The sequence below is a fragment of the Corynebacterium suranareeae genome, from assembly GCF_002355155.1.
GTDB lineage: Bacteria > Actinomycetota > Actinomycetes > Mycobacteriales > Mycobacteriaceae > Corynebacterium > Corynebacterium suranareeae.
The window spans coordinates 1,093,146-2,015,891 of sequence record NZ_AP017369.1; the positions used below are offsets into that span (position 1 = coordinate 1,093,146).

Here is a 922,746-nt window from a genome sequence, read left to right on the forward strand (position 1 = left end):
GGTTGATGTGATCTTCCTTGCCCAAGGCCGATAACTCGATGGGTAGTGCGCCGACACATTATCGCCATCCAGGCTGGCCTGAAGCAACCCCGATTGTCACGTTGTTGGATGGGGGACGGCTGCGGTTGCGTCCTTTAAAGCGCCGTGATTTTCGTGCTTGGTCGGATCTTCGTATGCGGGATAAAGAATTTTTGAAGCCGGTGGAACCAACGGTGCCAAGTTCGTGGAGTGAAGCTCATTCGAGGTTGGCGTGGTGGGATAATGTGACTTATCTGCTTAGGGCTGCTCGCAAGGGCACGGTGGTTCCCATGGTCATTGAGCTAGATGGTCGTTTCGTGGGGCAGCTGACCATCGGCAATATTCAGCATGGGGGCATCTCTGATGCCTGGATTGGATATTGGGTGTCCAGCGCGATGACGGGGCGCGGTATCGCCACGGCTGCGTGTGCGCTCGGCGTGGATCATGCTTTTCGACGCATCGGTCTTCATCGCCTCACCGCCACCTATTTGCCCAGCAATCCAGCTTCAGGACAAGTTCTTAAACACAGTGGTTTCCGCCCAGAGGGGTATTTGATCCGAAATTTGCATATCGATGGCAAATGGATGGATCACCACTTTGTTGCCCTTTTGGCGGATGAATATCCAATAACCGCAGTGGAAAGACTTACTAGAGAAGGACGTCTTCGACGGTAGGTGTTTTAAGCCTTAGAAAAATTTGTCGGCGTGGCACCCTTGGCATAAATGGGATTGCCGATAGTCTCGAAACCAGTTTTAAATTTTGCACCCGTACGGGAAGGTTAGGTGCTTTAAGTGTCCGGAATCCTCGTGATCGGCCTGATTGTAGTGGTGTGGCTTGTTGTGCTCGCACCGCTACTTCTTAGAGGCCAAAAGCCCATTCGTAAGGCTGGAGAAGCATTCGATGACACCCGTGTTATTTCTGAAGGCGGAAGCAATATTCCATCCCCTCGCCGACCTAGTTTAGCCACAGCCTCGCTAGACGATGAGGAAAAATCAGATGAGTTGGACGATGACTATGAGATTGTCGATTCTCCAAGTATTTTCCGACCACGCAAACAAGACGAGGTAGAGCTGGATGAGGACACAGATGTGTCCTTGGCCGCTGAGGATAACGACAACGAGCACGCTGAAAGCATTGAAGAAGATGTTGAACCAGCTCCTGTTGTAGAAGTATCCGCAGAGTGGAACTCAGAGGATCATTACGATTTAGATGATTCCCATGACACTCCCTTGGATCATTTGCATCCCGCTGCCAGAGCTCGTGCTTTTGAGGACTACAAATCAGAAGAATCTGAACAACCAGATACGCCAGAGTATGAGGTTGATGAAGAGCTCACTGCCGAAGACGTCGAATTTGCTCAGCGTCGACGTGGTCGTGGCTACTACGACCCAGAGGCAGACCGAGAGTTTGCTGCCTCGCAATATGTCCGTCGTCAGCGCACACTGCTAGGTCTTGCAGCGGCAGTGGTTGTTTCTGTCATCTTGGGCTTTGTGCTTGGTGGCTGGGTGTGGGCGTTGCCTGTCATTGCGCTCGCAGCAACGGCGTTCTACCTGGTAGCTTTGCGCAGCCAGGTGCGTGCTGAAAATGAACTTCGTGCACGTCGAATCCGCAGGCTTCGTCGCTCCCGCATGGGTGTGCGCAACTCTGAAGACCTTCCCTCAAGGTTGCGCAGGCCAGGAGCCGTAGTCTTAGAACTCGATGATGAATCACCGGATTTCGAAGGCCTGCCTGTCGTGGATATGCCGGAAGAAACTTACTACGAAGAGCCACGTCGAAATGTTCGACACCTGGGTCAGCGTCGCGTGAGTTAGCCAAGGGGTAAGATTTCGGACTATGTCCGAAGCTTCCCCCAAATTTAAAGTTATTGCCTTTTTAGCTGTCCTCGTGGCAGCTTTTAATTTGCGTTCAGCAATTGTGTCCGTGGGCGCAGTGTTGGATGATCTCGTCCATGATTTTGGGGCGTCCGGTTCTATCGCCGGAATTATTACAGCCATACCAGGAATTGCCTTCGGCATTTTCGGTGTGGCTGCGGTGCCTTTAGCCAAAAAGATTGGTTTAAGTGGTGCGCTAGCTTCTGGAATGGTGGTGGGGCTGATTGGCCTGGTGATTCGCCCATGGGTGGGAAATATTTGGGCGTTTATCTTCCTCACTGGTTTTGTGGTGATGGGCATTGCCATCGCTAATATTTTGCTACCAGCCTGGATTAAACTTCATGGTGGGAAAAATACCGTCGCTTTAATGACTGTCTACACCACTGTGTTGGGCGTGGGGTCTACCTTGGGACCGCTGTCCACCTTGTTGTTTAGTGGATCTAATGCGTGGCGGTGGGCGATTTTCATTTGGGCTTTGCCAGCGTTGTTGCAGGTTGTTATTTGGCTTCCGATGTGGTGGAACAAGAAATATGATTTCCCCGCTCAAACTGTAGAAGCCGGAGCGACTGGAAAGATTTGGACCTCACCGACGGCATTTTTCATCATGCTGTTTTTCGGCCTGCAGTCGATGAATGCCTATATCCAAATGGGATGGTTGCCCAAGATCTTTATTGATGCAGGTGTGAGCCCTGCTCACGCATCGATTGGTTTGTCCATTGTGGGCATCATGGGCATCGTTGGTGGTATCACAATGCCGGTTGCGATTGCCAGGACGCGGGATAAGAACTTGGTGTGGTTCCCAGTGGTCTTTGGTACCTCAATGTTCTTGGGCTACGTGGGAACGTGGCTGTGGCCATCACAAGGCTGGTTCTTATGGTCATTCTTCTTAGGCTTTGGTGGTTTGTGTTTCCCCATGGCTATCGCGTTGATTCCAGCTCGTACGAGGGATCCACGGATTACTGCGAGCTTGTCTGGTTTTGCGCAGCCTGTGGGATATATCCTGGCAGCGCTTGGACCGCTGGCAGTTGGCGCGATCTACCAGGTGATTGGTTCATGGTCGGCAATCCTTGTTGGGCTCGCATTAGGCACCATCATTTTGTCTGTTGTTGGATTTAGAGCAGCACGCAATGTGACGGTTGATGATGAGTTGCGGAGCACAAACTAGCGTTGCGCTAAGAGTCAGGGGCTAGGCTGATGTACTCTATCAACCATGGATAAACCGGTCGTGAGGGATGCAGCCCTGCTGATTTTCCGCGCAGTCCTTGGTGTGATCTTCGTGGCGCATGGGTGGGAAAAGCTGTTCATCTCCGGAGTTACCAAAACAACGGGGCAGTTTTCAGCCTGGGGTGTGCCACAGCCAAAGCTTTCCGTGTGGATCACAGCCATTGCTGAGCTTTTGGGTGGGGCATTCTTGGTTGTTGGTTTGCTCACCACGTTTGTTGCTGGGGCATTGGCGTTGCTGATCGCTGCAGCTATCTATTTCGTGCATTTAAGCTCCGGCTTTTTCACTGTTGATAACGGCATTGAATTTCCCCTGCTGATCATCGTGTCATTGCTTATGATCGTGGTCTTTGGATCAGGCCGGGCCAGCGTTGACGGGGTGCTCACACGTGGTTGACTGTAGTGCCATCCAAGCCGCGCTTTCTGCCAAGTTGGATGGTGAGCCAACAGGCTTGGACGATGCAGTGATTGAAGCGCACTTGGCTAATTGTGAAGAGTGCAGAAATTACTACAACCGTGCCGCGGAATTAAACAGGATGCTTAACTTCTGTGCCGCTGAACCAAGAACATTAACGCCCCCAGATCTTTCAGAGATTATTTTGGCGGAAGTCGAACCGGAGTGGCGTAGGCATGCAAATGCCAAAGTTATTGGCTCTGTACTTTCGCGGGTGGCATTGGTGATTCTCGGTGTGGTTTATTTCGTCTGGGGGATAACCATGTTGGGGGAGTCGGCGTCGATAAGCATTCAGGCAGACCCGCTGACCTCGCGCCTAGTCGCGGAGGCCGTTGCTTTCCGCATTGGTCTTTCGGTGGGGCTGATTTTTGCGGCGTGGAAGCCGCGAATCATCGTGGGCATGCTGCCGATTTTTGGCACGCTGTTCACGTTTAGCGCAGGTTTTGGCGCCCGAGATTTCGTGTTTGGGGTTGCGGACTCGCAGACCGGCTTCTCGGTTGCGTTGCTGCTGATTTCTACGATCGTGCTCGCATTTGCCTGGTTGAATAATTTTGGAACCGGGATTGTGCGTCGAACATGGAACTCATTGAACGCATCTCCCGCCTAAGCTTGAGGCATGAGCTTTGCTGAACATGCAATTATTTGGCACGTCTACCCCCTGGGCGCTCTGGATGCACCGATTAGACCGGAAGCACCAGCGCCTTTAACCCACCGCCTGCCCAACCTGATTAACTGGCTGGATTACGTCGTTGAGCTAGGTTGCAATGCACTCCTTTTGGGCCCAGTGTTTGCATCGCTCAGCCACGGATATGACACTCAAGATTTCTACCGCATCGACCCGCGCCTCGGCACGGAGGAAGACATGGACGCGCTGCTGCAGGCAGCTAGTAAGCGCGGCATCGGAGTGCTTTTCGACGGCGTGTTCAACCACGTATCCACTACCTCACAGTACGCGGAACTCACCACCGGATCTTCCTTTGAAGGTCATGACATCCTAGCCGAGCTAGATCATCACAACCCAGCAGTGGTGGAGTTGGTTATTGACGTGATGAATCATTGGCTTGATCGTGGCATCGCTGGTTGGAGACTCGATGCGGTGTATGCGATTGATCCAGAATTTTGGGCTCAAGTCTTGCCCAGGGTGCGTGAAAAACACCCAGACGCGTGGATCGTGGGTGAGATGATTCATGGTGATTACGCAGAATACGTGAATGCGTCAGGAATTGATTCGGTCACGGAATATGAACTGTGGAAAGCCATCTGGAGCAGCATTAAAGAACGAAACTTCTTTGAACTGGAATGGACCTTGGGCCGGCACAATGAATTCCTCGAAACCTTTGTCCCGCAGACCTTCATTGGCAATCATGATGTCACTCGAATCGCCACCCAAATCGGGCAATCCAACGCTATTTTGGCAGCTGCAATCTTGTTCACCGTCGGTGGGGTGCCCAGCATCTATTACGGGGATGAACAAGGCTTTACCGGAATAAAGGAAGAAAACATTGCAGGCGATGACGCCATTCGGCCACCTCTACCTGCGGAGCTATCACCACTGGGTGAGTGGATTGAAAATATTTACAAAGCTTTAATCGCACTTCGACGCCAACACCCATGGCTATATCAAGCACGCACCGAAATCCTAGACATTGCCAACGAAACATTGACGTATAAATCAACAGGCATTGAAGGGGAAGAGCTCACAGTGCACCTGGACTTGGAGGCTGTATCAGTTCGAATTTCACAGGGCGACGAAGAACTGTTTCATTACAGCGCTTGATTCAGTAGTGTTGCGCAATTAAATGGTACGAAACTAATATATTCTTCTTAGCTGTAGGAATCGATTTAAGGGGTTGAAGAGTCCCAAATCGGTTCCACCATGGGTAGAGCTTATTTGGGCGCTTTAAAACTCTCCTAGAGGCTGTTCATTTTGAGACCAATGGGGTAGATGTGAAACCTGCAAGTTCACTGATCAAAAATTCACCACAAACAAGAGTTCGAAAGTGGAATCAGTCAAAAATTTGCAATACACGGCCCATCAAGTGCAAATACTCACCACAAACCTGTAAATCCTAAGGTTTGTGGCGAGTATTCGCACATTTATTCGCTTAGTGTTGGGGTTCGGGTATTAACGCCAGCTCGGGAACCACATCAAGGATTCATAGACGTAATCCGGGATGACAAAGCCGTAAAAGAGTGGGGAGAAGGCGATAAACATCATCACCACGACTGAAACATAGATAATGACAGCCATTGATCCACGTGGTTGCCCCACTGCAGTTATTTTTCCTCGGCCCCACAGTTCACCGCACGCTAAAGCAAGCATGATGATGGTGAATGGAATAAGTGCGGTGGCGTAGAAGAAATACATTTGGCGGTCATATGCGGCAAGCCACGGGAGGAACCCAGCGGCGAATGCAACCAGTGGGACAACGTATCCGCGGTTTCTGCGTGCAAACAAAGACCATAGTGCCCATAGGATGACAGGTACGGTGAGCCACCAAATGGCAGGGGTACCAAAGAGGTAGATCATCCGTCGGCAGGTGCCCCCGATGTCGCAAGAAATATCAGTGGAGGAGAAGTAGAGGATTGGCCGTCCAGATACCAGCCATGCCCACGGTTTGGAATCCCAAGGGTGACTGTGACCAGCTGAAGTGGTTAATGAGCCGTGGAATTCAAGGACGCTGATGTGATAGTGCAACCAGCCGGCGATGGATTCAGGAAACAATTGCAGGATTGAATCTTCTGAGATGGTGCCATCTGATTTGGCGTGGCGGTACACAGATGTTTCGGAGGCAAACCAGGCTCGCCAACTCCAGATATAAAGCAGTGCGGGGATGATAACGAGGGAGCCGAGCGCTGGGATGACATCATTTTTCAGTGTGCCTAGGACATAGCGGCGGACCCCGTATCGTTTACGCAGCCACAAGTCTAAAAATACGCTGGTCAGGCCAAAGAATGCGATGTAGTAGAGACCGGACCATTTCACTGAAAAGGCAAGTCCTAAGAAAATGCCGGTAGTAAAACGCCACCAACGAAAACCAAAGCGTGGACCGAATTCATCGGTAATTTGACCGTTTTTAAGGAGGTAATCGTTGAGGCGGTGGTGCATTTGTTGGTGATCACGAATAAGCGACCATGCTGCGGCGGTGATGAAAAACACCAGGAAAATATCCAGCATGCCAAAACGAGAGGAAACAAGCAGCACTCCATCTGAGAGCGCAATGATTCCGGCGATGAACGTCACCATGGTTGATCCGCTGAGCCGGCGGGTGATCGCCATGATGGAAAAAACTGTCAAGGTGCCAAATAAAGCTGCCATAACTCGCCAGCCCAGGGGAGTGTATCCAAAGACCCATTCGCCGAGCGCTTCGATTTGTTTGGCTAGTGGTGGGTGGACCACTAATCCATAGCCGGGGTTTGATTCGATGCCGCCGGTTATGGGGTTGATCCAGGACCGAACCATATCCCAGGCTTGCGGGACGTAGTGCTTTTCATCGAAAACTGGGGTGCCAGATGCTGTTGCGCTGCTTAGACCTGTAAAACGCGTGATCAAAGCAAACACCGCGATAATCGCCCAGGTATAGGTATCCAGACGAGTCCACTTGAATTTAGGCGGTGCGGGCGGGAGAGTACCAGCGAAGATTCCCTGGTCCCGCCCCTGATCACGAACAGGTAGGGCTTGGCTCACTTGGTTGATTGTAGAGCCTTGGGGAGTTTTTGTGGGAAGCTAGATGCATGCATGTTGCTGAATTATCTTTGCCCACTGGAATTATTATCGCGGCAACCCCGCTCGGCAACATTGGGGATGCATCGCATCGCCTGGTTCATGCGCTTGCCAATGCCACGGTGGTTGCTGCGGAAGATACCCGCCGGACTGCTTCTTTGGCGGCGGCATTGGGGGTGGAAATTAAGGGGCAGTTGGTCTCGAACTTTGATCATAATGAGCAGGCGCGCGTCGACAAGCTTATTGAAGCCGCACGCACTGGCACGGTGTTGGTGGTCAGCGATGCCGGGATGCCGGTGGTTTCTGATCCAGGTTTTGCGCTTATCGACGCCGCCCACGACGCCGGCATTCCGGTGACCTGCTTCCCCGGCCCCTCAGCAGTGCCAACCGCATTGGCGTTGTCGGGGCTGCACGTGGGCCATTTCGCGTTTGATGGCTTCGCGCCCCGCAAACAGGGCGCACGCGGCACGTGGTTGGAATCTTTGAAGACCGAAAAGCGCGCGGTATGTTTCTTTGAATCTCCTCACCGCATCGCAGAAACCCTGGCTCACGCGGCGGAAGTTTTAGGCGATCGACGCGCAGCGGTCTGCCGTGAATTGTCCAAAACCTACGAAGAAGTCAAGCGTGGCACTTTGCCGGAGTTGGCAGAATGGGCACAAGACGGGGTGCGCGGAGAAATCACCGTGGTCATTGAAGGCGCGGGTGAGATAGTGGCGGACGTCGATTCGCTTGTCGACGTCGCCCAGCAGCGCGTCGATCAAGGCGAGCGGCTAAAAGCGGTGTGCGCGGACCTGGCGAAGACCCATGGTGTGAGCAAAAATGAGCTCTATGATGCGGTTATTTCTGCCAGGGAAAATTAATCGTTATGCCATTGTGATTGAAGGTTGCGCATAACCCGAACGTACAGGCGTTCTTTAAGTTACGTCTACATAAAATACCAGGTCATTGAGATGCAGAATTCTGCTTAGATTCCGTTTTCCGGTTTACTTTCCAGTTTTTCCCAAGTAAAGGTGGGTTCTATGACTACATCTGACCCAAATTCGAAACCGGTAGTGGAGGATGCTCAACCAGAGCAAATCACTGCAACCGAAGAACTGGCGGGTTTGCTTGAGAATCCCACTAACCTGGAAGGGCAACTGGCCGATGCCGAAGAGGAAATTATCCTTGAAGGCGAAGATGACGATGCCTCACTTAACTGGTCAGTCATCGTTCCAGCCCTAGTCATCGTCCTTGCGACAGTGGTGTGGGGTATCGGATTCAAAGATAGCTTTACCAACTTCGCTAGTTCTGCGTTGTCAGCAGTAGTTGACAATCTTGGCTGGGCCTTCATTTTGTTTGGCACAGTCTTTGTATTTTTTATCGTCGTTATCGCTGCTAGTAAATTCGGTACCATTCGCTTAGGCCGCATTGATGAAGCACCAGAGTTTCGCACGGTGTCATGGATTTCCATGATGTTTGCTGCAGGTATGGGTATTGGTTTGATGTTCTACGGAACCTCAGAGCCACTTACCTTCTACCGTGATGGAGTTCCCGGATACGATGAACACAACGTTGGCGTGGCCATGTCATCGACGATGTTCCACTGGACACTTCATCCGTGGGCTATCTACGCAATTGTGGGCCTAGCTATTGCATACTCCACCTTCCGTGTGGGACGTAAACAGCTTCTAAGCTCGGCGTTCGTGCCACTAATTGGTGAAAAAGGTGCAGAAGGATGGTTGGGCAAGCTCATCGACATCCTGGCGATTATTGCCACAGTATTCGGAACCGCCTGTTCACTTGGCCTTGGAGCGATGCAGATCGGTGCAGGACTTTCCGCAGCCAACATCATTGAAAACCCAAGTGACTGGACCATCATCGGTATTGTCTCTGTTTTGACCTTGGCGTTTATCCTGTCTGCAATTTCCGGTGTGGGCAAGGGCATTCAGTACCTATCCAACGCCAATATGATTCTCGCAGCACTGCTAGCAATCTTCGTATTCGTTGTTGGCCCGACTGTGTCCATTTTGAACCTTGTTCCAGGATCCGTCGGCAACTATCTGTCCAACTTCTTCCAAATGGCAGGTCGTACTGCCATGAGTGCCGATGGCACAGCAGGTGAGTGGTTAGGTGGCTGGACCATCTTCTACTGGGCATGGTGGATTTCTTGGTCACCATTCGTCGGAATGTTCCTGGCACGCATTTCCCGTGGCCGCTCGATTCGTGAGTTTGTCATTGGTGTGCTGCTCGTTCCAGCCGGTGTATCCACCGTATGGTTCTCCATCTTTGGTGGCACTGCGATTGTCTTCGAGCAAAATGGAGAATCCATCTGGGGTAGCGGTGCAGCAGAAGAACAGCTATTTGGATTGCTCCATGCACTTCCTGGCGGACAGATCATGGGCATTGTTGCAGTGATTTTGCTGGGTACTTTCTTTATTACCTCTGCTGACTCTGCTTCCACCGTGATGGGCACCATGAGCCAGCACGGACAGCTTGATGCCAACAAGTGGGTATCTGCTGCTTGGGGTCTTGCGACCGCTGCAATTGGTTTGACTCTGCTGCTATCTGGTGGAGACAATGCCTTGAACAATCTGCAAAACGTCACCATTGTGGCCGCAACTCCATTTCTCTTTGTGATCATCGGTTTGATGTTTGCGTTGGTCAAGGACTTAAGCAACGACGTGATCTATCTCGAGTACCGCGAACAGCAACGCTTCAATGCGCGCTTGGCTCGTGAACGCCGTGTTCACAACGAACACCGCAAGCGTGAACTGGCTGCAAAGCGACGCAGGGAGCGTAAGGCGAGCGCGGTGGGGAAGCGTCGATAAGCAATTTTTAACCCCTGATACCCCTTTCCGGCCGGGCATAAATTAAGGTGGTACGCATGACGAAGAACGTGCTCGTATCTGTTGCCTGGCCGTATGCCAACGGACCCCGCCACATCGGACATGTGGCGGGGTTTGGTGTCCCCTCCGATGTGTTCGCAAGGTTCCAGCGAATGTCTGGCAACAACGTGCTCATGGTGTCCGGCACCGATGAGCACGGCACGCCACTTCTGGTTCAAGCAGACAAAGAGGGCGTCACCGTTCAAGATCTCGCTGATAAGTACAACCGTCAGATCGTTGAAGACCTCACTGGTTTGGGATTGTCCTATGACCTGTTCACCCGGACCACTACCTCGAACCACTACGCCGTGGTGCAAGAATTGTTCCGTGGTCTCTACGACAACGGCTACATGATCAAGGAAACCACCCTCGGCGCGATTTCCCCATCTACTGGCCGTACTCTGCCTGACCGTTACATTGAAGGCACCTGCCCAATTTGTCACGCTGACGGTGCGCGCGGTGACCAGTGCGATAACTGCGGAAATCAGCTTGACCCTTCAGATCTGATCAACCCAGTCTCCAAGATCAACGGCGAAACCCCAGAGTTTGTTGAGACCGAACACTTCCTGCTCGACCTGCCAGCACTTGCTGAAGCGCTCACCGAGTGGCTTAAAGGACGTGAAGACTGGCGTCCAAACGTGTTGAAGTTCTCGCTCAACCTGCTAGAGGATATTCGCCCTCGCGCAATGTCACGCGATATTGACTGGGGAATCCCCATCCCAGTTGAAGGATGGCAAGACAACAACGCCAAGAAGCTTTACGTCTGGTTCGACGCTGTCGTGGGCTACCTTTCCGCATCCATCGAGTGGGCATACCGCACCGGTGATCCTGAAGCATGGCGCACGTTCTGGAATGATCCAGAAACCAAGTCCTACTACTTCATGGGCAAAGACAACATCACCTTCCACTCCCAGATCTGGCCCGCTGAGCTTCTCGGCTACGCAGGCAAGGGATCCCGTGGTGGAGAGATCGGTGACCTCGGTGTGCTCAACCTGCCTACAGAGGTTGTTTCCTCTGAGTTCCTGACTATGTCCGGATCCAAGTTCTCCTCATCCAAGGGCGTTGTTATCTACGTCAAGGACTTCCTCAAGGAGTTCGGCCCAGATGCACTGCGATACTTCATTGCTGTCGCGGGACCAGAAAACAACGACACCGACTTCACCTGGGACGAGTTTGTCCGCCGTGTAAACAACGAACTGGCAAACGGCTGGGGCAACCTGGTCAACCGTACCGTATCCATGGCGCACAAGAACTTTGGTGAAGTGCCTGTTCCTGGCGCACTGGAAGAATCTGATCAGAAGATTCTCGACCTGGCAACCTCTGCTTTTGAGTCTGTTGCTGCAAACTTGGACCAGTCCAAGTTCAAGGCAGGCATTACCGAAATCATGCATGTTGTCGGTGAGGCTAATGCCTACATTGCTGAACAAGAGCCATGGAAGCTTGCCAAGGATGAGACCAAGCGTGAGCGCCTTGCCACCGTGCTGTGGACGGCACTGCAGGTTGTATCTGACTGCAACACCATGCTGACCCCATACCTGCCACATACTGCTCAAAAGGTGCATGAGACCTTAGGCCGTGATGGCATCTGGGCTGCATCGCCACAGATCGTGGAAGTAACCAATGAATCGCCACGCCAGCCCATCGGTGTGGGCCTACCAGATCCAGAGCACACCTATCCAGTGATCATGGGTGACTACAAGACCCAGCTGGCTAAGTGGCAGCGCATTGATGTTGTGCCAGGTACAAAATTGGAAAAGCCTGCGCCACTAATTGCCAAGCTTGATCCGGAGCTCGGCGAGACTGGCCCGGAATGGGCGCCAGTGCAGAAATAACTGTGAACTGAAAGGGCAGGTTGATCAGAAAACTGATTGACCTGCTCTTTTTCCTTGTCGGGGGTGGTGCGGGGGAGTACGTGTCCACCCCGTGGTGTTAGGTGGAAGATATGAACGCAACGAGAGAAGAAGCCAACAACTTACTAGCTGGAATTGCCGGTCCTGGTGCACAGCTGCGCGATGATCAATGGGTAGCAATTGATGCTTTAGTAAACCAACGCAAACGCATGCTGGTAGTCCAAAGAACCGGTTGGGGAAAATCAGCCGTTTACTTCATCGCAGCCAAACTGCTTCGCGCTCGAGGTGCTGGCGCAGCAGTTATTATTTCTCCACTGCTTGCACTGATGCGTAACCAGGTTGCCTCAGCTGAGCGTGCGGGTATTAAAGCAGCAACACTAAATAGTGCCAACATGACGGAATGGGAAGCCATCCAGCAGCAAGTCGTTTCAGGTGATGCTGATGTGCTACTGATTTCACCCGAACGCCTCAACAACCCTGACTTTAGAGATACTATTTTGCCTCGGTTAGCAGCTGAAACAGGCTTGGTTGTGGTCGATGAAGCGCACTGTATTTCAGACTGGGGCCATGATTTCCGCCCCGATTATCGCCGTATCCGCGACCTTTTAGCAGGACTTGCGCCTAATATTCCAGTGCTTGCAACCACCGCTACCGCGAATGACCGCGTGGTAGAAGATGTCCGCGCGCAATTAGGTGAGGGCACAGGTTTGCTTCGTGGTGGACTAGACCGAGAATCTCTATACCTTTCCGTGGTGAATCTCCCGAACCCCACCGAACGTCCAGCCTGGCTTGCCACCCACCTCAAAGAACTGGCTGGCTCAGGCATTATTTACTGTCTGACAGTATCCGCAGCACATGATCTTGCTGATGCACTCAATTCTGTTGGCTGGAACGTTGCCGCATACACTGGTCGAACCGAAGCAGGAGAGCGCGAGCGATTAGAACATGCTTTGATCAACAATGAGATCAAAGCATTAGTGGCAACCTCCGCACTTGGCATGGGCTTTGACAAGCCAGATCTAGGTTTTGTGGTGCACATGGGAAGCCCCAGCTCACCGGTGTCTTATTACCAGCAGATTGGTCGCGCCGGGCGTGGCACTGACCGTGCTGATGTCATCTTGCTGCCAGGTACTGAAGACAAAGAGATCTGGGAATATTTTGCATCAGTATCTTTCCCACGTGAAGAAGTTGTCCGCCAACTACTTGCAGTTTTAACCGATGAAGCACAATCCACCGTCAGATTAGAAGCACAAGTCGATCTTTCCCGCTCACGACTTGAGCAAGTACTAAAGGTGCTCGACGTTGATGGAGCAGTCAAACGCGTGCGCGGTGGCTGGGTGTCTACCGGGCAAGAGTGGATCTACGATGCTGAGCGCTATGCAGGGCTTGAACAAGCTAGGAAAACTGAGCAACAAAGCATGGTGGATTATCAAAACACCACTGATTGCCGCATGCTGTATCTCCGCAGAGAACTAGACGACGCGGAAGCAACCACCCCTTGTGGCCGCTGCGACAACTGCACGGGCAAAACCTGGGGACTTGATACCGATGCTGAGATCACCTTGAAGGTAGATCAACAGCTTCAAACACCTGGTGTGAGCATTGCACCACGAAAAATGTGGCCCACTGGAATCAGCGTGAAAGGTAAAATCGCAGGGCTGGAAGAGGGACGAGCTTTGGGTCGACTTAACGATATCGCGCGAGGACCCGCACTTAAGGCTTTGTTAGACAGCAGAGCTTATTCTGATGATCCATGGATGGCACACATCATTGAGGTGCTGAAAAACTGGGATTGGAGCAACAGACCAGCCAACGTAGCAGCACTCGGCAACACCAACAGTGCATCTACGGAGATGATTATCCAGGTAGCTCAATCAATCGCCAGCGTTGGACGTATGAACTTTGCAGGTATACTCCCGGTCCTGCCAGGTGCTGAGGAAGTGATGGCGCAAAACTCCGCATACCGAGTTGAAGCCCTGTTGAAACAATGGGATTGGTCAAAAGGCCTGCAACTAGTTCCGGGACCCATTTTGTTGGTGACAGATCTAATTGACACTGGCTGGTCCGTGACAGTTGCAGGAAATGGCATAGCGCAAAGAACTTCAGAGAGTGTTTTGCCGTTTGCCCTAGCTAGCAGGGGATAAATGCTTTGGGAAGATCGCAATTGGGCGCACTGGGAAACTAGCCCCGTTTACTGGAACTGGCCAAGGACAAGTGATCGATGCACCAGTGGCAGGAACTTTATCTAAGTTGGTTAGGTTTTCAATCTGCCAATGATCATGGCACAGCCACCAGCGTTGTGCCTCAAGTGATGGGTCAGTGTCTGGAAGATCGTGGCCAATGGCGATGACTCCGCGTTCATGGAGCAACTCCAAAGCCTCAATGGACCAGCCAGGTGCGATACCTTGTTCACCCCACTCCCATCCAGTGTGGAGCGCGACGAAGGATCCTGGCTGGATTTGCCCGTGTGTATGTTCAAAAGCTTCTACGTCAGCAGTCGAACATAGATCGGGGCGAGAAAACCTCAGGCAATAAAGGGGTAAATGAGTTTCATCCACTGGGATCTGATCAAGTGTCCGACCTTGCGGGTCGAAATGCGCAGGTGCATCCACATGCGTTCCCCAAGGGCCAATGAGTGTGTATTGATGCATTAAAAAGCCATCGTTTTCAATCGTGGAGACCGTCTTGATTTCTTGGTCAGGATCACCAGGGAAGTGGGGCTGGCCTGGACTAAAGGCATGGGAGAGATCAATGATCTGCATGGGTCTAGAATAAAGGCCACTATGTCTAAGAAGAAGCCTCGCCCCATTCCCGTTCCTGCCCAATTTATTCCTGGCTTGATTGATGCGCATACGCATTTGGCGTCGTGTGGAGGGGATCTTGCTGGGTTGGTGGAAAGGGCGAAGGAGGCGGGCGTCGAAAAGCTTTGTACCGTCGGTGACGGCTTGGCCGAGGCCGAGCTGGCGCTGGAGGCCGCGCAACAGTTTGGCAATGTGTTTGCTGCGTGTGCGATTCATCCGACAAAGGCGCATCAGTTGGATGAGGCTGCGCGTGCGCGGCTGACTGAAATGGCTGCGGATCCAAATTGTGTGGCCATTGGTGAGACAGGTTTGGATACGTATTGGATTACTCACGATCCAGAAAACACAGCGGCGTTGGATGTGCAGGAGGAGGCGCTGTGCTGGCATGTCGATTTAGCGATTAGTGCGGATAAGCCGTTGATGATTCACAATCGTGAGGCGGATGCTGATTTGATGCGAGTGTTGGCGGATGCTCCAGCTCCAAAAGATACGATTCTGCATTGTTTTTCGTCGCCGTTGGAGATGGCGAAGGAAGCGTTGGATCGTGGATACGTGTTGAGTTTCGCCGGCAATGTGACGTTTAAACGCAATGAGGAGTTGCGGGAGGCTGCGAGGATTGCGCCGATTTCCCAGATCCTGATTGAAACCGATGCGCCTTATATGACCCCGGAGCCGTTTCGGGGAAGTAGGAATGAGCCGTCTTTGATTGGTCACACTGCGCTGTGTATCGCGGAGGTTCGGGGCATGGCTGTTGAGGATGTTGCGGCTGCCTTGAATGAGAACTTTGATCGTGTTTATGGGGTTACAAATCCATAACGTGAGGTAGCTCACGTTAGGTACGTTGGCAATGGTCGGCCGTTAGCGTTGTGGTGGGTGTGACTGAAGTTTATGAAGTTGCACGCCACTGCGTTTTGGTAATGGACGGGGGTAGTTTGTTACCGTATTGTGACTAACTGTTAATTTCCCTGAGTCCCCCGAGAGCGAAGAAGTTTCTACATGGCGCCCCATCAGAAGTCACGGATCAACCGAATCAACAGCACCCGCTCGGTGCCGTTGCGTTTGGCTACCGGTGGCGTGCTTGCCACCTTGCTTATCGGCGGAGTAACCGCTGCAGCTACCAAAAAAGACATTGTTCTTGATGTCAACGGCGAGCAAATGTCTCTGGTGACAATGTCTGGAACCGTTGAGGCAGTCCTGGCTCAGGCTGGGGTTGTCGTGGGTGACCAAGATATTGTCTCGCCATCTTTGGATTCCGCCATCAGCGATGAAGATACCGTGACGGTGCGCACCGCTAAGCAGGTTGCGCTCGTGGTGGAAGGCCAAACCCAAACTGTGACAACCACGGCTGTGTCTGTGGAAGATCTATTGCAAGAAGTTGGTGGCATCACTGGTGCTGATGCTGTGGATGCTGATCTTTCAGAGACCATCCCAGAATCTGGTCTTAAAGTCAGCGTGACAAAGCCCAAGATCGTTTCCATTAATGATGGCGGCAAGGTAACTTATGTTTCTTTGGCTGCGTCAAACGTGGAGGATGCTCTAAAACTTCGCGATATTGAGTTAGGCGCTCAGGACCGTGTTAATGTGCCACTCGACCAGCCACTGAAGAACAACACTCAGATTCAAATCGACCGCGTTGAAAACACCGAAGTCACAGAAACCGTGCCTTTCGATGCAGAACCAACCTACGTCGATGACCCAGAGGCTCCAGCTGGTGATGAAACTGTCATCGAAGAAGGAACCCCGGGAACCAAAGAAGTTACCCGCACCGTAACTACTGTTAATGGCCAGGAAGAATCTTCCACGGTGATCAATGAAGTTGAACTCACTGCAGCAAAGCCAGCAACCATTAGTCGTGGCACAAAGACCGTTGCAGCAAACTCCGTGTGGGATCAGTTGGCACAGTGTGAATCCGGTGGAAACTGGGCAATCAACACCGGTAATGGTTTTTCCGGTGGTCTGCAATTCCACCCACAAACCTGGCTTGCCTACGGTGGTGGAGCGTTTTCCGGTGATGCATCCGGCGCAACGCGTGAGCAGCAGATCGCCATTGCTGAAAAGGTTCAAGCAGCACAAGGCTGGGGTGCGTGGCCTGCATGCACCGCGAGCTTGGGCATCCGATAGTAGAAATCCGGCACCCAATGGGTAAATTGGGATGCTATGGAAGAATCCTCAGGTGCACAACTGCTCGGTCCGGTAGAAATCCGTGCGCTAGCAGAAAAGCTCGATGTCACACCAACCAAGAAGTTGGGGCAAAACTTTGTTCATGACCCCAACACGGTGCGTCGCATTGTTGCTGCTGCAGAGCTAACCCCAGAGGACCACGTGGTTGAGGTCGGTCCAGGTTTGGGCTCACTCACCCTGGCGTTGGTGGAATCAGCAGCATCCGTTACTGCAGTGGAGATTGATCCTCGGCTTGCAGCAGAGCTACCGGAGACGTTTCAGTGGCGCGCACCGGCACTTGCTCACAAGCTAAGCATTGTGCTGAAAGATGCATTGAAGGTTCAGCAATCCGACATGGCTGTACAGCCCACGGCACTGGTGGCCAACCTTCCGTACAACGTGTCTGTTCCCGTGCTGTTGCACATGATGGAAGAATTCCCCACCATTAACAAAGTCCTTGTCATGGTGCAGGCTGAAGTGGCTGATCGTTTGGCCGCAGAACCTGGTTCCAAGATTTACGGAGTCCCCAGCGTCAAGGCATCCTTTTATGGTCCAGTTACTCGCGCCGGGGCAATTGGTAAGAATGTATTTTGGCCTGCTCCGAAGATTGAATCCGGTTTGGTGAAAATCGTGCGGGAGAAAACTCCGTGGAACCAAGATGATGAAACGCGCAAGAAAGTGTGGCCGATTATTGATGCCGCCTTTTTGCAACGCCGTAAAACTCTCAGAGCGGCACTTTCTGGACATTTTGGATCAGGTCAAGCCGCTGAAGAAGCACTGCGCGCAGCTGAAATTGATCCAGGCCTTCGGGGTGAAAAACTCGATGTCACCGACTATGTGCGTCTAGCGGGTGCGCTGCAAACAAAGGATGAAGATTGATTATTGTTGCAAAAGCGTGGGCAAAAACAAATCTTCATTTAGGTGTTGGCCCTGCCCGCGATGATGGCTTTCATGAGCTCATGACGGTTTTTCAAACCATTGATTTGTTTGACACTGTCACCTTGACCACCCACGATGAGGAGTTGGTGGAGGAGGGGAGCGTCGTCAAGCAATTATCTGTGACTGGCGCCCGTGGGGTGCCGGAAGACGCCAGCAATCTTGCGTGGCGCGCAGTGGATGCGTTGGTTGAACGGCGCGCGGTAAAGGAGCCATTGCCTGCGGTTTCGCTTCATATCGCCAAGGGAATTCCGGTGGCTGGTGGGATGGCTGGCGGGTCTGCGGATGCGGCTGCGACCTTGCGCGCGGTGGATGCCTGGATTGGGCCGTTCGGCGAAGACACGTTGCTGGAAGTTGCTGCGGAGCTCGGCTCGGATGTGCCGTTTTGCCTGCTAGGCGGTACCATGCGTGGTACAGGTCGCGGCGAGCAGCTGGTAGATATGTTGACGCGTGGCAAGCTACATTGGCTCGTGGCTGCGATGGCGCATGGTCTGTCCACACCTGAGGTATTCAAAAAGCACGATGAGTTGAATCCGCAATCGCGCATGGACATCAACGAGCTCAGCGCGGCTCTGCTCACGGGCAATGCCAGCGAGGTTGCGCGGTGCTTGCACAATGATCTAACCAGCGCGGCGTTAAGTTTGCGCCCCGAATTACGCAGCGTGATCCAAGAAGGCACCCGAGCCGGCGCACTCGCGGGAATCGTGTCAGGCTCTGGCCCTACGACGGTATTTTTGTGCGAATCAGAGAACAAAGCGCAAGATGTTAAAGAAGCGCTTCTCGACGCCGGCCAGGTGTACGCCGCTTACACCGCCACCGGCCCCGCAGCCGTGGGCGCGAACCAGCGCGGTGCGCATATTTTATCCATCACATCATAAAAATTTTAAGTATCGGAGTCGAAGAAAAACCACAATGGCCAATCTGATTAATCTCGAGAACGTCTCCAAAACATGGGGATTAAAAACGCTTCTTGATGGTGTCTCCCTAGGTATTCAAACCGGTGACCGCATCGGTGTCGTCGGTTTAAATGGTGGCGGTAAAACCACCTTGCTGGAAGTCCTTACTGGCATCGAAAAACCAGATCAAGGCCGTGTCTCCCACAACTCTGACCTGCGCATGGCGGTGGTGACACAGCGTGCGGAACTCAATGATGAAGACACCGTTGCAGATGTAGTGCTTGGACCTCTAGGCCTAGAAGTCTTTGAATGGGCATCAAACGCTACCGTGCGCGATGTTCTTGGTGGCCTGGGTATTGTTGACCTTGGCCTTGATACCAAAGTGGGTAACTTGTCTGGTGGTGAGCGCCGACGCACCAATCTGGCTGCCGCACTAGTCCGTGACCTTGACCTGATCGTGCTTGACGAGCCCACCAACCACCTCGACGTGGAAGGCGTGCAATGGCTGGCATCCTATTTGCTGTCACGCCGCATCGCGATTGTTGTGGTCACACACGATCGTTGGTTCCTCGATACCGTTGCCACCACCACCTGGGAAGTTCATGACGGTGTTGTGGATTCCTACGACGGCGGCTACAACGACTGGACCTTCGCCCGCGCCGAACGCGCACGCCAAGCAGATGCCATTGAACAACGACGCCAAAACCTTGCTCGTAAAGAACTTGCATGGTTGCGACGTGGTGCACCCGCTCGAACATCCAAGCCACGCTACCGCATCGAAGCTGCCGAAGCCTTGATCGCCAACGTGCCAGCACCACGCGACAAAGTTGAACTCATGGCGTTTTCCAAATCACGCCAAGGCCGCGTTGTCATCGAACTAGAAGACGCCACGGTAGCCACACCTGATGATCGCATCCTGGTTGAAGATCTTACCTGGCGCTTGGCCCCCGGCGAGCGTATCGGTCTGGTCGGTGTCAACGGCTCTGGCAAAACCACACTGCTGCGCACCCTTGCCGGCGAACACCCACTTCAGGCCGGCAAACGCATCGAAGGCCAAACCGTGAAGCTTGGCTGGCTCCGCCAGGAACTAGACGATCTTGACCTGAACCGACGCCTCATCGACTGCGTCGAAGACGTTGCCACCTACGTGATGATGGGCGACAAACAAATCTCCGCCTCCCAACTTGCCGAACGCCTCGGATTTTCACCGAAGAGACAGCGCACCCCAGTTGGTGATCTTTCAGGTGGTGAACGCCGCCGACTCCAACTCACCCGCGTGCTCATGGCTGAACCAAATGTGTTGCTGCTTGACGAGCCCACCAATGACCTGGACATCGACACCCTCCAAGAACTGGAATCCCTTCTTGATGGTTGGCCAGGCACCATGGTGGTTATTTCCCACGACCGTTACCTTATCGAACGAGTCACCGACTCCACCTGGGCATTGTTCGGCGACGGCAAGTTAACCAACCTGCCAGGCGGAATTGAAGAATACTTGGAGCGTCGAAAAGCAATGGCCGCAGCTGAAGACAGCGGTGTGCTGAATTTGGGGATGGCTGTTTCGGGAGGAGTGGCTGCTGAGACTCCTGAGGCTGCTTCTGGAATTTCCAACCAGGAACGCCACCGCATCACCAAGGAAATGAACGCCCTCGAGCGCAAGATGGGCAAACTTGACCAGCAAATGAACAAGCTTAACCAGCAACTTGCTGAGGCAGCCGAAGCGATGGATACCGCAAAACTCACGGAACTAGACGCCAAGTTGCGCGGTGTGCAGGAAGAACACGGTGAGCTAGAAATGCAGTGGCTAGAACTCGGCGAAGAAATCGAGGGTTAGTCGCTTTATGGCATTTGTTGGCGAGGACATTGTGAGACAACGCGAACTGCTGGAGTTTGATCAGCGTCGCGCCGATGTGGTGATGATCGGAAGCCAGGTAGTCTATGGCTCGGTCGGGCTAAGCGCTGCCATTCCGGTAATGCACAACGAAAGCCTTCGCGTAGTGGCTGTGCCCACCGTGGTATTAAGTTCCATGCCTCGTTATGCCAGCTCACACCGCCAACCGATGTCAGATCAATGGCTTTCAGACACTCTGAAAGATCTGGTGGATTTGGGCATAATTGATGAGGTTTCCACGATTTCCACCGGCTATTTCGCCTCCGCTTCCCAGGTGCAGGTGGTAGCTAAGTGGCTGCAGGGAATCCGCGAGACTCATCCACATGTGCGCATCGTGGTGGACCCGGTCATGGGCGATAGCGACGTAGGAATTTATGTTGCCGATGACATCGCCACCGCAATCTGTCAGGACTTATGCCCACTTGCCACCGGCATTATTCCGAATGCTTTCGAGTTTGCGCACATGGCCGGCGATTCGGAATCGCTTTTTGGACCGTTTGGCGAGTGGATCATCATCACCAGCGCATCAGAAACAGCAGGCACGACCATAACGCGCATCATCACCCGCGACACCGTCCGAGAAATCGCATCAGCCACCGTCGACACCACAGTCAAAGGGGCAGGCGACGTTTACGCCGCAGCATTAATCGCCGCATTGCACAAAGATTTTTCGCTTATCGACGCCGCCACCCACGCCTCCAACACCGTCCGCGCCGGCCTGCAGACCAAAGCGCTTTAGGAATCTTCTTTTTCCGATAACAAACTGCCAAGCAGCAATCCCAGCACAAAATCATCAACCTGCCCGAATTGCACCTGTCGGATCCGACCTTTTCGATCCGCCAAAATAATGCTCGGTGTGCCCTCCAAGCGGTACTTTTTCATCGTCGATGGAATGCGTTGCCCCTCCCGAGGCTTATCCACAGCCACCGGGAACTTGATCCCAAATTCATCGATGAACACCTTCAAAGCTTCCGGCGTCATCACCTCATGGTGTTCAAACACACTGTGCAGCCCGATGACTTGCACCTGTGATTCATCAATCATGTGGTGAATTTTTTTAGCTTGGGGGACACCATGATTAACACACCCAGGGCACAGCATTTGAAATACTTCAACTAACACAACTTTCCCACGCAGATCTTCATTGCTTAGACCTTCGTGGTTGACCCATTCCTGAACATCCAATTCAAGCAGCGGGGCATCATCTAGCGAACTTGTCATTAATCTGCCTCCCATAATTGTTGTGTGCGGGACCACTGACACTCAGCCTAGTCTGAACTGACGGTACAATCAGAGGCGTGATTTTGATTAACGTGAAATTCAAGCCATTGCCAGAATACGTAGACACATTCCGCGAACAGGTAGCAGAGTTCACGGAAAAGACCCGAGCAGAAGAAGGAAATATCTTCTTCGACTGGTCTGTAAACACAGACAACCCTAACGAATTCATCCTCATTGAAGCATTCCATGACGGTGCAGCTGAAGCTCACGTCAATAGCGACCACTTCAAGGCAGCATGTGAATTGTTCCCAACAATCTTGTCTGAAACTCCAGAGATCATTAACACCCTGATCGAAGGCAAGACTGAATGGGACCGTATGGCGGAGTTCTCCGTCGACTAAATATCACCTTTGCTGGTTGGCTAATTCCAGGTAAAATGTTTGTGAAACAAAGTAGGCTTGAAGTATGCATATCGTCAACATTCGCTTCAAGCCCAAGGCCAAGTACGTGGATACTTTCCGCTACACAGTAGATAGATTCACTGAGTCAACCAGGACAGAGGAAGGCTGTCTCTACTTTGATTGGTTCCGTAACACTGATTACCCGGGTGAATACCTTGTGATCGGTGTGTGGACGGATGAAGGAGCTAAAGAACACCAAAAGAGTGAACACTTCTTGCGAGCTCAGGAAACTCTTCCACCTTTGTTGCAGCAAACTCCGATGATCATTCAGAGCGAGTTTTCCAAGAAGAAGGGTTGGGAACGTTTCCACGATTTCACCGTCTACTGAATTGATTGGCAAAAGGCTTTGTTGTTAGAGAAATTGCACTAATAACAAAGCCTTTTGTATGTTTCGGTTAATCTCTGCCTATTGACCTTGTACCCTTGAAACATGGGAAAGAAAACAGAGGGACAGGAACTGCCTGAGTTCCGGAAGAATCCACCAAAGCTGGATAAAAAAGCTTATGAAAAAGAACTAAAAAGACTTCAAGCTGAACTTGTTGATTTGCAGCAATGGGTCGTGGAAACCGGTGCACGCGTAGTCATCGTCATGGAGGGTCGCGATGCCGCTGGTAAAGGTTCCGCGATCAAACGCATAACGCAGTACCTCAACCCCAGATCCGCAAGGATTGAGGCGTTGCCTACCCCAAACTCTCGGGAAAAAGGGCAGTGGTACTTCCAGCGTTACATTGAAAAACTACCGACTGCTGGTGAAATCGTCATCTTTGATCGCTCCTGGTATAACCGTGCCGGCGTCGAGCGTGTAATGGGGTTTTGCACCTCCCAAGAGTATCGACGATTCCTCCACCAAGCCCCAATTTTTGAACGCCTCCTAGTTGAAGACGGCATTCACCTGCGCAAGTACTGGTTCTCTGTATCTGATGAAGAACAGATTGAACGCTTCCAAGATCGCCTGAGTGATCCGCTGCGCAGATGGAAACTCTCACCAATGGATCTGCAGTCAATTACCCGGTGGGAGGATTACTCACGTGCAAAAGATGAGATGTTCATCCACACCGACATCCCTTCGGCACCGTGGTACACCGTGGAATCTGAAGACAAGAAGCGTTCGCGTATCAACGTAATTTCGCATCTGCTCTCCACGATTCCTTATGAAAAGATCGATCGACCGTTGCCGGAGATCCCTCACCGACCAGATTCTGAATCTGATTACGTGCGTCCTCCACGTGATGAGTTCCGTTATGTCCCAGATGTGGCAGCACATTTGGAAGAAAAACGCATTCAAAAGGAAGAGAAATCCAAGAAGAAGGATTCCGAGAAGGGTAAAGGCAAAAAGAAGTCCAAGAAATAGATGGGGCAGCCTAGCTTTCAATCACACGGTCTAATCCCTGCTCAATAAGAAGCAACTTTGGAGGGAACGTATATGCGAATATTCGTTCTGAAATGCTCGCCAGCCATTTTGGTCGAATATTTGCACTAAGGTGAGCGGTTCGTGCAAATATTCGTTCGATTTAGAGCTTCACTTATGCTAGGTAATCCGATTCTTGATCAGCAAACCTACAGGTTTCACAATTGCCCCACTAGCCCCAAAATAGGCACCCGTCATAATCGCCCTCAAGCGCTCAAACAGGCGCAATCCATACAAAGAGTCATGCGCCATACTCCGACCCCTTAAATCGCCTTCTACAGCTTGGGTGCCCAAACCCCCAAGCTGCAGATGAAGCCCTTAACTGTTCAACAGCTTATCCAGCACCACGACAACACCCTCATCGACGTTGGATGGAGCAATTTCGTCTGCTAATTCCAAAATGTCCGGGTGGGCATTGGACATGGCATAGGATTTTCCGGCAGCCTTGATCAATTCAGTATCGTTCAAATAATCGCCAAAGACTAAGGTTTGGGATTCTTCCAGGCCTAAAGCGTCGCGCAGTTTTGCTAAAGCCTGACCTTTGTTGGCTGAAGGATCCATAACATCTACCCAATGTTGGCCGGATACGACAACGTTGGCGTTGGGTGCGGCTGCCCGGATGATTGGAGCACAGTCCTTTTCGGCATCTTGGAAAGTAAAGATAGCGACCTTGATTACTTCATTATTGACTGCTTCGTGGAGGTCTTTAACCTCTTCGATAGAAACGTAATATTTCAAACCTTCAGCGCGGAAGGCGTCGTCATTGCGTTCAACATAGGCGCGTTCTGGGCGGCAGACAACTACTCCCATATCGATTTCAGACGCGCGTACGGCATCAATGATTGAGTGAACAGTGTCGTTATCGAGGGTGGTCAAAGAGATAATTTCGCCATTGTGGGCTACGACGGTGCCATTCTCTGCGATATAGGAAATGGGTTCACCAACATGCTGGAATTGCTTTTGTAGGGTGGCTAGTTGGCGGCCACTGGCAGGGGCGAAAGCGATACCTTTTTCACGCATTTGTTTCAGAATGTCCCAAAATTTCTCTGGAACTTCGTGGTGGGTGTTTAAAAGCGTGCCGTCCATGTCTGTCGCGACGAGGCGAAAGTCCATTTGTTTGGATTCCTTTCCGATTATGTCTCGATTTCCCATTCTGTCACACCGGACTTGGTTAAACACGCGCGCAGAATCCCTGTGATGTGCCACACTGGTTTTCATGACTCAAGTTGTTAATACATTCATTCAGCAATCCACTGGTGTGGTGGAACTTAATCGTCCTAAAGCTCTTAACTCGCTTAATCAGGAAATGATTGACATTGTTTCGAAAGCGCTCGATGCCTGGGTGGATGTTGATCAGGTGAAACAGGTGCTTATCTATTCCACTTCTGAGCGTGCCTTTTGCGCGGGCGGGGACGTACGGGCAGTGCGCGAAAGTGTCCTGAATGGTGATGTAGCTGCGGGGGATAAGTACTTCACGGATGAGTTTGTGATGAACAATGTGTTGGGAACGTATCCAAAGCCTGTGATTTCTGTTATCAACGGCGTGGCGATGGGTGGCGGTTTGGGAATTTCAATCCATGGCTCCCACCGCATCATTACCGGAAACGCTTTTGCATCGATGCCCGAAATGGCGATTGGATATGTCCCTGATGTCGGGTTCACTTATTTCGCGCAGCGTGCATCTTCGCTGGCTGTCGCTACATTTTTGGCTACTACTGGCTGGCTTATGAGCCCCGCGGATATGTTGTGGGCAGGTGTTGCAACGCACTATATCGATGCAGAAAACACCCAAGTATTCATTGACACGGTCATTGGCGATTCGCTCGATGCGGCGCTGGAAAAATTCTCCACGCAACCAAAAGACAGCAGCGAGCTGGCCGGCCTTACCAGCCAGATTGAGGAGACCTTTGGGTTAAGCTCTTGGGCGCTTATCGACGCCTCCCTCCGGTCCCACCCTGACCAATCATTTGTCTCTAAGACTCGTGAGCTTTTGGCTTCTGCGGCTCCCGCTTCGGTAGTGGCAACAGTAAAACTCATGCACCAAAACAGTAAAGCAACCACTCTGCGAGAAGGATTAGACAATGAACTAGCGATGTCACTGTTTATGATCCGTCAACCGGATTTTGTTGAAGGTGTGCGTGCTGTGTTGGTGGATAAGGATCGAAACGCATCTTTTACACCTGATAATTTTGAAGATGTTGATGAGTCACAATTCATAAAATAGCCCAACTTTTGATAGCGTAGCAGTGGCTCTTTCGATTGATGGGGCCACTGTATACACAATGCTTGAAGAAGGGTAGGGCAGTGAAGCCGCTGGGCAAGATCGCCGTTCCCTGGGCGTGGTACCTGGGAATTGTTGGGATCATCATTTTCGATGTGGTAGCAGCAATAACCATGCTCGCCCTCGTGCCAACAAAAATGCCCGACAGAGTAAACAGCGGACTTGTTGCTTTAGGTGGTTCTTACGCGCCCCCGATGAATCGAGAAACGTTGGTGGCTAGAGTCATCGCCGGTGCGGTGCTGATTCTGGTTATTTCCCTCGGGGTGTCGTTGCTGATTTCTGCGCAATCTAAAAACCTTGCGGCAGACCATCCGGAAGCTTCCGCAGTGCAATTAGCCAGGCGCTGGTCCTTTTTGAACAATATCCAAAGCTGCATTGGGTGGTTCAGTTTCTTTTTGGCAGCGATTTTAAGTATTTCTGCCCTCAGACTTAATGGGCCTGGTGTTGTCGGACATTTTGAGATGGCAGTGTATATCATCGCGATCGCAGTACTTGCCTGGACATTGATGGTGTCTTTGCGGCGAGGGCAAATGCTGATTGATCGTGCGATTCCGATTCGTGAAGATGATTCCCAGTTGAAGTGGGGGATCATCTACCACGATGCCTCCGACAAGCGGGTGTTTGTAGAACTCGAAGACGGCCACACGACTGTCATCAATATGGCCCGCGGGGGAGCCTGGCTTTTAATCGGTGTGATGGTGTTGCCAGCGTTAGCCGTCGTCGCGTGGGTTCTCCTGGGAAATTAACCCACTTTTATCAGGCGATCTCCTTCAAAAGTGACATTGATTTGTTGACCTTCGACGGTGATCGCAAAGCCATCGAAGGGGAGTTCGCGGTGTGCAGCGTAGGAGGCTACGGCACGGCGAGCATCAATATCACTTGGTAGCCGGTGGTACAAGGTTGCTTCCACTGCCGCATGCGAGGCTGGTGGGAGGTGAAGTCGTGGATGATCAAGAAGTAGGACCACGGCAGTGCCATCTTCTTGGCGAACCACAGCGTGGGTCCACACTCGCAGTACCTGTTTAGCCACGTCAATAAGATCGAAGGCTTGGGCTTGATCAACAGTGATTTCTGGGTTGGTTAAAAGGAGAAGTCCGTTGTCGTAACCGAAACGAGCAAGACCAGCGGTGGCTTGCCCGTCGAGTTCACGCAATGACCACGCCCATACCCATCGGGATCCATCGATAACTGCCAAAGGTAGGGCGCGGACTTGGTGTTCGTTTTCTACGGTCGCAACGTTAGTGTCTGAATTAAATGTGACATTGTGAGAGGAAGAGATGGCGTCGAAAAGCAATTGGTGCTCAGCGGACATGAAGGCCGCATCTGCGCGCACATCGCGTAAGCCCAGCCCACCTGTTATTTCGATGATTTGTCCCTCTTGCAGCAAAATTGAGGTGCCGTCGCTGAAAGCGATGCGGTTGTGTTCAAACCGGATGCCTAAGTTTCGGAATGCTGCGAAAGAGCTTAAAGCTCTTTTGTGATCCATGCCGGGCCGCAGTCGAGGTAGTGCTTCGATGAGGCCGCGGCGGGCGTCGTCAAGCTTAGGGGTGTGGTTGATGATAACTAGGGCGCTGCGGCCGTTGCACAGAGGTGCGATAAACGCTGGCGCATTGTTATACAGCGTGCGTGCTGCGGTGATCAGATCGTCATGAAGAGGCTGCACACCGTGTAATTCCGGGATACTTAAGTCCTGGCCGCGGGTGCTGACCCATTCTAATTCTTGGCCGTCAATCCACGCGATGACCTCACCCGTGGTATCAAAATGCGCGCCCGCAGCCCGATTGATGCGCACATTGGCGGAAGTGGCATCGTCGGAAAGATTAAACTCAACTCCAGTAACACGACCTAATTGGGCAGCAAACGCCTGGTCAATGCATGATTGGCCGAGGACGCCGTCGGTGATGACATCGATGAGGGACGTGGGGCGCGGAATTTCCATGCCTTTAAGGATATGCGCGATAAAAATTTTTGGGGATTTTGGGGCAGGTTGTTACAAATTCATCTATCTGTGAAGATATGACAAGTGCATGTAGAAAATTATGCATAACGAACAGGAAGAGTAAACAGTGCGTAAAGGAAAGTCCAGCGTCCTCTCAGTTGCCGTTGCTTGTTCAATCGGATTCGGAATGACCCTAGCGGGTACCGGCGTCGCCACAGCGCAAGAAGCTGCGTATGACTACGGCATGGATCCGAGTATGAACTACAACCCAATCGACGACATCAAAGACCGCCCAGAAGGCTTGACCAATCTTCCTTATTTTGGAAGTAAATTAACCAGCTGGGGATCCTCCGATGCCAGCGCGTCATCTGGTTTTGTGACCTCAGCTCGACCGCAGTACACCGATCCGCGGTACCCCGATGGCAAAGATGCATTGCCCAAAGCAACAATCGATATGAATCCTGAAGTGCTGGCACGACTGGAACGATTCGTCGGAGTAGACGGGGATCGCATCCGCCAGATCAACGCGTATTCGCCATCCATGGGTCGAACCATCCCGCTCGTGTGGGTCGTTCCAGAAGATACCTCAGTACCACGCCCAACCGTGTACGCGCTTGGAGGCGGTGACGGTGGCCAAGGTGGACAAAACTGGGTATCTAGCACCGATCTGGATGAGCTGACCAGCGAAAACAACCTCAACCTCATCTTGCCGATGCTCGGCTCTTACAGCTTCTTTGCTGACTGGGTAGGCGAAAGCGAAGACATGGGCGGGGCGCAACAGTGGGAAACTTTCCTCACACACGAACTGCCTGAGCCGCTAGAAGCGGCCATCGGGGGAGACGGGCAACGCAGCATCCTAGGCATGTCCATGTCCGGGGGCTCGGTGCTTAACTTTGCGACGCACAACCCCAACTTTTACTCATCTGTCGGCTCATTTTCTGGATGTGCCGAAACCAATTCATGGATGGGACGACGCGGCATCGCAGCCACCGCCTACAACGGCAATGTTGTGCCAGAACAGATCTTTGGAGAAGTAGACAGCGATTACTCTCGCTACAATGATCCTTTGCTCAACGCCGCGAAACTAGAAGAACAAGACAACCTCTATATCTTCTCCGGCTCCGGCATCTTCTCTGAAATTGATGTCATCGGTGACAATGCACCAATCGATGAGGATGCATTTAAAAACCGCGTGCTTGTCGGATTTGAGATCGAAGCAATGTCCAATACATGCACCCACAACCTCAAAGCCGCAACTGATCAAATGGGCATTGAAAACATCAACTATGATTTCCGCCCAACCGGAACCCACTCATGGGACTACTGGAATGAAGCACTTCATCGCTTCTACCCACTCATGATGCAAGGGTTTGGCCTTGATGGTGGCCCTATTCCGACTTACAACCCGAACGGCGTAACCTCCAGCGAGTCTTCTTCAGAGCTTTCCTCTGACGTAAGCCTTGGTACCGTAATCGGAAGTGCAACAGGTAGCTCCCAAAGCTCCGAGGTTGGCAGCAGTGTCCGTGAAGTAATTGCAGGAAGTTCCGGATCTAGCCAATCCGCTGGAAGCTTCTACGAATAAGAAAAAAATGTGGTGTCTTTGATAAGACACCACATTTTTTATCTCTTGATCCAACTACACGCCCGACGGATCAATGCAACCCCATCTTCAACATCCCGAGGCTCAGGGTGCCGATAAAAAGTTTGCAAAGAAGTAGCAATAGCTGCCGCATTCAAGTGAATCAAAATAGCAGCATCAAACTCATCGAGGTGTGGATCCCTCGCTCTCAGGAATTTCACCAACGGATCAATCAACACATCTCTGTCGAGGCTGCAGGTGGTTGACTCTAGAGTTTCTAAGATCTCACCGATGCGAAACATAGCGCTGAAGGAATTCAACTCACTATCGCCATCGCGCAAATGGGTGACAACTAACTGTTCGATAGCATCCCTGGGATCGAGTTCAACTGGCAATTTATCCAACTGCGCAGTTAATTCTTGAACCCGAATAACCATGAACTCAAACAGAGCATCTTCCCGCGACTGGAAATAGTTATGAAAAGTTCTGGGGGAGACCCCGGCTGCCGCCGCTATCGAGGCAACCGTGAGCGCCTCGGGGCCGTCAAACAAGGCAATCTTAGCCGCAGCGCGTGATAACGCTGCCCGCGTAGCAGCCTTTTTAGTTTCTCTAAGCCCCGACACCTGCATTTTCCTTCAATTCCTTGGTGCGAGTTTCATCCAACTCAGTCAGACCCTCGCCCTCAACATCAACGTTTGGAAGGATCTTATCCAACCACTTAGGCAGCCACCAAGCCTTGTCATCCAGCAAGAACATCGTGGCTGGGATGATCATCATGCGAACGATGAAGGCATCGAAGAACACAGCAACAGCCAGCGCAAAGCCCATGGTCTTAATAAACGCCATGTCTTGTGCCATAAACGCGGCGAACACCGAGACCATGATCAGCGCTGCAGCGGTGACCACGCGGGCACCATGCTTGAAACCATTCGATGTTGCATTTCCAGCTGTCTTGCCCTTGGTAAAGCCTTCACGCATGCGGGTTACTAGGAAGATCTGGTAATCCATCGCTAGACCAAACACCAGGCCGATGAGCATGATTGGGAGGAAGGATAGCAGCGGCTGTGGATCGTTAATGAGGCCGAAAGCGCCTTCCTGGAAGATAGCCACCGTTGCACCAAAGGTTGCGATAACTGATAAACCGAAGCCAAGAGCTGCGATCAAAGGCACCCAAATGGAACGGAACACCAGCAACAGCACGAGGAATGCAAGCACCAAAACGATAAGCACATAAGGAACGAGGACGTCGCCGAGACGCTCAGAAATGTCATCATAGATTGGGGTCACACCAGTGACTCCGTATGTTGCACCAGTTTCATCTTCGAAGCTTTGAACATCTGCGCGCAAGGTAGCCAATGTGTCAGAAGTGCGCTCGTCGATGGCATCGAATTCTGGAGTAATCAGAATCTGTGCGGTATCGAAATTCTCAGTGGTTTGGGTGATCTGAGCATTCTTTACACCATCGGTGTTTAAGAATTGCTCGACTGCTTGGCCGTATACCAAGGGGCGTTCTTCCTCTGAGACGTTCGTGGCGTCGACAAGCGCAATCATGGGCGCATTGCGGCCCGGGCCGAACGCATCTGCCGTCAAATCATAGGCGGTGCGTGGCGCGCTGCCCAGCGTGGCCGTGCCGTCAGTCGGCATGGCCAGGCGCATATTGGTCGCAGGAATTGCGATTGCACCGAGCAAAACGACGCCAACCAGCAGGTATGCAACCGGCATCTTGCGCACAAGGCGAACCCACTTCAGACCCATCGTGGGTTTTTCATCCTCAGGGTCTGGAACCTTAGGCCCTGGCACGCGCGCGGCGAAAATGCGAGTGCTAAGCAATCCGAGAAGTGCTGGGAGGAACGTGAGCGCAACAAGCACCGCGATGGCAACAGTAATCGCAGCTGCAATCGCCATGACGGTAAGGAATGGAATATTAATAATCGACAGAGCAACCAGCGCGATCAACACCGTGGTGCCTGCGAAGACAACCGCAGAACCCGCAGTACCCACAGCCATACCCATCGCGTGCGCACGCGTCGCTAGAGGCATGGTGCGCAAACGCTGCGCCAATTCCTTTGGCTCCAAATCATTAGAACCAGTCTGCGAAATCAACTCATTGCGGAAACGCGACACAATGAACAACGCGTAGTCGATACCGACCGCAAGACCGATCATCGAAGCCAAAGTAGGCGTCATATCGTTGACAGAATCAGTAAATGCTGTTGCCAACTGAATGCCCATGATGCCGATACCCACGCCAATAATCGCAGAAATCAACGGCATACCAGCGGCAATAAATGAACCGAAAGTGACGATCAGAACAACGGCGGCAACTAGCAGACCAATGAGCTCAGAAGTCATATTCAAGCTGGTTGCAGCAGCTCCAAAGACGTTGCCGTTGTAGACAACCGTGAGGTCGCCGTCATCGTATTCATCAAGAATGTTGGTGACTTTTTCGCGATCCTCCACAGAGACATCCATGGCGGTATCAGCATCAAAAGTCATGGAGATAATGCCAGTGGTTTCATCCGGGCTAAGCGGGCTCACCGCCTCAATATCAGCTGCGATCTTTTCTGCAGGAACACCCTGAGCTTCCAGAGCAGGAGTCATTTGAGCAGCAAGACCTTGGGAAGCCAACACGGGGTCAACGATAGAATCAGGGTCCTGCAACACACCAGTTGCACGAACCTCTTCCAGCATCTGGTTTACCTCAGCCTGAACCTCTGGATCGGTGAGGGTTTTTCCTTCCGGTGCCTGGATAACTACCGAGCCAGTTGGCGCTGACGTTGCATCGTCTGAGCCAGGGAAGCGTTCCTGCATCTTTTCCATGGTTGTGACCGAATCGAGGCCAGGAATGGAAAAGCTACTCGACGTTGGCTTGGCATACAGGCCAGCCAAAGTTGTTATGCCGATCAGAATGACCAGCCAGACCGCAAGAAAGGGCCACTTCTTTTGATAGGCCGTAGAGCCTAACTTATAGAGGAATTTTGCCACAATTGTCCTTTAAAGATTGGAGAGGTTGTTTTACTTCTGCCGTTGCTGAAATGAGTTGCGAGAAATGGATGGAATTTTTCGCAGACAAGGAAATTTTGCGCAACGTGTGCAAGTTTAGCTTTGTGCAAGGGCTGGTTTAAAGCTCAGATGGAGCAATGTGTCCAATGGCGGTTTCGGGATGGATTGTGGGGTAAATCTCGATTTTGCAGGACAAGCATACTGTTTTCGATCTATGCTGTGGTCATGACTCAAAACACGCCAGGATTCATTGCAACAGCAGACCTCGTAGACATCATCGGTGACGACGCGCAATCATGCGATACCCAATTTCAAGACCTTGGAGGACTGAAAGAATTCCACGGAACGATCACCACTGTGAAATGCCTTCAAGACAACGCGCTGCTGAAATCCATCTTGAGTGAGGACAACCCTGGGGGAGTACTGGTTATCGACGGTGATGCCTCCGTGCACACTGCACTAGTCGGCGACATTATTGCCGGTCTTGGAAAGGAACACGGTTGGTCTGGAGTAATTGTCAACGGCGCAATCCGCGACTCCGCAGTCATCGGCACCATGGACTTCGGCTGCAAAGCGCTCGGAACCAACCCGCGGAAATCAACCAAAACCGGATCAGGAGACCGGGACGTAGTGGTCTCGATCGGTGGCATCGACTTCATTCCCGGACATTACGTTTACGCAGATTCTGATGGAATTATTGTTACTGAAGCGCCAGTGGAGCAGTAGTTTGTTTGACGGGTAATTTGTTTAGGCGGTAACACAATTGGGGATTGTGGCCGATTCTTCAAGCAAGGGTAATGTCGAAATGTCTAAGCAGCTCGACTTGTATATCCCTGCTTGAACCTAAAAACTGCCGTCGATCAAAGGTGTCCCAATTGTTTCATGCCGTGAGTTTCGCTCTATTGGACTCAGTAAATGTCCTGCTCATTGGCATAATTGTTGCAATTGCCGCACTTTTGCCCCGGAAGGGAAAATATGGGCCAATCGCTACGCTGTTAGTTGCAGGCGACTGGCTCGGCGTTTTCCTCCTCAGTATCTTGGTGATGCTCGTCTTCGATGGCCTTGAGGGGGTAGTTCAAGGCTTTCTCGACTCAATTTGGTTTGGTCTCATACTTCTTGCAACCGGTATCGTTTCTTTCATAGCCACTCTGGTGTCCAAAACTGACAGCACTAGAAAACTTGATGGATTCCTGGCACCAGTAAAAACCCCAAGCTGGAAAACCGTTGGAGCTGGACTAATTTTGGGAATTGTCCAGTCCGCGACATCACTTCCGTTTTATGCCGGGCTTGGATACTTAAGTGTTGGAAACTTTGGCCCAGCAATTCAATATGGCGGACTCGTGGTCTATGCGACCTTAGCGTTGAGCTTGCCGATTATCGTAGCGATTCTCGTTGGCTTAGTTCGAAAGTATCCGGAAAGTCCAGTTGGTAGATTGTTTGAGCTGGTTGGGAAAAACAAAGAGCGAGTTACAAAATGGGCTGGTTACTTCGTGGCACTCGTGTTGTGTGTGATGGGTATTGCCTCGATGTTGAAGTAAATGTTGTAGGTAATGCACTTGGTTAGTGCACTCGGTTAATGCACGTACCCGTGGATCGCAAGGAACCAGCTGTTGATTCTTAGGTCAGCTTCCCTTGAAGAAATTCCATTGGTGAAGTCTTGGTACATGCTTGATGTTTCCTCCAGTGGCTGGAAATGAGGATAGAAGTCCTCATGCTTTACCGTCAATAGAACTGGCGTCCCGTACGAATCTTCTAGTCCAGGGAACTTACTGGCGAGAAGTCCAGGGAGGCGAACCTTTCTCATCCCGTTGCGGTAATTGAGATAGGTGATTAAATCGGCATGTTCAACTTCAACCCAGCCGCCATAATCAAGCTTTTTCTTACCGCCATCGATGGGAATTTCGATATTAGATTTGATGAAATGGCGTTTAGGCTTCGGGTATAAAATTTGACAGACGGAAGATCCTGTAGAAACTCGATCACCACGTTCCAGGGCTTCGATGACGGGATCCGGGAATTTTAGATTGAGTGCTGGAGCCCCGAAATGAGTTTCTCCACAGTGCCCGCAGTAGTAGTGGCCTGGTTTCATGATGTGTCTCCTTAGGTCTTAGGGTGGTTGACACTTCATAGGCTACGAGGAAAAAGGGGAGTAGCGGGTTCTGCGACTGCTAGTCCTGTGGATAACTAGCTTGTCGGATTTGATACCTGGGGATAACCCTCTGTGACCTGGAAAATTTGGGAAATGTAGGGAATGATTGGACGTAATTCTGCCTTCGTCCTGTATTGAATAAGTGTTTGCATATCACCCTTGCGTTCGAACACATGGGCGGGTAGGGTAGGTGATAACAACAAAACGGGGACCCACAGGGAAAGGGGGGACACCATGAGCATTAGCACCCACGTCAACGCAATCACCACCGCACTACACGCCATCGATAATCACCTGGCAGCACTACTAGACGCTGACGGTGTCACCCTCGAGCACTACACACCCCTCGAGCCAGACCTTGTAGCACTCGAACACGCCATCAACCACCACGCCACCATCGCAGCACAAGCCACAGCACTGGCAGAACGCACCAACGCCGCCCACACCATCGGCTCCACCCACCTCATCGACTACCTCACCACCACCTTCGGCCTATCAAAAAAAGGCGCCCACCACCGCATCACCCTCGCCCACACCCTCTACCCCACCACAGGCAAAACCAGCAGTAGCACCAGTGGTGAAAGTGGCAGCGATACTGACTCCGGTGGTGATTCTGGGGATTCCGGTGGTGATGACCCTGACCCAGAACCCAACCCAGGGGATACCGGTACAGGCAATGACACTGATGGCAATGACCAGCCCGATGGTGGCTCAGGTGGCTCAGGTGGCAAGTCGCAGATCAGCGCGGAAAAACACGCCATCATCACCGAAGAACTCACCCACCTCAACCCCAATACCACACCCAGCTACGACCAGCTGCGCCACCAAGCACTCACCCACGCCATCTGGCGCACCCCAGAAGACCTACGCACCTGGCTACGCAACCAAATACGCACAGCTAACAACGCTCACCCCGATCGCATCACCGCGATGAGCAAACGCTACCTGGCGTTTAGTAAACCCGATGCCAACAACATGGTCCGCATCAGCGGCCTGATCCCTGCTACCACCGCAGCACTAATCGCAGCGAACACCGCACCCTTAACCAAACGCGGCAACCTGGTCGATACCCCACCAGCAGACGATACCCGCAGCCGTGGACAACGCCATGCTGACGCACTGCACCACATCATGGAGATCTACAACCAAGGCATTGTTACCCCAGCACGCGGTGGCACAGCCAGCATCATCATCTCCATGACCACCGATGACATCAACGACATCAACACCACCGACCCCACTAACAGTAATGGTGGTAGCAGCCCACTGAACAAGCTGTACCCCACCAACACCGGGTACGCACTCAACCTGGCAGAAATCATGAATCTGATCGCTGCGAAATACGACTTCGCTGTGCTGCTTGATGGACCAACCGGGCAAGCGTTGAATGTTAACCGGATGCAACGCTCAGCGAATCTCATGCAGCGGATTGCGTTGTTCGCCTCAGAGTTAGTGTGTAGTGCCCCGCATTGTGATCGCCCGCAGTTAGAGTGCGAGGTTCATCATCTTGACCCGTGGGTTAAAGGTGGGTTGACCAACCTGGTGAACTTAACCCAGCAGTGTTATAACCATCATCCCCGTATTGATGATTCACGTAGTGGGGTCAATGGGAAAGGCTATATGGACCGCGATCCTGATACAGGTCGGGCAGCGCATTATCCTGCGGATGGTTCAGGTCCGGTGTGTAACCGCTCTGCTGCATCAGATAGTTCAGGTGGTGCGTGGGCGAGACGTAAACACCACGGCCCACCACCACACCACCAACCACCACACCACCCACCACCGGATCCACCAGGACCACCAGACGATGTACCGGGTGATGTGTCTAGTCCTGCTGTCGATACCCTGTTTTAGCCTGTGCCTGTTACCAGCCGCTGTAGTGTGCCTGGTACCGGGCACACACCCCTGCCCACAGCCCGAGGCACCAGACCCCAGCCACCAACAACCCAGACGTCGACAAGCACACTCCCGACAAGTAAATTACTCAGCTACCAGCGACTCCAGCACGAAATCAGGGTGCTCCTTCTCGATGAAGGACAGGCGCCACTTGTCGCTGAACAGGGCAATCAGCTCTCCGTCGGTGCGGGTGAAGATTTCCACGCCGCGCTGCTTCGCCAGTTCAGGTGCGGTTTCGGCAGTTGTGCGGCGGGCGACGGTGTAAGGAATTGGGTCGGCAACCGTTTCGACGTTGTATTCCACTTCCATGCGGGCCTGCATCACTTCGAACTGCATCGGACCGACCGCAGCCATGACTGGGTTGGCGTCGCCGCGCAGGTCGTTTTTGAGGATCTGGACAACGCCTTCGGAATCCAGCTGCTCGAGGGCTTTGCGGAACTGCTTGTATTTGCCAAGTGATTTGGCGCGCAGGATGCGGAAGTGCTCTGGGGCGAACTTCGGCATTGGTGGGTATTGGATTTTTCGGCCTTCGTAGATGGTGTCGCCTGGTGCGAGTGCGCCGGCGTTGACGAGGCCGACGATGTCGCCAGGGAAGGCAGTTTCGACGGTGGAGCGGGTGCGGCCGAAGACGGTGAGGGCGTATTTGGTGGAGAAGCTGCGGCCGGATTGGGAGTGGGTGACTTGCATGCCGCGGTCGAATTCGCCGGAGACTACGCGCATGAAGGCGAGGGTGTCGCGGTGGTTTTTGTCCATGCCGGCTTGCACTTTGAATACGACGCCAGAGAAATCATCGGTGGTGTCGCGGTGCTCATCCATTGCGGAGGTGGCGGCTTCAAGTGCTTTGGGGTCGGCGTCGCGGCCGGCGGGCGATGGTGCGAGTTGGCAGAGGGTGTCCAGGATTTGGTGGACGCCGAAGTTGAGCATCGCGGAGGCGAAGATCAGTGGGGAGGTGGTGCAGTTGAGGAAGAGTTCTTGGTCGTGGACAGCGCCGTCGGCGGCGAGGAGTTCGGCTTCTTCGGTGGCGTTTTCCCAGACTTCGCCTTCGCGTTCGGTGGCTTCTTCTGGGGTGTAGAAGTTTTCTGGGGCGATGGTGGAGCCGCCGGCGGTGCGGGTGAAGTGGATGTATTCTTCGGCTTCGCCGTCGTTGTTGATGCGGGCAAGTCCTCGGAAGTCGCCGGCTTCACCGACTGGCCAGAATAGTGGGGTTGGTTGGAGTTCGATTTCTTTGACGATTTCGTCGACGAGCTCGAGTGGGGTGCGGCCGACGCGGTCCCATTTGTTGATCACGGTGATGATCGGCAGTCCGCGGGCTTTGCAGACGCGGAAGAGTTGGAGGGTTTGGGGTTCAAGTCCTTTGGCGGCGTCGATAAGCATGACGGCGGCGTCGACGGCCATAAGCACGCGGTAGGTGTCTTCGGAGAAGTCGGCGTGACCTGGGGTGTCAACGAGGTTGATCATGAAGGGTTCGCCTTCGTGGCCTTCTGGTGCGTACTCGAATTGGAGTGCGGACGAGGCGATGGAGATGCCGCGGTCTTTTTCCATTTCCATCCAGTCGGAGACTGTCGCTTTGCGTCCTGCTTTGCCGTGTGTGGCGCCGGCTTCGGAGATGATGTGTGCGTGCAGCGCCAATGCCTCGGTCAGGGTGGATTTACCGGCGTCGGGGTGTGCGATTACGGCGAATGTTCTGCGGCGGTGCGCCTCTGCGGCGGTTGTGGCAGTGGTGGCGGAATTGGCGGTGCTCATGAATATCAAGAATAGCGGGTTGTAGGCGCTCGGCCATAGTCGCCCCAGCTCAGGCATTTTGTGCGCCGGCGTTGCCTGCTTATCGACGCCTCCCCCTGTCGTCCCCAATTCGGGGGTGACTGAAATGTAATGCACATCACCACATTTAAGCTCAAAAACAATTACCTATAGGCTGACAGAAACTCTAAAAACTATAGAGCTATAGAAACCTGAACTTCGGAGGTATCCATGACCCGTCTCATTGGTAAACAAGTACTCACCATCACGGCCGTCTCAGCAATGACGCTGGCCTTGGCATCATGCACCCGCGCAGTGGATGCAACCTCCGCAGATGGAACCGCGAGCAACACCGCTGCTTCCTGTGTGGATACATCCGGTGACACCATCAAGATCGGTTTCATCAACTCCTTGTCTGGAACCATGGCAATCTCTGAAACCACCGTCAATCAGTCTCTGCACATGGCTGCCGATGAAATCAACGCAGCCGGCGGTGTCCTGGGTAAACAACTGGTGATTTCTGAAGAAGACGGCGCCAGCGAACCCGCCACCTTTGCCGAGCGTTCCCAGCGCCTCATCCAACAAGAATGTGTTGCAGCGGTGTTCGGTGGCTGGACGTCCGCCTCCCGCAAAGCAATGCTTCCAGTCTTTGAGGGCAATAACTCCTTGCTGTTTTACCCAGTGCAGTACGAGGGCATGGAATCTTCGCCAAATATTTTCTACACCGGTGCTACCACCAACCAGCAGATCATTCCTGCCCTTGACTATTTGCGCGAAAACGGCCTCAACCGCCTGTTCCTCGTTGGTTCAGACTATGTTTTCCCACGCACTGCCAACTCGATTATCAAGGACTACGCAGAAGCCAACGGCATGGAAATCGTCGGGGAAGATTACGCACCTTTGGGATCTACTGACTTCACCACGATTGCCAACCGCATGCGCGATTCCAACGCCGACGCCGTGTTTAACACCCTCAACGGTGATTCGAACGTGGCATTTTTCCGCCAGTACAACAGCCTTGGATTCAACGCCGACACGCTACCTGTGATGTCCGTATCCATTGCTGAGGAAGAAGTCGGTGGCATTGGCACTGCCAATATCGAAGGCCAACTGGTGGCGTGGGACTACTACCAAACAGTGGATACACCAGAAAATGCGACCTTTGTGGAGAACTTCAAGGAGCTTTACGGCCAGGATCGTGTGACCTCTGATCCGATGGAAGCTGCCTACACCAGCCTGTACCTCTGGAAAGAAATGGTAGAAAAGGCCGACTCCTTTGAGGTCGCTGCAATTCAGGAAGCCGCCGATGGAACGACCTTTGCCGCACCGGAAGGAACCGTGGTGGTTGATGGGGATAACAACCACATCTCAAAGACCCCGCGCATTGGTCGAATTCGCCCTGATGGATTGATCGACACCATTTGGGAAACAGATTCTCCCGTTGATCCTGATCCGTTCTTATCGTCCTACGACTGGGCTAACACTACCTCCGCTACGTCTTAAAGGTGAGCTCATGGATATTTTATTTAATCAGCTGGTCGCAGGGCTTTCAGTCGGCTCCGTGCTGCTGCTTGTCGCCGTAGGTTTGTCCCTGACGTTTGGGCAAATGGGCGTGATCAATATGGCGCATGGTGAATTCATCATGGTTGGTGCCTATACCGCGTTTGTTGTTCAACTTGTTGTGGGGGCTGCTGGAATCTCGCTGCTGGTCAGTATTCCCTTGGCCTTTATCATTGGTGGGCTTTTCGGAGTGGTCCTGGAGCAGTTCTTGCTTCGCTACCTGTACCACCGGCCGCTAGATACGCTGTTGGCCACCTTTGGAATTGGTTTGATACTGCAGCAAGTGGCACGTGATATTTTCGGCGCTCCCGCAGTCGATGTTCGGGCCCCTGAGTTTTTGCGTGGAAACGTTGAAATCTTCGGTGTCCTGGTTCCCACAGCACGATTGTTTATTTTGGCTCTGGCCATTGCCTCGGTTACCGCACTGGCTATTTTTCTCAACCGAACAGCGTGGGGCCGACGCATCCGCGCAGTGGTGCTCAACCGTGACTTGGCAGAAACCACAGGCATTGATACCCGCGCGACCGACCGTATGACTTTCTTCGTGGGATCTGGACTAGCCGGAATCGCTGGTGTTGCCATCACTTTGATCGGGGCGACTGGCCCCACAATTGGCCAAAACTACATTGTGGATGCATTCCTTGTTGTTGCCGCCGGTGGCATTGGGCGCGTCAAAGGTGCCGTGATCATGGCGTTTGCTCTGGGCATAATGCAGGCCTTTGTGGAATATACGACAGGGGCGAGCCTAGCTAAGTTCATTGTCCTTATCGCGGTGGTTGCTTTCTTGCAGTTTAGGCCTCAAGGACTTTTCCAAACTCAAACTAGGAGCCTCGTATGAGCATCCAATTGAAAAAACCCGCAAAAAAGAGCGTGAAGCCGAAACTTAGCGTCGTTAATGCTCCCACGCTGCGCGTGGCTGCGCTGGGCCTGGCCGGACTCGCCGCTGTGTTGCTGTGCGCCCCGCTGTTTTTGTCTACTTTTCAGCTGACGTTGATGTCGCGGTTGGTGTGTTATGCCATCGTGGCAGTCGGAATCGGCTTGGCCTGGGGTAGGGGTGGAATGCTCACCTTGGGCCAGGGCGTGTTCTTTGGAATTGGTGCGTACATCATGGCGATGCACATGCTGTTTAGTGATGCGCAACTTTTTGGCGGCGCGCCTGTTCCAGCATGGTGGTCCATTTTTGCCCATCCAGCTATCGCACTTGCTGCGGTGCTTGTAGTTCCCGGAATCCTAGCTTTTGTTATTGGGTTTTCCATTTTCAAACGACGCATCAAAGGTGCCTACTTCGCGATCGTGAACCAGGCATTAGCCGCAGCCGTTGTGGTGTTGCTGGTTGGTCAGCAAGATTCACTCGGAGGTTCCAATGGTTTATCGGGTTTTAGATCGTTTATGGGGTTCGCGGTTTATGACCCCATCAACCGCATCATGTTTTACTTCACGGCAGTCGCGGTCCTCCTGGGGTTGGTGGCTATCTCATATTGGCTCATGCGCAGCCGCTATGGAGAATTGCTCGTGGCCACTAGAGATGCCGAAGAACGCGTGCGATTTTTAGGTTATGATCCCGCGCTGATCAAGACAGCAGCGTACGTGATTGCCGCAATGATTGCAGGTATTGCCGGCGCACTATTTGTTCCGATCGTGGGCATTATTTCCCCAGCTGAAATCGGTGTGGTTCCGTCCATCGTGTTTGTTATCGCGGTGGCTGCTGGTGGCAGGGCCTCACTTTTTGGACCCGTAATTGGTGCCCTTGTTTTGGGGTGGGTGGAATCTAGCTTGGCCCAAACATTTCCCAGCATGTGGTCGTATTTCCAAGGCGCAATCTTGGTCATCGTCATCGTTTTGCTTCCGGGTGGAATCGCATCAATAACATTTAAACGCAGCAGAAAGGCCACGCAATCATGAGCCTTGAAATTACCAACCTCAAAGTTGCTTTCGGATCTTTTATCGCCGTAAATGAGATCAGTTTCCAAGTACTTCCCGGTGATGTACATTTTCTTATCGGAGCCAACGGTGCAGGAAAAACTACCTGTATCGATGCCATCAGCGGGTTAGCGCCGGGGCAAGGGTCAGTGAGTTTGGATGGCACGGAGATTCTAGGAACCCCGGTTCATCGCATCGCACGAATGGGTGTGGGACGTACATTCCAAACAGCCAGTGTTTTTGAAGAGTTGTCGGTTTTACAAAATTTGGACATTGCGTGCGGGATTCACCGTCCTTTGCGTGCACTGTTGGGAGTGCGGCACCAGATCAACCCACGCATTGAACATGCTTTGGATGTCACTGGTCTTGATCATCTTGTTAATGCGCAGGCGGGCACCCTTTCGCATGGGCAGAAGCAGTGGTTGGAAATCGCGATGCTGTTGGTCCAAGACGCTCAAGTGCTCATGCTCGATGAGCCGGTGGCCGGCATGAGTGAGGAGGAACGCATTGCAACAGGTGAGCTTTTACAGAAGGTGGCTCATGGTCGCATCGTCTTAGTTGTTGAGCACGACATGGAATTTATGCGCCGGTTTGCCACTCGCGTCACTGTGATGAATCGCGGCCAGATCTTGTGTGAAGGCTCGGTTGATGAGATCCAGGCGAATCCAGATGTGCAGTCTATTTATTTAGGTACCGCAGGGAAGTGAGCTAGTCATGCTTGAAATTTCTAATATATGTGCAGGTTATGGGCGCACCGAGGTGTTGCATTCGCTATCTATTTCAACAGGCAACAGCGGGATTTTGTCCATCCTTGGGCATAATGGCGCGGGCAAATCCACGTTGCTGCGCGCGGCAGTTGGGCTGATCAAGCCGACCTCTGGATCGGTGAAATTGTTTGGCCAGGATGTCACCTCGACCTCCACGCACGAGCGGGTTAAATTGGGCATGGCTTATGTGCCGCAGGGGCAGCAATCCTTTACCCAGCTTAGCTGCATGGAAAATTTACAGGTCGTCGCTGATTTGCAAGGGCGTGCGGGCCGGGAGCGAATCGCCGAGGCACTAGATCGTTTCCCGGCGCTAACGCAGGTGCTTGACCGCCAAGCGGGGCTGCTTTCCGGTGGTCAGCGCCAGCAGCTCGCGATCGCCCGCGCGCTGATCACGGCGCCAAAGATTTTGCTTCTCGACGAACCCACCGAGGGAATCCAACCATCGGTGGTTGCTGAAATCCAGCGAACCATTATTGATTTAGCTAATGATGGAATGAGCATTGTCCTGGTTGAGCAAAATATTGGTTTTGCGTTGGAGGCCGCCAGTAATTACGCCATTGTTGCCAGAGGCCAGGTTGTGGCAACAGGCCAAGGTGGCGAAACCACGGTGGAAAAGCAAGAGAAGGTGCGTGAGTCGTTAGCTATCTAGCGGCTATGGATGGAATTTTGGGCAGCAGATAAGCCCTTTTCCACCACTATGTCTACGGCCTCTGCAGCTAGTGCGATGCCCGGCTGGTCATGATCGACAGGTTCAAGCACATAGTCAGGCACCGCCATTCCGGCAGGAGGACGTGAAATGCCAATGCGCACCCGCACATAATCCCTGGTCCCTAGTTCTTGGGTCAGGGATTTTAATCCGTTGTGTCCGTTTTCATTTCCGCCCATTTTTAACCGCACTTTACCAGCTGGGAGGTCAAGTTCATCGTGGATGACAATGATGCGCTCAGGTGGAATACCTAAAGCTTTAGCAAGTGGTGCTACTCCCTGACCGGAGTGGTTCATGAAGGTAGTAGAGCGCACGGCGAGCACCTCAGGTGCAAGCTGGGTTGTGAGGGCCTTGTAGCCCGTGATGGGGGTAAGAGGTGACTGCTGGTGGGCGTCGATAAGCATGTCTTGGCACATATAGCCGACGTTGTGCCGGGTGGATTCGTATTTGGCACCTGGGTTGCCGAGGCCTACAACCAGCCAGTTTGCGCTTGGAAGCGCGGGTTTTGGGGAAAAGAGTGCTTGGATTTTAGACAAAAAACTCACGGGAGTCATCCTAAGCCAGGCGCGCCTAGGATGGTGCCATGAGTATCCTCGACAGTTTAAAAACTCCTGTTATTGTCGCTCCGATGGCGGGCGGACCGTCTACTCCGGCGCTGGTTAATGCAGCTGCTGAGGCTGGTTCTTTGGGTTTCTTAGCTGGTGGTGTAATGCCGGTTGAGCAGCTAAAACAAGAGCTAGCGGAGGTAAAAGGTGTTTTTGGGGTCAATCTTTTTCGGCCTCAAAGCGATACGCCAAAACCATCGGATATTGATGAGCTAGCGGGGTTGCTCTCTTCACCGTTTCGGCAGTACGGACTTAATGAACCCACCGTGCCCACGCCCGATTTAACAAATGGGTGGGAGGAGAAATTCGCTGCGGTGCTTGGTGCGAAACCCGCTGTTTTTTCCTGTACATTTGGCATTTTTAGCTCGGAAGAATTCGCGCAGATTAAAGATGCAGGCATTGAGGCGTGGGTGACGGTGACTAACCCTGAAGATGCTGTGACAGCGCAAAAAGCGGGTGCCGATGCGCTTGTTGTTCAAGGACCAGAAGCAGGCGGGCATCGCTCCACTTGGACTATCGGTGAGGAACCAGATGAGCGCGACCTCGCAACCCTTATCCAGGCGGTAAAGCAGGCCGGTGTGGAGATCCCACTTATTGCAGCTGGTGGTCTATCAACCGCTTCCGATGTGGCAGCAATCCTGGACAAAGGAGCTAGCGCCGCTTCTTGTGGTTCGGCGTTTTTGCTCAGCCCCGAAGCGGGGACTAGTGCCTTAAACCGTGAGATTTTAGATGCTGCTCCGGCGCTTGGTTTGGAATCGGTGTCATCACGCGCCTTTTCTGGACGTTTTGCCAGGGGAGTGGAAACACAATTTACAAGATCGAATGAGGGGTTACCCCCGTTGTACCCGTACCTCAACCCAATGATCACATCTTTGCGAAAGGCGGCGGGTAGTGCAGGGAACTGGGATTACGCCTACTGCCTGGTCGGAGTGGGCCTGGAATCGATTGCAAAGACAAGCGCGAAACAGATACTTGAATCATTGACACCTTCCGCTTTGAGCTAGTGTTGGGGGGAGGGTTTTAACCTACCCAGCGACCCCCTAGCGACTACCCAACGAAGGACTCTTAAATGACGCACAACCACAAGGACTGGAACGATCGCATTGCAGTTGCGGAGCAAATGGTTCCTCTCATCGGACGCCTGCACCGCAACAACAACGTGGTCGTTTCCGTATTCGGTCGTCTCCTTGTGAATGTCTCAGACATCGACATCATCAAATCTCACCGCTACGCCCGCCACATCATATCCAAGGAACTTCCACTGGAAAGCTCCTTGGATATTTTGCGTGAATTGGTAGACATGAACCTGGGCACCGCATCGATCGATCTGGGGCAGCTGGCCTACGACTTCGAGGAATCTGACAGCACTGACCTGCGTGCCTTCTTGGAAGAATCCCTCGCGCCTATCATTGGCACAGAAGTTGAAAGCAAACACACCGATATCGTGCTCTACGGCTTTGGTCGCATCGGCCGCCTGCTGGCCCGCATCCTGGTCTCCCGCGAAGCACTCTACGATGGCGCACGACTGCGCGCTATCGTTGTGCGCAAAAACGGCGATGAAGACCTGGTCAAACGCGCTTCACTGCTGCGCCGCGATTCTGTCCACGGCGGATTTGATGGCACCATCACCACCGATCATGACAACAACATCATCTGGGCAAACGGCACCCCAATCCAGGTCATTTACTCCAATGACCCAGCAAGCATTGATTACACCGAATATGGAATCAATGACGCCGTTGTTGTCGATAACACCGGACGCTGGCGTGACCGCGAGGGCCTATCCCAGCACCTCAAGTCCAAGGGCGTTGCCAAGGTTGTGCTCACCGCGCCGGGCAAGGGCGATTTGAAGAACATCGTGTACGGCATCAACCATGCTGATATCACCGCTGATGATCAGATCGTATCCGCAGCCTCATGCACCACCAACGCCATTACGCCTGTGCTGAAGGTGATCAACGATCGCTACGGCGTGGAATTCGGCCACGTGGAAACCGTGCACTCCTTCACCAATGATCAGAACCTGATTGATAACTTCCACAAGGGTTCACGTCGTGGCCGTGCCGCGGGCCTAAACATGGTGCTCACCGAAACCGGTGCCGCAAAGGCTGTGTCCAAGGCTCTTCCAGAGCTGGAAGGCAAGCTCACCGGCAACGCCATCCGCGTTCCCACCCCAGATGTATCCATGGCAGTGCTCAACCTGACCTTGGAGAAGGAAGTAGACCGCGACGAGGTCAATGAGTTCCTGCGCCGAGTATCCCTGCACTCCAACCTGCGCCAGCAAATCGATTGGATTCGCTCCCCAGAAGTTGTTTCCACCGACTTCGTGGGCACCACCCACGCGGGCATTGTTGATGGCCTAGCTACCATTGCAACCGGTCGCCACCTGGTGCTCTATGTGTGGTATGACAACGAGTTCGGCTACTCCAACCAGGTCATTCGCATCGTCGAGGAAATCGCCGGTGTGCGCCCACGGGTGTACCCAGAGCGTAAGCAGCCAGTCGCTTTGTAAGATTTCAGTAGGTAATCCAAGCCTAATACCGTGCGATTAGACACATGAGTAAGCGTAAGTCTCGGGTGAAAATCACCCACAACCCGCTGGGCATGAAGCTCAAAGACACGTGTTGTCGCAAAACTCCGCGCTGCAAGAACTGTCCAGTGGTGTACACGCGCTTACTCAAATCTGGCGCTTTAGAAAACGATGACGCCGACCTGCCGCGCCGCCTCAAAGAGGCGCGGCGCAAGTAGCTAGCTGGCCATATGCTTTTCGACGAGATCTGCAGCGTCCGCCGCCATGATCGGAATTTCCGCTAGTTCTTGCTTGCCAAAAGGCTTCAACACAAAACTTGCCGGATCCATCCGACCCGGTGGCCTGCCGATCCCGACACTAAGTTTCCAATAATCCTTAGTACCCAAAGCTTTAGACGTGGATTTTAAGCCATTGTGCCCGTGGTCCCCACCACCTTGCCGAAGCTTCACCTGGCCAAAATCAAGCTCTAATTCATCATGGATCACAATGACGTTGGCAGCTGAAATTTTAAAGAAATCGCACAACGCCCTAATCGGTGTTCCAGACAGGTTCATAAAACTCCGAGGCTTAGCCACAATCAAACCCGGCAGCTGCGCAATTTCAGTGTTGGAACGTTTATGCACGCTAAAAGACGCAAATTTACGCGATACTAATTCCTCTGCGACTTCAAAACCAATATTGTGGCGAGTGCCCACATATTTCGGACCCGGATTACCTAGGCCAACAACTAAAAGGGGAGAGTTGGGAGAGTTCTTCACATCCCCCATCCAACCATGAGTTTCAGATAAGCAAAAACGGGCTTCGTACCCTTTGAAAAAGCTTGCGATGATGATTGTGCACTGTCATCACCGCGTGCTTTTTCAAAAAGTAGCGAAACCCGTTAGATCGCTTATTGCGAAGAAAGCTTACTCAGCTGCTTCTTCGCCCTCAGCTGCAGCCTCATCCTCGTCGGTCTCTTCTGCTTCAACCTCTGGGTAAACGATGTTCACGATGAGGGTCTCAGGATCCTCAACCAAGGTGGTGTCGCCATCGAGCTCGATGTCAGCAGCGGTGACCTGAGCGCCGAACTCAAGTCCCTCGATGGAAACCTTGAACTCTTCAGGGATGGACAGAACGTCTGCCTCAACCTTGATGGTGTCAGCATCCTGAACGAACATGGTGCCTGGAGCTGGCTCGCCCTCAACGATGACAGGAACGTCAACCTCAACCTTTTCGCCGCGCTTAATAGCAAGCAGGTCAAGGTGATCGATGTTGAAGGTTAGAACGTTCTGGTCGATGTGCTTGACCATGGTGAGGTGCTTTTCGCCCTCAACGTCAAGCTCAACAACAGCGTTAACGCCCTCGCTGCGGACAAGTGCTGCGAAGACGCGGTGATCAACGGTCACGTGCAGGTTGGACTCAACGTCTGCGCCGTAAACAACAGCAGGGATCTGGCCAGCAACGCGTGCACGACGTGCAGAGCCCTTGCCGAACTCAGTGCGGACAGCAGCCTCAATGGTCTGGTACTTTGCCATAGTGATTTCTCCTCATGGATGAAGGTGGACACTCGGCCGCGAAAAGAAAAAGCCCGCGACCGACTCGAATGTCTTGGTCGAGTCTTCGCAGGCAGCGCACCACAAAAGTGCACTAAAGAAGTCTAGATCGCGTCGATAACGGTTAAACACAAAAATGCTTGACCCTCGCCGAGACCTAAACATACTAGCATGGAGTGAAAACCTACTCCAACTCCTAAGAAGCAGGCAACCTCATGGCACGACTACAACATGACATGATCTTCATCAACCTACCTGTCACTGATCTCGCAGCGTCCAAGCGTTTTTATGCAGGTCTTGGCTTTGCAGAGAACCCAGTTTTTAGCGATGAGCATACTGCTTCGTTTGAAGTAAGCGATGCAATAGTCGTGATGCTTTTAGACACTGAGCGTTTCAACACCTTCACCCACAGGCCTGCCGTGGAAAAGAACGGCCCTAGGGAAGTCTTAAATTGCTTGTCCGTGTGCTCAACTGAAGACGCAGATGAATTTATGCGCCGTGCGAGAGAATTCGGTGGCACCATCACACGTGAGCTTGCTGCAGAAGGCCCCATGTACGGCGGGGCATTTGACGATCCAGATGGGCACGGGTGGGAGTTGATGTACTTTGACCCAGATGCACTAGCTGATATGTCTTAAGGCTTCTCTGCGGCTAAGTGGCGTTAACTCTGAGGCGTCGACAAAAGCGCGGACCCAGCTGGGATCGTGGCGAGAGAAATCTCTAAGCGCCCAGCCAATGGCTTTGTTGATGAAAAACTCCGAAGACCCAAGATTTTGCTCAATGATCCACGCCAGTAGGGAAGCGTCAGTGTTTTTCTTTCGACCCAGTTGGTGAATGATAGCAACTCGGCGAACCCAGAAATCCTCATCTAATGCCCAAGCGCGCATGAGATCATCGTCGTGGTTCGCGCCGATGGGTTTAGCTAAAGAATCAACAGTGTCCCACCACGATTTGGTTTGTACTAAAGCTTTGGCAAATCCTAAATCGGCGATACCCACCCGTTTGATGTGATCGCAAGCAACATATTGAAACTCGCGCTCTGGGGCGTTGAAACAATCCACCACAAAATCGGTGTCTAATGTTTTAAGTGATTTAAGAATCTCTTTGCAGGCCTCTTTGCGTGGGGTTGCCGCAATGCCGAGAAAAGGAAACTGATCCCGCATGTAGCCAGCCATACCGGTGGCACGTGCGGGATCAGCTAAAGGTTCCAATGCCAACCGGACGCGCTCAAATACGTCCGAAGTGTGCATTGTTTTAAGCTTCACCCTCGAAGAGAGTGGTCACGGAGCCGTTTTCGAAGATCTCGTTGATGGTACGAGCCAGCAGCGGTGCGATCGACAAAACAGTCAGGTTGCTCCAGCCTTCGGTGGACTGAGGCAAGGTGTCGGTGGTGATAACTTCCTCAGCACCGCATGCGGACAAACGCTCGCGAGCTGGGTCAGAGAACACACCGTGGGTGCAGGCGATAACAACTGACTTTGCGCCAGCCTTCTTCAGCACACCGACAGCGCCGGCGATGGTTCCGCCGGTGTCGATCATGTCGTCGAGAAGCACGCAGTCCTTGCCGTCGACGTCACCGACCACGCGGTTGGCGACAACCTGGTTGGCAACCTCGGTGGAGCGGGTCTTGTGCACGAAAGCCATTGGGGCATCACCAAGGGTGTTTGCCCACTTTTCTGCAACCTTCACACGACCTGCGTCAGGGGAAACCACGCAGATGTTGTCGAGGTTGTAGTTTTCCTTGATGTAATCAGTCAGGATCGGCATGGCGTGCATGTGATCGACTGGGCCATCGAAGAAGCCCTGGATCTGATCAGTGTGCAAGTCCACAGACACGATGCGGTCTGCACCAGCAGTAAGCATGAGATCTGCGATGAGGCGGGCAGAAATTGGCTCACGGCCACGGTGCTTTTTATCCTGGCGCGCATATGGGTAGAACGGCAGGATCGCGGTGATACGCTTTGCAGATCCACGCTTGAGGGCGTCGATCATTAAAAGCTGTTCCATCAGCCACTTGTTCAGAGGCTGCGTGTGGGACTGAAGGACGAAACAGTCAGAGCCACGAACGGACTCCTCGAAGCGGACGTAGATTTCACCATTGGCAAAATCGCGTGCCGTCATGGGAGTGACTTCTACCTCAAGCTCTTTAGCTACAGCTTCAGCTAGTTCTGGGTGCGCACGACCCGAGAACAACATGAGGTTTTTATGGTTTTGTTTCCAGTGAGCAGTCATGAGAAGTCTGCTTAGCCTTCCTGGTTGTGGACGTTTTGGGCGGCTTCTGCGGCTTTCGCTGCAGCGGATCCCGGGCGCTTTTTTTGCACCCAGCCTTCGATGTTTCGTTGGCGTCCGCCGGACACGGCAAGGGCTCCGGGTGGAACATCGTCTTTGATTACTGTACCGGCTCCGGAATATGCTCCGTCACCCACGGTCACTGGAGCGATGAACATGGTGTCAGAACCAGTGCGAACGTGGCTGCCAACAGTGGTGTGGTGCTTGTTTTCGCCGTCGTAGTTAACGAAAACGGAAGAAGCACCAATGTTGGATTCTTCACCAATGGTGGCGTCGCCAACGTAGGTGAGGTGTGGAACCTTGGAGCCACGGCCAATGGTGGCTTTCTTGGTTTCTACGAATCCACCGAGTTTGCCTTCTGCACCCAAGCTGGTGCCTGGGCGGATGTAGGTGAATGGACCAACGGTGGCGTTTTCGCCGATGGTGGAATCAAAGCCATGGGTGCGCACCACGGAAGCGCCTTCGCCGATGGTCATGTTGGTCAAGGTGGTGTCTGGGCCAAGTTCCACGCGGTCACCGATGACGGTTTCGCCCTTGAGCTGGGTACCTGGGTGGATGATCACATCGCGGCCGATAGTAACCTCAACATCAATCCAGGTTGTTGCAGGATCAACGATGGTTGCACCACCTTTCATGGCGGCGGTGACAGTTCGGCGGTTTAGCTCTGCGCCAGCTTCGGCTAGTTGAACGCGGTCGTTGACGCCGGCAAGCTCGCGGGCATCAGCAGCGGTGTGGGCACGAACAGGGTGGCCTTCGCTGCGCGCGATTCCTAGAACGTCGGTGAGGTAGAGCTCGCCTTGAGCATTATCGGATTTCAGCTCTGAAAGGGCAGAACGCAAGATAGCCGCGTCGAAAGCAAAGACACCAGAGTTAACCTCATCAATAGCTTGGACCTCTTCGGAGGCATCTTTTTGCTCAACGATCGCGGTGACTTCGCCTTCTTCGTTGCGCACGATGCGGCCGTAACCGGTGGGGTCTTCCAGACGCATGGTCAACACTGTGACAGCGGTGGGGACTTCCGTGTGGGCTTCCAGCAATGCGGATAGGGTGTCGTCGGTAAGCAAGGGGACATCGCCGTTGGTGACGATGATGGTGCCCTCAAAGCCTTCGAGCTGATCCATAGCGCACTGCACTGCATGTCCAGTGCCGTTTTGTTCTTCCTGGACGGCCACTAAAACTTCACGGTTTAGTTTTTCTGCCACCTCGGCAACAGCAGGACCTACCTGGTCGCGACCATGCCCGATTACTGCAACGATGTGCTGCGGGTTAAGACCAGCAGCGGCATGCAAGCTATGCGAAATGAGACTGCGGCCGCCGATGCTGTGCAACGTTTTTTGTAAGTCAGATTTCATTCGGGTTCCGGCACCAGCTGCCAAAACGACAACTGCACTGGAAGAATCGCTTGCGCTCAAGATTATCTCAAATCCTTAAAAGTTTTCGCGGGGCACTTATACCCAAGCAAGCATAATGCCCCGATGAGCAAAACCTGCTCATTTGGGTTGAAAATCTTTAAAAACCTATCCCGCAGAAACCTCTTTGAGCCCCCGGGCAGTAAGAGTGCCCAGCAGGCCAATGACAGCTAGGAACAGTAACGCTGCCTCATTTCCGAAGATAGAAATGACGCCAGAAAGAGCTCCGACAATGAGTAAAACTACACCCATTAGTGTGTTGGCATCAGCAACATAGCGGGTGCGAGTATCACCTTCCGCCATGTCCATCACATAGGTTTTGCGGGCCACGCGGATCGCGGTGTGCGCCAAAGTGACCAGGAAGAAACTTAACGGAAACACCACTGTGTTTACTGCCGATGGGGCAAACGCAGCACTAAGCACCACCAGTACTAAAACGATTGAGCCAAAGAGCGCGCCGCCAGCCATGACGTTTTTAGAAGAGCGGTCTGACCAAATGCCAGAAATTCTTCCACCGACAATTGAGGCCAATCCAGAGGCAATGAGGAAGAAACCAAGCGTGTCGATGCTGCTGCCCGATTCCGCGGCCAGAGCCACGATAAAAGCAGTCGACAGAGCTGTCACAAGCATCATGGAGCGAACAAGGACGAAGCGTCGAAAAGCTTTATCGTCTTTTAACGCCTCGATGCACCGGCGCACCCACGGGTTATCGGTGGGGCCGTCGTGCGAGGTTTCAGGCTCGTCGCGCTCCAGGCGCGCAAAAATAATTGAGGCAAACAGCCAGCTAAAAGAACTTGCGATAACCACAGACGCCAGCACCCACGCCGGGGAATCCGCGCCCAAAAACACGGCAATGGCAAGGCCTGCAACAAGCCCCATCACGCCACCAATGACAGTGGCACGACCCGTCACCAGCCCGCGTTTACCCTTAGAAATCACCTTGCCCTGCACATCTTTCGACGCAATCGAGCACATGGAACGAAACAGCGACAGCGCGCCCAGCAGCACAATCACCGCAATACCCAGCCCCCAGCCGCGCAAAAACAACGCCGCCATCCCAATACCCAGCGCCGAGACGAACTGGCCGTTCGAACCAATCACCCACACTTTGCTTCTCGACGTCTGCCTCAACACCCAGCCAGTAATCGCAGCTTGCGGCAGCATCGATCCGGCTTCGCGGATCGGAACCAACAGCGCCAGCAAAAACCCTGGCGCGCCTGCGGCATGTAACAACCACGGCAACACTGTTTTGGCTGCCACAATTTGATCACCAATATTTTGCAAGCCGTTGGACCAAATGAGCCGACGTGCGTTGCGCTCCTCTGTGGGATTTGTCATGGACTAAAGCTTAGGAGAGATGCGTGCAAACGGGCTTGTTGGGGCAGTGGCTTCATACCGTCATATACGACCAACTCCATAGGCAGATTAAAATTTCTTGGTCGCCAGTGCTGGTTTGAGGGCATTGATACTCGCGTACGCGACCAAAACTTGCTTTGAGATAAGCGTTTTTGGTCACCAGATGAAAAACTGCTCAAAGAGGCCAGAAAAGGTGACCTCACAGAATCGCCTCTCCCGGCCTTTGGGAACCCTGTCGATACAAACACTTATGTGAACAATTGGAGGCCTTAAACTGGCTGTAAACGCCTTGGTTTCTCAAGCTCAATTTCTTAATTTCCCTCGGTTTTTGGCTGATTTCCTTCACGTGCTCAACTTCTTAACAGGCGACATCGCTAGGAAAACCTGACATCGCCTAGCGAAGTCGCCTGTTAAGAAGTCGCTTTTTAAGTGGTGTGTCCCTCTGTGGGATTTGTCATGGATCAAAGCCCAGAAGAAGTGGGTGCAAACGTTGTTATGATGAACTTTAGATTAAATAATCTGCTTGAGGAGTACATGTGGCAGCGGTGGATCGTCGAACTTTTTTCAAAGGTGCCGGAGCTGTGGCAGCGGCAGTAGTTGGTGCACAAGTACTAACTGCGTGTTCTTCAGAATCTGTGCGAGGTTATGGGGGAGAGCCGCGAGCACTGCCTATTCCGCCAGCAGATTTAGGTTCCCGTGAGGGAACAAGCGTCCACTTCGCCTTGGATGCTCAAACTGGGGAAAGCCAGATTCTTCCTGATGTCACCACTGAAACGTGGGGTTTCAACGGCACGCATTTGGGTCCAACGTTGGTGATGAAAAAGGGCGATGACGTCCACATTGATGTGACAAATAATTTGGATGACATGACCACGGTGCATTGGCATGGTATGAAACTCCCAGCGATTGCCGATGGCGGACCGCATTCACCGATTGAGCCAGGCCAGACCTGGTCACCAACGTGGACAGTGGCTAATGATGCTGCCACATTGTGGTATCACCCGCACACCCATGGATTGACCGGACTGCATGCATATCGTGGTCTGGCGGGAATGATCATCGTTGAAGATGAAGTTTCGGAAGCATTGGATCTGCCGCAAGAATATGGTGTCGATGATATTCCGCTGGTGTTGATGGATCACCGCTTCTTAGACGATGGCTCGTTGGACGAAGAAGACCTGCCGGACCTGGGGCTTTTGGGTGATACTCCCACTGCTAATGGCATCACCAACGCACACTTTGATGCCACCACAACCCGGGTGCGCTTTAGGGTACTTAATGGTTCCAACATGCGGTTTTATAACTTGGCGTTTTCTGATGAACGCACATTCCAGGTCATTGCCAGTGATGCTGGTTTTCTAGACCAGACCGCAGACCGCACCACCTTGGCAATTGGGCCAGGTGAACGGTGGGAGATCGTCGTGGATTTGGAACCTGGCGAGGACGTCACTTTGGAATCTGTTGGTTTCAAGAACAATTATGGCGTGCCAGATGATGAATTTGTGCCAGATTTTGGCATGGGTGATTCCTTCCAGCTGCTCACTATCACCGGGCCTGCCGAAGATGCCGCACAAACATCAGCCTTGCCTGGAGTGTTGGTGAAATCTTCAGAGCCAGATACTATCGACGCCCCCGAGCGCACCTTCATCATGAACACGTTTTCCATCAATGACCTGCAGATGGACATGCAGCGGGTTGATGTTGTTATTGATCATGATCAGCCTGAAGTGTGGGTGGTTACCAACGACAACTCTGATTGGCCGCACAATTTTCATGTCCATGACGCTCGCTTCAAAGTACTAAAATTCGAAGGCACCGATGTGGAACTATTTAACGATGGTTGGAAAGACACCGTCGGCCTGCCACCAGGGGCAACCGCAACTTTAGCAGTGGAATTTGGGCACTATCCAGATCCCCAGTGGCCATACATGTATCACTGCCATATGCTCTATCACGAAGACCAAGGCATGATGGGGCAGTTTGTCATCGTCAACCCCGGCGAAGAGCCGGCGGCGGTGCTGGGTGCTGGGGCCAGCTCGGGGTCTATGGCCGGTGGAGAGCATGAGCACTGAGATGGGTGGCGGCGTCGAAAAGCAATAATTTTTGCTCATGACATTTGTCATTAAAAATATGTGAGGAACGCAGAAACATTCCTGACATATGGCTCTACCAGGTGTTATTGGAAGTGGGCACAATAAAACCCATGACAACGACACCTGCAATTGAAGTAGCTGAGCTGGTCCGCTCCTATGGGGATTACGAGGCCGTGAAAGGCGTGAGCTTTCAGGTCAACCGCGGTGAAGTCTTCGGGCTTCTAGGAACCAACGGCGCTGGTAAAACCTCCACTTTGGAAGTAATCGAAGGGCTATCTCGCCCCACTTCCGGCACAGTGCGTATCTCCGGGCTAGACCCCGTGGCTGACCGCGCCATCCTGCGCCCCGAACTAGGAATCATGCTGCAATCCGGCGGGCTGCCCTCACAACTAACCGTCCTAGAAACCATGAACATGTGGCACGGCACCTGCTCTTATCCACGTGATATCAAAGATGTGCTCGCCAGCGTTGATCTGCTTCACCGCGAAAACGTCAAAGTGGGCGCACTATCTGGCGGAGAACAACGTCGCCTTGATCTCGCCTGTGCTTTGCTGGGGGACCCATCAATTTTGTTCCTTGATGAACCCACCACCGGACTTGACCCAGAATCCCGACGCCACACCTGGCAACTACTCCAGGAATTAAAACAGCGCGGAGTCACCATGATGCTGACCACCCATTACTTAGAAGAAGCTGAATTTCTTTGCGATCGGATCGCCATCATGGACTCCGGCGAAATCGCAGTTGCCGGCACCTTGGAAGAACTAGCAGCACGTGAGAAATCGATCATCAGCTTTGTGCTGTCGGGCTCCCAGGTAGATCTCCCAAGGCTTGGCGGCGCAGAGATCATCCGCGAGTTAATCAGCGACAACGCGCACATTCGAATTTCCACCTCCCACCTGCAAGAACACACCTTGGAACTGCTGAGCTGGGCGTCGGCATCAGGAATAGTCTTAGAAAACTTTGCGGCGAAACCTGCCACCTTGGAATCGGTGTTCATGGAAATTGCTTCACCACAAACCGCACCGGCACGTTAAAACTCAAGCCTGTATAGAAAAGAGAACCTCATGAACGCTCAAACCGTCACCTCATCCGTAACCCCTTCTGTGACACCTTCTGTGACCCCAGCCCGCAAAACCGCATTTGTGAAAACCTCCCTGTTTAAAGCCGAATGGCTTCAGTTCCGGCGCAACAGAACTTTAATGTTCATGGCCACAGTTTTCCCCGTCGGAATCCCGCTCCTCATCTTTGCCGTGGGCGCAGGTGGGGCAGTGGAAACCGCAAATGCTTTTGACTACTTTGTCATGTACACCCTGCTTTTCGTGCAGTTTTATACTGTTTTATCCATGGCTACGACGCGCCGGGATGAGCGTGTGTTGAAACGACTTCGGACAGGAGAAGCCCGAGATCTCGATATTCTGGGAGCCATTTGTTTCCCCGGCGCGCTTTTAACACTCATCTTCACCATCGTCATCATTCCACTGTTGCTTGCCCTTGGTGCTCCCATGCCGGTAAACCTGATTCCCATGGTCTTGGCAGTCCTACTTGGTTTGGTGCTGTGCAGTGCACTTGCTTTACTTACCAGTGGCTTTACCCGCAATGCTGAAGCTGCACAATTAACCTCTGGACCAGTATTTATACTTGCGATGGGTGGGTTGGGATCTGTCCGAATCGCATTTGGTGAAAGCATCGTTGCCGATATTTTGGCTTACACCCCCTTCGCCGCGATTAGCGATTTAGCCCAAATTGGTTGGGCAGGCGCAACCTTTTATGACAATGTCACAGGTGCAACACCAGTCGACTTTGCCGGTGCGTTCCAAGAAATGCTTGTACCTTTAGGTATCCTGGCGGTTTGGACAATCGTGGCGTTGTGGGCGGCAAGCCGTTATATGCGCTGGGATTCCCACCGTTAAAGTTCCGCTAGCCGCTTGGGGTTGCCGCGAGCGGTGGTCAAGTCGCTCCTAGCATTTGAGAAACGATGGTTAAAGATTTCAAGTTTTCACGTTTGGTAACTCCCGTCATGGCTCCGCTGAACTCATGGCGGAAGTTGCCCAATTTGGCTAAGTACACGCTGTACACCCGGTTGTCGTTGCAGTCGATACCCGTGGTGTTGTTGCTTGTGTATTTCCTTGCGGTGATCGCAAATGCCCAAAGTTTAGATTTATCGTTTCTTTGGCTTTTTATTTCCGGCCTTGTACTGCTTGTTTTTACAGTGCTGGTGTATGAGTTTCATCCGTCACTTAATTCCCGGCCGCGGCGCAATGTTCAACCGTTTTTTGTTGCTGGTTTAGCGTTGAATCTTGTCGTGTTTGTTGCTTCTGTGATTGTTCAGCTGCCTGTGCTTGAAGGCTTCACCACGGAAAGCATCCGAGCATTCGCGTTGGTGTATACCGTGACTTGCGCGTTTTTATTATCTATCGCGTATGTTCCGTGGCTGAATTATAGGTGGGCATGGATCATCGCGATTTCTGGAGTCTTGTGGTGGATTAACACGACCACCAACTATCTCACCGCCATAGGTGTCATCATGCCAGCAGCAATGGCTGGGACTGTTCGGCTTTCCATCTGGACTGTTGATGTAATGAAAGAAGCCGAGCGGTCGCGCGAATTGGAAGCGTCACTTCGGGTAACAGAAGAACGTCTGCGTTTTGCCCAAGAACTTCATGACACCTTGGGCCAGCACCTCGCTGCCATGTCCGTGAAGTCAGAACTTGCATTGGCACTGGCCAAACGTGGCGATGATCGACTGGAAAACGAGCTGCGGGAGCTGCAAAAACTCACCCGAACCTCCATGTCAGAAATGCGAGAGGTAGTCTCTGGCTACAGGACGATCAATTTAGCCACGGAAGTCGAAGGAGCAAAAAGCTTGCTTGCCGACGCCCACATCAACCTTTCCGTCATCGGCACCACGTCTCAGGTGTCACCCGATCACCGAGAACTGTGCGCGTGGCTTGTTAGAGAAGCCACCACAAACATTTTGCGGCATTCAGATGCCACCGATGTCACCCTCACCTTAAGCAGTAAAGAAGTTCGCATTGATAACAATGGGGTGACAAAAGAAATTACTAAACTTTCAGGACTTAGTGCGCTGCGCAGTAGGGCAGAATCAGCAGGGATGACGTTGTTTGTTTCCCGTGAAGGCGACATCTTTAGTGTGCGCATGCTGCTCGATTACACAGATGACACCGTTGCTACGGAAAGGCCAACCTCATGATTACCATTTCCATTGCCGATGACGAATCCTTAATCGCAAGCTCCCTGTCTACGCTGCTGAGTTTAGAACCTGACCTTGAAGTCAGCCAGATCGCAGCTTCGGGCGAAGAACTTCTTGAACTATGGGAAAATCTAGAAACCCGCACCGATGTCTGTGTGATTGATCTTCAACTCGGTGGCATTGACGGCATCGATACCGCCTCAAAATTGATGGCCACCACACCTGGTTTGGCCGTGCTGATTGTGACGAGCCACGCCAGACCACGCCAATTAAAACGCGCATTAAACGCAGGTGTCTTAGGATTTCTTCCCAAAACATCCACCGCAGAACAATTCGCCACAGCAATTCGAACCGTGCATGCCAGGCGTCGCTATATTGATCCCGAGCTAGCTGCAATGACGATCAGCGCTGGAGAATCACCGCTGACAAATCGTGAAGAGGAAGTACTTGAACTTGCAGGTAAAGGTTTAAGCGCAGAGGAAATCGCTGAGGCAGCACACCTTGCTCCGGGTACAACAAGGAACTATTTGTCCCAGGCAATGGCAAAAGTTGGCGCGCAGAACCGCTTTGAAGCGTTCACGCGCGCCAGGGAAATGGGCTGGCTGTAACTCTTTAAATTAACTTAGCCCAAATATGTAGAAATCCTAGAAGGATAGCACCGCAAGGATGGTGGACCCCACAAATGCTGGGATAAATGTGTCTCGTGGGAGGCCAGTCATGTTGACCCAGTTGTTGGTGCTCCACTCAAACCAGTGATTGACGATCGATACGATATCCATGAGCTTTACTTCCTTTTCTCGGGCTGTGCCGGGCTATGCCAAACTGCTTAACACAAACTAATAATTGGTGATCTACCCCACACTATAAATGAGTTTGTCGGCCAAACTGTGGTACTGCAGATAACTGTTGCCGTTTCGTAACCGCTTGGTTAGGAAATTTCTCCAATGCTCAAATGGGCGAATATGACATGATGAAGTCGTGGTACAGCCCCAAGAACATCTCGATGCAACGTTGATCGCCGCGGACACCCATGACGGCATCAGCGATTCCGGCGAGCTTAAGCAACGTTTGAGTTTCAAGGGATGGAAATATGCCTTGAGTCGTACTGTAAAAGATGTTATTCCTGATGGCTTGCTTGATTTGGCAGCGCTGTTGACGTTCTTTTCTATCCTCTCCCTGGCTCCGGCAGTGCTGCTGGGGTATTCGGCGATCACGATATTTTTGGCTAGTGATTCCACTGAAATTTTGCATCTTGTGCGTGATCTTGTCTCGCAAAATATGCCTGAAGACCAAGCGCAAGTGGTGCTGAGCGTTATTGATTCGATTGCAGGTTCCGCCACTGCTGGACAAGTGGGAGCTATTGTCGGTTCGATCGTGGCGCTGTGGACCTCATCTGCTTATGTTCGTGCTTTTTCCAGGTGTGCCAATGCCGTTTATGGCCGCAGCGAAGGCCGAACATTGTTGAAACAGTGGGGGATGATGCTCCTGCTCAACCTCGGATTATTGCTTGGAATCATCATCATTTTGGTGTCGTGGGTGGTCAACGAAACGTTAGTCATGGGACTACTTGCCCCCATCGCAGAACCACTACACCTTACCGAAGAGCTAAGTTTCCTAACCGATAAGTTCATGCCGATTTGGGTATGGGTGCGCTGGCCGGTGATTGTGGTGGTGCTCATTATGTTTGTAGCCACCCTCTATTATTGGGCCCCTAACGCAAAGCCGTGGAGATTCAGGTGGCTTAGCCTGGGATCTTTTTTAGCCATTGTAGGAATCATTATTGCTGGTATTGGCCTGAATTTCTATTTCACAACGTTCGCTGCGTTTAGTTCTTATGGGGCAGTGGGATCATTGCTCGCGGTGTTTATAGCGCTGTGGATTTTTAATATTTGTTTGATTATTGGTCTGAAAATTGACGTTGAAATCAGTCGCGCACGCCAGCTCCAAGCGGGCATGTCGGCAGAGGCCCATAGCCTGGTTCCACCGCGTTCAATTGATGCGGTGGCAAAAATGAAGCAGCGCCAGCAGCGCTTAACGGAGCAGGCTAAGGCTTTTAGGGAAGAGAGCAATTAAAAAATTGCTTGTCGACGCCCCGTTCCTCTCAGATCGAGTAACTGCTGGTCTAAAGCATTTGTGTGCTAATTCTTCGAGCTGCTTGTAGTACCAAAGATTGGTGCTCGAGGATTGCACTTTCATTGATTAGACCGTCGTGTCCAGCAATGCTGATTGTTGCAATCACTTCATCATGTCCGTTTCGAATTGGAGCAGTCAGGCTTACTGTGCCACGGCTTCGTTCGGACGAGCTGACAAAGTAATCAGTTTCGTGAATGTTTGCTAGATCTTGTCGCAGTGTTTCAGCGGTTTGTATTTCTCCATCTGCCAAGTGAAACGGTTCGTAATTGTTGACTATTTCATCTCGTTTTTCCTGATCCATAAAGGCTAGGAGTACTTTTCCACCACCAAGGGTGAGTGAGAGGAGTTGGCCAATGGGAAATTCGTAGCCAAGTGCGTTGGGGGCTTCAATGCGAGAAATTAGTACGCGTTGATCGCCACTAGGTACAAAAACTGATGATGTCAGAGATGAAATGGATGCAACCTCACGCAAAATCGGCGGTGAAATAAGAGCTAGCCGATCTTGGAGCTGGAATGCATGTGCATGTGGGAGAACCTGGGGTCCAAGTGTGTATCCGGTGGGGGACATCTTGAGATAGTCGCGTTTTTCTAAAGTTCCGAGAATGCGCTTCGTCGTGGCGATGTGGAGACCTGTCGCCTTGGAGATCTGCGTGAGTGTTAACGGGTCGGTTGATGAAGACACGCTTTCGATGACATCGAGGGCTCGCTCTAATGTTCGACCCTGATTTCCTTCTGCCATTTTATGCCTCCTTCTAGGCACTGGGTGGACTTTAAGTATGTTCCACATCTCTGTGCGAAACAAGATATCACTCAAAGATAAAAGATTTCAAAGTCACTATTGACAACTTTGTGAGCAGTACGTCACAATGACTCTCATCACTTCATCAAGTGATAGGAATTATCATCTAGTGATAGAGGGGTTATGAAAGTAGCAGTTTTAGGTCTCGGCGAAGCGGGAATCATGTATTCCCAGGCATTTGCAGAGGCCGGTTGTGAGGTACGTGGTTTCGATATTCGGCAGGTAGCAGTGCCTGAAGGGGTCACTTTTGTCCCCTCGGTGGCAGAAGCTGTGCATAATGCCGACCTGATTTTGAGTCTTGTCACCTCCCGCGGAGCGCTTGCTGTTGCACAAGAAGTGCGTGAATCGGTTACATCAGCTGCCGTGTATATTGATCTAAATTCCGCATCACCTGCAAAGAAGCTCGAGGTTCAAGATGCACTTGATGGATCCGTCAAAATGGTTGATGGTGCAGTAATTGGCTCTGTGATGAAATACGGTGCGAAGGTGCATTTGTTGTTGTCTGGAGAATTTGCACAAGAAGCTGCAGAATCTATGTCCGTGATCGGCTCAGACGCAGAGGCTATTGGTGGAGCTGTTGGCGATGCATCACAACGCAAGTTGCTTCGTAGTGTTTTCATGAAGGGTCTTGGTGCACTGATTGCGGAAGCAATGCAAGCGGGTGAGGAAACCGGCCAAGTTAAATGGATGCGAACCCAGATTGCCAATGAGCTTATAGATGGTGAAGCCACGCTGGATCGCCTTAATGACGGCACAAAAATCCATGCATTGCGTAGGGCACATGAGTTGAAAGATAGCCTTGATCAACTCCAACTAAATGCATGTGAATCACTTAATTGGCCAGTGACCCGTGGCGCACTTGATGTACATAAGTACTGGGCACGCACAACAGGATCAAGCATTGTGGAAGAACTGGCGCAGGTCCCTACTGCAGCGCTTGGTGATGGTGGAGATCGTTTAGGTGTCGTGCATTCGTCAATCAAACAGACATGGAAGTCCCGCGCGATAGCTGGCAAAGCATTTACGGTATACACCAGAGAAGGCGACAATCAGGCTATACACCGAGCACTTAAAGAAGCAGCTCCTGGGGATATTCTCGTTGTATCTGGTGGCGGATTCACCGAGCGCGCCCTGATGGGCGAACTAATTGCACAACGAGCACAAAACGCGGGAATCATCGGGATGGTTATCGATGGCGCTGTCCGAGATGTTGATGAATTGGAAAAACTCGACTTCCCAGTGTGGGCGGCAGGCGTTTCACCAGCAGGACCATACAAACACGGCCCAGGCCGACTAGGAGTACCAGTTTCCATCGGAGGGGTTGTCTGCCAACACCGCGACTTCGTCGTTGCCGATGCTGATGGTGTGGTTGTAATTCCTGGCGAAAGTGCAGAACAACATCTTCATGCAGGTTTAGCCGTGGTGGCAGATGAAGCTTCCAGGCGTGAACTTATTCGTGCAACAGTCCCGGTCACCTAAGACCTAAGAAAAAGAAAGGAGGAAAGTCAATGCCTATTGCGCTGATTGCTCTTGCAGTATTTATTGCCGTCATTGTTGTGTGGAATGTTGTATTCAAACGAAACATGGCCGAAGCTATGATCGTTGGTTTTCTTGCCACACTATTATTCGCGGGTAAAGATGCACCGCGTTTTGTGGTTGAGGCGCTGCGGGAAGCCGTGGAGAATGAAGTCCTGTTTGCAGCTGCAGCTTTCGTATTCATGACGTATTTTGTGCAAAAGACTGGCGTCATGGATCGGCTTGTCGGAATCCTCAGCTCACTTTTAGGACGACTTCCAGGTGGGCCAGCACTGGTTGACACTGTAGCTTCCGGCGCGATGGGAGCATTGGCTGGTGGATCCAACACTGGTAATGCGGCAGCCAGTGGTTCGATCACTGGGCCTTGGATGGTTAAAACTGGATGGACTCCGCACCGTGCAGCTACGATCATCGCAGGTAATGCAGGTTTGGGGGCGGCGTTGCCTCCCAGTGCATCAATGGTGATCATGATTGGTTTTGCAGGTTCAATGGTCACAACCAGCCAGGTGTACATGGCGTTATTAGTGGCTGGTCTTTACCAGGTAGTGTATCGAATCTTTTTAACTGGTTGGTTTGTGTTCCGTGACGGTATCAAAGCCGAAACACATAGTGATCATGTTCCTTTGAGGAAGTCCTGGAAGCAGGGTTGGCCATCAACACTAATCTTTATTGGTGCGATTCTTCCGATTTTGTTGACTGTTGGCCCATTGGCTAATTACCTCAGCAACACGAGCGTTGGAGAGTCCATGGGGAATATTTCCCTTATTATGTGGATTCCATTGCTTATTATCTTTATCTCTGGTGTTGTGGCTTGGCGTGAACTGCCGAGGTCTCCGAAGGCTTGGTGGTCTTTCATGGGAGATGGCGTGCCGCAGTTCTATACCATTGGAACAATTTTGTTCTTCGCTATTCTGGCCAGTGAGGTCCTTGCTTCTTTGGGGCTGGATCAAGATGTCAATATGGTCTTGGATGGACTGAATTTGCCGTTGTGGCTTCTAGTTGCACTGGTAGGCTTGTTGGTGGTGTTGGTTGCAGGACCTTTGTCATCGTCGGCAACATTGAGTGCGGTTGGCCAGGTTTCTTTGTTCGCCATGGTCGGTGCAGGTGTTGAACCAATCTTGGCTCTAATTGCTATTTTGGTTTTCGCTTCCACTGAAGGTGCATCTCCTCCAGCTTCAGGTTCTATCTTCGTAGCCTGCGGTATTACTGGGGCTAGACCTGAAAAGACGTTTATTCCGCTCGTTGTTTATTACGTTGTTCCATTCTTCTTCCTTGGTGTGTTTATTGCACTTGGAATTATCCCCGTGCCCACAGGAGGCTAAATCATGAAACAGTCAATTAATCAGACAACAAAGTTTCTATTTGCACTCTCGATTAGTGTCTTCTTTGTCCTCGGTTTCCTCATCGTTGGTGGGCAAGCGGTAGGACTGGTTATTCAGAACTCAGCACTTATTTCTCGTTCATATGAGTTATTTGCTGTTCCCTCCATTTCGATGGCTGTTATCGCCGGTCTCATGGGATATATCAACTACAACACGATCGAAAAGCCAGCCTTTAAAGATCTAGAAGACGAAGAAGACTAGGCAGCGGCCTGCTTTTTCAAGGCACCCAGTCAATGTGAATTGAGATGAAGCAGCGCCAACAGCGTTTAACGGAGCAGGCTAAAGCTTTTAGGGAAGAGAGCAATTAGAAAAATTGCTTGTCGACGCCCCCTCCTGTTTCCTGTACCGTGAGGGTTATCACAGTAATTAGGAAGGGTTAATAATGAAGATCCGTCATCGTGTCCTCATAGCGTGCGCTGCAATAGTCCCTCTTGTGTTTTCCACAAATGCAACTGCGAATGCGCAAGATTTGGTCCAAACCTCCAATGAAGCTGTTGTTGCATCTACTTACGGTCAGTTGCAGAATCCAATAGTGGCTCCGTTTGCCATATTTTCAACCATGTCGGTGTTAACGGCACACTTCTTTGTGTGGTGTCCAGTGGCAACAAACTCAGGGTGGATTGACCCCTACTCAGGCGAGTGTACGTTCTAACCATGAAAACCGGGTAAAGGTTTAACTCCCGGGGAACTTTGTCACTTTTGTCGATCAGTTGTTTCAAGTCAGCATTACCTAAGTTAGGCTGTGAAGAATTGAATTGATCTGACAACTAGACAGGGTTTTGATGACAACAACACACACTGCCTCAAGCATTCTGCGGAGAATGATTAGGCGACAGTGGGGCAAAGTTGCCTTCGGTGCTTTTTTCTTGGGGCTGTGGCAGCTTTCAGAAGCATTGGTTCCGATCGCAATTGGTGTGATTGTTGATCATGCAGTGCTGCCACGGGATTTCAGGCTCCTAATTATTGGTCTTGTTGCCTTTGCTCTGTTGTTTGTGGTGCTGAGTTTTTCTTATCGCTTCGGCTCGCGGGCACTTAATAAGGCAGTGAACTTTGAATCCCATGCGTTGCGTGTGGAGGTGGCAGATCATGCGCTGAAAAACTTAGATCCTAAGAGTTTGGTTCCGGGTGAGGTGATGTCGCGTTCCACGGCGGATGCGGATTCCTCGACAAGGATTTTTAGTCAGATCGGCACGGGGGTGTCAGCTGCAACTGGCTTTCTAGGGGCAGCGGTTTATCTCCTCGTTAGTGATTGGCTAGTCGGGCTTTTGGTCTTAGTCTTAGTTCCGGTTATCTCTGGAATCGTTGCCTTAGCTAGTAAAGGAATTTCGCGGCGAAGTTTTAAACAGCAAGAAAAGTTAGCGGAATCTGGTGCGCAGGCAAGCGATATCATGATGGGTTTGCGCGTAATTAAGGCCATTGGTGGCGAGCGTTGGGCTGCGCAAACTTTTGAAAAGGCTTCGCAGGATTCAGCGAAAGCGGCGGTTGATACGGCTGTTGCTTCGGGAAAAGTTGCTGGCATCGGTGAGTTGTCCATTGCATTGAACTTGGCTGCCGTGTTGCTCTTGGCGGGGTGGAGGGTGACCACAGGGGAGTTGGGGCCAGGTCAGTTGATCGCCATTGTTGGTGTGGCGGTGTATTTGTCTGAGCCGATTCGATTGTTGAGTAACTCGATTAATGCATCCGCCATTGCTCATGGTGCGGCAGAGCGTGTGGCTACTTTCTTAAATCTCACTGCTGCTGAAGATGCAGGATCACACACCATGGACATTAAAAAGGGAGAACTGGTTGTTGTTACTCCACCTGTTACTGCAGTGTCACAGGGCGACAATGTGCTAACCACGCCTCATGCTGCCGATATTTTCGAAGGCACGTTGCGGTCCAATATCTGCATGGATCACCACAAAGATACCCCTATTGATCCAGAGGTGATTAGCGCTTCTGGGCTAAGCGACATTATTGAGGCCGAGGGAATCGATGCACCGGTGAGGGATTCTGGTAGTAATCTTTCCGGTGGTCAGCGCCAGCGCGTGGCATTGGCCAGAGCGTTGCATGCCAATCCAGAGGTATTAGTACTGGTAGATCCCACAAGTGCAGTAGATTCTGTGACTGAGGTAGCTATCGCCCAAGGGGTTAAACAGTTGAGAGCTGGGAAGACAACGATCATTGTGAGTTCTTCACCTGCTTTTTATAACTTGGCGGATCGGATGATTGCTGGTGAGTAAGTTGATTGCGTCATCGACGCCGAAACAAGCGTTTAAAGCGGCCATTGCGGAGCTCAAGCCGTACAGGTTAAGGCTGGTGGGGGTTGTTTTTTGTGGTGTGTTCACCGCCGTGGCGGGGTTGGTAGGGCCATGGGCGGTGGGAGGGCTCGTCGATAAGCTGCTTGAATCCCCAAGCATGGACGACGTTGTAGCTTTCGCACTCCTGATCGTGGCTGGCGGCGTGGTTTCTGGCCTGGGCACGTGGTGGGGTAGCGCGCTGTTGGCGCGCGCGTTGGAGCCCGCGATTGCCCGGTTGCGCGAAAAAGTGCTGCGTGCGGCGGTGAGCTTGGATGCCAACACCGTGGAAACTGCCGGGCGCGGCGATGTAATTTCGCGTATTGCCGATGATTCGCGTGAGGTTTCTAATGCAGCGAGCACGGTTGTGCCGCTGATGGTTCAAGCTGGATTTACCGTGGTAATTTCCGCGTTCGGCATGGCTGCGGTGGATTGGCGGCTGGGCCTTGTTGGACTTGTGGCGATCCCGCTTTATTGGACCACGCTGCGCGTCTATCTTCCCAGGTCTGGGCCACTTTATACCCGTGAGCGCGAGGCTTTCGGTGTGCGCACGCAGCGCCTTGTTGGTGCGGTTGAAGGCGCGGAAACCTTGCGTGCGTTTCGGGCTGAGGACACTGAGTTGAAGCGAATTGATGCAGCGTCAGCGGAAGCTCGCGATATTTCCATTTCTGTTTTCAGGTTTTTAACCTGGGCGTTTTCACGCAACAATCGCGCGGAATGCATCACGTTGATTCTCATTTTGGGCACAGGCTTTTACCTGTTCAACGCGGATTTAGTCACTGTCGGTGCCGTGTCCACAGCCGCGCTGATTTTCCATCGCCTTTTCGGCCCCATCGGCGTGCTGGTCGGCATGTTTTCCGACATCCAATCCGCCAGCGCATCGCTGATCCGCATGGTCGGCGTGATTAACACCGCCTCACACCAGGTCAGCGGCACCTTGCCGGCGCCTGCCAGCACCGCTTTATCGCTTTTCGACGTCTCCCACCACTACCACACCGCTCCTGTTATTAAGAACGCATCCCTGCAGATTGCTGAAGGCGAGCGGATTGCGATAGTGGGGGCAACCGGTGCTGGAAAAAGTACGCTTGCCCTCATTGCAGCTGGTTTATTAACCCAAAGCTCTGGACGTGTGAGTCTTGGCGGTGTTGATTTTGCTGATATCGACCCAGACGAACTACGCAAAAACATCGCGATGGTAAGTCAGGAAATCCACTGTTTTAGAGGCTCAGTTCTAGACAATGTGAAAATTGCGCGACCCGGAGCAACCGATGCCGAAGTAAAAGCAGTGCTTTCTGATTTAGATGATGCCTGGTTAGAGCGTTTACCTCAAGGCCTTGAAACCATTGTGGGCGATGGCGGATTCAGATTAACTTCAGTGGAAAACCAAATCATCGCTCTTGCTCGCGTTCATTTGGCGGATCCAGCGATCGTGATCCTAGATGAAGCCACCGCCGAATCAGGTTCAGATCATGCCAAACTGCTGGAAGAAGCAGCCCTGAAAGTAACCAAAGATCGCTCAGCGCTGGTCGTGGCTCACCGTCTTGATCAAGCACGAACCGCCGATCGCATCATTGTCATGGATTCCGGAGAAATCATAGAATCCGGAACTCATGAACAACTTCGAGCAATCGGCGGTCGTTATGAGGCGCTGTGGTCAGCGTGGTCTGCGCGGTAATTTTGGGATAGTTAGCCGCCCAAGACCACGCCTTCTCTGCGTGGATCGGCGCCACCAACAATGGTGTCGCCATCTTTTACCAGGGCGGACAAACCACTGGATTGTTCACCCACATTGACCTCGTGGCCTTTGCTTTCCAATTCAGAGACCAAGTCTGCTGAATCATCAGCGATCAATGGATGTTCACTGCCCAGTCCTGTTTTAGGTTGATTCATTGCACCAAAGTTAGGTGCAGAAACTGCCTGCTGTGGATCCATTCCCCAGTCAATAATGTTGACCAAGGTTTTCACCACGAACTGGATAATCAGGGATCCACCAGGTGAACCCAACACCATGTTCAGATCCGCGATCTCGCCACCGTCATCGGCATTGAACACCAACATTGGGGACATCGATGAACGTGGACGTTTCGCAGATTCCACCCGGTTTGCTACTGGCTCGCCGTTTTCATCAAGTGGTTCAGCAGAGAAGTCAGTTAGCTGATTGTTCAAAATGAAACCGCGGGTGAAGTGGAATGAGCCAAATGCTGCTTCCACACTGGTGGTCAGCGATGCAGCGTTGCCATAAGAATCGATGATAGAAATGTGGCTGGTGCCATTTTCCGGTATCGGAGCCATCACCGGTTCTTCGCTAAGACCTGCCGTTGCCTCGCCCATAGAGTTGTCAGGATCAATTAGATCTGCACGCCTATCGGTGTAGTCTGCGCTGATCAGCTCATCGACGCCACCGCCAGGAACATCAACAAATGCAGGATCACCGATATATGCATCACGGTCGGCATAAGCCAAACGTTCTGCTTCTGAAATCAAGTGCACAGCTTCCGCATCTGGCAGCCCGCCATCTAAACCAACCTCAGTGGGTGGGTACTGGGAAAGATCAAAGTTATTCAGAATGCCTAAGGTTTCCATCACCGTGACACCACCAGATGATGATGGCGGCATACCGCACACAACCTTGTCACGGTACGGAGCACACAACGCCTCGCGGGTCTCTGGAGTATAAGCAGCCAAATCTGCAGTGCTCATCAAGGAAGGAGTAAATCCGTCAACCTCACGAGTTGCGCGCTCCACGATGTCAGCTGCGATTTCACCCGTGTAGAAGGCATCGGGGCCACCTTCTGAGATAAGGCGAATGGTTTCAGCGTAATCCGGGTTTTGCAGCAGCGTGCCTGGTGCTTTCGCCTCGCCGTTTTCATCAAGGAAGTACGCAGCGGCTTCTGGATCATGCGACAGATCTTCAGCTGAATTAGCAATGGATGCAGACATACGCGGACTGATCTCAAAACCATCGGCGGCTAGTTGCTCTGGAGCAGCTAAAACATCCTGCCAAGAGGTCTGGCCGAAAGAATCGTGGAGCTGGCCTAAAGCTGCCACAATTCCAGGAACACCAATTGACCTGCCTGAACGCCTAGCATCGGGCACCGGCGCTGTTTGATCCTCAGCTGATACATGGATCAGATAGTTTTCATCTGCGGCGACAGGTGCTGTCTCACGACCATCAATCGCAGTTACTGCATTAGCTTCGGCGTCGTAGTACAAAATGTATCCGCCGCCACCAAGACCGGATGACTGGGGTTCGGTAAGTCCCAACACAAACTGTGCTGTGACCAGGGCATCAGCTGCAGTGCCACCTTCCCTCAACACAGCACACGCTGCTTCAGAAGCCAGGGGGTTGGCAGTTGCTACCGCATAGCCTTCGGTTTGAACTGGGGTCATGCCCTCGCGGTAACCAGTGCCGATTTCCGGAGCTACCGAAATATCATCACCAGTGTGCGTGCCTTCGACCGCTTCATCAGAAGTTGCATCAGCGGGAAGCTCACAGGGGGCAAGTGGGGGAGAGGTGTTTGCTTCAGATGTTGAAGCTTCAGAACTTGTGGCGCTTGCCGAGGTGTCATCGTCAGTAGAACAAGAAGAAATGGTCAGGGTCAGGGCTGCCACAGTGAACGCAGCCATCGATCTTAAGATTGTGCTTTGGGTCACTTTCATCACTCGAGCCTATCAGGGAATTTTTATGTAGGGGTGATATTTTCTCCAGAAAAAATAGTTGGTAGAAACCCATTATTGGACACTTGCAATTACTTTAAGTGTGGCCTAAGGTTAATTTCTGATTAACAAAAAGAGTTCTAAAAGTGAACTTAGAATTTCGGGTGGGGCATTCAAGACGGAATACGCCTAATGAAAAGGAAAGGAACACATCATGAAAAACATTCATGACGAAATCAGCCGCATCGAACGCAGCCACGACTACCTGTGGAGTGTTCGAGAAGATCTCCATGCACGATTTGATGGCAAGCTAAAAGCGCACTTTGTCGACAGCGTCCTAGACAGCATTGCTGAAGGCTACGAAGGTCGAATCAACCGCTTCCGGAAAATCTTTATTGAAAAGCGTGCTGTCGAACAGCTTCGCACCGTAGCTGCTTCCCGACCAAGCCACCTCTTGGCTGCTTAAAGGAGATATTTAGGCAACTCAGGCATGGAGTTGGTGCAACCTCTACGCACCGGCATATTTGACCAAAACCATAGTGCGATCAAAGATCCTTGGTCACCAGAGCAAGTTTGTAGACCATGATAACGCCATATTTGACCAAGAATTTCCCTCTCACATTGGTGCTTGGTCACCAGGTGAAGTAGTGGGCAAAAACTGATGAGCAAGTCAGAAAAATTAACCCCGTAGAATCGCCTATAAGCGCCCTTCGGATCTCAAGTGATATAAATACCCATTCTCAAAACCCGGGCGCTTAAATCGGCCGTAGTGGTCTACGGGCAAAAAACAAAGCGAGCTGGCTTTGATGGCTAAACAAAAGCTTTGCCATTCGGGCTATTCGCAGGCAATTCCATCGCCATCGCGGTCAAGTTTGGAACTGTATCCAGGAGATCCTGCATAAAGTGGCGCTGCTCCTGCTGCACGAACCGCTGCGCAATTGGCATAATACGACTGAACAGGTGCAGGTGGGGGAGCCGGGATTTCAGCAAAGTGTTGTGGAGTATTGACATAAGTTTCAGGCTCGGGAATGTACTCTACTGCTGCTGGTTCCACGATTTCCTGACCAATTTCTTCCACTGGTGCAACTTCTGCAACCGTTTCGGTTACTGTGCTGGCTTCTTCAGAAGTGGTCTGCGTGGTGGTCACGACCTGGGTAACGGTGATTTCTGAACTGCTAGATTCTGAAGTGTCCGCGTCGCAAGCAGTTATAAGACCCATGAGTAGTAGGGATGAAAAGCCAAGAACTGCTCTTGATTGCATGCGACCAAAACTACGTTTCGTAGTGTGTTCTGACGCAGAAGAAGATAGGGACATAGTGCCTCGAGTGGGAGTAGGAGATTTAAAGTACTCAGATAAGCTAACACTCGGTTTGAGGGGGAAACATATTTTTTGATGCTCTGCCCACTAAATTAAACAAGAAAACCCGGCTACCGAAAATCTATTTGGTAGCCGGGCATCAAAAAGCTTCCCCACCAGGACTCGAACCTAGAATGACGGTACCAAAAACCGTAGTGTTGCCGATTACACCATGGGGAACTGCAGTAACTGACTGCACCGCTAGAGTTTACATCATTGTCTTAAAAAACCAATTATTGGGGGTGTAGTTAGCTGAGATAGGCTGGTTGACATGGTTCGACAGCGGATGACCGGCAAGGAACGCCGGGAGCAATTAATCTCTATTGGGCGTGCGGTTTTCGCTGAGCGAGGTTTTGATGGCGCGAGCGTGGAGGAGATTGCCGCGCGCGCGAATGTGTCTAAGCCGGTGGTGTATGAGCACTTCGGTGGCAAAGAGGGTTTGTATGCGGTGGTTATTGATCGTGAGATGATCAAGTTGGAGTCGATGATCACGCAGTCTTTGCAGCATGGTCGCTCCCGTTACCGCATTGAGCAGGCTGTTCTTGCGCTTTTGACGTATGTGGAAGATGAAACGGATGGGTTTTTGATCCTGGTGCGCGATATGCGGCCCGGCGAGAGTCGGTCGTATGGCACTTTGCTTAACGACGCCACGACGCAGGTCTCACACATCCTCGGCAATGCCTTCACCCGGTCCGGGCTCAATCCGGAGTACGCGACTCTTTATGGGCAAGCATTGGTCGGCATGGTCTCGATGACGGCACAATGGTGGTTGGATGAGCGCACTCCGCCGAAGGAAGAAGTTGCGGCGCATATTGTTAATCTCTGTTGGAATGGTTTGACGGGGATGGAAGCCGATCCGAAGTTAACGCCTGTCAGTTCCACTGAGGGTGCGATTTTTGGTCAAGATAATGAAACATCTAAGGAGATTCAAGCGTGACACCGATGCTCGCGGGGTTGTTGAAGGTCGCTGCAACCGACCCTAAATTAAAGGGATTGATGTCCAATGTGGGGCAGCAGCATCTGCATATCACGGGTATCGATCAGGCTCGTCCGTGGGTGATCGGTGCGTTGGCTCATCATGCTCCGGTGTTGGTGGTGACTGCTACTGGTCGTGAGGCCGAGGATCTTACCGCTGAGTTGAAGGCAATGATGGGGGATAAGGTGGCGTGGCTTCCTTCGTGGGAGACGTTGCCTCATGAACGCTTAAGCCCTGGTGTAGATATTGTGGGCAAGCGTGCCCAGGTACTCAATCACTTGAAAGACTTAAAAGTTGTTGTCGCTGCTGCGCGCGCGTTTTGCCAGCCTGTGCTGAAAGAAGCAGAAGGTCGTGCGCCGCTGACACTTTCTGAAGGCGCAGAGTTTGATTTTTCTAGCCTGACGTCAGAGTTAGTTTTCCGTGCATATAAGCATGTGGACATGGTGGCAAAGCGTGGTGAGTTTGCTACCCGCGGTGGCATTTTGGATATTTTCCCTACCACGTTGGATTATCCGGTGCGTGTGGAATTTTGGGGCGATGAAGTCTCTGACATCAGGCAGTTCTCTGTTGCCGATCAGCGCACCATCCCAGAAATTACCATTGAAAGCATCGAGATTTATCCGGCGCGTGAACTGCTGATCACTAAAGATGTTGCTGCTCGTGCTGAGTCGTTGATGACCAAGCATCCGGGCAATCCCACATTGGTGGAGATGCTGTCAAAGATTTCTGATTCTCAGGACGTTGATGGCATGGAGGCATTGATTCCAGCGCTGACCGATACTCCGATGGTGCCCATGCTGGAACTCATGCCAGAAAATACTCACGTGTTGGTGATTGCTCCGGAAAAAGTGCGCACCCGTATTGCGGATTTGGAAGCAACCGATGCTGAGTTTTTGATGGCAGGGTGGGAAGCCGCTGCCATGGGAGCTGATGGTCCCGTAGCTGCAGAAGGCCTCGATTTGGAAGCTTCTAGCTATCGCAGTTATGAAAGTTTGGAGGTCTCTGCGTCGAAAAGCGATTTGGCGTGGTGGACTTTCGCCCCGCCCGGCATGTTTGAGGCGGCGGATGAAGCGACGCTGCCGTTGGATTTTGAAGCCGGCCCGGCGCCGCGCGGTGAGCTGCCGAAAATCGATGAGATGATGGCCCAGCTGCTCGCGCACACTACCGCTGGCGGACGTGCGGCGTTTATTGCGCCAACCCAAGGCGCGATTAAACGTATGGTTGATCGCTTTGCCGAGAAGGGCATTCCGACTCACGTGGCAACCCCAGGCTGGGAGCCAACGCCTGGTCAAGTCACTTTATATCATGCGCTCAGCCATGCCGGTTTGGTATTTCCTAAGGTGCGGAAACACCGTGATGGCGCTGCCATGCCACTGGTGGTTATTACCGAAACCGATCTGACCGGTAACCGGGTGGGCGATATCGCGGGAGCAAAACGCAGGCCTGCGAAACGCCGGAACAAAGTGGATCCTTTGGCATTGGAACCAGGGGATTTGGTGGTGCATGAAACCCACGGCATTGGGCGTTTTGTGAAAATGACTGAACGTACCATTTCCGCAGGTGATGAAACCTCGCGCCGGGAATACATCGTGCTGGAATATGCGCCATCCAAGCGTGGCCAGCCAGGCGACCAGCTTTACGTGCCCATGGATGCACTGGATATGCTCAGCCGCTACGTTGGTGGCGAAAAACCAACCCTTTCCAAAATGGGTGGTTCTGATTGGAAAAACGCGAAGAAAAAGGCTCGAGCAGCAGTCCGGGAAATCGCCGGTGAGTTGGTGGAACTTTACGCCAAGCGCCAATCCGCGCCGGGTCATCCTTTTGCGCCAGATACTCCATGGCAAAAAGAAATGGAAGATAACTTTCCCTACGTAGAAACCGAAGACCAAATGCTGGCGATCGATGCGGTCAAGGAGGACATGGAGAAAAGTGTCCCGATGGATCGCGTGATCATTGGTGATGTGGGATACGGCAAAACCGAAGTGGCGGTGCGCGCGGCGTTTAAAGCAGTTCAAGATGGCAAACAAGTAGCTGTGTTGGTGCCCACCACGTTGCTTGCTCAGCAGCATCAGTCCACTTTTGAAGAGCGCATGGCTGGTTTTCCAGTCACGATCAAAGGCTTGTCACGTTTTACTTCGACAGCTGACTCTAAAGAAATTTTGTCCGGACTTGCCACGGGTTCGGTGGATATCGTGATCGGTACGCACCGTCTATTGCAAACCGGTGTGCAGTGGAAAAACTTAGGCCTTGTCATTGTTGATGAGGAGCAGCGTTTCGGTGTTGAGCACAAAGAGCACATCAAGGCTTTGCGTACTCACGTGGATGTGTTGACCATGTCCGCAACCCCAATTCCACGAACCTTGGAAATGTCTATGGCTGGTATTCGTGAGATGACCACCATGCTGACCCCTCCTGAGGATCGCCATCCCATCCTCACCTATGTAGGCCCTTATGAAGACAAACAGGTTGCGGCATCAATTCGACGTGAGCTCCTGCGAGACGGTCAAGTCTTTTTCATCCACAACAAGGTGGCAGATATTGAAAAGAAAGCCCGTGAAATCCGTGACCTCGTGCCCGAAGCACGCGTGGTTGTTGCCCACGGCCAGATGAGCGAGGAACTGCTTGAGCAAACAGTTCAAGGATTCTGGGACCGCGAATACGACGTGCTTGTGTGTACCACCATCGTGGAAACAGGGTTGGACATTGCCAACGCCAACACGCTGATCGTGGAAAATGCCCACCACATGGGCTTGTCTCAGCTTCACCAATTGCGTGGCCGAGTGGGTCGTTCCCGCGAGCGCGGTTACGCTTACTTCCTGTATCCAAAGGGCGCAACACTAACGGAAATGTCCTACGACCGTCTTGCGACCATCGCCCAAAACAACGATCTGGGTGCTGGCATGGCCGTTGCGATGAAGGACCTGGAAATGCGTGGCGCCGGAAACGTGCTGGGTGCAGAACAATCAGGCCACATTGCAGGCGTTGGCTTTGATTTGTATGTGCGTCTTGTCGGTGAAGCAGTTGAGGCTTATCGCGCGCTTGCCGACGGAAAAACTGTCGACGGCACCGTTAAAGGACCAAAGGAAATCCGCGTGGACCTTCCAGTGGACGCCCACATTCCGGAGAAATACATCAACGCCGAACGCCTGCGCCTGGAAATTTACCGAAAGCTCGCACAATCCGAATCCGAAGTGGATCTGCGCCTAGCGGTCGAAGAAATGGAAGACCGCTACGGACCGATCCCCGAAGAGGTTGCCCGACTGCTCTCGGTATCCAGGTTGCGCCACCTCATGCGCGAAGCACACCTCACCGACATTGCAGTCCAGGGCACACGCATCAAGGTCCACCCGGTTGACCTGGCCGACTCCCAGCAAGTGCGCTTAAAGCGCCTGTTCCCAGGCGCCACCTACCGCGCTGCCGCTAAAGCAATCCAGTTGTCCTTCCCGAAGGCTGGCAACAAGGTGACAGATCCTTTGCTTCGCGACGTCGACCTCCTCCAATGGATCGCCGACTTTATTTCCAAAATGTTCAACTTGGAAGAAATCGATGTCCGCGGACCGAAGCGAGGCAAGCCGAAGAAGAAAACAAATGTAATCTCCGTCAGCGAATAAGGTCGCGTGCTGGGCTGCGTGGGCTGTTTGGGGTATCGCGCTCAACACCAAGCACAGATGCCCACCAGGGACAAACAATGCATGATGCCGTCAGCTTGGATTACGCGGTGGGCTTTTTAGAAACCGGACAGGCGTGCCAAGATTTTCTATTTTTGTGAAATTTTGGCACGTATGTTTGGTTTACGCTGATGTTAACCAAACTGTTAACCAAACAGGCATGCCAAGATTCCAGAATTCTAAGGATCCTTGTCACCTGTGTTTGTTCTCAACTGACATCGCCCAAAATCTGGCCTGTGGCCTCTTGAAAAGTGACCTTCCAGAAGCGCTTCTAAGAGCCTTTCGGGGCCTCGACCATGCAAATACTCATTCTGAAAACTTGAGGCGTCAAATAGGCGCAACTGTTAAGAGCCGGATTCTCCCTTAATGGGTGCGTCGAATTGGGAGTTGTACAGCTTCCAATATTCACCTTCTAGTGCCATGAGCTCTCGGTGGTTTCCTTGTTCGACGATTTCACCATCTTTCATCATCAAAATCAGGTTGGCATCACGGATCGTGGAAAGCCGGTGGGCGATGACAAACGCGGTGCGGTCTTGGCGCAATTTGGTCATGGCGCGTTGAATGAACAACTCGGTTCGAGTATCCACTGAGGAGGTTGCTTCATCCAAGATCAGTAACCGGGGGTTAGCCAGGAATGCGCGGGCGATGGTGATCAGTTGGCGTTCGCCGACTGAGAGGTTCATTGCTTCGTCATCTAGCACGGTGTCGTAGCCGTCGGGGAGTGATCGCACGAAGCGGTCCACGTAGGCAGCTTTTGATGCGGCCAGCATTTCTTCTTCTGTTGCTTCGGGCCTGCCGTAGAGAATGTTGTCTCTGATGGTTCCGGCAAACAGCCAGGTATCTTGGAGCACCATGCCGGTGCGTGAACGCAGATTTTTACGGGTCATGGTGCGGATATCTATAGCATTGTCGGCTGTTTCACCGAGCGTGATGGATCCGCTGTTGATGTCGTAGAAACGCATGATCAGATTCACCAAGGTCGTCTTGCCGGCGCCAGTGGGGCCAACGATGGCGATGGTGCTTCCAGAACGCACTTCCAAATCTAAATTGTTGATCAGTGGGAGTTCTGGTGTGTAGCCGAACGATACGTCTTTGAACTCCAGGCGGTTAGCGCCGAAAGCTACGGTGTTGGCTTGCGCAGGGTCATTGTCCTGGTCTTTTTCGTCGAGAAGCTCAAAAACGCGCTCAGCGCTGGCTACGCCGGATTGCAGTAAGTTGGCCATGGAACCCAATTGCGACAGTGGTTGGGTGAATTGGCGGGAGTATTGGATGAAGGATTGGACGGCACCGATTGATAGGGAACCGGAAGCGACTTGTAATCCGCCGACTACCGCAATTGCTACGTAGCTTAAGTTTCCTACGAACATCATGGTTGGCATGATGATGCCTGAAACAAACTGAGCTCCGAAACTTGCCTTATATACAGCCTGGTTTTCTTCCTCAAAAGCCTTTTGGACATCTTTTTGGTGCCCAAATACCTTGACCACTGCATGGCCGGAATAGGTTTCCTCCACGCGCGCATTTAACACACCGGTCTGTTTCCACTGCTGGGCAAAAAGTTTCTGGGAGCGTTTTGCAACCAGCACGGTGACCACGATGGTGATCGGGATGGTAATCAATGCAACGAGTGCAAGCAGCGGAGAGATGATAAACATCATCACCAACACACCAATGACGGTGAGTAGTGAAGTAATCGCCTGGGACAATGTCTGCTGCAAAGATTGTCCGATATTGTCTACGTCATTGGTCACGCGACTGAGCAGATCGCCTCGTTTGATGGAGTCGAAATAGCTCAGAGGTAGGCGGTGAACCTTTTCTTCCACTTCCATGCGTAGGCGGTGCATCGCACTTTGCACAATGCGGTTGAGCATCCGAGCCTGGATCAGGGAAAGCACACTACCGATCACATAGGCACCGATGACCAGACCTAGGATCAGGCCCAACTTATCAAAATCAATGCCTGAACCTGGAACAAGATTCATGTCTTGCATCATGGAGGCTTGGTTGTTTTCACCAGCAGCCTGAAGCTGCGCGATGATATCTTCCTTCGAGGCACCTGCTGGCATGCGCTTGGAGAGGAAACCTTCGAACACCACGTTGGTGGCTTTGCCCAGCAACCACGGACCAAGCACTGTGAGGCCGACGCTTAAAATGGCGAGGAAAATTACCACAATTAATGTGGTGCGGTCGTGGCCAAGAATCCCGAAAAGTCTTTTTGCCGATGGTCCGAAATTTTGTGCCTTTTGGTGCGGAGCAGCATCTTTGCGGCCTGCATTATCACTCATGATTTAGCCTGCGCAGTCTCTTGGGATTCAACAATTTCGCGGTAGGTATCGCATGTTTTCAGCAAATTATCATGGGTGCCGATACCTGCGATTTCGCCATTATCTAACACCACAATCTGATCAGCATCCCGAATCGTGCTCACGCGTTGAGCCACAATCAGCTTGGTGGCTTCCGGCAAGTGGGTGGATAATGCTCGTCGCAGAGCAGCGTCGGTGCTGACATCGAGGGCGGAGAAAGAATCGTCGAAAATATAAATCTCAGGCTGTTTCAGCAAGGCCCGCGCAATAGCTAAACGTTGACGCTGACCACCAGAAACATTGGTGCCACCTTGAGCAATCTCAGAATCAAGAGCCTCTGGCATATCGCGTACAAAGTCAGCAGCTTGAGCAATGGCCAAAGCCTGCCACAGCTGTGTGTCATCCGCGTCTTCGTTTCCATAACGCAGGTTGCTGGCAATGGTTCCAGAAAATAGGAAAGATTTCTGCGGAACAAGACCGATCCGATCCCACAGTTCCAGGGGTTCAAAGTCGCGGACATCGGTGCCATCGATGGTAACTTCGCCGGAGGTGACGTCGAAAAGCCTAGGCACCAGCCCGATCAGCGTTGTCTTGCCCGACCCGGTTGAGCCGATGATCGCCGTCGTGCTGCCCGGCGCGACGCGGAAGCTGACATTATTTAGCACCGGGTCATCCGCACCGGGGTAGGCAAAGGTTGCGTTGTTAAACACGATTTCACCAGCGCTTTTCGACGGCTGCGCCGGTGTTTCTGGCGCCTGAACCGATGGCACGGTGTTCAAAACCTCGCCGATGCGATCAGCTGACACGGCGGCGCGGGGGACCATCACGAACATGAATGCCGCCATCATCACGCCCATGAGAATTTGCATGATGTACTGCAAGAATGCGAACAACGTACCAATTTGTGTTTCACCGGATTCGACTTGGAAGGCGCCAAACCAAATCACGGCGACTGCAGAGAGGTTCATAATCAGCATTACAGCGGGAAACATCAAGGCCATGAGGTTGCCGGTACGCACACCAATATCAGCAACGTCTTGACTTGCTGAGGTAAAACGCGCGCGCTCTTCATCTTCACGCACGAATGCCCGAATCACGCGGATGCCGGTGAGCTGCTCACGCATGATCTGGTTGATGCGGTCAATGCGTTTTTGCATCAGCTGGAACATGGGAACCATGCGCACAATAATCAACGCCACGACAATGATGAGAACTGGAATGCTCACCACCATCAGCCACGACAATCCAAGATCTTGGCGCACAGCCATGATCACGCCACCAATGGCTAACATCGGGGCGGAAATCATGAGTGTGGAGGTCATCTGCACCAGCATTTGGATTTGCTGCACGTCATTGGTGTTTCGTGTAATCAGTGAAGGCGCTCCAAATTGGCCCATTTCACGTTCTGAGAAACTGACTACCTTTCCAAAGATCGCCGACCGCAGATCTCTGCCCACAGTCATAGACAATTTCGAGCCGAAATACACACCGGCAATGGCGCAGGCGACCTGGACCAACGTCAGCGCCAACATGATGCCACCAGTGCGCCAGATATATCCGATATCGCCTGTGACCACACCATTGTCAATGATGTCTGCGTTGAGCGTGGGGAGAAGAAGCGAAGTGATTGATTGCGCCAATTGAAAAATAATGACAGCTAAAATTAGAGGCCATGTGGGTTTAAGAAACCTCACCAAAATTGACCACAGCATGAATGTATTCCTTTTTAGGGAGAGTCATCCCCAGTGGGTGTCCGGGGGTTAAGGCTGGACGTTAAATTTGCTTAACGGTTTCCCCAAGATTACGCCCAAATTCTAGTGATGGATTGTTGCTGGTTTCTTCAGCCAATTAGGTAGCGGAAATTCGTTGAGATAGCAGGCAGCGATGGCAAGACCAATGCTTGGAAGTGATAGCTCATCGCGATAACACAAATACCAACTGTGGTGTTCAGGGTGGAATTTATTCTTGGATGCTGCAAGGGAGCGGAAGCCCTAAAACGGTTCCATTGCTTTGCCTAGAAGGTCTAAAATCGCATCAATGGTGCCACGGTTGTCCATGCTGTTAGTGGAGCTTAATGGCGCGCCCGAAAGGGACACCCATTTCAGGTTGAGATCTCTGGCGATAACGACGGCCTCGGAAATTAAAAACTCAATAACCGATTTGAACCCCTGTGGATCACGGCGCATCACATCGAGCGTATATCCAACAATGTAGCCATCTTCAAACACCGGCAACCAGCTTGTTATGCCGTGGAGATGATCATCGGCACCGACGGCAAGCAAGAGAAAAGTATCTGGATCTGACAACTCATTGACAGTTCCTAGTGTGAAGCCCATCTCCGGCAGTGCTTTTTCAGAGACCCATTCCTCCGACAGTGAGATGATTTTGTGCTGCATCTCGGTACTAAGTTTTGCCCACGTGGTCCAGATGGCATGCACTGATTCTTTGGCTGCACGGTTTCTAGCGGTACGAACATTTTGAAAGCGTTTGCCCTTAAAGTCCGCCTGCTCGGGGTGAAGTACCGCCTCCTCAGCCACGCGGAGTTTATGATGTCCTGCGCTCATGCGTTCTGTGGAGAATTGCTCACCCACCGAATACCACGCGACAATCCAGCCTTGGTGGCTTGCGAATTCTTCGAATTGCCTGGCCAAGTCATCCTTGGATTCGCACGAGTCTGGGCCAATAATAGGCTCTCCGAGGGTAATCGCAACCCCTCTTTTAACGCGGTAGGCCACGTAACCTGTGGATTTTGGAGCCCACCAATAAGTATTGCCACCCCAGGTGGTCATCCAAGATAGGTGATCACCACTGCCAGCCTTCAAGGTTTCGGCTGCTTTTTCCTGGTCTTTATAGGCCTTATCGACGTGCACACCCATCAGCAAGTGGTACAGCACTGCGGCGGCCACCAGCCAGAATAGTGTTCCCGTCCATTCAAAAACCGCCCACCCACGAGGAGATCTGGGGAAGAGCTGGTGATTTAAAACTGTATCGATCGTGGGAGGAAGATACCGGAAGGGAAGCTCTTTAAGCGCTAGCCCGATTGTTGGGTGAGGGTGGAACGCATGGGGAATAAGCAGGGTAGTAAGAATCCAGATGGCCGCAGTTCCCAATAAAGTAAGACTGAGCACGATGGCAGACTGGGAAATCCGTGCTGTATCGATTTTTACTTGGAAAGCACGGCGGAAAATCACCAACACAGCCAACGCGATCAACCAAGGCACAATCACGCTAAAAGCATTGACCGACCACAATAAATCTGTGGCATCCGCGGATAGTTTAATCAGCTGAAACATCAAGACTGCGATGGACAGTAGCTGAGCCAGAACTGACAGCATCCAGGCAACACGACGTCCACGGCTTAGCCCCAATGCCAGAACCACTGTGAGGATCAGAGGAATCAAATTAGCCACTGATGGGCCCACACCGTGCTGTTGCAGCTGGTCAAGTGCACCTTGGCAAGCATCCGACGTCCCATCGGCGTGGCAGAGATGATGCATGTGTTCCTCTGTCACAAGTGGTTGCCAAATCAATTCGGTTGCGCTGGAAAACGGACCATGGGTGAGCGGGTTAAGTGCAGCAAGGACAGGGCCTACTGCTACGGCAGTGATCAAAATGGCCGACATGATCCGAGCTTCACGGATGGTAAGCGAACCTGAAAACCAGCGTCTACCTGGTGTTTTTCGATGCCTGCCCAGCTCGCCTACAACAGTGCCGATGATGGTGGCGGTGAGGACGGTGACGTCGGCAAGCGTGCCCGTATAAAGCAGCAACGTCAACGTGATGGTGAACAGTACCAGCCTCGTGCGTCGGCGCCATAAAAGCGGCATGGATGCAGATGCGAACGCTGCGACACCGAAGACCCAGAAATCCGGGGTGAGCAACACATCTTCTAACAAGTTGTTGCCCCAGCGGTTCAGGCCGGCTTCCTCAATGAGATAAGCGATGCCGATGCCTAATGGAACAGAGCTGATGTGGAGTAATACCGCTGCGACCGCGAATTTCAGACTGCCTAGAATTCTTTCAGCAGGGACTGCAAAAACAATGATCCACAACGTAGACATCAACGCCGCAGTGGTGGGGGAGGAACTTAGACCAGCGGTGAGGAAATGCGGACTAATTATCGTCCACGGTAAGGAGAGCCCAAGGGTATTGGTTGGATTCTCTGCGCCGAGGACTTCCCGCAAGCCCCACATGATGATGACCATGAGCAGGCTAAGAGGTGTGAAACGTAAGGATTTACCCAGCCATCTCAGACCGAAGAGAAAATAGGACTGTGACGATTTTTCCATTGTTAAACCTGCACTCCGCCACGTTGTGCAACCCAATCAAAAGTATTAGCCAAAGCTACTCGCCACACCTGGAAAGAATGCCCACCGGCAACGGTATCAAAAGTGGTGGACATTCCAGCCTGATTACTTAAATTGTTCAAGTGGGACAATGCTGTCACAGCACTTTCATCATTGCTACCAGCGATAAACTTGCCCGAAATTCCACTGTAGGTATGATCCCTAGAACCAATTGCTTGATTGAGTAAATCCTCAGGGTTAACGGCTTTGAATGCGTCTTCATCGCCGCCGAAAAGTTGATCAACTGTTTGCTCACGTGTGCCAAGGGTGGGTTCTGCCTGCCCAGAAAAATCAAGGAAAGAACCATAAGACTTCGGATGATTAGTCATAATTTGCAAAGCGCACGTGCCACCGTAACTTAGCCCTCCAATAGTCCAGGTGCGTTGATCCTGATTGACTCGAAACTTCTGCTTGATCAACATCGGAACATCTTGGGATAGGTAAGTCATCACGTCCTGTGAATCAGAATCAACACATGCCGGGTTTCCGCTAAAAGATCCCGTGCCATCCACACTGATAACAATCGGACTAATTCCATCGTGTGTGGCCTGGAAATTATCAGCTGTTTGATCAGCATCACCACTGCTAAACCACTGATCCGGCTGGCCAGGATTTCCAGCCATTAAAACCAACACCGGCAACTGCACATCAGGATGAGTCCAATAAGCAGGAGGGATATAAGCATAAGCATCGCGAGCATTAAAATCCGAGACAGAATCATCCGTTGTTCCAGCTAAAGGCACCTGCACTAGTGCACCGACTTCACGGTCATCCATGGTTGGGGCAGTGGATTGGGATTCAAAATCCGCATACGACATGGACACAGCCGCAGGTACAGGATTGAAAGAACCCAACGTTGGGTACGGCTGATAATTCAAATTGACCACAGCAGCAGAATTAATCAGCGCAATTACTGTAAGACCTGCCATCCAGATTCTTGTACGACCAGTGCGGAAAAAGACACTCAACAGGGAAAACACTGCCACACCAGCGGCTAAATAAATTGTCCACGGATTCGGATCCGGGAACGGCCTCCACAGCTTTTCAATGATCACCCACGCACTGAGGGTTAGAGCCACTGCAGAGATTAGTGCGCCAAGCGTGCGTTTCCTGGGTTTGTGGACAATTCCGTACGCAGTCGCAGCAACAGTTAGTACAGCAACACAAATGATCACGGTTAGGGCCGTGGAATCGACAAGCGAGACTGTTCGCCATTCATTCACATCGTCATTATCCGCTTGAAAATCTTCAAAGAATTAGGGAAGAGCTAAGAAATGCTGGTGAAGTAGCAGGAAAATGGATCAAGATGGTTCTTGCCGTTTAGGTGATTCTCGGTGGTAGTAAATTCCTTCTGGTTGCAGGAGCCGATTTAAGGGGTTGGGGTCTGCTGGATGAATGTTTGTGTGGGTAGGGCTTGTTTAAGCGCTTACAGGCGAATTTAGAGGCTGTTCAATTTGAGGCCAATGGGGTAGAAGTGAAACCTGGAAGTTTGCTGATCAAGTATTCACCACAAACGTGAGGTCCAACCACGGGATCGAATAAATTTTTGCACCTAAAGGGCTGTCTGATGAAAATTCCCCCCACAAATCGATGGCGAGTTCGGTTTTGTGGTGAATATTCGCATATTATTTCGATTTGGGTGAGGTGAGGCTGACAAGACGGTAGCCTCTAAGAGGAATTGAGCCAAATGCAAAGTCAAGAAGTGCTAAAGCGATAGCGATCCATTTGCCAAACCGACAATTCCACAAACGGCAGCAATGCTAAGGACCACAACCACACCTATTTCAAAGCGGTTAAACACTCTTTCGCCCCGATAAAGCCTGGTCCACACATAGGGGATTAGTCCTGGAATCATCGCCATTGCGCCGAAAAGAACATATTGCGGTTCCGCGGCATAAAACAACCACACTGAGTAAATGGTGGCCAGCAGCCCAACGACCAGGTGTTTCCGATTTTCTTGGGCTGAAATTTTTGGACCTGAATCATCAAAACGAGTTCCTGCATGAGGGTGAGTGATTCCTCTGCCACGGGTTGCCAGCATTACTAAATAGAGAGCAGAAAACAGATACGGTACGAGATACAAGTTGGTGGCCAACTGAACCATGGATACGTAGGTGGTTTCATTGAGGAAGAAAATGATGATGAACACCTGGATCACGATCGTGGAGATCAGCTGTGCCATCCACGCAGCACCGCGGTTGTTGATGGCGCCGATTTTCTTTGGAATCAACCCATCCATTGCCATTAATGCCAACGGTTCCGCACACAGCATCTGCCAGGACACATAAGCACCAAGAACTGACAGGCACAGCCCCAAGGAAATCAGTGCCGCACCCCATGGGCCGACCACCGCTTCAAGAACCGACGCCATGGAATTATCTGGCAAAGCAGCAAGTTCCTGTTGGGTGAGCACGCCGAAACTCAATGTAGAAATAGACATCAGCAGAAGGAGAACGGCTACAAAACCGATAACGGTAGCGCGACTGACATCTCTCCTGGAACGCGCTTGACGTGAGTAAACTGATGCTCCTTCAATGCCAATAAACACCCAGACTGTGTACACCATGATTCCGCGTACTTGATCAAAGATGCTGCCCACATCACCGTCACGTCCCCACAGATCGACCGTGAACTTTTCCCAGCTAAAACCTAAGAATGCAACGAGGATGATAAAGCACAGTAGTGGCAGGATTTTAGCTACGGTTGTTACTGTCGTCAGGAAAGCCGCTTGGCTAATTCCGCGTGAGACCACACCAAAAACCAGCCACGTCAACCCACTAACCGCCAACGCTGACACAAAAGGGTGGTCTTGGGAAAACAGCGGAACATAGTGTCCCAACGTGGAGAAAAATAACGTGGCGTAGCCAACTTGCGCGATTACGGACCCCAGCCAGTATCCCCAGGCGGAGGAAAAGCCTACGTAATCACCCAATCCGACTCGGGCGTAGGCGTAAACACCGGAATCTAAGTGCGGTTTCCTGCGCGCAAGAACGTGAAACACAAAGGCCACTGATAGCATGCCCACACCGGCGATTAGCCAGCCAATCAGCATCGCGCCGGGAGCTGCAACCGAGCCAATGTTTTGGGGGATGGAGAAAATCCCGGCACCGACCGTTGATCCAATGATCAGTGCGATGAGGGTTCTAATAGATACAGTGCGGTTTGTGTCCGCTGATCCTGTTGAACCCGAAGAATCTGTTTGATTAAGCACTCATTTAACGTAGTTGACGCCCAACGCTGACGCTAAACTTCGCGTATTCTCGGGGGTTGTAAATCAAATGCAGGTGAATTGTTAGGAAAGGTAGGAAACCCATGGGCATTTTCGATGAGGCTAAGAAAAAGGCGACCGACTTCCTCGGATCCGATGCAGGCGAGCAGAAGTCAGACGAATTGCTTGATAAGGCTGCTGATGCCGCCAAGGGTCGTCTTGGTGAGGATAAGGCAGATCAGATCAACAAGGTCCGCGATGCGGTAGATGAGCGCATCGGTAACAACAATGGTGGCGAAGAAGAGGAGCCTGCCAACTAGAATGAGGCGTCATGCGCGTCGTTGTTGTTGATCCACATCACCCCGTCCTTCCGGTTTCTTTTATAGAGGCTGCAATTGGGCGGGGTGAACCTGTTTTAGTTGATGATGATTTTCCGTTTGATGTTGGAAAATGGGGGATAAAGACGTCGAAAAGCGCTTCCTGGCTGCTTACTGCAAACCCCATGCTTATCGACGCACCCCTCGACCCATTGCGCGAGGCGGTCAGTGTGATGCGGGCGGCCGTGGGCCGCGGGGAATGGGAACGTGGGCAGACGCATGAAAGTTTGATTCCTTATTTAAAGGAGGAATCGCAGGAGTTCATCGAGGCTGTGCAGTCAGGCGATGACGAGGACATGAAAAAGGAGCTGGGGGATGTGTTACTCCAGGTACTTTTTCATGCAGAAATCGCCGCCCGTCAGTCTCGTTTCGATATTTTTGACGTGGCGGCGAGTTTCGTTGCCAAGATGCGATCACGGTCGCCGTACCTTTTCGACGGATCCACCGGAATCGTGCCTACCGAGGAACAGGAACTGCTTTGGGCGCAAGGTAAAGCCAGCGAAAAGGTTCAGGAACAATTACGCGGTCATAAATGATGACGACAGGTTGGAGGAGAACTGCTGCAGCTGGGTGAGGAAGTCTTGGGGGTCTTCCTTAACGAGGCCACAGGTTAGAGCGCGGTTGGCGATGCGCTCTGAGTAGGAAACAGCGGCAACATTCAAAGGAAAGTCTAGCTGGCTAACTGCGGTGGAGTTTCGTAGATTTGCCGCGAGCTCAGCGCGAGTGGAGTTTTCGTGTGCAAGGCCAGTGTTGTAGATAGCTGCGCCTAGAAGACCACAATCAAAGGTGTCAATGATTTGGTTGAAGTCTTGAGCGGAAGCAGAAGGGGTCAGGCCTGCGGTGAGCGCTACGGTAGCTGCTGCGATGGTGGCGAGGCGAAGTTTCTTCATGATTTTTCCTTAAAAGTTCTTTGGGGAATAGATATGGGTATGGCAAAAGCCACAACAGCCAAAATCCTACGTTAATGAAGTGACTTGTGTGACTGTTGTGGCTTATGTGATGAATGGGGTTACCCCCGCTCGTTTATGAAGAAAGGTTGGAGGAGAGCTCAGAAAGGTAGGTATCTTCCTTTACAAAGCCACACTTCTGAGCGCGGTCAGCAAGGGCTGCTGCTTGGCCTTCATTCCAGTCACCAATCTGTGGGAACTGCTCGGTCAGGCCGTTTTCACCCTTGGCTGCAATAGCTTCTGCGAGCTCACGGTTGTACTGGCCTTCTTCCAGGACACCTGCTGCGTTTAGACCTGCTTCAAGAACTCCACAAGGGATCAAGTCGTATGTGGTGGAGAGTTCCTTGTTGATGGAAGAGATGCTTGCAAAGTCTACGGCGGATGCAGGTGCTGCGAAAGCTACTGTTGCGATACCGGCGGTTGCTGCAAGTGCTGCGATGCGACGTGAAAGCTTCATGGTTCTCAAAACTCCTTTTGGGAAATCTTTGGGGAAATCTGAATTGATATGTGGACGATATGAAGAACTCGCCCCTAATTATAATTTTGTGACGCAGGTCATCGAATTCTCTACTGGTGGGTTTGCTTGGTTTCGGGCTGAAAAAATTACGTTTTGGCTGTGACTATGTGAATGGCTTAATAATTGCATGGGAGGCTGATTTTGGGGCTATTTTCATAAGATCTTGTTGGTTTAAATATAGATTTTTCCGACAAAAACCTTGGGAAGTTTTCTGGAATTAATTGCCAATGCGGGAGTTCCAAAATGAGCCGGTACTATCAAGCCCCATGAGTTCAGGGGTTAAAAAGGCGTTGGGATTTGGCTGCGGTTCGGTCTTGGCTGTGGTCATGGTGATCTCATTTGTTGGATGGGCGCTTAGTTTCATGGATGGAACAGCGCCTATTCGCCAACTCCAACAAGTCCCTGATGATGTTCCGCCAGCACGTGCTGAAGAAGTTCCACAGATTGATATAGAAGCTGCAGGGCGTACTTCTGATCATCTTCGCTTCTGGGCAGAGCCGATTGCGCAGGACACGGGAGTGTCAGTCCAGGCGATTGCGGCATATGGCAATGCTGAACTTATTGCACGTACAGCGTGGCCAAGCTGCAACCTGTCGTGGAATACCTTGGCTGGTATTGGGCAGGTGGAAACACGGCATGGAACATACAACGGAAAAATGTTCGGTGGCAGCGCTTTGGATGAAAATGGTGTGGCCACTCCGCCGATTATTGGTGTGCCTCTTGATGGATCACCAGGTTTTGCGGAAATTCCCGATACTGATGGCGGGGAATTAGATGGTGATACGGAATATGACCGTGCTGTTGGTCCCATGCAGTTTATTCCTGAAACTTGGCGTCAAAAAGGTTTGGATGCCAATGGTGATGGCATAGCTGATCCAAACCAAATTGATGATGCAGCTCTTAGTGCTGCCAACCTGCTGTGTTCTAATGAGCGCGATCTGTCAACTCCTGAAGGGTGGACTCAAGCGGTGCATTCTTACAATATGTCTAACCAGTACCTCATGGATGTTCGTGATGCCGCGGCGTCCTATGCGTTACGTCAGCCGGCGATGTAAAAGATGTAAAAATAACGGCTAAAATTCCCTCAAAACACCCCCGAAAATGTGAGATTGTGTCTGACCAAACATGAATGGGCTGGGAATTCGGGTAGTTTTACCAACTATTTTCAACTGATTGCTTCATCGAAACAAGATTCATGCAACAATTGGACGTAGACGTGATTGAAGACATTTGATCGCGTGAATAATTCTGGTTAGCTCCCAAGTTGGCATAGGAGGCCACAGTGGCTGAAATCATGCACGTATTCGCTCGCGAAATTCTCGATTCCCGCGGTAACCCAACCGTAGAGGCAGAGGTTTTCCTGGATGACGGTTCCCACGGTGTCGCAGGTGTTCCTTCCGGCGCATCCACCGGCGTCCACGAAGCTCACGAGCTACGTGACGGTGGCGATCGCTACCTGGGCAAGGGCGTTTTGAAGGCAGTTGAAAACGTCAACGAAGAAATCGGCGATGAACTCGCTGGCCTTGAGGCTGATGATCAGCGCCTCATCGACGAAGCAATGATCAAGCTTGATGGCACCGCCAACAAGTCCCGCCTGGGCGCAAACGCAATCCTTGGTGTTTCCATGGCTGTCGCAAAGGCTGCTGCTGATTCCGCAGGCCTGCCACTTTTCCGCTACATCGGTGGACCAAACGCACACGTCCTTCCTGTTCCAATGATGAACATCATTAACGGTGGTGCTCACGCTGACTCCGGCGTTGACGTTCAGGAATTCATGATTGCTCCAATCGGTGCAGAGACCTTCTCTGAGGCACTGCGCAATGGTGCTGAGGTTTACCACGCACTGAAGTCTGTCATTAAGCAAAAGGGTCTATCCACCGGTCTTGGCGATGAGGGCGGTTTCGCTCCTTCCGTTGGCTCCACCCGCGAGGCGCTTGACCTAATCGTTGAGGCAATCGAGAAGGCTGGATTTACCCCAGGCAAGGACATCGCTCTTGCACTCGACGTTGCTTCTTCCGAATTCTTCAAGGACGGCACCTACCACTTCGAGGGTGGACAGCACTCTGCAGAAGAGATGGCAAACGTTTACGCTGAGCTCGTTGAGGCGTACCCAATCGTTTCCATCGAGGATCCACTGCAGGAAGATGACTGGGAGGGTTACACCAACCTCACCGCCACCATCGGCGACAAGGTTCAGATCGTTGGCGACGACTTCTTCGTCACCAACCCTGAGCGCCTGAAGGAGGGCATTGCCAAGAAGGCTGCCAACTCCATCCTGGTTAAGGTTAACCAGATCGGTACCTTGACTGAGACCTTCGACGCTGTCGATATGGCTCACCGCGCAGGCTACACCTCCATGATGTCCCACCGTTCCGGCGAGACCGAGGACACCACCATCGCTGACCTTGCAGTTGCACTCAACTGTGGTCAGATCAAGACTGGTGCGCCAGCACGTTCCGACCGTGTTGCAAAGTACAACCAGCTTCTCCGCATCGAGCAGCTGCTTGGCGACGCCGCAGTCTACGCAGGTCGCAGCGCCTTCCCACGTTTCCAGGGATAAATAAAGACGCTTTTCGACGCCCGGTAGCCGCAAGGTTGCCGGGCGTCGCTGTCTTATTACTGTTACTGGTGTGACTATGATCGAGGATTATGGCAAAGCAGAAGAAAACTCATAAAGGCATCGTTCCTGTCTCTAGCAGGGAACGCGCTTCAGAGTCAGTTTCTGCCACCCGAGCACCATTTAGATTGGGTGCAGTAGGAATCGGTGCAATAGCACTTGTGGTGCTTTTAATCTTGTTTGTTATCGCAATTCCGGTGCGCAACTACTTTCAACTGCGCTCTGATATTGCTCAAACGGAAGCGTCAATTGCCGCTAAAGAACAGCAAATTAAGCAATTAGAATCAGACCTCAATAGGTACCAATCAGAGGCGTATATCAGGGAACAAGCCCGGCTTCGTCTTGGAGTTATTGAACCTGGTGAAACCGCCTTTAGAATCGTCGATCCAGCACTCGATTCAGATACCTCTGTGACTTCTGACGGTAATGAAGTAGAACCACTAGGCCCTTGGTATGAAAATCTGTGGGATTCTGTCACCACACCAGAAGTGCTCGGCGGAGAAGAAATTGCTCCTCCACCAATTGAAGGTGAAGTGCCAACTATTGCGCCAACAGAAGAAGCACCTGTGCAATAGCGCTTTAGGCACAGACTCATGACAGAATAGAGAGCATGAGTGTTAACGATGCAGATTTGAAAGCTGTCGAAGAGCAATTAGGACGGACACCACGAGGCGTCCTCGATATCTCTTACCGCAGCCCTGATGGAGTACCCGGTGTGGTGATGACCGCACCAAAACTCGATGATGGCACCCCATTTCCAACACTGTATTACTTAACTGACCCACGCCTGACCACTGAAGCATCCCGCCTCGAGGTGGCCTTGGTGATGAAATGGATGACCGAGCGTCTATCCACTGACGAAGAACTTCGCGCTGACTACCAGCGTGCCCACGAGCACTTCCTGGCTAAGCGCAACGCCATTGAAGATCTCGGCACTGATTTCTCCGGCGGTGGCATGCCTGACCGCGTGAAGTGCCTTCACGTTCTCATTGCTTACGCACTGGCAGAAGGCCCAGATCATTTCCGACTTGGAACTGAAGCCGTAGCGATGGCCGCTGAACACGGAGATCTTCGTGGAACCGCCATCCCAGAAGACTGGCCAACAGTCCAAGACCTGGGCATTAATATGGAGGACTTTGATTTCTCCCGAGCAGGTGGGGCTTAATGACCCGCTACGCGGCCATCGATTGCGGAACAAACTCCATCCGTCTGCTGATCACTGAAGTTACCCCTGACGGTTTCAAGGAGATCACCCGGGAAAACACCATCGTGCGTTTAGGCAAAGGCGTAGACGCCACCGGGCAACTCGACCCAGAAGCCATCGAACGCACCCGCATCGCGTTGGAAAACTACGTTGAGCTCATGGAAACGCACGGCGTAGAAACAGTACGCATGGTGGCAACCTCAGCTACTCGTGATGCATCCAATCGTGATGAGTTCTTCTCCATGACCCGTCAGTTGCTGTCAAGGATCCGTCCTGGATACCAAGCAGAAGTAATCTCTGGTGAAGAAGAAGCTCTGCTGTCCTTCCGAGGCGCAATCGTTGACCTTCCTGAAGAACAAGGCCCATTCTGTGTGATTGACCTTGGCGGTGGATCAACTGAATTTATCGTCGGCACCTATGACGGTGACATCCTTGGATCCCACTCCACCCAAATGGGATGCGTTCGCCTCACCGAGCGAATTATGCGCAGCGATCCTCCCACTGAAACGGAGGTGGAAATCGCCCGCGACTACGTTGCCGAACGCATCGAAGAAGTAAAAACCATCGTCCCAATTTCAAAGGCAAAAACCTTTGTTGGATGCGCAGGTACTTTCACCACCATTTCCGCGTGGGTACAAGGCTTGGAAACCTACGACCGCAATGCGATCCACCTGTCAGCCCTCAACTTCGATGCTCTGCGAGTCGTGACCGATGAGATCATCTCAGAATCATCATCGCAGCGGGCAAGCAACCCAGTTGTTGATCCAGGCCGTGCCGACGTTATCGGTGGGGGATCAGTGGTAGTTCAAGCAGCAATCGAACTCGCTTCGCAAGAAACAGGTGTGGACTACATTATTATCTCCGAGAAAGACATCCTTGATGGTTTGATTCTTGGCCTGGTAGAAGCTGATTCTGCACAGAAATAGGACCCCGGTTTTATATCTCTAAGACATCATGTTCTATGATGTTTAAGCACCAAGAAAATAGCATTGGAAGCATACTTATGTATCCTTACAGTGCTGCTTGCCCCCATAGCCCAATCGGCAGAGGCGGTTGACTTAAAATCAATACAGTGTGGGTTCGAGTCCCACTGGGGGCACCAATGTTCCAACAGTTCTGATCGTCACAGATCAGGAGTGTTGGAACTTTTTTCGTTTAGGTCTAGTTTTCCGTTTCCCCAAAATTACTTGGACACTTTTAAGACACCGCCTCGATAATACTTTGATGGTTCAGGTTCATCAGCAAAGAAGTAGCGTCGTTATGTCCGCAAAGCATGTATGGTCACAGGTTAAGTAGACCAACGTGGTCGGATATTTGGTCAGCACTCTAACTGATGATGGGGGATTGTTATACAGTGGAATCGTAGATGGCAGTCTGTGGGGCGATTGTTTATCGGAGCTGTATTGTGCGTCGGGGCGTTGTCAGGATGTTCTTCTGAGGAAACTAGTGGAGAGGATCTCCAGCCAGAAGTTACCTACATCGACGATATTCAACGCAATGACCTTTCCAATGAACGAGCAGTTGATTGGCAACGCTATGAAGTCGTTGATGAAACCAATATTCGCGTGTTCTTTTCCGCTGGTTCTAAAAGCTGTTATGGAACGCGTGCGTTGGTCGAAGAAACTTTTGAAACCATTGAAATCGCGGTGTTGGAAGGATCATTCCCCGGCGCACCGGATGTTTGTACTCTTATTGCACGAGAGGCATCGATTTTGGCAGAGACTTCGCAGCCTGTCGCGGATCGAGAGGTTATTCAGCTAGCTGATCCAGAATTGAACCCCTAACGCAACGGAGTTCGGTAGGGTCACCATAATGCGAGATTTAACTGCCAGGGCTATAGTCGGGTGCCCGGTGGAAACAGCGATGACTGTTATTGGGGGTTGTTGGAAACTAACGTTGATCCAAGCATTGATCGACAGCAACGTGCCATTGCGATACAGCGAGCTGAGGGATAAGGCAGGGGAGATCTCTGATCGGACACTGACACGTTCGCTGCGGGAGCTAGAGTCCGATGGGATCGTGGTGCGCACTGCCTATGCCGAGGTTCCACCGCGAGTGGAATATGAACTTACCGATATTGGTAGAAGTCTCGCTCCAATTATTTCGGCTATTCAAACTTGGGGCGATGAGTGGCTTCATAGCTATTCGAAGTTGAGTTCGCCTTTAATCTGACGTTTGATTTCGAAGAAGTTCGGCTCTGCAACGATGGTGATGTAGGCATCCCAGAATTTTAGTGCGGCATCTCCTTGCGGACGCTTGGTAAAAACTGGACCAAAGAAAGTAGAGCCGGCGACTCGAATAATAGGAATACCCACACCAGTACCAGTTTCTGCGAGCGCCTTGTGTGTGGATTCAGCAACTGCTGAATCATAAGAGGTGTCATCGGCAGCAGCAGCTAATTCTGCGGGAAGTCCAGCATCTGCCAACGCTTGCGCAATAACCGTGCTGGTGGCATCGGTGGAAACATCTTGTGATCCGCCACCGGGGTGCAAAAGCGTGCCAATCGCTGTGTAATAGATACCGACATCGAGTCCCGCATCTTGGACAGCCTGAGCTACACGAACCATACGGTGACCTGCAATATGAGCTTGTTCATCATCTCCCTCGTCGAGCCCAACATTTAGAACCGACAGGGAAAATGGATGCCAGGTGATGTCATAGGAGCGAAGGTGCGCAACATCTTCGACCCAGCGAGACGTAATCCAGGTGAAGGGGCAAATAGGATCAAACCAAAAATCAACTTGAGTTGTCATAGTGATCAATATTGCCGGAACTGATAAATGCCCTCTAGTACGGCGCTAAATACTAGCTACGCACACAGGTGTAAGCATTCAAGCTCAACACATGAAAAGCGCAAGTTACCGGGGGAGGGTGAGATTTTGGCTCCCGAGCTGAATCATATCTTTAGCTACTCCTGGTGCCAGCATGCTTGGTTAGGTTAGTGGACTTAAACCAACGAACCTTTACTCCTCGTGCGTGGTGGAGAATCAAAACCCGGTAAATTCCTTTGGTTTATAGGATCTCCCGGGATTTATCGTGTCGGAGGTTCGATTCCTCTCAAGGGCTTTTGGCTAAATCAGTAACGTTGGCAGAGCTACGTGTTAGGAATTTTAAGCGGTGCCTATTCAACAGTTACTGCATAAAGTCTTTGCTTTGAGTAGTGGAGCTTTGCTTCGAAAGGCTCACGGCAATGCCGTAAACGATTAGTCCAAGAATGGTCATTGCAGCGGCAGCCAAGTTTATTGCCTGATAGCTAGAGGAAGCAGTAAGGACGATTCCGCCAAGTAATGAACCAATGGTGATTCCCGCGCCTAGCGCAGCGGTATTAGCGGTTCCGATAAGTGGAGACGCTGAACTAGCGAATCGCAGGACGAAAGTTTGAAGCGGGGTAAGCAGTCCGAATCCGCTTGCGCCGAGGATAAACAAAAGCGGAATGACGATGATGGGGTTTGATGCGCTAAATGCTAATGCGAAAAGTGCCAGGGTGAGAATGATTAAGAGCGTTACTGTGGTTGGCACTAATGCACGATCGGCCGCTTTTCCAGCTACAGAGTTGCCTACTACGAGGCCGGCTCCGTAAATTCCGAGCAGCCAAATTACATCTGTATTGTCGAATCCTGATACTTCAGTGAGCAAAGGTTCAATATAAGTAAATGAGGCGAAGAGTCCACCGAAGCCGATTGCAGTGGCACTGAGCGCAATCCAAAGTCTGATGTTTTTGAATGGTTTGAGGCTTTCTCTATGTGAGAGTGTGATCACGTCTCGGTCTTGTGGAACCAATACCATAATTCCCACTAGGCTAATCACGCTGATCAAGGTGACAATCAGAAACGCTGAGCGCCAGCCCCATGCTTGACCAATCAGTGCGCCAAGTGGCATGCCAAGAAGCATTGCGACGGTAAGTCCGGTGAATACTAAAGCGATAGCGCTCGCTTGCTTCTTCTTTGTGACAAGCTTGGATGCTGCAACAGAGGCAACTCCAAAAAATGCGGTGTGAGACCACGCGGTTGCAAACCGACTGGCTAGTAGAAACTCAAATCCAGGACTTAATGCAGCCATGAGATTCCCGATGCTGAAAATAGCCATCAGAATAATTAACACTCGCTTCGTTGGAAGCTTTAGCAGAATAAAAGCCAGGATTGGCCCACACATTTGTCCGACTGCATAAGCTGTGGTGACTAGACCGGCTTGGGGAATCGTAACCCCAAGATCTGTTGAAAGTTGAGAAAGTAGACCATTGGTCAAGAACTCGGTGGTGCCGATAGCGAAAGCGCCAATAGCTAGCGCAAACAATGCAAGAGGCATGTCAGGATAAAAACCTTTCAAGGTCTAGGTGCGACCTTTTAGATGTGTAATTACGCTGCCCAGTACACATCGACATTGGCAAAGCAACCAGACCTCTGTTCTTCCTACTACTGACAGGGTTACCTTCAGCGGATAATTTTCTTGTGTTTAGCCGTAGACTTAAGGCCATGGCCGAAACATCTGAACTCGGTGCTTTTCTAAAACATAGGCGTGCACATGTCTCTCCAGAGCACTACAACATTCCTGTTAATTCCAACAGGAGGGTTAAAGGTTTAAGGCGCGAAGAAGTTGCGCATTTAGCGGGTGTCAGCGTTGCCTATTACACCCGCCTCGAACAAGGCTCGAGTACTAACGCCTCAACGCAAGTGCTGGACGCGCTGGCACGGATTTTATTGCTCGACGACGACGAACGTGTCCATCTACGAAATCTCAGTCACGTTTCACCGAGTCGGAGGCTTCGACGCCCGCAGGCGGAAGTCGCACCGGAATATATGGTTGAGCTTATTAATTCAATGCCGGATGTTCCTGCACTTATTTTAGGGCGACGCAATGACATTTTGGCGTGGAATAAACTCGGGCATCGTCTTATAGCTGGGCATTTAGATTTTGACGGCCCGCAAAACTCTAAACAGAAACCTTCAACAACCCGAATGCTATTTTTGGATTCTCAGACGAAGGCTCAAGAGGCTGAATGGGAGCATTATGCAAAAACACATGTCGCTTATCTGCGAATGATTAGTGGACGGTATCCAGATGATGCTCTTTTAGCGGAACTCATTGGTGAATTAACCATTCATAGCCCAGAATTTGCGCGTTTTTGGTCGAGCGGTAACGTCCAGGAATGTACTGCCGGAACCCGAATGCTGGAGCACCCTGAGGTTGGTCAGATCACGTTGAATTATCAGGTGCTGTCACAATCTTCCATTCCTGATATCCGAATCGAGTTTTACACCTCAGTGCCGAATACGCCACATAGTGATGCTTTGGCACGTCTTTCTCGCATGGCACAGGAAAAGGAGTTAGATCAGTCAAAGTTTAATTCTGAAACTCAAGCCTAATTGAGCCGTAGTATCGGTGAGGCACTACTTACTGGGAATCCGTTTCTTTTGGCAAACGCCGGAAGGTGGCGTCGAAAAGCAAAATGCTTTTAAAAACGCTTTGCTGAATGAGTCCCTTGCAATACTTCGCATGCGGAATGTAACATCATTTCGAAGATATGAGGTTAGCGTAACCTACATTGACGAATTTGCTTGTAGTGAGGATGAGATTATGAGTTCTGCCAGCTTGTTGTGGTGCCATTCCGGTGTGTCAACAGTTCGTTTTGGCGAGAGAATTTTTACTCTCGTCGCGGGTGATCTGCTATTCGCGCCAGAGGAAGTTCAGGTTACTGACGATTCTCAAGGGCTTGTTTTAGATATCCGCTTTGATGTGTTGAACATCGTTGGGCCTGCGCGTCGCATTCATCTTGGCCATATTTGGAATGATCGCCTGACTTTTGAGTACAGCCGTTCACTTTTGGGCAAGGGGACACTGTCGCCCGACATTGCGAAACTGTTTACCGATCGAGTACCAACGCCTCCGCTACCTGCTCCTCGTAAGGCGCGCGCGGTTGCGCAGATTTTGGTATCAAACCCGGCAGATCAAACAAGCCTTGAAGAGTTTGCAGAAATGCAGGGAGTATCAGCGCGTACTTTGCAGCGCCAATTCTTAAAGTCCACCGGATACTCCTTCAGTGAATGGCGTGCCGCGCAACGCGTGTGCGTTGCAGCGAGCCTGCTGGCTCATGATTTCAGCATTTCAGTGGTTGCGAGCCTTGTCGGGTTCGCCGCGACCAGTAGCTTGACCAGAGCTTTTCGACGCCACACCGGCTCCACTCCGTCCACTTTTTCTTCTGGGCAAATCGGTATGGGCGCAGCTGGCCAACCTCCTCGTATTCCTGCAACAACCACTTTTGCAGAAGCACATCAGGACCAGCAGCTGTGGATTTACAGCGGTACCGCAACGGTGACTACCCCCGGTTACTGCCGCTTTATGGGGCAGGGCGATATGGTGACCATCCCAGCTGGAACCCAGACACGTATTGATGTTGCCGCTGGTTCCATTGCATTCCCAGTACCCGTTGGTCTTGATGAGTGGGGAATGGACCTTGCTCGCGTTGTAGCTGTTAATAACCAACAGCAAAAAGCTCTTACCGCGTTGGAACAGTCTGAATGGTCGCAGCTTAGTGAGGAACTACTAAACACCCCGATCCCAGTGAAAATGTAAGGGTAGTAAAGGTTAGAAAAATAGTTTCTCACGTGGGGAACTTTCCTGATCCTTGATGCGTTGACTTCATTGAACGATGAAAATCAACTGAAAGGATCGGGGACTCCGTGCGAAGCAGCAATCCCGTTTTTAGTTCCCTTAAGGAAACCCAACGTCCACAAGGCCAGAACCCATACGGTGGTTACGACAACTTCGGTGGTGTCTACCAGCAAAACGCAGCTCCACAAAAAGCTGAACGCCCAATGACCGTTGATGACGTGATCACCAAAACTGGTATCACTCTCGCGGTTATTGTGGTCTTTGCTCTCATTAACTTTGGCATCTGGTTGGCTAGCCCAGGCCTCGGCATGATCTTGACTCTTGTGGGTGCCATCGGTGGATTCATCACCGTGCTGGTCAGTACCTTTGGCAAGAAGTATGGTTCTGCAGCGGTCACTTTGATCTACGCAGCATTCGAAGGCCTCTTCGTCGGCGGAATCTCCCTTCTGCTCTCTGACTTTACCGTGGGTAATTCTGATGCAGGTGCGCTCATTGGTCAGGCAGTCCTAGGCACCATCGGTGTGTTTATTGGCATGCTGTTTGTGTACAAGACCGGAGCTATCAAGGTCACCCCTAAGTTCAACCGCATCCTCACCGGAATGATGGTCGGCGTCTTGGTGCTTGTTCTGGGCAACGTCGTCTGGGCGTTGTTCACCGGCAGCGCAAGCCCACTGCGTGATGGAGGAATCATTGCGATTATCTTCTCCCTCGTCTGCATCGGCCTGGCAGCGTTTAGCTTCCTGTCTGATTTTGATGCAGCTGACCGCCTCGTCCGTGAAGGCGCTCCTGCCAAGATGGCGTGGGGCGTTGCTCTTGGACTTGCCGTGACTCTGGTCTGGCTCTACACCGAGATCCTTCGTCTGCTGAGCTACTTCCAAAACCGCTAGTAATTAGTATTAGCGACAAGTCAAAAGGTCTTTTCTTCCTGTTCTTCTTCGGCAGGGAGGAGGGGCCTTCTTTGCTTTTGGGGTAAGGGGTTTGATCCAGGCCGAGGTCGCTGTCACGCGAGCCTCCAAACCTTTGGCACCACATGAGCCAAACTAGAGCGTTAAGCAAAACACCCCCTACTTCCTTAAACAGGAAGTGGGGGTGTTTTGCTCTTTAACTATGGAAACTTAAAGAAAAAGTACCTGTCCATCCACAGTGACCTGAGTAAACACAAGTCCCTGGGAAGATTCGGTGGGGAAGGAGAGCTCAACCTCGACATCTTCAGTCTCGGTTTCTTGGCCATCAGCGGTGGTGACTACCCGAGTGCCGGTGCCAGTCGCGGATTCAGCATCCCATGAGCTCCAGGAAATCTCAGTGAGCTGGTCAATATCCATTGCACAATTCAAAGAAATCTCAGAAGGCTGCTGGGTTGGTGCAGCCACACAATCGATGTAACCGGGTGCGTCCTCGTCTACGTCAACGGTGGAGGTCGCGGATGCATTCTTCGAAGGTAAAGAAACACCAGTTGCAGTTGCCACCTTCAGACCAGAATCTTTTTCATGAGGGGGACTGCAAGCAACAAGTGCGACTGCCGCCAGGGCTGTGGTGGCAGAAACGAAGAATTTACGAGAAAGAGTGGTCATTTTGAAGACTTGGAATCCTTGATTAGTTCTTGCTGCGCAGTGCAGCTGCCTTTGCGGAGTTGTAAGGTTCTGCAGAAACAACGGTCACAGAGATGACAGAACCATTAGGAGCGGTGTACTCGCGGGTATCACCTTCCTGAGCGCCAAGGATGGCAGCACCCAGTGGGGACTGCTCAGAGTAGGTCTCAAGATCTGGGTTCTCAGAAGCTGCTGCACGGGTACCGATGAGGAAGGTTTCCTTATCGTTTTCATCGCCATCGTAGTAAACGTGAACAACGGAACCTACGTGTGCGACACCTTCGATGATGCCTTCGCGCTCGGTGGTGGAGTTTGCGAGCAGCTCGGAGATCTGCTTGATGCGGGCTTCTTCCTGGTCCTGCATTTCACGAGCCGCATCGTAGCCAGCGTTTTCTTTGAGGTCGCCTTCTTCGCGGCGCTCGTTGATTTCCGCAGCAACAGCAGGGCGGTGTGCGATGAGGGCGTTGAGCTCTTCCTCCAGCTTGGCCTTGGTTTCTGGGGTGATGTATTGCTTATCTGCACTTGCCATAATTACTTGCCCTCCTGGGGAACAGTAGAGGTGGATCATCGGACAGTTAGTGATTAAAGCCATAAGATTGGCCCCGGCTTTCCGGGGCCAAGATTTAAAACTTTCCTCAATACCTATTGACCGACGATGTCAACGTACGTTTCTGCTGCAGATTTTAGCACAGCAGAACTTTCTGTATTTAAAGGTTCATATGTGATGGGATCACGGTGGAGCAGCCATAAACGCCACCGGAAACTGCTGGTTCACGGGTTGGAATCAATGTTGAGATACGAACTGTTGAATGTTCGCTGGGCTCAACTAGTACTTCTCTGCGTCCGACCTCTGCGTGTGCGTAGTCTTTTGCGGTCACAATGCAGTAGGCGACTTGGCTGGGATCATCACGGGTGACGTCAACTTCAAAACGGAAGGTGTCATCATCAATTCTTTCGAATGCTCCCATCTGACCTGTCACCGTGCGTGCATCGCGGTTTTTTAGGTAATTAGCTCCGACAATGACAATCGCGATAACCAGTAAAACACCGATAACAGCAATAATTTTACCGCTGATGTTTTTACTAGCTGCTGCTTCTGGCCGTCGGGCGTTGTAGCGACCTGCAGGGCGTTTGATGTCTGGAATGTTTGAAGAGCCTGAAGCGTTGGATGGAGAGTTGGAATTTGTGCTCATGATGACGTGTGTCTACATCCTCTTCAAAGGCCGAATTGAGTTGGTCACCTATACATCTTAGTCACCGCGCGGAAAACTGTTAACCGAGGTGTATGAGGATGAAATAAGGAGATTGTGGGGAACCGACTATCATGAATGCAATACACAGCAACTAAACCCTGTGGAAGCACATTTTGCTTCAATGAAAGGATGAAACACGTGAGTGGTTTACGCCTGCTGGCGATCCACGCCCACCCTGACGATGAGTCGAGCAAGGGGGCAGCAACTATGGCGCGTTATGCAGCCGAAGGCAACCGAGTAATGGTTGTGACCTGCACCGGTGGTGAGCGTGGAGACATTCTCAACCCTGCAATGGATAAGCCAGGAATTTTGGACAATATCTCAGCTGTGCGCCAGGAAGAAATGGCCAAAGCCATGAAGATCCTTGGTACCGAGCACAAGTGGTTGGGATATGAAGACTCCGGCCTGCCACAAGGAGACCCGCTGCCTCCACTTCCAGAAGGCTGCTTTGCTTTGGAAGATTCGGATAAAGTCACTCGGGACTTGGTGCAGATCCTCCGCGAGTTTCGTCCGCACGTCATTATTACCTATGACGAAAATGGTGGATATCCGCACCCGGATCACTTAAAAGTTCATGAAGTATCCATGCTTGCATGGGAAAAATCCGGCGATGCTGCTTATGCCCCTGAGCTTGGTGCACCGTGGGAGCCGTTAAAGCTGTATTACACTCACGGATTTATCCGTCAGCGCATGAAGATGTTCCACGATTTACTGGCGGAGCAGGGTAAACCTAGTCCTTACACCCCAATGCTGGAACGGTGGAAAGCTAATGATGCTGATGTCATGGCCAGGGTTACCACCCAAGTTCCTTGTGAACGCTTCTTTGACCAGCGCGATGATGCTCTGCGTGCTCATGCAACTCAGATTGACCCAGCGGGAGCTTTCTTTGGAACTCCGGTAGAAGTACAGCGTCGTCTATGGCCGACTGAAGAGTTTGAATTAGCTAAGACGAGGGTCAAGACTTCGATCCCAGAAGATGATCTGTTTGCCGGAATCGCACCCGATGCAGAATAATGCAGTTAGACCACATCCTTTAGGAAGGACCTTTTCGGCGTGATTGACCTCAGCCCTGTATTTACTACAGCTGCCGGCGTGTACAACAACACCACCACGATCATCTTGGCTCAGCAGCAGCAAGGTGGTCCTTTGGGACCTGAGTTTGGAAAAGCATCACCGGTTGGTTTGTTGCTGATCGTCGCTATGCTGGCTGCCGTGCTTACGCTGGGGTGGATGTTTCATCGACGCTGGTCACGGATGAATCGTCGCCGCATTTTTGCAGAGCGAAATGGCCTTGATCCTTTTGATGTTGAAGGCGTACGTAAAGCCATGGCAGAAGCTGGCTTGAATGAAAAATCCAAAAAAGGCTTCCTCTAAAAAGAAAGTGTGTTAAGGTTCCAAACTATGTTCGCAGCACGATTTTATTTTATGTCCGGCTCCGGGGCCTTCCCGCGTCAGCTGGCAGTTAGTCGTGCCACCTAGAACGCGAACAGATCCGGAGTCGAGCAGCACCTCCCCGCAAGGGTAGAGGGGCTGCTTTTTTGTTTCCCAGATAAACCTCACCCCATGTATAGCCCTGAAAGGCCAGAAAAATGAGTTCCCCAGTGTCACTTGAAAATGCGGCGTCAACGAGCAATAAGCGAGTCGTTGCTTTCCATGAGCTGCCCAGCCCGACAGAGCTCATCGAAGCTAACCCTTTGACACCAAAGCAAGCCACCAAGGTTGAACAGGATCGTCAAGATATCGCTGATATTTTCGCCGGTGATGATGATCGTCTGGTCGTTGTTGTGGGACCGTGCTCAGTTCACGATCCTGAAGCCGCCATCGATTACGCGAACCGTCTAGCCCCGCTTGCTAAGCGCCTGGATCAGGACCTAAAAATCGTGATGCGCGTGTACTTCGAGAAGCCACGCACCACCGTGGGCTGGAAGGGCTTGATCAACGACCCACACCTCAACGAAACCTACGACATTCCGGAGGGATTGCGCTTAGCGCGCAAAGTGCTTATCGACGTGGTGAATCTTGATTTACCAGTCGGCTGCGAATTCTTGGAGCCAAATAGCCCTCAGTACTACGCAGACACCGTCGCGTGGGGAGCTATCGGCGCACGCACCACTGAGTCCCAGGTTCACCGCCAGCTAGCATCCGGCATGTCCATGCCAATTGGTTTCAAAAATGGCACTGACGGAAACATTCAGGTGGCAATCGATGCTGTGCAAGCAGCTCAAAACCCTCACTTCTTCTTCGGCACCTCTGATGACGGCGCGCTCAGCGTCGTCGAGACCGCTGGTAACAGCAATTCTCATATTATTTTGCGCGGTGGAACCTCCGGCCCGAACCATGACCCGGCTTCGGTGGCGGCGGTCGTCGATAAGCTTGGTGACAATGCGCGCCTGATGATTGATGCCTCGCATGCAAACTCTGGAAAAGACCACATCCGTCAAGCGGAAGTTGTTCGTGAAATTGCACAGCAGATTTCTGGCGGTTCAGATGCTGTTGCGGGAATTATGATCGAGTCATTCCTCGTCGGAGGAGCACAGAACTTAGACCCTGCGAAATTGCGTATTAACGGCGGTGAAGGCTTAGTGTACGGGCAGTCTGTTACCGACAAGTGCATCGACATTGACACCACTATTGATCTGCTGGCTGAGCTGGCAGCAGCTGTAAGGGAGCGTCGTGGCGCAGCCAAATAATCAAGGGCGCTAGACTGTTAAATGTGTTAAACCTGCCCAGACTGCTGTACCCGGTTTATGAGCGCCGTCTTTTAAGAGAATTAGACGGCGCCAAACAGCCCGGTCACGTTGCCATTATGTGTGATGGCAACAGACGCTGGGCCCGGGAAGCTGGCTTTACCGATGTCAGCCATGGTCACCGCGTTGGTGCCAAAAAGATTGGCGAAATGGTTCGCTGGTGTGACGATGTTGATGTCAACCTCGTTACTGTTTATTTGCTGTCCATGGAAAATTTGGGGCGTTCTTCTGAAGAACTGCAACTACTTTTCGATATCATCGCTGATGTTGCTGATGAACTAGCACGCCCAGAAACCAACTGTCGTGTACGCCTCGTTGGGCACCTTGACCTACTTCCAGACGCAGTGGCGTGCCGAATGCGGAAAGCAGAAGAAGCTACCGTCAACCACACGGGAATCGCCGTAAACATGGCTGTTGGTTATGGCGGACGTCAAGAAATCGTCGATGCGGTTCAAAAACTTCTGGCGGTAGGTAAAGATAACGGTTTAAGCCCTGATGATCTTATCGAATCTGTCACAGTCGAAGCGATCTCCACTCACTTGTACACCTCTGGCCAACCTGACCCTGACCTGGTGATCCGTACTTCCGGTGAACAGCGTCTTTCCGGATTCATGCTGTGGCAGTCGGCATATTCCGAAATTTGGTTCACAGACACCTACTGGCCAGCTTTCCGACGCATCGACTTCCTCCGCGCGCTTCGTGATTACTCCCAGCGCAGCAGAAGATTTGGCAAATAGCTTAAAACACCCACAACCAAGGAGTGACATGTCTGATTTCATCGTCGCATTTGAATCCGCTTATGGTTCCACAAAGCAGTACGCAGAAGCACTGGCAGAGCGCCTTGATGTAAAAGCTCTCAATTTTGATCAGGCTGCCGAGGACTTGGAGGTAAAACCAGACGCCACACTGATCGCGCTGAGCTATGTGCACGGCCCTTCACATCCGGCTGCCAAATTTATTACCGACACAGATCTCTCAGGACATAGAGTCGCACTGTGCACTGTTGGTATGACCTTGGATGATGTGGTGGAGAAGAAGGATGGCGCAGCAAAAGCGTTGGGAAGAAAAGCCCAGGATGTGACCCGTTTCTATCTTCCTGGACGCTTAAACTACTCAGAACTGTCCACCGCACATCGCACCACGATGTGGACGATCGTGAACATGCTGAAAGCTAAGCCTTTGAAGAATGCGAACGACAAAATGATGATTGATACTTTTGATACCGATGTTGATCGTGTGGATCTCTCCCGCCTGGCTGCAGTGGAGCAGTGGGCCCGAGGCTAAAACGTTTGGGCGTCTTTGAGCTCGAATAAGCCGGAATCCCATAAATTAGCGGTTTGCTGGGATAGAAATGAGCAATTGTGTGCTGATACGGGTGTAACACCTGTGCGATCTCGTGGGACAACCGTTGCACCAAACTGCTGCACCAAACCAGGAGACCCAGAAATCACGTTTTCGACGTTTGTGGGTCTCTGTGTTAGGTATATCGCGCTCAATACCAAACACAGAGACCCAACATTTAAGTTTTTGAAGATTCTGGGTCTCCTGGTTTGGTCGCTCTCACATTTTGGTGCGACACCTGAAAAGTCATACCTCCCCAGAAGCGCTTTTAAGAGATTTTCAGGACCTTACCCATACAAATGCACAGTTAAAAATCTCGAGGCGTTAAACGGGCGAATAGCGCCTCAAGCACATTTTCCGGGCTCGATTGATTTAGTAGGTTCACACCCGGATCCTTGCGGGAGAATAATTCCCAGCTGTAATTCCTAGCAAAGCCACCAGAAACCCTAGATCTTGCGCATCCTAACTCGCTCCACCAGGTGATCACTACCTTTTTTCAAAACTAGTGATGCTCGAACCCGGGTGGGAAGGATATTTTCCACGAGGTTCGGCAGGTTGATTGATTGCCATAATTCACGAGCTACTGCAGTGGATTGTTCGTCAGACATATCGGCGTAGTGGGAGAAGTGGGCTCCGGGGCGTCGGAAAGCGGTATGACGCAGTTGGAGGAAGCGGTCGATGTACCACTTTTCAATATCTTCGGTGCGGGCATCTACGTAGACGCTGAAATCGAAAAGGTCGCTAACCATCAACGTTGGTCCGGTTTGGAGCACGTTTAAGCCTTCGACGATCAAGATGTCGGGTTGGCGGACGGTAATAAATTCACCGGGTACGCGGTCATAGGCGGTGTGGGAATACACGGGTGCGTTGACTTCGCGTTTGCCTGATTTTACGTCGGTGACAAATCGAAGCAGTGCTCGTTGATCGTAGCTTTCGGGGAAGCCTTTCCTGGACATCAAACCGCGACGCGTTAGCTCAGCGCCGGGGTAGAGGAATCCATCGGTGGTAACAAGATCTACCCGAGGGTGTGTATTCCAACGCTGTAAAAGTACTTGCAGTAGGCGAGCGGTGGTGGATTTACCAACGGCGACGGAGCCGGCTACGCCGATGACAAAGGGCACAGAGGTGGACGGTGAGGTGCCAAGGAAGGTTTCGGTGGCCGCTGTAAGTTGTTGACGTGCTGCAACTTGGAGGTGAATCAGACGTGAAAGCGGAAGGTAGACTTCTGCGACTTCTTCCAGGTCAATGTTTTCGCCGATTCCTCGCAGCTCAATGACTTCTTTTTGGGTGAGCACCTGAGGCATTGAGTTTCTACGCTCACGCCATTGCACACGATCGAAATCAAGATAGGGGCTGAAATCTGATGTGCGCGGGGAATTTTTCACACCATTTGTCCTTGCAGCATTTTGCTCTGCCATGAATCCATTGTGCACGTTGGCAACTTTGAAAGTGTGATCGGGGTTATTTTTTCATATGCTTTGGTGTCTAAAAGTCGTGGGCACAGATGAAAACTCATGCGGACGAAACGATGGGACCCGGCCCACACTTTTCTATATGGGTAGTGGCAGTCTATGCTGGTTTGCGTACCTGTCCCGCGAGTGAGGTCTTACGCGCGGGATTCGTCTTGTGAAAGGTTAGCTGACCTGATGACCGATGCCCACCAAGCGGACGATGTCCGTTACCAGCCACTGAGCGAGCTTGATCCGGAGGTGGCTGCTGCCATCGCTGGGGAACTTGCCCGCCAACGCGATACTCTTGAAATGATCGCGTCTGAGAACTTTGTTCCCCGTTCTGTTTTGCAGGCGCAGGGTTCTGTTCTAACTAATAAATATGCCGAGGGTTACCCTGGCCGCCGTTACTACGGTGGTTGTGAACAGGTTGACATCATTGAAGATCTTGCACGTGATCGTGCAAAGGCTCTTTTCGGTGCTGAGTTTGCCAATGTTCAGCCTCACTCTGGCGCGCAGGCTAATGCTGCGGTGCTGATGACTTTGGCTGAGCCAGGCGATAAGATCATGGGTCTTTCTTTGGCTCATGGTGGTCACCTGACCCACGGAATGAAGTTGAACTTCTCCGGAAAGCTGTACGAGGTTGTTGCGTACGGCGTTGATCCTGAAACCATGCGTGTTGATATGGATCAGGTCCGTGAGATTGCTCTGAAGGAGCAGCCAAAGGTTATTATCGCTGGCTGGTCTGCTTATCCTCGCCACCTCGATTTTGAGGCTTTCCAGTCCATTGCGCAGGAAGTCGGCGCGAAGCTGTGGGTCGATATGGCTCACTTCGCTGGTCTGGTTGCAGCTGGTTTGCACCCAAGCCCAGTTCCGTATTCTGATGTGGTTTCTTCCACTGTCCACAAGACTTTGGGCGGACCTCGTTCCGGTATCATCCTGGCTAAGCAGGAGTACGCAAAGAAGCTGAACTCTTCTGTATTCCCAGGTCAGCAGGGTGGTCCGTTGATGCATGCGATTGCTGCGAAGGCTACTTCTTTGAAGATTGCTGGCACTGAGCAGTTCCGTGATCGTCAGGAGCGCACCTTGGAGGGTGCTCGCATTCTTGCTGAGCGTCTAACTGCAGCTGATGCGAAGGCTGCTGGCGTGGATGTCTTGACTGGTGGCACTGATGTGCACTTGGTTTTGGCTGATCTGCGTAACTCCCAGATGGACGGCCAGCAGGCTGAAGATCTGCTGCATGAGGTTGGCATCACCGTGAACCGTAATGCGGTTCCTTTTGATCCTCGCCCACCAATGGTTACTTCTGGTTTGCGCATTGGTACTCCTGCGCTGGCTACCCGTGGCTTTGATGCAGCTGGCTTCACTGAAGTTGCTGATATCATCGGTACCGCTTTGGCTAATGGTAAGTCTGCAGATGTTGAAGCTCTGCGTGGCCGTGTAGCAAAGCTTGCTGCAGAATACCCACTTTATGATGGCCTGGAAAGCTGGACAATCGTCTAAGTTTTTCTAGAGTTTTCATAAATTGAAGGCATCGTCGGCTTCGGCCTGGCGGTGCTTTTTTAATGCTGGAGGTCAAGCTAGAGGATGGCATGCGCGTTTTAATAATCGATAATTACGATTCTTTCACGTTTAATCTCGCCACTTATGTGGAAGAAGTAACAGATCAGGCACCCACGGTGGTGCCTAATGATCAGCAGATCGATGAGACGCTTTTCGACGCCGTCATCCTCTCACCAGGCCCGGGTAGCGCCGGAGTTCCGGCTGATTTTGGTATCTGTGCTGATGTGATCGATCGGGCACGCGTCCCGATTTTGGGTGTGTGTTTGGGGCATCAAGGTATTGCGTTGGCCCATGGTGGTGATGTCGAATTAGCGCCACGGCCAGTTCATGGTGAAGTATCGCAAATCACTCATGATGGTTCTGCTCTGTTTGCAGGAATCCCTGAGACTTTTCAGGCTGTGCGTTATCACTCAATGGTGGCAACGCGCCTGCCGGAGGTGTTGAAAACTACAGCAACCAGCGAAGATGGTTTGATCATGGCTTTGGCACATGAGACCTTGCCACAGTGGGGTGTGCAATTTCATCCAGAGTCGATCGGTGGGCAGTTCGGTCATCAGATCATTAAGAATTTCCTTAATTTAGCGCGTCAATACAGGTGGCAGATCACCGAAAAAACAATTCCGCTAAGTGTCGATCCAGCAGCAGTATTTGAAACGTTTTTTGCTGATTCCTCACATGCTTTTTGGCTCGATGATGCCCAAGGAACCAGTTATCTTGGTGATGCCTCCGGCCCATTAGCACGTATTAAAACCCACAACGTCGGCGACGGTGATTTCTTTAATTGGTTGAAGGAAGATTTGGCAGCCAATTCGGTCGCACCAGGTCAAGGTTTTCGTCTTGGTTGGGTGGGATACCTCGGTTATGAGCTGAAAGCCGAAGCTGGCGCAAGGCCTACGCACACATCGAATCTTCCAGATGCTCACCTAATTTTTGCTGATCGTGCCATTGCGGTGGAACCACATCAGGTGCGTTTGATGGCGTTGGGGGAGCAGGATGCGTGGATCGCGGAAACCAGTGAAAAGCTCCACAATTTATCTGCCCCAAGACCACCTGCATCCGGTCACCTCAATCTGCACGTACGCATTTCTAAAGATGAGTATCTGGCCAAAATACACAAGGCCCAGGATCTGATTACCCGTGGTGAATCTTATGAAATCTGCCTTACAACAAAGCTTCACGGCATCACTGACACAGATCCTCTTGCTGCGTATTTAGCACTGCGTGCAGCTAATCCCACAGCGTATGGTGCATATCTCCAGCTTGGCGATACATCCATTTTAAGCTCTTCACCAGAGCGTTTCATCACCATTGATTCAGCAGGTCACGTGGAATCAAAGCCGATTAAGGGCACCAGACCCCGTGGACAGTCCGTGGAAGAAGACCAAGCAATTATCGCCGAGCTGCGCAGTAATCCTAAAGATCGTGCAGAAAACCTAATGATTGTGGATTTAGTCCGCAATGATTTAGCACGCGGCGCCTTGCCCACGACGGTAAAAACTTCAAAGCTTTTCGACATAGAAACCTTCGCCACCGTACACCAACTCGTTAGCACCGTTTCTGCAAAGCTTGGACCACGCAACCCGATTGAGTGTGTCCGCGCAGCATTCCCTGGTGGCTCAATGACCGGTGCGCCGAAGCTGCGCACAATGGAGATCATTGATGAATTGGAGGAAGCACCCCGCGGTATCTACTCCGGTGGTTTGGGCTATTTTTCCCTTGACGGTGCAGTTGATCTTTCCATGGTGATCAGAACTTTAGTTATCCAAAATAACCACGTGGACTACGGTGTGGGCGGCGCGATTCTTGCTCTTTCTGATCCCGAAGCCGAGTGGGAGGAAATCCGGGTCAAATCACGGCCGTTGCTTAACTTATTTGGGGTGGAGTTTCCGTGACCTATCTTGTGTGGGATGGCTTTAGCCTCGTGGAAGACGACCTGGAATCAACACCGAAGGTGGTCGATTCCTATTTGGTTAAAGACCATCAGGTGGTGCGGTGGGATCTTCATGAACAACGTTTTGCCCGCAGCATAGACTCAGATCCCTGGAATTTTCTCCACGAAGTAAGAAAGGCCATCCCAAGCCACGGTTCATGGTTTCCCAAAATTGAATGGCATGGTGGCAACGATTTCGCAGTCCAAATTCGGCCAGCACCTGCCTTGCGTGAAACGACATCCCTGTGGCTTTCAGAAACACCGGATCCACGCACACAGCCAACAATTAAAGGTCCTGATTTAGATGTGTTGGCCTATCTGCGCAGCCGTGCTGTGAATAATGGTTGCGACGATGCACTTTTAATTAGCGCTGATGGGTTCATTCTTGAAGCAGCTAATGCCACTGTGGTGTTTTGGGCAGATCCACAGACCGTTATTGTGCCAAGTGGGGAGGTGTTGCCGTCAGTAACGTTGGCTGCAACTATTCCGCTGTGGCACAAAGCTGGCATTAAGGTGATCTACCAAAATATCCGCCACATTGATTTTCCAGCGTGGTGCGGTAGTTCTTTGCATGGCTGGACACCGGTGGTTAGTTGGGGGAGAGGCTCAGGAAAATTTACTGCGGCTAAACCACCGTCGGTAAAACCGTGGAATGCACAACTGCGCCCGACACTTCATTCATAGGAAGTGTTGGGCGCAGAGAAACGGGCGGTGCTAAGCCTTGTCGGTTTCTTCGGTTTCTTTCTTCGCGGTGTCGCGTCCTTCGGCAAGCTGGGTACGTGCGGCGCGTAACCAATCTGGCTGATTTTCCAAAAGTGCTTTGATATCAGCGGTGGTCAGGGGTTTGTCCATGTCGTTCTTTTTTAGAGCGGCGATGGTGATGCCCAATTTTTGGGCCACCACTGGACGGGGGTGTGGGCCTTCACGGCGTAGTGTTTGGAGCCACTCCGGTGGGTTTTCCTGCAGGTTCTTGAACTCTTGGTGAGTCAATGCACCTGATTGGAACTCCTCTGGCGTGGCGGGCAAAAACAGTCCGAGCTTCTTGGCTGCGGTCTGTGGCTTCATTGCTCTGCCCGATGGCTGGCGTACAGATTCTTCGTTCACGCCCACAACGGTAGCATTGTTTTCATGCTGACCTTAAGTTTCATCACTGGCACTGAGCCAGGAAAGTGGTTTACCCGATTCCGAGATCGGACTCATCACGGTGGACTTGAAACAAAAGATTCAGATGACGCGCTCGGCGACATGCTGGCTGGCCAGGCACAACTCGCCTTAACTAGGCTTCCAGATGCGCGTATCGACGCCTCCCTCCACGTGGTTAATCTTTATCAAGAACAACCCGGCATTGCTTTTCCCAAAGACTATTTCCTTAGTGCCGCAGAAGGCGCGGTGGATCCAGCGGAACTTGATGGTGAGATCATCAATTGGCAGATGCCCAGCAGTGGGGAAGTAGATGCTGCAGCCGTTCGGGAAGCATTGCAGATTGTTGCCGCGAATGTTGGTGTCGTCATCGCACCTCGCCCCCTGCTTAAAGTGCTGAGTAAAAAACTCGTGGAACATCGCGACCTTTTGGGGGGAGTAGAAACGACCATCGCGTTGGTGTGGAAAAAAGATGAAGATTCTGAAGAGATTCAAGACTTCGTTGGCATTGCCCGTGGGCGGACACGCAATTCCAGCAGGCAGCAGACGGTAAAGCGAAGTGCTCGTGAGAAAACCCTGGCAAAACAAGCCCGCAGACAGGGGGAGAAACCAAAAACATCTAAACGTTCCCCAGCTAAGAAACGTCCCGGAAAACGGCGATAGGGTTCACCCACATATTTCCGGTTGCCGAACGTTTTAAATACCTGGACAATTGCGTGCATGGTTGAAAGAGACTTCACTATCCGACCAATCTGCGAGGGTGATTTCCCTCAGGTGAGGGACATCTACGAATTGGGCCTGGAGACGGGACATGCGTCTTACGAGACTTCTGGTCCCACGTGGGATCAATTCACCCAATCAAAGATTATGGATACCGTCATGGTGGCGGTAGAAAACAATGACCCGGACTTTATTCTGGGATGGGTGTCCGCAGCCCCAATTTCTAGCCGCGAGGTTTTTCACGGGGTGGTAGAAGACTCCATCTATATCCATCCACAAGGCCAAGGACGTGGGGTAGGTGGGGCGTTGCTCAGTGCGCTTATTGAGCACTGTGAGAGCAACGGCATCTGGTCCATCCATTCCTGGATTTTCCCGGAGAACCTAGGTTCTGCGAAACTGCATCAGTCCAGGGGCTTTGTCAAAGTAGGCACCATGCACCAGATGGCTCGGATGCCTTACGGTGAGATGGAAGGACAATGGCGTGATTGCGACCTGTGGGAGTGCCTATTGTCCGTTCCAGAAAAAGCACCGAGTGCTTAAGCCAATCTGAACCTCACCTTATCGCCTGGCAAAAGCTGGGCGGAGCGATCACATGACCTAGCGGTCAGTACTGCAATTACTGGGTAACCGCCGGTCACTGGATGATCAGGACCAAACACTACGGGGTTTCCACCAGGCGGAATCTGGATGGAGCCCCTGACCATTCCTTCACTTTTTAACTCACCTTGTTGGCGTCGTCGCAACGGTGTGGTTGCTTCCATGCGTAAACCAATGCGATTTGAATCATTGCTCACGGTGAACACTTGTGAGAAGAAACTATTTAACGACTCTTGGGTAAACCAATCATCTCGTGGCCCTCGAATGACAGTGAGTGTTTCTGCAGGCATGCGCTTCCACAGCACGGGTAGTTGCCGAAGCTTTGGCCACCATCGGTGATCTGCGATATCAGTGCCAACAGCTAGTTCTTCGCCTTCTTGGATGGGGGCTGGACCCAAATGTGAAATCAGATCGGTGGACGCTGAGCCGAGGGTTTCCTCTACCAAAAAGCCACCTCGGACACCGAAGTAAGCACGCATGCCATACGTGGCAGGCTCAATGCGTATACGATCTCCTGCTGCGACATCGATGATGGTGTTGGTGGTTGCGTTTTTGGATTGGCCACCAGCAGTACGAACTTTCACTTCCGCTTCAGTGCCTGTGAACACAATTGAGGAGGGGGCTTGGGCCTCTACCTCAAACCCACCAAGCAAGATTTCTATAACCGTTGCGTTGGGATCATTACCTAGTGCATGGTTGGCACGGGCAGCAGATAACCGGTCAAAAGCACCGGAGGTTCCAACGCCGGAACTAGCGAATCCGAAACGGCCGCGATCTTGGAATAGAGCCTGGGGACCTGTTGAAATTACTTTGAAGCTCATTTATTTTACCTGCACAAATCGGACCGAATCACCGGGTTTTAACAAAGAAGGCTGCCACCGATCAACATCCCACATGGGAATATCAGTGGTGCCAAGAAGCTGCCAACCACCAGGGGACTGCTGTGGGTACACCGCACTAAACTCGCCGGCAACTGCCACTGTGCCTGCTGGAATTTTGGTGCGAGGTGTTTCCAAACGGGGAATATCCCACAAGGGCTTATTGGGGATGAGGTAATAAAAACCTGGCGCAAACCCACCGAAGGCGGCAGTCCACACTGTGTTGGAATGAGTTTCGATCACCTGATTTACACTCAACCCGGTGTGTTGAGCCACAGCCTCTAGATCGGGGCCGTCATAGACCATGGGGATGTCAATGGTTTCTGCTGAGGAACCTGCGTCACGCAACGCTGGGGTGAGATTAATGGAGGAAATAATCTCAGTGAAGTTGCCAGGGGTCATAAGGCTCGTATCAAACGTCACCAACAACGTCTGGGCGGCAGGTACTGTATCGATGATTCCTGGAACCTGCATGCCCACCAAAGAACGGTTGAGTGCAAGTACTGCATCCAAAACGCTACCGCCAACAGCCGCACCGTCTTCTTCCAACAGATCAATAATGACTGCCCTGTCACCACATGGCTTAACGAGCATGGGACACCTGCACCTTATGTGCTGCAAGAGTAGTCACGATCTTTTCTACCAACACTAGAGCCTGCGGGTTGTCGCCATGCACACAGATGGAGTTGGCGTCGACAAGCACGCTTTCCCCGGTGATCGCGGTGATGGGGGCGCCTGTTGCAAACGCCAATGCCTGCTTGGCGGCGATTTCGGGGTCGTGGTGCACCGCGCCGGGAAGCTTGCGGGAAACCAGTTGGCCGTCGGCGGTATAAGCGCGGTCGGCGAATGTTTCTTGCTCAACAACTAGCCCGGCAGCGCGCGCCTGATCGACGATCTGTGAACCAGCAAGCGCCATGAGCGTTAGGGTTGGGTCAACAAGCTTGATGCCCTCAATGACCGCAGCTGCCTGGGCCTCATTAACGGCAATGGTGTTGTAGAGCGCGCCGTGGGGTTTAACGTATTCCACCGTTGCACCACTGGCGGTTGCTGCCGCCTTGATTGCCCCAATTTGGTAAATGGTTTCCGCAACGAGGTCGTCGTGGGCGTAATCAATATTGCGACGACCGAAACTAGCGATGTCGTTGTAGCCGATGTGTGCGCCGATGCGTACATTTCGTGCATGTGCGGCCCGGACGGTTTTTAGCAGCACTGATGCATCACCGGCATGGAAGCCACAGGCAATATTTGCGCTGGACACCAAATCGAGCACGGCTTCATCGTTGCCCATGGTCCAGTTGCCGTAGCTTTCGCCGAGGTCGCTGTTGAGATCAATGGTGATCATAGAAACTTCACCTTTCAGATACGTTTTAGGGTTAGCTGCTGAGGAGATCGAATACTCCACCGAAGGATATATAGGCCAAGAACCATGCGATGATCAGGCCGATGACGCCAACTACAATGAGCCAAACAGGGTATTTGTAGCCTTTGAGCAGATCTTTTTGGCGGAAAACTGCCACGTAGATCATCAGCGTGAATCCGACTGGGAGAACAAGTCCATTGAATGCGCCTGCGAAGACCAACAGAATTGCTGGGGCAGTACCCAAGACGATGAATACTGAGCAGGAAATCAGGATGAAGATGATGGTGACCCAGTTTTGTAGACGACGCTTTTCTGGTTTGTTTTCTACCAGGAAGGTGGCCGAGGTGTAGCTGGCACCAATGACAGAAGAAATGGATGCTGCCCATAATACGGCTCCGAAGATGCGTAGTCCCACATCTCCTGCTGCATGCTGGAAGGCTTCAGCGGCGGGGTTGCCGTCTGTAGACAAGGTAACGCCTCCTGCGACAACACCTAAGACCGCGAGGAAGAGTACGACGCGCATCAATCCGGTGATAAGAATACCGGTGATGGAAGAGTTGGACACTGCCTTTACGTTTTCAGGTCCGGTTTGGCCAGAATCCAGCATGCGGTGTGCACCGGCGTAGGTGATGTAGCCGCCGACTGTGCCACCAACAAGGGTGGTGATGACAAGCCAGTTGATGGTGTCAGGCAGGACGGCGTTTTTCAATGCGGAGCCAACCGGAGGCTGGGAGACAAAAGCCACGTAGACAGTCAGGGCGATCATTACGACGCCTAGAACTACTAGGAATTTATCTAGGGCAGCGCCAAGGCGTTTGAACAAGAAGATCGCAATGGCGATTGCTGCGGTGATAACACCACCAACCTTCACGTCCCATCCCAGTAGTGCATTGAGACCAAGACCGCCACCGGCGATATTGCCGATGTTGAAGACTGCGCCACCGATGCAGACCAGTACTGCTAGAACCCATCCAAGTCCTGGAATGACGGTGTTGCCCAATTCCTGAGCACGCAAGCCAGAAATGCCGATGACGCGCCACACGTTGAGCTGGACGGCGATGTCAATGAGGATCGACACCAAAATTGCGAAGGCAAAAGCTGCACCTAGTTGGTTGGTAAAGACCGCGGTTTGGGTCAAAAAGCCAGGGCCGATGGCAGAGGTTGCCATGAGGAAGATGGCGCCCATGAGAGCGCTTCGACCAGAGGCGACGACGGCTGCTTGTTTGAGGGATGGTGCATTGGCTTTGGCAATGTCACGTGCATCAGGTGTTCTTGAGGTCAGCTGACCATCTTGTGTGCTGTTTTGTTCGGTCACTGTCGCACTCCTTTCATGAGGGTCTCGCAATGTGGGGCGTCTGATAGAAATCTCACAGAATGGGATTGTTGAACAATCTTGGTGAGCTGAGAGTGAGTTTAGACCTAATGTGTCGCGTAACACAATCCCTGGTGGAAAATTGCTCATCTGGCAGAAAATGAATTACCCCCGCCGATGTCACGTAGGAGTTGCGTTGCTTATAGGATCAACGGGTATGACGCAGGCAATAGCAGCATCCCTGGATTTAGCTGCCCGGATCACTGCAAAAATTGATCAGGGAGAGTTCACCCCAGGTACCCGACTTTCAGAAGTTGCGTTGGCGGAAGAACTCGGTGTTTCTAGAAACACCTTGCGAGAAGCCTTTCGGGTATTGATGCGTGATGGATTGGTAGATCACATCCCCAATCGTGGTGTTTTTGTACACACGTTCACCAGGGCAGATGTGGAAGATCTATATGCCTACCGCATGTTTGTTGAGCTGTCGGCAATCCGTGCAGCACGCACAAATCCTGACAATCTAAAGAAGTCTTTGGAAGCCATGCGCGCGGCCTATCAGCGTGGTGCTGCCGCTAATGAAGTTGGTGATTGGCAGGCGGTGGGATCGGCGAACAGTGCATTTCACCTGGCCATTGTGGATTTGGCGGGCGTGAAACGATTGACGGAAGACGCTCGTAAAGTGTTGGCTTTAGCTCGCATTGGCTTCATGGCTACCTATAATGTGGAAACCTTCCATAGTATCTATGTGGAAATGAACCATCAGATTTTGCAGTTTTTGGATGCTGGGGAATTCGAGGCGGCAGAAAAGTACCTTGAGCAGTACTTTGAGCATTCACGTGAGGATCTGTCAGCTCATCTACCTGAAAATTAAAAATGCGCTAGGATAGGTGCCTTGACAGTGTTGCAACCAGCGGTTATCACCTGGCCCTTTAGAATTTGGTCAAATGGTTGCAGCGACGCCAGGGAAGGAGGCGCACCCCATGGCATTTGGATTTTTTGGTCGAAGGAAAAAGAAGAACCAAGAAGAAAACCCTAACGGCAACTCAGCAGTGCCCGCACATCCTGAAAATTCCTCTGAAGAGGCATTTGAAGGAAATGGTCGTCAGACAGGCGATCCAATTGAACAGCGGGTGGAACGGGACGCCAAAGGGCGACTGACTGCTGCAGATTTTTTGCCGGATGCGGATCTGCCACAACTTAATCGTTCGCGTGCAAATATGCTGCGCCGTGAGCTGGAGTATCGTTTTTCGCTACAAAATGCCCATATCAATATCGACGGCACCACGGCTGTCATCCAACGCGCTGATGGCGGGGCAGCCCATGTGTCGTTGAGTACTTTGGCCATGAATGCAGCTGGTTTGGATGATTTTGATCAGCTTCCTGATCTGGTGGAAAGCTTCGTGCACGGAACTCTTGCTGATGCCACATTGAATGATTTTTCCACCGCAGATTTGTATAAGTCTCTGCGGCTTCGTCTGCTGCCCACTCCCAGTGAAGGCGACGATCTGGTTGAGCACGGATTGGGCAAGGAAAGCCAGATCCGCGATGAATCCGTGCTGCGAACCTTCACCTCAGATATGTCGATCGCGCTGGTGCTCGATACCGAGCATGCCATTCGCATCCAGCCACTCAAAGAGCTCGAGGAGTTCGATGAGCTCAGCGCCCTAGAGCGGGCTGCGGACCGCAATACTTGGCAAGAGCTTATCGACGCCACCGTCGACGCTTCCTTCGTTGACGCCGAATCAGACAATGAAGGGTCATCATTTTGGGCGTTTGAATCAAACTCCTACTATCTAGGCAGCGCACCACTTTTCTTAGGCGATCTGCTTGCTAAGTGGGCTCCAGAATTAGATCAAAGTGATGGTGTCATCTTCGCAGTTCCAGACCGTGACCTACTGATCGCTCGTCCTGTGACCACCGGTGAAGACTTGATGAACGGTATTACGGCGATGGTGAGGATCGCGATGCGCTTTGGCCTCGGGAACCCGACGTCGATAAGCCCGCGCCTGCACCTGTTACGCGAAAACCAGGTGACTACGTTTACCGACTACCGCGTTATCTCTCCTGAAATGGAAGCCGAGTGGGAGGAGAGTGCTTTTGAAGCGCCCCCTGCCGGTGCCATCGGGATTGAGGTCCGTCCCGATCCGTATTTGATGGAACGGCTGCAGCAAGGCGGCTTTGGAGATTTCGGAGATTTCGGCAAACCCCGCGATCTAGATATGTAGCACAACAAATAAGGACCTTCACGTGAACGTGAAGGTCCTTTTAGGTTCTAGAATTTAGAACTTGTTCTCGCGCTCGGTGTGAGCCATAGCAAGAACGTCGAGGCGCTTATCCAGCTCTTCCTCGGTGAGCTTCTCGCCATCAACAAAGCCCAAATCGATGACAGTCTGGCGGATGGTCTTGCCCTCAGCCAAAGCAGTCTTAGCCACCTTTGCCGCAGCCTCGTAGCCGATTGCGGAGTTCAGTGGGGTAACGATGGAAGGTGAAGACTCAGCAAGCTGCTTCATGTGCTCCTCGTTTGGCTCGATGCCATCAACAAGGCGGGTAGCAAACACGCGGGAGGTGTTAGCCAGCAGGCGAGCGGACTCAAGCACGTTACGAGCCATCACTGGGATGAACACGTTGAGCTCGAACTGACCCTGAGTGCCAGAGAACGCAACAGCAGCGTCATTGCCGATAACCTGAGCGGATACCTGGGTTGCGGTCTCACACAGAACTGGGTTGACCTTACCTGGCATGATAGAAGAACCTGGCTGCAGGTCAGGCAGGCGGATCTCGCCAAGACCGGTCAGTGGGCCGGAGCCCATCAGGCGGATATCGTTAGCGATCTTGTACAAGGAGACAGCGATAACGCGCATTGCGCCGGAGAACTCGACAAGAGCGTCACGCGCAGCCTGAGCCTCGAAGTGGTTCTCAGCTTCCTTGAGTTCCTTGACGTCGGTCAGGTTGATCAGCTCAGCGACAACCTTGCCGCCGAAATCAGCGGAGGTGTTGATGCCGGTACCAGCAGCGGTGCCACCAATAGCCAGCTCACCAAGGCGAGGAAGAGTTGCCTCAACGCGCTCGATACCCAGCTGGATCTGGCGAGCGTAGCCACCAAACTCCTGTCCCAGGGTTACTGGAACAGCATCCATCAGGTGGGTGCGGCCGGACTTAACAACCTCAGCCCACTCGTTAGCCTTCTTAGCCAAAGACTCGTGCAGAACCTTCAGGCCTGGGATGAGGTCATTGACAGCAGCTTCGGTTGCAGCAACGTGGGTTGCGGTAGGGAAGGTGTCATTGGAGGACTGACCCATGTTGACGTGGTCATTAGGGTGAACCTCAACGCCGTTAGCCTTCGCGATGGAAGCAATAACCTCATTGGTGTTCATGTTGGAGGAAGTACCGGAACCGGTCTGGAACACATCGATGGGGAACTCGGCGTCATGCTTACCAGACGCAATCTCCTTACCAGCTGCAATGATGGCATCTGCCTTCTCTGCATCCAGCGCACCGGAGTCCTTATTTACCTGCGCACAAGCTGCCTTCAGCAGACCCATTGCGCGGATCTGTGCGGATTCCAGACCACGACCTGAAATAGGGAAGTTCTCAACGGCGCGTTGGGTCTGTGCCTGCCACAGAGCCTTTGCTGGAACCTTCACTTCACCCATGGTGTCGTGCTCAATACGGAATTCCTGCTCGGTCATGAAATCACTCATTTCTTACTGAGAATTAAATACGGCTGTCACAAGCTTACTCATTGTGTTGTTGTGAAACACCGGTGTCCACCCCTAAGTGAGGTGGGTAATAGAAAGTGTGAGAAATCAGGCACAAACTACGCCTAAAGGTGGGGGGTGTAGGCTGCCTGAAACTAAATGTCTGGGTAGCAGTCGTACCTAAAAACAGGGGTAGGAAATACTTAGGAAAGTGAGGGAGTCGATTAGATATAGACCGAATTGTCTAGATAAATATCCAAAATGGAAGAAAAGGTAGACAGGTAAATAGACTAAATGGTCTACTAGGTGGCATGACTTCAGCAATCACGACCGCAACTGACCTTCGCTCCGTACTGCGAAACGTCCCGACCCCAATAAGCTTCATTGCAACCCACACTGATCAGCCTCTGGGCATGATCGTTGGTTCATTCGTCAGCATTAGCGCCGAACCGCCATTGGTGGGCATCTTTTTACAGAAGAGTTCTTCTTCATGGCCAGCTATTGAGCAGGCTTTAATTACTGGCCAAGAGCTAGGTATTTCCATCCTCGGCGGAGCACACGCCGACCACGTTCGTAAGTTATCTGGCCCATCCGACCAGCGCTTTGAAAACCTTGAGTGGGCATCCACTGAAAACGGTGCCATCCACCTTGAAGGTGCTGACGCACGGCTCACCACGAAGCTTTATGATCTCCAAGGAATTGGCGATCACTTCTTTGCCGTTCTAGAAGTTATTGATGCGTCTGCCGACCAGGACTTCAGTTCAGCACTGGTGTATCACCGCTCACAGGTGTCATCGCTGTAGGGCACTAAATTCCAAGAGGGTGCGTCGAATCTTCGACGTACCCTCTTTAGAATTCATGGAACGCTTTGTGGTGGGTGAGCAGGCTTTCTTCTTCCTTAGTGCCAAATGGTTCGCGTCCTTCTTTATCGCGCATGATTCTCACGTAATTGATAAAGGCATCTGAGTCAGGGTTTTCGATTGTGAGCTTTAAAGCCAATCCGTGTGGCTTCAGCTCTCCTTCTGTGGAGTTATCACCACTTCCTAGGCTGAAGCGCATTCCCATGAGTTCCAGTAGTGCATCGTCGGATAAGAAGCTATTAAAAGCCCAACTCATGGATTCATCTGTCCATGGTTTGTGAGGATCCAGGGTGCCCCACTGTTTCTTTCTTTCCTCTGAAACTTGCCAGATACCATTTTCAAACCAGGTCACGGACGATGGTGCGCCGCCTATGGAGGTGCTGCGGTATGTATAAAAATCATCAACGGAAGTGAGTTCAGTCCATTCTGGAGCAGATGGAGAGATGTGAAGATGCCCCTTTTCTTTGCTTTGGAATGGGCTGAAATCCTCCCAGTCGGAACCGATGATGAGCCAGCGTTCGCTAGTCATGGTGCTTGGAAATTTTCGGATAATAACGCCTGAAAATGCTTCATCGTGTAAGTGAATAAGCCCGGTGTTGAACGTCTCCACGGAATGTCTGGGGGAGAGTTATGGGCGTGTGCGGCGAAGAGCTGGATGCGCAACCGGGGTGAGGATTTGGTGGAATTCTTCCAAAGGGGTGTGTACAGAAAGCTCCAAGAGGTGGTAGTCAAGGTCTCCTGGGTGATCTTAGTGAGAATGTGAAAAGTGGCGAGTTCCCCCGTAGGAGCTCGCCACTTTAGGGGTTTTGAAGTTTTAGAGGTTTGCAGTCTCACGAATGGTGGCCATTGCCTTAGTCCAGACAACAAGCTGCTCAAACATAGCGTCAACGGAAGAAATGCCTTGCTCAGAAGGTTGGAAGTTAGGGTATTCAAAATCGGTGAAGATGCTCAGCAGACCGGTCTTTTGAACGTGTGCGATCTGAAGTTCGGAAAGGATGCCGCGGAGGTGCTCAGCTGCGCGAATGCCCATTGCGGAACCGTAGGACACGATGCCTGCAGCCTTGTTGTTCCACTCTGCAGAGAGGTAAGACAGTGCGTTGGTTAGAGCTGCTGGGACGGAGTGGTTGTATTCGCCGGTGATAAAAATGAAGCCATCAAATTCTGCGATCTTTGCTGCCCATGCCTTGGTGTGCTCGCCTGCATACTGGCCGTAGCCTGCTGGCATTGCTTCGTCAAGGAGCGGGAGGTTGAAATCAGCAATATCAACGAGCTCGTACTGTGCATCATTGCGCTCTTGTGCGCGCTCGAGAACCCAGTTGGCTACGTCGATGTTGACACGGCCTGGACGGGTGGAACCGGTGATGATGGCGATCTTATTCATGATGTTCTCCTCCAAAAGTTAATTAAGTTGATGTATCAACAACTTGACGTGTCTAGCCTAGGTTAACTTTCTGTGTCATGCAAGCGCTTTGGGTTTTTAATCCATTTCGCAAGGTCAACAGTGTAGGGAAGTCGACGAGGTTTTTATTCAAGGTGAATGCTCTCCTTGTCTCAGGTGTTCAATGCTCCATAAAGTAGACCGCAATCTAGACAAAGATGTCTATTTTGATAAAGGAGTAGATCATGGCCGCGGCCGAAAACACAACACAAGAGAGCAGAAAAATCCTGTTCAACGCATTTGATATGAACTGCGTTGTGCATCAGTCCCCAGGACTGTGGACACACCCGAAAGACAAGGCCCGGGATTACAACACCCTTGATTACTGGGTGCACCTTGCTAAGACATTAGAGAAGGGTCTTTTCGACGGCCTTTTCATCGCAGACGTTCTTGGAACTTACGATGTCTATGGTTCCAGTAATGAAGCAGCGTTGACCAGTGGTGCTCAGGTACCGGTCAATGATCCGATCCTTCTTGTTTCTGCGATGGCTTATGCCACCAAGAACCTTGGGTTTGGCATCACCGCAGGTACAGCCTATGAACACCCGTATCCTTTTGCTCGGCGTCTGGCCACACTCGATCATCTAACTAATGGGCGAGTGGGATGGAACGTAGTTACTGGCTATCTTCCCTCTGCTGCTCAAAACATGGGTGATACGGATCAGTTGCCACATGATGAGCGCTACGACAAAGCCGATGAATATCTAGAAGTCATCTACAAACTTCTCGAGGGATCCTGGGAAGACGACGCTGTCCAAAATAATGTGGAGACAAGTGTCTTTACGGATTCCTCCAAAGTGCACGCGATCAATCATCATGGGAAGTACTTTGATGTACCGGGTATCGCCATCACGGAACCTAGTGTGCAGCGCACGCCGGTGATCTACCAGGCGGGTGCATCGCCTCGCGGATTGAAATTCGCTGGTGAGAATGCAGAAGCGGTGTTTATCAATTCCAGCACCGTGGAGGCAATCACCAAGACTGTCGCAAAGATTCGCGCTGCTGCGGTCGCTGCGGGTCGTGATCCACATGCGGTGAAGATCTTTGCGATGCAAACAATCATCACGGGTGAAACAGAAGCAGATGCGCAGGCAAAGCTAGAGGAATACAGCCGTTATATCGATCCTGTCGGCGGCCTGACCTTGATGTCTGGATGGACTGGAGCGGATCTGTCGCAGTATGACCTGGATGAACCGATCACCAATATTGAGTCCAACGCTATTCAGTCCACCGCAGCTACCATTAGCAACGGCACTAGTGAAGGGGCATGGACGGTACGCAAACTGGGTGAGGCAACTGGCATCGGCGGTTTCGGGCCAGTGCTTGTGGGATCGGGCGCTAATGTTGCTGCGGAACTTGCACGCATCCAGGATCTCAGCGATGTTGATGGATTCAACCTCGCATATGCCATCACCCCAGGAACTTTTGAAGATGTTGTGGAGTATGTCGTTCCTGAGCTGCAAAAACTTGGGCGTTACAAAACGGAATACGCTCCGGGTTCCTTGCGCAATAAATTGTTCGGGAATGGTGATCGCCTCGACGACACCCACCGTGGCGCCAGCTACCGCCTGGGAGCTAAGAACTCCACCGCCACCACTGACCTTAGTTCCATCTCTGCTCAACTAGTTACTCAGGAAGCTTAATTATGACCTCACCTCAAACCATCATTGACAATCTCGCTCCAGTCCTTACGGAGATCGCAGCAACGGCATCGCAGCGTGAACAGGACCGAGAATTCAGCCGTGACTTGGCTAAGCAGCTCAGTGCCGGTGGGTTCACCAAACTCCGCATTCCTGTTGAATTCGGCGGGTTGGGTTTTAGCCTTCCCGAGGCCTTTGAAGTGCTGGTGGCTGTGGCTGCTGCAGATTCAAATATCGCGCAGGGATTGCGGCCTCACTTCTTGGCAGTAGAGAGCCTGTTGATCGCTCCCGATTCAGAGCACCGAGACAAGTGGCTGCGAAAAATCGCTGAAGAAGGCGTGGTGATTGGTAATGCGTTGACCGAAGTGGGAAATAAGCCGGGTGAGCTGAAAACTAAGATCCGAAAAGAAGACGAGGTCTTTGTTCTCACCGGAACCAAGTTCTATTCCACGGGCAGTCTTTACGCCGATTGGATTCAAGTACATGCGAAAGATGAGGCAGATCAAGATGTTTTCGCCTTTGTTGATCGCGACGCAGCAGGCGTTGCTTTGGTGGATGACTGGGACGGATTTGGGCAACAACTATCTGCCTCCGGAACCAGCTTCTTCGACAAAGTGGCGGTAGATCCATTAGATATTGCCACTCGTGATTACACCGCACCCAGCGCTTTCCAGGCGCTGGCGCAGTCCCATCACTTGTCTACCTTGACTGGTATTTCGCAGGCGATCACCCGTGACATCGTTACCTATGTACAAAACCGCACCCGAATTTTCAGTCACGGAAGTGGTGACCTTCCACGCTTTGATCCGCAGGTACAGCAGGTGGTGGGCGAGGTGAAAGCCAAGTCATATGCAGTCGAGAAAATCTTTCAGGGGTTCGCACAAGAACTGGATCTTGTCGTCAATAAGGCAAAAGCCGGCACTGCTACGGAGGCCGAGTTGGCTGCCGTTGACCTAAGCGCATACCAAGCCCAATTGGCGGTGGCACCTTTGGTGCTGAGCCAAGCCACCCAGGCCTTTGAAGTCGGAGGAGCGTCGGCCGTGTCGAAGAAGTTGTCGCTGGATCGGCATTGGCGCAACGCGCGTGTGTTGGCAAACCACAACCCCATTATTTATCGAGCGCGCCTACTTGGCGCAGATGCCCTAAACGGCGGCCATGTGGCTGCCCAATACACGATCGGATCCTTGTCATGAGCCAAGAAATTTTGAACCATTTTGCGCCCGCATTAAAACGCATTCGAAGCGGTGCAGTCGAGCGCGAACAGCAGCGAACCCTACCAGTAGAAGAGATTAAAGAGCTGGTAGAGCTAGGTTTCACTGGACTGCGGGTACCCGAAGAACTAGGCGGAGCGGGCGCTTCTTTGGAAAGCGTGGTTGAGTTACTCATCGAGATCGCGACCGCTGATTCCAATATCGCCCAAGCTTTGCGCGGGCACTTTGCCTTCGTGGAGCTACTCCTGGAAGCCCCAGACAGTGAATTCCGCACCCACTGGTTGCGCGAAGTCGCTACCGGAAAATTGGTGGGCAATGCTGAAAGTGAAAAACGTGGCGTCTACGGCGATCCGCAGACTTTCATCGATGAGGTGGATACTGAAAACGGTCCGATTTTCGTGCTCAACGGCACCAAGTTCTACACCACCGGCACCTATTTTGCGGACTACACCTGGACCACCGCGCTGCTGCGCAACCTCAATGGCCAAGAAACTTTGGTCAGTTTGCCGGTTAATCTGCGCGCGCCGGGTGTGGATGTTGTTGATGACTGGAATGGGTTTGGGCAAAAGCTCACCGCGTCTGGAACGACCACGTTTAAGGACGTGGAGGTGGATCCGCGATGGATCATTCCACGCACCGATACGCCCACGCTGGTGTGGACGTACCTGCAGCTCAACCTGCTCACCGTACTGGTCGGCAGCGCCGCAGCAGCTGTCGATGAAGTAGTAGTCCGCGCCCAATCCTCCACCAGAAATGCGTGGAATCCTGGCGTCGAACGCCGCAGCGATCCGGCCGCAACCTTAGCGATCGGCGACGCACGCAGCCGGGTCACCGTTATTCGCGGAGCGCTTCTCGACGCCACCCGCCACGTTTCCAACGCCGCCACGATCGCAACCCCCGACGCCTTCAACGAGGCGGATGCTATTGTTGCAGCACTCTGGCCCATCGTCTCCGAACAAGCTTTAGTGGTGACATCTAACGTATTCGATGCGGTGGGTGCATCTGCAGTGCTTGGTGAGCATTCCATTGATCGACACTGGCGCAATGTACGCACCGTGTCTTCAAACAACCCGGTGTTTCTAGCCAAGAATGCAGTGGGGGAGTATGCCCTTAACGGCACTCCTGTGGGCACCAACATCGGTAAAGCACTGAGCCGACCTGTCAGCCTAAGTAGTTAAAGGTGTGGTCTTGCTGGTTTTAGATGGTTTTCAAGCCAGCGGGACCACATTAGTTTCACGCTGGTTGAAACCTTTGAGATCAATATAGACCGTGTGGTCTACTCGAGGAATGAGCGAAAACAATCCCATTACCTTGCACTGGTTCCTTCCCACCTATGGCGACTCCCGCGGTATCACAGCCGGCGGGCATGGCTCAGGCTTCCACTCCGGAAGCCGACCAGCAGACCTTGATTACCTCTCCCAAATCGCATTGGCCGCCGAGCGAAACGGTTTTGAATCTGTTCTGACCCCCACCGGATTATGGTGTGAAGATGCGTGGATCACTACCGCAGCACTGCTTTCAAGGACATCTAAACTGAAATTCCTTGTAGCTATTCGACCAGGCCAAGTCAGCCCCACGATCATCGCGCAGCAGGGTGCTGCCTTCCAGAAATTCTCCAACAACCGCCTGCTCATCAACGTTGTGGTGGGTGGTGAAGACCATGAGCAGCGTGCCTTCGCTGACTACTCCTCCAAAGAGGAGCGCTATCACAAGGCTGACGAAACCTTGGAGATCATCGATCACCTGTGGAACAGCGCGGAACCTCTCAATTTCCAGGGCGAATTCCTCAGCGTAGAAAACGCGGTACTGAAGGAACAACCTGAGGTGTCTCCTCCGATTTACTTTGGTGGGTCTTCACAACTCGGCATCGAAATCGCAGCTCAACACTCTGATGTTTATCTCACCTGGGGTGAACCTGCAGAAAAAGTGGAGGAGAAGCTTAACCGCGTGCGAGTCGAAGCAAATAAGCGAAACCGCGAACTAGACTTTGGCATCCGCCTGCATGTCATTGCTCGACCAACTGAGGAAGAGGCCTGGTCAGTGGCTCAAAACCTTCTTGACCAACTTGATCAGGAAGAAGTTGCCCGCATTCAGGAAGGGCTTGCGCGTTCCCAATCTGAAGGGCAGCGCCGCATGACGGAACTTCATGGCCAGGGATCAGCATTCACAGCAGGAGCAGATGCACGCTCCCTTGAAATCGCTCCGAATCTTTGGGCTGGTGTCGGCCTAGTCCGCGGTGGCGCAGGCACAGCATTGGTGGGTTCCTACGAGCAAGTTGCGCAGGCAATTTTGCGATACCGCGATATTGGTCTGAACCACTTCATTTTCTCTGGCTATCCACATTTGGAGGAAACCTATCACGTGGGCGAAGGAGTGGTACCTGAGCTCCTCAAGCTAGGTGTTCCGGTGAACAACCATGAAGAACAACGCAACGACGTGATAGCGACTCCATTTATTTCCAGGTAGGTCACGATTGGCCCTTTTGGCTCTTCGGAAGTGACCAAAAGGGGCCAATTTGGGGATTTGGTTGGTACGACTTCCAGAAGTTGTCACAAACCGTCCCAAATGACCGACGGCAAGTAGATGTGAGGTTTGTCGGTCACCTGGTTTGGTTTTTAGGCTTTGCGACCGTCCTATATGACCGATGGGAACTTAGCCTAAGGCTTTTCGGTCATATGGTTTGGTCCGTGCTGGGATTCCAGAAAAACTGGCCCCGGCTCCACCAAAAGTGACCCCCCAAATTCGCCTCTAATCGCCCAAAAGCCCTGAGGCATAAAAATACTCAATCTCGATCTTCGATCCCTCAAATCGCATTTGGACTGGCATCCCTCTTAGAAATCCCCACACAAAAACCGCCGACCTTAAAAAGGCCGGCGGCAAAGCGTAAGTATCGCTTTTATGGGGTGGTGGTGTAGTCAACCACGGAGTATTCCTGCAGCTTGGCCAGCTGGTGGACAGACTCAATGTGGCGGATGGTGCCTGACTTGGAACGCATGACCAGAGAGCGAGTAGTAGCGCCATTTGCACGGTAGGAAACACCGCGGAGCATGTCACCGTTGGTCACACCGGTTGCCACGAAGTAGCAGTTATCGGAGCGAACGAGATCGTTGGTGTGGAGAACCTGATCCAAAACCAGACCGGCATCGCGAGCTTTTTGACGCTCGAAATCATTCATTGGAGCCAAAACGCCCTGGATTTCGCCGCCCATGCACTTCATAGCGCACGCGGTGATGATACCTTCAGGGGTTCCACCGGTGCCCATCATGATATCGACAGAATTGGAGTCCTGAGCTGCAGCAACGGCACCTGCAACGTCGCCGTCAGAAATCAGACGAACCTTTGCGCCGGCACGACGAATATCTGCGATCAGCTCGGTGTGGCGAGGGCGGTCAAGAACAACAACGGTGACATCGGAAGGGTTAATGCCCTTGGACTTAGCCACTGCGTTGATGTTGTGAGCAACTGGTGCTTCGATGTCGATCTTGCCGGCAGCCTCTGGTCCTACGGCGATCTTCTTCATGTAGAACACAGCGGATGGGTCATACATCGTGCCGCGTTCTGCAGCAGCAAGGATAGAAATAGCATTTGGGCGACCCTCAGCCATCAAAGTGGTGCCATCGACTGGGTCTACTGCGATATCAACTTCAGGTCCGAAGCCGGTTCCAACTTCTTCGCCGTTGTAGAGCATTGGTGCTTCGTCTTTTTCGCCTTCACCAATAACAACGACACCCTTCATAGTTACCGAGTTGATCAGCTGACGCATGGCATCAACAGCAGCCCCGTCGCCCTCGTTCTTCATGCCACGTCCAACCCATCGTCCAGAAGCCAATGCTGCAGCTTCTGTAACTCGCACCAGCTCCATAGCAAGGTTACGGTCTGGCGTCTCGGGGTGCTTAAGGTTCATATGAAGGGCCTCCTGGGGCACTTGATCCGACCAAGTCATATGGTTTACATCTGCCTTGGCGCATTGTGAAAGTATCGGTGCGTGGGCTGATTCAACCCGCACGTCATCCATTGTTGCACTTTTGTGTCCGTAATTTTGGATTCTTGCCACCCAAAAGGGGGTTTAACGGCAAAGTCATGCCATACTAAGCGGGTGGCTGAGAAACGACCGAAAATTTTTGATGGCAGTCGAGACATGATTATCTCGTTGGTAGTCTCCGCAATCATCATGTTGCTGGCGGTGGGATTCACAGGAATGTGCTCCTTCAACACAGGCACTCCAGAAAATGGGCAAGTACCTGAAGTTGATGCTTCCACCTTTATGTCAATGGAAGCTCGCGCAATGACAGATCACGCAACGAGGCTGCCTGAAACACCCGAAGGCTGGACCACAAATTCAGCTCGACGCACCATGATTGATGACACCCCTGCATCAGTCGTTGGGTACGTTACCGCAGATGAGGGCTATATTCAGCTCACTCAAACTGGTGAAACAGTAGAAGATGCTGTGGTCGGATACGACTCCCGTTGGCGTGATCTTGAGCAGTCTTATGACCTCGAAGGCCATGAGGTTGGAATCTATACTTCGCAGGAATCTGACGTGCGTGATCTACGCGTGATGGATCTAGGCGATGCCCGCGTATTGGTGTCCGGTGCCGCTACTGATGAAGAATTCAACGACTTGCTTCTAGCAGTTGCAGAAGCAGAGCCATTGCCAACCAACTAGCAATGGTGAAAAGTACATAGAAAAATTCCGGCGAAGAACAAACATTCGCCGGAATTTTTTTATGCCGTTAGTTTTTCTTTCTTAGTACAAAGGCAAGCCCGATGATTATTCCGAGCGCCACAACTCCAAGGGCAATCCACATGATTGATAAGCCATTGGATTCTTCCGAGGACGCGGTCGTTGTAGCGTCTTCGGAGTCGCTGGCAGAGGTCGGCGCTGAATCTTGCGCGCTGGAGTTTTTAAGTTCTGCAAAAACTGGCGGATCAATTGGTGTGCCATGGGCTTCTGCCACCAGTTCATAGTCAAGCGTGAGCAGTTGGTCTTGGGCAGAAATATCTTCGTCTTCTCCAAAAGGAAGGTAGGTTACCGCTAGATATTGGGTGCCACCTTGCCACGTGCCAGAATGGTTTTTGTTGCGTGCGCCATCGGCAAACATATTTGCGTAGCTCACCGGGGCGACATAGCCAAAGGTTTCTAAAGTTTCTAATTCTTTGGAAGTTGGTGAACTGTTAGTTAGGTCTACTTCTGCGCGGCTTGGGTTAAATGCTTGAAGGTATAGGCGATCGCCAAGTTGGGATCCTACAACTTGGCTGAATGTTGTTCGGATCCCTCCACGAAGTTGCTGCCCGTAGTCCACGGGGAGTGCATAAAAGTGGGTTTCTCCAGGAACAATGGTGGCGGTTACTTTTTCACCGGCAGCATCAAGTTCAGTTGGGGAGTCAAACCACTGGCCAGGAGTGGCCTCGGTTGCTTCGGATGTGGAAGCTGCAGGAAGCTCAACATCAGTGGTTTCAGTGACCTCTCCGATTGTTGTGTCGTCGACTTTGCCGAATCTTTCGATGGTGATTTCAGTAGGGATAGTTTCCCCATCGAAGTAGTCTCCAGACCGTGAAATTTCTAGATATATGGCATCGGTATCGCAATCATCGGAGCCGATTTCCTTAGATACCACGGTTGCGCTTTGGATGCCTCGCACAGCTAGGCCTGGAGTGAAATTATCGTCTGATACATGGGTGCATCGGCCTTGAAGGCCATGTCGTGGTGGCTCTGCAGTGTGCAGTTGGGCATCTAAGTAGATTTGCCCTTGATTCATGGTCAGCACCGTTGGGTCAGTAACCGTGTTGGCAGACACAGAAATCGTCTCACCAGCTTCTACTGGAATCTTCCAGAAGTAGGATTCCTGTCCCAGATCGGTGGCAAAAAGTGCAGTGTCGGTGTCTAATGCCACTGCGTCTTCTTGAGCTAGTGCACCATCTATTTTTTCTGCATTAGTTTCATATTTAGCGTATTGCCTGGTGGTCACACGGGTTAGCGCATCACTGAGAGTTTGTGCATCGGAGGCATCGGTGTAAATACCACCACCGGTTTTTGCGATGCATTCCAGTTCTTCACGTGCTGCTGGATCAACATTAAGACCAATGGTGTTGATAGTGAGGTTGATGCCCTTCGCGGTAAGTTCTTCGGCTACCTCGCAGACATCAGGTGGTGTGCAATTCGCGATTCCATCTGACACCAGCACGATATTGCCGCCCTCTGGCAGCTCAGCTGCACTGTCAGTGAGCGCTTTACCGATCGGTGTAAAACCTCGAGGGCTTAGTTGTGAAATGGTATCGATAAGGGTGTCGGCGTTGCCTTTAGCTGGCCCATCGATGATGGTGACGTCTTGGCAGCCTTGTTCCATATCAGCTGCTGTTTCACCGGTGTTGCCACCGTAGTAGGCAAAACCAATATCGGTGTGATCTGAAATATCTTCGATCAAGTCGGTAGCAGCTTGTTTTGCTGCATCGATGCGGGTTTGGTTTCCGGCATCTTGAGCGGTCATGGAACCGGAGTTATCCAACACGATCATTGTTGGAGTGGCTTGTGCATCCGGTGGTTCTTGAGCAAACGAGGTGGGGGAGAGCGTTGCTGCCAGGACACATGTGAAAATCCCGGCGAACAATTTCTTAGCACGAATATGTTGAGACACTGCGACTCCTTTTAAGGGGATCTTTAGGTGTTTCAAAATAAAGTACTAGATATATTGACGCTCGCAATCTGAAAGCACTATTTTCATCTCCGGCCCTAAAGGGAGACGCCGAAGGTGGGCGTCGAAAAGCTTTATTCTGCCTTGTTTAATGCTTGCTCAACCCGCGCTGAGGCGCCGGCTAAGTGCTCTTCGCAGCGCTTTGCTAGAGCTTCGCCACGTTCCCAGTATTTTAAGGATTCGTCGAGGCCCATTTGACCGAGCTCCAAAATTTTCACAATCTCCACGAGTTCATCGCGGGCGCGCTCGTAGGATAATTGGGCGACGGGTTCGAAGGAATCGTTGCCTTGGCCGGAACCGACGATATCTGGATTAGTCATTTCTTCATTCTCCTTTTAAGTATTAGTTTGCTTGCTGGGTGCCCATGGCAGCTGCGGTGATGGAGCCGTCGGCTACGCGAATGCGCAATTGACTGCCGGGAGGGGATTGTTCGATGGTGGTGACTACTTCAGGCTCGCTGCCATCGCGGGGGATGACCTGAACTACCGAATAGCCTCGCGCCAAGGTGGCTGAAGGGCCGAGTGCTGAAACCTGTGCCCGCAAGGATGCCACTAGAGCCTGCTCGGTGCGCACAAGATGGGTGACATCTCGCCTAATCAAGCCCACAGCCTGGGTGATCTCATCGCGTCGACGATTAATCGGGGTCATCGGATCTGCCAGCACAGGCCTGGAACGAATCGCGGCCAATGCCTGATGTTCGCGCTGCACCCAACCGCGCAACGCTGCGGCACTGCGCTCACGCAGCTGATTGATTAACAGGCGTTCTTCTGCCACATCGGGCACCACGCGTTTTGCTGCATCAGTAGGTGTTGCTGCGCGAAGGTCTGCAACATTGTCCAACACCGGGGTATCGGGCTCGTGGCCAATGGCAGAAACCACAGGTGTTTTAGCTGCTGCCACGGCGCGCTGCAAGGCTTCCTCAGAGAAGGGGAGAAGATCTTCCACGGAGCCGCCACCGCGGGCAATGATGATCACATCCACGCGAGGATCCTGATCCAAAACGCGCAACGCCTCGATGATCTCTGGAACCGCCGAGGCACCCTGAACCGCGGTATTGATCACTTCAAATTGCACTTCCGGCCACCGGTCTTTAGCCACGCTGAGCACATCGCGCTCAGCAGCTGATCCTCGTCCCGTGATCAAACCAACACGGTTGGGCAGGAATGGAAGACGCTTTTTCCGGGAAGGGTCAAAAAGCCCCTCCGCAGCAAGTCTTTTGCGCAGCTCCTCAATTCGCGCAAGCAACTCACCAATACCCACCGGGCGAATATCAGTGACCCACAGCGAGAATGTGCCACGGCCGGCATAAAACGCTGGCTTGCCGTAGACAATCACACGATCGCCATCTTTCAACGGCGTGGGACGGTTGCGGATGATATCCGTCGGGCACGTCAACTGCACCGAGACTTCTTGCTCCACATCACGCAGCGTTAAATAGGACAACTTCCAATTAGGTTTCACATTGATTTGTGCAAGTTGTCCCTCCACCCACAAATGGCCAAGCCGCTCGATCCACTGCTTAACTTGAGTGTTTACTTCCCGGACAGGCCACGGGGTTTCAGGGGTTGATTTTGACTTTGATTGCTCGGGCGACACAGGTGTGTGATTCTCCTTCTTCCATCAGCCAAAAGTGAATTACCCCGCCTTCGATGGGGTGGTTGCTGTTCCAGTCTAGGTGTTTGCCCTCAAGGTTGGATACGCTGGGAGGCATGAGCTCACCTGTTATCAGCCCCGAAACCAAAACCGGAAAGAAGATCCTGCTTGCAGCCCCTCGCGGATATTGCGCCGGCGTGGACCGCGCAGTGGAAACCGTCGAGCGCGCGCTTGAAGAATACGGTGCCCCAATTTATGTCCGTAAAGAGATCGTGCACAACCGTTATGTTGTAGACACCTTGGCGGAAAAGGGTGCGATTTTTGTTAATGAAGCATCCGAAGCACCAGAAGGTGCCAACATGGTGTTTTCTGCGCACGGCGTAAGCCCGATGGTTCATGAAGAGGCCGCAGCGAAAAACATCAAGACTATCGACGCCGCCTGCCCGCTGGTAACCAAGGTGCACAAGGAAGTCCAGCGCTTTGATAAGCAAGGTTTCCACATCCTTTTCATCGGCCACGAAGGCCACGAAGAGGTAGAAGGCACCATGGGGCACTCTGTGGAAAAGACCCATTTGGTTGATGGCATTGCAGGTATTGATACTCTGCCTGAATTCTTGGCTGATGAGCCAAATCTGATCTGGCTATCCCAGACCACCCTTTCCGTCGATGAGACCATGGAGATCGTCCGTGAACTCAAGGCGAAATACCCGCAGCTGCAGGATCCACCATCAGACGATATTTGCTACGCAACCCAAAACCGTCAGGTAGCAGTGAAAGCTATCGCTGAGCGTTGTGAACTGATGATCGTGGTTGGTTCCCGCAACTCCTCCAACTCGGTTCGTTTGGTGGAGGTAGCTAAGCAAAACGGCGCCGATAACGCCTACCTGGTGGATTACGCCCGTGAAATCGACCCAGCATGGCTAGAAGGCGTAGAAACCATCGGTATTTCTTCCGGTGCGTCCGTGCCTGAGATCCTCGTCCAGGGCGTCATTGAGCGCCTCTCGGAGTTCGGCTTCGACGACGTGGAAGAAGTCACCTCCGCAGCTGAGAAGATTGTGTTCGCACTACCTCGCGTGCTGCGCCACAAGAACTAAAAAAATCCCCGCTTGTCTAAGCGGGGATTTTTTAGCTATAAAGGTCATCGTCTAAGGATCCGCGGCGTCTTGGCGCTTGTCGACGCTCACCTGCATCCGTACGCGCCGGCGCCTCAGGGGCGCTCGGGCGAGGTGCTGGTTTTGGTGGTTCTACGACGGGGCCAGGAGTGGGAGTAAACGGAACACCTCGCTCTGATTGGCGCTTAGCGATCTGCTGACGACGCTCCTGACTACGACGAATCAACTCGTCCACAGTCACCTGCGAACCCGTATCACCTGTGCTTGGTTGTGCACGTCGGCTCCGCACCTTAGTAGTTTGTGCACGAGCACGGCGGGCTGCATTTTGATTAGCTTCTTCCGCCTCACGCTGAGCGCGCCGGGTTTTTTCACCAGAAACCTGTCGAGATTCTTGGTTTCTGCGCAACAATATAATCCTCACCACGGCAATCAGTGCCGCCACCAGCGTGACCATTAATAATGTTGGGAAGAGCTGCGCTAACGGATATACAGCAGTCAAGATTTCGGTTGCTGAAACGCCCGGAGAAGAACTAGAAGCAACACCTTGTTGGGAAACAAACCACGATGTCAGTGGCGTAAAAATACCAAACAAGATCGGGATTGAAGCAACAGTAAGAAATAAGCCTCGGGCCTCAACCAACAAAGTCACACCGAGAGTCGCGATGATGAAAATCAACTGGTAGGGCAGACCAACTACGCCCAGAAGTAAGCTAACAAGCAATCCTGTAATGAGGGATGCCAAAACTACTGAAGGGCCCGACCACGTTGGCAAACCTACAAAAGCAGTCTGCTGAGATGACCTGGAACTTCTCTTCGACGACGCTGATCCATGAGACACGAGTGATTACTTTACCGATCTGAATGCTATTTACTAATTACATGAACTGACTTTATCCGTTTAAAAACCTAGTTCTTTTTGCGCATCCTATCTATAGCTTGCGAGGTTACGGTCTTAGCGCTCGTAAATCTGCGCTTTAATTCTTTACGACGAATCTCATTAGGATCCACCGATTCCTGGTCCGCTTCCAAGAACTCTGGAATCTTTAAATCATTGGATTCTGGATCCCCACCAAGTAAGTTTTGGTAATAGCGCTTCCGGAAAATCTCTCCATCCGCTTCCATCGCGCGTCCCGCCAGCTCACCATAAGGACTGGAGAATTTCAGGTCAGCAGCAACACGTTCACCTGCACGTAAAGATGTCATGTCTTGGAAATAGCGGAAGAACACCGCGATCATCGCTGCAACCGGCACCGCCAAAAAAGCACCAATGATGCCAAAGAGCGTGCCACCAACCGTCACTGACAACAACACGATTACTGGGTGCAGATTCATAGCCCGTGATTGCAACAGCGGGGACAAAATATTGCCTTCAATCTGCTGGACTGCAACCACAATGATCAACACGATGACAGCCTCAGTAAAGCCCAAAGATACTAGGGCAACCAGCACGGCTAAAGCACCAGCTGTAAACGCACCAATGATCGGAATAAAACCCGCAACAAACGTGATAACAGACAGTGCCAACGCCATGGGCACTCCCACGATGACCAAACCAATGCCGATAAACACAGCATCAACAGCAGACACCAACGCTTGAGCCCGCACAAAACCAGCCAAGGTGGTCCACGCACGAGTTAAAAGCTCAGTGATATGCCACCCAGAGGTTTCTCCACCGATCTTTCTTGCCCATGGTAGAAAACGGTGACCATCTTTAAGGAAGAAAAACGTGAGCACCAAAACCACACCGAGGGTAACTATCACACTGGTAGCTGCACCAAGGCCTGAGAAAATTTCCCCAGCAATGGTGCCTGCTTGGTTCTGCAACCAGGTAGCTGCCTCATTGAAGTAACTACTGAGATCATCTGAATCCAGATTCAACGGTGGACCCTGCAACCACAGCTGAATACTCAAGATGCCTTCAAAAGCCTGGAAATATAGAACCTGTGATTGCTTTGCAATGCTTGGTGCAATGGCCCACAAAATGAATCCGACTATGGCAAAGAACGTGCCGATGGTGATAAAAGCCGATAACACACTGGGTACACCGTGCTTACGCAACCACGAGTTAGGTGATGAGAGCACCGTACAAATAATGATCGCCAACGTGACAGGCAAAACACCTTGCCAGAATCGGCTTGTTACCCACCACAGCACAAAAGCGGCAGCCGCGACGAACACCAAGCGCAAGCTCCACATGGAAACATTTTTGAAGTAGTCGGCTATGACCACAGAACGGTCCACTCGATCAGGTAATTCTCGATGCATAGTGGGAGCCGATTCCGACGCTGGCTCTGCTGTGGAGTCGGATGCTGAATGCGCAAAGTTATCGGCGTTGTCGCCGGGATCGCCATCAGGGTCCTTTGTAAAATCATCCATTGTTGCCACGATTATCTATTCTGCATGGTTATTGGTTTTAAAGCACGAAACACTCCCAGCAAAGTTTCTGGGAGTGTCTCAGTTCAAGTTTTAGGCCTTCGATGGCCTTTCATACTCTTGCTCGATGAGAACAGTGTCGGTGGCATAAGGAGATGTACCAAAGTCGCCGACCTTCTCATCTGGTTCACGTCGAAGCGCAATGGTGGCATATACAAGGCCACCCCAAATGATGAGCATGAACAACACCATCATGATGATTGCTGTAGTTCCCATGACTTAGGACTCCTTAGCTTCAGGGTTGGTCACTGCGACAGTAGGGTAGCGCGATGCATCCTCGCTGGCATCGAAAGGGATGAAGGGGTCATTAGAAGCCCACCGCCGTGGGCGGTGCAGTCGGCGCTTGAATTCCGGCAGGACGCCGAAGTCTGAACCGGGTGGGCCGTCGACAAGCGTGCCCTTTGGCCATGCAACCAGCGGCATTAGGAATGCGACCACCAAGATGACTGCCAAAACACCCCAGCCGAAGAGGCCGTTTTGTAGCAAGGTGTATCCGCCGTATGGCTCGTTGATCAGGGAGATGAGTTCCAAGACAAGGGTGGACCCTAGAACCAAAGTAGTGATGTTGACTACCGAAATGCGCCAAATGGTGTTGACTTTGAAAGCAGAGATTGCGTTGAGGTGGGTGGAGAATTCATCAATGCGGCGCAGCACCCAGTCGATTGTCACCACAGCAATCAACGCGATGGCGACGATACCGATGTTGTTGGTGAACTTGTCCATGATGTCCAGCGTTGCAAGGCCGGACGTGGTGGAGAACAAAACGAGAGAAATCAATGCCATGACAACACCCACGCCGATCGCGGTGGCTTTGCGCTGCAGGCCAAATTTATCTTTGACTGCCGATACGACCACTTCCAGTAGCGAGAACAGCGAGGTAAAACCAGCGATGGTCAAAGAGCTAAAGAAAAGGAAACCGAACAGCCCGCCAAGAGGCATTTCATTGATAATCGTTGGGAAAGCGACGAAGGCAAGGCCAATTCCTGAGGTTGCGACCTCATCAACACCAACTCCGGCATTAGCAGCCATGAAGCCGAGTGCTGCGAACACGCCGATACCTGCAAGAACCTCGAAAGAAGAGTTGGCAAAACCAGTGACCAAACCGGTGCTGGTCAAGTTGGTACGAGGCTTTAGGTAAGAGGAGTAGGTCAGCATGATGCCGAATCCCACCGACAGTGAGAAGAAGATCTGGCCATATGCAGCAATCCACACAGTTGGGTTCTTCAGAGCTTCCCAGTTCGGAGTAAACAGCGCATCCAAACCAACTTCAGCACCAGGCAACAAAATTGCCTGCACAACCACGATGATGAAGATAATCACCAACAGTGGCATAAACACCATGTTGACTCGCCCGATGCCTTTATCCACGCCAATAGCAAGGACAGCAACAGCTGCAACCCACACGATAAACAGTGCAATGGCGATCTGCGGAACAATGTCGAGGGAAACTACTGCTTCAGAATCGAAGTTCAAAAAGTCAGAGAAGAAATAAGTATCCGGATCAGATCCCCACGCCTTATTTAAAGACTTGAAGGCATAAAGACCAGCCCAACCAATGATGGCCGCGTAATAGATAGTGATGAAGAACGCGATACCAACCTGGATCCAACCAATGGATTCGGTTTGTTTCTTGAAGCGTCGAAAAGCTAGGGGAGCGGAACCCCTGTACCGGTGGCCAAGCGCGAAGTCGAGGAACAACAGCGGAATACCTGCAGTAAGCAAGGCAACAGCGTAAGGGATAAGGAATGCGCCGCCGCCGTTGTCGTATGCGACATAAGGAAAGCGCCAAATATTACCTAGGCCCACCGCAGAACCGATAGCAGCAAGAATAAATATAGAACGGGAAGAAAATACTTCGCGGCGTTCGCCTTTTTGAGGGGGCGTGGAAGCCGTGTCTTGTGGAGTTGACATCTTAGTGTCTCCAGTCATGCACAAAGGACCAATGAAAAATTCCCCGAGCATTGGAACAGTCCTGTGTGTGGTCCGTACCTATTGCTCTCCTCGTTCTGCACCTGGTGTGGCCGCTGTCTGGAAAATGGGGTGACTAATGGGGCGATTAAAAAATCAGCTGAAATGATCTTAACAGTGAAATAGGCAAAAATTGGCAATGAAAGGGATACAAGTTACATAGTTGTTAAATGAACGAGTCTTTCGAGTCATTTCACGCCTATTGATTAGGCACCGATTAGGTTATGGAACAAGGATTGCTAGGATATGTGCCTGTGACCCTTACTCTTGGAATCGTCGGCCTGCCCAACGTTGGCAAGTCCACTCTGTTCAACGCCCTGACCCGCAACGATGTGCTCGCAGCAAACTACCCCTTTGCCACCATCGAGCCAAACGTGGGCCTCGTCGAGCTTCCAGATGCTCGCCTAGAGCGCCTCGCTGAAATCTTTGGCTCCGAGCGCATCCTGCCAGCCACCGTGTCCTTCGTGGATATCGCCGGCATTGTTAAGGGAGCTTCCGAAGGCGAAGGAATGGGTAACGCCTTCCTTGCCAACATCCGCGAAGCAGACGCAATCTGCCAAGTTGTGCGCGCATTCGCTGACGAAAACGTCATCCACGTTGATGGTGAAGTTAACCCAGCAACCGATATCTCCGTGATCAACACCGAGCTGATCCTCGCCGACCTGCAGACCGTGGAAAAAGCACTCCCACGCCTCGAAAAGGATGCACGCAAAGACAAGGGACTTGGCGAAGTTGTAGACGAGACCAAAAAAGCCCTTGCGATCTTGAGTGATGACCGCACCTTGTTCTCTGCAGCAAAAGCTGGCGAAATTGATCTGGCCCTCCTGCGCGATCTCCACTTGATGACCGCGAAGCCTTTCCTCTACGTCTTCAACTCCGACGAAGAAGTGCTTACCGACGACGCCAAGAAGGACGAACTCCGCGCACTCGTCGCGCCAGCAGACTGCGTATTCCTCGATGCACAAACTGAAACTGAGCTTCTTGAACTCGAAGAAGACGAAGCAGCAGAGCTTCTAGAAGCAGTAGGCCAAACCGAACCAGGCCTCCACTCCCTGGCACGTGCTGGCTTTGAAACCCTCGGACTGCAGACCTACCTCACCGCAGGACCAAAAGAATCACGCGCCTGGACGATCCACAAGGGTGATACCGCACCACAAGCAGCAGGTGTTATCCACTCCGATTTCGAGCGTGGCTTCATCAAGGCTGAAATCGTGTCCTTCGACGACCTTGACGCTGCAGGCTCCATGGCAGAAGCCAAAGCACAAGGAAAAGTCCGCCAAGAAGGCAAGGACTACGTGATGGTTGATGGGGACATCGTAGACTTCAAATTCAACGTATAAAGGTATTTTCCTCAAGAAAAAGACGTGATGGCGTGAGGCATCTCGTGTCGCTGGAAGGGTGGACCAGGGACGGTCTAGGCGAACTGTTCGATCGGGTCGACCATTTCGAAGCAAAGAAGCAACCGAGTGTTGAAGGTGCGGCGGCGCTGTTCTTTCCTCCGTCGAGTTTGAGAACGCGCGTTTCGTTCGAGCGCGGTGTCTTCGAGATGGGGCTCCAACCAATCACGTTCCCGCCTGAGACTCTGGACAAGAGCGAAAACTTGGCGGACGTGGCTGGTTACCTGTCTGCCTGGGTGCGACTCATGGTCGTGCGTCATTCAGACATTTCGGTACTGCAGCGCCTTGCTGATGCTGACGTCCTACCGGTAATCAACGCGATGACGGACGTGAACCACCCCTGTGAAGTGCTCTCAGACCTCTACGCGCTGTCACAAGAGGCTGATATTTTCAGTCTGCGGTTCCTGTTCGTGGGAGCCGATGGCAATATTGCTCGTGCATGGCAGGAAGCAGCGAAAGCCTTTGGTCTCAGCATAGTTCAGAGCTGCCCGGCTGAACTGCGAGTTCCTGGAATGCCGTGGCAGGGAAACCTTATGACGGCGATCGCGGATGCAGATGTTGTGATCACCGACGGCCCAGGCCCGCATGCGGAAGCGCTCACTTCGTACCGGGTGACAGCAGCAGTTCTTGAGGCTGCTCCGTCTGGGATCCGTTTTGCCCCGTGCCCGCCCTTCATCCGCGGCCGCGAGGTCTCAACGGATGCGATCGAGCACCCTGCCTTCGTCGGCTACAGCTTCAAGCAGTACCTCAAACCGGTGCAGCAGGCTGTCATGTCGTGGGCATTGGGCGAATAGGAACGAGATTCAGGTGAACTACAGTTACTCTAGCTGTCATAGAGCATGTGCCTGAATGCGTTTCTAAACTAAAAGTCCCTGAATTAATTGGGTGAATATGCGACGTCGACGATGAACATTTCTGACAGAACGGGGAGTAGCAGATGTCAAAGTCAACTGAAATTCCTTCCTTCCGGCCGAGTAGTGAATGGTACGAGAACTGGCCCTTCGGTGTAGACACCTTGGTCCAAGTCGAGGCTCGCATTACTGGTGCCGCAGCGGATCGTGCAGTGAATGCGTTCCTAGAATCGCTCACACATGACACGGACTCCGACTGCGTGGACGGGGTTCGCCTCCATTATTGGGGCGGGTTTACCGTCGAGTCCTCGCCCCTCGCAGATAAGGGCGGATGGCGACTTGTCCTAGCCTCGGCGGGGGAGGACGGCTTTGATTCTGTAGAGAGCGCAGCGAATGATCTCGTCGATAAGCTCCGCGCGACGCCAGGTGAGGTCCGACTGAGTTGGCATGAACTATCTGCGACTCGAGCGCCGGGCGCCGAACCACAGGACGGCTAACTCTGTGTGGATGCCCTGGGCATATCTCGCTCTATGGCCTCCGTGAAGTACCTATGATTAGGTACCCTGGCGGAATTTTGCCTGCTTTTTCTTTAGGAGTTGACCCACGCGACCATAGGTGATGTCGAGCAAGTATGCGATATCTCGATAATTATATCCACTGTCGGATAATTGATGGGCTAATTCAACCACCTTTTGCAGCTGTTCTTTTTCTGCCTTTCGTAGGCGTTGAAGCTCTGCACGCGTGGCCTGAGCTTCCTCTTCGGCATCTCCCACAACGTTTAGGTGAACAACGGCTTCCTCGGGAGCGTTGGTTAGCTCTGGGAAAAGTATTAGTGCATCTCTTATAGCGTCAGCGATTTGGTCTAGCCGACGGGTCTGGGTCATGACCCCTGGGTCTTCTTCGAGCTGGGCAATCCACCAGTTCTCGTCACGTTCTACTTTGGCGGTAAAGGTATTCATTCTTTCATCCCTATCTGTTTATATATTCTTATCGTCTACCCGAATATGGCTATGCGCGTCATCCTCCACGAACCGTCGACACGGGGCTCCCGCCAGGAACTCAGTTGACAGGGTTTGAAGTCTACTGCGCTAGGAGAGTACCCGGACGGCATCGATCCACTGGTAAGTTTGGCTAATGAACCAATGTCAATCCAGGGGATCCGAGCTTTACAGATGCAGTGCTGGCTGATGGGTATGAGTTCCTCTTTCAAGCCGATGAAGAAGGATGGCCCGATGAGGGTGAGTTGGCCGACATTATCGATGATTACCTCTGGGGATTTGGGTCAGTGTGCTTTTATAGAGCAGTAGCAGACGGCGTGGTGCAAGAGATCGTGGCAGGTTTCATTGATTTCTGATATCGCAGCAATCTGTTATTTTCGAGGCAGAACTTGATGTCGGAGGATGGGCAGGCGAATGGTAGCCTTATTTTGTTTGAGTGTCGGGAACTTCCAATATTAGTATTCTGACGCCATGGCTATAAATATCTCAATCAGCCTTGATAATCATTTCGCAGCGTTCCTTGCTGAACAGGTCGCCTTAGGTCGATATCGAACTGAAAGTAACGTTGTTCGCGCCAGTTTACAGTTGTTAGAGCGACGAGAGACCCACATTGCTGCCTTGCGTGACGCGTTGGTCGATGGTGAGGCTAGTGGGGAAGCAGAAGAATTTGATTTTGATTCCTTCATTGCTTCAAAGACCTCGTGATGAATACCTTCTTGCTGCAACAGTGCGGTGAGATCATTCGCCGATCTGCGATTCCACCGAGTTTCGTGGGAAGTAAAATTTAACGTCTAGCGTTAATAATGAAAACTGTTATAGGCTGGGCATGTGATCAGAACCTTCGGCGATAAGAATACTGAGCGGATCTGGCACGAGTATTACGTCAAAGGTATTGATCGCAAAGTTCAACGGGCAACATTGCGAAAGCTTGAGCAGATTCATGCGGCGCAAAATGTCGAAGACCTCAGAATTCCACCTGGGAATCGATTGGAGCGATTAGTCGGTGATCGCCGTGGTCAACATAGTGTTCGTGTGAATGCGCAATGGCGGATTTGTTTTGTTTGGAAAGATGGAGGTGCGGACAATGTCGAACTCGTCGACTATCACTGAGTCGGATCTGATTGAGCCGATCCATCCGGGAGAGGTCCTGTTGGAGGACTTTATCAATGGCTTCGAAATAACCCAGCACAAGCTTGCAGTGTCGATTGGTGTGCCACCACGCCGGATAAATGAAATAGTGCACGGGAAGCGAGGGATTACCGCTGACACCGCGATCCGCCTGGCACGGTATTTTGGAACGTCCGAAGAGTTCTGGATGAACCTGCAATCAAACTATGAGCTGCGTCTCCAGCGACGTACACTCCAAGGTTCTATTACAGCGATTACTCCCTTAGAAGTTGCATGAGCATAGTTGATTTGATCGGTCGTTTCCTTCCGCAATTGATCTGGTAGGAAGGCAAGTCCTGGTTTTGACTCACTGATCTACACTGATGAGATAGTTTCTTCCCTGCGAAATAGGTTAGGGTAAGCTAATAAATATGGGTCGGAAGAAGAATACTCCAACAGACCGCCAATTCATGATGGCAGAGGTCGTCAAGTCTGAGCGCATCAGTCCTAATTTTGTGCGTCTAACATTGACGGGACTCGAAGGGCTTAAGGATTGGGGAGCTGATCATTGGTGTCGTTTGTTTTTCACTAGGCAAGGGCAGGATGTGCTGGCACTTCCGACCCGAACCTCAGAAATTGGTTGGTACCTGCAGTATCTCGCCACGCCCAAATCACGCAGGCCGTGGGTGCGTGCATATACGGTGCGCGAGGCGCGACCCGATGTCGGCGAGGTAGATATTGACTTCGTTATCCACGGCGACCACGACTCAATGGGGCCAGCGGCGAAGTTCGCGCTCGAAGCGAAACCAGGAGACCGGTTAGGATTCCTTGATCAGGGAAGTGCTTTTACACCAGACCACCCACACGATTGGACGCTTCTTGTTGGTGATGAAACAGCTCTTCCAGCAATCGCTGGTATATGTCGCTCGCTTCCGGAAACTGCCGAGGGCATAGCAATTATTGAAATTCCGAGCATCGCAGACCAACAACAATTTGAAGCTCCTGCAGGGATGGAGATTAAGTGGATTGTGCGGGATGAATCTTCACAGGCACACGAAAAGCCGGGCGAATTAGCGCTTCAAGCTCTAATAGAAGCAACACTTCCTGACGGGGAAGTCCATGCTCACACGATTGGTGAGCAATCGCTTGCGACTGGTGCTCGTCGTCATCTCGTTCAAGAGCGTGGCGTTGCAAAGCGCAATGTCGACTTCGTTGGCTATTGGCGTTACGGCCGTGCCCAAACTAGCTAGAAGAGCATTTGTAGTCCTTGTTTACCACTAGATCAGGGAATATTATTGTAACCGACCTGCAGTCAAAGTGGGGGGTGAGTGCCATGCAGCAGATAAGTACACGCAACGTCGACCGGAGCGGTGAGTCGTTGATCGATTGGCTAAGTGTAGAGGATGAGTTCGAAGTAGACTTTGAACCGTCGCACATCGAATTACAGGTACCGGACCTGTGATCCCTTTCGTCGAAGGTTACTTTGTTGCAACGTCTGCACTCTTGATTCATGGTTTGAGGTTAACCATGGACTGCAAAGAGTTACAGAAAACACCAGTATCCCGCGTGAATGAGCTTCCTGGAACAGAATTAACTTACCCGTTCGGGCTGGACTCGGACGCGAGGAAGATTCACGGCAAGATGTTCATGTTCCTAGCCGAATTAAGTGGCGAAGAAATCGTGAAACTCAAAGCCGATCCCCTGGATTCAGAAATACTCCGCAAGACTCATGCCAGTATCACTCCGAGTTGGCACATGAACAAGAAACATTGGATCACCATCCGGGCGGGCGGCAAGGTAGACGCAAAGCTTGTCGATGAACTCGTGACCGATTCCTACCTGCTCGTTGTGGAAAGCCTACCGAAATACAAGCAGCCAATAAACCCTCAAACATTCGCTGCCGGTAGTTGACTTGGTAGCCAATTGCTAAAAATCCCCTGGTAAGAAGTAAATGGATAGACTGGGCACACGTATCAAATTGCAAGGCAATGGAGGCTTGTGATGTCTGACTCGGTTCCACGAGTATTACTTCTTGGTTTTGGCGCGATCGGGCGTCAATTAGTGACACTTTTTGATGCATCGGAGTTCGAAGTCAGTGCATTTGTTCGTGATGTGACCCCTCACCGCGAACGTGGCACGCTGGGGGTATCACTTTATGATGCCAACCTTGAAGAGCTCATCGAGTCCCACGATATCGTGGTTGAATGCGCTGGCGTTTCGGCTGTGAAAGAACATGGACCGGCAGTAATTGCGAGTGGCAAAGATCTGGTGTTGACGTCGGTGGGTGCTCTGGCGGATCCTGATGCGCGCCGGTCACTGTTGGCCGGTCCTGGGAAAGTGCATGTCACCTCCGGTGCTATCGGTGGTTTCGATTTGTGGGCAGCTCTTTCAGAGTCGAAAGCGGTAGACACCGTGAAGATTCGAACCACCAAGAATGCTGAAGCTCTCATTCAAGACTGGATGAATGACAATGAGCGCGCTGAATTGGAAAACGCAACGGAACCTTTTCTTCTCTTCGGTGGACGGCCTAGTGATGCAATCGCAAAATTCCCGGGTAACGTAAATGTTTCTATCGCGCTGGCGTGGGCTACCCGCGGTAGAGGCGCCAGTGACGATGAGCTGCTGAGGCGATCGCTTGAGCGTGTATCGGTGGAACTTGTTGCCTCTCCGAATCTGGCTGATACGCGTCATGACATCGAGGTATCAGGCTCTGCCGGTACTTTCTCTTTGGTTAGCGAATCTGGACCAAATCCCGTGAATCCCAAAACCTCTGCGATTACGGCACTGTCAGTTGCGCACACTTTAAGGCACGCGATTTAAGCGTCGCAGTACCAAGTGCGATAAAAACTTTAGTGAATCTTATTTAAAGGAGTCTGGCTATGAGTTTCAATGTTTATCTTTCTGGGGAAATCCACACCAATTGGCGCGAAGAGATCCAGCGCGGGGTAGAAGCCGCTGGGCTGGATGTCATCTTTACAGCGCCTGTTACCGATCATCCAGCAAGCGATGCCGCTGGCGACCATTTAGGAGAAAATACTGATTCTTTTTGGCGCGATCACCAGTCGGCGAAGATTAATGCCATCCGCACCCGGACGTCGATTGAAAAGGCAGACTTCGTGGTGGTGCGCTTCGGTGATAAATATAAGCAGTGGAACGCAGCTTTCGACGCCGGTTATTGCGCCGCGTTGGGAAAGCCTTATGTGACGCTTCATGATGAAGACTTAGTGCATCCGCTGAAGGAAGTTGATGCTGAAGCGCAAGGTTGGTGCAAGACTACCGATCAGGTCGTCGAGACGCTGAAGTACGTGCTCAAAGCCTAAACGGGGAAGTTTAGGGCAGCACGTAGTCACCCGTGGGACCGGGGTTCATGGCAATTTCCCACCGAAAACCGTCAGGATCGGAGAAATATCCGGAATATCCGCCCCATTCGCGGTGAACGGCTGGAGAGACATCAGCACCGATTGACGCAGCAAGTACTAGAACACCATCGACTTCTTTCTCGGTGGCGCAGTTATGCGCGAGGGTAATCGGTGCGATTCCACGAGCCGGAGGACGGCCAATTTCGGCGGTAAATCCTTCGATGCTCCAAAGCGAAAGCATGAGGTGTTCGCCAGCTGGAAGCATGATGACCTCATCATTTTCGAACATTGGTTTCCACCCAAGCCCATCGACGTAGAATTCCCTGCTTCGTGCAACATCCTCAACGGCAAGGGTGATAAAACTAATGCGTTGTTCCATATTTTTACTTTAAGGCAGCCTGAAGGGAAGCGTCGAAAAGCGCTTTTCGACGCCCAACCCCGCCATCTTCGCTCAGCGCCCAGCACGCTCGGGCGGCAGACAGGTTAGTCTCGGCGCAGCAATGTGCTCTCGACTTAAAATGATTCACATGGATCGAACATTGCGCGGACCTGAGCGCCGGGTTGTTGAAAAAGCACTCGGCTATGTCATACAAAACCACCAACTGCTAGTGTTCACGCATGATGACACCCCAATTACGGTTACAGGCGTTCAGGTTCCAGGAGGAACAATAGAGCCAACTGAATCACCTGAAGATGCTGTTGTCCGTGAAGTTTTTGAAGAAACTGGTGTCGCGGTTCGAATCGTAAACTCTTTGGGCACTGCGTTTTATGATGCTTGGCCGACAAAACCTGAACTTCATAAACGGCACTTCTTTCAATTGGCACCACTGCAACAGGTAGAGATGGACTCTTGGAGTGCAGGCGAAATGGATTGCTCAGATGGAGGCGCTCCGCAACGTTGGACTTGCTATTGGATGCCGATTGAGCACGCACATGTATTATGCGCAGGAATGGGTGCGAAACTGGGAGAACTCGAGCTTTAAACTAGAGACCCCATGCAGAAATAGTGACAAAGAATCACTAGGTAGCCTGTACTCGTTTAGTGAAAGGTGAGGAGGGAGGCGTCGAAAAGCAATTAATTACCGCATGCCCAAGCCTGCCGACTAAGCCATACCCCTGCGAGGCAAGCTTTTCTTTTACGAGATGGAGGCTAGTTTGTATTGCGTGACTGGCAAAGTGGATTTACGCATCCTCGAGCTCAGTTTTGATGAAGGGTTCGTCTTCGTGCGACCAAATGTAGAAGGCATCATCATCGGGAAGCAGAATTATTAAGTCGCCCGTTCCGTCATTTGCAATTGCGATCGCATTTTCGGGGAAATTGTCCCATTCACGTGCAGGTTCGGTCTCGCGGATGATGTCGTTGGCGGTTCGGACAAGCCTTTTTCGATCGCTGTCATCACGAACTGGATGGAGAATCCAGTCGTTGTTTTCATTGTCGATGACTTCGCCACCATTGTTTTGAAGTAGTCGTTCGCGCAAAGTGTCGGGGAGACGCCTGCCAAAGGTTTCCTCAGCTGCCAGGATTTTGTCTTCTGTCACGGGGAAAGCCATGCCATCATAATACGCGCCAAAAGCGTTAAAAGATGTTTGCTTTTCGACGCCACAACCCTTCGGTTCCTTACAATACGAAGGGGGTTAGCAAAATTTTAAGGACAAGGAAGTGATTTAAAGGTGGCGTCGCCGGAGAATATTCTCTTGTACCTTCCCGAAAAGGAAGAACAACAGGTCAGGGAAGTTTTTGCTGCATTGGAAGAACGAGGATTTCCTGTCCAGAATCAAAAGCCACACATCACGATTACTTTTTCTCCGTCGATGCCTAGCGATGTTGTGGAGCGGGCGTCGGAGTTGCTTCCACCTGTGATGCCAGCAAGATTTACTCGTGTTGGAACAGTGGTGTTTGGTACAAAGCGGAAACAAACCGTGGCGTGGCTGCTGGAAACTTCTGAAGAATTAGAGGAAGCAGCAAGAAAAATTAGTGCGCTTAACCCTGATGGTCGTGGGCAGCGGTGGGTTCCGCACCTGACAATGGGGTTGCGGCTACCGCGAGAAATTGTCCCTGATTACATCAGAGCATTAGATGAGGTAACCTCGCCGCACTTCAAAGAGATCACAGCAACGACGGCTGCGTATTGGCGACCTAAGATTCAACACCTCACCGTTTTTAAGGCTTAGAAAAATAGCAGTGTTGGGATGTGAATATCCATTTATGCTGCTGTAGTCGGCTCTGTGGACGCATGGTGGCAACCTCAAGGAGCAATCATGAACGCAGAAAATCACCACAATATTGACGCGGGTAAGGTTTCGCTGGCGCAAGCTTTCACCGTTGAACATCATGAAATTGATGCGGGTATTGAACAATTTCTTGCAGATACCGACCCAGACCCGGTGAATAGCGCCAACCACTACTTGGTGTGATGGAGGCGCTTCGTCGACATATTTACTTGGAAGAAGAAATTGTGTTCCCGCATCTTCAACGAGGCACGTTAATGATGCCGTTGATGGTGATGCGTGAAGAACATGGGCAGTTGTGGCAGCGCATCGATGCCCATGCTGAAAGTGTGCAGAACCAGTCCGGTGAACCCAACAAAGTGGAAGAAATCTGCCCAGAGATTCTTGCACTGCTTGATCGACATAATCAGAAGGAAGAGCCCATCATCTATCCACACATGGATGCGGATCTTTCTTCAGATGATCAGGAAAAGATCCGAGATTTACTAGCAGGCGGTGCGATGCCTTCGGACTGGGTATGTGAAGCGATGCGCTGAAACCTAAAGGCTAATTCGCGATTGATTCTGCAACTGGCTCGGTGGATTCAACAACAGTTGAATTCTCGCTGCTGCGTCCAAACATGAGTCCGCCCAGGGCAATAATTGCTGCTGCGAGCATGGTCAAAGCTAACGGAACGGTGGTGTCTTCACCTGCGATACCAACCAAACCTGCGACAATTCCGGCAAGAAGAAATTGAACAAGGCCCAAAATTGCTGAACCGCTGCCCGTCGCTGTTTGAGGAACCGCAGAAAGTGCAAGAGCAGTAGCATTGCCGAGGACAAGTCCCAAAGGTGCAATAGCGCAGAACAGTGGAACTATTAACCACACAGCTGGCGCGTTGCTAAAGGTGAGGACTGTGATCACGACAATTGCAGTTAAGCTGATCGAAAGCCCGATGAGGGTCAGCGCAAAGGACGTGACGCGGCCGGCCATGCGCGCAGAAATGCCGGTCAGAACCACCATGCCGATGGCGTTGATAGCAAATGCAATGCCGTATCCGACGGTTCCCAAGCCGATGATGTTTTGGTAAACAAATGGGGAGGCGGAAATATAAGACATCATGGTGGCCATGGCGAATGCAAAAGCCACAACGTTGCCGATGTAGCCACGTGAGGCCAGAGCCTTAATCGGATTAGAGGTTGATGTCTGCGCGGATTGGGCACGCTCTGTCTTGGGCAGTGTTTCTCGGATGAACAAAAGAGTAGAAACCACGCTGATAACGCCAATGCATGCGACAATTCCAAGCAGGCCGCGCCAGCCAATGATATCTGCAAGGAAACTGCCTGTTAGAGGTGCAACCACAGGTGCGATGCCGCCGATGAGCATCATGATGCTCAGTGCTTTGGCAGCGGCTGCGCCCTTTTCTTTATCGAGAACCATGGCGCGACCAATGACCATGCCGGCTGCGCCACCCAAACCTTGAGCCAATCGTGCAGCGACGAGGATCTCGATATTTCTGGAGAAGACAGCAACGATGCTCGCTGCTAGGAAGAGCACCAGTCCAAAGTGCAGGGGAATCAAGCGGCCGATGCGGTCGGACAGTGGGCCGAAAACAACTTGACCAACGCCGGCACCGACGAGAAACGCAGTGAGCGAAAGCTGGACGCCAGTTGCCGTGGTGTTGAGCTCTTCGGTCATTGCAGGGAATGCTGGGAGATAAAGGTCAATACTGATAGGAGCCACGGCAGCAAGGATCGCCAGGGCAAAAAGTGCTGACAATCCAAGTGTGTTTGCGTTTCGTGCAGTTTTTTCTCGCACTATAGGTTTGTTATCGGTCAATGGAATCCACCAGTCTAGCTATGAAATCATAAGTATATTTTTGGAACTATACTCACCACTGATAGATATGTGAAGCGAGGAATTAAGACATGACGGAAAACCCTGGCCAGGACGATAGCCCACTGATCGTAGCTATTGATGCCGCACTGCATTTCACACGGAAACTCGGTGGTTTTGAATTTGCGGATTCACAAATTGAGCCACTGAGTCGAATCGAACGCCTTGTTGTAGAGTACGTTCGTCGATTTCCAGGGGCATCCCCGTCAGAACTAGGACGAGAATTAACACTCAAAGGCTCAAACACGAGCGCTGTCATTAGTGGGCTTGTGAAAAAGAACCAGCTGCGCCGCGAATCCGATCCCAATGACGGTCGCGGCACACTCCTTTTCCTCACCGAAGCAGGGGAAGACGCCGTCCAACGAGTGCATCGTGAATGGGAGGCTGTATTCAGTGGGATTCAGGTCAGCGACGATCAACTAAAGCAAGCAGCAGCCACTTTTGAATTGCTGTTTGAAGCGCTTAACCCCGAAAACTAGCTCAAAGCGACTTTCACTGAGAGGGCTTGGAGTCCTTTGAAAAGCGCTTCGCCTTCGATTCCTCTGACGACAGCTTGTTGCGCAGCGCGGCCCAGCGCGTCTGGCGGTCACCACCGATAACGTGGTCGCGCCCATCGAAAAGCGCCTCAACCCCGAGCTTTGCGACGAGTTCCGGATCGTTCTTCCATGAATTGTCGCCAAATTTGGTTTGTTGCATGCCAGCGCGATCGTGAAATTCGGTGGCTGTCGCGCCGGGTAGGAGAGCGGTGACGGAGACGCCATGTTCCCGCATTTCTTCGCGGAGGCCTTGGGCGAAGCTGTACATGAATGATCTGGTTGGGCCATAGATTGATTCGTAAGGCGTGGGAGTCGTCGCGGATAGGGACGTGGTGATCAGAATTCGTCCTGAACGGCGGTTCGCCATGTGCCGGGTGATGTGTTTGGCAAGGATGATTTGAGAAACGACGTTTAATTCCAAAAGGTTGAGCTCATCATCGATATCCGTGTCAATGAATGCGCCGCCTAAGCTGGCGCCCGCATTAAGGGCCGCGACAGCAAGTGGTCGATCGAGTTCTTCGATCCTGCTCCACAGATCATTGACCTGGTTACGGTTGGTGAGGTCAGTGCGAAGTGGAATAACTTGCACTCCAGAAATTCGTTTGGGTAGTTCAAGGATTCTATCACTGACACCAACTCCGATGATGTCGTATCCACGTTGTGCGAGCTGTTGCGCGATGTGGAAGCCAATTCCCGATGAAGCGCCGGTGACAAGTGCGAGTTGATTCATTAATTGATCCTTTCTGGGGAATCTTCCTGCGTGGACTCGGATGGTTTCGGTATTTCTTTAGATGGGTCTCTCGTGTCCGTCTCCTCAGTGGCACGCCAAGCGCCCAGGAGTTTCAACGCCTGCTGAGAGGCCGTATCAGCGGCGGAATAAATGAACAATGTTTGGGTGTCATCGTCTGGAACTGTGAACGCCTCCCAATTAATGGTCACTGGACCGACCACCGGATGCGCGAAGCGTTTAGTTCCAGAAGTCCGACCCTGCGGATGTGGCTGCGCCCACCACGCGGTGAATTCCTTACTGGCCGCGGCAAGTTCACCAACCAGCGAGGCGATCGCAGGATCCTTCGGCCGAGCACTCGCTTCCAATTGCAGGACACCGACCATTTCGGAAGCTATGGTTTCCCAATCTAGATAGAGATCCCGAGCTTTCGGCTCAGTGATGATCCACCGCAGCAAATTGCGATCGTTTGATTCTCTAGCAGGGAAGTCCTCCAACAGCGCCCAAGCAAGTTCGTTTCCTGCCAGCACTTCCATGCGTGGACCCAGCAAAAACGCTGCTTGGTTATCAAAACCGGCAATCATTTTGCGGATGCCGGGTCGGACAGCTACATTTTCAACTTCGAGGCTGTGGCTTGGACCGGATCGTAGGCTTGGCCTCGCCAAGTTGAAAAGATACTGTTTCTCAGCATCATCAAGTCGAAGCGTGCGAGCAATGGCAGCGAGCACAGATTCAGAGGGAGTGACCCGCCGGCCTTGCTCCAGGCGTATATACCAATCGACGCTGACACCTGAAAGTACCGCGACTTCCTCACGCCGGAGTCCCGGAACGCGCCGCGGCCCTGCGTCATTTAATCCCGCGTCTTCAGGTCGAATGGCCGCACGTTTCGCAGTGAGGAATTCGCTTAAAGTCTCTTTCTTTCGAGGCATGATTCTGATTATCCCAGGTAGTTTTTCGACATGGGAGGGACAACTTGTCCTAGGTTAATCGTCACGATCTGGAGTGAAAAAGGTTGAGTTCTCCTTGGATGTTCTTTCGGTGAGTTAGAAGCGTGCACATCGCGCAATATTTCTTCAATTTGTGCAGGTCAAAGCTATTTTGTGCGCTGCCCTTTTCTGCTGAGTCCCTTGATCCGTTGAGTCAATTTGTTGCGGACGCACTGATTCTAAAGGGGGATAATTTATTCCTAGGATAAAACCGTCCCTTGTCCGCTCAGTTCCAACCCAGGAACATGGAGTCGTATCTGAAAAACGACGGCAATGCACCTAGGAACTTAGGAACGGCCGCACAGACCCGACTTGACGGAGATGACGATGACAAACACTGAATTTGAGCAAATTTTTCCAACTGGGGACCCCAACGAGGCTTATGCCGAGTTTTTCATCGGTCAGAGCTATCTAGCTCCTTTGACCGGGGGAAATGTACCAGTTAACAACGTGACATTCGAGCCAGGTTGCCGAAACAACTGGCACATCCACCACGGTGAAGACGGTGCAGGTGAACAGGTTTTGCTGTGCACCGCAGGTTCAGGTTGGTACCAGGCAGAAGGCGAAGAACCCATCAGCATGGTTCCAGGCACTGTCATTAGGATTCCTGCAGGTAAGAAGCACTGGCACGGCGCAAAAGCAGATTCTTGGTTCTCCCACGTTGCATTCATGACTCCTGGTGAAGGTGTGAGCAACGAATGGCTCGAGCCAGTTTCAGACGAAATCTACAACACACTTTAAGAAAGAAAAACATCATATGAGCGTTTTGAACGAAACCTACACACTGTCCAATGATATGGAAATCCCAAAGCTGGGACTTGGCACCTGGTTTATCGATGACAGTCAGGCTGCCCAGGCGGTACGCGCAGCTGTTGTTGCCGGTTACCGAAACATTGACACCGCCCAAGCATATGGAAACGAGCTCGGCGTCGGCATTCACACCGCTGGAGTACCCCGCGAGGAACTCTTTATTTCCACAAAGCTAGCTGCAGAAATCAAAGATTACGATGGAGCAGTCGCCGCAATTGATGAGTCCTTGGACAAGATGGGCTTGGATTACGTCGATCTGATGCTCATTCACTCCCCACAACCATGGAGTGATTTCCGCGGTGGTGATTATTCAGAAGGAAACCGCGAAGCGTGGCGTGCGCTGGAAGACGCCTACAAAGCAGGAAAGATTCGATCCATTGGCGTCTCGAACTTCTTGCAGGCAGACCTTGAGAACATCTTAGATTCCGCGACAGTTACTCCTCACGTTAACCAGCTTCTTGTGCACGTTGGAAACACCCCAAGCGAGCTGATCAGTTTCTGCGAATCCAAGGGCATTATGGTCGAAGCTTATTCACCCATCGCCCACGGGGAGATGCTGAAGAACCAGCAGGCGATTGCTGACAAGTACAACGTGAGCATTCCACAGCTATGCATTCGATACACGATTCAGCTGGGAACCGTGTCTTTGCCTAAGACTGCCAACCCAGATCATATGAGCTCCAATGCTCAGATCGACTTTGAAATTTCCGACGAAGACATGGACGCACTTCGGAAAGTGACCGCCCGCGATTATGGCGAGCACAGTGGTTTCCCTGTGTATTCCGGCAAGTAGAAAGATCTTTATCATGGGACAAAAAGTAACCGCAGGTCGTGACATCCTAGGAGAGTTCGCACCTAAATTCGCCGAACTCAATGATGATGTCCTGTTTGGACAGGTGCGGTCGAGGGAATCAGAGCTTTCCCCACGAGACCGGAGCATCGTGACAGTGACAACCTTGATGGCTAGCGGCGTGCTGGATAGTTCTTTTGAAAGCCACGTCCAGCGAGCCAAAGGCTTGGGCTGCGTTCCGCATCGCGAAGGACATTTACACCAAGTAATAGCGAGGCAGAAAACACATAAAGGGGGCGTCGAAAAGCATGCTTCTCGACGCTCACCTAGAGCTGCAGGACCTAGGCGCTAGGCAGAAACGCTGGCTAGATCTGCTTGGAATTGTGGGGAAGTTGATTCCACTGAAACGATGTTGGAATTGAGGATGCCGTCAATATCATCGGTATCGTCAGCCCGAAGTGCTGCAAAAGTTGCGGTCAGGCTTTCCTGGGCAGGTCCATAGGTGGCAGAAAGCTCGAAGGTCTTGTTTCGTGCTTCTGCATCATTCAAACTACTAACCAAAACTCGGGCGATTTGATCACGGGCAATGACACCATCGGCTGGGCCTCCAGATTGATTGGTGTCTCCTTGAAGCATGACGATCTGACGCTCGTCATCATTGTTGTAATCAAACCAACCAGGGCGAACAATCGTGTAATCATGGCCGCTAGCTCGAACAAGTTGCTCGCCATATCGCTTCCACACGGCATAAGCCACGCCTGGGCGGGTCGTTCCAACGGCGGTCATCAACGCAATTTTCACGTCCTTACCTTTCACGTCCTTCAAAGTGTTGGCAACACCGGTGTAATCAACGTCCCTCACATCGCTTTCACGTGTGGATGTTCCATGAGTGAAAATAATTGCTTGTACTCCTTCTACAGCTTCCTCAATCGAGGAAAGATCTAGAAGATCTCCTATGACAACTTCTGCTTCGGCAGGGAGTACTCGCGCACGAGATTCGCTTCGTACAAACGCCTTTACATGGTATCCCTGGTTAAGTGCTTCTGCGACAACGTGTCGGCCAATGCTTCCTGTTGCTCGTATGACTAAAACAGTTTCACTCATGATGTTCTCCTAGGTTCTTTGGGTTTGGGATGTTCCCTCAATCCTTCTAATCCGTGTTTCAATTGCCCTGGGAGTGGCTGTTTACCCTGGTATTAACAAAACCCCTTAAAGAACCTTTTGGTGCTGTGATCCGAGTACTTTTAAAAGCATGAGTATTAAGTGGGCTCGCTTTGTACCTGGGATTACCGCGATGCGGGGTTATCAACGATCCTGGGTGAAAGGTGATGTCATCGCGGGTATAACCGTGGCTGCATACTTGGTTCCACAAGTCATGGCTTATGCCGTCATTGCGGGGCTGCCAGCTGTCGTTGGTCTGTGGGGAGTTTTGGCTCCCATGGCGCTGTACTTTTTCTTGGGTACGTCTCGAAAACTCTCGATCGGACCGGAGTCAACCACCGCTCTGATGACGGCAGCAGGTGTGGGAGCTTTAGTCGGGGCAGCTGGCGGGCCTGAACGATACGCAGAGGTAGCAGCGCTTTTGGCTATTGCAGTGGGCATCGTGTGCGCTGTTGGTTTTATTGGCCGATTGGGCTTTCTTACCAGGCTATTATCTCGACCGGTGCTTGTTGGATATTTGATCGGTATTGCAGTCTTGATGATCGTCAGTCAGCTGTCCAAAGTCACCCAGGTGGATGTGGAGAGCGGTCAAACGTGGCAGGAAATAATATCGTTTGTAAAGGTAGCTGACCAGGCGCATATTCCCACAGTGATTCTGGCGGTTGTGGTGTTGAGTTTGCTGTATCTGGCAAATTGGTTGACTCCTAAATTTCCCAGCACTCTCATGGTTCTTCTGCTTTCGGCTACCGCGGTGGCGTTTTTTCATCTGGATAGGTTTGGTCTTGAAGTCATTGGTGAGGTGCCCCGTGGCCTTCCTCAACCAAGTATTCCCTCGATTGGCGATCTAGAGATTTGGTCATTGTTGCCCTATGCCGTCGGTATTGCCATCGTTGGTTTTTCAGACAATGTGTTGACTGCTCGTGCATTCGCGTCGGGAAAAGATGAGGTGATTGATTCTAACCAGGAGCTGCTCGCACTGGGAACCGCGAACCTGGCGAATGGATTCTTCCAGGGATTTCCTGTGTCATCGAGTGGCTCCCGAACTGTTCTTGGTGACACGGCAGGTGCTCGCACTCAGGTGCATTCGCTTGTCGTGGTGGCGCTGGTGATCATGGTGCTGTTGTTCGCTGGTCCTGTGCTCGAGTCTTTCCCAGATGCGGCACTTGGCGCCTTAGTTATTTATGCAGCAACGCAGTTGATTGATATCGCAGAGATCAAAAGGATCGCATGTTTCCGCAAGAGCGAGTTGGTCATCACAGCGGCTACTGCTGCATCCGTTGTGGCTTTTGGCGTGCTCGCGGGCATCGGCGTTGCGGTTGCGTTGTCCATCCTGGATCTCATCCGGCGTATTACCCGACCTTATGCCGATGTCCTAGGATATACGCCGGGCATGGCTGGAATGCACAGCTTGGAGGACTATCCTGAATCCACAGCGGTCGAAGGACTCGTGGTGTTTCGGTACGATTCGCCACTGTTTTTCGCCAACGCTGATGATTTTTCCAAACGTGCCATCGAAGCCGTTGATGAAGCAACTCAACCTGTGCATTGGTTCTTGCTGAATGCTGAAGCGAATACAGAAGTAGATCTCACCGCCGTCGATGCCATGGAAGCACTTCGCAAAACCCTGGAGGAACGGGGTATCCGATTTGCGATGGCCCGGGTGAAACAAGACCTACGCCGAAGCCTTGAACCTGCAGGTTTCATCGAATCCGTGGGGGAGGAGTATATTTTCGCTACACTCCCCACAGCGGTCAAAGGTTATTCCGTGGAGTTTCGCGATCGTTTTGGGAACTATCCAGAAGGCGTTCCGAAAGAAATTTTGGAACTTTAATCTGACTGGTTGGTGGACTGAATCGTGACCTATTGGTGCAGTTCCACTAAAACTATAAAAGGCTAAAAGAACATGCGATCATGAATGCATGCACAGCTCCACAAGGGACGCTATCGTCAACGCATTAGGTACCGCCCGCATGGCTCCTTAACTTTCTGACGTGGAAGGAAACAAAAAGCGAGCACTTACCTTGTACCGGTGGAGTGTCGAACTTACGGCATCTATCCAAGAAACCCTGGGAATTACTGAAGTAATTCTCCGGAATTCAATTGATAATCAGTTGCAGCGGTGGAATGACAATGAAAAAGGTTCACCTACAAGCTGGCTTCTTCATGAGCCAGCGCGTCCCTTACTTAGCCTTACCCAAGGCAAAAGGCTCGAAGCGCAGAAACGCGCGAGAAAATCTGCCGACCTTTGCTCTGAAAATCACTCACGGAGCGGGCAGCCAATCACTCACGATGACGTCCTTGCTCACACAATGTTTGGCATGTGGAAAGATATTCTACCCAACCATGGGCTTAACGCTGATCCAAACAAAATCGAAAATCGTAACCGCCGCCGCCTTTGGGAGGAAGCGATCGAAATGGCTTTTTCTTTGGCAGATGATCCTACCGGGGAGACGACTTACTGGCGGGTTACACACTTGCATGGTCTTCGTAATCGCGTTTCTCATATGGATAGCTTGTTTAACGTAGATGTTATTGACATCATTAACGACCCCTTCGCACTGGTTGGAAGTATCGACCCAGCTCTGGTTGATTGGATTACCGGCACGAGCACTGTTCGGTCAGTTCACTCAAGGAGACCCAAATAGAGAAAAGGCCTACAGGCGCATGCGTCCTATAGACCTTTCCAACTCATGGCAAGGGACCTTGTCCTTACCTTCTCTACGTAGAGATATACGCGGATAAACGAATATCGTCAAAGCGGTTTTCGATCTGCATGTTTGAAAGCAGGAAGAACGGCTAAAGCATGGCCTTTTCCTTCTTCCGAATGGTTAGACCGGAGTAGATAAGCCAGATAAACAAAACCACTGCGCCGACGAATGTGAATTCAGAAACGCCAGGATTTGGGGATCCTAGGAACACAGCCACTGCATCGACTAAATATCCTATGCCTGTGATGCCCACTAGGATACCAGCGATCGTAGGAAGCTTAGGGGATAGGCACAGCAGCACGCCCACGAGGATGAGATGGACTCCAAATATTGCCAGGCTTAAACCGTTGATTGGGACACCTTGTTGGAAGCAGATGATGCTGAACAAAGCGTTGTTGTGTGGACCGCTAAGCCAGGCAGCAATACCCACAAATCACTTCTGGCTCTCGCAAGCCTGGCTAAATCAAAAGCAGTGCGATCTTAGTAGCGGTACTTTAAATATTCACCAACAACCGCTGCACCGAGTCCATCAAGGTCGGGTGCCACTACGGTTCCTCCAACGCGGTCGGCTAATTGGTTGAGGAAGTGCTCTAATCCTTGGTCATGTCCCAACCGAAATAGCGTGGTGTGCGTGCCACGCTTGGTTACTTTGTCTAGTTGGGTGACGGTTTTGTACATAGTTTCTGGATCGGTGGGCCAGTTAAACCAGGCGTGACCATCAGTTTCTAAGTGTGCTGTGGGTTCGCCGTCGGTGACAATGAGCAGGCTTGCTTTCATCGAGGGGTGGCGGGCGAAAAATTGCTCGGACAGCAGCAATGCATGATGGAGGTTGGTGCCTTGCTCGTGAACGGGTGGAAGTGCTGTTAGTTCTTCAATGTCCATGTTTTGGGCATGCCGACCAAAGGTGATCAGTGCTAGTTCATCGCCTCTAAATCTGGTGGAAACCAGGTGGTGGAGTGCGAGTGCTGTTTGTTTCATGGGCACCCATCGGCCCTCAGCTGCCATGGAATAGCTGGTGTCTACTAAAAGTGCTACGGCGTTGAGGGTGCGGGCTTCGGTTTCAATGACTTCTACATCATCGAGGTTGATACGCAGCGGACCGCCTGATTCCTCAGTGCCAGCTGTTCTTTGCAAAGCATTCGTGATGGTTCGGGTGACATCCCAGGGTTGGGTATCTCCGAAAACATAAGGTCGGGAGGCTCCGGTTGCTTCACCATTGGCTCCGGTTAATCGGGAGTCTCTAGAGCCGGGGCGGGACGATAATTGTTCGCTGGCGGCGTCGAGAAGCGTTTTTCCTAGACGACGCATGGCCTGGGGGCTGAGCTTTAAGGAGCCGTCGGGGTTGCGGCGAAGAAGTCCGCTGTCGCGCAGGGCGCGCTCAATTTTAGCGAGCGCTTCGGCGGAGACGGCTGCGTCGTCGCCGAGTTGGCGGCGGATTGCGTCGATGTCGAGATCGGTGTGGGAATTGCTGAGTTGTTCAGCAAGGTTGTCTAATTCAGCGAGGTCTTGCATAGCGCCAGTGCCATCGCCCAGGCCCATGCCTTGATCGCCGGAGAATTGTTCTGAACCATCCCAATTGAGTTCGGGACGTAGTCCTTGGAGGTTTCCAGCAAGGTCACCGAGTAATTCTTGCAACTCTGGGGATCCGAAAGCTTGGGCAGATAGTTCCATGAGTTCGCGGCGTTGTTCTTCAGTCATGGAGTTGAGCATGCGGTTTGCTGCGGCAGAACGCTGGGCGAGGATATCGATCAGCTCGTTGATATCGCGGGGTTGTTCAGGAAAGTGCTCGCCGTGTTTGGCCATGAAATTGGCAAAGTCTGTAGGGGTGTCTGTTCCGGCGCGGTGTTTAGCCAGCAAACCATTAAGATCACGCAGCATCTTTGCGATGGCTGCTTTGTCCTCATCAGAGGCACCTTCCATGGCTTGTTTCATACCTGAAAATTGCTGATCCAATAATTCACGGCCAAGCAGATCGCGGATTTGCTCAAATTGTTGGCGTGCTTCGAAAGATTGCCAATCGTAGGAATTTAACTCAGACACAGCAGCAGCGGTGGAATCGGGGAGATTGCTGATCTGCATCTCGCGGAAAGCTCGATCGGTGTCATCTAAATCAATATCGCGAGCGAGTTGGGCGCGTTCTAATTTAAGGGCTTCATCAAGAAGCTTTCGCACCTCTGCGAGCGTTCCACCGAGGTTGTTTTTGCTCAGCAATTCTCGGCGGCGTTGAGCTGCACGCCACGCTAGATCATCAAGACCTTCTTGTCCGCGTGCACCCCTGCGCAAATACTCACGTAAGGCCTGCTCAGGGGAGTAACCAGCCATGACATCATCAGCGATATCACGCAAGGCATCACTAAGATCCACCGGAGGAGCAAGCGGATCGGGGCCTCCTGTGTAGCGTCCGTAACGGCTGCGGTTAGGCCGGGGATGCGAATGTGAACTAGCCATGGCGGTACTCCTTAAAAACCTTATTAACCGTAAATGGTTTCACCCTCGCCGGAATCCTTGGCAATTTTTCGGGACAGATACAGTCCTTCCAAAGCAAGCTCAATAGCCATCGCCCGGATGCTTGGGGTAGTCGCATTAAACGCGGTAGCGATATCGTCGTACAACGTGCTGTCGCCTAGTTCTGGAAGAGATGCCAAAAATTCTGATGCGGTGATATTTGTGCCCGTGGAAACAGTGATGCTTCCGTCTAACGCTGCGATCAGTGGGGTGAGATCTAGCGAACGCAAAGTAGAACGTAATGCTTCTGCGGTTGCGGTGCGCAGCAGGTAATCAAGGATTTCCCATTCGCGTCCTTCTTCACCGGACTCAAATTCGATCTTGCCACCTAAGACTTCTACGGCTGCTTCTAGATCAACAAGGCGGGCAACGGCCTCATCTTCGCCGTACACTGCTGCACGCCTAAGAGCAGCTGCCGCAACTGTTTCTGCACCAGCAATGGAAAAACGTGCAGAGACACCAGAGCGTTGATTAACCGATGGAGATTCACGAAGCGCACGGGTGTAGCGGGCTAAAATCTCAATCAATATGTCAGGGACTTGTGCTACAAGCTCTGCTTCCTGGCGGATGATTGCTACTTCATCATCAAGCTCAAGAGGGTAGTGGGTGCGAATTTCTGCCCCGAAGCGGTCTTTGAGCGGGGTGATGATTCTGCCACGGTTGGTGTAATCCTCCGGGTTTGCAGAAGCTACCACTAGAACATCTAAGTCTAAACGCACGTTGTAGCCACGGATCTGTACGTCGCGTTCCTCCATGACATTTAACATGGCAACTTGGATGCGTTCAGCAAGGTCAGGAAGCTCATTGATGGCTACGATGCCGCGGTTAGCGCGAGGGATCAGACCGTAGTGGATGGTTTCTAGATCACCAAGACGCCTGCCTTCAGCAACACGCATGGGATCAACATCGCCAATTAGGTCAGCCACGGAGGTATCTGGGGTGGCTAGTTTTTCGGTGTAGCGCTCATCGCGGTGTACCCACTTTATTGGCTGATCATCAGCAACCTCGACGTTAGGTGCAAGAGGGTGTTCTGGGACGTCGCGGTCTGGAAGGATCGGGGACCATTCGTCGAGAAGCGTTATTAACGTGCGGAGCAGACGCGTTTTACCCTGGCCGCGTTCGCCGAGCAGCACGATGTCGTGGCCGGCGATGAGCGCGCGCTCAAGCTGTGGGATGACCGTGTAATTAAGGCCATGCAGACCTGGCCATGGATCTTCGCCGTTGCGAAGTTTGGCTAGGAGATTGTCGCGGATTTCTACGCGCAGAGGTCGGTAGATGTGGCCGGCGGCCTTCAGCTCACCGACAGTTTGTACATTTGGTGGAAGACTCACACCCCACACCCTAGACCTTTTTCGCATTTGCGGTCAGGAATTTTTCGCACAGGTATGCTGCATGTCATGAAACCGGGTTCAGATGCAGCTGCAGAAACTAAGAAATCCACTGTGGTTTTACTTATTCGGCATGGGCAAACTCCCACCACAGGTCAGATTTTGCCTGGTCAAGCGCCAGGTTTGCACCTTGCAGATAAGGGGGAAGAGCAGGCGCGGGAGGTGGCAAAGCGTCTAGCAGATGTGCCTATTGCGGCTGTATATTCTTCGCCGATGGAGCGTGCTTTAGAAACTGCGGCGCCGACGGTGGCTGCTCAGGGGCTTGAGGTGCAGGTGGAACGCGGTCTTATTGAATGCGATTTCGGTGAGTGGACAGGCAGGAAACTAACTGAGCTCAATGCTTTAGAAGAGTGGACTGCGGTGCAAAAAACACCGTCTACATTCAGGTTTCCAGGCGGAGAGAGCTTTGTAGAAATGCAAGACCGGATGGTGGCAGCAATTGACAACATTGCGCAGCAACACCCAGGAGAAATCGTTGCTGCATTTAGTCACGCTGACACTATTAAAGCTGCGGTGGCGCATTTTGTGGGCACTCCGTTGGATTCTTTTCAGAAGATCCACATTGATACAGCATCAATTTCAGCAGTTGAATTTGTGGACGACTCCTCACATATGTTGCTGACAAATTCCCGCACGGGTTCGTTGGAATATCTGCGTGACAAGCTCCCGAAAGCTCCTCAACAATGATCACTTCACCGTTTGAGCGTGAGCTGGAACTGCTGGAAATAGGAGAAATGGGCATTGTTCAGCAGTTGGTGGAATCAAGCAATATCGGGTTCGTCGTTGATCTTGAACTAGATGATGATTATGGATGGGCGGTGTACAAACCTGAACTAGGGGAGCAGCCTCTGTGGGATTTCCCGCCTGGCCTGTACAAACGTGAACGCGCAGCCTTTGTGATCAGTGAGTTTTTGGGTTGGAATATTGTGCCACCGACTGTGATTACGCACGATGCGCCAGCAGGTGTGGGATCAGTGCAGTGGTTTATTGAAAACGATGGTGAGCATTATTTCCCACTGTTCGATACCCGCGCTGATTTACACCCACAGTTTGTGCGCATGGCGGTGTTTGATTTGTTGTGCAACAACACAGACCGAAAGTCAGGCCATGTGCTTTTAGACGGCGATCATATTTGGGGCATTGACCACGGATTATGTTTTTCCGTAGAGCCGAAGCTTCGAACAGTGATTTGGGATTTCGCAGGTTGCACCATTCCGGAGGACTTGGTCGAAGCAGTAGAGCCACTCATCCACGCAGTCCCAGAAGAACTATCAAGCCTGCTGCACCCAGCTGAAATTGATGCCTTACAGCGCAGGGCTTCCCGCATTGTCCGTTTGCCCTTCTTGCCTCAGGCGCGATCGCACAGGCAATTCCCTTGGCCGTTAGTTTGAGTAGGCTGGCGGGCAGTACTTAAATGGCGCGACTTCAAAAATATGTTTAGGAGAATGTCATGGCTGATCAAAAAACACTTGCAACGCAATTTGCTAGTGATCATGAATCTGGAAAGTTGCTGGTTTTGCCCACCGCGTGGGATACCTGGAGCGCAGGGCTAGTAGAAGAAGCCGGGTTTACAGGTCTGACCATTGGTAGCCACCCTGTTGCTGATGCCACGGGAAGTTCAGATGGTGAGAATATGGATTTTGCTGAGTACATGAAAGTGGTTAAAAAGATTACCTCAGCAGTTTCCATCCCAGTGAGCGTGGACGTGGAATCTGGTTATGGCCTTGCACCTGCGGATTTGATCTCTCAGATCTTGGAGGCCGGTGCGGTTGGAATCAACGTGGAAGATGTCGTGCACAGCGAGGGCAAGCGCGTGCGCGAAGCTCAGGAGCATGCTGACTATATCGCTGCAGCGCGCCAAGCAGCAGATAGCGCAGGGATCGATGTGGTGATCAATGGACGCACCGATGCCGTCAAACTTGGTGCGGACGTTTTTGAAGACCCCATGGTTGAGGCGATTAAACGCATCAAACTCATGGAGCAGGCCGGTGCGCGCTCTGTGTATCCGGTGGGCTTGAACACCGCTGAGCAGGTAGAACGCCTGGTTGAAGCGGTATCTGTCCCGGTCAATGTTACAGCGCACCCGGTTGACGGCCACGGCGCAGGCGATCTGGCTACGCTTGCAGGTCTTGGCGTGCGCCGCGTGACCTTCGGTCCGCTCTGGCAAAAATGGCTAGCTGCCACCTCGACGCAGCAGCTTAAGGTTTGGGCTTAAAAGGGGGCTTAAAACGCTTTTCGACGCCTAATGCCACAATGGTTTTTATGACTGAAACTCTTGTGGTCAGTGGCCTTGCCGGCGGCTACGGACACCGCACATTATTTAACGATGTGAATCTCACCGTAGCCTCTGGCGATGTCGTAGGCGTCGTGGGCGTAAACGGTGCTGGTAAATCCACATTTTTAAAAATTCTAGCAGGCGTAGATAAGCCTTTAGCTGGAACAATCGCGCTGTCACCAGCTGATGCTTTCGTAGGTTATTTGCCACAGGAACACTCCCGGATATCTGGGGAAACAATCGCAGCCTATATTGCGCGTAGGACCGGATGTCAGGCAACAACAACGGCCATGGATGACACCGCCGAGGCATTTGGCGCGGATCCAGACAACATTGCTTTGGCCGATGCATACTCCGAAGCCCTTGATCGATGGATGGCCAGTGGCGCCGCCGACTTAGAAGAACGTATCCCCATTGTGCTTGCTGAGCTGGGGTTTGAGCTCCCCACCTCGACGCTGATGGAAGGACTTTCAGGCGGGCAGGCAGCCCGGGTCGGTCTGGCAGCGTTGCTGTTATCGCGCTTTGACATTGTGCTTCTCGACGAACCCACCAACGATCTAGACCTTGACGGCCTAGAAAAACTCGAGAATTTTGTCCAGGGGCTTCGCGGGGGAGTCGTCCTGGTTAGCCATGACCGTGAGTTTCTATCGCGGTGCGTGACAACGGTATTAGAACTAGACCTCCATCAAAATTCCCACCACGTATATGGCGGTGGATATGATTCCTACCTTGAGGAACGCGCTGTGCTGCGCCAACATGCCAGAGATCAATACGAGGAATTTGCCGAAAAGAAAAAGGATCTTGTCACAAGAGCTAGAACCCAACGCGAATGGTCTAGCCACGGTGTGCGCAACGCTATTAAGCGTGCACCCGATAATGACAAACTCCGCAAGAAAGCCGCTGCGGAATCTAGCGAAAAACAGGCGCAAAAAGTCCGACAAATGGAAAGCCGTATCGCGCGACTAGAAGAAGTTGAAGAGCCACGCAAAGAATGGAAACTACAGTTCAGCGTAGGTAAAGCACCACGCTCAAGTTCAGTTGTTGCCACCTTAAACGATGCGAGCTTCATCCAGGGTGACTTCACGTTGGGTCCGGTGTCGCTGCAAGTAAATGCTGGTGATCGCATTGGTATTACAGGACCAAATGGTGCTGGTAAATCAACGTTGCTGCGAGGCCTTTTAGGTAAACAACAACCCACCAGCGGCAGTGCCACGATGGGAACAAGTGTTGCGATCGGAGAGATCGATCAGGCACGCGCACTCCTAGATCCACAGCTGCCCTTGATATCAGCATTTGAAAAGCATGTTCCAGACTTAGCAATCAGTGAGGTGCGCACACTGCTTGCGAAGTTTGGGCTAAATGAAAATCATGTGGAACGAGACGTCGAAAAGCTCTCTCCCGGTGAGCGCACGCGCGCCGGGCTTGCGCTGCTCCAGGTCCGGGGTGTCAACGTGCTCGTGCTTGATGAACCCACAAACCACCTAGACTTAGAAGCCATCGAGCAATTGGAGCAAGCATTAGCATCCTATGATGGCGTGCTGTTGTTGGTCACCCATGATCGTAGGATGTTGGAAGCCGTGCACCTTAATCGGCGGTGGCATGTCGAGGATGGATCCGTTAAGCAGTTATAACAGCCTCAGTATTTATCCCATGATGGATTGATCGTTTTACAGCACAAAGGCGATCAATTTTCCTAGCCGCACTGGCGATAAGTTTGTCTTGTGCATGCTTGTCAAGACCTTGCATATCAACGTGCAAGGTGTAGAGCAGATCAGTGATCAGCCCTGTGGTTTCTTTTGCTTCTACCGTTGCACTTGCCTGAAAATCTTGACCCAATTGGTGAGCAAGCTGGGCTTCCGCCGATAGAGAAGCGCAACCAACGACCGCGGCCTGCAATAATTCCCTAGGGGAGAACGTGCCTGGAACACCGGGTGCACTGACACGAAGTTCGGCGCCGGAATCATTGACCACAGTGTAAGTATTTGGACTGGTTCGGGTTGCTTTAATGGAGGTCATGCTCGCAGGCTAACAGAATTGGTGGTTTTTGTGCTGTTACCAGGGACATCGGCTAGAATCTGCTGAATATGTCTGATCAATTAGCTCCCTGCCCTGAGTGCAACAGTGAATATACTTATGAAAACGGTGGCATGCTGGTATGCCCAATGTGTGCACACGAGTGGGTCGAAGGTGAAGCAGTGGAAGAAACCACCGCTGTCATTAAAGATTCCGTGGGAAACATCTTGGCCGATGGGGATTCTGTATCCATCGTGAAAAGCCTCAAAGTCAAAGGTGGCGGAGCCATCAAGATTGGTACTAAAGTCAGTGGCATTCGTTTGTTGGAAGAGCCCGTTGATGGCCACGATATTGAAGCCAAGGTTCCTGGATTTGGTCAGATGCGCCTGAAATCCAGTGTGGTGAAGAAAGCCTAGAAACTTTATTGAGTTTTAGTGCTCGGCTCTTTGACAGATGGAGCTTTAGTGCACGGAGTGCTAGCGACAGCCACGGTGAGTGCTGAATGAGCCAAAATCGCTGCTAGAGTCGCTGGCACGGCTTTCATAACAACCCCTTTTGCTTAGAAAATACTTAAAGTTATTTATATCACCAGGGTGTGAAGTGCGGAAGTGTTTTGACAAAAGTACTTCACCAGCGGGGTTATTGGGGTGGGTATTTTCGGATTAGCGCTTTTGGCTAGCGCTTTGGGCGGGGCCACTTCAAATCGAGATAGTCTTCCAAGCTTTCATTGTGCTTGCGCAGAAGTTGCGTGTGGATCTTAATGTCTTCTGCATCCCAATCGTGGAGGATGCGAACAAGGTCTTGTTGGCGAGCATGTAACTCTAGCTCCAATTTTTCTTTCCCCAACTGTGTGGGACGATGCAGCTTAGCGGGACAATCGGGGTCATCGACAACTTCGATAAGGCCGTTGGCAATTGCAGCTTTGAGCTGGCGGTGAACTGTAGAAACGTTGAGTGCGAAGCTTTCGGCTAACTCATTAACAGTCATGGGACCTTGAACATCAAGGCGGCTGAGCAAAATAAGGGCGCTGCGATCCATGATGGTTTCACGCTTAAGTGTTGGAGTGTTTTGTACGCCATAGCGGGTGAGCAAGATGATCTCATATGCGAGTTGGTCGAGGATATCCGCATTTTCAAGCTCTGCTGGATCTGTAGACACTATGGTGGTTCGCTCCCTTTTAAACGTGTGGATTAATTGAGTACTTTAATCCTACCAAGCCATTTGCATGATGCAATAAACGTGATAGCTTTATCAAGTAAGAAAATTGCATGATGCAAAAGATCGTTCAAAGGAGAATAGTGCCCGTAACCGAAGAGGGAAAACTGTTTACACCCACATTTGCGATGGGATGGATTGCTAACTTCTTGCAATTCTTAGTGTTTTATTTCCTGATCACCACCATGGCGCTTTATGCCATCAAGGAATTTCAAGCCTCTGAAACTCAGGCCGGTTTTGCAGCCAGCTCCATTGTGATTGGTGCGGTACTAGCAAGGTTTGTATCCGGCTTTATTATCGATCGCTTTGGTCGACGCAAAATCGTTCTGATTGCCGTTATCGTCACGATGCTGGCATGTGCGCTTTATATTCCTATTGAATCCTTGACACTTTTGTATCTCAATAGGCTTTTGCATGGAATTGCATATGCTTTTGCAGTAACTGCAATTATGGCGATGGTCCAAGAACTGATCCCTGCCGCGAGACGGTCTGAAGGCACCGGCTACCTTGCTTTGGGCACAACGGTATCTGCAGCAGTAGGCCCAGCTCTAGCGCTTTTTGTCCTAGGATCATTCGGCTATGACATGCTCTTTGTCGTAGTTTTGGCAACCTCGATTATTTCTTTAATTGCCGCCGTATTCATGTACTTCAAAACCTCTGATCCTGAACCAACCGGCCAGCCAGTGAAATTCAGTTTTAGATCCGTTGTCAATCCAACAATCATCCCCATCGGAATCTTTATTCTGCTCATTGGATTTTCCTACTCCGGTGTCATTGCCTATATCAATGCGTTTGCTGAAGAACGCGATGTCATTACCGGTGCAGGTCTATTCTTCATCGCATACGCGGTATCGATGTTTGTCATGCGTAGTTACCTAGGCAAACTGCAAGACCGCCGTGGCGACAACGTAGTGATTTACTTCGGCGTATTTTTCTTCGTTGTATCTCTAGCGATTTTGGCTTTTGCTACCGCCAACTGGCAGGTAGTGCTATCTGGCATTATTGCTGGCCTCGGATATGGCACATTGATGCCAGCAGTTCAATCTATCGCAGTCGGCCTTGTAGATAAATCCGAATTCGGCTCTGCTTTTTCGACCCTGTTCCTATTCGTAGACTTAGGTTTTGGTTTCGGCCCCATTATCCTAGGAGCGGTTTCCTCAGCGATTGGTTTTGGATCCATGTACGCAGTACTAGCAGGTGTCGGAGTTGTCGCTGGAATCTTCTACACCTTCACCCACGCTCGGACAGACCGCGCTAAAAATGGTTTTGTCCAAGAAGTGGAAAAGGTAGCTGTAGAAAGCTAAACCAACGATTCTCCACGTACTGTGGCTACAGCCTCTGCAATAGCAGTGGCCACAAATTGAATCTCTTCACGGCTGTGCGATGTACCAAAAGTACAACGCACAGCCGTTCTTGCTTGGTCTTCGCTGAACCCCAAAGCAAGCAACACATGCGAAACTTCTCCGGAACCACAAGCAGAGCCAGGGGAGCAGACAATGCCATGTCGTTCCAATTCAAGCAACACTGTTTCAGATCCTATGCCGTCAAAGAGGAAAGAAGCATGACCATCAAGGCGCATCTGGGAATGCCCGGTAAGAGTTGCTCCAGGAATTCGAAGAACTTCTGTAATGAATTCACTTAAATCTGGATAGTGTTCTTCCTGGGTTAGCTCAAGTGCCCGAGCAAAAGCAACCGCACCAGCGACATTCTCTGTGCCACTCCGACGCCCTTTTTCCTGCCCGCCACCGTGGATCACGGGCTCAAGGGGAAGTTTTGACCACAACATGCCTGTGCCTTTTGGCGCACCAAACTTATGGCCAGACAAACTAAGTGCATCGACGCCGATATCAAAAGGAAGATGCGCTGCTTGAACAGCATCGGTGTGAAATGGGGCAGTGCTAGCCTGTGCTAATCGTGCAATCGGCTGCACCGTACCGACCTCGTTGTTGGCATAACCAATGCTGACCAGCGTGGTATCAGGCCTTAGTACTTCACATAGCTGCTCGGGGCTCACCAACCCGGTGCGGTCTGGGGAGAGATAGGTGATCTCGAAATCGTGGAAGCGTTCCAGGTAGGACGCTGTTTCAAGGATGCTGTCATGCTCAATCGGGGTGGTGATGAGGTGACGTCCACGAGGGTTGGCTAAGCAACTTCCCTTTATTGCAAGGTTGTTAGCTTCAGTACCGCCAGAGGTAAAAGTGATGTGATTGGGCCGTCCGCCGATAATGCGCGCCACTTTTGCCCGGGCATCGTCTAAACCGGCTGAGGCAATTTTGCCCACCTCGTGAGGGCTGGAGGGATTTCCAAAAGCTCCAGTCATATACGGCCACATGGCCTCAATGGCTTCTTTTCGCACGCTCGTGGTGGCAGCATTATCTACATAGATCATGAGAAAATATCTAGCCCTAGATCTAGCGCTCGAACAGAGTGGGTGAGTGCTCCTACTGAAATAATGTCTACGCCCGTGGTAGCGATTTTTCCTACGGTGTTGAGATTAACTCCTCCTGAAGCCTCAACCAGTGCGCGACCGCCAATTAGTTCCACGCCTTCAATCAGTTGGTCAATGGTGAAATTATCCAACATGATGGTGTCTACGCCTGCTGCAAGCACAGGCTCGATCTGCTCAATGTGATCTACTTCTACTTCCACATGGGTGGTGTGGGGCAGTCGGGCTTTCATGTTGAGTAATGCTTCCGTAATGGATAGTCCCTGGCTAGCAATTGCAGCAAGGTGATTATCTTTGACCATCACAGCATCAGAGAGCGTGGCTCGGTGGTTGAATCCACCACCATCTCGAACTGCTTGTCGCTCGATAATGCGAAGCCCGGGTGTGGTTTTTCTCGTATCCACAATACGTGCTTTGCTGCCTTTGGTTTCTGCAACGTACTGGGAAGTCAGTGTTGCGATGCCAGAGGTCCTTTGGACAAAGTTTAAGGCAATGCGTTCTGAGCGAAGGATACTTCTCGCATTTCCAGTAATCTTTCCTAGGATGTCACCAGCTTTAAAGCTGTCGCCGTCTCGGATATCCAAGGAAACCTCCGAAAGCGGATCCACGAGACGGAAGGAAGCGTCGAAAAGCTCTTGCCCGCTAAATACTCCCGGTTCCCGGGCGACAACCTGAGCACTCAGCTGCGCCTGCCCGGGGATAAAAGCCTCGGATGTAATATCGCCCCATGGGGCATCCTCGGATAAAGCAGCACTAACTATGCGATCAATGTGAGTAGTCACTATTTAGCAGCTCCTTTAGCAGCAGGAGCGACAGAAAGCATGCGTTCAAGTGCAACTCTGGCCGGAGCCGCCACTGAATCAGAAACAGAAATCTGGTTAATAACATTGCCTGCCACTAGTTCTTCCAAAGCCCACGCCAGGTAACCAGGGTGGATACGGTACATGGTGGAACAAGGACAGATGATAGGGTCGAGGCAGAAAATGGTGTGCTGTGGATACTGCGCAGCTAAACGCTGAACCAGATTGATCTCAGTACCAATAGCAAACGTGGATCCTGCGGGAGCAGCCTGGATCGCCTTGACGATGAAATCAGTGGATCCAGAAGAATCAGCAGCATCAACGACTGGCATAGGGGATTCAGGGTGAACAATGACGTGTACGTCAGGGTATTCGGTGCGTGCCTTTTCAATCTGCTCGACAGTAAAACGCTTGTGGACAGAGCAAAAACCATGCCAGAGCAGCACTTTTGCGTGCTCAAGTTCAGCGACACTGTTTCCACCCAAAGGCTTATTAGGATTCCACAACGGCATCTGATCAAGGCCAATGCCCATCGCTTTGGCAGTATTACGCCCCAAGTGTTGATCAGGGAAAAACAGTACGCGTTGTCCACGTTCAAACGCCCACTCTAAAACTGAACGAGCATTGGATGACGTACACACGATTCCACCGTTTTCACCAACGAAGCCTTTAAGAGCCGCCGAAGAATTCATGTAGGTAACAGGGATAATTGGCTCATCTCCATAGATAGAGGTCAACTGATCCCAGCAATCCTCAACAGCATCAAGATCAGCCATATCTGCCATGGAGCAACCAGCAGCTAGGTTGGGAAGAATGACAGACTGCTTATCAGTGGAAAGAAGGTCAGCGGTTTCAGCCATGAAATGCACACCGCAGAACACAATGGCTTCAGCTTCGGGACGGGTTTTAGCTGCGCGAGCAAGTTGGAAAGAATCACCCACAAAGTCTGCGTGCTGAATGACTTCATCGCGCTGATAAAAGTGTCCTAGGATAACTACCTTGTCACCCAGGGTGTTTTTAGCATCACGGATCCTACGATGTAGTTCTTCATCACTGGCGTGTTGATATTTTTCTGGCAGGACTTGTTGGCGTGGCGCATGCGTTGGAATGGGATCACCCTGGGACGCGCCGGGGCCATAGGCATCTGGCATACCAGGGAGGTCAAGAAACCAAGGACCTTCTTTAAGTTCGCTATTGCAGCTGCTTGAGTTTTGCAAAGCCAGGTTGACTGAGGGAGTAATGGAGGTGGTCATGAGTGCTACCTTTTCAAATGCTTGGGCTGGAAATGTAGAGGCTGAAAACGTAAAGCTAGAGGTTTATCTTTGGAACCTGTAGAGCTTGGGTGGCCGGTGCGGTGTTCCCGCAAGCACTTCGCCAGTGTCGATGAGATCGGGTGAGGTGGCCACGGATCTTCGAAAATTGGCGGCATCAAGTTTGTGGCCAAGAACTGCTTCATGTACTGCACGTAGCTGTGCGATGGTGAATGTTTCTCCTAGGAAGGAGTGTGCGATATCGGCATATTCAACCTTGGTGCGAAGTCTTTCCAAGGCGTAGTTGACGATGTCATTGTGGTCGAATGCAAGCTCGGGGAGGTGATCAGCTGGAAACCACTGGACGTTTTCACCAGGGACTGCTTGGAGGGCTTCATCGGCGCGAACTAAAGCCCAATACACCACGGAAATCACTCGGCCAGTGGGGGAGCGATCGACGTTGCCGAAAGTGTAAAGCTGTTCCAAATAGCTGGGGTGAAGGCCTGTGGTTTCTGCCAAAGTGCGTGCTGCAGCTACTTCTAGTTCTTCATGGGGTGGAAGCCAGCCGCCGGGTAGTGCCCATTTGTTGAGGTGAGGTTCGCGTGTGCGTGGGACAAATGGCGTCCACAAACTGGGCAGGTCTTGGGGACCGGGGCGCAGCGCGAAGATGATCGTGGATACGGCCATCTGGATTTCTGGTGACGCAGGCAAAAAACCACCTTAGGGTCAATCTGACTTTAACTAGTGAGCTATCTTACAGTCACTTTGACTCTAAGGGAAGTGTTTTAAAGATTCCTTTGGAGGTCTAATATGTCTGGGGTCGTAATAAAAACCCGGAAATTATTTCCAGGAAGAGAAAATCGCATGCTTGCAGTGCTATTCGGTGTGTTGGCGGGTGCCATCATGCCGCTCCAAACTTCGGTGAATAATAGATTGCGTCAATCCGTGGGAGCACCGCTGCTTGCATCGTTTATTTCCTTTTTTGTAGGTACTTTAACGCTGATTATCGCAACGTGGATTACCAGCGGACACCCGTACCCAGCACTGGCAAATACAGCCGGTCATCCATGGTGGATTTTCACCGGTGGCATGTTGGGAGTTGTCCTTCTTACCGGCAATATTTTGCTATTTCCGCGGGTTGGCAGTGTACAAACCGTCATTTTGCCTATTTCAGGGCAGATCATCATGGGCCTGATTATTGATTCAACGGGACTGGCGCATTCTCCTCAAGCCCCATTGTCTTTGATCAGAATCCTAGGTGCCGCAGCGGTACTTGTTGGCTCCCTAGCTGCAGTAGGAGTGTTTTCTAAGAAAAGTTCCAGCCATACACAAACTCAAGGTGCATCGATTTGGCTATGGCGCCTTTTTGGAGTGGTGATGGGTATGTGCCAAGCAACCCAGGTTGCTGTTAACGGATATTTGGGAACCATCCTAGGATCCGCTATTGAATCAGCACTTATATCCTTTACCGTTGGCACCACCGCTTTATTTATTCTGCTCTTGGTTACTAGAACGAAGTGGCGGGGCATTGATGGCGCAGGGGAGAAGAACCCTTGGTGGATGTGGATCGGAGGTGTTATTGGCGCAACAGTTATTTTCAGTACTGCTTATTTAGGGCCAGTCATCGGCACTGGTGTCACCGTGGTGGTCATGCTTTTGGGCATGATGTTGGCTAGTTTGCTCATTGATGCTTTTGGAATTCTTGGCAGCCCACGCCGTCGAATCCACATCGCCCAGATTCTAGGCCTTGTGGTGATCATCGTGGGCGTATCAATGATCAGGATTTAAATCTCTACTGATTCTCCTTCCCCAAGTGGCAGATATTCCGAACCATAAGTCTGGCCAAGATGTGTTAAGAACTTCTTGTTGATCGCCAAGCCCCGTTCGTTGGCAATGCCATCGTGGATTCCGATAAAACGCTGTGGTGGGAATTTTTTCAGGTAGCCTTCCACATCTAGCATTTTCACCCATGGTCCATTGACTGGAACCAATGCCAGTTCCACGTCTTTAATGGGCTGGAAGGTATCGCCTGGGTGAAGAACCCTGCCGTTAATCAGGTAACCGACGTTCTCGGCAATCGGCATGGAGTGAGTAAGCATTGCGTGTTCAGAGCCAAGAACCTCAACTGAAAAAGGTCCGACAGTAAAGTTTCGCCCGTGTTCGACGATGTGGCATTCCACAGGAATGGCGTGCGCTACTGATTTTGGTGCGTAAATGGTCATGCCTGGTTTCAACAAGTCCGGGTCCACATGATCAGCATGGTTATGGGTGACCAAGATGGTGGCGCCATCTAGATTTGGTGCTCCAAAAGTTCCTGGATCAATAACTATGCGGTGGCCTTCGTGCTCGATCTCTACGCAAGCGTGGATGTGACGAGTGATTTTCATATCCCCCATCATGCCACCTGCTAAGCCATAGTTTAAGGGCGTTTGGAGGCCGGCAATGTGGATACCACCAATTGATAAGATTCCTCCACCAGGCCCTCAATCAGATCAACAGTGATGCGCTCACCTGCGCTGATACTTAACCAATGCACTTTATTCATGTGATATCCAGGTTCGATTGTGGGGAATCCACTGCGCAAGGATGCTCCGATTTCTGGATCGGATTTTAAAGTGATGATCGGCTTCCCTTTTAAGATGGTGAGCAGCAAGAACACTTTTCCCCGCACTTTGTATACTTCGTGCTCAGGGCCAAAGGGGAATTCCTTAGTGCTTAAAGGAAGAGTCTGAGCATGCCTGGCTGCAATGTGGTGGAGATCCATGAAGGTTATTGAACCCGCTTCGTCCATTCTTCGGTGGCGTATTTGGTTTTCACAAGATCATGGGCGGAGGCGAAATCTTCATCACTGAGTTCAACTTCCTTAGCGCCGTACCTTGAGCTAAAAGTAGACTTTAATGTATTGATGATCTGATCACGTGAAGCTCCGGTTTGTCGGCGTAAGGGATCAACACGCTTTTTGGCGCTGCGCAAACCCTTGTCAGAAATTTTAACCTTGCCAATGCGTAGCACTTGGGTCATCATGTCGGCGTCAATATCGTAGGACATGGTCACGTGATGAAGGACTGCGCCGCCACGTCGTTTTTGGGCTGCACCACCAATTTTTCCACCGGTTGAGGTGATGTCATTGATTGGAACGTACCACGCATCAACGCCATGTTCTTTCAGCGCGGCCAACACCCATCGGTCCAAATACTCATAAGATTGTTCATAGCTTAATCCGGCAACAAGCGATTCAGGTGCGTAGAGCGAATACGTGATGCAGTTTCCACCCTCCATGAACATGGCACCGCCACCAGACATACGCCGAACCACGGTCACACCATGTTCATCAACGCCTTCTTGGTTGATTTCGTTGACATATGACTGGAAGCTGCCAATCACCGTCGCACGATCATCCCAATCCCAAATGCGCATGGTGGGGCCGCGCTGACCACTGGAGACTTGATACAAAATGAGTTCATCTAATGCGACATTGAGCGGCGTTGGCAATACGCCAGGGTGGAGGATCTCCCAGTCAAAGTCAGTAAAATCCTTCGCGCCAGTAACAGCTCGACGAACAGCCAACGCAATATCTGCAGTGCTGAAACCATGAAGCTCAACACCAGGAAATTCTGCCAGCGCTGCATCCATTTTTGCTTGCAAGCGATCTGTGTGGTCACCAACAGAGGACCCTTTTAACGCCTCACCCAGAGCGAAAAATGCCTCATCGGGATCAATGAAGAAATCACCGGAAATCTTCACCTCGGCGATTGTGTCCAAATCCGTTGCAACATCAACGACAACAAGTTTTCCACCAGGTACTTTAAGCTCAAAATGGTTATTCATGCGCCCCACAATAACCGCTTTTTGTTTTTCGACGCGCCCCTCCGCCACGCCCCACCCGCCGCAGGCGGGCGTCGAAAAGCAAAAGCAAGCGGATCTGTGATCCGCGCCATAGACGTGTAGGCTGGCGGGTGGAAAATTCCGAAAACTTCTCATTAGGGAGAAACCCATGGCCGGCACGATTTCCACCTACATCACATTCAACGGCAACACGGCAGAAGCTTTGAAACATTGGCAAGATGTTTTTGGCGGCGAGCTAAATTTGATGACGTACGGGCAGACTCCAATGGAGGGGATGCCTTTTGATCCTCCGGCGGATGCGTTGGCGCACGGCGTACTTTCTTTACCTAACGGCGGGCTGATCTCGGGTGGTGATTCTATGGATGGGGAGTACCCGATCCGGGATACCGCGTATTCCATGTTGTACAACGCAGAGTCGGTGGAAGACGGCCGGGAGAAGATCAACAAGTTTGTGGCAGCTGGCGGTGAGGAGACCATGAAGTTTGAGCAAGCTCCATGGGGTGGCTCTTATGGCCAGGTTTTTGATAAGTATGGCGTGATGTGGAGTATTTCAGCTGAATAAATGAGAAAAAGTTCGTTGTTTTTTCACTACCTGAAACGAACAACGAACTTTTAGTTTCTTTATTTTTTAGTCTTCCCGGTGCCTAAGAGTCTTAGATGTTGAGAAGATCAAGGCTCCCAGCAGTCCAACTCCTGCGAATGCGAAGAAGCCCCAAGGATAAGCAAGGTTGACACTAACTAGAAGGCCACCGAGCAACGGGCCGGAAATCGCACCGAGGCGGCCAATTCCTGCAGAGAATCCCATTGCGGTTGCGCGCATTTTGGCTGGGTGGTTTTCACCGACGAATGCGTAGATTAGAACCTGTGAGCTGAACACAAAGATGCCTGTGAGTAGCACGATTCCATAAAGTCCAACTAGCGGCATGCGAACTGCAAGTAGGGCAAGGAATACAGCAGAGAAGACGAACCACACCAGTGCAGTCTTGCGAGGGGAGTTCTTATCGGCAAATCGTCCTGCAACATAAAGGCCGATCACAGCACCGATGTTCAACACCATGAGGAAGCCGAGTGAATTGCCCATGTCGTAGTCGGCTTGGCGCATGATTTGTGGCAACCAAGTATTCAAACCGTAGACAAGGAGAAGACCCATGAATGAGGTGCCCCAAATTGCCAGCGTGTTTCGACGGAACGATGGCTTGAAAAGGGAAGATAGTGATGAAGATTCAGCGAGCTCGGCTTCGTGCTCCCGGTCTAGATCATCTTCAAGACTCAGGCCATATGAAGTTGCGACAGCTTGGGCTTCATCCATCCGGCCAGAAACTTTAAGATATTGCGGGGATTCCGGGAGGAAGAAGAACAGTAGAGGTAAAAGAATAAGCCCTGGGACTGCACCGGTGATAAACATGGAGTGCCATCCAAAGCCTTCGATGAGGAACATGCCGAGGAAAGCGGTGGCTACAGCTCCAACGTGGTAGCCGGTCATGAGCGTGGTAGATGCAGATCCGGCCTTTGAGCCTGGTCGGAATTCAGTCACCATGGCAATGGCGGTGGGAAGTGCTCCACCAAGGCCAACGCCGGCTAGGAAACGCCACAGGCTAAATAGCGGAACGTTGGTGGTGAAAGCCAGTAGAAGTGTGAATACAGAAAACACTGCTACGGAAAACAGCATCACACGTCGACGTCCTAGACGGTCAGTTAGGAATCCGATGGTCAACGCGCCGATGGTCATTCCGATAAGACCAATGGTGGAAATCTGTGTGGCTTGTCCTGCGGTGAGATCCCACGCGGGATCTTCCAGCATGGACGGGATTGTTGCACCTAGTACGACAAGGTCGAAGCCGTCGAGGACGATTGCGAACCATAAAAGTGCGAGGACTGTTCCGACACTTTTGGTTTTTGTCGTGTGGTTTGCAGAAATTGTTGTCACGGGTGTTTATACCTCGAATTTTGGTAGGTCGCGTCCAACGTACTGCTCAGCGAGATAGCGTTGGCCTGATTGGGATTCTAAAACGGAGCGCAGTTCAGCAAATCGGCGCTGGGTGGCAAAGTGATCTTCGCCAGGAACAGCGTGCAGCATGGAGCTCATCCAGTAGGAGAAGTGTTGTGCTTTCCAAATGCGGGGGACTGCCAGGGAGGTGTAGCTGTCTAGCAGTCCGGTGTCCTTTTTCTTCAACGCGCGAACTAGCGCTGGGGCAAGAACTGCAACATCAGCTACTGCCAAGTTAAGGCCCTTAGCGCCGGTTGGCGGCACGGTGTGTGCGGCATCGCCTGCGAGGAACAGTCGTCCCTTTTGCATTGGTTCGGTAACTGCAGAACGGAAGCGAAGTACTGCTTTGTCAAAGATGCGTCCCTCAGAAACGGTAATGCTGGGGGAGTCTGCGCGTAGGTGGAGTTGCTCCCAGATACGATCATCAGACCACATATCAGGGGTGTCGTCGGGGTTGCACTGTAAGTAGTAGCGCTGGATCTCATCGGTGCGGGTAGAAATTAAGGCAAAGCCTTCTGGGTGGGTTGCGTAGATGAGTTCTTTTTGGGTTTTTGGTGCTTCGACCAAGATGCCAAACCATGCATAGGGGTACTCGTGGCGTGCGCGCACACCACCGTCTTCGGTGATGAGTTTGCGGTAAGGCGAGTTGGATCCATCTGCAGCAATGACATAATCGGCGGTGATGGTGGTCGATGATCCATCAGCCTCGGTGTATGTAACTTTCGCTAGGTCGCCTTCGTAGTTTTCTACGGAATCAACAGTGGTGCTAAAGAGTAATTCACCGCCATCTTCGATGCGTTTAGCAATGAAATCTTTTAAGTATTCATGCTGTGGGTAGATCGCTACTTTATGTCCCGTAAGTTCGGTTAGTGGGATTCGAGTGCGTTCGTTGTTGATGGAGATGTCGATGGCTTCATCGTGGTCGGCTTCGGCTTCCATGCGGGCGCCGACACCGGTTTCCCGCATTAAATTCAAGGTGCCTTGTTCAAGGATTCCAGCCCTCACGGTTTCTTCTACTTCTTTGCGGGTGCGGGACTCAAAAACAATTGATTCCACACCTTGAAGATGGAGGAGGTGCGCGAGGGTTAGCCCTGCGGGTCCTGCGCCAATAATGGCCACTGGTACGTGATTCATGGGAAACTCCTTTTCGTGTGCCCACTGTGGGTGATGCCCAGTTAATGACTTCCCTCACAGTGATTTAGGCCTCAATGTATGGGAAGGTGCGTGCTATGACAACTTGTTCGCGCTGCGAACTGGTTAAAAAATTGGGGTTAAAGTCACAGCCAGCGTAAAAGCGTCCGAAATCACTCGACAAGGGTGTGGCTAGGGGTGTGCTTCAGGGTTTGGCGTGGATATGTATTTTTCTTCACCAGTTTCTAGGTTTTTCACCCGGTTTAGGCTAGTGTGAACGCGTACTTAATTTGATAGACACGGGTGCTCGGTGAAAATCCGGGCTGAGATCTGGCACAGCCAGGACCGTTGAACCTGATCCGGATAATGCCGGCGATAGGGAGGAAATAATGGCTAGTCCCGCCATGCAAAAAACTAATCAACCAAAGTCTTCTTGGCGTGTTATTGACATTGTCATCGCATCCGTTTTGGGTGTCGCGTGTGGATTGATTTTCATCGTCTGGAACTCCATCGGCTATGCCTGGACCACGGCATTTAACGCTCTAACTCCTGGTTTGGGTGGAATTGCCATCGGTATTTGGCTGTTGGGCGGAGTGTTGGGTGGTTTAGTAATCCGCAAACCTGGCGCTGCGATTTTCGTGGAAGTTGTCGCCGCTTGTGTTTCAGCGGCGCTAGCCTCACAGTTTGGTATCTCCACCATCTACTCCGGAATTGCGCAAGGCATTGGTGCAGAAATTATCTTTGCGTTGTTCCTCTACCGTCGTTACAGCCTTCCAACCACCATGTTTGCAGGAATGGGTGCCGGTGTTGGCGCAATTTTCCTTGAGATGTTCTTCTACGGAAACTTGGCAAAATCCCTGTCCTTCAACGTCATCTATTCCGTCACAGTGTTGATCTCTGGCGCGATTTTGGCTGGACTGCTCAGCTGGTTCTTGGTTAAAGCGCTTGCGCGAACTGGTGCACTGGATCGATTTGCCGCTGGCCGCGAGGTTTAAATGACCACCACACTTGGCACGCGCGTTGTGGCGCGCAACTTTGGCTACCGCCATGCATCCAGGCAAAACCCTGCGCTCGAAAACGTTAACTTTGAGGTTAAACCAGGTGAGCGCATACTTCTTACCGGCGCGTCAGGCGCCGGAAAATCCACGCTCCTCGCCGCACTGGCCGGCGTCCTCGGCGGCTCCGACGAGGGCATAAGCATGGGGGAATTGCTTGTCGACGCCCCCTCCATCGGTTTAGTTCTCCAAGATCCAGATTCCCAAGTCATTGCTTCTCGCATCGGTGATGATGTGGCATTTGGGTGTGAAAATCTCCAGATCCCGCGCAAGGAAATCTGGCCACGAGTAGAACGCGCACTGAAATTAGTTGGTTTGGATCTCCCTCTTAACCATCCCACCAAGTATCTTTCGGGAGGCCAAAAACAACGCTTGGCGCTAGCTGGTGTTATTGCGATGGGTGCGCGGTTAATTTTGCTTGATGAACCCACCGCGAACCTTGACCCCCAGGGACAACGTGATGTTGTCGCAGCTGTGGATCGAGTAGTGGCGGAAACGGGCGCAACACTTATTGTGGTGGAGCACCGCCATGAACTGTGGTTAAACACCATTGACCGCATTATCAGTATTTCTGATGGCCGGGATATCCAGCCTGAGCAGTTGCAAAGAGTTGGTAGGTTGCCTAAGGCGCAGCCGTCGAAAAGCAATCCGATTTTGTGGGCGCAGGACTTGCTTTGTACCTGGGGCGGCATGCGTTGTTTTGAGGTGCCGGAAGGCGCCTCCACGGTGATCACTGGGCCCAATGGCGCTGGAAAATCTACGCTCGCGTTGACGATGGGTGGACTGATTCCGCCTAAAAGTGGGCAGCTGGAGCTTTCCGAAGGTTTAAGAAAAGGACTAAAAAATCCGCCGCACAAGTGGCGTTCCGCCGAGCTTGCTGCCCGCATTGGCACGGTGTTTCAAGATCCTGAGCATCAGTTCGTTGCCCGCACCGTTCGTGATGAGCTGGAAATTGGGCCCAAAATCATGAAAGTGGATGCTGGAGACCGGATTGAGGAATTACTTGACCGTCTGCGGTTGCGTCATCTAGAACACGCCAATCCTTTTACTTTAAGTGGTGGCGAAAAACGTCGACTGTCGGTAGCAACCGCATTGGTGGCTGCGCCGAAGCTTCTTATTTTGGATGAGCCAACCTTTGGTCAAGATCCTGAAACTTTTACAGAGCTGGTGCTATTGCTGCGTGAATTGACCGAAACTGGCATCAGCGTGGTCTCTGTCACCCATGATCCAGATTTCATTGCAGCATTGGGCGATCATCACATTGAGGTGACAACACGATGAATCTTCTAGCCAATATCAATCCCGTCACCAGAATCATCGCGCTCATGGTATTAACCACGCCATTGTTGTTGAGCGTGGATGTCATGTCGGCGGCAATCGCGCTGGCGGCAACGATCATCATGGCGCCGTTTGCTGGTGTGACGTGGAAAATGTTGCTTAAACGTGGCTGGCCTTTGTTTCTCATGGCACCCGTGGCTGCGCTGTCCATGGCTCTATATGGAAGACCAGAAGGCAAAGAGTATTTCAGCTTTTTACTCATTCACGTGACGGATAATTCGCTAGCGCTGGCAGCTGCAATTGGATTAAGAGTCCTTGCCATCGGCCTACCTGTGGTTGTGTTAATCGCCAAAATTGATCCCACTGATCTCGGCGATGGCCTGGCCCAACTGCTGAAATTACCCGAGCGTTTTGTGATTGGGGCAGTGGCGGGAAGCCGTTTGATGACACTTTTCCGTGAAGATTGGTATTCCATGTCCCGTGCACGACGTGCCCGCGGTATCGCTGATCAAGGACGGATTAAGCACTTTTTCACCATGACTTTTGGGCTGTTGGTGCTGTCGCTTCGTCGTGGGTCAAAACTTGCAACAGCAATGGAAGCTCGCGGTTTTGGTGGAACTCAAGGTCGCACGTGGGCGCGTGAATCTACGGTCGGAATCCGTGATGCCGTCTTGATTGTGGTGTGTGCGGCGATCTCAGCAAGTGCCATTTTCATAGCCATTCAGACGGGATTCTTTAAATTCCTCGGAACCTAAGCGCACATGAATATTGTCTTAATTGATGGGCAATCTGGTGCAGGCAAGACAACCTTGGCCTTAGATCTAGCAGCCCAAACAGGTTTCCAACTAGTCCACCTGGATGATTTTTATCCCGGGTGGACTGGACTTGCTGCTGCCTCAGAGATTGTCGCTCACAGTATTCTGACTGCGGACAATCCTGGTTACCACCGGTGGGATTGGGACAACAATAAGAAAGGAGAGTGGGTTTCTCTAATACCTGGTCGAAGCATAATTATCGAAGGCGCTGGCTCGATAACGCAGTCGTCAAAAGCTAGAGCAGCGGCGTTGGGGTGTCTGCTTACAATCCGTATCACCGGTCCAGAACACGTGCGAAAACACCGTGCGTTAAAGCGAGATCCAGGCTATGCACCTTTTTGGGATTTATGGGCTGATCAGGAGCGACAGCATTTTGCTCAAGGTATTGAGGTCGATCACGAGATTGTGCTAGGTTCGGATAAGACTGCGGGACGACCCGAAGTTATTTTTTGACAGCCTGGGAACGGCCCAGAGTTCTTAAGAAAGTTTGACCAGAGAACATGCCGTTTTCTTTGTTAAAACCTTTGTTGAAACCACTTGATTACGCCCGCATCATTATTGGCTGGGCATCAATTTTCCTGATCCCCTTGATTGCCTTGCCTTCTATTTTGGAGTTGGCAGTGATCGTAGCGGTCATCCTATTCTGCGCGTTTGGCGTAGTGAAAATGGCCGAGCGATTGGCTCATATCTTGGGAGATCCTTTTGGCTCGTTGATTCTCACATTGTCCATCGTGATTATTGAGGTCATTTTGATCTGTGCAGTCATGCTTGGGCCAGGGGATAGTGCGATTGCTGGGCGAGATTCCGTGATGGCCGTATCTATGATCATCATGGGATTAGTCGTGGGACTGTGTCTTTTGATCGGTGGATTAAGGCACGGAAGTATGCCACACAATGGTGTGGGGGCTCCTACGTATTTGACGCTGATTACCACATTTTCGGTGATTGCTTTTGCCGTGCCAGCATTTTTAGGTGAGTACACACCAGGGCAATCCATTGTTATAGCTGTTTTAACTGTCGTTGTTTATGGGTTCTTCCTGCTGCGCCAGACAGGTGCACAGGCAAGTGAATTCCAAGAAGTTGAAGTGGCAGAAAAAGCTCAAGACGCTATCAAATGGGAAGTTCCATTTCGTGGTGTGGTGCTGATCATCACGGTCCTTCCCATCGTGATGCTGTCCCATAATATGGCGCAGGCGATGGATGAGGTGTTGGATAGTCTTGGCGCTCCGGTAGCTATGGCGGGGTTAATTATTGCCACCATTGTCTTTTTGCCGGAAACCATCACATCACTTAAAGCCGCGTGGACTGGGGAAATTCAAAGGGTCAGCAATTTGGCTCATGGAGCACTTGTCTCCACAGTCGGCCTAACAATTCCTTCAGTGTTGATCATTGGAACGATCACTGGCCAAGAAGTAATTTTGGGAGAAACTCCCATTAATTTATTGTTGCTCGGCACCACGATCGCGGTCACTGCTATTGCATTTAGCGCGAGGAAAGTAAGTGCGGTTCATGGATCAGTACTGCTGATGGTGTTTGGAGTTTATATGATGAGCATGTTTGGCTGACTTAGGTAGCCTGGTGGTCATGAGTGCACTTGAAACTTTGCAATGGCAAGATTGGTCCAGTGTGTTGGTGGTTGTAGCTCACCCGGATGATCCTGAATATGGATTATCTGCTGCGGTTAAAGAGTGGACAGATGCGGGTATTGAAGTGTCATACTTGCTTCTTACTCACGGTGAAGCAGGAATCCAAGGACTTGATCCAGCAGAAACTGGTCCTTTGCGTGCAGCGGAGCAACAAGCTGCATGTGAGCAGGTAGGAGTTAAAAATTTAACAATCCTGGATCATCCGGATTCCATGCTTGTTTATAATCTTGAACTGCGTAAAGATATTGCCCGTGAGATCCGGATACGGAAACCAAATGCCGTGGTGGTCACCAATTTTGAGGTGGAGGCGTATGGTGGGCTTAATCAGGCTGACCACCGCGTTGCGGGGTTAGCGGGAATTGATGGCACGCGTGATGCTGCTAATCCTTGGGCGCAACCAGAGCTGCTAGCAGAAGGCCACCAGCCGTGGGGAGCGGACGTGATTATCATTGCGGGCCATCCACAGCCCACCCACACCATGGAATTATCCAAGGAATCTGTTGATGCCGGTGTAGCTTCCCTCCAAGCGCACAAGGAATATCTTGCAGCATTGCCTGATCACCCGAAACCTGAAGAATTTATCCCAGCAGCGCTTAGTATTGAAGGCGGTTATGCTGCGGGGTTCCGGGTTTTTGGACGGTAAGCAATGGGAAGTTTGTTGATCAAGTAGCTCCACAACACCCACACTGCGCACAGGATCAATACTTCGGCGACGATATAAAAAGGCCAGCCTCCAAGCAGGTCAAGTATTGATGCTGATTCTGGTTCGGTGGAGAGATACCCGTAGTTGGTGCCCAAAAATGCATTGACGATGAGGCAAAGAATGCCCCAACTGATTGCCCAGGCAACGGATATCACCACCCCAAAAATCCCTGGTTTTTCACCGAATCCAAACAGTAAAATTATTGCTGCCAGGAATACGGTGATGTGCATGAACCAATACATGGTGAATTCAAGCCATGGTACCTGCATGTATTGCACATCCGGGGTCAGCAAGGACATGAGGTTAGTGGTGGTGCCCCACAAAATGGTTACCGATGTAGCCCACTGAGCTCTGGTGATCAGTGCAATTGCGGTGATCACACGAAGCAAATCTGAAAAGTGGAAAGGCCAGGATTGCTCCACGGTGTAATAAGCAGGCAGGAACCCCCAAAAGGTCCATGCGGTTGTCAGCACGAGCAGTAGCCAGCCAAGAAATGGGGCAAAATTAAAACGCCGCACAAGTGGCACTGCTATAAGTGACAACACGGCAGCTGTTATGAGCATAGAAATATGCTCAATTTCGTATTGGGGCATCGCACCAAGAGCTGCAGTATATTCCATATCTATTTAATTTACATAGTTGTGTAGATGGCGTCCCGTATGGGTACTGGTTTTGATTAGATCGGCAGGGGAGCCTTCGAAGACAACCTTGCCGCCGTCGGATCCAGCGCCCGGGCCAATATCAATGATGTGGTCTGCGTGTGCGAGCACACCCAGGTGATGTTCAATAACGATCACCGTTTTGCCGTCATCAACAAGCTGATCGAAAAGGCTCAGCAGCGTTTTAATATCCGCCAGGTGCAGACCAGTTGTCGGCTCATCCAAAATAAAAACAGATGCTTTGTCTGCCATGTGCGTAGCGAGTTTTAGTCGTTGGCGTTCTCCACCTGACAAGGTTGTGAGTGGTTGGCCTAGGGTGATGTAGCCGAGGCCGACGTCGACAAGCCGTTTTGCGATTTTCGCCGCAGGCAAAATCTTTGAATCCTTCGCAGAGAAAAACTCCGATGCATTGTCCGCAGACATGGACAACACTTCGGCGATATCCCTGCCACCGAAATGAAAATGCAACACGGACTCATCAAATCGCTTGCCTTCACAGACCTCACAAGGCGAAGACACCCCAGCCATCATGCCTAAATCAACATACACCGAACCAGCACCCTTACAATTCGGGCACGCACCTTCAGAGTTGGGAGAAAACAGCGCGGGTTTTACATCATTGGCCTTGGCAAATGCCTTTCGGATTGAATCCAACATGCCGGTGTAGGTTGCAGGATTTGAGCGATTAGAGCCATGAATCGCAGTTTGATCAACAAAAACCACAGACTCATCGCGGGGAATTTCATGGATCAACGAAGACTTTCCAGAACCCGCCACACCTGAAATTGCGGTGAGGACACCGAGCGGAATATCGACATCCACATCAGCCAAATTATTCCGATTAGCTCCACGAATCTCCAGCGCGCCCTGCGGCGCACGCACAGATTCCTTCAACGACGCTCGGTCATTAAAATGGCGGCCGGTCACGGTGTCGCTGCTTTTTAGCTTTTCGACGCTTCCCTCAAACCGAATTTCACCTCCACCTGCGCCCGCACCGGGCCCTAGATCAATCACATGATCAGCAATTGCAATGGTTTCAGGTTTATGCTCAACAACCAACACGGTATTGCCTTTATCGCGAAGATCCAGCAGCAACTTATTCATGCGTTCAATATCGTATGCATGCAGACCTGCCGTTGGTTCATCAAAAACATAGGTGACATCAGTTAACGCAGAGCCAAGGTGCCGGATCATTTTGGTGCGTTGGGCTTCGCCTCCAGACAAACTTCCAGCTGGGCGATCGAGTTGGATATATCCCAAGCCGATTTCCACGAAGTTATCTAAAGTTTCAGTCAAGGCAGTAAGCAGGGGAGCAACCGAGGGGGCGGAAACCGTTTTGATCCACTGAGCTAAATCGCGAACCTCCATGGCACACAACTCAGCGATATTTTTGCCATTAATTTTAGATTCCAAAGCATGGGGAGCTAGACGAGTGCCACCACAAGCTGGACATGGAATAAACGTCACTGCGCGATCAACAAAAGCTCGGATGTGTTTTTGCATTCCTTCGCGATCTTTCGACAGCATCGATTTTTGAATGCGCGGGATCAAACCTTCATAGGTCATGTTGATGCCAGCAATTTTCATCTTGGTAGGTTCAAGATAAAGAAAGTTGTGGCGTTCTTCATCTGTGAAATCCTGGATCGGTTTGGCGGGATCAAACAACCCAGACTCGGTATACATCCGATAATTCCAACCGCCCGGTGTGTAGCCCGGAATGGTTAGGGCGTTGTCGTTGAGGGAGAGGGAGGCGTCGAAAAGCTCTTTGAGATCAATGTCTGAGGCCCTGCCCATGCCCTCGCACGCTGGGCACATACCGCCCGTGCGCTTGAAGGTTGCCTTCTCCCGCTTGGTTTTGTTGCCCTTTTCCACGGTGATGGCGCCAGCTGCCGACACTGATGGAACATTGAAAGAATAAGCACCCGGGCCACCAGCATTGGGTTCCGCGATCCGTGAGAACAAAATACGCAGCATGGCAGTGGCATCAGTAGCAGTACCCACAGTCGAGCGCGGATTAGCGCCCATCTGTTCTTGATCGACAATAATCGCCGTGGTGATTCCTTCTAGATGATCAACGTCAGGCCTAGCCATCGATGGCATAAAGCCCTGCACAAAAGTGCTGTACGTTTCATTGATCAGACGGCGCGACTCTGCTGCAATTGTGCCGAAAACCAGCGAGGATTTACCCGATCCAGAAACTCCGGTAAATACCGTAAGGCGCCTTTTAGGAATGCGAACCGAGACATTCTTGAGGTTATTTTCATTGGCACCATGGACCGAAATCCAATCGTGGGAATCTGCTTTTTGCATAGGTTTTATCGTACCGTTTGCCGGTGACAAATTGATTCAGTTAAACGATTTCTAGCACCAATTGAAAACTCTCCCTAGTATGGGGCCATGGCAAAAACACATTTTCAAGGTAATGAAACTGCAACCTCCGGCGAACTGCCACAGGTTGGCGATAATTTGGCGGACTTCAACCTGGTGACCACTGATCTAGCAGAAATTTCCTCCAAGGATTTCCAGGGCCGCAAGCTCGTTTTAAATATCTTCCCGTCGGTTGATACTGGTGTCTGCGCAGCTTCTGTACGTAAGTTCAACGAAGAAGCAGCGGGGCTAGATAACACCACCGTGTTGTGTGTTTCTAAGGACCTTCCATTCGCACTGGGTCGTTTCTGCTCCGCAGAAGGTATTGAAAACGTCACCGCTGCGTCCGCATTCCGCTCTACTTTCGGTGAGGACAACGGCATTGTCCTTGAAGGTTCCCCACTTAAGGGTCTGCTGGCACGAAGCGTTGTTGTTGCAGATGAAAACGGCAAGGTTATCTACACCCAGCTGGTTGATGAGATCACCACTGAGCCTGATTACGAGGCTGCACTAGCTGCACTGAACTAATTGCTCATCTGTACAGACTAATTTAGGGAAGCTTCGGTGGTATCCACCGAAGCTTCTGTGCTTGATGCGGGTGCTTCTGATGTAGTGATCATTTCAGTATATGGCGTGGCGGTTGGTGGTTGAGTTGTTTCAGGGGTCTCGGTCTGCTCTGGTAGTTCAGTTGGTTCTTCACTAGTAGTGGTTTCAACTGGTTCGTCTTCAATCTCAGCGAACGTGGGTGGTAGGGCAAGTGGGGGTTGCATAGAAGTCGACGTTTGAGAAGTTTTTGATTCTTCCTCTCTGGAAGGATCATTGGTTCCAATGTGAAGTTCAGAGGTCGTTGTTTCTTGGTACCAGTCTGAGTAGGAGGGGGATTCGCCAGGAACGCTCGGGCTGGATATTACTGTAGAACCTTGGGGAGCAGGACTTACCGCATCGTGGTTTTGCGGGGCCGCAAGCGGAACCATAACCTGATTAGGGGACTGCACGCTAGATGGCATTGCATTAGCCAGGTCTAGATCGCTTGGACCTGAAGTTGCGTCAACGGGTCTGCTAGATAATGTGGTCAGCGGTGTTGATTTTGCGCTCACAACCGATGTACTAGTGGCATCGATATAGGTGTTTGCAGTGATAAAAACAAACACCGGAACGGATGCCATGAGTCCTACCGACGACAACAGATTCCAAAATTGTGTATTGCCACCACGACGCCGAGCAAATAGCACAACAACAGCTGTCAAGAGTAAAACAGCTCCTGTGATCGAATATGCAATCCAATAATTGGGGGCAAAATTGCTAGCTGGTAAAACGGCCGCCAAACTGGCTCCGCCAGCAACCAAAGCTGCATGGGGACTGTAGGCGACTATTTTATCTGCCGTGGGAGTCCATGGCCTGGCTTGCGTGGGTTGTTCGGAGATAGCTTCAGAAAATTGTTTAACCGAGCTTCGGTAGTTGTTCAGATCAGATTGATAAGGCACTAAAGTTGGGACCCTTAATGCACCAAGGCGACGTTGATCCTTTGTCCACTTCTCGAAAGGCAAGGCATCAAGTTCAATGCAGACGCTGGTTCCCACGCGGAATACTCGCCCATGGACCATCGGACGGACGCCGTGCCTAGAGCAATACTGAACGGCACTGGATAACGCTGCTGCATCATCAATGTCTAAAACCGCACATTCGATTCCGTTGTACAACAAACTGAGCACTGATTGCTGTTCATGAAGCTCAAATAAAACTGTTGATTTTGGAAGGAAACACTGGAAAAGAGCGCTTGCTGTAGGTTCTGCGTACCACAAAGCACCACCAGGAATCAGGGTACTTTCGACCTGGGGTGGCTGATTCATAATCAGGGCAAAATCTAGATCGGGTAAAACTATCGACGCCAGTGTGCCTCGGGCTGGGGTGAGGTGGAGCTGGCAGCTGATGAGGTAGCCGGAGGCGAAAATGCGCAGTAGTTGAGAATTCAGCAAAACCGCAGAGTCTTTAACTGTACCGATGAAGGTATGGCCTACCCATACACCTAGTTTCGCCCCTGACTCTATTGGCGCAATGACAGCTTCAATAAGTCCTTCGTGCTGCTCGGGAGTGATAAGTGATTTCAGTGCGAAGCGGTTGACATATTCAAGCGCATAGCTCTGAGTCGGTGTCGCAGAAGAAGCAGGCACTAAATTATATGTGTCACCCTCGAAATTAAGCAGAGGAACGGCGGGGTAGTGATTTGTGGTACCTATTGTGCCAATTCCTTTCTCATGCGTTCTTGCTTAACTATGTACGATAAGTGCGTTATTATACAAGGTTTCTTGAAAACTGTATTAAGAAAATCTATTAAATCAATTTACTGACTTATTAGTTTTCTTTGGAATCATTTTGGTGATCAAAGAAACGATCACTGTGATGATTGCACCCCAAGCTAAACCAAACACCAGTGAACCTGAAGTGTTACCAATCCATCCTAGAACACTTCCGCCCATTCCTTGAGCCCACGTTTCAAGGCCATGAATTAGGTGGTAGGGAAGTCCCCAGCCAAGTTCATCAGTACCAACAACCACGATGTGTCCACCGACCCATAACATGGCAAAAACACCAACTACGGAAATAATCTGCAAAATAACCGGCATTGCCTTAACTAGTCCACGTCCAAATTTTTTAATGCCGGCGGAATCTCGTTTTGCAAGGGCAAGTCCAACGTCATCCATTTTCACCAAGACCGCTACTACACCGTAAACAAGTGCTGTGATGGCGATACCAACGACAAAGAGCACGGCAGCTTGCATCCACACAGTTTGGTCGGCAACCCCATTTAAAGAGATCACCATGATTTCTGCAGACAAAATGAGGTCTGTGGTGATCGCACTTCTGACTAGTTGGTCTTCAGATTTTGGGCTCTCATGAGATTTCGGTGTGGTGCTGTGCTCTTCACCTTTCATCCTTTTGTGGATGGAGTGCCAGATTTTCTCTGCGCCTTCGAAGCATAAATAAGATCCACCCAGCATGAGAATTGGAGTTAAGGCCCACGGAGCAAAAGCTGACAGTAGTAGAGCAATCGGCAAAATGATGATGATCTTGTTCACCACCGAACCTTTGGCGATGCGCCAAATCATCGGCAGCTCGCGGGCGGGTTTCACCCCCTGCACATACTGTGGCGTAACTGCCGTGTCATCGACAACTACTCCAGCCGCTTTCAGGCTAGTTTTTCCAGCCATTGTTGTGACATCGTCGAGGCTGGCAGAGGCAGCTCGAGTAATTGCTGCGACATCGTCTAGAAGCGCTGCTAGTCCACCGGCCATGGAAGTCTCCTTTAAAACATTAAGGGGCAAAACTTTAAGGGGTAATTCTTACAAATCTTAATCGTGCTCAGGCAAGATGGCAGGTATGAAAATTGCGATCATTGGTGCTGGTGCAGTAGGTGGATATTTTGCAGCCTTGCTACAAGAGTCTGGGGCAGACGTCACCTTAGTTGCCCGCGGGCAAACTTTAGAAGTTTTACAGTCTAGTGGCCTTCGGGTTAAAGATGCTAAAAGTGACCGCTACGTGCAGGTTCCTGCTGTTGCAAGTGTGCAGGAATTACCCGAAGTAGATGTAGTGATGATTGCTACCAAGGCATTAGCCACGTCCACGAACACTGAGGAACTTTTGCGGGGATTACCTGAAAATGCTGTCGTGGCGATAACCCAAAATTCTGTGGAATCTGCTGATATCGCAGCTGAAGTTGTCGGCACTGACCGTGTATGGCCTGGCGTTGTTCGAGGATTTTTCGTCCATGATGGTCCAGCGCAGGTCTCATATTTAGGTGGTCCGCTGTCGTATACATTCGGCGATTCGGGTGAGCTTTCCCAACAGTTTGCGGACATCTTGAATGAAGCTGGGATTGACGGAATCTTCCATCCCGATATTTTGGTTGATGTCTGGGAGAAAGCAATGTTCGTGGAGGTGTTCGGCGGGTTGGGGGCTTTCGTCGAAAAGCAATTAGGAACCCTGCGCACGCATTTCCGGGCTTCCCTGGAAGCTTTAATGGAAGAAGTCGCCGAGGTCGCGACAGGACTGGGGATTGCGTTGCCGAGCGACGCGGTGGAGCGCACGATGAATTTTGCGGATCGCATGCCAGAGGATTCGACAAGTTCTATGCAACGCGATATCGCTGATGGCGTCCCTAGTGAACTTGATGCGCAAACTGGTGCGATTGTGCGTGCAGCACGCAAAGTGGGAGTAAAAACTCCGCTTCATGATCTTATTTATGCAGCTCTTAGCCTGAAAGAAGAGGAAAACGGACTTTAGGGATAGAATCAAGATCCATGATCGTTACCTCCACTGCGCGTGTTACTACTGATCGTCCTTCACGTTACGCAAAACAGCTGACTAGCCATTTGGGTGAAAAGCTCAACACAAATTGGGATCCAGAAGCTGAACGGGGCTCTGTTGTGTTGGCTGGCAAGGGCGCTGACCATGAAGATGAACGCTTCGCGTTCGAGGGGTCTGCCACGTGCGATCTGGTAGCAGGCGAGGGCGTGCTGCTGCTTCATATTGAATCGCCAGCCGAGCTGGTCGAACGGCTAGAAAGCGTTATCGGACGTCATCTGGTCGGTTTCGCGCGGCGCGAAGAGATGAAAATAGCTTTTCGACGTGGCGATGGATCAGAAGGGCTCTACTTTGAAACCGTCTGAACTGGAACCATCTGAACCAATCCGCATCGCAGCAGTGGTGATTTACAATCAGCACAGGCAGGTGCTGAGCGTTAGAAAAACTGGCACGTCTGCGTTCATGCTTCCAGGTGGCAAACTTGAACCAGGAGAAACACCGCAAGCTGCAGCTATCCGAGAAATTTCCGAAGAACTTCACTTTGATCTTAAAGAAGAAGAGGTTGATTTTCTTGGACATTTTGAAGCGCCAGCAGCCAACGAACCAGGATTTTTTGTTGACTGCCATGTTTTCACAGCAGTCGACTTAACGCTGAATGACACCCCAGAGGTTTTTGAAGAACTAGCCGAAGCAGCATTCTTCCCGCTAGATTCAACGTCCCCTAAGCTAGCGCCGTTGAGTAAAGATGTGTTTGCTGTGCTGGCAGGAACTTAAAACACGAAAAACAGCAATGGCACTGCGGTGCACACCATGAGCCCGCCGATCAAAATGAGGAAGAATCTCAATGTGGCATCACGCCGTGCAGTGAGCCTTCGAACCTGCGTGGAATCATCCTTGTTTACCAGGAGAGGAATAATCGCACCTTTGGACGTGATCGGTCGGGGAGTGGACTTTGGCAACACTCCAAAGACTTGGACGTGATCAAGCTCAAAGCTGTATTGCATCAAATAGCGTTCATCTTCAAGTTCAAGAAAACCGGTCACTTCTGCCTCAACCTCAATGGCATGAGCTTTGAACCGTCGATCTTCAAGAATGAAGTGAACGCCTACACCGATACAGACTACTCCCACGATAAGGACTATCAGCAGGGAGATCAGCATGTTTTTAGAAGCTGCTCACTGCCCAACCGCCAATGGTTGATCCAGTGTAAGGCTGTGGGGCAGGGATCGCGGTGGGATACTCCGTGGCATCAACAACAGGTGCAGGGGTTCCAACAATTGGAGCAATCTGCTTACCGGTATATCGAGAAATCCAATCTGTATATTCTGCAACTGGAACGTACCAACCAACGGTGCCGTCTTGTGCAGCGGCATTTTCCACGGATGTGGACATGCTGAGAACACCTGCAAGTTGGCCACCAATGTACAGCGGCCCACCGGAATCACCTGGCATCAAACGGCCATTGGTGACGGTGCCTTCCAACATGACCGCACTACGATCAGGGCTTGGCACATTGACCACCCTGCGTTGAATCTGCACATCAGCTTCCTGAGCTACTTTTTGGCCAAGTGCGGCGTATCCACCCCAGCCGGTAGCACGACCAATTTCACCAGGCTGCACATGTGAACCATAAAAATCAACAGTGCTGCCTTGATGTGGAAGCTCAACCAAAGCCAGATCTGCGGTGGGGTGAATAATTGCTTGGGCAACAGGCTGGAAAGGGCTGAACGTGCTCGAACCAACCGCAGCGCCAGCATTACCGGACTCAGGAATGCAATGGCGAGCTGTGAGAGCCCATGTAGAGGTGATCATTGTTGCTGAACATGCGGTTGCGCCGATATGTAGACGTACAATTGCATCTGAAGGTGCGCTAGAGCCGGTGACATTGCGAGCATTTGCCAAAGCATGCGCAGGTGCTGTTGCCAACAAAGAGCTTGAAGCGACTGTGAGCGCTGCGAGCACGGACAGAGCCTTGGTGGTAAATGACGCAGAAGACATAGGGAACAGTCTAGATGGTTGTTCTACAAAATGCTGTCACAGGATGCTATCAATGACCTCAATCTTAGGGCGCGCAATGCGCGCTCCTTCATCCGTCACCACAATGGGGCGCTGAAGGAGCCTGGGATGGGCGACGATGGCGTCGATAAGCTGATTTTCTGGAGTTTCAGGCGATAGACCTAATTCTTTGTATTCGGCTTCGCCAGTTCTTATGCCGTCATGCACAGCAATCCCCAAGTTGCTAAATAACTCTTTCAATTCGGTGGCAGTGGGGGTGTCCTTTAAGTACTGGACAATTTCAGGCTCAATGTCTTTGTCACGCAAGTAGGCAAGAGTGTTTCTAGATGTGGAACAACGCGGATTGTGGAACATAGTGACTTTCATAACGATCAGCCTACTAGTGTTTGATCTATGACTATTCAGATTCTAAGGGTGGCTTTTGCCTTTGTGGGCATCATCGTCGGTGCTGGTTTCGCATCAGGCCAAGAAGTTATGCAGTATTTTGTGGCTTTTGGCGTGGACGGAATATGGGGTGTTGTAGTTTCCGCAGTGATCATGTCAGTGATGGCGCTGATCATTTTGCAATTAGGCAGCTACTTTAATGCAGGCGAACATGGAGAAGTGTTTCGTCGTGTAAGCCATCCAGTATTTTCCAAAATTTTAGATATTGGTGTGGTGGTGACGCTATTTTCTACCGGTTTTGTCATGTTCGCAGGGGCTGGATCCAACTTGAACCAGCAGTGGGGTCTGGACTTGTGGATCGGGTCAGTCATCATGGTGCTGTTGGTTCTAGCAGCAGGCATGTTGGATGTAGACAAAGTCACCACAGTAATCGGTGCGATTACACCATTTATCATCATTTTCATCACGGTGGCATCAATCTACACATTGGTTGAAGGCAATTTCAGCCCAGTTGATCAGCTTGATACCGCAGCTAAGGAAGTTGGCACCACTTTGCCGCACTGGGTGGTAGCTGCGGTGAACTACGTAGGTTTTAACCTCATGGTCGCCGTATCAATGGCAGTGGTTATTGGCGGCTCCATGTTCAACCCACGGGTTGCAGGACGCGGTGGGCTAGTCGGTGGTTTGATCTTGGGTTTCTTGATCATCATCAGCGCATTGACCCTGTTTGCAGCTGTTGAAAAAGTAGGCCAAGACGATATGCCAATGCTGACCATTATCAACCAGCTGAGCCCATTTGCTGGACAAATTATGGCGGTGGTTATCTATGGAATGATCTTCAACACGGCACTGGGAATGTTCTATGCGCTGGGCAGGCGAATTACTGCGAAAAATCCTAAGCGATTCCGTCCGGTATATGTGCTTACGGTTCTGATTGGTTTCGTGCTCAGTTTCGTGGGCTTTAAGAACCTGGTGGGCTATGTTTACCCTGTGCTGGGTTACATCGGATTGCTTTTGATCGGCGTGATGATGGTGGCGTGGGTTCGTGGACGCGTGCGCATTTACAGGGAAGCTGATCGCCGTATGCGTATTGCGGATCTTTTGCAGATCGGTCACGATGGTGCGCTGAGTGAGGCTGAGCGTGCGGTGCTTCACCAGGAAATCCAAGATTCAAACTTGGATGAGGAACAGATTAAAGCAGCGATGAAGAAATAGAGGAGTTATTCAGCTGGAACAAGCTCAACTGTGCTGGCATCAGCCCAGGTAAGTTCGATGCCTTTGGAGCGTAGCCACTGCATGGGATCGTCACCGTGGCGGGTAATTCCTTCGACTGCATTTAATGTGGCATCGATTGCTCGTTCGGCGTCGTCTGCAGTGATAAGTCCTGCAGATGTTGCTGCTGCGAGTTCATCAATATCCATGACGGTGACGGGCTCCCCGCACACTGAGATGAGATCTACATAAAGGTCGCGGGTGGTCCAAATATTGTCTTCTACACGGATTTCAGCAACATCAATGTAGTAATCCTGGCGTTCATCTACACCTTTGCGGAAGTGGAAGATATTTGCGCGCAGCCCAAGATCTGGAAGGAGCCAGCTTTCCAAATATCCAAACTTTGGATGGTTTGCACCGCGTGCCATGTATAGGCCGAAGTCAGTGACCTTGAAAGTATCTACTTCGCGTAGAAAACCCTTGGGATCGGTATTGATTGATTCCGCAGTGTTGAAGGTTTCCTGTTTTACAGGGTGTAGATCAGTCATTGCTTTTACCTCACATCAAATACGACAGCAGTCGGGATGAAATTACAGTTCGCTGAACCGTTGTCAGTGGATGTGGTGAGGCCACCTGAAAGGGACGCGACAATAATGCCACGCCCTGTATCTGCCACACCAGAAATCGTAGAAGGACCGTCAGGGTTAATACCTGTATTGCTCAAAGTGGTAGAGCCGTGGGTGAAATTGCTTAGGTTTGCCCATTGAACCGTCATTGCGGTGTTTTGTTGCTCTGCCAGTGGGCCAGTTCCAAGTGCTGTAAACACGAACGAGGTTTGGCCAACTCCTGCTCCAGGAAGTGGAAGATCTGCTGGTCCTGGAACTGCGAAGGCGGATCCCACAGCGGCGGAGTTGCCTCCGATGCAATTTTCAGCGCGTGTTGGCCAAAAGAACTGTGCGATGCGCGGTGCGTTTTCGGGGACTTGGATGTCTCCGCCTTCGCTGTCATCACCGGAGATAAAGCCCAGAGCTGGAGAAACGATATTTTTAATGTCCTGCGGAACCCAAGGTTGATTTACTGTTTGCTCAATTTGTTGGCGCAGTTGTTCATTTGGGCGTCCCCATTGGTCGACGGGAAGTCCGCTGGAGAGGTTAGAAGAGGCGTTGAAAGCTTGCTCAACCGGTGTGACAGCCGAAGCTACCGGGGTTGCCGGGATTGCTACGGCTAGAGCTGCAGCGACTGCGAGGAGTCGGGGAAGTGTCTTTGTCACTTGAGTTTTACTTACCTTTCAACGGGACAATTCTTCGAGTCGGAGGAAACAACATTAGTCACATGAGCAACTGAAGTTAACTTCTTTTCCTCCTGTCACATTAATCGCAGAATATTTGCTGTCAATAAGAATTAAGGTGAACTTCTAGTTTTCTTTAATCCCAAATTCAGATTTCACGGCAAACAGCAACTAAAAACTTCGCCTTCTTGATCGGTTTGTCGCTCCCCGAGACCGATCCGTTACAAAAATTCGCGCAAGAATAGTTAAAAATCCATAAAAGTATGGAGATTTGCCTCACAATGTGCGGAAACTGCGCTAATGCGAGTACAGTGATAGCGTTCTAAAACAATGGACTCGATTTTACGATTTGTTTTAACGCAGTCCTCCATATTTCTTTATCCGGCAGGAGAATGCCCCCAGTGACCCACCCAGAGTTTCGTAACGTAGCGATCGTCGCGCACGTTGACCACGGAAAGACCACACTTGTTAATGCCATGCTCGAGCAGTCTGGCGTATTCAGTGACCACGGTGAAGTAGCCGACCGTGTGATGGACTCCGGTGACCTGGAAAAGGAAAAGGGCATCACCATCCTTGCCAAGAACACCGCTATCCGTCGCAAGGGTGCAGGCAAAGATGGCAATGACTTGATCATCAACGTCATTGACACCCCAGGCCACGCTGACTTCGGTGGCGAGGTTGAGCGTGCACTGTCCATGGTTGACGGTGTTGTCCTTCTCGTTGACGCATCCGAAGGTCCATTGCCTCAGACCCGCTTTGTTCTTGGTAAAGCACTTGCTGCAAAGATGCCAGTGATCATTGCAGTGAACAAGACTGACCGCCCAGATGCCCGCATTGATGAGGTTGTAGAAGAAGCACAGGATCTGCTCTTAGAGCTTGCTTCTGCACTTGATGATGAAGAAGCAGCAGCGGCAGCTGAGCAGCTTCTTGATCTGCCAGTTCTTTACACCTCCGGTCGTGAGGGTAAGGCTTCTACTGAAAACCCAGGTAACGGAAACGTTCCTGATTCCCCAGATCTTATGCCTTTGTTCGAGACCCTCTACGAGGTTCTTCCAGAGCCAACCGCAGAGATCGATGCACCGCTACAGGCTCATGTCACCAACCTTGACTCTTCCACCTTCTTGGGTCGTATCGGTCTGGTCCGTGTGCACGCAGGTACCTTGCGTAAGGGCCAGCAGGTTGCTTGGATTCACTACGATGATGAGGGCAACCAGCACACCAAGACCGCTAAGATTGCGGAGCTTCTCGCTACCGTTGGTGTGACTCGTGTTCCTGCAGAAGAAGTTGTCGCAGGAGACATCGCAGCTATTTCCGGCATTGAGGACATCATGATTGGTGATACCCTCGCGGATCCTGCAAACCCAGTTGCTTTACCTCGCATTACTGTTGATGAGCCAGCACTGTCCATGACCATTGGTGTGAACACCTCACCAATGGCTGGTCGTGGCGGCGGAGACAAGCTGACTGCACGTGTGGTTAAGGCTCGTCTTGAGCAGGAGCTGATCGGTAACGTTTCCTTGAAGGTGCTGCCAACTGAGCGTCCAGACGCTTGGGAAGTTCAGGGCCGTGGTGAAATGGCGCTGTCCATTCTTGTTGAGACCATGCGTCGTGAAGGCTTCGAGCTCACTGTTGGTAAGCCACAGGTTGTTACCCAGACCATCGATGGCAAGCTGCACGAGCCATATGAAATCATCGTTATCGATGTCCCTGCCGAGTACCAGGGCAATGTCACCCAGCTGCTGGCTACCCGCAAGGGTCTCATGCAGACCATGGCCACTACTCCTGGTTCTGACTGGATCCGCATGGAATTCCGCATCCCAGCTCGTGGCCTGATTGGTTTCCGTACCCAGTTCATGACTGAAACCCGTGGTACCGGTATCGCTAACTCCTACTCTGATGGCATGGACGCTTGGGCTGGTGAAATCAAGGGCCGTGCTCATGGTTCTTTGGTTGCAGACCGCTCCGGCCAGATCACCGCTTATGCTTTGACCCAGTTGGCAGACCGCGGAACCTTCTTCGTTGAGCCAGGCACCGAGACCTACGAGGGTGTCGTTGTTGGTTCCAATAACCGCGAAGAGGATATGGACATCAACCCAACCAAGGAAAAGAAGCTCACCAACATGCGTGCAGCTTCTGCGGATACCACCGTGACTTTGGCTAAGGCTCACTCCTTGTCACTTGATGAGGCTCTTGAGTTCTGTGGTTTTGATGAGTGCGTTGAAGTTACCCCAGATGTGCTGCGCATCCGCAAGGTCATTTTGAATGCTACCGAGCGTGGTCGTGCACGTTCCCGCGCGAAGAACTTGAACAAGTAAATCTTTTTAAGTTCGCTTGGCCCGCTGTGTCCTTTGGATGCAGCGGGCCAGTAGTATTTTGGGGGTGAGATTAAGGTTCGGAATTCTAAGTGTTGTTGCATGCACCGTTTCTTTGGTGGCATGTCAAGCTAATCCAGGTCCAGCACCTGTTGAGGAGCCAACCACTGCAACAACCACGGCTACGACTACCACAACGGTGGAGGAAGAGGCCCCCAAGCAGGATCGAGAAACCATCAGCATTGGCATTGATCCGATCCGCAATGGTTTTAATCCACATTTGCTCTCTGATGATTCGCCGTTGGTTCGCGATATTGCCTCGTTGGTTCTACCGAGCGCCTTTGATGGCAATCAATTAAATACCGATCTCTTGGATAATGTTGAGCAGGTAGACGATCTAACGGTCAGGTATACCATTGCGCAAGAAGCCCAGTGGAGTGATGGTACTCCGATTACAGGCGCTGATTTTGAGTATCTACGTAAATCTATTGTGGCTGGATCAGGCACGCTGAATGAGACGGCGTACTCGTCGATTTCTAAAATTGAGACCTCCGGCGGCGGAAAAACGGTAGATGTGATTTTTAGTCAACCGATTGCTGATTGGCATGTGCTGTTCCAAAACTTATTGCCTAGTCATTTGATTGCTGGTGGCTCTACATTCCAGACAGCGTTTTATGATTCGATTCCAGCTTCCGCTGGCCGCTATATGGTTCGTTCGATTGACCGGCAGCGCGGGGTGATTACGTTATCGCGCAATGATCGTTTCTGGGGTGAAAACCCGGCACATGTGGAGATGTTGCAATTTAATACTGTGGCATCGCCGTCACGGGCGGGGGAGTATCTGCGCACAGGGCAGAGTTCGTTTATGAATCTCACCCCGCAGGAAACACTGGTAGACACGCTTAATCTGGTGCGAAATACTGACGTGCGGGTCTCAGACACCACGCGCACGCTCGAGCTGGTCTTCAATGCCGAAGCGCTGGCTCCGGCACAGCGCGCCTACCTGACTTCGCTTATCGACGTCCCCCTCACCGCCCGTCTAGCCGGCGGGCGCAGCTCAAACCTAGGGGTGGCTGAAACGGTGGAGGCGAGCGTCGACAAGCAAGAAATACCTGCACTGCGATTGGCGGCGGACCCTGCCGACGATGCTGCATTGGCAGCTGCGCGGGCGATCGTCGATATGCTGGCTGCTGATGGGATCAAGGCTCAAGTCGTGACTACGGACTTGAGTTCGGCGATTGCTGGGGATTTTGATGCGGTTGTGGCATGGACTCGAAATGCCACGGATTCGGTAGCTTTAGCGGATCGGTTGGCGTGTGGCGTGAATTTGGCAAAGTGGTGTGCTGAAGACACCACCGAATACATTAATGGTGTTTTAGCTGGCGATATTCCTTTTGATGCTACATGGGAGCAGCAATTTAATGCCAGCAATCACCTGCGGGTTCCGATCCTGCGGGAGACGCGGGTAGAGGCGAAAAACAACGGTATCCTAGGGGCTGCAGATGGTTGGCCGGGCGGAATTTCAAGTGCGGCAAGTTGGAGGAAAAATGATGTGGAACAATGATCTGTCGGGTGCCCGAGTGGTAGCAGTCCACGCGCATCCTGATGATGAAGCAATCACAACGGGTGGTGTGCTGGCGGATCTTGCAGCTCGAGGCGCAGATGTCACGGTGATTACGTGCACTTTGGGGGAACAAGGTGAAGTGATCGGTGATACGTTTGCGCAACTTGTCAATGGGGATGCAGATCAGCTTGGTGGATTTAGGATTCATGAGCTGTATGCCTCTTTAGAGATTTTGGGTGTGCGTGGCATTCATTTGGGTGGCGCTGGTTGTTGGCGTGATTCAGGAATGGTGGGGGATCCTGCAAATGAGCATCCTCGTGCGTTTATTCACTCGGGTGAGCGTGCAGTAAACCAGCTGCGTGAGTTGCTTGAGCAATTGCGTCCGCATTTGTTGATCACCTATGGGCCAGATGGAGGGTATGGGCATCCTGATCACATTCGCGCGCACGAGATTACGCATGCAGCAGCCGGAGATACCCCGAGGATTTTGTGGGCTGTCAGCGATCGTAAGGAGTTAGACGAAGGCCTCGAGGCAATCACTCAGACCCCTGATGGTTGGGGCGCTGGAGAGCTTGCTGCGGTTGATTCTGTTGATCTGGCTGTTGAACTCAGCGATGAGGTATATGCCAAAAAGGTTGAATCTATGCGCGCTCATGCTACTCAACTCTGGATTGCAGATGGATCTATATCCCGTACCAATCCAGTTGCTGCGCATGCCGCCACTAGCCAAACAGGAGTGAAAGTGTGGGCGCTGTCGAATTTGATCGCGCAGCCCATTATGCGCCACGAACACTATCAACTAGGCCACGGCGTTCCACTGCCAGAGGGAGCCACGGGAGTGCTCGACGGACTGGAGTTCTGACATAGTTATGGCAGAATCTGAACAGGTTCGGAACAAGAGTTTCATTCACCAAAATCCCGGTCGGGGAGAGGTGTTTGGTGGGCTATTTTGGCTCAGTTTAGGGGCACTCATTTCGGTGCTTTTAGAGGTAATTTATCTAGGCACTAGAGTTACTTTTCCAGGTGGAGTTTCCCTCGCTGTGCCCTACACAATCGTCATTGCATTCTTGTTCAATATGGTCTTGACCAGGACTTCTATGCTGTGGACCGATCATTGGCTTGCAAAATTCACGCCACTTATGGTGTGGATCGCAGGCTTTATGGCGTTGCTTGTGTGGAGCGTGGTTGTAGGGGATCAATTAATACCGAATAATATTCGCACAGTACTGCTACTTTTTGCTGGTTTTTCCGGCGGAATTTGGCCTGCGGTTAGGGGGAAGTAGCATAATAGGCCTACAGCTTCACCATTTTGACCCCATATTTATTAGCCTCTCAAGTTCTCAGGAGTAAACGAAAACCCATGACCTACACAATCGCACAGCCCTGCGTTGACGTTATGGATCGTGCCTGCGTTGAAGAATGCCCGGTTGACTGCATCTACGAGGGTAAGCGCTCGCTGTACATCCACCCGGATGAGTGCGTGGACTGTGGTGCATGTGAGCCTGCTTGCCCAGTTGAGGCAATCTTCTACGAAGACGATGTTCCAGACGAGTGGATCGATTACAACGATGCCAACGCTGCATTTTTCGACGATCTGGGCTCTCCAGGTGGTGCAGCAAAGCTTGGTCCACAAGATTTTGATCACCCATTGATCGCTGCGTTGCCTCCTCAGGCATAATCGAACGCATGACCTCTCGTACCCCGCTTGTTTCTGTTCTTCCTGATTTTCCGTGGGATTCGCTCGCCGGCGCAAAAGCTAAGGCCGCGTCGCACCCGGATGGAATTGTTAATCTTTCTGTTGGAACACCGGTTGATCCGGTCGCGCCCAGCATTCAGATAGCGCTCGCAGAAGCAGCGGGGTTTTCGGGTTACCCACAAACCATCGGCACCCCGGAACTCCGCGCAGCCATTAAGGGCGCGCTTGAGCGGCGCTACAACATGACAAAGCTTGTCGACGCCTCCCTCCTCCCCGTCGTGGGCACCAAGGAAGCCATCGCGCTGCTGCCTTTCGCATTGGGCATTTCCGGAACCGTGGTTATCCCCGAAGTTGCCTACCCAACGTACGAGGTAGCAGTGGTGGCTGCAGGGTGCACTGCGATGCGCTCGGATTCATTGTTCAAGCTTGGCCCGCAGATCCCAGCGATGATGTTTATCAATTCACCATCGAACCCCACTGGCAAAGTATTGGGCATTCCGCACTTGCGCAAGGTGGTGAAGTGGGCTCAGGAAAACAACGTGATCCTAGCTGCTGATGAATGCTACCTGGGTCTTGGTTGGGACGATGAAAACCCACCAATTTCCATTCTGGACCCACGTGTATGCGATGGTGACCACACCAATTTGATCGCGATTCATTCGCTGTCTAAAACCTCAAACCTTGCTTCCTACCGTGCGGGCTACCTTGTGGGTGATCCAGCTTTAATTGGTGAGCTCACCGAAGTGCGAAAGAACCTCGGCTTGATGGTTCCATACCCAATCCAGCAGGCCATGATCGCGGCTTTAAACGATGATGACCAAGAAGCCGGACAGAAGCTTATTTACGCGAAACGGCGCGCCAAGCTGATGCGTGGTCTGCTGGAATCAGGTTTCCGTGTGGACAATTCTGAAGCTGGACTTTACCTCTGGGCAACCCGCGATGAGCCTTGCCGTGATACCGTAGATTGGTTCGCTGAGCGGGGAATTTTGGTAGCACCAGGAGACTTCTACGGTCCTCGTGGCACCCAACACGTGCGTGTTGCCATGACTGAGACCGATGAACGTATCGATGCCTTTGTTTCTCGCCTGGGCTAAACACGACTAAGCTTATTTTGTTTAATTTTGTTCGTTGTTGAACTTTGTCCGTTGTTGAAAGAGGCCATTTGAATTCCAAGCAAAAAACCTGGGGTAGTCGATTTTTGAGGGCTTCCAGGCAGTTCATCAAGTTTGGAATCGTTGGTGGCTCTGGAACGCTGGTTAACCTGGCGGTAGCGGCGTTGTCTAAGAAGATAGCTGGATGGACCGTTGGCATTCATGAAAGCGATGCTTTTATGAACTTGCTTGGCTCCTCATTCCACATCCGTTGGTATCACGTGTTCATGACCATTGCGTTCCTTGTGGCTAACACGTGGAACTACCAGCTCAACCGCATGTGGACCTTCAAGACAGCAACGATCGTGTCCTGGTGGAAAGGTTTTTTCCCCTTCCTTGCAACTGGTCTTGTGGCGTTTATAGCTAGCCAGGTTGTGGCTACACTGCTAATGAATGAAACATCACCAATTGCCTTGTCGTCGGAGCTCTTTGATGATTCAACAGGCTTCCGTACTAAGTTCTATTGGGCGTTGGTGATTTCCATCTTTGTCTCCATGCCAGTGAACTTCATTGTGAATAAGTACTGGACCTTCAAGAAGCCGAAAACAAGAGTGGTTCTGGAATCTGATCCGGTTTAGTCCAAAAGACCCATATTAGAACAAGGATTTGCGTCCAATTCAGTGTTCTAATATGGGTTTTCTTCAAATCTAACAATCGAATAAAGGTTCGAATAAAAAGGTTGTAGGTGTCCACCCCATAAGGCACCATGGCAGTAGAACACATGACATCCAGGGGGAATCATGATCCAAGAAATCTACTTCAGCCACAACAACCCACACGACCCATACGCCCACTACACCACCGACATCAACCGCGACACCCACCAACTCTGGGTCACACTCACCACCGACTCAGACAACATGGACGCAGACTCCTTTATCACCGAAGTCATCCGCATCACCGGCTTCTCCCGCCACGAAGTCAACAACGGCCTCAACGCTATGGCCGCCATGACCAACCTCCCACACTTGCGTGCTATCCAAGAACGCTACTTCTTCCTCAGCATCCGCTACCTTTCCTCCATCATGGTCGCCGTCGCCAAAGCAGACCCTGCCCTATGGGAAGAACTCGACCTACGCATCACCGACGCTTTAACCCCAGTCACCAACGGCGAAGTGATGATCCAATCCTCCACCCTGGCAAAACGTATCGCCACCTGGATCAAAGAACTCGACCCAGAAAGCACCAACACCACCCCACAGACCGAGGACTACGTCAAAGTCACCACCACCGATGACGCCACCTATGTCCGCATCAAAATCAGCGGCCATGACCGCCACCTACTCAATGACTTACTGAACAAGCTTGCCGAACAGGAGATGGACCTACCTGAAGCATTCATGGCGTTTATCACCAGCCAAATGGACGTGAAGATCACTAAGTATCTCTATAGCCCTCATCATCATCCTGAGCAGCTGTGGTCACCTGATGATGGTGATATTGATCCTAAGGCCTATGCTCATGCGACCTTGGTGTGCACCAAGGATCTGGATGAGGTGGCAGAGCGTACGGAGAAGTCCTACACCCCGAGTGAGAAGATGAAAGCCCTAATCAGGGCGAGGGATGGGCATTGCCGCTTCCCAGGGTGCTGTGTCCCTGCGAGTAAGTGCCAAGTCGACCACATCATCCCGTGGGACCAGGGCGGCCCCACAGCAGAGTGGAACCTGCAGTTGTTGTGCCAGCGGCATCACAATATGAAAACCGATCACCGCTATGAGGCTGAGGCTAATGGGATGGCGGAGATTAAGTGGATCGGGCCGATGGATGTCCCAGCGATCACCAGACCTGCGGGACCTTTGGTGAAGCAGATGCCGAGAGGGATCTGGGGTCAGTTGCTGCGTGATCGTATGCAGGCTCGGTTTGAACGCCTCCGCGACCACGCACTCAACAAAGAAGACTAGTTGGCGTGCAACTCAGAGTTAAGCTCAATCACCTTGGAGTTGGGCACTGCTACAACTTGACCACTAACTGAGTCACGCCTGAAAACAAGACCGTTTGAGCCAGCGAGGGAGGAGGCTTTCACGAGGGAGCCGTCGATAAGCACTTTCGTGCCTGCAGTGATGTAGAGGCCGGCCTCGATGATACAATCGTCGCCCAGCGGAATGCCGCAGCCGGAGTTGGCGCCGAGCAGGCAGCGCTTGCCTAGTGAAATAACATGCTGCCCGCCACCGGATAGGGTACCCATGATGGATGCGCCGCCACCGACGTCGGTGCCATCATCGACGGTGACACCTGCGGAGATACGGCCTTCGACCATGGAAGCGCCCAGCGTGCCAGCGTTGAAGTTCACGAAACCCTCGTGCATAACGGTGGTGCCTTCTGACAAGTACGCTCCAAGTCGGACGCGGTCTGCATCACCGATGCGCACACCCGAGGGAACCACGTAATCCACCATGCGTGGAAACTTGTCGACGCTATAAACCGTCACTTGGCCCCGGCGTGCCAGGCGGGCGCGGGTCAGCGCGAAACCTTCGACCGCGCATGGGCCGAAGTTAGTCCACACAACGTTGTTCAAAAGTCCAAAAATTCCGTCAAGGTTGATGGTGTGAGGGCGGAAAACTCGGTGGGAGAGAAGGTGCAGGCGCAGCCAAGCATCATAAGCATCGGCAGGAGCAGCTTCGGTGTCGATCGTTGTTGTCACGATCTTGCGGGTGACGTTTCGGTCTTCGTCAACGCCTTCAAGAGCTTTAAGCGCATCCTGATTGGTGGTCCCGATTTTTGGGTACCACACGTCCAGGACGTCGCCAGTAGAGGTCAGTGTTGCAATTCCGGTTGCGGAAGCAGTAGTCATGACCTACAGAATAATTTCTATCGCACGATCAGTTCAAGTCGGATGGTGTGCGGCCACCACGTAGTGGACTATTTACTGTGGCAAAAGACAACAGCACTAAGAATCCATAAACAATAGCAACGGAGTAAACCTGGTTGCGTGAACCTGCATCGCCGAGCATGAGGATCACCAGCCCAGCCAGCAGCACCAAGGTCAGGATTCCGAGCCAAGGGTGAGCCCACATCCGCACAGTAGAAATTTCACCGTTTTCTTGGATTTCTTTGCGGAGTTTCAACTGGGATAACGCGATCATTGCCCAAACAACAAGCAGGCAGCCACCTACGGCATTGAGAAGGAAATCAAGCAACCCAGCTGGATTCCAGTACTGCAAACCTACGGATACGAATGCGAAAAACATGGAAAGCAGCACAGCATTGGTGGGGACATTGCTGGTGCTGAGTTTTCCAAAGATTCGTGGGGCATCTTGTCGATTAGACATGGAAAACACTAGACGTGAGGTTGCATAAATTTGGGCGTTGAAAGCAGAAAGCAACGCGAGAACGATAATTGCTTCCATAAAACCAACGACGCCAGGGATATTCGCCATGGACAAAATTTGAGTAAATGGTGAATCTGCAGCTGTGTCTGCACCAGTGATGCTCTCGAAAGGCATAAGGAAAGTAATCACCAAAACAGAGCCCAAATAGAACACTGAGATTCGCCAAATAACTGCGCGGACAGCAAGGGAAATAGCTTCGCGAGGTTTATCTGATTCTGCGGCAGCAATGGTGACAATTTCAATACCGCCGAATGCAAAAGCCACCGCGAGCAAAGCAGCGGCAACTCCCGAAAGTCCATTTGGCATGAAACCATGATCACCGATGAAGTTAGAAGTTCCGACAAAAGTAGTGCCTGGCAGCAATCCAAAAATTAATGCGATGCCAATGATAAGAAACGCGATGATCACCGCAACTTTGATGAACGCAAACCAGTATTCAAACTCACCAAAGCCACGCACAGCTGCAAGGTTGACGACAGCGAAAAATACAACACAAACCAACGAAGGAATCCAGGGGTCAACACCAAACCACGCACCCATGATGGCAGCTGCACCGGTCATCTCTGCGCCCATCACCATGATGAGCATGAACCAATACAGCCAACCCAGGGAGAATCCAGCCCAGTGGCCAAAGGCGTCTTCGCCGTAACGTGAAAATGATCCTGAAGCGGGACGTGCAGCAGCCATCTCGCCGAGCATCTGCATGACAAGCACAACGATCGCGCCGGCGATGATGTATGCCACGAGCACGGCTGGGCCTGCCGCGCGGATACCCACGCCAGTGCCGAGGAACAAACCGGCACCGATTGCGGAGCCAAGTCCCATCATTGTGAGGTGGCGGGTCCGAAGTCCGGTTCCCAGCCCTTCATTAGATGTGGATGAAGTAGTTTTGGTGGAAGCCATTCTTCAACCGTAAACCCACATGCTACTAGTTATGAAAACAGGTTAGGGTTTTTGGCGTGCAACTGGCTCGTGGTATCCCGTTTCGCGCTTAATCGACCAATTGGACTGGCCTTCGATTGAATTAACGGTTCGGTATTCTTTTGCGTCGGCAAACCAAATGGGGGTATCGGAATCTAGCACAATGTTGTTTCCGATTTCGCAGTTATCACCGAGACTGACGCCGATGATTCCTGAGCTCACTCCGAAGTGGCAGTTTTTGCCAATGGTCAATTGCAGGCGCCTACGCTTCTCATCCCTCGGTGACATGATGGTGGAGGACAATCCAATTTCAGAACCTTCACCGATGACGACTCCAGAACTTAAGCGCCCTTCAATTTTGGCAGCACCTATTGTGCCGGAGTTAAACGATACAAAACCTTCACGAAGCACTGATGTGCCAGGAGCAAGATACGCTCCGAGACGCACACGCTTTGCTTCGGAAATGCGTACACCAGGAGGAACAACATAGTCGACCATGCGTGGAAGTCGGTCTACGCAATACACGTGGATTAATCCTCGGGAGCGCAAAGCTCCGCGGACCCATTCAAAGTTTTCTGGCAGACACGGACCCTTGTTTGTCCATACAACATTGGACAGCAGCTCTAGGGCATTTTGCATATGCATTTCATGCGGCCGAACTAATCGGTGAGAGAGCAAATGTAAACGCAGGTAAACATCGTGAGCGTCGACTGGTGGTTGGGCAAGATCTGGAATGATGGTGCGAACCGCAACTTGCTCGACCAGTCGATCTTGATCGAGTTTGACTAATTGCAGCATTCGCGGTGTGAGCTCATTCGCACCAAGCCGCGTGGTGCCTACCGCGAGTGGGTATCGCTCGGCCCATTGCTGAGGGTTGAAAATCTGAGGTTCTGGATACCACGTATCCAGGACTGTTCCATCCATAGCGATGTTTGCAATGCCAATTGCTTGGGCTCCACGAACATTTTCACTCAATTTTCTCGACCGCTTCCCTAAAGATTTGTAGGCTTATTCCCGTGGATTTTCATTCGACCTTTGAACCTAACCTTGAAGAACCTAAGCTAGATCTTCTCGGCGATCCGATTACTCTGACGCAACGTTTGGTAGATATACCGAGTCCGTCGGGTCAGGAAAAGCAGATTGCAGATGCGATTGAAGGTGCACTTAGATCTCTAAATCTACCTGGTGTAGAAGTCTTCCGCTTCAATAACAATGTTCTTGCGCGCACCAACAAAGGTATGTCATCCCGAGTGATGCTTGCAGGTCACATCGATACAGTGCCCATTGCAGATAACCTTCCGAGCCGAACGGAAAATGGCATCATGTATGGCTGTGGCACGGTGGATATGAAGTCCGGTTTGGCTGTGTATCTGCATACTTTTGCCACGCTGGCTTCCAGTCCGGAACTTAAGCATGATCTTACGATGATTGCGTATGAGTGCGAGGAAGTTGCCGATCACCTCAACGGTTTAGGCCATATTCGCACTGCACACCCCGAGTGGCTTGAGGCTGATTTGGCCTTGCTCGGCGAGCCCACCGGTGGCTGGATTGAGGCTGGTTGCCAGGGCAATTTACGCATTAAGGTCACAGCTCATGGGGTGCGTGCGCATTCAGCGAGAAGCTGGCTTGGTGATAACGCGATGCATAAACTATCTCCGATTATCGCTAAAATTGCTGCCTATCAACCCGCAGAAGTCAACATTGATGGCTTGACCTACCGGGAAGGTCTCAACATTGTATTTTGTGAGACTGGTGTTGCCAACAACGTCATTCCAGATCTTGCATGGATGAATATCAATTTCCGTTTCGCACCAAACCGCGATCTCAATGAGGCAGTTGAGCACGTAGTCAGCACGCTTGAGCTGGACGGGTTCGACGGTATTGAATGGGCCGTAGAAGACGGGGCAGGCGGCGCCCTTCCGGGCCTGGGGCAGCAGGTGACAAGCGGGCTTATCGACGCGGTCGGCCGCGAAAAAATCCGCGCAAAATTCGGATGGACAGATGTGTCACGATTTTCTGCGATGGGAATTCCCGCGCTTAACTTTGGTGCAGGGGATCCAAGCTTCGCACACAAACGTGATGAGCAATGCCCGGTGGAACAAATCACGGAGGTGGCTGGAATCTTGAGGCGTTACTTGAGCGCATAGTTGTGATCGGCGCTATCGTGGTATTTCCCCACAAATTTTGAGGAAGGAAATATCAACGATGGCTCCTAAACAAACTCCTAGTCCAGAGAAAAACCGCAACCTGGTGGGCCCAGTTTTGCAACGTCGCCAAACTGAGGGCACCTTTGACCAGCGTCTTCTAGAAATGCGTGCTGACCATGATTGGAAGCATGCCGATCCATGGCGTGTGTTGCGCATTCAATCTGAGTTCGTGGCGGGGTTTGATGCACTTCATGAAATGCCAAAAGCAGTTACAGTTTTTGGCTCGGCTCGCATTAAAGAAGATCACCCTTATTACAAAGCTGGTGTAGCGCTTGGTGAGAAGCTGGTGGAAGCTGATTATGCTGTTGTCACCGGTGGTGGCCCAGGGCTGATGGAAGCTCCAAACAAAGGAGCATGCGAGGCCAATGGACTTTCGGTCGGGCTTGGAATTGAGTTGCCTCATGAGCAACACTTAAACCCCTATGTAGATCTGGGGCTTAACTTCCGGTATTTCTTCGCACGTAAGACGATGTTCTTAAAATACTCCCAGGCTTTTGTGTGTTTGCCTGGTGGCTTTGGCACCTTGGATGAGCTGTTCGAGGTGCTGTGCATGGTTCAAACAGGCAAGGTAACTAACTTTCCCATTGTGTTGATTGGCACGGAGTTTTGGGCGGGGTTAGTGGAGTGGATCCGCAGCCGCCTGGTTGAGGAAGGCATGATTGATGTAGCTGATGTAGATCGCATGTTGGTTACCGATGACCTTGATGAGGCCGTTAAATTTATTGTCGATGCGCACGCTGGATTGGATGTAGCGCGTCGCCATAATTAAGCAGTGGCTACATTAGGTGTTATGAGTTCTTTGCCGGTCATCATGGCCATCGTCAATCGCACCCCGGATTCTTTCTATGACAAGGGTGCGACATTTGAGGACACCGCTGCGCTTAAAAGGGCAGCAGAAGTAATTGAACAAGGTGCAGGCATTGTCGATATTGGTGGTGTGAAAGCCGGGCCTGGTGATTTCGTATCTGCGGAGGAAGAAATTGAGCGGGTAGTGCCAATTATCGCTGCGGTGCGTGAACGTTTCCCAGATATTGATATTTCTGTGGACACGTGGCGTGCCTCTGTGGCAGATGTGGCCGTTCGCAACGGTGCGACGCTGATCAATGATACTTGGGCAGGCCATGATCCTGAGTTGGTGCAGGTAGCAGGCCAAAACAAGGTGGGATATGTCTGTTCTCATACCGGGGGAGTGATCCCTAGGACCAGGCCTCATCGAGTGCATTTTGATGATGTTGTTGCCGATGTGATTTCTGAAACCACAAAGTTAGCTGAGCTAGCAGTTGCAGCCGGGGTGCCAGAGAGGCGGGTGTTTATTGATCCGACTCATGATTTTGGCAAGAACACTTTTCATGGACTTGAACTTTTGCGCAGGATCGATGAAGTGGTGGCAACAGGGTGGCCGGTGCTCATGGCGCTAAGTAATAAGGATTTCATTGGGGAAACCTTGGATAGGGGCGTCGATAAGCGTGTTTCTGGCACGCTTGCGGCCACTGCCTGGGCTGCGGCGCGCGGGGTTGCGGCTTTTCGCGTGCATGAGGTGGCAGAAACCTTTGATGTGTTGCAGATGACTGCGGCGATTATGGGCGATGTGCAGCCGTTAAACACCATTCGGGGGCTTGCGTGAGCTCGGTGAGCGTGGTGATACCTGCGCTTAATGAAGCCCCAACCGTAGCCAAGGTGGTGGAAGCGGCACTAGCTGATGAACCTTTAGAAGTGCTGGTCATTGACGCCGATTCGACAGATGCAACCGCTAGCCAAGCAGCCGGGGCAGGTGCCACCGTGCTTAATTGGCGCGAGATTATCGATAGCGAACCAATTCCAGGCAAGGGTGAATCACTCTGGCGCGGCGTTGCAGCAGCGCGAGGAGACATCGTGGTGTTTGTTGATGCCGATCTCACCAGCTTCCGCCCAGGCATGGTGAAAAAGCTTGTTGCCCCTTTCCGAAACGATGACATTCACCTGGTCAAGGCCGATTATGTGCGTACATTTGGTGATCATACAACAGGGGGTGGACGCGTTACTGAACTCACCGCAAAACCGCTACTTCGACTCCTGTTTCCTGAGCTAAGCCACATCCGCCAGCCGCTCGGCGGCGAGTATGCAATTCGACGCAGCACCGCACTGGGCTTGCCGTTTGTCGCCGGGTACGGCGTCGAAGTGGGTTTGCTTATCGACGTCTCCCGCCAATTTGGCACCTCGTCTATCGCTCAAGTAGACCTCGGTAGTAGAAGTCACAACCATCAATCCTTAGAAGCGTTGGGATCTATGGCAGATATTGTGGCGTCAACTATTTTGCAGCGACACGGCCATGATCTTCCGGTGGTGCAGCGTGAACCACTAGCAATCTATTAGACTTGGCAATCATGCTGACCTGGATAATCATGATCATTGTGTTGCTGGCGCTCATCGTGATTTTCACCTGGGGTTTTGCCAAGCTTTTCGGTCGGGGTGAACAAACCCAGCCACTGCCGGATAATGATGAGATCGTTGAGCACAACCGGCAAGCGGTAGGGGATGGAAATATCGATAACATCATGTTCGACACTGTGATGCGTGGATATCGCCAAGATCAGGTGGATGATGTGATCGCTCACTTAAAATGGCAGGTAGATTCCTTAAACGCTCAGCTTGATCAGGTTCACTTGCGGGCAAAAAATTCTGAAACCGGCTAAAATGGTTTGGTAGCCGCGTTAAGTCGCGGATTTTATTGTTGTGAGGAGATGGAATCAATATGGCAGCTATGAAGCCTAGGACCGGAAGCGGACCAATGGAAGCGGTTGAGGAAAGTCGCAAGATTGTCATGAGGATTCCATCAGATGGCGGCGGGCGTCTGGTTGTGGAATTGAACAAGGAAGAGGCAGCCGAGCTTGGTGCTTTGCTGCTGGAGGCATCCAAGTAGTTACTTGGTAAACGTCCTGGGTAGTATTTGTTTAACCATCCACCTCAAGGAGTAATACACACGTGCTTTCCCACATCATTGATGTCCTCGCTGACCCTATCGATGGCACCCCGCTTTCAGGGGCCGATGATTTTTCACGGTTGGTGTCTGAATCTGGGCATTCCTACGATGTTGCTCGACAAGGGTATGTAACCCTGGCTGGTGGCGCAGGACTGCGTTACTCAGGCGATGATGCGCAAATGATCGCTGACCGGGAAACTTTCCTTTCGGGCGGTCACTTTGCTCCATTCGTGGAAGCAGTTACTGAGCATGTTCAAGATGTTGTAGAACACGCTGAATTAAGCGACGATGCCCAGCCTGTTGTCTGTGAAATCGGAGCTGGAACAGGCTACTACCTGTCCCATACCCTTGACTCAGTGGTGGGATCACGTGGCATTGGTATTGATGTTTCGGTGCACGCCGCAAAGCATTTGGCTAAATGCCACCCTCGAGTTGGTGCAGTGATCGCCGATGCGTGGGCGCGTTTGCCCATCGCAGACGCTTCAGTTGACGCGATTACTGTAATTTTCGCGCCCCGCAATGCGGCAGAGTTTGCCCGCATCTTAAAGCCAAAGGGACAGGTGATTGTGCTCACCGCAGACACCGGTCACCTAGCGGAACTGCGTGAACCACTGGGCATCATTGATGTTGAGGCCGGCAAAGTGGATCGCATGATTGAACAAGCAGCAGGTCACCTAAAACCAGTTGGTGACAGTGACCTTGTTGAGTTTGAAATGATGTTGGATCAGCAGTCCATTGCATCGCAAATTGGTATGAGCCCGTCTGCCCGCCACATCAAACCTGAGGCGCTAGCAGAGCGGATCGCTGCTCTTCCAGAGCAGATGAAAGTAACAGCCCGGGCTAAGATCACCAGGCTGGAACGCATCTAGTTTTTGTTATCTCACTGGTCCTTCGTGAGGTTCGTTTTCATCGAACTCAGTAAGATCAGTGAGATCATCTATATCTAGAGCAACTGAACTGAAATCATCGGGGAAGTGCGTTTCTTGGCGCACAATTGTTGCTCCACCTGTGGTGGTGACGTTGAATTCCTTGAAGGGGCCGTTGTTGAAATACACGCGGCTTGCCATGGACACATAGCCACCATCTGCGAAAACCTCAACGGTTGAGCCGTCAATCACGATGAACAGTGAATCGGTGTCGTCGTCGGTGAGCGGTGCAATGGCATGAGGATCACCAGCATGATTTGGGTTCATGGATCGATCAATAACTAGTTGGTTATGGCGGTGAGTGATCGTTGCTGCGATCTCACCTTCTTGATCTAACAAAGCGACTTCAACGGCACTGGTGGATGGGATCTCACACAGCCCTGTCCAACCGGCTGCTGATTCAGATTCATGAATGGCATCCAAGAGACCTTCAGGTGGGGTTTGGAATACGGAGCCGTCTTGCAGCGTGACGAGGCGGGGGAAAGAAATGGTATTTGCCCAGCCTTCTTCCTTCCAACTGAGATGTTGGGTGGGAGTATCCAAACGCCCCACGCCGTTCATCAGGCCAAAGATGTGTGCGTAGTCGTAATCAATGGTGGATTCTGCATAGTTGGTGTTGCGGGGCCTGGAGAAATCGTGCCCAAAGTCAATTCGGGTAAAGGGTGTTTTTACATCAAATTCTGATCCATTGAGTTGACCCACGAGGTATCCAGAAATATCAATGCCATCTTGTTCAATGGTGACCATTAAAACGTCATAGATTTCATGGTCCACTTCATCTCGTAGACGTAGCATGCGTGGAGCTACCAATACTTCATCAGCTTCCAGACCAGAAAGACCATTGAGGGTAAGTGGTCCAACGATGTCCCATTCGCGGCCATCGGCGGAATCTAAAATGACCACGGTTGGGGCTTCCACTGGGCCTGTGACAGCCAGCATGAGCCACCCAGAGTGGCCTTCATCCCTGTTGCCTTGGTTTTCCCACCCTGGAATCACGCAAGGGGAGCGGAACTTAACATAGCCGTCAGTGTTTCCTACGACCTCACCAATGCGGGAAACATCCGGATCGAGTTCTAGCTCGTCTTCATTGATGAACTCAGTGGTGCCACGAATATCATTGATGTGCGCCAGCTGGATTGTAGAAGTAGGGCCGACAACAGAGGTGAAATACAGATCTACGCCACCGTTGTTAGCCACCACGGAACCAGCGCGAACCTGGGTTTCATCGCCTTCTGGGGCTAGAACATCGTCGCAGATATCCCACACAAAAGGAGTGCGTTCAGCAAATTGGTGTGCCCAGCGTGGTCCATGCTCAGGGGAGGGACGGTACTGGTGGAAGAAATGCCATGTGTTGCCGTCCAGCAGAACTCCTGCGGGTGCAAACAAAACGCCACTTTCAGCGGTGATGTGTAGTTCTGGCCGGTGATGCCCGGAAACGTTCGCCATCTCTTAATTGACCTGCCTTCATCTAAAACTTCAATTCTCAAGGATGTCTTGGTCTCTAAAGTAGCGTTTTCATCACAGGCAGGTGGATAACCCCAGTTGAAAGCCGGTTAACCCCGATGAGTTAAGCCGGAGTGAGGTTCTCCGGCTTGAACTTTTACATCAAGGATTTATACACATCAATGGTTTGCTGGGCGATGGTTGCCCAGGAAAATTCATTGATGGCGCGTTCACGTCCAGCGAGTCCAAACTTGGCGGCTTGCTCGCGGTCGGAAACCATTTTATTCACGGCCTCTGCGATGTCGCGTTCAAAGGTTTCGACATCGTTTTCATCGTAGTGAACCAGGGTTCCGGTGGAGCCATCGACAACCACCTCAGGAATGCCACCGACATCAGAAGCAACGACAGCAGTGTTGCAGGCCATGGCTTCAAGATTCACGATGCCCAGTGGTTCATAAATGGATGGGCAGACAAAAGTATCAGCAGCGGTGAGGATTTCCTGGATCTTGTCTTTGCTCAACATATCTTGTACCCAGAAGATGCCGTCACGTTTTGCTTGGAGATCCTCCACCAAAGCGGTGGTACGAGCAGCGATTTCGGGGGTGTCTGGCGCGCCGGCGCAGAGCACTAACTGGACGGACTCGTCGAAAAGCGCTGCTGCTTTGATGAGGTGCTCGACGCCTTTTTGGCGCGTGATGCGGCCGACGAATGCAACGATGGGGCGCTGCGGATCCACACCGAGTGCGCGCAGAACAGAATCTTCTGCGTCATCAAAAGTGGGACGTGGCTGCCATAGTTCGGTATCAATGCCGTTGAGGACAACCCGCACATTGTCGGGCTCAATGCGAGGATAGGCCTTCAAAATGGAATCTTTCATACGAGCCGACACCGCAATGACCGCATCTGCGTATTCCATGGCATTTTTTTCAGACCAGGAAGAAACCTCATAACCGCCGCCAAGCTGCTCGCGCTTCCACGGACGATCAGGCTCTAACGAGTGCGCAGTGGCAACGTGAGGAATGCCGTGAAGACGAGCTGCAAGGTGCCCACCAAGACCTGCATACCAAGTATGGGAATGCACAACATTTACGTTGTTTGCTGCCTCGGCCATGCGCAAACCAGTAGACAAAGTCTTAATCGCTGGATTGGCATTGTCCAAGGCAGGATCGACGCCGTGGACAAAAACCCCGTCCATATCGCGTGGTGCACCCATGCAGTGCACATCCACTTCGGTGATCTCACGCATGAAACGGGTTAGCTCCGTAACGTGCACGCCTGCGCCACCATAAACCTCTGGCGGATACTCTCTTGTCATCATTCCGACTCTCATAGTTCCAAAGATTAGCTTTCTAAAAACAGATGCGCAGCGATACCGACATGGGGGCAGTAAAAGGGGCTACTAAGTGTGCCCTGATTCAAGGTTTAGGCAATTTGTTAGTCAGCTTTCATGCGCGATAGCAATTTTGCACTTATGGTTGAGGGTGTGAAGGGTAGACCAAATGTTTTAGCAATCGTTCTCGCAGGTGGCGAGGGCAAACGACTTTTTCCATTGACGGAGGACCGAGCTAAGCCTGCGGTCCCGTTCGGCGGAAATTACAGACTGATAGATTTTGTGCTGTCGAACCTGGTTAATGCCGGTTTCCTCAAAATCGCGGTGTTGACTCAATACAAGTCGCACTCATTAGACAGGCACATCTCCTTGTCTTGGAATGTGTCCGGTCCGACAGGACAATATATTGCTTCCGTGCCAGCTCAGCAGCGTTTAGGTAAGCGCTGGTTCACTGGATCAGCGGACGCGATTTTGCAGTCTTTAAACCTCATCTCTGATGAAAAACCGGACTATGTCATCGTCTTCGGCGCCGATCACGTCTACCGCATGGACCCTAGCCAAATGTTGGATGAGCACATCGCCTCCGGTCGAGCGGTGTCCGTGGCAGGTATTCGCGTTCCGCGTGAGGAAGCAACGGCTTTTGGTTGCATCCAATCTGATGAAGACGGCAACATCACTGAGTTTTTGGAAAAGCCAGCTGATCCTCCGGGAACGCCAGATGATCCAGACGTCACTTATGCATCAATGGGTAACTATATTTTCACCACTGAAGCGCTGATCCAGGCGCTGAAAGATGATGAAAATAACGAAAACAGTGATCATGACATGGGCGGAGACATCATCCCGTACTTTGTCGCCCGCAATGACGCGCATGTTTATGATTTCTCCAGCAACATTGTTCCTGGCGCAACCGAGCGCGACAAAGGCTACTGGCGTGACGTTGGAACCATCGATGCGTTCTACGAATGCCACATGGATCTAATTTCTGTGCACCCAATTTTTAACTTGTACAACTCTCAGTGGCCAATCCACACCACCTCAGAGAGCAACTTGCCTCCAGCTAAATTCGTGCGCGGTGGCATTGCACAATCTTCTATGGTGGCATCTGGTTCTATCATTTCTGCAGGTACCGTACGTAACTCGGTGCTGTCTAATGATATTGTGGTTGAAGAAGGTGCCACAGTCGAAGGTGCCGTGTTGATGCCTGGTGTCCGCATCGGCAAGGGCGCGGTGGTGCGGCACGCAATCTTGGACAAGAACGTCGTAGTCCGAGACGGTGCGCTCATCGGAGTTGATCACGAGCGCGATGCGCAGCGCTTTAAAGTTAGCGCCGGCGGGGTCGTGGTAGTGGGTAAGAACGAAATCGTCTAACACGCAGAAGGGGACCTTAACGGTCCCTTTTTTGCTTCTCGACGGCTGCGCCCCACCAACTTCTTTAGGCTGATTTAGTCAGCAGAGTTAAACCCGCGCCAAGAGGAAGTCGGGCAACATGTGCACCTTCAAGAGTTCGGATATATTCATCAGCTTCACGTGCAGCAACGGTGTCGCGGTCTTTGCGGGTTTGGTCGGCGAGGGTGCCGTCGAGAAGCGAATCGGCGAGCACCAGCGTGCCGCCGGGTCGAAGCAGAGGCCAGGCGGCGTCGACAAGCGCCTTTAAATCCATGGGGGAGACTTGGCCGAAGACGAGCTGATAGCTGTCGTTTGCCAGTCGGCTCATGACATCGAGTGGGCGGGATAACAGGAATCGGACCCGACTGGGGGAGTAGCCGGCATCACGAAATAGTGTTTTGGCTTGACGCTGGTGCTCTGACTCGGGGTCAATGCATGTCAACGTTGTGTTGTCAGCTAGACCGTTCAAAATATAAAGCCCCACCAACCCTGCAGCAGGGGTGATCGCAATAGCGCCAGTAGAACCTGCGCCATTGGTGGTGGTGGCCAGCGTGGTTAGCAGCTGACCCGTCATCTCATCCGGAGCGGGGAGACCGAACTCAACGGCGTCTTCACGAGCGCGCGCTACAGTTGCATCGGTTTCAGTGGTGGACTCGACATAGGTGCGAAGATACTCGAAGGCGTTACTCACGCGTTATAGTCTAGATCGAGCAGGCCAAATGTGAAGTACCTACACGCATTAAATCCCGCATTAAATGGAAATGATTTCACAATTGCCAGAGGATGCACAGGATGTAATCTAGATTTCCCAAGTTCAGTGGGGCAAAATGGAATACATGACAAAAAAGTCCCGAGATGACGCACCCGCCGTAATCGAAACTGTTCAAGCAGAACATGCTGAAGAACTCACGGGCACTGCAGCTTTTGATGCTGGCCAAGCCGACATGCCAACTTGGGGTGAACTAGTTGCAGAACATGCAGATAGCGTTTACCGCTTAGCGTACCGTCTGTCAGGTAATCAGCACGATGCAGAAGATCTTACCCAAGAAACTTTCATGCGTGTGTTCCGCTCGTTGAAGAGCTACCAGCCTGGAACATTTGAAGGCTGGTTGCACCGTATCACCACCAACTTGTTCCTAGATATGGTTCGCCACCGTGGCAAGATCCGCATGGAGGCTTTGCCTGAAGATTATGAGCGAGTACCAGGAAATGATGTCACTCCAGAACAGGCATATACTGAAGCCAATTTGGATCCAGCTTTGCAGGCTGCGTTGGATGAACTAAGTCCAGATTTCCGCGTGGCGGTTATTTTGTGTGACGTTGTTGGCATGAGCTATGACGAAATCGCAGAAACCCTGGGCGTGAAGATGGGTACGGTTCGTTCCCGTATTCACCGTGGACGCAGTCAACTAAGGGCAAGCCTGGAAGCCGCTGCAATGACCAGCGAGGAAGTCTCTTTGCTGGTTCCAACCACATAGCACAAGTGTGTTTTCTGACACGACAGTTAAGTATGTCGTGTCATTTTTGCAGGTTAGTGCATTATTTGTCGGTTCGTGATGCGGACAGGGAACTTCTCGCAGGCGACATCCGTTTTGAGTAGTAGGTATCTTGGATATGAGTTACCCACATCCTTAGAGTCGAGACACAGGAGGTCATCGGAAAAATGTTTAATTCCGACACCACCGCGAATCTCCAAGCTAAAAGTCGAGATCGTGCAGGATCTAAAGCAAAGCGCAGTAAGCCCAGTTTTGATTCGATAGCGCGGGATGTTTTAGAAGCACGTGTAAAGCTGCAGCAGAAGTCACAAGCAAAGTCCGCACAGGTAAAAGATAAAGCTCGGGAGTTTTCCTCTGTTGAGCACTTGTCGGCAGATGCAGCAGCTATGTTTGTTGATAATGAACTTTCCCGCGGAGCCATGCACCGCGCCAGGCTGCACATTATTCATTGTGCAGAGTGCAGGGAAGAGATAAACCGTCAACGCGAAACCGTTGATTTCCTCCGCTCAGAGTGCAAGAATGAAGACGTTTCTGCCCCCATGGATCTGAAAGCGCGCCTCGCTAGTTTGGCTACGGAATGTATGCCAGGGCCCGGCGCAGAAGATTGTATAAATCAACGCCCCGAGTCTTTCGTGGCTAAGGTTGAATCAGTGGTTCGAGCGGTTCGAAAGAACCAAGGCCGCTAATTTAAGTTGGCATTCCTTTTTTACATTATTGAAAGACCGGTCTGATGTTTTCTAGCGTGGGTTGGGGAGAGATCTTCCTATTGGTTGTGGTGGGACTTGTTGTTATTGGTCCCGAACGCCTTCCTCGTCTAATCCAAGATGTGCGTGCCGCGTTGCTGGCAGCGCGCACCGCTATTGATAATGCGAAGCAAACTTTGGACAGTGATTTCGGTTCAGAATTTGGTGAGATCAAAAAACCACTATCCCAGGTTGCTCAGTACAGTCGAATGAGTCCAAAGACAGCGCTTACTAAGGCGTTGTTTGATAATGATTCTTCATTCTTGGATGACTTTGATCCGAAAAAGATCATGGCTAAAGACACTGAAGGGGAAGCGCAGCGTAAAAAGCAGGCGGCAGACAACAACGCGAATGTAGTGGAACGCCCAACAACGCAAAACGATCCAAAAGACGGCCCGAATTACTCAGGTGGCGTCTCTTGGACCGATATTATTTAGCAGACTTACTTTACCCCAAGACCTAAGGTCTTACCCACGATCGATACCTTGCGCTTGGCAAGATGATCAGCAATGTAGTTGATTGCCTTCGCCGTAGGGGAGTCTGGCTCGGAGATCGCAATTGGATTTCCCACATCTCCACCGATACGTAAGTTGGGATCGAGTGGAACAGATCCAATCACTTGGACTTCTTCGCCTGTGACCGCGGTTAAACGGTCAGCGATTTTTTGGCCACCACCAGATCCAAACACATCCATGGTGGTGCCATCAGGAAGCACCATGGCCGACATGTTTTCAATAACACCAGCCACCTTCTGGTTGGTTTGCACAGAAATTGTTCCAGCACGCTCAGCAACCTCAGCGGCAGCAGCTTGAGGAGTGGTGACAATCAGCAGCTCTGCATTAGGGATGAGCTGTGCGACGGTGATCGCGATATCGCCCGTACCTGGGGGAAGATCCAGCAGCAAGATATCAAGATCGCCCCAGAAGACATCAGTGAGGAATTGCTGGATAGCACGGTGCAGCATTGGTCCACGCCAGACAACAGGAGCGTTTCCTTCGGTGAAATGAGCAATGGAAATCATCTTCACACCGTGTGCTTGCGGAGGCATGATCATGTCATCGACTTGGTGTGGGCGCTGATCAGAACCAAGCATGCCTGGTACTGAGTGGCCGTAAATATCAGCATCCAAAATACCAACTGACAGTCCGCGCTTGGCTAGGGCTGCAGCCAAGTTTACTGTCATGGAGGATTTGCCAACGCCACCTTTACCCGAGGCAACAGCATAGACTCGGGTGGTGGAACCTGGTTGAGCAAAGGGGATTACTGGCTCAGAGGTTTCACCGCGGAGGGAAACTCGGAGTTCGCGGCGTTGCTCATCGCTCATAACATCGGTGGTGACCTGTACTTGGCCGACGCCGTCGAGGTCTTTAATGGCCGCTTCAGTGTTGGTCACGATGGTGGTTTTCATCGGGCAAGCCGCGATAGTCAGGTAGACCTCCACCTGGACATCAGCGCCGTCGATGGCCACAGATTTGACCATACCGAGCTCTGTGATGGGCTTACCGATCTCTGGATCCTCTACGCGGGATAGCGCGCTGCGGACAGCGGATTCGGTTATTTGAGTCATTACCTATCGATAGTAGTCCCAAGCCCTAGGAGTCCCTAAAAATCGTCAGCAACTTCACCCTGAGTGGGGTCAGACAAAGCTTCTGCACCTTTTCCGCCCTGCTCATGGCGCTCCGCGATGCGTGCTGCTGCCTCATCATCGAGCTTTGCCTCGATGCGGTCTAAAAGTCCGCGAAGGTCATCTAGTTCGTGGCGTAAATAGTCACGGGTGACGGTATCGCCAAGTGCAAGGCGTACACCGGCAAGCTCGCGGGCGAGAAATTCTGTATCAGCTTTGGTTTCTTCAGCGCGCCTGCGATCAGCCAAGATGGTGTGTTTATCGCGATCTTCTTGACGGTTTTGAGCCAAGAGGATCAGCGGCGCAGCATAGGCAGCCTGAGTGGAAAAGGCGAGGTTGAGCAAAATGAATGGGTATGGATCCCAACTCCACGCCCAGCCTCCAATGTTGAGGCAGATCCACACCACCACAAAAATGGTTTGCCAGAAGAGGTACTGCCCGGTTCCAAAAAAACGTGCAACTTTTTCGGCATAGGCACCCACTGTGTCATCATCAAATTTGAAACGCTTGCGGGTGCCAAATAGTGGGCTGTCTAGATCGGAGCGGTTGAAATCAGCCATGGGTGGCCTCCTTTGCAGGTCGGATGCCGGCGTCACGCCAATCTTCTGGAAGCATGTGGTCAATCAAGTCATCAACGGCGACAGCGCCTAAAAGATGTCGGTTTTCATCCAGCACCGGGCCGCACACCAGGTTATAGGTAGCAAAAAATCGGGCTGCGGTTTCTTGAGTGTCATCGGCATAAAGCGGTGGGAGATCGGGATCTAGGATGCCACCGATCAAACTCGAAGGTGGTTCGCGCAGTAATTTTTGCAGGTGCACGCAGCCAAGGTACTTGCCCGTAGGGGTTGCAGTAGGAGGGCGCACAACAAAAATCAATGAAGCCAACGAGGTAGGTAGATCGGGATTTCTCGCGGCAGCGAGTGCCTCGGCCACTGTTGTCGCTGGATCCATAATCAACGGCTCAGGCGTCATCAACGCACCCACTGTGTCGGGAGAAAAATCCATCAAACGCCGCACCGGAGCAGATTCTTCCGGATCCATCAATTCCAACAACACATCAGCTTTATCGCCAGGCAATTCGCCCAAAAGGTCGGCGGCGTCATCAGGATCCATTTCTTCCAAAATATCCGCGGCACGCTCAATATCGAGCTCCTCAATCAACTCGGCTTGGCGGTCTTCGGAAAGTTCTTGCAAAATATCCGCAAGTTTTTCGTCGTCAAGCTCTTCGGTGACCTCGGTTCGCTGCGCTGTAGGCAGCTGATAAAGCTGCTTTGCGACGTCAGCAGGCCTCATATCCTCAAAGCCGGCGATGAGCTCGGCGGTTTGATTCGACTCACCCACACCACCTGCGGTGATGCCGTGAATATGGTTCCACGGCACGGTGTGGAGTGTGGGCCTGCGACCAAATTTTGGACGCTCGCCGAACACTGCCACGCGAGTAATGAGCCAATCACGGGTGCGGGAAAGTTCCAATTCCACATCAGCGATCTCAACAGCTTTGCCGTGGAATTGATCAAACTCTGGGTCATCTGTGTGTACTTTTGCACCCACGATATCGCCCATCACCTGGAGCTCACCGGTGCGCACCCTAAATGTACGGAGAGAAACAGAGCCGGTAACCAGGGTGATGTCTTTTGGTTCAATGGCTGCAATGCGAAGCATCGGGACGAAAATGCGTCGCTTGTTGTTGACCAACTCAACGACCAAACCTAAAGCCCTGGAATCATGCCCATTGGGGCGAATATTGACTACAACATCGCGGACACGCCCAATTGCATCCGTATCGGGTCCTCTGACCACCATGCCGGCTAGGCGCCCTACGTACAGACGGGTAATTCCACTCATGTGCGCCAAGTTTACGGGAACCATTTCGCCAGCGTGGACGTTATAAACGTGAATCCAAAAACATTTAGAGGAAGTTGATAAAGATGCCTCAGCCACGGCCCAACGCCGCACCTGCGTCGCTAGAAAAGAAGCGCCCAGAAGGTTGGCCAGTGGGAAGTTTTGAAACCTACGCAGAAGCCCAAGCCGCTGTGGATATGCTCAGTGACAATGATTTTCCTGTTGCGGAATTAACAATCGTCGGAGTGGATCTCATTGAGGTCGAACGTGTCACTGGCAGGCTCACCTGGGGTCGTGTCATCGCAGGTGGTGCAGCATCCGGTGCATGGTTGGGATTGTTCTTCGGAATGGTTATGTCTTTGATGTCTGGTTTCTGGGTCACTTCAATCCTGGCAGGACTTGCCATGGGTTTGGTGTTTGGCATCGTCGGGGTGGCTGTTCCATACGCTGCATCGAGAGGAAAGCGGGACTTTACTTCTTCCACTCAAATTGTTGCCGGCCGCTACGATGTCATTTGTGCGCCAGAACGGGCTAGGGAAGCTCGGGACATGATTGCCCTGAAAGCTCGAAAATTTAACTGATAAGTTACACTAACGGCTATGAAATATGTGGGGAAGCGAGTTTTAATCCTTGCTATCGGAGCAGTTGTAGCTGGGTGTTCTTCGTTTTCCCAAGAACCAGCCCCGCCTGTTCCACTAGGCAATGTGGACACCGTACAAATAGTGGCTCCCAACGGAAATATGGAAGCGTTTGTGTTGGGTAAGCTGTATGAAACTGCACTGGTTGAACGCGGCCGAGCAGCCTCACTGCAGATGATTGACGGGGACCTAACATCACAATTGACTCGCTTGCGTGACGACAGCACAGATTTGGTTATCGCATGCTCCGGAGAACTCCTGGAATACTACAACCCAGACCTCGCCGAGGAGTTTAAGGCGAAATACAAAGATCAAGAATCGATTGATATTAATTCCGGTGAGTGGCGGGAAAAAGTTTATGACGCCCTCCAAGGATCTTTGCCTAATTCTTTAGTAGCTACAGACCCCTCTAATGCCGTGGGCTGTGAGGGCAATGATTCTTTACCGCAAAATATTGTCCCGATTTATCGGAAACCAAATTTAGCTCGTGAGGATCGTCAAACTCTCAACTTTGTCAGCGGAGCTTTAAGCACGGAGCAGTTAGGCACTCTGATTGACGATGCCTTCAGCACTGGATCGACAGCCGACAGCGCGTTGGCGTTTCTTCGTTCCAAGGGTTTTTAGAATTTAACTCCCCAAGGCCGAACTGCTCGGGGACCAAACCAGGCGACCCAGAAATCACGTTTTCAACGTTGTTGGGTCTCCTGGTGTGGTGTATCGCGCTAGGTACCAAACACAGAGACCCAACATTTAAGTTTTCACAGATTCTGGGTCTCCTGGTTTGGTGGCTCTCAAATCTAGCTCCTTACCCTGAAAAGTCATACCTCCCCAGAAGCCCGTTTAAGAGGTTTTCGGGGACTCCTGAATACCAAAGTTCACCCAGAAAAATTCGAGGCCTTAAACAAGCAAAGGGCCCTTGATCATCATGATCAAGGGTCCTTTTAAAACTTAACGGCTTAGGAGTTGAACGCCTCGTCGATAAGCTGCTTTTCCTCTAGCTGGTGCACCTTGGCGATGCCCGTTGCGGTGGAGGACTGTGCGCGGCGGGATACGCGACGCATTGGCGGCATGTTCGGGATTAGCTCTGGCAGGTGCTCCTGGTAGAACGGCCATGGGCCCTGGTTTGCTGGCTCATCCTGAACGAAGAGGACTTCCTCAGCGTTAGGGTAGCCGGCTAGAGCGTCGGAAATGCGGTTGAACGGAATTGGGTGGAGCATTTCGATACGAACGATAGCGATGTCGTCGCGGCCGTCCTTCTCCTTGCGCTTTGCCAATTCGTAGTACAGCTTGCCGGAAACCAGCATGACCTTCTTGACCTTGGCTGCATCTGCAACGTTTGGATCATTGATCACGGACTGGAACTTGGTGACCTCGGTGAAGTCTTCTGGTGCGGAGGCAGCAGCCTTGTTACGCAGCATGGACTTCGGGGTGAAGATAACCAAAGGACGCTTCAGATCGGACAGAGCGTGACGGCGCAGCAGGTGGAAGTGGTTTGCTGGGGTCGATGGCTGTGCAACAGTCATGGAACCCTCAGCGCATAGCTGCAGGAAGCGCTCGATGCGTGCGGAAGAGTGGTCTGGGCCCTGGCCTTCGTAGCCGTGAGGCAGAAGAAGGATGAGCTTGGAGGTCTGGCCCCACTTGGCTTCACCGGAGGAGACGTACTCATCGATGATGGTTTGTGCACCGTTGGCGAAGTCACCGAACTGTGCTTCCCATGCTACGACGGAGTCTTCGTTTCCAACGGAGTAGCCGTACTCAAAGCCCATGCCTGCGTACTCAGTCAAAGCGGAGTTGTAGACAAGGAACTTGCCGTTGTTGCCCTTGGACTGTGCGAGCTCATGCAGTGGGTTGAACTCTTCAGCAGTGTTGGGATCAATGGCAACTGCGTGGCGCTGGGTGAAGGTACCACGGCGGGAATCCTCACCTGCAAGGCGAACCAAGCGGCCGGAGTTTGCCAAGGAACCGAATGCAAGGAGTTCGCCCCATGCCCAGTCGATGCCACCTTCGGTGACGGACTCGACGCGCTTCTTGGCTACTGGTGCTACACGTGGGTGGTACTTGAAGCCTTCTGGGGTGTTAGCAAATGCCTGTCCCAGTTCAAGCAGCTCTTCGCGGGAGATGTTGGTCTCCAGGCCGTGAGGCAGTTTCTGAGAGCCGGTGATACCGGTTTGTGCCTCAGCCTGCTTCTTGCCGCCTTCCTTGACTTCGTTGAACACAGATTCCATCTGGTCGTGGAAGTCGCGGACAACTGCTTCTGCATCTTCTGCGGAGAGGTCTCCACGTCCGAGCAGATCTTCGGTGTACTGAGCACGAACGGTCTCGCGGCCAGTGATGAGCTCGTACATCTTTGGCTGGGTCATGGAGGGATCATCAGCTTCGTTGTGGCCACGCAGGCGGTAGCACACGAGGTCGATGAAGACGTCCTTGCCGAAGCGACGACGGTACTCGGTGGCCAGCTGGCCAACCCAGACAACTGCCTCCGGGTCGTCGCCGTTGACATGGAAGACTGGGCAGCCGAATGCCTTTGCATAGTCGGTTGCGTAGTGCATGGAACGGCTGGAGTCTGGGGTGGTGGTGAAGCCGATCTGGTTGTTTACCACGATGTGGATAGTGCCGCCTACGTCGAAGCCACGCAGCTTAGCCAAGTTGATGGTTTCTGGGACAATGCCCAGGCCTGCGAACGCAGCGTCACCGTGGAGCAGCAATGGCACAACGGTCTTGCCGTCCATGCCCTTGTCCAGGTAGTCCTGCTTTGCGCGGACGATGCCCTCCATGACTGGGTTAACAGCCTCGAGGTGGGATGGGTTGGCGGTGAGGGAGACCTTGATCTCGCCGTCGCCGAACATCTGGATGTGCTGGCCTTCGGAACCGAGGTGGTACTTGACGTCACCGGAGCCACCGATCTGACCCTGCTCCATTTGGCCTTCAAACTCGTTGAAGATGGATGCAAGTGGCTTGCCCACGATGTTGAACAAGACGTTGAGGCGTCCACGGTGTGGCATACCGATGACAACTTCGTCGAGGCCCTGGCCTGCTGCGGTGTCGATGGCGGAGTCCATCAGTGGGATAAGAGCTTCTGCACCTTCGAGAGAGAAACGCTTCTGGCCGACGTACTTGGTCTGCAGGAAGTTCTCAAATGCTTCAGCTGCGTTGAGCTTCTGCAGGATGTACTTCTGTTCTGCCTGGGTTGGCTTTGGCATACCTGCTTCGAGGCGGTCCTGCAGCCAGGTGCGCTCATCGCGGTCCAGGATGTGGGTGTACTCAGAGCCCACCTTGAGGGTGTAGGCAGCGCGTAGGCGAGACAGTACCTCGCGCAGGGTCATGGTTTCCTTGCCACCAAAGCCACCGACGCTGAAGGTACGGTCCAGATCCCAGATGGTTAGACCGTGGGTCTCGATGTCGAGGTCGCGGTGGTCTGGAACTGGCATGCCAGGCTGAACCCAGGAAAGTGGGTTGGTGTCTGCAATGAGGTGGCCACGGGAGCGGTAAGCCTCAATCAGCTGCATGACGCGGGTGTTTTTATCCACACCGGTGTTTGGAACGTCCTGTGCCCAACGCATTGGGGTGTAAGGAACATTCATGGACTCAAAGATTTCATCCCAGAAGGCGTCATCGGTGAGCAGCTGGGACATGGTGCGCAGGAATTCACCGGACACAGCACCCTGGATCACGCGGTGATCGTAGGTGGAGGTGATGGTAACAAGCTTGCCCACGCCAAGCTCAGCAAGGCGGTCTTCGGAAGCGCCCTGGAACTCTGCTGGGTAGTCCATGGAACCAACACCGATGATGGTGCCCTGGCCCTTGGTCAAACGTGGCACAGAGTGGCGGGTACCAATGCCACCTGGGTTGGTCAGGGAGACGGTAACACCCTGGTAGTCATCCATGGTGAGCTTGCCCTTGCGGGAGCGTGCCACGATGTCTTCGTAAGCTGCGAGGAACTCGGAGAAGTTCATCTTCTCGGTTTCCTTGATGGCAGCTACGACAAGAGCGCGGGAGCCGTCCTTTTGAGGCAAGTCGATGGCAAGACCCAAGTTGATGTGCTCTGGAACAACCAGGGTTGGCTTGCCGTCAATAACATCGTAGGAGTTGTTCATGTCCGGGTGAGCCATGACTGCCTTCACCATGGCATAGCCGATGATGTGGGTGAAGGAGATCTTGCCACCGCGGGTGCGCTTGAGTTGGTCGTTGACCATGGCGCGGTTTTCGAACATGAGGCGAGCTGGCATATCGCGGACCGAGGTTGCGGTCGGGATTTCCAGGGAGATATCCATGTTCTTTGCGATGGACTTGAAAATACCCCTGATTGGGGTCTTTCCTGGCTCCGGAAGCTTAGGTTGCTGTGGCACGGAGGACTCCTTGGCCTTAGGGGTGGCCTTTTCGGCCGGCTTGGTTTCTACACGCGGTGCTGCCTTCTGTGCAGGGGCAGACTTAGGTGCTGGTTTCGCAGACTCTTTGGGTGCTGAAGCCTGTGCTTCTGCCTTAGCGGGGGTAGTGTTAGGTCCCCCCTGTGACTCAAAGAGTTCTCTCCATTCCTTGTCCACGGACTTAGGGTCCTGTTGGAACTGCTGGAACATCTGGTCTACCAGCCACGCATTCTGGCCGAAAGTACTAGCGCTGCTCACGGCAGGTACTCGCCTCTTTTCCTTGCTTCTTGAGGGTTTTATTGAGCTTTGTTTTATCTACTGTAACGCTGGTTGTTGGCTGTTTGTGCCTCGCACCCCAGTTGTTGCATTAATGTGTTGACAGTTCTCCTAAAAATAACGTGTTACGCCATTAAATGCCACATGCGGGCGTAGGTGCCGTTAGCAGACAACAATGCATCATGAGATCCGTCCTCAATGATACGTCCTTGTTCAACAACAAGAATACGGTCGGCCCGTTTAGCGGTTGCCAGGCGGTGCGCCACGATAATGCTCGTGCGTCCTTTGGTCACTCGATCAGAGGCGTTGAGGATGACGGCTTCGGTTGCGGGGTCGAGAGTGGAGGTGGCTTCATCAAGCAACATGATGTCTGGCTCGATGAGTTCGGCGCGTGCAAGGGCAATCAGTTGTCGCTGTCCGGACGACAGGTTGCGCCCGCGTTCACCGACTTGATGGTTAAAACCATCAGGGATGGCGGCGATGGCATTTAAGGCTCCAACCCGGCGCGCTGCAGCTTCTATTTTGCTTGTCGACGCTTCCCTGCATCCGTAGCCAATGTTGTCGGCGATGGTGCCACTAAACAAGTGTGCTTCTTGTGGGACGGTACCGATGCGGCGTCGCCAATCTGTGGTGGGGAAGTCTTTGATGTCTGTTGCCCCGGCGTGGACTGTTCCTTCTTGTGGGTCGTAAAGGCGGGAGAGGAGTTTAACCACGGTGGATTTTCCAGCTCCGGTGGGGCCGACTACTGCCACGGTGGTTCCTGGTTCGATCTGAACGGATACGTTTTCTAGGATCGGGGTGTCGGTGTAGCCGAAGGTGACGTCGTCAAGCAATAAAGGCTGCGTGGCAGCCTCTTTGGCTCGCCGGTTGGTGCCGAGGTCTAGGACGCTGGGCGTGGTGGCGAGTAGTTCGGTGATGCGGCGGAAGCCGACGGCGGCTTGTTGGTAGGAGTCGAAGATTTGGCTGAGTTGTTGGATGGGGCCGAACATTAATCCCATGTAGAGCACAAATGCGACGAGCACGCCGGTGGAGATGTCTCCACGGGTTACTTGCACAGCGCCAAAACCGAGGACTAAGGCTTGGGCGATTTCGGAGATTGCGCTTAGGCCGGGGAAGTAGATCGCGATTGCGGTTTGTGATTTCACGCGCAGGCGGCGGTACTGCTCAGCTTCAGCGGCGAAGTTGGTGAATACTTTATCTTCCATGCGGTGCATCTGAGCGGTGCGCAGCCCTGCAATCGACTCGTGGAATACTGCGTTGACCTGGCTTGATTGCTCGCGTGCTGCGGTGTAGAGCCGTGAGCTGATGCGGCGGAAAATGAGCGTGAGCACGATGATAATCGGCACAACTGAAAGCGCGACCAACGCCAATTGCGCGTCGGTGATGGCAAGCATGGTGACCACTCCGATGAGCGTGCCCAGTGATACCACCGTTTGCGCCAACCCCGTTTGGAGGAAGGAGGAGAGGTTATCGATGTCGGTGGTCATGCGCGTCATGATTCGACCTGACATGGTGCGTTCGAAATAATCCATGGACAAGCGCAATAGGTGGACAAAAGAGCGCAGCCGTAAACCGTAAAGTAGGCGTTCTCCTGTGCGTGCGGTGATAATCGTGTTGATTACAGCAGCAGCCCATGACACTAAGACCACCAGGCTGCCTAAGATGGCGATCCACCACAACGTGGCGGTGCTGTGTGCACGCACGCCGTTATCGATTGCTGCGCGCATCAATGTTGGGAATGCGAGATCTGCAGCAACACCAACGAGAAGAAGCGTGATCACGCCTGCGATTAGCCAGCGCACTTGCTTAAACAAATTAACTAGCTTGAAACCATCGGTGGTGGTTCGAAGCCTATGGGCATCGACATGAGGTTCTTCAGTGGCAGCAGGAAGAGCGTCGATTTGATCGATCAATTCCTGAGTTGCAGGCATCGACATGCCGCGGCCCCGACCCCGACCAGGGGTGGGCGCCAAAATTTTGTATTGCTTGGTGGTTTCTACTTCAGGCCATAGCTGTGCATGGCTAGGGAATGCGCCTCCATTATCCAAAGTGAATTCCGGGCTTGCGGATTCTTGGAAATCCAGAGCCATCAGATGAGAGAATCGGGCATGCTGACGCATTTGCTCAAAAGTACCCAGCGCTGTGACTTGACCGTTTTCCACCAAACCGACTCGGTGACCCAGCTCTAGCGTGGAGTGGCGGTGCGCGATAATCAAAATGGTGACATCGTGCAATTCTTCGCGCAAAGCCTGGAAGATGCGATCTTCTGTGGAAGCATCAATAGCGGAGGTTGCATCATCTAACACCAACACCTTGGGGTGGGCAAGAAAAGCCCTGGCCAAAGCGATACGTTGGCGTTGACCACCCGAAAGCGTGAGACCGCGTTCGCCGATGACCTCGTCATATTTATTGGGAAGCTGGCTAATAAACTCATGCGCCTGCGCCAAACTAGCTGCATGTTCTACCTGCTCATCGGTAACATCCAAACCCATGGCAATGTTGTCTCGGATAGAAGTCGAGTACAAAAACGGCTCATCAAAAACAGCGACTAAGTTTTTGCGGATGTCGTTGTGGGCGAGATCAGCAAAGCTAGTCTGGCTGTTGTGTGTGAAGGCTATCTCTCCAGCATCTGGCTGATAAAAATTACCCGCCAACTGCACAGCCATGGTCTTACCCGCACCGGGAGGACCAACCAGCACGACGGTTTCACCAGGTGCAATATCTAGGGTGAAGTTGTTGAGGATCCCACGAAAATCAACGTTTCTAAAACTCAAACCAAGGGGAACATCTGGAAGTTCGAGCGGTGATTTGGGGTCTTGGTGTTCTGGTTTTAAATCAATGACTTCAAAGATGCGCTCTACTGAAGACATGGCAAGCTGCACGCGCATGAGCATTCCAGACAGGGACCGCGCTACTGCAGACAGACTGGTGAGGTAGGAAGAAAACGCCACGAACGTACCCACGGTGATATGGCCAGTCATGGCCAAATAACCACCGCCCACAATGTTGATCACCAATGCAAGCTGGGGGAGCTGCTCCACCATCGGAATGAATTTAGCGGTTAGCTTGGCCGTGCGCATACGTTGGGCAAAAAGCTCACGAGCAGTTTGATCAAGCTTGTCGGTTTCGCGTTCTTCCTGGGCAAAAGCTTTGACCACACGAATACCAGTGACGGTTTCTTCCACATGAGTGGTTAAATCTGCTGCCTTTTGCTGCGCTGACCAAGTCGAGGCGAACAGCGCTTTTCTGGAGTAGGCGACAGCCCACAACAGCAGTGGCACCAACACAGCCGCAATGATGGTCAACGGTGGTGAAATCGCCAGCATGATCACCAACGTCAATACCAGTTTGACCACGTTTCCGATAAGCATCGGCAGCATGGCAACCAAACCTTGGATCATGTTGATATCAGAGATAGACCGGCTGACAATTTGGCCGGTGCGCAGCGCATCTTGGCCAGGCCCATCTAAGTTTTGCAAAGAGCGCATGGTGCGCAGGCGGATAATGTGCTGCACACCAATGCTGAGTTTTCCTGCGGTGTATCGTCGGCCAAATTGACTGGCATAACGAAGCAACGCAAGCAGCACAATCAGCGCGATAACGCTAGCTAATACGCTTATTCCGCTGGGAGCAAAACGATCCAGCAGATCAGTAGTTAGAGTTTCCCCGGCGTTTCCAAGTGCAATATCGATAGCGCCGCCGGTAAGTAAAGGAAGAGTGAGTTCAAACAGTGTTGCAGCTAGTGCGCTGACAACTGTTAAAGAGGTAAGCCAGGGACGCTGCCACGCTACGCTAATGAGTTGGCGGATGCGTTGAGGTTTTGTAGGTTGCCCAGTATTCATGCGTGAGCCTTTCAATTTTAAAGAGACTGTTGGAAGAAGAATCCTTTCTGAATAGATAGAAATTGCTTGCGGTTTGTCGGGTTAAAAGTGCTCTAGAAGTGCTCTAGAAGTGTTCTGGAAGTGGCCCCAGTGAGTCATAAGCATTGCCGACAGTTTTCTTAGCAATCTTGCGGTTCGCCATGGTTCCTAGCACTGCACCAAGACCAAACGGCAAAATCTTGCCAATCCATGCCGAACGAAAACGCTTGCTGACTTCCTTGACTGCATAACGCATCAAACGACCATTGACTTCCATCAAACCGCTGATGTTGAAACGCGAAATTGCCACCCCGGGTGCGTTATTTTTCTTCGATAAATCACCCACGCCGGCATCAACAATTGCCTTACCAGCTGTGCCCAACAACACCACCAAAATTAACCCACGGCGGCGTTCTGGATGCCTAATATCAATGCCACGTAAATGCGCAGAAGCCATCGTGTAAAACGCAGCTGCATCCAAAAACACCAACGATTCTGCTCCAATGGCGAGAGCACCCGTAACAAAGCCAATGCCTGGCACGGCCGCAGCCATGCCCACACCTGCACCGGAGCCGGTAGCAAGGCGCATAAAATGCTTATCGACGAGCACCTGCAGCTGCGCCGGAGACTTATCAGGGTTCTGCTTACGCAGCCACGACACATATCCCTCAATGGCACTAGTTTGCATATGCACGGCCTTATCTAAGGCGCGAATTAGGTACTTTCCGCTGAAACCAGCGTTGTCTTCTAAGACAGCGGGATCAGAATGTACTGCATCAGTGATGATGTTGTTCTCAGCCATGGGTGCCTCCTACAGGTGGGGAGTGGATTACTTGGAGAACTCCTCTGCAGCAATGATCTGCTCGTTGGTTGGAAGAACTCCGGTATAAAGATGGAACTGCTCTGCTGCCTGAAGTGCGGCGACTTCACCGCCGTCGATGGTGTGCTTGCCCTTTGCTTTGGCCAATTTGATCAGTGGGGTCTCGACAGGGAGAGCTACGCAGTCAAAGATTACGTCGGCGCGGTCTATTTCATCCTCACCAAAAGATACAACGTCTTCATCGGGTCCATTCATTCCCATTGGCGTAACATTGACCAAAATTTTTGCATCTTCTGGGACCGTCGCGGAGTATTCCCATCCATACCTAGATGCCAATGCAGAGCCAGTGGTGTGGTTTCGAGCAACCACAGTTCCATGCAGCCCATAATCAGCCAAAGCAGCAACAACAGCGTTGGCCATTCCGCCGGAACCCTTGATAGCTACGGGCGCATTTGGATCCACACGGTGTTCTTCAAGCAGATGATACACAGCGGTGTAATCAGTGTTGTATCCAACCAAATGACCATCGTTATTCACGATGGTGTTAACCGACCGGATGCGTTCCGCCGAAGGATCCAGCTCATCAATCAAAGGGATAACATCACCTTTATAAGGCATGGAGACACCAGCGCCTCGAATATTTAGGCCACGGATACCCGCCACAGCCGCAGTGATATCTGCTGGAGCAACCGCCTTGTACAGGTAGTTCAAACCAAGCTCGGCGTACAGCCAGTTGTGGAACCGAACACCGTGATTAGATGGGCGAGCTGCAAGAGAAATACATAGGGTTGTTTCTCTGTCGACGTAGTTGACCTTTTTAACCTCATTGACCATGGAAGCGATTTTATACTTATCTGAAGCAAAAGTTGGGACAAGTGCCCGGTTATGTGGGATATTGCTTGGTAAGCATTAGTAATTGCTCTAAAAACCCAGCCTAATTAGTTGGCTACGGATCTTTAATGGCTGGAAGCGGGGGTGTTTACTTTTAACAGTTGTCTTTAGGAAAATTGATAAGCGTTGCCCGACATCGGGTTCGTGCATAGCCTGGGATATATGAACGGTTCTACGTGGACTCCGAGGACCTCACCGCACATGGCCAACAGTGCGGCGGGCTCGGTGTTGGCGGATGAGATGGTTGTTCCCACTACCGCAGGATTTGTCAAGGGAGTCAAAGGCCCCGGCCTTAAAACATGGCGCGGAATTCCCTATGGCCGAAACACCGGTGGAAAATACCGCTTCCGTGCACCAAGACCTGCAAAGAAGTGGGACGGGGTACGTGATTGTTCCATGTTTGGTGAGGTAGCTTCCCAGCCAACCTATTCCTGGACCGATAAAATCCGTGGCTCAGAAGACTGCCTCAATCTAGATATCGTTCGCCCAGATACCGATGAACAACTACCCGTCGTTGTATATCTTCATGGTGGTTCCTACATCATGGGGTCGTCAAGCGAAAAAGCCTTGCGCGGATACAACCTCGTGAAAAACATGAACGTGGTTTATGTATCAGTCAACTTCCGACTAGGGGCTTTAGGCTATTTGGATTTACGTACCGTCGGAGAAGACTGTGTGGCAAACCCAGCCCTTCATGATCAACTCCTTGCCCTCCAATGGGTAAAACGAAATATTGAAGCTTTTGGTGGAGACGCAGGCAACGTCACGCTCATGGGAGAATCCGCAGGAGCCGCCGCAGTAGTAACACTTATGTGTGTGCCTGCAGCCGCCGGCTTATTCCACCGCGCAATCGCCCAATCAGCCCCAGTGATTTCCATTCACTCATCAACTCAAGCAAAATTTTGGGCACGCGAACTGATCTACCGAATGGCATTACCCAGGGAAACCACCTTGGATGAACTCCGCCAAGAACCAGCCGATGATTTAGTACGCGCCGGGCAATCCATGATGTGGCGTTCTGGTGAATTACTCCAGCTCAACTCCTGTTATGGCCCAACTGTGGATGGCTCATTGTTGCCGGATCATCCACTGACTGTTTTTGAACAAGGCCGACAGCACCGTGTGCCTTTCATCATTGGTACGAATGATGGAGAGACATCCTTTTCCAAGGCATTTTATTTGAGAAGCTCTGCACGCAGGCGCTCTGCCTTAAGGATGCTGTCTGTTTTTGATCCAGATAACGCAGAAAGAGTAGTAAGTGCCTACGGCGGTGGTGAAGCGCGAACTGATTTTTCAGAGCTTTTAGCAGATGCATTGTTCTGGGCGCCTTCGGTAAGGCTAGCTCAGTCGCACGCCCACCACGAAGATACATGGATGTACCGATTCGATTACGCACCACAATCGATGCGCAAACTTGGACTAGGTGCCATCCATTCCTTTGAACTCAATGCCGTTTTTGGGGATCATGAATCCTCACGATCAATGAACTTGGCCAAAATCGCCGGAGGGATGGATCATCTAGATCAAGTCACAGAACTCGTGCAACACCATTGGCAGCAATTTATTTATTACGGACGCCCCGGTGCAGAGTGGAAACCATACCGTGGACGCAATGACAATGAACCTGGGCGCGCAACTTTTGTTATCGATACCAACTCCAGGATTGCATGGGATCCACGCCAGGACAAACGCGCCGCGTGGGAAAACTACAACATGCTGGAATGGGGAACAGGACGCCCTGATCTAGTCAATGAGCTTGATTTTATTGAACCTGAAGAAACAGAAGAGGAGGCTCAATTAAAGTGGCTGGGCCTCATGCAGTTCTTTGGAAGTAGATAAACAAGCTAAAGATTTTTAAGTGATCTGTACTTTATGCCTCAGATGCGGTGAAAATCTAGGCGTAAATTGCTTGTGGACGCTAGGCTTGTCGGCAGTGTCTGAGGGGACGTCCCCAGCACAAACCAGATGGAAGGTCATCAGAACATGAGCTTTTTTGAGGACATCGCGGCTGGACTTGATAGTGATGGTATTGAGTCTCGCGTAAACGGCGACACAATGTTCGTTCCGATCACCTCTGACTTGGAAATCCAGTTCGTGGAGATCGATTCCCTCCTACCTGCAGCAAATGTGTATATCGCTGCAGCCAATGTTGATGAAGATGATGAAGAATTCGAGGCAGTTTTAGTTTCGGTGGTGTTCTCTGTCGAGGATGCTGTCGCGGCTGTTGCCAAGCATGTTGCCACTGACCAGGTGGTGACTGTGTTGCGTGATCTCCTTGAGGGGACTGATGAACGTATCCAGGATTTGGAGTTTTATCAGGATGCAGTGAACGCAAATTTGGTTCGTGCCGAGGTTGGCCAGAACTCCGAACTTCAGGTTTTGGTTGAGGTTGAAGATGGCATCCCCACTGCCACGGTGAACTTCATTGCAATCGGGGAGTCCTTTGAGGATTTGGTCGATCAGGCAATTGAAGAGCTGTGGGAATCCGATGGTGACGCTGTTCTTTCAGATGAGGATCGCCAACGCATGTTTGCTGATCTAACTTCTGAACTGGAGTTTGTCACTGATGAAGTCCTCGATTTAGGTACTTTCACTGATTTTGATCGACTTTTCGATATTTTATCCCTCGCTGATGATCAGGCAGAAGACTGGGAAACTCAACTTGTTCCTTTTGACGATGAGGAATTCGACGAGCCAGATGTTTATGACTTGTTTGTTGATGACTCAGATGAAGATTCAGACGACTCCGACGATGACTTTGATGATTTTGGCGAGGACGATGAGGAAGACGATGCTGACGACACTGATGGCAGTGACGATTAAGAAGTAACTGTTTTCTTCAGCCCTGGATCGCAGCGATCCAGGGCTTTTGCACGTCTAAGCAGCGTTTTTGGAATACTCAAAAAGGGCGGCGGGGGATCGTACTGGATCAAAGTGGGCGTCGATAAGCCAGCAAAACGTCGGGGTAGGCTCATCGGTGAGCTGATGGACGGTGCTGTTGTGTGGGCCGTGGAGGATCGCGCGGATCCACCCTTCAGCGATACGGGAAGAGACTTTGAAACCCTCAGGGCTGGTGATGCGGATGGTGATTAGATAAGCAGGCTCACGTTGCTCACCAAACTCATGGACGATTCGGCGTGCAGCCGGACCAGCGCGGTGGCGAGACAAGGTTAGTGTGAGGGGGTCTCCACCAGGTGGTGAGGGCAGAGCCATGCTTGGGGGACGCCAAGTTGGTATGTCTCGTGCAAGCGATCGAGGGTGGCGCAACATCGATTGAATGTCTAATAGTGCCTCGGGGAAAACGCTTGTGAAGTGAGCTGCATAGCGGCTTGCGGGGTGGCTTGCGGAGTAGATGGAAGAGATTAGGCGGTTTCGGTGTTTGATCATGTTAGGAAGTGTAGAACATAGAGGCGACACTGTTCGATAGTATGTTCTAAAATTGTAGTTGATCCTGGTCAGCTAGATATAAAATTGGCGGAGGGCTAGCCTTGGGTGCGAAATGTTAACTCAAAAAATAGAATCAGAGGCTAAACCTAAAATCCCAGAACAAATCTGGGTGTTGGTTGTTGCCGCCTTTATTATTGCGCTGGGCTACGGCTTGATTGCGCCGATTTTGCCTCAGTTTGTCGTTGGTTTTGATGTAAGTTTTGCAGCCGCCAGTGCCGTGGTATCTATCTTTGCCGGTGCGCGGTTGGTGTTTGCTCCGATGTCGGGAAGTTTGATCGATAAGATCGGCTCGCGTCGTGTTTATTTAACTGGTTTGCTCACAGTCGCAATCACCACGGGTCTTGTCGCCTTGGCACAGGAGTATTGGCAGATTTTGGCTCTTCGAGGTATTGCAGGCATCGGCTCGACGATGTTTACGGTGTCGGCGATGGGCTTGATTGTTAAGATGTCGCCGGTTGAAATCCGTGGTCGGTGTTCTTCGGTATACGCCAGTGCATTTTTGTTTGGCAATATTATTGGTCCTGTTGTTGGTGCCGCACTTTCTGGTTTGGGAATGCGGTGGCCTTTTGCAATTTATGGTGCTTCTGTAGGGCTTGCAGCACTAGTGGTGTGGTGGCGCATGCCGAACATCAATGATTCGCTTCGTAAGTCTGAAAGCCAGGATGTACCGCCGTTACGTTTTGGTGAGGCATTTAAAGATTCGGCGTATCGCTCGGCGTTGGTTGGTGCTTTTGCTAATGGCTGGTCCAATTTCGGTGTGCGTGTGGCAACATTGCCTCTGTTTGCAGCTGCTGTTTTTAGCAATGGCGGTGCGGTAGCAGGATTTGCGATGGCCGCTTTTGCTGCGGGAAATGCATTGTGTTTGCAGTTTTCAGGGGATCTATCAGATCGAATTGGTAGAAAACCGATGATCATCACGGGACTGATTGTTAATGCGATTTTTACGGCAATGATTGGTTTTAGTGAACACATGTGGGTTCTTATTGCTGTTTCAGCCCTAGCCGGTGCAGGAGCAGGACTGCTTAACCCCAGCCAACAGGCGGTCCTTGCGGATGTAATTGATTCACGCCCAGGTGGAAAAGTGTTGGCTAATTTCCAAATGGCCCAGGATTTTGGTGCCATTGTCGGCCCAATTGTCGTGGGTGTGATTGCACAGCAGCTGGGCTTCGATATTGGATTCATCTTGTGTGGTGTCATCAGCATTTTGGCTGCATGTGCATGGATTTTCGGTAGAGAAACGCTTCCTACCGCGAAAGTCGAGCGCGTGTAAATGCCAGTAGTAACGGAGTCCAGGGCATGGAAGGCTCTAGGCGCTTTAAGCGTTGGGTTGTTTTTAACGCTTCTTGATCAGTCTTTGGTGGCAGTTGCATTGCCAAGGATTCAAGAAGACTTAGGCGCAAGCCTGAACCAAGCGGTGTGGGTATCAGCTGTTTATTTGCTTACTTTCGCTGTCCCGTTATTGATCACCGGCAGGTTAGGTGACCGGTACGGGCAGCGAAATATCTATTTAGTGGGCATGGCTGTGTTTACTCTTGCTGCTTTGGCTTGCGTGTTTGCCCCAAGTATTGAGTGGTTGATTGCAGCACGTGCAGTGCAAGGGTTGGGTGGCTCTTTGTTGAACCCTCAACCCTTAAGCATTATTCACCGAATTTTTGCCCATGATCGCCGGGGTGCTGCAACTGGTGTGTGGAGTGCTGTTGCCTCATCGGCAGGGCTTTTTGGCCCAGTCATTGGTGGTGTTTTAGTCGGCTGGATCAGTTGGCGGGCTGTGTTTTTGGTATATGTTCCACTCGGGTTGATCTCTGTGTTTATGGTGGCACGCTATGTGCCAAGGCTTCCCACGGGCACATCGAGAATTGATTGGCTTTCAGGTGCGGTATCTCTAGTGGCTGTGCTGGGAGTTGTGCTTGCATTACAGCAAGGGCCCGAGCTTGGTTGGGGAATACTGATTTGGATTTCCCTAGCCGTTGGTGTGGTTGCAGCGGTGCTATTTATATGGATGCAAACCAGATCCAAGGCGCCGTTGATGCCGTTGAGGCTTTTTAAAACGCGGAATTTCTCCATCGGTGCGTTTTCTATTTTTAGCCTCGGGTTTACGGTGTATTCCGTCAATTTGCCCATCATGCTTTATTTACAAACGGCACAGGGGATGCCGTCGCAGCTTGCGGGATTGATGTTAGTTCCGATGGGCATTATTTCTGTAGTGATGTCACCGATCGTTGGCCGGTTGGTGGATCGGCTCGCGCCAGGAATGATCTCTAAGTTCGGCTTTGGGGCGCTGATTTTCTCCATGGCGCTGATGGCTGCTTTCATGATCGCTAACCTCTCGCCGTGGTGGCTTTTGATCCCGATTGTTTTGTTCGGCAGTTCCAACGCGATGAGTTTTGCTCCGAACTCGGCCATCGCACTTCGTGATGTGCCCCAGGACTTGGTCGGTTCAGCATCTGGTTTTTACAACACATCCCGCCAGGTCGGTGCTGTTTTAGGAGCAGCTACATTGGGTGCTGTGATGCAAATAGGAGTGGGCACGGTGTCATTCGGGGTTGCCATGGGTGTGGCAATCCTTGTGACACTCGTGCCCTTAATCTTTGGGTTTTTAGCAGTGACCCAATTTAGATAGTTGCTCCGATTTTCTCACGTGCCTTCTTTGCGGAATCAACCAGAACGGTCACCGATGCTTCCACTTCTGGCCATCCGCGGGTCTTGAGACCGCAGTCTGGGTTGACCCAGAGCTGGCGAGGATCAACGGACTGAAGCGCAGCCTCGAGAAGACTGTCTACTTCTTCGGCGGTTGGAATGCGAGGGGAGTGGATGTCCCATACGCCAGGTCCGACACCGAGCTCGAAGCCGGAAGACTTCAGCGCGGCAAGAACTTGCATGTCGGAGCGTGCTGCTTCGATGGTGGTGACATCGGCGTCCAACGCGATGACCGAGTTGATCACTTCGTTGAACTCGGAGTAGCACATGTGGGTGTGGATTTGAACGTCGTCGGGCGCACCGGCAGTCGCTAGGCGGAAAGAATCCACGGACCACTGTAGGTAGGCAGGCTTATCGACGTCGCGAAGCGGCAACAACTCACGAATTGCCGGTTCGTCAACCTGAATGATCTTTGCTCCAGCCTCAATCAGATCAGCGATTTCTTCACGAAGTGCCAACGCAACCTGGTCAGCGGTGGTAGAAAGTGGCTGATCATCGCGAACAAATGACCATGCAAGGATGGTGACTGGTCCGGTGAGCATGCCCTTGACGTGCTTTTGGGTCTTGCTTTGTGCGTACTGGAACCATTTGACGGTCATTGGTGCTGGGCGGGAAACGTTTCCGAACAGCACTGGAGGACGAACACAGCGTGAACCGTAGCTTTGAACCCAGCCGTTGGTGGTGGAGAGGAAGCCATCTAAAAGCTCAGAGAAGTACTGAACCATGTCGTTGCGCTCTGGCTCGCCGTGGACCAATACATCAAGGCCAAGTTCTTCCTGCTTGGCGATGACAAGATCGATCTCTTCACGCATCGCGTCCTCGTACTGATCGACGGTGATGCCACCTTTACGCAGACGTGCGCGAGCAGAACGAATCGATGGGGTCTGAGGGAAGGAACCAATCGTGGTGGTAGGCAAAGCTGGGAGCTCCAAAGCCTTTTCCTGCAATGCAACGCGGGTATCAAAGGAACCGCGGCTACGGCCAGGAAGTTCCTGCGTGATGGGGGCGGTGCGTGGGGAGGTGCGTCGAGAAGCAATCGCTACGGACGCCGCATCGAACGCAGCCGCGTCGATGTTGCCGGCTAGGGCGTCGGCAAGCAGCTTGACTTCGGCGATTTTCTCCGAGCCAAACGCGAGCCACTCGCGGACCTCAGGCTCAATGTTTTCAGCCTCTAGGGTGTAAGGAACATGCAGCAGGGAGCAAGAAGTAGACACCGCGATTGGACCGCGAGCAGCCAGGCGCTTCAAAGATGCCAGGGCGGCGCATAGATCGGTGCGCCACACATTACGGCCATCAACGATGCCCGCAACCAGCAGCTCCTCACCCTTCCATGCAGCAAGCTCAGTAACGCCGTGGGTGACCAAGTCTACGCCGATGGCGCCCAGTCCAATGCCTGCAAGCGTGTTCAGCGCCTGGTCACCAGAGCCGAAGTAGGTGTTGACAAAAACGCCGCCGCGCTTAGCCAACGTGGTGTAACCAGCGCGGACCTGCTCCAAAACCTCAGGAGCAACATCAGTAACCAGCGCGGGCTCATCGATCTGAACCCACTCAGTATCGAAAGACTTAATGAGGCGCTCGTACACCTCAAACAGCGCAGGCAAATGATCCAAAGGATTTGAACCATCAGTGGTGCGAGCAAGAGAAAGGAACGTCAACGGACCAACCAGTACAGGGCGAGCATTAACGCCACGAACCTGCTGGCAGCGAAGATCCTCAATCAACGCGGAAGCATCCAAAACAAAACGAGTATCTGCAGACAACTCAGGCACAAGGTAGTGGTAGTTAGTATCAAACCACTTGGTCATGGCCTGTGCAGGAAGGTTCTCAGTACCGCGGGCAGCTGCGAAATAGCGATCAATCCACAGTGGGAGACCATCGTTTTCATGATCAGCGATGTCATCAAAACGTGCAGGCAGCACACCCAAAATAGCGGCAGTGTCGAGCATAGCGTCGTAGTAGGAACGTCCTGCAAACGGAACGGAATCCAATCCAGACAAAGAATCCGATGCAGTGTTGACCAATTGGCGGGCGGTCTGCGCTAATTCGCGACCTTCAATTGATCCATTCCAGTAGCCTTCGAGCGCGAATTTTAGTTCACGCTTTGCTCCAATACGAGGAAGACCAGCGACAGTGGAAGAAAAGTTGGAAGTCATGTGAGTTAAAGACTTTCTGCTTGAGCCGAACGTGCGGATCCCGGCTAGGACGCACGGCAATCTTCTGACGATGTTTTAAGGTTCGTGAAAACACCGGGTGAGCAGAAAGCTGCCCCGGGGGTTTCCTCGCCTTTTAGTAATCGAGGTCGTCCCACTTAACGCTTAATTTCCTTGCGAGAGATCTACTAGCGAAGTCTTTGCGAAGGTCTAGCGTTCCTCATCATCCGGGGCTCCAGGGAGAGGATTAAAAGTGAACCGATTGCGTGTTCCACCCAACCCTAGACTGCTTGGTCTGTCAAGGAGTCCCGGGGAATTAAATTCACGGTGTCATTGCGGGCTTGTGAGTGTATGTGGAGGAGGGGGTCGCGCTTAAAGGTGTGCAAGATCATAGTCAAGTTCGTTTGACTTAGAGGGGCTCAATTCACCCCCGCCATTTTTGCTGAAATCTGCTTTACCTGCGGTTTTGCAAAATGCAACGCCGTGACGCGTGGTTACACCCATCAGGGGTTGGGTGGTAGGTCACAGTTTAGGGAAAGTGACTTCAAATCACGTCGAAAAATAATTGAAAGTACTTAAAGAACATGCCAATCTAGGAGACGTGATAATCATTGCAAGCGTTGTTTTCCTCCTCGTTGGCGCAATGTTGGCGAATGCTGCCGCTGCGCTCTTCAGTGCCAGCGAGCCATTCGGACGAATTTCCTACCTCATCGGGCTGCCAAACGAAGACGACTTCGTGCCGTACTCCCTACGGTTCGTGGCCTTTTTCCCACTGATGCTTTCCGCCTCCATGGCAGCATCATTCTTCGGAGTATGGGCTGTACTGCTCATCCCATTCGGATACTTCCCATCACTAATGATGGTGCACAAGCACAACAAGCAGGTTCAACAACTGTGGGACTCTGTTACCGTTGCAGACTTCTACGAGGATTCTTCACCTCTGGTCTAGTTTCACGCATGTGATCGACCGCTTTCTGCCCCTTGACTCTGGGTGGGAGGCGGTTTTTGCTGTTTGTGGGTGAGATTTGGTCGCGTGGTGTGTGCATAAGACAACAAGATATTGGCAAAAGGTGGTCAAAATCGGGAAATCTTGTTGTCGAATGTACGGCAGCGATCAGGTTCAATTGTGTACCTTCATCGGTCGTGTGTTCTTGAACGAAGGAAACTGATCTTGACGCATTTGTCACCTGTTTAAAGGGGTTGAATTTTTCAAATGTGTGTAAACGCGAGATCTTTAAAACCTCTCACACGTTCTTCTAGGGAGGTGGGACTTTTAGGGGCCGAGGGGAAAATTTCAGCCCGAACAAACCAGAGCGCCCAAAATTCGATTTTGTGAGGAGGCGGGTTCACTGTGTCTGGTCCGTGCAAGGGTACGTTATATGAGCAAGTTTAGTTCCGGTATGAGCTGCATCAATCTCGCCACTAGCTTGACCTATCTCAGGCCGTCCATTGGATCTGTGTGTAGAAATTGGTAAGTTACCAATAAAAAACTAAAACTTATTTAATTTCCGGGCGGTACAGGTGAATAGCACTAATAACCAGCTTTTTCTTGCCATGGGAAATTTCAGTTAATAGGTGCTAAATATTAAAAACTAGCCACCCCTGAATTAATCTGCTATGGTTCTTTATGGACTTCAGGCTGAATAGGCTTGGAGTTTTCGTATGTTTTGTTGTCCGAGTACGCCGCCATCCAGGTAGCGCACCGAGGTTGATTCATGGTGAATCCCTTTTTCGAGTGAGGCCCCACACCAGGGAAGCCCGCCGTGAAAGGTGAGTCCCAGGCACTTTCGGGTGGAGGATGTTGATCTTTTTGTGCACGGTCCACGTGGCACGCTTCGGTATGCGCCGTTGCGATTTTGCCCTGCCGTGTTTTTAAGTGAAGGCCGCCTTTTGCGGATGGGTTTAGGAGGCATTCATGGAGATGGTTGTGAAGAAGAAGCGGGTTGCGATTATTGGTGCAGGCCCAAGTGGCATTGCCCAGTTAAGAGCTTTTGAATCGGCAGAAAAGCAGGGACAAGAGAATCCTGAGCTGGTGTGTTTTGAAAAGCAAGACACATGGGGCGGCCAGTGGAATTACTCGTGGCGTACCGGCACTGATTCTTATGGTGAGCCAGTGCACTCGAGTATGTACCGGAACTTGTGGTCAAACGGGCCGAAGGAAGTGCTGGAATTTGCTGAGTACAGTTTTGATGAGCACTTTGGAAAGCCGATTTCTTCCTACCCTCCACGTGAAGTTCTGTGGGATTACATTGCAGGCCGTGCAAAGAAGTCTAATGTAGAAAAATACATTAAGTTCGCGCATGTTGTTCGCTGGGTGAGTTTTGATGAGAACTCCCAGCTGTTTACCGTCACGGTAGAAAATCTTCGCACCGGTGAGACTAGCAGTGATACTTATGACAACGTCATTGTTGGTGCAGGTCACTTCAGTTTCCCAAATGTTCCACACTTTGAGGGTGTAGAGACTTTCCCAGGTCAGATCATGCATGCTCATGAATTCCGTGGTGCAGAAAGTGTTGCTGATAAGGATATTTTGCTGATTGGTGCAAGTTATTCTGCAGAAGATATCGGTACTCAGGCTTATAAGATGGGTGCCCGTTCGGTGACTTTTTCTTATCGTTCAAAGCCGATGGGGTATGAATGGCCAGAGGAGATGACTGAGCTTCCTTTGGTTGAGCGTTTCGATGGCTCCGAGGTTCACTTTGTCAACGGTGAAAAGCGCAAGGTCGACATCGTGGTGTTCTGTACTGGCTATTTACACCATTACCCATTCATGCCATCTGAGCTGACGTTGAGTTCCCCGAATAATCTCTACCCGGATACTCTGTATCGCGGTGTGGTGTCTGAGGCTAATAACCAGCTATTTTGGTTGGGTTCCCAAGATCAGTGGCTGACGTTCAATATGTTTGATGCGCAGGCGTGGTATGTCCGTGATGTCATCTTGGGGCGCATTGCTCTTCCATCGAAGGAAGCGCAGCGTAACCACATGGATCAGTGGCTGTCTCGTTTTGAGGGCCTGAAGTCTGAAAATGATCAGATTGATTTCCAGTGTGACTACGTCGAGGACCTGATTAACCAGACGGATTACCCTTCGTTTGATCTGAAGGAAGTCGCAAAGATTTTGAAGGGGTGGGTGAAGTCGAAGGAGGAGGATATCCTCAACTACCGCGATTACACCTACACATCAGTAATGACTGGAACCACATCTGTGGAGCACCATACTCCGTGGATGATTGAGTTGGATGACTCGTTGGAGCGTTACTTAAGCGAACCAGCTGAAGATGATGCCCGCCAGGTTTACCGTGGTAAAAAAGTACGCGACAAAGCCTAAATTCCTGTTGCTTCAGTAAGCGGTGTGCTGTCAGAATTAGCGCATGACAATCATTGCGAGTGTCGTGTTCCTCATTGTGGGGACTGTTCTGGCAGCTACTGCAACCGCTCGTTGGAGCATGCTTGAACCTTATGGTTTGATTCCGCATTTTATTGGCCGTGAGATCAATTTTGAACGTCACGGCCAATTTTTGGTTTATCTGCTTCGTGCTGCCAGCTTTTTCTTTTTGGTTGTGGCTGCGGCTTTGGCTCAAACTCTTTTCGGTGTGTGGTCGCTGTTATTACTGGTTGTCGGCGGTTTTCCGTCAGGCATGATGGTACGTCAGCACAATCGTCGAGTGCGTGCGATGTGGCGCCCACGAGAAGTTGAATAAGGACTAGGCTTGATCGCATGTCTTTGATTCCCGCCCAGAATTTTGATGATGTTGCTTTGATCATTGAGGGCGGTGGTACCCGAAATTCTTATACCGCTGCGTTGATTGATCAGTTGATTGCCAACAATATTCATTTCGGATGGGTTGGGGGAGTTTCGGCTGGCGCGTCGCATACCGTGAATTATTTGTCGGCGGATCGTTTTCGTACGGTGTCGAGTTTTGTGGAGTTTGCAGCCGATCGCCGGTTTTCAGGCATTCAGCCTCTGGTGCGTGGGCGCGGTTATTTCAATGCGGTGGATATTTATGAAACTTCCACGCAGCCGGATCAGCAGTATCCTTTTGATTTTGATACCTTTGCCAATGATCCCACTCCTTTCCAACTTTCCGCCGTGCGCGCCGATACTGGTGAGACCGTTTTTTGGGGTAGGGAAGACACCCAGGATCTGACGTCTTTGATGAAACGCGTCCGCGCGTCGTCGACCATGCCTGGTTTTATGCCGATCACTTACATCGATGGCCACCCCTATGTCGATGGCGCGGTCGGGGAGACCGGCGGTTTGATGTTGCAGCCGGCAATCGATGCGGGCTTCACCCGCTTTTTGGTCGTAGCCTCCCGCCCGCGCGATTATTGGCGCAAGGAGATCGGTCGCCCGGGTTTTATAAAAGCTGCTTTACGACGCTTCCCCTCAATCGCCGATCTCACCATCGCGCGCCCTGCACTGTATAACTCAGTCAAGCAACAGATCCTTGACCTAGAAAAACAAGGCAATGCCTATGTGTTTTTCGCAGACAACATGAACATCCAAAACACCGAAATTAATCTAAAGAAACTCCGTGCATCTTTCGACGCAGGCATGCAGCAAACCCGTAAAGATTGGCCGGAAATCATGCACTTCCTTAACGGGGGTGCGTAAACCGCCAGGTGTATCTGATAAGTCTGTAAATAGTTGTTAAGAATCGGTGCGTTGCAGCTTTTCCTCAGTAGGGTGATTGCTAACACTTAAAGCATTTAAAGCTAAGGGGGCTGCAACGTGAAACTACTTCGACTCGGCGCTGCTGTATTAACGTCTGCACTAACTGTGAGTGCATTTGTTGCACCGACTGCCTCTGCCGCAACAGTTGAGATCATCGATGACAATATGTGTAAATTCACCCTCACCAATCAGGACTTCAACGATGTAGTTGCCGCTGCAGCAGATCCTGAACAAGGTTCCCTTAAACGGCTTAATGCGCTGTTCCCACAGATTGAGGGTGGCTTAGACCTTGTGGTTTCAGAGGTTGCATCGCAGTTGGTTGCAACCAACAAATTTGAATCAGAAAAGCTTACTGCTCCTGCTCAAACAAAGTTCCAGAAGTACCTTGAGCTGGGAGTAGCGGCTGACTTTACTCAAAATGAATTGATGTCGATGCTCGTGGGCGCATCAATGTCGCCTTTGTTGGTTGCCTCTTTGAATGCACAGAAGTCCATTTACATTGGAACCTTCCACCTCACAAAAATCAATGCGCAACATTGGATTGATATTGTCGATGGCTTCCCCGGAAACTACGGCTTCAACTTTGACGCAAAAACCTACAATGGCCAGCCGATCAAGGACAGCGTGTTGACAGTGCTTGAACCAAGCATCGCTGACCATGAAAACCTGGTTGATGTTTATTCAGTTCCGTTTGAAAGCTGTATTACCGGCGTGCCGAGTAATGGCGGTGGCAATGGCGGAAACGGTGGCGACAACGGTAGTGGTGGGAATGGCAACGGTGGTAACGGAAATGGCGGAGGTGGCTTCAGCAGTTCATTTGGCAGTAGCTAGTCCAATCGCAGGTCATCGCGTAGATGCTGTGGCCACCGGGCGACTTCTGCTGGAGTAGTGGCGATGCGCAATTGAGCGTTCGGCATCAATCGGGTGAGTTCAATGGCGGTGGATACGGGGTGTCCGGGATCATCTGTCCAGCTTAAGATCGTGGTGGGAACGGAGATGTTAGCGATCTCCTCTTTTGAGGGGAGATCGCTAAGCGCTGCACCCCGGTAAGCCCACGGGAGTAGTTCGGTAGAAATATCGGGGACAGTGTCGGGAGTTCCAATTGTTGCTGGTGGTTGGGCGTGAAGTTTCTCAGCGTTGAGGAAGGCGTCCATGCCGTGGGTTTCTAAAAATGTTGCAAAAGAAAGATACTCTGCGGCTTGGGCTTTTCGGGAATCCCAGGCGGTTGGTGGGAGCATGAGAGTGAATCCACTGAAGCGGTCGGGGTTTAATACAGCTGCTTTAAGCAGGGTGGCGCAACCCATGGAGGGGCCGACGCCGTGGACTTGTTCGTGGGGGAAGTGGGCGTCGAGAAGCATTAAAAGATCACCCGCTAGGGTGTCCCACTGATAATCGGTGGAGGCAGCGCGGCCGGTGGAGGTGCCGTGGCCGCGGGCGTCGTAACGCAAAAGGCGTGTGCCGGACAGTCCGCGGCCGAGATCGAGGTCGAGGAGGCGGTCGCGTTGTCGCGATGAAGTGAGGCCGTGGAGTTGGACGACTGCGTGGCCGTGTTCGTCGCTGAACGAGGTGGATAGTTGCGCGCCGGGGACGGGGAAAGTGCCGTGTTGGAGGGGAGTGGGCATTGGATGTTTCCTCAAATATTTTCTATCAATCTATAGATACTAGGTCTATTATAAAGCCATGAGACTGACACATGTAGACCAATTAAACCTTCCGTTTGGCACGTTGAGCAGCTATCACCTCGAGGTGTCGCCGCCGGGGGAGGCCGTGCCAGTATCGTTTGACCAGCAACGACATGTGGGGGCAGGGGAACGTCCGGGGAGTTGGATGGCGATTAGTGTTTCCATGCCAAAAGTTGTGAGCTGTGGGGAATTGGAGCGTGCATGGCTGAAAGTAATTGAGCGCCACGGTACTTTGCGTACCGTTTTTAGTACCGGTATGGATGGAGAAGTGCAGCAGCACCGCATTGAAATTAGTGCTGGAAAATGGGTAGAACACCCTGTTTTACCTGGCGAAAGTATTAATGAGACGCTGCGAGCGGTGTTGAATAGGCAATGTTCACCGTATTCTCGGCCTTCGCATTGCTTGTGCATTATTGATGCACATCCGCGACCCACCGTGATTATTGGCAGTGATCATTCGCATGTGGATATGTGGTCCATGCTAGTAATTGTGCGTGATTTATTGGCTGCCCTGGATATGGAATTGCCCGCCGATCCGCCGTTGGCTTTTGAATCGCATACTGCTGAACTCTTAGCTGCGCCACCGGCACCATCGCAGATTCATCAGCGGTGGCGTGAAATTTTGGAAGCCGGTGGTGGGAAAATGCCACGGTTTCCGTTGCCACTTGGTGATGCCATCTCCATGCCTGAAAGAGTTGAAGTCCGTGATATCTTCGGGGTCAATGGTCTGGCAATTTACTCGGCACGTGCTCGAGCGAAACGGGTAAGCTCTCTGGCCTTGACTATTTCTGTCATGGCTGAAGTCACTGCATCTTTGGGTAAGCTACCGCTGCGCGCGGTATTTCCGGTACATAGCCGTTTTGACCAACGTTGGCATGACAGCGTGGGCTGGTTTATCACTAACTCTGTCCTCGAGGTTGCCGATGCTGATCCGCATACTGCAGCACAGGCTGTTCGTGAGGCTGTTTCTTTGGGGAGCTACCCTTTGGCGGAGGTGCTTGAACCGTGGGGAGGCATGCCGGAAACGCCAGGAATGTTTGCAATTTCTTGGCTTGACCTGCGTCGATTGCCGGTAAGTATTGATGATATCGGCCTTCAAGCCCAGTATGTGAGTGCATCACTTCGCACTGATGGTGTGATGTTGTGGTTCATTTTGGATCGATCGGGTGCGCACCTTCGTTGCCGATACCCCGATTCTGTGGAGGCGCGGGAGAATGTGGGCTGCTGGATTGATGCGATTGTTGCTCGAATGCGTGCCGAAGCATCAACTGTGAACTTGCGGGTTGGTGGGGAGCAATTGACGTTGAGGCATGGCACCCGTGCTGATATCGCTGAGGTTGCATTACTGTTTGCTGGGGGATTGGCAGACCTTTGTGAACTTGAGCAGGCTTTCGATCTGCTTACTTATGAGTCATCGCATTTTTTAGCAGTGGTCCGGAATGTGCGTGGTCGGGTGGTGGCTGCGATGCAGTTGACTATTGTTCCAGACTTTTCCCGCGGCGGTGCGCTGCAACTTCTCATTGAGGGGCCGTTTATTGTCCCTGAATATCGCGCTACCGATCTGGATGAAAAGTTGCGAACCTGGGCTGTGGAGCACGGGCGTGCACGTGGGGTGAAAATTGAGGAGGTTGTGGGGTAGTTGGTTTTGAAGTGAACAATCCACTTGGCTGTAGGAGGCGATTTAAGAGGTTGAAGTTTGTCGGATGGGTGTTTGTGTAGGCAGGGGGTGTTTGACCTCTTAGACGTGCCCCTAGAGGCTGTTAATTTTGAGGCCAATGGGCAAAATGTGAAACCTGAAGGTTCGCTGATCAAATTTTCGTTCCGGTCCGGCGGCGAGCCTTAAAGTTCGAACGAATATTTGCATGGATAGCCTCTCTTATTGCAAAAATTCAATCAAGATCGCTGGCGAGTTCGGAAAAGGGAACGAATATTCGCACATTCATTCCCTTCAGGGTTGCTTTGTGATGAGTCGATGAACCCAGCCCACCCCCTTACCTGATTCTCCAAGATCGAACGATCCTAATCACCGCAGGTGCCTCACAATCACCACAGTTCGCTGCGCTCGTTCGCCTGGAAGCTCATCGGAGGCGAGCATCGACAGAATTTCAGAGGAGCCGGATGCGTCGAGGTGCTCGGTGGGTTCGTCGAGAAGCAGAATTGGCGCGTCACTGAGTAATGCGCGGGCAAGAAGCAGTCGCCGGCGCTGGCCCCCAGAAAGGCTACCTGCACCTGAATCAAGCACGGTGCCAAGACCATCCGGTAGCCCTTCAACCCATTCAGCTAAACCAACGTCTACCAGGATCGATAACATATCTTCATCTGTTGCATTTGGTGCGCCAAGTGCCAGGTTGTCCCGCACTGTGGTGGCAAAGATGTGGGCGTCTTCGGGGCTAAACAGCACGGCATTTTTCACACGGTCGGACCTTTTGTCGTCGATGAGGACACAGCCATTTCGAGGTTCCAAAAGCCCTGCAAGTGTAAGCAACAAAGTGGTTTTGCCAGAGCCGGATGGCGCGATAATTTCATGACGAGCACCAAAGGGAAGCTCTAGATCGCACGTGCCCAGATCGCTGTCCCAACCATAACTTAAGTTCTCAGCACGTAAAACAGGCTCATTGGATACGGCAGTCAACTCAACAGGCGCAGCCTCTGGCAAATCCGAGATTTCTGAAAGCCTTCTTGAGGCATCTGCTGCGCGAGTGCGAGCAATGGCTGCATTTGGAAGGACCGATACGGCTTCGAAAGCTGAAAGTGCCAGCAACACCAACACTGCAAACCACTGTGGTGAATGTCCACCATCAGCATAAAGAGACCCCGCAACCATGAGCACCCCGATGACGGTGAAGCCATGAATCCACAAGGAACTCGCTGCACTAATCGCAGTGTCTTTTGCTCCAGCCTCCAAGCTAGAAGAATAAGAACGTGCAGCTGCATTTGCCTTGGATAAAGCATCTGGCATTTCACCTCGGACACGCAGCGCAGCTTGATTAGAGAGCACCAAATCCAAGGAGCTCAAATATGCTTCACTGGATTCAGCGCGCCGGGCTTCGGCTACTTTAATGCCTCTAGCTGCAAGTAGGGGAGGGATAATCGCTGCTGCTATTAAACCAACTGCCAACACAAGTGCTGTTGTGGGGCTGAGAATTGCTGTGAAGATCACCGCGCACAGTCCAGTAAGCAGGGCAACTCCGGCAGGAATGATGGCGCGCACGATGACATCGGAAACGGAATCAATATCTGCTCCAAGGCGGCTAAGCAGTTCACCGCGGCGCATTGTCAGAGTGGAATTCGGTGATGATGCCAGGCGTTGATATGCACTTGATCGGGCACGGCTCGCTGCTTTCAGTGCTAAATCATGGGAGATAATTCTTTCAATATAACGAAACACCGCACGGCTAATACCTAGGGCGCGCACTGCAGTTACTGCCACCGTCAGGTCCATCACTGGTGGCATTTCCCACGCTTTGGTAATCAGCCATGCCGAAACTACAGTGAGCGTGATTGAGGCGATCATGGTCACGCTACCTGCAACAACGGCAGGAATCAGTTCCCGGAAACGAAGCTTGACCAGACTATTCATTTCACCTCCACCACCTTATCGGCAGCCGCACGCAGCAAAGGATCATGCGACACTGCCAAAACTGTGGTGCCCTGGCGTGCTTCTTCCTGCAATTGTTTGATCATGATCGCGGCGTTTTCTGGATCCAGGTGTGCCGTGGGTTCGTCCAGCAAGAGCAACGTCGCGCCAAGCTCGCGTTTCAAGGCCAGCCGTTGGCGCTGACCAAGTGAGAGCTCCGCGTAGTCACTGACACTTTCTGGATCAATGACTGGTCGCTGGGGCAAATATGTGCAATGCTCCCACAACGAACTGTCCTTAAACTCCTGGCCAGAGGCATCTTTGACGGAAATCTCACCCGAAATGCCTTCCGTTGCCAAACCCAACACCGCCAACAATGCCGTGGATTTTCCGCTACCGTTTGGCCCCCACAGCACAGTCAACTGCCCAGGTGAGGCGATAAACGACAAATCAGCAGGGCGCGGGCCGTCGCGACCTTCGGCACGAAGCTTTTCGACGCTCACCTCCAGCCCGCCAGCAAGGCTGCGGCGGTTTAGGGTGGAGGGCGCGTCGATAAGCAACGGGGTACTGAGTAATTTTAGAACCTCATCGGTGGCAACCAGGCCGTCTTGGGCGTCGTGGAAGCGGGTGCCTACGTCACGGATTGGTGCGTAGACTTCCGGGATGATGACCAAAACAGTCAGGCCGATGGCGAGGGTGAGATCGCCCGAGAGCAAGCGAAATCCAATGCCAACTGCTACTAAAGCCACCGATAATGTGGCTAAAAATTCCAACACGAAGCTCGATAGAAACGCGATCTTGAGCACGCTCATCGTGGAGCTTGCATGCTGGGATGATAAACGTTTTACCTGAGTGGCCATGTCTTGGTGGCGTCTAAAAGCACGCAGCGTGGGCAGGCCGGCGATGAGGTCTAGGAGTTGACCTGATAAAACTGCCAAGTCATGGAGACGCTGTTCCGTGCGTCCGGCGGTGAGTGTTCCCACTAGCCACATGAACACAGGAATTAGTGGCAGAGTGATAATCGCGATGATCATCGATCCAACATCTAACCAACCAACTACTGCCAGCATCACAGGGGTGGCAATGATGGTGGCAGCTAGAGCTGGAAAAAATCCCGTGAGATAGGGGCCTAAACCATCAAGGCCGGAGGTCAAACGAGTCCGCCACAATGCCTGATCGATGGTGCGCGGGTCGCTGTGCGCTAGGTGGCGCAGCGTTTTCTCGCGTAAATCTACCGTCACTTGGGTTGATGCTCGCTCCGCGAATCGATCCTGAGCCCATGCAAGCACTCCACGCGCACCTACCGCGATGGCAAGCGCGATGAGTTCTGTGCGGGGCAAGGAACTTCCCGGGGTCTCAATGATGCCAGCTGTCATCTGCCCGATGAGCAAGCCCATTGCTACCGTCGAAAGTGTTTTTAGCGCGGTGAGAATACCAGCAAGGAAGATCCAACGCCGAGTCGCAGGGGACAGGCGCAATAGTCGTGGATCAACAGGACCTTTTGTTTGAGGTGTACTCATTTATGCTGCTACCGGTTCAGCGTGCAGGCGTTTGCGGAATACCCAATAGGTCCAGCCCTGGTACAGGACAACAAGCGGTGCGATTACAGCTGCAGTCCAGGTCAAAATATTGAGGGCATAAGGACTTGCGGAAGCATTCCAAATATCCAGGCTAACCCCATCAGTCAGAGTAGTGGGCATGACATTGGGGAAAAGTGAACTAAAGAGTAGAACAACCACACCGATGACAGCGATGGACGTGGACAGGAAGCTTAACCCATCACGGTTTTTAATCAGCGCAAAAGCCCCGCTAAGAACCGCTGCGATAATCAGCACGCCTAAGATCCAGGACCAGGACCGGCCATAGGAAATAGCTGCCCACAACACGAAAGGACCACCGGTAACCGCTGCTAAAAGTGCTACCACTGGAGCTGTTTTAGCTGCATCGGTGCGTACCCGACCAGCAGTTTTAAGCCGGATAAACGCAAGACCATGAAGCGCGAACAAGGCAGTAAAAGCGAGTGCGCCCAGAATGGCAAAGCCGTTGAACAGGCTTGGCAGTGCAGAGGCAGCATCAATGGTGTGATCCGCCTTAATTGGCATACCCCGCAAAATATTGGCAAAGATTAGTCCCCACATCAGCGGTGGAACCCACGATCCTACGAAGATCGCTCGGTCGGACCACTTTTGCCACCGAGGATCATCAACTTTCTTGCGCCATTCAAGGCCAACTACTCGGACAATTAAGGAAACTAGCACTAAGAATAGTGGCAGATACATTCCAGAAAACATCGTTGCGTACCACTCCGGGAACGCAGCAAACAGTGCGCCACCTGCCACAATCAGCCACACCTCATTGCCATCCCACACAGGTCCGATGGTGCGAATCACCGTGTTCTTAGCCGCTGAATCTTTACCGATGATGGGCGCCAAAATTCCTACGCCGAAATCAAAGCCTTCGAGGAGAAAATACCCCGCAAACAAAAACGCGATGAGAACAAACCAAAAGGTATTGAGATCCATGGTTATTCCTTTTCACCTGTAGTTGGAGCGACAGCAGTAAATTGCAGCGGTGACATGGGCATATCCGATCCAATGGGAGTGGACGGTCCAGTTTTTGCCTCGACGGTTGGGGCGCCTTCCTCTGGCGGTCCGATAAGAACCGCGCGACGAATCAGCCACACCCACACAACAAACAGCACGAGATAAAGCAAAGTAAACCCAATGAGAGTTAGCCACACCTGCCACGGCGCATGATCGGAAACACCCATATCAACAGTCATCCGGATCATCTCTGTCCTGGAATCTCCCGCTGATTCCGGGTTCGGGTGCACCACCCACGGCTGGCGGCCCATCTCTGTAAAGACCCAACCAGCCGAGTTAGCTAAGAATGGGAACGGAATAGCAATGAGGCTGCCGATCTGGAATAGATGAGCAATTTTGCCCTGTGGGGTGCGCTTCTTACGCAGCAAGAACCACGCAATTGCAGCGATCGCCAAAGAGCCCAACATCAAACCGATCATTGCGCGGAAAGACCAATATGTGACAAACAGGTTTGGGGAGTAATTACCAGGACCATATGCTTGTTCTGCTGCAGCTTGGAGCTGATTAACGCCCTGCAAGGTCACACCAGAGAATTTTCCTTCCGCCAAGAAGGGGAGCACCCACGGCACATGGAGCAGGTGGATGACAGAGTCACAGTTGTTGTGCGTACCGATGGTCAAAATAGAAAAGTTTGGATCTGTCGCTGTTTCACACAGTGACTCCGCTGAGGCCATCTTCATCGGCTGCTGCACAAACATCAGCTTTGCTTGGACATCACCCGTAAGAAACAGGGCTACCGAAGAAACGACCGTGGTCCACCAACCAACCCACAATGCCGGCCTAAACATCGAATGCTTTGACTCAACTTCTCCACCTGCTTTTTGTGCCTGACGGTGCGCACGAATAATCCACCAACCTGCAATACCCAGAACAAAAGTTCCAGCTGTTAAAAAACCACCGGCAACAGCATGCGGGAATGCAGCCAGCGCGGTGGAATTAGTAAGAAGCGCCCAGAAATCAGTAAGCTCCGCACGTCCAGTCTCCGGGTTATATTCCGCACCTACCGGATGCTGCATAAATGAGTTAGCCACGATGATGAAATAGGCAGAAATATTCGTAGCAATAGCCACAATCCAAATGGATGCAGTATGCAGCCACCCGGGGATTTTCCCCCATCCGAAAATCCACAAACCTAGGAACACTGACTCCAAGAAGAACGCGATAAGTCCCTCCAAAGCCAGCGGTCCGCCGAACACATCACCAACAAAACGTGAGTATTCAGACCAGTTCATACCGAACTGGAACTCTTGCACAATGCCTGTTGCCACACCAACTGCAAAGTTGATGAGCAGCACAGTGCCAAAAAACCTCGTAGCCCGGTACCAGTGCTCTTTACCGGTAACTTGCCAAAAAGTTTGCATGATTGCGACCAACGGCGCTAAGCCAATGGTCAGTGGGACAAAAATGAAGTGATAGACGGTGGTAATTCCGAATTGCCACCGTGCGATGTCGACGACATCCACGCTAAGACACTTCCTTCTCCATTGAAGGTTGACAGGACCAGCCTTATTGTCGCCGGACTTTGATCATATTTAACTATACAAAATCCAAAACCAATAAGTGCTTCTGAAGGTTTGTCGTGGAGGTCGATTTGGAAGTTCCCGCTCACAGGTGAACTTTAAAAAGGCTAACCCCGATTGAGGTCAACCTTTCCCCGCCAATGGCAGATCATGCGCGGGGTTGTTGACGGTTCACCAAAAATTGCGATTTCCATAGGACTCTCGAGCAAGCTGTACATTAATAGTTGAGGGTTGGTCTTGGGTTCCGTTATTCCCAAATCAGAGGTAGTGCGCGGCAAGATTTTACGGAGTTCGTTTTATCTCTGAATATCGCATTACGGATCTGAATGAAAAGATGTGAGCCTCGGCTGTAGGGGCACGGTTGTGCACGCGGAGAAATTTGCTTTTCGACGCCTCCCTCCGTTGCAATTTACCAGTTTGGCGTGTCTTGCTTTCCAAATTGTTCGCTTTGGAGTTCTGATTCCACAGGGCTTTTCCTGCTTGGATTTCCTAATGGAGGGGCGGGTGTGATTATGTCGTCGTCGGTAGAAAGCCTCCACCATGATGAGCCGATCATCGCCGTATTTGGTTCTGAAACATGATTTGCAGGAGATATGCGAGCAGAGACGAATGAGCCATTCTTAGGTATGGGTAAGCCAAGACTTTTAGCGATGTTCTGATGCTCTTGATATCCACCAAGAATGATAATTCCTTCATTCTGAAGCTTGCTGCGGGCACCTCCATTGCCTCGAACTCTTTTCATATAGTCTTTCTGTTGGGCAACAGTTTCAATTACACCACGAGGAATTTCTCGATTTTGTGCATATTTGAACAGATTATTTACCCTTTGCTGACCACTTTTGGGGGACATAATGAGATCTACAGTTTCGGGATCTAGATGAAGAAGGACATTTTCTGGAAGCGGTTCGTCTAGCCAGGCCCAGACAATTTGATCGCGTGCCGCACTTCGAATCGTTGTCTTAAGATCTCGATTTTTACCTTTGTTGAGAATCGTTTCGTCGACGTAAACGAAGCCCAACCTCCATGTCGATAGGATGTCGGAAGCATGACAGACCATAGCGTAGTTGCCAATCGTTTCAAGGGGAATTGTCCACCCGAAAGGGCTTTTCGAGTATTTGCAATCAACGTCGTACCCTTGAATCGAGAAGTCCATCTTTACGCCGTCGGTAATAAATCCATCAAATTCCCGACGGAGATTAATCTCAACAAGTGAGCCGATGTGTGCGGACTCGGTTTTGCTTAGGGAATCCGGACGGAATCTGCCGGTCGCGGCTCCGTTATATACGTAGTCGAATGCATCACGAAAAGCTCTTGCCGCTTTACGTCCGTCCGGATCTTGATTGCGAATTCCATCGGATAGATTTCGGCACACGTGTTGATGGTCCATGATATGGACAGTAGTCGAATCAGACTTTAGTTTTGGTTGAAGTAGGTACCCCTGCTGGTGTTGCAGCAGCTTGGCTTTCTTCGAGCGGAACTTTATTCAATGCGTTTTTTATCGATTGCCCAATTGCGTGAGCGACAGGTGGTGGGAAAGCGTTGCCCACTTGTCGCCATTGAGCAGTCTTGCGGCCCGCCCATTTCCAATGGTCTGGGAATCCTTGGATTGCGCCACCCATTTCTACTGTAAGACGGGGGAGATTGTCAGGATCATTAACGGGGAAATCTGCATCTGGAGCACTTTCAGCAATAGAGGTGCCCTTAATGCCCATCTGACGCCAAGCTTCCTTGGCTCGAGTTGGGCCAACATCGGGACCACCATGCTTTTTGGACCCACCAACGAGCGTCGGGGCCACTTTGTTTGCTTGCTTTGCCCACGCAGCTGCACCGGGCCATCCATTTTCTCCCATGAGGTCAAATAAAGCCTGGCCCACTGATTTTTGAACCTCAACTTTTTGGGGCCAGGAAAAATATGGTGCAAATTCCGGTTTCAGAGCTACAAGAATGAAACGAGGGCGTAGTTGGGGAACACCATAGTCAGATGCTTGAAGGAGCTCCCAGAATACGGAATAGCCTAGCTTTGTCAGTTGGGAAATCACTCCAGCACGATAATCATCAAAACGCTTTTGTCCGAGGCCTTTAACGTTCTCTAGGAGTACTGCACGTGGGTTGGCCTCTTCAATGATTCGAAGCGCCTCTGGGAAGAGATCACGTTCATCATCAGCCCCTAATTGGCGACCTGCAATGGAAAACGGAGGGCAAGGCACACCACCCGCAATGAGATCTACTTGATTGTGCCAAGGCGTTGCATCAAAGTCGTTGACGTCCATTTCGAGGACTGGCCATGGCCCATGCGGGCCATCTTGTCCTCGATTGTCTCGGAGGGTTTGTGCAGCCCAGTTATCAATCTCGACCACGGCAAGATGCGAAAAACCAGCTCGCTCGAGTCCTAATGCTTGGCCACCTGCGCCAGCGCAAATTTCGATGGAAGTAAGCGATTCGCCGTCGTTAGAGGGTGAAGTGGTCTTACTGCTGGATGTTGAAGTGAATGACGAAGTGTTCAGTGGAAGTTCCGTTTGGTGTATAAAGTTTGTCATTATCTAAAGTCCCAATCATATGTCTTTTGAATTGAACTTAGTAACCGAGTAAGACAAGTGAGTTTAGTTTTCGAATATTAATTCGAATTATAGCCTTAGTTTAGGGAGTTGGAAAGTCTGTAAAAGCAATGAAGTTTTAAAGGCGCTAGAAGGATGGAACGATCGTCGAAACTTTGAATCAGAAAGTTAATTCTAAATCACCCCACACTCCTGACTGTCACCATAAATCGTCGAGCTCGTCTTCCTAGAAATTCATCGGATGCAGATAAATTTAAGATTTCTCTAGACTCATATATGTCCGGGGTTCGGAGAACTCGACGAGAAGTAGAATCGGGGTGGCACTTGAGCAATGAGCAGACTAAGGGTGGTTAGGAGGAGCTGAACTCTGGAAAGGTTGGCGAAACCTGAGTCAAGTACGGTGATAAGACGGTCAGATAGTTCTATCGTTTGCTTAGTCAATCCGACATGATCCAGGATAGATGACATCCACACTAGGACACTTCCTACTTTCTTTATTGAAATTTGATAGGGACAGCCTTCATTGAAGCCAATTTTGGTCTTATTTAGCTATGTGTAAATTGAGACAAATAAGTGCTTCTTAATTCTTTGTTGAAGCTCGATGCGGAATTTCCCGCTCATGGCTGAAGTTTAAAAGGACTGACCCTGTCCGTGAGCAGACCTTTCCTGGTAACGGAAGATCGCACTCAGCATTGGTGAAAGATCATCAAATAGATTTTGCTATTCGACGCTTGGTGGCCTTGTCGACTTCGCGTACAAGCAGTGAGCCTGTTGTCTCCAATTCGCCGGCGTGGACAGACGAGATCGGAGGGAAGGGCCGTAGGGAAAAGTAATCGGGTGCAGCTATTCAAATTGCTGCACCCGATTGGATACTTTGTCGGTCGAGTGATGTGCACCGTAATCGGTACGGGTTCAGCAATTATTCAACGCTGCGATAGAACAGTGAACCATTCGGAAGCTTCAAGTTGGGAACCCAAATCGGAGAGGATGACCATCCTAAGCTCTGATCGATTCGATAAAGGGTGAGGACGGGGTCCAAGGTAATAGAGTCGCCCGATTTGCGGTCGTTTTCAGACAACAAGCTACCTGTCCCTTGCTTGACTTTTCTGCCTCTCCGAATGAACAACCAGCTTTGATCTGCAGAGTTCTGATTGAGGCGATCAGAAAGAATTCCGATAAACGCCTTCAACGGAAAATCATTGTGATCTGCTTCGAACTGTTTAAGAATCGCCGAAATTTGGTGAGTGCTTATTTTAAGATCTGCATCTTCTGGCGAAAATTTGTCAAGAATCTCATCCAAGTGCGCCATGTTTGGAACAACCGGATCCGTCGAAAAATAGTTGACTCCGCCTACAAGAGTCTTTAGGTAGTCGTTGTTTAGTACTGTACGCCGTGTGGGTCGGACGCTTGAGTCTAAATCAATGTTGATCTCGTCGATATTTGGATTGCTGGACAATTGACGTTTGATAGCTTCATTGCCTTTATGAACTTCATGAAAAGTTTTCAGCACATCTCCGGGCATAAAAACGCGGAGAAACTCTAGGCGTCGGTCGTATCCAAACATACGGGCATGCTGCCAGAGGGTATCAGCTTGGGGTGACTTGGTAGTTCTAGAGTAGAACACCGTTTGGAGCTTTGGAATCGTTAGCCCGCGACCAAGGGAATCGCCACCGATGACAATGTTAAAACCGGTCTTGAGTGCGTCTTCTTCACCTATTTTGTTATCGGAATTGACGATAACTGTAGAGACATTCGTGGTTTCCAGGAATCGATGGAGCGCGTCAATAATTTCATCAACAGATTTGTCACTTTGTGAGAGTGGCTGTAATTCTCTTAGCCAGATATTAGAGATGAGTTCTTTAGTTTCCTCGGTATCTAGAGTTTTCTTAAAATCAGTAATCGCATCCTGAACTCTCGAGGCTGCATCCTCATGAGCTTCTCGCTGGCGACTCGTGTGGATAAGCATATTGCAACCTTCGTCACCAAGATCTTTGAGCAATGCAGATGTGATAAGAAAAGTAACTATCGCATCATTAAGCGTATTGTTCTCGGAATGTTCACCCGAGGAAAACCCTCGGACATTTGGATTAGGGATCTCGTCGAAAAGCTGCGATCCTCCGATGTAGCTCTGTCCAGGTCCGAAAGATAAAATTGAGTCCGGGCGCCAACCATCTAGTTTTGCTTGTAAAAGATTTGCCTGAGGGGTGCCGGTAACCTGCAGATAGATGCAGGATGGGGCGAAATTTCGGATTTCTGTAAGAACTTTGTTGATTGCTGTTTGTTGACCTTGATTCACTTTCGCGTTAAGACTTGCAGCATCGGCCTCATCGTCGATGATCAGTAGCGGCTTACCGTGGATTGCATCGGTGTTACTGAAGACCTTCTTCCAGCGTTCAAGAACAGACTTATTTTTGTTTAGGACGACCAGAACTGGTTGGTCATTCTTGTGATTTTTTACCGTACTGCGAAAACGGAATTCATCGTTGCCGTTGCAGACCGAAGCTGCAGGAAATGCACCAAGAATCCGCTCGAAGGTTTGGTCGACAAGTCGGGTATTGTCCGAAGTCAGAAAGAGTGCAAAGCGGATTCCCTCATCAAAGGCACGTCCAATGATTCCTAAAACATGGGAGGTTTTACCACTTTGAACGTCACCGTACATGAGGCATTGGCGGAATGACACCCAGTCAAAGGTATCTAGGATTTGCTCCGAGAATGTATCAGTTGTTTCACTGATCGCCTTTGCGTAAGCAGGCTGGTCGATCTGCGAAATATAACGATCAAAATACTCTGTACTAGTCATTTGTTACTCCTGGCCGAAAGTCCATTACCCATCGATTAGTCTCTTCAAAAAACAGCAAGTCAACAGTAGAGCGACCATATTTCTGCAATATTTCGGCAGTTACCTTTTGTCCTGGTTTGAGTAGACCGTTCGCTTCTAAATGTCCTTTCAAATATGCCCCAAGAATTGAGAGGGAGCCAGACGAACGGAGGTTTTTATTCCCATCTTGTCCATTGACATTACATTTGAATTTGAACCCGTTGTCGGTAATTACATCGAACTCAGCATTGTTTTGGGGATAGTTCTTGTTCCGTGTGATTGCAGTACCCGGCATTAACTCTGCTTCATACCAAGGGCGTGCCAAAATTCGGCCGGTACCCTTGGCTTTGCGTCCTTTTCCGAAAAACACATTTAAATGGCTTTTATCGGTATCTTTAATGCGAATCGAGAATTTGTATTTGGGTTTTAGTTGTTCTGCTAGCTCAAATGGGGTAGCCTCATCAGTTTTCTCAACCTCATCAATTTTCTCCAGTGGAGATTTGAGATCGCGGTTTGTAGGCGTGATCTCAAGTTCCTGAAGTGGGGTACCCAGCTTGAAAAGAGTTGACTGCATGTAATCGATGATTGGACGGCTACCGTCAGAAACCAGAACTCCGGCTTCGTAGGTTGAGGAATAGCTTGGTGAAATCGCACTGAGGTTTCCACTACCTACATATACGCATTCGTTCTGAGATTCAGCACCGAAGGAGTAGAGCTTCCCGTGATAATGAACACGCGTGGAGATAAGTACTTTCCCAAGATTGTCTTGGCGGAGTCTTTGCTCAAGAGCTCTTAAAGCTGATAACTGGGGTACAGTAAAACCCTCGAAATATTGCATTCCAACTAAAAGATTTAGGTGGACATCGGAATTCTTTTCTACATATGTAGCAAGTTCGACAAGCGAAGCTGCATCCACGTATCCAACCGCAATATCCAGCCGGTCAGTTTGATCGGCTAGTGTCCAAAACCTTTCCCGGAATGGTTTGAAAGGAGACTTGGGATTGGGAGAATCTGCAATTAATTCGAGGGGCATGATTAATCTACTTCCATCTCAGCATCTTTGATTCGTTCCGCGATAGACATTGCTTGGAGGCGTTCAACCTCGGCTGTTAGGTCTACCGGAGTGTAATCGCCGGTGAATACCTTCATTAATCTTTCTGCTAAGGCCTGAACACCACGTGGAGGTACTGCATTTCCAATCTGCCTACGCACCTCTGTGGGGGAGCCTATGAACTCATAGGTATCTGGGAACGATTGGAGTCGAGCACGTTCACGGTTGGTTAGAGCGCGGGGTTCTGGGTAGTGATAACCCCAAGTTCCTCCACCACCTGCAGCGATAATGGTTTTCGCAGGTTCGTTGCGGTGGATCCGTCGGTAAACGTGGCTAATCATTCCTTTTACATACAATTCGTGATCCTTTGGAATGTCAGTGAAGTTGCCACCCTCTGGAATTAAGTCGATGATTTTTCGAGTCCTAGGCATTTGTTTGTGGTGTTCATTGTTGAATGGAACTTTCTCGACACCTTCGAGCGCTTCACCAGCGGTAACGTACGGGGTTCCTTCGCTGCGAGGACCGTGGGTTGGCTTTGGGTGTTTAAAGTTGAATCCGGTGTCGAGGCGAACGCCAACGATTAACACACGCTCACGGAACTGAGGGACACCGTACTCTGCAAAGTTGTATAGGCGTGGTTTAACCAAGTATCCAGGTGCTACGGCTTCGAGATCTTCGACGATCGTTTTGATCGCCATTTTTTTATTAGCTGTTAGTAGTCCTTTGACGTTTTCTGCGACAAATACCTTTGGCTGTTTAGCGGCAACAAAGTCACGGAAGTTTTTGTAGAGACCTCCGCGTTCTCCATCGAGACCTGGACGCTTCCAAATGACGGAGAAGTCTTGGCAAGGGAAACCGCCAGTTACAACATCTGCGTCCGGGATTGACTCATCCGTGAATGGATCAATCTTGGTGATGTCTTCGTGAACGATATGATCCCCGAGATTGTGTCGATATGATTCGCACGCTAACTCATTAAAATCATTTGCCCATACAGTTTCAAAGCCTTCGGCTTCGAAGCCGATGTCAAGGCCACCACATCCGGTGAATGTGGATACAACTTTTGGCTTGCTACTCATGAACGCAAATACTCCTTCGAGAGGTCAAAAGACCCTCGTATAAAAAACTCGGATATTGATGCACACCTTATGCAGAGGGGTGGACATCAACTATAAACAAATTAGAAAACTTGTTTGATTTTGGGGTGAGGGGATGGGTTTAACCCATGCTTCGCTCAAGACTTTCAAGTCTAAAGCATTCAAGTAATATTCCCTGATTCAGCCTGCGCTGCAACAACTTCAGTGCAGAATGAATTGTGCTATCGAGTTTGAGAAATTAAAAATGGCTGGAACGTTTTGTTCCAGCCATAAATTGCGAAGTTAAACCCGTCGCGGATCTAACTCTTCATAGTTAAGCGGGGCTATTGCTCTGGGGCGACCCGTTACGAAGTAAAGAATCGTCATTAGGATTAAGAATCCGATGCCCACGGCTAGTGGGAGATGGTAGTTGCTGTACCAGACCATGATGCCGAAGGTGAAGGCGATAAAGAGGATCGCAAAGTACTGTCCGAAGGGGTAGAAGGGGACAGGGAACTTTAGGGACTTGACCTCGTTGGCAGGCATCTTTCGGCGGGATCCTACTTGTGCGAGCAGAATCATTAGCCACACGTAGACGGTTGCGAAGGTGGCTAGGGAAGCGACGATCTCAAAGACGCGCTCGGGAAGTACAGCGTTGAGGATAACTCCCACGATCAAGACGATGATCATGATGGCGGTGGTCATGACTGGAACACCGTTTTTGGCAATCTTGCCCATGGCTTGAGGTGCAAGGTTTTCCTTGGCTAGGCCGGTGAGGACGCGGCCGGCACCGAAGAGGTCAGCATTGATAGCGGACAGCGCTGCGGTAATGACCACGAGGTTAAGTAACCCAGCTGCCCAGTTGACGCCGAGGGTGTCAAAGATCTGGACGAAGGGGGATTCCTCACCGGTGATGGCAGGCCAAGGGTTAAGAGCCAAGATGACCAGGATCGCACCAACATAGAACAGCAAGATGCGCAGTGGGACGGTGTTTACGGCCTTGGGGATGGACTTTTCTGGATCTTCAGCTTCTGAACCTGCAACACCGATGATTTCAGTACCACCGAATGCGAATAGAACAAGGATGAAGGCGGCGATCATGCCTTCGACACCATTGGGGAAAAATCCTCCGTGGTCCCACAGATTGGATACGCCAGCTACCTCGGAGTTAGTACCAAGGCCGAAAGCAAGAATCGCTGCGCCACCGACGATCATCGCAATAACAGCCGTGACTTTGATGATGGTGAAAACAAACTCAAGCTCGCCGAACCAGCGAACTGATGCAAGGTTTGCACCACCAACGATCAGAAGGGTTGCAGCGACCCAGACCCATTGTGGTGTGCCAGGGAACCAGAAGCCCATATAGATGCCGATGGCGGTGAGATCGGCAAGGCAAACGATAAGCATCTCAAACGCGAACATCCAGCCGGTGATGTATCCGGCCCAGCCACCTAGGTGCGCGCGAGTGTAAACAGCAAAGGAACCACGGACAGGGTGGTGCACTGCCATTTCGCCCAAAGCACGCAGCATGAAGTACACCACGGCACCACCGAGAAGGTAGACCAGAAGTACTGATGGACCAGCTGCTTGGATTGCACCTGCAGAACCGTAAAACAGGCCAGTGCCGATTGCGGAACCAAGTGCAATGAAGTGAATGTGTCTCGCCCGCAATCCTTTAAACGATCGGGTTGGGGCAGGGGAAGCATTCATCGAGATGCTGACCTCTTTTCGGGTGATTGGCGGGACATTTTTAACGCAGATCACCTTACTCTGACCTTTGGAAAAACTATGTGTCGGTGCAGAGTTTAAAGACTCAAAGTCTAAATTTGGTGGCGCGTGTCACTGGAAACGAGGCGAAAAGGGGTGGAAGGGGGCGTCGAAAAGCATTTTTTGAGACATATATGTGAGGACCGTCCCATTTTCCCTGCCTGCCTGGATGGGCAGGCGTGGTGGGAGCGGAAACGCGTATGGAGTTTCGCTGAATTTTAGCGTAACTTAAAGGAACAATGAGTAATACCGAGAACGTCAACGGCGACGTAGAACAGCCGAATAACGTCATTTCGTCGGAATCTCAGGAAACCCCGCAGGGTGACTCAGCATCAGCTGACTTCGCTCTCGAGACCCCAACCAACAATGTTGAAGATGCATCTGCATCTAAGGGTAGCGAAGAGATCACCAGGGTTGCGGAAACTTCTGAGGACGCCGACTCTGCACAAGCAGACAACGCGAGCAATGTAATCAATGAGAATGAGGACTCCTCGGAAGGCGATAACCAGCCTTCAACCGAGTCATCCTCTACGGAAGCCAAGTCCGGCTTCGATGTACTCGGACTGCCAGAGCGTGTATTAAACGCTGTGCGCAAGGTGGGTTACGAAACTCCTTCCCCAATTCAGGCACAAACCATCCCGATCCTCATGGAGGGCCAGGATGTTGTTGGTCTAGCACAGACCGGTACCGGTAAGACCGCAGCTTTCGCGCTGCCAATCCTTTCCCGTATTGACAAGTCCGTGCGCAGCCCACAGGCACTTGTGCTTGCCCCTACCCGCGAGCTAGCACTTCAGGTTGCTGACTCCTTCCAATCTTTCGCTGACCACGTCGGAGGCCTTAACGTCCTGCCAATCTATGGTGGACAGGCTTACGGCATTCAGCTTTCTGGCCTGCGTCGCGGCGCTCACATCGTTGTGGGCACCCCAGGCCGTATCATCGACCACTTGGAAAAGGGCTCACTGGATATCTCCGGTCTGCGTTTCCTCGTACTCGATGAAGCAGATGAGATGCTGAATATGGGCTTCCAAGAAGATGTCGAGCGCATCCTCGAAGACACCCCAGAAGAAAAGCAGGTTGCACTGTTCTCCGCAACGATGCCAAACGGTATTCGTCGCCTCTCCAAGCAGTACCTCAACAACCCAGCTGAAATCACCGTTAAGTCCGAAACCAGGACTAACACCAACATCACCCAGCGATTCCTGTCTGTTGCACACCGCAACAAGATGGATGCACTGACCCGCATCCTCGAAGTCACCGAGTTCGAAGCAATGATCATGTTCGTGCGCACCAAGCACGAAACTGAAGAAGTTGCTGAAAAGCTTCGTGCACGCGGATTCTCCGCAGCAGCAATCAACGGCGACATTGCTCAGGCACAGCGTGAGCGCACCGTTGACCAGCTCAAGGATGGCCGCCTGGACATTCTTGTTGCTACCGACGTTGCAGCCCGTGGCCTCGACGTTGAGCGCATCTCCCACGTGCTTAACTACGACATTCCAAACGATACCGAGTCTTACGTTCACCGCATTGGCCGTACCGGCCGTGCAGGACGTACCGGCGAGGCAATCCTGTTTGTCACCCCACGTGAGCGCCGTATGCTCCGCTCCATCGAGCGCGCAACCAACGCACCACTGCACGAAATGGATCTGCCAACCGTTGATCAGGTCAACGACTTCCGCAAGGTTAAGTTCGCTGACTCCATCACCAAGTCCCTAGAGGATAAGCAGATCGACCTGTTCCGCAGCTTGGTCAAGGAATACTCCCAGACCAACGATGTTCCACTTGAGGACATTGCAGCGGCACTAGCAACTCAGGCACAGTCCGGTGACTTCCTGCTCAAGGAGCTCCCACCAGAGCGCCGTGAGCGCAACGATCGCCGCCGTGACCGTGACTTTGATGATCGTGGCGACCGCGGAGGACGTGGACGCGACCGTGGAGATCGTGGCTCCCGCTTCGACCGTGACGATGAGAACCTGGCAACCTACCGCCTCGCAGTAGGCAAGCGTCAGCACATCCGCCCAGGTGCCATCGTTGGTGCACTGGCCAACGAAGGTGGACTCAATTCCAAGGACTTCGGCCGCATCACCATCGCTGCTGATCACACCCTGGTTGAGCTGCCAAAGGACCTCCCACAAAGCGTTCTTGACAACCTGCGCGATACCCGCATCTCCGGCCAATTGATCAACATCGAACGCGACTCCGGTGGACGCCCACCACGCCGCTTCGAGCGTGATGATCGTGGCGGACGCGGAGGTTTCCGTGGACGTGACCGTGATGATCGTGGCGGACGCGGAGGTTTCCGCGGACGTGACCGTGATGATCGTGGTGGACGCGGTGGATTCCGTGGACGCGATCGCGATGACCGTGGAGATCGCGGCGATCGTGGTGGCCGTGGCGGCTACCGTGGTGGACGCGACTAATTTCCAGATCTAGGATCTTAGGCTTGAGAAAGTGAGATCCTCATTGGATGGCTGGCTGTAATGCTAGTGATACCAGTGATGCTAAAAAATCCGTTGCTCTTATTTATGAGAGTGGCGGATTTTTTTGTATCTAGAAGGGGGGAAGAGTGCAAGCCGTCATGTGGTTTTTAAGGAGCCGTGGTAAAAAACATGAAGCGGCTTCATGAGATTCGTAAAGCACCAAATAGCACCAGAGTCCACACGTTCTAATTTCACCCAGACATTGAACTCGACGCGAACACCGGAAAGAATTTCGCGTGGTGATCAACTCGAATTTGGCCATTGCGCTGTACTTGCAAGGAAATTCATACAAAACCATTCAATCCAGATGCTGTAATGCGCACGTTACGATCTTCGAATCGTATTTAAGTATTTGACCGAGTTTGATCCGCGCTTTCTTCAAAGCTCAAAATTCTAAACAGCGATTCCGGGTATCCGGTACCGCAAAATTCACCCCCGCAACTTGAAACTAACATCGCATACAACGAGAAGTTCTGGTATCGATCACCAGAAAATGCGCACCCATAGAACGGATGAGCATATATTTCTCTCTTAAACCGAAGCAACATGCTATTACTTGGCTGCTTGCAGCACTTCTGCATCAGAGATTACAGCATCTGAAATTGTAGTCAGAGCCTCATCACTAGTCATGCGACCGACACCTCTCATGTGCGAGCCGTCCAACACAGCAGGAAACTACCCCCGGTACCCGATACCCGGAGTCCCGGTACCCGATACCCGGAATGGCGGTACCACGTAGCCGAATTCAATGTAAGTGGTCCGAAGCAACTTTCGGTGTTTCTTCCTAATTGATGCTGGGGTGGGTACTGCATCATGATGCCCACTTACTTGCTTCACGATCGTTACCGTGCAAGTTCAAATTGGGAGACTAGATGCTCGTCAGTGGTGCAGTAGCAGGGGAACTATTGTGCTCTAAGGCTGGTGATTTCCGGTAGTGGGATTTTGGAAATTGCGCCAGCTTCATCGGCGGGTACACCAACCATACGAAGCATTGATGCGGCATACATTTCGTCCATGTTCTCAGCGGAATTTTGGTCTACAGAAAGTGCCATGTTAATTGCCGCGATAAGCGACCCGAAAGTGCAAGTGGTTGCTAGGTCAACGTCCTCAATGGTGAATCTTCCTGTATCAATTCCGAGGAGCAGGTCTCTGCGGGCACATGGACCCAGGACGCGCATGAGGATGGGATGTGCGGCGCCCATTTGGACTAAAAGGCCTCCCCATATTCGGTCATGCAATGAATATTGCACTAGGTGTCGAAGAGAGCATGCGAAGAGTTCTGCAGGGTCTTCCAGGGTATTTAGTGACTGGTCAAGGGCTGAACCAACAGTTTCAAAGGCGTCTTCAGCAACGGCCTGTAAGAGCTGGTCTCGGTCGATGAAGTAGTTGTAAAAAGTACCCGTACCTACGTTTGCGCCTTCGGTAATCTCCGCGATTCCTACATTGTCTACTCCTCGTTCTGCCATGAGTGTGCGGGCAGAATCTATCAAGCGTGAGCGGGTTTGTTCCCGCTTGAGAGCGCGACGACCAATGGGGGCTTGGGTGTTGCTCTGGTCCGTTGAAGCATCGTTTGGCTTGGAAGAGGTGGGCATAGGAAAACCTTAATTGATCTGCGGTGATGGAATGAAAAGGGGGTAAATCGGGGGTGTTAATAAACATGAATCCTTGTTCAGATATGAATACTGATTCATAATGTGACCTAGCTAATGTTGTCCAGCTCACTCAATCTGAAGGGGTAGAACCCATGTCACTTAATGAATTTGATACCGATGTCTGCATCGTCGGTGGAGGTCCGACCGGAACCCTGCTCGCTGTTTTGCTCGGCCAAAAGGGCCATCGCGTCACCATCTTGGAAAAATGGCCTACTTTTTACGAGCGTCCACGAGCTGTCACCTTCGATCATGAAATTGCACGCATTCTTGGCTACATCGGTGTCGATGCAGAAAATGATGAGGCAATTGACTATCACACAGACAGCTATGACTGGAAGAACGCAGCAGGAGAGACCCTCTTGGAGGTTGACTGGACTTCCATGACAGATTCCGGATGGCGCACACGCTACTGGTTTTACCAGCCAGAATTGGAAAAGCGCCTGCGTGATCTGGCCCTGAGTATGGATTCGGTGGAGATTCGTTGTGGATTTACCGCTGTTGGTCTTACCCAAGACGAGGATTCCGCCACGATCCATGGAGTTATCACTGATAACCCTGAAGACATTCCGGCAGATGCACCGCGTGAAGATATCCGAGCACGCTACGTTGTCGGTGCGGATGGCGCGAACAGCTTCGTGCGCAACACTCTTGGCCTAGAAATGAACGATCTTGGATACTTCTTCGATTGGTTGATCCTGGATCTCAAGCCAACCCAGAAAATCGACTACGGAATTGCGCACTGGCAGCTGTGTGATCCGAAGCGTCCAACCACAATTGTTCCTGGAGGTCCGGGGCGTCGTCGTTGGGAGTTCATGGCGTTGCCTGGTGAAGATCTGAACCAGCTGGCTTCCGAGGAAAGCGCGTGGAAGCTGCTAGAGCCATGGGACGTTACCCCAGAAAAGGCCATCTTGGAACGTTCCGCTGTGTATCGCTTCCAAGCTCGTTGGGCTCAGGAATGGCGTTCAGGTCGAGCGTTGATTGCTGGCGATGCTGCTCACCTCATGCCACCTTTCGCGGGCGAAGGTATGTGTGCTGGACTTCGTGATTCTTTGGCACTTGCCTGGCGCCTTGATTTGGTTCTTGGCGGAAAAGCTGATGATGCTTTACTTGATACGTATGGTGAAGAACGTCGTGAGCATGTTCATTACTACATCGATTTCTCCATGGAGCTCGGCAATGTCATTTGCATTGCTGATGAAAAAGAAGCACGCTTGCGCGATGAACGCATGATTGAGGAGCTGAAGTCCAAAGACGGGGTTCCAGTTAACACCGACGTTGCGCACCTGGGTCCTGGCGTGTGGATTAAGGAATCCGCACACGGCGGTGAGCTTGCCAAGCAGGGCATTGTGGAATACAAGGGGCAAAAAGCGCGTTTCGACGACGCCGTCGGCCGCGGCTGGACCGTTCTAGGCCTCAACATTGATCCACGCACGATCCTTAATGAGGCCTCCCTTGCAACTTTGGAGTCCATCGGAGCAATCGTGGAATCTGTCGGTGACTCCGAATCTGCAGTGGTAGATACTGAGGGACTTTATTCTCGATGGATTGGTGAAGCCGGAGCACAGTTTATTATCACCCGCCCTGATTTTTACGTGTACTCCACCGCGGCAGACGCAGAGGAATTGCAGCAACAGATTGCTCGACTGTCAGATTTACTCCACCTCAATTCAACTGTTAACGCATAGGAGTTCGTAGATGTCTTTAACTTTTGATCATGAAACACTAGGCCAACGAGTTCTCTTTGGTTCTGGTCTTGCAGCAGAAAACCTTGCTGCTGAAGTAAAGCGTTTGCACGCACACAATGTCATGGTTGTAGTCGGCGAGTTTGAGCTACCCATGGCTAAAGAAGTAGCTGCCAATATCGATGTAAAGGTATGGCATTCCAATGTGGTGATGCATGTGCCGATTGAAACTGCTGAGGAAGCTAGACAAGTAGCAACAGAAAACGATATTGATGTTGTTGTATCAATTGGTGGTGGATCAACCACAGGACTTGCCAAAGCAATTGCTATGACCACCGCACTCCCGATCATTGCGGTGCCCACCACCTAGGCTGGTTCTGAAGCAACCAATGTGTGGGGTCTAACTGAGGCGGCACGCAAAACCACGGGCGTAGATAATAAGGTGTTGCCCACAACTGTTATCTATGATTCCGCATTGACCATGTCTTTGCCTGTGGATATGTCTGTAGCTTCTGGTCTTAACGGTTTGGCGCATTGCATTGATTCGCTGTGGGGTCCTAAAGCTGATCCCATCAATGCAGCAATGGCTGCTGAAGGCATTAGGGCACTATCAGCAGGATTACCTAAGATCGTCAACAATGCTGAAGATGTCAGCGGACGAGACGAAGCACTGTACGGCGCATATCTGGCGGCAGTGTCCTTTGCTTCTGCTGGCTCGGGTCTTCACCACAAGATCTGCCATGTGCTTGGTGGCACTTACAATCTGCCTCACGCACAAACACATGCCACCGTCTTGCCATACGTTCTTGCTTTTAATGCACCTTTTGCTCCAGAAGCAGAACAACGAGCAGCAGCCGCTTTTGGATCAGAGACCGCACTGGGTGGATTGCAACGACTGCGCGAGCAAGTTTCAGCACCTCAACGCCTTTCTGATTATGGATTTACTGCAGACAATATCCCAGAAGCCGTATCGATCATTCTGGAAAAAGTCCCTGCCAATAACCCGCGCGACGTCACTGAAGCTAATCTCACAGCGCTTCTTAACGCAGCGCTTAATGGCGATGACCCAGCAACCTTAAGTGAAGGAAAGTAATATGTCCACCACAGAAATGGCTATTTCAGCACAGCAACAAGCTGTTGAAGAAGACCTGGTAGAGCGCGTACTTAGCTCCTTTGACAACTGTGAAAATCCACGCCTGAAGCAGATCATGAAGTCGCTTACCGTACATCTTCACGATTTCATCCGTGATGTGCGCCTTACTGAAGAAGAATGGAACTACGCCATCGATTTCTTGACCAAAGTTGGGCACATCACTGATGATAAGCGCCAGGAATTCGTACTTTTGTCTGACACCTTGGGTGCCTCCATGCAGACCATTGCAGTCAACAATGAGGCTTATGAAGATGCCACGGAAGCAACCGTGTTTGGTCCATTTTTTGTTGATGATGCACCACTGGTGGAAAACGGTGGTGATATTTCCTTCGGTGCTCCAGGGCAACCCGCGTGGATTGAAGGAACAGTGAAAGATACCGACGGCAATCCGATTCCAAACGCACGTATTGAGGTGTGGGAATGTGATGAGGATGGTCTTTATGATGTGCAGTACGCAGATGAACGCAGTGCTGGACGTGCACATCTATATTCAGATGAAAACGGTGAATACCGATTCTGGGGTCTGACTCCAGTGCCGTATCCCATCCCGCACGACGGCCCAGTCGGCCAGATGCTGCAAGCAGTAGGACGTTCCCCAGTTCGCTGTGCCCACCTGCACTTTATGGTGACAGCACCTGAAAAACGTACGTTGGTGACACACATTTTCGTTGAAGGTGCCCCACAATTAGCAATCGGCGACTCGGTCTTTGGTGTCAAGGATTCCTTGATCAAGAAGTTTGATGAACAGCCTCGTGGAAGCGTGACCCCAGATGGTCGCGATCTAGGTGAAAAAACCTGGACACGTGCACGTTTCGATATCGTCTTAGCTCCTGGCAACGCTTAAGAAGTAAATTAAAAAACCACCAAGATGAATCTTGGTGGTTTTTGGGTTAAGCGGGTTTAGATGAACATCAAAATTGCGATGATCACCCAGAGCAGCGCCCAAATTCCGCCGAACATGGACAGCTGGCTCTTGGCCTTGTCCCAGTTGGCAACTTCGTAGGTCTTTGCTGCTTGCTCATCGTCTTCAAGGAGACCAAGGGCACCCATCATCTTCTTCTGACGTGGGAAGATAACAAAGAGAAGCAGAGCCCACGTGATAACACTCAAGGCGATTGCTGCGTGGAACTGGCCCTCGGACTTGTAGAAGGACCAATCAAGAAGCATGATGGCGATACCCAGCAAAGGCACAAGCAGGGAGAGCATGCCGTAGCTCTGTGAAATCTTGAACAGTGTCTTTGCAGAACCAGCGGCTTGGGTGTTGCCGTTGTGGGCGTCATATGCACGGACGTGGAACTGAGAGTTTGCTACTGTTGCCGGTCCTAAAAAGAGGATGGCGGCAATAGCATGAATTGCGATCATGATGGTGGTCACGGGCTGGTGGACCTTTCAATTATGGGTGGGCAAAATGAAAAATGCTTGATATATACACTAACGAGATCAAAAGAATTTGGCGAACCCACACTGTTTTCTGCTCACCTCGATGTCTTTTTCCGGTAGTGGGAGCTCATAGGCGTGAGCAACAGCAAATAGTCGCTCCACATACCAGCACCGGGCGCTTCGATCAGAAGGCAACCATTCGCTGGGCAGTTGGTCTGATTTATCTTGGTTCTCAGCCCGTGACACTAGTACGAGGTTGAGGGGATCATTGGCAAAGCTGATCCGTTCACCAGCCGTCCATGCGTGAGCCCCTAAATCCCATGCCGCGCTGAGTGGGAAAATATGGTCAACTTCAGCCGCTGATAAATCTAAAGCGCCACCTGAATATGGATCAATGCCATTGGCACCATTAACGATATTTTCGCGAACTCCACTGAGCCAACCGCCAAACATTAAGGTGCGGTCATAGCCTAAAACTGTGGCTCGCTGGGGGATAGCTTGTACAGGAGCTAGGTTTCGTTGGTCTTGTCCAATATATGGAGCGGCGGTGTAAAGGCAGAGAAAAACACTAAAGGCGATGAGTAACCGGATAAAGATCTTCATATCCTGGTTAGACTCATCGCCTAAGCATTTGGTTCCCTAAAGTTGTTAATTTTCTTTGTTCAGGTTTTTAGCTGCCTCTGCGAAATCAACATCCTCTTTCTTTTCTACGGCTGCGGCGAGATCCTTAGCCGTTTCAAATTCGTTGAGGATGTCTTCGGATGGTTGTTTGGTCATAAGGGAGACAACGACCATCACTATGGTTGCTAGCGCGAAACCTGGGATGATTTCATACAGCGTATCGCTTAGTGGGGACATACCCCACGCGATGGAGACAACAGCACCAGTGATCATGCCGGAGATAGCGCCGGCGGCGTTGAGGCGCTTCCAATAGAGGCTAGCAAGCATGATCGGACCAAATGCTGAGCCGAATCCCGCCCATGCAAATCCCACCAAGCCAAGGATGGAGTCAGAGGGGTTAATGGCCATGGCTGCTGCAATGATCGCCAAGATGATGACTGTGGCACGAGACAGCATGATCAAAGAGCGCTCGCTCAGAGAGTCTTTCTTAGCTACCTTGAGCAAGTCTTCGATCAATGATGAAGCAGTGACCAACAGCTGAGAAGACATCGTCGACATGATTGCCGCGAGAACAGCGGTCAAAATAAGTCCAGCGATCAATGGGTGGAATAGCATCCGGGCGAGATCTAGGAAGATGGATTCATAAGCCCTGGTATCAGTGATGCTGGCGTCGGGGTTTTGTGCGAAGAATACCGTGGAGATAATTGCGGTAAAGGTTGCACCCGCTAGGCAGAGGAACATCCACGAAATTCCGATGCGACGACCTTGCTTTGCTTCAGCTGGAGTGCGAAGCGCCATGAAACGAACCACGATATGAGGCTGGCCGAAGTAGCCAAGCCCCCAACCCAAGTTGCCGATGATGGCTGCTGCAGAAATACCACTGATCATAGAGAAGTAGGTGGGATTGCCAATTCCATCGGTGTGCGGGCCGTAATCATTAGAGCTTGCAAAGCTCCAAATATCCATGGGGTTCGCTAGTGCGAAATACGCCATGACGGGCACGATAATCAGGGAAAAGAACATGATCGATCCCTGGACGGCATCGGTGTAGGACACGGCAAGGAATCCGCCAATGAAGGTGTAGAGCACTGTCACACCTGCGACAATGCCCATGCCGAGTAGATAATCGCCACCAAATGTAGACTCCCAATACACTCCACCAGCAACCATGCCTGAGGAAATATAGAAGGTGAAGAACACAATGATGATTAGTGCTGCAACGATGCGAAGCGCACGAGATTTATCGCGAAGTCGGTTTTCGAAGAACGAAGGCAGCGTGATTGAGTTGGCTGATACTTCTGAATAAGAACGAAGGCGAGGGGCAACCCACATCCAGTTAGCCCACGCACCAATGGTGAGACCAACTGCAATCCAGAGCTCTGACATACCGGTGACAAATAGCGCGCCGGGTAGACCCATGAGCAGCCATCCCGACATATCTGAAGCACCTGCAGACATTGCGGCAACAAATGGGTTTAGACCACGACCTGCCAGCATGTAATCGTCATATTTTTCGGTTTTTCGGTAACTCCAGTAGCCGATGAGCACCATCACCAACATGTAGATAACGATGGCTATGATGAACCAGGTGTTATCGCTCATGAGGTTTCTCCTTTTGGATAGGGGACAAACGTGCAAAAGCACTGTGAACTACAACACTAATCCACCTGAGTATTTCACATATACATAGGCGTGAAATCACCCCTATCTGCGCTGCTGGCGCAGGCGCCGAGCTTGCAGCTCAAACGTGCGGAGGGAAGCGTCGAAAAGCAAGAATCTTTTAGCAGTGGTGATTTTAGAAATAACCGGTAGGCTGGAGTACTTGTCCAACGGTTTCGCACAGGGTTACGAGAAACCACCAGTCAACATAGGTGAAATAATTCATGACTTCTCACTTGCTTCACGGTCTCTGGATCAAAGATCGCGGTCTGCAACTGTGGATTGAGCAGGTCGAAGGGCACCGAATTGTGCTTCCGGAGGCAGTGGAAAGCGGAACATTCCCGCCGGTAGTCGAGCAAATCCTGCAGGGGAAAAAGTTCCGCGCGCGGATGAATGTGCATTTGCGCACGCCCAAAGGGCGCCATGTTGAACTCCCCACGCCAACGGCCGCTTTTACTCCGGAAGAAGCCGTCACGGTTTTCTCGCAATTAAGCTTCCTCAAAGCTGAAACCCCCGCTGCCACGCGCGCGCAGCGAGACTCTATCGCACCCGATTTATGGTGGCTTATTGCCATGTACCAGGGACTTACTCGCTTTGTACAAGCCGGCCGTGTCACCCTGCGCACGGTGATGATGGATAACGCGTGGTGGCCCCAGTGGCAATTATCTGCAAGCTTGTCTGAGCGCGGATGGTTGGCTGAAATGAACCACGCTGCGCCGGGAATTTTAAGGATCAATGGTGGCCGTGATTTAGCCGGCACCATGGCCAATGAGCTCCCGCACTGGATTGCGAACGCCATTTTGCGTGACTACCGCGATGAAACGTTGCCGTATGCGCGCCATGAATTTATCGATGCACTGCTGTTTAATCACGCGTTGCGCAAAGGCTCAACGATGCTTACGCATGCGCTTAACCAGTGGAAAAACACCATCACCTCTGCGTCTTTGCAGCTGGTAATTTTGGTGGAGGAACCCCCTGCAGAATCTGACTATGAAGATCCAATGGATTCTGTGTGGCCCGTGCGCTTAATGGTGCGCACAGGCGTGGACGCGCCACAGCCGATCCAAAAAGGTTCGATCGATAGCGGTGGCATGGAGCAACTGCGCGCGCAATATGAGACAGCGAAAACGACGTCGTTTTTGCTCGATCCAGCCCGCGAAGACGCCATGCTGGGTCACATGGTGGATATTGCACAAAGCGGCGACTGGGATATTTTCCTTACCACCGAGGAAATTGTGAGCTTTATTTCCCACGACGTTGCTAAATTGCGCAAAGCCGACATCCCTGTGATGCTGCCCAAAGCTTGGAGCACGTATGAAACACGCGCGCAGGTTGAAGCACGCACGCCCAACGACGCCGCAGATTCTTCGACCAAAGCAATCATCGGCCTCGACCAGCTTGTTGAATACAACTGGCGCATCAGCGTCGGCGACATCACGCTTTCCGACGAAGAGATGCGGGAACTCATCGACTCCAAATCAGGCCTCATCCGCCTGCGCGGTGATTGGGTCATGGCAGACCAAGACGCTTTACGACGCATCACCAGCTACATGGAAGAACTCTCGAAGTCTTCCGAAAAGCGGGCACGGGCTGAGATGGAAAAAGTGGCGATGGAAGCCAAACTCGCCGAAGCAAGTGGGGCAGAAGGCTGGCAGCTACTGGCAGCTAAAGCAGAAACTCTCCGCAAAGAATTCAACGAGAAGTTCAGTGGCGACGGGCACGGCGAAGTCACTCTTGCCGAGTTGCGCGAAATTGCACTGAAAGCAGCTGAAAACGAACCAGTGGAATTCACCGGTTCACAATGGTTTAACTCGCTACTGGGAGGTACCGAAACTCCTGCACCCGTGCGCGTGAATATTCCTGACACCGTGGTTGCAGACCTTCGTGAATACCAGCGACGCGGCGTGGATTGGCTTTATTGGATGTCCGCAAACAACCTTGGCGCTGTCCTCGCCGATGATATGGGTTTGGGTAAAACCCTCCAGCTGCTCACCCTGCTGGCTGTGGAACGCGCTGAAGCACCTGATGTTGAACGCGGCCCAACACTCGTGGTCTGCCCAACATCTGTGGTGGGCAACTGGGCTGCCGAAGCGATGAAATTTGTGCCTTCTTTGAAAGTGCTCATGCATCACGGCCCGCAGCGGTTGGGAGATGCTGAGTTCTTAGAAAAAGCCAAGGACATGGACTTGATTATCACCTCTTATGGTGTGATCACCCGTGACTTTAAACTCATGGGAGAAGTAGGTTTTGAACGCGTTGTCCTTGATGAAGCGCAAGCTATCAAAAACTCTTCTACCCGCGTATCCAAGGCAGTGCGCTCACTACCGTCACGCCATCGCATCGCGTTAACAGGAACCCCAGTGGAAAACCGCCTGTCTGAAATGCGGTCAATCTTAGATTTCTGTAACCCAGGAGTACTTGGTTCGGCATCGTTTTTCCGAAATCACTTTGCCAAAGCCATCGAGCGTCAACAAGACGACACCATGACTGAGCGTCTTCGCCAGCTCACCGCGCCGTTTATTTTGCGACGCCTGAAAACTGACCCCAACATCATTGATGACCTTCCTGAAAAAACCGAGGAAATCATCCGTGTGGATATGACCACAGAGCAGGCATCTCTGTACAAAGCGCTCGTTGAAGACGTACAAAAACAGCTTGACGAACGCGAAGGTATGTCCCGTAAAGGCCTAGTCCTTGCCACGATTACTCGCATCAAACAAATCTGTAACCACCCGGCACACTTTTTAGGTGATGGATCTGACGTCACCTTGAAAGGCAAACACCGCTCAGGAAAAGTTGCCGCATTGATGGATCTCATTGATACCGCAGTGAAAGAAGAACGACGCATGCTAATTTTTACCCAGTATGCTGCGTTCGGCCGACTCCTGGCGCCATATCTTTCCGACCGTTTAGGCACTGATATTCCGTTCCTTCACGGTGGTGTCACCAAACCTGGACGTGACCGCATGGTGGCAGCTTTCCAATCAGAAGATGGCCCGCCAGCAATGATCCTGTCATTGAAAGCAGGTGGCACAGGCCTCAACCTCACTGCCGCATCAATCGTGGTGCACATGGACCGCTGGTGGAACCCCGCTGTGGAAAACCAAGCAACCGACCGTGCATTCCGCATCGGCCAGCAAAAAAACGTTGATGTGTACAAAATGATTACCGCCGGCACGATGGAAGAATCGATCCAAGATATCCTCGATGGAAAAATGCACCTAGCCAGCACCATTGTGGGTGAAGGCGAAGGCTGGATCACCGAGCTGAACCCCGAAGAACTGGCCATGCTGATGAGTTACCGCGAAAGGGAAGGCGCAGATGACTGAGTCACGCCGCGTAAAAATGGATAACGTAATTTATGCCAACTTTGGCAATAAGCAACGAGTATCCACACCCGAAGACCGCGTCAAAGTAACCAACAAATCACGCGACAAACAATTTAGCCCTGCCGGTAAACGCACCGTTTTACTCACCGAGAAAAATGCCGACAGAGGCAGACAAAGCCGTGGTGAGCAGTACTACCGAAATGGAAATGTCACCGGCATGACAGTTTTGGAAGGACGCGTGGAATGCACGGTTGCTGGTTCCCAAAATGAACCTTTCACCACCACAGTAACGTTCCCATACCGCAGTTCTGAGAAATTGCGCGAGGCTTATTCTGCAATTGCCGATACCCCAAACGGCCTACGCCTCGTCCGCGATGGACACCTCACCTCATCCATGCTGGACCATTTAGTTGGTGGGATAGATGAGTCAATCTATTTCGATTGCACCTGCCCTGATCGATCCTTGGTGTGCAAACATGCAGTAGCAAGCTCACTGTATATCGCAGAAAAAATGACAGCCAACCCCGCAATGATCCTCGATATCCGAGGACAAGGAATGGCTGGACTAGAAGCTCTCATTCGCACCTACCACTCCAAAGTAGCTGTGGAACCAGAAGATAACGAGAGCTTTTGGAATGGTAAAGCACTACCTGGTTTACCTGACCCAAAGATCGCACCAGCAATTGATGATTCCGATATCAACTACCTTCACAAGGCTTTAAGGCTGGTGTCATACACCTCCCTCGAACAACTGCGTGCCGTTAGTGATATTGAGGATATGTACGAAATTTTGATTTCAAATCACCCCGATAACCAACAGGTTTACGAAGAAGAAGACACCGATTAACCCGGGGTTTGGGTGTGAATTACCCCCGAATGGGCAGCTATGTCCACAGTGCATGATGAGATGGGCGCTATGAACACAACAGTGAAATTTTTACACTCCTCGGACCTGCAAATCGGAATGACCCGGTGGTTTTTATCCGATGAAGCCCAGGCCCGGTTTGATGACGATCGCATTAGGGCAATTGAGAAAATAGGTGAGGTAGCACGGGACAATGACTGCGAGTTCATTGTGCTGGCAGGAGATGTCTTTGAACATAACTCACTTGAGCAGCGCACCACTGGACGCGCATTAGAAGCATTACGTTCTTTAAAGCTACCGGTGTACCTATTGCCCGGTAACCATGATCCATTAACTGCAGATTCTTTGTTTTATCGCGCCAAAGACATCGAGGGTGTGACCATTTTGTCTGATAATTCAGTGCATCAGATCAGCCCAGGTGTTGAAATTGTGGGAGCCCCACTCCTACAGAAGACAGCAAGCTCAGATCTGGTAGCAGATGCCTTGGCAGATTTAGAACCGACAGAAAACATTCGCATTGCTGTTGGGCATGGCCAAGCAGAAGCCCGCACTACTGATCACCGTGCGGACTTGATTGACCTTAAAGCCGTTGAATCCAAACTGGCGGACGGCACTATTGATTACCTTGCATTAGGTGATACCCACTCAGCACAGCCTGTAGGCAACAGTGGCAAAGTGTGGTTTTCCGGTGCTCCAGAAACTACCGACTTCCACGATCTTGACCCAGACCGGGTGGGAGGAGAAGTAAATTCCGGAAAAGTTCTCATCGTCAACGCCACCAAGGCGCATGTCGAGGTTAAAGAAGTCGAGGTGGGGAAGTGGACCTTCCACGCTTTTTCCCGTGATATTTCATCCATGGCAGATGTGGAAGAGTTCTTACAAACCTTGCGGGACTATCCAGATAAATCTAGAACAGTAATTAAATATGGTTTGCGTGGAACCATCACGTTGGAACAAAACAGAATTCTGGAAGAGGGTATCGCGGAACTTGAAGATGTTTTTGCTTCCCTTAAGCCACGCGAACGTACAACAGATCTTGTCCTTGAACCTGGTGAACATGATCTGGAGTACTTAGAAATGATGGGCTATGCTGCCGATGTTTTGCGAGTACTGAGTGATTCAGTAGTGTCCGGTAATGCGCCAGAAGAAGACCGTGATGCTCTTAACCTGCTGTTTCGTCTAAGCCGGGAGGTTTAAACACATGCGTATTCACGAAATAATTATTGATAATTTCCGCGCTATCGAGCATTTAGAGCTTCGTGATATCCCAGAACGAGGTGTCATAGTCATCCATGGTGACAACGAGCAAGGAAAATCCTCCATCTTAGAAGCCATTGATACCGTTCTAAACATTAAACACCGCAGCAAAAGCGGAAAAATCAAAGCTATTCAGCCCGTTGACCGCGATGTTCCCATCAGTATCACCTTTGAGGCAACAATTGGTGATGTCCGCTTCCGGATCCACAAGCAATACTTAAAAACTCCAGCAGCTGAGATGCAGCTTATTGAGCCACGGCCGTCCAACCACCGCGGTGATGAAGCAGAGACCAAACTTGCAGATATCTTGCATACCCATCTTGATACAGCGTTGCTGGATACCTTGTTTATGAAACAGGGAGAAGTTGAAGCAGGTATCAATGCGGTAGGAATCCCTGCGCTGACTAGTGCTTTGAATACTCAAAGTGGCAGTACAGAAGATGCCACTGAAGACACTGAACTCATGGCAGCAGTGGAAAAAGAATACGCAAAGTTCTATACCAATACAGGTAAGGCCAACGCTCGCTTTTTGCAGTTTTCCAAGCAGGTGGATGACCTGCGCGCAGACCTTAATGTCGCAAGTGCTGAGGTTGCTCAATTATCGTCCCATGTTGATCGGGTTGCGCGTTTGGAATCTGATCGCGACGTGGCGAAAGCAAAGTTGCCTAAAGCGGAAGAAGAGCTGGAAATCCGGCGTTCTGAATTAGCGGGAGCTTTAAAGATTAAGACAGAAGCGGAGGAAATTCTTGCACAGTTTTCTCGAGCTTCTGAACAGCTAGAGCAAGCTGTTGGTGCACAAAATCGACGTAAAGATGCCCGAAACAAACTAGAACAAGCAAAAGAAGCGGTAAAAGAGGCTGAAGCAGCCAAAGAAAATAAGCAACAGGATGCGACTAGAGAAGCAGAAGAATTCCAGGCTTTAAGTGCGAAGCTAGAAGCCGCACGAGTAGCTGAAACTGCTGCCATCAGCAGGGTGAAAGATGCACGCCAAGTAGTTGTTGGCATTAAAAACCGTGATCGCAAAGAATACCTTCGCACACTTTTAGTTGAGCTGGACCGCATTGGAACAAAGCTCCATGATTTACGGACCGCCCAACATAGTGCAGTACCAGTAACCCAACGCGATATTGATGCACTGCGAAAAGCAATCACTGACGTAGAAATTCAAAGAAGCCTCGTTGAAGCGAGACAGGGAAATATTACGTTAAGTGCGGTAACGCCAACCGAAATTCAGCTCGGCGATAACGCTTTGTCACTTTCAACTGAGTCCACGCAGGTCCCTCTTGACCGTGATCTCACAATGGTGATCGGTGATGTCACCGTCACCATCAACCCAGGAAAATCAGCCGCTGACAGCCGATCCGATTTAGAATCAGTTGAAGCTACATTGGCGGAGCTTCTTGACCGGCTTGATGTTAAGGATATGGATCAGCTTCAGGAACGGTTCAACGCTCAAGAAAAACGCGATGCTGATATCGCTGCGCTGCTAAAAGAGCAAGAGCGCACCAGCGGTGGAATCGACGTAGCAGTTTTACGAGCTGAGCTAGATGGGCTGCAAATCCCTGATGGTTTAGATCCTGACCTTGGTTTAGACGGCGCCCAAACACAATTAGAAGAGGCGGAAGAATCACGAGAACGAGCAGGGGAAGCACAAAAGCAAGCAAGCGCTGCATTGGATGGGCTACGGTCTCGTCCTGCTGATAACGCCTTGAGGGTTTTGACTGCTCAACTTGATAGCTTGGCCAATAACGTAACGGTGGCTCAAAATGAACTTGATAGGGCAGTCGCGGACAGCTCCGATGAGGACGTGACTGCTGCCGTGCAACGGTGCACAGATGAACTAGCTGCTGTAACACTTAAACGGCAAGAGATTGAAAAGTCCCTGGCCGAGTCGAATCCTGATCTAGCTCAACGCCTATGCGACGGTGCTGAAGCAAATGTGAGGTCTTATAAAGCGGCAATTTCTGATGCAAGCACTGAGTTAGTTCGGTTGGAAGGACTCATTGGGGTTGCAGCAGGAGCTAAAGAACGATTCGACAAGGCGGAAGCAGCGCTGAAAGCAGCGGAGAATCGCTTGGAATCTGAACAACGCAGAGCACATGCTGCACGTCGTCTTCATGATCTTATGGTGTCTTACCGTGATGAGTCCAGGAAGCGATACGCGGCTCCTTTTGCCGATAAGCTTTCACGCCTAGCTGCATCCGTGTTTGGGGAAAACACGGACTTCGACCTCGATGACAAACTCTCAATTGCAAGTAGATCGATTGGGCCACGAACGGTAGATCTTGATCACCTATCAGGAGGTGCCCAAGAACAGCTAGCAATTCTCACAAGATTTGCCATCGCGGAATTGGTTGCTGAATCTTCTGAGCAATCTGCAGTTCCAGTGTTTATTGATGATGCTTTGGGCAGCACTGACCCTGAACGCCTTACCCGCATCTCCCTGCTATTTAGCGATGCCGGTAAAGAATCTCAGGTATTTGTGCTTACATGCGTGCCAGACAGATACAACTATGTAGAAGTCGCACAAAAGCTCAGCATTGAATCATTGAAAACCTCTAACGTGCTGCTGTAAAAGCCACCGCTAAAGCCACCACTAAACGGAGCACGTCACAATGAGTATTCACCCAGATGCCCAGCGTTTTCTTCAACTCGCCTCGCACGCTCCGGATTTGGATACCCAGAGCGTGGCAGAAAACCGGGCTGCCAATGAGGCCTCCAGGCATCTCATGGGCAATAAAACTCCAGTGGCGGCAGTTCAAGATCTAGAAATCGACGGCATTCCAGTGAGGGCGTACAACCCACGGCCTGATGTGGACCAGCTGCCGGTATTTATCTACTTTCACGGCGGTGGATGGGTACTGGGAGATCTTGAATCAGTAGATTCCACAGTGCGCGACATAGCGGTGACTTCGGGAGCATTGTGCATCAGCGTGGATTATCGGCGAGCCCCGGAACATCCTTTCCCCGCAGCACTAGATGATTGCCAGGCCGTGACAGAAGCAGTACTCAACGGTAGCGTTTCTAACACCAACCCCGAACTTGTAGCCGCGGGAGGAGATAGTGCCGGCGGGAATATTGCAGCGGTGATTGCCCAAGAACTTCGAGATCGAATCGTGCACCAGGTCCTTATCTATCCAGTGATGAATCTGTCTAGTTTTGATACCTCAAGCCATCAAGAATTTGCCTCGGGGTATTTCTTGACCCGTAGACGCCTTGAATATTTCTACACCTGTTATGCGGCTGAACATGACCGAAGCGACCCACGGTTGTCGCCAGGATTGCATAAAAATTTAAAAAATTTGCCACCGGCTACCATCGTGACGGCGGAATGTGATCCTTTGGTAGATGAGGTTTCTGATTATGCAGAAGCTTTACTTAAGGCGGGAAATGCTGTTACGCACGTACAGTTCAAAGGCCAGGTTCATCCTTTTGTGCAAATGTCTACACTCATAGCCGATGCACTGTCTGCACGGCGTTTCATTGGTGGGGAACTCGCAGAGGCCTTTAAGTACAGTCGTTCCACGAAACCAAAGATATAGCCGAAAGCCAATCTCCTTCGACAGAGTTTTGTAGATTTCTACAAAAATAGCCCTAATCTTTTGGACATTTTGGCATAGACCACAACCCTTAAAAAACGTAACTTAGATCATAGAAATTGATTGACATTCGTTTAGGGAGGTCCCTTGTCAAAGGTCGCAGACAACATAGAAGAACAGCTGCGTTCAGAGTTATTTGATGGAATGACCATCGCGGCTGGTGGTTTTGGCCTGTGTGGTATTCCCAGCACGCTGATTGATATTGTGCGTGACTCTGGCGTAAAAGACCTCACTGTAGTTTCCAACAACTTAGCTATTGATGGAGTCGGCTTGGGTCGTTTGCTGGAAGGCGGTCAAATTTCCAAGGTTTTGGCGTCTTATATTGGGGAGAACAAACTCTTCATGGAGCAATACTTAAGCGGAGCTGTTGAGGTGGAATTCGTCCCGCAGGGAACTTTGGCGGAACGGATGCGTGCAGGCGGGGCAGGTATTGCTGCGTTTTACACTCAAACCGGTGTGGGAACAGCCATTGGTGAAGGAAAGCCCACCGCAGAATTTGATGGTGAAACCTACTTGATGGAACGAGCCATCATCGCTGATGTTTCGCTCGTTCATGCGCACACAGCTGATATTCACGGTAATTTGCGCTATCGACTTGCCGCCCGGAACTTTAACCCCGTTGTTGCAAAGTGCGGAAAGGTCACCTTCGCAGAAGCGGAACACATCGTCGATCGCGGTGAACTAGGACCTGATGATATTCACACCCCGAGTGTATTTATCCATCACCTCACCCAAGCACTAATTCCCAATGAGATTGAACAAATTGTCAATCGTCCCCGACCAGAAGCTTTGCAGGAGGTTTAAAAACCATGGCTTGGACACGAGATGAAATGGCTGTTATTGCCGCTTCGGAACTAGAAGATGGCGATTACGTCAACTTAGGAATCGGTATTCCCACACTGATCGCTAACAATCTGCCAGACGGTGTACACGTTAACATTCAAAGCGAAAACGGCATCTTAGGCATGGGACCTAATCCATATCCAGGCGAAGAAGACGCAGATCTTATTAACGCTGGTAAACAGACCATCACGCTACAATCCGGCGCAGTCATCTTTGATTCTGCTACATCCTTTGCCATGATCCGCTCTGGAAAAATGAAGGCAGCGTTTTTAGGTGCCATGGAAGTTTCTGGATCAGGTGATCTAGCCAATTGGATGATTCCAGGAAAGCTGGTCAAAGGCATGGGTGGTGCCATGGATCTGGTAGCCGGTGCAAGGCGAGTCGTGGTGCTTAGTGAACACACCTCTAAAAATGGCCAACCCAAGATCGTGTCGGAATGCTCCCTTCCTTTAACTGGTGTTGGGGTAGTAAACCGCATCATCACAGATCTGGCGGTGTTTGACATTGAGGATGGACAGTTGGTGTTGCGTCAGATCGCGCCGGGTGTCACAGAAGAAGAAGTGAGAGAAAAAACTGCAGCTCCATTCACGGTGGATTTGGATGCAACTATTCAAGGAGTAGTTCGATGAGTGTTGTTGTCGCTGGTATCGGTGAGACCCCGATGGGGAAATACCCGGATCGCAGTATTTATGAAATGATCCGCGAAGCGGGCCATGTGGCTATTGATGAGGCCGGAATTGATCCAAGCCTTATTACGGCTGCGTATGTTGGAAACTTCAATGGTCAGCAACTGCTAGGTCAGGGGCATTTTGGCCCACTGGTGATGGAAACTTTAGGTATGCCGCATGTCCCGGCGATGCGGGTCGAAGGTGCGTGTGTCTCTGGCGGCTTGGCGTTGCTTCAGGGCATTGAGGCGATTCGATCTGGAAGGCACAAAGCTGTGCTAGTTGGTGGTGTGGAGAAGATGACTCACCAAACAACTGCTGCTGTCACGGGTGCTTTGACCTCAGCAATGGATATTGAATTTGAGGCGCATTCTGGTCTGACGTTCCCAGGTGCCTTTGCGTTGGTTGCTCACCGTTATTTCTACGAGTTTCGCAATGTGCAGCGCGAAATGGCCCAGGTGGCGGTCAATGCCCATGACAATGCACTGCTTAATCCGACAGCCCAAATGCACAAGGCCATCGATGTGGACAAGGTGTTAAATGCTCCTCGCATCGCAGATCCACTAGGGCTTTATGATTGCTCCCTGGTTACTGATGGTGCCGCATTTTTGGTGTTGGTGTCGGAAGATTTAGCCCCCAATAACGGCCATCGACAGGTAAATATCATCGGTTCTGGACATGGTGGCGATGCCCTGACATTGCACGGTAAAGATTCCATGACCACTTTCGGTGCCACCGTCCGGGCTGCGAAACAAGCCTATGAACAGGCTGGGGTTAGCGCCACAGACATTGATTTGGCCGAGGTGCACGATTGTTTCACCATTACTCAGATTATTAATACTGAAGATCTTGGATTCTTTGAAAAAGGCCACGGCGGCGACGCTGTTGCAGAAGGTCGCACCGCACGAACCGGCGACATGCCGATCAACGTTTCAGGCGGGTTAAAAGCCAAAGGCCATCCCATCGGCGCAACTGGTATTAGCCAAGCGATCGAGGTGATCACCCAAATCAGGGGCGGAGGAGGGGAGCGCCAAATTAATAAAGCTGATATCGGTTTGACCCACAACTTGGGTGGAACTGCTGGTACCTGCGTGATCAATATCTTCCAAGGAGCGTAAAAATCATGGCTGCTGAAATTTTGACCTACACCATTATTCGGACGCCACCGAAGGGGTTTGAGGGCGCACCGTATTGCGTTGCAGTAATCAACAACAACGGAATCGCTGAAACCGTTCGGGTTTCTGGCTACCAAGACGGGCAGGACATCCGCATCGGCGACGCAGTAAGCCCGCTTGATCAGCCCGATCAGTTTGGCGCTACTTTTCGCTTTGCCACTTAAATTTCCCTGACACAAAAGACTTTTACCTCCGCTACGGCGACCTAGCAGTGGCGGAGGTGGGCGTCGATAAGCAGCATTTTAAGGAGATATCGTGAGCTCGACCTTTAAAACTGCCAAAAAGGCTGCGCCGAAGCAGTCATTTATGGATCGGTATTTAGCCTGGTTTATCCGTTGGATGCCTGAGTCGTTTGTTATCTGTTTGGCACTGACCGTGTTTGTTGGAATTTTCGCGCTCATTGCCACAGATACTCCACTGTGGAGCATGAATCCAGAAACTACCAGCGTGGTCAGTGCGTGGGCGGAAGGGTTTTGGAGTCTGCTGGCATTTACCATGCAGATGACGGTGCTGCTGTCGACAGGAAGCGCGGTTGCCTCATCACCACCGGCACAAAAAGTGCTGACAAAGATCGCTAGTATCCCAAATTCAAAGTTCCAGGCGATTTTGCTGGGTTCGGTTTCTGCGGTGTTGTTGGGATATGTGCACTGGGGATTGGGCATGATGGCTGCGATTGTGTTGGGTAAAGAAATCCTTGCGCAATCACGAATCAAGGGTTATGCCTTGCATCCACCAGTGATGATTGCGGCGTTGTTCATGGCGTTTTTGCCCTCTTCAGCCGGTATTTCAGGTGCGGCAGTGCTGTATGCGGCAACGCCGGGGTACCTCAAGGATATGGTTCCGGAAAACTATCAAGACCGAGTTCCAGAAGCCGTGCCGCTTACTGATTCTGTGCTGCGCCTTGATTTCATCATCTTGTTGGTGATTTGTTCCATCATCACCACAGGATTTGCATTGCTCATGCATCCCAAGAGCAAAGAGAAAACCGCAACGATTTCTGATGAGTTCTTCGCTGAAATTCAAGCGGGAAGTGAAAAGATCGTGATTCCACGATCCACACCAGCTGAAAAGTCCAATGCAAGCCGTTGGATCATGTACCTCGTTGGCGGAATTGGGTTGTTGTACAGCATTTTTAGCCTCTGGACTGGTGGCGTAACTGGGCTGACGCTCAACTCATTCAACTTTTTGTTCCTGTCACTGGGCATGGTGCTGACAGCTAATTACGGGCCGGAGTATTATGCGAAACTCATCCGTGAAGGCATTCAAGGAACGTGGGGTTTTATTCTGCAATTCCCGTTCTATGCAGGTATTTTCGGACTAATATCTTTCACTGGTTTGGGTGTTGTGATCTCCGGTTTCTTCACCTCAATTTCAACGGCAACCACGTGGCCGGTAATCGCATTCCTATACTCTGGGCTGCTCAACATTGCCGTGCCTTCGGGTGGTTCAAAGTTTGTTATTGAGGCTCCATATATTATTCCGACAACGATTGATCTCGGTGCTGATATGGGCCTTGTCCTGCAGGCTTATCAAATGGGCGACGGCGCCACCAACCTTCTCATCCCATTTTTCGCGCTGCCGTACTTGGCCAATTTTAAGATCAAATTCAGCCAAGTCGTCGGCTACACTGTCCCACCTGTGCTGGTTGTCCTGGTCGTAACCTGCATCTACCTGTTTGTGCGGGCATCAATGATTTAAAAAGATGCTTCTCGACGCCAAAAGCCGCGGCACCTTCAGCAATTACTGAAGGTGCCGCGGCTTAAAGTTGTGCGCGCTTAAGCGGACTTGATTGCGGAGCCGTCGATCTCGATCTTGATCTTTTCAGAAACAAGCACGCCGCCGGTGGACAGTGGAGCCTGGAAATCAATGCCGAAGTCCTTGCGGTTAACCTCGGTGGAAGCCTCAAAGCCCAGGCGGGTGTTGCCGAATGGATCCTCAGCAACGCCGCCAACCTCAACGTCCAGGGTGACGGACTTGGTGGTGTCACGAATGGTCAGATCACCGGTAACGGTGCCTTCGTTCTCGTTCTTGATAACAAAGGAGGTGGCCTCGAAGGTCATCTCAGGGAACTTATCTACTGCGAAGAAGTCATCGCCCTTAACGTGTGCATCGCGGTCAGCGTTGCCGGTAGAAATGGAGGCGGTCTTGATAACAACCTTTGCAGAGGAGTTCTCTGGGTTTTCAGCGTCTACCACGATGGAGTCGGTGTACTCGGTGAACTCACCGCGAACCTTGGTAACCATTGCGTGGCGTGCAACGAACTTGATTTCAGTGTGTGCAGGGTCAAGGGTCCAGGTGCCAGTCAAATTGCTCATAGTAAATCCTTTTCAAGAAGTTTCTGTTTCGTTTTTAACGGTACCGACGTTTGTGCATCTCTGCAGTCTCTGTGGCTGTCCGTTGTTCGAGTTCTATACTAGTCAGCTTTAGTGACATGTCAACAACTTTCTTTAAAAACTTGCTGCGGAAACTAAAACCCCCAGCTAGAAGCGTGAATAAAATTATTATGCCTTTTAGTTCCTTACCAGCTTCCGGCTCTGTTCGGTGTCTTAAGGGTGATGTATTGGCTGGTTTTCGGCCGCCAGGGCTGTTTGGCCGGGGGACTTCCTGCGAACCGACATATATGACCAAATCCGTAGGTGCTCTAAGGATTCTTGGTCGCCAGTGCAAATTTGTTGGCCGGGATAACGTCATTTTTGACCAGGAACTAGTGTTTTATAACCTTCCTTGGTCGCTAGGTTGAATGAGGCTTAAAAACTGGCCAATGGGCTAGAAAAACGATCACGCTAAAATCGCTCCTAAACAAATACTCATTCTGGAAATTAGTTCGCTCAAATGGCCGTTTAGAGGGGGATTAATTAGAACCTCGGGCTGGACGTTTGTCTCAAGTGATCGCTTTTAAAAAATAAACGAATTTTCCGGGGTTTGGCGCCAGTGCAGATTAAGGGAACTTTGAATAAACCTTTCAATACACACTAGGGTAGGTGATATGACAACACCACGATGGCTCTCCACAGAAGAGCAACAACTCTGGCGCATGATCTTGTCTGCTGTCCGGAAAATGGAACGCACACTAGATGAGACCCTCGTGGATGACCACAACCTCACAACCTCTGAATATGCGGTGCTGGTCGTGCTATCTGAGGCGGGTGATCAGGAAATGCGTCTACGCGATATGTGCCAAGAACTTGATTGGGATCGCAGCCGAACCTCCCACCAAATCACCCGCATGGACAAAAAGGGACTTGTTTCCAAGGTGAAATGTGCAGGCGATGCCCGTGGCGTGATCGTAGAAATTACTCCAGAAGGGGAGAGGCGACTCAAGGATGCCGTTCCTGCCCACGTGGAAACCGTGCGCAGCTTGATTTTCGACCCCATGGAAGAAGGTCACATGGAAGGCTTAAGGTCTTACCTTACGGCCGTCTTAAACTCTGACAACTGCGTTGCACTGAATAAGCAACGTGAAGAACAGCTGTAATTAGGTCATACTCTCAGGGATTTCTAGGGGTTATTTGAGGGGAAATCCCCGATGTGCCCACGCTTTAAAAGGGCAATGATTGAGGAAGAACAAAAGTTAAACCCAATCAGTTGCCCCGAAGGAGCATGATCCCCATGACATACCCAGCTCAGAGCCGACGCCTTGCCCGCAGCACCACCGATAAATGGATTGGTGGCGTTGCTGGTGGACTGGCAGAAACATACGGCTGGAATCCAGCACACGTCCGCCTCGCTTTCGCAGCTTCGGTGCTGTTGCCTTTGCCAGGGTCTCAAGTCCTGTTCTACCTCCTGGCATGGTTGATCATTCCATCAAGGGACCAACGTTTCTAGAGGGTTTAACACAAAGAAAAGCCTGCACGAGTGTGCAGGCTTTTGGCGTCGGAAGTCTTTTTAAGCCACTAACCGGGCAAAGCAGCGCGAAACCTGCGCAAGGCCCTCGTTATCGTCGCTATAAAGTTCAGAAAGAGGCCAACTGCGCTTAGGGGTGTGGATCTCCAAAAGAGAATGAACCGCTTGGCCACTGGTGTGGTCTAATGCGTTTATTTCTTCTTGATCCAAGGTAACAACCGACAATGTCAGATTTGAAGGCGAAAGAACCGGAATCATGACACGAGTTGCACCATTGTTGATGTGCTCACTGGCATCTGCGTACAGCTCAGCAACTGAAGTTCCTGTGGTTATTGGAATAACTGGGGTTAACGGGTCAAATTGCAAGATTGCGTCATGTACCTCATTGACTGCCTTGAAATACACGGTGGCTGTAAGTAGCCGAAGCTCAGTGATTTTCTTGGTGGAAGCCTGTTGCGTCTTCATCTCAATCCTTCTCAACAATCAATAGAAACCAGCGGTGACTAATGGATCGTCGGTTGAACGTTACGCAAAGTTTTTTAAAGCGATACCGACTCGAATCCGTCCTCAAAGTCTGCTGGTACGGAATTCTAATCCAATTCTTAATCTTTGGCACGACTATTCAGGAATCGTGACACACGGCATGTTTTCAAACATGGAACTTGCAGCATACTTTCGAATGCTTGGTACCTTGTTGCCTGAATGTAATCACTATAGCTAATGTGCTGATCAAAATGTGGAATACGTAAAAAGTTGTAAAAATTGAGAGACAATGCGGACATGATGCGCCGTAAGTTGGTGTCGGAATCACTGTTGAAACTAAACGGAGACGCTAAATCTCCGACATAAATTGTGGTGAATAGTGATAGCAACGAGACAATGTGTTTTTCTGACGTTGACCATCTGGCACATTGATGCCTCTAGTGGTTACTAATCGTTCATTTTCAATTGGATGATGCTAGCGACCAGTACCGTCGCCATGATCGTGACCACTATGAGTGACCGGTTTGGAGTAGCGGTGTAGGCGATTGTGGCGATGGCGAACGCGGCTGTGCCGATTGCGAAACGCATTGAATGTCCTTTGTAGGCATACAGGAATAGATTTTGGTGGATGGGGGAATCAACGGCAGTTGCGGAGCATTTTGGAATTGGGTGAAAAATAAGTGCAGGTCACAAGCGAAAAGCTTGTGACCTGCACTTAATTTAGTGTGTGCCCCCGATAGGAGTCGAACCTACGACCTTCGGTACCGGAAACCGGTGCTCTATCCACTGAGCTACGGAGGCTAACCGCCACCATCACAATCTATGTGATGACAACGGTGTGATTCTATCACCAACTACAAGGAGGAAAGCAATTAGCCTTCCACAATTGGGGTAGGGGTGAATCCTTCCACCCAGGTGGCATCAGTGTGTCCAGTGCGAAGGTAGTCCACAAGAATATCGTTGACTGCCTGGTTATTGCCGCCGTAGGCCTGGCCGTGTCCTGGTCCATCCACGGTTACAACGTGTGCGTTCATGGAGTTCGCAAGATCAGTGTGGGTCCAGTAAGGAGTTTGCGGATCGCCGGTTCCCTGAATCAAAAGCGGCTGGACTTCCAATTGTGAACCGTCGGTTGGCTGTTGCCCGCTGGATGGAGTGATGCCGGAACATGCTTGTCCAGAGCTGTATTTCACGGAGTAGACATCGAAGATATCGCCGGTGACAAGGCTGGTCCAGGCCATGCGTGCCATAGCGACTGGGTCGGGAGCAACGGTGTTTTCGTTACACATGACCATGCGCTGCATGTTCACGCTGGCATTGATGCTTTCGATGACGTATGGGTCTTCGCCGGTCTCTGCAACATCTGGCGCTGGTGTTTGGCCGGCGATTGCTGCTGCTAGGACTGGCCAGCTGGTGGGCTGTGGGATCAGTGCACGTGACGCGTTAAGTAATGGACTCAAAGATTGGTTGGATCCAGGATTGAGCAACTGTGTGGCTAGACCTTGAATCTGGACGGAAGCAGGATTGGTGGCGGTCATGATATCGGCACCCGCTTGGCCTGCCCAGGCAAATGCTGGTGGGACATCGCCTACCTGTGCTGGAGGTGGTGCAACGGTTGGGTTAGTGCCGGTTTCTGCCACGATCTGGTTTGACCAGTTTTGGTAGACAGCCAGTGGAGTCGCACCTAAACCGTAGGTGTCGTTGTTTTCTGCAACCCAGCTAAAGAAATCGTTGAGGGAGTTTTTATATCCCTGCTCTTGGGAAGCCATAATGCCGTTCCAAGCCAAATTTGGCGACATTGCAGAATCAAGGACTACTTTGTCCGTGTGCTGTGGGTAGCGGGTTGCGTAGACCGATCCTAGGTAGGTGCCATAAGAAAGGCCGAAGATGGAGATCTTTTCATCGCCGAGCGCTTGACGTACGAGTTCCCAGTCATTGGCTGTGTTGTCAGTTGTCAGACTGGAGGTGTAGCCAGGGGTGCCAATCTCGCAGGAATCTTTAACGAAGGCACCTTCGCGGGTGAGGATCGAGAAAGAGTCATAGCCAGGGGCAATATTGTTGCAATCTACTGGGGTTGAGCCCACCATGCCTCGGGGCTGAACAGCTACGAGGTCAAATTCCTGATACATCTCAGCTGGCCAGTTCATAGCCTCGTTTCCGAAGAAACTGTAGGCATCACCGCCAGGTCCGCCAGCGTTGCCGAAAATAGTTCCACGCTTTTCACCTTGGGCGGGGACTTTGATGAATCCCACGCTGATATCCCCAAGCGAGGGATCTGAATAGTGCATGGGAACATCGATGCTTCCGCATTGTGCAGACTCGATATTGACCTGAGGTGGGCATTCCTCCCACCTGATATTTTCCTGGGCGGAAGCCACAGGCAACGAGATCAGAAAAGGGCTGAGCGCTGCGGTGGTGGCTAGAGTTGCCGTTATCTTTTTCACTGTCGAACGGGGCATGAGGGCTCCAAGGACTGTTGTTTATGAATATTTATTTTCCCCAAAGAGCCTATACAGGCACTAGTGATTTTTCACTATAAAGTCAGGGATTTCTTATAACTATGGGTCATATTCTGTATGAGGGGTGTACCTCGGCTAGAATTTCTCCCCATGACACCAGCAGATCTCGCAACATTGATTAAGGAGACCGCAGTGGAGGTTTTAACCTCCCGCGAACTCGATACTTCCGTCCTTCCGGAGCAAGTAGTTGTTGAGCGTCCGCGTAACCCAGAGCACGGCGATTACGCCACCAATATTGCATTGCAAGTGGCTAAAAAAGTAGGCCAAAATCCTCGTGACTTAGCTACCTGGTTGGCTGAGGCCTTGGCAGCTCATGAGGCAATTGACTCTGCTGAAATTGCTGGCCCAGGCTTTTTAAATATTCGCCTTGCAGCTGCAGCGCAGGGTGAAATTGTGGCCAAAATTCTGGCACAGGGGGAGGAGTTTGGAAACTCTGATCACCTTTCCCATCTGGACGTGAACCTCGAGTTTGTTTCCGCGAACCCCACCGGACCTATCCACCTTGGCGGCACACGTTGGGCAGCCGTAGGTGATTCTTTGGGTCGTGTGCTGGAAGCATCCGGTGCGAAGGTGACTCGGGAATACTACTTTAACGATCATGGTCGACAGATTGATCGTTTCGCTTTGTCCTTGCTTGCTGCTGCGAAGGGGGAGCCAACCCCAGAAGACGGTTATGGCGGCGAATACATTAAGGAAATTGCGGAGGCGGTCGTCGAAAAGCATCCTGAAGCGTTGAGCTTAGAGCCTGCCGCAACCCAGGAACTATTCCGCGCTGAAGGCGTGGAAATGATGTTTGAGCACATCAAATCGTCCTTGCACGAATTTGGCACGGATTTTGATGTCTACTTCCACGAGAACTCCCTATTTGAGTCTGGTGCGGTAGACAAGGCTGTGCAGTCGTTGAAAGACAACGGCAACCTGTACGAAAACGACGGTGCATGGTGGCTGCGCTCGACCGACTTCGGCGACGACAAAGACCGCGTTGTCATCAAATCTGACGGCGACGCCGCCTACATTGCCGGCGATATTGCCTATGTGGCCGACAAGTTCTCCCGCGGACACAACCTGAATATTTACATGCTCGGCGCTGATCACCATGGATACATCGCGCGCCTGAAAGCTGCTGCGGCTGCACTTGGCTACAAGCCAGAAGGCGTTGAAGTCTTGATCGGCCAGATGGTGAACCTGCTTCGCGACGGCAAGGCAGTGCGTATGTCCAAGCGTGCTGGCACAGTGGTGACTTTGGATGACCTGGTAGAAGCAATTGGTATTGATGCCGCACGCTACTCCCTGATCCGTTCCTCCGTGGATTCCTCCCTTGATATCGATCTTGGTCTGTGGGAATCCCAGTCTTCTGACAACCCTGTGTACTACGTGCAATATGGACACGCTCGTTTGTGCTCTATTGCGCGAAAAGCAGAAACATTAGGCGTCACCGACGAAGGCGCAGATTTGTCGCTGCTGACTCATGACCGTGAAGGTGACCTCATCCGCACCCTCGGTGAATTCCCTGCAGTAGTTAAGGCTGCCGCTGACCTGCGTGAACCTCACCGCATTGCGCGCTACGCCGAAGAGCTTGCCGGAACCTTCCACCGTTTCTACGACGCGTGCCACATTCTGCCTAAAGCAGACGAGGAAAAGGCACCAATCCATTCAGCACGCTTGGCACTTGCAGCAGCAACCCGCCAAACCCTTGCTAACGCCCTGCGCCTCGTCGGCGTTTCCGCACCGGAGAAGATGTAAACAATGGCTTCAGCTGAAAACTTCAATGAACTCCCATCGCATGTCTGGCCACGCAACGCCGTACGCCAAGAAGACGGAGTTGTAACCGTCGCGGGTGTGCCTTTGCCTGATTTGGCAGAAGAATACGGGACACCACTTTTTGTGGTAGATGAAGATGACTTCCGTTCCCGCTGCCGCGACATGGCAGCAGCCTTCGGCGGTGCGGATAACGTGCACTACGCATCCAAGGCATTTTTAACCAAGACCATCGCTCGCTGGGTTGATGAAGAGGGACTGTCACTAGATATTGCCTCCATCAACGAGCTCGGAATCGCTCTAGCTGCAGGTTTCCCAGCTAGCCGCATCACCGCACACGGCAACAACAAAGGTGTAGAGTTCTTGCGCGCTTTGGTACAAAACGGTGTTGGTCACGTGGTATTGGATTCCGCGCAGGAATTAGAACTGCTCGATTATGTAGCAGCTGGTGAAGGCAAGATCCAGGATGTTTTAATCCGCGTGAAGCCAGGCATTGAAGCACACACCCATGAATTTATTGCAACCAGCCACGAAGACCAAAAGTTTGGATTCTCCCTAGCATCTGGTTCTGCATTTGCTGCAGCGAAAGCAGCAAACAACGCCGAAAACCTGAATCTGGTTGGTCTGCACTGCCACGTTGGATCCCAAGTTTTCGATGCAGAAGGATTCAAACTAGCGGCAGAACGCGTACTTGGGCTCTACGCACAGATTCACAGCGAATTGGGCCTTGCTTTGCCAGAGCTGGATCTCGGTGGTGGATACGGCATTGCCTACACCGCAGCAGAAGAGCCACTCAACGTCGCCGAAGTAGCCACTGACCTGATCACCGCAGTTGGGAAAATGGCTGCGGAACTAGGCATCGACGCACCAACTGTCCTTGTGGAACCAGGCCGTGCGATCGCCGGACCATCAGCTGTCACCATCTACGAAGTAGGAACCACCAAAGACGTTCACGTTGACGATGACAACACCCGACGCTATGTGGCTGTCGACGGTGGAATGTCCGATAACATCCGCCCAGCCCTCTATGGCTCTGAGTACGATGCACGCGTGGTGTCGCGCTTCACTGAAGGCGAAGGCGTAAACACCCGAGTTGTTGGTGCACACTGCGAATCCGGCGATATTTTGATCAACGATGAAGTTTATCCATCAGATATCACTAGTGGCGACTTCCTTGCACTCGCTGCGACAGGTGCATATTGCTACGCCATGAGCTCCCGCTACAACGCCTTCACCCGTCCAGCGGTTGTTTCTGTACGCGCAGGTAGCTCCCGGCTGATGCTGCGCCGTGAAACCTTAGATGACATTTTGGCATTGGAGGCTTAAGAAAGTTTTCTAAGGGATTTTGTGATCGACTTTCCACCTTCCAAGGATCTCGACTAATAAATAACGCATCGGGATCCTTGGAACATTTGGTATGAAACTATTTTGCCAAGGTGGGAAGTTGGTGTGTGGCAGCGCGGGGTAAGGGGTGCTGGAGAGCACGCGTTGAAACGACCGGCGGCAAACGTCGGAAAGCAATCGTCTTGAGGGTGGCATAGTTTTTAAAACAACGACGGGCTAAGGGGATAAGGTCCAATGTCGTGTCAACTTCAAAGGAAGTATTTATGATGCCTAATCCGTTTCCAAGCTTAGGTTTTAGGAGAGAAACTAGCTGCTGAAACATTAAGTTGAATTGAATGTTGGGGGCTTTAAGGCGGAAATGAACAGCTTGGTCTATAGTGGCTAGGTACCCTTTTTGTTTTGGGCACCTGTAGGGTGGCCGAAGCAAACAAATAGGACAACAACGCACGACCGCGAATATTTTTTGGAGAATCATGACCTCAGCATCTGCCCCAAGCTTTAACCCCGGTAAGGGTCCCGGCTCAGCAGTCGGAATTGCCCTTCTTGGATTCGGAACTGTCGGCTCTGAGGTGATGCGCCTGATGACTGAATACGGTGATGAGTTGGCGCACCGTATTGGTGGTCCGCTAGAAGTTCGAGGCATTGCTGTTTCTGATAAGTCCAAGCCACGCGAGGGTGTTTCACCTGAGTTGCTTACTGAAGATGCATTTGCCCTGATCGAGCGCGATGACGTGGACATCGTTGTAGAGGTTATCGGCGGAATTGATTACCCACGTGAGGTTGTACTGGCAGCTTTAAAGGCCGGGAAGTCCGTGGTTACCGCTAATAAAGCTCTCGTAGCTGCTCACTCGGCAGAGCTTGCTGATGCAGCAGAAGCAGCAAATGTTGACCTTTACTTCGAAGCTGCTGTGGCAGCTGCGATCCCAGTTGTTGGCCCATTGCGCCGTTCCTTGGCTGGCGATCAGATCCAGTCCGTGATGGGCATCGTTAACGGCACCACCAACTTCATCTTGGATGCGATGGATTCCACTGGCGCCGACTATGAGGAGTCCCTGGCTGAGGCTACTCGCTTGGGATATGCAGAAGCTGATCCAACCGCTGACGTTGAGGGCCATGATGCGGCTTCAAAGGCAGCAATTCTAGCGTCGATCGCATTCCACACTCGCGTTACCGCAGATGATGTTCATTGCGAGGGCATCAGCAACATCAGCGCTGACGATATCAAGGCAGCTCAGCAGGCTGGCCACACCATCAAGTTGCTGGCTATCTGTGAGAAGTTCACCAACCAGGAAGGAAAGTCAGCCATTTCCGCTCGCGTACACCCGACCCTGTTGCCTGTATCCCACCCATTGGCGTCGGTTAACAAGTCCTTTAATGCAATTTTTGTTGAAGCAGAAGCGGCAGGTCGTCTGATGTTCTACGGAAATGGTGCAGGCGGAGCTCCTACCGCATCTGCAGTGCTTGGCGACGTAGTAGGTGCCGCTCGCAACAAGGTTCACGGTGGACGCGCTCCAGGTGAATCCACTTACGCGAACCTGCCCATCGCTGATTTTGGTGAGACCACCACCCGCTACCACCTTGATATGGAAGTGGAAGATCGCGTTGGCGTTTTGGCTGAATTGGCTAACCTCTTTGCTGAGCAGGGAATCTCCTTGCGTACAATTCGACAGGAAGAGCGCGATGATAATGCACGTTTGATCGTTGTCACCCACTCTGCGCTGGAATCTGATCTTTCCCGCACTGTTGAGCTGTTGAAGGCAAAGCCAGTAGTTAAGGCAGTCAACAGTGTGATCCGCCTCGAAAGGGACTAGTTTTACTGACATGGCAATTGAACTGAACGTCGGTCGCAAAGTTACTGTTACGGTACCGGGATCTTCGGCCAACCTCGGCCCTGGCTTTGACACTCTTGGTTTAGCTTTGTCGGTGTATGACACCGTCGAAGTGGAGATCATCCCATCGGGGCTAGAGGTAGAAGTCTTCGGCGAAGGCCAAGGCGAAGTGCCACTTGATGGCTCCCACTTGGTGGTTAAGGCCATTCGTGCCGGACTTAAAGCGGCTGATGCTGAAGTTCCGGGATTGCGTGTTGTGTGCCACAACAATATTCCGCAATCTCGTGGCCTTGGATCATCAGCTGCTGCAGCAGTAGCAGGTGTCTCCGCTGCTAATGGTCTGGCCGATTTCCCACTGACACAGGATCAAATTGTTCAGTTGGCTTCTGCTTTTGAAGGCCACCCCGATAATGCTGCAGCTTCGGTGCTTGGTGGCGCTGTCGTGTCCTGGACAACGCTTGCGATCGATGGACGTAGTCAACCAGCATATGCTGCGGTACCACTTGAGGTGCATAAAGATATCCGTGCAACCGCTTTGGTCCCTGACTTCCACGCATCAACAGAGGCCGTGCGCCGTGTGCTGCCAAATGAAGTCACCCACATTGATGCACGGTTTAATGTCTCCCGAGTAGCTGTGATGATTGTTGCTTTGCAGCAGCGTCCAGATTTGTTGTGGGAAGGTACACGAGACCGCCTGCACCAACCTTATCGAGCAGACGTTTTGCCGGTTACGTCCGAATGGGTAAACCGTCTGCGTAACCGTGGTTATGCCGCGTATCTGTCAGGTGCTGGCCCAACTGCCATGGTGCTATCCACGGAACCAATTCCAGACAAGGTTTTAGAAGATGCTCGGGAATCCGGCATTAAGGTCTTAGAACTTGAAGTAGCCGGGCCTGTAAAGGTTGAAGTAAACCAGGCATAAAATTACCCTTGGAGCTTTTCACGGAGAAAGGTTCCAAGGGTTTATTCGTACTAAATTTTAGTTGTTAATTTTGACAGCTTTGCTTCCATTTTGGATTTGCCACCGATTGCCCACTGCGTCGGAAAACTCCGAGCTAAGAACGCTGTGCTTTGTGCTATTGGCAAGAGGCTCAAAAGTATCGACAGACTTGATTTTTCGAGGATGCAGAAATCCTTCAAATTCACTTTTCACAAAATGGATCCCTGGTACCAGGTTTTTGATCTTAATCTTGCTGTTTCTGTTGTTGCCACTGACTGCAATTTCCACTTGAGAGAGGGCACCTAGATCACCATTGTTTTCGACCACGACACCCCATTCGTTTTCTGAATTGCGTGCCCACCACGTATGCAGGCTGCGAGCAATGGAAAGTTGTTGCTCTTGTTGGGCGGTCGCTTGTGCTCGGTATTCTTGGACCTCGCCGAGTTCAACCTGTCGACGTTGAAGAATGACCATTTCTTTTTCATTTTTCCGAGTGCCGAAGGCTGCCCAAGCAGAGACAATGATTGCAATGATGGCAACCGCTATTGAGAATATTTCACTGTAGGGAATTGAAGTTTCCATATCGCGCATATTACATGTGCTACATGGAATATGCGCGTTAAAAATCAAAAAACTTTGGATACCCTTAGTTATTGATTAAGTACGTGCACTTTGCATGTGCCTGGCGCGTTGAGTGGTTTGAGTTCCAATTGGATTTTGTTGTTTGTTCCGAGGCTTTCTTGGATGAATCCGGCGTGGATGGCGCAAACGAACGAGGATGGACGCTTGTCGTTGACCACGAAGGGGCAGCTATGCAGCGCAACTGAGTTTTCCTCTGGGGTTTCTGCTGGGTCGAACCCCATTTCGCGCAGCCGGGTGATTAGTGGGGATAGTGCTTGGTCGAGTTCTTCGACTTCAGCGTGGTCAATGCCCATGACGTGAGCCCATTGCTTGCCGATAGCTTGGGCTTTTGCACGTAGTTCTGGGTTTTTGATGGCGTCATCGTCGACATCACCCAACATGTTGGCCATGAGTTCAATGAGTGTGATGTATTCGCGTGCCACAGCTCGGTTGTCGGGTACCCGTGTTTGGAAGATTAATGAGGGGCGACCTCGACCTTTGGCTGAAGCGGTGACGACCCGGATGGCTTCTTTTGCTACGAGTTCTTCCAAATGGCCACGGGCGGTGTTGACATGTAGGTCAAGCTTTTTTGCTACATCGATTGCGCGAGCACCGTCAGGGAATGACTGCAACACATCTAAAACCTCGCGCTGCTTTGGGCTGAGTTTGTATGACTCAGCAAAAAGGTCAGTCGCAGCGGTAGGGGCAGTTTGTTGTTTCACTTCGGGCTCGCTCTTTGGGTGGTGTAAAAAATGATTGTTCTATATCAGATGTTATTGGGAAAAGGTGTGGAATTACTAAATTAGGTGAATCATAACATATTTGATACTGGAAAACCCTAATTAAAAGTTTCTGAGACAAAGCTAGAGATACTTGGGTTGCGTACTCTTTGGGCCGAATAAATCTCACAATAGATCTGAGTTTTTCCAGCGTAGACGTCGTATTCATCCCTCGCACTTTTAATCTAACGGGTAATCCATCTGTAAAGCGCGGGTGCGAATTAACAGTAGAGTCGTTTATTGCTTATTTAAGACGTTCAATTTCTCACATGAGCTTTGGTATTCACTACACCTCAAAAACCTCTTAAACGGGCTTCTGTGGAGGTATGACTTTTGCGAGTTGAGGTCAAAATCTCGGCCCGGCCAAACCAGGAGACCCAGAATCTTCAAAAACGACGTTCGTGGGTCTCCTGGTTTGGTGTATCGCGCTCATTACCAAACACAGAGACCCAAAAACTTCGAAAACGTGATTTCTGGGTCTCCTGGTTTGGTCCCAGCATGTGTCACCACCGATTCGCACCTTATTGGAAGCGCGGTACTTAGCAACCCACCAAGCAACCCACAAAAACCCCACAAAAAAACTCCCCAGCAGTTGGTAGCCATTGAAGGCCCAACCGCTAGGGAGTAATTCGTAAAAACTTTAGGCTCCGTGCCATTTTGAATCATTATCTAGCTGATTTTTCACAGAGCGTACGGGTTCCCAAGCCACGTTTTGGCGGGCTGGTTCGGAGGTGGTGTCGCGGGTTCTGTAGACCACGTATGGGCGGGTGACGTATCCAACCGGTGCGGAGAATGCGTGGACAAGTCGGGTGAATGGCCAGACTGCGATGAGGGTGAAGCCGGCAACGATGTGGACTTTAAACTCCCAAGGAACGTCGGCCATGAGTTCGGGTTGTGCGTTGAAGATGAGCAGTTGGCGCAGCCATGGGGAGATGGTTTCGCGGTAGTCGTAGCCGTGGGCGCCGCCGAAGACCTGGGTGGAGACGGTGGCGATGAATCCTGACAAGATTGCTGCGGCAAGCAGGACGTACATCACTTTGTCTGATCTGGAGGTTGATAGGAAGACGGTCTTGTTGATCACGCGCCTAACGATCAGTCCGATCAGACCTAGAACTGCTGCGATGCCCGCGATGGTGCCGGGGATGGTGGCAATGAGGTGGTAGGCGGTATCGGAGACTCCTACTGCTTGAGTCCAGCTTTTCGGGATGGCTAGGCCCATGAGGTGGCCGATGACCACGAACACCATGCCCCAGTGGAACAGCGGTGAGGCGATGCGGAGGAGTTTGGATTCGTAAATTTGGGAGGAGTGGGTGGTCCATCCGAATTGGTCTGCACGCCAGCGCCAGGAGATGCCGATGATGTATGCGGCGATACACAGCCAGGGGTATGCAACCCAGAGGAACGTTTCAAAGTTTGACATTGCGTGTCCTAGTGATTGTCCGGTTGTGAGGTGGGGAAGGGAAGTGGGATGCCGATGCCCACCATTTCTGCTGGTGGACCGCTGCGGATTAGTTCGAGGTAGCTCTCGGCGGTTTCTTCATCGATCTCGGGTAGCGCCTGGCATAGGGAGGTCACCAGGTACCGGTAGGGCGAGTTTAGACCTTCGAGTGCGGAGCGCAGGACCTCGATGCCGTCGCGGTGGGCGGCGAGAACTTCGGTGGCGGCGTCGAAAAGCGAAGGTTCGGCAAGTGCTGCGGCCTCAAGCACGACGCAAAGGTGGTCGGGCAGCTCGTCGCGCTCGGATTCAAATCCGAGTTGCTGCAGCGTTTGGCGGAAGGCGAGGATCGCCGTGCCACGCTGGCGGGTGTCGCCGACCGCGTAATAGGTGAGAAACAGCGAGCAGCGTCGGCGCTGGTCAAAGGTCTCCACGTAGGCTTCCTGCATGGCTCGCGGCCCCGCGATGCGCGCGGCATCTAAAAACTCGATCACGTGCGCGGCGACGGGGAGCGGGAGGGCATCTAGCTGTGCCTCGACGGCATTTAGCTTATCGACGAATCCCTCCTCTGGATAATCCAAAAGCAGGCTATTTAACATAAAGACCAGTCGGCGCTGCTCTTCTGTCATGGAGATCTTTGGGACAAAATGATCAGGAACGTTCCCGATATGTGTGCGCATTGTTCCTAGTCCTTCCGTGGTGGGAACATTGCTGCGGGGCGTTCGCCAACATTCCATGAGGTCAGACTGACCTTGCCGATGGGGGCTCCCGTGCCACATGCCTCTGGGGCACCTTCACCCAAACCAACATTGAGCTGCTCAGTAGCGTGTGCAGGATCGACATCACCGAACGGATCCAGGGAAGAAATTCCGCGCGGAGTTTCTGGGGATGCCGTTGGAATGACATAGCGATCGTCATACTTTGCGATGGCCAAAATGCGATACATTTCCTGCATCACCTTGCCCGTCATGCCGACAGCCTCCGCGATTTCTTCCTGCGGTTCGTTTCCGAGGCTGATATCGCGCATATAGGAACGCATAGCAGCAAGCCTACGCAAGGATTTCTCCACCGGTCTGGTATCACCAGCAGTAAATAGGCCTGCCAAATACTCCAAAGGAATGCGCATGGTGGACAGCGCGGTGAACAAGATCTTATGGTTTTCACCGTCGTTGCCGGATGCGGTGACCTCATCAACGATGGGGCTTAGCGGCGGGATGTACCAAACCATGGGCAAGGTGCGGTACTCAGGGTGCAGCGGTAGGGCAACCTCATATTTGAAGATGAGATCGTAAATTGGTGAATTCTGAGCCGCTTCAATCCAGGAGTGGGGGATGCCGTTGCGCTGGGCATCAGCCACAACGTGTGGATCGTGTGGGTCTAAGAACAGGGTCTTTTGGGCTTCGAACAAGTCCTGTTCATTTGGCGTGGCGGCGACTTCAGCGACACGGTCGGCGTCGTAAAGCAAAACACCTAAATAGCGCAGACGGCCGACGCAGGTCTCCGAGCATACGGTAGGCTGCCCGACCTCGAGGCGCGGATAGCACAGCGTACACTTTTCGGCCTTGCCCGACTTGTGGTTGAAGTAAACCTTCTTGTACGGGCAACCTGACACACACATGCGCCAACCACGGCATTGATCCTGGTCAACCAGCACAATGCCGTCTTCAGCACGCTTGTACATCGCACCTGAAGGACACGACGACACACACGTTGGGTTTAGGCAGTGCTCACAGATGCGGGGCAAATAGAACATGAAGGAATCTTCAATCTCTTTTTGCACCGTGAGATTCATTTTCTCCAGCACGGGATCTTGATCCAGCGTGGTTGTGGATCCACCCAAGTTGTCATCCCAGTTAGAGGACCATTCGACTTTATCTATGGGACGCCCATCCAACTGACTCACAGGACGCGCCGTAGGCTGGGTTCTCTGACCCGCAGGAGCAGACAGCAACTTGTCGTACTCATATGTCCACGGCTCGTAATAATCTTCAATGGTGGGCAGCTTTGGGTTATGGAAGATGGTAGCCAGCTTCTTGATACGGCCACCAGCCTTGGGCTTTAACTTGCCGGAGTTCGTGCGAACCCAGCCGCCTTCCCATTTATCCTGATCTTCCCAGCCACGTGGATATCCCACACCCGGGCGGGTTTCCACATTGTTAAACCAAATGTATTCCGTTCCTTGACGGTTGGTCCATGCCTGCTTACACGTAACAGAACACGTGTGACAGCCAATGCACTTGTCCAAGTTCATGATCATCGCGATCTGAGCCATGACCTTCATTAGTACTGCACCTCCTGGGAGCGGCGACGAATTCTGGTGACCTCATCGCGGTTGTTTCCTGTTGGTCCGATGTAGTTGAAGCCATACGTTAAGTGGCCGTAGCCACCGGCAACATGGACCGGCTTAATCATGATTCGAGTAAGAGAGTTGTGGGTACCACCACGTCGACCTGACTTTTCATTCAGTGGCGTACCAGCAGTGCGTTCCTGAGCGTGGTTCATAAACACGGTGCCTTCAGGAATACGGTGGGAGACAACAGCGCGGGCAGAGACAACACCGTTGCGGTTATAAGCCTCGATCCAATCGTTGTCCGCGATGCCGAGCTTTTCTGCGTCCTTATTAGACATCCAAATCACCTGGCCACCACGTGAAATAGACAGCACATGCAGGTTGTCGTAGTACTGCGAGTGAATTGACCACTTGTTGTGCGGGGTGAGGTAACGCACGGTTACTTCCGGTTCACCATCACTGCCGGTAACTGATTGACCGGGGCCTACTTCACCATTGATATGGATCTTGTCCAACGGTGGCCTAAAGATAGGCAATTGCTCGCCGTAATCAATAAACCAATCGTGATCCAAGTAGTAGTGCATGCGACCAGACAGAGTGTGCCATGGTTTGTCGTATTCAAGGTTGATGGAAAACGCGGTGTAGCGACGCCCGTCCTTCTTTGAACCTGTCCACTCAGGTGACGTAATCACCTCAGCGGGGCGTTCCTTAACCATGTCCCAGTTAATCCGCGTGCCTTCATGATCAGCAATGAGATCCATCATGTCTGTGCCCACGCGAGCGCCCTGGTTCTTGAAACCTTCCGCAGCAACCTCACCATTGGATACACCACTTAAGTGCAAAATCATCTCAATGGCCTTGACCGCTGAATCAAGCCGTGGCCGTTCACCGGCAGACTCAGTCATGGAGGTGCCGTTGATCAGCGCCAACTCCTCAGTCTGCTTAGTCACGTTAAAGGCAGTGCCGTGCGTACCCGTTCCCGCCTTGGCGGTGAGTGGTCCCAAGTGTGTCCACTTTTCATAGACCTTGGAGTAATCGCGCTCCACGGGGATGATCTTTGCCATGGTTTTACCTGGAATAAGACCAACCTCATCGATATCTGGCACGATACCGCCAGGCATATTCAGCTCATCAGGGGAGTCATGGGCAATCGGTGCGGTAATCACATCGGTTTGGGTGCCCAACCACGTTGCTGCCTGAGAGGAGAATTCCTTGGCTAGATCGTGGAAAACTTCCCAGTCAGTGCGGGTTTCCCATGGTGGGTTGATCGCCGCATTGAAGGAGTGAATAAATGGGTGCATATCCGTGGTGGATAGATCATGCTTTTCATACCAGGTTGCTGCCGGCAGCACGATATCCGAGACCAAGGTGGTGGACGTGTTGCGGAAGTCCGTGGTCAGCATCAAATCAAGCTTGCCTTCCGGGGCCTTATCCCGCCACACCATGGAACTTGGTCGATCCTCTGGTGCGTTTTCTTCCGCAGTGGCATCAGAATCCACACCCAACATATGACGGAGGAAAAACTCTGTGCCCTTGGCTGAAGAGCCCATGAGGTTTGTGCGCCAGTTGAGCAAAATGCGTGGCCAGTTTTCTGGTGCATCTGGATCCTCGCACGCAAACTGCAGATCGCCATCTGTTAGTTGCTGAACAATATGGTCAGATACAGATACACCCTTTTCTTGTGCCTCTTGGCTCAAGATAAGTGGATTGCGGTTGAATTGTGGGAAGGATGGCATCCATCCACGTTTCATTGATTCGATCAACGTATCCGCGGTCATCTTGTCGCCCACTGTGCCACGATTAGCAAGAGGGGAGGCAAGACGGTTAGCGCGGGTGTTGTCATACCTCCACTGATCAGTTGTCAGGTAGTAGAAACCGGTGGTGATCATCTGACGAGGTGGACGCTGCCAGTCTGTGGCAAAAGCATATTGTGCCCAACCGTTAGCAGGGCGTAGCTTTTCCTGGCCAACGTAGTGAGCCCAACCGCCACCATTAACACCTTGAGTGCCACACATAGATGTCAGTGCCAAGAAGGTGCGGTAAATGGAATCAGCATGGAAATAGTGGTTGACACCAGCACCCATGATGATTTGGGAACGTCCCTTGGAATCATCAGCATTTTGCGCAAACTCACGACCCAAGCGGATCGCCTGATTTGCTGGAACTCCAGTCAGTTCCTCTTGCCATGCAGGAGTACCCATGACTGGGTCTTGGAAATCCTTCGGCCATTCACCAGGAAGATTCAGCTCTTCGCGGTTGACACCGTAGTGGGCAAGCAACACGTCGAAGACCGTGGTGAACTTCCGGCCGTTTAGCGTGATGGTGGGAACTCCACGGCTAATGGTGCCCGCACCGACCGGTCCTTCCTGCGATTCGGATGCTGGAAGATCAAAGCGAGGGAATAAGACTTCGGCGCTAGATGTATCTGTCTGAACATCTGCAATGGTCATTACTGGATCCACACCATCTAGGCGCAGATTCCACTTACCCATGCCTTCTTCACCCCAACGGTCAGCAACTGTGCCACCAGGATCTACAACAGAGCCGTCTTTTTGCAAGACCAACAGACGGTGAGTGGCATTTGGGGTAGCTGCAAGGTCAGGCGAAATATCTAAAGCGCGATCAGCTGTGAGGAATTTACCTGGGGTATAGGTGCCATCGCCACGTTCATCCAATTCCACCAAGAATGGGGAATCGGTGTATTTGCGCATGTAATCCATGAAGTATGGAGTCTTTTTATCGACATGGAACTCTTTCAAGATCACATGCCCCATGGCAAAAGCCAAAGCACCATCTGTGCCTGGGTGAATGCGAGCCCATTCATCAGCAAACTTGGTGGAATCCGCAAAATCAGGGGAGACAACAACAACCTTGGTGCCCTTGTAGCGAGCCTCCACCATGAAGTGGGAATCGGGTGTGCGGGTAACAGGGATATTAGAACCCCACATCATGAGGTAGCTGGAGTTGTACCAGTCGCCAGATTCTGGGACATCTGTTTGATCGCCAAATGTTTGCGGCGATGCCGGTGGGAGGTCTGCGTACCAATCGTAGAAGGACAGAGCTACGCCACCGATCATTTGCAAGAACCTGGTACCTGCACCATAGGACACCTGCGACATTGCCGGAATAACAGTAAATCCATGAATGCGGTCTGGTCCATACTGGCGGATCGTGTACACATGGGCTGCGGCAGCAATTTCCATGGCCTCTTCATATTGCACACGGATCAATCCACCCTTGCCTCGTTGAGAGACATAGGCATTGCGTTTTTCAGGTGTTTCTACAATGTCACGCCACGCAAGCACTGGGTCGCCTAGACGCTCCTTAGCTTCGCGGTACATATCAACCAACACGCCACGCACATATGGGTAACGAATGCGGGTAGGCGAGTAGGTGTACCAAGAAAATGATGCACCACGAGGGCAGCCGCGAGGTTCATAATCAGGCATGTCAGCGCCGGTAGTGGGATAATCAACCGCCTGTGATTCCCACGTGATCACGCCATCTTTGACGTAGACCTTCCAGGAACAAGAACCGGTGCAGTTCACACCGTGGGTAGAACGAACGACCTTATCGAAAGCCCAGCGATTACGATAAAACACATCTGCTTGACGTCCACCCTGGAGGAAAATTTGTTGGCCTTCTGAACCGACTTTTCCTTTTCTTAAGAAACTGCCGAGCTTAAAGAGCGGATTGATCTTGTCTGACTGAGACTGAGTAGTTGTAGTCATGGATTGGCCTTTCGGTTTATCCCGGGAATGGAGCGTTCGGGCGAGCGTAGTAAATCCAGGTCAAAGCAGTGGCAATGATGAAGAACACCACGCAGCCCCAGAAAAACGCCACGGTAGGAGTAACAGAGAGCAAGACACCGACGACGAACGGACCAAAGGCACCAATAGCACCTGTCCAGCCGATCACGCCACCAGCTTGGCGTTTAGGCAAAATCATGGGCATCTGTTTGAAAGTTCCGGCATTGCCAAGACCGGTGAAGAAGAACAAAGCAAGCATGGACCACAAAAATGGCCAAAAATCATCGGGAGTTTCAGCCTTAGACAAGAAGATCGCAGCTGCTGCAGTAGCGATGATCATGCCTATGCCACCGACAAAGGTCCAGATAGCACCGCCGTATTTATCACACAACGGCCCCCATGCAGCGCGGACTAAAGCACCAATGAGTGGTCCAAGGAACGCGAAGGTTGCACCAGCGTGAAGCATTTCAGCAGGATAAGACTCTGCCATCTCAGATGCGATGCCGAAGTTGTTGTTGATAATCAGGCCAAACTGAGCGGCAAAACCGGCAAATGCACCGAATGTCATGAGGTAGATGACAGATAAGATCCACGTGTTCTTATTGCCAAAAATATCAATCTGCTGGCGGAAGTTAGCTGTAACGGGCACATCTTTGAGGAAAAGGAAGGCAAGTACTGCTGCAAGAATTGTCCATGGAACCAGCACGATCGCGGCATTGTGGACAAATACTGTGGTGCCTTCCTCAGTGCGCTGTGGGGTAAGGAACCCAATGCCGAGCAGGCCGAAACCCATCACCCAGGGCCCCATGAACTGAATCAGGGAAACACCTAAGTTTCCGACACCTGCCTGCACGCCGAGCGCAGTTCCCGACATAGCTTTAGGGAAGAAATACCCGGTAGATGGCATATAGCCAGAGAACACGCCGCCACCGATACCGGTTAAGGCAGCAAGAGTTAACAGCCACCAATAGGGAGTGTCAGCATCTTGGACAGCTAGGAACCATCCAAACATAGGGATTAAAAATAGTGAGGAAGAAATTCCGACCAACTTGCGGGTTCCAAGAACCGGTGGCAGGAACATGTAAATCAGTCTGATGAGTCCGCCGGCTAGTCCAGGGATAGAAGCGAGCCAATAAAGCTGACTTGCTGAAAGATCAAAACCGATGCGATTTAATAGGGGAGCGATGGCTGAAACTAGATACCAAACACAAAACCCGATGATCATGGAGAAGGTCGTTATTGCGAGGGTTCGCCATGCTATTTTCGAGTCCCAATGTTCAGGATCTTCTGGATCCCACCCTTGAAGAACAACGCCTTTGGTGTTGAGTTGCGTCACGTTATGCCTCTTCATGGTTATGTGGAAGGGCTTTCCAACAAGCCCGTCCAATGGCTGTGATAACTCTTAAGATAACAGCTCTGACCTGGGCTTGTCTATTTTTTAAACGGTAAAACCCGTACTTAATTAAGTAACATAAATGTGTCGTAAATTGCTTTATGCAGGTAGTTGCATTTGTGTTTATATCAACATTTGAAAAACGGAAAAAATATTTAAACTGGAAAAGGGGGATTAAATACCCCCGCTTGAGGAGAAAGTGATGCCCGTACAGACCAAAAACCTTCAAGGTTGCGTCATTGTTGTGTCCGATCGGATTAAATCGGGCGAAAGAATCGACAAAGCCGGACCCATTGCCACCGAACTACTGAAAGAAGCAGGCATTGAAATTTCCTATTTCACAGTCGTGGAAGAAGGATACGAATCCGTCCACCAAGAGCTCACCAAAGCGGTGGCGCGCCGGGACCGCGTGATAATCACCATCGGTGGCACAGGAGTAGGCCCTAGGAACCGAACTCCAGAGGCAACAGAGCCGTTTATCGATACCCAACTGCCCGGCTTGATGACTCAGATTTTGTTTTCCGGATTATCCAATACCGCGCAGGCCGGATTATCACGGGGATTGGTCGGTCTAACAGCGCGGGATTCCACCGCTAGTTTGATTGTTAATGCACCGAGTTCTTCCGGCGGTGTGCGCGATGCGCTCGGAGTGGTATGCCCACTTCTGGGTCAGATTTTTGAGCGTCTCTAAGTTCACTACTCTGTAATCAATCCAATCGCCAGCTTCTAACCTGCCACCGGCCAGACGTATTTGAGCATGTCATCCCAAGAAATCACACCAAGCATGGTTTCACCATCGGCTGACACAACGGCGCCGATTTGTTCGTTTTCAGCTCGCATGAGTTCAAGTGCCTCTTGGATGGTGGTGTTTTCTGACACGGTCAGAATTGGCCTAGACCAAGCTGAAGCCTGGGCGTCCTTGCTTGCATCCAAAGTGTCGCGCACGTGGATGACGTGGGGGATTGAGTGGGAGGGGGCGTCGATAAGCACTCGTAAATTCCCGGAACGCTTCGCTGTGCTTTGAACCTGTGCAACCGTGGCGGTGGCGCGCAACGGTTCAAAGGGGGTGCGCAGCATCTGGCTGACCGTTGTTTTCTCAAGCGCAATGATGCCACTGATTTGTGTGGCGGATCGTGCGTCGAGGGCGCCGGTTTTGTGGGAGTGCTCGACAAGGGCGTGCAGCGTATCGGCATCATAGCCACCAGCTGCAGCACGGTCGATAGGTGTTTCGCCGGCTTTTCGGACCAAGGCATTGGCCATTTTATTGATCCATTGCAGCAAGGGTCGAAGGAGGTTGATAAAACCTCGGGCGGGAAGCGCGATTGTTCGAAGAGCGGTTTCGGGGTGTGCAATCGCCCAGGACTTTGGTGCCATTTCGCCGATAACCAGGTGCAGGAATGTGACGATGAACAGGGACAAAATAAACGCGATGATATCGGCTGCCACCAGCGGGATATTGGCAAGCTCGAACAACGGCATCATTGCGTGGTGGACCCATGGCTTGGTGATCGCTCCGAGTGCAAAAGTGACCACGGTGATGCCCAATTGGGCACCGGCCAACATGAGGGTCAATTCGTTGAGGCTGCGCAGGGCAGCTCTGGAGGACCTGGATGTTTCAACAGTGTCTTCCAGGCGATTTCGGCGAGCTGCGAGAAGTGCGAACTCAATGATCACGAAGAATGCGGATAAAACAATGAGCACAATGGTGACGGGCAAAGCAACATACCAATGCATCATGATCTAGGAGGTCTCCTCTTGGACAGGCTGGTCTAGCTCAACTAATTTCAGTGCCAATTTGGACGGCACATTTCGCTCCACGTCTAAAACAGTGATGCGCAAAAGCCGCTGCGTCGGAGCGGAGCTGTTGAGGTAATCATCGGGTTCTAGCTCGAGGGAAATATCTACCACGTCACCTGCACTAAGCAGAGAATTAGCGCGATCGAACAACAGCCCAGAGATAGTTTCATAATCGCCTTCGGGAAGATCATGGCGAATGGCTCGTTCGACCTCATCTACAGGAGTGTCACCATCAATTAACCATTCATCCACACTGGTGGGGGTGATTTCTTCTGTGGATTCAGTGTCGTGCTCATCGGTGACATCGCCGAGGATTTCTTCTGCCAAGTCCTCCAGGGTGACAATGCCAATGAACCCGCCATATTCATCAATCACGCAGGCAAGTTTCTCCTCACGATCTTGAAGCTCTGTGACCACATCAGGCAGTGACATAAATTCTGGAACCACGACTGGTTTAGACATCAGCTCAGTTACTGGAGTGTCATTGGAAACCACGGTGGAAAACTCGGTGGAAAACTCAGTGGAAACTTCAGTGCCCAAAATATCAAGCAGGCTGATCACACCGACTGGCACGTGGTTTTCATCAATGACAGGGTAGCGCGTATGCGCAACAGCCATGAGAGATCGGACCTCGTTGATGGTGGTGTCAGGATCAACCACACCCACACGCGACCGCGGAATCATCGCATGGCCCACATCATGGGTGGGAAAATCCAAAAGACGATCTAATGACAGTGACGTGGAATCATCCAAATCACCACTGTCCCTAGAGGAAGCAACAATGTGGGGGAGATCTTTTGTAGTGGCTGAGGAATCTACATCTTCCACCGGTTCGATTCGCAGCAACTTCAAGAGGGCGTTTGAGGAGAGATCGAAAAATTTAATCAACCAGCCAGTTAATTTGAGATACCAGGTGGTCGAAGGTGCAAGTGCCAGAGCAGATTTCAGTGGGGCAGCGATGGTATAGTTCTTAGGGAAAAGTTCACCAAAAATCATCTGCACAATGGTGGAAATAGCCAGAGCTAAGATGGTGCCCACAGAAATAGAAACCGCGGTTGGAATTCCTACGCCACCGAGCATGACACCCAATGCGTTGCCCACTAAAGGCTCTGCAACAAAACCAACCAACAGGCCGGTTACGGTAATACCAAGCTGAGCTCCAGAGAGCATGAACGATGTACGGTTTGTGATTTTGAGTGCGCGTTGAGCTTTTTTATCACCGGAATCTGCTAAAGTACGCAGCTCATTCCTATCAACGGACATGTAGGCAAATTCTTGGGCCACGAACAATCCGTTGAGGATGATGATCGCCCCAATGATCACCAATCCGGCAAGCAAAGACAAAATAGCTGTTAACAAGGTTTCACCTGCCTCAACACTTTGGAAGAAAAAGTGTGGACAGGCCAGATAGATCGTGCAGGAGGCTCCATACGGAGTCTAAACCTCATTCATTTTCGTTGGTGTAAAAGCAGCGTGAGTTTTACGTGCTCTATTCCAAGGTGTGGAATGTGATTTAGTGTACAGAAAACTTCAGAGACATCTGTCACTGCCGGGAAAATTAGTCGGCGTCAGGGAGCGAAACTTCACCTAAACTTTGCAGCTCAGCGACCGTATCGTAGTCTTTTTCAGAGCCATTTCCTTTGACTTCAATAATGTGGGTTACTTGCTTCAACAACGCTTTTGCTGGTCGATTTCTGGTCTCTCCCATGCTGTCTAACGCCAGCTTCAAGCTTTGCGTGCGCCACAAAGCGCAAAGCGGTTGCACCCATCCATCTTGACTTAACGTCACAGCCACATCCGCCTCACCAATGTCCAAGGAGAGCGCGGGAAGCATTTCTGCAGAATACGGCGCATCAACGGCCAGGACAGCGGTGAACTCATCACTCGTCCCAAACGCATCAAATCCAGCAGCAATTCCTGCTACCGGCCCACCTAACGGAGGATCCTCGCACACTGTCCGAACGCCAGGAATTTTGGCAGGGGAGACCACCACAATTTGATCTTTGGGATCCAGCCGAGACAGCAAAATATTAAGCAGCGAACGACCATCTACCTCCACGGCAGCTTTATTCACACCGCCCATGCGTTTTCCCTCGCCACCCGCAAGAATGATGATATTCATCTAGATTTGCCTCAACAAAACCTGAACGTGCTCGCCCTCAGCGATAGGATTTGTCACCAGCGCCAGCCCATCGCTTCCAGCCAAAGCACCAACCATATGGGAGCGGTGCTCCACGGAATGGGCAGTACGCGTCGCCCAATCAATTGTTACCGGAACCGCGAACACCATGCCCTCCCGGGCGCCTAGCGCGCGAGCTGAGGAAAGCCAGACGAGCGGAAGTTCGCTTATCGACGCCACCCTCTTTCCACCCCCCAATCTTTTTAGCACTGGCACAACAAAGAGGTTGAAACTAACCCATGCGGCTACGGGATTACCTGGCAGACACACCACTTTCGTGCCATTCCAGTGCCCATGACCTTGGGGTTTACCGGGCTTCATCGCTAGGGTTAAGAACTCAAATCCACCTGCTTTAGTACCAACAGCCTTGACTACATCAAATGCTCCCGCTGAAATCCCACCAACGGTAATGATCAGATCAAATTCCTCAGCCACCTTGTCAAAGGTTTGTTCGAGCGCTTCTGGATTATCATCGGAATGAACATGCTGCGGATTAACTACACCTAAGCGTTTAAGCTCTGCGATAAGCATCGGACCGTTGGAGTTGGGAATACCCCAAGGATTGTCTTTTACTAGTTCATCGCCAGTAGTAACTACCACAACTTTTGGGTCAGGGTGTGCTGAAACTGTAGGCGCACCGACCGAAATTACTGCGGCAATAGTGCCGGCATCTAAGGGTGTACCTGCGGAAACAGCTACATCTCCTGGCTGGAGGTGTTCTCCTTTTAGCCGGATATTGTTTGATCTCGCTGGTAATTGATTGATTGTGATTTCATCAGGCAGACTGTGATCTGCCGGGGCATTGGTTAATTCCACCGGAACTACCACAAGCTCCTTATCAGTTGGTGGGATCGGCCCGCCTGTCATCACACGGATTGCTTTGCCGTTGTTAATTCTTACTGGCGCAGCACCTGCCGCAGTATCACCACCGACCAAGAAGGTCCACGGACCACTTCCGTGAATATCTTCTTTTAAGATCGCATAACCATCCACGGCAGAATTGTCAAACTTAGGAATCGGCAGTGTGGCTACAACATCTTCAGCTAGATGGCTAAGGTGAGAAGCGTTAATGCTTGGAATTTCTACTGGATCAAGCGGTGTGGTGCTGTCCATCAAAGCAACTAAATACTCATCAACGCTACGGTTTTGTGCCACCTAGAATGTCCCTTCACTTTAAATATTTGCTCACGCCTTAAGAAAGCTCTAGCCACCGATGGCAGACATGGGGCGATCAGGCTGTAAGAAACCTTCATCATCAATGCCGTGGCCTGGTTTTTTCTCCCACATTGCACCAGCCCAGAGGTCTGCAAGTTCATCGTCACTAGCGCCTTCACGCATGGCATCGCGCAGAGGTGTTTCAGTGCGGGAGAACAGGCAGTTTCTAATCGTGCCGTCGGTGGTGAGACGCGATCGGTCGCAGTCACCACAAAATGGGTGTGTAACAGATGCGATAATGCCTAATTTTCCAGCGATCTCAGGGTTGGTTTTATCCACGGCATTCCACAATGCAGCTGGCGCAGCTCCACGGGGTTCTTTGGCGGGAGTTAAATCAAACTGAGTTCCAAGACGGTCCAGAATTTCTTGTGCGGTCACCATATCGCCGCGTTTCCACTGTTCACGAGGCCCCAGCGGCATCTGCTCAATAAACCGCAATTGGGCACCTTTTGAAAGGCAGTATTCGGCTAACGGCACAATATCTACTTCATTGACTCCAGGCATGACAACGGCGTTAATTTTCACCGGATGTAAACCTGCAGAAACAGCAGCGTCAATGGAGCTTAAAACTCCAAACAGTCGATCGCGCCTAGTTAAAGAGATATAGCGTTGCGCATCAATGGTATCGAGTGAAATATTCACCCGGTCAAGGCCTGCCTCTTTCAAACCCGCGATTTTCTTATCCAGACCAAGGCCGTTGGTGGTCAGCGCGATGCGGACTTTTTCACCTTCATCGGTTAGAAGTGTTGCAGTGCCCGCGATAATATCCTTCAAATTCTTGCGCAGTAAAGGCTCTCCGCCAGTAAAACGAATTTGACGAATGCCCAGTTTAACCACCGCAATGCGAATGAGACGCAGCACCTCGGCGTCGTCAAGCGTCTGTTCGGTAGGCAACCACTCAAGCCCCTCTGCCGGCATGCAATATGTGCAGCGCAGGTTGCAGCGATCAGTCAGCGACACCCGCAGGTCGCGTGCAATGCGCCCAAATCGATCAACCAGAACGCGACGTCCGTCCGCCTGCGCGGCCGGAAGGTCTTCAGGTACCTGGCGCGGCAGATATGCATCATGTTTGATGCTGGTAGCAATGCTTTTCGACGCCTCCTCCCGCTCTTGGCGTGGGGGCGTCGGTGAAAGAAATAGGCGAGTAGTCATCTTCTAGCCCATCCTAGAAAGCGCAGTCGAATAAAGCCAGTAAAAGCCGGAATAAATAGGAGAGTTATTTCTCACCTGGGCCTTTAAGCTTAATCACCTCGAAATCGCCATTGCGAAGATGCTCCCGCAAATCCTTCTTGTCATATTTGCCCACTGAGGTCTTGTCTACCTCATTCACAAAAGTCCAATACTCCGGCAACATCCAGTTGGGCAGACGATCACGCAAATGATCACGCAAACGCTCGGCAGTTTCCCGCGTGCGCTCAATGCCCGGATACAGCACAGTGACGGCGAGCGGGCGTTCCACCCACTTGTCATCAGGGAACCCGATAACCGCACATTCAACAACTTCTTCCGTAGCGATGATGAGATTTTCCAACTGTGCGGAGTAAATCCACTCGCCACCAGAACGAATAACATCACGTGCACGGTCTTGAATTGTCAAAAATCCATCCGACGTGACAGAACCAACATCGCCGGTCCGCAGCCATCCATCGGCGGTAAACAGTTCATCGAGCTCCTCGACATCCTGGTCACGGAATGTGGAGGCAACCCCGCCTTCCTTCTCAACATCAGGATGGAAATAACTGGCCGTAACCCACGGCCCACGAACCTGAATTTCACCCTCGTTGCGGTCCGTGGACGCCATGACCTGGCCATCATTAACAATGCGATACTCCAACGACGCTGGGAAACGTCCCTGGGAAACGCGATAACTCCACCGAGCTTCACCCGAAACACCAGACGGCGGGCGCGAGACAGTTCCCACCGTAGACGTTTCCGTCATGCCCCACACATGCACAACATCGACACCATAACGCTGCTCCCACATGGTGATCACAATCGGTGGCACAGCGGAACCGCCCACATAAAGCTCACGCAACGACATGCGCTCTGGTGGATTCTTCAAATAGTGAACCATGAGCTGAATCCACAGCGTTGGCACACCATGCGCCACGCGCGGAAGGGTCGTAGAAATAATTTTCGCTAATGTCGGAGCCGAAAGATCTGGCCCCGGCAACACCAGGGGAGTACCTGACATAAATGCTGCAAATGGAACGCCCCAGCTTAAGACGTGATAAATGGGAACACAGCACAAAAATGTCTCACCGTGCTCAACTGCTAAAGAATCAGTGGTGCGCAGACTTAAAGACTGCAGATAAAGCGAGCGGTGAGAATACACCACACCTTTAGGAGGTCCGGATGTACCAGTGGAGTAACAAATCGCAGCAGCTGTGCGCTCATCTTGAACAGGCCAATCATAAACAGTGGACCGGCCATCAAGAAGTGCTTCATAGGAATAGAGCTTTACGGTTTCTGGCATAAAAGCTGCTGCAGCCGAAAAATCATTCGGGCCAATGAACACCACAGCACGAACCTTCGGCACTTCTTTCAATACCTCGCCCAATTGCTCCGCCATTCGGGGGTCGGCAATGACAACTTCAGCTTCCGAGTGGTTAAGAATGAAAGAAATCTGATCATTCATCAACTGCTTATTCAGCGGATTAAACACCGCACCCATGCAGGCCACAGCGAACATTGTTTCCATGTGTTCTGCACAGTTATACAGCATCGATGCCACACGCTGATCACCTGTAATGCCTAAAGAATCATGCAGTGCATGTGCGAGTGCTGCAGCCCTGGCCCCGACAGCACTAAACGTTTGCTGTGATTGTTCAAGGCCATCGGCACCGCCCCACGTGGTGATCAAAGTTTCACCGTGCACAGTGGAACCGTATTCGAGGATTCGGGTGAGAGACAGTGGAACGTCCTGCATCGTGCTGAGCATGCAATCAACAATAGCGTTGGATATGGAGTGTGCAATGAGTCAGATGCAAGCAATGGGAAAGTAGCCGATTTAAAGGGTTGAAATTCCGCCAATGAGTCAAAGTATGGGTGGGACTCGTTTGGGCGCTTAAAAACGATTCTGGAGGGTGTTCATTTTGTGGCTAGTGGGGTAGATGTGAAACCTGGAAGTTTGCTGATCAAGGATTCGTTCCAGGCGGGCGGCGAGTTTGGTAAATCGAACGAATATTTGCATGGAGAGGTCGGTATGGTGCAAAAATTCGATCACTTTGCGAGTTTCGCCGCAGTTTTAGAACGAATATTCGCACATTCATTCCCTTTTGGAGTGTGGGCTGATGTTGCTAAGAGTCCTACTTACTTATCTCCCACATGCCGACGTTGAGGTTGGAGAAATCTAATGGTGGAAGTTGGTTACGTGAAGTGTTCGACCGAAATTCCCCCGGGCGCCTTACTAAATGAGGAGCAATTAGGGAGGGGAATGAGACATATGCCCACCCAATGCGCTAGAATTACCCACCAAGGCCGGGAACTGCTTCCCGGTGCACATAAATTCCCAGGAAAACGTACAAATTATCGTGCAGCGGGATCATTATTATCCCGTATGACTGGAAATTTCTTAAAGGGGCACCCGGAGGGTGTGTGCTTTGAAAACCTCTATTGTTCTTAAAGTCACATCTCGGTCTGGAAGAAAACACACTTTTATGCGTTTTGTGCGTAATAGTTGAGTCAACTTCGTATTTTGTGTCATCCTGCGCGATCGTTTATTCGTGCGTAGACAATTCGCATGTGCGACCACCACCTGGGTGTCACGTTCAATTACACAGAAGCCGAGTTCAGCCAGATCTTTCACCCGTTTATGACAAACGGGTATCTCACTACTACTTGGTCTGAACTGCAATGAAAGGAAATCTGTGACAACCACAGACAACACCGCAGCGAATCAGGGTGAACTGACCGCCCTTCGACTGCCGGATCTGCGCAAAATTGCTGCCGACCTTGGACTCAAGGGGACTTCGGCATTGCGTAAAGGCGATCTGATCAACGCCATTTCAGCAGCTCGTGAAGGAAAACCAACCGCTGCTGCGAAAAAGACTTCCGCTAAGAAAGCTCCGGCACGCACAAGTGCCAAACAGCCAGCAGAGAATACGGCACCCTCAGCACCTGCAGCCACCACACAGCCGGTTGAGCAGACACAAGAAGCTCCCGCACAAGCCGCTGAAGAAGCTCCAGCTGCGCCTAACCGTCGTGGACGCCGACGCGTAACTACTTCTGCAACCACTCCTGAACCTGCGGCACCTGCACAGCAGCCTAAGTCCCAGGCTGCAGCACAGGAAGAATTGCCAGTGGCAACACAAGAAGCAACTTCTGCGCAAGATGGAAACCAGAACCAGGGCGAAGAAGGCGATGATCGCTTCGAGTCTCGTTCTGCTGCACGTCGTGCTCGCCGTAATCGTCAGCGCCAAATCCATCGCGATGGGGACAGCACTGACAGCACACAAACTGAGACCGAGAACACCTCAGTAAACACCCCAGCAGCTGAAGATGCATCCGAGTCAGCACAGGAAACTCGTGCTCACAACGACAGCGCCGATAACGGTGACAACAGCTCTGACAACTCCGACGACAACAACCGCAACAACAATCGTCGTGAGCGCGGAAATCGCAGAAACAATCGCAACTACCGCGACAGGGACAACAGGGATAACCGAGACAATCGCGACAACAGCGATCTGGCCGATGATTCCGCGCAGTCCAACAACGCTGATGCGTCAGAGAACGCAAATGACGGCAACAATGATGATCGCCGTTCCCGAAATGATCGCAACAACCGGAACAACGACCGCAACGACCGCAACGACGACAACGATGATCGTCGTGGACGTCGCGGACGCCGCAACCGTCGTGGACGCAATGACAACCGCGACAACAGGGACAACCGCGACAACAACGATGGTGACAACAACTACCAGGAAGAGCAGCTGCAGCAGGTAGCGGGCATTTTGGACATTGTTGATCACAACGTAGCATTCGTGCGTACCACTGGTTACCATGCTGCACCGTCTGATGTGTTTGTGAGCAACCAGCTGATCCGTCGCATGGGACTGCGCTCTGGTGACGCCATTGAGGGCCAGGTCCGTATGAACCAGGGTGGTGGCAACCATAACCATGGTCGCAACCGTCACAAGTACAACAACTTGGTTCGCGTGGAAATGGTCAATGGGCTTCCAGCTGAAGAGACTCGTAATCGCCCTGAGTTTGGCAAGCTGACTCCGCTGTACCCGAACCAGCGTTTGCGTTTGGAAACTGAGCAGAAGATCCTGACCACTCGTGTGATCGATTTGATCATGCCTATTGGTAAGGGACAGCGTGCGTTGATCGTGTCGCCACCTAAGGCTGGTAAGACTACGATCTTGCAGAATATTGCTAATGCCATTTCTACGAACAACCCTGAGTGCTACCTCATGGTTGTGCTGGTTGATGAGCGTCCTGAAGAAGTTACCGATATGCAGCGCTCTGTTAACGGTGAAGTGATTGCGTCGACGTTTGATCGTCCACCATCAGAGCACACTGCTGTTGCTGAGCTGGCCATTGAGCGTGCAAAGCGCTTGGTGGAGCAGGGCCAAGACGTTGTCGTCCTACTTGATTCCATTACTCGTTTGGGTCGTGCCTACAACAACAGTTCGCCTGCATCGGGACGTATTTTGTCCGGTGGTGTGGATTCCAATGCGTTGTACCCACCGAAGCGTTTCTTGGGTGCTGCTCGAAACATTGAAAATGGTGGTTCTTTGACCATCATCGCAACTGCCATGGTGGAGACTGGTTCTGCTGGTGACACTGTGATCTTCGAGGAGTTTAAAGGCACTGGTAACGCGGAGCTGAAGCTGGATCGTAAGATCTCTGAGCGTCGCGTGTTCCCAGCTGTGGATGTTAATCCTTCGGGTACTCGTAAGGATGAGCTGCTGCTGAACCCTGATGAGGCTCGCATCATGCACAAGCTGCGTCGTATTTTGTCTGCGCTTGATAATCAGCAGGCTATTGATCTGTTGATCAAGCAGCTGAAGAAGACCAAGTCCAATGCGGAATTCCTCATGCAGGTTGCTTCTAGTGCGCCGATGGCGGGTACTGAAAAAGAGGAGGATTACTCCTAATGGCATCGCAGGTATCTGCAGTTGATGATATTTTGGCGGAGTATCACGGCCTGGAGCAGCAAATGGCTGATCCAGAGTTGCACAATGATGCAGCTGCGGCGCGTCGAGTAGGAAAGCGTTACTCAGAGCTGCAGCCAATTATCAATGTGCACCGTGAACTCACTTCTGCTCAGGATGATCTTGAAGCAGCGCGTGAAATGGCTCATGAGGACCACGAGTTTCAGGCTGAGGCTGAGCGCCTTGAGGCCGAAGTCGTGGAGTTGGAAGAAAAGCTTGCTGATCTTCTAGCGCCGCGTGATCCCCATGATGGTGAAGACATCGTCATGGAAATCAAAGCTGGTGCCGGTGGCGAAGAGGCGGCGTTGTTCGCCGGTGATTTGCTGCGCATGTACCAAAAGTTTGCGGACAAGCACGGCTTTGTCGTGGAGGTTTTGGACTCTGCGGAATCTGATCTCGGTGGCGTCAAGGACATCACCTTGTCTATTCGTTCACGTCAGCCGTCTCGTGATGGTGCGTGGAGCCAGTTCAAGTTTGAAGGTGGCGTGCACCGTGTGCAGCGTGTGCCGGTGACTGAATCTCAGGGACGTATTCAAACCTCTGCTGCGGGTGTGCTGGTGTATCCAGAACCTGATGAGGTTGAGGATGTTGAGATCGATGAGAAGGATATTCGCGTCGATGTTTATCGTTCTTCCGGTAAGGGCGGACAGGGAGTTAACACCACTGACTCGGCTGTGCGTATTACGCACTTGCCAACCGGTTTGGTGGTGACCTGTCAGAAGGAACGTTCTCAGATTCAAAACCGTGCCCGCGCAATGCAGGTGTTGGCTGCGCGTTTGCAGGCAATGAAGGAAGAAGAAGCTGCTGCTGAGGCTGCTACCGGACGTGCTGCGCAGATTCGCACCATGGACCGCTCTGAGCGCATTCGCACCTACAACTGGCCAGAAAACCGCATCAGCGATCACCGCATCGGTTTTAAGGCTAATAACTTGGATTCCGTTCTCGATGGTGAATTGGATGATCTGTTCACCGCGTTGCAGGCCGCTGAGCGTGCTGAACGTCTAGAGGCCGAGAGCTAAATGGCAACCCTTGGGGAAGCTTTGCGCGACGCCACCGCCACCCTGGAAAGGGCGGGGGTGGCGTCGCCACTTGTTGATGCTCGTTTAATTGCGGCGCATCTGTTGGGGTGCGGTCAGCTTGATTTGGCGTTGCGCATGCGCGATGAGGTCCCAGAGGGGTTTGCCGAAGCGATTGCGCGTCGCGAAAAGCGCGAGCCACTGCAGCATATTTTGGGCACCGCGCCCATGGGACCGCTTGATTTGCACGTGGGCCCGGGTGTGTTTATCCCGCGCCCGGAAACCGAGGTGCTCGCGGACTGGGCCGTGCGGCAGGTGCGGGGAAGCGTCGAAAAGCAAAGAATTATTGACCTGTGCACCGGGTCCGGCGCACTTGCCACGTACATCGCCCATGAGCTTGTCGACGCGACCGTCTACGCTGTCGAGCTCGATCCGGGGGCAGCTACGTGGGCGCAGAAAAACTTTGATGAATTCGCCCCGCAGGTGCACCTTATTCACGGTGATGTCACTGATCCGACATTGTTGTCGCAGCTTCACGGCACGTTTGACATGGTGGTTTCTAATCCGCCTTATGTTCCGGAATCTGATGATTTGGATCCGGAGGTCTATCAAGATCCACACATGGCTGTGTTTAGTGGCGCTGATGGCATGGACGTGATCAAGGAAATGATCCACCTTGTTTTCAATTTATTGCGTGAAGATGGGGTAGTAGGCATTGAACACGATGATTCGACTTCCGAAGCCGTCCAAGAAGTCTTCCGGCAACACGGAGGATTTGAAGCCATTGAGGTGCTAAATGATCTCACCGGCACAGCGCGGTTTGTTACAGCGCGTAAACTGTGACTTTGTAAAATTTTAAAAACATCCGTACACCAATTACAGGAGCAAAACAGTGAGCAGAATTTATGACTGTGCCGACCAAGACTCACGCGCAGCAGGCCTTAAGGCGGCTGTCGATGCGGTCAAGGCCGGTCAGCTCGTTGTCCTTCCCACGGATACCCTTTACGGGCTTGGCTGCGATGCCTTCAACAATGAGGCAGTAGCCAAGCTGCTTGCAACCAAACACCGCGGACCAGATATGCCTGTGCCTGTCCTAGTGGGCAGCTGGGACACAATCCAAGGGCTTGTGCACAGCTACACTGCGCAAGCCAAAGCGCTGGTGGAAGCATTTTGGCCAGGTGGCCTTTCCATTATCACTGCGCAAGCGCCTAGCCTGCCGTGGAATCTTGGCGATACACGCGGCACCGTGATGCTGCGCATGCCTCTACACCCCGTGGCTATTGAGTTGCTGCGTCAAACCGGACCCATGGCAGTATCTTCCGCGAATATTTCTGGACACACCCCACCTTCTACGGTATTGGAAGCGCGTCAGCAGCTTAACCAAAACGTCGCGGTCTATCTTGATGGCGGTGAATGCGCAATCGGCAAACCATCGACCATCGTAGATATTTCCGGTGCTGCTCCAAAGATCTTGCGTGAAGGAGCTATTAGTGCAGAACGCGTTGGCGAAGTGCTTGGAGTAACGGCAGAAAGCCTGCGCTAAATGGGAGTCGGTTTCGCGGGAATCCCGCTGCGCGAATTGGGATTGGTGATCCTAGTTGCAGCCGCCATCACGTATCTCACCACGGGGATCATTAGAACCGTCATGGTTAAAAGTGGTCGCCTCAATGAGATCCGGGAAAGAGATGTCCACATCATTCCCAAACCACGTCTTGGCGGCGTGGCGATGTTCAGTGGATTTCTCGGCGCAGTGTTCCTTGCGGACCAGCTTCCTGCCTTGACACGAGGCTTTATGCCCATCACACCAGAGATGAATGCCGTTATTTGGGCGGGCTTTGTCATCGTTGTTGTGGGCGCATTGGACGATCTTTTTGATCTGGACGCAATAACCAAATTGGTTGGCCAAATATGTGGTGCTGTGACCATGAGTTTATTGGGACTCACATGGTCGATTCTGTATATGCCTTTTGGTGGGGGAACCACGTTGTTGCTGGATCAGGTCCAGTCAACAGTCTTGACATCTTTGTTCACTGTCGCGTTAATTAACGCGCTGAATTTTGTCGATGGTCTAGATGGGCTCAGTGCTGGTGTTGGAATGATTGCTGGCGCAGCGATTTTACTGTTTTCCCTCACCATTCTTTTCGACCAAAATGGCGCAGTGTCGGCCTATCCACCCGCCATAATCGCAGCAGCCTTGGTGGGAATCTGTGCCGGTGTGCTTCCACATAATTTCGAGCCGTCCCGAATCTTCATGGGCGATTCGGGATCCATGCTCATCGGGTTGTTGCTCGCGGCGGCATCAACATCAGCGTCTGGCAAAATCAATATGAGCTTGTATGGAACTGCCGATATTATCGCTTTGATTTCACCGATCATCGTCGTGCTGGCCGCCGTTGCCATCCCGCTCCTAGACCTCGTCATGGCGGTTGTCAGACGCGTAGGTAGGGGAGAGTCCCCCTTCGCTCCAGACAAAATGCACCTGCATCACCGGTTGCTATCGATTGGGCACACCCACCGACGAGTGGTGCTTGTGCTTTACACCTGGGCCAGTGCCGTTGCTTTTGGTGCGGTGAGTTTCTCCGTTGTGCCACCACTATTTGCCACGGCCTTAAGTGTTCTAGGAATCCTCATTGCAGTGTCAGTTACCGCTGTGCCAGTGATTCGAGGCAGGCGTCAAGCCAAGCTTGACTAACTAATTGTTACATCAGGGGCATAAACCGGTAGGATTCCCCTTCGTGAGCGCCGAAAATACTGACAACACCGATTCCCCGTTTGAAATCTCTGAATTTGATGATCACCGACGCCCCCTCCAGCGGGCCTTAAAATTTGGTTCCATCGCGTTAGTCATCTTTACCCTCATTTCTCTAGCAATCTGGGGAGCCACCCGTGGCGTTCCTGGAGTATGGGGAGTAGTAATCGGGGCAGCAGTGGGTGGTGGCTTTGTTCTGCTGACCGCTTTGAGCGTGCTGTTTACCGCCAACTCCAACATCACAACTACTGGCGCTGTAGTCCTTGGTGGCTGGCTGCTAAAAATCGTCATCTTGATCATCGTCCTCGCTGTCATCAAAGACATGACTTTCTACGACAACACCGCTCTTTTTGTCACAGTGGTGATAGCCCTCGTAGTTGTTCTACTCACTGAAGTGTGGGGAGTTGTCACCTCAAGGGTTACATACGTCGGTTAGCTATTCGGTCATTTTCACGCCTCCGATTCCCACAAAACAGGGGAGCGGGGGCGTTTTTATTAATGCCCCCTTTGCTTGCGGGAAGCCGTATATGTCTTGTGTCACGATAATTGCTTAAGGGAGAGCTGAACCGCAGTAAGAAGCCATGAACGAGGACGAGGAAGTCACGGATGTGCTGAAAAACAAGCGTCGAGGAATTGCGGAAATACTTGCGAAATACTGGCAAACATCTGGTGAATTTTCTCCAGGAAACCCACACAAATTACCCCCGTTTGCCCTCAAAATGGACGTTGTGACACACATAACACCCCCTGATCGTACCCGCTCACACGCTATTTTCATCAAAGTGTTGGCTCACTGTACTGAATGCCCCCGCTCCACTTGGATAAAAGAGGAATTCACCTGTTAATCTATAACGCGGGTTGAACCGAGAAACCTCCCAAGGCAGCAGACAATAGCCAAAAGGGGTTTTGCGGAGCACGTCCCCTGTGATCGTTGCGCTGATGTGCGACGGAGTCCGTAGCGATTACAGCGAGTTTTTCAGACGTCCATCGCACCGTGCACACAAATTTAAGGTGCACGGCCCGAACACGGGAGAGAACGCTGAGCGTTACAACACTGTCCATGAAGGGCGAATTTCACGCCCCCGATTTGGACAAAGAATTTTTCCCGGGGCACGTAACCGATAATGGTGAAGTCGTGAACATGCTGTTCACCGATTTCGCTAATGGTTGGTTCGCAATGGACCGCATCGTATTGATTCGTCTTCTCATGGCGGCAATCGTTGTGGTCTTCTTCCTTTGGGCCATGCGCAAGCCAAAGCTTGTTCCTCATGGCGTCCAGAATTTTGCAGAGTACGCACTCGATTTCGTTCGTATTCACATCGCAGAAGATATCCTCGGAAAGAAGGAAGGTCGTCGGTTCCTGCCGATCTTGACCACCATCTTCTTCGCGGCACTCTTGATGAACCTTGCAACGATCATTCCGGGATTAAACATCTCCTCCAACTCACGTATTGCATTCCCAATCGTGATGGCGGTAGCTGGTTACATCGCGTTTATCTACGCAGGTTCAAAGCGTTATGGCTTCTTCAAGTACGTGAAGTCTTCTGTTGTGATTCCAAACATTCCACCAGCTCTACACATTCTGGTGGTTCCAATTGAGTTCTTCTCTACCTTCATCCTGAGGCCAGTCACCCTGGCACTGCGTTTGATGGCCAACTTCCTAGCTGGTCACATCATCTTGGTTCTGCTTTTCTCCGCAACGAACTTCTTCTTCTTCCAGTTCAACGGATGGACAGCAATGTCCGGCGTAACCATCCTGATGGCAGTTCTCTTCACGGTGTACGAGCTCATTGTTATCTTCCTGCAGGCATACATCTTCGCTCTGCTGGTAGCTGTCTACATTGAACTTTCACTCCACGCGGATTCTCACTAGATGAACAAAAAGGTCGCCACTTATGGTTTCTTGCACAAGTTGCCTAAATGGCGAGCGGACCACTCGGTCAACTGAATAACCCCACTACACACTTCACAGCCCGAAAACACGGGCACCAGAAAGGGAACGACACCTCATGAACGAGATCATCCTGGCACAGGACGCAACCGAGTCCTCCATCACCGGCCTTGGCGCTGTCGGCTACGGCATCGCAACCATCGGACCTGGCCTCGGCATCGGCATCCTGGTTGGTAAGGCTCTCGAGGGTATGGCACGTCAGCCTGAGATGGCTGGACAGCTCCGTACCACCATGTTCCTGGGCATCGCCTTCGTTGAGGCCCTGGCACTGATCGGCCTTGTTGCTGGCTTCCTGTTCTAATCAGCTGACCTAACCGAAAGCTGGTAAACCATGGCGAATTCGATTTACAACTTGGCGCACGCTAACGCAGATGCGCTGCCTTTGGAGAGCGGAAACTCAATTCTGACTCCTCCGATGTATGACATCGTCTGGTCCCTCATCCCGTTTTTGATCATCCTGATCGTATTTTGGAAGCTTGTTCTTCCGAAGTTCCAGGAGGTCCTGACCGAGCGTGAGGACCGGATCAAGGGAGGCATTCAGCGCGCCGAAGCTGCACAGGCTGAGGCAAAGGCTGCCCTTGAAAAGTACAACGCACAGCTCGCTGAGGCCCGTACCGAAGCTGCTGAAATCCGTGAGCAGGCGCGCGAGCGCGGCAAGCAGATCGAGGCAGAACTGAAGGACAAGGCCAACGAAGAGAGCAACCGCATCATCGAGTCCGGTAACAAGCAGCTTCTGGCACAGCGCGAGCAGGTCGTTAACGAACTGCGTCGCGAGATGGGCCAGAACTCCATCAACCTTGCCGAGCACCTTCTTGGAGATCAACTCTCCGATAACGTGAAGCGCTCTGGCACGATTGATCGCTTCCTCGCCGACCTCGATACCGTGGCACCGAACGGAAAGTAGGCGACATGCACGCAGCAAGCCGCGAGGCACTGGCAAAGGTATCGTCCGATCTGGACACTGCTCTAGCAGCAGATAACACCATGGCAGTTGCCGCCCAGGCTGGATCTGAGCTTTTCGACGTCGTCGACGTTCTCGACGGCGACCGAGCTCTGCGTGTTGCTGTTGCTGACTCTTCCAAGGATGCACACAGCCGAGTCGGCCTCATTGAGGCTGTATTCGGTGGAAAAGTGAGCCCAACTGTTCTCGAAGTCCTCAAGGACGCCGCAGAACAGAACTGGTCCACTCCACGCGAGTTCCGCGCTGGACTAGTCCAACTTGGCCGTCGCGCCCTTCTTCGCTCTGCGGAGAAACAGGGTCAGCTCGGTCAAGTCGAAGACGAACTGTTCCGACTAAGCCGTATCCTGGATCGCGAAAGCAAGCTAACCCAGCTGCTTTCCGATCGCACCCAGGAAATTGGCGGACGACGCGACCTTTTGGCAAAGGTGCTCTACGGCAAGGTAACTGCTGTTACTGAAGCCCTGGCACTCCAAGCAATTGGTCGCCCTGAGCACAACCCAATCGATGACATTGCAGCACTAGCTGGCGAAGTAGCAACGCTACAGGGCCGCTCCGTTGCACATGTTGTTAGTGCCGTTGAACTCAACGAGGGACAGCAACAAGCGCTAGCTGAAAAGCTGGGACGTATTTATGGTCGTGCGATGAGCATCCACTCCGAGGTTGATACCAGCCTCCTCGGTGGAATGATCATCCGCGTCGGAGACGAAGTAATTGACGGCAGCACCTCGGGCAAGCTCGAGCGTCTGCGGGCAAGCTTCGCATAAAGACACGACGAATTAGACAACATTAGTAATGCTGGAAGAAACAACCGAGAGCAGGAAGAACATGGCGGAGCTGACGATCTCCTCCGATGAGATCCGTAGCGCGATTGCGAACTACACCTCGAGCTACTCCGCGGAGGCCTCCCGTGAGGAGGTCGGCGTGGTTATTTCGGCCGCTGACGGTATCGCCCAGGTTTCGGGCCTCCCGTCAGTAATGGCGAATGAGCTCCTCGAATTCCCGGGCGGCGTCATCGGCGTCGCACAGAACCTCGAAGCTGACCGAGTCGGCGTCGTGGTCCTGGGTAACTACGAGCTACTGAAAGAAGGCGACCAAGTTCGTCGTACTGGAGACGTTTTGTCTATTCCAGTCGGCGAGGCATTCCTTGGCCGCGTTATCAACCCCCTTGGCCAGCCGATTGACGGACTGGGCGAAATCGCAGCTGAAGAGGACCGCGTCCTTGAGCTTCAGGCACCAACCGTGCTTGAGCGTCAGCCAGTCGAAGAGCCTTTGGCAACCGGCATCAAGGCTATCGATGCAATGACCCCAATCGGCCGCGGTCAGCGTCAGCTGATCATTGGTGACCGTAAGACCGGTAAGACCGCAGTCTGCGTTGATACCATCCTTAACCAGAAGGCCAACTGGGAGACCGGCGACAAGAGCAAGCAGGTTCGCTGCATCTATGTCGCAATCGGTCAGAAGGGCTCCACCATTGCAGCCCTGCGTAAGACCCTCGAGGAGCAGGGCGCTCTCGAGTACACCACCATCGTGGCTGCACCCGCTTCCGATGCTGCAGGCTTCAAGTGGCTTGCACCATTCGCTGGCGCTGCTCTCGCCCAGCACTGGATGTACCAGGGCAACCACGTCCTAGTCATCTACGATGATCTGACCAAGCAGGCTGAGGCATACCGTGCCATCTCCCTGCTGCTGCGTCGCCCACCAGGCCGCGAAGCATACCCAGGTGACGTCTTCTACCTGCACTCCCGTCTGCTGGAGCGCGCTGCGAAGCTGTCCGATGAACTAGGCGCAGGTTCTATTACCGCACTGCCAATCATTGAGACCAAGGCTAACGACGTTTCCGCCTTCATTCCTACCAACGTGATTTCCATCACCGACGGTCAGGTATTCCTTGAGTCCGACCTGTTCAACCGTGGCATTCGCCCGGCGATCAACGTCGGTGTATCCGTCTCCCGTGTCGGTGGCGCAGCTCAGACCAAGGGTATGAAGAAGGTTGCCGGTTCCCTCCGTCTGGATCTGGCTGCATTCCGCGACCTGGAAGCATTCGCTACCTTCGCATCTGACCTGGATGCTGCATCCAAGTCCCAGCTTGAGCGTGGCCAGCGCCTCGTTCAGCTGCTGATTCAGTCTGAGAATGCACCTCAGGCTGTTGAGTACCAGATCATCTCTCTCTGGCTTGCAGGCGAAGGCGCATTCGACAACGTTCCTGTTGAAGATGTTCGTCGCTTCGAGTCCGAACTGCACGAGTACTTGGGCTCCAACGCTGCACAGGTCTACGAGCAGATCGCTGGTGGAGCACAGCTTTCCGACGAGTCCAAGGAAACCTTGCTCAAGGCAACCGAAGACTTCAAGAGCGCTTTCCAGACCACCGATGGCACCCCTGTCATCAACGAGCCTGAGGTTGAAGCACTCGATGCAGGCCAGGTCAAGAAAGACAAGCTCACCGTTTCCCGCAAGGTCAGCAAGAAGTAAGGCAGCGAGCCTACACTAAATGACTGTCCAAGCAACTGAAGGGAGGCGTGTGAACCATGGCAACAATTCGTGAATTGCGTGACCGAATTCGTTCGGTTAACTCAACCAAGAAGATCACCAAGGCTCAAGAGCTCATCGCCACCTCTCGCATCACCAAGGCACAGGGTCGCGTCGCGGCAGCTGCGCCGTACGCCGAGGAAATCCAGCGCGTGCTGGAGCGCCTCGCGTCGGCAAGCTCCCTAGACCACCCAATGCTGCGTGAGCGTGAAGGCGGCAAGCGAGCCGCCGTGCTCGTGGTTACTTCTGACCGCGGCATGGCTGGTGGCTACAACCACAACGTTCTGAAGAAGGCAGCGGAGCTGGAAAAGCTTCTCGCCGAAAGCGGATACGACGTGGTTCGTTATGTCACCGGCAAAAAGGGCGTCGACTACTACAAGTTCCGCGCTGAAGATGTGGCCGGCTCCTGGACTGGATTCTCACAGGATCCAGACTGGGCAGCTACCCACAACGTGCGCCGTCACCTCATTGATGGTTTCACCGCCAGCTCTGAAGGTGAAGCTGCATGGCGCGAGGGACTGAACCAACCAGAAGGCCAGGATATCCAGGGCTTCGACCAGGTTCATGTGGTCTACACCGAGTTCATCTCCATGCTGACTCAAAACCCAGTAGTGCACCAACTGCTGCCTGTTGAGCCAGTTATCGAAGATGAAATTTTCGAAAAAGGCGAGGATCTGCTGTCCTCTTCCGGCGATGTCGAACCCGACTACGAGTTCGAGCCGGATGCAGACACTCTGCTTGAGGCACTGCTTCCGCAGTACGTCTCTCGTAGGCTGTTCTCCATTTTCTTGGAGGCCGCAGCTGCAGAGTCCGCTTCACGTCGAAACGCGATGAAGTCTGCGACTGACAACGCTACGGAACTGGTCAAGGACCTGTCCCGTGTGGCCAACCAGGCACGTCAGGCACAGATCACCCAGGAAATCACAGAGATTGTTGGTGGCGCAGGTGCGCTCGCCGACAGCGGAGAAAGTGACTAATTATGACTACAGCTCTTGAAGAGCAGAACGCACAGCAGGCAGCCACTGCCGGCCGTGTCGTGCGTGTCATTGGTGCGGTCGTCGACGTGGAGTTTCCCCGCGGCGAGCTGCCAGCACTGTACAACGCACTTACTGTAGAGGTAACCCTCGAATCAGTTAAGAAGACCGTTGTTCTCGAGGTTGCTCAGCACCTCGGCGACAACCTCATCCGCACCATCGCTATGGCACCAACCGACGGACTTGTCCGCGGCGCTGCTGTAACCGATACCGCACGCCCAATTTCCGTACCAGTGGGCGATGTTGTTAAGGGCCACGTATTCAACGCTTTGGGCGACTGCCTAGACGACGTTTCCCTGAACACCAACCCAGACATCGAGCGTTGGGGCATCCACCGCGAGCCACCATCATTCGACCAGCTCGAGGGTAAGACCGAGATCCTGGAAACAGGCATCAAGGTTATCGACCTTCTCACCCCTTACGTTAAGGGTGGAAAGATCGGCCTCTTCGGTGGTGCAGGTGTGGGTAAGACCGTTCTTATCCAGGAAATGATCACCCGTATTGCACGTGAGTTCTCCGGTACTTCCGTGTTCGCAGGTGTTGGTGAGCGTACCCGTGAGGGCACCGACCTCTTCCTCGAAATGGAAGAAATGGGCGTTCTCCAGGACACCGCCCTGGTGTTCGGTCAGATGGATGAGCCACCAGGAGTCCGTATGCGCGTGGCTCTGTCCGGCCTGACCATGGCTGAGTACTTCCGCGATGTTCAGAACCAGGACGTGCTGCTGTTCATCGACAACATCTTCCGTTTCACCCAGGCAGGTTCTGAGGTTTCCACCCTTCTGGGTCGTATGCCTTCCGCCGTGGGTTACCAGCCAACCCTGGCTGACGAGATGGGTGTTCTCCAGGAGCGCATTACCTCCACCAAGGGCCGTTCGATTACCTCTCTGCAGGCTGTTTACGTTCCTGCCGATGACTACACCGACCCGGCTCCAGCGACCACCTTCGCTCACTTGGATGCAACCACCGAGCTCGACCGCTCCATTGCTTCCAAGGGTATTTACCCAGCAGTGAACCCACTGACCTCTACCTCTCGTATTCTCGAGCCAGCAATCGTTGGTGAGCGTCACTACGAGGTGGCTCAGCGTGTCATCGGTATTCTGCAGAAGAACAAGGAACTCCAGGACATCATCGCCATCCTTGGTATGGACGAGCTGTCTGAAGAGGACAAGATCACCGTTGCTCGCGCACGTCGTATCGAGCGCTTCCTGGGTCAGAACTTCTTCGTTGCAGAGAAGTTCACCGGTCTTCCTGGCTCCTACGTGCCACTGACCGACACCGTCGACGCTTTCGAGCGTATTTGCAACGGCGACTTCGACCACTACCCAGAGCAGGCTTTCAACGGCCTCGGTGGTTTGGACGATGTCGAAGCTGCATACAAGAAGCTGACCGGAAAGTAAGGTAGAGACACATGGCTGAAATCACCGTTGAACTGGTGTCTGTAGAGCGCATGCTGTGGGCCGGCCAGGCCTCCATCGTGACTGCACAGACCACCGAGGGTGAGATCGGCGTGCTGCCCGATCACGAGCCTCTTCTTGGCCAATTGGTTGAGAACGGTGTCGTGACCATCCAGCCGATCGACGGCGAAAAGCTTATCGCCGGCGTTTCGGGTGGATTCCTCTCCGTATCCAAGGAAAAGGTGACGATCCTCGCGGACTTCGCCGTCTGGGCGAATGAGGTTGATACCGCATCCGCCGAGGCTGACCTTAATTCGGACGACGAGCTGGCCAAGGCACACGCCGAGGCTGGGCTGCGCGCGGTCCGCCGCAGCAGCGAAGGTCTCTAAACCTCCGTTTAGCTGAAGTAGTAAAACCCGCTGATATTTCTAAAGGAAGTATCAGCGGGTTTTGGTATTTCAGGGTGTCGCTTTAGCCCCACTGTGGGGGTGATTTATTGGGAGTACCTTGGGTCCTGACAACCTATGATCCTTGACCTCGGCAGGATTGATGTCGGCGGTTTCGCGCCAGGCGACATTGTGAGTAGGATCGTCTAAAATCGTTCTCTTTCGCAGGAAGGACTCAAAAAGGCCGTGGAATATTTGACCTGGGGTTTGGTGATTGTTGCAGTGTCGGCGGTTCTTCTTGCTGCCTGGCGGTTTTTCACCTTACGTTCTCGGGGAACCACTGTGATTCTGCGCGAGCTGCCACAAAGCGGTGTTCATGGCTGGCGCCATGGATCATTTCGCTACAACGGCAACGACTTGGAGTACTTCAAGCTGCGCTCTTTGTCTCCCATGGCTGACCTTATTTTGAACCGCCTTTCAGTAACCTTGCTCGATCGTAGAGATCCAGCTGCTGATGAGGCGGTTTTTATGTCTCAAGGCTTAAAAATTCTGCACATTAAATCCAAAAATGACCAGATTGAATTAGCTTTGGACGCTCATGGGGAGATGGCGTTTACGGCGTGGCTGGAAGCCGCACCAGATGCGCGGGCGGAGCATTCCTTGAATCCACGTGATTTCAACCGCTTTCGATCCAGCAAAGACACCCGGAAAAACCGTTAGTAAGACGTCATTGTTATGGTGGGTGCATGCGTTTAGTCATCGCCCGTTGTTCAGTTGATTATGTTGGCCGTTTGGAAGCTCATCTTCCTTCCGCCGATCGCCTCCTAATGGTCAAGGCGGATGGTTCAGTGTCCATCCACGCCGACGATCGTGCATATAAGCCACTGAACTGGATGACACCGCCATGTTCTCTAACTGAAACACCCATTACTGATGAAGATGGTGAAGCAACAGGAGAGAGCCTGTGGGTGGTGGAAAACAAAAAGGGTGAACAGCTTCGAATTACGGTGGAAGAGATTCATTCGGAGCAAAACTTTGATCTCGGTCAAGATCCAGGCTTGGTGAAAGATGGAGTAGAAGATCATCTGCAAGAACTGCTAGCTGAGCACATCACCACGCTGGGAGAGGGATACTCATTAATTCGCCGAGAGTACCCAACAGCGATTGGGCCAGTGGACATTTTATGCCGAAACGCTGACGGTGAGACCGTTGCAGTAGAGATTAAGCGACGCGGTGGCATTGATGGAGTAGAGCAGCTAACTAGGTATCTAGAGCTATTAAACCGCGATGAGCTATTAAAACCGGTGCATGGGGTATTTGCAGCCCAAGAAATAAAGCCACAGGCCAAAACTCTGGCTGAAGACCGCGGCATCAAATGCGTTACTTTGGATTATCAAGCCCTTCGTGGCATTGAGTCCAACGAGCTCACTCTGTTTTAAAAGTAGCGGTGTGCAATGGGACGGAAAAATAGAAGAAACAATATTCAACCAGCTCGTCAGCTGCCGGTAGATGGAACCTCGTACTGGGGTACCCAAACTCAGGAAGGACCGAGCTGGTCTTTTGGAGAGCCCTATATGGTGAGACAAATAGGCTCTTCGGCGGCGAAGAAATTCTATATTTGTCCTGGTTGCAACCAAAACATTCCTCCGGGAGTAGCTCACATTGTCGCGTGGCCTAAGGAATCTGGTGGCCGGGCGGATGACCGCAGACATTGGCACAAGCCGTGCTGGGAGCGTCGATAAGCAAAATCTTTGGCGTCTAGATCATCAATAACCCTTCGAGGGTAGGGTGGCAGGCATGATTGTTGCATTTTCTGTTGCTCCGACTGTGACCGACAACCCCGATGCTGAGATGGCTGATGCAGTAACTGAAGCAATCCGGGTGGTTCGGGCTTCTGGTTTACCGAATGAAACCAACGCCATGTTTACCCTCATTGAAGGTGAATGGGACGAGGTGATGGCTGTGATCAAACAAGCAACCGAAGCCGTTTCGAGGGTATCTCCCCGCACATCGCTGGTGATAAAGGCAGATATTCGTCCTGGACATACCGGTCAATTGACTAGAAAAGTACAGGCTGTAGAAGAGCGTCTAGCTAGAGATTAGCTTTGTGAATAGACTTAGAACTTTGAGTTTTAAAAGTTTTTAAATGACGTTTAAGAAGAAAGCGTGAAATAAGTCGTGACGACACCGCACAATTTTGTAAGTGGCGCAATTGATTTAGGCGAAGTTAAGGCGCGGGCAGATGCGCGACAAAAAGCACACGAGCAAGGCCCTCAATCTGAGGGTGTAGCAAGCTCGATCGATATCACCATGGAGAATTTTGAAAATGAAGTTCTTCGTCGATCCACTCAGGTGCCAGTTGTCGTCCAAATTGGTACTCCACGTAGCCCTGATTCGGAACAGCTGAAATCAGATCTCACATCTCTAGCTGCTGCAAGCAATCGTCAATTTATTTTCGCCTACGTCAATGCCGATACTGACGGACCAGTTGCACAAGCGTTTGGAGTTCAAGGACTTCCAACCGTCATTGCTGTGGCTGCGGGACGCCCGTTGGCTGACTTTCAGGGAGGTCAACCAGCAGAAGCGTTGAAACAATGGACTGACCAAGTGGTCAAAGCCGTTGCTGGGCAATTGGAAGGACTTCCTGACCAAGGTGCTAACGGGGAGGAGGCAGATGAGCAAGAACCAGAAGACCCACGTTTCGATGCAGCAACCGATGCCTTAAACCGTGGCGCATTTGATGAAGCAATTGCAGTTTATGATTCCATTCTGGAAACTGAACCCAACAACACTGATGCCAAGCAAGCTCGAGATACAGCCAAACTTTTGGGCCGCCTCAGCATTGTGGATAAATCAGTTGACGTGAATGCAGCCGCAGATGCTGATCCTCAAAACGTGGAGCTTGCTTTCAACGCAGCTGATGCAGCTGTGGTGGCAGGGGATCCGGAAGCGGCGTTTGATCGTTTGATCGCATTGATGACCATTAGCAGTGGTGATCAAAAGACTCAGGTTAAAGATCGCTTGCTGGAATTGTTCGGCATGTTTGAAACTTCTGACCCACGCGTGTTGGCCGCGCGAGGGAAGATGGCGAGCGCACTGTTTTAAGCGCTAAAAGTTTGAGGGGTTTCCAGCCCGTTTAAAGTCTCGAATTTTCCCATGTGATTTGCTATGGACAAGCGCTACAAAACCTCTAAGAAGCGCTTCTGGTGTGCCACTGGTTTTTGGGGCGGCCATTTAACGAGAACCTTTACATAGAACCAGCTCGGGAGTTAGCGGTCGCTGCGTATGCGCGGTTTAAGCGTTCGAATTTTCGAAATGAGTATTTGGATCAACAAGGGTCTGAAAGGCTCTTAAACGCGATTCTGAGAGGGCATATTTTCAAGGGTCTCAGGCCAGATTTTAAGCAGTGACCACTGAAGCCAAACACACGTGCCAAGAATTTCGAAAAATCCAAATTCTTGACACGTGTGTTTGGTTTTCCTCCATGAACCAAACTCGCATGACAAAAATCCTTGAAAATCGAAAATCTTTGCACGCCTGTTTGGTCGTCGGCTATTACGTGTCAGGGATAGCCACGGGCAGCCAGAGATAGCCACGGATAACCACGGATAGCCAGAGGCAGGTGGCACCACCTAAACCCACCTAAACCCACCTATTTCTAAAACAGACAAATCTGTCTATATAATCATCTGAACCAATCTAATGCAAATTTGGAAATAGCTTTTATCCAGCCCGGATATAATACTTTCAACTAGACTAAGCGGTCTGTTTAAGTATGTTCCATGACATTAACTTTTCATTGGTTCCTATCCACTTCAGGTGATTCCCGAGGCATCATCGGCGGCGGTCATGGTGCGGAGAAATCTGGCACCTCCCGCGAGCTCAGCCACAGTTACCTCAAACAACTTGCGCTTGCCGCAGAGACCAACGGTTTTGAATCCGTCCTGACTCCAACGGGCACGTGGTGCGAAGATGCGTGGATTACTGATGCTTCGTTGATTGAGGCGACGAAGCGTTTGAAGTTCCTCGTTGCGCTTCGCCCAGGTCAGATTGGTCCTACACTGTCTGCGCAGATGGCTTCTACTTTTCAGCGGTTGTCAAACAATCGATTGCTGATCAATGTGGTCACTGGTGGGGAAGATGTGGAGCAGCGTGCGTTTGGTGATTTTTTAAGTAAGGACGAACGCTACGCTCGCACTGGGGAATTCCTTGAGATTGTCACAAGGTTGTGGCGCGGAGAAACCGTTACGCATCATGGGCAACATTTGCAGGTGGAGCAGGCTAGCCTGGCGCATCCACCAGAGGTTATTCCGGAGATTTTGTTTGGCGGATCTTCGCCGGCTGCGGGTGAGGTAGCTGCGAGTTATGCCGATACTTACCTGACATGGGGTGAAACTCCTGATCAGGTGGCGCAGAAAATCAATTGGATCAACGAGTTAGCAGCACAGCGTAACCGGGAACTGCGCCACGGGATTCGCTTCCACGTGATTACTCGCGATACGTCTGAAGAAGCGTGGGCAGTGGCTCAGAAGTTGATCAGCGGGGTTACTCCGCAACAGGTAGCGAAGGCTCAAGCCGGGTTTGCCACATCCAAATCAGAGGGTCAGCGCCGGATGGCGGAGCTGCATGGCAAGGGTCGTGCGTTTGCTAGCGGGTCCTCTGCCCGTGATTTGGAGGTGTATCCCAACGTGTGGGCAGGTGTCGGTTTGTTGCGCGGCGGTGCTGGAACAGCCCTTGTGGGCTCGCACGAGGAGGTTGCGGATCGCATCGAAGAATACGCAGCTCTCGGTTTGAATCAGTTTGTATTGTCTGGTTATCCGAACTTGGAGGAAGCGTTTTACTTTGGGGAAGGGGTTATTCCTGAGTTGGTGCGCCGGGGTGTCGATGTGGCGAACGAGGGTGGCGTCGAAAAGCAAAATCTTTTAAGGAAAGCGTCATGACTACAACCTTGACTCGACCCAAACTTGCGCTGCCTGCGCGCATCTATTCACCGCTTGCGGTGCTGGTGGTCTGGCAGCTTGGCTCAAGCCTGGGTGCCATCCCTGAGCGGATTCTGCCGGCACCCACGACGATCGTCGCCGCCGGCTGGGAGGTGGCTACAAACGGCACGCTTCTCGACGCCCTCCTCGTCTCAAGCCAACGCGTCCTTCTAGGCTTCGCCCTCGGTGCTGTCCTTGGAATTTCTTTGGGTGTGTTGACCGGCATGTCCAGATTCGCCGACACCGCTGTTGACCCCCTCATTCAAGCTGCCCGCGCACTGCCGCACCTGGGTTTGGTGCCACTGTTTATCATTTGGTTCGGTATTGGTGAGCTGCCGAAAGTGCTGATTATTAGCCTCGGTGTGCTGTATCCGCTGTACCTCAATACTGCGAGTGGATTTAGACAAATTGATCCAAAACTTCTTGAGGCAGGCCAGGTGATGGGTTTCGGATTCATCCAGCGGCTGCGCACCATCATCATCCCTTCCGCGGCACCGCAGCTTTTTGTGGGGCTGCGCCAAGCAAGTGCGGCGGCCTGGCTGTCACTGATCGTGGCGGAACAAGTCAATGCACGCGAGGGCCTCGGCTTCCTTATCAACAACGCGCGCGATTTCTACCGTACCGACCTCGTTATTTTTGGCCTCATTGTCTACGCCACTCTCGGTCTGCTGTCTGAAGCGCTGATCAGAGCGTGGGAACGCCACACCTTCCGCTACCGAAACGCTTAAGAAAGTTGCTCACCATGACTGCCACACTGTCACTTAAACCCGCAGCTACCGTCCGCGGACTGCGCAAATCATACGGAACAAAAGAAGTCCTCCAAGGCATTGACCTCACCATTAACCGTGGCGAAATAACGGCGCTGATTGGGCGCTCAGGCTCGGGGAAATCCACGATCCTGCGCGTGCTGGCGGGACTGTCCAATAAGCATTCAGGTTCAGTTGAAATATCTGGGAATCCTGCCGTCGCTTTCCAAGAACCTCGCCTTCTGCCCTGGAAAACAGTCCTAGATAACGTGGCCTTTGGCCTCAACCGCTCCGATATTTCCTGGTCCGAAGCGCAAAATCGTGCCTCGGCCCTGCTTGCAGAAGTCAACCTGCCCGACTCCGATGCTGCCTGGCCCCTCACGCTATCCGGCGGCCAAGCCCAACGCGTCTCGCTTGCACGAGCGCTGATCTCCGAGCCAGAGCTTTTGCTTCTCGACGAACCCTTCGGCGCCCTCGACGCCTTAACCCGACTCACCGCACAAGATTTACTTCTCAAAACTGTTAAAAACCGCAACCTCGGAGTCCTGCTGGTCACCCACGACGTCTCTGAAGCAATTGCACTAGCCGATCATGTGCTTCTGCTTGATGACGGCGCTATCACACACAGCCTTTCAGTAGATATCTCAGGCGACCGCCGCACCCATCCCTCCTTTGCCGCTTATACCGCTCAATTACTTGAGTGGCTCGAAATCACTACACCTGCTTAGAAAGAACTCATGAAACTTAAGAAACTCGCCCTCGTGCTCGCCTTCGGATTTGGTCTTGCCTCCTGTTCATCGGCTACTGGCGATCCTGCAACCAATCCTGATGGGTCCATCGATTTGAGCGAAGTGACCCTTAATGTCGGTGATCAAATCGCTGGAACAGAACAAGTACTCCAAGCAGCAGGGCAGCTAGATGATGTCCCTTACAAAATCGAATGGTCCTCATTTACCTCCGGACCGCCCCAAATCGAAGCCCTTAACGCAGGTCAAATAGATTTCGCGATCACCGGAAACACCCCACCGATCATCGGCGGCCCCACCAACACCAAAGTGGTTTCCGCATACAACAACGATGCTTTAGGCGATGTCATCTTAGTCGCCCCGGACTCCGGTATTGCTTCTGTTGCTGATTTAGCGGGTAAGAAGGTGGCCGTTGCCCGCGGATCCAGCGCCCACGGACACCTCATCCAACAACTCGAAAAAGCAGGCGTCAGCGTTGATGATGTAGAAATCAACCTCCTCCAACCCTCCGACGCCAAGGCTGCTTTCCAAAACGGCCAGGTAGATGCATGGGCAGTGTGGGATCCCTACAGCTCACAGGCTGAACTTGAAGGCGCTCAAGTTTTAGTCAGGGGAGCAGGTCTAGTCAGCGGACACGGCTTCGGTGTGGCCAGTGATGAAGCCCTCGACGATCCCGCCAAGGAAGCAGCGCTGTCAGATTTCTTGGACCGCGTTGCAGACTCATACGAGTGGGCAGAGGATAACACCGATGAATGGGCAGAAATTTATAGCCAAGAATCCGGCTTTGATCCAGAGGCTTCCAAGCTCAACACCCGCAGCCTGCGCCACCAGGTGCCGCTCGATGCCGAAGTCAACACCGCTCAGAATGCGCTTATCGACGCCTTCGTCTCCGCCGGCCTCGTTGAGGATTTCAATTTCGAAGACACGGTAGACACCCGATTTGAAAACTAGGGCGGCGGTATGTGCCTTTAGGAGGTTGCGCCCCCGAACCCGGCATGAACCAGACCAGGAGACCCAGAAATCACGTTTTCGACGTTTGTGGGTCTCCTGGTTTGGTATATCGCGCTCATTACCAAACACAGAGACCCAACATTTAAGTTTTTGAAGATTCTGGGTCTCCTGGTTTGGTCGGGTTGAAATTGTGGCCCCAACTCGCAAAAGTCATACCTCCCCAGAAGCGCTTTTAACGGTTTTTCAAGCTCAAGTGCATGCGTAAGTTCATCTAGGAAAACTCGAGGCTTTAAACAAGCGATAAACGTTATTGTGCATTTTTGGCACACAAGTGCCGTAATCAACAGCGTGTTGGTCGGGTTTGAACGAAAACTAAACAAAAAATGCATCCTTGAGCCTATGGTGAGCGCAAGGATGCATTTTCTTGTCTACTACTTCTGCAGGGAGTAGAACTGTGCACTCATTGCTGGGATGTGCAATTGCAAAGAGTGCGCAAAATTATCCCGAGGAATGGACACAGCCTCCACCGATTGTGCGATGTCATTATCCGCGCCGAGGAATTCAGCGTCATCGGTGTTGAGTACTAGTTGCCACTGACCACCTGCAACGACACCGAGTTCATACTCAGGCTGTGGGGTGCCAGAAAGGTTGAAGACACACAACATCTGGGAGCCATCTTTACCAAAGCGAGTAAACGCCAAGATGTTGTTGGTGGCATCATCCGCCTTATTCCAGGTAAAGCCTTCACCGGTGAAATCTTGGGTGTGCAAGGCAGGGGAGTCCGCATATACACCATTAAGGGACTTGGTCAGTGTGCGAATGGCTTCGTGGTATTCGCCTTGCCAGCCTTCGACAACCTCCCATGGCAAACCATGGGCTTCAGACCATTCTTCACGCTGGCCGAACTCTTGGCCCATAAACAGCAACTTCTTGCCAGGGTGTGCCCACATGTAAGCAAGGAAAGTGCGAAGACCTGCGGCTTTGTTCCAGGTATCGCCAGGCATACGGTTCCACAATGAACCTTTTCCATGGACTACTTCATCGTGGGAAATCGGTAATGCGAAACGCTCAGAGAACGCATACACCAATGAGAACGTGAGTTCATTGTGATGGAAGGCGCGGTGAACAGGATTCTTGGAAAAGTACTCCAAGGTATCGTTCATCCATCCCATGTTCCACTTCAGGGAGAATCCCAAACCGCCATCCCAAGTAGGTGCGGTGACCCCTGGCCAAGAGGTGGATTCTTCTGCGATGGTCAAAGCACCTGGGTGTAGACGCAGCACGGTGGCGTTCATTTCTTGCAGGAACTGAACTGCTTCCAAGTTCTCGCGGCCGCCGTAAATATTGGGTTCCCATTCGCCGTGCTCCCGGGAATAATCCAAATACAGCATGGAGGCCACAGCATCGACGCGAAGACCATCGATGTGGAATTCTTCAATCCAGTACAAGGCATTTGCCACGAGGAAGTTTCGGACCTCATTGCGGCCAAAGTCGAAGACTAACGTGCCCCAATCCTTTTGTTCGCCGCGCTTCCAGTCAGGGTGTTCATAAAGCGCTTCGCCATCGAAACGTGCAAGCGCCCAATCATCCTTGGGGAAGTGCGCTGGCACCCAGTCCATGATCACACCGATGCCACGGGCGTGGAAAGCATCCACAAGTGCTCGGAACTGATCTGGAGTACCCCAGCGAGAAGTTGGCGCATAGTAGCCAGTGACCTGGTATCCCCAAGAACCTCCAAAGGGGTGTTCTGCAACGGGTAAAAATTCCACGTGGGTGTATCCAAGGTCTGCAACGTAATCGACAAGCTCAGTGGCAAGATCTTCATAGGTTTTGCCCCAGCGCCACGATCCAAGATGAACCTCATACACGCTCATCGGTTGAGCAGAAACATCGGAATTCGCGCGAGTGCTCAGCCATTCGGCGTCCTTCCACTGGTACTCGGATGACGCCACGATCGAACCAGTTGCTGGTGCAAGTTCAGCACGACGAGCCATCGGATCTGCTTTGTCTCGTCGGTGGCCTTCCTTGGTTTGGATAGCGAATTTATATACTTCGCCTTCTTCTACACCTGGGATGAAAAGTTCCCACAGCCCAGATCCACCCATTGAGCGCATCGGATGCTGGGAGGCGTTCCATCCGTTGAATCCACCAACGACTGCGCATCCGATCGCATTAGGAGCCCACACAGTAAAAGCAGTGCCTCGAACGGTACCCAATGCTGTTTGATAGGTCTTGATATTTGCACCAAGAACCTCCCATAGGCGTTCGTGGCGACCTTCAGAAAACAGATAAATATCCATTTCTCCCAATGTGGGGAGGAAGAAATACGGATCAGCTTTCACCTGCGGTTTTTGATCAGACCACGTGATTTGTAGTCGGTAATCAGTGGGCTCGCGGTCACCTAAATCAATGGCGAAAATATCATCGCCTAAAGGTGTCATGACGTGAGAGGTGCCGTCGATAAGCAATTGGACCTGCGTTGCGCCGATCTGGCGCGTGCGGATAACCGAACCTGCTTCGGTGTCATGCCACCCATAAAACGCATGCGGATCGTGGTGGTTGCAGTGGAGCAAACGCGCCAAATCTGCCTCGGGAATGGTGATGTGACTTCCGGGGTCAACGGTCATGATAAAAGTCCTTGGGATTCTAAGAATTCTGGATAGGGAAATTTAGGCGCGGTAAGAATCATTGTCACGCCATGCAAGGCGCTCACGGCGAGATGCTGGAAGCTCAGGCAACACAAAAATGTGGGCAACATCGCGCAACGGCTCAAGGCGCACAAAATTGGTATCCGACCACAGATAACGAGAACCTGTAATAGCATCGCGGACCTCGAACTGCGCGCCGGGTTCTAAGCCCAACGCACCAAGATTCAGACGAACCGTGGCTTCGCGGGCACTGCGTGGATCAAGATTGACCACAACCAACACCGTGTTTCCGGTTAGAGCATCAACCTTTGAGTACACGATGATCTGATCATTATCTGCCTCATGGAACGTGATATTTCGAAGCTGCTGCAGCGCAGGATTAGCGCGACGGATGTGATTGAGCAACGCAATATAATCTTCCAAAGAATCCCCACGCTCAAGTGCACCTTCAAAATCACGGGGACGCAGCTCATACTTTTCAGAATCCAAATACTCTTCCGAACCGGGCTTTACAGCCTCATGCTCAAAGAGTTCATAACCTGAATACACACCCCACACAGGAGACATCGTTGCTGCTAAAGCTGCACGAATGGCAAACATCGCGCGACCACCATGCTGAAGAGACGCATGCAAAATATCAGGAGTGTTGACAAAAAGATTCGGGCGAGAAACATCCGCCATCTGCGCAATCTCAGTGGCGAACTCCGTAAGCTCCTGCTTAGTGACCTTCCATGTGAAGTAGGTATACGACTGAGAAAAACCAATCTTGGCCAAGCCATACAGACGTGCCGGGCGAGTAAACGCCTCCGCTAAGAAAATAACCTCAGGGTTTGTCTTATGGATGGCTGAAATAAGCCATTGCCAGAAATTAGCAGGCTTTGTGTGGGGGTTATCCACGCGGAACGTGGTCACACCCAAATCCACCCAGAATTTCACCACACGATAGACCTCTTCATAGATCTTCGGAGCATCGTTATCAAAGTTGATGGGATAAATATCCTGGTACTTCTTCGGTGGGTTTTCTGCATACGCAATGGTGCCATCCGCCAACACCGTGAAAAACTCGCGGTGTTCCTGTGCCCATGGATGATCAGGGGCAGCCTGCAAAGCTAGATCAAGGGCAATTTCCAAATTGAGTTCACGCGCGCGAGCCAACAAAGCCTGGAAATCTTCAATCGTGCCCAACTGAGGATGGGTGGCATCATGCCCACCATCTTTAGAGCCAATAGCCCACGGCGAACCCACATCATGAGGTTCGGGGGTAAGGGTATTGTTGCGTCCTTTTCGGTTAACCTCACCGATGGGGTGAATTGGTGGGAAGTACACCGTATCGAAGCCCATCTTGGCTACACGCTCTAATGCGTTCGCTGTGGTAGCAAATGTGCCGTGAACAGGTGTTCCAGATTCATCCCAACCGCCAGTAGAACGAGGGAACAACTCATACCAGGAGTTCACCAAAGCCTCACGGCGTTCCACTCGAACCTGAAGATTGTCACCCATCGTGACCAATTCACGCAGTGGGTTGAGCTCCAACAGCTGGGTGACACCAGCCGTCAGTGCTGGAGCGAGACGCGCGCGTACATCGCCGCCACGCCTGAGGGAGGAGGCGACGTCGAGAAGCATCACTCTGTCATCTCTAGGCAAATTCTCTGCAGCCTGCTCAAAAAGCTGTGCACCGCGCTCAAAATCGTTATACAGCTCATCAGAACCCTGACCAGCCTCAATCTTGGTGGTAATCGCGTGACGCCACGTAGCCATCGGATCCGACCACGCATCTACACGGAACGTCCAATCACCAGGCACATCAGGAACGAAAAACGCATTTGACTGATCCTGATTATCAGGCGACGGACGCATATGAATCTGAATAGTCTCCGCAGCTACAGAAGAATCCTCCGGACCATGCACATTCAACGTCGCCGCAATGGCATCATGGCCCTCCCGCCACACCACAGCAGACACAGGAACAATCTCACCCACCACTGCCTTCGCTGGATTCCCATCCAAAAGACGGGGACGAACATCATCGATTCCGAGACGGCCAGTCACAGTTTTCTCCTCAACATGCGAAGTCACGTGCGAATAAACTCACACAAACGTAAAAACATCCACGCAGACACACAGGCAGACGCGCCGGGGGTATGTCTCCTCTACGAAAGCTTAATGGAGCTGTGTCACTTCCACACGGAACCGGAGAAATCAGTCAATATGGAAGCTGTGACTAATACCTTTAATAATTCAAATGTGGTGCCTGTATCTGGATCTGATGAGGACTTCAACGAAGACCTCCTGATTGATTTCCAAGGAGTTTTCTTTAAAAGAGACGGCAGAATCTTAGTCGGCCCTGTCGATTGGCAAGTTGAATTAGACGAACGCTGGGTGATTATCGGCCCCAACGGCGCAGGAAAAACCACACTAATCCGCATGGCATCGGCCGAAGAATTCCCCTCCGGAGGAGTCGCACGCCTCATGGGAGAAAAAATCGGCAAAACTGACATGCGCGATCTCCGCTCCATGATCGGCGTGAGCTCATCAGCATTAGGCAACCGAATCCCAAGCGATGAAAAAGTCTCCGACCTTGTTATATCCGCAGGCTACGCCATCTTAGGCCGCTGGCGCGAAGACTACGACGACATGGACTTTGGACAAGCCACCGAAATCCTCGAACAAGTCGGAGCCATGCACCTAGCAGACCGCACCTGGGGAACACTTTCCGAAGGTGAACGCAAACGAGTCCTCGTCGCACGTGCATTAATGACCAACCCAGAACTCCTCATCCTCGATGAACCAACCGCCGGAATGGACCTAGGCGGCCGCGAAGACCTAGTGGGATACCTCGGTGAACTAGCCATGGACCCAGACGCGCCAGCCATCGTGATGATTACCCACCACGTCGAAGAAATTCCCGCCGGATTCACCCACGCGATGCTCCTCGACGAAGGAGAAATAATCGCCCAAGGACTCATCAACACCGTGATGACCAATGAGAATTTATCCAAAGCATTCCACCAACCAATCCAAGTAGACCGCATTGGGGAACGTTACTTTGCCCGACGTGTGCGTAATGCCAAGAGCCACAGAGCTTAGGTTTTCTGGGGTTTGAGTGTGGGGTTGTGATTTGGGTCATCGACTTCACGTGGGCTGACTTCCCAACCGCTGACTTCACGTGGTCGACTTCTTATCGGGCGACTTCGCTATGGTTTTCTGGATTTGCGCACTGAAGTCGTATGACGTGAAGTTTGAGTACGAGAAGTCGCTACCGTGGAGTCGCCTGTTGTGAAGTCGCCCTTTAGGGGTTGTGAAGCCCTGCTTAGGGTTTCCCGGTCTTTAAGTTCGAGATCACACTTTCGAGACCTCGTACTCAATTTCTTATGTTCGAGACCGTTAGGAAATCAGCTAGAAACCTCACGGTATCGGAGTTAAGAAATTGAGTTCAAGAAATTGAGTTCAAGGTATTGCTCTTAAGAAATCGCCGTTAAGGTCTCGAACTCGTGGTCTCGGTAGTGAGATCTCGAACTTAACGCCACCACAAACCCCCAAAAACCAAAGGAACCCAAAACTCACAGAATTTTTTATCCACTCAAAAAGCATGAGATGACACATTCTCGTGCGGGCTGCGCACGGAATCCATAGACTAGGCCACAGAAGTTTTTAGTGTGTGTTTACTACACGCGGAAGCTTTAACAAGCTTTACAGAAAGTCAGGGTGCAGCAATGGTGATGCGAGGCATTGGTGGAAGGAAACTGGCCGCTACGGTGCTGCTGGTTCGGGATGGGATCATCAATGGGCAGCCTGATGTAGAGGTTTACATTCAGGAGCGTGTGTCGACCATGGCTAACTTCCCTCGGGCGACGGTGTTTCCGGGTGGGGGTGTTGATTCTCGGGATTTTGCTGATGGTCATGGCAAAGAGGTGTGGAGGGGGCCGAGCGCAGAGGAGTGGGGTAGGCGCTTGGGGGTTGAACCTCAGGTGGCTTATGCGTTGGTGTTTGCTGCTGTTCGTGAGTTGTTTGAAGAGGCTGGTACGTTGCTTGCGGAGTACACCGATGGTTCTGGGTTGGTGAAGGATGCCAGTAAGTATCATGATTATCGGGTGCGGTTGGAAACTCATGAGATGTCGCTGACTGATATGTTGCAGAGGGAAAATCTGGCGATTCGTAGTGATTTGATTGTGCCTTTTGCCAGGTGGGCTAGCCCGGAGGGGAATCGGGAGTGGTTTGATACGTTTTCTTTTGTGGCAGTGGAGCCGGAGGGGCAATGTGCAGATGGCAAGACTTCTGAGGCCTCTTCAACGGGGTATTTTCCTGCCCGGTTGATTCTGGATGGGTGGCGCGCCGGGTTGCTGCGGTTGGTGATCCCTACGTGGGCGTCGTTGTTTGAGTTGTCGCAGTTTAAGTCAGTTCAGGAAGTACTGGAATATGCTGAAACGGTTGATATGACTCCGGTGTTGGATGACGCCGTGGATAACCCGAGGTATGCGGAGTTTTATCAGGCGCTTCGAACTGAACGGTTCTAGTTAGCTAAGGTTTCTGCATGAGCTTTAGTGTGGATGAGGTGCGTTTCTTAGCGCAGGCGAAGCAAGAAATTGCTGCGGTTACTGCAGATCTTGATTTGAGTAAGAAGTCGATGATCGCAGATGTGGCTACCCTCCGGAAGCACTTTGGGGATTATGGCCGGGCTGTCGCAGAGTTGGCGGGAGCTAGGCGAAGTGCGGAGGGGAAGCTTCCGCAAGATTGGCTGATGTGTCAAGAATCGGCGCAGCAAACCACTCCGCCTGCGGTGTCAGCAGAGCGTGTTCGGCGCCTTAAAACAGCACTTGGTGAACACGCCATTGTTCATGATGTCACCTGCTCCATTGGTACTGAAGGGCACGAAGTGATCACACAAGGCCTGCGCTATATCGGCTCTGACTTAGATTTCTCAAGAACCCTTATGGCTAAACACAACCTCCAGGGCAAAAATGCGCTTATCGCTCGCGTCGATGCACTTTGGCCTGCAAGCAGGGGAGCCGACGTCATCATCGCGGACCCTGCTAGACGCAGCGGGGGCAAACGCATTACAAATCCGGCACAGCTCCTGCCACCACTGCCTTCGCTTCTCGACGCCTGGCCCCACCAACCAATCGCTGTCAAGTGCGCACCCGGCCTTGATTTTTCTGAATGGACGGGACTGGTGAGCGTCGTCAGCGTTGATGGAGGAGTAAAAGAAGCCTGCCTCTACAGCGCTGATCTGGCAGATGGTGAAACCCGAGAAGCTGTTGTCATCAAAAATGGGCACACCGATCGCATCACTAACCGTACAGACGATGCCCCGGAACAAAACCTTGCCGGTGCACCTGGTGAATACATCATCGACCCTGATGGTGCCATCGTGCGCGCCGGGTTGGTTCGACACTATGCAGTGAGGGAAAACCTGTGGATGTTGGATGAACGTATTGCCTACCTCACGGGCAATAGGATTCCTGAAGGCACGAGCGGATTTAGGTTTATTGAAGAAGTGCCGCTAAAGAAGTTGAAATCAGCAATGGCGGCACACGATGCGGGTTCAGTAGAGATTTTGGTGCGCGGGGTGGATGTTGATCCCGATCAATTGCGCAAGAAGTTGCAGCTGAAGGGGGCAAAGCCGATGGCTGTAGTGATTACGCGGATTGGTTCTCGGGGAGTGGCACTCATATGTGGCCCGAGGCAGTGGGCTTAATAAAATTACCCAGAAAATTGTGCACCCGCCTCTGGATTGCTTAGTCTGTTCTTTATAGACTGATTAGTCTGCCTGTGTATGCGCGGTGGCCGGGCTTAGAGGCGACGGTAGGTAGGCGTCGAAAAGCAATGGGCGAAGCCCGCGTAGTATGGGCGGGCGAGTTTAAAAAACGTGAATTGAAAGGTGAGTGTGGATGTCCACAATCGTGGTTCTGGTTAAGAATGTTCCAGACACCTGGTCTAAGAGGACGCTGGAAGCGGATTTCACCCTTGATCGTGAAGGCGTGGATCGAGTCCTAGATGAGATCAATGAGTTTGCTCTGGAGCAGGCACTGCGCTTGCGGGAGTCCAACCCGGATTACCGCGTTGTTGCATTAAGCGCTGGCCCTGCAACCGGTGAAGAAGCCCTGCGTAAGGCACTATCGATGGGCGCAGATGAAGCAATTCAGCTGAGCGATGATGCTTTGGCAGGATCTGATCTTCTGGGCACCGCGTGGGCGTTAAACAATGCTATTAACACCATCCCGGATGTAGCGCTCATTGTTGCAGGTTCTGCTTCTTCTGATGGATCCATGGGTGCACTTCCAGGAGTTTTGGCTGAATACCGCCAGGTACCAGCGCTAACCAACCTGTCTGCACTTAACACCGATGGCACCTCCATTACTGCCACCCGTATTGATAATCACGGAACCTATGAACTGCAGGCAGCTCTACCTGCCGTGGTGTCCATTTCTGACAAGGCAGATAAGCCACGTTTCCCTAACTTCAAGGGCATTATGGCTGCCAAAAAGGCTGAAATTAAGAAGCTGACGTTGGCTGAAATTGGTGTCACTCCAGAGCAGGTCGGTTTGTCCCATGCGGCAACTGCGGTGACCGCTGTGGCTGATCGTCCTGAACGAGCTCAGGGTGATGTTATTGGTGCGTCGGGTGCAGCTGAAAAGATTGCTGAATACCTCGCTGCTGAGAACCTGATCTAGCCACAACCATCCAAAAAGGAGAACATTTACATGTCGATTTCTTATGTGCTGGTTGAGCAGCAAGACGGCCGCCCAGAACCAGTAACCCTTGAATTAATCACAGCTGCCCGCGCTCTTGGTGATGTCGTGGCTGTTGTTGTCGGTGAGCCAGGCGTTGGTGCTGGCCTTGCTGCAGAACTTGGCCAGTGGGGTGCAGCGCAAGTTGTTTCTGCGGAAGCTGCTGGCGCATCCAACCGCTTGATCCTGCCTGCCGTTGATGCATTGCACATTTTGGCAGCAAATAACCCAGGTCCTATCGTGATCGCAGCGAATGCTAGCGGTAATGAAATCGCTGGTCGCCTGGCTGCACGTTTGGCCTCAGGTGTGCTTACTGATGTTGTCGGAATCAACGCCGACCGCACCGCGAAGCAGTCCATTTTCGGCGATACCATCCAGGTTTCCGCTGCTGTTGGTGGAGCTTCACCGCTGTACACTTTGCGTCCCGGTGCACTCGATGGCGTGGCTGCACCTGCTGCAGGTCAGCTTGCCACTATTGAAATTCCAGGTGCCACCGCAAAGGACGTCACCATTACTTCCTTTACCCCAAGCACCCAAAGCGATCGCCCTGAGCTTCCACAGGCAAAGGTTGTTATCGCAGGTGGACGTGGTGTTGGAAGTGAAGAAAACTTCCGCACCATCGTTGAACCACTGGCAGATGCTCTCGGCGGTGCAGTGGGAGCAACCCGTGACGCAGTTGATTTGGGCTACTACCCAGGCGAGTACCAGGTGGGCCAAACTGGCGTGACGGTCTCTCCAGATCTGTACATTGGTCTTGGTGTTTCCGGCGCAATTCAGCACACATCTGGAATGCAGACCGCAAAGAAGGTTATTGTGATCAACAACGATGAGGACGCACCGATCTTCCAAATCGCAGACCTCGGTGTTGTTGGCGACCTCTTTGATATCGCCCCAGCGCTCATCGAAGAGATTAACAAGCGCAAGTAGGAGTTTTGAACACTTTTTATCTGGACCATGCTGCCACCACACCAATGCGTGAGGTGGCTGCAGCCGCATGGATGGAACATGCACAGGCATTAAACCCCGCGAGCCAGTATGGTTCGGGGCGTAAAGCGCGCAGTGTTGCCGATTCCGCGCGTGAAGAAATAGCATCGTTGCTGGGTTGTGAACCCATCGAGGTCATTTTCACCGCGTCTGGTACCGAGGCAGATAACCTCGCTGTGCAGGGTTTATATCACACATCACCGCTTAGTCGGGTTATTTCTACTCCGATTGAGCACCCAGGAGTTTTAGAGACAGTCAACGCTTTAAAACTCGGCGGGGCAGAAGTAGAGCTGTTGCCGATCGGTCCAGATGGGCGAGTGTCATCCTTTGAAGCGTTGGAAAAGCCAGCTGCCGTTGCCACGATGATGTGGGCAAACAATGAGACAGGGGCGATCCAGCCGGTTTCCGAGTTCATTGCAGCAGCGAAGGCGTCCGGGACTCCGACGCACATTGATGCCGTGCAGGTAGTTGGCCACTTGCCTGTTAATTTTGATGAGCTTGGAGCCACAACGTTGGCGGCCTCCGCACACAAATTCGGTGGGCCCCGAGGAGTTGGATTGCTGCTGGCTAGGCGCTCACCTGCACCTTCAGCAGTCCTGCACGGCGGCGGTCAAGAACGGGGCATCCGCCCAGGCACCCTCGATGTCGCCGGCGCAGCTGCCACCGCCGCCGCATTACGCGAAGCAGTGGCTGAGCTCGATAGCGAAGCCACCCGCCTTAGGGGCTTAAAAAAGATGCTTCTCGACGCCATCCTCCACCGTATCCCCAACGTGCTAGTCCACACCACCGAACCATCCCTGCCAGGACACCTTCACTTGTCTTTCCCAGGTGCAGAGGGTGATAGTTTGATCATGCTTCTCGATTCCCTAAAGATCGAAGCCTCCACAGGCTCAGCATGTTCCAACGGTGTCAATCGCGCCAGCCACGTTCTGTTGGCCATGGGCATTTCAGAAACCGATGCCCGCGGTGCGATCCGATTCACCTTGGGGCGGACCACCACAGAAGAAGCAATCCTGGCCGTTATCGATGTGATTGAAGATGTGGTGACCAGAGCCCGTACCGCAGGAATGGCGTTCTAGCGACCAAAAATCGCATAGTGCAGCTCTGTTGCCAACGGGCATATGAGCTGCTGGTGGGACAACGGCACATGCTGGCATTCACCCACAACGGGCGATCCTGTTGACAATATGACCGCGCCAAAAAGTCCCTGAAGCAACACAGTTTCCTGAGAACGATTCAGCCCAGTTGAGGTCATGGTAGGTAAAGAGGGATCCACCATGTCGTTTTCTGGAAACTTAGAAGAAAGCGTATTCGCCCCCGCACTTGGTGCAAACAAAGCAGTGCTTGCAATTGTCATGGCAGCAATTGTTGATAAATACTTTTTGATCATTGTTTAGATATTAACGGTGCGAGCTGTTTAATTCTCCGCAATCTGAAATAAAAGCCGTGCTGATTTGGTCATCAGACCCTGCTTGGATTGAACTTATTGAGGTCTTTTAACAATCGCGTCTAACAGGCCGTTTAAGAGCCCGAAGTTTCTCAATGGGTATTTGTACCACTTGAGGCCTTAAAGGGCGTTAGAGGCGATCCTGTGAGGTCACTTTTTCTAGCCCAACCTTTAAGTTTTACGCCTCACTTCATCTGGTGACCAAGGCAGCTTCTACAAATTGGATTCTTGGTCAAATATGCCGTTATCCCGGCCTGCAAAATTGATCTGGCGACCAAAAATGTTGGGAGTTTTGATGGATTTGGTCGTATGTGCTGGTTTTGGAAACTGCCTTAAACCAACTATGACTTCGATGTGATAACCGCTATCTGGTCATCAGATAAAGCGCAGTTTAAGAAGCCGACTTATGCTTCCCATGTGCTGCGACGGTACGAAAGAACTCTGGTGAGATCCCGGGCTGCGCGGGTGTTGAAATTGCCTGCGCTTAGGATCGTGCCGGCGGCGTTTGCTGTTGCTGAAAGGGCTGCAAGAGCGACTGACATGGCAGTTTTTTCCGGAAGCCCAATGGACGTGCAGAATTTTAAGAACTTTTTCTTACTGAGATCCTTAGTAGACCCTTGGATTTCTAAGGCCATGGTGGTGTCGCCATAAATCGCTGTGGATGGGATGTCATATACAGGACTGATTTCAAATCCACGGCCTTTGTTGATGATGGAAATGTTCTTGGCATGAAGATCCCCGTTGCCGCTTAACCAAGCGACTGCGATTTGAAAGGCGAGATTACGCATCGCCAAGATGGGGGAAGAACACACTTTGGAAAGTGATTGTGCGATTTCTTCGTAGCTCACCGAGTATTTGTCTGCCGGCCAAATGCCTAAGACTTGTCCTGCATCCTCGACGGGGATTTTTCCCTGTGGTGTGCGATCAAATCGGTGAACGAGAAGGCCGGATCGTCCGTGTTTATCGTGAAGGACTTCGACTTTGGACAGTTCAATGCGCAGCTTGTTTTTTGCCAGCAGCTGGTAGCAGGCGGCCTCGTTTTCTACCAAGTAGGGATATTCGGGTGGGGAGAGTTTTAAGATGGCATCGCTTGCAATCGGCACTGCAATCGTGCGCGCAGATGCTTTGTCTTGAACTCCAGCCAGTGCCACGGGATCAGCGATTCCAGCATCATTAAGTGCTAAAGAGAAATCTAGATCGCCTTCCAGTTGGATTGTGGGGGTGGGAGGTTGAGGGGTATCACCGTGGGGAACAATCGATACTGCCCCTACTGGATCGTTACCAACTGCTAGAAGCAGGGATAGTTCATCATCAGCGGATGCTTTGATGTTTTTACGCAGTGAGCTTAATCGGCGACCTTCGGGGAGTAGGCCTGCGAAGAATGGGGGGATGGCACCAGATGCGGTAGTCACAGGAGTAAGTGACAACGGCAAGGAAGTGGCAATGGGCGGACCGGTGTAGTCGTGACGGTAGCGAAAAGTTGTTTGGTGGCCTTCACGCGTGAAGTGGGCGGCAAGTGTGTTGTGGAACCAAATATCGGCAATCGGGGTCATGGCTTAGCCTTTAAAGGATCGTGAATTTCTATAGTCATTTCTAATCCGAGGACGCTTAAGACATCGATGACTTTGTTAAGTTGGACTGTTGCTTTGCCTTTTTCGACATCCCGGATGAAACGTTCAGACACACCGGCCAGGTCGGCGAGTTCAGCTTGCCGAAGGCCTAAGTCTTTGCGGGCTTTAAGCAATGCCATTCCGATTTCTTCTGCGTTCATCTGTGTCCTCTGCGCTAAGTTTCGGCATGATCGTGCCGTTTTTGTGAGTGTACGGGGATTTTTGGCGTTTATCAACGGGCAATCGGCAAGAGCGTGCCGGATTTGGTGAATTCATGGGGTGAAAAGGGGGTGGGGTGGGGAAATCGGCGTGATCGTGCCGGTTTTGGTTGCGTTGCTAGTCTTGGTGGGCATGAGTGCATTTCACATCCGAGTAGAAGAACAGCACGATATCGATGCGATTTATGACGTCACTGAAGCAGCCTTTGCAGGAATTGAGCAGTCTGATGGAACAGAGAAGGATCTCGTCGATAAGCTTCGTGCTGCGAAGGCGCTAAGCCTTTCGCTTATCGCTGAAGCGGGTGGCGAGGTCATTGGCCATATTGCTGCATCTGAAGTGCTGATCGGCGGTGGGGCACAGGGCTGGTTTGGCATTGGGCCTGTCAGTGTGCGACCCGATAGACAGCAACAGGGTGTGGGCATTGCGCTTATGGGCAGCGCGCTTGATCAACTGCGAGCGGAGGGCGCTGGCGGTGCCGTATTGCTTGGTGATCCGGGCTATTATCGACGCTTCGGTTTTGAAGTCGTGCCCGGGTTGGTCTATCCGAACGCGCCAGCGGAGTACTTTATGGCTCTATGTCTGAATTCTCCTGAATTTCCGCAAGGGGTTGTGGAGTATCACTCAGCATTTGGAGGTTAGCGACCTCATCGTGGCGTGGCTGAGCGCCCGATGCGAATTTCCGCACCCAACTTTCATCCTTGTACTGGGCAGGGACTCCGCCACCGAGCAACTCGCGGGTAATCGCGGCAGCTTCCGTGCTAGTGGAGTTAAAAAATTCCGTGTCTGAACCTAACAAAATGATATTGCCGTAACGACGCCCTTTGAGCATGGGCGGATCGGCGATGACGGCAACGTGTTGGAAAACTTCCAGCATGCCTGCCAGCTCAGATTTGGCACCGCGCAGATCAGGATGATCGCCACAGTTAGCAAGGTACAACCCGCCGGGAGCAAGGCCTCGGTGGCAGTGCTCAAAAAACTCCACGGTGGTAAAGCTGTTTGGTGTGACGGCTCCTGCGAAAACGTCTCGAATAATCACATCACGGCTGGCGGGAGTAAAAGATTCTGCCACCGCGCGGGCATCATCGACGCGAATTTTCACCCGTGGAGCGCGTGGAATATCAAACCATTCCCGCGAAAGACGAGCGAGTTCCGCATCCAATTCCACGACAGTGTTACGTGACTGCGGGTAAACATCGGCAAAATACCTCGCCAATGTGCACGCACCACCGCCAAGGTGAGTGATCCGAAGCTTTGATGCATCAAGGTGGGCATCAATAAAAGCGCGGGCACCGGTAGCGATCCACCGCATGTACTCAAATTCAAGTGCCTGCGGTTGACCTAAGACAATATGAGAACTGGGTACTCCATTAATACTGATCAACCAGCCGTCGGTGGTGTAAGAATCAGCCTCCAACTCAATGACGGAGTATTCGCCTTCATAAGTACCGGCAATGGGAGTGTTGCCAGACTGTGAGGAGGTTTGTTTGCGGGATTGCTTGTTGGATTGCTTACGGGCCACGAAAAAGCTTTCTTTATTTTCTACTTGATGGGGCGGTGGTGGGGGCTGCTTAGGAGATGTTCGCGCATGTACGGCAAGGTGAAATTGAGGAAACCATACTTGGGAACCTCGACAAGACCTCTGCTGAGAAGCTGTTTTCTCTGCATCGACAAGGCGTTGGGCTTAACTCCCATGAGGTGTGCGATATCTCCAGTAGACACCATTTCACCGTTTTTTGACAGTTGGGCAATCGCATACAAAATGGTCAGTTCACCATCTGGAACCTGATGCAAGCTCGGTTCGTGAACTTGCATGCCCATGCGGCGTACCACTTCATCTCGGACGGCGTCGACTTGTCCTGCTTGAATTGAATCGGAGCTGTCAAGAGTGCTTCGAGCCCAAGCCAGGGATCCGGTCAATTGCATGGAATAGGGGTAACCCTTGCTGATTTCTGCCGCTAACTCAGCAGCTTCTGACGTCATCTGCCGTTGGCCTTCAGCTGCGGTGTCGATAAACATCTGTACAGAATCTTCGTGGTTTACGGGGCTAAGTAAGATTCTTTCAGCTCTGCGAATAAATGTGGTGCCCTCGTGTTGAAGAAGACGGTCAATGCCTTCAGGCAAGCCAGCTGCAACCAATGCGATATCGAAATCATCCCGGAGGAGGTCTTGGACCGCAGTGGCCAGCACATGTAAGAGATCCACGTTGGCGCTTTGGAGTTCATCAAGGGTGATCAAAATTCCAGAGCCGTGCTTTTGTAAACGAGTAGCCAACTCACGCAACCTGGAAATCAGCGTGGGAGTGGGGTCCTTCTTGGTTGGATCAGCAATGGCCGTCACCGTAGCAATTCCAGGAATGGCCACACCACTGAGCATTCTTTTGGACTGCGGTCCGTCAAGATTCTGTAGCGCCTCCGGGATGGCGGAATTGACCAAAGCATCCACCATGGAATTATCCGGATAAGCACGAAGCGTGATCCATCCTTGAGACGCAGCCGCATCTTCAAACTCATTGAGCAGCACAGTTTTGCCCATGCCACGAGATCCAGAAATCAGCAATGCTCTAAAGGGGCTTCCGGGGCCTTCTGCGAGACCAAGTTTGAAAGACTGTAGAAGTGAGTCGCGACCAGCAAGTACGGTGGGGGAAACCCCGAAAGTGGGGCGGAACGGATTGCGAGCTGACATAGAAGACACCTTGGATGGTCTAGTCGGGTTTGCGGAATGTGGTGTTGGACTGTGTTGGACTGTGTTGAAACGGCACTTTAGATCTTTTAGAAGTCTAGCGCGAGTTTAGATCTTTTAGAACCACTGTGGTGGCTTAGATCCTTTAGAACTCTCTCTGTTATGAGATAAGCGGGGCAATAGTAGAGGTGGAAGCAATGAGAGTTGAAACAGAATATGTTGAGCGGCTTTATGTATTTTCTACAGACCGCCAGGCTCAAGAGATTTCCAAGGAGTTGGCGGTTGAATTTTTGAAAGAAAACCCCGGTATTTCACACCATGAAATATCGGTACAGCACTCAGTGGACGACCCTTTAGAAGTTGAAAAGTCTTGGGTGGAAATGTTCGGCGATAGTACTGATATCCAAGACCGCACAATTTCGCTCATTGAATATAGGTTCACCATCAATTCAAATGCGGATGAAGACATGGATGAACTCAGCATGGATATTTATGCGGTCATCCGGGCTCTCATCAAAAAACACTCAAAGGTGGAGTATTTCAGCATGTTTTCGCTTGCATCAGATCTACGTGCATCAGATTTAGAGGAAGAGTGAATGCTTAACCATGAAAGCTTGAAAATCCTCCCTAAATAAAAGAAATTCGGGATTTCGGGAACATGCGGATACGCTACGTTGTTGAGATTAATTAAGTAAACGTAGGTTAAAAAGCTTTGTAGAGGGGAGATCATGCGGGTTCTTGCAGCAATGAGTGGAGGCGTTGATTCCGCCGTCGCAGCGTCACGCGCTGTCGCAGCTGGTCATGAGGTAGTAGGCGTCCATTTGGCGTTGTCGCAAGATCCGCAAACCGTGCGTGAATCCTCGCGTGGTTGCTGCTCTTTGGAAGATTCTGCTGATGCCCGTCGCGTATGTGACAAGTTGGGTATCCCATTTTATGTGTGGGATTTCTCGGATCGCTTCAAGGAAGATGTGATTGACAACTTTATTGATTCTTATGCGATTGGTGAGACCCCAAACCCTTGCCTGCGTTGTAATGAAAAGATCAAGTTTGCTGCCTTGCTTGAGCGTGGTATCGCGCTTGGTTTCGATGCGGTGGTTACTGGTCACTATGCACGGTTGACTCAGCCAGCAGATGGTGGTGATGGCTACCTTCGTCGTGGAGTTGATCCAAATAAGGATCAGTCCTATGTCCTTGGTGTGCTCGGAGCTCATGAGATTGAGCACTGCATGTTCCCAGTCGGAGATACCATTAAGCCTGAGATCCGTGAGGAGGCAAGTGCCGCTGGTTTCTCGGTGGCAAAGAAGCCAGATTCCTATGACATTTGCTTCATTCCAGATGGCAATACTCAAGCATTCTTAGGCAAGCACATCGGTATGCGTCCTGGAATGATCGTGGATCAAGATGGCACCGAACTTCGTGAGCACGCAGGTGTACATGAGTTCACCATCGGTCAACGCAAGGGGCTTGATATTAAGGCGCCGGCTGCTGATGGTCGACCACGTTACGTCACCGACATTGATGCCAAGACCGGAACCGTGACGGTGGGTGCGCGTGAAAACCTGAAGGTCACCACCATCCACGCTGATCGTTTGAAGTTCCTGCACCCAGCGATGGACGGACAGATCGATTGTGAAGTCCAGGTCCGCGCCCACGGTGGAGTAGTTTCTTGCTCTGCGACGATTGATCGTGGTGCAGATTTCATGGTGCTCAACCTCAACGAGCCGTTGCAGGGTGTTGCTCGCGGCCAGGCTGCCGTGCTGTATTTGCCTGATGCAGACGGCGATATTGTGTTGGGATCTGGCACCATTTGCCACACGGAGTCTTAATACATTGGGCGCTTATGGTCTAGGGGAGCTTCCCGGAACCTCCGTTTTGGAAGCAGCGGATGTCATTCAGGGCGAAACCGGTGATCTTCTTCATCTGCCACAATTGCCGGCTCGCGGTTTGGGTGCTGATCTAATCGGTCGCACTGTCGGTTTGTTGGACATGATCAATGTTGATCGGGGTGCGCGTTCCTGGGTGATGAGCACCCGTCCCAGCAGACTGACCCACCTGACCGGTGATTTCCTTGATATGGATTTGGATTCCTGTGAGGAAAAGTGGGGAAGTGGCGTCGATAAGCTAAAAGTCCAAGTTGCTGGCCCCTGGACTTTAGGTGCGCGCATCGAGCTGGCCAATGGCCATCGCGTTTTAACTGATCGTGGTGCGATGCGTGATCTCACGCAGGCTCTGATCGCAGGCGTTGATGCGCATGCACGCAAGGTTGCGCGGCGGTTCCGCGCCGAAGTGCAGGTGCAAATTGATGAGCCGGAGCTGAAATCGCTTATCGACGGATCCCTCCCTGGCACCTCCACCTTTGACATTATTCCTGCGGTCAATGTCGCAGATATCAATGAACGTTTGCAGCAGGTTTTTGCTTCAGTCGATGGGCCGACCTACCTCAATCTCACCGGACAGGTTCCTACCTGGGATGTTGCTCGTGGCGCGGGTGCTGATACCGTGCAGATTTCCATGAACCAAGTGCGCGGAAATGAGCATTTGGATGGATTCGGTGAGACCATCACCGGTGGTGTGCGGTTAGGGCTTGGTATTACCCGTGGTAGTGATGTTGTCGATGAGCTTTTAGAGCGTCCGCGTGAAAAAGCTGTTGAGGTAGCGCGCTTTTTTGATCACCTTGGTGTGAGCCGGAACTATCTGGTGGATGCCATTGATGTTCATCCAGGTGAGGATTTAGTAAACGGCACCATCACCGAAGCTGCCCATGCGTATCGAATGGCTCGGGTGATGGCAGAGATGTTGGCTAAGGATTCAGGGGACCTTTAAGGTTTCGCTGGCGCTGGTTTTGCAGGTGCTGGAGGAGTATTTTTGCCAGCCATTAGCGATGCCACAATGCCGATGAGCAAAACAGCGGTGGCAAGAAGGATCGCTTGACCGAAGGCTGCGCCTTCATCGCCTGCCGCGAGTCGAATTTGAATCACCGCACCAATGGCTGCTGCGCCGATAACAGAGCCCAACTGGCGGGTGGTGTTGAATACACCTGATCCTGCTCCCATGAACTTGTGTGGAAGATCGCGCATGGTAGATGTGGAGTTTGGTGCCCAGACAAATGCGTTGCCTAGTCCCAGCAATGTCATGGCAACAAGTGCCACGACTAGACCCCAGTCAAAGATCATGGTGAGCGCCAACAATGAAATGGACACTGCAACAGTAGTAAAACCTAACGCCGCGAGGAAGCCTGGGTTGGAGCGGTCGACTAATTTTCCAACAAATGGAGACAGCACAGCAGCCATGAGCGCTTGGGGGATCATCATAAATCCTGCTTCCATGGCGTTCATGCCGTGAGCTTGTTGGAAGTACAACATGATGGGAAGTGGTGTTCCTGCCACCGTGAATCCCATGGTCATGATGCAGATATTGCCCAGGCTGAAGTTTTTAAACTTGAAGATTTCTAGTGGAACAAGCGGATCGTTTCCTGATTTTTCTGCTTGGCTTTGTTGATAAATAAACCAGGCAAACAAGACAAAGGCAGCGACGATCATGATCCAAATCCAAGGTGCCCAGCCCGCGCCTTCGCCTTCTTGGAAAGCAAACACCAGGAAGAACACTGCCACGATGGACAAAATGATGGATAGTGGATCAAGAGGTCGAGTCAGTGGTGGGAATTCTGGTACGTATTTTAAGACTGCGATTACTGAGATCACGCCGATGGGAACATTGATATAAAACACCCACTGCCAACCCCAGTTTTCCGTGATAACGCCACCGAGAATAGGGCCTGCCAGGGAAGCAAGACCTGCTGTAGAGCCCCATACTCCAAGGGCCGCTCCGCGACGCTCAAATGCGAAAATACGGTTGATGGTTGCCATCGTTTGTGGAGTGAGAAGCGCTGCGCCTAAACCTTGGACACCGCGGGCGATAATCAGAGTCAACATATCGGGTGCAAGACCGCAGGCCAGCGAGCTGAGGGTAAAGATGACCATGCCCGCCACATACACATTTTTAGGTCCATACTTGTCTCCCAACCGGCCGGTGACCAATAGCGGCACGGCAAAGGTAAGGAGATATACCGAGGTCACCCAGATGACTTCGTTGTATGAGGCCTGCATATCGTCCTGCAAGGCGGGGGTAGAAACCGCCACAATGGTCTGATCCAGCAAGATCATGAAAAACCCGATGCACAAAGCAATTAGGGCTGGCCATGCTTGCTTCTCAGGCAAAGGCATAGCTGGGTAAACCTTGCTGTGAGGTGCAGCTACACCTGCTGCAGAGGTTGAGGGATCCTGCTTGTTATCAGACACGTTGAGTTATTCTTTCACGCGCAACGGCGACTAAAAAGATCAAATGGATTATTTAAGGGGTTTTAAGCATTCGGTTCAGTTTGAACCGGCCACGCAGTGTTGACATCTGATGGGTCTCGTCCTTGGCCCACAAGGTAGCTTTGAAGGCTTTTTTGTTGCTCGTAATACTTTACCGCTTGAAATTCCATGAGCTCCTCACCGCTCATTTTGGTAAGTTCTGGCCAGATACGTGCTTGTTTCCACGCGATACGTGCTGCTGCTAAAGCATCTGACGTGGCTTCGTGGGCATTGCCTAATTGGACGTCATAATGCGCACACATCTCAGTCAAGGTGCGCTTACCCTTCCGGTAGCGGTCCTTTACTTTGTCGATGACAAAAGGATCATAAACAAGGCCGTCAATGGTAAAGCTTGGATCATGATTTCTTAAAACAGTCAGATCATAAGAGGCATTAAACACAATCACCGCTAATCCAGCTTTCCAACCCTCTCTTAGTCTGGTGATGGTTTCCGCTAACACCTCATCATGTGGCTTGCCATTTTCACGAGCGTGTTCTGTAGTGATGCCGTGCACTGCTGTTGCGGCTTCAGGGATTTCAACGCCAGGATCAGCCAACAGCTCTATTGGTTCTGCACCATTTTTGGTGATGGTGACCATAGCGGACGTAACGATACGAGCCTTAAAGGGATCAACCCCCGTTGTCTCCAAATCGAAGGAGAGCATTTTCGAGGCATTAAAACTAGGGATCGAAGGAGTGGAGTTGCTTTGTGAGTTCATGGTTCCTAACCCTAATAGCTGTATGGGACACCGGGTGCCCCCGGGCAGCTAATTAGCAGGTCTGCGCCCATTTATCGAGGCAGTGAAAGCGGTGATGTCCACCCCAAGGGTTAGAATCGGGAACCGTGACTGAAGATAATGCTCAATTGCGTAGAACATGGAATGATCTGGCGGAAAAGGTTCGTTACCACCGAGATCGTTACTACAACGAACAGCCAGAAATCCCTGATGCTGATTTTGACGCGCTTTTTAAACAACTTCAGCAGTTGGAAGAAGACCATCCTGAGCTCGCCGTCCCAGACAGCCCCACAATGGTTGTGGGTGCGCCGGTGGCAGCACAATCAAGCTTTGACAATGTTGAGCACCTGGAAAGAATGCTCAGCTTGGATAATGTTTTTGATGAGCAAGAATTGCGGGATTGGTTGGGCAGAACCCCGGCCAAGCAGTACCTCACTGAGCTGAAGATTGACGGTCTGTCGATTGACTTGGTGTACCGAAATGGCCAGTTAGAACGCGCAGCTACTCGCGGTGACGGCCGGGTAGGTGAGGACATTACGGTTAATGCCCGGGTGATTGAGGATATTCCGCATCAGCTTCAAGGAACTGAAGAATACCCAGTGCCTGCCGTGCTTGAAATTCGCGGTGAAGTGTTTATTACTGTGGAGGATTTTCCCGAGGTCAATGCGCAGCGTATTGCAGATGGCGGCAAGCCGTTTGCTAACCCCCGAAACGCTGCTGCTGGTTCGCTGCGTCAAAAAAACGTTGAGGACGTCAAAAAGCGGCGCCTGCGCATGATCAGCCACGGCATTGGGTACACCGAGGGTTTTAGTCCTGCTTCACAGCATGATGCCTATTTGGCGTTGGCGGCCTGGGGTTTGCCCACCTCGCCGTACACAGAGGCGGTGACTGATCCAGAAGAAGTAGTGAAAAAGGTCAAGTATTGGGCAGATCACCGCCATGACGCACTCCATGAGATGGACGGGCTGGTGATTAAAGTTGATGACATTGCCTCACAGCGTGCACTAGGTTCCACCAGCCGTGCACCACGGTGGGCGATTGCTTATAAGTACCCTCCTGAGGAAGTCACTACAAAACTGTTGGATATCCAGGTCGGTGTTGGTCGAACTGGCCGTGTGACTCCATTCGCCGTCATGGAGCCTGTTCTTGTCGCAGGTTCAACTGTGTCAATGGCAACGCTGCATAACCAGAGCGAAGTGAAGCGCAAAGGCGTGCTGATCGGTGACACTGTGGTCATCCGTAAAGCAGGCGAAGTAATCCCGGAAGTTCTAGGTCCTGTTGTAGAGCTTCGTGATGGCACCGAGCGGGAGTATATTTTCCCCACTCTGTGTCCGGAATGCGGCACCCGTCTTGCCCCAGCAAAGGCTGATGATGTGGATTGGCGTTGCCCTAACATGCAAAGCTGCCCAGGTCAGCTGTCCACACGGTTGACCTACCTTGCTGGTCGTGGCGCTTTTGACATTGAGGCACTCGGTGAAAAGGGCGCCGAGGATCTTATACGCACCGGCATTTTGGTCGATGAATCCGGTCTTTTTGACCTCACCGAGGACGACCTTCTGCGCTCAAATGTCTACACAACCAACGCAGGCAAAGTAAACGCAAGCGGTAAGAAACTCTTGGACAACCTCCAAAAATCTAAAGAGACAGATCTCTGGCGAGTGCTTGTTGCACTGTCCATCAGGCACGTAGGCCCCACCGCAGCGCGCGCCCTTGCAGGTCGCTACCACTCCATCCAGGCGCTTATCGACGCCCCCCTCGAGGAACTCTCCGAAACCGACGGTGTGGGCACGATTATTGCCCAATCTTTCAAAGACTGGTTTGAGGTCGATTGGCATCAAGCGATTGTCGATAAATGGGCAGCCGCAGGTGTCACAATGGAAGAAGAAGTAGGGGAGAAAGCCGAGCAAACCCTTGAGGGACTTACCATTGTGGTTACCGGTGGGCTAGAAGGATTTACTAGAGATTCAGTCAAGGAAGCCATTATTTCCCGTGGCGGAAAAGCGTCTGGTTCAGTCTCTAAAAAGACTGACTACGTTGTCGTAGGCGAAAATGCAGGCTCCAAGGCCACCAAAGCAGAAGAGCTTGGATTGCGCATTCTGGACGAAGAAGGATTTGTCCGACTACTTAACACTGGATCTGCAGATGAGTAAGTAGAAGTTTCTACACGTCCTGGACCACAAAAACACACTGCCCAAAGAATCTAAAAAATGATTCTTTGGGCAGTGTTTTTTAGTGGTCCGGCAGTCACATTTTTAGGGCCGACTGGGGTCAATCCCACCCGAAGAAGATCATATTGGCTCTCTGACCAGTGCAGATTTTTGGGTAGGGGAGAATTTCGGCACTAGTTCGCCAAACACTGATGCCTTGAACATGCGCGTGAGCGTTTATCGCTTGTTTAAGCCCTCGAGTTTTACTGAATGAACTTGGGTATGCGCTTGACCTTGAAAACCCGTTAGAAGCGCTTCTGGGGAGGTATGACTTTTCAGGTGTCGCACCAAAATGTGAGAGCGACCAAACCAGGAGACCCAGAATCTTCAAAAACTTAAATGTTGGGTCTCTGTGTTTGGTATTAACAGCGATATACCCAACACAGAGACCCACAAACGTCGAAAACGTGATTTCTGGGTCTCCTGGTTTGGTCTTATGCCGGGTTCAGGGACGCGACTTCTTAAACGCGCATACTTCAGCACTAATTTGACCCAAGTCGGGTTTAGGAAGCTTGTTTCGGAAGCATTGCTCCGATGATGTCGCCAAGCTGTCCCAAGTGCTCGACTTCGCTGGCGAGGAAATCAGGTCCACCTGGTCGACCGATGATTAATGCCAGGCCGTGCTTTCCAATGGGAGCAATGGCAAGGGATGAATCAAGGAGTGTCCAAGTTTCTGGAACCCATGGATCATTTTGTGGGGTCAGCATGCGTGCTTCAGTGAGCTCGATGTTTAGTGGAACAGTTCCATCATCTGCTGGAGCAGCTAAAGAACCGGCAATGCGAGTGATTGAGCCTTTAAGATCAATCACGATTGCCCAGCCAGATGTCATTGTTTTGGGGATGACATCGACCATTTCTTCCATTGCTTTGGTGATGTCGTGGCGCTGGTGGGCGACCGAAGCCAGCATTTGGATCTGACCGCGGCGATCAACGGTTCCGGAGAAAGGTCGGATCGAATCAATTTCGACGCCTTCGACTTCTTCTGCAGCGGTAATGATGGTGTCCGCCATGACGTCACGAGGGATAGAAATCACCAGGTCGTCCATGACGGTGCCGTTGGGGAAGCGCTCGACCACGTCCACTGATTGAATATTGGCCTCTACAATCCCGAGTGCTTCTGCCAACAATGCGAGGCTGCCTGGGGTGTCGGACAACAGGACGCGGATCAGGAATGACATTGAATCGCTTCCTTCTTTTCAATATTCGGACGGATGATTGGTTTCGACAGTACCACCGTATTTTGCCTTCAGGATGAAAACACTGGATTGAAATCCCTGATGGTTGCACCCGCGCCGATGTGTGTCCACCCCGTGCAGTAAGATAAACCAACAGTTACGCCAAGCGCGTAAGTTTAATTTTCTTGTACCCATTGTGACTAGCGAAGAGGATCAGAAACCAAGTGCCTGAGATTTCGCGCGACCAGGTCGCTCACCTTGCCAAACTTTCCAGACTGGCGCTCACTGAGGAAGAACTTGAGCAGTTTGCTGGACAGATCGATGACATTGTCGGATATGTTTCCGCTGTTCAAAACGTCGACGCAGCAGGGGTTGAGCCGATGAGCCACCCGCACAGCATTGCCACCACCATGCGTAAAGATGTGGTGAACAAAACCCTTGATGCGAAGGCTGCTTTGGATCAAGCGCCGGCTGTTGAGGATGGACGTTTTATGGTTCCGCAGATTCTGGGTGAGGGCGACTAACTATTATGACCGACAAGTACCTGGTTGAAGGCTCAGAGAATGAGCTGACCACAAAGACTGCTGCTGAGCTGGCAGGTCTTATTCACTCCCGTGAAGTGACTTCTCGTGAAGTTACTCAAGCGCATCTTGATCGTATCGCTGCTGTTGATGGCGATATCCATGCATTCCTGCACGTTGGGCAGGAAGAGGCGTTGAAGGCGGCTGAGGACGTCGATAAGCGTCTGGACGCTGGGGAGGCACCTGCCTCAGCTTTGGCTGGTGTGCCGCTTGCTTTGAAGGATGTTTTTACAACCACTGATGCGCCGACGACGGCGGCGTCGAAGATGCTTGAGGGCTACATGAGCCCTTATGACGCCACAGTGACCAAGAAGATCCGTGAGGCCGGCATTCCAATTTTGGGTAAGACCAATATGGATGAGTTTGCGATGGGTTCTTCAACTGAGAACTCCGCATACGGCCCAACCCACAACCCGTGGGATCTGGAGCGTACCGCTGGTGGTTCCGGTGGTGGATCGTCTGCTGCTCTTGCTGCAGGTCAAGCGCCACTTGCTATTGGTACTGATACTGGTGGTTCTATCCGCCAGCCAGCTGCGCTGACCAATACCGTTGGTGTTAAGCCAACCTACGGCACCGTGTCCCGTTATGGTTTGATTGCCTGTGCGTCCTCGCTCGACCAGGGTGGCCCAACGGCGCGCACCGTGCTTGATACTGCACTTTTGCATGAGGTTATTGCAGGCCATGACGCTTTCGATGCAACTTCGGTGGATCGCCCGGTTGCCCCTGTTGTCCAGGCTGCGCGTGAAGGCGCAAATGGTGACCTTAAGGGTGTGAAGGTTGGTGTGGTCAAGCAATTTGACCGCGAGGGTTACCAGCCTGGCGTCATGGAGGCATTCCATGCTGCTGTTGATCAATTGCGTTCCCAGGGTGCTGAGATCGTTGAGGTAGATTGCCCTCATTTTGATGATGCGCTCGCTGCCTACTACTTGATTCTTCCTTGTGAAGTGTCGTCAAACCTCGCGCGTTTTGATGGCATGCGTTATGGTCTGCGCGCTGGCGATGATGGAACACGTTCTGCGGATGAGGTCATGGCGTACACCCGTGCGCAAGGATTTGGCCCTGAGGTCAAGCGCCGCATCATCCTTGGTACTTACGCATTGTCTGTTGGCTACTACGACGCGTATTACCTGCAAGCGCAGCGTGTGCGTACCCTAATCGCCCAGGACTTTGCCAAGGCGTATGAAAAGGTCGACATTTTGGTTTCTCCAACCACGCCAACCACGGCGTTTAAGTTGGGGGAGAAGGTCACCGATCCTTTGGAGATGTACAACTTCGACCTGTGCACCTTGCCATTGAACCTCGCTGGTCTTGCTGGTATGTCGTTGCCTTCTGGTTTGGCATCTGATACTGGCTTGCCAGTTGGTTTGCAGCTGATGGCACCTGCTTTCCAGGACGATCGCCTCTACCGCGTCGGTGCAGCATTTGAGGCTGGACGTAAGTAAACGCGCGTTTTTAAAAGAATTGGTCACCTGTGTTTAGGTGGCCAATTTTTTTGCGTGCTTACACGTTGTCGAAATATTTGTTAGGATAGCCTACGTCCATTAAAGATATATCGATAAGAGGTAGAGCGCCATGAGCAACACAGAAGCGCCACGCAAAAAACGCAGCATGAAAGCCAAATCAGCAACCGTTACCGGAATCAAGCAGATTTCCCCCGAACTCATCCGCCTTAGTTTCGATTGCCCTGACATCATTGGTGCTGATCTGGCATTTACCGATCACTACATCAAGATCCTGTTTGTTCCAGAGGGGGCAGACTATTCCTGGCCGTTCGATTTGGCTGAAATTTCAGAGACCAAGCCACGCGACCAGCACCCGGTGCGCCGCACTTACACCTTCCGTACCGTCGATACTGTCGCAGGCACCTTTGATGTAGATTTCGTCGCACACGGTTCAGATGGCCTAGCCGGACCTTGGGCACAGCAAGCCAAAGTGGGCGATACCATCGCATTCGTTGGGCCAGGTGGCGCATGGAAGCCAGAATCAGACTACGAGCACTTTGTTCTAGCCGGCGATGAAGCCGCAGCGCCAGCGATTTTCGCCGGCCTGGAAAACCTCCCCGACGGCACCACGGCCACCGCCTACATCGAGATTTCCTCATCAGAGGCGCGTTTCGACGCCCCCACCAGCGACAACATCGAGGTCGTCTGGGTGCCCCGCGACGGTGCCACACATGGCACTTTGCTTATCGACGCCCTCCGCAACAGCGGGTACCCCTCCAAGAAGACCTCCTGGTTTATCCACGGTGTTGCCGAAATGGTGAAAGAAACCCGCAAATTCCTCTTTGTCGAAGGCGACGTTGAAAAAGAAGATGCATCCATTTCCGGATACTGGCGTCTTGGTATGACTGAGGATCAATGGCAGGCATCCAAGATGGAATTTAATGCCGAAAATGAGGCTGAAGAGCAGGCGTTAGCTAAAGCCAAATAATTAGGACGCAAAACAGCCTCAGGATTGTTCTGCGTTTCTGCAAATCGGGAGTATTCGTGCGCAGGATCGCTGGATAGCCTGCCGGACTGCATGAGACCAAACCAGGAGACCCAGCATTTAAGTTTTTGAAGATTCTGGGTCTCCTGGTTTGGTCGCCCTCATATGTTTGTGCGACATCTAAAAAGTCATACCTCCCCAGAAGCGCTTCTAAGAGGTTTTAGTGGGTTCGTGCAAGTAAACAGTCGTCCGAGAAAACTTGTGGTGTTAAACGGGCAATAAACGCCTCAACCTGATTTTGATCAAAAAGAAGAACGCGGAGCAATCCTTAAACTGTTCCGCGTCCTTTTTGTTTTAACTTTACTGGGAATCTGAGACTGCGTAAGCAATCGCAGCAGCACCGGCAGTAACAGTCAAAACGGCAGGCCATGCACCGATCTTCTTTGCCAGTGGGTGTGACAATCCAAATGCGCCAATGTAGGTTGCCAATAGTCCCGTTGCTACAGCAGGGCCCTTCTTTTCATTCCAGCTCCGCGCAGCCAGTGCGCCGGATGCAGCCAACGGAATGGTGCCAAGTGGACGAATTCCAGATTCCCTTGCTGTGAGCCATCCACCGATCAAACCTGCTGCGACAACAGTTGCAGTGCTGACCTGGGATGCCTTTTTCAATTTCATATCCATGGTGAGCCAGTCTAGATCCAAATTCATTTACTGGGGTTTGAGTGCGCCACTTTTATCGGCATGTAAACGGCGCGTGGAATTGAAATCGCTGTCCGATCAAAAATGTGTATGACACCACATGTCCGTTCGGGCAAAGTATATTTGTTAATAAAAGTGCAGCTCGTGGGATAAAAAGTAGTGGTCAAAGATAGTTTTTCTTCCATGAAACCGAGTTTGTTTAACTATTTTTGAGTGATTGTTCCGGCACGAGTGTTGTGATGGGTTTAATATGGATTACATGCGAATTGCCACTCTCACGTCAGGCGGCGACTGCCCCGGACTAAACGCCGTTATCCGAGGAATCGTCCGCACAGCCAGCAATGAGTTCGGTTCCACCGTCGTGGGTTATCAAGATGGTTGGGAGGGACTGCTTGCCGATCGTCGTGTACAGCTTTATGACGATGAAGATATTGATCGAATCCTGCTTCGCGGTGGCACGATTTTGGGCACGGGACGCCTCCACCCGGATAAATTTAAAGCTGGAATTGATCAGATTAAGGCCAATCTTGAAGATGCAGGCATTGATGCCTTAATTCCAATTGGTGGTGAAGGAACCCTCAAGGGAGCCAAGTGGTTGTCCGATAACGGCATCCCTGTTGTTGGTGTGCCTAAGACGATCGACAATGACGTCAACGGTACCGACTTTACTTTCGGTTTCGATACCGCCGTTGCGGTTGCAACTGATGCGGTTGACCGTCTACACACCACCGCGGAATCCCATAACCGTGTGATGATCGTTGAGGTCATGGGCCGTCACGTTGGCTGGATTGCACTACATGCTGGTATGGCCGGCGGTGCTCACTACACCGTGATTCCAGAAGTTCCTTTCGATATTGCAGAAATCTGCAAGGCGATGGAACGTCGCTTCCAAATGGGAGAGAAGTACGGAATTATCGTGGTCGCAGAAGGCGCGTTGCCACGTGAAGGCACCATGGAATTGCGTGAAGGCGAGGTTGACCAGTTTGGCCACAAGACTTTCACGGGCATTGGCCAACAGATCGCCGATGAAGTCCATGCGCGTTTAGGCCATGATGTACGCACCACTGTTCTTGGACATATCCAGCGAGGTGGTACTCCCACAGCTTTCGATCGTGTGCTTGCTACCCGTTATGGTGTGCGTGCTGCTCGAGCATGTCATGAGGGCAACTTCGATAAAGTTGTCGCGCTGAAGGGTGAAAGAGTAGAAATGATTTCTTTCGAAGAAGCGGTGGGAACTTTGAAAGAAGTCCCTTATGAGCGTTGGGTAACGGCTCAGGCAATGTTTAGGTAGTTCCGGGTTCGTTAAATAAACAGCTTCTCATCATTATGTGGTGCGGGAGCTGTTTTTATTTTGCTAGTGGGATATCTGGGTTGACTTCATCTGGCGACCAAGCGGGCGTGTGGATAAGAAATTCTTGGTCAAATATGTCGTTGAACTAGGTGCTTAAATTTGATCTGAGGACCAAGGATGGTGGACACTCTGCCGGTTTTGGTCAAACTTGCATCAAAAAAACCGATGCGAAGATCCCAGCTCTGAATATTCCTGCGAGACCGTGCAGCCACCACTATGCTTAGACTCTTGGGGGAAGTAGTGGCTTGAGTCAAAGTGTTTGTAAACTGTGACCTGGGCGTCTTGACTTGCTTTGGGGATAGGGATAAGTTCAATCTAAACACAATGCAATCGATTGCATTCAGTTCTTTATCCCACAATAGGGGTACCTTTTCAGAAAGGTGGTGAAAAGATGGCTTCCGAAAACCCAATGCCCAAAAAGCGAGCGACCACTCTCAAAGACATTGCCCAGGCAACTCAGCTTTCAGTAAGTACAGTGTCACGGGCATTGGCAAATAACGCAAGCATTCCGGAATCCACACGCACTCGGGTTTTAGAATCGGCTAAGAAGCTGAATTACCGCCCAAATGCGCAGGCTAGAGCTTTAAGGAAATCCCGGACAGACACCATCGGTGTGATCATTCCCAATATCGAGAATCCGTATTTTTCTTCTCTTGCTGCGTCTATCCAAAAGGCTGCTCGTGAGGCCGGAGTGTCAACCATCTTGTCCAACTCGGAGGAGAACCCAGAGCTTCTTGGGCAGACATTGGCGATCATGGATGATCAACGCCTTGACGGAATAATCGTGGTTCCGCACATTCAGTCTGAAGAGCAGGTCACAGATTTAGTAACCAGGGGAGTGCCTGTGGTGCTGGCGGACCGCAGTTTTGCCAATGCTTCCATTCCTTCGGTGACTTCTGATCCTGTTCCAGGCATGACGGAAGCTGTTGATCTGCTTACTGCTGCTGATGTGCAGTTGGGTTATCTTGCAGGGCCTCAAGATACTTCTACTGGTCAGTTGCGTTTGAAAACATTTGAACAGTTGTGTGTTGATCGGGGCATCGTCGGGGCATCCGTGTATTACGGCGGTTACCGGCAAGAATCTGGCTATGAGGGCATCAAGGTGTTGATCAGTCAGGGCGCAAACGCCATCATTGCTGGTGACTCCATGATGACTATTGGTGCGCTTTTAGCAATTCATGAGATGGATTTGAAGATCGGCGAGGATGTTCAGCTGATCGGTTTTGATAACAACCCGATTTTCCGGTTGCAGAATCCACCTCTCAGCATCATTGATCAGCATGTCCAGGAGATGGGACGGGTTGCTTTTGAGATTTTGCAAAAGTTAATCGCAGGCGACACCAAACAAGAGTCAGTGGTGATACCGACTCGTCTTAACATTCATGGGTCTACTGCGGTGTCACAAAAAGCAGCTGAGTCCGCAGCACGGAAAAAGAAAAAGGGTGGTGCTGATGAGTGATTCTGAGACCCTTTTGCACAAAGATGATCCAGCACCTGTTCTTCAGTTGGATAAAGTGTCCAAATCTTTTGGACCAGTCAATGTGATTAACCAAGTCAGTATTGATGTGCGACCTGGGCGTGTGTTGGCGCTATTGGGTGAAAATGGTGCTGGAAAGTCCACGTTGATCAAGATGATGTCGGGTGTGTATCAGCCTGATGGTGGTCAGATCTTGGTGGATGGAAAGCCGACAACATTGCCCGATACCAGGACGGCGGAGTCTTTAGGTATCGCAACGATTCACCAAGAACTGAATTTGGTGCCCACCATGACTGTGGCGGAAAACGTCATGTTGGGTCGCACGCCCAGAAAATGGGGTTTGGTTAATTTCAAGCATTTGCGCAGGCAAGCGCAGGCTGCTTTGGATCTTATTGGTGTGGATGTGGATCTAAATGCCCAGGTGGGTTCTTTAGGTATTGCTCGCCAGCAGATGGTGGAGATCGCCAAAGCGTTGTCTATGAATGCGCGGATCTTGATTCTGGATGAACCCACGGCGGCTCTGACTGGCAGGGAAATTGATCAGCTTTTCAAAGTGGTGGACCAGCTGAAGGAAAAAGGCGTGGCCATGGTGTTTATTTCGCACCACTTGGATGAGATCGCACGCATCGGAGATACCGTGTCGGTGTTGCGAGATGGCCAGTTTATTGCAGAGCTTCCAGCGGATACTGATGAAGATGAGTTGGTGCGCCTTATGGTTGGGCGCAGCATTGAAAATCAATATCCGCGCAGTGCTCCAGAGATCGGGCCACCGTTGCTAGAGGTAAAAAACTTAAGTGCAGAAGGCCGATTCACCGATATTTCACTCACCGTTCGTGCGGGTGAAGTAGTAGGACTCGCAGGGCTTGTGGGTGCTGGCCGGACTGAAGTTGTGCGTTCGATCGCTGGCGTCGACCGTGTTGATTCAGGCGAAGTTATCGTTGCTGGCAAGAGATTGCGTGGCGGTGATATTTCAGAAGCTATCAAAAATGGCATTGGGCACATCCCGGAGGATCGTAAAGCTCAAGGTTTGGTGTTGGATTCTTCTGTGGAAGAGAACTTGGGCCTGGCCACGATGGCTTCTACCGCACGTGCCGGTCTGGTCGATCGCTCAGGGCAGCATCGTCGCGCGCAGGAAGTCGCAGATAAACTGCGCATCCGCATGGCAAACATCAAGCAGCCCATTCGCGATTTATCGGGCGGCAATCAGCAAAAGGCCGTGTTTGGCCGCTGGGTGCTTGCAGGTTCCAACGTTTTGCTTCTCGACGAACCCACCCGTGGCGTTGATGTCGGTGCGAAGGTTGAGATCTACAACATCATCAATGAGATCACCGAAAAAGGTGGCGCTGTACTTATGGTGTCATCTGAACTACCAGAGGTTTTAGGCATGGCAGATCGAATATTGGTGATGTCGGGTGGCCGAATCGCAGGTGAACTTCCAGCAGAAGGCACAACTCAAGATGATGTCATGGCGTTGGCGGTCTCTCAGGTCGATGATTCCATCACGGACGAAGCAGCAGCAGAAATCGAGAACTTAAAGGAGGACCGTTGAGTACCGCAGTAGTTACTCAAAAGAAGTCCACAACTGCATCCAAGATCGGACATTGGATGCTCGACAACGGTGCGTTGGTGGGATTGATAGCACTGTGCATTGGGCTTTTTATCGCAACGCCACACTTTTTGACAGTTCCGAACCTGATAAATATCGGCATTCAATCAGCTACCGTGGCAATTTTGGCGTTCGGCATGACCTTTGTCATTGTCACCGCAGGCATTGATTTGTCTGTTGGTTCAGTGGCAGCGCTTGGTGCAATGACCTCGGCGTATTTCTTTGCTGAGGTGGGCTTGCCAGGGTGGATCACACTCCTTATTGGTTTGTTCATTGGATTATTAGCCGGTGCGATCTCTGGCATTTCCATTGCATATGGCAAGCTACCAGCGTTTATTGCCACGTTGGCCATGATGTCGATTGCCCGTGGTGTGACTTTGGTGATTTCCCAAGGCTCACCGATTCCTAGTGCGCCAGCTGTTAATGCTTTGGGTCGCACATACTTTGGCATCCCGATGCCAATCCTCATGATGGCTCTGGCAGGCATTGTGTGTTGGTTTATTTTAAGTCGCACTGTGCTGGGTCGATCCATGTATGCCATTGGCGGAAACATGGAAGCGGCACGCTTGTCCGGCCTGCCGGTGAAAAAGATCCTGGTCATGGTCTACGCGCTGGCTGGCGTGTATGCGGCACTAGCGGGTCTGGTCATGACGGGACGGTTGTCCTCGGCACAACCACAGGCCGGTGTGGGATATGAACTTGATGCTATCGCTGCTGTGGTTATCGGCGGTGCATCACTTGCTGGTGGAACAGGTAAAGCCACCGGCACGTTGATCGGTGCCATTTTGTTGGCGGTGATTCGAAATGGTTTGAACATTTTGAACGTGTCGTCATTTTGGCAACAGATTGTCATCGGCTGTGTCATCGCACTTGCGGTGGGCTTTGATGTCATTCGAAACAAAACCTCTAAATAATTGTTGAAAGGAATTTCTTCCGATGTACGCTCGTAAACTTATTGCACTATCTGCATCTGCTGTTCTAGCTCTCAGCCTGACTGCGTGTAACCGTGAATCCTCTGACACCACTGCTGCTGATGGGTCAGTCACCCTCGCGCTGTCAACCCAAACCAACCCGTTTTTTGTGCAGCTTCGTGATGGTGCTCAGGAAAAAGCTGATGAATTAGGGGTTACCCTCAATATTCAAGATGCCTCCGATGATGCCGCGACTCAGTCCAACCAGCTCAACAACGCTATTACCACTGGTGCAGGTGTGGTCATTGTGAACCCAACAGATTCTGATGCTGTTGTGCCATCTGTTGAGGCGCTGAACCAAGCTGATATTCCAGTTGTGGCAGTAGACCGTTCCTCAAATGGCGGCGAGGTGGCATCCTTCGTTGCATCTGACAACGTTGCTGGTGGTGCCCAGGCTGCAGCGGCTTTGGCTGAAGCAATTGGCGGTGAAGGTGAGATCATCATGCTTCAAGGTATTGCCGGTTCTTCTGCTTCACGTGATCGCGGTAAAGGATTTGAAGAAGAGATCGCAAAGCATGAAGGCATCACCATTGCAGCGAAGCAGACGGCAAACTTTGACCGCGGTGAGGGCCTCGATGTTGCCACCAACCTGTTGCAGGCACATCCCAATGTGAAGGCGATCTTTGCTGAAAACGATGAGATGGCACTAGGTGCAATTGAGGCATTGGGTGCTCGTGCTGGTGAAGATGTTATTGTTGTTGGCTTCGATGGCACCGATGATGGGCTAGCAGCAGTTGAAGATGGCCGTATGCTTGCCACCATTGCACAGCAGCCAGAAGAACTTGGCGCAAAGGCAGTTGAAGAGGCAGCGAAATTGCTGCGCGGTGAAGATGCTGAAGCAGAAGTTCCAGTTGAGGTTGTTACCGTCAAGCTGGATAACGTTGCGGACTTCAAGTAGACCAAGATGAAAAAGTCTGGCTTATTAAACCCTGAGCTGTGTTATGCCATCGCACGGCTTGGACACACGGACACTTGGGCTGTGGCGGATTGTGGTCTGCCCATCCCAGACCATGTAGAAGTCATTGATTTGGCGTTGGTGTTTGGCATCCCAAGTTTCGAGCAGGTCATTGCAGCGTTGAAGCCAGAAGTGGTTGTTCAAGGCGCTGCGATCGCAGATGAAACACCCGAACATATCCGCGAAATTTTAGGTTTGCCCTGCGAGGAGATTACGCATGAGGAACTTAAAAACAGAATTGCGGATTGCTCTTTTGTGGTTCGAACAGGGGAGACCACGCCGTATGCCAATGTGATCTTCACATCCGGCGTAGCCTTCTAGGAAAAGTGTCGGTTTTTGTGCACCGTTTTTGTTGCGCCCCAAGCGCGACAAAAGGGGTGCATTTAAGCGTCGAAAAGCAATGAATTTAATAGTTTTAAGCTGTGTTTTCTCCGAAAATAGGACAAAACGGGTTTCTGTGACTATATTCATCTCATGCAGTTCGCACAAAACCCGCGTCTGGCGAACGACGCGGTGATCTTAGAACCACTGTCACATCAGTGGACTCGGGATCTCCAGGAAGCTGTCGCCTCACAAGAATTGTGGCGCCATTGGTTCGTCGCTCTACCCACTCCAGAGGGCATGGCGGAGGAAATTGACCGTCGCCTAGCCGAACATGCAGACGGACTGTGTGCGCCTTGGGCAATCATTTCCGCTGCAACCGGTCGTGCTGTTGGTATGACCGCATTTCATACTCTTGATCACGCGAATAGACGCCTGGAAATTGGTCGCACATGGATGGCTGCCCATGTGCATGGAACAGGCATTAATCCGTCAGTGAAATACCTGCAGCTTGAACGCGCTTTTGAAACGCTGGGCGTTAATGCTGTGGAATTTCGCACCAACTGGCACAACCATCGCTCCCGGGCTGCCATTGAGCGCCTCGGCGCAAAGCAGGACGGCGTGTTGCGCAAGCATCGCATTCATCCGGACGGCACGGTGCGCGACACGGTCATCTATTCCATCACCAATGACGAATGGCCTGCGGTCAAGCTCACGCTGATGGAGCGGCTGCAGCGCCGCTTGCAGGTTCCAACCATCCCCAACGAGGCATCGCTTTTCGACGCCAGCTAGCCCCTTTGTTCACCCATACCGACGCTTACAGTGAATTTTCAATTCTCCTGTGTGGCGTCGGTTTTATTTTTGTTGTGGGGTTGGGGTTCTTTTTGGTGGCTGATCCCAGTATCCTCAAAGCGATTAGGTAAGGTTTGCATAATCTTTTGACCTTTGTGTGCGATACAACTGCGAGAGGACAGTCACCAGTGAAATTAAGAAGTAAAAACCTATTTAGGTCAGTGGCATCGATTGTGGCAGTGGCAGGCATGGCGTTAGGTGTTGCCAGCTGCTCATCCACAGACTCGTCCAGTGATGCCAGCACCGACGCAGCGAATTCTGCCGATGGCGCTTTCCCAGTTTCCATCTCCACCAAATTTGGTGATATCACCATCGAGAGCCAGCCCGAGCGCGTCGTTGCACTGGGTTGGGGAGACGCTGAGGCGGCACTTGAGTTTGGAGTGCAGCCCGTGGGAGCATCCGACTGGCTTGCCTTCGGCGGTGAGGGAGTAGGTCCGTGGATTGAATCAGGTGCCTATGATGAAGCACCAGAAATCATCGGAACCATGGAACCAGAATTTGAAAAAATCGCCGCACTGGAACCAGACCTGATTCTTGATGTGCGCAGCTCCGGCGATCAAGAGCGATACGACAAACTGTCTTCTATCGCTCCAACCATTGGTGTGCCTGAAGGCGGGGACAGCTACCTTACTCCCAGAAGCCAGCAAGTCAGCATGATTGCCACCGCTCTAGGCCAGGCAGAACGTGGCGAAGAGGTCAATGCGGAATACGAGCAGCTCACCGCTGACATCCGCGAAGCACATCCAGATTGGTCTGAAAAGACAGCAGCGGCAGTATCTGCTACTGCAACCAGCTGGGGTGCTTACATCAAGGGATCAAACCGCGTTGATACTTTGCTGGACCTTGGCTTCCAGGAAAACCCAGAATTGGCAGCACAGGATCCAGGCGATACTGGATTTTCCCTTGATTTGGGTGAAGAAACATTCACTGTTGTTGATTCTGATCTTGTTGTTGGTTTTGCCATCGGCATGACACCAGAAGAAATGGCCGAAAAGCTTCCTTGGCAGATGTTAGAGGCAACTCGTGATGGACGCTCATTTGTGATGCCTCGTGAAATTTCAAGCGCCTTTTCTTTGGGATCTCCTCAGTCCACCCGTTTCGCGTTAGAGCAGTTGGTCCCGCTTTTGGAAAAACACACTAGCTAGAGTTTGTGTATGGCCAGTGATTTGAGACAAAATGATTTAATTGTCTCAGTAGTTGGGACATTTTAATGTGAAGAATGGGAGCTCATGAGTACGCAAGTTGAACTCAAAACACCAAAATCAGAAGATCGTGCAGCATATATCGCGGCACTAGGCTTCCCGATCCTGGTGATCATCGGTGGAATAATCGGGTTTACTGCATCGGATGTAGTTCTCAATATTTCATCCTGGGTGAACCCACTGCTGGGAGTCATCATGTTCGCCATGGGATTAACCCTGAAGCCTGTTGACTTTGCCCTGGTTGCTAAACGCCCACTGCCAGTTCTAATTGGTGTGGTAGCGCAGTTTGTTATCATGCCGCTCACCGCTCTGTTTGTTGTCTGGATCCTTCAACTGCCTGCAGAAATCGCAGCTGGTGTGATTTTGGTTGGTTGCGCACCTGGCGGCACATCATCCAATGTGGTTTCCTACCTTGCTCGTGGCGATGTAGCTCTGTCTGTCACCATGACATCTATCTCCACACTGCTTGCCCCCATCTTCACTCCATTGCTGACACTGTGGCTGGCAGGGCAGTACATGCCTCTTAATGCTGCAGACATGGCCGTTTCAATTGTTCAAGTTGTGCTGATCCCAGTTATCGGTGGACTTGTTGTGCGTCTGATTTTCCCGAAGCTCATCGGCAAACTTTTGCCATTGCTGCCATGGATTTCTGTAGTTGCAATTTCCATGATCGTTGCCATCGTGGTCGCAGGATCTAGAGACAAGATCGTCGAAGCCGGATTGCTAGTCCTTGCCGCTGTGATCATTCACAACACTTTGGGTTACAGCCTTGGATACCTTGCTGCAAAGTTCACTGGTCAACCTGCAGCCGCACGACGTACCACTGCAATTGAAGTAGGCATGCAAAACTCTGGCCTGGCGGCCGGACTGGCAGCACAGTACATGTCACCGATGTCTGCGTTGCCAGGTGCTATTTTCTCAGTCTGGCACAACCTGTCAGGTGCGCTTCTTGCCGCACTGTGCCGTGCCTCTGATAAAAGAGCAGCGCAAAAAGAAGTAGCTGATTAACCACACCTGCTTTATTACCCACCTGGATTTCGTTTGGAGTTTGTGCGAAATGCAGGTGGGTTTTTGTATGGGAAATTTTTGGGTGAATTTTTCGGTGCCACCCCATGACAACATGTGCGCACAATGATGACTAGAATAATGACCCATGACTGCAGCCTTTTATGATCTGATGGACTTCGATGAAGTTCTAGAGAAATATGACCCGGTGATGGGACTTGAGGTCCACGTCGAATTGGGCACCGAGACCAAGATGTTCTCCGCGTCTTCTGCGCACTTCGGCGCTGAGCCCAATAGCAATGTCGATCCAGTTTCTTTGGGCCTTCCCGGTGCACTTCCAGTGGTTAACGCCAAAGGTGTGGAGTGGGCAATCAAGATTGGGCTGGCGCTGAACTGCAGCATCGCTGAGTCCTCACGCTTTGCCCGTAAGAACTACTTCTACCCAGATCAGCCAAAGAACTACCAGATCTCCCAGTATGATGAGCCAATCGCGTATGACGGCTACCTGGATGTTGTGCTGGAAGATGGTACTGAGTGGCGTGTGGAAATTGAACGCGCACACATGGAAGAAGACACCGGAAAGCTCACCCACCTGGGTGGTACTTCTGGTCGCATCCACGGCGCAACCGCATCCTTGGTGGACTGCAACCGCGCTGGTATTCCATTGATTGAGATTGTTACCAAGCCAATCGAAGGTGCTGGTGCTCGCGCTCCAGAGATCGCTAAAGCATATGTCTCAGCACTTCGTGATCTGGTTAAGGCACTTGGTGTATCGGATGGTCGTCTGGACCAGGGCTCCATGCGTGTTGATGCCAACCTGTCCCTGCGCCCAGTTGGACAAAAGGAATTTGGCACCCGTACCGAAACCAAGAACATCAACTCACTGAAGTCTGTTGAGCAGGCTATTACCTTTGAGATGCAACGCCAGGCTCAGGTTTTGGATAACGGTGGCGTGATTGATCAGGAAACCCGCCACTACCAGGAAACTGACGGCAGTACCTCCAAGGGTCGTCCAAAGGAAACCGCTGAAGATTACCGCTACTTCAACGATCCTGACCTGCCTCCAGTGATTGCTCCGCGTGAGTGGGTTGAAGAAATCCGCGCAACCCTTCCAGAGCTTCCTTGGGTTCGTCGTGCACGAATCCAGGAAGAGTGGAAGCTTTCCGACGCCGAGATGCGTGACCTCATCAACGCCAACGCTCTCGACCTCATCATTGAGACCGTTGAAGCGGGTACCACTCCGGATGAAGCACGCGCGTGGTGGGTGTCCTACATTTCCCAAAAGGCTAACGAGTCCGGTGTAGAACTGGATGCACTGGGAATTACTCCAGCACACGTTGCTCGCGTTGTGGCATTGGTTTCTGAAGGCAAGCTGACTAACAAGCTGGCACGTCAGGCAATTGACGGTGTTATCGCTGGCGAAGGCGATGTTGACGCAGTTGTCGCAGCACGTGGACTTGAAGTTGTTCGCGATGACGGTGCGATTGAAAAGGCTGTCGATGATGCCTTGGCAGCCAACCCAGATATCGTGGAGAAGTACCGCGCTGGCAACACCAAGGTCACCGGCGCCATCGTGGGTGCTGTGATGAAGGCAACTCGTGGCAAGGCTGATCCTGCTCAGGTGAACCAATTGATTGCTAAGAAGCTAGCGTAATTTTTTTACTTCGCTAGCCGTTAAACCGTAGTGTAGGAAATTCTTATAAGAATTTCCTACACTACGGTTTTCGTGTGCCACCAAGTTATTGGTAATGGCTTGACATTTTGCCAGATCAAAATGTCAAAGACGACAAGGAAAGCACAAATTTGGCAATTCACAATAGGGAAATTTATTGCTTTGAAAACCTATGATCTAAGTCTGCCGAGTTTGGATGTCGTTTTGTAGTCTCACTATTGAAGCTGGGCTGTTATGTCAGACTGAAGCATGGTAGATCTTCGATAGTTTTACCAGTACGTGTGGCCAATTAAGTAATATTCGTTTATGGCTGCAAATATGGATGATGTTCCTTACCTAAAACTGGGTCAACTTATTCGATTATGTCGCGAGGCTCTCACAGTTAGCCAGTCAGCTCTGGCAGATCAGCTAGATGTCAAACAGCAAACAGTTGATGGGTGGGAAAAGGGTAGGTCGAGGCCCCGACGGACAGCGCTTTCAACACTTTCTCTTCACCTCGGAATCGAGGAGGATCAACTTGTTGAGGTTGGTGGATATCGAGTCTCAGATAATTCGATTTCTCTTCCAGTCACCCCGTTAACTCGTACGCTTCCGCTTGATAAATTGCCTGAGGAACGATTTGAAGACCTACTAGTAGAAATCATGCGGTTGATTTTTCCCAATGGTCAACCCCACCTGTTTGGCGGTCGAGGACACAAGCAAGATGGCATCGATATTCTTGTAACCAGCGAGGGCGTCAATCTCGGGACTGGTCAGTGCAAGAGACATAAGGAATTTGGCCCGGCAGCAGTTCGAAAGGCAATTGATGCTGTAACAATCGAAGCTCCCAAGAACTATTTGTTTCTCAGCCGTGAAATTGCCTCTCCACAGGCTCGAAAAGAAGCAAATCGACATCCCAAATGGGAGCTTTGGGATGGTCAAGATATTTCTAGATACATCAGGACATTATCTACGGAAGTGGCTGTGAGAATCGTAGATACCTACTTTCCAGGGTATCGAGAGCCTTTTCTGGGTGTTGCAAATCCAAGCCCGTGGCTATTCGCAGAAGAGTATTTTGATGTAACTTCGAACCCACTGTTTAACCATGGCTGGAATCTGGCAGGTCGAGAGAAGGAACTTGCCGAAGTCGCACTGTTGGCGTTCTCAAAAAACATGTCACTTTCAACTGTGATCGGGTCAGGTGGTCTTGGTAAGACACGATTTTTGAAAGCGCTCTGTGAACTTGCGCCATCTGATTTTCAAGTTCGGATACTTCCTGGTGACTCCCAAACATCGGTAGTAGATTTTGAATTACTCCCTCAAGTTTCAAATCTCACTGTGATGATTGATGATGTCCACGAGATAGCAAGTGTTTCCCAGATCATTTCGGGAATCTGGCGTCGCAACCCTAAGGCGAGCATAGTTCTTGCAGTAAGGCCTTATGGTCGGCAATATCTGAAAAGTGACCTGGAGCAAAATGGTCTTATTCCTGAATCTTCAGTCGAAGTAGAGCTCAAGGACTTAAGCTTCGAAGAAGCATCTGTACTTGCTCGTGAAGCTTTAGGTGAGGAAATTTCTGAAAGGGTAGTCCATCGACTTGCAGGACTCACAGCAGACTTTCCACTGATAACTGTTGTTGGTGGATCTCTAATCCGACAGAAGGAACTATCTCTTTTGTCGCTCGAACAAAGTGGAAATGTTCAATCAACGATCTTAAACAAGTTTAATGATGTACTTGTTACGGACCAATCAACTACTGACCCGTCTCTGAGACGAAAAGTCCTAGATGCTCTTTCTGTGCTTCAACCATTTAGATCAAATGACCAAACAGCCCGACAGTCTCTCGAGAATATTGTCGGAAAGCCATTTGACGAGATCCAAAGGCAATTACGAAGTCTCGAAGAAGCAGGTATTTTGCGACGTCGTGGCAGGTCAATTCGGATTGTGCCAGATCTCCTTGGAGATATTATATTGACGAGAGCAGCAATTGACGAACGAATATTTGAGAGTACCGGGTACCTTGAACGGATTGAACCTTTGATCCAGGGGGACAGCAGAGATCACCTCTTTGTTAATGCGAGTCGTGTTGACCACCAACTTCTAAACCAGGATAGGTCGAAAGAAGGACTGGCTGCTCCTCTGTGGGATTCCTTTAATAAGAGAATTATGGTTGCGGACTTGGTTGATCGATGTACTCTTCTCAAAACTCTTGAGAAAGTAGCATACTTTCAGCCAAAACGGGTGTTGGAGATAGTCCGGTGGGTTATTGACAATCCCACAAATGTTGTTCACGAAGAAAACCGAATTTGGTTGAGCATTTATGGAAATGATTACAGCGCAGTATTGAACACATTGCCCTCACTACTCAAGCGAGCCGCTTTTAACTCCGAGATACTTCCAGAAGCACTAAACATATTATGGACTTTGGCTCAACTCGATGAGTCTTCTACGTCAAGTCGTTCAGACAGCGCGCTGGATGCGATAAGACATCTTGCGAAAATGGAGTGCACAAAGCCGATATGGTTTATCGATCAAATAATTGATACTGCGTCCACGTGGTTTTCGGGAACGCAAAAAATTTCACCTTTTAAAGCACTAGAACCAATCTTGGCAACTGAAGCAGAAGAAGTTCTAGGTGACGGCTATGTCTATACATTTCGAACATATGGATTTGATCCTAAAGGAGTCGCGCAGGTTCGCCAGAAGGCTATCGACCTTGCATTCAACGAACTTTGTTCATTGAATCTTCAGCATGCTGGAGATGCCGTAAAATTTATTGGACTAGCGATTCAGTATTCCCCCGGGAGCATCAAAAACAAGAATTTTCATGACGGATGGACCGATATTTTTGTTGATATTATTTCAAGATTGGGAACTATCGTTATTGATAGCGAATTAGACCCTGCAATTATAGTTAGTATTCGGGAAATCCTACGTTGGCATGTGGCTTATGGCGCTGGATTGGCTCACGATGCAGCGAGAGACCTTGTAGATTCGCTCCCGGGCGACATAGAGTCAAGATTTGCTTTTGCACTTCATGGGAATTGGGAAGGTTTCTTCGACACCAGAAATGAAGAATTAAACTCAATTCATTTAGAGATTGATGCATATATTCAGAGTGTTATATTCGACCTAGCGCATCTAACTGAAATTGAAGTATTTGATCTTCTTACTGTACGGCTAAAAGCTGAAAAGGAGGTTTTTCAAAGCAGTGCAATTAGTTCTTATGCATTTTTAATGGCTGTTATTGAAAACCTGCCAGGTATTGTGCCAAAAATTCTTTCATCACTGCAAGATTCCCCCTCTTCGATTTATGATCCGCTACTTTCGATTATCTTAGGAACATACGCAGCAGTAGCTCCAGGAGCAGCATTCAATCATATTAAGAGTCTGATCTCAGGAGAGGCAGAACATAGACGTCTTGCAGCGGTTCAATCATTGGGGTGGCATCGATCCGGACGAGCTCTCCACCCTGGTGAACTGAACTTAATTATTGACTTGGCTAAAGACCCTGAACAGCTTGTTCGCTTGAGTATTGCTCAAGTTATTCCAGTATTAGCTCGTGAATCACCTCAAGAAGCGAAGCAAATTTTTGTTGCTTTTAGATTTGGAGAGGATGCTGTTTTGGCAGATAAGATTTTTGCTGCTTTTGATGAAAGAGCTGGTCTTTCGTGGAATGATTTCTCAAGTTCAGAACTTGACGTGATGCTTGAAGATCTGATTGTGTTACCTCGAATCGACTCTACTTGGGTAATTAAAGCTCTCGCAGACCGTTCAAAATTAGATCCAATTTGGATAGTGGATCTTTTGAAAGCACGGGTATTGAGAAGCGAAAGTGCTAATCGGGTCGATGGTTATAGAGCGTTGCCTTTTTCTTGGCAGGCTGAGCTCCAAATACGCGGTACTGACAAGTTCCTTCCCATTATTCATGAAGTTCTAGAATGGGTCGCGGAGATTCAAGATTCGACCTTTCAACGAGAGCAAAGGGCCGAGTTGTTTGCGGCGATTGTTAAAGATTTTGATGCTGAGATTGTTCAATTCTTGGTAGATGAAGTCGGAAAAAATAAAAAAGAGCTGACTAAAGCAATCGCCGCAGTTCTCAAGCAAGTCCCTAGAACATTCGTTTGGGAATATTCGGAATTTGTAGCTACAGCTTTGCGTTCTGCAAAATTGATGGGGAATGATGTACTTTCGGCTTTGATGCGAGCGTTGTGGGATGCGACGACTCTTGGTTCTCGCAGTGGAACAGTTGGTGAACCTTATCCTGAATCAATTGAGCAGCGTGACAGGTCGCAAGCGATCGCTAGTGCAATGAAAGTCGGCTCAATCGAGCGAGATTTCTATCTTAGATTGGCAGAAAGCGCTATAAGCGACATCAAGCGAGATGGTGAATCAGATTCGCCTCCAGATGGGAGGGATTGGTGAGGTGGCCTTTTGGCACAGTGTTGTATCTTGGATGTTATGCTTCAAAGCGCCTGTGAGCTGCTAAAAACCTCAATTAAAAAGATGTGCTCTCCTTCGGGGGAGCATTTCTTTTAAAGAATTTACTTGACAAGTCAAGCAATTTAGCGTTAAAGTAGGGACCATGATCAAAGAACTGCTCAACAAACTCTTTGGAAACAAAGACGTTTCCCCAGCAATGACTCAAACCGAAACCGCTACACACAAGGAGAACAACACAATGACCACTTACACCATCTTCGGCCGCGGCAACATGGCAACCGCTATCGCAGGCATCCTCACCAAGGGGGGCGCAACTGTAGAGCACATTGGTTCTGCAGATTCTGCTTCCGCAAAGATTAACGGTTCCGTTGTTATCCTCGCTGTTCCTTACCCAGCTGTTGATTCCATCATTGCAGCTCACAAGGATGAGCTTGCAGGCAAGACCGTTATTGACATCACCAACCCACTAAACTTTGAGACCTTCGATTCCCTCGTTGTTCCAGTCGGATCTTCCGCTACCGCTGAGATTCAAGCTAAGCTGCCACAGTCTCGCGTACTGAAGGCTTTCAACACCAACTTTGCAGCTACCTTGTCCACCGGAAAGATCGGTGATATCACTACCACCGTGCTGGTTGCAGGCGATGATGCAGATGCCAAGCACGCTCTGATTACTGATGTCAACGCTGGCGGCTTAGACGCACTTGATGCAGGTTCCCTCAAGCGCGTTCACGAGCTTGAAGCTGTTGGTTTCTTGCAGCTCACCCTTGCTGGTTCTGAGAAGATCAGCTGGACCGGCGGATTCGGCTTGGTTAAGTAAGTCGCATAATTCACCGCATTTAAAGCACGTTTAAAGCAGCCTTAAAGCAGTCAACCCACCTAGGATTGGCTGCTTTAAGCCTGCTTTATTCATTTACGTGGCACAAACGCGGCAAACTGAGCACAATGGCAGTCATGGCATATCAACCAGCAGACAATCGCTATGACAATATGATCTACCGCAAGGTAGGAAACTCCGGGCTGAAGCTTCCAGCAATTTCGCTTGGAATGTGGCACAACTTCGGTGATGATAAACCTCTAGCAACACAGCGCGACATTATTCACCGCGCGTTTGATAGGGGAGTCACCCACTTTGATTTAGCAAATAATTATGGCCCACCAGCAGGATCTGCAGAAACCAATTTTGGCAGGATCCTTCGCGAAGATCTGAAAAATTACCGCGATGAGCTGATCATTTCTTCCAAAGCTGGTTGGGATATGTGGCCCGGCCCTTATGGCTTTGGTGGTTCACGTAAATATTTGATGAGCTCCCTGGATCAGTCACTTGATCGTTTGGGCTTGGACTATGTAGATATTTTCTACCACCACCGCCCAGACCCAGAGACCCCTTTGGAAGAAACCATGTACGCATTGCGCGATATCGTGGCATCTGGAAAAGCGCTTTATGTAGGTATTTCTTCCTATGGGCCAGAGCTAACCGCAGAGGCTGCTGAGTTCATGGCAGAGGAGGGCTGCCCGCTGCTGATTCATCAGCCAAGTTATTCCATCATTAATCGGTGGGTGGAGGAGCCTGGCGATGACGGCGAAAGCTTGCTGCAGTCAGCTGCCAACAATGGACTTGGCGTCATTGCATTTTCACCGCTTGCGCAGGGTCTTTTGACTGATAAATACCTTGATGGCATTCCGGAAGGATCCAGGGCTAGCCAGGGTAAGTCTTTGTCAGAAGGTATGTTGAGCGTGGACAATATTGATATGGTCCGCAAGCTCAATGACATCGCCCAAGAACGCGGCCAATCCCTTGCTCAGATGGCTCTTGCCTGGGTTTTGCGTGAGCAGGGCGAATACGGTGCAGATACTGTGACCAGCGCGTTGATCGGTGCGTCATCAGTGCGCCAGCTGGACAATAGCCTTGATGCGCTGAATAATCTGGAGTTTTCTGAGGCCGAGTTAGAAGCAATTGATGAGATCTCCCATGATGCGGGAATCAATATCTGGGCTAAAGCCACTGACTCAAAAACTAGGGAAAACTAACCCAGGAGCATCAATTTGATGGCCAATGCGGTCATCACGATTGCCACGCCGACGTTGATCCAGCGCCACACTTTGGGGCTGGATAGCGGGCGTGACAGGGCTGCCGCGCCATAGCCAACCAGCGGGAACCAGATCAAGCTGGCTAAGAATGCGCCTGCCGCGAAAATCCAGCGTCCGGTTTCGCCGTACTGCGCGCCCACGCCACCGATAAAGACAAATGCGTCCAAGTACGCATTTGGGTTTAACCAGGTCAATACGATCGCCATCAGCATAGTCTTTACCCAAACACGCTGCTTTTCGACGCCCACCTTCACCCTTACACGGCTACGCGTGTCAGTGGCCACGGCCGAACCGCCATGAGGTGTGCCATCTGGAACTGTGGGTTCTGTTTCTTCGACGATCTTCGGTGCCTCAACTTTGTTGCCAATGGCATCTTTCGCTGCGATGACAGCAAACCACAGCAGATAGGCTATGCCGGCCCAGCGCATAATATCCAAAACGATCGGCGCAGCTGTAGATAATAGATCAACGCCCAAGGTGCCTGCGGTGAACAAGAAGACATCAGAAACTAAGCAGACAAGGATGACAGCCAAAAGGCCTTCGCGTTTAATTCCTTGTTTAATCACCAGTACATTCTGCGGACCGATGGACAGCAAAAGACTGGCCCCCAAAAGCAGACCTGTAATGAAGATTCCCATGTGATACATCGTCACCTATGAAAGTACTTAAGTAAAATGATTGGTTCTTAACATGGTTTAGAATTGCTTCATGAACCCTTTGCATTTGGAAACGCTGCTGTCCATCATCGATGAAGGCAGCTTCGAAGGCGCCTCCTTGGCTCTATCCATCTCACCCTCTGCTGTGAGCCAACGCGTTAAAGCGCTAGAACATCACGTCGGCCGAGTGCTGGTCTCTCGAACTCAGCCAGCAAAAGCCACAGAAGCAGGCGAAGTATTAGTGCAAGCGGCAAGGAAAATGGCCTTGTTGCAGGCAGAAACGAGAGCGCAGCTGTCAGGTAGGCTTGCTGAGATTCCACTGACCATCGCAATTAATGCGGATTCACTTTCTACGTGGTTTCCGCCAGCGTTCAACGAGGTGGCGTCCTGGGGTGGGGCAACCTTAACGCTGCGACTTGAAGATGAAGCGCACACACTATCGCTGCTTCGCCGTGGTGATGTCTTAGGCGCAGTCACCCGCGAAGCCAATCCAGTAGCCGGATGTGAAGTAATTGAATTAGGTACCATGCGCCATTTGGCAATCGCCACCCCAGCTTTGCGCGACGCGTACATGGTGGACGGAAAACTTGATTGGGCAGCGATGCCAGTGCTGCGCTTTGGGCCGAAAGATGTTCTTCAAGACAGAGACCTTGACGGGCGAGTGGAGGGACCCGTGGGACGGCGGAGAATTTCCATCGTGCCGTCCGCTGAAGGTTTTGGCGAAGCGGTGTCTAGAGGTCTTGGTTGGGGATTACTTCCAGAAGCTCAAGCAGCCCCCATGCTTGATGCGGGTGATGTGGTGATCTTAGATGGCACACCCATCGATACACCCATGTATTGGCAACGATGGCGCCTGGAATCTAGATCGCTAGCTAGACTCACAGACGCCGTTGTGGATGCTGCAATTGAAGGGTTGCGCCCTTAATTACTTCTGAAATGCTTCTGGATTTTTTACTTCCTCGCCAGCTGGAATTGGTCCAGGAAGTGTCACACCTTCAGCAAATGGGGATCCGCCGAGCTTTTCACGACCATGAGGTGTGGCAAAACCGGAAAGATCAGGACCCACTGGCACGATCTGGGTTGGATTGACCTCAGCGTGAGTGATGTAATAGTGTTGCTTGATCTCGGTGAAGTCGGTGGTGTCACCAAACCCAGGAGTCTGGAAAAGGTCACGAAGATAGCCCCAGAGATTTGGCATCTCGGTGATCTTGTTGCGACCACACTTAAAGTGTCCGTGGTAAACGGCATCAAAGCGAACGAGGGTGGGGTAGAGGCGGATATCGGCCTCGGTGATGTGATCGCCCATGAGGTAACGACGCGTCGATAAGCGTTCTTCTAGCCAGTCCAATGCAACCCAAAGGCGCTCGTACGCCTCGTTGTGTGCTTCCTGGCTACCGGCAAAGCCGGTCCGGTAAACGCCGTTGTTGACCTCGGTGAAGATGCGTTTCATCACCGGCGCCATCTCTTCGCGCAGTTCCTCGGGGTAGAGGTCAGGTGCGCCCTCGCGGTGGAACTGCTTCCACTCCAGATTGAAATCAATGGTGATCGAAGGGTAGTCATTGGTGACCACCTTCTTGGATGATTCCTCAACGATCGCAGGCACAGTGATGCCTCGAGGGTAATCGGGGAAACGGTTGAAGTAGGCATCCTGAAGTCGGGGAATCTGCAAGACCGGATCAAGGTGATTAGGGTCCAGGTCAAACGTCCAGGAACGAACGTCGTGGGTCGGGCCGGTAAGACCTAAAGAGATCACGTTTTCTAAGCCAAGGAGACGGCGAGTGATAACCGTGCGATGAGCCCAGGGGCATGCACGAGCTGCTACAAGACGGTAACGACCTGCCTCTACAGGCCAATGGAAAGTGCCGTCTTCTTGCGCTACTGGATCTGATCCTGCTGGAATATCGGCAACAATTCGGTCATCGATGTAGTTGGTATCGCGTACGAATTCGCCGTTTTGAGATGCATTTTGTGGGGCGCCAGCCCAGTCTGACGATGACTCTGCCATGTTAGTTGTCCTCTCAAAGAAATTTAGATGATATGTCAACAATATTACGTGCGGTGGGAAAAATCAATGAGGGAACAAATGTTCGGGGTGATGCTCAGTGATGTCGCAGGTGATTGCTAAGGTGTGAAACCATCATGTCCAGATCTCTCAATAAAACATCGATGCGCAGGTCAACTAAGAAAATTAAGGGCCTAATTTCGAGCATCATCACGGTAGTAGTCGCAGCAATCGCAGTCATTGCATTTGTGATCGACGGGGATGCTGATGAAATTCCCGTTGTCACAGAAACAACCACGGCAGAATCCCCGGCAATGGAATATCGAACCATGCTGGATTCTTTGGCTATTAAAGGCAGGGCACCAGCTACTGGGTATGAGAGAGAAAAATTTGGTTCCGCGTGGACCGATGATGTCACCGTGGCGTTTGGGCACAACGGCTGCGATACCCGAAATGACATTTTGCAACGAGACCTCACCGGCATCCAGCTCCGTGAAGGTACACACGGGTGCATCGTAGAAAACGGCACTCTTGACGATCCATTTTCTGGTGAAATCATTGACTTTGTCAGGGGAGAACGGTCAAGCGAAGTTCAAATTGATCACCTGGTACCACTGCATGATGCATGGGTGAAAGGTGCACAACAATGGGATGAACAAACCCGTAAAGACTTCGCCAATGATCCAGACAACCTTTTGGCTGTTAAAGGCTCACTAAACCAACAAAAAGGTGCTGGAGATGCTGCCACATGGCTTCCACCAAATAGGTCATTTAGGTGCGAATATGCTCAAAAAATCATTACGATCAAAGACCGCTATCAAGTGTGGGTCACCGAAGCTGAAGCCAGTGCGCTACACCGCCAATTAGACACCTGCACTGCATAACAGTCACATAGCATTTGGTGGCGCGCCGAAGTTATTTCCACCTCGGCGCAGTTAAATCGCATATTCTAGGGCACATGACTGACAACTCGCGAAATTCAAACAAGAATTATGATCAACCAGATCTTCATGATCTTGATGATGATTCATCCATCCCTACCTATAAAGGGGCATCACCATCCGCGAATTCCGCAACGGCGTCAGAGCGTCTCGGAAGCTTATACGATCGAACCGGACGAGCTGCTCCGCAAAATATCCCACCCGCTGCCCCTGCGACTCCGGCTTCTGACTCAACGGAAACCACCGCGTTTGAGCGTCCAGATAATCAAACAGCTAATGCAGCTGCAGGTTCTGACGCCCCAACGACTGTCACGCCAGCAGCCAGTGATTCTTTAGCCTCTGATGCGCCGACAACGTATCAGCAGAGCCAGCCCCCGGCTCCACCAACTCAAGTAACGAGACAGCTTAGCCGCCCTGAAGAACCAGCTTATGAGCCACAGCCTGTTTACTCTGAACCATATACTGATTCAGATTTTGCACCAGCTGGGGCTGCCGCTGTGGCTGAGCAACCAGTATTTGCAGAACAGCCACAAATTATCGAAGACGCCCGCCGCGGCACCCTCGATTTTGGTCTGTTAATTATCCGAGCTGTCATCGGCGTTTACCTCATCGTTCGCGGAGTCTTTACCTTCTTTACTCTCGGAGGCTCCGCAGGACTAGCTGGGCTTGAAGCAGATTTTGCCGGCTACCAATGGCCAGAAATCCTAGCGATCCTCCTGCCATCCATTGAGTTGGCAGCTGGTGTCTTCCTTCTACTTGGACTGATGACACCAGTCGCAGCTGCAGTTGCCACGGTCGCTACTTCCTTTACCACCCTTCATCAGGTCAACACCCATGAAGGTAGCTGGGGAGAACTCAGTGAACCATTGATGCTGGCACTAATTTTGACCATCGTTGTCATTGGTTTGCAGTTCACAGGGCCAGGAAAAATTTCACTTGATTCTGGTCGCGGCTGGGCAAAGCGTCCACTTGCAAGCTCCTGGATCTTCGTGATCATCGGAATCGCAGGTGCAGTATTGCTCTGGTGGTTTGGCGCAGGAGTCAATCCGATTGCGTAGCTGATTTTTAAGAAGAGACCCTCCTTGTGAGGGTCTTTTTCTGTTTGGGGTTCTTTGTGTGGCTTTTTGGGTAGTGGTGGTTTTCGGTGCTGTATGGGGCGTTAAGTTCGAGATCACGGTTTCGATTTCTTAAGTGCAATACCTTGTGCTCAATTTCTTGCGCTCAATTTCGCAAGTTCGATACCTTTAGGTTTTTGGCTGATTTCCTAACGGTTTCGAAAATAAGAAATTGAGTATGAGGTCTCGAAAGTGTGATCTCGAACTTAAGTAATGCAGAGACCAGCAACCCAGAGCTTCGTAGGTACTAACCTACGACTTCACGGTGACGACTTCACGTACTCAACTTCATACGACATCAGTCGTCGGGAAAGCCAGGAAAACCATAGCGAAGCCGTCCTATGAGAAGTTGAGGGCAAGAAGTCGCCTGCCGAGAAGTCGTCCTAGTGGAACACAGGCGTGCCGGAATGCTTCAATTGCTAACCTTCTTAAGGGCTTGCCCCCTAATTGCCTCCATAATCGCAATTATGTGCGAAAATTCGTTCCAATTCAGTGGCTCGCCACGGAAAGTAATCGAATATTTGCACGAATGGCGGCAGTTGATGCAAAAATTCTTTCGATTTAAGGCTTCATTAGTGCTATGTGAACGAATTCTTGATCAGTAAGCCTTCAGGTTTCACATCTGCCCCAAGAGTCCCAAAATTAACCACTCCCAGCGGCGCTTCTAAGCACCTAAAAAGCCCTCATCCATACTTTGACTCATCTGAGGAACTTCACCTCTTTAAATCGCCTGCCAACAAAAACCTGACGTAGGCCATTCCTCCAAAACGCACCCAAGCAAAAGCACCGGCTCCCAAAGTAGGGAACCGGTGCTCAAACTACGAACCTAAAGGTTAGTCAACCTGACGGACTGCGCCCTTGTCGGCAGAGGTGGCCATCTTTGCGTAAGCGCGCAGAGCCTTGGTGACTACGCGGTTACGGTTTACTGGCTGCCATGGCTTGTCGGATGCGTTCATGGCGTCGCGGCGGCGTTGGAGTTCTTCGTCGGAAACCTGAACTTCGAGCTTGCGGTTGTGGACGTCGATGGTGACGATATCGCCATTTTCGATCAATCCGATAACTCCACCGTGGGCAGCTTCTGGGGAGACGTGGCCGATGGACAGACCTGAGGATCCGCCGGAGAAACGACCGTCGGTGATTAGTGCACACTTTTTGCCCAGACCGGATCCCTTGAGGAATGCGGTTGGGTGGAGCATTTCCTGCATGCCTGGTCCACCGGATGGTCCTTCGTAGCGGACAACTAGAACTTCGCCAGCTTGGATGGTCTTGGTCAAGATGACGGAGACTGCTTCTTCCTGGCTTTCCACAACGCGTGCTGGGCCGGTGAAGTTCCACAGTTCTTCTTCGATGCCGGCAGACTTGATCACGGCACCGTCAGGGGAGATGTTGCCACGAAGCACAACGAGGCCACCGTCGGCGGTGTATGCGTGTTCGACGTCGCGGATGCAGCCCTTGGCAGCGTCGGTGTCGAGTTCATCCCAGCGGTTTTCGGTGGAGAATGCTTCGGTGGTGCGAATTCCACCTGGTGCGGCGTGGAAGAGTTCGATTGCTTCGTCGGTGGTGTTGCCAGAGCGGATGTCCCAGTCGCTGAGCCAGCTTTCCAGGTCGTTGGAGTGAACTGAGTGGACATCGGTGTTGAGTAGTCCGCCACGGTTGAGTTCGCCGAGCAGTGCTGGGATGCCACCGGCACGGTGAACGTCTTCCATGTGGTAATCGGAGTTTGGTGAAACCTTGGACAGGCAGGGGACTTGCTTGGAGAGCTCGTCGATGTCGGCTAGGTTGAAATCAACTTCGCCTTCTTGAGCAGCAGCAAGGATGTGCAGGATGGTGTTAGTGGATCCACCCATGGCCATGTCCAGTGCCATTGCGTTTTCGAAAGCCTTCTTGGTGGCAATTCCGCGAGGCAGGACGGACTCGTCTTCTTCGCCGTAGTAGCGGCGGCAAAGCTCGACTACGGTTTCGCCAGCTTTTTCAAACAGTGCACGACGAGCTGCGTGGGTAGCCAGGGTGGAGCCGTTTCCTGGGAGGGAAAGTCCGAGTGCTTCGGTGAGGCAGTTCATGGAGTTTGCAGTGAACATGCCGGAGCAGGAACCGCAGGTTGGGCAAGCGGATGCTTCAACGGCTGCTAGACCTGCATCATCAACAGCGTCGCTAGCAGATGCCGAGATCGCGGTGATCAGGTCGGTTGGTGCGTGGGCAACGCCGTCTACAACAACAGCCTTGCCTGCTTCCATTGGGCCACCGGAGACAAAGACTACGGGGATGTTCAGACGCATTGCTGCATTGAGCATGCCCGGGGTGATTTTATCGCAGTTGGAGATACATACCATGGCGTCAGCGGTGTGAGCGTTGACCATGTACTCGACGGAGTCGGCGATGATTTCACGAGAAGGTAGGGAGTACAGCATGCCGCCGTGTCCCATGGCGATGCCGTCGTCGACAGCAATGGTGTTGAATTCCTTTGGAACGCCACCGGCTTTGCGCACTGCATCCGCTACAATGTCGCCGACGTTCTTAAGGTGAACGTGTCCGGGCACGAACTGGGTGTAAGAGTTAACAATGGCCACGATTGGCTTGCCGAACTCGTTTTCCTTGGTGCCGGTTGCACGCCAAAGGGCGCGAGCGCCAGCTGCATTGCGACCGACGGTGGTGACTTTTGAACGAAGTGGGATCATGATGCGCTTTTCAAATCTGCTCGTTAGAGCTGCGGGTGGTTGTCAAGAATCAACGGCACTGTAAAAACTTGGGTGAGCTTTTATAAGTGCGAAGTTTTGGACCTTTGGTTCGGACTGCTTTTTACACCTTAGTGTTGTGACGCTGGGTTATCACGATGTGGTGATTCCGAAATTGCTTCTTCGGTCTCTTGGGCTTCAACGTCTTTTGTTTCTGTTGTATTCCCGGTTGTTTCGTTGTCATCGAAGTTCAGCTGGACTGGTTTACCAAGTGCCTTTTGACGCTCTAGGTACTCTTCCTTGGACATCATCACTGAGTATCCATCTTCCTGCACCACAACGACCTTGCCGTCTGCTGCTTCCTGGCTTGCAGTAATTGCGTCAGGAATTCGGCCATAGGAAGCTTTTTCCAGGCGGGGGAGGGAGTTGAAGGTAACTCCAGGGAGGGTGACTTCAGAATCGGAGGTGGTGCGGGCAAAAGTGCGGGCACCTTTGAATCCGATTCCGGCGAGGTCTTCCCAGGCCACAACCTTTTTACCTTTGAAGGCGTAGTTTGCGGTAATGCCCTGTTCATCAACAATCGTGGATGATTTTAGGACCCAGTAGATGAAAATGAGGGGAAGTGCGAGCAGCCAAAATAGGTATTGGGGTGCTGCGCCGATGACGAGTAATGAGATCAGGCCAAAGACGATTGCGCCCAAAATGTGGGTGCGTTCTGGGTGAAATTTTTCTGAAAGCTCCACTGATGCCTTTTCTGCGTCTGAACTCATAATTCCTCATAGTAGTAAACAAATGGGACACGACTGTAATCAGTGTCTTACTGGGTGGGCGTTGGCTCGGTAGTTTGCTCAACCGTTGCCCTTGATTCTGGGGTCTGCGTCTGCGACGCAGTCGTCGACGGCCAAATTGGATTATCCTGCTGCGTCTCTTCCTCGCTTGGCTCAGTGGTTGCGGCTGATTGAGGGGTTACGGTTTCAGGGATAAAGGTTTCAGATTGCGTTTCGACGCTTGTTTCCATCGGTGGCGTATCTATTGGCGTGGGTTCTGTAGTGAAGTTTTCTGTCACTGGTGCCGGGGTTTCTTCAGTGGTCGTTTCAGTGGTGGTGGTTGTGCTTGGTGAGAACCATCCGCTGGAGTTTTGCCAGTTTTCACTTGGTTCCACGGTCATCACCTTAAACAGAGATAACAACATCAAAGCGCCGAGCAGCAAGGTTGTGCTCATGCGGGTTCGCCCACCGAGCGATAAAATCTTTTGCCAACGCTTTGGATAATAATCGGTGCGGAAAAAGCCTCTTAGAGAGTGATCATCTTTGTTGGTGTCTGGGGTTTCATCCTCAGAAAGTTCTTGCTCCATAACGTCAGAGTCAAGGGCCTTTTCTGGATTTCCGGCACTGATTACTGTGTTTGCATCGTCGTCGCTAGACGACGATGCAGCAAGCGATGCAACCGTCGCGGCAGCCTCCGGCTTCGGTTCCTTGAGGGCGTGGGGGGAGGCGTCGACAAGCGAAGTATTTTCCTCGTGGGCAACGGTGAGGGAGTCGATGACGGTGCCCGAGGTCGTGGTGGCGCTGCCGTATTCTTCCCAGAATTCGCTGATGATTTCGGTGCGGATGGCGCGTTCGACAAGCCATTGATTACCTGCGGTGACTTGAACGAGGAAACGCATGGTGACCATCCACGGCATTCCCACCACGGTTGGCGGGGTGACGGCGGTGGCAGGATGCACGTCCAACTCGCCCAAGATCTCTGGAGCAATGTCTTTTTGCGCAAGAGCCCTGCGGGTGGCAGCTTCTGAGCGTGCGATGACATCAGTGATGTTTTCCGAGCCAAGCATCGGAATTGGAATGACAACAACCGCGCGCGACCAGTTGTTGGAATTATTGATGCACACCTTCGCCGTGGAGTTTGGAATGATCACTGTTTCCTGCGCGATTGTGCGAATCTTTGTTGCACGCATGGTGATCTCAATGACGGTGCCTTCAACGACGATGCCATTGCCCTCAAAGCGCACCCAGTCGCCGACACCGAACTGCTTTTCCGTAAGGATGAAAAACCCTGCCAAAAAGTCAGCAACAATAGATTGAGCACCCAAACCAATGGCAGCGGAAGCAATGGTCGCGGGGATCGCTGCGCCTGCAAGTGAGAATCCAAAGGCCTGCATCGCCGAGACAGCGAGGAGGAAAAACGCCACGATTTGTGCGATGTAGACACCCACGCCGGCGAATGCGAGCTGATTCTTTGTCGTATCAACGTCTGCCGCTGACTCCACACGATGCTTGATAAAGCGCATTGCTAATCTGCCAATGCGCGGTACTAAAAAGGCAAGAACCAGGATGATTGCTAAATCAAAACCTGTATCAACAATCCAATTCCACCATGTGTAGAGGAGATAACCAATGGGTACACCTAAAATCATGTCCCCAGGCTAGCGCTGAAATGTGGTGAGATGCTGGTTGGAAATTGTGAGAATCCTGATTGATTTGCAAAGGTGGGGGAGTTTTGGGGGTGAAGAATTACTGTGCCATGTGGAATTGGAATGTTGATGTGTGTAGCATGACACACCATGACCATTCTTCGACTTGTAGTAGTAACCGCGCGGCGCCTGCCGTAACGGCCTTCCAAGTCGTCTCGTCAAGCGCCCTCGACAACACTCACCACAGTGTTGGACCGAGGGCTTTCTTGTTGGTTATGACCCAAGTAACCAACATTGCAACAGACATCTGTCGCACTGCGTGCACACGCATCCGCGTCGGAACAATTTAAATAGGGGATTCGTGCTTAGTCTTTTGGACAAAGCGCAAGTTTCCGTAAAAATCCTTATGTAGTAAAGGAGCCAGAAAGTCGTGAATGTGGCAGCTTCTCAACAGCCCACTCCCGCCACGGTTGCAAACCGTAGTCGGTCCGCCGCCCCTGAGCGGATGACAGGCGCACAGGCAATTGTTCGATCGCTCGAGGAGCTTGACGCCGACATCGTGTTCGGTATTCCTGGTGGTGCGGTGCTACCCGTATATGACCCGCTATATTCCTCAAAGAAGGTTCGCCACGTACTGGTCCGCCACGAGCAGGGTGCTGGACACGCAGCAACTGGCTACGCGCAAGTTACCGGCCGAGTTGGAGTGTGCATTGCAACGTCCGGACCAGGTGCAACAAACCTGGTTACCCCGATCGCCGATGCAAACTTGGATTCCGTACCAATGGTTGCCATCACCGGTCAGGTTGGCAGCAGCTTGCTCGGCACTGACGCTTTCCAAGAAGCCGATATTCGTGGTGTCACCATGCCAGTGACCAAGCACAACTTCATGGTCACCAACCCCAATGACATTCCACAAGCACTTGCTGAAGCATTCCACTTGGCCATTACTGGACGCCCAGGACCCGTCTTGGTGGATATTCCCAAGGATGTCCAAAACGCTGAGCTTGATTTCGTTTGGCCTCCAAAGATCGATCTGCCAGGTTACCGACCAGTCACCACCCCACACGCTCGACAAATCGAGCAGGCAGTAAAACTGATTGGCCAAGCCAAAAAGCCCGTCCTTTACGTTGGTGGCGGTGTAATCAAGGCTGATGCACACGAGGAGTTGCGTGCATTTGCTGAATACACTGGAATTCCAGTTGTTACGACCTTGATGGCACTGGGCTCCTTCCCCGAGTCCCACGACCTTCACATGGGTATGCCAGGCATGCACGGTTCAGTGTCTGCTGTTGGTGCACTGCAGCGAAGCGATCTGCTGATTGCAATTGGTTCTCGTTTTGATGACCGTGTGACCGGCGACGTTGATTCCTTTGCACCTGATGCCAAGATTATTCACGCGGATATTGACCCTGCTGAAATCGGCAAGATTAAACAGGTAGAAGTCCCAATCGTTGGCGATGCCCGCGAAGTTCTTGCACGCCTGTTGGAAACCACCAAGGCAAGCAAAACTCAGTCTGAAGATATCTCTGAGTGGGTTGATTACCTTAAGGGTCTAAAGTCACGTTTCCCACGTGGCTACGATGAGCAGCCAGGCGATCTGTTGGCACCACAGTTTGTCATTGAGACTTTGTCCAAGGAGGTCGGACCCGACGCAATCTACTGCGCCGGCGTTGGCCAGCACCAAATGTGGGCAGCTCAATTCGTTGATTTTGAAAAGCCACGCACCTGGCTGAACTCAGGTGGACTAGGCACCATGGGTTATGCAGTTCCTGCAGCTCTAGGGGCAAAAGCCGGAGCTCCTGACAAGGAAGTCTGGGCAATTGACGGCGATGGCTGTTTCCAGATGACCAACCAGGAACTCACCACCGCGGCAGTTGAAGGTTTCCCCATTAAAATCGCACTGATCAACAACGGAAACCTGGGCATGGTGCGCCAATGGCAGACCCTGTTTTATGAAGGACGGTACTCAAATACTAAACTTCGTAACCAGGGCGAGTACATGCCCGACTTTGTAACCCTTTCTGAGGGACTTGGCTGTGTTGCCATCCGCGTCACCAAAGCGGAGGAAGTACTGCCAGCCATCCAAAAGGCTCGAGAGATCAACGACCGCCCAGTAGTCATCGACTTCATCGTTGGTGAAGACGCACAGGTGTGGCCAATGGTGTCCGCTGGATCATCCAACACCGATATCCAGTACGCACGAGGCCTACGCCCATTCTTCGACGGCGACGAATCAGCTGCAGAAGACCCTGCAGATATTCATGCATCAGTTGAATCGACCGAGGCATAAGGAGAAAAAAGATGGCTAACTCTGACATCACCCGTCACATCCTCTCCGTTCTGGTTCAGGACGTCGACGGAATCATTTCCCGCGTATCAGGAATGTTTACCCGACGCGCATTCAACCTCGTGTCCCTCGTGTCCGCAAAGACCGAAACACATGGCATCAACCGCATCACGGTTGTTGTCGACGCCGACGAGCTCAACATTGAGCAGATCACCAAGCAGCTCAACAAGCTGATCCCGGTGCTCAAAGTCGTGCGACTTGATGAAGAGACCACTATCGCCCGCGCAATCATGCTGGTTAAGGTCTCTGCGGACAGCACCAACCGTCCGCAGATCGTTGACGCCGCGAACATCTTCCGCGCCCGAGTCGTCGACGTGGCTCCAGATTCTGTGGTTATTGAATCCACAGGTACCCCAGGCAAGCTTCGTGCTTTGCTTGATGTGATGGAGCCATTCGGAATCCGCGAACTGATTCAATCCGGTCAGATCGCGCTCAACCGTGGTCCTAAGACCATGGCTCCGGCCAAGATCTAACAGCAATTAATCTGATTGCACCTGCCACACCATTGTGACTAGCCAAACACAAGCTGATTACATGTGTGTGGTAGAACAATAATGTAGTTGTCTGCCCTAGCGAGCGACGCTCCCACGATTTAAAGTGGGGCAGACATCTTTTCACCAAAATTTTTTACGAAAGGCGAGATTTTCTCCCATGGCTATTGAACTGCTTTATGATGCTGACGCTGACCTGTCCTTGATCCAGGGCCGCAAGGTTGCCATTGTTGGCTACGGCTCCCAGGGCCACGCACACTCCCAGAACCTCCGCGATTCTGGCGTTGAGGTTGTTATCGGTCTGCGTGAGGGCTCCAAGTCCGCTGAGAAGGCAAAGGAAGCAGGCTTCGAGGTTAAGACCACCGCTGAGGCTGCAGCTTGGGCTGACGTCATCATGCTTCTGGCTCCTGATACCTCCCAGGCAGAAATCTTCACCAACGACATTGAGCCAAACCTGAACGCAGGCGACGCACTGCTGTTCGGCCACGGCCTGAACATCCACTTCGACCTGATCAAGCCTGCTGATGACATCATCGTTGGCATGGTTGCGCCTAAGGGCCCAGGCCACTTGGTTCGCCGTCAGTTCGTTGACGGCAAGGGTGTTCCTTGCCTCATCGCAGTTGATCAGGACCCAACCGGAAACGCACAGGCTCTGGCACTGTCCTACGCAGCTGCAATTGGTGGCGCACGCGCTGGCGTTATCCCAACCACCTTCGAAGCTGAGACCGTTACCGACCTCTTCGGTGAGCAGGCTGTTCTTTGCGGTGGCACCGAGGAACTGGTCAAGGTTGGCTTCGAGGTTCTCACCGAAGCTGGCTACGAGCCAGAGATGGCATACTTCGAGGTTCTTCACGAGCTCAAGCTCATCGTTGACCTCATGTTCGAAGGTGGCATCAGCAACATGAACTACTCTGTTTCTGACACCGCTGAGTTCGGTGGCTACCTCTCCGGCCCACGCGTCATCGATGCAGACACTAAGTCCCGCATGAAGGACATCCTGACCGATATTCAGGACGGCACCTTCACCAAGCGCCTCATCGCAAACGTTGAGAACGGTAACACCGAGCTTGAGGGTCTTCGTGCTTCCTACAACAACCACCCAATCGAGGAGACCGGTGCTAAGCTCCGCGATCTGATGAGCTGGGTTAAGGTTGACGCTCGCGCAGAAACCGCTTAAGTCTAGTACTTAACTTAACTAAAGGCATTTTTCGGATTTTTATCCGAAAGATGCCTTTAGTTTTTGCCAAGAGTGGGATTTTAGGGGTCAACCTACCACCACCCCCTTATTTTCAATAAGCTTTCAATAAGATTGCAAGTGTGCTTAGCTGGGGTCATGGAAAACCACGATCACCATTCGCATAGTCATGGGCACTCACATGACCACTCCCACGCTCCCAGCTCCCTCAGGGCCCTTTTTGCGGTCATCATTTTCACCTCCGTCATCTTCTTTGCGGAATTAATCGCAGGCCTTATTTCTGGATCTTTAGCATTGCTTGCAGATGCCATGCACATGCTGTCCGATTCCACTGGATTGATCATTGCAGCAGTAGCCATGCTCATTGGACGTAAAGCCAAGACAGACCGCGCCAGCTACGGGTATAAGCGCGCAGAGGTCTTGGCAGCCATGGTTAACGCAACTGTTGTCACAGCACTTTCAGTATGGATCGTTGTGGAAGCCATCATGCGTTTGGGTAAAGATATTGAAATCCAGACCAACCTGATGCTTATTGTTGCCGTTATTGGATTTATCACCAACGGAATTTCAGCGTTGGTGCTCATGCGCCATCAGGACGGCAACATTAATATGCGTGGTGCCTTCCTCCATGTGCTCAGCGACATGTTGGGGTCCGTTGCTGTGATTGTTGCTGGTTTGGTGATTCGCTACACCGGGTGGATGCCGGCCGATACAATTGCTTCGATTGCGATTGCTGCGATTATTATTCCTCGCGCATTCAGCCTCCTGAAGGAAGCTCTCAATATCCTGTTGGAGCGTGTTCCTACCGGCGCGGAGCCTGCAGAAGTCGACGCAGCACTTCGTAAGGTCCCAGGTGTCAGCGATGTCCACGATCTCCACATTTGGAGCATTGATGGAAAAGAAATCCTGGCCACGGTGCATTTAGTGGTGGATACAACTTCAACTCAGTTGCACAGCTGTGGCGTGTTGGATCGGGCAGAAGCGGAACTATCCAAACTTGGCATTTTTCATTCAACGATTCAATTGGAAAGTGTAGATCACAGCAATCATGAAAGTGTGTGCTGATATATAGTAACTGCCATGGGGTTTTCCACACCAAGCTATCCGCTAAATGATCTCTTCGCCCGCATTGACCGAGGCGATATCCAACTTCCTGATTTTCAACGGGATTACGCTTGGGATGTTGATCGCATCCGAAGCCTTATAACCACTGTTCTTCGTGGTTTTCCAGTCGGAGTGTTTATGGCACTTGACACCCGTGGCGAGGAAATGCGTTTCCGGCCACGGCCGCTAGCCGGCGCCCCAGATACGGGCAAGGACCCAGGCTTATTGCTTCTCGACGGCCAGCAGCGGTTGACTACTCTTTATCATTGCTTCAGCGGTGACGGTTATGTAAACACGGTGGATTTCCGATCAAAAAAGGTAATCCGCAAGTTTTATATCGACGTTGCCAAGGCAACTGAATCTCCGGTTATGCCCGATGAAGCTGTGTTCTCAGTTGATGAAAACGGTGAAATTAAGTCCCACTTTGGTCCTGTTGTTGAGGGCGGCATCGTTGATTTAGAAACCGCATTAGAAAACGGGTGCCTTCCTGTTTCAGTGCTGCTTGATGATAGAGGCACGGATTTCCTTTTTGATTTGGCAGATGTCGCTGGAGAAGGTGCTCGTGAACACGCCAAGCGCTTCCAATCGCACATTGTTAAATCTTTAGTTAGCTATGACATTCCGATGATCCGCCTTGATCGTGAGACCGCAAAGGGTGGAGTGGGCTCGATCTTTGCCCAAGCAAACAGCTCGGGATTGCAGATGGATGTCTTTGATCTGCTCACTGCTGTTTTTGCTGCCGACGAATCCGTTGGCACCGAGTTTTCCTTGCGTGATGATTGGGCACGGATCGAGCGTCACCTGCGCCAACACCCAGCCCTAGACGGTATTGGCAGTACTGAATTTCTCACGGCAGTGTCTTTGCTGGTCAGTGCCCGAAAAGGTCACGCCTCTGGGTACCGTGAGGACATTTTGAATCTGACTCTGGCGGAATACATTCCAGCTGCAGAGGAAATGATCAAAGGTTTTGATGAAGCAGCAGAGTTTTTGCGCCAAAGGTGCATTTTAAGCTTGGACCAAGTTCCTTATACCGCGCAGATTGTTCCGTTGGCTGTTATCCTCACGTTGCTTGACGCTGAAGAGCTAGCAACAACACGTTCTTGGGATCGGTTGAACCAGTGGTTCTGGAGTGGTGTGTTGGGTGAGCTGTATGGTTCCCCAGCCGTAATCGCACGTTCTGGACGCGATACAGATCAGGTGACAGCGTGGATTCGTGAGGGCGCCGGCGAGACCGCAGTTGTGCCTAAAACTATCCGCGATACCGTCTTCCATGAATCACGTTTGCTTAGTGCTACTGAAGACACCGGTGTGTGGAAGGGTATTTTTGCTCTGCTCATGGGCAGGGGAGCACGCGACTGGCGCACTGGTCAACAGTTTGATCGCTGGACTTTTGATGAATTGGGATGCAATTTCCACCAGATCTTCCCCACCAAGTGGTGCAAGGAACGTGGACTTGATCCGGTGCTGACAGAATCCGTATTAAACCGCACGCCCATGGGACGCCGTACGGAAGTGGTCATCGGGGACACCCCGCCATCTCGGTACTTGTCGAGGGTGCAATCCAAATCGCTGATGGGTGATGAGGAATTTGATCAGATGCTCGATACCCACCTGTTGAGTGCTGAAGATTTGCACAGCTCCAACACCACGCATTTCTTTGCTGATCGCCGCAAGAACTTCATCGAAATGGTGGAAGATGCAATCGGCAAGCCGGTAGTCAGGGACGTTAATGAAGCAGATCTGACTGGTGGACATGATGGTCCGGACGCCTTCGGGGGCACCATCGAGGAGTGATGTCCACCTCCTCGGTTAGGATTGTGCAAAACAGTAGGTCTTAGGAAAAGGACAACCATTTGGCACATCTAAAATCCCCGGCTCGTCGCATCATTGCAGCAACCACTTCTGCGGTGGTGGCGCTTGGTTTAGTGTCCTGCTCAACCAGCACTGACCAAGAAGGCGCCACGGGCGCTGCGGAGGTGACGGCGGATGGCGCGTCGACAAGCGAAGTTGTAGACAATTCGCCCTACCGCGAGGCGCGTGCGGAAAACGTCGCGCGCGTGGTGTCGGAGGATTTTCCGGATAGCCCGACGGTGATTAGTGATACCGGCTATTCCGGAGTGAAAACCAGTGAGTTATTTTTTGATGACTCCGATATTGTTGTCGTTTCTGGCGCTGGGATTGCTGAGGAATTACGCGCGGCATCCATCGGTGTGGTGGCGCACGCGCCAGTTTTGCATGCGCCAGGCGGCAACGATGCCGAGGTAACCGCAGAAATTGAGCGGCTGGGGGCATCAACGGTGCTGCTCGTTGGTTCAGCGCTACCGGACCTGGCTGAAAATGACGTGATCACCAAAATCATCCACGATAACGGTACCGAGGAAGGGCTTGCGCAGCTCACGGCATTGCAGTTTGAAACCAAAGAGGTTGAAACAGTTGCAGATGTTGTGCGTGAAACCTCAACATTGACCCCGGATGAGCAAACCCTATTGGTGCCATCGTGGGGTGGAGTCAAAGCCTCATCGACGGATGAAAAGCTTGACGCGTTCCCATTGCAATCCAAGCGTGATGGGGAAATGTCGCCTATTGTTTTAGCCAGCCCAGAAAGTGGCATTTCTGCTGTTGCTACTGCTCGCGCGTATGGTGCCGAAGTCCGATTCATGGATTATCCAGACCCACGGTTCAACCAAGACCAGATGAAGATGGTTGCGGGACTTGCCGATAAACCCCTGTTGGCTTTAGGAGATCAATTCGGTACCGGGGAACAATTAGCTGCCAAAATTAAGCGTGGGGAAGAAGTCACCACAGAACTCCCCGGCGGTGGAGGGTTAGTATTCCCAGGCCGACGCATGGTTGCCTTATACGGCCACCCATCCGGCCCAGCTTTAGGTGCCATGGGTGAACAACCCGCAGCAGAAGCCGTTGTGCGGGCAACTGACCTGGCCAACCAATACCAACAATTTGAAGATCAGCCAGTTATTCCAGCCTTTGAGGTAATCGCGACGGTCGCTTCCGCATCCCCAGGAGATGACGGCAATTACTCCAATGAATTCCCAGTGGAAGACTTGGTCGAATACGTTGATGCCATCACCGACGCAGGTGGCTACGCGGTTTTGGATCTCCAACCAGGTCGAGCGAGCTTCCTCGAACAAGCCAAACTGTATGAAGAACTGCTCAAACGCCCAAACGTTGGATTAGCATTGGACCCTGAGTGGAAAATCGGACCCGATGAGCTACCAATGACACGTGTTGGATCCTCCGATGCCTCGGAAATCAATGAGGTCTCCCAATGGTTGGCCGACCTCGTAGCTGAGAACAAACTGCCACAAAAAGCGTTTGTTCTCCACCAATTCCAGATGCAAATGCTAGGCAACAGGGATCAAATAAACACCGATCACCTGGAATTGGCATTCGTTCTTCATGCAGACGGTCACGGCAGTCCAGGGGATAAGTACGCCACCTGGAATATGCTGCGCGAAGGTTTAAGTCCAGATTTCTTCATGGCGTGGAAAAATTTCTACGACGAAGACTTCCCAACTTTTACCCCACAGCAAACTTATGAAGAGGTTGATCCTCGTCCGTGGTTTGTGTCTTATCAGTAATGTTTGTGTGGGCTTATTGGTTTTTTTCAGTAGGTCCCGCGTGTACCTAGCGTGGAAGTAGCCAGCATTCACTGGGGCAGCGCAATGGATCAGGTCCACCACTTCAAATAATGCAAAAATTCGTTCGATTCTGAGGTCGGACCTCACGCTTGTGGTGAATTTTTGATCAGGATCCTTTCAGGAACAACAATGGCCCCAGTGGTCCCAAAATAAGGGCGCTCCAGAATCGCCCCTAAGCCCTTCAAAGTGCGCTATCCATACTTGGACCCATTTGAAGCAATCCGGCCCCTCAGATCGCCTTTAAATGCGTCGCCCCAAAACAGAAACCTCCCAATGCCCGCTGAATAAAATTCACGCAACCGTATGTGCTGTTTCAAGTGCGCCTTTTTGCATCGTGAGACACCTTTGGGGGTAAATCTCACACCATGAATCCTTGGGTTAGATGACTTATCCGGCAGTGGTGGGTTTAGAATGTTTTTAGTCGCACGCCAAAACCCGGCGTGGACACGTCTGCAGCCGACGCGGTCGTGCCTGTTGTAGGCGGACATTCCTAGTTTTTCCAGGAGTAACTTGTGAGCCAGAATGGCCGTCCGGTAGTCCTCATCGCCGATAAGCTTGCGCAGTCCACTGTTGACGCGCTTGGAGATGCAGTAGAAGTCCGTTGGGTTGACGGACCTAACCGCCCAGAACTGCTTGAAGCAGTCAAGGAAGCGGACGCACTGCTCGTGCGATCTGCTACCACCGTTGATGCAGAAGTTATCGCAGCTGCACCGAATTTGAAGATCGTTGGTCGTGCTGGTGTAGGCCTGGATAACGTTGATATCCCTGCTGCCACTGAAGCTGGCGTCATGGTTGCCAACGCACCAACTTCTAACATTCACTCTGCTTGTGAGCACGCGATTTCTTTGTTGCTGTCTACTGCTCGTCAGATCCCTGCGGCAGATCAGACTTTGCGCGAGGGTGAATGGAAGCGTTCTTCTTTCAATGGTGTAGAAATCTTTGGAAAAACTGTCGGAATCGTCGGTTTTGGCCACATTGGTCAGCTGTTCGCTCAGCGTCTTGCTGCATTTGAAACCACCATCGTTGCTTATGATCCTTACGCAAACCCAGCGCGTGCAGCTCAGCTAGGTGTTGAGTTGGTTGAGTTGGACGAGCTCATGGGTCGTTCTGATTTTGTCACCATTCACCTTCCTAAGACCAAGGAAACTGCTGGCATGTTTGATGCTGAGCTCCTTGCTAAGTCCAAGAAGGGTCAGATCATTATCAACGCTGCTCGTGGTGGCCTTGTTGATGAGCAGGCACTTGCAGATGCGATTGAGTCCGGACACATCCGTGGCGCTGGTTTCGATGTGTATGCAACTGAGCCTTGCACCGATTCTCCTTTGTTCAAGCTGCCACAGGTTGTTGTGACTCCTCACTTGGGTGCTTCCACTGTTGAGGCTCAGGATCGCGCAGGTACTGACGTTGCTGATTCCGTATTAAAGGCCCTTGCAGGTGAGTTCGTGGCGGATGCCGTAAACGTTTCCGGTGGCCGCGTGGGCGAAGAGGTTGCAGTGTGGCTGGATCTGGCACGCAAGCTTGGACTTCTTGCTGGCAAGCTTGTCGACGCCGCCCCAGTCGCCATCGAGGTTGAGGCCCGCGGCGAGCTCTCCACCGAGCAGGTCGACGCACTTGGACTGTCCGCTGTTCGTGGTCTGTTCTCCGGCATCATCGAAGAGTCCGTGACTTTCGTTAACGCACCTCGCATTGCTGAAGAGCGCGGTTTGGATGTCACTGTTAAGACCAACTCTGAGTCTGTAACCCACCGTTCTGTTCTGCAGGTCAAGGTCATCACCGGTGAGGGTGCAAGCGCTACCGTTGTTGGTGCTTTGACTGGTCTTGAGCGTGTAGAAAAGATCACCCGTATCAACGGCCGTGGTCTGGATCTGCGTGCGGAGGGCTTGAACCTCTTCCTTGAGTACACTGACGCTCCTGGCGCACTTGGTACCGTTGGCACCAAGTTGGGTGCTGCTGGCATCAACATCGAGGCTGCTGCGTTGACTCAGGCTGAAAAGGGCGATGGCGCTGTCTTGATCTTGCGTGTTGAGTCCGCTGTTCCAGAAGAGCTGGAAGCAGAAATCAACGCTGAGCTTGGCGCTAGCTCCTTCCAGGTTGATCTGGATTAATTAGTTCCATACTTAAAAACCGCCTTTTTGCTTCTGTGATGATCAGAGCAGGGAGGCGGTTTTACTCTTTTTGGGGCGCGCGCCAGGTAGATTTAATTAAGAAGATTTCGCCTAAGAAAGGTTTTTAAATTACCATGCTGCCTGCAACGCTGACCACTGTTTTAACTTCTGCTGGGCTTGAGCCTCAAGTTGGCTTTGATGCCGTTGTGGTTGAGTCAGCTCATTTCACGTTGACTTTTACTTGGGATGAGTGGTTGCGTGCGACAGCAACATGGGTGGGTGAATTAAGCGCTGCAGATTATGTGCGTTCGATTGTGGCGATAAATTCCGCTCACCAAGCGCGCCTGACTCCGAAAATGGTGTTGGATGCACCGGTGGGGCTTTCAAAGGTGCTCAAGGCGGATGAGGGCGCGTTGGAGGCGTCTGCAATAAATTCTCTACCCATTGGAGAAGAGCTCAGCGAGTCCCAACTTTCCGGTTTCGTGGCCGCAGCATTTGATGGCGCGATTGATCTCACCCGCGAATTCCACGCGCTTTACCCCGAGCGCTCCCCGCGCGAACGCGGCGCAATGCTCAACATTAAGCTTGTCGACGCCACCCCGCAGTCACAAGTCACCCTAGTCCGGGTGGCTAACTGGTTTATGGACCAGGGCGTGGAAGAAGTGCCTTATGATGCAGCGTCTTCAAGGATCAGCTTTGAACTGGGGGATATTCCCGTTGATGTGGTGCTCGACGATCCTGAGCTTTTGAAGATCCAGGCCGTAGTACAAGCCGATCGCGCGGTTGAAGCAACGGAAGTTTTACATTTGTGTAATCGAGCCAATCTCGATTCTGATCATTCGACGATTTTCATGCAGGCAGACGGCGATGATGTGAACTTTGTAGCCACCGTCGCTGTTCCTATTCGTGCTGGTCTAGATGATATTCAGTTGAGTCAAGCACTCCATGATGGGGTAGTGGGGGTTGTTGGTCAAATACAAGCCGTGGTCAATCAGCTACACTAGTAAAGTCCATATAGTGAGAAGGGAATCCCACAACATGAAACTTGCTGTTATTGGTGGAGACGGTATCGGCCCAGAGGTTACTGCAGAAGCCCTCAAAGTTTTGCAGGCCGTCCGCGACGACATTGAGACCACTGATTATGATCTGGGCGCACGCCGTTACCTTAAAAATGGTGAGCTGCTCACTGATGAGGATCTAGCTTCCCTGCGTGATCATGACGCCATTTTGCTAGGAGCCATCGGTGCGCCAGGTTCCGTTCCTCCAGGAGTTCTTGAGCGCGGCCTGCTGCTGAAGATGCGCTTTGCTTTGGATCACCACGTCAACCTGCGTCCATCCAAGCTGTATGACGGTGTCGAGTCTCCACTGCGTAACCCAGGCAAGATCGATTTCGTTGTGGTCCGTGAAGGCACCGAAGGTGCATACACCGGAAACGGCGGAGCAATCCGTGTGGGAACCCCTCATGAAATCGCCAATGAAACCTCTGTTAACACCCGTTACGGCGCAGAGCGTGTCATTCGCTACGCATTTGATCTCGCACAGAGCCGCCGCAAGAAGCTCACCCTGGTGCACAAAACCAACGTTTTGGTACACGGTGGTGGACTGTGGCAGCGCACCGTTGATGAGGTAGCCAAGGAATACCCAGAGGTGAGCGTTGATTACAACCACATCGACGCAGCAACCATCTACCTGGTAACCGATCCTTCGCGTTTCGATGTCATCGTCACCGACAACCTCTTCGGCGATATCCTCACCGATGAAGCTGGCGCTATTTCTGGTGGAATTGGTCTGGCAGCCTCCGGCAACATCGACGCCACCGGCACCAACCCTTCCATGTTTGAGCCTGTGCATGGTTCCGCTCCAGATATTGCAGGCCAAGGCATCGCGGATCCAACTGCCGCTATTTTGTCTGCTGCTATGTTGCTGCGCCACCTTGGTGATGAAGACAACGCAGTGCGCATTGAAAAGGCGATTGCTGCAGATGTCGCTGATCGCGATAACTCTCAGCCAATTTCCACCACCGAGGTGGGAGACCGCATTGTAAAGGCTCTTCAGGCCTAAACCTTTTCAGAAAAACCAGACAGGCGATTCGAATTTTTCTTATCCGCCGTCTGGTTTTTGCGTTTTACCCGGCTTGGGTCAATTATGTGCCTTTAGGAGGTTGCGTCCCTGGACCCGGCATGGACCAGACCAGGAGACCCAGAAAACACGTTTTCGACGTTTGTGGGTCTCTGTGTTTGGTATATCGCGCTGAATACCAAACTGGGAGACCCAGCATTTAAGTTTTTGAAGATTCTGGGTCTCCTGGTTTGGTCGCTCTCAAATTTAGGCCGTTACCTTGAAAAGTCATACCTCCCCAGAAGCGCTTTTAACGGGTTTTCGGAGCTTCATGCACACCATAGCTCATCTAAGGAAACCCGAGGCCTTGAACAAGCGATAAACGGCTATCGCGTATTTTCATGGCAAGCTAGTGCCTATCTAGAAAAGTGGGTGCTTGATCATGCACGCGGGGAGTTAATAAACACTCGTATCTTGTCAGCTGTGGTATGGGTTGAACTCGTTGGTATAAAAATTGTCAAGATTGATATCAATGGGTCCGATTTGTGATTCCACCCAGTCGGACCAAATACTGAAATCACGATCGTTGATCAATCCGCCACGGGTGGATACCCCAAGGCTTCGCCAATGCTGAAATGCCGAGATACGGGAATCTTGGTTGGTGCGTTCCAGATAGTCGAAGTAAACTGCACGGACTTCTTCGCTGGTGTGTGTTTGCTCAAATTCGATTGCTCGAGAGACACCATCTACGAGGTGGGAAATTGTTTCTGGATCTTTTTCAATCAAATCATGTGATACCACTAGGCTGTCGGTGTTTCGTGATCCTAAGAGGTTGACATCCTCCGTTAAGACAGCGAAATTGCCTGTGGCTAGTGCACGTTCTTTAGTGTTATCGCTAACCCAGATCGCATCGACCTGGCCCTGGAGAAGTCGGTCAACCATTACTTCTTCCGCGATAGGCTGCAGGGTAATGCTGGAGATTTCCGAAGGCGTCAAACCTGACTGCTGAAAATGAAGAGCCATCATGGCTGAGCCCAATGAGCCGATAATATTCATGCCGATTGTTTTTCCCACCAAATCGGCGATCTCTGCTATCTCACTGCCATTTTGGACCAATAGCGCGGAGGTGGCATCCTTTGACATGCCGGAACATGCCGCGATCGCTTTGATGGGTGTCCCAGTTGCGACTTGAGCCATGATTAAGCCGTTGAATGCAATGGTAGAGAAGTCGATTTCATCGGATTTCAACGATTGAATAGCCTCAGTGCCGCCTTGAACAGTCCCGACTACCTGGAGCTCAATATTTTCTAGATAACCTAGCGCAGCTGCCAGCTCAACTACGCTTAGGTTTATGTCCGATGTTCGATAACGCAACACCGCTGTGCTGTGCGTGAAAGACTTTGGAGGACTTGGTACACACGAAGTTAAAAGCACCACGCCTAAAAGCGCCGAAACAATGCGGACAAAGGTGGAATGACATAAACGTGGTTCCATGAATAATGCAACTTTCGTCCCAGGAGTCCCAGGCTTACTGGGTGAGAAAAGAATTTAATAACCTTGACCCAAGGTTTCTCATCAAAAACACTTTACATTTTCCTGTGGGCTTTGACAGTAGAAATATCTGTGCAGTTTTCGGATAAAAAACTATTTTTTCTTTTATGGTTGAGTCATGTCGGTTGAACTCGAAGAAATCCGTGATTTCTTAGCCGGATTTGAGCCCTTCGCCCAGTTACCCGCTGAAGAATTAGATCAGTTGCCGGGGAAGATGAGCATGCGTTATTTCCGCAGGGGTGAAGAAATCATTGCTTACGGTGCACCCAATCATTACATGGGGGTGATTAGATCAGGCGCCGTCGATGTTCTTGATGCTGATGGAACCCTGCTTGATCGTCGTGATGCGGGACGATCTTTTGGATATTCCACGCTGGGACCAGAGCGAAATTCACGGTATCGCATGGTTGCTGTGGAAGATTCACTAGTGTTGCGTCTTGCTCGGGATGATTTTGATGAACTGGCAAAGCGAAACCCAGAGTTGAGCCGCTACTATTCCAGCTGGTCAAAGCGTATTCGCGCGGCAGCTGATCAGCTTCGCCAAGAGTCCAGCACCAAGGTGTTGCGTACTAAGTTGGGTGATTTTAAGATCGCTAATCCGATTTCATGCAGCCCTGATACCACCATTCAGGATGCTGCGATCAAAATGGATGAACATGGTGTGTCGTCGCTTTTGGTTCAAACGGATGGCAAGCTCAAAGGCATTGTGACTGATCGGGATATGCGCAGCCGAGTGGTGGCGCAGAATCTAGATATTGATTTGCCAGTGTCCGAAGTAATGACCACTGACCCGCGGTGCGCAACGTCAAAGGCCTTAGCGTTTGAGGCCATGTTGTTGATGTCGGAGCTGCGCATTCACCATTTGCCCATTGTGGATAATGGACAAATCTCCGGCATTGTTACCGCTGCCGATATCATGCGCTTGTTGCGCCACGATCCGATTTATTTAACGGCGGATTTATCGCGCAAAAATACTGTGGAGGAGTTGGCTAATACTTTCCAGTCTGCAGCTGAGGTGGCCTCAAGGTTTATTGATCGGGGTGCCTCTGCGGATGAAGTTAGTAGCCTGCTGACAGTTGCGGCGGATTCACTTGCCCGCCGGCTGCTGGTGTTGGCCGAGCGGAAATTTGGTGAACCACCAGTGCCGTATTGCTTTGTGGTGGTGGGATCCCAGGCTAGGAAAGAAATGGGATTGGCCTCAGATCAAGACAACGCCCTTGTCTTGGATAATTCTTTTGATCAACACAAGCATGGACAATATTTTGCGGACTTGAGCGAATTTGTGTGCCAAGGTCTTGATCAAGCAGGTCAAGTGCTGTGCCCAGGCGATATGATGGCTTCTAATCCCGAGTGGCGTAAAACTGCTGATCAGTGGATTTCTACCTTCTATTCGTGGATTACGGCACCTGAGCCAGAAGCCTTATTGCATGCTCAAACCTTCTTTGATTTTCGAGGCATCTACGGAGATATTGACATGGCCAAAGAGGTGCACAAGAGTGCGGTAAATATGGCTAGGGGAGCACGTCGTCTTCATGCTCACTTGGCTAGCCTTGCGGCCCGGCGCGATCCGCCTTTGGGCTTTTTCCGCGGGCTAGTGGTGGAACGTTCTGGTGAGTATGGCGCCACGTTGGATGTGAAAAAGGGCGGAACTGCTGGCATTGTTCAGATGGCGAGGCTTTACGCGCTGGCCACGGGTAGTAAGGCCATTGGTACTAGGGAGCGTTTGAATGCTGCGGCTGGACATGGGCATGTCTCGCGGAAGGGTGCGCAGGATTTGTTAGATGCTTTTGATTTCTTATCGGCGATGGCGTTCCAGCATCAGGCTCGGTTGATCAAGGTGGGGGAAAAACCCAATTATCATATTGATCCGAAGACCTTGGGGAAGATGGATCGGGAACATTTGCGTGATGCGTTTTCCATTATTAAAGATATGCAGTCGGCGTTAGCTACTAAGTATCCGGTGAGGAATATCTAGTGTGGGGGCGTCGAAAAGCGAAAATTAGGCGCGCAACTGGCGCGTTGGCGGAGTTTTATAAGGTGCCGCGGCCGGGGGCGTCGACAAGCTTAAAAGAGCTGAAACTGTTGGCTGTGGATGTGGAAACGACTGGCCTGAAGCCGCGCGAGCATCAAATTGTGTCGATCGGGTGGGTGCCGATTAATGGCAATGTGATTGATTTAAGTGGCGCGGGGTACGTGGTGATTCGTGGCAGTGAAGGGTTTTCGGTGGGCTCGTCGGCGGTGATTCACCAGCTCACCGATGATGAGATCGCGGCCGGCATCGACATGGAGGACGCGCTAACCCAGCTGCTCAAAGCCCTTGAAGGGCGCGCCATGCTGGCGCATTTTTCACCCATCGAGCGCGATTTTATTTCGGCCGCATGCCTCAAGCATTTTGGAACGCTTCTCGACGTGCCCCTCGTGGACACCTTCGCCATGGAACGCCGCCACATGGAAAGGATGTCCACCTACCCGCGCGGGGAAGATTTACGTCTAGCGCGCGTGCGACAACGCTATGGGCTACCCAATTACTCCAACCACCAAGCATTAACCGATGCGCTGGCGTGCGCCGAGGTGTACTTGGTGCAAATCGCCAACCTTCGGGCGCAAACGCTAAAAGACATTTGGGAATAGGGGTCACCGTGCACACGTATGTACCGAGCGCGTAACATGTCGGTCATGCGTTTTGGACGAATTGCCACCCCAGATGGAATGTGTTTTTGCTCGATTGAAGGCGAAGGAGATGATGTAGCCAACCTCACCGCGCGTGAGATCGAGGGTACCCCATTTACCGAACCTAAGTTCACCGGCCGTGAATGGCCACTAAAAGATGTACGCCTGCTTGCGCCAATGTTGCCAAGCAAAGTTGTTGCGATCGGCCGTAACTACGCCGATCACGTGGCAGAAGTGTTCAAAAAGTCCGCTGAATCCCTGCCACCAACCCTGTTCTTGAAGCCACCGACATCAGTCACCGGACCGGATTCCCCAATCCGCATCCCATCCTTTGCCACCAAGGTTGAATTCGAAGGTGAACTTGCCGTAGTCATTGGCAAGCCATGCAAGAATGTCAAGGCAGAAGACTGGAAGTCCGTTGTTTTGGGCTTCACCATCATCAACGATGTGTCCTCCCGCGACCTCCAGTTCGCCGACGGACAATGGGCACGTGCCAAAGGCATCGACACCTTCGGTCCCATCGGACCATGGATTGAAACCGACATCAACTCCATCGACCTGGACAACCTGCCCATCAAGGCACGCCTGACCCACAACGGTGAAACCAAACTCAAGCAGGACTCCAACTCCAGCCAGATGATCATGAAGATGGGTGAAATCATCGAATTCATCACCGCCTCCATGACTCTGCTCCCAGGCGACGTCATTGCCACCGGCTCCCCAGCAGGCACCGAAGCAATGGTCGACGGCGACTACATCGAAATCGAAATCCCAGGCATCGGAAAACTGGGCAACCCAGTCGTGGACGCCTAACATGAGCCACCACCACGAGCACCGCGCATACGACGAGGTCACCCCAGAATCCATGGAGGACCAATACACCTCCGCGGAACAAATCTGGAGCGGAAACCCCAACCAAGCATTAATTGCCTACCTGGGAGAAAAACCCGCCACCGGCACCGCACTAGATATTGGATGCGGTGAAGGAGCTGACCTCGTGTGGCTATCTGCACGAGGCTACAAAACCACCGGCATCGACTTTGCACCCACCGCCGTGGCACGCGCCAAACAAATCGCAGAACCCGCCGGCGCGGAAGTGCTCTTGGTATCATTCACCGAATTCGCCATCGAATCCGGTCGCCAATTTGACCTTGTCAGCTGCTCATACGGCCAAATCCCAGCCAACGACACCTCCGTTGCACACCTGGAAAGCCTCGTCGCACCCGGCGGAACACTACTGTTTACCCACCACGACTTTGAATCAGAATCCGCAGCAACCCCAAAGTGGTTATCGGAACACCTGAGCAAAGACTTCCAGGTCGACGTATTGGAATCCTTTGAACGCGACGTAAAAACCGGAGCTGGCGCACACCACCACGTGGATATTGTGCTGAAAGCGACGAAAGTTTCTTAAAGGGTTTTTGTTTTTGAAGGTTTTTGAGGGTTTTTAAAGGGTCACTCGTTTGTGCGGGTGGCCTTTTGGGGTTTCTTGGGGTTTGTGGTGGCGTTAAGTTCGAGATCTCACTACCGAGACCACGAGTTCGAGACCTTAACGGCGATTTCTTAAGAGCAATACCTTGAACTCAATTTCTTAACACCGATACCGTGAGGTTTTTGGCTGATTTCCTAACGGTCTCGAACATAAGAAATTGAGTACGAGGTATCGAAAGTGAGATCTCGAACTTAAAAACCGGGAAACCCTAAGCAGGGCTTCACAACCCCAAAGGGCGACTTCACAACAGGCGACTTCACGGTAGCGACTTCTCGTACTCAACTTCACGTCATACGACTTCAGTGCGCAAATCCAGAAAACCATAGCGAAGTCGCCCGATAAGAAGTCGACCACGTGAAGTCAGCGGTTGGGAAGTCGCCCGATAAGAAGTCGATGCCCCAAATCACAACAACCAATCACAATCCCAGTGACCGCATGATTGTCTGGAGTTTCGCGGTGGTTTCATCAAATTCTTCTTGTGCATCTGAGTCGGCCACGATGCCGCCACCTGCCCATGCTCTGGCCCAGGTTCCGTCTCCGGATACTTCGGCGCAGCGGATGGCTACCATGTATTCTCCGTCTCCGGTGGAATCGCACCATCCGACGGCTCCGGCGTAGAAGTTTCGTGGGGATTCTGCTTCTACGATGAGTGCTTCGGCGGCGTCGGTGGGGGTGCCACAGATCGCGGGTGTGGGGTGTGTTCGGATGGCTAGTTCCAGTGCGGTGATTTTGGGGTCTTTGAGGGTGCCAACTATCGGTGTTGCCAGGTGCCACATTTCATTGGTTTTGGTTAACTCAGGGATGGGGGAGGCATCAAATTGTGAGCACAGCGGTTCAAGGATTGTGCGGAGGTGGTTGACCACGTAGGAGTGTTCTTCCAGATTCTTTGCGCTGGCTAGGAGGTTTTTTCCTTGGGCTTCGTCGCGTTTCGGATCAGCTAGTCGTGGGGCTGACCCGGCTAGTGGGTAGGCGGAGATGGTGGAGCCTTGGCGTTTGATGAGTACTTCTGGTGAGGATCCCACCAGCATGTGCCCGTCAAAATTCGTGCCAGCCGGGGTGAGGTCTGCGATGAATCCGTCTTTGTTGTGCGAGTTATCAATCAGGCGCGCAGCCACCAGGAGGGGATCAACAGGTGGGTCAAATGAAATGTCTACGGCACGTGCGAGGACGACTTTGTTTAGGACTGTGTTGTTGATGGTGTTGATCGCTGCATTGACTCGTCGTAAATGCTCAATCGGTGAGGGGTCGATGCCTGCAACTGTGGCGTTAAGCACTGATCCTGGGCCGAACCGGTAGTAGGCATGGGGCTCTAGAGGGCCGTCTTCGCGGATGATGCGTTTGGGGACGGTAAGTGCTGCCGGCTTGTCCCGCTCGAAGGGCAATGCGCCCACCACCATGGCTACGCGGCCTTCTTTTAAGGCGTCGACTGCCTCCCAGGGATCGGTGAATGCCTCCTGTGATCCTTGGGTGCGCACGGACCCGTGACCTCTGGACAAGAGGAAATCTGGGGCGGTGGTGGGAGCAGCTGGGTTGCGGTGGGCAGACATGGTTAGACATTCTAATCCCAGTAGAACTGGGGTAAACGCGCGGGCGGTGGGTGTGGGCTATTAACATGGCCTGCATGACTGATGTTCGTGTTCGTTTCTGCCCATCGCCCACCGGCACCCCTCACGTTGGACTTGTGCGTACTGCGTTGTTCAACTGGGCATATGCTCGCCACACTGGAGGCAAGTTAGTTTTCCGCATTGAGGATACTGATGCTGCCCGTGACTCTGAAGAATCCTATGCTGCCATCATCGATTCCCTGCGTTGGTTGGGAATGGATTGGGATGAGGGTGTGGAAAAGGGAGGCCCACACGAGCCCTACCGCCAGTCGCAGCGCAAGGACATCTATCAGGACGTTTTAAAGCAGCTTATCGACGCCGGCGAGGTGTATCCTGCCTACTCCACCGCTGAGGAGGTTGAGGAGCGCCACAAGGCTGCAGGGCGCGATCCAAAGCTGGGCTATGACAACTTTGACCGCGATCTCACCGAGGAGCAGGTTGCAGCGTTTGAAGCAGAGGGCCGTAAGCCTGTTTGGCGTTTGCGTATGCCGGAGCAGGACTGGAAATGGACTGACCTGGTCCGCGGTGAAGTTGAGTTTAAGTCTTTCACCCAGCCTGACTTCGTGGTGGCTCGTTCCAACGGTGAGCCTTTGTACACGCTTGTAAACCCAGTTGATGATGCATTGATGGAAGTAACCCACGTGCTTCGCGGTGAGGATTTGCTTCCTTCCACCCCTCGCCAGCTTGCCCTGTATGAGGCCCTCAAGCGCATTGGCGTGGCAAAAGCTACCCCAACCTTTGGCCACCTGCCGTTTGTAATGGGGGAGGGCAACAAGAAGCTATCTAAGCGTGATCCACAGTCCAGCCTGTTCAACCACCGCGACAACGGCATCATCCCTGAGGGCATGCTCAACTACCTGGCGTTGCTGGGCTGGTCCTTGTCTTCTGATCAGGACATCTTTGGTGTCGATGAGTTGATTGCCAACTTCGATGTCGCCGACGTGTTGGGCAACCCAGCGCGCTTTGATCAGAAGAAACTTGAGGCAATCAACGCAGACCACATCCGTTTGCTTGAGCCAAAGGATTTCGAAGCTCGCCTGCGCGCATACATGACCGAGTACACCGACTTCCCAGCTGATTACCCAGCCGAGAAGTTCGCGATTGCAGCAGAGCTGGTTCAGACCCGCATCAAGGTGCTCAGCGAAGCCTGGGATCTGCTGAAGTTCCTCGTTACCGCCGATGAGGATCTGGTTCTTAATGAGAAGGCAGCCAAGAAGAACCTCAAGGAAACCGCGGTTGAGCCTCTGAATGCAGGTATCGCAGCGCTGGAGGCAGTGGAGGAGTGGACCACTCCAAATATCGAAGCAGCGTTGACCAAGGCTCTTATTGAGGATCTGGGCCTGAAACCTCGCGTGGCTTTCGGTGCACTGCGCATTGGTATCTCCGGTGAGGCTGTATCCCCACCACTGTTTGAGTCCATGGAGCTCTTGGGCAAGGAATCCACGTTGGTTCGTCTAAAGGCGACCCGTGAGCAGACTCCATACGTGGTCGCTGAATAATCTGATCACAGAAAAACCGCCTCGCCCTCTAAATGTTCCTAAAGGGCGAGGCGGTTTTTCATTTGAAACTAGCAAACCCAACCGAGCAGCAACCTATTCCTGCTCAAGCAGCGCCTTCAACTTACGGTTTGAGTTCTCTTTGATCCGGCTGATGCTGGCCAAAAACGGAACTCCTGGAGATAACACCCCACTAAAAGACATTGATTGATCAACTTCAGTGCGACCATCTTCCAAAGGTTTGAGTTCGATGGTGTCAGTAACGGACAACAACCACCGCGCAATGATCTTCGTTGACCAGGTTAATTCCCGTTCCGGACGCAGCACATCGACGGTAGGGCGAAACTTCAAGGTCAGGCGCTTGGATTCAGGATGCTTAGTTTTCATCTTCAGCTTCATGCCCTGTCTGATTTCCCCAGGCGCCTGAACGTACACGATGTGCTCATTCCACTCAGGTACCCGATCAGCGTCTTCGATGAAATCCCACACTTTTTCCACCGGTGCATCGATCTCAATGGAATTATCTGCGCGAAGGGGGAGTGCACGGCTGACAGCCCAGGAGGATAAAGCGGCTATTCCTGTCCAGAAAATCAGCGGTAACAACAGCGCTGGAAACGGCATCGGGGGAGTTTCCCTTCAATTTAGGGGCTGGAGATCTCCCCATATCCTAGCGCTTTTTAACCTCTTGAACCCCCGACTCGCCAACACTAAACGCCTGCGCGCCGACCTCCCACACACCATCTGCCGGTGAGCCATTGTTGGCACCAGCAAAACGTGCGTCGATCTCCAAGATGGCCATGCCGTGTGCAAACGCCCACAGCGCTTGAGCCTTAATCGGATCTTCACCAGTGACCAGGTAAAACGGTGTGCCTGCCCACGTTTCCAAACCCTCTGGAAGACGATCACGCGGGAACTCTGAACTAGTTAACAACCGGTAGATATTAGGGTTTTCCCTAGCCATTAAGCGATATTTAGAGAGCAGATCCTCCACGCTGTCACAGTGCTCATGCAAGCCCTGCCCCAGCTGAATAAATGCCTTCGTTGCAATGTGCGCAGCAATATCTTCACGCGTTTTCACATGCTTGTACAGCGACGGCGCCTTGATATTTAACTCATTCGCCAACATGCGTGTGCTCACATTCGCCCAGCCATGGGTCTCCACAAGCCGCCACGCGGTATCAATAATGTCTGCTAGGCGACCGGTTGGTGGATCGGGAAAAATCACTGAAATTTACTCTCCACAAAATTTGCAAGCGCTTGATTGGACGCCTCAAATGATGCCCCCAAATCCATAAACAGTGGCGCAAACATTCCAAGAATTCCGGTAAAACTTTCCGATTGCGTCATCCTCGTCCCCGCACCTTCAGGCTCAAGCACAAATGAATGATCACCATCCATCAGCCCCGGAAACGCCACATGCCCCAGCCAGCGCAGCTCGCTAGCGGGTTCCGCCGCGAGCACGGTCGGGGTAAAGCTTATCGACGAACCCCCCTCCTCATTGGTAAACGCCACCGTGTTCCCAACCACTGCTTCACCACTAAGCGTGGTGATGGTGGGATGCCATTGTGGGAAAGACTCCAAATCGCTTAACACCTCCCACACTTGCTCTGGTTGGGCATCGATGGTGATTTCCCTGGTGGTCGTGGCAGGGAAGAGGTGGCTTAAACCAAAGGAGAGGGCAGGTAGAGCTACGACAATTCCTAGTGCAGTGAACAAGATGCGGGAGCGCTTCTTAGTTTTCATCAGCTTCATCTCTCGTGATGATGGTGGGCAACTTCCCTCAAGGCTAACACTGTTAGCCTACTTTGGCTAGAGGGTGTTGCCTGCAGATTTGGCCGTATCGCATGGTTGTGGTTATAGTATTCCTCGTTGAACAGCGCGCCATAAAAGTTATTCGGTGTGTAAGTTTTTAACATTGGCCTATGGTGTAATTGGCAACACAACGGTTTCTGGTACCGTCATTCTAGGTTCGAGTCCTGGTAGGCCAGCTGCGATCAGCTGGATAAAAACATTGATCGTGTCCTAATGCCCCGTTCGTCTAGCGGCCTAGGACGCCGGCCTCTCACGCCGGTAACACGGGTTCAAATCCCGTACGGGGTACTCTGCATCTTTTATTTGCAGTAAGTTTTTAGTTTTACAAGATTTACAATCTTGAAAAACGATTGGCCTATGGTGTAATTGGCAACACAACGGTTTCTGGTACCGTCATTCTAGGTTCGAGTCCTGGTAGGCCAGCTGCGATCAGCTGGATAAAAACATTGATCGTGTCCTAATGCCCCGTTCGTCTAGCGGCCTAGGACGCCGGCCTCTCACGCCGGTAACACGGGTTCAAATCCCGTACGGGGTACAACAGAAAGCATCCACCTTCACTACGAAGGTGGATGCTTTCGTTTTGGTAACGACGTCTGACATCACCCCCGCCCAGGACAAACGTACGGCATGATTGAAATGCGACTATTGAAAAAGCGGGGGTGATGCTTTTTCTTCCATTACATGCTGAATTTCTTAAACCCTTTACCGACATTTCGCTTCGGGTTAAAGTCAGGTTCATACAGAGAAGTTCATAGCCGATCACCGACAGGTTGTTGCTCTAACCAGCATAAATACAACTTTGAAGGCTTCGGAAAGGGCGCTCTGGAGTCAATGGAACCGACCAGTTAAAGGAGAGTGTATGGCAGTAAGTGGAATGAATCAGAAGTTCGGACGCAACGGCGCCGTCCTCCTGGCAGCTGGCATCGCCATAACCAAAGATTCCAAGCGCTAGAGATGCGTGAATCAGGAGCTCGCCTCGACATGACACATCGTTGCAGTCAACTGACACCCAGCTTCTCCACCTTCAGCAACCCACACTCGGCACATTAGGCCCGCAGCGGGCAATAGCGGACGCAACGACGAGAACAATTAACTCGAGTTGACGAAACTTTCGCACAGACGCCGGAAAGCGGTGGCAGCAGGTTGAAGCCACTGAGAGAAGCTACGAGGGTCAGTCAAGAACTACACAACGACCCTTATAAACCCAGACACCTTCATTCGAAACCATTATTCGAAAGAAGGTGTCGTTACAGGTTTAGGGGCTTGAGCCTTGTGAAAATAGGGTGTGACCACACTATTTGTATGAATCGTGTTTCGTGGTTTATTGTTATCAAGTCGTAAAAACACGAACACGCCCCGTTCGTCTAGCGGCCTAGGACGCCGGCCTCTCACGCCGGTAACACGGGTTCAAATCCCGTACGGGGTACAAATAACGCAGCTGTACAAGAATCGAGAATCTTGTACAGCTGCTTTTGCTTTTCTACTGTGACTCCTTGGAGATGCTGAAGGTGGCGTTAGGTCATTTTGGTCCTAAAAATTTCTTGAATTAAGCCCCTTGATCTGGTGACTAATCGAGTATATTTACAACGCGCCTGATTTTAAGTTTCTTCTCAGAAAGGCACCTTCATATGGCTAGATCGATAGGAGAGCCGGGTTTCGGCGTTGTTGACTTTATTGCTGAACAGCGATTCGATCGCGCTCGGGCGGAAAACCGGCAATCCATTCGCTACGGCGCTCCCTCTACCGCCTTAAGTGTATTCACCTTGGCTACGCGCCTGATTCCCGTATTAATTATTACATTATTGGGAGGATGGCTGACAGAAGCACCTTTGTGGACCGTTATATTCTTCATGGTTTCCTGGTACTTTTTCATCCATCGTTATCAAGGCTCATGGAAAGCTACACTGCTCAGTTGGGCAGCAGGACTTGTAGTGGGAGTTGCTGGCTTCGTTAACCTAAGCATTATTGTTGCTGTGCTGGTTTGGGCTGTCTTTACTTGGGTACATGACGGACCCGATATGAAAAAAGTTCGATTCACCACTGGTCCTGTGAAAAAGGATCGCATCAGGGAAGCATTGACCAAGGAAGTCGAAGCTGTTCGACGAGGGGTCGATATTGGTGACACAACTTTTAGTTATGGTGAAGGGATGCTTGTACGCGGGGTTCTTGGGGAAGAACAAGCCGCTAAAGAACTGGAAAAGTTGTCCGTTGACACTGACGTAATTCACGGACTTGAAATCTTTGAGAACGGGCATTTAAAGACTGACATTGATCACCTAGTTCTTAGCTCGAAGGGAACCGTCATGGTGGAAAGTGTCGTGTGGCGAGAGACCCCCGTTTACAAACACCTTATTGATGACCCCGAGTATCTTGAAGGTCCTGGCAACTGGCGGGAAGACACGTGGTACACCGAACCAAACTCTCCGAACTGGGAAATTATCTCGCAAGTAATCACTAAAGGCAGGTACCTGCCCACTGCGCTCGACGCCATCATTATTTCAGTAACGGGTACAGCCACGGAGACCGAATTCGGCACCCGTTTAATGGGGCCACGCCGGATGACGCACTACATTGATGACAATACCTTTCTAGGTCCATTCCCATGTCCGCTTCCGGTCTACGTGGTGGATCAACGCGATTTGGTTGAAATATGCCAAGAGGCGACGGCGGGTCGTGTTACTTCACTTGATGCTCTCCTCGGGGACGGTCGCGTGAGGGTCAAGGGGCAATGAGAGCTGAAGCGCGATAACTCTGCTGAAAAAACGACTAACGCATCAGTTTACTGACTGACCTATTGCAGTTGTTTGCGCGGCTGTTGAAAAGGCAGTTGAAGCATTTATAGCTGACGTGATGAAGAGTTATCGGATGACTTTTAAGGGATGAAGCTTCCGGTTGGATGCTCTATTGTTATTTCAGCGGAAAGGGTACCTGCAGGCTTTTTAACTCCCATTCCAGCTGGTTGAGCACTTTAAGTGACCCTTGTGACTTTAAAAAGCTCTCTACCTATTTTGAGAACCCTGTGCTGCGTTCTTACCCGACTCACGCAACCCCACGATTTAGGAGCCGAAGCTTAAACCACTGGATCTCCCGTCAAGCGTGGAATCTCTTGCTTAGAAGTTTCTGTCATTGTATTGGCTTAACGGTGAGCTAATTCGACGAGCTCTCGTCTCAAATCACTTTTTAAAATTTGATGAAGATCTGATCGTTTCGCTCTAAGTGCCCATACTTACCGGCAATCGATCTTTTTCTCGATCTCACTGTTGGGTGATTCGTCTACTCCTCGAGGGGAATTAGTGACTGTAGTGACAGCGTGCAAGTTTCATTGACACTCATTTTGTAGACTCGTACAATAAATCGGTACAACATTCTTGGAGGTGATTTGATGTCCATTAGTGCAAGTGAGGCACGTAAGACCTTGTTTCCGCTGATAGAGAAAGTAAATAACGACCGTGAAGCAATTGAGATAGTTTCCCGAAAAGGAAATGCTGTATTAATGCCTGCCGATGATTACGCTGCATGGCAGGAAACAGCTTATCTATTCCGTTCGCCGGCGAATGCACGCCGGCTGTTAGATGCATATGAGCGCGCTACCGAAGGAGTCTTTGAAGTCCACGAGCTTGATACGGAGTAATCTGATGCGACTCGTATGGGATCGTGCTGGATGGGAAGACTATATTTTCTGGCAGACTACGGATCGCAAGGTGCTCAAGCGTATAAATACGCTCATTGAGGCATGTCTGCGTGATCCTTTTGGAGGGATAGGAAAGCCTGAGCAATTAAGGTATGGGGCACGAGGGGCGTGGTCACGTCGGATCACTGAGGAACACCGTCTGGTTTATATTGTTAAAAACGATGATTTAGTAATCCTTCAAGCCCGTTACCACTACTAGATCTCGGTATTACCGGGATCTTTTGTTTATGATTCTGACCTGCACTTTTTCTGATATGGTGGTGGCGCTTAAGTCATTACTTGTGTTAGGTAAAGGGGAGATCTCATGGAACTGAGCATGGACAAGGGTAATAAGTTCGTGGAAGAGACGCAGTCGCCAGAGAGTGCTGCTGCATGGAAGAAGCAACTAGATGAGTTCGCGCCAGGCTCCTCCGATTGGGTTGTTGGTGCGGTATTCGGTGGCACATATCAGCGTGAGGGGCTTGAGCTTCGTGATCGCCAGATGCTGAATATGGCAGCCCTGGCTGCGATGGGTGGGGTGGAGCCTCAGCTAACTGGCCATATTAAAACTGCCGTGGATGTTGCGGGCATGAGCAAAGAAGAAGTAGCGGAGTGTTTCGTGCACTTGATGCCATATATTGGCGTGCCAAAGACGCTTGCTGCAATGCGGTGCATGAAGGCAGCCCTCGAGGGATAAACAAAATGTTCCTATACCCAAGCGTCACCTGGCATAGGAACGTTTTGTTTAGTAGAAATGCACTGAGGCGTTGTTGCCACCTCGGCAGGAAACCAGGGCATCTCCGCGTTGGCTACAGGTGAGATCGTAGGTTTCTCCGGTAGTGGGGCTTGTTGCTGTGACCGTGGCGGGTAGATGGTCGCGGATGTTGTCGGTGGTGGGGTTGAGGTCGTCGACAAGCTCATGGTGGACTGCGCTGACGAACTCGCAGCTGGTGTTGCTACCTGCTGCCCACACGTTTGTTCCGTAGCCATCACCGTAGATGCACACGGTTGCGTCTTCGCCGTTGAGCGAAAATGGTGAGCCAACACCAATTCCGGAGTAGGGAAGATCGGCATTTTCGACGGGCTCATCGACGTTAGCTGCGGTGGTTGCTTCTGTTGAAGTTTCTACAACTTCGGTGGTGTGTTGCACCGTTTCAGTTTCAGAAGCAACGACGGTTTCCGTGGTTTGGGACGCAACGGGGCTTTCGGTGGCTCCTGTGCTTTCCGTGGAAGAGCATGCAGAAAGCGTAAGCAGTCCAATTGATCCAATGACAAGAGCTACATTCTTGTGGTGTTGCATCGGTTTCTCCTTGAGGTAGGTTCTCGAGTTGGCTGATGCACTTTCCACCGTAGTGTTTTTGGCTAAAGAAAAACAGCAGAATGTACATATTTATGTAGATTCTGCTGGTTAAAACGATGAATTATTGCTGCGCTGGTTGGTGGTACTCCGGTGGATTGGAGGAAATGGTGGTGTCATAAGACAGGTATGCTCCGCCGCCGGATAAAACTCCTAGTACTGCAAGGCCAGCGATCACCGGGATGGTGAGCTTCTCGTTGATCGAGCCAATGAAGAGTTGAAATTGATCATTAAGTGTATCTAGCATGGTCAATCCTGTTCTTTGGTGATTGGTTGTGTATACCAAATCATATGGTATAAAGGTGGTTTTAAGTGCGGATTTGTCACTACTGTTGAGAGTATGAGAAACCAAAGCCTCAAATACGTCAGAGTGCTGCTGGTTGGCGCTATGTGTCCCTTGCTTGCTTCAACGGTGTTGGGGTGTAGCTCGACAAGTGATGCGCCTACTTTTGAAGGAACGTGGGGAAGTAGTGAGCCGCCGCAGCCTGAACTGACGTTGGCAGAAGATGGATCGATTAGCGGGACAGATGGGTGTAATCGCCTGATTGGTTCGTGGGAATTAGTCGATCAGCATGTGGAATTGTCTCCGCTGGGAAGCACCATGATGTTTTGTGAAGGGGTAGATGCCTGGTTGGGTTCTGCAACTCGTGCAGAAATTGAAGGCGATTCACTCCATCTGTTTGATCAAGATGGAACAGAGATTGGAACGCTATCAAAGCAGGATTAATGGATCTTTCACCTCGTTTAAGGCGTGCTCTTAATATAGCTGCCGTAGCTCACCGCGATCAGGTTCGAAAAGGAAGCGGGATTCCTTATGTCTCGCATGTGTACGCGGTGATGTTTTTGCTCAGCCAGGTCACTGATGATGAAGATGTGTTAATTGCCGGATTGCTGCATGACACCTTGGAAGATGTGCCTGAGAAATACAATGCTGTGCAAATGGAACAGGACTTTGGGGTAAGGGTTCGTGAGCTGGTTGAGGATTTGACCAAAATTGAGCATCCCAGCTGGCAGGTTAGAGCCGATGCCTACATCGAGCATTTGGAATTTCATGCATCGAAAGAGGCAGTACTGATTTCTACGGCGGATAAACTACACAATCTCATGTCGATTTTGGATGATTTTGATGAGATCGGGGAGCACTTGTGGCAGCGGTTTAATGCTGGGAAGAAGCAGCAGCTGTGGTGGTATACGGAAATTTTGCGCGTATCCACCGTGAGGTTGGGGGAAAACCAATTGAATAAACAGCTGGGGGAAAGCGTCGAAAAGCTAAAGAAGAGCGCCTAGGCGCTCGGCGGCGTCGATAAGCTCGGTGCCCCACATGGCTGCCGGATGTGGCTTGAGGCGCTCTGCGACGCCGGAGATGGACAGCGCGGCGATCATGGAGCCGTTGGCGTCGAACACGGGGGAGGAGAGGCTGGCGAGGCCGAGTTCGCGCTCGCCGACCGATTCCGCCAGGCCGGTGGCGCGGACCTGATCAAGTTCTTCACGCGTGAATGAAGCGGCAGATGGAATGGGGAGATAAGCTGCGAAAACGCGGGCTGCGGATCCTGCATTTAACGGCATGCGCGTGCCGACGGGCACCACGTTCTTCAAACCTGATTGTGGCTCTTGGCTGGCCACACAGGTGCGCGTGGTGCCTGTCAGGCGATAAAGTTGAACGGATTCGCCGGTGCGTTCCATTAGTTCAGCCATGATTGGTACGGCGGTATCAATCAATGTGTCGGCGCCACGAGCCCCAAGGGAAGCAAGTCGCGCACCGATGGTCCAGCGGTTATCCCTGGATCGAGCGAGCATGCCGTGGACCTCAAGCGCTGATGCTAATCGGTGAGCGGTGGCGCGGGGGAGGTCTGTCGCTGCTGCAAGCTCTGCAAGCGAGCGAGGTTGCTCCGCAATAGCGTTGAGGACCAAAACGGTGCGGTCTAGAACCTTGATGCCGCTTTCGGTGGTGTCGTCGATAATATCTTGCTGTCCCATTCTTTGAATCTAACATTTCATAGAGTGAGACGCGTGCACGTTGGGGTTGAAACGTTTTAGAAATCCCTTCTGCGCAGGGGTGCTGGATATAGTGTGAGGTAAATCTTAAACGCAGGACGTGACATTTTTGGCACGTTTTGGGTTATACTGTCTCAGACAACGAAATTCTTGTCCCACATTGTGAGATTTACTTGCTGGAATGTGGTCCGAGAATTCCTGAAATTTTTTACGCACTGTAAGGACGGTGAGTTCCATGACCAGCCCCGTGGATAACAGCACCTCAACTGAGAAGCTGACCCTGGCAGAAAAGGTGTGGCGCGACCATGTCGTGTCCAAGGGAGAAAACGGTGAACCCGATCTTCTCTACATCGACCTGCAGCTGCTGCATGAAGTAACCTCACCACAGGCATTTGACGGCCTGCGTATGACCGGCCGTAAACTGCGCCACCCAGAACTGCACCTAGCCACCGAAGATCACAACGTGCCCACCGAAGGCATTAAGACCGGCTCCCTGCTGGAAATTAATGACCAAATCTCGCGCCTTCAGGTATCCACACTGCGCGACAACTGTGAAGAATTCGGCGTACGACTGCACCCTATGGGCGATGTCCGCCAGGGCATCGTGCACACCGTTGGCCCACAGCTGGGTGCAACCCAGCCAGGCATGACCATTGTCTGCGGTGACTCCCACACCTCCACCCACGGTGCTTTTGGTTCCATGGCTTTTGGTATTGGTACCTCAGAGGTTGAGCACGTCATGGCAACCCAAACCCTGCCACTGAAGCCTTTCAAGATCATGGCCATTGAAGTATCTGGTGAACTGCAGCCAGGTGTGTCCTCAAAGGATCTGATTCTGGCGATCATCGCAAAGATCGGTACCGGTGGCGGACAGGGCTATGTTCTGGAATACCGCGGCGAGGCAATCCGCAAACTGTCCATGGACGCTCGCATGACCATTTGCAACATGTCCATTGAAGCTGGTGCACGTGCTGGCATGATCGCACCTGATCAAACCACCTTTGACTATGTTCAGGGCCGCGAAATGGCACCAAAGGGCGCTGACTGGGATGAAGCAGTTGCCTACTGGAAGACCCTGCCTACTGATGAAGGCGCAACCTTTGACAAGGTCGTAGAAATCGACGGCTCCGCACTGACCCCATTTATCACCTGGGGAACCAACCCAGGCCAAGGTCTGCCACTGAGTGAATCTGTACCAAGCCCAGACGATTTCACCAACGACAACGACAAAGCAGCCGCTGAAAAGGCACTGCAGTACATGGACCTGACCCCAGGAACCCCACTGCGTGACATCAAGATCGACACCGTCTTCTTAGGATCCTGCACCAACGCCCGCCTGGAAGACCTGCAGATCGCCGCAGATATCCTCAAGGGTAAGAAGATTGCGGACGGCATCCGCATGATGGTCGTGCCATCCTCAACCTGGATCAAGCAAGAAGCAGAAGAACTCGGCCTGGACAAGATCTTCACCGACGCAGGCGCTGAATGGCGCACCGCAGGTTGCTCCATGTGCCTTGGCATGAACCCAGACCAACTCAAGCCAGGCGAGCGCTCTGCATCAACCTCCAACCGAAACTTCGAAGGACGCCAAGGCCCTGGAGGGCGCACCCACCTGGTATCCCCAGCAGTTGCAGCCGCCACCGCACTTCGCGGAACCCTGTCCTCACCTGCAGATCTTTAAAGGAAGGCCACAATACAATGGAGAAATTTACCACCCACACCGGCGTTGGCGTTCCACTGCAGCGATCCAACGTAGATACTGACCAGATCATCCCAGCGGTCTACCTCAAGCGCGTTACCCGCACAGGATTTGAAGACGGACTGTTTTCCAACTGGCGCAACAACGATCCTGACTTTGTTCTTAACACTGAGACCTACAAAAACGGATCCGTGCTTATTGCAGGTCCTGACTTTGGTACCGGATCCTCCCGTGAACACGCCGTTTGGGCACTCATGGACTACGGTTTCCGCGCTGTCTTCTCCTCCCGATTCGCCGATATTTTCCGCGGCAACTCAGGAAAAGCAGGCCTGTTGACCGGCATCATGGAACAATCCGACATTGAACTTCTGTGGAAGCTCATGGAACAAACCCCAGGTCTGGAACTCACCGTGAACCTGGAAAAGCAGCAGGTCACCGCAGGCGATGTTGTGATCAGCTTCGAAGTTGATCCATACATCCGCTGGCGTTTGATGGAAGGCCTCGACGATGCAGGTCTGACCTTACGCAAGATTGATGAAATTGAGGCATACGAGGCCAAGCGTCCTGCGTTTAAGCCACGCACCAACGTTTAATTTCTATCAAAAACCGAAAGCACCCCGCGCTGTGTTTAGCAGCACGGGGTGCTTTCATATGTCGATTAACGCGGCTGACATATAACTGCTGGGTTTTTCGCGATCTAGTTGGGGCAGCGTCGTGGAACCAGCGCATGCGACCAAATCCAAAGAAGCGCATACGGTTCTTGGTCGCCAGATGAAATTTACAGGCCGGGATCTCGCCATATCCGACCAAAAATTTCCACTGAAGTGGCTGAATTGGTCTCCAGATGAAATGAAGCTCAACACTTAAATATTGGGCTAGAAAAAGTGACCTCACAGGATCGTCTCTCAAGCCCTTTGAGGCCTTCGGCGATACAAATACCCATTTGGAAGTTTCGGGCTCTTAAACGGCCTGTTAAACGCGATTGTTTAAAAACTCCAGGTGATTTAATACAAGGGGGCTGCAAAACAGGTTCTGACAACCAAAAACATGCCCCAAAAAGCATAAAAGTACCTCTTCAGAATTGCTTCTAAAGAGGCTTAAACGTACTGCTACTTAACCGGCAGTGGACTTGCCAAATAATCAGCACCGGTGAGCACACCATCGTGGAAGCTTAACACCCACACGCTGCCTTTTTTCGTCTTAATCTTCTCATTGATCGGCAGTGTGCCATTTTCTGAAAGCCATGCGATCATCTCCGGAATGATGGTGCCCTGTCCAACGATCATGGGCACGCCTCCTTGCGCAACCACATCAGCGAAGCGCTTCTTGCAGGCCTCGGGATCACTTGCCCAGGCGTCGTCGCCGAACAGTCGGTTGACGGACACATCGAGGCCGAGTTCGTCGGCAAGCGGAAGTGCGGTGGTTTGGCAGCGATCGGGTACCGCCGAATAAATTGCGGTCGGCTTGAAAGGCAAGACCATAGGCACCAGCATTTCTGCTTGTCGACGCCCCTTTTTGTCCAACGGGCGCTTATTGTCATCACCAGCCCACGTTTGGCGACCATGTGCATGAGCATGACGAACATACAATACTCGCGTGGTTGTTGGGGTGCGGAACCGTTTAGCAGCCTTGGCTAAAACCTCGGTGTCAACTTGGTAGCTAAGAAGTTCACATGCCTCATCTACCGGCAGCCATCGGATTTCATCAACCTCATCGTTTGGAACAAACTCGCCACCCAAGACCTGCGCAGTCCAGTAGTAGACCACCTTGGTGCGATCTAAAACAGGGTAGGTGACTTTGCCAATGAGTTTTCCAAGACGGATCTCATATCCTGTTTCTTCCAGGATTTCTCGAGCCGCTGTTGTTGGGATGGATTCGCCTGGATCTACTTTGCCTTTGGCTAGTGACCAGTCGTCATAGTGGGGGCGGTGGATGACAGCAACCTCGATGTCATCGGGGTTGGTGATATCACCGCGCCACAACACTGCACCAGCAGCGAGGGTGGGGCGAGTAAATTCCTCTGTTGGGCGCGCAGGGATCTTTTGCAGGCGGCCATTGATCAGCATTGCTGAGTCTTGGTCTTTGTCCACCTCATGAGGCTTGTTGTTCTTGAGTGCCATTGGGTGTGATTCACCTTTCGCGTTGTGGTGCACACAATCTTCAAGTGGTTAGAAAACCTGAATAGAAACGCGCACGTAAGTGAATGAAAAACTACTTCTTCCTATTGTTCACCAGAGCTACCGTCAATGCACATTTTGAAGCGGGCGTGTGGCGACATTTTTCTTCAATCCTGCCTCGATAAGTTCAAGAACCTTTCAATAACGGCACGTTTGCATGCGGTGGCATTGGTAGATGGGCTAACCTGAGACGGTTAAATATCGTTGTTGAAAGGTAGATTTCGCGTGGTTGCTGTAAGCGTGATGGGTGCAGGTTCCTGGGGAACCACGTTAGCCAAAGTTTTTTCCGATGCCGGCAACGCGGTGACGTTGTGGGCACGGCGAGAAGAATTAGCAAACACCATCCGTGACAGCCACGAAAACTTGGACTACCTCCCAGGAATCACGCTGCCGGAATCTTTGCAGGTTACCTCTTCGGCAACAGAAGCTCTAGATGGTGCAGCAATTGTCGTCTTAGCCATTCCCTCGCAGGCACTTCGTGGCAACTTAGCGGAGTGGAAGGACACAATTCCTCAAGATGCCACGCTTGTGTCCTTGGCTAAAGGAATTGAAAAAGGCACCCATTTGCGGATGAGTGAGGTGATCGCTGAAGTCACTGAGGCTGATCCTTCACGTATTTCCGTGTTGTCAGGACCCAACCTTGCTCGGGAAATCGCTGAGGGGCAACCTGCTGCCACTGTGATTGCCTGCTCGGATGAAAATAGAGCGAAATTTGTTCAAGCTGCGGTTGCTGCGCCGTATTTCCGTCCCTATACCAATACCGATGTGGTGGGCACAGAAATCGGTGGTGCCTGCAAGAACGTTATTGCGCTAGCTTGTGGTATTGCCCACGGCTATGGCTTAGGTGAAAATTCCAACGCTTCTTTGATTACCCGAGGTCTTGCAGAGATCGCACGATTGGGCGCTGCACTTGGTGCCGATGCCCGTACATTTTCTGGTCTGGCTGGCATGGGTGACCTGGTTGCTACCTGCTCATCACCATTGTCGCGTAACCGAAGCTTTGGCGAGCGTCTTGGTCTGGGTGAGTCCTTGGAAAAAGCTCGTGAAGCAACCAATGGCCAAGTAGCAGAGGGCGTTATTTCATCGCAGTCCATTTTTGATCTTGCAACCAAACTTGGGGTAGAAATGCCGATTACCCAAGCCGTGTACGGCGTATGCCACAAAGATATGAAAGTAACTGACATGATTGTTGCTCTCATGGGCAGGTCGAAGAAGGCTGAATAGATTTAGGTTGTAAGCTTCAATGCTGTGAGCAACTCTAATTCCGGAAAAGTCCGCGTCGCAGTCGTTTATGGTGGCCGCAGTTCTGAGCATTCTGTGTCCTGTGTTTCTGCAGGTGCCATCATGGCGCATCTTGATCCAGAGAAATACGATGTGATCCCTGTCGGCATCACTGTCGACGGTGCATGGGTTGTGGGTGAAAGTGATCCCAAGAAACTATCTCTGGTTGATCGCACCATGCCTGAGGTGGAGCACCGCGAAGAGGTGCGCCCAAGCTTGGATCCAGCACACCGGGGTGAATTCCACTTTTCAGACGGCAGCCTGTATGCCACCGCAGATGTGATTTTCCCAGTGCTTCACGGTCGTTTCGGTGAAGACGGCACTGTGCAGGGATTGTTCGCACTGTCTGATATTCCGGTGGTAGGTCCAGGGGTATTGGCTTCCGCTGCGGGAATGGACAAGGAATACACCAAGAAACTCATGGCAGCAGAAGGCCTCCCGATTGGTCGTGAGGTGATCTTGCGTGATCGAATTGAGTTAACCGAGGCTGAAAAGAATCTTCTTGGGCTGCCTGTGTTTGTTAAGCCAGCTCGTGGTGGATCCTCCATTGGCATCTCCCGTGTGAGCACGTGGGATGATCTATCTAAGGCAGTAGAGCTTGCTCGGGAACATGATGAAAAAGTCATCGTGGAATCAGAGATCGTGGGCTCGGAAGTAGAGTGTGGAGTGCTGCAATACCCAGATGGTCGCATCGTGGCATCTGTACCAGCACTTTTGTCAGGTACTGAAGAAGGCGCTGGCGGTTTCTATGACTTTGATACCAAGTACTTGGATAATGTTGTCACTGCAGAAATCCCGGCACCACTAGATCAAAAGACCACTGAGCTGATTCAATCGTTGGCAGTGGAAACATTCCAGGCTTTGGCGTGTGAAGGCCTTGCTCGTGTTGATTTCTTCATCACCTCGAACGGCCCTGTGCTTAATGAGATCAACACCATGCCAGGATTTACCCCAATTTCGATGTACCCACAGATGTTTACCGCATCGGGTGTTGCTTATGAAGAACTCCTTGATGTTTTGGTGCAGCAGGCATTGCACCGCGAGAACTAAAACATCATAAAAATCCCCCACCTTAAGCATTCAAAGTGGGGGATTTTTGTTTACTTATTTCTTAAACCGCTCACGACCCGTTTAAGCGCCTGAATTTCTCACATGAACATTTGTATCAACCGGGGCCTGTAAGAGCCTTACAAGCGATTCTGTGAGGTCACTTTTTCTGCCATCTTTTCTAGTTTTTGCACCCTATTTCATCTGGAGACCAAAGCATCTTTTACAGAGAAAATTCTTGGTCAAATATGACGTTTTTCCGGCCTGCAAATTTGAACTGCTGACCAAGAATTCCTGTAGAGCCTATGGATTTGGTCGCAGGCGTTGGTTTTAAGAGGCTGCCTCAGACAGATTGCACCGCGAGACCTAGACTATTCAGCTGGGACTGCGTCTTCGATGTAGCCCGAGATGGTGATCAGCGAGGATGACGCTGCTTGGGGGAGAGATACCGCGATGTCAGTTTCGCGCCCAAGTGCATACCATGTGGATGCAGTAGTACCAGAGGCTAAAACAGTGTCTTCGAACCAGGGGATGTCATCGATTTGTTGCAGCATGGCACCGGCTGCGTAGTTCTCAGAAGGCTCCACACCACAACGAATCACGATTGGTTCTAAGCCTGGCGCATCCCACGCAATGGCGTCGTTGGCGTATCCGGCTGTTTTCATGCGGGTGTCGTCGATTCGGTCATACGTGGTGCCTTCGTCGCCGCCGACCTCTAATTGGTGGGGGAGGGCGTCGAAAAGCGAAGTGCATGTAGCCCCGGCTGAGGCTAAGCCGATTAGCGGCGCGTCGAAGGGGGTGGCGTCGCGTTGTTCAAGCTTGTCGACGGCGCTGCTAAATGGTGCGACCGGGTTGTCGGCGTTGTTGGTGCTGATGTCATCGGCGGTGATGGCGATGATCGGGAAGCGGTCGACGGAATACCAGGTCTCTAGGGATGACCCAGGGGTCATATCAGAGACAGGCAGCCAGGTGGTGCCGTCAACTTTAACGGTGTTGGATAGCGGGGTGAACTGAAAAGGCATATCGACGCCACAGCGCAGCGTCACGCGCTCCAGGTCCGATGTAGACCAGGCAGCAGCTCCCGGAGGGACAGGATCCATGATTTCAGCACGGGTGTGGCCAAAAGCGTTTTCGGGAAGATCGTCGATTAATGCAGCACATTCTGCAGGATCAGCATCGGAGGCGGGCAGTGAACTCATGGCAATTTGTTGCTGTCCCGCCGGACCAAGCAACAGCCGGGCGCCGAACAGCACGGCTAGCACCAACACGATCGACAAAATTAGGGCAATAATCATGGGGGTTTTGTTGATTCCCCCGGCAGCTGGGCGACCAGCACTGTTCACGGCACTCATGTGTCCTGAGCCTACCTGCGTAGGCGTTAGACTAGAAAAATATTGATCAACAACCAAGGAGTGGGCATTGGCGTATTCACTTTCATTTCCCGATTCGCTTCGCGACGGACCAACCGTAGGAGACCTCGGGGAGTTTGAAGTGATTCGAGTGATCACAGAGCAAGCAGGATCCGCTCTCAATGGTGATGACGCAGCAGTTTTACGGCATGCTTCACCCAATTCTCGTGCCGTGGTCACCACAGACATGTTGGTTGCAGGAAGGCACTTTCAACTGGATTGGTCGACCCCGGAACAAATTGGGCAAAAAGCAATTGTGCAAAACTTTGCCGATATTGAGGCCATGGGTGCACGTCCAGTTGCAGCACTGTTGGCTATTTCTGCACCGTCGCACACCCCAGTGGAATTTGTCCGTGGCTTAGCCAGGGGAATGAACCAACGCTTGGAGGAATACTCCGCAGAACTTGTCGGTGGAGATATTACCGGTGGGGAATCCTTAGTTATTTCCGTGACAGCAATTGGCCAACTGGGTGGATCACTCCCTGAGCTGACGTTGGGACGAGCCCGCCCAGGACAAACTGTGGTTGCACACGGCCGTATTGGTTATTCAGCCGCAGGGCTTGCCTTACTACAGCGTTTTGGGCGAGAGGGAACCCCCGAGCATCTTCGCCCTTTGGTAGAAGCCCACTGCGCTCCAGTACTTACACCTGGTCGAGGCATGGTTGCCCGCGCTGCTGGAGCTACCGCTATGACAGATAACTCCGATGGACTTATTGTTGATCTTTCCCAAATGGCGAAAAAATCTGGGGTACGCATCGATGTTGATTCATCTAGCATCGGCCCCGATGAACTCCTTAGCGAAGCCGCCTCCGTCTTAGGCACCGATGCCTGGCGCTGGATCTTAAGCGGCGGGGAAGACCACACTTTACTATCCACTACATTTGGAGAAGCCCCTTCAGGTTTTCGCACCATCGGCAAAGTAACAAAATCTCGCCCTGATGATCTAGTAACCGTAGATAAAAAAACCCCCGCCTTTTCAGATGGATGGAGAAGCTTTTAACACTTATGACTACGTCACTTTGGACATCTGTCGACAACCTTCCCATCCACCAGTCTTGGAAACCGGTGCTCAAACCAGTCGAAGAAACCATCATTGAGCTCGGCGCATTCCTTGCAGAAGAAGGGGATTTCCTTCCACCTGCTGGCGATGTGTTTAACGCATTTACCTATCCTTTTGAATCCGTCAAAGTACTCATCATGGGTCAAGATCCTTATCCCACCCCAGGGCATGCGATGGGATTAAGCTTTTCCACCCAACCCGGCGTACGCCCTTTACCGCGGAGTTTGAACAATATTTTTAAAGAGTTGCAAAGTGATGTGGGTTCTTCGGTGGATTTTGCTCCAGACAACCCGCAAGAAGCCCTCGATTTAGGCCTTAGCAGCCCACAACAACCAGCACTTCCCACCAATGGCGATCTACGCCCATGGAGCAACCAAGGCGTTGCACTGTTTAACCGAGTACTTACCGTTAGCCCTGGACAAGCAGGAAGCCACAAAGGTAAAGGCTGGGAAATTGTTACCGAACAAGCAATCAGAGCCCTTGCTAAGCGGCAACAGCCATTAGTTGCCATCCTGTGGGGAAAACAAGCCCAAGAGGTACAAAAGTTCTTGGGCGACACCCCGTGTATTTGTTCGCCACACCCGTCGCCACTGTCTGCATCACGTGGCTTTTTCGGATCTAAACCGTTTAGCCAAGCCAACGAAATTTTAAGTAGCCTCGGTGCCACCGAGATTGACTGGTCGCTGTAAAGTATCTGATTATGTCCAGTTCCGAAAGCTTCCCACCAGAACACCGAACGGCATCCCCGAATCAGGCATCCTCAGCCCAGGAAACAAATAACGATACGATGGACGGCCTCGGAGTTCTAGAATGGGCACGCTCCGCCGTGAATCAGCTTTCTGAACGCCGCGCAGAAATCAACGCACTCAACGTCTTTCCCGTCCCCGACGCGGACACTGGTTCAAATATGGCGTACACCATGACAGCCGCCTTGGATGAAGCGTTAAAAATTAGCGATACACACGATGCACACAATGTCGCAAAAATTACTGAGGCCCTGGCCGTGGGTTCTGTTCGAGGAGCTCGCGGTAACTCTGGAGTTGTTTTAAGCCAGGTTCTACGCGCAATCGCTCAAGCAGCAGCTGATGGTGTTATTGATGGACACTCCATTCAAAATGCACTGTCTATTGCACGTTCACTTGTTGATCGTGCAATCACAGACCCGGTGGAAGGCACCGTAGTTACTGTTTTACGTGCTGCTGCGATTGAAGCAGAACACATGGTTGAAGCAGGTAACGATGGTCTCGCAGATGTCGTAAGCGCAGCAGTGAATGCAGCCCGAACAGCACTTGCTAGAACTCCCTCCCAACTAGCCGTCCTGCGAGAAGCCGGAGTTGTCGATGCCGGGGGACAAGGTCTAGTTATTCTGCTCGAAGCCCTCGCAGATCAAATCACCGGAATATCAACCAACACCTCCCAGCACCCAGCCCCAGATGCAGAAGAACCCGACTTCCACGGCAAACCAGGCGACCTGGAAGTCATGTTTTTCATCTCATGTGATTCAGCCCAAACACTAGACGCTCTCCACGACGAACTGGAACATCTCGGCGACAGCCTCCTTATCGCTCGTGAAACCGACAACCGCGGAACGGTACACATCCATTCGCGCCGGGCAGGCGAGGTTATCCAAAAAGCATTTGCTGCCGGAACCGTTACTGATCTTCGCCTCGAGATCCTTCCAAGCGGGCAAGGCGGACAGGGCCGATTCACCGAAGAACCGCGCCGGGTTCTCATGGCGGTTGCTCCAGATGGATTAATCGCAGAACTGTATCGAAGCGCTGGCGTCAAAGTGGTAGCTCGCAGCGCGGTGCATGAAAATACTGATGATGTCGTGGCAAAAATTGTGTCGATCGCCAGGAAATCCGGTGCAGACGAAGTGGTTTTGCTGCCCAATGGTTTGTTGAGCAAGCGTGAGTTGGTCTCCATTGAGCGTTCCAGTCATGCGTTTGAGCAAAGCGTAGTTATTTTGCCGACCTCCTCGTTGGTGTCCGGACTTGCAGCGGTGTCTGTTCATGAGCCCGCCCAACCTTTAGCTGTAGATTCCTACGCCATGGCAGAGGCAGCCGGTGCGATGCGCACTGCCACCGTCCGGGTTGCCACCAGTGCAGCACTTACCCAAGCAGGTGCGTGCTCCAAGGGAGATCTTTTAAGCTTCATCGGGCCCGAAATAGCCCTGGTCTCAGAAGAGCTCAACGACGCGCTCTCCCGCACCGCCCTAAGGCTTCTCGACGGAACCAGCGAGCAAATCACCCTCCTTATTGCTCAAGACCGCCAATCTGATTTTGATGAAGATCTTTTCCGCCGTGGCCTGGGAACTCACACAGATGTGGAGATCACGGTCTATCCTGCTAGTGGAATGGAGAATTTGGTAGAGATCGGAGTGGAGTAGCCACATGTTGGGTTGGCATGATGAGCGTTTGCTCAAAGATATCCTTCCGGCAAAGGAAGCCACCGCTATTAAAAAGGCACTTGGCTACACCACTGCGGAAGAGTTACTTCGCCATCATGTGCGCAAATACTCCCACCACGGTTCCGGCGTTGGAATGGGGGAGGCCACCGAAGGTGATCTAGTTACCGTGGTTGGGGAAGTGGCTTTTGCAAAGCAGTCGTATACCCAGTCCGGAAAGATGCTATACAAGGTCACAGTCTTGACCGAAACGGAACGCATTGGCATTTCCTTCTTCGGGGCAAAGCATATTCCACGCCTTCTCCCTGAAGGTACTCGTGCGCTTTTTACCGGCAAGGTGAAGTTTTACCGCAACGAACCTCAGTTATCTCACCCAGAGTTCATTGTGATTCCCGATCCGAGATCAGGCCGCAAGCTTACTGCTACAGGTGGCATGAAATCGTTGGCGGCCTACGGTGATGTGGAAGAAGTAGCGCTTCGCTTGGTGGACCGAGAATACATCCCGATCTATGCAGGCACCGCCACCATGACCACCTGGCGAATAATGGCAGCAGTTCAACGGGTGCTGGAAACCATGCCGGTGATCAAAGAACCTTTGCGCGTTGTGCCTGAAGGTATGCCCAGTTTTGATGAAGCCATCCGCGGCATTCATGATCCCGGCAATCAACCACCCAGTACTTTTATCAATCGCCTGAAATACAACGAAGCCTTGTCACTGGCAACGGTGATGGCGATCAGGCGTGCCGATACCAAAAACCGCAAAGCACCACCCATGCCACGAGCACTTAAAGGGCACCAACACATGCTCATTGATGCCTTAGACTTTCAGCTGACAGCAGGGCAAAAGCAAGTTATCCGTGAGATCAGCGCAGATATTGAACAACGTGTGCCCATGTCCAGGCTGCTTCAAGGTGAGGTTGGTTCTGGTAAAACCATCGTGTCGTTGATCGCGATGTTGCAGGCAATTGATTCTGGTAGGCAATGCGCGATGCTTGCCCCAACCGAAGTTCTTGCCACTCAGCATGAGCGCAGCTTGAGTAAAACGTTGCAGAACGCAGGCCTTGATATCAATGTTGTGCTCTTGACTGGTTCGATGCCAGTTGCGGCGAAAAGGGAAGCACTTTTAGAGATCGTCGCAGGTAACGCCGATATTGTGGTGGGCACGCACGCGCTGATCCAAGATACCGTGGAATTTTTCGATCTTGGCCTCGTGGTGGTTGATGAGCAGCACCGTTTCGGTGTCGAGCAGCGCGATCAATTACGCACCAAAGGTCGGGAAGGCCTAACCCCTCATCTGTTGGTCATGACAGCCACCCCGATTCCGCGCACCATCGCCATGACGGTGTTCGGCGATTTGGCTGTCTCTACGCTGCGTGAACTTCCAGGTGGACGCCGTCCAATTCAGACCTCCGTGATCCCTGATTACAAACCAGGCTGGGTCAAGCGCGGTTGGGAACGCATCGGTGAGGAAGTCTTGGCCGGCCGTCAAGCCTATGTGGTTTGTCCTCGCATTGAGGGCGAAGGCGGCGTGCTGGAAATGCACGCTTACCTTTCCGAGCAGGTGTATCCCGGTTTGAACGTGGGCATGCTTCACGGCCGGATGGACACCGAACTTAAAGATTCCGTCATGCAGGAATTCGCCCAAGGTGAAATAGACATTTTGGTCGCCACCACGGTCATTGAGGTCGGCATCGACGTCGCCAACGCCACCGTCATGCTCATCCGCGAAGCCGAACGTTTCGGCGTCTCCCAAATCCACCAGCTACGCGGACGTGTGGGCCGCGGCAGCCACGATTCACTCTGCCTGCTGCACACCACCTTCGACGAAGACTCCCCACAAGGCCAACGCCTCGCCGCAATTTCCACCACAACTGATGGTTTTCAACTCTCTGAACTTGATTTGCAGGTACGCCAAGAAGGTGACGTGTTAGGCACGCGCCAGTCTGGCAGCGACACCAAACTGCGCCACCTTTCTTTTATAACCGACCAAAAAATCATCGAACAAGCGCTTATCGACGCCACCGAGCTGGTTGCCACCAGCCGCTCCAAGGCGCTTGAGCTGGTCAGTGACATCGCAATGATCAACCAGGAATACCTGGAAAAGAGCTGATATTGATAGGGTTTATGGCATGAAGATCTACGCACCTTTCGCTGGAATTGTCCACTATTTTGTCGATGAAGGCGATCCTGTGGACACCGGCATGCAACTGGGAACGGTAGAAACCATCAAACTCGAGGCACCCATCATGGCACCGGGACCTGGCATCGTAGCCAAACTTTCCTTTGATGATTTCTCTGACGTCACCGGTGGCGATGAACTCCTCGAATTGGAGGCAAAGAACTAATGGGTCAAACCCGCATCATTTCCGGCGAAGCACGCGGCCGAAAGATTGAAGTGCCACCAGCAGGCACCCGTCCCACCTCCGACCGAGCACGCGAAGGTCTCTTCTCCTCACTTCAGGTGCGTTTTGGATTTGAAGGCCAACGAGTCCTTGATCTTTTTGCCGGTTCCGGAGCACTTGGTTTAGAAGCTGCCTCCAGAGGTGCAGATGAAGTGGTCTTGGTTGAGTCGAATCCTAAAGCGGTAGAGATTATTCGGCGGAATGTGGGCGTCGTCAAGCATCCTGACGTCCGTGTTGCAGAGATGAAAGCGTCCACCTACCTTGCGTCCGCACCCGATAAGTATTTCACGATGGTGCTCGCCGACCCGCCCTACGAGCTTGCCGACGACGCCGTTGCCGAAATGCTCCTAGCACTTACGCCTAAGCTTCTCGACGGCGCCGCCGTGGTCGTCGAACGCCATGTCGACTCGCCAGAAACCGCCTGGCCCGCATGGCTTGTACCCACCACCCAGAAACTTAAAAAACGAACCTACGGCATCGCACGCATGGACATGGCCGTTTTCGACGAATCCCTGCTTCAGGAGTAACCAATGAAAGCCGTTTGCCCAGGATCCTTTGACCCCATCACCCTTGGACACCTAGACATCGTGACCCGCGCCGCCGCGCAATTTAGCGAAGTCACCATTTTGGTCACTGCCAACCCCAACAAAAACTCAGGCCTATTCACCGTCGAAGAACGCATGGAACTCATCCGCAAATCCACCGCGCACCTCGACAACGTTAAAGTAGACACCTGGGCCTCACTGCTTGTGGATTACACCACCGAACACGGCATCGGCGCCCTGGTCAAAGGCCTACGAAGCTCACTTGACTACGAATACGAGCTTCCCATGGCACAAATGAACAGGCGCCTCACCGGCGTAGACACCTTCTTCCTGCTCACCGACGAGAAATACGGATACGTCAGCTCCACACTGTGCAAAGAAGTTGCCCGTTATGGCGGCGATGTCTCCGGGCTCCTACCAGAAGTCGTCGCGAAAGCCTTGGTAGAAAAATACAACACCCAGCACTAGTTTGCTAGACTCTGAAACCGACTTGTCACAGACACGTGAATTAAGGAGGTGACAGCGATGGGTGTGGACCGACGGATGTGGAAAATGAATCCTGAACGATTACAGGAACATCTGCAACTGAAAAACCGCGCACGACAAATCCCGGACAAGAAGAAGCAACAAAACAAAAGGGCCTGCCGAGACAACTCTCGGCGGGCCTCCCGCATTTCTGGGGTAGCTGTCGGTAGCTCTTTGGTGTGGGTATTTCCGCTAACGGGCGACTTCTTAACAGGCGACTTCACGCGGTCGACTTCAATCGGTGCTGAGCTGATTTCATAGTGAAGTCGCCTGTTAAGAAGTTGAGCACGAGAAGTCGCTACCGTGAAGTCGCCCTATTGAACATCTGAAGCCTGTCGCCTTTAAGTTCGAGATCACACATTCAATATCGCAAGCTCAATTTCTTACCTTCGAGACCGCTAGGCGCTGTCATTGGGTGGTTGCGACAGTTAATACTTCATTCATTTTCTCATACGGCGTCATCGCGCCTAACACCAACCTCGGTGTGTCGTTGAGTTCATCTTGAACCCACGCGACATGCTCCGGGGTTACCTCACGGAAATCAGTGCCCTTTGGATAAAACCTCCGCCGGATCTCACCATTTGTATTCTCATTGGTCGGACGCTGCCACGGTGAATGAGGATCACAAAAATAAATCCCACATTCTGCAGGATCAATAACTTTACGAGCACTAGCCATTTCCGATCCCTGATCCCAAGTAATCGTGGAAAACTTCCCCGGCATCGACGCAATCATTTCCTGTAATGCACCAACAACCGTGGACGAGGCATGATCATCAGGTAAATGCTTTAACAACGTAAACCGACTTGATCGCTCCACCAGTGTCAACAACGCTGATTGACCCCCTGCACCGATCACTAAATCACCTTCCCAATGCCCTGGAACCCGACGATCATCAGCCTCAGGTGGGCGCGTGGTGATTTCTGCACCGACAACCCAGCCACGCCTATTGCGTAACCCAGCGATCTTGGACCGGGGGCGACGGGTTTTCCCACCACGGATTAACACCTTGTTGGTATTCATTTCGCGTTGGCGTAGTTCTTCTTCAATGATCTCACGCAAGCTACCACGTCCTTGGACATACAAACTTTGATAGATCGCCTCGTGGGAAATATGCATGCTCTTATCATCGGGATAGTCCAGAAGAAGGCGTTGTTCAACACGCTTCGGGGAAAAATATCGCAATAAATACTCCACCACCACATCCCGTAACCGGCCCGGGCGATCAAGTTTCCTTTCCTTTGGTCGTCGTGCTTGTTGCTGGGCGTGGTAGTGAGCGGTTTGTGGGTTATACACCAACTGCTTGATCTCTTGGGTGTCTGGATCTAGGTAGGTGGTGGATCCACGGTTGATTTCTCGTGCGATCACACTATGGTGACGGCCGAGTTTTGTCCCGATCTGCCGGGTGGATAACCTCTCTTTAATCCCTTGGGCGATCACCAGCCGATCGGTACTGCTTAATCGCACCCCGCGGCCTGTTTTTACTCGTGTATCAGGAACCAGACTGAAATCAGCAACAACGTGATCAGCAGTACGCGACGACACAGAATCATTAGAACAACATGATAAGTCAGGCACTTCTGTCGTTGTACACCGTGATTGCGTTGTCGTGGTGGTAGGTGCGGGTGTGTCGCTGCATCTGTGATTACCTTCTCCTTTCTTACCTGGTGGTGTGGGGGTATCGGTTGCTTCTTCGCGGCGTTTGATCGCGGTGTAGATCGTTGACGGGTGAAGCCCAAGTTCCTTGGCCACAGTAACCACTCGTTCACCACGGTTGACCCGAGTAACGGCTTCTGTCGTGGCAGGGCGTTCCGTGGTGTTAGGGATATGCCGATTGGTTTGTGGGTTCAGGACGCGGTGGGGTGCGTTTTTCCCGACCGGTAGGTTGTGGCGTTTAAGCGCTAGGTAGATCGTGGATGGGTGGATTCCTAGTTCTTTCGCTACGTTTTTGACTCGTTCACCGCGTTTGACCCTCGCGACTGCTTCTGTGGTTGTGGGGTGTTCGGTGTTTTTCGGGATGTGCCGATTGGTTTGTGGGTTCAGGACGCGGTGGGGTGCGGTCTTGTCCACGGGCAGGCCGTGGCGCTTGAGCGCTAGGTAGATCGTGGATGGGTGGATTCCAAGATCTAGTGCTACGTCTTTTACTCGCTGCCCGTCGGCTACTCGGCGGACCGCCTCCTGGGTTGTGGGTTGTTCTCTGCTGGTCATTGGTGGACACTCCTTTAGGAAGAGGGTGTCGCAACCACCACCTGATATCGCCCTAGGAAAATCACCAAAAACCGCGGGAAATTGAGGGAAATTGAGCTTGAGAAATTGAGTTCAAGGTATTGAGCACGAGAAATCGACACCGTGAAATCGACATTAAAGGAGTGACGCGTTTACAGCCTGTTTAAGGCCTCGAGTTTTTCCAATGAGTGTTTGTATTACTTGAGGTTCGCTAGGGCGTTGAGGGCGGTTTCAGAGGGTTACTTTTTCTAGGCCCTTTTCGTAGTTTTGTGGCGCACTTCATCTGGCGACCAAGAACACTTGTGCAGGATCTGGTTTTGGTCCTATATGACGTTTCCAAGGCCTACATATTTGATGTGGTGACCAAGAATCCTTGGAGTCCTTTTGGATTTGGTCGAATATGACGGTCTTGGGAGGTTGCCTAGTTGCGGGGAAAAAGAAAACCTGCGAGCCGACAACGACTCGCAGGTGAATAGGTTAGAGCAGGGAAGACAGGAAGTCTTTGGTGCGCTGTTCCTTCGGGTTGTCCAGGACCTGTTCGGGGGTTCCGGCCTCGACCACCACACCATCGGCCATGAAGACCACCTGGTCGGCGACTTCGTGGGCGAAGCCCATTTCGTGAGTGACAACGAGCATGGTCATGCCGTCGTCGGCGAGCTGTTTCATTACTCGCAGGACTTCACCGACGAGTTCGGGGTCCAAAGCGCTGGTGGGTTCGTCGAAAAGCATGAGCTTTGGCTCCATGGCGACGGCGCGGGCGATCGCGACGCGCTGCTGCTGACCACCTGACAGCTGGACGGGGTAGGCGTCTGCTTTGTGGGCGAGGCCGACTTGCTCAAGCAATTCCATAGCACGTGCGCGGGCCTTGCTTTCAAGCTGCTTCTTTACGTGAATGGGTGCTTCGATGATGTTCTCGATCACCGTGCGGTGGGGGAACAAGTTGAAGTTCTGGAAGACCATGCCGATATCGGAGCGTTGCTTGGCGGCGTCTTTTTCGGAGATTTCGTAGAGCACGCCGTCGCGCTCGCGGTAGCCGATGAGATCGCCATCGACGTACAAGCGACCCGCGTTGACCTTTTCCAGGTGGTTAACGCAGCGCAGCATGGTGGATTTACCGGAACCAGAAGGACCGATCAGACAGGTGACGGTACCTTTGGGGACCTGCAAGTCAATGCCCTTGAGCACTTCTAGGCGACCAAAGTTTTTGCAAACCTGCTGAGCATTAATCATCAGTTGCGACATTTACTAGTTCTCCTTGGAAGTTTCAGGAACAACGGTGACATTGCCAGGGATAGCGCCCTCAGCATCAGCCAACGCGGCGAGCTGACGTGCGGTAAGAGTACGGGTGCTGCCCTTCTCGAAGTGCTTCTCCAGGTAGTACTGACCAACCATGAGCACAGAAGTAATGACCAGGTACCAGCTTGCAGCAACCAGAAGCATTGGGACAGGCTCGAAAAGGGAGTACGCAATGTCCATGCTGCGGCCGTAAAGCTCGAGGGAATAAGGAATCGCAACGACCAGAGAAGTGGTCTTGAGCATGGAGATAAGCTCGTTGCCAGTTGGTGGAATGATGATGCGCATCGCTTGAGGCAAGATGGTGCGACGCATGGTCATGGACCAATTCATGCCCAAAGCTTTCGACGCCTCCATCTGGCCCTCGGGTACCGCTTGGATGCCTGAGCGCACGATTTCAGCCATGTATGCGGCCTCGTTAAGTCCCAGGCCGATCACCGCCAGCAAGAACATATTAGACAGCAAGCTCTGCAGATCGATCTCTGTGAAACCTAAGTTGATCGACTGGTACAAAGAACCCAGCAGACCCCAGAACACCAACTGAACATAAATTGGGGTACCACGGAAAATCCACAAGTACAGCCAGGCCATTCCTTGGAAAACTGGGTTTCCGGACATGCGCATGACAGCCAAAATCGCGCCCAGTACAACACCGATGATCATGGACAAAATAGTCAAAGCAATGGTGTGTAGCGCGGCAGTAGCGATGCGGGTATCAAAAAGATATGCCCGGTAGGTGTCCCAGCCATAAGCCTCATTGTTTAAAGCGCCGATGATAAACCAGGCAAGGATTGCCAGCAGAATAGCTGCTCCAACCCAACGGCCGGGGTGGCGCAGGGGCTTGGCTTCAATAGGGGCTGGTGATGTGGCGGGTTTCTTACCGATATTAGACCCTTGGTTTAGATCTGACATGTGTGAAATCGTCCTTAAAGATTCTTAGTTGAGAGGCTGTTCGTTGATAAGAGCCTGATCAAGTAGGCCTTCTTCAATTCCCCATTGCGCCAAAATGCGCTGGTAATCACCAGTATCAATGAGATGTTGGAAAGCTGCCGCAGCGACAGGTGTGAGCTCAGAGTTCAATGGGAATGCAAAACCGAAAGGTGCAGCCAAGTACATATCGCCGACAATCTCAATGCGGCCCTCAGAGCGCTCTGCAGCCCACGCGGAAATAGGGGAGTCCGCAGCAAGTGCATCAGCACGACCCAAGATCAGCGCAGTAGCAGCGGTATCTGCAGTTTCATAAGACAAAATGGTGATGGGTTCTTTCCCTTCAGCCACACATTGAGCTGAGCGGGGCCGAACATCGTCTGTCTCTGCCACCGTCGTGCGTTGAACTGCAACGGTTAGACCACACGCATTATCCGGATCGATGGGAGTTTCCCGATCAGTTGCTTGAGCCCATTGAACGCCTGTATACAAGAAATCAATAAAATCAAAGTTCTTGCGGCGTTCCTCATTATCAGTAAACCCGGAAGCACCAATATCAATGGTTCCAGCTTGAACTGAAGGCAAGATCAGCGAGAAATCCTGTTCTTGCGGGCTGAAATCCAACCCCATGACACCTGCCATTGCGCGGACAAGATCCATCTCTACGCCGATGATCTGTCCACTGGAGTCTTTGAACTCAAATGGAGGAAAAGGGGGATTCGCACCTGCGGTGAGGACACCACGCTGGGCCAAGGCCTCTGGAACCATTGCTTGAATTTCAGGCACCGGATCAGGAACAATTTGCTCCCACCCTTCAGGAGTGCCCTGTTCTTCATTAGTGACACAAGAAGCAAGAGTGAATGAGGTTGCCACAATACCGATTGTTGCTGCGATAACCCGCACTTTAGATCTTTGGGAAAATAAGGTTCTATGCAACAGTCGATCTAATGACCTTGTAGGTCTTTTTAGAGACTGCGATCGCAATCGGGTGAAACTCTCAATCATGGGCAAAATATTACCTGTTTAGGTGCAATAACCTTAAGTGAGGCTGGATTCAGTGTGATAAAACACCCTAGATTTGTTTAATCCAGTAAGAACACCGGAAAGACTCTAATGTAAATAGGTATGTCGAGCGAACAAACCACCTTCATCATTGTGCTGTTTGGCGCCGTGATCATTATTTCAATACTGCTCCTTACAGCTGCATTTAGAATCCGAAAGAAGCGATTTGCAGCGCGTGCAGAAGGAACGTCGAATCCGGCTATTCCTGCCCCCACCGATTCCTGGCAGCGCTTTGCTGGGGCGTTATCGGCGTTGTACGCCAGGCCAGAATGGCACAAGACCCGCGGAGCAAAACGCGTGTACACAGCAGAACAAACCTACTTTGGGTTTGCCTCAGCTATGCCACACGGGATGGTGCAACAAATGCTCCGAACAGATTGGGGAGTAAGAAACTCCGAACAGGCTGTTGAGCAACTTTCCAAAAGTGTGGAGTCCATTGTCCAAGTAGCAGCCGGTAGCTGGCGAGGCAGGGGAGTATCACCTGCACAGGTGGAAGAAGCTGGACGACGTTTAGAAGCAGAAGGACTTGCCCACGCGCATTTTCAGGATTTCCAAAAACAGCTTCAACACGCAGAGCCGATCGAGGGATATGACCTTGATGTCTTAGCGTTTGATATCGCACGCGTAGCCAACCTCCTTCGATGGGCTGCATACACAGATCTATTACTTCCCGCCGAAGCACGTTGGTTCCAAGATCAGCTGGGGATTGCCGCTGCTGTGTCTTTTTCTAGCTGGGAAGAATATGGAGAGCGATATGTGAGCGGCTTGAAGAAGAACTTCAAAGGCGGAAACAAGCCGTATGTCGAAGGGGCACGTTGGCTAAATACAGAGGCTGAAAGCCCATGGAAAACCCAAAAGTGGATTGGTGTTTAGCAATTTAGATGGGTGCATACTTGTTCAATATCGGTTGTGATACTGCGCCTATTTATGTCCATTTGAGGAGTTCATCCAATTTCAAAATATAATACTAGATTGCGCAGGTAGATTTTAATGGCCTATCCGAGGTTTTCCTCAATGGATGAATGTCGCGCCTACCTTTATAGCCAAAGAAATAAAGTGACTTATCACACTGTCGAGATGTTTCCTCGATGGAGTCGAGAGCGCTACTCCATTTTTGCTGCAGTTGATCAGAACAGTGAGCGGCTTTTGAGTAAGGCTAGGGCTTATCCGCGTTCGGATTTCTATTTGGAATGGTTACATCTCACAGTCCTTGACCTTCCGGAGATGGAAGGACCACTCCAGGATGGGCAAGTTCTCTATTACATCTATGAGTCAGATGAAGTTTCATCGGAAAATGGCGAGCCACCGAACGCCTATGAAGACTACCGTGCGATCACCCATGTGGAGCAATTGGAAGAATTAGGCTCTCTCAATTTACACCCCTTATGCGCTACTGTTGATGGAAATCTTGCGCGACATTTGGTGGATCATATTAGCAATGACTTATTGCAAAGGGAACCAAAGTATCGACTAAAACAGTTCCCTAACTATATAAAAGCAATTTTGCCTTGGTACTCGGACTTCTTTTTGGAGAATTTTCCTTATTCCGATATTAAGTTTCCAGATAAAGCGGAAATATTGAGAGAAGCTGAACAGGCAGAGTTTAATCATTGGGTGCATGGAATACCGTTTCCCCACGGGGATCGCTAGTCGGTAAGGAGCACTCTTTGAGAGTCATTTTAGGGATATTTTCCTTCGATCATATAGCGGAAGTGGGGTTTCCAGAGTTTTGGATGTAAGGGATTACCCTTTAAAGTGACGATAAAAATCGCCCCGATCCTGCCGGTTGAAGGCAGAATCGGGGCGATTTCTTTGTTGATTTTTATTAACGTGGTTGTTCTTCCGAGACGATCTCAGAATCAATATTCTTAGAAGACACACGCTCAGCAAACATCAGCGCAGCAACGATGACACCGCCCAAAATGACGATGCTGAAAATCATTACAGCATTATCCCCAGGAGCAAGAAGATTAGCGTCAGCATCCTGCCATGGCCACAGAGCGCGCAATGAACCCAGCATGAGACCGGCCATGATGGTCAACGTGATCGTGCGGTGATACTCAAGCACATAGGACAAAACCTTCACGAACAAGATCACACCAGTGAGTGCACCAAGAATGAAGACACCGATAACCGACCAATCGCGGTTGGACAGAGATTCCATAATCGGTGCGTACATACCCACTGCCAACAGGAAGAATGATCCTGAAACACCAGGAAGAACAAGAGCGCACACAGCGATTGCAGCACAAATGAACACAAAGATCAGGGAAGGATCAGTACGGGGAGCACTAGTAAAAGATGTTCCAAAGAAACCCAGTACGGCGCAGATAAGAAACAGTGGGATGACAATGGCCAGGCGCTTCTTAGCATCCCTCATATCCATCATTCCCAAAGGAACCAGGATGGACACAGCGACCATACCTAGGAACAGTCCACGAGTAACCTCTGGGTAATCCTCAACGAGGGCGTGCAAAATCGACGACATGGAGAAGACCATCACCGCCATGCCAACGCCGACAGCGCCGAGGAACCACCAGTCAATCTTTGCAGCAGCTTCCTTGACCTTAGAACGATCCTTGATCAGAACTTTGATCAAATCAATGAGGCGGTCACCATTGTGCAGTGCGCGCTCATAAAGACCCAGAACCAAAGCGACAGTTCCGCCAGAAATTCCTGGCACCAACTCCGCCATTCCAATCAATCCACCGCGAATGATGTTGAAAATCACCGCAAGAGGAGTCTTTTTCGTTTTGGTGGGATAGACGTGTTGCACGTCTCGGGCGTCAGCGTTGGTGGCGCTCATAGGTAATCCAATTATCTTTCTTCGGCATCTGGCAAAACTCTTCCCACTATACGTGCTAAGAAACTAAGGTGGTAGCTGATAAAGAGTGATCTGTGCTGAAAGATGTGTGGCGGAGTAGAAAGCGTTGCGACTAGTACAAGCGATAGTGCAGGCGATTTCTTAGGGCTGGACTTGCTCGATACAGGTTCTGCAGTATATCAAGCCCGCTCCCAGAATTATCTGGTGCGGGCTTAATGATTGATTAAATACTAAATGTTGATTGGTGTCGGAATCCAATATTTGGACAATATTTTCGGACCTTACGTAAGTTTATGTCTGCTTACATAGTTGAATGAATTGGATCTGTCCGCGGAAGGTTTAAAGATGGTTTGAGTGGATTCTGTGGCCTCATGATTTTTGGTGACTGCCGACTAATGATCAACCCTAAGAATAGAAAAACCCGCATCATCTTCCAGAGTGGCTGGTAAATGATGCGGGTTTTAAATAAGTGGTGCCCCTGGTGAGACTCGAACTCACACTGGACGGGTTTTGAATCCGTTGCCTCTGCCAATTGGGCTACAAGGGCATCAATCAGTTGCAGATCTAACCTGGTTGTTTCCGGGCCGGTCTGGCTGACTGGAATTTATATTAGACCATTAGTGATTCAGAATGGAAATTAGGGGTCTGATTTGGGTGAATGTGTCGCTAATTTTGCCACTCGCCTACACTCGGGAGGCGTGACTGAGAAGACTGACCAGACCTTAATGCTTATCGACGGCCACTCGATGGCTTTCCGCGCATTCTTTGCTTTGCCGGCTGAGAATTTCTCCACGTCGGGTGGGCAGGCCACAAATGCTGTCTATGGCTTTCTCTCGATGCTTTCTACTTTGTTGAAAGAAGAGCAGCCGTCTCATATCGCTGTGGCTTTTGACGTGGGGCGGAAGACTTTCCGAACGGATATGTTCCCTGCATATAAAGCCCAGCGCGATGCCGCTCCACCTGAGTTTAAAGGCCAGGTGGAGATCCTCAAGGAGGTGTTGGCCACTTTGGGTATCACCACCATTGAGAAGATGGATTTTGAGGCTGATGATGTGATCGCCACGTTGTCTGTGGCGGCGAAACCTTTGGGCTTTAACACACTGATTGTTACGGGCGACCGTGATTCTTTCCAGCTGGTTAATGACACCACCACGGTGCTGTACCCGATGAAGGGTGTATCGGTGTTGCACCGCTTTACTCCGGAGGCGGTGCAGGAGAAGTATGGTTTGACTCCGCAGCAGTACCCAGAGTTTGCTGCGTTGCGTGGTGATCCTTCGGATAACTTGCCTAATATCCCAGGTGTTGGTGAAAAGACGGCCACCAAGTGGATTGTTCAGTATGAGACGTTGGATAACTTGCTTGATCATGCTGATGAGATCAAGGGCAAGGTGGGCGATAGCCTTCGTGAGCGCATTGAGCAGGTGCGGATGAACCGCAAGCTCACGGAGATGGTCAAGGATCTGGAGTTGCCTGTTGCTCCTGATGAGTTAGAAATGAAACCGGCGCAGGTTGCAGAGGTCGCTGCGAAATTTGATGATCTGGAATTCGGCACTAATTTGCGTGAGCGAGTTTTGGCTGTTGTCAAAGCCGAAGGATCTGCGGCCCCCGTTGAGGAAGTGGAAGCGGAAGAGGTTGTCGTCGATAAGCAATCTTTGGCGCAGTGGCTGCCTGCCCGCGCTGGCCAGGCGCTTGCTATAGCGCTGACTGGCGTGGCTAAACCCGCAGGTGGTGATACTTACGCGTTGGCCATTGCGGATACCAAGCGGCATGCTGTGTTGGTTGAAGTGGCCGATATTTCTGCCGAGGATGAGCAGGCGCTGGCGACTTGGTTGGCGTCTGAGGACCCGAAAATGCTGCACGGCGCCAAAGCCGCCTACCATATGCTCGCCGGTCGCGGTTTTGAGCTGGGCGGCGTTATCCATGACACGGCCATCGCGGCCTACTTGCTGCGTCCGGGCCAGCGCACCTATGAGCTTGCCGACGTCTACCAGCGGCATCTTCAACGACAGTTGTCCACTAACGATAACGGTGGTCAGCTGGCTTTGCTGGATGCAGCCGATGACCAATCGCTGGTTGATGATGCGATTGCAATTTTGGAGCTTGCTGAGGAATTAACTAAACAGCTTCAAGAGATCAAGGCGTTTGAGCTTTATCATGACTTGGAAATTCCGTTGTCTGGAATTTTGGCGCGCATGGAAGCAATTGGCATCGCGGTTGATGTTGACACTTTGGAAGAGCAATTAAAGACATTTATTAATCAGGTTGCTCAGGAAGAAGAAGCTGCCCGCGAATTAGCTGGGGACCCAACGCTTAATCTGTCTAGTCCAAAGCAGTTGCAGGTTGTGCTGTTTGACACCTTCGGAATGCCGAAAACCAAGAAAACAAAGACTGGTTATTCCACTGCAGCGGCAGAAATTGAAGCGTTGGCGATCAAGAACCCACACCCATTCTTGGATCACTTGTTGGCGCACCGTCAATACCAAAAGATGAAGACCACTCTGGAAGGTCTGATCCGTGAAGTCGCTGCTGATGGCCGTATTCACACCACCTTTAATCAAACGGTGGCATCAACTGGACGTCTATCCTCGACCGATCCCAACTTGCAGAATATTCCAGTGCGCACGGAGGCTGGTCGAAAGATTCGTTCTGGATTTATTGTGGGCGAAGGCTTTGAAACCTTGCTGACAGCCGATTACTCCCAGATTGAAATGCGCGTGATGGCGCACCTGTCCCAGGATCCAGGTCTTATCGAGGCCTACCGCGAAGGCGAAGATCTCCACAACTATGTGGGCTCCAAGGTGTTCAACGTGCCTATCGACGGCGTGACACCCGAGCTCCGCCGCCAAGTCAAGGCAATGTCCTATGGTCTTGTCTACGGACTATCAGCATTTGGATTGTCACAGCAACTGAGTATCCCTGCTGGTGAAGCAAAGAAAATTATGGAGTCCTACTTCGAGCGCTTCGGTGGCGTGCAACGATACTTGCGCGAAGTTGTAGAAGAAGCCAGAAAAGAAGGCTACACCGAAACGCTCTTTGGTCGTCGCCGCTACCTGCCGGAATTAACCTCCGACAACCGCGTTGCCCGTGAAAATGCTGAACGCGCGGCCCTTAATGCACCAATTCAAGGCACCGCAGCTGACATCATTAAAGTTGCCATGATTCGAGTGGATAGATCATTGAAGGAAGCAGGTGTGAAATCACGAGTGCTGCTTCAGGTTCACGATGAATTGGTTGTCGAGGTTGCCCCTGGCGAACTCGATCAGGTCCAAGAAATCCTCGAACGCGAAATGGACGGTGCCATCAAGCTGTCGGTTCCTTTGGAAGTATCGGCAGGTCATGGTCCGAACTGGGATGCGGCAGCGCATTAAGTAGTGGCGGCCTTGGTGGTGCTTATACTTTGACTAACTTGATTTAGGGGCGTTTAAGCGGTCGGGTTTTGAGAATGAGTATTTGTATCACTCGGGACCCCAAAGGCTCTTAAACGCGATTCTGTGGGCTTACTTTTTTGAAGGCGCCAAGCCGAATTTTTGGTAGACCAAACAGCCGTGACAAGAATTGTGGAAAATTCGAAATCGTGTCCTCTATGTCTGGTTTATGGCTTGCTAAACCAAACTGTTCTGTGTCAAGACGTTGTGCACGCTTAAGGTCATGACCTTGTTCACGCACAATGTCATGACCTTATGCACGCACAGTGTCATGACATTGTGCACACCCTAAGACCCCACCACAGGCATAATCCCAGGCTGCTGACAATAGATTGATACCTACCTGAGGCGCTCAGAGGTACACGATCATCACATTCGACCCATATACCCCGCGCAGTCCATCAATCACAGGGTTCTGAAGTCGGCTTAGAACCTCCCCCGGAAGGCTGTTCCTGCCCGACTGGCACAACGGATAGTTTCCCAAGGCCAAGTCAGCCCACTGAGCGAATGTGAACCATCGATTCCATGAGCGGGCTACTGTTCTTGCCAAGGGTGGGTCTCACATCAATTTGCTGCAGCATTCGTGGAGTGTGGATAAGCCACCCGCCACCGCTGTGGCAGCGTAAACGTGATGAGGCAAAGCATCGATTCAACTCACTCGAGCCCGGGGGATCTACTGCACTAAAACTGGTACTCGGGTTCAGGTTGGTGTGCACACCGCTACGGATCAGTGTGTGCACAACCTAGTGAGGTAGAACGTGCACAAGGACTAGACATTGAGTGTGCACAACGTGCTGACACTTTACATTGCTAAACCAAACATACATGCCAAAATTTCCCCGAAATCGAAAATCTTAGCACGCCTGTTTGGTTTCGAAACCCGACCTGGGTGAAATTAGTGCCGAAGTATGCCCGTTTACGAGGTCGCGTCCCTGGGCCCGGCATGAACCAGACCAGGAGACCCAGAAATCACGTTTTCGACCTTTGTGGGTCTCCTGGTTTGGTGTATCGCGTTCATTACCAAACACAGAGACCCAACATTTAAGTTTTTGAAGATTCTGGGTCTCCTGGTTTGGTCGCACTCAAATTTCGGCCTCTAACCCTAAAGGTCACACCTCCCCAGAAGCCCGTTTAAGGGGTTTTCAAGGTCAAGCGCATACCAAAGCTCATCTAAGAAAACTCGGGGCCTTAAACAAGCGATAAACGTAAACTCGTATTTTCATGCCAACTGTTTTGGGAAGCTGCCAGCGCGTAAGCTAGGTAGTTCAGTCATTTGGCCTATAGGTTGCGACGAAGATGGCCGTACCTGGGAAAAGTTTGCCTCGAAGAGGTGACCATTGGCCCCAGTTTTCATCCAAGTCTGCTGGCCATTCGGGTTCGATGAGCTGATTGAGGTGGAGGGAGGCGTCGAAAAGCTCTTTTATTCGCGCGCCCATGGTGCGGTGCTGTTCTGCATAGCTTAGGTTGCCGGTTTCCTCGTCTTTTTCGACGTAGCCGCGCTGGTCGAAGTAGCTGGTGATCGCGGTGAGGCCTGCGGGGCCGGGATCGTCGAGGAAGATCCAGCGCATTGGGTGGGTGATGGAGAAAACAAGGCGACCGCCGGGGGTGAGTACGCGGGCGATTTCTTTCATGAGTGCGGCAGAATCTTCCACGAATGGAATGGCGCCGAACACGGAAAAGACCACGTCAAAGGAATTATCGGCGTAGGGGAGTGACATTGCATCGGCCTGGACAAGATGGGCGTTATGGTCGTGGCCGGCATAGGCGAGCATGCGGGAAGAAATGTCGAAAGCGGTGACAAAGGCGTCTGGAACATCGTTGGCCAACCACCTAGCGCAAGGTGCGGAACCGCAGCCGATCTCTAGAATTTTCTTGCCGGCGAGCTCTTCGGGGGTGCCAAGAAGCCGTTCGTCTTTTTCATGAAGCATCTCGGGGCACCAATAAAACTCACCGTAAGTGGAATCGGTGCCTAAATAAGAAGGGTGGCGCTCGTGATAGTCGGCGGCATCGATATCCCACCAATAACGATTTGCTTGAGAAAATGGACTCAATTGACGCTTCACGCTTTTCTCAATGTTCCCATCAGTATCATATGTGCCCATTTTTGCAATTCTATTTGCTCTAGCTGCAGAAACGGCGTACTGTTTGTAAGGCGTGTCGTTGCGTTACGTATCGGTGTGTTCATGTAGGAAAGCACACAGAGCGTGCACGTGAGATCAAAACCCCGTCTATACAGGGCATTTGAGAGATACAGCATCCTGTCCATTATCTAATTTCCTATCCATTTCGGAGCAATTTACATATGCCCACCAACAATGCACCTCAGGTAGCCATCAACGACATTGGCTCTGCTGAGGACTTCCTCGCAGCAATCGACGCAACCATCAAGTACTTCAACGATGGCGATATCGTTGAAGGTACCGTGGTAAAGGTCGATCGTGACGAGGTACTTCTCGACATCGGATACAAGACCGAGGGTGTCATCCCATCCCGCGAGCTGTCTATCAAGCACGATGTCGACCCAGACGAGGTCGTCGAAGTCGGCGACCAAATTGACGCACTTGTCCTCACCAAGGAAGACAAAGAAGGCCGTCTCATCCTTTCCAAGAAGCGTGCTCAGTACGAGCGTGCTTGGGGCGCCATCGAGGAGCTCAAGGAAAAGGACGAGCCAGTTACCGGTACCGTCATCGAGGTCGTCAAGGGTGGCCTCATCATCGACATCGGACTGCGTGGCTTCCTGCCTGCTTCCCTCGTTGAGATGCGCCGCGTCCGCGACCTGGACCCATACATCGGCCAGGAGCTCGAAGCTAAGATCATCGAGCTGGACAAGAACCGCAACAACGTTGTTCTGTCCCGTCGCGCATTCCTCGAGCAGACCCAGTCTGAGGTCCGCTCCGAGTTCTTGCACCAGCTTCAGAAGGGCCAGGTCCGCAAGGGCGTCGTCTCTTCCATCGTCAACTTCGGCGCATTCGTCGACCTCGGCGGTGTCGACGGACTGGTTCACGTTTCCGAGCTTTCTTGGAAGCACATTGACCACCCATCCGAGGTTGTCACCGTTGGCGACGAAGTCACCGTTGAGGTTCTCGACGTTGATCTCGACCGCGAGCGCGTATCCCTCTCCCTGAAGGCAACTCAGGAAGATCCATGGCGCGTCTTCGCACGCACCCACGCTGTGGGCCAGATCGTGCCAGGCAAGGTCACCAAGCTTGTCCCATTCGGTGCGTTCGTTCGCGTCGAAGAGGGCATCGAGGGCCTCGTTCACATCTCCGAGCTGGCTCAGCGCCACGTTGAGGTTCCTGACCAGGTCGTCGCAGTTGGCGAAGAGGTCATGGTCAAGGTCATCGACATCGATCTCGAGCGTCGTCGTATCTCCCTCTCCCTCAAGCAGGCTGACGAGGACTACACCGAAGAGTTCGACCCATCCAAGTACGGAATGGCTGACTCCTACGACGAGCAGGGTAACTACATCTTCCCTGAGGGCTTCGATGCAGAGACCAACGAATGGCTCGAAGGCTTCGACGAGCAGCGTCAGGCATGGGAAGCACGCTACGCAGAGTCCGAGCGTCGCTACCAGGCTCACACCGCTCAGATCGAGCGTCGTCGCCAGCAGGCTGAAGAAGCCGCAGCTGAGGCACCAGCAGGAAACTACTCCACTGATTCTGCAGAAGACGCACCTGTCGCAGAAGCAACTGAAGAGTCCGCTGGCTCCCTGGCTTCCGATGAGCAGCTCGCTGCTCTTCGCGAGAAGCTCGCAGGCAACTAAAAGTTCCTGCACCTCTTCGGGGGTTTACTGACGTTGACAGTAAACCCCTGACAAGAGTTGCTCCGCATAACACCCCGCGCTTTTTAAACTTTTAAGGTTTTATACCTTAGGGTTTGGAAGGTGCGGGGTGTTTTGTTTCTCTGGTGATATTGGTTATTAAGAAGACATCTCAGACATCTCGGACATAGATAAACGTAATACCTTTTTGTTTTATGTGGATTTGGCTTGTTTTGCGTTGGTTTCAGGCATAGGATGAGTGGTGACTTATCGCTTAGTTGGCACAAAGTGTGACCCATTTCGATTTTTCGTGATGGAACCTGGGGAACCAGGTAAAAAATTTTGCCAAATTGTGCAAACGTTTTCTCAACGAGGCAAGATCTAACCACCTAGGCGATAGGCGCTGAGGAATCGAATCCCGGTTCTTTTTTCGGCCGATTTCGTAACGGCATGCCCCTTGTCTGAACAAAGCTTATTAGCTCAGATAAGACAGGCCCTACGTTTAGAAAGGTTTGACATGGCGTCTAAACTAACGACGACATCGCAACATATTCTGGATAATCTCGGTGGTCCAGAAAACATTACATCGATGACTCACTGTGCGACCCGCCTTCGTTTTCAGGTGAAGGATCAATCAATTGTCGATCAGCAAGAAATAGATTCTGACCCTTCCGTTCTTGGCGTTGTCCCCCAAGGTTCCACAGGCATGCAGGTGGTCATGGGTGGATCTGTTGCCAACTATTACCAAGAGCTACTCAAACTAGACGGCATGAAGCACTTCGCTGATGGCGAGGCGCAAGAAAGCTCATCTAAGAAAGAATACGGGGGAGTGCGCGGCAAGTACTCCTGGATTGACTACGCGTTTGAGTTCTTATCTGATACTTTCCGCCCGATCCTTTGGGCCTTGCTGGGTGCCTCATTAATTATCACCCTGCTTGTTTTGGCCGATACATTCGGTTGGCAAGATTTCCGCGCCCCAATGGATGAGCAGCCTGATACCTATGTGTTCCTGCACTCCATGTGGCGTTCGGTCTTCTACTTCCTGCCGATTATGGTTGGTGCGACTGCAGCTAGAAAGCTGGGCGCAAATGAGTGGATCGGTGCTGCAATCCCCGCTGCACTTCTGACACCAGAATTTCTTGCGCTGGGCTCTGCCGGTGATACTGTCACCGTATTTGGCCTGCCAATGGTCTTGAATGATTACTCCGGCCAGGTCTTCCCACCGCTGATCGCAGCGATTGGTTTGTACTGGGTCGAAAAAGGTTTGAAGAAGATCATCCCAGAAGCAGTCCAAATGGTGTTCGTACCATTCTTCTCCCTGCTGATTATGATCCCAGCTACCGCATTCCTGCTTGGACCATTCGGCATCGGTGTGGGTAATGGAATTTCCAACCTGCTTGAAGCAATCAACAACTTCAGCCCATTTATTCTCTCCATCGTTATTCCATTGCTGTACCCATTCTTGGTTCCGCTTGGATTGCACTGGCCACTGAACGCCATCATGATCCAAAACATCAACACCTTGGGCTATGACTTCATTCAGGGACCAATGGGTGCTTGGAACTTTGCCTGCTTCGGTCTAGTCACCGGTGTATTCTTGCTCTCCATTAGGGAACGAAACAAGGCTATGCGTCAGGTTTCTTTGGGTGGTATGTTGGCTGGTTTGCTCGGTGGCATTTCAGAACCTTCCCTCTACGGTGTCTTGCTGCGCTTTAAGAAGACCTATTTCCGCCTCCTGCCAGGTTGTTTGGCCGGCGGTATCGTGATGGGTATCTTCGATATCAAGGCGTATGCATTCGTGTTTACCTCTTTGCTCACCATTCCAGCGATGGACCCATGGTTGGGCTACACCATCGGTATTGCCGTTGCATTCTTTGTCTCCATGTTCTTGGTTCTTGCACTTGATTACCGTTCTAATGAAGAGCGCGATGAAGCTCGTGCAAAGGTTGCTGCTGACAAGCAGGCAGCGGCCGATAATCAGGATGAAGCAAACGCAACCACAGCAACCACCCCAGCCGCAGCTACCGCAGCTACCGCAACCGCTGCAACCGCCGCAGCAGGTGCAACCGCTGTAGCCACCAAGCCAAAGTTAGCTCCAGGTGAAGTAGTTGAAATCGTTTCACCACTTGAAGGCAAAGCAGTTCCACTATCTGAAGTGCCAGATCCGATCTTTGCTGCTGGCAAACTGGGTCCAGGTATTGCGATTGAACCAACCGGAAACACTGTTGTGGCACCAGCTGATGCAACGGTAATCCTGGTTCAAAAATCAGGCCACGCTGTGGCATTGCGTTTGGATAGCGGAGTGGAAATTCTAATCCACGTTGGTCTTGATACCGTCCAGCTTGGTGGTGAAGGGTTCACCGTCCACGTTGAACGCAAGCAGCAAGTCAAGGCTGGGGATCCGCTGATCACCTTTGATCCTGACTTCATTCGCTCCAAGGATCTACCTCTAATCACTCCAGTTGTGGTGTCCAACGCCGCTAAATTCGGCGAAATTGAGGGAGTTCCTGCAGATCAGGTAGATTCTTCCATGACTGTGATCAAGGTCAACGGCAAGAACGAGTAATCTGGAATCCATGTTGCGCATTGGATTAACAGGAGGGATCGGCAGCGGTAAGTCTACCGTTGCCGATCTTTTGTCATCTGAAGGATTTTTAGTCGTCGACGCGGACCAAGTTGCCCGCGATATCGTTGCACCCGGACAACCGGCATTAGCAGAGCTAGCTGAAGCTTTTGGTGAAGACATCTTAAAGCCAGATGGAACTTTAGACCGAGCGGGTTTAGCAGCCAGAGCATTTATTAACGAAGAGCAAACAGCTCTGCTCAATGCCATTACCCATCCCCGAATCTCTGAAGAGTCTGCCCGCCGATTCAACGAAGCCGAAGCCCAAGGTGCCAAAGTAGCGGTTTACGATATGCCGTTGCTTATCGAAAAAGGCCTTGACCGCAAAATGGACCTCGTCGTAGTTGTTGATGTCGACGTCGAAGAACGGGTTCGCCGATTGGTAGAAAAACGTGGACTCACAGAAGACGATGTGAGGCGGCGTATTGCTTCTCAGGTTCCCGATGACGTCCGATTGAAAGCCGCTGACATCGTTATAGACAACAACGGAACGCTTGAGGATCTGCGCGCTGAAGCAACCAAATTGATTTCTGAGATCCTAAGTCGTGTGAATTAACCCTGAAAACTCTTTCAAATCCACAACCCTCGGACTGTTGCCATCATGGCAGCTCTGAGGGTTTTTCCGGTTCTTGCAGCTACCCGCAGCTACCCGCAGCTACCCGCAGCCACCTGCAGCCACTTAACGACTCCGCAACTTAGCAGTGTGCGTTCGCAGCCTTTCCTGAATCGCGCTGATAAGAGATGCGTGGTTGTCATTGCAGCTTTTAATTTCATGAGCCAAGTCCGCCAGATTCATCGAAGCAGAATCAGTGGACGTGATCCGCTGTTCCACTTCGAGCGCTTTGTCTCGCAGTTGTTCGAGTTGCAACCCAAGCTCAGCGGCAGAACGCAAAATATCGGTGTTATCGCCGGTGGAGGTGAGAAATTCCGACCACGTTTCCAAAACATTTGTGAGGTGATTTTGCTCTTTGAGTACCGCATGCCGGAGTTTTTCTAAGTCTTGGCCAATGACATGTGCATCTGCGGACGTCGGAATAGCAAAAGCTCGCGGCGCGATAACACCACGGCTTAAGTCACTATGAGTTTCATCCGCCAGTTGATGCAACAGTGAAGTCAGAGCCATGTGGGTGACTGGTGCCCAGCGTTTCTCAACACTTCGCTGGTGAAACCGATCAACAAAAACCGTCGTCAGCAAAAATGACACAAGACCTGCAGCGAGACCGGAAAGAATCACGATTTCTTGCCAAAAACTTGTCGATATATCAATCCACACAATAACGACAATGAGCGCCAGCGCCCCAATTGCGGTAATAATGCGCAAGACAGAGGCCTTGGTTAGAGAAATACGCATCGATTGCCTCATTTCAACTGGGCGAGTAGGCAGCTTATGCCCTCGACCATAGCTGAGCCAGGTCAGCGCGCAAGGCTTTTTGCTTTTCGACGCCCCGTGCCACTGACTTCCACAAAAGGCGGGCGCACCCACACCGACCGGGTGCAAGTGCGCCTGGTTTTAGCCGATGCGTTTTACCGCATCGATGACCATGTTCCAGAATTTATCAAAGTCAAGGTCCACAGCTACTTGGGTGGTGCAGTCTGCTGGAGCTGGTGCACGGAAATCTGCCACGGTCATTCCGGTGGTAAGTGCTCCGTACAGTTCTACATCAAGGGGCGCCTTGCGGGTGGTGAACACCGTGGGGTCAACGAGGTAAGCAACAGCACAAGGGTCATGCACGGGTGGGTTCTCAAAGCCTTGAGCGTCTTGGTAGTTCTTGCGGAAGGCGTCGAAAAGCGCGACGACGAAGTCGGCGACGTCGGTACCTAGCTCGTTGAGCTTGGCTTCGATCTCAGGTGTTGCAAGCGCCTGGTGGGTGAGGTCGAGGCCGACCATGGTTAGAGGCCACTTTTCGTTGAAGACGATGTGGGCTGCTTCTGGGTCGATTTTGATGTTGAATTCAGCAACAGCAGTCCAGTTACCGATGTGGTAGCCGCCACCCATGAGAACTACTTCTTTGACACGTTCGGCGATGGCTGGTTCTTTTCGGACTGCCAGTGCGATGTTGGTCAGTGGTCCGGTGGGGACCAGCGCTATTGTGCCGGGCTCGTTGTTCATGATGGTATCGATGATGAAATCTACCGCATGGGTGCCTTCTACCTGCTTAGTTGGTTCAGGCAGTTTATAGTTATGGATTTCCATGCCGGTATCACCGTGGATGTCTTCAGCAACTTCAACCGGACGCACCAATGGGCGGGTAACCCCACGGTAGATTGGTGCATTGATATCAGCGATGGTGGCCACGACCTGCGCATTGTGGGTTACTTTATCCAAGGTTTGGTTGCCGCCGACAGTGGTGATGCCCAGCAGTTCAATTTCTGGGCTGCCGGCTGCCAGCAGCATGGCTACAGCATCATCGTGGCCAGGGTCGCAGTCGAGGATGATCTTGGTAGTCATAGAAAAACTCCTTAAGTTAAATCGATGGGTCTAGTTGGCTGCTTGCGCGGCTTCTTCAGCTTGGGCTTTGGCTGCCACTGTATCGGTGATCGATTCGGGGCGTGGGATGAGCAAAGAGCACAAGAAAGCCAGGACCAAGATGATCACTCCGGCCCACATGCCTGCGGTATATCCGCCGCCGTTGTCACTGAATGCCGTGGAAACTGCGAAGAGGATGGCGAAGGAAATTCCTGCACCTAGGTTGAATGCACCTGCGTTCATGCCAGGCAGATAGCCTTGGTTGTTGGCAGGAGAAAGCACGATGCCGAGGCCGTTGAGCATGATGTTGGCAATACCCGCGTAAGTGATACCCACAAAGATGGAGATGCCGAGGTATGCGAGGTGAGATGTACTTCCGACCAGGAAGGTGGCTCCGGCAACGCCGATGATGGTGGTAGCGATACCAATTTGCAGGACGATCTTGTATCCCAATTTACCGGCGAGAATTCCTGCGATTGGACCGAATACCAAGCCTGCCAGCGCATATGGGGTTAACGTCCACCAAGACACCACACTCGCTGACATACCGGCACCGTTGGCAGCGTCCTGCGCAAGGTTGGGCAACAGGCCATTCATCACCGCGAAGACACCAGTCATGGTGAGCAGAGTGCTCAGCAGGAGCGCCCAAGTACGTCGTTGACCAAGGTATTCGACGCTGACCAGCGGATTTTTAACGCGTTTTTCAATGTTGTAGAAGAAGATGACTCCGGCAACGCCGATGATGAACAGCACAACCACCAGGATCCAATTTGCTTCACCCAGCTTTCCGGCTTCATTGAAAGCCATGAGCAGGGATCCGATAGAGATGGCCAGTGGCAGCACACCAACCCAGTCCATCTTCGGGGTTTCTTCAGCAGTGGATTCCTTCACACTGAAGGGAAGCACAAGGGCGGCAACAGCACAGAACGCAGCCATCACCCAGAAAATAGAACGGAATCCAAGAGTTTCAGCCAACCAACCACCAGCAATGGCATCTACTCCGCCGATACCACCGTTTACTGAGGTAACAATTCCGAGGAGCAGTGCATATTGCTTTTCGTTGGTTACTTGTTGGCGCAGAATGATCAGACATAGTGGCACGGTGGGGCCAGCAACACCTTGAATCAGACGACCCAGGAAGAGGATGGTCACATTGGGAGCAAAGGCAGCGACAACACATCCAATACCGGTAACAATCATCATGCCGACCAGCACTTTGCGACGACCAATCAGATCACCCCAACGCGGCAGGAATAGGGAAAACAGTGCGGCGGCTGTGAAGAAAGCAGTCTGCGTCATGCCGATTTGGGCGACCGTTGCATTAAGTTCAATTTCCATTGTCGCCAGTGCAGGTGCCAGCATAGATGCGTTGAGCTGGAAGGCGAATACCGCGACCAGCAGGGCGATCATCAATGGTACAACTGTGGTGGCCGAGGTTTTACTCGGCTGAACAGGAAGGGACATTAGAGCTCTCTTTTCAGTGAGTGTTTAAGGGGAGTTCAGTGGTTAGGGTGGGGTAGGAAGCTTGAGCGCCCGGCTTGGTGGCGGCATAAGCGCCAACTCGCGCAGAAAAGGTCGCGGCTTCTATGAAGACAGCGCCTTCAGAGAGCTTTGCGACGAGAGCCCCCGCAAACGCGTCTCCACTTCAGGTTGTGTCGACTGCTTCGATTTTTCAGGTGGGGATTGCCGTGAGTTTACCCGGCATGACAACCAGTGCACCTTCGGCACCAACCGTCATCACCACGGAAGCAAAACCATGCTCCAGCAATTCCGTGACCAAACCTTGGAGGATCCGAAGTTGTCGCTGGTGTTTCGAGGCTGTCCAGTACCAGAGCACCTTCATGTTCGTTGACCAACAATGGAACAGCACGACGCAGCTGAGAATGTCCCACGGACACAACTGGAGCCAGATTGATCACGACACCTGCTTGCGACAGATCAACGGCACGCTCGAAACCATCGGCAGGGATCTCACCCTGAAGCAACACAATGCCGGCGTTCTCAATGAGCTCGGCGTGTTTGTCAACAAGCTCTGCGTTGACCCAAGCGTTAGCAACAGGGATGACGATGATGTTTTCACACATCGTCAGACACCGTAATGATGGCAAGACCAGGGGGATTTTCCACAGTGGCAATCGCGGACATATCTGCTCCTGGTTCACGCATGTGGCTCAGTGCCTCGCCAAGCATTTGATCAGTTCCAACCGCACCGATCATGGTGGCTTTGGCATTAGTTGCGCTGCCGCGACTGCTTGGTTTGCACCTTTGCCACCAGCGCTAACTACACCGCCCCTGCCCAGGAGGGTTTCTCTGGGATCAGGGTGGCGTTGAACTTTAGCGGTGAGATCGGCATTGATGGATCCTATTATGACAATGTCGGTACCGGTTGAGTTACTCATTAGAGAGTTCATCCTTCTTCCTTAAAGTGGAATTGATGATTGATTCACGATGAATGAGGGCAGTGGGGATCGTGGTTGTCGTGATGCTGGGCACCGTACCTGCTATTAATTCGGTCAGGATAGACACTGCTCGCTGGGCTAGTTGTTCCACATTTTGATCAATCACTGTCAACGGTCGAGGTTGGAGGGTAAAGAGCGGATGGGTATCAAAACCAATCACGCTGAGATCCTTTCCGATAACCAAACCAGCGTTATGGCAGGCTTCAATGACACCGATCGTCATCATGGAATCACCCGCAAAAAGAGTTTTAGCTCCCTGGTTGAGCAATTTCGTAGCACCGTCAAATCTAACGCTTTGCTCGTACCCACCCAGAAAAATGAGCTGCTCGCCGATTTTGCAGTTGGCACAGGCTGCTTTGAAACTTTCTAATCGTTCGCGACCTGTCGAAGTATCCATGGGGCCAGAGAGATAGCCGATCGGCGCAGCGTTGTTGTGAGCTAGGAGTTCTACGGCTGCGTCGATTCCTGGTTGGGGATTGGACGTCACCGATGGGATAGTGGAGCCTGCCGGGAGCTCTCCGTCAACCAACACTACGGGCATTCCTTGCTTCTGCAAGTCTTCTAGTTGATCCGCGCATTCTTCGTTGGGCACGCAGACGATTCCATCAACACCATGCGAGGTGAGAAATTCCAAAGATCCAGACATGGTAGTGGCATCTTCATTACTGTTGGTGATAATCGTGGCAAGTCCGGCATTGCTAGCAGTGCGTTGAATCTCGGTAACCATGGCAGCGAAGTCGTGGTTAATCAAACTGGGAACAATCACACCAATGGTGTTGCTGCGGGAACTGCGAAGCGCACGAGCTTGAGCATTTGCCCGGTAGCCCAGATCAGAGGCTAACTGCTGGATTCTTTCACGAGTCGATGTCGCAACCGCCGGATTATCCGCCAGTGCTCGTGATGCTGTGGCGATGGAGACACCTGCTTGACGAGCGACATCTTTCAGAGTCGGTCGGAAATTTTCCGTCGCCACGATGCCTCTTTATCTTATTGCCTACCTCTATGTAATCGTTTACATAACCTATTACGTGCAAGGCTACGTTGGCAACAGGGGCAGAAATCGGGGGAATATTTTCATCAAGATGATCCGTTTGCCCGAATTGGGTCTGTGATGTCTCCACTTTGGCGTTTAAGGGTTCGATAGCTCATGTTCGGCGAGAAACGGCAGATGGATTTTTCCGAATGTAACCGGCTAGCCAAGGTATTTTGCTCCATAAGCGTAGACGGTGAACTATTACATTTCGGTTCTTACCCGAGACGTGGAAGCGAGCACCAAGTAAAAGCCCTACGACTAGTCTCCCTATCAGATATGACATTTAGACGCTACAACCAAAGCGATGAGAAATCTTCTCTTACAACTCCAATCCTCCCAAAGCCATATCCGGTTGAAAATGGCCTTGATGGTAATCGCAAAGGGGATCACCAGCTGGCAAACCATCTTTCTAATCGTAATGATCCCTGCCACGGATGCATCTGGGTGTGGATAATTGCGGGGGTTTGGCAAGTAATCCGCTTATATCGGATTTGCCCTACATTCCGGTTTTTGTAGCGCAAAACTCCGTGGCCACCGAGCTGCTCCACACGCAGGAGGCATTCTGCGAGATCCGTGGGAGGGCAGAGGGGTTGGCTCAGTTCGATGCTGATTCTCCCTGTTGCAAAACCCACGCGTGGATCGGCTTGGAATAGCTCGGACATGGGACTCACCACACGAACGTCACCTGCTTGGAGCCATGCTGCCACCACTGGTTCGGGAGTATTCCCTGGAAGGGAAACAACAATGTCTTGTTGCTCGAAAAAAACACCGGCAGGGCGCGCTATCGGGTGAGTTATGCGAGAAGCCAGGGCGATAGACTCAGCATTTTTCTGGGCGAGCTTGTCCATCTCAGGCTGGACTCGGACATCCCACTCCGGCTCAAGGTGATCGGCGACGGCTTCGGGATCGTGAATGAAGATAGCACCGGTGTTCCACAGTCTCCATCCGAATTCCCAGTCTTCTCCACCATAACCAATCATTGTTTCGTCGAAGCCGTCGACCTGAGAAAACAACTGCTTCGAGGTACCTAGCACTGAGGAAATAATGAAGCGCCAGGAGGTATCATCAGATAGGCGCAGGTGGCGGGTATATTCCCAGGCGTCACGGAGCCACTGCGGTTCTACTCCGTCCTGAAGACGGGTACCCACCACCACACTGCGGGGATCAGCTGTGATCCATCTGCTCATCGCACTTAAATACCCAGGGCGGGGGACCGTATCGCCGTCGAGGAAAACTAGCACCTCGTGAGAGGCTGCCCGGGCACCTAAGTTGCGTGCGGCTGCTGCACGAAACCCCTGGTCTTCCTGGCGAACTACCGTTATGGGCAACGTCGAGGTAACCTCAGGCGAAACGTCGGATCCGTCGTCGGCGATAATAATCTCCACGTTGCCTTCATGGTTGTTTTTCTCGATCCCTGCGATGACTTTTTTTAAGGAGTCGAAGTCGTTGTAATAGGGAATTACGACGCTGACTGCTGCCGGATCATCAACTGGGCTCGGTGGTATGTTGCCACGCAGCCATGGTCCGAAATGTGTGATCCATAGATCCTGCCAGGAGGTGGAAACCTCCTGCCACCCCCAGGTAGGGAGTGTGTTAACGCGCTGGGTAAATTCTGGGTCTTTGGCTGCTTCGGCGAGCGCAGAAGGCCAATCGTTAACCACCACCACTTGCTCGGGATGATTATCTGCAACCTCACGGGCATAATCGCTATCGGCTACCAACACACGTCTCCCGGCAGCGAGCCAGCGCATTAAAGATCCTGATGCAGAGAAGTGTCGGTGGGCGCATACGGGGATGGCAATGCGGTCCATCTCCGCCCACAAGTCAGCATCGGAAAGGTAACCGGTAACTTCCACCCCGGGCAACTCCATGTTCTCATGGCCTAAGGAGTACGTGCCCAGTGCGCGAACAGAAAGTCCGTCCACCTGCCGCGCCGCTGTGACAATGGTCTCATGGCCTTTGCCTGGATAGATAAAACCGAGGACGCCGACAGTACCAGGCTCCGGGGTGCTGGCGGGGTCGGGTGCCTCAGGAAGGGGTAGAGCAATGACATGTATATCGCTGTCGAAGAAGGAAGCCTCGTGGAATGAGTTAGTCACCGAGAGGTCAGCCATTCGGGCCAGGCGCTGGTAAGCATTACTGCGGCGTTCGAAACGCTCCAGTCCTTCCTCGGGTTGAGGTACGTCATGGAAGGAAACACTAAACGGATGACCTTCTACAGCTGCCAAAACGGCATCCACTGCGGACTCCGGATCGGGCCCGAAAAGGTGGTCGGTAAACGTAACATGGATCGGGCCCGGGGGAAGGGTGTCCTCAAGGCCAGCTTGGAGGCCGCCACTGTGAGCTGCTAGTAGTCGCGCGTATTCGGTTACACCGTGTTCTGCGGGACCTACTAACAGGTGGGTGATATTCATCCGTAGCGCTCCTTCTTTAGCCAAGCATTGCATCGGGCAATGATCTGCGACTTTATCAAAACCTACTGAGGCTGCGGGGTGTAATTGCCATAGATGGTCATCGTTGTGGTTCATCGATTCCGTTCATCGGACCACATTTCTAGATCAAACCTAGCAATCTCAGTCGCTGCGCATGACGTTTCATCCCTGCCTTCAATACCTCTGGGTGCTCACGGTAGAACGCAAGCTGCGCTTGATGGATATCTTCGGAGGGGAGAGGATGCCACGTCTCACGTCCCATCACCGTTATACCTAAGGCGAGGGCAGCACTGGCATCTATCGGCGCATTCAAGCCGCCCAGTAATTCACGGCCAGGATCTTGCACCTCACCAGATACACCGATGGCTGACAGTACCTGATATGCGAGAAATTCCAAGGTGCTGTTGTCAGGATGGTTAATGGTATGCCATATAGGCCAGGTTTCGATGAAGTCCGATACCCTCACCGTGCCATGAGCCTTTTCACGCTTCCGCAGCTCCGCGATGCTCATCTTGGCCAGTTCACGCAGACTTTCCTCCTCTATGGAAGACACAGCTGGGGCGTCGATTCCTCGTGATGCAGCTACTAGAGTCCGCAGATCGTGGTAAGGCACAACCGGCGGATTGAGAGACGAATCGTTTGGGGAGCGGATGATAGCCTGATAGGGCATGAGGCCATCAAAACGCAATACTGGGAACCTAACCACACTGCCACTATCTGGCAGAAAACGGGCCAACTGGTCGGTGCCACAGGGCAACCCCCGATAATTATCGTGCACCGGCTGCATGATCAGAATATCGGTGGTCTGCAACACCACCCTAATAAGATCGATATCTTCGTTGGTCCATTCATGGATGGCGGGGATACGGAAAGAATTCACAGCTCCGGTGGAATCAAGGAGTATGCGCAAGGATTCCGCCTGGCAGTTACCAACTACAGCTATAGTGGGATTTTCACTGATTTGGATCGGAGCACGAAGTCGGTAGAAGTCTGCGTAATGGCGACGGCGAGCCACAGTAGAAGGTTCCAAAAGCTCATTACCAAATGCCTGCGTATTCATTAAATATAATATTACAGGTTATACAAGACGATTCGCCCATATCTAGAAAGGTGGTGCTGTGTCAATCAAAGTGCTGTCCATCCCGGCAGGCCATCCATACCCGCGAGCGTTGCAACCCGTGGGGGGATGGGAAGAAATCACAGTGTTGCCAGATCCAGTGGTGACCCCTGATAACCCAGAGCAGTGGTGGCCCCACCCTGCGTTTACACCTGAATGGTGGATCAACTCACAGAAGGTGGATGTGGTTCATGTTCATTTCGGGTTTGAACATCTTACCTTGGAACAGACCAGGCAGTTCACTGAAGTGCTCGATCGCAATGGTATTCCGTTGGTGCTTACGATTCATGATTTGGATAATCCCCACCTGACTGACCAGAGCAATTACCACGAACAACTGCGCATTCTTGCTCGGGCTGCTACTCATGTATTCACGCTTTCGCAGCAGGCAGCGGAGGTCGTCTACAGGCGTTATGGCAGCGCTGTAGAGGTGACGCCACACCCCGCGATCACCAAAGGTCAGCCACACCCAACTACTAACCGCTCCGGGGTGTTCCTTAAATCGGTGCGGGCCAATGTCATCACCGATCCGGGGTTTTATCGCGATCTAGGGGCGGAGATCTACATCCATGAGAATGGGCCATCGGAACTAACCAGTATGGCCGATCACGTGCACATGCCCATGGACGATCAAACATTGCACAGCACGATCGCTCGACACCGAGTGGTCGTATTGCCATATAAATGTGGAACCCATTCTGGCTGGTTGCGTATGTGCCGCGATCTCGGCGTCAGCGTGGCCGTCCCGGATTGTGGTTGCTATGCATCTCAGATGCCGGGAGATGACGGTGTGGCTACCTACCGCACCGGTGACGGCAAAGATGCAGCTCGCGCTGTGGCAATGCTAGAAAGCTGCTACCCCGCGCGTCCACACCCGGTGCCAGATGTCAGTGACCAACATCGTCACGTTTATCTCACTGTAGCGGGTAAGCTATGAAAATTGCTGTTGTTGCACCGGGGCGACACCCCATTATTGAACCCTATGCCGGTGGCCTAGAGGCATACTGCGGCATGCTAGCCAATAGTCTGCGCAATCGAGGGCATGAGGTGGACTTGTACGCCCCGGCTGGGTCGGAGGGACATGTCCGTGATTTCGAGTTCCCCAGACCAGATTGGCGGTTCACTACCGCCGAGGAAAACGATCACGCCTATCCGCCTGGGCATTCGGAACAGGAGGATCGGGCGTTCGCGCGTCTGCGGGCGCACCTTGAGGCAAGCAACTACGACGTGGTGCATAACAATAGTTTGCACCCGGAATTATTGTTATCACAGACCCTACCCCTGGTTACTACCTTGCACTGCCCACCGGTAGATCGTATGGCAGCGGTGGCGCCGGAATCGAGGAGCGTTTTTACCGCAGTTAGCAACTCTACCGCCGCCAGCTGGGCTCTGCCTGGAATTCAGGTCATTCCTAACGCGGTGGATAGTTCTGTCTGGCGAGAGGGGCCTGGAGGTCAGAGTGCTATTTGGTTTGGACGTATTGTGCCGGAGAAGGCACCGCACTTGGCTATAGACGCCTGTCGCAAGGCTGGAATACCACTAACGATTGTGGGCAGACGTTCTAGCCCGACCTATTGGGCAAGCGAGATCCTACCGCGTCTGGGCAACGATGTGGAGTGGATCGGAACACTCAATCACACCCTACTGGCGGAGCGGGTTGGTCATTCTCGCGTCGCGGTGATCACCCCGGAGTGGGAAGAACCCTTCGGGTTGGTCTCCATCGAGGCGATGTCTTGTGGCACCCCAGTGGCGGCATTTGCGCGTGGCGGGATGGCTGACGTACTAGATGCCTCACCATGCCCGTCGGTACAGGCTGGTAACGTCGAAGCGCTCGCTCAGGCCATTCGTGATTCGAGGTTCGTCGACCGCACAAGGGTTGCCCATTATGCCCGTGAAAATTATGGGATAGCTGCTTTCCTCGATCGCTACCTCGCGGTGTATAGAAAGGTGACAACAGAGAGATCGGACCCGAGAAAAGCTCCAGTCACTACCGGAATTGTGTCCCGTACCGCCGCTTTTGCCCATGAGGAGGTCCAGCGATGATTGGCATGTATGCACACCACAGCGGTAGCGGGCACCTGCACCGCGTCCGCTCAATTTCTAGACATCTGAATGAGGAAACTGTGATCTTTTCCTCCGCACCGGGCGCGGATATTCAGTTGCCCTTGGACACTGACCCGGATAATCCCACCCCCCGGGATCTGACGGCTGGGGGAACTCTCCATTGGTCGCCTTTAGGAGTACCAGGACACACGCAGCGTTTGGCGCTTATTGCCGCCTGGATCACCAAGCATCGCCCCCGCGCATTCTATGTAGATTGTTCCGTCGAGATCGCTAGCTTCGTACGTCTCATGGGCATTCCCGTAATTACGATCGCCATGCCAGGCTTTCGCCATGATCAACCCCATCAATTGAGCTACCACCAGGCAAGCGCCATAATCGCTGCATGGCCGGACTGGGTTCCCGTACCCACTCACCTGATCGCCCACGTGAATAAGCTCCACATGGTTGGTGGTATCTCTCGCTTCGAACCTCCGACGAAGTCATGCCAGCGGTCCGGTGTGATAATCCTTCGTGGTGCAGGCGGTGATGACTTTGATAGTCATACCTGGCCGGAGGCCACGGTGCTTGGCGGAGATAGGTTTGTGGATAACCCTATTCCACTGCTTTTGAGTGCTTCGGTAGCGATCGCAGCGGCCGGACAGAACTCCGTAGCTGACCTTGCCATTACTAGAACTCCTGCAATTATCCTCCCGCAGGACCGTCCTTTCGGTGAGCAGAGCGCCACCGCAAACACGCTGGCTCAAGCCCGGATTGCAGTAGTTCCCACCAGATTCCCGGAACCGGGAGAATGGGAGGTGTTGTTTGAACACGCGAGGAATAGAGCAGCGAACTGGCGCCTCTGGCAAGCCGAAGGTGCAGCTGAAAGAGCTGCAGCGGTGATTGAAAATGTGGCCAACGTGGAAGGAAATTAACCAGAATATGAAGTATGCGGTAGTGACCATAGCTGATGATTCACGACAAGAGCATGTGGACATGCAGCTGGAAGGATTGAAGAAATGGGCGCAAGGTACTCCACACTACCGCGGCTATATTGCCACAGATATGAACCTGGCGCGTGCCCGCAACGAAGTGGCTGCTAGGGCTATGGAAGACGGGGTCGAGCTACTGATTTTCCTTGATGCTGATTGTATTCCGGGGCCCTTCTTAATACCTTTCTACGTCGAGGCTGCGCGTAACTGGCCTGATGAAGTACTCTGTGGTCCGGTCACCTACCTTCAGGAACCTGACGATCGGGGATATCAATTAGACACTTTGCTGGAGTTGACTAACCCCCACCCAGCGCGTCCGAACCTGCCCGCAGGGCAGAGTAGGTTAGGGACAGAAGACGAGTGGAAGTTATTTTGGTCGCTTTCCTTCGCGATGACCGCTTCCGCATGGCAGGATAGCGGAGGCTTTGATGAGGGTTACGTTGGATACGGAGGCGAAGATACTGATTTCGCGTTCCACCTCCGGGCGCAGGGTAAAAAATTGCGCTGGGTGGGCGGAGCCCACGCCTATCATCAGTGGCACCCAGTATCCTCTCCACCAATCGAACACCTCGACGATATCTTGGCTAACGCGACGCGCTTCCACTCCATCTGGGGTGTCTGGCCCATGGAAGGCTGGCTGTTGGCATTCGCTGAACGCGGGTTGGTGAAGCGTGGTGACGATGGCTGGGTGCGCACCTAAAGTGACACCTGTCGACGCTAAACCTCTACATCTGAATAGCATGTTCTAGCTGGAGTGGGCATCACTGCAACTTTGCCTGAAAGTTTTTGAAAATCGACCTGAATCCGGGCAGTGATATGGCCCGTCCGGCAATCAGAAACTTTCTCTAGGAGACTCTGAATGGTCTAGCTCAGCAGAATTATGCTTGATTGATCGTACGTTTCGACATGATTGGCATTCTTCCGACAATGAATAAAAATGCGAACTGAATATAGGGCTTTGTACTTTTCTCAATACAAACCTCTCTGGTCTATGAAGAGATAACAACCAGAGATCTCAGCGGTTGCGGTTTATTCTCCCCTTCAAGTGGTGTGTACCACGCAGTAGATTACTGTCGCATCAGCTGCCAGATAACATTCGGCAGGCTGAATCGTGTGCCAATGGTTCGGGCTTCTTAATTCGTATGGAATCATTAGGGTATTCGATGCGAATTCTAGGAATTTGCCACAACGCTATGTGTGAACCAAAGGGATCAACCGTCGATAAGCGTTTGCTTGCGCAGTGATTTACTGCGAGCCGCAACGTGTCCACCCTGTGGCGTATCCTTGGAGGCATGGCTTTTGCTGCTGAACATCCTGTCCTGTCCCACTCTGAGCACCGCCCGGTTGGTGAGATCGAGCGAAGCGATGACAAATTTGAGGTTATTAGTGAATTTGAGCCTGCGGGTGACCAGCCTGCGGCTATTAAAGAGCTCGATGAGCGCTTAGACCGTGGTGAGCGGGATGTGGTGCTGTTGGGTGCTACCGGTACGGGTAAGTCCGCGACGGCGGCGTGGTTGATCGAAAAGCAGCAGCGTCCCACTTTGGTTATGGCTCCGAATAAGACGTTGGCTGCGCAGTTGGCTAATGAGTTACGGCAATTGTTGCCCAATAACGCGGTGGAGTATTTCGTGTCTTATTACGATTACTACCAGCCAGAAGCGTATATCGCGCAGACTGATACTTATATTGAAAAGGACTCCTCTATTAATGAGGATGTGGAGCGCCTGCGTCACTCAGCAACGTCGTCTTTGTTGAGTAGGCGAGACGTCGTGGTGGTGAGCTCGGTGTCGTGTATTTATGGTCTGGGTACTCCGCAGTCTTATCTTGATCGTTCCGTTGTGTTGAATGTGGGCGAGGAGATTGATCGGGATCGTTTCTTGCGCCTGCTGGTAGATATTCAGTATGAACGCAATGATGTGGGCTTTACTCGTGGTGCTTTCCGCGTAAAAGGGGACACCGTGGATATCATCCCGGCATATGAGGAATTAGCAGTACGCATTGAGTTTTTCGGTGATGAAATTGATGCTCTGTACTACATTCACCCTTTAACTGGTGACACCATCAGGCAGGTAAATGAGATCCGTATTTTCCCAGCTACGCACTATGTTGCAGGTCCAGAACGGATGGAAAAGGCTGTTGCGGATATTAAGGCGGAGCTGGAAGTTCGTCTGGCTGACCTGGAAAACCGCGGAAAGTTGTTGGAAGCACAGCGCCTTCGGATGCGTACCGAATATGACTTGGAAATGATCGAACAGGTTGGATTTTGTTCAGGCATTGAGAACTATTCCCGCCACATTGATGGACGTGGAGAGGGGACAGCGCCGGCCACGCTCATTGACTATTTCCCAGAGGATTTCCTCACCATCATTGATGAGTCTCACGTAACTGTCCCGCAGATCGGCGGCATGTTTGAAGGCGATATGTCACGTAAACGCAACCTGGTGGAATTTGGTTTCCGCTTGCCTTCTGCACTGGATAATAGGCCGTTAACCTGGGAAGAGTTTGACGATCGTCGTGGTCAAACAGTATTTATGTCTGCAACCCCAGGAAAATTTGAGATGGCTGCTGCCGACGGCGAGTTCGTCGAACAGGTCATTCGCCCAACCGGACTTGTTGATCCAAAGGTCACTGTGAAGCCAACCAAGGGGCAGATCGATGACCTAATCCACGAAATCCGCCAACGCACCGACAAAGATGAACGCGTTTTGGTCACCACGCTGACCAAGAAAATGGCTGAGGATCTTACCGATTACTTACTGGAAAACGGCATCCGCGTGCGCTACCTGCACTCTGATATTGATACATTGCAGCGCGTGGAATTACTGCGTCAGCTTCGCCTAGGTGAATATGATGTGCTGGTGGGTATCAACCTGCTGCGTGAGGGACTTGACCTGCCCGAAGTTTCCCTCGTAGCAATCTTGGATGCCGATAAGGAAGGCTTCCTACGCTCCACCACCTCACTGATCCAGACCATTGGCCGTGCCGCCCGAAATGTGTCCGGCGAGGTGATCATGTACGCCGACAAGATCACCGACTCCATGCAATACGCCATCGAAGAAACCGATCGACGCCGTGAAAAGCAAGTTGCCTACAACAAAGAACACGGCATCGACCCACAGCCGCTTCGAAAGAAAATCGCCGATATCCTCGACCAGGTTTATGACAACTCCGCCGAACCGTCTGGCCCCTCCGCCTCAGGTGATGCCGCAGTCGTGGCCAAACCAGACGTCTCCAGCATGCCTGCCAAAGAAGTACAAAAGCTTATCGACGACCTCAGCGCCCAAATGGCTGCGGCCGCACGCGAGCTCAAGTTCGAACTGGCTGGGCGACTACGTGATGAAATCTTCGAGCTAAAGAAAGAATTGAGAGGTATCAAGGACGCCGGCATCTAAGTTTGGTTGCTCACTTAAAGCCCCGAATTTGGCACTTAAGCTCCAACTATTTTGTTAGACTAGAACACTAATTACAGACATCCAGAGACTGAGATTTTTAGCCTCTGCCATAAGTATTTGGGAAGGTCACATGAGCGAGAATTACAGCAAGATTGTCGTCGGCACTGATGGATCTAAATCATCCCTCCTAGCGGTTGAACGAGCAGCGCGCATTGCCGCAGCTTTCGACGCCACTTTGATCATCGGATGCGCATACTACGAAAGCAAAGAAGAAGCTTCTAAGACTCTGCGCCAGGACTCCGTAACCATCCTGGGCGATGATCCTGCTCGTGAAAACCTCGACAAGGCATCAGAAAAAGCTCGTGCGGTTGGTGCGAAAAACATCGAGACCGAAGTTCGTCCCGGTACCCCTGTTGAGGCATTAATGGCAATCGTTAATGATAACCAGGCTGACCTTCTTGTCGTTGGTAACCGTGGCATCAACTCCCTGACTGGCCGTCTGCTCGGATCTGTACCTGCAGATGTTGCACGCCAATCTGATTGCGACGTGATGATTGTTCACACCGTGAGCTAAGATCTCCCCAAAGTTAACGCCGGTACCTTCCTCCCAGTTGAGGAAGGTACCGGCGTTATTTTTTATGGTGGATTACGTTGACGGCGGGTTCGGGGATGAGACTGGTGAGGTGTGCTGGACCTGACCAACACAAATCCACTAGGATCCGGAAAATAGTTGCCATAAAAATACGCGTAAGCGTTTATCGCATGTTTAAAGCCTTGAGTTTTTTTGGATGAGCTTTGATATGTGCTTGACCTTGAAAACCCGTTAAAAGCGCTTCTGGGGAGGTATGACCTTTTCAAGGTAAGGGCTTAAATTTAAGAGTGACCAAACCAGGCGACCCAGAATCTATAAAAACTCAAATGTTGGGTCTGTGTGTTTGGTATTGACAGCGATATACCAAACCAGCAGACCCGCAATCTTCGAAAACGTGATTTCTGGGTCTCCTGGTTTGGTCTTGTGCCACCTAGTGCGCGAACACCTAAAACCACACGAGGCATACAGTTATTTCAGCACTAATTAGACCCAATTCGGGTGGTCATTCCTCGGGTTAAATTTTGACCCACGACTTCAAAAGTCTTACCTTCCCAGCAGTGCGTTTAAAAGGTTTTGAGTTACTTGCCCATACAAATGGAGCGTTAAATGTGACCATCAGTTTTCAAATCTCACACGGGCCTCATTGATTTTCGTGTTGCTTATCAAATTCCTCTTGGGCTTTAAGGACCTGTTCCAATTCGGATTCCACAATGCTGACCAACTGCATTAGCGGCTTTGCCAGCTTTTTTCCAAGGGGTGTTAAGGAATACTCGACATGAGGTGGGATGGCGCTGTAGATGGTTCGGGTGACCATGCCGTCACGTTCTAATTGGACCAATGTTTGTGACAGCATGCGGTCACTGATGCCTTCAACTTTGCGACGAATCTCTGCAAAACGCATGGGGGAGTCGCTTGTTATTAATGCCACCATGGTCAGCGATCCCCATCTGCCAGTGACATGCTGCAATGCGCCACGTGAGGAACACATGGAAGAAAAGACGTTTGCTAGCTGCTCTGTTGGGGAAATAGACATGTGCTAATCCTATCTCCAAAAGAGCTCTAACGAAAGTATTGCACTTATTTTTAGTTAGTGCTATCTTGAAGTGCGTACCGTAACACACACGAGTGGAGTAGAAAATGCGTATTGCAGTAACCGGAGCAACCGGCGTATTGGGTGGACTTGTCATTGATAGCCTTGTAGAAAAGGGCGTTGCAGCCTCGGATATCGTCGCAGTTGTCCGAAATGAAGAAAAGGCGGCAGACCTCAAGGCACGTGGCATTAACCTTGGTGTCGCAACTTTTGAAGATGAAGCAGCTCTGACTTCCGCTCTGGATGGTGTGGAACGACTGGTGTTTATTTCGGGCAGTGAGGTCGGCCAGCGTGTTGCTCAGCACACCAATGTGATCAATGCAGCTAAGGCAGCTGGCGTGAAGTTGATTGCCTACACCAGCTTGCTCAACTTGGAAACTTCTGAATTGGCGCTTGCTCCAGAGCATGCTGCAACAGAAAAGCTGCTGGCAGAAAGCGGTATTGACCATGCACTGCTGCGCAATGGTTGGTACTGGGAAAACTATGCAACGTCAATTGATGCAGCGAAAGCTACCGGAAAGTTCTTTGGTGCTGCCGCCGGAGCAAAGGTCTCTGGTGCTGCACGCAAGGACTTCGCAGAAGCAGCTGCAGTGGTGATCACCAGTGAGAATCAAGCGGGTAAGGTGTATGAGCTAGCAGGTAGACCAGCTCTTACTTACCCAGAAATCGGTGATGGAATCGGAGAAGTCATTGGTAAGCCAGTGGAGTACGTCAACCTCTCCGTTGAAGAATACCAGCAGGCTCTCGAACAAGGTGGCGTACCAGCTGAGTTCGCAGCAATTCTGGCGGGCATGGATCCGATCATCGCCCAGGGTGCACTTTACTCAGAAAGCACCGATTTGCAGGATCTGATCGGTCGCCCAACCACCTCTGTCGTCGAGGCTCTAAGTTAATCTCCAATAATTGTCAGACTCTGCGTTGCACGGGTTACCGCAACGTAGAGGTCCTGCAGTCCTTGAGGAGATTCTTCAACAATCCCAGCAGGATCAACCACGATGACGTGGTCAAACTCTAACCCCTTGATGTCATCCACAAGGTAGAAATCTTCACTGTGGTGCGCGTGTGAGGATATGACAGCGATAGTTCGCTCTGCATCCTCCGCGCGCAATTTCTCGATCACAGCAGGTACATCAGTATCGATCGGTAATCGAACTACCTCACGCCCTGATTCCCGAATGGCCGTCGCAGGTGCGATGTCTGGATTAATCTGATCCAACAACTCATTGGCCACCGTCATGATCTCAGCGGGGGTGCGGTAATTAACGGTTAGCTCGTGGTGCCTAAAACGCTTTTCGACGAAAGGCCACAGCGATTCTGCCCAATCGTCAACGCCTGCAGGCGAACCAGTTTGAGCAATATCGCCTACCAACGTCATCCACCGGGAGGGGCTACGCCGAAACACCATGCGCCACTCCATCGGGCTAAGTTCTTGTGCTTCATCGACAATAACGTGACCGTACGCCCACTTGTGATCAGCCTGAGCTCGTTCTGCCGTGGTGCGATTATCGGTAACTTCTTGGCGCTGGGCAAGTGTTTCAGCGTCGATGACGTCGAATGCAGAAAGAACTTCAGCTTCTGTGACATCGTCAATATCTGACGATTGGGAGGAACTTAAAACATCGAGAACTTCCTGTGCATCTTCAATTTGTTCCCGCCACTGAGCTTCCGCCTTTTCGCGAGCTTCTTCAGGATCAGGCAACCCAATTAACAAGGCTAACTCATCTAAAAGTGCAGCATCTGACGGTGCCCACGGATCTAGCTCACCACGCAGCAATGCAGCTTTAGTTTCCTCATCATAACCGTGGGCTGCCACCTCAATCCGCTCTGCCGACGTCAACAGTTCTTGCAGCACGTCCTGCGGGCGTAACTCCGGCCAAAAATCGTCGATGATGGACTGGAGGGCCGCGTCGTCAAGCAAATCATCATGCAGCTGGTCGATGTCAGCGGCAGACAGCAAATTCTTGCCGCCCAGCGGATCCGCACCAATGGTTTCCGCCATTTGGTGTGCGAGCTGTTCAACCAAATGCTCGCGGAAAATCGGGCGCGCAGAATTGTGCGATTGCCTGGCCCGACGAGCACGCGTGCGCGATCTTGCAACAGTTTTCTCATCAATGGAGATATCAATGCCATCGACGGTGACTACAACAGTTTTTTCAGGAAGCACCTGATATGCCTTGACGGCCTCGGCCAAAATATTGGCCATCTCTTCACTGCCTTTGATTTCTCGAGTCAGTGAATTTTCCACGCCAGTGGGAACTACACCGGGAAATAGCTCACCGACGGTAGATAAAACGACGCCAGTTTCACCAAGTTCGGGCAACACGTGAGAGATGTATTCCAAGAACGTCTTGTTTGGGCCAATGATCAACACACCAGACTTAGCCAACTGATCACGCCAGGTATAGAGCAGGTAAGCCACGCGGTGAAGCGCTACGGCAGTTTTGCCAGTTCCGGGGCCACCTTGGACAACCATGACGCCACGAGTGGTATCGCGGATGATTTCATCCTGCTCACGTTGAATTGTTTCCACAATATTGCGCATGTGGCCACTACGCGCTTGCTCTAAAGCTTGGTGAAGTACAGATTCAGAGCCAACACCGCCTTGCTCAATAACGTCGGTGGTATCGCCAGATAAAACTTCATCATCAACACCTGTGACTACTCGGCCGCGCGTGCGGATATGACGCCGAATGTGTACACCCTCTGGCGCTACCGTCGTTGCCAAATAAAATGGCCTGGCCATGGGGGAGCGCCAATCCAACAACAAGGTCCGGTAATTGTCTTCTCGCACGTCAAGACCCATGCGACCGATGTATCGGCGATCAAGGCCTGGTTTGCCCTCAACAGGATTTTCTGCATCCTCGGGGTCGGATTCGACATCGATCCGGCCAAAAACCAAACCAAGCTGCGCCAAATTAAGACGATCGAGTTTTTCATTCAGCCCGTGATATTCGGTTTCGCGACGCACGAGCGCTTCTGGATCCGGGTTTGATGGGTCAACGTCTTTCATTACCTCCGAAAGCCGTTGATTGGATCTAGTGACCTCATCATCTAAGCGGCCAAAGAGAAGATCGACATAAGCCTGTTCGTGGTTTATAGCGGCGGTGAGGGCGTTTGGGGCATCTGAATCAGAATCAGATTGCCTAATGGTGGTCACTCTGGGAGACCTCCTGTTTCCAGATGTAGTGCAGTGAACAAAGTGTTTGAGTGGAAATAGATACAACACTTAAGAGCTATCAATCATTCCAGACATCACATGAAGGGGTGTAATGAGTTAAAAAACCGCCACGCCATCCCGGCGATTCGGGGCAGCGTGGCGGAGAATATTACTGAAAAGTGTGAGACCTTACAGGTCGATCTTCTTCAGTTTCTTTTGAGCACGACCGATTGCCTTATCAGCTTGCTTTTGCAGCTTGTCGTATTGCTTGGTGGCCTTCTTATTAGCGCGACCAGTGGTTTCTTCAGCAACCTGGAGCGCAAAGTTGGCCTTGTCCTGAGCCTTGCCAGCAGCCTTTACAGCAGACTTACGAGCAGTCTTTGCGTTAGCCTGTGCAGCTTCCAGCCAGTCACCGCTGTTGTCCTCGAGGTAGGAGGTTGCCTTGTGTGCGTAATCGGTGACGGTGTCCGCTACCTTATGAGCAGTTGAGGTTGCAGACTTAATCCAGTCATCTTTGTTGTCTTCCACGTAATCCTGCGCGGTGTGAGCGTACTCGGAGACCTTTTCGGTGGTATCAGCAAACCAATCAGAGGCCTTCTCGCCGAATTTCTCGGTCTCAGACTTGGTTGGCAAAGCCTGCTGCAATTGCTTCTTACCGCGCTTTGCAGCATTGGTTGCACGCCACTTCACACCTGGCTTGCCTTCAGTATCCACAGAAGTGATAAATAGACCACCAAGAAGGGCAACATTGGTGAGGAAACCGTTACGGCGGTTGCGCTTTTCCTCGGCATCCTGGGTTTCCCAGAACGCATTACGAGCCAAAATGGTAGGCACGGTTAATACTGCAAGGGTTGCAGCAGAGGTGCGGGGCGCGCGACCGATGGCCAGCAATGAACCAGCGCCAACCTTGGTGCCACCGATGATACGGGTGACTAATTCAGGGTCTTTGGAAATGCGCTTTGCGTACTTGCGGGGCAGCACATAACGGATGCGATCCAGAACTACCTGTGTGCCTTCGACGTGTGCGCTGGAATTCAATACTGTTTCTGCGCCATCTGCGACGTAGACCGATGCAAGCATTGGTCGAGCGAGTTTGCGGATCATTATGGTGATGCTCCAATCAAAATACTGTTGTCCAGTGGTTTGCCTAGTGTGACAACTGGATTAACTTCAGATTTTTTCTCTAAAATCCGATCGTACCTAGGTTATGACCAGAGTGTCGGCAGGATCGAATCTTTTGCAGGAAATTTTCAGAAAACTTAAAAGATGGCGCATTTCTTCTTAGCGCTTAAAGGGGTGGTGGCTAGTTACCAACGACTGGCTAGTTACCAACGACGCTCCCACCACACCTCAAGCTGCGGGCGTTCTGCGCCGAGAGTGGTTTCATTGCCGTGGCCTGGCCAAACAATGCTTTCATCGGGGTAGGTGTCAAAGACGCGTTCTTTTACATCGTTAAAAAGGCGAACAAAATCACCTTCGCTGCTGGTTTTTCCGAGACCTCCGGGGAAGAGGCTGTCGCCTACAAAAAGGTGGGTTTTGCCATCAATCTCAGCAGTAAGCATTGCGCCGCCAGGGGTATGACCACGTAAAATGCTGATGGGGAATACAAAGCCTTCAAATTCAATTGAATCACCATGATGTAGCTCGACATCAACAGCAGAAGGCAACGCCGGAACTTCTAAAAATGGAGCGTAATGCGTGGCTCCTGTTTTGTGGAGTATCTCAGGCAAGGCACGAACATGGTCAGCATGGCGGTGAGTGGTGAGAACCTTGGTGATGGTTACGCCAGCATCTTCAGCTAACTTGAGTAGAGCAGGTGCGTCATCTGCGGCATCAATCAAGAGACCTTTGCCATTTGCTGCCAAAAGGTAGCAATTGTTGTCCATCTGGGACACGGAAACATGATGAAGAGTTAAGTCTGTAGTCATGTGGTTCAGACTAGCGGAAACATCTTGTTCGATGCTATGTTCGAAGGTATATTTTTAGTGACTTTAATCGATTTTGAAGGGCAGTTGAGCATTGGCTGATCGCCTCGTAGTGCGCGGAGCGCGTGAACACAACCTAAAAGGTGTGGATATTGATCTGCCTCGTGATTCGATGGTGGTGTTCACGGGTCTATCCGGTTCAGGTAAATCATCACTTGCGTTTGACACTATCTTTGCTGAAGGCCAGCGCCGATACGTAGAGTCCCTGTCCAGTTATGCCCGCATGTTCTTGGGGCAGATGGATAAGCCTGATGTGGATCTCATTGATGGGCTCTCACCTGCGGTATCGATTGATCAAAAGTCCACCAACCGTAACCCTCGGTCAACAGTGGGCACCATCACGGAGGTCTATGACTACCTTCGACTGCTCTATGCGCGTGCCGGCACCGCCCATTGTCCAGTGTGCGATGCTCCTGTTGAACGGCAAACTCCACAGCAGATGGTGGACCAGATTCTTGAGATGGAGGAAGGATTAAAGTTCCAAATCCTCGCCCCAGTTGTGCGCACCCGAAAAGGCGAATTTGTTGATCTTTTCGCGGATTTAGCTTCCCAGGGTTATTCACGTGTTCGTGTGGATGGGGAAGTGCACCAGTTGTCTGATCCGCCCAAGCTGGAAAAGCAGATCAAGCATGATATTGACGTGGTGGTGGACCGGCTTCAAGTTAAGGCCAGCCAAAAGCAACGCCTTACCGATTCTTTAGAGACCGCACTTCGGCTTGCCGACGGCGTAGCGGTGCTGGAGTTCGTCGGGTTGGCTGAAGATGACCCAAATAGGCTTCGCAGATTCTCTGAGAAGATGAGTTGTCCCAACGGCCACGCTCTCAGCGTGGATGAATTGGAACCTCGCGCGTTTTCCTTTAACTCACCTTACGGTGCATGCCCTGCGTGTGATGGTCTTGGTGTGCGCACCGAGGTCGATATTGATCTTATTATTCCGGATCCAGATGCTCCCGCCATCAAGTCTGTCCAACCTTGGAATTCCAGCCCAAATCATTCCTACTTTGAAAAGCTCATTGAAGGTCTGGCAACTGCTTTAGGCTTTGATCCGGAGACGCCATATAGCAAACTCACGGCCGCCCAAAAGAAGGCCCTGGTTTACGGTTCCAAAGAGCAAGTAAGCGTGCGGTATAAAAACCGTTATGGTCGAGTTCGTTCATGGACGGCACCTTTTGAAGGCGTCATGGGCTATTTTGACCGCAAATTGGAACAAACAGATTCCGAAACCCAAAAAGAACGCCTCCTGGGTTATACCCGTGAAGTGCCATGCCCAACCTGTAAAGGCGCACGTCTCAAGCCAGAAATCTTGGCAGTTCGTTTGGATTCAGGCAGCCACGGTGCTTTGTCTATCGCAGGTCTCACGGCACTGTCTGTGCATGAAGCTTTTGAGTTCTTGGACAACCTCACACTCGGCAAGCGCGAAGAAATGATCGCAGGCGCTGTGTTGAAAGAAATCCATGCGCGTCTGAAGTTTTTGCTTGATGTCGGCCTTGCTTATCTCACGCTTGATCGTGCCGCCGGAACGCTGTCCGGTGGTGAAGCACAGCGCATTCGTCTTGCTACCCAGATTGGTTCAGGTCTTGCTGGAGTTCTCTACGTTTTGGATGAACCATCAATTGGTCTGCATCAGCGCGATAACCAGCGGTTGATTACCACCCTTGAACACCTCCGCGATATCGGCAACACCTTGATTGTTGTTGAGCATGATGAGGACACCATCAGGCGAGCAGACTGGTTGGTTGATATTGGACCTCGTGCTGGTGAATTTGGTGGAGAAGTTGTCTACCAAGGTGAGCCCAAGGGAATTTTGGAATGCGAGGATTCTCTAACAGGTGCTTACCTTTCAGGCCGTCGCAGCCTGGGTGTTCCGGACAAACGCCGTGAGATCGATAAGGATCGTCAACTCACGGTCGTTGGTGCTCGTGAAAACAATCTTCAAGGCATTGACGTAAACATTCCTCTGGGAGTTCTGTGCTGTATTACAGGAGTGTCTGGATCAGGTAAATCCACACTGGTCAACCAAATCTTGGCAAAGGTGTTGGCCAATAAACTAAACCGAGCTAGGCAAGTACCGGGCAGAGCCAAACGAGTCGAAGGCCTAGAACACCTCGACAAGTTGGTGCAGGTTGATCAATCTCCAATTGGCCGTACCCCTCGGTCAAATCCTGCTACCTATACAGGTGTGTTTGACAAGGTCAGAAACCTCTTTGCAGAAACCACCGAGGCGAAGGTGCGTGGCTACAAACCTGGCCGCTTCTCCTTCAATATTAAAGGTGGACGCTGCGAAGCCTGCCAGGGTGATGGCACGTTGAAGATCGAAATGAACTTCCTTCCCGATGTCTATGTGCCTTGTGAGGTCTGTGATGGGCAGCGATACAACCGCGAAACCCTAGAGGTGAAATACAAGGGTAAGAACATCGCAGAAGTTCTGGATATGCCAATTTCTGAGGCTGCAGAATTCTTTGAACCAATCACCTCGATCCACCGTTACCTAGCAACCTTGGTAGATGTAGGTCTTGGATATGTACGGCTAGGACAAGCTGCTACCACCTTGTCTGGCGGTGAGGCACAGCGAGTGAAGCTGGCCTCGGAGCTGCAAAAACGCTCCAATGGTCGCACCGTATATATCCTCGATGAGCCCACCACAGGTTTGCACTTTGAAGACATCCGCAAATTGATGATGGTGATTCAAGGTTTGGTGGATAAAGGCAACTCTGTGATCATCATTGAGCACAACCTCGATGTGATCAAGGCTGCCGACTGGATCGTTGATATGGGGCCAGAAGGCGGTTCAGGCGGTGGAACGGTAGTGGCTGAAGGAACCCCTGAACAAGTAGCTCAAGTTGAAGGTTCCTACACAGGCCAATTCCTTAAAGAGCTCCTGTAGGGGTATCTGCTTTCGTATCCGTGGTCGTTGAACTTTTGTTTTCTGCAGTTCGACGGCCACGCATCGCAGCAATTGTCAGCAAGGCAATTCCTGAGAGCAAGAATGCGATTGCGCGGGGAACACCAGACAGTGCGACCAAGTCAAAGAACACTAGTTTTATGGTGCCCGCAACAGCCAAGCCGACGCCGGTCCATAGGGCGCCGGGGGCGTCGAGAAGCTTCCTGTTAAGCATCAACGCTGCGGCAATAACCATCCACAGGATAGAGACTGTGGCGTGGCCGATGAGGAAGCCAAGCATCATGCCAGCATTTCCTGCGATCAGGTGACCAATAAAGGTTGTGATGGTCACGATGGAGATGGCAGACAAGGTCAACAGTGTGAGGCCGACTAAGATTTGGAGCCTCAATTTGTGTCCATAGAAGCCTCGGCGCACATAAACGGTTGCGGCAATAAACACCAAAATCAGCAGTGCTTGGATTAATGCGGAGGTATCTGTCAGCCACAATGGGGAAACTGTCACCACATTGCGCAACAACACGCCGGTCATGGCGACTGCCGCGAGCAGCCAGGCAACCCACGGAACCACACCCAAATGACGTTCTGCCGGAAGCGTGTGCAGCCACATAAATAGGCCAGCACCTGCAATCAAGAACACCATGACAAATAGGGGATTGGTGGGAAGAAGTCCGTAGAAGAGCTGGACAAACGTTCCAGCAGTCAAAGCTAAGCCAACCACGGATGTCAGACGAGCGATGCGCTGCGATTCTCCTGCAGCGCTATCAGCTGAGTGAAGTGCGAGAATTCCAAGGAGTGCAACACCGCAGGCTGGGATAAGTGCGAACCATTGCCATCCTAAGTGAATGTAGGTCGCTGAAGTAAAGACCACGATTATTACTGGAGCAACCGTGCCAACCCACGTGGAAATAGGGTTGGTTTCAAAGCTGCGCCAGTATTCCTCGAGTGCGATGTCTTCCTTGTTTGTGGCTGTAATCTTGAGCGGATCCCACAGCGTGAACGCCACCAGCAGCAATGCCGTTGCGCTGCCGAGGATTGCTGCCGGCCATTGTTCGCCAAGCCAGGTGTTGACCAGGATAAATTGCAGGATCACTGCGATAAGCGCAATCCCTCCACGGATGATGTCTGTGGAAATCCGGTAGGACAATATAAGCGCTGCGAGGATAGAGAAGATCGGCCACCAGGAGTCGTAGGTTGCAGCAAACATGAGCGACGAAACGCCGGAAACAGCAATTGCTCCAACATAAACCGCGTGGCCCTGAGCAGCCGCCTTTTCCAGTTTCGAGAGGCTCCACATTCTGCCAACCATTAAGAAGGCAATATTTCCAATCAGCGCCACAAATGACCCGATACCCGCCGGCCACCAATCGAGAATAAAAATGACCGCGCTGGTTGTCGCAAGGAATGCAATCTGCGATGTCACCGTCAACGCAACGAGCGCTTCAGTGCGCGTACCACGCTTTTGCACGTAATACGCCGCACCTATCAGCAGGATCGCCAGTAGGTACGCGCCAATCACTCGACCCAGCGGACCAAGCCAACCGCGTTGAATCGCCACAGACACCAGTAAAATCACACCCGCAACCGTGATGACGCCACCACCGATCGCCACACCGCGCATGATTTTTTCCTCCGAGGTCAACGGAGGCTTTGCCGGGCGAGCTGGTCGGACCGGGCGCGGGTACGCAGGCGCTTGCGCGCGTTGCTTATCGACGCCAAGGGGCCACCCTTCACTTTCTGGATCTAACGCGCGGTGGCGGGCAAAGCGCGGGATCTGATTACTTCGACCGTGAAGAGTTAATGGTCCTGTAGCCGAAGACATCTCATATATTAATGGCCCAAATTCTGGCTCCGCCTGGCTTTGAGGAGCTGATGTGGGGGCAGCGGTGGCGTCGACAAGCGAAGTCTCTTGGGGTTCTAAGCGAGCAACAAGGTTTTTGATGTCATCGCTCGCTGATGCCATCGCACTAGCTGATGCCGACAATTTCTCTAACGCGTTGCGTAAAGCTAATCGGTCTGAAGGGTTCAGGTCCATTACATAAGGTTATGTTGGTGCGAGAGAGTAAGCAGCCGGAATATCCTAGTGAAGCGAATTTGTTATACTTCTACGCTTTTAATGTCGCTTCACGCAGCGGTTTTGTGTTTTCGGGGGTTAAGGTGTTAGAGTCTTTATCACTACCGCCCGACATCAAGTTTTCTTGATGTGGGTCGCAAGAGGAGATCTTCCCACCTAAGGCTGCCAAGTAAAATTGGTTGGATACGGGTAAAGCAAGTAGTGATGACACGGACTAGTGCCCGTGTATAACTCTTGAAAGTCAGATCTCCCGTTCATCCTAGTTGGTGAACGGGCTTTTGGTCTGCATAGGGGCAATCATCTCAAGTGGTTCGGTACGTCAAATTTTCCCGCACTGCTAACAGAGGAGTCCACATCAGCGCTGAAGCTCGCATTAATGAGCGCATCCGAGTTCCCGAAGTCCGCCTCGTCGGACCTAACGGTGAGCAGGTAGGCATCGTTCGCATTGAAGATGCCCGCAAGCTCGCATTCGACGCAGACCTAGACCTGGTCGAGGTCGCACCCAACGCCAAACCTCCGGTCTGCAAGATCATGGATTACGGAAAGTTCAAGTACGAACAGGCTCAAAAAGCCCGTGAGTCACGCAAGAATCAGCAGCAGACCGTGGTCAAAGAGCAAAAGCTTCGTCCCAAGATCGATGATCACGATTACGAGACGAAGAAGAGCAATGTGATCCGATTCCTCGAAAAGGGATCAAAGGTCAAGGTCACGATCATGTTCCGTGGTCGTGAGCAGGCTCGCCCAGAGCTTGGCTACAGGCTCCTCGAGCGCCTGGCAAACGATGTTGCAGATTTCGGCATCGTGGAAACCCGCGCAAAGCAGGACGGACGAAACATGACAATGGTTCTCGGTCCAGTGCGCAAGGGCAAGAAATAATCACGTTTAGGGTTTAAGGACAACTTTCATGAAGAACAAGACCCACAAGGGCACCGCAAAGCGCGTCAAGGTGACTGGCTCCGGAAAGCTCGTTCGCGAGCAGGCTAACCGCCGCCACCTTCTCGAAGGCAAGCCATCCACCCGCACCCGTCGCCTGAAGGGCATCGTTGAGGTTGACAAGGCCGACACCAAGCGCATGAAGCGCCTGCTCGGCAAGGCTTAAGTTAGAACCTTCGCCTAAAACCCCTCCACCTTTCAAGACAAGATTTTAAGGAAGTACCACCGTGGCACGTGTCAAGCGGTCCGTCAACGCCAAGAAGAAGCGTCGCGAAATTCTGAAGTCCGCAAAGGGCTACCGCGGCCAGCGCTCACGCCTTTACCGTAAGGCTAAGGAGCAGTGGCTGCACTCCATGACTTACTCTTACCGCGATCGTCGCGCCCGTAAGAGCGAGTTCCGTAAGCTGTGGATCCAGCGTATCAACGCTGCTGCACGCATGAACGGCATCACCTACAACCGTCTCATCCAGGGCCTTCGCCTTGCTGAGATCGACGTCGACCGCAAGATCCTCGCTGATCTCGCAGTCAACGACTTTGCAACCTTCTCCGCAATCTGCGAGGCTGCAAAGGCTGCACTTCCTGAGGACGTTAACGCTCCAAAGGCTGCTTAAGCTTTATTGCGATTAGACCTGTGTCCTGTCACTTTAACGGTGGCGGGGGACAGGTCTTTTTCTATTTCTGGGGTGGATGTCTTGCGGTTTGCCAAGCTTGTGGACGGAGTCTGACATTGGGTTCTATAGCCGATCGGGTGGTGCCCTTTTCAAAAACCAAACAGGCGTGCCAAGATTCTTGATTTTTCGAAAATCGTGATATGCCTGTCTGGTTTGTGATGCTGCTAACCAAGCTGCTAACCAAACACTCGTGACAAAGATTCTTAAAAATCCAAAATCTTGACACGTACGTTTGGTTTCGATCGAGTTTGCCCCGAGATTTGAGTTGGTCCTTAAAAAATATGCCTTTCCAGAATCGCTTCTAAGAGCCTTTTGAAGCCCTGGTGATACAAATACCCATTCTGGAAACCGAACCCCTTAAATGGCCGTATAAATGATGCGAAATAAACCGCGTGATTATTCGGAACTTTGCACTAATAATGTTCTGTGATTCATCCATCATGTCCACCCCAGCCGATATGGTTCCGAGTGTTGTTATCGAACCGACCCATGGGGAGGAATCATGAGGAAAAATAGGGAATTTGGTTGGGAAGAAGTCGGTCCTAGCCAAGAAGGTGAACGATTCACTTTTAGTGATGAGGCAGTCAATCACATGGTTGACATCTACGAACGATTCAAGGAGCTTCAAGTTGCGCATCCTATAGTTCGAAACAACCCAGAATATGACATGGAAAAGAAACGGATCCTTGAGGAGATCTATTCTCCATTGATCTCAGAAATGTTTGACTTTGCGTGGGGTTCAGGATTAATGATCGTTTTCGATTGGATGGACTGGGAAGAGGGCAACTACTGGAGGGAGTTAGAAACACCAAACAAGTGGGATGCAATGGATGTGGAAACTGCTCGAATGATGATAACTGCTTTGATCCGTGCTGAGCGTTTTAGCTACTCCACGGCCACTGGTTTTCTTGGGAACGGTTACTTCTTGGGCGTGTTTGACCATCTATCTCGCCAGCTTGTACGCGGGCATCGTTAAGGCCAGGGGAGCGGGCTACACCGAGCTACGCGATAATACATATTTAAATAGTGGGCTTTCAAGGAAAGAAAACTGAAAAACTGGTTTATTCACCTAAAGGTCATCTTATTTACGCGTCATGTTGGTTTCGGTTGAAAACTATTCAATTAGAAAACACTAATCGGACACTTGGCTGGCATAACATTTCGGCTCGTGTCCACATTAATTTCTGAACCAGAGGTGGATAAGCTACGTAAACGCGCCAAACGATCAAGGCGGACAGAATGGTGGCTTGCCGCCGCACTTCTTGCACCAAACTTGCTTCTATTGGCTATTTTTACGTATCGGCCACTGTTAGATAACTTCCGGTTGTCTTTTTTCAACTGGAATATTTCCTCACCCACATCAACATTCATTGGATTTGATAACTACGTAGAGTTCTTCACGCGTGGTGATACATTCCAGGTAATTTTAAACACCCTGATCTTCACGGCATGTGCTGTGATTGGTTCGATGGTGCTCGGTTTGCTTCTGGCCATGCTGTTGGACCAGAAGCTTTTCGGCCGTAACTTTGTGCGCTCCATGGTGTTTGCACCGTTTGTTATTTCCGGCGCTGCCATTGGTGTTGCTTTCCAGTTCGTTTTTGATCCCAACTTTGGTTTGGTTCAGGACTTACTGGGACGTATTGGCGTTGATTCGCCACAGTTTTATCAAGACCCCAACTGGGCATTATTCATGGTGACTTTCACTTTTGTGTGGAAGAACTTGGGTTATTCCTTCGTGATCTACCTGGCTGCATTGCAGGGATTGAATAAGGATTTGTCTGAGGCCGCAGCGGTGGATGGTGCAAACGCGTGGACACGTTTTTGGAAGGTTACGCTTCCACAGCTTCGCCCGACTACGTTTTTCCTCTCGATTACGGTCACGCTGAATTCTGTTCAGGTGTTCGACATCATTCACACCATGACTCGCGGTGGCCCGTTAGGAAACGGTACAACCACCTTGGTTTACCAGGTTTATACCGAGACTTTCACTAACTACCGCGCGGGTTATGGTGCCACAATCGCAACGATTTTGTTCCTGTTGCTGCTGATTATCACCGTTATCCAGGTTCGATACATGGATAAGGAGAACAAGCAGAAATGATCGCCACTGATAAGAACGTTTTGGTCAAGGTCATGGGCTATGTCGGCATGATTGCTGCCATTTTGTTCATTGGCTTGCCCTTGGTGTTTATCGTGCTAACTAGTTTTAAACAGCAGTCGGAGATTTATACCCAGCCGGTGACGTGGTTTCCATCAGAATTCAATCTGGACAACTATGTCAATGTTTTTGAGCGCGTTCCGTTTCTGAACTACTTCCGAAACTCGATCATCATCACGGTTATCTTGTGCATGTTGAAGATTGTTCTCGGTGTGATCTCTGCGTACGCGTTGTCCATTCTGCGTTTCCCTGGTCGAAACCTGGTGTTCCTGCTGGTTATCTCAGCGCTGATGGTGCCTTCTGAAGTAACTGTCATTTCTAACTACGCATTGGTCAGTCAGCTGGGATGGCGCGATACCTACCAGGGCATCATTGTTCCACTTGCCGGTATTGCTTTCGGAACTTTCCTGATGCGCAACCACTTTATGTCGATTCCTTCAGAGCTTATTGAAGCTGCACGAATGGATCACTGCGGGCATTTTAGATTGCTGTGGAAAGTACTGTTGCCGATCTCTATGCCCACCTTGGTGGCGTTTTCCATGATCACAGTGGTCAATGAATGGAACCAATACTTATGGCCATTCCTCATGGCAGAAACCGCTAATTCAGCGACATTGCCCATTGGTTTGACCATGCTTCAAAACAATGAAGGTGTCTCCAACTGGGGACCTGTCATGGCCGCAACGATCATGACCATGCTTCCTGTGCTGCTTATGTTCTTGGCTTTGCAGCAATACATGATCAAGGGCCTTATTTCTGGCGCCGTCAAGGGCTAAAAAACCCTCAAAACCAACCACCCCATACTATTTAAAAGGATTGAAACAATGGCTCAGATTTCTCGTCGTCACTTCCTAGCCGCAGCAACTGTTGCTGGTGCAGGCGCAACTTTGGCTGCCTGTGCTGGAACTGGTGGAAGTACTACTTCTTCCGGCAATGCAGAAGGAGACACCAATACGATCGTGTGGTGGTCCAACCACCCTGCGAACTCCAAAGATGTTGAGTTGGAATTGATTTCTCGGTTCGAAGCTGAAAACCCGGATCTGAAGGTGCAGCTAGTTGATGCTGGCGCTAACTATGCTGAGGTGTCCCAGAAGTTCAACGCGGCCCTTTCCGGTGGAGACCTTCCTGACCTCGTCGTTCTTTCTGATACCGAGTGGTTCAACTTCGCTATCAACGGTGCAACTGTCAACATTGATGAGGTTGCTAGCCGTAACAACATTGATACCTCTACGTACGTTGATTCCCTGTTCAACGACTACGCTCACGATGGCGGACACTATGGTCTTCCTTTCGCGCGCTCCACTGTTCTCTTCTACTACAACAAGGATCTGTGGGCGAAGGCTGGTTTGGAAGATCGTGGTCCTAATTCCTGGGAAGAGTTCTCCGAGTGGGGTCCAAAGCTGCAGGAGGCAATGGGAAGTGGATTCGCACACGGTTGGGGAGATGCCACCAACTATCTATCGTGGACTTTCGAAGGCCCAATGTGGTCTTTGGGCGGCAACTACTCTGAGGGCTGGGAGTCTCGTTTGACCACCCCAGAGACCATCCGTGCAGTGGAATGGCTTAAGTCCACCGTTGATGAAGGCTTCGCAACCGTATCTACCGATGTCACAAATGAGTTCGCAACCGGTCTGATTGGTTCGTGCATCCAGTCCACTGGTGATCTGTCGTCTGTTGCAGGTGCAGCAAACTTCAACTGGGGTGTCGCAGCTCTTCCAAACCCAACCGGCGAGGGCGCGTGCCCAACTGGTGGTGCAGGCCTTGGTATTCCATCTGGTATTTCCGAGCAGCGCCAGGACAATGCTTTGAAGTTCATCGACTTCCTCACCAACACAGCGAACACCGGCTACTGGTCCCGTGAAACCGGATATGTTCCAGTTCGAAAAGATGCCGCATCTGATCCAGATCACGCTGCGTTCTTAGAGGAAAACCCTGCCTACAACGTCGCCGTTGAGCAGTTGCCTGACACTCGTTCTCAGGACAACTTCCGTGTGCTTTTGCCAAACGGTGACCGCACCATTGGTGATGCCCTGGAGAGGATCTGCCTGACTGGTGCAGATATCGATGTCACGTTGGCTGAGGTTGAAACTCAGCTCAACACGATCTACACCCGTGACATCGAACCACTGATCTAATTTCGCACTACCAAAGTTAAGGAGGCTGTGACATGGCGTCAATCGTCTTTGAAAACGTCACACGCAGGTACACGCCGGGCGCACGCCCGGCCGTCGACAAGCTAAATTTGGACATCGCTGATGGCGAATTTCTAGTTTTAGTTGGCCCTTCAGGATGCGGAAAGTCGACTTCTTTGCGCATGCTTGCAGGTTTAGAGCCTATCGACGAAGGACGTCTACTCATCGATGGTAAAGACGCCACAGAATTGCGTCCGCAGGATCGTGACATCGCTATGGTTTTTCAAAGCTACGCGCTGTACCCAAATATGACTGTGCGGGACAACATGGGTTTTGCGTTGAAGAACCAGAAGGTGGCCAAGGCTGAAATTGAAAAGCGTGTTGCTGAAGCTTCACGGATTTTGCAGCTTGATCCCTATCTTGATCGCAAGCCTGCAGCCTTGTCTGGTGGTCAGCGTCAACGTGTGGCCATGGGTCGTGCGATTGTGCGTGAGCCGTCAGTGTTTTGCATGGATGAGCCATTGTCCAACCTGGATGCCAAGCTGCGTGTGTCCACCCGCGCTGAGATCTCTGCTTTGCAGCGACGCATGGGCGTGACCACGGTGTATGTGACTCACGATCAGGTTGAGGCAATGACCATGGGTGACCGCGTTGCAGTCCTTTTGCATGGTGTGCTGCAGCAGGTGGATACTCCGCAGAACCTTTATGATTACCCAGCCAATGCTTTTGTGGCTAGCTTCATTGGTTCTCCTTCCATGAACTTAATTGAGGGAACCATTCGTGGCGACAAAGTTTCTTTGGGCACTGGAATTCAGATCTCGGTGCCTGAGGAGGTAGCAGCGGAGGTGCGCAGCAACCCTGATCACTTTGAGGGGCGTCCGGTTATTGTGGGAGCTCGTCCTGAAAATATGTACATAACCTCCGCCAATGAGTCAGGCGCTGTGTTGGGAGAAGTCAGCCACATTGATGAATTGGGCGCAGATTCCATGGTGTACGTGCTGGCATCAGGCGTGAAGAACCCAAACACCGATCTATTGTGTGAAGGCATCCCGGAGGATATGCGCGTTAAGGTGATTAGCGCTGCGGATACTGATAAAGCGCAACTGGGTATTCGGGTGGAGCGCCATCATGGGCTCCAACCAGGCGATATGATTTACGTTGTCGCAGCACCTCAGGACACTCATTTATTTGATGGTCTTGATGGCCGCCGAATCGGCGCCACAGTCGCAGCTCCAGCACATACCATTAAGGCAGATAAGGTCCAGACCCAGAGCTAGACTACCAACGCAGCTTCTCAGTTGGAGAAGGGGCAAGGAAACGAGTGGGATCGCTAACAGTGGCGTAATCAACGCCAGCTTGTTGGGCGATCCCAAACGCATTTTCATCCCTGATTGTCCAGCATCCAACCTTGATTCCTTTGGTCTGGAGATCTGCGATTGTCGCCAGGTTCAATGCCTTCCACGATGGCAAAACCGCACCCACACGTTCTGCACCCAAATAATCAATAATGCTCAGGTCATCCATTGACGCATCACGAAGAATTCCCACGCGGGCATTGGGAAGCCGATCAACGATTTCCACCAACGCGGCATCGATGAAACTAATAAACAGCAAACGTTCTAAATGTGAGGGGTATTTTTGCAGCAAAGCGGCTGCCGCGGGAACTGCTCCTGCAGACTTAATTTCTACTTGGATCGGAAGGTCCGTTTGGAGTAGTACTTCTTCTAGGGTTGGTACGGGGGATCCGTCGATAAGCGTTATGTCCTTGATTTGCGCGGCGCTTAAGCGCGCTACGGGCGTATCGCGATGGGGCGAGTGGGGTGCGGCAACGCGGGCGGCAGTGCGGTCATGGATGACGATTGCGTGATTGTCGGCGCTGGCATGGATGTCTAATTCAAAAGCGTCGGCGGGTGAGGCGGCGTGAAAAGCTGCCATGGTGTTTTCTAGGTGCAGGTCTTCTGCACCGCGGTGAGCAACGATATGCATGTTTTAAAGGATAGGGAGCAAAGTTGACCGCGCGGTTAACTGTTAGTGTTATGGGCATGGCATTGGACTTTAATGAGGCGTTTACTGAGCGCACTCCGCGCATCGTCAACGCAGCTAAATTGCACCGCGCAGCGCAACGTAAAAAAGATAAGCGTTTTTTAGTTGAGGGGGAAAATTCAGTTGAAGCAGCTGTAGCAACGGGCGCAGCAACTGATCTTTTTGTCACTGAAGCAGCGGCGGAACGCTTTGAAGAAATCGTCCGCACCGCCGGTTACATGAACGTCTACACCCACGCGATCACTGACAAGGCGGCCAAGCACTTAAGTGATACGGTCACCACCACGGGCATTTTTGCGCTTTGCGACGACGTCCTCTGGTCAGTGGGCAAGGCCATCACCGGCCAACCACGCCTCGTCAGCGTACCTGTGGAAACCAGGGAGCCAGGCAATGCTGGAACCTTGATCCGCGTCTCTGACGCAGTGGGCGCGGACGCCGTGGTGTTTGCAGGTGAATCCGTCGACCCGTTGGGCGCTAAGGTGGTGCGCTCTTCCGCAGGATCGCTATTCCACATTCCGGTGGCACGAAACAATAATGTTGCTGATGTATTGGGCCAGCTTCGATCCAAGGGTCTCCAAATCCTTGCAACATCGGCTGATGGGGAAGTAGACCTTGATGATGCCGATGAACTACTAGCCAAGCCCACCGCCTGGCTTTTTGGCAATGAAGCACATGGCTTGGATCCAGAACTACTGGCACAAGCCGATCACCGCGTTCGCATCCCAATCCGCGGACGCGCAGAATCACTCAATTTAGCTACAGCAGCATCGATTTGTCTGTACGAATCTTCTAAGGCGCTATTCGCCGGTGAGTAAACCCCAATTCATGCCCAGCGGGTATGATTGCGGGGTTAGTTGACTTAACAATAAACATGAGGGAAGGGCTGGACTACACGGTGTCCGAAATTCAGTTGACCGAAGCCAGTTTGAACGAGGCGGCCGACGCCGCGATCAAGGCTTTCGACGGTGCACAAAACCTAGATGAACTCGCAGCACTGCGCCGCGACCACTTGGGTGATGCAGCACCTATTCCGCAGGCACGACGCTCGCTAGGATCTATTCCTAAAGATCAGCGCAAGGATGCGGGCCGCTTTGTCAACATGGCACTTGGTCGCGCAGAAAAGCACTTTGCTCAGGTCAAGGTTGTTTTGGAAGAAAAGCGCAACGCAGAAGTCCTAGAGCTTGAGCGCGTTGACGTGACCGTTCCAACCACCCGTGAACAAGTTGGTGCACTGCACCCCATCACGATTCTTAATGAGCAGATCGCAGATATCTTCGTGGGCATGGGCTGGGAAATTTCCGAAGGCCCTGAAGTTGAAGCAGAATACTTCAACTTCGATGCGTTGAACTTCCTTCCTGATCACCCAGCTCGCACCCTGCAGGACACCTTCCACATTGCACCTGAAGGATCCCGCCAGGTACTGCGCACCCACACCTCACCAGTTCAGGTGCGCACCATGCTAAACCGTGAAGTCCCGATCTACATCGCCTGCCCTGGCCGAGTATTTCGCACCGATGAACTAGATGCAACGCACACACCAGTGTTCCACCAGATCGAAGGACTTGCTGTAGATAAGGGCCTGACCATGGCTCATCTGCGCGGCACCCTAGATCATTTGGCTAAGGAACTGTTCGGCCCTGAAACCAAGACCCGCATGCGTTCCAACTACTTCCCATTCACCGAGCCTTCCGCAGAGGTCGATGTCTGGTTCCCTAATAAAAAGGGTGGCGCAGGATGGATCGAGTGGGGTGGCTGCGGCATGGTCAACCCAAATGTGCTCCGCGCAGTGGGCGTTGACCCAGAGGAGTACACCGGTTTTGCTTTCGGCATGGGCATTGAACGCACCCTGCAGTTCCGCAACGGTCTAAGCGATATGCGCGACATGGTCGAGGGCGATATTCGCTTCACCCTCCCATTCGGCATTCAGGCTTAACCCAATCCCGCACACGATTTTTATTTAGGAGCTAAATCCACCATGTTGATTGCACAAAACTGGGTGACGGGACTGCTCGGTCACGCTAATAAAGGATGGCAGGTACCTGCATCTGAACTAGATTCAGGTTACGTCCGCGTTGGTTTTGAAACCGAAGGCTACTGGCCGATCCCAGAAACCACTGGCCCGTTGGTTATTGGCCGTGTGGAAACAATTGAAGAACTCACCGGATTTAAAAAGCCAATCCGCCACTGCCACGTTAATGTTGGCGACGCCAACGGCACTGGTGAATTGCAGTCGATTGTTTGTGGCGCCCGCAACTTCGCAGAAGGCGACACCGTAGTTGTATGTCTACCTGGCGCTGTTCTTCCAGGCGATTTCGCCATCTCTGCACGTGAGACCTACGGCCGCATGTCTGCTGGAATGATCTGCTCAGCTTCAGAACTTGGGTTGGCAGATAAACAAAACTCCGGAATCATCACCCTGGATCCTTCATACGGTGAGCCAGGACAAGACGTGCGTCAAGTACTTGGCCTTGAAGATACTGTTTTTGATGTCAACGTCACCCCTGACCGCGGCTATGCACTGTCAGCTCGTGGTCTGACCCGCGAGCTAGCTTCTGCATTCAACTTGACCTACAGCGACCCAGCACTTGATCCTGCTGTTGCAGGTATTGAGGTTAAGGTTCCAGCCGTTGAAGGTTCCCTGATCAACGTTGAGCTGCGCGAAGAAACCAAGGCTGTGCGTTTTGGTCTGCGTAAAGTCTCTGGAATTGATCCTAAGGCAGAATCGCCATTCTGGATGCAGCGTGAGCTCATGCTTTCTGGCCAGCGCCCAGTCAACGCAGCCACCGATGTGACCAACTACGTCATGTTGCTGCTCGGCCAGCCAATGCACGCATTCGATGCAGAAAAGATTGCTGGCGATTTGGTCGTCCGCAACGCTACCGCTGGTGAAAAATTTGAAACCCTCGATCACGTCAAGCGCACCTTGAATGAACAAGACGTTGTGATCACCGATGACAACGGAATCCAGTCCCTGGCTGGCGTCATGGGCGGATTGACCTCCGAAATTTCTGACACCACCACTGATGTCTACTTCGAGGCTGCGACCTGGGACACCATCACCGTTGCGCGCACCTCCCGCCGCCACAAATTAAGCTCTGAAGCTTCTCGACGCTTCGAGCGTGGCGTTGACCCTGCCATCGTGGAAATTTCCCTCGATATCGCAGCAACTCTTCTCGTAGAGATCGCCGGCGGCACCATCGAAGCTGGTCGCACACTTGTTGGTGACGTCCCTGCCATGCAACCGATCACCATGAAGGTCACCCGTCCTTCAGAGCTTGCAGGCGTTGACTACTCCGCAGAAACTGTGATTGCTCGCTTGGAAGAAGTCGGATGCACCGTCGCTGTTTCCGGCGATACTTTGGAAGTAACCCCTCCAACCTGGCGCGGTGACCTCACCATGCCTGCTGATTTGGTGGAAGAAGTACTTCGCCTTGAAGGTTTGGAAGCAATTCCAACGATCATCCCGCAAGCACCTGCAGGTCGTGGACTATCAGATGCACAAAAGCGCCGTCGCGCCGTTGGTCACGCATTGGCATACGCCGGATACGCTGAAATCATCCCAAGCCCATTCATGGATCCAGAGGTCTTTGATGTGTGGGGACTTGCCGCAGACGACGAGCGCCGAAAGACAGTGGGAGTTCTCAACCCACTTGAAGCAGACCGCAATGTTCTAAGCACCACACTGTTGCCATCGATGTTGGATGCTGTAAAACGCAACGTTGCCCGCGGTCACAACGATTTCTCCCTGTTCGGGCTTCAGCAGGTCGCATTCGAGCACGGTTCAGGCGTTTCCCCCATGCCATCCGTTGCCTCCCGCCCAGATGAAACCGTTGTTGCAGAACTCATTGATTCCCTGCCAACCCAACCACTCCACGTGGCAACTGTGGGTACCGGCAACATTGAGTTCGAAGGACCATGGGGCAAGGGGCGCGCCTACACCTACGCCGACGCCATCGAATCAGCGCGTGCCGTCGCCCGCGCTGCCGGAGTGACGTTGGAGCTGGCCAACGCAGATGCCCTTCCTTGGCACCCAGGCCGTTGCGCTGCATTGCTTGTCGACGCCACCCTCGTCGGATACGCCGGCGAACTCCACCCACAAGTGTTGGAAAAGGCTGGTCTACCAGCTCGCACCTGTGCAATGGAACTGGATCTCAGCGCATTACCACTGGTGGAAAACCTTCCAGCACCAGTATTGTCCTCCTTCCCAGCCCTGCACCAGGACATCGCTTTGGTTGTCGATGAATCAATCCCAGCCGAAGACGTCCGCGCAGCCGTTGAAGCAGGAGCAGGCGAACTGATTGAAAAGGTTGAGCTTTTCGATATTTACCGCTCCGAACAGCTCGGCGAGAACAAGAAATCACTTGCGTTCTCCCTGCGTTTCCGCGCTGGTGATCGCACCCTCACCGACGAAGAAGCCAACGAGGCACGACTTCAGGCCGCTGAACTTGCCAAGGAGAAATTCAACGCAGAAATGCGTGGCTAGTTCCGCATAAAGGGAAAGGCGCCCCGGTAGATGATTCTATCGAGGCGCCTTTGCTGTGGTTGGATTTTCAGAATTTGGTCGGGGGCGGTTTCTAAACCAGCACATTCGACCAAATCCATAAGAGCTCACAAGGTTCTTGGTCGCCAGATCAAATTCGCAGAGCCAGAAACGATCATATTTGACCAAAAATCTGTTCTATATTTGCTGTCTTGGTTTCTAGAGGAAATGAAGCATAAAACTTTAATTTTTGGGCTTAAAAAGTGACCTCGCAGAATCGCGCGTAACGTCCTTGCAAGCACTATGTAATGCAAATACCCATCTGAAATCTTCGGTCCCTCAAACGGCCTATAAAGGGCGATTGGTGATGGTCAGGTGGTATTTGGTATTGGTGCTTCAAGGGGCTTGGCCGCCTGGTCTAGTGGGGTGCCAAAACTTAGGGGAGTGACCTCATAAATTGCCTAGTAATGATCTCGAACTTTCGAACTGTTGGGGGTTAGTCAGTGGGGGAGCTTAGAGATCAATTAATTTCTGCTAAGTCTCCCAAAATACAGGGGTGGGTGTTACTGTTGTGACTGGAGTGAATTGATTGGCAGGCAAATATATCTGATTCAACGATCGCCTGTTATTGTTTTGAAAGTCGAATAACAGTCCCACAACAGTTCCCTAAAAGGTGCGAGCGGGAAAAGGAGAAACAAATATGGCTCAGCGAAAACTGGCCTCTGTGATCGGTGCAGCAGTTGCAGCATCTGCGCTATTGGCTGGATTGATGACCCCTGCGGCGGCGCAAAGCAGTGGTGGAAGCTCATCAACCGATATCACTCGAGCACTAACATCCAGCGCAGGAGTTGCTGACAGTCGTGCTCCTGAAGGTGGTGCAAAGGTCGTTGTTTTCGGTGATTCCCATACTTCTGGCACCAATGCTCCCTTCCGCACTGATGAGCGCGGCTGCTTGAAGGGTGCAAACAACTGGGCTGATCAGTTGCAATGGCAGCTTGGTCTAGGCGCAGGAGACTTGATCGATGTCTCTTGCTCCGGTGCATCCATTAACTCTGATGGATTCCACTTCTCTGATGAAGTTCGCCAGGCTGAAGCCCGCGGAGCAATTGGTCCAAACACCACAGACATCTTTATTCAGCTGGGAAAGAACGACCAGTGGGGTCGTTCAAGCGTTAACTTGCTACAGTCTGTACAAACCTGTTTGTTGGATGTGATGGTTGGTTGTGGAGACCGTGCAATTGCCTCTGGAAAAATGCAAGATCCAAACGCTGTCACCGCTGAAAACTATGCATCACGCATGAAGCCGGTCATTGACTACTTGAAGTACTACGCACCAAACGCGGAGATCACCTTGGTTGGATACCAGGAATACACGCCTCGTGGTGGAAGCCAGGTATGTGTTCGTCTTGGTGGAACCCCATTGGTGAAAAATGATGCACCTGCACTTGTATCATTTATGAATCAGCTGGATATGGCCATCGGTGGCGCTGCTGGAATCTTGGGCGTAAACCATGTTGATCTGCGTACTGCCACCGAAGGACACGGAAGCTGCTCCAATGATCCATGGGTCAACGGTGTATTTGATGCACGCGCAGAAATCTTCGGCGGTCCGTGGCACCCATCTGTTAAGGGTGACTCGGTTACTGCAGGAATCTTGCGAGATCGAGTTAACGCCTAAAGATGTCGTCGAAAAGCATTACCGGCAAACGCCCGAACCTCCCGTCGCTTACTGGGGCGCGGTGGCTCGCGGCGCTTGCTGTTTATTTCCTCCACGCACTGGTGTTTTTGTCGGTGTACCCGTTCCAAAAGTCGGAGCTTTTTGCGACGATCCATAAATTTGTGCCCATGCAGCTGGGCTCTGCGGGTGTGACATTCTTTTTCATCTTGTCTGGATTTTTGATCTACTGGTCAAATAGTCAGCTCAAGGGTTTTAAAAATGTGATCTACTACTGCAAACGTCGCATCACCAAAATCTATCCCATGCACCTTATTGCTCTAGCGATGTTCATCGTTGCTTCGGCAAAATTCACCACCACTGGTATTGCTTGGGTGCTCGATTTCGCACGCCTGGAACTATGGCTGCCAAATGCGTTGCTGATTCACACCTGGAGTCCGCACTGGGTAACTCTTGGTGGATTGAACGTGCCATCCTGGTCGCTCGGCGCTGAAATGTTGTTCTATCTGACTTTTCCTTTATTTATTCCGCTGGTTCGGAAGATTAAAGGCGTGGGCAATTGGTGGGCATTTGCCATTACCTTCTTGGTGAGTCTCGCACTGATTACCTTCATTCACTTCTATGCAGATGGTCCAAAGGGAATTGAAAACTTCTTCGTGCCTCGCCTATGGGACACCGATGTTTCACCAGTAGCAGAAGCTCACGCAGACCCAGTGTGGTTTATGCAAGAAGAAATTCCAGTACTGGAATCCTATTGGCTGTCTTATTATTTCCCAGCAACCAGGCTCATTGAGTTCTACCTGGGTGTATTTGGCGCCAAGCTTGTGGCTGAAGGAATGTTCAAAAACACGAACATCACCATTCCACTGATCGCACTTGCTGCATCTTTTATTGCAACGTGGTTCGTGCCGCTGGCTTTTAAGATGTCTGTCATTATGTCACTGCCGATGGCCTTTGTTGTGGCAACCCTGGCGGTTAGGGATATTGAAGGTAAAAGCGGGGAAATCGCCTCGCCACGAGCTGTACTTTTGGGCAATATCTCCTTTGCCTTTTATATGGTTCAGTTCCCAGTCATGGTATTCGTACAGCGATACTTCATTGCAGGTAAAGAATTTGGATTCTTCGGCTGGGCGTTCTTCGCAGTGGTGTGCTTCATCGTGTCCGTGATACTTGCCTGGGTGCTCTTCACCTTCGTCGATGATCCACTGATGAAGGCCACGGCGAGGAAAAAGGGGAGTAGGCGCCTGAAACAGTCCAATATTTTAGTCCGCGACTTAAAAGTTTTATTCGGAAAAAGTCCGCGAAAGCAGTTAAATGTTGAGACTCGCGCTGAAAAACCCACAGAAAACACCGAAGCTCCGGCTAAGGTGGCAACCGGTATCAAATCTTAAGAAATCTTAGGGAAGGAAAACATATGACTATTTACCGAAAGATGGCAGCCTCCGCTGCAGCTTTGGCACTGTCAGCATCCTTGGTCGCGTGTGGCGACTCTGAGGAAAGCACCGAGGAGACTACCACCACTTCCTCTTCTACCACCTCCTCAAGCTCTTCAAGCAGTTCTAGCGCTGTTGCAACTTCTGAGGAAGCACCAGTCGTCGAAGAACCAGCAGCTGAAGTACCAGCTGAAGAGGTCCCTGCTGAGCAGGCACCAGCAGAACAAGCACCTGCACCTGTTGAGCAGGCACCGGCTCAAGAAGCACCAGTTCAGCAAGCTCCAGTTCAAGAAGCACCTGCACCAGTCGAGCAGGCTCCAGTTCAAGAAGCACCTGTCCAGGATGCTCCACCTGAGCTTCCTGGCGGTGGCGGCGGACACGCTGGCTACTAAAAGGTCTTCTTGCGATACCCACTTACAGTTTTCTTTCTGTAGGTGGGTTTTGTGTTTTCTTGGCGAGGTTGAGAATGCATCTGATCTGGATGGTGTACAAGGGGCGACTTCTTACTGGCGCCATCGCAGAGGGCGACTTCACGGTAGCGACTTCTTGGGTGCGTCTTCTCGTGCTCAACTTCACGTCATGCGACTTCAGTGGGCCGGGGTGGATTTTGCTAGTGATGTCGGGGGTTAAGAAGTCGTCAACGTGAAGTCGCCCTGTTAGAAACTGATCTACCATTGAGGCAATCCCACACCAGGGTTGCTAAAGGGAATGGATGCCGTACACCACCACAGAGCAATCCCCATGGGTGGATCCCTGACCGGTTCACAACCCGGGTTCGCTAAAAATTTGATGCGGAAAAAATTTTCCAAAAAATTATTATGAATAATTTGCATGATCATGCATAACGTGTATGGTGTAACTATGACAATCAAGGTTGCAATCGCAGGAGCCAGTGGATATGCCGGCGGAGAGATCCTTCGTCTCCTTCTAGGCCATCCAGCTTATGCATCTGGTGAGTTGGAAATCGGAGCACTAACCGCAGCATCATCTGCAGGTAGCACAGTGGGCGAAATTATGCCTCATATTCCACAATTGGCAGATCACGTTATTCAAGACACTACAGCTGAAACTTTAGCTGGCCATGATGTGGTTTTTCTGGGACTTCCGCATGGATTTTCCGCAGAGATCGCGCTTCAACTCGGACCGGATGTCACGGTGATTGACTGTGCTGCAGATTTCCGTCTGCAAAATGCTGCGGACTGGAAGAAATACTACGGTTCAGAGCATCAAGGCACTTGGCCCTATGGAATCCCGGAAATGCCTGGTCACCGTGAAGCACTGCGAGGATCTAAGCGTGTAGCTGTACCTGGATGTTTCCCAACTGGTGCAACTTTAGCTCTTCTCCCGGCTGTGCAAGCAGGATTGATTGAGCCGGATGTGTCAGTAGTGTCTATCACTGGTGTATCTGGTGCAGGTAAGAAGGCATCTGTTGCGCTGCTTGGTTCTGAAACCATGGGATCGCTGAAGGCGTACAACACGTCAGGTAAGCACCGCCACACTCCTGAAATTGCTCAGAATCTCGGTGAAGTCACTGACCAGCCAGTTAAGGTGAGCTTTACTCCAGTGCTTGCACCATTGCCTCGTGGAATTCTCACCACTGCGACTGCGCCATTAAAAGAAGGTGTTACCGCTGAGCAAGCTCGTGCAGTGTATGAAGAATTCTATGCACAGGAAACCTTTGTGCATGTTCTTCCCGAAGGTGTTCAGCCGCAAACTCAAGCTGTTCTTGGTTCCAATATGTGCCACGTGCAGGTTGAGGTCGACGAGGCAGCGGGCAAGGTTCTTGTGACCTCAGCTATTGATAACTTGACCAAGGGAACTGCTGGCGCAGCTGTCCAGTGCATGAACCTAAGCGTTGGCTTTGATGAGGCAGCGGGTTTGCCACAGGTCGGCGTCGCACCTTAAGTCTTAAGCAGCCAGTAAACACATACAACACATTTAATTACTTAGGAGTTCCACATGGCCGATAAAGGCATTACCGCGCCGAAAGGTTTCGTTGCTTCTGCAACGACAGCGGGTATTAAAGCTTCCGGCAATCCTGACATGGCGTTGGTGGTTAACCAAGGTCCAGAGTTTTCCGCAGCGGCTGTGTTTACTCGTAACCGAGTGTTCGCAGCACCGGTGAAGGTAAGCCGCGAAAACGTTGCTGATGGCCAGATCAAAGCTGTGCTTTACAACGCGGGTAATGCCAATGCGTGTAATGGTCTGCAGGGTGAGAAGGATGCTCGTGAATCTGTCTCCCATGTAGCAAAGAACCTCGGCTTGGATGATTCCGATATTGGTGTGTGTTCCACTGGTCTTATCGGTGAGCTTTTGCCCATGGATAAGCTCAACACAGGTATCGATCAGCTAACAGCTGAGGGTGCTTTGGGAGACAATGGTGCAGCTGCTGCCAAAGCGATTATGACTACTGACACCGTGGATAAAGAAACCGTCGTGTTTGCTGATGGCTGGACTGTTGGTGGAATGGGCAAGGGCGTGGGCATGATGGCGCCATCTCTTGCCACAATGTTGGTTTGTTTGACCACAGATGCATCCATTACCCCGGAGATGGCTCAGATTGCGTTGGCAAATGCCACGGCAGTCACTTTTGACACTTTGGATATTGATGGATCAACCTCCACCAATGACACCGTGTTTTTGCTGGCATCTGGAGCTAGTGGCATCACCCCAAGTCAAGATGATCTTAATGATGCTGTCTATGCAGCATGTTCCGATATTGCTGCGAAGTTGCAAGCTGATGCAGAAGGTGTAACCAAGCGTGTTGCTGTGACTGTGGTGGGAACCACTAACAATGAACAGGCAATCAATGCGGCTCGTACAGTTGCTCGTGACAACCTGTTCAAGTGCGCAATGTTTGGTTCGGATCCCAACTGGGGTCGCGTGTTGGCTGCAGTCGGCATGGCTGATGCTGATATGGAACCTGAGAAAATTTCTGTGTTCTTCAATGATCAAGCAGTGTGCCTTGATTCCACTGGTGCGCCTGGAGCTCGTGAGGTGGATCTTTCTGGAGCTGATATTGATGTCCGAATTGATTTGGGCACTGGAGGAGAAGGCCAGGCAACAGTTCGTACCACTGACTTGAGCTTCTCCTATGTAGAGATCAACTCCGCATACAGCACCTAAGAAGTACAGCACCTAAGAAGTAAGGAAAAGGGCACAGGCATGAATGACTTAATCAAAGATTTAGGCTCCGAAGTGCGCGCAAATGTCCTCGCTGAGGCATTGCCGTGGTTGCAGCATTTCCGTGACAAGATCGTCGTCGTGAAATATGGTGGCAACGCCATGGTTGATGATGAGCTGAAGGCTGCTTTTGCTGCTGACATGGTGTTTTTGCGAACCGTGGGAGCAAAGCCTGTGGTGGTGCACGGTGGTGGTCCGCAAATTTCGGACATGCTTAATCGTGTGGGGCTGCAAGGTGAGTTCAAGGGCGGTTTCAGGGTCACCACTCCTGAGGTGATGGAGATTGTCCGCATGGTCCTGTTTGGTCAGGTCGGCCGTGATTTGGTTGGTTTGATTAACTCTCATGGACCTTATGCGGTGGGTACTTCTGGCGAGGACGCGGGTCTTTTCACTGCAGAAAAACGCATGGTCAATATTGATGGCGTGCCAACTGATATCGGTTTGGTTGGAGATATCGTCAACGTTGATGCTTCACCACTGATGGATCTGATTGAGGCCGGTCGCATTCCTGTGGTGTCCACGATTGCTCCTGGTGAAGATGGACAGATCTACAACATCAACGCTGATACTGCAGCTGGAGCTCTGGCTGCAGCGATCGGTGCTGAGCGCCTGTTGGTTCTGACCAACGTGGAAGGTCTATACACCGATTGGCCAGATAAGAGCTCATTGGTGTCCAAGATTAAGGCCACGGAGCTGGAGGCCATTCTTCCGGGGCTTGATTCCGGCATGATCCCTAAGATGGAGTCGTGCTTGAATGCGGTGCGTGGGGGAGTAAGCGCTGCGCATGTTATCGATGGTCGCATCGCGCATTCAGTTTTGCTTGAGCTTTTGACCATGGGCGGTATTGGCACGATGGTGTTGCCGGATGTTTTCGATCGTGAAAATTACCCAGAGGGCACTGTATTTAGAAAAGATGATAAGGATGGGGAACTGTAAATGAGCACGCTGGAAACTTGGCCGCAGGTCATTATTAATACCTATGGCACCCCGCCAGTTGAGCTGGTGTCCGGCAAGGGCGCCACGGTCACCGATGAGCAGGGCAATGTTTATATCGATTTGCTTGCCGGCATCGCCGTGAACGCGCTCGGACACGCTCATCCTGCCATCATCGAGGCAGTCACCAACCAGATTGGCCAGCTTGGCCACGTCTCAAACTTGTTTGCCTCCAAGCCGGTCGTCGAGGTTGCGGTCGAGCTCATTAAGCGTTTTTCGCTTGACGACGCCACCCTCGCCGCACAAACCCGCGTCTTTTTCTGCAACTCAGGCGGTGAAGCAAACGAGGCAGCTTTTAAGATTGCACGCTTGACTGGCCGCAATCGGATCTTGGCTGCAGTGCATGGTTTCCACGGCCGGACCATGGGGTCACTTGCGTTGACTGGCCAGCCAGATAAGCGTGAAGCATTCCTCCCCATGCCAAGTGGCGTGGAATTTTACCCATATGGCGATACTGATTACCTGCGCAAATTGGTAGAAACCAACCCCACTGATGTGGCCGCTATTTTCCTGGAGCCAATTCAGGGTGAGACGGGAGTTATCCCAGCTCCTGAAGGTTTCCTAAAATCAGTGCGTGAGATCTGCGATGAGCATGGCATCTTGATGGTTACCGATGAAGTCCAAACGGGTATTGGCCGTACCGGAGATTTCTTTGCACACCAGCATGAAGGTGTTGTTCCAGATGTTGTGACCATGGCTAAGGGGTTAGGCGGTGGCCTACCGATTGGCGCATGCTTGGCTACTGGTGGGGCAGCTGAGTTGATGACTCCAGGTAAACACGGCACAACCTTTGGCGGAAACCCGGTTGCGTGTGCTGCTGCTCAAGCAGTGCTGTCTGTTGTAGATGATGCATTTTGTGCAGAAGTCACCCGCAAGGGTGAGCTGTTTAAGGAACTTCTCTCCAAGGTGGACGGCGTTGTAGACGTCCGTGGAAGGGGCTTGATGTTGGGCGTGGTGCTGGAGCGGGACGTCGCAAAGCAAGCTGTTCTTGATGGTTTTAAGCACGGCGTTATTTTGAATGCTCCAGCTGAAAATATTATCCGCTTGACTCCGCCGCTGGTGATCACCGACGAAGAAATTGAAGCCGCTGTCAAGGCTATCGCCAAGACAATCGCATAAAGGAACCTCACTACTTATGACTTTTCAACCCAATGTTCGCCATTTTTTGGCTGATGATGATCTCACCCCTGCAGAACAAGCTGAGGTGCTCAACCTTGCAGCAAAGCTTAAGGCAGAGCCTTTTTCTGAGCGTCCTTTAGAGGGGCCAAAATCAGTGGCGGTGCTTTTTGATAAAACCTCCACGCGTACCCGTTTTTCCTTCGATGCAGGTATTGCGCATCTAGGTGGACATGCCATCGTCGTGGACTCGGGAAGCTCACAGATGGGCAAAGGCGAGACTCTGCAGGACACCGCTGCTGTGTTGTCCCGTTATGTTGAGGCAATTGTGTGGCGAACCTACGCGCACGATAATTTCCATGCCATGGCAGAAACCGCAACGGTGCCGCTGGTGAACTCGCTGTCTGATGATCTGCACCCATGCCAGATCTTGGCGGATCTGCAAACCATTGTGGAAAACCTATGCCCTGAAGAAGGTCCAGCCGGGCTTAAGGGCAAAAAGGCTGTTTATCTAGGCGATGGCGATAATAATATGGCCAACTCCTACATGATTGGTTTTGCCACCGCTGGTATGGATATTTCCATTATCGCGCCAGAAGGTTTTCAGCCTCGTGCGGAATTCGTGGACCGTGCAGTAAAACGCGGCCAGGAAACCGGAGCGAAGATCGTTATCACCGACAGCCTTGATGAGGTTGCTGGCGCTGATGTCGTAATCACTGATACTTGGGTATCAATGGGTATGGAAAATGACGGCATTGATCGCACCACTCCTTTTGTGCCTTACCAGGTCAATGATGAGGTCATGGCAAAGGCAAATGATGGCGCTATCTTCTTGCACTGCCTGCCTGCATACCGAGGCAAAGAAGTAGCAGCTTCAGTGATCGATGGACCAGCGTCCAAGGTTTTTGACGAGGCAGAAAACCGCCTCCACGCCCAAAAGGCTTTGCTGGTGTGGTTGCTGGCTAATCAGCCGAGCTAATCAGCCGAGCTAATCGCCTAGTACTGAGGTAGAAAATGTCACTGAGTCCAACGCCAGAAAACTTAAATCCCGTGACGCGTACTGCACGCCAAGCGCTCATCTTGCAGATCTTGGATAAGCAAAAAGTCACCAGCCAGGTGCAATTGTCTGAATTGCTGCTAGATGAAGGCATCGATATCACCCAGGCCACTTTGTCTCGAGACTTAGATGAATTAGGTGCCAGGAAGGTTCGCCCCGATGGTGGGCGTGCCTACTATGCGGTTGGTCCAGTAGATAGCACTGGTAGGGAAGACCTCCGGGGTCCTTCTGAAAAGCTGCGTAGAATGCTGGATGAACTGCTGGTTTCTACTGATCATTCTGGAAATATGGCGGTGTTGCGCACTCCACCCGGCGCGGCCCAGTACTTGGCTAGTTTTATCGATAGGGTGGGTTTGAAAGAAGTCGTTGGCACCATCGCTGGCGATGACACCGTTTTCGTTCTTGCTCGTGATCCGTTGACGGGTCGGGAGCTTGGGGAGCTTTTAAGCGGGCGGACAAACTAGCTGCAAGCTAGTTGCACAGCCAGTCGCGCAGCTAGTTCAATCCCTAGTTTAAGGCTCGTTAATGCAGGCAGGTAAGGTATAGCTCGAGTGTTTTTTCGAGGTATATCACGCCTTTCAACACAATAATTTTCTTTAAAAACGCACCCTTTTAGCCCACGTGGTTAAAAGGAGCATAAATATGAAGGAGCACACCTCATGACTAACCGCATCGTTCTTGCGTATTCCGGCGGTTTGGATACCACTGTGGCAATTCCATACCTGAAGAAGATGATCGATGGTGAAGTCATCGCAGTTTCCCTCGACTTGGGTCAGGGTGGAGAGAACATGGATAACGTGCGTCAGCGTGCACTTGATGCAGGCGCTGTGGAGTCCATCGTTGTTGATGCTAAAGACGAGTTCGCTGATGAGTACTGCCTGCCAACCATCAAGGCTAACGGCATGTACATGAAGCAGTACCCACTGGTTTCTGCTATTTCTCGTCCTTTGATTGTTAAGCACCTAGTTGAGGCTGGTAAGCAGTTCAACGGTACCCACGTTGCACACGGCTGCACCGGTAAGGGTAATGATCAGGTTCGTTTCGAGGTCGGTTTCATGGATACCGATCCAAACCTGGAGATCATTGCACCTGCTCGTGACTTTGCATGGACTCGTGACAAGGCTATTGCCTTTGCTGAAGAGAACAATGTTCCAATTGAGCAGTCCGTGAAGTCTCCTTTCTCCATTGACCAGAACGTCTGGGGCCGTGCTATTGAGACCGGCTACCTGGAGGATCTGTGGAATGCTCCAACCAAGGACATTTACGCTTACACCGAGGATCCAGCTCTGGGTAATGCTCCAGATGAGGTCATCATCTCCTTTGAGGGTGGTAAGCCAGTATCTATCGATGGCCGTCCAGTCACCGTTCTGCAGGCTATTGAAGAGCTGAACCGTCGTGCAGGTGCACAGGGCGTTGGTCGTCTTGACATGGTTGAGGACCGCCTTGTTGGTATTAAGTCTCGTGAAATTTACGAAGCACCAGGTGCAATCGCGCTGATCAAGGCTCACGAGGCGTTGGAAGATGTCACCATCGAGCGTGAACTTGCTCGCTACAAGCGCGGCGTTGATGCTCGTTGGGCTGAGGAAGTATACGACGGCCTGTGGTTTGGTCCTCTGAAGCGTTCCCTCGACGCGTTCATTGACTCCACCCAGGAGCACGTCACCGGCGATATCCGCATGGTGCTGCACGCAGGTTCGATCACCATCAATGGTCGTCGTTCCAGCCACTCCCTGTACGACTTCAACCTGGCAACCTACGACACCGGCGACACCTTTGACCAGACCCTGGCTAAGGGCTTTGTCCAGCTGCACGGCTTGTCTTCTAAGATCGCTAACAAGCGCGATCGCGAAGCTGGTAGCAACTAAAGTCACCACCGATTCAGTTACATCACCGACATTGAAGAAAGTAGAAGATCAACACATGGAACAGCACGGAACCAATGAAGGTGCGCTGTGGGGCGGACGCTTCTCCGGAGGACCTTCCGAGGCCATGTTCGCCTTGAGTGTCTCCACCCATTTCGACTGGGTTTTGGCCCCTTATGATGTGTTGGCCTCCAAGGCTCATGCCAAGGTGCTGCACCAAGCAGATCTACTTTCTGATGAAGATCTCGCCACCATGCTGGATGGCCTTGATCAACTGGGCAAAGATGTAGCCGATGGCACCTTCGGGCCACTACCATTTGATGAAGATGTCCACGGTGCTATGGAACGCGGCCTCATTGACCGCGTCGGTCCTGAGGTGGGAGGCCGCTTGCGTGCAGGACGCTCCCGCAACGATCAGGTAGCAACCCTGTTCCGCATGTGGGTCCGCGACGCTGTGCGCGATATCGCGCTTGGAACAACAGAGCTTATCGACGCCCTGAGCGCCCAAGCCAAGGCCCATGCCGATGCAATCATGCCAGGCAAAACCCACTTTCAGGCAGCTCAGCCAGTGCTGTTGGCACATCAGCTGCTAGCACATGCCCAGCCATTGTTGCGCGATATTGATCGTATCCGTGACCTGGATAAGCGCCTGGCTGTATCTCCTTATGGTTCCGGTGCACTGGCTGGTTCTTCCTTGAAGCTCAACCCTGAAGCTATTGCTGAGGAACTAGGCTTTGATTCCGCGGCTGATAACTCCATTGATGCCACCAGCTCCCGCGACTTTGCATCTGAGACCGCATTCGTGCTGGCACAGCTGGCCGTCGATATGTCTCGTTTGGCTGAGGAAATCATCGCATGGTGCACCCCAGAATTTGGATATATCACCTTGTCTGATTCCTGGTCCACCGGTAGCTCGATCATGCCGCAGAAGAAGAACCCTGATGTGGCTGAACTAACCCGCGGTAAAACCGGACGATTGATCGGTAACTTGACTGGTTTGCTTGCTACGTTGAAGGCGCAGCCTTTGGCTTACAACCGTGACCTGCAAGAAGATAAGGAACCTATCGTTGATTCGGTTGCACAGCTTAACCTGCTGCTTCCTGCGATGACTGGCCTTGTCTCCACCTTGACCTTCAACACCGAGCGCATGCGTGAACTTGCTCCTGCAGGTTTTACTCTGGCAACAGATCTAGCTGAATGGATGGTGCGCCAAGGTGTGCCATTCCGTGAAGCACATGAAGCATCAGGTGCATGCGTGCGCATCGCAGAAGCCAGGGGAGTAGACCTGATCGATCTCACCGATGAAGAACTTCAAGGTGTCGATCCTCGACTAACCCCTGAGGTTCGTGAAGTACTCACCATTGATGGTGCTGTTGCCTCACGTGCAACGCGCGGTGGAACCGCGGGTGTGCGGGTTGCGGAGCAACGCGCTCGCGTGGATGCTGCAAGTACCGCTCATGCGGAATGGGCACGTGTGGGGGTTCGTCGATAAGCAGCATTTTATGGCCTGTACAGCTCTCCGATTGCGGGAGTTGTGCAGGCCATTTATTATCAACGCATGAATAGATCCTCTGCTTACTCAAAGAAACCTCGAGGCAGAGGATTTTCCGTATTTTTAGGGATCATTTTGGTGGTCATTGCGGTGTTCGCCACGTTGGTGGGACGCGGAACCATCACCATGCCAAAGATCTTCGGATCAAATAACTTAACCGAGGTCAGTGCAGTAATCGGCTCTGAAAAGAAGGAATTTTTTCAAGATCCAGAAGTAATTGAAGCCTTCGCGAAGCACGGTTTTGAAGTCAATGTGGATACTGCCGGATCACGCCGCATTGCCACCGATGTCGATTTGAGCCCTTATGATTTCGCGTTCCCGTCCTCTACACCGGCTGCGCAAAAAATTTCAGAATCCCACACCACAACAGGCCGGTTCACTCCTTTCTACTCACCGATGGCCGTAGCCACCTTTGGAACGATCACCGACATGCTGCAGGCGCGGGGAATCGTAAGCGCAGGCACCGTGGATTTGGGCAGGTTAATAGATGAAACCCAAGCAGGCACCCGGTGGAGCGAAATAAGCACGAACTACCCATCAAACCGAGTCGTGCAAATTTCCACCACCGATGTGCGCACCTCCAATTCCGCGGCGATGTATCTCTCCATGATGTCGTGGGTAAAAAATAACGGCACAACGATCAGCAGCATTGCAGAAGCCGATGCGTTGATCCCGGAGCTTAGCCAGCTGTTTGTGGGCCAAGGATATACCGAAAGCACGTCTGCTGGGCCGTTTGATGAATACCTTTCGCAAGGCATGGGAGCCAAACCAATGGTGATGATCTACGAAGCGCAATTTTTGGCAGAACAAGCCAAAGAAAACTCGCGGATTACAAGCGACATGGAACTGATTTATCCAAGCCCCACCGTCTACAGCACCCACACAGTGGTGAGCTTGAGTGAAGTGGGCGCAGAGATCGGGCAGCTGTTGGAAACCGACGACACCCTGCAACGATTAGCCATCAAGCATGGATTCAGGCCTAAGAATTCCGCGATGATTGCGGAAGAAGGGATGTCGAATCAGATGCCTAACAACCTCAATCTCATCGACCCGCCAGATTATGACTTTTTAGAACGACTCATTGATGGCGTGGGGGCATCTTATAATGTCCTTCCGGTAGAAGAGGATGCAGATCTATGAAAACTTTCCTAAAATCGCTAGCTCTGGGTGTGAGCATGGTGCTGCTGGCAGGTTGTTCGACGGTGACACTGGGTGCTGGCAGTGGCAGTCTCGGCGGTGGGTCTAGCGACCCGTTGAAGATTGTGGCCGCCACCGAGTTGGAAGATTTACAACCTGCGATCGAGCAGGCTTCGAATGAACTGGGCTTTGATATTGAGTTGAGTTTTCCGGGCGGAACCCTCAGCAACAGTCAAGCGCTGAAAGACGGCGAATTTGATCAGGATTTTGATGCCACCTGGTTTGCCACCAACCGTTACGTTGACCTGATCGGCGCCTCGGCAAAACTGGGCGAAACCACCAAAATTGCGACATCTCCCGTGGCTATCGCTGTGAAAACTGACCTGGCAGAGGATTTGGGTTGGGATCAGCGCCAACCAACGTGGGAGGAATTAGGTGAAGCTGCTGGGGATAGAAATTTCACTTTTGGCATGACTGATCCCGCGACATCCAATTCTGGATTTTCCGCCTTGGTGGCCATGGCCACGGCATATGCAGATACCGGCCAAGCCCTCAACGTCAACGACATCCCCGCGATCGCTGCGCCGATGTCTGAATTCTTATCGGGCCAAACCATCACTTCTGGTTCGTCTGGTTGGCTCAAAAATACGTTTTTGGAACAACCTGACCGTGTTGATGCGATCATCAACTATGAATCCGTTCTGCACACCATGATCACCGAGGACAACGCCGATATCACCGTCGTTGTTCCCGCAGATGGCGTTGTCAGCGCCGATTATCCGCTGTCCACCATCACCGGATCTGACCAGGGCGAGCAGGTAGCAGCGCTTGCCGGCTGGTTTGCCGAGCATCCGGAAACGCTCACAGATGCTTATCGACGTCCGACCACCGCAAACGCACCGCTCCCAGCGGAGCTTAGCGCCCAAACGATCATCGAAGCTCCCTTCCCAGGGAGCAAATCAGTAACAGATGCACTAATAGATGCTTACTCCAACCAATTCCGAGTGCCCGGAGAAACAACGTTTGTTCTCGATGTCTCCGGATCCATGCAAGGTGAGCGCATCAGCTTATTAAAAGAGACCATGTCGGATCTGATCACAGGTGATGCAACCACAGATCTTGCCAATGTCTCCCTGCGTGAGCGTGAAAAAGTTACGATCATTCCTTTTAGCTTCACCCCACATGAAACAATCAACGAAACTCTCGGGCACGTAGACAGTCCAAGCCGGGTTGATCTTGCACAGCAAGTTGATGCTTTGCAAGCCGATGGTGGCACCGGAATTTATGATGCAGTCCTTGCCGCATATTCACAATCGGTTGCCGTTGACTACATCCCCTCAATCGTGCTGATGACAGATGGAGAACTTACCGCTGGCCGCACCTACCCGCAGTTCTTAGAAGAATGGACTGCTCTTCCAAATAATATTCGTTCCATCCCCGTATTCGTGATCCTTTACGGTGAAGCAAATGTGGCGGACATGGAACAATTGGCCACAACTACCGGTGGCAAAACCTTTGATGCCTTAAACGGCGATCTCAACGAAGCATTTAAGGAGATTCGTGCCTACCAATAATGCAGGATCCTTCTTCTTTTCCCGCAAAAATCTTGCAGGAATCGCAATTGCAACCTTGATCATTGCGCTGCACCTTTTAATTGGGCTTGGAGTGTTTTGGCCAATTGTTGCAGTAGCTGGATATGGGGCAGCAGTGGCTCTTATCCCAAGTAAACCGCAACAACAAGCGAGTATTCCTACATTGGAGAGCCCCGCCACCCTTGCAGCCAGAGCAAAAGAACTAGTGAGCTCATTGTCGCGCCATGGTGCGGCCACTCCTGCTGTAGAGGCGCTCGACGACCTTAATCAATCGCTGCAACTGGTAATCGAAAACTGGTCACGCCTTAACAACTTCCCAGAGCATCAAGTAACCATCCGATCGATTATCAACCAATACATTCCAGGTGTTATTGATGCCTACTTGTCTATCCCGACCCGCAATGATCCACGAGCTGTAGAAGACCTCATCGAGTCATTTACATTATTGAACTCTGAAACGATGAAAATCTTCAACGCAATCCAAGAACAAGGCTTAAATAATCTAGAAGACCACGGCCGCGCCCTTCGTATGCAATTCGGCCAACTACCAGAAGACTTCAAAGAATAGCGCCTGAATGCAACTTTGTTTTTCACGCCAAGTAGGATGATCCGTATGAGTCTTGATCCACAGCTTCTTGAAGTCCTGGCCTGCCCAAAGGACAAGGGCCCGCTTCGATATCTGGAGAGCGAACAGCTCTTGGTCAATGAACGCCTCAACCTGGCCTATCGCATTGACGACGGAATTCCGGTGCTGCTTATCGACGAAGCCACCGAGTGGACCCCCAACAACTAGAAGTACATCAAGGATCTTTTAACATCATGAACATCATCGACGAACTCTCCTGGCGCGGATTAATCAACCAATCCACCGATCTGGATGCCCTCCGCGAGGAAGCTTCAACCCCAATCACCCTGTACTGCGGATTCGACCCCACCGGTCCATCCCTCCACGCAGGACACCTCGTGCCTTTGCTCATGCTGAAGCGCTTCCAACAAGCAGGCCACAACCCAATCGTGCTTGCAGGTGGCGCAACCGGCATGATCGGCGACCCCCGAGATGTTGGCGAACGCACCATGAACTCGGCCGATACCGTCTCTGAGTGGGCTGAGCGCATCTCCGGACAGCTCAGCCGATTCGTAGATTTCGACGGCGAACACGCAGCCCGCCTGGTAAACAACGCCGAGTGGACCAACGACATGTCAGTCGTGACTTTCCTTCGAGATGTAGGAAAGCACTTCTCACTCAACACCATGCTTGCCCGCGACACTGTCAAGCGGCGCCTTGAATCCGACGGCATTTCATACACTGAGTTCTCCTACATGTTGCTCCAAGCCAACGACTACGTTGAGCTCAACAAACGCTTTGGATGCACTCTGCAGGTTGGTGGCGGTGACCAATGGGGCAACATCGTCTCCGGAGTTGACCTCAACCGACGCGTCAACGGATCTTCTGTCCACGCAATCACCGTGCCTTTAGTCACCGACTCCGAAGGTAAGAAGTTTGGTAAATCCACCGGCGGCGGAAGCCTGTGGCTGGATCCAGAAATGACCAGCCCATACGCTTGGTACCAGTACTTCATCAATGCAGCCGACGCTGACGTAATCCGCTACCTCCGTTGGTTTACTTTCCTTAACCAGGAAGAACTAGCGGAATTGGAAGTCGAAGTAGCAGAACGTCCATTCAAGCGTGAAGCACAGCGACGCCTAGCCCGCGAAATGACCAACCTTGTCCACGGCACCGAGGCAACCGTAGCAGTCGAGTTGGCCGCACAAGCACTATTTGGTCGCGCTGAACTTCGAGACCTTGATGAAAAGACTCTTGCCGCATCGGTTTCTGAAACTGAAGTTGCAGAAATCAAGGCAGGGGAGCCACGCACCATCATCGACCTTTTGGTGGCCAGTGGTTTGGCAGAATCCAAGGGTGCAGCAAAACGTGCAGTCAAGGAAGGCGGTGCGTACGTAAACAACGAACGCATTGAATCTGATGATTGGGAACCTGCTGCTGAAGACCTGCTCCATGGATCGTGGCTGGTACTACGCCGTGGCAAGAAGAATTTCGCTGGAGTTCAAATTCTCGGCTAAGTCACAGAGAAAAACAGGGTGAAGATCAATATCTGATCTTCACCCTGTTTTAGTGATTTACTGACTAAACTCTTGTTGTATTAACAATGTAGAGATCACAGTTGGCTGCAGCCGCAACGTTTCGTGAAATACTTCCAAGGATGCGTTGCAAGCCTTGAGCCTTTTTATTGCCGACAACAATTGTATCTGCATCAAGCAGCTCTGCCTGCTGAACTAGTACTTCCGCTGGTTGTCCTTCTACAGCAAGAGCCTTGACCTTAAGGGCAGGCCAATCGCTTCGCAAAATTGCTGCCACTGATTCCGCAGCTTCTTGCGCTGCTGCCGCTTGACCATCTGCGAGTCGTTGGTAAGCATCAGAAGTCTTGACGGCCATGTTTCCACTCTTGGCGGTTTGCATCGCCACGACGGAGCTGATGCTGTATGCGGAAATGACGTACAGTTCTGCATCAAGACTAACTGCAAGCTCTGCAGCTTTTACTGCTGCGGTAAGTGCAGTTTGGCTTGAATCAACGCCAGTGATGATTTTCTTCATGGTTTTAGATTTTTACCTTCCAGATCAGATCCAGATTTCGGATACGGATGAAAAACTGAGTTTCAGCTCACATCTTACTATTGTCCTAATGTCCAATCATAGCTTTTATCGAAAATCGCCGGCCGAGAAGGACTCTTCTAACTCCTCGAGCGATTTGTCCGAAGTATTTGGAAGGGTTTTCCAGAGGAAGAGGATTAGGAGTGCATTGGCCACAGCGAAGATTCCGAACATTCCTTGAAGCCCTGCTATGTCTACAACAATGGGGAAAGCTAAGGTGATTCCAGCATTGACGATCCACATGCAAAACACTGAAATCCCCATGCCGAGGCCCCTGAGATGAAGGGGGAACATTTCTGACAGCGCAACCCAAATCGGAGCATTCAAACACAGTTGCACGAAAAACATGAATGTAACGAAAAGCGCCAACATTATCCACGCACGCGCCACGGAAGCATCCATCGTCAATGCGACGATCAGAATCGTAGTGTGAACCAACGTCACCATGATGAACCCAAAAATGATGAGTTTCCTTCGCGACACCATGTCGATGAACACAAACAGGCATACCCCAGATCATTGCTGGTCAGGGATATGTCGAAACCTGGTGCGTAGTTGGCCAAGGCTTTGATCGACAAGTTGGACAATGGGCGAACTGAACCACAGCGTTTTATCGCCGGGCGCCCTTTGATGATTTGAGGGACAATGGCTGGAGTTCGTCTCCGGCGGCCTTGATGTTGATTAAACAGTTCTAGAACGGGAAACTCTGACGACAGTTGAGACTTTCCCTTATGACGGTGAAAAACTGAGGAATTCTCTGTTTCGTTAAACAATCCATTTGCAGAATAGGTGTTGACCTGGCGGTTTGTTGTTGTGCGAGGTGCTGTGTAGATTAATTCGAGTCGCCAGGACAGTGCAACACTTTCCGAAAGGAATAGGGGATGTGCATCAAGGTGACGAAGAGGTTAAATCGAAGTTGACTTCAAATTCTGAATGTACTACGATGAATCCTCAGCTGCTGAAGAGATTAAGGTGCGAATAATACCTTATTTTCTTGGTGTGCGTGTGTTGTTTGAGAACTCAATAGTGTGCCATTTATTTTATTTTTGTCACTACCATTTCACATATTTTTGTGAGGTGGTGGGTCATGCCGGGTGGTGGATCGCCAAAATTATCCATCACTGTAAACAATAAAACTATTGTTGGCATGATTTGTGTGGGTGGTCTTGTTCCCCGTCAAGGGAAGAAACCCACACACATCATTATTTATTTTGATAATGCCAGTAACACCCTCAATTTTTCTGACTGCTCCTTGTGTGTGGTTGGTGGGGGTGTTGTTGTTTTTGTCAGGTGTTGGGCTTTTCACAAGCCTTAAGAGACATTTTCTTGTTTTTTTGTGGAGAGTTTGATCCTGGCTCAGGACGAACGCTGGCGGCGTGCTTAACACATGCAAGTCGAACGCTGAAACTAGATGCTTGCATTTGGTGGATGAGTGGCGAACGGGTGAGTAACACGTGGGTGATCTGCCCTGCACTTTGGGATAAGCCTGGGAAACTGGGTCTAATACCGAATACTCACATCACTGTAGGGGTGGTGTGGAAAGCTTTTGCGGTGTGGGATGAGCCTGTGGCCTATCAGCTTGTTGGTGGGGTAATGGCCTACCAAGGCGTCGACGGGTAGCCGGCCTGAGAGGGTGTACGGCCACATTGGGACTGAGACACGGCCCAGACTCCTACGGGAGGCAGCAGTGGGGAATATTGCACAATGGGCGCAAGCCTGATGCAGCGACGCCGCGTGGGGGATGAAGGCCTTCGGGTTGTAAACTCCTTTCGCTTGGGACGAAGCCCACTTGTGGGTGACGGTACCTTGAGAAGAAGCACCGGCTAACTACGTGCCAGCAGCCGCGGTAATACGTAGGGTGCGAGCGTTGTCCGGAATTACTGGGCGTAAAGAGCTCGTAGGTGGTTTGTCGCGTCGTCTGTGAAATCCCGGGGCTTAACTTCGGGCGTGCAGGCGATACGGGCATAACTTGAGTGCTGTAGGGGAGACTGGAATTCCTGGTGTAGCGGTGAAATGCGCAGATATCAGGAGGAACACCGATGGCGAAGGCAGGTCTCTGGGCAGTAACTGACGCTGAGGAGCGAAAGCATGGGTAGCGAACAGGATTAGATACCCTGGTAGTCCATGCCGTAAACGGTGGGCGCTAGGTGTAGGGGTCTTCCACGACTTCTGTGCCGCAGCTAACGCATTAAGCGCCCCGCCTGGGGAGTACGGCCGCAAGGCTAAAACTCAAAGGAATTGACGGGGGCCCGCACAAGCGGCGGAGCATGTGGATTAATTCGATGCAACGCGAAGAACCTTACCTGGGCTTGACATGGACCGGATCGGCGTAGAGATACGTTTTCCCTTGTGGTCGGTTCACAGGTGGTGCATGGTTGTCGTCAGCTCGTGTCGTGAGATGTTGGGTTAAGTCCCGCAACGAGCGCAACCCTTGTCTTATGTTGCCAGCACATTTGGTGGGTACTCATGAGAGACTGCCGGGGTTAACTCGGAGGAAGGTGGGGATGACGTCAAATCATCATGCCCCTTATGTCCAGGGCTTCACACATGCTACAATGGTCGGTACAGCGAGTTGCCACACCGTGAGGTGGAGCTAATCTCTTAAAGCCGGCCTCAGTTCGGATTGGGGTCTGCAACTCGACCCCATGAAGTCGGAGTCGCTAGTAATCGCAGATCAGCAACGCTGCGGTGAATACGTTCCCGGGCCTTGTACACACCGCCCGTCACGTCATGAAAGTTGGTAACACCCGAAGCCAGTGGCCCAACCCTTGTGGGGGGAGCTGTCGAAGGTGGGATCGGCGATTGGGACGAAGTCGTAACAAGGTAGCCGTACCGGAAGGTGCGGCTGGATCACCTCCTTTCTAAGGAGCTTTATATAAACCCCGCATAAAGGCAGTGCTTTTATGGTGGGGTGTTGGTGTTGGAACCCGGATGTGGTTGCCATCAACACACTTATTTAATCGGGTGGAGATGACCCCGTGGGTGACAAAAACCAGAAACAATACTTCTGGCTGAACTAAATGGCATGCTGTTGGGTGTCTGGAATGACATCGCAAGCACCACACTGTGTGTGGTGTGTGTGGGTTGTTTCTAACATCGAGCATTCACAGCTTAATCAATTGCCTTTGTGTTGTTGGTTGTGGTGTGGGTGGTGTGTTGTGTGAGAACTGTATAGTGGACGCGAGCATCTTTATTTTTTTGTTTATTTTGTTGTGTGACCGAACGCGCCAAACGCCATGAGATGAGCACGTTGTTGTTTATTGTGGTGGTGGTTGGTTTTTTTGTGTTTGTTGTTTTTTAGGGCACACGGTGGATGCCTTGGCATATCAAGCCGATGAAGGACGTGAGAGGCTGCGTTATGCCTCGGGGAGTTGCCAACTAAGCGTTGATCCGAGGATGTCCGAATGGGGAAACCCAGCTGCAGTAATGTGTGGTTACCCATCAGTGAATATATAGCTGGTGTGGGGGTTGACACGGGGAAGTGAAACATCTCAGTACCCGTAGGAGAAGAAAACAATTGTGATTCCGTTAGTAGTGGCGAGCGAACGTGGATGATGGCTAAAACTTATGTGTGTGATACCCGGCAGGGGTTGCATGTAGGTGGTTGTGGGGCAACAACATTCTGCATTCTGCCGGATGTGGGCATATGTCGCGTGGTTAGTGGAAGTGGTGTGGGAACGCCTACCGTAGAAGGTGAGAGTCCTGTACATGAAGGCCATGGTGGTGTGTGTGGTTGTTGATACCCCGAGTAGCAGCGGGCTCGTGGAATCTGCTGTGAATTAGCCGGGACCACCCGGTAAGCCTGAATACTTGATATGACCGATAGCGGATTAGTACCGTGAGGGAATGGTGAAAAGTACCCCGGGAGGGGAGTGAAATAGTACCTGAAACCGTGTGCTGACAATCCGTCAGAGCGCACCTTTGGTGTGTGATGGCGTGCCTTTTGAAGAATGAGCCTGCGAGTCAGCGGCATGTCGCGAGGTTAACCCGTGTGGGGTAGCCGTAGGGAAACCGAATCCTAACGAGGGTGATTTTTAGTGGCATGTCTTGGACCCGAAGCGGAGTGATCTACCCATGGCCAGTGTGAAGCAGCTGTAAGAGGTTGTGGAGGCGCGAACCCACTTAGGTTGAAAACTGAGGGGATGAGTTGTGGGTAGGGGTGAAAGGCCAATCAAACTCCGTGATAGCTGGTTCTCCCCGAAATGCATTTAGGTGCAGCGTTGTGTGTTTCTTGCCGGAGGTAGAGCTACTGGATGGTTTAGCGGGACTATCATCTTAGCGACATCAGCCAAACTCCGAATGCCGGTAAGTGAGAGTGCAGCAGTGAGACTGCGGGGGATAAGCTTCGTAGTCGAGAGGGAAACAGCCCAGATCGCCGGCTAAGGCCCCTAAGGGTGTGCTAAGTGGAAAAGGAGGTGGGGTCGCGAAGACAGCCAGGAGGTTGGCTTAGAAGCAGCCATCCTTGAAAGAGTGCGTAATAGCTCACTGGTCGAGTGATTCCGCGCCGACAATGTAGTGGGGCTTAAGTACACCGCCGAAGCCGCGGCAATGATCCCTTGTGGATTGTTGGGTAGGGGAGCGTCGTGCACTACGGTGAAGCTTGAGGGTGACCTTGGGTGGAGTGTGTGCGAGTGAGAATGCAGGCATGAGTAACGATTGATGCGTGAGAAACGTATCCGCCGGATGACTAAGGGTTCCTGGGTCAAGTTAATCTTCCCAGGGTGAGTCGGGGCCTAAGGCGAGGCCGACAGGCGTAGTCGATGGATAACGGGTTGATATTCCCGTACCCGAGTATCAGCGACCATGGTGAATCAGTGATACTAACCACCCATAAGCACCTGTCACTTTCTTTGATTGTGGTGGTGTGTGGTTGCGTGGGACCTGATCTGGTAGTAGCTAAGTGATGGGGTGACGCAGGGAGGTAGCCTAGCCACTTATTGGATTGTGGTGTAAGCGTGTGGCACGCAGTGTAGGTCAAATCCGCACTGTTTTTGTGTGAGGCGTGATGCGGAGCCCTTTTTGGGTGAAGTGGGTGATCCTGTGCTGTCGAGAAAAGCCTCTAGCGATGGTGGTATTCGGCCCGTACCCTAAACCGACACAGGTAGTCAGGTAGAGAATACTAAGGCGTTCGGGTGAACTGTGGTTAAGGAACTCGGCAAAATGCCCCCGTAACTTCGGGAGAAGGGGGGCCACTACTGGTGGGAAGATCATGCATCTTTTTTGCTGGTGGTGGTCGCAGAGAATAGAGGGAAGCGACTGTTTACTAAAAACACAGGTCCGTGCGAAGACGTTGAAGTTGATGTATACGGACTGACGCCTGCCCGGTGCTGGAAGGTTAAGAGGACCGGTTAGTGAAGTTTACTTTGCGAAGCTGAGAATTTAAGCCCCAGTAAACGGCGGTGGTAACTATAACCATCCTAAGGTAGCGAAATTCCTTGTCGGGTAAGTTCCGACCTGCACGAATGGCGTAACGACTTCCCTGCTGTCTCAACCACAGGCCCGGTGAAATTGCAGTACGAGTAAAGATGCTCGTTACGCGCGGCAGGACGAAAAGACCCCGGGACCTTCACTATAGCTTGGTATTGGTGTTTGATTCGGTTTGTGTAGGATAGGTGGGAGACTGTGATCATGTGACGCTAGTTGTGTGTGAGTCGTTGGTGAAATACCACTCTGATCGGATTGGATGTCTAACCTTGGCCCATGATCTGGGTTGGGGACAGTGCCTGGTGGGTAGTTTAACTGGGGCGGTTGCCTCCCAAAATGTAACGGAGGCGCCCAAAGGTTTCCTCAGCTTGGTTGGTAATCAGGTGGTGAGTGTAAGTGCACAAGGGAGCTTGACTGTGACACTGACAGGTGGAGCAGGGACGAAAGTCGGGACTAGTGATCCGGCACCTACTTGTGGTTGTGGTGTCGCTCAACGGATAAAAGGTACCCCGGGGATAACAGGCTGATCTTCCCCAAGAGTCCATATCGACGGGATGGTTTGGCACCTCGATGTCGGCTCGTCGCATCCTGGGGCTGGAGTAGGTCCCAAGGGTTGGGCTGTTCGCCCATTAAAGCGGCACGCGAGCTGGGTTTAGAACGTCGTGAGACAGTTCGGTCTCTATCCGCCGCGCGCGTTGAAACTTGAAGGAAGGCTGTCCCTAGTACGAGAGGACCGGGACGGACGTACCTCTGGTGTGCCAGTTGTTCCGCCAGGAGCAGGGCTGGTTGGCTACGTACGGGAGGGATAACCGCTGAAAGCATCTAAGCGGGAAGCCTGTTTCGAGATGAGGTTTCGTTTGAGGTTCCCTGTAGATTATGGGGTTGATAGGCCAGATCTGGAAGCACTGTGAGGTGTGGAGGTGACTGGTACTAATGTACCGATAACAACAAACACCCCTTTTGGGGGTTGTTCCAAAACGCAACGTAACAAATGAGCATATAAAAATGTGTGTTCGCGTCCATTATGCAGTGTCTGACACAACACAACCAGCCTGTTGGTTGGTTTGGTGTGTGGTTGTGTCGGTGGTGATAGTAGCAGGGAAACGCCCGGTCCCTTTCCGAACCCGGAAGCTAAGCCTGGTTACGCTGATGGTACTGCACTCGGGAGGGTGTGGGAGAGTAGGTTACCGCCGACCAAAAACTTAAAAGTGAAATAGAAAGAGTGTGATTCAATGGTAGAGGGATTTTAACTTCCTCCCATTGGATCACACTCTTTTTGTCGTTCTATAATAAAGTCTTTACACGGTTCTCAACTTCAAGGAACAACATGGCTGATAACTTCGACCGTCAACGTGACAACGATCGCTCCGGCGATCGTGGACGCTACCGGAACTCCCGCGGCAACGATGACCGCGGAAACTACCGTCAAAATCGTGACGGCGAATCCCGAGATAGGGGCGGATACCGTGGGGACCGCCGAGACAACCAGTCCGGGGAATATCGTCACCGTGACGATCGAAGGGGTAACCGTGGTGGCGATGATCGTCGCGGAGGTTACCGTTCTGATCGCAACTTTGAAGACCGTGGGCGTCGCAACGATAGGTCCGATGACCGCAGGGATGATCGCCGTGGCGGAGACCGACCTTACGGTCGCACCGATCGTGATGGCCAATCACGCGGAGGATACCGAGGAATTGACCGCCGCGATGATCGCCGTGGAGGTCAAGGAAACAGGCAGGGCGGGGGAGACCGTCGTCATGCTAACCGTGGTGGCCGTGATCAGCAACGCGATACCCTGCATCCACAACGATCAGGTTTCCGCGAGGAGCGTATAAATTCTCGTCTTAATGAACCCGATTTGCCGGGTGATATTGATATCAAGGATTTGGATCCTTTGGTGCTCCAGGACCTGAAAGTACTGTCTAAGGACAACGCGGAAGCCGTCGCAAAGCATATGATTATGGCTGCAACCTGGCTGGCCGACGATCCTCAATTGGCACTTCGCCATGCCCGTGCTGCGAAGGATCGCGCGGGGCGCGTATCTGTAGTTCGTGAGACGAATGGTATCGCGGCGTATCATGCTGGCGAGTGGAAAGAGGCACTGTCTGAGTTGCGGGCTGCTCGCCGTATGTCTGGTGGTCCTGGCTTGATTGCTGTGATGGCTGACTGTGAACGTGGTTTGGGTCGTCCGGAAAAGGCCATCGAACTAGCTCGTAACGAGGACTTAAGTGGTCTTGATCAAGACAGCTTGATTGAGTTGGCTATCGTGGTTGCTGGTGCACGACATGATTTGGGTCAGCACGATTCTGCGATTGTTGAGTTGCAGAAGGTTAATCCTTCTCTCAAGGGCTCTGGTTTGACTCAGTCGCGTTTGTCGTATGCCTACGCAGATGCCCTTGTTTTAGCTGGTCGTGCGGATGAATCCCGTGAGTGGTTCCAGCATGCAGCTGATCTGGATGAAGACGGTTTCCTCGATGCTAAGGAGCGTATCGAAGAGCTAGATAAGGGTAACAACTAGACTATGAGTCTATGAGTGTAATCACGGAATATGACAGCCTTCTTTTAGATCTAGATGGCACCGTCTACGAGGGCGGCCGGGCTATTGAACATGCAGTTTCTTCGATCAACAGCTCAGGTTTGCCCTTAATGTATGTCACTAATAATGCTTCCCGTGCCCCGGAGGTAGTGGCTGAACAACTTCGTGATATTGGTCTTGATCAGACCACTGCCGAGCATGTGATGACTTCGGCTCAAGCAGCCTGCCAGATGGCAGCAGAGAAAATTCCTGTGGGTTCTAGAGTCTATGTTTTGGGTACTGAGTCGTTCCGCGACCTGGCTCGGAACGCTGGTTTTGAAGTTGTTGATTCCGCCGATGACCAGCCACAAGCAGTGTTGCACGGACACAATCCAGAGACTGGTTGGGCGCAATTGAGCGAGGCTGCGCTGGCAATTAATGCCGGGGCACAGTATTTTGCCTCCAACTTAGATTCCACCCTTCCGATGGAACGCGGTCGCCATATCGGCAATGGATCGATGGTGGCTGCCGTGACTCATGCAACGGGCGTAACGCCACTGTCTGCAGGAAAACCTGGCCCGGCTATGTTTTATGCCGCCGCAGCTGCACTAAATTCTACAAAACCGTTGGCTGTAGGTGATCGTCTTGATACTGATATCGCCGGTGGTAACGCCGCTGGGATGGACACGTTCCAGGTCTTAACCGGCGTCAGTGGATTCTATGACCTTGTATACGCAGTACCGGAGCAACGCCCCACGTATATCGCCGCCTCCTTGCAGGACCTTTATAGCGAACCGGGCAGCTTGCGGCCAGGTAGTCAGGGAGGTTTTAAGGCGCTTATCGACGGCGCCACCCTGGTCATTTCCGGCGGCGATTCCTCCGCAGGCCCAACGCCGATTGCAGCACTACGTACTGCCTTAGAGAAAGCCTGGGCAAGCACATCACCAATCACGGATGTCCGAGCTGACTCTGAATTGGCAGCACAAGCACTTAAAAACTGGTGGTAATTTATGACATCTCCAAAACCACACGATCCTCGTACAGCTAACTTTGTTGATCCAGAAGAAATCACATCCAAAGTAAACGACATCCTAAGCCGTCACGCTGACACGCTTCGTGATGAAGCCAGCAATCTTGAAGAAGCCCACCGCATCCTCAACGACGCACTGTCTTAAAACGACCACATCATTTACGAAAGAAGAACACCGCACGATGGTTGCACGCAGAAGACTAGACGCAGAACTTGTTCGTCGAAAGATCGCACGTTCTAGGGAACATGCGGTTGAAATGATCCGTGGCCGTCGAGTTTTTGTCGCAGGAATGCTTGCACTCAAACCAGCAACAGTAGTGGAACCTGAGGTATCCATTCGTGTTGAGGAAGATGCCAGCGAGGATTGGGCTTCACGCGGAGCGCATAAACTCATCGGTGCGTTGGAATTTTTTGAGCCCTTAGGGCTCAAGGTCAAAGGCCGACGGGTGCTAGATGCCGGCGCGTCTACAGGCGGATTTACGGATGTCTTGCTGCGTCGAGAAGCGTCTGAAGTCGTAGCTGTTGACGTCGGCTATGGGCAGTTGATTTGGCGGTTGCAAAATGATGACCGGGTGCGGGTCGTGGATCGCACAAATATCAGATACATGACGCTGGAAGATACCGGCGGTGAATGCGACATGATGGTGGGAGATCTATCTTTTATTTCCCTCAAACTCACTTTGCCGGCCATCGCGAACGTCTTAAGTGAGGGTGCTGATCTGCTCCCCATGGTCAAGCCTCAATTTGAAGTTGGGAAAGATCGCTTGGGCAGCGGCGGAGTGGTGCGTTCACCCGAACTGCGGGCAGAAGTAACCGCTGATGTTGCCAAATTTGCTGCAACTTTGGGCTTGAGCTTAAAACAGGTAGTTGCATCACCTCTTCCAGGCCCTTCAGGCAACGTAGAATATTTCTTATGGCTGGTCAAAGACGGTGGAGCATCAATGCCAGACGATGAGAAACTTCTAGCGATGATCGATACGGCTGTGAAAGAAGGTCCGCAATAATGAGCGCATCTACGAATATCGCGGAACAACGGCGTGTGCTGTTAGTTCCACATACTGGGCGATCATCCAATATTGAATCGGCAATTCTGGCAGCAAAATTGCTTGATGATGCAGGCATTGACGTCAGGGTATTAATCAATGATGCTGAAGATCCTATTGCGAGTCACCCCGTATTGGGTCGATTTACGCATGTGAGGCATGCTCCAGATGCAGCAGAAGGCGCAGAACTTGTCCTAGTACTCGGAGGCGACGGTACCTTTTTGCGTGCTGCAGACATGGCGCATGCCGTAGATCTTCCAGTACTTGGCATCAATTTGGGCCACGTAGGATTCCTGGCTGAATGGGAATCAGATTCTTTAGAAGAAGCACTCAAACGCGTGATCGACCGTGATTACCATGTGGAAGATCGCATGACGTTAGATGTCGTGGTCTTAGACGGTGGTGCGGAAGAAATTGGCCACGGATGGGCTTTAAATGAAGTAAGCATTGAGAACCTGAATCGCCGGGGCGTACTCGATGCCACGCTTGAAGTAGATGCTCGACCGGTGGCTTCTTTTGGTTGCGATGGCGTACTTATTTCCACCCCAACAGGTTCAACAGCGTATGCGTTTTCAGCTGGTGGCCCGGTGCTGTGGCCAGAACTTGATGCGATTTTAGTGGTACCGAACAACGCCCATGCACTGTTTACAAAACCACTGGTTGTCAGCCCAAAATCTACGGTAGCTGTGGAATCGAACTCTGATACTTCACCAGCGATGGCAGTGATGGATGGTTTTCGCCCCATACCAATGCCACCTGGATCCCGCGTTGAGGTGAGCAGAGGTAAGCGTCCGGTGCGGTGGGTTCGACTGGATTCTTCACCATTTACCGACCGCCTTGTGAGCAAATTACGTCTTCCAGTAACGGGTTGGCGTGGGCCGCAAAAACACGCGGAAAAGTAACGTCCCAGGTCAGAACGGTAGTTCGAAAATCATTCGAACAAATTTCGAAGATTTAGAAAAAACGTTCGCATAAATTCTCGAATGTGTTGTACACTTTGAGGCATGCTCGTAGACATTGCCATTGAGAACCTTGGAGTGATTCCAGCCGCCTCAGCTGAGTTTAGCTCAGGTTTAACCGTGCTTACCGGTGAGACCGGCGCGGGAAAGACCATGGTAGTTACTGGTTTACGCTTACTTTCCGGCGGTCGAGCGGATGCATCCCGTGTCCGTACTGGATCCGCTCAGGCGGTTGTGGAAGGTCGCTTTGTCACCCAAGGTGTGCCCTGCGATATCGTCGAACGTGCGACCGGAATCGTTTCGAACGCCGGTGGTGCAGCAGATGAAAATGGTGAGTTTTTAGCAGTGCGTTCCGTTGGGGCAAATGGCCGTTCCAAAGCGCATCTGGGAGGGCGTTCAGTTCCGGCTGCAACGTTGTCAGAGTTTTCAGATGAACTGCTCACCATCCACGGTCAAAATGATCAACTTCGGCTGCTGTCTCCAGAACGGCAACTGGATGCGCTGGACCGGTTTGACCCAGCCTTGTCCGCTCTTCGTCACAGCTACGCAACTAAGTACCACACGTGGAAAACCTTGGACCGGGATTTGCAAAAGCGTCTAAGCAGTAGGAGAGAGCTCGCTCAAGAGGTCGACCGCCTTCAATTCGCTATCAATGAGATTGAAGAAGTAGCTCCGCAGCCAGGTGAAGATAAAGAGTTAGTGGAACAGATCCGTCGCCTTCAAGATGTGGATTCATTGCGAGAACAAGCCGCCACTGCATTAGCTGCCATTGATGGCGCGGGGGCGCTAAGTGATGCAATGGGTGGCGCCGGTGGTTTTGATGATGAGCAAGAATCCGCCTCGGATCAACTCGGTCAAGCAGAATCTGCACTAGCAGGAAGCGACGATGCCAAGCTGAAAGAGATCGCAGCACAGCTTTCAGAGATCACAAGTCAGCTCAGTGAAGTCTCGATGGAGTTGGGAGGCTTCTTATCTGAACTTCCCGCAGATCCTCAAGCTTTGGACGAAATGCTCACCAGGCAGCAACAGCTCAAGCTGCTCACCCGGAAATATGCTGCCGACATCGATGGCGTTATTGAATGGCAGCATAAAGCCCAAATCCGCCTAGATAGCATCGATATTTCCTCTGAAGCTTTGGACAAACTCAAAGCAGACGTAAACAAAGCAGAAGTCTCCATGATGCGCGCTGCAAAGAAGCTTTCCACTTCACGAACAAAAGCAGCGAGAAAACTAGCCAAAACAGTTACTGAAGAACTTCAAGGTTTAGCCATGCAAAAGGCACGCTTTGATGTTGCTATGACAATTGTGGATCCCGGCCCAACCGGGATTGACCAGGTGGAATTCCAACTCGCCGCCAATAGTCTTTCACAACCTCGCCCGCTGGCATCTTCTGCTTCTGGCGGTGAACTTTCCCGCGTCATGCTCGCGCTAGAAGTTATTCTTGCCGCAGGAACAACCGGTACAACACTGGTTTTCGATGAAGTTGATGCCGGAGTAGGTGGCCGCGCAGCGGTAGAAATCGGTCGGCGCCTAGCCAGACTTGCCAATAATAACCAGGTCATCGTGGTTACCCACCTTCCTCAAGTAGCCGCCTATGCTGATACCCACCTTCATGTAGCTAAAAATGTTGGAGAAAAATCAGTTACCTCAGGAGTGGAATCCTTGACTTTCGAACGCCGCGTCGAAGAACTCTCCCGCATGCTCGCAGGTTTAGATGACACAGCTACAGGCCGTGCGCACGCCACTGAGCTGCTAGAACGAGCTCAGAAGGAAAAGCAAGATATTTGTGCTGAAGCCGAAGAGCCACTACTTGCTGCCAGCGCATAGGAGTTTTCTTGGAATTTTTTAGGCGCGCCTCCACCAAAGGTTGAGACTTTGTTCCACAATGGGCTGCATGAGTCTGTTCAACCGCAAAGCCGACCTGCCCGGCCTGCAGGGTGCAACCAGAGTATGCACGCCGCAGGGCAAAGGGCTAAAGCGTCTGTCCGAAGGCGATCTTGCCGTCATTGATGCACCAGATCTTTCCAGGACCTTCGCCCAACGATTGATCGCAGCAAAACCCGCCGCTGTGCTCAACGTATCTCGGTTCACCACAGGCGCCGTGCCAAATTTCGGCCCGCAAATGCTTATCGACGCCGGCATCCAACTCGTAGAAGGCTTCGGCCACGAGCTTCTCGACGGCACCAAAGAGGGTAAAAAGGGCCGACTGACAGAAGACGGACAACTTTTTTACGGCGAGCGCCTCATCGCAAACGGCAGCGTTCTTAGTGGACCAGCCGCCGAAAACGCATTCGCCGATGCACAGCAATCACTACTTGACCGAATGGAAGCATATTTTGGCAACACCATTCAGTTCATTCACTCCGAAGCACCTCTGCTGATCGATGGCCTAGGCATCCCAGACACCGGCCAAGGCATTGAAGGCCGCAAAGTGCTCATCGCATCACCAGGTGATAACCACCGCAGCAGACTCAAAGAACTACGCAACTTTATCCGCGAATACGACCCTGTACTCATCGGTGTCGATGGTGCAGCAGACACCCTCGTTGAACTCGGTTACAAGCCTGCCCTCATCGTAGGAAACCCCACGGGAATTGGTGCGGATGCTCTTCGCAGTGGCGCAAACGTCATTTTGCCTGCCGATCCTGATGGGCATGCGGTCGGGCTTGAGCGCATCCAAGATCTTGGTATCGGTGCAATGACTTTCCCGTCTTCTGTTAGCTCCTCAACGGATTTAGCCTTGCTGCTTGCGGATTATCACAACCCTCAGATGATCGTGAACGTTGGCGGCCCGGTCACACTCGATGGCGTATTTGAAAACCGCGACGATTCCGATCCCGCCGCGCTGCTCACGCGCGCCAAAGTAGGTACAAAGCTTGTCGACGGATCCGTCATCGCAAGCCTCTACACCGTTAGAAGCACCAGCAACCTTGGATGGCTGTGGGCACTTTTAGCAATCCTGGTTGTCCTAGCAGTGGTTATCGCAATCGCAGGCACTGCAGGATCTGGCTCTTTCACCGACAACCTCATTGACACCTGGAACAGCTTCGCGCTGACAGTCCAGGGTTGGTTCAAATAGGAAGGCACCATGGCTAAACGACGCGGAAAAGGCGCCACAACTATTGCAGCACTTGGGTTTGGTGCAGCAGCCGGAATTGCCTTTGGAACATATGTCCTTGCTCCCAACCTTCCAGAAAACATCGACCCAAACGCACCCACCTCAGCACAGCTTTCCGAGGCAGAGACTTTGGCGGAAGTAAATGCAGTGCAAGCAGCGCAAGCTGACAGCATCATTGACCACATCGTCGATGATGTAGTGGCAGGCACCCTAGTTGATCGACCAGTGCTGGTCATGAGAACTGCTGATGCTGAACAGTCCGATGTTGATGATGTGTCATGGCTTTTGCAGCAAGCTGGCGCTGTTAATGCAGGAACCATAACTTTAGAGGAGACATTTTTCTCTCAAGATGGTGCCGATCAATTGAAGTCGATTGTGGCTAATACTCTGCCAGCAGGTGCACAATTGTCAGAAACCCAATTGGATCCGGGCACTCATGCAGGTGAAGCACTCGGTGCAGCGCTATTGCTCAACCCGGAAAACGGAGAACCACTAGCTAGCACCGCGGAGCGTGGTTTATTGCTCAATGTACTGCGCGATAGTGGTTATATCTCTTATGAAGATGGCACTATCTTGCCTGGACAAGTAATCGTTTTAATCACCGGTGATAGCGATGGTTCCGGTGACTCTGCCTTTGGCGCTGAAACACAATCACTATTTGCCAGGGCTCTCGATGCCCAAGGATCCGGAGTCGTGGTTGCAGGGCGAATTCACACTGCCGCTGATACTGGAGTGATTGGTCGACTTCGTGCAAATCCAGATGCAGCAGCCAATGTCTCCACGGTTGATTCAGTTGACCGAACCTGGGGCAAGATGGCCACAGTATTGTCTGTTCGAGAAGAGTTGGCTGGTAGATCAGGTGCCTTTGGTTCAGCTGCGTCTGCTGATGCAGCAAGTCCATCACTAGATGGAGTTGGCGCTGCACCAAATCAGTAGATTTTCTCGACTCTCTCGATGAAAATCGAGTATTTGTTACAGAACGCGTTTTGAGCGGTCAAAGTGCCCAGGATGAGTCTTTGTATGGCTTATATCCATTGGGGCGCTTAAACGCGGTTCTGGAAGGACTTAATTTTGGGTTTAGTGGGGCAGATGTAAAATCTGCTAGTTTGCTGATCAAGTACTCACCACAAGCCGCAGGGTCACCAGTGGAATCGGTCAAAAATTTGCACCCCAACTGCCGTGAAACGGGAATATCCACCACAAACTGCAGGATTTCTTAAATTTTTGGTGGATATTCGCACATGTTTGCGCTTCGCAGTTTGCGTCGATGGGGGTTGGGCAATCTGTTGACCTATAGATAGAATCCTTGAAAAGTGTGTTCTGAACTGGCGTTATTTTTCTGCGAATTAGTGTGTTATGCTGGGGTTCCGTAGGTTTGAAAAGTCGGAAACCTCTCCGAGCTTTCCCTGCGGTTTTTTGTTTCCCATTCATGCTGATCCACAGCATTTTTTGGGTAGACAATTAAGAGCAGAGTAAGCCATGGAGGGGACCGTGGCCACGTGCCGGCAATTTGAACACACCGATCGTTTAAGTTTTCCGCACTGCCTAAGTTTTTTGAAGAAAAACTAGGTTCAACCAGGAAGGTCGTCTCAGACATCATGACCTCAACACGAAAAGTCCGTCCCACCAAACATATCTTCGTCACCGGTGGCGTAGTTTCTTCCCTCGGCAAAGGATTAACCGCGGCTAGTCTTGGACAATTGCTGATCGCTCGCGGATTGTCGGTGACCATGCAGAAGCTGGATCCGTATCTCAACGTTGATCCTGGCACTATGAATCCTTTTGAACACGGTGAAGTCTTTGTCACCGAAGATGGTGCAGAAACAGACCTCGATCTGGGCCATTATGAGCGTTTCCTCGACCGAAACCTTGGACTTAACGCCAACGTCACTACCGGTAAGGTGTACTCAACCGTCATTGCCAAAGAGCGCAGGGGAGAGTACCTCGGAAAAACTGTCCAGGTCATTCCGCATATCACTGATGAAATCAAGGCCCGTATTTTGAGCATGGGCATTCCTGATGCTGATGGAAACGCACCTGATGTGGTGATTTCCGAGGTCGGTGGAACAGTCGGTGATATTGAGTCCCAGCCGTTTTTGGAAGCTGCACGCCAGGTTCGTCATGAAATTGGGCGCGAAAACTGCTTCTTCATTCACTGTTCTTTGGTGCCCTACCTTGCTACGTCAGGTGAGTTGAAAACAAAACCCACCCAGCATTCAGTAGCAGAATTACGCGGCATCGGTATTTTGCCTGATGCACTTGTGCTTCGTTGTGATCGCGAAGTGCCACAGGGGTTGAAAGACAAGATCGCGATGATGTGCGATGTTGATTATGAAGGAGTCGTGTCCTGCCCTGACTCCAGCTCCATCTACAACATTCCGGATGTGTTGTACCGCGAACATTTGGATACCTTCATCATCCGTCGTCTTGGTCTGCCCTTCCGCGACGTTGATTGGAGCACCTGGCATGATTTGCTTGAGCGTGTGAACAATCCACGTCATGAAATCACCGTGGGTATCGTCGGCAAGTATATTGACCTCCCCGATGCTTATCTCTCAGTCGTGGAGGCTGTGCGCGCGGCAGGGTATGCGAACTGGACTCGCACCAATATTAAGTGGATTACCTCTGATGATTGTGAAACTCCAGCAGGTGCCATGAAAGCACTGGGTGGGTTGAATGCCATCGTGGTTCCAGGTGGATTTGGTATCAGAGGCATCGAAGGGAAAATCGGTGCCATTACCTTTGCTCGTGAGCATAAGATCCCATTGCTTGGTCTTTGTCTTGGCTTGCAGTGCACAGTCATTGAAGCGGCACGCCAAGCAGGCCTTGATCAGGCTTCTTCCACTGAATTTGATCCAGATGCAAGCCAGCCGGTGATTGCGACGATGGAAGAGCAAAAAGCTGCAGTATCTGGCGAAGCCGATTTGGGTGGCACTATGCGTTTGGGAGCATATCCAGCAACACTTCAAGAAGGCTCTGTGGTTGCTTCGTTGTATGGCACGACGGAAGTTTCCGAGCGTCACCGCCACCGCTATGAGGTCAACAATGCCTACCGTGAACAGATTGCTCAGGGTTCTGACTTGGTATTTTCTGGCACTTCGCCGGACGGCCATTTGGTGGAATTTGTGGAATATCCACGAAACGTGCACCCATTTTTGGTGGCAACGCAAGCTCACCCTGAGTATAAATCACGGCCAACCAATGCTCATCCGCTGTTTTATGGCCTGGTGAAGACTGCGTTGGAGCTGCGTGTCCACCCCTAGTTCTACAATGTGATCATGGTTTCGAAAACACATGTTCCGGGTTCTCATGATTTCACTGTGACTGATACCGAGCTGCTCTTAGAGTCACCAATTTTGGGCGTGCGGCGCGATACTGTGCTTATGCCTGGTGGCGCGACTGCCAAACGTGAGGTGGTTGAGCATTTCGGGGCTGTCGCGGTAGTGGCGTTTGATGGTGACAACATTGCGATGGTTAAGCAGTATCGTCGTAGTGTTGGGGATCATTTGTGGGAACTTCCAGCTGGGCTGTTGGACATCGCTGATGAGGATGAACTGACGGGAGCTCAGCGGGAACTCGTTGAGGAAGCCGGTTTAGAGGCACAAACGTGGTCAGTGTTGACTGATTTAATTACCTCTCCTGGTTTTTGCGATGAGGCGGTGCGTGTTTTCTTGGCGCAGGACTTGAAAAAGGTTGAGCGCCCAGAAGTTTCCGGTGATGAAGAAGCTGACATGATCAATCAGTGGATTCCGCTTAAAGATGCCGTAGGAATGGTGTTTAGTGGCGAGTTAGTTAATTCTATTGCTATCGCGGGAGTGATGGCTGCTGATGCTGTTGTGGCAGGACGTGCGCAAGCGCGGCCTGTAAATGCGCCGTTTGCCTATCGCCCTACGGCGTTGGCGCAGCGTCGAAAAGCAAATGGCATTGTTCCTGATATGAAAAAGCTATGAAGGCTCGCGCATTTGGCAAAATCTGGTTGACGCATTTGGCGGTTGAGCGGGGATTGTCGGCAAATACTTTGAGTAATTATCGCCGTGATGTGCAGCGCTATTGTGATTGGCTTGAGGCTGCGGGCGTGGAGGAGCTTTCGCAGATTTCCACCACGCATGTGGAAAACTATGTCAAAGATCTGCGTCGTGGTGTCGATGGGCAGCAGGCGTTGTCGGCATCATCGGCCGGGCGTGCGCTCATCGTCGCGCGTGGCTTGCATAAGTTTGCGCTCATGGAAGGGGAGGTCGCTGCGGATGTTGCGGCTGACGTGTCGCCCCCGGCTCAGGGCCGGCATTTGCCTGACACGCTCAGCATCAACGAGGTAGCAATGCTTATCGACGCCATCCCACATTCTGATATCGCAAGCCCGGTAGATATCCGTGACCGAGCACTGGTGGAATTGCTCTATGGCACGGGGGCGCGTATCTCTGAAGCGACTGGTTTGTTTGTGGATGATGTGTCGGAAATGCCTGAAGTTTTGCGCATCACGGGTAAAGGTTCAAAACAAAGAATCGTTCCTTTTGGATCAATGGCGCAACAAGCTGTCCAGGATTATTTAGTTAGGGCGAGGCCCGCTTTAAGTAAGGGGAAAAGTCATGCGCTTTTTCTGAATCAACGCGGGGGTGCGCTATCTCGGCAATCAGCGTGGGCGGTGTTAAAAAAAGCTGTCGACCGCGCTGGATTGAAGAAAGATATTTCGCCACATACATTGCGGCACAGCTTTGCTACTCACCTTTTAGAAGGTGGTGCCGATGTCCGTGTGGTGCAAGAGTTGTTGGGACATTCCTCAGTGACAACGACACAGATATACACCCATATTACTGCGGAGAATCTTCGTGAGGTGTGGAGGGAAGCACACCCTCGTGCTTAACACGCGAAATTAAGTCAAGCTAACACGCTAGACAATTTGGTTTGAGTTCCGCGGGTGAGGTGACGGTCAAAAATTCTTAACAGTGCTATTCCTGTTTTGCCAGTTGGACTACGCCCGGAGTGGATCAACCCTAAAGACTTGACCAAATTGGTGCGTTTTTATGTTTACGGCGTGTGACGCAACGTAATGTCCAAGTGATCTATATCCTGAATGTATTGTGGTCGCAGGAGCTAATGACAGTGCAATAATTTCACCGCTGTTAGTTAAAGAGGCAATTCTAGAAAAATTGTGCAAAAAGTTGTTAGACGACCGCAGTGACAGTCCTAGTCAAGGAAGAAGGTTTGACTGTGAGTGATGCAGGGAAGAAGGACTCTTCCAAGGTGGAGATCGGGCTAACTGGTCGCCCCCTGCGCGAGTTGCCTGAGCCGTCTCCATTGGAAAAACATGGCCCAGCAACGATCATTGCCATGGCGAATCAAAAAGGTGGAGTAGGTAAAACGACCTCCACTATTAACCTCGGCGCGTGCTTGGCCGAGGCTGGACGTAAAGTTTTGCTCGTTGACTTGGATCCACAAGGTGCATTGACCGCCGGACTAGGCATTCACTATGACGATGTAGATATCACGGTGTATGACCTCATGGTGGATAATAACTCCACCATTGACCAAGCCATACACCACACCGGCGTTCCTGACCTAGATGTTGTTCCGGCAAATATTGATTTATCGGCAGCAGAGATCCAACTGGTCAATGAGGTTGGGCGCGAACAGACTCTCGCTCGTGCGTTGCGCCCAGTGATGAAAGAATATGACTTCATCATTCTTGATTGCCAGCCTTCGCTAGGGCTTTTGACGGTCAATGCATTGGCATGCGCACACGGTGTCATCATTCCGATGGAGTGTGAATACTTTTCTCTCCGCGGTTTGGCATTGCTCACCGATACGGTCGAAAAAGTTGCGGATCGCTTGAATTTTGATTTGGAAATCCTAGGCATTTTGGTGACAATGTTCGATCGTCGCACCTCTCATGCCAGGGAAGTGATGTCTCGAGTCGTTGAAGTCTTCGACGAAAAAGTCTTTGACACAGTGATCACTAGAACCGTGAGATTCCCCGAAACCTCCGTTGCTGGCGAACCAATCATTACCTGGGCGCCTACGTCACAAGGTGCTGAGCAATACCGCTCGTTGGCTCGTGAAGTCATTGAACGCGTCAAGGGTTAGTTGAACCTTTGCCGGCCTGTCAGAATTTTTTGATGCAGGCAAGTGGGTTAAGGTATGAAAGACCATGACAAAAGTAGTGGAGCTAGACCCAAAATGGTCTGAAGCCGATGAAGCGGAACTGAATGCGCAAAGCGTAAACTTTGCGGACTCTCAATATTCTGACCCAATTGGCCCCGAACCACTTCCTGCTGCTGACGATGAAGCTCCCACTTCAGGTTTTCAAGTTCAGCTCGAAAACTTTGAGGGACCTTTCGATCTGCTTTTGCAGTTGATTACCAAAAAGAAGCTTGACGTCACCGAGGTCGCATTAGCCCAGGTGACAGATGAGTTTATCGCTTATACCAGAAAGTTAGGCGAGACCAGTGATTTAGATGAAATCACTGAGTTTTTGGTAGTTGCGGCAACCTTGTTGGATTTAAAGACTGCTCGTTTACTCCCACGTGGTGAAGTAGATGATGAAGAAGACCTTGAGCTTCTAGAGGTAAAGGACCTCCTCTTTGCCAGACTTTTGCAGTATCGCGCCTATAAACAAGTTGCGGAGATGTTTGCACAGTGGCAAAGAGATGCTAGGCGCAGGTATCCACGCGCTGTGTCCTTGGAATCTCAATTTGCCGATCTTTTACCCCCAGTATCATTGGGGCATTCGGTGGGCAGTTTTAGTGAGCTAGCTGCCGTGGTGTTTCGACCAAAGCCACCTGAATCGGTAAGAACTGATCATATTCACCAAGTTGCTGTATCAGTTCCAGAGCAGGCGGGCCGAATTCTTAACACTCTAAAGCTTGCTGGAATTGACCACTACTTAAGCTTTCAGCTGCTTACGCGAGATTGCACGGTGTCGATGGAAGTGGTGGGACGGTTCCTGGCACTTTTGGAGCTGTACAAGGCCCGGGCTGTGGAAACTTTGCAAGAGGAGCCTTTGGGAGAGTTGAAAGTCTCGTGGACTGGAATCGATGTTGACCCAGCAGTTGTTGCTGCAAGTAACTGGGAATAGCTGGGTTTTTCACAACAAGCATTGCTGAATTAGTTTTAGTGACCTAAGCTACAAGTGCTGGTTTGCTACACATGAGCGGATGTTTTTCGCGTCCACTCAATTGAGAAGCTCCCACAGAATCCGTTTTGGAGAGGGCGGATTCTGTGGGAGCTTTTTGGGTGTTGGCAACAACCTATGGTCGTTGCTTGAGCATTTCTAGGATTTCGTCTGACAGTGGGCGGTCTGAGTAGATCCTCACGTCAGGTTCATTGGGGTCATCTTCGGTTCCGACTCGTCGACCTTCCCAGACGGGGGTGAGCCCTAATTTTTCCAGAATGCGGAATGACGCTGGGTGGTTGGTGGTTACACGAGCCGTTAGTGGGAGACTGTCGTCGATACGCTTGGTGGCAAGGGTTGCCGCATTAGAAATTTCTGTGGCATATCCGTTACCCCACAGATCAGGGCGGAGTCGGTATTTAAGGTCCCACACTCGGCCGTCGATAAGCTCGACGCCACCAACGCCCACGAACTCAGATGGACGGTCGCGCAAGTAGACACCCCAGGGGCCAAGATCTTTCTTTCCCCAACTGTCGTTGGTCCGCTTGATGATGTCGCGGGTATCGCGCACGCTAGTGTGACGCGCCTGCGGACGGTGTTCCCAGATTCGAGAGTCAGAGTAAATCTGGTGTGCCTCGTCTTCGAGCTCCACTGTGAGCGGTACGAGGATTAGTCTGTCGGTGCGTGTAATGGTAGCCATGAAGAAATGTTAGATCATTAGACGTCTTATGTGTGACGGTTTTCACTACTGATATAAATTTGTGATGTGACTCGTAATTAATTCTCAGCGTACTCAACGGGCGGTCGGTTACAGTGTCGTCGTTTTACACCCAATGGTGGGTGAGATGATGTGGTTTTCTGCCGATTTTTGAATTTAATCCTGTGAACTATATGCAACTTATCCCATTTGGGTGGTGTTAAGAACTAGGATGACTGGTTATGACTTCTTTAAAAGTAACCTCGTCCGCAGAAGCAATTGAACACAACGATGCCCATTTTCCTGAAGGGCCTGTAGTTTCTGTCGACTGGTTAGCGCACAATCTAGACCGTGAAGATGTGATCGTGCTGTGCGCGACAATGGGAGATGCTGACGCTGCTAAAGAATCAGGCATCCCAGGAGCATTCCTTGCTGATCTAGAGGGAGACTTTTCAGATCAGAGTGCGCAGCTTCCGCACACTGCACCACCTAATTTGGTAGGACTTTTAGAAAAGTATGGGATCAACACCGATAGCACGGTAGTTGTATATGACCTACACGGACTGATCGTTGCACCGAGGGTCTGGTGGCTGCTTCGTGTCGCGGGCCTTTCAAGCATTGGCGTTTTAAATGGAGGTTTTCCGGCGTGGGTTGCAGCGGGGCATGATACTGCACCTTTGACTCAACCTACAGGCGGTGGCCGCATTAGTGCGGAACCTCAACCAGACTTGTTGGTTGGATCAAGTGGAGTGGAACGAGCAATCGCAAGGTCGAGCAAGGCCGTGGTCGATGCCCGTAGTGCTGGCAGATTCTCAGGTGTGGAGGAAGAGCCACGTCCAGGCTTAAGGAAGGGATCAATCCCAGGAAGCGTGAATATTCCTTTCACTGAGGTTGCTGATGAAAAAGGATTCGTCCGACCTGCTGTTGAACTGAAAAAGCTCTTCGCTAGGCGAACCAATGATGCTCAGTCTTTGGTCTTTAGCTGCGGATCGGGCGTGACCGCTTGCGTGGATGCATATGCCGCAATTATCGCTGGATATGACGATGTGGTGGTTTATGAAGGTTCGTGGGCGGAGTGGGGTAACCCAGCAAACCAGAAGCCCATTGCTTAAAAAGCAACCAACACCTCCTATGATTACCACCCATGAATGATTTCGATCCAGCACTTATTTCCGCGATGAGTCTTATTCCCCAGACGAGGTCTCGGATGGAATCAATTTTGCTGGTGGTAGACACCCCAGTTTCAGCACGCACGCTGGCTGGGGTGTTAGGCATTGATGTTGCTGCAACGGAGTCCATTTTGAAGGAAATGTCCGTCGAATTAACAGAGCGGGGAAGTGGCATTGATCTCCGGGAAACCGCAGAAGGGTGGCGTTATTACACCCGGCCGGAAAATGCTGACATCGTGGAACAGTTTCTTTTAGACGGCAACCAAACCAGACTGTCTCGCGCAGCATTGGAAACACTTGCGGTGGTGGCATACCGCCAACCTGTCACACGTTCACAGATCTCAGCTGTGCGTGGTGTCAATGTTGATGGAGTGATGCGTACTTTGCAGCTTCGGGGATTGGTGAAAGAAGTTGATGTTGAAGAATCAACCGGTGCGCACCGCTATGCAACCACAGAGTTGCTGCTGGAACTTCTAGGCATTGATTCTTTGGATAAACTGCCTGATCTTGCCCCGCTTTTGCCGGATGTGGACACGATTGATGAGGACTTCTAGCATTGTCGTTACTGCTCGAACTATAAAAATCTCGGATAATAGGCTATTATTTTCTAGATTCAATTTCATACGCTTTTTAAAAGATTAAGGACACTTTCGTGACCCCACCCGCTCGCCGAGATGGCACACCGGACAAGAAGCAGAGCAAACGCTCTGGCGGCTACCGGTCTTCTGTTCGTGGCTACAAGCCAGGATCATCCCGCCCAAACACCCGCCAGCAGCCTCAAAAGAAGGATGAGATCCTTCTTTCCAACGCCAAGCCTGCTAAGAAGCAAAACGTAAAAGCCGATGACGATTGGTCACAGGGCTTTCTCAACCGCAATGATTCAAACGGAACCCGCCTGCAAAAGGTTCTTGCCCAAGCAGGTGTGGCGTCACGTCGTCATGCAGAAATCCTGATTGATCAGGGTCGTGTTGAGGTCAATGATCGTATCGTCACCACCCAAGGTGTGCGCGTTGATCCTCAAAGTGATGTCATCCGTGTTGATGGCGTGCGCATCCACATCAATGACGACCTGGAGTACTTTGTGCTCAATAAACCACGCGGCATGCATTCGACCATGAGCGATGAACTTGGTCGTTCATGCGTGGGTGACCTGGTTAGTGAGAAGACGGCTTCTGGTCAGCGTCTTTTCCACGTCGGCCGCCTTGACGCAGATACTGAAGGTTTGTTGTTGCTTACCAATGATGGTGAATTGGCGAACCGTTTGATGCACCCTAAGTATCAGGTCTCTAAGACGTACCTTGCCACTGTTCGTGGTGAGGCTACCAACAAGCTCATTAGCGCTTTGCGCGATGGCGTGGAGTTGGAAGATGGTCCAGCAAAGGCAGACTACGCGCAGATTATTGACGTGTTCCAAGGAAAGTCTTTGCTGCGCGTGGAAATTCATGAAGGCCGCAAGCACATTGTGCGTCGTCTGTTCGATGAACTTGGTTTCCCAGTTGAACGCCTCGTGCGCACCAAGTTGCACACGGTTCAATTGGGTGATCAAAAGCCAGGGTCACTTCGTGCGTTGAACTCTTCTGAGCTGACCAGTTTGTACAAGGCGGTCCAGCTGTGACAGATATTTCCAACATGCCTGCCGGTGGCTTGATTGTGGCAATTGATGGTCCTTCAGGCACTGGAAAATCCACCACGTCACGCGCGCTGGCAACCCGACTTTCGGCCAAGTACCTAGATACTGGGGCGATGTACCGCGTCGCAACGCTTCATGTCCTTAATCAAGGCATTGATCCAGCTGACACGGATGCCGTGATTGCTGCAACAGCGGTGTTGCCATTGGCAATCTCTGATGATCCAGCGTCCACGGAAGTGTTGCTTGCTGGTGTCGACGTGCAAAAAGAAATCCGCGAAAGCGATGTCACCCAGCACGTTTCCGCTGTATCGGCGATCCCTGAGGTGCGCGAAAACCTTGTTGCGCTCCAACGCGCGCTCGCATCCAAAGCGCATCGCTGCATCGTCGAGGGACGCGATATCGGAACAGCAGTGCTTGTCGACGCACCCCTCAAGGCATACCTCACCGCCTCAGCGGAAGTCCGCGCCCGCAGGCGCTTTGACCAAGACACTGCAGCTGGCCGCGACGTAAATTTCGATGCAGTTTTAGCAGACGTTATGCGTCGCGATGAACTTGATTCCACACGCGCAGCCTCACCGTTAAAACCGGCTGATGACGCGCACATAGTAGATACCTCTGATATGACCATGGATGAAGTACTCGATCACCTCATCCACTTAGTGGAAGCCTCCGCTGAAAGGAGCAACCAGTGACTGAAAAGCACAATTTCCCTGGTGAAGAGGACGACACCGTATTCGTCTACCACACCCACAAGGGTGAAATGGATGTCGAAGGTGCGTTTGCCGATGAAGAAGAACTAGCTCCACACGGTGGTTGGGCTTCTGCAGATTTCGACCCTGCGGAATTTGGTTACGAGGACTCAGAAGAGACTTTTGACCCTGACAACTTCGATGAATCTGAATTCTCCCATCCAGATTTTGGTGAAGATTACTCAGACGAAGATTGGGAAGAAATTGAAACCGCGTTCGGTTTCAACCCCAATCACCTCGAAGAGTCGCTGTGCACCGTAGCAATCGTTGGTCGACCAAATGTGGGAAAATCAACCTTGGTGAACCGCTTTATTGGTCGTCGAGAAGCTGTTGTAGAAGATTTCCCGGGCGTTACCCGCGACCGCATTTCCTATATCTCTGATTGGGGCGGACAGCGTTTTTGGGTGCAAGACACCGGCGGATGGGATCCCAATGTAAAGGGCATCCACGCATCTATTGCACAGCAGGCAGAAGTGGCCATGAGCACTGCGGATGTCATTGTGTTTGTCGTAGACACCAAAGTGGGAATCACCGAAACTGACTCCGTAATGGCATCAAAACTGCTGCGCTCGGAAGTGCCAGTAATCTTGGTGGCCAACAAGTTTGACTCTGACAGCCAGTGGGCTGATATGGCAGAGTTTTACAGCCTTGGTCTTGGTGATCCATACCCTGTGTCTGCCCAGCATGGTCGTGGTGGCGCAGACGTTTTGGATAAGATTCTTGAACTCTTCCCAGAGGAGCCACGCTCCAAGTCCATCGTTGAAGGACCACGTCGTGTTGCCCTGGTAGGTAAGCCAAACGTGGGTAAGTCTTCACTGCTGAATAAATTTGCTGGTGAAACCCGCTCTGTCGTGGATAACGTTGCAGGTACTACCGTTGACCCGGTTGACTCATTGATTCAGCTGGATCAAAACCTGTGGAAGTTCGTGGACACCGCTGGTCTTCGTAAGAAGGTTAAGACTGCCTCTGGTCACGAGTACTACGCTTCGCTGCGTACCCACGGTGCCATCGATGCAGCTGAACTGTGTGTGTTGCTTATCGATTCCTCCGAACCCATCACCGAGCAAGATCAGCGTGTGCTTGCCATGATCACCGATGCTGGTAAAGCACTGGTTATTGCGTTCAACAAATGGGATCTGATGGATGAAGATCGCCGCATTGATTTGGACCGTGAACTCGATCTCCAGTTGGCACACGTGCCATGGGCAAAGCGCATTAACATCTCCGCGAAAACCGGACGAGCACTGCAGCGCCTTGAACCAGCAATGCTAGAAGCACTAGACAACTGGGATCGTCGCATCTCCACTGGACAGCTAAACACTTGGTTGCGTGAAGCAATTGCGGCGAATCCACCACCAATGCGTGGCGGACGTTTGCCTCGTGTGCTGTTTGCTACCCAGGCATCTACTCAGCCACCAGTGATCGTGCTGTTCACCACCGGATTCCTCGAAGCAGGTTACCGTCGCTACCTGGAGCGTAAGTTCCGTGAGCGTTTCGGTTTCGAAGGCACCCCAGTTCGTATCGCTGTGCGCGTTCGTGAGCGCCGCGGTAAGGGTGGAAACAAGAAGTAACCAAAATAAGTAGGAGCCTCTGTTGTTGTAACAGAGGCTCCTACTTTTGGGTGAACTATGTGAGCTTTGTATAACCCGGCTTGGGTCTAATTAGTGCTGAAATAGCTGTATGCCCCGGTGTGGATTTTGATGTTCGTGCACTTGGCGACATGAGACCAAACCAGGAGACCCAGAAATTACGGTTTCGACGTTTGTGGGTCTCCTGGTTTGGTGTATCGCGCTGAATACCAAACACAGAGACCCAGCATTTAAGTTTTTGAAGATTCTGGGTCTCCTGGTTTGGTCGCTCTCATATTTTGGTGCGACACCTGAAAAGTCATACCTCCCCAGAAGGGCTTCTAACGGGTTTTCGGAGCTTCCTGCACACCTTAGCTCATCTGAAAAACTCGAGGCGTTAAACAAGCGATAAAGGCCTCCCGCGGTTTCAGTATTTAAGCAGCGCCGAAATTATCTCCCATGCCAAAACTCTGCACTGCTCAGAGCGTTGATATGATCTTCCTCTAGTGGGATTGGCCCAAGTCGGGAGTAACCAAAAAGTAGGAGCCTCTGATGTTGCAACAGAGGCTCTTAATTTTTAGTGAACTATTTGAGCTTTGTATAAAGATCTGTTTGAAGCGTTGCAGGATCTAGCTCTGGTGATGGTTCAGTGACGTAGACTTCCCAAAACGGCGTATCAAGCACATGACCAGATGCACTCACCGCATCTAAAAATTTGGGCCACGCTTGGCCTAGTCCATCGTAGGAACCATGGTGACTGATGCGTGCGATTTTTCCACCAGGAAGCTCAGAGTTTTTCAGCACAATCCCATTGTTGGCTGAAACATCTCCATCAAGTGGTTGGTTAACTGGAATACCAACCTCAAAGCTCACGGTGTCTGTAGGAACTGAGGTATAGAGGGCAAAGCCCGGGCCAATGGGAGTGATGCCTTTAGCATTCAAAGTGGGGAAGAGCACTTGATAAGTCTCGTCGAACGCTACAGACATGATGTCCATGGGATGGTTTTCAAAGACAGCAACGACGGTGGGGATTGCGTCAGCCTCGATGATTTCAGGTTCAGCTGCTGGCGGATTCATCAGATACACGATTTAAAGCTCCCTAAAAATTGTGGGGATCTATGTCCTGCCCGCCAGGGTACCGGATCGTGAAAGCAAAAATGCATCACAGCGATAGGGAAGTTCTACGGCGACCTCTGCTTGGAAGCCTAAATGTTCGTAAAGATACCAACGCAAATTATCATCAACACGGTTTTTAATTTTTTCCGACGCGTTTAACCAATAGGATCTGGTGTGCGCTAGTTGAATGATGTCTTCTGGAGTAAGTACCTGGTTCCAGGTTGTGCGAATCTCTTTAGCAATAGACCACGGTGCTGTAATTTCTGGGGTAAACCCAGGTTTGAGTACGTCTCCTGCATGCATGATGCGGCTTAATCGGTGTACCCACGCAATTGAGGTATCCAGGTTGTTCCACACAAGTAATACTGCGCCATCAGGTGCAAGTATTCGTTCAAATTCTGCCGAGGCAGCTTTAACATCCACCCAGTGCCAGGTCTGTGCGCAGGTGATTAGGTCGACTGCACTATCTAACATGCCGGTTTGTTCTGCTGTAGCCTGCCAGCAGGGAACCGCCGGAAGGGCAGTGCGAAAGACACGGAGCATATCCATGCTCGGATCAAGGGCGAAGATTTGATCGGCAGCTAGCTCACTGGTGAGTTTTCCAGTACCTGCACCCACATCAAGGACACGGCCGTAGCCTTTAGTTAGTTCCACAACTTCAGCTGGGTAGCCTGGTCGCACGTCGTGATAGGTGGAGCTGCCTTGAGTAAAGGCACTGGCACTTGTTACTCGGTGTTTGATATCGCTAAACAGTGGGGCGTTTCTCTTTGATACCGGTGGAATGGGGGGATGGGCTGGCTCGTTCATATCGGATTTTAATCTTAGTATCCGTCGACACATTTCAGTAGCGATATATCGCTTTAATGCGCAATGGGCTACAGTATCTCTTTGTGCAAGAAACGATCCACATTGATTTAGACAGGTATAAAAACCTTCCCGGCCCCGGCGCGCGTCCCTCCAAAATGCCAGCGTTGGACGCGAAATTATGGACTTTAAAAGTGGCGCTGTCGCAGCGTCCGTGGAGCTTTGTGGCTTCTGCTGGCATGGCTGCATCATTTATCTGCAATGGTTTAACGCCTGTGCTTGTCGGTAAAGCAGTGGACGAGGCAATTGCGACTAGTGATATCCAGCGGTTGTGGTTCTGGGTTGCTATGTTGGCAATTCTTTTCTTAACTGCGATGGCAGTGAACTGGATTGCTCGGTATATGTTGGTGCGTAGCCAGCAGTTAGTTAGTCATGATCTGCGCATGATGGTGACTGATCGCATCCAGGATCCGCGTGGTTTTGCTGGCAAAGAGCGCACTGCGGGTGGTTTGTTGTCTATTGCGTCATCCGATACGCAGCGTGTGGGGGATATCGTGATGATGACTGTGTTCCCGGTGGCGGAATTGGCGTCGATTATTTATGGCGCGGTGGTGATGTACAGCATTAATCCGTGGTTGAGTCTTGCGGTGTTGATTGGTGGACCGTTGCTGGTTGTGGTGGCAATTCAGGTCTCTCGACCTTTGCAGAAGCGTTCGGGGGCGCGTCAGCAGGCGGTGGCGCAGGCTGCTGCTACAGCCACTGATGTGGTGCAGGGCTTGAGGATCTTGAAAGGTCTGGGGGCCATTGTTACTGTGCGCCGTCGGTATGAGGCGATTTCTGGTGAGGCATATCGGAAGACGGTTTATGCGGATGCTGCGGAAGCTCGGTTGAATGGTGTCACTGATGCGGCAGGCGCTATTTTTGTCTCTGCGTTGGGCATTGGTGCGGGCTTTTTGGCGCTGCATGGGCAGATGAGCATTGGTGATTTGATCACGGTTGTGGGTTTGACGCAGTTCCTCATCATGCCGATGACCATGTTGGGACGAAATGTGGCATCTAGGTGGGCGTCGGCAGAAGCATCGGCAAAGCGCATTAGGGGAGTACTGGGTGCTGATTTTGAAAGATTGTCGGAGCAGGATGAAGAGGTATCGAATGCTGTGATTGCTCAGTTGCCTACAGGTTTGACTGTGGTTCGTGGGTTAAATGAGCAGGTGATCGAAGAGTTGGAAAAGTTGCCGCGAACTCGGGTGATCGTGGCACCCCATGCAGCGGATCTTTTTGATCAAAGTGTTCGGGACAATGTGTATCCCGTGCCGGAGATCGCGGAGCAGGCAATCAAGGTTGCGTCTTGTGATGATATTCCAGGTGGCAGCTCCAAAATTGTGGGTGAAGGCGGGCGGTTGCTATCAGGTGGTCAGCGCCAGCGTGTGGCTCTTGCGCGTGCTATTGCTTTTGATCCGGAGGTTTTAGTGCTGCAGGATCCCACGACGGCGGTGGATTCTGTGACTGAGCAAAATATTGCGCAGCAGGTGGCAGCGCACAGAGCAGGCAAGGTGACCATCGTGTTTAGTGGGGCGCCAGCGTGGGGTGCTGTCGCTGATCACAATGTTGAGGCAGATCAGTTGTTGGAGGTGCGTCGATGAGTGGGGAGGCGTCGAAAAGCATGCGTTTTCCGTTGGCCAGTCTGCCGCAGGTGCGGCGTGAAGTCGCCCGGCAGGTTGGGCGCATTCCGCGGGCGAAGTGGTGGTTTTTAGTTGCGCTGGTGCTTTTAAGTGCGGGAGCTTATGCCTCGGTGTTGGTGCCGCAGGTGCTGGGGCGGATTGTTGATCTGGTCTCTGAGCGGGCTGAGGTTCGCGATTTTGTGGAACTTAGCGTTGTGCTGATCGTGGTGGCCATTGCCGGTGCGGTGTTAAGCGCATGCGGTTTTTATGTGGTGTCGCGGATTTCAGAGAAAATCATCGCGAATTTAAGGGAAGACATGGTCGGCACTGCCCTTGGGCTGCCCACCCACCAGGTTGAAGATGCAGGTTCCGGCGATTTAGTCAGTAGATCCACCGATGATGTGTCAGAGCTTTCTGCTGCGGTGACTGAGACGGTGCCCATTTTAAGTACTTCGCTGTTTACCATTGCAGCAACAATCATTGCGCTGTTTTCTTTGGATTGGCAGTTTGTGCTTGTTCCGATTGTGGTGGCACCGGTGTATTATTTCGCCTCCAAGCATTACCTGGGCAAGGCGCCGGAGCGTTATGCCGCTGAACGCGCTGCAATGGCTGAGCGGGCACGAAAGGTGTTGGAAGCGATCCGGGGCCGGGCAACAGTGCGTGCGTATTCCATGGAAGAGTCCATGCATAATCAGATCGATCAGGCATCTTGGTCGGTGGTGGTTAAAGGTATTCGCGCCCGCACCACCATGCTCATTTTGAACATGTGGATGTTTGTTGCGGAGTTTCTCATGCTGGCAGCTGCACTGGTCATTGGTTATAAATTGGTGCTTGATGATGTGCTGACCATCGGCGCTGTCACGGGTGCGGTGTTGATGATTATTCGTCTTCGCGGACCGATGAGTATGTTTATGCGCGTGCTCGATACCATCCAATCTGGTTATGCGTCCCTTGCGCGCATCGTTGGTGTGGTGGCAGATCCGCCGATCCCAGTTCCTGATAGCGGCGCGAAAGCACCTCAGGGCAAAGTGGAATTGAAAAACGTGAGTTTTAGTTATGGCGATTCCTGGGCTGTGCGTGATATCGATATCACTATTAATTCTGGTGAAACCGTCGCGCTTGTGGGCGCATCCGGCGCAGGTAAGACGACGGTTGCGGCCTTGCTCGCAGGCTTGCGGGTGCCTGATCAGGGCCAAGTGCTTGTCGACGATTTCCCCGTCTCTGAACTCTCCGACCGCGAGCGCATCGCCAGGTTGGCCATGGTCAGCCAGGAAGTTCATGTATTTTCCGGCACGCTGCGCCAAGATCTCACCCTAGCCAAACCTGATGCTACCGATGAAGAATTGGTGCATGCTCTAAAACAAGTAAATGCCCTTGACTGGTTGGAAAGCCTGCCAGAAGGTCTCGATACCGTGGTGGGGGCACGTGGTATTCAACTAGAACCTGTGGTTGCTCAGCAGCTGGCGTTGGCCAGGGTGTTGTTGCTTGATCCAGCCATTGTGATTATGGATGAGGCCACAGCAGAAGCTGGTTCTGCGGGTGCAAGCGCACTGGAAGATGCCGCAGATGCTGTCACGCAAAACCGTTCTGCATTAGTGGTTGCTCACCGACTTGATCAAGCGTCCCGGGCTGATCAGATTTTGGTGATGGATAGGGGCCACGTTGTTGAGGCCGGCACTCACCAGGAGCTTCTTGTAAAAGATGGGATATATGCCAGGTTGTGGAGTGCATGGAGTGTGGGTCGCTAGTTGACTGTTCAATGCATTGAACATTAGTATTCAGTGGCATGGATACTTCGACGGTGTTGTTTGCATTTGGACTAACCCTTTTCGCCGGATTGGCCACCGGAATCGGTGGCCTTATCGCGGTCTCACGAAAAACAGTCACCGAAGGTTTCCTCGCAGGATCACTGGGCTTCTCCGTGGGCGTGATGCTGTACGTATCCTTTGTGGAAATTCTGCCCGGCGCGTTTGATGAATTAACCAGTGTTTGGGGAGAACGCGGGGGAAGCTGGGCAGCTGTCCTGGGATTTTTCGGTGGCATCGCAGTAATCGCCATCATCGACCGGTTGGTTCCCACCGCCATCAACCCCCACGAGCCATCCACAGTGGGAGGTGCCGTCGAGGGATTTGAACGCCGCAACCGCATGATGAAAATGGGAGTTTTGACTGCAATTGCGATTGCCATTCACAACTTCCCTGAAGGTTTCGCAACTTTTCTATCCGGCCTGACAGATCCCACCATCGCCATTCCGGTAGCTGTAGCGATTGCTATTCACAATATTCCAGAAGGTATCGCAGTGGCGGTGCCGTTGCGTGAAGCAACAGGGTCGCGTCGAAAAGCATTTGGCTGGGCAACCCTCTCCGGTCTTGCTGAGCCCGCCGGCGCCATCATCGGATTCTTGCTGCTCATGCCTTTCATGGGTCCCGAAACCCTTGGCCTGTGCTTTGCTGCTGTCGCCGGCGTCATGGTGTTTATCAGCGTCGATGAACTACTGCCCACAGCAATCTCCAGCGGAAAACACCACACCGCCATCTACGGCCTCATTGCCGGCATGGCAGTCATGGCGATCAGCCTGCTGCTGTTTATCTAACGCTCAGCAGCGACCAGCATCCGGTCAATATTGGTCAACACCTCATCCACATACGCCGGATTAACGCCACGCTCCCGGCGCGCCTTTAAAAGCTCCGCCTGGGCCGCCCTGATTGCCCCGACACGCGCATGATGCGCACGACGATGCAGCTTATCGACGTTTTCCTGCATTTCATCCGCGTCAATTTCTTCTGAAATCCAGTTCTTAATAGCCAAAATCTGCTCCATCGGAACCTCGCCAGAATCCATCAAATATGCCGTCGCAGCTTTATGGGCTCTTTCGGTAAGTTCAGCGATACTTTCATCACCTGCAGCGTCAGGGCCTTGATCCAAACTGAGTTTGCGCATCAACCACGGCAACGCCAAACCCGGGCCAACCATGGTGATCAACAGGACAACCAGCGCAATGACCTGCAACTCGTGGTGATACGGGAAAATATCCTCCGGAATGGACAACACCAACGCCAACGTGACCAAACCACGCATACCCGCCCAGGTCATCAACAAAGATTCCTGCAGTCGAAGAGGTGCTCGCAACGAACTATTTGCCACGCCCTTCTTATCTATTTTCATGCGGTTGCGTTTATAAGCGAAGTACATCCACACTCCACGCACCACGATCGCCACCACTGAGAGCACAACTCCCACCACCACGGCATGCCAGAGCTCTGAACCAACCTCATCGATTGCAGTACGTACATTTAGCCCGATCAAACCAAAGGCCACTCCCGTAAACAGCACCTCGACTGTTCCCCAAAACGCCGAACCTGTGAGACGATCCTCCGCGCCAATCGATGCCCTCGAGTTCATCTCCACCGCAGCAATCACAATCGCGATAACACCGGAACCACCGATTTCCTCAGCGACAATATAAATGGCAAACGGCAAAACCCACGTAAAGGCATTCCGCGCCTCAACCGAATTCACATGATCGGTAAACCACGCAGCTGCGCGACCCACAACCAGGCCTAAAACAATCGCTGCAATACACGACCACAGAAATTCCAAAACACCAGTTGACCAGGATAGATCCTCACCTGCAACCAACGCAGCCAACGCCACATGAAACGCCACGATACTGGCGGCATCATTAAACAACCCTTCAGTCTGCAACGTGGTGGTGATCCGCTTTGGAATTCCCGCAGGCTCAGCCACTGCATCAACGGCCACCGGATCAGGCGGTGCAATAGCGGCAGCCAACATGATTGCACCCGTCAAACCAATTCCTGGAAGCAACAGCATCGTCGCACCCGTTAGCGCCGCGATCGTGCCGAAAACCAACAACACAGACATCGTGATGATCGTGGACATCTGCGATCTAATCACCGCCCACGACGATTTCCTCGCCAACGCCCACAGAAGCGGTGGAATGAAAATGGGCAAAATCAAATCGGCTGGAATGGTAAATTCCGGCAAAAACGGCAACAACGCTCCACCAGCGGCCACGATTGTCATCAAAGCAGGCCAGGGGAGTCCAGTTTTATCGCCAACTGCCACCACAATGACAGTGGCCAGCAGCAACGTAATGAGCATGAACAATATCGTCATGAATAGGTCTCTTCGGGTCAGGTTTGGAAGGAAACAGGTTCCATTTTGCGTTGATTTCGCTGCCTTGTGGGGAAGTGGAGGCTGATTAAAGGCAAGTTCACAGGAAGTGTGCAGCTAAGGGTGGTGGGATCACCTTGGAGGCCAGATTGTGTAAGGAGATCTTTATCTGATTACGTGTTTTCGTACTGGTCTATAGCAACCCGGTCGGGCTAGTGTCCTAACACCGACGTAGATGACCAAATCCATAGGCGTTTTAAAAAATCTTGGTCGCCAGATGAAATATATAGGCGTGGTTAACGCCATATCCGACCAAAGTCTTGTGCTCCGTAAGCTGCTTTGGTCGCCAGGTGAAGTGAAGCCAAAAAACCGATTGTGGGGCTAGAAAAAGTGACTCCACAGAATCGCTTCTAAGGGCCTAACAGGGCTCAAGTGATACAAGTAGTCATTCACAGAATTCAGTCGCTTAAATCAGCTGTAAAAGATGGTCGCGGATGGTACCCAAGTCGAACTTGCACTGGCGACCAAAGGCCTCAAGTTTTTCGACGGTTTTGGTCTCCCGTGCTGGTTTAGAGGTTTAGAGGCAGGAAAACCCGCGTATACGACCAAAAGACCAGAAACTTTCGGCCTTCTTGGTCATAAGTGCAGGTGTAGTTAGATCACGGTTTGCATTGGTAACCTTCGGCGACGCTGCGCTTGCTTTCGGCGCAGGGCGTTATTGATTTGCTGTAACAAGTGATTCCAGGAATCCGGATTTTCCAAAGTTTTGGCCGTTACTTCCAAAACATCCCATCCTGCATTTTTCAATGCATTCTTCCGATAAGAATCTTTTTCCCGCTGTTTGGAGGTGTAATGCCATCCACCGTTGTATTCAAGGGCTACCTGCCACATCGGATCCGCAAGATCCAAGAAATACGATTGACCTTCGTACTCGACTCGAACCTGGGGGAGGAAAGCTCGGTATCCCAGTAGATGGAGCCTAACGCGAAGGCGTGATTCCGGAGGAGACTCGGAATATGCATTGGCATACAAAGCGTGTTTCTTTAGCTTTGGTTCTTGAGCAAGCTCTTGGAATAAGTCGGGGCGTTGCCTGATCAGATGATCGATGAGAGCTACTTGGTGTTCGAAATTTTGGAGAGAATGCAGATCGAAAATATCGTGGATGGCTTGCACATCAGTAACGAGCCTAATATCACCACTGGTTAAGATGGTTTTAGGGTCAATTCGTCGAATAATTTTTCCTCGTGAACATTGTCTTTTGTTGAGATCCCCAGAAACACTGATAATCGGCATCCAGGGATCGTCAAATAGTTGGTAGCCGCGCTGTTTCAGTGCAGCATATCCGCGAAGCACTCCATTGGGGCATCGTTTAAGCAGTGCTTGTGTAACCAAATGCGGATCGTCGATCAGATCATTTTTAAGGTATATAGATCCTGAGATCTTGGTGAAAAGTTTATTGAACTTCCACCTTGAAAATTCGTGGGAAAGCTCGTGGTAGGTGACAGGCCAGAGGTAAGAATTATTGGGTTCCATACTCTAGTTAGACTGCTGATTGAGGTAAAAGGTTCCCACACGTTAGCTGTTTTTATCTGACTTTCATTACTGCCAAATGGTTTCCTTAGAAATGTATCTGCGGATTGCAGCGGTGGCTCTTCTGTTTGCAATCCGACTGGGGCAGAGTCTTAAAACTCGCATATATGACCAAATCCATAGGGCGATCAACAATCCTTGGTCAACAATGCTGGTTTACAGATAGAAATTCCGGCACCCGCGACCAAAACCTGCTCTGTAAAAGTGTTCTTGGTCGCCAGATCAAGTGAGGTGCAAAACTGAAAAAGTAGGCTAGAAAAAGTGCCCCTTCAGAATCGCTTTTAAGACGTTTGTGGATACCACGTGATACAAATGCTCAAGCGGCTTTTTCGACTTCTTAAATGGCCTGTAAAGACGGTGGTGAAAAACCACGGCTCGCTAGTTCTGAGGTACTGAGACAACATCGTGAACTCGCGGGTTTATCGCATCGAATTTTTAGTTGAACATTCACTTGGCGACCAAAGCGTCGTGGGGATAAGCACGTTTTGGTCGCCTGTGCCTAGTTTGCTCTCAAAAAATTAGCTCTGGTGACCAAAAGTGGGACCGGCCTGAAAGCTTTCGGTCCCTAGTGCTAGTTCTTACTTCTCAGAGGTGATCTTGATGGTTCCAACCTCTGCGTCATAGGTGGAGTTCATTAATGCATGCTCTGCTTCGGTGCCTAAATCCATTTGGGTAAGTGCACCGGCCCAATATCTTAAGATCCGTCCTGCTTCGCCGGCAGGATCATCAGCGATTGCATCCAGATCGATGTCAATTGTAAGTTTCATATGCGCCTCAGCCTCTTAAAGGAAAAAACCTAGGTGAGAAGTATCTTCTCACCTAGGTTAATTGTCGGGCTAACAGGATTTGAACCTGCGACCCCTACACCCCCAGTGTAGTGCGCTACCAAGCTGCGCCATAGCCCGCCGTTAAGTTCTGTCCACAAAGGGGCTGAACCAACGTCAATAGGTTACATCAGTGTGATCTGGAAAGTGAAATCGGCTGGTCATAACCTATTGCACGTGTGTGGAAGGTTTACTCAACCTCGCCCGCGGAGTACACCCAGGCGCCGTTAACCTTGCGGAATGTGGAGTCTTCTTCCTGAACGCCAGAGGCAAGCCCTTTGTAGAAGGCTTGGAATTTTACGGTGCCAGTGGAATCGAAAGGGCCGCCACCGGTGGTTTCTAGGATGTCGAGGCGGTAGAAATCAATACCCACATCAAGACCTAGTTCGCTTGGTCTGGTTTCTGGATCCCACGTATCAAGGAGATATTGAGAATCACCAACAGCGAAGGCGGTAAAACGGGAACGCATGAGGGCTTCTGCGGTGGGAGCTACCAGTTCACCAGAGTGGAAGCGGTTGCAGCAGTCGCCGTAGGTTAAACCTGTTCCGCAGGGGCAGCGCTTAGTTAAATCAATCATCTTAATTTGCCTCGTCGTCGATCAGGATTCCTTGTGCAAGGAGCTGGGTGATTGAGCAGGAATTGGATGCCGCCTTTAGTGACGCGCTTTCGGATTCGCTGAGATCACCTACCAGTTGAATTTTCCGACGCAGTTTAATCTGGCCCTGGTGAGTGGATTCTTCCTGGGAGATGGTGACTTTGACATCATTAAGCCCTTTGATGCGCTTTTCAATGGCTGCTTGTTTGATGTTTTGTGAGTTTGCAGCGGCTAAAGCAGAGACCAGCAGGGACGTGGGAGTAACGCCGAGGTTTTTACCACCTTGGGATTTATCGCGGTCGGTGATGAAGTTGTGTGCGCCGGTGCGCACTGCAGCGCCGTATTTGCTGGCTTTGATGGTGGAAGCTTCAGCGACACCTTCTGGAAGTGGGTCTCCAGTGTTTTCTGGAACAAGGTAGGGCTCGACCCAGTTGGCGATGATGCGGGCTGCGCGCTGTGCGGTGCCATCTTTGGTGAGCAAGTGATCGGCTTTGTCCAGCGTCATTAGTGATTTGGGGTAGCGAGTAACCCGGAAGATTAGCTGCGCATTGTCCACACCAACTGTTTGATCAATGGGGGAATGAACCAACAGCAGTGGCTTGCGCAATTTGCGTAGGTGTTCTTCCGGGTTGGTGTCGGCTAGATCTTCGAGGAAAGACCGTGAAATGGTGACATCGCGACCACCAAGGGTGAGGGTGACGGCCCCCTGAGCATCAACGTCAGTAATTCGATCAGCAAAGTGGAGTACTGCGTGTGCCGGGTCAAAAGGTGCACCAATTGTTGCCACTGCTTTGAGGCATGTGATTTTGGTGGCTGCTTTCAGTGATGCTGCGCCGCCTAAGGAATGCCCGATAAGTAGTTGTGGGGCTGAGTAGTTTTCAGCCAACCATTCAGACGCTGCCACGATATCGTCCACATTGGAGTTAAACGTGGTTTGTGAGAAAACGCCTTCGGATTGGCCAAGGCCTGGGAAATCAAAACGCAGGCAGGCGATGCCAGATTCGGCGAGGGTTTTACTGACTCTCGCAGCGGCTGGGGTAAACCTCGAGCCGGTGAAACAGTGGGCAAACATTGCATAGGCAATGGGTTGTGTATCTGGAAGATCTAACGTCGCAGCCATCATCAATCCTTGTGATGATGGCACCTTCACGCTAACTGAATGCACCGGGAGAATACCTTTCGACAAAGCAATTTCACCATCACTTTATGCACATCTTTCTTGCAGGTCACCCTGTGTTCACTATGTTGTTGCACAACTCTTACCCAACAATGCAATGTAGATCACGTCGTATCACCTGTGAGGGTGATTGAGTAGGGTGGAACAGATGAATTCAGATAGCTCACCGGAGGTATGATTGTGGCCGGTTTTGATTGGTTTTGGAAGGCACTCGGTGGCAAATCGGGCAGAAACCAAAAACGTAGCTTGGCAATTGTTGACCAAGCAGAAACCCATGCAGCAGAACTAGACGCATTAGATGATGCAGAGCTTGCGCAGCGTGCACGGGACCTGGCAAGTGGCGGACGAATAGAAAAGCATGCGGAATTTCTAGCTATTTTGGGGGTAGCTGCCCAACGCACCTTAGGGATGCGGCCATATCCGGTGCAATCGCAGGCAGTGTTGCGCCTTATTGAAGGCGATGTGGTGCACATGGCTACCGGTGAGGGAAAGACTTTGGTCGGCGCGATGGCCGCGACCGGATTGGGCTTGATGGGCAAAACTGTCCACGCGATCACGGTCAATGATTACTTGGCAGTACGCGATGCCGAGTGGATGCGGCCCTTGGTGGAATTTTTCGGTCTGAGCGTGGCAAGCATCAGCGAGAAAATGGATGCAGGGGAGCGTCGAGAAGCATATAAAGCCGCAATTGTCTACGGCCCTGTCAATGAAATCGGCTTTGACGTGCTGCGCGATCAGCTTATTACCCGGCGCGAAGACGCCGTGCAGCATGGCGCCGACGTCGCCATTATCGATGAGGCCGATTCGGTGCTTGTCGACGAAGCCCTCGTGCCACTCGTCCTCGCCGGCAACCAGCCCGGCCATGCGCCACGCGGCAAAATTACCGATGTGGTGCGCTCTCTAAAAGAAAACGACGACTACACCATCGACGATGATCGCCGGAATGTCTTTCTCACCGAAAAAGGCTCCGCCAAAATTGAGCAACAACTTGGTCTGAGCAGCTTGTACGACGATGAGCACGTCGGCTCAACGCTGGTGCAGGTCAACCTCGCCCTCCACGCGCAGGCACTACTCATCCGCGACATCCACTACATCGTCCGCGAGGGCAAGGTTTTGCTTATCGACGCCTCCCGCGGTCGTGTCGCCGACCTGCAGCGTTGGCCCGACGGCCTCCAAGCAGCAGTGGAGGCAAAAGAAGGGCTAGCGGTATCTGAAGGTGGCAAGATCTTAGATACCATCACTCTTCAAGCATTAATTGGGCGCTATCCCATGGCGTGCGGCATGACAGGTACCGCAGTTGAGGCAACTGATCAGCTTCGTACCTTCTATGACCTGCATGTTTCAGTCATCGAGCGCAATCACCCATTACAGCGATTCGATGAAGCCGATCGAATTTACGCCACCATGGCAGAAAAAAACCGCGCGATTATTGATGAAATCGTCCTTTTACACAACACCGGTCAACCCGTTCTCGTTGGTACTCACGATGTCGCAGAGTCCGAAGAATTAGCCACTGCATTGCGTGAATTAGACATCGAAGTCAGTGTCCTCAACGCTAAAAACGACGCGGAAGAAGCCCAAATTATCGCAGAAGCTGGCGATATCGGACGCGTGACTGTATCTACCCAGATGGCTGGCCGTGGTACTGACATTCGCCTCGGCGGTGCGGACGAAGCCGACTATGACGAAGTAGTAAAACTTGGGGGACTAGCTGTCATTGGTACTGCTCGTCACCGCACTCAACGCCTAGATAACCAGCTGCGTGGGCGTGCTGGACGTCAAGGCGATCCAGGCTTGAGCCTTTTCTTTGTCTCCCTTGATGATGACGTCGTGGTCGCTGGTGGATCTGGAGAAAACGTCACCGCGCAACCTGATGCCACTGGACTAATTGATTCAGATCGCATCCGTGATTGGGTGGGGCACTGCCAACGAGTAACCGAAGGCCAACTGCTTGAGATTCATTCACAAAGCTGGAAATACAACAAGCTGCTTGCCGATCAACGCGTCATCATCGATGAACGCAGGGCACGCCTTCTAGACACCGATCTAGCATGGACAGAACTAAGCCAGCAGGCGCCACAGCGCGCAAGGGAACTAGAAGAGCTTTCCCCTGAAATACGTGAACAAGCAGCCCGCGACATCATGTTGTATCACCTCGATTTCAACTGGTCAGAACACTTGGCGCTGATGGACGATGTCCGCGAATCAATCCACTTGCGTGCCATTGCCAGAGAAACACCCCTTGATGAGTACCACCGCATCGCTGTGCGTGAGTTTAAAGATCTCGCACAACGGGCAGTAGATGACGCAGTATCAACCTTTACGTCGGTCACCATTGATCATCAAGGCGCACACCTAGATGATGAAGGCTTGGCACGACCATCTGCTACCTGGACGTATATGGTTTCCGACAACCCTCTTGCCGGATCAGGCAACTCAGTAATCAGTGGCATAGGCAATATCTTTAGATAAGCGGATTGGTTAAATATCCTGCTCACGGGGATTTTCCAGGAAACCCTAGGGCTTAATGGAGGGTAACTCCGCACTCAACATCAAGACAAAGGCTATGATGAAAATCGTTAAGAATAATGTCGACACGGAGGAAGTTTAATGAGCGACAACAACGGCACCCCGGAGCCACAGGTCGAGACCACCTCAGTATTCCGCGCTGATCTGCTGAAGGAAATGGAGTCGAGCACCGGAACCGCTCCAGCCTCCACAGGAGCTGAAAACCTTCCTGCAGGATCCGCTCTTCTTGTAGTCAAGCGTGGACCTAATGCAGGCGCTCGATTCCTTCTGGACCAGCCAACCACCACTGCAGGCCGCCACCCAGAAAGTGACATCTTCCTTGATGATGTCACCGTGTCTCGTCGTCACGCAGAATTCCGCATCAATGAAGGCGAATTCGAGGTAGTAGACGTTGGATCCCTCAACGGAACCTACGTTAACCGCGAGCCACGCAACGCACAGGTCATGCAGACCGGCGATGAAATCCAGATCGGTAAATTCCGTCTGGTTTTCCTTGCAGGCCCTACCGAGTAAGACACCTTCTAGGTAGTTTTTGCAGTAACTAGCTGCAAACAGCGCGGTTGCAGGATAGATCGTTATCTTGCAACCGTTTCGTGTATAGAATTCCTAAAAGGCCTTTTTAAAGTCCCCTGTCCGCCCCTTATAAATCACAGCAGGTAGCAGCAACATCGTGAGCGCACTCCGTAAAACAGCCCCAAACGGATCTATCGGCAAATCCGCCACCAGAACCGTTCCGGTGAAACACACCAAAACCATGTCCATTGGCGTGGTTTTGGAACGCTTGAACGCAGAGTTCCCCGATGTCACTGTGTCCAAAATTCGCTTCCTGGAATCGGAAGGGCTGATCACTCCTGAGCGGACAGCCTCCGGCTATCGGCGTTTTACTGAATCAGATGTAGAACGCCTGCGCTACATCCTGGTTACTCAGCGCGACAATTATCTTCCTTTAAAGGTCATCCGCGAGCAGCTAGAAGCCATGGACAATGGCTCGGTCACCGCAATCGTTGGTGGCGCATCTGCTGAACCATTCGTTAGCCCGGAAAAATTTCAGGCACCTGCTATAACACGGCTTACTGACTCCGATGTAGCAGAAAAAGCGGGCGTTAACGTTGAATTAGTCGTTGATCTAGTCAACGCACGCCTGATAAAGCCAGATGCTGCAGGGTTTTTTACCAACGATGACGTAGCAATCGCCAGCACCGCGGCCAACCTAAAATCGATGGGCTTTGATCTGCGCCGACTAAAGTCCTTAGGAAACGCAGCAGCCCGCCAAGCCGATCTTATCTCCCAGGTAGCAACCCCGATTGCCCAGGGTAAAAGTGATGTGGCACGCCAGCAGGCTGAAGAAATGGCACAACAAATGTGCTCCCTAGTTGTATCAATGCATGCCTCATTGGTGAAAAACGCAACTCGTGAGCAGCTTGGATACTGATAGAAAAAATGAGTTTTGTTGAACTTGAATTCCATGGAGTTCACACCATGGAACCAGACGGATTTACCTGCGCGCTTTTTAGATGGAATGAAGGCAATAAAATCCTTCCCATCTGGATTGACGCAGATGACGCCATAAAAATCCAGGCATATCAGGCAGGTTTTGAGCCCACCCGGCCAACCGCACATGAATTGCTTGCAGAAGCCTTCCAACGATTGACCCCATGGGTAAGCTCGCTACAGATTGTCTCCCATTTCGAAGGCGTTTTTATCGCTGCGATCACCACCTCTGGAGGTGAACAATTTGATGCCAGGCCCAGTGACGTCATCGTGTTATCCCAGCTTTTAGAAGTTCCGATTTCTATTGATGAGGAAATACTTCAGCAAAGCTCGTTCTTTATCAACGATGAGAACCTGGAAGAATACTTTGGCATTATCATCGACCGCAGTGATTCCGACAGCAACCACGAAGAAGTATCGGCATCTGGTGATGCACAAGCCGATGCTGATTTCCAGCAACTGATGCAAAGCCTAGGAGTATCAGAAGACGATCTCTTCAGCGCTCCCGATGAACCCGATAACGGCGCAACACCGGAAGACAGACCAGACAATTCCTAAAATGTGACTAATAACACCCTCAGATTTAGTTTTACTGGGGGTGTTTTTTGGCGTGTCTTATGCTTAGGGCTTGACTGTGGTCTAGGGTAGAGACCAGACTATAAGCAAGTTGCATGCTTAGAATTAACAACGGTGTTGTTTTGAATAAAACATTGATACTGACATCGTTGCTGACAAATCGGAGAAACCAGTGTACGAAGACAAAAACTACCAGGGAGAAGTTTTCAACGGCATCCCTGTACAAGAGTCCCTTTTTGAGGTCGGACCCGACGAACAAGTTGGCTACCGAGTACCTACCGCCTGCCAAGTTGCCGGCATTACTTACCGTCAGCTGGATTACTGGGCACGCACCAAACTTGTCGTACCAACAATTCGTGGTGCTCGCGGATCAGGCTCCCAACGCCTGTACTCCTTCAAAGACATTCTTGTATTAAAGATCGTCAAGCGCCTGCTCGATACCGGAATTTCTCTGCAAAACATTCGTCTAGCGGTAGACAAACTCCGCGATATGGGAACCAATGACCTCGCAGAAATCACCCTGGTCTCTGATGGCACCACCGTGTATGAATGCCGCTCCAATGAAGAGGTCATCGATCTTCTTGGTGGAGGCCAGGGCGTATTCGGCATTGCAGTTCCAGGCATTATGAAGGAACTCACTGGCGATATTTCTTCCTTCCCATCTGAGCGTATTGATGAGGAATTTCAGGCAGAGACCATCAACTTTCAAGATGAGCTTGCAGCCCGCCGGAGCCGACGCACCTCCTAAAAGCTAAACATAAAACTCTTGTGTCCTAGGCCCCTCCGAACCTATTGGGCGCAAGGGTTTTTGTTGTCTATATGAATAGATCTGTAACGCTGTATTGCTGTAGAAGGCGATTTAAGGCGTCGGAATATCCAGGATGAGTGTTTGTATGGGTTGGGCTTATTTGGGTACTTACGCGCGATTCTGGAGGCTTATCATTTTGGGGCCAGTGGGGTAGGTGTGAAATCTGGAAGTTTGCCGATCAAGAATTCACCACAAACATGAGTTCTGGCCACAAAATCGAATAAAAATTTGCATACCAGGTACGTTTGGTTGCAAAAATCCACCACAAATGGCAGGAATCCTTAGGTTTGTGGTAGATATTCGCACATACTTACGCTTAAGTGGGTAGTTGGTTCCACGGAGCGATCCCTGCATTTTAGACGTACCGCATTGGGGTTATTGTTCCAATTCCCGGCGTCGCTTCGCTGCAATACGTAAACGAGCTTCGCGTTCGCTTTGCTCTTGTTCGTGGAGTTCCTCAAAAAGTTTTTCATCGGCATCATCTACTTTGAGTAGAAAACGTGCACCCGCTGAGGCAGCGCCACCGATGATGAACACAACCCAGAAATAGGGAACGTGGAGAACAAACAAGCCGAGGAAGAACGCGACCATCACCACAGACCAAATGGCTGAGTCGATCCGTTGGAGTTTCTTTCCTCGCTGCAGTACTAGATCTAGTTCTTTGTCAGCATCATCGTGAACTGGTGTGATAGCGGTACTTGGCTGCTCTGGTAGATCTGAGAATAAAACATCGATATCACCGGCAGTGCGGGCGATTGCTGCAGCTCCGGTTCGGGTGTCGAATTCTTCGATGTCGAGGTAGCCGTCGGCAAAATACAACCCAAGTTTGTCTAGGGCTTGAGATCGCTCAACGTCGCCTATTCGTTGGTTGGGGTTGCCGTCCATAGTTTCAGTATAAGCGCCTGCGTATGCTCGCCCTCTGGCACACAACAAAAGGCAAAGGAAAAACTCCCATTTTGGCAGTGGGCACTGTACAGAATGGGAGTTTTCTAGCGTGATGTTTTAAAGACCAAATGCCTCGCGGAGAGCTGCGTCGATGTGCTCAACAGTAGTTGCTTGGGTGGAGCTGCCGTTGTGGGTCGTGGCGAAATCACTGAGCACAGTATCGATCGGATCGTGGCCCACGTGAATGACGTGTAGTGAGATGTTGTCTGCGAATGCGGCACCAAGATCGTTGAGGAAAGCTTCGTCGGTATATTCACCAGCAGAACCAGAGGTGACGATAACAACGCGCATCGGTTGTCCATCGGGGGAGCCTTCTTTAGCGATTTGGGTTGCTGCGACAACAGACGCGCGAGTCAACGGGACACCGCCGGTGCCAAGACGAACGATTGCTCCAGCTGCGTTTTCTCCACCCGATGCATCAGGGAAGGAGACATTGGCACGCCATCCCTTGGTCACGCCTGGGTTGAGGGGGGAAGAGTAATTGTTTAGCGCAACTTGGTTGCCTAAGCTTCCGGTTTCGCGGGCCAGATTTGCTAGCGAACGGGATACCACAGTGTGGTAGGTCTCTTGGGTGCCGTCGACAACTCGGTCCATGTTGGTGGAGGTATCTACGTTGATGATCGTATCTGAAGGGGAAGCGGGTTCCGCTTCGACGGGTGGTGCTTCGGTAGTTTCAGCAGCAGTTTCTTCAGCTTGGGTGAGGACACTTTCAAGCGCGTCATTATCTGCCCCACCTTTATCGAAGTTGAAATTGCCAAAATCAGATGCAGCGCGAGCTTGATCTTCAGAGATGGTATCATTTGCGTTGGTGGCGATTGCCCAAACTGGTACTTCAGCGCCGTCTAGTGCTTCAAATGTGTAGCCTTCGGGAAGTTCTGCGCCTTCAACTGTGGCAAAAGCAGGGGAGTTTGAGGCACCTGTTGCTGTGACATCTGCATCACGAGCCAATGCTGCGGCAGCTGCCTCGGGGCTATTAGCCATGGCTAGAGCCACAGCTGCAGATGCTCCGGAGTTGGTAGCAACTGGAAGAGCTACTGTGTCGAGATTAAGCGTACTGGGATCTGTGCCATCTGCTACTGCTACACCTCCTTGTGCAGAGGCGACCTGTGGCCAGGAATCCTCCGAAGCGCTAGCTACCGCACCAGTTTCTGAAAGTGCGGTTGCTGCATCTGAACGAGAACCAGCAAAAAGATAGGTAGCGGCTTGGACGTTACCTCCAACGGCTTCTGCGTTGACGCAGAAGTCACGGCTTGTGGGGGCTGATTCATTGTAGGCATCAACGAGCTTTTCCGCTGTGGCGGAATCGCCTCCCACAGGAAGGTTAAGGTCCCCTGAAATGCATTCTTCCGAGGCAGAAGGTGTTGGCACTACATCTTCATCAGAAGATCGGTTGACCAGCCACACCACTAACGCGATGATGAGAGCAATAATGATAACCAGCGCGGTGGTCAGCGATTTGGATAACCTTAAGTTTGAATTTCCACTTGAATGGCGTGCCACGTTTCTCCCTCGCTGTGCTTTCTAGCTACTTCCGACGATAAAAGACCCAAGTCTAATTGTTAGATTTTAGCCTGTAGAGCCTGCTTAGTAATGGAGACAAGCCGGTCACGGATCGGTTTTGCACGTTCCGACAGTTGTCGTTGTCTAGTGACGTATTCTGCTTTGCCTTCTGGGGTTTCAATGGGGACATAGCCAAAGCCATGACCACGAACATCATAAGGAGATGCTTCCATGTCTAAAATGCGGGTATCACGGGCAAGTTCAAAGGCATCCAGCAATAGCTCACCGGGGACGAGCGGGCTTAATTTGATGGACCATTTGTATAAATCCATAGTGGCATGCAGGCATCCGCATTGATCGTTTTGTGGTTGATCTTCGCGTGTGAGCACCGTGAGGTTTAACGGAATCGCAGGTGTAGTAAAGAAACGGTACGCATCAAAGTGGGTGCATTTGATGTTGTGGGTTTCTACCACCTGGTTGGTTTCTTCAGGGCTCAGTCGTAGCGGAAGGTCATGGCGAAGATTGTCAGATTTGTACACCATTGCCCATTCGTGCAGGCCAAAACAATCAAACTGCGCGTGATTATCGCGGGTTGCGGACAAAAGGTCATGGATATACTGCACCGAAGATCCACGTCGTTGCATGTAGGAGGCAAGATCAACCTGGACGCCGGCTGTGTGGTGGAGGGAGGCGTCGACAAGCAAATAATCGCGCATGGCAGCATGCGGCGGCGTGCCTTCAAGGTGTACGCCAAGCCCTGGATGCCAGGTTTTTAAGTGCGCGACGCGCACGGGGTAGTACTCAAAGAGGAAGTCGAAGACCGGGTGCTTGATATGTGCTTGTCGACGCTTCACATGGTCTTTTGTGAATAGATCAGCCCGCGCTTGGTGGGCGCGGGCTTTATCCATCCACTCAGATTCACTGAGCACACAGAGATTAAAAGTGTCCAACACAGTTACTATTTCTAGTCGTCGGAGCTTTCGTGAGTCCAATCGTTGACAGTTCCGACATATTCCTCAATGAGGTCCTCCAAGGTAATGACACCTAAAAGCTCACCTTTGAGGCGAACCTGAGCCATGTGTGCGGAGCGGTGGTGCATAAAATCCAAGACATCATCCATGAGACCATCGGCATCGACGTTGCTTAGAGGACGCAGTGCAGAACGCGGAATGGTTTCAGAAGGATCCATGGTGGGATCTGCAAGCCGCGGCAAAATATCCTTGATGTGGATATAGCCCAAATAGGAACCATCGCGACCGGTCACAGGGAAGCGGGAAAAACCAGTTTCGCGGACGGCTTCTTCTAATTCATAAAGCGTTGGACCTGATTTACCAAAAGCTAAAGAGCGGACATCTTCATCTTTGATCACGAGTTCTTTGACAGAGCGATGCTCAGAACGCAGCGCCTTGGATAAGCGTGCGTGTTCTTCTGCGTCCAACAAGCCTTCAGAACGAGATTCAGAAATCATTGAGGCAAGCTGCTCTGGATCCACGGTGGAATCCAGTTCATCTTTTTGTTCAATGCCAAATGCGCGAAGGGTCAGACGTGCGATCCAGTTCATGAACTCGATCAACGGGCGGGTAATTTTGACGAAGAAAATCAGCACAGGGGCAAGCCACATGCCCAGCGTTTCCGGACCAGCAATAGCAATATTCTTTGGCACCATTTCTCCGAAAAGAATGTGCAACCACGTGATTATGCCAAGTGCGATGACAAAGGAAATCGGGTGGATCAAATCAACTGGCACGCCCCAGGAGGTAAAAGGCACCTCAATAAAGTGAGCAATGGCCGGTTCTGCGACCTTACCCAACAGCAAGGAACACACCGTGATGCCGAACTGTGCTCCGGCCAGCATGATTGAAAGGTGCTCTGTGGCGTAGAGGACTCTCTCAGCACCTTTTTTGCCTTGAGATACCAGTGAATCTAGGCGGTCCCGGCGCGATGAGATCAGTGCGAACTCTGCAGCGACGAAGAATGCGTTAGCGGCAAGAAGTACAATAATTAGCAGGATTGCTGCCCAAATACTCACTTTTCGTACTCCTTTGCCTCGTCATGGGTGATCGGGGTGAGCACCGCTTTGTCGATGCGTCGATCTTCCATGACGGTAACTCGTGCAATCCAGCGGCCTGAGAATCCGGATTCAAATTCATCCATGTTGGGGGTTTCTGTAAGCGGTAGTAAAGCGACATCACCAACGCGTGGAATGGCGCCCATTGCATACATAATCAGTCCGCCCAAAGTTTCATAAGGGCCGTCAGGAGAGATGTATCCTACGCGTTCTTCCAATTCATCGATGCGCACTAAACCGGAGACTTCCCAGCTGGCGCCGAATTGTTGGAAATCACGCTCGGCGTCGGAATCATCGTGTTCATCGTGGATTTCGCCCAGTATTTCTTCCACGACATCTTCAATGGTCACCATGCCTGCGGTGCCGCCGTATTCATCAGCTACCAAGATGACTTGGGAGCCTGCAGATCGCACAGCGTTAAGCACTGAGTCGCCATCTAAGCTGGCCGGTACCACAGGGATTTTTCGGGCTAGATCGCGCACCTTAGTGGTGGCTCGATCTGCTTGGCCGACAGAGAAGGCATCTTTGATGTGGACCATGCCGATGGTTTCATCCAAATCACCTTCGGTGACAGGGAAGCGGGAGTGACCAGTTTCTAGGGCAAGTGCAATGAGATCATTGACGGTGTCGGTGGCACGCAACGATTCGATGGTTGACCTAGGGGTCATGAATTCATCTGCTGTGGCATCTCCGAATTGAAGTGAGCGGTTGATCACTGCTGCGGTGTTTTGATCTAAACCACCGCTTTCTGCCGAACTACGCACCAACGCGGTGAGCTCTTGAGAAGAACGGGCAGAGGCGAGTTCTTCAGCAGGTTCAATACCAAGTTTGCGGACAATAAAGTTTGCAGACTTGTTCATGCCGTTAATAAAGGGCTTGAGAACCGTGTTGAACCAGTTTACTGGGTGAACAACAAACCGAGCCACGCCCAAAGGGTTGGTGATAGCCCAGTTTTTGGGCACTAATTCACCAAACACCATGGATAAGGTTGTGGCCACAAGCAGAGCGATGATTAGTGCTACAGCTGTGCTTGCTGATTCGTTAAGACCGACTAGCTCTAGAAGTGGCGTGAAAAATTTAGCTAGGACAGGCTCTGCGAGGAAGCCTGTGGCCAAGGTGGTGATCGTGATGCCTAGTTGGGCACCCGAGAGCACGAATGACAGATTTTGGTGATCCCTCTGCACCGCACGGGCGCTGCTGTCGCCCTTTTGCTTCACATGTGTTTCTATTGTGGATCTTTCTAGTCCAGTGAGTGCGAACTCAATGGCCACGAAAAGTCCGGTGCTCGCGGTAAGAAGCACGAAGCCTAGCAGTGAGAGGATGCTTATGAGTATGTCCATTAGCGGGGTTTAAGCGTGTGCCTTTTGAGTAGAACCTTTAAAAAGTTTTAACCAAAAAGCGTTTTAGCTCTTGGGACCATCTTTCCTTGAAGTCTGACGCCGAGGGTTGGAGCGGCCTGTTGATTTAGATCCGCTTTGTCCGCGCCTGCGTGGATTCCGGTTGGAACCCTTGGAATCAGAACGGTTGTGAGTGTTTTTTTGTTCCCGTTTCGGCTGTTGCTGACCAGGTGCTGGTAGCGCTTTGCCTGACGGGCGACGTGCACCAGTAATTTTAACCAATTCTTCGGAGTTTTCGTTGACTTTTACCTCAGCGGCTTTCACACCGGCTTTGTGGAAAAGGTCACGGACTTCTTTGATTTGATCATCCATTACCAATGTGACAACTGTACCGGAAGTTCCAGCACGCGCAGTACGGCCGGCGCGGTGCAAATATGCTTTGTGTTCTGCTGGGGGATCAACGTGGACAACCAACGAGACATCATCCACGTCGATGCCACGGGCTGCGATATCGGTGGCTACTAAGACTGGGATGGAACCGTCAGAAAAACCTGCCAGTGCGTTCGTGCGGGTGTTTTGACCTTTGTCTCCGTGGATACCTACGGCATTAACTCCCACGCGGCGTAGCTTTTTCACCTGGCGGTCAACACCGTGTTTGGTGCGCATAAACAAAATGGTTTTGCCTTCACGCGCAGCAATTCTTAACACGATGGCGTTGCGGGGATCGCGTCCACCGACCAAAAGTCGGAAGTGTTCCATGGTATCGACAGCTGCTTGGACAGGAGCGGTGGAGTGGGTGACAGGATCGTGCAGATAGCGATCAACAAGTTTGCTGACGTCCCCATCGAGAGTTGCCGAAAAGAGCAAACGTTGGCCATTTTTCGGGGTGAGATCCATTAGCTTTTTCACTTGAGGCAAAAAGCCCATATCTGCCATCTGATCAGCTTCATCCAAGGCAGTAATGGAAATATCTGCCAGGGAAAGCTTCTTTTGGTTGATCAAGTCTTGGGCACGACCTGGTGTTGCCACCAAAATATCCACCGGTGATGCAAGGGATGAAATATGGCGGTTAATACTTACGCCACCGACAACCTCAAGGATGCGAAGTCCCATCACTCGGGCAGGATCTTGAAGGCGTTCCCGTACCTGAGCTGCGAGTTCACGGGTTGGAACCAAGACGAGGCCACGTGGGCGACCTGGTTTGGACGCGCCGGAACGTGCAAGTCGGGTGATCATGGGAAGCCCAAAGGTGAAGGTTTTTCCGGATCCGGTTGGTCCGCGGCCAAGGACATCTTTGCCGGCCAATGCATCGGGGATAGCTGCTTCTTGGATGGGGAATGCTTCGGTGATTCCCTGGCGACGAAGTTCACGCACGATCTCGTCAGGAAGCTTGAGTTCTAAAAAGGTAGTCATTGTTTATTAACTCTAGTCGTAGCAGGTGAAAAAGTGATCATGAGATCTTTTATTGCTTTTCGACGCCACCCTCCGGCGCCTTCGTTTAGGCAAGGAGAAAACCCCCTGAAGAACAACGATCCTCAAGGGGTTTAGTGAGATGCCTAGTTGAGGCTTTTAGGCTTCAACCTCGCTGCGGTCGCCGGACCACTCGGTGTGGAAGGTGCCTTCTTTGTCGATGCGCTTGTAGGTGTGTGCTCCGAAGAAGTCACGCTGTCCCTGGATAAGTGCTGCTGGCAGACGCTCTGCACGCAGGCTGTCGTAGTAGGACAGGGAAGAAGCAAATACTGGGATGGGAAGGCCAAGCTGGGTGGCTGTGACAATCACTCGGCGCCATGAATCAATAAGGTCGGTGAGCTCGCCCTTGAAGTATGGATCAAGGAGGAGGGACTCTAGTTCTGCATTTGCATCGTATGCCTCGACGATGCGGTTGAGGAACTTCGCGCGAATGATGCAGCCGCCACGCCAGATGGTAGCTAGGTCGCGAGGATCAACGTTCCAGTTGTTTTCCTCAGAACCTGCCTTGATCTCATCAAAGCCCTGTGCGTATGCAACCAGCTTGGAGGCGTACAGCGCGCGACGAACATCTTCGACGAACTGTGCTTTATCTACTCCGAGCGCCTCGAGGTCGGTAAGTACACCGGCAGGGAGGTTACCCTTGGCTGCTGCGCGCTGGCTGGTAGCGCCAGAAAGTGCACGTGCAAAGACAGCTTCGCCAATGCCGGTGGTGGCAATACCTAGGTCTAGGGCAGCCTTGACGGTCCAGCGACCAGTGCCTTTTTGACCTGCAGCGTCAACGATGACATCGATCAGTGGCTTGCCTGTTTCAGCATCAACCTGGGAGAGAACTTCTGCGGTGATTTCAATGAGGTAGGAATCTAAGTCGCCTGCGTTCCATTCCTTGAATACTTCAGCGATTTCTGCTGGCTGCATGCCTGCTGCGTAGCGAAGGAGGTGGTAAGCCTCGCCGATGACCTGCATATCAGCGTATTCGATGCCGTTGTGAACCATCTTGACAAAGTGGCCAGCGCCATCTGGGCCGATGTGGGTGACACATGGGGTGCCATCAACGTTTGCAGCGATGGATTCAAGCAGTGGTCCAAGTGACTCGTAGGACTTTGCTGGGCCACCAGGCATGATGGATGGTCCGTTGAGTGCACCTTCCTCGCCACCGGAGATGCCTGCACCGACGAAGTGGAGGCCACGTGCGGAGATTTCTTTTTCACGACGAATGGTGTCGGTGTAGAGGGCGTTACCGCCGTCGATGATGATGTCGCCTTCATCCATGGCATCTGCAAGTTGGTTGATCACTGCGTCAGTTGCGTTGCCTGCTTGGACCATGATGATGGCGCGGCGTGGCTTTTCCAGGGATGCGACAAACTCTTCAACAGTTGCGGAAGGGATGAAGTTGCCTTCAGTACCGTGATCGGCGATGAGCTTGTCAGTTTTATCGGTGCTGCGGTTGTAGACAGCGACAGTGTGTCCGTTGCGGGCGAAGTTTCGGGCGAGGTTTGAACCCATTACTGCCAGGCCTACAACGCCAATCTGTGCGAGATTATCTCCATTAGTCATGTCATTGATCGTACTTGACCGGGTAGGTCGCTGTCAGCAAAACATGCCTAAAAGGTGTGACCATTTGGGGGTGGGGTGAATTTCCCCAGGTAAACCACATGCAAACGGGATGAGAAAGAAGCAAAATGGACTAAGACTAGAGTATTTAATTATGACTTCTCGCGATGACCAACCCCAGGATCTGCTCTCTCTTGCTGCACTTGCTTCTACCAGAGCACTGACAACCGAGGAATTAGAAGCACTCAACAATGCCAATTATGGTTTAGACCGCCACCTTGGCCTGCGCTACACCACGATTGAACCTGGGCATGTGGTTAGTGAACTCCACGTGGCATCCAAACACTTGCAAGTTGTGGGATTAGTCAACGGAGGCGTCTACGCCTCAATCGCAGAATCTACTGGTTCTGTAGCCAGCATGATCGCTGCTCCCGGAAAATTAGTTGTGGGAGTAAACAACAACACAGATTTTATTTCTTCGGTCACCGCAGGAGTCATCGTGGCAGAAGCAACACCGATCCAATTGGGCAGGCGCACCCACCTGTGGCAAATCGAATGCACCCACCGCGGAGACGTGGTCGCACGCACCACATTACGCACCATGGTGCTTAACAAGTAGACCTATACTTGGGCACCATGACCACATGGAAAGAACTTACTGCTAACAATCCAGCACATTCAGAAAACTACGCACAGCGCTGGAGGAACCTGGCAGCTGCTGGCAATGACATCTACGGCGAAGCACGCCTGATCGATGCAATGGCAGACCGTGGCGCCAAAATCCTAGACGCTGGCTGTGGACAGGGCAGAATTGGCGGCTATCTGTCCAAGCAAGGCCACGACGTTTTGGGAACGGACCTTGATCCCATTTTGATTGACTACGCCAAACAAGACTTTCCTGAGGCACGGTGGGTTGTCGGAGACCTATCAGTAGACCCTATACCTGAATCTGACTTTGATCTGATCGTCTCTGCCGGCAATGTGATGGGATTTTTGGCAGAAGATGGCCGACAGCCTGCACTTGCTCACATCCACGATGCCCTGTCCTCCGATGGACGAGCAGTTATTGGTTTCGGTGCAGGACGCGGCTGGTTGTTTGATGATTTCTTAACCGTTGCCGACAGCGTGGGCCTAGAGCTCGAAAATGCTTATGAATCCTGGGATCTCAAGCCATTTGTCCACGGCTCTGAATTCCTTGTTGCGGTGTTCAGTAAAAAATAGCCAACTACCGGCGTAGACTTTAACGCATGGGCACCTCGATGGCAGTGCAGGTCAAAGGCTTAAACGTCACTGTTTCTTCGGGTTTTCCACGAAGGAAAACTACCACGATTTTACAAGGCGTAGATTTTGAGGTGAAAACCGGAGAAATCACCGGTTTGTTGGGGCCATCCGGTAGTGGAAAAACAACCCTCATGCGCTCGATCGTTGGAGTTCAAACACATACTGGCACCCTTGAAGTGTTTGGACAACCTGCAGGCGCATCTTCACTACGGGGCAACATCGGATATGTGACACAACAAGCCAGCGTCTACCAAGACCTCACTGTGTTGGATAATCTCAGGTACTTCGCCGCTCTTGCAGGAGGCCCATCTAAGACACGAGCACCAGAAGAAATCCTGGAAGTCTTAAATATTTCAGGCCTTGCCCACAGGCGTGTTGACACACTCTCCGGTGGGCAACGCAGTCGAACTTCTTTAGGCTGTGCGTTGATTACCTCACCACAACTTTTAGTAATGGATGAGCCAACCGTTTAGACCCCAACACCCGGCAAGAACTGTGGGAAGAATTTCGACGTATCGCGAACACCGGTGCTGGAGTAATAATCTCGAGCCACGTGCTGGAGGAAGCCTCACGGTGTGACAACCTAATTTTGTTACGCGCCGGGCATGTCATCTGGACTGGGACACCGACTCAATTGTTAGCTGACACCAGTGAACATAGCTATGAAGATGCATTCCGGGCAGCAATCAAGGGGACCGACGAATGAACATCTCTTGTCTTGGCGCAACCGCATGGCGCGTTTTTAAACAGTTACTGGCAGATAAGCGTTCCATCGCCTTAATCTTGTTCGTGCCAGTGATATTGATGTCATTGCTGTACTACATGTATTCCTCTACACCTGCAGGAACGCAACTGTTTGAGATGATCTCCACCGTGATGATTGCCGTGTTTCCACTGTTGCTCATGTTTTTGATGACGTCAGTAACCATGCAACGAGAACGAAACAACGGCACGCTAGAAAGGCTGTGGACCACCAACATCCGTCGCCTCGATCTCATCGGTGGCTACGCGGTTGCTTTCGGCCTCATGGCAATAGTGCAATCACTGCTGATGGTTTTAACCCTGAGATACCTACTAGGAGTTCATACCGAGTCACAGTGGTGGATCTCCACACTCATTGCAGCTATCACAGGATCAATTGGAGTATCGCTAGGCTTGCTTAGTTCCGCGTTTGCCAGCAGTGAGTTCCAAGCAATCCAAACACTTCCGGTGTTAATTTTGCCCCAGTTCCTCTTATGCGGTTTGCTGATCCCCAGGGACGAGCTCCCCAATATCTTGCATTGGATTTCTAATGTTCTCCCGCTGTCTTATGCCGTTCATGCAGCACTAGAGGCCTCTCGAGCGGGGATCGGCCAACAAGTAGTTTTCAACATTGTGATCTGTGCTGTATTTACCGCAGCCTTCTTGTTGATAGCTGGGCCATTGATGCCACGCAAAACCCGTTAAAAATCACTCTTGTAGCGATGTTCCAATCATTGACATTGATGTAGCCCTTGCTTGGGCTGCATCGTGGCCACGGTGAGTAATCAGTAATTCGATGAGTTGTTCAGACACCAACATCAACGCCGCCCTGGAGGTACGTGTGAGCTCATCTTGAAATGACGCTGTCATCGGAGGAACGATCAACGAGACATCGGCGGCAGCATCGATGGCAGAATGGGCAAAACAGGTCATCGCTATGATCGTTGCACCCCCAGCACGCGCTGCCTTTATGGTCGCAAGCGTTGTTTTACTGGCACCGGAACCAGATATTGCAAAACACACAGAACCTTCACCCAACTGACGGGCCACGATCTGCTCCGACATGGAATCAGAATGCACTTCGGCAGATCGACCCATTGAGTTTAAACGCTGGGAAAAATCCAACCCCAAGGGAGCGGAAAGCCCATGGGATGCAACAAGAACCCGGCGCGCTGAGTCCAATGCGTTTATGCACTGTTGTAGGTCTTCCTCGGTCAGCGCGGAAGACACTGTGCTCAAAGACGCCTGAAAATCCGAAATCCCGGCTTGTAGACCACCGAGCAACGTGGAGCTTAACGCTTTTTCAACCATGCTTTTCGACGCGCCCTGCGTCAGCGCCAGTTCCTGCGCCAGGGCGACGCGAAGTTGCGGAAATCCGTCGTAGCCTAAGGACTGCGCGGTGCGGATCACGGTTGCACGCCCCACGCCCACGCGGTCTGCAAGACCCTGAGCGGTGAGTTCAACGATGCTGGGGGCGTCGACAAGCATTGCTTCGGCCACTTTGCGCTGATTTGGCTGCAGCGATGGCGCAAGCGTGGTGATGCGGATGCTTGGTGGAGCGTCAGTTGCTTGGTGCCACGACACGGTCACTAGCCCCCTTCATGATACGGCGGCGGATGGTGCCGGAGATGAGATCGACGATCATCGTTGCGACAACCACGACGATGAGCAGCATGCCCACGGTGTCCCACTGCCTGTAATTGGTGTAATTGGCAAGCATACTACCGATACCACCTGCACCAACGATGCCCAATACCGCAGAGGTACGGATGTTGATCTCAAAGCGATACAGGGCAAAAGATGCAATGGATGGCGCAACCTGTGGCCACAACGCCCACCGCAGAACCTCCGGCGTAGTTCCACCCGCTGCCCGCACCGCCTCTGAGGGGCCGGTGGGAGTGGACTCAATGGCTTCATAGGTCCACTTTGCCTGCTGCCCAATACCGGAGATGCCCAATGCCAGCGCACCAGTAAAAGGAGTAAGACCGGTGACTGTTAGCAAAATAATTGCGATAACCACCTCGGGGAACGCACGGATTACCGCGAATACGAATCGCAAGATGGTGCGCAACCAATACGTCCCCACTCCGCGGGCAGCCAACATGCCCAGAGGTACAGAGACCACCACGCATAAAATGGCACCCAACCACGCCATGGCGATGGAACGCCACATCTCCTGGACGGCGCGAGAAAACTTTGACCAATCGGGATCGCTAAACATCAGCTCTAAGTAATGCCACACCTGCGCGGGCATCTGCGGAAGCTCATTCCACTCGATCTTCAGCGTGCCGGTAGCAATGAGAACAATCAGCGCAGCGATGAACGCCACGATATTGCGCGCCAGTTTGTTAGGGCGCGCCGGGGGAGAGCTAGGGGCTGGCACTATGCGGTGAGAGGTTAAGGTGCTCATACGAGCCTCTTTCGAAGTGCGTTGGAGATTACCTCAATGACAATCACCACGAGGAGGATTTCTAAAATGATCACGGAAACATCCGCGTAGGCATAGAAAGCTCGGCGTTCATCAAGCAGCCTGCCGATGCCGCCTGCGCCCACAATGCCGAGGATTGCGGAGATACGAACATTGAGCTCTAGGGTGTAGAGCCATTGGTTAGCAAAGAGCGGCATGACTTCAGGAAGTGCGGAGACTCGGTTGATGTGGAATTGTGAGCCACCTGCCGCGCGTCCTGCTTCCATGTAAGGGTGATCAGTGGAGTCAATTGCTTCCGAGACGAGCTTGACCACGATGCCCAGGTTGAACAGGAACAGTGTCAAAATGCCGGGTAATGCGCCGACACCGACCATGGCGACCAAGATTGTGGCATACACCAAGTCGGGGACGGAGCGCACCACGTTGATGATGGTGCGGATAATGCCCCGACCAATGGCACTGGTGTTGGTGGCCTGTGCTGCCCACAACGTCAACGGCACAGATATGAGAGCAGACAAGACGGCGCCGACAAGCGCCATCTGCAGGGTTTCTAACATGGGAAGCCACGTGCGCGGCAAGAACGCGAAATTAGGCTGCAGCATTTGCAGGAGTTTGTTGGCACCGTTGCGCCAATTCGCAGCAATGGAAGCAAAATCAAGCTCAATGCCACCTAGCGCTGGGGTTGCTGTAGCCACCGTGAAGGCAATGATGGAAGCGATGATGAGATAGTCTTTTACCCCCGCCCGAGGCTTCTGCGGCACCAGTGGAGAAGAAGGCGTGGTCATGCGCGATCTCCCAGCAGGTCTTTAGCTTGAATGGGGCGACCATAGATAGCTTCAAAGTCTTTATCAGTGGCCTCAGAGATAGGACCGTCATAGACAAGCTTGCCGGCACGCAAACCCACAACCCTCGTAGTGTATTGACGAGCCAAATCAATCAAGTGCAAGTTCACCAACACGGTGAGGCCTTCCACGTTGTTGATGTTCTCCAGGTCGCGCATCACAGAATGCGCGGTAGGCGGATCAAGGCTTGCTACAGGCTCATCTGCCAGCATGACAGAAGGATCTTGCGATAAGGCACGCGCAATTGCAACGCGCTGTTTCTGTCCACCGGACAAAGCACCAGCTCGGGTCCATACTTTGTCCAAAATGCCCACGGACTCCAACGCGTGAAAAGCAATCTGCTTGTCGTGCTCAGTGGGAAGTCCGAGGAGGTTACGCCACCACGCTGTGTGCGCGAAGCGGCCCACCAAAACATTCTGGAACACACTGCTGCGTTCCGAGAGGTTGAACCCCTGGAAAATCATGCCGATCTGCCCACGGGCATCACGCAGCGCTTTCCCCTTCAAGGTGTTGATCTGATGCGGCCCCACCGTCACGGTACCTTCCGTGGCTTGGACAAGACCATTAATCGTGCGAATCAACGTGGATTTACCCGATCCTGATAGACCCACGATGGCCACCATCTCACCAGGATTGATGGTGAGTGAGACATCATCGAGGGCTTTCGTCCCATTGGGATACGTCACCGACACGTGGTCGAAGTCGATGGCCCAAGAGTTGGCCGTGGTGGTAGCCGAAGCATCAGAATTCATATGCGCACACCTTGATTGTTGGAAACAGGGAAACTAGTTGGAGAACTTCTTCAGTATCTCGCCGTAACGAGTGATTTCATCCTGGGCGGTATCAGCAGTCCAGTCAGACAGACCAACCATGTCGAACATGACATCCTTGGCTTCTTCAGAGGAATCTGCATATTCATCCATCAACTCGGTGAGCTTTTCCACCAGGTCGGATGGCAGGGACTTCGATGCTGCGACCCCTCCATTTGGGATCATCTCGGTGTAGGCAAACGCCACAACATCTTCCGCTGCGTGAGGAGCCTCAGACAGCACGGTGGAACGCGCATCCCAGAAACCGAAGGACACTTCAGCGTCACCGTTGAGGACAGACAGCACAGCGTTGTTGTTACCTTCAACGGGTACCTGAACAAACGCAGCATCGGTGTCCATGCCCAGATCCTGCATAGCAACCATTGGGTATTGGTAGCCCGCAGGAGACGTTGCAGCCTGCAGCGCTACCTTGTCACCGGACTCGATCTTTTCCAGCGCATCAAGGGCTGCTGGGCCATTACCTGATGCCGCTTGCCCTTCAGGTTCAATTCCGTTGCAGTAGAGCATGTCAACATCGGAAGCAGCATAGGACGCAGCCACTGGAGCATCGTCGCAGTACTTATCAGGATTGTTGGTGTACGCAACAGCAGAGTACGAGGTGGCACCGAAACGCACATCACGCAGAATTAGCTGCGCATCGTACTGCTCAATCGCGTTATACAGGGAACCCGCATCAGTGATGATCACCTGAGCCTGATCAGCACCCAAAGCCTCAACGGTTGCAGCGTAATCAGACGCCACCACACCATTGACCTCAATACCTAAGTTCTCAGACAGGTAATCAGTCAAAGGAGCCAACGCCTCAGCCAAATCCTCACCCTCCGTGGAAGGAACAAGAGACAAAGTAATGGACTCAGGCCACTGGCTTGCAGCATCCGAAGAAGAGGAAGAAGACTCATCGGAAGAAGAACAACCAACTAGAGCAAGGGTAGAGATCGCAAGCGTAGAAACAGCAACACGCATGGACTTGGATAGCTTAGAGAGCTTGAACATGAGATCTTTAAAAACCTTTCAGCGACATGAGACAAGAAAGTTAAGAAGAGGAGACCCGGGAAGAAACCCAGGCAAGGAGAGGGAGATCAGCGATAGAATCCCCACGCATGGAGACCTTCGCTTCAGAAATGGTTGCTGTAGCTCCAACCAGAGCCGTATCTGCACCTAACTGCGCTGCAGGACTCAGATCGAATTCATAAATATCGCCCACCGCAAGCACCGGACCATCAAGCTGCAAATCAGAAATGATCGAAATCAACCCTGCAGGCTTACCCACCACAAAATGCAACTGATCAAATAAATCAGCAACACCCCACTGACGCAGCACATCATGCACGCCATTTTCCGGGGCATTGGTAGCTAAAACCAACCGAGCATGACCTTTCAACGAGGACAAAATATCCTTAATGCCCCGCACATGCTCAACAGGCGCTAAATCCGAGCCAAGCAACTTCCGGCTCTCGCCATAAGCGATCGACATCGTGCCATCATCAATCCCTAATTCCGACGCCAACTTAGCCACAATGTCATACCCATCACGGTAAATACTCTGACCATCGTCATAGCGTCGAAGCTCCCTGCGCACACGCTCCAGAAAGTCCTTGGAACCCTCCGGTGCAACACACAATGCATATGCAAGGACAGGGCCATGACCAATGGCAAGCGTGCCATCGAAATCAAAAACAATACTGGGTGTCACAAAAAGATCCTTGGATCGGGAAGAAATGGACGATGCGTTCATCATAAAAGTATTTGATGAACACAACGTCCAACCTTGAGTGAACGATCAATGACACCTACATGAACACTTGCCCCAGCCCGACCCCACAGCTGCAAAAGCGCGCCGGGCCACCTCCTAATTGACGGAGATGGCCCGGCGCGCGGGTAGCCCAGTTCAGTTAAATCCAACCGTGTCTGGTGGCTTGATCAAAGAATTCACGTTCATGAACTGAAGCGCTCAAGAATGCTCGAGCGGCATCGACGCGTTGTTCAGAACCCGCATTTTCTAAGGCCTTTTCTAACCGGGCAATGGCAGCACGGGTTCCATTGATAAATTCTTCGCTGGAGTAGGTGTCAAGCCAGTCCTTGTAGGGGTGATCTTCGTGGTTTTGTTCAGCTAGCATCAACCCGATTTCCGCGTAAAGCCAGTAGCAGGGCAGTACTGCAGCAACACCGCACACATAATCTTCTGTGTAGGTGCGCGCGATGAGGAAGTCGGTGTAGGCCATGGTGATATGCGATGGCGCGGATACTGTGGCTCCTGCCATGTAAGAGCGATGGAGTTCAGCTTCAACAACTAAACACTCCGCAGCGCTTTGTGCCCATTCGATTTGTGCCTGCGCATCGGGAGCGATCGAGGATAATCGGGCCAACGCTCTGGAGTATTGGGCAAGATATTGTGCATCTTGGTCAATGTAGAAATCGAACTCTGGGCGCCGGAGGGTGCCGTCGCCAAGCATGGTGATGAAGTCTGAACTGTTGATGCCCGCGATGATATCGCCGCTTGCTTCCCACAGCGCGCGCGTGAATGGCCCGGCAGGTTCGATGCGTGGAGCTGGGCTTTTAACCGTCGATGGGGCAACGAAACTCGTTGCTGTTTGCCCATCTAGGCGCGGCGCTAAAAGGTGATCCCAGGGAGTGGTCTCAGCAGCTGAGAGCATGCGGCGAGTGAGGTGCCCGTGATCGACTGGTCCGTTTCCCGTGCCGACGTGGAGCTGGTCGGCGTGGCGCAGGGCTTCATTAAGCCAGCGTGTGGACCACTCAAGGGCTTTTTCAACGCTCTCACCGGTGGCAATTCGGGTGGCAAGAGCAGCGGACAGGGAACATCCGGTGCCGTGGGAATTGGTGGTGTTGACGCGCAAGTTTTCCACCTGGAATACCGAGCCATCTGGGCGAACGACTGCGTTATCTGCCAAAGCGCCAGTCAAATGCCCACCCTTGACGATAACGATGGTGTCATGCTCAGCAGCAAATGCTTGAGCCTGAGCAATTGCCTGATCCATCGTTGTGGCCGGCTGGCTATCGCACAATACGGCGAGCTCTGGGATGTTTGGGGTAACAACATCCACGTGGGCAGCCAGGCGACGCAAAGATTCTTCAGCACTGGCATCAAGCAACCGGTCACCGCTGGTTGCGATCATCACCGGATCAAGCACCACCGGGCCGTGCTCACGGGAGCCCAACCAATGTGCCACCAGATCTACCGTGTCAGCAGAACCCAACATGCCGAGCTTGATGGCGTCGACCGTGACATCGGAAAAGACTGCATCAAGTTGTTCTTCCAAGAAAGTCAAGGGAGGAGTATGGATTGTGTTGACGCCGTGAGTATTTTGGGCAACCAACGAGGTGACCACACACATGCCATATCCACCACCTGCGGCAATAGATTTCAGGTCAGCTTGAATGCCTGCACCGCCTGTGGGGTCAGTGCCTGCAATAGATAGCACGCGTGGGGTAGAGGGGACGTCCACAAAAGCTCCTTGGAAAGCAGTTAGTAATTGGGAAGCGGCAACTGCAGGATCTGCAGCGGTCATAATTTCAGACACCACACATAGGCCGTCAATGTCAGTACCTGCAAGTTCAGCAGCATTGTCCAGCCCCACGCCTCCAATGGCAACAGACGCAATGCCGTGAGCTTTCGCCAGGGTTGAGATCTCCGCGATGCCTTCAACACCGAGTGCTGGTGCCGCATCTGGTTTGGTAGCTGTAGAAGTCACGGGACCGATGCCAATCACATCGGGCAATGCCACATCAGCGGCTGCACATTGCGCAATCACCGTGCGCAGCTGATCTAAGTTTTCAATGCTCAACCCCAACTCAAGATTGGCGGGAAGCTGCCTTCGTGCCTGAATATAAGGTGTATCGCCTTGGCCAATGTGCAGATGAAGCCCCAGCTCAACCGCAATATCAAGGTAATCATTAACCACAAGCGATACCCCGCGGGCGTCACAGATTTCTTTTAGCTCCACAGCTGCTGCACGAACATCTTGTTTAGGGGAGTTTTTATCACGCAATTGCACCACGGATACCCCGCCTGAAATCGCGGCGTCCACGATTCCGGCAACGTTATCCGGCCCACCACCAAGATGCGGATCTGTCACAAGGTATAAAGAAAAATCAGTCACGGAAATCTTAAGCCTCACGCACATCAATCAACGAAGCCACGGTCTGCGCATCGACCTCATACAAGGCATCAATAAACGCAACCGCGAAACTTCCTGGTGCTGTGGCTTTCTGCGCAGCGATCTGGCCAGCTGCTCCAATGTGGGCGTGTGCCGCCAACACAGCATCATGCTCTGAAATCGATGAACCTACCACAGCACCCAAATAGGCGGCCGTTAAAGCGCCCAACGAACAACCCGTGCCAATCACCAGCTGCAACATGGGATCCCCAGAGCGCAACCATGTCACCCGGTCACCAGAAACAATAAGGTCCTGCTCCCCAGAAACCGCCACAACACCACCGGTGCGATTGGCCAACTGATGCGCCGCATGCAGCGCTGCTTCCACCGAATCGGTCGCGTCTACGCCGCGCCCACCAGCACCCAGACCGGCAAGCGCCACGATTTCTGACGCGTTTCCACGAATTGCGGCTGGCTGCTTATCGACGATTCCCTCCGCATACTTAGTCCTCTCCGACAATCCACCCACAGCAACGGGATCCAGCACCCACGGTGTCCCAGCTTTTAGTGCGCCCTCAATGGCATTGGTCATTCCTTGGTACTGCTCAGTAGAGGGAGTACCTGCATTAATGAGCACTCCGTTTGCGATCGCGGCGAATTCTGCTGATTCAGCTGGAGTATCAACCATCGCAGGGGTAGCTCCCGCAGCAAGCAATACATTCGCGGTGACCTGCATGACCACAGAGTTGGTTAAACACTGAACAAGAGGAGTGTTTTGTCGAACAAGAGTTAAAGAATCCAAAAATGAGTTAGCCACTTTAAAGGCCATCCCTTCGCTAGTACGAGCTAGAGCAGGTTCAACGGGTGTTTTCTCAGCCTCTGGAAATTAAAATCCAGCAACGGCACCCCGTGCCTGCTAATCAGCCTAGCAAAGTGGACGTGTGTACTTTTCCACAGGGGCGGAGGGGCCGGCGGGTAACTCATAAGCGACAATGTGTTTGAATATTCACTACAAACTTGAGATTTCCGATGGATTGTGGTGGATTGTTGCATGTAACCATCCGTTAAATGCAAAGTTTTGTTCGAATTAAAGGGGTGATGTCCTGTTTGTGGTGAGTTCTTGATCAGCACACCTTCAGGTTTCACATTTCCTCACGCGCACCGAAATGATGCGGCCGATATAAACCGGACTTGGGTTAACTCGGCAAACCAGACCAATGCGCGTTAGCGTTTATCGCTTGTTTAAGGCTTCGAGTTTTTCAGATGAACTATGGTGTGCATGAAGCCCTGAAAACCCGTTAGAAGCGCTTCTGGGGAGGTATGACTTTTCAGGTGTCGCACCAAAATGTGAGTGCGACCAAATCAGGAGACCCAGAATCTGCAAAAACTTAAATGTTGGGTCTCTGTGTTTGGTAATGAGAGCGATACGCCAAACCAGGAGACCCACAAACGTCGAAAACGTGATTTCTGGGTCTCTGTGTTTGGTCTCACGCCGTCTCATGCCGCCAAGTGCACGAACATCAAAATCCACACCGGGGCATACAGCTATTTCAGCACTAATCTGGCTCACGTCGGGATCGGATTTCACGTCTTTCTAACAAACACCGAAATGATGAGCGCACAGTTTCGCGTATGGGCACCTAAAAGATCGCCTTCTACAACAAAAGCGTGACTCCCCGTTAAGGAAGTCACGCTCGTTGCTTACTACAGAAAAGTAGACTTACTTTCCGCCGAAACGCTGGTTGTCGCGCAGCTCGATTGGGAGATCTGCAGCGGCCTCTTCCAGCTCGTGTGCGTACTTAAGCATGGCAGTACGGGAGTGAAGCTGCTGGCGAGTGGTGGCCAGGTTCCAACGCTTACGGGACATAGCGTTAAGTCCCCAGCTGATGCCGGAAACGAAACGGTTGCGGAAGCCCACGAGGAACATGATGTGAACAGCCAACCACAGGATCCATCCGATGAAACCGGTGACCTCAACCTTGCCCATCTTCACCACAGCGGAAAAGCGGGAAATGGTTGCCATGGAGCCCTTATCGAAGTAATCGAAAGCTTCGCGCTCAGTGTTGGAGCGGCCTTCGACCTCAGCTGCGATCTGCTCTGCAACATACTCACCACTCTGGATTGCTACCTGAGCAACACCAGGGAGGTTGTTGTAGTTCATCATGTCACCAACAACGAAGACGTTCTTGTGCTCGCCCACAGACAGGTCATCGTTGACCATCACGCGACCTGCGCGGTCAGTCTCAACGCCGGTTTGCTCTGCAATGAGCTTGCCCAGTGGGGAAGCAGCCACACCAGCGGACCAAATCTTGCAGAAGGACTCAATGGTGTGCTCTTCGCCGTCTTTGGTCTTGTAGGTAACCGAGGTGGCATCCACGTTGGTGACCATTGCGTTCAGGCGAACGTTAACACCGATCTTTTCCAGGGTGCGCTGAGCGTTACGGCCGAGACGCTTACCGAATGGAGGAAGAACCTGTGGTGCACCATCAAGCAAGATGATCTTTGCGGAGTTGGTGTTGAAGTTCTTGTACTCACCAGCAAGGGTGCGGTGTGCCATTTCAGCCAACTGACCTGCAAGCTCAACGCCGGTTGGACCAGCACCAACAACAACGAAGGTGAGCAGACGCTCACGCTCAGCAGGATCTTCACAGATCTCAGCACGCTCGAAAGCGCCAATGATACGAGCGCGCAGCTCTAGAGCATCATCGATGGACTTCATGCCTGGAGCGAACTCAGCGAAGTGATCGTTACCAAAGTAGGATTGGCCTGCACCAGCACCAACAACCAGGGAGTCATACTCGAAGACGCGGGTGAACTCACCGAGGGTAGCGGTCACGGTCTGGGACTCGACATTGATGTCGGTGACCTCACCCTTGATGACGTTGACGTTTTCCTGGGAGCCCAGGATCTGTCGGGTTGAAGGTGCAATTTCACCAGAGGACAAGATGCCAGTTGCTACTTGGTACAGCAGTGGCTGGAAGAGGTGGTGATTTGTGCGGTCAATCAGAGTGACATCGACGTCTGCCTTGGCCAGGTTTTTAGCAGCAAAAAGGCCACCAAAACCGGAGCCGATGACGACGACGTGGTGACGGCCGCCTTCGGGGCGGGTTGGGTTAACTGACATATTTGTCAAAGTCTCCTGATCGTGGATCTTAAAGCTTGTGCGGTCTGCAGTGAAAGGCGTGCAGCCGTTTAAGCGTTGTCGTGTTAAGCACGTGTACGCGTTAAACAATAGTACTTCCTACAGAAACAAACAGGATCGGGTCATGCTTTTCTGTCCGTTCGGAGAAAATCTTGCCGAATTCGCGCCCACTTTCAATAAGTATGCACGTTGGTATGGCATATGTCACGTCAAATGTCAGAACTTTTTATTTGAGTCCGATTTATTGCGTTTCGACGCGCCTGCACCGCCTAATCAACACACGCAAGTACACTGCTTCTAGCAGCTAAATCCGCCGAAGATTTTCTTGGCTTTGATCCACTGGAGGTGCATAAAACGTATGGCAGAGGCACGTTTGCGCCATCTTGAACCCATTGACGTGGAAGAGTGGCCTGGGGTGGCGTCAGTGCCTAACCTTGCGTTTTCAGGGGCGCGCGCAAGGCAAGCGGAATATCGCTTCGCTAAGGCGTGTAGCAACGCTGGCCTAGTTTTACTGGGCGATGACCCAGATCTCATAATCGATCATGAGGAATTATTTTCACGTTTAGCAGCATCCGGGTGGCTCGGCTTAGCTGAAAGCTACATGGCAGGCGAGTGGCGCAGCGACAAGCTTGCCGACGTTTTGACCGCCCTTTTGGGGACTGGATTCAAACCCCGCGGCAAACTGTCGAGCGCATTCACCTTGCCAGGTCACGCCGTTGATACTGGTGGTGCATTACCTAATGAGCTTATTCGGCTAAGTTCTGGCGATGGGATGAGTGCCTTCGGTGGAATTTTTGCCTCTGGTGTTCCCACCACTTTGCGTACTGCAGTAAAAAGCTACGTGCCAGGTGCTGGCAAAAATAGAGAACCTGCATCACACTTTGTCGATATCACGAAAATCTCTGAACCGGTAGCCGTGGAACGTGAAGATTTAGGCGAAGCTCAACGTCGTGCAGCGTCATACTTGCTTGACTGTGCCAAGGTGAAGGCAGGAAGCCACGTATTGGAGTTTCCCAGCAGTGGTGGTGCTCTTGCTATTTTGGCAGCACGCCGACAAGCCACAGTAGATTCATTAACGGCGGATCCAGCACAAGTAGCTAGTTTGGAAGAAACATTCGTGCTTGCTGGAGTGGAAGAAGATATCCACATTGAGGTGATTCCACAAGCAATACCCACTCAGCGTGAATGGGGCGGGGCATATGACTCGATTGTCTCCATGGAAAAACTTGAAGTGGTAGGCAAGCATGGTTCCAAACGGTTTATCAAAGCAATAGACCGCATGTTAGCCACCGGTGGGAATGTCGCCTTCCAGTCTTTAGTTGCCACCGACCAATGGGGTCCGGTGAGTACTGAGGCGATTTCTATGCTCAAGGCATATATCTGGCCGGCTCTGCACTATCCGACCGTTGATGAAGTACATCAGTTGGTTGATCGTGAATCCTCATTGCGCGTTGTTAAAGAAACTCACTTTAACGGACACTATCTAAAAAGCATCCAATTACAACGTGAAGTTTTTGAAGGCCAGATACGCGAAGCGGCGGCAGATGGTTTTGATGCCGTCTACCGCCGCATGTGGGTGTTCCACTATGCGCTTATCGAAGCCCTGTTGCGATTGGGTTGCTTGGGTGCTGTGCAATTTGCATTGACGACAAGGAACCGAAGGGGGCGTCGATAAGCAAAAATCTTTTAGACCTCTCGGAGGTCGTGGTTTTTGTTTTCCTTCATGGTTAGCACCGCGATAAACGTAATTGCGGTGACAATGATCAGGTAATAACCAACATAGGCTACTGAATACTCAGCTACCAGCCACGTTGCAATAAACGGGGCAATAGCTGCACCGAGGATCGAAGAAACGTTATAAGCAATTCCTGAGCCAGTGTAGCGCACATTCGTGGGGAAAAGTTCCGGCAAAATAGCAGACATTGGCCCGAAAATGAGACCCATGATGCTCATGCCAGCAAACAGGAAAATAAAGACGGTAGTCTTGGTGGCCGTTTCAGGATCGAGCAACAAGTTAAACACCAACCCAAATCCAAGCAGCAACACCGAAGCCAGGGTGAGCGTGTTTTTACGGCCCCACACATCAGCCAACCAGCCGGACACTGGGATCATGATGGCAAAGAACACGATCGTGGCCAGCTGCAACTGGAGGAATTCAAAATATGGGATTGACAGGCCAGTTCCCGCGCTGCGGTTGCCAATTCCATAAGACAAAATCCACGTGGTGACCAAGTAGAACAAAGTGTACGTGGACAACATGATCAAAGTTGCCTGAACGACCGGACCAGGGGAAGTCTTAAACAGCTCTTTCAGTGGGGACTTAACTTTCTTGCCCTGATCTACTGCTTGTTTAAATACCGGAGTCTCCTCCAAGGAGAAACGCACCCACAGGCCAACGGCGATCATAAGGGCAGAAGACAAGAATGGTAGACGCCAGCCCCATGTCATAAACGCGCCTTGAAGATCACCGTCCTCATGAGCAAGGACTCCCACCAGAACCAGCATGAAACCATTAGCCAGGAAGAAACCAAACGGCGCTCCTAGCTGAGGCCACATCGCCGCACGGGCACGGTGAGTATTTTCAGCATTTTCACCAGCTAGCAGTGCTGCGCCAGACCATTCACCACCAAGGCCTAGTCCCTGGCAAAAACGCATCAATGCCAGCAAGGCTGGAGCAATGATGCCTACCTGTCCATACGTTGGCAAGAAGCCAATCAAGATGGTGGCAATACCCATGGTCAACAGTGAGCCAATCAATGTTGCTTTGCGTCCCACACGGTCACCGAAATGACCAAAGAGGATTGATCCCACTGGACGCGCCACAAACGCTAAGCCAAATGTTGCGAATGACGCCAACAAGTTCACTGTTGGATCATCATTGCTCGGGAAGAACAAACTAGGGAAAACAACAACAGCCGCGGCAGCATAGGCGTAAAAATCATAAAACTCGATAGTCGTGCCAATGGTGGAGGCTGCCGCAACCCGACGTTTGGTTTTCTTATCAATCACAAGAGTTGCTGACTGTCCATCAGGGTCAGAGGGATTCAACTCCGTGGTGTGATCAGTTGTGGTCACGCGTTATCGCCTCACACAAAAATTAGATTCCAATAAATACTCCAGTGATATTTCCACAGGAGATTCTTAGAGTCAATCTCATGGACTGAGACGTTAATCGCCTAAATTTCACATAATGGGATTTCGGTCGCGTTGATGTGAGGAATTTTGGATAAAGAAAAGCCCTGCACACACCAAGTGCATGCAGGACTCTTAGATAAAAATTACTTAGAAGGCTCTACCGGAGGCAGTGTGGACCAAGGGAAGTTGATCCACTTATCTGTTACACGCCACGCATATTCAGGCTGAAACACGCTGTGAGGCTTGTGGTAAATCACAGCAGTGCGTACTTCTTCAACCTGGTCGCCTAAGAAATCACGAACCAACTCAAGAGTTTTTCCGGTATCGGCAACATCATCTGCAACAAGCACACGCATTCCCGAAAGATCAACAGCCTTCGGAGTTGGAGGCAACATCATTGGCTCCTCCAGGTGCTCTCCGATATCGGTGTAGAACTCAACATTTATTACCGATACATTCTTGATTCCCAGTGCGTATCCGAGTGCGCCACCGATTAGAAGACCACCACGTGCAATTGAGAGCACGCAATCTGGCTTGTAGTCATCAATAATTTCTTGGGCCAGCTCCCGCATTGCTGTTCCGAACATCTCATAGGTCAGAATCTCGCGTTCCTCTGTCATGACTACATATCCTAGTCAATGAACCCCCAACATCTTGCAATGAGATGAATGCTTACTTGATTTCTGAACAACTCTATATAAAATCGTTAACGCCCAAGCAATAAAACTTGGTGCAACCGCTTCCATTTCGAAGGGGAGTAGTTCCACACAAAAACGGCATCCATCGTTTTTGTGGGAGGTATGTTCGACATACTGGAGCAAGTTTTCCTTGCACCCGGCATACCACCTGAGCAGGGATTTTAAAGTTCAGGCGAGCGAGACCTTCGGCGTACACTTCGCCGGGGTCTATTTTTATGCCCAGGCACGGCTCATAGGAGAACCATGCCCTTTTTTCAAATCTTGCTGCTATCGATCGGTGTTGCTGCTGATGCGTTTGCATGCTCAGTTGTTCGCGGCACTGTCATTCGAGTAAACCTTTTAAAAAGAGCGCTCGTACTCGCTGGGATCTTTGGAGTATTCCAAGCTGCGATGCCTCTCATTGGGTGGTTTATCGGCCACTTTTTCGCCGGCATAACCTTTATTTCTGATGTTGATCACTGGATTTCCTTCGCTCTTTTAGGCGCAGTCGGGGTAAAGATGATCTGGGACGCCTTCCATCCTGATGAGGATGAAAGCGTCGTGGACGATGGCCGAATCCAATTTAAACCAGCCATCATTCTTGGATTAGCCACGAGCATCGACGCCCTGGCAGTAGGTATGGGACTCGCTTTCGTTGAAGTATCCATTATTCAAGTAGCGCTAGCCATGGGCGTTATAACCTTTGCTTTGTCTTTGGTCGGTGCCTGGATCGGGCATCATGGTGGAGGAAAGTTTGGCAAGTGGGCTACGATTCTGGGCGGAGTAATCCTCATTGGGATCGGTGCAAATATTGTTTTCGAGCATCTCAGTGCATAATTAACTGCATAATTAGGGGGCATTAGTGAATCGGGTCGTTGACACCTGGGATAGATTTCAAATCCCGCTGTATATCACAGCCCTAATCGCGGGAGTTGTGGTGGGACTGCGTTGGTCTGGTTCTGCCGATATTTTCGAAGCTGCTATTAATCCATCGCTAATGGCACTCCTGTACGCCACCTTTTTGGGCATTCCGCTTACTCGAGTTGGTGGAGCACTTAAAGATTTAAAGTTTCTTACTGTGCTGTTGGCGGTTAACTTTATCGCGGTGCCCATCGTTGCCTTTGTCTTAAGTAGGTTCATTGCCGGCAGTGACGCGCTCCTCGTTGGTTTTTTGCTTGTTGTGTTAGCCCCATGCATTGACTACGTGATAGTGTTTTCAGGTTTAGCAGGAGCAGCCCAGGAAAAACTGCTTGCGGCAACACCCATGTTGATGCTTGCCCAGATTGTATTAATCCCCGTTTTTCTGGCCCTTTTTGTAGGCTCAGACATCCTTGGTTCTATATCTTTTGGCCCCTTTGTAGAAGCGTTTTTCCTATTAATCATCATTCCACTTGTAGCAGCTGGAATAACTCAGTGGGTGGCGGGGAAGTGGCAGGTAGGACGCACTATTATGTCTGTCGCAGAGGCTATCATGGTGCCGTTGATGATGCTGACATTGTTCGTGGTCATTGCTTCACAAGTAGAAGCAGTCAGTGATCAATTCACTCATATTGTTAAAGTTGTGCCATTGTATTTCACTTTCCTGATCGTGATGATTCCGGTCGGTTGTGGTTTGTCCAAACTCGGTGGACTTGGCGTTAAAGAAACACGAGCAGTTGTTTTTAGTGGAGCAACCCGCAACTCGCTAGTCGTGTTGCCACTCGCCTTAGCTCTTCCTGCTGGGCTAGAAATTGCGGCCGTCGTTGTGGTTACCCAAACCCTCGTAGAACTAATCGGCATGGTTATCTATGTCCGGATTATCCCCCTGATCTTCCCAAAAAGAAGACCTACAGCAAACTCTCAGGTTTAGGGGAGTCGTGGAGCAGGACTGCGGGCTAAAGTGACATGGTTACTTAAAAATTGAACTAAACAAGAAGGGTGGAGGACCCAAGCACGTGAGTCTTTCAAACAAAGCTAAAGGAATTGTTGCAGCAATCGTTGTGGTCTGGATCGCCGCAATGGCTGGAATGGTTGCATATGCTTCCGGAAACAGCGCTGATAAAACGTTCCCGACTGCTGGCGCATTAGAACAAACCGTCGCAGCATTTGATAGGCAGGGCCTGCAGATCTCTGCAGTTGCACTGGCAGATATTTATGGCGATGAGTACGTATCCGCAGCCATCCTGTGCGAAGGCACTCCAACCGCAACACTGGAACAATCCCTTGGCGTTGATCTTGCAGAGCTCAATCTAGATGAGTCCGGCATTCCTGCAGGTGTAAATTACTTAGCACTAGCCAACCAAGATGGGGAACTTGTCTACGACAAGATTGATCGCGCCAACGTAGATCTTTGTGCGACACCACTTAACGGGGCTTTCAGTGCGTACTCCTTGATGCCGATTGCCAAGGTTGGCGAGAGCTCTTGGGCAATCGCTGCCTAACGTTTTTCCGGCGTCAACCTGCCACATCTTAGCCCGAGAAGACAATAAGTATTGTCCGATCGGGCTTTTTACTACCTGTTTATCGGTCTAGTTTTGTCATGGTGACGTTATTGATATATGCCTAAGGGGCCGTGAGAAAGATGGAAAATGCGGGGAATCGTGGAAATTTGGATTATTCGAACAAGGTAGCCGATTTTGCCCATATTTCGTCACAGAGGACATTTTGTCACATGGGGCGATTCGTCACGGTCGCCTTTACGTCACACGAGCGATTTCGTCACGGCGATCCCCTGAAAAGACCCAAGTGTAATTCTTAGGGAATCATTCCGTGGTCGGGCGTAGGTACCAGCGGTGGAAAAAATGCCCCAGATTCCAGACGGCATGGCTTGCGTAGAGAATCTATTCATTAGTTGATGGGTTGCGCCAAAACAAGGCAGGGTGCAGGGCATTGAACTGAACAGGAAATGATCTAAGGACGCAGGAGCTAATAATGGGGCAGAACCCCTTCCCGCCAAAATGACATAATGTACATTATCGGACAATTATCTAAATCAGACCAGAACACGGGCGCTGGTAAGTTTAAGCCCATGACTTCAAAGCTTGTTGAATCAACGCTTGCATCTCTTAAAGAACTTGAAGATCCAAAGATCCTCACCGTCAATGAGCGCCACGGCGATGATCATGCCGTGAACCTCACCAAGCTTCGAGCTGTTGCCAAAGATTTGAAAAAGAACCAACCGTTAGCCCGTGAGCTTTGGGCAACCAATGACACAGTCGCACGGTTGGTCGCGTTGCTTATTTGCCGGCCTAAAGAGTTTAGTCAGGCTGAGCTCGACTCCATGATTCGTGAGGCACGTACACCGAAAGTTCTCGACTGGTTGATTAATTACGTTGTCAAGAAGAATCCGCATTGGAACGATCTTCGCATGCTGTGGCTTGAAGATGCAGCTGAAAATGTTGCTGCCGCTGGTTGGTCACTAAATACTCATGCGGTTATCACCAATCCTGATGTTGTAGATGATTCAGCACTCCTTAACGCCATTGAAGCTTCAATGAAAAATGCCTTACCCCGCGCGCAATGGTCAATGAATGAATGTCTTGCGCAGATTGGTATCCATCGCCCTAAGCTTCGCGAACGTGCCATAGAAATTGGTGAGCGGCTAGAAGTTCTTAAAGACTATCCAACGCCACCTAATTGCACCTCACCTTATGCTCCAATTTGGATAGCCGAGATGGTTCGTAGGCAAAACAAATAGGTGTAATTCGGCACCTTAATTTCGTCACTCTGACGTTAATTGCTTCGATTTGTACCCCCACAAAACTCCAGCTAGTCTTAGATTTTTCCATCATTTAAGGTAGCTTCACCCCGAATCCACGCCGAATTCCTGGCGCCTTTAAGGCGCTGACTGCCCCGCAGGCCTGGCATGGCTGGGGGCGTCGAAAAGCGCCCAGTGAAGCACCCAGATTTTGAAGTCCAAGTAAGAGAGATTTTTGTGTCATCGACAACTTCGGCCACTCCGCAGGAGCCTTTGAGCCCGACGGGTGTGCTTGCCTCGTTTAGATTTGCATTTAGTAGTCCGCGTCGTTTCCGAACCGAAGTTTTAGCGGGTCTTGTTGTTGCACTCGCGCTGATTCCGGAGTCTATTGCCTTTTCCGTTCTTGCTGGTGTGGATCCTAAAATGGGCTTGTTTGCCTCGTGCACCATGGCCATGACCATTGCTTTTACAGGTGGCAGGCCTGCGATGATTTCTGCAGCCACCGGCGCTGTGGCGTTAGTGATTGCGCCGGTTGTTCGGGATCATGGTGTGGAATATTTCCTGGCCACGGTTATTTTGGCGGGCATTATTCAAATTGCGTTGTCGCTGCTCGGTGTCGCAAAGTTGATGCGTTTTATCCCGCGTTCTGTCATGCTGGGATTTGTTAATGCACTGGCGTGTTTGGTGTTTTTTGCGCAGTTGCCGCATCTGATTGATGTTCCGTGGATGGTGTATCCGCTGTTTGCGCTGGGCATTGGCATCATGTTGTTCTGGCCGAAGCTGACCGCGGTGATTCCTGCTCCACTGATTGTGATCGTGGCGTTGACGGCGATCGTATGGATTTTTGGGGTCAAGATTCCAAATGTCTCCGACCAGGGCGAACTCCCCTCTTCCCTACCTGAATTCTTGATCCCTAATGTTCCGCTCACCGTGGAAACACTAAAGATTATTGGTCCTTATGCGCTAGGCATGGCGCTTGTCGGGCTCATGGAATCGCTGCTGACCGCCAAATTGGTTGATGATGTTACTGAGGTACACTCGGATAAATCCCGCGAAGCTGCAGGTCAAGGCATCGCAAATATCGTCACCGCATTTTTAGGCGGTATGGGCGGTTGCGCGATGATCGGCCAGACGATGATCAATGTGAAAAACTCTGGAGCTCGCACTCGCCTATCCACCTTCTTGGCCGGCGGATTCCTGCTGCTCTTAGTGGTTTTGCTTGGCGATGTCGTCGGCAAAATCCCCATGGCTGCACTCGTGGCAGTGATGATTATCGTCTCTATCGACACCGCCGATTGGCATTCGCTGAACCCACGCACGCTGAAATTCATGCCGCTGAGTGAAACGATCGTCATGTTTGTTACGATCATCGCCACTCTCGCCACCGGAAACCTAGCTATCGGCGTGATCCTCGGAGTGCTTACCGCCATGATCATGTTTGCCCGCCGCGTGGCGCACCTTGTGTCCGTGGAAAAAACCACGACCAACAACATCAGCACCTACACCGTTAGGGGCCAACTGTTTTGGGCATCCTCGAACGATATGGTGTACTCATTCGACTACTCCGACGAGGCTGATCAGATCATCATCGATCTTACCGCCGCAGAAATTTGGGATGCCTCTACGGTTGCCACGTTAGACAGCATCATCCACAAATACGCCGCACGTGACAAAACCGTGGAGATCATTGGGCTTGACGGCCCCAGCCGCGATAGGCTTGAGCGCCTATCGGGCAAGCTGGGATAAAAAAAATTGCTTTTCGACGCACCCCTTTACCTGGTCAATCTTTAGGCAGCTTCAACTGATGCGGAGAATTCTCCAGAACCATCATCCAGCCAACTGATTACTCCGGCGGTGAATTCCTGAGTCCAACCGTTAGTGGTTGCTTCTTCAGGACCCGTTGGAAGACCAACTGGGGCGGAAAGTCCACCTTCGCCGATCCAGGTTTCACCGATCATGCCGACAAGTGGTTGTGCACCGCCCTCTTCTGAGTTGACGATATAACCTTCAGGGAACGTCACCAGCGTCTCACCATTTGCACCTTCTTCTACAGATTCTGGGGTACTGAATCCTGCCGCATCTGCAGCGGTGACAACAGCAGTTGGGATGGTAATGGTAGATCCATTGGCGTCTTCTACTTCAGTGGTATCTCCTGCGGTGTCTTCTCCAGCAGAATCTGCACCGGAGGAATCGGACCCAGTGCCATCTGTGCTTTCAGATGTTTCTGCACTAGATGATTCGGTTGCATCGTTGAGTGCTGATCCTGCAGCAGAAGTTGCAGAGTTGGCAGCATCTGTTGCACTATCCACCGCTTCATCAGTGTCTGAGCAAGACGCAACACCTAGTGACAGAGCAACGGCAGCGGTGCCTGCAAGAATACGAGTACGCATTTTCTTATTTCGAAGAGTAATCACGTTCATTGGCCTTTCTCGATGGGAACATCAACAAAGTCCATTGTGAGTAATTAACCTCAGTGAATTCCATTCTGCAGTGTGATCTTTAATACATAGAAATAGATCTGTTACCTTAATGAAACCTAGGAACACCACCACCTGCATAAACGAAACTCCCCAACACAGAGCAATTAACGCTGCGTCGGGGAGTTTTAAACTCTAAGTGTTGCGTTGTTTATCTACTTCATCACGAGTTTTATAGGCAGTCCACAGCTGCCAACCACTCACGACAATCAACAAGACTCCGATGAGAACGAAAATCCACATTGATTCCCACAACACAAAACCTGTGAAACCTACGAGCACAACGAGCCTGAACCAAAGGGCCGGAATCATCCGCGATGCCATCATGGCTTATTTCTCCAATACGATTCGTACGTTGATTTCGCCGGTCTCATTAATCTTGGCTGCAATGAACTCTGGGGTTTCCACACCAAAATCAAGGCGGTTGATTTCAATATCGGACGCCACGACAACCTGGTCACCTGTACGAAGCACATTGAACGTTGGCTCAACTGCCTTGGTTTCGCCGTGGATTGTCAACTCTCCTGGGATAACTACCTGAGCAATGGTTCCAGTATCAGGAAGCTCGGAAAGATCAACCGAATCAGTAACCTCAAATGTTGCTTCTGGGTACTGGTCAGTGTGGAACAGTTTGGTGCGCACGTTGATGTCGCGCTTTTCCTGATCGGTGGTGATATGCGTCATGTTCACCGTGATCAGACCAGACAGCAAAGTGTTATCCTCAATAACCACCTCTCCGTCAACGCCAGTGGTTGATCCGGAAGTGATTTTCTCCTCACCTGGAAGAATTTCAGCAAAAGTAAAACCAGCAGAAGTTGTGTTCGGAAGACTTCCCGGAACAACATCCCAGGTGCCATTCAAATCAGTGGAAGCAGGTGCTGCGCCATCAGCCTTGATTCCTTCTGTTTTCACGCCAGGTCCCATGATGAGTTGGTACACAACTGGCCCAACTGCAACCGATGCCAAGCCCACGATGAGGATGACAAAAACAACGATAATCAAGGTCCGGTATTTGATTAGTGGGCTATCAGCACGACTTGAGTCGCCGACTGGTTTCTTAGGACCATTTCCCTGCATGTTGCTCATTACCTCAACTTCTCAATATTCCGAGCTAAATCCACCATCTCTTGGCACAGCTTCGCGATATCGCGAGCGTTCTCCCCTTCGTTGACAGCGGTAGCGATATCTTCGGCGGCGCACCTAAGTTCAAAGAGCGAGTCTTTGAGTTCGCTTGCCCGATCTGGGGACATAATCACTGCTTCGGCGGGAATACTTGTGCCAGAAACGTTGTTGCGTTGTTCGTAGGCACGTTGCCTACAAGCTTGGCTGCAGTATTTCCTCGGACGTCCCCTGCCTGTTGAGGCGACGTCTTTACCACACCAGGAACACTTCGGTGTTTGCTGGTTTGGGTTTAATTTCTGCACCTGTAACACCTTAGTCGATTGTCTCCCATACAACGATTCGAGGCTTTTCGCTATACTTGTAGGTCTGATCGCATTTCAAGGACACTTGTTTTGACTGCAGCGTGTCGTTAAATTTACACCCTTACGGGTAAACTGTGTGAGACGATTTCTTTTGCGGCTACTTGAAGGCCGCATCCTAGAGGGCAAAGGACTGATACCTAGATGGCAGATCGCGTTCTTCGTGGCAGCCGCATGGGCGCCGTGAGCTATGAGACGGACAGGGACCACGATCTGGCTCCTCGCCAGCTCGTGAAGTACAAGACCGCAGACGGGGAAATTTATGAGGTCCCCTTCGCCGATGATGCAGAAATCCCCGAGGAGTGGATGTGCAAGAACGGTAAGCTAGGCACCCTCATGGAAGGTGAGGGAGTCGAGTCCAAGCCGGTCAAGCCTCCACGTACTCACTGGGATATGCTGCGCGAGCGCCGCTCAATCGAAGAGCTGGATGTGCTGTTGGAGGAGCGCATTGAAGCTCTGCGTAAGCGTCGTCGCAACGCAGCGAAACTGCTGAAGGCTCAGCAAGAAGCTGAAGAAGCAGAAAAGGCAGCTGAAGAGGCTTAACTCTACATTCAGCTCAATAAAAATATCTCGGTGTGACATTCACACCGAGATATTTTTACTTCGCTAAGCCCCGTATAAAGCCTCGAATTTTTCGAATGAGTATTTGCATGGGTCCGACTCTAAAAACCTCTTAGAAACGATTCTGGGGCGGTATGACTTTTGCAGGTTGCGGCCAGGATCGGAGCCTGACCAAACGTAGGTGCCAAGAATTCGGGTTCTTAAGGGTTCTTGGCACGTGTGTTTGGTTTACCCATCGCAGTAACAAACAGGCGTGACAAAGATTCACCAAAATGGAAAATCTTGTCACGCCTGTCTGTTTTTTGGTTTCTTACAGCCAGGTGTTGCGCTTTTTGAAGTGCTTCCACTCATAGTTGAGCAGGCCGATCATTTCCTTGGTGAGTTCTTTCGCTTGGCCACCGCGGTGCTTCAATCCCCACTTGGTTACCTCGAAAAGGGAATCTTTGACAAAGCTGCCATCAAGTTTAGATTCACCGATCTCGCGTTCGGTGAAGGTGATAGGGACTTCGCGGACATCGAAGCCAAGCTCTACGGAACGGTACGCAATTTCAACTTGGAAAATGTAGCCAGCGTTGGAGAGCTGATCAAGGGGTAGGGCTTCTAGCACCGCACGTCGAAAAGCGCGATACCCTGCGGTCATGTCAGTTAAACCTGCGCCGAGTGCCGCGTTGATATAAACGTTGCCGCCCTTGGACAAGAACCAGCGGTTCTTTGGCCAATTGACCACCTTGCCGCCTGGCACGTAGCGGGAGCCGATGACCAGGTCGGCGCCGTTGTCGATCTCAGCGAGAAGCAAGTGCAGCTGCTCTGGTGCGTGGGAGCCGTCGGCGTCCATCTCACAAAGCACCTGGTAGTCGCGCTCAAGACCCCATTGGAAACCTGCCATGTATGCGGCACAGAGTCCGCCCTTGCCTTCGCGGTGCAGCACGAAGATGTGATCGTCAGCAGCGGCGAGTGCATCGGCGCGCTCACCGGTGCCGTCTGGGCTGTTGTCGTCAACGATGAGCACATGAACCTCAGGGGTGGCGGTGCGTACGCGGTCAACGATTAGCGGAAGGTTCTCCAGCTCGTTGTACGTTGGAATAATCACCAGCGTCGTATCATCTACGGCCTCACTGCTCATGGTGTTGTCCTCCTCGTCCCTACGGGACGTTTTATTTTGCTTTTCGACGATTTGTTGCTGCCTTCTTCGCAGGCACCTTCTTAACCCGCTGTTGTGCAGGCCGTGTGGATCCCTTGTCAGACTTTGAACGGCTATTCATTCGAACGGCGAATAATCCAGCTAATGTTCCAATGATAACCAACAGCAATTCAACATAGAAACCAACCCGCGCTGCAATGGTCACGGTGTCCTTAAGCGGAATGGATTCTGTCAAGGTGGCGGACTCGAAAATCCTGGTCCGTTGCGAAACGCTTCCATCAGGGTTCACGATGGCCGAAACACCCGATGTAGCTGCGACAACCACTGCCCTATCAAATTCGATGGCACGCATTCGACTCATGGCTAATTGTTGATAAGTCATGTCGGTAAAACCGAAGGTTGCGTTGTTGGTGGGCGTGGTTAAAAATTCAGCCCCGTTGGCAATTGCGTCGCGGCCAGCGCGATCAAAAATGACTTCATAACACGTCATCACACCGACGGTGACTGCCCTGCCTAAGTTTGCCGCGTTCATCGACACCACACCCGTGCCATCACCTGGCTGAAAATTACCCGCGGAATCTACATAGGGGGAAAAATTACGCAAGAATTCCCGGAATGGCATGTACTCGCCAAACGGTTGCAGGAACTTCTTGTTGTGATACTCGGTGGGGCCTTCAACAGGATCGAATACTTGCATGGTGTTTCGTGGACCAACCTCATCCACCGTAATGGTGCCCACCAAAATTGGGGCCTGGGCATGATCAACAGCGCCATCAATAATTGCTCTGGCCTGGGCATCAGTAAACGGATTAACGTCTGAGGAGTTCTCTGGCCAAATAACCAGATCAACCTGCTGGTCTAACTTGAGGGTTTCGCGTGCATGATTAGATAACACCGCACGGCGCTGCGCATTGAAATCCAACCCCATTCGAGGCACATTGCCCTGAATAGCTGCCACCTCAATACTGTCAGAGCTTGTGCCATCACGATCGATGTACAACGAAGAAACCGCACCGATCACCAGCACACTTGCTGTGACAATCACACCGGTTAGATGCTTTTTAGAGATAACCACCATGGCCACACCCACGGCAGCCAGCACGGTGGCAAAAGTAACAAACGCTACCCCACCCAGTGCCGCGAGATTAGCCAACGGACCATTGATTTGTCCCCACGCCAAACGCACCCAGGCAAACCCATCAAAAGGCCATGAGCTGCGTAAATACTCCACAGCCACATACATTGCTGGGAATAAGAAAACCTTCCAATCCTTCCAACGAGCAATCGCCACGCCGAAGGCACCAAGGGCAATGGAATAAAGAGCCTCAACCACTGACAATGCGATGTAGGGTAACGAGCCAACAAACTCACCAATCCACGGCAACAGCAACAAATACGCCACCAAACCATGAACAAATCCCAGCAGCATGCCCTGCGGGATTGTTGGCCCAACTGATACCCGCTGTAAAAACGGCACTGGTTCGTTTTTTCTCCGCCGTTTCGGTGGAGTTCCAATACTCCACGGAGCAAGAGAAGCAAAAAATAATGCGATGCCAACGATACCGGCGATAAACCACCCGATCGGTTCATTAGACGCATAGACAAAAAGCCCGCCCATAGCAGCAAGGGCGAGCCGGACAAGCAGTGTCACTTATTTCTCACCATCGGATTCATCTTTAGGCTTAGTAAAGTCCTCCGGCTTAAGGTCAGAGGTCCATGCTTGGATCTCTTCCTCATCAATCACAATATTTTCTTTCGGGTGTTGCTGTGCAGTGTCACCGAAAGCAGCTCCGAAATTTCCATACGAGGCCTGGGTGCGGTAGCCATTGACGGCTTCAAAACCACGCACACCGAGGTTTTCGATCGCACGACGCAAACGCTTAGCCAACATCGTGCGGATCAATGCTCTCGTCGGTGCGAAAATTAACAACAAACCGACAATCGACGACACGAACCCTGGCATCGCCACCAAAATCGCACCAGCTGCGGTCAAACCAACATTACCGGCGATAGCCCCAGGACTCCCCTGCCCCGACGCTTGATGAATGGCGGCACTTTTACTAATGCGACGAAGTTCCACACCGGCAAGAAGAAGTCCGCCGATAAAAAACAATGCGAGGAGACCCAAAGCCCAGCCGAAACCGAGCCACATGACGACACCAATGAAGGCGAGGATCTCAATGATGAAATATGGGATTGCTATTGCTGCAGGCACATGCCCCACCTTACCTTTTGACACAGATCAAATGATTAATGGATCCCTGTGAGCGAGAAAAATATTGTGTGTCGGGTTCCTGACAACTTCAGATTGGCGCTTTGTGAAGTTTTGGTCGCTAGTGCTTATCTGATTAGGGCGACTTCTTAACAGGTGACTTCACGTGGTCGACTTCCCTCGGCGATGGGCTGATTTCGCAGTGATGTCGCCTCTTAAGAAGTTGAGCACGTGAAGTCGCTAATGTGAAGTCGCGCTATAGTACTTGTGCAGCTACGCCTTGGGGTTTTCTTTAAGTTCGAGATCACACTTTCGAGACCTCGCACTCAATTTCTTAACTGCGAGACCGCTAGGAAAATCACCAAAAACCGCGGGAAATTGAGCTTATGAAATTGAGTTCAAGGTATTGAGCTTGAGAACTCGACACCGTGAAATCGAACATAAGAAACCACTGCGGGCATGAGGTGTTTATAGCTTGTTTAAGGGCTCTAAGTTTTCGGATGAGTGTTTGTATCGTCTGCAGACCAAAAAGCCGTTAGGCGCGATTCTGTGAGGTCACTTTTCCTGGCCTCTTTGAGCTGTTTTTCGTCTCACTTCACCTGGTGACCAAACACGCTTCGGGAAAAGCAATTCTTGGTCAAATACGCCCATATCTAGGACTGTAAACTTCATCTGCTGACCAAGAATCCCTTGTTCTACCTATGGATTTGGTCAAATATGACGGGTTTCAGATACTGCCCCACTTAGAACCACCAGAACTGCACATAGGAAAGTCAAGCGGCACTCAGACAAGGCGATCCATTAACCATCCTGAGTACTTTTGTAAGTTTCTGAAATACGGACCGAAGTGGTTTATGCCTGTTCGCCCTGGGACTCGCGGTGCACGGGATTCATGCCAGGTCAACTGTGCTCCCTTGTCGGACCACTCATCACGCAGTGTCTTAATGGGCTCAATTGGGATGACATCGTCATGCTGAGAACCCCAGAGCAGCACGGGGATGTTTGGTGCGATCCTGCCTAGTTTTTGTTTCTTAAATTCGGCGACTACAAGTGGTAGATCATCAAGGATGGTTGCTAACGGTTTCCTTGAGTTAGTCCACGACGCAGTAGAGGTATATCCACTGGTCAAAAGGGATCCTCCCGCGCAGCTGGTGATATTTTTCAGCACATCTCTTTTGCCGCGTTCATTTAGAACTGGAGAGATTTCATTGAACATCTCGACAGAACTCGCACCGAGTCCGGCAATCGCATAGGCAATAACCCCGGTGAGTAGGCCGCCGTCGACGGTGTCCAACACGCGAAAAAGGTCTACCGGTGGGGCTCCCACTACAGCTGCCTGCGGGCGCACGGTTGGGGCATAATCTGGCAATTGTGCAGCCCAGCCGGTGGCTCCACCACCTTGGGAAAATCCCCACAGACCAAGTGGTGCCTCCGGTGAAAGGCCGAGCTGATAGGAGGCGAGGACGGCGTCGAGAAGCGATTTAGCTGCGGTGATGGAATCGCAATAGTATTGGATGCCGGCAATGGGGTCGCGGGGGTAATCGGTAAATACTACGTCTAGTCCGTGGGCTAGAAACCAGAGGATTACTGGGAGTTCGTAGGCGATTATGGCATCTAGTGGTTTGTCGTAGAAGGCGTTGAGTCCGATCGCGCAGGTATGTGAGGGGTCGCAGTGTTGGGCGACTCCTTGGGTGGATGGCGCCATGGCAATAACTGGGCGTGTGCCGTATCGCCAAGGCCTGCTGGAAAATAGGGCAGCGCCGGTTGCGGTGATTGCTCTCCCTGCGGAATCGCCAGTAATGTATTCAAATCGGTAGGAGCTTGCCGGGTTTGGTTCGCCGCGTGCGCCGAGCACTTTCAAGGGAGCAGCATTGACTACCGTGCCGTGTTCAAGGCCGGGCACTCGAACTGCCGCTCCGAAATCTGGCACATCCTCAAAACCAGGTGCTCGCCCGGGCCGGGGAGACAGTCCCACGATGCGCCGAAATACGGCTCCACTTCCCTGCTGGATGAGGGGTAAAACTGTCCGCCGCCAAGCATCACATGACCCGGCGCGCCAGACCTGTGTGTCGTTGAGGTTGGTGTAGCCCATATCGGCCACAGTAGTGTGCGCAGGTTAGGATTACGCGCATGTCTAGTGATGTGGTTTTTCAGTCTGTTTCTGTTGATGCGGGTGTGTCTGTGGGGACGGTTCATTTTCCGGCGGGGCGTGTGGGGGCGTCTGAGTGGGAGATGTTGGCAGATGTTGCTGAGTCGCAGGGTGATGGTGTGATTTATGTGACGTCTTCTGCGCAGTGTCAGGTGCGTGGGGGTTCGTTTGTTGAGTCTGCGCCGTGCGCGACGGTGGTGGCCACGCCGGGGCATTTTGTGTCGCTTGCGCGTGAGATTGCGGGCGCGGTGCGCCGCGATTTTTCGGTGGGGTTGGATGCTGGTGACGGCGCGATTTTAAGGCAGCGCTTTGATGTGGGTTTTTTGCTTGTCGACGCCTCCTTCCACTTAATTCTCAACGGCACGCCTACTGGTTTTGCTGTTGCACCGGATGAGGTGGTTGAGGTGGCGCATGGTTTGGCTAAGACTCCAGAGTTGTCGATGGAGGGTGTCGCTGGTTTATGTACTCCAGTGGCGCCTGTAGCTTTACCTAAGCCACAGGGCAATCCAGCGCCGATTGGGTGGTTGGAACATGACGGCGTGGTGAATTTGGGTGCGGGTATTCCAGGTGGTCGGGTTGAGGCTCGTTTGGCTCGGTTTATTGCCGTTATTGAAGCGGAGACAACTATTACCCCATGGAATTCGTTGATCATTCATGATTTGCATGAAGTTGTTGCAGAACAGGTGGTGAAGGTCCTTGCACCGATGGGGTTAATCTTTGATGCTAATTCACCGCTTCTGGAGTCACCGGCTTTGTAACCCGCCATTGGTGCACATCTGTGTCGTCGATGCGGATGTGTTTGATGATCCCGCCGTGTTGTTGCTGGAGTGTATGCAATAGTGCGGTGGTTTCTGCTGTGGTGGCGTGCGCGATGAGTTTTCCTCCGGGGCGCAGCATCATCCATGCGGTTTCAGGAACCAGATCGATGTTTAAACCTTTGTTGATGAAGATGGCGTGTGGGCTTGCTGATTCTGGTCCTTGCACATATCGGATATCTTTCAGCGTTTTTGGCGATAACGTATCTTTGACACTCAGGGTGGATACTCCCATGGTGCGGGCATTTCTTAGGCTTTGATCAACCATGGAGCCAAAACTAATCGCGTGAGCTTTATTGCCGGCAGCTCTAAGCCAATCGCAGGCGATTGCTGCTCCGGGATCACCACATGTCCACAGCATTTGCCCCTGGAGAGGTTCTAATGCGGCCACAGTTAGTGATCGAAGATCTTCATCTAACACATCGCCTTCAAAGCGAGGCTTTGGCAAAGCAGTCCGGGTTCCAACAGCAATCACATTTAACACCGACACTGCAGCTGGTGGATTGTTGGCTGTACCATGGGCGATCTCCTCATCAGTACTACCTAGATCACTCAACACAGTAAGTGGTGTCTCCCCTAGCCCGAGTTCGTTTAATAACTTAGCTACCTGCACCGCACTAAATTCATCTTTGCCCAGGACAAGGAATTGTGCGCCTGATTCAATAATGGGGATCAGCGCTTCGATGGGTTCATGCCCTAAAGAGACAACTCGGGTGCGATTAACCGTCCACCCCAACCGGGCACACGCTAGAGAAGCCGAAGAAGCCGCTGGAATAACAGTGAGGTTATCGATGCCCAGCACTCGCACCATTGCTGTGCCCACGCCATAAAATAGTGGGTCGCCTGATGCTAGAACAGCGACATGGGTGCCTTGAAACTCTTTAAATAAGGTGTCTAGATCAGGCCGTTTGGTATTTCCCGGCCAAGGGCGACGCTCTGCCTTGATCTCATCGGGCACAAGGTTTAATTGGCGCCACGAACCGATGATCACAGAGGCACGTCGTAAAGCTTGCTGCGCTTTAAGGCTTAAGCCTTCAAAGCCATCAGTGCCAATGCCAATTAGCGTTATTGATTCCGCAGGCTCCCTAGGCGCTGTTGCCTGGGCAGGATACTGGGAATCACCAACTATTGCAAAGTGGCTGCGCTCTTGACCTGGAGCAGAGTCGGGTGTTGACATCGGTTGGCTCATAACCACTTATTGTAGACAAACACCCTGATCCGTCCTGTGCTTTAACGAGGCATCTTCCGCCACAGTGGTCGGGGAACCATCCGCATGATCCAAGCCAAAACCCGAAGGCGTCCAGGAATCCACACGGTAGTGCTCTTTTTCTTCGTGGTATAGGCATCTACTACTGCCTTGGCTACATCGTGTGGATACACCGACATCGGTGCAGGCTTCATTCCGGTTGTCATAGAACCAATCACAAAGCCAGGACGCGCGATGATCATCCGCACGTGTGATCCATGCAAAGCATCGGCTAAACCTTGGCAAAAGGCATCAAGTCCTGCTTTGGTGGATCCATACACATAGTTCGCCCGGCGCGCCCGCCACCCAGCGATGGAAGAAAACGCCACGATTGCCGCCGGAGTAGTTTGTACGCGGAGCTCATCGGCTAAAACAGTCAGCATAGATACTTGAGCTGTGTAATCTACCGTGGCGATCGTCGTGGCGTGTGCTTCATCAGATTCTGCTTGTTCTTGGTTTCCTAGGATGCCAAAGGCCACCACGGCAAGGGAGATCTCCCCTGCTAGGTTTTTGGCCTTTTTCACAAGCTCACGGTGAGTACCTAGTTGGGTGGCATCAAAATGCAGCACATGAACAGACGTTGCACCGAGCTTGTTCAGATCAGCTACCAAAGCGCTTGTTGCCTCTGGTCGACGAGCCGCTAAAACAATATCGTGGCCTGCACAGGTAAGGGTGGCTATTTCACCTGCGATATCAGAGGTCGCCCCAATCAGCAGAATGCTCAACGCAGTTCCTTTGGCTGGTTGTTTAAGGTCTCGCACCCATCTTCGGTGACAACCACGATGTCTTCAATGCGTGCACCGTGGTGACCTTCAATATAGATGCCGGGCTCAATGGAAAATGCCATGCCAGGTTCTAACACGAGTGAGTTACCCGCCATAATGAAGGGCTCCTCATGGGTAGATAGACCAATGCCGTGTCCAGTGCGGTGGATGAAGTACTCACCGTATCCTGCTGCAGCAATATGATCACGAGCTACCGCATCGACAGATTCTGCGGTTACACCAGGGCGAACATGAGCAACGGCAGCTAGCTGTGCTTCGTAGAGCACCTGGTAGAACTTGGTGAATTCTTCATCTGCGTCCTCAGGGTTGCCGCCCACGACGTAGGTGCGTGTGCAATCAGAGTGGTAGCCCGGTCCAAAAGTACCTCCGATATCCACGACAACGATATCGCCGTTGCGCAGCACTCGATCAGAGAAACTGTGGTGCGGGTTTGCACCGTTTTCAGCTGAACCCACGATCACGAAGTCCACCTCGGAGTGTTCTTCGAGGATCAGATCGTTTAATTGGGCTGCTACGTCTGCCTCAGTGCGTCCTGCTTCAAGAAGCCCTGGAACTTGAGCGTGTACCCGGTCAATGGCTGCACCGGCGCCGCGCAGCTGATCGATTTCTGCCTCGTCTTTAGAGACAAAGAGTTCTTTCAATACCTCTACTGCCAGTTCCATGCGGCACGTTGATCCCACCAAGTTGTGGATCGGAATGAGGTGATCTGCCGTAATCGAGGAACCAATACCCAGTGCGGTGACTGTTGAAACACCAAGTGCTTTTACTGCCAACTCATGGGCATCATCGCCGTCAACCCAACCAGCCACGTTAATCTCCAAGTCAGGGATCGCAGATAGTGCCAGATCTCCTCGGTCAACGGCTGGGAGGATGATGGTTGCTGTACCTGTAGCGGGGACAACCAACGCAGTGAGACGCTCATGGGTGGAGATCCAACTACCAGTGAGATAGGCAAGTTCTGCGCCGGTGCCAATGATTAAACCATCTAGACCAGCAGTGCGTGCACCTTCTTGAGCACGAGCAAGACGTGACGCGTACACCGATGATGGGAAATTACTTGTTGAAGGGTCACTCATAATGTTTAACCCTAGTAGCCTTAACAGGTGTGCGATCAAACCACACTGTCAGAATCAAATCTGCTGGAAGCTATGCCAGCGGTCTGTTGATCACGAAAAAGCATGTCACAGACACCTTCGCTCCTTCTATGACATCTATTTCAGAACGGGCAACGTACATCCTCACGGCGGATCACTTTCTGCGCAGCTGTTCCAAAGTCATCTACATCAGGGGCCAAAACTTCACGGCTACTGCCACAACAAGTTTGTCCGTGTTTGGCACAGATCTCGGTTTGATCAAATTAGACGGTAAAGCACCAACAATGCCGCTTCCGCTTATTACAGACAAACCACTTCATGTGGGAAGTAAAACCATCACGTACGGTTTCGGTGGGCAGCCTTCAGCCACCACCCCTAAGGAAATCCATGGGCGGGTGATCTCTACAATCCCCTACGGTGTATCAAGAAATCGCATCACCAGAGTCCACCACGGTGTTTTGATCTATAACTCGCCGGAAAAGGCCGTTAAGGGTGATTCCGGTGGACCAGTGCTGGTTGATGGCCGTGTGGCTGGAATCCAATCAATGATCTCTGACCCCGGTGGCTTTAACACCGGGGTGGCAACCGCTGCGACATTAACCCAGCACTTACCCGCGCTGGCTCACGCCATGGACTTATTAGAGCACAACTAACAAGCCTTTAAGAACCAATAGCTACAACGCCGCGCCTAATAGCATCAATCGCCTGACGAGCAGCTCTCGTGGTGTCATCTTGATACGCAGTTTTGGCCACTTGTTCAAGAAGATCAATAACTTGGCGGCACCAACGCACAAAATCACCAGGGGTTAATTCCGCACCGTTTTCAGCTGCAGCAGCCATGCAATATCCCAGTGGCGCACCCGATGCCCACTGGTGGATAGCGGTAGCAAAACCAGCCTCAGGCTGGCGGGTAATAGGAAGTCGGTGACGACGTTCATCTTCTACCAACTCACCCCAAATCCGTTCCACACTGTTCATAGCATCAGCCATGTTTTCAGTAACGGCCTGCGCTTCCCCACCAGTTTCCCGACGGTTTTCAAACGTACACATGCTCACCACACCAGCAAGCTCTGCAGGATCAAGGTTGTCCCAAATGCCACGCTTGAGACATTGCGCCACCAACAGATCTGCCTCACTGTGGATTTTTGCCAAACGCTCGCCTTCATCAGTGATCACTGGGTTATCTGGATCTGTGTAATCCACATAATCCATTTCACTCAACAACGACAAGATGCGCTCAAAGGTCCTACCCAGAGTCTCCTTGGCTTTATCCACATTGCCCGTCAACCGAGCCAAATCACGTTCTTTACGGATCATGCGTTCCGCCGTACGCGCTAGGTGCTCACGATCAGGCCAATGATGTGCCTCATGATCTCTGATAGCAGCACGCAACTTCGTCACTGTCGCATTCGGGCGAACCCTAGCAAACTCCCGCATCTTATTGGGGCGTTTGAAATGCTCACGGCGGAACAGCTCCTGGACGCGCCGGGCATTGCGGCGTGGTTCCTCAATGGCATGGCGTGGAAGACGCATGTGACCAATGGTGATCGGAGGATTGGTAAATGATTCTGCATCTACGCGTCCTGACCATCCAGATTCAGTAGTCACCCACGGGCGTGGATCTCTGCTTTGATTAGCAGGTGTCATCACCACAGCAAGAATTGGTCGTTTTCTACCCGGCATGGCAATAACATCACCGATTTGCAGCTTGGATAACACCCGAACGGTTTCTACCTGGCGATCTGCAATGCTTTGTTTGCGGTTGAGTTTTTCTTCTTCGTTAAGTTCACGCCGCAGCTGCATGTAATCAAGGAAGACGTCCACTGCATCTTGATCTTCACGTACCGCAGGGTTGGTGGCAGCAATTTCTTTGTTTAATTGCGCACGCAGTTCTGCCACTTTGGCTTCTGCACGTTCAATTTCTCGGACATCGCCCACCACTGATCCATCGGCTTGGAACTGTGCGAAGGATTTTTCCAAAAGGCGCAACGAGGGCTCATAACCAATGGTTTTCAACAAGTTGACCGACATGTTGTAGCCCGGTTGGAAAGTAGAAATTAGTGGATAGGTACGCGTTGAGGCAAGACCTGCCACCCAGCGAGGATCAAGTGCTGGTGACCACTGCACCACCGCATTGCCCAAGGTATCGATCCCTCGTCGACCCGCACGGCCAGTCAGCTGTGTGTATTGGCCTGGGGTGAGATCCACATGGCCTTCACCATCAAATTTGACCATCTTTTCCAATACGACAGTGCGCGCTGGCATGTTGATACCCAAGGCCAACGTTTCAGTAGCAAATACCGCGCGAACAAGACCTTTAACAAAAAGCTCTTCTACGATATGTCTAAAAGCTGGAAGCATACCTGCGTGGTGGGCTGCAAAACCTCGCATTAATGCTGCACGCCACTGCTTGAAGTTGAGTACTTGAAGGTCTTCTTCAGGGATACCCACCACACCGGCGTCGACAATGCGGGCAATTTCTTCTGATTCTGCCTGATCTGTGAGAACTAATTTAGAACGTAAACACTGATACAGCGCGCCATCACATCCAGCTCGAGAGAAGATAAACGTGATCGCCGGCAGCATATTAATACCTTTGAGGATGCTTAACACTTCTGGCCGACCAAGAGGCCTGTGTCGATCTTGTTCGCGTGGTTTACCTGTTCGGTGATCCTGTTTATCGCCTTTACTGCGCGCGCGGAATCCCTCGCCAGAACGATACGCTGCGCGTCCCTGTTCACTTTGTTTGCTGTTGAGGCGATCAATCGTTGCCTCAAGTTCTTTATTCACCCGACCATCAGTACCTGGTTCAAAAAGTGGCATGACTTTGCGCTGCACCATCATGTACTGATCAAGTGGCACTGGGCGGTGATCAGTGACAATGACGCGGGTATCACCACGGACAGTGGTGAGCCATTGCCCAAACTCTTCGGAGTTGGACACAGTGGCTGATAGCCCGATGATGTTAACCGAATCATCCAAATTCAAGATGACTTCTTCCCACACCGCGCCACGGGAGGCATCAGCAAGGAAGTGGATTTCATCCATGACCACATGGCTTAGGCGCTCTAACGCAAAAGATCCGGCATAAATCATGTTGCGCAGCACTTCGGTGGTCATCACAACGATATCCGCATCGTGGTTAATGGAGACATCACCGGTGAGCAAACCCACGGCATCTGATCCGTGTTTGGCCACTAAATCGTGGTACTTCTGGTTGCTGAGTGCTTTGATCGGGGTGGTATAAAAACACTTTGTCCCCCGCGATAGAGCGAGGGACACTGCGAACTCACCAACAATTGTTTTGCCCGCGCCGGTGGGCGCACATACTAAAACACCGTGGTCTTCTTCCACAGCCTGGCAGCCTTTGATCTGGAAATCGTCCAAATCAAAGCCCAGGTCTGCGACAAACTCTGAAAGGTGGGTGCCCTTTTCGGCAGAAAAACTCATACCTCCAAGGGTACCTGGCTAGGTCCTAGAGCACGTCACCGAAGTCCGCGCGCCCGGGTTTATAGCTTATCGACGCCTGCCCACCTGGCTTTTGCATCTGCGAAGGCTCTACTGCCTCTGGGGCTTCGACTGGACTTGGTGCGTCTTCTCCACCAGAAGATACATCCAACGGGGACGCCGAAAGGTCATCGCTGTCCAACCACTCGGGACGATTCTTCACGCGACGTTTGTCATTGATTCGGCAGAATTGGATCGCCAACTCCACTAGAACTGTTAGTGATAGCGCCAGAACCAACATGGTGAATGGATCTTGACCAGGGGTCATAAACGCGGCGAAGACAAACAAAATCATGATGATCATGCGGCGCTTATCTTTAATGGCGTCATATGGAAGGATACCCACCACGTTGAGCATGCCGATGACGAGCGGGACCTCGAAACTCACACCGAAGATCGCCAGCAAGGCAAGAAGGAACCCGAAGTATTTATCACCGGTTAGTGCCGCTGCCTGAGTATCGCCACCAATGGTGAGCAAGAATTCCAGGCCGTACGCCACCACAAAGTACGCAAGAACAGCACCACTGACAAACAACAGCACGGCAATGGTGACGAAGATGGCGGTGTATCGGCGCTCGTTTTTCATCAAACCTGGGGTGATAAATCCCCACAGTTGACTAAGCCAAATCGGGGATCCTAGAACCATTCCCACTAGTGCTGCTACTTTCAGGCGAAGCATGAAGGGATCAAAAGGGCCGGTGGCAAGCAAACGGCATTCTTCTGAGTCACTCATGGCCCAGCGGGATTCAGCAGGCAAAGAACAATACGGATCCCTGAGCAATTCACCTAATGTAGGGATTTGCCACACGGAGGTGTTGTACCAAATAAAGCCAATGATGGTACCAACCAAGATGCCGGCAAGCGCGATGAGCAGGCGGCGTCGAAACTCTTTGATGTGCTCGACAATGGTCATCTCCCCTGTGGGGGATCTCTTCTTCTTTTTAGAAATTTTCCTCCGGGGGCGTTTCACCACTGCGGAGCTTTGTTGTTCAGCCAATTCCTTGAACGTCCTACCTGCGGTTTTATGTACAGACTACGACGCACCGCAACAAAAGGTAGCTGTTACGGTGCGATGATTTTTAGGCAAAGAAAAACTTTTACCTATGCAGAACGGTTTGGGTCCTCGTAGTTCTGACGGTAATCAGGGGTCTGTGGCTGCTGAGGATTCTGCACCTGCTGACCCTGGTAGTGCTGCTCAAAGTTGGGCTGCTGTACAGGCTGAGGAGGCTCGATCTGGTTTGGGGCAACCTGGTTTTGAGGCTGCTGCTGTTGTTCTGGGGTCTCGTTGTCTTTGTTCATCTCTTTGACTTCAGACTTGAAGATGCGCATGGAACGGCCGATGGAACGTGCCGCATCTGGCAGTTTCTTTGCGCCAAACAGCACGATGATCAACAAAACGATGATCGCAATTTCCCAAGGTCCTAGGGACATGTGGTCTACTCCAAATTCACATTAAACAAGCTTGTTCATTTCTGGAAAAGTGGGGTGTCCGTATTATCCAGGAATGAAACCCTTGCACATTGGTTGTTGTTGGGTCTTACTCTACGTCAAGATCATACGCCGACAAACCGCTAAAAGCCTTTTGGTTTATACATTTTTGAAGATCTTCAGGACTAGTTACTTTTAAATGCTCAGCATGGCCAATCGCGAAACGGATGAACCAGCCCCTCGAAAGCAACGGGAAGTTAACTGTGTACCAGCTGAATCCATCACCGTCTTGGATGGGCTCACTATCTTCAGCAACATCCATGGCCATGTAATTCGCCAGCCACATTGCGTCCTCACGCAGCAACAATGTGGCAACATCGGAGGCTTTAGCAAAGTCGAATGGATCATCAGTTGATACCGCAGCTCCGCGTTTGGGGCGTATTGCTTTGCTGTCAAGAAGCACGATGTTGTGGATGCGATCAAGCCTAAAGGTCCGCCAATCGTTTTCAGCTTCTTCCCAGGCTTTGATGTAGGTTTCGCCTTCATGGGTGAAAATATGTGCTGGGCTCACCTGCCTCAATCTGGTGCTATCTGATCGGTGGGAGTGGTATTCAAAGCTCACCTGCTTGGCCACATCCATGGCTTCACGGATAACTTCTAAAATTTCTGCGCCTTGGTCTTCACCGGTGGAATCAAAAACGGTGGAGGAATACTCCCCCATGATTGCGCGCAATTTATTGGCCGCAGAGATAACGGCGTCTTGTTTGGCCAACCCAGGTAAAGATTCCAAGGATTCTAACGTCAAAAGCAGCACACCGGCTTCGGTGGGTGTAAGGCGCAAAGGTTTGTCCATGCCTTGGGCATTGTGGACTTTGACCTCTTTGTAATCAAGGTCTAATTCAACCAAGTCACCTGGAAAAAGCCCCGGAAGACCACACATCCACAGTCTGTTTAGATCCTCCATGATTTGGGTGGAGGGTTGTCCCAAATCACGAGCAGCCTCCATGACGGTTCGGCCTTTATGCCTGGTGAAATAGGGCAATAAATTAAGCTGACGGGCCAGGTCACTGACTTTATTTGATGATTTCGCCATGTCTTATGCCACCTCGTTGATAGCTGCACGCAGTAGCGCTACGACATCTTCAACAACATCCTGAGGCTCTAGCACAATGGCTTCAGGTGCATGGGCTGCTGCAGTGCGCACCAACCAATCACGATCAACATCGCTAAAATGCCATGTGTTATCTACTCCCTCGACCCCTGCGGCGCGCAGTTCCACTGCGCGGTCCGGTGTGATGCGTAGGGTAGCGTCGATAAGCATGCTTTTGGTGCGCAGTTGGGCGCGTACTAGGTCTTGGAGGTTGGTGCCCTCGGGCATGGGGTGCGTGGATTCTGCGCCGAGCGTGATGTCGCTGATGCGGGTGATGCGGAATGTGCGTGGCGATTGGCGGTCTAAATCGAATCCGACCAGGTAAATGCGATCGCGCTCAGGCACCAGCCCCCACGGATCCATGTGCCTGATGGTCGCGGGATCAGTCAGCGAGCGCCGGTAGTTAAAGCTAATTTGCTTGCCGACGTGCCTAGCCTTGATGATCGCGTCCAAGGTTTTCGCGGATAAAGACCCCAAATCACCGGCGTTGGTAATCGCCGTGGAGGTAGACAGATCACGCTGCGCACCGGCTGCCGCCAACTTGGTCCAGCCCGATCGCGCGAACGCGCCGAGCTCTTGGTTTTGCCCCATCTCCCCCGCCATGCCCAACACCGCGGCCTCATCTGGGGTGAATTCAACCTCGGGAAGCTGATAGGAATCTTGCGCGAGGCGGTATGCCTGTTGACCTTCAGCCACACCTGAGGTGACCATGAACTGTTCAATCGGCACGCCTACCCTGCGCAAATAGGCGAAATCGCGCTGGAGTTTCTTTCTAAATGCGGTATCGGAAAGGCCTTTATAATCACCGACATTGTCCCTAATCCACGCTTGGGTGAGAAACTTCCGGGAGTAGGAGTTGGCGCTTAAAAACGCAAACGTCAAATTAATCTGACGCTCGAGATCTTCCTTCCGATCCGACATCAAGGCCTCCGAAGAACAAGCGGTCTAACTGCGATAGCTGTCCGCATTAACGGTCATATACTCAATCAACTGATCAACCTCGGAGTTCTCCACGGCAAAAGGATCCCCTAATTCCACAGATTGCGGCTCCGGACGATTGACCTTGTGACGCATCCAATCGACAGTCACAGGTACTCCCAGACTATCCGCAGTTTTAAGGATCCGCCCGCGTAAATGAGCCCTTGTTGTTTCAGGTGCAGTATCAATGGCAGCTGCAATGGCTTCATCGGTAGTCCAGCGCTTAATCATGCCCCGGTTTTGCAGCACGCTAAATAAGCCTCTACCTGGTCGAATATCGTGATAAGTCAAATCCACTTGGGCAAGTTTTGGATCATCCAAATCCAAATTCCCGCGCTGAATGAAACGATCAATCAGCTTCTTTTTAATTACCCAATCGATCTCAGTATCCACGTCGCTGAAATCACCAGATTCGATGGCTCGAAGCATTCTGCCCCACAGATCCACAACGCGGGACATTTCCTCATTAGAGGTGCCGGAAACCTCTGGTTCGGGGCGCTCGGACAACCACTGGACGGCATGCTCGAAAACCACCTGCTGGATCTGCAAGGCAGTCATCGTGGTGCCATCTTTCAGCTGCAAAACAGTAGAGCCAGTGGCATCGCGAGAAATCTCACGAATGGAGGCAATATCATTGGCCAACTCCAAATTGGGCAATTCGAAATCAGCCTCGATCATCTCTAACACCAACAGCGTGGAGCCAACCTTCAACGCAATGCTTGGTTCTGCCATATTGGCATCACCGACAATGACGTGGAGTCTGCGATAAGAGTGAGAATCCGCATGCGGTTCATCACGGGTGTTAATGATGGGGCGCGATCTAGTTGTAGCACTTGATACGCCTTCCCATACGTGATCAGAGCGCTGCGAAATACAGTAACCCAAGGGAAACGTTTCACCTTTATCCGCAGGATTGGGGTGATGGATCCTGCCTGCGCCACAAATTAGCTGACGTGTAATCAAAAACGGCATCAACCTTTTACCCAATGCCTTAAGCGGCATGGAGCGGCCCACAAGGTAGTTTTCGTGGCAGCCATAGGAGTTACCTACGGAATCGACATTGTTTTTAAACAGGTACACCTGCCCTGCAATGCCTTCTTTCGCCAACGTTTTCTCAGCATCAAAAGCCATGCGATCTGCGATAACATCACCAGCTTTTTCCACGTTGATCAGCTGAGTTAAGTTATCGCATTCCGCGGTGGCATATTCCGGGTGGGAACCCACATCAAGATACAACCTAGAACCATTGGGAATGAAGATATTTGAACTGGAATATTTCTCCACGATGGGACGAAACATTGTTCGTGCAATCTCATCCGGGCGAAGCTTTTTAGTATCACCATCTACAAAGGTGATGCCATACTCCGTTTCAATGCCCATGATCCTGCGGGTTAATGCGGACTCCACGGTACTCACAGTGACTATTCGCCACCCTTTTGCACGTAGGAACGAACAAATTCTTCAGCGTTGTTTTCCAGTAGCCCATCAATTTCATCCAGCAAGCTGTCTACGCCTTCAGTGTTGATTTGAACCTGTCCGGAGGCCTGTGCGGAGTCCTCAGCATAATCATCTTCACGTCCGCCGCCACCCATGATTTGGGTTTGCTTCGCGTTCACTTAAACTCACTCTCCTGCCGTAAATCGGTCCTTCTGAGAATTGACTGCCTTTTTTAAAAGCATTCGATCCTCATCCACACCATGCAACAAACTAATACTTAACGTTAATCCATCACACGTTAGCGCCGTCACATGGGTGCTTCATAGCGGTTTGGCTCACCCCTGAGGTGATTCTAGGGATAACCCTTAAGCGGATTACCCCCTAAACATTAACTCAGGCTACCCTAAATAGTCTAAATGCCGGTGAGTGGGGTCAGTTCGTGGCTTTCCAACCCATCGAGTAGCTGATCAATGGACTGAGAAGTTTCCACCAACTCCCCTACTTTTTCCCTGGTCAATCCATCAAGACCACTGGTGTGTACCCGGTACTCTCTCGCTGTGGAGTTAGCGACAATTAGCGATTCCCAGTTCGCGGCAAGCACGGAGTCGCCGAATTTATCCATCACGCGACCACGGAAATATGCCCTGGAATCCTGCGGAGGTGTCGCTGCAGCAGCGGCGATATCTTGCGCACTGCACAGTGTGACCATTCGACCTTTAGACACAAGTGCATGATAAAGACTCTTATGTGGATCAATATCGCTGTATTGCAAATCGATCAGATACATCTTGGGATCACTGATAGATAGACCGCGTGCCTCAAAGGATTTAATAAGCGCGAGTTTGGCTGTCCAATCAAGCAGATGGCTAGTAGACAGCGGATCCTGGCCAAGCAGATCAAGCACTTCGTTCCACTGGGTAACAACGCGTTGTTCCACCTCAGATTCAGCAAAGGAGCGCACTTTATCCAAGTAGCCCCGCAAGATTTCAAGGGCTGAAAGCTCAGTGCCATTCGCCAATGTCAAACGGTGTGTCAGGCTTAAGTCATGAGAAACCTTGGATACTTCTTTCACTGCATTTTTGAGTGTGAATTCAGTAAAATCCACACCAGCTTCAATGGCATCAAGCACCAATGAAGTCATGCCGAACTTTAGGAAGTTTGCCGTCTGCGACATATTTGCATCGCCAATGATCACATGCAGGCGTCCCCAGTGGTCAGGATCTGCATGTGGCTCATCACGGGTGTTGATAATGCCACGGTTGAGTGTGGTTTCCAGTGAAATTTCTTGCTCAATATAATCTGCGCGCTGGCTAATTTGGAATCCGGGCTTATCACCTTGTTGGCCTAGTCCCACACGTCCAGCCCCAATGATTACTTGTCGGCACACAAAAAACGGGATCAATGCTTGGGCCAATACATCAAAATCGGTGTCGCGGGCATAGCGATAGTTCTCATGCGAACCATAACTAGCACCTTTGCCATCGACATTGTTTTTATAGATTTTCAGCGGCGGGCATGGATCATGTCCATCCAATACAGAGCGGTTTTGGCTGCTAAAACCAGCGACATCAGCCACAGCTTGGAGCAAAATATGATCTCCTGCTGCGTCATAAACCATGGCATCCCAGGCATTGGTGACTTCTGGTGAGGAGTACTCCGGGTGCGCGTGGTCCACATAAAAGCGGGCACCATTGGGCACAAACACGTTAGCTACACCAATGGCATGAGGGTCAACCACAGGTGCTTGGTGATAACGGCGAAGATCAAACCCTCGGGTATCTCGCAGGGGAGATTCCTGAGCATAATCCCAGCGCACCCGGTGTTCACCGAAACCACGTGCGGTGGAATAGGCAACAACGGCATGTGTGGAGGTGACAATTGGGCTTAACAGTGGAGCCGACGGTGTGGAGATACCGTATTCGGTCTCTGACCCCATAAAACGCGCCATTTAAATTACTACCTCCACGTGAGAAACTTGTTTGCCTTGACGTCCGGTGATCCTGGACCATTCATCTGGGTTTGAAGTATTAGGCAGGTCTTCGCTTTGCTGGTTTTCCTCATCAATGGCTTGGATTAATTGCTCCGCAGTAAGTCCAATGCTGGTGCCCTCAATGTGAGCTTTAATCGCAGCTTTTTTGGCACGGTCAACAATATTGGCAATCATCGCGCCAGAGACAAAGTGGTGGTAATTCAGTGTTTCTACTGAACCATCAATAAGCGTTAAACGCACATAGGGACGCGGGGTAAACAGGTGCTCCACTGCGCGATCAATGAGCTCCTCAGCAGGTTGCGCCAGCGGAATGGAGTCATTGATATAACGGGTGAAGATATCGTGAGCACCCTGCTTGTTGGGGCGGTTGATGCGGATCTTGATATCGAGGCGGCCTGGGCGCAAAATAGCCGGGTCAATTAATTCCTCGCGGTTGGTTGCACCAACAACAATGACATTGGATAAATCTTCCACGCCGTCTAGTTCTGCGAGCAATTGTGGCACCACAGTGGTTTCCATATCAGAGCTCACACCTGAGCCGCGAGTACGGAAAATTGATTCCATCTCATCAAAGAAAATTATGACAGGGCGACCATCCCCGGCTAGCTCACGGGCGCGTTCAAAAATCACCCGGATCTGACGCTCAGTTTCACCCACATACTTATTAAGCAGCTCTGGACCTTTAACGTTGATGAAATAAGACGTTCCGGTCTCCCCAATGCGCTTAGCCAAAGAATTAGCCACAGCCTTGGCAATTAGCGTTTTACCGCAACCCGGAGGGCCATACAGCAGCACACCTTTAGGTGGATGCAAGTTATAGGACCGGTACATCTCAGGATGCAAAAATGGCAGCTCAACGGCATCTTGGATTAATTCAATCTGCTCATCCAAACCACCAATATCCTGGTAGGACACATCCGGCGCTTCTTCCAGAGCAAGCCTGGAGATCTCTGTTTTGGCAATCGCCTCAAAAGCGTAGCCCGCTTTGCGGTCAACAAGCAGGGTGTCACCGGGGCGCGGCAGCTTTGCGGTGCGATCCATTAAAGGCCCAGCAAGCTTTACGACGCGCTCCTCCCCCGACCTATCCGACACCAAGGCACGATCCCGGCCGATCATCTCCATCAACGTGGCTAATTCACCTGTTTGCTCAAAGTCACAGGCCTCAAGGACTTGATTGCCCTCCCCCAAACGAACTTGCACACCTGGCATAAGATCAGCAGCACACAACATGGGAGAAACTGCAACCCGCATGCGACGTCCACCCGCAAAGATCTCTGCATTGGAGCCATCTTTTGAACTCTCGAGGAAGGTGCCATACACCGACGGTGGCTGCGCCATATCTTCTAGCTGCGAAAACAGAACGGACAACTTATCCCGAGAAGATTTCAGCATCTCCGCCAACTTAGAGTTACGTGCCCCAAGGTCTGAGTTGGTGCGTTTGAGCTGACGCACCTCATCAGATAACCGAGTTAATTCCTCCCGGTTAAAATCACTAAAGGAGTTAGAAGCTGAAGAATTAGTTGGTGAACTCATGTTCACCACTCTAACCCTTTAGAAGCTTTTAACCCGGTGTTTTTATCGGCGTGCTTTGCGTTGCGGGCGTGGAGGCTCCACACCATCAGCCAACCGCCTGGTCAACACCAAAAACGCGGTGTGGGCGTTCATGCGGTGCTCAGGGCGAGTAGCTAACCCCTCCACCTTCCAATCACGAACCAAAGATTCCCACGCGCGTGGCTCGGTAAAGCACTTTTGCTCGCGAATACCTTCCATAACCTTCATCAGCTGCGGCACGGTAGCCACATAGGTCATGAACACACCACCTGGAATGAGGAGATCTTTGCAGGTCTCCAGCATTTCCCACGGCTCGAGCATATCCAAAATAATGCGATCCACAGGTCCACCGAGATCATCAACGGTTACTTCCTTGAGATCTCCCAAACGAGGATCCCAGGTAGCTGGACGCTCACCGAAGTACTCCTCGACGTTCGATACCGCGTACTCCAAATGATCCTCTCGGATTTCATAGGAGATCACATTGCCTTTTTCACCCACAGCACGCAGCAACGCCATAGACAGCGCACCTGATCCTGCACCTGCTTCCAGCACCCTAGCACCTGGGAAAATATCTCCCTCGACCAAAATCTGTGCGGAATCCTTTGGGTAAATAACAGCCGCGCCGCGAGGCATGCTCAACACATGGTCGACCATAAGGTGGCGGAAGCACAGATAATCAGACCCCATGGTTGACTGCACAACGGTGCCTTCGTCTGCACCGATGATGTCATCGTGTGCAATTTGTCCGCGGTGGGTGTGGTAGGTGGTGCCTGGTTCCAAAATGATGGTGAAATGGCGTCGTTTAGCGTCGGTGAGCTGAACGCGGTCGCCAGCTTGGAACGGACCTGAGTAGGGCATGTGCCCTCACTTTCTCTTCGTGCTTGTAACTCGGCGTTAATTTACCAGATAGGCTTCCAAGGCTTGTTCAAACCACATCAGATCCTTAATTCCAGCCATTTCACGTGCCGAGTGCATCGACAACAACGGGATGCCCACATCAACTGAATCAATACCCAATCGGGTTGCGCTGATCGGCCCGATCGTGGACCCACAAGGCACATCATTGTTTCCAGCGAACACCTGATGAGGCACACCCGCGATCTGACATGCACGAATCCACATACCAGAGGTCACCGCATCAGAGGTGTAGCGCTGATTGGCATTGACTTTTAGAACAGGACCTTTGCCAATGATGGGATAGTTCACCGGATCATGCTTTTCTGGGAAATTCGGGTGAATGGAATGGGCAGCATCAGCAGACACCATTGATGACCGATTAAACATTCTGCGGCGCTCATCTTCATCAGCCCCCAATGCTCGCGCCGTGCGATTGAGAACATCTTCTAGAAGTGGCCCTGCTGCCCCTGATGCGGAATTACTGCCTACTTCTTCATGGTCAAATGCAGCCATCACTAAAATATCTGAGCCTGCATCTTCAGACTGTGACGCAGCGATAAGCGCAGTCATTGATGGATGAACGCTACTTAAATTATCCAGCCGGCCAGAGGCTAAGAAATCCCCATGCGCACCAAACACTTCCGCGTCCTGGGTGGCAACGGTAATCAGATCATGGCTGATAATATCTGCAGGTTCCACACCAGCTGCGCCAGCGATCACATCCATGATGGATACGTCTGGTTCACCAACCGCAAACACCGGCTGGAGATGACGTTGAGGATTCAATGTCAATTGTGAATTCACAGTGCGATCCAGGTGGATAGCCACATGCGGGATACGTAAAATCGGGCCGGTATTGACAAGCTTGACGGACCCGTCGGCAAGCACAATGCGGCCTGCTAAGGCCAGCTCCCTATCCAGCCAGCTCGCGAGAATGGGGCCGCCATAGACCTCCACGCCCGCCTGCTGCCAACCATGGGAGGAGAGATCACCGCTGGGTTTTAACTTAAAACCAGGAGAATCCGTGTGTGAACCGATGATACGGAACCCGGATTCCGGTGATGCGTCTTCTGGCACCCACCACGCCACGACTGCTCCCCCGCGAACGCTCACGTGCCCTCCAGGGCGGGCATCCCATTCATCGGTATCTTCCTGACGAATGAACCCCTCATGGATCAACCTGCGTTCCACCGCCGCAGCCGCATGGTATGAACTCGGGCTTAGGGCAATAAAACTTAAAAAATCGTCAGTTACATGCATAGGACAAGGGTAGCCAAAATTCCGGCCCTGGCGCAGGGCTTTGTTTTGATGTCCCACAAAGACGATAAGGTAGGAAACCATTATGACCAGCCCAGTAGAACCGCCCCAAAAGAAACCCCGCCCGTTAGCACTATCCCCATCGCGCGCCGGGGATTACCAACAATGCCCATTGCTCTATCGTTTTCGCGCGATTGATCGTTTGCCAGAACCTAAGACCGTTGCCCAGGTCAAAGGAACATTAGTGCATGCAGTGTTGGAATATATGCACAAATTGCCACGGGAGGAACGTGACTATCCGGCAATGGTTAAGCGTTTAAAACCAACCTGGGCGCAGATGTGTGAAGAAGACGAGGAACTTTTAGAGCTCGTTCCAGAAGAGGACCTTTATGATTTTCTCGTGGAATCTCGTAGTCTGTTGCGCGGCTATTTTGAGATGGAAAACCCACAAGGCTTCGACGCCACCGAATGCGAAATGTATGTAGACACCATTTTGCCCAATGGCGTGCCAGTACGTGGATTTATTGACCGGGTCGACACCGCGCCCACCGGCCAGGTTCGCGTCGTTGACTACAAAACCGGCAAAAAGCCAAAACCTCAATGGAGCCAACAAGCACAGTTCCAAATGCTGTTTTACGCCTTGGTGTACTGGAGAATGTTCAATGAAATCCCAGCACAACTGCGGTTAATGTATTTAAAGGTTAATGACTCAATGTTTCTAACCCCCTCCCGGGAACAGTTAGAATATTTCGAACGTGACCTGGGAGAGCTGTGGGCGAAGATTGAAATGGACGGCAAAGCTGGCCATTTTCGAACAAAAACTTCCAAGCTGTGTGGCTGGTGCCCGCATCAGTCATTGTGCCCAGAATTTGGTGGAGTACCACCGGAATACCCTGGTTGGCCTGGCAGTACTGCTGACTAGCCTAGTCCTGAGTCAACCCAAAGGTTGATATTTCGACGTTTGCCAAAATGACTAGGGTAAATGCAGGTTAGGGACGCTTTACCTGTGTTGCGTGGAATTCCTGCAGGATTATTCTTTAAGTAGAACCTCTCCCAAAAGTTCTTTTTATAAGTTTTTCCAAAATTGCAGGATCTCAGCAATCGGGATCCCATGATCCACGAAAGGAGTGTTCGTGGTAGCTCCGCAGCCCCGGAAACCGCAACACCCGGGTCAGATTTTAAGCGAAAGATTCCTATTACCCCGCGGAATCAGTCATTACGATCTGGCCAAAACCCTCCACATCACAGAATCCACGATTACTAATTTTGTGGAAGGAAGGACAGATCTCACCATCGGTCTAGCCGTCCGTCTTTCGCGCATATTTGATCTCAGCACCCAGGAATGGATTGCCCTACAAAGGTCTTTTGATCAGGCATATCGCCGATCAGCTTAATCCCCTTTTCAACCCACAGCTTTTTGCTGTGGGTATTTTTTGTCCATTAACTGCCCAATAGCGATATCTCCCCCTGTGCTTTTGAGGTGTCTTCATAGAAAAAATCCCCACTGTTGATTAACTCAACGTGGGGGTCTTTACTTCAAGAAACCGCTCCTAGCACTGTGGCGGTGAAGTATTTACCTAGTGGCGAGAGTGTTTTCTTAAAGTTGCTACATAGAATGCGAAAGCAACGACAATCACCGCTGCCAATGTTGCGTACATGACGTTATACCCGGTGACTGTTACCAAGCTGCCAAGCAAAATTGGGCCCAAGCCAATGCCAATATCGGTAAACAGGAACAGTGTGGAAATTCCGGAACCAACTTGATTGTGTGGAACTGAATCAACTGCAATTGCCTGAGCGGCCGGCATGATGGTGCCATATCCCAAACCGGTTAATGCGCCAGCGACAACAATGTGCCAGTCTTCAGTAGCTAGAGCCATTAAAACAAGTGCTAGGCCAAAGCTGACTAATCCGAAGTAGATAACTGGGTTAGCTCCGTGCTTGTCTTGAATTCGTCCAAGGAAAAAGCGCATGCCCAGCATGGCTACGGCGTATGCAATGAAGAATAGGCCAGCGCCGGTGGTGAGGTTGTTTTCTTGGGCGAATCCATTGAGGAAGGTAATAACACCGGCATAGGCAAGGCCGACAGCGAGCATGAAAAATCCGATGAGCATGACCGATGGGTGGACAACTGTCTTAATTGACCAGGCTGGCTTAGCTCCGTTTTTTTCTGAAGTTTTAAGGTGTTCAGGTTTGCGAATGCAGAATGTAAGGACAAGACCAAAAACACTTGTTGCAGTGGTGATCCAGAACAAGGTGTTGTAGCTGAATTCATCAATAACAAAGAGGGCAACAGCTGGTCCAAATGCTGTAGCTAAGGTTGAACCTAAAGCAAAGTAGCCTGTACCTTCCGCCCTACGGCTTGGAGGAATTACCGACTGAACCAATGCCATGACTGCCGTAGAGGCAAGTGAATAGGAAAAACCGTGGATCAGTCGAACGACGATGAGGGTTGATAGTGAGGCAGCAGGGATATAAAACAGTGATGCTACCGTGCCCAAGGCAACGAAAATGAGCAGGATTTGCTTCTTACCAAAGCGATCAGCTGCCCATCCAGCAAAAATTCGGGCGACAGTTGCACCGACAACGAAAGCACTGGCAGCAAAGCCACCTGCAGTTTCCGATACAGCGAAACTCTTCATCGCATAAAGCGCCATGACCGTAACTAGGAAATAGAAGCTTAGGTACTGGGTGAGGTTAACCAGCCAACCCAGAATGAAAGTTGCGGTAAACAGAGGCGTTGATTGCGAGTTGTGTGGTTTGATGTCCGTTCGTGCGGTTACTGCCACGTAGTCCTCCTATGCGATTGGGGTGTAAAAAAATTATTAAAATTCAAAAATTGAAAGAATACTTTAAGTATTACCCTATTGCATTGTACAAAAGTGCAGGTTAAACGTAAAGTAATGTTCCAATAACCCCAATCCACAACAAAATAGACTCATGTCACACTGCCCCCTTGGATATCATTACCGAATGCGTCCGAAAGCGTCGAGCAAAAAATTGAACCCAACGGCTGCAATCAGCGCCGTTGGGTTCATTAAGGAAACTAAAACTTCCGTTAGTTCTCCAGATTAATTTTCTAAGTACAGCTTTCCTCGGAAAATTGGGTGCATGAGGTTTTGCTTGGATAGCACGGTGTCCAAAGTCTTTTCATCCATCAACTTTTTCTCCAGGATAAGATCACGCACTGACCGGCCAGTCTCAGCTGCTTCTTTACCGATTTCATCACCAATATCGTGGCCCAAGAACGGGTTGAGGTAAGTGATGATACCGATAGAATTATCAACATACGCTCGGCACACATCAGCGTTCGCCGTTATTCCTACCACGCACTTTTCACGAAGCGTTTTTGCAGCATTGCCCAAAATACGCAGTGATTGGAACAAAGACTCACCAATGACAGGTTCCATCACATTCAGCTGCAATTGGCCAGCTTCCGCTGCCATGGTCACGGTGAGATCATTACCAAATACCTTGAAGCACACCTGGTTAACCACTTCAGGGATAACCGGGTTCACCTTTGCCGGCATGATTGATGAACCGGCCTGGCGTGGTGGAAGGTTAATCTCATTAAGACCAGCACGAGGACCCGACGACAGCAACCTAAGATCATTACAAATCTTGGACAACTTCATGGCAGCGCGCTTTACAGCTGAGTGAGCATGCACATACGCACCAGTATCGGAGGTTGCTTCAATGAGATCGCGCGCTGATTTCATCTCCAAGCCAGTTACTTCAGACAAAGCAGCTACGACCTGGTGGCGGTATCCAGCAGGAGTGTTAACTCCTGTTCCAATGGCTGTAGCACCAAGGTTTACTTCCAATAGGCGGCGTGCAGCTTCACGCAAGACGGCTTGTTCTTCAGCCAAGTTGTGTGCAAAGGCTTGGAATTCTTCACCAAGGCTCATTGGCACGGCATCTTGCAGCTGAGTGCGACCCATCTTGATGATGTCGACGAACTCATTGCCCTTCTCGCGGAAAGCAACCTGCAAATGGTCAATCTCTGAAATCAGAGTTTGCAGACCCGCATAGATACCCAATCGGAAACCTGTTGGGTAAGCATCGTTGGTGGACTGGGACATGTTGACATCATCCATGGGGTGCAGAACGTGGTATTCGCCCTTTTCATGTCCCATGTACTCCAATGCGAGGTTTGCCACCACCTCATTGGTGTTCATGTTTAAGGAGGTGCCAGCACCACCCTGGAACACGTCAATTGGGAATTGATCCATGCAGCGTCCCTCAACCAAAATCTGATCACACGCCCACACAATCGCTTCTGCCTTATCCGCTGGCAAGGTGTGTAGACGACGGTTGGCTAGCGCAGCTGCCTTTTTCACCTGAACCATGCCACGAATGAAGTCTGGAACGTGGTTGATGGTGGTGCGTGAGATTTGGAAGTTATCGACGGCACGTAAGGTGTGCACGCCGTAATAAGCATGAGACGGAACCTCAAGCTCCCCGAGAAGATCCGATTCAATACGGAACTTCTTGGCTGCAGCGGGTTTTGCCTTGCTCGTAGCTGTCGATTCCGATGCGCTGTCTGAAGACTGCGTTTCTTTGCTGGCGATGTGGTTCTCGCCGTTCACAACATCCTCGGCTTTTGCCTCATTTTTAGTTTCAGCTGAAGATTTGCTGCTCGTCCTAGACATGTACTGCCTCTCACAAGTTGATGGAAATCACAATGGTGCTTTGGATAATCCTACGTACATGTGAGAGGCAGTGTGGAACTTCCCCCTACATTTTCGGGGGTAGTTTTAAAACTAAATGCGAGCGATACGGATTTCTGAAGCCAAGATAGCTTCCGCTCCATGTCCAGCGAGCTTATCCATGATGGCGTTTGCTGATCGACGTGGCACCATTGCGCGCACTGCCACCCAATTATCACGAGCCAGCGGCGACACCGTAGGACCGGATAGACCTGGAGTTACTGCAGTTGCAGCATCGAGGTTGTCGCGGTCGACGTTGTAATCCAACATGAGGAAATTTTGCGCGTGCAAAATACCTTGAATTCGACGCAACAGGATCTGTTGTTCTGGAGTTACTTTCTCTTCCTTGCGTCCAACGATGACAGCCTCTGACGTACACAGGGCTTCACCAAACGGTGCAAGGCCCTGCTGGCGCAACGTCCGACCGGTAGACACTACATCGGCAATAGCATCTGCCACACCAAGTTTGATAGAGACCTCTACCGCCCCATCCAGGCGGAGCACCTCAGCCGACAGGCCGCGGGCTGCAAGGTCATCGCGCACAAGGTTGGGATAAGAGGTAGCAATACGCTTTCCATCAAGCTTTTCAATGCTCCATTCCTGATCAGCAGGAGCTGCATAGCGGAATGTGGAGGAGCCGAAGCCTAGGGATAAAACCTCGTGGACATCCGCACGAGAATCACGGGCCAAGTCACGGCCTGTGATACCTAGATCGAGCTGTCCACCCGCAACGTAGATGGCGATATCTTTAGGACGGAGGAAGAAAAACTCAACGTTGTTTGCTTCATCAAAAACGTTTAAGGATTTGGAATCTCCACGGCCTGCGTAACCTGCCTCAGAGAGGATTTCCATGGCACGCTCAGACAGCGAACCTTTGTTTGGTACAGCGATTTTCAACATGATTGCTTTAAAACTCCTACAGGTTCTTGTAGATATCTTCTGGCTTCAGGCCGCGAGCAACCATGATGACTTGAGTCCAATAAATAAGCTGGGAGATTTCTCCAGCTAGCTCTTCATCGGTTTCATACTCGGCTGCAATCCAGACCTCTCCGGCTTCTTCGATGACCTTCTTACCCAGATGATGGATACCTTTATCTAAAGCAGCCACAGTTCCAGAGCCCTCGGGGCGGGTCTGAGCACGGTTAAGAAGTTCTTCGTACAGCGAGTCAAATGTCTTCACTCGGTACATTCTTCCACACAACAGTTATCAATGTGTGTTTGGGGGAGGATATTATCCAGGTTCTTAATCTCCTGCCCCACCAGCTTTTATTTCACGACCCCTGCTGGTTCGATATCGTGATACCACTGAGTGACCATGTCGGCGGTCACTCCTTCAAACGTGTTGGCTCCATGCAAAGATCTTAAAGCGACCACTCCAGCAGGTGCTTCGACTTCTTCTGGATGAAGTCCGATAACCCGACAGCCTGCGGTAACAGCTCCAAGCATGCCGTTGTAGGAATCTTCAAAGACAAGGCACTCTGAAGGATCAAGACCTACACGTTTAGCAGCTTCCAAATACATGTCCGGAGCCGGTTTAGGGGATGGAACTTCATCGCCTGCAATAGAACCAATGAAAAATTCATCTCCTACCGCTGCAACCGAACGCGTTGCTAATTCTCGCTCGGTGTTGGTGGTCACCAGCATGGGAATGCCTAAGGCTTTAAGCTCCGCAAGTAGCTCGGTTACGCCAGGGTTTGGGACGAGGGATTCGTCGAAAAGCTCATGGACGCGGGCGAACATGCCCGCCCTGTAGCGCTCATAGTCAGCGTCGCTCAACGTTATGCCTGCGTGCTCTGCGCATAAGCGCATAGTGCGCGGCAGGCTCGAGCCGACGGTGAGTTCCCGCAGTTCCGGGGTAAGCCTGCGACCCATGGCTTCACTGAGCTCATAGGTGGCAATGCCCCACTGTGGCTCAGAATCCACCATCGTGCCGTCCATATCCCAGAAAATAGCCTTAATCATGCCGTCAACCTTAGTGAATATGGCACGATCTGCAATCTTTAGGAAATGCTAAGTGCTAGACATTAAAGTACTTAGCTTCTGGGTGATAGAGCACAAAAGCATCCGTGGATTGCTCGGGATGCAATTGAAGTTCCTCAGACAATTCCACGCCAATGCGCTCTGGCTCAAGTAATTCAACCAACTTGATGCGATCTTCCAAGTTCGGGCACGAGCCATATCCAAAGGAGAAACGCGCACCGCGATAATCCAAGTCGAAGAACTTGGTTTTATCTTCTGGATCAAAATCAGCCACTGACCCACCATCGTTCAGTGTTAATTCGCTGCGCACACGCGAGTGCCAGTACTCAGCCAAAGCTTCAGTCAACTGCACACCGATACCGTGAACTTCAAGGTATTCACGGTATTCATTAGCGGCAAAAAGCTCATTGGCAAAGTCTGCAATCGGATTGCCCATGGTCACCAACTGGAATGGCATGACATCTACTTGGCCGTCTTTAATAGCCTGCTCACGGGGACGAATAAAGTCTGCGATACACAAGAACCGGCCACGCTGCTGGCGAGGGAAATTAAAGCGCATTCGTTCAGGCGCCTGCGGATCAGCAGATTCCAAAATGACCACGTCATCGCCTTCAGCGACTGCTGGGAAATATCCGTAGACCAACGCAACATGGTCCAAAATACCTTCAGCTTTCAACCGATCAAGCCAATAACGCAAACGTGGTCGGCCTTCGGTTTCCACCAAATCTTCATAGGAAGGGCCTTCTCCGCCACGGGTAGATTTCAGACCCCACTGCCCCATGAACAGCGCGCGTTCATCGAGGTTGCCCAAGAATTCCGCCAAAGGCAAGCCCTTGACAATGCGGGTTCCCCAGAAAGGTGGGGCAGCTGTTGGCGTATCAGTGGATACATCAGAGCGCTCAGGGACTACAACAGGTTCTGCATTGGCTTTACGCTCTGCAGCGATCCGACGCGAACGTTCATTACGAGCTTTGCGCTCCGCTTTCTTTTTCGCCTGCTCAATCGCTTCTGGAGAATCCGGATCTAAACCTTCACCGCGCTTTTCCGCCATGACCTCATCCATGAGACGCAAACCTTCAAAGGCATCACGGGCATAGTAGACATCGCCTTCATATACCTCATCGAGATCATTTTCCACGTAGGTACGAGTCAATGCGGCGCCACCCAAGATCACTGGGTAATTAGATACCCCCGCATTGTTCATTTCTTCGAGGTTTTCTTTCATCACCACGGTGGACTTCACAAGAAGCCCAGACATGCCAATAACATCGGCGTTGTGTTCTTGCGCAGCTTCGAGCATGGCAGAAATCGGTTGCTTGATACCTAGATTGATCACGTCATATCCGTTGTTGGACAAGATAATGTCAACTAGGTTCTTACCGATATCGTGGACATCGCCTTTCACCGTGGCAATGACCATTTTTCCTTTTCCAGCTGCCTGCGCAGTGCCGGACGCTTCGGCTTCTTCCTCCATAAACGGCTCTAAGTAGGCCACCGCAGTTTTCATTGTTTCTGCGGATTGCAACACGAATGGCAACTGCATTTGGCCGGAACCAAAGAGCTCTCCCACTGTCTTCATGCCATTGAGCAAGTCTTCATTGATAATCGCAATCGGAGACTTTTCTTTCATGCCGGCTTCCAGATCATCTTCGAGGCCGTTTTTATCCCCATCGATGATGCGTTGGGCTAGACGTTCAAACAGTGGCATGGCCGCCAGCTGCTCTGCGCGGGCATCTTTAGCATCTGCGGCAGACACACCTTCAAACAGCTGCATGAATTCCTGCAAAGGATCATAATCTTCTGCGCGGCGGTCGTAGACCATATCCAACGCCACTTCGCGTTGACGTTCATCAATGCGGTTCATCGGCAAGATTTTGGAACTGTGCGCGATAGCAGAGTCCAATCCAGCTTCAATGCACTCATGAAGGAATACTGAGTTAAGGACCTGGCGTGCAGCGGGGTTAAGGCCAAAGGAAATATTGGACAAGCCCAAGGTGGTGTGAATGTCCGGGTAGCGCTTCTTCAGTTCCCGAATGGCCTCAATTGTTTCAATACCATCTCGTCGGGTTTCTTCCTGACCAGTTGAAATGGGGAACGTCAAACAATCCACTACGATGTCTTTGATCTCTAGACCATAGGTGCCGGTGATATCGGCAATGAGACGCTCTGCGATGCGGACCTTATGCTCTGCGGTACGCGCCTGGCCTTCCTCATCAATGGTGAGTGCAACAACAGCAGCACCGTGTTGTTTTACCAAACGCATAATGCGCTGGTACCGAGAATCCGGGCCATCACCATCTTCAAAGTTGACGGAGTTAACAATGCTCCTGCCACCTAAGTGCTCAAGACCAGTTCGGATAACTTCCGGTTCGGTGGAGTCAATCATAATCGGCAAAGTGGAACTGGTAGCCAACAACGATGCCAGTTGCGCCATATCAGCAGTGCCATCTCGTCCCACGTAATCCACACAAAGATCCAGCATGTGTGCACCATCGCGGGTTTGCTGCTTGGCAATATCCACGCACGTTTCCCAATCGCCAGACAGCATTGCCTCACGGAATGCCTTGGAGCCATTTGAGTTGGTGCGCTCACCGATCATGGAAATACCAGTTTCCTGGGACAGTGGCACCGAGGTGTACAGCGATGCGACAGAGTCCTCTTCCTCCACCTCGCGGGAAGCCTGCTCAACAGGGCCTGCAGGGATCTTGGTTAGCGTGGAGGTTTCCTGCTCTGGAACACCCACCACCGCGTCGCGGACCGCACGGATGTGCTCAGGTGTGGTGCCACAGCAACCACCTACCATGGACAGGCCGTATTCGGAGACGAATCCAGCCAGCGCCTGCGCCAAATCCTCAGCCTCAAGTGGGTATTCTGCACCGTTTTTACCCAGGACAGGAAGACCTGCGTTAGGCATCACCGACACAGGAATATCGGCGTGCTTGGACAGGTAACGCAGGTGCTCGCTCATCTCATCTGGGCCGGTGGCGCAGTTCAGACCAATCATGTCGATACCCAGTGGCTGCAGCGCTGTCAACGCGGCACCGATCTCAGAACCCATGAGCATGGTGCCGGTGGTCTCTACGGTGACGTGGCAAATAATGGGCAAGAATGTATCAAGTTCAGCCATGGCATCTTGAACGCCGTGAACCGCAGCCTTGACCTGAAGCAAGTCCTGAGCAGTCTCAATCAAAAAGGCATCGCCACCACCGTCAATGATGCCAAGCGCTGCTTCCTTGTAGTGCCCACGCAAATCTGCATACGGTGCATGGCCCAACGATGGAAGCTTCGTTCCAGGTCCCAGGGAACCAACCACGAAACGCCGCATGCCGTTTCGGCCCGGCCCCATCTCATCAGCCACTTCCCTAGCCACTGCAGTGCCCTTGTAGGCAAGCTCACGGCAACGATCAGCGATGTCATAATCCGCCAAGTTCGGCAGGTTGCAACCAAAAGTATTGGTCTCAACCAAGTCAGCTCCCGCCTCAAAGTAGGCGCGGTGAATCTGCCTCAACACATCAGGGCGGGTGTCGTTGAGAATCTCATTACACCCCTCCAAATCAAGGAAATCCTTTTCCACGTCCAGGTCAAAGCCTTGGAGCTGGGTGCCCATGGCGCCGTCGCCGATCAACACATGGTTTGCCAACGCATCCAAAAATTCGGAGGAATGTGCGTTGTTGTGGGCTGGTGAAGTAACTGAAGTAGACATTGTGTAGACAGCTTAGTACGGATTAGACAATTCCCGAACTTTTCATTCGCAATTCATTTTCAACGCCGCCTAAGCAACACAGGTAAAGCGCCACTAGTCTCGGTCGCATGACTGACTCCACTCCGCAAGGCTCAACACCAGGCATGTCCCCTGAAGCTATCCTCAACGGCACCGGAAAGCCGTGGGAGGAGTGGCTAAAATTGCTTGACGACGTAAAAGCCACCTCTTGGACTCACACCCACATCGCAAAGCACATCGTGGACAACTTTGATGTCAGCGGCTGGTGGGCTCAAGGCATCGCGATTGGTTATGAATACGAACGTGGCATGCGCAAACCCGGGATGACCAGCGATGGGTTCGCGGCCAATGCCTCCAAAACCCTTAACCTGCCGGTCGAAAAAGTGTGGAAGCTCTTCGGAGACGATGACCTGCGGGCGCAGTGGCTCGATCCCGCACTAATTGAGAAAACTTCCGCCACCGAACCTAGAACATTCAATGCCAAATGGTTGGCCGATGATTCTCGGATCAGTGTTAACTTCACGTCCAAAGGCGACAACAAGTCCAGCTTCGGCATCCAACACCGACGTCTGCCTAACCAAGACAGCATCCCAATCATGAAAGCATTTTGGAAAGAACGCATCGCTGCATTAGTTGAGGTGTCAAAACAATTTTCGCTTTAACATTAAGTTCTTAGCCTTCAAACTATTTAACGACTTTGCCGACTGACGCGGCAATCTCTTTGGCTGCTCGCTTGGCATAAAGCCCGACCCCTGTGATAGTCGCAGAGCCAGGTCCCGTCCAATCTCCGTAGCCTACTAAATAAAGACCAGGAACCTTTGGTTGTCCGTGTTTGAGAAGTTGACGAACTGGCCTAATCGCCGGCCGAAACCCTGTGCACCAAATTAGGTGGTCTGCACGTATCTCGTCGAGTGACCCAAACATCGGAGTGGCAAATAGCTTTCCGGAGTCTCGAGCCCTGCGCACCTCCGGAAGCATGACAATGTCGCCGAGCTCGGAATCTGGCCCTGGGTCACGTTCACCTCGTTGAATAGCAAGAGCCCTCAAACGGTTACGCCTAAACAATTCCCTTCCATCAATGTCATCTGGCATCCACCGTGGTTTATCGCGGGTGAACCATGTCACCTCACTCACTTCACTCAGCTCTGCTGCAATTTGAGCACCGGAATTTGCACCTCCAACGATTGCAATGCGTTGACCTACGAAGGGGTGAACGCCCGGATAATTTGACGAGTGCCAATGAGTTCCAGAGAATTTTCCCGGAAAAGTTGGGACAAATGGCGCCGACCAAGTACCGGTAGCGGAAACGACGTTTTTAGCTATCCAGGATCGAGTTCCAGATTGTAAATGAAAGACACCATTTACAAAATCAACCTTATCTACAGAAACTGATCGACTAACTGGAATTTCATAACGCCGTTCATATTCCGTCAGATAATCTACGACATGAGATGATGGTGGAAACCCGTCAAATTTGGGCATCGGCCAACCTGGAAGATTAGAAAAATCTGAAGTCGAAAACAAATGCAGCGAAGGCCACACATGCAGCCATGCACCTCCGGAGGCAGGTTGGTCATCCAAAATCAGAGTCTGCACTCCTGCGCGCATGAGATAATAAGCGGTAGCCAGGCCAGCTTGGCCTCCACCAATTATTACAGCTTCGTAATGGTCATGATCGTTTCCGGCGCCTTCAGTTTGCAAATGACTCATCCTAATTCCATTCAGCCGATCTGCAATACCGTTCGCAATTCCGCAAATAATTCCGGCCGTACTCGATGCAACACCACACGACCTTCAGGCACTCGTTCCAAAAATCCTGCCTCAGTCATCTTTTTAAGATGATGTGAGATTGTTGGTTGGCTAAGACCCATTAAGTCCGTGAGTTCATTAACACTTACAGGCCCGCACCCTCCCGCAGCCAGCTGAGACAGAATCCGTAGACGGACTGGGTCGCCCAACACCTTAAACAGATCGGCATAGTGTTCAGATTCATCACTGGACAGGGGTCCCGTAGCAAGGGTGCAACACTCGGTTGGATTGGCTAATTGAATTGTGTGGAGAGTGGTCATAAATCCACTATATATTGACGAATGTCGATATTGAAAGTATTTTGAATATCGACAGGTATCAATATACCGAAAGGTGTCGCATGACAAACTCAACTCAGACGCGGGCCAAGCCAGCCCGAATCTCATTTCTTGATAAATACATTCCACTTTGGATTATTTTGGCGATGGCGTTTGGGCTATTTTTAGGCCGGAGCGTTTCGGAACTCTCAGGCTTTCTAGGCGCAATGGAAGTCGGAGGGATCTCCTTGCCAATCGCTTTAGGCCTCCTTGTAATGATGTACCCACCGTTGGCCAAAGTTCGGTATGACAAAACTAAACAAATTGCCACTGATAAGCATTTGATGGGCGTGTCACTCATTCTCAATTGGGTGGTGGGTCCTGCCTTAATGTTCGCGCTAGCTTGGTTGTTCCTCCCAGACCAACCGGAATTACGAACCGGCCTGATTATTGTAGGACTCGCACGATGTATTGCGATGGTCTTGGTTTGGTCTGATTTATCCTGTGGAGACCGCGAGGCTACAGCAGTTCTCGTAGCCATTAATTCAGTTTTTCAAGTCACAATGTTTGGTGCACTTGGCTGGTTCTATCTGCAAGTTTTACCATCCTGGCTAGGATTACCAACTACCACCGCTCGATTCTCTTTCTGGTCAATTGTGACTTCGGTTTTGGTGTTCCTCGGAATACCTCTACTTGCTGGAGTTTTCTCGCGAATTATTGGCGAAAAGATCAAGGGACGTGAGTGGTATGAACAAAAGTTCCTTCCGGCAATCTCTCCATTTGCACTAATCGGTCTGCTTTATACGATCGTCTTGTTGTTTTCATTGCAAGGGGATCAGATCGTCTCTCAACCATGGGCTGTAGTTCGTCTCGCGATACCATTGGTTATCTATTTCGTTGGAATGTTTTTCATTTCACTCATTGCGTCAAAACTATCTGGCATGAACTATGCAAAGTCTGCATCCGTCTCTTTCACTGCAGCTGGCAACAATTTTGAACTTGCGATTGCGGTGTCGATCGGAACGTTTGGCGCAACTTCTGCACAGGCTATGGCAGGAACTATCGGTCCCTTAATTGAAATTCCTGTACTTGTCGCCTTGGTCTACACCATGCTGTGGCTGGGCCCCAAACTATTCCCGAATGACCCCACACTGCCACCAGCAACTCGCCCTAACAGCCAAATCATCAACTCATAGCAAAGGAAACAATCTCATGATTGATCAACCTTCCGTCCTCTTCGTTTGCGTCGGCAACGGAGGAAAATCACAAATGGCCGCAGCGTTGGCTAAAAAACATGCCGGAGATGCTCTTGAAGTTCATTCAGCGGGCACCAAACCAGGTACGAAGCTAAATCAACAGTCCCTTGAGTCCATTGCTGAAGTTGGAGCTGATATGTCTCAAGGATTTCCTAAGGGTATTGACCTGGATTTAATCAGGCGAGTAGACCGCGTTATCATTCTTGGCGCCGAAGCTCAGCTAGAAATGCCTATTAATGCGAATGGCACATTACAACGTTGGTTAACTGACGAACCGTCCGAACGTGGAATCGAAGGTATGGAGCGCATGAGACTGGTCCGAGATGATATTGATGCTCGAGTTCAAAACCTCATTGCTGAACTAACTCAAAACGCGTAGTTGCTTTCTAATCTCTCCCATCTCCGACACCGCTAGATCTATTGGTTTCTCCGCAAAATCTTCGAAAGGAAGATCATGACCGAGCAGGCTGCCCCAAACTTGCACACCAATATTTTGAACCGTATCGCAAATGAACTGGCGCTGACGTATCAAGGAGTTTTCTCTTCAGAAACTATCAACCGCTATGTTTTTGAATCGTATGTGTCCTTAGCACGGACAGCAAAAATTCGTACCCACCTGCCAATTCTGGCCGAGCGTTTTGCTAAAGACCGGCCACACGCGCTTGCGGTAGCTGAAGAAAAGGTCATTTCACCTGTGCCTCAGGTCCTATTCGTTTGCGTTCACAATGCAGGTCGTTCACAGATTGCTTCAGCTTTGTTGTCTCACTACGCCGGAAGTTCTGTGGAGGTACGTTCTGCCGGTTCTTTACCTACTTCTGAGGTTCACCCACTGGTTTTGGAAATCTTGTCAGAGCGAGGCGTAAACATTTCTGCTGCTTTTCCGAAGCCACTAACCGATGATGTTGTTCGCGCGTCTGACTATGTCATCACAATGGGCTGTGGAGATGTGTGTCCGATATATCCAGGAAAACACTATTTCGATTGGGAACTCACTGATCCGTCTGATGAAGGTAGAGAAAAGATACAGGAAATAATTGAAGAAATTGATGGTCGAATCCGCGAGCTTTGGAAGAGTATCCAAGCAACGCAAAATTAAGAAATCAGGAGCCTGATAAGTTTCACTGCTCTACTTAAACCGTTATCGAGCCTCACATAGGGAAACTATGCGAGGCTCGATTGCTAGTTGGTTAAGCAGAAAGTGAATTCTCCAACAAAAGCGCCACCCCAGCCTCGACCGGAATGGCGCTTAAAAACTCCATTGAGCTTTACTCAAACTCAGGAAATGCTTCAACTGATAGATCATCAGCACCGGTTTGCTTTGCAGCATCAAACATCAGTTGTGAGATTTCCTCTTTTTCTTCAGGCTCAACAACTGCACCGTGATACTTAGTATTGAATTTCTCAAGCTCATCAAGGGTGCTCTGAGCAGCAGCGTTAACCGCTTCCAAATCAGGTGAATCACCGATCTTGTCGAGTGAATCTAGGTACTTTTCCAAAATGGAACGAAGCTCTGGCAAGGCTTTGATATCAAAAGGTTCATCCCAAAATTCCTTTTCATCCTCTTTGAGGTATGAGCCTGTAGCAAACTCTTCAAGCGTGGAGATGAATTCATCGACGGAAGGCTGGAACGTGGTGCGAATGGTCATAAGATGTATTGTTCCTGAAATCCTCTAGAGCTGCACGCCCAGCAGTGCATCAATGGCTGCAACCACGATGTTTCCTACCTCCGTGAACTCCGTGGCCGGGGTCGAGGTGTCGATACCTGCTGCCCAAGCATCGATCGCTGCCAGTACACCAGGGGTATCTAAGTCAGCCGAAAGGTGCTTTCGAAGCTGATCGACCACCGCGATTGCCTCTTCCCTATTGGTGGCATGCCGTGCAGCGTCCCGCCAAGTAGCAAGACGATTTTCTGCAGTGCTTAAGCTTTCAGCATTCCAATCACGGTTTCCCCGGTAATGATTGGCAAATACACCTAGTCGAATCGCGCCGGGCTCATGCCCTGCGGCAGTAAGCCTTGATACGAATTCCAGGTTACCCAGTGATTTGGACATTTTTACGCCATCTTGGGAGATCATTCCTGCATGGACATAGTGCTTTGCCATTCGTTCCACACCGTGTGCGGCTTCAGCATGTGCTGCGGAAAACTCATGGTGAGGGAAGATTAGATCGGAGCCACCACCTTGGATGTCAAAAGTGTGGCCCAAACGGTTGGTAGCAATTGCTGAACACTCAATGTGCCAACCAGGGCGACCAGGGCCAAATGGTGATTCCCAACTTGGTTCACCCTCACGGGCTGCACGCCAGAGGAGAGCATCCATGGGGTTTTTCTTACCGGGGCGTTCTGGGTCGCCACCGCGTTCTGCGAAAAATTCCGCCATCGTGGCTGCATCATAATTTGATTCATAACCAAATTTATCGGTGGCGTTGATTGATGCATACACATCTGGGTATTCGGGGTCATCCACGATGTAGGCGGCTCCCTCGTCGAGAAGCGTTTTTACCATCTCAATTACTTCATCGATGGACTCGATCGCACCGATGTAGTCCTTCGGCGGGATGATACTCAATGCTTCCATGTCGCTGCGGAATAAATTGATCTGGCTGGTGCCTAATTCGCGCCAGTCAACGCCATCGCGAGCGGCGCGCTCAAACAAAGGATCATCCACGTCAGTGATGTTCTGTACGTAATGAACATCGTGATCATTGTCCAGAAGAATGCGGTAAATCAGATCAAAAGCAAGGTATGTCGCCGCATGCCCCAAGTGTGTGGAATCGTACGGAGTAATGCCACACACATACATTCCAACTGGTACATCGGAGCCACTTGGTGGAGTTTCAACCAGGCGCACTTCCTGATCTGCAGTGTCGAATAGTTCCAAAGGCACTGGGGTGCCAGCCAGAGCAGGTATTTCAGGGGTAGGCCAAGAATGCATGGGTTTTACTCTATCTTCTTTCCGTAATTATTTCCGCGACAAGCTAATTGTCCGCCTTAACGTTTAATTGAGGTGGCAAATACGACTGCGGATGAATACACGTTTCAACAACCTATGAAATTTTAAATGTCACCTCGGACTTCAACCCGAAGCCCTAGGAAGCTATTCCCAACTAGTGCCAAACTCTCCCCCAACTGTTGTTTAGATCGTTTACGGGATCAGATTTCAATCGGTGTCCAGACAACAAGTACTCCTGCAGGATTTACGCTTCCAAAGAGGAAAATTTTCCGCACTAGAATGAGCCAAATCAGGTTAAAAGAGCACGAGGCGCTTACGGCTTGTTTAAGACCTCGAGATTTCCACATGAGTATTTGTATCAACCAGGCTTCGAAAACCTCTTAGAAGCGCTTCTGGGGAGGTATGACTTTTGGGCTTGGAGGTCAGGAATCTAGCCCGACCAAACCAGGAGACCCAGAATCTTCAAAATCTTAAATGCTGGGTCTCTGAGTTTGGTATCGAGCGCGATAAAGCAAACCAGGAGACCCACAAACGTCAAAAACGTAATTTCTGGGTCTCCTGGTTTGGTCCCACCCGGTCACACCGAGTTCCACCGTGACTTACACAGCCTCAAGCAATCCCGAGCGGTCTCCTCCACACAAATCCACACAAATCCACACACATGACCTTCAACCAGAGCCAAAACAACCTCAAAACCCAAAGAAAAATCCGCCACTCAACGCGGCGGATTTCCAAACCAGAGCACAACGCTTATGGATTCAACAGTCCCAGCGCTAGAAGAAGCATGACCAACAGACCTGCGGGGATTCGGTAGGCGGCGAACCAGCTGAAGGAGTGGTTTGCTACGAATTTCATCAGCCACGCAATGGAAATATAGCCAACAACAAAGGCCACCAAGGTACCTACTGTGAGTTGCAGACCAGAGGCAGCTTGACCGGAACTTGGCGCAAAGGCATCGGGCAGGGAGTACAGACCTGAACCAAGTACTGCAGGGATGGCGAGCAGGAAGGAGAACTTGGTGGCTACTTCACGTTTGAGGCCTAGGAACAAACCAGCTGAAATGGTTCCGCCGGAGCGGGATACGCCTGGGATGAGTGCGAGGCACTGTGCAAGTCCCATGATGATGGCGTCTTTCATGGTGAGTTTGTCGTAGTCGCGTTCTTTTTTGCCCATTTTTTCCGCCAGGATGAACACCAGTGAAAACAGGATCAGCACTGTCGCGGTGATCCACATGTTTCGCAGTGCGTCACGGATGAGGTCTTTGCCTACCACGCCCAAGATGACCACGGGGATGGTGGCGACGATAATCATCCAACCCATGCGGTATTCAAATCCGCGGCGTTCTTTGTTGAATACGCCAGCGAACCAGCCGGTGATGATTTGCCAGATTTCTTTAGCAAAAAACACCAGCACGGCGGCTTCGGTACCTAGTTGAACAACTGCCGTAAAAGATGCACCGGCATCGGCACCCCAGAACAGCTCGGAGATGATTCTAAGGTGTCCACTAGAGCTGATGGGCAGGAATTCTGTGAGGCCTTGAACAATGGAGAGCACAATGGTTTGTACCCAGCCAATACTTTCGGTGGCAGCAGGTTCTGTTGCTGCGGCTAGGAGGGATATCTCTTCATTCACCCGATCTACCGTACTACTTTGCAACCTCAGTAGTGTGGTGGGCGTGAAACAGCGAATGGTCGGTTCAAGTGGTTTGCGGGTGTCCAGGCTTGGTTTGGGCACCTCAACATGGGGCTCGGGCACCGAGCTGGCTGAGGCAGGCGATATTTTTAAGGCTTTTATTAATGCCGGTGGCACGCTTATCGACGTCTCCCCCAACTACACCACCGGCGTTGCCGAAGAAATGCTCGGCACGTTGTTAGATGGGCAATTCTCCCGGTCGGCTGTTGTTATCTCTTCCAGTGCTGGTGTGAATCCCGCGCTGCCTTTGGGCCGTCGGGTGGATTGTTCTCGTCGGAATTTGATTGCGCAATTAGATGTCACCCTCAAAGCGCTGAACACCGATTATTTGGATTTGTGGTCTGTGGGCTATTGGGATGAAGGTACTCCCCCACATGAGGTTGCCGATACGTTGGATTATGCCGTGCGCACCGGCCGTGTTCGGTATGCGGGTGTGCGTGGTTATTCTGGGTGGCAGTTGGCAGTTACTCATGCTGCATCCAATCATGCAGCTGCCTCTGCACGTCCGGTGGTGGTCGCGCAGAATGAATACAGCCTGCTGGAACGTCGCGCGGAGCAAGAACTTCTTCCGGCCACGCAGCATTTGGGCGTGGGCTTTTTTGCGGGTGCACCATTGGGGCAAGGTGTTTTGACTGCTAAATACCGCTCGGAGATTCCTCAAGATTCCAGGGCTGCTTCCACAGGTCGTGATGCGGAAGTCCAAAGCTATTTGGACAATCGTGCCCGCACTATCGTCGATGCACTGGATACTGCAGCCAATGGTTTAGGGATTAGCCCTGCTGTCACAGCCACCACCTGGGTGCGCGATCGTCCTGGGGTTACTGCAGTTATCGTCGGTGCCCGCACCCATGAGCAACTGTCGCATCTTCTTGAGGCAGAATCAGTGATCTTGCCAACACCAATTACTCAAGCTTTAGATGATGTCTCCCTGTGAGTTGGTCTAGGTGCATTCACTGGTAATCTGAAGCCTTGTGAATATGCGCCGTCGATCCCGTATGTCCCGTTTGCTTCCTGCCACAGCTTTGGTGGCCTCAACTGCACTTCTTTTAAGTGCATGTACGCAAGGGGTTACGGATTCCCCAGATATGGGCAAGGCCACTCCTGCGGTCTCTCCTGCAGCAAACAATCCCGATGGTCAGGTCATTGAGTTTGGCAATATCACTGACATGGAAGTAGCTGATGGTGACATCCTCGGTGTGCGCACTGAAGACTCCCTTGCTATTGGTACTGTCTCGGACTTCGAGGCGGGAAGCCAGGTGGAACTGGGCGTCGATAAGCAATGCGGGGATCTGACCGCAACCGGCGGCACTTTCGTGCTGCCCTGCGGTGATGGTGTTTATTTGATTGACGCCAAGGATCCGGATTTGGATCAGTTGCACGCCACCGAGAAGCCAGTCACAGTAGCAGCCTTGACTAGCGATAATCAATTGCTGGTGGGCAACGACGAAGATGAAGAACTTACTATTTACCGCGACGGCGAAGATCCTGAAACGTTTTCTGTAGCTGCGCCGAACACGCAGCTCATTGCGGTTCCAGTAATTGATCGCCATGATGCGGTTGTACGCACCTGGAATGACAACACCACGATCCAAGATGTGGACTACCCCAATGATCGTGAAGGCGCGACTTTGCGCGTTGGGCTTGGCGTGGGCCAAATGGCCGGCGGCGAGGACGGCCTGCTGGTGGTCTCTGATGCACTGGGTGGTCAGATTGCCATCTACAACGCCGACGATGTCATCCGCCTCCAAATGACCGCACCCACCGATGACAACCCATGGGGTGTTGCCTGGGATTCCAGCAATGCACTGGCATGGATTACTTCTTTGAGTGAAAACACCCTGGTTGGATACAAAATCTCCGAGGGCGTGCCGGAGGAACAACAGCGACTCAACACCATCGCCGACGCCCAAAACCTCGTGGTACTCAGCGATTCCACCCTCGTCGTTGCTTCTGCAACCGGCAACGGCATCCAAATTATCGACAACCCAGCATCCTAGAGAGAAGAAACATGAGCAAGCAATCTCCCGCCCGTAAGCTGCGTCAAAACGTCTACGATGCAAGCCTCAAAGTAATGTTCACTTTGCGCCCCGAACGCATCCACGGGCTGATGAACAAAGCACTCGGAGTTGTTGACGGCGTCGCACCGCTTAACCGCACCATGCAAAAAGTAATCGCAGTCCATGATGATTCCCTGTCGCAAGAAGTGTTTGGGGTTACTTTCCCACGCCCTCTTGGATTAGCTGCAGGTTTTGATAAAAATGCCTCGATGGCTGATGCCTGGGGAGCTGTTGGCTTTGGATACGCCGAGCTAGGCACCGTAACCGCATCACCACAGCCTGGAAACCCAACTCCTCGCCTTTTCCGTCTGCCTGCCGATAAGGCAATTTTGAACCGCATGGGATTCAACAACCTTGGCGCTGCAGAGGTGGCAGGCAACCTGCGGAACCGGAAATCCTCTGATGTCATTGGCATCAACATCGGTAAAACCAAAGTGGTTCCCGCTGAACATGCCGTTGATGACTACCGCCGTTCTGCATCTTTGTTAGGTGATCTTGCTGATTACCTGGTTGTCAACGTGTCCTCCCCAAACACACCGGGTCTACGCGACTTGCAGGCCGTGGAATCTTTGCGACCAATCCTTGCTGCTGTCCAGGAATCCACCACCGTCCCAGTTTTGGTGAAAATTGCACCAGATCTCTCGGATGAAGATATCGATGCTGTGGCTGACCTCGCGGTAGAGCTCAACCTTGCTGGAATCGTGGCCACCAACACCACCATTTCCCGCGAAGGCCTCAACACGCCTGCAAGTGAAGTTGAAGCCATGGGTGCCGGTGGAATCTCCGGTGCTCCAGTAGCCGCACGATCCTTGGAAGTACTCAAGCGCCTCTACGCACGTGTGGGTAAAGAGTTGGTATTGATCTCTGTCGGTGGCATCAGCACCCCCGAGCAAGCGTGGGAACGCATCACCTCCGGCGCAACTTTGCTCCAGGGTTACACCCCCTTCATCTATGGTGGTCCCGATTGGATCAGGGATATCCACCTAGGTATCGCCAAGCAGCTGAAAGCTCACGGTCTGCGCAACATCGCTGACGCTGTGGGCAGTGGCCTGGAGTGGAAGAACTAAACAGATCAAACCGTTTTTAAGTCTCTACTTGAGTCTTAGCAGCGAACAGACTGGCCTGCCGAGATCTTGAATTCTTTGCCGGTTTTGGAAGCCTCTGACCAGTCAATATGCACAGCCCACATACCGCAGAGTGTTTTCGATGAGAGGCACTCAGCAGTTTTCGGTTCTACGGTTTACGATTCATCCATAGATAAAGCAAACGGAAACAACCTAGTGCCGTAGTCAAATACTATTAAGGTGAATGGGCCTGACTTCTGCGTCTACTTTCCAGGGGTCGGACCCGGTGCCAGGAAGGTCATCAAGCTGTGTTTTCAAAAGCCCTCGTCCTTAGTAGTGAGGAAGAATCAATTGATTTAATCGAGGTTGGCTCACACGAGAGTATCGTTTCCTCCGGTTTGGTGTAGATCCCCTAACTTTCTCCGCGATATGATAACTAACTTCAAACGATTACTTACGTTGAATCGTTGCATCAGTCTAGTCACTGATTTCTTCGTTGTGGTTTGGGCAATATTTAGGTCTTGCGCGATCTCCTCATTGGTTTTTCCCATATGTAGAAGAGTTAGAACTTGGCGATCGCGGTATGGCAGTGCGTCGAGTTGAACGTCCTCGAAGTTATCTATATATTTTCGTAGCGCTGTAGCTGCTTCTGGAGAAATAGTAGTGCCATCACTAGCAGCGGCGCGAACAGCAGCAATAATTTGTTCTGATGAGGAACTTTTCAAGACGAACCCAAACGCACCATTATGGAGCATTTCTAACATTGTATGGTCATCGTTGAAGGTAGTCAGCGCAATGATTTTGCCTTGGAAATTATCCCTTTTTAGTTGTCGTGAGAGTTCTATTCCATCTAGGAAAGGCATTCGTATGTCACTTAACACCACATCCACAGATGTATACTTTAAGAGATTCAAAGCCTCTAATCCATTGGCGGCTGTAGCCACAACGTCGATGTCATCTTCTTTCTCAAAAAAGGAGAGCAAGGCAGTCTTATAGTTTCTGTCATCATCGACTATCAAAATTTTGATAGTAGTTTTGTGCTTTCTCATATTATTTCCGACAGTAAGGCAGACTGGGGATATTCTCACAAAGAATAAACTGACTTGCAAATGAAATGATGTCGCTTAATAGGTGCATTTTTTACTCCTAAGTGTTCTATTTTGGGATAGTGAGAATTGCATTCCAACGGGCTTGATTTATCTCGAACGTTGCTTTGCCACCAATTTCCTCCATTCTTTTCGTGATACTTTTTAATCCCATCCCTGATCTATTGAGGTCCTGACTATCAATCTCGCTTCTTAGATCATTGGCTATAGCAATGGAGAAAGCTACGTTAGATTCTTCTATTGAAATATCAAGATGAGAGTGTGGTGGTGCATGTTTAACAAAGTTGGTTGTCAGTTCTTTCATTGAAAGACTAAAGGCCAGTTCAACGGCATCGGTGAACTGAAAGTCGTGATCTATGTTCGGATACGTAGTTTTGTAACCAATTGATTGGGCTACCTTGACAGCATTGGAAACCGCAGAAATAACGCTGCAGTGCTCCCATGATCCAAGACTCGATTTCTTGGTGAACTGTGATTGAGTTCCCAAATGATGTAGAAGGTTGCGGAGATCGTAAATTGCGAATCTGCTGTGTTCTGTAATTAGATCAAGTTTTTCGTGGATCGCAGGTTGGGTAGAGTCTTTTCTAGCCAAGTCAGCATATGTGGCAATCGTGGTTATATTTCTTGCTAGATTGTCATGAAGATAATTGGCCATATCAGCATTTAATTCGAGAAGCTCCTGTGCTTGTCTTTCTTTTTCTCTGAGTAGCTTGTTGTGCGATAGGGAACGATTCCTCCCGATGACTGTAGCAGCGACGAGACAGAGTATCTCAAAGAGGATGCCAGGAAGGTCATCAAGCTGTGGTGAAAAATCTCGGCTCACGATGTAGCCAAAAATGAGCCATCCTATACCGATGGTTATGGCTACCCCATATCGTCGGATGGAACTGGCGTACTCAACACTGATATAGACAATTACCGCGCTCAGCAATGAGTGGTTTGATACGCCGGTCTGCCACATTAGCAAGGCCGCGATAATTGGGAAGATGACTCCTACCGGAGTGCTTCTGATAAAGAATAGGATTGAATAAAAAGTACATTGAAGAAGCAGATCACCAAGCTGAACAGGACTAAAAATTATCAGTGACACAGCAACGACAATTGCACCCGCTAAAAACTCTTTGGGATAGGTGATTTTCACTGTGTACGTCTCCGAGAATGTCTGATGAATGTTAACTTCCTAGCAAAGTTAGCAATTCGCTGGGAAGAGTGAAATCTCCTGCCCCTGACCTAGGGGGTACTTTAGTGCATTTCGCAGGTCAAGACCGCGAAATCACTATCGCGACAAGAGATTTTACTGGAGGAATCTAGTTGATTTGAGTGTGTCACTAATCCACCTGCGTTGATCTATCAGCTAGTTTCGTTATAACTGGTCTAGAGGGTAAGTGTGCTAATGAACGAACTTATCTTCGAATTGCATGAGCTTTTGAACCATCTGACTTAAAATGTTTGATGGCTGGTGTGACTCCTGCAAGAAGTCCTCGTAGAGATCGGATACTAGAACAGCTAATGACTGAGCTTCCTGGCTTTTCGAAGTGGTACCACTTAACGAGATAAGACTGTGTAGTAATGAATACACATCACGTTCGGCTGAGGCATCTTGCAAGACAGCTGGAAAAGCCAGTACTGCTTTTCCTTTCGAATTAATTCGAATTTGTGATTGGTTGGTGAGACCAATGATAATTCCTGATTCATGTGCTTGGGCCATCGCTTGAGCAAAATCTACAAATGCACGTGCTACAGCAAGGGGATGAGCGGATGTCGGAGAAATCTTCTTAAGGGCGGTTCCAGAAACCCAATCTGAAACAACCACCAGGCCTGAGCCATACGGCTCCACCGTAATTTTTGGTGGAAAAGATCCGCTGTTAAGTGTATTGATCGATAATGTTCTCGAACGAACCTGCGCAATAGCTTCTTGAGACGTTTCAGCAGACCTTGTTAATCCATCGATGAACACTAACGAGACGGTTTTGTCGTTGTCTTGCTGGCGGGCTCTCCAAAATGTTGTTCTCAAAGTACCTCCCTCCATGGAAAGAAGCCGAAAACGACCTTGAACGACCAAAGACCCTGGAATCATGGGTTCGTCCACAACACCAAGATGCATTGGCAGCAGAACAGGCGTCTCACTAAATTCCGAAGAAGTCTGAATCTGCGATGTAGAGATGATGAAGTCTCGTTTTTTCTTACGCAAACCAGGTATTCGATCTATGATGCTACGAGCTTCCTGGAGACCAGAACGAGCCATGATCAAGAGTGTGACAGGTATAAAAATAGCACCGGCAAGCGCGGTTTTGAGTAGTTGACCAATGCTTCCGAGACTAGTGATAATGGCTTCAGCAAACTCTTCCACACCGTATGTGATGCTCCAGGCAACCAATATCCCACCAGTACTTGCGAGCAGTGCCCAAAACGACGTCTTTAGTATTGAACGTAAACCTAGACGACCGAATTTCTGCCGTAATAGACAAATTCCTATTACGGCACCTATGAGAAAACTCAGTCCATTAGCGATTCCCAAAAGTACTACAACACGATCTAGAGATGGGGAGATCAAAGGCGCTGATAGGGATAGTGCGATCTTAGATAGTGTGATACCTGTGATAACTAGAGTAGGTGTCCAAGCTTCTTCGCGGGCATAGAAAACACGTAGATGAAGAAGTACGAGTGCGTAAGGAATGAGGGTAAAACTGGAAAAGCTAAGTGTCATGCCAAGAATATCGGCAGTATGGGTATCAAAGCGTCCGTAGGAGAATAGACCTTGAGCGATTGGGACGCCGAAAACAGTTATGAAAATGACGATGGGGATTAATGCCATCAGGATCAATCTCGTTGCTGTTGAAAGGTCGCTTATAACGCCTTCATGATTATTATCAGCCGCTTTTCTTGCGAGTCTTGGCATAATCGCTGTCAATAGTGCTACGCCAATAATGCCATAGGGCATTTGGAGTAGTTGCCAATGCTGCTGGTAGATGATTAACGCGGCATTGTCCACCTCCGAAGCGATTCGCGTTGTGATGACATATCCTAGTTGCGAAATAGCCACGTAGACGATGATGGCTAAACCCATATTACCGAATTGTTTTAATCTAGCGTCTAACCCCCATAGCGGCCTGACATCAATGCCGGAACGTCGCAGATATCGAATCGTAATTGCTGATTGGGCGATGACACCAAGTGTTGTTCCTACCCCTAGAAGAAGAACGCTCGGGTTTAACACTCCCACTTGGTCTGCTTTATCTAAGCTAAGTGGCGCAAACCAGTAGATTCCAAAAACAATCAATGTAATGATGTTATTTGCGACAGGAGCCCATGCTCCAGGAGCAAAGACTCCTCGGACATTAAGTACTGCGACTAAAAGTGCGAACAGGCCGTAAAAGAAAATCTGAGGTAGCAAAAGATATGCAAAACTGACGGCCATCGTAATATTGACTTCGCCATCGTCTTTCAACAGAATTCGCGTCAAAAGTGGTGCCATGATGACTGCCAGGATTGTTACTCCGATCAGCACAGAAACACTTAGGGTGAGTAGCCTCCTAATAAATGCAGCACCATGATCAGGATCTTCCTTCTCTGCGCGAACCAACACCGGAACAACCAAAGATGTGAGAACGGCCCCGAGTACTATTTCAGTGATTAAGTTTGGGAGAGTGTTTGCCGCATTGAACGCCGAACCAATCGCTGGCCCCAAAACTGCCCCCATGACGACAGTTCGTAAAAACCCGGTAATGCGACTAAAGACTGTTGCTAGTGCCATCGAACCACTGGCGCGAATGACATCAGAATCTGACATTTCTACAATGTCATTGTTCTCTAAAGGTTTATGTTCATCAGAATACTCAGGTGTTAACCGCAACGAAGAGTAGTCGCTACCATCCTGATAATTTAGCTCTATTCTTTCCAGATGAATAGGAACCGGCGCTGGAGGATGAGGCGTTTTAAAACGAGACCTTAAATCAACTGGTTTTTGTCTTCCGACTCCTTTCTTCAGTTGTGAATTATCGGCAATAGGTCGTTCAATCATAAAAAGCCAATCTACAGCTCATGCTATTGTGCGGGATTAAGATTTCAACGCAGTGGACGTTCACCTCACCACACATAAGGGTGTATAGGTATTCCCAAGGGGTGTTCTGGACTAACGGATTAAGCTATCAAAGATAGAGGATAAATACATACTAGATTCAATAGTGTACATAGAAGAATGGCGAGAATAGCGGAAAACATCAATGATTTAAGCCAGTATTGACCTGCATAAATCATTGATGTGAATTCTGTATTGTGATTAGTTGCCGCGCTGATTTGGCAGCTAACATCCGCCAATATAGTAGGCGTTTTTCACGACGGCGTTTCCAAATCCTGACAAGTTGACGTTAAGTCGTGTAATTCCTGGTCCTACGCACATTGTCCGTGAAGGATACGCAAAGTTTCCATCAACTTGAATCTTCACATTTCCGCTTCCACAGTGTTTGTAGTAACTGGTCGATTTTGAGTTTCCGAAGGGGTCAAGTCCTTCTTGGATCAGGTAGTAGCCGCACTGTTCTTGAGCACTTGCCGAAGGCGCCAAGGCTGAAAAGCCAGTAAATGCAACGATTGCAGTGAGCACTGATACGGAAAATTTTCTCACAATTATGCCTCTCAAATAGGTAACATCGATTGAATTTCTCAATCGACTTGAACACTATGTGAGTCATCTGGGGAGGTCATCTCGTATACTTAAGTGCACCCTAACTTGGTGTTTTGCGCAAGATTTCTGAAGCTCATCCGTTGTCTGTGCTTAATAGTCACGGGCTCATCCTCTCTCATGGTTACGTCAATGAGCACAATCTCTCGACCGTTGTAAATCACGTGCTTGGTGGAGCCCCGGGAAGTCGACTGGAGAGGTGAAACATGTCCGTGATAGATCCTTCCAGGAAGGCACAAAAGTCAGTATTTTTGTTGCCGCCCTCTCAACTTCCGGGATGCTGTACACGTCAGCGGCTGGTTTAACGAGCAGATGCTGTCCTGGCTCTACGCCCGTCAGTAAGCCTTTGACTACTTCCGGTGGCATCCCTCGGATTGTTGTTCCCTATAATGCTTCTACTGCCACCAATCAGGTGACAAAACCACCAGGGTAACTTTTTTGCAACAGTAACCACTCGTTCACCACGTTGCACCCGAGTAACGGCTTCTTTCGTGGCAGGGCGTTCCGTGGGGTTGGGGACGTGGCGATTGGTTTGTGGGTTTAATACCCGGTGGGGTGCGTTTTTACCAACCGGTACACCGTGGCGTTTCAGAGCTAGGTAGATCGTTGATGGGTGGATCCCAAGATCTACTGCTACGTCTTTTACTCGCTGCCCGTCGGCTATTCGGCGGACCGCCTCCTGGGTTGTGGGTTGTTCTCTGCTGGTTATTGGTGGACACTCCTTTAGGAAGAAGGTGTCGCATCCATCACCTGACAAGGCCCTTCACATACGAACCGTGGTGATCCTAGTGATACTATGACCTCGGCTGACTCCTGCCCCATCAGACCACCCCGTAAATCCAATCTGCTCACAAAAAGCAGGCACTAGGACAGCCCTCCCCGGTTAAGAGGCTCTTCGGTTTTTATACAACGGATCCTGGCTGAAACCACTACGTTGGTATTTCTCCCGCTGTAAGCGTTGCCGGCAGGCGGTGAGCTTATCACCAGGAAGCCGCACCACATGGAATGGATCCATCACGCGACGAGCAGAAAGAATCAATTCTTTGACTATCCGTGGCATAGCCTTGGAACCCATCCATAGACACGATACGAATCTGATTGCGAAACTTTTCACCCCGGTCGGCAAGCCAGGACCGTAGCGCATTAGCACTTCTACCTGGGACGACATCTAATAGCCGGGCAGGACACCGTGAGTTATGCCGGTGGCCGGTCATATCGACAATGACGGTGACAAACCCATCACCATGCTTAGCCCTATTGTGCGACCATTTATGCTCGTCCACCCCGATGACATACGCCCCATCAAGATGGTGTGGGTCGTTATAGACCAGTTCACGGCACATATCGAGGGCTAGTTGGCAGGTTAAATCCCACCCAATTCCTAGTGCTTTTAATGTTGCGTGGACACTCATCCGGTAGATGGCTAGGCGTTGTAAAATCCAGCGGGTAACCCGGTGGGTGACTTTTTTACCGTGGTCGGCGCAGCTTAGTTCTGCTTGGAAATACTTTTGCTTACACTTCGGGTTGGTGCAGCGGTAGCGAGGTAGTCGGATACGTAGTTTGGTGGGAAACCCGACGATGGGTAAATCAATGAGCATCCGGTGGACATGATTACGAAACACCCCTGGTGTAGAGCATTCTGGGCAGGTGCTGGTGTAATCGAGTGCGTCTGCTTCGATCAGGGTGTAATCACCTGCATCGCAAGCGCCGGTGATGGTGAGTCCTAGTTCCGCTGCGGGGAGATGGTGTCAGCGATGATGTTGCCGGTAGACTACCACGGGTAGAGCCTTTTGTTGGTGTGTGGTTGGATTCGATACCTAAACCTTAACCCCGACAAAAGGCTCGTTTATTTTCTGTGACACACCGCTAGCCCGGGTTCTGTGATGTACCCCAAAACCGGGCCGGTTAAGAACATATACTTTTCATCTATGACCGCCACTTTTACCCAACTGCTGATTCGGTGGAACGGGCTTCGACGTCTTTTGCCGCCTTGCCCCAACAACCAGGCCTTATATGTGATTCATATTCCTTAGGTCGCAGATATTTGCTTGAAACTTCCTCCCCACAACACCTCACGATGCTGCAGTTGCCATCAGCTACGAAGTTAAACCACCGTCACTCCCAGGGACTTACACCCTGTAGTACATACCCATACCGGGTGAACTATTTAAAGGGCCCAACGAACAAAACCGTTGAGCCCTTTGATCAGTTCCTACTTTGTGGATTTAGGTAACTGTGAACGACGAATGATTAAGCCGCACAGTAATGCGGCTACTCCCCACGCGCTCAGCCAGAATTGCTCTACTACATAAAGCTCAACGCTAGGAAGCAGCCTGCTGGCGATCACCAAAACTACCGCAATGCTCAAAGAAATAATCTGAGTTTTTGAGCTCGGCTCGTACTTACTTGTAGTGGCAAAGGCGCCGAGGATGATCGCCGCGACGAGGATCATCAAAAAACCTGGGGTAATGGCAAAGGTTTTCAGCATTCCGGAGGTAAACAGCTCAATCGCTGCAAAAACTAACAACACCAAGCCTAAAGCTACAAAGGCACCGCCAATGCGAATACCCGCCGGCACACTGCGCCAGGTAGCGCGGCCTTCAAGGCTTGTGAGCTTTTTTAATGATCTTCCAGATGCTGAACTCATAATGTGACATACCCTACTAGTTCTCGTACCAACCCCACACAATCGACCTGCCAAGAGTGTGGAAATAAAGGTTGAAGCCCAGAACGGTGGGGGTAGCGTCGGGGGAGATATCTAGTTTCTCTACATCTAGGGCGTGGACGGCAAAGAGATAGCGGTGAGGTCCATGTCCCTCTGGTGGTTGAGCTCCGTAGAAGCCACGCTTGCCAGAATCGCCCTTGAGGGAAATAACTCCGTCGATGCCACCTAAGGTTTCATCGCCAGCACCGGTGGGGATCTCAGTAACAGTTGCTGGGATGTTGAACACTGCCCAGTGCCAGAAACCAGCGCCGGTTGGGGCGTCTGGGTCGAGGCAGGTGATCGCAAGGGACTTAGTGCCTTCTGGGAGATCTGACCAGGAAAGCTGCGGGGAAATATCGGTGCCACCGAGTTGGTCTTCGGAAAGCTTTGCGCCGTTGTCCAAATCGGTGGAACTAAGAGGGAAGCTTGGTTTATCACCAAGTGGTGCGTAAGGATCAGGGCCGGGGAAACGATCATCTTGGTAAGTGCTCATGCCTTCGTTTCTACCCCAATTCACTATCTTTTGTGGCGAATTGGAACTATTGCGCACTCCATCGTTGATACAGCTGCGCGTATCGGCCATCTACGTTAAGTAATTCCTGGTGGGTGCCGTCTTCGATGATGCGTCCTTGTTCCATCACGATTATTCGATCAGCGACCACCGCTTGATCAAGGCGGTGTGCAACAACCAAGGTGGTGCGGTTATGCGATATTTCCGTGGCGGCTTTTTCCAACATGCGCGCGTTGTCGCTGCCGGCTTCACTGGTGGCTTCATCCATAATCAGCACGGGTGGATCCCGAAGTACAATGCGGGCAAGTGAGATTTGCTGTTGGATTTCAGGTGTGAGTTCTTCTGCGCCTGCTCCAATGTGGGTGTCTAAGCCGGATGGAAAGAAGCGTCGAAAAGCGCTTGTATTTTGCCCAAGCCCTACAACCTCAAGCGCGGCGTAAAGCTGCGCGTCTGAGGCGTGTGCATCTGCCATTCGCAGGTCCTCAGCCAGCGTGCCGGCAAAAAGGTGGACCTCCTGGCTAATGAGGGCAACTTGGCGGGTGGTCCAGGTATCGGAAACCGTGGCGGTGTTGATTTCCCCGATCAAAACGGATCCTGAATCCGGGCGTTGCAGGCCCGCAATAACTCCAGCAAGTGTTGATTTCCCCGCACCAGAAGTACCCACTAGCGCGGTTGTTGTGCCAGCTTCCAGCACCAAATTGAAATCCTCCAAGATTGCGACGCCACCAGGATATTTGAAGGTCACATCGCGCACCGTTACAGAAGGCGCACCGACACAATCAGCAGGCTCAGACAAAAGCCCCGTGCGACGCGCCATCTGCGCAAGGGCAACCGCACGACCGAGGGAGGTTGACGCACTTTGGATCTCAGAGGCGAAAAACAGCACGTTAAACACGTGAACTTCCATGCGCACGACAACGAAAACCGCAGCTGTTGCTGCACCAATGCTCATGGCATCCCGAGCAACCCACAAAGCACTCAGCCCAAACACGCCGATTAAAAGCAACCCATAGGCAATCGAACCCAGCGCTAAAAGGCGGGTAAAAATCGGCGCACGATCAGCTGTTGCCTGCACCGCCGTCCACGATGCCTGGCGCATTCGCTGCACACCCCACGCACCAAGCTTGAGCACACGCAAAGTGTCAATGCCGCGGATCGTATCGAGAAGCAGATTGTTTCGACGCGCCTCCGTACTAGACACAATATTGGTAGCCGAAGGAATCGCCCGTACTGTCTTTCTCCCACTTGGAATAAGCAAAAGGACAACAAGGACGAAAAGCACCACGAAAGACCAATGAATGGTGATCAACGCAATCAACGAACTGGGCAAAATCAAGATCGTGATCACCAAACGCACACCCACCATGCTGACAATGCGCACCGTATTATCAATATCTTGGGTCAGCCGGCTAATCACATTGCCAGTACCAAGCTCCATCACATCAGGAACCGGCGCGCGCAACGCCGAAGACAGCGCAGCTTTACGCAGATCAACCGACAGTCGACGTGCCAAGGTGTTGATCACCAATTGCAGCAGCGCGCGGCCAGCGGTTTCCGCCAAAATACCTGCCCCAACCAAGCCAAGCAGCCAGGCCATTGCCTGCGATCCTGAACCAATCAGCGGCAACGACTGCCCATTGATCAGATCAACGGAATAGCCCAGCAGGTTAGAAGTCCCAACCATAGCGACCACAGTAATTATGCTGATTGCAAAGAAACTCACATACCACCACGGCCGTGGACGCGATGGCATGGTTTTTAGCTCCCGCCACGACTCCGCCAACCCGGCAGGCTGCAACGCATCCGCCACACGCATCTAGCTCACACCTTCCGAAAAATCAGATTGCATCTGATTTGCCACGCCGTGCCACGTAGGGTTCGAAGTAATCACGACGGTTTTCCGGCCACGGCGAAGCTTTTCGACGCGATGTGCCACTTCATCCAGCGTCACAGTATCCAACCCGGTGGTGGGCTCATCCAAAATCAACACCTCAGGATCGGCGGCCAAGAACCTGGCTAAGGCAATTCGCTGGCGCTGACCACCAGACAAGTTCAATCCGGCCTCACCGATCAAGGTCTCCGGAAGCGTGAATTCTCCTGGGGTGTTGAGGTTAGCATTTAGTCGGCTAATGATGTCTTCACAACTGGCAGCCTGCAAAGCAGCACGAAGCATATCGGGAGAAACCGTGCCCAAAGGATTCAAATTATCCTCAAGCACACCTTCAAAAACACTCACCCTGTGCGGTGCGATGATCACATCATCCCTGGATTGCAATGCTTCCAACTCATGGTCAATAACCTCTCGGTCCTGCGCAGTCAAAGGATTCCACACTGTAATCCCAGCTTTAAACTCCCGCGCAGGATGCTCCGTACGAGGCTGCACTACGGACTTATCCAAATCAGTGACCAATTTTTGCACCCGAGTTGTCGACGCCTGTCCCCTCGCCCAAATCTCCGTCATCATCCCCAACGACACCCCCAACACCGTCAGCGACGGAGGAACCAACAACGTTACGGAAATCATTTCACCACCAGAGATTTCCCCATTAAACGCCAACATCGCAGCATATGACAGCAACCCAACAGAAAACGCGGCAGGGACAATCTGGCGGACAAACGTCAACAACGACTGCAAACGAACTTCCCTCAGCATGATCTTCAGCGCAGCATCCGCAGCAGCACCAAAGCGCTCTTCCGTTTGAGCAACCGCACCCAACCCCTTCACCACCCTGGATCCCTGCGCCACATCAGTAGCCAAAGATATCGATTTAGCCTCAGCTTCACGCCTGTGCGCAGAAATCTTAGTTAAAGGAGTAGCCGTGAAATACGATGCCAACGCAGTGCATACTCCCCCAACCACCAACAACCCTGCAATCAACGGCGAAATAGGAGCAATAGAAAACGTAGAACCCAACAAATAGCCCACCATCATCACCGGAAAATTAAGAATCTGCTTCAACCCACCGACCTGAACAGAATCCTGATCAACAGTATTTAAGACCTCACCTGGAGTCAGTGAATTGCGCGGCGTAGAAACCAACTTTCCAGAAAGCTCCAAGCGCAAACTATGCACCACCCGCGCACTAGAAAGATCAGTCAACGCATCCGAGGTTCCTTCCAAGACATAAATTACCCACAACAACACAGCAAGAGCCACTGACACCACAAGCACTGGCAGCAATTCACCAGACCCAAAAGCCCACTCAGTGCCCCGTCCAACCACCAACGACGTCACAGCACCAAGCATGCTGGAAACAAGCATGCCCACGATCAACAACCACGTAGCACCAGGAAAAGCCCATAACAGCGCCCACGCGCCCTTAACAGGTGTGGAACCCTCCAATTTAGGAAGCAAGGGTGTGCCCTCTTTAGAAGATTCCGGAACAAACCAGGACCATGTGCGCATCCTGGGAAATTCATTCGTCATGGCGCAAACATTACCGCAGCCTAATGTTGTTTGTACTTACAGTTTTGTAAGTAACCTCGTAAGGAACTATTCGGCTTTCTGGTTAGTGACCTGCAGATTTGTGTTCCTTTAAAGACTCGGGCTATTGTTTATTTCGTGCCAAGGGCAATATGCCCTTAAAACACCCAGCCCGGGTGGCGGAATGGCAGACGCGCTAGCTTGAGGTGCTAGTGTCCTATTAACGGACGTGGGGGTTCAAGTCCCCCTCCGGGCACACTGTGTTGAGACAGTATTTAAGACTCTGAACTTAACTTTAAAGTCCAGGGTCTTACCTTATGCCTTGTATCTAAATCTAGATTTGGATATTCACTCACACACCCAGCCCGGGTGGCGGAATGGCAGACGCGCTAGCTTGAGGTGCTAGTGTCCTATTAACGGACGTGGGGGTTCAAGTCCCCCTCCGGGCACGATATGGAACCACCCTTCTTAGGAAGGGTGGTTTTTGTTCATCCGTGTGTACATAAGACCACAAGATTTCCGGATTTTGGCCCCCATTTTGCCAATATCTTGTGGTCTTATGTACACAGGTTCTTGAAAAACGCTCCCGGTCTATCCTGCCTGATCCCAATTCTTTTGATCGCTACTATGGACGCTATGAGTCCCACCGTATCCCCCGCCCGACAAGCTGACTACCAAGCAATCATCGGAATCTTGGTTGAAGCATTTGCCAACGATCCGGCATTCCTGCGGTGGATCCCACAACCAGACCCAGGCTCAGCAAAACTACGGGCACTTTTTGAACTCCAAATTGAAAAACAATATGCACAAGCCGGCGATATTGATGTCGCTCGAAACACCGAAGGCGACATCGTGGGCGTCGCCCTGTGGGATCGACCCGATGGAAAACACGGTGCTAAAGATCAAGCAGCGATGCTTCCCCGTCTAGTTTCCATTTTCGGAATTAAAGCAGCACAAGTCATTTGGACAGATTTAAACTCAGCTCGCTTTCATCCCAAATTCCCCCATTGGTACCTCTACACTCTGGCAGCATCCAAGTCTGCACAAGGAACTGGTGTAGGAAGCGCATTACTTAAACATGGCATTGATCGCGCCGGTGATGAGGCAATCTATCTAGAAGCAACGTCAACTCGAGTTGCCCAGCTGTACAATCGCTTAGGTTTTGTTCCCATGGGCTACATTCCTTCCGACGATGAAGGGATCCCAGAATTAGCGATGTGGAAACCACCAGTCATGCCGGCTTCCTAAAGTTGCCCCAACGAATACTCCGAACAATCCCCGGTGTGAAGTGGTCTGCCCTTGCGGTGGAGAAAATTTTGATCACGGGGATACAGCTGTATGGTATTTCTGTGCATAAAAAAGGTGAGAACGAGGATAATCCAGCAGAATTAGCAGGAAGACTCAACACACCAATCGCAACCATCTTTCACTTTTTTAGTTCCCTTTTTAAAGATGCGGTTTCTAGCATCCTGCATTGGAGTCTCACCAAGAAGGTTCTCGTCTCATTAGCGCTCATTGTCATTTTGGCGGTTACATTTCTAGTAGATGTGCCACCGGTCTCGGTGTACCGCGAATGGGGTCACAATGCTGGTGATGCTTTCATCCTGTTGTTTTGTGCTTTCTATATTCTGGTTACCCAATTCCCTATCCCGCGGACCTTCCTCACATTAGCCTCGGGAATTCTATTTGGGCCGATCGTAGGTTCCATCGTGGCCTTGGGATCTACCACCCTTTCTGCGGTGATTTCTCTGGTGATCGTTCGACGTCTTCTTGGTGACTGGATGGCACCACGATTAACGCACCCGGCAGTTTCACGGATCAACACCAGGCTTGAACACCGGGGCTGGTTGGCTATTACATCGCTTCGGATGATTGCTGCGGTTCCCTTTTCGATCCTTAATTATGTTGCAGCACTAACCAGTGTTCCGGTGTTATCTTTTGCGGTTGCTACGCTCATTGGCTCTGCTCCGGGCACCATCGTCACTGCGGTTTTAGGAGATGCTGTGACTGGTTCGGGAAACTGGACTGCCGTGGCCTTTTCCGTATTTTTAGCTGTTTTAGGTGTTTTTGGCATTTTTTTAGACCAAAAGATGCCAGTCAAGCCTGGAAAGTAGACATAATGAGGTAGAGTTGGAGGAGATTCTTTAAACCTTTGCCATCAGGGCGAATTCAACATGATAAAGGGGGCAGCCACCCATGTGGGCACTGCATGCCAGATACCGCGGCCGCGATACAAGAAGAGCCGAGTTGGTTAAGAGATTTGCAGAAGCTTTGTCCACGTTGGAAGGCGCTGGCCAATTTGAGCTCATTGGTGTTGAAGAAATCCGAGCACACATCACCTCCCCTGTTACTACGTGCGATGTCGTGATGGCACTTCTTGCTGCTGGGGATTGGGCAATCGGCATGGGCGTGGTCCCCTCGACAGATGCAGAACTTGATGAAGCCGACGAGGCCCGCATCGAACAAGCCAAGAAAGCTGCTTCGGATGCGCTTCGCCCCACTGCCAAAGCTGGCACCGTCAAGGTAAGAATCGCCGGAATGAAGCGAGACAATGCTCATGCCTTTAATATCTCTGCGGCTTTTACTTTGATCGGGCAGGTTCTGTCCAAACGAACCCAGGAAGGCAGAGAAGCAACATCTCTTGTGCGCTCGGGCCTTAACCAAAATGAGGCTGCCCAGGAGCTTGGAATTTCTAAGCAGGCAATGTCACAGCGTTTGCAAGCTGCAGGATGGCAAGCAGAGTCTGCTGGGTGGCAGCTTGCTGTAAATCTCATCGAGCATGCAGGTAAACGCTAACTCCCCGAGAGCCAAAACCAGAGCAGCCATTCAAGGCACTCCGACTTAGACCCAAAACAAAATAAAGGCTATCACCTGGAAAAACTTAGGTTTCCAGACGATAGCCTTTACTTAATTCCCCCTAATTTTGATAAGGATCTTCCCGGTGCTTTCCTGTGGTCTCTTCTGGGTCAGTAGCCTGCTGTGGCTCAGGGAAACTTTGAGCATAGTTTGCTGATGGTGGAGCTGCCTCAACTTCTGGCTGTGTGGAGTTCCCATTTTGCAGGGCATCAAGGACAGCTTCGGGCTCAACACGTCGTGATGGTTTCGGGGTGAGCAATTCCGCTGGATCTGGATCAACAGGTTTGTTAGCTACCGCGTTAGCGGCGGCAACAGCTGCAGCGATCTCAGGATCAGATTCGGTGGAGAACCAATCATCAACGTTATCTGCGTTTGCGATATCGCGGGTTTCTTCGTCCACTGTGTTTGGCTCGTAGCGGAACACTCCTTCAGAGTCTTTCGCACCGAATTGTTTGGCAAAGCCTTCTAGTGAATCCGAGAACTGGCTTGGAATTACCCACATCTTGGAGGCATTGCCCTCTGCGATTTTAGGTAGCTTTTCTAGGTATTGGTAGGCCAGAACCTCAGGAGTCAACTTAGCAGACTTGATTGCCGCATTGACCTTTTGGATTGCTCGAGCTTCACCTTGTGCCTGCAGATAGCGAGCGGCTCGTTCACCTTCAGCGCGCAGGATCATTGCTTGGCGTTCAGCTTCAGCATTCAAAATAGCCGCATGCTTTTCACCTTCGGCTTGAAGGATCTTGGCCTGCTTTTCACCTTCGGCAGTTTTAATATCAGCTTCGCGTTGACCTTCGGCCGTCAAGATGGTGGCGCGCTTTTCACGGTCAGCCTTCATCTGCTTTTCCATCGACTGCTGGATGGATGGCGGCGGATCAATGGCTTTTAGTTCCACGCGGCTGATGCGCAAACCCCATTTGGTGGTAGCTGCATCAAGTTCACCGCGTAGACGACGGTTAATAACTTCGCGGGAAGTCAAGGTTTCTTCCAGTGTCATGCCACCGACAACGTCACGCAAAGTTGCAACGGAAATCTGTTCCACACCTACGATGTAGTTGTCCACGCCGTAGATGGCTCGCTCAGGTTCGTTGATCTGGAAGGTCACCACAATATCGATGGCCACAGTCAGGTTATCTTGGGTGATTACAGCCTGAGGTGGGAAGGAAACCACGCGTTCACGGGTATCAATCTTGGCACGGACTCGGTCCACAAACGGGACCAGCAAGGTTAAGCCACCAGAAACGGTTCGAGTGTAACTACCTAGGCGTTCAATTACAGCGGCTTCACCCTGAGGAATCAGGGCTATGGACTTGATCACCACGACGGCGACGAAGACCAGGAAAACTATGGCGAGGATCAGTCCTGTCATCGTTACTCCAGTTTATATTGGGATTGTTATGTTTCTTTCCAAACAATCGCGGTGGTGCCTTGGATGTCGATGACACTGACAATTTCACCTTCCGCGAATGTATGTGCTGGATCCATACTTCTAGCTGACCAAATAGATCCATCAAGGCGTACCTGTCCGCCGGTCGCGCCGACTTCTTCAAGTACTTCGGCGCGATGACCTACTAGGGCACGAGGCGAGGCATCCAGCACTTGTGGCTTGAGCATCCGTTTTCTAATGGCAGGCCTCACTAATAGCAGTAACGCTGCGGCGGAGACTGCAAAGGTGACAAATTCAGCCCACACCGGCACACCGATGAGTGATACACCCGCAGTTGCCAACGCGGCTCCGCCGAGCATCAATAACGTGAACTCTCCCACTGCCAATTCAAGGCCAGCGAGAACCAATGCGCCGATAAACCAAATTATTGCTCCCACGCAGGCCACCCTACATAATTTGCCCCAACGAGGCAGGATTTACTGTCAACTTACCCCTCGACCTTGCCTAGGCCAGGACGTCTTCCTTGCTTAGATCGTGATTGGTCACAAAATCCACCAAGCGTTCCACAGCACCGATCAAGGTGTAGTCCAAGTCGCGGAACGAGTTTACTGCTGAGTAGACGCGGTGCCACCCTTCTTGAGGGTCTGACCAGCCTACACGTTTGCAAATTCCGGTCTTCCAATCCTCACCATATGGCACCTCGGGCCATGCTTTAAGCCCTAAGCGTTCTGGTTTCACAGCTGCCCAAATGTCGATATATGGGTGTCCGGTGACCGCTACATCAGCAGGTAAAGATTGCGTCATGCGAGTTTCTTTAGAACCTTCAACCAAGTGATCTGCGAGCACTCCGATGCGTCGTCCAGGTCCGGGCTGAAATTCAGCAAGTCGTTCTTCTAAGTTATCGAGGCCTTCAAGGTATTCCACAACGACGCCTTCAACCCGAAGATCATGCCCCCACACTTTTTCCACAATGGCTGCATCATGAATTCCCTCAACCCAAATCCGGGAAGGAGCTGCAACTTTCGCCTGCACATTTTCTACACGCCTCGAACCAGAGTTAGATTTCCGAGGCGCCTGCTTTTCCACAAAACGGGTGAGATTGACTATTTGGCCATCGATCATAAATGCACCTTTGCGCAGCTTATACAGCGCCTCGCGGCCACGACGATCCTCCAAGCGCACGAAATCGCCATCATAGGTGCGCTCAAATCCCGTGACCGCACCAACAAAGCCATCTCCACGAACTTCTACAACGAGGCCAGGTTTCGCCGGGACATCGGGATACTCAGGCTGTTTGTTGCGGGCGTGCCCACCCAAGATATCTCCGGCATAAGGATCAGAAAAACTCATGCTTCACCACCTTAGTAAAACACTGCACTACACTTTGCTAACACTATGGAAATTCGCGCAAATGTTTATTCACCACTTCAAAACACCGCGGTGTGGTTGGGTGCGTGGCTTTATGATCTTGTTGAAACCGAAGACGTCATTGACGCGTTCGTCGATTTAGGCGGCCCCCATGTTTTCGGCGACGGTGGTTTGCTCGATCTATTGCGCACGATTAAAGAATTAACTGCAACGCTTATCGACGCCCCCTTCGACGGCCCCATTTTAACCCTCGCACTCAGTGGCCCCGGCCAGGTGCCGGCTTTGCCGGCAGGTTCACGCGCTGCGACGTTGGCCTCCGCTTCGAAGGAGGGTGCGTTGGTGGTCGGTGGCGTCGATAAGCAATCTGCTTGGGCGTTGATTCCCGCGCGCGGAAAAGATGCCACGACCTGGGATCTTGTGGAGGTAGAAGGATTCATGCCGGCGATGACCGTGACTTCGCCCGGTGAGGCGGATCAATTGCTTCGGCAGGCCACAGACCAAGCAGCGCGCATCATTGAGTCAAGTGCATATGCTTCACTAGCGCCAAATTCCTTGAAGAATCCACGACTAACTGTGGGCATGTTGTCCGATTTTTACGACACCCCCGGCCTTCCCTACGCCGTTCCTGAGCGGTCCGCAAAGCTGTTTGCCCGCGCTGACCGCGTGGCCGCGATTGCAGAAACCGTGCAAGAAATCATTGGGGATCACAGTCTGGATCCCCAACTGATTTCCCTATGGAGCCATATCCGCACCGCACGGATGGCTGGCGTTAGTTATGCGCTAGCCGAATTCGCGCGGGACTATCACTCCTAGCCCTGGGCGGTACCTAGAAACCGTCATTTTCGACCAAATCCATAGGCAAAACAAGGGATTCTTGGTTAGCAGATGAAATTTACTGTCCTTGATACGGGCGTATTTGACCAAGAACTGCATTTCCTCGCGCGTTTTTGGTCACCAGGTGAAGTGGGGTAGAAAACAGCTCAAAGAGGCTAGGAAAAGTGACCTCACAGAATCGCGCCTAACGGCTTTTTGGTCTGCAGACGATACAAACACTCATCCGAAAACTTAGAGCCCTTAAACAAGCTGTAAACACCTCATGCCCGTAGTGGTTTCTTAAGTTCGATTTCACGGTGTCGAGTTCTCAAGCTCAATACCTTGAACTCAATTTCTTAAGCTCAATTTCCCGCGGCGATATCAGGTGGTGGTTGCGACACCCTCTTCCTAAAGGAGTGTCCACCAATGACCAGCAGAGAACAACCCACAACCCAGGAGGCGGTCCGCCGAGTAGCCGACGGGCAGCGAGTAAAAGACGTAGCACTAGATCTTGGAATCCACCCATCCACGATCTACCTAGCGCTCAAGCGCCACGGCCTGCCCGTGGACAAGACCGCACCCCACCGCGTCCTGAACCCACAAACCAATCGGCACATCCCGAAAAACACCGAACACCCCACAACCACAGAAGCAGTCGCGAGGGTCAAACGCGGTGAACGAGTCAAAAACGTAGCGAAAGAACTAGGAATCCACCCATCCACGATCTACCTAGCGCTTAAACGCCACAACCTACCGGTCGGGAAAAACGCACCCCACCGCGTCCTGAACCCACAAACCAATCGGCATATCCCTAACACCACGGAACGCCCTGCCACGACAGAAGCCGTTACTCGGGTCAACCGTGGTGAACGAGTGGTTACTGTGGCCAAGGAACTTGGGCTTCACCCGTCAACGATCTACACCGCGATCAAACGCCGCGAAGAAGCAACCGATACCCCCACACCACCAGGTAAGAAAGGAGAAGGTAATCACAGATGCAGCGACACACCCGCACCTACCACCACGACAACGCAATCACGGTGTACAACGACAGAAGTGCCTGACTTATCATGTTGTTCTAATGATTCTGTGTCGTCGCGTACTGCTGATCACGTTGTTGCTGATTTCAGTCTGGTTCCTGATACACGAGTAAAAACAGGCCGCGGGGTGCGATTAAGCAGTACCGATCGGCTGGTGATCGCCCAAGGGATTAAAGAGAGGTTATCCACCCGGCAGATCGGGACAAAACTCGGCCGTCACCATAGTGTGATCGCACGAGAAATCAACCGTGGATCCACCACCTACCTAGATCCAGACACCCAAGAGATCAAGCAGTTGGTGTATAACCCACAAACCGCTCACTACCACGCCCAGCAACAAGCACGACGACCAAAGGAAAGGAAACTTGATCGCCCGGGCCGGTTACGGGATGTGGTGGTGGAGTATTTATTGCGATATTTTTCCCCGAAGCGTGTTGAACAACGCCTTCTTCTGGACTATCCCGATGATAAGAGCATGCATATTTCCCACGAGGCGATCTATCAAAGTTTGTATGTCCAAGGACGTGGTAGCTTGCGTGAGATCATTGAAGAAGAACTACGCCAACGCGAAATGAATACCAACAAGGTGTTAATCCGTGGTGGGAAAACCCGTCGCCCCCGGTCCAAGATCGCTGGGTTACGCAATAGGCGTGGCTGGGTTGTCGGTGCAGAAATCACCACGCGCCCACCTGAGGCTGATGATCGTCGGGTTCCAGGGCATTGGGAAGGTGATTTAGTGATCGGTGCAGGGGGTCAATCAGCGTTGTTGACACTGGTGGAGCGATCAAGTCGGTTTACGTTGTTAAAGCATTTACCTGATGATCATGCCTCGTCCACGGTTGTTGGTGCATTACAGGAAATGATTGCGTCGATGCCGGGGAAGTTTTCCACGATTACTTGGGATCAGGGATCGGAAATGGCTAGTGCTCGTAAAGTTATTGATCCTGCAGAATGTGGGATTTATTTTTGTGATCCTCATTCACCGTGGCAGCGTCCGACCAATGAGAATACAAATGGTGAGATCCGGCGGAGGTTTTATCCAAAGGGCACTGATTTCCGTGAGGTAACCCCGGAGCATGTCGCGTGGGTTCAAGATGAACTCAACGACACACCGAGGTTGGTGTTAGGCGCGATGACGCCGTATGAGAAAATGAATGAAGTATTAACTGTCGCAACCACCCAATGACAGCGCCCGCGGTTTTTGGTGATTTTCCTAGCGGTCTCGCAGTTAAGAAATTGAGTGCGAGGTCTCGAAAGTGTGATCTCGAACTTAAAGAAAACCCCAAGGCAAAGCTGCACAAGCACTATAAGGCGACTTCACGTGCTCAACTTCCTAAGAGGCGACATCACTACGAAATCAGCCCATCGCCGAGGGAAGTAACCTGCTAAGAAGTCACCCTTTAAGAACCCTCCCCAACCACTCCGCTTCTAGCTCGTGGCTGGCGTGGCTGAGCGGGCGTTGGGATTAACCCGAGTGGTTGTATGCTTAGCAGTGCCACAGCATCCTTCGCCGCATGGAGCTCCGTTGACAGAGCTACCTCGCGCGGGCAGTTTTCCAAGGCGCTCGATGGTGCGCTTGAGTTCGGCTTCTTCAACTAGATCCACAACGAGTGCTGCAAATTCATCGGTGGGGCCTACCGTGGCAACGCGTTCGACCACCATGCCACGTTTGTCAGCTTCTTCCATGAGTTCGGAGTCCAGATCCCAGATGACTTCCATGTGGTCGGAAATAAAGCCTACAGGGCAGACTACGAGGGCTTTTTGACCTTCTTCATGGAGTTCTACTGCATGATCAACAATGTCGGGTTCCAGCCAAGGGACGTGTGGGCTTCCAGACCGTGACTGCCACACCACATCAAAATCTTTCACCCCGGCAGCTTCCGCAATTAAAGCTGATGCCTCTTTCACCTGCTTTGAATACAGGGCGCCATCTTCAGGGGTTCCTGCAGCGTTGTCTGCAGATAGCGGGATTGAGTGCGCGGTAAACACCAGGCGAGCTTCGTCGCGGAGATCATCAGGCAACTTTGCATAAGATTCTTGAACCAAACGTGCCATCGTGCTCACAAAACGTGGATGATCATAAAACTGGCGCAGCTTGGTAAAGGTGATTGACTGACCTTGTGCTTCAAGGTGCTTGATCATGCCTTGGATGTCTTCTTGGTACTGCTGGCAGCCGGAGTATCCACCCCACGCGGACGTTGCCAGCACCAAGGCGTTTTTGACACCATCATCAGCCATGAGTTCTGCGGCTTCGTTATCAAATGGCTTCCAGTTTCGGTTTCCGAAGTAAACAGGAAGCTTGAGGTCGCGAGATGCCAATTCTTTTTCCACATTGGCGATGATTTCTCTGTTTAACCCATTGATCGGACTTACTCCGCCAAAGTGATGGTAATGAACTGCCACATCATCTAGACGCTCTGGCGGGATCCCCCTCCCACGAGTGACATTCTCCAAAAATGGACGAACCTCCTCATGCCCTTCGGGGCCACCGAAGGAGAGCACAAGGAGGGCGTCAAATGCATCCGATGAGCGTTCATTCATACGAGGATAGTACCAACTTTTGGTTGATATTGTCCAAAAAACGCATGAAACCCATCAAGATTCATAGGAGGAAACTAAATGAGGCGCACTACGCTCTCAGTCATTCCGCTCCATCTCACTGGGGAAATCTTCACTACCGAACCGGAGCTTGGAGCTTCAATCATCTGCCCATCACCCAGATAAATTGCCACGTGTTGCGATGCACCAGGACCGTAGAAGATCAGATCTCCTCGTTGCATTTCTGATGGGGAGACCTTGGTGCCGTATTGGTACTGATATCCGGTGTAGTGAGGAAGGGAAATTCCCACACCTGCAAAGGCATAAAGCGTCAGGCCAGAGCAGTCAAAGCCAACCTTGTTGTAGTCGCCATATGAATCAGCAACGCCACCATCACGAATACCCAACGTTGGACCATTAGCGTTTCCGCCGCCCCATGCATATTGGACGCCCAGCTGGCTCATGGCGCGTGCAATTACGGTTTCGATTTGGGCTGCACGATCTCCAGAGACAACCTCAGTGGAATCAGAGGAATCAGTCTCAGGTGAGTCACTGCTGGAATCACTGGATTCACTAGAAGTGTCCTGCTGAGTATCTTCTTGCGAAGTGGTGTCTTCAGATTGAGTTGGCCCTTGAATATCTGCAATGTCTGCTGGTGCAGCATCTTCATCAGTAGGGTAAGGATTCTCGGTCGTTGCATGATCTGCTTGGCTTGCAGCAATCAAGGCAGCTGCAGCGATAGACGCCGCAGTTAGTGCCTGGTCACGGATCGCTTGGGCTTGGGCATCATTAGCTGCTTGTGCATCAGCCTCACGTTGAGCCTGTTCAGCCGCGGCTTGGGCTTGCGCGGCGCGTTCTTGTGCTGCTGCACGATCATTAGCTTCCGCCTGGGCAGCTTGTTCAGCTCGAGCAGCCTCCGCTTCAGCGGCGGCTGCTGCCGCAGCTTCATCAGCACGACGCTTTTCCTCTGCTGCAGCTGCAGCTTCGGCTTCTGCCTGAATGCGTGCTTCTTCCGCAGCTTGGAATTCTTCATATTCCGCGCGCTGGCCTTTAAGGTTTTCCGCCTCCGCACGGGCGATAGCTAAATTGCGCTCAGCTTCATCGCGCTGCGCCACCAATGTGGTGCGGTTGTTGTTCAGCGCATTGAGTTGCTCGCTGTTAGCGGCAATAGCAGCCTCGGTCTGTTGCTGCTTTTCGACGGCTTCCGCCTCTCGCTGCTCGGCAACGATGCGAGCCTGGCGCAACGCAGATTCCTTGTTGGCGTTTTCCGTCCGCAGACGGTCCAACTCTTCCACAGCTGCTCGCTGCTTTTCCGCGTTAGTTCGCAAGTAGGTCTGACGATCTAGCGCATCATCGGAATTGCCGTTGCCAGAGATTCCCGACAACCCTTTGGAGGTTCCATTTTGACGATACGCTGCACGTGAAATCTCATTCAGACGCTCCTGAGCAGCTTCGATCTGCCTTTGAGAATCATCGAGATCCTCCTTAGCAGCGCGGGCATCTTGACGGGCCTTCTCCGCCACAGCTTGTGCATCGTGGAGATCAACGAGAGATTTGTTTACCTCCTCTCGCAGAGCTCCCATTTCCAACTCAACGCGGCTAATTTCTGCATCAGTGCTTGATAGTGAACTTGCCAGGCGGGCGACTTCCCCATCGCCCGCCGTGACATTGTCTTCGGCCTGTGCAATTGCTGCGTCATCCGGATTCACTGGTTGCGCCACTGCCGGAGTCATAGAGCTAAGCAGTGCGCCGCTTATTGCAACCGCAATCAACGCTTTAGCCTGGATATGGGTACGACGAAGTACTGCCCGCACCCCAGGGCGAACTGATTCTAGATTGGCCACATAATCTCCTGTTCAATCCGAAACCCTTCATGTATCAAGTTCCAGAACTAGATAACTCCAGGAACCTAACACACAAAGACTCCGCGTTCCGTAGCGGAAACCACTAGCCAATCCCTTTTACTTCAACTGTCATCCAAACCACCGCTGCAGCAAGCTTCCCCGTTTGCTCAATTGCAGTTTGAACGAAATTAACAGTTGTTTCAAGGTGCAACCCTTGATAACTCGTGTTACGAAAGTTATTTAAGTTTAAAGAACCGACTCGTGAGTCAATATCTGCACATTAAGTCACGCAGATAACTTTTGATACATCTTTAACATCAGTTACATAACGAAAGGCCAGAACGTGCAACGATTTGCATGTTCTGGCCTGCATATATAGAAACGGCAACAAGTTATGTGAAATTAATCACACAGTTGTCGCGCGATCGCAGATATTGGACTTTTAAGAGCTTTCACCTCCATCCACTTAATATTTTAAGGTCAAGCGTGGAGACTTTACTTAAACTGATATCGCTTTTCGACGCACGGATGCGGCGACAATAACGACCACCACCAGCAGGGTCACGAGGCCCCAAATTAACGATTGACCCCATTCAATATTGCCCACCCCAGATTCCGTTACATCACGGACTAAAAGTTCTGTACCAAGCACATAGTCAGTAGTACTAAGCAGTTCATGCTGGCCCGCCTCCAGCGATGCCCGAGAATGTACATCACTGACAACTGCAGCAGATGCTGGCGCACGGACAATAACGGTGTCTATATCAGTTTCATTAAGCAACTCTTGGGCAATATCCCTCAAATTGGATGTGGGAACAGGGGTGTCATCCAAAACAACGACACCTAGAGATCCAAAGTCCAAAGCCTGAGCGTCAGAGACTGTATTAATGAGATCCTTTTCCAACGTTGGAAACTGCTCCCCCGTGTACTGCCCCATAGCAACAGCATCTTCATCAAGGTCCGAAGCAAGCTGTTTGAGGTCTATATTTTCTGGAATCATCTAAAACCTTCACTGGTAACAGGCCCACTGGCGAGCGTGAACCGACTTGATTAAAACAATGCGGGGGTAAATAAGGGGGTGATATAAAGTCACATTACGCGTCTACCTATTTCGAGCAAATTTCACAAAACCGCTGCCTGCAGACATTGAACACGGTAGCAGTGCGGAAAATTCATGACGTTATTGACGCGCTATCAACCCCAAGATTCCCACCAGAACGCTTGTACTGTTAGGATAATAAAGACGTAGGGTCCTTTTCCACATAAATGTGGAATGAGAATCCGATGTTTTTCTCACGCCGGCTCAGCCGAAGCAGACGCCGTCGCGAAATCTCACCCTAAAAAAGTTAGAATTGGAGCTCACTGTGACTGAAAGCAAGAACTCCTTCAATGCTAAGAGCACCCTCAAGGTTGGCGACAAGTCATATGACTACTACGCCCTCTCCGCAGTGCCTGGCATGGAGAAGCTGCCGTACTCCCTCAAGGTTCTTGGAGAGAACCTTCTGCGTACCGAAGACGGCGCAAACATCACCACCGAGCACATTGAGGCTATCGCCAACTGGGATGCATCGTCTGATCCAAGCATCGAAATCCAGTTCACCCCAGCCCGTGTTCTCATGCAGGACTTCACCGGTGTCCCTTGTGTAGTTGACCTTGCAACCATGCGCGAGGCAGTTGCTGCACTTGGTGGAGACCCTAACGACGTTAACCCACTAAACCCGGCCGAGATGGTCATTGACCACTCCGTCATCGTGGAGGCTTTCGGCCGCCCAGACGCATTGGCTAAGAACGTTGAGATCGAATACGAGCGCAACGAGGAGCGTTACCAGTTCCTTCGTTGGGGTTCTGAGTCCTTCTCCAATTTCCGCGTTGTTCCTCCAGGAACCGGTATCGTTCACCAGGTAAACATCGAGTACTTGGCTCGCGTTGTCTTCGACAACGAAGGCCTTGCTTACCCAGATACCTGCATTGGCACTGACTCCCACACCACCATGGAAAACGGCCTTGGCATCCTCGGCTGGGGTGTTGGTGGCATTGAGGCTGAGGCAGCAATGCTCGGCCAGCCAGTATCCATGCTGATCCCTCGCGTTGTTGGCTTTAAGCTCACCGGCGAGATCCCTGTTGGTGTGACCGCAACTGACGTTGTGTTGACCATCACCGAGATGCTGCGTGACCACGGCGTTGTGCAGAAGTTCGTTGAGTTCTACGGCTCCGGTGTTAAGGCTGTTCCACTGGCTAACCGTGCAACCATCGGTAACATGTCCCCAGAGTTCGGCTCCACCTGTGCGATGTTCCCAATCGACGAGGAGACCACCAAGTACCTGCGCCTGACCGGCCGCCCAGAAGAGCAGGTTGCTCTCGTTGAGGCTTACGCTAAGGCACAGGGCATGTGGCTCGACGAGGACACCGTTGAAGCTGAGTACTCCGAGTACCTCGAGCTCGACCTGTCCACCGTTGTTCCTTCCATCGCTGGCCCTAAGCGCCCTCAGGACCGCATCCTGCTGTCCGAGGCTAAGGAGCAGTTCCGCAAGGACCTGCCAACCTACACCAATGATGAAGTGTCCACCGACAACTCCATCCCTGCAAAGCGCATGGTCAATGAAGGTGGTGGACAGCCTGAGGGCGACATTGAGGCTGACAACTACAACGCTTCATGGGCAGGCTCCGGCGAGTCCTTGGCTACTGGCGCAGAAGGCCGTCCTTCCAACCCAGTAACCGTTACCTCCCCACAGGGTGGCGAGTACACCATCGACCACGGCATGGTTGCTATTGCTTCCATCACCTCCTGCACCAACACCTCCAACCCTTCCGTGATGATCGGCGCTGGCCTGATCGCACGTAAGGCAGCTGAAAAGGGTCTGAAGTCCAAGCCTTGGGTTAAGACCATCTGTGCACCAGGTTCCCAGGTTGTCGATGGCTACTACCAGCGCGCAGACCTCTGGAAGGACCTTGAGGCCATGGGCTTCTACCTTTCCGGTTTCGGCTGCACCACCTGTATTGGTAACTCCGGCCCACTGCCAGAGGAAATCTCCGCAGCGATCAACGAGCACGACCTGACTGCAACTGCAGTTCTGTCCGGTAACCGTAACTTCGAGGGACGTATCTCCCCTGACGTTAAGATGAACTACCTGGCATCCCCAATCATGGTCATCGCATACGCAATCGCTGGCACCATGGACTTCGACTTCGAGAACGAAGCACTTGGACAGGACCAGGATGGCAACGACGTCTTCTTGAAGGACATCTGGCCTTCCACCGAAGAAATCGAAGACACCATCCAGCAGGCTATCTCCCGTGAGCTTTACGAAGCTGACTACGCAGATGTCTTCAAGGGTGACAAGCAGTGGCAGGAACTTGACGTTCCTACCGGTGACACCTTCGAGTGGGACGAAAACTCCACCTACATCCGCAAAGCTCCTTACTTCGACGGCATGCCTGTCGAGCCAGAGCCAGTCACCGACATCCAGGGCGCACGCGTTCTGGCTAAGCTCGGCGACTCCGTCACCACCGACCACATCTCCCCTGCATCCTCCATTAAGCCAGGCACCCCTGCAGCTCAGTACCTGGATGCACACGGTGTGGAACGCCACGACTACAACTCCCTGGGTTCCAGGCGTGGTAACCACGAGGTCATGATGCGCGGCACCTTCGCCAACATCCGCCTCCAGAACCAGCTGGTTGACATCGCAGGTGGCTACACCCGCGACTTCACCCAGGAGGGTGCTCCACAGGCGTTCATCTACGACGCTTCCGTCAACTACAAGGAAGCTGGCATTCCGCTAGTCGTCCTGGGTGGCAAGGAGTACGGCACCGGTTCTTCCCGTGACTGGGCAGCTAAGGGCACCAACCTGCTCGGAGTTCGCGCAGTTATTACCGAGTCCTTCGAGCGTATTCACCGCTCCAACCTCATCGGTATGGGCGTTGTCCCACTGCAGTTCCCTGCAGGCGAATCCCACGAGTCCCTGGGCCTTGACGGCACCGAGACCTTCGACATCACCGGACTAACCGCTCTCAACGAGGGCGAAACTCCTAAGACTGTCAAGGTCACCGCAACCAAGGAAGACGGCAACGTTGTCGAGTTCGACGCAGTTGTCCGCATCGACACCCCAGGTGAGGCTGACTACTACCGCCACGGTGGCATCCTGCAGTACGTGCTGCGTCAGATGGCTGCATCTTCTAAGTAATTAGAGACCTTTTTGATGTGGTAACCCACATCAAAAAGTCAGTAGCTAACACAGGGCCCCATCAACTAATTGGCTATGAAGCTTACTTCGTAGCCAATGTGGTGGGGCCCTTTGTAATACGCTAAATTTTTCACACCCATCCCCTTCCATGCGTGTTTTCACCGCTATTTTTCATAGGAGTACATCTTGTCCATAGCGGCAGGCGACAAACCAACAAATAGCCGTCAAGAAATCCTTGAAGGTGCCCGACGATGCTTCGCTGAGCACGGCTACGAGGGTGCCACGGTACGCCGGTTGGAAGAAGCAACAGGTAAATCCCGCGGAGCGATTTTCCACCACTTTGGTGATAAAGAAAACCTGTTTTTAGCTCTCGCCAGGGAAGATGCCGCACGCATGGCAGAGGTGGTGTCTGAAAATGGCCTCGTTGAAGTAATGCGAGGAATGCTCGAAGACCCTGATCGATACGATTGGATGTCTGTGCGTCTTGAAATCTCCAAGCAGTTGCGCACCGATCCAGTGTTCCGCGCGAAATGGATTGATCATCAAAGCGTTCTAGATGAAGCAGTCAGGGTGCGTTTGTCCCGCAATGTGGACAAAGGACAAATGCGCACTGATGTCCCCATCGAAGTGCTGCACACCTTCCTGGAGACGGTGCTCGATGGTTTCATCTCCCGTTTGGCTACTGGAGCATCCACAGACGGGCTGTCTGAAGTTTTAGATTTGGTTGAGGGCACCGTCCGCAAACGGGACTAACCTACCCCTGTTTCACACTTTTAGTACATAAGAACTAGACTAAGCGGTATGGTTTCAGTTCTTTTAGTTCAGCCCCGTCAGGGAGAAGCAGTCGCAGCAGCTGAGCGACGTGACTTTTTGCAGGCCACCGGCCTTAAACCTCAAGAACTGACCTCTCGAATGCTGGATTCCACTTCATCGAAAATTGGCAGTTTGGAAGGCTTCGATGGTGTGATTGTAGGCGGAAGCCCCCTCAACGCCACCAACTTTGAATACAGCGATTGGCAACGCCACGTCCACAAAGAACTCTCTTTGTTAATCAACCATCCGCTGCCGACAATTTTCGTATGCTACGGAAATACATTTTTGACGTTTTATTCCGGTGGTCAGATCGGGCGGAGTCATCCTGAGGATTCAGGCGCTACGACCGTCCTGCTAACCGAAGCCGGCCAAAGAGACATTCTCACCCACGATTTGCCTGATAGTTTTACTTCGTTTACCGGGCATACAGAGAATTCAATCACTGCTGCGCCAGGACATATCGTGCTAGCAACTGGGCCGACCTGCCCCATCCAAATGCTGCGGGCCAATAAAAATACGTGGTCAGTACAGTTTCACGCTGATATGGATGCAGTCGGGATGAAAAACCGCATGGATTTCTACGCCAATTACGGCTATTTCTCCCCTGAAGATTACGACCGCATCGTTGCCGAACTCCCTTCAGTTGACTCCATCTATGCCAATAGGGTGCTCCGCAACTTCGTCGAAGTCTGCGAAGGAACGCGCGTTGCAGACGGCGCGGAGCACCAACTCGCTGAACTTACTTAATTGACGACACGGCCGCGTTGCCGTCCACAAATGGCAGCACCCGCGTTTGAGGGAAATCTCGAACTACGAACTCGGTGATCACTTCTGCAACAAGAATTCTTGAGGTGCTGCGACCTGCCGCTGCTTCATTGGTATCGGCAATGACCTCAATGCCGTCTACTTCATCAAGCGTTAAAGCTGCTGGAGCAAGGATTAAGTAATCCAAGTCGGTGGAGCTTAAGTGCTCATCCGCAGCCTTCTTAGATTCTGCATAGGCATAAAAAGAATCAGAAGGATCGATAGTGTGCGACGTGGAACCCACATAGCTCACCATAATGTAGCGGGGAGCCTTCTCCCCTAAGCTGGCCGCGCCATCAATCGATGCGATCGCTGCATCACGGTCAATGGCGTAGGTGGCGTCTGCACCACTTTTGCCACCGTTGCCGGCACTCCACACCACCACATCGAAGTCTTTGAGCAGTTCAGCCCAATCCTCCACGCTCAGCGTGGTGACATCACGCTCTAAAGTTGAGGCGCCGAGCGCCTCAATTTCGGCCTGGTGGTCCGGATTGCGGTACATGGAAGTGACCTGGACGGAGGCGTCGATAAGCATGGGGGTTGCTAGTAAGGCCACCTTGCCGTGGCCGCCAATGAGTAGGACTCGCGTTGAATTAGTCATGGGCGCCACCCTAACAGCGTTTATTTTTTCTTGCCGAAAGCCCAGTAGGCCGCAGGTCCGACGCCGTTGAGGAAGGTCAAAAGGAACCACATCCATTTTGGACCTCGGACTTTTTCAGGCGCGCGGTTCTTGAGAGATACCCAGACAGATACCTTGGTAGCAAATTCGGCAACAACGGCGAAGATCAGGGGAAATCGTAATTCTGTGGGGAGATCCAACCAATCAGCGCGTAGTGATTTATAGGTTTTGGATGAGCGATCAAAAAGAGTTGGCATACCTCAAATGATAGACCTAAAGGAGCGTGTCCACGGGTCGTTGTAGCATGAAACTCATGTTTGCAATCATGACTGTCACAGGGCAGGACCACACCGGAATTATTGCTGCGGTTTCCACCGCGTTGGCGGAGCTAGATGTCAATATCCACAATGTCTCTCAAACCATCATGGATCAATGGTTCACCATGATCTTGCACGTTGGATTTGATGAATCCGTCGTGGATATCGCCACTGTTCAAGAACGAATGAAACCTGTGGAGAAGGAACAAGGCTTGGTCATCCGCATTCAGTCTGAAGCGCTGTTTAACGCGGTTAATGAGATCTAGGGAGACACGCATGAGTGATTTTTCTACATCGGTGGGTTTCAATGACCGTTCGTCGAGGGGAATTCTTGACACTATCGAGATGATTGAAAAATATCGCCTAGATATTCGTACGGTCACCATGGGCATCAGTCTGTTGGAATGCGCCAGAGGCTCGATGGAAGAAACCGCTAAGGCTGTTTATGATCGCGTCACCACTCAAGCGGCTTCGCTGGTGGAAGTTTGTGAAGGAATTGAGCGTGAATTGGGCATCCCCATTGTCAACAAACGCATCTCCGTGACCCCAATTTCCCTCGTTACGGCAGGTTGTGCTGGAGATCCCGTTGACGTGGCTCGAGCCTTGGATAAGGCAGCTAAAGATGTCGGAGTGAATTTTATTGGCGGTTACTCAGCGCTAGTAGAAAAAGGCGGAACCACATCTGATATTCGCCTGATTCGTTCCATTCCGGAAGCGCTAAGCACGACCGATGTTGTGTGCGGCTCTGTCAATGTGGCGTCTTCTCGCGCGGGTATCAACATGAACGCTGTCAATGAGATGGGCAAGGTGATCAAGCAGGCGGCTGAATTAACCAAGGATCGCTCTGCCATTGCGTGTGCAAAGCTGGTGGTCTTTGCCAATTCTGTGGGTGATAATCCCTTCATGGCCGGTGCTTTCCACGGCATTGAAGAGCCTGATTGTGGGGTCAGCGTTGGTGTTTCAGGACCAGGTGTAGTTAGCCGAGCGTTGGGGAACCTTCAAGGTGCCACCCTTGATCAGGTCGCTGAAGAAATCAAGAAGGCTGCCTTTAAGATCACTCGCACAGGGCAACTTGTCGGTGCAATGGCATCGAAGAGGCTTGGTGTTCCTTTCGGCATCGTGGATCTCTCTTTAGCTCCCACTGCTGAAGTGGGAGACTCCGTGGCAAATATCCTCGAGGTCATGGGCCTTGATCAGGTTGGCACACATGGAACTACAGCGGCGCTTGCACTGCTTAACGACGCAGTGAAAAAGGGCGGCATGATGGCCTGTTCACGTGTCGGTGGTTTGTCTGGATCTTTCATCCCAGTCTCTGAGGACAAAGGTATGATCGACGCAGTTCGTACAGGAGCAATTTCTATTGACAAGCTCGAAGCGATGACCGCGATCTGCTCAGTTGGTTTGGATATGATTGCGATCCCTGGCAACACCTCAGCTGAAACTATTTCAGGCATGATCGCAGACGAAGCAGCCATCGGAGTGATGAATCATAAGACCACTGCTGTGCGTGTTATCCCTGTTCCTGGAACAAGCCCTGGCGACGAAGTCGACTTTGGTGGCTTGCTTGGCTACGCACCGGTCATTCCGGTTAACACGATCGGTAATAATGAGTTCATCCACCGCGGGGGATTCATCCCAGCACCTGTCCACGGATTCAGAAATTAGTATTTTTCTGGGCCTTAACCGTTAAGGTGTTGTTCATCTCACCGCAGGTTACGGCCATTTTTCCAGGCGTATCATGGACTCATAAACGTTGAAGCATCTTCTCTCGTTATGACTGCGAAGAGCTTCCGCCGCGATAGATGTCCCTCAGATCGGTTGGAAAAAAGTGTGGGGCGCGCGGCCGATGATTTGAAAGGTCTGTGTTCGGTGTTGTCCCCACTTTCAGCTCCTGCAACTTCCCTACCCTCACACGCATTACCTGCTGCTGACGTTTTAGAAAACCTTAAAAGCCAAGACAGCGGGTTAAGCTCAGTAGAAGCCTCAAAGCGTTTGGAGGAAAACGGGCGCAACGAGCTGCCCCACACCCCACCTGATACAGTCTGGCAACGGTTATTCCGCCAGGTCAATGACCCAATGATCTACGTTCTGATCGCCGCTGCGGTGCTTACTGCATTCCTTGGGCACTGGACTGACACGATCGTGATTAGCGCGGTCGTCATCATCAACATGCTGGTCGGGTTTATCCAGGAGGGCAAAGCGGCGGATGCGTTGGCGTCGATACGCAATATGCTCTCCCCAGAATCGGCCGCGCTGCGCGATGGGGTGTTCCAAAAAATTGATGCGTCTGAGCTCGTGCCTGGCGATGTGGTGAAATTAGCTGCTGGCGATAAAGTACCTGCTGACCTGCGGATGCTCACCGCCACTAACCTGCACATTGAGGAATCTGCGCTTACCGGTGAAGCCGAGGCCGTAGTCAAAAATACCGATCCGGTTGGGGTTGATGCCGGAATCGGCGATCGCAGCTCCATGGCGTTTTCCGGCACCTTAGTGCTCACAGGCAGTGGCACCGGCGTGGTCACCGCGACCGGTGCAGGCACAGAGATCGGGCGTATCACCACCATGCTTGTCGACGTCGACTCCGTGGATACCCCATTGACACGATCGATGAGAAAGTTCTCGTCAACCCTAGCTATTGTGTGTGTCTTTTTGGCTATTCTCATGTTGGTAGTCGCGGGCCTAGCTCATGACACTTCCTTCGAAGAGCTAATCCAATCTGCTATCGGCTTCGCGGTCGCTGCTATTCCAGAAGGTCTACCAGCAGTAATCGCCATCACTCTCGCTTTAGGTGTGCAGAAGATGGCTGCTCAAAACGCGATCACACGCCGTCTCAATTCGGTAGAAACACTCGGCTCAGTCACCACGATCTGCACGGACAAAACAGGCACACTCACCCACAATGAAATGACAGTGCGAGCCCTTGCTACCAGCGCACATCTTTATGATGTCACCGGAACTGGCTATTCCCCCATCGGCGATGTTTATCTCCACGACGCTGAAAAAGTTTCCGTCCAGGATCACCCAGACCTTTACGCCATGTCCCTGGTAGCAGCCAATGTCAACGACGCAGAAATCTACCAAGAAGAAGGCTCCTGGAAACTCGCGGGAGAACCCACTGATGGTGGCATCCGCGCATTTGCCATGAAAACCGGCGCTGACACTTTACCTCGTATCGCTGAACTCCCCTTCGATTCCGCGTACAAATACATGGCCACGCTCCACATCATCGATGGAGAAAACACCATGCTGGTCAAGGGCGCTCCTGATCGTTTACTTGATAGAAGCACACAAAAACCGCCTGACCGAAAATATTGGGAAGAACTCATTGAGAATCTAGCTTCCCAAGGCCTCCGCGTGCTGGCTGCCGCGTATAAAAAGCTTCCCGCAAGCACCCAAACAATCACGCCAGCAGACGTTGACCAGGGCGAACTCACCTTCCTTGGTCTCTACGGCATCATGGATCCACCCCGCGAGGAAGTCATCGAGGCCATGAAAGTAGTGCAATCGGCAGGTATTCGCGTCCGCATGATCACCGGCGATCACGCCGCCACAGCCCAGGCTATCGCTCGCGAGGTTGGAATCAACGGCCACAACGTGGTCACCGGTACTGAAATTACTGCAGCCGCAGATGATGAGCTGCGGGGAATCGTCGATAAGGCTGATCTTTTTGTGCGCACCAGCCCCGAGCATAAGCTGCGCATTGTGCGCGCGCTCCAGGAAAACGGCGAGGTTGCGTCCATGACCGGCGACGGCGTCAACGACGCCCCAGCGCTTAAGCAAGCCGACGTTGGCGTCGCCATGGGCATCAAGGGCACCGAAGCCACCAAGGACGCGGCCGACATAGTGCTTGCCGACGACAACTTCGCCACGATTGCCAAAGCTGTGGAAATGGGCCGCACCATCTTTGACAACCTCCGCAAAGCCGTTGTCTTCATGTTGCCCACCAACGGTGCCCAGGGCCTCGTTATTTTCATCGCGATGCTTCTTGGCTGGGAACTTCCCATCACCGCACTTCAAGTGCTGTGGATCAACCTCATCACCGCGATCACACTATCCCTGGCACTATCTTTCGAGCCAGCAGAGCCCGGCATTATGGGCCGAAAGCCCAGAAACCCCAAAAGCGGGCTTCTCGACGCCTCCTCCGTCTTCAGAATCGTCTATGTTTCCCTACTCCTAGGCGGAGCAACGTTCTGGGCGTTCCTGGGAGCGCGCAACGCCGGAATCGACCTCGACACCGCACGCACCATTGCCGTGACAACCCTTGGTATCGGACAAGTGTTTTATCTGCTTAATTCTCGATACTTCGAAGTATCAGCACTACGCAAAGAGCTGTTCACCACCAACCCGATCTCCTGGCTGTGCATTACTTTCATGCTTATTCTGCAACTAGGTTTCGTCTACTTGCCGTTTATGCAAAGTACTTTTGACACCGCTGCACTGGCTCCAAGGGATTGGGTCATGCCTCTGATATTCGGTGTTGTCATCTTTGCGATCGTGGAAATCGAGAAATTCTTCAGACGACTCAAAGCGTCTTAATATTTCAGCCCTTCAAGGTACTTCTCGGTGATCCTAAGCTGCACCAACCTCACCACAGGCTTAGCTAACTTCGACCACCACGTTGCGGGTTTTGAAAATGCCACGATATGAGCAGTGACCTGGCCATTGTCAGTCATCGTGATTTCAAAGGCCTCTTCCCCACGTTCCACATGCTTCTCAAGGGTGCCGTAGATTAGAACAACACGGTGAGGTTGGCTATCGGACTTGAGGATTTTGCAATAGGAACGAATGCCGCAGAATTTAAGCTCCACGATCGAGTCAGATTCAGTCACTGTAATCCCCGCATGACGGTGCGCTTGCCAGGACAACAACTGTTGGACGGCGTTTTGAAAGCACTCTGCCCCGTTACCAAGCACTAGTTTGCAATCAGTAATTTGCCAACCTTTTGCTGCTGCATAGTTTCCAGCCAAAAGGTCTTCCGATTTGCCCTGTAGGGATTCCGGATAGCTCAAGAAGGATGTTTCCACCCCTCAAGGGTGCCACATTTCGCAGTTGAGATTCAGAACTGTCATCATATCCAGAGACTGTGCCTGCCGATACGGGAAGTCACTAACGACGTAAATGTTTAGGACGTGCTTTTTGAAGTGGCATGAAAACAATCGTGAAGTAGCATCGTGAGCTCCGTGAAGCACTTCTCATCGCCAGAGTCCACACTTTCTTGTACCATCCCGCCCCCACAGTCGAAATTCTTGAAAAGATTCCCCACCAGTGACCAACTATCAGTTGTTCACTGGTACTACTCCTTCAAGGTAACCCCTACAGAACCATCCAAGTCTGCATCGGTAGCGCAATTCTGCGTATGTGGTACCGCAAAATTCACTCCTGGAATCTGAAACTCCGAGCGACCACTTTCTCTTTGTTTAGGAGCGATACCGAAGTTAAGTAACTACTGCAACTACCGCAAGCTTGATCGTATTGTTACCCCTGCTCTTATGCTCGTAAAAAATACCTAGAGTGAGATCGTTTCAGACTTTCTAAAGAATCAGTAGTAACGGTAACAACTTCGACGTCTTTACTTTCCCGATTTTGATTACGACGGAAACGCTCATCCGATGCTTCCCTTGGATCGGAAAAGGATGTCACCGATAATTCACCACTCAAGCGATGATATTCAATAACAAAAGACGTCATCATCTTACCTTTCCAATACTTCGGAGCTCTCGTTGGATGCTGGACATAGATTCTACCAGTTTTAACCTTGCTTCGCGGACCCCTTTTCGTGATTCAACTAAGTCCTCTACAAGCTTCAGATACATTATGGAGTACTTAGAATTTGTTGATCCATCCAGATCTTGTGTTCGTTGAAAACGCTGATCCAGCAAATCGTCCGAAACTGCTAGCTGGTGTATGGCATCAGCCAGCTCCTGAAGTGAATGCACTAGGTCATTAACTGATTCACTTTCGTGCTGGTGCCCATATCGAATTTCACGACCTGCCAGATCAGCTAGAAGCTCAAATGTATTAGCCCATTGTGCTTGAAGTTTACTCCTAATTTGAAGCTCTATCCGTCCAGCTGCACCCGTAATATGTAGATGGATTGCGCGGTAACCAAACTGGGATTTCTCAAGGTATTCTTTCTTAACTACAGAACATCCGAGTTCCTCAAAAACCGCAACAAGATCGTCTGCAACCAGTACCTGGGTTGCGGGACTGCAGTCAATATCAAAACGCCCACCCGCAAAGTCCTGTATCCGCGCCAAGTCAGTGCGTAGCCTAGACAGCTTTTCGACTATCGTGTCCTCATTCTTAATTCGAGACGAATACACAATATCCGGACCAATCTCACCAATTTTAAGAAATTCCGCGTTCTTATTGACTCTTTTATCCAGCACTGGAACTGAAACTAAATATAACTCAGCCAGGAGGTCTTCATGCCAAAACACTATTTGTCGAAAAAGCTCTTCGTCTAATTCACGTTTTCCTTCTAAAGCATCACCGATTCGGTTCATCTGACCTTTAGACCACTGTGGCTTCTCATTAAAAGCCATTGCTGTACGCCCTCTTATACTTGTCGCCTAAAAATTCAACCGCACACTCAGTCCCGCAATAAACGTGTGATGTAATTACCCCGATCTCAACGATACATTATTTGAACTACTAGAAGATTATGTCTACCGTTGCATAAGCATGTAAATAGCTGTTCAGCAATCATGCTGTTAATGGGAGAAAACTGGCTACCTATTCAGATAAAACATGAAATTGGTTCGTCTCACAGAGGTGAGATTCCGGACATATAGCTTGGTAATATGTTTCCAACATATTGCTTCTAATTTTCGCTTTTACGGGGATTCCACGTTCATGCTCATTGCGACATTCCGATGGGTTTAACGCTAGAAACAAACGGCATTTTGCAAGCGGTCAATTCAAAATAGGATCCCAAATGTCTCCAATGGCGTGAGCCACCAAAATAGTTGACGAGAACACTTCTTTGCACCATGGTCTAACGCGGGGTTTTTGTGGATTTTTCCACTACTTCCACTGGTCAAGACTGAGGCGAAACAGCCCTGACCTGCACAATCATGATTAAAATCTACGCTAACTCTACGATTTCCATGTATTGATCACTCCACAGGTCTTCGGTTCCGTCGGGAAGCACGATGACTCGTTCTGGCTCAAGGGCTTTGACGGCACCTGGGTCGTGGGTGACAAGAACGACTGCACCTGTGTAGGTACGTAGTGCATCGAGGACTTGTTCGCGGGAGACGGGGTCGAGGTTGTTGGTGGGTTCGTCGAGAAGCAAAACGTTTGCTCGTGAGGACACCAAGGTGGCTAGTGCGAGGCGGGTTTTCTCACCACCGGAAAGTGTTCCCGCTGGTTGTTCGAGCTGTTCCCCGGAGAACATGAAGGCACCGAGTAGTCCGCGGAGGTCTTGTTCATCAGCGTCTGGGCAGGCATCGATGGTGTTTTGCCAGACGGATTTGTTGGGGTCGATGGTGTCGTGTTCCTGGGCGAAGTAGCCGATTTTTAGGCCGTGTCCGGTGACAATGCCACCTTCGCCGTCGGTGCGCTCGACTCCTGCCAGAAGTTTCAGGAGGGTGGTTTTACCTGCACCGTTAAATCCGAGGACAACTACGCGGGAGCCTTTGTCGATGGCAAGATCAACACCAGCGAAGACTTCGAGCGAACCGTACATTTTGGTTAGCCCGGTTGCGTTCATGGGTGTTTTTCCGCATGGGGCGGGTTCTGGGAAAGAAATGTGTGCAACCCGGTCGGCGACACGGATTTCGTCCAGGCTACCCATCATCTTTTCCGCACGTGCGATCATCTGCTTAGCGGCTGCTGCCTTGGTGGCTTTAGCTCCCAAGCGGGCTGCTTGGTCTTTCAGCGCACTGGCCTTTTTCTCGGCGTTGGCGCGTTCACGTCGACGTCGGGCTTCGTCGGTTGCTCGAGCATCCTTGTATTTTTCAAATCCCATGTTGTACACATCGGCTTCACCGCGCACTGCGTCGAGGTACCAGATCTTGTTGCACACGGCATCTAAAAGCTCGACGTCGTGGGAGATCATGATGAGACCGCCCTCGTGTTTGGCCAGGAACCCACGGAGCCAGGAAATGGAATCGGCGTCGAGGTGGTTGGTGGGCTCGTCGAGAAGCAATGTGGTTTTGGACTTGCCGGAGCCGTTAGTGGCAGCGAACAGGATCTGGGCAAGCTCAACGCGGCGTCGCTGACCACCGGATAGTGTTTTGAGCTGCTGATCGAGGATACGGGATTCAAGGCCGAGGTTGTCACAGATTTGCGCTGCTTCGGAGTCTGCTTCGTAGCCACCTAGAGCTTGGTACTGCTCCTCCAGGCGGGAGTACTTGCGGATAGCGGCATCGCGTTTGCGCTCATCGCTATTGGTTTCCATGATCTCTTGCTGGCGTTCCATAGATGAGCGCAGCTGATCAAGCCCACGGGCGGATAACACGCGGTCACGCGCGGTTTGTTCAATGTTGCCTTCGCGTGAGTCCTGTGGCAGGTAACCAATATCACCTGAGGTGGTAACAGATCCGCCGTAAGGCTGGGTTTCACCCGAGAGAATACGCATGGTGGTGGTTTTGCCCGCACCATTTCTGCCGACCAGACCAATTCGGTCGCCAGGCTGGACACGAAGGAGCTGACCTGGGGCATTAAGAAGGGTACGTGCGCCAACGCGCACCTCTAAATCATTGGTGACAATCACAACCGAACAGTCTATCAAGCGTAATTGCCAGGTCAACAAACGTCGCCCTTAGTTTTTGTCTGCGCAAACCCACCTATTTGGTTTAGGGTGTGGGTATGACCTCTAAAGGCCAACCATCCAGTTCCGATTCCTCGACAGGGATGGACTACGTAGTCCGATATTCCCTCAATGAGTTTCAACGCGGCAGTATGGTGACGCGTTTTAACGCTTTTCCTGGGAAACGGGAAGTCTTTGAGGTGTTGGAAAAGTATGGGATTTCTTCAGCGCAGGTCAGTGACTATTCCGTTATACCTGCACCGGGAGTGCAACAAGCACGAATCCACAACTCACAACAAGAATTAGCGCCAACGCCGCAACCCGCACAAGAAACTCAGCCGGTCACATCACGCCCACCACGTGAAAAGCCCAAAAGGAAAGGTGGATGCGGTTGGGCGATTATTGCCCTTGTCCTTTTAATTTTTGCGTTGCCTGCAGCCACTGCGGATCGGGCACGACACAACGGAGAATTAGCCGTTATGCCTTATGTCAGTGAGATGGGTTTTGGGGAGCGTCTGGAATTTTGCATAAATAGGCTTGATTCTCTTGCTGAATCTACCTCAGCCATTTGGGGTGAAGACCCAGGATTTTTTGAAGACCGCGTCTCCCCTAGCCTGCTTCACCCTGCTAACTTTTCCTACATGATTGGCTGTATGTCTGATTAGCAGCGCCAATTAACGCGGGATGACAAACAACCCCCTGCCTTACAGGATTTCCTGTGTGGCAGGGGGTTGCGTCGAAAAGCAGGCTTTTTAGACTGCGAACCCGAGGGCTTGCAGCTGTGCGCGGCCCTCTTCGGTGATCATGTGTGGACCCCATGGTGGCATCCACACCCAGTTCAATGACAGCTTCTCAGCCACGCCGTTACCGACGACGGCGGTGCGTGCCTGATCTTCAATGACATCGGTCAGCGGGCATGCTGGTGATGTCAGGGTCATATCGATGTGAGCTTCGTTGCCGTTGATCATGTAAATGTCGTAGACAAGTCCCAGATCCACAACGTTAATGCCCAGTTCAGGGTCAATGACATCGCGCATGTATTCTTCAACATCGCTGGCCTTAGCCAGGTCCGCTTCAGACTGCTCTGGGCGCTCGGAGCTTTGTGCCTCAAACGTAGAGCCGTTCTGCTCTTCTACATCTGGTGTGTTTTCGGTGTGCTCGCTCATGGTTCCTCCAATTGTTTAAGCGGGCTAATGTGCGTGCTCAACAGCATCAGCAGTGGCTGCTTGGAAAGCTTTCCATCCAAGCAGTGCGCATTTCACGCGTGCTGGATATTTAGCGACTCCGGAAAATGCAATGCCATCTCCAATAAGATCCTCATCGCCTACGTACTGACCTCGGGAGACAATCATTTTCTCAAACTCTGCAAGCTTTTCCAAGGCCTTGTCCACTGGTAAACCGACGATTTCTTCAGTCATAACCGACGTGGAAGCCTGGCTGATCGAGCATCCCACTGCTTCATAGGAGACGTCTTCTACGGTAGAGCCATCCTCGGATAGCTTCACACGCAAAGTTAGTTCATCGCCACAAGAAGGGTTGACGTGGTGAACCTCGGCGTCAAAAGGATCCCGAAGACCCTTGTGCTGGGGATTTTTATAATGGTCCAGGATCACCTCCTGGTACATCTGCTCAAGGTTCATTACTCAGCTCCAAAGAATTGCTTTGCCTTCTCAATCGCAGCCGCAAGGCGGTCGATTTCTTCAAAGGTGTTGTAGAGATAAAAAGATGCTCGTGCTGTCGATTGTACGTTCATGCTGCGGTGCACAGGCCATGCGCAGTGGTGCCCAACGCGGATATTTACTCCCTGATCATCAAGCACCTGGCCTAGATCATGGGGGTGAATGCCCTCGACACCGAAACTGATCGCACCGCCACGTTGCTCTGCAGTTAAAGGACCTGCAATTGTTAGTCCCTTAATTGCAGTGAGCTTCTCCAGCGCATAAGCAGTCAAAGCGTGCTCATGAGCAGCAACCGCTTCCATACCGATTTCATTCAGCATATCGACGGCCGCACCTAAGCCAACCACCTGGCTGGTCATCTGCGTGCCAGCCTCAAAACGTTGAGGGGCAGGCGCGTAGGTAGAACCTTCCATGGTGACAACTTCAATCATGGAGCCACCAGTTAAAAATGGTGGCAGCTCATCAAGGATTGGAGCTTTGGCATAAACCACGCCTACGCCAGCAGGTCCGAGCATTTTATGACCAGAAAAGGCAGAGAAATCTACATCCAGGTCATGAAAATTCACCGGCATATGAGGAACTGACTGGCACGCATCCAACACAGTAAGCGCACCAACGGCCTTAGCTCGACGAACCAATTCTGGAACATCAGCGACAGCACCAGTCACATTGGACTGGTGAGTAAAAGCTACAACCTTGACGGTGTCATCGAGCTCGAGAGAATCAAGATCGATTCGACCGTCTTCAGTGACCTTGTACCACTTCAGCGTCGCGCCGGTTCGGCGGCACAGCTCCTGCCAGGGCACCAGGTTTGCATGGTGCTCTAGCTCTGTAATGACCACGGTGTCTCCAGCTTGAACACGGTATTTGCCGGAGCGGTCATCACCGAGGGTGTACGCAACAAGATTGAGAGCTTCCGTTGCGTTTTTGGTAAACGCAATTTCATGCTGCTCCGCGCCAACAAAGGCTGCAATCTTCTCGCGTGCACCCTCATAAGCATCCGTTGCTTCCTCAGCCAGTTGGTAGGCACCGCGGTGCACGGGGGCGTTGGTGTGTAGAACAAAATGCTCTTCCGCACGCCAGACGCGCTCGGGTCGCTGCGATGTCGCACCTGAATCCAGGTAAGCAAGCGGTTTCCCATCCCTCACGGTGCGTTTCAGGATTGGGAATTCTTCCCGCACCCGATCCACATTGAGGGATCCATCTGCATTGAGGAAATCGGACATGTTACTTGATGAACTGGTCGTAGCCGTCAGCCTCGAGCTTGTCTGCGAGCTCAGGGCCACCGGTGGTGACGATCTGGCCGTTAGCAAACACATGGATGAAGTCAGGCTGAACGTAGTTAAGGATGCGCTTGTAGTGGGTGATCATCAAGATGCCACCGTCGGTCTCCTGCTTGTAAGAGTTGATTCCTTCAGAGACAATGCGCAGTGCGTCCACGTCGAGGCCTGAGTCGGTCTCATCCATGATGGCGAACTTTGGCTTCAGCAGATCCAGCTGCAAAACCTCGTGGCGCTTCTTCTCACCACCGGAGAAGCCTTCGTTAACAGAACGGTTAGAGAACTCAGGATCAATAGCAAGAGCTTCCTGAGCAGTGCGGACTTCCTTAACCCACTCGCGAAGCTTTGGAGCCTCGCCACGGATTGCAGTAGCTGCGGAACGCAGGAAGTTAGCAACAGAAACGCCTGGGATTTCAGTTGGGTACTGCATAGCCAGGAAGAGACCTGCGCGTGCGCGCTCATCAACTTCCATCTCGAGGATGTTCTCACCATCGAGGAGAACCTCGCCTGCGGTTACTTCGTAACGTGGGTGTCCACCAAGGGTGTATGCAAGGGTGGACTTGCCGGAACCGTTAGGGCCCATGATGGCGTGGATTTCACCGGAGTTAATGGTGAGGTTGACGCCCTTCAGGATCTCCTTTGGCTCTGCGGACTCATCGGACGGCAGAACCTGTGCGTGCAGGTTACGGATTTCAAGAGTGCTCATCTGTGACAATCTTTCAGGGTTGAAGCGAATTTTAAACTGAAGTATTGGCTGGGCCATCTTTTTAGAGCCCAGCGTCAAACTTGGCTTATTTACATGCCAAGAACTGCGAGTTCTGAGGTGACTCGGTTTTCCAATTCCTCACGGATGGATTCAACTGGAACTTTGTTGATGACCTCGTTGAAGAAACCGCGAACGATCAGGCGACGTGCTTCTTCAGCTGGGATACCACGAGCCTGGAGGTAGAACACGTGCTCGTCGTCGAAACGACCAACGGTTGCTGCGTGTCCTGCACCAACGATCTGGCCGGTTTCAATCTCAAGGTTTGGAATGGCATCTGCTCGTGCGCCCTCAGTCAAAACGAGTGAGCGGTTGGCTTCATAGGTGTCGGTGCCATGCGCGTTGGAGCGAATGAGAACGTCACCGACCCAGCAGGTACGAGCATCTGGCTTCTCGGAGTTCTTATCGCCCTGAAGTGCACCCTTGTATAAAACGTTGGAGCGACAGTTTGGAACAGCGTGATCAACCAGCAAACGCTGCTCGAAGTACTGTCCATCATCAGCGAAGTACACACCAAGCATTTCTGCGTCTCCACCTGGTGCAGTGAAGCGAACACGTGGAACGATGCGGACTACTTCACCACCGAAGGTAGCTACGGTGTGGCGCAAAGTTGCATCACGACCCAGCTTGGCAAGCTGGTTGCTCAAGTGAACAGCATCGTCATTCCAGTGGGTGTCGGTGATGACGGTGAGGCGTGCGTTGTCGCCCACGATGAATTCCACGTTGTCCGCATGGGTTCCGGATCCAACGTACTGCAGTGCAACGATGGCATCTGCGCCGTCTTCAACCTCAACGGAGATTGCACCGAAGGAGGTTACGCCCTCTCCCTTACCAGTAACAGTGATAGTGACTGGTGAAGGGTTGTGGGTGTTCTTAGCGAAGGTGACAACATTGCCCTGTTCCATGGAAGTCCAGGCCTGAGCTGCGACTCGGTCTACTGGAGCACCAGCGCGACCGAGACGGGCATCATCTTTGGCAACGACTTCGTGGCTTGCGCCTTCTGCATCTGCTGGGATCTCTACAGAAACGTCAGAGGTGGTTGCAGGTGCGAACTCGCCGTTGTGGAGTCCACGAAGACGACGCAAGGAGATAAAGCGCCAAACTTCGTCGCGTCCGCGTGGGATCTCAAAATCCTCAACATTAAATGAGGTGAAAAGGTCGCCCTTTGTGTTGTGTGGGGTTGCGGCCTTTACGGTTGCTACTTCAGTCATTGGGCTTAGCCCACCGATCCTTCCATCTGCAGTTCGATCAGTCGGTTGAGCTCAAGTGCGTACTCCATTGGGAGTTCCTTGGCGATTGGCTCAACGAAGCCACGAACGATCATGGCCATTGCTTCTTCTTCCGCTAGTCCACGGCTCATGAGGTAGAACAGCTGCTCTTCAGAAACCTGGGACACAGTTGCCTCGTGGCCAAGGGACACGTGATCGTTGCGGATGTCGTTGTATGGGTAGGTGTCTGAACGGGAGATGTCATCGACCAGCAGTGCATCACATTCAACGTTGGAAGTTGAGTGGTGAGCGTTAGCGTTGATCTGGACTAGACCACGGTATGCTGCGCGTCCGCCGCCACGTGCCACAGACTTGGACACAATGTTGGAGGAAGTGTATGGAGCCATGTGGGTCATCTTGGCGCCGGTGTCTTGGAACTGTCCCTCACCTGCGAAGGCAACGGAAAGAACCTCGCCCTTTGCGTGTGGGCCAGTCATCCAGACAGCTGGGTACTTCATGGTGACCTTGGAGCCGATGTTGCCATCGACCCATTCCATGGTTCCGCCTTCTTCAACCTTGGTGCGCTTGGTCACCAGGTTGTAGACGTTGTTGGACCAGTTCTGAATGGTGGTGTAGCGGCAGCGTCCACCCTTCTTCACGATGATCTCAACGACTGCGGAGTGCAGGGAGTCGGACTTGTAAATAGGTGCAGTACAGCCCTCAACGTAGTGAACGTAGGCGTCCTCATCAACGATGATCAGGGTGCGTTCGAACTGACCCATGTTCTCAGTGTTGATGCGGAAGTAAGCCTGCAGAGGAATGTCAACGTGGACACCCTTTGGCACGTAGATGAAAGACCCACCAGACCAAACAGCTGAGTTGAGTGCGGAGAACTTGTTGTCACCAGCAGGGATAACAGTGCCGAAGTACTCCTGGAAGATCTCCGGGTGCTCCTTCAGCGCAGTATCGGTATCCAGGAAGATAACGCCCTTTTGCTCCAGGTCCTCGCGGATCTGGTGGTAGACAACCTCAGACTCGTACTGAGCTGCAACACCTGCAACGAGACGCTGCTTTTCAGCCTCAGGAATACCTAGCTTGTCGTAGGTGTTCTTGATGTCTTCTGGGAGATCCTCCCAGGACTGTGCCTGCTTCTCGGTGGAGCGGACGAAGTATTTAATATTGTCAAAGTCAATGCCTGAAAGGTCAGCACCCCAGGTTGGAATTGGCTTCTTATCAAAAATGCTCAAGGCCTTGAGGCGCTGCTGAAGCATCCATTCTGGCTCGTTCTTCTTTGCGGAGATGTCGCGTACGACAGCCTCGCTGAGACCACGCTGTGCTGATGCGCCAGCGACGTCAGAATCGTGCCATCCGTAGTTGTACGGTCCAATAGACTCAATGATTTGGTCATCGGTCAAGGGTTCGTTAACCCCTGGGTTCGTTGTTGCCGAAGTCATGATCCGCTCCTTTCATCAGGAGTGTTTGATGGGTGTCAATGGAATATTTGTTGTGCAGATGCCGTGGCCGTCTGCGATTGTTGCCAAAGGTTGCGTGTGCTGTCCCAAAATTTCTGAGACTGCTTGATGCTCCGCCTCACACAGTTCCGGAAACTCCGCGGCAACTGTGGAAATTGGGCAGTGATGCTGGCAGAGCTGCAAACCGTTTCGATTGGCTTCGACAGTTGCTGCATAACCATGCCGACTAAAAGCTTCGACTAAAGATTTGGCTGTATCTTCAATCGATTGATCTGAAACATCTGCTGGGGTGATTCCTTCAACAATTGCCTCGATCCGCTTTCTAGCGAATTGCCTTACAGCTTGGTCACCGCCAACCTCCCGGAGGGTGGCTAGGGCCGCCGCTGCAAGAGAATCGTATTCATGGCCGAAGATTGAGCGACCTTTGTCTGTAAGCCGATAAGTTTTGGCCGGCCTACCACGCATTTTGGGCTCATATGGGTTCTGACGTGGATTAACCGCTTCCGCCAGATTATCTTCAACCAAGTTGTCTAGGTGCCTGCGTACTCCCACAGTTGAAAGCTGTAGCTGTTCAGCGATATCAGAAGCGATCACCGGCGCGCGTTCCAGTAGGATTAGAAGAATTTTTCGACGCGTATCGCCATCTCCGGCCTGCGTCTCATTAGTTTTTGCAACAGCTCCCACTGGTATCACCTCCTGCTTCTTTTAGCCTTCACCTTTAGACAACACAAGTGTTCCCTAATTCTATTCCCCTGTCCAATCTCTTAGGTCTACCTGCGTAAATAGATTCAAGAAAACAACTGATAAATAAAAACTAAGCTAACCCTAAACAAAGTAACGGTTACCTTATTTATGCTGGACACTGCTCAAGAAACCGTAAAATTTAGGCACTTCAGCAACATTGAACCCTATTTGAGAGTTTTCTCACACTTTGCGCATACAACCTCCAAACTGACTTTGAGGCAAGGTAAATGTTCCGCCTTTGGGTGCGTAGAATGATGCGCGTGACGAAGGACGAGCAAACTCAACCCAATTCCAGCGCCCCCGAAAACCAAAAATGGTTCTCCAGGGCGCCTCGTCCCCTACGCCAAATCTTTGACACCCTGCCGCGCATCGGCACCGCTGGTTCACGCTCAGCCACGCTGCATGAAGAAGATCAGGTGCCACTAAGCACCACGCTTCTCGACGTCGCAACCGGCGCGAACTCAATCAACGAGCGCGACTTCGACGCCGCCGGCCTTGAGCATGAAAAGATTCGACGTTTTGCTTGGCTTCGCTTCATCGGAACAATGGGCGCACTGATGATTGCTTTCGGCGCACTTGGCGCCGGCGCCCTACCGGTAGTGAACAACCCTTACGTGGATTTTCCTGGCGGCAATTTCATGGGAAGGATGCTTCAAACTTCATCCATGGTCGTACTCATTGGAGTCGGGTTTTTAGTCTTAGCTTGGGTGTTGATGGCTCCACTAGTGGGCATCCCTTTTAAACGCAGCGCGTCCAGAGTCAGTAGCGTTAGCTTGTCCATGCTCCGACGAACCTTCGGTGCATGGGTTGCCCCCATCATGCTTACTGCACCGCTATTTACTCAAGATATCTATTCCTACCTGGCACAAGGTTCTGTTACAGCACAAGGAATGGATGCCTACGCCGGTGGACCACTGGAATTATTAGGCCCCGATAATCATTTGGCACGATCCGTGCCCTTTATTTGGGCCCAGTCCCCGTCGCCCTACGGCCCTGTTGCGCTGAGCATCGCGGCGTCGATAAGCGTTATTACTAATGACAGCATCGTAGGTGGCGTCTTTGCCCACCGAATTGCCTCGCTGCTGGGTGTGATTGCTGCTGGTTGGGCTATCACGATGCTTGCGCGACGCTGTCGAGTATCCGAAGAAGCGTCCTTTTATTTAGGTGTGCTCAACCCTTTGCTGATTCTGCATCTAATTGGCGGCATTCACAACGAATCCATTTTGCTGGGCTTTTTGCTCGTGGGTTTGGAACTGGGGCTGCGTGGCACGGATCGCATACAGCTCGGCTTATGGGGATCAGCATGGAGCTACATTGCACTTAGTGGAGTACTAATTACCTGCGCAGGTTTAGTTAAGGTCACTGGCTTCATTGGTCTCGGCTTTGTGGGCATGGCGCTTGCTCGAGCTTTTTATGCGCGCGAACACCGTCATATTGTGTCCCTCGCCATCGCAGCCCTGACCCAGATCGCACTCCTTGTTATTACAGTCGCCGTACTTAGCCTCTTAACGGGCATCAGCCTGGGATGGATTACCGGCCAAGGTGGAGCCGCAACGATTCGAAGCTGGATGTCAATGACGACCAACATTGGTGTGATCTCAGGTTTCATCGGAATGAATCTAGGTTTAGGAGATCATACTGCCGCCATGCTTGTGGTCTCCCGCTTCGTGGGGGTTGCCGTTGCGGCAGCCTTTATGGTTCGTATGCTTTTTGCCACATACCGGGGCCATATTCATGCCGTTGGCGCTTTAGGTGTTTCCACATTTGTCATGGTGATTTTATTTCCCGTGGTTCACCCTTGGTACATGTTGTGGGCAATCGTTCCCCTCGCACCCTGGGCAAATAGGCTGTTCTTCCAGCTAGGCGTAATCGCTTACTCCACCGCTTTCAGCTTCTTTGTGCTTCCCCGCGGCCTCGCGCTACCCGCAAGTACAATCTTCACAATCTACTCCGGTGCAGCGTTAGGATTTACCACATTACTGCTGCTCGGATGGTGGGGTTTCAGAAGATATACAACCTTTGGTTTACACTAAGCAACTGTGACTACTGATTTTTCGGCCTCTAGCTCTAATTTTGGAGCCACAGAAGGCACCCTTGATGCTTTGACCCCCTTGGACGCCACACCCCCGAACGATGCAGCAATCGTGGTAAACAACGTGGTGAAAAGATTTGGCACCAAGGAAGCAGTAGCCGGAATTTCCTTCGAAGTACGCCGCGGCCAAGTTTTAGCCCTACTTGGTCCAAACGGCGCTGGTAAAACCACCACCATTGAAATGTGTGAAGGATTTACCACCCCAACCTCAGGAACCATCAGGGTTTTAGGCATTGACCCTGCAGCCCAACCAGATCAGGTACGCCGGCGCATTGGCATCATGCTGCAAGGTGGTGGCTCTTACAGCGGTATTCGCGTGTTTGAAATGCTGAAACTCGCAGCTTCTTACAACGACAACCCTCATGATCCAGAGTGGCTCCTAGACCTGGTGGGATTGCGTGAACAGCGCAAAACCACCTACCGCCGACTTTCGGGTGGACAACAACAACGCCTTTCCCTTGCCTTAGCCCTAATTGGACGTCCAGAAATTGTCTTCTTGGATGAGCCCACCGCAGGCATGGATGCACAATCCCGCAACATGGTGTGGGAGTTAGTCAATGACCTTCGGCGCGACGGCGTAACCATTGTTTTAACCACCCACTTGATGGATGAAGCCGAAGCACTTGCCGATCACGTAATTATCGTTTCCGATGGACAAATACTTGCCAGCGGCACCCCTGATGAGCTCACAGCTCAAAGGGACCACAAGGAAATTAACGTATCAATTGAAACCACCACCCCGCTTAATCTTGAACAGTTCGAGGCAGATTTAAGTGATAGCGGAATAAAAGGGGTAAGCGCTCGGGCAAACCGGCCAATGCACTATTCCCTGAGGACACAGCAGACCACACCTGAATCACTAGCAAATATCGCTCAAGCTGTAGCTCGTCAAAATGTCATGATTCGTTCATTAGATACCGGTCACAGGTCTTTGGAAGATGTCTTCCTAGACATCACAGGAAAAGAACTTAGGAGTTAAGGCACACCATGTCTGAATCTTCAGAAACCTCGCTGCTACAGCACTCATCCCGCTTCCCAGCTGGCACGTTTACCCCCGCGCCTAAACGCGCAACACCTGCAAAGATGCTAGCTGCACAAGGCAAGATGGAGTCTTTGCTTTTCCTCCGCCACGGTGAACAACAGCTCCTCAGCATTATCATCCCGTTGGCAGCACTGATCGCCCTTGCAAAATTCGACATCGTCCCCGGCGAAACCTCATTAAGCAAGACTTTCCCCTTCGCTTTAGCTACCGCAGCGATGAGTGCTGGATTCACAGGTCAAGCAATCAGCCTTGCTTTTGATAGGCGTTACGGTGCACTGAAACGCACAGGTGCAAGCGGCGTTCCAGCGTGGACAATCATTTTTGGCAAGGTGATCGCAGTCATCGCTGTAACAATTGTGCAGATCATCATCCTCGGCATCACTGCCCTACTTTTGGGATGGTCCGCACCGGTTGGTGGCGTCCTCTTTGGAACCATTACCCTCTTTGTAGGCGTGTCCAGCTTTACCGCTTTGGGCATGTTGATGGGCGGAACACTGTCCTCCGAATTAGTCCTAGCCCTGGCAAACCTCATTTGGATTGTGCTGTCCGGCCTTGCAGCTTGGGCAGTGTTCTCCGAAAATGTCAACGCTGACGGCTGGCTATCAATCATTCCGTCCGTTGCACTATCCCAAGGAATGGTAGAAGCTTTCAACGGTGAACTACCTTGGCTCCAACTGGCCATCCTGGTGGGCTGGCTTATTATTACGGGATTCGCCGCTAACAAGTTGTTCCAGTTCTCATCTAGCCGTTAAAGCTACTGGTTGTCGGAAATTGTGGGCAAAAGTTCCCACAGATTGCAGTGGCATATACCACCCCTTTCCCCGCTTCGTCGATTGTCTAAAATAGGCCATGACCGGCTAGAATGAGCCACGTGTCTACTTCAGTTGCTCCCTCAAATAATCCAGTTGAGTTGAAGCCCATTGCTTTTTGGGCACCAACCATCAAAGTGCAGCGCATTTTAGCGCTCCTGCTGTTGATTTTTCAGGGAGGCATCACTGTCACCGGCTCAATTGTCCGCGTAACAGGTTCAGGGCTCGGCTGTGACACCTGGCCGCTTTGCCACGAAGGCTCACTAGTCCCAGTTGCTGGCGCTGCCCCATGGATCCACCAAGCCGTAGAGTTTGGCAACCGCATGCTCACCTTCGTGCTGATTGCCGCAGCACTCGCAGTATTCCTAGCAGTTCTCGGTGCAAAACGACGCCGCGAAATCGTGGTCAACTCCTTCGTCCAAGGCCTAGGCATCATCCTCCAGGCCATCATTGGTGGAATCACAGTACTTGTCGACCTCCACTGGTACGCAGTCGCACTACACTTCCTACCATCCATGATTTTAGTGTTCCTAGCTGCGATTTTGTACACACGCATCGGCGAGCCAGACGACGGCGAAGTAACCACCATGTTCCCCAACTGGATTCGCAACGTTGCAATTGTTGGAGCAATCGCATTGGCCGTTGTTCTGATCACCGGAACAATGACTACCGGCGCTGGTGTTCACTCCGGTGACTCAGGAGTAGGTATGGAAGGCCGCCTCGAAGTAAGCATCGACTGGATGGCACACGTCCATGGCTACAGCATGTACGTCTACCTCTTCTTCACCTTGATCGTGGTTGCCGGCCTATACAAGGTGAAAGCATCACAGCACAACAAGAAGCTCGGACTCATGCTGATTGTCTTTATTCTGATCCAAGCCGGAATTGGAATCCTCCAATACCGCATGGGAGTTCCACGCTGGAGCATTCCATTCCACATTGCAATGTCCTCCGTTGTTGTGGCCTTTACTTCCCTACTGTGGGCTCAAGGCCGAGTGCGCGTTGGAGGCACCGCGACAATTGCCGGTTCTGTTGACGGAGATATCAAGAATATCGCGCTGGCTGAATCAAAGAAGGTTGGTAAATAAAACCAGTCCGACGCCTATAGCCCAACTAGGATCTTCGTCCTGGTTGGGCTTTGCTCATTGGTGCCGGATCTTCGTATGCACTCGTATTTTCTGTGTGTACTTTCGACATCAAGATTTCCTGATTTTTGCCAACATTTTCCGGAAATCTTGGTGCTGAAAGTACATCTGTAGCACGTGAACTTAATGACAACAGAAGCCATTACCGACGACAGACGCTCATTGCCCATTTAAGACCTCGAAATTCTAAAATGAGTATTTGTATGGACGAGCCTCCGAAAACCTCTTAGAAGCGCTCCTGGGGAGGTATGACTTTTCAGGTGTCGCACCAAAATATAAGAGCGACCAAACCAGGAGACCCAGAATCTTCAAAAACTTAAATGCTGGGTCTCTGTGTTTGGTATTGAGATCGATATACCAAACCAGGAGACCCACAAACGTCAAAAACGCGATTTCTGGGTCTCCTGGTTTGGTCTTATGGCCCCGGCAACCCGGCGTCCCGGCGTCCCGGCGTCCCGGCGACGGCCATACAGTGTTCCGGCAACCCGGCAACCCAGGATCTGCCACATCTGTTCCCAAAAGCACCCCAAGCTGCAAGCCTCAATCAGTTAAGGCTTTAAAGTTAAGGCTATGTCTGACCAAAGACTCGATTTTCTGGAACAGAGGCTTTTTGAGCTAGAGCGTGAACTTGGTGCGATCCGTCAAGAACTTTCCGCACTCCGCAAATCACGCTCCGCAGCACCTCGCCCTACCGATGCAGCACCCCCATCAAATAGCACTGCTCCGACGATTAACGCCACCTCTGGTCCTCAGGCAAAAATCTCTTTGTTCATGCAACGTTTCAGTGGAAGAACTGATGTGTACGCCAGGCGTTGGACTAGCCGAAAAACAGGCAAAAGTGGGTGGTCTCCTGCTACCCGCCAGGGTTTTTATTCTAAAGATGCAACTCCAAAAGACTATCTGCCTTTCACCGCAGAGACTGTTAATGCCCACCTGCGCAGAGGTGGTGAACACGTTGGTCTTTATGTCATGCTCCCGAATGACACGTGTAAGCTTTTGGCCTGCGATTTCGATGATGGAACGTGGAAAGAAGATGCTCTAGCTTTTGTCGCTGCGTGTCGTGAACATTGTATTGATGCGCTTGCAGAAATATCTCGTTCGGGTGAGGGCGCTCACGTGTGGATATTTTTCGATGCTCCGATTTCTGCGATGCTGGCGCGTCGTTTAGGTTTTTCTATGTTGCGCCATGCAATGCGTGTGCGTCCAGATATGGATATGTCGTCGTATGATCGTTTCTTTCCTGCTCAGGACACAATTGCCTCGCGTGCTAATGGAAGCTCTAGGCTGGGAAACCTCATCGCGCTACCGTTAAATGGTGACTGTCGAGCCCGCAACACCTCGGTCTTCGCTGATCCAGAAACTTGGGTTCCTTTTGATGATCCTTTCGCGGCGTTGGCCGAAGTTACTCCGCTGACAACTTCAAAAGTAGAAGAGATTCTAGCGAATACCCAACAGAAGTTTGGCCCCGAAATTGAACAGATCAAACGCCCCTCTCGGGCAGAACTTAAGAAAATCAAAGCAAATGGCACCACAATTACCCTAACGGTTGGCAATGAGTTGTCTATCCCCACCGAAGGGTTGCCAGCCGCTGTTATCGCGGAGATTAAACACAGGGCGGTAATCCCAAACCCTGAGTTTTATCGTCGACAAGCGCAAAGGTTTTCGACCTTCGGCGTGCCACGCATCATCATCCGCTTCACCCAGGCCGAGCAGCATTTGCTGCTGCCTAGAGGGCTTGTCGACGACGCCTCCCGCATCCTCTCCCAAGCCGGGTACGCGGTGCGCGTGTCGTGGCCGCGCGCGGTGAAGAAGTCTATTGATGTTGCATTCCTTGGGGACCTGCGACCGCTGCAACAAGATGCGATCAAGGCATTTGGCGGGCAGCGCACAGGAGTGTTGGTCGCTCCGCCGGGTGCTGGAAAAACAGTCATGGCGTGCGCACTGATCGCGCACAGGAAAGTCTCTACAGCAGTGTTAGTCAACCGTGCAGAGTTGATTTCACAGTGGCGTGACCGCCTTAGCCAGTATCTCGATGTTGAACCTGAGGATATCGGGCAGATTGGCGCTGGTCGACGCAAAACAACCGGGATCATCGATTTGATAACGCTGCAGTCGTTAAGCAGAAAAGATTCTGATCCCAAGATTTTGGAACAATATGGTCAGATCATCGTCGATGAGTGTCACAATATCGCCGCTCCTGGAGCAGAGGCAGCATTAGACCAAGTCAAAGCACCTTTTTGGGTAGGTCTTACTGCCACGCCTTTTCGCTCTGACCACATGGATGAGATCATCACCATGCAATGTGGCCCAATTCGACACCGCATGGAGATCGATACTGAAAATGAGAAGCGACTGATCTATCTCCACGAAACTGATTTTGAGTCCGAAGAAACCACGGAAATTCAAGACATCTACAACGAACTTGCGGTCGATCCTGCCCGAAATTTATTAATCAGCAGCGAAGTTGACAAAGCTGTGCAAGCCGGCGATCGATGCCTAGTGCTGGTCAACCGCATCTCTGCACTGGAAGCGCTGGTAGACGGCATTAAATCCTCAACAAAGTACCCGGTTCTAACAATGCATGGTCGCCAAACCACAGAAGAACGAGCGCAGTTGCGTGAAGAACTTGCCGCATTAAGCGAAAACCACTCACCTTTTGTCCTCGTTGCCATGAATAAAGTAGCTGGCGAAGGCCTTGATATTCCAAGTTTGAATACGCTTTTCCTGGCAGCGCCTGTGTCTTTTAAGGGTCTAGTGATTCAACAAATCGGCAGAGTGACTCGTTCTGCGGGTGACAATGAGGCACCTGCAACAGCAGCCGTGGTCCATGACTTTGTCGACGTTAAAAACCCGACCTTAAAGCGCATGCACGGACGCAGACTAAGAGCGATGCAAAAAGAAGGCTTCGTCACCGCTTGATTTTGTTGGTTTAGCCCTAAGGCTTGAGGATTTTTGGTCAATATCCCAACCTTGTCTTTGAGTCATGGTTAGTGTGGGAACTATGAAGGCAATCTTAGTTTCTCGTACCGGCGGCCCCGAGGTGTTGGAGCTTACTGATGTCGAAGCTCCACGGCCCAATGAAGATCAGGTTTTAGTTGAAGTAGATATGGCAGGTGTGAACTTCATTGACACCTATTATCGCCAAGGTGAATATCATGCGCGCCTGCCTTTTATCCCTGGCTTTGAAGGCACCGGCCGCATCCTAGAAGATCCTCAAGGTTTGATTGCTGTTGGCACGAAAGTTGCCTGGTGCGATGCGATGGGGTCCTATGCTCAACAGGTATGTGTGCCACGTGATCGCCTGGTCGCAGTACCAGAAGGTGTGAGCCCTGCGGTTGCCGCATCGATGCTTATGCAAGGCATTACCGCTCATTATTTGACCAATGGTGTCTACGACCTGCAAGAAGGTGATTCCTGCTTGATCACCGCCGGCGCAGGTGGTGTTGGGCTTCTTGCCACCCAGATGGCTGCAGCGAAGGGTGTACGCGTTTACAGCGTGGTGTCTACGGATGAAAAAGCTGAGCTTGCCCTTGATGCCGGCGCTCATGAGGTTTTTCGGTACTCAGAAAACCTCGCTGAACAAGTTCGTCGGCATAACGGCGGACGCGGAGTCGATGTGGTCTATGACGGCGTTGGCCAATCCACATTTAACGAATCCCTCGAAGCCGTACGTCCCCGTGGCACGGTGTGTCTTTTCGGCGCAGCATCTGGCCCCGTCGAGCCCTTTGATCCACAGCTTCTCAATACACACGGCTCGATCTTTTTAACTCGCCCCAGCATCGGCGCGTGGACATCTGAAGAAGGCGAATTCGCCAAACGCGCCCAGGCGGTCACACAGGCCATCGTCGAAGGCAGCTTGCGGGTCCGCGTCACTGGGACTTATTCGCTTGCCGACGCCTCCCTCGCCCACCACGACCTCCAGGCCAGGAACACTAGCGGCTCTTTGGTTCTGAAAATCCCCAAAGACTAGCGGTTAATTCCCTTTTAGGATGTCGGTTTCAATGCTCGGCTCTTTTTAAGTTCGATTTCGCACCTTCGAGACCAATTGGTTTTCGGGACTTTTCCTAGCGATATCGAATTTGCGAAATTGAAGTTAAGGAATTGGACATATGAAATCGCATCCCTGAACTCGAACTTAATCGAGCAAAAACTAAAGCCACTCGAGAGTCTAAGCAACCGAGTGGCTATAAGTTCGAAAAGCTACCTGTTAGAAGAAGGTGGTGGTCCAGCCCATCATTTCGCCGATGGTCTCCAAGCCAAGTACGGCATCGACAGATAGCGCTACGAACAGTACGGCAAGGTAGTTATTGGACAAAATAAACAGCTTCAAAGGCTTCACCTTGCCACCGTTTTTAATGCCAATGTGTAGCTTGATTGCCATGATCAAGAAGGTAACGCCAGAAATAACGGCAACAACTGCGTAGATCCAACCTGTTGCCGGAATAAGCAGGAATGTGGTGAGTACGGTCGCAACGGAGTACCACACGATCTGCGCGGTGACCTGTACTGGAGTGCGCACCACCGGAAGCATTGGAACGCCGGCAGCTTTGTAATCTTCGCGGTACTTCATGGCCAATGCCCAGGTGTGTGGTGGTGTCCAGAAGAAAATCACCATGAACAAGACGATTGACTGCCACCACTGCTGAGGTACACCGGGTTCAAAGTGAGCAACGATGACTGCCCAACCGACAAGTACCGGCATGCATCCTGCTGCTCCGCCCCACACGATGTTCATGTGTGTGCGGCGCTTCAGCCACTTTGTGTACACAAAAATGTAGAAGAAGATTGTGATCAGCACGAAGATGCCAGCGAGTATTGAACCGCATAGCAACCACAGCCACAGGAAGCTGGCTACGGTTAAAATCCAGGCGAATATGGATGCATCTCGGTTGCTCACGGTGTGGCGAACCAATGGTCTGGCTCTCGTGCGGCCCATGCGTTGGTCAATATCAGAATCGGCAACCATGTTGAAGGTGTTGGCTGCCGCAGCTCCCATCCAGCCACCGAAAACGGTGAGCAGAATGAGAACAATGTTGTTTTCCCCGCGCTCTGCTTGAAGCATTGTGGGAATTGTAGCGACAAGTAGGAGTTCGATCACCCTCGGCTTTGTTAGCGCAATATAGGCCTTGATCGTCTCCAAGGGTTTTCCTCCACAACGTTGCATTTTCAAATCACTCATGTATTTAAGGTGTGTGTCTTTTTCCATCAAACATCCCTGCGGTGAGTGGGTACCTTCAGTTCAGGCCCAATCGCCGACAACAGTGTCGGTGCGATTACTCGAGATGTTTTTAAGACACACGGCAATTTAGTCGGATGAAGTTCATTAAAAGTTCCCGAATAAATTTTAATCGTGTTTTTAATACTTTTTCGATGGGAAATCGATCAGCATTTGCCACATTAAAAATTCAGACTTTGATTTCATCGTGATCGAAATTGCTTATGTCGATTCCTTAGAGTCGATTGAGTTAAAACTTTGTAGTTAAAAAACAGCCCAAAACACTTCGGAACCAGACCTAGCCATGCTATCGCCTATTCCTACTATTTGAGTAATCGTAATGAAGTGGGTGTGAAGATCTTTCGCGCAAACAGCTCACGCACATTTGCTTCCGTTTCAACTGAGTAGAGTTGGAAAGGTTCCGTTTCGGTCCGTTTTTGACACATTACGGAACCCGTTTTGAAAAATATTCTTTTTCTTCCAAAATTTCCAGTTGAAAAACCCCATGTCAGAGCAATCCAACTTAAGATTGGTCACACCTTTAATATATTTAGCCCACAGTTGGTTATAAAATGGGTTCAACATCACTATGGTTAGAGGTGTTGACGGGTCAGATTGAGTTACATCTATCTTCGAAGCAGATTTGGGGTAGATCACTTATGCCAATTTGAACCAATTAACGTTAAAGGCGTGGATCTGATCATCGGATCGACGTAAACGAACCAAAACTTGGTCCCGGTTTAACCCAGGAAGGATTGACCACCTTGACGCTGTCACCTGAACTTCAGGCGCTCACTGTACGCAATTACCCCTCTGATTGGTCCGATGCGGACACCAAGGCTGTGGACACAGTTCGTGTTCTCGCTGCAGACGCCGTTGAAAACTGCGGCTCGGGCCACCCAGGCACCGCAATGAGCTTGGCTCCCCTTGCTTACACCCTGTACCAGCGGATCATGAATGTTGATCCTCAGGACACCAATTGGGCAGGCCGCGACCGCTTCGTACTTTCTTGTGGACACTCCTCCCTCACCCAGTACATCCAGCTCTACTTGGGTGGCTTTGGACTTGAGATGGATGATCTCAAGGCTTTGCGCACGTGGGATTCCCTAACCCCTGGTCACCCTGAATACCGCCACACCAAGGGTGTAGAGATCACCACTGGCCCACTGGGGCAGGGTCTTGCATCTGCTGTCGGTATGGCAATGGCCGCTCGTCGCGAGCGTGGCCTTTTCGATCCAACCGCTGCGGAAGGTGAATCCCCATTCGATCACCACATCTACGTCATTGCGTCTGATGGTGATCTTCAGGAGGGCGTCACCTCTGAAGCTTCTTCTATCGCCGGTACCCAGCAGCTGGGTAACCTCATTGTGTTCTGGGATGACAACCGCATCTCCATCGAAGACAACACTGAGATCGCTTTCAACGAAGACGTCGTCGCTCGCTACAAGGCTTACGGCTGGCAGACCATTGAGGTTGAAGGTGGCGAAGACGTTGCCGCTATTGAAGCAGCTGTAGCAGAAGCTAAGAAGGATACTTCGCGCCCAACCTTCATCCGTGTGCGCACCATCATCGGATTCCCTGCACCAACCATGATGAACACCGGCTCTGTGCACGGTGCAGCTTTGGGTGCAGATGAGGTTGCGGCAACCAAGACTGAGCTCGGATTTGATCCTGAGGCTCACTTTGCCATTGATGATGAAGTTATTGCTCACACCCGTTCACTTGCAGAGCGCGCAGCTGAGAAGAAGGCTGCATGGCAAGTTAAGTTTGATGCCTGGGCTGCTGCAAACCCTGAGAACAAGGCTTTGTTCGATCGCCTGAACTCCCGTGAACTTCCTGCGGGCTACGCAGATGAGCTGCCTTCCTGGGATGCAGATGAGAAGGGTGTTGCAACCCGTAAGGCGTCCGAGGCTGCTCTTCAGGCACTGGGCAAGACCCTTCCTGAGCTGTGGGGCGGTTCCGCTGACCTTGCCGGATCCAACAACACTGTGATCAAGGGTTCCCCATCCTTCGGTCCTGAGTCCATCTCCACTGAAACCTGGTCTGCTGAGCCTTACGGCCGTAACCTGCACTTTGGTATCCGTGAGCATGCAATGGGATCTATTCTCAACGGAATTTCCCTCCACGGTGGCACCCGTCCATACGGCGGAACCTTCTTGATCTTCTCCGACTACATGCGTCCTGCTGTTCGTTTGGCTGCACTCATGGAAACCGACGCCTACTACGTTTGGACTCACGACTCCATTGGCTTGGGCGAAGATGGCCCAACTCACCAGCCAGTCGAGACCTTGGCTGCACTGCGTGCGATCCCAGGTTTGTCTGTTTTGCGCCCTGCAGATGCTAATGAAACTGCACAGGCTTGGGCTGCGGCACTCGAGTACAAGGAAGGCCCTAAGGGTCTTGCGCTGACTCGTCAGAACGTTCCAGTTCTTGAAGGTACGAAGGAAAAGGCAGCCGAAGGCGTTCGTCGTGGCGCTTACGTTTTGGTTGAAGGCTCCAAGGAGACCCCAGACGTTATCCTTTTGGGTTCCGGCTCTGAAGTTCAGTTGGCAGTTAACGCGGCAAAGGTTCTTGAATCTGAGGGCGTTGCAGCTCGCGTTGTTTCTGTTCCTTGCATGGATTGGTTCCTGGAGCAGGATGCTGACTACATCGAGTCTGTCCTTCCAGCAGCTGTCACTGCTCGTGCATCTGTTGAGGCTGGTATTGCCATGCCGTGGTACCGCCTGCTTGGTACCCAGGGTCGTGCGGTTTCCCTTGAGCACTTCGGCGCTTCTGCGGATTACCAGACCTTGTTTGAAAAGTTCGGTATCACCACCGATGCAGTCGTAGCAGCAGCTAAGGACTCCATCAACGCTTAGGTCACCTTTGCTTTTTAGCGACATCGCCCGGGGTAAAAAGATTCTCCGGAATTTTATTGCCCCGGGTTGTTGTTGTTAATCGGTATAAAGGGTCTTGAGAATACCTTCCCCTGGTCACAGTTTTTCAGGTGGCCTAGAAAATTTACTTTTAAGGAAAATTGGCTTTTATGTCCCACATTGATGATCTTGCACAGCTCGGTACTTCCACCTGGCTCGATGACCTTTCTCGTGAACGCATTACTTCCGGCAACCTCCAGCAGGTTATTGATGAAAAGTCCGTAGTCGGTGTCACCACAAACCCAGCTATTTTCGCTGCTGCTATGTCCAAGGGCGATTCGTACGATGCACAGATCGCTGAGCTTAAGGCTGAGGGCGCATCTGTTGATCAGGCCGTCTACGCGATGAGCATCGACGATGTCCGCAATGCTTGTGATCTGTTCACCGGCATCTACGAATCTTCCAATGGTTACGACGGCCGCGTGTCCATCGAGGTTGATCCACGCATCTCCGCTGATCGCGATGCAACCCTGGCTCAGGCTAAGGAACTGTGGGCAAAGGTTGATCGTCCAAATGTCATGATCAAGATCCCTGCAACCCCAGGATCACTGCCAGCAATCACCGACGCATTGGCTGAAGGCATTAGCGTCAACGTCACGTTGATCTTCTCTGTTGCCCGCTACCGCGAGGTTATCGCTGCATTCATCGAGGGTATTAAGCAGGCTGCTGCCAACGGCCACGATGTCTCCAAGATCCACTCTGTGGCTTCCTTCTTCGTCTCCCGCGTCGACGTTGAAATCGACAAGCGCCTCGAGGCTATCGGCTCTGAGGAAGCACTTGCACTGCGCGGCAAGGCAGGCGTTGCTAACGCTCAGCGCGCTTACGCTGTATACAAAGAGCTTTTCGACGCCGCCGAGCTGCCAGAAGGCGCAAACACTCAGCGCCCACTGTGGGCTTCCACCGGCGTGAAGAACCCTGCTTACGCACCTACCCTGTACGTATCTGAACTGGCTGGCCCTAACACCGTCAACACCATGCCAGAGGGCACCATTGACGCTGTGTTGGAATTGGGTAACCTGCACGGCGATACCCTTTCCAATTCTTCTGCTGAAGCTGACGCTGTGTTTGCACAGCTAGATTCCCTGGGCATCGACCTAGCTGATGTCTTCGACGTCCTAGAAACCGAAGGCGTTGACAAGTTCGTTGCATCTTGGAGTGAACTCCTTGAATCCATGGAAGCTCGCCTGAAGTAAGATCAGCAAGCTGCATTAGTAACGGCCGACATGAGCATATTTACCTCTTCACGCTTATGTGGCCGTTACACATCTTTCATCAAAGAAAGGATCGTGACGCTACCACTGTGAGCACCAACACGACTCCCACCAGCTGGACCAACCCACTGCGCGACCCGCAGGATAAACGACTCCCCCGCATTGCTGGCCCTTCCGGCATGGTGATCTTCGGTGTCACTGGAGATCTAGCACGCAAGAAGCTGCTTCCCGCCATTTATGATCTGGCAAACCGTGGATTGCTCCCTCCAGGATTTTCGCTGGTTGGTTACGGCCGCCGCGAATGGTCCAAAGAAGACTTTGAAAAATATGTGCGTGAAGCCGCTAGCGCGGGTGCCCGTACAGAGTTCCGCGAAAACGTGTGGGAACGTCTTGCCGAGGGCATGGAGTTTGTCCGCGGAAACTTTGATGATGATGAAGCTTTTGACAACCTTGCGGCCACCCTAGAGCGCATTGATAAAACCCGTGGCACCGCTGGGAACTGGGCGTATTATCTGTCCATTCCGCCAGATTCCTTCGCTGCAGTCTGCCACCAACTAGAGCGCTCCGGCATGGCAGAATCCACCGAAGAAGCATGGCGTCGCGTCATCATTGAAAAGCCATTTGGCCACAACCTTGAGTCCGCGCATGAGCTCAACCAGTTGGTTAACGCGGTCTTCCCTGAATCTTCAGTGTTCCGAATCGATCACTACTTGGGTAAAGAGACTGTTCAAAACATTTTGGCATTGCGCTTTGCCAACCAGCTGTTTGAACCACTGTGGAATTCAAACTATGTCGATCACGTGCAAATCACCATGGCTGAAGATATCGGCTTGGGTGGTCGCGCTGGCTATTACGACGGTATTGGTGCCGCACGAGACGTCATCCAAAACCACCTAATTCAGCTCCTGGCTCTGGTTGCCATGGAGGAACCGATCTCTTTTGTTCCGGCACAGTTGCAGGCGGAAAAGATCAAGGTTCTTTCTGCCACCAAGCCGTGCTACCCGCTGGATAAAACCTCTGCTCGTGGACAATATGCCGCTGGTTGGCAGGGATCAGAATACGTCAAGGGCTTACGTGAAGAAGATGGATTCAATCCAGAATCCACCACGGAAACGTTTGCTGCCTGCACTTTAGAAATCACGTCGCGCCGTTGGGCTGGTGTCCCGTTTTATCTGCGCACCGGCAAGCGTCTTGGTCGACGGGTCACTGAAATCGCGGTGGTGTTTAAAGATGCACCTCACCAACCGTTCGATGGTGATATGACTGCTGCTCTTGGCCAAAACGCCATTGTCATTAGAGTTCAGCCTGATGAGGGCGTGCTGATTCGTTTCGGTTCCAAGGTGCCAGGTTCTGCCATGGAAGTTCGCGATGTCAACATGGACTTCTCCTATTCAGAGTCGTTTACCGAGGAATCCCCTGAGGCCTATGAGCGCCTCATTTTGGATGCCCTCTTGGATGAATCCAGCCTCTTCCCCACCAATGAAGAAGTGGAACTCAGCTGGAAGATTCTGGACCCAATTCTTGAAGCATGGGATGCAGACGGCACACCTGAGGATTACCCTGCGGGAACGTGGGGTCCAAAGAGCGCAGATGAAATGCTTTCCCGCAACGGTCACTCCTGGCGCAGGCCATAATTTAGGGGCACAACTTATGATCTTTGAACTTCCAGACACCACTACTCAAGCAATCTCCAAGACACTTTCGCGCCTGCGCGAATCTGGCACCCAGGTGACCACAGGTCGGGTGTTAACGCTCATCGTGGTTACTGATTCTGAAAGCGATGTCGCAGCAATCACGCAATCAACCAATGAGGCATCACGTGAACACCCATCGCGTGTGATCATTTTGGTTGTTGGTGATAAAACAGCAGAAACCAAGGTCGATGCTGAAGTCCGCATCGGTGGAGATGCCGGTGCCTCCGAGATGATTATCATTCATCTCAACGGCCCGGTTGCTGACAAATTGCAGTATGTTGTCACGCCGTTACTGCTTCCAGATACCCCGATCGTGGCATGGTGGCCAGGTGAATCACCAAAGGATCCAGCACAAGATCCAATTGGGCGCATTGCACAGCGACGCATCACTGATGCTTTGTATGACCGTGATGATGCCCTAGAGGATCGGGTGGAAAATTATCACCCGGGTGATACCGATATGACGTGGGCTCGCTTGACACAGTGGCGCGGTCTCGTGGCTTCTGCGCTGGACCATCCGCCTCACAGCGAGATTTCTTCTGTCAGGCTCACGGGAGCTAGCGGAAGTACTTCGGTGGATTTGGCTGCAGGTTGGCTTTCCCGCAGACTTAATGTCCCAGTTATCCGTGAGGCAACGGATGCTCCAACTGTGCCAACTGATGAATTTGGCACTCCACTGTTGGCTATCCAGAGGTTGGAAATTGTCCGCACAACTGGATCGATTGTGATCACTATCCAAGATGCTCACACCGTTCGAGTAGAGATGCCAGAGTCCGGCAATCCCCCATCATTGGTTGCTATTGGTCGACGCAGTGAAGCTGATTGTTTGGCTGAAGAACTTCGCCATATGGACCCTGATTTGGGCTACCAGCATGCACTTTCTGGTCTATCCAATGTCAAAATGGAAACTGTTTAAGGAGAACGTAAAGCACTATGGTTGATGTAGTTCGCGCACGTGATACTGAGGATTTGGTTGCACATGCTGCAGCACGATTTATCCAGGTTGTAGAAGCCGCTACCGCAGATGATGGCACGGCACGTGTTGTTCTCACCGGTGGCGGAGCGGGCATAAAGTTGCTGGAAAAGCTCAGTGTGGATGCAGCCCACCTGCCGTGGGAGCGGATTCACGTATTTTTCGGTGATGAGCGCAACGTCCCTGTTTCTGATCCAGAATCCAACGAGGGTCAGGCCAGAGCTGCACTACTGTCTAAGGTCGCCATTCCAGAAGGCAATATCCATGGGTATGGCCTTGGTGAAGTAGATCTAGCACAGGCAGCAACAGCATATGAAGCTGTGTTGGATAAGTTCGCTCCCAATGGTTTTGATCTCCACCTGCTGGGTATGGGCGGCGAGGGTCATATTAATTCCCTTTTCCCTCACACTGACGCAGTTAAGGAAAGCTCTGCGAAGGTTTTGGCTGTATTTGATTCCCCTAAGCCTCCTTCAGAGCGTGCAACTTTGACACTTCCTGCGGTTCACTCCGCTAAGCGGGTGTGGCTGTTGGTTTCAGGTAGTGAGAAGGCAGAGGCTGCTGCAGCTATCGTTAACGGTGAACCTGCAGTTGAATGGCCTGCTGCTGGGGCAACCGGTGCTGAAGAAACTATCCTCTTCGTCGCTGATGATGCCGCGGTGAATCTCTAATCAGCATTAATCAGGGGTGTACCTTCACACAAGAAGGTACACCCCTGATTACAGTTTTAGAATCTCACCCCTAAGACTGTGTGCAAGTAGGTTAACTATCTATACGCCCACCGCCTCTTTGATTGGCTTGTGGGAGCTGATCTGAAAATCTTTACTGTATAAAGGCGAGTCAGCGTCGAGTGCCAATTGTGCTGCTAGTTCGCCATAAGCTGGAGAGAGCTTGAAGGCGTGTCCAGATCCACCGGTGAGCACTACTACGTTGTCTACCTTGTCGATAATCGGAGATTTATCGGCAGTATAAGTGTCATAGTGGACACTAAAGCGATTGGGCTCTGGATTAACCCCTGGGAACAAATCGTGGGTTTGGCGGCCAAATTCTGACACCGCTTCTCGGTCAAGTCGTAGATCTTCATCTTCTACGTGCGCACTCATCGGTACACCCCAGTTGTCTAGTCCAGCGATCTTGATGCTGTATCCATCAACGCATGGTGCACCGAAAACGTGGAACCCATCACGATCACGGATGAAGCAAGGAAGATTTTCCGGTTGGAAGTCGACTGGGTTAGTGGGCAAGAACCACGTCAGCACCAATCGTCGAACTTCAAGCAGTGGAGCAATAGAGGGCACAAGTTCTCCTGTCCAGCTACCGGTGGTGACAATCACGCGGTCAACGATCGTGGTTTGCTTGCCTGCTTGAATGATCACGTGGTCGCCGTTATCAACAATGTTGGTGATTTTTTGGTGATCTCGTATTTCTGCACCATTGTTGCGTGCTGCTTCAATGGCACTAAATACAGCTAATTCCGGTCGAAGGGCTCCACCCTGAAGGTCAACAATGCCAGCTTCGTCATCGCGGAAGTTCAAACCTGGGTAGCGCTTGCGCATCTCAGCCGCGGTTAATCGCTCATGGGGCAGATCATAGCGTTCTACTGATTCCACCAACCGCTGGAAAGGTGCTTCATCTTCCTTGCCAGTGCTCAACACTCCAAAATTATGGAAAATCTCGCGCCCGGAAGTATCACTTAACAAGGCCCAGAGCTCTTGCGCACGCTTTAGCAAAGGAACATAGGTGCTGCCTTCGTGATAAGCCATCCGAAACAGTCGAGATTCGCCAGTAAATGCGCCATAACCGTGTGAAATTCCAAACTGTTCAAAACCAATAGCTTCAACACCTGGGATTTTACTCAAATGCCACAGCGCCATGGAGCCGGTTGATCCAAGGCCAATTACCGCAATTTTCATGGTTGTCTCCTAAGCGAGTTCGGGTGATTCCCAAAGGTTTAATGTCGTGCCAATCCCCTTTTCCAAAGCGTTTTCATACACTTGGGTTGCCCACGCGACGTCTTCTACTGGCATGCCGCCGACAGAGTAGAGAATGATTTCTTCATCGTTGGTACGACCAGGCAATTTCCCGGAACAAATATCACCGATTTGGGAAATTTTTGATTGATCCAATTCACCTTTCAGCGCCAAGTCGTACCAGTGTGTTCCTGGAATACCAAGGAGTTGATACGCCTTAGGACCGTATTCTTCTGCCCAGGCTTCGTAGAGGCCTAAGTAATCAACGACGAGGCGGGCGTCGTCAAGCAAATAAGCGTCGTCGAAGCGACCGGCAGCTGGCAGGAGGAGCAGGGCGCCTGGTTTCAGCCATTCTTTTTTAAAGTATGGGAAGGCCGAAGATCCTGCGGCGTCCGTGGTGGTTGCGGCGATGACTACGTCTGCGTCTTTGACTACTTCTTCTTCAGATCCGACGGCGACGACTTCGATCTCGGGAAATTTTTCCAACGCCCATGTTGCAAAGGCAGTAATTCCGCGTTCACTGCGTCCCTTGATCTTGATGGTGGTGATTCCTGGACGCTCTGCGATGCATGCCTCGGTGATCGTTTTGGCCATAACCCCAGGTCCGACGACGGCCAAGGTGGTTGCATCCGCCACAGCTAGGTGCTTCACGCCCACGCCGGGAACCGCTCCGGTGCGGTAGGCGGACAGCAGGTTCGCCGACATAATGGCTTTGGGGGCGCCGGTGACGGTGTCGTTGAGCACAAAGGTGTGGATCGAGCGCGGCAAGCCGGACGTTTTATTTTCTGCATTGGAGCCGTACCATTTCACGCCGGTGTTTTTGAATCGCCCGCCCAGGTATGCGGGCATTGCCATGAATCGGCGGTCCGGGCCATCTTTGGGCATGCCTTCGAAAGCAGGGTTTTCCGGGAAAGTGATCATGGCGCCGTGCGAGTTGGAGTTTAGCCCAGCCATTTTGTAGTCGCCCTGTGCCAAGAGCACGAGGGTTTCTTCCATTACATCCACGCATTGTGCGATGTCTTTGACCCCTGCCGCAATCATGTCCGGCTCGCTTAAGAACAAGAAATTGATAGCGGTTTCAGTGGTATAGGTTGCAGTCATTTTTAGGCCTTTCGGTTGTCAGCAATTTGCTTTTCGACGCCCACCTGCGGGCTATCGGGTACGGTTTCCACGGGGATTTCAGGTTCCATGGTGGACCGGGTTGCCATGCCAATCCCGTTGGAATTGAGGTGGTAAGCGGATTCTGCATGTTCAGAGCGGTCGATGCCTTCATATTCTGCTTCGGCAGTGATGCGGAGAGTCATCACCTTGTTCAGCAATGTGGCTATTACCCACGTCATGCCGAATGCGTAGGCAAGGGTCACGATGATTGCTAGCGGTTCCCTCCACAGCAAGGAAAGTTCGCCACCAAAGAAAATTCCAGCAACCCCGGCTGGTGCAAGCGGATCACCAAACAACATGACAAAGAGTGCTCCTGCAATGCCAGCCATGCCGTGCACTGCAAAGACATCGAAGGAATCATCAACTTTGTGTCCCTTCTTCCAGCTAATCGCCCAGAAGGACACAATTGCACCGAGGGCTCCAACTGCGAATGCTCCAAGTGGGCTAACAGCGTCTGCTGCCGGAGTGATTGCAACAAGACCTGCAATCGTGCCCGTTGCTGTGCCGAAGAAGGTGGGCTTACCGCTGAATACACGTTCAACGAGCATGAAGCCCATCATTCCGCCAGCTGCAGCGATGAGAGAGGTAACCACGACATAGCTTGCGAGGAAGTTAGCACCACCAGCAGTGCCACCATTGAAACCAAACCACCCGGCGATAATTAATCCAGCGCCGATCAAAATCAATGGCAGGTTGTGTGGACGCACAGCCATCGTGTGTCTGCGACCCAACACCATGGCGAGCGCTAATCCAGAAGCACCAGCGTTCATGTGTACTGCGGTTCCTCCGGCAAAGTCATGGAAGTTGAGGAGGTTTTTCATCCATCCACCTACATAACCGGATTCAGGATCATCGAGTGCAAATACCCAGTGCGCCAACGGTGCATAGACGAAGGTGAACCATAAAACGCCAAACACTAACCATGCCCCAAAGCGCATGCGCCCTGCGGCACCAGATGACACCAGTGCCAAAGAGATAGCAGCAAACAGAATGTAGAAACCAGCCCACATGAGGTTTCCAGTGCCGTCATCTTCCATCACGCTGCGGAAACCAAAGTATTCAATCGGATTGCCGATGATTCCCCATCCCCCAACGGAGTTTCCAAGAACAAGGCCGTGTCCATACAAGATATAGACGAGTCCGACTACTCCAAGCGAGCTCATGACCATCATGAACGTGTTGAGCACGTGTTGCCCACCAAGCATGCCACCGTAAAGCAACGACAAACCAGGGAACATCAGGCTTACCAACGCAAAAGCTGCGAGAATCCAGGCTAGATCTGAGGGGTCCATTTTAAAGGCCTTTCAGCTAAGTGATGCTGTCGAGCGAAATATTTTCTATTCCGCTATAGATAAACCTAGTCTAGTTTCTACCTATCACTCTATAGATTTCTATTTTTATAATGAAAGTCACACTTCCCTCAGGTTTAACCGCTACTCCGCGCCTGATGACCACAGGGGATGGGCACTCGAGAAGATTTTGACCCGTCTTGGGTCAAATTAGTGCCGAAATAACTGTTTGACCCGTGTGGATTTAGGTGTTCACGCACTAGGCAGCATAAGACCAAACCAGGAGACCCAGAAATTACGTTTTTGACGTTTGCGGGTCTCCTGGTTTGGTGTATCGCTCTCATTACCAAACACAGAGACCCAACATTTAAGTTTTTGAAGTTTCTGGGTCTCCTGGTTTGGTCGCTCTGAAATTTCGACCTCTAACCCTAAAGGTCACACCTCCCTAGAAGCCCGTTTAAGGGGTTTTCAAGGTCAAGCGCATACAAAAGCTCATCCAAGAAAACTGGAGGCCTTAAACAAGCGATAAACGCTAATGCCTTTTTTCATGGCAGAAATACCTGGTCAGATTTTGGAGACCAACTGGAGATACCAAACAGGCGTGCCAAGATTTCAAGAAAATCGAAAATCTTGGCACGCCTGTTTGGTCTTTAAGAGGTCACTGCGCAATCAGTATTCGCCTGTGGTGAAATTAAAAATCCCACAGTGAAACTAAAAAGCGGCTCCCGACCCAAGGAGACCGCTTTTTAAATCGCACGTGCTCTATGAATAAGCCTGGATGAGATTGAGCGCGATGATGCACACAATCCAGATAACGGCAACCAAAATGGTGACGCGATCCAAGTTCTTTTCTACAACCGTGGAGCCTGAAAGATTAGACTGCACGCCGCCACCGAAGAGGCTGGAGAGTCCGCCACCTTTACCCTTGTGCAGCAAGACGAAAACCGTCATGAGCAGGCAGGCGACGACGAGGATGATTTGAAGCGTCAATGCCATATGGAATAAGTTCCTTTGCCGTTTGAGAACCAAGGTGGACCTAATGTTCACCTGATTTCGAATAACTTTAGATAGTATACACGAGTTCTACCCACCCAGCCGGACTAGCCGGAGTTACGAAGTGCAGTGGACAGACCATTCATGGTCAGCTGAATATTGCGGGATACTTGATCACTTTGATCACCCTTGCGGTAGCGACGCATCATCTCCACCTGAATGACATTCAACGGAAGCAAGTAAGGGTAACGACGTTGCACGGACCTGGCCAGAAGGGGGTTGTCATCAAGCAGATCATCGGAGCCGGTGATCACACAGAACATCTTTTTGGTCAGGAAGTACTCTTCGTGGATAACAGAGTAAATGCGCTCGGCTACTTCCCTATCTGGGATGAGATCTGCATAAAGCTTGGCCAAACGTAGTTCAGCTTTAGACATCACTTGAGCCATGTTGTCTAGAACCGAGGTGAAAAACGGCCACGATTCATTGAGTGTTTGCAGCTCAGCAATGCGTTGGGTGGCTTGCTCCCCTTCTCCGATCCACTGTTGCAATGCGGTTCCCACACCAAACCAGCCTGGCAGCATGACGCGTGACTGTGACCAGCTCAGCACCCAAGGAATAGCCCGGAGATCTTCAACAGAAGAGGTCTGCTTGCGTGACGATGGCCTCGAGCCGATATTCAAAGAACCGATTTCTTGCAGCGGTGTTGATTGCGTGAAGTAATCGATAAATCCTTGATCCTCATGAACCAATGAGGCATATTTTTTCAGGCTGAGCTCAGAGATCTCACTCATGATTTCATACGCGCGTTGGTGATCGGTGAGGTCGGAGACGTCGAGAAGCGATGCCTCTAGTGTCGCTGAAACTAGTGCCTCGAGGTTTCGGCGCGCAGTTTCCGGGTTGCCGTACTTGGCTGAAATGATTTCGCCCTGCTCCGTGATGCGTACCGAACCACGCACTGCACCTTTCGGCTGTGCCAGGATGGCGTCGTAAGAAGGTCCGCCACCACGGCCGACGGTGCCACCGCGGCCGTGGAAGAGTCGAAGCTTAACCCCGGCTGATCGGCAGAGTTCGACGAGCTGCAGTTCCGCGTCGTAAAGCGCCCAGTTTGCGGAGAAATATCCACCATCTTTATTGGAGTCGGAGTAACCAAGCATGACTTCCTGGACGTTATCGCGCTGCAAAAGGTAGTTGCGGTAAAGATCAATTTTCCACAGTTCGTCGAGGATTCCGGCGCCGGCCTGGAGATCTTCGATGGTCTCGAACAGTGGGATGACATCGACGGTGCCGCGAGGGTGATCGCCATTTGCCGCGATCAGCCCAAACTCCTTGAGCAACACCATGGGCTCTAACACATCGGTGACAGATGAGGCCATGGAAATGATGCAGTGAGGAACCATCTGTGGGCCAAATTTTTCCACCGCATCAGATGCCGTGCGGAAAATACCGAGCTCACGGTCGGTGACTTCACTGTGGTTGTTGGCACCATGTGGGATCAATGGACGAGGGCTGCGCAATTCCTCGAGCAAAACCTCAAGTTTTTCGGTTTCAGAAAGCTCGCGGTAGTTGGTTGTTACATGAGCACGCTCAAATAGCTCGGTGAGCACATCTTCATAGCTTTCTGAGTTTTGGCGCAGGTCAAGAGCGTAAAGATTAAATCCAAAGCTTTCGATGGCAGAGATCAACACAGACAAACGGTCATCGGCGATGAGGGTGTCATTTGATTTACGCAGCGAAACATCAATGGTTAACGCATCATTGAGGAAATCCTCGGGGGATGTATACGCATCGAAGACTTTAAACCACACGCCTTCGACAGCATCCTCACCGATTAGCTTTGCGGTGGTGGCCAAAATACGACCACGAATACCATGCACAGCTCGGCGATATGGCTCATCTACCCTGCTTGGCACATCGTTGTGACCAGCATCTGCCAGAGCAAGAAGTTCTGGGGTGACCTCATTCATGCGGTCAGACAAGCTTAGTTCATGTTCTAAAGCATGCAGCTGGCGCGCATAGTATTTCAGTACTGTTTCCGCAGCGCGGTGAGTGGAGTACTCAACGGTTTCCGCGGTGACATAAGGATTTCCATCATGGTCTCCACCGATCCATGATCCTGGCTTGACTACGGACTTCCGTGGAACATCCTCGCCGAAACGCTCACGGAGCTCAACTGACACATCGCGGTTGATGCGAGGAATTTCTTCCAGCAGGCTCAGCTTGTAGTAGCGCAAGCCGACTTCAATTTCATCTTCGATGCGTGGACGGGCAACACGAATCAGCGCAGTCTGCCACAAAATGGTGATGCGGCGTCGGATGTCTTTTTCCAGCTCGTCTAATTTGCTTTGGGTACGAGCATTAGGTGCTGCCAACTGCAATGTGTGACGCTCACGCATGTGGGTGGTAATCCACTTTTGCGCATCAAATACTGTACGACGGCGTGTTTCAGTTGGGTGGGCGGTAAGAACTGGAGCTACCTCGGCATTGCGCATCACTTCAGCGACTGCATCCGCACCAATTTTGGCATCATTAAGCTTCAGCCATGTGGCATCAAGCGTGCTATCTGGTGGAGTGTCCCCCGCATCCAGTGCGGCTTCGCGCAGCTCTTCATCATGCAGATCCTCTGCCAAGTTCGCTAGCAATGCAAAGTGGGAAAACGCACGCGCGATGGGTGTTGCTTTGGCAGGGCTAATCCCGTCAAAGACCTCCACGAGGCTATCCATCTCCGCATTGCCTTTGGCGATATCAAAGGAGGTAAGGCGAGCTTTTTCTACCAGCTCGTAGACATCTTGACCTTCTTGTTCGGCAATAACCTCACCGAGAATACGGCCAAGGAACCTGATGTCATCACGTAAAAAATCAGTCATAACTACTTTTAAACACTCTTTCAGAATTAGGGTGTTACGTGCTCTAATGAGAAAAATCTAAAGAAAATCGCCCAGTAAAACAGATGTTTGACTGGGCGACATACTTTTAACGATTGCACGGTGCAATCAAGTAAAAAGTGGACTAGACAACGCTCGCAGCATTTGCTGCCAACTTGGCAAAAGCTTCACCATCAAGGGAAGCACCGCCAACTAGTCCGCCATCAACATCTGGCTGTCCCACAATTTCTGCCACAGTCTCTGCCTTAACAGAACCGCCGTACAAAATACGCAGGCCTTCTGCAACCTCTGCACCTGCAAGCTCAACGATCAGACCACGAATTGCCTTGCATACTTCCTGTGCGTCAGCGGCAGAGGCAACCTTGCCGGTTCCAATTGCCCACACTGGTTCATAGGCAATCACAGTGTTGCTGAGATCTGTAGCATCCAGACCTGCCAAAGAGTTACGGGTCTGCTCTACGACATAGTCAACATGGGTGCCGGCTTCGCGGATCTCTAGTGGCTCACCAACACACACGATGGGGCTAATGCCCTTCGACAGTGCAGCCTTTGCCTTTGCAGCAACAAGCTCATCAGATTCATTGTGGTACTCGCGGCGTTCGGAGTGTCCAACAACAACCCAAGAACAGTTCAGCTTTGCCAACATGCTGGCAGAAACCTCACCGGTGTAAGCGCCGGACTCGTGCTGGGAAACATCCTGTGCACCGAAGGTGACCTCAAGCTTGTCCCCCTCAACGAGGGTCTGGACCGAACGGATATCAGTGAATGGAACGGTGACAGCAACGTCAACCTTTTCAAAGTATTCCTTTGGAAGTGCAAACGCGAGCTTCTGTACCGTTCCGATAGCTTGCTGATGATCCAGGTTCATCTTCCAGTTACCAGCAATAAGTGGCTTACGAGCCATGGCTTAACACGCCTTTCTAAAAAGTTTCCCGGCTACCTTCTGTTGTTCTAGAAGGTCTTACCGGAGTACAGAGTTGTTACTGAGCAAGGATTGCAACGCCAGGAAGTTCCTTACCTTCAAGGAACTCGAGGGAAGCGCCACCACCGGTGGAAATGTGAGAGAAGCCGTCTTCGTTCAGGCCAAGAACACGGACGGAAGCTGCGGAGTCGCCACCACCGACGACAGAGAATGCGCCGTTACCGGCGGTTGCGTCAATGATTGCCTGTGCGACACCGCGGGTGCCATCGGCGAAAGCTTCGAATTCAAAGACTCCCATTGGGCCGTTCCAGAATATGGTCTTTGCGGTGCCAAGTACTTCTGCGAACTTCTTCACAGACTCTGGTCCGACATCAAGAGACATCCAGCCTTCTGGGATGGAGTCGAGATCAACGATCTTCTTTTCTGCGTCTTTGTTGAACTCGGATGCTGCCACCAAGTCGACAGGAAGGACAATCTTGTCGCCGAAACGAGCGAGAAGATCCGTGCAGGTGTCTTTCATTTCTTCCTGTAGGAGGGACTGTTGAACGTTGTGGCCCTGAGCTGCGAGGAAAGTGTAGCACATGCCTCCACCGATGATGATCTTGTCGGCCTTTGCCGCCAGTGCTTCAATGACACCGATCTTGTCGGACACCTTGGAACCGCCAAGAACCACCACGTATGGAGCTTCAGGTGCTTCAGCGATCTTCTCCAGCACGGAGATTTCGGTTTCTACAAGTCCACCAGCGTAATGTGGCAGCAGCTTTGCAATGTCGTAAACAGAAGTCTGTGCACGGTGCACAACACCAAAACCATCGGAAACAAATGCACCGTTGTCTGCTGCAAGGGCAGCAAGTTCCTTGGCGAATGCAGTGCGCTCTGCCTCGTCCTTGGAGGTTTCGCGTGGATCAAAGCGGACGTTTTCCAGCAGGAGGATATCTCCTTCGGTTAGTCCGTTTGCACGCTCGTGTGCGTCTTCGCCAACAACATCTGCAGCAAGGGCAACGTACTGGCCAAGCTCATCAGACAGTGCTTCTGCAACTGGTGCGAGTGAGTACTTTTCGTTGACTTCACCTTTTGGACGTCCAAGGTGAGCCATGACAATAACCTTCGCACCGGCTTCAGAGAGTGCTTTAAGGGTTGGTAGGGAGGCAATGATTCGGCCCTTATCGGTGATCTCGCGGTCATCGTTGAGGGGAACGTTGAAGTCAGATCGAACGATGACGTGGCGTCCGTCTACGCCTTCGTCGAGCAAGTCCTTGAGGGTCTTAACAGCCATGCCGTACTCCTTGGAGATTTGATTAGTTTTAACATTTATTTAGCGTCAAAGCGCTTGAGCCATCATATTCATTTATGCCCTGTCCCAGATTGCCACATTTTGTGTGGCTCTGGCACTGGAATTCAATTGTAATAATGTAAAGACACAAAATAGCCCGGGGTGCACCGAGGCACACCCCGGGCTATTGGGATGACACATCACTGTAGGCGCACAGCGCCTAAGTTAACGATGTGAATGTTTAGAGCTTGGAAGCAACCAGCTCGGTTAGACGCAGAAGCTGGCAGGTGTAGCCCCACTCATTGTCGTACCAGGAAACAACCTTCACGGTGTTACCGGAAACCTTGGTTAGACCTGCATCGAAGATGGACCCGTGGGAGTCGGAAACGATATCGGTGGATACCAGTGGCTCTTCGGAGTAAGCCAGGGTCTCGCCGAACTCGCCGACTGCAGCTTCCTTGATGGCAGCGTTAACAGCTTCGACGGTGACCTCAGACTTGGTGTTGAAGGTCAAGTCGGTTGCGGAACCGGTGATAACAGGGACACGAAGTGCGTAGCCATCAAGCTTGCCCTTGAGTTCTGGAAGCACGAGCGCAACAGCCTTTGCTGCACCAGTGGAGGTAGGAACAATGTTGACGGCTGCTGCACGAGCACGACGCAGATCCTTGTGAGGAGCATCGTGCAGGCGCTGGTCACCGGTGTAAGCGTGAACGGTGGTCATCAGACCGTTTTCAATGCCGAACTTATCGTTAAGTACCTTAGCGATTGGTGCAAGGCAGTTGGTGGTGCATGATGCGCCGGAGATGACGTTGTGGTTCTCAGGGTCGTAGGTCTCGTGGTTTACACCGTAAACGAAGGTCGCGTCTTCGTTGCTTGCAGGTGCAGAGATAATAACCTTCTTAGCGCCGGCCTCGATGTGAGCCTTAGCTGCATTGGCGTCGGTGAAGAAGCCGGTGGACTCGATGACGATATCCACGTTGTGTGCAGCCCAATCCAGGTTCTTTGGGTCACGCTCAGCGTATACAGCGATGCGCTTGCCACCCACGGTGATGGAATCATCATCGTATTCAACTTCCTGGCCAAGGCGGCCAAGGATGGAGTCGTACTTGAGAAGGGTGGAAAGGGTCTTGTTGTCGGTGAGGTCGTTTACTGCAACTACCTCAAGATCATCGCTGCGCTGCAGAACTGCGCGGAAGAAGTTACGTCCGATACGGCCAAATCCGTTAATACCAACACGAATGGTCATGTTGTGTCTCCTCTAAAGATTGTAGGAAATGCAATGTGGAAAGCAGTTAGGTCGATCAAGAAGCTAAACGCTCAAATGCGCCGAAGCGATCAGAGCCAAGGGTGAGTTGGCGAATTTTCCAACTCACGCACCAAACCTACTCACATTGGATAATTCGTCGAGTCAACTCCGTGTCAACCTGATCCCAACTTTAGCCGGGAAACAAAGATTTCGCAGCAGTTTCAAAATCATCCAAACACATTCAAAAATAGGTACCGACCCCAAACGGGGGCATTTCCAACACTTCAACTAAGTAGTTTTTGCAGGGAACGAACCTGAAATCGTTCGCACGCGCCACGACTCCCCCAAATGGGGCTAGTTATGAAATGAACAACACTTCCAAAAATCCACAAAACAAAGTCTCAGATTTAAAGCCAGTGTGACACAACTCACACTGGCTTCATGTGTTCCTGCCCACTCGATGGTCGTTTTTCCACCTTGGTCATGGGCGAGACATGTTCTAAATTTCTTCCAACAAGTCCTCTGTCACAACAGAATTAGTATCGGGGATTTTCAAATCCTGCGCACGCTTATCAGCCATGGTGAGCAATCGTCGAATACGACCTGCAACAGCATCCTTAGTCATTTGAGGATCCGCCAGACGACCTAACTCCTCCAATGAGGCTTGTCGGTGCTGTACTCGCAATTGTCCCGCCTCAGCCAAATGCTCAGGAACATCATCACCCAAGATCTTCATAGCGCGCTCTACCCTGGCGGCTGCTGCAACTGCAGCCCGCGCGGATCGACGCAAGTTGGCATCATCAAAATTGGCCAGACGATTTGCAGGCGTCCGGCTTTCTCTCTTGAGACGCTTTTCTTCCCACATCATCCTTGTTCGCTGCGCACCCATGCGGGATAGCAATGCACCAATCGCTTCCGCATCACGAACATGCACGCGGTCAAAGCCTCGTGAATCTTTCGTCTTCGCAGTAATCCCAATTCGCCTTGCACAACCGACAAGCGCCAGCGCTGATTCTTGCCCAGGGCATAGCACTTCTAACGAGGATGATCGTCCTGGATCACTTAATGATCCACTGGCCAAAAAGGCACCACGCCACGCTGCTTCTGCATCACTGATTGTTCCGCTCACAACAGCTGGAGCTAACCCTTTGACGATAAATCCAGAGCGAGTGACCAACCCCGTCCTGCGTGCAATCTCATCGGCATTTTCAATAATACGAACCAGGTAACGCGGAGTTTTCCTACTTCCTGTTGGGTTGACGGTGTGCACGTCCACCGAAGTGTTGTACAAACCCTGGATAAACTCCTGAAGTCGGGTGCCTGCTTGCAAACTATCTAAATTTGCTTCAATAACAAGTTTGCCGCTTACAGCCTGCATTTCACCTGCAAATCGTAGGATCGCAGACACTTCTGCCGCACGTACGCTGTTTTTAGTTACCTGGACTTGCGCCAATTCTTGTTTGATATCACTTGTTAGTGACACTCCTACTCCTTAACGCCGTCGTGCGACAGCAAAACTTTCCAACAAGGCTGTGCTCAGTTTCGCTGGATCATGGACACTGGTGAATCGACCTCGTCCGTCCTCAGCTTGAACATCATGGAAAGATACTTCAGCTCCAATGGTGCGAGCTGCTCTTTCCACGTGATCTCGCTCCGTCGGGGACGACAGCGTTTTGGTATCTACGATAATTTGATCAATCTTTAAGTCTCGAGCATGCTGCCTCAGAACGTGAATGTGTCGTTCTGCAGAAAATCCAGCAGTCTCCCCTGGTTCAGCAGTGAGATTCAGCACGACCGTTTTGGTGGCTTTTGTCGTAGCCAATGCTTCTACTACCTCTGGAACCAGGATGTGTGGAATGACGGAGGAAAACCATGACCCAGGTCCAAGGGTTACTAGGTCTGCATCCAAAATCGCCTCAATAGCAGCAGCATTCGGTTCTGGGTTATCAGGAATAATGCGTACACGTCGCACTTGGCCAGGGGTGGCTGCAACCGCTACCTGTCCACGTACTTGGCGCATCACCCGAGCATCTTCGTCTAATCCGGATACTTCTGCTTCCAAGTCAAGTGGTTCAGAACATACAGGGATAATACGACCTTGTGCACCAGCTAATTCTGCAATTTGATCAAGCGCATGCTGCGAGGTGCCCAAGATGTCTGTTAGCGCCACAATCATGAGATTTCCCAGGGCATGACCAGCAAGAGCACCGTGTCCACCAAACCGATGTTGGAGGAGGTTTTCCCACAGCTCTCCGGCTTCAGCATCCGCAGTTAAAGCGGCCAATGCCATGCGCAGATCACCTGGTGGAATCTGGCCAAGTTCACGCCTGATTCGACCTGAAGATCCACCATCATCAGCTACTGTGACTACGGCATTGATCTTTGTTGGGCTACAGAACTTGGCTGCTCGCAGTGTTTGGAATAATCCGTGCCCACCACCCAAGCTGGTGATTATTTCTGGTCGCGCTGGCGATTCCAGTTCGTCTGGGATGTCTTCTGGGGCATCAAACAGGGTAGTCAATTAATTTGCCCCTTTCTTAGTGGCGGTTAATGTCACGGTGAACTATAGACACATCTAATTTGGTCTGTTCCCCAAGTCTTTTGGCTAGTTCTTCAGACACGGCGACGGATCTGTGGTGTCCTCCGGTGCAGCCGACACCGATTGTGATGAAGTTTTTTCCCTCATGGCGATAGCCCGGTAGCATATCTTGGAGCATATCCACAAAGTTTTTGAGGAATTCTTCAGCTCCTTTTTGGGAGAGCACGTAATCACTCACGGGCTTATCCACGCCCCGAAATGGCCGTAGCTCTGGCACCCAGAATGGGTTTGGCAAAAAGCGCACGTCCACAACAAAGTCTGCGTCACGTGGGGAACCGTGTTTGAAACCGAAGGATTCAATGGTCACATGTTGCGTTCTGGTGGCAATTGTGCGGAACGATGATTCAATTGCGCGACGAAGATCATGCACTGATAAATCAGAGGTATCAATAACAACTGAGGCATCTTCTTTAACAGAAGACAGCACGGTGCGCTCTCGTTCAATGCCTACCTGCAGGGTTTGGCTGCCCTGCAAAGGATGGGTGCGGCGCACATTATCAAATCGCTTGATCAACACTTCATCGCGTGCTTCAAGAAATAACACCGTGGGATCAAGCTGCAAGGCCCGAAGATCTGTGACCACTTGGGGGAGACTTCCACGAAATTCCCTAGACCGCACATCACAGACCACAGCTACTTTATCTGCGGGAGAATTTTCCCTGGCGCACAAATCAATGAATTCGATCATGAACTGTGGTGGAAGGTTGGTAACAACGTACCAACCTAGGTCTTCTAAAACCCGAGCTGCTGTGCTCAAGCCTGCACCGGACATACCTGTGATAATGACAGGGGTGAAGTTTTCCCTGTACTGCACGTTGTCTTTTCGTGCGGACTGATCAGTGTGCGTGACCCCAGTAGATTGAATCATGGTTATATCCTAGCGATCTCAGTTGTCTCTCGTGGCAGCGTGCAGCCCTTGATAAACAGACTCCGCTAATTTTGGCCCGAAACCTTTGACTTGGGCAATTTCTTCCACAGTTGCCTCTTTAAGTTTTGCCACGGAGCCAAAGTGTTTCACCAGTTCAGTCCTGCGACTTTGCCCCAGGCCTTTAATGCTGTCCAATTCCGATACCCGCATGCGTTTGGAGCGTTGCTGGCGGTGATAGGTAATGGCAAAGCGGTGTGCTTCATCACGGATTTGCTGCAACAGGAACAAGGCTTGGGAGTTTCGAGGCAAAATCACTGGATCTGGATCACCGGGCACCCAGATTTCTTCCAAGCGCTTCGCCAGGCCGATGAGAACCACATCAACAATGCCTAGTTCATCAAATACTTCTTGCGCAGCGGCAACCTGAGGCGCACCACCATCAACGATGAATACTTGCGGAGGATAGGCAAAGCGGCGAGCATCGGTGCTCATCTCTTCAACTTTTTCATCGCTGAAGGTCGAACCATCAAATTCTTCAGCCTCAGGAACAGCTAATTTGTCTTGGTTGTGGCGCAGGAAACGTCGACGCGTAACTTCCGCGATTGAAGCCACATCGTTGGAATGTCCATCGCCGGCAGCTTCCTTGATGCGATATCTGCGGTAATCAGATTTCCGCGGCAATCCATCTTCAAAAACCACCAGAGAAGCCACAACGTCGGTGCCCTGAATATGGGAAATATCGGTACACTCGATACGCAGCGGAGCTTGCTCCATATCCAATGCTTCTTGCAATTCCTGGAGTGCCGCAGATCGAGCCGTCAAATCTCCAACGCGCTTGAGTTTGTGCTGTTTGAGCAGTTCTTTGGCGTTTCGCTCGACGGTTTCCATCAACGCGCGCTTATCGCCGCGCTGGGGAACGCGCGCATCCACGCCCGCACCCCGCAATTCCGCTAGGAGTTTAAGGGTTTGCTCAGCTTCATTGGGCGCTATTTGCACGAGGATTTCCCGGGGCACCACCGAAGCGCGGGTAACTGGTGCTTCCGCTTCAAAAGAATGCTTATCGACGCCACGTCTCTCAATCACCGCCGCATCTTCTTTAGCCTCAGTTTCAGCGCGTTCCACAGCATCGCCGTAAAACTGCACGAGGAAATCTTGCATTAAATAAGGCAAAGCAGGATCCTCGGGTTGGGTCGAGGCGTCGACAAGCAATTCGGCGTAGTCGCCGGGCTTTTCCACAACCCAGCCGCGCTGGCCGCGGATTCGACCGCCCCGGATGTGGAAGATTTGCACAGCCGCTTCCAGCTCATCGGTGGCAAAAGCAATAATGTCTGCATCGGTGCCATCGCCAAGGACAACAGCCTGCTTTTCCATGACCTTGTCGATCGCTGCTAAATCATCACGCAGGCGTGCGGCGCGTTCGAAGTCGAGCTCTTCCGCAGCCGCGATCATATCGGCGTTCAGCTTGCGCGTGACTTTATCGGTATGACCTGACATAAATGAGGTGAAACCGTCGACGATTTCACGGTGTTGTTCCTCATTCACACGCCCCACACACGGTGCTGCACATTTATCGATATATCCCAATAGACATGGCCGCCCTAAATTCTCATGGCGGTTAAACACGCCTTTTGAACAGGTGCGCATGGGAAACACACGGGTTAAAAGATCGAGGGTTTCGCGCACCGCCCAGGCATGAGAATACGGACCGAAATAACGGACTCCTTTGCGGCGCGGACCCCGGTAGAAGAAGGCACGCGGGAACCTCTCCCCTGTGGATACAGCCAGCATGGGATAGGTTTTATCATCGCGGTATTTAACATTGAAACGCGGGTCAAAGCGTTTAATCCAGGTATATTCCAGCTGCAAAGCCTCAACTTCACTGGACACCACGGTCCATTCCACTGAATTAGCTGCAAACACCATTTGGCGCGTGCGGGGATGCAATTGGGTGACGTCTTGGAAGTAATTGGATAACCGGGACCGCAGGTTTTTAGCCTTGCCCACGTAAATAACGCGCCGGTTTTCGTCCCTGAATTTATAAACACCCGGCTCCGTTGGAATGGTTCCTGGAGCCGGGCGATAGGTTGTTGGATCAGCCACAGCTTAATTAGTCCTCTGGCATGTACTTGTTTTCGAGTTCCCGGAACGTAGCAACTGCCTTCACCACTGATTCACCGTCACGGGATTGGAACGCCCACATGGGAACAAACTCAAAATCTGGAAGTTCCAATCTAGCTACGCTGCTGCCCTTGGGGAAAGACATGCCGTAGATGACCACCCATGGGTAAAACCGAGTACCAATGAAGTTTCGGACTTCTACGCCGTCTTCGTTTGCACGCACACGCGGACGCGTCAACCCGATAAACACTACGATGGAAATAATGATGCCGATACCGGGGAATGCCAACGCATCAATCACGGTCACTGCTGCACCGGTGAAATCCACACCAACAACCGCACCCATGAATATATGAACAGCCATGATCACCACGACGGCAACCCATGCTAGCTTTTTCAAGAATTTGGTAGTCACCACAAGCTCCCACGGTTTGGTAGTAGTGGTGTCGGCAAAAGCCGCAGTGTATTCCTGAATTTCAGCGTCGCTGAGTTGTGCCTTTGGCTTCCCGACAGCGCCCGATTGTGCGTTGTTGATATTGTTCGTTGCTCCGTCGGGGGCGTTCGTTGTCACGATTTCACAAATCCTTAGAACTTAAGTAGTGGTGGCGCGCAGCCTGACAGGTTAAAAACCTATTGAAAACAGTCTAACTCTGTCAGTCTAACCCTCAGTAGCCCGAATCTGAGAAAGCACCAGGGCGGTGTCCAACGCAGCGACCATTGCTTCAGCACCTTTATCCTCTACAGAACCTTCTCCGCCGGAGCGCTCTACAGCTTGTTCCTGAGTGTTTGTGGTCAGCACACCGTTGCCGATGGGAGTGGAGGTATCAAGCGCAATGCGGGTGAGGCCTTCTGTGACGGAATCGCACACATAATCAAAGTGGGGTGTGCCACCGCGAACAACGCAACCTAAAGCAACCACCGCGTCATGGGTGCGAGCGAGTTCTTGTACAACGACAGGCAGCTCTAGTGCGCCCACCACACGGTATTCGCTAACCGTTGCTCCCGCAGCCGTGCCTGTATCAACGGCGCGTTGGTGCAGGCGGTTGCAAATTTCTGCATTCCAGCGTGCAGTAACAACTGCTACTTTAAGCCCACTGGCATCAGGTAGCTCAACAACAGGCAATCCTTCTTTAGCCATTTTCTTAATTCCTTTAACTGGTTGGGTGTTCTTGTTCCCACTGGGCGACATCGGGAAGATCATGCCCCATGCGATCACGCTTGGTTTTCAAGTAACGAACATTGTCTTCATGCACTGCTACTGGAATGGGAGTCCGGTTGGCAATGGAAATCCCATGCCCTTCCAGACCGACCTTTTTTGCAGGGTTGTTGCTGATCAAGTTGAGCGATCGCACACCGAGGTCATAAAGGATCTGCGCGCTGGTGCCAAATTCACGGGCGTCAGCAGGAAGTCCCAGTGCCAGGTTGGCATCCACGGTATCGGCGCCTTCATCTTGGAGTTGATATGCACGCAACTTGGCCAATAGACCAATTCCGCGGCCTTCATGTCCACGCATGTAGACAACTACTCCCCGACCTGCTTCTTGGATCATGCGCAAAGACTCATGGAGTTGCTGCCCGCAATCACAACGCCTGGACCCAAAAACATCGCCAGTCAAGCATTCAGAATGGACTCGAACCAGGACATTTTCGCCACGATCGGATGCGACATCGCCTGCCACAATGGCCACGAGTTCCGTATCGTCAATGATCGACCTGTAACCAACTGCGCGGAAGTTTCCAAAATCAGTTGGCAATACGGTTTCTACTTGACGTTCAACCAAGATCTCGTTTTTGCGTCGCCATTCAATCAGCTGCTCAATGGAGATCAGTTTTAGATCGTGCTCATCGCAGAAACGTCGAAGCTCTGGCAGTCGTGCCATGCCAGTGGGGTCATCCTCACTGACTACTTCACAGATCACACCTGCTGGGCGTAGACCGGCAGCACGGGCTAGGTCGACTGCAGCTTCTGTGTGTCCAGCACGCACCAGCACGCCTCCTTCGCGAGCGCGAAGTGGCACGACGTGGCCTGGGCGGGTGAAATCAGTCCGATTGGCATCAGGGTCTGCAAGCAGACGCAAAGTGTGTGCACGATCAGTCGCAGAAATACCTGTTGTGCCGGTGTTGGCATCAACAGTGACTGTGTATGCCGTACCGCGAGCATCTTGGTTGTGTGCGGTCATGGGTGGCAAATCAAGCCGATCCGCGTCTTCTGCTGTTAAAGGTGCGCAGATATATCCCGAGGAATAGCGCACCATGAAGGCGACTAATTCTGGGGTGGCAAGTTCAGCAGCGAAGATGATGTCGCCTTCGTTTTCCCGATCTTCATCATCAACAACCACCACTGCCTTGCCCGCAGCGATGTCAGCTATTGCCTCTTCAACAGAATCTAATTGGCTGTGTGCCCGCACGTTTTCACTCACGTTGTCTAAACCTAGTCTTTCGTCAATCCGGTGTTGCCATCGGGAGTGTTTTCGGTTGCCAAACCTGGCAGCATCATTCGCTCGACATATTTGGCAATCACATCTACCTCAATGTTTACGATATCGCCCACGGCAAGTTCCCCATGTGTGGTCTCACGCAAGGTGGTAGGAATCAAGGACACTTCAAACCAATCATCACCTAAAGATGACACAGTCAAGGATGTGCCATTGAGCGCGATGGAACCTTTTTCCACCACATAACGCGCGAGGTCTGTGGGAAGCTCAAAGCGCAAAACATCCCAGTTTTCCGAACTGGTGCGTTTGATCAAGGTTGTGGTGGCATCAACATGACCTTGCATGATGTGCCCACCAAGACGGCCACCAGCTGCCATGGCTCGTTCCAAATTAACCTTGCTGCCTGTCGATAATGCGCCCAATGAACTTCTATCGAGGGTTTCCTGCATGAGGTCTGCGGTGAAATGGCCATCACCAAAAGATGCAACAGTCAAGCACACGCCATTGACAGAAATGGAATCGCCCAAGTGGACGTCTTCTAACACCGTGGATGCCGCGATCTGCATCCGGATGGAATCACCTAGATGTTCCACACCTGCAACAGAGCCGAGCTCCTCAACAATTCCTGTGAACATTTAGTGGTCCTTTCTTTTCATTTCTATCAAAATGTCTTCACCGAGCTGCCTGACAGCGGTAGTTTCAAAGCGCATGATCTCAGCCATGGTGGTTGCCTGTGGCCAATTCAGCACGGATTTTCCAGCACCCAACAGTGCGGGAGCTACATAGGCTTGAATTTGATCAACAACTCCCAAGCGCAGTGCTGCGGCCGCTAAGGTGGGCCCACCTTCAATCAAAACATCTCTGCATCCACTATCCCACAGCGCCGATAACGCTTCCGGTATTCCCGCATACTGCCCAAACCCAAGTTCGGCAAGATTAGAGTCTGGGGAAATCTCACGAGAGCCAATCACAACACGGCGCGGTTGATGCGGGTACAGACCATCATCGGTACGTGCTGTTAGAGAAGGATTATCACTAATCGCCGTGCCCGTGCCCACTACGATGGCATCTCTTTTACTGCGATCTTCATGGACAAAAGCGCGCGCAGTTGCTCCGGTAATCCACTGGCTCGTCCCATCGGTGGCACCGGCAAAACCATCAAGAGTTGAGGCAAACTTCAGTGTTACATGCGGCCTGCCCAACACTGTGGCCTCCAACCATGGCTGCAACGCCCTGATTGGCTGATTTAAAAAATGCGTTTCGACGCCCGCCTCCACTAAAAAGTCAGCGCCCCCAGCAGCTGAGGGGAACGGATCCGCGTTGGCGTAAAACACGTGATGGATCCCGGCGTCGACAAGCGCCTTAGAACATGGGCCCGTGCGGCCGTAATGATTACACGGCTCTAAAGTAACCACCGCCGTGCCGCCTTTGGCGCGCTCCCCGGCGGCCTGCAACGCAACGACCTCGGCATGCGGGCCTCCCGGCGGTGCGGTGGCACCGACACCTGCAACCTCGCCTGCAGAATCCAAAATAACTGCACCCACCGGCGGATTAGGGCTGGTTGTGCCTCGAACCTGCTCTGATGCGCGGTGGGCTAGTTCTAAAGCGTGCGCGATATCCATTTACTGTGCGAGAGCTCGCAACTCCTGGACTGCCTGGTTTGGATCTTGCGCGCCATACACGGCAGAGCCAGCGACAAAAACATCCACACCAGCCTCAGCTGCCTGTTTAATGGTTTTCGCACTGATGCCACCATCAATTTCAATGACAGTGTTCAAACCGTGCTCGTCAATGACTTTGCGCAATGTACGAACCTTGTCCAATTGATCAGGCATGAAGCTTTGACCGCCGAAACCTGGCTCAACGCTCATCACGATTACTTCATCGAAATGCTCAAGATCATCAAGGTAATCCTCAATCGGAGTGCCTGGGCGCAAAGAGAAACCAGCTCGCACGCCCTTGGATCGGATGTATTTAGCCAATTCAACATGCTTATCGGTGGCCTCAACATGGAAAACAATGCAATCAGCACCGGCATCGATGTAGTTGTCTACCCATTTTTCCGGGTTTTCAATCATCAGGTGAACATCGAGTTCTTTGTCTGTCACACGATTAACCGCAGCTGTGATGTCCGCACCAAAACTCAAATTGGGAACGAAATGACCATCCATGATGTCAACATGGATCCAATCAGCATCTGGAACAGCTAAAACTTGCTCCCCCAAGCGGGAGAAATCAGCGGCCAAAATGGAAGGGGCGATTTTAGGAGTGCTTTGTGCCATGCCCTAAATCATAGCCCCCTTGACCACTTGGGTTAGCTCACAGGGGCAGGTGTGAGCTACTTCGAGCGCAACACCTGACTTCCACAGTGTTTTTAATCCCCCGGCGAAGGGTTTTGTCGCTGATCTTTATCGGCGATTTAAGAGCTTTGATTTTTGGAGATGACTATTTATATCCCTTGGGGTCTTTTGGGGCTTTACACGCGAATCTGTGGGACCACTTTTTCTGGCCTATTCTTTGAAGTTGTGCACCGTACTTCGCCTGGCGACCAAAACTGCTTATTGCGAAGTAACTTTTGGTCGGATGTGACGGTATCCAGGCCTTCGAATTTGCTCTGGCGACCAAGAATCCTTTTAATCCCTATGGATTTGGTCTGATATGCAAGTTTTAGAAACCGCCCCGAACAAATACCAGTATCACGCAGTGACCGTACTCAAGCCGGCCAAGAATCTACCGTCTAACCCAACCAACGCACTGGTGATTACGGCGCTAATTTGCCAAGAAGCTGAACACTGATGGTGTGAAAATACGCGTTAGCGTTTATCGCTTGTTTAAGGACACGAGTTTTCTTAGATGAGCTTATGTATGCACGAGCCCTTGAAAACCCGTTAAAAGCGCTTCTGTGGAGGTATGACCTTTCAGGTGTCTCACCCAAATGTGAGAGCGACCAAACCAGGAGACCCAGAATCTTCAAAAACTTAAATGTTGGGTCTCTGTGTTTGGTAATGAGAGCGATACACCAAACCAGGAGACCCACAAACGTCGAAAACGTGATTTCTGGGTCTCCTGGTTTGGTCTTATGCTGCCTAGTGTGTAAACACCTAAAACCACACGGGGCAATCAGTTATTCCGGCACTAATTTGACCCAAATCGGGAAGAAAAGTCCCGAAAACCCTAGCCGAGACGTGTGAGCTACTTTTTCCGCAACACTGCCACGAACATGGCATCAGTGCCGTGACGGTGAGGCCACATCTGCACTGATTTCTCTTCACCGGTATCTGTCATGCCTGGCATAAACTCCCCGGCATTAAGCTCTTCAACGTTCAAAGAACTCAGGGCTTTATCCACAATGTTTCGGGTTTCGCGCAGATCAGGTGAACAGGTGGAATAGACAATTACGCCACCTGAACGAACCTTGTTTACTGCCGATTCTAAAAGCTCAAACTGCAAAGTATTCAACTCTGCAATATCGCTTTCCTGCTTGCGCCACCGCGCTTCCGGACGACGTCGCAGTGCACCCAAACCAGAACACGGTGCATCCACTAGCGCACGATCATAGCCGTCTTTTAAGTTAATGTTTCGGCCATCACCGACTTGCACTTTCACTGGCAATCCACGCACTGACTTTTCAATCAAACGGGCACGGTGTTCAGATACCTCAACAGCATCGACGGTTGCACGATCCATCCGCGCCAACGCACCAATCAATGCAGCTTTACCACCAGGACCTGCACACATATCCAACCATCGACCACCATCGGTGCCTTCAACTGGAACTTCTACCAATGCGCGTGCAATAAGCTGGGAGCCCTCATCTTGGACAGCAGCTAAGCCTTCCTTGACTGGCTCAATATCAGCTGGGTCGCCACCGTCAAGATATACCGCGTAAGGAGAATACTTTCCCTCTTCCCCACCGGTAATCAACGCTAATTCTTCAGCACTGATTTCACCTGGTCGGGCTACTAAATGCACCACGGGACGTTCCGAATCAGCTCGAAGTGCCTGCTCTAATTCGTCCTTGGGCAGGACTTGGGAGAAACTCTTGGCAATCCACCGTGGGTGCGCGGTCCGGAATGCAACCCGAGCGATTTCCTCAGTTGGCTCCAATTCCTTCAGCCACTGCTCGGGGGTTTTCCGGGTGATGTTACGCAAAATCGCATTGGCAAAACCAGTGGCCTGAAATTTCTTCAAACCACCCACCATTTTCACCGATGTATCTACGGCTGCGTGATCCTCGACGCGCGTGAACAACACCTGATAAGCGCCAAGGCGCAACACATCCAGGATTTCCGGATCAATATCGCCTAGTTCACGGCCAGAGGCTGCCTTGATCACCTCATCGATCAGCCCCACATTACGCAGCGTGCCGTAGGTAATTTCAGTAGCAAATGCCGCATCACGACCAGACAGATGATGCTTGCTCAACAACCTGGGCAATATCAAATTGGCGTAGGCCTTATCGGTGCGCACACGGTCAAGCACCTCAAACGCAATTTCCCTAGGCTTATCGACGCCCAGAGCCCTCAATTCCCTAGCCTGCGCAGGGGGCTTACGGTTTCCTCCCGCACGCCCCTTTGCTGGTGCTTGCTTCTTCGGCGCCTGTTTTTTGGGTGCCTGCTTAGCTTTGGGCGTCCTGGAGCGGAATCCGCCAGATTTTTCAAGGCTCATTGAAATTTCGCTTCCTGTTCAAGTTGGACACCACGCGCCCAATCGGCTGCATTCATCATCTTCTTACCCGGTGGCTGAATCTGCCCAAGTACTACTGGCATAGTCCCCGTTCCCACAACAACCGAATTCTTTTGCGCCACAATGACGCCAGGCGCCAAGTGCTCTTCTACCTCGCCCTCGCCTGAAAGGTGGATGGGGCCGAGCTTGAGGCGGTCGTCGACAAGCGTTGTCCACGCACCAGGTCCTGGGGTGTGCGCCCTGATGTGCCGATCGATGACCTCAGCAGGCTTCGACCAGTCGATCTGCGCATCTTGAGTCGTGATTTTCGACGCGTAAGTGGCCTCCCCTTGCTGCTCACGCGGAGTGATTGTGCCTTGTTCCAATCCCGTCATGGTGTCTACCAGCAGGTCGGCACCGGAATAAGCAAGGCGAGTGAGTAAATCATCGGCTGTATCAATGGGCAGGATCTCATCTTCAATGGTGGACAAAATAACACCGGTATCCAGGCCTTCATCAATACGGAAGGTTGTGGCACCTGTGACCTGATCGCCCTCTCTAATGGAGGCTTGAACAGGTGCTGCCCCACGCCACGCCGGCAACAAAGAAAAGTGCAGATTCACCCAACCGTGCGGTGCGATATCCAGCAAATCCTTAGTGATCAACTGCCCATACGCCACCACTGGCAAACAGTCAGGAGCCAACTCTTGCAGGCGCTGGCGAATCATCTGCCCATCTTCAGAATCTGCTTTTAACGACGTAGGTTTGAGCACCTCAATCCCGTGTTGCTGTGCCAACTCTGCAACCGCCGAAGGATGAAGCGTCCGCCCCCTACCCCGACGTGCATCCGGTTGGGTTAGGACAGCAACAACCTCATGGTCAGAATCAATAAGCTTTTGCAGTGCCACCACTGCAGGTTCTGGAGTTCCGGCAAAAACTAGGCGCATGAAGTGCCCTTTCCCTTCATTAGTTGTTAAACCATGCAGATGCGCGAATAACACCCATGGCTGCTTTACGTTCCGCTGAATCAAGGCGCTTTAAAAACAGCACGCCATCTAGGTGATCAGTTTCATGCTGAATACAGCGTGCTAACAATCCATTAGCTACAAATCCCACAGGGTTTCCATCACGGTCTTGTCCAGATAACCGCACTGTTTCATACCTCGTTGTTTGTGCAGAGACATCTGGGATGGACAAACAGCCCTCGTTACCAGTTTGGGTATCTTCTGTCACAGGCTCCCACACTGGGTTAACCACATGGCCGCGCAGGCCGCCTTCTTGGTGAGAGGTATCAAAAACAAACACGCGCCTGAGAACACCCACCTGGTTCGCTGCCAGGCCCACTCCACCTGCGTCCTCCATGGTGTCAAACATGTCATCAACGAGAGTGGACAGTGCATCGTCGAAGTCCACGACCTCATCGGCCCGACTAATAAGAACGGGATCACCAAATAATCTGACTTCACGAACAGCCATGGTTGTAGGAAAACTCCTTAGCTAAATTTTTCCCTGCCTAGCCAACAACATACGGTGCTACGCAGTGCTTAACAGAGACGAACAATCTTTTTAACCTATCTTATATCCCACCTGGGACACCACCTGGGTAAGGTGCTTGAGCTGCACAATTATCCGATATGGATGGGATCCATCTGGATACGCAACGGCAAATCATTCTTGCGTACCGCGCGAGCTACTTGGGCGGTTTTCAACGCTTTGCCCAATTCAGATCGAGGCCCTAGAGGTGTACGAATAAGCAAACGCTGGGCAGGCCCAAAACGCTGTTCATCATATTCACCAGGCAAACTCACTCCAGGCGGTAAATCAACAGGTCCTAATACCTCTGCATGGGCAGGAAGTTCTGCCAATTCAAGAAAACTTTCCAATGCTGCTGTTGCCCCATCAATCGCAGCCATATGGACAGATGGTGGAAACAAAACTTCACGTCGGCTTTCTAATTCTTTTGCCGCAGCACCGGCCATATCCCACCGAATCAACGATTGCACCACGGGAAACGAGGGATCGGCAACCACAATGACATGTCCCTTTTGGAGGTGAGAGTGCACCAATGTGGCAGCCGCAGCCCACTTGTGCAATGTATCTTCCATTGCTCGAAGATCTTGCCTGCCCATCAACGCCCAGGTATCAAGCAACAACAAAGCACCATACGCTGCTTTTCCTTCGGAACTTTGGTGCTTATCGCCGACAACATACGGCTCTGCACCGGGAGTAGAAACCACAATACTGGCCCGATTTTCCACGGTGTCCACTACTTTGTTCCCGCCAGAAGTAATGACCCGAACTGAAGGAAATGCCCTGCCCAATTCTTCTGCTGTGCGTTCTGATCCCAACACCACTGCACGAAGCTTCGGTGAACCACAGCTTTGGCACTTAAACCGGGAATCTAGACGTCCACACCACCTACAAGTAGGAACTCCTGCTAACTCTGCGCTACCTTGTGGCAAACCTAAAGGACCATTGCAGTGCCTACACCGCGCAGGTGTGCGACAGTTCCCACATGCCAACGTGGGCACATAACCTTTCCTCGGTACCTGGATTAATACTGGCTGGTTGCGCTCCAAGGCACTGCGTACCGCTTGAAACGCAATACCCGGCAATCTCGCTGATCGAGCCATCGGATCGCGTTCAAGTTGGAAATCAGAATCACCTACTGCCTGCACACGAGGCATGCGGGTTCGTACTGTTTCTCTGGCAGCAATGAGATTATGCATCCATCCTGATTCCACCAGCAGTTGTGCTTCTGCCGTGCGGGCATGACCCGCGATGATCAGCGAGCATCCTTCCAGACTCGACCGAGTGGTTAATACCTCTCTGGCATGTGCATACGGCGCTCGGGGATCAACCAGATTATCGTCACCATCATTTAAGATAACCGCGAGTTTTAAATCTTTGACTGGTGCAAAAGCAGCGCTTCGGGTGCCAATGACTAGTCGGCCTTGACCGCTTAGAACAGATAAAAAACGCCGATAACGCGCCTGCGGCCCCAATCCTGAATTAAGCACCGTGATTTGTTTCGCTGAAACCAAGGTGCGTAGAGATGTCTCGAGACGATCCACGTCCCGCTGATCTGGGACAACCAGTAGCGCCCCACCGCCGTCTTTCACAACTTTAACGGCCAGTGCAGCAAGTGCCATCGCCCAATCATCACCAGGTGCTATTTGCCACGCTGCCCGTGCCGTAGTTCCAGCAAGAACCGCATCCACAAAAGATTGACCATGCTGATAAGCAGACCAGGAGGATAAATCAGGTTCTTTAACTTCTCCCAGATCTTCCCACTTAGTTGAGGTATCTGCCTCTTCTGCACCTGCGTGCCGCGACGGTATGGCTGAGCGGATCAAATCAGAACGCACACCTCCGTACCGGTCACTGAGGTGCTCAATCAACTTCGCTGTTTGTGCTGGGTACACAACGATCGGTGAAATCACTCGATCCAGCCATACTAGTTTTCCCTCATGCGATGAATGCGTAGTTCGCTCAACCACAATGGCATCAACTAAACGTCCACCAAAACGAACCCGAACCCGAACACCAGGTTGAACGTCGTCATGCTGATCGTCACTGATGCGATAATCAAAAAGTCGATCCAGATGGGCTAGTCCCAACAACGGTAAAACCCGCGCCACCGACTTCTCTGGAGCGGGGACGCGGGTTTTTGCCATGAATCCGAAGATACTACATCAGATTTTTATGCCAACTTAAGGGCTTCACGAAGTGCATCGACACGATCAACCGCTTCCCACGGAAGATCCAGATCAGTACGACCAAAGTGTCCGTATGCAGCTGTACCGCTGTAGATAGGACGAAGAAGATCAAGTTCACGAATAATAGCTGCAGGGCGCAAGTCAAAGACTTCTAGCACTGCTGCCTGGATCTGCTCATCGGTCAGTCCTTCTTTATTGGTGTCGAAGGTTTCCACATAAAGACCAACGGGCTTCGCGCGACCAATTGCATAGGCAACTTGAACTTCTGCGCGATCAGCAAGACCTGCTGCAACAATGTTTTTAGCTACCCAACGCATAGCGTACGCAGCGGAACGGTCAACCTTGCTTGGATCCTTACCGGAGAAAGCTCCACCGCCATGGCGGGCCATGCCACCATAAGTATCCACAATAATTTTGCGACCGGTCAGTCCAGCATCTCCCATTGGTCCACCCAAAATGAATGAGCCTGAAGGGTTAATCAAGACAGTGATGTCTTCGGTCACTAGGTTTTCAATACCTGCGTCCTTAATTACCCAGTCGATGACATGCTCACGAAGCTGGGTTTCCAACCATGCACGGTCTACTTCTCTATCGTGCTGGGTAGAAATCACCACTGTGTCTAGGTGGTCAGGGCGATCTTGTTCGTCATAAGCAAAAGTAACCTGAGTTTTTCCATCAGGGCGCAGGTGTGGAACGATGCCTTCTTTACGCACCTGGGTTAAACGACGAGACAGACGGTGTGCCAAAGCGATTGGCAAAGGCATGAACTCTTCGGTCTCATTGGTGGCATAGCCAAACATCAAACCTTGATCGCCTGCACCTGCGCGGTCGTCTTCTTCGACATCACCATTGGTACGTGCTTCATCGGAGTTATCTACACCATCGGCGATTTCTTGTGATTGCTCACCGATGGAAACAGACACACCGCAGGTACGGCCATCGAATCCAACCTCAGAGGAGTTAAAGCCGATCTCAATGAGCTTGTTTCGGACTAATTGTGGGATCTCAACGTAGGCACTTGTTCGAACCTCGCCAACCACATGGACGATTCCGGTGGTGACCACAGTTTCCACTGCCACGCGTGAATGCGGATCTTTCTCCAGCAACGCGTCCAAAATGGTATCGGAAATAGCATCACATATTTTGTCAGGATGTCCCTCAGTTACAGATTCACTGGTGAACAGACGGACGGCAGTTGGCTGAGCCACAAATACCCTTCTTTCGAAGAAGTCGAGATTAAATAGTCTTAAATACAAAAAACCAATATAGACTAAGCTGTCTAAAACTGCAATGCGCCTGGTCTGTTCTATTTTTCCTAGGCCTTCCGAAATGCCACAGCTGCATCCCAAATCTGCGCTGCGACCTCTATTTTATTGCCGTGTTCCACTTCCACGACGCCACCGTTGGCATCGAGAATCCAACCTTCGTTATGTCGCTGGCCAAACACTTTTCCTTTTCCTACCTCATTGCACATGAGCAAATCACAGCCCTTTTTCACCAGCTTCTTTTGGGCATACTCCAAGGCAGACGTATCTTGATCTCCTGTTTCTGCAGCAAATCCCACAATAATTGGATTGTTGGCTAGTTCGCCTGAGTTTCTGCGGTGAACGGTTGTGGCCAAAATATCTGGGTTTTCAACTAATTTGATCGTGCTGAGCGCATCTTCATCCGAGTCGGATCCTTTCTTCAATTTTGAAGTAGCCTGCGACGCTGGTGTGAAATCAGCCACTGCAGCAGCCATCACGATAAAATCACTGTCGCTAGCGCGTTCTTGAACTGCATCAAACATCTCTTGAGTTGAGACCACAGAGACAATCTCAGCCCCTGCAGGAGTAGAAAGCTGTGCTGTAGAACCTGCAACAATGGTTACGTCCGCGCCACGTTGTGCTGCGATTTCCCCCAGGGCAAAACCTTGACGCCCAGAAGAACTATTGCCAATAAACCTGACTGGATCGATATGTTCATGGGTTCCACCAGCGGTGATGAGTACTTTCTTCCCCTCTAAATCTCTTGGCAGACGTGCGCCAGCATGCACAGCATTAGCCAAATCTACAATTTGCTCCGGATCTGGGAGTCGGCCCGGGCCGGTGTCTTTTCCGGTCAGCCGTCCATGGGCAGGCTCAATGACGGTAATCCCCCGCCGCCTAAGCTTTTCGACGTTTTCCACCGTCGCTGGGTTGAACCACATCTCAGTATGCATCGCTGGTGCAACAACAACCGGACATGTAGCCACCAACAGTGTTGCTGCAAGCAGATCATCACCGCGACCGGCTGCAACGCGTGCCATAAGATCAGCGGTAGCTGGAGCAATCACGATCAGATCAGCATCCTGGCCAACTTTGACGTGTTGCACACTATCAACCGCATCAAACACTGTGGTAGACACCGGGTTGCCCGACAATGCCTCAAACGTTGCTTGACCCACGAATTTTAATGCAGATTCAGTGGGCACAACCCGCACGTTATCGCCGGCTTCTTTAAAAGCACGCACAATATGACACGCCTTATAGGCCGCAATACCTCCTGCTACACCAACAACAACGTTACGGGGCGAATTAGAAGCAGACACAGAAGTCACGGGCACAACAATCCTTCATCTAAAGAAACAGGCTGGGTTCCCATCTACTCTAGCGATTCTTCAATTTTGGAATGCGTGCACCCGACTTGGGTCAATCTCGCTAGTGAACGATCATATTGCATCTCCGACCGGTGCAGATTTTTGACACTATTTTGCCAGAAAGCTAAAAACTGATGGCATGAAAATACGCGATAGCGTTTATCGCTTGTTTAAGGACATGAGTTTTCTTAGATGGGTATTTGTATGCACGAGCCCTTGAAAACCCGTTAAAAGCGCTTCTGGAAAGGTATGACTTTTCAGGATAAGGGCTTAAATTTGAGTGCGACCAAACCAGGAGACCCAGAATCTTCAAAAACTTAAATGCTGGGTCTCTGTGTTTGGTATTGAGATCGATATACCAAACCAGGAGACCCACAAACGTCGAAAATGTGATTTCTGGGTCTCCTGGTTTGGTCTTGCGCTGCCAAGCACGATCCAACGGGGCAAACAGGTATTTCCGCACTAATTTGACCCAAGCTTTTAAAGAAGCAGGCTGAGTTTCCAACCACTCAAGCGATTCTTCAATTTTCGAATGCGTGCACACCAGGGCAACAACACAAATCACCCAAGGTGCAGCAATGCACACTTTGGGTGATCAAAAAATGTGTGAAGTTATAGGTCACTTTTCTGTTGAAGAAAAGATTTAACCTTCCTCGTGGTCCAACAGACCTGCATTGATCTCACGCAGCGCGATGGAAAGAGGCTTTTCACCTGGCTGTGGAGTTACCAATGGTCCGATGAACTCGAATACTCCCTCATCTGCCTGATGGTAGAAGCTGTTGATCTGACGCGCACGCTTGGCAGCGAAGATCACGAGGGCGTACTTGGAAGTGACCTTATCCAGCAGTTCATCGATCGGAGGAGCGGTAATGCCCACTGGCGGATCGAAGACGGCCTTGGTGGCGTTGGTCTCGTTGCTCACGTTGGTCACTGACACCTTTTCAAAGTATATGGACAGTAGTGTTAAGAGCGGGAAAGGTTGCTCAATCGAGAAAGCATACCCTACCGCCCTAGGTTTTGGCTAAGCGCCGAGGAGAACATCCTCAATTGCCTTAACGGCCTTTGCTACATCATCGTTGATAATGACGTGCTTAAATTCGCTTTGAGCAGCCAATTCTTCGCGTGCGGTTTCGAGCCTACGAGCAATAACGTCTTCGCTTTCGGTACCCCGTCCAGTGAGGCGTTCAACCAAAACTTCCCAAGAAGGTGGAGCTAGGAAAATGGTTTCTGCTTCTGGAATTAAGCGTGCGATGTTTCGGGCTCCTGCGAGATCAACCTCTACCAACACTGGCCGACCATTTTGGCGGGCTTCATTGACGGGACCTGCAGGGGTACCTGAACGCTGTAAACCGCCGTGGATATCTGCCCATTCGAGCATTTCTCCACGGTCAATTTTCTCCTGAAATTCCTGGGCGGTGACGTAGAAGTAGTCACGGCCATCGACTTCACCTGGACGAGGGGCCCTGGTGGTCATCGACACACTGAAATACAGGTTTGGAACGTCATTGCGGAGGCGATCAACCACAGTCGATTTACCGACCGCTGAAGGGCCCGCAAGAATTACGAGCCGTCCTAGTTGGTTATCGCCCGACACTGAAGAATTAGTCCTCGAAGCCGAAACGCTCGAGAAGTGCGCGACGCTGGCGGTCACCCAATCCACGAAGGCGACGGGTCTGAGCAATTCCCAGCTCGTCCATAATTTCCTTTGCCTTGACTTTGCCAACCTTTGGGAGAGCCTCGAGGAGAGCGGAGACCTTGGTCTTGCCGATGATCTCGTCGGTCTCGGCCTTGTCCAAGACATCCTTGAGGTTAGTGTTGCCGCGCTTCAGGTTCTCTTTGAGCTCTGCGCGTGCCTTGCGAGCCTCTGCTGCTTTAGCAAGAGCTGCCTTGCGCTGCTCATCAGTCAACTGTGGAAGGGCCACGGGGTTCCTCCGTTATCGTATGGTTTTTATTGACAAAACAGATACCAAAGTATCCAGAAATCGAGGGTACACCTGATAAATACCAAGCATGTCAGCCTGCGATTTTCGATTAGTCTAGCACTACTTCCGCAAACACAAAGGTGGCACGGCCCCTAAAAGCTAAACCTGCAGGTCACAGGGTTACAATTAGGGGCCACTTCCACGACTATGACCTGGGGAAACCAGGAAAATCGGTCGCTGTTTTAGCTACGGAATTTTTCATCGAATCGATATCTGGTCCGGTCGCCAAAATGCTTCTTGAGACATTTGGAAACGCAAGATGAGCCATGTCTCCAGCAATCTCATTTACATCTTTCGCCGTCCCGCCCTGGGCGCCGACGCCGGGCATTAAAATGGCGCCCCCAAGCGTCGACAAGCGAGGTGGGTTGGCCAATGTGGCGCCGATGACGACGCCAATGTTGCCAGCCTGCCCACGTGCCATATAAGGCGCGTTCAGCGCCGCTGCCTGATCCACGATCTGCTGTGAAATGCTCACACCATCGGCGTTTTGCTGGTCTTGGAGTTCGCGCGCCTCAGGATTTGAGGTCGCAGCCAAGACAAACACTCCCCTGCCGTGTTGCTCGGCAAGTTCGAATACAGGGTCCAAAGAATGGAAACCAAGGTATGGAGATACTGTCACGGCATCACTCGACAGCGGCGACGCAGGATCTAGCCATGCCGAGGCATAGCCAGCCATGGTGGAGCCGATATCGCCTCGTTTAGCGTCAGAAACCACCAAACAGCCACGCTCACGCAGTGTCTGAATGGTTTCTTCCAAAATGGCAAAACCAGCTGAACCGAAACGCTCATAGAACGCTACTTGAGGCTTTACCAAGGCCACGGTGTCGGCGAAAGCCTCCACGCAGGCGCGGGAAAACTCCGCAAGTCCGTCTACGTTGACTGGCAGCCCCCATGCCTTAAGCAGGCTTTCGTGGGGGTCAATTCCCACGCACAACCTGCCCCGGGTGGAAGCAGCTTCAAGAAGCTTTTCGCCGAATGTCATGGCGTTTAAGCCTTGACTGCGTGGTCGAGTTCCTGCAGCGCGCGGACGCTAACAACGCCCTCACGCAGAGCCTCAATGCCCTGGACAGCTGCGGTGACACCCTGAACAGTGGTGATCAGTGGAACGCCCACTGTCACTGCTGCTGCGCGGATATCGTAGCCATCGTGGCGAGCACCAGCAGAACCCGCTGGAGTGTTGAGGATAAGGTCAACTTCGCCTTCGCGGATGCGGTCCACAATGGACTTGCCCTCCACGCCTTCGCGGATATCGGAAGCCTTGAGCACAACTTCGCACTCAATACCGTTGCGGCGAAGCATACCCGCAGTGCCTTCAGTGGCCAGGATCTTGTAGCCCATTAACGCCAGACGCTGGATTGGCAGGATCAGGGTGCGCTTGTCGCGGTTAGCCACGGTGACAAAGACAGTGCCTTCGGTAGGAAGTGCACCAAACGCTCCGGCTTCTGCCTTTGCATACGCTGCACCAAAGTTGTCGGCCAAGCCCATGACCTCACCAGTGGATTTCATCTCTGGGGACAACAAGGTGTCCAGGGTCTTTCCATCTGGGCGACGGAAGCGGTTGAATGGCAACACTGCTTCCTTGACAGCGATTGGGGCATCCAGTGGCAAGGAGCCGCCATCGTAGTCAGTAGGAATCATGCCTTCAGCCTGCAGATCCTTAATGGTCGCACCCACGGCAATGCGAGATGCTGCCTTAGCCAGGTTTACACCGGTTGCCTTTGACACGAAAGGCACGGTACGAGACGCACGTGGGTTTGCCTCGATGACGTAGAGAATATCGTCCTTGAGTGCATACTGAACGTTCATCAGGCCCTGTACGCCGATACCCAGAGCCAGCTTCTTGGTTGCTTCGCGGACCTTCTCGATGTCCTGTGCACCAAGGGTCATTGGAGGAAGTGCACACGCGGAGTCACCGGAGTGGATACCAGCTTCCTCGATGTGCTCCATCACACCAGCCAAGTAGACCTCTTCGCCATCGCAGAGTGCATCGACATCGATCTCGATTGCATTGTCCAAGAAGCGGTCAACCAACACTGGGTGCTCAGAAGACAATTCCGTTGCGCGGTTGATGTAATCCTCAAGGGAGGTTTCATCGTAGACAATTTCCATGCCACGTCCACCTAGGACGTAGGAAGGACGAACCAGGACTGGGTAGCTGATCTCATTGGCTACTGCGCGGGCCTCTTCAAATGAGGTGGCGGTACCAAATGCAGGTGCAGGAAGCTGCTCACGGTTAAGCAATGCACCGAACTCACCGCGGTCCTCTGCCATATCAATTGCTTCTGGTGAAGTACCAATGACTGGGACGCCGGCCTTCTTCAAGCGATCTGCCAAGCCCAGAGGAGTCTGGCCGCCAAGCTGGACGATAACGCCTGCAACGGTGCCGGACTGCGCCTCAGCGTGGTAGACCTCCATGACATCTTCGAAGGTCAGTGGCTCAAAGTACAGACGATCAGCGGTGTCGTAGTCGGTGGATACAGTTTCTGGGTTGCAGTTAACCATGACGGTTTCATAGCCAACGCGGGAGAGCTCAAGTGCTGCGTGAACACAGGAGTAATCGAACTCGATGCCCTGACCAATGCGGTTTGGGCCAGAGCCCAAGATCAAGACCTTTTCGCGCTCAGTTTGTGGTGCAACCTCGGACTCAGCTGCTGGATCAAGCTCGTATGCGGAGTAGTGGTACGGAGTCTTGGCTTCAAACTCTGCAGCACAAGTATCAACGGTCTTGAAAACTGGGCGAATTCCTAGGGACAGACGCAGGGTGCGCACGCCGTCTTCACCAGCAAATTCTGGGCGAAGAGCTGCGATCTGCAGGTCGGAAAGACCCATGAACTTTGCTTCACGCAAAAGGTCTTCGTTTAAGAATGGGGCGTCGACAAGCTTCTGGCGGAACTGAACCAAAGCTTCAAGTTCTGCCAAGAACCAAGGGTCGATGGAGGATGCTTCATAAAGCTCTTCGACGCTTGCACCAAGACGCATGGCCAGCTCGACGTCGTAGAGGCGGCCTTCGGTTGGGCGCTTTAAGTCTTCCAAGACAGCAGCCTTATCGGTAGCACGATCTCCTGCGAAGAACTCATCTGGCTTGGTCCAGAAGCCCTGCTGCTTGGTTTCCAAGGAACGCAGTGCCTTGTTTAGTGCAGCAATGTAGTTACGGCCCAAGGACATGACCTCACCAACAGACTTCATGGTGGTGGTCAAGGTGTCATCGGCGCCCACAAACTTCTCAAAAGCAAAGCGTGGAGCCTTGACAACAACGTAGTCGATGGTTGGTTCGAACGCTGCTGGGGTTTCACCGGTGATGTCATTGGTGATCTCATCCAGGGTGTAACCAATGGCCAGCTTTGCAGCCATCTTGGCAATTGGGAAACCAGTTGCTTTAGAAGCCAGTGCAGAAGAACGGGACACACGTGGGTTCATCTCTATGGTGATGATGCGGCCATCTACTGGGTTAACAGCGAACTGGATGTTACATCCACCAGTATCCACGCCAACTTCCCGGATGATGGCGATACCTTGATCGCGCATCTTCTGGAACTCACGGTCAGTCAGAGTCAACGCTGGTGCCACGGTGACAGAGTCACCGGTGTGCACGCCCAGAGCATCAACGTTTTCAATGGAGCAGACAACCACAACGTTGTCTGCGGTATCACGCATGAGCTCAAGCTCGAATTCTTTCCATCCCAAGATGGATTCTTCGATCAACACGTTCGCTTCAGGGGATGCAGCAAGTCCGCCACCTGCGATGCGCTCAAGGTCTTCGGTGTTGTAAGCAAGACCGGAGCCCAGGCCACCCATGGTAAAGGATGGGCGAACAACTACTGGAAGGCCAAGCTCTGCAACGGTCTCGTGGACTTCTTCCATGTTGTGGCAAACGCGGGAGCGTGCGGATTCGCCGCCGATGGTGGCAACGATGTCCTTGAACTTCTGGCGATCTTCACCGCGCTCAATGGCATCGATGTCTGCACCGATAAGTTCAACGCCGTACTTTTCTAAGATGCCCAGGCGATCTAGCTGGATAGCTGCGTTTAGTGCAGTCTGTCCACCAAGGGTTGCCAGCACTGCATCAATGGGGTGTCCCTGCTCGATTTCCTTGGCAAAGATCTTGTCAATGTATTCCGGCTCAATCGGCTCCACGTAGGTGTGGTCAGCCATTTCTGGGTCGGTCATAATCGTTGCTGGGTTGGAGTTAATGAGGGTAACGCGCAGTCCCTCTTCCTTCAGCACACGGCAGGCTTGGGTGCCTGAGTAGTCAAATTCACATGCCTGACCAATAACAATAGGACCAGAGCCGATGACGAGGACGTGGTTAATATCTGAACGCTTTGGCATGGTTATTTATGCGCCTTTCTTCTGAGCGTCTGCATCCATCAGCTCAACAAACTGGTCAAACAGGGGGCTTGCATCATTGGGGCCGGCAGCGGCCTCTGGGTGGTACTGAACTGAGTATGCGCGGCCTGATTTCAGGGCTACGCCTTCCACAACGCCGTCGTTAAGGCAGGTGTGGGTGACAACTGCTGTACCGAAATCAGTGTCGAATTCTTGTCCCGCTTCACCTTTCAGTGCGAAGCCGTGGTTTTGAGCGGTGATGTCAATCTTGCCGGTGAGGTGGTTTTTCACTGGCACATTGATGCCGCGGTGGCCGAACTTCAGCTTGTAAGTTTCCATGCCGAATGCGCGGCCGAGGATTTGGTTACCAAAGCAGATGCCAAAGAATGGGATGTCAGCTGCTAGAACTTCACGGACGATATCAACCATGACGTCTGCTGCAGCAGGGTCGCCAGGGCCATTGGAGATAAACACACCTGATGGGTTGTACTGCTTAATGTCTTCAAATGGGGTTTCTGCTGGCACGATGACGGTACGGACACCGCGTGCAGAAAAGCGACGAGGGGTGTTTTGCTTGATACCTAGGTCATATGCCACAACAGTGTGGCGGGTTTCGCCTTCAGCCTCGATGACATAGGTTTCATCGGAGGACACCTCAACAGAGAGGTTTGCACCTGCCATTGCTGGCTGGTTTTTGACGATCTCAACGAGGTCTTCCACAGGGCGCTGTGCATCTGCACCTGAGAAGATACCGGCTGCAATGGAACCTTCGTTGCGTAGGTGGCGCACTAGTGCACGGGTATCAATGCCGCCGATTCCGACGATGCCCTGATCTGCCATTTCCTGCTGCAGGGAGGTGGTTGCACGCCAGTTGGACACACGTGCAGCCAAGTCGCGGATAACAAGGCCTGCAACCCAGATCTTGCCATCGCGGGATTCGTTGTCTTCGTCGTTCCAACCGGTGTTACCGATCTGTGGAGCAGTAGCTACCACGATCTGGCGGTGGTAGGAAGGGTCGGTCATGGTTTCTTGGTAACCGGTCATGGCGGTGGTGAATACTGCTTCACCAAGGGTGGTGCCGATAGCTCCAAAGCCAAATCCGGTGAAGGTGCGTCCGTCTGCAAGAACCAGGTATGCCGGAACGGATCCGATCTCAGTGACTCCCTGGCTGGTGGTGGTGTCTTTACTCACGGTGACTGTTGTCGCCTTTCGTGTGTCTGCCTTTTAAAGAAATTGGCTGGTTAAAAACCTGAATGTAGTTTATTCAATTCACTGCATTATATGCAATGTGGTGTGTGCGTAACTTACACGCACCCTCTTAAGCGTTTTGAGCAACTCCGTCTGCACAAGTCACCTTGCCACGAAGCACGGTGTGCGTAACCTTTGCGCTGAATTCTTGACCCTCAAATGGGGTGTTTTCAGCCTTTGAAGCAAAATCAGCACCCGATGCAGTCCAAGCTTTGCCTGGATCAACGATGGTGAGGTTAGCTGGTTCGCCTTCTGCGATTGGACGACCCTGGCCTGGGAGCCTAGTGATTTCTGCTGGACGCTCACTCATCACGCGAGCAACAAAGCGCCAGTCTGCAAGGCCTGTGGCAACAAAGGTGTCCACGATGATGGAAAGGGATGTTTCCAAACCAAGCATGCCTGGCTTCGCATTTTCAAACTCACAGCACTTATCCTCTGAACCGTGAGGTGCGTGGTCAGTTGCAACAACATCGATGGTGCCGTCGAGAAGCGCCTTTTTAAGTGCTTCGGTGTCTCGGCTTTCGCGCAGTGGCGGATTGACTTTGTTGACCGCGTCGTAGGTTTCTAGGCGCTCATCCGTCAAAGTCAAGTGGTGCGGGGTGACTTCCGCAGTAATTGGGATGCCCTGGGACTTTGCCCAACGCAGCAGCTCCACGGTGCCTTCGGTGGATGCGTGGCAGATGTGCACGCGGTTGCCATAGTCGCGCGCCATAATGGCATCGCGAACCACGATGGATTCTTCTGCTACTCGTGGCCAACCCCGCAGACCAAGTCGAGCTGCGTTTTCACCTTCGTGGGCGGCAGCACCTTGGGTCAAGCGGTGATCTTCCGCATGCTGGGCGATAAGCACGTCCATGCCCTTGGCGTATTCCAAGGCACGGCGCATAACCTGTGGATCATCAACGCATTTGCCATCATCGGAGAACATGCGAACTTTAGCTTCAGAGCGAGCCATCATGCCGAACTCGGTTAGTTCTTTGCCTTCAAGGCCTTTGGTGATCGAACCAACTGGATGCACATCGCACAAACCAATGTTTTGGCTCTTAAACCACACGGATTCTGCGATGACCGGCTGGTCCATCACTGGCGTGGTGTTGGCCATGGTAAATACTGCGGTGAATCCACCCTTGGCTGCGGCAGCTGAACCAGTAGCAATTGTTTCAGTATCTTCACGGCCTGGCTCACGAAGATGAACGTGCATATCAACAAAGCCAGGAAGTAGTACTCCCCCGTTGCCATCAATGCTGCGGTCAGCGTCATGGTCTCCACCAATTGCTGCAATCACACCATCTTTAACGAACACATTTGTGGGTTCGCCTTCACCGTAGACGCGAACGTTGGTGATCAGGAGTGTGTCCTGTGGAGCCGGTGCTAATGCGCCGGTTTCTGGATATTGGGTGTTACTGTCAACCACTTCTCTCAATCCCTCTTTGTCTATTAAATAGTCGCGTCAGAGCCGGCAACTAGAGCGAATAAGATTGCCATGCGCATGTGCACACCGTTGCTTACCTGCTGCAGCACCGCTGTTCGTGGTGCATCTGCCACCTGGAAGTTAATTTCCATGCCGCGAAGCATTGGGCCGGGGTGCATGATGATTGCTGAATCCTTCAGGCGGGCTTCACGCTCTTTGGACATGCCATAAAGCGTTGCGTATTCACGATGTGACGGGAAGAAACCACCTTGCATGCGTTCTTGCTGTACGCGCAGCATCATCACCACATCAGCATCAGCGATTTCTGCATCCATATCGTAGGAGAAGCGGACTGGCCAGTTCTCAATCCCCATGGGCAGCAAAGTTGGTGGAGCTACCAACACAACTTCTGCACCCAACGTGGACAGCAAGTCCACGTTGGAGCGCACCACGCGGGAATGCAAACAGTCGCCCACGATAACAACCTTGAGTCCCTCAATGCGTCCGGTTCGCTGACGGATGGTTAGGGCGTCGAGAAGCGCTTGCGTGGGGTGCTGGTGGGAACCGTCACCTGCGTTGACCACGCTGGGGCCGTTACCACCTGGTGCCACGAACTGCGCAAGCTGCTGAGCTGCCCCGGATGAAGGGTGGCGCATGATGATCGCATCCGCACCGATTGCCGACAAGGTCAAGCCTGTATCTTTGAGCGACTCGCCCTTCTTCACACTGGATGATGAAGCTGAAATATTAATCACATCAGCGCTCATCCACTTTCCTGCGGTTTCAAAAGACGAGCGAGTGCGTGTGGAGTTCTCATAGAACAGCGTAAAAATGGTGCGACCACGCAAGGTGGGCAGCTTCTTTACTTCACGTCCTTCGAGCACCTCCTTAAAGCGATCTGCTTCATCCAGCAATCCAACAATCTCATCTTTGGATAAATCGCTGATGGACAGGAGGTGCTTCATCTAGGAATCCCCTTCAGAGTCTTCTCGAGTAAGCGTAACTGCATCACGTCCGTCAATTTCCGACAGCAAAACGGAAACATCTTCGGAACGTGCGGTGGGGAGATTCTTACCCACATAGTCAGCGCGGATAGGAAGTTGGCGGTGACCACGGTCAACCAAAACGGCCAACTGAATGTAGTTGGGGCGCCCGACATCGCGGAGTGCATCTAGTGCAGCGCGGATGGTTCGCCCGGAAAATAACACATCATCCACCAAAATTACGGTGGTGTTATCGATTCCACCTGCAGGAATTGAGGTGGGCTGTAATGCGCGGTGTGGTTTGTTGCGAAGATCATCGCGATACAAGGTGATATCAACAGCGCCGGTGTCTACCGAAACGCCGGAAAATTCCTCAATCTTCACTGCGAGCCGACGAGCCAGTGGGACTCCACCTGAAGGAATACCTAACAGCATGACTCGGTCCGCGTCTTTAGAATCAAGCGCGGTCTTTTCAATAATCTGGTGCGCGATGCGTGCGATGGTACGGCTGACGTCATCCTCATTGAGGAGTTCTAGTACAGCACTATTACGTTCACTCATCGTGACCTCCTTCCCCGCCTCTCTGTGCGGTCCGTTAAAGGATGTCCAATTTTGCAAAAACTCTGCAACGACCAGTTTCCTGGTTGTTGTCTGACACTATAGCGTACCGTGTCACATTCACCCCAAGATGCTGACTATGATCTTAGGTAACGCTTCACGGTGACGCACTGTAAACAAAACAGTGCAACACCAAAATGCTTAATGCAGATGGTACATCATGCCAGTCGAATCTGTGATAATTGCTCGTTGTAGGACACCCGGTGTGTACCCACTGGGACCTCATCAATCCACTGACTTGGAGAAGCCCCTGTGAGTCTGACCACAAGCCATTTTATTCCTTTTCCCCGAGAAATGGTCTGGGATTGGCATACCCGCAAGGGAGCAATCGCACGTCTGACTCCCCCATTTATCCCATTAAACCCCATTCAGCAGGCAGAACGCCTTGCAGATGGCACCACTATCTTTAGTCTTCCGGCTGGACTTAAATGGGTGGCGCGCCATGATTTATCGGGATTTTTGAATGGTTCACGCTTCACCGACGTCTGTCTGACCGCCCCTGTAAAGGCCCTCGCGAACTGGCGCCACGTACACAATTTCGTCGACCAAGACGGCGGCACTCTCATCACCGATTCCGTCAGCACCCGCCTGCCTGCCTCCACCCTCACTGGCATGTTCGCCTACCGTCAAACACAGCTGATCGAGGACCTGAAATTCTTGGACCGAACAAGCACGCTTTTCGACGGCTCCCCCCTCACCGTAGCCATCACCGGCTCCAGGGGGCTTGTCGGCCGCGCGCTCACCGCGCAACTTCAAACCGGCGGCCACGAGGTTATCCAACTCGTGCGCAAAGAACCCAAACCAGGACAACGCTACTGGGACCCACTCAACCCAGCATCAGACCTTTTAGATGGCATCGATGTAGTAGTCCATCTTGCCGGTGAACCAATTTTTGGGCGCTTCAACGACGCACACAAAGAAGCAATCCGCGAATCCCGTGTGCTTCCCACCAAATTCCTCGCAGAATTAGTCGCTGAATCGACACAGTGCACCGCCATGATTTCCGCATCAGCTGTGGGGTTTTATGGACACGACCGCGGCGATGAAATACTTCACGAGGAATCCGCCTCCGGTGATGATTTTCTTGCCGAAGTGTGCCGAGACTGGGAAAATGCCACCACGCCTGCCTCAGATGCAGGAAAGCGAGTGGCACACATCCGGACCGGTGTTGCGCTCAGTGGACGCGGAGGAATGCTACCACTGCTGAAAACCCTGTTCTCCACTGGTTTGGGCGGAAAATTCGGCGATGGTTCTTCCTGGTTCAGTTGGATCGCCATCGATGATCTCACCGATATTTACTACCGCGCCATCGTGGATGCCCAAATCTCTGGACCAATAAACGCGGTTGCCCCCAATCCAGTCACCAACGCGGAAATGACCAAGGTGCTCGCCACCAGTATGCACCGCCCTGCATTTATCCAAATCCCTTCCCTTGGCCCCAAAATCCTGCTTGGAAGCCAAGGTGCCGAAGAACTAGCCCTGGCCTCACAACGCACTGCCCCAGCAGCACTAGAAAGCCTTGGCCACACCTTCCGCTACACAGACATCGGATCCGCCATCGCACATGAACTTGGCTATGAACAACTCGCCGATTTCGCCCAACAACAAGAAATTGAAGCCGAACGCAAACAAGCACGCGCAGAGCTTAAAGCCGCCAAGAAATTAGCTAAGAAAGCTCCCGCCTTAGAGTCAGAGGCCACCAACCTGGAAGATCCTGAAGAAGTAGAGCAAAGTATTCTTTCATCCATCATCAATTTCCGCCGTAAACGCAACGACTAAATCGACCATCTGTAGTGTGGTGGAAAAGTTTCTTTTAAATAAGTTTTGGAAGGACTGAAACACTCCAGTGCCTGAAACACCCACAACAGAAAACCCCAACGACATCAAAGAATTTACTCTCGATGCCGTTGCCGAAATCCTTGCAAATGAAAAGCTGGATTACCGCATTGATGAACACGATGGTGAAAAAGTAATCCGCACCGGATTTATCAACGCCGCCATCAGCTTCATTCACCTCGACGGCAGCCTAACCATGGAAGCAATGTGGCGAGGAGCCCCCTCTACTGATGCTGCCGCCCAAGTATTAGCGGCCACCAACGAATGGAACCTCACCCAGTTTGCCCCCACCATTCGATTCTTCGAACTCAACGAAGGCACCCTCGCCATCAACGCGCTGCGCCACGTCGTTGTTTCCGCAGGTATGAGCCACAACCAGGTCGGCTCCTACGTCATGAGCTCCATCGAAACCGCCGTTCAATGCTTCGAATGGCTTGAGCAGCAATTCCCAGATCTAGTCACCTGGAAGGACGAACACCATGACCACTGAGTCCACTTCAATCAGCACCCCAAAGCCGATTCCAGTGACCATCGACCGCGTCACCCTCATCATGAAGGAATTCGGCATCGACCTGGCAATCGCCGATGAACAAGGCACCGAATCCCAAGTAGCCAGCGCCAACCTCAACGGACACCACGTCATGTTCGCTGTCATCGGTTCAGTCCTGATTGTTCGCGCAGACCGCGCCACCGAAATGCCGGTCTCCGACGGTAACCCCGCATGGCATCTCGCCTGCAACCAAGTCAACTGTTTCAACTTTGCTGCAAAAGCCGTTGTGGTTGATCGCACCGAAAAGATAGTGATCCGCGCCGAGAAGGATGTCCCCATCGCCGCTGGACTCAACGACATTCAGCTTTCCGCAATGCTGAAAAATGCCATCGATCACGTCCTCGCTATTCAGGACGCCGTAGCCAATGCAGGCAAGGAAATCGGCTAAATTCTCCGCTTAATGATCCGCGGTTTTGTTGGGTACCGGTATCCCCGCATCCGGTACCGGGAACTGCACAGTCCCCGGCCCGGCCGCATTACCCCCGCCTAACGACGCACCCGTTAACGACCACGCGAGGCTTTGATAAGCATCCGCCTTTCTTCTTGTAAATCATCCCGAGTTCTCAAATCTGCACCCGCAATCGTGAGTTTGGTGCCGTTATGCACCAACCTCGACAACACCGCATCCGCAATCGCAGCATCATGAAACACGTCGTACCAATAATCCGGCTCATGCTGACTAACGATCACCGTCGAGGAGTTTTCCCGGGCAACAAGCAAATTAAACACCTGCGTCAACGCATTCGTCGACACATCCGTCGCCATGAAATCATCGATGACAACAATCGCCGGCCGAGAAAGCTCTTCCAAAAGATCTTTGCGTGCCTGCGGGGACCCTGCCACCGCGTCGAAATCATCAGCAAGCTGATGAAGCCGCACATAACGCGCCGACATCTTCTTTCGACACGCAGCAATCGCTACAGCCTGGGCAAGAACGCTTTTCCCCGTACCCGTCGCCCCGACAATGACTAAGTCTTGGCCATAATCAATCCACTCACATGTTGACAGCCGATCTAAGCGGTCTTGTGTAATGCCACGATCGGAGGAGAGTTCAAATCTTTCCAAACCAGCCGTACTATCACGCAGTCCTGCCTCACGGATAGGTTTTTCAATAATGACCGTATCCCGCGCTTGGATCTGAGCATCCAAGACTTCTTTGATCTTGTCTTCAAAACAATCATGATCCCGACTGGAATCTTGAACAATGTCATAGATAACTTTCGCGAACACCTGCATGCCACGTAACGAGCCGAGTTTTTCGAAGTCATGATCAGTCAACGCCATTTTTTACTTCTTCTCCCGAAAGACAAATGCCTGTTTGCCACGCACATGGAATGAACGCGGGCCGGGTGACTTCTTCGAACGCGGGGATGGATCTGTTGACAAGGGCGGTTGAGTATCGGCAAACAACGTCGTTTGTTCGCGTGCAAGATCATGGAATTCTTCCGCGACTTTACGAACGCTAGGTACCTCGTGTCGATCAAGAAGATTACGACATGCCGCATCAAGCTGAGCACGCGAATGCTTCTTCGCTAAGGACAACACCGCGAGCGCACTACTATAGGCTTGGGCTTCAACTGTGCGGGCATGAAACATCTGGCTGATGAGTTCCTGGGTTGCAGCCCCTATACTTGCCGCCCAACCTTCAATACGTTCCCGATTCCACTTAGTTGCAAGGTCCTTATGCTTTTCTGGGACATGCTCATCAGCAGTGGAGTACCCCATATTTGCTGGCTTAAGAGCATGGGTGGCATTGATCTGATTGTCGGAAAACACCGTGAGATGATCATCAAAGATTTGGACATCAACAAATCTGCCTGCATAGTGCCACTGCACGGAGTAGAAATGCTTATTGAATCGGATGTGATAGTTCATTCCGGCTTTCGCCCGACGCCATGTCGACCATGACCAGCGTGCAACAGGTGATGAGTTCAGCATGGGATATTCTTCGGCGAGGAAGAGTTGTCGTCTGCTGATGTTTTTACTCCGGAAACCTTGACGATCATTGATCCAATCCACCTGGGTAGAAATATCTGTGTTGAGTTCTTCGAAGCTGTAAAACTCACGGTCATCAAGGTATTCAATGACCCATGTTTGAACAATATCGACGGCTTTTTCCACGTGAGCTTTATCGCGTGATTTGAGTGGACGAGCAGAGGTTATCCCGACTCCGAAATGTTGGCTGAACCGAAAGTACTCCGCATTGACATCCCGAAGAGATCCGCCTTTAAACAGCTGATTCGCAGCTGTTGAGGCGTTATCAGGGGTTATCTTCATTGGCCGTCCCCCCAAAATAGTCAATGCGTCTTGGTGGCTTGATAACCAGGCTCGCATTTTCATATCAGGGGTTGCTACAGCAAAGATCATGTCTGAGTGTAGTAAGGACGCAACGAAAATATTTGCCACGCTGCGTATCCCTGTCAAACGATCAACAACGGTCATGCTATCGCCGGACCAGTCGACAAACATATGATCACCCGGAAAGTGCGTGAGCTGGGCGGTGAGATCATTAACGTCGACATAGTGGTCATAGAGTTTGCAGAACTGCTTATAGGAGTAATGCTGCTGACCTGGTGTAACAGGCTAACGGCTGTCAGCCTTCATGTTCCACTTTCAAAGTGACTCGTTAAGGGGCACCGTTTGTGCTATCGCAGTGAAATTTGGTTGCAGGTAGTCCTCATCGCGGCGAAGTCGATTATCTGGAAACAGAGTCGCAATGTCGTGGGTGGATAGCGCTGCTATCGCAGGGGTATCGAGGCTTTGAGTGCGTATTACCTTCGATGCTTTATCAATAGTTCGGCGTGAACAGCCAAGATTGTCTGTGAGGGTGACCCAGGAGTCCCCGCGGACTAGGGCGAGCATGATGGCTTAGTAGTCGGTGGCCATCGGTGGTCCTTTCTATAATATGCGCGGTGTGTGCGTTTGTGCACACGTCGTCGTTTGTTACAGTGCCACTGCTTTACCCCCGGTACCCGATATGGAGATTGCCCGGTACCCGATGTGGGAAAACCGGTACCAAAAAACCAACCCGCGTCAGCTTAAGATGAAAGTTGTAATTAAAAGTCTTTCTACTTTTGATTAGTGAGTTACAGGACAAAAAGGCATTTGCCAAAAGCGTGCGAATTTTCATCACGACACCCCCAGTTTGAAATCTGATTTGCTAGACTAAGTAGTCCACGCCTGATTGGGGCAGCACCAGTCTTTTGCATGCCATGCTTATTTCACTCAGAATCAAAATGCATACTAACGCTGGGTGATTCGGTCAATAGGGGATGCCAACTTATTCTCTGGTGATGAAGCTGCCGCAGGATTCGCATTCTTAGAGAGTCAACGCTGCTGCCAACTTCAAGATTCCACTACATCGAGGACGGTTTAGTTCGAGCTCCAGCTAGCTCGAACACTCCAACGTGACGCGATTTTCCATCCGAGTCGCTGATGGAAATAACTTCAATGGCATTGCTGAAGTGAGGGGGAACCATTTTTTTCTCTGAGACAAGACGTAACACGACAAGAAATGAAATGCGTTGATCTACGACAGTATAGGAAGCGGCTTGTCGAAGATATGCTTGCTTATCTTTAAGAGGAATTTTTGTTGAATCTACTTTCAGCTCAACGTAAAGATTGAACCCTGGAAACCCGAATTGGATGTCGACCCGCCCACCGCCAACCCTCCTGATTTCGGTAGTGATAGATCCTAATGAACCGCTCGCTCTGAGAAAATTGTGGAGATCTGTTGCGAGGTCCTCTTCGATCGCCGTCTGGTCGTAAAGATATGGTACATCGCTCTCTCCCAGTTGGTTTCGGTCCCATACAAAACGCACTAATAGTCCCGCCACGAGGTCAGTTGCTTCAGCTACCCTGTCCACATAATCCGGAGAGCAAGAGAAACCCGCGCGGATTTTCTCATAAGCATCATCTGCGACAAGGCTTCCTAGTGAGAAATTCTCGACAGCCATTCTACGATTTACTGCTGCCAGGATCCGATCCGATTTGACCGGCGTCTCCTCACCCATGGCGTTCTGATTTACGATCTTTAGCTTTGGGTATTCGTCCTGGTCTAGTGTGAACCTCGCAAGTACATTGGCGAGAAGCTGTTCGGCAGCCTGAAGCTCATTACTGTCATCCTGGTTTAAGCCACTTGTTTCTATTTTGAACTTAAGTTCGGCTACATGATCTTGAAGGTGCTTTAGTAGGGCAGTGCTGTCTGCAAACCCTCCTTCAAGGATCGGCGCAATAATTTTATGTAACGACTTTCCATCTTCAGCTCGACAAAACATTGTTGTGGAGCTCGACACACGGTAAAAATTAACAATAGAATGGATAGTTTCAGCTGCGCGATACCAAGACGGTTCTAAAAACTGATTCTGCGCAAAATTGAGTTGAGTTGAAAATTGTGTCCAAGCTTGGTTAACTGCCGCCACACGATTACCTAACCAGTGGTAACGCCGAGGATCCAGATGAATGAGTTCGCGAGCATCTTCCCGAATCGAATCGATAATGTCTAGGTCTTCAACACGACCTGAGGTAATCAGCTGTGTTAACAGCGTAAGAACACCGTCCCATGCATTTATATCAGCTCTCTGACGATTCTCTGAGCGTGCAGGACGTAGATACCGAGAAGCATTCTTAAGGTGAGTCAAGACCTGTTCACGATCTTGAGAACGAAATGCTCGTAACATCTCAATTTTCGAAAGCACAATACCTGAATCAGAATCGTTCAGGGGTGAAAACCAGTTATGTCCTTCAGGTGAGGCTACTTCCATCCCTGTAATCTGCTTAAGCACTTTGACAAAATCATCAGCCTCGGGCCAATACTCGACACATGAGAGAATTGATCGCAGCACTGCCCTCGGATAATTCTGGTCACTGAGGGGGCCAGTAGTAGCATCATACGAGCTCAAAAGCGCGTATAAATCCCACCTTTCACAGTATTGGCGAATACGCAGTTCAGTTGCCACTTCAAGTGCATCAGCAGCAAGTAGTGACTCAATTGGAGAGGCAGAAGACAAAGGTGGCTTCGCAAGATCCAGAACCTTCATTGCGAAGTCAGATCCAAGGTCTTCGAGCAACGAAGCGGACTGGAGAATGGAGTCAGCGATATCTCTAAAGATTGCTGGTCTTTTGCCTTCACAAATAACCTTAACTAAAGACTTCGCAATCTCAGAAGGCAGCGAAATTGCTTTCGCTGAATAGAACTCACTAATTGTCTGGACCAAAACGGGAAGCAAATAATGGTCCTTGAGTCCCGGGATGAGAGTAGGAAGCTCACCTATTTCACCGAAATCTTCAAGTTTAATTTCCGCCATTGATTCTCGTTCGAGAAGTAGATCTAACGGCCTCATTGGACAGTGTTCGTGTACTTGTTTGAGCTACCAGACAAAATTCTCTCCTTCACCAATACGACAACGTTCTTCGCCGAGAAGAGCTATAAGTTGCTCAGTGTGACAAGTTCCTATAAAAACTTGAATGTCCGCAGACTCGGCCTCATCTCGAAGTGCTTGGAGCATCGTGTCAAAATCATCATCATTGACCTCCTCTGCTCCAGGAGAATCTACTATAAGAAACCCTGGATGCAACCCAATTCCCTCTGCACGGGCTAATTTGATTAGTGCGATTGCCGTCGCAAGTTTGAGTCTGAGTTTTTCTCCTCTCTCAAGCTTACTGTAGGTTCCCTTGGCGCCACCTTTCTCGACTGTCATCCCCGCATTCCCACTAAGTTGAATTTGAGTAAGACTCGGAATTCCAAAATCTCGCGCAAGAGCTACTATTGATGAATTCAGTTTTTGAAAACGTACATTCTGTTCCTCCCGAACCCATTTGGTAACGACTTCTTCTGCTGTACTAAGCACAACTAAATGATCCTTAAGCCGGTCAATTTCTGCAGTGTCAGGACCGGCTTGTCCTTCTTTCGGTTTGAGGGCCTCGACTGCACCTTCTGCCCTGGCAAGTGTCAATAGTGCTTGATTACGTTCATCGAGTTTTCTGACATACCTAAGATTGGCCTCTATTATGGTGGAGTATCTTTCGCGCTGGACGGTCACTTTTTTAAGTTCTTCCGTTGATCCCTCTAGTCGTTGTTTATTAGTCTGCAAAACCTCTCGCAGAGCTGCCAATTCCTCGACCTCATAATCGGTATTATCATTGCCAATTTCGTCATCGTTCAGCGTTGACAAATCATGTCCATCAATTTTATTTGCTTCTGCGTTCGATAGGTCATCGAGTTCCAGACTTGAGGAGCAGATTGAGCACGAATCTCCGTGGGCCTCTGCCTCTAAACGATCATCGGGCACAGGAATTGAACACCGAGGGCAAACTGTTGGGCGAAGATTTTGAAAGAATCTTCGGGCAACAGCATCTTCCAATTGTTGATGGCGGCGGGTTTCTTCTTCCTTAAGGTTAGCTTCTGCTAATCGAAATGCAGACTTTGCGTCAAATTGCACTTGAGTTAAGCGCATGGCTTCAGCATCCAACCGCGCGATCTCCGATCGCGCCTCGTTAAGGTCTTCGAAACTCTCTTCCGATATCTCGAATGCTTCAAATTCTTGGCGTGCCTTCTCCATATTAGTCAAGGCAGTGGTGTAGGCATCACTCAAAGCGCGACTGTGTTCTTTCGCTGCTCTCTCGAGCTCGGCAAGTCGGTGCTTTGCAATGTTCTTCGCAGTTGAAGCTTCAGCCCGAACAGAAGCCCATTCCGTACCAACAAAGATGGATAATAGGCGACTAGGGAGACCAGCAAAAGGTACATCTCCGAGCAAATATTCAAGCCCGTCACCCCTAATAACCAACGCTCCGGCATATGTCGGCCAAACGTGTTCTACTCTGAGGCCTTCTGTTTGTGAAGCAATTTTGGGGAGACCCAATGCATGTAGCATTGTTGCTCCCATAAGTTCTTCGAACTGCTCGTTAGATTCGAAGGAACCCAGATGATTCTCAACGATACCTTTTCGGCGTATAAGCTGTCCGACAGGTTGATTTTTATTCGTATGACAGACGTCGAACTCAATTCGATAAGTGTCTGAGTCAATCAAGAAGTCGAACTCAACATGATCAATCCAACTCAGGACATCCGGCTGAAGATCACAGCGACCTCGCAAACACCACATCAGAATCCTTAAAACGGTTGATTTCCCCCTCAAATTGCGGTCGCTTCCGACTCCATTAAGTCCAGACTTTAAAGCCCATTCAAACTGATAAGGGACTTCCTCTACATAATCAGGAACCTGCTTGACTCCCGATGAGTCCACACCAGTTAGGGTCTTTGAACCATAAAATGAAAGACGTGTTGCTTGAAGTTGCGATGGCGTAGGCACTCTGACTGCTGTTGTAACCTGGTTTTCGCGGAGTATCCGATCCACCGTCCAACTGTCGATTTCAGATGCCAACACATTGCGATCAGAGCCACGGCGTGATTGGCTCATTCTGTCAATTATGGCTTGACTAAAAATGCTCATGATGCCTCCATGCCTACGCCGGTGTCTAATGAAGAATTGGTGAAATCTTCCAATCGCTTCCGTACTTGTTCAGTAATGCTGCCGATGTCATTACCCCATACGGTCCGCGCATAAGATTCCTGCTGGTACTGGCGTTCTTTTAATCTTGAGCCACTGTCCTCTCTAGCGACTAATGAAACAAGTTTTGCTTGTTTTGGATACCAATCTAGTGGCTTAATATCGTCAAGGAGCTTAGCCTTTTCAGCTCCAAATTGCGTGAGAAAGAACTGATTCTGCAATCGTCTCCCTGGAGTTCCTCGTCGAGTAATCTGCGCAAATCCGTACGTCTGGAGTAGCGCAAACGCATCATCCACGGCTTCGTATGCGCCGAAAAACCACTTATGCATTGGGAAGTGGCGTAGATTTGGCTCTTGGTCGTTTAGGAGTGATTCAGCTGTCTGCAAAAACGAGCTGTCCAACTCTTTCTGCTCAACTGCGGTCACTATTTCATCAGCTAGGTAATCAGGATTTCTCATCCAGAAGTCCAATGCTTGCAACTTCTTCTCCGCTCGAATCACTGAGACTGAGTTTTTCGGGTCATTGCCTCCGGTGGCCTCTCCACAGTTGCTCAATAGTGAGAGTAAACGGATGGCGTGCTGAGTGCGACTTGATGAAATTCTCATGGCTTACCACTACTGCTGCCTACAAAATTGATTGGAAACAATCCAAGCGAATACCAAATGCGATTGCGAAGCACGGAGAAACTGGGAGCGCGATGGCCCCCAATATCCCTCAATGCTGTAGATGGCGTCAATACTCAATCCATCTGACTCCGCCAAATTCAGATTTTTCAGTCGCCCGTTTAGGTGTGAACTGCGCAGGTGCCCTTGTTCCACCGCTCTACTTGAAGTTTGCTGTCGCTCCATACGGTAATACTACAAGTACTCTCATACACTTTCAGCGTTTCCACTACAAGGCACCAACACCCCTCCTATCCAAATACACTGCGCCCGCCACCGTTTGTTTTTAAAGGTGGCGGGCGCAGTGTATTTGCCAAAAGACTAAGCTTCCATCTGATTACTCTTTAACTTCCTCAGAAAAGGCTTCAGCGTTTGTCTCAGAAAGCTCTACGATGTCATCCAAATCCAAAGAGTCTACAGTTTCTTCAGCCTCAAAATCCTCATCCGAGGCATCCAAGTTATCCGAGTCATCCCATGGTGCAACCGGAGCATCGTCCAAAGACTCAGAAGCTTCTGCCAGAACTGCTTCTGGGTTGGCAGCGCGCTCGCGGAGTGATTCCACCTTGGATGCCATCGCGTCTAGGGTGGCGTTGATGTAGGCGCTGGATTTGTCTCCGGAGTATTGGGAGGCAATTTCTACAGCTTCAACGATTGCGGTGGTGACAGGAACATCAGTGTTGCAAATGAGTTCCCAGGATGCAACACGCAAAATTGCGCGGTCCACGGATGGGAGGCGTTCAAGAGTCCAGGTGTCCGCGATGTGCTCTGAAAGGAACACATCGAGGGTGTCGAGCTCGACTGCAACACCATTGATGATGGCTTCGGTGTATTCGGATACCGGTGCAACAATGGGGTTGACATCGCGCGCCAACTTGTGGCGGTCTTCAATGATGGCCACTGGATCAACATCGCGGGATTCCGCTTCAAAAAGGATATCTACGGCACGCATGCGCGCCTTGTAGCGGGATCCGTGTCGCTTGTAATCTTGTCGACGCTCGCTCACGTTCGGTTCTCTTTGTTCCTATTCAATCAGGGTGTGTAAATATTCTGGCTGATTCTTAAAAGCTTTTAAGAATCTTAGTTGTTGACGCGGGACAGGTAGGAACCGTCGCGGGTGTCTACCTTGAGGATGTTTCCGGTCTCGATGAACAGTGGGACCTGGATCTCGGTGCCGGTCTCAAGGGTGGCTGGCTTGGTGCCACCGGTGGAGCGGTCGCCCTGCAGACCTGGATCGGTGTGCTCGACGCGAAGGTCGACAGAAACTGGAAGCTCGCCGAAGAGGGCTTCACCTTCGTGGAAGGAGACCTGAACGCGCATGTTCTCAAGCAAGAAACGGCCAGCGTCACCGAATGCGTCTAGTGGCAGTTCATACTGCTCGTAGGTCTTGTCATCCATGACGATGTAAGAGGTGCCATCGTTGTACAAGTAGGTAACGTCGCGGCGGTCGACAGTTGCGGTTTCAACCTTGACGCCTGCGTTCCAAGTCTTGTCAACAGTCTTGCCGGTCACGACGTCCTTGAGCTTGGTGCGCACGAAAGCTGGGCCCTTGCCTGGCTTGACGTGCTGGAACTCGATGATCTGCTGCAGCTTGCCTTCGTTCTTGAGAACTAGACCGTTCTTGAAATCAGCGGTAGTTGCCACGGATGTGATCTCCCTCGTGGATTACGTGGTTGGGGGTCTGCGCAAGGTGCTTTAAAAAGCGCAGACCGATTAGCTCACCTAGATTACACCACGATGAGGTCCTTACTCACCTTGGTGATGATTTCCGGTGCTCCGGAGGTGATAATGAGCGTGTCTTCGATGCGGACTCCGCCTTTTCCAGGTACATAAATTCCTGGCTCAATGGTCAGCGTGGAGCCTGTTTCCAGTACGCCTTGTGAGGTCTTAGACGCACTTGGCGCTTCGTGTACTTCCAGCCCGATGCCATGTCCGGTGGAGTGCACAAAGTACTCGCCGTATCCCGCGTCTTCAATGATTTTGCGGCATGCAGCATCAATATCAATCAGGTTTGCTCCGGCGTAGGCAGCTTCCACTCCGGCAAGTTGAGCGCGCAAGACGATATCGTAAATTTCTGATTCAAACTCCCCTGCTGCCCCCATAACAAGTGTGCGGGTCATATCGGAGTTAAATCCGCGTGCGTGCGCACCGAAATCAATGGTTACCAAATCACCGTGTTGGATGATGCGATCGCCAGCTCCGTGGTGGGGTTTCGCGGAGTTTGGGCCTGATGCCACGATCGTGTCAAAGCTTGGGCGTTCTGCACCCAGCATGCGCATGCGGTATTCCAGATCTGCTGCTACTTGCCGCTCTGAGCGGCCTTCAGCAAGTTCACCGGCTGCGAGGAGATCTTCAAAAGCTTGGGAGGCCCGCGCTGCGACCTCACGCAAGCGATCTAATTCGAAGTTGTCTTTGGTCAGGCGAATGGATTCCACAACGCCTGATACTGGAATAAGGTCGACATCTTCTGGGGTGGCTTCCTTCAAGCTTTCTAGGAGCTCCAAGGTTGTTTGGGCTGATTCAATTGCTACTCGACGCGGCCCTTCAACGCGGCTTAACAGCGCCGTTGCCGAGGCCCGTTCGATCACTGCCTCAATGTCAGGGACTTCTTCTGCGATCTGGGTGGTGTATCGGCCATCAGTGCAAATTTGTGCGGAGAGATCCTTATTCACGATCAACGCACCATTTGATCCGGTAAATCCGCTGAGATAGCGAACATGGATGGGGCTTGTCACCAAGATGGAATCAATTCGTTGAGCAGCCAACTTTGCAGCAAGCGCGCGACGACGTGTGGCGAATCGGGTATCAGCCAAAGCCATGTTCTCTCCTTAAAAATTTCACTAAACGTGGGTAACTTCTAGTCCAAACTAGTAGATTCCCTGTTGTTTAGTGGCTAATTGCTTCATATGCCTTTTGAAGATCCTCTTTTAAGGGCCCCTCAATGCGGGTAACTTCACCAACAGACGTCAGCGCGACGAAGCGAATATTGCCGTCGCGATTTTTCTTATCGCGAGTCATACCCTCGTAAAGTTCATCGAAGGCGCCACCTTCGTAGGAGGTGGGCAAACCTATACCCGCCAGGATTGAGCGGTGGCGCTCTAGGAGGGGCGCGTCGATAAGCCCGAGGTTGTGGGAGAGGTTAGCGATAAACATCATGCCGACGGCAACCGCGTTGCCGTGACGCCAGCGGAAGTTTTCGCGGAGTTCAACGGCGTGGGCGAAGGTGTGTCCGTAGTTGAGGATTTCGCGCAGGCTGGATTCTTTGAGGTCTTGGCCCACAACGGAGCCCTTGACCGTGACGGAGCGCCAGATCAGCTCTGGAAGGTGTGAGCCTTCGACCTCTTTTTTGAGGCAGGCTTGGGGGTCGGATTCATAAAGAGCCAAAATTTCAGGATCGGCAATGAAACCAGTCTTGATGATTTCTGCGGAGCCCGCGATGATCTCGGCATCAGGCAGCGATACTAAGCGATCAGTATCAATGAATACCGCATCTGGCTCGTGGAAAGCGCCCACGAGGTTTTTTCCAGCGGCAGTATTAATGCCCGTCTTGCCACCCACCGCTGCATCAACCATCGCCAGCAAGGTAGTTGGCACCTGAATCACGCGCACGCCACGCATCCATGCAGCGGCAACGAATCCTGCAAGGTCGGTGGCCGCACCGCCACCTAAACCAATGATGATGTCCCGTCGACCAAATGCAGCACTGCCTAGTTGATCCCAGCACGCACCTGCTACTTCTAAAGTTTTCCCGCTTTCTGCGTCTGGAACATTAAGGTGCAGCACGCTAAGCCCTGCGTTAACGAGCCCAGATTCTAAATCTTTAGCGATCTCATCCATACTGGGCTGATGCAAAATAGCAACTTGTTCAGCACCTGATTGAGCAGCCCGTTCGATTATGAGTTCGTTCAAATTGGACCCAATGTGAACGTCGTATGGTGATGATCCATTGACGTGAACGGTGTTGAAAATCTGTGCAGTGCTCATGGAGGCGGCGCCTTTCTTTGATGAAAAACTCTAGGACAATTTATCAAGAAACCGGGCCTCCCAAAGCGCTGTTGCGGGATGCCCGGTTCAATTAGTTAATTTCGAGGTGATGTAAAACTGCAGCCACAACTTGCTGAGGGCTGCGGTTGTTCGTGCGAAGTCGGTAGGTTGCTACTTCTTCATATAGTGGCGTTCGCACTTTCACCAGGTTTCGGTAGTGTTCGGCAGGATCAGCTGCCTGCAAGACCGGACGGGAACGCTCATTAGCGGTTCGCCTGATGCCTTCTTCGACAGGCACATCAATCCACACCACATCATGGCGTTTGAGTAATTCACGGGTGGATTCCGTTAACACAGCGCCACCACCGAGGCTGACTACTCCGGATGATTTCAACGCTTCTGCCACATGAATGGCTTCCAGCTCGCGGAAAGCAGGCTCGCCGAGCTCGGTAAATACTGCGCCACAGGCTTTACCAGTTGCGCGCTCGATTAATTCATCAGAGTCAACGAGGTCAGTATTTAAGGCTCGCGCTAATCGACGCCCAATGGTGGATTTACCAGCTCCTGGCAAACCGACAAGAACAACGATGGGACATGGGCATTCAGAGCTGTCATCTGATTGATGTTCCAAGTGAATCTGATCATTCACTTCACTATGCTCCATCCTCTAACCCTTCGAATTTCATGCGCTCCTCAAGATTTTTGAGGTAGTTATCAACGTTAGCCTTTGTTTCCGCGAGGGAGTCTCCACCGAATTTCTGCAACACTGCACGTGCAAGAACAAGTGCGACCATTGCTTCTGCAACAACACCAGCGGCTGGAACAGCACAGACATCGGAACGTTGGTGGATGCCGGTTGCTGCTTTACCGTTGGCCATGTCGATGGTTTTCAGCGCACGTGGCACGGTAGAAATCGGTTTCATTGCAGCGCGAACGCGAAGAGTTTCACCGTTGGTCATGCCACCTTCAAGGCCACCTGCACGGTTGGTGCTGCGGTGCACGCCGTTTTCATCAAGGAAGATCTCATCGTGAGCTTCAGAGCCACGGCGGCGGGCTTCTTCGAAACCGTCTCCGATTTCAACACCCTTGATGGCTTGAATACCCATCAATGCTCCTGCGATTTGAGCGTCCAGGCGGTCATCGCCAGAAATATGGGAGCCCAAACCAATAGGTAGGCCTTCGACGATAACCTCGACGATTCCGCCTAGAGTATCTCCGGCCTTTTTCGCAGCCTCGATCTCTGTGATCATGGATTCTTCAGCTTCTTTGCCAAAGGCACGCACGGGAGACTCATCAATTGTCTGGATATCAGCAAACGTTGGTTCAGCACCTGTGTATGGCTCAGATGCACCAATTGAGATGACGTGGGAAAGAACTTCCACGCCTAAGGTTTCACGCAGGAAGGAACGCGCGACGGTTGCCGCTGCCACACGAGCTGCAGTTTCACGAGCTGAAGAACGCTCCAGCACGTTGCGGGCATCATCAAAACCGTATTTGAGCATGCCTGCGTAATCAGCGTGACCTGGGCGCGGACGGGTGAGCTTTGCACCACGTCCAGAAGACATTGCCGCAACATTGTCTGGATCATCCATGTCCAGCGCGTCAGAGGACATGATGGTGGTCCATTTATCCCACTCAGTATTGCCGATCATGATGGAAATCGGGCTGCCCAACGTCAGGCCGTGGCGAATACCGGTAAGAAAAGTCAGTGCGTCTTGTTCAAACTTCATGCGGGCACCGCGACCATACCCAAGGCGACGTCGCGCCAACTGATACGAGACCTCATCTTTAGACACGGGCACGCCTGCTGGCATGTGTTCAACCGTGGCGATTAGGGCCTGGCCGTGGGATTCACCTGCTGTAGTCCATCGAAGCATGCATAGCATTATCGCATGAAAGCCCTAAGAAGAAGTATCCAGCCCCACCCCAAGGGCGTTTTAAAATTGCTTTTCGACGTCAAAAAGCGACAAAACTGCAGGCACTCGCGATAACCATACTTGGTCCATGGGGAATAATTTTCGCATATTTCACCCCTTTTACCGTGGCCAAAATTCCACACAGTAAGACAGAAATTAGCGATGATCCCACAATTGCCACCAAAAGAGCGTCAAATCCCACGCTTGCCACAGCTGTTCCCAAACCCAGCGCAAATTTGATATCTCCCCCACCGATCCCACCAAGCATTACGGCAGTTAGTAGATAGACCCCAGCCCACATCACTCCGCCCATGATCCACGATGGACTAACAAACAATGCCCACAGATTGATTAACGCAGCACCTGGAAGAGTTAACGCATCCGGCAGACGCCGTATTTTAAGATCAATCGCACTTAGCACCACACACCACGTTGCAACTACAAAAATCCCCATACTGTAGTTGGACTGGGTTTAGGGCAATTTGGTTCCATCCTTTAATGGCGGTGGGTGCCCCCGAGATGATGAAGCAAAGTGTGGGTGGTGGCGTCGACAAGCTTATATCTGGTCACCCGCCCCTCCTTGAAGGACTCGACCACCTTGTTGTCCGCCAGCAGTTGTAGCGCGGCCGATGCCGTAGGCAGCGTGACGCCGACGCTTTCTGCAAGCTCTGAGACGGTGGCCTCGCCGGGGCCGTGATAATGCAGGGCAAGAAGGAGGCGAAGGCGGGTGCGATCGCCTAAAAGTTTAAATTTTGGTGCCCAGTCATCGGCGAGTTGTAAGAGGTGAGATTGGTGCTCCATTAGTAATCTCTTTCGCTAATAGTCAAACAATCATTTGAGTGTTAGTGTTTTCTCATGCTTCAAACTGCCCGCACTAAGCGTGATACTCACACGAAGGTCCAAGACCTTGGACTCAATGCTAGTCGCCGGGCCGCTATCTATTGGACACTGGCTCTTACCGCAGTATTACTACTGTCCATGTTTTTTGGAGTGTTCATTGGAGCATCAAACACGTCCATTTATGACACCTGGAGCGTGCTCAGCCACCATATTTTTGGCACTCATTTGGCCGATGCCGACACCTTAGACGCAATCATTTGGGACATCCGCACACCACGCGTGATGCTGGCCGCTGCCGTTGGTGCCGGCCTTGCTCTTGCCGGAGCCATCATGCAGGTCCTCGTGCGCAACATGCTGGCCGATCCCTATATTTTGGGTGTAAATTCTGGCGCGAGCTGTGGCGCTGCCGCTGCCTTGCTGTTTGGCGTTGGTGCGGGGTTCGGTGACTACGCCCTTCAAACAAGCGCATTCATCGGTGCCATGGCAGCGTCTGGATTAATTTTCTTTATCGCCCGCGCCGCTGGGAAAATCTCTTCCACCAGGCTGCTGATGTCTGGAGTTGCCATCGGATACATGCTCTCAGCTGCAACAAGCTTTCTCATCTTCTCCTCGGATTCCGCCGAAGGCAGCAGGTCTGTGATGTTTTGGTTGCTGGGATCCTTGGGACTTGCTGCGTGGAATGGTCCGATGGCGATCATCTTCATCATCACCGGTCTAGCTTTGAGTGCACTGATGCTTCTAGGACCACACCTTGACGCACTTAACTCCGGTGATGAAACCGCGCTCACACTAGGTGTTTCCCCCGAACGTCTCCGCATTCTCCTGCTTGTCATCACCTGTCTGCTTGTCGGATCAATGGTGGCTATGGCTGGCAGCATCGGATTTATCGGCCTGGTTATCCCCCACCTAGCCAGGCGTTTTGTTGGTGGAAAACACCGCCTCATGTTGCCTATCACTGCCTTGATGGGTGCAATCTTGTTGATCTGGGCAGATATTGCAGCACGCACCCTTCTTGCACCCCAAGAAATCCCCATCGGCATCATCACCGCACTCATTGGTGCGCCATTTTTATTAATTCTCGTTCGGCGAATGCACTCTTTGTAGAAAGGCAAAATGCGAAAACTAGCCCTTCCCCTAGTCTTGAGTTTGGCACTGGGTTTAACCGCGTGTGGCACAGAAACTAACGCTGAAAGTCAAGGCATAACCGTTGAAAATTGCGGCGATTCCGTTACTTTTAACCACACACCCGAGCACATTGCGCTGATGAAAAGTGCTGCTGTCCCCACGCTAAATGCACTGGGAGTTCTAGACCGCGTGGTGGCCAAAGCAGGTGCGTTCCCAGATGATTATTATGATACAGATCTGGCTGAAAAAGTCGCGGAGATCCCCACGTTATCCAACAAAATGGACGCCAGCGGACATGTGCTGATCTCCAAAGAAGTCGTCGTTGCAGCAAACCCCGACATCGTCTTAGGTGAAACAGACACCATCAATAGAGCGTCAATGGCCTCATCCAACATTCCGGTGATTGAGGAACCCGCGTTCTGTGGCAGCATCGACGGTGATGTGAGCTTTGATGATGTCTGGTCACAGATCTCCACCTACGGCACCATTTTTGATAAAGAATCGGAAGCAGATGCGTATATTTCCACACTCCAAAAGCGCGTGACAGAGCTTTCTTCCCGCGTACACGACGACGGTAAAACTGTAGCAATCCTCTACCCCACAATCGGAGGCGGAGTCACCTACGCATACGGCAGCGGCTCAATGGCCAATCCGCTGGTAGAAAAGGCCGGACTCCACAACGTCTTCGGAGATCAATCCGAACGCGTCTTTGAGATCACCGCCGAAGAACTCATCTCTAGAAATCCCGACTACATCCTGGTCCTCCACAGCGACGGCAATCCCGAAGATTACGTGACAGAACTATCCAACCTGCAAGGAGCCAACGCACTGACAGCACTACAAGAAAACAAGGTCCTTCCCTTGCTTCTCAACTTTGCAGAACCTCCAACCCCACTAGCTGTTGATGGTCTAGAAAAACTCATCAACTTTGTGGACGCCCATCAATGATCCACGCCTCAAACCTCCGGCATAGTTTTGGCAACACCGTAGTCATCGATGGAGTAAGCCTGCATGTTCCAGCACACGGAGTAGTCAGTTTGGTCGGTCCCAATGGCAGCGGTAAAACTACTTTACTGAGAACCCTTTACGGGGCACTTCAACCAGATCAAGGCGATGTTCACCTCAATGATGTGGCTCTTGGCAGCCTGCCCCGTAAAGAAATAGCCAAAACCATGGCTGTAGTCATCCAAGAACACGACTCCGATCTCCCCATGACCGTAGCCGACCTGGTTCTACTAGGTCGACTGCCCTACCAAAAGCTCTTTGCAGGACAATCAGAATCTGACCAACAGCGTGTGCAGGAAGCACTCACTCATGTTGGCGCACTACATCTTGCTACCCGAAAATTCGGAGCACTTTCAGGCGGCGAACGCCAACGAGTCCTAATCGCACGTGCACTCGTACAAGATGCCACCCACATTCTGCTTGACGAACCCACCAACCACCTCGACATCCGCTATCAACACGAAGTGCTCCACCTAATCCGGGAATTAAGTTCAAGTTCCGTAGTAGTCCTACACGATCTCAACCTTGCCGCAGCCTACAGCGATCACATCATTTTGCTCAACGAAGGTCGGATTATTACACAAGGCACCCCCTCAGAAGTATTGACTCCAGAAAGTCTAGAACCTGTCTATGGCGTCCGGGTTGAACGATTTGATCTAGACGGCGAAGTTCACTTGCGGTTCAAACGCCACTGAGTGTCGTGCTGGGGTGCCTTAAAAACTTAAGTTCGAGATCACGGTGCCGATTTCACGAGCTCAATTTCTTGTGCTCAATTTCTCAAATTCGATACCGTGAGGTTTTTGGCCATTTCCCTAATGGTCTCGAACTTAAGAAATTGAGCGCGAGGTATCGAATATGCGATCTCGAACTTAAGATGGCGGGATTTCAACACTAACATTCACAAATGCGTTTAGTCCCCCATAGCGGATCAGTCTCTGCGAGCCTTTTAAAGCACTGGAATTTAAGAATGAGTATTTGTATCACTCGGGGTTTAAAAGGCCTTGAGAGGCGGTTCTGACGGGTCACTTTTTTCGCACGCTGATTTAGATTTTGCAACCAACTTCATGTAGAGACCAAGACTTCCTGTAGAAAATCTGATCTTGGTCAAATATGACGTGATCCAGACCTGGAAACTTGCTCTGGCGACCAAGAATCTTATGAGTGCATATGGATTTGGTCGATTATGAGAGTAGATGGAGGGACGACAGTGGAATCCAGCTGGCGTTACCTTCATAAGTGCTAAAAGGCGACTTCACATCGTGCGACTTCAGTGTGCAAAGGCTGGATTGCCTAGCGAAGTCGCCCTTTAGCCCTTCAGCCCGTTAGACCGCTTCGGAGATTCCCAAAGATTCCTCTAGTGCCTGGCGCATGGCATCGCGGGGTGCTTCCATTCCAGTGAACTGTTCAAATTGTCCGTAGGACTGGTAGGCCAGCATCACGTGACCTCCGACAGCTTTAAGTCCTGCTGCTCGTGCGGCTTCTACCAAGGGGGTGGGCCAAGGATCGTAGATGACATCCAAGACTGGAGCGATGGCAAGGGAGGCTTCTAATCCTGCGATTCCTGCTGAGGGGACAGTGGAGACCACGACGTCGGCGTCGGTGGGTGTGCTGTCTAAGGGGGCGTAGGACAAGAGGGTGGGGGTTTCGTCGAAAAGCGATTGCAGTTCGCTGGTGCGGTCTGAACGGTTAAGGACCGTGATGTGGGAAACGCCTGCCTCGATTAGCGCCCAAATTGCGGGGCGCGCTGTGCCGCCGGAGCCGATGACTACTGCGTGTTTGCCAGAAAGTGAAGTACCGTTGAGGAGTTCGCCGAGCGCTCCCCTGATGCCATCTACGTCAGTGTTGTCTGCGCGCCAGCCGTGTGTGGTGCGCAGCAACGTGTTGGCCGAACCAATCGCGCGGGCGCGTGGGGTTACCTCGTCCGCGAAGTTAAGGGCTGCGAATTTGGACGGCATCGTGACGGAAAATCCGTGGAAGTTCTCATCAGCACCGGAGACGAGGCCGGGAAGCATGTCGCCTGTGCACTCAAATCGTTCGTATTCCCAATGATCTAGTCCCAGGGCTTTATAGCCTGCGTTGTGGAGGACTGGTGATTTGGAATGCTCGATGGGTGAGCCCAATACGGCTGCCCGGTGAGTGATGTGAGAACCCAATTTTCTTCAATAATCCTTATCGGTTGCTATCTAGAACGCCACTGTTTAATGCCTGCTCAATGTCAGCTTCGTGCTCTTCAAAAGTGTCGTTGAATACCGTGGTGCCATCAGTATCAATGGTGACAAAGTAAAGCCAGTTGCCTTCCGCGGGGTTTTCCATGGCTTGTAAAGCTTCGGTGGATACCGCAGCGATAGGTGTTTGTGGCAGTCCATCCATGGCGTAGGTGTTCCATGGAGTGACGGTTTGGCGGTCTTCATCGGTGGTGGCCACTTCTTGTTCCGACAGTCCATAGTTGACGGTGGAATCGAACTGCAGCTGCATTGGTTCTGCCAATCGGTTCAAGATCACGCGAGCTACCTTGTCAAAATCACCCGCTGGGGCTTCGCGTTCAATCAAGGAGGCTGCTGTCAGCAACTCATATGGGGTCAGGCCAATGGCGTCCGCGCGGCCGGTGATATCAGTTTCGGCGAAGTGGTTTGCAGAACGAGTAATCAGATCTTCAAGAATTCCTTCAGCATCCTTGTTTGGGTCCACGACATAACGCCCAGGCATGATCAAACCTTCAAGGCGCTTTGGATCATTTCCACGTGCTTCTACTGCTTGGATTGCCCATTCGGGGACACCTAGCTGAGCGGGGGAAACAGTAGCTGCAACCTGTTGGAGTTCTTCTACCGTGATGCAGTTTGATGAACCTTCAGTGCACGTTACTGCTGCAATCTGTGAATAGATGCCGAGTCGGGTATTTCCACCAACAACCGTGACATCCATCAATGTGGCGCCGCCGTGGATATCAAGAAGATCAACTTGGTTTTCTGGATCCAACAACGCTGCCACCGCTGCTGCGGCATTCATTTGTTCTTGCAACCTATAAAAACCTGGCTGCACGCTACCCGCATTGGGATTGTTACTCGCCGCAGTTTGGAAAGCAGAGTTCGTGGCCACAATGTCACGTTCTTCTAGCTCTGGGCCAAGCTCTGAAATGGACGATCCTTCTGGGATTTCCACCAGTTGAACCACACCGTTTCCGGATCCTTCATAGTCATGTGGGGTCCGGTTTGAGGTTGCTACACCGATATAGATGATGGCGCCGATAATCAAAATTAAAGAAGCAACGGTGACGGCGATAAACCGTTGGCGTCGTTTCACGTAGACGGGCTCCATCCGGCGGTTTCGGATTTGATTCATCCTGGGAAATTTCCCTTCTCGTCGAAATCTGTGGTGTCAGTAGATTTAGGTTCAAGTGCTCGGGTGCGAGCATCCAGCCAGGTTTGGAGGATTTCTACGGCAGCAGCTTGATCGATAACTTTGCGTCCAGCTTTTTCGCTGACACCTGATGCCCGCAGAGCCTGGGTGGCCACCACGGTGGTCAGGCGTTCGTCGCCAAGCCGTACCGGAATGTTTTTGCCAGCGTTGTTGAGGCGTCGCCGGACACGAAATGCAATTTCCTTTGCGTGTTTTACACTTGCGGAACCATTGCCTTGGAGGTCTGTGGGTAAACCGACAATGACTTCCACGGCATTGTATTTATCAACTAATTCCACCAACCGGTCGATATCGGAAAGATCTGGGCCTTTAAACCCAGTTTCTCGAGGTACGGTTTCAACAGGCATTGCCAGGCGTGCGTCCCGGTCTGAGGCTGCAACGCCGATGCGCACGGTACCAACGTCTAAGCCAAGGCGCCGGCCTGGGCCTGGATCATCGTGTCCGGGTGTATCGGCAGAAACCTTCATATAAAACGCACGAGCCTTTCATAAAAATCTGTGAGACCACTGGGGAAATTTGGTTGAAAAATTATGTGTTTCAAAGCACAAAGACAAATTTAGCTTTTAAGCATAGTCGTTGTTGGGAGGACACGGGTGGTGTGGGCTGCAAAAGTACAATCTGGTCTGCCGCCGAAAACAACGCCGAAACTCCAGTTAAATTTTTAATGCCGGGGTTCTCTGCGTGAGAACCCCGGCATTAAATAATCACGAGGACTAGCCAGTGGGCTTAAAGTGCCTCGATCTCCGAACGAACAGCGCCGAATCCGGATTCAAGACCGTCAATGTTGGCACCGGATCCTTGAGCAAGATCAGGCTTTCCGCCACCACGACCATCAATGTAGGATCCAACAAGCTTAACCAAGTTGCCTGAATGTGCACCGCGTGCCACTGCTGACTTGGTTGCTGCCACGACAAATGGAACCTTGCCTGCGTTGTCAGAAGCCAGCACGATGACACCTTCACGATCACCCAGCTTGTCCTTCAGAGTGGTTGCCATGGTGCGTAGATCACCTGCGTTGGTGCCATCCTTAACACGCAGCAGCAAGGTGGTGACACCACCAATCTCTTGAGCATTGTTCAAAAGATCAGCGGTTTGTGCCATGAGCTGCTGGCGGTGCAGAGCTTCGATTTCCTTCTCGGCAGCCTTGAGCTTGTCCACCAGCTGGGCAACGCGCTCTGGAAGTTCCTCAGATGGAGCCTTCAGGGAGCTTGCCAAACCTTCGGCCAGTGCACGTTCCTTGGACAGGTAATTAAACGAGTTCAAACCGGAGTATGCCTCGATGCGGCGCACGCCAGAACCGATGGATGATTCACCCAACAGCGCCACTGGGCCGATCTGTGAGGAGTGCGCGACGTGCGTACCACCACAAAGCTCCATGGAGAATGGTCCACCGATTTCCACAACGCGCACGGTGCTGCCGTAGTTTTCACCGAATAGAGCCATCGCACCCATTGCTTTGGCCTCTTCAAGTGAGGTTTCTACGGTGTTCACAGCCCAGTCGGTGTCCACGGCCTCGTTGGTAATCGCTTGGATTTGCTCAATTTGAGCAGGTGTTAGCTGCTCGGTGTAGTTGAAGTCAAAGCGCAGGTAGCCTGGCTTATTCATGGAACCTGCCTGCACTGCAGTTGGTCCCAAAACCTGCCGCAAAGCGGCATGAATCAGGTGGGTTGCGGTGTGTGCCTGGCGTGCAGCATGGCGCCATTGCTTATCGACGCTTGCCACCACTTCATCACCAACCGCAAGTCCACCGTTTGCAACGAGTGCCTTGTGTACCCACAGTTTCTTGCCGATCTTTTGCACGTCATGAACATCGAGCACGGTATCGCCCAGCAGGATCTGACCGCGATCACCTAGCTGTCCACCGGATTCTGCATACAAAGGAGACTGATCAAGGATAACCTCAACCTCTTGGCCTTCTGTGGCTTCAGAAATCTTGGCACCATCAGCGAGCAGACCCAGAACCTTGGACTGAGAATCAAGTTCCTCGAAACCAGTGAAGACAGTTGGGTTGTTGTCTACCCATTCGCGGTAGATGCTCAAGTCGGTGTGGCCGTGTTTCTTAGCCTGGCTGTCTGCCTTTGCGCGGGAGCGCTGTTCTGCCATGAGAGCATCAAAGCCTTCAACATCAACTTCAAGACCTGCTTCTGCAGCCATCTCGAGGGTGAGGTCAATGGGGAAACCGTAGGTGTCATGCAGTGCGAAAGCCTGAGCACCTGCAACCTTTGTGGAACCTGCAGCCTTGATGGACGATGCAGCCTCTTCAAACAGGTGAGTTCCAGAGACCAGGGTCTTCAAGAAAGCGCGCTCTTCAGTAACAGCGACACGCATGATGCGCTCACGGTTGTTAGCGATTTCTGGGTAGGACGGGGTCATGGTGTCCATGATGGTGTTCATGAACTGCTCCATGGTCTCCCCTGTTGCACCCAGCAGCCGTGCGGAGCGAATAATGCGGCGAAGCAGACGACGCAGGATGTATCCACGTCCCTCATTGCCTGGGGTGACACCATCGAGGATGAGCATCATGCCGGTGCGGGAGTGATCAGCAATCACGCGGAAACGAATATCAGCAGTCTGGTCGGAGCCGTACTTGGTTCCGGTGAGGTTTTCTGCCACATCAATAACAGGGCGCAGCAAGTCAGTTTCGTAGACGTTTTCTACGTCCTGAAGGATGCAGGCAACGCGCTCGACACCCATTCCGGTATCGATGTTTTTCTTTGGTAGATCACCAAGGATTTCAAAGTTGTCCTTGCCAATGCCTTGACCGCGTTCTTTTTCCATGAAGACCAGGTTCCAGATCTCCATGTAGCGGTTATCGTCAGCGACTGGGCCGCCTTCCTTGCCGTACTTCTCACCGCGGTCGTAGTAGATTTCTGAGCAAGGTCCACAAGGTCCTGGGACACCCATGGACCAGTAGTTATCTGCCATGCCCAGACGTTGGATGCGCTCAGCTGGCACACCGATCTTCTTCTCCCAGATTTCTGCAGCCTCATCGTCATCGAGGTACACCGTGACCCACAGGCGTTCTGGATCAAGGCCGTAACCGCCTTCTTCAACCGATCCGGTCAAAAGGCCCCAGGCGTGCTTGATAGCGCCTTCTTTGAAGTACTGGCCGAAGGAGAAGTTTCCAGCCATCTGGAAGAAGGTGTTGTGGCGGGTGGTAATGCCCACTTCTTCGATATCAAGCGTACGCACACACTTCTGGATAGAAGTCGCGGTGCCGTTTTCAAAAGGTGGGGTTTGTTGACCCAAGAAATATGGTTTGAAAGGAACCATGCCTGCGTTAACAAACAACAGGTTAGGGTCGTCGAGAATCAGTGACGCGCTAGGTACCGCCTGGTGGCCGGCATTGACGAAGTGATTGGTAAAACGCTCCCTGATCTCATGGGTCTGCACAGCGGTATCCTGCCTTAGAACTTCTCGAAAATGTTTTAGCGCATGCAAAAACACGCGCCTAAAAAATGGACTGTTGGTAACTTTACCCGTGTCTAGTAGGTGTTGAGCAACCCGGGTTACTTGGTTCCGCGGATTATGCGGCGAAGTCTTCCAATATACTCGGCAATTCGTTTTTCACCACCGTGCGTTGTGGGTTGATAATACACTCGATCACGCAGGTTCTCCGGCAAATAATCTTGGCGGACTACTCCCCTGGGATCATCGTGTGGGTAGGAATATCCCACCGCATTGCCCAGCTTTTTGGCACCTTCATAATGGCCATCGCGCAAGTGTGCCGGCACAGTTCCAATGTGGCCCTGTTTAACATCGCTTAACGCTGCATCCATCGCAGTAATCACGGCGTTTGATTTAGGAGCAAGTGCCAAATGGATCGTTGCTTGGGCCAGATTAATCCGAGCTTCCGGCATGCCAATGAGCTGAACAGCTTGAGCTGCGGCGATTGCCACTTGCATTGCTGTTGGATCTGCCATGCCGATATCTTCGCTGGAATGCACAACTAGTCGGCGGGCAATAAACCGCGGATCTTCACCTGCATCAATCATGCGTGCTAGGTAATGCAACGCTGCATCTACGTCAGATCCTCGAATGGATTTAATCCACGCGCTGACCACGTCATAGTGCTGATCGCCGTCGCGGTCATAGCGCACAACTGCGCGGTTGACATTGGACATCACTGTCTCAATATCTAAAGTCCCGCCATCGTCTACAGCTTCTGCAGCTGCTTCAATATAAGTCAACCCGCGGCGGGCATCACCACCTGCAAGAAGTACTAACTGGTCGATCGCTTCATCAGTGGCGGTGATGCGTCCTGCTAATCCGCGCTCATCTTCCAGTGCTTTTGTAAGCACAGCTTTAATATCGTCATCGCTTAATGATTCCAACTGCAACAACAATGAACGCGACAACAGCGGAGAAACCACCGAAAAGGAAGGATTTTCCGTGGTTGCAGCAACAAGCAACACCGTTCGGTTTTCTACCGCCGACAGCAAAGCGTCTTGTTGGGTTTTAGAAAACCTATGGACCTCATCAATAAACAGCACGGTACGCTGCCCTAATTGCAGATCCATCCGGGCCCGATCAATAACGGCGCGGACTTCTTTGACCCCTGAGGACAACGCAGACATCGCCACAAAACGATCACCTGCTGCAGCAGAGATCAACGAGGCAATTGTTGTTTTACCCGTACCGGGAGGCCCATACAAAATGACAGACGCATCTCCAGAGCCTTCAATAAGCCTCCGAAGTGGACGCCCCTCCCCTAACAAATGCTCCTGGCCAACAACCTCATCAAGTGTTCTTGGGCGCATCCGGGCAGCCAAAGGCGCATGGCTGCCCGGATGGAAGTATTGGGTTGCGGCTTTGGAATTGCTCACAGTGTTGGAGCCCTCTGCTGATCCCTGAGTTTCGGGTGTTTCAAAAAGTGAATCCTGGGCCATGGTGGACAGGTTAGTCGCTTCTTAACTAATCGGTTTTGATAAACAATCGCACCACATCATCGGCAAACCGAGCAACCTCTGGGAACCTGGAATCCAGACCGCGCGCAGCAAATCGCTGCAGCGCCCCAAAAGTTTCGTGGAGATCTTGCTGAACTAGCTCATCATCTTCAGCTGAGCGCGGAAGCAATAGTTCATTAAGGTCTGCTGTATCAATTTCGGTGTTACCATCCTCAGAAACATGTAGGAGATTTAGCATGCCGCTGATAGAACCTAGCTTCATGAAGGCAACGCTCGATAGTGCCCAGCCAATAAGTGCAGTTACGATACGCGCTTGGAGGCGTTCCTCATTGTTTACATTAGGCCAGATTCCACGGACTTCTTGGACCCAGGAATCAATGAGTTCATCAGCTTCATCATCAGAAATAGGTCGGCTGAACACAAATTGCGGGAATCCAGCAATTACGCATGCAACATCGAAGGTGGCGTCCCTGAAACCGGCTACTTCATAATCAAGGAAGTGGGTGCGATCCGCGACAATGATGTTGTCTGGCGACAAATCGAACGGTGTAAATGCGCGGTGGCGTCCAGAAGTTAAACGGCGCCTGGCTACGCGCGCAAACTCCTCGACTACCTCTGGAACAGTGACGCCGGCGTCGATAAGTATCTTTTTGCCCACCTCGATGGCCGCAGGTAGCAGCCTGTCTCGGTTTTTCTGCATTTCGGCGGTGGCTGGGTATTTTGCCAGCATGCGGTTGAGCAGGATGTTGAAGTCTTCTTCACGGTCTGCCGTTGCGGCATGCAGGCTACCTAGGGACTGGCCGAGGTTGCGCAAGATTTGCATGCGCTGATCGCCGGTGCGCTGGTCAAGCAGCTCTGCAAACGTGTCGCCGTTACCGGAATCTGAAATAACAATGATGCGTTTGTCGATGTCATAGGCCAAAATAACTGGACCAGGGCGCACATCTTCAGATAAAGACGTGGTGAATTGATAGGAAACGATCTCGCGCACCAGCGCGGAATCATCAAAAACATCACCGGTACTTGGCACATACTTCAGCACAACGGAACGCTGTTGGAGGAATGGAGAATTGGCTACCCTGGCCCGCAGCACTGCTGAGGTGCCGGACCCATTGAGCTGCTCCACATCAGAAAGTGTTTGAACACCGCCGTAACGCTTTGTCAGCAAATCTTCTGCGATCGCAACAATTTCTTCGTGGCTCAGCATGGGCATTCTCCTTAATACATCCGCCATCAAGCTTGAAATCAAATTAAGAATCAAGCACAGAACAGGTCCCCTATTTTCACCTGTTCTAAAACTTCCGATTAACAATCAATGAATTTTGATCGCTTCGGCAAGCTCACTGTCCTCATCCTATGGTACAGAGCACCATTGAATGTGGGGGTGAGTTGGGTTACTTCACCCCCGTTTTCCTCTAACTACTTCTCAGTTGGCTGCTCTGCCTGTGCCTCAGCTTTTGGCTTTGGCTTAGCATCGATGCCTGCTTCCTTACGCTGCTGTGGAGTAATAGCTGCAGGAGCGTCTGTCAGTGGGTCAATTCCGCCACCGGACTTAGGGAAAGCGATGACGTCACGGATGGAGTCAAAGCCGCCCAGGAGGGAGACGATGCGGTCCCAGCCGAATGCGATTCCGCCGTGTGGAGGTGCGCCGAATGCGAAAGCATCAAGCAGGAAGCCGAACTTTTCGCGTGCTTCTTCACCTGTAATACCCATGACTTCGAATACGCGTTCCTGAACGTCACGCTGGTGGATACGGATGGACCCGCCACCGATTTCGTTACCGTTGCACACGATGTCGTATGCGTATGCAAGTGCGTCACCTGGGTTGGTGTCAAAGTTGTCTAAGAACTCTGGCTTAGGTGAGGTAAACGCGTGGTGGACTGCGGTCCACTTGGAGTTACCCAGTGCAACATCGCCAGATGCGGTGGCATCTGCTGCAGGCTCAAACATTGGAGCGTCAACGATCCAGGTGAATGCCCAGTCGCCTTCCTTAATCAGGTCAAGCTTCTTTGCGATCTCGCCACGAGCTGCACCAAGTAGTGCACGGGAAGACTTGGTCTCACCAGCTGCGAAGAAGATGCAGTCGCCTGGCTTCGCGCCAACGTGTGCTGCGATTCCTGCGCGCTCAGCATCGGTGATGTTCTTAGCTACAGGTCCGGATAATTCACCGTCTTCACCAACGAGGATGTATGCAAGACCCTTAGCGCCGCGCTGCTTAGCCCATTCCTGCCATGCATCAAGCTGACGGCGAGGCTGGGAAGCACCACCGGCCATGACTACGGCACCAACGTATTCGTTCTTGAACACGCGGAAAGTGGTGTCCTGGAAGAACTCGGTGCACTCGGTGATTTCAATGTCGAAGCGCAGGTCTGGCTTATCAGAACCAAAACGACGCATGGCATCGGCGTAAGTCATGCGTGGGATTGGAGTCTTGATCTCGTATCCGATCAGCTTCCATACCTCAGAGATGATCTCTTCGCCCAGTGCGATGACATCATCCTGGTCCACGAACGACATCTCGACGTCGAGCTGGGTGAACTCTGGCTGGCGGTCTGCGCGGAAATCCTCATCGCGGTAGCAACGAGCGATCTGGTAGTAGCGCTCCATACCTGCAACCTGCAGCAGCTGCTTGAACAGCTGTGGAGACTGTGGCAATGCATAGAAGGTGCCTGGGCGCAGACGAGCTGGGACCAGGAAGTCGCGTGCACCTTCTGGGGTAGAGCGAGTCAAGGTTGGGGTCTCGATCTCAGTGAAATCGTGACGATCCAGCACAGTGCGCGCAGCCTTGTTGGCAGCAGAACGCAGACGCAGAGCATTCGCCTGAACGGGGCGACGCAGATCCAGGTAGCGGTACTTCAGGCGGGTCTCCTCGCCTACTTCACCAGCCGAGGATGCATCCTCAATCTGGAAAGGCAGTGGAGCTGACTCGTTGAGTACCTCAAATTCGGTGACACTGATTTCAATGTCGCCGGAAGCAAGGTTAGGGTTCTGAGAGCCTTCAGGGCGCTCTTCGACGACGCCGGTGACGCGAAGGACGAACTCGCTGCGCAGTGCGTGTGCACGCTCAGCAACGTCCTCATTGCGGAAAACAACCTGGGCAATGCCGGAACGGTCGCGAAGATCGATGAAGATCACGCCACCGTGGTCACGGCGACGGTTGACCCAGCCGGTCAGAGTAACTGACTGGCCTGCGTTTTCTTTACGAAGCTCGCCTGAGAGATGAGTGCGCAGCACGTTGGTGGAAGTCCTTCCGCTTGGTTTTGATCAGTCGATGGTTTCTGGAGCTTTAATCATTTTTCTCAACCACCCGAAAAGGGCGGGCATGCAGCCCAGAAACAGGCAACACACGCATTGTACCCGCCAACCGCTAGACCTTTAACCTTGAGTGGTTTTAAAGCGAGCCATTCCCCACAATTGCGTCCATTTTGTTACACCCTTTTGCCCTTGTTCATCTATGTAATGTGCCATGATTTCTTCCATGACCTTTCGTGAAGATGTAACTCGATCAGGTGGAAAAGTCCGCAAAAGCGGTGGCGGTGGCCGAGGTATGGCTGTCGGCGGCGGCATCGGTGGTTTATTGATTGTCGGGCTCTTCTTATTGTTGGGCGGTAACCCCGGTGAGATCGGCCAGATTCTCGGAGGAGATCAAAACCAGATCGAATCTGGAGAGTCCACTGGAGCTGGCGACTTTGACCATTGCCAAACAGGTGCAGATGCCAATGCCGCCGATGATTGTCGCTTGTACTACACCACTTTTTCGGTAAATGAACTGTGGGCGGAACTGCTTCCGGCACAGGCTGGCATCCAATACACCGAACCGACCATGGATATGTTTGAAGGTTCCACGCAATCTGGGTGTGGTTTTGCTTCTGCTTCCACTGGTCCGTTCTACTGTCCTTCAGACCAAGTTGCCTATTTTGATTTGAGTTTCTTCGAGCAGATGCGCCAATTCGGTGCAGAAAATGCCCCGCTCGCCCAGATGTACATCGTGGCACATGAGTACGGCCACCACATCCAAAACCTCGAGGGCACACTGGGCCTATCCGATTACAACGATCCGGGTGCTGATTCCAACGCCGTCAAGATCGAGTTGCAAGCCGATTGCTACGCAGGCATCTGGGCTAATCACTCCAGCGAAGGCCCAGATCCGCTGCTCGCGCCAATCACCGAATCCGAGCTTGATTCCGCGCTGACAGCTGCAAGTGCCGTGGGTGATGACAACATCCAGGAGCGCTCAGGCGGAGACGTCAACCCTGAAAGCTGGACCCATGGCTCCTCGCAGCAGCGCAAGGACGCTTTCCTCGCTGGCTACACCACCGGCCAAATGAGCTCCTGCGACTTCCTCGGCCGGGGCGTCTACACCGACGCTTAAAGCATTGCTTTTCGACGCCTCCCCACACCCTGGCTACTCTGCCCGCATATCCGCTGCAATGCGGTAAAACGTCCGGCGGCTAGCCAATGGTGTTCCACCACTATCTTGGTAGCGATCAAAAATCCGCCCCACCCCTAGGCCCTCCTCAAACTCTTGAGTAAGAAGGGCCATTATTTTTTCGCAGCTTTCCTTACTCACTTTGTTGGGCCAATTGCGCTCACTATACGGAATTGGGTTTTCCACTCGTGGACGAGGCTTATGCCGATAGTGGTGGCTCGATTCCGACAACCCAACCAAAGCTAACGCATCTTTCTTGTTGTAGCCCGCACTGCGCAACGACGTGATTATTTCCTCTTCAGCTGCGACCAAACTGGCATAACGCTCGCACTCTTCGACGGTAAGTTCCTTACCTCCTCGACGTATTCCATGCCACTGCTTGGCATCTTCACGGTAAGCTTTCGCCGCCTCCTCGACTTCTTCCCTACCAACCTCCCCGTTTTGGAGCAGCTCAATACTTTTGCGTAGAGCTTCAGCATTTCGGTCATCAGCGGCAATCATGAATCAAGTTTGGCGTTAAAACCGTTTTTATTCAAGGAGGCCTACCTAATCTTGGCCCTGCCTTTCAAATTTTAACCAAGCCCCAATTTGGGTTGTTTAAGAAAGGTCTTTAAAAGCGAATTTGTAAGGTCACCCTCCTAGTCGCTTCTTAGGTTTTGGGCTTCATTTCATCTGGAAACCAAGGAAGCTTTTACAGCGGAGATTTTTGGTCAAATATGCTGTTATCCCGGACTACAAATTTAATCTGACGACCAAGGACCTTGGAAACACCCTATGGATTTGGTCGTGTTGAACAGTTTAAAGAAACTAAGCAGTAGTTTTAGCTTGTCGTCTTTAATGGGCTATTTAAGAGACCAAGATTTCCACATGAGTGTTTGTATCCCCCGAGGCCTAATAGGCTCTTACAAGCGATTCTGCGAGGCCACTTTTCTAACCCTTATCCTCGATTTTGTGCCTTACAAGACCATGACCATACCAGGTGACCGAGAATCTTAATACAGAGCAGATCCTGGTCGCATAGGACGGTCACAAGCTCTGTACACCAAACCCGGTGACCGAAAATCTTTGACCCCTTTAGACTCGGTCATATAGGACGGTTTTAAAAACTCCCACAGGTTCAATCTGACCGCCATCATTGGTTCGCTCGAATCTCCAAAATCCAAAGGTAAATACCCAGGTCAGAGACCTGACTTTAGGGCCCCTAAGCAACAGTTGCGAAAGTCAGGTGATGCAGAAAGCTGTTAACCAACTTTGTCAGCATTTAGGTTTCAGATACTGCAAGCCCAAGACGTGCTCTCTCTTCATCGATAACGCGCGCTGCCAGCTGTGATTCCGTGATGTCCACGGCATCTGGAATCTCTGCGGTCTCAGATAGACGGGCGTAGACGTCAAAGATGTGGCTTTTGCCTGCCAGGATTTCTAGCATGCGTTCGTCGGCAGTTTCGTCGCCGATGAGTCGGTGAACCTGGACGGTGGCGGTTTGGCCCATGCGGTGGACTCGGGCGACTGCTTGCTGTTCCACGCTTGGTTTTACTTGGGGTTCACAAATGATGCATAGGCTCGCGGATTGGATATTTAAACCTACTCCCCCGGCGGTGATTTGGGCTATGAGGGCGGAACCGGGTTTGGAGTGGGAGAGGGCGTCGACAAGCAATTGACGCTTGGTGGCAGGCACGTCGCCTGCAATGCGGCCGATGATGCGCTCGCCTAGGTGCTTTTCCAGTTCGTCGAGGACGTCGAGGAAGTAGGTGAAGATCAGCGCTTTGCGGCCGTGTTCTTCGGCTTCGTCGAGGAGTTCTATGATGCGCTGCATTTTTGCAGACGTTGAGCGCGGTGTGGGTGAAAGCATGGCGGAGCGACGCATACCCATCCAGCTGCCCTGGCGGACTTGTTCGTTGTAGGCGCTGCGGTCTTCTGTGGTGAGGTCGATCCAGTCGATGGAGTCGGTGCGCTCTGGGAGTTCGTCAAGTACATCAGCTTGATTTCTGCGCAAATAGGCTGGTGCGATGCGTTCGCGGAAATCCTCGGCATGCATTTTGGACATGCCTCGAGTGATTAATTCGGGCTGGATGTAGCGCACGAGGTTTACAAACTCTTCTACTTTGTTTTCTAGTGGTGTGCCCGTCATGAGCAGCGCGTACGGGGCAGCATCAATGAGTTTGCGTAGCGCTTGGGTGCGTTTGGTTGACGGGTTTTTAATCATGTGAGCTTCATCCGCGATGACTAGGCCCGGCGCGGGAATGTTCATGGCGCGAACACCGTCGTAGGTGCAGATTGCGATTCCGTTTGATTGGGTCCAGGCGTTGATGGCGTCTTGTTTGTTGTCGCCGTGGGCGATGAATACGGGGAGGTTGAGGAAGCGTTTGCATTCGCGGGTCCAGTTGACGATCACGGAGGCGGGTACGACGACGAGGGTGCGGAAGTCTTTTTCGGTGGCGGCGAGGTGTGCTGCTACGGAGAGGGCTTGGACGGTTTTGCCGAGTCCCATGTCGTCGCCGAGCAGGGTTTTCTTTTGAATGATGGCAAAGCGTGCGCCGAATGATTGGTATCCACGGAGGTGGAGGTCGGTGAGAAAAGTTTTATCTAGGGTGAGGTCTCTGATTTTTTGGAGGGTGGTGGCGTCGAGGAGTTCGTCAGCCCCTTTGATGTCGCGACCAAGCAGTGTGGATAGGAGGCCTTGGTAGTGGGCGGGGCGGGCGAGGTAGTCGTCCCAGATATCGGCGGGTGGGGTGGTGATTGTTTGTGGGTAAAAGAGGTTGGGGTTTGCTTCTATCCAGCGTAGGTCGTCGGTGAACTGCTCGAAATCGGGGGTTGCTGAGTTGATGACGATGTAGGGTTCGAGGCTTGGTGGAATGTGTTCTACGTAGTCGATAACGCGGCTGCGGCGTGCGCGTTCTTCTGGTGTGATGGTTTCGGTTTGATCAAAGCGTGCGAGCACGTTGATCAGTCCCATGGCGGGTTGGGTGGGTTCGTTCCCGATGGAGGTGTTTTGTCGGCTCAGTGCTTCTTGTTTGAGCGTTTCTGCTGCGGCTTTCATCCGCCCCGCGGTTTGTGCGCCGATTCCTTGCACGGTGGTGAGGATGGAGGTGTGCGTTTTGAGCACGTCAGCAACGGTTGTTACGTTAATGGACTCAAGGGAGCCAAAGCGCAGCCGGTGATCAGTGACGGTGCGCAGGGCATCAATGGGGAGTTGTTCTAGTAATACTTGGACGCGGAGCTCGTTGATGGATCCCAGAAGTTTTTCGGCTTCGTTTTTCAGCCGGTATTCGGAGTTGGGGTCTTGGGCGTAGCGTTGGACTACCCGGCGCGCTTGGACAAGGCTGTTACCCTCCCAGGGTTCAACATCTATTTGCGGCATTCCTAGGGCTGAAGCGAGTTCGTGTTGTGCGCGTTCGATGTAGCGCTCTCCCACCCCATGTATCCCTGGGAAAAGTGCCACGCCTTGTTGCTGGCGGGTATAGGCTGCCTGTACGCCTTCGAGCATGCGGGAGACTTCATGGGTGGTAGATGAAATCTCATCGAGTTTGACCATGAGATCAAATGCGGCTTGATCCCCTGCTTGGACTTTGGTGGGGTTGAATAACCTGCGAAACATTCCGCCTTGGCTGTCGTTGATGATCTGGCACAGTTGTGGAACCACAGCAACAGATGCCACGAAGTTAGAAAGTGTTGTTTCTGCGTTCATGCCGTCAAGAAAGACTTTGACGTACAAGTTATCTGGCCAGGTGATGTTTCGCTGTGGGATCAGGTAGGTATCGGTGCCAAGTGTGCCTTTATCCCCTACTCGGACTGCTTCAGGTGAATTCAAAAGGCGCAGCACATTGCTTGCTTGTTGTGCAAGGTTAATGGTGTGCTGCGCTCGATTAAGCAGTGAAGAGATTTGTGCCCGGTCCATAGCGTTAGATTCTGCCATTAACGCTGATAGGCCGGGAAACGGGAACGGGAACTAGAAACTCTAGATTTTAAGTTCTGGGTGGTAGTCCTTCATCCGCAGGATCTTGTTTACTCTGCTGGCTAGGGTGGAAATTGCGAGCATCAGCACCCAGATAAAGAGCAGTACCCAGACTGCTTGCATAAAGCGTGGGTCACCGGATGGGGTTTGGTTGAAGATCATCTGGCGCATGAGGTTAATGGCGTAGGTGATCGGGTCATAGGTGTGGAACCAGTGGAAGAATGCTGATTGGGTTTCTGGTGGGTACAAACCTCCTGAGGACACCAGTTGGAATGCCATCATCACGATCGACAGCACGCGACCTGCTGAGGGGCCTGCGACGTTGTTGAACATGTGGGTGATGGAGATAAATACCCAGGAGATGGCGACCATTGCTAGCCAGAGGCCAAATGGGTGTGCTGGGTTGAGGTCCAGCAGGAAGTACAGCACTGCCCACATGATGCTTGCCTGCCCCAGACCAAGCACGGTTGCTGGAAGGTAGCTTGCCAGTGTGCCTCGCAGTCCACCCATGCGAGAGTCCAAGGCACGGCGGCTAATCGGGTGCAGGATCATCCAGGTCACGGTTGCACCCATGAACAGTCCGACTGCCATGAAGAACGGTGCAAGACCAATGCCAAAGAGCGGGGTGGTATCTCCTGCTTGTTCTGTTTCCACTGGGGTGGCGATGGTCTGATCAGCACCATCAGCAAAGGCAGGGACTTGGCTTGCTCCATCGGAAAGTTTCAGGGCAAGTTGGTTGGAGCCTTCATCAAGTTGGACGGTGCCATCACGCAGTGCCTGTGCGCCAACCACGAGCTGTTCAGAACCTGCAGCTAGTTGGCTGGTGCCATCTGCCAAGGTGCGTGCGCCGATGCTCAGTTGACTAGAGCCATCATGAAGTGTTTGCAGGCCGCTTGCCAGTTGTTGGGATGCGGTGACTGCGGAATCAATACCGGAGCGATACGTGCTCGAAGGATCAGATAATTCTGAGGCAATGGTTGCTGCGCCATCGCGAAGGATGATCAGCTGGGTGTTGATATCTGGTGCAAGCGCAGTCAGGGGTGCTACTTGATCGACTAATTGGCCCACACCTTCAGATACTTGGGTTGCTCCTTGACCTAGTTGATCAGTACCGGCGGAGAGTCCAGAAAGTCCGTCGGCAAGCGTTTGGCTGCCTGTGGCTGCGGAGGCAAGGCCGGTGTCGAGCTGGCTGGCGCCGTCGGCAAGCGATTGCGCACCGTCATTGGCGCTGACAATGCCGTCGCGCAGGGTGGCGGCGCCGTCGGCAAGCTGAACTGCGCCATCATTGGCAGACCCGACGCCATCACTAAGGGCGGTGGCACCTTCGGCGGCTTGGTTCATGCCGTCGCCAAGGGTGGAAAAACCGACCAGCATATTATCCACGATGCGGACACCGAATTCCGTGTCCATGGTCTCCACAACAGTGTTAACCACCTGGTTGCCCAGCATGGACGCGATGAAACCGTTGCTGTTGTTAAAAACCGCATTAACGGTTGCTGGCGCTGGTGAATCGCTGGTCACGCTGGCAATGGAATCGCTGAAGTCTTTCGGGATTTCGATACCGAAGTAGTAGGTGCCATCATTGATTCCCTCGCGGGCTTCCTCAGCACTTACCTCAATGAATTTGATGTTGTCTTGCTCTAGCAGATTGTCCACCACCTGGGAACCCGCATCGAGTTCGCCTTCATCCTGGTTCACCACAGCCACGGGAAGCTTAGACAGCCCGCCGATCGGGTCGTAGTAGGCAGAAACAAAAACGCCGCCAAACAGCAACGGCAGCAACATGACCACAACGAAGCCCAATGGTGGGAGTTTTCCGCGGCCGAATCGTTTCAGCTCTGAGCCAAAGTGTAAAAATGCCATTAGTTTTTCGCCCCCGTTACGGTCAATGCAGTATCTGCCAAGGAATCAAAATCTGGGTTGGTTGACACCACAACTACAGGGAGATCCTGCGCAACACCTTTCAATGCGTGCAAAACTTCCGCACGCAATTCCATGCTGCGGACTTGATCGGGATCATCCACGACCAACAGTTGCGCCTCAGGCCGCGCAAGAAGCGCCAGCGCGATGCGCAGCTTAAAACGCTCGAGCACGCTGAGGTCGCCGATGAGGGCTTTAGGATTCAGGTCTAGGCCAAGCTGCTTTTCGACGTCCACCCACCGCCCCGAATCATCAATGTCGCGCGGGATCATCAGGTACCAGGGACTTGACCATGCCAGTTGTTCACGGACAACGGTACGAACCGTGACGAGCCGTTCCAAGGAATCAATCTCAGGGATGCCCGCAAGTGCAATGTGTTTTGCCAATTGTGATGCTTTAGCAGGCGCACCATTGAGTTCAATTGTTCCGCTTGTTGGGCGCATGCGTCCGGATAAAACCAAAGAAAAAGAACTGGACTGCGATTCGCGCCCAGTGCTTAGCAAAGTGAGTCCGCTGTGTGGAGCTATCTCGACATCAGCAAACGAAGTGTCGCGGATGGAGAGCCCAGAGCTTCTCAAAAGAGGGGTATTCATGTATCTTCTTCCGTAAGTGGAGGAAACACTATCAGTTAACGTAGGCTATTTTAGAACCCCCACCACCCCCGCTGTCAACCGAGGAAGCAAAACATGAGAGCAGACGCACGTAAACGCCGCGAACACATCATCACCACAACCTGCAATCTCTACCGCACCCTCCACCATGACTCATTGACAATGGACAACATCGCAGAACACGCTGGCGTTGGTGTGGCCACCCTATACCGAAACTTCCCCGATCGCTTTGCACTCGATATGGCCTGCGCGCAATACCTTTTTGGCGTGGTCATTTCCTTGCAAGAAAAAGCGATTTCCTCTTTCCCCACTGATCCAGAAGGCGTATGGATCTCATTTAACCAACGCCTGTTTGATAGAGGCCTAGGCTCACTCGTTCCAGCACTTGCACCAGATTCTCTGGATGATCTTCCCGAGGATGTCTCAGCACTACGCCGCGAAACAGAGAAAAAAACCAAAGAACTCATTGCCCTAGCCCAGCAAGCTGGCCTCGTTCACCCAGATATCGACGCAGGCACCTACATCGTTGGATTAATCACCATCTCTAGACCACCTATTGCCGCACTGGCAACGATTTCCCAAAACTCCCACACCGCCCTACTTGGCCTCTATCTTTCCGGACTACAACACGGCGCGGTAGCTAACATCGGAGATCATGACAGACTCTCCTGATCTCGCAGTCAGTTTCCTTTCTGCATTTAATGACATTGAAGCCCACCTTCGGACACAACTTAGAGCAAAACGTTCCGACAGTTTTAGGTGGATGGTGCGCATTGCAGAAAAACAGCACCTGATTTCCAAAGAGCAAGCAGAAACCTTGGATGCTTTTGCGGAACTGCGCAACGCGATCAGTCATGGCCAATACAATGACCTGCGCCCGATTGCAGATCCTCGCCCCGACACCGTGGACGCCATTGAGAAAATTCGATCCCTTTTACTCAATCCACCGATCGCCTTAGATGTGCTTCCTGCGCAAAAAGTACGATCCTTTGAGCTTGATGATCCAGTAAGTAAAGCACTAGAGATTGTTCGCACCACGGAGATCTCCCAATTCCCCATCTATGAGGGTTCAGAATATGTAGCACTTTTAACCACCAACACCATCGCCCGGTGGGTAGCCACCGATCTTCATGACAATGCCCAGCTTGACGCCCGATCTATTAAAGATGTGCTGGATTATGCAGAATCTTCCGACACTGCAGTATTTATGCCCCGTTCCTCTACCGCGCAACAAATCATCGACATTATGACAGGACCCAAATTGCCCTGGTCCGTAATTTTGACTGAACATGGAAAGCCCCACCAAAAACCGTTGCGCGTGGTTACAGGTCGAGATATGCGCACGCTGCTGGACTTGCTGAAGATTTATTAATATGCGCTTAGCCAGTAGAGAGATTTTGTTGACGCGTACACTAGACGGTGCTAGATTGGTGACATATCAACAAACTTAGTTGGAAGGCGCAACAACCATGCAATTCGGAATTTTCACCATCGGCGACGTCACAGTAGATCCCACCACCGGCAAAGCCCCCACAGAGGGTGAGCGCATCCATGCGATGACCCAAATCGCACTCAAGGCAGAAGAAGTAGGACTAGACGTCTTCGCCACCGGCGAGCACCACAACCCACCATTTGTCCCCTCTTCACCCACGACTCACTTAGCGTATATTGCAGCAAAAACCGAAAAGCTCCTTCTTTCCACCTCCACCACGCTGATCACCACCAACGATCCAGTAAAAATCGCTGAAGATTATGCATTCCTCCAGCACCTTTCTGGCGGTCGAGTAGACCTCATGATGGGCCGCGGCAACACTGGCCCCGTCTACCCATGGTTTGGCAAAGACATCCGCCAAGGCATCCCATTAGCAATTGAAAACTACCACCTGCTGCGCAGGCTCTGGCGCGAAGAAGTTGTTAACTGGCAAGGAAAATTCCGCACCCCACTTCAGGGATACACCTCTACCCCAGCCCCACTAGACGGCGTAGCACCCTTTGTCTGGCACGGTTCAATCCGATCCACCGAAATTGCAGAACAAGCAGCGTTTTACGGTGACGGCTTCTTCCACAACAACATCTTCTGGAACAAAGAACACACCGCACAAATGGTCAACCTCTACCGCCAGCGTTTCGAACACTACGGCCATGGCCAAGCAGACCAGGCCATCGTGGGTCTTGGCGGACAGGTATTTATCGGCGACTCCGAAGAAGAAGCAAAGAAATTCTTCCGCCCTTACTTCGACAACGCCCCAGTATATGGACACGGACCATCACTAGAAGATTTCTCCCGCCTGACCCCACTGACCGTCGGCACTGCTGAACAAGTCATTGAACGCACCATGGAATTTGCCGATTGGGTCGGCGACTACCAACGCCAACTCTTCCTCATCGACCACGCTGGCCTCCCACTAGAAGTAGTCCTTGATCAGATCGAACGCCTCGGACGCGACGTTGTCCCAGAAGTACGCCGCCGCATGGAGGAGCGCCGCCCAGACCACGTTCCATCCAACCCACCAACCCACCAGAGCTTGAAAGCCAACCGAAACAGCCCACACTTTCAGATCAACCCTGGTCAGCCAACTGAGTAGTTTTTCTTAAAATCAAGGAGACACATTATGCGAAAGCTCACTGTTGTTACCGCAGGTCTTTCCAACCCCTCCACCACTCGTTCGGTGGCAGACCAACTGACCAAGGCAGTCCAAACAGCTGTATCCGCCCGTGGCGAATCATTAGATATTGAGGTAATTGAAATCCGCGACCTCATTTTTGATCTCGCAACCTCATTTACCAGCGCCGGTATGAGTTCACCAGCACTTGACGCTGCAAAACAACGCCTCGCCGAATCCGATGGCCTCATCGCGGTAACCCCAGTGTTTACCGCAAGCTATTCAGGAATTTTCAAGATGTTCTTTGATGTCCTGGACCCTAAAACCATCGTTGGATTACCCACCATCATTGCTGCCTCTGCTGGCACGGCACGCCACTCGTTGGTTCTCGATCACGCCATCCGGCCACTGTTCAACTACCTTCGTGCAGTTGTCGTACCCACCGGTGTGTTCGCAGCAACTGAAGACTTTGGAACCGAAGCAGGCGTTGAGTTTGAACGTCGCGTCAACCGTGCTGCCGGTGAATTAGCCACACTCATGCTGCAGGATTACTCCAGCGTACAAGGCCTAGGCGGAGCCACTGCCAACCAAGACGCCGACCTTTCCTTCCGTCGCACCACTGGTGTGACCCCAGGAGAGAACTTCAGCAGCTTTGCCGATCTTCTCAAAGGACACGACGGCAACGGCTAGGTGAAACCCCTTCAATCCAAGTTTTAACAGCCAAACACCGGTCACAAGACTTCATGTTTTTAAAGATTCTTGTGACCAGTGTTTGGCTTCTTTCACCACAGACTAAATGAGCTAATTGGGGTTTTCAGCAATACCCATTTACAGGCTATTTAAGAGACCGAAAACTCCAGATGGGTATTTGCATCACCTGGGGTCTCAAAGGGCGTTAGAGGCGAATCTGTGAGGTTACTTTTTCCTGCCTCTTTCATAAGTTTCGCGCATTACTTCATCTGGCGACCAAGGCAGCTTATGCAGTGGAAATTTTTGGTCAAATTTGTCGTTATCCGGGCCTGTAAATTTGATTCAGAGACCAAAGAACCTTTGGAACACCTATGGATTTGGTCGCATATGCCGCTTTTAAGACACTGCCCACCGAGACTTCCCCAAAACTGATCGCGATTAGAATCCTGAGAGCTTCCAGGGCAAGGATCCACCACAAAACAGGATCGAGCCCGGCGGATCGGTCCGAAAGTTGCAGACAGGGCCTCGTTTAACGAGAAAATCCACCACAGATTGCTCAAATTCCGCTGTTTGTGGTGAGTACGTGCACGCTTCAGCCTTTCCACTTAAGTCCACCGCAAGAAACAACTACAATGATGCAGATCACCTTTAGTACACCTCAATAGAAAAGGCCCACCCTCAGCCATGGCTATTAGTGTTGTTGATCTTTTCAGCATCGGTATCGGACCATCATCTTCACATACCGTCGGCCCCATGAGAGCCGCCCTCGCGTTTTTCTCTGAATTTCCCAGCCCGCACGTCGATATCACCTTGCACGGATCCCTTGCTGCCACAGGTAAAGGTCACTGCACTGACCGTGCGGTACTACTGGGACTGGTGGGATGGGAGCCTACAACAGTTCCCATTGATGCAGCACCCATACCCGGCGCGCCGATTCCTGCACACGGTTCTGTGAGTGGGCCTAACGGGACGGTGTCGTATTCCTTAACTTTTGATCCCCATCCCCTCCCTGAACACCCCAACGCTGTTACTTTTCAGGGAATTACCACAAGGACGTATTTGTCGGTGGGTGGCGGGTTTATTATGTCGTTGGAAAACTTCCGGGAACTCAAAGAAGTCGGCTCTGGTGTGTCAACTATTCACCCAGAGGTGGATGTGCCTTGTCCTTTCCGCAAGAGTTCTGAGCTGCTAGCCTATGGCCGGGATTTTGCGGAGGTCATGAAGGATAATGAGTGCGCCATTCATGGGGATCTTGACATAGTGGATGACCATTTGGATCGAGTGTGGCAGATTATGCAGGATTGCGTATCGCGGGGCATTGCAACCACAGGAATTTTGCCGGGTGGGTTGAATGTGCGGCGTCGGGCGCCGCAGGTACACGCGCTGATCAGCAATGGGGATACATGTGAGCTGGGTGCTGATCTTGATGCCGTGGAGTGGGTGAATCTGTACGCCTTGGCCGTGAATGAGGAAAATGCCGCTGGTGGTCGTGTGGTTACTGCTCCGACTAATGGTGCTGCGGGGATTATTCCGGCGGTGATGCACTATGCGCGGGATTTCTTGAAAAATTTTGACGCGGAGCAGGCACGCACATTTTTATATACTGCGGGTGCGGTGGGCATCATCATTAAGGAAAATGCCTCGATTTCTGGGGCGGAGGTAGGCTGCCAAGGCGAGGTGGGTTCAGCATCCGCGATGGCCGCTGCCGGATTGTGTGCGGTTTTAGGTGGTAGTCCGCAGCAGGTGGAAAACGCAGCGGAGATCGCCCTGGAGCACAATTTGGGCTTGACGTGTGATCCTGTGGGCGGTTTGGTGCAGATTCCGTGCATTGAGCGCAATGCTATTGCTGCGATGAAGTCCATTAATGCGGCAAGGCTTGCCCGGATTGGTGATGGCAACAATCGTGTGAGTTTGGATGATGTGGTGGTCACCATGGCTGCCACGGGTCGGGATATGTTGACCAAATATAAGGAAACCTCGCTTGGTGGTTTGGCAACCACCTTGGGCTTCCCGGTGTCGTTGACGGAGTGTTAGCGATACGGCTTTAACACGGCCTGGATTTTGTCTTGCGAGGCGAGGTAGGAGTGGCACCGGGCGTCGATAAGCGTATTTGACCACCCGGTGACCTGGGCCATGACTTCGGCCGTCGCGCGTACGGCGGCCGGTTTCACATAACCCAACGTGCCGAGCACGAGGCGGCGATCTAGCACATCGGCCAGGTCAACGGCCGCCTCCTCGGCGACCGCAAAAACAACCTGCGCCGCGATATCAAGGTTGGCAGGGTCAAGTCGTCGCCCCAGGTCCGGTTGCTTTGCGACGAGATCCAGCACTTTTTCATGCTCCGTTCCATACAATCTGGCCAAGTGCACCCGGATTTCATCATCTAAATCCAACTCGGGGTGACTGCGCAGCGCAGACTCAAAAGAATCAGCCACAGAATCATACGCACCAAAAGACGTGGTCAACGGCAATTGTCTGGAATCGAAGTGGCGCAGCGGTGGCAGCATAGCTGCTTGATGTTCCACCACATGCTCAATGACTTTGTATCCCATCACCCGCGAGGTAGTCCACTTGCCACCAGAGACGGACACTAATCCATCGATGCCGACGTTGGCGTGATCGGCAATATCGAAACGGCGAGACGACGTGTAGGTATCAGAGCCATCATCAACGAGCGGGCGCACACCCACCAAGGTGGAAATGATGTTTTTGCGATCAAGTGGTGTTGCGCGGACTGAATCAATGGTCTCAAGCAGTAAATCGATATCGCTTTCATCAGCGACTGCATCATCGGCATCGCCATCAATCATGGTGTCCGTCGGGCCGATTAGGGTGCGCCCCATCCACGGATTCACGATCACATGCTTGCCGTTTTTGCCACGCACAAACACACCACTTTGACTACCCAAATCACCAGTAAGTAAATGCACTCCTTTAGATTGACGCACCTTCAGCTTGGTTACCTCCGCCAAATCACCCAACGCCTGCGCAACCCACGGACCTGCAGCGTTAATCACCACAGGGGCGTAAATTTCCGTTGTGTTCTTGGTGATCTGATCTGTCACCTCAACTCCGCGCACTCGGCCTTCTTCCACGTTCCGGAGGATGCGAGTGACTTTGGCATGATTGATCGCGGTTCCACCATCAGCAGCAAAAGACTTAATAATCGCCAGCAACAAGCGCTCGGCATGCAGGTTTAAGGTGTCATCGTGCCGCCACGCTCCTTTAAGTCCTTCCGGATCCAGCCACGGGACTTCTTTAAGTAAAGCGTTTTTAGGGATCCACCGAAATCGTGGCGAATGGTTTTCCTTCGACTGCCCCTGATTACGCTGCCATGCCATGGTTTCATACAGCGCTACCCCAGCGCCTAAAACAGGAGCTTTTGGTTCGGACCATTCAAAAGCCGTGAGCATAAAGCTGCGCGGTGCCACCAAATGCGGTGCAGCGATACCTAGGTACCTGCGTTCTTTCACTGCCTCTTGAACCACACCGAAATCATATTGTTCCAAATAGCGCAGCCCGCCATGGATCATCTTCGATGTTGTTGACGATGTCCCAGAAGAATAATCCTTGGCTTCAAACATCACCGTACGCAGCCCTCGCCCTGCGGCATGCCTTGCGATCTGCGCCCCTGAGATCCCGCCACCAATAACAATGACGTCATAATGATCACGAAGTGGCGGACCAATCCGTCGGGAATCAAAGTGTGTGCTCGTCATTCCCCTGAGCCTAATAGGAAAACCGCCAACCCACAGTGTGAATTGACGGCTTTTTGCTTATGAATTTTTTGATTGGGTTTTATGCAAGCTTACCCTGCAAAAAGGTCACAACCTCATCCAAAGCAATATCGTGCTGTTCATGCGCACGCATATCTTTTACCGCAATGGTGTTGTTTTCTAGCTCTTGCTCACCAAGCACCAAGGTGTACAACGCCTTGGAACGATCCGCGCCCTTCATCGCACCTTTAAGACCACGATCGCCATAGGACATATCGGTCGAAATACCTTCAGCACGCAGCTTGTTGACGATTCCAGCCAAAGCCTTCTTCGCCTCCTTACCCAGTGGCACGCCGTAAACATCTACTCGGCGCTCTGCACCAACGCTTACGCCTTCAGCTTCAAGCGCCAAAATTGTGCGATCAACGCCCAATCCATAGCCAATGCCAGAAAGATCTTGTCCACCCAGCTGCGCCATCAAACCGTCATAGCGTCCGCCACCACCGATGCCGGACTGTGCGCCAAGACCATCATGGACGAATTCAAAACACGTCTTGGTGTAGTAATCCAATCCACGAACCATACGTGGATTAATAACAAACGGCACACCCATGTCCTCGAGCAGACCCGTGACTGTTTCAAAGTGCTCACGGCACTCTGCATCCAGGTGATCCAGCATCAATGGTGCATCCGCAGTCATCTCTTGGACCTCAGGACGCTTATCATCCAACACGCGAAGCGGGTTGATCTCTGCGCGCTTGCGGGTTTCCTCATCTAGTGGAAGCGCAAACAAGAAATCCTGTAGCTTCTGGCGATATTCTGGGCGACAATTACGATCACCTAAGCTCGTGAGCTCCAGACGGAAATCCTTGAGCCCTAAGCTTCGGTAAGAACGATCAGCAAGCGCGATGATCTCTGCATCCAATGCTGGATCATCTACACCAATTGCCTCTACGCCAACCTGCTGAAGCTGACGGTAACGCCCTGCCTGAGGGCGTTCATAACGAAAGAATGGTCCCGCGTAGTTCAACTTCACTGGAAGCTGACCGCGATCCAAACTGTGCTCAATAACCGCACGCATGACACCTGCGGTACCTTCTGGGCGCAATGTTACTGAACGCTCACCACGGTCAGCGAAGGTGTACATTTCCTTGCTTACCACATCTGTGGATTCACCCACACCTCGTGCAAATAACCCAGTGTCTTCAAAAATCGGCAGTTCAATATGCTCAAACCCAGCCTTATGTGCCTGATCAATAAAGGCATCACGAACTGCTAGAAATGCAGCAGATTTTGGTGGGGCGTAATCAGGCACACCCTTGGGGGCAGCAAATGACTGAAGCTTTTCAGACTTGGATTTGTTTTGACTCACGATTATCAACGATACCTATTCAAAGATGTAGTTCGGAATTTGGCCTAGAGTGCTGCCCAGAGTGTCGCCTAGAGTGCAAGCAAAAAGGGGTTTCCAGTACGTTCTGCACGCATGGTGGTGGTCGGTCCGTGTCCAGGAAGAATCTGCAAACTATCGTCAAGGGGCAAAACCTTGGTGCGCAAAGATTCATTCATTAAATCTGCATCAGACCATTCAAAATCAGTTCGTCCGATTGAGCCTTTGAACAAAACATCCCCGGAAAAGCAGTACTCTTTGCCAATAATGAGGGTGCATCCAGGTGAGTGCCCTGGAGCATGAGCAAGTGTGAATTCCTCACCGGCCAACGTAATTGTTTCACCATCGACCAAGTCATGCAGCGATTCAGGGGCAGGTGAGACCATGTTGTCGGCATCGAAAAGCATGGCTGTTTTAGTTCCCGAGCCTTTATACGCCTCTAAGAAAAATGCATCATTAGGATGAATATAGACCGGCGCATTAAAACGCTTAGCCAAGGTACCAGCATCACGAGTGTGATCAATATGTCCATGAGTCAACACAATTTTGTCCACGCCGAGCTTGTTAGTTGAGATGTACTCCACCAAATCATCGTGAGAATGCATGCCCGGATCAATGATCGCGACTTCATTCTCCCCGCGCACCACATAACAATTTGTCTTATACGGACCAGCCGCGAATCCGAGAATCTCCATGGAAAAACAGTGTAGTGCTCAACCAGCGCTCCCCCATCATTCCCCCGTTATGAGAGGTTAGGGCTAGGATAGAAAAGAATTTTTTTGACGTTGAACACTTTCATTTCAAGCAAGCAAGGGATCAAACTCTGTGAGTACTAATAAGGAACGACGCCAACAGGCGCTTTCCCAGCTGGAGAAAGAAATCAAAAGCAGGGACCGCAAAGAAAAAACCAAACCACTAACCGTGGTCTTTGCTTCCCTAGCTGTCATCCTCGTGGTTGTTGGCGGCATCTGGTACGCGGCAACCCGCAGTACTGAAGATGAAGTGGTCACTGCCGATGACACCTCCACCACCGCAGAAACCCCCGACTACCAGCCACTGGCTCTAAGCCGCACCACGGCGCTTGCTGACACTGTGACGTGTGAGTACCCAGACTCTGGAGATGCTTCCAAGGAGGTTTCCAAGCCTGCAACCGAAAATGTGCCAGCAACTGGCACCGTGACTGTGAACCTGACCACGGAACAAGGCAACATCGGAATGGAACTTGATCGCTCCGTCTCGCCTTGCACCGTAAACGCCGTTGAACACATGGCTTCCGAGGGCTACTACAACGACACTGTCTGCCACCGCATTACTACCTCTGGCATCTACGTCCTGCAGTGTGGCGACCCAAGTGGCACCGGTGCAGGTGGCCCTGGCTTTAGCTTTGCCAACGAGTACCCAACCGATGAGGCAACAGACCTAACTACTCCTGTTATCTACGAGCGCGGCACCATTGCAATGGCCAATGCTGGTGCAGACACCAACGGTTCCCAGTTCTTCCTCAACTACGAAGACTCCCCACTGGCACCGAACTACACCTACTTCGGCCAGATCTCTGAAGAAGGACTTGCCACCTTGGACGCAATCGCCGAGGTTGGAGCTGAAGGTGGCGCCGGTGACGGTGCTCCTGCTGAAGAAGTTCGGATTGAATCTGCAACTGTTGCATAAAATTCAAACACCTTCTTAAGTTTTGCGGCGCTTGGTTTTACAGACCAGGCGCCGCATTTTTCTGCATAGTGCTCGATATATAAACGGACATTTCTTTTTATTCTCGCCTGTTTTGTCCCACAAAAACACTCAAAGTACTTATATAAAACTAAAAAAAGGTGTCGGGTGACGCTCCATTTATGCAGGCAGTGGGCTGTAAACGGATAAATACTTCACGCACCCAGTACACAACCCCAAAAAGGGGTGATCGCTTAACATTAAATTTACGGACCTTTGCAAGAAACCGGTGCGGAGCGCCAAATGTGAGTCACATTAGTCACAAAAGTCACTTGAGTAACTTCTTGCTTGAGTTTTCATCACAAAAGGCTTGCACGACTATAAAGCCCCGGTTAAGGTGATCAGAGAAATTCCACCTCCCTGAAACGAAGGATCCAGGAAATGAAGCTTTTCTCCCGCACCTCACTGGTTGCACTTGGCACCGCCGCAGCAATCACCGTCTCTGGCGTAACCGCTCCTGCATTCGCTCAAGAGGAAACCACAACTGAAATCACCGCACCAGCAGTCACCATCGAAGAAACTACTGAGGTAGAAACCCCTGTAGCTTCCGAGGCTGCAACACTCAAGATCGAACAGCCTGGACTTATCTCCGGAAACGTTAACCAGGCGATCAACACCGTTACCATTGAAGTCTCCTCCGGTGTAGCAGAGACTTTTGAAGCTACCGGACTTCCAACTGGCATCTTCATCAACAACGCAGGTGAGATCTTCGGTACCCCAACCAAGGAATTCTCCGGCTCCGCTCAGGTAACTGCAACCGCAGCTGATGGATCTCAGTCCAAGGTAGCCGTCAACTTCAGCATCGGCGAGGAGCCATCCAACGGCTCCTCCGATACCGATGAGATCAGCAACTGGATCAAGATCATCACCGCAGTTATCGGTGCACTGACCACCATCCTGACCTTCGGCACCAAGCTGGATTCCTTCCTGAAGTAATCTTCTCGCTTAGATATAGCTAAGTCCTTTGTGGAGTTTGTTCCACAAAGGACTTCTTGTATCTCACCCCTGGGCTAGATAGCTATTTCAAGTCTTTTCCTAGACGTATTTTCTTAATAAAATCTTAGCTTTGACCTGCACATATAGTTGCGGATTGTAGCTAGTGCACATAGAGTAACTTGCGTATTCAAACATTAAACCTAAGGGGTTTAGCAATGAAGCTATTTTCTCGTACCTCCCTCGTTGCCCTAGGCACCGCCACCGCAATGGCAGCAACATCGATCTCCGCACCGGCACACGCAGCCGATGCAGTTCCTGCCCAAGTTGTTTACTTAGCAGAAGAAGAGCCCGGTAGTTCCAACATCTCATCTGACATCGACATCGATGAGATTACTGATTACATCCTTATCGTTACTGGCATCATTGGCATTCTTAGTGCTGGCCTTACTTTTGCCACAACCTTAGAGCGTGCAATGAAATAACTTCCGCGGCAGCATTCTCATGCTAAAAAGCCCCGGTATCAACCGCACATTGGTTGATACCGGGGCTTTTTGGTGTCTAAAACGTGGTCTATCCGCCTGAGGTTACGCGGTACACATCAAACACTCCCTCAGCATTACGCAGCTGAGTCATCAGCGAACCTAGTTGCTTGGTGTCTGATACCGCGAAGGTAAAGCGCACTGTGGCTACTCGATCTTCGGAGCAATGAGAATTCATCGCGGTAACGGAGACCTTTTGTTCGTTGATCACACGGGTGAGCTCAAAGAGCAGACCTGCACGGTCGAGTGCTTCCAATTGCAGTGTTGCAGAAAATACTGAGCCTTGGCCTTCAGATGCCCACGACACCGAAACCATGCGCTCTGGTTCTTCCTTGAGCTTCTCAGCGTTCGTGCAGTCAGTTCGGTGCACTGACACTCCACCGCCACGAGTAACAAAACCAAAGATTTCATCACCTGGAACAGGCATGCAGCATTTAGCTAGTTTTGCCAAAACATCTGGGCTGCCTTCCACCAGGATTCCAGTGCTGCTATCTGTGGCGCTGCGAGAACTGACAAGCTCACTAAATGGTGTTCGTGCCACCAAGGCGTCTTCAGCGTCTTCTTCATCGCCAAAGATAGCCATGAGCCTTTTGACTACGTGTTGCGCTGAGACAGACCCTGAACCGATCGCTGTGTAGAGCGCATCCACATCTGGGTAGTGCAGCTCTGTTGCCACAGTTTTCATTGAGGACGCGGTGAAGAGGCGATGCATGGGCAATCCACCGCGTTGGATAACAGCTGCTAGTGAATCACGGCCAGCTTCCAAGTATTCTTCGCGTCGCTCCTTGGCAAACCACTGTCGGATCTTGGCTTTTGCCCGAGGTGAGACAACGAAGTCTTGCCATCCCCTACTAGGTCCTGCGTTTTGATCCTTGGAGGTAAAGACTTCAACACGATCGCCGGACTTGAGCTTGGTTTCCAAAGCCACCAATTTGCCGTTGATTTTCGCACCGATGCAACGGTGACCGACTTCGGTGTGCACAGCGTAGGCAAAGTCCACTGGGGTGGAATCAACAGGCAGGTTGACCACATCGCCTTTGGGAGTAAAGACGAAGATCTGCTTTGAGGTTAAGTCATAGCGCAGGCTGTCCAAGAACTCATTGGGATCGGCTGCTTCTTTTTGCCAGTCAAGCAGTTGGCGCATCCATGCCATCTGATCAACTTCGGCTTGTTCGCCACTGTGGCTACCTTTGGTTTCTTTATAACGCCAGTGTGCAGCAATGCCGAATTCCGCGTTGTAGTGCATATCGTGGGTACGAGCTTGCACTTCCAAGGGTTTGCCACCTGGTCCCATCACGGTGGTGTGAAGGGACTGGTAAACGCCGAAACGTGGTGCGGAAATATAGTCTTTGAAGCGGCCTGGCAGCGCGTTGAACAAGGAGTGAACAACACCGATGGCGGCATAACAGTTATTTACGTTGTCAACCAAGATACGGATGCCAACGAGATCAAAAATATCGTCGAAGTCACGGCCACGGACGATCATCTTTTGATAAATCGACCAGTAGTGTTTTGGTCGGCCAAGTACCTCAGCGGTGATGTTGTTCTCCCGAAGACCGCCGGTGACTTGATCGATAATTTCTTTGAGGTACCGATCCCTCGAGGGGGCGCGGTCGGCAACAAGACGCACGATTTCTTCGTACTTCTTGGGGTACAAAATGGCAAAGGATAAATCTTCCAATTCCCATTTCACACTGGCCATACCCAATCGGTGTGCCAACGGGGCAATGACTTCTAGAGTTTGGCGCGCTTTTTTGGCCTGTTTTTCTGGCGGCAAAAACCGCATGGTGCGCATATTGTGCAAACGGTCAGCCACTTTAATAACCAGCACACGGGGATCCTGGCTCATGGCAACGATCATTTTGCGGATCGTTTCGGCCTCCGCGGCAGCACCTAGTGCGACTTTGTCCAGCTTGGTGACGCCGTCGACAAGCCTAGCTACCTCTTCCCCGAAATCCCGGGTGAGGTCATCTAACGAATAGTCGGTATCTTCCACCGTGTCATGGAGCAGCGCTGCAACCAGCGTGGTGGTGTCCATGCCGATCTCAGCCGCGATCGTGGCGACAGCAAGCGGGTGCGTAATATATGGATCGCCAGATTTTCGCACCACTCCATCATGGAGACGCTCCGCAGTATCATATGCACGTTCTAATACTTGTGCATCAGCACGTGGATGAAATTGCCGGTGAATGCTCAGCAGCGGATCCAGCACTGGGTTGGTGCGGACTCGGTTTCCGGTAAGGCTGCGGGCAAGCCTGGCTGACATGCTCCGCACGCCAATGGAAGATTTCTGCGGATTTCGCTCCAGACTCATTTTCCTGCCGCCTTTCTCACAATCCTTCTATTGAGGATCTCTGACCACAACAACGGGCCTGTCACCTAGATTATCCCTACCGCCAAGTCCTGGGACCTCAATGGCAAGAACATATCCAGAAACATGTCCGTCACACGATTCAATTAGTTTACGTGCAGCGCCCAATGTGCCACCTGTTGCCAGCACATCATCGATCAACACAATGTTTTTTCCTGCAATATCAATGCCTTCACTAGGCAGTTCTAGAGCTGCAGTGCCATATTCAAGTTCATACTCCTGGGTGACCACAGGTGGGGGGAGTTTTCCCTTCTTGCGGATAGCCAGCACACCTAGGCCGAGTTTGTAAGCGACAGCAGATCCAAGGAGGAATCCACGCGCATCCAAGCCACCGATGATTTCTGCATTCAGATTCTTTGCAGCCTCAGCCATGGCATCCACCACTGCTGCAAAAGATTCCGCGTCTCCTAGAACAGGGGTGAGATCTTCAAAAAGCACACCTTTTTCTGGGAAATCCTGCACATACCGGGTTTTCTTTTCCAGAGCTTCACGAGCCCTGTCGAAGGTGCTTAGAGCCTGTTCGCTCACTACTTAATCCTCACTTCTGGACCAACGGTCCATGTTCCAACCGATACCGGCTAGGTCTGTATTAACAACAACGTTACCGACTGTGCGATCTATCACAAACACTCGGGGTTGCGCGGCTAGTGGAATTGACGGCACTTCTGCCCACAATTGCTCTTCAGTGCGCCTCGTCGACTCTGGATCTGTGCCAATGGTGTTTGCGTTTTCATATTCACGAAGCGGATCAACGGTACGCAAAACAGCATCAAGCGTACCGTCAAAGTACTGTTCATAACCCCATTCACTCACCTCAGTACGACTGAGATCATTAAGACTAACAGCCTCCTGCGACGCATCGATAACCGTGATGCCCGCCGGCTCACAACTTTGACGAATCGCCTCGACCATCGCAGCTTTGCGTTCATCTGGCCCGTCATAGCCGATACGAATGGTTTGCCCTGCTAATGCTGAAGCCGCATTAACGTCAACCGCCATATGTTGCGCTGGCAAATCACCAATTTGTTGCACCACAGGGTTTTGATGACGCACCGAGTGCACTCCAACCGCCGGAACATCAATACCAGAGATGCTTGACGACGCCGCAGCCACCGCCTCCTGGTCAACGCAGGCCGCGAATGCCTGCCGGGCCTCCGCAGCGTAAAACACACCAGCACTGGCCAAGGTGAGCTGCTCGGTTAAAACACCAACCTCTTCTTTAATGTCATAAGGATTAAGCGGATCATCGCGGTTTACCCACGGCTCGCTCTCCCACGCCACCACATCAGAAATCTGCAGATTTCCCGCATTGGAAATAGCGCTTAGATCCGAGCCCTTAGGCCACACGGTGACTTCTTCTTCCACGGCCTGATCGCCACTGTAGAGCTCATTGCGCAGGAGCTTGACTTCCCCGAATTCACCCACAGAATCTATCTTGTAGGGGCCATAAGACACCTGCAATTCCGGATCAAACAACGATAGTTGGAAGCCCTCACTCCAAATTCTGGCGGTGTCAGCAAGCACGTCGGGGTCTTTATCCTTTAATGCCTGATTCAGGTCTTCTAGCGTCATACCGGTTTTAGCGGCCACAGCATGCGCAGGCAACAGATCACCTTGACCAAACAAATAGCGCCAGCGCTCCCCCAAGTCTTCTTTAAACACCACCGTGGCTATCTTAGAACCGGACACACAATCCACCCGCTCAATTTGAGAGGCTAACGGCACATGCGATTGGAACAACTCCGGCATTTGCCCTGCGGTAGCTGACAGCAAGAAATCATCACACACCACAGGTTGACCATCTGAATACGTGGCATCGTCATTGATTGTGTAAATCACCTGGCGATTAATACCCGGCAATACCTGCGTGGAAGCAAGATCAGTATTAGGAATCATCTGCCCAGAAGGCCCCTGAACATAAACACCCGGATACACCCTGGCAGCTAAAAGACCGGCATCGGTAGCAACACCCAACAGTGATGCCGCATTGGTTGTAGCCAGGGAGGAATTAACCGCGTAGCCGAAAAGGCTTGTTTGGTGACTGGTTGGTTCCGGTTCCCCTTCACCACAGCCTGCCATCACTAACGCTGCAATCACCATGATCGCCGCGCTGCGTGACTTCCGAAACAACATGTGTGAAGTACCCAGCCTTTCCCCGAATCGTAATAGAACCGTAATTATACGGTTTTCGCCCCGGGGACGACCAAATCTGGCAATTGCCTCTACGAGAACTTCATTCTTCGGGACGACAAATACCTTAAGTTCGAGTTCACATCTGCAATTTCACGAGCTCAATACCTTGCGCTCAATTTCTTAAGTTCGAGACCATGAGGAAAACCGCCAAAAACCGAGGGAAATTGGAGTTGAGAAATTGAGCGCAAGGTATCGAAAGTGCGATCTCGAACTTAACGCTCAGGTACTGGGAGCCTTTGGTCCGATGATTGCCCACCCCATAGCATTCAAGAGCTAAGACCAAACCTGGAGACCCAAAAACCGGGGTCTCAAAGATCTTGGGTCTCCTGGTCTGGTTTATCGCGCTTGTTACCAAACCTGGAAACCCAAGATTTGAATTAGAGCGAAAAGTGGGTCACCTGGTTTGGTCGAGCTTAAATTTTCGCCTCAAACCCTAAAAGTCATACCTCCCCAGAAGCGCTTCTAAGAGGTTTTCAGGGGCCTGTCCATACAAACACTCATTCGAGAAAACTCGGAGCCTTAAACAAGCGATTAACGTCGAGACATTGCAAAGCCAGGTTGAATGCTTAAAAAAATCCCGCAGAGCACAATGTCTGCGGGATTTCTGTCAAAAAAGTTTAGCTTCTGCCTGGTCGCCAGGTTCCGCTTGATCGGTGATCATCAACGGTGGGTTTGCTCACCGTGCGTTTTGCAGGTGTTTCAGGTGCCACACCGGCAGTGTCGTTTTCGGTGCCGGCTGCTGAGGCGTCGGCGTTGGTGTGGGGGGTGGCGTCGATAAGCGTGTTTTTGCCCTCGCGTGAAGCGATGACCTCGCTGGTATGCGCTTTGGTTTTGCTGAGGCGGTTTTTCAGGCTGACCAGCAGTGGGGTTGCCAGGAAGACGGAGGAGAAGGTGCCTTCGACAACGCCGATGAGCTGGATCAACGCGAGGTCTTTGAGGGTGCCAACGCCCATCATCCAGACGGCGACAACCATCAAAGCGATGATCGGCAGGGCGGAAATAATCGTCGTGGAAATCGAACGCATGAAAGTCTGGTTGACTGCGAGGTTGGCTTGTTCGGCATATGTTCGCCGGCGACTGCCTTCGAAGCCTTCGGTATTTTCGCGGACTTTGTCGAAGACCACAACGGTGTCGTAGATGGAGAAGGTCAACACGGTCAGCAGGCCAATGACGGTTGCTGGGGAGACTTCAAGGCCGATCACAGCGTAAATGCCTGCGATGACGATGCCGTCAACAATCAGCGCTGCCATGGCGGCGATCGCCATTTCTCGCTCCAGGCGGAAGGCAATGTAAATCGCTGCGATCACCAAGAAGGCTACCAGTGCCATCACCATGCGTTTGGTGATCGTGGAACCCCAAGATTCTGACACGGTGGAGTTACCAATCGCATCGGGGCTTGGCTGGCCTTCAGAGTTAAGAGGCTGGTATTCCTCATAGATTGCCAGTCGGGCTTTTTCGATATCCTCATCGCTAAGACGCTCGGAGTGGATCTCCAAGGTGCGGGCATCGCCAGAGCCAACAATCTGCACGATTTCTGGTGTGATTCCGGTGGCGTCAGTGAAGGTTTCTTCCACCTGCTCGGTGGAGTAATCAGCAGCTGGCATGCTCATCTTGGTGCCGCCCTGGAAGTCGATACTCAGGGAGAAGCCACGGATGGCAATGAACAGAATCGAGATGACCAGCAAAATACCGGTGATCCAGTACCACAATTTGGTTTTGGCGATGAAGTCAATGCCGCCGTCGCCGGTGTAGAGGCTGTTGAACCAGCTGCGTTTTGCGGTTGGTTTTGCGCTCTGAGTCGATGGTGATTGAGTCTGGGAATCAGTCTGGGAATCAGTCATGGCTACTTCTCCTCCCCTTTGTTCGTATCGGTACCGGAGCCTGAGGTGCCGGAAGCATCGGCGCCTGAGGTGCCGGAAGTGCCGGAGTTTGATGCTTCAGGTGCCGCAGGTTCGCTTACGGAAACCGCAGCCGCGTTTTTAGCGTGGATCTTTTTTAGGTACTCCGGCTCATCTAATTCGCCGTTTGCTCGGCGCTCTTCGACGAGTTTCATCACACGTCCCATGCCGTTGACCGATGGCTTGGCAAAGGCTGGTTTACGTGACGCCAGAATAACCAGTGGTGCGGTAATCAGGAAGGTAACAACCAGGTCGAAGGCAGTGGTGAGACCCAAGGTGAAGGCAAAGCCCTTGACTTCACCGACAGCCAGCAGATAAATCACCACAGCACCAAGCAAGGTAACCATGTTGCCTGTAACGATGGTGCGTTTTGCACTTTCCCATGCACGAGGTGCTGCAGATCTAAAGGATCTACCTTCACGGATTTCATCCTTGATACGTTCGTAGAACACCACGAAGGAGTCAGCAGTCGTTCCGATACCAATGATCAAACCAGCAATACCGGCCAGATCAAGGGAGTATCCAATCCAACGTCCCAGCAGAACAAGGGATCCGTAGACCAACACACCTGCGGCAAACAGGGTGAACAGGGATACAAAACCGAAGACACGATAGTACGCGAACACGAAAATGGCCACGAGGACGATACCCACGATGCCTGCGATCAGACCAGCCTTCAAGGATGCTGCACCCAGTGATGGTGGCACGGTGGTGGTTGTGCCACCGCGCTCACCATTTTCACCGGCAAAGCTTAGTGGCAGTGCACCATAGCGCAGGTTGTTAGCCAGATCTTGAGCTTCAGTCTGGGTGAAATCACCAGTGATGGAGGTAGCAGATCCCACTGGGGTTGCTGATTGAATCACGGGAGCAGAAATAACCTCAGAGTCCAAGGTGATGGCAATCTGCTGCTGCAGGTACTGGTTAGTCAAAGAAGACCACGTTGCAGAACCTTGTTCCCCATCTCCGGATTTAAACGCAAAGTTGATTTCCATCTGTCCAGTCTGAGCATTGAATCCACCGGTGATTGGTCGGTTGGTATCAATTTCATTACCGGTTAGGCGGGTACCGTTTTCTTCATCGGTTTCGCCATTGAGCAGCGGAGCAGGATCCAAAACGTATACGCCACCTGCTGCAGGATCACACGTAACCAGAGGCAAACGTGGATCGTCTGTGCCTGCTAGCGGATCCATTTCACCGGAGGTGCACTGCATCAATGAGCTTGCAGCGATTTGAGTGGTGGGGTCAGTGGACTGGCGATCAGTGCGCAGCATGTCCGTGACTTCTTGTCGGCGCTGTGTGGCCTCAATGGAGTTTGCGGGCTCCTCCATTGGGGTGGCCGTCACGGTCACTGGCTCAGGCTCAGTTGCTTCGGCGCCTTCTTCGGTTTCCGCTTCCGCTTCAGTGGAGGCAACAGCCTTGTTCATCTCATCCAAGGATGCATTTGCTTGCTCTTCGGTGATGACACCATATTCCACCCACCGATTAGCCATATCTTCCAGCGTTGTCATCAACGTGGTCATATCCGGCATGCCAGCTTGACCCACAGGGCGGAACAGCAGCTGAGAGGTCTGTCCCAGTGATTGCGCCTGTGCGGTATCTTCACCTGGCACCGTGATCACCAGCGTGTTGCCGTCTGCCACCACACTTGCGCCAGACACCCCCATGCCGTTGACACGGTTTTCCAAAATGGTGCGAGCCTGATTCAGTTGGTCCTGAGTTGGATCTTGGCCTTGTGGCACAAGCGTTACTCGCGTTCCGCCTTGCAGATCAATACCCAATTTCGGTGTCGCAGAACGATCGCCTGTCAACAGCACCAACGCATAAACACCCACGACGATGAGCACAAATAACGCTATGGCGCGTTTTGGCCATCGTTCCCAGGCACTAGCGGCACTCTTTTTTTGCCGAGCCAAGAAAGTCTCCTTAAATTTTTATCAACCAGACAACCACGCTTGTCGACGCCCACCTACTCCTACTACCACCCACCCAAGCCGGGTGGGCTTGGGGCGCGCAGGCACTAACGAGAAGGGCATGTAAGTGGTGCCTAACAGGTAGTGTTCAACCCAAAACATGCTACGCCATATGCGTAGTTTTGCCGTGCCTAACCCCTGTGAGTCTGGATACCTATACAAACCTATATAAACAGCACCCTGACGCACATGAAATGTTTAGCGAAAGGGTGCTGTATTTTTAATATTTTTTAACGATTCTCAGGGTGCCCATCGGCACGATCATCAAAATCATCGTCATGGCGATCTACTTCTGGCTGATCAAACAACGTTGGTTCCTGCGCTTCGATTGGAGCATCAGCCTTCTGAAGCACTCGCACCACGGCAAGCTTTTCAAAAGTACTGATCATTCCCGGCGCAATTTCCAGGTCGACGGTCTCAGCGGTGGTAGCCACCACGGTGGCATGCTGGCCTGCAGTGGTGACAATACGGTCACCTGGGACCACAGAGTCCTGCAGCTTTTGGATTTCAGCCATCCGTGCCCGCTGACGACGACTCATTAAAAACGTTGGAATGATAAATATAGCTAGAAGAATAAGCAAAAAGACGATGTCCATGATTAGCTAGTTTGCCAGACCATAGAACATCCTGGCTACCTGAGGGGACTTAATAATCTCCAATGGTGCCTTCTGGTGGTTCTAATCCCAGGTGCCTCCACGCAGCTGCAGTAGCCACACGCCCTCGACCAGTCCTGGCGATCATGCCTGCTCGAACCAAATAAGGTTCACACACTTCTTCCACCGTGCCTGGTTCTTCACCCACAGCAACAGCCAAAGTGTTCACGCCAACTGGTCCGCCACCATGTCCACGAATAAGTGCATCCAGCACTGCCCTATCGAGGCGATCAAGACCTACTTCATCGACATCAAACACAATCAACGCAGCATTGGCTGCACCGATCGTAATGTGACCATCGGCATGAACTTCTGCAAAGTCACGAACACGGCGCAACAGTCGGTTCGCGATACGAGGTGTGCCCCGAGACCGCGAGGCGATTTCTACCGCTGCATCGTTGTCAATGCCAACATTTAAGATGCGTGCTGTTCTTTTAACCACCTTCGTCAGATCGGGAACATCGTAGAACTCCATCTGCGCGGTAAAGCCGAAACGATCACGCAAAGGTCCAGTTAACATACCAGACCTGGTGGTGGCCCCCACCAAGGTAAAAGGTGGAATCTCCAAAGGAATAGAGGTGGCACCAGGGCCTTTACCCACGATGACGTCGATGCGGAAATCTTCCATCGCCATATACAGCATTTCCTCAGCTGGGCGTGCAATGCGGTGAATTTCATCGATAAACAACACATCGCCTTCCATCAGGTTGGAAAGCATTGCCGCCAAATCGCCCGCACGCTCTAAGGCAGGGCCAGACGTCATACGCAGACTTGTTCCCAATTCCTGCGCTATGATCATCGCCATGGTGGTTTTACCCAATCCTGGAGGACCCGACAACAGCACGTGATCTGGAACTACACCACGGTTTTTTGCCCCTGTTAGCACGAGACTGAGCTGATCACGAACCTTGGGTTGGCCAATAAATTCCGTTAAAGATTTTGGGCGAAGGGTAACTTCTGCATCATATTCATCTGGCTGCAGATTGGCATCAACGTTGGTGTCAGGTGCACGGCCTTGGCCGCTGTTTCGCCGAGGGGGAATCCCTCCCGGGATTTCAAACTCTGTTTTTTCCACGTCTGACATGTTGGTCTACTTTCCACCGAGTTTTGCCAACGCAGCGCGCAATGCTCCACTGGTATCCAATGACGGATCAGCAGCAAGCACGAAAGTCACCGCATCATCTGATTGTTTCTCGCTAAAGCCCAATCCGACAAGCGCCTGGGAAACCTGCTCCACGACCACTTCAGAGGCGATGTTCACATTGGTCAAGGAGATTTGCTCCCCTTCCTCATCCACAACACCAGCGGCAAATGCTGCGACTTTACCCTTTAGCTCAACAATAAGACGGTCGGCCATACGCTTTCCGACGCCAGGAACGCGCTGCAACGTTTTCGTATCGCCATTGGTGATCGCTTGTGAAATCTCCAGCGGACTCAACACAGATTCACATGCCAAGGCTAAACGTGGCCCCAACCCAGATACCGTTTGCAGGACGCTAAACATCTCCCGTGATTCATTATCAATAAACCCATAGAGCTTCATGGCATCTTCACGCACCACCATCGTGGTTAAGACTAAAGCTTCCTCACCTCGAGATAACTGCGACAACGTATTGGGAGTGGCAACAACCTCATAGCCCACTCCATTGCATTCAATAACAGCAGAACTTAAACCAATATTGATAACAGTGCCACGAAGTGAGGCAATCATGAAGACACTCCTGAATTATGTAAATGTATTTTAAGAACTAATTAGTGTCAGCTCGTTGAAACTGACTTGGATGAGCAGCTTTCGCTGTCTCCGATGGATGCGATTGTGCTTGTTCTGCGTTATACGATGATTTTGCTTTACCCAGTTTTCCCTGCTGCACGCGCCGCCGCTTTTCCAACTCCTGAATTGAGTATTGCGATTGCGCACGCATCAGCATGGGTGCTCGCCAACAATGGCAAACCGCCAAAGACAAAGCATCAGCAGCATCAGCTGGTTTTGGTGGTTCGCTAAGTCCTAAAATCCGGGTGATCATCACCGTCATTTGCTTCTTATCAGCGCGGCCATTTCCTGAGATGGCCTTTTTCACCTCACTGGGTGTGTACATATGAACCGGCAATCCGCGTTCGGCAGCTGCCAAAATAAGAACTCCCACCGCGTGTGCGGTATTCATGACAGTGGAGACATTGCCACGTTCAAAGACTCGCTCAATAGCAACCACATCTGGGGTGTATTCATCCATCCACTCACCCACGGCTTTACTTAGCCGAAGAAGCCGCTCTGACAGCTCTGCATCAGCCGGAGTGCGAACCACGCCCACCGATACCGGATAAACGGTACGACCTCGACCTGCTTGAACCACAGATAAGCCACAACGAGTAAGACCTGGGTCAATGCCCATTACTCGAAGCCCTTCATGGTTCATGGTGGATCCTTAAATGTAAATGGCTGCTATTCCATCTTCAGTTTTAGCACATAATTGCGATCGCCCCGCTATTCCCGGTGTTTTAGCTGCGGGAATGGCGGGGTGAACAGTGTGTAAAGAGCTGAACTAGTCGTTTTCTAGCTCCGCTAGAACCTCATCGCTTAAGTCGATGTTGGTGTAGACGTTTTGCACATCGTCAGAGTCTTCCAAAGCATCAACCAGCTTGAAGATCTTACGCGCACCATCAGCGTCCAAAGGAACCTCTACAGATGCACGGAAATCGGAATCAGAATCTTCTACTTCGATGCCTGCTCCAACAAGAGCGTCGCGAACAGCCTGAATATCAGTCGGTGCGCAGGTGACCTCGAATAGATCTCCGTTATCGTTTACTTCTTCTGCACCTGCTTCCAGAACAGCCATCAGCACATCATCTTCGCTCAGATCGCCCTTTTGAACAGTCACGACACCCGTGCGGGTGAACATGTAGGACACTGAGCCGGATTCGCCTAAGTTGCCGCCATTTTTAGTCATTGCGGTGCGAACTTCAGTGGCTGCACGGTTGCGGTTATCGGTCAAACACTCAATGAGCATTGCAACACCGTTTGGGCCGTAACCCTCGTACATGATGTTCATCCAGTCAGCACCGCCGGCTTCTTCGCCGGAACCACGCTTGCGGGCGCGCTCGATGTTGTCGTTAGGTACGGAAGCCTTCTTGGCCTTCTTGATCATGTCATCAAGAGTTGGGTTCGCAGACGGATCTCCACCGCCTGTGCGTGCTGCAACCTCGATGTTCTTGATCAGCTTGGCAAATTCCTTGCCGCGCTTGGCGTCATTAGCAGCCTTCTTGTGCTTGGTAGTCGCCCATTTTGAGTGGCCAGCCATATGCTCCCTTTCGTCGTCTAGCTTCCATCATCCACCTAAAAGGTTCTTTAAATAATCACCTGAAAATGGCATCATTTAGTCAAATTTTTTAAACAATGCACTTCGGTGGCGAAAGCCGGGTAGCTTCCCTGGAAGCGGAGTTGGTAGTTGGAACTGATAAACCAGTATACGCAAAGGTCAAATGAGGAAACCTTAGGGTGGCTAATTTCTGTCGTATTACCGGATTCTGATGTCTTAAAAAGTCCTAGTCTTTGCGCAATGGGATAGATTGCGCACCTTCACGAAGGGTGCGTGTCATTCCTTCTTGATTCACGATCGCCACCAAATCTCCCTTTTGGTTAAACAAACGACCATGAGTCAATGCTCGTCCAGAAGATGCGGAAGGAGAACGCTGATCGTACAAAAGCCACTCATCAACCCGGAACGGACGCAAAAACCACACTGCGTGGTCTAATGATGCCATCTGCATCTTTGCTCCAGGATGTGGAACTAGCGCACCATGCAGCAAAGTCATATCTGACAAGTATGTTAGGGAACATTGGTGGAACGTAGGATTATCAGGAAGATCTGCGGTACAACGAATCCACACCGCCTGCTCAGTGGCAGTAAGATCACTCAGTTCCAACTGATCCTGAGGGATTACACGGATATCCCATTCAGCCCATTCATCAAGAACTTTCCTACTTGAAATCGGCATTCGTTCCACAGTTCCCGTAATCTCATCAGGGCCTGGAACTTTACGCATCTTGTCCATGTGCTCAATGCCTTCATCGCCTCGATGAAAACTCGCCTGCATGCTAAAAATTACTTCGCCGTCTTGAACACCACGCACCGAACGGGTGACATAGCTTCGACCATCACGAACACGATCAACTAAATAAACAGCGGGGGCTTTGGGATCGCCGGGTGCAATGAAATAGCCATGCAGTGAATGCACGGTGTAAGCGCTATCAACAGTATGGGTTGCAGCAACAAGAGCTTGAGCCGCTACCTGCCCCCCGAAAGTCCTAGCTAAATACGATTCAATAACTGGGCCTCGATAAATATCACGGTCGATCTTTTCTAGCGTTAAAATTTGTTCAATAGATTTCACTGATTACTCCAAAATAATTAATCCACTTTCGTGATGTTACTCACAAAGTTTAGCGCGCGCAGAGGCACAATAATGTGATGTTTCGACCATTACGTTACGGTAGGTGCCATGACCCCACAGAAACTTCACCGTTTTGCAGCCATCTTAGAGATGTTTACCTGGACGTTGCTGATCATCGGCATGATCTTAAAATACGGTGGAGTAACAGAGGCAGTAACCCCCATCGCTGGAGGTATTCACGGTTTTGGCTTCCTATGTTTTGCAGCCATCACCATTACCGTGTGGATTAACAACAAGTGGACTTTCCCACAAGGCCTCGCCGGACTGATCGTCTCAGTTATCCCGTGGGCTGCACTCCCCTTTGCATTGTGGGCAGATATAAAGGGCCTCGTTGCAGGTGGATGGCGTTTTTCAGATCCAGCCGAAACTCCCCAAAATTTCTTTGACAAGATTTTGGCTCAGCTGGTTAGACACCCCGCACGCTCCATTCTGATCCTGTTAGTCATCATTGCGATCGTCTTTTCAATCCTTTTGGCAATGGGACCACCCTATGATCCCGATGCGATTGCAGATTCCGTCAGTTCGCCACAATAATGTAGAGCCTCCTCAGGGAGGCTTTTTCGCTCCTACATTAAGCGAAATTACGTGCGAATCCACCAGGATTCTGAACTCGCCTTAGTTTTATGGTGAATCCTAACGCTTTTCGGCCCCGAAACCGTTAGGATTCACCATCAGTTCAAGGGATCACCTCGGAAATGGTGAATCCTAACGCTGGATGCTTTCAGGATTCACATATGCCCCACCAGTCACAAAATGAAGGCCTTCCAGAATCGCCTCTAAGGGCCTAAACAACCCCAGCCCACATAAATACTCATTCGAGAAATTCCAAGCCCTTAAATCGGCTACAGCCCGAGATGCCTCACACTATGTCAGCAAATCAGTATCTAAAAGCTCGAAAAATTCTGGCAATGGTGCAGTACCGCCCAGTCTGAGGAAACGAATTGTCTTGCGGGTTCTTAGATGCCGGGTGTCACTGACTGCTTCATTGTAAAAGCGGTGGGCTAGTTCGACGCGGGTCGCAGCGTCAACGATGGATTCCGGAAGTGAGGATCCATGGTGAAGGATGAGTTCGGAGATTTCCCGTTCGGCACGTGCTCTTTGGGTAAATCGCGAATATTCCAAAGGGATAGCTTCTGCCCGCCGGGATGCTTCCGAAGAATCTGGCAGCAATGCCCCCACTAATGCCGCACGGCGATCTAATGCTGCTTGGAGGGCTTGTCGTGCAGAATCAGTACGAATGTGCAGGCGATTGAGGCGTTGAGCAGTAAAATATGCCCACAACACAATGGCTGTGACGATAACAGCAATGAGGAGATAGACAAGGGTCATCCAAGTCTCACTTTGTCCATCGCAATTGTTTCGTAAACCGCCATGACCTGTGTGGATACAGTCGACCAATCGTAGGCATTGGCACGCTGTATGCCCGCATCTATGAGGGCGAAACGGGAGGAGGGGGCGTCGATAAGCGCTTGAAGTTTTTTGGCCAAGTCGGCGTCAGACCCGGTCTTAAAAAGCACGCCCGCAGGTTGCGCGGCCTCTGAATCGATGACTAAGGAAAATGCCTCTAAGTCGCTGGCGACGACCGCGCAACCAGCCGCCATGGCTTCGACCAGAACAATGCCAAAGCTTTCGCCACCGGTGTTGGGTGCGACATAAATATCCGCGCGACCTAGAATTTCAGCCTTTTCTTCATCACTTACCCGGCCGACAAAGTTGATGCCTGCGACGTCTCGCGGGGTTCCACCACCAATAACTGTGCATTTAAAGGGGCGGTCCAGCCGGGTTAGGGCGCGCAATAAAATATCAAGGCCTTTTCGGGACTCATCAAGCCGACCTAAAAAGACGATTTCAACTGGATCGTTGGGCTCAAGTTGGCGTGCTGACTGAAACATGGCCGTTTCAACCCCATTGGGAATCAGCACCGGATCGCCGCCGATTTGCTCAACTTGCCAGCGCCTAGCCATTTCAGACACAGCAATTCCTGCGCGCACCTTCTCAAGCATTGGTGAGAGCACCGGCAAAAACGCTTTGAGCAACTTCGAACCGTTACTTGAGGCATGGTAGGTAGCAACGATGGGACCTTCGGCAAATCGCAGCGCAGCCATGGAAAAACTAGGCGAATTTGGCTCGTGAATATGCAGGACATCAAAGTTTCCTTCGCGCAGAAACTTACGCACTGTCTTAAACATTTTCGGACCAAAGCTTAGGCGCGCAACCGAGCCGTTGTAAGGAATCGGAATGCTGCTGCCACCGCGCACGACAAATTCAGGCACATTCGTATCTGCACTACACGGCCCAAGGACCTGAACCTCATGCCCTTGAGCGATAAACGTTCGGGCTAAATCAAGGATGTGTGCTTGAACTCCACCTGGTTCATCGAAGGAGTAGGGGCAAACCATACCTATTCGCACCTAGTTCTCCCCCGTTTCTGGTGTAGCGCTGCGTGCGCGCTTTAAGCGTTTTGGATCTAAATCACCAAACCACAATGGCTGAAGCATATGCCAATCCGCAGGATGCGCGGCGATATTGGCAGCAAAAAGATGTGCGATCCTTTGCACGGTGTCGGAAAGATTATCCACTTCTACTGCATCAGAGACACTTAACCCCCAACTGTTTCCGTCAAACCACGGGTGCACCACATGCAAAGCAGCACCAGTTTCAATCGCAAGTTGAGCAGGTCCTGCGGGCATGGAAGTTTTCTCACCAAAAAAGACAGTTTCCACTCCGGAATGTCGTAAGTCGCGCTCGCCGAGAAGACACACGATGCCACCTGATTGCAGGCGTTCTTTAAGCTTTTCAAACGGCGGTCGCTCACCACCAGTTAACGGCAAGACTTCAAATCCTAGGCTTTCACGAAACTTCACAAACGCTTCAAACAAGCGCTCTGGCTTGACTCGTTCTGCGACAGTGGTGAATTGTCCATGATGGCTAACTAAAAAAGCACCAGCCATATCCCAATTCCCGCTGTGCGGAAGGGTCAACACAACCCCTTTGCCTTGGGCTAAAGATTCATCCAGCAAATCCAAACCCACGGTTCCTTGACGCAGTTGCGCAATCAGTTGGGGATCTTTGGCAATTGCTGGCAGCCGAAACGCCTCCAGCCAATAACGCGCATAGCTGCGCGTTGCTTGCCTTACCAACGCACGCGTGACGTTTTCAGCACCCACCACGCGCGCCAAGTTTGCGCGCAGCTGCCCCATGCCTTTTCCGCTTTTCGACGCCATATCCGCGCCGACATTAAACACTCCACGAGCCACAGGTAAAGGAAGCATCCGAACAAAACGCCAACCTGCCATATAGCCAAGTGCACTTAAATTTTCTGCCGCAAAGAAATCCTTAGGCTTCATCTGATGCTCCCTCAGCCTTTAACTAATTGGTGCTGTAATCTGCCTTGGCTCCTGCAGGGGCTTTGGTGAATTCTTTAGCCAGCGGAGATTTCCCAGCCATCACTAAACGCTGCACCACTGTAAATACGCTACCGATTGCCAAAACCCACAGTGCAATATCAATAGCATACGGAACACCCATGCCTGTTAGGCCCAAACCAACCAAGCTGACAATCAACCGTTCTGGACGTTCCACCAATCCACCATCCATGGTGAATCCCGATGCTTCTCCCCTGGCCTTCACATAAGAAATAACCTGAGAAGCAACCAGGCACACCAAGGATGCGGCCACTAAAGATTTCGGTGCATCATGGGTATACACCAGCCACCAGGTGATCGCACCAAATAGCGCACCGTCTGTAATACGATCACATGTCGCATCTAATGTGGCACCAAATTTTGTGCCTCCACCTTGCATTCGGGCAACCGTGCCATCAATCATGTCAAAGGCAGCAAAAAGACCCGTGAGCACCGCAGCCCAAATCAGATGACCAGTGGGAATAAGCAACAACGCCACAGCGACAGTTAAACCAGCGCTGACCACGGTGAGCTGATTTGGGGTCACTTTCAGCTTGATCATTAGTTTCGCCACAGGCTCAACAATGACCTGAGCAGGCTTGCGTCCATGAAGTCCCAGCATCTTAGTGCTCCTTTGGTGCTGCGAATTGAATCGCCGAAGTCAACGTTGGATCCACAGTGCCTGGGGCACCGTCAATCTCACCCCATGCTTTGGCAAGCATTGCCCTTGTTTGACGCAAAGTTTGAGGTAGCACTTTAACTCCATCGATAACAGTCATGAAATTAGCGTCGCCAGACCACCGTGGCACGATGTGGGCATGCAAATGATCTCCCACCGATCCGCCTGATGCTTTACCAAGGTTGAAACCAACATTGACAGCATCTGGGTTGGATACCTGCTTTAGGGCTTTGATTGCTGTTTGGGTAAACAGCATCAGCTCAGCAGATTCCGCCAAGGTGAGATCCTCTAGGTTCTTTTCTTTCCGAAATGGGATAACCATCATGTGGCCAGCGTTGTAGGGATAAAGATTGAGCACGCAGTACACAAGCTCTCCCCTGGCTACGATCAAGCCATCCTCATCGCTGAGTTTGGGAACTTCTAGAAAAGGATCTCGCTTCGCAGAATTTTTCTCACCTGCAGGACGGTTTTTGATATAGCTCATCCGGTATGGAGCCCACAGGCGTTCTAGCCTGTCCGGCTCCCCCAGGCCTTGGTCTACATAGACCTCGGCGGATGAACTGTTATCTGAATTACCTGCGAGCTGCAATGGAGTCCTCGCTCGGCTGGTCATTGATGCGGTCACCAATCCAGGAAGCAATAATCGCAACTGCTTCATCAACTGGCACGCCGTTGACCTGGGTGCCGTCTAAGAAGCGGAAGCTAACTGCGTTTGCTTCCACATCGCGGGCACCAGCCAACAACATGAATGGAACCTTTCCGGTGGTGTGATTGCGGATCTTTTTCTGCATGCGGTCATCGGAAGTATCCACATCTGCACGGATACCCTTTTCGCGCAGCTTAGCGGTGATTGCTTCAAGGTGTGGAATGCAATCATCAGCCACAGGAATACCCATGACCTGGTGAGGTGCCAACCATGCTGGGAATGCACCAGCGTAGTGCTCAAGCAAAACGCCGAAGAAGCGCTCGATGGAACCAAACAGCGCGCGGTGAATCATAATTGGCTGCTTCTTGGATCCATCAGGTGAGGTGTATTCCAAGTTGAAACGCTCTGGCATGTTGAAGTCCAGCTGCACGGTGGACATCTGCCAGGTACGACCAATCGCGTCACGTGCCTGAACAGAAATCTTAGGGCCATAGAATGCAGCACCTTCTGGGTCTGGGACAAGCTCCAAGCCAGAGTTGGTGGCCACACGGCTCAAAATTTCGGTGGAACGCTCCCAGATCTCATCAGATCCCACAGACTTCTTAGGGTCACGGGTGGATAGCTCCAGGTAGAAATCATCCAGACCGTAATCGCGCAGCAAGGACAAGATGAAGTCCAGCACAGAGGTCAGCTCAGCTTCGAGCTGATCTTCAGTGCAGTAAATGTGGGCATCGTCCTGGGTGAAACCTCGGGCACGGGTTAGACCATGGATCACGCCGGACTTTTCGTAGCGGTAGACGTTGCCGAACTCAAACAGACGCAGTGGAAGTTCACGGTAGGAACGACCACGGGAATCGAAGATGAGGTTGTGCATTGGGCAGTTCATGGGCTTGAGGTAGTACTCTTGGCCCGGCTTGGTCACATTGCCATCTTCATCGTATTCCGCATCCACTTGCATTGGAGGGAACATGCCGTCCTTGTAGAAACCAAGGTGGCCGGAACGCTCAAAGAGGTCCTGCTTGGTGATGTGTGGGGTGTTCACAAATGAGTAGCCCGCTGCGATGTGGCGACGGCGGGAGTGATCTTCCATCTCAGTGCGCACGATGCCACCGTTGGGGTGGAATACTGGCAGGCCAGAACCTAGATCGTCTGGGAAGGAGAACAGATCAAGTTCAGTTCCTAGACGGCGGTGATCGCGCTTTTCTGCCTCGGCAAGCATGGTCTGGTAGGCATCAAGTGATTCCTTGTCCTCCCACGCGGTGCCGTAAATGCGCTGCAAGCCAGCGTTGTTTTGATCGCCTCGCCAGTACGCAGCAGATGAACGAGTCAGTGCAAACGCTGGGATGTAGCGGGTGGTGGGGATGTGTGGTCCACGGCAAAGATCAGACCACTCTACTTCGCTGGTGCGAGGGTTGACGTTGTCATATGCGGTGAGCTCGCCTGCACCGACCTCGGTGGCTTCATCAGAGTTGGGGTCAACGTTGCCCTTGTCCTGGATCAGCTCCAGCTTGTAAGGCTCGTTCTTTAACTCTTCTGCAGCAGCTTCAGCAGATTCATAGACGCGGCGCTCAAACTTCTGGCCGGTCTTGATGATCTTCTTCATCCGCTTTTCAATGGTTTTGAGATCTTCTGGGGTGAAAGGCTCAGCCGCATCGAAGTCGTAGTAGAAACCGTTCTCAATGGCTGGGCCAATACCCAACTTGGTTCCTGGGAATTCTGCCTGGACAGCCTGTGCCAGCACGTGAGCGCACGAGTGGCGGATTACTGCGCGGCCGTCATCAGTATTTGCAGGTACAGCGGTGAACTGTGCAGTTTCTTCTGGGACGTGGGAAAGATCTTTTAGCTGACCTTCGGCGTCTTTTGCACAAACAATAGCCTCTGGGCCCTTGTTGGGTAGATCAAGTTCACGCATGGCTGCACCAATGGCGGTGCCTGCGGGAACCTCAAAAACAACAAGGTTTGCTACTGCGGTATCGGTGGTGTTCACGAAATTTGCGCTCCTTCGTGCGCTCACGTGGGAAAACGGCATACCTGGCCGCCCCCACTAGTTCAAGGTGCGCAGTTGGCCGGGCGCTCCCGATATTTCCACAGCATGGGGAATATCGGGATTCACCGCAGATATATTAGGCAATACCTGATGTGGTGCGTGAGCCTCTTTGGCTTTGTCTACTTCAGTCGTCCTACTGATGACGCATTAGTAGTTAAAGAAACTCACAGCCGGTGGCCAACTGTCGTTCCACATCCTACCGCGTGGCCGGTTATTGAAGGAGTCCGGCACCCCAAAAATCATCCTTGGTTGGATCACTTGGGTCAGTTCCTGGTGGGATGAAGAATACTGCTGAACCAATATGGGTGATCCACTGGTTCAATCGATCTTGTTCATCCAGTCGTTTTTGGATGGGTGTGAACTGCAGATCGGGGTTTTTCTGAAAACAGATGAACACCAAACCTGCGTTGGACAACTCTTCAGATGTGGGATCCGGCGGCAAATCATAATTGAATACTCGCCGCAAAATCACCTGTTCAGGGTTGCTTTCCGGCGCACGGGACCTGGCCATGTGGCTTGCGGGATCAATTACCGGCAGACCATAAGAATCACGAGCCTCGTAGTCAGCTTCGGAAAATTCATCGCCACCAGTTAGTGGCGCACCAGTATCAAGCGTGCGCCCCACAGAGACTTCGCGGGACGGTCGATCCAAAATTTCCCACTCATCCAAATTCATCGCGATACGACGAACCACCATGCAGGTGCCATCAATTGCCCAGTCAGGACCTTCAGAAATCCAGGCTGCTTGCTGGATTTCATCATCGGTGCGCGGATTAACGGTGCCGTCTTTTTGACCAAAAAGATTCCGCGGAGTCTCATCTTTAGCCAACACACCATTAGCGTTAAGAAATCCCTGCTGCATCCACCTTGTTGCCACATAATCCACCCCAGAGCGAATCATATGCCTGGTCGCATGGCTCAACGTCAGCGGATCATCACTACAAATTTGCAGCACAAGATCCGCCTCACCCCATTCCGGGCGCAGTTGATCCCGCTCAAACGCTGGAATTGGTTTCAGCCAATCAGGGCGTAGATGAACAAGCTGGGTGGCGTCGAAAAGCGAAGCACCGAAACCACAGGTAATGGTGAGGTTTGCCGGCGACGTCACCATCTCCGGCTCCAGGCTGCCCAGCGGTGTTTCGCCAGCGCACAGCGCGCGGGCATCCTGCGTCCACACGCGCATCAGGCGCACCACATCCGCCCGATCCACGCCCGCGCGCAGCGTAAACGCAACCAGGTTTAAATTCGCCTGATGCGGCGTAGCAACTCCGGCCTGATGGCGGCCATCAAAAGGCACCACCTGGCTTTTTACGCTTATCGACGCCACCTCCGGCGCCTTTTGCCCGGTGCTACACCCCGCCAACGCGGACGCACCAGCAATCAAGCCGGCACCCCCTAGGAAACCCCTACGGGAAACCATGTCGCTCCTTATATATAGTGGCCGGTTTAGTGGCCCTACTAGTTCTAGTGGCCCTCGTGGCCCTCGTGGCCTTCAGTTCCCAGATCGCCATAATCCTCATCACCAGCAGCAATGGTGCGCGCCGGGATCGGATCAAGCTCAATCTCAGAACCATCAGCCAAATCAAGAGTGATCGTCACTTCATCGCCAGCCTCGATTGGGTTCGCAAGCCCCATGATCATGAAGTGATCGCCACCTGGCGCAAGCTCAATGCTCTCCCCCGCCGGGATCACAAAACCACCTGGCTTTTCCTGCATGACGCCATCAACAACCTCATGGATCTCAAAGCTGGCAGCATCAACATCAGCAGTAAAGCCAGAAACGTTGATCTCATCATCAGAATTGTTCACCAACGTAGCGAACACTGCCGTCATGTCGCTGTCCTCCACAGACGCACGAACAACAGCGTTTTCCGTGGTGATCACAGCATCGCTTACCTCTGCGCTGCTGGAGGAAGTAGTCTCCACGCTCGTGGAGGTGGAATCACTTTGATTAGCAGGCGAACACGCCGCCATAACCAACGCACTGCTCAGTACAGCACCTGCGACAAAAAACTTCTTCATGGTGAATAAACCCTCTTATTTCTGGTTACGATTCTTTGCAATCATCATGACGATGGCACTTGCAACAACAAGCACCGCCACGATGCTCAAAACCCAATTCCACGGCGCAGGAATTCCAGAAGTTTCATCAGCAGTTTCAGTGGTCTCTGCTTCGGTGGTCTCTGAGGTGTCAGTGGTTGCTGCTGACTCAGTTGTCGTCTCTGCAGAGCCTGTCACCTCAAAAGAGATTGAACCTTTAGTAGCGTGACCATCAGAAGAAGTGATCTGGAAACCCAAAATGTAGTTACCAGCTCCCGTCTGCACATCAGATGGCACCTCATAGCTCAAGTGCTGCCCATCAAGCTGAGGAGTTCCAGAAGTTAACACCTCTCCGGAATCCGCATTGCTCAATGCAACTGTTGTGAACAGATCCTGAGGAATACCGGAAAACTCCAACTCAATGGTCTCCGGGAACTCATCAACGACACTGCCATTTTCAGGATTAGAATCCACCACCACATCATGGGCAGCAGCCTGCGGAGCCACGAGCATCGACATCGCACCAACGCCCAACACCCCAGCAGCTGCCGCCAAGGTACGCAATTTTAGATTCTTCTCTGAAGCCACATTCAACCTCTCATAGATGGGCGAAACTTCCTTTTCGCCGTGGTCGGACGCATTAGTTTCATCTTTGCGCCCGGTTAGTTGTCGAAATCTTCCCCCACTTAGTTCCCCAGAGGGATATATCAAGCGGAGGTTACCAGTAGGTAAATAGAGTCTATCCAGCTTGGAGCCACTTTTCGAAGTCGTGTGATCTAGACTACGTTCCCATTCTGGGGGTGCCTTGCGCAGGTTCCGGGGCAGAACTCAAGGGCGGGAAGGCATTACCACATGCACCCATACACGAATAGAAAAAATGTGCGAATATTCACCACAAAAAGCGGATTTCCTGCTGGCTGTGGTGGATATTTCCGCTTTACCTGCCCGCGTGTGCAACTTTAGGACCGATTTCTAGAGTCCAGCCTGGTTTGTGGTGGATCCTTGCCCTGGAAGCTTTCAGGATTCACAACTGCCCCACCGGCCCCAAAAGTGAGGGCCCCTAAAATCGCGCCCAGCCGCCTGAATGACCTCAATCCATACATCGACCCATCTTGAGCACTTCGACCCCTTAAAACGCTTTTTGGGAAGCATGCAAAAACACCTATGAGCGTTAACCCATAGGTGTTTTAAATTGAGCGGATGACGAGACTCGAACTCGCGACCCTCACCTTGGCAAGGTGATGCGCTACCAACTGCGCTACATCCGCATGAACATTGATTAAAGAGGTTGTTCGTCCTCTTGGTGCGCGATACTGGGATTGAACCAGTGACCTCTTCCGTGTCAGGGAAGCGCTCTCCCGCTGAGCTAAACGCGCCAGAACTGCGAGGTGGAAACGGGAATCGAACCCGTGTGCACGGTTTTGCAGACCGTTGCCTCACCACTCGGCCATTCCACCGTGGCATAAATTTGCCTTTAGGTACGTGGTAAACATACCAGAGCGGATGACGAGACTCGAACTCGCGACCCTCACCTTGGCAAGGTGATGCGCTACCAACTGCGCTACATCCGCATGAACATTGATTAAAGAGGTTGTTCGTCCTCTTGGTGCGCGATACTGGGATTGAACCAGTGACCTCTTCCGTGTCAGGGAAGCGCTCTCCCGCTGAGCTAAACGCGCGGGACATTTCATCGATTGGCCCGGTGAAATGAGAGCGGATGACGAGACTCGAACTCGCGACCCTCACCTTGGCAAGGTGATGCGCTACCAACTGCGCTACATCCGCATGCACTACTTAGAACTTGTTCCTGCTTGTTCCGTTCTGTGCGGTGCTGGAATAACTTTAGACCGAACGCTCCCTCGAACACAAATCCCCAAGTAAATGCCACAAAAGCACAGGTAAAACCCCTAGTGAAAACCCACTTTCCAAATCACACGGATGTTATTTCGCAGGACAGCAAAGAAAACCTCGAATATTTGACCGATGCTCATCGCTCCAGATTCAGAAACGTGGTGACATCCGATTTCCATCTATTAGGTACAAGAATTTCTCCCCATATAGAAGCTGGGTGAAAAATTGAACCGATTATGAATATTCAAAACTTCCGTGTTAACTTCTAAGCACACCGCAAGGTCCTATGGCTCAGTGGAAGAGCGTTCCGTTCACACCGGAAAGGTCGCTGGTTCGAACCCAGCTAGGACCACTTGTTTAGCACCTGCTTGCAGGGGTTTTATTCATTTTTAGGGTTAATAAACACGCGTTTGTGGGGTGAACGTGGGGTGAAAGAATTCATTACGAGTGCCTTTAAGCACCTCTCCGTCACTCCCGCTAGTTTTATTCACGATCCGCGTCGAGCTGCAACAAACCGCTTTATAAGGCCACCTTTGACACGTCGCCGCTGTGCATAATTTTCTGCAAGATGTCCCTCCGGGTCCTTTTCTGTCACGCATAATATGCAGAGGTTTTTTCCCACCCCACAAACCCAGCTAGGACACAGCACCCCTGAAAATGTGCACCCACAAAGGGGCAATGCTGTGGGCTAAAACAATATGTGCAGACAGATAGATCTGTAATTGAGCATATCCATCTAACCCCGCCTCGCAGCTCCCCCAGCTCACCTTTTTGACCCTCACCCCCAAGGCAAACCCTGAGTCAAAAACAGTTCACACAGACCCGCTATGCGCCCCAAAAACAGCGCTCTCACACCTTTCACTTATTGAATAAGTTTGTATAAAGTTATTCCTTAATGAACTGATAATAGTTCTGGGAAACTTTATAAAAGGCTTTTTGGAATTCTTTATTAACGGTTTCTACAGTTCATATTCGAATAACGAGAAAGGTAGTGTCACCATGCCCCATCCCCCTATGAATCGCACTCATTCGCCTGCTCGGGGTCGCACCACAATCACAGCACAAACAACTGCATTACATAATCACGTTTCCAGAACGACTATTAAACCTGTTGTTAATATTGAATTACAGGACGCGGATCTTCGCGCCTACTCACGTGCTGAAGTTCAGGAACGACTCGGCGGCATTTGTTCACGCTCGGTTGATCGACTCATTAACTCAGGCCAACTCAAAGCTGTGCCTGGTACCCGAGGTAAAGGGAAACGACCACTGATTACCGCCCGATCCCTTGCGCAATACATCTACTCTGAAGGCTAGGGCGCGCCAAAAAAAACAACCATTATGTCAGCACTGCTGCAATGGTTGTTTTTTTTGGCGCAGTCTCAGGCTGTGTTCGATGAGTGCAAGATCAGCAGCAATCCCAACCAGACAATGAAAAAATTGCCAATCTATGCTTAGACCAACCGCGAAAGAAAAGGAACACGGTAAAGCAACAGATTGGCAATCTTCCGCACAGGCATTCGACGAGGGGTTTGGGGAACCAAGGGAACGAACATCTGCGAGATACTTAAGCTCGGGACGACACTCCCTCACTAGAGAACCTGTTACTAGTGTAACAAAGTTAAAACCAATACTCAATAAGATTCTCTAGTTTCAAACTCTATCTAAGAACTAGGTGTTAATTACTTGCGTGCTTTCGCTGCAATCGAGCGTGCCGCAATCATAAGTCCTTCGCGATTGAGCTTGCGCGAATATGCTGAATCCAAATACAGCACCGGGAACGTATCTTCCGAACCCATCTCCGCTGCCTTAATCAGCAACGCTTCATGCAGTCGATCACGCAGCGGGCCGGAACCACCGCCGTAGACAAAGGCTACTTCGGTAAGAGCACCCACGTCGCTTAACACTCGTGCGAACTCTGCAGCCACGTCTTGGACAAAGAACACTGCCTCCTGATCAACATGCTGTTCCACGCGGGTATAGAAATTCCGCTTGAGTGCACTCGGTGGTCGCTGCAAATAATCAGCCAACTGCTTGCGCGAGTTAAAGTTGTGCGCCAACCCAGCATCATCCATAGCCTGAATCGCCGACTCCAAGACGGTGCCATAACCCTTGTCATAGGCGCGTGAAGCATCATGATTAAACCGCCCATCCGTAAAGACTGGGAAATTCACAGTACCTTCACCCACATCCACACCGATTGTGTGGCGAGCTTGTAGCACATCACCTGCTGTCACGCCCTCTAGAGCAAGCCCTTTGGAGCGTACATCTGCCAGCATTCCGTTCATCAGTACTTCGCCACCTGCGGTAATGGCATACTGTGCCGATGCGCCCTCGGCAATGACCTCGACACGCTCAAAGATGAGCTGCACCGTTACTGGGGTTTCAAAGTTGTTAACCGTCACCACATGCACAGCCGGGTTCGCTGCCCCATCACCCATAAACTGTGCCTTATACCCATGACGGTGACCCACATACTCATTAATGGGTAACGCAAGTGCAAGATACGTATAAACACGCAGCACACCGGGATCACCCTCAACAGCAACCTGTGGGATTCGACCATGTGCTGCCACAAAGTCTTTCACAGCCTTGGCCGCAAGTACTGCCATGACCAGCACCTTGCTCAGTTCTTGTTCCGCCTTGGAGCGGTTACCCACCAGATCAAATTCCTCCAAGCTACCTCGTGCAGACAAGCTGCGCGTGCCACAAAGATAACGATAATTACCTTTCACCATAGGCGAATTGAAATTGGTATCAATGTGGTTGAAGAAATCCGCACCGGTGACAGCAGCAGCGGTGTCATCTGGTTCGGGAACTTCCGTTGGCCGACTCATGCGCGTTGCCGCAGAGGGCATATCAATAACATCAACAGACGTGCCAGTGGTATCACCGGTTGCTTCGATAATGCCCTTGACATAGCCGTTTCCAATATCGAGTCCAGCGGTATAGGTGTAGACACCGATATTCGAGCCTAAAGCAGATCCGTGCTGGCCTGTCTGCACTGCATCTGTCGCAGAGTAATTCTTCGTATTAATGGGCTTAAGTACTTTCTGTGTGGTCTTCTTCTGCACATTCACAGCGCTGGTCATAATCTTCTTCCCTTAAAAAGTGTCGTTTTAACAAGGTGTGAGCTAGCGACCGAACGCTTGGCCCATGACGTCATCCATATCAAAGCCATCATCTGGCTCTGACTGTGCTGGTTGCGCCGACTTTTGTTCTGGTTTTTGCTCCGGCTTCTGTGCCGGCTGTGGTGCTACCTGCTGCTTAGGTACTTCGACCTCGGCAGCTGACTCTTCGACCGGTTGACTCTCCGCCTCGGCAACAAACTCATTTACCTGATCAGGCGCACGGGTTGCGGTCGATGGTGGTGTTGCCAGCTGTGGCGCTTTCTTGCGTGTGGTTGAGGCGTCTACATCAGCGACCCCAGCCGCGAGCTGTGCAAAAAGATCACTACCCTCAGCCCCTGCCTGCAGGCTTTCCACCAGCTTGAGGCCAATAACGGTAGCAACCTCTACATCACCGTATTCAGCGACAAACAAATAGATCAGTTGGCGCATTGCCAGCGAGATGCCGCGAGCGCCCTGTGTTTCCAAAAACCGCTCAACGATAGCGTCTGTTTCTGGGAAGCGCATACGCACATTACGCCACGGGGCATCGTCCTCTGATACATGTGTCGTGTCCTGTTTTTGAGCCATGTGTGACCCCCATTTCGTACATTGTGTCGGGAAGTTTCTCTTCAATAACTGCATTGTTTATGACTAACGTTATTGACTAATTTAATAGTAACATAGAAGTGTCTTTTAAAATACAATTAAAAAGCGATTAACGTACTTTTAAAAGGCACTTATGTGTCAATTAATAATTAACCCGTAAAAAACAATTAATCGTTTCTTAAAGGGCTTTTAAACAGCCACTAACAGCACAATCCCCTATGTACCGATAATCGACCGTTATCTGCCTTTTAAAGCACTTGTAACAAGCCCTTAAAACACACCTAACGTGCACTTAAGCAGGCAGGTAATAAACCCCTAGCGGTCGATTAAATAACTATTTAATAGTTAACTAATGGAGCCCCACCATGACATCAACCTTTAAACTCCACCGCATTATTGAGTGCGATGCTGTAACCATCACCCCGAAAATGGCGCGCTCGATGCTTATTAGTCTGGGTAATATTTTAAAAAGCGCTCCACAATTCACATCTATGGTTGACGCCGCGACCTACTTTGAAGACGATGAGCGTGCGCTCTATATTGCTGGCGTGCTCTTTTATGATCGACCGTCACACATTATTCGTGATGCTTCTTTAGGTCTGTTTGTGCCTGAGTCTTATGCTGCTGCTGGCCTGGCGATCAGTGCCACCAGTATTTTCCCCGACACGCTCGGCAACCCAGCCGTCACCAATCTCCTCTGTGCCCATGTGCTCAGTAATAACTGCGCTGATGATGAACGTCACATGACTCTAAAGATCGCTGCCGAAGGATCACCGCAGCATGACTTATCGCGTATTTTTCTTCACCGCTTTAAGGCCGGCACCTGGGAGACCTTGCGTGCTGACATTGCTGCTGCTGCAGAAATCGCCAACAAGTCAATCTATAACGGCGTAATCTAGAACCTGTCTGCTGCTATCCCCTTGATTCAACCCTGTTGCGTACCGCCTGTACCAGCGGGGTTTGTTTCTTGAGAAGCATCAAGGACCTTGGGTTCGTTGCGCTTTATGCCAAGCAGTTTATTTAATAACCAAGGGTGTCTTCCACATCAACAACGCTGCTAACAAGAAGCCCAACATGGCTACCGCTCTCAACAAGCTTGGCTCTTTTTTAAAAATACCCTCTGACCAAAAACTGGTCGGGGGTATTTTTTGTGCTTTAATCGGCACATAGATGCACAAACAATGCTGTATATATTGTTTTGCTGTCCTCAACCCCCACTTATTCACCGATATTTTTCCAGAAAAGGGCACACTACCCTATGACTACACCGCAACCCAGCAAACCTGCGCCATGGTCGCTGACCTATAAGTATCAAGCCATCAGCAATGATGATTTTGACAACCATATGGATGACCTCAGCAATCGCCAAGACCATGAAGCCTACGGCACATACAACCCCGATGACGGTGTCATGCCCGATCATGTCATCGTACCTTCACCCTATGAACCATATGATGATGCTGCGCCGATTGATCCGTTCGACTACGACGAAGATCTTCTCGATGACATTAAAGAAGAGCGCGCTGCACAAGAGGCTGGCGCACAAGTAGCGGAGACAACTAAAACTGACGCAGACGTTGCAGAGCTCGCAGCCGCCATTGACGAACAGAACCGCATCAGCAAAGAGCAGTTTCCTACGGCAGATCGCAAGGAACTATTCGCCTGGTTGGATAAGCGTCGCCCGGAATTAAGCGACGATTTCATCAAAGCTTTTGATGATTTCCTTCATTCTTTTGCGTGCCTGGACACAACAACGATCACACTATTGGCGCAATCACCGGTGCGCACCTCCACTGGCTATGCAGGTACTTTTATCGGCATCCCCAACAATGAACCACTGTCCGAAGAGCCCACCCCCACCATTTACATTGTGCACGATAATCACACAGGGATAATCCACAGCTACCCTGCACGAATGATTAATCTTAAATCTGAGCTCGGTTCCGCTGAGATGATTCACGAGGCTATCTGGGGGTCACCTCATCAACAGCAGTTAATCTCATGGTATGAGACTTACTACACCAACATCTACTATGGTTTTAATCCACCCACTGAACCACATAAGAGTCTTGAGATTTTTGCTCACGACTTCTGTCTGACCCCACCAGAGAAACCTCCTTTTTTCTAAGGCAAGGCCCGTGGCACACATACACAACAACCCCTAGAGATATTCTCTAGGGGTTGTGTTCCGACTTTAATCAGTCATGATCGTTGCTCTATGACCTTTAGTCAATAGTACCTTCGACATCTGCACCGGCCTCAGCGTCACCTGGGAATCCAAGATCATCACCTGGGACTTCGACCGTGATGCAGTCATTGCCTGTACCAGGGTTGCCGCCGCCACCGATGGTTGCAGAAACACCAGTATCCTTTTCACCGATCCACCAGTTACCGTTCTCACCGATGTGCGGGGTGAGACCGTCCTTACCGTCAGTTCCGTTAGTACCGTTGGTGCCATCTCGTCCATGTGGAATGGTCACAGTGGAATGGTCACTGAATCGAATGGTGGTGAAACCAGGAGTCTCTTCAGTACCTATAACAGTGAGGCCCGATGCATTCGGTAGAGAATATGCCATTGGTGAACCTGTAGCGTAGAACACAACAGCACTATGTGGTGGAAGGGTGTAATCATATTCTTCACCATTGATCGTTGCAGTAATGGTCTTGGGTTCATCACTAGTGTTGAAGACCACGTCAGTGACACCCGCTACCGCCTCACCAACGGGGGTCGGGCTTGCAGAGACACCTGTATCGGTATCACCGATCCACCAGTTACCGTTGTCGCCAATGTGTGGTGTGAGGCCATCTTGACCGTCCGCACCAGGTGTTCCAGTGCCACCCTGAGCTGGGATACCAGTATCCTTCGAACCGATGTACCAGTTACCATTCGTACCAATAACAGTGTGCGGGATTTCATATTCAAATTGATCAAGAATGATGATGGTAGCCTGGCCACCACCTGGATAACTCGATTCTCGGATCTCAATGTCCACATTACCGGAACCCTCGCCCGGAGCGCCCGTGTTACCAGTGTCACCCTTATCGCCCTTTGGACCCTGCGCCTTGACACCGGTATTTTCACCATTGATGTACCAGTAGCCATTAATGATCTCAACAGTGTTGGCACCGTTGGTGCCATTAGTACCGTCTTGTCCATCGGCTCCGTTGGTTCCATTTTCACCAACTGCCTTGACACCGGTATTTTCACCATTGATGTACCAGTAGCCATTAATGATCTCAACGGTATTAGCTCCGTCGGCACCATCGGCTCCATCTTTACCGTCTTGACCACGAGCAGGAACGCCGGTATCAACGATGCCGATCCACCAATTACCATTATCACCGATGCGTGGGGTGTCACCGTCTTTACCGTCATTGCCACGTGCAGCAGTACAGGTGTTGTTCTCACCGATCCACCAGTTACCATCTGGGCCGATGTACGGGGTCAGTCCGTCCTTACCGTATTCGCCGGTATCTCCCTTGTCGCCCTTCTCACCCTTGTTGATGGTGATTTCAGTGCCGTTGGAGAACACCACAACAGTGTTGCCGTCCGCATCGAAACGGGTTTCGATGACCGTAATGGACTCGCCATCTGCGCCATTACTTCCATCTTCACCATCTGCGCCAGCGTCACCCTTATCACCCTTATTAATGGTAATAACAGTGCCATCGGAGAGCTCAACAAGAGTGTTGCCTTCAGCATCGTTGCTGGTGTTAACAACAGTAATTGATTCACCATCTGCGCCGTCTTCACCATCGGCGCCGGCGTCACCTTTGTCGCCCTTCTCACCCTTGTTGATGGTCACAGTGGAGCCATCGGAGAATTCGACAACAGTGTTGCCATCCGCATCAACATAAGAGTTCTCCACAGTGATGCTGACTCCGTCAGCACCGTCAGAGCCGTCAACACCGTCCTTGCCATCGGTACCCTTCTTTACAATGATCGTGGAACCATCGGAAAGCTCAACAACGGTGTCTCCATCATCGTTGATATAGGTATCAGTTACTGTAAGGTCCTTGCCGTCCTTACCATCTTCGCCATCTTTACCGTCTTCTCCATCTTTACCGTCTTCGCCCTTGTCGATAACAATGGTGGAACCGTCAGAGAACTCAACAACAGTATTACCGTCATCGTCGCGGTAAGTATTAACAATGGTGATAGCAGCGCCGTCTTTACCATTGGTGATGGTGATTTCAGAACCATCGGAAAAGACAACAATAGTATTGCCGTCATCATCAGTCTTAATCTCAGTAATGGTGATCGAGGTGCCATCTTTACCATCAGCACCATTTTCACCATCAGTGCCACTGGAGCCACCCGCGAAGTCGAAGCCTTCCAGCCAGCAGTAGTCAACCAGTGCGATCAGGCCGGCAGTACCAGCAACAGCGCCGATAGCAGGGCCTGCAGTCTGGCCTACCTGTGCCGCCAGGTCATTCCATCCAGACATGGTTCGTGCTGCTTCAGTGAGATCAATACCTTGAAAAGCGTTCTGCTGTGGGCCGTGCACGCCGTTACCGAGACCAATGTTAAGCGATGCAAGAGAGTTGTTGAACTGATTGCTGAGATCCTGCCCAATGCGCTGTGCGTCAGACTGAATCTGGGACACCATCTGCTGGAATTCTGGCTGCTGAGACAGCAGACCAACACCCACTGCTGCGCCTGCAACAAGCGGTGCAGCAGCACAAATGGCATCACGGGTGGAATCAGAGTTGGTGGTGTCATCCGCGACATCCTGTGCAGATGCCACAGGAACAATAGACAGACCCAGACCAGCAACAGTCAGCGCGGTAATAGAACGCGCAGAATTCTTCTTCAAATTAAGAGACAAGGTGAAACGCCTTTCATCAACGGTAATAACATGCTGTGACTAGTTAAAAGATGAAAACTTAATTACTATTTCCCATAAAGTAATTAATGACTTTTAAACTACTTTTAAAGATATACGTTATAGATAAATATATGCAACTAAACTACTGTTTACTTATTAACTTCTTATATGTCCCCGGAAATCTAAAAACCCTTTAAGAAAATTTCTTAAAGGGTTTTCTTCATGCTGTTGTATTAATCCAGCATTACACTGGCGTTAACCTGCGTTAACAAGCTCAGGGTCTTCTTCTACTTCGAGATCTGCATCAGTTTCAGTGTCGATCGCACTATCGTCGTCACCATCAACCTTGTCACTCTGTTCAGATGATCCAAGACCAGAAGAGCCAGTTGGCTTTTCTGCCACCGCATCACCGTCTGCGTTGTCATCGGCATCAATGTCACCACAGAAATCATCAGCGAGCACCGACAGCACAGCAAGGCCGGTAGCACCAGAGATCAACAACCCTGCATCAATATCCTTGGTCGCGTTGTAGAGCCACTGATCAAACTGGGGGTTGAGGCTTGGGAGATTGAACTGTGCACGCACATCCTCAACAACACGTGGGATCGCCGGTGCCACAGCGTTAGCAATAGCACCTGCAGCAGGAATCGCTGCCAACAGCAGCATCTTCGGGCTGAGCAGGCACTGTGCCAGCTCATCGGTGGCACCCTTAGCTGGCGCTGGGATAGTGACCTCAGAACCATCGGAGAACACAATGGTAATGGAGCCATCGTCGTTGGCAATCTGATCGACAATGGTCGCGTTAGCGCCGTTCTCACCATCCTTGCCATTTTCACCATCAGCACCATCCTGGCCGTCTGAACCATCGTTGCCGTCCTTACCGTTAGCAACAACAAGCACAGAGCCATCAGAGAACGTAATGACGATATTGCCGTTGGCGTCAGTCGCAGTAGACAGCACAGTAGCGTCCTCGCCATCCTTGCCGTCTTCACCATCCACGCCGTCCTTAGCTGCAGGAATGGTGACGACGGTGCCATCAGAGAAGGTGAGCTTGACATCACCATTGGACTCCGTAGCGACATCAACAATGGTCGCATCCTTGCCGATCACACCGTCCTTGCCATCGGTACCATCTACGCCGTCAACACCCGCCTTAAGAGTGACAAAGGTGCCATCGGTGAAATGAAAGGTAATGTCGCCAGTCACAGGATCAACAACGGTGCGATCAAGGTTAACGACGTGAATTGGGGTACCAGCCTCCACTTCAGTGCCGGTGGTCTGCGCCATAGCTGGTGCGGCACCCACAGTGGCTGCACCAGAGACACCAACAGCAACCGCGACGGCAAGAGAGGCAAAACGACGAGAATTAAGCTTCAAAGACATGTGAATATTCCTTATCTATATAAAGGTGAGAAAAAAACTCAAAACAGGGAGTGAAAAAACTACTTACTAGAACTGATAACGGAACCGCCACCAAGACCCAGCAGGTTAAACAGCGGGAGAAGCAGATCAAGCAGCTTCGACAACCAGTTCGTTGGGGTCGCCTGCGTGGTGATCTGTGAGCCATCCTCATAAGTAATGGTCACAGAGCCGTTGTCGTTGGTGACACGGGAAACCTCAACCAGACCTTTACCGTCTGTGCCGTCTACGCCATCGGTACCATCGACTCCATCTGAGCCGTCCTTGCCGTCTGCCCCATCAACACCGTTGCGCACAGTGAACTCGGTGCCGTCAGAAAGAACATAGGTGATGTTGCCATCCTCATCAGTGGTCGCAGATTCCAGCGTCAGGCCGGTACCGTCAAGCCCATCGAGACCGTCTTTGCCGTCTTGACCAGCACCGAGAGTGAGTGTGGTGTCATCGGACAGAGTGATAGTTACAGTGCCATCAGCGTTCTGTACAGCGTCAACGACGACAACGCCGTCTCGACCTTCCGATCCATCTGATCCGTCCTTACCGTCATCGCCATCATCGACAGAAGGAAGATTGCCGTCCTCATCGGTAAGGTTCGGATCAAACAAGCCACCACCGGAAAGCAGATCATCCGCGTGACGATGCTCGTAAGTCTCACCCTCAGTGAAATTATTGGTCACAGAAAAAGCCAATACAGGTTCACCTACGGACCCCTGTACCGTATGAGCAAAGGTCTTTCCGGGAGAAAATGGCTCCACCGCTTCAAGGCCACTCCAACTAAAGGAAATATCCGAGGGAATATCCTTAAATGTCACTGTTGCCGAGGTCTTGTCCGCTGAATAAACGACAGTTGGCTCCCATGCGGTTACATCAACATCAGGGAAGGCTGCGACAAATTCGTCATACTTGTATGAATTACCATAGGTAAAACTAATACGAGATGGCGTTTCCTTTACGACTGGTTCCGCCGAGAAAACTTGGAAATCGTCAAAGCCTCGACCTGCACGTTCTCGCAAGGTTGCCCCCTCTGCTGCTGTAAAGGTAAGTACAACATCACGAGTGGCTGGCGCAGTATTAACAAGCGCTCCACGGAAACCCACACCGCTGACCTCACTGCGAGTCATATTGGCATGACCGACGACGATACCAAGTGGCGCTGCATACCCCAATGCATTCATGTCAATGGACGGTGGCTCATTAATCTTCCAGTCCTGCATAGCGCTGAAATGTGATACAGACTGCGTTGCCTTAACCCACGTATGCTCAACCGTACTGACAATCCATGGATGACCGGTTACACCATAGTTAAATACGACAGTCTCAACCTGACCCTCAGTCTTGCCGACAGTCCACTCATAAATCGACTGCTCCCCGGTCTGCTGGGCATCACTCACCCACCCATAAAGCTCCATATCAATGGACGCAGTACGAGAAGTAGTACCAGCAGCTGTACTAAAGTTCGTCAACGTACCGCGAGTACCACTGTCGCTCACCACAAGATCTGCGACGCGAACACCTGCATCATTAGTTACCGAAACAGTGCGGTCGTTTTGATTGAAGAATCGGAAGCCCGCACCAGTGAGGTTGAAGACGTATTTATCATCAGTGGTTGCCGAATCTGGGATCGCAAACTCCATCTGCAGACGCAATTCACCGTTGGTGATGTCGCCTAGAAGCTCTTCGCGCTTGTCGTTGTCATTGATACCCAGCTCAACAGGGCTCGTAAATGACTGTCCGTTCAAGGTATAGGAAACACTCGTCACGATGCTGTCATCCAAGGTTGCAGCAGAAGCAGTCGCCACACCGAAGTGACCAACAGCAGAATCAGGTGCAGCGACCGCAAGACCGCTAAATGCAACGGTCGCAGCCAATGCCAGCGCAATTGGTCGTGCCGTGCGGCCCTGCACACGTGCAGCCACACCTACCCCCACTGCTCGTGCAGTACTGTTCATAGACACTAAAAACCACCTTTAAATAGTTGAGTAGTTTACTAAAAAGAAACTTAGAATAAGTTTCACAATCAATAATCTAACACAAATATAGAAGCAGCGTAAAGACAATTTTTAATAGTTTATTATTAAATTTAAAAAGTATAATTACCCCAGGTGGTGTAATCAGGGCAAGCGCTACAAGCACAGCAGAGCTGTGCTCGGACGAACACCGGGTGTGGTGTTTTCTTGGCACCCTTCACGGGCGAACTACTGTGCGCTTGAGGCCCACTGCCAGCCGATCACCACATCATTCCTCTATATATAAGGACTCAAACAACTATGACTATTCACTCTGCATCCACTGTGCAGAAACTCGATCTCGCACAGATGCGCGAGATCGCTGCTGCACTCACCGACTGCGACCTCACCCGTGCCAATCACGCAGAGGTTGCCGAAGACTGGCTCTTTGTCCGCGACACCGGTGCCTGCGCCAACATCACTGTCAACCCCTACAGCGATCTGTTCTATGCACTCGATGTTGCGAACCCCGCGCTTCATGAGCTGTTTGCCGGCTACGCTGCACGCCTTGATGAGCTCGACCTCGTGCCACAGCGATTCGAATCCCATCAAGATTTTCTTGATTATGTCTGTGCTGACAATCCGTTCAGCTCCGACAAGCCAGACGGCATTATCATTCTGCTCGCCGATCACGTGCTTAAAGCAGATCCTGCGACAGGCAAACCAGCACTTGAATCAGAAACATTCCCCACTGTCGCAAACTATTGCGCCACTCACTCCATCGCACCCTCAGACATTCTCATCAAGGATTAAGTCACCATGACGAAACACAGCCCTACTCATACAACCCCCACAGAGCACTCAGATCTCACCGATCAGCGCATTTTTCCGCTTGGTGCTACAGCACTAGAAGAATTCGACATGCTGCTTGATCAGCCAGTGGACACAGAAGAACTACAAGCTTTTCTCCACGCCCCCACCATCTTCGGTACTGAGATTGTGCTCAATTAACTACTGCCACCTCACACGCAAACAAGAAAGGGCCACCCCATGACCACTGTTCGAGTATCAACCCACACCGTGCACGAACACCGCTTCACTGTGCCAGTGAACTACGCCACCGGCGCCACCATTTCAGAAATCTATGTCGCCTGCGCCATGGCTGAAGACACCGCCAAAAGTCTTGGTCTTGACACCGCGACAGATGATTGGGCACATGTCACTGTCACTGATGATGCTGTTGTGTTCACCGTAGTCGAGAATGTTATCGGGAATACGTAGAATTTTGTGCCCCTTAACGACTCACTGCGACCAAACCGACCTTAATTAAGACACCTCTACAACTGTTAGCGGGGTCTTCCCTTATCTATTACACCGTCTGTAGCTACCCTTATACCGAATACCGATGCACGCCAGCCTAAGAATCGAGATCAACCATGACATTGCCGTTAGCATCAATTTTGCAGGCCACTGGGATCGACCCCAACGATGCTCTAGCAATCCGTCATGTTTTCATCCCCCTCCATGAGGACACCAACTCCACTGGAATTACCCCATCGTCCACAGACGCAGAGATCCTTACCTACACTTCCCACCAGTCAAGTGATTCGCGTAGGTTCCCACTGCATCCACCGCGCTTCTGGCTGGTATTTATCCGCGAGGGCGGGCGGCAAGCTCGCCTATGGAGAGTCGTAGAAAACCATGGTGAAACAAGCAATGACGGTGTACGGAGAATATTCCAGCTCACCGAAACTGACCTCTTAAGTGATCTTGCCGGCAGACTCGTTATTGGTTGGGATTCAGCCCGCACCTGGTGGGTAAAAGGTACCACTGTAGCTCGCTACCCTGTAGAAACAATTGCTGATGCCGAGCCCATCGCCTTTCCGGGCTTCGATCAACTTATTCTAAGTTACCCTCAACTTCAGGCAGTGATACGTGAGCCAACTTTCGCCTCCTGGCGCACAGCACTGAGTTCCGTTAAAGGTATCTATCTAATTACCGACACCCGTACCGGTCGCCACTACGTTGGCAAAGCCGAAGGCTCAGAAAACATCTATCAGCGGTGGACTAGCTACGCCACCACCGGCCATGGCGGAAATGCAAAGCTCAGACAGCTTAAACCCGACTCATTTCAGTTTTCCTTGCTGCGCGTCTTTGATCCAGCAACACCAACAAGTGTCATCAACGCTGCCGAAAAGCATTTCAAGCGTGCCCTCGACACCATTAAACACGGTCTTAACGCTAATTAAGAACCAAGACAGACCCCTTAAACCCTGCTGATTGTACGCATGAGCAGGGTTTTTCTACGCACGAAAGACATTCCATATGACTAAAAAACAGCCACTTATTCAACGTCGTGCTGTCGCGCAAGCTAAGTCCGACACACTGATCCCGGAGCACTATGGCGTGCTCTCACATATTCCTACCAGCATCATTGTGCTCGGTACAGCAGTGACGTTCACGCTGATCAGTGCCACCATGCTCGTGCGGTTTCTTACTACCCAAGAACCCATGATCCCCACCATCGCAACAATCTTTGTCTTCGCACTGTTATGTAATGTCAGCATCAGCGCCATTAAGTCCCTCTTTACTACCCACTACGAGATCACCATCAAGCCAGCAGTACTGATTGGTGTCCATATTCTAGGAATTCTATTCAGCCTAGGATTTTTCTACGTCTTCATGAACTTGTTGATCAACCGTGCACAGGACCCCAACAACACCGCGACATCTATGCCCGATGCGCTGCTTGTTATTGCCCTGGTCTTTGTTGCAGTGCTCTTCTACGAGGCCCTCGCGCAGATTATCCGCACCATCATCACACTTGTTCGAGAAAAGAAAGACTAATCATGCTGCACAAACACATCAAAACGCTTACTGCACTCACCGTCATTGCTGCCGTGAGCACTGTATATATCTTCACGCTTAACTACGGGGTCGTAAAAACACTTGCTGCATTTGCTTACGCTGCGCTGTTCTCTGTGGCTTTGTTTTCCGCCCAGCAACGTATCACTGAAGCTTTGAACACAGTGATAAAACCTGCTGCAGCCATTGTTTTCTACGCACTAATCGGTCTAGTGACACTGTGCACAACGCTCTACTTATTCGATGCGCTGCCATCCAATTTTGACCGTCCTACCACAACTTTTGACGGACTCATTGTGCTCGGCTTCGGCACCAGCCTCGTGTTCTGTCTCTACAGTGCATTATGTGCAAAGACAGCTGTTGAACAGGTTGTGGCTGATCGCAGCGTTTAATGGTCAACCACAACCACTCCGAATAGTGCAACTAATCAGATCTTGTACAACAAGCTCGCACCAACCTCTGCATGAATAACCCCATAGCACTGCGTACATGTCCAGGTGCGATGGCCTTCCACAAGACCTGATTCCCAACCCGGTAAAAACGCATGGGCTTTCGTTTTCCCTGATTCAGTGATCCATGTGTGCCCATTGGGGCACTGCTCCGGGTGCCGCTCAACCCACTGCGCGTCATTAGTTTTAGAAACCATGTGCTAATTATAGCGCGTGATAGTAAAACTGTTTTGGGCATTCCTCTGTTTTCTTACGCGCACCCTTGTACACTTGGTCCTCGGGGTCACCCGAACAATCTCTGTGACCCTAACTTAATACGCATAACACCACCCCTACACAGCTGTTTTATCAGCACAGTGCAGGGGTGGTGTTTTTTAATCTCTTACAGAAAATTATTGCAGGACTTATTCTTTTCTGGATTAATAATAATTATTCATTCTTCTTGCTGGAATTTTAACAGTTCATTCTTTGCAGGAAGCCGTACCTTCAACTCGTTAACAGTAGATAGCCCAAGAAAAGTGCGCACTGCATCATACTTGTAAACAGGTAATGCATAGCGCATCACCAGCTCATCACCCATCTGCTGAAGATATGGCTCAACATCTGTACCCTCGATGCGGGCTTCCCATACATCCGCTGCTTCATTCAGCCACTCTTTGAATGCATGCTCAGAACCCCTCGGCCACGAACCATCCTGCGCATGTGCAATTACTTCCCCGCAAATACTCATTAATAAAGTGAGGTGGGTATCTTTAGAGATCTTCAAACGAATCCGTTCGAGTTCATCATCACGTTGCTGGTTTTCATAATTATCATCTGAGTTAATTACGCCAGATTTCTCAAACTCTTCTACTATTCGAACCTTTTCAACACCAAACTTTGACTTGTAGACATCACGAGCATCTCCTAATGCCTCATCCAAGACTGGTTTAATCTCGCGCAGCTTACTTGATATTTTCAACTGACCTACTAAGTCAGATATATCTCGCTTCGACTTTGGCTTTACGACCCAATTGGAAAGCTCAGTAGTAATAAGAGATTCACGCAAATCATCATGTGCAGATGGATACGCCTCCAACAACGTGCAAAGATCGACCCCGAGCTCTTTAGCGCCCTGGAACCCTGAGACCGACAATCGCTTAACATAATCCAATGAGTTGACTCCACTTGGTAACGCACTCACAACACCAGAGACAGCGTTTGCGCGTGCATCCCGTTGAGCGAAATCCATCTGCTTTTTAGTTTGATATGTCGCAAAAATAGTGACAAAAACCGCAACTATAGAGATGATAAACGCTACAACATCTAACTTATCCATTCAATCATCAACCCCTTATAAGGAAATCATTTATCCACACTTTAAACCGCGCAAATGATTTTACTGGTACCGCAGGCATCGCAGACCACGCCGCTAAAGGTGCAGTTTCGACGGCAACCGCTCCAATTTTCACACCTAGTACAAGGGTCTTTGTCATAAAGCTCTCGTGCACGATCGAAGCAGTGGCTACAGACCCAAACACCCTTAGCAGCTGACCCATAATAAGGGTCGCCAATGTCATACCCGACCGGCACAACATGAAAATCCGCATTTTCTACTCGGTACAAGCCGGCAGAATTGTTCAGTAAAATGCGCTTATAGTACTGCTCACGCACAAAATCCTTTCGCATCTTCAGCGCTTCATTTTTGGCATCTTCGACCAGCTTGGTCGCAGCTTTCTCGACGGTTGCTTGTGCTCTAAACAGCTCTAAACGTTGCTTGTCAACCATGTACTTACGGCCGATTTTCTCCACCTCAAGCTGCACAGTCCCAATCTTAAACGGCAGCTTGCTACGGAAATACTCATAGCGGTCAATCGTTGTTAAGCGATCTTGTCGCAACTCAGCAAAGGCCGTTGCAAGTGGAACATGAGTCATCGTGCTAACCGGACCACTTAATCTTTCGTCTTCTTGCTGATTCGAAAACCCGTGTCCGGGCCAATGTTCTTCTCTGCCTCTCGACACATACTCTCAATAACATCACTGAAGGGTTTAAAAGAATTAAGCCCATCCCTCATCTCAAATAAAGCGGTATCCATCTGAATGACAGCACCAGCATCTCGATGATTCATGTGCGGTAAATGCTGCACACAAACAGCACCATCATCTAACACGAGATGAGCATGTGCATATTTATTTCTTAAATCCACAAATTTCGAAATCTCATCAAAAAACCCAGAAAAACGCTCCACATGTGAATCGAGAATTTCACGCATATTCTCAATTGACTTCCGTTGCTGCTTCCCATCCCTTTGCTGACCCAATAGGCGATTTCGCTCTGTATGCGATGATGACCTCTCTACTGTGAGCGCAAGATCTTGCAATTTCCCCTCTATATAAAGACTGTAATTATGGCAAATAAAACCCACTAATTTCATATACTCATCACAAAGAACATTCGAGCTAACTACTTGTTTACCACTCACAGAAAACACCACTCAAAAAATAGACAATAGACACGCGAGTAAGAATCACATTTTCTATACCCATTCCAAACTATAGCTAATTATTCAATTTAATATGCATAAACAAACTAAAACCCGGTGCTCGCTGCCGCTCGATCATCCAACGACAGCACAGCTGCGTTCGGAGAGATCCTTGAAGCACAGTCAATGACAGTTCAGAGTCAAGGAGCACAAAATGCAGCAGCAACTCACGCAGCACACACTTCCACAGCGCACACAGCCATGGCCTGAAGGTTCTTTTCATGTAGCGCTCACCGGGCATCGCCCCAAGTCGCTGCCTGGTGGCTACGATGACAATCATCCGTTTTATCACGCGCTCTATCAGCGCTTATACGCCATCATGGAGCGCGGTCTAGCGCATCACAGCCACTTCGTGCTGCACTCTGGCATGGCGCTCGGTGCAGACACAGTGTGGGCGTATGTCATCACAGCTTTGCAGCGTGCCTATCCAGGGAGGTTCTCTTTTGTTGCTGAAGTGCCGCTGTTGACGCAGCCCTCCAAGTGGCAGGCAAAGGATCAACAGCAATGGGCACAGCTGGTGCAGCAGGCAGATCACGTCAATCTCTACGGCGAGGTTTATCATCCGAGCGTGCTCATGAAGCGCAACACAGGAATGATCAAGGCGTGTGATTTGGTGATTGCTGTCATCAACAAGGATTCACACACAGGTGGCACAGCGCACGCTGTGAAAGAAGCAGAAAGCATGTCTAAGCAGGTCTTTAAGATTCATCCAGAGGATCTGGTTTAAAGCTCTACACACCCCAAGGGACGTTCCCTTGGGGTTTCTTTTTGCTCGCGCTGATTAAAAGATTCCAACGACAGCACAGCTGCGTTCGGGGACATGCCTGATCAACTACTGACGCCCACGTCCACCCAAGGAGACTCACACACTATGTTCCCCACCAAAGATATGCTCGCGCTGTTTCAGCCCACTGACCCCGTACCAGCAGATCTTGTGCAATTTGCCCCAGGAAAACTCATGCGTACCGATGGGTTGCCTGTTGATGACACCCTCAACGAGATTTCCCAGATGTTCTACTCCACTGATCCTGCCAGCGTCTCCGATCAATTCATGCGCAAGCAATTTCACGGCCTGTTTCACCGCACCGCGTCGGTCTCAGACCTCACTGAAGATCTCTATGAGCGCTTCGCGCACAACCCGAACTCTATGGCGCATTGGTTGCCTAAAGTGGTCGCAGCAAACAGTGCTGCGACACCCGCAGCCTTTCTCATCCCGGAAACCACCATTTGGCGCCTACCTATTGAGCTAGCCCAGTACATCCGCATCCAATATCAGGACACCACGCCAGCCAGCCGTGCCATGTTCAACGACATCATCAGCACTGTCTTTGAGCTCAAGTCTGATACCACCTACTTCATCAAGACTGGCACGTTTTCCTGCAAGTTTGAATTCGCTAATGCCCGGTGCTCTGAGCCAGAAGAAATGGGTGAATACTTCCAGGTCGTCAACAACATCGCCATGATGCTTGGTGCCGGCGAGAGTGTTGATCTTGTTGTCCGCGAGTACATCGAGGACACAGAAGATAACCCGACCATCTATCACGGTATGCCGCTGCGTACTGAATACCGCGCCTTTATCGACCTTGATCACTGCGATCCGACTACCGGTGAGTCTGAGCCACGTTTACTGGGTATTACCCCGTATTGGCACCCGTCAGTGATGGAGAAGGCTCTTGCCTTGGCCTCAAGTGATGTTGGTGCTGGATTCGGCCACATCAACGATGATTACCACACCTACCGTGCTCATAAAGACAACCTCATGAACAAGTTTCATGTGCACCGCGATGATGTCATTGCACGTATTACTGCACTACTTCCGACGCTTCGTGCACAGGGTCTGCAGGGTCAGTGGTCGGTAGACATCATGAAAAACGGTGAGGATTTCTACCTCATTGATATGGCGTTGATGTGCGAGTCGGCGCTTTCTGAGCTGCTCACTGTTACTGACGAGTACGCCACCGTCGAACCGAGCGTCATTAATGACTTCGCCAACCAGCTGGTCATTGACTATGACGAGCACAACATCAGCTTTGATCGAGACTATCCAACGGGTGTGTACAGCACCCGAACAGCAAGTGCTCTCAGCTAAAACACGCATCACCGAAACCCCAAGGAAATTCCCTTGGGGTTTCTTTTTTGCTCTACCCGCTGTGCCTGTCGCACACCGGTGCCGGCAACAGGCACAAAAAACACAAAAAACAACGACAGCAAAGCTGCGTTCGGGAGAACTCATGAACAAAGATCTGTCCATCTCAAGCTCTTAAAAGGAGATCATCATGAACTGCCCAAATTGCTCTGAAGAAATGACTGTCGTTGATGTTGTTGGTCGTGGTGCTAGCCGAGGTCTGTTGCTTATTGACCCCACCACCCACATCTGCAGCGACTGCGGATACTCCGAAGTGTTCTAGATCAGCACACTTTTCCATACCCTTTCACCACACTTTCGCTCCTGCACTGCTGCCCTACCAGCACCACCGTGCAGGGGTTAATTTTTCACAAGAAAAGAGACCACCATGTTCAAAGCTTTCAAAAGTAACCCTATGACCATTAAAGAGCTTGTTGCTGATCTCATTAGTGGAGACGACGCAGCACTCAACGAGCTAGAACGACGCGTCACCGATGAATTAACCCTCACCCGCGAACTCCCCAAAAACCAGTTCAAAGCCACTTTTGAACGCAACCTCGCCATGTCCGAACTGGTCCAGAATGTGCGCCGCATCAACAAGGCGCAGAGTAATCCAAACGGTGTACCCGCTCATGCCACTGTGATCCTGCTTAAGGAAGACGGCGGCTACGACACCGAAGAACAGTGGCGCATTCCAGAAAAGGCGATCACTCCGTTCGACATGCTACGTTCGCCAGATTTCGATGAAAACAGACTGAAGAACCGACTCGTCCTGGTCGAATCTCAATACCCCTGGGGCTTCCCAGGACTCATTAAAGCGAACTGATCAGAAAGTAGAGCACCATCATGTCCAATGAGGAATTCATCAAGAAACTCGCCAACCGAGACGCAGAGGCGCTTAATGAATTAGATACTGTCGCGGCAACAATCCAATACGCAGCAGTAACTAATGATGAAAGTTCGACGTACTCTGCTGCAGTACTTCTCAGTAATACTGTCACAGAGCTCAGGCGCATCGAAGAGGCTCGACTCAGCGACACCCTCATGCCAGAGCGCGCTACAGTGCAGTTTTTCAATGAAGCGGGCTTAAGTTGCGGCCAGGAACAGTGGCGTATCCCTGACACCGCCATTGATGCCGAGGGTATGAAAGACTCTCCCGACTACCGCGAAATCAACACTGGCGTCGGCACTGGCAGCTGCATCATTGTCGTTCCTGAACAAGCACCGTGGTTTAAACCAGCCATCATCAAACAGGCTTAAAACTACATTCGCACTCACCCAAGAAAAGAGCACATAACCATGTACAACACTGCTAAGACCCTTGTGGCTCAAATCACCGCTTTCGATGAGACAGCGATCGCAGCACTCGACCAAGCTGCACAAGATGAGTTCCGCAAGGCCAACTACCCCGAACTCAAAGCTAACCAAGAAGCTGCCTATGTTCTAGCGAAAGCAGCTGCCGATATTCAACGCATTGCAACAGCTCGTGCCACCGACAATGTACCTGCAACGGCACGAGTCGTACGCATTAAGGATTCTGGCAAATACTACACCGAGGAGCAGTGGCGCATTCCAGACAACGCCTACTACCCTCGCAGTATGGCTAAATCTCCTGATGCGCGCCTTGAGGACGGTGGCATCTATATTGTGCCCGCACAGTATCCATGGGGTTACGAGGAAATCATCAACCTGCCTGCGCGCTCCACCTCTACTCCTGCTGTTGACCCGCGCACTGAAGCTGCACCCGCTGCGGTATCTGATGACGAGATTAAGAGCCTGCTTGAGTACTTAGGTGCCAACGCTTTTGTAAGTCGTCATGACGGTGAGCATGAGAAAGCTTATATCTTCGATCAGCACATTAACACCGTCAACAAGCTAGCAGCACTACGTGCACGCTAGAAATCACACCACGCAAACCCCTACATAGACTGATGTCCAGTCTGTGTAGGGGTTATTTTTTCAACTGAATCATCGGTATCTTGCCATTGGTAGCAATGGCTGCCACTACACCCAAGGTTGCAACCGCAACAGTCCCGATGAGCTCTGCTTTGTTTTTCACTAACTTCTCCAACAAACCCTTGTTGTCTTTATCGTGCTCACGAGCGTTCTCATCTAACCCTGCCATATTCTCCCGAGCCTCCTTCCTAGTTTCTTCAGATTGATTCGGATCGAGCGCAATTTTTGCCCACATCTCTCGACTGGCCTGAATATCCGCCAAATAAGCATCAGAGATATGCTCGTTACTCTTGATGACCTGCTCATTAGTTTCGTCCATGGACGCTGTAGCCTGCGCTGATAAATCAGCCAGATTCGCTGCGACCTGCGCTGCTGCGGTGTTCTCATTTGGTGTGCCGGAATTCTTCGGCGAAATGCTCATCACATACTCCCTAGCCTCGTAACTGTATTACCTCAAGTGTATCCGGTGGGCACGACACAGTAGTAAAAATTTAGACCACCCTTGCGAATAAAACCAACAAATATTGTGCACTATATTCCCAATAATTTATTCAAGCTATTCACCCAAAAGTTTCTGTATCGAAATACACATATTTTAATGACTTTAGCTATACTTCTATCTTGTGACTTAAATGAAAGTCACAAACTTTGTTGGGGTTTCTTTAAAGTAAAATACAGAAGTTTCTCCGGCAAAAACCTCGCCACTTTCTACAGAAAGGCGTCTTCCTCATGAAGGCTTCTCAGACCCTCACCCGCAACACTCGTGCACGCAAGCTCGGTATGGGTATTCTCGCAGCAACTATTATGGCTACCGGTGCACTTGCCGGCACTGCTCCACAGGCGGCAGCAGCAGTAGACACCACTGCCCCATACGTGTCCTATGTCGTTGACGTTCCTGGCAAGGTTGGTGAACCAATCAAGCCTCAGTACCTCACCATCTCCGATCAGTCCGCATACACTGTGACCTTCAAGTACATGCCATCCTGGTTAAAGTACGACGCAAACAAGAAGATGCTGTACGGTACCCCAACCGAGGTTGATGTCTGGACTCCTGAGGTACATGTCGTTGATGCCTACGGCAACAAGACTGTTCGCTACTTCACTGTTGTAGCAGTCCCAGCAAGCACTGCTCCAACCACCACCACACCATCTACTCCAAAGCCATCTACTCCACAGGTGACTACCCCAACTACTCCGAAGTCTCCTACCCTGCCGAAGTCCACCTTCGACTGGACCTTGTGGGGCTCCATCTTTGGTTTCTAGTTCTCACTAGCACCTCGAAAAAGCACCACCTTTTAAACAACCCTTGTACTGCACCTTTATGCACTACAGGGGTTGTTTTTTATGTGCGCACACAAATTCTTTAGAAAGACAACGACAGCACAGCTGCGTTCGGATACAGGTGTGACAAACTCTTGCCACACCTCGCACCCCAACCGTGCACAATCCCAGAAAGAGGTCATACCCATGTCCCAGAAAATCAACTTTGGTATCGGCGAAGAATGCTCCACATGGACACACCACTCTGATGATCAAGCACGTAACGGCATCGTCAACAAACTGCCACTCACCCAACCCATGATTGATGCACTTACCCCTGAGGTGCTTACTGATGCGCGCACCCGCATTCTTTCCCGCCTTGCCTCTAGTCGCTACCAATACAGTGCTGCCAACGAGTACACCCAGCCCGATCTACTCCTGGGTCGCTCGGGTCAATTCGACAATCAAGTCATCACCGCGCTAGTCAAAGACAAAGACGGCAAACAGAGGCACTGCTACGCCAAAGGCTTCGATATTGCCTATGCCATTGTTATGTTCACCAACTACGAGATCCAACTCCCCTACGCCGATGTCCACAACATTGATCCAGCACTAATCCGCGAACCCCACTGGGACGGCGAAGAGATGCCTGAGATGCTCACCATAGATGACCTCGTAGACACTGAAAAGAAATCTATCGCCGGCATCCTCACTGTTGAACACTATGTGGCCTACAACGATGAGGGCAACATACGACAAGACCCCACACTTGATGAGGATCTTTTCTCTGTTCTCTATAGCTCACTGATCGCGGCTGAAAAGATGCGCGAAAAAATCGAAGGATAACAACGATGAAAAAGACTATTGTTTCTGCCCTTGCTGTACTTGTGGCACTCACTGCAACCGCGTGCGGACCTATGCCTGACACTACCGCTGATTCCGATACTGCTGCTCATGCGCCAGCCACCAACACTGTGGCACAAGCCATTGAAGACAGCAGCAACGGCGCCGATACCGATGCACCTCCGAAACGCCATGTTCAAGACATTGAGACCTTCACGCCGCAACAGTTTGGCACCGCGTTTGATAAATACTCTTCTCAAGATCCACTTCAGCTAAGGTATGTCCTGCTCCCTGATGGGCAATATGTACTCTGCATCCGCGACTGGGATAAAAAGGGCTACGCCGGAGGGCTTGCCATGTCCTGCGATTGGGACAACAAAGTCCCTGCAGACGGCATTATCCCCATGCCGACAAATAATGCAGGCACCCCAGACTCCGCAAAAACTACAAATGCCACCGAAGCAACAGAGCCGACTGACGCGCCTGCGCAATAAATCCGCACAGCAAAACCACCACATAACCCCTTAAGTACCCGCTTAAGGGGTTTTTCCCCTGTATCTCCCTGCACCGCAACTCGTACACGACCGTTAAGAAAGGTTTTCCGCCATGAACGCTCAGCAGCAACTGACCTCGACCACCGACTACGCGACACAACTCGCTGGCACCTTTGTACAGAAACTCCACAGCGAAGCAGACCTAACGCAGACCTTCTTTAAAACAACGTCTGACGATTGGGTGCGCACCTCTTATCCGGGCCTCAAAGACCTCGATGTGCTCAAGCGCTACACCAATGAAGAAATGGCCGACATAGCAACAACTGTGCTCTATGCGCCTGATGATCTCTCAAACAAACACAATATCTTCAAAACCTACGCAGTGCACGAATCTGTACTTGACGAGCTTGCCATCGGATCTATTATCTGCGACGACAGCAACTACCCTGTGCCGCTGATGAAATTGCCCCACGCGGATAACCCTTTTTACGCCAAGTGGTCCATGTTCGGGATTAATGGCGACTTCGACAGTGAAGATATTCTCGGCGTCAGGATCAAAACCAGAATTCTTCACAGCGCCTAGATTCCACACCACTATCCAAGCCCTCAGACAAAACGCACCAGGTTTTGTCTGAGGGCTTTCTTTTTTCTGGCCCCGCTTTTCTCGTGCACACACCTTAAAAGCACAAGACAACGACAGCACAGCTGCGTTCGGGAGCATATGTGAATCCTCGCTGTGCCTGCACTCGCAGGCATACAGCTTACTCAACAACACAGAAAGTACCCCTCACCATGCTTAACGCACTTAACGCTGTCCTTGATGTTGTCGAATCTGCCCAAGGGCTTGTCTTTGTCGGCATCACTGCTTGCCTGCTCACTCTTGCTGTTATCTACATCAAGAACTATCCCCACGCGCCACAGCCTGCTACCTACCACCAAGACCACCCTGACCAACCAACTGTGCCAGAGCCGCTGCACGTTCTTAAAACCGCCCAAAAAACTAACTCTAATCTCCACAGTGATCTCTACGCTGAAGAAAAGAGCGCATGATCATGCCGTCCATGTACGAACAGCACGTTCTGAACTACCTCAACGACCCTAAATCCACTGAAATTGTCCTGAACTCTTCGATGCATTCCCTTGAGCTTCTTCAACAAGAATCTTTGAACATTTATAGCGGTGACCACTGGCTTTTTAGTAGTAAAAACTCACGTTACCCAAAACTTCATGAACTTCGCCGGGATGCTTATCGTGCTGGTGTGGAGGATGGCCTGCGACAGTCACAGCGCATCTTAGAAGACTTTCAATCCACTATTCACAAGATTGTTCAAAAGCGCGAGCAGCCAAGCTATAAGGATCTGCAGGCAGAACTTGCTGCAGCCCGCCAAGAACTCGCTCAACTCAAAGACCAGAAAGAGAGCTAACCATGACCATATCCACTCAGCCTCGCACCATCGTCTCTGTCACTGTGCGTGCGCTGCACCATTGCGCAGTCACCGACATGTACGTTTTCGCACAGATCATGGGTGACCCTGATCTTAAAACCTCATTAGAACTCGCAGAGCACGCTGCCGATCTGCTCTATGACAACCGCACCGGTCTACAACCAGACTATGAAAACACTGTTGAAGATCTCTTTAAATTGCACGCTGCTGTTGTAGCCGTTGGTGCGGAGAACGTTGTTATCAACAAGAACAACTCGCAGGTTCTTGCACTCAGTCCCAAGGCAACCGGCCCAGATAACATCGTTGACCTGCACGCATTGCTGTCGCTTCCTGATGTGCATGTGTTTCATGTCGGCGGTGTGTCAACCAACCGCAACGGAGTGCTGTTTCCGCGTGATACTACGCACTGCTATCCCACCAACAGCGCTATTCGTGCTGGTCTTCGTCGCGCATTCCGCCAACTCACCGTGAAAGAGGATGATGCACACACCGCAGAAGCTCACGTTATCCGACTCCTCAAAACAATGACGAATCAGCCAGGTGACCCGTTCCTGCTCAAAGTCCTTGAGGACAAACACCCGCTGCTAGAAGTTACCCTCAATGATGACGGTTCCCAGCTGCTGTGTACCAACGACTACTTTGAGTTTTTCGATGATTGGCTTATGTCAACACTGAGTCACCGCAGCACTGTCACCATTCTTGTGCAAGAAAAGATCACCATGCACAGCGAATACCGCTGCTTCACCAAAAACGGGAAAGTTATTACTTCTGCTGCCAATATTGATCACCACACCCCACTTAATGTCAATCTCGACACTGCTCCGGGTTGCCCTGATCTCCGCATCCAAGCCCGTCGCACTAGCGGCGGTGAGATTCTGCCCATTACCGCAGACGCCATGAGAGTCGTGCTCGCGCTGCATGATTTCGCCAACACAGTTGCACGAGCTGTCTATGACAACCCTAGTAAAGACTCCCCATTCGACCCCCCGTTGGATGATTATCTGTGTCTCGATGTTGCCTGGGATGCTGATAACAACCTCCCAGTTGTCGTCGAAGTCAATCCTGTGGCGATGTCTGGGCTCTTTGCTACTGATGTCTACCGCACCGGCTATCTCGTTGATTTCATTAGGCACTACACCTCCAATCCAGATAATCGCCTGACCAGTGTGTTTGCACAGGGTGGGTTCTCGCGTGCTGTCAGCAACAGCTCGCAGTTGTAGGACTGGTGGGTGGTCTCGACACTGTGCCCTAGGTGCTGCTGCGTACCAACGCAGCGCCCACAAAAATGCAGCACAGCTGCATTCGGGTGAACCCGTGACAATCGCACGGGGCTTGTTTACCTGGCACTCAAGCCCCGTGCACCGCATCAACAACCAACCTAAAAGAAAGGTTTTCCCACCCGTATCTGAACACTCCGAAAACTACATCCACCGTACCTACGGTGTACCCACCTTCGTTTTCTGATAATTAAACCCCACCGCGCGCTGTATCTGCTGTATCCGACACCCCTTGAAGCCCTGCTTGAAGGGGTGTTTTGCACACCTACCAACATCTCCCCCTACCCGCACCCGTACACCTCTAAAAAAAGAGAGCTTTATCATGTTCGAATCCCCTACACCTATCACTGTTCACGTCGAACCAAAGACACTCAGCGCTGTTACTGACCTTACGGTCGATGCACGAGAACTCGCAGAGCTACTGCTCAGCACCACTGACTACCGTGTGTTCTACATGCCACGTCTCGCCGGCGTGACCCCTATCGTGTCCTACCTCTATGTCTCCGATGGGGAAAACTTCCTCATCGTTGGTCGCTCTACCTATGTGCCCTGGGAATACTACGTCCACTACCCCATCAAGCCATCACGTGAATTTGGCTCCGCTATTGCAGTGCCACTCGATGAATCTGATGCACCAGAAGATGCCACAGCTGTTGTTGCTCTTACCAAGCAATACATGCAACCAATCATCACCCCAGGTGCGAGTTATATGCGGGGCTTTTACAATCATGTCACCTTCGACAACCACCTCAATGCCCATCGACCACTGACCCAGATCATCTCAGACTAACAGCTATATTCACCTAGCTACTCCATCTGCACGACCTGTGCGCCTATACATCAGTACATCAGTGCAGATGGTGAGATCTGATCCATGATCCCCACACTTTAAGAAAGAAGCCGTTCATCATGTCTAATTCTGAATCTGCCTCCCTACCCGAGCCACTTCCAGAGGGTTTAGCGCTGTACGACCACCCTGAGCACGGTCTTGTAGTGACGTCCTCCAACGAAAACACCCCACATGTCACCAGCGTGCTCACCACCTCAGAGTCATTTGACATAACCCCTGAAAAATTGACCGAATGGCAAGACGTCCGAGTCCACAACGCCACCAACGTTGATTTGCCGGCAGAATTTCGACTCGTTCAGCATCCTGCGTGGGGTCGCATGATCGTCAGCACCGCAAATCATCAATACGCCGAAAACATTTACCCAGCCATCTTTGTCGATCCGCGTGACACCTGGAAAATTGTTGATGCGCACATCATCACTGTGCATAAATCCTCATTGACCTTCATCTAGCCTTCTGAAAGAGCACTCGCTATGACTACACCATCGCCATATTCGCTCTATGACCTGCTGAAAGATTTCATCAACGCTCCGCAGGATTTCACCTGGATGCTCGCGCAACACAATAATGAGCAATATTTGATCCACAGCATCAACCAAGAAAATCAGATCTGCCTGCTAATTGCTCACGATGGATCTGGGTTGTCTACTGCAAGCACCACTGAAGTATTCCCGTATCTCCGCAAAGATTCACCGATCGGTCTCGCACCACAACCAATTAAGAAAACCCTCGTGCTGCCACGGGCTTAAACACTCACTTTTCTGTGCCCTTTTCTGTGCCCCACCCCAAAAAAAGACAAGCGATACAGCAGCACAGCTGCTGTCGGGGTGATGTGTGAGCTCGCCACATCACCCCGCTGGGCTCGTTAAAACCCGCTCGAAAATTCCTCTTAACCTGCATAAACTAGAAAACATAAGGTTCGTCAACACCCACTAAGAAAGAACACTCTGCGATGTCTGTTCAACCCACTGCTGTACGTACCGTTACCTCTGCCCCAACTACTGACCTGACCGCCACCAAAGCCACCCATCAACTCCCCGCAACCATGATGCTGTGTGCTTATACACCAAATCCACACCGCGCAGCATTAACTGTCGTTGCGTCCCGCGCAGCTGATCGCTTCGGGCGCCACACCATCTTATGCTTAAGTAACAACACTGCATATGCGCTTGCGGTTCCTGCTGACACACTCACTGTTGAACCCAACAGCACACTGCCGACGCAGCTCACTCTCGCTGAACACACCACCTTTGGTGCTGTAGTCGCAGTGCGCACACCAAACACTCGTACCGGACAGCACCTCTATATCCGATCTAGTGTTACTGCTGAATCTGCTGTTCATACCGGCACCGCAACACCTGCTGAGCTGGTCCTTTAACGCTTCACCCACTACTTTTCGCTTCGTTTCACCCACACCAGCACATCACCCTCTCGCATCACGCCAAGAGGGTGATGTGCTTTTTTCATACTTTTTTTCTTATTACTACAGAAAGAACACCACCATGTCTGCTTTTGACGAACTTCGCACCAACTACCGCCACAAGTTCACTGATACCTGGCCTGCCGCCACCGTGGTCCGTACCGGTTACTCCGCCAACCCAGCGTTTATCATCATCTCCGCTGATGCCATGACGCAGGACACCCATGCCGATTCCAATCTCATCACCGTCAAAGAGCACCTTAACGGCCTGCTACCGTACAGCGTGCAGCGCAAGGATCGCGCCTTTGTCTCTGAGATCTACACCCCTATTGACCTGCTCGAAGGTGATCCAGAACTAGCTCAAGAAATACTCGATGTGCTCGACACCTTGAACAACAACGCTGTCTTTGACGATACGCACTACAGCGAGCTTGAACTAGAGCGCCTCAATGAATATGTCATCGACACCTTGGCCTATGACATGAAGTCCGACATGATGCGCACTCTACTTAAGGCCCAGCCAGGGGCTGATCTTGAGTCAATGGAAGAACTCGACATTGCAGCTATCCAAGATTGGATTGATTGCAATTCCTCTACTGTGCTTGAGCACAATGACGGCAGCGTCGATGACGTGCCTTTTGATTCCCTCGCATTAGCCAGGCTCTACCTACAACAGCGCACCGGCCACTCTGTCTAAGCACGCTGTGTAAAAACACCACCCACGCACACGCGCACACTTCTAAGGAATATACCCATGTCCACCGGCAACAATAGAATCTTTCTCGGCCAGCTGTTCCATGATGGCTCCTGCATTTTTGACGAGCTTTATCCCCATGAATCCGCACGTCGCGACGGCATCATCGTTGAGCTTATACGCCTTCAAGATGATGAGCTAGAGCGCACTCATGGCAGCTCCATTGAGCCTATTACCCGCGAAGAAATCAACGATCATCTACAAAAATTCGGTGGCGCTAATGCAGATCAGGCGCTACAAGACATCTATTACTGGTTTAGTGAAACAGTCCCCGACATTGACATGCATCTCAGCGACTTTGCTGTACCCGAGTGGGCTGTTGCTGGTGCTAAGGCTGTTACTAGATCAACACTCGGTGATCTACACCTAGAGTCCGACGCATCAAAGTATTCAGGTCACGGTTATTTTCCTCGACCACGCTAGAAAAAGGATAGACACCCTTGACGTCACCAACTAATTCCACACATACCTATGACTTTGGTATCGCTAAAGAAGATCCATCACTAGAACGCTCCTGGGAGTTCTTCAAGGAAGAGACCCGCGATCATGAGCTCACCATTCTCCATGATGATGGCGTCTACCGTCATCTTCGTGTAGCACAGCCCGGTACCGCTATTTTCAGCTGGGACATCATTACGTGGCCTGGGCATCTCGCTATAGCCGGCGATATTGGTGACGGATTCACCTTCGCACGCCTGCACGATATGTTCGACTTCTTTACCCCCTATGCATCAGATGCGGAGGCCATGCCGCAGATTAATCCTGACTACTGGCGCGAAAAACTCGGTCACGCTCAGCGCGGTGTGGAGAAGAAATACTCCCCGCATAGTTTTATGCACCAAATCCGTCAGAGTGCTGAAGAATACACGCAAGATTATGAAGATCTCCACAATCACCCGCATCCTACCTTCAGCGTTGAAGAATTTTGCAGCAGTGCTGTGTATTACGCCGAGGACGAACACTCTGCTCGCGACTGGGCAAGCAGAGAGAGCTCTATCGAGGTGCTTGGTCAAGACCTCTACTGGGAGGGTGACTTCTCTGTCTTTGATCATCATTTCATCACTGCGTGCTTTGCCATTTCCGATGCGATTCGCCGCTACCGCAACGCTAAAGAGTCTGATGCTGTTATTGCCGAAAATAATAACGCAGCACAGTAAAAACTCTCTGTAACTACCCCGAAAGGACGACTCAACAACTATGTCTACAACCACATCCCCTGGATACACCGTGCGCCCCATCAGCGCCGTTCCCATGTTGATTATCGCTGATGTTTCCCACACGCTTAGCCGTTTGACCCACTTGTCAACGGCCAAACCCGTAAACGCTGTTCGACTCGATGCTGTGGTCGATCTATTGCTGCAGCTCGCTAACCGACCTAAAGAGTCATACCGAGAGTTCGGCGGAATCATCATGCATCCCGAGTTAGCAGCACGCCCCATCAACTTAAAAGATGTCATGCATGTAACCCGCACCTTCGGTAACAAAGCCCACGGACGCAAAAAAGTCCCTGTTGATGCCTTTATCGACGTGATCATCATGCTTACCGATCAGCCCACACCAGGATCTCAATTCCGTACTGTGTCAGAACCAGAGCGGTCTCTACCACTGCCAGCAGGCATGATCATTATCGAGCAGGATCATGATGATCACATGCACACCCTGATTGGATTTATGCGTGAATCTGCTCAAGGTAATTATGTCGCATTCTGGGCTTATGTCTCAGAACCTGATCTTTGGGCTGGGCAACAAGGCGGCAACGCCAATCTGTGCATTACTACCTATGATCCGGCTAACATCCGCGTCGCACGTGATCAAAGCGCTGCCGGTCTGCCTGAAGAACTAGCACTCGCAAGCCACCCACGTTTTGGCACTGTGCTCGTTACGCGTGCCACCAATGACATTGGCGACCACCTTGTTCTCACCACCTTCGAGGGTGGTGCTGCCCAGACCTATGCCAAGCCTGATCAGTTCCTGTTCTTGAGCTAAGTCTGAGGCTGCAGGCACAAGCACAAGTGCAGACACGGGCAAGACAACCACAGCAAAGCTGTGTTCGGCGGGGTATGTGAACGCTTAAAACCACACAAACGGGGTGCTGAGAAATTCAGCACCCCGTTTGTTGATGAGTAAAAAAATCCCCAGCATATTCAGTGGGTATGCCACTAAAAGTACCCCACAACAACACAAGAAAGCCTCCAACTCATGTCTGAACGCACCTATACCCCCATCGACATTAACGGCTCCCCGATCGACACTCTGAACACCGCTATTAACAATCTTGTTGCACTCATACCCACCGGCGACTCCGCACTTATTTTTGAAGACGCTGTGGAACAGCTTCGCTTCATGGCAGATGATGTTGCCCGCCGTGGAAACCCTGAATACCAATATCAGCGTGCACTAGAGGTCGGCCAGCACCTTGGCCTCCCCAAGCGCTTCGCACTCGCCACCTGGGTCAATGATGAGGGCGACGTAGAACTTGGTGTCATCTGCAACACGTTCAACCGTGATGAAGACACTGGATCACGACTATTCCTGCATATCTCAGTAAGCCCCGCCTACGAATCCCCGCACAACACCTACGGCGTGAACTATGGCGATGTTGCTATCGACGAAGCAGGTTTTACCTTTATCACCGACATCAATGACGAGAACGCCCGTATCCCAGAAGGCTTAAGCATTGGTGTTGTCGATGGGGAAAAAGTTGTATACACCAATCAGCTCGACTCTCGCAGCAACGCCCTGACCTTCAAACCAGACCTAAACAAGTACCCGCTGGTAGATCCCTACACCATCGACAAAGTATCCATGTACTACATCGCAGAAGCGTAGATGCTCGCAGCTAATAGTGACGTAGCTGAAAATCCACATCATCATCAACAAGCCCTGTGCACATCACGTGCGCGGGGCTTGTTCTTATTCTCCCCACAACTAAAGAAAGCAGAACAATAACAATGTACGATCGCACACCTATTCCTCGCACCGCCACTGTGCTTGAGGCACTGACCATCACCCGCGCCAACCTCACAGCATTTGGCAAAGACACCCATCAGTCTTTTAACCCAGTCTTCACCAGCGCTCTTGCGGAACTCGATAGCATCATCATCGAGGTGGAAAACAACAACCTTGAAGCCAACGTTGTCAAAGATGCGCAGCGTCTCGCAGAGAGCATTGGTCTACCGCACGGCGTTCTGGTCGCAACATTGACTGGTGACGACACCTGTTTTGTCTACCCTGCACGCTGGGCGCACCTTGATGGCCGCGCTATGTGGCACGTTATTTCTCACGAAGCAGACAGCCCACACGGTATCGAGGTCTTTGTCACCACCAATGACAGCTTCACTTTTATCACCGAGCGTCACCGTGCATTAAGTTATGACGGTCAGCTGCCGTGGTGGATCACCCTGTATAACCATGACGGCGTTCCATCTTTGCGCTCTACTCAAGTCAGCCATGACGATGGCACCTACCTCGTTCTTAGCCCAGTGGAGACGACCTACGGTAATCTCGGAGAATTTGAGATTGACGAGCTTGTACCAGAGGAAACAGTAGATACAGCACCACCAAAACAGCGCTCACACGAAGGATCAGCTTACGATCCAACAGAAGATGTCGCCTTCCAGACTGTGCAGATCGCACAGAAGTTGCAGCTCCCCGATGGGCTCTATCTCGCAGATAACCCAACATATGGTCGCGTTATTGTGGCACAGCCACCGCAGCATAACCCAAACAACATGATCGCCTTTGGACTGTACCAACAGCCTGATAAAACTGGTGATGGTTCTTCCTGGGAAGAACTCGAACCCTACGGCGCCGATTCTCAGTACCAAGATCCAGACTGCTTCACTTATGTCAACGACGACCGACGCCTTAACTCTGTACGACCAGAAACCTGTGACCCTCAGACAGGACTTCCACTAGGTATGCGCGTTGCGCTCTGGACCAACAAGCCGGGCAAACCAGGCCCACGCGTCATTGTCGCACCACACAATAACAATGAGGACGGCACTGAGCTGATTTTTGTCCGTGAAATTAACTCAGAATGTGGCGCCTACATCGTTATTGTCGCTGCTGAAGAGATCACGGAGCTGCACGAGGTAAACGATCAACCATGACAAACGCAACTCGTGACGCAAGCTTAGCTGCAGCAGCCAAACTTGGGTTACCACCTGATCTTTTCATTGCCCAGCACACCACACACGGTGTGTGCATTGTCTCCAAACATACTGTGGCCATCCACAAAGACGGATATTCCTGCCACCTTGGTCTCCACTTAGATGCAGCGGGTGTCGTTAATCTCTGGCACCCCAGCATCAACGACCTCACACCAGTTGTTGCCGCAGAGCTGCCCGATTGGATCATGCTCAAGCGACATAATCGCTACGGCATTGTTGCTGCATCCGTTAACACTGATTTTCACCCACCATTAGAAGACACCACTGAGCACGACTGTCATATCGCATTCGTTGTCAACGGTCTGTACAAACCCACAAGACGCCCCTATGTCATGACCTTTGAACCCAAAGAGCTCCACGACATCTAAACCAGAAAGGAAATTCGCCATGTCTCACGACAACGCTGTCACGCAGCAACCTGTCAACCATATTCATATTCCAGCGCACACCACTGCGCATTCAGATCGCTTCGAGCATCCAGACAACGGCTATGGCTACACCGTTCGCCAGGACACTGATGTGGAGAACCCGATGACGTACCATGACGCGAAAGATGCAGCGATCTGGGCTTTTGGACAACCGCGACGCGGGAGCACCATCCCTGATAAGCCAGAAGGCAATGACATCCTCGACATCTTTGCCAAATTCATCCACGGCGATTACGACAATGACTCAGACATTTTCGACATGTCCGAAGGTGATGCTGCGGTATCACTCATGCGCACCAAAGAATATGTCGCTAAACACCATCCAGAACTTATTTTCGACATCTCTGCGAAAACCATTGTCGGTTATTCTCAGAGCGATTGGCTCGATGTGGTCTGTGCTACTACTGCTGCCACCCGCGACGAGCTTATCCCTGCTGACAGTATTATTGACATCTACCGCCAGCGGGCTTTTGGTGATGTGTGGACAGTAATCCCTGATTCGCAGCCGGGTCTCGCAGGTATTTATGCCGATGATCCAGCTGACGCCCTTGCATACTATCAAGAGAATTTCGAAGATGAGCCCATCTGGGATCTCTTGAGCAAACACGACGCCGAAAAAGAGGCTGCTGCGCTGGCAGCTGCCTCTGCTGCAGAAAACCACGCACTAGCACGAGGTACTACCCCAGTCATTATCCGTGCACATGACATCATCACTAATGCACGTCACCTCATGTCCGATAGTGCTGACGACAATCCCGAATACGATCGTGCCTTGGTCGAACTTAGTGCTCATCTCTTAGGTCTTGATCTAGATGACCGCGTTGCTGCAGAGATGACCATTTTAGGTCGCCCTGTATCTGAAGAAGGATAACCACCGCACAAGAAAGAAGCACCCCCTCATGGCTCGAACCACACCTCCACCGGCTGATGTTCTCAGCATCATTAACCGCAGGCGTAGCCATGCTGCGCAGATTCGCCCCAGTCGTGAAGCCGGCCTACAGCTCGGTCTGCCTCGCGGCATGTGGATCGCCGTGCACGAACTATACGGCAGGTGTATGGTCGCACCATCACCTAATCCAGCGCGCAACAACTGCTACGAGGCTCTGTACCTTGACCGAGACAACCACATTGTCGTTGTTGGAGATTTCCAGCTCGATGAGCTTGCACCTGTTGTTGCTACAGAACTCCCCTCGTGGGCTATGACAATCACACACGACACTTACGGCCTCTGTGTCGTATCGAGTAAGCCCAATATCATGCCGGCAGGCTTCCCCCTTGGCAACCTCTACAACAACATGCACATGGCGCTGGTCTTTAACGGGCTGTCTGACATGCCGATGCAGACCACGTTAAGCCCCGAACACATCGCAACACTACAAGAAAGAACCACTTAATCATGACTATCCCACAAGAGGTACTAGACAGCCCGGAATACCGTGTGATCAGCGCCTTCTACGACGGTCAGTCTGCTGCACGTACGGGGCTACCCTATATCAAACACATTGATGAGGGCTTGGCTGTGCTCGATCGTATTCATGCATCACTGTCAACGCGTAAAGCCTATTGTCTGCATCCTATTTTCCAAGGGACACACAGCTTTAAAGATCTAGAAGGTAAAAAGAACGCAACACCTATCATTGTCGGCGTTAATATTTCTCTCGCCGATCTTGATCCTTTGGCTGTTATTTATGCCACGGAGTACCGCCACACTGCGAACAACCACCTGGTCAAGCACCATACTGGACCAGATCAGAAGATCGCATTGTCACCGCTGCACGGTGTCAACGACATGCTCATTGCCGACAAGATTCAAAACTATGCTGACTTCATGAAGTATCACTATGGCGCCCATACCAACAGCGACAATCTTCATGCCTATTTCCTTAACTGGCATCGTCACCTCGGCGTTGACTTTCATGATTTTGCTGACCTGTGGAGTTAACCAGCCTGGATTAAGTAGTATTCAATGTCGCAGCCCCGTAACTTAAGTCAATTAGTTATGGGGTTTTGTTATTATTAAATTTAGTAATTAAATTTCTACGTCATCCCCGATAAGAATAGGACACATCATGCGTCAACCCGCCATCAACGAGCTGATGCAAGCTCCCCACCCCTACACCGTCCATGAGCTGCTGAGAGCACCACACAACTTCACCATCAACGAACTACAGTTCACCCAAGCACTCGCTCGCGGACAACATGTCATCATCATCTCCCTCTGGGCCGACCGATGCTTTCTTTTTGAACCCACCCTTCGTCAAATCCTTAACGAGAGCACCCGTGAGATCGTTCCACAGCTGCACCTGCCGAAGATGACCATCGACTTTGACGTGGAAGCTGCAGGACATCGTATCGAGAACCAGCGCACTGTTGTACAAAACAAGGGTAAGCGTATTTTGCCACCGGGCTACGACATCGCTTTTCACGGTGACTACGGTTATGTCCTCACGCTGCCTCATTTCGCGGGTCGCTTAAGTGCAGAGTCCCCATCAAGCACCCACTTCATCTACTACGAATCAGCGGGTGGTCCGTACCACATGGAATTCGGCATCGCTCGACCCGGCACACTTAAATGGGACAGAGTGGACACCTCCACTAATGATGCGCTGCTTTATGCGTTCAACAGCAAGCTCGGTGGAATCAGGCTCGCATACGATACCCACGGACCACTTATCGTTTCCCCTGGCGCAGACGCTGATGGATGTCACGCTATCTATCGGCCCGTCCGCGACAACCACAACAATGTTTATGACACCTCATGGATTAACTGGCAGGCTACTCTCCTCATTGACCAATTCTCATTCGCGCCAATCCACTCACTCGGTGACCCCGACCTTGAGTCACGAGAGCCAATCAACCCTGATCACGTACTACCAGAGGGTATGTTGCTGGCGATTGACGAGGAGGTTGGTCCTGTTGTCGTATCACCGCACGCCAATGAGCGTCAGTGCCACAACATCTTCCACGATGCCCTCTTCAATACCTCTGTCTCGGATCGACCACTAACCCACCTTGCTCAGATCAGTTACCTCGAACTCGCGGACCTCCCCGACAACCTCAGGCTTGCTGACCACCCCGACTACGGTCGAGTCGTCGTTGGTGAATCTGATCTCCCATGGAATGACGAGGGTGAATGCGACATTTTCCGCCTGTGCAGCATTGATGAATCCCCTGCCGGTGCTATCCACGATCGCATTCAAGAATCTGAGCTGTCGTTCATCAGCTAATTAGCCCGAATTAAGCAGTAGCCAACTCCACAGCCCCGTAACTTAAGTCACTTAGCTACGGGGCTGTGCTAATACTATCAACACAGAAAGGAACTCCCATGTCTGATACCCAGAAAACAGAGTTCGACATTGACTGGCAGGCTGAATGCATCCGGCTTGACCGAGAGAACCAAGAATTCATGCGAGCCATCTATGAGAAGCAGCAGCGCGACAAGCTGGAACAAACCACTGAATTCCGCATCGTCAACGAGTCAAATGGCACTGTCCACCGCGACAACATCACCGACTACAACGAAGCACGCACTATTGCACAGCTCTACGACAACGCTGTCATTCAAACCCGACCAGCGTACCCATGGAAAACACTCACACCATCTACCAGCACAGATTCAGGAAACTAATCATGACTAACGCACGTACTATCCCAGAAGACCAACGACTACCTGAAGGCATGTGGTTGGGCTGTGAATTCCGAACCGACGAGATCATGGTGATGTCGCCACATAAATCAACAATGTCTGGTTGGGACACCTTCTCCAACAGCGATGATGCAGAGCTCCCCTCATATGGCACCATTGAACCTGGTGATGTCGAAGAAATCCCTTATGAAGGTACTCGCAGTTTGCCAGCTCATCTTCGACTCGCTGACCACCCTGACTATGGTCGAGTCATTGTCTCTCGATGCACCAGCGACGAAAACTCTGACTTCTTTGAGATTTTTCGACCATCTACACGCTATCCATCCGGTGCCGGTCAAAGCTTCGTCCACATAAACACCCTACATTTCTCTGACAACACACTCGCTGATATGGACAGAAACGCACGCCAAGGCTGTGTCGGCATGTGGGCCAACGTTGTCACAGATCCAAACGATCCCATCAACAGCACTGTGCAAGCTGTTATTTTGAACCCCGGTCAAGACCCCGATTACCCAGATGAGTACCGGGTCAGCAACGCAGCCATTGGCTTTGAAAACACCTCACCCGAGCTGGTGACACCACTGTTTAATATGCCCCGCGCCTATGACCGCAACGGCAATCCGCCAGGTCACCCCAACTTTAAGGAGTAACCCACCCATGTCTACACCTAAAAAGGCACAAGAACTCAGCGGCGTCAATATTGGCGATGTTGTTAGTTTCTCTCACGAGGGCGCCGATATTCGCGGCATCCTGCGACAAATTCATCATGACGGTAACAGCACGTACTTGAGCCTCATCGACATCGAATATGACGCTAAGAACAATTATGACTTCCCCGAATACGACTGCGACCCCAACGACATCATCAACCTAGAAAGATAAACACCCATGTCTGCACTCAAGAAAGCAGCAGAACTTAATGCGACCAATATTGGACAAGGAATTCGATTCATCAACAGTCGTGGAATCATCCCCTATGAGGTCAATATGGAACTGCGACAGATCAACCACAACGGCGCCGAGACTGTGCTCGATGGGTACATCATCGACGGTGACAACCTTGTCACCGGTACTGAACTTGAACAATTTCTTATTTCCCCCAGTGCCCAGGTCATCATCTACGACATCTAATTCTTAACCTGTAACGCCCTTCGCGCTGGGATAACAGGACATGTCATACCTGTCCCGGCGTGCTTTAAAAATATCTCAGCACATATATACTATATGTGCACCATATATACAGTTTTTAATCAAGAAAGCAGGTAGCACTCCCCCATGGGACTAGTCCTTATTATTGGCGGCGTGATCGTCGTCGGTATTATTCTCGCCATCGTCGCAGGCATTATTTCACTGTTTTCCCGTACCTGGATCAAGGTCGCAGCAGCCGATGAAGCACTCATTGTCTCTGCGAAGGGGAAGGGTGAGTCGCAGGTCATTGTCCACGGCAAAGCCGTGGTGATGCCGATTACCCAGACTCACCAGAAGATTTCTCTTCGTTCCCGACAAGTGAACATGCAGGTCACCGCGCAAAGCGATGACAATGTAACCCTTAATGTTGAAGCGGTTGCACTGGTGAAGATTGGCTCTGAGCACGAATTTATCCGCCGTGCAGCACAGCGTTTCGCATCCAGCGACAAGGAAATCGCACAGTTTACTCAGGACCAGCTCGAAGGTGTCCTGCGCGGTGTCGTCGCACAGCAGACGGTGACCTCACTCATGCGTGAACGCAAGAAGTTCTCCGAGCAGATCGCAGAGACTGTCATTCCAGAACTAGAAAAACAGGGTCTGAACCTTGACTCTTTCCAGATTCGTGGCATTACTGATTCTGTAGGCTACATCAATTCTCTTGGAGCACCAGAAATTCAGGCCAAGCGCCAAGCTGCAGAAATCGCTGAGTCTGAGGCAGCACGCGCCATTGCAAAATCTCGTATTGCTAACCAAGAAGCAGATCTTATCGAGCAAACACAACTTGATGAGAACAAGGCTGCATCTGATGCCCGCATCGGTGAGGCACGTGCCCAGGCTATGCAGGCAGAACGCCTTGCTGATGAAAAAGCCCGCCAGGAAGTTCTCGCACAGCAGGCAGAAAATAAACAGATTGAGCTGGAAGCACAGGTCAACAAGGTCGCCGATGCAGAACGATACCGCCGCAAGCAGCAGGTAGAGGCTGATACCTTCGAGCAGACTCGTCGTGCCCAGGCGAAGGCAGAAATTGCCGAAGCTGAAGCACAAGCTCTTAAAACCCACGCTGAAGCAGAGGCCGAGGCTGTGCGTCTTAAAGGTCAAGCAGAAGCTGAGGCAATTAAGGCCAAGGCAGAAGCCTACCGCGAGAACCAGGAGGCACTACTGGCACAGCAGGCCATGGAAATTCTGCCAGATCTCATGGCACAGTTTGCCCACGGCTACGCCAACATTGGTTCCATGACCGTGCTTGCTGGCGGTGGCGCCACCTCTGGTGATGCTGCAGCTATTGGTGGCAATCTCGCCGGCGAACAGGCTGTTGCATTACAAGGTGTTTTCGCCACCGTGAAGCAGACCACCGGCATTGATCTTGCTGAACTGATTCAAGGTCGTGCACTCGGTCAGGCGCAAGGTGAAGCACAAGGCAACGCTATTGCAGCAGCCCTTGAGCAGGCACCTCGCAATGAGTAGTAATTAACACATCCCACTTAAACCCCCTATAAGCAGCTGACACTAGTTGTTTATAGGGGGTTTTTCATCTGCACAGATACAGTTAGTCGCATGTACGCGCATTACATTTTAGACACCATGCTTAATCGCTCTATCAAGCAGATTGAGCAACGCCTGGATCGACAAGACACCACCATCAGCGACGCCATCGCCGATAGCGTGCACGACGAGCTGCATGAATACGCAACGGCTAATGCACCCTGTGACAGCAACAAACAAGCACTCCTTGGTCATGTCGAGCTTGATATAGCGGATCTACAGATCATTATTGACAGCATTCACCCTGCACAGGGCGCAGATATGGTGGTGTGCGGCACAGTCTCAGCATCGACAACGACACTGTTTTATACCGTTGATGAGGTCTTTACCCAAGGCTGGCGCAGTCACTTTGGGTCAGTGCTTGTCGAAGGCAGCTTCGCATTGTTGATCGACCCAGACAGCTGTGACGTGCACAATCTTGATCTTGTCGGTCAACAGCACGTGCACTGGGTGCCAGCTCGACAGCCGTAAAGAAGCCGTAGGTCTTTTTCGCTCGGAGTGTAAACACTATCCCGAGCGAACATGGGCGGAAGCCCATGTCGGGGTGTTGTGCGAATCGCTGTGTGAGGACTACCGCAGCGTGAAAAAACAACTACCAAACAACACTTATAAAGAAAGACCTTTTGCTCATGACCTCTACATCTGTCCCTACCACCGCTTTTAACGACCACCTTGTCCCCTTAGCCGAGCTTGATGAGCAAGCTCTGCGCGACAGCGTTGGTTCCTGGGCACATTATACGCACCCGCTTGACCAGCGCGAAGAACCCGAACTCGTTCTTATTCGCCGCGTCAACAGCTCAGAACGCGTCTGGGTCTTAAGTTTCACTGACCTACGTGCCGATGCAGGTCTCGTGCCTCGTACCGCGCCTAATGCTGATCCAGCAAATATTCGCAACACCATTTTCGCCGTGGCCGTTCGTGATCTTGTCCTTGATCGCTCACTTCCACGGTTGCTCAATCCTACTGGCGAACCCCCAGCTGGCGAATGGGAAGAAGGCTTTGTCTACGTCGATTATGACCAGAGCGACACCGTAGATGGCTACCTCATTGGGCACAGCGAACCTGTCTCCATCGAAAGCCAAACCACCGGCGAAATGCACTACTTCACTAAAGTTCCAGGTGGTGTGGCTGTTGCCAACAATCCCGATGGCACCGAACAAGGTGTTGCACACCGCTGGGTCAGCCACTGGGAATCTTAAGACACAAGAAAGTAGCACTAGCTATGCCTAATCACCCACCAATTTCCACCTTCGATGACCGTCGCTCTGCTGTGCGCGAAGCTATTACTGATTATCTTGCCAATGCATATGCAGATGGGTTAGGCGGTTACAGCATCAGCGACACCCACCTCGACAACCTTGCTGAGAAATTCACCCGCACACATGATGAAGCACAGTACGATGCCGGCTTTGATCCTAATGATCTTGAACCAGAGACTTTTGTTCGTGACATTGAGATGAGCTGGGATGAGCGCGCTATTAATCGTGCACTGATTCCCCTCACCCGAGAACACCCACAATGGTGATTTTGCAGTCAACATCGTTGTGCACCAGGGTGATAGTGACACTGACAAACTTGTACCCGGCACAGTGCCACTGTATCGAGAGGGCGGTCTGGTCAGCGAAGACATAGAAATCATCTACCAATAACACACGACTGTGAAGAAAGAAGCTGCAATGTCCACCACATCCACCTATGAGAGCCGCAAGGCAGCTATTCGCGACGCTATTCTCGCCTATGTCAACAACATCAAGACTGCTGCACCCTACAGCCTTCATGCCCATGATCTCGAACAGCTTGCTGTAGATCTCACCTACAGCATCGAGGTTGGTCTCGGTGAGATTGATATTGATCCTGATGCTGTCGAAGCATCTGAGCTCGCCCAAGACATTGAGCTTGACTGGATTAAACGAGAAATCAACAAAAAGCTTGTGCTTCCCACCCGAAAGCACAGCTTTGACTTCATGCTCAGCGACGGAACAAAAGTCTCGGTCGCAGCCTTTGTCAAAGGTTTCAACATCACCGACACACTTGGTCAGACTACTGATGTGCAGACCCTTGACACCATCAACTCAGAGCGCGTCGCTCATGGCATCGAACTTGGTGCTGTACGTCTCTATGGTCATATTGGCGCCGATTCTTTAGATGATCTTGAGCTGCGTTATGTCCCTATTACCCAGCTAAAGAAAACACCACTGAGCTGGAACTCTGTCGGCACTGATATGGAAAAAGTGATCAACAACGGCGATGTTGCTATCACTGTTGAAGTCAACCGCCCACGTCATGAAGAAGAAACCGGCACGGTACCAATCTATGCCGAAGACGGCGAGACCGCCGTCGATGAGGTAGAAATCTTCTACCAAGAGTAGACCAACCCACATAAGAAACCCCGTAGCAGTGCTCAGGCGCTGTTACGGGGTTTCTTTTTTTAATCCACATCGTCTAATTCAACAAAAAGCATAAGAAGCCCAGCGAACAATGTCTTTTCTTTAGGTTCATTGGGCAGTGCAGCGGGGGCTGCACTCGGGGTCAGGTGTGAATGCATGGGTCGGCCACAGTGCCATGACCTGCAGCTTCGTGCGCAACCATGTGCGCGAAGAAAACACACTACATAAAAAAACTCACGCTCATTAAAGGACTAGACCCATGTTCACTCGTACTCTTTTCACCACCTTCATTGCCACTGTTATCGCTATGGTCAGCTTTAGCGCTCACGCATCCGCCATCTCTGTTGATCACACTCACACCGCAACAAAGCTGTCCAATACCGTATTTGTCGATGCTAATGATCGTTCTTATTGCTCAGGAACCCTTATCTCGAAGCAGCATGTACTTACTGCACGCCACTGTTTTGCTGATGATCCGGCCACCGCTGTGACCATCGGGGACGTCATTGACCAGGCTAATTCCCGTGCTGTTATTCACACTGTTGTGCATCCAGACGCCGATATTGCGGTACTTACTCTTGATGCACCTGTTCTTGACGCTGCGCCAGCCGCCATTAATCTTGGCTACCAGGGTCACGGCACTGCCCTCCATGGTTCCGGCTTTGCCGGCAACTATGGCGAGGGCTCTATCGCACAAGATTTTGCTGGTGATAAGTTCGACAACCGCTTCTATGACGCCTACGGCAACACCCTCGTTATCGCAGCACAGCGCGAAATCGTTCACGGTGATTCTGGCTCTGGTCTTAAAGATGACAACGGCGCTGTCGTGGGTGTTCTTGACTACCGTTTCCCCGGAATTTTCGGTGAAACAGGGGGTGCCACCATGCACGATTACGGCCAGTGGGTCGTAGACAACACAGGTGGTCAGGCACAAGTCGTAGACAATCCACAGGGTGCACCAGCAGATGCAGAACCTATGACCGATCGGTACAACGATCTACCAGCACTGATTGCTGAAGGCTTCCAGACACAGACCCAGGTAGCCACCGAGCAGGTTGAAGCAGCTCACGCTGAGTTCACCGCACAGGTCGATCAGGTTATTGCTGATGCACAGACTCAATTCCAGACCCAGCTCGATGCAGGACTCGCTGCAGCTCTCAGCTCATAATGCCACCTAACCAACTCATCTGATTCACCCAACCCCTACCCCTCTGAACAGCTCTTATAGCTGTGCAGTGGGGTTTTATTCACGCTCGATCACAATTTTCCTAAAGGATTCACAGGTATAACCACCATGAACGCATCCCGATTTATCTCTCGCTCAGCACTGATGTCACTTCTCGCACTTGTATCTGCATGTGGCTTCATTGCGCAGGCCAGCCCTGCTCACGCAGTATCTAACACTACATTCCTCAAAACCACAGCCTCATACTGCAGCGCAACACTGATTTCCGAGCAGCACGTCCTTACTGCCCGCCACTGCCTTAATAGTGGCCCAGCTACATCCGTGTCTTTTGGCGACCAGATTGATCACAACCGACGACACGCCGTTGTCCACACTGTTGTTCACCCCGATGCCGATCTTGCTGTACTCACCCTTGATGGGCCAGTCACCTATGTCCAGCCGGCAGCGATCAACACCGCCAAACAATTTGTTGGCGCTCCGGTAAACGTCACCGGTTTTGCTGGAAACTACAAGCAAGGTCAATGGGCTCACCAGGCGCACGGCGCCGTGACTGATCATCAGTGGGATTCCCGCTATGGTTTTTCCATGAATTCGTTGTTTAATGATCGAGTCATTCCCGGTGACTCCGGCTCAGGCATCAAAGACGCCAACGGCAACATTGTTGGTGTGAGCGATTACACTCACAAGGGATTCGAATTCCGAAGCGGTGGTGTCACCATGCACACCTATGGTCAGTGGGTTGTCGATGCGACCGGTGGGTCAGCCCAGGTCGTACACAACAACTATGGTCTCGGTGTAGATCTGAGTAATATCACCACCAGCTCCGGGTCAAGCATGTCACCCGCCGCACCTATTGATACCAGTGACGTTGTTACCACCATTGATGTTGTTGATACAGCATCAACCAATACGGACGCACCTGGTTTCACCGCATTCGACAACGACACTGCTGTGCCTATGGCACCAACCCCGACCCCAACTCTGGTTGTCCCTAGTTCTAGCGAGATCTCCACTGCCGTGTCAGAAATATCTGCATTAGTACAGCAGGCTCACACCGATGCAGCTCAGGCTGTTCATGAAGCGGAAGCTGAATTCCACAACCAGCTTGCTGCGGTCTTCGCTCAGTAGTTTAAGATCGCCGGTGCCCTTTATCACGCGCCGGCGCGCGCCGGCTAAAAATGCCCTGTTTTACTCCCTCCGCCTGCATTTTCATCACTAGCAGGCAGGTCTCGCTGCGTGCACGCACTCTCAAGAAAACTAGCCTTGAGCTGCACTAATGGTGGTTTCTCACCACGGCCAACGTAGTGACCTGCGATACATTTACTTTCGTCACAGTGATGTTATGCGACCACCTAATAGGTCCCTCAAATTTACGGACCCCTTAGAGAGCGCCCTCTATTTTGCCAAAAAAGCACAACACCTACCACCACTCCCCGTGCACGGGTTGGGGTGATGACGCTCCTTCATATGTGTTGTGTGGTTTATGCAAGTTATCTACACAACTACTGTGTCATCTCGTCCACTGTACCTACTCTTGCAGCAGTACATATGTACTGCTGCAATTTTTTTTAACACGCTCGCTGGCGCCGACCGAGCCACTCATACAACCGCAACACCCAAGTGCCGGATTAGGGTAGACCCTGACACGACACTGCCCACAGCACTGTTTAGACTGTCGGACTAAGTGGCCTGCCGGCTTTTCCCAACAGTGTCGGGTCAAGCCTAAGACTTATTCCGACAGTTTATTCGATAATTATGCACATACTCCGCAATAATGTACTCGGTGTACTTTTACACCCAGTGCATGTTGCCATGACTTTGCTCAAAGTAGAAATCACCACAACATACCTTCACAATACATCCGTCTTGTTTTGCAAACGAACCCATTATAGTTTTAGCAACAAAACCCGCGTATGCATATATTAATGTTCACAACTAATGTTTTAAACAAGTACATAGTTCTGTGTTTTCTACTCCCCCACTACTGCAATAATGGAACGTAGTTTTTAACACAACACACAAAACTATTAAAGGTAATGGCATATGTTTGGCACTAGTTTTAACGAACAAATAACTAACCCAAGAAGTCAACGAGTTTCTTATTTGCGTGTTTCTAGCACTGATCAGAATCTGGCGCGACAACGTGAAGCTGTTAACCATTCGGGTCATATTGATCGTGAGTTCACTGATGAACTTTCCGGTGGCGCCAAATCACACAGGCCCGGTTTAGAAGACTGCATTAATTATCTTCGCGAAGATGATGTTCTTGTGGTCGCATCTATTGACAGACTTGCACGCTCTCTTGTTGATTTACGTGTCATCATTGATCGCATCACAGACAAAGGCGCGTCGGTCATTTTTCTCAAAGAGAATTTGAATTTCGCCGCAGGCCGCGATGATCCCCGAGCAAACCTCATGCTCGGTATTTTGGGCAGCTTCGCAGAATTTGAACGCTCCATTATTCGCGAGCGCCAAGCCGAAGGTATTGCACTGGCGAAAAAGGCGGGCAAATACTCAGGTCGCCCAAAAGCCCTCAATATGGAACAAATACAAGAGGCGAAAGATATGATTTCTCAAGGTGAAACAAAATCCTCTGTTGCCAAGCATTTTGGTATCAACCGATCAACCTTATACGACTATCTCAAAAAATCCTGAATAGTAACTTCAAGAAAGTAGCTTAAACTTTATGCATCGTGGCCGCACGTCTACCGCTCAGTGAACCTACCGCTTCACCGATGTGAAGCCAGGTGCTGCTGACATTATTTTGTCCTCGACCAATAAGTGGGTCGGCGTTGCCCATAAACAAGCACCTGCATCAGAGATCCCCTATGGCACGCTTGACTCTATCGCTATGTCCAAGCCTTTCGCCTGGACGCAAAAAATCAAGATGTGCTCATGCAGCAAGTGGCATCTCGCCATTAAATGCACAGCCGAGGATCTACGCCTCCACCAACAACCTGTGAACGGACGTTTTGGTGTTCGCGACGTGATCTTTGCTGACCTTAATACCCCACTGTTTCCTAACAGCCATGATCTTATTGCCAATCTTGACGACCGAGAAGAACTTGGCGAGGACGCACGGTTAAGTTTTAACAAACGCGAAGATGCAGCCGCATTTATGGCTGCCAATAAAGCAAAACGCCTCAACTTTGATAAGCGTGGCCGTAGAGCCAGTCACATCAAACCGCACGAACGCAAAGCATTCAAGAAGCACCGCAGAAAATAACGACAGCGAAGCTGCGTTCGGTTATGTTCTCGAACTGCTGTAGTGCACGCACTACAGCCAACTACCACCGTAGAAGCGAGAACATATTATGTCTGCCGTTGATCTTTACCAAGCACGCATTCCTTTTCAACGCGATGGCGTGCGCTGTGATCATACGATGATCACTCGCATTCAAGCCGGCCTGCATCTTGGTGGCTGCCGCGCAGCAGGACTTCTGCCTGTACCAGCACATATCGACCATATCGTCCGCCTAACAACCACTGATTTCTATGATCTTGACTCTGCACCGCAACTGCTCAGCAACACTGTGCTTGATGTGTTGGACACCACCACCCAAGACTTGAGCGCGTTGTGGCCTGTTGCAGAGCACATTGCCACAACCGTTCCTGAATCAGAGGACGTGCTTATCCACTGCCAGATGGGTATCAACCGATCAGCGGCGCTGATGGCACGGGTGTTGATGCTGCGTAACAGTTGCACAGCCGATGAAGCGGTAGCGTTGCTGCGTGCTCGACGCTCACCATTTGTGCTGTTCAATGAGCATTTCGTGGAACAGCTACAAAAGCTGTAGACATTCTAAAACCATTGCCCCAAGAAGAGATGCTTCTCTTCTTGGGGTTCTTTTTTCTTGCACGAGGTGTAGTTACGGTTCTGTGATGCTGGGTATCTAGGAGGGCTTTTTCCAACATTAATTAGATAGATTAATTTTTAATTAATTCAACTAATATCATATTGAATAACTATGCAATTCTGGCATACTCATTAGTTAGACATTAAATAATAATGTCCAACCTCAACCTAAGGACCTGTAGTATGTCGTCGTCACACAACATTCGCAAAATATTCAGCGCACTGGCCGTCTCATTCTCGGTTTCACTTATCGCTATTGCTGTAACCCCTGCCTCAGCACAAGAACCCGTGATAACCCAACACATACTGGAAACAAGCGTAGATCTAAATTCTGAAAATCTAGTTGATACTAGCGACTTTTCGAGTGCTCAAATTTTGCAAGCACAAAAATTGATCAACGTAATGAAAAAGTCAGAAAACATCTACGAGTATTTCGGCACTCTTTCCGACGTTGAGCAACGATCAATTATTGCAGCAATTGAGCAAAACCCCTATCTCATTGAGGATGAATTGCCCCGTATGAGAACACAAAACGAATTGACCGATGAAAATGAAAAGAAGTCTCCTAGCGAACAATACAAACTGTATATGACCATTCTTGAAATGCTGTCATGCATCAATCTCGTTGATGTCCCCTCATGTGCACTCGCCAATCAAGCCGCAAATATAGCTGAATCTGAAGCCAGAATCCGATACCCCGATTCAACAACAAATGGCAAAGGTGATGCCTTCCGTCACTGCACATGGAGCGCACTCATGACAATCCGAATAGGTGAAGACGGTGCCGAAAAAATAGGTAACGCTCATGAAACAGTAAGAAGAGGGGAACCAGAGGAAAGGGAGATGGATCTCATCAACAACGCATTAGGTCGAGATGTTGGTGGGAGGTTCACCATCAATAAAGACGAAGATGGTGCGCTTAACACATGCGCGTCCATGGCTAACATCGGGCTACTCCACACTTTAATATAACAAGAGGTCACCTTATGAAAACGAAGAGTCTCAACGTCGCAGCAATAATCTCAGCACTATTACTGACAGGCTGCTCCAATCACAGCTCACCACTTTATGACTACTTAAATACTTCGACGTCAACCACCGTCGAACAGGTACGTCTCAGTGATCTTTACGACGAACAATGGACCGAATTCGCCCTTGTCTGCCCCTACACCGCAAAAGAAGAGATCAAAAATGAACTCGGTATCTCAATACGCACTTATCTAACCAACTCCACTGATGACAGTAGTAACGATATTGTGTTGAGAGCTGAGGACGGATCGTATGAGTGGATCTATTTCAACAGATTCGACACCATGAGCCTCTGCCCGGGGAAACCACCAGAGTTGAAATACCGATCCATTGATTCGATTCTTGAGTTTGAGTACGACCACGACTACGGTAACTGGGATTTAACCGGCATCACTGAACCTACAGTGCAATAGTCACATCAACATTATTTATCACGTAAATACCCTTTAAAAATCTTTTACAAGATTTTTAAAGGGTATTTCTTTTATTACTTTTATATAGATTTTTAACTATCTATTACTGCACCATGTCAAACACGCGTAAAAGACTTCTTTAACCCACTCTAATAAAAAAACTTAAAAACAACGACAGCGAAGCTGCGTTCGGGTGAATCGGCGATAGTCACACACCACTCTTCTTGAGAGAATCCCGAGGTCACCCCTATGTCACCGAACTTCCAAGCTCGCGGCACCTTCACTGCACCCACTGTTGCTTTGTCTATGCGCCAGGTCGCACACATCCGTGAAGAGATCAACAAGTCGCCACTCGCCGCTTCCGTTTTCATCGCACCCACCACCAAACAAATGGTTGTCCGCGATCTGGAATCACTGTTCCAGCAGCTCTACCACACAGATCTACCTGAACCATCCATCAAAGACAGTGGTCTTATCAGTGCTGTCGGCTCTGGTGCCGGCAATACCAATAATCCAGCGCTCGCCCTAGAATCCCAGATGGCCTACCACCAGGTGCTCGCCATGCACCACACCGATGTTGCTACCTGGCACAAGGTGGTGACCAAAAACATCACCGAATCCGCTGCCGCACAAGATGCAGCCTTTGAGCACAGTGCAAAATACGATGCTGTCCATGATGCTGCGCATCTTATGGGCATCACTATTGATGATGGCAATGTCGGTAGCATCGCTATTGCATTTGATGCTGCGCGTGCAGATGGCAAGCATGATTGGTGCGTTGCCGGCATGAACCGCTACATGGAGGTCACTGAGGCGTTGGATAATGCGCGAGCTGTCACTAAAAATACTGCTGCACTCAATAAAACTGCTCTACCAGACGTGCAGCCGGCGCCCGTTCTGCATTCAGCACAGTTCATGAACAAGTCCGCACACAATCATGGGGTTAATACTGCTGAAAAAGATCAACCAACCCTGTTTTAAAAGACTGTCCATTTAACAACCACATCGTTACCCCCCCGAACAGTCTTTTAAAGGCTATTCAGGGGTAATTTTTTCGCCACACCCGCAATATCTACCATAAATGGTGATCTATTATACATAATGGAATTACCAAAGCTTCGCATCACTTTTCCACAGCCTGAAAGAACATACTATGTCCGCAGCTTTACCTCACACCGCAGCAGATCCCGTACACACCACCCCAGCGAAACCGCTGCTCGATCATGTCTTAGATTCACTGGGACGCAGCATCATCAGTGGTGAAATGGAAGCCGGTAGCACATTCAAACTGCAAGACATCGGTGAAAAATTCGGTATCTCCCGCACCGTCGCCAGAGAAGCTATGCGTGCCTTAGAGCAACTTGGGTTGGTGGCCTCATCGAGACGAATTGGTATTACAGTGCTCTCTCACGAGCACTGGGCTGTCTTTGACAAAGCCATTATTCGCTGGCGCCTCGAAGATGAGCGTCAACGTGAACAGCAACTGCAGTCACTCACCGAACTTCGTATTGCCATTGAACCAATTGCTGCACGCAGTGTTGCTCTTCATGCATCAAGCGCAGAGATTGCTATCATCAGTGATCTTGCTGCACGAATGCGTAACCTCGGTGAAGCTGGCCGTGGCGCATCACAAGAATTCCTAGACGCAGATGTGAAATTTCATGAGCTTATTTTGCAGTATTGCCATAATGAGATGTTCGCTGCCATGGCACCGCCCATAAAGGCTGTACTAGTCGGACGCACCAAACTTGGCCTTCAACCCGATCGACCTGCCGAAGAGGTCTTGGACAATCATGATGCTCTCGCACACGCACTAAGTGTTCGTAATGCAGACCTCGCCGAAAAAGCATCCAGGAACATTCTGAGTGAGGTGCGCGACGCACTGAGCTCGTAACTGCCTCTTACTCGCTCAATAACTAACACATAATTGCCACTAAACGAGCCACTACACAATTACACCGCTCATCGTTACTTAATTACCCTTTAATAGTCTTTTACAAGGCTGTTAAAGGGTAATTTTTTATTCGTTTGTTTTGGGCCCATTAAGTGTCAATTACATGTCGAGTAAGTGACACTTACAGCGCAATTGAATAGTCACTTAAACGCACGCTAAAAAAACCAATGACAGCGAAGCTGCATTCGGATACACACCTGAAGAACACTCTTCACCACTAGCATTCCACCAACGCCTCAGAAAGGGCTATCTCCATGTCTGTTGATGATCTTTACGCTGTTGTTCTTGATACCCGCACCGGTGAACCTGTTCCCTGCGTGTTCTGCAACTCTGCCCCACAGATTGTGATCTACGACGGTTGCTGCTCTCTGACCTGCACCCAGGCTCTCGATGATCTAGTTGAGGCTGAATACTACGGTGCAGATCTCACTGCAGCCGCTTAAAAACAACTACATACAACGACAACAACCCCGCTTCAGAATATTGCAACAAAGCAATAACTGAAGCGGGGTTTTATTTTCTCTATCCACAAGAGCAGAAACCCACGATGGGTATTCGCAGATAAAGGCACAAGACCGATGCTGGACTTTCGGAGCTTGGCTCCCGCCATTCCCCAGCATCACGTGCTTGTTCGTTCGATTATATAACACACATCATATGTTTAGCAATTTGTTTATCTAGATTACATAGTAACTAAATAATTCAGTATAGCCTTCATGTATTGCTTTTAATATGATTAATCTAGTTTATTAATGTATTTAAAACTCTGTTTTTTAACTACCTCCCGCGAATATAAATCTAAACAAAAGAGGAGCACCACATGTCAGCGCTCTCCCCGCGCACACGCACCTGGAAAATCAGTACCGTCGCGCTACTCTCTAGCATCATTGGATTGAGTTGCATCAATCATGCCGTGAGCTTCACTGCCGCACAGGAAATAGCATCCGATACACCCGTAGCAACAAATACATCAGACACCGTTGATAGCTCACCCATAAAGAAATACGCCACCAAGCACATCAAAGATCATTTCCAGGATGAGATTTATGCAATTGAAAATGGTAGCGAACTACCTTTAGCCATTGAAAGCGACTCTGCAGCGCCAAAAACCACTAATTCGCACGTTGACAAACAGACGGATTCGTCAGAGCTTACAAATCTGCAACACAGTTTTCATCACGAGAAACCGAGCAACAGGCTCATTCGTAGCGTGAGCTACGATTCGCCATCGGATACTTGGGTCATCATACCGACTGAAGATGTGTTATCCCACGGTGTCGATACCACCCGCATCAGCCAAATTCTCTATGAAGCTCACGCCCTGGGGCTCCATGACGAGCAAGCCCTCACCCGGCAGTTGACCTGCTATGCGTTGGGTTCACAGCCCACTGACACCGAGTGGAGCCTCAAGGGTTACCGCAACAGCCTCACAAAAAACGCCATCGAACACTATAGCGAAAGTTGCAACTAATGATGAGAACGACAGCCTATAAAAAACGAGCCCTGGCTTTGGTGCTATTCGGTACCGTGTCACTGTCCATAACAGCATGTAGCAACGACGCTGCACTTGCCGATTATCTCGATGCACAGCGCCCAACAGTTGATTCACCAGCAGATTCGGGATCATTAAGCGTCCCGCTTAGCGACATCTACAGCGTGCAATGGTCTGAGTTTGCTATTGCTTGTCCGGGTGCGATCCCTGGTTTTGCTGCACATATTCACACCCCGACCAGCGCGCTTGTGCTCAAAGCTCGCAACAATGAGGATGCAACGAGAGCCATTGAATTCGATCGAACTAGCACGCTGGATCTCTGTGCTATCACCGATAGCGCTGTTGATCTTAAATTTCGGCCACTAGATACTGCGCTAAACTTCCACTACAACACCGATTCTGCAGTGTGGGAGCTTACGCCGTTTGATTAAAAAGCCCACACACAGACACGGATAATATCCCCCGTAGTAGCTGAAACAAGCTGCTGCGGGGGATATTTTTTTAACGTCGTTGCTGGCTACGACGCAGTAACGCCTGCCGGCAACAAGCCCCATGAATCGACATGATTACTGGGTGAAAAGTACCACTGCGTTGCGCAACGATGACAGTTAATGATCATGCGTTCATCGTCATGCTCCTCAACATAGCCATATCCACATGGACAGACATAGGTTGCGGCGTAATCATCATCGAACATAGATCTAGCTGCTCGCACCGTTCGTACAGGTGAGGTGTCTTTATGCGACAGGTAATAATCTCGCACAGCCTCGTATGCTGAGTCATAGATACCAGGGCTCGCACCCACATGACGGAAAATCTCTAAGAAATCTTCTGGATGAGCAGCCATTCCATGATCGCTGTCACTCACGCCGGCACAGTAATCAGCTGAAATATCGCCTACCACCGTGTCATCACTAGCCCGCACAACCATCCACTCATGAAACGGCTTCGGCGCTGTATCTGCCTCTGGTTCGATCCATTTCTCTGCGATAAGCTCACCTGCTGCAGCACGATGAAGGCCGGTTCGCAGAAACTCATAACCCGCTGGCCTGTAATGATGCGCTTTCGGGCGCAAACTATCGTCCATTCGAGCAACCATCATGCGCACATAACGGTGCTCTAGCACGTCGATGCCGACATACACATTCGGACCGCTGTGATCATCATGATCAACAAGCGGTATGCCGAGAGCTGCAGCAACCCAGATAATCTGACCATTACTGACATAATCAAGATGTGGGGCGAGGAAATTCTCAGCGGTATGCTTGAGCGAATAGCTATGAACACCAGAGTCTGGGTCATTGAGCTCAGACACGGTATCAAACATGCGCAGAAATTCAGCGACCATCGCAAGCTCAACATAGTCTGTTTTACCGTTGAAACGCCATGTCTCGGCATAGTCATTTTGACGCACACCATTACCGCTGTGCAACGGTGCAACGCTGTGCTTATTTTCGATACCGATCAGCTCATGATTTTTCAGCGTTGCAATCAAATGTCGCGCACTCATGCGTGACCCCAAGATGCCTTGGGCCATCGGTGACATCATTTGTCGCAATGCTGCTGTGTAGGTGCAACCGGTAAATGCCGACCATGCTTTCGCATCTTGTTGCTGCGAGCGACTTGGGCGCCGCGTGATCGCAGTATGCTGCATGGAATTTTCAACCGCGGACATATCAATCTCACTTTTCTGGGCTTGGATAACCCACGCCTACCAGCCCTGAAAGAGACGAAATATCACAGCGGGAAAGGATTTTTAGATTCTGAATTCCGCATGAATCGGTTGTCCTTCGATGCCGTTATCGCGTGGGGATATACGACTCGGAGAATGGAGGATCAGGCCACCACTGTCCTTTATTATAGCACGCATACCGCGTTAATCTATAGATATTGATTAATCTATTCTCCACCCAACGCAGCCCGGAAATATGCTGTGAACATCTCCAGCATCATGATGACAAAGGGTGTTCCATCGCTGTAATTAAGCGGATTCTGCGTCACGGAAAAGGCTTTATAATACGTGCGCTCATTGCTGAATATGGCTTGGGACACCATCATGGCGCCAGCAGCAGAGAGACTTCTGCGCATTTGCACACTAAGCAGATAGCGACCGAGCCGACCATTTCCATCATAAAAAGGATGAATCGCCTCGAATAAATAGTGACTCATCACCGCTGTGGCTATATCTTCTGCGCTACGACGGAGCTCTAATTCGATAAAAGCATCCACACCAGTGATGATCTCTGACTCTGAGGAGAAGCCTGCATGGGCAACGTGGCCGGCACCTGTCACAACATGAACGGGGTGAGATCTGAACAATTCCCCATCAAGTACAGCATCAGAATCCACTAATTCGCCCTGTGATTGACTGCCGGCAGTAGCGAAAAAGTCGTTATAAAGACCGCGCATCTGCTGCACGGAACCAGGAAATAATGCAGCAGCGCCGGCTGATGTCACCTCAAGTAAGCGCACATAGTAGCGATACATAGCCAACTCCGACAGCGCGGATGGGATGGCGACACCCTCAACACTGTTACTCGCAACGACTTCTGAGCCGGCGAGATCATGCAATTTCTGGGCTTTAAACTGCTGCGCCAGCTGTGTGTCGAGCTGCTGCAGCTCTGAAACTAGTACCTCGACCTCTGCATCAACGACACAAAACAGCGGAAAACCACGCACCAGCACGCCGGTATGAACTGAGTTCTCGTTAGTGAGCCGCTCACAATAAGTAGTTTCTAAGAGTTCCCGAGCCTGTGTGTGATGGGCTGCATGGAAAACTTTGCTTAACGGTCGATACTGCATAGTCCCTATTGTCCCCTATTGGTCAATAACAAGGCGATTAGCTGGCAATTAAAAAGCACCATAATCGACTACGGCAGGACTATTAAGTGTCAATTGAATAGTTCCGTAACTGTCTTTTTAATAATCTCCAAGAATAAGCGCCTACAAAGACACAATTGTCTCGACAGTTAATCGTGCCGAAATGGGTTGTTAAAAGACAACGTACTAAATGACCGCAACATAACTATTAAGTGTCAATTACAAAGGGCCATAGTAAACAGTTAATTGCGGTCCCCAACAAGTACTGAAATAAGTCGATTATATGTCAATTGAATTGTTACTTAATAACACTCGCTACACACAGTAATCAGCAGGACTACTAAGTATCCATTATGTGTCAATTATCTGGAACCTTTAATGGCTTTGAAAAGGCACTATCCTATTGGCTCTTAGCGGTCGATTACATAGCAATTATATCAAGACTTTAAAGTAACTCATTCTACCGCACACTAAAAGGTCGATTAACTAACAATTCAATTGATCGTTAAAAAGCCTTTATCTTTCGGATTGCGAGTAAATACTTAATCGACCTTTAATAGTGAGCTAATTGGCTTTTAAAGGCCAACACATTGGATCATTTTTAAAAGGCTTTTAAGTGTCGATTAAATTGTCTTGTTACTGGCTTTCACAAGGCTCTTAAGAAACACTCCCCTATTGTCTTTTAATCGTCACTTAATCGACCTGTAAAAGTTAGTTAATTGACTCTTGAGTAACGACTATTTAATTGACCTTTAAGTAACGATTATGAGGTAATTATATTGATCGAATAGAGACACATAACTGACTACTCTTTATCTGACCATTACGAGGCTTTAAAAGAGCACTTAAGTGTCGATTAAGTGTCTACTCAATAACTGTCCATTATGAGGCTTTAAAAAGACAATTGAATCAACCGTTAATCGTCACTTAAATAACAATTAGCAATAGGCACTTTTAGAGCACCGTAAAAGCCATTTAATTGTCACGCAATGAGCCCTTAAGTAACAATTAAATAAGTGGCTTTAAAAATACTGCTACGGCACGATTGAAAGACAATTAACGGTCAATTAAGTATCAATTAATTAATAGTGATTTAGAATACTCTTAGAGCACAATTTAATTGACAGCTAATAGACCTTTAAGTAACAATTACTTTATCTGCACTTTAAAGGCACGCTAAAAGCCTTTTAATCGACATTTAATTGTCATAACGCTTCGGCACACCCAGGGAATACACTTAACGGTCGATTAAATGGATACTAAGTGACAATTAACCAGAGTCGCGTGGCAGAGTTGCGACGAACAGTAGCGAATTATCACTACCCCCGTACCGCTGATATTTAACATTAAAACAACATTTACCCCATTTGTTTTGTTTAGTTTTAACGGACTACTACCCCCGCCATTGTGGGACTGTGCAGCGGTATTTTCTACACTTATCAGACGTGAAGCAGGGCCCTGCAGCAGCCTGCAACGAGCATCCATTTCAAGCCGACAACGAGCTTGTAGAAACGCAGCTACAGCGGACACCAACGAGCCAGCAACGCATGATCTAGCGGCCTGAAACAGGCGCCCTGAGGCCCGCCACAATGCCGCAACGATAGCCCGGAAAACTCCCCAACGGACTGTTGAGGGGATTAGCTTGAGACACCTAAAAGTGCCCCAGCGAACCTGCTATATCGGTTGGGGAACCTACCGCAGCAGCCTCTCTCAAACACTTGAGAAAAACTCTGTAGCAAGCCTGCTTCACGCTCCGCAACAAGACCTCACAAGACTGCAACGGCTGCTAGAAAAAGCTCCCATAATTCCTCACAGCACCGTTTAAAACCCGCCACAGAGTTGCAGCAAACCCCTCAACAACACTGCTGCACACCGTCGCATCTCACAGCCCGCATCGACCCCAGAACCCTTTAAAAAGCTTCTATTCCGGGGTCTGTTAACAAGTCTCCACAGGGGCTGACAAAGCACTTATCAAGCCGCAACGTCTGCTTAATCTCCATCACCGGTGTATTCCAGTGGGACCCTCGTTCTCGTGCCTCGAACCCCACTGAAATACACCGGCGTCACCCTCGCTTCGCTCGTATACACAGCAGACCTCTCCTACCTGGGGAAATGCATAACTAAATACACGTGTATACGGCTAAAATCGGCAAAAAGCGCCCCCGAATACACGTGTATACGAACTCAATTTCCCCAGCTTAACAAGCATATTCACCCCTTTTCTGGTCGCTAAAGCTCCCGCCATAGGGGAAAAAGAATGAAAAGGGCATAAGGGGGTGTGACGCATTGAGCCTTTCGCTGCGCTCAATTCTCAATCCGATCGGCATAGCCGATACACCTGGTTTGCTGACGCAAACCCCCGTCCTTCGGACGGCCCTTATCACCCAGCTCACAAGTCAAAGAGGGGTCAGTTGCTTCGCTGCCTTTCCTCCCCTCTTCGCCTCCCGCTGTGTGCCCCTTCGGGGTGCCCCTTACAACCACCGATGTGGCTGGCGCCACGATCTTTTCGGTGGTTGTTATCCAAGCCCTTGTGCCACCAACCTGACTGCAGCTGTCGCTGCGTCATGTCTTCGGTTCGCTACGCTCACTGGTGTCACGGGCTTTCAAGACAGGCGTGCTGCGCGGCCCTCATAATCGGCTGTAGCGATTCTTCGTTGCCTGCTGCGCCCGCGACGCGCCCAAAAGCATTCATCGCTGCACGGCTGCTGCTCCGTTCTCCGAACTCCCGCATCAGCTCGCGCAGTCCGTTGAGGGCGCGCTAAAAGATGAAAAGATCCTGCAACAAAAAGCGGTTGCAAAAAGATGAAGAGAAGCCTGCTACGAAACCTCTCGTTTCTGCGCAAACAATACGACTAACGCACGCTGAAAAACTCTCACAGCAACCACTGCGGTTTCTGCACTAAACCTCGTTATCAACGCAATAAAAAGATCCCCAAAATGCTAAAAACATAAGTTAAGTGATCACCCCTTTTAACACCGTATGGGGTAATTAGGGTTCATTAATTACCCCCCACTTAATTTATGAAATTTCCATTTCTATCGGTACACGGTGTGTGGTGTGGGTACGTGGAAGAAGTCCGACTCAAGTCAAGCGCTTGCAACCTACGGTTGCCTCTCGCGCTTGTGCACGTGTGATGAGTGAGTCGCCTCTGTGGGCCGTGGTGTCCAAAAGCGATTCTCGGTTTCACCGATCATCGCGCCAGGCGGCGCCTGGCCGGTTGAACAAGGGAATGGTGGGTGCGTCACCTTGCCGCCCGCTGGTGGGGGTTGTGAAAGAGAAACCACCCTGCTCCACATACACGCAAAAATTAACTTCTTTATTTAGTGAATAAACAACTAGTATTTTTAATGACTTACAAATATCAAGAAAGAATCTGTTCCTTATGTCCACATTGTCTAAGCCACGCAAGATCGCCACCAGCGTTGCTGTCGCGGCACTTACCCTCGCGTTGTGTAGTTCTGCCGCCGGCATTGTCCATGCAGCGCAACAAACTATCAGCGGTCCAAAATCCTCATGCGCTTTTAATCAACAACGTTGGGATGACAGCAAGCTCAAACTTGACGAAGCTATTAGTACAGCCAAAAACTCACTCACACAGACTGGCGAGCTGCACCTCAACCAAACTGATCTACTTTCCGGCTACCTTTTTCAACAGCCCCACAGCAGTAACTACCTCGCACTCAACAATGCGTACGCCGATGCGGTGGCAACCAAAGACAGCTTTGTACGCCCGGAGTGTGATGGTTCCAAAGAATCCAAAATCGCCAGCGAACACGCCTTGTCTGAGATCGTAAATGCTGCGAACACTCTTGCCCGTGCACAAAAATCACTTCAGGTAAATTCTGATACTTATGAGCAGCAACGCCGTTGTGACGCGCTTCGTCTAGCAAGCCGTGATGAGTCAGATGTCCTCATGCGTCTTGATCGCACCATGTTCCAGCTTCGTGGCACACTGACGGAAATTGATCAGATCACTACAGATATTCAAGATATTCGGGCACAGACCGCCATCTTTGAACGTGATCTTGCCCGCGAGCAAAAAGAAGCAGATGCCGCAGCACGTGCACGTGATGCCAGCACCGTAGCCACGCCAACCACAACCGCAGAGGATCGTGCCACCAGCATTCTTAAAAAGCCTCATACCAATCGCGGTGGTGACAGCTACACCCGGTCGTCAACGGCCAGCGCACAAAGCACCGAATCGGATTCTGCAACCAACACCTCGTACCTGTCGCGCCGACTCGACAGTTTGGAGCGCAGTGCCCAGCATATTGATCTCGACACACCGTGCGACAACCTTGATGATCTTCGTGAACTCACCAGCAATGACACTCGTGATCGCACAGGTGCGGTGATTTCAATTGCGGACCAACTTAAAAACATCACAAACGAAATTAACGAATTGCGAGAATCTACGATTGCAACCCGCGACAGTGCCCAGCACGCTCAAGATCAGGTCACCGCACAGCGCGAGGAGCTACAACGTGAAAAGGAAGCGCAGTTAGAAGATCAACGCCTAGCTCAAGAAGCTGAAGAAGAAGCTCGCAACGCGGTCATTCAGGAACGTGAAGCAGCCGAGGCAGCGCTACGCGAGACACAAGAGCTTCTCAGTCGCCTGGATAATACCGACAACGCAGTCAATGATGACACAAGCGCAATTGCTGACAGTCTTCTCAATAACTAACAATCCTTATCACCGTCCACTGGGTGCACTCTAAAGTACCTGGTGGACGGTATGTTTTGCCCCAATACCCAAGTAAAATATATCTAGTACTATTTTACGATTGAAAGCAGATTCTACTATGACCGTCGCCTCACCTACAGCGCTTGCCCTTAGTGACATGTCCTATATAGACATCATCAAAAGAAAACGCGGGTGGACTACTGAGTTTTTCCACAGCGCCATCAACACCGGGGAGATCACCCCACCGCTGCCTGACAGCGACCGTGCCACAGCAGTAATTCATGACCACATCACCAACACACGTGAAATCACCATCATCACTGACTTTGATATGGACGGTATTTCAGCCGGCGTCATCGCCTACGCAGGTCTTGCCGAACTTGGTGCGCAAGTCAATATGGTGGTGCCCGATTATCGCGGTGAACGCAATGTCACAGCCGACGATATTGACCATGCACTTGAGCTCTACCCTGCAACATCACTCATCATCACCTGCGATGTCGGAATCGGCTCCCATGAAGGTATTGCTCGCGCACAGGAAAGCGGTGTCGCGATACTAGTCACAGATCACCACATGGAGGTCGAACCCTGCCAGGCCACTGTGGTACTTAACCCCAACCGAATTGGATCTGACTATCCAAATAAAGATATTTGTGGTGCGCAGGTCATCTTCGCCACATTGGGTGACTATGCGCGTCGTTATAGAGCCGACAAGATTATCGACATTAATTTACTCGCTGTCTTTGCCGGCATTGGTGCACTCGCCGATGTCATGCCCTTAACTCGTGATACTCGACCAACAGTGAAGCAGGCTATTGCGTTGCTTCGGCTTGCCATTCCACAGATAAGCAAAAATCGCTTCGGTGGCTGGGATATGTATGCTGCACGTTCTGTTGATCCTGATACCTCCACGCTCATGCATATCGTCAACGCCAGCGCTCATGATCACCGATTCATGGCTGCGTTCCAAGGCATCTCAATTCTGCTCGGCGAACTGATTGCACAGAAAAAGTTGATCAGCATCGACAATATCTCTGAGTCTTTTATTGGCTTCACGCTCGGACCGATGTTTAATGCCACCCGCCGTGTCGGTGGTGACATGCACGATTCATTTCTCGTGTTTGCACCCCATGCAGCACTTGCATCACAACCGTCGATGAATCCAAATCGTCGTGCTGCAATCAATCGCATCATTGATAACAACGAACGTCGCAAAGAGCTCTCCAAGTCCTCTTATGCTGCCGTACACAACACAGATCAACCCTACGCACCCTTTGTATGGCTCTCTGACGCACCAAGCGGCATTCTCGGCCTTACTGCCTCACAGCTCACTCGTGAGTCTGGTGTGCCGGCCATTGTTATTAACCCAGACACCTTGTCTGGCTCGGCACGTTCACCTGAATGGGTACCGATCATCACCCAAGTAAACACCCTCGGCGCACAAGGTCACGGTGGCATTCATGCTGCAGGCCATGAACATGCCTGTGGTATGCGCTTTGATAGCCATGATGATATTGCGGTCTTTGTCGCAGCCCTCGACCTACTCGATAAGAGCACGCCACGGGAAGCGCAGCTGGCAGATCTTCATCTAGTTGATATTGACCATGCGCGTCCGGTTCTCGATAACCCTGCATTAGCTCACGCACTCAGCACAGTCGATGCCGCTGTAGATTCAGCACAGCTACTTGTACTTATTGATCAGCTTGATCAACTGCAGCCTTTTGGTCACGGTTTTGTCTACCCGCACATCGACGTGACCTTCAGGCCGGCAGAAGCCGAATTTAAAGTCATGGGTCAACATCACCAACATCTGAAGGTGATCACTCACTCAGGGCTCACTCTGTTGTGGTGGAATAAAGCCCAACAGCTCGATGAACTCGCACAATCCGAATTGGTCACTATGTCCGTGGAACTCGATGTCAATATGTTCCGTGGTTTTATCACACCACAAGGCATTGTCTCAGCGTGCACAGTCATCTAACTTGACTACAAAAGCGTCAAAACAACCCCCAACAGCCTCTGCAAGAGCTGTTGGGGGTTGTTGTTATATTTGTGACCGTCGAGGTCTTAAAAAGTCTCTACACAGGCGCAGATGATGCACGTGGACGAGCTGCCATAGAAAACGGCTGTCCTGATTTCATACCAGGGATACGACCCTCATCGACAGTGACCACCACATCACTAAACACCGTCATGGCTGCAGTCACAGCATCACCGGTGAGCTCTTTCCCAAACACGGTGCCTTTAAGCAGCCAACCATGATGCGCAGTGGAATCCTCTCCTGCACGTGCCTGATGGCGTACATGTCGATCCTCGCGGAGTGCGTGGCGACCATAACCATCTTCAAAGCGACACCCTGCGGCCCACATGGCAAAGTGCTCACGGCCTTTAATGGTGTCAGCTTCGCCTGTAAGACCATCGCCCCATGGCGTGCCCATAATTACCACGCTGTCGCCCCTAAGACCGGACACCGCATTAAGAGCCAATAGTTGATCCATCGTCTGCTGACGCAGCTCTCGTTGCCACAGATCATCGTGCACAGTATCAATGGCGTTCCCATAGTCAGCGAGAAGATTAAGGCTAAGCTTCACGGGCTCAGCAAGCCCTTTAACCGGCACAGTGACTGTTCCAGTGGACGCAAACCCAGCTTTAGTGCGGTTGTGGCTGTACGTACTGCCCTCAGGCGCACAAATGATCAATGAATCCGTGTGGATCTCCACAGCGGTGCTATGGCGACGCTTGACCATAGTGGTGTGTTCTAGATAATCATCGCCAGCTGGTACTTCACACAGATCCCACGGACCGATGCTGATGCCTCGTTGAAATTCGTCAGCGATTCGTTGCGCGGTAGTCACAGTCATAGTTAATTAAAAGTCCCTTTACTTACATTACTTAGTTATTCATTAATTACTTTAACAAACTTAAAGCCAGATAACGCCAGCAAGAAAGGTAGTTTCGCTACGTTCCAGAGAAAGGCAAAAAAGTAGAGCCACTGGGTCACTACTCCCAATGGCTCTACACTCTTCTCGCTCCGTTAAAGATTCCTGCTGTTCACCACCCCTGCCGGACTATCTGCACACCAGGCAAGTAAAGGAAAACTGATCGCGGTCCTGGACAGGGCAGCAGTAAATGTTTAACTCACTTTTCAGTATAGACAAACTTTAAAGACAATGCAACTAGTTTCTAAATCTATTTCAAAGTCAATTACTTACTCACTAAGGAGAATCAACCATGTCCGGTCGCACCAATCCCCGAAACCAATTTTATGGGTCATATATCTTACGCAAACTTTTCAAGTCGTGCAGAACCTCAAAATTCCCATAAGTTTTTAATTATCAACACAGTAACTACCTGGCTATCGAAATAGAACGGAAGTGCGCATAACAGGAACATATATGAATTTAATTATGAACGTAACGTTACAAACAGAAAGTATCGTTACACCTCAAAAACACACTATGACCTGCTGTAACGGTGAATCTGTAGCGCTACGGTGTAACGATACGAAAAAGCTAAAGTTACACCCAAAAGCACCCTTTAACCTGCAACTATAGTCACAAAATTGTGGTTTGTAACGTTGTAACGATACTTTTGGAACTTTAATATAGACAGAAGAGAAAGAGTAAGAACTCATAAACGTGAAATAGGACACATAAGTACTTAAAAGCACATATGAGCATCATGCTATGTCGTTTTACTACTTTTCACCATATGAACGTGCACATGAGCACTACCGCTCTGCACGGTGGTGATGATAGGTAAAAGCCATAACGGATTATTGCGATCCCTCGCGCGTATGTAAAACACGTCAAGTATCGTTACAACGTTACACTTTTGCATTCATGCAGGTCATAGTGTGTTTTTCATGTAACGTTGATGTAACGCTTATATTATTTTAATAATTAACTTTAATATAATAAAAGGGTCTTTGACGTGCATCTTTGGTGCTGTAACGCTGTGTAGCGGAGTGTAACGATACGTAACGTTACGCTCGAATTAAATTCACGTTTGTGCAGTTTTTCAGCCGTCATCTCACCGTGTGAGACTACTGTCTCACAAATAGGCACCACTGCGGCACCCTCTAGATTGAATAAACCTATCAGTCTGCGTGCGTCTGCGGCCCCTAAAGCGCGCTCCTCACCCCTTTGCGTGCACGGCTATGGTTCGTACCGCTATCCATGCGTAACAACAGCTCTCCCCACCCACTGCCTCTTACGCGCGCATACAACTGTGCGCTAAGTGCGCCTTAATAAACCGTTGAGTTTCTTTATTACTAAGCTTGTTTAAATTGAAAGTTCGCTATATTCTGATTAAATAAAGTAAGTAATTTAGTAATTCGGCTCCACGGCCACCCGCACCGTTGTTCACCCACAGTGCACAAGAAAAAGCAACTCACTTCGTGCTTTTTTCACCGACCCCGGCTGTGTGGATGCCACCCACTTACACCGCACAATCGAAGACAAAAGTAAAGGATGTTCACCTTATGTCTGACACCACAGACAACAACGACCCAGCTACCTCACTTACAGTCGATAAAGTCGCGCCCGATACTTCTTCCTCTAGCAGCACCGCTGTGCAACCTAAGAAGAAATTCACCATCATTAAGCAAGTGAACATGATTGCGCGTACCGCTATTGATGACTGCATTAATCGACTAGGCCCAGATGTTGTCACCATGTCCAGCGAAGACATTGCTGACCGGGTGGTCAACTCCATTAACGTTGCTATTGCCAAGGAAAACGCACGCGCACAAGACGCCAAGGCTGCAGTGCGCTACACACCTATCTTTAAACTCGATTTCTCCCACGTCGCCGTGCTCATGCGCAGACTGCATGTGATTATCAATATCGCACCATCCCATAACTCTGACCCCGACAGCGATATGTTGGCTATTTACGACCCCAACCCCGCGAGTGAGCATTATGGGATCTATCGCACCTCAGAGGCTGAAATACGCCGCGTAGCGCGTGAATACTGCCCTGACCTCACCTCAGCGCAGTTTAGGGAATTGCTCATGGCTCTCTCCGATGCAGCGCCACGTAAAGTGCGCCACAAACAACGTGATTTGATTCCTGTGAAAAACGGCATCTTCAACTACTCAACCAAGCAACTAGAACCTTTTTCTCAAGAGTTTGTCTTTCTTGCTAAATCTGCCGTGAACTACAACCCAGCAGCAACCAACCCTGTCATTGTCCATCCCCAGGACGGCTCTGTCTGGGATGTTGAATCATGGATGAACGATCTCTCTGATGATGAAGAGGTTGTCAACCTACTCTGGGAGATTATCGGCGCTATCGTGCGACCCTATGTGTCCTGGAATAAATCTGCCTGGTTCTATTCTGAGGCAGGAAACAACGGTAAAGGCACCTTGGTTGAGCTCATGCGCAACATTTTGGGTGCAGAAGCCTATACCAGCATTCAGCTCTCGGACTTCTCCAAAGAGTTCCATCTTGAATCATTGACGCGTGCGCAAGCAATTCTTGTTGATGAGAACGATGTCGGCGCATTCTTGGAAAAGTCTGCGAACCTTAAAGCCATTGTCACCAATGACGTCATCTCCATTAACCGCAAGCACAAGACCATGCTCAGCTATCAGTTTTACGGCTTTATGGTGCAGTGTATTAACGGTTTCCCCAAGGTCAAAGACCAGTCTGAGTCATTTTTCAGGCGCCAACTCTTTGTCCCTTTTGAGAAAAGCTTCACCGGTGCCGAGCGCAAGTACATCAAAGACGACTACATGTCGCGTACAGATGTACTCGAATATGTTCTCCACCGCGTGCTGCATATGGACTACGACAATCTCTCCACCCCTGCAGCAGCTCTGGCTGTGCTCGATGAATACAAAGAATTTGTCGATCCTGTACGTGCATTCTGGAATGAATTCAATGATCAATTTGTCTGGGATCTGCTGCCACTGCAATTTCTCTACGAGTTTTATCGCAAGTGGTTTGACCGCGACAGTCCATCCGGGTCTGTACTCGGTAAACGCAGCTTCATTCAGAAAATCACGACCATCGCTGTTGATAGCGGTGAGTGGGAGTATCCACTCACCGCACAGCGTCCCGGTGGCGATATGGCTGTTCCTGAGCCATTAGTCATTGATTACGACCTCACCGAGTGGCAAAACGCCCTGGTCGATAAACGACACCCAAACAAGGGCATTCCACTGCCACTCAAGGCTAATTATCGAGGGTTGCTGCGCAAACAACCAGCTGCTCCCGCCGCCTCTCCTGCACCAACCACCCCTTAACAACCACAAGAAAGCAACCATTATGTCCGCACCAACCATCTACCCCGGCACCAAAGCATCTATTGACACCATCACCATGGGTGATGCCCGAATCGTCTATTTCGATATTGAGTCACTCCACAATATTTTCACTGTAGCAACCTATGACTCCCTGACTCACCACGTCGATTTCTTTTATCTACTCGATCACGACACCAGCCCGCAGGTCACAGTACTGCCACACTCAATGGATTATTTCGACCAGACCCGCAGCGATGCTGTCATGACCGCCATTGTTAATCAAAACCCAGCGTTCGCAGAAATTAAAGGTTCACCCATCACCACTGCTGATGTGAGCTTGCACAATCTGGGTGACACCAACGCCAATCGACGCTGGCAGTCTAATGTCCTGCTGGCACGACTACTCGGTGGAATTAACGAACGCGGTCACATCTCCACCAATCATTACGGTAATGATCTTGCTCGACAGTTTGCTGAAGCAACCCTGGTCACCCGTGATTTCGATGCCGATTATGACCCCACAACAGCGCACCCTTTTATCGCCGGTTTCAACTCGATCAACTATGACACCTCCCTGATCAGCCTGTACTTCGCGCTGTTGACCTCGAATATCGGAAGCACACAGACGTATTTCCCGGTGATCACCGCACAGGAGCTTCGTGCGCATAACGACAAACTCTTTAGCCCTGAGTTCATCAAAAACATGCCGAAGTATCTCTGGGATCGCAACAACGGCGCTGGCTATGAATCCGCCTCGTATTATCGCAACACCATGCTCAAATCGGGTCGCCACATTGATATTCAACGACTCAATGAAAAGCAGCTCTTTGTCGGACTCAAGCGCCTGCTTGGTCTACTCGGCCACCAAATTCTTGAATCGGATCGTCTCTCTGGCGATGATGCCCATGTAGACACTAACGAAGACGTACTCGATCTCATTGCCTACAACGTCTCAGATGTGGTGGGCACCAGACTGCTTGCTGAAGACCCGGTGTATTCCGGCTCATTCGACCTACGGGCAGGACTTCTCAGCACCTACCCTGAGACTATCTTTGATCATGATGGAACCTTCCGTCAGCCATCCACGCAGATGCATAAAGATCGCCTGACGATTAATACCTCATCTGCACAGTTCGCAGCACGTATTTTGGCGCCTTATCGTCCACTGCGTGATGTCCCAGATGCTATTGGTGACATGCCAGTGGTGTCCTACCTCTATCCTGACGCAGCTGTAGCTCAAGCAACAGGTCAAAAGCAGGTCAACGTGCTAGACGAATCGAAGAAGTTCTTCTATGACAACATCACTGACCCAGCAGCGCGTGCCGCCTTTGATGAAGTGTTTGCTTTTTACGCAGACATTGAGGGGCGCAACTTCAACAGTAACAATGAGGCTATTGATACTCAGATCAACCAGCTACGAGCGTATCTCAACCGGGTTGTCCCATTCGACGCAGCAGGGCACGCGCTCTATGATGTGCGCACCCGTTTTGAGCAGATCTTCCCCAAGAATCTCAGTTACATCAATGATGCAGCTGATATGACCCCCCGTGCGGTATCGAACTTTGATGATCTGGTCGCACTCTTCGATGATATTCGCGGTGTGCTTGATCGAGGCTTAGAGATCTCATCCCCGAATCATCATGAGATGGTCGATACTATGCGCAAGCAGCTGCACTATGTGCAGGCGTTTTATCGTGCCTGGGGACCTATCCAGCGCCGCTTTAATGATGCAGGCCCAGCGGTGACTCAGCCACAGCTCACAGTGATCTACCCACCGCTAACCCCTGCATCCGCAGAAAAATTCGACAAGATCACCTCAGTCGCTGCTGTGCAGAAACGCCCGACCACCCTGCCCTATTTCCGTGCCGATGGAACCCCTACTCGTGGCTTTGCCAACTTCTCCACTGGTGGTATTCACGGCGCAGAATACAACGGAGATCGCTTTGATCATGATGTCAACACCTACGCATCATCATCGACTGAGTTTTTCGCTGTTCTTGACGCGTCTCTGAGTGCGCTTCATGCAGCCCACCAAGCAGATCCTGACTCAGCTGATTATCAGATCGCACAGGATGCTCTTTCCTGGGCAAAGCAGGTCCTTGATAATCAAACCCATTACGATAAGTCGCCACAGCTGCATAACCCAGCAACAGGTGTCACCTACGACAAGGAGATTGTCGCCTTAGCTGCCTGGTGGATTCGTAATAAGCCTGTTGATGTTGTCTTACCATCAGGTGAGACCACCACTGTAAAGCACGCTGATGTCCTGGCGTCTACTTCCCGCAAGAGCACCCCATATTGGCGCGCCGAACCCAAGGGATCGAAAGAGCCAATCCTGTTCCCAGTAGCAAAATCTGGCGGTTCCTCGCTTGAAAAGAAGTACAACTACACCTCTGCAGGTACAACAATTCACGAGGACTTCACCAGTTACTATCCTCTACTACTGACCAATATGGCTGCATTTACTAATGCTGACCTAGGTATTGATGAGAAAACCGGGCGCCCTCGTGACCGCTACAGTGACATTTTCGAACAAAAAGAGATCTATGGTGCACAGCGCAAAGACCCTTCTATTGATGAAAAAACAAAACAACGTCTAGGAATTTTGCGAGAAGGCACCAAGCTGATTCTTAACTCTGCTACCGGTGCCGCTGATGCCGGTCACGACACTCCGATCCTCATGAACAACCGCGTTATTGCCATGCGCATTATTGGGCAATTATTTTCTTGGAGAATTGGGCAAGCTCAATCATTGGCTGGTGCAACGATTATCTCCACCAACACTGATGGTCTCTATTCTGTGCTGGATATGGAGACCAACCAGCGTGTTCTTGATGAGCACGCTACAGCTATCGGCGTGCAGATTGAACCAGAAGAGCTCGATATTGTCTCCAAGGACTCCAACTCACGTGCCGAATTCCTCAGCAACGGATATATCAATGCTGCAGGTGATCTGGCGTGTTGGGATGGTCCCAACTCTAGGAACTCGCTTGATCACCCAGCCTTTGTTGACCATGTATTAGTGAAATACTTCCAACTCATCGTCAACAACACTGTCCCAGAGATTCCAGAAACCCCTGAACTTGAGGGCGTACCACTGGCCCTTGATCAACCCATGAACCGCCATGAAGTCTCGAAAATCGTCGCCACCATGCATGAAGAATTCGAGCCGAAGAAGCTGCTGTCGTTTTACCAAAACATCTTGGCTTCTTCTCGCGGTTCTAATACGTTCCTATTCTCTGTCCCCTATATTCCCGCAGCAGAAGGAGAAGAAACCCACCCTGCAACAGATACCACCACCATTGCGACACCAACCTTAAGTTTTGATGCTTATGGCAATAAAGCCGAGGTCATGCCGACCCAATCCACCCTGAATAAACGCGTACCCTCGTTGCTGCAGTATTACACGCGAACGTTCCATGTGCGCAAAAATACTGAGCAGGCTGTCTTTGATGTTATTGGCGCCAACCCAGTACTCATTGCCGCAGCAAAGGCAACGGCAATTACCGCAGCCTCTGCTGATTCACGCAAAAAGAAGGGTGTCGCACCCACCAACGCTGACCCAGTGGCCATGCATATGCTGGAGGTCGCCGGTGTTGATACGCAATCGTTGCGCCATGAAAAGGATCTCAAGGTCACCAAGCACACCGGCCAAGACCCAAGCCTGCCTGTGGTGGTCTTTAACCAAACCATCTGGCACAACCCCAACGACGATGTAATCAACGCACTGCTCGGCGCTATTGACCAGGATGCCTATATTGATATGGCGATCTCGTCCTACAACAATTCCTGGCGCAACATCATCCCAGCCTAATACCACCGCTGGGGTAACCCCTTGATGACTTAAAAAGCCTGGTAAAGCTGTTAAAATTCAGTAATACCAACACTTAATCATCAAGGGGTTTAACTATGTCCACCACCACGCACCGTGCACCTAGCAGACCTTTAGAAAAGGTCATTGAGCAGGCTCTACAGGATGCTTGTGCCGCACATAACATCATGTACTTAAAGTTCACCTCAGGTGTCACCGGCGTGCCTGATCGCATCCTGCAGGGTGTTAACGCAGCGGGTCAACCGCTCACTGTCTATGTGGAGCTTAAGCGTCCAGGAACACACCCGCGTACTCGCCAAAAGGAGGTCATGAACAGACTCATGAGTCGCGGTGCATTAGTGTTTGTCGTCGATGCGAGAGACATCGACGTAACTCATTTCCGACACAGCTATCACACTGTGGAATCACTCTTAGAACTCACGTTTCTCAGCACTGAGATACCCGTTCCAGAGCGCTTTGAATTATTTAATGCAAACACAAAGGCGAATACCTATAGCGCTGTACCAGCGCTATAAAGAGGCAATTTTTTTATCAAGATCTTTACAATAATAACCACCCATGAGCAGGCTCAATGACTTCTCATGGGTGGTTATTTCATGCAAGGGCGTTGCGTGAAACACGCAACCGGGAGGGAGGGTGAAGTCTGGGATTCCTTGCGGGCATATGTCCACGGGGCTTGCTATGCTTCAAACGATTTCATTCAAGAAACTTAATTTATTAACAACTCATACAAGAAAAGGAGAGCTGGTCATCATGATCACTCGTCACGATGTTCCTTACATCATCGCACCACCGATTTATGCACTGGTGGCGAGCTTGGTGACCACGCCACCATGGTTTTATAGAACCACGTACACCATTGAGGATCTTGATTTTAAGATCAGCTGGGTCTACACCATCACCATCTACATCAGCCTCATGATCCTTATTATCGGGTTCTACCAGGCTAATATGCGCAAGGCGTGCCCCTATGAGGAAGATCCTTTGGTCGATATTTGGCACAAGGTGTGGAGCACTGCGCTCTTTGCCTTACCTGTCGTTTTATCCATCGCAGTGTACTCACTCATCACCCAACGCGGGTTTGACTGGTATGTCATGATTTTCATCCTCCCTGTGGGTTTGATGATTGCTTATGGATTCTTCAAGCCTTGTGATTGTGACAAGCACCGTTAAGGTATACTTGTGCAAGACTTTCCACACCGGCAGCCCAATAAGGGCTGCGCCTAACTTAACAACGACACATCGACAACCCCTCCCCGGTCACACGCCCAGGAGGGGTTCTTTTTCACCCTTTTTAAAATATACTTATATGTATTATTTCTCTCTTTTTGCAGCCTAGGAGTCCACTGCTATGACCTCAACAACTCAGCCCGCCACCACACCTAAACACAGCGCAGACACCACTTCTGAGCCCTGGGATGTGGTCATTGAAAACACCCTCGAACCATTCCAAAAGGTCGTTCGTCAATTTATGATCGACCGACCTTATTCAGGTATTTTCCTCAACATGGGTGGTGGAAAAACACTGACCACCCTGTCCGCATTGACCTATATCCAGCCGCCAGGACACATTCTGGTTGTCGCGCCCTTAAATATCTCTCGGCTCACCTGGCCTGAAGAAGTTCGCAAATGGAATATCCCTGTCAACGCGGTATCGCTGATCACCAATGAGCGCGGTACGAAACTCACTCGGGCCAAACGCCTCAAGCTCTACGAGGAGACAGCGACAACGCCACCAACGCTGTATTACATCACCATTAATCTGCTCGAAGATATTGTCAATTACTTTGGGGATAGGTGGCCTTTTTGGACAGTCATTATTGATGAGTCCCAGACAATCTCTGATGTATCCTCCAAGCGCACCAAAGCACTATTTTCTGTGCGACCTCATATCGGCAGGCTGATTCTGCTCACCGGAACGCCGAGTGCTAATAAGTTCGACGCCATTTATGCCCAAGTCGCGGTATTGGATTATGGTGCCAGCCTGGGTGAAAACATCGACGTTTTCCGTGCAAGATGGTGTGCACCAGACGTTATTACCGATAAACAGGTACGCCGCTGGAAACCGGCTAACAAACAGGCCGAGGCAGAGGTCTACCGCACTATTAGTCATCTTGTTATGTCTGCCGTTAACACAGACATCAAGCTGCCACCGCTGCATTTTGTCGATCATGAGGTACACATGAACGACGATGAGCACCGCGATTATGAACTCTTCAAAAAAGACGCCGTACTCGCAGCACTACTCGATATGGCTGAAGATAATGAAGTAGCACACGCAGACACACCGCCTCCATCAACCACACCAGCGCCGACACCAGCATCACCACAGCACTCCGCCCCCGCTATCCCAACCGGTCTACTTCAAGCCGTAGCACAATCCACCTCACCAAGTGGTCGCGCTATTGCCCCTGTGACCACCGCTGAACTTGACCATTTTGATGATCTGCCAGTACAGCGCCAAGAAGATCTTGGCGCCTTGGTTGTCATCTCTGCGGTCCACGCTGCAACCTTGCGTATGAAGTTACTGCAATATGCCGGTGGTGCTGTCTATGTCGATCCAGAAGATTCTGCTCAAGCTCAAGATCTGGACGCCAGCACTGCACGTGATGTTATCGACGCTACCAACGCCGCCATGACCACCATGACGTCCAGACCCACCATGATCGTGCATTTGCACAAAGTGCGTAAAGTCATTGAGATTTTGTGTAACCCTGCACTTGGTGGCGAGCCTGTGCACATCGACCAGGATGAGAACGGAAGGCAGTTGTACACGCCGACACCCACACTTGTTGCTTATCGCTTTATCTCTGATAAAGAGATTCTGCTTCATTATCTGGCGCAGGCCGGGGTTCAAGGTGTGGAGGTCTTTGATGGGTCGCCTGACATACTGCGCCGTTGGAATGCGGGGCGCATTCCGGTCTTACTTTTGCAGCCTGCGTCTGCTGGTCACGGCTTGAATTTCCAGCACGGTGGTCACCGCTTGATCTGGTACAACCTACCAGACAATAACGAGCACTATATGCAAGCGAATGCCCGCTTGCACCGTATTGGTCAAAAAGACCCCGTGACCATTCACCGCATTATTACTGCTGATACTTATGATGCGAATATGCCGGCGATTCTGGCCGGTAAAGCAAATAGACAGCAACGTCTCATCGACGCGGTGCGCCGTGACCCTGTATAAGACCGGCACGCTCATTCCGTTTTAGCTACTAAGCACCAATCACAACACTGCAAACACACCCCAATCAGCATGATCGCGCCGGTTGGGGTGTCGCGCTGCCACCATATAAGAAAGCACCAATCTCATGTCCCACACTGACAACAATTCCCAACACCCACCCATCCCCAAGGGTTTTTGGCAACAGATTGATCACCAGCTCGATCGCATCGTCGCGCAACGCCCCGAGACCTTCGACGCACTGCGTGAGACGTTGCTCGATCCCGCCTACACCGCGATTGTCCATGACCGAGATCGCTACGGCGTTGTTACCTATGACTCCAATTCAGCCTTTTTCTCAGGCTCTGGCGGAGACAACGGCCTGGCCGATGTGCTCATTAACTGTGATTGGCGCATGACTGACTACCGCGCTGCATACTACTTTGTCATGACACACAAATACACCAAAGAATCATTTACCTATATCGAAGGCGACGTGAAACGCGGCGATCTCATCGACAACGACAATTAGGGAGAAACCATCATGCCCCGTATCAACATGTATCTCGCAGGCCCCATGACCGGCTACCCCGAGTACAACTACCCCGCCTTTCATGCGGTAGCACAGCGTTTCCGTGCAGCTGGCTTTACCGTACTCTCCCCTGCCGAAGATGAATATGAAACGCAGCTGACGGCACCACTGCCTGAGAACGCCGAGCACAAATATGGCTACTACTTGCGCCTCGGTATCGAAAAGCTGCTCAAGGCTGATGTTGTCCATATGCTGAAAGGGTGGCAAAACAGCACTGGCGCTACCTTAGAGCACAACATTGCGCAGAAACTGGGCCTGTCGATCACCTATGAAGAGCCACCAACAACTCTCGTTGATACCTGAGATGAATTAAACCCCCGCTAAGACAATCTCAGCGGGGGTGATCATGAATGAGTGTGCTGCCCAGGGAGGAACCTCTAGTACCGTTCAACAATTCTCCACGTGGTTCTTATTCGAAAGGAATACCTTCTTCTTCGCAATACTCTTTGTACGCGTCGATAATTTCTTGTGGCACGATACCGCGTTGTCCTACCTGCATGTCGTTATCGAGTGCCCATAGGCGTGCTTTGCGATGCAATTCTGCATCTATGGAGCCACGGCGCACCTGTCGTGCGGATTCTTCACGGCCAATCTTGATGACTTCTTTAAGCGTGATCATATCGAGCTCTGTGTCAATGTCGTCGCCGTTAAGGTCAACCACATACTGCTTGCCGTTGTAGACCACACCAACAGAGACAACATTGGTGATGCGTTCGTGTGAAACGTCGGATGTGTATTCGACCGACTGAATAATCGCCATGTCCATAGTCCTAACCAATCATGTAATAAATGCAATAACTTAATGTCACATAATACTACATAATTTATTGTGTTTAGGTTATGTCAAAGTTATTGACATACTTTCTTAAAGCTCGTGATTGAACATCCAGCAGGGTTAAAAAAACTTCTTTAATCAAGTCTTTTCCTCACTAGTTGCCCTTATTCTCCATTAAATCACTAAATTATCTAATAATGCAATTCAATCGACCCTTATTGGTCAATTAAGTGTCAATTAAAGGGGTTTTCTTATGACTAATGAAAAGTAGCGTCGGTATCCACTTTTAATCTTTGCGCCAAAACCCGCAGTGAAACTAGTTAATAACCTAAATTACATTCACGACTCACCATTAAGACTAATAACAGCATGTCCTTTTGGTCGCTGCTCGCACACCGTAGGAGATCATTTCCGTCTACGGTGACGCACACATCCGACCATGCCAACGACTAGTAAAAGCACAGTCAATCCGCGGATACCACCAGCATAGGCACACGCCGGCAGTGATGCACCGCACTTGAGAAAAATAAATCATCTCAAGAAACAAACTAATACGTTATTATTGTATTTCAAATAGATAAAAGAAAGTGACTTTTAAAGTGCTTATTCGCCTTGCCGAGCATCAAGGTCGGCTCCATGTCCATAGCCCCTACTCAAAAGCTTTTACCACCCGCGCCCGAAAGCTCAACGGTCTCTGGTCACCCGAAACAAAGACCTGGCATTTCAGCCTCGATAAAGAACAACAAGTGCGACGTACGCTCAAGGATGTCTACGGTTGGGATGAACATGCGACCCCCGAACTGTGCACTGTACAGCTCACTGTGACCCCAGAAACAATCCTCAACAAACACACACTCACCATCGCCGGCGCAACAATACTTAGTCGTGTACGCAGAAATTACTCTGTGTGGCTAGGCGATAATGTCCGCATCATCAGCGGTAATTTCCCAGAAGCAGCAGGATCACCCCAGTACCCCCTCATCATGGGTGTGGGTGCTCAACCTGTTGTTATCCATGTGCAGAAATTCCCTGTAGATGCTGTTTCGACTATTCCCCCTCGATTTAATCCTATTGTTGTCACCGCGCCACCGAACATAGATATTGCAGCTCTTCGAGCTGAACGCGAGCGCCTAACTCACCGCATCAGCGAAATTGACAAGAAAATCGCAAGTGCTGTGCACCCAACCATCCAGACTGAGGCTGCCTAATAATGATGCAGACCCTTAAGCGGAAAATTCCGCTCATCTCATGTAATAGCCTCAAAGAAGTGCAGTTACTTTTTCTTAAAGGTCAGATGCACGCAGTCGGCTACAAGCTAGATACCGATCTTCGCAAGCTTACCAATACCGACGTACGGGATCTTATTAACGAACTCTTCGGCACCACTGTGACCAGCAAAGATGACCCGGTGGCAGATTATGCCACCACCGATCCTGAGTTCGCGGTCCTCGTTGAGTTGGTCTACCACGACTGCGCACGCCGCGCTGCCATGGGTCTATCCAGGGTGCAGCAGCTTATTTATAACAACGCTACCAAGTCAACCCACTACCGCAGTGTTGCTGCCAACCATCGCAAACACATCCGTGAGCTTCACGAACAAACACAACGAGATGGTATTCACCTCGACAACCTGTTGTCTCGTGCAGTGATCACCGATCTCAGCGTTGCCATGAACCGTGCTCGATTAGACAACATCGCTTCGTGGAAATCAGCCGGCGTGCAGCGCTATCTCAACCCCACCATCTCTTAAAAACCCACAACCAAGAAAGCAGCCAATCCATGACCACTGCATCACCACTCAAGCCCAAGAATTCCCTCAACGGCGCCCAGACAACCTTTGTGCACAACTGTATTACCGATGGTCCTACCGAGCTAAAAAACACCATTGATGCACGTGGCGGTATCGAGCAGCTCCGTGACAATGAAATTTCGCAGCTCCCTGACAAGCTGTGGTTCAATAGCGCAACTTCGACATCCAATGACGAATTCACCACCGATGATGCTCGACTAGCGCTGCTGTACAACATGGCGCTGAATAAGGCATTAGCGCATCGCAATGAGCTTGCCGCCCGCTGGTACGCCATTGTTAATCCGCAAACCTCACAGGAAGCCAGCCACAAGCGCATTGCGTCCTGGCATCTTACACAGTTACACGCCCTAGTCACCCTGTCCCGCACCCTAGGGATCATCATTCCTGGCGATGAGATCGACACTGTAGCACAGTCGATGGAAAAAGCCCGTCAAGCCGGCACTGAAAATTGGTCCACTGTCGCTATGCGCACCTACGTGATCAACCACAAGGCATCCAAATGACTCGCGATATTTTCCACGAGGCTGCAAAACTCATCGCGCACCTGGGGTGGAAAGACGCTTTTCCTGCGCTGCAGCGCACAGACCCAGCGCCAACACATGCCGTGCCGATCAGGGCTTTTGACCCCAAAGCAGGGGACATCATCACCGATGACAATCGAGACAGTGCTTATATCTATGACACCCTGGTCATCACCCAGCCCTATAAACACGAGTTACCGAATCAGAACACCCACCCGTACGAATGGGCTCTCAAACAAATTGCCACACTTGATCCAGCGTTCTCAATCAAGCTCGATCGCTCAGTGGCCGTCCCTGAAATTGGACTTTACGCCCGCACACTGCATGACCTTAATACTCAGCATCAGGACTTTTTGGCACAGCGTAATGCCATGCTGCTTGTTGTCGCACAATGCGGTGCTGATCCAAAAAATATCGCAGACGTACTTGGTGTGACCACCGACCAGATCTATCGGATTCTCAGTGCTACCCCGGCTGAATCCCCCGCCCACTTGGGTATTAGCCCTGCCACGACAATGGGTGATGTGGTCGAATTCATAAAAAAACGTCGCGCCACCATGCACCTGCGCAGCGTGGCTGTTCGCGCACTGCTTTTTCATGGTCTCACGCCAGCGGTTATCTCCCGACTCAGCGGCATGTCGCGAGCCGGTGTAATCAACGCAGCCAAGGCATTCCCCACCACCAACCACAACGATAAGAAAAGAAAGCAGCACTTCCATGTCTAATCTCGGCAACTACTACGCAGCACGACGTACCGTTATTGAGCAACTACGCAATGAAGGTCTTGACGCGAAACAGATCGCGGCACAATTGCAGCTCAGCCCCGATCTCATTAACGCAGATCTTGAGGCTCTAGAAAAAGAGAAGGGTGAAACCCAGAAAAAATATCAGCAGCGTGGTCTTTAGCCTTAATCGCCAACGCCACACTGAGCCAACCACCGCAATAGCCCAGCAACATGATGTCGCTGGGCTATTGCGCATTTCTACACACCCGCACCATGAAAGGAGATCCAATGATGACCCCTCAACCAATGGTCGCGCTCTTTACCCTCCACGCTAATCCCGTGCATGACCGCAAAGAACGCGCCACCACCATTACTGGCTCGCTAAGCTCCATCCGTCGCTGGCTGGTCTCGCAATCAGATCTTTATGGCTGGAATCTGGGCGATTTCTCAGCCTGGGGTCTTGATCGACGCGATCGTGACCCTTGTGAAATCATCCCTGAGCTTAATCAAGACACCCTACTCGCCTGTGCATCCCTGGTCTGGGATATTCCACTAGCTCATATTGCACTGCAGGCTGTGGTCCCCCAACCAGAAAATATCCCACTGATGAGAGCAGCGACGCTCTAAGCACAAAAAACAGCCATCAACACAACGTTGATGGCTGTTTTTTAACCCTCTACTACTACATTACTGTATCGCAGCAGCAAGTTCCTGCTCAGTAGGGATCGCCAATGGCGTACCCGCATAGATGAGGTCAGGATCAATCAGCTTGTTGCGATCAATGATCAACCCGACCGGCACACCACTGTCCTGAGAAATAGAGGACAAGGTTTCGCCATTCTCAATGACGTGCACAGTACCTGGGCGTGCGGGTCCTGCGACAGCATCGAGTGCTGATGCTGGGCCATCACCGTTGTCAGTAATGGTGACGGTGGGGTCGGTGGGAGCCGTTGGCTCTTGAGCACTGTCGTGCTCACGGGGTTCTTTGTGATCTGAGTCTGCGCCTTCGGCGGTGCCTGTGTTGCTGTCGGCGTCAGATGAAGAAGGATCGTGAACCTTCGTGACAATTTCCGTTTCTGTCACGACCTGGGTTTTTACCTCGTCCTGTGGCTCTACGACGGCCACTGTATTGACATCACCACCGCCTTGAGCGAGAAAGGTCACGCCTGATCCACCTGCAATAACAGCAGCAGCAATAAACGCACCTGCTGCCACACCTGGCACTCGATTCTTCGGCATTGCGCCTTTAACTGCCATGTTCGTTTGTCCTTTACCTTTACCCATTTAATGTTCCCTGGATACTACAAAATAAACTCTAGTATCTTATTAATTTCTGTTACTATTAACATATAGGTTTTTTTAAGTTTCGTCTACATAAACCTCCAACAGAAATCACCACTTCACTTCTCGAAAGGCTTTTTCTCTTATGACCTATCCAGCCACCCCTACCCCAGCTCAGTCAGCACAGCAGACTAAGCCAGCAAAACAGTACGCTGCAAACCGCCTTCAGGAGGGTTCACAGATCCTCGTTGATGGTCGCATCAGCTTCTCCCGCATTGCGAGCTTCATTACTGGCGACGAGCGCGATCAGCGCAATCAGGGACAGACCTTCCCTATTAACTTTGATTACACCTCTCTCGGGCTAAGCCATGCTGCCGTCCGGTTCAAGGACCCACAGGCAGCCACCTATGAGGAAATGTTCATTCATGAGCGCCTCTACACCTCCCCCACTAAGCCGGACAATGGGCTCAACTACAGCATCGACAATAAGTCCAACCGTCTCCCACAGGTCTGGGTACCGGCCCTGGATGAAGCGGGTAACCCCACTGGCGCCCATGAGCAGCTTGAAGGTCTTGAAGGTGAGCTTGATAACGGCCTCACGGCCACCATCCTGCTAGAGGTCTACAAGACCAGTCAGCCCAACCGTGGCATCCGACTTAATGCTGTTTTCCTGCATGAACCTGTGCGCTACTACGCACGTGGCTTCAACACCGATCATCTTGCAGCACTAGGCATCGTGCTCAATGGTTCACCTAAGGACTCTGTACAGCTAGTACCAAACAATGACGGCGTACAGCAATCCGCCAACACCGACGCTAATGGTCTCCCATTGCCAGGTCAGGGCTACGGCGCACCAGCACCACAGCAAGCTGCACCTCAGCCTCAGTACCAGCAGTCAGCTCCACAGGCACAACCTGCACCGGCACCAGTTGCGCAGTTCCAGCAGGCAGCGCCTCAGGCACCTGCTCAGCCAGCACAGCAGCAGTATCAGGCACCACTTCCTGCTGGCAATCCTCTTGCAGCAGGTCAGCCAGTTGCGCCACAGGCCGGTTCTGCATTTACCGATGCTCCGGGTGCTGTGCCACAGGCACCAGCAGTTCAGGCTGCTCCCGCTGTAGCTCAGGCGCCTGTCGCGCCAGTAGTTGATATGACCGAACCAGCATCCCCATGGGATCTTCCAGCTGCACCTAGTCAGCCAGCGCAGCCAGCTCAGGGCATCACCTACCCGGCATAACAACCAGCACAACCCTTAGACCCCAGACTCGCATTTTGCAGGGTTTGGGGTCTTTTTTCACCAGGGTCGAGGCGCGGTCTGTGTGCCCACCTCGACCCGTTTTTCGCCCACCACTTTTCGCCAACCTACCAACAACAAAGCCCAGGTCACTTATGGTCAACCCTCTTCACACGCTTGATAACTCACCGTTTGATCCGGTGGCACAGTTTCCTGCGTTTTATCACAACCCGCTTATCAATCACTTGGGCCGCCGTCGCGCCTGGACAATCTCAGACATCAACAAACGCCCCATCAATGTCCAACAGATGCTGACCACGGCCACCTACGGTAGCCCCGTTATTCATGGTGCCCGCATCGAAGACGCAGCAACCTCCCTGCTCACCCTGGATGAACTGCGTACACAGATTCCCACCGCTGCCAACAATGCGTTTTATCTCGATGCTGTCCAAGATGGCTGTCTTATTTTAGATATTGAAAAAACCTGTCCCCCCGAGGTCGCAGCCACACTACTCACGCTCTCCCCCACCGCCTTTTACACAGAGGTGTCCATGAGTGGTCGTGGCTATCACCTGGTTATGCCGATACCAGAGAATTTCGCAGCGTTTCCTGCCGTACACAACAAACCCAGTATCAAACACCCCAAGCGCTGGTTCGAAATTCTCACCTCACAGTGGATCACCTTCACCCGACAACCAATCCCAGAGCATGTTCTCCATCACAGTGAATCTGCTAACACAAGTGCTGTGCCATGGTTGAATGATCAACCACTTACATGGGAAAACGTCTTTGCAGACTTAGCTAAAACTGTTGCACCCAACTTAAAAACCGGTGCCGGACTTACCATCACACCCAATGCACTGATGCCACCAGATCTCAGCGATGCTGAGCGCATTCGCGACGATGAAGTCATCGACTCGACCTGTCGATTATTTGCCGAACATTACTCGAAAACACTTGCGGACTTCTATGATGATGCATCCCGGTTCGAGTTCAGCCAAATTGGTGTCATTATCAATCTACTGCTTCCCACTATGAGGATGCATCCCACCACGATCAGTCTCGACAAACCCATCAACTCCGATCACATCATCAGACTTCTGTTCGCTGTCGCTACTCGCATGATCACTCACCGCAGCAAACATGATGAGGAGCGATCTGGCGTGCCGTATCTGATGTATCAGGTTATTTCCTGCCTTGACATGCGAGAACACCCCGACAATGGTGACTACCGTTTCGTACCCTCCCGGCATAGTAAAAACCATTACACCCATAACCCCCCAAACAATATCGTCCACCAACAACCACAACCCCAGCTCAGCACAGCAGATTCACCACATCACTACCGCGCACTACCCCAAGAAAACACGGTGTCCGAACACAGTTTTAAAATCTACAACCCGCCAGCTGCACCCCCTCTAGGAGGTGAGAAATAGATTTATTATTGAAACACTTGTTCTAAACATAAAGAACGCGCTACCATTCATAGTCAGTGGGCACCGTACCCCATGACAACCAGTGGAAATTTAAGGAGCGCAGCGTTGCACATGTTGGGTAAACAAAATTATTCAACATCTATCCAGTCAAATGTTGACGTAGACACATTGCTAAGCACTCACGGAGTTTACATGCGTTTTTATATTTTTTAACAAGTTGTTATTGCGGGGTTATTAGTCTTCTTAAAGTATCGAGTTTTATTTACATAACTTGACCTGTAATCACACAATAAAGTACTAATTAATTACTACGGGGCGCTGCGGATTTAAAAGTCACTAAAATTAATTCTTTCCGTACCTGCCCACTCCTTTTTTCTTTCGATCACTGCCTATTCACCACTTGAACGGAGCATTATTCACCATGTTGAAATTCCGCATCATCTCCACGACCGTTACTAAATCTCAACTAACTCCGCGAAAAAATTGGAGCCACCCCAGCACCGCCCCCATAGTCACGGTAGTCACCGCACCAACACTGTGTTCCGCCGTCAAGGTGTGGAACGCAACCGAACGTATCCCCGCGCAAAAACTACTTTGCGTAGAAGAAATACACGTTCTTGGTAAATGCAACGATGCCATCATCGCTGAATCTTTAACCAAAAAAGATAATCCTCACGCACTCGCCCCCGACGACTTCGACCACATGGGTGATGTCTTTGGCTATGCCCAGAGCAACCCCACTATCTTTGATGATATTGTTGCGGCGCTGAATGGTGCTGGTTATGGTCTGCTGCCTGGTTTGGTCATTCACCCCATTGATGAACACACCGTTGGGCTCGTCTTTGATACTCATTTCGATACCGGGACTCATATCCTGGGAGAACGTGGCGTGTACTCCGACATCACTCACATGACTGACGATAAGTCTGCTCGTGGCTTCGATGCCGTTATCGCTATCGCACGAGCCATCATCCTCAAAGTTGAACAGATCATGTAGCAGCACATCATGACTCACTTAATTCACCACAAATACCCGCTCGTACCGGCATCACTACCCGTGTACGCGCAGAATCAGACTTGCTCTCCGCCCTCGATGAGCAAGTCTGTGTCATATCTACCCGCACTATTTTCTTGACTAAACGAAATGTGAAGCACACTCTCTTCTCCACACACATCGCATAAGAAAGAACACTCATTATGGCTAAAGAATTCGAATTCACCATCCCTGACCAACATAATCGCTTACCACTTATTTACCTGGTCGCAGCACGCACAATTACGAGTGCTCGCACACAGCTTCGCGCTGAGCTTGATCAGGATGACCCTGAACTACTCTCAAGCATCGACATTGATGCTCTCCCCTACGTCATCGTTGAATAAAGGCATTTCCCTTCCCCCCTGTGGTCTGACCTGTCAGGCAGTCGGGCTGGTTGATTTTTCTGGCGGTGGCTGCATGGTGCAGCGTCGGTGAAAAGACAACACAGCGAAGCTGTGTTCGGGGGATTATGTGAGATCGCACCGGCTCCTGTTGCGGTGCGGATCGCACATTGTTCTCTTGCGTCCTGGCTCAGATAGCTACTACCCAGGCGTATCTCTTGTGCTGAAACAACAGCGCAACACTCACTCTTCTCATTACTCAACAACTTACTTTTAAGGACTACACAACTTATGTCTCTCTACCTTGACGACACTTTGTCTCGCATCGTTGAACTTGATCTCAAAGACACCCGCATTGTGCCGTTTCTTGCTGGTGAACCAGGTATCGGTAAAACCTCATTCATCTACGGAATCGGTGAGCGTGCAGGCTACAAAGTCTTCAGTATCTCGGTGAACACCCTTGCCGATAAGGGCGACCTCACTGGTGCTCGCACCCTGCAGGACCCCACCGATGGCAAGTGGAAGCAAATGTTTTTCCCGCACGCGACCTTCGTTGAGGCAAATGACTACGCACTGGCAAACCCCAGTGAAACCGTCGTTATTCTTCTCGATGAGATTAACCGAACCGATTCAGATGTCACCTCTGCGTCCATGACTATCTCCACTGAGCGTCGCGTTGGCACCACTGATCTAGCACCTAATGTCCGCCTTGCTGTCACCGGCAACCTCACCGGTAATGTCACCCATCTTGACTCTGCATCGTTGACCAGGTTCTCCCTCTACGAAGTCAAGCCATCTGCAGAGACTTTTATGAAGATCATGGGCGACAACCTCAACAAATACATCCGTACTGTGCTGACTAAGTTCCCTGAGTACATCTTCATGAAGCCAACTACCGCTACCGCTCTCATTACCACTGATGATGACGATAATGATGATGCCAGTGCACAACAAATGATGGACTTCAACGCCGTGCTTGGATCTGATCAAGACATGGTTCAGTTTACCGCCCCTCGTACAATTGAGGGCTTATCTATCTGGCTCAACAATGCAGATGATGGCTTTCTTCGTCTACTACTCAAAGACACAGCTGACGGACATTCAAGGTCTACCTCCTTGCTACAGGTCGCACTTGAATCTCACACCGGCAATACGGCATTTACCGCAGAAATCCTCAGCGAAATGACTAATGACCTGCTCAGCGCAGCATCCCAGGCACCCTCTGGGCCGATCAAGCCGTTTGCCTACGACCGGCTCGCAGCGGCACCAAGCAACACTGTGCTTGAACAAGAGGTAGACACACTAAGCAACAATGATCGAGCCGAAGTTCTTATTTTTGCACTGCATGACTCAATTAATGCTGCCGCTCCAAATATCATCGCACATCTCGCGTCCAACGGTGTTCTTGATGAACTACCGATTGACAAGATCGGCAAAATTGCTTCACTCGGTTCTGTGCCAGCTGCCAATTATCACGCCTTGACCAGACAAGATACCACGCTAACTCGAAATCTCGGCCCCGGCATTTTGGCTGTCATCAAAGGATAATAACCCACCCTCGCTGAAGTAGTTATGCGTCTGCCCGCGTGGAGCAGACAAAAATTCAACATCCACGCACCTGTACCTCTCTTGACTCTCGTAGTAGAAAGCGATCCCCCCATGGTTACCTTCAGCGTCTCCAATCACGCACCACACACATTTAGCCCTTTTGATATTCAGCCACCTCTTACTGGTAACTCCACCACTGGCGAGCATGGTTACGAGTACACCGCAGTGCTAGAAAAACTAGCCACCAACCATCTATTCACCCCTATCAACCCACAGCATCCAGCCACTATCACAGTTACCGATAGCGGATCTACCATTGATCTCGATGCAGCAGCATTAGCACAGCATCTTGCTCTCGCTATTACGTCAGATTCATTGCTCGCGAATCATCAAGACCACAACCGTGACATGATGGATCTTCTCTCACAGCTCACGCATCATGTGGGGTTTGATCGTCGATTCATTGTGGATCAACTTTTTGTCTCCCAAGCCCTTAAAACTCACCGTTTACCAGCACCGGCGAACAACGTTATTTACACTGTCGCCAACGATGTCATCCCCTCTGCTAAAGACATCTTGTCCATCACCGCAAAGATGAACAATCCACTGACCGCTACCACACGTGCCCCAGTGACCACTGATGAGGTTCACGCAGCCTATGACGTGTTTTTTGCCTCTCTTGCATCAGTATTTTTCCCCTGCACTTATGGTGCAGTGTTCCTCAACAATGCCGAATTTATTAAATTTGTTGACTACCTCATTGCTGAGGCAACCACGTTGCACACTGCATCAATTATCTCCACCGACACCTTCAATCAGTTCCAATCAATGCGTAACATCACCATTGACGACCTCACTGCAGAGTTTCTATTGCGCAAAGATGAACATGACACAACTGATGATTATTCATTCCCTCGCACACTCATCTCGCTACTGCATTCCTGGGTATATCACAATCACAGTAACGCACAAACCAACAATAATGCACCGACCTGCACTTTGACTCCCTTTAGCGTGACCCAATGGATCATGCCAGAAACCATTGTCTTCATTAATGCTGAAGCACATGCTCACGCATCCTCCCAGGATATTGAAAAGAAGTGGAAGGAGATTAACGCGGCATTAACAGGATCTATCCGCATTATGTCGCCTAATGCTATTTCCAAGTTGCAATCTGCCCAACATCTCGGAGTGCAAGCTCAGATGCAGGCCCTGCGTGCTCGAAAAAATCATCAAACAGCACAAAAGCGAGCTGCACAAGAAAACGACTTCTCTCAAGCGCTCCCTTCTCCGCAAACCATCGTTCTCTCTGTCGCAGACGTTCTGAGCAAGCTAACTCATGTGCGTCAATCACAGAACCCGCAAAAGTATCAGAAAAAGACCCTGACCAGGGCTTCTCGCCGCCACCCAGACAATCCTAATGTCTCTGGCACCGTTAAAAGCAAACGCTTCTATCCTGATTTGCATGTCTATGTAGATACTTCGGGATCTATTAGTGAAGAAAGTTACCGCAACTCTGTGGTGCTGCTCATGCAGCTTGCCACCAAGCTAGACATCAACCTCTATTTCTCCACCTTCTCACATGTGCTCTCCCAAGAAATCCTACTACCTACTAAGGGTAAATCCGTACAGCAATTAACTGCTCTCATTTCGGCCATCCCCAAAGTCTCTGGCGGAACTGACTATCACCAAATTTGGGATTACATCCAAACCAACCCACAACGCCAAGAACGCATGAATCTCGTGCTCACCGACTTTGGTTTTATGCCTAATCGTGGATTAAACATCGACCACCCAAATTCGATGTTCTATGTTCCGATTCTGCCGGACTATGGCAGCTGGTCAATGGTGCGTAGAGATATGACTGACTTCGCTAACGCCATGGTTGATTTCGACCCCTATATCCATAGCCGACTACTTGGCGTACATGGAAAATAGCAACTGACCTATCTCGGGTCAGTGAATTCTTGCTGATTGCCACACCACCAACCACTACAAGAAAGAACCACCCACCGTGCCTTTTCACGATTTCACTGACCCGAACAACGATCCTGGACAACACAACCCAACTAATCCAACTGCTCAACCAACATCTGCATCCACCCCACATCCATCACAGCACGGCCTTCCCTCCGGTGCCATCATGACTCCTTTCCCTGGTGCTCAACAACAAACCGCACCGGACGAAGAGCCTGGTACCAACCTCAATGACCTTCATAAAGACTCTGATCCAGCACTATATCGTGATGATGTTATTGATCAGACTCTCGCCATTTTGATCAGCAAAAACAAGCCCAACCCACTGCTGGTTGGGCCTGCTGGTACGGGTAAAACCCGTATTGTTGAAGATATTGCGCGGCGACTTGCCAATAATGATCCATCTATTCCCAATCAACTTGTTGGTCACCGTATTCTCGATGTCTCTATTGCAGAGCTTATCTCTGGCACCGGCATTGTTGGTCAACTCGAAGAGCGCATCTTGGACCTTATCAAATACGCAACCGATCCCAGCAACCAAGTCATCATCTTTATTGACGAGATTCACCAAATCGCCGGCGATCAATCCAGTCATGGCGGATCACAAGCCAAGGTCGCGCAGATTCTCAAACCTCATCTTGCCCGTGGCGACCTCCGTGTCATTGGTGCCACCACCACGCAAGAGGCTCGTGACTTCGACCATGACCCTGCACTGAAACGCCGTTTCAGCAGGGTAAACGTCGATGAGTTTAATCGAGATCAGACTCTGACCATTCTTAACGCAGCCCGAGATAGCTACCTACAACATTTCGATAATGCTGTCACGGTATCCGATGATGTGCTGAGTTATGTCTACACTTACTCGGAACAGTTCAATACAAACAGTGTTGCGCAACCAGATGCTGCCCTGACACTACTTGATAAGGCGTTAGCTTCGCTGACCATGGAGAATCAACGTCTGATTAACACTCGCATTATCCCACCGACCCTCAAGTTTCCGATGTCTGAGGAGCATGTGCACACCACCGCACGCGAACTTGCTTTCGGTGCCCAAGTGCCAGCAACCATCAGCACCGACCAAACTCGCGAAAAGCTCACAGCGCTGTTTGGTCAAGATCATATTATTGAGCCAGTACTCACAGCCCTCAAGCGGGAGCAGCTCGGTATTTTCCCGCGTACCAGGCCGTTAAGCTGGGTTTTTGCGGGTTCTTCCGGTGTGGGCAAAACCGAGATGGCCCGTATCCTCTCCCATGCCATCAACGGCGGTGACCCCATCATTATTAACGGGCCTGAATACATCAGTTCAGAATCTATTACCGGACTTATTGGATCGTCCGATGGCTATATTGGCTCAAATTCTAAACGCACCAAACCACTTGACCCGCTGATTTCTAATCCGCACCAAGTTATTGTGCTGGATGAGTTCGAGAAGTCGCACCCTAATTTCAGGCAGCTGTTTATGGCGGCTCTTGATACAGGCTCTATGACAATGGCTAATGGCACAACCTTGAATTTCTCTCAAGCCATTATCATTGCCACCACTAATGCAGCCAGCGATAAAATCGGCCGCAACAGTTTTGGGTTCGACTCAGGTAACGCAGGTGTGCTCGGCTCTGCTCATGCTGCAACCGACCCACGTGCGCAAGAGCGTCTTAAAAAATTGCTTGCCAAAGACTTCCCCGTAGAACTGCTGAATCGTTTTCAAGATGTCTTTGCCTTCAACCGTATTGACGCACACACCTACCGTGAGATTCTTGTTGATCTCTATGCACGTCGCCGCGACGCTGTGCTGCTCAGTCACCCCCATTATGCAGCACAGATCCCCACTGATATTGACGCAAGCGCCCTTGATCAGTTGGTCGAGACCACCTTTATCTCAGATTTTGGTGCACGTCCTGCTGCACGCGCCATCGAAGACTACATCGCATCTTTGTTGATATAACCAACCTTTAGGAGTACATCATGACTGATACCGCTACTCACAACACCTCAAGAGCTCGACCTGAGCTAACTGCTGACCAAGCTGCATTTATTACCGGTTTTTGCGATGCAGCCATTTTCACAGCCATCGTCACAATAGACGACGAACCTATGTTTCTTACCGATGCGTTCTTCTTAGGTCAAGAAACCTATACCGACATTCTTATAGCTCAGCTCCGCAATAACAAAGCCATTGTTAAAGATTGTCTTGAATTCCTCCATGACAATTACGACACAATGAAAAAGCTCATTGACGATGGTTTATGTCCAGATTGGGAACACCACGGTCATGACTTCTTACTCACTCGTGACCATCATGGCGCCGGATTCTGGGATCGTGGCTATGACGAATACGGTGACCGACTCACCGACAATGCCGAAAAATATTCAGAAAATTGCTTCAACTTCTGGATAGAGCCTGATAGTGACCCGCTCAGCATCAGCTACGACTACCGCTAACACCCCTTGACCTTATTTTTCTTTGGTTAAGGGGTGTTATCACCTCACCCCACACACCCATGTCTTTACAACCAAAGAAAACTCACCCACATGTACAAAATTCAGACTTCCTCTCAGCCACTTCATGATGGCTACGACAACTCCAAACTTGATCCCACCAGCCCTTGTTACTGCGACCAAGAGTATGAAGACTACCTCAATGCCGTACTCATGACAGATCATGAATCGCTCTACCCCACTGCTGCATAAAAAACCTGTCTCAACACACATCCATTTTTATATATAAGAAAGCCACATCCCCATGCCTATTATTATTGACAACCTTAATCCTGACGACGACTCCGCTATCGGTGCCGTCACCGAATACAACCCCGACACCGACGCAGATTTGCTTGACGCTATTAACGCCGATGCTGAACTTGACGGTGATACTGCTGCCACCACTGACCCTGCAGAAGAAGAAGGTGCAGGCGCTACAGCCGAGCAGCCAAAGAAGAAAAAGCGTAAAGCCCCTATTCTTAAGTCTAAAGGTCTTACTGCAAAGTTCTTTCACCGTGATCTCACTGGTGTGGGTGGTAAGACAGGTCGCCTCAATAAGAATGTGCACCCAACTAACCCTGATCTGTCTTACCAGCCGGTATCTGATGTCTACACCCCTCAGTCAACTGATCACAAAGGTATTAAGACCCGCTACATCCTTACTCACCCAACCCCTGCTGTCGTCCTCACTGAATCCATCAGCAACGCACTGCATGTCTCCACCCTGCGTCGCAACAACAACGTCAACAACTCTGATGCAGAGTTGGCCGCTTGGCCGTACCTCTACCAGCTCGATATTCCGCAGCTGGACCAAATGATTAATGTCGCTGACATCTGCGGTTACCATTTCCACGGTTACAACCTGTGGGTGGACTTTACCCCGCAGACCATTGCTCTACGCACCGGTAAGACTGTGCTTGATGACGGTACCACCGCATCTGATAACACAACTCATGTCTACTATCGAGTCACTGTGCATGTTATCGCTGGCCAAGATCACGGCTCTACCTTGCTTGATGATCAGGGCACCCAGGTGCTCGATAAGGATGGTAATCCTATTTCTATCCCAAGCATCAAGCGCATTGGTGCTGTCTGCAACCTGTTCGAGGATAACCCGCTAGGATTCGCTAGTGTTAATTCTTTCGCACATGTGGACTTCTCATGGGACCCAGCGACGACCCTGGTAGATATGCTCAACAATCTTGATTCATATCTCTCCAACCACATCAATGTCGCCAGCTCACCCACCCCTATTACGCTGGATATGGCCATGCTTAATGAGTGGTCGGAAAAGTCCTATCACCTATACGAACGCGTTGTTGCGCAGGCGAAACTCATTAACAGCAACAAGATCACCAACCATGTCAGCGATGTCATTAAACAAAATGCCCGCGATATTTTGTGGCTCACCCAGCAACTGACCCCCACTATCACCGACATCAACGAGGTGCCTATCTCCAAGAAGGCAATGCTGCCGATGTCTCGTCAGCTGCGCATTTTGGAGCATTACGATGTACCGTTGACCGCGTATTCTTCCCTGTTCTGGACTGTCAGTGCCATCAAGAATGAATCCATGGTTCAGTACCTCGTGCGACAGAATATGCAGCTAACCTTGAGCTCCAACCTGGATGCACTCAACTCGATTGTCTCCCAGCTACCTGTGCCAGATGAGAATGTTGTGGCTGCTTCTGGTTACCAGATTCAACCACATTTCTCCACGCAGCAACGTGAAGCCATCACCACTGATAATCCGCTCGCGATTATTCAGGCCGGCGCCGGTACCGGCAAATCTACAGTGATTCTGGAACGCATTGAGTACTTGTGCGCTGCAGGTACCAACCCGGAAGAAATCGCTGTGCTGTCGTTTACTAACGCTGCCGCAGATAACATCACGGCAAAAAATGACAAGGTAACTTCCATGACCATCTCCAAGATGGTTCACGAGATTTACGCACACAATTTCCCTGATCATGAGATCTCCACCATTGACACCATTATCAACACCCTTGATATTGAGTATGGCGATCAGATGGTGACCTCTGATTACATGATTCAGCTTCGTGACCTGCTCTATAAGGTCATGACCCAAGGCGGTAATGCCAACCTGACCGCATTGAGTATTTTCATGGAATCTCATATTGAGGCTTTCATTTCTGTACTCAGCCAGATTAAGCAGACCTCGCTGGAACTGGAAATAATCATCTGCTACCTGCTCTTGGACAAGCTGGTCGAGCCTCATGCATCTCCGAAGTACCTCATTATTGATGAGGTACAGGACAACTCGGTCTTCGAGTTCGTCTTCGCACTTCGTTTTGCAGCTAAGCACAACACGAGCCTGTACCTTGTCGGTGACTCATCACAGACCTTGTATGAGTTCCGTTCTGCTAACCCTAAGGCCCTGAACTCCCTGGAAGCGTCTGGTGTTTTCGGTACCTACCGTTTGACCACCAATTACCGTTCCAACCAGGAGATTCTGGACTTCGCTAATATCCACCTCTCCGATATTGAGGCTAACCAGTTCGCTGGTATCCAGCTCTACGCCAACTCTTTTGATGCACCTACTGCAGACAGCTTCAAAGAAAAGGTTGAACTAGACATGCACCATGTGTCTAAGCAATCTGAGTTTACCGACAGCATTCCTTATTTCATGCAGTCCAATAAGGATCGCTTTGACTCGGCCATTCTCAACAATGAGCAGACCATCGTGCTCGCGCACTCCGGTCGCGAGATCCGTGCAGCGCAGCAAGCTCTCGCTGAAATGTATCCCAACATCACTGTGCGCAACTTGCAGTCCGATAAGGGCTTCAACAACACAGTGTTCTCGACCTTTATTAAGGATTTCTGGTTTGAGGTCACCGCTGTTGACCCAGCTCATGCCGCATTTACGTTCACGAGCCAGGTCACTGCGCACCTAGATAAGCTCGTGCGCGGAAAACGTGAGCAAATGGAGGGTCGCGTCATCAAGGCTATGGCTACATGGTGGCGTGAAAATGAGCGTGATATTCAGGGTTGGGTGCAGCAAACTCAGTCCGGCATGATCACCCATGACGAATTCTTCTATCGTCTTCGCCAGTGCATTCTTGACTACGAAATCAGAAATAACCGCGCTCGACAGTCCATGCTTAATGCACGTAACAATGCCAATAAGGAGGCTGTCGCACAGGAAAAGCCACTACTCATGGTCTCCACCATCCACAGTGCTAAAGGTCTGGAATTCGATAATGTCATCGTGCTTCAAAAACCAAGCTCCGATGCAGAGATGACCGAAGAAGGTAAGCGCGCCACCTATGTGGCTCTAACCCGTGCAAAAAAGCGTGAACTCATTATTGCTGGTTCTACTCGCGCATTCCCACGCATCGTCACCGACTATGAGCAGATCGTTGATCTTCTCGAAGAGCGCGACGCCGAACGCAAGATCAAGGAAGAAGAAGCTGCAGCGCTTGCCCTCCTTGAGGCTGAACAGGAAGCGCGTGCTCTTGCTGTTGCTGAATCTCAGGCTCAAGCACTGTTGCTCGACAACAATCCCTGGTTGCGTGGTCTCAGCGATGAGGAAGTCACCGCACTGGTCGATCAAGAAATCGTCAACAATGCTGAAGCTGCGCTACAGATCGAAGAAGAGGAGGAAGCTCGCGAACTCGAAGCCGCAGAACCAGCAATTCAGCAGTACTTGTCGCAATTCGCTTTCGATTCGTTCTCGGAAGAGGATGCTGCTCTGCCGGCTCAGTCACCTGTACCAGCTGCAGCCACCGACTCAGTGGCACCGCAGCCTGTACTCCACCCAGCTATCCCGACCCATGTGAATGTTCAGACAAGCACTGCTCCGGTAGCACCAACTGTTACCGAGCTTGAGGCACCTATCAATGAGGGGCCAGTAACTCAGCCGACTTCTCTTCCAGAGATCACTGAGCCAGCTGTAGCGGTTGAGCCAACCATGCCAGTTGATGTTGCACCACAACCTCAGCTAGGTGACAACCTTGTCTACAGCACCTCTACCCCCAATTGTCACAGTGACGTTTCTGCAGTGAACTCTGATGCGTCAGAAAACGCTGCTGTTAACCCAGTCGTGTCCGATATTGAAGCACTTCGTGCAATTTTTAACAAGCAGTAATAAAACACACGAAGCTGTTTCATGCACCACCCCAAGAACCCCGTTGCAGCACCGACATATCTCTATGTTCGCTGTAACGGGGTTCTTGCGCTCGACCTTTAGTACTCACCTTTTCCTTGATTGGTTTCCACTACACACCCATGACCCCTATTACTACCACCAACACCCCGCTGTATTCAGCACTACTCCATACTCGTATCTCTGATGCGGAATTGTTGACACCAACAACAACTGTGCACGAAATTCTCGTCTACGGTCCAGCAGATTGCCCAGGGTGTACAGCGACACTTGATTTCTTTGCTCGCAAAAACATGCCGGCCACAAAAGTCACTGTGGCTGCCGGTGATGTAGCACATACCTACATCACTCAAGACTTAGGCTATCTCCAAGCGCCAGTGGTCACTATACGTGTCAGCCCCCCAAAGACTGACCACGACAACGAACACAACACCCAGATCCTGCACTGGGCCGGCGTTAATCGCTACCTCATGCAGGCACTCTCCCGTACTCATTTCTAGAAAGGTTTTCCATCATGTCTGAATCTACTTCTTCCACTAACTCCACCGCCATCCTCAACGACACCTTCAACCCGAAGCCTGGCGTACCTTATGCACGCGTCGAAGATCACGAGTTTGCCACGCGTGACGAATTCCGCGCTTGGGCTTCCAAGGAAATGGCAGCCGGCAACGTTTTCTCTGCAACCATCGCCAACGCTCCACGTGAAGACCGCATCAAGTCTTTTGTCATGGACCTTGTTCGCGACGGTATTGACGATGCTGCTGAAGAAATTGTCTCACGTATTGATTGTGGCGACTTCACTATGAAGGAGGCTCTCACCGCGATCACGGCATCAATCAACGACCTCGACGCTGAGGATGTTGTCAGCGACATCGTTAACGACCACTTCAGTTAATCCCTCCCCCCACACCCTCACAAAGAGCGTCGAAGCAATCTACGCTTCGACGCTCTTTTTTTTCGCTGCCTATATAAGAAAAGGACGACACCACCATGATTGAACATAATCTGTGGTTCAACAACATCACCAACCTTGCCTCTAAAAAAGAAGCAGCTGATAAATCCGGTATTCCAGTTCTCGAACTATATGACCAACTTGATGATGGGATTCTCCCCGAAAAGACTGTCATCGCTCTTGCACGTGCTTATGACCTCTCGCCTGTTGAAGCTCTTCTGCACACCGGCTACCTCTCTGAAGAAGAGACCTCCAGCATTACAGAGGACACCACCCCAGATTCAGCTGACGACTACCCCACCTGGGCACTCAACTCGCACCTTGACCACAGCATTCTCGAAGCTTTTGGCGACATCGCTGAAGAAGTAAACAGCGGACGAGTTTCTCGCGACAACGCCATAGAACAGATTAATGCATGGCTTGACGAGCTTCCAGGCAGCCTATTTAGCAATCTCCGCAGCACTAAAGCAGGCTACCTCGAACTGTTCGAGACCTATCTCGACTAAACCCAACCAGCACAACAGTAAGGAGAACCCTCACCCATGTCCTTTAAGCACCTCTATGACGAGACACCAGAAATGGTCATGTATTGCTCCGGGCCGCTGTGTGATGCAGAACTAGAGCATGACCGTGATGGGTGGACATGCCTTGAATGCGGCACCTTTTGGGTTGATGTCGTCAACGGTGAACGTGCCCAAGAGGATACACCCGATGATGAGCTAGAAGGATTACCTGTATATGACCTTTACGGCACCCACCTCTACAATCACCATGAACACCCAGAAAGTGCAGAATTATAATGACCGCACCTAACTCCCACCGTGTACCACGCCTGGCCTCCACGGTCATTATTGCCCGCGAGTCTGCTGACTCAAGCACTCTAGAATTCTTTATCCAGCAGCGACAATCCACTATGGCTTATGCAGCAAGCGCTGTTGTCTTCCCCGGTGGTGGTGTTGAATACAGCGATTACCCATATATTTTACCCCACCAAGACGCGCATATGACTCGCGAACAGATCGAACATCATGCGTACAGACTCCACATCGACCCGGAGACCATGGCGGCGCACATTACTGCTGCACGCCGTGAAGTATGGGAAGAAACAGGCGTCGATCTCGATAATTACGCCCATGAGCTGATCCCTCTTGATCGCTGGATCACACCGGACATTCCTGCTTTTAGGCGCCGTTACGACACCGCCACCTTCGTGCTCGTCCCCAAAGACAGCAGTGATACAGAAGACAACGCCCTACAACCCCGACACCAAACAACCGAAGCAACCCACTCTTATTGGGCAACTGCAGCTGACCTACTATCACAGTGGTCGAACGCAGAGCTCAACCTGTTGTTGCCGACATGGTGGCACATCAACCAACTGAGTCACTTCCGCACGCTAGACCAGCTCTATAGCTTCGCCCAACATGCTCATAATCCACAGCACACCCCGCCAACGGTGTTTTCTAACTGGGTTGTGCCCGCTAATGCGACCACCATGCAGCACTATGGATTCCCTGATCCAGCCATCTACTTTGACCATGCCACCATCGCAGGAAAACACCACAAAATCCCCTCAAGAAAGTAGGTCTCACCATGACTTTTGCAGAACTTACCGCACCGCGCACCATCATCGCTTTTAATGGCCGTGCCGAATCTGGCAAAGATACCGCAGCACAATATCTCACCAATATGCACAGTTTTCACCGCATTGCCTTTGCCGATGGTATCCGTGACGCACTCTATGCACTCAACCCACTCGTCTGTGTGGAACAGGCTGTTACCACGGATTCAGCCATCTATGACCGCGTTGCCACAGTCGTAGACAAGCTCGGATGGGATAGTGCCAAACAACTTCCTGAAATCCGTGCACTCATGCAGCGCATTGGTACCGAGGCCGGTTGGCGTATTCACGGCGAGCATCTCTGGATCAACCTTGCCGTCAAAAAGATTAACGAGCTACCAGCTGGAAAGGCAGTTGTCATCACTGACCTGCGGTTCCCCAATGAAATTGAGTGGTTGAACAACCTCAAGGACAACCCACTGAACACCGTGCAGACCATCAAAGTCATCCGACCAGATCATGAATCGACCTTGACTGCAGGCTCATTCGGTACTGCCTCACATATTTCAGAGAGCTTTAATCTCGCTACCGATGTTACGCTCCGCAACGACGGCTCCATTGACGATTTACATACACAACTGGCTGATGTTCTGAGCACCTCACCACAACCGGTGCTCTCTCGTAACACCCCTGTACCAAAACACAACGCACCGGCTCCAACCACTGATGCCGTATAAATAACCCCCGTATCAAGATCGCTGCACTCACGCAGACCTTGGTACGGGGGTTATTTTTTAATTAACTACAGCTCACACTTTAACCAAAGCTAAAGCCATCATTCTGCTGCTGCACTTGAGCTTCTTCCTGGATAACTGGCTGCTCTTCCTGGTTCATAGCCTGGTAACGCTGACGCATTCGCAGCTGCTGATCAACAGAGTTCAGTACGCCGTTAGCATCCATACCACCCTCGCCAAGTCGAACCTGAGTCTTGGGTACACCCATAAGCTCTTGGGTGTCGCGGTTAGTGGGATCTGGAGTCGTCATAATGAATCCTTCTTTCTATCGTTTTATATTAGTAGCCGTACTGCGAATCATTGGTTTTTGCTTCAGTCTCACGAACATACGCCTCATAAGGATTCGCAGGTCGATCCTCTGGCAGATTGGATTCACGGAAATCATGAACGGTCATATCCAACTGTGCTGCCTGATTAAGCTGTGCCGCTTGTACACGACGGCGAGCTGCCAATTCTCGACCTGATCCACGACTCTCCTGAGGTCGAACCATAGCATCAGTATACTCGCTCGACGTGTCTTTTTCCATAGTTATGGATTTAACAAAAGCATCCGCATCCTGCCCAAACGTCTGCCCATGCTTGCGCACAAACTTATCCAAAATCACTGGGTGATCGCGCTGCATCACCTTCTCAGCCTGATCCATCGCCCACACCTGAACTTCCTTGACCTGCTCAGTAGTCATCGCAGTCTGGTTGCCATCATCCTGCAGAACCTTAATGGCAGCCTGTGTACGCTGCGCCATAGCAATCTGACGCACCCGAGAAGCACTGCGTCCGCGTGTATCAAAATCAGGCAACAGTTTCTTCGCAGAGGCAAGACCGCTTTCTGAGACATCAGTAGCCGTCATAAAGCCAGCAACCACATCACGAACACCATCGGAACCATGCTGCTCACCAGCCACGCGCATCTCTGTCGCCAAGGTCGCAGCCAGATTGTCCGCGAAATTCTGTACATTACCCATCGGCTCACGAACGCTGAACCAGCCGGCATTTTTGCTCAAGCCTGCACCATCAGGAAACTGCCATGTCGGTGTCTTAGAGGTCACCATGCCACGTCGTTGTTCACCCAGACGCACGGTGCCAAAAGCCGTCTCATTAAACCGGGCAGCATAGCCTGGATCGCGCTCCATACGACGACCCACAATATCGCGGGCAGCGCCATAAATATCCTTCGACTTCAGGCCATGCTCTTCGCCCTGTTTGACCACCATGTCAATATCTTCTGCCACCTGTGCAGAGACATCGCTCGCATCCACTATCGCTTGACCATCCGCATCTACTTCCCGCATCGCCTCATATGCTTGATCAGATAGCCGCACCACAGTCTGCGCAGCAGAATTCACACTCATGGGGATTCGTTCACGGTTGCTAATAATCGCTGTTTTCTGCTGTATAAACGCATCAGAGAGCGACTTCGCTTCCTTCTCCGTCTTATCCCGCGTCAGCTTTGACTTCCAAAAATCTTTGGATACATATTTCGACAACTTAGTGTCTTTAGCCT

828 protein-coding genes, 18 tRNA genes, 3 rRNA genes, 6 pseudogenes and 2 riboswitches (2 of these 857 running past the window's edge) are annotated in these 922,746 nt (G+C 51.4%); of the genes and pseudogenes, 487 read left to right on the plus strand and 368 right to left on the minus strand.

What is annotated here, in order from left to right:
- The 7 genes from glp to N24_RS05225 form a co-directional block, all read left to right on the plus strand.
- Positions 1-34, plus strand: the 3' end of a protein-coding gene (gene glp, locus N24_RS05195; protein ID WP_096454933.1) for a molybdotransferase-like divisome protein Glp. 1,226 nt of this gene lie to the left of the window's left edge; 34 of the gene's 1,260 nt are visible here — the last part of the coding sequence; the start codon falls outside the window, past its left edge; its stop codon occupies positions 32-34.
- A gap of 4 nt (positions 35-38) precedes the next feature.
- A complete protein-coding gene (locus N24_RS05200) occupies positions 39-692 on the plus strand; it encodes a GNAT family N-acetyltransferase (protein ID WP_197702374.1) in 654 nt (217 codons plus the stop codon).
- A 117-nt stretch (positions 693-809) separates the two neighbouring features.
- Entirely contained in the window at positions 810-1,829 is a 1,020-nt protein-coding gene (gene sepX, locus N24_RS05205) for a divisome protein SepX/GlpR (protein ID WP_096454935.1), read from the plus strand.
- 22 nt (positions 1,830-1,851) lie between these two features.
- Positions 1,852-3,054: a CynX/NimT family MFS transporter gene (locus tag N24_RS05210; RefSeq protein WP_096454937.1), complete on the plus strand. Its 1,203-nt coding sequence runs from the start codon at positions 1,852-1,854 to the stop codon at positions 3,052-3,054.
- A gap of 45 nt (positions 3,055-3,099) precedes the next feature.
- Positions 3,100-3,507 carry a DoxX family protein gene (locus N24_RS05215; RefSeq protein ID WP_096454939.1) on the plus strand — a complete coding sequence of 136 codons (408 nt, stop codon included), beginning with the start codon at positions 3,100-3,102 and terminating at the stop codon, positions 3,505-3,507.
- Complete coding sequence (locus N24_RS05220) at positions 3,500-4,171, plus strand: zf-HC2 domain-containing protein (RefSeq protein WP_096454941.1); 672 nt, start codon at positions 3,500-3,502, stop codon at positions 4,169-4,171. Before N24_RS05215 ends, N24_RS05220 begins: the two co-directional genes overlap by 8 nt.
- Before the next feature lie 9 nt (positions 4,172-4,180).
- Positions 4,181-5,341, plus strand: a complete 1,161-nt coding sequence (locus tag N24_RS05225) for an alpha-amylase family protein (protein WP_096454944.1) — start codon at positions 4,181-4,183, stop codon at positions 5,339-5,341.
- A 348-nt stretch (positions 5,342-5,689) separates the two neighbouring features.
- Here N24_RS05225 and N24_RS05230 read toward each other — a convergent pair whose 3' ends face one another.
- Positions 5,690-7,252 (minus strand): dolichyl-phosphate-mannose--protein mannosyltransferase, encoded by a 1,563-nt coding sequence (locus N24_RS05230; RefSeq protein WP_096454946.1) that lies wholly within the window; start codon positions 7,250-7,252, stop codon positions 5,690-5,692.
- A gap of 47 nt (positions 7,253-7,299) precedes the next feature.
- On the opposite strand from N24_RS05230, the gene rsmI reads away from it, so the two are divergent.
- The 4 genes from rsmI (at position 7,300) to N24_RS05250 (ending at position 14,146) form a co-directional block, all read left to right on the plus strand.
- Positions 7,300-8,148 carry a 16S rRNA (cytidine(1402)-2'-O)-methyltransferase gene (gene rsmI / locus N24_RS05235; protein WP_096454948.1) on the plus strand — a complete coding sequence of 283 codons (849 nt, stop codon included), beginning with the start codon at positions 7,300-7,302 and terminating at the stop codon, positions 8,146-8,148.
- 159 nt (positions 8,149-8,307) lie between these two features.
- On the plus strand, positions 8,308-10,095 hold the full coding sequence (betP, locus tag N24_RS05240) for a glycine betaine transporter BetP (RefSeq protein WP_167382039.1): 1,788 nt from the start codon (positions 8,308-8,310) through the stop codon (positions 10,093-10,095).
- 56 nt (positions 10,096-10,151) lie between these two features.
- Entirely contained in the window at positions 10,152-11,984 is a 1,833-nt protein-coding gene (gene metG, locus N24_RS05245) for a methionine--tRNA ligase (RefSeq protein ID WP_096454950.1), read from the plus strand.
- Between the two features lie 110 nt (positions 11,985-12,094).
- Complete coding sequence (locus N24_RS05250; protein WP_096454952.1) at positions 12,095-14,146, plus strand: RecQ family ATP-dependent DNA helicase; 2,052 nt, start codon at positions 12,095-12,097, stop codon at positions 14,144-14,146.
- Here N24_RS05250 and N24_RS05255 read toward each other — a convergent pair.
- Positions 14,129-14,764 (minus strand): cyclase family protein, encoded by a 636-nt coding sequence (locus N24_RS05255; protein ID WP_096454954.1) that lies wholly within the window; start codon positions 14,762-14,764, stop codon positions 14,129-14,131. The genes N24_RS05250 and N24_RS05255 overlap by 18 nt on opposite strands.
- A 21-nt stretch (positions 14,765-14,785) precedes the next feature.
- Between N24_RS05255 and N24_RS05260 the strand changes: the two genes are divergently transcribed.
- The 6 genes from N24_RS05260 to N24_RS05285 all read left to right on the plus strand — a co-directional run bounded on the left by N24_RS05260 (position 14,786) and on the right by N24_RS05285 (position 21,425).
- Positions 14,786-15,619 (plus strand): TatD family hydrolase, encoded by an 834-nt coding sequence (locus tag N24_RS05260; protein ID WP_096454956.1) that lies wholly within the window; start codon positions 14,786-14,788, stop codon positions 15,617-15,619.
- Between the two features lie 180 nt (positions 15,620-15,799).
- Positions 15,800-16,924 carry a resuscitation-promoting factor Rpf2 gene (rpf2, locus tag N24_RS05265; RefSeq protein ID WP_096454958.1) on the plus strand — a complete coding sequence of 375 codons (1,125 nt, stop codon included), beginning with the start codon at positions 15,800-15,802 and terminating at the stop codon, positions 16,922-16,924.
- Positions 16,925-16,960: 36 nt separating this feature from the next.
- Positions 16,961-17,842, plus strand: coding sequence for a 16S rRNA (adenine(1518)-N(6)/adenine(1519)-N(6))-dimethyltransferase RsmA (gene rsmA / locus N24_RS05270; RefSeq protein WP_096454960.1), 882 nt, complete (start codon positions 16,961-16,963; stop codon positions 17,840-17,842).
- Positions 17,839-18,777, plus strand: coding sequence for a 4-(cytidine 5'-diphospho)-2-C-methyl-D-erythritol kinase (locus N24_RS05275; RefSeq protein WP_096454962.1), 939 nt, complete (start codon positions 17,839-17,841; stop codon positions 18,775-18,777). The genes rsmA and N24_RS05275 overlap by 4 nt, the downstream gene beginning before the upstream one ends.
- 34 nt (positions 18,778-18,811) lie before the next feature.
- Positions 18,812-20,629, plus strand: coding sequence for an ABC-F family ATP-binding cassette domain-containing protein (locus N24_RS05280; protein ID WP_096454964.1), 1,818 nt, complete (start codon positions 18,812-18,814; stop codon positions 20,627-20,629).
- A 7-nt stretch (positions 20,630-20,636) separates the two neighbouring features.
- Entirely contained in the window at positions 20,637-21,425 is a 789-nt protein-coding gene (locus tag N24_RS05285) for a pyridoxal kinase (RefSeq protein ID WP_096454966.1), read from the plus strand.
- On the opposite strand, the gene N24_RS05290 is transcribed toward N24_RS05285, so the two are convergent.
- Entirely contained in the window at positions 21,422-21,907 is a 486-nt protein-coding gene (locus tag N24_RS05290; protein WP_096454968.1) for a peroxiredoxin family protein, read from the minus strand. The genes N24_RS05285 and N24_RS05290 overlap by 4 nt on opposite strands.
- A gap of 77 nt (positions 21,908-21,984) precedes the next feature.
- Here N24_RS05290 and N24_RS05295 point away from each other — a divergent pair, with 77 nt between their 5' ends.
- From N24_RS05295 to ppk2, 3 genes are all read left to right on the plus strand, one after another.
- A complete protein-coding gene (locus N24_RS05295) occupies positions 21,985-22,308 on the plus strand; it encodes a putative quinol monooxygenase (protein WP_197702375.1) in 324 nt (107 codons plus the stop codon).
- Positions 22,309-22,372: 64 nt separating this feature from the next.
- Positions 22,373-22,696 (plus strand): putative quinol monooxygenase, encoded by a 324-nt coding sequence (locus N24_RS05300; RefSeq protein WP_096454972.1) that lies wholly within the window; start codon positions 22,373-22,375, stop codon positions 22,694-22,696.
- 102 nt (positions 22,697-22,798) lie between these two features.
- Positions 22,799-23,719, plus strand: a complete 921-nt coding sequence (gene ppk2, locus N24_RS05305; RefSeq protein ID WP_096454974.1) for a polyphosphate kinase 2 — start codon at positions 22,799-22,801, stop codon at positions 23,717-23,719.
- Positions 23,720-24,094: 375 nt separating this feature from the next.
- Here the strand turns inward: ppk2 and N24_RS05310 are convergent, their stop codons facing one another.
- Positions 24,095-24,889, minus strand: coding sequence for a Cof-type HAD-IIB family hydrolase (locus N24_RS05310; protein WP_096454976.1), 795 nt, complete (start codon positions 24,887-24,889; stop codon positions 24,095-24,097).
- A gap of 103 nt (positions 24,890-24,992) precedes the next feature.
- Between N24_RS05310 and N24_RS05315 the strand changes: the two genes are divergently transcribed.
- Both N24_RS05315 and N24_RS05320 read left to right on the plus strand, forming a co-directional pair.
- On the plus strand, positions 24,993-26,000 hold the full coding sequence (locus N24_RS05315; RefSeq protein WP_096454978.1) for an enoyl-CoA hydratase/isomerase family protein: 1,008 nt from the start codon (positions 24,993-24,995) through the stop codon (positions 25,998-26,000).
- An 80-nt stretch (positions 26,001-26,080) separates the two neighbouring features.
- Positions 26,081-26,803: a hypothetical protein gene (locus N24_RS05320; protein ID WP_096454980.1), complete on the plus strand. Its 723-nt coding sequence runs from the start codon at positions 26,081-26,083 to the stop codon at positions 26,801-26,803.
- Here N24_RS05320 and N24_RS05325 read toward each other — a convergent pair.
- Entirely contained in the window at positions 26,800-27,996 is a 1,197-nt protein-coding gene (locus N24_RS05325) for a DUF6882 domain-containing protein (RefSeq protein WP_096454982.1), read from the minus strand. The genes N24_RS05320 and N24_RS05325 overlap by 4 nt on opposite strands.
- A gap of 127 nt (positions 27,997-28,123) precedes the next feature.
- Between N24_RS05325 and N24_RS05330 the strand changes: the two genes are divergently transcribed.
- Positions 28,124-29,578, plus strand: coding sequence for an alpha/beta hydrolase (locus N24_RS05330; RefSeq protein WP_096454984.1), 1,455 nt, complete (start codon positions 28,124-28,126; stop codon positions 29,576-29,578).
- 38 nt (positions 29,579-29,616) lie between these two features.
- Here N24_RS05330 and N24_RS05335 read toward each other — a convergent pair whose 3' ends face one another.
- Together N24_RS05335 and N24_RS05340 are read right to left on the minus strand one after the other, a co-directional pair.
- On the minus strand, positions 29,617-30,204 hold the full coding sequence (locus N24_RS05335; protein ID WP_408607587.1) for a TetR/AcrR family transcriptional regulator: 588 nt from the start codon (positions 30,202-30,204) through the stop codon (positions 29,617-29,619).
- Entirely contained in the window at positions 30,185-32,560 is a 2,376-nt protein-coding gene (locus N24_RS05340) for an MMPL family transporter (protein WP_096454986.1), read from the minus strand. The genes N24_RS05335 and N24_RS05340 overlap by 20 nt, the downstream gene beginning before the upstream one ends.
- 237 nt (positions 32,561-32,797) lie before the next feature.
- Between N24_RS05340 and rraA the strand changes: the two genes are divergently transcribed.
- Both rraA and N24_RS05350 read left to right on the plus strand, forming a co-directional pair.
- Positions 32,798-33,304, plus strand: a complete 507-nt coding sequence (rraA, locus tag N24_RS05345; protein WP_096454988.1) for a ribonuclease E activity regulator RraA — start codon at positions 32,798-32,800, stop codon at positions 33,302-33,304.
- Between the two features lie 161 nt (positions 33,305-33,465).
- Complete coding sequence (locus N24_RS05350; RefSeq protein WP_197702376.1) at positions 33,466-34,116, plus strand: hypothetical protein; 651 nt, start codon at positions 33,466-33,468, stop codon at positions 34,114-34,116.
- A gap of 35 nt (positions 34,117-34,151) precedes the next feature.
- Here N24_RS05350 and N24_RS05355 read toward each other — a convergent pair whose 3' ends face one another.
- Positions 34,152-34,667, minus strand: coding sequence for a DUF2199 domain-containing protein (locus N24_RS05355; RefSeq protein WP_096454990.1), 516 nt, complete (start codon positions 34,665-34,667; stop codon positions 34,152-34,154).
- 294 nt (positions 34,668-34,961) lie between these two features.
- On the opposite strand from N24_RS05355, the gene N24_RS05360 reads away from it, so the two are divergent.
- Positions 34,962-36,581, plus strand: coding sequence for an HNH endonuclease signature motif containing protein (locus N24_RS05360; protein WP_096454992.1), 1,620 nt, complete (start codon positions 34,962-34,964; stop codon positions 36,579-36,581).
- Positions 36,582-36,707: 126 nt separating this feature from the next.
- Here the strand turns inward: N24_RS05360 and N24_RS05365 are convergent, their stop codons facing one another.
- Entirely contained in the window at positions 36,708-38,366 is a 1,659-nt protein-coding gene (locus N24_RS05365; protein ID WP_096454994.1) for a peptide chain release factor 3, read from the minus strand.
- Positions 38,367-38,594: 228 nt separating this feature from the next.
- Between N24_RS05365 and urtA the strand changes: the two genes are divergently transcribed.
- The 5 genes from urtA to urtE are packed head-to-tail and all read left to right on the plus strand — an operon-like array spanning position 38,595 to position 43,259.
- The gene (gene urtA, locus N24_RS05370; protein ID WP_096454996.1) at positions 38,595-39,866 is read left to right on the plus strand and encodes an urea ABC transporter substrate-binding protein; all 1,272 of its coding nucleotides are present in this window, start codon (positions 38,595-38,597) and stop codon (positions 39,864-39,866) included.
- Positions 39,867-39,876: 10 nt separating this feature from the next.
- The gene (gene urtB / locus N24_RS05375; RefSeq protein WP_096454998.1) at positions 39,877-40,761 is read left to right on the plus strand and encodes an urea ABC transporter permease subunit UrtB; all 885 of its coding nucleotides are present in this window, start codon (positions 39,877-39,879) and stop codon (positions 40,759-40,761) included.
- On the plus strand, positions 40,758-41,825 hold the full coding sequence (gene urtC, locus N24_RS05380) for an urea ABC transporter permease subunit UrtC (protein ID WP_096455000.1): 1,068 nt from the start codon (positions 40,758-40,760) through the stop codon (positions 41,823-41,825). Before urtB ends, urtC begins: the two co-directional genes overlap by 4 nt.
- Positions 41,822-42,550, plus strand: a complete 729-nt coding sequence (gene urtD / locus N24_RS05385; RefSeq protein WP_096455002.1) for an urea ABC transporter ATP-binding protein UrtD — start codon at positions 41,822-41,824, stop codon at positions 42,548-42,550. Before urtC ends, urtD begins: the two co-directional genes overlap by 4 nt.
- 7 nt (positions 42,551-42,557) lie before the next feature.
- Positions 42,558-43,259, plus strand: a complete 702-nt coding sequence (gene urtE, locus N24_RS05390; RefSeq protein ID WP_096455004.1) for an urea ABC transporter ATP-binding subunit UrtE — start codon at positions 42,558-42,560, stop codon at positions 43,257-43,259.
- Here urtE and pth (N24_RS05395) read toward each other — a convergent pair.
- Entirely contained in the window at positions 43,256-43,870 is a 615-nt protein-coding gene (gene pth, locus N24_RS05395) for an aminoacyl-tRNA hydrolase (protein ID WP_096455006.1), read from the minus strand. The genes urtE and pth (N24_RS05395) overlap by 4 nt on opposite strands.
- Positions 43,871-43,899: 29 nt before the next feature.
- Here pth (N24_RS05395) and N24_RS05400 point away from each other — a divergent pair, with 29 nt between their 5' ends.
- The 3 genes from N24_RS05400 to N24_RS05410 all read left to right on the plus strand — a co-directional run bounded on the left by N24_RS05400 (position 43,900) and on the right by N24_RS05410 (position 46,669).
- On the plus strand, positions 43,900-44,925 hold the full coding sequence (locus N24_RS05400; protein WP_096455008.1) for an NAD(P)H-dependent flavin oxidoreductase: 1,026 nt from the start codon (positions 43,900-43,902) through the stop codon (positions 44,923-44,925).
- Between the two features lie 65 nt (positions 44,926-44,990).
- Positions 44,991-46,433 carry a glyceraldehyde-3-phosphate dehydrogenase gene (locus N24_RS05405; RefSeq protein ID WP_096455010.1) on the plus strand — a complete coding sequence of 481 codons (1,443 nt, stop codon included), beginning with the start codon at positions 44,991-44,993 and terminating at the stop codon, positions 46,431-46,433.
- Positions 46,434-46,477: 44 nt separating this feature from the next.
- Complete coding sequence (locus N24_RS05410; protein ID WP_096455012.1) at positions 46,478-46,669, plus strand: hypothetical protein; 192 nt, start codon at positions 46,478-46,480, stop codon at positions 46,667-46,669.
- Here N24_RS05410 and pth (N24_RS05415) read toward each other — a convergent pair whose 3' ends face one another.
- Both pth (N24_RS05415) and N24_RS05420 read right to left on the minus strand, forming a co-directional pair.
- Entirely contained in the window at positions 46,670-47,218 is a 549-nt protein-coding gene (pth, locus tag N24_RS05415) for an aminoacyl-tRNA hydrolase (protein ID WP_096455014.1), read from the minus strand. It abuts the gene before it with no gap.
- A 138-nt stretch (positions 47,219-47,356) separates the two neighbouring features.
- Positions 47,357-47,965 (minus strand): 50S ribosomal protein L25/general stress protein Ctc, encoded by a 609-nt coding sequence (locus N24_RS05420; RefSeq protein WP_096455016.1) that lies wholly within the window; start codon positions 47,963-47,965, stop codon positions 47,357-47,359.
- A 233-nt stretch (positions 47,966-48,198) separates the two neighbouring features.
- On the opposite strand from N24_RS05420, the gene N24_RS05425 reads away from it, so the two are divergent.
- Positions 48,199-48,621 carry a VOC family protein gene (locus N24_RS05425; protein WP_096455018.1) on the plus strand — a complete coding sequence of 141 codons (423 nt, stop codon included), beginning with the start codon at positions 48,199-48,201 and terminating at the stop codon, positions 48,619-48,621.
- Here N24_RS05425 and N24_RS05430 read toward each other — a convergent pair.
- The 4 genes from N24_RS05430 to N24_RS05445 all read right to left on the minus strand — a co-directional run bounded on the left by N24_RS05430 (position 48,604) and on the right by N24_RS05445 (position 53,019).
- The gene (locus N24_RS05430; protein WP_096455020.1) at positions 48,604-49,233 is read right to left on the minus strand and encodes a DNA alkylation repair protein; all 630 of its coding nucleotides are present in this window, start codon (positions 49,231-49,233) and stop codon (positions 48,604-48,606) included. The genes N24_RS05425 and N24_RS05430 overlap by 18 nt on opposite strands.
- A gap of 4 nt (positions 49,234-49,237) precedes the next feature.
- Positions 49,238-50,215, minus strand: a complete 978-nt coding sequence (locus N24_RS05435; RefSeq protein ID WP_096455022.1) for a ribose-phosphate diphosphokinase — start codon at positions 50,213-50,215, stop codon at positions 49,238-49,240.
- An 11-nt stretch (positions 50,216-50,226) separates the two neighbouring features.
- The gene (gene glmU / locus N24_RS05440) at positions 50,227-51,684 is read right to left on the minus strand and encodes a bifunctional UDP-N-acetylglucosamine diphosphorylase/glucosamine-1-phosphate N-acetyltransferase GlmU (RefSeq protein WP_096455024.1); all 1,458 of its coding nucleotides are present in this window, start codon (positions 51,682-51,684) and stop codon (positions 50,227-50,229) included.
- A gap of 105 nt (positions 51,685-51,789) precedes the next feature.
- The gene (locus N24_RS05445) at positions 51,790-53,019 is read right to left on the minus strand and encodes an MFS transporter (protein ID WP_096455026.1); all 1,230 of its coding nucleotides are present in this window, start codon (positions 53,017-53,019) and stop codon (positions 51,790-51,792) included.
- Positions 53,020-53,573: 554 nt separating this feature from the next.
- On the opposite strand from N24_RS05445, the gene N24_RS05450 reads away from it, so the two are divergent.
- From N24_RS05450 to N24_RS05470, 5 genes are all read left to right on the plus strand, one after another.
- Positions 53,574-55,109 (plus strand): multicopper oxidase family protein, encoded by a 1,536-nt coding sequence (locus N24_RS05450; RefSeq protein ID WP_096455028.1) that lies wholly within the window; start codon positions 53,574-53,576, stop codon positions 55,107-55,109.
- 131 nt (positions 55,110-55,240) lie between these two features.
- On the plus strand, positions 55,241-56,167 hold the full coding sequence (locus tag N24_RS05455) for an ABC transporter ATP-binding protein (protein ID WP_096455030.1): 927 nt from the start codon (positions 55,241-55,243) through the stop codon (positions 56,165-56,167).
- A 30-nt stretch (positions 56,168-56,197) separates the two neighbouring features.
- Entirely contained in the window at positions 56,198-57,043 is an 846-nt protein-coding gene (locus N24_RS05460; RefSeq protein ID WP_096455032.1) for an ABC transporter permease, read from the plus strand.
- Positions 57,044-57,150: 107 nt separating this feature from the next.
- Complete coding sequence (locus N24_RS05465; protein ID WP_231910886.1) at positions 57,151-58,344, plus strand: sensor histidine kinase; 1,194 nt, start codon at positions 57,151-57,153, stop codon at positions 58,342-58,344.
- Positions 58,341-58,952 (plus strand): response regulator transcription factor, encoded by a 612-nt coding sequence (locus tag N24_RS05470; RefSeq protein ID WP_096455036.1) that lies wholly within the window; start codon positions 58,341-58,343, stop codon positions 58,950-58,952. Before N24_RS05465 ends, N24_RS05470 begins: the two co-directional genes overlap by 4 nt.
- A gap of 36 nt (positions 58,953-58,988) precedes the next feature.
- Here N24_RS05470 and N24_RS16660 read toward each other — a convergent pair whose 3' ends face one another.
- Positions 58,989-59,123 carry a hypothetical protein gene (locus N24_RS16660; RefSeq protein ID WP_269457455.1) on the minus strand — a complete coding sequence of 45 codons (135 nt, stop codon included), beginning with the start codon at positions 59,121-59,123 and terminating at the stop codon, positions 58,989-58,991.
- Between the two features lie 199 nt (positions 59,124-59,322).
- Here N24_RS16660 and N24_RS05475 point away from each other — a divergent pair, with 199 nt between their 5' ends.
- Entirely contained in the window at positions 59,323-60,417 is a 1,095-nt protein-coding gene (locus N24_RS05475; protein ID WP_096455038.1) for a YihY/virulence factor BrkB family protein, read from the plus strand.
- Positions 60,418-60,466: 49 nt separating this feature from the next.
- Here N24_RS05475 and N24_RS05480 read toward each other — a convergent pair whose 3' ends face one another.
- Entirely contained in the window at positions 60,467-61,216 is a 750-nt protein-coding gene (locus N24_RS05480) for an IclR family transcriptional regulator (RefSeq protein WP_231910889.1), read from the minus strand.
- A 183-nt stretch (positions 61,217-61,399) separates the two neighbouring features.
- Here N24_RS05480 and N24_RS05485 point away from each other — a divergent pair, with 183 nt between their 5' ends.
- The 5 genes from N24_RS05485 to N24_RS05510 all read left to right on the plus strand — a co-directional run bounded on the left by N24_RS05485 (position 61,400) and on the right by N24_RS05510 (position 68,145).
- Positions 61,400-62,755, plus strand: coding sequence for an RraA family protein (locus N24_RS05485; RefSeq protein WP_096455040.1), 1,356 nt, complete (start codon positions 61,400-61,402; stop codon positions 62,753-62,755).
- A gap of 29 nt (positions 62,756-62,784) precedes the next feature.
- The gene (locus N24_RS05490) at positions 62,785-64,134 is read left to right on the plus strand and encodes a TRAP transporter large permease subunit (protein ID WP_096455042.1); all 1,350 of its coding nucleotides are present in this window, start codon (positions 62,785-62,787) and stop codon (positions 64,132-64,134) included.
- A 3-nt stretch (positions 64,135-64,137) separates the two neighbouring features.
- Positions 64,138-64,395, plus strand: coding sequence for a hypothetical protein (locus N24_RS05495; RefSeq protein ID WP_096455044.1), 258 nt, complete (start codon positions 64,138-64,140; stop codon positions 64,393-64,395).
- A 620-nt stretch (positions 64,396-65,015) separates the two neighbouring features.
- The gene (locus N24_RS05505) at positions 65,016-66,416 is read left to right on the plus strand and encodes an ABC transporter transmembrane domain-containing protein (protein WP_096455048.1); all 1,401 of its coding nucleotides are present in this window, start codon (positions 65,016-65,018) and stop codon (positions 66,414-66,416) included.
- Complete coding sequence (locus N24_RS05510; RefSeq protein WP_096455050.1) at positions 66,409-68,145, plus strand: ABC transporter ATP-binding protein; 1,737 nt, start codon at positions 66,409-66,411, stop codon at positions 68,143-68,145. The genes N24_RS05505 and N24_RS05510 overlap by 8 nt, the downstream gene beginning before the upstream one ends.
- Before the next feature lie 11 nt (positions 68,146-68,156).
- Here the strand turns inward: N24_RS05510 and ggt are convergent, their stop codons facing one another.
- A complete protein-coding gene (gene ggt / locus N24_RS05515; RefSeq protein ID WP_096455052.1) occupies positions 68,157-70,130 on the minus strand; it encodes a gamma-glutamyltransferase in 1,974 nt (657 codons plus the stop codon).
- A gap of 211 nt (positions 70,131-70,341) precedes the next feature.
- On the opposite strand from ggt, the gene N24_RS05520 reads away from it, so the two are divergent.
- Entirely contained in the window at positions 70,342-70,593 is a 252-nt protein-coding gene (locus N24_RS05520) for a hypothetical protein (RefSeq protein ID WP_096455054.1), read from the plus strand.
- A gap of 369 nt (positions 70,594-70,962) precedes the next feature.
- Here the strand turns inward: N24_RS05520 and N24_RS05525 are convergent, their stop codons facing one another.
- On the minus strand, positions 70,963-71,388 hold the full coding sequence (locus N24_RS05525; RefSeq protein ID WP_096459785.1) for an excalibur calcium-binding domain-containing protein: 426 nt from the start codon (positions 71,386-71,388) through the stop codon (positions 70,963-70,965).
- A gap of 367 nt (positions 71,389-71,755) precedes the next feature.
- Between N24_RS05525 and N24_RS05530 the strand changes: the two genes are divergently transcribed.
- Both N24_RS05530 and mfd read left to right on the plus strand, forming a co-directional pair.
- Complete coding sequence (locus N24_RS05530) at positions 71,756-72,421, plus strand: TetR/AcrR family transcriptional regulator (RefSeq protein ID WP_096455056.1); 666 nt, start codon at positions 71,756-71,758, stop codon at positions 72,419-72,421.
- Positions 72,422-72,426: 5 nt separating this feature from the next.
- Positions 72,427-76,071, plus strand: coding sequence for a transcription-repair coupling factor (mfd, locus tag N24_RS05535; RefSeq protein WP_096459787.1), 3,645 nt, complete (start codon positions 72,427-72,429; stop codon positions 76,069-76,071).
- A 401-nt stretch (positions 76,072-76,472) separates the two neighbouring features.
- Here mfd and N24_RS05540 read toward each other — a convergent pair whose 3' ends face one another.
- From N24_RS05540 to N24_RS05560, 5 genes are all read right to left on the minus strand, one after another.
- On the minus strand, positions 76,473-78,413 hold the full coding sequence (locus N24_RS05540; RefSeq protein WP_096455058.1) for an ABC transporter ATP-binding protein: 1,941 nt from the start codon (positions 78,411-78,413) through the stop codon (positions 76,473-76,475).
- Positions 78,410-80,143, minus strand: a complete 1,734-nt coding sequence (locus N24_RS05545) for an ABC transporter ATP-binding protein (protein ID WP_096455060.1) — start codon at positions 80,141-80,143, stop codon at positions 78,410-78,412. Before N24_RS05545 ends, N24_RS05540 begins: the two co-directional genes overlap by 4 nt.
- Positions 80,144-80,422: 279 nt before the next feature.
- A complete protein-coding gene (locus N24_RS05550) occupies positions 80,423-82,720 on the minus strand; it encodes a bifunctional lysylphosphatidylglycerol flippase/synthetase MprF (RefSeq protein WP_231910893.1) in 2,298 nt (765 codons plus the stop codon).
- A 2-nt stretch (positions 82,721-82,722) separates the two neighbouring features.
- Entirely contained in the window at positions 82,723-84,000 is a 1,278-nt protein-coding gene (locus N24_RS05555; RefSeq protein WP_096455062.1) for an alpha/beta hydrolase, read from the minus strand.
- Between the two features lie 482 nt (positions 84,001-84,482).
- Positions 84,483-85,988: an amino acid permease gene (locus N24_RS05560; RefSeq protein WP_096455064.1), complete on the minus strand. Its 1,506-nt coding sequence runs from the start codon at positions 85,986-85,988 to the stop codon at positions 84,483-84,485.
- Positions 85,989-86,089: 101 nt separating this feature from the next.
- Between N24_RS05560 and N24_RS05565 the strand changes: the two genes are divergently transcribed.
- Together N24_RS05565 and N24_RS05570 are read left to right on the plus strand one after the other, a co-directional pair.
- A complete protein-coding gene (locus tag N24_RS05565) occupies positions 86,090-86,305 on the plus strand; it encodes an antitoxin (protein WP_096455066.1) in 216 nt (71 codons plus the stop codon).
- A gap of 11 nt (positions 86,306-86,316) precedes the next feature.
- Positions 86,317-86,898 carry a MazG nucleotide pyrophosphohydrolase domain-containing protein gene (locus N24_RS05570; protein WP_096455068.1) on the plus strand — a complete coding sequence of 194 codons (582 nt, stop codon included), beginning with the start codon at positions 86,317-86,319 and terminating at the stop codon, positions 86,896-86,898.
- Here N24_RS05570 and N24_RS05575 read toward each other — a convergent pair.
- Entirely contained in the window at positions 86,881-87,252 is a 372-nt protein-coding gene (locus N24_RS05575; protein ID WP_096455070.1) for a hypothetical protein, read from the minus strand. The two genes, N24_RS05570 and N24_RS05575, sit on opposite strands and share 18 nt — an antisense overlap.
- Positions 87,253-87,385: 133 nt before the next feature.
- Positions 87,386-87,766, minus strand: a complete 381-nt coding sequence (locus N24_RS05580) for a porin (RefSeq protein ID WP_096455072.1) — start codon at positions 87,764-87,766, stop codon at positions 87,386-87,388.
- Positions 87,767-88,092: 326 nt separating this feature from the next.
- Between N24_RS05580 and N24_RS05585 the strand changes: the two genes are divergently transcribed.
- The 8 genes from N24_RS05585 to N24_RS05620 all read left to right on the plus strand — a co-directional run bounded on the left by N24_RS05585 (position 88,093) and on the right by N24_RS05620 (position 93,819).
- Positions 88,093-88,881: a lytic transglycosylase domain-containing protein gene (locus tag N24_RS05585; protein ID WP_167382041.1), complete on the plus strand. Its 789-nt coding sequence runs from the start codon at positions 88,093-88,095 to the stop codon at positions 88,879-88,881.
- A gap of 227 nt (positions 88,882-89,108) precedes the next feature.
- Positions 89,109-90,386 carry a phosphopyruvate hydratase gene (eno, locus tag N24_RS05590; protein WP_096455074.1) on the plus strand — a complete coding sequence of 426 codons (1,278 nt, stop codon included), beginning with the start codon at positions 89,109-89,111 and terminating at the stop codon, positions 90,384-90,386.
- An 89-nt stretch (positions 90,387-90,475) separates the two neighbouring features.
- The gene (locus tag N24_RS05595) at positions 90,476-91,018 is read left to right on the plus strand and encodes an FtsB family cell division protein (protein ID WP_096455076.1); all 543 of its coding nucleotides are present in this window, start codon (positions 90,476-90,478) and stop codon (positions 91,016-91,018) included.
- 35 nt (positions 91,019-91,053) lie between these two features.
- Positions 91,054-91,608: a DUF501 domain-containing protein gene (locus tag N24_RS05600; protein WP_096455078.1), complete on the plus strand. Its 555-nt coding sequence runs from the start codon at positions 91,054-91,056 to the stop codon at positions 91,606-91,608.
- Positions 91,608-92,573 (plus strand): exopolyphosphatase Ppx2, encoded by a 966-nt coding sequence (gene ppx2 / locus N24_RS05605; protein ID WP_096455080.1) that lies wholly within the window; start codon positions 91,608-91,610, stop codon positions 92,571-92,573. Before N24_RS05600 ends, ppx2 begins: the two co-directional genes overlap by 1 nt.
- A gap of 99 nt (positions 92,574-92,672) precedes the next feature.
- A tRNA-Leu gene (locus N24_RS05610) sits at positions 92,673-92,749 on the plus strand.
- 274 nt (positions 92,750-93,023) lie between these two features.
- Positions 93,024-93,431: a hypothetical protein gene (locus N24_RS05615; protein WP_231910896.1), complete on the plus strand. Its 408-nt coding sequence runs from the start codon at positions 93,024-93,026 to the stop codon at positions 93,429-93,431.
- Between the two features lie 79 nt (positions 93,432-93,510).
- Positions 93,511-93,819 carry a winged helix-turn-helix transcriptional regulator gene (locus N24_RS05620; protein WP_231910897.1) on the plus strand — a complete coding sequence of 103 codons (309 nt, stop codon included), beginning with the start codon at positions 93,511-93,513 and terminating at the stop codon, positions 93,817-93,819.
- On the opposite strand, the gene N24_RS05625 is transcribed toward N24_RS05620, so the two are convergent.
- Both N24_RS05625 and N24_RS05630 read right to left on the minus strand, forming a co-directional pair.
- Positions 93,789-94,400: a mycothiol-dependent nitroreductase Rv2466c family protein gene (locus N24_RS05625; RefSeq protein WP_096455082.1), complete on the minus strand. Its 612-nt coding sequence runs from the start codon at positions 94,398-94,400 to the stop codon at positions 93,789-93,791. The two genes, N24_RS05620 and N24_RS05625, sit on opposite strands and share 31 nt — an antisense overlap.
- A gap of 379 nt (positions 94,401-94,779) precedes the next feature.
- Positions 94,780-95,952 (minus strand): MFS transporter, encoded by a 1,173-nt coding sequence (locus N24_RS05630; protein WP_096455084.1) that lies wholly within the window; start codon positions 95,950-95,952, stop codon positions 94,780-94,782.
- A 167-nt stretch (positions 95,953-96,119) separates the two neighbouring features.
- Between N24_RS05630 and N24_RS05635 the strand changes: the two genes are divergently transcribed.
- From N24_RS05635 to N24_RS05645, 3 genes are all read left to right on the plus strand, one after another.
- On the plus strand, positions 96,120-97,010 hold the full coding sequence (locus tag N24_RS05635) for a helix-turn-helix transcriptional regulator (protein ID WP_096455086.1): 891 nt from the start codon (positions 96,120-96,122) through the stop codon (positions 97,008-97,010).
- Positions 97,011-97,221: 211 nt separating this feature from the next.
- Complete coding sequence (locus N24_RS05640; RefSeq protein WP_096455088.1) at positions 97,222-98,217, plus strand: AraC family transcriptional regulator; 996 nt, start codon at positions 97,222-97,224, stop codon at positions 98,215-98,217.
- 107 nt (positions 98,218-98,324) lie between these two features.
- The gene (locus N24_RS05645) at positions 98,325-99,143 is read left to right on the plus strand and encodes a Bax inhibitor-1/YccA family protein (RefSeq protein WP_096455090.1); all 819 of its coding nucleotides are present in this window, start codon (positions 98,325-98,327) and stop codon (positions 99,141-99,143) included.
- Between the two features lie 228 nt (positions 99,144-99,371).
- On the opposite strand, the gene N24_RS05650 is transcribed toward N24_RS05645, so the two are convergent.
- The 3 genes from N24_RS05650 to N24_RS05660 all read right to left on the minus strand — a co-directional run bounded on the left by N24_RS05650 (position 99,372) and on the right by N24_RS05660 (position 101,038).
- Positions 99,372-99,827, minus strand: coding sequence for a hypothetical protein (locus N24_RS05650; protein WP_096455092.1), 456 nt, complete (start codon positions 99,825-99,827; stop codon positions 99,372-99,374).
- A 22-nt stretch (positions 99,828-99,849) separates the two neighbouring features.
- A complete protein-coding gene (gene greA, locus N24_RS05655) occupies positions 99,850-100,374 on the minus strand; it encodes a transcription elongation factor GreA (protein ID WP_096455094.1) in 525 nt (174 codons plus the stop codon).
- 178 nt (positions 100,375-100,552) lie between these two features.
- Positions 100,553-101,038: a DUF4307 domain-containing protein gene (locus tag N24_RS05660; RefSeq protein ID WP_096455096.1), complete on the minus strand. Its 486-nt coding sequence runs from the start codon at positions 101,036-101,038 to the stop codon at positions 100,553-100,555.
- Positions 101,039-101,236: 198 nt separating this feature from the next.
- Between N24_RS05660 and mca the strand changes: the two genes are divergently transcribed.
- The 5 genes from mca to N24_RS05685 all read left to right on the plus strand — a co-directional run bounded on the left by mca (position 101,237) and on the right by N24_RS05685 (position 105,129).
- Complete coding sequence (mca, locus tag N24_RS05665; RefSeq protein WP_096455099.1) at positions 101,237-102,112, plus strand: mycothiol conjugate amidase Mca; 876 nt, start codon at positions 101,237-101,239, stop codon at positions 102,110-102,112.
- A 39-nt stretch (positions 102,113-102,151) separates the two neighbouring features.
- Positions 102,152-102,472 (plus strand): hypothetical protein, encoded by a 321-nt coding sequence (locus N24_RS05670; RefSeq protein ID WP_096455101.1) that lies wholly within the window; start codon positions 102,152-102,154, stop codon positions 102,470-102,472.
- A gap of 215 nt (positions 102,473-102,687) precedes the next feature.
- Positions 102,688-103,788 (plus strand): 3-deoxy-7-phosphoheptulonate synthase, encoded by a 1,101-nt coding sequence (locus N24_RS05675; protein WP_096455103.1) that lies wholly within the window; start codon positions 102,688-102,690, stop codon positions 103,786-103,788.
- A gap of 23 nt (positions 103,789-103,811) precedes the next feature.
- Complete coding sequence (locus N24_RS05680; RefSeq protein ID WP_096455105.1) at positions 103,812-104,582, plus strand: isoprenyl transferase; 771 nt, start codon at positions 103,812-103,814, stop codon at positions 104,580-104,582.
- A 28-nt stretch (positions 104,583-104,610) separates the two neighbouring features.
- Positions 104,611-105,129 carry a flavodoxin domain-containing protein gene (locus tag N24_RS05685; protein ID WP_096455107.1) on the plus strand — a complete coding sequence of 173 codons (519 nt, stop codon included), beginning with the start codon at positions 104,611-104,613 and terminating at the stop codon, positions 105,127-105,129.
- Between the two features lie 503 nt (positions 105,130-105,632).
- On the opposite strand, the gene coaA is transcribed toward N24_RS05685, so the two are convergent.
- Entirely contained in the window at positions 105,633-106,604 is a 972-nt protein-coding gene (gene coaA / locus N24_RS05690; protein ID WP_096455109.1) for a type I pantothenate kinase, read from the minus strand.
- A gap of 228 nt (positions 106,605-106,832) precedes the next feature.
- Here coaA and glyA point away from each other — a divergent pair, with 228 nt between their 5' ends.
- From glyA to N24_RS05705, 3 genes are all read left to right on the plus strand, one after another.
- Positions 106,833-108,137 carry a serine hydroxymethyltransferase gene (glyA, locus tag N24_RS05695; protein ID WP_096455111.1) on the plus strand — a complete coding sequence of 435 codons (1,305 nt, stop codon included), beginning with the start codon at positions 106,833-106,835 and terminating at the stop codon, positions 108,135-108,137.
- An 89-nt stretch (positions 108,138-108,226) separates the two neighbouring features.
- Positions 108,227-110,089: an aminodeoxychorismate synthase component I gene (gene pabB / locus N24_RS05700; RefSeq protein WP_096459799.1), complete on the plus strand. Its 1,863-nt coding sequence runs from the start codon at positions 108,227-108,229 to the stop codon at positions 110,087-110,089.
- Entirely contained in the window at positions 110,086-110,811 is a 726-nt protein-coding gene (locus N24_RS05705) for an aminotransferase class IV (protein ID WP_096455113.1), read from the plus strand. The genes pabB and N24_RS05705 overlap by 4 nt, the downstream gene beginning before the upstream one ends.
- Before the next feature lie 30 nt (positions 110,812-110,841).
- On the opposite strand, the gene N24_RS05710 is transcribed toward N24_RS05705, so the two are convergent.
- On the minus strand, positions 110,842-111,237 hold the full coding sequence (locus N24_RS05710; RefSeq protein ID WP_096455115.1) for a DUF5997 family protein: 396 nt from the start codon (positions 111,235-111,237) through the stop codon (positions 110,842-110,844).
- A gap of 18 nt (positions 111,238-111,255) precedes the next feature.
- On the opposite strand from N24_RS05710, the gene N24_RS05715 reads away from it, so the two are divergent.
- Positions 111,256-111,930: a LysR family transcriptional regulator substrate-binding protein gene (locus N24_RS05715; RefSeq protein WP_096455117.1), complete on the plus strand. Its 675-nt coding sequence runs from the start codon at positions 111,256-111,258 to the stop codon at positions 111,928-111,930.
- A 57-nt stretch (positions 111,931-111,987) separates the two neighbouring features.
- Positions 111,988-112,527 carry a GNAT family N-acetyltransferase gene (locus tag N24_RS05720; RefSeq protein ID WP_096455119.1) on the plus strand — a complete coding sequence of 180 codons (540 nt, stop codon included), beginning with the start codon at positions 111,988-111,990 and terminating at the stop codon, positions 112,525-112,527.
- Here N24_RS05720 and N24_RS05725 read toward each other — a convergent pair.
- Genes N24_RS05725 through N24_RS05740 form a run of 4 tightly spaced genes read right to left on the minus strand, consistent with a single transcriptional unit; the run spans position 112,524 to position 116,008 of the window.
- Positions 112,524-113,405 carry a 5-oxoprolinase subunit C family protein gene (locus N24_RS05725; protein WP_096455121.1) on the minus strand — a complete coding sequence of 294 codons (882 nt, stop codon included), beginning with the start codon at positions 113,403-113,405 and terminating at the stop codon, positions 112,524-112,526. The genes N24_RS05720 and N24_RS05725 overlap by 4 nt on opposite strands.
- Positions 113,406-114,056 (minus strand): 5-oxoprolinase subunit B family protein, encoded by a 651-nt coding sequence (locus N24_RS05730; protein WP_096455123.1) that lies wholly within the window; start codon positions 114,054-114,056, stop codon positions 113,406-113,408. It abuts the gene before it with no gap.
- On the minus strand, positions 114,046-114,804 hold the full coding sequence (locus tag N24_RS05735) for a 5-oxoprolinase subunit PxpA (RefSeq protein WP_096455125.1): 759 nt from the start codon (positions 114,802-114,804) through the stop codon (positions 114,046-114,048). The genes N24_RS05730 and N24_RS05735 overlap by 11 nt, the downstream gene beginning before the upstream one ends.
- A gap of 31 nt (positions 114,805-114,835) precedes the next feature.
- Positions 114,836-116,008, minus strand: a complete 1,173-nt coding sequence (locus N24_RS05740) for an NRAMP family divalent metal transporter (RefSeq protein WP_167382163.1) — start codon at positions 116,006-116,008, stop codon at positions 114,836-114,838.
- A 343-nt stretch (positions 116,009-116,351) separates the two neighbouring features.
- On the opposite strand from N24_RS05740, the gene N24_RS05745 reads away from it, so the two are divergent.
- Entirely contained in the window at positions 116,352-117,005 is a 654-nt protein-coding gene (locus N24_RS05745) for a GntR family transcriptional regulator (RefSeq protein WP_096455127.1), read from the plus strand.
- 109 nt (positions 117,006-117,114) lie between these two features.
- Positions 117,115-118,359, plus strand: a complete 1,245-nt coding sequence (locus N24_RS05750) for a hypothetical protein (RefSeq protein ID WP_096455129.1) — start codon at positions 117,115-117,117, stop codon at positions 118,357-118,359.
- 54 nt (positions 118,360-118,413) lie between these two features.
- On the opposite strand, the gene N24_RS05755 is transcribed toward N24_RS05750, so the two are convergent.
- On the minus strand, positions 118,414-119,823 hold the full coding sequence (locus N24_RS05755) for a class II fumarate hydratase (protein WP_096455131.1): 1,410 nt from the start codon (positions 119,821-119,823) through the stop codon (positions 118,414-118,416).
- A 320-nt stretch (positions 119,824-120,143) separates the two neighbouring features.
- On the opposite strand from N24_RS05755, the gene N24_RS05760 reads away from it, so the two are divergent.
- The gene (locus N24_RS05760) at positions 120,144-120,635 is read left to right on the plus strand and encodes a flavin reductase family protein (RefSeq protein WP_096455133.1); all 492 of its coding nucleotides are present in this window, start codon (positions 120,144-120,146) and stop codon (positions 120,633-120,635) included.
- 46 nt (positions 120,636-120,681) lie between these two features.
- Here the strand turns inward: N24_RS05760 and N24_RS16550 are convergent, their stop codons facing one another.
- Positions 120,682-121,302, minus strand: a complete 621-nt coding sequence (locus N24_RS16550) for a hypothetical protein (RefSeq protein ID WP_231910898.1) — start codon at positions 121,300-121,302, stop codon at positions 120,682-120,684.
- 204 nt (positions 121,303-121,506) lie between these two features.
- Complete coding sequence (locus N24_RS05775; protein ID WP_096455135.1) at positions 121,507-122,073, minus strand: NADPH-dependent FMN reductase; 567 nt, start codon at positions 122,071-122,073, stop codon at positions 121,507-121,509.
- Positions 122,074-122,315: 242 nt separating this feature from the next.
- On the opposite strand from N24_RS05775, the gene N24_RS05780 reads away from it, so the two are divergent.
- From N24_RS05780 to N24_RS05795, 4 genes are all read left to right on the plus strand, one after another.
- On the plus strand, positions 122,316-123,773 hold the full coding sequence (locus N24_RS05780) for an LLM class flavin-dependent oxidoreductase (RefSeq protein WP_096455137.1): 1,458 nt from the start codon (positions 122,316-122,318) through the stop codon (positions 123,771-123,773).
- Positions 123,774-123,775: 2 nt separating this feature from the next.
- On the plus strand, positions 123,776-124,963 hold the full coding sequence (locus N24_RS05785) for an acyl-CoA dehydrogenase family protein (RefSeq protein WP_096455139.1): 1,188 nt from the start codon (positions 123,776-123,778) through the stop codon (positions 124,961-124,963).
- Positions 124,960-126,159: an acyl-CoA dehydrogenase family protein gene (locus N24_RS05790; RefSeq protein ID WP_096455141.1), complete on the plus strand. Its 1,200-nt coding sequence runs from the start codon at positions 124,960-124,962 to the stop codon at positions 126,157-126,159. The genes N24_RS05785 and N24_RS05790 overlap by 4 nt, the downstream gene beginning before the upstream one ends.
- 109 nt (positions 126,160-126,268) lie before the next feature.
- Positions 126,269-127,447: an LLM class flavin-dependent oxidoreductase gene (locus N24_RS05795; protein WP_096455143.1), complete on the plus strand. Its 1,179-nt coding sequence runs from the start codon at positions 126,269-126,271 to the stop codon at positions 127,445-127,447.
- Between the two features lie 430 nt (positions 127,448-127,877).
- Here N24_RS05795 and glpX read toward each other — a convergent pair whose 3' ends face one another.
- Entirely contained in the window at positions 127,878-128,885 is a 1,008-nt protein-coding gene (gene glpX / locus N24_RS05800; RefSeq protein WP_096455145.1) for a class II fructose-bisphosphatase, read from the minus strand.
- 192 nt (positions 128,886-129,077) lie between these two features.
- On the opposite strand from glpX, the gene N24_RS05805 reads away from it, so the two are divergent.
- Positions 129,078-129,650: a DUF4245 domain-containing protein gene (locus N24_RS05805; RefSeq protein ID WP_096455147.1), complete on the plus strand. Its 573-nt coding sequence runs from the start codon at positions 129,078-129,080 to the stop codon at positions 129,648-129,650.
- Positions 129,651-129,717: 67 nt separating this feature from the next.
- On the opposite strand, the gene N24_RS05810 is transcribed toward N24_RS05805, so the two are convergent.
- The 3 genes from N24_RS05810 to xseA form a co-directional block, all read right to left on the minus strand.
- Positions 129,718-131,619 (minus strand): VWA domain-containing protein, encoded by a 1,902-nt coding sequence (locus N24_RS05810; RefSeq protein WP_231910900.1) that lies wholly within the window; start codon positions 131,617-131,619, stop codon positions 129,718-129,720.
- A gap of 131 nt (positions 131,620-131,750) precedes the next feature.
- Positions 131,751-131,996: an exodeoxyribonuclease VII small subunit gene (locus N24_RS05815; RefSeq protein ID WP_053544507.1), complete on the minus strand. Its 246-nt coding sequence runs from the start codon at positions 131,994-131,996 to the stop codon at positions 131,751-131,753.
- 22 nt (positions 131,997-132,018) lie between these two features.
- Complete coding sequence (gene xseA, locus N24_RS05820; protein WP_096455149.1) at positions 132,019-133,272, minus strand: exodeoxyribonuclease VII large subunit; 1,254 nt, start codon at positions 133,270-133,272, stop codon at positions 132,019-132,021.
- A gap of 113 nt (positions 133,273-133,385) precedes the next feature.
- On the opposite strand from xseA, the gene N24_RS05825 reads away from it, so the two are divergent.
- Positions 133,386-134,363, plus strand: coding sequence for a 4-hydroxy-3-methylbut-2-enyl diphosphate reductase (locus N24_RS05825; protein WP_096455151.1), 978 nt, complete (start codon positions 133,386-133,388; stop codon positions 134,361-134,363).
- Positions 134,364-134,394: 31 nt separating this feature from the next.
- On the opposite strand, the gene N24_RS05830 is transcribed toward N24_RS05825, so the two are convergent.
- From N24_RS05830 to N24_RS05845, 4 genes are all read right to left on the minus strand, one after another.
- Positions 134,395-135,219 carry a DUF6542 domain-containing protein gene (locus tag N24_RS05830; protein ID WP_231910901.1) on the minus strand — a complete coding sequence of 275 codons (825 nt, stop codon included), beginning with the start codon at positions 135,217-135,219 and terminating at the stop codon, positions 134,395-134,397.
- 68 nt (positions 135,220-135,287) lie between these two features.
- Positions 135,288-136,757 (minus strand): AI-2E family transporter, encoded by a 1,470-nt coding sequence (locus N24_RS05835; protein WP_096455155.1) that lies wholly within the window; start codon positions 136,755-136,757, stop codon positions 135,288-135,290.
- A gap of 90 nt (positions 136,758-136,847) precedes the next feature.
- Entirely contained in the window at positions 136,848-137,030 is a 183-nt protein-coding gene (metS, locus tag N24_RS05840) for a methionine/alanine import NSS transporter subunit MetS (protein WP_096455157.1), read from the minus strand.
- 3 nt (positions 137,031-137,033) lie between these two features.
- Positions 137,034-138,725 carry a sodium-dependent transporter gene (locus N24_RS05845; RefSeq protein WP_096459811.1) on the minus strand — a complete coding sequence of 564 codons (1,692 nt, stop codon included), beginning with the start codon at positions 138,723-138,725 and terminating at the stop codon, positions 137,034-137,036.
- A gap of 311 nt (positions 138,726-139,036) precedes the next feature.
- On the opposite strand from N24_RS05845, the gene ychF reads away from it, so the two are divergent.
- The 3 genes from ychF (at position 139,037) to N24_RS05860 (ending at position 141,527) form a co-directional block, all read left to right on the plus strand.
- Positions 139,037-140,122 (plus strand): redox-regulated ATPase YchF, encoded by a 1,086-nt coding sequence (gene ychF, locus N24_RS05850; protein ID WP_096459814.1) that lies wholly within the window; start codon positions 139,037-139,039, stop codon positions 140,120-140,122.
- Positions 140,123-140,166: 44 nt separating this feature from the next.
- A complete protein-coding gene (locus N24_RS05855) occupies positions 140,167-140,973 on the plus strand; it encodes an ornithine carbamoyltransferase (RefSeq protein ID WP_231910903.1) in 807 nt (268 codons plus the stop codon).
- Positions 140,974-141,116: 143 nt separating this feature from the next.
- Positions 141,117-141,527 carry a hypothetical protein gene (locus N24_RS05860; RefSeq protein WP_096455161.1) on the plus strand — a complete coding sequence of 137 codons (411 nt, stop codon included), beginning with the start codon at positions 141,117-141,119 and terminating at the stop codon, positions 141,525-141,527.
- 57 nt (positions 141,528-141,584) lie between these two features.
- On the opposite strand, the gene N24_RS05865 is transcribed toward N24_RS05860, so the two are convergent.
- Complete coding sequence (locus tag N24_RS05865; RefSeq protein WP_096455163.1) at positions 141,585-141,989, minus strand: hypothetical protein; 405 nt, start codon at positions 141,987-141,989, stop codon at positions 141,585-141,587.
- Positions 141,990-142,207: 218 nt separating this feature from the next.
- Between N24_RS05865 and N24_RS16240 the strand changes: the two genes are divergently transcribed.
- The 8 genes from N24_RS16240 to N24_RS05900 all read left to right on the plus strand — a co-directional run bounded on the left by N24_RS16240 (position 142,208) and on the right by N24_RS05900 (position 146,455).
- Entirely contained in the window at positions 142,208-142,384 is a 177-nt protein-coding gene (locus tag N24_RS16240) for a hypothetical protein (protein ID WP_157736405.1), read from the plus strand.
- Positions 142,385-142,499: 115 nt separating this feature from the next.
- The gene (locus tag N24_RS05870; protein WP_096455165.1) at positions 142,500-142,733 is read left to right on the plus strand and encodes a type II toxin-antitoxin system ParD family antitoxin; all 234 of its coding nucleotides are present in this window, start codon (positions 142,500-142,502) and stop codon (positions 142,731-142,733) included.
- Positions 142,734-142,856: 123 nt separating this feature from the next.
- Positions 142,857-143,138 (plus strand): type II toxin-antitoxin system RelE/ParE family toxin, encoded by a 282-nt coding sequence (locus N24_RS05875; protein WP_096455167.1) that lies wholly within the window; start codon positions 142,857-142,859, stop codon positions 143,136-143,138.
- Entirely contained in the window at positions 143,113-143,433 is a 321-nt protein-coding gene (locus N24_RS05880; protein ID WP_096455169.1) for a HigA family addiction module antitoxin, read from the plus strand. The genes N24_RS05875 and N24_RS05880 overlap by 26 nt, the downstream gene beginning before the upstream one ends.
- A 133-nt stretch (positions 143,434-143,566) precedes the next feature.
- Positions 143,567-144,385, plus strand: a complete 819-nt coding sequence (locus tag N24_RS05885; protein ID WP_197702379.1) for a siderophore-interacting protein — start codon at positions 143,567-143,569, stop codon at positions 144,383-144,385.
- Positions 144,386-144,593: 208 nt separating this feature from the next.
- Positions 144,594-145,046, plus strand: coding sequence for an MmcQ/YjbR family DNA-binding protein (locus N24_RS05890; protein WP_231910905.1), 453 nt, complete (start codon positions 144,594-144,596; stop codon positions 145,044-145,046).
- Positions 145,047-145,136: 90 nt separating this feature from the next.
- A complete protein-coding gene (locus N24_RS05895) occupies positions 145,137-145,955 on the plus strand; it encodes an aspartate dehydrogenase domain-containing protein (RefSeq protein ID WP_096455171.1) in 819 nt (272 codons plus the stop codon).
- Between the two features lie 59 nt (positions 145,956-146,014).
- A complete protein-coding gene (locus N24_RS05900) occupies positions 146,015-146,455 on the plus strand; it encodes a YtoQ family protein (RefSeq protein ID WP_096455173.1) in 441 nt (146 codons plus the stop codon).
- A gap of 10 nt (positions 146,456-146,465) precedes the next feature.
- On the opposite strand, the gene N24_RS05905 is transcribed toward N24_RS05900, so the two are convergent.
- Positions 146,466-146,873, minus strand: coding sequence for a VOC family protein (locus N24_RS05905; RefSeq protein WP_157736406.1), 408 nt, complete (start codon positions 146,871-146,873; stop codon positions 146,466-146,468).
- Between the two features lie 148 nt (positions 146,874-147,021).
- On the opposite strand from N24_RS05905, the gene N24_RS05910 reads away from it, so the two are divergent.
- On the plus strand, positions 147,022-147,477 hold the full coding sequence (locus N24_RS05910; protein ID WP_096459825.1) for an NUDIX hydrolase: 456 nt from the start codon (positions 147,022-147,024) through the stop codon (positions 147,475-147,477).
- 199 nt (positions 147,478-147,676) lie between these two features.
- Here N24_RS05910 and N24_RS05915 read toward each other — a convergent pair whose 3' ends face one another.
- Entirely contained in the window at positions 147,677-148,045 is a 369-nt protein-coding gene (locus N24_RS05915) for an SMI1/KNR4 family protein (protein ID WP_096455175.1), read from the minus strand.
- A 120-nt stretch (positions 148,046-148,165) separates the two neighbouring features.
- Between N24_RS05915 and N24_RS05920 the strand changes: the two genes are divergently transcribed.
- From N24_RS05920 to N24_RS05925, 3 genes are all read left to right on the plus strand, one after another.
- Positions 148,166-148,666: a 2'-5' RNA ligase family protein gene (locus N24_RS05920; RefSeq protein ID WP_096455177.1), complete on the plus strand. Its 501-nt coding sequence runs from the start codon at positions 148,166-148,168 to the stop codon at positions 148,664-148,666.
- An 87-nt stretch (positions 148,667-148,753) separates the two neighbouring features.
- Positions 148,754-148,909: a hypothetical protein gene (locus tag N24_RS16555; protein WP_231910907.1), complete on the plus strand. Its 156-nt coding sequence runs from the start codon at positions 148,754-148,756 to the stop codon at positions 148,907-148,909.
- Entirely contained in the window at positions 148,909-149,259 is a 351-nt protein-coding gene (locus N24_RS05925) for a hemerythrin domain-containing protein (RefSeq protein ID WP_231910908.1), read from the plus strand. Before N24_RS16555 ends, N24_RS05925 begins: the two co-directional genes overlap by 1 nt.
- 10 nt (positions 149,260-149,269) lie before the next feature.
- Here N24_RS05925 and N24_RS05930 read toward each other — a convergent pair whose 3' ends face one another.
- Positions 149,270-150,541, minus strand: coding sequence for a multidrug effflux MFS transporter (locus N24_RS05930; protein ID WP_408607588.1), 1,272 nt, complete (start codon positions 150,539-150,541; stop codon positions 149,270-149,272).
- A gap of 89 nt (positions 150,542-150,630) precedes the next feature.
- On the opposite strand from N24_RS05930, the gene N24_RS05935 reads away from it, so the two are divergent.
- Positions 150,631-151,077 carry a MarR family winged helix-turn-helix transcriptional regulator gene (locus tag N24_RS05935; protein ID WP_096455181.1) on the plus strand — a complete coding sequence of 149 codons (447 nt, stop codon included), beginning with the start codon at positions 150,631-150,633 and terminating at the stop codon, positions 151,075-151,077.
- A 13-nt stretch (positions 151,078-151,090) separates the two neighbouring features.
- Here N24_RS05935 and N24_RS05940 read toward each other — a convergent pair whose 3' ends face one another.
- Complete coding sequence (locus N24_RS05940; protein WP_096455183.1) at positions 151,091-151,864, minus strand: SDR family NAD(P)-dependent oxidoreductase; 774 nt, start codon at positions 151,862-151,864, stop codon at positions 151,091-151,093.
- Positions 151,864-152,790 (minus strand): helix-turn-helix transcriptional regulator, encoded by a 927-nt coding sequence (locus tag N24_RS05945; protein ID WP_096455185.1) that lies wholly within the window; start codon positions 152,788-152,790, stop codon positions 151,864-151,866. The genes N24_RS05940 and N24_RS05945 overlap by 1 nt, the downstream gene beginning before the upstream one ends.
- Before the next feature lie 384 nt (positions 152,791-153,174).
- Here N24_RS05945 and N24_RS05950 point away from each other — a divergent pair, with 384 nt between their 5' ends.
- From N24_RS05950 to N24_RS05960, 3 genes are read left to right on the plus strand one after another with little or no spacing between them, the layout of a single operon-like run.
- Complete coding sequence (locus tag N24_RS05950; protein WP_096455187.1) at positions 153,175-153,588, plus strand: cupin domain-containing protein; 414 nt, start codon at positions 153,175-153,177, stop codon at positions 153,586-153,588.
- A 16-nt stretch (positions 153,589-153,604) separates the two neighbouring features.
- Positions 153,605-154,450: an aldo/keto reductase gene (locus N24_RS05955; RefSeq protein ID WP_167382042.1), complete on the plus strand. Its 846-nt coding sequence runs from the start codon at positions 153,605-153,607 to the stop codon at positions 154,448-154,450.
- Positions 154,451-154,463: 13 nt separating this feature from the next.
- On the plus strand, positions 154,464-154,799 hold the full coding sequence (locus tag N24_RS05960) for a carboxymuconolactone decarboxylase family protein (RefSeq protein ID WP_231910912.1): 336 nt from the start codon (positions 154,464-154,466) through the stop codon (positions 154,797-154,799).
- On the opposite strand, the gene N24_RS05965 is transcribed toward N24_RS05960, so the two are convergent.
- Complete coding sequence (locus N24_RS05965) at positions 154,796-155,551, minus strand: SDR family oxidoreductase (RefSeq protein WP_167382043.1); 756 nt, start codon at positions 155,549-155,551, stop codon at positions 154,796-154,798. The genes N24_RS05960 and N24_RS05965 overlap by 4 nt on opposite strands.
- A 148-nt stretch (positions 155,552-155,699) precedes the next feature.
- On the opposite strand from N24_RS05965, the gene N24_RS05970 reads away from it, so the two are divergent.
- Both N24_RS05970 and N24_RS05975 read left to right on the plus strand, forming a co-directional pair.
- On the plus strand, positions 155,700-157,439 hold the full coding sequence (locus N24_RS05970) for a SulP family inorganic anion transporter (protein ID WP_096455189.1): 1,740 nt from the start codon (positions 155,700-155,702) through the stop codon (positions 157,437-157,439).
- A 160-nt stretch (positions 157,440-157,599) separates the two neighbouring features.
- Positions 157,600-158,253 (plus strand): hypothetical protein, encoded by a 654-nt coding sequence (locus N24_RS05975; RefSeq protein WP_231910913.1) that lies wholly within the window; start codon positions 157,600-157,602, stop codon positions 158,251-158,253.
- Between the two features lie 151 nt (positions 158,254-158,404).
- On the opposite strand, the gene N24_RS05980 is transcribed toward N24_RS05975, so the two are convergent.
- Genes N24_RS05980 through N24_RS05995 form a run of 3 tightly spaced genes read right to left on the minus strand, consistent with a single transcriptional unit; the run spans position 158,405 to position 162,179 of the window.
- Positions 158,405-158,746, minus strand: coding sequence for a DUF4386 family protein (locus N24_RS05980; RefSeq protein WP_231910915.1), 342 nt, complete (start codon positions 158,744-158,746; stop codon positions 158,405-158,407).
- Positions 158,747-158,796: 50 nt separating this feature from the next.
- Positions 158,797-160,764, minus strand: a complete 1,968-nt coding sequence (locus N24_RS05990; protein WP_096455193.1) for a vWA domain-containing protein — start codon at positions 160,762-160,764, stop codon at positions 158,797-158,799.
- Between the two features lie 23 nt (positions 160,765-160,787).
- Positions 160,788-162,179, minus strand: a complete 1,392-nt coding sequence (locus tag N24_RS05995; protein WP_456297778.1) for an AAA family ATPase — start codon at positions 162,177-162,179, stop codon at positions 160,788-160,790.
- Between the two features lie 27 nt (positions 162,180-162,206).
- Between N24_RS05995 and N24_RS06000 the strand changes: the two genes are divergently transcribed.
- From N24_RS06000 to abc-f, 4 genes are read left to right on the plus strand one after another with little or no spacing between them, the layout of a single operon-like run.
- Positions 162,207-162,896, plus strand: coding sequence for an MSMEG_4193 family putative phosphomutase (locus tag N24_RS06000; RefSeq protein ID WP_096455197.1), 690 nt, complete (start codon positions 162,207-162,209; stop codon positions 162,894-162,896).
- Positions 162,893-163,600 (plus strand): SCO1664 family protein, encoded by a 708-nt coding sequence (locus N24_RS06005; protein WP_096455199.1) that lies wholly within the window; start codon positions 162,893-162,895, stop codon positions 163,598-163,600. The genes N24_RS06000 and N24_RS06005 overlap by 4 nt, the downstream gene beginning before the upstream one ends.
- Positions 163,601-163,659: 59 nt before the next feature.
- On the plus strand, positions 163,660-164,424 hold the full coding sequence (locus tag N24_RS06010) for an isocitrate lyase/PEP mutase family protein (protein ID WP_096455201.1): 765 nt from the start codon (positions 163,660-163,662) through the stop codon (positions 164,422-164,424).
- Positions 164,425-164,471: 47 nt separating this feature from the next.
- Entirely contained in the window at positions 164,472-166,115 is a 1,644-nt protein-coding gene (gene abc-f, locus N24_RS06015; RefSeq protein ID WP_096459834.1) for a ribosomal protection-like ABC-F family protein, read from the plus strand.
- Here abc-f and N24_RS06020 read toward each other — a convergent pair.
- A complete protein-coding gene (locus N24_RS06020; RefSeq protein ID WP_096455203.1) occupies positions 166,102-166,500 on the minus strand; it encodes an OsmC family protein in 399 nt (132 codons plus the stop codon). The genes abc-f and N24_RS06020 overlap by 14 nt on opposite strands.
- A 68-nt stretch (positions 166,501-166,568) precedes the next feature.
- On the opposite strand from N24_RS06020, the gene N24_RS06025 reads away from it, so the two are divergent.
- Complete coding sequence (locus N24_RS06025) at positions 166,569-166,913, plus strand: zinc ribbon domain-containing protein YjdM (RefSeq protein WP_096455205.1); 345 nt, start codon at positions 166,569-166,571, stop codon at positions 166,911-166,913.
- Positions 166,914-167,172: 259 nt separating this feature from the next.
- Here N24_RS06025 and N24_RS06030 read toward each other — a convergent pair whose 3' ends face one another.
- Positions 167,173-167,655: a MarR family winged helix-turn-helix transcriptional regulator gene (locus N24_RS06030; RefSeq protein WP_096455207.1), complete on the minus strand. Its 483-nt coding sequence runs from the start codon at positions 167,653-167,655 to the stop codon at positions 167,173-167,175.
- Between the two features lie 140 nt (positions 167,656-167,795).
- Here N24_RS06030 and N24_RS06035 point away from each other — a divergent pair, with 140 nt between their 5' ends.
- Positions 167,796-169,016: an MFS transporter gene (locus tag N24_RS06035; protein ID WP_096455209.1), complete on the plus strand. Its 1,221-nt coding sequence runs from the start codon at positions 167,796-167,798 to the stop codon at positions 169,014-169,016.
- Here N24_RS06035 and N24_RS06040 read toward each other — a convergent pair.
- The 4 genes from N24_RS06040 to N24_RS06055 form a co-directional block, all read right to left on the minus strand.
- The gene (locus N24_RS06040) at positions 169,013-170,101 is read right to left on the minus strand and encodes a cysteine desulfurase family protein (protein WP_096455211.1); all 1,089 of its coding nucleotides are present in this window, start codon (positions 170,099-170,101) and stop codon (positions 169,013-169,015) included. The genes N24_RS06035 and N24_RS06040 overlap by 4 nt on opposite strands.
- A complete protein-coding gene (nadC, locus tag N24_RS06045; protein WP_096455213.1) occupies positions 170,098-170,940 on the minus strand; it encodes a carboxylating nicotinate-nucleotide diphosphorylase in 843 nt (280 codons plus the stop codon). The genes N24_RS06040 and nadC overlap by 4 nt, the downstream gene beginning before the upstream one ends.
- Complete coding sequence (gene nadA / locus N24_RS06050; RefSeq protein WP_096455215.1) at positions 170,940-172,211, minus strand: quinolinate synthase NadA; 1,272 nt, start codon at positions 172,209-172,211, stop codon at positions 170,940-170,942. The genes nadC and nadA overlap by 1 nt, the downstream gene beginning before the upstream one ends.
- A 63-nt stretch (positions 172,212-172,274) precedes the next feature.
- Complete coding sequence (locus N24_RS06055; RefSeq protein ID WP_096455217.1) at positions 172,275-172,919, minus strand: NUDIX hydrolase; 645 nt, start codon at positions 172,917-172,919, stop codon at positions 172,275-172,277.
- A 153-nt stretch (positions 172,920-173,072) separates the two neighbouring features.
- On the opposite strand from N24_RS06055, the gene N24_RS06060 reads away from it, so the two are divergent.
- Positions 173,073-173,996, plus strand: coding sequence for a DMT family transporter (locus N24_RS06060; RefSeq protein WP_096455219.1), 924 nt, complete (start codon positions 173,073-173,075; stop codon positions 173,994-173,996).
- Here the strand turns inward: N24_RS06060 and N24_RS06065 are convergent.
- From N24_RS06065 to N24_RS06075, 3 genes are read right to left on the minus strand one after another with little or no spacing between them, the layout of a single operon-like run.
- On the minus strand, positions 173,993-174,595 hold the full coding sequence (locus tag N24_RS06065; protein ID WP_096459837.1) for an MBL fold metallo-hydrolase: 603 nt from the start codon (positions 174,593-174,595) through the stop codon (positions 173,993-173,995). The genes N24_RS06060 and N24_RS06065 overlap by 4 nt on opposite strands.
- Positions 174,596-174,627: 32 nt before the next feature.
- Complete coding sequence (locus N24_RS06070; RefSeq protein ID WP_096455221.1) at positions 174,628-174,972, minus strand: MmcQ/YjbR family DNA-binding protein; 345 nt, start codon at positions 174,970-174,972, stop codon at positions 174,628-174,630.
- A gap of 5 nt (positions 174,973-174,977) precedes the next feature.
- Positions 174,978-176,036, minus strand: coding sequence for a lipoate--protein ligase family protein (locus N24_RS06075; RefSeq protein WP_096455223.1), 1,059 nt, complete (start codon positions 176,034-176,036; stop codon positions 174,978-174,980).
- A gap of 166 nt (positions 176,037-176,202) precedes the next feature.
- On the opposite strand from N24_RS06075, the gene N24_RS06080 reads away from it, so the two are divergent.
- Complete coding sequence (locus N24_RS06080; RefSeq protein ID WP_096455225.1) at positions 176,203-176,616, plus strand: VOC family protein; 414 nt, start codon at positions 176,203-176,205, stop codon at positions 176,614-176,616.
- 66 nt (positions 176,617-176,682) lie between these two features.
- On the opposite strand, the gene N24_RS06085 is transcribed toward N24_RS06080, so the two are convergent.
- Both N24_RS06085 and N24_RS06090 read right to left on the minus strand, forming a co-directional pair.
- Positions 176,683-177,972, minus strand: coding sequence for an MFS transporter (locus N24_RS06085; RefSeq protein WP_096459840.1), 1,290 nt, complete (start codon positions 177,970-177,972; stop codon positions 176,683-176,685).
- Positions 177,973-177,987: 15 nt separating this feature from the next.
- On the minus strand, positions 177,988-179,175 hold the full coding sequence (locus N24_RS06090) for a 4-hydroxybenzoate 3-monooxygenase (RefSeq protein ID WP_096455227.1): 1,188 nt from the start codon (positions 179,173-179,175) through the stop codon (positions 177,988-177,990).
- Positions 179,176-179,461: 286 nt separating this feature from the next.
- Positions 179,462-179,571: riboswitch (TPP riboswitch) on the plus strand.
- On the opposite strand from N24_RS06090, the gene N24_RS06095 reads away from it, so the two are divergent.
- The 6 genes from N24_RS06095 to N24_RS06120 all read left to right on the plus strand — a co-directional run bounded on the left by N24_RS06095 (position 179,562) and on the right by N24_RS06120 (position 184,609).
- Positions 179,562-180,167, plus strand: a complete 606-nt coding sequence (locus N24_RS06095; protein ID WP_096455231.1) for an ECF transporter S component — start codon at positions 179,562-179,564, stop codon at positions 180,165-180,167. (Overlaps the previous riboswitch by 10 nt.)
- On the plus strand, positions 180,168-181,508 hold the full coding sequence (locus N24_RS06100) for an ABC transporter ATP-binding protein (RefSeq protein WP_096455233.1): 1,341 nt from the start codon (positions 180,168-180,170) through the stop codon (positions 181,506-181,508).
- Positions 181,505-182,260, plus strand: coding sequence for an energy-coupling factor transporter transmembrane component T family protein (locus tag N24_RS06105; RefSeq protein WP_096455235.1), 756 nt, complete (start codon positions 181,505-181,507; stop codon positions 182,258-182,260). The genes N24_RS06100 and N24_RS06105 overlap by 4 nt, the downstream gene beginning before the upstream one ends.
- 6 nt (positions 182,261-182,266) lie before the next feature.
- On the plus strand, positions 182,267-182,773 hold the full coding sequence (locus N24_RS06110; RefSeq protein WP_167382045.1) for a nucleoside/nucleotide kinase family protein: 507 nt from the start codon (positions 182,267-182,269) through the stop codon (positions 182,771-182,773).
- 47 nt (positions 182,774-182,820) lie between these two features.
- Complete coding sequence (locus N24_RS06115) at positions 182,821-183,885, plus strand: calcium:proton antiporter (protein ID WP_096455237.1); 1,065 nt, start codon at positions 182,821-182,823, stop codon at positions 183,883-183,885.
- Between the two features lie 19 nt (positions 183,886-183,904).
- Positions 183,905-184,609 carry a PIG-L deacetylase family protein gene (locus N24_RS06120; RefSeq protein WP_167382046.1) on the plus strand — a complete coding sequence of 235 codons (705 nt, stop codon included), beginning with the start codon at positions 183,905-183,907 and terminating at the stop codon, positions 184,607-184,609.
- On the opposite strand, the gene N24_RS06125 is transcribed toward N24_RS06120, so the two are convergent.
- The gene (locus N24_RS06125) at positions 184,576-185,289 is read right to left on the minus strand and encodes a YwaF family protein (protein WP_096455241.1); all 714 of its coding nucleotides are present in this window, start codon (positions 185,287-185,289) and stop codon (positions 184,576-184,578) included. The genes N24_RS06120 and N24_RS06125 overlap by 34 nt on opposite strands.
- A gap of 6 nt (positions 185,290-185,295) precedes the next feature.
- On the minus strand, positions 185,296-187,638 hold the full coding sequence (locus N24_RS06130) for an ATP-binding cassette domain-containing protein (protein WP_096455243.1): 2,343 nt from the start codon (positions 187,636-187,638) through the stop codon (positions 185,296-185,298).
- An 87-nt stretch (positions 187,639-187,725) separates the two neighbouring features.
- Between N24_RS06130 and tpx the strand changes: the two genes are divergently transcribed.
- Complete coding sequence (gene tpx / locus N24_RS06135; RefSeq protein WP_096455245.1) at positions 187,726-188,223, plus strand: thiol peroxidase; 498 nt, start codon at positions 187,726-187,728, stop codon at positions 188,221-188,223.
- Between the two features lie 17 nt (positions 188,224-188,240).
- Here tpx and N24_RS06140 read toward each other — a convergent pair whose 3' ends face one another.
- Both N24_RS06140 and N24_RS06145 read right to left on the minus strand, forming a co-directional pair.
- Positions 188,241-189,866 (minus strand): hypothetical protein, encoded by a 1,626-nt coding sequence (locus tag N24_RS06140; RefSeq protein WP_096455247.1) that lies wholly within the window; start codon positions 189,864-189,866, stop codon positions 188,241-188,243.
- Between the two features lie 165 nt (positions 189,867-190,031).
- Positions 190,032-190,988 (minus strand): DUF808 domain-containing protein, encoded by a 957-nt coding sequence (locus N24_RS06145; RefSeq protein ID WP_096455249.1) that lies wholly within the window; start codon positions 190,986-190,988, stop codon positions 190,032-190,034.
- An 85-nt stretch (positions 190,989-191,073) separates the two neighbouring features.
- On the opposite strand from N24_RS06145, the gene N24_RS06150 reads away from it, so the two are divergent.
- Genes N24_RS06150 through N24_RS06160 form a run of 3 tightly spaced genes read left to right on the plus strand, consistent with a single transcriptional unit; the run spans position 191,074 to position 192,771 of the window.
- A complete protein-coding gene (locus tag N24_RS06150) occupies positions 191,074-191,976 on the plus strand; it encodes a 2-dehydropantoate 2-reductase (RefSeq protein ID WP_096459843.1) in 903 nt (300 codons plus the stop codon).
- Positions 191,977-191,993: 17 nt separating this feature from the next.
- Positions 191,994-192,362, plus strand: coding sequence for a DUF2218 domain-containing protein (locus N24_RS06155; protein ID WP_096455251.1), 369 nt, complete (start codon positions 191,994-191,996; stop codon positions 192,360-192,362).
- Complete coding sequence (locus N24_RS06160; RefSeq protein ID WP_231910916.1) at positions 192,349-192,771, plus strand: NUDIX hydrolase; 423 nt, start codon at positions 192,349-192,351, stop codon at positions 192,769-192,771. Before N24_RS06155 ends, N24_RS06160 begins: the two co-directional genes overlap by 14 nt.
- Here the strand turns inward: N24_RS06160 and N24_RS06165 are convergent.
- Genes N24_RS06165 through arsC form a run of 3 tightly spaced genes read right to left on the minus strand, consistent with a single transcriptional unit; the run spans position 192,768 to position 194,379 of the window.
- Positions 192,768-193,157, minus strand: coding sequence for a DUF3592 domain-containing protein (locus N24_RS06165; protein WP_096455255.1), 390 nt, complete (start codon positions 193,155-193,157; stop codon positions 192,768-192,770). The genes N24_RS06160 and N24_RS06165 overlap by 4 nt on opposite strands.
- A gap of 4 nt (positions 193,158-193,161) precedes the next feature.
- Positions 193,162-193,995: a S1 family peptidase gene (locus N24_RS06170; RefSeq protein ID WP_096455257.1), complete on the minus strand. Its 834-nt coding sequence runs from the start codon at positions 193,993-193,995 to the stop codon at positions 193,162-193,164.
- A gap of 36 nt (positions 193,996-194,031) precedes the next feature.
- On the minus strand, positions 194,032-194,379 hold the full coding sequence (gene arsC / locus N24_RS06175) for an arsenate reductase (glutaredoxin) (protein WP_096455259.1): 348 nt from the start codon (positions 194,377-194,379) through the stop codon (positions 194,032-194,034).
- 27 nt (positions 194,380-194,406) lie between these two features.
- Here arsC and N24_RS06180 point away from each other — a divergent pair, with 27 nt between their 5' ends.
- Entirely contained in the window at positions 194,407-195,612 is a 1,206-nt protein-coding gene (locus N24_RS06180) for a YkvI family membrane protein (protein WP_096455261.1), read from the plus strand.
- A gap of 5 nt (positions 195,613-195,617) precedes the next feature.
- Here N24_RS06180 and N24_RS06185 read toward each other — a convergent pair whose 3' ends face one another.
- The gene (locus N24_RS06185; protein WP_096455263.1) at positions 195,618-196,157 is read right to left on the minus strand and encodes a DUF402 domain-containing protein; all 540 of its coding nucleotides are present in this window, start codon (positions 196,155-196,157) and stop codon (positions 195,618-195,620) included.
- A 5-nt stretch (positions 196,158-196,162) separates the two neighbouring features.
- On the minus strand, positions 196,163-196,879 hold the full coding sequence (locus tag N24_RS06190) for an Rv1157c family protein (RefSeq protein WP_096455265.1): 717 nt from the start codon (positions 196,877-196,879) through the stop codon (positions 196,163-196,165).
- A 419-nt stretch (positions 196,880-197,298) separates the two neighbouring features.
- On the opposite strand from N24_RS06190, the gene typA reads away from it, so the two are divergent.
- The 8 genes from typA (at position 197,299) to N24_RS06230 (ending at position 205,521) form a co-directional block, all read left to right on the plus strand.
- Positions 197,299-199,212 carry a translational GTPase TypA gene (typA, locus tag N24_RS06195; protein WP_096455267.1) on the plus strand — a complete coding sequence of 638 codons (1,914 nt, stop codon included), beginning with the start codon at positions 197,299-197,301 and terminating at the stop codon, positions 199,210-199,212.
- 115 nt (positions 199,213-199,327) lie between these two features.
- Positions 199,328-200,773 carry an ABC transporter family substrate-binding protein gene (locus N24_RS06200; RefSeq protein ID WP_231910917.1) on the plus strand — a complete coding sequence of 482 codons (1,446 nt, stop codon included), beginning with the start codon at positions 199,328-199,330 and terminating at the stop codon, positions 200,771-200,773.
- Positions 200,760-201,635 (plus strand): N-acetyl-1-D-myo-inositol-2-amino-2-deoxy-alpha-D-glucopyranoside deacetylase, encoded by an 876-nt coding sequence (gene mshB, locus N24_RS06205; protein WP_096455269.1) that lies wholly within the window; start codon positions 200,760-200,762, stop codon positions 201,633-201,635. Before N24_RS06200 ends, mshB begins: the two co-directional genes overlap by 14 nt.
- A gap of 7 nt (positions 201,636-201,642) precedes the next feature.
- The gene (locus N24_RS06210; RefSeq protein WP_096455271.1) at positions 201,643-202,056 is read left to right on the plus strand and encodes a hypothetical protein; all 414 of its coding nucleotides are present in this window, start codon (positions 201,643-201,645) and stop codon (positions 202,054-202,056) included.
- A gap of 77 nt (positions 202,057-202,133) precedes the next feature.
- Positions 202,134-202,451, plus strand: a complete 318-nt coding sequence (gene fdxA, locus N24_RS06215; RefSeq protein ID WP_096455273.1) for a ferredoxin — start codon at positions 202,134-202,136, stop codon at positions 202,449-202,451.
- Between the two features lie 8 nt (positions 202,452-202,459).
- Positions 202,460-203,563: a succinyldiaminopimelate transaminase gene (gene dapC / locus N24_RS06220; RefSeq protein WP_096455275.1), complete on the plus strand. Its 1,104-nt coding sequence runs from the start codon at positions 202,460-202,462 to the stop codon at positions 203,561-203,563.
- Between the two features lie 68 nt (positions 203,564-203,631).
- Positions 203,632-204,198: a GtrA family protein gene (locus N24_RS06225; protein WP_167382047.1), complete on the plus strand. Its 567-nt coding sequence runs from the start codon at positions 203,632-203,634 to the stop codon at positions 204,196-204,198.
- A gap of 162 nt (positions 204,199-204,360) precedes the next feature.
- Entirely contained in the window at positions 204,361-205,521 is a 1,161-nt protein-coding gene (locus tag N24_RS06230) for an HNH endonuclease signature motif containing protein (RefSeq protein WP_096455279.1), read from the plus strand.
- On the opposite strand, the gene dapD is transcribed toward N24_RS06230, so the two are convergent.
- The 3 genes from dapD to N24_RS06245 are packed head-to-tail and all read right to left on the minus strand — an operon-like array spanning position 205,518 to position 208,845.
- A complete protein-coding gene (dapD, locus tag N24_RS06235) occupies positions 205,518-206,411 on the minus strand; it encodes a 2,3,4,5-tetrahydropyridine-2,6-dicarboxylate N-succinyltransferase (protein WP_096455281.1) in 894 nt (297 codons plus the stop codon). The genes N24_RS06230 and dapD overlap by 4 nt on opposite strands.
- A 28-nt stretch (positions 206,412-206,439) precedes the next feature.
- On the minus strand, positions 206,440-207,852 hold the full coding sequence (gene aroP, locus N24_RS06240; RefSeq protein ID WP_096455283.1) for an aromatic amino acid transport protein AroP: 1,413 nt from the start codon (positions 207,850-207,852) through the stop codon (positions 206,440-206,442).
- Between the two features lie 42 nt (positions 207,853-207,894).
- Positions 207,895-208,845 carry a DapH/DapD/GlmU-related protein gene (locus N24_RS06245; RefSeq protein ID WP_096455285.1) on the minus strand — a complete coding sequence of 317 codons (951 nt, stop codon included), beginning with the start codon at positions 208,843-208,845 and terminating at the stop codon, positions 207,895-207,897.
- Positions 208,846-208,886: 41 nt separating this feature from the next.
- Here N24_RS06245 and dapE point away from each other — a divergent pair, with 41 nt between their 5' ends.
- The 7 genes from dapE (at position 208,887) to N24_RS06280 (ending at position 213,905) form a co-directional block, all read left to right on the plus strand.
- Positions 208,887-210,017, plus strand: a complete 1,131-nt coding sequence (dapE, locus tag N24_RS06250) for a succinyl-diaminopimelate desuccinylase (RefSeq protein WP_096455287.1) — start codon at positions 208,887-208,889, stop codon at positions 210,015-210,017.
- 58 nt (positions 210,018-210,075) lie between these two features.
- Entirely contained in the window at positions 210,076-210,846 is a 771-nt protein-coding gene (locus N24_RS06255; protein ID WP_096455289.1) for an LOG family protein, read from the plus strand.
- A 21-nt stretch (positions 210,847-210,867) separates the two neighbouring features.
- Complete coding sequence (gene folP, locus N24_RS06260) at positions 210,868-211,701, plus strand: dihydropteroate synthase (protein ID WP_096455291.1); 834 nt, start codon at positions 210,868-210,870, stop codon at positions 211,699-211,701.
- Positions 211,702-211,712: 11 nt separating this feature from the next.
- Positions 211,713-212,429, plus strand: a complete 717-nt coding sequence (locus tag N24_RS06265; protein WP_197702428.1) for a glucosyl-3-phosphoglycerate synthase — start codon at positions 211,713-211,715, stop codon at positions 212,427-212,429.
- 11 nt (positions 212,430-212,440) lie between these two features.
- Positions 212,441-212,749 carry a DivIVA domain-containing protein gene (locus N24_RS06270; RefSeq protein ID WP_096455295.1) on the plus strand — a complete coding sequence of 103 codons (309 nt, stop codon included), beginning with the start codon at positions 212,441-212,443 and terminating at the stop codon, positions 212,747-212,749.
- Between the two features lie 59 nt (positions 212,750-212,808).
- The gene (locus N24_RS06275) at positions 212,809-212,976 is read left to right on the plus strand and encodes a DUF3117 domain-containing protein (protein ID WP_096455297.1); all 168 of its coding nucleotides are present in this window, start codon (positions 212,809-212,811) and stop codon (positions 212,974-212,976) included.
- Positions 212,977-213,038: 62 nt separating this feature from the next.
- Positions 213,039-213,905 (plus strand): methyltransferase domain-containing protein, encoded by an 867-nt coding sequence (locus N24_RS06280; protein WP_096455299.1) that lies wholly within the window; start codon positions 213,039-213,041, stop codon positions 213,903-213,905.
- A gap of 6 nt (positions 213,906-213,911) precedes the next feature.
- On the opposite strand, the gene N24_RS06285 is transcribed toward N24_RS06280, so the two are convergent.
- On the minus strand, positions 213,912-215,408 hold the full coding sequence (locus N24_RS06285) for a glycoside hydrolase family 32 protein (protein WP_096455301.1): 1,497 nt from the start codon (positions 215,406-215,408) through the stop codon (positions 213,912-213,914).
- Between the two features lie 154 nt (positions 215,409-215,562).
- Positions 215,563-216,735 carry a glycogen synthase gene (gene glgA / locus N24_RS06290; RefSeq protein ID WP_167382048.1) on the minus strand — a complete coding sequence of 391 codons (1,173 nt, stop codon included), beginning with the start codon at positions 216,733-216,735 and terminating at the stop codon, positions 215,563-215,565.
- A 141-nt stretch (positions 216,736-216,876) separates the two neighbouring features.
- On the opposite strand from glgA, the gene glgC reads away from it, so the two are divergent.
- Positions 216,877-218,106 carry a glucose-1-phosphate adenylyltransferase gene (gene glgC / locus N24_RS06295; RefSeq protein WP_096459849.1) on the plus strand — a complete coding sequence of 410 codons (1,230 nt, stop codon included), beginning with the start codon at positions 216,877-216,879 and terminating at the stop codon, positions 218,104-218,106.
- A gap of 64 nt (positions 218,107-218,170) precedes the next feature.
- Here the strand turns inward: glgC and N24_RS06300 are convergent, their stop codons facing one another.
- Positions 218,171-218,815 carry an O-methyltransferase gene (locus tag N24_RS06300; protein WP_096455305.1) on the minus strand — a complete coding sequence of 215 codons (645 nt, stop codon included), beginning with the start codon at positions 218,813-218,815 and terminating at the stop codon, positions 218,171-218,173.
- A gap of 145 nt (positions 218,816-218,960) precedes the next feature.
- Between N24_RS06300 and sigE the strand changes: the two genes are divergently transcribed.
- The 3 genes from sigE (at position 218,961) to tatB (ending at position 220,800) form a co-directional block, all read left to right on the plus strand.
- Positions 218,961-219,602 (plus strand): RNA polymerase sigma factor SigE, encoded by a 642-nt coding sequence (sigE, locus tag N24_RS06305; RefSeq protein ID WP_096455307.1) that lies wholly within the window; start codon positions 218,961-218,963, stop codon positions 219,600-219,602.
- A 185-nt stretch (positions 219,603-219,787) separates the two neighbouring features.
- Complete coding sequence (locus N24_RS06310) at positions 219,788-220,306, plus strand: anti-sigma factor family protein (RefSeq protein WP_096455310.1); 519 nt, start codon at positions 219,788-219,790, stop codon at positions 220,304-220,306.
- Between the two features lie 44 nt (positions 220,307-220,350).
- Complete coding sequence (gene tatB / locus N24_RS06315; protein WP_096455312.1) at positions 220,351-220,800, plus strand: Sec-independent protein translocase subunit TatB; 450 nt, start codon at positions 220,351-220,353, stop codon at positions 220,798-220,800.
- A gap of 5 nt (positions 220,801-220,805) precedes the next feature.
- Here the strand turns inward: tatB and N24_RS06320 are convergent, their stop codons facing one another.
- Genes N24_RS06320 through N24_RS06330 form a run of 3 tightly spaced genes read right to left on the minus strand, consistent with a single transcriptional unit; the run spans position 220,806 to position 223,832 of the window.
- The gene (locus N24_RS06320) at positions 220,806-221,930 is read right to left on the minus strand and encodes an Mrp/NBP35 family ATP-binding protein (RefSeq protein ID WP_096455314.1); all 1,125 of its coding nucleotides are present in this window, start codon (positions 221,928-221,930) and stop codon (positions 220,806-220,808) included.
- A gap of 35 nt (positions 221,931-221,965) precedes the next feature.
- Entirely contained in the window at positions 221,966-222,547 is a 582-nt protein-coding gene (locus tag N24_RS06325) for a DUF1003 domain-containing protein (protein ID WP_096455316.1), read from the minus strand.
- Complete coding sequence (locus tag N24_RS06330; RefSeq protein ID WP_096459852.1) at positions 222,540-223,832, minus strand: magnesium transporter MgtE N-terminal domain-containing protein; 1,293 nt, start codon at positions 223,830-223,832, stop codon at positions 222,540-222,542. The genes N24_RS06325 and N24_RS06330 overlap by 8 nt, the downstream gene beginning before the upstream one ends.
- 83 nt (positions 223,833-223,915) lie before the next feature.
- Between N24_RS06330 and N24_RS06335 the strand changes: the two genes are divergently transcribed.
- On the plus strand, positions 223,916-224,410 hold the full coding sequence (locus N24_RS06335; RefSeq protein ID WP_096455318.1) for a general stress protein: 495 nt from the start codon (positions 223,916-223,918) through the stop codon (positions 224,408-224,410).
- 18 nt (positions 224,411-224,428) lie between these two features.
- Positions 224,429-225,091 carry a type 2 periplasmic-binding domain-containing protein gene (locus N24_RS06340; RefSeq protein ID WP_096455320.1) on the plus strand — a complete coding sequence of 221 codons (663 nt, stop codon included), beginning with the start codon at positions 224,429-224,431 and terminating at the stop codon, positions 225,089-225,091.
- A 332-nt stretch (positions 225,092-225,423) separates the two neighbouring features.
- On the opposite strand, the gene N24_RS06345 is transcribed toward N24_RS06340, so the two are convergent.
- The 4 genes from N24_RS06345 to N24_RS06360 form a co-directional block, all read right to left on the minus strand.
- Positions 225,424-229,089, minus strand: a complete 3,666-nt coding sequence (locus tag N24_RS06345) for a multifunctional oxoglutarate decarboxylase/oxoglutarate dehydrogenase thiamine pyrophosphate-binding subunit/dihydrolipoyllysine-residue succinyltransferase subunit (RefSeq protein WP_096455322.1) — start codon at positions 229,087-229,089, stop codon at positions 225,424-225,426.
- Between the two features lie 143 nt (positions 229,090-229,232).
- Positions 229,233-232,949 carry an ABC transporter ATP-binding protein gene (locus N24_RS06350; RefSeq protein WP_096455324.1) on the minus strand — a complete coding sequence of 1,239 codons (3,717 nt, stop codon included), beginning with the start codon at positions 232,947-232,949 and terminating at the stop codon, positions 229,233-229,235.
- Between the two features lie 103 nt (positions 232,950-233,052).
- On the minus strand, positions 233,053-233,769 hold the full coding sequence (locus N24_RS06355) for a hypothetical protein (RefSeq protein ID WP_096455326.1): 717 nt from the start codon (positions 233,767-233,769) through the stop codon (positions 233,053-233,055).
- A gap of 27 nt (positions 233,770-233,796) precedes the next feature.
- The gene (locus N24_RS06360; RefSeq protein WP_096455328.1) at positions 233,797-234,621 is read right to left on the minus strand and encodes a shikimate 5-dehydrogenase; all 825 of its coding nucleotides are present in this window, start codon (positions 234,619-234,621) and stop codon (positions 233,797-233,799) included.
- Positions 234,622-234,879: 258 nt separating this feature from the next.
- Between N24_RS06360 and N24_RS06365 the strand changes: the two genes are divergently transcribed.
- Together N24_RS06365 and N24_RS06370 are read left to right on the plus strand one after the other, a co-directional pair.
- Positions 234,880-236,517, plus strand: coding sequence for a carboxylesterase/lipase family protein (locus N24_RS06365; RefSeq protein ID WP_167382166.1), 1,638 nt, complete (start codon positions 234,880-234,882; stop codon positions 236,515-236,517).
- Positions 236,518-236,661: 144 nt separating this feature from the next.
- Entirely contained in the window at positions 236,662-237,501 is an 840-nt protein-coding gene (locus tag N24_RS06370; protein WP_096455330.1) for a hypothetical protein, read from the plus strand.
- 54 nt (positions 237,502-237,555) lie between these two features.
- Here the strand turns inward: N24_RS06370 and N24_RS06375 are convergent, their stop codons facing one another.
- Positions 237,556-238,065 carry a hypothetical protein gene (locus tag N24_RS06375; RefSeq protein ID WP_096455332.1) on the minus strand — a complete coding sequence of 170 codons (510 nt, stop codon included), beginning with the start codon at positions 238,063-238,065 and terminating at the stop codon, positions 237,556-237,558.
- Positions 238,066-238,177: 112 nt separating this feature from the next.
- Between N24_RS06375 and N24_RS06380 the strand changes: the two genes are divergently transcribed.
- Positions 238,178-239,395, plus strand: coding sequence for an MFS transporter (locus N24_RS06380; protein WP_096455334.1), 1,218 nt, complete (start codon positions 238,178-238,180; stop codon positions 239,393-239,395).
- On the plus strand, positions 239,396-240,745 hold the full coding sequence (locus N24_RS06385) for a DHA2 family efflux MFS transporter permease subunit (RefSeq protein WP_096455336.1): 1,350 nt from the start codon (positions 239,396-239,398) through the stop codon (positions 240,743-240,745). It abuts the gene before it with no gap.
- Here the strand turns inward: N24_RS06385 and metE are convergent.
- The gene (metE, locus tag N24_RS06390) at positions 240,738-242,975 is read right to left on the minus strand and encodes a 5-methyltetrahydropteroyltriglutamate--homocysteine S-methyltransferase (RefSeq protein ID WP_096455338.1); all 2,238 of its coding nucleotides are present in this window, start codon (positions 242,973-242,975) and stop codon (positions 240,738-240,740) included. The two genes, N24_RS06385 and metE, sit on opposite strands and share 8 nt — an antisense overlap.
- Positions 242,976-243,573: 598 nt before the next feature.
- Between metE and N24_RS06395 the strand changes: the two genes are divergently transcribed.
- The 5 genes from N24_RS06395 (at position 243,574) to N24_RS06415 (ending at position 248,478) form a co-directional block, all read left to right on the plus strand.
- The gene (locus N24_RS06395) at positions 243,574-243,921 is read left to right on the plus strand and encodes a hypothetical protein (RefSeq protein WP_096455340.1); all 348 of its coding nucleotides are present in this window, start codon (positions 243,574-243,576) and stop codon (positions 243,919-243,921) included.
- Between the two features lie 966 nt (positions 243,922-244,887).
- Positions 244,888-246,300, plus strand: a complete 1,413-nt coding sequence (locus N24_RS06400) for an NAD(P)-binding domain-containing protein (protein WP_096455342.1) — start codon at positions 244,888-244,890, stop codon at positions 246,298-246,300.
- A 43-nt stretch (positions 246,301-246,343) separates the two neighbouring features.
- Positions 246,344-246,673, plus strand: coding sequence for a hypothetical protein (locus tag N24_RS06405; protein WP_096455344.1), 330 nt, complete (start codon positions 246,344-246,346; stop codon positions 246,671-246,673).
- 17 nt (positions 246,674-246,690) lie between these two features.
- Positions 246,691-247,587: a patatin-like phospholipase family protein gene (locus N24_RS06410; RefSeq protein ID WP_096455346.1), complete on the plus strand. Its 897-nt coding sequence runs from the start codon at positions 246,691-246,693 to the stop codon at positions 247,585-247,587.
- Positions 247,588-247,704: 117 nt separating this feature from the next.
- Positions 247,705-248,478: a hypothetical protein gene (locus tag N24_RS06415; RefSeq protein WP_096455348.1), complete on the plus strand. Its 774-nt coding sequence runs from the start codon at positions 247,705-247,707 to the stop codon at positions 248,476-248,478.
- On the opposite strand, the gene N24_RS06420 is transcribed toward N24_RS06415, so the two are convergent.
- Positions 248,475-249,269, minus strand: coding sequence for an alpha/beta fold hydrolase (locus tag N24_RS06420; protein WP_096455350.1), 795 nt, complete (start codon positions 249,267-249,269; stop codon positions 248,475-248,477). The genes N24_RS06415 and N24_RS06420 overlap by 4 nt on opposite strands.
- 205 nt (positions 249,270-249,474) lie before the next feature.
- Between N24_RS06420 and N24_RS06425 the strand changes: the two genes are divergently transcribed.
- Positions 249,475-250,968 (plus strand): condensation domain-containing protein, encoded by a 1,494-nt coding sequence (locus N24_RS06425; RefSeq protein WP_167382167.1) that lies wholly within the window; start codon positions 249,475-249,477, stop codon positions 250,966-250,968.
- A gap of 384 nt (positions 250,969-251,352) precedes the next feature.
- Here N24_RS06425 and cydC read toward each other — a convergent pair whose 3' ends face one another.
- From cydC to N24_RS06475, 10 genes are all read right to left on the minus strand, one after another.
- Positions 251,353-252,909, minus strand: a complete 1,557-nt coding sequence (gene cydC / locus N24_RS06430; RefSeq protein WP_096455354.1) for a thiol reductant ABC exporter subunit CydC — start codon at positions 252,907-252,909, stop codon at positions 251,353-251,355.
- Positions 252,906-254,426: an ABC transporter ATP-binding protein/permease gene (locus N24_RS06435; RefSeq protein ID WP_167382049.1), complete on the minus strand. Its 1,521-nt coding sequence runs from the start codon at positions 254,424-254,426 to the stop codon at positions 252,906-252,908. Before N24_RS06435 ends, cydC begins: the two co-directional genes overlap by 4 nt.
- Positions 254,427-255,428 (minus strand): cytochrome d ubiquinol oxidase subunit II, encoded by a 1,002-nt coding sequence (gene cydB, locus N24_RS06440; RefSeq protein WP_096455356.1) that lies wholly within the window; start codon positions 255,426-255,428, stop codon positions 254,427-254,429. It lies immediately after the preceding gene.
- Between the two features lie 2 nt (positions 255,429-255,430).
- A complete protein-coding gene (locus N24_RS06445; RefSeq protein WP_096455358.1) occupies positions 255,431-256,972 on the minus strand; it encodes a cytochrome ubiquinol oxidase subunit I in 1,542 nt (513 codons plus the stop codon).
- Positions 256,973-257,438: 466 nt separating this feature from the next.
- The gene (locus tag N24_RS06450; RefSeq protein WP_096455360.1) at positions 257,439-258,416 is read right to left on the minus strand and encodes a NaeI family type II restriction endonuclease; all 978 of its coding nucleotides are present in this window, start codon (positions 258,414-258,416) and stop codon (positions 257,439-257,441) included.
- 19 nt (positions 258,417-258,435) lie between these two features.
- The gene (locus N24_RS06455; protein WP_096455362.1) at positions 258,436-259,566 is read right to left on the minus strand and encodes a DNA cytosine methyltransferase; all 1,131 of its coding nucleotides are present in this window, start codon (positions 259,564-259,566) and stop codon (positions 258,436-258,438) included.
- Positions 259,567-260,503: 937 nt separating this feature from the next.
- Positions 260,504-262,384, minus strand: coding sequence for a Z1 domain-containing protein (locus N24_RS06460; RefSeq protein WP_096455364.1), 1,881 nt, complete (start codon positions 262,382-262,384; stop codon positions 260,504-260,506).
- A complete protein-coding gene (locus tag N24_RS06465) occupies positions 262,377-263,435 on the minus strand; it encodes a restriction endonuclease PLD domain-containing protein (RefSeq protein ID WP_096455366.1) in 1,059 nt (352 codons plus the stop codon). Before N24_RS06465 ends, N24_RS06460 begins: the two co-directional genes overlap by 8 nt.
- A gap of 2 nt (positions 263,436-263,437) precedes the next feature.
- Complete coding sequence (locus N24_RS06470) at positions 263,438-264,532, minus strand: DNA cytosine methyltransferase (protein WP_096455368.1); 1,095 nt, start codon at positions 264,530-264,532, stop codon at positions 263,438-263,440.
- Positions 264,533-264,832: 300 nt separating this feature from the next.
- Positions 264,833-266,239: an amino acid permease gene (locus N24_RS06475; RefSeq protein ID WP_096455370.1), complete on the minus strand. Its 1,407-nt coding sequence runs from the start codon at positions 266,237-266,239 to the stop codon at positions 264,833-264,835.
- A gap of 296 nt (positions 266,240-266,535) precedes the next feature.
- On the opposite strand from N24_RS06475, the gene N24_RS06480 reads away from it, so the two are divergent.
- A complete protein-coding gene (locus N24_RS06480; RefSeq protein WP_096455372.1) occupies positions 266,536-268,713 on the plus strand; it encodes a DEAD/DEAH box helicase in 2,178 nt (725 codons plus the stop codon).
- A gap of 962 nt (positions 268,714-269,675) precedes the next feature.
- Here the strand turns inward: N24_RS06480 and N24_RS06485 are convergent.
- Positions 269,676-270,365 carry a TetR/AcrR family transcriptional regulator gene (locus tag N24_RS06485; RefSeq protein ID WP_096455374.1) on the minus strand — a complete coding sequence of 230 codons (690 nt, stop codon included), beginning with the start codon at positions 270,363-270,365 and terminating at the stop codon, positions 269,676-269,678.
- Between the two features lie 152 nt (positions 270,366-270,517).
- On the opposite strand from N24_RS06485, the gene mhpA reads away from it, so the two are divergent.
- From mhpA to N24_RS06500, 3 genes and pseudogenes are all read left to right on the plus strand, one after another.
- The gene (gene mhpA / locus N24_RS06490) at positions 270,518-272,110 is read left to right on the plus strand and encodes a bifunctional 3-(3-hydroxy-phenyl)propionate/3-hydroxycinnamic acid hydroxylase MhpA (protein WP_096455376.1); all 1,593 of its coding nucleotides are present in this window, start codon (positions 270,518-270,520) and stop codon (positions 272,108-272,110) included.
- 10 nt (positions 272,111-272,120) lie between these two features.
- A pseudogene (locus N24_RS06495) lies at positions 272,121-273,200 on the plus strand (maleylacetate reductase).
- Positions 273,201-273,216: 16 nt separating this feature from the next.
- Complete coding sequence (locus N24_RS06500; protein ID WP_096459861.1) at positions 273,217-274,104, plus strand: dioxygenase family protein; 888 nt, start codon at positions 273,217-273,219, stop codon at positions 274,102-274,104.
- 56 nt (positions 274,105-274,160) lie between these two features.
- On the opposite strand, the gene N24_RS06505 is transcribed toward N24_RS06500, so the two are convergent.
- The 3 genes from N24_RS06505 to putP all read right to left on the minus strand — a co-directional run bounded on the left by N24_RS06505 (position 274,161) and on the right by putP (position 276,863).
- Positions 274,161-274,634, minus strand: a complete 474-nt coding sequence (locus tag N24_RS06505; RefSeq protein WP_096455378.1) for a DUF2269 domain-containing protein — start codon at positions 274,632-274,634, stop codon at positions 274,161-274,163.
- A gap of 66 nt (positions 274,635-274,700) precedes the next feature.
- On the minus strand, positions 274,701-275,243 hold the full coding sequence (locus tag N24_RS06510; RefSeq protein WP_096455380.1) for a GmrSD restriction endonuclease domain-containing protein: 543 nt from the start codon (positions 275,241-275,243) through the stop codon (positions 274,701-274,703).
- A 45-nt stretch (positions 275,244-275,288) separates the two neighbouring features.
- Positions 275,289-276,863 (minus strand): sodium/proline symporter PutP, encoded by a 1,575-nt coding sequence (gene putP, locus N24_RS06515; RefSeq protein ID WP_096455382.1) that lies wholly within the window; start codon positions 276,861-276,863, stop codon positions 275,289-275,291.
- A 281-nt stretch (positions 276,864-277,144) separates the two neighbouring features.
- Between putP and N24_RS06520 the strand changes: the two genes are divergently transcribed.
- The 10 genes from N24_RS06520 (at position 277,145) to N24_RS06565 (ending at position 290,351) form a co-directional block, all read left to right on the plus strand.
- Positions 277,145-280,249: a DEAD/DEAH box helicase gene (locus N24_RS06520; protein ID WP_096455384.1), complete on the plus strand. Its 3,105-nt coding sequence runs from the start codon at positions 277,145-277,147 to the stop codon at positions 280,247-280,249.
- Positions 280,242-281,096, plus strand: a complete 855-nt coding sequence (locus N24_RS06525) for an SWIM zinc finger family protein (protein ID WP_096455386.1) — start codon at positions 280,242-280,244, stop codon at positions 281,094-281,096. Before N24_RS06520 ends, N24_RS06525 begins: the two co-directional genes overlap by 8 nt.
- Before the next feature lie 39 nt (positions 281,097-281,135).
- On the plus strand, positions 281,136-282,311 hold the full coding sequence (locus N24_RS06530) for a metallophosphoesterase family protein (RefSeq protein WP_096455388.1): 1,176 nt from the start codon (positions 281,136-281,138) through the stop codon (positions 282,309-282,311).
- A gap of 4 nt (positions 282,312-282,315) precedes the next feature.
- Positions 282,316-284,946, plus strand: a complete 2,631-nt coding sequence (locus N24_RS06535) for an AAA family ATPase (protein ID WP_096455390.1) — start codon at positions 282,316-282,318, stop codon at positions 284,944-284,946.
- Between the two features lie 40 nt (positions 284,947-284,986).
- On the plus strand, positions 284,987-285,913 hold the full coding sequence (locus tag N24_RS06540; RefSeq protein ID WP_167382050.1) for an alpha/beta hydrolase: 927 nt from the start codon (positions 284,987-284,989) through the stop codon (positions 285,911-285,913).
- A 144-nt stretch (positions 285,914-286,057) separates the two neighbouring features.
- Positions 286,058-286,774, plus strand: coding sequence for a CoA transferase subunit A (locus N24_RS06545; protein ID WP_096455392.1), 717 nt, complete (start codon positions 286,058-286,060; stop codon positions 286,772-286,774).
- A 5-nt stretch (positions 286,775-286,779) separates the two neighbouring features.
- Complete coding sequence (locus N24_RS06550) at positions 286,780-287,442, plus strand: CoA transferase subunit B (RefSeq protein ID WP_096455394.1); 663 nt, start codon at positions 286,780-286,782, stop codon at positions 287,440-287,442.
- On the plus strand, positions 287,439-288,596 hold the full coding sequence (locus N24_RS06555; RefSeq protein WP_096455396.1) for a thiolase domain-containing protein: 1,158 nt from the start codon (positions 287,439-287,441) through the stop codon (positions 288,594-288,596). The genes N24_RS06550 and N24_RS06555 overlap by 4 nt, the downstream gene beginning before the upstream one ends.
- Positions 288,597-288,601: 5 nt before the next feature.
- On the plus strand, positions 288,602-288,817 hold the full coding sequence (locus N24_RS06560; protein ID WP_096455398.1) for an OB-fold domain-containing protein: 216 nt from the start codon (positions 288,602-288,604) through the stop codon (positions 288,815-288,817).
- Positions 288,818-288,908: 91 nt separating this feature from the next.
- Entirely contained in the window at positions 288,909-290,351 is a 1,443-nt protein-coding gene (locus N24_RS06565) for a TIGR00366 family protein (protein ID WP_197702380.1), read from the plus strand.
- 77 nt (positions 290,352-290,428) lie between these two features.
- Here the strand turns inward: N24_RS06565 and N24_RS06570 are convergent, their stop codons facing one another.
- The gene (locus tag N24_RS06570) at positions 290,429-290,968 is read right to left on the minus strand and encodes a YceI family protein (protein WP_096455400.1); all 540 of its coding nucleotides are present in this window, start codon (positions 290,966-290,968) and stop codon (positions 290,429-290,431) included.
- 671 nt (positions 290,969-291,639) lie between these two features.
- On the opposite strand from N24_RS06570, the gene N24_RS06575 reads away from it, so the two are divergent.
- The gene (locus tag N24_RS06575; protein WP_096455402.1) at positions 291,640-292,128 is read left to right on the plus strand and encodes a MarR family winged helix-turn-helix transcriptional regulator; all 489 of its coding nucleotides are present in this window, start codon (positions 291,640-291,642) and stop codon (positions 292,126-292,128) included.
- A 134-nt stretch (positions 292,129-292,262) separates the two neighbouring features.
- Positions 292,263-292,478 (plus strand): PspC domain-containing protein, encoded by a 216-nt coding sequence (locus N24_RS06580; protein WP_096455404.1) that lies wholly within the window; start codon positions 292,263-292,265, stop codon positions 292,476-292,478.
- Positions 292,479-292,538: 60 nt separating this feature from the next.
- Here N24_RS06580 and N24_RS06585 read toward each other — a convergent pair whose 3' ends face one another.
- The 4 genes from N24_RS06585 to N24_RS06595 all read right to left on the minus strand — a co-directional run bounded on the left by N24_RS06585 (position 292,539) and on the right by N24_RS06595 (position 295,360).
- Entirely contained in the window at positions 292,539-292,961 is a 423-nt protein-coding gene (locus tag N24_RS06585; protein ID WP_096455406.1) for a hypothetical protein, read from the minus strand.
- Positions 292,962-293,426: 465 nt separating this feature from the next.
- Positions 293,427-293,567: a hypothetical protein gene (locus tag N24_RS16245; RefSeq protein ID WP_157736407.1), complete on the minus strand. Its 141-nt coding sequence runs from the start codon at positions 293,565-293,567 to the stop codon at positions 293,427-293,429.
- Between the two features lie 140 nt (positions 293,568-293,707).
- Positions 293,708-293,780 (minus strand) — tRNA-Arg (locus N24_RS06590).
- A 71-nt stretch (positions 293,781-293,851) separates the two neighbouring features.
- Positions 293,852-295,360 (minus strand): alpha/beta hydrolase, encoded by a 1,509-nt coding sequence (locus N24_RS06595; protein ID WP_096459870.1) that lies wholly within the window; start codon positions 295,358-295,360, stop codon positions 293,852-293,854.
- Between the two features lie 225 nt (positions 295,361-295,585).
- On the opposite strand from N24_RS06595, the gene argS reads away from it, so the two are divergent.
- From argS to thrB, 4 genes are all read left to right on the plus strand, one after another.
- The gene (gene argS / locus N24_RS06600) at positions 295,586-297,238 is read left to right on the plus strand and encodes an arginine--tRNA ligase (RefSeq protein WP_096455408.1); all 1,653 of its coding nucleotides are present in this window, start codon (positions 295,586-295,588) and stop codon (positions 297,236-297,238) included.
- 3 nt (positions 297,239-297,241) lie between these two features.
- A complete protein-coding gene (gene lysA / locus N24_RS06605) occupies positions 297,242-298,579 on the plus strand; it encodes a diaminopimelate decarboxylase (RefSeq protein WP_096455410.1) in 1,338 nt (445 codons plus the stop codon).
- Between the two features lie 491 nt (positions 298,580-299,070).
- Positions 299,071-300,408 carry a homoserine dehydrogenase gene (locus N24_RS06610; protein WP_096455412.1) on the plus strand — a complete coding sequence of 446 codons (1,338 nt, stop codon included), beginning with the start codon at positions 299,071-299,073 and terminating at the stop codon, positions 300,406-300,408.
- A 10-nt stretch (positions 300,409-300,418) separates the two neighbouring features.
- Positions 300,419-301,348 (plus strand): homoserine kinase, encoded by a 930-nt coding sequence (thrB, locus tag N24_RS06615; RefSeq protein WP_096455414.1) that lies wholly within the window; start codon positions 300,419-300,421, stop codon positions 301,346-301,348.
- Between the two features lie 57 nt (positions 301,349-301,405).
- Here thrB and N24_RS06620 read toward each other — a convergent pair whose 3' ends face one another.
- The 7 genes from N24_RS06620 to N24_RS06650 form a co-directional block, all read right to left on the minus strand.
- A complete protein-coding gene (locus N24_RS06620; RefSeq protein ID WP_157736408.1) occupies positions 301,406-301,948 on the minus strand; it encodes a hypothetical protein in 543 nt (180 codons plus the stop codon).
- Positions 301,949-302,016: 68 nt separating this feature from the next.
- Positions 302,017-302,709, minus strand: a complete 693-nt coding sequence (locus N24_RS06625; RefSeq protein WP_096455418.1) for a helix-turn-helix transcriptional regulator — start codon at positions 302,707-302,709, stop codon at positions 302,017-302,019.
- A gap of 697 nt (positions 302,710-303,406) precedes the next feature.
- Positions 303,407-304,186, minus strand: coding sequence for a respiratory nitrate reductase subunit gamma (gene narI / locus N24_RS06630; protein WP_096455420.1), 780 nt, complete (start codon positions 304,184-304,186; stop codon positions 303,407-303,409).
- An 8-nt stretch (positions 304,187-304,194) separates the two neighbouring features.
- Complete coding sequence (gene narJ / locus N24_RS06635; RefSeq protein ID WP_096455422.1) at positions 304,195-304,881, minus strand: nitrate reductase molybdenum cofactor assembly chaperone; 687 nt, start codon at positions 304,879-304,881, stop codon at positions 304,195-304,197.
- A 5-nt stretch (positions 304,882-304,886) separates the two neighbouring features.
- Positions 304,887-306,482 (minus strand): nitrate reductase subunit beta, encoded by a 1,596-nt coding sequence (gene narH, locus N24_RS06640; RefSeq protein ID WP_096455424.1) that lies wholly within the window; start codon positions 306,480-306,482, stop codon positions 304,887-304,889.
- The gene (locus N24_RS06645; RefSeq protein ID WP_096455426.1) at positions 306,482-310,222 is read right to left on the minus strand and encodes a nitrate reductase subunit alpha; all 3,741 of its coding nucleotides are present in this window, start codon (positions 310,220-310,222) and stop codon (positions 306,482-306,484) included. The genes narH and N24_RS06645 overlap by 1 nt, the downstream gene beginning before the upstream one ends.
- Positions 310,223-310,238: 16 nt before the next feature.
- On the minus strand, positions 310,239-311,576 hold the full coding sequence (locus N24_RS06650) for a nitrate/nitrite transporter (protein ID WP_096455428.1): 1,338 nt from the start codon (positions 311,574-311,576) through the stop codon (positions 310,239-310,241).
- 259 nt (positions 311,577-311,835) lie between these two features.
- On the opposite strand from N24_RS06650, the gene N24_RS06655 reads away from it, so the two are divergent.
- The gene (locus N24_RS06655; RefSeq protein WP_096455430.1) at positions 311,836-312,324 is read left to right on the plus strand and encodes a MogA/MoaB family molybdenum cofactor biosynthesis protein; all 489 of its coding nucleotides are present in this window, start codon (positions 311,836-311,838) and stop codon (positions 312,322-312,324) included.
- A 35-nt stretch (positions 312,325-312,359) separates the two neighbouring features.
- Here N24_RS06655 and N24_RS06660 read toward each other — a convergent pair whose 3' ends face one another.
- The 6 genes from N24_RS06660 to N24_RS06685 all read right to left on the minus strand — a co-directional run bounded on the left by N24_RS06660 (position 312,360) and on the right by N24_RS06685 (position 319,765).
- Positions 312,360-313,370, minus strand: a complete 1,011-nt coding sequence (locus N24_RS06660; RefSeq protein WP_096455432.1) for a CNNM domain-containing protein — start codon at positions 313,368-313,370, stop codon at positions 312,360-312,362.
- Positions 313,371-313,373: 3 nt separating this feature from the next.
- On the minus strand, positions 313,374-314,789 hold the full coding sequence (locus N24_RS06665) for a hemolysin family protein (RefSeq protein WP_096455434.1): 1,416 nt from the start codon (positions 314,787-314,789) through the stop codon (positions 313,374-313,376).
- A 199-nt stretch (positions 314,790-314,988) separates the two neighbouring features.
- Positions 314,989-315,552 carry a molybdenum cofactor guanylyltransferase gene (gene mobA, locus N24_RS06670; RefSeq protein WP_096455436.1) on the minus strand — a complete coding sequence of 188 codons (564 nt, stop codon included), beginning with the start codon at positions 315,550-315,552 and terminating at the stop codon, positions 314,989-314,991.
- Entirely contained in the window at positions 315,553-316,764 is a 1,212-nt protein-coding gene (locus tag N24_RS06675) for a molybdopterin molybdotransferase MoeA (RefSeq protein ID WP_096455438.1), read from the minus strand.
- 48 nt (positions 316,765-316,812) lie between these two features.
- The gene (gene moaA, locus N24_RS06680) at positions 316,813-317,976 is read right to left on the minus strand and encodes a GTP 3',8-cyclase MoaA (RefSeq protein WP_096455440.1); all 1,164 of its coding nucleotides are present in this window, start codon (positions 317,974-317,976) and stop codon (positions 316,813-316,815) included.
- 64 nt (positions 317,977-318,040) lie between these two features.
- Positions 318,041-319,765 carry a long-chain fatty-acid--CoA ligase gene (locus tag N24_RS06685; protein ID WP_096455442.1) on the minus strand — a complete coding sequence of 575 codons (1,725 nt, stop codon included), beginning with the start codon at positions 319,763-319,765 and terminating at the stop codon, positions 318,041-318,043.
- 928 nt (positions 319,766-320,693) lie between these two features.
- Between N24_RS06685 and rho the strand changes: the two genes are divergently transcribed.
- The 23 genes from rho (at position 320,694) to N24_RS06810 (ending at position 342,427) form a co-directional block, all read left to right on the plus strand.
- Positions 320,694-322,931: a transcription termination factor Rho gene (rho, locus tag N24_RS06690; RefSeq protein WP_096455444.1), complete on the plus strand. Its 2,238-nt coding sequence runs from the start codon at positions 320,694-320,696 to the stop codon at positions 322,929-322,931.
- A complete protein-coding gene (gene prfA, locus N24_RS06695; RefSeq protein ID WP_096455446.1) occupies positions 322,931-324,007 on the plus strand; it encodes a peptide chain release factor 1 in 1,077 nt (358 codons plus the stop codon). The genes rho and prfA overlap by 1 nt, the downstream gene beginning before the upstream one ends.
- Positions 324,008-324,847, plus strand: coding sequence for a peptide chain release factor N(5)-glutamine methyltransferase (prmC, locus tag N24_RS06700; protein ID WP_096455448.1), 840 nt, complete (start codon positions 324,008-324,010; stop codon positions 324,845-324,847).
- 49 nt (positions 324,848-324,896) lie between these two features.
- Positions 324,897-325,547 carry an L-threonylcarbamoyladenylate synthase gene (locus tag N24_RS06705; RefSeq protein ID WP_096455450.1) on the plus strand — a complete coding sequence of 217 codons (651 nt, stop codon included), beginning with the start codon at positions 324,897-324,899 and terminating at the stop codon, positions 325,545-325,547.
- On the plus strand, positions 325,548-326,696 hold the full coding sequence (locus N24_RS06710; protein ID WP_096455452.1) for an MraY family glycosyltransferase: 1,149 nt from the start codon (positions 325,548-325,550) through the stop codon (positions 326,694-326,696).
- Positions 326,697-326,739: 43 nt separating this feature from the next.
- Entirely contained in the window at positions 326,740-327,189 is a 450-nt protein-coding gene (locus tag N24_RS06715) for a hypothetical protein (RefSeq protein WP_096455454.1), read from the plus strand.
- Between the two features lie 624 nt (positions 327,190-327,813).
- Positions 327,814-328,626 carry a F0F1 ATP synthase subunit A gene (atpB, locus tag N24_RS06725; protein WP_096455456.1) on the plus strand — a complete coding sequence of 271 codons (813 nt, stop codon included), beginning with the start codon at positions 327,814-327,816 and terminating at the stop codon, positions 328,624-328,626.
- 136 nt (positions 328,627-328,762) lie between these two features.
- Positions 328,763-329,005 carry an ATP synthase F0 subunit C gene (locus N24_RS06730; RefSeq protein ID WP_096455458.1) on the plus strand — a complete coding sequence of 81 codons (243 nt, stop codon included), beginning with the start codon at positions 328,763-328,765 and terminating at the stop codon, positions 329,003-329,005.
- 30 nt (positions 329,006-329,035) lie between these two features.
- Positions 329,036-329,608: a F0F1 ATP synthase subunit B gene (locus N24_RS06735; RefSeq protein ID WP_096455460.1), complete on the plus strand. Its 573-nt coding sequence runs from the start codon at positions 329,036-329,038 to the stop codon at positions 329,606-329,608.
- 5 nt (positions 329,609-329,613) lie between these two features.
- On the plus strand, positions 329,614-330,429 hold the full coding sequence (locus tag N24_RS06740; RefSeq protein WP_096455462.1) for a F0F1 ATP synthase subunit delta: 816 nt from the start codon (positions 329,614-329,616) through the stop codon (positions 330,427-330,429).
- A 61-nt stretch (positions 330,430-330,490) separates the two neighbouring features.
- Positions 330,491-332,134 (plus strand): F0F1 ATP synthase subunit alpha, encoded by a 1,644-nt coding sequence (gene atpA / locus N24_RS06745; RefSeq protein ID WP_096455464.1) that lies wholly within the window; start codon positions 330,491-330,493, stop codon positions 332,132-332,134.
- 56 nt (positions 332,135-332,190) lie between these two features.
- Positions 332,191-333,168, plus strand: a complete 978-nt coding sequence (locus N24_RS06750) for a F0F1 ATP synthase subunit gamma (RefSeq protein ID WP_096455466.1) — start codon at positions 332,191-332,193, stop codon at positions 333,166-333,168.
- 2 nt (positions 333,169-333,170) lie between these two features.
- Positions 333,171-334,622 carry a F0F1 ATP synthase subunit beta gene (gene atpD / locus N24_RS06755; protein WP_096455468.1) on the plus strand — a complete coding sequence of 484 codons (1,452 nt, stop codon included), beginning with the start codon at positions 333,171-333,173 and terminating at the stop codon, positions 334,620-334,622.
- 11 nt (positions 334,623-334,633) lie between these two features.
- A complete protein-coding gene (locus N24_RS06760) occupies positions 334,634-335,008 on the plus strand; it encodes a F0F1 ATP synthase subunit epsilon (RefSeq protein ID WP_096455470.1) in 375 nt (124 codons plus the stop codon).
- A gap of 243 nt (positions 335,009-335,251) precedes the next feature.
- On the plus strand, positions 335,252-335,725 hold the full coding sequence (locus N24_RS06765; protein ID WP_096455472.1) for a DUF2550 domain-containing protein: 474 nt from the start codon (positions 335,252-335,254) through the stop codon (positions 335,723-335,725).
- Between the two features lie 26 nt (positions 335,726-335,751).
- Entirely contained in the window at positions 335,752-336,444 is a 693-nt protein-coding gene (nucS, locus tag N24_RS06770; protein WP_096455474.1) for an endonuclease NucS, read from the plus strand.
- Between the two features lie 15 nt (positions 336,445-336,459).
- Positions 336,460-336,747: a hypothetical protein gene (locus N24_RS16560; RefSeq protein WP_096455476.1), complete on the plus strand. Its 288-nt coding sequence runs from the start codon at positions 336,460-336,462 to the stop codon at positions 336,745-336,747.
- Between the two features lie 55 nt (positions 336,748-336,802).
- The gene (locus N24_RS06780; RefSeq protein WP_096455478.1) at positions 336,803-337,108 is read left to right on the plus strand and encodes a thiamine-binding protein; all 306 of its coding nucleotides are present in this window, start codon (positions 336,803-336,805) and stop codon (positions 337,106-337,108) included.
- Positions 337,109-337,183: 75 nt separating this feature from the next.
- Positions 337,184-338,110 carry a tetratricopeptide repeat protein gene (locus N24_RS06785; protein ID WP_096455480.1) on the plus strand — a complete coding sequence of 309 codons (927 nt, stop codon included), beginning with the start codon at positions 337,184-337,186 and terminating at the stop codon, positions 338,108-338,110.
- A gap of 677 nt (positions 338,111-338,787) precedes the next feature.
- Positions 338,788-339,945, plus strand: a complete 1,158-nt coding sequence (locus N24_RS06795; protein WP_096455484.1) for an LLM class flavin-dependent oxidoreductase — start codon at positions 338,788-338,790, stop codon at positions 339,943-339,945.
- Positions 339,942-340,712: an ABC transporter permease gene (locus N24_RS06800; RefSeq protein WP_096455486.1), complete on the plus strand. Its 771-nt coding sequence runs from the start codon at positions 339,942-339,944 to the stop codon at positions 340,710-340,712. Before N24_RS06795 ends, N24_RS06800 begins: the two co-directional genes overlap by 4 nt.
- Before the next feature lie 14 nt (positions 340,713-340,726).
- Complete coding sequence (locus N24_RS06805; RefSeq protein WP_096455488.1) at positions 340,727-341,458, plus strand: ABC transporter ATP-binding protein; 732 nt, start codon at positions 340,727-340,729, stop codon at positions 341,456-341,458.
- Positions 341,459-341,467: 9 nt separating this feature from the next.
- A complete protein-coding gene (locus N24_RS06810; protein WP_096455490.1) occupies positions 341,468-342,427 on the plus strand; it encodes an ABC transporter substrate-binding protein in 960 nt (319 codons plus the stop codon).
- Positions 342,428-342,858: 431 nt separating this feature from the next.
- Here N24_RS06810 and glgB read toward each other — a convergent pair whose 3' ends face one another.
- A complete protein-coding gene (gene glgB / locus N24_RS06815; protein ID WP_096455492.1) occupies positions 342,859-345,054 on the minus strand; it encodes a 1,4-alpha-glucan branching protein GlgB in 2,196 nt (731 codons plus the stop codon).
- A gap of 42 nt (positions 345,055-345,096) precedes the next feature.
- On the minus strand, positions 345,097-347,124 hold the full coding sequence (locus N24_RS06820) for an alpha-1,4-glucan--maltose-1-phosphate maltosyltransferase (RefSeq protein ID WP_096455494.1): 2,028 nt from the start codon (positions 347,122-347,124) through the stop codon (positions 345,097-345,099).
- Between the two features lie 159 nt (positions 347,125-347,283).
- On the opposite strand from N24_RS06820, the gene N24_RS06825 reads away from it, so the two are divergent.
- From N24_RS06825 to N24_RS06850, 6 genes are all read left to right on the plus strand, one after another.
- Entirely contained in the window at positions 347,284-348,162 is an 879-nt protein-coding gene (locus N24_RS06825) for an ABC transporter ATP-binding protein (RefSeq protein WP_096455496.1), read from the plus strand.
- Positions 348,163-348,788: 626 nt separating this feature from the next.
- Complete coding sequence (locus N24_RS06830) at positions 348,789-349,589, plus strand: NUDIX hydrolase (RefSeq protein WP_096455498.1); 801 nt, start codon at positions 348,789-348,791, stop codon at positions 349,587-349,589.
- Between the two features lie 17 nt (positions 349,590-349,606).
- A complete protein-coding gene (locus N24_RS06835; protein WP_096455500.1) occupies positions 349,607-350,770 on the plus strand; it encodes a THUMP-like domain-containing protein in 1,164 nt (387 codons plus the stop codon).
- Positions 350,771-350,963: 193 nt separating this feature from the next.
- A complete protein-coding gene (locus tag N24_RS06840; protein ID WP_096455502.1) occupies positions 350,964-351,746 on the plus strand; it encodes an electron transfer flavoprotein subunit beta/FixA family protein in 783 nt (260 codons plus the stop codon).
- Between the two features lie 30 nt (positions 351,747-351,776).
- Positions 351,777-352,730 carry an electron transfer flavoprotein subunit alpha/FixB family protein gene (locus N24_RS06845; protein ID WP_096455504.1) on the plus strand — a complete coding sequence of 318 codons (954 nt, stop codon included), beginning with the start codon at positions 351,777-351,779 and terminating at the stop codon, positions 352,728-352,730.
- A 5-nt stretch (positions 352,731-352,735) separates the two neighbouring features.
- The gene (locus tag N24_RS06850) at positions 352,736-353,866 is read left to right on the plus strand and encodes a cysteine desulfurase family protein (protein ID WP_096455506.1); all 1,131 of its coding nucleotides are present in this window, start codon (positions 352,736-352,738) and stop codon (positions 353,864-353,866) included.
- Here N24_RS06850 and N24_RS06855 read toward each other — a convergent pair.
- The 3 genes from N24_RS06855 to N24_RS06865 all read right to left on the minus strand — a co-directional run bounded on the left by N24_RS06855 (position 353,863) and on the right by N24_RS06865 (position 356,005).
- Entirely contained in the window at positions 353,863-354,177 is a 315-nt protein-coding gene (locus tag N24_RS06855; protein WP_096455508.1) for a hypothetical protein, read from the minus strand. The genes N24_RS06850 and N24_RS06855 overlap by 4 nt on opposite strands.
- Before the next feature lie 461 nt (positions 354,178-354,638).
- A complete protein-coding gene (locus tag N24_RS06860) occupies positions 354,639-355,787 on the minus strand; it encodes a type II toxin-antitoxin system HipA family toxin (protein WP_096455510.1) in 1,149 nt (382 codons plus the stop codon).
- Positions 355,784-356,005 carry a helix-turn-helix transcriptional regulator gene (locus N24_RS06865; RefSeq protein WP_096455512.1) on the minus strand — a complete coding sequence of 74 codons (222 nt, stop codon included), beginning with the start codon at positions 356,003-356,005 and terminating at the stop codon, positions 355,784-355,786. Before N24_RS06865 ends, N24_RS06860 begins: the two co-directional genes overlap by 4 nt.
- A 190-nt stretch (positions 356,006-356,195) precedes the next feature.
- On the opposite strand from N24_RS06865, the gene N24_RS06870 reads away from it, so the two are divergent.
- Positions 356,196-356,702, plus strand: a complete 507-nt coding sequence (locus tag N24_RS06870; protein WP_096459876.1) for a GNAT family N-acetyltransferase — start codon at positions 356,196-356,198, stop codon at positions 356,700-356,702.
- On the opposite strand, the gene N24_RS06875 is transcribed toward N24_RS06870, so the two are convergent.
- Together N24_RS06875 and N24_RS06880 are read right to left on the minus strand one after the other, a co-directional pair.
- Positions 356,629-357,582: a spermidine synthase gene (locus N24_RS06875; protein WP_096455514.1), complete on the minus strand. Its 954-nt coding sequence runs from the start codon at positions 357,580-357,582 to the stop codon at positions 356,629-356,631. The two genes, N24_RS06870 and N24_RS06875, sit on opposite strands and share 74 nt — an antisense overlap.
- 20 nt (positions 357,583-357,602) lie before the next feature.
- Positions 357,603-358,745, minus strand: a complete 1,143-nt coding sequence (locus N24_RS06880; RefSeq protein WP_096455516.1) for an AAA family ATPase — start codon at positions 358,743-358,745, stop codon at positions 357,603-357,605.
- 194 nt (positions 358,746-358,939) lie between these two features.
- On the opposite strand from N24_RS06880, the gene N24_RS06885 reads away from it, so the two are divergent.
- From N24_RS06885 to N24_RS06895, 3 genes are all read left to right on the plus strand, one after another.
- Positions 358,940-359,338, plus strand: a complete 399-nt coding sequence (locus N24_RS06885; protein WP_096455518.1) for a hypothetical protein — start codon at positions 358,940-358,942, stop codon at positions 359,336-359,338.
- 132 nt (positions 359,339-359,470) lie between these two features.
- Positions 359,471-360,568, plus strand: a complete 1,098-nt coding sequence (mnmA, locus tag N24_RS06890) for a tRNA 2-thiouridine(34) synthase MnmA (RefSeq protein ID WP_096455520.1) — start codon at positions 359,471-359,473, stop codon at positions 360,566-360,568.
- Positions 360,569-360,572: 4 nt separating this feature from the next.
- Positions 360,573-361,565, plus strand: a complete 993-nt coding sequence (locus N24_RS06895) for a uroporphyrinogen decarboxylase/cobalamine-independent methonine synthase family protein (RefSeq protein ID WP_096455522.1) — start codon at positions 360,573-360,575, stop codon at positions 361,563-361,565.
- Here the strand turns inward: N24_RS06895 and N24_RS06900 are convergent.
- Positions 361,562-363,040: a DHA2 family efflux MFS transporter permease subunit gene (locus N24_RS06900; protein ID WP_096455525.1), complete on the minus strand. Its 1,479-nt coding sequence runs from the start codon at positions 363,038-363,040 to the stop codon at positions 361,562-361,564. The genes N24_RS06895 and N24_RS06900 overlap by 4 nt on opposite strands.
- A 62-nt stretch (positions 363,041-363,102) precedes the next feature.
- The gene (locus N24_RS06905) at positions 363,103-363,816 is read right to left on the minus strand and encodes a 3'-5' exonuclease (RefSeq protein WP_096455527.1); all 714 of its coding nucleotides are present in this window, start codon (positions 363,814-363,816) and stop codon (positions 363,103-363,105) included.
- 125 nt (positions 363,817-363,941) lie between these two features.
- Between N24_RS06905 and ligA the strand changes: the two genes are divergently transcribed.
- The gene (ligA, locus tag N24_RS06910; protein WP_096455529.1) at positions 363,942-365,984 is read left to right on the plus strand and encodes an NAD-dependent DNA ligase LigA; all 2,043 of its coding nucleotides are present in this window, start codon (positions 363,942-363,944) and stop codon (positions 365,982-365,984) included.
- A 560-nt stretch (positions 365,985-366,544) separates the two neighbouring features.
- Here the strand turns inward: ligA and N24_RS06915 are convergent.
- Complete coding sequence (locus N24_RS06915) at positions 366,545-367,219, minus strand: ACT domain-containing protein (protein WP_096455531.1); 675 nt, start codon at positions 367,217-367,219, stop codon at positions 366,545-366,547.
- Between the two features lie 221 nt (positions 367,220-367,440).
- On the opposite strand from N24_RS06915, the gene gatC reads away from it, so the two are divergent.
- The 3 genes from gatC to N24_RS06930 all read left to right on the plus strand — a co-directional run bounded on the left by gatC (position 367,441) and on the right by N24_RS06930 (position 370,227).
- Positions 367,441-367,740: an Asp-tRNA(Asn)/Glu-tRNA(Gln) amidotransferase subunit GatC gene (gene gatC / locus N24_RS06920; protein WP_096455533.1), complete on the plus strand. Its 300-nt coding sequence runs from the start codon at positions 367,441-367,443 to the stop codon at positions 367,738-367,740.
- 5 nt (positions 367,741-367,745) lie between these two features.
- Positions 367,746-369,239 carry an Asp-tRNA(Asn)/Glu-tRNA(Gln) amidotransferase subunit GatA gene (gene gatA / locus N24_RS06925; RefSeq protein ID WP_096455535.1) on the plus strand — a complete coding sequence of 498 codons (1,494 nt, stop codon included), beginning with the start codon at positions 367,746-367,748 and terminating at the stop codon, positions 369,237-369,239.
- Between the two features lie 130 nt (positions 369,240-369,369).
- Positions 369,370-370,227, plus strand: a complete 858-nt coding sequence (locus N24_RS06930; protein ID WP_096455537.1) for a siderophore-interacting protein — start codon at positions 369,370-369,372, stop codon at positions 370,225-370,227.
- A gap of 357 nt (positions 370,228-370,584) precedes the next feature.
- Here N24_RS06930 and N24_RS06935 read toward each other — a convergent pair whose 3' ends face one another.
- Positions 370,585-370,905 carry a hypothetical protein gene (locus tag N24_RS06935; protein WP_096459879.1) on the minus strand — a complete coding sequence of 107 codons (321 nt, stop codon included), beginning with the start codon at positions 370,903-370,905 and terminating at the stop codon, positions 370,585-370,587.
- Positions 370,906-371,182: 277 nt separating this feature from the next.
- Between N24_RS06935 and N24_RS06940 the strand changes: the two genes are divergently transcribed.
- The 13 genes from N24_RS06940 to mgrA all read left to right on the plus strand — a co-directional run bounded on the left by N24_RS06940 (position 371,183) and on the right by mgrA (position 388,785).
- Positions 371,183-372,214 (plus strand): 6-phosphofructokinase, encoded by a 1,032-nt coding sequence (locus N24_RS06940; protein ID WP_167382051.1) that lies wholly within the window; start codon positions 371,183-371,185, stop codon positions 372,212-372,214.
- Positions 372,215-372,665: 451 nt separating this feature from the next.
- Entirely contained in the window at positions 372,666-373,733 is a 1,068-nt protein-coding gene (locus N24_RS06945; RefSeq protein ID WP_096455541.1) for a LacI family DNA-binding transcriptional regulator, read from the plus strand.
- Positions 373,726-375,300 (plus strand): sugar ABC transporter ATP-binding protein, encoded by a 1,575-nt coding sequence (locus tag N24_RS06950; protein ID WP_096455543.1) that lies wholly within the window; start codon positions 373,726-373,728, stop codon positions 375,298-375,300. Before N24_RS06945 ends, N24_RS06950 begins: the two co-directional genes overlap by 8 nt.
- The gene (locus N24_RS06955) at positions 375,297-376,271 is read left to right on the plus strand and encodes an ABC transporter permease (protein ID WP_231910919.1); all 975 of its coding nucleotides are present in this window, start codon (positions 375,297-375,299) and stop codon (positions 376,269-376,271) included. Before N24_RS06950 ends, N24_RS06955 begins: the two co-directional genes overlap by 4 nt.
- Positions 376,272-376,293: 22 nt before the next feature.
- Entirely contained in the window at positions 376,294-377,226 is a 933-nt protein-coding gene (locus N24_RS06960) for a D-ribose ABC transporter substrate-binding protein (RefSeq protein ID WP_096455545.1), read from the plus strand.
- 6 nt (positions 377,227-377,232) lie between these two features.
- Positions 377,233-377,604, plus strand: a complete 372-nt coding sequence (gene rbsD, locus N24_RS06965) for a D-ribose pyranase (RefSeq protein WP_096455547.1) — start codon at positions 377,233-377,235, stop codon at positions 377,602-377,604.
- A gap of 153 nt (positions 377,605-377,757) precedes the next feature.
- Complete coding sequence (locus N24_RS06970) at positions 377,758-378,396, plus strand: GNAT family N-acetyltransferase (protein ID WP_096455549.1); 639 nt, start codon at positions 377,758-377,760, stop codon at positions 378,394-378,396.
- A gap of 248 nt (positions 378,397-378,644) precedes the next feature.
- Entirely contained in the window at positions 378,645-379,601 is a 957-nt protein-coding gene (locus N24_RS06975) for an iron-siderophore ABC transporter substrate-binding protein (protein WP_096459887.1), read from the plus strand.
- A gap of 84 nt (positions 379,602-379,685) precedes the next feature.
- On the plus strand, positions 379,686-380,666 hold the full coding sequence (locus N24_RS06980; protein ID WP_096455551.1) for a bile acid:sodium symporter family protein: 981 nt from the start codon (positions 379,686-379,688) through the stop codon (positions 380,664-380,666).
- Positions 380,667-380,811: 145 nt separating this feature from the next.
- On the plus strand, positions 380,812-382,317 hold the full coding sequence (gene gatB, locus N24_RS06985; RefSeq protein ID WP_096455553.1) for an Asp-tRNA(Asn)/Glu-tRNA(Gln) amidotransferase subunit GatB: 1,506 nt from the start codon (positions 380,812-380,814) through the stop codon (positions 382,315-382,317).
- 324 nt (positions 382,318-382,641) lie between these two features.
- Positions 382,642-386,739: a helix-turn-helix domain-containing protein gene (locus tag N24_RS06990; RefSeq protein WP_096455555.1), complete on the plus strand. Its 4,098-nt coding sequence runs from the start codon at positions 382,642-382,644 to the stop codon at positions 386,737-386,739.
- A 256-nt stretch (positions 386,740-386,995) separates the two neighbouring features.
- Complete coding sequence (locus N24_RS06995) at positions 386,996-387,574, plus strand: NADPH-dependent F420 reductase (protein WP_167382169.1); 579 nt, start codon at positions 386,996-386,998, stop codon at positions 387,572-387,574.
- A gap of 125 nt (positions 387,575-387,699) precedes the next feature.
- Positions 387,700-388,785: an L-glyceraldehyde 3-phosphate reductase gene (gene mgrA, locus N24_RS07000; RefSeq protein ID WP_096459890.1), complete on the plus strand. Its 1,086-nt coding sequence runs from the start codon at positions 387,700-387,702 to the stop codon at positions 388,783-388,785.
- Here the strand turns inward: mgrA and lysE are convergent.
- Positions 388,782-389,492, minus strand: coding sequence for an L-lysine exporter (gene lysE, locus N24_RS07005; protein ID WP_096455559.1), 711 nt, complete (start codon positions 389,490-389,492; stop codon positions 388,782-388,784). The genes mgrA and lysE overlap by 4 nt on opposite strands.
- Positions 389,493-389,553: 61 nt before the next feature.
- On the opposite strand from lysE, the gene N24_RS07010 reads away from it, so the two are divergent.
- A complete protein-coding gene (locus tag N24_RS07010) occupies positions 389,554-390,426 on the plus strand; it encodes a LysR family transcriptional regulator ArgP (protein ID WP_096455561.1) in 873 nt (290 codons plus the stop codon).
- On the opposite strand, the gene N24_RS07015 is transcribed toward N24_RS07010, so the two are convergent.
- The gene (locus N24_RS07015; RefSeq protein ID WP_096455563.1) at positions 390,427-391,506 is read right to left on the minus strand and encodes a glutathione S-transferase family protein; all 1,080 of its coding nucleotides are present in this window, start codon (positions 391,504-391,506) and stop codon (positions 390,427-390,429) included.
- A gap of 134 nt (positions 391,507-391,640) precedes the next feature.
- Between N24_RS07015 and N24_RS07020 the strand changes: the two genes are divergently transcribed.
- Positions 391,641-392,387, plus strand: coding sequence for an HNH endonuclease family protein (locus N24_RS07020; protein ID WP_096455565.1), 747 nt, complete (start codon positions 391,641-391,643; stop codon positions 392,385-392,387).
- Between the two features lie 74 nt (positions 392,388-392,461).
- Entirely contained in the window at positions 392,462-393,502 is a 1,041-nt protein-coding gene (locus N24_RS07025; RefSeq protein ID WP_096455567.1) for a DoxX family membrane protein, read from the plus strand.
- A gap of 890 nt (positions 393,503-394,392) precedes the next feature.
- Here the strand turns inward: N24_RS07025 and ilvD are convergent.
- The 3 genes from ilvD to N24_RS07040 all read right to left on the minus strand — a co-directional run bounded on the left by ilvD (position 394,393) and on the right by N24_RS07040 (position 398,647).
- Positions 394,393-396,234: a dihydroxy-acid dehydratase gene (gene ilvD, locus N24_RS07030; protein WP_096455569.1), complete on the minus strand. Its 1,842-nt coding sequence runs from the start codon at positions 396,232-396,234 to the stop codon at positions 394,393-394,395.
- Between the two features lie 128 nt (positions 396,235-396,362).
- Positions 396,363-397,001: a PH domain-containing protein gene (locus N24_RS07035; protein ID WP_096455572.1), complete on the minus strand. Its 639-nt coding sequence runs from the start codon at positions 396,999-397,001 to the stop codon at positions 396,363-396,365.
- 47 nt (positions 397,002-397,048) lie between these two features.
- A complete protein-coding gene (locus tag N24_RS07040; RefSeq protein ID WP_096455574.1) occupies positions 397,049-398,647 on the minus strand; it encodes a mechanosensitive ion channel family protein in 1,599 nt (532 codons plus the stop codon).
- Between the two features lie 427 nt (positions 398,648-399,074).
- Here N24_RS07040 and N24_RS07045 point away from each other — a divergent pair, with 427 nt between their 5' ends.
- From N24_RS07045 to N24_RS07085, 9 genes are all read left to right on the plus strand, one after another.
- Positions 399,075-400,934 carry an acetolactate synthase large subunit gene (locus N24_RS07045; RefSeq protein ID WP_096455576.1) on the plus strand — a complete coding sequence of 620 codons (1,860 nt, stop codon included), beginning with the start codon at positions 399,075-399,077 and terminating at the stop codon, positions 400,932-400,934.
- Positions 400,935-400,945: 11 nt separating this feature from the next.
- Positions 400,946-401,464 carry an acetolactate synthase small subunit gene (gene ilvN, locus N24_RS07050; RefSeq protein WP_096455579.1) on the plus strand — a complete coding sequence of 173 codons (519 nt, stop codon included), beginning with the start codon at positions 400,946-400,948 and terminating at the stop codon, positions 401,462-401,464.
- A 178-nt stretch (positions 401,465-401,642) separates the two neighbouring features.
- On the plus strand, positions 401,643-402,659 hold the full coding sequence (ilvC, locus tag N24_RS07055; RefSeq protein WP_096455581.1) for a ketol-acid reductoisomerase: 1,017 nt from the start codon (positions 401,643-401,645) through the stop codon (positions 402,657-402,659).
- 156 nt (positions 402,660-402,815) lie between these two features.
- Entirely contained in the window at positions 402,816-403,742 is a 927-nt protein-coding gene (locus N24_RS07060) for a cation diffusion facilitator family transporter (protein WP_096455583.1), read from the plus strand.
- A gap of 15 nt (positions 403,743-403,757) precedes the next feature.
- The gene (locus N24_RS07065) at positions 403,758-405,575 is read left to right on the plus strand and encodes a GmrSD restriction endonuclease domain-containing protein (RefSeq protein WP_096455585.1); all 1,818 of its coding nucleotides are present in this window, start codon (positions 403,758-403,760) and stop codon (positions 405,573-405,575) included.
- Between the two features lie 59 nt (positions 405,576-405,634).
- On the plus strand, positions 405,635-407,380 hold the full coding sequence (locus tag N24_RS07070; protein ID WP_096455587.1) for a cell wall-binding repeat-containing protein: 1,746 nt from the start codon (positions 405,635-405,637) through the stop codon (positions 407,378-407,380).
- A 572-nt stretch (positions 407,381-407,952) separates the two neighbouring features.
- Positions 407,953-409,545, plus strand: coding sequence for a phosphoglycerate dehydrogenase (gene serA / locus N24_RS07075; protein ID WP_096455589.1), 1,593 nt, complete (start codon positions 407,953-407,955; stop codon positions 409,543-409,545).
- Positions 409,546-409,679: 134 nt separating this feature from the next.
- Entirely contained in the window at positions 409,680-410,549 is an 870-nt protein-coding gene (locus N24_RS07080; protein ID WP_096455591.1) for a YbjN domain-containing protein, read from the plus strand.
- Between the two features lie 34 nt (positions 410,550-410,583).
- Positions 410,584-411,606 carry a 3-isopropylmalate dehydrogenase gene (locus N24_RS07085; RefSeq protein ID WP_096455593.1) on the plus strand — a complete coding sequence of 341 codons (1,023 nt, stop codon included), beginning with the start codon at positions 410,584-410,586 and terminating at the stop codon, positions 411,604-411,606.
- Between the two features lie 474 nt (positions 411,607-412,080).
- On the opposite strand, the gene N24_RS07090 is transcribed toward N24_RS07085, so the two are convergent.
- Positions 412,081-413,097: an ABC transporter substrate-binding protein gene (locus N24_RS07090; RefSeq protein WP_096455595.1), complete on the minus strand. Its 1,017-nt coding sequence runs from the start codon at positions 413,095-413,097 to the stop codon at positions 412,081-412,083.
- Between the two features lie 175 nt (positions 413,098-413,272).
- Between N24_RS07090 and N24_RS07095 the strand changes: the two genes are divergently transcribed.
- Genes N24_RS07095 through N24_RS07110 form a run of 4 tightly spaced genes read left to right on the plus strand, consistent with a single transcriptional unit; the run spans position 413,273 to position 417,238 of the window.
- Entirely contained in the window at positions 413,273-415,129 is a 1,857-nt protein-coding gene (locus tag N24_RS07095) for a CBS domain-containing protein (RefSeq protein WP_096455597.1), read from the plus strand.
- Positions 415,129-415,785, plus strand: coding sequence for an exonuclease domain-containing protein (locus N24_RS07100; RefSeq protein WP_096455599.1), 657 nt, complete (start codon positions 415,129-415,131; stop codon positions 415,783-415,785). Before N24_RS07095 ends, N24_RS07100 begins: the two co-directional genes overlap by 1 nt.
- A gap of 45 nt (positions 415,786-415,830) precedes the next feature.
- A complete protein-coding gene (locus N24_RS07105) occupies positions 415,831-416,637 on the plus strand; it encodes a fumarylacetoacetate hydrolase family protein (RefSeq protein ID WP_096459893.1) in 807 nt (268 codons plus the stop codon).
- 1 nt (position 416,638) lies between these two features.
- Positions 416,639-417,238 (plus strand): class I SAM-dependent methyltransferase, encoded by a 600-nt coding sequence (locus N24_RS07110; RefSeq protein WP_096455601.1) that lies wholly within the window; start codon positions 416,639-416,641, stop codon positions 417,236-417,238.
- Between the two features lie 494 nt (positions 417,239-417,732).
- On the opposite strand, the gene N24_RS07115 is transcribed toward N24_RS07110, so the two are convergent.
- On the minus strand, positions 417,733-418,863 hold the full coding sequence (locus N24_RS07115) for an isochorismate synthase (RefSeq protein ID WP_096455603.1): 1,131 nt from the start codon (positions 418,861-418,863) through the stop codon (positions 417,733-417,735).
- A 65-nt stretch (positions 418,864-418,928) separates the two neighbouring features.
- Between N24_RS07115 and gltX the strand changes: the two genes are divergently transcribed.
- Positions 418,929-420,419 carry a glutamate--tRNA ligase gene (gltX, locus tag N24_RS07120; RefSeq protein WP_167382052.1) on the plus strand — a complete coding sequence of 497 codons (1,491 nt, stop codon included), beginning with the start codon at positions 418,929-418,931 and terminating at the stop codon, positions 420,417-420,419.
- A gap of 93 nt (positions 420,420-420,512) precedes the next feature.
- Here gltX and N24_RS07125 read toward each other — a convergent pair whose 3' ends face one another.
- From N24_RS07125 to N24_RS07135, 3 genes are read right to left on the minus strand one after another with little or no spacing between them, the layout of a single operon-like run.
- Entirely contained in the window at positions 420,513-421,037 is a 525-nt protein-coding gene (locus N24_RS07125) for an SRPBCC family protein (RefSeq protein WP_096455607.1), read from the minus strand.
- 46 nt (positions 421,038-421,083) lie between these two features.
- Positions 421,084-421,641, minus strand: coding sequence for a TetR/AcrR family transcriptional regulator (locus N24_RS07130; RefSeq protein ID WP_231910923.1), 558 nt, complete (start codon positions 421,639-421,641; stop codon positions 421,084-421,086).
- Positions 421,638-422,159, minus strand: coding sequence for an SRPBCC domain-containing protein (locus N24_RS07135; protein WP_167382053.1), 522 nt, complete (start codon positions 422,157-422,159; stop codon positions 421,638-421,640). Before N24_RS07135 ends, N24_RS07130 begins: the two co-directional genes overlap by 4 nt.
- A 173-nt stretch (positions 422,160-422,332) precedes the next feature.
- Here N24_RS07135 and N24_RS07140 point away from each other — a divergent pair.
- The 9 genes from N24_RS07140 to N24_RS07180 all read left to right on the plus strand — a co-directional run bounded on the left by N24_RS07140 (position 422,333) and on the right by N24_RS07180 (position 426,595).
- Positions 422,333-422,404, plus strand: a tRNA-Gln gene (locus N24_RS07140).
- Between the two features lie 39 nt (positions 422,405-422,443).
- Positions 422,444-422,516, plus strand: a tRNA-Glu gene (locus N24_RS07145).
- A 63-nt stretch (positions 422,517-422,579) separates the two neighbouring features.
- Positions 422,580-422,651, plus strand: a tRNA-Gln gene (locus N24_RS07150).
- Between the two features lie 39 nt (positions 422,652-422,690).
- Positions 422,691-422,763: transfer RNA gene (locus tag N24_RS07155), tRNA-Glu, on the plus strand.
- An 818-nt stretch (positions 422,764-423,581) separates the two neighbouring features.
- Positions 423,582-423,654: transfer RNA gene (locus N24_RS07160), tRNA-Glu, on the plus strand.
- Between the two features lie 202 nt (positions 423,655-423,856).
- Positions 423,857-424,960: a nuclease-related domain-containing protein gene (locus tag N24_RS07165; protein WP_096455609.1), complete on the plus strand. Its 1,104-nt coding sequence runs from the start codon at positions 423,857-423,859 to the stop codon at positions 424,958-424,960.
- A gap of 650 nt (positions 424,961-425,610) precedes the next feature.
- A complete protein-coding gene (locus tag N24_RS07170; protein WP_096455611.1) occupies positions 425,611-425,859 on the plus strand; it encodes a type II toxin-antitoxin system Phd/YefM family antitoxin in 249 nt (82 codons plus the stop codon).
- Between the two features lie 4 nt (positions 425,860-425,863).
- The gene (locus N24_RS07175) at positions 425,864-426,118 is read left to right on the plus strand and encodes a Txe/YoeB family addiction module toxin (RefSeq protein WP_096455613.1); all 255 of its coding nucleotides are present in this window, start codon (positions 425,864-425,866) and stop codon (positions 426,116-426,118) included.
- Positions 426,119-426,223: 105 nt separating this feature from the next.
- Positions 426,224-426,595, plus strand: coding sequence for a carboxymuconolactone decarboxylase family protein (locus N24_RS07180; RefSeq protein ID WP_096455615.1), 372 nt, complete (start codon positions 426,224-426,226; stop codon positions 426,593-426,595).
- 48 nt (positions 426,596-426,643) lie between these two features.
- Here the strand turns inward: N24_RS07180 and N24_RS16565 are convergent, their stop codons facing one another.
- Complete coding sequence (locus N24_RS16565) at positions 426,644-427,198, minus strand: hypothetical protein (protein ID WP_231910924.1); 555 nt, start codon at positions 427,196-427,198, stop codon at positions 426,644-426,646.
- 121 nt (positions 427,199-427,319) lie between these two features.
- The gene (locus tag N24_RS07190) at positions 427,320-427,502 is read right to left on the minus strand and encodes a hypothetical protein (protein WP_096455617.1); all 183 of its coding nucleotides are present in this window, start codon (positions 427,500-427,502) and stop codon (positions 427,320-427,322) included.
- A gap of 93 nt (positions 427,503-427,595) precedes the next feature.
- On the opposite strand from N24_RS07190, the gene N24_RS07195 reads away from it, so the two are divergent.
- Positions 427,596-427,982: an META domain-containing protein gene (locus tag N24_RS07195; RefSeq protein ID WP_231910926.1), complete on the plus strand. Its 387-nt coding sequence runs from the start codon at positions 427,596-427,598 to the stop codon at positions 427,980-427,982.
- Positions 427,982-428,542: an HD domain-containing protein gene (locus N24_RS07200; RefSeq protein WP_096455619.1), complete on the plus strand. Its 561-nt coding sequence runs from the start codon at positions 427,982-427,984 to the stop codon at positions 428,540-428,542. Before N24_RS07195 ends, N24_RS07200 begins: the two co-directional genes overlap by 1 nt.
- On the opposite strand, the gene N24_RS07205 is transcribed toward N24_RS07200, so the two are convergent.
- Positions 428,525-429,232, minus strand: coding sequence for an IclR family transcriptional regulator (locus N24_RS07205; RefSeq protein ID WP_077311966.1), 708 nt, complete (start codon positions 429,230-429,232; stop codon positions 428,525-428,527). The two genes, N24_RS07200 and N24_RS07205, sit on opposite strands and share 18 nt — an antisense overlap.
- 253 nt (positions 429,233-429,485) lie before the next feature.
- On the opposite strand from N24_RS07205, the gene leuC reads away from it, so the two are divergent.
- On the plus strand, positions 429,486-430,931 hold the full coding sequence (gene leuC / locus N24_RS07210) for a 3-isopropylmalate dehydratase large subunit (RefSeq protein ID WP_096455621.1): 1,446 nt from the start codon (positions 429,486-429,488) through the stop codon (positions 430,929-430,931).
- A gap of 17 nt (positions 430,932-430,948) precedes the next feature.
- Entirely contained in the window at positions 430,949-431,542 is a 594-nt protein-coding gene (gene leuD / locus N24_RS07215) for a 3-isopropylmalate dehydratase small subunit (protein WP_096455623.1), read from the plus strand.
- 516 nt (positions 431,543-432,058) lie between these two features.
- On the opposite strand, the gene N24_RS07220 is transcribed toward leuD, so the two are convergent.
- Entirely contained in the window at positions 432,059-433,069 is a 1,011-nt protein-coding gene (locus N24_RS07220; RefSeq protein ID WP_167382054.1) for an NUDIX hydrolase, read from the minus strand.
- A gap of 282 nt (positions 433,070-433,351) precedes the next feature.
- Between N24_RS07220 and N24_RS07225 the strand changes: the two genes are divergently transcribed.
- Positions 433,352-434,350 carry an NAD(P)H-dependent glycerol-3-phosphate dehydrogenase gene (locus N24_RS07225; RefSeq protein ID WP_096455627.1) on the plus strand — a complete coding sequence of 333 codons (999 nt, stop codon included), beginning with the start codon at positions 433,352-433,354 and terminating at the stop codon, positions 434,348-434,350.
- Positions 434,351-434,374: 24 nt separating this feature from the next.
- Positions 434,375-435,457 (plus strand): D-alanine--D-alanine ligase family protein, encoded by a 1,083-nt coding sequence (locus tag N24_RS07230; RefSeq protein WP_096455629.1) that lies wholly within the window; start codon positions 434,375-434,377, stop codon positions 435,455-435,457.
- Between the two features lie 368 nt (positions 435,458-435,825).
- Here N24_RS07230 and N24_RS07235 read toward each other — a convergent pair whose 3' ends face one another.
- Positions 435,826-436,806 carry a DUF3515 domain-containing protein gene (locus tag N24_RS07235; protein WP_096455631.1) on the minus strand — a complete coding sequence of 327 codons (981 nt, stop codon included), beginning with the start codon at positions 436,804-436,806 and terminating at the stop codon, positions 435,826-435,828.
- A 67-nt stretch (positions 436,807-436,873) separates the two neighbouring features.
- Here N24_RS07235 and N24_RS07240 point away from each other — a divergent pair, with 67 nt between their 5' ends.
- The 8 genes from N24_RS07240 to N24_RS16705 are packed head-to-tail and all read left to right on the plus strand — an operon-like array spanning position 436,874 to position 444,063.
- Positions 436,874-437,863, plus strand: a complete 990-nt coding sequence (locus tag N24_RS07240) for a thiamine-phosphate kinase (protein ID WP_096455633.1) — start codon at positions 436,874-436,876, stop codon at positions 437,861-437,863.
- Between the two features lie 5 nt (positions 437,864-437,868).
- Positions 437,869-438,612: a uracil-DNA glycosylase gene (locus N24_RS07245; RefSeq protein WP_096455635.1), complete on the plus strand. Its 744-nt coding sequence runs from the start codon at positions 437,869-437,871 to the stop codon at positions 438,610-438,612.
- An 11-nt stretch (positions 438,613-438,623) separates the two neighbouring features.
- A complete protein-coding gene (locus N24_RS07250) occupies positions 438,624-440,312 on the plus strand; it encodes a DAK2 domain-containing protein (protein WP_408607589.1) in 1,689 nt (562 codons plus the stop codon).
- A gap of 4 nt (positions 440,313-440,316) precedes the next feature.
- Positions 440,317-442,440: an ATP-dependent DNA helicase RecG gene (locus N24_RS07255; protein WP_096455637.1), complete on the plus strand. Its 2,124-nt coding sequence runs from the start codon at positions 440,317-440,319 to the stop codon at positions 442,438-442,440.
- 19 nt (positions 442,441-442,459) lie between these two features.
- Positions 442,460-442,675, plus strand: a complete 216-nt coding sequence (locus tag N24_RS07260; protein WP_096455639.1) for an acetyl-CoA carboxylase biotin carboxyl carrier protein subunit — start codon at positions 442,460-442,462, stop codon at positions 442,673-442,675.
- A complete protein-coding gene (locus tag N24_RS07265) occupies positions 442,675-443,259 on the plus strand; it encodes an RsmD family RNA methyltransferase (protein ID WP_096455641.1) in 585 nt (194 codons plus the stop codon). The genes N24_RS07260 and N24_RS07265 overlap by 1 nt, the downstream gene beginning before the upstream one ends.
- A gap of 3 nt (positions 443,260-443,262) precedes the next feature.
- Positions 443,263-443,745, plus strand: a complete 483-nt coding sequence (gene coaD, locus N24_RS07270) for a pantetheine-phosphate adenylyltransferase (RefSeq protein ID WP_096455643.1) — start codon at positions 443,263-443,265, stop codon at positions 443,743-443,745.
- 57 nt (positions 443,746-443,802) lie between these two features.
- Positions 443,803-444,063 (plus strand): hypothetical protein, encoded by a 261-nt coding sequence (locus N24_RS16705; RefSeq protein WP_408607590.1) that lies wholly within the window; start codon positions 443,803-443,805, stop codon positions 444,061-444,063.
- A gap of 147 nt (positions 444,064-444,210) precedes the next feature.
- Here N24_RS16705 and N24_RS07280 read toward each other — a convergent pair whose 3' ends face one another.
- The 4 genes from N24_RS07280 to N24_RS07295 all read right to left on the minus strand — a co-directional run bounded on the left by N24_RS07280 (position 444,211) and on the right by N24_RS07295 (position 449,253).
- Positions 444,211-446,010, minus strand: coding sequence for an IS30 family transposase (locus tag N24_RS07280; RefSeq protein ID WP_096455645.1), 1,800 nt, complete (start codon positions 446,008-446,010; stop codon positions 444,211-444,213).
- 495 nt (positions 446,011-446,505) lie between these two features.
- The gene (locus tag N24_RS07285) at positions 446,506-447,270 is read right to left on the minus strand and encodes an amino acid ABC transporter ATP-binding protein (RefSeq protein WP_096455647.1); all 765 of its coding nucleotides are present in this window, start codon (positions 447,268-447,270) and stop codon (positions 446,506-446,508) included.
- A 3-nt stretch (positions 447,271-447,273) separates the two neighbouring features.
- On the minus strand, positions 447,274-448,233 hold the full coding sequence (locus N24_RS07290) for an amino acid ABC transporter permease (protein ID WP_096455649.1): 960 nt from the start codon (positions 448,231-448,233) through the stop codon (positions 447,274-447,276).
- 24 nt (positions 448,234-448,257) lie between these two features.
- The gene (locus tag N24_RS07295) at positions 448,258-449,253 is read right to left on the minus strand and encodes an ABC transporter substrate-binding protein (RefSeq protein WP_096455651.1); all 996 of its coding nucleotides are present in this window, start codon (positions 449,251-449,253) and stop codon (positions 448,258-448,260) included.
- A gap of 120 nt (positions 449,254-449,373) precedes the next feature.
- On the opposite strand from N24_RS07295, the gene N24_RS07300 reads away from it, so the two are divergent.
- Together N24_RS07300 and N24_RS07305 are read left to right on the plus strand one after the other, a co-directional pair.
- The gene (locus tag N24_RS07300) at positions 449,374-450,183 is read left to right on the plus strand and encodes a DUF1266 domain-containing protein (RefSeq protein ID WP_096455653.1); all 810 of its coding nucleotides are present in this window, start codon (positions 449,374-449,376) and stop codon (positions 450,181-450,183) included.
- A gap of 141 nt (positions 450,184-450,324) precedes the next feature.
- Positions 450,325-450,960, plus strand: a complete 636-nt coding sequence (locus tag N24_RS07305; protein WP_157736409.1) for a hypothetical protein — start codon at positions 450,325-450,327, stop codon at positions 450,958-450,960.
- Positions 450,961-451,135: 175 nt separating this feature from the next.
- Here N24_RS07305 and N24_RS07310 read toward each other — a convergent pair whose 3' ends face one another.
- On the minus strand, positions 451,136-452,116 hold the full coding sequence (locus N24_RS07310) for a DUF368 domain-containing protein (RefSeq protein ID WP_096455657.1): 981 nt from the start codon (positions 452,114-452,116) through the stop codon (positions 451,136-451,138).
- A gap of 488 nt (positions 452,117-452,604) precedes the next feature.
- Positions 452,605-452,681 (minus strand) — tRNA-Leu (locus tag N24_RS07315).
- Positions 452,682-452,859: 178 nt separating this feature from the next.
- Between N24_RS07315 and polA the strand changes: the two genes are divergently transcribed.
- Positions 452,860-455,502, plus strand: coding sequence for a DNA polymerase I (gene polA, locus N24_RS07320; protein ID WP_096459914.1), 2,643 nt, complete (start codon positions 452,860-452,862; stop codon positions 455,500-455,502).
- Between the two features lie 1,322 nt (positions 455,503-456,824).
- Here polA and N24_RS07330 read toward each other — a convergent pair.
- Complete coding sequence (locus tag N24_RS07330) at positions 456,825-457,610, minus strand: class I SAM-dependent methyltransferase (RefSeq protein ID WP_096459918.1); 786 nt, start codon at positions 457,608-457,610, stop codon at positions 456,825-456,827.
- A 251-nt stretch (positions 457,611-457,861) separates the two neighbouring features.
- Between N24_RS07330 and rpsA the strand changes: the two genes are divergently transcribed.
- From rpsA to coaE, 3 genes are all read left to right on the plus strand, one after another.
- Positions 457,862-459,322, plus strand: coding sequence for a 30S ribosomal protein S1 (rpsA, locus tag N24_RS07340; RefSeq protein WP_096455663.1), 1,461 nt, complete (start codon positions 457,862-457,864; stop codon positions 459,320-459,322).
- 514 nt (positions 459,323-459,836) lie between these two features.
- The gene (locus N24_RS07345; RefSeq protein WP_096455665.1) at positions 459,837-461,885 is read left to right on the plus strand and encodes a glucose PTS transporter subunit IIA; all 2,049 of its coding nucleotides are present in this window, start codon (positions 459,837-459,839) and stop codon (positions 461,883-461,885) included.
- A 10-nt stretch (positions 461,886-461,895) separates the two neighbouring features.
- The gene (gene coaE, locus N24_RS07350) at positions 461,896-462,498 is read left to right on the plus strand and encodes a dephospho-CoA kinase (RefSeq protein WP_096455667.1); all 603 of its coding nucleotides are present in this window, start codon (positions 461,896-461,898) and stop codon (positions 462,496-462,498) included.
- Positions 462,499-462,621: 123 nt separating this feature from the next.
- On the opposite strand, the gene N24_RS07355 is transcribed toward coaE, so the two are convergent.
- The 7 genes and pseudogenes from N24_RS07355 to N24_RS07390 form a co-directional block, all read right to left on the minus strand.
- The gene (locus N24_RS07355; RefSeq protein WP_231910928.1) at positions 462,622-463,293 is read right to left on the minus strand and encodes a hypothetical protein; all 672 of its coding nucleotides are present in this window, start codon (positions 463,291-463,293) and stop codon (positions 462,622-462,624) included.
- A 159-nt stretch (positions 463,294-463,452) separates the two neighbouring features.
- A complete protein-coding gene (gene uriH, locus N24_RS07365) occupies positions 463,453-464,391 on the minus strand; it encodes a uridine-preferring nucleoside hydrolase UriH (protein WP_096455671.1) in 939 nt (312 codons plus the stop codon).
- Between the two features lie 30 nt (positions 464,392-464,421).
- Positions 464,422-465,873, minus strand: a complete 1,452-nt coding sequence (gene uriT, locus N24_RS07370) for a uridine transporter UriT (RefSeq protein WP_096455673.1) — start codon at positions 465,871-465,873, stop codon at positions 464,422-464,424.
- Between the two features lie 13 nt (positions 465,874-465,886).
- Positions 465,887-466,808: pseudogene (gene rbsK1, locus N24_RS07375) on the minus strand (ribokinase RbsK1).
- Positions 466,801-467,841, minus strand: coding sequence for a transcriptional regulator UriR (uriR, locus tag N24_RS07380; RefSeq protein ID WP_096455675.1), 1,041 nt, complete (start codon positions 467,839-467,841; stop codon positions 466,801-466,803). The pseudogene rbsK1 and the gene uriR overlap by 8 nt, the downstream one beginning before the upstream one ends.
- Positions 467,842-468,287: 446 nt before the next feature.
- The gene (locus N24_RS07385) at positions 468,288-470,315 is read right to left on the minus strand and encodes a glycosyltransferase (RefSeq protein ID WP_096455677.1); all 2,028 of its coding nucleotides are present in this window, start codon (positions 470,313-470,315) and stop codon (positions 468,288-468,290) included.
- A 139-nt stretch (positions 470,316-470,454) separates the two neighbouring features.
- Positions 470,455-471,393 carry a WcbI family polysaccharide biosynthesis putative acetyltransferase gene (locus N24_RS07390; RefSeq protein WP_231910929.1) on the minus strand — a complete coding sequence of 313 codons (939 nt, stop codon included), beginning with the start codon at positions 471,391-471,393 and terminating at the stop codon, positions 470,455-470,457.
- Positions 471,394-471,451: 58 nt separating this feature from the next.
- Between N24_RS07390 and N24_RS07395 the strand changes: the two genes are divergently transcribed.
- The 6 genes from N24_RS07395 (at position 471,452) to N24_RS07420 (ending at position 478,448) form a co-directional block, all read left to right on the plus strand.
- Positions 471,452-472,387, plus strand: coding sequence for a glycosyltransferase family 4 protein (locus tag N24_RS07395; RefSeq protein ID WP_231910931.1), 936 nt, complete (start codon positions 471,452-471,454; stop codon positions 472,385-472,387).
- Positions 472,384-473,493, plus strand: coding sequence for a glycosyltransferase family 4 protein (locus tag N24_RS07400; protein WP_096455679.1), 1,110 nt, complete (start codon positions 472,384-472,386; stop codon positions 473,491-473,493). Before N24_RS07395 ends, N24_RS07400 begins: the two co-directional genes overlap by 4 nt.
- Positions 473,490-474,425 carry a glycosyltransferase gene (locus N24_RS07405; protein WP_096455681.1) on the plus strand — a complete coding sequence of 312 codons (936 nt, stop codon included), beginning with the start codon at positions 473,490-473,492 and terminating at the stop codon, positions 474,423-474,425. Before N24_RS07400 ends, N24_RS07405 begins: the two co-directional genes overlap by 4 nt.
- Before the next feature lie 7 nt (positions 474,426-474,432).
- On the plus strand, positions 474,433-475,182 hold the full coding sequence (locus tag N24_RS07410; RefSeq protein WP_096455683.1) for a glycosyltransferase family 2 protein: 750 nt from the start codon (positions 474,433-474,435) through the stop codon (positions 475,180-475,182).
- Positions 475,183-475,774: 592 nt separating this feature from the next.
- On the plus strand, positions 475,775-477,874 hold the full coding sequence (gene uvrB / locus N24_RS07415; protein ID WP_096455685.1) for an excinuclease ABC subunit UvrB: 2,100 nt from the start codon (positions 475,775-475,777) through the stop codon (positions 477,872-477,874).
- A 130-nt stretch (positions 477,875-478,004) separates the two neighbouring features.
- On the plus strand, positions 478,005-478,448 hold the full coding sequence (locus N24_RS07420) for a universal stress protein (RefSeq protein ID WP_096455687.1): 444 nt from the start codon (positions 478,005-478,007) through the stop codon (positions 478,446-478,448).
- Between the two features lie 658 nt (positions 478,449-479,106).
- Here the strand turns inward: N24_RS07420 and N24_RS07425 are convergent.
- Complete coding sequence (locus N24_RS07425) at positions 479,107-479,499, minus strand: winged helix-turn-helix transcriptional regulator (protein ID WP_096455689.1); 393 nt, start codon at positions 479,497-479,499, stop codon at positions 479,107-479,109.
- Between the two features lie 104 nt (positions 479,500-479,603).
- Here N24_RS07425 and N24_RS07430 point away from each other — a divergent pair, with 104 nt between their 5' ends.
- Positions 479,604-480,449, plus strand: coding sequence for an SDR family oxidoreductase (locus tag N24_RS07430; protein ID WP_096455691.1), 846 nt, complete (start codon positions 479,604-479,606; stop codon positions 480,447-480,449).
- Here N24_RS07430 and N24_RS07435 read toward each other — a convergent pair.
- The 3 genes from N24_RS07435 to N24_RS07445 form a co-directional block, all read right to left on the minus strand.
- Complete coding sequence (locus N24_RS07435; protein WP_096455693.1) at positions 480,446-482,713, minus strand: HelD family protein; 2,268 nt, start codon at positions 482,711-482,713, stop codon at positions 480,446-480,448. The genes N24_RS07430 and N24_RS07435 overlap by 4 nt on opposite strands.
- A gap of 189 nt (positions 482,714-482,902) precedes the next feature.
- Entirely contained in the window at positions 482,903-483,817 is a 915-nt protein-coding gene (locus N24_RS07440) for a DoxX family protein (RefSeq protein WP_096455695.1), read from the minus strand.
- Positions 483,818-484,038: 221 nt separating this feature from the next.
- The gene (locus tag N24_RS07445) at positions 484,039-484,641 is read right to left on the minus strand and encodes an MBL fold metallo-hydrolase (protein ID WP_096455697.1); all 603 of its coding nucleotides are present in this window, start codon (positions 484,639-484,641) and stop codon (positions 484,039-484,041) included.
- Between the two features lie 91 nt (positions 484,642-484,732).
- On the opposite strand from N24_RS07445, the gene uvrA reads away from it, so the two are divergent.
- A complete protein-coding gene (uvrA, locus tag N24_RS07450; protein WP_096455699.1) occupies positions 484,733-487,582 on the plus strand; it encodes an excinuclease ABC subunit UvrA in 2,850 nt (949 codons plus the stop codon).
- On the opposite strand, the gene N24_RS07455 is transcribed toward uvrA, so the two are convergent.
- Entirely contained in the window at positions 487,566-489,632 is a 2,067-nt protein-coding gene (locus N24_RS07455; protein WP_096455701.1) for a DUF2339 domain-containing protein, read from the minus strand. The genes uvrA and N24_RS07455 overlap by 17 nt on opposite strands.
- A 345-nt stretch (positions 489,633-489,977) precedes the next feature.
- Between N24_RS07455 and infC the strand changes: the two genes are divergently transcribed.
- The 8 genes from infC (at position 489,978) to N24_RS07495 (ending at position 496,842) form a co-directional block, all read left to right on the plus strand.
- Positions 489,978-490,547: a translation initiation factor IF-3 gene (gene infC / locus N24_RS07460; RefSeq protein ID WP_096455703.1), complete on the plus strand. Its 570-nt coding sequence runs from the start codon at positions 489,978-489,980 to the stop codon at positions 490,545-490,547.
- A 28-nt stretch (positions 490,548-490,575) separates the two neighbouring features.
- The gene (rpmI, locus tag N24_RS07465) at positions 490,576-490,770 is read left to right on the plus strand and encodes a 50S ribosomal protein L35 (RefSeq protein WP_096455705.1); all 195 of its coding nucleotides are present in this window, start codon (positions 490,576-490,578) and stop codon (positions 490,768-490,770) included.
- 61 nt (positions 490,771-490,831) lie between these two features.
- Complete coding sequence (rplT, locus tag N24_RS07470) at positions 490,832-491,215, plus strand: 50S ribosomal protein L20 (RefSeq protein ID WP_053544784.1); 384 nt, start codon at positions 490,832-490,834, stop codon at positions 491,213-491,215.
- Between the two features lie 562 nt (positions 491,216-491,777).
- Positions 491,778-492,251: a DUF6508 domain-containing protein gene (locus tag N24_RS07475; RefSeq protein WP_096455707.1), complete on the plus strand. Its 474-nt coding sequence runs from the start codon at positions 491,778-491,780 to the stop codon at positions 492,249-492,251.
- A gap of 192 nt (positions 492,252-492,443) precedes the next feature.
- A complete protein-coding gene (locus N24_RS07480) occupies positions 492,444-493,376 on the plus strand; it encodes a carbohydrate ABC transporter permease (protein ID WP_167382056.1) in 933 nt (310 codons plus the stop codon).
- A complete protein-coding gene (locus N24_RS07485; protein ID WP_096455709.1) occupies positions 493,373-494,209 on the plus strand; it encodes a carbohydrate ABC transporter permease in 837 nt (278 codons plus the stop codon). Before N24_RS07480 ends, N24_RS07485 begins: the two co-directional genes overlap by 4 nt.
- Before the next feature lie 48 nt (positions 494,210-494,257).
- Complete coding sequence (locus tag N24_RS07490) at positions 494,258-495,568, plus strand: ABC transporter substrate-binding protein (protein ID WP_096455711.1); 1,311 nt, start codon at positions 494,258-494,260, stop codon at positions 495,566-495,568.
- A gap of 32 nt (positions 495,569-495,600) precedes the next feature.
- Positions 495,601-496,842: an ABC transporter ATP-binding protein gene (locus N24_RS07495; protein WP_096455713.1), complete on the plus strand. Its 1,242-nt coding sequence runs from the start codon at positions 495,601-495,603 to the stop codon at positions 496,840-496,842.
- 1 nt (position 496,843) lies between these two features.
- Here N24_RS07495 and N24_RS07500 read toward each other — a convergent pair whose 3' ends face one another.
- Positions 496,844-497,551, minus strand: coding sequence for a glycerophosphodiester phosphodiesterase (locus N24_RS07500; protein WP_096455715.1), 708 nt, complete (start codon positions 497,549-497,551; stop codon positions 496,844-496,846).
- A 56-nt stretch (positions 497,552-497,607) separates the two neighbouring features.
- On the opposite strand from N24_RS07500, the gene N24_RS07505 reads away from it, so the two are divergent.
- From N24_RS07505 to tyrS, 19 genes are all read left to right on the plus strand, one after another.
- On the plus strand, positions 497,608-498,423 hold the full coding sequence (locus N24_RS07505) for a TrmH family RNA methyltransferase (RefSeq protein WP_167382057.1): 816 nt from the start codon (positions 497,608-497,610) through the stop codon (positions 498,421-498,423).
- A 56-nt stretch (positions 498,424-498,479) separates the two neighbouring features.
- Entirely contained in the window at positions 498,480-499,541 is a 1,062-nt protein-coding gene (gene pheS / locus N24_RS07510; protein ID WP_197702381.1) for a phenylalanine--tRNA ligase subunit alpha, read from the plus strand.
- A gap of 42 nt (positions 499,542-499,583) precedes the next feature.
- On the plus strand, positions 499,584-502,091 hold the full coding sequence (pheT, locus tag N24_RS07515; RefSeq protein ID WP_096455721.1) for a phenylalanine--tRNA ligase subunit beta: 2,508 nt from the start codon (positions 499,584-499,586) through the stop codon (positions 502,089-502,091).
- 697 nt (positions 502,092-502,788) lie between these two features.
- Positions 502,789-503,766, plus strand: a complete 978-nt coding sequence (locus N24_RS07525) for an SGNH/GDSL hydrolase family protein (RefSeq protein ID WP_096455725.1) — start codon at positions 502,789-502,791, stop codon at positions 503,764-503,766.
- 2 nt (positions 503,767-503,768) lie between these two features.
- Complete coding sequence (locus tag N24_RS07530) at positions 503,769-505,154, plus strand: acyltransferase family protein (RefSeq protein ID WP_096455727.1); 1,386 nt, start codon at positions 503,769-503,771, stop codon at positions 505,152-505,154.
- Positions 505,155-505,177: 23 nt separating this feature from the next.
- A complete protein-coding gene (locus N24_RS07535) occupies positions 505,178-505,588 on the plus strand; it encodes a hypothetical protein (protein ID WP_096455729.1) in 411 nt (136 codons plus the stop codon).
- Positions 505,589-506,057: 469 nt separating this feature from the next.
- The gene (gene argC, locus N24_RS07545) at positions 506,058-507,101 is read left to right on the plus strand and encodes an N-acetyl-gamma-glutamyl-phosphate reductase (RefSeq protein ID WP_167382058.1); all 1,044 of its coding nucleotides are present in this window, start codon (positions 506,058-506,060) and stop codon (positions 507,099-507,101) included.
- A 54-nt stretch (positions 507,102-507,155) separates the two neighbouring features.
- Positions 507,156-508,322, plus strand: a complete 1,167-nt coding sequence (gene argJ, locus N24_RS07550; protein ID WP_096455735.1) for a bifunctional glutamate N-acetyltransferase/amino-acid acetyltransferase ArgJ — start codon at positions 507,156-507,158, stop codon at positions 508,320-508,322.
- A gap of 39 nt (positions 508,323-508,361) precedes the next feature.
- Entirely contained in the window at positions 508,362-509,315 is a 954-nt protein-coding gene (argB, locus tag N24_RS07555) for an acetylglutamate kinase (protein ID WP_096455737.1), read from the plus strand.
- Entirely contained in the window at positions 509,316-510,491 is a 1,176-nt protein-coding gene (locus N24_RS07560; RefSeq protein WP_096455739.1) for an acetylornithine transaminase, read from the plus strand.
- 16 nt (positions 510,492-510,507) lie between these two features.
- Positions 510,508-511,467 (plus strand): ornithine carbamoyltransferase, encoded by a 960-nt coding sequence (gene argF, locus N24_RS07565; RefSeq protein ID WP_096455741.1) that lies wholly within the window; start codon positions 510,508-510,510, stop codon positions 511,465-511,467.
- Between the two features lie 35 nt (positions 511,468-511,502).
- Positions 511,503-512,009, plus strand: a complete 507-nt coding sequence (locus N24_RS07570; protein WP_096455743.1) for an arginine repressor — start codon at positions 511,503-511,505, stop codon at positions 512,007-512,009.
- A 195-nt stretch (positions 512,010-512,204) separates the two neighbouring features.
- Positions 512,205-513,410 carry an argininosuccinate synthase gene (locus N24_RS07575; RefSeq protein WP_096455745.1) on the plus strand — a complete coding sequence of 402 codons (1,206 nt, stop codon included), beginning with the start codon at positions 512,205-512,207 and terminating at the stop codon, positions 513,408-513,410.
- 55 nt (positions 513,411-513,465) lie between these two features.
- Positions 513,466-514,899, plus strand: coding sequence for an argininosuccinate lyase (argH, locus tag N24_RS07580; protein ID WP_096455747.1), 1,434 nt, complete (start codon positions 513,466-513,468; stop codon positions 514,897-514,899).
- A 66-nt stretch (positions 514,900-514,965) separates the two neighbouring features.
- A complete protein-coding gene (locus N24_RS07585; RefSeq protein ID WP_096455749.1) occupies positions 514,966-516,099 on the plus strand; it encodes a hypothetical protein in 1,134 nt (377 codons plus the stop codon).
- Positions 516,096-517,670, plus strand: a complete 1,575-nt coding sequence (locus tag N24_RS07590; RefSeq protein ID WP_096455751.1) for a vWA domain-containing protein — start codon at positions 516,096-516,098, stop codon at positions 517,668-517,670. Before N24_RS07585 ends, N24_RS07590 begins: the two co-directional genes overlap by 4 nt.
- Positions 517,657-518,256, plus strand: coding sequence for a hypothetical protein (locus N24_RS07595; protein WP_096455753.1), 600 nt, complete (start codon positions 517,657-517,659; stop codon positions 518,254-518,256). The genes N24_RS07590 and N24_RS07595 overlap by 14 nt, the downstream gene beginning before the upstream one ends.
- Positions 518,257-518,301: 45 nt before the next feature.
- Positions 518,302-518,481, plus strand: a complete 180-nt coding sequence (locus N24_RS07600) for a Trm112 family protein (RefSeq protein WP_003861608.1) — start codon at positions 518,302-518,304, stop codon at positions 518,479-518,481.
- A gap of 26 nt (positions 518,482-518,507) precedes the next feature.
- Positions 518,508-519,770: a tyrosine--tRNA ligase gene (tyrS, locus tag N24_RS07605; RefSeq protein ID WP_096455755.1), complete on the plus strand. Its 1,263-nt coding sequence runs from the start codon at positions 518,508-518,510 to the stop codon at positions 519,768-519,770.
- Between the two features lie 64 nt (positions 519,771-519,834).
- Here tyrS and N24_RS07610 read toward each other — a convergent pair whose 3' ends face one another.
- Together N24_RS07610 and N24_RS07615 are read right to left on the minus strand one after the other, a co-directional pair.
- Positions 519,835-520,302, minus strand: a complete 468-nt coding sequence (locus tag N24_RS07610) for a universal stress protein (RefSeq protein WP_096455757.1) — start codon at positions 520,300-520,302, stop codon at positions 519,835-519,837.
- A 105-nt stretch (positions 520,303-520,407) separates the two neighbouring features.
- The gene (locus tag N24_RS07615; protein ID WP_197702382.1) at positions 520,408-520,857 is read right to left on the minus strand and encodes an MFS transporter; all 450 of its coding nucleotides are present in this window, start codon (positions 520,855-520,857) and stop codon (positions 520,408-520,410) included.
- An 835-nt stretch (positions 520,858-521,692) separates the two neighbouring features.
- On the opposite strand from N24_RS07615, the gene N24_RS07625 reads away from it, so the two are divergent.
- The 16 genes from N24_RS07625 to N24_RS07705 all read left to right on the plus strand — a co-directional run bounded on the left by N24_RS07625 (position 521,693) and on the right by N24_RS07705 (position 541,520).
- Positions 521,693-523,220 (plus strand): 16S ribosomal RNA (locus tag N24_RS07625).
- Positions 523,221-523,645: 425 nt separating this feature from the next.
- A 23S ribosomal RNA gene (locus tag N24_RS07630) occupies positions 523,646-526,737 on the plus strand.
- Between the two features lie 125 nt (positions 526,738-526,862).
- Positions 526,863-526,979, plus strand: a 5S ribosomal RNA gene (gene rrf / locus N24_RS07635).
- Together the 16S, 23S and 5S rRNA genes form the textbook arrangement of a ribosomal RNA operon.
- Positions 526,980-527,110: 131 nt before the next feature.
- Positions 527,111-528,301, plus strand: coding sequence for a hypothetical protein (locus tag N24_RS07640; RefSeq protein ID WP_096455759.1), 1,191 nt, complete (start codon positions 527,111-527,113; stop codon positions 528,299-528,301).
- Between the two features lie 11 nt (positions 528,302-528,312).
- A complete protein-coding gene (locus tag N24_RS07645) occupies positions 528,313-529,305 on the plus strand; it encodes an HAD-IIA family hydrolase (RefSeq protein ID WP_096455761.1) in 993 nt (330 codons plus the stop codon).
- Positions 529,306-529,308: 3 nt separating this feature from the next.
- Positions 529,309-529,473, plus strand: coding sequence for a hypothetical protein (locus N24_RS07650; protein WP_096455763.1), 165 nt, complete (start codon positions 529,309-529,311; stop codon positions 529,471-529,473).
- Positions 529,474-529,510: 37 nt separating this feature from the next.
- Positions 529,511-530,332 carry a TlyA family RNA methyltransferase gene (locus tag N24_RS07655; protein ID WP_096455765.1) on the plus strand — a complete coding sequence of 274 codons (822 nt, stop codon included), beginning with the start codon at positions 529,511-529,513 and terminating at the stop codon, positions 530,330-530,332.
- On the plus strand, positions 530,332-531,273 hold the full coding sequence (locus tag N24_RS07660; RefSeq protein ID WP_096455767.1) for an NAD kinase: 942 nt from the start codon (positions 530,332-530,334) through the stop codon (positions 531,271-531,273). The genes N24_RS07655 and N24_RS07660 overlap by 1 nt, the downstream gene beginning before the upstream one ends.
- A gap of 102 nt (positions 531,274-531,375) precedes the next feature.
- On the plus strand, positions 531,376-533,157 hold the full coding sequence (gene recN / locus N24_RS07665; protein ID WP_096455769.1) for a DNA repair protein RecN: 1,782 nt from the start codon (positions 531,376-531,378) through the stop codon (positions 533,155-533,157).
- 58 nt (positions 533,158-533,215) lie between these two features.
- Complete coding sequence (steA, locus tag N24_RS07670; RefSeq protein WP_096455771.1) at positions 533,216-534,409, plus strand: putative cytokinetic ring protein SteA; 1,194 nt, start codon at positions 533,216-533,218, stop codon at positions 534,407-534,409.
- A 9-nt stretch (positions 534,410-534,418) separates the two neighbouring features.
- A complete protein-coding gene (locus tag N24_RS07675) occupies positions 534,419-535,384 on the plus strand; it encodes a copper transporter (RefSeq protein ID WP_096455773.1) in 966 nt (321 codons plus the stop codon).
- A 662-nt stretch (positions 535,385-536,046) separates the two neighbouring features.
- A complete protein-coding gene (locus tag N24_RS07685; RefSeq protein WP_096455777.1) occupies positions 536,047-537,711 on the plus strand; it encodes a CTP synthase in 1,665 nt (554 codons plus the stop codon).
- 15 nt (positions 537,712-537,726) lie between these two features.
- A complete protein-coding gene (locus tag N24_RS07690) occupies positions 537,727-538,398 on the plus strand; it encodes an NUDIX domain-containing protein (RefSeq protein ID WP_096455779.1) in 672 nt (223 codons plus the stop codon).
- On the plus strand, positions 538,395-539,309 hold the full coding sequence (gene xerD / locus N24_RS07695; RefSeq protein WP_096455781.1) for a site-specific tyrosine recombinase XerD: 915 nt from the start codon (positions 538,395-538,397) through the stop codon (positions 539,307-539,309). Before N24_RS07690 ends, xerD begins: the two co-directional genes overlap by 4 nt.
- 347 nt (positions 539,310-539,656) lie before the next feature.
- The gene (locus N24_RS07700; RefSeq protein ID WP_096455783.1) at positions 539,657-540,529 is read left to right on the plus strand and encodes a ParA family protein; all 873 of its coding nucleotides are present in this window, start codon (positions 539,657-539,659) and stop codon (positions 540,527-540,529) included.
- Positions 540,530-540,593: 64 nt separating this feature from the next.
- Positions 540,594-541,520, plus strand: a complete 927-nt coding sequence (locus N24_RS07705; RefSeq protein ID WP_231910932.1) for a segregation and condensation protein A — start codon at positions 540,594-540,596, stop codon at positions 541,518-541,520.
- 172 nt (positions 541,521-541,692) lie between these two features.
- Here N24_RS07705 and N24_RS07710 read toward each other — a convergent pair whose 3' ends face one another.
- Positions 541,693-542,256: a GNAT family N-acetyltransferase gene (locus N24_RS07710; protein WP_096455785.1), complete on the minus strand. Its 564-nt coding sequence runs from the start codon at positions 542,254-542,256 to the stop codon at positions 541,693-541,695.
- A 239-nt stretch (positions 542,257-542,495) separates the two neighbouring features.
- Here N24_RS07710 and N24_RS07715 point away from each other — a divergent pair, with 239 nt between their 5' ends.
- The 5 genes from N24_RS07715 to der all read left to right on the plus strand — a co-directional run bounded on the left by N24_RS07715 (position 542,496) and on the right by der (position 547,372).
- Entirely contained in the window at positions 542,496-543,365 is an 870-nt protein-coding gene (locus N24_RS07715) for a sulfurtransferase (RefSeq protein WP_096455787.1), read from the plus strand.
- 32 nt (positions 543,366-543,397) lie between these two features.
- Positions 543,398-543,976 carry an SMC-Scp complex subunit ScpB gene (scpB, locus tag N24_RS07720; protein ID WP_096455789.1) on the plus strand — a complete coding sequence of 193 codons (579 nt, stop codon included), beginning with the start codon at positions 543,398-543,400 and terminating at the stop codon, positions 543,974-543,976.
- Positions 543,977-544,074: 98 nt separating this feature from the next.
- Positions 544,075-545,037 (plus strand): pseudouridine synthase, encoded by a 963-nt coding sequence (locus tag N24_RS07725; protein ID WP_096455791.1) that lies wholly within the window; start codon positions 544,075-544,077, stop codon positions 545,035-545,037.
- Entirely contained in the window at positions 545,034-545,744 is a 711-nt protein-coding gene (cmk, locus tag N24_RS07730; RefSeq protein WP_096455793.1) for a (d)CMP kinase, read from the plus strand. The genes N24_RS07725 and cmk overlap by 4 nt, the downstream gene beginning before the upstream one ends.
- On the plus strand, positions 545,741-547,372 hold the full coding sequence (gene der, locus N24_RS07735; protein WP_096455795.1) for a ribosome biogenesis GTPase Der: 1,632 nt from the start codon (positions 545,741-545,743) through the stop codon (positions 547,370-547,372). The genes cmk and der overlap by 4 nt, the downstream gene beginning before the upstream one ends.
- A 582-nt stretch (positions 547,373-547,954) precedes the next feature.
- Here der and N24_RS07740 read toward each other — a convergent pair.
- Both N24_RS07740 and N24_RS07745 read right to left on the minus strand, forming a co-directional pair.
- The gene (locus N24_RS07740; RefSeq protein ID WP_231910934.1) at positions 547,955-548,446 is read right to left on the minus strand and encodes a GyrI-like domain-containing protein; all 492 of its coding nucleotides are present in this window, start codon (positions 548,444-548,446) and stop codon (positions 547,955-547,957) included.
- Between the two features lie 39 nt (positions 548,447-548,485).
- The gene (locus N24_RS07745) at positions 548,486-549,292 is read right to left on the minus strand and encodes a class I SAM-dependent methyltransferase (protein ID WP_096455799.1); all 807 of its coding nucleotides are present in this window, start codon (positions 549,290-549,292) and stop codon (positions 548,486-548,488) included.
- Between the two features lie 155 nt (positions 549,293-549,447).
- Between N24_RS07745 and N24_RS07750 the strand changes: the two genes are divergently transcribed.
- Genes N24_RS07750 through zupT form a run of 3 tightly spaced genes read left to right on the plus strand, consistent with a single transcriptional unit; the run spans position 549,448 to position 553,543 of the window.
- Entirely contained in the window at positions 549,448-550,932 is a 1,485-nt protein-coding gene (locus N24_RS07750; RefSeq protein ID WP_408607602.1) for an ABC transporter transmembrane domain-containing protein, read from the plus strand.
- 20 nt (positions 550,933-550,952) lie between these two features.
- Positions 550,953-552,698 (plus strand): ABC transporter ATP-binding protein, encoded by a 1,746-nt coding sequence (locus N24_RS07755; RefSeq protein WP_096459939.1) that lies wholly within the window; start codon positions 550,953-550,955, stop codon positions 552,696-552,698.
- Positions 552,699-552,736: 38 nt separating this feature from the next.
- Positions 552,737-553,543, plus strand: coding sequence for a zinc transporter ZupT (zupT, locus tag N24_RS07760; RefSeq protein WP_096455801.1), 807 nt, complete (start codon positions 552,737-552,739; stop codon positions 553,541-553,543).
- Here zupT and N24_RS07765 read toward each other — a convergent pair.
- The 6 genes from N24_RS07765 to N24_RS07790 form a co-directional block, all read right to left on the minus strand.
- Positions 553,540-555,090 carry a cation:proton antiporter gene (locus tag N24_RS07765; protein WP_096455803.1) on the minus strand — a complete coding sequence of 517 codons (1,551 nt, stop codon included), beginning with the start codon at positions 555,088-555,090 and terminating at the stop codon, positions 553,540-553,542. The two genes, zupT and N24_RS07765, sit on opposite strands and share 4 nt — an antisense overlap.
- Positions 555,091-555,741: 651 nt before the next feature.
- Positions 555,742-556,620, minus strand: a complete 879-nt coding sequence (locus tag N24_RS07770) for an endonuclease domain-containing protein (RefSeq protein ID WP_096455805.1) — start codon at positions 556,618-556,620, stop codon at positions 555,742-555,744.
- A gap of 635 nt (positions 556,621-557,255) precedes the next feature.
- The gene (locus tag N24_RS07775; protein WP_096455807.1) at positions 557,256-557,444 is read right to left on the minus strand and encodes a hypothetical protein; all 189 of its coding nucleotides are present in this window, start codon (positions 557,442-557,444) and stop codon (positions 557,256-557,258) included.
- Between the two features lie 64 nt (positions 557,445-557,508).
- Positions 557,509-557,582, minus strand: a tRNA-Pro gene (locus N24_RS07780).
- A gap of 109 nt (positions 557,583-557,691) precedes the next feature.
- Positions 557,692-558,078, minus strand: coding sequence for a YchJ family protein (locus tag N24_RS07785; protein WP_096455809.1), 387 nt, complete (start codon positions 558,076-558,078; stop codon positions 557,692-557,694).
- 1 nt (position 558,079) lies between these two features.
- The gene (locus N24_RS07790) at positions 558,080-559,219 is read right to left on the minus strand and encodes a bifunctional alpha/beta hydrolase/OsmC family protein (RefSeq protein WP_167382171.1); all 1,140 of its coding nucleotides are present in this window, start codon (positions 559,217-559,219) and stop codon (positions 558,080-558,082) included.
- A 234-nt stretch (positions 559,220-559,453) separates the two neighbouring features.
- Between N24_RS07790 and secA2 the strand changes: the two genes are divergently transcribed.
- The 5 genes from secA2 to N24_RS07815 all read left to right on the plus strand — a co-directional run bounded on the left by secA2 (position 559,454) and on the right by N24_RS07815 (position 564,617).
- Complete coding sequence (gene secA2 / locus N24_RS07795; protein WP_096459942.1) at positions 559,454-561,745, plus strand: accessory Sec system translocase SecA2; 2,292 nt, start codon at positions 559,454-559,456, stop codon at positions 561,743-561,745.
- Positions 561,746-561,883: 138 nt separating this feature from the next.
- Positions 561,884-562,315: an oxoglutarate dehydrogenase inhibitor Odhl gene (gene odhI, locus N24_RS07800; RefSeq protein ID WP_096455814.1), complete on the plus strand. Its 432-nt coding sequence runs from the start codon at positions 561,884-561,886 to the stop codon at positions 562,313-562,315.
- A 157-nt stretch (positions 562,316-562,472) separates the two neighbouring features.
- Positions 562,473-563,234 (plus strand): transcriptional regulator FtsR, encoded by a 762-nt coding sequence (gene ftsR, locus N24_RS07805; RefSeq protein ID WP_096455816.1) that lies wholly within the window; start codon positions 562,473-562,475, stop codon positions 563,232-563,234.
- An 8-nt stretch (positions 563,235-563,242) separates the two neighbouring features.
- A complete protein-coding gene (locus N24_RS07810) occupies positions 563,243-563,851 on the plus strand; it encodes a bifunctional nuclease family protein (protein WP_096455818.1) in 609 nt (202 codons plus the stop codon).
- A gap of 190 nt (positions 563,852-564,041) precedes the next feature.
- A complete protein-coding gene (locus N24_RS07815) occupies positions 564,042-564,617 on the plus strand; it encodes a MerR family transcriptional regulator (protein WP_096455820.1) in 576 nt (191 codons plus the stop codon).
- Positions 564,618-565,052: 435 nt separating this feature from the next.
- On the opposite strand, the gene N24_RS07820 is transcribed toward N24_RS07815, so the two are convergent.
- From N24_RS07820 to gndA, 7 genes are all read right to left on the minus strand, one after another.
- Positions 565,053-565,562, minus strand: a complete 510-nt coding sequence (locus N24_RS07820) for a DUF1707 SHOCT-like domain-containing protein (protein WP_096455822.1) — start codon at positions 565,560-565,562, stop codon at positions 565,053-565,055.
- Positions 565,563-565,679: 117 nt separating this feature from the next.
- The gene (locus tag N24_RS07825; protein ID WP_096459945.1) at positions 565,680-567,062 is read right to left on the minus strand and encodes a hypothetical protein; all 1,383 of its coding nucleotides are present in this window, start codon (positions 567,060-567,062) and stop codon (positions 565,680-565,682) included.
- 119 nt (positions 567,063-567,181) lie between these two features.
- Complete coding sequence (locus tag N24_RS07830; RefSeq protein WP_167382172.1) at positions 567,182-568,030, minus strand: 3-methyladenine DNA glycosylase; 849 nt, start codon at positions 568,028-568,030, stop codon at positions 567,182-567,184.
- A 56-nt stretch (positions 568,031-568,086) separates the two neighbouring features.
- Positions 568,087-569,151: a hemolysin family protein gene (locus N24_RS07835; RefSeq protein ID WP_096455826.1), complete on the minus strand. Its 1,065-nt coding sequence runs from the start codon at positions 569,149-569,151 to the stop codon at positions 568,087-568,089.
- Positions 569,148-570,530, minus strand: coding sequence for a hemolysin family protein (locus tag N24_RS07840; protein ID WP_096455828.1), 1,383 nt, complete (start codon positions 570,528-570,530; stop codon positions 569,148-569,150). The genes N24_RS07835 and N24_RS07840 overlap by 4 nt, the downstream gene beginning before the upstream one ends.
- Before the next feature lie 63 nt (positions 570,531-570,593).
- Positions 570,594-571,940: a DEAD/DEAH box helicase gene (locus N24_RS07845; protein ID WP_096455830.1), complete on the minus strand. Its 1,347-nt coding sequence runs from the start codon at positions 571,938-571,940 to the stop codon at positions 570,594-570,596.
- Between the two features lie 156 nt (positions 571,941-572,096).
- The gene (gene gndA / locus N24_RS07850) at positions 572,097-573,551 is read right to left on the minus strand and encodes an NADP-dependent phosphogluconate dehydrogenase (RefSeq protein ID WP_096455832.1); all 1,455 of its coding nucleotides are present in this window, start codon (positions 573,549-573,551) and stop codon (positions 572,097-572,099) included.
- Between the two features lie 151 nt (positions 573,552-573,702).
- On the opposite strand from gndA, the gene N24_RS07855 reads away from it, so the two are divergent.
- From N24_RS07855 to N24_RS07870, 4 genes and pseudogenes are all read left to right on the plus strand, one after another.
- Positions 573,703-574,167 (plus strand): PaaI family thioesterase, encoded by a 465-nt coding sequence (locus tag N24_RS07855; RefSeq protein ID WP_096455834.1) that lies wholly within the window; start codon positions 573,703-573,705, stop codon positions 574,165-574,167.
- 17 nt (positions 574,168-574,184) lie between these two features.
- Positions 574,185-574,769: a class I SAM-dependent methyltransferase gene (locus N24_RS07860; protein WP_096455836.1), complete on the plus strand. Its 585-nt coding sequence runs from the start codon at positions 574,185-574,187 to the stop codon at positions 574,767-574,769.
- 26 nt (positions 574,770-574,795) lie between these two features.
- Positions 574,796-575,535 (plus strand): annotated as a pseudogene (locus N24_RS07865) (ABC transporter ATP-binding protein).
- The gene (locus tag N24_RS07870; RefSeq protein WP_096455838.1) at positions 575,532-576,275 is read left to right on the plus strand and encodes an ABC transporter permease; all 744 of its coding nucleotides are present in this window, start codon (positions 575,532-575,534) and stop codon (positions 576,273-576,275) included. The pseudogene N24_RS07865 and the gene N24_RS07870 overlap by 4 nt, the downstream one beginning before the upstream one ends.
- Before the next feature lie 3 nt (positions 576,276-576,278).
- On the opposite strand, the gene N24_RS07875 is transcribed toward N24_RS07870, so the two are convergent.
- The 9 genes from N24_RS07875 to N24_RS07915 form a co-directional block, all read right to left on the minus strand.
- Positions 576,279-577,154 carry a MurR/RpiR family transcriptional regulator gene (locus tag N24_RS07875; protein WP_096455840.1) on the minus strand — a complete coding sequence of 292 codons (876 nt, stop codon included), beginning with the start codon at positions 577,152-577,154 and terminating at the stop codon, positions 576,279-576,281.
- Positions 577,132-577,980, minus strand: a complete 849-nt coding sequence (gene phnE, locus N24_RS07880) for a phosphonate ABC transporter, permease protein PhnE (protein WP_096455842.1) — start codon at positions 577,978-577,980, stop codon at positions 577,132-577,134. The genes N24_RS07875 and phnE (N24_RS07880) overlap by 23 nt, the downstream gene beginning before the upstream one ends.
- Positions 577,977-578,783 carry a phosphonate ABC transporter, permease protein PhnE gene (gene phnE, locus N24_RS07885; RefSeq protein WP_096455844.1) on the minus strand — a complete coding sequence of 269 codons (807 nt, stop codon included), beginning with the start codon at positions 578,781-578,783 and terminating at the stop codon, positions 577,977-577,979. Before phnE (N24_RS07885) ends, phnE (N24_RS07880) begins: the two co-directional genes overlap by 4 nt.
- A complete protein-coding gene (gene phnC / locus N24_RS07890) occupies positions 578,780-579,592 on the minus strand; it encodes a phosphonate ABC transporter ATP-binding protein (protein WP_096455846.1) in 813 nt (270 codons plus the stop codon). The genes phnE (N24_RS07885) and phnC overlap by 4 nt, the downstream gene beginning before the upstream one ends.
- 33 nt (positions 579,593-579,625) lie before the next feature.
- A complete protein-coding gene (phnD, locus tag N24_RS07895; RefSeq protein WP_096455848.1) occupies positions 579,626-580,663 on the minus strand; it encodes a phosphate/phosphite/phosphonate ABC transporter substrate-binding protein in 1,038 nt (345 codons plus the stop codon).
- Between the two features lie 40 nt (positions 580,664-580,703).
- On the minus strand, positions 580,704-581,363 hold the full coding sequence (locus N24_RS07900) for an HAD family hydrolase (protein ID WP_231910936.1): 660 nt from the start codon (positions 581,361-581,363) through the stop codon (positions 580,704-580,706).
- Between the two features lie 199 nt (positions 581,364-581,562).
- Positions 581,563-583,788, minus strand: a complete 2,226-nt coding sequence (locus N24_RS07905) for a bifunctional hydroxymethylpyrimidine kinase/phosphomethylpyrimidine kinase (RefSeq protein WP_096455852.1) — start codon at positions 583,786-583,788, stop codon at positions 581,563-581,565.
- 7 nt (positions 583,789-583,795) lie between these two features.
- Complete coding sequence (thiM, locus tag N24_RS07910) at positions 583,796-584,602, minus strand: hydroxyethylthiazole kinase (RefSeq protein WP_096455854.1); 807 nt, start codon at positions 584,600-584,602, stop codon at positions 583,796-583,798.
- Positions 584,596-584,705, minus strand: a riboswitch (TPP riboswitch). (Overlaps the previous gene by 7 nt.)
- 800 nt (positions 584,706-585,505) lie before the next feature.
- Positions 585,506-586,909, minus strand: a complete 1,404-nt coding sequence (locus N24_RS07915) for an NAD(P)/FAD-dependent oxidoreductase (protein WP_096455856.1) — start codon at positions 586,907-586,909, stop codon at positions 585,506-585,508.
- A 376-nt stretch (positions 586,910-587,285) separates the two neighbouring features.
- Between N24_RS07915 and N24_RS07920 the strand changes: the two genes are divergently transcribed.
- A complete protein-coding gene (locus N24_RS07920) occupies positions 587,286-588,602 on the plus strand; it encodes an SAM-dependent methyltransferase (protein WP_096455858.1) in 1,317 nt (438 codons plus the stop codon).
- 11 nt (positions 588,603-588,613) lie between these two features.
- Here the strand turns inward: N24_RS07920 and N24_RS07925 are convergent, their stop codons facing one another.
- Positions 588,614-590,002: an MFS transporter gene (locus N24_RS07925; protein WP_096455860.1), complete on the minus strand. Its 1,389-nt coding sequence runs from the start codon at positions 590,000-590,002 to the stop codon at positions 588,614-588,616.
- A 203-nt stretch (positions 590,003-590,205) separates the two neighbouring features.
- A complete protein-coding gene (locus tag N24_RS07930) occupies positions 590,206-590,682 on the minus strand; it encodes a phosphoribosyltransferase (RefSeq protein WP_096455862.1) in 477 nt (158 codons plus the stop codon).
- A 321-nt stretch (positions 590,683-591,003) separates the two neighbouring features.
- Between N24_RS07930 and N24_RS07935 the strand changes: the two genes are divergently transcribed.
- The 5 genes from N24_RS07935 (at position 591,004) to N24_RS07955 (ending at position 596,161) form a co-directional block, all read left to right on the plus strand.
- Positions 591,004-591,576 (plus strand): manganese efflux pump MntP, encoded by a 573-nt coding sequence (locus tag N24_RS07935; RefSeq protein WP_096455864.1) that lies wholly within the window; start codon positions 591,004-591,006, stop codon positions 591,574-591,576.
- 25 nt (positions 591,577-591,601) lie between these two features.
- On the plus strand, positions 591,602-592,588 hold the full coding sequence (locus N24_RS07940; RefSeq protein WP_157736412.1) for an arsenic resistance protein: 987 nt from the start codon (positions 591,602-591,604) through the stop codon (positions 592,586-592,588).
- A gap of 85 nt (positions 592,589-592,673) precedes the next feature.
- On the plus strand, positions 592,674-593,159 hold the full coding sequence (locus tag N24_RS07945; RefSeq protein WP_096455866.1) for an RNA-binding protein: 486 nt from the start codon (positions 592,674-592,676) through the stop codon (positions 593,157-593,159).
- A gap of 587 nt (positions 593,160-593,746) precedes the next feature.
- Entirely contained in the window at positions 593,747-594,415 is a 669-nt protein-coding gene (locus N24_RS07950) for a DNA alkylation repair protein (RefSeq protein ID WP_096459948.1), read from the plus strand.
- Between the two features lie 168 nt (positions 594,416-594,583).
- Complete coding sequence (locus N24_RS07955; protein WP_231910938.1) at positions 594,584-596,161, plus strand: SulP family inorganic anion transporter; 1,578 nt, start codon at positions 594,584-594,586, stop codon at positions 596,159-596,161.
- Between the two features lie 41 nt (positions 596,162-596,202).
- Here the strand turns inward: N24_RS07955 and N24_RS07960 are convergent, their stop codons facing one another.
- The 4 genes from N24_RS07960 to N24_RS16350 all read right to left on the minus strand — a co-directional run bounded on the left by N24_RS07960 (position 596,203) and on the right by N24_RS16350 (position 598,325).
- A complete protein-coding gene (locus tag N24_RS07960; RefSeq protein ID WP_096455868.1) occupies positions 596,203-596,835 on the minus strand; it encodes an LGFP repeat-containing protein in 633 nt (210 codons plus the stop codon).
- A gap of 192 nt (positions 596,836-597,027) precedes the next feature.
- Positions 597,028-597,219: a hypothetical protein gene (locus N24_RS07965; protein WP_167382060.1), complete on the minus strand. Its 192-nt coding sequence runs from the start codon at positions 597,217-597,219 to the stop codon at positions 597,028-597,030.
- A 3-nt stretch (positions 597,220-597,222) separates the two neighbouring features.
- Entirely contained in the window at positions 597,223-597,978 is a 756-nt protein-coding gene (locus N24_RS07970) for a YceI family protein (protein WP_096455870.1), read from the minus strand.
- Positions 597,978-598,325, minus strand: coding sequence for a hypothetical protein (locus tag N24_RS16350; protein ID WP_167382061.1), 348 nt, complete (start codon positions 598,323-598,325; stop codon positions 597,978-597,980). Before N24_RS16350 ends, N24_RS07970 begins: the two co-directional genes overlap by 1 nt.
- 192 nt (positions 598,326-598,517) lie before the next feature.
- Here N24_RS16350 and N24_RS07980 point away from each other — a divergent pair, with 192 nt between their 5' ends.
- Positions 598,518-598,916 carry an RNA polymerase-binding protein RbpA gene (locus N24_RS07980; protein WP_096455872.1) on the plus strand — a complete coding sequence of 133 codons (399 nt, stop codon included), beginning with the start codon at positions 598,518-598,520 and terminating at the stop codon, positions 598,914-598,916.
- 328 nt (positions 598,917-599,244) lie between these two features.
- Here the strand turns inward: N24_RS07980 and N24_RS07985 are convergent, their stop codons facing one another.
- The 4 genes from N24_RS07985 to N24_RS08000 all read right to left on the minus strand — a co-directional run bounded on the left by N24_RS07985 (position 599,245) and on the right by N24_RS08000 (position 604,379).
- The gene (locus N24_RS07985) at positions 599,245-600,057 is read right to left on the minus strand and encodes a polyprenol monophosphomannose synthase (protein WP_096455874.1); all 813 of its coding nucleotides are present in this window, start codon (positions 600,055-600,057) and stop codon (positions 599,245-599,247) included.
- 31 nt (positions 600,058-600,088) lie between these two features.
- Positions 600,089-601,726, minus strand: coding sequence for an apolipoprotein N-acyltransferase (lnt, locus tag N24_RS07990; protein WP_096455876.1), 1,638 nt, complete (start codon positions 601,724-601,726; stop codon positions 600,089-600,091).
- Complete coding sequence (locus N24_RS07995; RefSeq protein WP_096455878.1) at positions 601,727-602,290, minus strand: FxsA family protein; 564 nt, start codon at positions 602,288-602,290, stop codon at positions 601,727-601,729.
- A gap of 781 nt (positions 602,291-603,071) precedes the next feature.
- Positions 603,072-604,379: a lipase family protein gene (locus tag N24_RS08000; RefSeq protein ID WP_167382062.1), complete on the minus strand. Its 1,308-nt coding sequence runs from the start codon at positions 604,377-604,379 to the stop codon at positions 603,072-603,074.
- A gap of 38 nt (positions 604,380-604,417) precedes the next feature.
- On the opposite strand from N24_RS08000, the gene N24_RS08005 reads away from it, so the two are divergent.
- Positions 604,418-605,194: a hypothetical protein gene (locus N24_RS08005; protein ID WP_096455882.1), complete on the plus strand. Its 777-nt coding sequence runs from the start codon at positions 604,418-604,420 to the stop codon at positions 605,192-605,194.
- On the opposite strand, the gene cbiE is transcribed toward N24_RS08005, so the two are convergent.
- From cbiE to N24_RS08020, 3 genes are read right to left on the minus strand one after another with little or no spacing between them, the layout of a single operon-like run.
- Positions 605,160-606,440, minus strand: a complete 1,281-nt coding sequence (cbiE, locus tag N24_RS08010; protein WP_167382063.1) for a precorrin-6y C5,15-methyltransferase (decarboxylating) subunit CbiE — start codon at positions 606,438-606,440, stop codon at positions 605,160-605,162. The two genes, N24_RS08005 and cbiE, sit on opposite strands and share 35 nt — an antisense overlap.
- A 41-nt stretch (positions 606,441-606,481) precedes the next feature.
- Positions 606,482-607,222 (minus strand): SDR family oxidoreductase, encoded by a 741-nt coding sequence (locus N24_RS08015; RefSeq protein WP_096455886.1) that lies wholly within the window; start codon positions 607,220-607,222, stop codon positions 606,482-606,484.
- On the minus strand, positions 607,219-608,358 hold the full coding sequence (locus tag N24_RS08020) for a M24 family metallopeptidase (RefSeq protein WP_096455888.1): 1,140 nt from the start codon (positions 608,356-608,358) through the stop codon (positions 607,219-607,221). Before N24_RS08020 ends, N24_RS08015 begins: the two co-directional genes overlap by 4 nt.
- Positions 608,359-608,387: 29 nt before the next feature.
- On the opposite strand from N24_RS08020, the gene N24_RS08025 reads away from it, so the two are divergent.
- Entirely contained in the window at positions 608,388-609,029 is a 642-nt protein-coding gene (locus tag N24_RS08025) for a trypsin-like serine protease (RefSeq protein ID WP_096455890.1), read from the plus strand.
- A 7-nt stretch (positions 609,030-609,036) separates the two neighbouring features.
- Here the strand turns inward: N24_RS08025 and N24_RS08030 are convergent, their stop codons facing one another.
- From N24_RS08030 to N24_RS08080, 11 genes are all read right to left on the minus strand, one after another.
- Entirely contained in the window at positions 609,037-611,826 is a 2,790-nt protein-coding gene (locus N24_RS08030) for a DEAD/DEAH box helicase (protein WP_096455892.1), read from the minus strand.
- Between the two features lie 25 nt (positions 611,827-611,851).
- Positions 611,852-612,796 carry a twin-arginine translocase subunit TatC gene (gene tatC / locus N24_RS08035; RefSeq protein ID WP_096455894.1) on the minus strand — a complete coding sequence of 315 codons (945 nt, stop codon included), beginning with the start codon at positions 612,794-612,796 and terminating at the stop codon, positions 611,852-611,854.
- 188 nt (positions 612,797-612,984) lie between these two features.
- Positions 612,985-613,314 carry a Sec-independent protein translocase subunit TatA gene (gene tatA, locus N24_RS08040; protein WP_096455896.1) on the minus strand — a complete coding sequence of 110 codons (330 nt, stop codon included), beginning with the start codon at positions 613,312-613,314 and terminating at the stop codon, positions 612,985-612,987.
- 106 nt (positions 613,315-613,420) lie between these two features.
- Positions 613,421-614,404 carry a helix-turn-helix transcriptional regulator gene (locus N24_RS08045; RefSeq protein ID WP_096455898.1) on the minus strand — a complete coding sequence of 328 codons (984 nt, stop codon included), beginning with the start codon at positions 614,402-614,404 and terminating at the stop codon, positions 613,421-613,423.
- A 3-nt stretch (positions 614,405-614,407) separates the two neighbouring features.
- Complete coding sequence (locus N24_RS08050) at positions 614,408-615,382, minus strand: helix-turn-helix transcriptional regulator (RefSeq protein ID WP_096455900.1); 975 nt, start codon at positions 615,380-615,382, stop codon at positions 614,408-614,410.
- Positions 615,383-615,406: 24 nt separating this feature from the next.
- On the minus strand, positions 615,407-616,819 hold the full coding sequence (gene pafA, locus N24_RS08055; RefSeq protein WP_231911069.1) for a Pup--protein ligase: 1,413 nt from the start codon (positions 616,817-616,819) through the stop codon (positions 615,407-615,409).
- A 41-nt stretch (positions 616,820-616,860) separates the two neighbouring features.
- A complete protein-coding gene (locus N24_RS08060; RefSeq protein WP_096455904.1) occupies positions 616,861-617,055 on the minus strand; it encodes a ubiquitin-like protein Pup in 195 nt (64 codons plus the stop codon).
- A gap of 233 nt (positions 617,056-617,288) precedes the next feature.
- Positions 617,289-618,824 carry a depupylase/deamidase Dop gene (gene dop, locus N24_RS08065; protein WP_096455906.1) on the minus strand — a complete coding sequence of 512 codons (1,536 nt, stop codon included), beginning with the start codon at positions 618,822-618,824 and terminating at the stop codon, positions 617,289-617,291.
- The gene (arc, locus tag N24_RS08070) at positions 618,825-620,408 is read right to left on the minus strand and encodes a proteasome ATPase (RefSeq protein ID WP_197702383.1); all 1,584 of its coding nucleotides are present in this window, start codon (positions 620,406-620,408) and stop codon (positions 618,825-618,827) included. It lies immediately after the preceding gene.
- Between the two features lie 33 nt (positions 620,409-620,441).
- Entirely contained in the window at positions 620,442-621,278 is an 837-nt protein-coding gene (locus N24_RS08075; RefSeq protein ID WP_096455908.1) for a tRNA (adenine-N1)-methyltransferase, read from the minus strand.
- 36 nt (positions 621,279-621,314) lie between these two features.
- Positions 621,315-622,577, minus strand: a complete 1,263-nt coding sequence (locus N24_RS08080; protein WP_096459964.1) for a M18 family aminopeptidase — start codon at positions 622,575-622,577, stop codon at positions 621,315-621,317.
- Between the two features lie 82 nt (positions 622,578-622,659).
- Between N24_RS08080 and N24_RS08085 the strand changes: the two genes are divergently transcribed.
- Both N24_RS08085 and N24_RS08090 read left to right on the plus strand, forming a co-directional pair.
- Complete coding sequence (locus tag N24_RS08085) at positions 622,660-623,496, plus strand: RecB family exonuclease (protein WP_096455910.1); 837 nt, start codon at positions 622,660-622,662, stop codon at positions 623,494-623,496.
- Positions 623,497-623,707: 211 nt separating this feature from the next.
- Entirely contained in the window at positions 623,708-623,968 is a 261-nt protein-coding gene (locus N24_RS08090) for a HigA family addiction module antitoxin (RefSeq protein ID WP_167382065.1), read from the plus strand.
- A 183-nt stretch (positions 623,969-624,151) separates the two neighbouring features.
- Here N24_RS08090 and N24_RS08095 read toward each other — a convergent pair whose 3' ends face one another.
- The 6 genes from N24_RS08095 to metH all read right to left on the minus strand — a co-directional run bounded on the left by N24_RS08095 (position 624,152) and on the right by metH (position 632,966).
- Positions 624,152-625,363 (minus strand): MFS transporter, encoded by a 1,212-nt coding sequence (locus N24_RS08095; protein WP_096455914.1) that lies wholly within the window; start codon positions 625,361-625,363, stop codon positions 624,152-624,154.
- Positions 625,364-625,645: 282 nt separating this feature from the next.
- Positions 625,646-627,226, minus strand: a complete 1,581-nt coding sequence (gene aspA, locus N24_RS08100) for an aspartate ammonia-lyase (protein WP_096455916.1) — start codon at positions 627,224-627,226, stop codon at positions 625,646-625,648.
- Between the two features lie 111 nt (positions 627,227-627,337).
- The gene (gene hisG / locus N24_RS08105) at positions 627,338-628,183 is read right to left on the minus strand and encodes an ATP phosphoribosyltransferase (RefSeq protein ID WP_096455918.1); all 846 of its coding nucleotides are present in this window, start codon (positions 628,181-628,183) and stop codon (positions 627,338-627,340) included.
- 16 nt (positions 628,184-628,199) lie between these two features.
- The gene (locus N24_RS08110; protein ID WP_011897259.1) at positions 628,200-628,472 is read right to left on the minus strand and encodes a phosphoribosyl-ATP diphosphatase; all 273 of its coding nucleotides are present in this window, start codon (positions 628,470-628,472) and stop codon (positions 628,200-628,202) included.
- 77 nt (positions 628,473-628,549) lie between these two features.
- Positions 628,550-629,245, minus strand: coding sequence for an HAD family hydrolase (locus tag N24_RS08115; protein WP_096455920.1), 696 nt, complete (start codon positions 629,243-629,245; stop codon positions 628,550-628,552).
- A gap of 55 nt (positions 629,246-629,300) precedes the next feature.
- Positions 629,301-632,966, minus strand: a complete 3,666-nt coding sequence (gene metH / locus N24_RS08120) for a methionine synthase (protein WP_096455922.1) — start codon at positions 632,964-632,966, stop codon at positions 629,301-629,303.
- Positions 632,967-633,073: 107 nt separating this feature from the next.
- On the opposite strand from metH, the gene N24_RS08125 reads away from it, so the two are divergent.
- Positions 633,074-633,646, plus strand: coding sequence for a hypothetical protein (locus N24_RS08125; RefSeq protein WP_096455924.1), 573 nt, complete (start codon positions 633,074-633,076; stop codon positions 633,644-633,646).
- A 22-nt stretch (positions 633,647-633,668) separates the two neighbouring features.
- On the opposite strand, the gene N24_RS08130 is transcribed toward N24_RS08125, so the two are convergent.
- The gene (locus N24_RS08130) at positions 633,669-634,694 is read right to left on the minus strand and encodes an ArsO family NAD(P)H-dependent flavin-containing monooxygenase (protein ID WP_096455926.1); all 1,026 of its coding nucleotides are present in this window, start codon (positions 634,692-634,694) and stop codon (positions 633,669-633,671) included.
- An 11-nt stretch (positions 634,695-634,705) separates the two neighbouring features.
- Entirely contained in the window at positions 634,706-635,053 is a 348-nt protein-coding gene (locus tag N24_RS08135) for an ArsR/SmtB family transcription factor (protein ID WP_074508519.1), read from the minus strand.
- 80 nt (positions 635,054-635,133) lie between these two features.
- Between N24_RS08135 and arsB the strand changes: the two genes are divergently transcribed.
- From arsB to N24_RS08150, 3 genes are all read left to right on the plus strand, one after another.
- Entirely contained in the window at positions 635,134-636,246 is a 1,113-nt protein-coding gene (gene arsB, locus N24_RS08140; RefSeq protein WP_167382066.1) for an ACR3 family arsenite efflux transporter, read from the plus strand.
- 16 nt (positions 636,247-636,262) lie between these two features.
- The gene (locus tag N24_RS08145; protein WP_096455930.1) at positions 636,263-636,685 is read left to right on the plus strand and encodes an arsenate-mycothiol transferase ArsC; all 423 of its coding nucleotides are present in this window, start codon (positions 636,263-636,265) and stop codon (positions 636,683-636,685) included.
- A 75-nt stretch (positions 636,686-636,760) separates the two neighbouring features.
- Positions 636,761-637,402 carry an arsenate reductase ArsC gene (locus N24_RS08150; protein ID WP_096455932.1) on the plus strand — a complete coding sequence of 214 codons (642 nt, stop codon included), beginning with the start codon at positions 636,761-636,763 and terminating at the stop codon, positions 637,400-637,402.
- A 169-nt stretch (positions 637,403-637,571) separates the two neighbouring features.
- On the opposite strand, the gene N24_RS08155 is transcribed toward N24_RS08150, so the two are convergent.
- The 3 genes from N24_RS08155 to N24_RS08165 all read right to left on the minus strand — a co-directional run bounded on the left by N24_RS08155 (position 637,572) and on the right by N24_RS08165 (position 640,889).
- The gene (locus tag N24_RS08155) at positions 637,572-637,952 is read right to left on the minus strand and encodes a hypothetical protein (RefSeq protein ID WP_096455934.1); all 381 of its coding nucleotides are present in this window, start codon (positions 637,950-637,952) and stop codon (positions 637,572-637,574) included.
- Positions 637,953-637,976: 24 nt separating this feature from the next.
- A complete protein-coding gene (gene mshC / locus N24_RS08160) occupies positions 637,977-639,239 on the minus strand; it encodes a cysteine--1-D-myo-inosityl 2-amino-2-deoxy-alpha-D-glucopyranoside ligase (RefSeq protein WP_096455936.1) in 1,263 nt (420 codons plus the stop codon).
- A gap of 768 nt (positions 639,240-640,007) precedes the next feature.
- On the minus strand, positions 640,008-640,889 hold the full coding sequence (locus N24_RS08165; protein ID WP_096455938.1) for an undecaprenyl-diphosphate phosphatase: 882 nt from the start codon (positions 640,887-640,889) through the stop codon (positions 640,008-640,010).
- A gap of 55 nt (positions 640,890-640,944) precedes the next feature.
- Here N24_RS08165 and N24_RS08170 point away from each other — a divergent pair, with 55 nt between their 5' ends.
- Genes N24_RS08170 through N24_RS08180 form a run of 3 tightly spaced genes read left to right on the plus strand, consistent with a single transcriptional unit; the run spans position 640,945 to position 644,073 of the window.
- Positions 640,945-641,883, plus strand: coding sequence for an aldo/keto reductase (locus tag N24_RS08170; RefSeq protein ID WP_167382174.1), 939 nt, complete (start codon positions 640,945-640,947; stop codon positions 641,881-641,883).
- Between the two features lie 43 nt (positions 641,884-641,926).
- Positions 641,927-642,946: a YncE family protein gene (locus tag N24_RS08175; protein WP_231910939.1), complete on the plus strand. Its 1,020-nt coding sequence runs from the start codon at positions 641,927-641,929 to the stop codon at positions 642,944-642,946.
- Positions 642,947-642,957: 11 nt separating this feature from the next.
- Positions 642,958-644,073, plus strand: a complete 1,116-nt coding sequence (locus N24_RS08180; RefSeq protein ID WP_096455942.1) for a quinone-dependent dihydroorotate dehydrogenase — start codon at positions 642,958-642,960, stop codon at positions 644,071-644,073.
- A 368-nt stretch (positions 644,074-644,441) separates the two neighbouring features.
- On the opposite strand, the gene N24_RS08185 is transcribed toward N24_RS08180, so the two are convergent.
- The 10 genes and pseudogenes from N24_RS08185 to N24_RS08220 all read right to left on the minus strand — a co-directional run bounded on the left by N24_RS08185 (position 644,442) and on the right by N24_RS08220 (position 656,496).
- Positions 644,442-645,119, minus strand: a complete 678-nt coding sequence (locus N24_RS08185) for a response regulator transcription factor (protein ID WP_096455944.1) — start codon at positions 645,117-645,119, stop codon at positions 644,442-644,444.
- Between the two features lie 106 nt (positions 645,120-645,225).
- Positions 645,226-646,317: a sensor histidine kinase gene (locus N24_RS08190; protein ID WP_096455946.1), complete on the minus strand. Its 1,092-nt coding sequence runs from the start codon at positions 646,315-646,317 to the stop codon at positions 645,226-645,228.
- 249 nt (positions 646,318-646,566) lie between these two features.
- Entirely contained in the window at positions 646,567-649,197 is a 2,631-nt protein-coding gene (gene murJ, locus N24_RS08195) for a murein biosynthesis integral membrane protein MurJ (protein WP_096455948.1), read from the minus strand.
- Positions 649,198-649,479: 282 nt separating this feature from the next.
- Positions 649,480-649,797 (minus strand): DUF6355 family natural product biosynthesis protein, encoded by a 318-nt coding sequence (locus N24_RS16710; RefSeq protein ID WP_408607603.1) that lies wholly within the window; start codon positions 649,795-649,797, stop codon positions 649,480-649,482.
- Positions 649,798-650,155: 358 nt separating this feature from the next.
- On the minus strand, positions 650,156-650,611 hold the full coding sequence (locus N24_RS16715) for a helix-turn-helix domain-containing protein (protein WP_408607591.1): 456 nt from the start codon (positions 650,609-650,611) through the stop codon (positions 650,156-650,158).
- 135 nt (positions 650,612-650,746) lie between these two features.
- A pseudogene (locus N24_RS08200) lies at positions 650,747-651,613 on the minus strand (ISL3 family transposase); the annotation flags it as partial.
- Positions 651,614-652,066: 453 nt separating this feature from the next.
- The gene (locus N24_RS08205) at positions 652,067-652,501 is read right to left on the minus strand and encodes a hypothetical protein (RefSeq protein ID WP_096455950.1); all 435 of its coding nucleotides are present in this window, start codon (positions 652,499-652,501) and stop codon (positions 652,067-652,069) included.
- A 16-nt stretch (positions 652,502-652,517) separates the two neighbouring features.
- Positions 652,518-653,051 (minus strand): YbhB/YbcL family Raf kinase inhibitor-like protein, encoded by a 534-nt coding sequence (locus N24_RS08210; protein WP_096455952.1) that lies wholly within the window; start codon positions 653,049-653,051, stop codon positions 652,518-652,520.
- A 46-nt stretch (positions 653,052-653,097) separates the two neighbouring features.
- A complete protein-coding gene (locus N24_RS08215; protein ID WP_231911072.1) occupies positions 653,098-654,822 on the minus strand; it encodes an ABC transporter ATP-binding protein in 1,725 nt (574 codons plus the stop codon).
- Between the two features lie 63 nt (positions 654,823-654,885).
- A complete protein-coding gene (locus N24_RS08220; RefSeq protein ID WP_231910940.1) occupies positions 654,886-656,496 on the minus strand; it encodes an ABC transporter transmembrane domain-containing protein in 1,611 nt (536 codons plus the stop codon).
- 167 nt (positions 656,497-656,663) lie between these two features.
- Here N24_RS08220 and N24_RS08225 point away from each other — a divergent pair.
- The 5 genes from N24_RS08225 (at position 656,664) to N24_RS08245 (ending at position 659,289) form a co-directional block, all read left to right on the plus strand.
- Positions 656,664-656,749: transfer RNA gene (locus N24_RS08225), tRNA-Leu, on the plus strand.
- Between the two features lie 107 nt (positions 656,750-656,856).
- Positions 656,857-656,942 (plus strand) — tRNA-Leu (locus tag N24_RS08230).
- 187 nt (positions 656,943-657,129) lie between these two features.
- Positions 657,130-657,741, plus strand: a complete 612-nt coding sequence (locus N24_RS08235) for a GNAT family N-acetyltransferase (protein ID WP_096455960.1) — start codon at positions 657,130-657,132, stop codon at positions 657,739-657,741.
- Positions 657,742-657,842: 101 nt separating this feature from the next.
- Positions 657,843-658,607, plus strand: a complete 765-nt coding sequence (locus N24_RS08240; RefSeq protein WP_096459970.1) for a TVP38/TMEM64 family protein — start codon at positions 657,843-657,845, stop codon at positions 658,605-658,607.
- Positions 658,608-658,689: 82 nt separating this feature from the next.
- The gene (locus N24_RS08245; RefSeq protein ID WP_096455962.1) at positions 658,690-659,289 is read left to right on the plus strand and encodes a MarR family transcriptional regulator; all 600 of its coding nucleotides are present in this window, start codon (positions 658,690-658,692) and stop codon (positions 659,287-659,289) included.
- Positions 659,290-659,410: 121 nt separating this feature from the next.
- On the opposite strand, the gene N24_RS08250 is transcribed toward N24_RS08245, so the two are convergent.
- From N24_RS08250 to N24_RS08260, 3 genes are all read right to left on the minus strand, one after another.
- A complete protein-coding gene (locus N24_RS08250; protein WP_096455964.1) occupies positions 659,411-660,715 on the minus strand; it encodes an SPFH domain-containing protein in 1,305 nt (434 codons plus the stop codon).
- A 26-nt stretch (positions 660,716-660,741) separates the two neighbouring features.
- Positions 660,742-661,170, minus strand: coding sequence for an NfeD family protein (locus N24_RS08255; protein ID WP_096455966.1), 429 nt, complete (start codon positions 661,168-661,170; stop codon positions 660,742-660,744).
- A 67-nt stretch (positions 661,171-661,237) separates the two neighbouring features.
- Complete coding sequence (locus N24_RS08260; protein ID WP_096455968.1) at positions 661,238-662,083, minus strand: DUF3097 domain-containing protein; 846 nt, start codon at positions 662,081-662,083, stop codon at positions 661,238-661,240.
- A gap of 45 nt (positions 662,084-662,128) precedes the next feature.
- Here N24_RS08260 and N24_RS08265 point away from each other — a divergent pair, with 45 nt between their 5' ends.
- A complete protein-coding gene (locus N24_RS08265; RefSeq protein WP_096455971.1) occupies positions 662,129-662,914 on the plus strand; it encodes a hypothetical protein in 786 nt (261 codons plus the stop codon).
- Positions 662,915-664,003: 1,089 nt separating this feature from the next.
- Positions 664,004-665,140 (plus strand): IS30 family transposase, encoded by a 1,137-nt coding sequence (locus tag N24_RS16720; protein ID WP_408607604.1) that lies wholly within the window; start codon positions 664,004-664,006, stop codon positions 665,138-665,140.
- A gap of 242 nt (positions 665,141-665,382) precedes the next feature.
- Here N24_RS16720 and N24_RS08275 read toward each other — a convergent pair whose 3' ends face one another.
- From N24_RS08275 to N24_RS08285, 3 genes are all read right to left on the minus strand, one after another.
- Positions 665,383-666,495 carry a ferrochelatase gene (locus tag N24_RS08275; protein WP_096455973.1) on the minus strand — a complete coding sequence of 371 codons (1,113 nt, stop codon included), beginning with the start codon at positions 666,493-666,495 and terminating at the stop codon, positions 665,383-665,385.
- A 74-nt stretch (positions 666,496-666,569) separates the two neighbouring features.
- Positions 666,570-668,336 (minus strand): DIP1281 family NlpC/P60 protein, encoded by a 1,767-nt coding sequence (locus N24_RS08280; protein ID WP_167382067.1) that lies wholly within the window; start codon positions 668,334-668,336, stop codon positions 666,570-666,572.
- 499 nt (positions 668,337-668,835) lie between these two features.
- Positions 668,836-669,336 (minus strand): Rv1476 family membrane protein, encoded by a 501-nt coding sequence (locus N24_RS08285; protein ID WP_096455975.1) that lies wholly within the window; start codon positions 669,334-669,336, stop codon positions 668,836-668,838.
- 364 nt (positions 669,337-669,700) lie between these two features.
- On the opposite strand from N24_RS08285, the gene can reads away from it, so the two are divergent.
- The 3 genes from can to N24_RS08300 all read left to right on the plus strand — a co-directional run bounded on the left by can (position 669,701) and on the right by N24_RS08300 (position 674,080).
- Positions 669,701-672,520 (plus strand): aconitate hydratase, encoded by a 2,820-nt coding sequence (gene can / locus N24_RS08290; protein WP_197702384.1) that lies wholly within the window; start codon positions 669,701-669,703, stop codon positions 672,518-672,520.
- Between the two features lie 186 nt (positions 672,521-672,706).
- Positions 672,707-673,273, plus strand: a complete 567-nt coding sequence (acnR, locus tag N24_RS08295) for a TetR/AcrR family transcriptional regulator AcnR (RefSeq protein ID WP_096455979.1) — start codon at positions 672,707-672,709, stop codon at positions 673,271-673,273.
- A 48-nt stretch (positions 673,274-673,321) separates the two neighbouring features.
- Complete coding sequence (locus N24_RS08300; protein ID WP_096455981.1) at positions 673,322-674,080, plus strand: glutamine amidotransferase; 759 nt, start codon at positions 673,322-673,324, stop codon at positions 674,078-674,080.
- On the opposite strand, the gene N24_RS08305 is transcribed toward N24_RS08300, so the two are convergent.
- Both N24_RS08305 and N24_RS08310 read right to left on the minus strand, forming a co-directional pair.
- Positions 674,073-674,738: an NAD(P)H-binding protein gene (locus N24_RS08305; RefSeq protein ID WP_167382068.1), complete on the minus strand. Its 666-nt coding sequence runs from the start codon at positions 674,736-674,738 to the stop codon at positions 674,073-674,075. The two genes, N24_RS08300 and N24_RS08305, sit on opposite strands and share 8 nt — an antisense overlap.
- 20 nt (positions 674,739-674,758) lie before the next feature.
- A complete protein-coding gene (locus N24_RS08310; protein ID WP_096455985.1) occupies positions 674,759-675,013 on the minus strand; it encodes a PLDc N-terminal domain-containing protein in 255 nt (84 codons plus the stop codon).
- Between the two features lie 56 nt (positions 675,014-675,069).
- On the opposite strand from N24_RS08310, the gene N24_RS08315 reads away from it, so the two are divergent.
- From N24_RS08315 to N24_RS08325, 3 genes are all read left to right on the plus strand, one after another.
- Complete coding sequence (locus N24_RS08315; RefSeq protein WP_096459976.1) at positions 675,070-675,339, plus strand: ACT domain-containing protein; 270 nt, start codon at positions 675,070-675,072, stop codon at positions 675,337-675,339.
- Between the two features lie 10 nt (positions 675,340-675,349).
- A complete protein-coding gene (locus N24_RS08320; RefSeq protein WP_096455987.1) occupies positions 675,350-676,738 on the plus strand; it encodes a PFL family protein in 1,389 nt (462 codons plus the stop codon).
- 108 nt (positions 676,739-676,846) lie between these two features.
- Positions 676,847-679,609: a cation-transporting P-type ATPase gene (locus N24_RS08325; RefSeq protein ID WP_408607592.1), complete on the plus strand. Its 2,763-nt coding sequence runs from the start codon at positions 676,847-676,849 to the stop codon at positions 679,607-679,609.
- Here the strand turns inward: N24_RS08325 and N24_RS08330 are convergent.
- The 3 genes from N24_RS08330 to N24_RS08345 form a co-directional block, all read right to left on the minus strand.
- The gene (locus N24_RS08330) at positions 679,606-680,082 is read right to left on the minus strand and encodes a DUF1990 domain-containing protein (protein ID WP_096459982.1); all 477 of its coding nucleotides are present in this window, start codon (positions 680,080-680,082) and stop codon (positions 679,606-679,608) included. The genes N24_RS08325 and N24_RS08330 overlap by 4 nt on opposite strands.
- Before the next feature lie 678 nt (positions 680,083-680,760).
- Entirely contained in the window at positions 680,761-681,618 is an 858-nt protein-coding gene (locus tag N24_RS08335) for a RelA/SpoT domain-containing protein (protein ID WP_231910943.1), read from the minus strand.
- Positions 681,619-682,160: 542 nt separating this feature from the next.
- Positions 682,161-683,792 (minus strand): ABC-F family ATP-binding cassette domain-containing protein, encoded by a 1,632-nt coding sequence (locus tag N24_RS08345; RefSeq protein WP_096455989.1) that lies wholly within the window; start codon positions 683,790-683,792, stop codon positions 682,161-682,163.
- A gap of 95 nt (positions 683,793-683,887) precedes the next feature.
- Here N24_RS08345 and N24_RS08350 point away from each other — a divergent pair, with 95 nt between their 5' ends.
- Complete coding sequence (locus N24_RS08350; protein WP_096455991.1) at positions 683,888-684,493, plus strand: anti-sigma factor; 606 nt, start codon at positions 683,888-683,890, stop codon at positions 684,491-684,493.
- Between the two features lie 87 nt (positions 684,494-684,580).
- Here N24_RS08350 and N24_RS08355 read toward each other — a convergent pair whose 3' ends face one another.
- The 7 genes and pseudogenes from N24_RS08355 to N24_RS08385 form a co-directional block, all read right to left on the minus strand.
- Positions 684,581-684,994 carry a metal-sulfur cluster assembly factor gene (locus N24_RS08355; RefSeq protein WP_096455993.1) on the minus strand — a complete coding sequence of 138 codons (414 nt, stop codon included), beginning with the start codon at positions 684,992-684,994 and terminating at the stop codon, positions 684,581-684,583.
- Positions 684,995-685,018: 24 nt separating this feature from the next.
- Positions 685,019-685,468: a Fe-S cluster assembly sulfur transfer protein SufU gene (gene sufU, locus N24_RS08360; RefSeq protein WP_096455995.1), complete on the minus strand. Its 450-nt coding sequence runs from the start codon at positions 685,466-685,468 to the stop codon at positions 685,019-685,021.
- Complete coding sequence (locus N24_RS08365; RefSeq protein ID WP_096455997.1) at positions 685,468-686,733, minus strand: cysteine desulfurase; 1,266 nt, start codon at positions 686,731-686,733, stop codon at positions 685,468-685,470. The genes sufU and N24_RS08365 overlap by 1 nt, the downstream gene beginning before the upstream one ends.
- A 1-nt stretch (position 686,734) precedes the next feature.
- The gene (sufC, locus tag N24_RS08370) at positions 686,735-687,493 is read right to left on the minus strand and encodes a Fe-S cluster assembly ATPase SufC (protein ID WP_096455999.1); all 759 of its coding nucleotides are present in this window, start codon (positions 687,491-687,493) and stop codon (positions 686,735-686,737) included.
- Between the two features lie 89 nt (positions 687,494-687,582).
- Positions 687,583-688,761, minus strand: coding sequence for a Fe-S cluster assembly protein SufD (sufD, locus tag N24_RS08375; RefSeq protein WP_096456001.1), 1,179 nt, complete (start codon positions 688,759-688,761; stop codon positions 687,583-687,585).
- Between the two features lie 5 nt (positions 688,762-688,766).
- Entirely contained in the window at positions 688,767-690,212 is a 1,446-nt protein-coding gene (gene sufB, locus N24_RS08380; RefSeq protein ID WP_096456003.1) for a Fe-S cluster assembly protein SufB, read from the minus strand.
- Positions 690,209-690,923, minus strand: a pseudogene (locus N24_RS08385) (helix-turn-helix transcriptional regulator). Before N24_RS08385 ends, sufB begins: the two are co-directional and overlap by 4 nt.
- Positions 690,924-691,234: 311 nt before the next feature.
- Here N24_RS08385 and mptB point away from each other — a divergent pair.
- From mptB to N24_RS08415, 6 genes are all read left to right on the plus strand, one after another.
- Positions 691,235-693,007, plus strand: coding sequence for a polyprenol phosphomannose-dependent alpha 1,6 mannosyltransferase MptB (gene mptB, locus N24_RS08390; RefSeq protein WP_167382069.1), 1,773 nt, complete (start codon positions 691,235-691,237; stop codon positions 693,005-693,007).
- A 6-nt stretch (positions 693,008-693,013) separates the two neighbouring features.
- A complete protein-coding gene (locus tag N24_RS08395) occupies positions 693,014-694,045 on the plus strand; it encodes an ABC transporter ATP-binding protein (RefSeq protein WP_096456007.1) in 1,032 nt (343 codons plus the stop codon).
- 8 nt (positions 694,046-694,053) lie between these two features.
- Complete coding sequence (locus N24_RS08400; RefSeq protein WP_096456009.1) at positions 694,054-694,860, plus strand: ABC transporter permease; 807 nt, start codon at positions 694,054-694,056, stop codon at positions 694,858-694,860.
- A gap of 119 nt (positions 694,861-694,979) precedes the next feature.
- Complete coding sequence (locus N24_RS08405) at positions 694,980-696,005, plus strand: COX15/CtaA family protein (protein WP_096456011.1); 1,026 nt, start codon at positions 694,980-694,982, stop codon at positions 696,003-696,005.
- A gap of 627 nt (positions 696,006-696,632) precedes the next feature.
- Positions 696,633-698,981 carry a TOTE conflict system archaeo-eukaryotic primase domain-containing protein gene (locus N24_RS08410; RefSeq protein ID WP_096456013.1) on the plus strand — a complete coding sequence of 783 codons (2,349 nt, stop codon included), beginning with the start codon at positions 696,633-696,635 and terminating at the stop codon, positions 698,979-698,981.
- A gap of 82 nt (positions 698,982-699,063) precedes the next feature.
- Positions 699,064-700,032 (plus strand): quinone oxidoreductase family protein, encoded by a 969-nt coding sequence (locus tag N24_RS08415; RefSeq protein WP_167382071.1) that lies wholly within the window; start codon positions 699,064-699,066, stop codon positions 700,030-700,032.
- 237 nt (positions 700,033-700,269) lie between these two features.
- On the opposite strand, the gene N24_RS08420 is transcribed toward N24_RS08415, so the two are convergent.
- Entirely contained in the window at positions 700,270-701,226 is a 957-nt protein-coding gene (locus N24_RS08420; protein ID WP_197702433.1) for a heme o synthase, read from the minus strand.
- Between the two features lie 815 nt (positions 701,227-702,041).
- Here N24_RS08420 and tkt point away from each other — a divergent pair.
- From tkt to pgl, 5 genes are all read left to right on the plus strand, one after another.
- Positions 702,042-704,135 (plus strand): transketolase, encoded by a 2,094-nt coding sequence (tkt, locus tag N24_RS08425; RefSeq protein ID WP_197702386.1) that lies wholly within the window; start codon positions 702,042-702,044, stop codon positions 704,133-704,135.
- Positions 704,136-704,302: 167 nt separating this feature from the next.
- Positions 704,303-705,385 (plus strand): transaldolase, encoded by a 1,083-nt coding sequence (gene tal / locus N24_RS08430; protein WP_096456019.1) that lies wholly within the window; start codon positions 704,303-704,305, stop codon positions 705,383-705,385.
- A 107-nt stretch (positions 705,386-705,492) separates the two neighbouring features.
- Positions 705,493-707,037 (plus strand): glucose-6-phosphate dehydrogenase, encoded by a 1,545-nt coding sequence (gene zwf / locus N24_RS08435; RefSeq protein ID WP_096456021.1) that lies wholly within the window; start codon positions 705,493-705,495, stop codon positions 707,035-707,037.
- Between the two features lie 16 nt (positions 707,038-707,053).
- Positions 707,054-708,013, plus strand: a complete 960-nt coding sequence (locus N24_RS08440) for a glucose-6-phosphate dehydrogenase assembly protein OpcA (protein WP_096456023.1) — start codon at positions 707,054-707,056, stop codon at positions 708,011-708,013.
- A gap of 17 nt (positions 708,014-708,030) precedes the next feature.
- Entirely contained in the window at positions 708,031-708,738 is a 708-nt protein-coding gene (gene pgl, locus N24_RS08445; protein ID WP_096456025.1) for a 6-phosphogluconolactonase, read from the plus strand.
- Between the two features lie 99 nt (positions 708,739-708,837).
- Here pgl and solA read toward each other — a convergent pair whose 3' ends face one another.
- The 34 genes from solA to pyrR form a co-directional block, all read right to left on the minus strand.
- A complete protein-coding gene (gene solA / locus N24_RS08450) occupies positions 708,838-709,980 on the minus strand; it encodes an N-methyl-L-tryptophan oxidase (protein ID WP_096456027.1) in 1,143 nt (380 codons plus the stop codon).
- A gap of 9 nt (positions 709,981-709,989) precedes the next feature.
- On the minus strand, positions 709,990-711,138 hold the full coding sequence (locus N24_RS08455) for a tyramine oxidase subunit B (RefSeq protein ID WP_096456029.1): 1,149 nt from the start codon (positions 711,136-711,138) through the stop codon (positions 709,990-709,992).
- Positions 711,139-711,140: 2 nt separating this feature from the next.
- Positions 711,141-712,490 (minus strand): ammonium transporter, encoded by a 1,350-nt coding sequence (locus N24_RS08460; RefSeq protein WP_096456031.1) that lies wholly within the window; start codon positions 712,488-712,490, stop codon positions 711,141-711,143.
- A gap of 759 nt (positions 712,491-713,249) precedes the next feature.
- On the minus strand, positions 713,250-713,483 hold the full coding sequence (gene secG / locus N24_RS08465; RefSeq protein WP_096456033.1) for a preprotein translocase subunit SecG: 234 nt from the start codon (positions 713,481-713,483) through the stop codon (positions 713,250-713,252).
- Positions 713,484-713,587: 104 nt separating this feature from the next.
- On the minus strand, positions 713,588-716,347 hold the full coding sequence (gene ppc / locus N24_RS08470; protein ID WP_096456035.1) for a phosphoenolpyruvate carboxylase: 2,760 nt from the start codon (positions 716,345-716,347) through the stop codon (positions 713,588-713,590).
- Between the two features lie 142 nt (positions 716,348-716,489).
- Positions 716,490-717,269, minus strand: coding sequence for a triose-phosphate isomerase (gene tpiA, locus N24_RS08475; protein ID WP_096456037.1), 780 nt, complete (start codon positions 717,267-717,269; stop codon positions 716,490-716,492).
- Positions 717,270-717,345: 76 nt separating this feature from the next.
- Positions 717,346-718,563, minus strand: coding sequence for a phosphoglycerate kinase (gene pgk, locus N24_RS08480; RefSeq protein WP_096456039.1), 1,218 nt, complete (start codon positions 718,561-718,563; stop codon positions 717,346-717,348).
- A gap of 238 nt (positions 718,564-718,801) precedes the next feature.
- On the minus strand, positions 718,802-719,806 hold the full coding sequence (gap, locus tag N24_RS08485; protein WP_096456041.1) for a type I glyceraldehyde-3-phosphate dehydrogenase: 1,005 nt from the start codon (positions 719,804-719,806) through the stop codon (positions 718,802-718,804).
- Between the two features lie 499 nt (positions 719,807-720,305).
- Entirely contained in the window at positions 720,306-721,289 is a 984-nt protein-coding gene (gene whiA / locus N24_RS08490; protein ID WP_096456043.1) for a DNA-binding protein WhiA, read from the minus strand.
- A 9-nt stretch (positions 721,290-721,298) separates the two neighbouring features.
- Entirely contained in the window at positions 721,299-722,327 is a 1,029-nt protein-coding gene (locus tag N24_RS08495) for a gluconeogenesis factor YvcK family protein (RefSeq protein WP_096456045.1), read from the minus strand.
- Positions 722,328-722,343: 16 nt separating this feature from the next.
- Positions 722,344-723,273, minus strand: coding sequence for an RNase adapter RapZ (rapZ, locus tag N24_RS08500; protein ID WP_096456047.1), 930 nt, complete (start codon positions 723,271-723,273; stop codon positions 722,344-722,346).
- 18 nt (positions 723,274-723,291) lie between these two features.
- A complete protein-coding gene (gene uvrC, locus N24_RS08505) occupies positions 723,292-725,373 on the minus strand; it encodes an excinuclease ABC subunit UvrC (protein WP_096456049.1) in 2,082 nt (693 codons plus the stop codon).
- Between the two features lie 7 nt (positions 725,374-725,380).
- Positions 725,381-725,962 (minus strand): PH domain-containing protein, encoded by a 582-nt coding sequence (locus N24_RS08510; RefSeq protein WP_096456051.1) that lies wholly within the window; start codon positions 725,960-725,962, stop codon positions 725,381-725,383.
- Between the two features lie 87 nt (positions 725,963-726,049).
- Positions 726,050-726,529 carry a 6,7-dimethyl-8-ribityllumazine synthase gene (gene ribH / locus N24_RS08515; protein WP_096456053.1) on the minus strand — a complete coding sequence of 160 codons (480 nt, stop codon included), beginning with the start codon at positions 726,527-726,529 and terminating at the stop codon, positions 726,050-726,052.
- Between the two features lie 13 nt (positions 726,530-726,542).
- Positions 726,543-727,811, minus strand: coding sequence for a bifunctional 3,4-dihydroxy-2-butanone-4-phosphate synthase/GTP cyclohydrolase II (locus tag N24_RS08520; protein WP_096456055.1), 1,269 nt, complete (start codon positions 727,809-727,811; stop codon positions 726,543-726,545).
- A gap of 11 nt (positions 727,812-727,822) precedes the next feature.
- The gene (locus N24_RS08525) at positions 727,823-728,461 is read right to left on the minus strand and encodes a riboflavin synthase (protein ID WP_096456057.1); all 639 of its coding nucleotides are present in this window, start codon (positions 728,459-728,461) and stop codon (positions 727,823-727,825) included.
- Positions 728,462-729,448 carry a bifunctional diaminohydroxyphosphoribosylaminopyrimidine deaminase/5-amino-6-(5-phosphoribosylamino)uracil reductase RibD gene (gene ribD, locus N24_RS08530; protein WP_096456059.1) on the minus strand — a complete coding sequence of 329 codons (987 nt, stop codon included), beginning with the start codon at positions 729,446-729,448 and terminating at the stop codon, positions 728,462-728,464. It lies immediately after the preceding gene.
- Positions 729,449-730,108: a ribulose-phosphate 3-epimerase gene (gene rpe, locus N24_RS08535; RefSeq protein ID WP_096456061.1), complete on the minus strand. Its 660-nt coding sequence runs from the start codon at positions 730,106-730,108 to the stop codon at positions 729,449-729,451.
- 910 nt (positions 730,109-731,018) lie between these two features.
- Positions 731,019-732,494, minus strand: coding sequence for an RsmB/NOP family class I SAM-dependent RNA methyltransferase (locus N24_RS08540; RefSeq protein ID WP_167382072.1), 1,476 nt, complete (start codon positions 732,492-732,494; stop codon positions 731,019-731,021).
- A complete protein-coding gene (fmt, locus tag N24_RS08545; RefSeq protein WP_096456063.1) occupies positions 732,491-733,438 on the minus strand; it encodes a methionyl-tRNA formyltransferase in 948 nt (315 codons plus the stop codon). The genes N24_RS08540 and fmt overlap by 4 nt, the downstream gene beginning before the upstream one ends.
- A 19-nt stretch (positions 733,439-733,457) precedes the next feature.
- A complete protein-coding gene (def, locus tag N24_RS08550) occupies positions 733,458-733,967 on the minus strand; it encodes a peptide deformylase (protein ID WP_096456065.1) in 510 nt (169 codons plus the stop codon).
- Positions 733,968-734,116: 149 nt separating this feature from the next.
- Positions 734,117-736,168 carry a primosomal protein N' gene (locus N24_RS08555; RefSeq protein WP_096456067.1) on the minus strand — a complete coding sequence of 684 codons (2,052 nt, stop codon included), beginning with the start codon at positions 736,166-736,168 and terminating at the stop codon, positions 734,117-734,119.
- A gap of 26 nt (positions 736,169-736,194) precedes the next feature.
- Entirely contained in the window at positions 736,195-737,418 is a 1,224-nt protein-coding gene (gene metK / locus N24_RS08560; RefSeq protein WP_096456069.1) for a methionine adenosyltransferase, read from the minus strand.
- A gap of 107 nt (positions 737,419-737,525) precedes the next feature.
- Positions 737,526-738,788, minus strand: coding sequence for a bifunctional phosphopantothenoylcysteine decarboxylase/phosphopantothenate--cysteine ligase CoaBC (gene coaBC / locus N24_RS08565; protein WP_096456071.1), 1,263 nt, complete (start codon positions 738,786-738,788; stop codon positions 737,526-737,528).
- A gap of 163 nt (positions 738,789-738,951) precedes the next feature.
- Positions 738,952-739,413, minus strand: a complete 462-nt coding sequence (locus N24_RS16575) for a hypothetical protein (RefSeq protein ID WP_096456073.1) — start codon at positions 739,411-739,413, stop codon at positions 738,952-738,954.
- A gap of 57 nt (positions 739,414-739,470) precedes the next feature.
- Entirely contained in the window at positions 739,471-739,758 is a 288-nt protein-coding gene (gene rpoZ, locus N24_RS08575; RefSeq protein WP_003855993.1) for a DNA-directed RNA polymerase subunit omega, read from the minus strand.
- A 90-nt stretch (positions 739,759-739,848) separates the two neighbouring features.
- Complete coding sequence (gmk, locus tag N24_RS08580; RefSeq protein ID WP_167382073.1) at positions 739,849-740,421, minus strand: guanylate kinase; 573 nt, start codon at positions 740,419-740,421, stop codon at positions 739,849-739,851.
- 7 nt (positions 740,422-740,428) lie between these two features.
- On the minus strand, positions 740,429-740,749 hold the full coding sequence (gene mihF / locus N24_RS08585) for an integration host factor, actinobacterial type (protein ID WP_096456077.1): 321 nt from the start codon (positions 740,747-740,749) through the stop codon (positions 740,429-740,431).
- A 205-nt stretch (positions 740,750-740,954) separates the two neighbouring features.
- The gene (pyrF, locus tag N24_RS08590) at positions 740,955-741,791 is read right to left on the minus strand and encodes an orotidine-5'-phosphate decarboxylase (RefSeq protein ID WP_096456079.1); all 837 of its coding nucleotides are present in this window, start codon (positions 741,789-741,791) and stop codon (positions 740,955-740,957) included.
- A 5-nt stretch (positions 741,792-741,796) separates the two neighbouring features.
- A complete protein-coding gene (carB, locus tag N24_RS08595; protein WP_096456082.1) occupies positions 741,797-745,138 on the minus strand; it encodes a carbamoyl-phosphate synthase large subunit in 3,342 nt (1,113 codons plus the stop codon).
- 6 nt (positions 745,139-745,144) lie between these two features.
- Positions 745,145-746,326, minus strand: coding sequence for a glutamine-hydrolyzing carbamoyl-phosphate synthase small subunit (gene carA, locus N24_RS08600; protein ID WP_096456084.1), 1,182 nt, complete (start codon positions 746,324-746,326; stop codon positions 745,145-745,147).
- 127 nt (positions 746,327-746,453) lie between these two features.
- The gene (locus tag N24_RS08605; RefSeq protein WP_096456086.1) at positions 746,454-747,797 is read right to left on the minus strand and encodes a dihydroorotase; all 1,344 of its coding nucleotides are present in this window, start codon (positions 747,795-747,797) and stop codon (positions 746,454-746,456) included.
- Positions 747,798-747,820: 23 nt separating this feature from the next.
- Positions 747,821-748,759 carry an aspartate carbamoyltransferase catalytic subunit gene (locus tag N24_RS08610; protein WP_096456088.1) on the minus strand — a complete coding sequence of 313 codons (939 nt, stop codon included), beginning with the start codon at positions 748,757-748,759 and terminating at the stop codon, positions 747,821-747,823.
- The gene (gene pyrR / locus N24_RS08615) at positions 748,760-749,338 is read right to left on the minus strand and encodes a bifunctional pyr operon transcriptional regulator/uracil phosphoribosyltransferase PyrR (RefSeq protein WP_096456090.1); all 579 of its coding nucleotides are present in this window, start codon (positions 749,336-749,338) and stop codon (positions 748,760-748,762) included.
- Positions 749,339-749,647: 309 nt separating this feature from the next.
- Between pyrR and N24_RS08620 the strand changes: the two genes are divergently transcribed.
- From N24_RS08620 to N24_RS08630, 3 genes are all read left to right on the plus strand, one after another.
- Positions 749,648-751,174, plus strand: coding sequence for a TIGR01777 family oxidoreductase (locus tag N24_RS08620; protein ID WP_096456092.1), 1,527 nt, complete (start codon positions 749,648-749,650; stop codon positions 751,172-751,174).
- A 67-nt stretch (positions 751,175-751,241) separates the two neighbouring features.
- A complete protein-coding gene (locus N24_RS08625) occupies positions 751,242-751,721 on the plus strand; it encodes a YbjN domain-containing protein (RefSeq protein ID WP_096456094.1) in 480 nt (159 codons plus the stop codon).
- Positions 751,711-752,169 (plus strand): YbjN domain-containing protein, encoded by a 459-nt coding sequence (locus N24_RS08630; RefSeq protein WP_096456097.1) that lies wholly within the window; start codon positions 751,711-751,713, stop codon positions 752,167-752,169. The genes N24_RS08625 and N24_RS08630 overlap by 11 nt, the downstream gene beginning before the upstream one ends.
- Positions 752,170-752,282: 113 nt before the next feature.
- On the opposite strand, the gene N24_RS08635 is transcribed toward N24_RS08630, so the two are convergent.
- The 13 genes from N24_RS08635 to N24_RS08695 all read right to left on the minus strand — a co-directional run bounded on the left by N24_RS08635 (position 752,283) and on the right by N24_RS08695 (position 766,649).
- Complete coding sequence (locus tag N24_RS08635; RefSeq protein WP_096456099.1) at positions 752,283-753,065, minus strand: ATP-binding protein; 783 nt, start codon at positions 753,063-753,065, stop codon at positions 752,283-752,285.
- Positions 753,066-753,068: 3 nt separating this feature from the next.
- Positions 753,069-754,250: a Mu transposase domain-containing protein gene (locus N24_RS08640; RefSeq protein WP_096456101.1), complete on the minus strand. Its 1,182-nt coding sequence runs from the start codon at positions 754,248-754,250 to the stop codon at positions 753,069-753,071.
- An 887-nt stretch (positions 754,251-755,137) separates the two neighbouring features.
- Positions 755,138-757,087 (minus strand): hypothetical protein, encoded by a 1,950-nt coding sequence (locus N24_RS08645; RefSeq protein WP_096456103.1) that lies wholly within the window; start codon positions 757,085-757,087, stop codon positions 755,138-755,140.
- A 63-nt stretch (positions 757,088-757,150) separates the two neighbouring features.
- The gene (locus tag N24_RS08650; protein WP_096456105.1) at positions 757,151-759,232 is read right to left on the minus strand and encodes a hypothetical protein; all 2,082 of its coding nucleotides are present in this window, start codon (positions 759,230-759,232) and stop codon (positions 757,151-757,153) included.
- A complete protein-coding gene (locus tag N24_RS08655) occupies positions 759,229-759,894 on the minus strand; it encodes a hypothetical protein (RefSeq protein WP_167382074.1) in 666 nt (221 codons plus the stop codon). Before N24_RS08655 ends, N24_RS08650 begins: the two co-directional genes overlap by 4 nt.
- 394 nt (positions 759,895-760,288) lie before the next feature.
- Complete coding sequence (gene nusB, locus N24_RS08660; protein WP_096456109.1) at positions 760,289-760,954, minus strand: transcription antitermination factor NusB; 666 nt, start codon at positions 760,952-760,954, stop codon at positions 760,289-760,291.
- A 74-nt stretch (positions 760,955-761,028) separates the two neighbouring features.
- Positions 761,029-761,592, minus strand: a complete 564-nt coding sequence (efp, locus tag N24_RS08665) for an elongation factor P (protein ID WP_096456111.1) — start codon at positions 761,590-761,592, stop codon at positions 761,029-761,031.
- An 83-nt stretch (positions 761,593-761,675) separates the two neighbouring features.
- Positions 761,676-762,767: an aminopeptidase P family protein gene (locus N24_RS08670; RefSeq protein WP_096456113.1), complete on the minus strand. Its 1,092-nt coding sequence runs from the start codon at positions 762,765-762,767 to the stop codon at positions 761,676-761,678.
- A 67-nt stretch (positions 762,768-762,834) separates the two neighbouring features.
- Positions 762,835-763,932, minus strand: a complete 1,098-nt coding sequence (aroB, locus tag N24_RS08675; protein WP_096456115.1) for a 3-dehydroquinate synthase — start codon at positions 763,930-763,932, stop codon at positions 762,835-762,837.
- Between the two features lie 91 nt (positions 763,933-764,023).
- Positions 764,024-764,596 carry a shikimate kinase gene (locus N24_RS08680; protein WP_096456117.1) on the minus strand — a complete coding sequence of 191 codons (573 nt, stop codon included), beginning with the start codon at positions 764,594-764,596 and terminating at the stop codon, positions 764,024-764,026.
- Entirely contained in the window at positions 764,586-765,809 is a 1,224-nt protein-coding gene (aroC, locus tag N24_RS08685; RefSeq protein WP_197702387.1) for a chorismate synthase, read from the minus strand. Before aroC ends, N24_RS08680 begins: the two co-directional genes overlap by 11 nt.
- 79 nt (positions 765,810-765,888) lie before the next feature.
- Positions 765,889-766,302, minus strand: a complete 414-nt coding sequence (locus N24_RS08690; RefSeq protein WP_096456121.1) for a prepilin peptidase — start codon at positions 766,300-766,302, stop codon at positions 765,889-765,891.
- Between the two features lie 41 nt (positions 766,303-766,343).
- Positions 766,344-766,649 carry an ArsR/SmtB family transcription factor gene (locus tag N24_RS08695; protein WP_096456123.1) on the minus strand — a complete coding sequence of 102 codons (306 nt, stop codon included), beginning with the start codon at positions 766,647-766,649 and terminating at the stop codon, positions 766,344-766,346.
- A gap of 54 nt (positions 766,650-766,703) precedes the next feature.
- Here N24_RS08695 and N24_RS08700 point away from each other — a divergent pair, with 54 nt between their 5' ends.
- The 3 genes from N24_RS08700 to N24_RS08710 are packed head-to-tail and all read left to right on the plus strand — an operon-like array spanning position 766,704 to position 769,513.
- Complete coding sequence (locus N24_RS08700) at positions 766,704-767,792, plus strand: FecCD family ABC transporter permease (protein ID WP_096456125.1); 1,089 nt, start codon at positions 766,704-766,706, stop codon at positions 767,790-767,792.
- A gap of 9 nt (positions 767,793-767,801) precedes the next feature.
- A complete protein-coding gene (locus tag N24_RS08705) occupies positions 767,802-768,761 on the plus strand; it encodes an ABC transporter substrate-binding protein (RefSeq protein WP_096456127.1) in 960 nt (319 codons plus the stop codon).
- Complete coding sequence (locus N24_RS08710; RefSeq protein WP_096456129.1) at positions 768,758-769,513, plus strand: ABC transporter ATP-binding protein; 756 nt, start codon at positions 768,758-768,760, stop codon at positions 769,511-769,513. Before N24_RS08705 ends, N24_RS08710 begins: the two co-directional genes overlap by 4 nt.
- Before the next feature lie 627 nt (positions 769,514-770,140).
- Here the strand turns inward: N24_RS08710 and N24_RS08715 are convergent.
- The 7 genes from N24_RS08715 to aspS all read right to left on the minus strand — a co-directional run bounded on the left by N24_RS08715 (position 770,141) and on the right by aspS (position 780,376).
- The gene (locus tag N24_RS08715) at positions 770,141-770,971 is read right to left on the minus strand and encodes a shikimate dehydrogenase (RefSeq protein ID WP_096456132.1); all 831 of its coding nucleotides are present in this window, start codon (positions 770,969-770,971) and stop codon (positions 770,141-770,143) included.
- 16 nt (positions 770,972-770,987) lie between these two features.
- Positions 770,988-772,157 (minus strand): endolytic transglycosylase MltG, encoded by a 1,170-nt coding sequence (gene mltG, locus N24_RS08720; RefSeq protein WP_096456134.1) that lies wholly within the window; start codon positions 772,155-772,157, stop codon positions 770,988-770,990.
- Positions 772,154-772,702: a Holliday junction resolvase RuvX gene (gene ruvX / locus N24_RS08725; RefSeq protein WP_096456136.1), complete on the minus strand. Its 549-nt coding sequence runs from the start codon at positions 772,700-772,702 to the stop codon at positions 772,154-772,156. The genes mltG and ruvX overlap by 4 nt, the downstream gene beginning before the upstream one ends.
- Positions 772,703-772,961: 259 nt before the next feature.
- Complete coding sequence (gene alaS / locus N24_RS08730; protein WP_096456138.1) at positions 772,962-775,628, minus strand: alanine--tRNA ligase; 2,667 nt, start codon at positions 775,626-775,628, stop codon at positions 772,962-772,964.
- Between the two features lie 116 nt (positions 775,629-775,744).
- On the minus strand, positions 775,745-777,124 hold the full coding sequence (locus N24_RS08735; RefSeq protein ID WP_096456140.1) for a replication-associated recombination protein A: 1,380 nt from the start codon (positions 777,122-777,124) through the stop codon (positions 775,745-775,747).
- A gap of 25 nt (positions 777,125-777,149) precedes the next feature.
- On the minus strand, positions 777,150-778,349 hold the full coding sequence (locus tag N24_RS08740; RefSeq protein ID WP_096456142.1) for a phosphotransferase family protein: 1,200 nt from the start codon (positions 778,347-778,349) through the stop codon (positions 777,150-777,152).
- A gap of 212 nt (positions 778,350-778,561) precedes the next feature.
- The gene (aspS, locus tag N24_RS08745) at positions 778,562-780,376 is read right to left on the minus strand and encodes an aspartate--tRNA ligase (RefSeq protein ID WP_096456144.1); all 1,815 of its coding nucleotides are present in this window, start codon (positions 780,374-780,376) and stop codon (positions 778,562-778,564) included.
- Positions 780,377-780,620: 244 nt separating this feature from the next.
- Here aspS and ypfJ point away from each other — a divergent pair, with 244 nt between their 5' ends.
- Positions 780,621-781,514, plus strand: coding sequence for a KPN_02809 family neutral zinc metallopeptidase (gene ypfJ / locus N24_RS08750; RefSeq protein WP_408607593.1), 894 nt, complete (start codon positions 780,621-780,623; stop codon positions 781,512-781,514).
- Positions 781,515-781,547: 33 nt separating this feature from the next.
- Here ypfJ and N24_RS08755 read toward each other — a convergent pair whose 3' ends face one another.
- The 4 genes from N24_RS08755 to N24_RS08770 form a co-directional block, all read right to left on the minus strand.
- On the minus strand, positions 781,548-782,072 hold the full coding sequence (locus tag N24_RS08755) for a hypothetical protein (protein ID WP_096456148.1): 525 nt from the start codon (positions 782,070-782,072) through the stop codon (positions 781,548-781,550).
- Between the two features lie 760 nt (positions 782,073-782,832).
- The gene (locus N24_RS08760; RefSeq protein ID WP_096456150.1) at positions 782,833-785,484 is read right to left on the minus strand and encodes a DEAD/DEAH box helicase; all 2,652 of its coding nucleotides are present in this window, start codon (positions 785,482-785,484) and stop codon (positions 782,833-782,835) included.
- A gap of 42 nt (positions 785,485-785,526) precedes the next feature.
- Positions 785,527-787,386: a YhgE/Pip domain-containing protein gene (locus N24_RS08765; protein WP_096456153.1), complete on the minus strand. Its 1,860-nt coding sequence runs from the start codon at positions 787,384-787,386 to the stop codon at positions 785,527-785,529.
- Positions 787,386-788,036, minus strand: a complete 651-nt coding sequence (locus tag N24_RS08770; protein ID WP_096456155.1) for a hypothetical protein — start codon at positions 788,034-788,036, stop codon at positions 787,386-787,388. The genes N24_RS08765 and N24_RS08770 overlap by 1 nt, the downstream gene beginning before the upstream one ends.
- 93 nt (positions 788,037-788,129) lie before the next feature.
- On the opposite strand from N24_RS08770, the gene N24_RS08775 reads away from it, so the two are divergent.
- The 5 genes from N24_RS08775 to N24_RS08795 all read left to right on the plus strand — a co-directional run bounded on the left by N24_RS08775 (position 788,130) and on the right by N24_RS08795 (position 793,381).
- Positions 788,130-788,726: a TetR/AcrR family transcriptional regulator gene (locus N24_RS08775; protein ID WP_096456157.1), complete on the plus strand. Its 597-nt coding sequence runs from the start codon at positions 788,130-788,132 to the stop codon at positions 788,724-788,726.
- Complete coding sequence (locus tag N24_RS08780) at positions 788,710-789,426, plus strand: hypothetical protein (protein ID WP_096456159.1); 717 nt, start codon at positions 788,710-788,712, stop codon at positions 789,424-789,426. The genes N24_RS08775 and N24_RS08780 overlap by 17 nt, the downstream gene beginning before the upstream one ends.
- Before the next feature lie 97 nt (positions 789,427-789,523).
- Complete coding sequence (locus tag N24_RS08785) at positions 789,524-790,639, plus strand: CE1758 family FMN-dependent luciferase-like monooxygenase (RefSeq protein ID WP_096456161.1); 1,116 nt, start codon at positions 789,524-789,526, stop codon at positions 790,637-790,639.
- Positions 790,640-790,666: 27 nt separating this feature from the next.
- Positions 790,667-791,347 carry an FMN reductase gene (locus N24_RS08790; protein ID WP_096456163.1) on the plus strand — a complete coding sequence of 227 codons (681 nt, stop codon included), beginning with the start codon at positions 790,667-790,669 and terminating at the stop codon, positions 791,345-791,347.
- 684 nt (positions 791,348-792,031) lie between these two features.
- Positions 792,032-793,381, plus strand: coding sequence for an L-serine ammonia-lyase (locus N24_RS08795; protein WP_096456165.1), 1,350 nt, complete (start codon positions 792,032-792,034; stop codon positions 793,379-793,381).
- Here N24_RS08795 and N24_RS08800 read toward each other — a convergent pair.
- The 3 genes from N24_RS08800 to N24_RS08810 all read right to left on the minus strand — a co-directional run bounded on the left by N24_RS08800 (position 793,378) and on the right by N24_RS08810 (position 797,145).
- Positions 793,378-795,066: a glycerol-3-phosphate dehydrogenase/oxidase gene (locus N24_RS08800; protein ID WP_167382076.1), complete on the minus strand. Its 1,689-nt coding sequence runs from the start codon at positions 795,064-795,066 to the stop codon at positions 793,378-793,380. The two genes, N24_RS08795 and N24_RS08800, sit on opposite strands and share 4 nt — an antisense overlap.
- A gap of 79 nt (positions 795,067-795,145) precedes the next feature.
- Complete coding sequence (gene hisS / locus N24_RS08805; protein ID WP_096456169.1) at positions 795,146-796,435, minus strand: histidine--tRNA ligase; 1,290 nt, start codon at positions 796,433-796,435, stop codon at positions 795,146-795,148.
- A gap of 68 nt (positions 796,436-796,503) precedes the next feature.
- Entirely contained in the window at positions 796,504-797,145 is a 642-nt protein-coding gene (locus tag N24_RS08810) for an MBL fold metallo-hydrolase (RefSeq protein WP_077312297.1), read from the minus strand.
- Positions 797,146-797,275: 130 nt separating this feature from the next.
- Between N24_RS08810 and N24_RS08815 the strand changes: the two genes are divergently transcribed.
- From N24_RS08815 to N24_RS08825, 3 genes are all read left to right on the plus strand, one after another.
- The gene (locus N24_RS08815) at positions 797,276-798,118 is read left to right on the plus strand and encodes a peptidylprolyl isomerase (protein WP_096456171.1); all 843 of its coding nucleotides are present in this window, start codon (positions 797,276-797,278) and stop codon (positions 798,116-798,118) included.
- Between the two features lie 438 nt (positions 798,119-798,556).
- Positions 798,557-799,111 (plus strand): putative Ig domain-containing protein, encoded by a 555-nt coding sequence (locus tag N24_RS08820; RefSeq protein WP_096456173.1) that lies wholly within the window; start codon positions 798,557-798,559, stop codon positions 799,109-799,111.
- Between the two features lie 215 nt (positions 799,112-799,326).
- Positions 799,327-799,593, plus strand: a complete 267-nt coding sequence (locus tag N24_RS08825; protein WP_096456175.1) for a hypothetical protein — start codon at positions 799,327-799,329, stop codon at positions 799,591-799,593.
- An 88-nt stretch (positions 799,594-799,681) separates the two neighbouring features.
- Here the strand turns inward: N24_RS08825 and N24_RS08830 are convergent, their stop codons facing one another.
- The 11 genes from N24_RS08830 to N24_RS08880 form a co-directional block, all read right to left on the minus strand.
- A complete protein-coding gene (locus N24_RS08830) occupies positions 799,682-801,964 on the minus strand; it encodes a RelA/SpoT family protein (protein WP_096456177.1) in 2,283 nt (760 codons plus the stop codon).
- Between the two features lie 27 nt (positions 801,965-801,991).
- Entirely contained in the window at positions 801,992-802,549 is a 558-nt protein-coding gene (locus N24_RS08835; RefSeq protein ID WP_096456180.1) for an adenine phosphoribosyltransferase, read from the minus strand.
- A gap of 3 nt (positions 802,550-802,552) precedes the next feature.
- Positions 802,553-804,154 (minus strand): ABC transporter substrate-binding protein, encoded by a 1,602-nt coding sequence (locus N24_RS08840; protein WP_096456182.1) that lies wholly within the window; start codon positions 804,152-804,154, stop codon positions 802,553-802,555.
- Between the two features lie 677 nt (positions 804,155-804,831).
- On the minus strand, positions 804,832-806,055 hold the full coding sequence (gene secF, locus N24_RS08845) for a protein translocase subunit SecF (protein WP_096456184.1): 1,224 nt from the start codon (positions 806,053-806,055) through the stop codon (positions 804,832-804,834).
- Positions 806,056-806,057: 2 nt separating this feature from the next.
- Positions 806,058-808,025, minus strand: a complete 1,968-nt coding sequence (gene secD / locus N24_RS08850; protein ID WP_096456186.1) for a protein translocase subunit SecD — start codon at positions 808,023-808,025, stop codon at positions 806,058-806,060.
- 287 nt (positions 808,026-808,312) lie between these two features.
- Positions 808,313-808,678, minus strand: coding sequence for a preprotein translocase subunit YajC (gene yajC / locus N24_RS08855; protein WP_096456188.1), 366 nt, complete (start codon positions 808,676-808,678; stop codon positions 808,313-808,315).
- Between the two features lie 49 nt (positions 808,679-808,727).
- Positions 808,728-809,819, minus strand: a complete 1,092-nt coding sequence (gene ruvB / locus N24_RS08860; protein WP_096456190.1) for a Holliday junction branch migration DNA helicase RuvB — start codon at positions 809,817-809,819, stop codon at positions 808,728-808,730.
- Between the two features lie 6 nt (positions 809,820-809,825).
- A complete protein-coding gene (ruvA, locus tag N24_RS08865; protein ID WP_096456192.1) occupies positions 809,826-810,446 on the minus strand; it encodes a Holliday junction branch migration protein RuvA in 621 nt (206 codons plus the stop codon).
- A 37-nt stretch (positions 810,447-810,483) separates the two neighbouring features.
- Positions 810,484-811,149, minus strand: a complete 666-nt coding sequence (gene ruvC / locus N24_RS08870) for a crossover junction endodeoxyribonuclease RuvC (RefSeq protein WP_096456194.1) — start codon at positions 811,147-811,149, stop codon at positions 810,484-810,486.
- Positions 811,150-811,275: 126 nt separating this feature from the next.
- Complete coding sequence (locus N24_RS08875) at positions 811,276-812,031, minus strand: YebC/PmpR family DNA-binding transcriptional regulator (RefSeq protein ID WP_096456196.1); 756 nt, start codon at positions 812,029-812,031, stop codon at positions 811,276-811,278.
- A gap of 244 nt (positions 812,032-812,275) precedes the next feature.
- Positions 812,276-813,124 carry an acyl-CoA thioesterase gene (locus N24_RS08880; RefSeq protein WP_096456198.1) on the minus strand — a complete coding sequence of 283 codons (849 nt, stop codon included), beginning with the start codon at positions 813,122-813,124 and terminating at the stop codon, positions 812,276-812,278.
- Between the two features lie 108 nt (positions 813,125-813,232).
- Between N24_RS08880 and N24_RS08885 the strand changes: the two genes are divergently transcribed.
- On the plus strand, positions 813,233-813,718 hold the full coding sequence (locus N24_RS08885) for a DUF3817 domain-containing protein (RefSeq protein ID WP_096456201.1): 486 nt from the start codon (positions 813,233-813,235) through the stop codon (positions 813,716-813,718).
- 330 nt (positions 813,719-814,048) lie between these two features.
- Here N24_RS08885 and N24_RS08890 read toward each other — a convergent pair whose 3' ends face one another.
- From N24_RS08890 to N24_RS08960, 15 genes are all read right to left on the minus strand, one after another.
- On the minus strand, positions 814,049-814,513 hold the full coding sequence (locus N24_RS08890; protein WP_096456203.1) for a hypothetical protein: 465 nt from the start codon (positions 814,511-814,513) through the stop codon (positions 814,049-814,051).
- Positions 814,510-815,583 (minus strand): glycosyltransferase family 4 protein, encoded by a 1,074-nt coding sequence (locus N24_RS08895; RefSeq protein WP_408607594.1) that lies wholly within the window; start codon positions 815,581-815,583, stop codon positions 814,510-814,512. Before N24_RS08895 ends, N24_RS08890 begins: the two co-directional genes overlap by 4 nt.
- A gap of 12 nt (positions 815,584-815,595) precedes the next feature.
- On the minus strand, positions 815,596-816,531 hold the full coding sequence (locus tag N24_RS08900; protein WP_096456207.1) for a phosphatidylinositol mannoside acyltransferase: 936 nt from the start codon (positions 816,529-816,531) through the stop codon (positions 815,596-815,598).
- Between the two features lie 22 nt (positions 816,532-816,553).
- The gene (gene pgsA, locus N24_RS08905) at positions 816,554-817,210 is read right to left on the minus strand and encodes a phosphatidylinositol phosphate synthase (protein WP_096456209.1); all 657 of its coding nucleotides are present in this window, start codon (positions 817,208-817,210) and stop codon (positions 816,554-816,556) included.
- Between the two features lies 1 nt (position 817,211).
- On the minus strand, positions 817,212-817,751 hold the full coding sequence (locus N24_RS08910; protein WP_096459997.1) for an HIT family protein: 540 nt from the start codon (positions 817,749-817,751) through the stop codon (positions 817,212-817,214).
- An 88-nt stretch (positions 817,752-817,839) separates the two neighbouring features.
- Complete coding sequence (thrS, locus tag N24_RS08915) at positions 817,840-819,900, minus strand: threonine--tRNA ligase (protein ID WP_096456211.1); 2,061 nt, start codon at positions 819,898-819,900, stop codon at positions 817,840-817,842.
- 271 nt (positions 819,901-820,171) lie between these two features.
- A complete protein-coding gene (locus N24_RS08920; RefSeq protein WP_096456213.1) occupies positions 820,172-821,380 on the minus strand; it encodes a Dyp-type peroxidase in 1,209 nt (402 codons plus the stop codon).
- A 44-nt stretch (positions 821,381-821,424) separates the two neighbouring features.
- Entirely contained in the window at positions 821,425-821,982 is a 558-nt protein-coding gene (locus tag N24_RS08925) for a copper chaperone PCu(A)C (protein WP_096456215.1), read from the minus strand.
- A gap of 15 nt (positions 821,983-821,997) precedes the next feature.
- Positions 821,998-822,594: a copper resistance CopC family protein gene (locus N24_RS08930; protein WP_167382178.1), complete on the minus strand. Its 597-nt coding sequence runs from the start codon at positions 822,592-822,594 to the stop codon at positions 821,998-822,000.
- A gap of 601 nt (positions 822,595-823,195) precedes the next feature.
- Positions 823,196-823,268 (minus strand) — tRNA-Gly (locus N24_RS08935).
- 33 nt (positions 823,269-823,301) lie between these two features.
- Positions 823,302-823,376, minus strand: a tRNA-Val gene (locus N24_RS08940).
- 10 nt (positions 823,377-823,386) lie between these two features.
- A tRNA-Cys gene (locus N24_RS08945) sits at positions 823,387-823,457 on the minus strand.
- Between the two features lie 41 nt (positions 823,458-823,498).
- Positions 823,499-823,571 (minus strand) — tRNA-Gly (locus tag N24_RS08950).
- 33 nt (positions 823,572-823,604) lie between these two features.
- Positions 823,605-823,679 (minus strand) — tRNA-Val (locus tag N24_RS08955).
- Between the two features lie 33 nt (positions 823,680-823,712).
- Positions 823,713-823,785 (minus strand) — tRNA-Gly (locus tag N24_RS08960).
- A 346-nt stretch (positions 823,786-824,131) separates the two neighbouring features.
- Here N24_RS08960 and N24_RS08965 point away from each other — a divergent pair.
- Together N24_RS08965 and N24_RS16445 are read left to right on the plus strand one after the other, a co-directional pair.
- A tRNA-Val gene (locus N24_RS08965) sits at positions 824,132-824,203 on the plus strand.
- Positions 824,204-824,850: 647 nt separating this feature from the next.
- Positions 824,851-825,168: a hypothetical protein gene (locus N24_RS16445; RefSeq protein ID WP_197702388.1), complete on the plus strand. Its 318-nt coding sequence runs from the start codon at positions 824,851-824,853 to the stop codon at positions 825,166-825,168.
- A gap of 365 nt (positions 825,169-825,533) precedes the next feature.
- Here the strand turns inward: N24_RS16445 and N24_RS08975 are convergent, their stop codons facing one another.
- Positions 825,534-826,943 carry an acetate and sugar kinases/Hsc70/actin family protein gene (locus N24_RS08975; protein WP_096456217.1) on the minus strand — a complete coding sequence of 470 codons (1,410 nt, stop codon included), beginning with the start codon at positions 826,941-826,943 and terminating at the stop codon, positions 825,534-825,536.
- Between the two features lie 42 nt (positions 826,944-826,985).
- The gene (locus N24_RS08980; protein ID WP_231910946.1) at positions 826,986-827,549 is read right to left on the minus strand and encodes a hypothetical protein; all 564 of its coding nucleotides are present in this window, start codon (positions 827,547-827,549) and stop codon (positions 826,986-826,988) included.
- A gap of 383 nt (positions 827,550-827,932) precedes the next feature.
- On the opposite strand from N24_RS08980, the gene N24_RS16250 reads away from it, so the two are divergent.
- The 3 genes and pseudogenes from N24_RS16250 to N24_RS08995 all read left to right on the plus strand — a co-directional run bounded on the left by N24_RS16250 (position 827,933) and on the right by N24_RS08995 (position 829,695).
- Positions 827,933-828,466: a hypothetical protein gene (locus tag N24_RS16250; RefSeq protein ID WP_157736414.1), complete on the plus strand. Its 534-nt coding sequence runs from the start codon at positions 827,933-827,935 to the stop codon at positions 828,464-828,466.
- A 124-nt stretch (positions 828,467-828,590) separates the two neighbouring features.
- Positions 828,591-828,665: pseudogene (locus N24_RS16355) on the plus strand (30S ribosomal protein S20); the annotation flags it as partial.
- Positions 828,666-828,825: 160 nt separating this feature from the next.
- On the plus strand, positions 828,826-829,695 hold the full coding sequence (locus N24_RS08995) for a hypothetical protein (protein WP_096456219.1): 870 nt from the start codon (positions 828,826-828,828) through the stop codon (positions 829,693-829,695).
- Between the two features lie 97 nt (positions 829,696-829,792).
- Here the strand turns inward: N24_RS08995 and N24_RS09000 are convergent, their stop codons facing one another.
- The 3 genes from N24_RS09000 to N24_RS09010 form a co-directional block, all read right to left on the minus strand.
- Positions 829,793-832,396: a collagen-like domain-containing protein gene (locus N24_RS09000; RefSeq protein ID WP_096456221.1), complete on the minus strand. Its 2,604-nt coding sequence runs from the start codon at positions 832,394-832,396 to the stop codon at positions 829,793-829,795.
- 255 nt (positions 832,397-832,651) lie between these two features.
- Positions 832,652-833,779 (minus strand): hypothetical protein, encoded by a 1,128-nt coding sequence (locus N24_RS09005; RefSeq protein ID WP_096456223.1) that lies wholly within the window; start codon positions 833,777-833,779, stop codon positions 832,652-832,654.
- Between the two features lie 59 nt (positions 833,780-833,838).
- Complete coding sequence (locus tag N24_RS09010; RefSeq protein ID WP_096456225.1) at positions 833,839-835,761, minus strand: hypothetical protein; 1,923 nt, start codon at positions 835,759-835,761, stop codon at positions 833,839-833,841.
- Between the two features lie 318 nt (positions 835,762-836,079).
- On the opposite strand from N24_RS09010, the gene N24_RS09015 reads away from it, so the two are divergent.
- From N24_RS09015 to N24_RS09040, 6 genes are all read left to right on the plus strand, one after another.
- Positions 836,080-836,571 carry a hypothetical protein gene (locus tag N24_RS09015; RefSeq protein WP_096456227.1) on the plus strand — a complete coding sequence of 164 codons (492 nt, stop codon included), beginning with the start codon at positions 836,080-836,082 and terminating at the stop codon, positions 836,569-836,571.
- Positions 836,572-836,577: 6 nt separating this feature from the next.
- A complete protein-coding gene (locus N24_RS09020; protein WP_096456229.1) occupies positions 836,578-836,769 on the plus strand; it encodes a hypothetical protein in 192 nt (63 codons plus the stop codon).
- Positions 836,770-836,808: 39 nt separating this feature from the next.
- Positions 836,809-837,039 carry a hypothetical protein gene (locus N24_RS09025; protein ID WP_096456231.1) on the plus strand — a complete coding sequence of 77 codons (231 nt, stop codon included), beginning with the start codon at positions 836,809-836,811 and terminating at the stop codon, positions 837,037-837,039.
- A 155-nt stretch (positions 837,040-837,194) separates the two neighbouring features.
- Positions 837,195-838,007, plus strand: coding sequence for a GIY-YIG nuclease family protein (locus N24_RS09030; protein ID WP_096456233.1), 813 nt, complete (start codon positions 837,195-837,197; stop codon positions 838,005-838,007).
- Between the two features lie 76 nt (positions 838,008-838,083).
- On the plus strand, positions 838,084-838,605 hold the full coding sequence (locus N24_RS09035; RefSeq protein WP_096456236.1) for a hypothetical protein: 522 nt from the start codon (positions 838,084-838,086) through the stop codon (positions 838,603-838,605).
- Between the two features lie 2 nt (positions 838,606-838,607).
- Positions 838,608-839,015 carry a hypothetical protein gene (locus tag N24_RS09040; protein ID WP_096456238.1) on the plus strand — a complete coding sequence of 136 codons (408 nt, stop codon included), beginning with the start codon at positions 838,608-838,610 and terminating at the stop codon, positions 839,013-839,015.
- Positions 839,016-839,050: 35 nt separating this feature from the next.
- Here the strand turns inward: N24_RS09040 and N24_RS16260 are convergent, their stop codons facing one another.
- The 4 genes from N24_RS16260 to N24_RS09055 all read right to left on the minus strand — a co-directional run bounded on the left by N24_RS16260 (position 839,051) and on the right by N24_RS09055 (position 841,534).
- Positions 839,051-839,269 (minus strand): hypothetical protein, encoded by a 219-nt coding sequence (locus tag N24_RS16260; protein WP_157736415.1) that lies wholly within the window; start codon positions 839,267-839,269, stop codon positions 839,051-839,053.
- Between the two features lie 236 nt (positions 839,270-839,505).
- Positions 839,506-840,390: a hypothetical protein gene (locus N24_RS09045; RefSeq protein WP_096456240.1), complete on the minus strand. Its 885-nt coding sequence runs from the start codon at positions 840,388-840,390 to the stop codon at positions 839,506-839,508.
- A 41-nt stretch (positions 840,391-840,431) separates the two neighbouring features.
- Positions 840,432-840,986, minus strand: a complete 555-nt coding sequence (locus tag N24_RS09050; protein ID WP_096456242.1) for a hypothetical protein — start codon at positions 840,984-840,986, stop codon at positions 840,432-840,434.
- Positions 840,987-841,003: 17 nt separating this feature from the next.
- Positions 841,004-841,534 (minus strand): hypothetical protein, encoded by a 531-nt coding sequence (locus N24_RS09055; protein ID WP_096456244.1) that lies wholly within the window; start codon positions 841,532-841,534, stop codon positions 841,004-841,006.
- 214 nt (positions 841,535-841,748) lie between these two features.
- On the opposite strand from N24_RS09055, the gene N24_RS09060 reads away from it, so the two are divergent.
- From N24_RS09060 to N24_RS09080, 6 genes are all read left to right on the plus strand, one after another.
- On the plus strand, positions 841,749-842,321 hold the full coding sequence (locus tag N24_RS09060) for an SLOG family protein (RefSeq protein WP_096456246.1): 573 nt from the start codon (positions 841,749-841,751) through the stop codon (positions 842,319-842,321).
- A gap of 144 nt (positions 842,322-842,465) precedes the next feature.
- On the plus strand, positions 842,466-843,683 hold the full coding sequence (locus tag N24_RS16580; protein WP_231910947.1) for a hypothetical protein: 1,218 nt from the start codon (positions 842,466-842,468) through the stop codon (positions 843,681-843,683).
- Between the two features lie 187 nt (positions 843,684-843,870).
- On the plus strand, positions 843,871-844,002 hold the full coding sequence (locus N24_RS16665; RefSeq protein WP_269457461.1) for a hypothetical protein: 132 nt from the start codon (positions 843,871-843,873) through the stop codon (positions 844,000-844,002).
- A gap of 132 nt (positions 844,003-844,134) precedes the next feature.
- Positions 844,135-844,545: a hypothetical protein gene (locus N24_RS09070; protein ID WP_231910949.1), complete on the plus strand. Its 411-nt coding sequence runs from the start codon at positions 844,135-844,137 to the stop codon at positions 844,543-844,545.
- Between the two features lie 20 nt (positions 844,546-844,565).
- A complete protein-coding gene (locus N24_RS09075; protein WP_096456250.1) occupies positions 844,566-844,979 on the plus strand; it encodes a hypothetical protein in 414 nt (137 codons plus the stop codon).
- Positions 844,980-845,018: 39 nt separating this feature from the next.
- Entirely contained in the window at positions 845,019-845,618 is a 600-nt protein-coding gene (locus N24_RS09080) for a hypothetical protein (RefSeq protein WP_231910950.1), read from the plus strand.
- A gap of 52 nt (positions 845,619-845,670) precedes the next feature.
- Here the strand turns inward: N24_RS09080 and N24_RS09085 are convergent, their stop codons facing one another.
- Entirely contained in the window at positions 845,671-846,096 is a 426-nt protein-coding gene (locus N24_RS09085) for a hypothetical protein (RefSeq protein ID WP_096456254.1), read from the minus strand.
- Between the two features lie 308 nt (positions 846,097-846,404).
- On the opposite strand from N24_RS09085, the gene N24_RS09090 reads away from it, so the two are divergent.
- From N24_RS09090 to N24_RS09300, 43 genes are all read left to right on the plus strand, one after another.
- A complete protein-coding gene (locus N24_RS09090; RefSeq protein WP_096456256.1) occupies positions 846,405-846,938 on the plus strand; it encodes a putative Ig domain-containing protein in 534 nt (177 codons plus the stop codon).
- Positions 846,939-847,142: 204 nt separating this feature from the next.
- Positions 847,143-847,781, plus strand: a complete 639-nt coding sequence (locus N24_RS09095; protein WP_096456258.1) for a hypothetical protein — start codon at positions 847,143-847,145, stop codon at positions 847,779-847,781.
- 5 nt (positions 847,782-847,786) lie between these two features.
- A complete protein-coding gene (locus N24_RS09100) occupies positions 847,787-848,272 on the plus strand; it encodes a hypothetical protein (protein WP_096456261.1) in 486 nt (161 codons plus the stop codon).
- 112 nt (positions 848,273-848,384) lie between these two features.
- On the plus strand, positions 848,385-848,855 hold the full coding sequence (locus N24_RS09105; RefSeq protein WP_096456263.1) for a hypothetical protein: 471 nt from the start codon (positions 848,385-848,387) through the stop codon (positions 848,853-848,855).
- 209 nt (positions 848,856-849,064) lie between these two features.
- Positions 849,065-849,322 carry a hypothetical protein gene (locus N24_RS09110; protein ID WP_096456265.1) on the plus strand — a complete coding sequence of 86 codons (258 nt, stop codon included), beginning with the start codon at positions 849,065-849,067 and terminating at the stop codon, positions 849,320-849,322.
- A gap of 11 nt (positions 849,323-849,333) precedes the next feature.
- A complete protein-coding gene (locus N24_RS09115; protein ID WP_157736416.1) occupies positions 849,334-849,696 on the plus strand; it encodes a hypothetical protein in 363 nt (120 codons plus the stop codon).
- A 2-nt stretch (positions 849,697-849,698) separates the two neighbouring features.
- Positions 849,699-850,937, plus strand: a complete 1,239-nt coding sequence (locus N24_RS09120; RefSeq protein WP_096456269.1) for a hypothetical protein — start codon at positions 849,699-849,701, stop codon at positions 850,935-850,937.
- Positions 850,938-851,316: 379 nt separating this feature from the next.
- The gene (locus N24_RS09125; RefSeq protein ID WP_096456271.1) at positions 851,317-851,784 is read left to right on the plus strand and encodes a hypothetical protein; all 468 of its coding nucleotides are present in this window, start codon (positions 851,317-851,319) and stop codon (positions 851,782-851,784) included.
- Between the two features lie 119 nt (positions 851,785-851,903).
- Positions 851,904-852,296 (plus strand): hypothetical protein, encoded by a 393-nt coding sequence (locus tag N24_RS09130; protein ID WP_096456273.1) that lies wholly within the window; start codon positions 851,904-851,906, stop codon positions 852,294-852,296.
- 21 nt (positions 852,297-852,317) lie between these two features.
- Entirely contained in the window at positions 852,318-852,593 is a 276-nt protein-coding gene (locus N24_RS09135) for a hypothetical protein (RefSeq protein ID WP_096456275.1), read from the plus strand.
- Positions 852,594-852,796: 203 nt separating this feature from the next.
- Positions 852,797-853,222: a hypothetical protein gene (locus N24_RS16585; protein ID WP_231910951.1), complete on the plus strand. Its 426-nt coding sequence runs from the start codon at positions 852,797-852,799 to the stop codon at positions 853,220-853,222.
- A 124-nt stretch (positions 853,223-853,346) separates the two neighbouring features.
- Positions 853,347-853,961: a hypothetical protein gene (locus tag N24_RS09145; RefSeq protein ID WP_096456277.1), complete on the plus strand. Its 615-nt coding sequence runs from the start codon at positions 853,347-853,349 to the stop codon at positions 853,959-853,961.
- Between the two features lie 57 nt (positions 853,962-854,018).
- Entirely contained in the window at positions 854,019-854,441 is a 423-nt protein-coding gene (locus N24_RS09150; RefSeq protein WP_096456279.1) for a hypothetical protein, read from the plus strand.
- A gap of 17 nt (positions 854,442-854,458) precedes the next feature.
- Positions 854,459-855,175, plus strand: coding sequence for a hypothetical protein (locus N24_RS09155; RefSeq protein WP_096456281.1), 717 nt, complete (start codon positions 854,459-854,461; stop codon positions 855,173-855,175).
- Positions 855,176-855,215: 40 nt separating this feature from the next.
- A complete protein-coding gene (locus tag N24_RS09160; RefSeq protein WP_096456283.1) occupies positions 855,216-856,004 on the plus strand; it encodes a hypothetical protein in 789 nt (262 codons plus the stop codon).
- Positions 856,005-856,217: 213 nt separating this feature from the next.
- Positions 856,218-856,847: a hypothetical protein gene (locus N24_RS09165; RefSeq protein ID WP_096456285.1), complete on the plus strand. Its 630-nt coding sequence runs from the start codon at positions 856,218-856,220 to the stop codon at positions 856,845-856,847.
- Positions 856,848-856,969: 122 nt separating this feature from the next.
- A complete protein-coding gene (locus N24_RS09170) occupies positions 856,970-858,130 on the plus strand; it encodes a hypothetical protein (protein ID WP_096456287.1) in 1,161 nt (386 codons plus the stop codon).
- A complete protein-coding gene (locus N24_RS09175) occupies positions 858,127-858,558 on the plus strand; it encodes a hypothetical protein (RefSeq protein ID WP_096456289.1) in 432 nt (143 codons plus the stop codon). Before N24_RS09170 ends, N24_RS09175 begins: the two co-directional genes overlap by 4 nt.
- Before the next feature lie 19 nt (positions 858,559-858,577).
- Complete coding sequence (locus tag N24_RS09180; protein WP_096456291.1) at positions 858,578-859,489, plus strand: hypothetical protein; 912 nt, start codon at positions 858,578-858,580, stop codon at positions 859,487-859,489.
- Positions 859,490-859,517: 28 nt separating this feature from the next.
- On the plus strand, positions 859,518-860,012 hold the full coding sequence (locus N24_RS09185) for a hypothetical protein (RefSeq protein ID WP_096456293.1): 495 nt from the start codon (positions 859,518-859,520) through the stop codon (positions 860,010-860,012).
- Between the two features lie 2 nt (positions 860,013-860,014).
- Positions 860,015-860,560 (plus strand): hypothetical protein, encoded by a 546-nt coding sequence (locus N24_RS09190; RefSeq protein ID WP_096456295.1) that lies wholly within the window; start codon positions 860,015-860,017, stop codon positions 860,558-860,560.
- A 127-nt stretch (positions 860,561-860,687) separates the two neighbouring features.
- Positions 860,688-861,845: a hypothetical protein gene (locus N24_RS09195; RefSeq protein ID WP_096456298.1), complete on the plus strand. Its 1,158-nt coding sequence runs from the start codon at positions 860,688-860,690 to the stop codon at positions 861,843-861,845.
- A 98-nt stretch (positions 861,846-861,943) separates the two neighbouring features.
- On the plus strand, positions 861,944-862,246 hold the full coding sequence (locus tag N24_RS09200; protein WP_096456300.1) for a hypothetical protein: 303 nt from the start codon (positions 861,944-861,946) through the stop codon (positions 862,244-862,246).
- 2 nt (positions 862,247-862,248) lie between these two features.
- The gene (locus N24_RS09205; protein WP_096456302.1) at positions 862,249-862,914 is read left to right on the plus strand and encodes a hypothetical protein; all 666 of its coding nucleotides are present in this window, start codon (positions 862,249-862,251) and stop codon (positions 862,912-862,914) included.
- Positions 862,915-862,921: 7 nt separating this feature from the next.
- Positions 862,922-863,146 carry a hypothetical protein gene (locus N24_RS09210; protein WP_096456304.1) on the plus strand — a complete coding sequence of 75 codons (225 nt, stop codon included), beginning with the start codon at positions 862,922-862,924 and terminating at the stop codon, positions 863,144-863,146.
- 6 nt (positions 863,147-863,152) lie between these two features.
- Positions 863,153-863,395 carry a hypothetical protein gene (locus N24_RS09215; RefSeq protein WP_096456306.1) on the plus strand — a complete coding sequence of 81 codons (243 nt, stop codon included), beginning with the start codon at positions 863,153-863,155 and terminating at the stop codon, positions 863,393-863,395.
- A 144-nt stretch (positions 863,396-863,539) separates the two neighbouring features.
- The gene (locus N24_RS09220) at positions 863,540-864,916 is read left to right on the plus strand and encodes an SPFH domain-containing protein (RefSeq protein ID WP_096456308.1); all 1,377 of its coding nucleotides are present in this window, start codon (positions 863,540-863,542) and stop codon (positions 864,914-864,916) included.
- A gap of 90 nt (positions 864,917-865,006) precedes the next feature.
- Positions 865,007-865,465, plus strand: coding sequence for a hypothetical protein (locus tag N24_RS09225; protein ID WP_096456310.1), 459 nt, complete (start codon positions 865,007-865,009; stop codon positions 865,463-865,465).
- 158 nt (positions 865,466-865,623) lie between these two features.
- Positions 865,624-866,193, plus strand: coding sequence for a hypothetical protein (locus tag N24_RS09230; RefSeq protein WP_096456312.1), 570 nt, complete (start codon positions 865,624-865,626; stop codon positions 866,191-866,193).
- Between the two features lie 23 nt (positions 866,194-866,216).
- The gene (locus N24_RS09235; RefSeq protein WP_096456314.1) at positions 866,217-866,519 is read left to right on the plus strand and encodes a hypothetical protein; all 303 of its coding nucleotides are present in this window, start codon (positions 866,217-866,219) and stop codon (positions 866,517-866,519) included.
- Positions 866,520-866,670: 151 nt separating this feature from the next.
- Positions 866,671-867,363 carry a hypothetical protein gene (locus N24_RS09240; protein WP_096456316.1) on the plus strand — a complete coding sequence of 231 codons (693 nt, stop codon included), beginning with the start codon at positions 866,671-866,673 and terminating at the stop codon, positions 867,361-867,363.
- 277 nt (positions 867,364-867,640) lie between these two features.
- The gene (locus N24_RS09245) at positions 867,641-868,549 is read left to right on the plus strand and encodes a trypsin-like serine protease (protein WP_096456318.1); all 909 of its coding nucleotides are present in this window, start codon (positions 867,641-867,643) and stop codon (positions 868,547-868,549) included.
- Positions 868,550-868,675: 126 nt separating this feature from the next.
- Positions 868,676-869,695 carry a trypsin-like peptidase domain-containing protein gene (locus N24_RS09250; protein ID WP_096456320.1) on the plus strand — a complete coding sequence of 340 codons (1,020 nt, stop codon included), beginning with the start codon at positions 868,676-868,678 and terminating at the stop codon, positions 869,693-869,695.
- A gap of 915 nt (positions 869,696-870,610) precedes the next feature.
- On the plus strand, positions 870,611-871,222 hold the full coding sequence (locus N24_RS09255; RefSeq protein ID WP_096456322.1) for a recombinase family protein: 612 nt from the start codon (positions 870,611-870,613) through the stop codon (positions 871,220-871,222).
- Between the two features lie 82 nt (positions 871,223-871,304).
- Entirely contained in the window at positions 871,305-871,793 is a 489-nt protein-coding gene (locus N24_RS16590; protein ID WP_231910953.1) for a hypothetical protein, read from the plus strand.
- Positions 871,794-871,881: 88 nt separating this feature from the next.
- Complete coding sequence (locus N24_RS09265; RefSeq protein ID WP_096456324.1) at positions 871,882-872,364, plus strand: dual specificity protein phosphatase family protein; 483 nt, start codon at positions 871,882-871,884, stop codon at positions 872,362-872,364.
- A gap of 242 nt (positions 872,365-872,606) precedes the next feature.
- Positions 872,607-873,395, plus strand: coding sequence for a DUF6973 domain-containing protein (locus N24_RS09270; protein WP_096456326.1), 789 nt, complete (start codon positions 872,607-872,609; stop codon positions 873,393-873,395).
- 14 nt (positions 873,396-873,409) lie between these two features.
- The gene (locus tag N24_RS09275; RefSeq protein ID WP_096456328.1) at positions 873,410-873,865 is read left to right on the plus strand and encodes a hypothetical protein; all 456 of its coding nucleotides are present in this window, start codon (positions 873,410-873,412) and stop codon (positions 873,863-873,865) included.
- A gap of 249 nt (positions 873,866-874,114) precedes the next feature.
- Positions 874,115-874,846, plus strand: coding sequence for a hypothetical protein (locus N24_RS09280; RefSeq protein WP_096456330.1), 732 nt, complete (start codon positions 874,115-874,117; stop codon positions 874,844-874,846).
- 172 nt (positions 874,847-875,018) lie between these two features.
- Entirely contained in the window at positions 875,019-875,759 is a 741-nt protein-coding gene (locus tag N24_RS09285) for a FadR/GntR family transcriptional regulator (protein ID WP_096456332.1), read from the plus strand.
- A 314-nt stretch (positions 875,760-876,073) separates the two neighbouring features.
- A complete protein-coding gene (locus N24_RS09290) occupies positions 876,074-876,262 on the plus strand; it encodes a hypothetical protein (RefSeq protein ID WP_096456334.1) in 189 nt (62 codons plus the stop codon).
- Positions 876,263-876,639: 377 nt separating this feature from the next.
- Complete coding sequence (locus N24_RS09295) at positions 876,640-877,290, plus strand: hypothetical protein (protein WP_096456336.1); 651 nt, start codon at positions 876,640-876,642, stop codon at positions 877,288-877,290.
- Positions 877,290-877,742: a hypothetical protein gene (locus tag N24_RS09300; RefSeq protein WP_096456338.1), complete on the plus strand. Its 453-nt coding sequence runs from the start codon at positions 877,290-877,292 to the stop codon at positions 877,740-877,742. Before N24_RS09295 ends, N24_RS09300 begins: the two co-directional genes overlap by 1 nt.
- Positions 877,743-877,828: 86 nt before the next feature.
- Here N24_RS09300 and N24_RS09305 read toward each other — a convergent pair whose 3' ends face one another.
- Positions 877,829-878,986 (minus strand): hypothetical protein, encoded by a 1,158-nt coding sequence (locus N24_RS09305; RefSeq protein WP_096456340.1) that lies wholly within the window; start codon positions 878,984-878,986, stop codon positions 877,829-877,831.
- 224 nt (positions 878,987-879,210) lie between these two features.
- A complete protein-coding gene (locus N24_RS09310) occupies positions 879,211-880,113 on the minus strand; it encodes a Fic family protein (protein WP_096456342.1) in 903 nt (300 codons plus the stop codon).
- A gap of 3,401 nt (positions 880,114-883,514) precedes the next feature.
- Here N24_RS09310 and N24_RS09320 point away from each other — a divergent pair.
- Together N24_RS09320 and N24_RS09325 are read left to right on the plus strand one after the other, a co-directional pair.
- Positions 883,515-884,816: a coiled-coil domain-containing protein gene (locus N24_RS09320; protein ID WP_096456346.1), complete on the plus strand. Its 1,302-nt coding sequence runs from the start codon at positions 883,515-883,517 to the stop codon at positions 884,814-884,816.
- 118 nt (positions 884,817-884,934) lie between these two features.
- A complete protein-coding gene (locus N24_RS09325; protein WP_096456348.1) occupies positions 884,935-886,797 on the plus strand; it encodes a DHH family phosphoesterase in 1,863 nt (620 codons plus the stop codon).
- 97 nt (positions 886,798-886,894) lie between these two features.
- Here N24_RS09325 and N24_RS09330 read toward each other — a convergent pair whose 3' ends face one another.
- Positions 886,895-887,677 (minus strand): hypothetical protein, encoded by a 783-nt coding sequence (locus N24_RS09330; protein ID WP_096456350.1) that lies wholly within the window; start codon positions 887,675-887,677, stop codon positions 886,895-886,897.
- A 1,622-nt stretch (positions 887,678-889,299) separates the two neighbouring features.
- Here N24_RS09330 and N24_RS09335 point away from each other — a divergent pair.
- The 7 genes from N24_RS09335 to N24_RS09365 all read left to right on the plus strand — a co-directional run bounded on the left by N24_RS09335 (position 889,300) and on the right by N24_RS09365 (position 898,956).
- Positions 889,300-891,066: a DNA primase family protein gene (locus N24_RS09335; RefSeq protein WP_096456352.1), complete on the plus strand. Its 1,767-nt coding sequence runs from the start codon at positions 889,300-889,302 to the stop codon at positions 891,064-891,066.
- Positions 891,067-891,088: 22 nt separating this feature from the next.
- Positions 891,089-894,880 carry a hypothetical protein gene (locus tag N24_RS09340; RefSeq protein WP_096456354.1) on the plus strand — a complete coding sequence of 1,264 codons (3,792 nt, stop codon included), beginning with the start codon at positions 891,089-891,091 and terminating at the stop codon, positions 894,878-894,880.
- Positions 894,881-894,975: 95 nt separating this feature from the next.
- Positions 894,976-895,413, plus strand: coding sequence for a VRR-NUC domain-containing protein (locus N24_RS09345; RefSeq protein ID WP_096456356.1), 438 nt, complete (start codon positions 894,976-894,978; stop codon positions 895,411-895,413).
- A gap of 238 nt (positions 895,414-895,651) precedes the next feature.
- The gene (locus tag N24_RS09350) at positions 895,652-896,071 is read left to right on the plus strand and encodes a hypothetical protein (protein WP_096456358.1); all 420 of its coding nucleotides are present in this window, start codon (positions 895,652-895,654) and stop codon (positions 896,069-896,071) included.
- Positions 896,072-896,249: 178 nt separating this feature from the next.
- Positions 896,250-898,085, plus strand: a complete 1,836-nt coding sequence (locus N24_RS09355) for a DEAD/DEAH box helicase (RefSeq protein ID WP_096456361.1) — start codon at positions 896,250-896,252, stop codon at positions 898,083-898,085.
- A 124-nt stretch (positions 898,086-898,209) separates the two neighbouring features.
- Positions 898,210-898,593: a hypothetical protein gene (locus N24_RS09360; RefSeq protein WP_096456363.1), complete on the plus strand. Its 384-nt coding sequence runs from the start codon at positions 898,210-898,212 to the stop codon at positions 898,591-898,593.
- A gap of 12 nt (positions 898,594-898,605) precedes the next feature.
- Complete coding sequence (locus tag N24_RS09365) at positions 898,606-898,956, plus strand: DUF4406 domain-containing protein (RefSeq protein ID WP_096456365.1); 351 nt, start codon at positions 898,606-898,608, stop codon at positions 898,954-898,956.
- A 106-nt stretch (positions 898,957-899,062) separates the two neighbouring features.
- Here N24_RS09365 and N24_RS09370 read toward each other — a convergent pair whose 3' ends face one another.
- Positions 899,063-899,413 carry a histone-like nucleoid-structuring protein Lsr2 gene (locus N24_RS09370; protein ID WP_096456367.1) on the minus strand — a complete coding sequence of 117 codons (351 nt, stop codon included), beginning with the start codon at positions 899,411-899,413 and terminating at the stop codon, positions 899,063-899,065.
- A 602-nt stretch (positions 899,414-900,015) separates the two neighbouring features.
- On the opposite strand from N24_RS09370, the gene N24_RS09375 reads away from it, so the two are divergent.
- The 6 genes from N24_RS09375 to N24_RS09400 all read left to right on the plus strand — a co-directional run bounded on the left by N24_RS09375 (position 900,016) and on the right by N24_RS09400 (position 903,111).
- Positions 900,016-900,636 carry a hypothetical protein gene (locus N24_RS09375; protein ID WP_231910954.1) on the plus strand — a complete coding sequence of 207 codons (621 nt, stop codon included), beginning with the start codon at positions 900,016-900,018 and terminating at the stop codon, positions 900,634-900,636.
- Between the two features lie 59 nt (positions 900,637-900,695).
- Positions 900,696-901,178, plus strand: coding sequence for a hypothetical protein (locus N24_RS09380; protein WP_231910956.1), 483 nt, complete (start codon positions 900,696-900,698; stop codon positions 901,176-901,178).
- A gap of 29 nt (positions 901,179-901,207) precedes the next feature.
- Positions 901,208-901,741: a hypothetical protein gene (locus N24_RS09385; RefSeq protein WP_096456371.1), complete on the plus strand. Its 534-nt coding sequence runs from the start codon at positions 901,208-901,210 to the stop codon at positions 901,739-901,741.
- Positions 901,738-902,484, plus strand: a complete 747-nt coding sequence (locus N24_RS09390) for a hypothetical protein (RefSeq protein ID WP_096456373.1) — start codon at positions 901,738-901,740, stop codon at positions 902,482-902,484. The genes N24_RS09385 and N24_RS09390 overlap by 4 nt, the downstream gene beginning before the upstream one ends.
- Positions 902,477-902,665, plus strand: a complete 189-nt coding sequence (locus tag N24_RS09395) for a hypothetical protein (protein ID WP_096456375.1) — start codon at positions 902,477-902,479, stop codon at positions 902,663-902,665. The genes N24_RS09390 and N24_RS09395 overlap by 8 nt, the downstream gene beginning before the upstream one ends.
- A 107-nt stretch (positions 902,666-902,772) precedes the next feature.
- On the plus strand, positions 902,773-903,111 hold the full coding sequence (locus N24_RS09400; RefSeq protein ID WP_157736417.1) for a hypothetical protein: 339 nt from the start codon (positions 902,773-902,775) through the stop codon (positions 903,109-903,111).
- A gap of 60 nt (positions 903,112-903,171) precedes the next feature.
- Here N24_RS09400 and N24_RS09405 read toward each other — a convergent pair whose 3' ends face one another.
- Entirely contained in the window at positions 903,172-903,741 is a 570-nt protein-coding gene (locus N24_RS09405; RefSeq protein WP_096456379.1) for a LysM peptidoglycan-binding domain-containing protein, read from the minus strand.
- A 169-nt stretch (positions 903,742-903,910) separates the two neighbouring features.
- On the opposite strand from N24_RS09405, the gene N24_RS09410 reads away from it, so the two are divergent.
- The 16 genes from N24_RS09410 to N24_RS09485 all read left to right on the plus strand — a co-directional run bounded on the left by N24_RS09410 (position 903,911) and on the right by N24_RS09485 (position 921,188).
- Positions 903,911-904,999 carry a hypothetical protein gene (locus tag N24_RS09410; protein ID WP_096456381.1) on the plus strand — a complete coding sequence of 363 codons (1,089 nt, stop codon included), beginning with the start codon at positions 903,911-903,913 and terminating at the stop codon, positions 904,997-904,999.
- Between the two features lie 152 nt (positions 905,000-905,151).
- Positions 905,152-906,432 carry a hypothetical protein gene (locus N24_RS09415; RefSeq protein ID WP_096456383.1) on the plus strand — a complete coding sequence of 427 codons (1,281 nt, stop codon included), beginning with the start codon at positions 905,152-905,154 and terminating at the stop codon, positions 906,430-906,432.
- A 421-nt stretch (positions 906,433-906,853) separates the two neighbouring features.
- The gene (locus N24_RS09420; RefSeq protein WP_096456385.1) at positions 906,854-907,429 is read left to right on the plus strand and encodes a hypothetical protein; all 576 of its coding nucleotides are present in this window, start codon (positions 906,854-906,856) and stop codon (positions 907,427-907,429) included.
- A gap of 200 nt (positions 907,430-907,629) precedes the next feature.
- Positions 907,630-907,812: a gyrase inhibitor Gip gene (gene gip / locus N24_RS09425; protein ID WP_096456387.1), complete on the plus strand. Its 183-nt coding sequence runs from the start codon at positions 907,630-907,632 to the stop codon at positions 907,810-907,812.
- Positions 907,813-908,100: 288 nt separating this feature from the next.
- Positions 908,101-909,357: an AAA family ATPase gene (locus tag N24_RS09430; RefSeq protein ID WP_096456389.1), complete on the plus strand. Its 1,257-nt coding sequence runs from the start codon at positions 908,101-908,103 to the stop codon at positions 909,355-909,357.
- 111 nt (positions 909,358-909,468) lie between these two features.
- Positions 909,469-911,295, plus strand: a complete 1,827-nt coding sequence (locus N24_RS09435; protein WP_096456391.1) for a vWA domain-containing protein — start codon at positions 909,469-909,471, stop codon at positions 911,293-911,295.
- A gap of 76 nt (positions 911,296-911,371) precedes the next feature.
- A complete protein-coding gene (locus N24_RS09440; protein WP_231910957.1) occupies positions 911,372-913,276 on the plus strand; it encodes an ATP-dependent Clp protease ATP-binding subunit in 1,905 nt (634 codons plus the stop codon).
- Positions 913,277-913,296: 20 nt separating this feature from the next.
- Positions 913,297-913,773: a hypothetical protein gene (locus N24_RS09445; protein ID WP_096456395.1), complete on the plus strand. Its 477-nt coding sequence runs from the start codon at positions 913,297-913,299 to the stop codon at positions 913,771-913,773.
- A gap of 90 nt (positions 913,774-913,863) precedes the next feature.
- Positions 913,864-914,022: a hypothetical protein gene (locus tag N24_RS16360; protein WP_096456397.1), complete on the plus strand. Its 159-nt coding sequence runs from the start codon at positions 913,864-913,866 to the stop codon at positions 914,020-914,022.
- Positions 914,023-914,074: 52 nt separating this feature from the next.
- Positions 914,075-917,920 (plus strand): UvrD-helicase domain-containing protein, encoded by a 3,846-nt coding sequence (locus N24_RS16595; protein ID WP_231910959.1) that lies wholly within the window; start codon positions 914,075-914,077, stop codon positions 917,918-917,920.
- 140 nt (positions 917,921-918,060) lie between these two features.
- The gene (locus N24_RS16600; RefSeq protein WP_231910961.1) at positions 918,061-918,438 is read left to right on the plus strand and encodes a glutaredoxin family protein; all 378 of its coding nucleotides are present in this window, start codon (positions 918,061-918,063) and stop codon (positions 918,436-918,438) included.
- Positions 918,439-918,452: 14 nt separating this feature from the next.
- Positions 918,453-918,833 carry a hypothetical protein gene (locus tag N24_RS09465; RefSeq protein ID WP_096456399.1) on the plus strand — a complete coding sequence of 127 codons (381 nt, stop codon included), beginning with the start codon at positions 918,453-918,455 and terminating at the stop codon, positions 918,831-918,833.
- A 95-nt stretch (positions 918,834-918,928) separates the two neighbouring features.
- Positions 918,929-919,396: a hypothetical protein gene (locus N24_RS09470; RefSeq protein WP_096456401.1), complete on the plus strand. Its 468-nt coding sequence runs from the start codon at positions 918,929-918,931 to the stop codon at positions 919,394-919,396.
- Positions 919,397-919,432: 36 nt separating this feature from the next.
- A complete protein-coding gene (locus N24_RS09475; RefSeq protein WP_096456403.1) occupies positions 919,433-919,690 on the plus strand; it encodes a hypothetical protein in 258 nt (85 codons plus the stop codon).
- Positions 919,690-920,475: an NUDIX hydrolase gene (locus tag N24_RS09480; protein WP_096456405.1), complete on the plus strand. Its 786-nt coding sequence runs from the start codon at positions 919,690-919,692 to the stop codon at positions 920,473-920,475. The genes N24_RS09475 and N24_RS09480 overlap by 1 nt, the downstream gene beginning before the upstream one ends.
- A gap of 8 nt (positions 920,476-920,483) precedes the next feature.
- Positions 920,484-921,188: a nucleoside/nucleotide kinase family protein gene (locus tag N24_RS09485; RefSeq protein ID WP_096456407.1), complete on the plus strand. Its 705-nt coding sequence runs from the start codon at positions 920,484-920,486 to the stop codon at positions 921,186-921,188.
- A 79-nt stretch (positions 921,189-921,267) separates the two neighbouring features.
- Here N24_RS09485 and N24_RS09490 read toward each other — a convergent pair whose 3' ends face one another.
- Together N24_RS09490 and N24_RS09495 are read right to left on the minus strand one after the other, a co-directional pair.
- On the minus strand, positions 921,268-921,495 hold the full coding sequence (locus tag N24_RS09490; RefSeq protein ID WP_096456409.1) for a hypothetical protein: 228 nt from the start codon (positions 921,493-921,495) through the stop codon (positions 921,268-921,270).
- A 28-nt stretch (positions 921,496-921,523) separates the two neighbouring features.
- Positions 921,524-922,746, minus strand: partial view of a hypothetical protein gene (locus tag N24_RS09495; RefSeq protein ID WP_096456411.1) — the 3' portion only. 910 nt of this gene lie beyond the right edge of the window; only the last 1,223 of its 2,133 coding nucleotides appear in the window; its start codon lies off the right edge, out of view — the gene reads right to left on this strand; its stop codon occupies positions 921,524-921,526.

What these genes read in the sequence shown, in the direction of transcription:
- N24_RS05200 (WP_197702374.1), top strand. Translation starts at nt 39, where the DNA reads ATGGGTAGTGCGCCGACACATTATCGCCATCCAGGCTGGCCTGAAGCA.
- N24_RS05210 (WP_096454937.1), top strand. Translation starts at nt 1,852, where the DNA reads ATGTCCGAAGCTTCCCCCAAATTTAAAGTTATTGCCTTTTTAGCTGTC.
- N24_RS05215 (WP_096454939.1), top strand. Translation starts at nt 3,100, where the DNA reads ATGGATAAACCGGTCGTGAGGGATGCAGCCCTGCTGATTTTCCGCGCA.
- N24_RS05225 (WP_096454944.1), top strand. Translation starts at nt 4,181, where the DNA reads ATGAGCTTTGCTGAACATGCAATTATTTGGCACGTCTACCCCCTGGGC.
- rsmI (WP_096454948.1), top strand. Translation starts at nt 7,300, where the DNA reads ATGCATGTTGCTGAATTATCTTTGCCCACTGGAATTATTATCGCGGCA.
- betP (WP_167382039.1), top strand. Translation starts at nt 8,308, where the DNA reads ATGACTACATCTGACCCAAATTCGAAACCGGTAGTGGAGGATGCTCAA.
- metG (WP_096454950.1), top strand. Translation starts at nt 10,152, where the DNA reads ATGACGAAGAACGTGCTCGTATCTGTTGCCTGGCCGTATGCCAACGGA.
- N24_RS05250 (WP_096454952.1), top strand. Translation starts at nt 12,095, where the DNA reads ATGAACGCAACGAGAGAAGAAGCCAACAACTTACTAGCTGGAATTGCC.
- N24_RS05255 (WP_096454954.1), bottom strand. Translation starts at nt 14,764, where the DNA reads ATGCAGATCATTGATCTCTCCCATGCCTTTAGTCCAGGCCAGCCCCAC.
- N24_RS05260 (WP_096454956.1), top strand. Translation starts at nt 14,786, where the DNA reads ATGTCTAAGAAGAAGCCTCGCCCCATTCCCGTTCCTGCCCAATTTATT.
- rpf2 (WP_096454958.1), top strand. Translation starts at nt 15,800, where the DNA reads ATGGCGCCCCATCAGAAGTCACGGATCAACCGAATCAACAGCACCCGC.
- rsmA (WP_096454960.1), top strand. Translation starts at nt 16,961, where the DNA reads ATGGAAGAATCCTCAGGTGCACAACTGCTCGGTCCGGTAGAAATCCGT.
- N24_RS05280 (WP_096454964.1), top strand. Translation starts at nt 18,812, where the DNA reads ATGGCCAATCTGATTAATCTCGAGAACGTCTCCAAAACATGGGGATTA.
- N24_RS05285 (WP_096454966.1), top strand. Translation starts at nt 20,637, where the DNA reads ATGGCATTTGTTGGCGAGGACATTGTGAGACAACGCGAACTGCTGGAG.
- N24_RS05290 (WP_096454968.1), bottom strand. Translation starts at nt 21,907, where the DNA reads ATGACAAGTTCGCTAGATGATGCCCCGCTGCTTGAATTGGATGTTCAG.
- N24_RS05300 (WP_096454972.1), top strand. Translation starts at nt 22,373, where the DNA reads ATGCATATCGTCAACATTCGCTTCAAGCCCAAGGCCAAGTACGTGGAT.
- ppk2 (WP_096454974.1), top strand. Translation starts at nt 22,799, where the DNA reads ATGGGAAAGAAAACAGAGGGACAGGAACTGCCTGAGTTCCGGAAGAAT.
- N24_RS05310 (WP_096454976.1), bottom strand. Translation starts at nt 24,889, where the DNA reads ATGGACTTTCGCCTCGTCGCGACAGACATGGACGGCACGCTTTTAAAC.
- N24_RS05315 (WP_096454978.1), top strand. Translation starts at nt 24,993, where the DNA reads ATGACTCAAGTTGTTAATACATTCATTCAGCAATCCACTGGTGTGGTG.
- N24_RS05325 (WP_096454982.1), bottom strand. Translation starts at nt 27,996, where the DNA reads ATGGAAATTCCGCGCCCCACGTCCCTCATCGATGTCATCACCGACGGC.
- N24_RS05335 (WP_408607587.1), bottom strand. Translation starts at nt 30,204, where the DNA reads ATGCAGGTGTCGGGGCTTAGAGAAACTAAAAAGGCTGCTACGCGGGCA.
- N24_RS05355 (WP_096454990.1), bottom strand. Translation starts at nt 34,667, where the DNA reads ATGAAACCAGGCCACTACTACTGCGGGCACTGTGGAGAAACTCATTTC.
- N24_RS05360 (WP_096454992.1), top strand. Translation starts at nt 34,962, where the DNA reads ATGAGCATTAGCACCCACGTCAACGCAATCACCACCGCACTACACGCC.
- N24_RS05365 (WP_096454994.1), bottom strand. Translation starts at nt 38,366, where the DNA reads ATGAGCACCGCCAATTCCGCCACCACTGCCACAACCGCCGCAGAGGCG.
- urtA (WP_096454996.1), top strand. Translation starts at nt 38,595, where the DNA reads ATGACCCGTCTCATTGGTAAACAAGTACTCACCATCACGGCCGTCTCA.
- urtB (WP_096454998.1), top strand. Translation starts at nt 39,877, where the DNA reads ATGGATATTTTATTTAATCAGCTGGTCGCAGGGCTTTCAGTCGGCTCC.
- urtC (WP_096455000.1), top strand. Translation starts at nt 40,758, where the DNA reads ATGAGCATCCAATTGAAAAAACCCGCAAAAAAGAGCGTGAAGCCGAAA.
- urtD (WP_096455002.1), top strand. Translation starts at nt 41,822, where the DNA reads ATGAGCCTTGAAATTACCAACCTCAAAGTTGCTTTCGGATCTTTTATC.
- urtE (WP_096455004.1), top strand. Translation starts at nt 42,558, where the DNA reads ATGCTTGAAATTTCTAATATATGTGCAGGTTATGGGCGCACCGAGGTG.
- pth (WP_096455006.1), bottom strand. Translation starts at nt 43,870, where the DNA reads ATGACTCCCGTGAGTTTTTTGTCTAAAATCCAAGCACTCTTTTCCCCA.
- N24_RS05400 (WP_096455008.1), top strand. Translation starts at nt 43,900, where the DNA reads ATGAGTATCCTCGACAGTTTAAAAACTCCTGTTATTGTCGCTCCGATG.
- N24_RS05405 (WP_096455010.1), top strand. Translation starts at nt 44,991, where the DNA reads ATGACGCACAACCACAAGGACTGGAACGATCGCATTGCAGTTGCGGAG.
- N24_RS05410 (WP_096455012.1), top strand. Translation starts at nt 46,478, where the DNA reads ATGAGTAAGCGTAAGTCTCGGGTGAAAATCACCCACAACCCGCTGGGC.
- pth (WP_096455014.1), bottom strand. Translation starts at nt 47,218, where the DNA reads ATGGGGGATGTGAAGAACTCTCCCAACTCTCCCCTTTTAGTTGTTGGC.
- N24_RS05420 (WP_096455016.1), bottom strand. Translation starts at nt 47,965, where the DNA reads ATGGCAAAGTACCAGACCATTGAGGCTGCTGTCCGCACTGAGTTCGGC.
- N24_RS05425 (WP_096455018.1), top strand. Translation starts at nt 48,199, where the DNA reads ATGGCACGACTACAACATGACATGATCTTCATCAACCTACCTGTCACT.
- N24_RS05430 (WP_096455020.1), bottom strand. Translation starts at nt 49,233, where the DNA reads ATGCACACTTCGGACGTATTTGAGCGCGTCCGGTTGGCATTGGAACCT.
- N24_RS05435 (WP_096455022.1), bottom strand. Translation starts at nt 50,215, where the DNA reads ATGACTGCTCACTGGAAACAAAACCATAAAAACCTCATGTTGTTCTCG.
- N24_RS05445 (WP_096455026.1), bottom strand. Translation starts at nt 53,019, where the DNA reads ATGACAAATCCCACAGAGGAGCGCAACGCACGTCGGCTCATTTGGTCC.
- N24_RS05455 (WP_096455030.1), top strand. Translation starts at nt 55,241, where the DNA reads ATGACAACGACACCTGCAATTGAAGTAGCTGAGCTGGTCCGCTCCTAT.
- N24_RS05460 (WP_096455032.1), top strand. Translation starts at nt 56,198, where the DNA reads ATGAACGCTCAAACCGTCACCTCATCCGTAACCCCTTCTGTGACACCT.
- N24_RS05465 (WP_231910886.1), top strand. Translation starts at nt 57,151, where the DNA reads ATGGCTCCGCTGAACTCATGGCGGAAGTTGCCCAATTTGGCTAAGTAC.
- N24_RS05470 (WP_096455036.1), top strand. Translation starts at nt 58,341, where the DNA reads ATGATTACCATTTCCATTGCCGATGACGAATCCTTAATCGCAAGCTCC.
- N24_RS16660 (WP_269457455.1), bottom strand. Translation starts at nt 59,123, where the DNA reads ATGGATATCGTATCGATCGTCAATCACTGGTTTGAGTGGAGCACCAAC.
- N24_RS05480 (WP_231910889.1), bottom strand. Translation starts at nt 61,216, where the DNA reads ATGGCAGAAGGAAATCAGGGTCGAACATTAGAGCGAGCCCTCGATGTC.
- N24_RS05485 (WP_096455040.1), top strand. Translation starts at nt 61,400, where the DNA reads ATGAAAGTAGCAGTTTTAGGTCTCGGCGAAGCGGGAATCATGTATTCC.
- N24_RS05490 (WP_096455042.1), top strand. Translation starts at nt 62,785, where the DNA reads ATGCCTATTGCGCTGATTGCTCTTGCAGTATTTATTGCCGTCATTGTT.
- N24_RS05495 (WP_096455044.1), top strand. Translation starts at nt 64,138, where the DNA reads ATGAAACAGTCAATTAATCAGACAACAAAGTTTCTATTTGCACTCTCG.
- N24_RS05505 (WP_096455048.1), top strand. Translation starts at nt 65,016, where the DNA reads ATGATTAGGCGACAGTGGGGCAAAGTTGCCTTCGGTGCTTTTTTCTTG.
- ggt (WP_096455052.1), bottom strand. Translation starts at nt 70,130, where the DNA reads ATGAAAGTGACCCAAAGCACAATCTTAAGATCGATGGCTGCGTTCACT.
- N24_RS05520 (WP_096455054.1), top strand. Translation starts at nt 70,342, where the DNA reads ATGAAAAACATTCATGACGAAATCAGCCGCATCGAACGCAGCCACGAC.
- N24_RS05525 (WP_096459785.1), bottom strand. Translation starts at nt 71,388, where the DNA reads ATGCAATCAAGAGCAGTTCTTGGCTTTTCATCCCTACTACTCATGGGT.
- N24_RS05530 (WP_096455056.1), top strand. Translation starts at nt 71,756, where the DNA reads ATGGTTCGACAGCGGATGACCGGCAAGGAACGCCGGGAGCAATTAATC.
- mfd (WP_096459787.1), top strand. Translation starts at nt 72,427, where the DNA reads ATGCTCGCGGGGTTGTTGAAGGTCGCTGCAACCGACCCTAAATTAAAG.
- N24_RS05540 (WP_096455058.1), bottom strand. Translation starts at nt 78,413, where the DNA reads ATGAGTGATAATGCAGGCCGCAAAGATGCTGCTCCGCACCAAAAGGCA.
- N24_RS05545 (WP_096455060.1), bottom strand. Translation starts at nt 80,143, where the DNA reads ATGCTGTGGTCAATTTTGGTGAGGTTTCTTAAACCCACATGGCCTCTA.
- N24_RS05550 (WP_231910893.1), bottom strand. Translation starts at nt 82,720, where the DNA reads ATGGAAAAATCGTCACAGTCCTATTTTCTCTTCGGTCTGAGATGGCTG.
- N24_RS05565 (WP_096455066.1), top strand. Translation starts at nt 86,090, where the DNA reads ATGGGCATTTTCGATGAGGCTAAGAAAAAGGCGACCGACTTCCTCGGA.
- N24_RS05570 (WP_096455068.1), top strand. Translation starts at nt 86,317, where the DNA reads ATGCGCGTCGTTGTTGTTGATCCACATCACCCCGTCCTTCCGGTTTCT.
- N24_RS05575 (WP_096455070.1), bottom strand. Translation starts at nt 87,252, where the DNA reads ATGAAGAAACTTCGCCTCGCCACCATCGCAGCAGCTACCGTAGCGCTC.
- N24_RS05580 (WP_096455072.1), bottom strand. Translation starts at nt 87,766, where the DNA reads ATGAAGCTTTCACGTCGCATCGCAGCACTTGCAGCAACCGCCGGTATC.
- N24_RS05585 (WP_167382041.1), top strand. Translation starts at nt 88,093, where the DNA reads ATGAGTTCAGGGGTTAAAAAGGCGTTGGGATTTGGCTGCGGTTCGGTC.
- N24_RS05595 (WP_096455076.1), top strand. Translation starts at nt 90,476, where the DNA reads ATGGCAAAGCAGAAGAAAACTCATAAAGGCATCGTTCCTGTCTCTAGC.
- N24_RS05600 (WP_096455078.1), top strand. Translation starts at nt 91,054, where the DNA reads ATGAGTGTTAACGATGCAGATTTGAAAGCTGTCGAAGAGCAATTAGGA.
- ppx2 (WP_096455080.1), top strand. Translation starts at nt 91,608, where the DNA reads ATGACCCGCTACGCGGCCATCGATTGCGGAACAAACTCCATCCGTCTG.
- N24_RS05620 (WP_231910897.1), top strand. Translation starts at nt 93,511, where the DNA reads ATGACTGTTATTGGGGGTTGTTGGAAACTAACGTTGATCCAAGCATTG.
- N24_RS05625 (WP_096455082.1), bottom strand. Translation starts at nt 94,400, where the DNA reads ATGACAACTCAAGTTGATTTTTGGTTTGATCCTATTTGCCCCTTCACC.
- N24_RS05630 (WP_096455084.1), bottom strand. Translation starts at nt 95,952, where the DNA reads ATGCCTCTTGCATTGTTTGCGCTAGCTATTGGCGCTTTCGCTATCGGC.
- N24_RS05635 (WP_096455086.1), top strand. Translation starts at nt 96,120, where the DNA reads ATGGCCGAAACATCTGAACTCGGTGCTTTTCTAAAACATAGGCGTGCA.
- N24_RS05640 (WP_096455088.1), top strand. Translation starts at nt 97,222, where the DNA reads ATGAGTTCTGCCAGCTTGTTGTGGTGCCATTCCGGTGTGTCAACAGTT.
- N24_RS05650 (WP_096455092.1), bottom strand. Translation starts at nt 99,827, where the DNA reads ATGACCACTCTTTCTCGTAAATTCTTCGTTTCTGCCACCACAGCCCTG.
- greA (WP_096455094.1), bottom strand. Translation starts at nt 100,374, where the DNA reads ATGGCAAGTGCAGATAAGCAATACATCACCCCAGAAACCAAGGCCAAG.
- N24_RS05660 (WP_096455096.1), bottom strand. Translation starts at nt 101,038, where the DNA reads ATGAGCACAAATTCCAACTCTCCATCCAACGCTTCAGGCTCTTCAAAC.
- N24_RS05675 (WP_096455103.1), top strand. Translation starts at nt 102,688, where the DNA reads ATGAGTTCCCCAGTGTCACTTGAAAATGCGGCGTCAACGAGCAATAAG.
- N24_RS05685 (WP_096455107.1), top strand. Translation starts at nt 104,611, where the DNA reads ATGTCTGATTTCATCGTCGCATTTGAATCCGCTTATGGTTCCACAAAG.
- coaA (WP_096455109.1), bottom strand. Translation starts at nt 106,604, where the DNA reads ATGGCAGAGCAAAATGCTGCAAGGACAAATGGTGTGAAAAATTCCCCG.
- glyA (WP_096455111.1), top strand. Translation starts at nt 106,833, where the DNA reads ATGACCGATGCCCACCAAGCGGACGATGTCCGTTACCAGCCACTGAGC.
- pabB (WP_096459799.1), top strand. Translation starts at nt 108,227, where the DNA reads ATGCGCGTTTTAATAATCGATAATTACGATTCTTTCACGTTTAATCTC.
- N24_RS05715 (WP_096455117.1), top strand. Translation starts at nt 111,256, where the DNA reads ATGCTGACCTTAAGTTTCATCACTGGCACTGAGCCAGGAAAGTGGTTT.
- N24_RS05720 (WP_096455119.1), top strand. Translation starts at nt 111,988, where the DNA reads ATGGTTGAAAGAGACTTCACTATCCGACCAATCTGCGAGGGTGATTTC.
- N24_RS05725 (WP_096455121.1), bottom strand. Translation starts at nt 113,405, where the DNA reads ATGAGCTTCAAAGTAATTTCAACAGGTCCCCAGGCTCTATTCCAAGAT.
- N24_RS05730 (WP_096455123.1), bottom strand. Translation starts at nt 114,056, where the DNA reads ATGCTCGTTAAGCCATGTGGTGACAGGGCAGTCATTATTGATCTGTTG.
- N24_RS05735 (WP_096455125.1), bottom strand. Translation starts at nt 114,804, where the DNA reads ATGATCACCATTGATCTCAACAGCGACCTCGGCGAAAGCTACGGCAAC.
- N24_RS05740 (WP_167382163.1), bottom strand. Translation starts at nt 116,008, where the DNA reads ATGGGCGCCATCTTCCTCATGGCAACCTCTGCCATCGGCCCTGGCTTT.
- N24_RS05745 (WP_096455127.1), top strand. Translation starts at nt 116,352, where the DNA reads ATGACGCAGGCAATAGCAGCATCCCTGGATTTAGCTGCCCGGATCACT.
- N24_RS05750 (WP_096455129.1), top strand. Translation starts at nt 117,115, where the DNA reads ATGGCATTTGGATTTTTTGGTCGAAGGAAAAAGAAGAACCAAGAAGAA.
- N24_RS05755 (WP_096455131.1), bottom strand. Translation starts at nt 119,823, where the DNA reads ATGACCGAGCAGGAATTCCGTATTGAGCACGACACCATGGGTGAAGTG.
- N24_RS05760 (WP_096455133.1), top strand. Translation starts at nt 120,144, where the DNA reads ATGACTTCAGCAATCACGACCGCAACTGACCTTCGCTCCGTACTGCGA.
- N24_RS05775 (WP_096455135.1), bottom strand. Translation starts at nt 122,073, where the DNA reads ATGAATAAGATCGCCATCATCACCGGTTCCACCCGTCCAGGCCGTGTC.
- N24_RS05780 (WP_096455137.1), top strand. Translation starts at nt 122,316, where the DNA reads ATGGCCGCGGCCGAAAACACAACACAAGAGAGCAGAAAAATCCTGTTC.
- N24_RS05785 (WP_096455139.1), top strand. Translation starts at nt 123,776, where the DNA reads ATGACCTCACCTCAAACCATCATTGACAATCTCGCTCCAGTCCTTACG.
- N24_RS05790 (WP_096455141.1), top strand. Translation starts at nt 124,960, where the DNA reads ATGAGCCAAGAAATTTTGAACCATTTTGCGCCCGCATTAAAACGCATT.
- N24_RS05795 (WP_096455143.1), top strand. Translation starts at nt 126,269, where the DNA reads ATGAGCGAAAACAATCCCATTACCTTGCACTGGTTCCTTCCCACCTAT.
- glpX (WP_096455145.1), bottom strand. Translation starts at nt 128,885, where the DNA reads ATGAACCTTAAGCACCCCGAGACGCCAGACCGTAACCTTGCTATGGAG.
- N24_RS05815 (WP_053544507.1), bottom strand. Translation starts at nt 131,996, where the DNA reads ATGACTAATCCAGATATCGTCGGTTCCGGCCAAGGCAACGATTCCTTC.
- N24_RS05825 (WP_096455151.1), top strand. Translation starts at nt 133,386, where the DNA reads ATGAGCTCACCTGTTATCAGCCCCGAAACCAAAACCGGAAAGAAGATC.
- N24_RS05835 (WP_096455155.1), bottom strand. Translation starts at nt 136,757, where the DNA reads ATGGATGATTTTACAAAGGACCCTGATGGCGATCCCGGCGACAACGCC.
- metS (WP_096455157.1), bottom strand. Translation starts at nt 137,030, where the DNA reads ATGGGAACTACAGCAATCATCATGATGGTGTTGTTCATGCTCATCATT.
- N24_RS05845 (WP_096459811.1), bottom strand. Translation starts at nt 138,725, where the DNA reads ATGTCAACTCCACAAGACACGGCTTCCACGCCCCCTCAAAAAGGCGAA.
- N24_RS05860 (WP_096455161.1), top strand. Translation starts at nt 141,117, where the DNA reads ATGTCAAAGTCAACTGAAATTCCTTCCTTCCGGCCGAGTAGTGAATGG.
- N24_RS05865 (WP_096455163.1), bottom strand. Translation starts at nt 141,989, where the DNA reads ATGAATACCTTTACCGCCAAAGTAGAACGTGACGAGAACTGGTGGATT.
- N24_RS05870 (WP_096455165.1), top strand. Translation starts at nt 142,500, where the DNA reads ATGGCTATAAATATCTCAATCAGCCTTGATAATCATTTCGCAGCGTTC.
- N24_RS05880 (WP_096455169.1), top strand. Translation starts at nt 143,113, where the DNA reads ATGTCGAACTCGTCGACTATCACTGAGTCGGATCTGATTGAGCCGATC.
- N24_RS05885 (WP_197702379.1), top strand. Translation starts at nt 143,567, where the DNA reads ATGGGTCGGAAGAAGAATACTCCAACAGACCGCCAATTCATGATGGCA.
- N24_RS05895 (WP_096455171.1), top strand. Translation starts at nt 145,137, where the DNA reads ATGTCTGACTCGGTTCCACGAGTATTACTTCTTGGTTTTGGCGCGATC.
- N24_RS05900 (WP_096455173.1), top strand. Translation starts at nt 146,015, where the DNA reads ATGAGTTTCAATGTTTATCTTTCTGGGGAAATCCACACCAATTGGCGC.
- N24_RS05905 (WP_157736406.1), bottom strand. Translation starts at nt 146,873, where the DNA reads ATGGAACAACGCATTAGTTTTATCACCCTTGCCGTTGAGGATGTTGCA.
- N24_RS05910 (WP_096459825.1), top strand. Translation starts at nt 147,022, where the DNA reads ATGGATCGAACATTGCGCGGACCTGAGCGCCGGGTTGTTGAAAAAGCA.
- N24_RS05915 (WP_096455175.1), bottom strand. Translation starts at nt 148,045, where the DNA reads ATGGCTTTCCCCGTGACAGAAGACAAAATCCTGGCAGCTGAGGAAACC.
- N24_RS16555 (WP_231910907.1), top strand. Translation starts at nt 148,754, where the DNA reads ATGAACGCAGAAAATCACCACAATATTGACGCGGGTAAGGTTTCGCTG.
- N24_RS05925 (WP_231910908.1), top strand. Translation starts at nt 148,909, where the DNA reads ATGGAGGCGCTTCGTCGACATATTTACTTGGAAGAAGAAATTGTGTTC.
- N24_RS05935 (WP_096455181.1), top strand. Translation starts at nt 150,631, where the DNA reads ATGACGGAAAACCCTGGCCAGGACGATAGCCCACTGATCGTAGCTATT.
- N24_RS05940 (WP_096455183.1), bottom strand. Translation starts at nt 151,864, where the DNA reads ATGAATCAACTCGCACTTGTCACCGGCGCTTCATCGGGAATTGGCTTC.
- N24_RS05945 (WP_096455185.1), bottom strand. Translation starts at nt 152,790, where the DNA reads ATGCCTCGAAAGAAAGAGACTTTAAGCGAATTCCTCACTGCGAAACGT.
- N24_RS05950 (WP_096455187.1), top strand. Translation starts at nt 153,175, where the DNA reads ATGACAAACACTGAATTTGAGCAAATTTTTCCAACTGGGGACCCCAAC.
- N24_RS05955 (WP_167382042.1), top strand. Translation starts at nt 153,605, where the DNA reads ATGAGCGTTTTGAACGAAACCTACACACTGTCCAATGATATGGAAATC.
- N24_RS05960 (WP_231910912.1), top strand. Translation starts at nt 154,464, where the DNA reads ATGGGACAAAAAGTAACCGCAGGTCGTGACATCCTAGGAGAGTTCGCA.
- N24_RS05965 (WP_167382043.1), bottom strand. Translation starts at nt 155,551, where the DNA reads ATGAGTGAAACTGTTTTAGTCATACGAGCAACAGGAAGCATTGGCCGA.
- N24_RS05970 (WP_096455189.1), top strand. Translation starts at nt 155,700, where the DNA reads ATGAGTATTAAGTGGGCTCGCTTTGTACCTGGGATTACCGCGATGCGG.
- N24_RS05990 (WP_096455193.1), bottom strand. Translation starts at nt 160,764, where the DNA reads ATGGCTAGTTCACATTCGCATCCCCGGCCTAACCGCAGCCGTTACGGA.
- N24_RS05995 (WP_456297778.1), bottom strand. Translation starts at nt 162,179, where the DNA reads ATGCGAAAAAGGTCTAGGGTGTGGGGTGTGAGTCTTCCACCAAATGTA.
- N24_RS06000 (WP_096455197.1), top strand. Translation starts at nt 162,207, where the DNA reads ATGCTGCATGTCATGAAACCGGGTTCAGATGCAGCTGCAGAAACTAAG.
- N24_RS06005 (WP_096455199.1), top strand. Translation starts at nt 162,893, where the DNA reads ATGATCACTTCACCGTTTGAGCGTGAGCTGGAACTGCTGGAAATAGGA.
- N24_RS06010 (WP_096455201.1), top strand. Translation starts at nt 163,660, where the DNA reads ATGGCTGATCAAAAAACACTTGCAACGCAATTTGCTAGTGATCATGAA.
- abc-f (WP_096459834.1), top strand. Translation starts at nt 164,472, where the DNA reads ATGACTGAAACTCTTGTGGTCAGTGGCCTTGCCGGCGGCTACGGACAC.
- N24_RS06020 (WP_096455203.1), bottom strand. Translation starts at nt 166,500, where the DNA reads ATGACCTCCATTAAAGCAACCCGAACCAGTCCAAATACTTACACTGTG.
- N24_RS06025 (WP_096455205.1), top strand. Translation starts at nt 166,569, where the DNA reads ATGTCTGATCAATTAGCTCCCTGCCCTGAGTGCAACAGTGAATATACT.
- N24_RS06040 (WP_096455211.1), bottom strand. Translation starts at nt 170,101, where the DNA reads ATGATCTATGTAGATAATGCTGCCACCACGAGCGTGCGAAAAGAAGCC.
- nadA (WP_096455215.1), bottom strand. Translation starts at nt 172,211, where the DNA reads ATGACCACCTCCATTACTCCCTCAGTCAACCTGGCTTTGCAAAACTCA.
- N24_RS06060 (WP_096455219.1), top strand. Translation starts at nt 173,073, where the DNA reads ATGCTTGCAGTGCTATTCGGTGTGTTGGCGGGTGCCATCATGCCGCTC.
- N24_RS06065 (WP_096459837.1), bottom strand. Translation starts at nt 174,595, where the DNA reads ATGAAAATCACTCGTCACATCCACGCTTGCGTAGAGATCGAGCACGAA.
- N24_RS06070 (WP_096455221.1), bottom strand. Translation starts at nt 174,972, where the DNA reads ATGGATCTCCACCACATTGCAGCCAGGCATGCTCAGACTCTTCCTTTA.
- N24_RS06075 (WP_096455223.1), bottom strand. Translation starts at nt 176,036, where the DNA reads ATGAATAACCATTTTGAGCTTAAAGTACCTGGTGGAAAACTTGTTGTC.
- N24_RS06080 (WP_096455225.1), top strand. Translation starts at nt 176,203, where the DNA reads ATGGCCGGCACGATTTCCACCTACATCACATTCAACGGCAACACGGCA.
- N24_RS06090 (WP_096455227.1), bottom strand. Translation starts at nt 179,175, where the DNA reads ATGAATCACGTACCAGTGGCCATTATTGGCGCAGGACCCGCAGGGCTA.
- N24_RS06095 (WP_096455231.1), top strand. Translation starts at nt 179,562, where the DNA reads ATGGCTAGTCCCGCCATGCAAAAAACTAATCAACCAAAGTCTTCTTGG.
- N24_RS06100 (WP_096455233.1), top strand. Translation starts at nt 180,168, where the DNA reads ATGACCACCACACTTGGCACGCGCGTTGTGGCGCGCAACTTTGGCTAC.
- N24_RS06105 (WP_096455235.1), top strand. Translation starts at nt 181,505, where the DNA reads ATGAATCTTCTAGCCAATATCAATCCCGTCACCAGAATCATCGCGCTC.
- N24_RS06110 (WP_167382045.1), top strand. Translation starts at nt 182,267, where the DNA reads ATGAATATTGTCTTAATTGATGGGCAATCTGGTGCAGGCAAGACAACC.
- N24_RS06115 (WP_096455237.1), top strand. Translation starts at nt 182,821, where the DNA reads ATGCCGTTTTCTTTGTTAAAACCTTTGTTGAAACCACTTGATTACGCC.
- N24_RS06120 (WP_167382046.1), top strand. Translation starts at nt 183,905, where the DNA reads ATGAGTGCACTTGAAACTTTGCAATGGCAAGATTGGTCCAGTGTGTTG.
- N24_RS06125 (WP_096455241.1), bottom strand. Translation starts at nt 185,289, where the DNA reads ATGGAATATACTGCAGCTCTTGGTGCGATGCCCCAATACGAAATTGAG.
- N24_RS06130 (WP_096455243.1), bottom strand. Translation starts at nt 187,638, where the DNA reads ATGCAAAAAGCAGATTCCCACGATTGGATTTCGGTCCATGGTGCCAAT.
- tpx (WP_096455245.1), top strand. Translation starts at nt 187,726, where the DNA reads ATGGCAAAAACACATTTTCAAGGTAATGAAACTGCAACCTCCGGCGAA.
- N24_RS06145 (WP_096455249.1), bottom strand. Translation starts at nt 190,988, where the DNA reads ATGGCCGGTGGACTAGCAGCGCTTCTAGACGATGTCGCAGCAATTACT.
- N24_RS06150 (WP_096459843.1), top strand. Translation starts at nt 191,074, where the DNA reads ATGAAAATTGCGATCATTGGTGCTGGTGCAGTAGGTGGATATTTTGCA.
- N24_RS06155 (WP_096455251.1), top strand. Translation starts at nt 191,994, where the DNA reads ATGATCGTTACCTCCACTGCGCGTGTTACTACTGATCGTCCTTCACGT.
- N24_RS06165 (WP_096455255.1), bottom strand. Translation starts at nt 193,157, where the DNA reads ATGCTGATCTCCCTGCTGATAGTCCTTATCGTGGGAGTAGTCTGTATC.
- N24_RS06170 (WP_096455257.1), bottom strand. Translation starts at nt 193,995, where the DNA reads ATGTCTTCTGCGTCATTTACCACCAAGGCTCTGTCCGTGCTCGCAGCG.
- arsC (WP_096455259.1), bottom strand. Translation starts at nt 194,379, where the DNA reads ATGAAAGTCACTATGTTCCACAATCCGCGTTGTTCCACATCTAGAAAC.
- N24_RS06180 (WP_096455261.1), top strand. Translation starts at nt 194,407, where the DNA reads ATGACTATTCAGATTCTAAGGGTGGCTTTTGCCTTTGTGGGCATCATC.
- N24_RS06185 (WP_096455263.1), bottom strand. Translation starts at nt 196,157, where the DNA reads ATGACTGATCTACACCCTGTAAAACAGGAAACCTTCAACACTGCGGAA.
- mshB (WP_096455269.1), top strand. Translation starts at nt 200,760, where the DNA reads ATGTGGAACAATGATCTGTCGGGTGCCCGAGTGGTAGCAGTCCACGCG.
- N24_RS06210 (WP_096455271.1), top strand. Translation starts at nt 201,643, where the DNA reads ATGGCAGAATCTGAACAGGTTCGGAACAAGAGTTTCATTCACCAAAAT.
- fdxA (WP_096455273.1), top strand. Translation starts at nt 202,134, where the DNA reads ATGACCTACACAATCGCACAGCCCTGCGTTGACGTTATGGATCGTGCC.
- dapC (WP_096455275.1), top strand. Translation starts at nt 202,460, where the DNA reads ATGACCTCTCGTACCCCGCTTGTTTCTGTTCTTCCTGATTTTCCGTGG.
- N24_RS06230 (WP_096455279.1), top strand. Translation starts at nt 204,361, where the DNA reads ATGATCCAAGAAATCTACTTCAGCCACAACAACCCACACGACCCATAC.
- dapD (WP_096455281.1), bottom strand. Translation starts at nt 206,411, where the DNA reads ATGACTACTGCTTCCGCAACCGGAATTGCAACACTGACCTCTACTGGC.
- aroP (WP_096455283.1), bottom strand. Translation starts at nt 207,852, where the DNA reads ATGGCTTCCACCAAAACTACTTCATCCACATCTAATGAAGGGCTGGGA.
- N24_RS06255 (WP_096455289.1), top strand. Translation starts at nt 210,076, where the DNA reads ATGGCTCCTAAACAAACTCCTAGTCCAGAGAAAAACCGCAACCTGGTG.
- folP (WP_096455291.1), top strand. Translation starts at nt 210,868, where the DNA reads ATGAGTTCTTTGCCGGTCATCATGGCCATCGTCAATCGCACCCCGGAT.
- N24_RS06270 (WP_096455295.1), top strand. Translation starts at nt 212,441, where the DNA reads ATGCTGACCTGGATAATCATGATCATTGTGTTGCTGGCGCTCATCGTG.
- N24_RS06275 (WP_096455297.1), top strand. Translation starts at nt 212,809, where the DNA reads ATGGCAGCTATGAAGCCTAGGACCGGAAGCGGACCAATGGAAGCGGTT.
- N24_RS06285 (WP_096455301.1), bottom strand. Translation starts at nt 215,408, where the DNA reads ATGGCGAACGTTTCCGGGCATCACCGGCCAGAACTACACATCACCGCT.
- glgA (WP_167382048.1), bottom strand. Translation starts at nt 216,735, where the DNA reads ATGAGAGTCGGAATGATGACAAGAGAGTATCCGCCAGAGGTTTATGGT.
- glgC (WP_096459849.1), top strand. Translation starts at nt 216,877, where the DNA reads ATGGTTGAGGGTGTGAAGGGTAGACCAAATGTTTTAGCAATCGTTCTC.
- sigE (WP_096455307.1), top strand. Translation starts at nt 218,961, where the DNA reads ATGACAAAAAAGTCCCGAGATGACGCACCCGCCGTAATCGAAACTGTT.
- N24_RS06310 (WP_096455310.1), top strand. Translation starts at nt 219,788, where the DNA reads ATGTTTAATTCCGACACCACCGCGAATCTCCAAGCTAAAAGTCGAGAT.
- tatB (WP_096455312.1), top strand. Translation starts at nt 220,351, where the DNA reads ATGTTTTCTAGCGTGGGTTGGGGAGAGATCTTCCTATTGGTTGTGGTG.
- N24_RS06320 (WP_096455314.1), bottom strand. Translation starts at nt 221,930, where the DNA reads ATGACTCAAATAACCGAATCCGCTGTCCGCAGCGCGCTATCCCGCGTA.
- N24_RS06325 (WP_096455316.1), bottom strand. Translation starts at nt 222,547, where the DNA reads ATGGCTGATTTCAACCGCTCCGATCTAGACAGCCCACTATTTGGCACC.
- N24_RS06330 (WP_096459852.1), bottom strand. Translation starts at nt 223,832, where the DNA reads ATGAGTGGAATTACCCGTCTGTACGTAGGGCGCCTAGCCGGCATGGTG.
- N24_RS06335 (WP_096455318.1), top strand. Translation starts at nt 223,916, where the DNA reads ATGCCTCAGCCACGGCCCAACGCCGCACCTGCGTCGCTAGAAAAGAAG.
- N24_RS06340 (WP_096455320.1), top strand. Translation starts at nt 224,429, where the DNA reads ATGAAATATGTGGGGAAGCGAGTTTTAATCCTTGCTATCGGAGCAGTT.
- N24_RS06350 (WP_096455324.1), bottom strand. Translation starts at nt 232,949, where the DNA reads ATGAATACTGGGCAACCTACAAAACCTCAACGCATCCGCCAACTCATT.
- N24_RS06355 (WP_096455326.1), bottom strand. Translation starts at nt 233,769, where the DNA reads ATGGCTGAGAACAACATCATCACTGATGCAGTACATTCTGATCCCGCT.
- N24_RS06360 (WP_096455328.1), bottom strand. Translation starts at nt 234,621, where the DNA reads ATGGTCAATGAGGTTAAAAAGGTCAACTACGTCGACAGAGAAACAACC.
- N24_RS06365 (WP_167382166.1), top strand. Translation starts at nt 234,880, where the DNA reads ATGGCCAACAGTGCGGCGGGCTCGGTGTTGGCGGATGAGATGGTTGTT.
- N24_RS06370 (WP_096455330.1), top strand. Translation starts at nt 236,662, where the DNA reads ATGAGCTTTTTTGAGGACATCGCGGCTGGACTTGATAGTGATGGTATT.
- N24_RS06375 (WP_096455332.1), bottom strand. Translation starts at nt 238,065, where the DNA reads ATGATCAAACACCGAAACCGCCTAATCTCTTCCATCTACTCCGCAAGC.
- N24_RS06380 (WP_096455334.1), top strand. Translation starts at nt 238,178, where the DNA reads ATGTTAACTCAAAAAATAGAATCAGAGGCTAAACCTAAAATCCCAGAA.
- N24_RS06385 (WP_096455336.1), top strand. Translation starts at nt 239,396, where the DNA reads ATGCCAGTAGTAACGGAGTCCAGGGCATGGAAGGCTCTAGGCGCTTTA.
- metE (WP_096455338.1), bottom strand. Translation starts at nt 242,975, where the DNA reads ATGACTTCCAACTTTTCTTCCACTGTCGCTGGTCTTCCTCGTATTGGA.
- N24_RS06400 (WP_096455342.1), top strand. Translation starts at nt 244,888, where the DNA reads ATGGAGATGGTTGTGAAGAAGAAGCGGGTTGCGATTATTGGTGCAGGC.
- N24_RS06405 (WP_096455344.1), top strand. Translation starts at nt 246,344, where the DNA reads ATGACAATCATTGCGAGTGTCGTGTTCCTCATTGTGGGGACTGTTCTG.
- N24_RS06410 (WP_096455346.1), top strand. Translation starts at nt 246,691, where the DNA reads ATGTCTTTGATTCCCGCCCAGAATTTTGATGATGTTGCTTTGATCATT.
- N24_RS06420 (WP_096455350.1), bottom strand. Translation starts at nt 249,269, where the DNA reads ATGCCCACTCCCCTCCAACACGGCACTTTCCCCGTCCCCGGCGCGCAA.
- N24_RS06425 (WP_167382167.1), top strand. Translation starts at nt 249,475, where the DNA reads ATGGCGATTAGTGTTTCCATGCCAAAAGTTGTGAGCTGTGGGGAATTG.
- cydC (WP_096455354.1), bottom strand. Translation starts at nt 252,909, where the DNA reads ATGAATAGTCTGGTCAAGCTTCGTTTCCGGGAACTGATTCCTGCCGTT.
- N24_RS06435 (WP_167382049.1), bottom strand. Translation starts at nt 254,426, where the DNA reads ATGAGTACACCTCAAACAAAAGGTCCTGTTGATCCACGACTATTGCGC.
- cydB (WP_096455356.1), bottom strand. Translation starts at nt 255,428, where the DNA reads ATGGATCTCAATACCTTTTGGTTTGTTCTCATCGCGTTTTTGTTTGCG.
- N24_RS06450 (WP_096455360.1), bottom strand. Translation starts at nt 258,416, where the DNA reads ATGGACCATCAACACGTGTGCCGAAATCTATCCGATGGAATTCGCAAT.
- N24_RS06455 (WP_096455362.1), bottom strand. Translation starts at nt 259,566, where the DNA reads ATGACAAACTTTATACACCAAACGGAACTTCCACTGAACACTTCGTCA.
- N24_RS06460 (WP_096455364.1), bottom strand. Translation starts at nt 262,384, where the DNA reads ATGACTAGTACAGAGTATTTTGATCGTTATATTTCGCAGATCGACCAG.
- N24_RS06465 (WP_096455366.1), bottom strand. Translation starts at nt 263,435, where the DNA reads ATGCCCCTCGAATTAATTGCAGATTCTCCCAATCCCAAGTCTCCTTTC.
- N24_RS06470 (WP_096455368.1), bottom strand. Translation starts at nt 264,532, where the DNA reads ATGAGTAGCAAGCCAAAAGTTGTATCCACATTCACCGGATGTGGTGGC.
- N24_RS06475 (WP_096455370.1), bottom strand. Translation starts at nt 266,239, where the DNA reads ATGAATGCTTCCCCTGCCCCAACCCGATCGTTTAAAGGATTGCGGGCG.
- N24_RS06480 (WP_096455372.1), top strand. Translation starts at nt 266,536, where the DNA reads ATGAGTAATACCGAGAACGTCAACGGCGACGTAGAACAGCCGAATAAC.
- N24_RS06485 (WP_096455374.1), bottom strand. Translation starts at nt 270,365, where the DNA reads ATGCCCACCTCTTCCAAGCCAAACGATGCTTCAACGGACCAGAGCAAC.
- mhpA (WP_096455376.1), top strand. Translation starts at nt 270,518, where the DNA reads ATGTCACTTAATGAATTTGATACCGATGTCTGCATCGTCGGTGGAGGT.
- N24_RS06500 (WP_096459861.1), top strand. Translation starts at nt 273,217, where the DNA reads ATGGCTATTTCAGCACAGCAACAAGCTGTTGAAGAAGACCTGGTAGAG.
- N24_RS06510 (WP_096455380.1), bottom strand. Translation starts at nt 275,243, where the DNA reads ATGAAGATCTTTATCCGGTTACTCATCGCCTTTAGTGTTTTTCTCTGC.
- putP (WP_096455382.1), bottom strand. Translation starts at nt 276,863, where the DNA reads ATGAGCGATAACACCTGGTTCATCATAGCCATCGTTATCTACATGTTG.
- N24_RS06520 (WP_096455384.1), top strand. Translation starts at nt 277,145, where the DNA reads ATGACTTCTCACTTGCTTCACGGTCTCTGGATCAAAGATCGCGGTCTG.
- N24_RS06525 (WP_096455386.1), top strand. Translation starts at nt 280,242, where the DNA reads ATGACTGAGTCACGCCGCGTAAAAATGGATAACGTAATTTATGCCAAC.
- N24_RS06530 (WP_096455388.1), top strand. Translation starts at nt 281,136, where the DNA reads ATGTCCACAGTGCATGATGAGATGGGCGCTATGAACACAACAGTGAAA.
- N24_RS06535 (WP_096455390.1), top strand. Translation starts at nt 282,316, where the DNA reads ATGCGTATTCACGAAATAATTATTGATAATTTCCGCGCTATCGAGCAT.
- N24_RS06540 (WP_167382050.1), top strand. Translation starts at nt 284,987, where the DNA reads ATGAGTATTCACCCAGATGCCCAGCGTTTTCTTCAACTCGCCTCGCAC.
- N24_RS06550 (WP_096455394.1), top strand. Translation starts at nt 286,780, where the DNA reads ATGGCTTGGACACGAGATGAAATGGCTGTTATTGCCGCTTCGGAACTA.
- N24_RS06555 (WP_096455396.1), top strand. Translation starts at nt 287,439, where the DNA reads ATGAGTGTTGTTGTCGCTGGTATCGGTGAGACCCCGATGGGGAAATAC.
- N24_RS06560 (WP_096455398.1), top strand. Translation starts at nt 288,602, where the DNA reads ATGGCTGCTGAAATTTTGACCTACACCATTATTCGGACGCCACCGAAG.
- N24_RS06570 (WP_096455400.1), bottom strand. Translation starts at nt 290,968, where the DNA reads ATGAGCAATTTGACTGGCACCTGGACCCTTGACCCTGCACACACTGAA.
- N24_RS06575 (WP_096455402.1), top strand. Translation starts at nt 291,640, where the DNA reads ATGACAACACCACGATGGCTCTCCACAGAAGAGCAACAACTCTGGCGC.
- N24_RS06580 (WP_096455404.1), top strand. Translation starts at nt 292,263, where the DNA reads ATGACATACCCAGCTCAGAGCCGACGCCTTGCCCGCAGCACCACCGAT.
- N24_RS06585 (WP_096455406.1), bottom strand. Translation starts at nt 292,961, where the DNA reads ATGAAGACGCAACAGGCTTCCACCAAGAAAATCACTGAGCTTCGGCTA.
- N24_RS16245 (WP_157736407.1), bottom strand. Translation starts at nt 293,567, where the DNA reads ATGCGTTTCGCAATCGGCACAGCCGCGTTCGCCATCGCCACAATCGCC.
- argS (WP_096455408.1), top strand. Translation starts at nt 295,586, where the DNA reads ATGACACCAGCAGATCTCGCAACATTGATTAAGGAGACCGCAGTGGAG.
- lysA (WP_096455410.1), top strand. Translation starts at nt 297,242, where the DNA reads ATGGCTTCAGCTGAAAACTTCAATGAACTCCCATCGCATGTCTGGCCA.
- N24_RS06610 (WP_096455412.1), top strand. Translation starts at nt 299,071, where the DNA reads ATGACCTCAGCATCTGCCCCAAGCTTTAACCCCGGTAAGGGTCCCGGC.
- thrB (WP_096455414.1), top strand. Translation starts at nt 300,419, where the DNA reads ATGGCAATTGAACTGAACGTCGGTCGCAAAGTTACTGTTACGGTACCG.
- N24_RS06620 (WP_157736408.1), bottom strand. Translation starts at nt 301,948, where the DNA reads ATGGAAACTTCAATTCCCTACAGTGAAATATTCTCAATAGCGGTTGCC.
- narI (WP_096455420.1), bottom strand. Translation starts at nt 304,186, where the DNA reads ATGTCAAACTTTGAAACGTTCCTCTGGGTTGCATACCCCTGGCTGTGT.
- narJ (WP_096455422.1), bottom strand. Translation starts at nt 304,881, where the DNA reads ATGCGCACACATATCGGGAACGTTCCTGATCATTTTGTCCCAAAGATC.
- narH (WP_096455424.1), bottom strand. Translation starts at nt 306,482, where the DNA reads ATGAAGGTCATGGCTCAGATCGCGATGATCATGAACTTGGACAAGTGC.
- N24_RS06645 (WP_096455426.1), bottom strand. Translation starts at nt 310,222, where the DNA reads ATGACTACAACTACTCAGTCTCAGTCAGACAAGATCAATCCGCTCTTT.
- N24_RS06655 (WP_096455430.1), top strand. Translation starts at nt 311,836, where the DNA reads ATGCCCGTACAGACCAAAAACCTTCAAGGTTGCGTCATTGTTGTGTCC.
- N24_RS06660 (WP_096455432.1), bottom strand. Translation starts at nt 313,370, where the DNA reads ATGATGCATTGGTATGTTGCTTTGCCCGTCACCATTGTGCTCATTGTT.
- mobA (WP_096455436.1), bottom strand. Translation starts at nt 315,552, where the DNA reads ATGAATATCATCATTCTTGCGGGTGGCGAGGGAAAACGCATGGGCGGT.
- moaA (WP_096455440.1), bottom strand. Translation starts at nt 317,976, where the DNA reads ATGACTACTCGCCTATTTCTTTCACCGACGCCCCCACGCCAAGAGCGG.
- N24_RS06685 (WP_096455442.1), bottom strand. Translation starts at nt 319,765, where the DNA reads ATGCTCAGCACGATGCAGGACGTTCCACTGTCTCTCACCCGAATCCTC.
- prfA (WP_096455446.1), top strand. Translation starts at nt 322,931, where the DNA reads ATGGCATCGCAGGTATCTGCAGTTGATGATATTTTGGCGGAGTATCAC.
- prmC (WP_096455448.1), top strand. Translation starts at nt 324,008, where the DNA reads ATGGCAACCCTTGGGGAAGCTTTGCGCGACGCCACCGCCACCCTGGAA.
- N24_RS06710 (WP_096455452.1), top strand. Translation starts at nt 325,548, where the DNA reads ATGGGAGTCGGTTTCGCGGGAATCCCGCTGCGCGAATTGGGATTGGTG.
- atpB (WP_096455456.1), top strand. Translation starts at nt 327,814, where the DNA reads ATGAAGGGCGAATTTCACGCCCCCGATTTGGACAAAGAATTTTTCCCG.
- N24_RS06730 (WP_096455458.1), top strand. Translation starts at nt 328,763, where the DNA reads ATGAACGAGATCATCCTGGCACAGGACGCAACCGAGTCCTCCATCACC.
- N24_RS06735 (WP_096455460.1), top strand. Translation starts at nt 329,036, where the DNA reads ATGGCGAATTCGATTTACAACTTGGCGCACGCTAACGCAGATGCGCTG.
- N24_RS06740 (WP_096455462.1), top strand. Translation starts at nt 329,614, where the DNA reads ATGCACGCAGCAAGCCGCGAGGCACTGGCAAAGGTATCGTCCGATCTG.
- atpA (WP_096455464.1), top strand. Translation starts at nt 330,491, where the DNA reads ATGGCGGAGCTGACGATCTCCTCCGATGAGATCCGTAGCGCGATTGCG.
- N24_RS06750 (WP_096455466.1), top strand. Translation starts at nt 332,191, where the DNA reads ATGGCAACAATTCGTGAATTGCGTGACCGAATTCGTTCGGTTAACTCA.
- atpD (WP_096455468.1), top strand. Translation starts at nt 333,171, where the DNA reads ATGACTACAGCTCTTGAAGAGCAGAACGCACAGCAGGCAGCCACTGCC.
- N24_RS06760 (WP_096455470.1), top strand. Translation starts at nt 334,634, where the DNA reads ATGGCTGAAATCACCGTTGAACTGGTGTCTGTAGAGCGCATGCTGTGG.
- nucS (WP_096455474.1), top strand. Translation starts at nt 335,752, where the DNA reads ATGCGTTTAGTCATCGCCCGTTGTTCAGTTGATTATGTTGGCCGTTTG.
- N24_RS16560 (WP_096455476.1), top strand. Translation starts at nt 336,460, where the DNA reads ATGGGACGGAAAAATAGAAGAAACAATATTCAACCAGCTCGTCAGCTG.
- N24_RS06780 (WP_096455478.1), top strand. Translation starts at nt 336,803, where the DNA reads ATGATTGTTGCATTTTCTGTTGCTCCGACTGTGACCGACAACCCCGAT.
- N24_RS06795 (WP_096455484.1), top strand. Translation starts at nt 338,788, where the DNA reads ATGACATTAACTTTTCATTGGTTCCTATCCACTTCAGGTGATTCCCGA.
- N24_RS06800 (WP_096455486.1), top strand. Translation starts at nt 339,942, where the DNA reads ATGACTACAACCTTGACTCGACCCAAACTTGCGCTGCCTGCGCGCATC.
- N24_RS06805 (WP_096455488.1), top strand. Translation starts at nt 340,727, where the DNA reads ATGACTGCCACACTGTCACTTAAACCCGCAGCTACCGTCCGCGGACTG.
- N24_RS06810 (WP_096455490.1), top strand. Translation starts at nt 341,468, where the DNA reads ATGAAACTTAAGAAACTCGCCCTCGTGCTCGCCTTCGGATTTGGTCTT.
- glgB (WP_096455492.1), bottom strand. Translation starts at nt 345,054, where the DNA reads ATGACCGTTGACCCCGGAAGTCACATCACCATTCCCGAGGCAGATTTG.
- N24_RS06825 (WP_096455496.1), top strand. Translation starts at nt 347,284, where the DNA reads ATGGAAGCTGTGACTAATACCTTTAATAATTCAAATGTGGTGCCTGTA.
- N24_RS06830 (WP_096455498.1), top strand. Translation starts at nt 348,789, where the DNA reads ATGGTGATGCGAGGCATTGGTGGAAGGAAACTGGCCGCTACGGTGCTG.
- N24_RS06835 (WP_096455500.1), top strand. Translation starts at nt 349,607, where the DNA reads ATGAGCTTTAGTGTGGATGAGGTGCGTTTCTTAGCGCAGGCGAAGCAA.
- N24_RS06840 (WP_096455502.1), top strand. Translation starts at nt 350,964, where the DNA reads ATGTCCACAATCGTGGTTCTGGTTAAGAATGTTCCAGACACCTGGTCT.
- N24_RS06845 (WP_096455504.1), top strand. Translation starts at nt 351,777, where the DNA reads ATGTCGATTTCTTATGTGCTGGTTGAGCAGCAAGACGGCCGCCCAGAA.
- N24_RS06855 (WP_096455508.1), bottom strand. Translation starts at nt 354,177, where the DNA reads ATGATCAAAAAGTATTTATCAACAATTGCTGCCATGACAATTGCAAGC.
- N24_RS06860 (WP_096455510.1), bottom strand. Translation starts at nt 355,787, where the DNA reads ATGACCCCGATTGCCGATATTTGGTTCCACAACACACTTGCCGCCCAC.
- N24_RS06865 (WP_096455512.1), bottom strand. Translation starts at nt 356,005, where the DNA reads ATGAACGCAGAAGAAATCGGAATGGCATTGCTTAAAGCCCGCAAAGAC.
- N24_RS06870 (WP_096459876.1), top strand. Translation starts at nt 356,196, where the DNA reads ATGAGTGCATTTCACATCCGAGTAGAAGAACAGCACGATATCGATGCG.
- N24_RS06880 (WP_096455516.1), bottom strand. Translation starts at nt 358,745, where the DNA reads ATGTCAGCTCGCAATCCGTTCCGCCCCACTTTCGGGGTTTCCCCCACC.
- N24_RS06885 (WP_096455518.1), top strand. Translation starts at nt 358,940, where the DNA reads ATGAGAGTTGAAACAGAATATGTTGAGCGGCTTTATGTATTTTCTACA.
- mnmA (WP_096455520.1), top strand. Translation starts at nt 359,471, where the DNA reads ATGCGGGTTCTTGCAGCAATGAGTGGAGGCGTTGATTCCGCCGTCGCA.
- N24_RS06905 (WP_096455527.1), bottom strand. Translation starts at nt 363,816, where the DNA reads ATGAACTCACAAAGCAACTCCACTCCTTCGATCCCTAGTTTTAATGCC.
- N24_RS06915 (WP_096455531.1), bottom strand. Translation starts at nt 367,219, where the DNA reads ATGTCATTCCTGATCCGCGTCCTGTTGTCCGACACCCCAGGCAGCCTC.
- gatA (WP_096455535.1), top strand. Translation starts at nt 367,746, where the DNA reads ATGACCGACAAGTACCTGGTTGAAGGCTCAGAGAATGAGCTGACCACA.
- N24_RS06930 (WP_096455537.1), top strand. Translation starts at nt 369,370, where the DNA reads ATGAGCAACACAGAAGCGCCACGCAAAAAACGCAGCATGAAAGCCAAA.
- N24_RS06935 (WP_096459879.1), bottom strand. Translation starts at nt 370,905, where the DNA reads ATGGATATGAAATTGAAAAAGGCATCCCAGGTCAGCACTGCAACTGTT.
- N24_RS06940 (WP_167382051.1), top strand. Translation starts at nt 371,183, where the DNA reads ATGCGAATTGCCACTCTCACGTCAGGCGGCGACTGCCCCGGACTAAAC.
- N24_RS06945 (WP_096455541.1), top strand. Translation starts at nt 372,666, where the DNA reads ATGGCTTCCGAAAACCCAATGCCCAAAAAGCGAGCGACCACTCTCAAA.
- N24_RS06950 (WP_096455543.1), top strand. Translation starts at nt 373,726, where the DNA reads ATGAGTGATTCTGAGACCCTTTTGCACAAAGATGATCCAGCACCTGTT.
- N24_RS06960 (WP_096455545.1), top strand. Translation starts at nt 376,294, where the DNA reads ATGTACGCTCGTAAACTTATTGCACTATCTGCATCTGCTGTTCTAGCT.
- rbsD (WP_096455547.1), top strand. Translation starts at nt 377,233, where the DNA reads ATGAAAAAGTCTGGCTTATTAAACCCTGAGCTGTGTTATGCCATCGCA.
- N24_RS06970 (WP_096455549.1), top strand. Translation starts at nt 377,758, where the DNA reads ATGCAGTTCGCACAAAACCCGCGTCTGGCGAACGACGCGGTGATCTTA.
- N24_RS06975 (WP_096459887.1), top strand. Translation starts at nt 378,645, where the DNA reads ATGGCGTTAGGTGTTGCCAGCTGCTCATCCACAGACTCGTCCAGTGAT.
- N24_RS06980 (WP_096455551.1), top strand. Translation starts at nt 379,686, where the DNA reads ATGAGTACGCAAGTTGAACTCAAAACACCAAAATCAGAAGATCGTGCA.
- gatB (WP_096455553.1), top strand. Translation starts at nt 380,812, where the DNA reads ATGACTGCAGCCTTTTATGATCTGATGGACTTCGATGAAGTTCTAGAG.
- N24_RS06990 (WP_096455555.1), top strand. Translation starts at nt 382,642, where the DNA reads ATGGCTGCAAATATGGATGATGTTCCTTACCTAAAACTGGGTCAACTT.
- N24_RS06995 (WP_167382169.1), top strand. Translation starts at nt 386,996, where the DNA reads ATGACCACTTACACCATCTTCGGCCGCGGCAACATGGCAACCGCTATC.
- mgrA (WP_096459890.1), top strand. Translation starts at nt 387,700, where the DNA reads ATGGCAGTCATGGCATATCAACCAGCAGACAATCGCTATGACAATATG.
- lysE (WP_096455559.1), bottom strand. Translation starts at nt 389,492, where the DNA reads ATGTATCACATGGGAATCTTCATTACAGGTCTGCTTTTGGGGGCCAGT.
- N24_RS07010 (WP_096455561.1), top strand. Translation starts at nt 389,554, where the DNA reads ATGAACCCTTTGCATTTGGAAACGCTGCTGTCCATCATCGATGAAGGC.
- N24_RS07015 (WP_096455563.1), bottom strand. Translation starts at nt 391,506, where the DNA reads ATGGCAGAGTCATCGTCAGACTGGGCTGGCGCCCCACAAAATGCATCT.
- N24_RS07020 (WP_096455565.1), top strand. Translation starts at nt 391,641, where the DNA reads ATGTCCAGATCTCTCAATAAAACATCGATGCGCAGGTCAACTAAGAAA.
- N24_RS07025 (WP_096455567.1), top strand. Translation starts at nt 392,462, where the DNA reads ATGACTGACAACTCGCGAAATTCAAACAAGAATTATGATCAACCAGAT.
- ilvD (WP_096455569.1), bottom strand. Translation starts at nt 396,234, where the DNA reads ATGATCCCACTTCGTTCAAAAGTCACCACCGTCGGTCGCAATGCAGCT.
- N24_RS07035 (WP_096455572.1), bottom strand. Translation starts at nt 397,001, where the DNA reads ATGAGTTCAGACGCAGAAAAGGCATCAGTGGAGCTTTCAGAAAAATTT.
- N24_RS07040 (WP_096455574.1), bottom strand. Translation starts at nt 398,647, where the DNA reads ATGATTTTAGGTGTACCCATTGGTTATCTCCTCTACACATGGTGGAAT.
- ilvN (WP_096455579.1), top strand. Translation starts at nt 400,946, where the DNA reads ATGGCTAACTCTGACATCACCCGTCACATCCTCTCCGTTCTGGTTCAG.
- ilvC (WP_096455581.1), top strand. Translation starts at nt 401,643, where the DNA reads ATGGCTATTGAACTGCTTTATGATGCTGACGCTGACCTGTCCTTGATC.
- N24_RS07060 (WP_096455583.1), top strand. Translation starts at nt 402,816, where the DNA reads ATGGAAAACCACGATCACCATTCGCATAGTCATGGGCACTCACATGAC.
- N24_RS07065 (WP_096455585.1), top strand. Translation starts at nt 403,758, where the DNA reads ATGGGGTTTTCCACACCAAGCTATCCGCTAAATGATCTCTTCGCCCGC.
- N24_RS07080 (WP_096455591.1), top strand. Translation starts at nt 409,680, where the DNA reads ATGCTGCCTGCAACGCTGACCACTGTTTTAACTTCTGCTGGGCTTGAG.
- N24_RS07085 (WP_096455593.1), top strand. Translation starts at nt 410,584, where the DNA reads ATGAAACTTGCTGTTATTGGTGGAGACGGTATCGGCCCAGAGGTTACT.
- N24_RS07090 (WP_096455595.1), bottom strand. Translation starts at nt 413,097, where the DNA reads ATGGAACCACGTTTATGTCATTCCACCTTTGTCCGCATTGTTTCGGCG.
- N24_RS07095 (WP_096455597.1), top strand. Translation starts at nt 413,273, where the DNA reads ATGTCGGTTGAACTCGAAGAAATCCGTGATTTCTTAGCCGGATTTGAG.
- N24_RS07105 (WP_096459893.1), top strand. Translation starts at nt 415,831, where the DNA reads ATGCGTTTTGGACGAATTGCCACCCCAGATGGAATGTGTTTTTGCTCG.
- N24_RS07110 (WP_096455601.1), top strand. Translation starts at nt 416,639, where the DNA reads ATGAGCCACCACCACGAGCACCGCGCATACGACGAGGTCACCCCAGAA.
- N24_RS07115 (WP_096455603.1), bottom strand. Translation starts at nt 418,863, where the DNA reads ATGTCTGCCCACCGCAACCCAGCTGCTCCCACCACCGCCCCAGATTTC.
- gltX (WP_167382052.1), top strand. Translation starts at nt 418,929, where the DNA reads ATGGCCTGCATGACTGATGTTCGTGTTCGTTTCTGCCCATCGCCCACC.
- N24_RS07125 (WP_096455607.1), bottom strand. Translation starts at nt 421,037, where the DNA reads ATGCCGTTTCCAGCGCTGTTGTTACCGCTGATTTTCTGGACAGGAATA.
- N24_RS07135 (WP_167382053.1), bottom strand. Translation starts at nt 422,159, where the DNA reads ATGAAAACTAAGAAGCGCTCCCGCATCTTGTTCACTGCACTAGGAATT.
- N24_RS07165 (WP_096455609.1), top strand. Translation starts at nt 423,857, where the DNA reads ATGGCTAGATCGATAGGAGAGCCGGGTTTCGGCGTTGTTGACTTTATT.
- N24_RS07170 (WP_096455611.1), top strand. Translation starts at nt 425,611, where the DNA reads ATGTCCATTAGTGCAAGTGAGGCACGTAAGACCTTGTTTCCGCTGATA.
- N24_RS07175 (WP_096455613.1), top strand. Translation starts at nt 425,864, where the DNA reads ATGCGACTCGTATGGGATCGTGCTGGATGGGAAGACTATATTTTCTGG.
- N24_RS07180 (WP_096455615.1), top strand. Translation starts at nt 426,224, where the DNA reads ATGGAACTGAGCATGGACAAGGGTAATAAGTTCGTGGAAGAGACGCAG.
- N24_RS16565 (WP_231910924.1), bottom strand. Translation starts at nt 427,198, where the DNA reads ATGCAACACCACAAGAATGTAGCTCTTGTCATTGGATCAATTGGACTG.
- N24_RS07190 (WP_096455617.1), bottom strand. Translation starts at nt 427,502, where the DNA reads ATGCTAGATACACTTAATGATCAATTTCAACTCTTCATTGGCTCGATC.
- N24_RS07195 (WP_231910926.1), top strand. Translation starts at nt 427,596, where the DNA reads ATGAGAAACCAAAGCCTCAAATACGTCAGAGTGCTGCTGGTTGGCGCT.
- N24_RS07200 (WP_096455619.1), top strand. Translation starts at nt 427,982, where the DNA reads ATGGATCTTTCACCTCGTTTAAGGCGTGCTCTTAATATAGCTGCCGTA.
- N24_RS07205 (WP_077311966.1), bottom strand. Translation starts at nt 429,232, where the DNA reads ATGGGACAGCAAGATATTATCGACGACACCACCGAAAGCGGCATCAAG.
- leuC (WP_096455621.1), top strand. Translation starts at nt 429,486, where the DNA reads ATGACCAGCCCCGTGGATAACAGCACCTCAACTGAGAAGCTGACCCTG.
- leuD (WP_096455623.1), top strand. Translation starts at nt 430,949, where the DNA reads ATGGAGAAATTTACCACCCACACCGGCGTTGGCGTTCCACTGCAGCGA.
- N24_RS07220 (WP_167382054.1), bottom strand. Translation starts at nt 433,069, where the DNA reads ATGGCACTCAAGAACAACAAGCCTCATGAGGTGGACAAAGACCAAGAC.
- N24_RS07235 (WP_096455631.1), bottom strand. Translation starts at nt 436,806, where the DNA reads ATGAGTGCCGTGAACAGTGCTGGTCGCCCAGCTGCCGGGGGAATCAAC.
- N24_RS07245 (WP_096455635.1), top strand. Translation starts at nt 437,869, where the DNA reads ATGACTACGTCACTTTGGACATCTGTCGACAACCTTCCCATCCACCAG.
- N24_RS07250 (WP_408607589.1), top strand. Translation starts at nt 438,624, where the DNA reads ATGTCCAGTTCCGAAAGCTTCCCACCAGAACACCGAACGGCATCCCCG.
- N24_RS07255 (WP_096455637.1), top strand. Translation starts at nt 440,317, where the DNA reads ATGTTGGGTTGGCATGATGAGCGTTTGCTCAAAGATATCCTTCCGGCA.
- N24_RS07260 (WP_096455639.1), top strand. Translation starts at nt 442,460, where the DNA reads ATGAAGATCTACGCACCTTTCGCTGGAATTGTCCACTATTTTGTCGAT.
- N24_RS07265 (WP_096455641.1), top strand. Translation starts at nt 442,675, where the DNA reads ATGGGTCAAACCCGCATCATTTCCGGCGAAGCACGCGGCCGAAAGATT.
- coaD (WP_096455643.1), top strand. Translation starts at nt 443,263, where the DNA reads ATGAAAGCCGTTTGCCCAGGATCCTTTGACCCCATCACCCTTGGACAC.
- N24_RS16705 (WP_408607590.1), top strand. Translation starts at nt 443,803, where the DNA reads ATGGGTGTGGACCGACGGATGTGGAAAATGAATCCTGAACGATTACAG.
- N24_RS07280 (WP_096455645.1), bottom strand. Translation starts at nt 446,010, where the DNA reads ATGACCAGCAGAGAACAACCCACAACCCAGGAGGCGGTCCGCCGAGTA.
- N24_RS07285 (WP_096455647.1), bottom strand. Translation starts at nt 447,270, where the DNA reads ATGTCGCAACTGATGATTAATGCTCAGCAGGTTTGCAAAAACTTTGGT.
- N24_RS07290 (WP_096455649.1), bottom strand. Translation starts at nt 448,233, where the DNA reads ATGTCAGATCTAAACCAAGGGTCTAATATCGGTAAGAAACCCGCCACA.
- N24_RS07295 (WP_096455651.1), bottom strand. Translation starts at nt 449,253, where the DNA reads ATGATTGAGAGTTTCACCCGATTGCGATCGCAGTCTCTAAAAAGACCT.
- N24_RS07300 (WP_096455653.1), top strand. Translation starts at nt 449,374, where the DNA reads ATGTCGAGCGAACAAACCACCTTCATCATTGTGCTGTTTGGCGCCGTG.
- N24_RS07305 (WP_157736409.1), top strand. Translation starts at nt 450,325, where the DNA reads ATGGATGAATGTCGCGCCTACCTTTATAGCCAAAGAAATAAAGTGACT.
- N24_RS07310 (WP_096455657.1), bottom strand. Translation starts at nt 452,116, where the DNA reads ATGAGCGCCACCAACGCTGACGCCCGAGACGTGCAACACGTCTATCCC.
- polA (WP_096459914.1), top strand. Translation starts at nt 452,860, where the DNA reads ATGCTTATCGACGGCCACTCGATGGCTTTCCGCGCATTCTTTGCTTTG.
- rpsA (WP_096455663.1), top strand. Translation starts at nt 457,862, where the DNA reads ATGCCCACCAACAATGCACCTCAGGTAGCCATCAACGACATTGGCTCT.
- N24_RS07345 (WP_096455665.1), top strand. Translation starts at nt 459,837, where the DNA reads ATGGCGTCTAAACTAACGACGACATCGCAACATATTCTGGATAATCTC.
- coaE (WP_096455667.1), top strand. Translation starts at nt 461,896, where the DNA reads ATGTTGCGCATTGGATTAACAGGAGGGATCGGCAGCGGTAAGTCTACC.
- N24_RS07355 (WP_231910928.1), bottom strand. Translation starts at nt 463,293, where the DNA reads ATGCGTATTTCTCTAACCAAGGCCTCTGTCTTGCGCATTATTACCGCA.
- uriH (WP_096455671.1), bottom strand. Translation starts at nt 464,391, where the DNA reads ATGACTACCAAGATCATCCTCGACTGCGACCCTGGCCACGATGATGCT.
- uriT (WP_096455673.1), bottom strand. Translation starts at nt 465,873, where the DNA reads ATGTCCCTTCCTGTTCAGCCGAGTAAAACCTCGGCCACCACAGTTGTA.
- N24_RS07385 (WP_096455677.1), bottom strand. Translation starts at nt 470,315, where the DNA reads ATGAATATCACCCACCTGTTAGTAGGTCCCGCAGAACACGGTGTAACC.
- N24_RS07390 (WP_231910929.1), bottom strand. Translation starts at nt 471,393, where the DNA reads ATGAATACGCAGGCATTTGGTAATGAGCTTTTGGAACCTTCTACTGTG.
- N24_RS07400 (WP_096455679.1), top strand. Translation starts at nt 472,384, where the DNA reads ATGAAAATTGCTGTTGTTGCACCGGGGCGACACCCCATTATTGAACCC.
- N24_RS07405 (WP_096455681.1), top strand. Translation starts at nt 473,490, where the DNA reads ATGATTGGCATGTATGCACACCACAGCGGTAGCGGGCACCTGCACCGC.
- N24_RS07410 (WP_096455683.1), top strand. Translation starts at nt 474,433, where the DNA reads ATGAAGTATGCGGTAGTGACCATAGCTGATGATTCACGACAAGAGCAT.
- uvrB (WP_096455685.1), top strand. Translation starts at nt 475,775, where the DNA reads ATGGCTTTTGCTGCTGAACATCCTGTCCTGTCCCACTCTGAGCACCGC.
- N24_RS07420 (WP_096455687.1), top strand. Translation starts at nt 478,005, where the DNA reads ATGAGCGAGAATTACAGCAAGATTGTCGTCGGCACTGATGGATCTAAA.
- N24_RS07425 (WP_096455689.1), bottom strand. Translation starts at nt 479,499, where the DNA reads ATGTCTATTTCCCCAACAGAGCAGCTAGCAAACGTCTTTTCTTCCATG.
- N24_RS07430 (WP_096455691.1), top strand. Translation starts at nt 479,604, where the DNA reads ATGCGTATTGCAGTAACCGGAGCAACCGGCGTATTGGGTGGACTTGTC.
- N24_RS07440 (WP_096455695.1), bottom strand. Translation starts at nt 483,817, where the DNA reads ATGATCCGCAAACTCGCTCGACCAATGCTTGCATCGGTCTACGTCGCA.
- N24_RS07445 (WP_096455697.1), bottom strand. Translation starts at nt 484,641, where the DNA reads ATGACTACAGACTTAACTCTTCATCATGTTTCCGTGTCCCAGATGGAC.
- N24_RS07455 (WP_096455701.1), bottom strand. Translation starts at nt 489,632, where the DNA reads ATGGACCTGAACCCTTCAGACCGATTAGCTTTACGCAACGCGTTAGAG.
- rpmI (WP_096455705.1), top strand. Translation starts at nt 490,576, where the DNA reads ATGAAGAACAAGACCCACAAGGGCACCGCAAAGCGCGTCAAGGTGACT.
- N24_RS07475 (WP_096455707.1), top strand. Translation starts at nt 491,778, where the DNA reads ATGAGGAAAAATAGGGAATTTGGTTGGGAAGAAGTCGGTCCTAGCCAA.
- N24_RS07485 (WP_096455709.1), top strand. Translation starts at nt 493,373, where the DNA reads ATGATCGCCACTGATAAGAACGTTTTGGTCAAGGTCATGGGCTATGTC.
- N24_RS07490 (WP_096455711.1), top strand. Translation starts at nt 494,258, where the DNA reads ATGGCTCAGATTTCTCGTCGTCACTTCCTAGCCGCAGCAACTGTTGCT.
- N24_RS07495 (WP_096455713.1), top strand. Translation starts at nt 495,601, where the DNA reads ATGGCGTCAATCGTCTTTGAAAACGTCACACGCAGGTACACGCCGGGC.
- N24_RS07500 (WP_096455715.1), bottom strand. Translation starts at nt 497,551, where the DNA reads ATGCATATCGTTGCTCACCGCGGTGCAGAAGACCTGCACCTAGAAAAC.
- N24_RS07505 (WP_167382057.1), top strand. Translation starts at nt 497,608, where the DNA reads ATGGCATTGGACTTTAATGAGGCGTTTACTGAGCGCACTCCGCGCATC.
- pheS (WP_197702381.1), top strand. Translation starts at nt 498,480, where the DNA reads ATGAGGGAAGGGCTGGACTACACGGTGTCCGAAATTCAGTTGACCGAA.
- pheT (WP_096455721.1), top strand. Translation starts at nt 499,584, where the DNA reads ATGTTGATTGCACAAAACTGGGTGACGGGACTGCTCGGTCACGCTAAT.
- N24_RS07525 (WP_096455725.1), top strand. Translation starts at nt 502,789, where the DNA reads ATGGCTCAGCGAAAACTGGCCTCTGTGATCGGTGCAGCAGTTGCAGCA.
- N24_RS07530 (WP_096455727.1), top strand. Translation starts at nt 503,769, where the DNA reads ATGTCGTCGAAAAGCATTACCGGCAAACGCCCGAACCTCCCGTCGCTT.
- N24_RS07535 (WP_096455729.1), top strand. Translation starts at nt 505,178, where the DNA reads ATGACTATTTACCGAAAGATGGCAGCCTCCGCTGCAGCTTTGGCACTG.
- argC (WP_167382058.1), top strand. Translation starts at nt 506,058, where the DNA reads ATGACAATCAAGGTTGCAATCGCAGGAGCCAGTGGATATGCCGGCGGA.
- argJ (WP_096455735.1), top strand. Translation starts at nt 507,156, where the DNA reads ATGGCCGATAAAGGCATTACCGCGCCGAAAGGTTTCGTTGCTTCTGCA.
- argB (WP_096455737.1), top strand. Translation starts at nt 508,362, where the DNA reads ATGAATGACTTAATCAAAGATTTAGGCTCCGAAGTGCGCGCAAATGTC.
- N24_RS07560 (WP_096455739.1), top strand. Translation starts at nt 509,316, where the DNA reads ATGAGCACGCTGGAAACTTGGCCGCAGGTCATTATTAATACCTATGGC.
- argF (WP_096455741.1), top strand. Translation starts at nt 510,508, where the DNA reads ATGACTTTTCAACCCAATGTTCGCCATTTTTTGGCTGATGATGATCTC.
- N24_RS07570 (WP_096455743.1), top strand. Translation starts at nt 511,503, where the DNA reads ATGTCACTGAGTCCAACGCCAGAAAACTTAAATCCCGTGACGCGTACT.
- N24_RS07575 (WP_096455745.1), top strand. Translation starts at nt 512,205, where the DNA reads ATGACTAACCGCATCGTTCTTGCGTATTCCGGCGGTTTGGATACCACT.
- argH (WP_096455747.1), top strand. Translation starts at nt 513,466, where the DNA reads ATGGAACAGCACGGAACCAATGAAGGTGCGCTGTGGGGCGGACGCTTC.
- N24_RS07585 (WP_096455749.1), top strand. Translation starts at nt 514,966, where the DNA reads ATGAATAGATCCTCTGCTTACTCAAAGAAACCTCGAGGCAGAGGATTT.
- N24_RS07590 (WP_096455751.1), top strand. Translation starts at nt 516,096, where the DNA reads ATGAAAACTTTCCTAAAATCGCTAGCTCTGGGTGTGAGCATGGTGCTG.
- N24_RS07600 (WP_003861608.1), top strand. Translation starts at nt 518,302, where the DNA reads ATGAGTCTTGATCCACAGCTTCTTGAAGTCCTGGCCTGCCCAAAGGAC.
- tyrS (WP_096455755.1), top strand. Translation starts at nt 518,508, where the DNA reads ATGAACATCATCGACGAACTCTCCTGGCGCGGATTAATCAACCAATCC.
- N24_RS07610 (WP_096455757.1), bottom strand. Translation starts at nt 520,302, where the DNA reads ATGAAGAAAATCATCACTGGCGTTGATTCAAGCCAAACTGCACTTACC.
- N24_RS07640 (WP_096455759.1), top strand. Translation starts at nt 527,111, where the DNA reads ATGGCTGATAACTTCGACCGTCAACGTGACAACGATCGCTCCGGCGAT.
- N24_RS07645 (WP_096455761.1), top strand. Translation starts at nt 528,313, where the DNA reads ATGAGTGTAATCACGGAATATGACAGCCTTCTTTTAGATCTAGATGGC.
- N24_RS07650 (WP_096455763.1), top strand. Translation starts at nt 529,309, where the DNA reads ATGACATCTCCAAAACCACACGATCCTCGTACAGCTAACTTTGTTGAT.
- N24_RS07655 (WP_096455765.1), top strand. Translation starts at nt 529,511, where the DNA reads ATGGTTGCACGCAGAAGACTAGACGCAGAACTTGTTCGTCGAAAGATC.
- N24_RS07660 (WP_096455767.1), top strand. Translation starts at nt 530,332, where the DNA reads ATGAGCGCATCTACGAATATCGCGGAACAACGGCGTGTGCTGTTAGTT.
- recN (WP_096455769.1), top strand. Translation starts at nt 531,376, where the DNA reads ATGCTCGTAGACATTGCCATTGAGAACCTTGGAGTGATTCCAGCCGCC.
- steA (WP_096455771.1), top strand. Translation starts at nt 533,216, where the DNA reads ATGGGCTGCATGAGTCTGTTCAACCGCAAAGCCGACCTGCCCGGCCTG.
- N24_RS07675 (WP_096455773.1), top strand. Translation starts at nt 534,419, where the DNA reads ATGGCTAAACGACGCGGAAAAGGCGCCACAACTATTGCAGCACTTGGG.
- N24_RS07685 (WP_096455777.1), top strand. Translation starts at nt 536,047, where the DNA reads ATGACCTCAACACGAAAAGTCCGTCCCACCAAACATATCTTCGTCACC.
- N24_RS07690 (WP_096455779.1), top strand. Translation starts at nt 537,727, where the DNA reads ATGGTTTCGAAAACACATGTTCCGGGTTCTCATGATTTCACTGTGACT.
- xerD (WP_096455781.1), top strand. Translation starts at nt 538,395, where the DNA reads ATGAAGGCTCGCGCATTTGGCAAAATCTGGTTGACGCATTTGGCGGTT.
- N24_RS07705 (WP_231910932.1), top strand. Translation starts at nt 540,594, where the DNA reads ATGACAAAAGTAGTGGAGCTAGACCCAAAATGGTCTGAAGCCGATGAA.
- N24_RS07710 (WP_096455785.1), bottom strand. Translation starts at nt 542,256, where the DNA reads ATGGCTACCATTACACGCACCGACAGACTAATCCTCGTACCGCTCACA.
- N24_RS07715 (WP_096455787.1), top strand. Translation starts at nt 542,496, where the DNA reads ATGACTTCTTTAAAAGTAACCTCGTCCGCAGAAGCAATTGAACACAAC.
- scpB (WP_096455789.1), top strand. Translation starts at nt 543,398, where the DNA reads ATGAATGATTTCGATCCAGCACTTATTTCCGCGATGAGTCTTATTCCC.
- N24_RS07740 (WP_231910934.1), bottom strand. Translation starts at nt 548,446, where the DNA reads ATGAATCCGCCAGCAGCTGAACCTGAAATCATCGAGGCTGACGCAATC.
- N24_RS07745 (WP_096455799.1), bottom strand. Translation starts at nt 549,292, where the DNA reads ATGAACGAGCCAGCCCATCCCCCCATTCCACCGGTATCAAAGAGAAAC.
- N24_RS07750 (WP_408607602.1), top strand. Translation starts at nt 549,448, where the DNA reads ATGCCAGCGTTGGACGCGAAATTATGGACTTTAAAAGTGGCGCTGTCG.
- N24_RS07755 (WP_096459939.1), top strand. Translation starts at nt 550,953, where the DNA reads ATGCGTTTTCCGTTGGCCAGTCTGCCGCAGGTGCGGCGTGAAGTCGCC.
- zupT (WP_096455801.1), top strand. Translation starts at nt 552,737, where the DNA reads ATGGATACTTCGACGGTGTTGTTTGCATTTGGACTAACCCTTTTCGCC.
- N24_RS07765 (WP_096455803.1), bottom strand. Translation starts at nt 555,090, where the DNA reads ATGACGATATTGTTCATGCTCATTACGTTGCTGCTGGCCACTGTCATT.
- N24_RS07770 (WP_096455805.1), bottom strand. Translation starts at nt 556,620, where the DNA reads ATGGAACCCAATAATTCTTACCTCTGGCCTGTCACCTACCACGAGCTT.
- N24_RS07775 (WP_096455807.1), bottom strand. Translation starts at nt 557,444, where the DNA reads ATGAAACTTACAATTGACATCGATCTGGATGCAATCGCTGATGATCCT.
- N24_RS07785 (WP_096455809.1), bottom strand. Translation starts at nt 558,078, where the DNA reads ATGATTGATTTAACTAAGCGCTGCCCCTGCGGAACAGGTTTAACCTAC.
- N24_RS07790 (WP_167382171.1), bottom strand. Translation starts at nt 559,219, where the DNA reads ATGATGGCTGCGACGTTAGATCTTCCAGATACACAACCCATTGCCTAT.
- odhI (WP_096455814.1), top strand. Translation starts at nt 561,884, where the DNA reads ATGAGCGACAACAACGGCACCCCGGAGCCACAGGTCGAGACCACCTCA.
- N24_RS07810 (WP_096455818.1), top strand. Translation starts at nt 563,243, where the DNA reads ATGAGTTTTGTTGAACTTGAATTCCATGGAGTTCACACCATGGAACCA.
- N24_RS07820 (WP_096455822.1), bottom strand. Translation starts at nt 565,562, where the DNA reads ATGGACGGCAACCCCAACCAACGAATAGGCGACGTTGAGCGATCTCAA.
- N24_RS07830 (WP_167382172.1), bottom strand. Translation starts at nt 568,030, where the DNA reads ATGGATAAAGCCCGCGCCCACCAAGCGCGGGCTGATCTATTCACAAAA.
- N24_RS07840 (WP_096455828.1), bottom strand. Translation starts at nt 570,530, where the DNA reads ATGGACATACTCATAAGCATCCTCTCACTGCTAGGCTTCGTGCTTCTT.
- N24_RS07845 (WP_096455830.1), bottom strand. Translation starts at nt 571,940, where the DNA reads ATGACTACCTTTTTAGAACTCAAGCTTCCTGACGAGATCGTGCGTGAA.
- gndA (WP_096455832.1), bottom strand. Translation starts at nt 573,551, where the DNA reads ATGACTAATGGAGATAATCTCGCACAGATTGGCGTTGTAGGCCTGGCA.
- N24_RS07855 (WP_096455834.1), top strand. Translation starts at nt 573,703, where the DNA reads ATGACTTCTCGCGATGACCAACCCCAGGATCTGCTCTCTCTTGCTGCA.
- N24_RS07860 (WP_096455836.1), top strand. Translation starts at nt 574,185, where the DNA reads ATGACCACATGGAAAGAACTTACTGCTAACAATCCAGCACATTCAGAA.
- N24_RS07870 (WP_096455838.1), top strand. Translation starts at nt 575,532, where the DNA reads ATGAACATCTCTTGTCTTGGCGCAACCGCATGGCGCGTTTTTAAACAG.
- phnE (WP_096455842.1), bottom strand. Translation starts at nt 577,980, where the DNA reads ATGAGCACCTTAACCTCTCACCGCATAGTGCCAGCCCCTAGCTCTCCC.
- phnE (WP_096455844.1), bottom strand. Translation starts at nt 578,783, where the DNA reads ATGACCACGCCTTCTTCTCCACTGGTGCCGCAGAAGCCTCGGGCGGGG.
- phnC (WP_096455846.1), bottom strand. Translation starts at nt 579,592, where the DNA reads ATGAATTCTGATGCTTCGGCTACCACCACGGCCAACTCTTGGGCCATC.
- phnD (WP_096455848.1), bottom strand. Translation starts at nt 580,663, where the DNA reads ATGTTCAAGCTCTCTAAGCTATCCAAGTCCATGCGTGTTGCTGTTTCT.
- N24_RS07915 (WP_096455856.1), bottom strand. Translation starts at nt 586,909, where the DNA reads ATGTCAGTTAACCCAACCCGCCCCGAAGGCGGCCGTCACCACGTCGTC.
- N24_RS07920 (WP_096455858.1), top strand. Translation starts at nt 587,286, where the DNA reads ATGGCAGAGGCACGTTTGCGCCATCTTGAACCCATTGACGTGGAAGAG.
- N24_RS07930 (WP_096455862.1), bottom strand. Translation starts at nt 590,682, where the DNA reads ATGACAGAGGAACGCGAGATTCTGACCTATGAGATGTTCGGAACAGCA.
- N24_RS07935 (WP_096455864.1), top strand. Translation starts at nt 591,004, where the DNA reads ATGCCCTTTTTTCAAATCTTGCTGCTATCGATCGGTGTTGCTGCTGAT.
- N24_RS07950 (WP_096459948.1), top strand. Translation starts at nt 593,747, where the DNA reads ATGACTTCAAAGCTTGTTGAATCAACGCTTGCATCTCTTAAAGAACTT.
- N24_RS07955 (WP_231910938.1), top strand. Translation starts at nt 594,584, where the DNA reads ATGGCTGGGGGCGTCGAAAAGCGCCCAGTGAAGCACCCAGATTTTGAA.
- N24_RS07960 (WP_096455868.1), bottom strand. Translation starts at nt 596,835, where the DNA reads ATGAACGTGATTACTCTTCGAAATAAGAAAATGCGTACTCGTATTCTT.
- N24_RS07965 (WP_167382060.1), bottom strand. Translation starts at nt 597,219, where the DNA reads ATGATGGCATCGCGGATGATTCCGGCCCTTTGGTTCAGGCTCGTTGTG.
- N24_RS07970 (WP_096455870.1), bottom strand. Translation starts at nt 597,978, where the DNA reads ATGAGCAACATGCAGGGAAATGGTCCTAAGAAACCAGTCGGCGACTCA.
- N24_RS07980 (WP_096455872.1), top strand. Translation starts at nt 598,518, where the DNA reads ATGGCAGATCGCGTTCTTCGTGGCAGCCGCATGGGCGCCGTGAGCTAT.
- N24_RS07985 (WP_096455874.1), bottom strand. Translation starts at nt 600,057, where the DNA reads ATGAGCAGTGAGGCCGTAGATGATACGACGCTGGTGATTATTCCAACG.
- N24_RS08000 (WP_167382062.1), bottom strand. Translation starts at nt 604,379, where the DNA reads ATGGGCTACACCAACCTCAACGACACACAGGTCTGGCGCGCCGGGTCA.
- N24_RS08005 (WP_096455882.1), top strand. Translation starts at nt 604,418, where the DNA reads ATGTCTAGTGATGTGGTTTTTCAGTCTGTTTCTGTTGATGCGGGTGTG.
- cbiE (WP_167382063.1), bottom strand. Translation starts at nt 606,440, where the DNA reads ATGAGCCAACCGATGTCAACACCCGACTCTGCTCCAGGTCAAGAGCGC.
- N24_RS08020 (WP_096455888.1), bottom strand. Translation starts at nt 608,358, where the DNA reads ATGAGTGACCCTTCAACAAGTAATTTCCCATCATCGGTGTACGCGTCA.
- N24_RS08030 (WP_096455892.1), bottom strand. Translation starts at nt 611,826, where the DNA reads ATGAGTTTTTCTGCCGAAAAGGGCACCCACCTTTCAGAGTTTGTCGCA.
- tatC (WP_096455894.1), bottom strand. Translation starts at nt 612,796, where the DNA reads ATGACCATTGTCGAGCACATCAAAGAGTTTCGACGCCGCCTGCTCATC.
- tatA (WP_096455896.1), bottom strand. Translation starts at nt 613,314, where the DNA reads ATGTCCCTAGGACCTTGGGAAATTGCGATCATCGTTTTGTTGATCATC.
- N24_RS08045 (WP_096455898.1), bottom strand. Translation starts at nt 614,404, where the DNA reads ATGGCGAAATCATCAAATAAAGTCAGTGACCTGGCCCGTCAGCTTAAT.
- N24_RS08050 (WP_096455900.1), bottom strand. Translation starts at nt 615,382, where the DNA reads ATGTCGGATCGGAAGGAAGATCTCGAGCGTCAGATTAATTTGACGTTT.
- pafA (WP_231911069.1), bottom strand. Translation starts at nt 616,819, where the DNA reads ATGGGCATTGAAACGGAGTATGGCATCACCTTTGTAGATGGTGATACT.
- dop (WP_096455906.1), bottom strand. Translation starts at nt 618,824, where the DNA reads ATGGCGCGTTTTATGGGGTCAGAGACCGAATACGGTATCTCCACACCG.
- N24_RS08075 (WP_096455908.1), bottom strand. Translation starts at nt 621,278, where the DNA reads ATGCCCTACTCAGGTCCGTTCCAAGCTGGCGACCGCGTTCAGCTCACC.
- N24_RS08080 (WP_096459964.1), bottom strand. Translation starts at nt 622,577, where the DNA reads ATGCATGTAACTGACGATTTTTTAAGTTTTATTGCCCTAAGCCCGAGT.
- N24_RS08085 (WP_096455910.1), top strand. Translation starts at nt 622,660, where the DNA reads ATGACCAGCCCAGTAGAACCGCCCCAAAAGAAACCCCGCCCGTTAGCA.
- aspA (WP_096455916.1), bottom strand. Translation starts at nt 627,226, where the DNA reads ATGTCTAGGACGAGCAGCAAATCTTCAGCTGAAACTAAAAATGAGGCA.
- hisG (WP_096455918.1), bottom strand. Translation starts at nt 628,183, where the DNA reads ATGTTGAAAATCGCTGTACCAAACAAAGGTTCGCTGTCTGAGCGTGCC.
- N24_RS08110 (WP_011897259.1), bottom strand. Translation starts at nt 628,472, where the DNA reads ATGTACCGAGTGAAGACATTTGACTCGCTGTACGAAGAACTTCTTAAC.
- N24_RS08115 (WP_096455920.1), bottom strand. Translation starts at nt 629,245, where the DNA reads ATGATTAAGGCTATTTTCTGGGATATGGACGGCACGATGGTGGATTCT.
- metH (WP_096455922.1), bottom strand. Translation starts at nt 632,966, where the DNA reads ATGTCTACTTCAGTTACTTCACCAGCCCACAACAACGCACATTCCTCC.
- N24_RS08125 (WP_096455924.1), top strand. Translation starts at nt 633,074, where the DNA reads ATGACTGACTCCACTCCGCAAGGCTCAACACCAGGCATGTCCCCTGAA.
- N24_RS08130 (WP_096455926.1), bottom strand. Translation starts at nt 634,694, where the DNA reads ATGAGTCATTTGCAAACTGAAGGCGCCGGAAACGATCATGACCATTAC.
- N24_RS08135 (WP_074508519.1), bottom strand. Translation starts at nt 635,053, where the DNA reads ATGACCACTCTCCACACAATTCAATTAGCCAATCCAACCGAGTGTTGC.
- arsB (WP_167382066.1), top strand. Translation starts at nt 635,134, where the DNA reads ATGACAAACTCAACTCAGACGCGGGCCAAGCCAGCCCGAATCTCATTT.
- N24_RS08145 (WP_096455930.1), top strand. Translation starts at nt 636,263, where the DNA reads ATGATTGATCAACCTTCCGTCCTCTTCGTTTGCGTCGGCAACGGAGGA.
- N24_RS08150 (WP_096455932.1), top strand. Translation starts at nt 636,761, where the DNA reads ATGACCGAGCAGGCTGCCCCAAACTTGCACACCAATATTTTGAACCGT.
- N24_RS08155 (WP_096455934.1), bottom strand. Translation starts at nt 637,952, where the DNA reads ATGACCATTCGCACCACGTTCCAGCCTTCCGTCGATGAATTCATCTCC.
- mshC (WP_096455936.1), bottom strand. Translation starts at nt 639,239, where the DNA reads ATGCATTCTTGGCCTACCCCTGAAATACCTGCTCTGGCTGGCACCCCA.
- N24_RS08170 (WP_167382174.1), top strand. Translation starts at nt 640,945, where the DNA reads ATGGTCGGTTCAAGTGGTTTGCGGGTGTCCAGGCTTGGTTTGGGCACC.
- N24_RS08175 (WP_231910939.1), top strand. Translation starts at nt 641,927, where the DNA reads ATGCGCCGTCGATCCCGTATGTCCCGTTTGCTTCCTGCCACAGCTTTG.
- N24_RS08180 (WP_096455942.1), top strand. Translation starts at nt 642,958, where the DNA reads ATGAGCAAGCAATCTCCCGCCCGTAAGCTGCGTCAAAACGTCTACGAT.
- N24_RS08185 (WP_096455944.1), bottom strand. Translation starts at nt 645,119, where the DNA reads ATGAGAAAGCACAAAACTACTATCAAAATTTTGATAGTCGATGATGAC.
- murJ (WP_096455948.1), bottom strand. Translation starts at nt 649,197, where the DNA reads ATGATTGAACGACCTATTGCCGATAATTCACAACTGAAGAAAGGAGTC.
- N24_RS08205 (WP_096455950.1), bottom strand. Translation starts at nt 652,501, where the DNA reads ATGAGTTCAGCATCTGGAAGATCATTAAAAAAGCTCACAAGCCTTGAA.
- N24_RS08210 (WP_096455952.1), bottom strand. Translation starts at nt 653,051, where the DNA reads ATGAGCACTTACCAAGATGATCGTTTCCCCGGCCCTGATCCTTACGCA.
- N24_RS08215 (WP_231911072.1), bottom strand. Translation starts at nt 654,822, where the DNA reads ATGCCATCGCGTCCACGGCCGTGGTGGTATGTGAGTTTCTTTGCAATC.
- N24_RS08220 (WP_231910940.1), bottom strand. Translation starts at nt 656,496, where the DNA reads ATGACGAATGAATTTCCCAGGATGCGCACATGGTCCTGGTTTGTTCCG.
- N24_RS08235 (WP_096455960.1), top strand. Translation starts at nt 657,130, where the DNA reads ATGAGTCCCACCGTATCCCCCGCCCGACAAGCTGACTACCAAGCAATC.
- N24_RS08245 (WP_096455962.1), top strand. Translation starts at nt 658,690, where the DNA reads ATGTGGGCACTGCATGCCAGATACCGCGGCCGCGATACAAGAAGAGCC.
- N24_RS08250 (WP_096455964.1), bottom strand. Translation starts at nt 660,715, where the DNA reads ATGACAGGACTGATCCTCGCCATAGTTTTCCTGGTCTTCGTCGCCGTC.
- N24_RS08260 (WP_096455968.1), bottom strand. Translation starts at nt 662,083, where the DNA reads ATGAGTTTTTCTGATCCTTATGCCGGAGATATCTTGGGTGGGCACGCC.
- N24_RS08265 (WP_096455971.1), top strand. Translation starts at nt 662,129, where the DNA reads ATGGAAATTCGCGCAAATGTTTATTCACCACTTCAAAACACCGCGGTG.
- N24_RS08275 (WP_096455973.1), bottom strand. Translation starts at nt 666,495, where the DNA reads ATGAATGAACGCTCATCGGATGCATTTGACGCCCTCCTTGTGCTCTCC.
- N24_RS08285 (WP_096455975.1), bottom strand. Translation starts at nt 669,336, where the DNA reads ATGATTCCAGAAAATATAGACCTCAAACAGCTTGCTTCGGACCTTGAT.
- N24_RS08300 (WP_096455981.1), top strand. Translation starts at nt 673,322, where the DNA reads ATGGTTTCAGTTCTTTTAGTTCAGCCCCGTCAGGGAGAAGCAGTCGCA.
- N24_RS08305 (WP_167382068.1), bottom strand. Translation starts at nt 674,738, where the DNA reads ATGACTAATTCAACGCGAGTCCTACTCATTGGCGGCCACGGCAAGGTG.
- N24_RS08310 (WP_096455985.1), bottom strand. Translation starts at nt 675,013, where the DNA reads ATGCCAACTCTTTTTGATCGCTCATCCAAAACCTATAAATCACTACGC.
- N24_RS08315 (WP_096459976.1), top strand. Translation starts at nt 675,070, where the DNA reads ATGTTTGCAATCATGACTGTCACAGGGCAGGACCACACCGGAATTATT.
- N24_RS08320 (WP_096455987.1), top strand. Translation starts at nt 675,350, where the DNA reads ATGAGTGATTTTTCTACATCGGTGGGTTTCAATGACCGTTCGTCGAGG.
- N24_RS08325 (WP_408607592.1), top strand. Translation starts at nt 676,847, where the DNA reads ATGACTGCGAAGAGCTTCCGCCGCGATAGATGTCCCTCAGATCGGTTG.
- N24_RS08335 (WP_231910943.1), bottom strand. Translation starts at nt 681,618, where the DNA reads ATGGCTTTTAATGAGAAGCCACAGTGGTCTAAAGGTCAGATGAACCGA.
- N24_RS08350 (WP_096455991.1), top strand. Translation starts at nt 683,888, where the DNA reads ATGACCTCTAAAGGCCAACCATCCAGTTCCGATTCCTCGACAGGGATG.
- N24_RS08355 (WP_096455993.1), bottom strand. Translation starts at nt 684,994, where the DNA reads ATGAGCGAGCACACCGAAAACACACCAGATGTAGAAGAGCAGAACGGC.
- sufU (WP_096455995.1), bottom strand. Translation starts at nt 685,468, where the DNA reads ATGAACCTTGAGCAGATGTACCAGGAGGTGATCCTGGACCATTATAAA.
- N24_RS08365 (WP_096455997.1), bottom strand. Translation starts at nt 686,733, where the DNA reads ATGTCCGATTTCCTCAATGCAGATGGATCCCTCAATGTGGATCGGGTG.
- sufC (WP_096455999.1), bottom strand. Translation starts at nt 687,493, where the DNA reads ATGAGCACTCTTGAAATCCGTAACCTGCACGCACAGGTTCTGCCGTCC.
- sufD (WP_096456001.1), bottom strand. Translation starts at nt 688,761, where the DNA reads ATGACTGAAGTAGCAACCGTAAAGGCCGCAACCCCACACAACACAAAG.
- sufB (WP_096456003.1), bottom strand. Translation starts at nt 690,212, where the DNA reads ATGACTTCGGCAACAACGAACCCAGGGGTTAACGAACCCTTGACCGAT.
- N24_RS08400 (WP_096456009.1), top strand. Translation starts at nt 694,054, where the DNA reads ATGTCTGAATCTTCAGAAACCTCGCTGCTACAGCACTCATCCCGCTTC.
- N24_RS08410 (WP_096456013.1), top strand. Translation starts at nt 696,633, where the DNA reads ATGTCTGACCAAAGACTCGATTTTCTGGAACAGAGGCTTTTTGAGCTA.
- N24_RS08415 (WP_167382071.1), top strand. Translation starts at nt 699,064, where the DNA reads ATGAAGGCAATCTTAGTTTCTCGTACCGGCGGCCCCGAGGTGTTGGAG.
- N24_RS08420 (WP_197702433.1), bottom strand. Translation starts at nt 701,226, where the DNA reads ATGCAACGTTGTGGAGGAAAACCCTTGGAGACGATCAAGGCCTATATT.
- tal (WP_096456019.1), top strand. Translation starts at nt 704,303, where the DNA reads ATGTCCCACATTGATGATCTTGCACAGCTCGGTACTTCCACCTGGCTC.
- N24_RS08440 (WP_096456023.1), top strand. Translation starts at nt 707,054, where the DNA reads ATGATCTTTGAACTTCCAGACACCACTACTCAAGCAATCTCCAAGACA.
- pgl (WP_096456025.1), top strand. Translation starts at nt 708,031, where the DNA reads ATGGTTGATGTAGTTCGCGCACGTGATACTGAGGATTTGGTTGCACAT.
- solA (WP_096456027.1), bottom strand. Translation starts at nt 709,980, where the DNA reads ATGAAAATTGCGGTAATTGGCCTTGGATCAACCGGCTCCATGGCGCTG.
- N24_RS08455 (WP_096456029.1), bottom strand. Translation starts at nt 711,138, where the DNA reads ATGACTGCAACCTATACCACTGAAACCGCTATCAATTTCTTGTTCTTA.
- N24_RS08460 (WP_096456031.1), bottom strand. Translation starts at nt 712,490, where the DNA reads ATGGACCCCTCAGATCTAGCCTGGATTCTCGCAGCTTTTGCGTTGGTA.
- secG (WP_096456033.1), bottom strand. Translation starts at nt 713,483, where the DNA reads ATGGCATTGACGCTTCAAATCATCCTCGTCGTCGCCTGCCTGCTCATG.
- ppc (WP_096456035.1), bottom strand. Translation starts at nt 716,347, where the DNA reads ATGACTGATTTTTTACGTGATGACATCAGGTTCCTTGGCCGTATTCTC.
- tpiA (WP_096456037.1), bottom strand. Translation starts at nt 717,269, where the DNA reads ATGGCTCGTAAGCCACTTATTGCTGGTAACTGGAAGATGAACCTGGAT.
- pgk (WP_096456039.1), bottom strand. Translation starts at nt 718,563, where the DNA reads ATGGCTGTTAAGACCCTCAAGGACTTGCTCGACGAAGGCGTAGACGGA.
- gap (WP_096456041.1), bottom strand. Translation starts at nt 719,806, where the DNA reads ATGACCATTCGTGTTGGTATTAACGGATTTGGCCGTATCGGACGTAAC.
- rapZ (WP_096456047.1), bottom strand. Translation starts at nt 723,273, where the DNA reads ATGATTCAATCTACTGGGGTCACGCACACTGATCAGTCCGCACGAAAA.
- ribH (WP_096456053.1), bottom strand. Translation starts at nt 726,529, where the DNA reads ATGGCTAAAGAAGGATTGCCTGTTGTTGAGCTACCTGATGCCAGTGGG.
- N24_RS08525 (WP_096456057.1), bottom strand. Translation starts at nt 728,461, where the DNA reads ATGTTCACAGGAATTGTTGAGGAGCTCGGCTCTGTTGCAGGTGTGGAA.
- ribD (WP_096456059.1), bottom strand. Translation starts at nt 729,448, where the DNA reads ATGGATATCGCGCACGCTTTAGAACTAGCCCACCGCGCATCAGAGCAG.
- rpe (WP_096456061.1), bottom strand. Translation starts at nt 730,108, where the DNA reads ATGGCACAAAGCACTCCTAAAATCGCCCCTTCCATTTTGGCCGCTGAT.
- N24_RS08540 (WP_167382072.1), bottom strand. Translation starts at nt 732,494, where the DNA reads ATGAGCCTTGAAAAATCTGGCGGATTCCGCTCCAGGACGCCCAAAGCT.
- fmt (WP_096456063.1), bottom strand. Translation starts at nt 733,438, where the DNA reads ATGCGCCTAGTTTTTGCCGGAACTCCAGAACCTGCAGTGGTGGCACTG.
- def (WP_096456065.1), bottom strand. Translation starts at nt 733,967, where the DNA reads ATGGCTGTTCGTGAAGTCAGATTATTTGGTGATCCCGTTCTTATTAGT.
- N24_RS08555 (WP_096456067.1), bottom strand. Translation starts at nt 736,168, where the DNA reads ATGGCAAAAACCCGCGTCCCCGCTCCAGAGAAGTCGGTGGCGCGGGTT.
- pyrF (WP_096456079.1), bottom strand. Translation starts at nt 741,791, where the DNA reads ATGACATTCGGCGAAAAGCTTCTTGAAGCTGCTTCCACCCGGGGCAGG.
- carB (WP_096456082.1), bottom strand. Translation starts at nt 745,138, where the DNA reads ATGCCAAAGCGTTCAGATATTAACCACGTCCTCGTCATCGGCTCTGGT.
- N24_RS08610 (WP_096456088.1), bottom strand. Translation starts at nt 748,759, where the DNA reads ATGAAGCACCTCCTGTCCATCAGCGATTTATCCAAAGATGAGATTGTT.
- pyrR (WP_096456090.1), bottom strand. Translation starts at nt 749,338, where the DNA reads ATGAGTGAACGTAATAGTGCTGTACTAGAACTCCTCAATGAGGATGAC.
- N24_RS08630 (WP_096456097.1), top strand. Translation starts at nt 751,711, where the DNA reads ATGACCACTGAGTCCACTTCAATCAGCACCCCAAAGCCGATTCCAGTG.
- N24_RS08635 (WP_096456099.1), bottom strand. Translation starts at nt 753,065, where the DNA reads ATGGCGTTGACTGATCATGACTTCGAAAAACTCGGCTCGTTACGTGGC.
- N24_RS08640 (WP_096456101.1), bottom strand. Translation starts at nt 754,250, where the DNA reads ATGTTTGTCGACTGGTCCGGCGATAGCATGACCGTTGTTGATCGTTTG.
- N24_RS08645 (WP_096456103.1), bottom strand. Translation starts at nt 757,087, where the DNA reads ATGGCGGAAATTAAACTTGAAGATTTCGGTGAAATAGGTGAGCTTCCT.
- N24_RS08650 (WP_096456105.1), bottom strand. Translation starts at nt 759,232, where the DNA reads ATGAGCATTTTTAGTCAAGCCATAATTGACAGAATGAGCCAATCACGC.
- N24_RS08655 (WP_167382074.1), bottom strand. Translation starts at nt 759,894, where the DNA reads ATGAGAATTTCATCAAGTCGCACTCAGCACGCCATCCGTTTACTCTCA.
- N24_RS08670 (WP_096456113.1), bottom strand. Translation starts at nt 762,767, where the DNA reads ATGGCTTTGGCTGATACCCGATTCGCCACACGTCGTCGCGCGCTTGCT.
- aroB (WP_096456115.1), bottom strand. Translation starts at nt 763,932, where the DNA reads ATGAGCACTGCACAGATTTTCAACACCGTTCACGTCAATGGATCATCA.
- N24_RS08680 (WP_096456117.1), bottom strand. Translation starts at nt 764,596, where the DNA reads ATGGAGCATAGTGAAGTGAATGATCAGATTCACTTGGAACATCAATCA.
- aroC (WP_197702387.1), bottom strand. Translation starts at nt 765,809, where the DNA reads ATGCTTCGATGGACTACAGCAGGTGAATCCCACGGCCAGGCCCTAATC.
- N24_RS08690 (WP_096456121.1), bottom strand. Translation starts at nt 766,302, where the DNA reads ATGGGGATTTTTGTAGTTGCAACGTGGTGTGTGGTGCTAAGTGCGATT.
- N24_RS08695 (WP_096456123.1), bottom strand. Translation starts at nt 766,649, where the DNA reads ATGGAGCACCAATCTCACCTCTTACAACTCGCCGATGACTGGGCACCA.
- N24_RS08700 (WP_096456125.1), top strand. Translation starts at nt 766,704, where the DNA reads ATGCTTCAAACTGCCCGCACTAAGCGTGATACTCACACGAAGGTCCAA.
- N24_RS08705 (WP_096456127.1), top strand. Translation starts at nt 767,802, where the DNA reads ATGCGAAAACTAGCCCTTCCCCTAGTCTTGAGTTTGGCACTGGGTTTA.
- N24_RS08710 (WP_096456129.1), top strand. Translation starts at nt 768,758, where the DNA reads ATGATCCACGCCTCAAACCTCCGGCATAGTTTTGGCAACACCGTAGTC.
- mltG (WP_096456134.1), bottom strand. Translation starts at nt 772,157, where the DNA reads ATGAATCAAATCCGAAACCGCCGGATGGAGCCCGTCTACGTGAAACGA.
- ruvX (WP_096456136.1), bottom strand. Translation starts at nt 772,702, where the DNA reads ATGAAGGTTTCTGCCGATACACCCGGACACGATGATCCAGGCCCAGGC.
- N24_RS08735 (WP_096456140.1), bottom strand. Translation starts at nt 777,124, where the DNA reads ATGGCCCAGGATTCACTTTTTGAAACACCCGAAACTCAGGGATCAGCA.
- N24_RS08740 (WP_096456142.1), bottom strand. Translation starts at nt 778,349, where the DNA reads ATGCTGAGCCACGAAGAAATTGTTGCGATCGCAGAAGATTTGCTGACA.
- ypfJ (WP_408607593.1), top strand. Translation starts at nt 780,621, where the DNA reads ATGACCTTTCGTGAAGATGTAACTCGATCAGGTGGAAAAGTCCGCAAA.
- N24_RS08755 (WP_096456148.1), bottom strand. Translation starts at nt 782,072, where the DNA reads ATGATTGCCGCTGATGACCGAAATGCTGAAGCTCTACGCAAAAGTATT.
- N24_RS08760 (WP_096456150.1), bottom strand. Translation starts at nt 785,484, where the DNA reads ATGGCAGAATCTAACGCTATGGACCGGGCACAAATCTCTTCACTGCTT.
- N24_RS08765 (WP_096456153.1), bottom strand. Translation starts at nt 787,386, where the DNA reads ATGGCATTTTTACACTTTGGCTCAGAGCTGAAACGATTCGGCCGCGGA.
- N24_RS08770 (WP_096456155.1), bottom strand. Translation starts at nt 788,036, where the DNA reads ATGAATACCCCTCTTTTGAGAAGCTCTGGGCTCTCCATCCGCGACACT.
- N24_RS08775 (WP_096456157.1), top strand. Translation starts at nt 788,130, where the DNA reads ATGAGAGCAGACGCACGTAAACGCCGCGAACACATCATCACCACAACC.
- N24_RS08780 (WP_096456159.1), top strand. Translation starts at nt 788,710, where the DNA reads ATGACAGACTCTCCTGATCTCGCAGTCAGTTTCCTTTCTGCATTTAAT.
- N24_RS08785 (WP_096456161.1), top strand. Translation starts at nt 789,524, where the DNA reads ATGCAATTCGGAATTTTCACCATCGGCGACGTCACAGTAGATCCCACC.
- N24_RS08790 (WP_096456163.1), top strand. Translation starts at nt 790,667, where the DNA reads ATGCGAAAGCTCACTGTTGTTACCGCAGGTCTTTCCAACCCCTCCACC.
- N24_RS08795 (WP_096456165.1), top strand. Translation starts at nt 792,032, where the DNA reads ATGGCTATTAGTGTTGTTGATCTTTTCAGCATCGGTATCGGACCATCA.
- N24_RS08800 (WP_167382076.1), bottom strand. Translation starts at nt 795,066, where the DNA reads ATGACGAGCACACACTTTGATTCCCGACGGATTGGTCCGCCACTTCGT.
- N24_RS08810 (WP_077312297.1), bottom strand. Translation starts at nt 797,145, where the DNA reads ATGGAGATTCTCGGATTCGCGGCTGGTCCGTATAAGACAAATTGTTAT.
- N24_RS08820 (WP_096456173.1), top strand. Translation starts at nt 798,557, where the DNA reads ATGAAGCTTTTCTCCCGCACCTCACTGGTTGCACTTGGCACCGCCGCA.
- N24_RS08825 (WP_096456175.1), top strand. Translation starts at nt 799,327, where the DNA reads ATGAAGCTATTTTCTCGTACCTCCCTCGTTGCCCTAGGCACCGCCACC.
- N24_RS08830 (WP_096456177.1), bottom strand. Translation starts at nt 801,964, where the DNA reads ATGAGTCTGGAGCGAAATCCGCAGAAATCTTCCATTGGCGTGCGGAGC.
- N24_RS08840 (WP_096456182.1), bottom strand. Translation starts at nt 804,154, where the DNA reads ATGTTGTTTCGGAAGTCACGCAGCGCGGCGATCATGGTGATTGCAGCG.
- secF (WP_096456184.1), bottom strand. Translation starts at nt 806,055, where the DNA reads ATGACTGATTCCCAGACTGATTCCCAGACTCAATCACCATCGACTCAG.
- yajC (WP_096456188.1), bottom strand. Translation starts at nt 808,678, where the DNA reads ATGGACATCGTCTTTTTGCTTATTCTTCTAGCTATATTTATCATTCCA.
- ruvB (WP_096456190.1), bottom strand. Translation starts at nt 809,819, where the DNA reads ATGTCAGACGTGGAAAAAACAGAGTTTGAAATCCCGGGAGGGATTCCC.
- ruvA (WP_096456192.1), bottom strand. Translation starts at nt 810,446, where the DNA reads ATGATTGCCTCACTTCGTGGCACTGTTATCAATATTGGTTTAAGTTCT.
- ruvC (WP_096456194.1), bottom strand. Translation starts at nt 811,149, where the DNA reads ATGAACCATGAAGGGCTTCGAGTAATGGGCATTGACCCAGGTCTTACT.
- N24_RS08875 (WP_096456196.1), bottom strand. Translation starts at nt 812,031, where the DNA reads ATGGCTGGCCACTCAAAATGGGCGACTACCAAGCACAAGAAGGCTGCT.
- N24_RS08885 (WP_096456201.1), top strand. Translation starts at nt 813,233, where the DNA reads ATGACCCCACAGAAACTTCACCGTTTTGCAGCCATCTTAGAGATGTTT.
- N24_RS08890 (WP_096456203.1), bottom strand. Translation starts at nt 814,513, where the DNA reads ATGACCCTTGTCTATCTCCTCATTGCTGTTATCGTCACAGCCATTGTG.
- N24_RS08895 (WP_408607594.1), bottom strand. Translation starts at nt 815,583, where the DNA reads ATGGTTTGCCCCTACTCCTTCGATGAACCAGGTGGAGTTCAAGCACAC.
- N24_RS08900 (WP_096456207.1), bottom strand. Translation starts at nt 816,531, where the DNA reads ATGAAGCCTAAGGATTTCTTTGCGGCAGAAAATTTAAGTGCACTTGGC.
- pgsA (WP_096456209.1), bottom strand. Translation starts at nt 817,210, where the DNA reads ATGCTGGGACTTCATGGACGCAAGCCTGCTCAGGTCATTGTTGAGCCT.
- N24_RS08910 (WP_096459997.1), bottom strand. Translation starts at nt 817,751, where the DNA reads ATGAGCTATATCAAAAACCGTCCTGCAGGTGAGAAAAATTCTGCGAAG.
- N24_RS08920 (WP_096456213.1), bottom strand. Translation starts at nt 821,380, where the DNA reads ATGGTTTCCCGTAGGGGTTTCCTAGGGGGTGCCGGCTTGATTGCTGGT.
- N24_RS08925 (WP_096456215.1), bottom strand. Translation starts at nt 821,982, where the DNA reads ATGAAGAAGTTTTTTGTCGCAGGTGCTGTACTGAGCAGTGCGTTGGTT.
- N24_RS16445 (WP_197702388.1), top strand. Translation starts at nt 824,851, where the DNA reads ATGCCCCATCCCCCTATGAATCGCACTCATTCGCCTGCTCGGGGTCGC.
- N24_RS08975 (WP_096456217.1), bottom strand. Translation starts at nt 826,943, where the DNA reads ATGACCAGCGCTGTGAATGTGCAGAAGAAGACCACACAGAAAGTACTT.
- N24_RS08980 (WP_231910946.1), bottom strand. Translation starts at nt 827,549, where the DNA reads ATGGCTCAAAAACAGGACACGACACATGTATCAGAGGACGATGCCCCG.
- N24_RS16250 (WP_157736414.1), top strand. Translation starts at nt 827,933, where the DNA reads ATGACATCAACCTTTAAACTCCACCGCATTATTGAGTGCGATGCTGTA.
- N24_RS08995 (WP_096456219.1), top strand. Translation starts at nt 828,826, where the DNA reads ATGACTACACCGCAACCCAGCAAACCTGCGCCATGGTCGCTGACCTAT.
- N24_RS09005 (WP_096456223.1), bottom strand. Translation starts at nt 833,779, where the DNA reads ATGTCTTTGAAGCTTAATTCTCGTCGTTTTGCCTCTCTTGCCGTCGCG.
- N24_RS09010 (WP_096456225.1), bottom strand. Translation starts at nt 835,761, where the DNA reads ATGAACAGTACTGCACGAGCAGTGGGGGTAGGTGTGGCTGCACGTGTG.
- N24_RS09015 (WP_096456227.1), top strand. Translation starts at nt 836,080, where the DNA reads ATGACTATTCACTCTGCATCCACTGTGCAGAAACTCGATCTCGCACAG.
- N24_RS09020 (WP_096456229.1), top strand. Translation starts at nt 836,578, where the DNA reads ATGACGAAACACAGCCCTACTCATACAACCCCCACAGAGCACTCAGAT.
- N24_RS09025 (WP_096456231.1), top strand. Translation starts at nt 836,809, where the DNA reads ATGACCACTGTTCGAGTATCAACCCACACCGTGCACGAACACCGCTTC.
- N24_RS09030 (WP_096456233.1), top strand. Translation starts at nt 837,195, where the DNA reads ATGACATTGCCGTTAGCATCAATTTTGCAGGCCACTGGGATCGACCCC.
- N24_RS09035 (WP_096456236.1), top strand. Translation starts at nt 838,084, where the DNA reads ATGACTAAAAAACAGCCACTTATTCAACGTCGTGCTGTCGCGCAAGCT.
- N24_RS09040 (WP_096456238.1), top strand. Translation starts at nt 838,608, where the DNA reads ATGCTGCACAAACACATCAAAACGCTTACTGCACTCACCGTCATTGCT.
- N24_RS16260 (WP_157736415.1), bottom strand. Translation starts at nt 839,269, where the DNA reads ATGGTTTCTAAAACTAATGACGCGCAGTGGGTTGAGCGGCACCCGGAG.
- N24_RS09045 (WP_096456240.1), bottom strand. Translation starts at nt 840,390, where the DNA reads ATGGATAAGTTAGATGTTGTAGCGTTTATCATCTCTATAGTTGCGGTT.
- N24_RS09050 (WP_096456242.1), bottom strand. Translation starts at nt 840,986, where the DNA reads ATGACTCATGTTCCACTTGCAACGGCCTTTGCTGAGTTGCGACAAGAT.
- N24_RS09060 (WP_096456246.1), top strand. Translation starts at nt 841,749, where the DNA reads ATGCAGCAGCAACTCACGCAGCACACACTTCCACAGCGCACACAGCCA.
- N24_RS16580 (WP_231910947.1), top strand. Translation starts at nt 842,466, where the DNA reads ATGTTCCCCACCAAAGATATGCTCGCGCTGTTTCAGCCCACTGACCCC.
- N24_RS16665 (WP_269457461.1), top strand. Translation starts at nt 843,871, where the DNA reads ATGAACTGCCCAAATTGCTCTGAAGAAATGACTGTCGTTGATGTTGTT.
- N24_RS09070 (WP_231910949.1), top strand. Translation starts at nt 844,135, where the DNA reads ATGACCATTAAAGAGCTTGTTGCTGATCTCATTAGTGGAGACGACGCA.
- N24_RS09075 (WP_096456250.1), top strand. Translation starts at nt 844,566, where the DNA reads ATGTCCAATGAGGAATTCATCAAGAAACTCGCCAACCGAGACGCAGAG.
- N24_RS09080 (WP_231910950.1), top strand. Translation starts at nt 845,019, where the DNA reads ATGTACAACACTGCTAAGACCCTTGTGGCTCAAATCACCGCTTTCGAT.
- N24_RS09085 (WP_096456254.1), bottom strand. Translation starts at nt 846,096, where the DNA reads ATGAGCATTTCGCCGAAGAATTCCGGCACACCAAATGAGAACACCGCA.
- N24_RS09090 (WP_096456256.1), top strand. Translation starts at nt 846,405, where the DNA reads ATGAAGGCTTCTCAGACCCTCACCCGCAACACTCGTGCACGCAAGCTC.
- N24_RS09095 (WP_096456258.1), top strand. Translation starts at nt 847,143, where the DNA reads ATGTCCCAGAAAATCAACTTTGGTATCGGCGAAGAATGCTCCACATGG.
- N24_RS09100 (WP_096456261.1), top strand. Translation starts at nt 847,787, where the DNA reads ATGAAAAAGACTATTGTTTCTGCCCTTGCTGTACTTGTGGCACTCACT.
- N24_RS09105 (WP_096456263.1), top strand. Translation starts at nt 848,385, where the DNA reads ATGAACGCTCAGCAGCAACTGACCTCGACCACCGACTACGCGACACAA.
- N24_RS09110 (WP_096456265.1), top strand. Translation starts at nt 849,065, where the DNA reads ATGCTTAACGCACTTAACGCTGTCCTTGATGTTGTCGAATCTGCCCAA.
- N24_RS09115 (WP_157736416.1), top strand. Translation starts at nt 849,334, where the DNA reads ATGTACGAACAGCACGTTCTGAACTACCTCAACGACCCTAAATCCACT.
- N24_RS09120 (WP_096456269.1), top strand. Translation starts at nt 849,699, where the DNA reads ATGACCATATCCACTCAGCCTCGCACCATCGTCTCTGTCACTGTGCGT.
- N24_RS09125 (WP_096456271.1), top strand. Translation starts at nt 851,317, where the DNA reads ATGTTCGAATCCCCTACACCTATCACTGTTCACGTCGAACCAAAGACA.
- N24_RS09130 (WP_096456273.1), top strand. Translation starts at nt 851,904, where the DNA reads ATGTCTAATTCTGAATCTGCCTCCCTACCCGAGCCACTTCCAGAGGGT.
- N24_RS09135 (WP_096456275.1), top strand. Translation starts at nt 852,318, where the DNA reads ATGACTACACCATCGCCATATTCGCTCTATGACCTGCTGAAAGATTTC.
- N24_RS16585 (WP_231910951.1), top strand. Translation starts at nt 852,797, where the DNA reads ATGTCTGTTCAACCCACTGCTGTACGTACCGTTACCTCTGCCCCAACT.
- N24_RS09145 (WP_096456277.1), top strand. Translation starts at nt 853,347, where the DNA reads ATGTCTGCTTTTGACGAACTTCGCACCAACTACCGCCACAAGTTCACT.
- N24_RS09150 (WP_096456279.1), top strand. Translation starts at nt 854,019, where the DNA reads ATGTCCACCGGCAACAATAGAATCTTTCTCGGCCAGCTGTTCCATGAT.
- N24_RS09160 (WP_096456283.1), top strand. Translation starts at nt 855,216, where the DNA reads ATGTCTACAACCACATCCCCTGGATACACCGTGCGCCCCATCAGCGCC.
- N24_RS09165 (WP_096456285.1), top strand. Translation starts at nt 856,218, where the DNA reads ATGTCTGAACGCACCTATACCCCCATCGACATTAACGGCTCCCCGATC.
- N24_RS09170 (WP_096456287.1), top strand. Translation starts at nt 856,970, where the DNA reads ATGTACGATCGCACACCTATTCCTCGCACCGCCACTGTGCTTGAGGCA.
- N24_RS09175 (WP_096456289.1), top strand. Translation starts at nt 858,127, where the DNA reads ATGACAAACGCAACTCGTGACGCAAGCTTAGCTGCAGCAGCCAAACTT.
- N24_RS09180 (WP_096456291.1), top strand. Translation starts at nt 858,578, where the DNA reads ATGTCTCACGACAACGCTGTCACGCAGCAACCTGTCAACCATATTCAT.
- N24_RS09185 (WP_096456293.1), top strand. Translation starts at nt 859,518, where the DNA reads ATGGCTCGAACCACACCTCCACCGGCTGATGTTCTCAGCATCATTAAC.
- N24_RS09190 (WP_096456295.1), top strand. Translation starts at nt 860,015, where the DNA reads ATGACTATCCCACAAGAGGTACTAGACAGCCCGGAATACCGTGTGATC.
- N24_RS09195 (WP_096456298.1), top strand. Translation starts at nt 860,688, where the DNA reads ATGCGTCAACCCGCCATCAACGAGCTGATGCAAGCTCCCCACCCCTAC.
- N24_RS09200 (WP_096456300.1), top strand. Translation starts at nt 861,944, where the DNA reads ATGTCTGATACCCAGAAAACAGAGTTCGACATTGACTGGCAGGCTGAA.
- N24_RS09205 (WP_096456302.1), top strand. Translation starts at nt 862,249, where the DNA reads ATGACTAACGCACGTACTATCCCAGAAGACCAACGACTACCTGAAGGC.
- N24_RS09210 (WP_096456304.1), top strand. Translation starts at nt 862,922, where the DNA reads ATGTCTACACCTAAAAAGGCACAAGAACTCAGCGGCGTCAATATTGGC.
- N24_RS09215 (WP_096456306.1), top strand. Translation starts at nt 863,153, where the DNA reads ATGTCTGCACTCAAGAAAGCAGCAGAACTTAATGCGACCAATATTGGA.
- N24_RS09220 (WP_096456308.1), top strand. Translation starts at nt 863,540, where the DNA reads ATGGGACTAGTCCTTATTATTGGCGGCGTGATCGTCGTCGGTATTATT.
- N24_RS09225 (WP_096456310.1), top strand. Translation starts at nt 865,007, where the DNA reads ATGTACGCGCATTACATTTTAGACACCATGCTTAATCGCTCTATCAAG.
- N24_RS09230 (WP_096456312.1), top strand. Translation starts at nt 865,624, where the DNA reads ATGACCTCTACATCTGTCCCTACCACCGCTTTTAACGACCACCTTGTC.
- N24_RS09235 (WP_096456314.1), top strand. Translation starts at nt 866,217, where the DNA reads ATGCCTAATCACCCACCAATTTCCACCTTCGATGACCGTCGCTCTGCT.
- N24_RS09240 (WP_096456316.1), top strand. Translation starts at nt 866,671, where the DNA reads ATGTCCACCACATCCACCTATGAGAGCCGCAAGGCAGCTATTCGCGAC.
- N24_RS09245 (WP_096456318.1), top strand. Translation starts at nt 867,641, where the DNA reads ATGTTCACTCGTACTCTTTTCACCACCTTCATTGCCACTGTTATCGCT.
- N24_RS09250 (WP_096456320.1), top strand. Translation starts at nt 868,676, where the DNA reads ATGAACGCATCCCGATTTATCTCTCGCTCAGCACTGATGTCACTTCTC.
- N24_RS09255 (WP_096456322.1), top strand. Translation starts at nt 870,611, where the DNA reads ATGTTTGGCACTAGTTTTAACGAACAAATAACTAACCCAAGAAGTCAA.
- N24_RS09265 (WP_096456324.1), top strand. Translation starts at nt 871,882, where the DNA reads ATGTCTGCCGTTGATCTTTACCAAGCACGCATTCCTTTTCAACGCGAT.
- N24_RS09270 (WP_096456326.1), top strand. Translation starts at nt 872,607, where the DNA reads ATGTCGTCGTCACACAACATTCGCAAAATATTCAGCGCACTGGCCGTC.
- N24_RS09275 (WP_096456328.1), top strand. Translation starts at nt 873,410, where the DNA reads ATGAAAACGAAGAGTCTCAACGTCGCAGCAATAATCTCAGCACTATTA.
- N24_RS09280 (WP_096456330.1), top strand. Translation starts at nt 874,115, where the DNA reads ATGTCACCGAACTTCCAAGCTCGCGGCACCTTCACTGCACCCACTGTT.
- N24_RS09285 (WP_096456332.1), top strand. Translation starts at nt 875,019, where the DNA reads ATGTCCGCAGCTTTACCTCACACCGCAGCAGATCCCGTACACACCACC.
- N24_RS09290 (WP_096456334.1), top strand. Translation starts at nt 876,074, where the DNA reads ATGTCTGTTGATGATCTTTACGCTGTTGTTCTTGATACCCGCACCGGT.
- N24_RS09295 (WP_096456336.1), top strand. Translation starts at nt 876,640, where the DNA reads ATGTCAGCGCTCTCCCCGCGCACACGCACCTGGAAAATCAGTACCGTC.
- N24_RS09300 (WP_096456338.1), top strand. Translation starts at nt 877,290, where the DNA reads ATGATGAGAACGACAGCCTATAAAAAACGAGCCCTGGCTTTGGTGCTA.
- N24_RS09305 (WP_096456340.1), bottom strand. Translation starts at nt 878,986, where the DNA reads ATGTCCGCGGTTGAAAATTCCATGCAGCATACTGCGATCACGCGGCGC.
- N24_RS09310 (WP_096456342.1), bottom strand. Translation starts at nt 880,113, where the DNA reads ATGCAGTATCGACCGTTAAGCAAAGTTTTCCATGCAGCCCATCACACA.
- N24_RS09320 (WP_096456346.1), top strand. Translation starts at nt 883,515, where the DNA reads ATGTCCACATTGTCTAAGCCACGCAAGATCGCCACCAGCGTTGCTGTC.
- N24_RS09325 (WP_096456348.1), top strand. Translation starts at nt 884,935, where the DNA reads ATGACCGTCGCCTCACCTACAGCGCTTGCCCTTAGTGACATGTCCTAT.
- N24_RS09330 (WP_096456350.1), bottom strand. Translation starts at nt 887,677, where the DNA reads ATGACTGTGACTACCGCGCAACGAATCGCTGACGAATTTCAACGAGGC.
- N24_RS09335 (WP_096456352.1), top strand. Translation starts at nt 889,300, where the DNA reads ATGTCTGACACCACAGACAACAACGACCCAGCTACCTCACTTACAGTC.
- N24_RS09340 (WP_096456354.1), top strand. Translation starts at nt 891,089, where the DNA reads ATGTCCGCACCAACCATCTACCCCGGCACCAAAGCATCTATTGACACC.
- N24_RS09345 (WP_096456356.1), top strand. Translation starts at nt 894,976, where the DNA reads ATGTCCACCACCACGCACCGTGCACCTAGCAGACCTTTAGAAAAGGTC.
- N24_RS09350 (WP_096456358.1), top strand. Translation starts at nt 895,652, where the DNA reads ATGATCACTCGTCACGATGTTCCTTACATCATCGCACCACCGATTTAT.
- N24_RS09355 (WP_096456361.1), top strand. Translation starts at nt 896,250, where the DNA reads ATGACCTCAACAACTCAGCCCGCCACCACACCTAAACACAGCGCAGAC.
- N24_RS09360 (WP_096456363.1), top strand. Translation starts at nt 898,210, where the DNA reads ATGTCCCACACTGACAACAATTCCCAACACCCACCCATCCCCAAGGGT.
- N24_RS09365 (WP_096456365.1), top strand. Translation starts at nt 898,606, where the DNA reads ATGCCCCGTATCAACATGTATCTCGCAGGCCCCATGACCGGCTACCCC.
- N24_RS09370 (WP_096456367.1), bottom strand. Translation starts at nt 899,413, where the DNA reads ATGGCGATTATTCAGTCGGTCGAATACACATCCGACGTTTCACACGAA.
- N24_RS09385 (WP_096456371.1), top strand. Translation starts at nt 901,208, where the DNA reads ATGACCACTGCATCACCACTCAAGCCCAAGAATTCCCTCAACGGCGCC.
- N24_RS09390 (WP_096456373.1), top strand. Translation starts at nt 901,738, where the DNA reads ATGACTCGCGATATTTTCCACGAGGCTGCAAAACTCATCGCGCACCTG.
- N24_RS09395 (WP_096456375.1), top strand. Translation starts at nt 902,477, where the DNA reads ATGTCTAATCTCGGCAACTACTACGCAGCACGACGTACCGTTATTGAG.
- N24_RS09400 (WP_157736417.1), top strand. Translation starts at nt 902,773, where the DNA reads ATGATGACCCCTCAACCAATGGTCGCGCTCTTTACCCTCCACGCTAAT.
- N24_RS09405 (WP_096456379.1), bottom strand. Translation starts at nt 903,741, where the DNA reads ATGGCAGTTAAAGGCGCAATGCCGAAGAATCGAGTGCCAGGTGTGGCA.
- N24_RS09410 (WP_096456381.1), top strand. Translation starts at nt 903,911, where the DNA reads ATGACCTATCCAGCCACCCCTACCCCAGCTCAGTCAGCACAGCAGACT.
- N24_RS09415 (WP_096456383.1), top strand. Translation starts at nt 905,152, where the DNA reads ATGGTCAACCCTCTTCACACGCTTGATAACTCACCGTTTGATCCGGTG.
- N24_RS09420 (WP_096456385.1), top strand. Translation starts at nt 906,854, where the DNA reads ATGTTGAAATTCCGCATCATCTCCACGACCGTTACTAAATCTCAACTA.
- gip (WP_096456387.1), top strand. Translation starts at nt 907,630, where the DNA reads ATGGCTAAAGAATTCGAATTCACCATCCCTGACCAACATAATCGCTTA.
- N24_RS09430 (WP_096456389.1), top strand. Translation starts at nt 908,101, where the DNA reads ATGTCTCTCTACCTTGACGACACTTTGTCTCGCATCGTTGAACTTGAT.
- N24_RS09435 (WP_096456391.1), top strand. Translation starts at nt 909,469, where the DNA reads ATGGTTACCTTCAGCGTCTCCAATCACGCACCACACACATTTAGCCCT.
- N24_RS09445 (WP_096456395.1), top strand. Translation starts at nt 913,297, where the DNA reads ATGACTGATACCGCTACTCACAACACCTCAAGAGCTCGACCTGAGCTA.
- N24_RS16360 (WP_096456397.1), top strand. Translation starts at nt 913,864, where the DNA reads ATGTACAAAATTCAGACTTCCTCTCAGCCACTTCATGATGGCTACGAC.
- N24_RS16595 (WP_231910959.1), top strand. Translation starts at nt 914,075, where the DNA reads ATGCCTATTATTATTGACAACCTTAATCCTGACGACGACTCCGCTATC.
- N24_RS16600 (WP_231910961.1), top strand. Translation starts at nt 918,061, where the DNA reads ATGACCCCTATTACTACCACCAACACCCCGCTGTATTCAGCACTACTC.
- N24_RS09465 (WP_096456399.1), top strand. Translation starts at nt 918,453, where the DNA reads ATGTCTGAATCTACTTCTTCCACTAACTCCACCGCCATCCTCAACGAC.
- N24_RS09470 (WP_096456401.1), top strand. Translation starts at nt 918,929, where the DNA reads ATGATTGAACATAATCTGTGGTTCAACAACATCACCAACCTTGCCTCT.
- N24_RS09475 (WP_096456403.1), top strand. Translation starts at nt 919,433, where the DNA reads ATGTCCTTTAAGCACCTCTATGACGAGACACCAGAAATGGTCATGTAT.
- N24_RS09480 (WP_096456405.1), top strand. Translation starts at nt 919,690, where the DNA reads ATGACCGCACCTAACTCCCACCGTGTACCACGCCTGGCCTCCACGGTC.
- N24_RS09485 (WP_096456407.1), top strand. Translation starts at nt 920,484, where the DNA reads ATGACTTTTGCAGAACTTACCGCACCGCGCACCATCATCGCTTTTAAT.
- N24_RS09490 (WP_096456409.1), bottom strand. Translation starts at nt 921,495, where the DNA reads ATGACGACTCCAGATCCCACTAACCGCGACACCCAAGAGCTTATGGGT.